Genomic DNA, 922,746 nt, shown 5'->3' on the forward strand with positions numbered 1-922,746 from the left:
AAAAGAGCCGTATCGCAAAACTTTAGAATTACTGGCTCACAACCCTTATCACCCTTTCTTGAGAATTCACCCGCTCAAAGGCAAATTGTCGGCACTGCATTCGGTATCGATCAATCTCAGTTACCGCATCACGCTGGAAATTCTGATCACTGGGAAAGAAATTATTTTGATCAATGTCGGGAGCCATGATGATGTGTATCAAACGGGATAACAGGCTGTAGCCATACTAATAAATTTTTGAATAACACTTATTTTACTTAGTCGTAAAATGCAAGACGACGCGACAATGTCCTTCAGTACCGCTTAATAATTGCCATAAGGATCTTGGTATGGACGCATTGTGTCAGTATTTAGCCCTCTACTTCTATCTCTTAGCAAAGATTTTCCGCCATCCGGGCCAATTGACTGACCACCTCTTGGTCCAATGGATTGACCGCCTTCCGGGCCTATAGATAACCCTCCACCCGGACCAATAGATTGACCACCACCAGGGCCGATGGAGCGTCCTCCGCCAGGACCTATTGAATCACACCCACCGGGTCCGATTGAACCGGGAACACAATCCCGCCACGCTTGAGCATGAACTACTGTAGATCCAGACAGCATCAATGCTGCAATAAAAATAATCTTCTTCATCTTTACTCTCCATGTCATTTGTTTAAGCTTACTAGACATTGTACGTTTTGGCGCCTAGCTATAATTCAGCTCCATTGGCTCGCTCTGCTGCCAAAAGCTCTAAGTGCAAAGGCGATTTTTGCAACAATCCTTTGCTTTGAAAAAGTATGAATTTTATCTTTTCCCGCTGCTTCTGGTTTAGATGTTGATATCGGAACGTCTCTATCGCAAGAAAGTAAATTACATCAATAATATCTATAGATATTCGTGGCAATCCGTGCAACTCAATCGACCAACCACCTGGAATATAGTGCTCAAAACTGTTTCTCAACGTTTCTTTTAATTGCTTGATGGAATCTTTTTGACTGTCGGAGAGATTCAGCGGCAATCCACCGTGAAGTGTCCCCATCCAGCTAGCATCCTTGCACATCTCCAAGGCTTCATCAAGCGTAATTAGCCGCTCATGGCCCTTTCTACTAATTTTCACAACCGATTGATAGTCAGAACCCTTACAAGCGGCGATAGCAAAACCATACAGAGCTCCGTGCAATGACAACATAACCCATTTCCAAGCATTTTCATCGGTCATCACCTGACTGATAAACTCGCCTGCCCTCTCCAAATAATCAATAGCATTAGCCTCTTCAGTGAAGTATAAATATTTGCCTTTAAGGGTTTGCTTAGTCACTTGGTGTTCTTGCCTAACTATGATTGGCTTTCCAGAATGACGCAATATACATTACGTCAAATATAACATTCATCATTGCTAAGTTCATGATCTATCCTGGCTTCTTAAAGTTGATACGTAACTTTCACTTTATCACACCACGTTTTGTTAAATTGAGAAGCTATCTTCAATGACTACCCCGCCTTCCCATCCACCCTCGCGCGCCAGTAAATCGGTGCATACTTAATCGCCCATAATCCAAAGCAAGCCAGCCAAACGAGTCCGGCCACGACATAGAGCAACGGCGCTATCGCAGGTACGAGATCGGCCAGAATCCGCAGCACGGCGGTTGCCTGGAATCCCAGAAACAGTACCCAGGTTAACCGATCCAGCTCCAACGGACGACCCGAATGGCCGATGGTGACACGTGAAGCCATCGCCAGGATCATGCTGGCAAAGAAACCGATGCCCAGTGCATGCAAGGGGGCGAGACCCAGAATCAGGTTGCCGGAGGCGAAATACACCAGGCTTTGCAAACCATACAGCAACATGGCGACACCCAGCCAGGCAAAAGAGAAGTGCAATACTGCCAGCAAGCTCACGCTAAAACTGCGCAAGAATCCCCAGCGGTACGACAGATAAAGCGCGCAACCTGCCAGCGGGAAATCGACAATCCACAGATAAGCGGGCAGTTCCAGCCATTGCAGGCTGCCGTGCGCCGCAATGCAGGCGAGCATCAGCCATAGCATCCAGTAGGGCCGCACCATTTCATAATTGTCCAGCACACGGCTGGAGAAAAACGGGATCATGCGATGCGAAACGGTCAGCACGATCGGCAGCAAAAAGAACCAAACCCCGGCATGACGCGCAAAGTTCAGCATGGTCGGATCTTCCGTCACCAGCCAAAGCAAATACGCCGCCACGCCCAGCCAGCCCATTAGCAGCGCAATGCTGATGACCCTGGCATGGCGTTTGTCCTGATCCGGTGTGCTCAACAGGATGCGGTATAACACATAGACCGCGACACCCCACCCGATCAACATCAGTTCGATGCCGAGAATGATGATCGCTTTGTGCGTCAACAAACCGACATAAAGCAGTACCACACCTGCCGCCATCAATGCGCAGGTGGCGACATATTGGCGGGGTTTCACTTTAGCGCCGTTCATCCAGTTGGGATATGTGGTAAACAAAAAACCTAAAATAAAGAACGGGAAAAAACCATACACCATCAGAAACGCATGCGCCCAGGTGGGGGCAATGCTCCAGTGAGCCATCGATCCGGCAACGCCATAACGCCCGGCCAAGTCAAACACCCACCACAGCACCGTCAGTACGCCCTGTAAGGCGCCCGCCAAAAACAAGCTGCGATGCGGAGCAGCGGAAAGATGGTCACGGATTTCCAGTAGTCTATTCATTAGGGTTCCTTGTAAAACGATTCTTCTTTCAGGATACTAACTATCTCTTTCATTATCCAACGCAATGATTTCTCTTCAATGCGGTTATTTGCTATCATGCATGTCCTGCGTTGCTACGAATTGCCTCATGCCTAACATTGATCTGCATTGTCATTCCAACATTTCTGATGGCGTTTTACCACCGGCTCAACTGGTTGAGCGTGCCGCAATGCGCGGCGTCGAAATACTGGCGCTAACCGATCACGATGATATTACCGGGTTAGCTGAAGCGCGGCAGATGGCCGAAGCCAAAAGTATCACATTTATAAATGGTGTGGAAATCTCCGTGAGCTGGCGCGGCCGTACTTTGCATATTATCGGACTGGATATTGATCCGGCTTATGCACCGCTAGTCGAAGGGTTGGCGGCTATTCGCGCGGGGCGCGCGCAGCGTGCCGAAAATATCGCGCGGGAACTGGAAAAAGTCGGCATTCCCGATAGCCTCTCCGGCGCGTATGCGCATGTCGGCGAACGGCGCTTGATCGGACGCACGCATTTTGCTCGCTTTCTGGTTGAGCAAGGCTATGCCAAAGACGTAAAATCCGTGTTTAAGAAATATCTGGTAAAAGGCAAGCCGGGCTATGCTGCGCACGAATGGGCCTCGCTTAGCGATGCCGTGAGCTGGATTTGCGGCAGTGGCGGTCAGGCGGTGATTGCACATCCTGCACGCTATGATTTGGGTAAGAATGTCTTGAGCGATCTGCTCGATGAATTCTGCGCACTGGGTGGATCGGCGCTTGAAGTGGTCACGTCGAGTCATACGCCTGAGCAAATGCAACATTTTGCGCACCATGCAAAAAGTAGGAATCTGCTGGCTTCGTGCGGCTCGGATTTTCATGGTCCCGGTGAGAGCTATTTTGATCTGGGGCAGTTACCGGAATTTCCGCACGGCTGCACCCCAATCTGGCACCATTGGAAAAATAATATTTCCACCGAGCGTATTAACCCATTGATTACTTAACCTAACCCTGATACCGTTTTACTGTGGCTCAATTCTTCTCAATTCACGCAGACACCCCACATGCACGCCTGATCAAGCAAGCCGTTGCTATCGTCCAAAAAGGCGGAATTATCGTATACCCGACGGACTCCTGTTATGCGTTAGGCTGCCATCTGGGAGACAAAGACGCGATGACGCGCATCCGCACCATTCGACAAGTGGACGAACGCCATCATTTCACTTTGGTCTGCCGCAATCTGACGGAAATTTCCACCTACGCCAAGGTGGATAACAGCCAGTACCGGCTGCTTAAAGCCACGACGCCGGGGAGTTACACGTTTATTTTGCAGGCCACGCGGGAAGTGCCGCGGCGGATGCAGCATCCGAAACGCAATACCATCGGCCTGCGCATTCCCGATCATCCGGTGGTATTAGCGCTATTGGAAGAACTCGGCGAACCCTTGCTAAGCTCAACGCTGATTCTGCCTGAAGACGACTATCCGCTGAACGATGCGGAAGAAATCCGCGAGCGGTTGGAACATCAGGTCGAATTGGTCATGGATGCCGGTTCATGCGGCATAGACATGACCACGGTGATTGATTTGACCACGGATGTGCCCGCGCTGGTGCGTCAGGGAAAAGGCAGTCTAGATCCATTTGGAATCGAACATGGATGAAATTATCCAGGGTATCGCCATTTATGCGCTTCCCGTTATTTTTGCCATTACCCTGCATGAAGCCGCGCATGGCTATATCGCTCGGCATTTCGGTGACTTTACTGCCTACAACGAAGGGCGCATCAGCCTCAACCCAATACGGCATATCGATCCTGTAGGTACCATTCTGGTTCCGCTGTCATTGTTTATTCTGAGTAAATTAACGATCGGCGCAGGTTTCTTATTTGGCTGGGCCAAACCTGTACCGGTTAATTTTTCCAACCTGCGCCAGCCCAAGCGCGATATGCTCTGGGTAGCCGCCGCCGGGCCCGGTGCCAATTTGCTGATGGCATTCTTCTGGGCCTTGATGATCAAACTCGCCATTGCCTCGCCTGACAGCAGTTTCGCCAAACCCCTGGCATTGATGGGAATTGCAGGAATTGAAATCAATGTTATCCTGATGGTACTCAATCTGTTGCCGTTGCCGCCTTTGGATGGCGGCCGTATGGCGGTAAGCCTGCTGCCGCATCGATTGGCTTACCAGTTTTCGCGGATTGAGCCTTATGGCTTTATGATACTGCTGGTATTGTTATTCAGCGGCGTGCTGGGTGCCGTGATCGGACCCATGATCACATGGGCTAAAGTCATGATCGTATCAATTTTTGGACTCTATATTTAATAACGTTTTACATTTGGAAAATCAACATGTTTGCTGATCGCGTTTTATCAGGCATGCGCCCCACCGGCAGCCTGCATTTGGGACATTATCATGGCGTTTTGAAGAATTGGGTGAAATTGCAGCAGCAATACGAATGCCTGTTCTTCGTCGCCGACTGGCATGCCTTGACGACCCATTACGATTCACCTGAAATTATCGAACAGAATGTCTGGAATATGGTGGTGGATTGGCTGGCAGCAGGCGTTGATCCATCGCAGGCGATCTTATTCATTCAATCCAAAGTGCCCGCTCACGCCGAACTGTATTTATTACTGTCGATGATGACACCGCTTGGCTGGCTGGAACGCGTACCCACTTATAAGGATCAACAGGAAAAACTATCCGAGAAAGATCTCAGCACCTATGGTTTTCTAGGCTATCCATTGTTGCAAAGCGCTGATATCCTGATTTATCGCGCCAATCTGGTTCCCGTCGGAGAAGATCAAGCACCGCACCTGGAATTTACGCGCGAAATTTCCCGCCGCTTTAATCACATCTATGGCAAAGAACCCGGCTTTGAAGAAAAAGCGGAACAAGCCATCAAAAAGCTCGGCTCGAAAAAATCCAAACTGTATACCGAATTGCGCACGCTGTATCAAGAACAGGGTGATGAGCATGCGCTGGAAGAAGCCCGATCATTACTGAACGAGCAGCAGAATCTGAGTCTGGGCGATCGTGAACGGCTATTCGGCTATCTCGAAGGCGGCGGCAAAATGATCCTATCGGAACCGGCAACATTACTGACGGAAGCTTCCAGAATGCCGGGACTGGATGGCCAGAAAATGTCGAAATCGTATAACAACACTATCAGCTTGCGCGAAGATCCGGAGAGCATTCGCAAAAAAATTCGCACCATGCCAACCGATCCGGCACGTGTACGGCGCAGCGATCCGGGCGACCCCGCCCGCTGCCCGGTGTGGCAATTCCATCTTGTCTATTCCGATGAGACCACACGAGAATGGGTGCAGCATGGCTGCAAGAATGCGGAAATTGGCTGCCTGGATTGCAAAACGCCCGTGATCGACAAAATTCTGGCTGAACAGGAACCCATGTTGGAGCGCATCAAAAAATACGAAGAAGATCCGACTTTGGTACGCAACATCATTGCGGATGGCTGTGAAAAAGCCAACAAGCTGGCGGAAGACACCATGCGCGACGTGCGCGCAGCAATGGGACTCAGTTATTCATAAGGTTAAGACGCACAAGCAAGACCGATCTTATTGATCAATGAACGACAATTCAGTAATCGAATCCATTGAATTGCAGCCGATTGCCAGAATCTGCGGCGAGCCCCTGCTGGAAATTCCGCAGGATTTGTATATCCCGCCTGATGCATTGGAAATCTTTCTGGATACCTTCCAGGGTCCGCTGGATTTACTTCTGTATCTGATTCGCAAGCATAATCTGAATATTCTGGATATTCCGATGGCGGAGTTGACGCAGCAATATATGACTTATGTTGAAATGATGCGCGTAGATCAACTGGAGCTGGCAGCCGAATATTTACTGATGACCGCCCTGCTGATTGAAATCAAATCGCGCATGCTGTTACCCAATCCCAAAATAGAAACGGAACAAGAACATGATCCGCGCGCTGAGCTCGTACGGCGCTTGCTTGAATACGAGCAAATGAAGCATGCCGCAACTCGAATCAATGAATTGCCGCAAGCTGGACGTGACTTCAACGTGATCCGGATAGGAATTGACCATCCGGTTGCGGTTCAGTTGCCCGGTATCAACACGGATGATCTGCGGAATGCCTGGATGGCCATTCTAACGCGGGCCAAAATCCACCATCCCCATCAAATCAAACGCGAAACGCTTTCCGTCCGGGCCTATATGAGCCAAATACTGCGTGACTTGCGTGGACACGACCAAGTGGAATTTCACGATTTATTCAGCCCTGCGGCCACCCTTGCAGAAGTCATTGTCACTTTTCTGGCCGTTCTGGAATTGGCCAAGGAATTGTTGCTGGAAATTTCTCAATCGCTTGATGGCGGGATCATTTATATCCGCTCCATTGATGCCGCTCAATCAGCTTGATACACCGGATTCGTTGAGCCCGGAAAAAGCCAAGCGAATTCTGGAGGCCGCGTTGCTGACGACTGCGGAACCTCTACCCATCAGTGAATTGCGTAAATTATTCAATCTGGAATTAAGCGCTGCCGTGTTATCGAAATTATTGGAAGAGATTCGCGAAAAATGGCTTGATAGCAGCGTGGAATTAGTCTCGGTCGCCAGCGGCTGGCGTTTCCAGACCCGGGCGGATATACAGCCGTATCTGGAGCGATTGACACCACCTAAAGCGCCACGCTATTCACGTGCAGTTCTGGAAACGCTTGCCATCATTGCTTACCGCCAGCCGGTTACCCGTGGTGACATCGAAGAAATTCGCGGTGTTAGCGTTTCCAGCTCGGTGCTTAAGGCACTTATGACGCGCGGTTGGATAGAGGCTGTCGGACATCGTAACGTACCCGGAAAACCCGCGCTGTTGGCTACCACGCAGCACTTCCTGGACGACCTGAATCTTCGCTCTTTGAAAGAACTTCCACCATTGGAAGAAATGCAATCCTTGATTGACTCCAGTGAAAAAAACCAGGATTTGCCTTTTGAAGCTCCTGAAGCATCCGATTAGTTCACTCAGGTAAAATTTGACACCCCCTCTCACTTAATCAACTCCATAAGATAAATGAATAATTTAATATCGAAACTTGGCTGGTCAATACTTTCCCTTACCGGAGCTTTTGCATTCGGTGTCATTGCACTCAACCGCGGTGAATCGATCGGCGCGATTTGGATTGTCATTGCGGCGGTTTGCGTTTATATCATCGCCTTTCGTTTTTACAGCCTGTTCATTGCCAATCGCGTATTGAAATTGGATGGCAGGCGTATGACACCGGCCTATAAACACAATGATGGTCTGGATCATGTACCAACCAACAAATATGTGTTGTTCGGGCACCATTTTGCAGCCATTGCGGGGGCAGGGCCATTGGTTGGTCCCATTCTGGCAATGCAAATGGGTTATTTACCAGGCATGTTATGGTTGCTGGCCGGTGTCGTGTTTGCCGGCGCAGTCCAGGATTTTATTGTGTTGTTCATATCAACGCGACGCAATGGCCGGTCACTGGGTGATTTAATCAAGGCGGAGCTCGGGCAACTGCCCGGCATGATCGCAATGTTCGGCACCTTCTTTATTATGCTGATCCTGTTGGCCGTATTGTCGCTGATCGTGGTTAAAGCCCTAGCTGAATCCCCGTGGGGAACCTTTACTGTCGCTGCCACCATTCCTATAGCGCTGTTTATGGGAATTTATACCCGTTACCTTCGCCCTTGCGCGATTGGCGAAGTTTCACTCATCGGTTTTGTTCTGCTGATGCTATCCATCGTGGTAGGCCAATATGTCCAGGAAGATCCTGTATTAGCGGATTTTTTTACGTTAACAGGCGAGCAGTTGACCTGGTCATTGATTGCGTATGGCTTTATTGCCGCAGTTTTACCCGTGTGGCTGTTATTGGCGCCACGCGATTATCTATCGACTTTCCTTAAGATCGGTACCATTGTGGGATTAGCCATCGGCGTTATCTTTATTTCACCGGAACTGAAAATGCCGGCATTGACGCAGTTTGTCGATGGCTCCGGACCTGTTTGGTCGGGCAATCTTTTTCCCTTTTTATTTATTACCATCGCATGCGGTGCGATTTCCGGCTTTCATTCGTTGATAGCGTCCGGTACCACGCCCAAGATGATTCAATCGGAAACGGATACGCGTTTTATTGGCTATGGCGCCATGCTGATGGAATCCTTTGTCGCCATTATGGCGTTGGTCGCCGCTGCCACCTTGGAACCCGGGGTGTATTTTGCCATGAACAGTCCCGCAGCGATTATTGGCACCACCGCAGAATCCGCTGCCCAAACCATCGCCCAATGGGGATTTTATGTTACCCCGGAAATGATCACCCAAACCGCACAGAATGTCGGCGAACACGGCATAATCTCGCGCACCGGCGGCGCACCTACGTTGGCGGTCGGCATGGCGCAGATTTTGTCTGAGGTTGTCGGAGGTACTGCCATGATAGCTTTTTGGTATCACTTCGCGATCTTGTTTGAAGCGCTTTTCATTTTGACTGCAGTTGACGCTGGAACCCGTGCGGGGCGCTTTATGCTGCAAGATTTGCTGGGATCGTTTGTTCCCGTCATGAAACGCACCGATTCACTGGTTGCCAGTCTGACTGCAACGGGTCTTTGCGTAGCAGGATGGGGATATTTTCTCTACCAGGGTGTTATCGATCCGTTAGGGGGAATCAATACCTTATGGCCATTATTTGGTATCGCCAATCAAATGCTGGCGGGTATTGCATTAATTTTATGCACCAGTGTCTTGTTCAAAATGAAACAAGATCGCTTTGCGTGGATTACGATTGTTCCACTGACATGGGTCAGTATTTGTACATTAACTGCCGCCTGGCAGAAGATTTTTGACACCAATCCGCGCATCGGCTTCCTGGCGCATGCCAGCAAATATCAAGATGCGATTGTGGAAGGCGTCGTGCTGGCACCTGCCAAATCGTTGGAACAGATGCAACAGGTAATTTTTAACGATTATGTGAATGCAACACTGGCCGGATTGTTTATGACAGTGCTCATCAGCATGCTGATATTCGGGATTAGAACTGTATTGCAGGCGCGCATTACTCACCATCCCACCACCCAAGAAGCACCCTTCGAGCTCTTACCCGCACACGCGGTAGCAGAAAAATAATGATTGGAGAATAAAGTTATGTATAGAAAAATTACTCAAACCATACAACAGATTTCACAAAGCCTGCGGTTGATGGTGGGTGTGCCCGACTACAGCACATATGTTGAGCACATGAAAGGCACGCATCCTGATCGATCCATCATGTCACATGCGGAATTTTTTCGCGAGCGTCAGGAAGCCCGTTATGGAAGTAAGGGAAGAGTCAATCGCTGCTGCTAGATGGCCTTTAATCATGAAATTATAGCGTCTTAGCGATGACTCTGACTCGTCGGTTTTACTGCCTCGCATGAAGCAGTTCTACGGGATTCACTGCTCCGGCATTGGGATCATTAAAAATCTCCATAGATACAGTGTCTTCACTGCGTGCAACAATCATAGCAACGACTGCATCTCCCGTGATATTGACCGCAGTGCGCATCATATCCAGCAAACGATCCACGCCCATGATCAATGCAATGCCTTCAACCGGCAATCCCACCTGATTGAGAACCATGGCCAGCATAATGAGCCCGGCACCAGGCACGCCCGCAGTGCCGATAGACGCCAGTACCGACATGCCGATGACTGTCAGATAATCCATCAGACTCAGCTCAATACCATAAATAGTGGCAATGAACACCGTTGCAACACCCTGCATGATAGCTGTGCCATCCATATTGATGGTTGCACCGAAAGGTATAACAAACGAGGCCGTCGAGTTATCCACGCCCAAACGCTTTTCAACCGTACTGAGCGTGACGGGAATGGTCGCGCCGGAGCTTGATGTACTAAATGCAAAAGCCTGGGCCGTACGCATTTTCTTAAGAAACGGTATGGGATCGACTCTTCCAAGAAATTTCAATAACACCATAAGCGTACCGGTTGCATGACACATCAGCACCAAAATAACGATCCCAAAATAGCCGATCATCGGCAGAATCAAATCAATCCCTTGTAGCGCAAAATTCTTCGCCATTAATGCAAATACTCCATAGGGTGCAATGGACATGACAACATTCACCATCTGCATCATGATGTCATTCATTTTTTCAGCACTATCAATTAAAGTGCGCCCGCGCTCTCCGAGCATCAGCAGGCAAATTGCAAACAAAATAGTAAAAAAAATGATTTGCAGCATGTTGCCTTCTGCAAAGGCTGTCACCGGATTACTGGGAACAAAATCAATAAAGACTTGTGTTATGGCGGGTGGCTCAGGCGCCACAAACTCCATCTGAGTACCCGGAATCAGATTAAAATTTTTCCCGGGGTTTATAGTGACGGAAACAAGAAGAGCTAACAGAATGGCAAGTGCGGTAGTCAACAGAAAAAGGCAAAAAGCTTTGATACCCACCCGGCCCAGTTTTTTGACATCGCCAATACCGCAAACACCACAAATCAATGAAAAGGTTACTAATGGAACAACCAGCATTTTCAATAAATTAATGAAAATTGCACCCGCTATATGAAACAGGCCATGTATCAAATAGTCCTGAACGAACGCAATATCATCGGCAAAGGTATTAAGCAAACTACCCAACAGTAAGCCGGCAATCATCCCAGTAATTATTTTTGCAGTCATATTCATAAGCTATCGCAGAAATAAGCACAGGTCGTTAGTGAACTGCGCCTGATTAGCTGGCAAATATGCATCTAAGCGATCAAGAGCGCCTGACATAAAGAATAATCGAGTATCCGTCAATCAGACGGGAGCCGAATCAGGTCCGTTATAGGCTTTATGCTAAATTGCCTTGGCCGAGCGTTGCGCTTCGATCAACTCGGGGGTGAGATGAGGCGCAATCACCTGAAGCAATTGCGCGAAAACCTTGGGATTTCCGGCAATAATTTGCCCGCTCTCCAAGTGCGTCCCGTTGCCTTCCAGATCACCCACCAATCCACCCGCTTCAGTAATAAGCAAGCAGCCGGCGGCCATATCCCATGGCGCCAGTCCGATTTCCCAAAAACCATCGTAACGCCCTGCCGCTACATAAGCCAGATCCAGCGCGGCGGAACCCGGCCGCCGTATCCCCGTGATACGTGGCACGATATCCCTCAGTATGGCAAAGTAAGCATCGATGTGCGTCAAGTCTCTGAATGGCAAGCCGGTACCGATCAAACACTCTTCAAGTTTGGTGCGTTTACTGACACGAATCCGGCGATCATTTAAAAAAGCCCCACCCCCTCGACTCGCGGTAAACAATTCATTATTGTTCGGATCGTAAACCACCGCATGCGTCAGAACACCTTTATGCCTCAATCCGATGGAAACCGAATATTTTGGAAAACCATGCAGGAAATTGGTCGTGCCGTCCAGCGGATCGATAATCCACTGATAATCTGAATGCTTATGATCGCCCTGGCGTCCGCTCTCTTCCGCCAGAATCGCATGATCGGGATAGGCTGCGAGCAGGATCTTGATAATGGCCTCTTCAGCTGCGCCATCCACTTCACTGACATAATCGCTGTGTGATTTCTTTGATACCGTGAGCAAATCCAGATTCTGGGAAGCCTTATTAATAATATTACCGGCACGACGCGCAGCTTTCACTGCAATGGTCAACATTGGATGCATGGTTTTGATTCAGAATTTAACGAAAGGAAAAACAGCGATTTTAATATGAATCGCGTTTACCCGCTGTCATTATTGAAATGAAGGAACTGCAATAGCCAACATCGTTAACATCTTTGATTGTACTTATCGTTGATCAGTTGCGCTCATCTGGTCTGTGTCCATGAGAAGAGACGCATTGATTCATGGCTAAAAGTCCGTATCTTATAAGCACTTCAAGAATCCCAAAAATCAACCTATTCTATCGGCAGATCGCAAAATCTTACCGTGCCTTTTGGGACAAATGCCATCTATTTACCCATAAGCATATCTGTTACAATTTTATGATAATAAAGATAGCCATTATGTATTGAGTACGCACTATGTAATCGCTGATTCTATGCTCAAAAATAATTCAGGTTGAAAGTACTATCCATTCGACTGAGCCTTTTGCAATTTACAAACAATAAAAAGCATGATTGAGCAGTCTCATTCAAATATACGCATTCTGGTAGCTGAAAGTTTTGAGCTTGTACGTTTGGGATTGCGTTCCTTGTTTGAGAATCACACCAGCATTCGCTTGGTTGCAGAAACCAGTCAACTCGACGATTTATTTAGCTTGGCCGAACAACATAAGCCGGACATAATCCTGATGGATTTACTGCTGAGCGGCAATAATTATGTGGAACACATTATCCAATTGCTGCACACTTGCCCCCAAAGTAAAATATTGGCTTTTTCTCATCACAATAACGAACAAACACACCTACAAACATTCCGTTCCGGTGCAGTAGGTGTGATCAGCAAAAACAACTCAACTGATCTGTTATTAAAAGCAATCGTTGCAATTCATACGGGTCATATCTGGTTTGACCGCAATATCACCAAACTGCTATGGCAGGCACAGTTCGATTCTGATCCAGCTGCAGAAATCAAACCACACACTGATAATTCAACCTCTCAGCAGCCTAGATTAAGCGACAGCGAACGTCACATTGCTCATCTGGCATGTAAAGGTTTGTCTGCTAAAGAAATAGGCGCACAACTCTTTGTGACAGAAAAGACCGTTCGGAACCAATTATCTGTGATCTATAGAAAAATAGGCGTCAAAAAACAAATTGAACTATGCCTGAAAGCTCCTTTATATAATTATTTTAAAGAATCTCACCTGATCGGGACATTTAGCCCAAAAAATAGCTAAATTTAGGCTAATTCCAAGGACAAATGCCTTCTATTTAAATAAAAACGGATTTGATAGAATCCTCCCCCGCTAAGATTGCACTTCTTTATTTGCAATCAGCCTGCTAAATCTTAAATTCCAAGTGAACCATGAACTCCAAATAAGAACCTGTATTTATCTGCCGGAACACATTCTGCATTCACTTCACTTGATATACGATTTTTACCTTAGGAGATCATTAAAATGTTATTTCAATCCGCTCGAGCTAAGTGCGATATGAGGCTCATAGAAAACTCAAATGCCACCCCGGGCATGTCGCAACAATCATTGATAAAACGAGCTGCCGTGGCACTCGTGCTTACTTTGTCATTATCAGCTTTTCCGACCTCTGAGAGTTTTGCCGCCGAGCATATTATTCAATTGACTGCGGAAGAAATCCAGGATGATGGCTTTGGTAACAAGTTGCTGGCTTACAAAATGTTAAGCCATAGAGTCGATGGATTGGATATTACATCGCGTTATAGTTCAGAGGCTACCATCCCCGGCCCCACTATTGAGTTAACCGAAGGAGACAAGGTTAAGATCTCCATTGAGAATGCCATTCCTGGCAACAATATTCCTGTCCCGGGGATCAGCAAGCAAGTCAGCATTCATGTCCATGGCGTTCATTACGATATTCTGAGCGATGGAACCCTTAAGGTAATTAATAAGAACTTTGATGAGGGTGCAGGTGCCGGGCTTGAAGAAACCTATGTCATCTATGAATATCAATGGAATGTTGCACCTGGAACCGCGGGTACCTGGGCCTACCATGACCATAATTTTGAAACCCATAACGGTGCGGAACATAAGGGGCTCTTTGGAGCAATCATCGTCAACCCGGCCGGCGTTCCCAGTTATGACAAAGAATATGTGCTTTATTTAGGCGATGATGCTTTTTGGGGCATGGAAATTAATGGCGTTAGCAAAATTCAATCCAATCATGGTGTCAATCCAACTCTGGTTGCAGCAAGAAATTCCAATGTCAGATTTCACCTAATCGCTTTAGGTACTGATATTCATACCTTTGAGTTAAAAGGTTATCAATGGATCGATCCCGGGACCACTAATCGTATCAATCAAGTTGCGATCGGTCCGCTGGAAAAGCATGTTTTCAGTGTTACTGCAAAAAATAGCACGCGCTATAAAGACAATAATTTCTCCAACAAACTTTTGGGTATGGAAGGAAAATTTCTAGTTCAGTAAGGACATGTTAGGCAACTAAATATAAGGATAGAAAATGAGGATTAAAGATATGCTTAGCCTGAGAGAATCAGTAACTATAATTGTTTTTGCTGTAATCACGCTCTTAATTTCACCGTTTGCTCTAGCTGCAACAACGCATAACATTACATTGACAGCTGAAACATTGCCTAACGGACAAATCGCATACGCAATGGCAGGCAACGAAGCCGTCATACCTGGGCCAACCCTGTTCGTAAAGGAAGGGGATACAGTTCATGTATCTTTGACAAATAACACCAGCAACACGGTCGGATTTAAAGTGCCCGACCTTGCACAGTCAGGTTCGGGACAAATTAACCCTGGAAAAACGAAAAGTTACAAGATAAAAGCTAACAAAACAGGCAGCTTCGTTTACCACGGCAACAGCAATGGCAAAGAATTGTTGGGATTGTTTGGTGCCATCATTGTTGATAAAGCACACGGGCCGATCGATAGTTATGTCAACGGGGACGGTAGCATAATTCCTGTCAAAGCAAATGATATCGATAAACATTTTGTGCTATTTATGGTAGGGTCAACCTTCTGGGGAACCGAAATTATTCCGGATGTTGCGCATCAAAAACCACTCTGGGCAAATCCCAATCCTGGTGCCGTTGAGAATGACATCGTACGTTTCCACATCTTATCGATCGGACCCGGACATACCTTTCACTTACATGCGCATCGGTGGCTAAAAACAGGCACCAGCGAGGTGATTGATACCAAATTGCTCGAAGAAGGAATTGATACTCACTCCTTTACCATCAAAGCAGGAGCGGGTGTCGGCCCAGGCCATTGGCAATATCATTGCCATCTGATTGCGCATATGGAAGCAGGCATGCATGGCAGCTTCATCGTGGATCCTGCTGGAGGAGATGGTGCCAGCCTTGTCGGTGCGTCACCATACGGCAATATCTTACTTGGTACAAAACCGAATGAGCCCGGCGTAGTGACTTTCGAGGTCAGCGATGAGCCAGCCAGCTGGTTCAGAAGCGCACGCGGCGATGCCATTGTCGAACTGAGTAAACCAAGCGCTGCAGGCTCTCCGCTACAGGGCGCAGATATTAAAACCAGATCCTTGGAAGTAATATCCCCAGGCAGCAGTGTCAACTTTATCATGTCCGATACCAATGGTGCGCATACCATCAGCTCGCTGTTATGGCCAACTGGTGCACAGCATATGCCTTTCGATCAAACGAGCGCCTATCGTGGCGGCGGATTCGTTACCTTGCACACTCCAGGACTGTATGTATTTACTTGCAAAGTGCATCCATACATGTTTGGTGCAGTGATAGTGGACGATCCGGATACTGAGGGACTGGACTTGGGTAATCCACAAAGCAATTACACGATTGATTTAGTCACAGGCATTAAAAACCTGCCTACCAGTAGCGATCTGGCGGTACGGTTACTGAAAACATTCTTCATCGCAACCGCACCTGACAATTGGCAGGATTATTCCTCCGGTCAGTGGAATGTAACATTTCCAAACTTACCGCTGATCACTTCAGGCGGTGTTGTGAATTTATCAGCTCTGCTCAACATAAACGGACAAGCGCTTTCAGTAGGGCCGGCACCACAAAAGTTTGGCGTTGGTGAAGTATGGATCAATACGCAATTCGAGAAAACGGCTGGCAAGTATAAGCCTGGCACTTCCACTGTGGTTGATGCAACAACTTGGACAGTCAAACGCAAAGTTGCGCTACCTCAAATCAACAACAATAATCCGCACAACATGTGGTCCAACCGGGATCAGTCGGTAATTTATCAAACCCAGTGGTTTGATAACAAATTTTCGATGATTGAACGCGAAACCGGTAAGCTCATTAAAAATATCACAGTAGGCTATTCACCTTCTCATGTGGTGACAATACCCACTACCGATGATATTACGATTGCAATCAATGGCGAAAACGGTATTTCAGTAATTCCTGCCGGAACAACCCAAGTAACCAAAATGATGCCAACACAGGACCATGGGCACATTTCTGCAAATCCGCACGGTCATTGGATCAGTGCCGATGGCTCTAAAATTGTAACGCCGAATATCAACACTCATGATATCGGCATCTATGGCGCCAGTGGTGGCATACACGCCCGTACACCAACCGGAAATAATGCACCGGGTGCTCATCCGATTGCCATTGGTATGATGCCGGATTCCAGCAAAATTTATGCAGCTAATTTGTTGCATCATACATTGACGGTGTTGAATGGTGAGACAGGTGCTTTGATTAAAACCATCAATTTGATTGCTGACTATAACCCAATCACTGGAGCGTTTACAGATGGTGATGAAAATAACGATCCGGAGGCTTATGGCATACTGCCGATTCAATCGCCGGTATCGCCGGATGGTAAAGCAGTAGTGATAGCTTCAACGGGTGGACAGATTGTCATCGTCGATACAGCCACCGACAAAATTGTCAAATCATTACCTTGCGATCCGGGTTGTCACGGTGCCAATTTTGGCGCAAAACAGGGAGGAGGATATTATGCCTATGTCACGACCAAGTTTGGTAACCGACTCACAGTAGTTGATATCGATCCGAATGGCGATGGTGATATTAGCAAAGCGGAAATTGCTGGCTATGTTTCATTGGTGGATAACGCAGGCACCGCCAAAGATGATATGGTCAGCGGTTTACCAGGATTTGGCGGGCAAGGGGTTTTAGCCGTACCGAATGTTTATAATGGCTGGGTGCAAAACCTTCCTGCGTACTGGAAAGAAGGTTTGACAACTGCGCAGCAGAATCCAATCGGAGACTAATAGCAATTCAGCTATCAGCACCGGGCTGGTAGCTGAATTGCTGAGGATTGGTAGCAACTATAACAAATGTTAAACACCCCAATTTTTCTGAAGATTGGGGATTAACATCAGAATCCCAGATACAATGACATGCAGTAAATATTGCGCAAGTCGTATCAACCTCCAACAAAAAAATAATTCCACTTGTCGTCCGTAGAGACCTTTGCACGGTTACTACGCGGCACGATAATTGCGTTAAAAATTCGCGAAAAATGCTCATTTACCCCGGGTAAACTCCGCTTTTTCGCAAATTTTTGCCTTATTCTCGTACCGCTCATGACACCGTGCAAAGGTCTCCCGTAATATAGGCGGTATATAAAACAACCCATTCCGAATATCCCGGGCTCTACCTACTCACTACTGCAACAAGCATTTTAAGATTGGTTATGCTATTGTAAAATCAGCGGAGAATAAAGGAAGCATTTTTCAGGATTTAGTGATGCATGAACGGAAACTTCGTATGAAGAAGTTTGCTCAGCTGCTTCTTTGCTTCACGGAAGATTCCTATTTTTATCGCTATGACAAGTCAACCCAAAATAAAAGTGTATTACAACTCAGCCTGTCCGGTATGCAAAGCTGGAATTGAAGCTCAGATGGGTAAAGAAAGCCACTGTGAAATTCGGTGGAATGATATTCACACGCATCGCGCTCTTGTTTCCGAAGTCAGTTCGGATATTGAATTTGTTCGTAAACGCCTGCATGTTATTGATGAATCAGGCAATCTTCATATCGGCTTCGATGCTTTCCTGACTATCTGGCGGGCGTCCGCCCATGAACGGTGGAAGGCAAGCGTGCTTGGAATCCCGATTGTCAAGCAGCTATGCAGTTTTGGCTACAATTTATTTGCCGCTGCACTTTATCGCTGGAATAAAGTAAAAAAACATTGGTAGCTTATAGTCCTTTACTGGATCAGAGCCCGATAACCAGGCTTAAATTGATATTTTTATATAGCCGTTTATCCCTCCAGTTTCTTTTTCAGAATAATATTCACCTGCGCTGGGTTGGCTTTTCCATGCGTTGCTTTCATGATCTGACCGACCAGTGAGTTGAAGGCTTTTTCTTTGCCATTCCGATAGTCTGCAACTTGCTGCGCATTAGCAGCCAGTACTTGATCGACCAGTTTCTCAATAGCGCTATCGTCGGAAATTTGTTTTAGTCCTTTTACGGCAATAATGGCATCGACATTCTTTTCCAGCTCACCATTCCACATGCTTTCAAATACCGTTTTGGCTGCCTTACCGGAAATGGTGCCATCACTGATGCGCTCCAGCAGCATAGCGAGTTGGGAAGGGGTGATTTGGCATGCGCTGATTTCAAGTCCTTCTTTGTTCAATTGCCCGCTGATTTCACCCATTATCCAGTTGGCACACAATTTTTCTTGCGCAGGCAATTGCCTGATAGTTGACTCAAAATAATCTGCTGTTTCGCGCGAACTGGTTAAGACGGAGGCATCATAAGCAGATAGCGCAAACTCGGACATATAACGATCTCGCCGCACTTGAGGCAATTCCGGTAAGGCTGATCGCACCTGATCTATCCAGCTTACAGAAATTTCGAGCGGCAATAAGTCCGGATCGGGAAAATATCGGTAATCGTTGGCATCTTCCTTGGTACGCATGGTTCGCGTTTCATCTTTGTTAGCATCGTACAAACGAGTTTCCTGTCGAATGACGCCACCGTCTTCCAAGATTTCAATTTGTCTTCTGGCTTCATAATCAATTGCTTTCTCAAGAAAACGAAATGAATTCAGATTCTTGATTTCGCAGCGTGTACCAAGTTTTTCTGTACCTCGTGGACGTACCGAAACATTGGCATCGCAGCGAAAAGAGCCTTCCTGCATATTGCCATCGCAAATACCGATCCACCGCACCAGGGCATGAAGTGTTTTCGCATAAGTCACGGCTTCCGCACTGCTGCGCATATCCGGCTCAGAAACAATTTCCAGCAAGGGCGTGCCAGCCCGATTCAGATCAATCCCGCTCATACCATGAAAATCCTCGTGCAGCGACTTTCCGGCGTCCTCCTCCAGATGTGCGCGAGTCAGGCGAATGTTTTTGTCTACGCCATCGGTCTGAATCCGAATGCTGCCACCTTGCACCACCGGTAATTCATATTGACTGATTTGATAGCCTTTCGGCAAATCAGGATAAAAATAATTTTTGCGCGCGAAAATAGATGGTGAATTAATTTTGGCACCCACCGACAAGCCAAATTTGATTGCCCGCTCAACCGCGCCCTTGTTGAGTACCGGCAAAACGCCGGGCAATGCCAAGTCAATAACACACGCCTGCGTATTCGGCGGGGCGCCATAGGCGGTGGATGCGCCCGAGAAGATTTTAGATTGCGTTGAAAGTTGAGCATGTACTTCCAGACCGATGACAATTTCCCAATGCATGATGATTTCCGGCTAGATGACTGATTTCATGAATGAACAATAGCTTTAAACTGGCGACTTCAAATGCCAGTCTGTCACCAATTGATATTGATGTGCAATATTCAGCATTTGCGCTTCCTTAAAATAATTACCCATGATGTGTAAACCGATGGGCCGGTTTTTGTCACCAAAACCGATCGGGATCGACATCGCCGGCATTCCAGCCAGGTTTGCCGCACTGGTGTAGATATCCGATAAATACATTTGAATCGGATCGCCGCTTTTTTCCCCCAGATTAAATGCGACGGTAGGAGTGGTAGGCCCCATAATGATATCGCATTGTTTATAGGCTTCAGTAAAATCCTGTGCGATCAGGCGGCGCAGTTTCTGTGCTTTGATATAGTAGGCATCGTAATAACCATGCGACAACACATAGGTACCGATTAGAATTCGTCGTTTCACTTCCGCGCCAAAACCTTGTGCACGCGTTTTGCGATACATGTCCGCCAGATCGCTGTAGGATGAGGCACGGTAACCATAGCGCACTCCATCGAAACGAGATAAATTGCTCGATGCTTCTGCAGGTGCCAATACATAATAAACCGGAATCGACAATGGAGCATTGGGTAGCGAAACTTCAACAGTCTGCGCTCCCAGCTTACGATACTCGATTAATGCCTTTTCGATCGCGTTCGCAACATCCTGGCTCATGCCCTTGGCGAAATGCTCCTTTGGCAGACCAATGCGCAAGCCGGCTAAAGGTTTCTGCAAATCCTGTGTGTAGTCCTCTGCATCTCGCTGCAGACTGGTGGAATCACGCGGATCGAACCCGGTCATGACATTCAGCAATAACGCCAGATCTTCGGCTGACTTAGCCATCGGCCCACCTTGATCCAAACTGGAAGCAAAGGCAATCATGCCATAGCGCGATACCAATCCATAGGTCGGTTTAATTCCCGAAATACCGCATAATGCGGCAGGTTGGCGGATCGAGCCACCCGTATCGGTACCGGTCGCCGCGGGTGCTAATCGGGCTGCAACGGCACAGGCCGCACCGCCTGAGCTGCCGCCAGGCACTGCCGCAATATCCCAGGGATTCTTTACCATGCCGTAATAAGACGTTTCGTTGCTTGATCCCATGGCGAACTCATCCATGTTGGTTTTACCGATATTAATCGCGCCAGCCTGATTGAAACGTTCAATAACACCGGCATCATACGGTGAAACAAAATTTGACAGCATTCTTGAACCGCATGTAGTCAGCCAGCCTTTGGCGCAAAAAATATCTTTCTGCGCAATTGGAATTCCGGTTAAAGGACCGGCCTGCCCCGTGGCAATCATTTTGTCTGCCGCCTTTGCCTGCGCAAGGCTTATTTCTTCGTTCACCGTAATAAAAGCGTTGTATTCAGGATTGAGTTGTTTAATGCGCTGCAAGAATTGGGTGGTTAGTTCAGCGCTGGAAAATTTTTTCTCGGCAAGCTGGGTTGAGAGCTGTTTAAGACTGGCATTAAACATGGATTTACTAATTAAGGAAAAATAAATTGTTGCGTATCAATGAGGTTTCTTATAGTTCTATAAAATTCTCTGAATTCATCCCGCTACGTGCCTATTCAATGACTTGTGGAACCAGATAGAGATCAGCTTCGACTTGTGGTGCGATCGATTGATATAATTCGTGCTGATCAGTTTCAGTGACTTCATCATCACGGAGACGTTGCAAGACACTTTGCGCATGAGACATGGGTTCAACTGTTGAAGTATCCACTGTTTGCATGGTCTCTATCAGACCAAAAATACCCGATAGCTGACCCAACGCCTCTTTAGCCTCGTTATCGTTAATCTCAATATAGGCAAGATCAGCTATCCGTTTTACATCACTAGCAGATAAAGTCATTTTAAATAGGTAACCTTATATTCAAAGAAGTATTAGGGTATCATGCCGCAGTTTGACTGGCGTATTATTTTTTTGATGGTTTTATTTATTATTCGCTCTCATGATAATTACTAATATTGGATATTGCCACTATGTTTAATTTCTTGAACAACAGTATTCTTGGAAGCTATTTCTCAACAGACATGGCGATTGATTTGGGCACAGCCAATACGCTGATATATGTCCATGGCCAAGGTATTGTGCTGGATGAACCCTCAGTAGTGGCTATTCGCGAAGAAAGTGGAGCAAACGGCAAAAAGATGATCCAGCAGGTAGGTCTCGCTGCCAAGCAAATGCTAGGGCGTACACCGGGCAACATCACCGCAATCCGTCCTATGAAAGATGGTGTGATTGCAGATTTTACCGTGACGGAGCAAATGCTCAAAATGTTTATCCGCAAAGTGAATCCGCCGCGCCTATTTTCTGCTAACCCACGCATTGTAATTTGTGTACCCTATGGTTCCACGCAGGTGGAGCGCCGGGCCATTCGTGAAGCAGCTTATGGTGCTGGTGCACGCAAGGTTGAGTTGATCGAGGAACCGATGGCGGCAGCATTGGGGGCTGATCTTCCAGTGGAATCTCCGACGGGTTCGATGGTGGTTGACATCGGCGGCGGCACTACAGAAGTAGGCGTTATTTCTCTGGGCGGTATCGTTTATTCCAATTCTGTACGCGTTGGAGGAGATAAATTTGATGAAGCCATTATCAATTATATTCGCCGCAATTATGGCATGCTGATCGGTGAAGTTACTGCGGAAATCATTAAAAAAGAAATCGGTTCAGCGTTTCCCGGCTCCGAAGTACGGGAAATTGAAGTAAAGGGCCGCAATCTTGCGGAAGGAATACCGCGTAGCTTCACCATTTCCAGTAATGAAATTCTGGAGGCGCTGACTGAGCCAATTAATAGCATTGTCAGTGCAGTTAAATCGGCCTTGGAACATACCCCACCGGAGTTGGGTGCGGATATTGCCGATAAAGGCATGGTTATGACCGGTGGCGGAGCTCTGCTGCGTGATGTTGATCGATTATTAATGGAAGAAACCGGTTTATCGGTCATTGTTGCCGATGATCCGCTGACCTGCGTAGTACGGGGAGCCGGAATCGCGTTGGAAAATATGGATCGATCCATAGGCATTTTTGCTCGCGACTAATTCGTGTCTTCTAGTTATTACTTACTTTTATTTTCTTTCTAGTACAAAATTAAGTCTTTCTCTTGAAGACGGAACGTAATGCAAACAGCGCCACAGTTTTTCAGGCATGGTCCGGGTCCGCTTGCACGATTGTTAATATTTGCGATGCTATCCTGCTTGCTGATCGCAGAAGATACGCATTTCAAATATTTTCCTCAGCTGCGTCAGGCCATTGGCGTGATTATATTTCCGTTACAAAGAATCGCTTATACGCCTGCGGATATCTATGATCAAGTTGAAAAATTTATTACCAGTTTCAATTTACTCGAAGAGAATATCAAATTGAGACAGCTTTATCTGGAACGCCGTGAACAGTTGCTAAGACTGGACGCACTGGAAGCTGAGAATATACACTTACGCCGATTGTTAGGCGCAGTACAGGAAATCGAAACCACTACCAAAACGAAAGTAGTATTAGCAGAAATTCAATATACTCCGCGTGATCCGTTTAATCATAAAATCACCTTGAATAAAGGTAGTTATCATGATATTGAGTTGGGCCAGGCAGTGATTGATGATAAAGGTATCATCGGACAAATTACCCGGTTATATCCGTTGTCGTCCGAAGTAACACTCTTGACAGATAAAGATCACGCTGTTCCAATTCAAGTTGTTCGCAATGGTCTGCGATCAGTCATATCCGGAACGGGCAAAAATAATGAACTGGAATTGCGTTATTTGTCGGTAAATGCAGATATTCAACAGGATGATTTATTAGTTACCTCAGGAATTGGAGGAGTGTATCCTCCAGGAATTCCTGTTGCAACTGTGCTCAAGATTGAACAGGACCCGATGGGTGATTTTGCGCTTGTTACCAGTACTCCGATCGCTGGCGTGGATCGGAACCGGCAAGTTTTAGTTTTGTCTTTAGCGCAGACAGAATCTAATGATTCCCATGAGATGTCAACAATTGGATCCGGAACGAATTAAAGAAAATAATTCAATAAAAGAAAACTACTTGAAGCAGGATATGTATGTGCCTGCCGGTAATTGGTTTATTGCCACAAGCCTGATAATCGGGCTCATACTCAATTTTCTGCCATTGCAAGGTGATCTTTTAATCTCGCGACCTGATTTCGTAGCACTTGCAATAACCTACTGGAATGTCAATCATCCCTATAAATTGGGCATGAGTATGGCATTTGGTATGGGATTAATGGTAGATGTTGGCAATGCCGGGATATTGGGGCAACATGCTTTGGCCTATTGCGTCATTTTTTATCTGACGCTAATTTTCGGCCGGCGTTTACGATTATTCAGCTTGCTAAAGCAAGCACCTCAAATTGGCTTTTTCTTGCTCATAATGCAAATAGTCATCATTCTGATAGCATTATCGAACGGATCAGCACTACCTGGCTGGGGATATTTTCTTGCTACTGTCACAGGTACCTTGCTCTGGGCACCAGCCTCCTTCCTGATGACCCTGCTATTAAAACCAAAACCAGACTCAAATGCGTTATGAAACAACACGTAGAACTAAGAAATCATTCCGTTGAGCTGCACAAATTTCGTATGCGCCTTACTATTAGTGCAGGTTTTGTTCTTGTTCTTTTCCTGTTGCTTTATGCACGCTTCTATTTTTTACAGGTTGTTCAGCAGGAACACTACCATACGCTGGCAGAAGCGAATCGTATCTCCATTGCACCACTGGTGCCCTATCGTGGGTTGATTTCTGATCGAAATGGAAGGATATTGGCACAAAATTATTCAGCATATACGTTGGAAGTTGTACCCAGTAAAATTCAGGATCTTGAAACCACACTGAATGAATTGGCAGCAATCATTGAAATCACATCGACTGATCGTCAGCGGTTCAAAAAATTGTTAAAAGAAAGCAAGCGATTCAAAAGCCTACCTATCAGGCATCGTTTAACAGAGGTTGAGATTGCAACTTTTGCAGCCAATCGCTACCGTTTCCCTGGTATCGAAATCAGGGCCCAAGTATACCGTCAATATCCCGAAAAGGAGATGGTTTCACATGTTGTTGGTTATATCAGTCGTATCAATGACCATGATCTCGAGCAACTGGAAAGTAATGGCGAGCTTCATAATTATCGCGGCTCTCATCACATTGGCAAAATTGGTATTGAGCAGAGTTACGAGAAACAACTGCATGGCATCACAGGATTTGAAGAAGTAGAAACAGACGCAGCGGGTCGCTCTATTCGAGTTTTGTCACGAACACCCCCCACGCCCGGCAATAATTTAATCCTTACGTTAGATCTTGGCCTGCAGGAAGTTGCTGAAATGGCATTTGGTGATCGCCGTGGTGCACTGGTGGCTTTGGATCCTAATAATGGAGAAGTGCTTGCTTTCGTCAGCAAACCGGGTTATGACAATAATCTATTTATCGGCGGCATAGATCAGGAAAACTGGAATTTACTTAACAACTCAATTGATCGCCCTCTCAATAATCGAGCACTGCGAGGTGTATATCCTCCAGGATCAACCTTTAAGCCCTTTATGGCACTTGCCGCACTTGAACTGGGAAAACGCACGGCCGAATATAGTATGAGTGACCCCGGATATTTTTCCTTGCCTGGCGTTAGTCGACGCTACCGGGACTGGAAACCAGGTGGACATGGCAGAGTCGATTTGCACAAATCTTTAGTGGTTTCTTGCGATACCTATTATTACAGTCTAGCCAACGATCTCGGAATAGACAATATTCACAATTTTATCAGTCAATTTGGATTAGGCAGGAAAACAGGTATTGACATTGAAGGAGAAGTGTCTGGGTTATTGCCTTCTTCTGCTTGGAAAATGAGACAACATAAACAAAAATGGTATGCTGGAGATACTATTTCAGTTTCCATTGGGCAAGGATACAATTTGACCACGCCCCTTCAGCTCGCCTTCGCTACGATGATCATCGCAAATAATGGCAAGGCCTATTTACCCCACTTGGTTAAACAAATTCAGAACAGTCAAACTGGCGAAATTGAGGATATCCCTGCAAAACTGCTTTATAGTTTAAATCTTAAGCCTCAAAATCTTGAAGTTGTTAAAAGTGCGCTTGTCGATGTGACCCGCCCTGGAGGAACAGCTGCAAAAGCAGGCGCTAATGCGGACTATACTTTTGCCGGCAAGACCGGCACATCACAAGTTGTCGGTATTAAACAGGGGGAACGCTACAATGAAAAGCTAATCAATGAACGTCACCGTGACCATGCAATGTTTATCGCCTATGCGCCAGCAGAAAACCCCATGATCGCTTTGGCAATTTTAGTCGAAAATACGGGCACCGGCGGCTCAACAGCAGCACCTATTGCAAGACAAGTATTTGATTATTTTTTATTAGGTAAATTACCTGAAACAGATCTTGCACATCTGACTGATCCAATCAAAAATCATGTGCATGATCATCTGTAAGAAGTATCAATTAATATACTATTGATTATCGGCCAGTATACCTAATGCATGATTGAAATCAGAAAAATTTGGTACTACCTGACACGCTATATAGATAACTTTCTGTTGACCGGAATCCTCATACTGATGGTGATAGGTTTGATTGTGTTGTATAGCGCTACCGGGGGAAATATAACCAGAGTCAGCAATCAAGTGATCAATATATTGATAGCGCTGGTAATTATGTGGCTGGTCGCAAATATTCCCTTGCAACAAATAATGCGTCTGGCATTACCGATGTATATGTTGGGGTTGATTTTACTTATCGGCGTTGCATTTTTCGGGGAAATAAACAATGGCGCCAGGCGTTGGCTTAGCCTCGGTGTTACTCGAATCCAACCATCTGAACTGATGAAAATCGCACTACCGTTGATGATGGCCTGGTATTTTGATAAGCATGAAATTACTTTACGTTTGAGAGATTATTTAGGCGCAACAATATTATTATTATTGCCTGTTCTACTAATCTTGCGGCAACCTGATCTGGGAACCGCCTTGTTAATTGCTGCCAGCGGCTTTTATGTTCTGTTTCTAGCCGGATTGTCTTGGCGCATTATTATCGGATTAGGGACAGCTGCGGCCGCAAGCTTGCCGGTACTTTGGTCGGTAATGCACGATTATCAACGACAACGCATCATGACATTGCTTGACCCAACACAAGATCCTTTGGGCGCCGGCTATCATACCATTCAATCTTCCATTGCAATCGGTTCCGGTGGAGTCGTGGGCAAAGGATGGCAAAATGGTACGCAAACTCAATTGGATTTTCTACCAGAACAAAGTACCGACTTTATTTTTGCTGTTTTTTCAGAAGAATTTGGGCTAATAGGAAATACTGTATTATTATTACTGTATCTGCTAGTAATCGGGCGGTGTATAGCAATTACGGCAAATGCGTCAACCCAGTTTACACGTTTGATCTCAGGATCGATTACATTAACTTTTTGCACGTATATATTTGTTAATATGGGAATGGTAAGCGGTATTCTTCCGATTGTAGGGGTGCCACTTCCACTGATGAGTTATGGAGGTACATCCATGGTTACGATGCTGCTTGGCTTTGGTATCTTGATGAGTATTCAGACACATCCTAAACTAGTAAAAACATGACAAACTTTGATTCTCCACTTCTTAAGGTGTATAAATATTTTTCTGTACTATCCCGATCAATTTTTGGATGGGCATTTGTATTAATTTTTGGATTATTGACTGCGTGCAGCAACACACCACAATATAGCAGTAGCAATGCGCACGGACAGAAAAAAACAACAGCAACCACGTTATCTGGTATTAGTGCGGCTGGAATTACCAAACGGGGAGGTGGATACTATTTGGACGATGGTCCGGAAGATAATCCACCTCCCAATCTGCATCTCGTTCCGGATGCTGTACCTAAAGCTGAACCATTACGTGCAGCCAATATGCAACCTTATGTCGCATTAGGGAAACATTTTAAACCCATGACTAATCTGGAACCTTATAGGAAACGCGGAATTGCTTCATGGTATGGACGTCGCTATCATGGTAATAATACAGCCGTGGGGGAAGTTTATGACATGTATGCAATGACGGCAGCTCACCCCACTTTGCCGTTGCCTAGCTATGCTCGCGTTACCAATCTGGAGAATGGCAAGTCAGTGATTGTACGTTTGAATGATCGCGGCCCATTTCTTTCTGACCGTATTATCGATCTTTCTTATACTGCTGCATATAAACTGGGAATATTAGCGGGCGGTAGCGGGCAGGTTGAGGTTGAGAGCATCATACCGAACGATGCACAGAATGTGCTGACAGCTTCCCCATCATCTCTCTCGCTGCCTGTCGCCGACAGTAATGCAGAAATGAACATGGTCTATTTGCAGCTGGCTGCATTCGGTTCATCAGATAATGCACAGAATTTTCTTTCCCAAATACATAAGAGACTTCCGGCACTTAAAGATACAGTGAGTATCACCAAGAATAAGGGGTTATACAAAATACATGTGGGTCCTTATCCAGATTCAACCATTGCCAGGCTAGCAGCCAATACGATTGGTCAACAGCTTGCGATAACGCCTGTCTTGGTAAATGACTAAATCGGGTAAAAAAAATCCCTATTGCAAGCAATAGGGATTAAAGGGCCTCGTCATAAAATCATCCATCGCAATTAACGTTCAAATGTAAAACATCTTCCTCAGTATAGGTATTGATACATTTTTACATTCCGATTTCAACATTGCGATAACTGATTTTAAGTGTAATACCTACTGAGTATTTTGAAGATGAAAACAGAGAGGAAATTTACCCTTATATCCAAACTATGACTGTGATTTTTGCCACACTTCAGTAGTGATATGGTTAAATCCCGCTCACAAATTCAAAATACATTGATTGGTATATTGCCAAGCAAGATTTTGATTTAAGAGAGAACACAATTTTGTATTCTCAGATTGAACAAAAAAACACCACTCAGTAATTGAGTGGTGCCATAGCCAGATTCCTTTAGTAGGACTACTCAGTCGTACTGACTGGATTTATATTAGTCCGATTAGCTTTACACTAAAACTCTTCCCAATCATCCCCACCACCGGACGCCACTTTGCGTGGCTGAGTTGATACGGAATCCTCGCGGGATTTCACCACTGCCTTCTTCGCAGGGCCTCGATTCGGCAGCTTGGCGATTGATGCAGTACGATTACTTCTCTTAATTGGCACACCCTGCACATGGCCAGCCCCGCCAGATACTTTGAAAACACTGACTGCCTGGGTCAGAGCTTGTGCCTGATCATTCATTGATTCCGCCGCTGCTGCAGCTTCTTCAACCAGTGCCGCATTTTGCTGGGTAACTTCATCCATCTGCGTTACTGCCTGATTGACTTGCTCAATCCCTGAACTTTGTTCATTTGAAGCTGCAGAAATCTCACTCATGATATCGGTTACTCTCTTAACCGAAGTTACAATCTCATCCATCGTCGCACCCGCTTCATCCACCAATCGTGTGCCATCTTCCACTTTGGCTACTGAATCACTGATCAATTCCTTGATTTCTTTTGCCGCCGCGGCTGAGCGTTGCGCCAAGGTACGTACTTCCGTCGCGACTACCGCAAAACCCCGCCCCTGTTCACCCGCGCGTGCCGCTTCTACCGCAGCATTCAACGCCAGAATGTTGGTCTGGAATGCAATACCATCAATAACACTGATAATGTCAACAATTTTCTTGGAGCTTTCATTAATAGCGCTCATGGTTTGCACTACCTGGCCAACTACAGCTCCGCCTTTTACCGCAACTTCTGATGCCCCTGCCGCCAGTTGATTCGCTTGGCGCGCATTATCGGCATTTTGCTTCACAGTGGATGTCAATTCTTCCATCGAGGATGCTGTTTCCTCCAGACTGGATGCCTGCTCTTCAGTACGTTGACTCAAGTCAGAGTTGCCCGAGGCAATCTCACCAGAAGCCGTTGCAATCTGATCGGTTCCTGCACGCACTCTACTCACCAGATCAATCAGGTTCTCATTCATAGTTTTAAGCGCTTGAAGCAAGTGGCCGGTTTCATTCGTTGAGTTAACCTCAATGCGGCTTGTCAAATCGCCTGATGCCACTGCATCAGCAACCGCAATGGCTTCATTCAATGGACCTAAAATCGCTCTTATGAGTAAGAAGCCGATAATGACAGCCAATATTACACCCAAGGTAATTACTATAGAAGCAGTCATAAAAATACTGTTATAGCTGCTTTGTGCTTCCGCATACTCCTTAGCTGCTACATTACGCTGTAATTCCAGTAAATTCAACATGGTCCCATGGGTCACATCAAATTTAGCACCTGCATCAGTTGTCAAATTGTTAATTGCAGCGTCATAATCTCCTGCGCTAGCTAGGGCCATTGTATAATTACGTGATTCTGTATATATTTTCCACTGCTGATTAAAATTTTCTGCAAGCATTGCTTCTTCAGGTGTTAGATTGGTAGCCATATATTTTTTCCAAATATCGGCTATCTCAGCATCTCGCTGATTCGTCATAACTTGTCGTTCTTTTACAATTTCGGGACTCCTTCCATAAGCAGACATAGCTGCATTCAGCCTTGTGCGTTGCATGCGATCTAAGACTAAAGCTAAATCTCCGAGCGGAACTGCGCGATCTTCATAAACACCTTTAAAAGAATCATTAGTTTGATTTAAACCATATATCCCCAAGCTGCCAACACCTATCAGCAAAACCGACAGCATACCAATGACAAACACCAATCTTGATTTAATCGTCATGTTATTAAGCATAAAATCTCCTCTATCTCAGTCTTATTTCACAAACTTCCACATTTATTAATTGATGCTTGAATCTAATAATCCCATACCGTCACTATTCATCAATTTCTCAATATCTAGCAATATCAGCATGCGTTCACCGACAGCACCGAGTCCCATAATGTACTCAGTATCAATTACCGAGCCCAGCCCCGGCGTAGGTCGCATCTGCTCGTCATCTAGCGTAATCACATCTGATACACCGTCCACTACGACCCCTACGACACGTCCGGATACGTTTAATATAATTACCACGGTAAATTGATCATACGTTACATCGCTCAATTCGAATTTAATCCGCATATCGATAATCGGTACAACGATTCCGCGCAAATTGACTACACCTTTGATGAACTCAGGCGCATTGGCAATTTTAGTAATCGCATCATAGCCGCGAATCTCTTGCACCTTGAGGATTTCTATTCCATATTCTTCATTTCCTAAACGGAAGGTCAAAAATTCGTTAATAAAGTGGCTAACCGTTGAACCTGTAGGTCGCTCTTGCAACATAAATCTCACTCCATTTTATATATGAAAAACACGAACCTTCTGCTAGTTCGCAGGTTATGATTTACGGAAAAAGAAATTCTTTCTTAAATGAGTTTGCTGATTCTATTTGAATCAGCAGTCAATCAAACGTGAAATAGATGAACAAAATCGCTTTATATCTGCAAGAATAAAGCTATAAGAGGATTACTGATTTATAGATATAACCAAATAAATTTTTGGATCATTTCGATTTATGCCCGAATCAGTTTCAGGTTACTTTGCTCCACTAAAAAAGATCAACAGGATAAGGGAGTCGAGATGAAAAAGAAGGAAACGAATGTGCCAAATTGGCAAAAACGATAAGGAACAGAAGAAGCGTGCGCACCAGCATTGATTCAGCAACGTTGACCGGAAGATTTCCGTGGTCTATGTTATGGGCATGCGATGGTTGTTATTTTGATGCGCTGATTGGAGGGCGCCATATGGGGGAAAGCGTGGCTGGGTTACCTAGCGAAAAACGCCTGCGCTGGTAGAAGTTGAAAACCGGTAAAAGCATGCTGGCTTCATTGACTGCGGTCGGCAATACTATCCCGGCTCCTCAATGCTTGCTTGAGTCATACAAAAATTAAACTGAAAATAGTATAGTGAAATAAATGAATAATAATGAGCTACCAATCAAGGTGCTGTTGATAGAACAAATCAGTATTGCAAATTATGGCTTGGAAATACTCATCAACAAGCAGCAACCGTTGATGAAAGTCATTGGAAGCTTTAATTGTTGCTTAAACGCAATCCCGACCCTTGAAAATTTGTCACCCGATATCATCCTGCTTGATATCGATCTTTACTCAGAAAAAGAATCACAAGCTGCATTGCAACTCATTGCAATGAGGAATGCAAAGATTCTTATTTTAAAATGGATAGAGGATTCTACAATCTATGATAAAGCCATCTTAGCTGGCGCCAATGGGATTCTCGAAAAGGATGTAACGTTAAATACAATCTTGAAAGCAATTAAAAAAGTGCATGAAGGCCAGTTATGGCTAGATCAGGCTTATTTAAAAAAACTTATCAGCAAAATGTCTTATAAAAATTTTGAAAAAAATGACATCAGGAACGAAAATAAGCTCGAAAAGCTTACTCCAAAAGAGAAAACAATATTTTTTACAATGACTATGATTGAAAATGCTACGTTACCTGCTAAAGTTATTGCCAATAAACTCAACATACGCGAGAGCACACTTCGCAACCACCTTACGTCGATCTACGAAAAACTTGAAGTCGCTAATAAACTACAACTTTGGAATTTTGTAAACAGGCACAAGTAAAGCAGGAATAATAATTACTGCATACTAAGTTTATTAACCTCCGGCAGATTTTCACTATCCTCTCAATTGACATAATCCAAGAAAGCCTTCACCCACCCTGTTCCACATGTTCTCGACTAAGCAGCATCTTAATTAATCCCACAGAAACGTAAGATTCAAGGCGCTCAAGTCAGGATAAACCCACAAACCTACTAGGAGAAGTATCCTGCCTTTTTAGGCATAAAAATTATGAGAATGAGAGATTCTTCTTACATTAAGTGATGTATTGAATGATAGATTACAAATAGCAGTATACATTTATTAAGCAAAATATTCAGTTGATTTATTTTATTTAACTCGAATGAAATCCTGGGCATAACGATATTTGATAAATTTTGACTTCAATTTTGCAAGTAATCAACTATTGGTATACACACGAATAGTTTTTGTAACCTTATAAATTTCTTGAGGATAATTAAAAATGGCCAAACAGATCGTAGATTTAACTAATTTAGATGGTGCCGGCCAAATTGGTGGCACCTTTTTTAATAATGTGGAATTTGGAGCGGGAACTGGTGTAATCGATCCATTTGTGCGGATACAAAACAATGGGAATGAACAAGGATACAATTCGAGCGCTGCATGGTTACCCAACGCAAGCAATCCTCAATTTAACGAGACTGGTGATTATAATAGTCAATTTAATAAAGCATTACCTCTTACAGATATTCCAATTGTTTATATTTACAATCCTGCAACGCTATCATTCGATGCCTATCGCGAGCTTCGGCTTGATATTAATGAGGTAAGCCAGCAAGGAAACCAGTACCTATCACTTGATGCCTTGCAGATCTATCAATCAAATAGCAATCAACTTGCTAACTTTACGGGTAGTCCAACTACCACTGGCACCTTTACTGATGTAGGAAATATCACCGGACAAGGCAGTCTTCGCTACAATATGGATGCGGGCGATGCCGGAAACTTAGTGCAAATGAACTATAATCTGCAACCAGGTAGTGGTGTCGGCGATATATCCGTGTTTATTCCGGACTCTGCCTTTAATTCTCAACAATATGTTTATGTATATTCCGCATTTGGCTTTGAGCCAACCGATGTAGCCGGTAACAAAATATGGGGATCAAGCGACGGCTTCGAAGAATGGTCGGTTGGCGTAAGTGGTCCGATCGCTGCAAGCGATTTGACCGGTTCCAAATTCTTTGATGCCAACGGCGACGGCGATTTCGATGCGGGTATTGATCAAGCATGGAGTATATCCAATGGTTTCACAACGCCCGTTCAGATTTATCTTGATCAAAACCAAGATAAGACACTTGATTGGACCGATAGCAATACTAATAACCAGTGGGATCCAGGTGAAGGAGAGCGCTGGGTATTTACCGACGCCAATGGCAATTATGTTTTCACTGATCTGGCGGCAGGCCTTGGAGCAAATTCAACCTTCCATGTACGCGAAGTTGTCCCAACCACTTATGTACAAACCGGTCCGATAGATGGAACATACGCCACAGGCGTAACAGGTGAAAACGCGACAGTTTCCGATTTCACCATTAATGTACAGCTTAACACGGCAGGTGTTACTTACAATCTGCCAGCATTCGGCAATAAGCTGGGAGGCCCTGCCGCTGGAGATCTAAACATTGAGAAATACGTTTTTGACCCGAATTTCACCGGAGACGAAGGTGCTGGCACTGGCTGGCGGGATGCTGATAATCCAACCGGACCACTCCTTCTCAATGACGGCAATGGTGTCGAATTCAAATTCGTAGTATCAAACTCTGGCGCAGCGACAGCAACAAACGTTGAGCTAAGCGATTCCGATTTTGATTTGAATGATGCAACCCTGGCAAAAGATGGTATCACCATACCATCAATCGCAGCAGGCCAAAGTTATACGTTTTCCCTCAATGGCACAACCTGGCAAATGGGGCAGCATACAAATACGGGCAAGATAACCTATCTCGCCAATGGGCAATCTGTCGAAGATACCGATGACGCCAATTACTTCGGCGCTAGCCCTAGCATCGACATCGAAAAATATGTCTGGGATGGCGATAGCTGGGAAGATGCCGATTCTCCAACCGGGCCATTCCTCGTCAGCGGTAGTGAAGTCAAATTCAGATATGAAGTGACTAATACCGGTAATGTCGCACTGACCGATATTAATGTCACCGACGACAAGCTAGGCGACATCAATGCAACTAATGCAACACTTGCTGCCGGTGCAAGTATTGTCTACGACGACATACCAGGCACTTGGGCAGCAGGGCAACAAACCAACACCGGTACCGCGGCAACTACTTACGCCGGCCAGTCCGTTAATGATACCGATGACGCCAATTACTTCGGCGCCAACCCGAGTATTGACATCGAAAAATATGTCTGGGATGGCGATAGCTGGGAAGATGCCGATTCTCCAACCGGGCCATTCCTCGTCAGCGGTAGTGAAGTCAAATTCAGATATGAAGTGACTAATACCGGTAATGTCGCACTGACCGATATTAATGTCACCGACGACAAGCTAGGCGACATCAATGCAACTAATGCAACACTTGCTGCCGGTGCAAGTATTGTCTACGACGACATACCAGGCACTTGGGCAGCAGGGCAACAAACCAACACCGGTACCGCGGCAACTACTTACGCCGGCCAGTCCGTTAATGATACCGATGACGCCAATTACTTCGGCGCCAACCCGAGTATTGACATCGAAAAATATGTCTGGGATGGCGATAGCTGGGAAGATGCCGATTCTCCAACCGGGCCATTCCTCGTCAGCGGTAGTGAAGTCAAATTCAGATATGAAGTGACTAATACCGGTAATGTCGCACTGACCGATATTAATGTCACCGACGACAAGCTAGGCGACATCAATGCAACTAATGCAACACTTGCTGCCGGTGCAAGTATTGTCTACGACAACATACCAGGCACTTGGGCAGCAGGGCAACAAACCAACACCGGTACCGCGGCAACTACTTACGCCGGCCAGTCCGTTAATGATACCGATGACGCCAATTACTTCGGCGCCAACCCGAGTATTGACATCGAAAAATATGTCTGGGATGGCGATAGCTGGGAAGATGCCGATTCTCCAACCGGGCCATTCCTCGTCAGCGGTAGTGAAGTCAAATTCAGATATGAAGTGACTAATACCGGTAATGTCGCACTGACCGATATTAATGTCACCGACGACAAGCTAGGCGACATCAATGCAACTAATGCAACACTTGCTGCCGGTGCAAGTATTGTCTACGACGACATACCAGGCACTTGGGCAGCAGGGCAACAAACCAACACCGGTACCGCGGCAACTACTTACGCCGGCCAGTCCGTTAATGATACCGATGACGCCAATTACTTCGGCGCCAACCCGAGTATTGACATCGAAAAATATGTCTGGGATGGCGATAGCTGGGAAGATGCCGATTCTCCAACCGGGCCATTCCTCGTCAGCGGTAGTGAAGTCAAATTCAGATATGAAGTGACTAATACCGGTAATGTCGCACTGACCGATATTAATGTCACCGACGACAAGCTAGGCGACATCAATGCAACTAATGCAACACTTGCTGCCGGTGCAAGTATTGTCTACGACGACATACCAGGCACTTGGGCAGCAGGGCAACAAACCAACACCGGTACCGCGGCAACTACTTACGCCGGCCAGTCCGTTAATGATACCGATGACGCCAATTACTTCGGCGCCAACCCGAGTATTGACATCGAAAAATATGTCTGGGATGGCGATAGCTGGGAAGATGCCGATTCTCCAACCGGGCCATTCCTCGTCAGCGGTAGTGAAGTCAAATTCAGATATGAAGTGACTAATACCGGTAATGTCGCACTGACCGATATTAATGTCACCGACGACAAGCTAGGCGACATCAATGCAACTAATGCAACACTTGCTGCCGGTGCAAGTATTGTCTACGACAACATACCAGGCACTTGGGCAGCAGGGCAACAAACCAACACCGGTACCGCGGCAACTACTTACGCCGGCCAGTCCGTTAATGATACCGATGACGCCAATTACTTCGGCGCCAACCCGAGTATTGATGTCGAGAAATATGTATCGGTGGATAATGGCGTGACTTGGCATGATGCCGATTCGCCAACAGGTCCGACCTTAGTCAGCACCAGTGGTATTAACCCGCAATTCAAGTTCGTTGTGGTCAATACTGGAAATGTCGCACTGTCTAACGTAACCCTGACGGATGATAAATTCAATATCGATACCACAGATAAGACCATCAATGTTGGTTCACTAGCAGTAGGAGATGGTCTTGAAGGTGGAACAGATACGTATGAATTCATTTATACCGGTGCAAGCTGGGCTCCCGGCCAGCATGTCAATGAGGCAACCGCGAATGGAGAATATAGCGGAACCCCAGTTAGCGATTCTGATTTGGCCCACTACTTCGGTACCATGCCGGCGATGGTAACTAATTCTTCATTGTGCGATTTTGGTGAAAACTTTAATCTCATTTTCACACCGGACTTTAAAAATGGTGCTGGCAACTTCAAGTTATCAGATTCCAATCCAGGTCAGTATTACTACAATATGTTCGACCACGGTACTGCGGGAGAAACAAGATCCTACTCCTTTGAAATACCAGAGCAATTTGTGGCGCAAGGTGCCGTACCGATACACATTTATGATCAAACGGATTTGGTTACGCATGACGGCCAGGTGTGTATTGAACCCATCAGAGAAGTTGATAACTATAAATTAAGTGAAGTAGCTATCACCGACAAAGATGGGGACGGCATTAATGAATACACGTTTGATGCGACATTCACGGATACAGGCTTCCTGTACCTTAACATGCACCTGGATTTCGGTTTGGAAAAACAAACGGGTTGGATTAAAGGTGAAGGCGGTAATATCGCTGATGGAGAGGATGCGCTTGACAATCCAAATCTTGCAGGTACACAGCCAAATATCCTTGAAAAAACGGAATTTAATTTCTCGGCATTAATCAATGGCTCGCAAGTGACAGGCAGTGCAGACTCAATCTTCAATGATAATATCTTCAAGAATATCAAAGGGCTTGGCGGTTTATTTCAGGCGGATGATTCCAGCACTTCTGATCTTGATGAAATAGCGTTGGCGGGACAACATCTTATTATCAAATCAAAAGGAAGTGTGGTAGGGGATGCATATACTGACGCTGATGGCTGGTACTTCTCACAATTTATGGCGACAGGCAAGCAGGCAGCATACGATGTGTATTGGGATCGAAACAACAATAATAAAGTAGATGCGGGAGAAGCCTTCAAATCAACTCAGATGGGGGGCGCTGCCGGAAAATGGGCTGAAGTAGATTTCACCGCTGTAGATGTAGTGGGTTACAATCCTCCTGCTGATGTTTTAATCAACAGCTATACTACTTTGCTGTAAAGCAATTAATTTAGCTGCATAAATCTTGCCGTTATACTTCCCTTCCCAGTCTATACAGGGAAGGGAAGTAATAAGAGAGTAATGCCGTTTACAAAAGTAGTTAGAGAATATTCTCTGCTGTTATTTTTAGCCTTAAGATCGCAGAAAAGGATTATAAGAACTATCTTCTTTAATGCGATTTGAGGCTAAATTCATTTCGCAGTGCGTCGCACAGCAAGTTGCTGGCTTGTACCACCTCAGCACACCAAGGGCGAGGAATTAAACTTGGGAAAAAATTTTAGAAATTTAATTAAATATTCGGAGAAATGAATGACAGATAATAATGAAGCAGATGCAGAAACTAACAAGTCTCAAGCTACGCAAATAAATATCAGAATGCAGCAAGGCGAACATACCGGCCAGCTACTTTATTCCAATTTCACGTCAGTGCAAGGAGGTCAAGGCGTGGTCATAGTGGATTTCGGTTTTCTCGATCCACAAACTATTCATGCGGTAAATCGTCTTGCGCGATCAGGTGAAAAAGTTCCGGAAGCAGTGGGAGCAAGAATGTCATGCCGGATGGCTATCAGTGTTGAAGCAGCGAATAGTCTAGCGCAGCAATTAAACCAACTGTTTCATAAAAAAACCTAGTAATCCTGATTGAATGTTTGCATTAAATAATGAAATTAGAGTAAGCGGTTATCTTGATTGTTCATGAAATTAAATGGCAAAGATAAAAGAGGGAAAAGCATGGTAGAAGGAAACGTTACACCGATTGAAAGTGAAGGCAGCACTTCACAACAGCACGCAATGCAAGTCAAGGTTAGTATGCAACAAGGCGAGCATACAGGACAACCTATCTATTCTAATTTTACATCTGTTCAAATTGGACAAGGCGTTGTTATCGTGGACTTCGGTTTTCTTGATCCACAAACTATTCATGCGGTAAATCGTCTTGCACGATCGGGTGAAAAAATTCCGGAAACAGTGGGGGCAAGAATGTCATGCCGCATGGCTATCAGTGTTGAAGCAGCGAATCAGCTGGCCCAGCAGTTAAACCAGCTATTGAATAAAGCCACTACATCAACACCACCCAGTCAAGAAAAAATAGCCGACCAAGTAAGTCACGCATCTTCAAATACAACACCTGCCAACGAAGAAAATAACGCAGTGGAAAGTAATACGAGTGGTGGCTTCCGTTTTCCTTGGTCCAAAAAAACTCACTAAATTGATAACACAATCCTCCTTTGCAAAAACATAAAAGGATTGTGTTAGCTGCATTATCTGTCGTTCACCCACTTACTTAACCACCTTTACCGTGACAGACGCAATCGATGTGTTGCCAGCGGCGTCTCGTGCTAATGCTTGAATAGTATGTGCCCCAGCCTTGACACCTTTGGTGCGAGTATTCCAGCTTGTACTTAATGTGCCGCCGGTACCGGATGTTTTGAGCACGCCATCAACATAAATCCCTAATGAAATGCCCGATGCACCATTATTATCAGACGCATTGACACTGATAGTAATATTACCGGAAACGTTACCGGCGACTGGGTTAATGATTTGAATTGCAGGCGCTTGGGTATCAACCATTGGAGGCTGAACAGAATTATCCACATTCACTTCGATACTGGAAGATGCTGTATTTCCGCTTGCATCATACGCGCGAACAACAAGAGCAGTTGCACCATTTTGTACACCGCTCGAATCCCAGGTAAATGCAAATGGCAGAGAAGTATCTACCGCAACACTGGTATTGTTAACCCACAATTCGGCTCGCGTTACGCTTACATTATCGGATACATCAATATCTACTGGCACCAATCCGCTGACAGTGGCACCCCCTAAAGGATCAATAATCGCTACAGAGGGAGCTTCGCTATCTTGAACCGGCATGGCCGATTGAGCTGCTTGCACGGCAGCTGCGGCATTAACTCGACCATAGCCATAATAAGAATCACGACCGACTGCGCCTAAGTCAATTGCCGTGGAAAATAATAAATTTTCAATTTCAGTGCTACTCAATCTAGAGTTGGCAGACATCATTTGAGCGATTGCACCCGCAACAATAGGGCTAGAAAAGGAAGTACCACTGACTGACCAATAATTACCTCCCCAGTGAGTAGTATAAATTCCATCTCCGGGCGCTGATAGAGCAACAAAATTTCCATAGCTTGAGAAGTTTGTTTTAACATCATTTTTATCTGTTGCCGACACGGGAATCATGGTGTTTGTTGTAGCGAAATTTTCATAATTGTATGTATTTCCAGCGCTTACTACTACTAATCCACCTTTATTTTTCATATATTGTGCTGCATTCTGTACCGAAGAACTGCTTTGCACATTCAAATAACTGACGTTAGCAACCCGAACACCGCGATCAGCGGCATAGATTAAGCCTTCTGCTATCATACTGTAATAGCCATAGCCATTACTGTCAGCAATACGAAGTGGCATAATTTTGGATTGCCCCGCTACACCTGCTACACCAATATTGTTATTAGTCATGGCCGCTGCTACACCAGCAACGCTCGTACCATGACTGGTTACGTCTGTTGTATCAGCGTTATTATTATAGAAATTCCAGCCGGTTAGTATATTTGCTGACAAATCAGGGTGTGAACTATCAATTCCCGAATCCAGGATTGCTATAGTTATCGAAGCACCTTGGGCAATATCCCATGCGGTCGATGCGCCAATCTTAGATAAATGCCATTCATTGACATATACTGGATCATTTGGAATTAAGGCAGGCACAACAGCATGATCTAGCTCTGCAAACTTGATATGAGGATGGTTTTTCAGATGTACTACCGCTCCTTCCTCTGAGTACTGGGGCAGATTGACAATATATATGTCACTTTGACCAATTTTTCTAGCCTTGCCATTATGGGTTCTTACAATATCAGCGAGGGTTTTGGCTGGCAAGCCCGCACGTGGCATTAGCAGAATTCTTCCTCTCGCCCAGTTTTCCGAATCATAATTCTTTTTAAAACGTGTTATTCCAGGTAGCGCAGGATCTGATAAATTTTCATAAGCATGAACCGGCAATGCTGCGCCAAAAACTATCGTGAGTAACGCTACAGCATATATTAACCCCTGTTTAAAAAGCCTTATGAAACCCGATTGTTTCAAACTTATTTCATTTAATTTCCGGATACTTAATTGAAAAGCAAAAGTTGATAATAAAACTGCAGCCTGCAAGGATTGTTGATCTCTTTCCATGGGTTGATTCCTTTAAACATCAGGGAGAACCCGGGGAAAAGACTGCTTATAAAATCACCGTGAAGCCTTCGTGCGATTGCACTTCAGCCATATGAGCTATTGACGATGTTTTATCTGGCAGTCATGCTATCCTGAGGCGTTTACCCTGTAGATATAGACTTTGCGTCCCCCACTTTCGCGAGGTTTGCCCTTTTCAGATAAAAATTGAATTATCAGAAAGCAAGTGAATCCTTGATAATTTCAATTCATTACTATCGGTTTAAAATAAGAGACCTTGACAATAGAAATATAGCTTTATGATCACATCCACATCTCTAATTATTTCTGAGGCTTACAGTCTGGAGTTGAAATTGGGGTTGTCACATTTTGACAGACAGCTTTTTCATAGGGATCGAGAAAGTCTCGATCTTTAAAGGGGATTGCGGTTTAGCGAGTGGGGTTGTACCAGGATTAGATCCAAGTGAATATGGTCAGCCCATGAACAGGGTTTTTTTATGTAGCTTTTATTATTGATATTCTTGTCCGGCATATGGCTGGTTGGCAGGTCAGCCGGTCATTGCATACCGATCTGGTACTCGATGCATTGGAACAGGCACTGTGGGCGCGGCGGGAAATCAAGGGATTAATTCATCATAGCGATAGAGGACGCCAATATCTGTCGATTCGCTATATGAAGAACCTGATTAAGACCAATATTGAAGCTCTTGTTGTGGCCGAGTCGGAGATTCTTATGACAATCACAGACCAAGGACAGATTGGTTTAACAATCGCCGGTTACTGGAGCCAATCGGAAATATTCCGTCGGCAGAATTTGAAATGACATATTATTGTCAACTGAATGAGCCGGCTAATGTGACTTGACTCAAACTAAAAAGTCTTCGGAAAAACCCGAAGCGATTCATAATTATGCATCAGTTTGCATAAGCGATGTATTTATAAAGGAGGAGATTAAATTGACTATAGCGGACATGAATCATTTCACTGTATTAAGCAGTGATTTAGAAAAAAGTAAGGCTTTTTATATCAATATCCTGGGACTTAAAGAAGGTTACCGTCCACCCTTCGCATTTCCAGGGGCATGGCTGTATGTTGGAGATCGAGCAATACTGCATATCATGGCAGGCAGATCTATGCCAATCAATGCAGCGGGAGTCATAGATCACATGGCTTTTACCGCATCCAATCTGCAAGCCATGGTTGATACCTTAAGACAATACAATATCGATTATGAATTGCAGCGACTCAAGGGATTGGAAATCTGGCAATTATTTTGTCATGATCCAGATGGTGCAAAAGTTGAATTGGATTTTCCGGCACATGAATCAGAGCCTAAGCAATAAGTTCTTATTTCTTGCAATTTGGTTTTTTACCGGCTGCACGTGCTTGCTGCAACATCTTGTTCGCCTTAGGTAAAAGTGCTCGCAAATCTTCAATGCGGGTTTCATGAGACGGATGAGTCGATAGGAATTCAGCCGGCTGTTCGCCTTGACTAGCCTGTGCCATTTTTTGCCATAATGTAATGCTTTCTTCAGGATTAAATCCGGCCTTCGCCATTAATTCAATGCCCATTGCATCGGCTTCACTTTCATGCAGGCGACTAAACGGCATAATTAAACCATATTGTGTCCCAACCCCAAGCAAGCCTAATGCGGTTTGTCCCATGGGAGTAGTCGGTGCAGCGACCGCCGCGATGATTGACATCCCCATTTGCGCACCTAATTTCTGCGACATCCGTTCATTGCTATGTTTCGCCAGCACATGACCAATCTCATGACCGATCACGGCAGCTAACTGATCTTGATTATCAACAAGATCAACCAATCCGGTATGAACACCAATTTTGTTTCCCGGCAAAGCAAAGGCATTCAACGTGCTGTCTTCAAACACCACCACTTCCCAATCTCCTCCAATCTCGCGTGTAATAGTATTTGCAACACAACGAACAAACTGATTTTCCCTCGTATTTTGACTAATTGATTTTTCATTCTTCATCGTCGTGAATGCCTGTAATCCCATAGCATCAAGCTCACTGTCAGGCATAAAAGCAAGTTGGCTTCTCCCCGTCGGCGTGGTCGCACAAGCTGCAAGTGAAAGAATAATGAATAAAATCAGTAATAATCTAAACTTCATGATAAATGTTCTCCTCCATACGTTGGATCAGTGAGATTTTTCATTCGACTTTATGATGATACAACTTTCGATCGTAAAGATATGTAAATTCATTGGATTGATAATGAACAAAACGACTCATGCAGCTGATAGCAAGAATATGGTATAACTCAACTCTCGACAATAGAAAGGGTATCCAAAATGAGCGATCATGTTTATAAAGTCATAGAAATTGTTGGCTCGTCAACCCAAAGCAGTGATCATGCCATCCAACAAGCAGTTACAAAAGCCAGCACAAGCCTGCGTAACCTGGATTGGTTTGAAGTTGTGGAAACACGCGGCCATATCGTTGATGGCAAGGTCGCACACTATCAAGTAAAACTTAAAATCGGCTTTCGACTGGATTAATGTATTAGCAGGATTATCCTGTCGGCTCTAGAAAAAATATTACAAGTAATCTTAGGATATTGATAGTGCATTTAAATCGAAACTCTGATGAGATTTATTCCGCTAAGTAAATCTCTGATAAGAGCAAACAAATATTGCTTCTGTCAACAAGAGCTAATAATAGACACAATTCATGTGGATACATCACGGTATAATTAGCTATCTCAAGTAAAATCTAGACTTCACGTTCATGCAAGAAAAATACCATCCCCAGGAAATCGAAAAAAACGCGCAGCAATATTGGGAACGCATATCCGCATTCAAAGCAATGGAAATTCCCGGAAAACCAAAGTATTACTGTTTATCGATGTTTCCCTATCCTTCAGGCAAATTGCACATGGGACATGTGCGAAATTACACCATCGGTGATGTATTGTCACGATACCACCGTATGCAGGGCTTCAACGTACTGCAACCGATGGGCTGGGACGCATTCGGCCTTCCTGCAGAAAATGCCGCGATGCAGAATACTGTTTCTCCCGCCAAATGGACCTACGACAACATTGCCTACATGCGCAAGCAACTAAAAAGCCTGGGATTAAGCATCGACTGGGAACGTGAGATTACTACTTGTGACCCAAGTTATTATCACTGGAATCAGTGGCTATTCTTGCGCATGCTGGAACAGGGACTGGCGTATCAGACCACCGGTACGGTCAATTGGGACCCGATTGATCAAACCGTACTGGCCAATGAGCAAGTGATTGATGGCTGCGGCTGGCGTACCGGAGCGCCAGTGGAAAAACGTGAAATCCCGATGTATTATCTAAAAATTACGCAGTATGCGGACGAACTGCTTAATGCTCTGGATACGCTGACCGGCTGGCCGGAGCGAGTCAAAACCATGCAAGCTAATTGGATCGGTAAAAGCTACGGCGTCGACATTACTTTCCCCGCCGATACCACATCCGGTACGCCGCAAGACTTGAAGGTGTTCACCACCCGCGCGGATACGCTGATGGGTGCAACCTATGTGGCCGTCGCCGCCGAACACCCGATTGCGCTGCATGCCGCTCAGAACAATCCATCCCTGCACGCTTTTATCCAGGAATGCAAACTCGGTTCCGCCAAGGAAGCGGATCTGGCCACTCAAGAAAAGAAAGGCATGGATACCGGCTTATTCGTGATCCACCCTCTCAATGAACAGAAGTTACCCGTGTGGATTGCCAATTATGTCTTGATGGGATACGGCGAAGGTGCAGTGATGGCGGTTCCAGCGCATGATGAACGCGATTTTGAATTTGCAAAAAAATATGGCCTTGCTATCTCACAAGTGATTACAAAGGGCCGGGAAGGGGGTTTTAGTGATGATAACAACGAAACTGACACATCTTTTTCTACCACTCACTGGCAAGAATGGTATGCAAGCAAAGAAATCGGCGTTTGTATCAATTCAGGCAAATACAATAATCTCGATCATAGCGCTGCAGTAGATGCTATTGCTGCAGACCTTGAAGCTAAAGGTCTCGGCAACAAACGCGTGCAATATCGATTGCGCGATTGGGGCATTTCGCGCCAACGTTACTGGGGTTGTCCGATTCCGCTGATTCATTGTGTCGATTGCGGTGTAGTGCCAGTACCGGACGATCAGCTGCCAGTCGTATTACCACAGGATCTGGTACCCGATGGTTCGGGCAATCCGTTGGCAAAAACACCGTCTTTTTACGAATGCGCTTGCCCCAAATGCGGTAAATCCGCGCGTCGGGAAACCGACACGATGGATACCTTTGTTGATTCGTCCTGGTATTACGCACGCTATGCTTGCCCGGATCAGCACCAGACAATGACCGACGAGCGCGTTAATTACTGGCTTCCGGCCGATCAGTACATCGGGGGTATCGAGCACGCCATTTTGCATTTGCTGTATTCGCGTTTCTGGAGCAAAGTCATGCGCGATCTGGGCTTATTGGCTCTGGATGAGCCGTTTGCCAATCTATTGACACAAGGTATGGTGCTGAATGAAATTTTCTATCGTAAAACGGGCAGCGGAAGAATTGTCTATTACAATCCCTCCGAGGTTCAGATTCAGCATGATGAGCAAGGTAAACGTTGCGGCGCAATTTTATTGGCGGATAATCAGCCGATCGAATCGGGCGGGATCGGTACCATGTCAAAGTCCAAGAATAATGGCGTTGATCCGCAAAACCTAGTGCAAGAGTATGGCGCCGACACAGCTCGCCTGTTCATGATGTTCGCCAGTCCACCGACACAAACATTGGAATGGGCCGATGCGGGTGTCGATGGCGCTTACCGTTTTCTCAAGCGCTTATGGCGACAAGCATATATCCATCATCAGTCTGGCGTAGTCAGGATCGATCCCGCTTTGCATCAGGCATTATCCCCAGAACTCAAGGATCTGCGTTGCCAATTGCACCTAACTATTGCCAAAGTAACGGATGATCTGGAGCGTCGCCACACGTTCAATACCGCCATTGCTGCTGTAATGGAGCTCATGAATGGCTTGGTAAAATGTCAGGATAACAATCCCGTCAGCCGCAATCTGATGCAGGAAGCTTTGGAAAACATTGTATTGCTGCTGTCTCCGATTGTGCCGCATATCTGTCATGAACTTTGGCATGAGCTAAGACCGGGAACTGAGCTTTTTGCGCAACCTTGGCCCCAACCAGACAATACCGCAATGGTGCAAGACGAAATTAAATTGATCGTGCAAGTCAATGGCAAACTGCGCGGGCAAATTTGTGTTGCCCAGGATGCAGGGAAGGAAGCTGTGGAGAAAGCCGCTCTGGCTAATGAACAGGTACAAAAATTTACTGATGGGCAAGCTATTAAAAAAATCATTATCGTACCTAAGAAACTGGTTAATATCGTTGTATAAATAATTCCCACTCTTGGTCCATGGTAAAAATACTTAAACAGCAGTTTCTTCTCCTGATCGTTGTGATTTTATTATTGACAGCTTGTGGTTTTAAGCTGCGTGGGCAAGCTGCCGCACTACCGTTCAAGACAATGTATGTTACGGCGCCGGAGGGACACACGATCGGCATAGAGATGGAGCGCATGATCAAAGCCACACCGACAACCCGTTTATCTCAAAGCGCTGCAGAAGCGGAAGCAACCCTGGACATTATCAGTGCGATAAATGAAAGAGCCATTTTGTCTTTGTCCGGTGGTGGTCGCGTACGGGATTTTAATTTGATTTATCGGGTGAATTATCGCGTATTGGATAACAGAGGTATCGAAATCATGCCCAATACTGAAGTATCCTTAACCCGGGTTCTACCGTTTCTGGATGCGCAAATCCTGGCTAAGGAAGCGGAAGAGAGGTTATTGTTAAAAGATATGCAATCCGACGCAATTCAACAAATCCTGTGGCGTTTATCGACGATTAAGTTTCCCGCGGAAAGCACGCAGTAATCCTGTGATCGTTTCGCATAGTGTATTTTTACCATGCGCATAAAGCTTGAGCAATTAGCGCAATCGCTGCAAAAGCAAACTGCATCTCTATACACTTTATTGGGCAATGAACCGCTGCTGATTCTGGAAGCTGCGGACCTGATCCGCGCTCACGCGCACCAACATGGGTATACCGAACGCAAAGTTTTCACTGTCGATCAGCACTTCGATTGGTCTGATCTGCTGCATGCCGGCAATAATCTGTCCTTGTTTGGTGAGCGTAAAATTATGGATATTCGCATCCCTTCCGGCAAACCCGGCAAGGAAGGCGGTAAAGCCATCGAGGCCTATTGCGATACCCTTCCTCAAGACACGCTGACACTCCTCACGTTACCTCGGATCGATAAACAAGGACAAGCAACACGGTGGTTCAAAGCACTCGAAACCTCCGGCGTTCTAATTCAAGCGTACCCAATAGAACGTAATCAGCTGCCCATCTGGATCGGACAACGTCTTGACAAACAGCAACAAAAAACTGATTCTGCCACGCTGCAATTTCTTGCGGACCAGGTTGAAGGCAATTTACTCGCCGCTCATCAGGAAATTCAGAAACTTGCATTGCTCTACCCCAGCGGCAATTTAACTTTCGAGCAAATCAAGGATGCGGTGCTGAATGTAGCGCGCTATGATGCATTTCAATTATCAGATGCCATGATCCATGGGGATTCCGCACGCTTTATCCGTATCCTGACCGGTTTGCAAGCTGAAGGTGTTGCTCCGTTACTAATTCTCGCCACCTTAACTGAACAAATACGACAACTCATTATAATCCGCAAGGGCCTCGACACGGGTCAGTCACCCGTTCAGTTACTGCAAACCGCCAGAATCTGGGGTGATCGGCAAAAATCAGTACAAGCTGCCGCCAAACGCATCAACCTGCAAGTACTAATGCAGGGCTTATCCGATGCTGCAATGATAGATCGGATGATTAAAGGGGCGGCCCAAGGGGACGCTTGGGATAGATTGGTACAACTAGGACTGCGCCTCACACTTCAAAAAAATAAAAATTTCATCAGTATAATTAAGTAATTGCCATTTCATCAGACGGATTATTCGAAGCAGGCTATTACTGCATTTTGATACCACAATTCATTTCTGTTGACACTTGACTGGAGTAGTTTTTATTTTTAATGACCCGTCGGTCAAAAATAATACTGTCACAATTCGATATCACTACCCATAAATCAAAATCGTGGAAAAATGATCTGATCAACTCAAACTGAGAGTCAGATTCTCTTGGGCAGTACCGGCTTTGATTCTTTGAGGGATTAGCACATTTATTTAAACTGATCTCAGATCAGAGTAAACAAAACAGAGACATCAATCATTAGGATCCAATATTGTTACAAAACTTTATTTGCACCATATTTGATCTAGATCAATACTCTCGCTATTAGTAATTCATTTTTTAAAATATAGGTCGCTGCATTGCTTACAAAATTTCATAAATACAGGAAGGATGACAGCGATGAGAGTAAATCTGCCAGTTTCTAATACAGAATATCCTATTGACGATGATACCCTAATTTTATCCACCACTGACACAAAAGGACGCATTACCTATGTAAATCAGACTTTTATTGAGGTTAGCGGATTCTCGACAGAAGAACTGATAGGTAAAGCGCATAACATTGTGCGGCACCCTGATATGCCACCACAGGCATTTGAAGATTTATGGAGAACACTCCAAGCTGGCAAACCATGGACTGGACTGGTTAAGAATCGCCGTAAAAATGGAGATTTTTATTGGGTTCTTGGTAACGCCACACCCCTGATAGAAAATGGATCTATTGTTGGCTATTTGTCTGTGCGCACAAAGCCCTCTCGTCAAGTAATCGAAACAATCGCGCCAATATATCGTCAATTTATTAATGGAACGGCTAGAAATCTGAAAATTGAAAATGGCGGCATTGTTCGTACCGATTTTGTTGGCAAGGTTAACTCATTTCTTAAAATGACTTTGGGTAAGCGTATCGCACTGTATATGTCTATACCAACACTCTTGTTATTAAGCGCGGTAAGTGCTGGTTGGTGGGGGTTAACGCAAGCAGCAACAACTTCATGGTTAAATGATTTTATTTTAACTACCGCCACCAGCGGTACTTTATTAATGTGTTTAGCTGGATTCTTGATAAGGCAAAATACGCTAGAACCGTTGAATAAAGCTATAGAAATAGCGAATACCCTCGCTGCTGGTGATCTGCAATCCAAAATCACCAATAAGTTTTCGGATGAGTTTGGTGTTTTGATTAAATCCCTTACACAAATGGGTATTAATCTCAGAGCAACCGTTTCAGATGTTCGCAACAGCGCTGAATCAGTGCGCCAAGCATCCAGTGAAATAGCCAGTGGTAATCTGGATTTATCTCAGCGTACAGAAGAGCAAGCTTCATCACTTGAAGAAACTGCATCCAGTATGGAAGAACTTACTTCAACAGTAAAACAAAATGCTGATAATGCCAGACAGGCTGATCATCTCTCGACCGATGCAAGTGATATTGCGCTTCGGGGAGGTCAGTTAATGAATGACGTGGTTAATACAATGTCTTTGATTAGTGAGAGCTCCAATAAGATTGCAAGCATTATAAATGTAATTGACGGAATTGCTTTTCAGACCAATATTCTTGCTTTGAATGCCGCTGTAGAGGCTGCTCGTGCTGGCGAACAAGGCCGGGGGTTTGCTGTTGTTGCTACAGAAGTTCGAAATCTGGCTCAACGAAGCGCAGCGGCTGCTAAGGAAATAAAGAATCTTATCGATAACTCGGTGGAAAAAGTTGAAAATGGCACCAGGCTGGTAAATGAAGCAGGCAAAACTATGGAGGAAATCGTTACTTCGATTAAACATGTTGCTGAAATTATGTCGGAAATTACAGCCGCCTCTCAAGAACAGAGCTCAGGCATCGAGCAGGTCAATCAAGCAGTTGCGCAAATGGATGAAGTTACACAGCAGAATGCTGCGTTGGTGGAAGAAGCTGCAGCATCCGCGGAATCTCTGGAAAATCAAGCCAAGGATTTGACCGGAGCAATTTCAATTTTCAAAGTCGGTCAAGCTATGAGCAATACCGCCACAATTCGACAAATTACTACTAGTAAATCAACCTCACGGAAAAATAGGGTTATTTCAGTAGTAAAAAATTATCAAGAAAAAAAGGTTGTTAACAGTGACAGGGAAAGCTGGAATAAACCTTAAGGTGCTAAAAAATAAAAATGCGCAGCGCAATACTATATCCCTATTCCGTCCAAAACACTGTCAGGAAAACATTCATACATGAATGATTCGATCATTCTTTGCCATAGCGTGTTTTCAAAAAGCTCATAAAAAAGATCCCCGCTACAGGAAGCGGGGTATCAATTATTCTTTTCAATGTACCACTTTCGAATCAGTAATGCGTTCTCAAGATCAGAAAAATAAGATTTGTTAATCCGCTTGTCTTCTTAAAAAAGCTGGAATATCCATAGGATCTACACCCGATTGGCGCATAGCTGCCACTGTAGCATTGCTTCTTCTGCCTGTGCGCATAACAGCTGGCTCCTCGGCTGAAAAAATGGAGTCCCTGTCATCCGTTCCAGTGCGAGTATGCACAACGGTTAAAGGAGAATTTTGATTCTGACTCTGGCCAACAAGACTACCTAGCCCGGTAGCTACCATCGTCACACGCAAATTATCAGTCATATTTTCATCGATAACTGTACCTACAATAATTGTGGCATCTTCAGCAGTCAAGTCTTTGATTGTATTCATTACTTCATGCACTTCACGCATTTTCAGTGTTTGACTGGCTGTAATGTTCACCAAAATACCACGCGCGCCTGACAAGGAAATATCTTCCAGTAATGGACTCGAAACGGCGCGCTCGGCAGCCACTCGTGCGCGATCAACACCCATAGCTATCGCCGAGCCCATCATTGCCATACCCATTTCAGACATGACCGTTCTGACGTCGGCAAAATCAACGTTTACCAGGCCTGGACAATTAATAACCTCCGCGATTCCGGCTACTGCACCGTGAAGCACATCGTTAGCTGCCTTGAACGCATCCAGCATAGAGATGTCATTACCCAACACCATCATTAGCTTATCGTTAGGAATTACAATCAATGAATCAACGTGTTGCGATAGCTCCTCCATCCCCGCCTTAGCTGCAACCAGACGTTTCCCTTCAAATGAAAAAGGCTTACTGACAACCGCTACGGTCAAAATACCCATTTCTTTCGCAACTTGCGCCACAACCGGTGCTGCGCCTGTACCTGTACCCCCCCCCATGCCGGCGGTAATAAACAGCATATCTGCACCCTGTATCAATTCAGCGATACGATCACGATCCTCAAGTGCAGCCTCACGTCCGATTTCGGGGTTAGCGCCTGCACCCAATCCTTTGGTAATTCCTGTGCCCAATTGCAGGATCGTTGGAGCTTTATTAGTTTTCAATGCCTGCGCATCAGTATTCATACTGATAAACTCAACGCCTTGCATTCCATTCTGGATCATATGATCCACAGCATTGCTTCCGCAGCCACCAACACCAACAACTTTGATGACCGCCTCTTGAGTATCGTTATTCATGATTTCGAACATATTGTTTCTCCTTTAGTACATTGAAATTAAAGCTGCCTGACTGTTAATACAACCCTTGAGATTTCTAATTAAAAGTTTCTTTGGAACCATCCCTTCATCCTGGAGAAAATCTGCTTGGCAGAACCCCCTTGTAATCTTGAACCATGTTGATGCTGCATCTGCTGCATACCCGCCAGAATTAAACCAATCCCTGTCGAGTATCGAGGCGTATGGATGACTTCCCTTAAATTGCCATGATAATTGGGCAAGCCCTGCCGCACAGGCATATGGAATATTTCTTCACCCAATTCCACCATCCCGCGTAGCGAAGCAGACCCTCCGGTTATTACGATACCCGATGAGAGCAGCTCTTCAAATCCACTCCGACGTAGCTCAGCCTGAACCAGACAATAAAGCTCTTCTGCACGGGGTTCTATCACTTCCGCCAAGGTTTGTTTGGAAAGCTGGCGCGAACCACGATTACCCACATCCGGAACTTCAACCATTTCTTTAGTATCTGCAAGGCTCCTCAATGCGCAACCATAGCGGCATTTGATATCCTCCGCGCTTTTGGTCGGCGTGCGCAATGCCATCGCAATATCATTGGTTATTTGATCACCAGCAATGGGTATCACCGCAGTATGTCTAATCGCCCCATGTGTAAATACCGCAATATCTGTCGTTCCACCACCAATATCGACCAGGCACACCCCCAGATCTTTTTCATCTTCAGATAATACGGCCATTGCTGATGCCAATGGCTGCAATATCAAATCACGCACTTCCAAACCGCATCGATGCACGCATTTCACAATATTCTGTGCAGCCGAAACTGCGCCTGTCACAATATGTACTTTCACCTCCAAGCGTATGCCGCTCATACCTACCGGTTCACGCACATCCTCCTGGCCATCAATAATGAATTCCTGATTCAGGACATGTAGAATTTGCTGGTCGGCGGGTATATTGACAGCCTTTGCCGCTTCCATAACACGTTCCACGTCTTTCTCAGTGACTTCCTTGTCCTTGATAGGAACCATGCCATTTGAATTAAAACCTTTGATGTGGCTGCCGGCTATCCCGGTATATACTTCATGAATTTTACAGTCCGCCATTAATTCCGCTTCTTCCAGTGCACGCTGAATCGCATTGACGGTAGTTTCAATATTGGCCACAACGCCTTTTTTTAATCCGCGGGAAGGATGGCTGCCCAATCCAATAATCTCGATTCCCCCTTCCGGAAGGACTTCCGCAACAATGGCTACAATCTTTGATGTACCAATATCAAGTCCAACGATCAGATTTCTATTGTCTCTAGTTTTATTCATCTAAATTCTATCTCACGTTTCTCTCTTAACAGCGGATTTATGAGGCTCTCGTTGCATCGTTTCGGGCATGCGGATAGCAAAACCATTGGGGTAACGCAAATCAACATATACCAATGACTCTTGCTGATTTAACCGGGCGATGCTGTGGTCATATACTGAAACATAGCGAATCAATCTCTCCTCAATCTCATTTCGTCCCAGTTCCAATACCGTCCCCGTATTCAAATGAATGCGCCATGCATAACGCTGCGTCAACATGACTTGTTCAATTTGCTGCTGTAGAGGCGCTAATATTTGATTAAAACGTCTATATTGCTGCGTTACCTCAAGAGCGCTGGCTTCATTTGGGCCAATAAAAACTGGCAAATCCATATCAGCGGTAACTCGAAATACCTCACCATGAGTATTCACCAAGGCCTGGCTTCCCCAATATGCCAATGCTTGATGCTCTTCTAACGTAACATTTAATCCGTGAGGCCACTCCCGATTCACACGGGCATCCCGTACCCATGGTAATTTTACAAAAGCTTCGCGCACTGCGGTTAAATTAACTGAAATAAAATTTCCTTCAATCTCTTTGCGCACCAAATTTTCTATTTGAGTATAGTGAACATTCTGTAATTGTGAATTATTCTTCCCCACACCCTGAACAACCTGCAGATTAATTTCTTTTATGGGAAACAGCGGCGGCCTGATTAACTGCATACCGATCCCGTACAGCACCGCCATTACCACCAAAACAAATAACGATTTGGCTAACAAATTCAGCGCATGATGATTATTCCACATGGGATAAATCCAATATTCTCATCACCAGATCTTCAAATGAAATTCCCGCAGTCTTGGCTGCCATAGGAACCAGGCTATGGCCGGTCATGCCTGGAGATGTATTCACCTCAAGAAAATAAAACTGCCCGGTTTGCGTCAGGATCAAATCAACCCTCCCCCAGCCGTGGCAACCCAGTACTTTATAAGCTTGCAAGGCTTGGGCTTGAATCTCTAATTCCAGCTCATCCGATAAACCGCTGGGGCAAAAGTATCTGGTATCATTCGATACGTATTTGGCCTGATAATCATAAAGTTCACCCGTAATTTCTATTCTCACTATGGGCAGAGGTGTTTCTCCCAGAATGGCGACCGTTAGCTCCTTGCCCACGATAAATTCTTCGGCCAGTACCAAAGCATCATACTGGGCCGCCAATTCATAAGCAGGCAACAAATCATTTTTATGAGTCACCTTACTTAAGCCAATTGTGGAACCTTCTCGCGCCGGCTTAACAATCAATGGCAATCCCAGCAATTCGGAAACTTCTTCAAAATTACTGTCGGCGTGTAATAGTACATACCGTGGAGATGGAATGCCGACTGCTTGCCATAATAATTTAGTACGCCATTTGTCCATAGCCAGGGCGCTACTCATCACCCCGCTGCCAGTATAAGGCAGCCTCATCCATTCCAGCACACCTTGAATGGTACCGTCTTCGCCAAAACGTCCGTGCAGTGCGATAAACGCACGATCAAAACCTTGTCGCAGCAGATCTTCAAGTGCCTGCTCTGCCGGATCAAATGAATAAGCATCCACCTCGCTTCGAATTAGCGCATCCAAGACAGCTTGGCCACTTTGCAAAGAAACTTCACGCTCTGCGGATCGACCGCCAAGCAAAACTGCCACTTTGCCAAAATTATGACTTATCACTATGTCAATCTCCTGGCATCACCAATAATTCGAACTTCCTGGATCAACTCGATGCCCGTTGCTTTTCTAACTCTATTGCGCACCATCAAGATCAAGGCTTCGATATCCGCCGCCGTTGCATGGCCCAAGTTAACAATGAAATTAGCATGTTGCGGTGATACCATTGCACCACCCATACAACACCCTTTCAAACCACTGGCTTCGATCAGACGCGCTGCATGATCTCCCGGCGGATTGCGAAACACCGATCCGGCGTTTGGCTGGTTGAGCGGCTGACTTGCAATGCGTTGCGCCAGCAATTGTTGGATACGCTGGCGTGATTCTGCCTGTTGTCCTTGCGCTAATCTGATATACCCACCCGCAAACCATTCCAAGTTATTATCATTTGGCGACTGATGCAGCTTTACACTGCGATAACCAATTGCATACTCAGCCGGGGTGCGCATAAAAATTCGCCCTTCCTGATTGACAACTTGTACCCGCTCGATGAATTCCCAAGTCTCTGAGCCATAACAGCCCGCATTCATAGCCAACGCCCCGCCGATTGTACCGGGTATGCCCGCCAGAAACTCGGCACCGGCTAAATCATGCCTGGCAGCGAATCGCGCCACCTTTGCACACGCCACACCGGCACCTGCGTAGATGAGCCCATCGGATTGATTGTGCTCAATCAATTGCAAATCATTTAATTGGGCATGCAGTACTATAACAGTACCTTGAATTCCACCATCTCTAACCAGCAAGTTGCTGCCCAATCCAATCACATAAATAGGTTCCTGCGAAAATTCCCGCACGCAATCCGCAAAATCACCCAAATCTGCAGGCAGATAGTAACGTTGAGCATTACCGCCGGTGCGCCATGAAATATGCCGGCTCATAGGCTCATCAACACGCATTTCCCCGCGGTATATCAATGGTCTACTCATTTCAACATACGCCCGATCTGTTGCTGGTATATTTATTCTTGCGTTTTCTGACAAGCCGATCATTACTCATTGGTCCTCAATAATCATTACCATTGACTACTATTAACTTGCTTTCCATTTGCGCAATATGTGGAGCCACCTTGGCTACTGAGCCTGCTCCCATCACCAGAACGATATCGTTATCCTGCACAACATCGAGTATGGCGATTGACAAATCATCAATATCCTCAATATAAATGGGTTCCACTTTTCCCAGCACCCGGATTGAACGGGCCAAGGATTTACTATCAGCTGCAACAATGGGATCTTCGCCTGCGGGATACACTTCTGTTAACAGCAGCACATCAGCTTGTGATAAAACTCTAGTAAAATCCTCAAACACATCCCGCGTCCTGGTGTAGCGATGCGGTTGAAACGCAACGACTAAACGCCTCCCCGGAAAGGCACCTCGCGCTGCTTTCATGGTTGCTTCCATTTCCGCCGGGTGATGGCCGTAATCATCAATCAATGTAAAACTCTTCTGCATTGATACTCTGATTTCCCCAAACTGTTGAAAGCGTCTTTCCACACCCTTGAATTCCGCTAATGCCCTGATTATGGCAGCATCAGGTACACAAATTTCATTGGCGACCGCAATCGCTGCTAAAGCGTTCTGTATATTATGCAATCCGGGCAAATTCAGCGTGATATCCAGTCTGCGGGCTGAGCCATTTACCCCGATTACTGCAGTAAATTTCATTTGATGATTGCTATGCTGGATATTGGTAGCGCGAACTTGCGCATCTTCAGACAGGCCGTAGGTCGTAATTGACTTTGTAATTGCAGGCATTACCTCGCGTATATTGGCATCATCGATACAAATCACTGCCATCCCATAAAAAGGTAAGTGCTGCAGAAACTCCACAAACGTTTGCTTCAATTTATTAAAATCATAACCATATGTTTCCATATGATCTGCATCGATATTGGTCACGACTGCAAGTACCGGCTGTAGATACAAAAACGAAGCATCGGATTCATCCGCTTCCACAACAATAAACTCACCGCTACCCAATTTGGCATGACAACCTGCTGCCTCGAGTTTTCCCCCGATAACAAATGTGGGATCCATATCAGCCGCTGCCAGAATACTTGCAATTAAACTGGTCGTGGTGGTTTTCCCGTGCGCACCGGCTATCGCTATACCTGTGCGCAATCTCAGCAATTCTGCCAGCATCAAGGCCCGTGGAACCACGGGGATATTTCTGTTTTTGGCCTCAATCACTTCAGGATTATCGGATTTGACTGCAGTTGAGGTAACTACAACGTTTGCGCCTTTAACTTGCTCACTCGCATGACCCACATAAATCTTTATGCCGAGATTGGCCAAACGCTGGGTCACCGGGTTATCCATCAAATCGGAGCCACTGACTTGATATTTCATATTAACGAATACTTCGGCAATCCCGCTCATGCCTGCACCGCCAATACCGACAAAATGAATGTGTTTGACTTTATGCCTCATTCAGCGCTCCGCTTAATTCAATGCATGCTTCAGCCACAACCCGGGTTGCTTCCGGTTTTGATCGGCTACGAGCTGTTATCGCCATCTCGAGTAATTTCTCCCGCGACAAATCCGCTAACAAGTCCGCCAATTTCTTCGCGGTCAAATCGCTCTGATGAATTAATACAGCAGCTCCGTGGTCGGAAAGGAATCGCGCATTCCGGGTTTGATGATCATCGACCGCGTGTGGATATGGCACTAAAATACTGGCCACCCCGGCTATACTTAATTCTGCGACCGTCAATGCGCCTGCACGGCACAATACTAAATCACACGCCGCATAACAGTTGGCCATGTCATCAATAAACGCAACGACTTCAGCATCCATCTGCAGATCGGCATATGCTTGCTTAACCAAATCAAATTGCGTTATGCCAGCCTGATGCACAACTCGCGGACGGAGATTTTCAGGTATTAATGTCAGTGCTTCAGGCACAATGGTGTTTAATATTTGAGCACCCAGGCTACCGCCTACAATCAACAAATTCAATTTTCCCTGCCTGCCCGGAAATCGTTTCTCAGGTGCTTCTATCAACATAATCTCAGTACGCACGGGGTTGCCTGAATAAATGGATTTCTTTTTGTTATCCAAGATTGCATCCGGAAAGCCCAGAAAAACCCTATCCGCCAGCTTTGCCAGAATTTTATTGGTTAAACCGGGTACCGAATTCTGCTCATGTATGATTAACGGTTTATTCAATAGCGACGCCATCATACCACCCGGAAAAGCGGGGTACCCTCCCATTCCCAGAACCACATCAGGCTTAACGTTCCTAATGATTCTGAAACTTTGCAGAAAGGCCCTGATTAAACGCAGCGGAAGCATCAACCAAGTAGCCAGGCGCTTGCCGCGCAGCCCAGAAAAGCTGATCACCTCAGTGTCATAGCCACGCTGCGGCACCAGCTTTAATTCCATGCCTCCTTCGGTTCCAAGCCATACCACGCGCCAGCCTATTTGTCGCAGATAATCTGCCACCGCCAATCCCGGAAAAACATGACCTCCCGTGCCGCCCGCCATGATCAAAATAGTATGTTTAATCATGTGGGAAGTCCTCGTAAACGCCGGCGGTTTTCCCAATCAATTCGTAACAAGACTGCCAAAGCAAGGCAACTCGCGGTAATACTACTACCGCCATAGCTTAGCAAAGGCAGCGTTAGCCCTTTTGTAGGCAAAACACCCATATTGACGCCCATATTGATCAGTACTTGCACACCAATCCAGATACCGATTCCCTGTGCCACCAATGCTGAGAATGTATTCTCCAGTTTTGCTGCCAACCGACCAATGACAAATGCGCGCGCGATAAGCCACATGAATAAAATGATTACCACGGCAACGCCAACAAACCCAAGTTCCTCTGCCAGCACGGAAAGCAAGAAATCGGTATGCGCCTCAGGCAGATAAAACAGCTTTTCCACACTACCGCCTAAACCTACACCGAGCCACTCACCGCGGCCAAACGCAATCAAAGCGTGGCTTAACTGGTAACCTTTACCATACGGATCAGCCCAAGGATCCATAAATGCAATTACCCGGCTTAATCGATAGTCTGACCTTATAATTAATTCATATAGACCAAGCGCCAGAATACCGATTAGCCCGATAAAAATTTTCAAACTAGCCCCGCCTAGGAAAAGAATTGACATGGCTAAAGCAGACACTACAAAAAAGGCCCCAAAATCCGGCTCCAACAACAATAAAGACCCGACTATGCATAATATGACGGTTATCGGAAGAAATCCTTTGTGCAAGGAATTCAGATCAGCCGCTTTGCGATTTACATAATCAGCGGCATATAACACCATGAATAGCTTCATATATTCGGATGGCTGAATATTTACCACATACAGCGATATCCAACGCTGACTACCATTGACTTCATGCCCAATACCCGGCATCAGAACCAGTATCAGCAATAAAACGCCGATCATGAAGAGATATGCGATGTACTTCTGCCATACCTGCATCGGCACTTGAAAAGCAATCAATCCCATGATCAATCCCAGCGCCAGATAAGCACTGTGCCGCCACAAATAGTAGCCGGCACGATCAGGCCCGAACTGAGCCTCTGCAATGGCAATCGAAGCAGAATAAACCATGACCAAGCCAATACTCAGCAACAGCAGCGCAGACCACACTAAAGCCTGATCGAAATCAGCCATGACCCTCGGTTTTTGATTGATTGCTTGATAAATCATCATTATTTAATGTTTTTTCTGCCCAAAATTAAAAAACTTGTTTTCAATATCTTTAACCGCAGCCACGAACACCTCGGCACGATGGATATAATTTCTAAACATGTCAAAACTGGCGCAGGCCGGTGAAAGCAATACCACGTCACCCGCTTGCGCTAACAAAAAACTTTTCTGCATGGCTTCTTCCATGGTGGTTGCAAAATGTACGGGAATACCACAGTCTTTCAATTCATCTGCAATAATTCCTGCATCGCGCCCGATCAACACCACCGCACGGGTATTTTCGGCCACCGCCTGCCGTAAATGCGAGAAATCCTGCCCCTTACCATCGCCTCCTGCAATCAAAATGACATTCTGTTTCATACCATTTAATGCTGCGATAGTCGCGCCCACATTGGTACTTTTGGAATCATCAAAAAAGGTGACACCGTTAAATGCCGCGACCTTTTCCATCCGATGCGGCAAACCGCGAAATTCCCGTAAAGCCGATACAAGGGGATTCATGGGGATATCCAATGCACGGCACATAGCTAGCGCTGCAAGCGCATTGACAGCATTGTGCAATCCATTCACCACAAGTTCAGACGTTTTCATTAAGCGATGATGTCCTTCCATTAACCACAGATCATCACCATCCCGCAGGATGCCAAAATCGGCATCAGTTGGCGGTATGTCCCCCCCAAATGTAATTTGCTTTCCATCAGCCAAAGCCATTTCGCTGATTCTGGAATCGTTTCGATTCAAAATTTGGGTACATACACTGCCGTTCTCCCGCAAAAAGATTTTTAATTTCGCAGCGATATAATCTTGCATGCAGGTATAGCGATCCAGATGATCTTCACTTACATTAAGCACTGTTGCTACATCGGCATTCAAATTATGGGTCGTTTCCAGCTGAAAGCTGGAAGTTTCCAAAACCCATGCCTGCGGCCAGTTTCCAGCGTCCACTTGCTCCATCAATACATTCAGAATCGCTGGACCGATATTTCCCGCCACCGCCACATCCCAACCGGATTTTCGCAACATAGCCCCGACCATTGATGTCACGGTTGTCTTCCCGTTAGATCCCGTAATTGCCAGAACCTTGGGCTTTTGCAGCTTATTTTGCTCCAGCGCCCAGGAAAAAAGCACCAGATCTCCAATAACAGGTATACCCCGTTGGATAGCCTGCTGCACACAAGGATCCGCAACTGCAACGCCCGGACTTATCGCAATCATCTCTATGCCATCCAGAATTTTGGTTTCAAACTTACCCCTGCAAACTTGTACTTCAGAAAATTTTTCCACGATCTCTTTCCAAGCGGGCGGCTCCTGCCGACTATCAGCAGCACGAACTTTTGCACCTTGCCGGAGCAGCCATTTCACCATTGACAAGCCTGTCTCACCCATTCCCAACACCAGCACTGCTTTACCTTGCAAATTCATCTTAACTTTAATGTTGATAATCCGATTAAAACCAGGATAAAGGTAATAATCCAGAATCTGACCACTACTTGATTTTCTTTCCAGCCCTTTAACTCATAGTGATGATGCAAAGGTGCCATACGAAAAACTCGTTTACCCAGCAATTTGAAGGAGGCTACTTGCAACATGACGGACAAAGCCTCCATCACAAAAACCCCGCCCATAATGATCAGCACAATTTCCTGACGCACAATCACAGTAACAACCCCTAAAGCAGCGCCCAATGCCAGCGCGCCTACATCGCCCATGAATACTTCAGCAGGATATGCGTTAAACCACAGAAAAGCCAAGCCCGCACCCGACATGGCGCCACAAAAAACAGCCAATTCTCCTGCATGAGGGATATAGGGAATTCCAAGATATTTTGCAAAAACAATATGCCCGGCAGCGTAAGCAAAAATTGCGAGCGCGCTACTGATCATCACAGTAGGCATGATGGCCAAACCATCCAGACCGTCGGTTAGGTTCACTGCATTACTGGTGCCGACAATAACAAAATAGGTTAAAACAACAAACCCTGCGAATCCCAACGGGATCGCCACTTCCTTAAAAAATGGCACAATCATGTCCGTTTGTGCTGAAATTTCCGCAGTTGATGCCAAATAGAGTGCGACAACAATTGCAGTGACCGATTGCCAAAAAAATTTAGCTTTTGCTGAAAGCCCTTTAGGATTGCGATGAACTACTTTGCGATAATCATCAATCCAGCCAATTACCCCGAACCCCAGCGTTGTCAACAGCACCACCCAGATATAACGGTTACCCAGATCAGACCACAGTAAAGTAGTCAGCAGGATTGACATCAGAATTAAGGCGCCGCCCATTGTCGGCGTACCCATTTTCACCAGATGAGTTTGCGGACCATCATCACGAATGGATTGCCCTATCTTATAGGCAGTCAACTTTCGTATCATCAGGGGGCCAATAATAAAAGAAATCACTAATGCCGTCAGCGTAGCCAGCACAGTGCGCAAAGTGATGTAGCTGAATACATTGAAAGCCCGTATATCCTGTGCCAGCCATTGGGAGAGCGCTAACAACATGACAGTTCCTCGGTCTGTTCCAACTGTCTCACTACACGCTCCATTTGCATAAAGCGCGACCCTTTCACCAGCAAAGTAACATCATCGGCAAGCAGACTCTTCGCAACTTTCAGTAGTTCGTCGATGGAATTAAAATGGCGCGCGCCTTTGCCAAATTCTGCCGCAGCGTAGGCGCTTAATTTACCCAAAGTCAACAATTGATCCAATCCCGCTTTCCGCGCATCCCTACCGATCGCGCGATGTAAATCAATGGCTAATTGACCTAATTCACCCATATCCCCCAACACCAGTATTTTTTTGCCCTCAGCCGCAGCCAACACAGCCAAAGCAGCCCGTACCGATTCCGGGTTTGCGTTGTAAGTATCATCAATCAGCAACGCATGATGTAGACCACATTTTTTTTGCAATCGTCCGTGCACACTTTGGAAGCGCTCAAGGCCCGCAACAATCCATTCTTTTTTGATACCTAGAGTCCATGCGACAGCCGCCGCCGCCAGAGCATTATAGATATTGTGCACTCCTGGTGCCTGTAACTTCACCTCAACGGTTGCGTCAGGCAATCTCAGCTGCAACGTATTGACTAATCGACCCAGCCGGTACACAGCACTTACCCGTGCATTCTCCGTTAAACCAAAATCAATAATCTCTCTTGCGCCGGCACATTCGCGCCATAACGAGGCATACCGATCATCCGCATTAAAAATCGCCGTTCCGGACTGATCCAAACCGACCCAAATTTCTGCTTTGGCACGCGCGACGGCTTCGACAGAACCTAATCCTTCAATATGCGCAGCGCCTGCATTCGTAATGACTGCAATATTCGGCCGGGCCAATCGCGTCAGATAGGCAATTTCGCCGAGATGATTCATGCCCATTTCAATCACTGCATACTGATGCTGCCGGCGTAAGCGTAATAACATTTGCGGCACACCGATATCATTATTCAGATTGCCCGCGGTAGCCAGCACGCGCTCTACCGGATCATTGATGATTGCATTATCACTTACCGCTACGCGTAATATTGCCGCAATCATTTCTTTTGTTGTTGTTTTACCATTACTACCCGTCACACCAATCACAGGTAGCGAAAAACGATTGCGCCAGTACGCCGCCAGCTCTCCCAAACCCAGGCGCGAATCCTGGACTCGAATCACGGGAAAATCCCCCGACAAACCAGCAGGCTCAGCATCTTTCTGGAGCATGGCTGCTACCGCGCCTTTTTCCTTGGCATTGGAAACAAATTTACCGCCATCAAATCTTTCACCGATTAAAGCCACGAATAGCTCACCCTGCTTTAGCGTTCGGCTATCAGTGCTAACCCCGGTAAAACGCACATTCGACCCACTCCAATCGGCATGTAGTACTTGTGCAGCTTCATCCACCATCATCATTGCTGCACTCTCACTTTCACAGACAATTCCTTCAGCACCTGTTGTACCACTTCGGCATCGCTAAAAGAAATTTTTTGTCCCTTTATTTCTTGAAATTTTTCATGCCCCTTACCCGCGATCAACACAATATCATTGCTACGCGCATTGGCGATGGCCTGATAAATTGCCAGCGCGCGATCCACTTCTACCTGATAATTCCCTTCGACTGCTCCGGTAGCAATATCTTCAATAATGCGCAAAGGATCTTCCGAACGTGGATTATCACTGGTAAAAATAACTTCATCCGCCAAACGTGTCGCAACTTCCCCCACCATGGCGCGCTTTCCCCTGTCCCGGTCGCCGCCGCACCCTACAACGCAGGACAAGCGCGCATTTCGACCCTCGATACGCAAAAGCTCACGTAACGTGCACAAGACTTTTTCCAGTGCATCCGGAGTGTGCGCGTAGTCAACGATAATAGTCGATTGATTAATCCCGTAATATTTTTCCATTCTTCCCGGAATGGATTGCACGCTTTGAAGTGAACCAACCGCATCCGGCAATCGAATGCCGCTTGCCAACAAAGCCGCGACCACAGCCAGCAAATTAGACGCATTGAATTTACCCAGCAAACCTATTCTTAAATGTTCATGGCTATCCTCAAATTCAATATCAAATTCCATGCCATGAATATCAAATTTCAGATTTGAGCCATGTACCATTTTAAATTGCTTGGAATCACGGTTCTCGGGGTAGCGGAATCCGTAACCCATCATTTTAGTGGGTTTATTGACAAGTTGTCGGGACAATTCAACGCCTAACACGTCATCCATATTGACCACGGCGTACTTTAATCCCGGCCAAAAAAACAAGCTTGATTTGGCCGCCGCATACGCATCCATATCCTGGTGATAATCCAAATGATCCCGGGATAAGTTGGTAAGTACAGCAACGGAAAATGCCGTACCCATGGTTCGGCCTTGCGCCAAGCCATGCGAAGACACTTCCATTACAACGTTTTTAGCGCCTTCATCGACGAATTTCTTAAACGAACGTTGCAAGACAGTGGCATCTGGCGTTGTATTTTCTGTGTCTTGTAAATTCTCTATATATCCGCTTCCCAGCGTTCCCAGCACAGCCGTCTTATACCCCAAATTCACCATGGCTTGTGCATACCAATGGCTGCATGATGTCTTGCCATTAGTCCCGGTAATTCCCACCACCCATAACTTTTGTGACGGATGATCATAAACATAACTGGCAATCAGGCCCGCTTTCATCTTGAGATCATCTACCGCTAATGCAGGGATACGCCATTCAGATTTCCATACGAAATTTCGCGGATCATAGAGCACCGCATTGGCGCCCGCTGCAATGGCTTGGGGAATAAATTTATTCCCGTCCGTCGTATCCCCTGGGTAAGCCAGAAAGGTATCTCCCGGTTTTATCTGACGACTATCCGCCACCAGATTCTTAATCTCCACGCCCAACTCTTCAAGTCGATGAAAATCAAATCCTTTCGATCCTTTCTTTTTTACCGTCATTAAACTCACCCTTCATCCTCCATTTCCGGTGTTGCGGTAAAGGTAATGACATTATTGGCAGGCGCATCGGGAGGAACATTCAGAATATGCAAAGCGCCGGACATGACTTTGCTGAAGATAGGGGCAGCCACAGCACCACCGAAATATTTTCCTGCTGATGGCTCATCAATCATCACGGCGATGATCAAACGTGGATTCGATGTGGGTGCATATCCGACAAATGTGGAAATATAGCTTTTGCTGGCATATCGCCCGTCGATCAGTTTATGCGCCGTACCCGTTTTACCGGCAACGCGATACCCGCTTATTTGCGCCAATGGCGCCGTTCCTCCGGGTTGGGTCGCCATCTCCAGCATGCGGCTCATTGCCCATGCGGTATCGCGCGAAATTACGCGCTGCCCCATGACGGGGATATTCTGCTTCAGCAATGAAACGGGTTTTAATTCACCACCGCTGGTAAAGATCGTATAAGCGCGCGCCAACTGTATCAGGCTGGTGGATATGCCGTGCCCATAGGACATCGTAGCCTGCTCAATGGGACGCCACCGATTATAGGGTCGCAATATTCCGCTGGCTTCACCGGGAAAGCCTGAATTGGTCAGCGTGCCGAATCCTGAACGATTGAACATTTCCCACATTGTCTGCGGTTCCATCGATAGCGCGATTTTTGCCGTACCTACATTACTCGATTGCTGAATGATCTCGGCAACGGTTAATTCCCCTTTGTTGCTGACATCCCGTATGGTTTTTCTACCGACTTGCCATGCTCCGGGCGCGGTCTGCAAAATCGTATTGGAATTGACCTTTCCGACTTCCAAAGCAATCGCCACCGTAAACGGTTTTAATGTCGAACCGGGCTCGAAAGTATCAATCAACGCTCGATTGCGGAGCCTTTCATTATTGATGGTTGATCTTCTGTTTGGGTTATAGGCAGGCCAATTGGTAAGCGCCAATATTTCCCCTGTCTGCGCATCCAGAACCACGATGCTGCCGGCTTTTGCCCGGTTAGCCAGAACGGCTTGTTTCAGTTCCGCATGCGCACGATACTGAATTCTTCTATCGATGGACAAAACCAGATCCTTCCCTGGTTTGGGGGAACGAATGCTTTCGACATCTTCATCAATGATTTGCCCTTTGTTATCCTTGATCACCCGGCGGCGACCCAGTTCTCCGGCAAGTGTTTGCTCCCAGCCACGCTCGACGCCTTCCTGACCTTCGTCATTGATATCGGTGAAACCCAGCACATGCGCGGCAAACTCGCCTTCCGGATAATACCGCTTGGACTCACTGGTTAAATAGATACCCTTGATCTTCAGTTGCATGATCTTTTCAGCGGTATCCGGTACTATCTGCCGCTTCAAATAAACAAAACGCCTATTTTCCCTGGTAAGAAGTGCATTAAGGTCAGCGCTGCTCATCTCCAGAAAATGAGCCAATTGCTGCAATTTTTCAGGTTTAATCACCACCACTTTCGGATCAGCGAATATTGAAGCGACCGGTGAGCTGATCGCCATGATATGGCCATTCCGGTCCGTGATCATGCCGCGATCGGCGTTCATTTCCACTACACGGCTATAACGTGACTCCCCTTTCTTTTGCAAGAACTCATTATTCATTCCCTGAAGATAGGCAGCACGCGCCGCCAAACTGATCAAACCCAGCACCAACATACCAAACAACAGCCTGGAACGCCAGGCTGACAATTTGATAAGCGGCAACGCCGGTTTAATCATGGTTTGACCCTTTCCGCATCTATTTCATTTTCTGCCGCATTGATCGATACAATTTGTATACTCGAAGCGGCCGGTACCATCATGTTCAAATGCTCTATCGCGATCTGTTCTATACGCCCATGCATAATCAAAGTGCTTTGTTCCAATTGCAGTCTTCCCCATTCCACTTCCAATTTCTGTTCTATTTCTTTTTCTTTCTCCAGCGTCATGAAAAGATTCCGTACCGAATGCTGCGCGGTCACTACACCTAATGCACATGCAATTAACACCAGAATAAGAAAGATATTCAATTTGAACACTCTTTTCTCCGCTTTAATTGGGACTAGATTCTTTCACCCACACGCATCACTGCACTCCTTGATCGAACATTCTCCGTCACTTCAAGTTCATCTGAGCGAATCGCCCGGCCTACCGGCCGTAAAGTTTGTTTGCTGAACCGCTGCAATTCCTCTTCCCGTACTGGCACCCCGCGCGGTAAATTGTCAGTTCTGGCGGCCGCCCGGATAAACTGCTTCACCATCCGATCCTCCAAAGAATGAAAACTAATCACCACTAATCGTCCGCCCGGTCTTAATAAATCCACGCATTGCGGCAAAACCAGCGCCAATTCTTCAAGCTCCCGATTGAGATATATCCGTATCGCCTGGAAAGTACGTGTTGCCGGATGCCGTTTACTGTCCCGCTGCCGCGCGCGAACCACCGCAGCGACAATCCCGGCAAGTTGCAAGGTAGTGACAATAGGCTGTTGCGTTCTTGCCGCAAGAATCGCCCGTGCAATCTGCCTGGCAAATCGTTCCTCTCCATATTCTTTTATCACCCATTCCAACTCATTTTCCGACACCGTCGACAGCCATTCTGACGCGGTCTGCCCGCCACTGGTGTCCATGCGCATATCCAGTGGACCCGCCGACCGGAAGCTGAATCCGCGCGCAATATCTTCCAATTGGGGTGACGACACACCTAAATCGAGCAGCACACCGTCAATCCGCGTAATCTCCATGGCTTGAAGAATCTCCCGTACTCTGGAAAAACTGCCATGGCGAATACAAAATCGCTTGTCCGTAATCGCCTCGCCCGACAATACCGCCGCCGGATCTCTATCCAGCGCGATTAACCGGCCGCATTCACCCAATCCCGACAAAATCAATCGACTATGCCCACCGCGCCCGAAAGTTGCATCAACATAAATTCCATCCGGTTTCAGCGCCAATGCATCAACGGCTGCGTGCAACAACACCGGGATATGCATGTGTTTTATCCCATCAATTACAGCGAAAATCCTTCCAATTCAGGAGGCATACCGCCATCCTTGAATGACATTGCAATTTCAATTTGTAAATTCCACTGCGTTTCATCCCACAGCTCGAGTTTCGTACCCTGGCCAACCAAAACCACATCCTTGGACAGACCGGCAAACTGACGCAGGGGGGGCGATACCAAAATACGACCCGCAGCATCCATGTCGACATCGCAGGCATTACCCACCAGCAATCGCTGCAGGTTGCGAGTTACCGTATCAAAGCTGGAAAGATTATTGAGTTTTTGTTCTATCGGTTCCCAGGCTGGCTGGGGATAAATCAACAAACACTTTGAAGGATCAACAGTTACAATCAAATGTCCTGAGCAGGTAGACATCAGCTCGTTGCGGTATCTTGCGGGTATTGCAAGCCTACCTTTTGCATCCAGACTGAGCTGCGTGACGCCACGAAACATGTTGTCTCCTCATATAACGGGAAAATTCATCGAGACACACCAAATTTACCCACATTTTCCCACTGCTTCCCACTTTAATCAATAAATTCTCGATAGTCAAGCAAGAAATTGGGTTTTTATAGTTATGCGACAAAGACTTAAATGTGATGCCGGTTACAGCGGATCAGCCCATAAATTATTCAAATAAATAAGATAGATAGAAAAAACCTGCGGTGTATTTTAATTTTTGCTGCGATAATGAACTCCAATGGCATGCAGTACACGCAAAATGACGCATCTATTCCGATTAATTTTCCTATTTCATCACACCCATGACTCCCGAATACTGGACACAAGCCACGCAGGAATTGGCCGGCTGCGATCAAGTCATGCAGCAACTGATACAGCAATTTGAAAATGCCACGCTCACTTCGCGCGGCTGCGCTTTCACCACACTGGCGCGCTCCATCGTCGGCCAACAGATTTCCGTCAAAGCCGCCGAAAGCGTCTGGCAAAAAATCATCGGCGCCATTCCTGACATCACGCCGCACACGATCACCGCGCAAGAACCGGATTCATTACGCGCCTGTGGACTCTCCGCAAGAAAAATAACCTACCTGCAGGATTTGTCGCGGCACTTTATGGAAGGAAAATTGAATGAATCCGGCTGGGCTGGCATGGATGATGAAACCATCATCGCGCAATTGAGCAAAATAAAAGGCATTGGGCGTTGGACTGCCGAAATGTTTTTAATCTTTCACTTGCAACGTCCGGATGTACTGCCGCTCGATGACATCGGCCTGCAACGTGCAATCAGCCTGCACTACTTCGACAAACAAACCGTCGACAAAAAAATCATGCTCGAACTTTCCCGACCCTGGCAACCCTGGCGCTCGGTCGCGACATGGTATTTGTGGCGCAGTTTGGATCCACTGCCGGTGGAATATTAAGCCGCCGGTTTGATCAAACCCTTTACTCCGGGGCATGGAATATTCATTTCAGATAAGGGGCTTAACGCCACGGTATAACGCAATAGTGCCAGCAACGGTACGATAATGAACAATCGTTTCGACCGGGTGAAATCCGGCATCCGTCATAAAAACCGGCAATAAACCCAGCACGTTATCGTGTATCTCTTCAAACCAGCGCATGAACCCGGATATCAACCCCATACTGAAATCGTGTGGCCTACCGAAATCCGCCACATGCAATGCGCCGCCGGGTTTCAGCACGCGGAAAGCCTCCCGCAGCATATGTTGCTTGTCCTGCCGCACCAAATGATGCAACAGCAGACTGGCCACCACATGATCAACGCTTTGATCCGGATAAGGCAAACAGGTGGCTGTGCCCTGCTGCCACAGAATGTTTTGCCCGGCCTGAGCGGCTTTTCGTTGCGCAATGCGCAAGATTTCAGCATCGATATCCAATCCATGAACGGCAACATCCGGATGGGCCTGCTTGATCAGTAACGCAAGCGTTCCTGTACCGCACCCGACATCCAGCACGGTTTGGCCAGACTGAATATGTGCCCGCGCAATCAAGCCCGCATTGATCTCAGATTCTGGAAAAAGCCACCGCATCATGGGATCGTACCAGCGCGTCAGCCAGTGGTAATGCAAAGCTGGGATATAACTGGAGCGTTTCTTCATGGTAATAAATTTTCCATTTTGATTTTTTATCCTAAAAATTGAATAAAGGACAGCAGTTGCCACCTCTCAGCATACCCTGCCCCATACTAACAGAGACCTTTGCACGGTGTCATGAGCGGTACGAGAATAAGGCAAAAATTTGCGAAAAAGCGGAGTTTACACGGGGTAAATGAGCATTTTTCGCAAATTTTTAACGCAATTATCGTACCGCGTAGTAACCGTGCAAAGGTCTCTAACAATATTTGATTGAAAATCCATAGTAACAGTCAATTCGAAACTGATATGCTCCAATCCTCAACTCACCGTTTCAAATTCTTGGGTCTTGCAGCGTATCCATACAAGCATCAATGAACAATATAAAAAAGCCATTCCAAAAGTATGAGCGAGAAAAAAAGCCTTTCAGAGCGTGATATTTGTACCAAATACATTACCCCCGCCATTATCAGAGCCGGATGGGATTTGCACAGCCAGATCCGGGAGGAAGTCAGTTTTACCCAAGGGCGCATCATTGTGCGCGGCAAGTTGCATACGCGCGGAGAACAGAAGCGCGCCGACTATATTCTGTACTACAAATCCAATATCCCACTGGCCGTGATTGAGGCCAAGGAAAACCGTAGCAGCCTGGGGGCCGGTATGCAGCAAGCGCTAAATTATGCCGACACGCTGGGCGTACCTTTCGTGTTCAGCTCCAATGGTGATGGCTTTTTGATGCATGACCGTACCGGAATGACCAAGCGGATCGAGCAAGCGCTGACACTGGATGAATTTCCCTCGCCTGCGCAACTATGGCAGCAGTATTGCCAGTGGAAAGGATTGGAAACAATCCACGCGCGTCATACCGTTGAGATGTCGTACTTTGATGACGGCACCGGCCGTGTTCCGCGATATTATCAGGCCAATGCCATCAACAACACTGTGGAGGCAGTAGCGAAAGGCAGGCAACGCATCTTGTTGGTCATGGCCACCGGTACGGGCAAGACCTATACCGCGTTTCAGATCATCTGGCGGCTATGGAAATCCGGCACGAAGAAACGCATCCTGTTTCTCGCTGACCGCAATATTCTGGTCGATCAAACCAAGAATAACGATTTCAAACCATTCGGCGCGGCGATGACCAAGATCAGCAAACGCCAGATCGATAAAAGCTATGAAATTTACCTGTCGCTTTATCAAGCTGTGACCGGCAACGAAGAAGAACAAAACATCTACAAGCAATTCTCGCCGGATTTTTTCGACCTGATTGTGATTGACGAGTGCCATCGCGGCAGCGCCGCGGAAGATTCCGCCTGGCGCGAGATTTTAGACTACTTTTCCTCCGCCACACATATCGGTTTAACCGCCACACCTAAAGAAACACGCGATGTTTCCAGCATTCATTACTTTGGCGATCCGGTATACAGCTACACCTTAAAGCAAGGTATTGAAGATGGTTTCCTGGCACCCTACAAAGTGGTGCGCATCGATATCGACAAAGATCTGCAAGGCTGGCGGCCAAGCAAAGGTCAGACCGACAAATATGGCGAAATGATTGAAGACCGCATCTACAACTTGAACGACATGGATCGCACACTGGTGCTGGAACAGCGCACCGAACTGGTGGCACGTAAAATTACCGAATTTCTGACGGCCACCGATCCTTACGCCAAGACCATCGTATTCTGTGACGACATCGACCACGCCGAGCGCATGCGGCAAACGTTGGTAAATTTAAATCCTGAGCGAATCAAGGAAAACCGCAAATACGTAATGCGCATTACCGGCGATGATATCGAAGGCAAGGCCGAATTGGACAATTTTATCAACCCAGAAGAGCGTTATCCGGTGATCGCCACGACTTCCAAACTGATGACCACCGGCGTCGATGCGCAAACCTGCAAATTGGTGGTGCTGGATCAGCACATCAGATCGATGACCGAATTCAAGCAAATCATCGGGCGCGGCACCCGCATCAACGAAGATTACGGCAAGTTCTGGTTCACCATCATGGACTTCAAGAAAGCAACGGAGCTATTTGCAGACAAGGATTTCGATGGCGACCCCGTGATGATCTACGAACCAAAAAGCAATGAATCGCCCGTACCACCGGATGAAGAACTCGGAATTAATCTCGATGAAAACGGCAATCCACTTCTCCCCTTAGAAAAAGAGGGAACCGAGGCGGGATCTGAAGAATCCACCCCCAAGCGGATAAAATATGTCATGGGCGACGTCACCGTGCATGTCATCGCCGAACGTGTGCAGTATTACGGCCCGGAAGGCAAACTGATCACCGAATCGCTGAAGGATTACACGCGTCAGACGGTGCGGCGTGATTTTGCTTCGCTGGACGAATTTCTGCAGCGCTGGAGTCAGGCCGAACGCAAGGCGACCATTCTGCAGGAACTGCAACAACACGGTATATTGCTCGAACCGCTGGCCGATGAGGTTGGCAAGGATTTTGACGCATTCGATCTGATCTGCCATGTCGCTTTTGATCAGCCGCCGCTGACCCGGCGCGAACGCGCCGAGAATGTGAAAAAACGAAACTACTTTACCAAGTACAGCGAAAAAGCACGCCTGGTGCTGGAAAATCTACTGGAAAAATACGCCGATACCGGCATTGAAAACATCGAGGACATCAAAGTGCTGACACTCGATCCGTTCAAAGACATGGGCACAGCCAGCGAACTGGTGTCGGTCTTTGGCGGCAAAACCGCCTACTTGAAAGCATTGCACGAGCTGGAAGACAATCTCTACGCCTGATTAACCCGACCTGAAATAAATTAAACCGATGAGCATTTCCTCCACCATAAAATCCATTCAGGACATCATGCGCAAGGATGTCGGCGTGGATGGGGACGCGCAGCGCCTGAGCCAGTTGGTTTGGATGCTGTTCCTGAAAATTTTTGACGACCGCGAAAATGAATGGGAATTACTGCAAGACAACTACCAATCGCCATTGCCGCAACCATACCGCTGGCGTAACTGGGCGACCAATGCCGAAGGTATGACCGGCGATGCGCTCAAGCAATTTCTCGATAACGATTTGTTTCCCGCCTTGCAGCAACTGCAAGCCAAAGGCAGCGACCCGCGCGCCTATGTGATCCGCTCGGTGTTTGAAGATGCCTACAACTACATGAAATCCGGCCAGTTGATCCGGCAGGTGATCAACAAGATTCAGGAAGGCGTCGATTTCAACAAAGCGCAGGAACGTCATTTGTTCGGCGACATGTACGAACAATTGCTGCGCGATTTACAGGCCGCCGGTAATGCCGGTGAGTTTTATACCCCGCGTGCCGTGACAGAATTCATGGTGCGCAGGATCAATCCGCGCCTCGGCGAGAAAATCATGGATCCGGCCTGCGGCACGGGCGGTTTTCTGGCCTGTGCCATCGAGCACATGCGCAAGCACGATGTGAAAACGGTGGATGATGAAACGCAACTCCAGGCCAGCATCTTCGGCATCGAAAAAAAGCCGTTGCCGCATTTGCTGTGCACCACCAATATGATCCTGCACGGCATCGATGACCGATCACCATCCGCCACGATAACTCGCTGAGTCGCCCGCTCATCAGTTGGACACCGAAAGAACGCGTCGATGTGGTCGTCACCAATCCGCCATTTGGCGGCATGGAGGAAGACGGCATCGAAACCAATTTCCCGACAGCATTCCGCACCCGTGAAACCGCCGATCTGTTTTTAGTGCTGATCATGCAACTGCTCAAACCCGGTGGCCGCGCCGCACTGGTTCTGCCCGATGGTTTCCTGTTCGGCGAAGGCATCAAAACGCGCATCAAGGAAAAGCTGCTGCAGGATTGCAACCTGCACACCATCGTGCGCCTGCCCAACGGCGTGTTCAGCCCATACACCGGCATCAAAACCAACCTGCTGTTTTTCACCAAAGGCACACCCACCCGGCATATCTGGTTTTACGAGCACCCGTACCCGCCTGGCGTAAAAAGTTACAACAAAACCAAACCGATGAAAATCGAAGAATTCGATGCCGAAGCGGCCTGGTGGGGCAAGGAAGAAGACGGTTTCAAACATCGCGTGGAAAATGAATACGCCTGGAGAATCGATCTGACGGACATCCAGGCGCGCAACTACAACCTCGACTGCAAAAACCCGCATATCGGCGAACAGGAAATCCTCGATCCCGAAGTGCTGCTGACACAATACAACGACATACAAAAGGACATCGCTGCACTGCGCGGGCAGTTGAAAGATATACTTGAAGAAGCGCTTGGCAGATCCCGTTGATCGTTATTTATAGAAAGATTATCTAAGGTTACTATGGTTTACTATTAGTTACAAATTATCTGATATACTTTTCTATAAATACAGATAGCCTTAAAAAACAAAAGAAATTTGAGCAATGGATGAAATACGCAATCCTTTTTCGCCGGGCGCAGGCACTCCGCCACCCGAACTCGCAGGTCGTAGCGCCTTAATTGACAGAATCAAACTACTGCTGGCGCGCGTCCGCGAGGGTCGTCCGGAAAAAAGCGCCTTGCTGGTGGGCTTGCGCGGCGTAGGTAAAACCGTGCTGCTTAATGAGCTGGAAAACCTGGCGGAGCAGGTCGGCTACAAAACTATTTTGGTGGAAGCGCATGAAAGCAAGTCACTCACAGCCTTACTGGCACCGTCGTTACGCAAGCTGTTATTGTCCCTGGATCGCATGGAAAATGTCAGTAACAAGGTGCGGCGCGGTTTGCGCGTGCTGAAAGGCTTTGTCAACGGCGTAAAAATAACGCTGGGTGATCTCGAAATCGGTCTGGATATAGAAGCGGAAGCAGGAACTGCCGATAGCGGGGATTTGGAAGCCGATCTGCCCGAGTTATTCATCGCTGTGGCAGAGGCTGCGCAGGACAGAAAAATCCCGGTCGCCATCTTGCTCGACGAAATTCAGTATTTGTCCGCCAAGGAACTGAGTGCCCTGATCATGGCCATGCACAAAATGGCGCAAAAACGCTTGCCACTGGTGCTGATCGGTGCCGGCTTGCCGGTATTGGCCGGACTGGCGGGGGACTCCAAATCCTACGCCGAGCGACTATTTGATTTTCCCGAAGTGGGCCCCTTAGCGCCGGAGGATGCACGCCAAGCCTTACGAGAACCAGCGCAGAAAGAGGGGGCCGATTTCACCGACGCAGCGCTGGATGAAATCATCCGTCTGACTCAAGGCTACCCCTATTTTCTGCAAGAATGGGGCTACCAGTCTTGGAATTATGCGCCGCAATCGGCCGGTACAATTAGCTGATGTAGAACGCGCCACACCCCGGATCATCGAGCGTCTCGACGCCAATTTTTTCCGTGTGCGCTTTGATCGGCTGACCCCGCGTGAAAAAGACTATCTGCGCGCTTTGGCTGAGCTGGGCGCAGAACCGCAACGCTCCGGCGATGTCGCCGCCGTCTTGGGCGTCAAGGTACAAACCGTAGCCCCCCTGCGCGACAGCTTGATGAAAAAAGGCATGATTTACAGCCCGGCACACGGCGACACCGCATTTACCGTCCCTTTGTTCGATACCTTCATGAAACGCGCCATGCCGCAATTACCGGCCAAGGGCGGCAAAGCATGAACGCCATACCATCATTGTTGACCGATCACCTCGACATCTGGACCAGCGCCGAAACGGAAAAGAAATCAGGCCGAGGTCGCACAGGTGGCAATGGGGTGAACGTATACGGCATCCAAAAACTACGCGAACTAATTCTGGAACTGGCGGTGCGCGGCAAATTGGTGCCGCAAGATCCGAATGATGAACCGGCTGGCGAATTGTTGAAGCGCATACAGGCGGAAAAAGCCAAGTTGGTGGCTGAGGGGAAAATCAAGAAAGACAAACCGTTGCCGCCGATTTCGGATGAGGAAAAGCTGTTTGAATTGCCACAGGAGTGGGAGTGGACAACATTAGCATCGATATCTTTAATTAATCCGAGAAATAATGCGGAAGATAATTCCTCTACTTCATTTGTATCAATGGCAATGATTGGCGCGAAGTTTAATTCCTCCCACGAACAAGAGACTCGTTTTTGGAAAGAAATAAAGCAAGGATTTACGCATTTTGCAGAAGGCGACATTGGAGTTGCCAAAATAACTCCATGCTTTGAAAATAGTAAGGCATGTATATTTTCTGGTTTGTTGAACGGAATTGGTGCAGGTACAACTGAGTTGCATATTGTCAGGGTAATCAATAAGACTCTTGCCCCACGTTATGTCTTAGCTTATTTAAAGTCTCCAAAGTTTTTACTAATGGGTGAGACAAAAATGACTGGCACTGCTGGACAAAAGAGATTGCCAAAAGAATTTGTGGAATCGAATCCTTTTCCACTTCCTCCTGTCGCCGAGCAACACCGCATCGTCGCCAAAGTCGATGAGCTGATGGCGCTGTGTGATCAATTGGAAACGCAGCACATCAACGCCACCGAAGCTCACGAAAAACTGGTAAACCACCTGCTAGGCATACTGACCCAATCGCAAAGTGCGGGTGATTTCAACGCCAACTGGCAACGTATCGCTGCGCATTTCCACACGTTGTTCACCACCGAAGCCAGCATCGACGCACTCAAACAAACCCTGCTGCAACTGACGGTGATGGGCAAACTCGTGCCGCAAGACCCGAACGATGAACCGGCCAGTGAATTGCTCAAGCGCATACAGGCGGAAAAAGCCAGGTTGGTGGCTGAGGGGAAGATCAAAAAAGATAGACCAATGCCACCGATAACGAATGAGGAAAAACCGTTTGAATTGCCGCAGGGGTGGGAGTGGGTGAGATTGGATGAATTAGGCGTAACCCAGACAGGAACCACTCCACCAAGTAAAGATCGTGAAAACTTCGGGTGCCATATTCCTTTCATTGGCCCTGGTGATATTAAGAATGGAGAAATCGATTACTCAGGAGAAGGTCTATCTGAAATTGGTCTTTCAAAAGGGCGCTTAATCGGGAAGGACTCGGTGTTAATGGTTTGCATAGGTGGAAGCATAGGTAAGCACGCTGTCAACGATAGAGATGTCACATGTAATCAGCAGATAAATACGTTGACACCATATCTCCCTGTTTCAGTAAAATATGTTTATTGGGCAATGAGCACCATATCCTTCCAAGGAGCAGTGATCGGACAATCGGGTGGTTCGGCAACGCCAATAATCAACAAACAAAAGTGGTCATCGATTCCTATCCCTCTCCCCACATTCGCCGAACAACACCGCATCGTAGCCAAAATCGACGAACTCATGACTCTCTGCGACCAACTCAAATCCGCGATCGCCCAAGCCAGCCAATTGCAGAAAAAACTGGCGGATGGGGTGGTTGAGCAGGCGATAGCTTCCTGAAAGAAGGTATGCGCAGCACTCAACTTGCCCTATTCACCCTCGCCAGCGGTCGATCCGGCACGAGTTATCTGGCCGATTTCTTCACCAAGAACATCACACACTGCTACAGCACGCACGAGCCTTATTTCACGTTTGGTAATCCCACGTTGTTCGGCAAGCCCATCGCATGGAACACGCAACATAACGACCAAGCGTTACTGCCGGTGCTGCAGCGCAAATACCGTTTTATCGCCAGCCGTAAGCAGCCTTTTTATTTTGAGTCCAATCATGCTTTCCTGAAGGCGTTTAATCGCCATGCCGGAACACTGCTGAACAATCCGGGGTTTATCCATCTGGTGCGCCATCCGCTGCGGGTGGCGAAAAGCGAATATGTGCGCGAGCGGATGATACGTCAGCTGCATGTTCCGTTTGCCGATTATGCGGACGATAGCGGCAAGCGCTTGTTCCGCTGGGCATTGACCGGGCAGGAGGAGGTGTTCCGACACTCTCCGTCATCGCTCAGCCGCTTTCAGTTTTATCTGCTGCAATGGCTGGAAATTGAGTGCCGCGCCATGCAATTGATTCAAGACCATCACTGGCAAGACCGGGTGTATTTTATCGATGTCGACGTGGATCTGAAGCGGGAAGCGGTGTTAAAAGATATGATCCGATTTTTTGATTTGCCGCATCAGCCCGTCTTTAACTTGGACCTGCGCCGCAACCCAACCCCGTTTATCGGCCCAACCCTTCTCACGCAACAGGATACACAGGAATTCCAGACCATTGCGCGCAATTTGCCCGAACGTTACAAAATGCTGCTACAGAGTCAACCTTATCGCGATTGTAGCTGGTTCACCGAAGTGAACCAGCTCATGAGAGATGGCAACTGAGTATTACGCGAGTGGTTCAGTGTGAAATTTTCTGAACCACTGCTAACAATAATTCTAATTTCCCTTGTTTGTTTTAGATCCTGCAAACGTATCATTTAAAATGGGTGAGGAAGTTAATTCCCAATTCATTGAATTGCCGCGTTGTTCAAGCACGACAGTAAGCACCTGATTGTTATATTGAACGCAAGGTATAGTCAACAGACTACCATTGACGGTAGCCATACATATCGAATTAGCTGCGATACAACTTGAAACATCCCTGAAAATAACACCACCGGGAACGTCTGTGCTGGTCGTAGTAATAATCGCGGTGCCGTTGTTGACGGTTATATCGGTGGCTAAAATACCTTCTCCGAGCCCCAGATCAAGAGAAGACTGACCACTGAAACAGAGATTAGGACTGGTGGTGCTATCAGCATTAAGAATGCTGGCGATTAATTGAGGAGAACCTGACGCTGGATTGTCAAGAATAAAGACCGTATCGCCTACGGTAGCAACATTTTCAGCGAATGCCGACTGTATTCCAGAAACAACCAAGGATAGCGCACAGGCAATTGATAATGCAAATTTATTCATCATCTTCTCCAGATATAAAAGAAGATTTATTTTACACGAAAATATATATACTTCTGTGAATGTTAAAAATCAAATAATAGTTCAGGAAATTTCAAACTGAACCGCAACCCGTATGGCAGCCACATTGCGGGCGCAGAAGGGGTAATTGCCAAAGGGAAAAATCCAGTCGTGAAACTGGTGCCTGTGGCATCGACGCCGCATCAACGGCAATTTGACACCGGGACAAGGCCCGATTACCGAAAAGCTTTCTATCAGTTAAATATACAGCCCGGCAGCACATATTCTTGCTACCGGACTGTCAAAGCCATGGCTTCCTGGACTATTCCTTTAAAAGCCAGATATTCTGGCTAAAGGAGCCAAAAAAGAATGATTGATCAAAACCACCCATAATTACCATCGCTTGGCATGCATTACAGACGGTTCCTGTCGCCGTATACAACATAGGTCCGGAAATAGCTTCTTTCCAGACACTACCGTTAAAGTATTCACCCGTTGTGTTCTGGTCTGAACCAAATAAAACGTGATCTTTACCTTTGAAAAAGGCATGAGCGGAGCCTGCCCGGGAACGGTTCAGACTAGATACGAACTGCCAAGTATCGGATACTGTATCGTAAATCTCGGCAATGTTCTGTTCACAACCAAAAAATGAACAGGCAAAGCCGCCAGCAACCATCACTGTACTACTACCGGGTGCCGAGGTTGCAGCGGCATAAGCAGTGGGCGTTCCTTTTGCAGCGCCAGATGACCATTGATTACTTGCAGGATCATAGATATAAGTTGTATTTGTCGTTCCAAAAAAAACATCAAGACCGCCAAAAACGTAAAGCTTACCATTTATGGCTGCAACTGCAGATTGCATCAGCGGTTGAGGCAGTGAAGCACCCGCTTGCCAAGTTTTACTGACGGTATCGAATATTTGCAGACTATTGGAAATAATCCCCAAAGACGGATTATACCCTCCGACAACATAAACCTTGGAAGCAATGGCTGCAGAACCTGTATTGCTCAGAGGTATTGGCATAGACCATTGAGAATTTATCGCTGAAGTAAACGTGGACAGATTGACCGATTCGACAATACCGGTAATGCCCCAAGGCGCCTCTCCACCCATAATCCAGTACTTACCACCCACGCGGGCACCACTTGTCCAAGCACGCGGTATTATTGTTTGTCCAACCAGGCTCGGTTTGAACGATACACCAAAGCAGGCACCACTATTGCTAATGTTGTTATCCGCCCTGATTACTTTCAACGCCCCAGTACCCAGGCTGTTTAGACCTAACTTAGCGCTGATGGTTGTATTCGACCAATTCAATACAGTCAGAGGTGTGCCATTAAAATTAACGCTGCCTGGAGTCGCGCCGAAATTATGACCTGTTATGGTTATCGTATCACCCGGCGCAGCTGAGGGTGGCGAAGTACCCCAGATTGTGGGCTCATTAATGGCCTCTGGCTTTAGGGCTTTAGACAAGTTGGCTCGACCCTGGCTTACGCTGCGTCTGCTCACGGAAGCTGGATGATCGACGCTATTCATAAGCGCACTTTTAACGGATCTCCAATTTTTAGTGGGATTTTGGGACCAAATCACAGCTGCCATACCGCTAATATGCGGCGTTGCCATTGACGTTCCCGAAAGGTAATTATAATTGTTATCAGGCATCGTGCTCAGAATGTCTTCACCCGGTGCAAACACATCCACACTACTACAACCGTAATTTGAGAAAAAAGCCGGATCATCGTTCGAATTGGAAGCTCCCACCGAAATAACATTATCCACCTTATAACCTGCAGGGTAGACAGTGACATTATCGGTATTCATTCCGTCATTGCCGGCAGCGGCAATAAATAGCACCCCTAAACCTTTAGCCAGTGTAATGGTATCGAAAAGAGCCTGTGAATACTCACCGCCGCCCCAACTATTGCTCAGAATCATGCGGGGATAGTTATTATTTATTTTAGTAACCAATGCATAGTTAATAACTTCAATTGCACCCGATACGAAACCAAAACCATCCGAACATAAAAACTTGAGAGCCATAATATTGGTTTTCCAGGCCACTCCCGTCACGCCGATTCCATTATTGCCCCTAGCACCGATGGTTCCACTGACGTGGGTACCGTGAAAATGATCATCCATAGGATCAGCATCACCATTGCAGGTATCTATCCCGTGGACATCATCGACCCAGCCATTTCCGTCATCGTCAATACCGTTTCCAGGAATTTCCTTTGGGTTTATCCACATATTGGGAATTAAATCCGCATGCGTATAATCTATCCCGGTATCAACTACGCCTATAATGACTTTACTGGCATCTGTCCTGGTATTCCAGGCTTCCACCGCATCAATATCTGCATCGGGTATACCGAATGCCTGACCAGTATTGTTTAATCCCCACAAATCAGAGAAGTTGGGGTCATTGGGCGTCACAATTGCATGGACCTTGTAATCTGGTTCGGCATATTGCACATTATTATTGCGATATAGCATTTCAATTGCTTTACCAACCGCCAACGGTGTTTGAACAACATGTACACCCATATTGGCAAAGCTTTTTATAACTTTGCCTTGAACACTATTGAGCGCCGACAATTCACCTTGACTCAAATTTCCAGCATCATCGGCCGATACTTGGGAATTGTTGGCATTGATAGTCGTCTGGCTCTTGAATTTAACAAGAATTCTGTGCTCAGCAAATTCGATATTGCTTTTTGCAGGAGCACCTGATGACTGATTGATGGTCTGCGCCGTGAAATTAGGCACCTTGTTTTGCGATGGCAGCGATATACTTTGAGCATAAGCCCAAGTAGGGATGCTACCCGCCAATGTGATAAAAGTAAGCATTTTTGCCAGATTCATAAACTCCCCCTCGAAGAATAGCATTAGTGCAAATAAGTCATTCAACTTGAATGACCTACAAAAAATTAACAGAAGATATAAAAGCTTTTTACCACCGACAAGTATTTGATGTCTTGATCGTTTCTCCCTTTTCGTAGTTAATAAAATTAAGCTAGATATATTCCACTGCTGCTAATTTTTGTTTAGTGAAGTAAATAAAGGCATTGACCATAAAATAAGCTTATCCTTAACAATCAGTTTGTTATAAATCAATTAACCCATCACAACTGTAAATTTCATAACTTCATGTATTTATGAACTATCTGCTTTTTGGATTAAAATGTGAAAACCACCTTAGTTAAATAAAATGATTTGATATTGACATCATTAATGCTGCGTCTCTATAGAACGTATCAGCAGTGCTTCGTGAGACTTTGTATAATTATTGATGAGAGCTAAAAGCTGAAAACGCATAGAGAATCCTCGAAAATTATTCCCATTGATTTATAGTAAATATGAAAACACGTTTTCTTATGGCTGAACTGTGACTTTTCTCACATAGTTAATCAAATAGTGTTATTTATCAAGTTATAGCGAATAACATTTAAACAAAAATGTGAGTACTGTTGCAAAAAAGTTGTTTTATTTGATTTGGGATAGGATCTGACTGAGTGGACTGACAAGTCATCAGTTGAAATAGCGATTTGACTGCGAATTATTTGCTTCTACGCACTCTCACGCCGCAATGGTATCTCCTTCACCAGCGCATACGCCGCGGGAAAAATAATCAGCGTCAGAATCGTCGCGGAAACCATGCCACCGACCATCGGCGCGGCAACGCGACGCATGATTTCGGAGCCGGTGCCGGTGCTGAGCATGACCGGCAGCAAGCCGATGACGCTGCCGGCGATGGTCATCATGACCGGACGGATACGGTAAACCGCACCTTGCACCACGGCGTCGTACAAATCGGTTAAGCTGACCTGCTCGGCCATCGCTTTGCGTTGCCGCACGATGGTAGTAAACGATTGATCGATGAAGGTCAACATCACCATGCCGGATTCCGCGGCGATGCCGATCAGGCCGATGAAGCCGACCACTGCGGCGATGCTCAGGTTGTAATCAAGCCAGTACATCAGCCAGATGCCGCCGACCAACGAAAACGGTATCGACAGCATGACAATCAGCGTTTCGATCATGCGGCCGAAATTCAGGTACACCAGCAGGAACACCATCAAAACAGTCAATGGAATCACGATTTTCAGTTTTTCGGTGGCGCGCTGCATGTACTCGAATTGCCCGCTCCAGGTGGCATAGTATCCGGGCGGGAATTGCACTTGCGCTTGCACCGCTTGTTGCGCATCGGCTATGTAACCACCGATGTCGCGGTCGCGGATGTCAATGAAGATATAGGCTGACAGCAGCGCGTTTTCGGTGCGGATACTCGGCGCTCCCTTCATCAGCTTGACCTGCGCCAGTTGACCGAGTGGAATCATGGTGCCGCCCAACGCGGGCACCAGCACTTGCGTGGCGATGGCCTGCGGGTCGCTGCGCAGTTCGCGCGGGTAGCGGATCGCCACATCGAAGCGCTCGCGGCCTTCCACCGTGGTGGTGATCACTTCCCCACCCAACGCCACCGAAATGACTTCGAGCAGATCACCCACCGCCAAGCCATAGCGCGCCAACGCCAGCCGATCCGGTTCAATGTCCAGATAATATCCACCGGTGATGCGCTCGGCATACGCACTGGTCGTGCCGGGAACGGTTTTTACCACCGCCTCGATTTGTTTCGCGATGGTTTCGATTTCAGTCAAATTATTGCCGAACACCTTGATGCCGACCGGCGTGCGGATACCGGTGGCAAGCATGTCGATACGATTTTTGATCGGCATGGTCCAGGCGTTCGCGACACCGGGGATTTGCAACGCCTGATCGAGCTCGGCAATCAAAGTATCGATGGTCATGCCGGGGCGCCATTCATGCTCGGGCTTCAGATTGATGATGGTCTCAGTCATTTCCAGCGGTGCCGGATCGGTCGCGGTATCGGCGCGTCCCGCTTTGCCGAATACCGAGGCCACTTCTGGAAAGCTCATGATAATTTTGTTCTGCGTCTGCATTGTTTCCGCCACTTTGGTCACCGAAATCCCCGGCAACGTGACGGGCATATACAGCAGTGTACCTTCGTTTAAGGTCGGCATGAATTCGGTACCCAGCCGCATGGCGGGATAAAGCGTCACCGCCAGCACGCCCAATGCAACTACTATTATGGATTTCTTCCACTGCATCACCCTAGCGACAATCGGCTGATAGCCACGAATCAACAGACGGCCCAGCAGGTTGTCTTGCTCACGTGGGATACGGCCGCGGATCAACAAAAGAATCAACACCGGAACCAGCGTAATCGACAGGATGGCTGCGCCGGCCATGGCAAAGGTTTTGGTATACGCGAGCGGCTGAAACATGCGCCCTTCCTGCGCTTCCAGCGCGAATACCGGCAGAAACGATACCGTGATGATCAGCAGACTGAAAAACAACGATGGCCCGACTTCCTGGCATGCGGCGATTACCGCATTCGTGCGCGATTCCCCCGGCTTCTGCCGGGCCAGATGCTTATGCGCGTTTTCCACCATCACAATGGCGGCATCAGTCATTTCCGCAATCGCCAACGCAATACCGGCCAGGCTCATGATGTTGGAATTGATGCCGAGCTGCGCCATGGCGATGAAGGCAATCAGCACGCCGATGGGCAGCATGATAATTGCCACCAGCGCGCTACGTACGTGCATCAGAAATACCGCGCAAACCAATGCCACAATGATGATCTGCTCGATGAACACTTCTCTCAGCGTTGCAATGGCGCGGTGAATCAGCTCGGAACGGTTATATACCGACTGGACCGAAACATCCGGTGGCAGCCCGGATTTGATCTGGTCAATTTTTGCTTCGAGATCGTGAATGACATCCAGTGCATTCTCGCCATAACGCGCCACTGCGATGCCGGAAACCGCCTCCCCTTCGCCGTTCAGCTCAGTGATGCCGCGGCGTTCGCCGGGCACTAGTTCCACGCGGGCAATATCCCGCAGCAACACGGGCATGCCGATATGCGCCCGCACCACCAGGTTCTCCAGATCGCTGATGCTCTTCAGATAACCCCGGCCACGCACCATGTACTCGGTTTCTGCCAGTTCAATCACACGCCCGCCGACATCGCGATTACTGGCGGCGATCACTTCGGTGATGCGTTTCAATGGAATGTCATACGCTTGCAAGCGGCGGGGATCAACGGTGATCTGATAGGTTTTGACAAAACCGCCTATACTGGCAATTTCGGATATGCCGTGCGTGGTGGTCAATTGATAGCGCAGAAACCAATCCTGAATGGTGCGCAATTCATCCAGTGTGCGGTCTTTGGCGGTTACGACATACTGATAAATCCAGCCGACGCCGGTAGCATCCGGGCCCAGCGCAGGCCGCACATCCTGCGGCAGTTGATTGGCCGCAAAACTCAAATACTCCAGTACGCGCGATCGCGCCCAGTAAATATCGGTGCCATCTTCAAAAATGACATAAATGAACGAAACCCCGAATGCCGATTGACCGCGCACCACTTTTGCCCGCGGCACCGCCAACATGGCGGTGGTGAGCGGGTAGGTGACCTGATCCTCGACTACTTGCGGCGCCTGGCCGGGATATTCGGTATAAATGATGACTTGCACATCGGACAGATCGGGAATCGCATCAACCGGCATTTTCCATAGCGCGTAAATACCCCAGCCGATGATAAATACGGTACTCAGCAATACCAGGAAAACATTGCGGATCGACCATTCAATCGCATGTTTGAGCATGTCAATCTCTCCTAGTGATCGTGAAACGTATCGGCTGGCTGAATGCGCACGATGACAAATTCACCCGCCGATTCTTCAGCGATTTCAAAAATGACTTTTTGACCCGGTTTGAATGCTTGCAGTAACTGCGGTTCTTGAACGCGAAAATCCATCACCATGGCAGGCCACTTCAGGCTGGCTATCGGGCCATGTGCAAGCGTGACGGTCGCATGGGCGAAATCAATCGCCTCAATGCTACCTTCACCGCGATATTGTACTGGGGAAGCAGATAATACCGCCGAGCTGGGTGCGATTTCCTGCTCGCCTGATACCGGATAATACGTCGTGTGGCCAAAACTGCTGAGCGCGCTTTTAAAGTTGCTTTCCGCATCGATCAGGAAATTGGCCTTGACCACCACGGCCTCGCCAGCCCTGAGTCCGCCCAACACCTCGGCATAGCCATCGGCATGCATGCCCAGCTTGACCGTGCGCGGCTCATAGCGCCCAGTACCCAGAGCCACCAGGACCACGCGGCGAGTTCCGGTATCCAGCACGGCTGAATCCGGTACGGTCAACACTTTATCCTTGCGGTGAAACGATGCAAATTCGGCACGTGCATACATGGCAGGCTTCAATAGGCCATCGGGATTGGCCAGCACGATGCGCACGATGGCGGTGCGCGTCTCCGGCGTCACCACCGGATTAATAAAAGCCACTTCACCGTTGAAAATTTTATCCGGGTACGCATCCACGCGCAGGGTCACCGGTTGACCGGAATGAATCATGCCCAGATCCTGTTCGAATACATCGGCCAGCATCCACACGCTCGACAAATCGGCGATTTGATACAGCGTTTCTCCCGGCATGAAACGTTGCCCTTCAATGACTTTCTTTTCCAGCACCACGCCATCAGCTTTAGAACGCAGCGTCAGGTACTGGCGAACTTCACCGGTTTGCTGCAAATGCCGCACTTCACTTTCCGCGACATCCCAGTTGCGCAGTTTTTGTAATGCGCTGGCAACCAGCCGTTGCATCGCGGCGCGCACATCCGGGTCGCCGTCAGCAACGGATTGCAAGCCGCGCACGGCGATCAGATATTCCTGTTGCGCGGCAATCAGATCAGGGCTATAGACCTCCATCAGCGCATCGCCTTTTCTGACCGCCTGTCCCGTGGTATTTACATACAACCGTTGTATCCACCCTTCAAACTTGGTCACTACAGTATATTGCTTGCGTTCATCCATTTGCACTGTTGCCACGGCACGCACGGTACGTATCAGTTCACGTAATTCCGCCGTTTCGGTACGCACGCCGAGTTTTTGCACTTTTTCGGTGCTGATGGCCACAATGCGCTGATCCGATGGCGCTTCATCACCATCGTAAACCGGTAGATAATCCATTCCCATCGGATCTTTTTTAGGCACCGGAGAAGTGTCTGGCAATCCCATTGGATTGCGGTAATACAGGATCTTGCGTTCTCCGTGGGTTATTGCTGTTGCTGTCGTTGCTACGGCTGTTTGCGATTGCATATAGCCCCACCAGTAGCCTGCAGCCAGCGTGACTATCAACGCGATTCCGGCCAAAGCCGGCTTAATCATGGATGACATGGAAGCTCCCGGATGATTATCAGTGCACATGTTTGCCCACCAGCCAATCAATCTCCGCCAGCGCCTTGTTGTAATTGGCGATCGCGGTGATGCGATTGGTCTCAAGATCAAATACTGTCATTTGATTATCCAGCAGCGTCAGAAAATCAACCCGGCCCACCTGATATGCGGCTAATGCGGATTCCACCGTCAATCGCGCTTGCGGCAGAATGGTGGTTTGATAAAGTTTGATTGATTTCAGGCTTTGTTCGGCCATGGCAATTTGCTGCCGCAGCCTTGCTGTCACCTCGTTACGTTGGGCCTGATACAGACTGGCTGCCTGGTCGCGTAGCGCTTGCGATTCCAAGATACGCGGCTCGATCTTACTGCCGCGCCACACCGGCAGATTGACCGCCACGGTCATACTGACCATGTCATCGCGCCGAGTACCGTCCAGCATATGGTCACGCTGACCATACGATAAACGCACATCGAAATCCGGATAGGATGCGCGGCGTGCCAAATCAATGGATTTCTCGCTACGCGCAATCAAGCTTTGCAATGCCAACAGTTGCGGGCGCTGTAGCATGGCCTCCTGTTGTAGCATCTCCATACTCAAGGGAGTTTCCTGAAGGTGCAGTAACGCCAGAACCAAAGCCTCGGTTTGAGTGCTGCGTCCCAATGCGCGCATCAGTTCCGCCTCAAACACAGGCTGCTCGCGTTCCAGCTCCAGCAATCTATCCAGCATTCTTGAAACCTGTGTCTGCGCTTTCAGCACATCCGCCTGACTGCCTTGCCCTACTTGATAACGTTCTTCAGCAATGCGCAGGAAATTTTCCAGTGTCTGCCGGTTTTTCTCAACCAACTGAAATATCTCACGCGTAAGGCCTAGATCAAAATAAGCTGTCTTCAGATTGTGGATCACCCGGTTAACTGTTTCCTGATAACCATATTCAATCGCTTGCGCATCCTTGCTGGCAACTTCCTTGCGTAAACCGCGTTTGCCAGGAAAAGGCAAGCGCTGAGACAGACCGATCATTTTCATCGTCATATCTTCACGGTTAAAAGGGGATGACGCCAACGGCGCATTAATCACACCCGCTTCGAGCATAGGATCATCCAACGCCTCGGCCGGTGCAATTCTTTGTTGTGCTGCAATGCGCTCCTGTTGTGCCGCCTGAATTTCCGGATTGTTTTCCAGCGCTTCCCTGATCAATCCGGGTAATAATGGGGTATTGCCCAATTGCGATACGGTTGAGAGCTCTGGTGTAGTAGCCGAGTGCGTGAACACGGGGGATCCGACTTTGCTGGCTTCCCCCTGTGCCTGCGCATGAACTGTGATCGTAGTTGCAACCCATGCAATGACAACTATGCCAGCGCGATTCACCGTAGCCTCCCGATGAAGTTTTGTTGTTTCCGATACGTTCTAATAATGAATAAAATGAGCATGTTAACCTCCCGACAGGTGATCTCGTCCGCTCTAATGAGAATGAGCAGATACCAAGGATTCTGCGATCTTGCACTTCCTGCGCTAAACAAGCCGCCGCGCGGAATTTTTTGCGAAGAATCGCTGTTTTGCCTAAGCCACCGGCAAAATTACAGGGAGGCAGAGAGAGGGGGATGTTGCGGCTGCTCCGGAACAAACGACGTGAATCCGGAATTCGATGAAATAACAGCAGAAGTGATTTTGAGAAGCTGTGGCGCTATGTAGCCGGACAAAATCGGCGTACTGCTATAAGCATTGCATGACGTATCATCGCAGGACAAACCGGCCAATACATGGTCAGCCGTGTCATCAGTCGCTTGTTTATGACAGCCGTCATGATGATGCTTGTCGATGGTAATTGTCGGTTGGCCAACAGGACTGTGAAAATTTTTCTCTTGCGCGCACACAGACAAAACAGCCGCTGCGGCGCCTTGCAGGGGCAGCCACAGCATAAAAAAAACCAGTAGCCATGTGCAGTTATATGGTTTCATACTTTTTATTATAAACAATTTCTGGATTTGACAAATAAAATCCGCACGATCTTCGATTCATCAACCCGGCTGACTGGACGCCATCAATTGCTGATACTGCTGCTCATACCGCTCGGCCTTCAACCGATCCCCAGCTAGTCTGGCTGCCTGTGCGGCATGATAAGTGCCATTGCGGCGATTGGGAGTGCGTACCAATGAAGCTTCGAATTCCTGTAACGCTTCATCAGGGCGTTTCAGTTCAAGCAGCAATTCCCCCAGCAACTCCCGGGCTGGAATGATGGCCCCCGGCGTGACATTGTCTTTTTCCGTTGAGTCTTCCAATTCAGCCGCAGCTCGCATAAGCTGAACAGCATCCTCCGTTTGACCTTTCCCGTGCGCTACCCAAGCTGCAACCGCCAAACGCTGGATTTCGATTTGATCCGCGGTATAGTCTTTATTGGCGGTTCTGTCGCTATCACGTAACGTTTCCAGGCGTTGTAGACTGTTTTGGGCAGCCGTCATTTTTCCAACTCTCGCCGCCCCCAAACCACGGGCAAAGTGCGTGATGGCTTCGCACCAGCCAAATTGTTGCCATGGGAAATCTCCTGGATTGACGTCAAGTCCGGCAGCCTCATTCCATTGGGCACGTTCAACCGCATAACGCGCGGGAATTGCCGCATAAGCATATGCGGTCGTAGTATTTTCCGGCCGCACTTTTTTAATCGATTGCAGCTGTTGCAGAATTTTCCGGGCTTTCTCGGTTTCACCCATTTGCAGATAAGCGTACATCGTGTAATCCATGAAATGGAGCTGCTGATCCCAAGTTTCAGTCAATGCGTTTTCGTGTGCATGCGCCTTTGCTGCATTACTGGCCGTGAGATTGGATTGCACCGCATCCTGCCAATACCCCAACCGAATGAAAATATGCGATGGCATGTGAAGCGCATGCGGCACTGCCGGTGCAATACGCGCGTATGTCCGCGCGGCATTCAATCCAAGCTCGGCCAGCTCGGGATAATCGCTACTATGGATGATGTAATGCGTTACCCCCGGATGATCCGGTTGATGTTCCAGCACCTTTTGCAGCAAACGCAATGCTTCCTTCTGATTGACAAAGGTTTTGTCACTGGGAGAAGCTGTGGAAATCAATGCCAGCGCATAAAACACCATCGCTTCGCGATCATCGGGATTTTGCGTCATAATCCGCTCCATTGCGCTTTGGTATGCCAGCTTCCGGGCGCCGTAATTCACTTTTTCATCATCGTGATACAAGGATTCAGCAGCCTCAAGATAGGCTGCCTCTCTTTTTGTTTTGATGGCCTGCTTGTTTACCAGTCGTAATGCTTCGCGTCCTTTCTGCAACTCCGCTGCAACCGGAGGCGTCGCCCATAATTGATGATAAAGACTCATCGCAACACCCCAATAACCCATGACACAATCCGGATCGGTCACCGTCACTTGACGAAATGCCTTTTCCGCCTCGTCATACCAAAACGAATGCAACATTGCCACGGCCTGATTAAATTGCGTTTGCGCCATCGCTGTACAGGAAACCGGGAAGCTTACCTTGCCCAGATTTTTCTGATCGAAAGTGCCCGAATGATGGTGATTCCGATCCGCCTGTAGCGGATCGGCAAACAAAAAGGCTGTGATGGCGATCATCGTTATGAATGTTTTCATGTAACACCTCAAAATTTTGTGATATTTCAATATTGCTAGGTCAATATTATTCTGTCTATGGCAGTTTTGATCGAATGCGCGAGTGCTTTGCATCTTGCAGCTCGAAAAATTCCTCAGCGTCATCCTTCTTTCCAGCCAAAGTATCCAGAATCGGGCAATTCTGGCGTTCATCGCCATGACATTGTGCAACCAGCTGCGATAACGCCTTAGCAATCAATTCCAATTCGAATATACGCGCTTTCTTTCAGTTCGGCTAAATGCCCGGTTGCCAGCTGCTTTACTTCACGGGCGGGTCGCTGCCGGTCTTGCCATAACGAGAGCAGTTTTTTAATCTGCACCAAGCTAAAACCTGCTGCACGGGCTCGATGAATGAAACGCAAGATGTGTATATCGCGTTCAAGAAAATGGCGATAGCCTGAATATGCGCGCGCCGCCTTGGGGATAAGTCCCGTTGCCTCATAATAACGAATCATTTTTGCGGATACGCCAGAAGCGCGCGCCGCCTGTCCAATGTTCATCTCAGCACCTCAATGATGCGCGTGGGCCAGTGCATGACCACGGCCTCGCGCAATAAGCCAGCGGTTGACGGGAAAAGCGGCAATTCCTGCAATCATCAATGCAACTGCAAGACTACTCCAAAATAACAGTGAATCGAGCGCTGCATCCATCGCGCCCGGAATTATCAGCATCACCAGATTATCAACGATTTCCATGATTGTGATGGAAGCCGTATCAGCGGTAAAAGCGATGCTCATGGCCGCTTTATAGTCGTAACCTGCGCGCAGAATGGGCAACATGGTCAGCAGATAACCGGATAAGAATGCGAGTGTTATCGCCAGTGCAATGGTGACTGCATTGCTCCATCCCAGCACCGTTCCAATCGCCATCCCGGCAATCTCGCCAATCGCGCAGCCCGATAAGCAATGTATGGTAGCCATCCATGCAACCCTATTCAATGACTGTTCTTTAATATGATGATGATTGTGATGTAAATGGTCTTTCATGGTCAACTCCTGTGTATTTAAAGGAGTATTCATGCTGAACCTTCCCATCGCTGGAAAGTCAAGCGTTCAATTAAGCATAATCGAACATTGACCCGGATATTGAGTAATGCTACTACCTATTTCTGTATTTTATTGATTTTTAATACAATTTTATATATAAACAGTAAGACAAATCATATCACTTCCCTGCCATTCCCAGAATTTAATCTCAAAATACCGCTTGGTCTACGATAAGATTAAATTGAATTATCTTATATATCGCAGATTCAACTTAGAGCCATAGAGCGAAATCCTCTCGATATTGCATAACCTATTCGTGAATTACATCTCAAACCATTCAGTAGCATGACATTAAGGCTGGCTCGAAAGCCGGAGATGTGTACAATAGCGCAAAAAAACTAACCCCTATCCAATGATGATTCGTATCTATCTTCAATAATCGATTGGCTTTCTGTAGATCAGCATATTTATTGAATTCAGATCACTGATCCACGGAAAATTTTAGAAAAGTGCTTTGTGCGCCGCTTATCGTTAATATGACCGACACAATGATGTGACAAGATATGGAACTGAAGGAAACCATCCATGAACGATCATAACTCTAACAGCAATAACGTTAACGGACGATCCACCTCTGAATTGCTGGAAAATGTCGTCGTTGTATATCGCAGTGATACCCTGACAGTCGGTGAGATCAAGAACACTTTGCACGAACGCGGTTTTGGCGTTTTACTAGCGATTGCTGCATTGCCGCTTTGTCTTCCCGTACCGGTGCCACCGGGATACACAACTTTTTTTTCCATTCCATTGTTCATATTTTCGGTACAAATGATGGTGGGCATGCAGGCACCCTGGCTGCCCGCCTGGATAGAAAATAAAGAAATCAAACGCTCCAGCATGGAAAAACTGATTGCTAAGGCCAATCCCTGGCTCAAAAAAATTGAACAACGCCTGCAACCGCGGCTGACTTATATCAGCGTACATACCTGGGAAAGAATTATTGGCGTTTTTACATTCGTTTTTGCTTTATCCATAGCCCTCCCTATTCCTCTGACTAATTTTCCGCCCGGCTGGGGAATACTCATTATGTCATTGGGATTACTCAGCAAAGATGGCATAACCATACTCATCGGCATGATCGTCGGTACGATAGGCGTGGGTATTACCATGATAATCCTTACACTGCTCTGGATGGGCATGTCTCTGCCAGCATTTTATTAATTAGTATGATGAAGTGAATGAATGCGCTTTTTTCAATGCGCTAATCCCAATAAACAAAAAAGAGACTGATACCACATCATTGCTTTTTTCTGAATTCAAACTTAGAATGACGTCTGGTATGTGCTTTTTTATGCCCATCAAATATTCGCAATTGCTGATATAGCCGCTAAAATGCACACTACCTAAATGAGAAACTAGGGTTCCGGCCAATGTAAGCAAGGTGACTGGTCCAAGAGTTTCCGGTCTCATGATAATGAGGCTCCACGGAGGGATAAAAGCCCGGGAGAATTAGTCGTGTATCGTTGATACACGGATCTTTCGGTATTATTTCTCGATCAAGGAGGCTTGTTATGTTCAAAACTTCAAAATCAACCGATGAATCAACCCAGCCGGTGACGCATTCAATGCGCCCCAGCATGAATATCTGGAATAGCTTTACGCTGGGCTTTGCAGTGGTATCGCCCATCGTTGGTCTGTATGCGATCATAGGTGTGCAGACTACTGTGACGGGTGGGGGCTGGTTTGCTGCACTAGTGATTTGTTTGTTAATGCAATTACTGGTGGCGACCGTGTACGCGGAATTGTCGTCGCAATTTCCGATTGCCGGGGGCGCGTACAAATGGGCGAGACAACTCTATGGCATCACAGCCGGTCATTATGCCGGGGTCATTTACGTCAGTTCCACGATTGCCATGCTAACCACCACAGCCTATGCAGGGGGCATTTGGTTTGCCGGTTTTTTTGGATCGGAAGGTGAAAGCGGTAGCGAGAAAGTTTTATGGGCAATAATTTTTCTGGCTCTGTGCACTCTGTTAAATCTGGTACATGTCAATATTTTCAAGCTTGTTATCAAGCTCGGAGTTTATGCTGAGGTAGTCGGATCACTGGGTATTGCGATGCTGTTATTCTTGTTCTTCCGCCAACACTCTTTTGTGGAATTGTTTCAGCATTTAGGTACCGGCACTGCGCCCAGTAGCATCGCTGCTTTTCTGGCTGCGCTTGCGATTGCCGGTTGGGCATTCATCGGTTTTGATGCCTGTTCGACTACCGCGGAAGAAACGCATCAGCCGGAACATGCAGTGCCACGAGCGATATTTTTTTCGCTCTGTACAGTCGGAACCGTGGTGATTTTCAATTCAGCTTCATTGGTATTGGCGTTTGATCATGATGTTTTAACAAATAGCAGCGTGACCGCCGATCCGATTACACCGTTAATCGCCAGCCATTTTGGGGCCTGGATTGAGAAACCATTTCTGGCAATCGTCATGGTAGCGTTTTTGGCCTGCGGTGCATCAGTAGTCAAATACACTTCACGCATTGTTTTTTCAATGGCGCGTGAGGGTAATTTACCCGGCATGCTCAATCGGGTCACGCCAGCCGGCACACCGCGCAATGCCATTCTCTTCACTATCTTGATGGCAAGTTGCGGGTTAATATTCGGACTTAACGACGATGCCGTAGCTACCATCATCGCATTTGGTACGGGCGGTCTTTATGCCATGTTTGCATTCACCACCGGAATCGCATTGTTTGCCAGATTGACTGGCCGCTGGAATCCGGATTTGGGGCAACTAAAGTTAGGAAAATGGGGATTGGTCATTAACAGCCTGGCATTTACCTGGGCATTATTCGAGCTAATCAATATCGCCTGGCCGCGCCCTTATGCCATTGCAGCCGACGCCCCATGGTGGCAATTATGGGCCACGCCCCTGGTATTGGGTAGCATTTTGAGTGTTACTACAATCTATCTGTTTTTCGGTAAGTTATTGAGGAGCCGGTCATGAATCATCAACCACAAATCATCTGGAAACAAACCGTGCCCGGCGGATGCCACTGGTCGGGAATTATCCGCCGCGGGACGACGCTGCGCTTAAGGGATGTTGAGGGAGGTGCAAATGCAGCGGTATTGTTTTTTAACCAGGAAGAAAAGCTTGAACGCTACAACATGGCAGATACCCTAAAATCACAACATACCTTTCGTTTAACCAAGGGGCATGCCTGCCATTCGGACATGGGGCGGATTTTCTGTTGCATCACGGCGGATACTTCTGGATGGAATGATACGGTATGCGGCTTGAGCGATACTGATATGATTCAGAAGAAATACGGTACCGCGCGTTTCCAGGAGCATCGCAATCAAATGTTTCGTAGCGGCTTGGATGGCCTTCTGATCGAGCTGGGTAAGTGGGGATTGGGCATACGCGATATCGTAGCTAACATCAATTTTTTCAGTAAAGTCACGACAGATGCCCGGGGTGAGTTGGCATATCAGACTGACCATAGCAAGCCCGGTGATTACGTCGATTTAAGCTTTATAATGAATACGCTTGTTGTGCTATCCACGGCACCCCATCCGTTAGATCCAAAAAATACCTATCAGCCTGGCATGGTCGACTTGGAACTGCTTAATACCCCCCCAGAGGCCATCAAGGAATGCCTGCATATCAGTGAAAATATCCGTGCATTACATAATGCGCAAAACTTTTATTGTGAAGGTGTGAAATGAATACTTCTTATTTGCATACCAGCCTGCTCAATCCCGAACATGCCGTAATTAATGAAGTTTGCGCGGCCGGAGAACCGTGGGTCAAACAAGTCAAACAGGGGCAAACTTTTCGCATTGTCGATCTGGAAGGCAACCAGGCAGTCGATACTTTGTTCTACAACGCTCATAACCCTGAAGAACGTTATAGTGCTACTGACACCATTAACCGACAAAACAAGTTGTACCTGTCGACCGGCAGCAAACTTTATTCCAATCTTGGCAATATTATGCTCAGCATCACTGCGGATACTTGCGGACAGCATGATACGCTAGGCGGTGCTTGCTCTGCCGAAAGCAACACCGTGCGCTATGCGCCGGAAAAATTTCCAATGCACAGTTGCCGCGACAACTTTCTGCATGCGTTGGCGCATGATCCGCTTTGCCGGGAATTAGGCATAAGCAAGCGCGATTTGCCCAGCAACATCAATTTTTTCATGAATGTTCCGGTTACGGAGGCCGGCGGTCTGGAGTTTGCCGATGGCGTTTCTGCGCCAGGAAAATATGTCGAGATGCATGCGGAAATGGATGTCATCGTATTGATTTCCAACTGTCCTCAGCTCAACAATCCGTGCAATGCGTTTAATCCGACGCCGATCCGGCTGTTGATTTGGGATTAATGCCATGTTCAGCAAAGTACTTATCGCCAACCGCGGTGCAATCGCTTGCCGGATCATCCGTACACTGCGCCGCATGCAAATACCGAGCGTGGCAGTTTATACTGAAGCCGATGCGTTATCCCGTCATGTTACCGAAGCGGATGAAGTTTACTGCATTGGAGAGGGCGTTGCAGCGGAAAGCTATTTGCGCCCGGATAAGATCCTTCAGGTTGCAGAACAATCCGGCGCTCAAGCCATCCATCCCGGTTATGGATTCTTAAGCGAGAATGCGGAATTTGCTGCGCAGTGCGCTGCGCAGCAAATTTGCTTTATCGGCCCCACGCCGCAACAAATGCGCGCCTTTGGTCTGAAGCATACTGCACGGGCCCTGGCGATGGAGAATCAGATACCGTTGTTACCCGGAACCGGCTTGCTGGAAAACCTGGATGCTGCCTGTCATCAGGCTAAACATATCGGTTATCCCGTTATGCTGAAAAGTACCGCCGGCGGCGGCGGTATCGGCATGCGCCTGTGTTGGAATCAAGACGAATTGATGGGCGCTTACGAATCCGTCAAGACACTGGCACAAAACAATTTTAAGGATGCCGGTTTATTTTTGGAAAAATATGTCGACCAAGCGCGTCATATCGAGGTACAGATTTTCGGTGACGGCAAAGGCCAAGTCGTCGCCTTGGGCGAGCGCGATTGCTCCATGCAACGGCGCAATCAGAAAGTCATCGAGGAAACACCCGCTCCCAACCTTGCGCCACATCTGCGGCAGGCATTGCTGGATACCGCGGTACGCCTTGGCAAGGCCGTCAATTATCAATCCGCTGGCACCGTTGAATATATTTTTGATGCCGCCACGGGTGAATTTTATTTTCTCGAGGTTAACACGCGCCTACAGGTTGAACACGGCATAACCGAAGAAGCAACCGGTTTTGATCTGGTGGAATGGATGGTGCGGCAAGCTGCAGGTGATATGTCGTCGCTTGATTCCATTACCATTCAGCCTCGCGGAGTTTCCATTCAAGCCAGAGTGTATGCTGAGAATCCTGCAAAAGAATTTCAGCCTTCCAGTGGCACCCTGACCGCAGTGGAGTTTTCTACTGCCGCACGTGTCGAGACCTGGATTGAGCGCGGTATTGAAGTTTCCGCGTATTATGATCCGATGCTGGCCAAAATTATCGTCCACGCACCGGAGCGCGGGGAAGCCATCACCAAGCTGCTGGCTGCGCTGGAGAACACATCGCTATATGGGATTGAAACCAATCTCGCGTATCTGGAGCAAATACTGCACAACGCGGTATTCCGTAACGGACAATCAAACACGCAATTTCTCAACGGATTCCATTATCACCCGCATAGCATCAACGTTCTGAATGCCGGTGTGCAGACCATGATCCAGGATTATCCTGGACGTATTGGTTACTGGAATGTCGGCGTCCCGCCTTCCGGACCGATGGACAATCTGGCCTTTCGCCTGGCTAACCAATTAATCAATAATCCGGATGATAGTGCCGGACTGGAAATCACCCTCGCGGGCCCGACACTGGATTTTAATTGTGACAGTATCATAGCCATTTGCGGTGCACCGATGGATGTATTGCTGGATGGCGAGCCGCTGCCGCAATGGCAATCCCATTTCATTAAAGCAGGCTCGCGTTTGCAATTTGGCAAAATCAAGCAAAGTGGCAGCCGGACTTATTTGGCCGTATACGGCGGCTTCCAAGTACCGGATTACCTTGGCAGTAAATCCACTTTTACGCTCGGACAATTTGGCGGGCACGCCGGGCGTGTATTGCGTACCGGTGATGTACTTCATATTCCTCCGCTTCCGTCCCCTCACCCTCCTGTTTCACGGTATTTGCCGCACGTATTGATTCCGCAATATACCAACCGCTGGGAAATTGCAGTCCTGTATGGCCCTCATGGCGCACCCGACTTCTTCACTTCCACGGATATCGAACATTTTTTTGCCGCCGAATGGAAAGTACACCACAATTCCAGCCGCACCGGTGTGCGACTGATTGGCCCCAAACCACAATGGGCGCGTAGTGATGGCGGGGAAGCCGGCCTGCATCCTTCCAATATTCACGACAATGCTTATGCCATAGGCGCCGTGGATTTTACCGGAGACATGCCAATTATCCTGGGCCCGGATGGCCCCAGCCTGGGCGGTTTTGTTTGTCCGGCCACTATTATTCAGGCTGAGCTTTGGAAAATCGGACAACTCAAGCCTGGCGACAGCATCCGCTTCCGTCCGGTATCGATAGGGCAAGCATCTGCGTTGGAACAACAGCAGAATGAATTAATCAAGAATCTTCATAGGCATAACCCTGAACGGGCTCATTCCATTTCCGGAGAATTGGGAGAACCTGTTTTACATCGTATTCCTCAGAGTACCGGGCAGATGCAGGTGACTTATCGTCAGTCCGGTGATAAATACCTGCTGATCGAGTACGGGCCGCCGATACTTGATCTCAATTTGCGCTTCCGTGCTCATGCCTTAATGAATTGGTTGCAGCAACGTATCGATGACGGGCTTTGTGGCATCCTGGATCTGACACCCGGAATCCGCTCCTTGCAAGTCCACTTTGAATCCTTGCAACTGTCGCGCGATGCATTGCTGGAGCTTCTGATCGCGGGCGAAAAACAATTACCTGCGATTGATGATATGGAGGTGCCGTCCCGCATCGTTCATCTTCCTTTATCCTGGAATGATATCGCGACACAACGGGCTATCGAAAAATACATGCAGTCAGTGCGCAATGATGCACCCTGGTGTCCGAGCAACATTGAATTTATCCGTCGTATTAACGGACTGGAACGCATTGAAGATGTTCAGAACATCGTTTTTGCCGCCAGTTATTTGGTTATGGGACTCGGGGATGTCTATTTGGGTGCACCTGTAGCTACTCCACTGGATCCCCGCCATCGTTTAGTGACTACCAAGTATAATCCAGCCCGCACCTGGACACCTGAAAATGCGGTCGGTATTGGCGGCGCTTATTTATGCGTGTACGGTATGGAAGGGCCGGGCGGTTATCAGTTCGTCGGACGTACCATACCAATGTGGAACCGCTATCGCCAGACAGCAGATTTTATCGATGGAAAACCCTGGTTACTGCGTTTCTTTGATCAGATCCGGTTCTATCCGGTGAGTGAAGATGAATTGCTCAAGTTGCGCAAGGATTTTATTAGCGGACATTTTAAACTGCGTATCGAAGAAACTGTTTTAAACCTCAGCCAATACAATATCTTCCTGCAACAGCAAGCTGCCAGTATTAACGCTTTCAAAACCACGCAACAAGCGGCATTTGAAGCCGAGCGAAGGCACTGGGAAGCCAGCAATCTATCCCAATATGTCAATGAAGATATGTTGGATGAAGCTGATGCGCAAAGCGAGCTGGACTTGCCGGAAGGTGCGCAGGCGATCAGCGCTCAAGTGACTGGTACCGTCTGGAAGGTGTTGGCCAAAGAAGGTGAGCGTATTGAAGCGGGTAAGCCCGTTATCGTAATAGAGTCGATGAAAATGGAATTCGCAGTAGATTCACCGGTTACGGGCACAATACGACAGTTATTCTGCAAACAGGGAGGATACGTATCTGCCGGCCAGGCGCTTTTCGTCATTCAGGAAGAAAAATGACACGAAGGAAGCTTTTCCCGCTGGGTGACATCGCATCTTTGCAGCAATGTTATGCGAGTGGCGAATTCTCACCGACTCAATTGGTTGAAGCAATTCACGGCGAAATTCAGAATGATCCCGATCATGTCTGGATCTCTACACTTCCGCTGGAATCATTGAAAGATTATGCCCGTAAAGTGGAAGCCGCAGATATGGCATCGCTCCCATTGTATGGCATACCTTTCGCCATAAAAGACAATATAGATTTAGCGGAATTACCAACCACGGCAGCTTGCCCGGCCTTTGCATATATACCTTCATGTAGCGCAACTGTCGTAAAGAAATTGATTAATGCAGGCGCAATTCCTATCGGCAAAACCAATCTTGACCAATTCGCCACCGGACTAAACGGTACACGATCTCCTTATGGTGCTTGTCGGAACACATTTGATCCTGCTTATATCTCCGGAGGCTCAAGTTCAGGTTCGGCTGTCGCCGTGGCCAAAGGACAGGTATGTTTTAGCCTCGGCACCGATACTGCGGGTTCCGGCAGAGTTCCCGCCGCTTTTAATAACTTGATCGGATATAAACCCACAAAAGGCTGGCTCTCGACACAGGGCATGGTACCCGCCTGCCGTTCTCTTGATACGGTATCCATTTTCGCTTTTACTCCGATCGATGCGGCACATATCCTAGAGACTTGTGTCGACTACGACGCAGCAGATATCTATTCCAGGAAAAGAAAAGAACACGGTTTCAATTTTGGCACCGCTCTCCATTTTCGTTTTGGCATTCCACGCAAGCAACATCTTAAATTTTTTGATAATCATGATAGCGAACGGTTATTTAATGAAACCATAGCACGCCTACAAGCGCTGGGCGGAGAAGCTGTCGAGGTTGACTTTGAACCCTTTCTTGAAGCCGCCCGCCTTCTTTACGAAGGCCCTTGGGTAGCTGAACGTTATGCAGCAATTCAATCATTTTTCGAGCTGCATGGCGATCAAATCATTGCACCGGTGCATGAAATCATTGCCACTGCGAAACATCGCTCAGCGGCCGATGTGTTCAATGGTTTTTATCAATTACGCCGCATCAAACAACAGGCAGATCAGATTTGGACGCACGTTGATTGTTTATTAACACCCACCGCAGGAACGATCTACTCCATTCAGGCCATGCAGCGGGATCCTATCCGCCTCAATACCAATCTGGGTTATTATACCAATTTCATGAATCTGCTTGACTATGCGGCGATAGCCGTTCCTGCTGGCTTTCAGAGTAACGGACTACCGTTTGGCATAACGCTGGCAGCGCCCGCTCACCACGATCATCCATTACTGCATCTTGCCCATCGTTTACAGCAGGCCCAATCACTCTCTCTAGGCGCTACGGGTATTGCATTGCGTCAGGATACTTATTTTCCTGCCGTCCCCGGATCGGGACAGGTACAGATAGCTGTTTGTGGCGCCCATTTATCCGGCTTGCCATTGAATGGACAATTAACCAGCCGTCGAGGCCGATTGGTGACAAGTACCACCACTTCCCCTGACTACAGGCTCTACGCATTACCCGGCAATCCTCCGCAACGTCCTGGGTTAATTCGGGTCAACAAAAATGAGCAGGGGGTTCCGATTGAGGTGGAAGTTTGGGAGTTACCGATGCTCGAATTAGGAAGTTTTGTAGCCGGCATTCCCGCACCCCTCGGAATCGGCACCATTACTTTGGCGAACGGTGAAACGCTGTTGGGTTTCGTCTGCGAACGCTATGCCGTCAAGAATACAGTAGACATCAGTCAATTTGGCGGATGGCGCAACTACCTGAAACAACGGGATATCTCATAATGGAAAATAAATTCGGCTAACCAGATATCGCCGGAAAACAGTCGAAATCCGCCCGGTTCTTCCCATCATAAAAAAGCACCTCACCAAGCCAATAGTGAGGTGCAAAGGCTTCGTTACTCATTGATACTCTTTTAGTAACGAACGAACAAAACACGGTTGTGAATCAGTGAATCATACTGTTATGGTCGTTGATTGCTAATGCGTTGATAAAAGTATATTTCCTGATTTTAAAAACCGATACCCACATAGCCACCCACAGTCAAGCCACCAATTTTCGTGCCATCCAGTGAACCAGCGACTAATTGGTAACGCGCATCAGTGCCAATGAAGAAATCTTTCCATATGTTATATTCAATACCGCCTGCAAACATAATACCGGGTTCCAGTACGGTAATCGATTCAGTGGGAGGGCTGACGACGTGTATCGCTAGACCGGCGGGAATAATCCAGGGTCTGATTTTATATTCCGCAAAATGATTAAATTTAATTTTGGGCGATGCGGTTAAAGTAAATTGATTAACGGTCACTCCTCGAGGATTGTATGCACCCCCCGCCAGCTGCGTAGGCTCGTTCGCCAGCGCATTGCCCAGAATGCCGTGACCATATTGCTTATATTCAAACATCAGTTCTGCATCGACTTCCGTTTTAGGTATGAATCCCCAAGTATCCTTGGTCAATTGAAAATCGAAGCCGGCACCCGTATACCACGCGTGTCGATCTGCCTGCTCTTGCGCACCCACCGGTGCGACACGACTTTCGATCGACACCCCATTACGATGCCCATCGCTTCTCGCATAGCCGCCACGGAAAAACAGCATGATTCTTTTTTGACTCATGCCCCCAAAATCAATCTTTTCATTCGAGGCCCTGGTTTCCTGGATTTGTTCAACTTTCTGCGTAGTTCGAGCCGATTCTGCTTTCACTCGATTTAATTCGTTTTGCATTTCTTGCGTTCGCGCGGACTCAGTTTTCATTCTATTCAATTCATTCTGAATTTCTAACAGGGTGTTTTCCAGCTGTTTGATGCGTTGAGCTGCCGTATCCTGCGCAGATGCCTGTGTCGTAGTAACCGCAAAAATAATGAATAACGAAACACTTGTTACAAAATTAGCAGTTAACCTTCCCTTTTGTAAAAAATACTTCATATAATTCTCCTTTATAAGTTTAGTTCTTGGATGCGGCGAATAATTAATCGGGACAGCATAATAAAAAAAGCTTGCAACAACTTTGATCTGCATCAAGATAGTAGTAATCAGTACTTCGCTTTGAGAATTTAATGAATTCCAGTATGAGAACTTTTGCATCTTTTCCACCGGTGGAAAATGCGTTGAGCGAGCCCAATGGGTTGCTGGCTATTGGCGGGGATCTTACTTCGCATCGCTTGCTTGAGGCTTACAGCAAGGGCATTTTTCCCTGGTTCAATGAAGATCAGCCGATTCTTTGGTGGAGTCCGGATCCTCGCATGGTGCTGTTTCCGCATCACTTGAAAATCTCTCGTTCACTGCGTAAGGCTGTTAAGAAAACCCACTATAAAATCTGCACTGACTGCAACTTCACTCAGGTTATGCTAGCGTGTGCAGCACCGCGCGAAGGTCAGTCAGGTACCTGGATACACCCACAAATGATCGCTGCTTATACTGCGCTCCATGAAATGGGATTAGCGCATTGTGTGGAAACCTGGATTGATGGTGAACTTGCTGGGGGACTGTATGGGGTCGCCTTGGGTAAGGTATTCTTTGGCGAGTCGATGTTTTCGAGGGTTCAGGATGCGTCAAAAATTGCCCTGGTTCATCTGGTAAAACAGTTACAATTCTGGCAGTTTGGTCTGATAGATTGCCAGGTTAAAACCCATCATCTGGCATCCTTGGGTGCGCAAGAAATTTCCAGGGCAGAATTTAGTCAAAAATTGAATTGTCTAATTACAGCGGGATTTGAATCCGGCAGTAAATGGAACTTTGAACGCAGTTTGATTGAATAGAGTTTACCCGTGCCTAAATTTCACACCACCAACCCCTATTCCTGCAGTTATTTGCCTGATAGATTGGCATGCTCAGAAATCGCAACACCAGAACATCTGATTGATACAAAAGCCTATGGAAAGCTAGTTCAGGCAGGCTTTCGTCGCAGCGGACATTACATCTATCGCCCCTGTTGTGAACATTGCCAGGCTTGTCAATCAGTGCGCATTAATGTCAAAACTTTTACTTCCAAGCGTGCTCAACGACGCGCCTGGAAACTGCATCAGCATTTAGTAGCCACGCAGCATCCATTGCATTACAAACCGGAACACTATGCACTTTATCAGCGCTATCAATCCAAGCGCCACTTGGGTGGCGGCATGGATAATGACTGTCGCGAGCAATATCACAATTTCTTACTGCAAAGCTACGTGAATTCCAAATTGGTAGAGTTCCACGAGGCGAATCAGTTACGCATGATCAGTATTATTGACATCATCCCTGATGGTATTTCATCGGTATATACCTTTTTTGATGCTGATATCGCGCCTGCAAGTTTTGGTACTTACAATATCCTGTGGCAGATTGAGCAATGTCGACAATTGGGTTTGGATTATCTTTATCTCGGCTATTGGATCAAAGAAAATCAGAAAATGCGCTATAAAGCCAATTTCCAACCCCTCGAAGTTTTGATTAATGGTCACTGGCAATTGCTGGTCAGCGGCAATATTTCTTGAAATTCATTTAAATCGGTCATTGCTTCGGGATAAAATTCTGCATGTTCTATACTCTGCTTCGTCCGCTGCTTTTTAAATTGGATCCGGAATCCGCTCACAGAATTACATTCAGGGTAATTGGGCGGATCAATCGGCTAGGCTTATTAAAGCGCGTTTCCATTCCCTGTCGACCGATAAACGTAATGGGACTTACGTTTCCTAATCCTGTCGGATTGGCCGCCGGCTTGGATAAGAACGGCGAGCATCTGGATGCCCTTGCTGCGATGGGATTTGGTTTTATTGAAATTGGCACGGTCACGCCAAGACCCCAGCCCGGCAACCCAATACCCCGCATTTTCCGGGTGCCCGAAGCAAACGCGATCATCAATCGCATGGGTTTTAATAATCAGGGTGTCGAGCAGCTGGTTGAAAACATCCAACGCTCGAATTACCATGGCATACTGGGCATCAATCTTGGCAAGAATTTTTCCACACCGCTTGAAAAAGCGATCGATGATTATTTGACCGGCTTACAGAAAGTTTATTGTCACGCCAGTTACGTGACAATCAATATTTCATCACCCAATACAAAAGATTTACGGCAATTGCAAGCTGCCGATGCTCTAGATCAGTTGTTGGGCGGCTTAAAGTCCGAGCAAGCGAAATTAGCGCAAATTCATGGAAAATATGTACCAATGGTGGTAAAAATAGCGCCCGATCTTGATGGAAAACAAATCGAATCGATTGCTGCGCTACTGCTGAAACATCGCATAGATGGGGTGATTGCCACCAATACGACAATTTCACGAAGGGGCATTGAACATCTGAAACTCGCACAAGAAAGTGGAGGGCTCAGTGGTGCTCCGTTGACTCAGAACGCTACAGCAGTAATTCAGCAATTGCATCATTTTTTGCAAGGCGCTATTCCAATCATCGGGGTCGGCGGCATTTTATCGCCAGATGATGCACAAGACAAATTAAATTCCGGAGCCATCCTGATTCAGTTATATACCGGTTTAATATATCATGGCCCCGGCTTGATCAAAGAAATCGCCAAACAGATTTGTGTGGATTCAAAAAATAACCATTCGCAACAATGAGTCAATTGCTGATAGAAAAGATAGACGCAATCTTGCCGCAAACCCAATGCAAAAAATGTGGTTTTGCTGGCTGCAGGCCCTATGCAGAAGCTATCGTAGAAGGCGGTGCAGACATCAATCAATGTCCTCCCGGGGGACAACAAGGCATTCAAAAAATTGCTGAGTTACTGGATATTCCGGCTAAACCGCTCAATACGATGCATGGTTATCCAAGATCCTATCAAGTTGTTGCCTGGATAGATGAAAATTTGTGTATTGGCTGCACATTCTGCATTCAGTCTTGCCCTGTCGATGCAATTGTCGGTGCGGCCAAGCAAATGCATACAGTGATCGCAGACGAGTGCACAGGTTGCGATTTGTGTGTTACACCGTGTCCGATGGATTGCATCAGCATGATTCCGGTTAATCAGAAAGTAACGGATTGGGCATGCTCATCTATAGATGCCGTGAAAAAACAAACTGCAAACAAAGCGCGCTCGCGCTACCAATTTCGCCAGCAACGAATTGCTCATGAGAAGCGGACTGATCTCAAAACACACACCAAAGAATTTATCCAACCGCCACAAACTCAGATGAGTCCTGAGGTGCGCAAACAAGCGATTATTACAGCCGCTCTCAAGCGTGCAGCGGCAATACGGCCCCAAACGGAAAACAAACCAGATTCCATAAAAAATAAATGAATGCCGCCAAACGCCATGAGATTTTTGCTTGCTTAAAAACAACCAACCCTAATCCGACCACTGAACTGGAATATCGCACACCTTTCGAGTTACTTATTGCAGTGATACTTTCTGCTCAAGCTACAGACAAAAGCGTTAATCTCGCAACACAAAAATTATTTCCCAAAGCCCATACACCAGAGGAAATTCTTGCTTTAGGAGAAGCGGGTTTAACAGGATTTATCCAAAGAATTGGGTTATATAAAACCAAAGCAAAAAATATCTTGGCCACCTGCCAATTGTTAATACAACAACATCGGAGTGAAGTGCCACGTACGCGGGAACTGCTCGAGCAATTACCCGGTGTCGGGCGAAAGACCGCCAATGTCATTTTGAATACCGCTTTTGGTGAACCAACAATCGCTGTAGATACTCATATTTTCAGGGTTGCCAATCGCACAGGCCTTGCGACTGGAAAAAATGTTTTAGAAGTGGAATTGAAACTGCTTAAGACAGTGCCAAAAGAATTTCGTCAGGATGCGCACCATTGGTTGATTCTTCATGGCAGATACGTTTGTAAAGCAAGAAAACCAATATGCTCAGCATGCAAAATAAATCATCTGTGTGAGTTCAAGGATAAAAATATTTAAATCTATGTTCAAACCCTCTAGAGAACAAGCGCGTCAATTGTTTTTTGATACTTGGCACAAATACCATCAGCTAGAAGCCCTGTCCGGGATTGAAGCAATTGCATTGGAAGTAATACTGCAACACCAGGAATATCAAGGATTACTTGATAATCCCGATCAGTATTTGGATAAGGATTTTCTGCCCGAAATGGGTGATACGAATCCATTCTTGCACATGAGCATGCATGTGGCGATCAAAGAACAACTTTCAATTAATCAACCTATTGGAATTTGCGAACGATTTGCTCGACTGCTGGAAAAAGGCGGGAGCGAACACGATGCCGCACATCAGGTAATGGAATGTCTCGCAGAAATGATTTGGCAAGCCCAGCGGTATCAATCTGCGCCGGATGCAACCATTTATTTCGATTGTCTGGATAAACGACTGAGTTGAATGTTTCAATTAAAAGCGAGATAAAACTGAACTACAGCATTTATCCCGCTCTTATTTTAAGTACAAATTTAATAATCTGCTTTTATTTTTTTGAATTCAAAGTGCCCGGCAGGCTTGAGTAGTAAAAGGCCAAATTCTCAATATCTGCTGCGCTTAAATTTGCAGTCATCCCAGCCATGATAGGATCATTCCGCGCACCGGATTTATAATCGTTCAACGCTTTTACTAAATAGGTTCTATACTGCCCACCAATTTTGGGAAAATTTGGCGCAGGACTATTACCATCCACACCATGACATGATGCACACACCTCAGCTGCTTTGCTTTTACCTGCTTCTATATCAGCCGCCATTACTTGACTTGATATCATCAAGGCCGCTGCACTTACTGCAGCGATTACATAATTCTTCATAATTCGTTCCTTGCGTAAATGACTTAATTAATTTTTAGAATAATAAGCAGCGAAATCTTTGAAATCCTGTTCCGATAGCGTTTTAGCCAAACCGGTCATAGTCGGGTGGCTGCGTGTACCATTTTTGTATCCTTCCAATGCCTTAACGATATATTCCGCATGTTGTCCGCCCAGTTTTGGAACGCTGTAAGCACTTGGAAAAGCTGTTCTATACCCTGGAATTCCGTGGCAACCCTCACACATTGAAAGCTTGTCCTTTGCCGCCGCTGCATCCCCTTCTGCTTGAGATACGCCTGTAAATGCCAAGAGCATACTCATGGCAAGTAATAAATTCATAATCAATTTGTGTTTCATCTAATCCTCCTTCTCTCAAAAGTTGAACTTTAAACGATACGCTCGGTTTGGTCAATGAAAAGTATAAGTATGTCCATGTTGTTTATAGGGAAATGGTGATCTCAGGTACAAAAATTTGCAGCAGATTTTGATTCCAATTCTTCCCATCTTGCGAAGCAGTCCGCCAGCTCTTTTTCAATCGCAGCAAGGCGTAATTGTAATGCTTTCGCTTCATCCGGATAATCACGATAGGTTGTTGGTTCATTCAAGCGTAAAACTATATTCGCTTGTTCTTGCTCCAAGGCCTCTATTCTAGCAGGTAATGCTTCAAGCTCCCGGGTTTCCTGATAGCTTAATTTTTTAGCTCGAACGGAGTTGGATGACTTTGAAATTTTAATTGGTGAAGTATCTAACCGGTTGGATAATATTTTCGGCTGATTGACATTGTCTTCGAACTGTTTTGTACGCACCCAATCTTCATAACCGCCGACATATTCACATAATTTTCCATTCCCTTCGAATGCAATTACTTGTGTGACCACATTATCAAGAAATTCGCGATCATGACTGACCAGAAACAACGTACCCGTATATTCCTGCAGCAAGGCTTCCAGTAACTCCAGCGTTTCGATATCCAGATCATTGGTGGGTTCATCTAACACCAATACATTGGCCGGGCGTGTAAATAATCGAGCCAATAAAAGTCGGTTACGTTCTCCGCCGGATAGTGATTTGACCGGTGAACGGGCACGCTCCGGAGGAAATAAAAAATCCTCCAAATAACTGATGACGTGCTTACGTTTACCGTTAATCTCGATAAAATCCGCCCCTTGACTGATGGTGTCGGTCAGAACCATTTCTTCATCAAGCTGCTCACGCATTTGATCGAAATAAGCAGCTGACAGCTTGGTTCCTTGTTGAATTTCTCCGGAATCCGGCAGTAATTCACCCAAAATTAATTTTAACAAGGTCGATTTTCCAGCGCCATTGGGGCCCAATAATCCCACTCGGTCACCGCGCATGATTCGGCAAGAAAAATCTTTGATAATTACTTTATCGCCATAACTTTTATTCACCAGCTTCAATTCAGCAATCAGCTTTCCCGAACGCTCGCCAACATCGACATTAATATTGGCTTTACCGACTTTTTCTCTTCTTGCTGCACGCTCTAGCCGTAATGCTTCCAATCTTCGTACTCTCCCTTCATTGCGTGTACGTCGTGCTTCTATGCCTTTTCGTATCCAGATTTCCTCCTGTGCCAGTATCTTATCGAATTTTTGTTGATGTACCGCTTCAACTTCGAGCATTTCCACTTTCTTATGCTGATAATCCTTGAATTTTCCGGAAAAATTTTCCAGGTTTCCACGATCCAATTCGGTAATTCTGGTTGCCACATTATCCAAAAAACGACGATCATGTGTAATAAATAAAACACTGCCAGCAAAATTCTGCAATAATCCTTCCAGCCATTCAATTGAAGAAAAATCCAAATGATTGGTGGGTTCATCCAGCAATAGCACATCCGGTGATATCACCAGTGCACGCGCTAACGCCACACGCTTTTTCAAACCACCGGAAAGATGTTCAATCAAAGTATCTGCAGGCAGATTCAGCTTATCGATTACCGCTTCTATTTTTGCTTGTAGATTCCACCCGTCTTCCACTTCCAAGGCACTTTGCAGATCCTGCAACTGAATCAGCAATGCTTCAGTATCATCTGTCGTTTCACTCAACGCATGCGAAACAGCATGATAATCCAGCAGGATCTGACTAATGTTGCCTAAACCAATTGAAACTTCCGAATACACCGTATTAACAGGATTCAACAACGGTTCTTGTGAAACGTAAGCCAGCTTTAAATTGGGTGCATACCAAAGTTTACCGTCATCCAATTTGATTTCTCCCGCCAATACACGCAGCAAGCTTGATTTACCTCCGCCGTTTCTGCCAATTAATCCTACACGCTCCCCTGGATCCAGTTGCAAATTTGCATGATCGAGCAAAGCATGATGGCCAAAAGCCAAACAGGCGTTTTCCAATGTAATGAGCGGCATCGGTACGGGTTACTTTTTACAGGGATGTTGGATTTTGCTATTCGGTAACTAATTAATAGGGGAAGGATTTTGTCATGCTTTAAGCGGCTTGGCAAAAATGGTTTAAAAAATGGAGCCTACAGGCTCCATTTTTTATTCACAACTCAAAATAAATCAAATTACTCGATTGCCGACACATTAATCTTTTTCGGCAACACTGCTTCACGTTTCGGAATAACCACTTCCAACACGCCGTGTTTTGACGAAGCGGAGATCGCATCGGCATTCGCAGTATCCGGTAAGCTAAAACGCCTGTAGAATGAACCGTAAGTCCGTTCCACACGCTTATAACCTTCTTTCTCTGTTTTACTTTCAGATTTCTTTTCGCCCTTAATCGTAAGCACACCATCTTCCATGCTAATGTCAATTTCTTCCGGCTTTACCCCTGGAATATCCGCATGAATGACAAATTTACCCGCTTCTTCCTTAATATCCACAGCGGGCGCCCATTCCGCAGTTGCAGTGGAGCCTTCAGCAGCACCCCGCTCCAGCTCTCTCTGCAGCTGACTCAACAAACCCCAAGGTTCATAACGTGTAATAGCCATAATAAACTTCTCCTTTCCTTATAAATTAAAAAACATCATATAAGCTCAATATAAACGCCTAACATCAACTCCACATAATTAACCACTTGAAACGTGGCGTTGTTACAATCACTGAAAATATACTTTCAATGCCGATATAAGGTTTATTTAATTTTTTTCAAGAGAGTGCATATAAAACTATACCCATTTTCAGTTACCTTTGATTTAAATAAGAAATTATATTTATTATCGGTAACGTCGTCGCCATCCATATATAATTGCTGCCGTGACAGACAGCAATAAAACAATCCAAATTCCATGTCGTTTAACCCATTCCATTGGGTTTCCCTGAATGGAAAACTTTGCCTCGGCGAGGTCAAGTATTATGGTATTTGTCTGTGCGCTATTTTGCGCTAATAAGTGCAACTGGAACCTTAATACCCGGTCACCTGAAGAATCCGGCATTACCCACCAACGCCATTTTGTCATACCCCCATAATCCGAATTCGGGTCCTGAGGCCCCTGTTGATCAATTCCAAACGTTGCTCCGACAACCTCGGCTTTCATGCGGGGGGACACCACACCGCTAATTCCTTGTATCGAAGTACCATCGGAAGCTGTGGCTGCAATTTCGTTCAAAAATCGCGCAAGATGCTTCGTTTCTAAATTCAAACTCACTTCAAAACCTTCATATTGTTTGACTGCTGACGGAATCGTAATCGCCGCGCTATCGATCGGTAATTTCATAAGCACCGGATTAAATTCTCTCTTAGCCGATAACATGTGCATCAATGCATTGATGGAAAAAGGTACGATGAGTAACACCGCTAATAATGCAATGAGCATGATCAAATTGAAATTTAAACCGGATTCAGGTTCTGAATGACGCATAATTTCTCCAGGTGTTGATTTTATAATCATATTATCATTTTTAGCCCTGCGCTTTTCCTAAAAAGTCGCGCCGTTATTTCGATACGTTTAGTCGACTCGGAAATAAATGAGAAGAAGAAGAAGAAGAAGAAGATGATGATGATGATGATGATGATGATGATAAATATTTTAGGTCCTTGAAGCATCATTCCGATCAGGAATGCTTGGATCCTTTTTATGTTTTAGGTCGTAATATGTGCACGTAAAAGATAATATCCCACGATCAAGATTAATTCTTTATTTGCATTGACAAGAAACGGCCAGAGCAAAATTTAATCTTTCGAATCCTTTCCCGATGAGGATAACAAATGCGGCCATAGTCGCTGCATCGCCAAGAAAGTAAAAGAAGCCGACCAGGTTATCATGGCCAGACCTGCCAAACCTTCAGCAGCACTCAACATACGAATAGCGCCAACGGGCAACAAGTCGCCGAATCCCACGGTTGTGTATACAACTGACGAATAATAAATAAAATCAAATAAACTGGTTTCATCTAAACCGACAATGTGCCCCATATTGGCACCATGCTGCATTAACATATAACCTAATGCAAAAATCACAATTTCTAATACGTGCGCTACCAACAAACCGAGCATGACGATCAGAACTCCGATGCGTTTATGCACATGCACACCCACCGTGCGACTTAAAAAACGCAATGCTTCGTAATGCAATATCACGCATAAAGTAACAACCACCCCGGAGATCATCAATCCCAACAAGTAAGAGGTGTGCTCATTCATAGTCTCAAACTGATTTTTTAATCACAAAACGTATTGTGATACATATAATAGAGAAAAGGTTAAGTGCTGAACATTTATATAGCGAGAATTACGCTTCATAAGAAAAACTCATGGGACAAGCAACTGAAATTATAGGACGTGGACTGGCGCGGTTTTTAACCAAGCAGATACGGCAAAGCATTCAGGTTGCAACAATCAGCCAGGAACAACTAGCAACCACTTTACGGCCTGGGGATGTGCTATTGGTGGAGGGAAATACTCGCGTCAGTGTCGCCATCAAATACCTGACGCAATCAACGTGGTCGCATGCGGCACTTTACATCGGTAATGTACTACCTCATGGCGCTCCCTGGGAACTCCCCCGAGTATTAATTGAGGCTGATCTGAAAGAGGGTGTACGCGCCATTACACTGGCGCATTACGCGCAAATGCACACCCGGATCTGCCGTCCTGTTGGCTTGAGTAATGATGATCGCAAACGGATTGTCGACTATGCGATCGCGCGTATCGGACATCGGTATGACCTTAAACATATCTTCGATCTTTTGCGTTATTTACTCCCAACGATCCCCGTTCCTATACGATTCCGCAGACGCTTACTGGCATTGGGAAGTAACGATCCTACACGGGCAATTTGCTCTACTTTGATCGCACAAGCCTTCGAATCGGTACGCTATCCAATTCTGCCGGAAATTCAGCGTACATGGTCGGATGATCTCACTCGTGCAGATTGTTATGCGGATATTTACCATATCCGCCATCACAGCCTTTTTACTCCAAGGGATTTCGATATATCGCCTTACTTTGACATTATCAAGCCGACAATTGAGAATGGTTTTGACTACCGCTCACTTGCTTGGAGCGATGCAATGCATGATCCCAAGCGTATTCAATGTGAGGTTACTGAAACAGTCAAAACCAAAGAATTATCATAAGCGCAAAGAATTCTTTGTTCACGATCAAATGGGGATAAATTTTTGATAATTGCTGTTCTTATTTATTCTTCAATAATTTTCTCAGATAAATACCACTCCATTTTGAGCCAGCCCCACAAGATCGATATTCAATGCATTTTCTACAGAATTGGCGCCAATTTCCATTAACTGCGCCTGCGTGGATGATCCGCCACTACCTTGCAACAAACTCACATAAAAATCATGCACTGCTTGAGTTGGTGTTACACCCACTACATTTTGATAGACTGCATCGACAAATTCATCATTGGATAAGTCCAGCACATTAACGGCGAGCTCGGATACCTCGAGTACGGTTTGCCCGGAATCGAACAAATTTAACCCTATAGTCACATAATCCGGATGTTCTGTAATCGCAGGCACACCAAAAGCTGCGCCAATGATTCGGGCAGTGTTGTTAGCAGCTTGTCCGTTATTGAGGTCCATTGCAAGTTTCGTATCTGCAAATTGTAGCCGCTCAATACCGGATAGCATATCGTCTCCCTCCGAACCGGAAATATTAAATCCCGAAGAAATCGTTGCAATGGTATAGCCGGCACGATTACCGCTGTAAATTGCTGTATCGATACCCAGGCCGCCCTCCAGAGTATCATTTCCACCCACACCGTTCAGCCTGTCCAAACCATCCCCGGCATTAATAATATCAGCACCTGGCGTACCTGTAAGATTGTCCGCGCCATTGGTCCCTGAGATGACATTACTGAATATCGTACCTGTGTTGCCCACAAAATTGGTCGGAGAATTGACGCCTGTCGAGCCATCACGGTTCAATGATGTTGTCCCGTCAGCCGGAAGTACAGCATAAGAAATCGCGCCCCCAATCATTCCGGGAAAATTTATGGCGCCATTGGCAGTAAATAAAAAACCATTTGGAATGATATAGTCTGGCGCAACTATTCCTAAATCCGCAAATCCCTGAGTGGCAACCAATACTGCCTTGCCAGCGGTTGCAGAACCGGGAAGATCGGTGCCAAAATTATAAGTATTGGAGGTGATGCCATTGGTTGAAATAATTGAGTGCCCTGCCCAGAAATGCTGGATATTGGCGTCTCCGACAAATTCGATGAACTGAACAGTGCCCGTTGCGTTTGAAAACACTTCATTGATATGGAATAGATGAAAGGACATTATTTTCTCCTTGAATCAATCATTAATATCCGCTACTCAAACTGGCAAAGCTGTAAGTCATGATACCCGATAACAAAGAATGAAGCGTCGCAATTAAAAAAACGTGCATTTATCGGCTATAAGCCAATTCAGCCTTTATTCTGGCTATGCGCGCTAAACGTACTTTGGTATTAATAGCGCTAGGCAATGCAGTTGACTCAGATAAATTCTGCTTGAGTTCAGCGGCAATTGCGCCCGCATCCACTTTTTTTGCCGCAAGATATGCTTTTCGAAATCGATCAGCCTGCGCATAAGGCTTGATTGCATAACCTGGACGGCCATGAAAATCGCATGCGCAAGCCTGTAAAAATTCTTCAAATCGTTCCGGTTTACGGTAAGCATCGACTATTTGCAGCATATTCGCCAAGGTAGACGGTTTGAGCTCTTCCGCCCGATGTACATCGCCATGATAGCGGGCCACCAGTAACGCGAGATCCCGCGATTCTTTAGGAATCCTGATACGCTCACACAAATTTTGTGTCAATTCTACGCTACGCGCCTCATGGCCTATATGACGCGGCCACTCTTCGAACGGTGTTGTGCCTTTGCCCACATCATGCATCAATGCGGCAAAGCGCACCGGCAGCGAATAGTTTTGCGCAGCGGCATAATCAATTACCAGCATAATATGCACCCCGGTATCAATTTCAGGATGCGCATGCGCCGGTTGCGGAACACCGAACAACACGTCCACTTCGGGAATAATCCGTGCCAAAGCACCACATTCCCTTAGCATATAAAACATTCTGGATGGAGTTTTTTCCATCAATCCGCGCGCGAGTTCCTGCCAGACACGCTCCGGTACCAGCGCATCAACTTCACCGTTATGCACCATATTATTCATCAGCATCATTGTTTCCGGCGCAATGCGGAAACCAAAACGCGCCGCAAAACGTGCGGCTCTGAGAATACGCACGGGATCTTCTGAAAATGCCGGGCTGACATGGCGTAAAATGCCAGCTTCCAGATCTGCGACACCGTTAAAAGGATCGATAATATTGCCGTTTTCGTCTTTGGCAATCGAATTGATAGTGAGATCTCGACGTGCCAGATCTTCCTGCAAGGTTACCTGAGGAGAAGTAAACACTTCGAATCCTTTGTAGCCGAGTGAAATTTTTCGTTCAGTTCGGGCTAATGCGTATTGCTCATTTGTTTGCGGATGCAAGAAAACCGGAAAATCCTTCCCCACCGGACGGTATCCCAGCAATTCCATTTCCTTCGGTGAAGCACCCACTACCACATAATCATGATCCTTGACCGGTAATCCGAGTAATTCATCGCGCACTGAACCGCCCACAAGATAAGTTTTCAATGATTATTTCGCCTTCACAGCTCCCAGGCGCTCCTTAAGTGTTGGCGAATTGTGCCCATGATCAAGCACTTTGGCGTAATACATCGAATTTTTCAAAACCTTCTTGACGTAATCCCGTGTTTCGTTAAAAGGAATCGTCTCAGCATAAATAGCGCCTTCCAGTAACCGGGTGTCATCGCGCCAGCGTCTGGCCCGGCCCGGCCCGGCATTATAGGCAGCCGAAGCCAGCAACGGTTGATTATCCAATGTATTCAACACATGCTTAAGATAATACGCACCTAATTGCAAATTGGTATTCACATCCGCCACCAGATTTTGACGGAAATTGGGTATACCTAATTGCTTAGCAACCCATTCGGCCGTAGCCGGCATCAATTGCATCAAGCCCGTTGCTCCCGCATGGGATTTAATATCCGCAATGAAGCGGCTTTCCTGTCGAATCAAACCATATACCCAGGCTTCATCCAACTCATGTCGTCGCACTATATTTCTAAGTGCCTCGCGGTGCGGAGATAAAAACCGCAAACTGAAATCATGCTGCGTTATCGTTCTGTTCGCGGTATTGATCGCGCGGTCATACATACCCTGACGGCGTGCTACCTCGGATGCAGCCAATAATTCCGCATCGGAAAATTGTCGAACGGTCCAACTCCATTCACGAAATGCTTCCGTACGTAAATTCATGCGTGCAAAAGCCAGCGCCCGCTGTATGCCGGGTCTACGCTCCATTGCGGACACCTCATCAGGACTTACGCGATAAGTTTTTTCTGCGATACTGAGCATGGTACCCAATTCTTCCCGTGCCAATTGGCCATAAAAACTATGCTCATCGCTAAGCGGAATTAAGATATTATTTGCATCCTGCATTCGGTTCTTGATGATTAATGCACGCGCTTTCCAGTATCGCCAAGTATCTATCTGCTGCTCTGCGGGTGACATTTTTTCGATAGTTCTCAGCACCTCATCCCAGTGAGCGAGCCGCAAAGCTGCACGTACCTGCCAGGCAAGCACGGTATCCGAGGGCGGATAGACTTGCGGTGTATTCTGAGCTTCTCTGAACCAATCCAAAGCACGCGAATCATGCCGCATTGCTGCACGATACCCGAGCCTTCCGAGGAAATAAGAACGATCAAATGGAGTAAGCTGATTTTTGATCTTTAACCACTGCACATAGGCTTGATTGGTATCATTACGCAGCAGACGCAATAGCGCGAACAAAGCAATTTCGCGGTCACTCCGCGATTTGATTTTATTTTTTAAAGTATCGAGGTAACGTAGTGGATTTTTGGCTGCATTATTCAAATCGGTGCTGCTTAACAACTCACTGTTAGGCAAATAACGGCTAATATGCATCGCCACGCCGGTTTGACCTTCTTCCAATGCAAGTCGAATCCGGGTCCAGATATCTTCCAGCGTAATCTGCTCACTGTAGATTAACGTACGAAAAACCGGTGTACAGCTTTCAGGCTGACTGGTCGGCGTAAACCATAATGACCGAACTTCCGACAGTACTGAATTATCTTTAGCATTCAGCCGACTCTGGTAGTAATAGCATAGAAGCTCGGTATCCCTGTTCACTGACAACGGATATTCTATTTCAAAGAGTGTCCATTGTTGATTCTTTCCCAAAATCTTGAGCCAATCTCCGCGCAATCGATCCGCCACCAGATCACCCTGATAGCGTGTGAGAAAATACCGAATATTGGCAATATCAGTAGCTTGCAGTCTCATACGCAATTTAAAATATTCCACATAGGGCATAAGCACATGGCGTTGCAGCTTTATGGAATATTCATCCAAACGTTTCACATTGCCAGCCTGAAAGGCTTCACGCGCAGCGATAAAATCAAGGTCCTGATTTGCAGATAGCGTTCCGGAAAAAACCAAAAGAATTAATCCCAAAAGGTAATTTCTCATAGCGACTTCCCGTACAGGCTCTAATGGAAGATATTTACAATCAAGAAATCGAACAAATTTTTTGCAAAAAATGGGACTTTCACATATTCACTGTAAAAGCCCAATACCATTCTTCAAGTTTCCGCAAAAATTCTGCAGCTAATTAACCGGTAACAATGATTAAACAATACCTTGGCCCAGCATAGCATCCGCCACTTTGACAAAACCGGCGATATTGGCGCCATCCACATAATTAACGCTGCCGTCGGGCTTGGTACCGTATTTCAAACAGGATTTATGAATAGCCTGCATAATTGCTTGCAGGCGAACATCAACCTCCTCATGAGTCCAGGATAAACGCATTGCATTTTGGCTCATTTCCAAGCCTGAAGTGGCGACACCACCGGCATTACTTGCTTTACCCGGTGCATAAAGTACTTTGTTATGGATAAAACACTCGACCGCTTCAGCTGTCGATGGCATATTTGCGCCCTCAGCAACACAAATGACACCATTATTAACGAGTGTTTGCGCATCGGCACCGGTGATTTCATTTTGCGTTGCACACGGTAATGCCACCTGTACCGGCACATGCCAGGGTTTTTCACCCGGTAAAAAGGTAACATTCACACGTTTGGCATATTCGTCCAGACGTGCATACAGATGATTTTTTACTTCCGCCAATACTGCCAGTTTTTCAGGGGTAAAGCCGCTTTCATCCACAATCGTGCCACTGGAGTCGGATACGGTAATCACCTTGGCACCTTGCGCCATGGCTTTCTCGACAGCAAATTGCGCTACATTACCCGAGCCGGAAACCGAAACACGCATCCCTTCCATATAGCGCCCTGCATGCCGTAATACTTCTTGAGCAAAATATACCGTTCCATAACCGGTTGCTTCCGGACGAATTAACGATCCGCCAAAACTCAATCCTTTTCCGGTAAATACACAATCAGCTCGATTGGATAATTTTTTCATCATCCCCGCCATGAATCCAACTTCACGCCCACCAACGCCGATATCTCCAGCGGGCACGTCGGTATCCGAACCAATATGGCGAAACAGCTCACTGATAAAAGCCTGACAAAACCGCATAACTTCCCCTGGGCTTTTACCTTTCGGATCAAAATCGGAACCACCCTTGCCGCCGCCCATCGGCAATGTTGTTAAGGCATTTTTGAAGGTTTGCTCAAACGCCAAGAATTTAAGAATTGACAGGTTCACCGAGGGATGAAACCGAACACCGCCTTTATACGGACCAATGGAAGAACTATGTTGCACCCGGTAACCCCGGTTTACTTTAACTTCGCCATGATCATCAACCCAGGATACGCGAAATATAATCACGCGCTCAGGCTCAACCAAACGATCCAGCAAACCATGCTCAGCATACCGTGGGTGTTCCATTATAAAAGGCCACAAGCTCTCAATGACTTCCGTAACCGCCTGCATGTACTCTGGTTGATTAGGATTACGCTCAGTCACATATTCACTGAACTCCTGAAGGCTCTTATATTTCATTTTTAATTCCCCGATAGATGAAAGGTTATGTGCGAATAACCCAATTCTGCCAAATAAATTTATACGCTGCACTGTATTTTTTTAAAAATGGAGTTTTTTGTGCTGTTACATTGAAATATCAATTATTGGAAAACTTCGTTGCGAGCAAATTGGCTTAATCAGCAAATAGGGTTTTTCTCTCTACTCTCTACTCTCTACTGAATTGGTTTTAGGCACAAAATGAAGGTCTCTAGTTGTCGTATCCCCTATCTTAGGGGATAATGTACACTTTTATTTATTTTATTTTTCTGAAAAATTAGGGAGCTAGTATCGATGGGGACATTCAAGGATTTTGACGCGACGGTATTTAAAGATTTGACCAGTGCGGTGCGCGCATTGGCGATGGATGCCGTGCAAAAAGCCAATTCTGGTCACCCCGGTATGCCAATGGGTATGGCTGAAATTGCTGAGGTACTGTGGATTCACCACCTGCGTCATAATCCTGGCAATCCGGGTTGGGTTGACCGTGATCGGTTTGTGCTATCTAACGGACATGGATCCATGTTGATTTATGCTTTGTTACATTTGACCGGTTACGATTTACCGATGGAAGAAATTAAAAAATTTCGCCAATTCCATTCAAAAACACCCGGCCATCCGGAGTATGGTTACACGCCAGGTGTAGAAACCACTACCGGCCCCTTGGGTCAGGGCATCACAAATGCGGTAGGCATGGCTTTGGCAGAAAAAGTATTGGCAGCCGAATTCAATCGCCCTGGTTACAATATTGTAGATCATCACACGTATGTTTTTCTCGGTGATGGTTGTTTAATGGAAGGCATCTCGCATGAAGCTTGCTCATTAGCCGGCACTTTGGGTTTGGGTAAACTCATCTGTTTTTATGATGATAATGGCATTTCCATAGATGGTCATGTGGAAGGCTGGTTTACCGATGATACGCCAAAACGTTTCGAATCTTATGGCTGGCATGTGGTGCCTAATGTCAATGGCCATGATCCTGTAGCGATTGAAGCTGCGATTGAAGCTGCGAAGCAAGTCAACAACAAGCCATCGATGATTTGCTGCAAAACGGTCATCGGATTGGGTTCTCCGAATATGGCCAATACCCATTCTGTGCATGGCGCCGCATTGGGTGATGCGGAAATCGCCGCTACTCGCCCGCATATTGGTTGGCATCACCCACCATTTGAAATTCCGCAAAATGTTTATAGTGTCTGGGACGCAAGAGCGAAAGGTCAGAAGCTAGAAATGGAATGGAATCAGAAGTTTGCGGAATATGCAGAAAAGCATCCCGCGGAGGCGGCGGAATTTAATCGTCGAATGGCGGGAGAATTGCCTGCGAATTGGAGCAGTCATGTTGAGAATGTTATTAATCAAGTCAATGCGAAAGCGGAATCCATCGCGAGCCGCAAGGCTTCGCAAAATGCAATTGAAGGCTTAGCGCCCATTCTGCCGGAATTGATTGGGGGATCTGCCGATTTGGCCGGTTCCAACCTGACACTATGGTCAGGTTCCAAAGGTGTCGACAATAATGCCGGTGGCAATTACGTCTATTATGGTGTACGTGAATTTGGGATGAGCGCAATGATGAACGGATTATCGTTGCACGGCGGCCTGATTCCTTACGGCGCAACCTTTTTGATGTTTTCAGAATACGCTCGTAATGCACTGCGTATGGCCGCTTTGATGAAAATCCGTAACATCTTTGTCTTTACACATGATTCAATTGGTCTGGGCGAGGATGGTCCAACACATCAACCGGTAGAACAAACAGCTACATTGCGTTATATCCCCAATATGGATGTATGGCGACCTTGTGACACCGTTGAATCAACCGTTTCATGGGTTCGTGCCATCGAGCGTAAAGACGGTCCTTCAACATTAATTTTCAGCCGCCAGAATCTGCCGTTTCAAAAACGAGACGCGGCAATCATCAAACAAATTGAGAAAGGTGGCTATGTATTAGCTGAAGCAAGTAACAACAGCAAACCGCAAGTTATTCTCATCGCTACCGGCTCGGAGGTCGGTTTAGCCGTGAATGCGCAGAAAACGTTGGCGGATGAAGGCATTCATGCACGCGTTGTTTCCATGCCCTGTACCAATGTTTTTGACCGCCAGGAACCATCTTACAAGGAAAGTGTCTTGCCAAAAGGTGTCAAACGCGTGGCCATTGAGGCGGGGGTGACGGATTTCTGGCGTAAATATGTCGGGTTAGATGGCGCAGTAGTGGGGATTGATACTTTTGGTGAATCAGCGCCTGCAGATGTGCTTTTCAAGCATTTCGGCTTTACTGTCGAAAACGTAGTCAAAACAGTAAAAAGCGTTCTCTAATTCAATTAAAGAATCTAGCGTTCGGATAACGCACTTCGTTTATCCGAATGCAATAAGTTTTTCATTCAAGGAGTTTTAGCATGACAATAAAGGTTGGTATTAATGGATTTGGTCGTATCGGGCGTATGGTTTTCCGCTCAGCAGTACAGAATTTTTCTGATATTGAAATTGTAGCAATTAATGATTTATTAGAGCCTGATTATCTGGCTTATATGTTGAAACATGATTCAGTCCATGGCCGTTTCCAAGGTGATGTATCAATTGATGGAAATACATTAGTAGTTAATGGCAAAAGAATTCGTTTGACCGCAATTAAAGATCCTGCTGAATTGAAATGGAGCGAAGTGGGAGCTGAAGTTGTTATTGAATCTACTGGACTGTTCCTGACCAAGGAAACTTGCGAAAAGCACTTGGTAGCTGGTGCCAAAAAAGTCATTATGTCTGCCCCTTCAAAGGATGATACACCCATGTTTGTATATGGTGTAAATGACAAATCCTATAAAGGTGAAAGCATTATTTCCAACGCTTCCTGTACTACCAACTGCTTGGCGCCGATGGCTAAAGTATTGAACGACAAATGGGGCATTAAACGGGGATTGATGACTACAGTGCATGCGGCAACAGCAACTCAGAAAACTGTAGATGGTCCATCGAATAAAGATTGGCGTGGTGGACGTGGCATTCTGGAAAATATTATCCCGTCTTCAACGGGTGCTGCCAAGGCAGTAGGCGTGGTAATTCCTGAACTGAACAAAAAATTGACTGGCATGGCTTTTCGTGTCCCCACTTCAGATGTTTCAGTGGTTGACTTAACGGTCGAACTGGAAAAAGAAGCGAGTTACGATGAGATTTGTAATGCAATGAAGGAAGCTTCCGAAGGCCCAATGAAAGGTGTATTGGGTTATACCGATCAGAAAGTGGTTTCTACCGATTTCCGTGGTGAAAGCTGCACATCTATTTTTGATGCTGAAGCAGGCATGGCCTTGGATAAAAGTTTTGTTAAAGTAGTGGCATGGTACGACAATGAATGGGGTTATTCCACCAAGGTATTGGAGATGGTTCGTACCGTTGCCAAGTAATTTGTATTGATTGATGCATACTTAAGAATATTAAGATTTTGATTACTATCTGAATTACTATTCAATTCGTCAAGACATAAAGGGTAGCGTTTGCTATCCTTTATATTTTTTAAAGACAATTCTGGAGTTTATCGTGCCTGTTATTAAACTTGTTGACCTTGACCTAAAAGGTAAGCGTGTATTCATACGCGCTGATCTAAACGTGCCTGTAAAGGATGGCAAAGTAACCTCGGACGCCCGCATTACCGCCTCTATGGCGACGATTAATCATTGCCTCAAAGAAGGTGCCAAGGTAATGGTAACTTCTCATCTGGGGCGTCCTGATGAAGGAATATGGACCGAAGAAAATTCCTTAAAGCCCGTTGCTGATAATATCGCCAACCGCCTAGGAAAACCGGTTCGACTAATCAAAGACTGGATGGACGGTGGATTTGATGTTGCTGCTGGAGAGTTGGTAGTACTTGAAAATTGCCGTATTAACAAAGGGGAAAAGAAAAATCTCGAGGAAACTGCGCAGAAATACGCAAAATTATGTGATGTGTTTGTAATGGATGCCTTCGGCACCGCGCACCGTGCAGAAGCTTCAACTCATGGCATCGCGAAATATGCCCTGATAGCTTGTGCAGGAATTTTACTGACTGAAGAGCTGGAAGCTTTAACTAAAGCGCTGTTGAATCCGGCTCGTCCCATGGTTGCTATAGTAGGCGGTTCGAAAGTTTCTACCAAACTTACCGTACTTGAGTCGCTGTCCGAAAAAGTGGATCAATTGGTTGTTGGCGGCGGCATCGCTAATACTTTTCTTAAAGCCACCGGCAAGAATGTCGGTAAGTCATTGTGTGAAGACGATTTGGTTTCAACGGCTAAAAATTTGATGGATAAAATGGCCCAACGCAATGCATCAATCCCGATTGCAGTTGATGTTGTGGTTGGTAAGAAATTTGATGCTAATGAACCGGCTGTATTGAAAGATGCCGATAGCGTGGCAGATGATGAAATGATTTTCGACATCGGTCCAAGAAGTGCACAGGAATTAGCGGATATCATTATGAAAGCCGGCACGGTAGTATGGAACGGTCCCGTGGGTGTATTTGAATTTGATCAGTTTGGTGGCGGAACCGAGAAGATTGCACGAGCAATTGCAGAAACCAAGGCATTCACGCTGGCAGGCGGCGGCGATACCATTGCAGCCATTCAAAAATATGATATTTATAACAAAGTCTCTTATATCTCTACGGCAGGGGGTGCCTTTTTAGAATTTTTAGAAGGCAAAAAGCTGCCCGCAGTAGAAATCCTGGAAATGCGCGCTAACTGATCGTCTAGAAAATAATGATTCGAAGAACAAAAATTGTAGCTACACTGGGTCCTTCCAGCGGTAATCCGAAAACTCTGGAACGTATGATCCGGGGCGGTGTCGATGTTGTTCGGATTAATTTCTCACATGGAACGCGCGAACAACATATTGAACTGGTGGAGATGACACGCTCATTAGCACGTGCGGCAGGATTTACTGTAGGGGTTCTGGCTGATCTGCAAGGCCCTAAAATCCGCGTCGGCAAGTTTGAGCACGGCAAAATTAGGCTTGAAGTAGGTGATCAGTTCATTCTTGATGCAGCATGTGAGCTGGGGAATCAGGAACGAGTCGGTCTGGATTATAAAGAACTGCCCGGTGATTTGGAAACCGGAGCCACACTGATGCTGGATGATGGACGCATTGTTCTGGGGGTATCTCAGGTAAAAGGTCATCAGGTATTCTGTGTAGTCGAGCAAGGCGGAATACTGTCAAATAATAAAGGTATTAACCGTAAAGGTGGTGGACTAGGCGCTCCGGCTCTGACTGGCAAGGATTTAGAGGATATCAGAACGGCTGCTGAGTTTGGCGCGGATTATCTGGCGGTATCATTTGTCCGTTCGGGTGACGATATACGACAGGCGCGCTCATTGCTGCAAGAAGCAGGGGGTAAAGGCATGATTATGGCCAAAATCGAACGCTCAGAAGCTATTCTTGCGTTGGATGATATACTCGAAGCTTCGGACGCAATCATGGTGGCACGTGGAGACTTGGCAGTTGAAGTAGGTGATGCTGCTGTTCCAGCGTTACAAAAAAGAATGATACGCTCGGCACGGGCAAATAATAAAATTGTTGTGACTGCAACGCAAATGATGGAATCGATGATTACTAATCCGATTCCAACGCGCGCTGAAGTATCGGATGTAGCCAATGCGGTACTCGATGGTACTGATGCAGTCATGCTATCGGCGGAATCGGCTGCCGGTGAATATCCGGTGGAAGCAGTGGAAGCCATGGCCAGGGTTTGTTTGGAAGCGGAAAAGGAATATCTGGTTAGCATTGATCGGCGAATGCAGAATATTAATCCGGCAACCATCGAAGAAGCGATTGCGCGTGCCACGATGTATACTGCGGGTGGCCTGCAGATTCGTGCGATTGCTGCATTGACGCAAAGCGGCGTGACCGCATTGCTGATGTCGCGCAGGAGTTCCAAGGTGCCTATTTTTGCGTTAAGCCCGAACGAAGAAACGCGCAGAAGAGTTACCTTGTTCAGAGGTGTTTACCCCGTAGAATTTGGTGAAGGATTGAATGACCCGGAAGAGATTCTGAATCTGGCCGAGCAGGAATTACTCGACCGCGGGGTGGTGCGCAGTGGTGATATTATGGTGATGACAATAGGTGAGCCGGTAGGTAAGACGGGGGGTACCAATACCATGAAAATTATTAGGGTTGGTGAATGGAAAACAAGGCAAGGCATTGATACAAATTAAAATATCTGCCACCGGGACAGCATAGATAAATATACGCACAGTTACAGTAAAAAGAATCAAACGTATTCATACAAAATAATCGCTTATACTAATACTTACAGAATTTATTCAGATGATTTAATAATTAAGGAGATCTAAATGGCACTTGTATCATTAAGACAATTACTCGATCATGCGGCAGAAAACAGCTATGGCTTGCCTGCGTTTAATGTCAATAATCTGGAGCAAATCCAGGCAATCATGCAAGCAGCGGATGAATGCAATAGTCCGGTGATCATGCAGGGTTCCGCCGGTGCAAGAAAATATGCCGGCGAAGCATTCTTGCGCCACTTAATTGCTGCTGCAGTAGAAGCTTATCCACATATTCCTATTGTAATGCACCAGGATCACGGCGCGTCTCCATCGGTTTGTGTCAACGCGATCCGCAGTGGGTTCTCGAGTGTAATGATGGATGGCTCTTTACAAGCCGATGCCAAAACACCGTCCACTTATGAATACAATGTCAACGTCACGGCGGATGTTGTTAATATTGCGCATTCAGTCGGTGTTTCCGTGGAAGGCGAGCTGGGTTGCCTAGGCTCACTGGAATCCGGCATGGGTGAAGCGGAAGATGGACACGGTGCAGAGGGTGTTTTATCCCATGATCAATTGCTTACCGACCCTGAAGAAGCCGCCGATTTCGTGCGCAAAACCGGTGTGGATGCATTGGCCATTGCGATTGGAACTTCGCATGGTGCTTATAAGTTTACCCGTAAACCTACAGGCGATATTCTAGCGATTCAACGCATCAAAGAAATCCATGCGCGCATTCCTAATACTCATCTGGTAATGCACGGTTCCAGCTCAGTACCGCAAGACTGGTTGGATATTATTCGTCAGTATGGCGGCGACATCAAAGAAACCTATGGTGTTCCGGTAGAAGAGATCCAAGAAGGCATCAAATATGGTGTGCGTAAGATCAATATCGATACCGATATTCGCCTGGCTATGACTGGCGCAATCCGCCGTAGTTTGGAAAAAGACAAAAGCAATTTTGATCCGCGCAAATTCCTGAAAGAAGCGACTGCTGCCGCTAAGGATATTTGCAAAGCGCGCTTCGAAGCTTTTGGTTGTGCAGGACAAGCAGGAAAAATCAAGCCAGTTTCACTCGAAGATATGGCTAATCGTTATACTAAAGGCGAATTGAACGCCATTATTAAATAATCAACCAAATTAAATTCTATGATCAATCACAAAATTGCATGATTGATCATAGAATTCGGATTAAATAGAGTGCAATATCGCTTCAGTACGAGTTAAATTCTGACTCCGTCAAAGTCCAAAGGATACTGGTTAAATCCTTAGAAGAAATCACTTATTAGTCGCTAAAACATCACCTATATCCCCAGCTTCAACCAATCATCAGATTTCATTTCCTTTTTGAGAGTACTCCACAATTTATTCTCTAAGTAATAGAAGCATTGTCTAAATTAACAGATAACGCTATCCTGATAACGATATTATCATTTTCGTAAAGGGCATCATGACACAAGACGAACAGAAACGTGCAGCAGCGATTGCTGCAATTCAATATATTCCAGTTGATTGTATTGTTGGAGTAGGGACAGGTTCCACCGCTAACTATTTTATTGATGAGCTGGCTAAAATCAAACATAAAATTGAAGGGGCTGTTGCGAGTTCCGATGCAACGGCACAAAGACTTAAGGAACATGGCATCGAAGTATATGATCTCAATAATGTTATTGATATCCCTGTTTATGTTGACGGTGCAGATGAGATCACTGAGAATTTGCATATGATCAAGGGTGGCGGTGGCGCATTGACACGAGAGAAGATCGTTGCCGCGGTAGCACAGAAATTTATTTGCATTACTGATCAGAGCAAGTTAGTAAATATTCTTGGCAACTTCCCTTTGCCTGTAGAGGTCATCCCGATGGCGCGCAGCTATGTTGCGCGTGAAATTGTTCATTTGGGTGGGCATCCGGCTTTACGTCACGACTTCGTCACGGATAATGGCAATATCATACTGGACGTACACGGATTACAAATTATGAACCCTATTGAACTGGAAACTACGCTTAATCAAATTGCCGGTGTTGTAACCAATGGTCTTTTTGCACGACGTGGGGCGGATACGCTATTATTGGGAACAGATAACGGCATACGTGTAATTTCTATTTGACTTTTAATATTCAGTAGCCAAGAACTGTATTCTTCGCTACCAACCAAAGGCGCGCGATATGGCAAATAAAGAGCATATTTCTAAGCAATTTGATGCTGATCTTGAAGAAGTTCGTACACGCGTCTTGCAGATGGGTGGTTTCGTTGAAGAGCAAATCGAGTATGCAATAGAGGCATTGACGAGTGGTAACGAAGAGCTTATCGATCAGGTCATTACACGTGATCATCGTGTCAACGCCATGGAAGTATCGATTGATGAAATCTGTAACCAGATCATTGCGCGTCGCCAACCAACCGCCAGTGATTTACGTATGATCATGATGGTAATTAAAACGATTACTGATCTAGAACGCATCGGTGACGAGGCGGCGAAAATTGCTCGGATGGCGAAGTTGATATACTCATCTGATCGTATGCACATTCCGCGCTTCAATGAAATCAAACATGTCGCCAGTATTGCAATGGACATGTTGCATAAAGCGCTTGATTCCTTTGCTCGATTGGATTTAAATGCAGCCGCACAAATTGTCAGACAAGATGAGTTTGTAGATGAGGAGTTTCGTTCTATCTTGCGTCAATTAATTACGTTTATGATGGAAGATCCAAGAAAAATCTCTACGTGCCTGGAAATAGTATTTATCGCCAAAGCAATAGAACGTATTGGAGATCATGCAAAAAACATGTCAGAGTATGTTGTTTACATGGTAAAAGGCAAAGATGTGCGCCATGTAACGGCTGACCAAATTGAACAGGAAATCAGAGAATAATATGAATTTTTTTCTTGTGTCAGATAGCGGTGCTGTATTTTATGATCCCGATATACGAAGTATTTCATTAACATGTAGTAATTCAGATTTGATCAGACAGTAGGTCTTGCTAAAGGGTGGGCTTACTACCCAGTTTGATAAAGGTGCGAATCTTTATCAACCAAGCGTGAAAGCGCAAAGGAGTAATCCCATAAGTAGTGTCCAACACAATGTCATCACACACGAGATTGGTTTGCTTAACCTGGAAGCCGAGATTGGCAATGTATCCCGCGCCTCAAAGTGATGGGTTTTTCTTGCGATACTTTCTGAAATCTTTGCAAAATCAAGAAAAATTCCTATTTTAAAGTGTGCTGTCAAAAATGAGTCCATTGATTAAGCTGCGAGTAGATAGCCTAATCCTTCTTGCTGAAAGCCGCTCTCGGATACATCAAGTACCCGACACATGAGCGCACAACCGGATAGCTCTAACTCAAGTTCAGCCAGTAGCTGACTGATGCTTGCCTATTGCAGCGAATTCCCCTCGTGTGTCAACATAAACCCAGTTCTTTAGTGTCCCTTGGGATAACGACAGTCGTTTTGCTGCCGCTACCAGAGTCAATCCACTTTCTTTAAAAGCTTAACTGATCAAGCACATTGTTATCGATCTAAGATTCAAGTCTTAAATTAAAAAGACCTGTTAGTTAATAATCAGGCGGATTCAAGTTTGAAGTGCAATTTTGAATAACGCAGGTCAGGGGGGTTGGATGCGGTAGCATCTGAGCCTTTTTGACCATCCAGTCGAAATTGCAAAGATGAACTACACACACCTAACCCGAGAAGAGCGATACCAGATATACGTCTTGAAGAAAGCGGGACACACACAAAGCGAGATCGCCACCGTCATCGACCGAAGCGTATCAACTGTCAGCTGAGAGTTAGCCCGTAACCGCGGGGCGCGTGGCTATCACCCCAACCAGGCGCATAACAAAGCAGTCGAGCGGAAAGCCATCAATGCGCGGGCGATAGACGATGCAACCGGGCAATTTGCACAAGAGAAACTCATGCTGCAATGGAGCCCAGACCCGATCAGCAACTATGCAGACATCAGCATTGAGACAGTGTACCAGAGGGTTTATGCCGACAAACGAAACGGTGGCATTCTTTGGAAGAATCTGCGCTGTCAGAAGCAGCGCCGAAAGCGTTATGGCAAGACAGACCGGCGCGGCATCATCCCCAACCGCCAATCCATTGAGCAACGTCCGGCTATCGTCGATGCTAGAAGTCGTATCGGCGACTGGGAGGCAGATACCATCATCGGCAAGAACCACCGGCAGGCCATCGTCAGTCTGGTCGAGCGAAAGACGGGATACACGCTGATTCGCAAGGTGGAGCGGAAGACCGCCGAGGCAGTGATAAAAGCAACCACTCGCCTGCTCAAGCCACACCAAAAACGGGTGCATACGATTACTTCCGACAACGGGCGGGAATTCGCCGGACACGAGGAGATCAGCAAACAACTGGACGCGGACTTCTATTTCGCCCACCCTTACGCTTCATGGGAACGAGAAACGAACGAGAATACCAATGGACTAATTCGGCAGTACTTCCCCAAAAACAGCGACTTCACCACGATTACACGACAGGAGATAAATACAGCAATGGAAAGATTGAACAATCGACCTAGAAAACGGCTTGGATACAGAACACCTAATCAGCTATTCTTCACATCAGGCGTTGCACTTCATATTTGAATCGGCATCAGACAATAAGCGATTTCCACCGGGTACATCCGATCATCACACATATATAGACTATTTGATTGACTAAGCAGATCAGCAACAATTACTATCTTCAATCAGACTTTATGTTCTTTACAATCACCATATAGAAGCGAGTCTTGTTTTTGATGGCAGCGGTAAAACGACCTGATCATTGTAATCAAGATTATCAATTATGGTCGGTATCAATACCATGAGGAATAAAAGCGTTTTGGTTTGTAGAACTCTTAAATAGAAATTCACTCCATTGATAATGAGTGTAGAATCAATAGCATTTTGGAAAATTCTTATTGAATAATACAACCCTGTCGTCATGCATTTAAAATACAAGCAAAACGACAATTTATTTATTAATTTTCATACCATGCAATTTATTCTTTTATTGTTATTTTTTGTTTTCGCCGATGCAATTTGGGCGAATACAGAAGCGCTTGATCAAGAGGCACAAGTGCGTGCGCTTGAAAAAACCTTAACGCGCATACAACAGGAATCTCAATCAACCTATCAGCAATTTCTGATGATTCAGGAGTTGCGCCGTAACGAAATGGCAGAAGTTCCTCAAGCTGTAAGACTGCCCAATTCACCCTCGCAGAGCATTCCGATTCCAAACTATGAAGACTTAATTCAACTTAAGCAGGAAAAACAAGAACGAATTGACAAATATACAACGGATTTGGATCATCTTTATGCACGCTACCGGGAACTGGAAGATGAAAAACAAGCAATTTTCGAGCAAATCCGATCACTCGCAAAAAAGCCGGGAGAATAATTCTTTTAAAACTTATTTACTGGTTATTTAGTTTCAAAATTTTTGTACCAAATATCATAAATTTCATTCGACCATAAAGACTTTATCCATACGATCACATCATCGACTTGCTGCTCTGTCAGTACCCCCTCCCAGGCAGGCATCGAACCTATGTCTGGAGGAGTTCCTTTGAGAATTGTTTTTTTCAGAACATCAGTGGAGTGATGCCAAGCATGCGCCGAACTGTCCAACGGGGGCGGCGGATATTTACCCTCAGAATTCGGCTTGCGCCAATGTGGCGTCGCTTCCCCATTGGGGCCATGGCAGCCTACGCAATGGGTTGCATAAACAGCTTCTCCACGCACGATTTGCGCATCATCTAAATTTCTTATTATCAATCCTGTCTTGGGGTCAATCTGATGCTGCCCCAGCGCAAGGTCTGTAGAAAAAAAATTCCCGCACCCAATTAATACCATTGCCGCAGCATAAATCAGAAAATGTCGCATTCTCATGAAATTAAAATGCTTATTTTAAGCGCATGACTGAACTGTTTCTATTCTCTACTTCCAAATTTTGCGGTAATGGCTCGGTTTTTTTGGCATATGGATCATAACGGTTATAGATAGTAGCATTCGTACGAGTTTGATCACGTTCTTTGAGCAAGAAAACATTATAGGGATCGCTACGGGATCCTTCCATACCAGGAGATCCATGCGGCATATCTGGAACAGCCAATCCTATCGCTTTCGGTTTTTCTTTGAGCAGCCTGATGATATCGGGCGCTGGCACATGTCCTTCGATCGCATAGCCATTCACCAGTGCCGTATGACATGAGCCAACCGTTTCTGAGATTCCCGATTTCTTTCTGATCTCTTTATTACCTACATCGTGTGTCTTTACGGTAAAGCCGTAGTCGCGCATATGGTCAACCCATTTAGCGCAACATCCACAAGTTGGGCTTTTATAAACTTCTACGGTTGCTGTAGCTAAGGCCTGTGTAGCAACACCCAACAAGCTGAATGTGATGATCGACTCAACTAATAGTGTTCTTATTCGTATTTTCATTTTTTCTCCACAATAATTTTTCCACGCATTTTTTTAAAATGACCAGGCAAAGGACAGGCAAAATCAATGACTCCTGCACTCGTAAATTGCCAGATCAATTCTTTTTGCTCACCAGGCTCCAGTTGTAGCAAATGGGCTTCAGTGTGCTCCTTTTCAGGATACATACTTCGCATCTTAGCAACTTTTTTAAGTTCTGCCATCGAACCTATCAACATTTCATGCGTGTGATTACCGCCATTTTTGATCACAAACTGGATCGTTTCACCTTCATTTACTGCAACTTCAGCGGGCAAAAACATATTATCCACCTGCGTCAGTTTAATAATGCGTGACACTTTATCTAAATCGCCCGGTCTACCAATATCGAATTCCAAATTGGAATGATTTGCAGTCGAGTAACTATCGGTTGAAAACAAGACCAAGATCACCAATGGTATAATTCTACTCATAGAATTCTCCTGAAAATAATTCCTGAACTCGTTTATCCATCTTGCTTAGAATTCGGTTATGCTAAATTGTTCCAATTCATTTGTCTAATATTCTGCTAAACCTACCCTACTATCAATAAATTTTTAGTTCCTCAGCATCTTCGTAAAGTATGATTAAAAAACAACAATATAATGCTAACAAACTACAAAAACGCTTGAGACGACAAGTAGGAACAGCCATTGCTGATTTCAACATGATCGAAGCGGGCGACAGAATCATGGTGTGTTTGTCCGGAGGTAAAGACAGCTATGCATTGCTGGACATCCTTCGCAATCTTCAAATTCATTCCCCAGTGAATTTTGAACTGATCGCAGTGAACCTGGATCAAAAACAGCCAGGTTTTCCTGAGCAGGTATTACCCAATTATTTGACACAAATTGGTATGCCTTTCCAGATAGTGGAACAGGATACCTACAGCGTTGTTAAGCGTGTGATTGCCGAAGGAAAAACCACCTGCAGCTTGTGCTCGCGGTTACGTCGTGGTGTGCTATATCGTGTGGCCAGTGAACTTGGAGCCACTAAAATTGCATTGGGGCATCATCGCGATGATATCCTAGAAACCCTATTTCTGAATATGTTTTACGGAGGTAAGCTCAAAGCGATGCCGCCCAAACTGGTTAGTGATAATGGCAGGCACATTGTTATCCGGCCACTGGCTTATTGCAAGGAAAAGGATCTGACAGCATATGCAGAAATTTCAGATTTCCCGATTATTCCCTGTAATCTGTGCGGATCACAAAAAAACCTGCAACGTCAAGCAATCAAAGAAATGATGCAGCAATGGGATAAAAAATTTCCAGGTCGACTGGAAACTATGTTCCGTTCGATACAAAATATCCAGCTATCGCATCTAGCCGATACCTCACACTACAATTTCGTTAGTCTCCAAGCGCAGGATCAGCCTTTCGAAAACGGCGACACGGCATTTGACGAAGAAACATTTGAATCCAATATTGAAGAAATGCTTGCTCTTGGAGCAGAAGAAGCAACCGATCGTCCCCTGGTTCCGCAAAGCTAATCGGCATTTATACGTCTGAGCGGTACCCATTTGAAAGTCATTGCCACCAGACCAGCAAACAAGCTATAGACAATAACCAGGATTGGCTCTGGCACATTGTAGAATATTATGAAATGAAGCCAATGCTGAATAAAACTCTTGTCCGTTTCAATCTGGCGCAAGCTATTTTCCCATAGGGTTAATGGACAAGCGATACCCAGTAGTGATTCAGCCACAACGAATAAAATAGCGACAAGATGCAGATAGCGAAACCAAGGGTTTCTGACAAACATCAGCTTCAACCACGCGCCTACCCAGATGATCGGCAAGCTCCCCACCACAAAAAGGACATAAAGAAAATGAATAATTAGAACTATGTCAGCTAAGAGCATTTCAACTCAACAAAGCAAGCTTCTACTTTTAATAAAGCACCCCGCCGCAAGCAGCGGGGTATTAACTGCGCTCTACAATCTGCTGGTTTTCAACCAGCTTTCGCCCCAAGGGGGCGGGGAATTAAACCCGCAGAGATTAAGGAATCGCTGAATGACTGTTATTCCAAACTTAGCAGGAAGTTAATTGTACTGATTATCAACATACTCTACGCTTGGATGATATGTGCAGTTTATTCATAGATTCCTTGATGAATTACTTGCAAATGTTTCTCGGGTAACATTTATAATGTGTCAGTGAATAGCTAAACATATCAATGACAACTGTATTTGTCCACTCGGCATCTATTTGCACAAACTAATCAGTAATCATCGTAAATTGACCCGATCAGCATATCATTCTTGATTGATTTTATGCCATCAATAGCACGGGCAATTGCAATTGCTTTGTCCATATCGTCACGGGAGCTTACATAACCACTGAGTTCTACAACGCCTTTAATTGTTCTGACATTGATATCAAAGCGTCTCAACGATGGTTCATCGATGATTGCTTCATAAACTTTTGTGGTAATACGCACATCATTGAATTTTTCTTCCATCAGCAATTGTTCAGGAGTCGATGCACAGCCTGAAAAAATGAATATTTGGATAACTAAGAAAAAAACAATGAAATGACAACCGCTATCTCGTCGCATCATAATGAGGCCTCCTAAATGATTATCGGAAAAATATCCTCCTCACACTTAGATTTGAAACCCTTGCCGTCCAACCTTCAGAATTACATTCAATCAAAAAAGCTCAGCAGGTTATTATTGAACCCTCTGGTAAGTATTAGCAACAATCAAAATGCGAGGTAATGTATGGACAGAGTAGCTCGCATGAACGTCAATGAACAAAGCATTCCATTCCTGTTGATAATATTACATCATTATCTTTGATGGAGATTGTTTTTTTGGCAAAGTAACTTGAGTCGATTATGCATTGATGTATTTATTTTTTGACTGACATTATTTTATCCCAATAACATTTTTAGCTGGTTTGTATGGATGGCTCGATTTTCGGTGGTTCATTCAACAATGGAATGATCATTTTTTCCAGCTTTTTTAGATTAACACGCCCCAAATAGTTTTCGACCAGCTCCCCTGAGCGATTGATTACCACAGTATAGGGTAGCGCAGAATGGCGATTTCCCGCGGCTTCTAACAATGACCAGGTATTAAAACTGCCCACCAATACCGGATAATTGATGCCAAATTCCTGACTGAACATTTTGACTTTATCGGTTTGGTCAATGGCAATACCGATAAAAATCAACCCTTGCTCTCCATATTTTTTTTGCGCTTCAATGAATTCTGGAATTTCCTCGCGACACGGTGTACACCAGGTAGCCCAAAAATTCACTACCATGACTTTTCCCAACCACTGCGAAACCTCTTGATTTTCTCCTTGCAAATCTGGCAAGCTCGCAGAAAGAATAGCTTGAGCGCCTTGCTGGCTTTCTTCACTGGACAATTCAGTTTGATACGCCTCAGACAGCAAGGTGCGCAAGAATGATCCCGCCCCCAGAGCGAAAATTGCGACGCAAGAATACAAAATTATCTGCTTAAACTTCGACATTGTTTCATCCTTAGAAAATGTTTTGATAGAACACTGCGACGGATTGATTGCGGTAGCGTAGCTTTAAATCAGAACAGCGTTCAACACCGTCAAGAAATCATTGTTGTTGAGAAATCCAATGATCTTAATATCAGGAATGTCATAGCCTTGACGATCAATAAATAAAATACCCGGTGGCCCAAACAATTTAAACCGTCTAAGTAACGCGGTATCATCCGGAGTGCCCTCCGTGACATCAACCTCCAGCAAAACCACTTCTTTCAGTCGAGCTTGAACTTTAGCATCGGAGAACGTAAATCGATCCATTTCTTTACATGAAACACACCAATCGGCATGAAACCTGACCATGATGTATTTATCTCTCGATAACTGGATCTGTTCATCCAGTTCAGCAATGGTTTTTACCCGCTGAAACGGCAGGGTTGCATAACCCGCGGGTACAGTTTCTCCAAAGCCAGGGTTTGTCGCATCCGCTAGGTTGAGTTTCGAGAGTGGCTGCAAAACATCCCGGCTACCGGACAAAACACCGATCAACAATGCAACACCCACCAGCAAAGCAATGACACCCACACCTTTGAAAAATTTTTGTAAACCCGAGGCCCTTTGTGGCAATGGATCAATCGCCTGCAGATAAATTGCGGAGATGATCAACAGCACAGCCCATAACAACATATACACAACTTCGTTAATCACCGGAGAAATAATCCAGATTGCAACCGCAAGTAGCAGCACGCCAAAGAATTGCTTGATCGACTCCATCCATGCACCAGCTTTCGGCAGTAAAGCACCGGCCGATGTTCCCAACAGCAACAGCGGCATCCCCATGCCCAGAGCCATGACAAATAATGCCGAACCGCCCAGAACCACGTCCCGGGTCTGGCTAATATATAGCAAAGCACCTGCCAGCGGCGCAGCAACACAGGGGCCGACAATCAACGCAGACAATGCCCCCATACCGAATACACTGGTTAAATGTCCGCCTTTCAGCTGGCCAGCTTCCTCAGATAACCTGGTTTGTAACGTTCCGGGCAGTTGCAGCTCATAAAAACCAAACATGGAAAAGGATAGCAATACAAATATCACTGCAAACGTGCCAAGTACCCAAGCATTTTGCAAGGCCGCAGACAACATCGCACCTGATAATCCGGCTGCCACACCGGCAATCGCATACGTAATCGCCATACCCAGTACATAAGCCAGCGCCAGGAGAAACCCATGACGCTTTGTTACATTCTTCCCGTGATTGGCAATAATCCCTGATAAAATCGGAAACATCGGAAACACGCAAGGTGTGAATGAGAGAAACAAACCAACCACGAAGAATCCTGAAAGAATGAGCCAATAATCGCCCGTTTCAAACATACGCTCAATTTTGTACGATTCGGTTTCAATCGCAGGTGATCGGGATGGCATCTGAAACAATTCAGCAGTGGTATCGATTCCCGCCGCCGTAGCTTGGCTACTCACTGCTCCGGCAATCGCTCCAATCGCTGCTTTTACCGCCGGCAATGTCAAATCGATCACTTTGTGTATCGGCGCATAACATACTCCGACCGGTTCATTACAACCCTGATAAGTTGCCTCCAGTGTCAACGGTTGCTCGCTTGCAGGATGCGTACGCGTTAATGAAATGACCGCCTGAACGGGGCTGTAATATACTTCCGTATTGCCAAAAGTCATGTCCTCTTTCATTTTTCCGGATGGCAGCATAACTTTTTCAATTACCATACCTTCTTGCTTCGGCTCAAAAACAATTTTATCGCGATACAGGTAATAATCCTTTGCCGGCGTCAAATGTGCAATGAGTGTATTTCCATCCCGCACTTCCACTGAAATCTTGAACGCCTCATCCGGTGGCAAAAGCTCTTGTGGATTGCTTTGACCCAGATTAATACCCAATCCTTGCAATTTTTGGAATAAACTAAAAGATCCACCTTCCTGAGCAAAAGCTTGTGGACAAGACAAACATACTATCAGTAACAAAAGTTGGAGTAATCGCATTGGTATTCAATATTATTTAATCAAGGTTGTTTCGTCGGCAATCCACTGCAAATAAGCAGGTAATCCGCTCAATATAGGAACCATAATCACTTCAGGAAGTTCATAAGGATGCATCATCTTGATCAACTGTTCAACCCGTTCATAATGTTGCCGTTGGGTTTTGATCAACACCGGAGTCTCCTCTGCCGAATCCATAGCACCTTGCCAGCGGTAAATTGATGTACACGGACTCAAGGCATTAACGCAAGCAGCCAAATGTTGATCAATCAAAGCTTCTGCCAAAGCAAGCGCACTTTTCTTATCGGGAAAATGAGTAATAATGAGCACTGGTTCCATGTGTATTATCAATTGATGCTAAAAGACTAATTTTACCCTGCTTAACGTCAATTGCCAGATGGGATTTTGAACTTTGGCGTTCTGGGCATACCTTGCCAATTGGCATATACTTTAAAAAAACAATTTATCGGAAGGAATTGAAAAAATGAAAGGATTATTTAATTTAGTGATAGCACTTTCAATTATTGCCCCTGTTACTATATTTTTTGGCTACATTATCATGGATGAAGGTGACCAATTCACTGCCGAGCACTATATGGTGACTGGACTTAGTGCAATTCCGTTTGTTTTCGCGTTACTGATTAAATTTTTAATGACGGGTGCTGAAAAAAATAACGGATAATGATTTCAGGATGTTATCAGGGTACCTTGTGACTGCCCACACGCACGTTGATAAGCTAATCCGGACACAGCCAAATCTCCTAGCGCCAACCCTCTGAATACAAAAGCAGTTCGCTCATCTGCACTTTGACGCCCCGCTGTTTTACCTGTTACTAAGCCTGTCAAATCACCATGCACCAACACTGGATCAACCAACGGTTCAGGCATCCCAGCTTCCTGTTCCAGATCATCGATAATAATTCGTTCCAATACCGACATACTCTCACTTAGCCACGGCGCAGCCAGATCGGTCATGGTGACGAATGTGCCGGGTTTTAGCCAGCGTGCATCCAGAAATGGCACCAGCTGAGGCGACAAAGTCACGGACGTAACGATCAAATCCGCATCTTGAATAGCCTCTTGTGCAGTTTGTGTTGTAATGACTGATAAGCCCATTTCATTTGCACTACGGCAAAATGCATCGCGGCTGGCCGCACCCCGTCCAAACACATTAATTCTCTTTAGTTGAAAAATCTCGGCCAATGCTCGCAAATGGCTCAGGGCTTGCACCCCACACCCGATAAATGCAGCGATAGAAGCGTCCGGTCGTGCAAGTCGCTTGGCAGCGACCGCACTTAATCCGGCAGTACGCACTGCAGTGACCCAATTGCCATCGATGATCGCCAATGGCTGCCCGCTTCGGCTATCGAGCAAGGTTACCAGCGCGTTAATGCTTGCCAATTCGTATTTGGGGTTTTCTGGATTGAGTACTAGTGCTTTGACCGCAAGAAATGGGGGATTGTCAGCCGCAGCCAGCGTTGCCATCATGTATCTTCCATCCGGCGGGGTAATTACGGCTTTGGGGGCATTCCAGGCCTGCTGCTGGGTTTTCGCAAATAATAAATGCTCGATGCTGGCAATGACATCGTGCGTGGTTAGTTGCAAGCTCTGCAAGGAACTTTGTGATAAGTAGCGAATCACTGGCAATATTCGAACTCCTGTTTTTTGAAAAACGTAGCTGAAGGCTAAATTAGCCATATTAACAATCGGCTGCTATAATGTCGCCCCCACCGTAAGGACTAATCGCTTATTTTTGAGGAATTATTTATGTCTCGCCCGATCCGCAATATCGCCATCATCGCTCACGTTGACCATGGTAAAACCACTATGGTCGATAAACTCCTGCACCAAGCCGGCACCTTTGCCGCACATCAGCAAATTTCCGAGCGCGTGATGGATTCCAATGATATTGAGCGCGAGCGTGGTATTACTATTTTAGCCAAGAATTGCGCTATCGACTACGAGGGAATTCATATCAATATCGTCGATACCCCCGGACATGCGGATTTTGGCGGTGAAGTGGAGCGTGTACTGTCGATGGTCGATGGCGTATTACTATTGGTCGATGCCGTCGAAGGTCCAATGCCGCAAACCCGTTTTGTCACCAAAAAAGCGCTTGCGCTGGGCCTGCGCCCGATCGTCGTGATCAACAAGATTGACCGGCCGGGTGCACGCGCCGGCTGGGTGGTTGATCAAACCTTTGATCTGTTCGATAAATTGGGTGCCAGTGAAGAACAACTTGATTTTCCCGTTGTTTATGCCTCGGCATTAAATGGCTTTGCTACTTTGGATATGGATACATCCAGTGCAGACATGCGTCCGTTATTCGACACTATCCTCAAATATGTTCCCGCCCCTGAAGGCAATCCTGATGAACCGCTGCAACTGCAAATCAGCGCACTGGATTATTCCAGTTTTGTTGGCCGTATTGGTATTGGCCGCATTCATCGCGGTAAGTTGAGGCCTGGTCAAGAGGTTATGGTACTTACGGGTGACAAATCACCGAAAAAAGCCAAAGTCAATCAGGTTCTCGGTTTCCGTGGTTTGGAGCGGATACAGATGAAAGAAGCGTTGGCCGGTGATATCGTATTGATCAACGGTGTGGAAGATTTGAGTATCGGTACCACTCTGGCAAGTATCGACCAGCCGGAAGCACTACCTATTCTCGCTGTGGACGAACCAACCCTGACCATGACATTTCAGGTCAACACCTCGCCATTTGCCGGCCAGGAAGGTAAATTCGTCACCAGCCGCCAGTTACGCGAGCGTCTGGAAAGGGAATTGTTGACCAATGTTGCCTTGAGAATGGAAGACACCAATGAAACTGACTCGTTTTTGATTTCAGGACGCGGTGAATTGCACCTCACCATTCTGCTCGAAAATATGCGCCGCGAAGGCTACGAACTCGCCGTCTCACGCCCTCACGTGGTAATTCGTGAAATTGACGGCATTAAATGCGAGCCGTTTGAAATGCTCACTGTCGATGTAGATGAAGCCAATCAGGGTGCCGTGATGGAAGCTTTGGGTGCACGCCGTGGTGATTTACAGGATATGGTATCGGATGCTAAAGGACGTGTGCGCCTGGACTATCGTATCCCTGCGCGCGGTTTGATCGGCTTTCAGTCCGAATTCATGACCATGACACGCGGCACTGGCTTGATGAGTCATGTATTCGATGAATTCGCCCCGATGCGTCCGGAAATCCCGCCGCGCAGAAATGGTGTGCTCATTTCCGCCGAACAAGGTGAAGCCGTTGCGTATGCATTATGGAAACTGCAAGATCGCGGCCGCATGTTCGTCAGCCCCGGCGACCGCTTGTACGAAGGCATGGTGATTGGTATTCATACCCGCGATAACGATTTGGTCGTGAATCCGATCAAAGGCAAACAACTGACTAATATCCGCGCTTCGGGAACCGATGAAGCTGTCACGTTGATTCCGCCGATTCAGCTCACGCTGGAATCCGCGATTGAATTTATCGCTGATGATGAATTGGTAGAAATTACGCCGAAAACGATCCGGATTCGTAAACGCCATCTATTGGAACATGAGCGTAAGCGTGCATCACGGGTAGCTGCGTAAGTACCGTAAATTCCTGTAAAAGACCACCTATTTGAGTAGCCGTTGACATACCTCGCTTGCTGTATCTAGGGTAGCGTGACTGAAACAAAGACACCGGCATGATCCGATACACTGGTCTGATCAGGATCAATAAGGGTGTTAAATACCACCCGGCTTTCACGCAAGCGCTTTTCCGTATTCATAAAAATGTAGTCAATGCGCCTGGCAGATCCCCCTGCATCCAATGATGAAACCCCGACGGTACAATGCGCATCCGCTTGCTCGGGGTTAGCGCATAAATTATCCAGCGATCTATTCTGCGCATAAGCATCGATAAAACCGGCGCTCACAATCCTATCGTAGAAAGGTCGTTCCACAAAGGGGTCTGTACGGAAACGGTCGATATTGAAATCACCGCCAAGAATTGTAAAATTATTACTTGGAAAGGATGCCTCCAGCTCACTAATGAACGGCAGCATAACATCCAATTGGGCATCCAGTTGATCCGCGGTACATGCAGCACAAAGATGAGTATTGTAAATATTCAGTTTACTGGATTGAGGGACATTGATGCGTGTCATCATCACATTTCTTGGCAACTTGATATCATGTCCGCGAAAATTCAATTCCGTCGCATGCGGCAAACGCCGAGTGGTTCTGAAATCAATTTCGCAACGACTCAATATGGCATTAGCCACGCCTATCACGCCCGGCAACCCGATTTCAAAAGCCGTGTACAAATCATAATCACGTTTGCGGGCACGAAGTTCCTTTTGCAAATCTTCCGCGCTATTTTCAGTATGAACCAATGAACCTCCAACCACCTCTTGGAGCAGAATAACATCCACCGGTGTTTTCTCCGCAAACTCGGCAACAGCTTTCAGACGCTGCTCGCGCATTTCAATTTCTTTAAACAGAAGATTGATGGATAAAACATTAAGGTAACCACGACTGACCACATCATCACATTGAACTAATGGTTCTTTATCCTTATTATCATTTTTAGCACAACCGGATAATAGAGAAATACTAAAAATAGCGATGAAAAGTAGGCTTCTCATGATTTAATCTCCTGATAACACTGCTGTAAACAGGATTTTCCCTGGTTACTCATCAATCTAAATATCGATATTTGTCGCCCGTAGCGCATTCTTCTCGATGAACGCCCGCCGTGGTTCGACCATATCACCCATCAATGTGGTAAAAATTTCGTCGGTGAGGATGCTATCCTCGATTTGCGCACGTAGCAGGCGACGGTTTTCCGGATCCATCGTAGTTTCCCACAATTGGCTCGGATTCATTTCCCCCAGGCCTTTGTAGCGTTGCACATTCAGGCCTTTTTTCGCTTCTTCCAGCAACCATTCAAGTGCGTGTTTGAATTCGTTAATAGCTTGCTTACGTTCACCGCGTCGAATATAAGCACCCTGATCCAGCAAACCTTCAAATACCTGCGCGGTTTTCTGGATCTGCACATAGTCGCCACTCTCCACAAAATCATTATCCAGGTAGCTAGTCAGCACGTTACCATGCGACATGCGCATGATTTTCAATCGATAGCGTTCGTGCACATCATCATATTCCGCAGCGATTTCCACATCCTTAATACGTGCAGCCAGACGGGCTGCACTGTCAATCGCCGTTTGTTCATTGTGCAAGTCGATATCCGGCTGGCGCAGCAACGCGTGCATTACGTTACTATCGATCATCTGGCTCATGCGCTCGATAACCGCTTCCGCCAGAATGTATTCATTGGCGATTTTTTCCAGTGTTTCGCCGCTCAAAGAGGGTCTTCCCTCACCGGTATGCAGCTCGGCATCGGTTAACGCGAGGCTGAGCAGGTGTTGTTTTAATTCATGATCATCCTTGACGTAACGTTCTTTTTTACCGTGTTTGATTTTATACAAAGGCGGTTGCGCGATATAAATATGACCGCGCTCGATCAGTTCGGGCATTTGCCGGTAAAAGAAGGTTAACAGCAAGGTGCGGATATGCGAGCCATCCACGTCCGCGTCAGTCATGATGATAATGCGGTGATAACGCAGCTTATCCGGGTTGTATTCATCCTTACCGAAACCGGTTCCCAACGCGGTGATCAAAGAAATGATCTCCTGAGACGAAATCAGCTTGTCAAAACGCGCTTTTTCGACATTCAGGATTTTTCCCTTGAGTGGCATGATCGCCTGGAATTTGCGATCGCGCCCCTGTTTGGCGGAACCACCGGCGGAATCACCTTCGACCAAATAGAGTTCGCACAATGCCGGATTTTTTTCCTGGCAATCAGCCAGTTTTCCAGGTAATCCCATACTATCGAGCACACCTTTGCGGCGTGTCAGTTCACGCGCCTTACGGGCAGCTTCGCGAGCTCGGGCAGAATCAATAATTTTATTGCAAATGGTTTTTGCATCCAGTGGATTTTCAAGTAAATACTCAGACAGCTTTTGCGTCACAACCTCCTCCACTACGGGGCGCACTTCCGAAGACACCAATTTTTCTTTGGTTTGCGACGAAAATTTAGGCTCAAACAGTTTTACCGATAATACGCACGACAAGCCTTCACGCATATCATCACCGGAAGTTTCAACCTTGGCTTTTTTGGCCAGCTCATTTTTTTCAATGTAATTGTTAAGCGTGCGTGTCATTGCTGCGCGCAAGCCCGTCAAGTGAGTACCACCGTCCTTTTGCGGAATATTGTTGGTAAAACACAGCACTTGCTCGGTATAACTGTCATTCCATTGCATCGATACTTCGACGGCAATATTGTCCTTTACCCCCGTCGTATAGAAAATACTTGGGTGCAGCACCGTCTTACTACGATTGATGTATTCAACAAAGTTTCTGATACCGCCGGTAAAAGCGAATTTTTCATCCTTGCCGCTACGTTGATCGATCAGATGAATTTTTACTCCGTTATTGAGAAACGATAGTTCACGTAAACGCTTGGCGAAAATATCATAATGATATTCAATGTTGCCGAAAATTTCCTTGCTGGCAAGAAAATGTACTTCTGTACCGTGCCGTTCACTTTCTCCGATGATTTCCAATGGTTTGACTGGGACCCCCATACGAAATTCTATCTGGTGCGTCTTGCTATCACGCCTGATCGTGAGTTTCAACCATTCTGATAATGCATTGACTACTGATACGCCAACCCCATGTAAACCACCGGAAACTTTATATGAATTGTCATCGAACTTTCCCCCTGCGTGTAATTCGGTCATGACGATTTCCGCCGCTGAACGCTTCATTTCATCGTCCTGTTTAATCCCGGTGGGAATACCCCGCCCATTGTCCAGCACGCTGACCGAATTATCCGGGTGGATAGTGACGGTTATTTCATCGCAATGGCCTGCTAGTGCTTCGTCAATGGCGTTATCGACAACTTCGAATACCATGTGATGCAAGCCTGTACCATCGCTGGTATCGCCAATATACATGCCGGGCCTTTTACGTACGGCATCCAGGCCTTTGAGTATTTTTATGCTTTCAGAATCGTAATTGGCTGGATTTTCTTTGGGTACGTGGGGATTTTGATCACTCATTAGTCTGGGTACTTTATGAAGAAAGTTATGGAAGCGATTTAACGTTCGCGATTAAGATTGATGCTGGGGCGGCTACGATTAAATTCTCATGGGCATTACAATGTATTTGAATATTTCATTTCCAGGTACCGTCATTAGAACACTGCTGTTAGCATTTTCAAACGCGCATTGCACCATTTCACTCGTCACATTGTTTAATAAATCCATTAAATAGGTGATGTTCAGGCTGATGTCCACTGGATCATCCTGATAATTGATTTCCAGTTCTTCTTCGGCTTCTTCTTGCTCATTGTTCTTGCAGATAATGCGCAGATTATCTTTATTGACGATTAAACGCACACCGCGAAATTTATCGCTTTGATTGGATAGAATGGAAACACGCTGCAATGCTTGCAGAAAAACAAGCCGGTTAATTTCAAGCAATTTATTGTTTCTCGTCGGAATAACCCGATTGTAATCGGGAAACTTCCCGTCGATGATTTTCGATATCAGCGTTATATCTGAAAAAGAAAACCGGACTTTATTTTGGAAATATTCTATTTTTATCGGATCTTCATTGTCATGTAGTAATTTAGATAGCTCAAACACGGCCTTACGCGGTAGGATCACTTCCTGTTTTTTCTGTGCCTTATCCAAACCGGTAGAGACATAAGCAAGACGATGGCCATCCGTACCTACGCTGATCAATTGCTTACCATCAATCAACAATAAAAGTCCATTTAAATAATAGCGGATATCCTGCTGAGCTACCGCAAATTGAACAAGATGCAAAAGATCCTTGAATTCTTTTTGCTTAAGTGTAACAGCATTATCGGATTCCGGTTCTTCAGCGACTTCGGGAAAATCTTCCGCCGGAAGAATTTGCAGATTAAATGCGCTTTTATGGGATTTAACCAATAAATGATCGTCTTTCCGCGTTAACGTTACTTCGATATCGGTCGACAGTGAACGTAAAATATCCTGAAGTTTTTTAGCCGATACTGTGAAAGCGAAATCTTTTTGAGATGAAAGGCTTTCAGCAGTTTCCGTTTTGATTTGTATCTCCAGATCAGTGGTTAAAAAAGAGGTCTTTTCTTGATTTTGTCTGATCAGAACATTTGATAGGATAGGTAATGTTTGTCGGCGTTCTACAATTCCGGTTACAGTTTGTAGCGGTTTTAACAGGGTATCTCGGTTAGTTTTGATTAAAAGCATTGATTATGAAAATAGTAGTAATTAGATAATGTCTTTAATACTTCTGTATAGTTTATATCTTTATTTTAATTTCAATAAGATACAATAATTTTTGGGTCGGTATGACCAGGGTATAGATAGTGGATAGGTTGTGGATAAAAATAACAGATTTTTAAAATCAGCAGTTATCCACAAAGTGTTAAACAGTTATTAACCTCTTAAAATGAGTATTAAAGCGTTAAAATCCCGGCTTACCAAAGGATCGGAAATGCGCAATTCGTTAATCTTGCGGTAACCATGTAATACGGTAGTATGATCTCTTCCACCAAAAGCTTCACCAATATCCGGTAGACTTAGGGAAGTCAGCTCTTTAGCAATGGCCATTGCCATTTGCCGGGGCCTTGCAACTATCCGTGAACGTTTTTTTGAATACATTTCAGAAACTTTGATTTTATAATAGTCCGCGACAGTTTTCTGAATGTTTTCAATTGAAATTTGACGACTTTGTACCGCAAGCAAATCTTTTAATGCTTCTTTCGCCAAATCAAGGGTTATGTCCTGGTTGACAAAGCGTGAGAAAGCCAGCACTCGTTTTAACGCGCCTTCCAGCTCGCGTACATTTGAACGGATATGTTTGGCGATAAAAAAAGCGACGTTTTCATCCAGTCGGATTTTTTCCATTTCAGCTTTTTTCAAAAGAATCGCGACACGCATTTCCAGTTCAGGAGGTTCTACCGCTACGGTTAATCCCCAACCAAAGCGTGAAACCAAGCGTTCTTCCAATCCGGTAATTTCTTTGGGATAAGTGTCACAGGTAATAATGACTTGTTTGTGCGTTTCAATGAGTGCGTTAAACGCGTAAAAAAACTCTTCCTGCGTACGGTTTTTTCCACCAAAAAATTGCACGTCGTCAACCAGTAGCAGATCCAATGAGTGATAGTAAAGCTTGAACTTGTCAAATGCTTTGTGTTGATATGCGCTGACAACATCGGAGACGTATTTTTCCGCATGAACATAACGAATTTTTGCACTTTTGTTGTTTTCGTGTACGTAATTTCCAATTGCTTGAATCAAATGCGTTTTTCCAAGACCAACGCCACCATAGATAAATAGCGGGTTATAGGCAACCCCGGGTGATTCAGCTACTTGAATGGCGCCCGCTCGCGCTAATTGATTGGCTTTTCCGGTTATAAAGTTATCAAAAGTAAAGTTAGGGTTTAATCCATTGAGATTTTTTTTGGTAGGCTGATAAACAGTTTTAGGCTCCGGCTTGACTTCACCGGAGTTAGGTGTGGATTCTGATATCTGATTCGATGTATTGTTTTTGGTATCTGTTTGATCAGAAAGCTTTAAATGAAATTGGATATTTTTGTCAAAGTAGGCTTTTGCCATGCTTTCAATATGCATAATAAAGTTGTCCGCTACCCATTGCGATACAAAACGATTGGGTGCGATCAATACAACTTTGTTATCGCCATTGAATGCAAGATCAATCTCCAATGGCTTGATCCAGGTGTTAAATTGTTGTGCATTGAGTTCTTTTTGAAAATGATCCAGACAGGATAACCAAAAAGTGCTCAATGATTGCATCATTTTTTGTTCTTTATTTGTCTCGTTTGGAAAAGCAGTCATCATGCTATGCCCGTTACAAAAAACAGATGTTAGATTTCCAGGTTATCGATTAATCGCGTGTTATCCAGCCAGGCTGCGCCTAAAACGATCAGATCCTGATCGGAAGCCTGAGCAAATGAAAGCGTATTGCGATTATGGATGCTGATGTAATCAACCCTCCAACCGTGTTGCTCCAGGTTGCTGACAGCGTTTTGTTGCAATGTCTGAAAATTTTTATTACCGGAACTAATTTCTTGTTTGATCCGCAAAAGCGTTTGGTAAAGCCTGCAAGCTTCTGTACGTTGCACTTCATTCAAATACTGATTGCGTGAACTAAGTGCCAAGCCATCCGCCGCTCGAACGGTTTCACTCGCAATAATTTGAACAGGTAAATTTAGTTGTTGTACCATTTCACGCACTATATGCAACTGCTGATAATCCTTTTTGCCGAATACAGCGAATTCAGGTTGAATAATATTGAATAATTTCAATATGATCGTTGCAACACCACGAAAAAATCCTGGTCTAAATTTTCCTTCCAGGATATCTGCTACAGGTGGTAATGCTAACAAGAATTCTTGTGGCGTTGGGAAAAGAATTTTTTCATTAGGTGCAAAAACTATCTTGACATTTTGTGTCGACAGCGTCCTGCAATCTTCTTCGAACGTTCGGGGATATCGATTAAAATCTTCATGGGGAAGAAATTGCAACCGATTGACGAAGATACTGACAACAACACAATCTGCCAATTGCTTAGCTTGATCGATCAGAGCAAGATGTCCCGCATGTAAATTTCCCATCGTTGGAACAAAAGCAATACCTTGTTTTCGGCAAATATTTTTATGCAAACCGGGGATGTCGGTAATAATTTTCACGCAGTACTTATGAGTTAGAATTGATGTTCGGCACTGGGAAACTGTCCAGCTTTGACAGCAATGACATAATTCTCCACCGCTGCCGGGATACTTTTGGCTTCAATCATGAAATCTTTGATGAAACGTGGTTTTTTCCCTTGAGATAACCCTAACATATCGTGCAGTACCAGGACTTGTCCGGAACAGTTCTTGCCGGCGCCAATACCGATAGTAGGAATGGAAAGTGTTTGCGTGATTTTTTCAGCCAGTTTGGCGGGTATGAGTTCCATAACCAGCATGCCTGCGCCCGATTTTTCGAGAAGTTTTGCTTCATCCAATAATAGCTTGGCGGATTTCTCCGAATTACCCTGTAATTTATACCCACCCAGTTGATGGATGGATTGTGGAGTTAAGCCGATATGCGCGCAGACAGGTATACCGCGTCGGGTTAGGAATTGAATGGTATCAGTCATGATGTGACCACCCTCAATTTTTATCATTTGAGCTCCTGCAGCAATAATTCTGCTGGCATTCTTAAAAGCGAGCTGCGGTGAAACTTGATAGCTGCCGAAAGGCATGTCGGTGATAATGAGCACTTTGTCGGTGCCTCGTGCGACGCAGCGTGTGTGATAAATCATGTCATCGAGCGTGACGGATAACGTCGTGTTTTCACCTTGTAAAACATTTCCCAATGAATCACCGACTAACAATGCATCTATGCCTGAGTTTTCCAGAATGCGTGCGAAAGTTGCGTCATAGCATGTGAGAACAGCGATTTTTTCGTTGTTCTCAACCATTTTTTGCAGGGTAGCGAGTGAGGTTCTCATGCTTTTGTGTAGTGGTATTTTGTGGAAAAATAAGCTTCAGATCGTGATGTTTTATTATGAGTTGATTTTTAATAGTTCTTGATCTTTACATGCGGCAAGTAAGGGTGCAATGGGGCCATATCCCGGGATCTGGCAATCCGGAGCGATTTCTATCAGGGGTTGCAGTACAAATGCGCGGTGGATCATACGTGGATGCGGTATGATCAATCCGGCATCGTTGCATTGCAGTGCATCATACAGCAGTATGTCGAGATCCAGGGTGCGTGGCGCATTCAACGATTCACGCACGCGCCCCTGTTTGTGTTCGATAGCGAGCAACGCAGACAGTAAATCCAGCGGTGCAAGCCCGGTCTTGATCTGCGCTACAGCGTTGATGAAATCCGGTTGGTCCAGCCGTCCGACCGGCGCACTTCGATACAACGACGAGTGTTTTATGAGTTGTGTGTCAGTAAGCCGCCCCAATTCATTAAAAGCGCGTTGTATCTGAGAAATCGGAGTTTCAAGATTACTTCCCAGGGCGATAAAAACCAGTCCTTTTTCCATTGATATGAGATTTATAGTTTAAGTGTCCGAGTTGTCGACGGTGTTTTCAAGGGGATGAGCAGAGTTGGAGGATGATTTTTTGCGGCTGCGTTTTTTTCTCCCTTTTTTGAGGGTTGTTTGCTTGGGTAACATTTTTTCACGTTCGGCATTGTCTGCGGATAAAAATGCTTTCCACCATTCTCCGAATTCGGTACTGAGCTCACCGCTTTCGCAACGTAGCAACATAAAATCATAGGCGGCGCGAAACCGTGGATGAGCAAGCAGACGGAAAGGCTTACGTCCGATGCGTGCTTCGAAACGTGGTTGCATTGCCCAAATTTCCTGTATTACTGCATCAAAGCGGCGGGGAATCGCCAATTTTTTACGTTGTAGCGAAAGAATGTGATTCATTGCTTCAAACAAAGCAGGCAATGGCTTTTCTCCGGATGCTTGGAGTGAATTCCAGTGTGACAGTACTTCATGCCATAACAATATGGCAAAAAGAAACCCCGGCGAGACCGGCTTATTTTGCCTGACCCGTTCATCAGTATTTTTCAGTGCGATAGTGATAAAACGCTCGCCCAAGGGCTGTTCCAAGATGACATCGAGCATGGGTAATAGGCCGTGATGTAAGCCGCGCATGCGCAATTCAACGACACAGGCTAAAGCGTGTCCAGAGAGTAGCAATTTCAGCATTTCATCAAACAAGCGGGACGGCGGCACATTTTGCAGTAAAGGCGCCAGATCGCCGATCGGTTTTGCAGTTTGCGCATCAATTTGCATATCCAGCTTTGTAGCCAAGCGCACCGCCCGTAACAGGCGTATCGGGTCCTCGCGGAAGCGTTGTACCGGATCCCCGATAATGCGCATTCTTCTGGCCTTGATATCTTCGTAGCCATGCAGGTAATCCAGAATTTCTTCTTTGACAGGATCATAAAACAATGCATTGACCGTAAAATCACGGCGCATTGCGTCTTCTTCCTGACTACCAAAAACATTGTCGTGTAACAAGCGGCCATGCTGATCGATCGACTGCTTAAACGCCGGATCTTCATTCTCATCCGGTGAAGGCCCTCGAAAAGTCGATACTTCCACAGTTTCCGCGCCACACATTACATGTACCAAGCGAAAGCGTCGTCCGATAATGCGCGAGCGGCGAAAAATTTTATGAACTTCTTCAGGCGTTGCATTGGTTGCAACATCGAAATCTTTCGGCACCAATCCCAATAACAAATCGCGTACCGCGCCTCCGACGAGATAAGCGGAAAATCCGGCCTGCTGTAAATTGAGGGCAATTTTTAATGTGCAGGGGGTAATTTGGTTAGATCGGATTCCATGATGCTTGCTAGCAATAATATTCAGCTTTGTCAGCGATTCGGGGGCAGATGCTTTACGATTAAATACCTTGCGGAGAAGTTTACGGATCATTGCGATAATTGAATGTATTCGATGCTTATTATTGAGTTAACGAATAACCGCTTTGTATATATGGGTGACCATAACGAGCTTGTAAAATTGATGAAGCTGGCCGATAAGCCGGGTTCTGTCGTGGACAGTCATTCCTCTAGTTGCGCAGTTACCTGTGCACTCAAGCAACCTACCCGCAGGCTCCGCGAGCCGCATCATTGCCTGCCTATTTGGTCTTGCTCCGGATGGAGGTTACCGCGTTTCACCGTAACTGAATACGCTCGTCTCTGTGGCCCTGTTCCTCACCTTACGGTGGACGGCTGTTAGCCGTCATCCTGCTCTGTGGAGCCCGGACTTTCCTCCCCCTGTGTTCAAGAAGAACACCAGGCGGCGACTGTCTGACCAGCTTCGTCGGTTATTCTATCATTTGCAAAAATGATCGGTTGGGGAAATAATTGGTCTCAAGACTTTTACGCTTGCCTTTGAAATGAATGAATTATAAATTTTTCATTCGAATTAAAAATAAGGTATTTTAAAAGAGAGCCTGTTGCAATCGTTTTTGGTTGATTTGATATTTACCGCAAAGCATGTTTCCATGTTCAGTCGGATTAGCTCCTTTTCCCAAAGATCACGCATCTTTTATCACTATTAATTATATCTATGCTATTGAAATACTTCTCTCGTTTAGCGCTGTTTTTTCTGCTTCTGTGCAGCACATCAGCAGGACTGTTTTTGTTTACTGGCAGCGTTTACGCAAAAACACAGTCATCGGCTATTAAAGCCATCGATACCGCGCGCGTAGCGGTCGATCGCAGCAAGATGGAAGAAACGCAACGGCAAGCCGCCATTAATCATCTGGATGCCGCTAAAGCGGATGAACAGGAAGCTGAGATATTGAAAGAACGCTTGGCTACATTACAGGCTGAGACGGCAGATCAGCCGGCACGGATGGAGCGCCTGAATAAAGCATTGGCAACAAATCATGAGCAGGAGCTGCTCGAATGGTCCAAACGTATTCCGGCTGACGCGGATGGGGAAACGTTGGAACAGATTCTGGAACAGGAACGCACTATCATCACCGATCTGCATGCGCAGATCAATGCAGCGGGTACTGATCTTGCCTTGATATTATCACGTCCGGCTCAAGCGGCGGATGAAATCGCCACATTGCGCCGTCGCATCGAAGAATTATCCGTTTCGATCGTTGCTCAAAAAGATGAACCCGCAGCATTGTTTGAAGCCCGGCGTCTGCATCGTCTGAGTGAACAACGGCGGTTACAAATCACGCTGGAATTGCGTCTTGCCGAGCAGGATACCGCCACGCAACGTCAGCGTTTGCATGAGCTATCACTACGTGAACTGCGGTACCGGCTGGATTTGCATGAAGAGCGGATAAAGCATTTGCAGCAACGTATTACCAGTCGAGGCCGATATGAACTGGAGTCACTGATCGGACAATTGATTAAACGTGAAAAAGAGCTGGCAGGGGGCAACACTGTAGCGGCGGAAGCGGCCACAGTGAATCGTAAAACGGGTGAGGAACTTCTCCAGCAAAACGAACAATTGGCTCGGGATCGCGCTGCTTTGGTCCGGATCGAGCAAGCGCGTGAACGCATTGCAGTAACTTTAAGCGACACGCGTATCCGGCTTGACGTCGGTGGTACCAGCGAACGTGTTGGCCGCTGGTTATGGGGTGAACGGCGGCAGCTGGAATCTTTGACTCGCCTAAAAATACACTTGGAAAAGATTCGTAATGATCTGGCCGATCTGCGGCTGGAGCGAGTAATGCTGAGCGAGCAGCAGCGCAGCTTGCTGGATATCGACAATGCCGCAGACGCGTTGGTAGAGACACCCACAGGAGCGGATGATGATGCGCATGTTGATGAAGTCGCACAGAATTTATTGTTTCCTTTATTGCGCAAACGTACCGAACTGTTGGCATTATTGGAACCTTTGCTGCAGCGGCGTATTTCAGCTTTGGAAAAAAGCGAGCAAGCGCTGCAGGAGCAAATTTATAATGTTCAGGAACTACAGCAGATGCTGGAGCGGTATTTGTTGTGGATTCCCAGTCATGGCGTAATTAATGGCGATTGGCTGCAACGTTTACCCGAGGGATTGTATGATCTGATTAAACCATCGCGTTTCCTCACCACGATGGAGTTAAGCCTGCGCAGCTTTCATCAACAGCCGCTTCCGTGGATCGGTAGCTTACTGCTGGTATTGATCTTGCTGCTGCTCCGGCGCCGCGCACCCGGGCGTATCGAAACTTTGGCAGTGGATACCAGCCGGATTCGCCAGGACAGCTATTCCGCTACGCTTAAAACGTTGGGGTGGACCTTGCTGGCTGTTTTACCCGGCCCGGTGATGCTGATATTGTTAGGACAATTGCTACAAGGCATTGGTAATCCTGGACGTTTTAGCCATTCCATGGGTCAGGCTTGTATGTTGATGGCACTACCGTTGCTGATTGTGCAATTACTTTATTGGATCAGCAGGGAACAAGGTCTTGGTCATGCGCATTTCCGCTGGACCAAGCAACGCCGCGAGGCATTGCGTCAGTCGCTGCCGGGAATGGCTATTGTGGTGCTACCGTTATACTTCATCGGCTCGTTGGCATTTATCCGTAAGCTTGACCTGGCGATCGATGTGCAGGCGCGCCTGGCCATTTTGCTGAGCTGCGTGGTGCTTGCGTGGGTGCTTTGGCGCTTATTGGATGTAGGGCGGCTTTGGGTCATTCGCGGAGTAACCAGCGAACCATCAACTTTGCGCAAGCTATTGCGGGTGCTGCTTCCAATATCATTGCTGACGGTTGCAATTTTAGCGTTGACCGGTTATGTCTATACCGCAGGTATGATATTGCAGTCACTGATAGCCAGCTTTAGTGTGATTGTGATGGTGGCCATTGGAGTAGGGCTACTGGCACGCTGGTTTTTGCTCGGTGAGCGACGTCTGGCCCTGCATCGATTTGATGAGCGCCGCTTGGCAGCTGCTCAAGCTGCCGAAGAGTCCGGAGAGGCCATACCGGAACCGGAAGAAAATATTACTCTGGAACAAGTCAATACTCAGACGCGCCGCTTGTTGCGCGCCATTCGCTTAACGCTGCTTATACTGGGCTTGATCTGGGTATGGGCTGGCATCCTGCCTGCGGTTACCCGTCTGGATGAGATTGCCCTTTGGCATGTCAGTGAGGTGGGTGCTGATGGTGCTACGATCCAGCAATCAATCACATTGATTGCGGTATTGCTAGGTATCTTTGTTCTGGTTATGACGGTTATTGGAGCCAGAAATCTGCCGGGGTTGATCGAAATTAGCCTGTTGTCGCATATCCGCATCGATGCCGCTTCGCGTTATGCTATTACCAGCGTGTTGCGCTACACTATTGTGATAGGCGGCACCATCATAGGACTAGGTTTTCTAGGAATGCGCTGGTCGCAATTGCAATGGATGGCTGCAGCCTTGACGGTTGGGCTCGGCTTTGGTCTGCAGGAAATTTTTGCCAATTTTGTGTCCGGTATCATTTTGTTGTTCGAGAGACCTTTTCGGGTTGGTGATGTAATCACGGTCGATGGTTTTACCGGCAGAGTTACCCGCATTCGCACGCGAGCGACCACAGTTCTTGATCCGGATAACAAGGAAATCGTAATTCCCAATAAGACTTTTATCACCGGTCAACTGATCAACTGGACATTGACTGACTCGATTACTCGTGTGGTCATTAAGGTAGGGGTCGCTTACGGGAGTGATACTAATAAAGTTCGTGAATTGCTATTGCAAGCTGCCAGAGAAGATGAACGAGTACTGGCAGAGCCGGAGCCAACATGTTGTTTTCTTGCTTTTGGCGCAAGTTCTCTTGATTTTGAGCTGCGTATATTCGTTAATACCTTAATTCACCGACTGGAAGTTCAGGATGCCCTCAACACGCGAATTACTACATTATTTGCTGAACATAATATTGATATTGCCTTTCCTCAGCTCGACCTGCATGTGCGGGATCTGCCTTCCGGATTAATCCGGAGTCAAGCTCCGGCAACTATAAAGAATGAAGAAGCGAAGACAGATCAATCTTTGTGAAAATCACTATTTTGAAAGGTAGCCAATTACTGGGTGAGCATTGCGTTAATTCGTATGAGCGTATCCTCATCCAGTTCACCGGCCTCTGCGCTCAGGCGTAGTCTTGACATCAGATAGCCGTGATACGCCTTGGCCAGATCGCGCTTGGCAGAATAGAGTTGTTGCTGTGCATTCAGCACATCGACTTCGGTTCTGACACCGACTTCTTGTCCAAGCATGGTGGAATCCAATTGACTTTGGCTGGAGATCAACGCTTGCTTGAGCGCTTTAACCTGAGCAATGCCATTGGTTACATTGAGAAATTGCTGGCGGGCTTGTAAGATGGTATTGCGCCGGATGGTTTCCAGATCATGTAAGGCCCGATTCTGGTTCGCCAGCGCTTCACGGACACGGGATTGTACAGAAAATCCCTGAAACAGAGGGACATTAAGCTGGACACCGATGGACTTGGAAATCAGATCGATGCCGCGGCCGGTAATCGCGCCACCGACACCCGTTTGATCACTGTATTGTGCGACCAGATCCACGGTGGGGTAATGCTGTGACCAGATTCTCTTTACTTCCTGAGTAGCGATTTCATACGCCGCCTGTTGAATTTTTAATGCAAAGTTTTTTTCTTCAGCGGCATGAACCCATTCATCCATGCCGGTGTAAGTTAATTTGTCCAGGTCTGAAGCAATTTCCTTTGCATTCATCAGATTTTCAGGAAAACGATCAATAATCCCTTGTAGCGTGCGTTTGCGAATTTCCAGTGCATTACGCGCAGCAATTTCCTGTGATGCAGTGAGATCATGCCGTGCCTGTGCCTCGTTGGTGTCTACGATAGTGGATACGCCCACTTCAAAATTGCGTTTGGCTTGTTCGAGTTGCCTCAGAATGGCTGTTTTTTGCGCTTCGGCGACCTCAACATCGATTTGCGCATCCAATACGTCAAAATATGCCTGAGCGACACGCAAAATCAAATCTTGTCCGGCTACGATAAATTGTGCATCAGCTCTGCTGACTTCAGTTTTTGATTGCTGATAGATCACAATATTTTCCATCCGGAACAACGGTTGCGTGGCGGTTATCGTTACGCCACGGGATTGAATGGTGACCGGCGCAGGATCGATGTTGCTGTTCGTTGCGGAGCTGATTAAGCTGCCTGCGTTCACCTCTTGAACGGTGCGTGACCCTGTGAGCGTGATGGTGGGTAAAAACCCGGCTCTGCCTTGTACCAATTTTTCCTGTGTCGCCTGATAAGCTGCTCGGGCTGAGCGATATTGCGAGTCTTGCGCCAACGCTTCTTGATAAACACTCATCAGATCCGCAGCCTGCAGCGTGGAGATAGAAAGTGATAAGGCGCCTATCGAGAGAGCAAAAACCAATGACAAGAATTTCATGGATGGTTCCGATATAAATCCGGAGTTGATGAAGATTCGGCAATGAATGGATCGCTATGTTCGATGACAGACGTAATTGCTTCGATACTCAAAAGGTAAACCTTGATGGTTGCTGCGCATTGATAAACGGAACCGTACTGGTTTCAAACAACACGGTAGTGGTAAATTCACCGGGAGCCACGCAAGTGATCAATAAGGCCTCCATGACCGGATCTTCACCCACTATCGCAAACAGCCGTCCCCCCGGATTCAGACTGTTTTTAAAGGCATCGGGTAAAACCGGCGTGGATGCGGTCAGTACAATGACATCGTAGGGTTCATGCTGAGGCCAGCTGCGGGCTGCATCGCCTTGTTCCAAAGTGACGTTGGTAATCCCGTGCGCTTTGAGGTTTTTTTCCGCCATTGCTTTCAGTTCGGGGATGATTTCAACACTATAGACATGCGCGCCTTTGTCAGCCAGAAGTGCTGTCATGTACCCGCTGCCGCTGCCGACTTCGAGGATTTTGTCAGTTTTCCGGATATGTAGTTCCTGCAATATGCGCGCTTCCATTTTCGGCGTCAGCATGACTTGTCCAAAACCCAATGGAACTTCCATATCGACAAAAGCCATCGCAAGATTTTCCGCAGGCACGAATTCTTCACGTTTTATTTTGTACAACAAATCAAGCACAGTATCATCCAGGACATACCATGTGCGGATTTGCTGTGCCACCATATTAAATCGCGTTTGCTCAAGATCCATTTCTATTCCATATTGTTAAATTAACTTTAGACTTGCAATTATTTCACATTTCCATTAGCTTCACAGCATCAGCTAGGGGTCCGTTTTCAGAATTGTCTGATAATCTGGTGAGAAAGTCCCTTAATACCTGACGCGGATAATGCCGCCGTAGGGAAGCTGGGATTGATTCCCTCGCTCTTTATGGCATTTCTAAGGAGCATTTATATTATGAGCATTACAGTTTTAAATCCAAAAAATTTTTTGAGCGCAACCGCTCAAGTCGATGAGGCTGCCGTAAAGCCGCTGCCGAATTCACGCAAAATCTATGTACAAGGCTCTCGCCCGGATATACAAGTGCCGATGCGAGAAATTCGTCAGAGTAATACGACGACCAGCATGGGCGGAGAAAAAAATCCACCGATCTGGGTTTACGATACCTCCGGTCCGTATACCGATCCTGCGGTAAAAATCGATATCCGTTCTGGGTTGCCTGCATTGCGGGAAAAATGGATTGCTGAGCGGGATGATACCGAAATTCTGGCCAGTCATAATTCTGCCTATAGCCAAGCGCGCTTGCAGGATCCCAAACTGGCGGATATGCGTTTTAACCTGCAGCGCCAGCCGCGCCGGGCCATGGCAGGCTTGAATGTCACGCAAATGCATTACGCGCGCCGCGGCATCATAACACCGGAAATGGAATATATTGCCATCCGTGAGAATCAGCGCGTGGAAGCGCTTAATGTGCAAAATCATGAATTGTTGACGCGACAGCATCCGGGGCAGGATTTTGGCGCATCATTACCGAAAATGATCACAGCGGAGTTTATCCGCGCCGAAGTAGCGCGCGGGCGTGCCATTATTCCGGCCAATATCAATCACCCCGAATCCGAACCGATGATCATCGGGCGCAATTTCCTGGTGAAAATCAATGCCAATATCGGTAATTCCGCTTTGGGATCGAGCATTCAGGAAGAAGTGGAAAAAATGACCTGGGCGATCCGCTGGGGCGGCGATACAGTGATGGATCTTTCCACCGGTAAGAATATTCACGAAACGCGCGAGTGGATCATCCGCAACAGCCCGGTGCCGATCGGTACCGTGCCGATTTATCAGGCATTGGAAAAAGTCGATGGCAAAGCCGAAGAGCTGACCTGGGAGATTTTCCGCGATACGTTGATCGAACAGGCCGAGCAAGGTGTCGATTACTTCACCATCCATGCCGGTGTACGTTTGGCGTATGTGCCGATGACTGCAAAACGCATGACCGGTATCGTATCGCGCGGCGGCTCGATCATGGCGAAATGGTGTTTGGCGCATCATCAGGAAAGCTTTCTGTACACGCATTTTGAAGACATCTGCGAGATCATGAAAGCCTATGATGTCAGTTTCTCACTGGGTGATGGGCTGCGTCCCGGTTCCATTTACGATGCCAACGACGAAGCGCAGTTTGCCGAACTGAAAACACTGGGTGAATTGACCAAAATTGCCTGGAAACATGATGTACAAACCATGATCGAAGGTCCCGGTCATGTGCCGATGCACTTGATCAAGGAAAATATGGATCTGCAACTGAAACACTGCGATGAAGCGCCTTTTTATACGCTCGGTCCGCTGACGACCGATATTGCACCCGGCTATGATCATATTACATCCGCCATCGGCGCGGCCATGATCGGGTGGTACGGCACCGCGATGTTGTGCTATGTGACGCCGAAGGAGCATCTGGGTTTGCCGGACAAGGACGATGTCAAGGATGGTATCATCACCTACAAAATCGCCGCGCATGCGGCCGATCTGGCGAAAGGGCATCCCGGTGCGCAAATCCGCGATAATGCGTTGTCCAAGGCACGTTTTGAATTCCGCTGGGAAGATCAGTTCAATCTTAGCCTCGATCCTGATAAGGCACAGCAATTCCATGATGAAACCTTGCCACAGGATGGCGCCAAAGTGGCGCATTTCTGCTCGATGTGCGGTCCGCATTTTTGTTCCATGAAGATTACCCAGGATGTCCGGGAATATGCCGCCAATCAGGGCGTGGCGGAAGAAGAGGTGTTAAAGCTGGGTATGGAACAAAAATCAGCTGAATTCAAGGAAAAAGGTGCTGAGATTTACAGTAAATTGTAATCACGCTGTCCCCGATCAAATTGATATAACCCAACAAACACGCCGATGGATTTCATATTATTGTTTAAAGCGCTGATCCTCGGCGTGGTTGAAGGATTGACCGAATTTCTGCCGATTTCTTCCACTGGCCATTTGATTTTGTTCGGCGATTTACTTGATTTTAACGATGATAAAAGCAAGGTGTTTACCATTGCGATACAACTGGGCGCCATTCTGGCCGTGTGCTGGGAATATCGTAAGAAAATAGCGGGTATCGTGAGGGGGATCGGTTCAGATGCTTCATCCAATCGATTTGTGCTGAACCTGTTCATTGCGTTCATGCCTGCAGCCGTCATGGGTTTGCTGTTTATTGATGTGATCAAGCAATATTTGTTTAATCCCTTATCAGTGGCTACGGCGCTCGTCATCGGCGGTGTGGTGATTTTATGGGCGGAGCGCAGGGATCATGTAATTGATGTGGAACAGATCGATGACATGGATTGGAAACACGCGCTGAAAGTGGGTATGGCCCAATGTCTGGCGCTGATTCCAGGCACATCGCGCTCGGGAGCGACCATTATTGGCGGTTTGCTTTTCGGTTTGTCGCGCAAAGCTGCCGCCGAGTTTTCTTTTTTCCTGGCCATCCCCATCATGTTCGCCGCTACTTTTTATGATGTCTATAAAAACCGCGCAATCCTGGAATGGGGTGATATAAGTATGTTCGCTGTCGGCTTCCTGGGTGCATTCTTCAGCGCACTCGTGGCGATCCGCGGACTCATACGCTTCATCAGCAATCATGATTTCACCGTTTTTGCGTGGTACCGCATCGTGTTTGGTATTGTCATTCTGGTTACCGCGTATACCGGTGTGATTGGCTGGTCGGAAATGTAAAGTATGACGAGATAATTAATTTGAAGAAATAAAATCTCGGGAGCAACCTCCCGAGTAGGCTTATTTTAGCTCTGTACCCACGGCAGCCCTGCCACTTTCCAACCGGATACCTTGCCGCGCTGACCGCTGTCATCCATATCGCCTTCAAATCCTTCGAGGATGTTATAACAATCGGTAAAACCGCTTTGTGTGGCCATAATAGCGGCCTGATTCGAGCGCGAACCACTGCGACAGATGAACAGTACCGGCTGCGATTTATTGGTAAGGCTTGCGAGCCGGCCGAGAAAATCTGCGTTAGGTTGCATGCCGGGATAAGCGCGCAATTCAATTTCTGTTGCGCCGGGAATGCGTCCGACCCAGTCCAGTTCAGCGCGGGTGCGCACATCGACCAATTGTGCGCGAGTCGATTCTTGTAAAATTCGATAAGCTTCCATCGGGAGTAATGCGCCTTTGTAGGGAAGCTCCATTTCTTCGGCGCGTTGATGCGCTTTTTCCAATATGGCTGCGGTAGTTTCCATAAAATGCTCCTGATAATGTTATTAAAAACGATCGTTTGATTACCTTTATAATAAAGGTAATGCAAATTTCCCATTCATTCTTTTTACTACCAACATTATAACGCTTCATGGAGAAAATTCGCTTATCAAAACTGATGTCCGAACAAGGCCTATGCTCGCGCCGTGAAGCGGATCGCTATATTGAGTTGGGATGGGTGTTTGTCGATGGTGAGCAGATTTCCGAGCTGGGCACTAAGATTTATCCCACACAAAAGATCAAATTGAACAAAGCGGCGCAAGCGCAGCAAATCAGTCTGGTTACAATCTTGCTCAACAAGCCGGTTGGCTATGTGTCCGGGCAGCCGGAACCGGGTTACCGGCCGGCTATTGTGCTGATCAAACCGGAAAATCAGTTTATTCCCAAGCAACCGGCGCAACCAAACAAGCGATTTCAGCCGTCGCATTTAAAAAACCTAGCGCCTGCCGGGCGTCTGGATATCGATTCGCAAGGTTTGCTGGTGTTGACACAGGATGGACGCATTGCCAAGCAACTGATCGGTGAGGATTCCAATATCGAAAAGGAATATCTGGTGCGGGTTGAAGGTGTTTTACCGAGGGAAAAACTGGCGCTGCTGAATCATGGGCTTAACCTGGACGGCCAACCATTGAAACCGGCAAACGTGACATGGCAAAATCAGGATCAACTGCGCTTTATCCTGCAGGAAGGAAAAAAACGCCAAATCCGCCGCATGTGCGAACTGGTTAATCTGAAAGTGACCGGCTTGAAGCGGGTGCGCATCGGCAAAGTCAAACTGGGTAATCTACCCGAAGGCCAGTGGTGTTATCTGGAAGAGGGTGAGAGGTTTTGACAATGATTCCTTGAAATCAGTGAGGGTGCCGATGTATCAGCGGTTACGGGTTGTACTCAAAATTCCTGCGTATCAGCTTTTATACTACTACGAGGGTGAAGTCGATACGGTGGCGGCGGCAACCACGGATGGCCGCATCATTCATTTCCCGGCCAATGTGTTGCGTTCCGTGGTACAGAACCAAGGCGTTTATGGCACGTTTGAACTGGTTTTTGATGAAAACCATAAATTCGTGTCGATCCGTCGCATCGGCGATTAACGATAATCCGGCGCCCCTGCTTTCAATGCTCAAGCGCGTGCGTTACACTCTTTCATTATTGTTTTAAGTATTTATAACCTTTTTTTCATCAAATACGATAATTTAACTCATGGCCCAATATGTAATGTCGATGCTCCGCGTGAGCAAAATGGTTCCACCCAAACGTCAGATCATCAAAGATATCTCGCTTAGTTTTTTCCCCGGCGCCAAGATCGGCTTGCTCGGATTGAACGGCTCCGGTAAATCGACCGTGCTGCGCATCATGGCCGGTGCGGATAAGGAGTTTGACGGCGAGGTGCAGCGCCTGCCCAATATCCGCGTTGGTTATCTGCCGCAGGAGCCGCAACTGAACCCTGAGCACACCGTGCGCGAGGAAGTGGAAGAAGGCATGGGCGAAGTAACGCAGGCACAGAAGAAACTGGACGAAGTGTACGCTGCCTATGCTGAAGAAGGTGCGGATTTCGATGCTCTGGCCGAAGAACAGGCGCGCCTGGAAGCCATCATCGCGACCTCTGGCAGCGATACGGCGAATCAGATGGAGATCGCTGCTGATGCGTTGCGTTTGCCGCCGTGGGATGCGGTAGTCAAGCATTTGTCCGGTGGAGAAAAGCGCCGCGTGGCGCTGTGCAAACTGCTGCTGGAAAAACCGGATATGCTGTTGCTGGACGAACCAACCAACCACCTGGATGCGGAATCGGTCGAGTGGCTGGAGCAATTTTTGGTGCGTTTTCCCGGCACGGTGGTGGCGGTGACCCATGATCGTTACTTCCTCGATAACGCCGCTGAATGGATATTGGAGCTCGACCGCGGCCACGGCATTCCGTGGAAAGGCAATTATTCCAGTTGGTTGGAGCAAAAAGAAGCCCGGCTGGAACAGGAAAACAAGCAGATCGATGCGCACATGAAGGCGATGAAACAGGAGCTGGAATGGGTGCGACAAAATCCGAAAGGCCGTCAGGCCAAATCCAAAGCGCGTATTGCCCGCTTTGAAGAACTCAATTCGCAGGATTATCAAAAACGCAACGAAACCCAGGAAATTTTCATTCCCGTCGGCGAGCGCTTGGGTAATGAGGTCATCGAGTTTGACGGTGTATCCAAATCCTACGGTGACCGCTTACTGATCGACAATCTGAGTTTCAAGGTACCGCCGGGCGCGATCGTTGGCATTATCGGCCCGAACGGCGCGGGTAAATCGACTTTGTTCAAACTGATTACCGGCAAGGAACAGGCGGATTCCGGCACAGTGAAAATCGGTCACACGGTGCAGATTGCACATGTCGATCAAGCGCGTGATTCGCTGGAAAACGACAAGACTGTTTTCGAAGCCATTTCCGGCGGCAACGATTTGCTGGTGGTGGGCAAGTACACGACACCGGCACGCGCTTATCTGGGGCGTTTCAACTTCAAGGGTGGCGATCAGCAAAAGGTCATTGGCCAACTCTCCGGCGGTGAACGCGGCCGCCTGCATCTGGCGCAAACCTTGATCGCGGGCGGTAACGTGCTGCTGCTCGACGAGCCCTCCAACGATCTCGATGTGGAAACGCTGCGCGCGTTGGAGGACGCGCTGCTTGAATTCGCCGGTTGCGTGCTGGTCATCTCGCACGACCGCTGGTTCCTCGACCGCATCGCCACGCACATCCTCGCCGCCGAAGGCGAATCGCAATGGACATTCTTCAACGGTAATTATCAGGAATACGAAGCCGACAAGAGAAACCGTCTGGGTGAAGAAGGCGCGAAACCGAAACGGATACGGTATAAGCCGATTAGTCGATGATATTCGGGTCTGCCTTCTACCCGCAGAGAGAACGATAAAAAACGGAAAGCAATATGCCAACAATCAGCCAATTTTTTGGGATAGTGATCCAAATGTTTTGGCGGGAACATGGCCCACCGCATTTTCATGCACTGTATGCGGAATACGAAGCATTGATTGACATTCGAACACTGGAAATCATTAAAGGTAGTCTACCGAAACGTGCACATGCTCTGGTATTGGAATGGGCAGTACAGCATCGAGCTGAATTAATGGAGGATTGGAACCAATGTCAACAGAAACAATTACCCAAGAAAATTGCGCCGCTGGAATAACAGCGTCGGCACCATGGCGCGTACGCACCGTTACTGTGCTGCCTAATTATTGTCTCTCTGTTACCTGTAACGATGGTACGACCGGTATTGTCGATATGTCGCAACTAATTTCCAGCGAACTGGCGGGTATATTTGCTGCGCTGCAAGATAAAAAATTATTCAATCAGGTTCGCATAGAACTCGGCGCACTCACTTGGCCGAATGGCGCAGACCTTGATCCGGTGTGGGTACATGAAGAGATTGGGAAAAATAAAGTGTGGTGTGTTCCGAGCTAGGTGAGAATAAACTATGACTACCGTAGGATTTCCTATTGAAAACTGGTTGCTTGAACTTCCATTGTATACAGCTGTGACAGTAGATTCAGGGGTTGAAAAAGCAATTCAAGCAATTCTTTTGTATGGAAAAACAATCGATAGCTATTGCCCAGAATGCGAGAAAAATGCAACATTCCATGCTATTGTTTCTGAATCTTCTCAAAAGTTGTTGAAAGAGCAAGCTCTTAATAGAACGGTTGTCTCTCCAACAAGAATTACAAGATTTTCACCGATAAAAGACAGTATTTGGAAACTGCCAGCTTTTTCTAAAGCGATTGAATGTACACGAGCGAAACACATTATCTATTTTCATTTTGTTTCACGGAACAGTTCTATTATCAAAATCGGGCAATATCCTTCTTTAGCTGATTTGGCGATTGGTAATACTAAACAACTTAAGGAGGTGCTTGGTGATGATCGACTAAAGGAGTTTAATAGAGCAATAGGCCTGACTGCGCATGGAGTTGGTATCGGTTCATATGTGTATTTGCGAAGAGTATTCGAATTTTTAATTGAAGAAGCACATCAAGAGGCTAAAAAAGAGACTGATTGGGATGAGAGAGATTATCAGCAAAGAGTAATGAAAGAAAAAGTTTCCAAGTTAAAAAATTTTCTTCCTTTATTTATTATTCAACACCCTGAGCTTTATAGCATCCTAAGTCGTGGAATTCATGAATTAACGGAAAAACAGTGTTTAGATAGTTTTGAAGCTTTAAAAGAAGCAATTCTTGTTATTGCACAGGAGCGTCTACATGACCTTCAAAGAAAGAAACGTTATAGTGAAGCTAGTCGGGCAATTAAATCGGTATCGAATAAGATAGCAGATTAAATATGTTTTTAATATTCTTGTCATCTCTTGCAACTCATTGAGCTTAAATATTCGATACATAAAATCGGTTTAAAAGTTATCGATCTGATGAGTAGGCTCGGATCGATTTCAACATTCGTAACCTAAATTTTGCATGCTAAGCTATCTAATTTTTAAATGATATTCCTATGAGTACTATTAGTTACGCGATTGCGCATGCCAATTTAGCCAAAATAATGGAGCAAGTTTGCAATGACCATGCACCAGTGATTATTACACGCAAAAGAGAAGCGCCCGTAGTAATGATTTCTTTGGAAGATTATCAGGCAATGGAAGAGACAATTTATTTGTTGCGTTCTCTTGCCAATGCATGGAATTTACTGGGGTCCATTGCTGAGCTTGAAGCAGGGAAAGGTATCAAGCAAGAATTGATGGAATGAATCTGATTTTTTCCTCCAAAGCTTGGGAGGATTATCCCTACTGAACAGTCTTGCTCAGTCATTGCGCATCCGTTTTTAGTCAGTATCCAACCAAAGCCCGTTTTTTTATCCATCCTATTGGCACTTTTCAGCGCTATGGAGTAGGACATTTCTCTTATCTAATCAGTGACAATCTTCTTTATCATCCTCAACGCAACCTGTGTACTATATGCGGTATTAACGGTTCACGGGTGGTATGTTGATCGAATCAACAAGTGAAACGAACTGTGCGTTGGTTGAGTAATGATGAATTGGATAGTGGGGATATTGGATGATCACAGTTAGGTTTTTTCCTTTTGCGCAGCGAGAAAGGTATCTGAAAGCGCTGTTTTTTTTCAGCTTGATGTGGCTGCTGCCGGGATTCGGTGGCGTGTCATCGCCCGTTGCGTCAGAGTCAACGGCGCATAGCGAGGGCGAATTTGGTCCCATACATGATTGGCCGATTATTCCCACGGCCATGATGCTTATGCCGGATGGAAGGGTGTTTGCATACGGTTCCAATACGAATGGTACGCAAGGCGGTAAAATGCATTATGTGATTTGGGATCCATCGATGGGAACCGGGATGGATGCATTCGAAGTATTACCCAATACGACTGATACTGATATTTTTTGCGCGGGGCAAGCGCATATTCCTGGGAGCGGTCAGGCGCTCATCCTCGGAGGTGATGCGCGGGTAAATAATATTCGAAACTATGCCAATAACGATGTAAATATTTTTGATCCCGCTACGGATACGCTAGTGCGCCAGACCCAAAGCATGGCGTTCAAGCGTTGGTATGCGACGGCGGTTACGCTTCCCAATGGTGAACATGCTGTGCTGGGTGGGCGCAACGATAGGTTTTATAAAGGAACAAAAAAGATTCCCGCAACGGTGGCTACATTTTCACCGATACCTGAAGTGCGCGCGGTTGATGGGAGTTGGCGCACGCTCAGTTCGGCATCCAGCGATTATGCATATGGTGCATTGGGAGCTGCCTCTTGGTTTTACCCAAGAGCTTGGGTCAATCCTCAGGGAAATCTGTTTATTCTTGCCCCCGACGGAAAGATGTATAGCCTGGATACCTCCGGTGAGGGTGTGTTGATGAAATACAGCACTAAGATTGAGCCGAGCCAAGCCAGTTTATCGAGTGTGATGTATGCGCCTGGAAAGATCCTTACCATCCGTAAGTATCGTAAAGCAGTTATTGTTGATCTCAACGATCCTGTTAAACCTGCGGTTTCTGCCGCAGGTTATTTGGTAAAAGACCGCCAGTTTGGCACGGCAACCGTGCTGGCGAATGGCCAGGTTTGGGTCAATGGCGGTTCATCGACAGGTAACGATTTGGGGGGTGCCGCGCTGGATACGGAACTATGGGATCCGGATACGAATACATGGAAAACCGTTGCAAGCGCGGCCACGGCGCGTTTGTATCACTCCGCGTCCCTTCTGCTTCTGGATGGAACGGTAATTACCGGGGGTGGCGGTGCGCAAGGCCCGTTGACACAGCTCAATGGTGAGATTTATTACCCGCCTTATTTATTCAAGACAGATGGCAGCGGCGAATTTGCGCTGCGCCCGGATATTATTGATGCGCCGACAACACGGGTAAGCTGGGATCAGCAATTTTCAGTCGAAGCGAGCGAAAGCATTGCAAGAGTAACATTGGTACGTGCTGGCGCAGTCACGCATGCATTTAACCAGGAAACCCGGTTTTTTGATCTGCCGGTTTCAGAGGCGGCAAACATCGTGACGGTGCAGTCACCCGCATCACCCAATCTAGCGCCACCGGGTTATTATTTGCTATTTGTCTGGAATGCCTCGGGGGTTCCTTCCATAGCGAGAATTATCCAAATAGGGTGAGGAGTCAATTATTATTCATGCCGCGATTTATTACCGCAGATAGGATCTCGTGTGAGCGACATTAAAGAAATCACCCAGGCGCTCCTTAAATTTCGTGATGAGCGGGATTGGGCGCAGTTTCATAATGCCAAGGATCTTGCATTGGCGTTGAATATTGAGGCTGCAGAATTGCTCGAGGCTTTTCTGTGGAAAGCTTCCGAGCAAGCGGATATCGATAAGGTAAGGGAGGAACTGGCTGACGTTATCGCATTTGCTTTGCTGTTGGCGGAAAAATACGATTTGGATGTGAAGCAAATCGTACTGCAGAAAATTGAGCAGAATACACTGAAGTATCCGGTTGAAAAATCACGAGGTAGTGCGAAAAAATATACCGAATTGTGAACGTGTGGCCAATTATTGGGTGGTAAGCCGCCACAGCGATGTAAGTTCCGCGTTACGGGCAGTATGCAGTGGGTCACGGGTATCCGAAACACGCGGATGATGCGGTTTCACATCCGATTTACCCAGAACTTTCAAATGAGCTGCATCAATTGCGGTCAGCAATTCCTCGCGCGTGCGCAAGCCCAGATGTTCGGCAAAATCAGACAGGATCAGCCAGCCCTCACCTCCGGGCAGCAAATGCGCGTTGAGTCCCTGCAGAAATCCGCGCAGCATACGGCTATCCGGATCGAAGATGGCATGTTCCAACGGTGAGCTGGGACGTGCCGGAATCCAGGGCGGATTACATACGATCAGTGCCGCTTGCCGTTGCGGAAAAAGATCGGCTTGCACTAATTCAACCTGATTTAGCATATTCAAGCGCGTCAGATTGTCACGCGCGCAGTTCAATGCGCGCGTATCCTGATCGGTTGCGGTGATATTCCGAACTCCCCGTAACGCGAGCGCTGCCGCTAATACACCGGTTCCGGTGCCGATATCAAATGCTGTGGATTCTGTTGCCAGCAGTTCGGGAATCGGCGCTTGAGCAATCAATTGAACATACTCGTTGCGAATCGGCGCAAAAACCCCGTAATGCGGATGAATCGCGACACCCAATGCCGGAATCTGAATGCCTTTTTTGCGCCATTCGTGCGCGCCGATTAATCCTAGCAATTCACGCAGTGATGCGACGTAAGGTTCCGTGTTTGAATCATTAACTTCGAGACATGCAGCATGCACATCGGGTGCGCGGCGCAACGGAATACTGTGATCGGCGTTAAAAGGAATCAGCAGTTTTTCCAGTATGCGGGCGCGTTGCGATTGTGTCAGGCGATGGCGGTGAAACGCCTCGGCGGGTGATGTGGCCGATTGTTTCGGTTTTCCCGATTTTATTTTATCGGCACGCCGTGCCATGGCGTGCAACAGTTGACGCGCATTCTGGAAATCCCCGCGCCAAAGCAATGCGGTTCCTTCGCATGCCAGCCGGTAGGCGCTATCTGCGGGCATGCGATCATCAATAACCTGTACCCGTTTCGGTGCGGGTAACCCTTTTTCCGAACGCCAGCGTGCGGACTTCTCCCCGTCCGTCTCCTGCCAATGAATAATGGAATCCTCATTCATCACGATAGTGGCGGGGCGATAAGTCGAGCAACGGAATAACAATATAAAACCATGGAAGAATTAGAAACTTATTGGTGATTGTTAAGATTTTGAAGCCAATTCGTATTATACTCGCTACCGAAATTAGATTGATGGCAGTATCCTTCATCCCTTTGCCTTGATAGTCATACCCGATACGGGATGACAAACCGATAACCCTCCTTGGAGTTTTATGTCTTTTGCTACTTTCGGCTTGTCCGATGAAATTATCCGTGCCGTCACTGAACGCGGCTATACCGTACCTACACCCATTCAAAAACAAGCTATCCCGGCCGTCCTGACGGGTGGTGATCTGTTGGCGGGAGCGCAAACCGGTACCGGCAAAACGGCAGGTTTTACCTTGCCGATCCTGCATCGTCTTTCTGATAAAAGTGTTAAAGGGCCATCCGCTGGACGGCCTCCGATAAGGGCGCTGATTCTGGTACCGACGCGGGAACTTGCGGCGCAAGTGGAAGAGTGCGTGCGTGATTATGGTAAATATTTAAAGTTGAGTTCAATGATGATGATTGGCGGTGTGAATATCAATCCGCAAATTACCCGCCTGAAAAGCCGCGTGGATATTCTGGTCGCAACACCGGGACGCTTGTTGGATCATGTCCAGCAAAAAACATTGAGTCTGTCACAAATTGAAATCCTCGTGCTGGATGAAGCCGATCGCATGCTCGACATGGGGTTTATCCGGGATATCAAGAAAATTCTCGCCTTGTTGCCCAAGCAGCGGCAGAATTTATTATTCTCAGCGACTTTCTCGGATGAAATCCGGGCGCTGGCGGATAGCCTGCTCAACCAGCCAGCCTTGATTGAAGCGGCACGCCGTAATGCAATTGCCGATAAGGTCACACATGTGGTGCATCCGGTGGATCGCGAACGCAAACGCCATCTGCTGGCGCATTTGATCAAGCAGCATGGCTGGTCGCAGGTGCTGGTATTTACCCGTACCAAACACGGCGCCAACAAACTGGCGGAATTTCTGACCGCTGATGGTATTCCTGCTCTGGCAATTCATGGCAATAAAAGCCAAACTGCACGTACCACCGCATTGGCCAAATTCAAGACAGGCAGCCTGCAAGTTCTGGTGGCTACCGATATTGCCGCGCGTGGCATTGATATCAATGAATTGCCGCATGTGGTTAATTTCGAATTGCCCCAGGTGCCCGAGGACTATGTTCACCGCATTGGCCGGACGGGCCGTGCCGGAGCGGAAGGGGATGCCGTATCGCTGGTGTGTGTGGATGAATTCAAGTTGCTCACGGCAATCGAAAAACTGATCAAGCATGAATTGCGCAGCCAGGTGATTGCCGGTTTTGAGCCGGACCCCCGTATCAAGGCCGAACCCATTAAGAATGGCCGTGGCGGCGAGTCGCGTGGTGCAGTGTCTTCACGTCATCCACCAAAAAATTCAGCAAACAAGAAAGTGGCGGCTAAAAAGCCTGCGGGTGCTGGTTTTGCACCACCGCCCCGTCAACGTTTTGCTGAGCCTCGTCGAGCGTCCGGGGGGCGAGGGCGTTAGTTCGGTACTCAAGAGGTTTGAAATCGAGGGATTGCGGACTTTACGGGCCTATTGCCGGAGTGAGCGGAATTCCGCGCAGCTTGAAGCCGGGCTTTAAGCCACGTGCTTTGAACCAGCCCTGGTTCATTTCCAGCGCGTAGCGCACCGGTTGGGTGGAACAGTGCGAGCGCTCGCTCCGGGGTTGCATGTCGCGCAGATTGACGATGGCGCCATCATCCCCGATAAAAGCGATGGTCAGCGGGATGTGCGTGTTACGCATCCAATAGCAGCGTATTTCCGGTGCCTCGTACACGAATAACATCCCTTCGTTGATCCCCATCTTCCGGCGATACATTAAACCGGTGCTTTGCTGCTCGTAAGTGCGTGCAACCTCGGCTTGTATCACATGCATGCCGGCTGTCAGCTCAACCGTTGGCAGGCGCGGTTGCGCGGCGTTTTGCGCGCTAGCAGGGCTGATAATCCAGAATCCCCATGCGAATGCGATGCAATGTCGCAGCAGATTCTTAATCATGGTTTACTTTCATCGATTCTGGCCTGATCATCTTGCGGCGGTGCGAGAGCCGTTGCTTCCTGCGGTTGGATTGTGTTTGTTGATTTCTTGTCGCGCCGCATAAGTTTGCCGATCACGACAAAAAACAGCGGGACAAAAAAGATCGCCAGGAATGTGGCCGCCAACATGCCGCCGAATACGCCGGTACCGATTGAATGGCGGCTGGCTGCGCCTGCGCCGGATGCAATCACCAGTGGCAGTACGCCCAGAATGAATGCCATCGACGTCATGATGATGGGACGGAAACGAAGCCGTGCCGCGTCAAGCGCCGCTTCGGTCAATGACATTCCCGCCGCGTACCGCTGATTGGCGAATTCCACAATCAGAATGGCATTTTTGGCGGCTAATCCTATCAATGTTACCAATCCGATTTGAAAATAAATGTCATTGGTCAAATCCCGTGTCCAGATGGCCAGTAAAGCGCCCAGAATTCCAAAAGGGATCGCTAAAATAACGGCAAAAGGGATAGACCAGCTTTCGTACAAGGCAGCCAGCACCAGAAATACCATCAGCAAGGCAAAGGCGAACACGTAAGTCGATTGCCCGCCTGCTTTACGTTCCTGCAAGGAGATGCCGCTCCAATCGATCGAATATCCTTTCGGGGTCAAAATCTCATCGGCGACTTGCTGTAATGCTTCAAGCGCCTGCCCCGAGCTGTAGCCGGGTGCCGCGCCGCCCAATATGAGCGCCGAATTGAATCCGTTGAAATGCGTCACGGGATCCGGGCCACTATTGAACTCGGTGGTGACCACGGAATCCAGCGGAATCATGGTGTGCGTGGTACCTGTCCGGGCGCGTACATAAATCTTGCTGATATCATCCGGATTGGAGCGGTATTCAGGCAATGCCTCCGTCTGCACCCGGTAGATGCGGCCGAATTTCACAAAATCATTGACATACAGATTACCAAAATAAGCCTGCATGGTATCGAAAACCTCGGAAATCGGCACACCCAGTGCCTTGGCACGTTCGCGATCAACTGTCGCGAACAGTCGGGGCGCGCTGATGCGAAAATTGGTGCTGGCGACTGCAATTGCCGGGTGTTCTGTGGCTTTGGCGACAAACTCCTGCGCCACAGCAGCAAATTCAGCGAAATCACCGCCGCCGGGATCCTGCAATTGCGCTGAGAAACCGCCGGTGGAGCCCAAACCGGGGATCGAGGGCGCATTAAAAGCCAGGATCAAAGCTTCCGGAATTTTGGCGAATTCCTGATAAGCTGCCGCGATCATGCCAGGCACCTGCGCGTCGGCATGCGTGCGCTCATCCCAATGATGCAACGGGATAAACATCGTGGCTTGATTGGTCCCGCGAGTACCGAAAACAAAATTCTGACCGGCCAGCGTATCAGTGGAATGAACCGACGGAATAGTTTGAAAGTACCCTTCAATTTTTTCCAGAACTTCAATGGTACGCGTCATGGAAGCGCCTTCCGGTAACTGCACTACCGTAATAAAATACCCTTGATCCTCTTCCGGCAGAAAGCTTCCTGGAATGGTTTTGAACAGACCCACAATAACCAGTATCAGCATCGTGAAAATGGCAAGTGAAATCACGGATCGTTTAATGACGGCTCCGACCGCTCTGGTGTACCTTGCCTGGGCCCAATCAAAAAACCGGTTGAATGTTTCCCAGAATCGTGCGGGAGTACCATGGCTTGGCTTGAGTACTAAGGCGCACAACGCCGGGCTGAGCGTCAACGCGACAAATCCGGAAATGGCCACAGACAGCGCAATGGTGATGGCAAATTGCTTGTACAATTCCCCGGTGATGCCACCTAAGAACGCCACGGGCACAAATACCGCAGCCAGTACCAGAACAATGGCAATCACCGGCCCGGTTACCTCGGTCATGGCTTTTATTGCGGCATCCCGGGGCGAGAGTCCGCCTTGAGTCATATGCCGCTCGACATTTTCCACGACTACAATCGCATCATCCACCACGATACCAACTGCCAGAACCATGCCGAAAAGCGTTAGGGTATTGATCGAGAATCCCAGCATATCCATGCCGGCCAGCGTTCCGATCAGAGAAATAGGCACGGCAAGTGCCGGAATCAGCGTGGCGCGCCAGCTTTGCAAAAAGAGGAAGACAACCAGAATGACCAATATCAATGCTTCGGCGAGTGTCTTGACCACTTCTCTGATAGAAACGTCAATGAATGTCGTCGTGTCGTAAGGGATGTCATAAGACACCCCGGCCGGAAAGCTGTTGGAAACTTTATCCATTTCGTCGCGAACCCGCCGCACGGTGTCGAGCGCATTTGCACCCGGCGACAGAAAGGTAAGTAAGAACGTATTGGGCTTTCCATTCCACCGTCCCTGCAAATCATAGGACTGAGCACCCAATTCCACGCGCGCGACATCGCGCATCCGTACCATTGCGCCATCTGGGTAAGCGCGGATAATCATGTCTTCAAATTCCCTGACTTCGCTCATACGGCCGCGAGTTATCACCGGGATAGTTAATTCTGTGCCCTTGGGCGTGGGTTCACGGCCTATTCTGCCGGCCGGAAAGTCCCGATTCTGCTCTCTCACCACGGATGCAATTTCGGTGGGGGTGATATTAAGCTGCGCCATGCGGATGGGATCGAGGATCAACCGCATGGAGTAATTCTGCCCGCCGAAAATAACCGCATCCCCGACACCGGGAAGCCGTTTGACGTTATCGAGAACGCGCAGCAAAGTATAGTTTGAGAGAAAAACGGTGTCATGCTTGGGATCGGTGGAACTCAATGCAATCACCGCCAGTAAATCGGGCGATGTTTTTTTGACGGTAATGCCCTGCCGTACCACTTCATCAGGCAGTTGTGGCTCGGCCAGACGTTGCCGGTTCTGCGTTTGCACCTGGGCAATATCCACGTCGGTTCCAATCTCGAACGTGAGTTTCATGGTCATATGCCCATCGTTCGTACTGGTTGATTCATAATACAAAAGATTATCGATACCCGGAAGTTGCACTTCGATGGGTCGCGCCACCGCTTCCGCGACGACTTCCGCACTGGCACCTGGATAATCCGCATCGATTTGCACCATCGGGGGCGTAATTTGCGGAAACTGCGCGACGGGTAGCTTCTGCAGTGCAACTAAGCCGATAACGACAATGATAATGGATAGGACCGAAGCAAAAATGGGCCGGTCAATGAAGAAATGAGAATTCATGGCGTACTTTGCAGAGTGGGTTCATCGGTGCTATGGGTCGATGAGGTTGTTTCCTTCTGACTAGTTACAGGATCGACCTTGGCACCCGGAAGAATACGGAAGAAACCTTCCACCACCACCCGCTCTCCAGGACGCAGGCCCTCTTCGATCAGCCATTCCTTTCCACGCCACATGCTGGCCCGGATTGCTCTGAGCTCCGCTTTATCCTCCTTGTCGACGACATACACAAACGAACCGCTGGGTCCTTGTTGCACGGCACGTTGCGGAATCAGGATGGCCTCGGTGCGCGTATAGCCTTTAATGCGGATCTTGACGAACTGGCCGGGATAAAAATAGGATTGCCCTGGAGCAAAAGCGCCTTCAGGGTTGGGAAATACAAATCGCCCCTGCAAGGTGCCCGTTTCGGGCCGCAAGGCAACATCTGCAAAATCCAGCACGCCTTCCTGCGGATACACGCTGCCATCCGAGAAAGTCATAACGCCGCGTAACTGAAAAATATCCGGCCGCTGCACCTTGTGCTCAGCAATCTCACGGCGGCGGCGCAGAAGATAGCTCTCGGGAACGCTGACATTGACATACATCGGATCCAACTGGTCGATGGTTGTGAGAAGCGTTTCCTGAGCGGAGATCAACCTTCCTTCATAAAAATGGCTGCGGCCAATGCGGCCGTTTACCGGCGCGGAAATCGCTGTATTATCCAGGTCAAATTTGGCTTTGATCAGATCATTTTGCGCGGCTTCCAGGGATGCTTTGGCTCCTCGAACCTCTGCTTGCGCGTCATCAACATTTTTTTTACTGACCGCTTGCTGCTCCAGCAGGGGAAGCACGCGCGCCAAATCCTGCTTGGCCAGATCGAGCCGCGCCTCAGCCTGAGCCACTTTGGCTTTGGCACTGAGATAGATGGCTCGGAACGGAACCGGATCGATCAGATATAACTGATCGCCCTTTTTAATATTGCGGCCTTCGGTAAAAAAAACCTTTTTGATGATTCCGCTGACTTGCGAACGGATCTCGACCGGACGAAAAGCTTCCGTTTGCCCGATGAATTCCGGCTCATCCTGAATCGCTTGCGTGGTTACCGTGATGACTTCGACCTGCGGTGCCGGGGCAGAAGTATCCGCAGGCGGTTTTTCAGCGCAGCCCGCCAGAAGAATCAGGCAAAATCCTATGCACAAGTAAATGTTATTCCTGTTTCGCCACATGGCTAACTCCATGGTTTCATATTCTTTATTAAGCATGATGTGTTCAATCAGTTGAATGATCCTATCAGAATTACAAAATCATGCGCCGGCGACATGTTTTTTGACCCAGGCAATATAGCGATCCATCCAGTTTTGCAGAAATTTCCTGCTGTCAGCGCCGATATCCCCGTTTGCATCGAATAACCGCTCTTTCATTTGGATAAACGCTTCGGGCTGGCCCAGCGTGGGTACATCCAGATACGCCAGAATATTACGCAAGTGCTGCTGCGCCATCGCAGTGCCAATAGCGCCTACCGATACGCCGAGAACGCCGGCGGGCTTGCCCGCCCAGGCGCTTTGGCCGTAGGGACGGGAAGCATGATCAATGGCATTTTTAAGTACGCCGGGGATTGAACGGTTGTATTCTGGCGTGACAAACAGCAACCCATGTGCCGCGCCGATCTCGGCCTTTAACCGTTTTACCGGTTCTGCCGGATTGCTGTCATCATCCTGATTATAAAGCGGCAAATCATCGATTCGAATCTGTTTGTAGGAGAACCCCGGAGGCGATAATTTGGCGATGGCGTGTGCCAGCTTTCGGTTAAATGAATCCTGCCGCAGGCTGCCCACAACGACAGCGATTTGATAGTCATTCATGATGATTTCCTCCGTATGGATGCGAGTGAGTTCAGGATAGCCTTACCGAGTCTCATGATCGCGGCTGTTTTCCGGCGCCCATCCACCGCCCAAAGCATTGTAGAGCTGGACAACGGATACGAGATGAAAGCGCTGGGCCGCACTCAGCGAAAATTCAGCGTCAAATAGGTTGCGTTTGGCGAGCAACACATCGACATAGCTGGTAATACCTCCCTGATAGCGCAGATCCGCAACACGCAAAGCCGAGTGCAGGGCTTCAACCTGCTGCCGCTGTGCCTTGAGTTGTTCGCCGATGGTGCGAATCGCCACTAATGCGTCTTCTACTTCTTTGAATGCGATCAGGATCGTTTGCTCATATTGCGCTAATGCCTGTTTTGCTTGCGCTTCCGCGGCTCGCTGCTCAAAGCCCAGGCTCTGCGCGTTGAGCAATGGACCCGCTAAACCCAACCCCCCGACGCCAAACTCGCTGCCGGAAAGGAGCAGATTGGATAAAGCCGGACTGGCCACACCTAAAAAACCGGTAATCGACAATTTGGGAAACCGCGCTGCTTTAGCCGCGCCGATCCGGGCGGTGGCGGCTGCCAGAGCTTGTTCGGCCTGAAGAATATCGGGGCGCCGTTGCAGCAATTCGGATGGCAGCCCGGCGGGCACTTCGGGCGGAATTACCTGTTCTGTCAGTAGATGCCTGCGCGCTATCACTACCGGGTTTCTGCCCAGCAACACGCTGAGTTCATTCTCTTTTTGTACCACCCGGCGCTCAAGTTCGGCCACCCGGGAAGCTGCATTCGCCCGCTCCGCCTCGAATTGATCCAGATCGAGGCGCGAAATGATGCCGCCTTGCAGTTGCGCGCGCGAAATAGCCACGGATTCTTCCCATGAAGACAATGCGCGGTGCGCAATATCCAGCTGGATGTCAAACTGCAACAGATCGAAATAGGATTGTGCGACTGCGCTGATTAGCGCCAGGATGATGGCGCGGCGGTTTTCCTCCCGTGCCATCAGTTCGGCGCGGGCGGCTTCGTTGGAACGGCGAATCCTGCCCCAGATATCGATTTCCCAGTTTAATGTTGTTCGCCCGAAATAGTTGAAAGGCGTTGGGAAACCGGGAATCCCGAATCCCCCCAATGTGCCAAATACCGGTGCGCTCGCGTCGTAATCGACATTAGGCACAAAATCCATAAACGCAATGCGCGATCGCGCCTGGAATTCTTCAACACTGGCGATAGCCCGTTTGAGATCCTTGTTTTCCTGCAAAGCTTGCCGGATCAGATGCTGCAGCGTTTCATCCTGCAACAATTCCCACCAGCGCATATTGGCAATCGATTCCCCTTCCATTTCCGACAATCGGAATTTCTCGGCGGTCTCCACTTGTGGGCGAATAAAGTCCGGCCCCATTGCGCAAGCGGTAAGCAGCAGGATGGGTAAGACTGATAGTTGGCGAATCCAGCGTTGCATTTTTTTATGTGAACATTGAAGATAGCGGCTTGTTACAGTATATATAAGGATGACCAGAATCACATAAACTTTTGTGTTGATGTCAACACGGATTAAAAGCTTCACTGTGTGAGATTATGCTTCCCGCTTCGGATTCTGTTTTTTGCAACAGTGATGAGTGTGAGCATTTTTCACGCTCCGACCTCATTCTCTGTCAAAATTTTCATGGCTGACGGGAAACAGTCAAAACCTGTAGAATTAACAGGTTGAACTTTCTGAATCAATCCAATGACCACAACCGAAAGCCAAATCGAACACGATCTGATCAAAAAGCTCGATGACCTTAAATACACTTGCCGCCCGGACATCCGTGACCGAGAGGCGCTGGATAAAAACTTCCGGGAAAAATTCGAAGCGCTTAATTGCGTCAAGCTAACGGATTCAGAATTTTCCAGGCTGAGAGATGAGATCGTTAACGCCGATGTGTTCGCCGCTGCCCGCCACCTGCGCGAAAAGAACAGCTTTGAGCGCGATGACGGAACGCCGCTCTATTACACCCTGGTCAACATCAAGGACTGGTGCAAGAACAGTTTCGAAGTGGTCAATCAACTGCGTATCAACACCGACAACAGTCACCATCGTTATGATGTGCTCCTGCTCATCAACGGTGTGCCGGTGGTACAGATCGAGCTGAAAACCCTCGCCATCAGCCCGCGCCGGGCCATGCAGCAGATCGTCGATTACAAGAACGATCCCGGCAACGGCTACAGCAAAACCCTGTTGTGTTTCCTGCAGTTGTTCATCGTCAGCAACCGCTCGGATACCTGGTACTTCGCCAACAACAACAGCCGTCACTTCAGTTTCAACGCCGACGAACGCTTCCTGCCGCTTTACCAATTCGCAGGCGAAGACAACACCAAGATCACTCATCTGAATAGCTTCGCCGATGCCTTCCTCGCCAAATGCACGTTGGGCGAGATGATCAGCCGTTACATGGTGCTGGTGGCTAGCGAGCAGAAATTGCTGATGATGCGACCCTACCAGATCTATGCCGTCAAGGCCATCGTCGAATGCATCCACCGGAGCTGCGGCAACGGCTATATCTGGCACACCACCGGCAGCGGCAAAACGCTCACCTCGTTCAAGGCATCGACCCTGCTCAAGGACAACCCGGACATCGATAAATGCCTGTTCGTGGTGGATCGTAAAGATCTCGATCGGCAGACGCGCGAAGAATTCAACAGGTTTCAGGAAAAGTGCGTCGAAGAAAACACCCATACCGAAACGCTGGTAAAGCGGTTGCTCTCCGACGACTATGCCGACAAGGTGATCGTCACCACCATCCAGAAGCTCGGCCTGGCACTCGACGGCAACAACAAGCGCAACTATCTGGCCCGGCTGGAACCATTACGCAATCAGCGCATGGTGTTCATTTTCGACGAATGCCACCGTTCGCAATTTGGCGAGAACCACAAGGCGATCAAGGAATTCTTCCCCAACGCGCAGTTGTTCGGCTTCACCGGTACGCCGATCTTCGACGACAACGCCAGCTATCAACAGATCGAAGGTCAGCAGGCGTCTTATAAAACCACTCAGGATATCTTTCAGCAGCAACTGCACGCCTACACTATTACCCACGCCATCGAGGATCGCAATGTGCTGCGCTTCCATGTCGATTACTACAAGCCTGAAGGCAAAAGCCAGCCCAAGCCGGGCGAGCCTTTGGCTAAAAAAGCTATCGTCGAAGCCATTCTCGCCAAGCACGGTGCCGCCACCAACCAGCGTAAGTTTAATGCGATTCTGGCTACGGCCTCGATCAATGACGCCATCGAATACCATGCTCTGCTCAAGACCGTTCAGGTGGAAAAACAGGCCGCCGACCCTGACTTCCAGCCGCTGAATGTTGCTTGCGTGTTCTCGCCACCCGCCGAGGGCAACAAGGATGTGCAGCAGATTCAGGAAGACCTGCCGCAGGAAAAAGCCGATAACGAACAAGCGCCGGATGAAAAGAAAGCGGCCCTCAAGGCCATCATCGCCGACTACAACGCCCGGTACGGCAGCAATCACAGCGTGGGCGAGTTCGATCTTTACTATCAGGATGTGCAAAAACGCATCAAGGATCAGCAATATCCCAACAAGGACTTGCCCCACGCGCAGAAGATCGATATCGTCATCGTGGTGGATATGCTGCTCACCGGCTTCGATTCCAAATATCTGAACACCCTCTACGTCGATAAGAATCTCAAGTACCACGGCTTGATTCAGGCATTTTCGCGCACCAACCGCGTGCTCAACGACACTAAGCCCTACGGCAACATCCTCGATTTCCGCCAGCAGCAAGCAGCCGTGGATACCGCCATCGGGCTGTTTTCCGGCCAAACCACCAAACCCGCCAAGGAAATCTGGCTGGTGGACAAGGCCCCGGTGGTTATCGACAAGCTGCAAATGGCCGTGCAGCAGTTGGATGCGTTCATGCGATCGCAAGGGCTGCCCAACAAGCCCGAGGCCGTGCCCAACCTCAAAGGTGATGTCGCCCGCAGCCAGTTCATCAACCTGTTCAAGGAGGTGCAGCGCCTGAACACCCAGCTCGATCAGTACACCGATCTGACGCCTGAAAATAAGGCCACCATCGAGCAGGTACTGCCCAGGGAACAGTTGCAGGGCTTCAAAGGCGTGTACCTCGACACCGCCCAGCGTCTGAAGGAAAAGCAGGATAAAGACGGCGACAGTATTCCGCCCGAGGTGCAGCAGCTTGATTTCGAGTTCGTGCTGTTTGCAAGTAGCGTGATCGATTACGACTACATCATGGCGCTGATTGCCCGCTACGCCAGCCAAACGCCGGGCAAGCAGAAGATGAGCCGCGCCGCGTTGATTGGCTTGATCCAATCCGATGCCAAATTCATCGACGACCGGGATGCCCTTACCGAATACATCGACAGCCTCGATGCCAGCACACCCCATACCGTGCAAGGCGTTCGAGAGGAATACGCTCAATATAAGGTCGCCAAAACCAACCAAGCCGTCGCCGATGTGGCCGAAAAACATGGCCTCACCACTGCCACCCTGCAAACTTTCGTGGACGGCATCCTGCGCCGCATGATCTTCGACGGCGAAGCCTTAAGCGAACTCTTCGCCGCGCAGGAGCTGGGCTGGAAGGTGCGCACGCAAAAGGAGCTGGCGCTGATGGAAGACCTGATCCCGCTGTTGCATAAACTCGCCCAGGGTCGGGAGATTTCAGGGCTTAAGAGTTATGAATGATGAGTTGTGAGTTATGAGTGGGAATGTGATTCGGGAAAAGTCGTTCGCCTTTGCGGTTCGTATCGTGAAGTTATGCAGCTTATTGGCAGATGAGCGACGGGAGTTTGTGCTGAGCAAGCAGTTGTTGCGTAGCGGTACGGCTATTGGAGCCTTGGTGCGGGAAGCGGAACACGCCGAAAGCAAGGCAGATTTTATCCATAAGATGGCGATCGCTCAAAAAGAGGCGAATGAGACGGCGTATTGGTTGGAACTCTTACGTGAGTCTGATTTGTTGAGTCAAAAGGAGTTTGATTCTATTTTTTCCGATCAGGCAGAAATCGCTAAGATTTTGGCTTCTATTATTCTGACTTCGAAGGGAAAGAAAAAAATGGTGAATGATGAATGGTGAATTATGAACGACAAAAATAAGCTTGGCACTTCAACCCATCATTCATCATTCACCACTCACAATTCATTAGTGCCCAAACTGCGCTTTCCTGAGTTTCGAGAGGCGGGTGAGTGGAATGAGAAACCGCTTGGGAAGATTTGCGATGTTCTCAATAATTGCAGAAAGCCAATTACTAGCAGCAATAGAGTAAGCGGTCCATATCCATATTATGGAGCAAGTGGGATTGTCGATTATGTTAATGACTTCATCTTTGATGGGCGGCTTTTATTAATCGGCGAAGATGGTGCAAAGTGGGGGGCTTACGAAAAAACCGCATTTATCGTTGCTGGTAAGTATTGGGTAAATAACCATGCCCATGTTTTGAAGCCATTTGGAGTCAATGACACGCTTCTTGAGAATTATCTCACGATGTTAGATCTCGGTCCCTTCATCACAGGCGCTGCACCACCAAAGTTGACACTTGGGAAGCTTAAAGAAGTACCCGTTCCAGTTCCGTCACTTCTTGGAGAACAACAAAAAATCGCCGACTGCTTCGCTTCCATTGACGAACTGATCACCCTAGAAGCGCAAAAGCTCGACACGCTCAAAACCCATAAAAAGGGGCTGATGCAGCAGCTTTTTCCCGCAGAAGGCGAAACCCTGCCCAGACTGCGCTTCCCCGAGTTTCGGACTGCGAGGGAGTGGATCGAATGTGATTTTTATGACCTATTAGAAGATGTACTTGATTTTAGAGGTAGGACACCTCTAAAGCTTGGGATGGATTGGGGTGGGGGCAGTATCATTAGCCTTTCGGCCAATAACGTCAAAAATGGATATATTGATTTTGATGCTGAATGTAATTTGGGAAGCGAAGCTTTATATGAAAAATGGATGGGAAAGGTAAATCTTGAAAAGGGCGATATCGTATTTACGATGGAAGCGCCGCTTGGTAATGCTCTATTGGTCCCCGATTCAAGAAGGTACATTTTGAGTCAACGGGTCGTAGCATTTAAGACAAAGAAAGATATAAGTAGTGAATTTCTTATTCAGCTAATTTGGAGTCCTGAGTTTCAAAATGAGATGGAAAGATTGTCAACTGGGTCTACCGCAAAAGGAATAAATCAAAAGACTTTGAAGAATGTTAGTGTGAGAGTTCCATCGGAAGAAAATGAACAACAAAAAATCGCCGACGGCCTTTCTTCTATTGACGAACTGATCACTGCCCAAACCCAGAAACTCGACACGCTCAAGGCCCATAAAAGAGGGTTGATGCAGCAACTATTCCCCTCCTTTGGAGGGGTGGACGACGAAACCGAACGGGGTGGTCACCCCGTAGGGGACGAGGCGCAAGGATGAGCACATTGACCGCATTTCACGCGGATATCAAAAACATCCTCGAACAGGCGAGGAGCAAGGCGCGTTCGGCGGTGAATGCCGCGATGGTGGAAGCCTATTGGTTGATTGGCCGACGGATTGTGGAAGAAGAGCAGTTTGGGCAGCACAAAGCCCAATATGGTAAACGGCTTATCGAAGACCTCTCGGTAGCGCTGATGGCGGATTTCGGCAAGGGCTTTTCCTATGCCAACCTGTACAACTGCCGTCAGTTCTACCTGACCTTTCCCGATCAGGAAATTCTCTACACGCTGTGTAGAGAATTGAGCTGGAGCCACCTGCGCTTGATCATGAGGGTCGATTCGCCGCAAGCCATTGACTATTATTGCCGCGAAACCAGAGAGCAGAGCTGGACGGTACGTCAACTGGAACGCAATATCAAAAGCCAGAGTTTTCAGCGCCTGCTGTCAACCCAAACCCCACCTTCGCCGGCACAGGGCGCTTCTGTCCATCTGGAATTTATCAAAGACCCTTATGTGCTGGAATTCTTGCAATTGCCGGAGACTGGCGAGGTAAAAGAGAGCCGGCTGGAGCAGGCGATTATTGATGAGTTGCAAAAGTTTCTGCTGGAACTGGGCAAGGGTTTCTCGTTTGTGGCAAGGCAGATGCGTATCAGCACTGAAACCAGTCATTTTTATCTCGACCTGGTGTTCTACAACTACTTACTTAAGTGTTTTGTCATTATTGACCTGAAGACCGGCAAGCTCAGTCATCAGGACATCGGCCAAATGGATATGTATGTGCGCATGTTCGACGATCTTAAGCGGGGCGAAGACGACAACCCCACCATTGGCATTATTCTTTGCGACAGCAAGGATGAAACCGTCGTTAAATACTCGGTGATCAAGGAGAGCCAGCAACTTTTCGCTTCCAAGTATCAGCGCATACTCCCGACCGAAGCGGAATTGATTGCCGAGATTGAACGGGAGAAGCGGTTGATTGAGGGAAGAGAGTGATGGATAAGCAATTTCAAGCCCTGCAACTAAACCTTGAAGCCGCTGTGCAGCGCGCCGATGCCGAAGGCATTGAATTCTGGTTTGCTCGCGATCTGCAAGCGCCTCTGGGTTACGTCCGTTGGGAGAATTTTCACACCGCCATCCAGCGCGCCATGGAGTCCTGTGAAGCCTCTGGTCATGCGATTTCGGATCATTTTCGTGGCGTCACGAAATTGATCGTTCACGGCAAGGGCGGGGAGCGGGAAATTGATGATTTCATGCTTACCCGTTACGCCTGCTACCTGATTGCCCAGAACGGCGATCCGCGTAAGCCCGAGATTGCCTTTGCGCAAAGCTACTTTGCCTTGCAAACCCGTAAGCAGGAGCTGATTGAAGACCGCATGCGGCTACAGGCGCGCATGGAGGCCCGCGACCGGCTGAGGGAATCGGAAAAAGCCCTATCGCAGAACATCTTCGAGCGCGGCGTGGATGATGCCGGTTTTGGGCGTATCCGCTCGAAAGGTGATCAGGCACTCTTCGGCGGGCATACCACGCAAGCCATGAAAGACAAATATGGCATTGTGAAAAGCCGACCGCTGGCGGACTTTTTGCCTACGCTGACGATTGCCGCCAAAAACCTGGCCACCGAAATGACTAATTACAATGTGGAACAGGCCAATTTGCAGGGCGAAGGCGTTATTACACATGAGCATGTGAAGAACAACGAGAGCGTGCGCGACATGCTGGGGCAGCGCGGCATCAAACCGGAAAAACTGGCAGCCGAGGAAGATCTGCAAAAGCTGGAACGCCGAGTGAAATCGGAAGAAAAGAAACTGGCAAAACACACCAAAACTCTGCCACCGCCTGACGACAATCGATAGAGCCGAATCAACCATGACCGAACAAGACCAAAAACAATTGGGCACCACCCTTTGGGGCATTGCCGACCAACTGCGCGGGGCGATGAACGCGGACGATTTTCGCGATTACATGCTGTCATTCCTGTTCCTGCGCTATCTGTCGGACAACTACGAGACGGCGGCGCAAAAGGAGCTGGGGCCGGATTATCCGCAGCTGGAAGCTGGCGACCGCCGCGCGCCTTTGGCGGTGTGGTATGCGCAGAACCCGGGCGATACTGATGAATTTGAAAAACAGATGCGCCGCAAAACGCATTATGTGATCCAACCCGATTACCTGTGGGGCAGCATCGCGGAGCTGGCCCGCACTCAGAACGGAGAGTTGCTGCATACCTTGCAAAAGGGCTTCGATTACATCGAGAACGAATCCTTCGCCAGCACCTTCGGCGGGTTGTTTTCCGAGATCAACCTGAACTCGGAAAAACTGGGCAAAGGCTACCCTGCGCAAAACGCCAAGCTCTGCACCGTCATCAAGGCCATTGCCGACGGGCTGGAAAAGTTTTCGACTGACAAAGATACGCTGGGCGATGCCTACGAATACCTGATCGGCCAGTTTGCTGCCGGTTCCGGCAAAAAGGCGGGCGAGTTCTACACGCCGCAGCAGATTTCCAGCATCTTGTCTGGCATCGTCACACTGGATAGCCAGGAACCCGCCACTGGCACTCGAAAGCAACTGGAAAGCGTGTTTGATTTTGCCTGCGGTTCAGGCTCGTTGCTGCTTAATGTGCGCCATCGGCTTGGCCCGCACGGCATCGGCAAAATTGTCGGGCAGGAGAAGAACATCACCACTTATAACCTGGCGCGCATGAACATGTTGCTGCACGGGGTGAAGGATTTGGAGTTCGAAATTGTTCACGGCGACACGCTGACCAACGACTGGGATTGGCTGCGCGAGATGAATCCGGCCAAAAGCCCCAAGTTCGATGCCGTGGTTGCCAATCCGCCGTTCAGCTACCGCTGGGAACCGACCGAAAGCTTAAGCGAGGATATGCGCTTCAAGAACTATGGTCTGGCACCCAAATCCGCCGCCGATTTCGCCTTTTTGTTGCACGGCTTTCATTACCTGAAGCCGGAAGGCGTTATGGCCATCATTCTCCCGCATGGCGTGCTGTTCCGTGGCGGCGTGGAAGAACGCATTCGCACCAAATTACTGAAAGACGGTCACATCGACACGGTGATCGGCTTGCCCGCCAACCTGTTTTTCTCGACTGGTATCCCGGTGTGTATTCTGGTTTTGAAGAAGTGCAAGAAACCGGATGACGTGTTGTTCATCAATGCCAGCGAACACTTCGAGAAAGGCAAGCGGCAGAATCATTTGTTACCGGAACATATCGAAAAAATCGTTTCCACTTATCAATATCGCAGCGAGGAAGATCGTTATTCCCACCGGGTGACAATGGATGAAATTGCGGGCAATGATTACAACCTGAACATTTCACGCTACATCAGCACTGCGAAGCAGGAAGAAATTATCGATTTACAGGCTGTGCACACGGAATTGGTAGTGCTGGAAAAACAGATCAATGAGGCTGCCGGGAAACATAACGAATTTCTCAAGGAACTGGGATTGCCGCCTTTACCCTAATGTCGGCGAATGTTGCACAGTAAACGTAGATGAAGAATCCATGCCAGGTCTAGAGTATTTTAATGTAAAGTTTATACGGGCTTAAGGCAAATAATATGATTTAAAGAAGAATTCTCACCGTCAATCTTGCTTTCATCGTTACCCTCCCCCTATAATTGCACGCAAAAACTTCCTCTTTTTAGCTTACAATGCAAAAAGGTTTCACGTGAAACCAATCGACTAAAATCTTCTTGTTTCATCAGGCTATCGATAATTTAACACATGAGTAATCATACCGACTTTGACATCATCGTTGTGGGCGGCGGACATGCCGGAACGGAGGCTGCATTGGCGGCAGCGCGCATGGGTTGTCAAACATTGCTGTTGACGCACAATATTGAAACGATTGGGCAGATGTCGTGTAATCCGTCGATTGGCGGCATTGGCAAGAGTCATTTGGTAAAGGAAATCGATGCCTTGGGCGGTGCGATGGGTATGGCTGCGGATGAGGCGGGTATTCAGTTTCGCATACTGAACTCAAGCAAGGGCCCGGCGGTGAGGGCAACGCGCGCGCAAGCCGATCGGGTGTTGTATAAGCAGGCGATCCGCCGCCGTGTCGAAAATCAACCGAATCTCAGGGTAATGCAGCAGGCGGTGGATGACTTGATTATCGAGCAGGATCGCGTGGTGGGCGTGGTTACGCAGCTTCAGATTAAAATTCATGCGCATGTGGTGATCCTGACCGTGGGTACGTTTCTGGCCGGATTGGCGCATATTGGCAAAACCCATTTCAAAGCAGGCCGTGCGGGTGACCCGCCGTCGATAACGCTGGCGCAGCGGTTGCGTGAAATGGAGTTTCCGGCAGGACGGCTGAAAACCGGCACGCCGCCGCGCATCGATGGCCGCACGATGGATTATGCCAAGCTGCTGGAGCAGCCGGGTGATCAGCCGACACCGTGGTTTTCGTTGATCGCTACCGATATCCGGCATCCGCGCCAGATTTCATGCTGGATTACGCATACCAATGATAGAACCCACGATGTCATCCGCGACGGTCTGGCCGATTCACCCCTATATTCCGGAAAAATTGAAGGCATCGGGCCGCGTTATTGTCCGTCGATCGAAGATAAGGTGGTGCGTTTTTCCGCGCGTGGATCGCATCAGATTTTTCTCGAACCGGAAGGTCTGGGCACGCATGAAATCTATCCTAATGGTATTTCAACCAGCTTGTCGTTTGAAGTGCAGGTCAAACTGATTCATTCGATTGCCGGTTTGGAAAACGCGCATATCACGCGGCCGGGCTATGCGATCGAATACGATTACTTCGATCCGCGCAATTTGAAACGCTCGTTGGAAACCAAAACCATCGAGAATCTGTTTTTTGCCGGACAGATCAACGGCACCACCGGTTATGAGGAGGCTGCAGCGCAGGGATTGCTGGCCGGGGTTAATGCCGCGCTGAAAATTCAGAGGCGTGATGCCTGGCTGCCACAGCGCACTGAGGCCTATCTGGGGGTGCTGGTCGACGATCTGGTGACTTCCGGCGTGACCGAGCCGTACCGGATGTTCACCAGCCGCGCCGAATATCGGTTGCAATTGCGCGAAGACAATGCTGATCTGCGTTTGGCTGAAACCGGAAGAAACCTGGGTTTGATCGATGATCAGCGCTGGGCGGCATTTAGCGCAAAACAGGAAGCCATTGAAAAAGAACAACAACGGCTCAATTCGACACGTGTGTTGCCGGGAACCTTGCCGGAACAGGACGCCATTCGTGTGCTCGGAAAAAGCATCGAGCGCGAATATACCTTAACCGAATTGCTCAAACGACCGGACGTTACCTATCATTCATTGATGACTCTGCCGGGTGCGGGTGAACCCGTGATGAATGCGCAAGTGGCTGAGCAAGTTGAGATTCAGGCTAAATATCATGGTTATATCCAACGTCAGCAGGAAGAAGTTTCCCGCCAGGCGCAGTATGAAAATACTTTACTGCCGAAGGATATTGATTATTGCGCCGTGAAAGGATTGTCGAACGAAGTGCAGCAAAAACTGAATCAGCACAAACCGGAGACCGTAGGCCAGGCATCGCGGATTTCCGGAGTAACGCCGGCGGCGATTTCGCTGCTGCTGGTGCATTTGAAACGCGGATTTGCGGTCAATGAATGAGCCTGCTGCCGCAAATTACGCAAAGCTTGCGCGCGCTGGATAAGGTTGTAACCGCACCGGAAGAACAGCTTGCAAAAAACATCGAGCGTTATTTGGTGCTGATCGAGAAGTGGAACAAGGTACATAATCTGACTGCGATACGTAATGTGCAGGAAATGCTGACTCAACATGTGATGGATAGCCTGGTGGTGCTGCCGCATATTCAGGGCACGCAGGTTATCGATGTGGGTACCGGCGCTGGATTGCCGGGTATACCGATTGCACTGGCAAAGCCGGATTGGCATGTGACACTGGTGGAAAGCAATCAAAAGAAGATCGCCTTTTTACAGCAAGTAAAAATCGAGTTGGGGTTGAAGAACGTGGACGTTGCGGCAAAACGCATAGAAGATCTCCCTGCGGATAAAAAAGCGGATACCATTATCACGCGCGCTTTCTCCGAACTGGGAGAATTTATCGCGTTAACCCGGCAGTGGGCCACGGTACAGAATGGCAGTTGCCGTTGGGTAGCGATGAAGGCGCATTGTTCAGAGCAGGAACGCAAGCAAATTCGTGAGCCGTTTGTAATTGAAGACATCGTAACGCTGAACGTGCCCGGACTGAAAGCAACACGGCAGCTGGTTATTATTAAATACGATCCTGATTCGGCTGCAAACGCCTAAGGAGTTGATAGCATGACCAAAATACTCGCTATTACCAATCAAAAAGGCGGTGTCGGAAAAACCACCACCAGTGTGAATCTGGCCGCAAGTCTGGCGGCATCCGGGAAGCACGTTTTATTGGTCGATCTCGACCCGCAAGCCAACGCGACAATGGGTAGCGGGATCAACAAGCAAAAGGTAAAAAACACGGTATATCATGTACTGATGGGGGATGAGGAAATACAGCATGTGCGGGTGAGCAGCCCGCAGGGGAAATACGATTTGATTCCCGCCAATCGCGATCTGGCCGGAGCGGAAGTGGAAATGGTGGAATTTTCCCAGCGCGAAGCGCGATTGAAAGCCGCGCTGGAAGCCATTGCCGGTGACTACGATTATGTTTTGATTGATTGCCCGCCGGCGTTGAACATGTTGACATTAAACGGTTTATGCGCTGCACATGCGGTAATGATTCCGATGCAATGTGAATATTATGCATTGGAAGGATTAAGCGATCTGGTTAATACGATCAAGCGTGTGCGTAATAGTTTTAACTCGACTTTGCGCATCGAAGGTTTGTTACGCACTATGTTTGATCCGCGCAATATTCTGGCGCAGCAGGTTTCCGACCAATTGCAAAAGCATTTCGGTGAAAAAGTGTATCGTACCGTGATTCCGCGTAATGTCCGCTTGGCCGAGGCCCCCGGCTTTGGCTTGCCGGTTTTGTATCACGATGGCCAATCCAAGGGGGCGCAGGCTTATCTCGAACTCGCCAAAGAAATACTTGCAGGGCATCTTTAACGATGTTGGTTACAATGGCGTAGGTTGTTTCATCTTGATTAGGTTTGAATTTTTTCGAAATGCCCACGCTAATACAGAATTGAGGAACCCATGAAATGATAAAACAGAAAGGCTTGGGGCGCGGGCTGGATGCTTTGTTATCAGGCAGTGCAGATGTCGCGCTGGTGGAAGAGTCGTTGCAGAGTATCGAAACATCCCGGTTGCAGCCAGGCAAATACCAGCCTAGAACCAATATGGACCAGGTGGCGCTGACGGAGCTGGCGGAATCGATCAAGGCGCAAGGTATCATGCAGCCGATTCTGGTGCGCCCCATCGATGAAGGTCGTTATGAAATTATCGCCGGTGAGCGCCGCTGGCGCGCTGCGCAGATAGCGGGGCTGAATGAAGTGCCCGCACTGATTCGCAAGGTGGCCGATGAATCCGCGCTGGCGATGTCATTGATTGAAAACATACAACGCGAAAATTTGAATCCCCTGGAAGAAGCAATGGGTATCCAGCGCCTGATCAACGAATTCGGTATGACGCATCAGACGGCCGGGGAAGCGCTGGGCAATTCGCGCAGTACCATTTCCAATTTGTTGCGTTTGCTGAATCTTTCAGCGCCCGTTCAGGAATTGATGATGCAAGGCAAGATCGATATGGGGCATGGACGCGCATTGTTGTCATTAGCACCTGCGCAGCAAGTCAAGCTTGCCCATATTATCGCGCAGAAACAATTGTCGGTACGCGAAACAGAAAAGCTCGTGAACCAGATTGAACACCCCATACCTAAAAAGATAAAGAAAACCGATCGCGATCTTTTGCGCTTGCAAGAAGATGTATCGGAACGTCTGGGTGCGCAAGTGGCCATCAAGCCGCAGAAGAATGGTCAGGGAAATATCGTGATCCACTATACCAGCCTGGATCAGTTGGATGATATTCTCAGCAAGTTCTAGAAAAACAAACTAAGGAAAATTATGGATTCAAAATTGCTCGATATTCTGGTGTGTCCGCTTTGTAAAGGGCCGTTGATTTATAAGAAGGATGATAAGGAATTGATTTGCAAGCCCGACCGGCTGGCGTTTGCGATTAAAGATGGTATTCCGGTAATGTTGGCGGACGAGGCGCGCAGAATATCCGATGAAGTTGAAATTAAATAAAATCCGATCATGCTATGAATCTGAATATTAAACTTGATCCGCGGGCAGCGGCTATTCTGGGGGCATTGATTGCTGATTCAGCGTCGCTGGGTTTACATTGGTTATATGATCCCGAACGCATTGCGCAGATCGAGAAAACCAAGGGATTGACTTTTTTGCAGCCCGATGCACATGACTATGCGGGTGTCAGCGGTTACTTTGCGCATGATGGTAAAGCGGCGGGAGATTCCTCCGGATACGGTGAACTGTGTTTGCTGATGTTACGGCATGTTGCGCAGCATGGGGAATTTGATCGCGTGGCGTATCAGATGGAATACCGGAATTATTTGGGTCCTGGAGGGGCTTATGTCGGTTATGTCGATTCACCGGCACGCCAAACGTTGCAGACGTTGTTAGCACTTAAACCGGAAGAATTTCCGCAATATTCCGGTGCCGATGACGATCAGTTTGCTGCATTGGCAACGATACCGGTAGTGGTCGCTACACATGCCGGATCGCAACAAGCATTGATGACTCAAATCGAGCGTGTTGTGCGTTTGACCAACCATAATGACACGGCAGTGGCGGCGGCGCAGTACGCAGGCTGTGTTTTGCTGCATGTTTTACAAGGAAAACCGATCGTTGAAGCGCTTGTCGGTGCATTGCCCAGTGCAGGCGAGAAACTGGCTCTTTTGGTGGAGGAAGCGCTGCAAACATGCATACTGGATAGTGCGGCGGTTGCCAAACGTTTTGGCACGGCTTGCCATGTTCTGGAAGGCGTGCCTGTGATTGCGCATATTGTCCGATATGCACCCGACTATCGTACTGCAATTGAAGAAAATATTCGTATCGGTGGAGATAGTTGCGGCCGTGCTATTATGCTGGGTGCCATCATGGCGGCTCATGCGATACAGCAAGATCAACAATCCGCATCAATTCCACTTGAATGGGTGGCACGCTATAGGAATCTGGTTGCTGCGGCCGATGCATGTGGGGACTTGAAGCTGTAAAGAATAGCTGAGCTATGCTAAAGTATTATTTTTGTCACAACAATATAAAAGGCTAAACATGGATTATAGTTATGAATCTGATCACACCAAATTCATGCGCGAATATCTGGAGAAAAATCCGGAAGTTAGAGACAAACGTGCGCAAGCGCGCAATATGTGGTGGGATAAAAAACAAGACTTGCAGGAACGTAAGCGTTTTGAGGAATCCAGCGTTCCGATGAAGCCCTATGTGTATTTTAATGGTTAGTGTTTTGCCCTTCTCAAACTGTTCGTGCGGGCAATCAATCAGGCCCGCTTTTATTTGAACGCATTGGGTATGAAGAAAGCGATCGCTGGTTTAGGTATATTCCTAATGTCGGCATGTGCTCATCTAATTGATTCAACGGTTAAGCCTGAGCAGTTCGAAGCGCCATTAGCCGGAGAGCATGCAGTACTAGCAAGTTGCGTTACCCATAAATTGCAATCCAACGGCCGGTCGTACATGCGTCCGTTACAATTCAGAAACCGGCAATATCCGGATATCGAAGCATCTGAGATTCATGCGTACGACACCCGATATTTACCCAATGCTATTGCCACTTACGCGCCTTCGAATCCCGATGCTATTTTCATTTATGCCCATACGGCCCCGGAAATTCAGTCATCCGCACAACGCAGAGACAATGATAAGGCAGTATATGCCTTTGCCTTGCTGTTGCAACAAATCGATAGCCATACAGTGCAAGCTTCATTGAGAGGGGATCCCTTCATCGGAAATATAGCCTGGAAAATATTGCAATCCTGCGTAATGGCGGGATCTGAGTCTTAGTTTCCGCCATTCGAATCGATTAATTGTTATTCCCTGATTTAGCCAGCAGCAAATCGAGTGCGCGTGTACTCAGTACGCGTTTGAGGATGCCAAATAAGTAAGTTGGAAAAGTCACATAATAGCGTGGTTGCGGTTTGTTGGCCTCCAGAGCATGGATGACGCGCTTCAGTACCGCTTCCGGTGGCAGCGTGAAAGGAACCGCCGGCCCCGGTTTATTCAGGCGCCCTAATACTCCCTGGTATTTTTCACGATGAAAGCTATTTTCGATATCGATATATTTTTCCAGTGCTTTGACAGCGTTGATACGAAACTTGCTGGCAATCGGCCCGGGCTCAATCAGACTGACATGAATATTGCTGCCTTTCAATTCCAGCCGCAAGGTATCGCTGAGTCCTTCGATGGCGTATTTGGAAGCGTTGTATGCCCCACGAAAAGGCAATGCCACGAAGCCCAGTACCGAGCTGTTCTGAATAATCCGGCCGTAACCTTGCCGGCGCATCACCGGTAGCGCCAGATTGGTCAATTCCTGCCAGCCGAACACGTTGGTTTCGAATTGGGCACGCAGAGCATCACGATTCAGGTCCTCGACCGCACCGGGTAATCCGTAGGCGCCATTGTTGAATAGCGCATAAAGCTCGCCACCCGTGCGACGCAGAACTTCCTCAAAAGCAAAATGAATCGAGTTGGAATCGTTCAAATCCAGGCGAAAACTTTCCAGGCCCTCCTCCAGTAATGCCGTAACGCTGTCCCGCTGCCGGGCGGTTGCAAATACGCGATAACCGCGTTGATGCAATGCTTTGGCGACACAGTAACCGATTCCGCTGGAACAACCGGTAATGAGTATGGTTTTTTTCATTGATGCAGATTAACCCCAAAAAATTGTAATTCTCATAGCTTGACAATGGATTCAATGCGAAGATAGCATCAATCTCTGCTGCAAGGCTTTATTCGATGAAAATAGCATAATTGAAGAACCTATATGGCAAAAATTTTATTCAAGCTTAATGGTGTGCCTGATGATGAAGCTTATGAAGTACGCGAATTGCTGACCAACAATGGAATTGATTACTATGAAACTACGCCGGGAAACTGGGGTGTATCGATGCCTGCAATCTGGCTTCGTGATGAAGCTCAGTTTGAGAAAGCACGTGCACTGTTGGATACCTATCAAAACGAGCGCAGCACTAGGATGCGTGAAGAATACGACCGCCTGAAACGGGAAGGCAAGAATCAAACTTTTTTCGATGCTGTCAAGCAGAAGCCGGTCAGTTTTACGATTTACCTGGCGTTGGCCTTGCTCGTCATTTATTTATCAATCAAGCTGGTTCTCGACCTGGCGCCCTAGCGGAACAACTATCAAGTTAACACTATTCAGAACGCTGAATACGGTATCATAATCATCTCAAGCCTGCTTTATTCCGCAATATTTATCAAGGAGAAGAAACATGAGAAATACATTCAGAGCAATAGTCGCCGTTTTTGCAATCACTCCGCTGTTCGTTCAGGCTGGCGGGGATCCCGAACACGTTAAATTTCCTGAAGATTATGCTAAGGCCTTCACACAATATGCCACGATAAACCGCGCGAATCAGACGCAAGTAGCCAAGTTATATGCCAATGAAACAGCAATTTCCAACTACAAGCAGGGAAAACCGGGCGGTTCTGGGGCTGTCGTGGTCATGGAAATCTATACACCAAAGGCAGATGCGGCAGGCAAACCGATTCCCGGTAGTGACGGTATCTTTGAAATCGACTCGCTGGCTGCTATTGGCGTAATGGAAAACAGAAGCGATTGGGATTCAGCTTTCCCAAAAGAAAATCGCTCCGGAGATTGGGGATTCGCACTTTATAATCCAGATGGCAGCGTGAAAAACAACGAACTGAATTGTGCGCAGTGCCACAACCCGCTGCAGGCTCAGGATTTCCTGTTTACTTATCAAAGATTGGTTGATTTCGTGAAAAAATAATCAATTTCAATTCATCGATCGGATGATGGCTCGTGTGATCATCCGATCAGTTGTACAGCTTGCATCCTATGTCGGGGATTTCTTAGTGAGCTGTTCTAAAGGGTCAGTGTCAACTTTTGCAGCGTTGCATCGATCCATTGAACTGTTAGAAAACGCCCCTAATCCCTCCGATAATCGCTCGTCCGGCCATGGGGGCTGCGTCTTTCAGGAAAGAAGTATGCATGCGGATATCGCTATCCAAAAGATTTCTGCCTTGCAAGAACAGCATGTAATTGACGGATTGCGTCAATTTCATGTGATAACCGATTTCGGTATTCATCAGGGTATAACCGGGTGTTTCGGTTTCCAGTACAGCGACTCGATCTTGTTGAACGACGCGGGTCAGATTGAAATTGGCTTGCCACTTATTTTGGGTAAAGTTCAGATCAAAACCGAATCGTTGTGGCGTGATGCGCGGAATATTACCATTGTCTTTTAGTTTGCCATAGACGGTATCCGTAAATAGACGCAAATTGACGGTATCTGGAAGCAGCGCGATGTTGGCTTCAGCTTCCAAGCCATAAAATCTTGCCCGGGTTTGAGAAAAGTCCTGAACTAAAAATGGGCCATTGATTTCTACTATGCCTTCGTCATCAACTCGATCAGCAACCCCATCATTATTGCTATCACGGCTTTGCTGAAAAATATAATCGTTGATATGGTTGTAGAACAAATTCACTCTTCCGGTAATTCTGCCGGTGGTTTTTTGTAAAGCAACATCGAAGTTATTGGATGTTTCTTTGTTTAAGGTGGAATTGCCTTGTTCAAACGTGTTGGTCGCGATATGCACACCATCAGCAAACAGGGCTACGGTATTCGGTGCGCGTTGTCCGCGTGTGGCGATAAGATCGAGTTGATAGCCTTCGATAAATTTCCACGCGGCACCCGCGGATACGCTATATAAATTAAAATTTCGTGTCTGTAGCATCGCTACGCGCGGATTATGGTTCGAGTGCTCAAATCGTCCACCGATTTCAAATTGCCATTGTTGCCAGTTGCGTTTCTCAACCATGAAAATGCCGGCAGATTGCGATAGGCTGGTTGGCACGAAGGCCTCTTCCCCTTTTGCAGTAAAATTGCGGTGTTGCAGTTGCACGCCCATGATGCCCTGCCATTGCGCGACCGGAACATGCGTTAATTCGGCGCGGCCTTCCAGCTCGTCATTCTTGAAACGACTGCCAATTTCGCCGCTTTGTTCGAGTTCTTTATGCTGATAATCATTATAGGTAAAACGCGTTCTTAATTGCAGGAACCCTTTGAGCGGGTTATCCAGATCACCAGCCAGGCCGTAACGCGTTTGGCCCATATCAATTTTTGCACCTTCCGGACCAGGAATACCGTAGAAATTTTCTAATCTTGAAATCGACATACCCACAAACCCTCGTTCGCCAATATAAGCGCTACCTGCTGATAAATTGCTGGAATCAATGGCGCTGTTTCTGACCAACCCAATTTCGCTTTCCGGATCGTTTGGATTGGCTCGGCCGGGAATATGGATATCATTGGTTTTTCTTTTCATGCCTTCAATGTTCCACGAGACCTGACCCTTGCTACCCGATGCTGTAAGCACTCCGCTGCGTTCTTCCAGAGCGGAATTGAAACGTCCTTCAAAATTGGCTTGTGGTGTTTTAAATAAACGGTCCGGAATGCGATCATTAAGCACATTTACGACACCGCCGGATACACCGCTGCCATAGAGTAATGTTGATGGCCCCCGTAATATTTCAATGCGGGTGGCATTTAAGGTTTCCGTCGCAACGGCATGATCCGGACTGATGACAGAAACATCTCCCGTACCCATGCTATTTTCCATTACACGAACACGTTCGCCGTCCTGCCCGCGAATAATCGGGCGGCCGCTGCCCGGACCAAAGCTGCTGGAAGTGACTCCAAGCTCGTGCGCAAGCGTATCTCCCAGATTGGCTTCACGTTTCTGGCGCAAACGATCCCGGTGAATAATCATGTCAGCCTTGAATCCGGTTGATTCCGCCGAGCTTGTAGTCGGCGCAGTTATCTTGACCCCTGGCAATTGGATATTCTTGGGTGCATTTTGTGCGTAAATGCTTGATGTATCCAGCGAGAATACAATGAGTGTGATTGCCGCTTGTTTAAATAACATTGTTTGCATAACTAGCTACCATGATCTGGTTTTCTGTGATCGGCATAGCCCATACCACTTTCCTGATTGAATGAGACATAAGATGCAACTGAGTTGCAACAAGGATGCTGATCAATTCACAGTAATTAATCCCCATCAAAACAGTCCGTAGACTGCTGGATGATTGGATCAGAACAGGATTATTTGTTTAAGAAGCAGAAAAACTGAGAGGGGGTGCGCGCGTACAGTAGGAGAGTATTTTATTATCAGAGTACCGCTTTATTGCCCATAACAACAAGCGGTGATGAGTAACTGAAATGCATAGAAACAACCCTGCGGCAATCAAATAGAGATTGAGTGCGGTAAGCGCGAGGCAATCCGGACAGATTTCATCAAGATCGATATCGGTGTCATTCTCATTGTCAATGACATCGAGTAAATCGGCTTGTGCGTAGTGCGTGAAAGCATGCGTTATCAGAAATACCGGCACGCATAATACTGCAAGTGTAAGAATTAGAAATAAGCTTTTGCGTATCATCATTAACAGCAATTGGCGCAAAGGCCTTTGACCGTCATTTCGATTTCCTGGAAACGGTAGCCGGTTGGCAAAGGCCAGCTTCGTTCAATCGGTAAACTATCCAGGCAAATCACTTGTGCGCAACCGGTACATTTAAAGTGAGCATGTTGATGTGAATGCGGCTCGGGATTCGCATGATAACGCCATATTCGATCGTCGCTGGTTATTTTGTGGATGAGTCCATTTTCAACAAGCCACTCCAGCGTACGGTATAAAGTCACCCGATCCAATTGCAATGATTGCGGAAGACGCTGCTCGATTTCGCGATGCGTAATGGCTTTCTCTTCAGCCAACAATGTGGCGAGTATTCCAATACGACCCGCTGTCGCACGTCCACTGTGACGCAGGATCAGGTTTTCAGCAGTATGGTAAAATTTATTCGGCATATCGATAAAATGCAACAATGTTGCACTATTGTAATGAAATGATTCTTCAAGTGCAACAAGCAGCTTAATAGGGGAAGAATGCACCGAATAGGTTTATGAGAGATGGTCTGTAACTACGCATGCTTCTTCTAACAAAATATTCAGATTTATTTGATTCGGTCAGAAATTCTTTGCAGATAGTCGCATATGCGCTATTGAAACAAATTATTTACACGGTCTATTCATGTTGTGAGATTAGCGTAAAATGCCAAGTTCGCCCTGGTAGCTCAGTGGATAGAGCAACCCCCTCCTAAGGGGTAGGTCGCACGTTCGATTCGTGTTCAGGGTGCCAATATATTCATAGTGTTACTGTAATAAATCCCATAAGGATAAATATGCATTGCTACCATATTGCTACTTCAAAATAATAATTCTTAAGTTTCCTGCATTAATGGCGATTAAATTCTTTGCATTTTGAGAGCCTGCATAATATCTACTATATCAAAAGTGTCAGAGGGTTTCGTTAGAATCCCTCAAGTTACTTCAAGTAAGAATCAGTGTAAAGTAATAATAGATACCACCTGCTTTAACTGCCGCAATTAAGATATTTCCATGAGTTATTTATACTGATAGAAATAGGACTCATAATCCCTTGGTCGCTGGTTCGAGTCCAGCCAGACCCACCAAAAATCAAGAGGTTAGGTTGGTTTCTAACCTCTTTTTTCTTTCTGGTGTGATAAAATTGTGTCACTAAGGACATTAGAAACTAGCTCGGCATGCTGCATAAGTTGCGGTTTTGATAGGTGTGCATACCGCCTTACCATCTCTTCCGATTCCCAACCACCGAGTTCCTGCAGTACATTCATGGGTGTGCCTTGTTGAGCTAACCAGCTTGCCCAAGTGTGCCGCAGATCATGCCATCTAAAGTTTTCTATTTCTGCTCGTTTTAAGGCTAGTTTCCATGCACGAGTATTAGCCCATGCAATAGGGTTTCCGCGGAATGTGAAAACCCTGCTATGATGCTTGCCGACTTGCCGAAGTAACACTGTTATTGCAACAGAATTAAGCGGAACATGAATTGCTTTTCTTGCTTTGGCTTGATCGGGATGAATCCATGCAGCCTTCCGTTCAAGATCAACCTGATTCCATTCCAGATTAATAACGTTTGATTGTCTCAGGCCTGTCGATAAAGCAAATATCATCATGTCCTGTTGATGTTGTGGCAATTCTTCAAGTAATCTTTTTACTTGCTCGGGAGTTAACCATCGAATACGGCGTTTAGGTTCTGGAAAAAGCCTGATTTTTGGAATTTTGTCTATCCATTCCCAATCATGGCATGCTTTCCGAAGAATTGCCCGTATCAGTGCTAAATGACGATTTGCGGTTGATGGGCTTGTATCCTTTGCCTTTACGTGTGCAATATGATCAATTAATTCCCGATCAATTTCTTTCAATGGTTTATTACGTAAGAATTGCTGTAACCATCGAAGTTTTTCTTTATCGCGCTCATGGGTAGCTTTATGCTGTGTTTCGAGTAGAAATTTACATGCTGCTTCATCCCATGTGTACTCCGGCTTTTCTCCCAATCGCTGAATGCGCCACGATTCGGCTTTTAGCTTGTCATGGTATTCTTGCGCTTGGGTTTTGTCGGCTGTGCCAGCAGAGCATCTAACACGCTCCCCTGCTGGTGTGGTGAACGCGATCCACCACGTATTACCGCGCTTGTAGAGTGGCATATGCTTACCTCCTTTTCTGAAACCACTCGCAACGCTTGCCGAGGAATAGAATACTGTGATCTGATGTGTTCAACAAGATCATCAAGAATAAATACCCATCGCTTACCAAGCTTTGCACCTGGCAAATGTCCTGATTTTGCACGCCGCCGCACTTCTTCGGCATGCATTTTGAGAAAATTGGCGGCTTCAGTGAGTGAAAGTGTTTTCATAACGCATGGGTTTGTTGGGATTGTTAGAATCAAAATTTCTTTTAATATAGCCTTCTCTGGATACTTGCCATAAAGGGAAAGCAAGCATAGAAATTAATGTTTGTCGGCACCGAGTTGAAACTTCAATCGGTTGAAAACACAACACTGTCCAAGCTTCATAAAATAAACTGGGATTAATTTGATGCGGAAGAATACCGAGTCGATTGGCATCAGCAAATAAGTTGGCAAGCTCTCCCATTGCCCAATCAAGATCATCCGTTTCAAATCTCATCGGACTTTCCCTTTGTGCGTAAGTAATGATCTGTAGCGGCAAGGCGCCGGGGAATGGCATGCCGTTTTAGTTGTTCTACAATACGTTCAGCGCTCTCTTCGCGTTGCAGCATGATATTGAGAAGTGCACCATAAGCAGTTGATGCAACCTGCTTCAAACGCTCATAGCTAATTCGGTCTTGTTCTTTGATTGTATTGATACGAAAGACACGATCAGATACCCATGATAAGCAAGGGTAAGCACCTGCAACGTATTCACCAGGATGCAATAAAACTTCCCAAGGAATAACGCGATCTTTTGCATGAAGTTCAACTTCCCAGCGTACCCAAGGGCTGGAAGAATCGCCTAGTTGTTTGCCCTTCTCATAAATTCTGATGAGTTTGCCATTTTTACGATTACCGATGTATACACTACGGCCTGAACCATCGGGTTTAATCCAGTTTCCATGTTGTGTTAGTTTCGGTTCTCTGCCGCCATATTTAAAGTGGCCTTGCTTATAAAATTCAATGGCTGTATCAACAGAATGAATGCCGTTGAAATCATCCACCGCTCCATCCCAGCGAGTAATGCGTGCTTGAAGCTGATCCCTCAGGAATGAAGTAAATGATTTCCAATCAGAAATTAATGCACAACCTTCACCGGGTAGGGATAAGAATGCGGTTTTGTTCTGGCCTCCATAAGCAAACAGGGTGCAACCGTGATCAAACTTAAAGGAATGTGTCCATCCATGAAGCCCCCGTTGCTGGTCGGTCATTCCTCCAAAAATGCCCTTAGTTGCTTCACTAAAGGATTTAAAAAATTCTAATGGATTACTATTTTCAGAATGAAAAGAGAAGGAAACATTCAGCCAGTCAGTTAAGGCCGCCTGTGATTTATTTTTTTCTCCGGTGGGACTTTCCCCCCGTATTACCGTACGGGGGGCATTGACGCGCGCTTGCCTGCCCTCCGCTGCGCGTGCGTCTGGCAAGCTGCGCTTTGTTGAACTTGAGTCACATAAGAAATAATATTCCGTTTCAAATGCGGGGTTCTTTTGATGATTAAGATTTTCAGGTATAGTTTTCATACGAAGGAGACATGGAATTTCCTTCGTATAATACTATCAAAAAAGGCAATGTCAAGTTGCCTTAGTTAATCTACCTGTTTCCTATTCTCAATTTTAAATTCACCTCCAACCACTTTCCAAAAATTAGAAAATGCTTCTGCCGCTCTATATCCATTTGAACGATAACTACTAGGGCCGGTTTCTGGGAAAATATCGCGTATCTTGATACCTAATATAGTTTCATAGTTACGGATTGTGCGTTTGCTATGAATGATATAAAGCACCTTCCAGCCTAAATGATGGCCAATGTGCAACATACCTAATGCCGATTCCAATTGAGTGAGATCACCTTTAAAATTGGCAATAGTTTCATCATTTATTATTTTTAGTTGATCAATTTGTTCAACAGAGAGTTTTGCTAGTTTTTCTTCTTTTGATTTCTGTGGTATTTCAAACATGCTGTTTCCTTTTGTAGAGATCACAAGCCAATAAGGGAATATCATAATCCTTTTTTTCACAATTGACAGCGATCCAATATGGCAATATAAAGAAGTGGTAATTTTATGCAGCAACTTTCAAGAGTTGTAGTCCGTTATGTAGTGTTCTTGCATGAGCTACTACCAGTGCAAAAGTTTTAATTGTTTAGCAGTATGGGATAGTCAGTTGAAATACGCTAGCAAAGCGGGTTCGGCCAGCATGCCCATCAAACCGGGCATGGCCTTGCGCCGGGTCGGCCGGCGCACCCGGGAGGCGGTTTCTTTTCAATGAAGCTAGATTATTTAGTGCAGATTTTCTTAGAAAAACACTTCAACAATAAAATTGCAAACATGTAAAATGATTCGTAATCAGTAGGTCGGAGGTTCGACTCCTCTCAACAGCACCAATAAATCAATTAGTTGCAATAAATTCTATAAAAAATACCTTATTCATGTAGACACTATGTAGACAGTAAAACAGGTATAAAAGGCAAATGAAAAATTTGCTTTAGAAAATCCAACCTGATGCAAGTCAAATTTGCAATCAGAAGGTCCCGAGTTCGATTCTTGGTGTCGGCACCATAAAATTAATAAGTTATGTATCAATGATAAAATATTAATTGTTGTAGACAGCAAATTGAATATAAGATGCAGATAAGTAATTTTACTAAAAAAATTGACTGCCAAGCTTCTCAAATTTCTAACGGGTAGACTCACCGTTAGATTCTTAGTGCTGACGCCACAAAATTAAGTAATACTGGCCGATTCTGAGACCAAAATCACATAATGTGTCCGCCATCATTGGCAGAAAAAAAGCGAGAAAGGAGCGCGTTTTATCTGTCCAACTGCATGCATTGATTATGAATCTTTAGCTCTTTTCAAATGCATTTCTCCAGTTGTTTCTCGGGATGTCCAATACTCGCCATCCATTTCATCTACATCAAACCCCTCGAACGACAGCAAAACGGAGCCGTAGTGAATTTCGCTTCTCTCTCTTACACCCGGTTTTGGAGTATTCAGATAAGAGTAAAATAGTTGCTGTTGGCCTCTATCCTTATCAATATTGAATGATGCGATTAGACTAAAACTACTGCTTTCCTTGGTTTTAATTTTTACCTGTATGTTCAAAAAAGTCTGTTCAATGGTTATTTTCATTGGAATTGGATCTTGCGCACCATCTCTCCAGTTCGACTTTATAGTTCCCTCCCATTTTCCAGACAAGTTGGGCACTTGAACCAGCCATGGGTAGAACAATTTAAGCTTCCAAAGCCATTTGATGAACAATAGCCAGAATATGATATTTATTGATATTGTCGTCGATATATGAGAAATAGCCTTAGTAAAATCTATGCTGCTTAGGTCTTGAGTTAGCACAAATATCGCAATGTATGTGCCAAATGCTAAACCAAGTATTACAAATGCGAACACGCGGATATTGTGGTTTATCATTTCAATATCCCAGATAACTCCATGCATCTTCTGAGAATTTATTAATATCACTTTTGGTCCATTTTCTATTTCCACGGAACAAGTACAACAACTCAGACACCTCTCCCCACTCATCGCACTTATTTTCATCTTTGGTATGTTGGTAAAGGTGTATGATCGATTCTTTCAATCGCTCTTGCCAGGTATCGTTATCATTAAGGATGCTATTTGGCATATTCCATACTAAACACTCTAGTAGAAATGAAGTTATCGAATCGCTAACAGGGAACCTATCATCAAGCATTTTGTAGCGAAGCTTTCTATAGATTCTTGTTAATCTTTTGAACCTTCGGTTTGTGTTAGCATTCTTTATTTTCCCATTTTCGATGTGTTGTTGTGGATAATTGACAACATATTCGCCAGAGTCAATTCTCAATTTGGCTCCTAGAACATAAGTACCGCTCTTGTCATATCGTCGGTAGTTCCATGTCGGGACAACATCGGTTTCAACGCGATACGAATTACCTAAAACCGTTATACACTTATTTTTTCTTTTTACTGAATTGCCACCAAATTTCCTAACAAGCGCCGCATAAACATCGTTTTTGAACTCGCAGAGTGAATATTCGCTTGGGCTGTTGAGGCCGAAATCATCTCTGGATATACCTTCCGGCAGGTCAAAATAGAAGCCTCCTGTGTATCTCACGTTTATATCAATATCGCTATTCAATCGGACATTCGTGTCATTTGCATAAGATCCTTGGCCGAATACTTCAGTGGTCTTGCTGGAAAGAATTGGATCTTCATTGATAGCTTCTCTAACCATGCGCTCGGCATTCGATAGCTTGGTTTCTTCCGTGTCACTTGGTGGCTTAGTCCAATTTGACAGGGTATCTTCACTGAATCTTGGCACGTTCGTTGACTCCTCATGTTTTTTTGAGTTTCTAATGCCTAAGCTCAGGGGCGCACAGCGAAGTTGAGCGCCCTTTAGAGCAAATTGTTAGACTTTTTCTCTCTGCAGCTCGAAATGACCACTTGTGGCCCGATCCGTAAAATAATTACCTTTCAGCAAGTTGTGGTCATTAATATCTAACTTAAGAATTGCAGCTCCTTTATGTGGCGGCTGCGGAAATTCAACTCCTTGTGCCGACTCATTTCGGTATATGTAATAAAGAATTGGCCGTGCTGACTCGGGGTCTCTTTGGGGCTTGACCATGAGCGTTTCTGACTCTGACTCATCAGAGACTAACTGCATACTAAAGCGAAAAAAATCTTGCTTGATATGGGCGTTAGCCATCTTGGTTCCATTTTCATTTCCGCGCTTCCAGTGGATGCTAACTTTCCACTTTCCATTGAGATCTGGGTATACCCACCTGTTCAAAGCAGGAAATGATAACCATAACCTTCGCCAACCAAACATGAAGAATACCAAAATGAAGAGCTCAAGAATAAAAGCTCCCTTAATCGCGATAAAAAGCGAGTTAATTCCAGTGAACTGAAGAATAGTAGAAACGACAGAAATTAGAATTGCATAAACTATTGCAAAGGCCGCAATAACTTTCTGTAAAGGAATAAGTGTTATCAAAGAATTTCTTTCCCGTCTTGGAAAACCACTAATCCATCCCGATTGCTGAAGATTCCAATACAACAAACTGACGGAATTAATGAACCAATTTGAGCCGACATATACCTAGCACCACGATTCATTAGACCAAAATCAAAAGCATCTTTTTTGGCAGGTATTTGGGGTGCAAAATATTGATTTTTATGGGTTAGTTCTAATCGATCTGAAATCAAGTGAAATCCATCGTGACAAGGATTGGAATAAAAACTTGCCAGAGCTAACTGCTCAACTAACTCTTTTCCTTTATCGATTGCTTGATTAGGACAAAGTGGCAATATAGGTAAGTCTTTGATGTTTGAATAAATGATAACACCCAAGCCACAAAATTCTTCCTTTGGAATGCGTTTCCTTACATTCTGGAGTATTTCGCGCAACTGTTTTGCTGTATCGTTTGGCATTGCTTTATTGAAATCTAACGATGACGTTCACCGGCAACCAAGTCGAAACAAAGTGAAGAGTTGTGCATCCATAGTAATTATTTGTTCTGGCTATCATTACGGCTCTCTCTTATGTAACTTGCGGCTATTCTATTGAGAATAGCATAACTACATAAGCAAATTTGAATCAGCCAGATTTAAGCTGGAAACAATTCTGCATTTGCTAAATATACAATTATTTAATTAATTATATTCGACGATTACCAGTATCATCCCACAATACTTTATCGGAAATTTTATAATTTTTTTGCGTACAGTTATTAACAGAACTCCAAGGAATAATAAATTTCTATTATGTTAGGGTAATAATCAATGACTTGAACAAATTAGTATGTGACGTTCTTGAACATTTGTGTATTTGTTCATCATGTAATATATTCCATTCTGTTCAATGATAAAGGATTAAATGACATGAGTCGCTTGTCTATCGATTTAACACCTGAGCAGCATCAAAAGATTAAGGCTGTTGCTGCATTACAAGGAAAATCAATTAAGGAATATGTGCTTGCTCAAATTCTGCCTACATCTTCTGATGAAGACATGGCTTTAAATGAACTGGAAACGTTTTTGGATGGACGTATAAAATCAGCAAGAGCTGGAAAAATAAGCAAGAAATCTGTAGAAGAAATTTTTCAAGAAGTATATAGCGAAAATACCAAGTAATGCCCAATTACAAACTTACTGCTCTTGCCGAAGAAGATTTGAGAGCAATCGCTCGTTATACAGTTGATACGTGGGGAATTGAACAGGCGAAACATTACGAAGCCTTGTTGTTAAAGCGTTTCCAAGAAATTGCTCAAGGCAATATCGCACCTAGAGTATTTCTCAAAAACAGATCAGATTTATTGTTTACACATTGTGAACATCATTTTATATTTTATTGGCAACCAAAAGACAGAGAAAGGCCAATTATTTTGGCAGTTTTACATGAGCGGATGGATCTTATACAAAGACTTAAGAATCGACTGGCGACATAAAAATACGATTTTTCTACGATGACAGGATCAAAAAAAGTGTGATATTGGTTGTGTCAAATTTGTGTCATACCAGCCTGTAAATTGCACAATATTGGGTTGTGTGACAATGATTTTATACGTGGCAAGCGCTGTAAGTTGTTGTTTAATATATACAGAGAACTATAAGGCTGTGTCTCATAATCCCTTGGTCGCTGGTTCGAGTCCAGCCAGAACCACCAAAAAATCAAGCGCTTGCGATAACATCAAGAGTGTTTTTTCTTTTTGGTGCTATAGTGGTGCCACGTTTCAAATAACAACAAGCGATAAAAACCGTCACAGGGGATAAATCGCAATAAGCGCAAATAAACTTAACGCAGGGCAAGAAAAAGCCCCTGTGTGCGGGGCTTGATGGTGCGTGTAGATTTAGTCTTATTTTATTCCAATATCATAGGCACTTGCTCTTGCTCTTGTTTTTTTAAGTGCGTCTCGACCATTGAACTTAATCTTCTCCATCCCAGCAACCCCAGCCCAGCCAGCAGCATTAGATATGTCGATGGCTCGGGTATGGGGGATAGCATTTCGTCGGTGGAGAGTACGTACGAATGAAATTCTTTGGTAATGGTGTTGTAAGCTTCCCCAATTACCCATCCGTTATTATTGATATCTGTGGCTGTTACTAAAACCCATCCTGCATCCTTGCTATCATGATCAAGATAATCATTTAGTTTGTATTGGTTATGACCATCCCACATAACTGCCTCACCTTGGAAGTCATTATAATAAGGGGAGTCTGTATCGGGTTTTAAATATTGTAACCCTACAGCAATGCCATGATCATTAATTGCATACGCCGCTGCCTGGTCGCCATCGCTCTTTAACGTACTAACCTTGCCATCCTCCCAAATGAATGACCTTCTTCCGCCCTCGGGTCCTAAGCCGGTTGCAAGTATTTGCCCATTATTATTTATATCGATTGCCATTGATTTATTCGCCCAACTAAAGCCATGCCCTATATCCACAGGCTTCATGTCATCTGTGTAGTAAACTGCTCGAGTTGGGCCGCTTCCACCGAAGCCAATCTGACCAACCATCTGGTTATAGTCATTAAAGCCATTAACAAAATTGGTTAAATCAGAATGACCAAATATCACGCTCGTAATCAATTGAGGATTATCCGGACTATTCCATAACACGCCATTTGAAGCTGATCTGCCTATAACACTTCCATTATTATTTAATTCAAAATCATGTGCATTACCATTAGGTAAATTTTGAAGCGGAATAGCCGTATTGTTATTTAAAAAGATTCCATGAAACAATAACAATTTGCTGGTATCAATCACACTTATTACTATATCCCCGTTGTTATTTATGTCTTGAGCGATAGAATTGCGATTAGTCATCGGCGCAATTAGAAAATTTTTAGTTCCCTGTTCTACATCCACCACTATTGCAGTTTTCCATAATTTAGCGCCCACTTCAGCTAGTTCATAACCTACGGCTTTATTTAAATCGTTAATAGCAAGAACTTTAGTGGAACCTAAATCATAAAATGTATTTTCGGCATTAGCCGACCCCGCCACCAATGCCGCACATGCTCCTAAAATCGATAATTTTAATTTGTTCATTTTGACTCCCTAATTTTTGTGTTATTGTTTTTGCAATGACCCATTCTTTAGAATGGGCTTCAGAAAATATATTACTAATTAATACTTTTATTAACTAAATGTTTCTTCAGCTCTTGCAACCCCTTACTCTCACTCATTAAACGCTCTAATTCAGCTATTAGTCACATTTTCTCCCGTTCAGCATAGGCAACTCTGCCAGCCGCATGTGATTTGCGATTAACTAAGCTTAGTATTTGACGTGGTAATTTTGTTTTATGCCTATGAACCATTTTCAGCTTAATTTGCCCTAAGCTGCAAGATCAACAGGATAAGAGAGTAAGTGATGAAAGGCAAGGAACTGAATTTGTTGGACTGGCAAAAGCATTACGGGACGGAGGAAGCCTGCGCTCAAGCATTATTTCAGCAACGTTGGCCAGAAGGATTTCGTTGTCCACACTGTGGGTATGATCATGGTTATGCGATAACAACCCGTCACAATTGGGAATGCAGTTGCTGCCACAAGCAAACATCGCTAACAGCAGGAACGTTGTTTCATTCAACCAATCTGCCGTTGGTTAAGTGGTTTTGGGCAATTTACCTGTTATCTTCAGATAAAGGTGGTATTTCTGCGTTACGATTATCGAAGCAGATCAATGTATCGTGGATTACGGCCAGCCGGATGTTGCGCAAGATTCGAATCGCCATGGGACACCGGGATAGCATCTATCGGTTAGAAGAACTGATCGAAATTGATGATGCGTTGATAGGAGGACGACAAACTGGGGGAAAGCGTGGACGGGGCGCCGAAAGAAAAACGCCGATACTGGTGGCAGTTGAGAATCGAGGCAAGCGTGCCGGGTTTATTGCCATGCAGCAAGTTTCAGGCATTAACCGGGAAGCGGTATCGCAATTTGTGAAACGGCATCTTTTACCTGATCAAGGGGTGCGCAGTGATGCGTTGCCCTCGCTGGCTGAGATCGGAAAAACCCAGAACCATGACGCCCGAGTGACGCCACCCCATAAAGCTGGAGAATGGTTACCCTGGGTACATGTTGCCATTGGTAACCTTAAAGCATTCTTGCTTGGAACATACCACGGCGTAACGTCAAAATACTTGCAAGAGTATCTGAACGAATTTTGTTACCGTTTTAACCGAAGAGCATGGGAAGCTCAATTATCATCCAGACTTCTCAATGCGTGTCTGACTCATACTCAAGTGAAACTGAAAATGGTATAGAGGCATATTTTGTTTTAATTTTATCTCGCGCGCGCGTATTGGTCACAAAATTCAGCACACAATTGTTCATGTCACTCGAAACTTTTACAAGTTCCTTTCTTAGTGCAAATACGCGCACACAATTTTCATCTTTTTTTCGTGTTCGCGGTAAATAAAAGGGTCAAGTTGGTACTTTGTCTTTAAACCTGTAGACATTGAAGGGTGGCAGTGCAGCAACAGCCAATTTTTTAACTGTGCTAATTGATTATTAATCAAGATATCTTTAATTCACCTAATTAATGAGAATAGGTGTAAACCACTTTTGAAAATTAGTTCGCTAGAATTTTATTGGAATTTGAATTACCTTCTAAACTAATCATCTGTGGAAACACCTAACCTTACCATAATATTAAGGCAGGCTTTATTGACCCCAATATCCAGTTTTTTCTTGCGTATTTTCATTTTTCTAAAATGTCAAAAAAGACAGCTAAAAAAATTAATAAAATAATTCTTTACTCTTAAAACTGATGGTCGTTAACCTAGAGGGGATATAACTTGACAAAACTTGACGCTATTGTACAATATTTCGGCTATGCTTAATACAACACTGATCAAAACCGCGATGAGAACAGGAGGCTTATCTCAAACACAACTTGCTTTAATATGCAATGTTAGCAAAGAAGCTGTTTCTAACTGGCTGTCTGGCGAATCAATTCCCCGTCCCAATAAGCTTAAAGCACTTTCCGAGGCTCTTTCTATAAAGATTGATGAATTACTAGCAAACGAAACTTCTCCATCGGAACCTATCGTAGCTTACCGCACTAAAAAAAATCGTCCAGTAACTGGAGAGGCTCAAGATGCTGCTTTAGATTTGGCTCATCACTTGCAAGAATTAGTCCCTTTTGTACGTCGAGAAGCACTTTTTGCTCCACCGATTTTAGAAGCTCCTTCTCTTGATGATCATTATATCCGTGAGGCAGCACAGCAAGTTCGGACTCAAGTTGGATTATCTCAGAAAGCTCCTTTAAGTAGAGAACAGTTATTAAACTTGCATCACGATTTTGGTTCGCTCCTCGTTCCAGTATTGTGGGGCATAGAGAAGGCTGGACATGAAAACGCATTGAGCGTGTATCTCCCAGAATCCAAAATTTCCTGGGTGATATTCAGTCTCAATGCTCATGATGATGATTTTAATTATTGGCTAGCTCATGAGCTGGGTCATTGCTACACTCTGCATGCTCTTCAAGGAGATGAGGGAGAAGAGTTTGCAGAGCGTTTTGCTCAGGAATTGCTCTTTCCATATGAAGTTGCAGTAGATGCCCTAGGTGCTATTAAATCGGATAAGTCACCAAAAGAGCGAGCAAACTGGTATGCCGGAAATTATGGCGTATCCATTGTTACTGTAATACGACAGGCTGACCGGGTAGCTGAGTGTATTGGAGAAAAGCAGACGGAAATTGAAAGTCCTAGTTTTTGGGCATCTTGGAATTCTGATCGTAAATTTGTGCCTACAGTTGTGGAAGTTCTATTTGATTCGAAAAAGCTATCTGCTGAAGAATACGTGTTGAAGTCAGAAGACGAATTTAAAACGCCGATATTTCGTGCCCTAGCCCAGTGGCAAATCAATGAAGGTGGTCGATCACCTGCTTTTATTGCGTCAGCGCTGAATATCGATATCGGGCAAGCAGTAGAGCTATCACATGCATTGCTTAAGCTTCACACATCATCTAGTGAATCAGCTGACTCCCCAAATAATCGTTTATAATTCTCTCGCCAGTCTCTTAACATTTTCTCTCGATAAAGTACCCAAGACCGAACTGTTTTTCGTCTATCTTCCGGGGATATTTTTCCGTTTTCTTGAATCAAATGAAGCAATTCTAGGCTGTTAAGAAGTCCAATTTTATACTCTTCCGGATCTTCCATTAGATCTGTAGCAACAAGCCGGAGCGGCCATTCATCTGTGGCCATGATTCCTTTAACAATAATTGTTGTAGCCAGCAATTCTAAATCTGGAGTTGATAGTCTGCGGATTATTTCTGTGTTCTGTTTTTTGCAATACAATTCGAGAAAAGATTTGGCGTATGGTGCTAATTCTTTTAGTACATTTTTAATCCTTTTTTTATTGATTCCACTAAGTTTTATTGCAGAGTTCGTCAATTCATCATGCTTAGGGCCGGAGGCAATTGATGGATAATTTGAGACTAAATTCTTATTATTTTTAAACTCCGCAACCAATTTTTCTAAGGTCAATAACCTATAACCTCCAATATCTTGTCCCATCAATGGACGCACTGATGATTGGTATAACTTGAGAAAGCAATTTGTATCGATGATTATGATACGAATAGGGCTTGTTGACATAAACATATCCTTTACTGCGGATAGTAAAAGTGTTGAACGGTTGCAGCAAAGCTAACTTGCCAAATAAGACCGGAAAAATTGAGAGAAGCGCCCTGCAGGAAGATTACAGGGATAGATAGTAATCTTACAGAGGGAAGCATTACAGATTCATGGGGTATGCGGTAATTTGATTGATGTATGCAAATGCCCCCGTGCGGAATGATAACCCCCCTTAGAATCATGCTGCTTTCTGTTGATACAAATACTTCTGAAACTCTATAAACAACGAGCTGATATTGGCAGTATCTCCCAAAATATCTTTGGCATCTTCCAGCGACTGATATTTGTTTATCAGCAGAGTAGGTAATTTTTCCTGATCAAGTTCTTCCACGCCCGTTTCAACATACTTGCTCAATACAAATTCTATAAACTCTTGTTGCTTGCTATTGAGTAACGCAAAAATAGTGGCTTCTGCTGCTGCAACACGTTCTTCCCTTGTCATGGGTTTTATGTCACTGTTAAACACGTATTCCAATACATCAAACAGGTCGCTTTTTTCTGCATCAATGAGTTTTTGCAGTGTTGACAGTTCTTCCTTACCAAATCCGGCATCATTCAATTTTTCCAATAATGCTTTGCGAGTAGTCGGATTGCTCCAAATGGTGCGTAATTCCTCTTCACTTTTGAATAGATTGGGCAATTCTCCAAACAGGTTATTCAAAAATTCTTCGGCTGAAATGGGTTTACCATCGCTACTCCAAAAAGAAGTAGAAATCATGTGTTGTATTTCTCGCTCCTTACCATCCTTCAGTTTAACTTTTACTCTCTTATTGCAAACACAAGAAATTTGTTCGCATTTTGGACAGGGCTTCGATGGTTCTTTTTCACATTCACTTGGTCTCTTACCACAAACTTTACAGGGCTTGGGAGGTTCATATTTGCATTCACATGGATTTTGCCCGCATTTAATGCAAGTTTCTTCTTCTAGTGGTTCTCCATCCCATTCAGGATCGGAAAAGTGGTGATAAGCATCTACAAAATCGTAAATAGTAAAAAACTCTTTGCCATCAAACAGCCGTGTGCCTCTGCCCACGATCTGCTTAAACTCTATCATTGAATTAATTGGCCGCATTAAGACAATGTTGCGTATGTTTCTGGCATCGACTCCCGTGGATAATTTTTGTGAGGTAGTCAGTATGGTCGGGATGGTTTTTTCGTTGTCTTGGAATTCTCTTAAAAACTGTTCGCCTATTTCGCCATCATTGGCAGTCACACGCACACAGTAATTCGGATTATTGCTTTGCTTGTATTGATTGATTAAGTCACGAACTGCCGCAGCATGTTCTTGCGTGGCGCAAAAGATGATGGCTTTCTCGTTCTGATTGGCTTCGCCCATGAATATTTTGACACGTTTGGCTTCCCGCTCTTTTATCTCAATGATTCTGTTGAAATCATCTTCAGTATAAAGTCTGCCTTCCTCTATTTCGCCTTCAATGATTTGGTCATCGCTGGTGTAGATATAATCATCCAGCGTTGTTTTAATGCGCTTTACTTTAAAGGGTGTTAGGAAACCATCGTTGATGCCTTCTTTCAGCGAATAGATATAAACCGGCTCACCAAAATATTTATAGGTGTTGATATTCTGTTCTTTCTTCGGTGTTGCGGTTAAACCCAATTGAACAGCCGGGGAAAAGTATTCCAGAATACCTCGCCAATTGCTTTCGTCATTGGCTCCGCCCCGGTGACACTCATCGATGATGATGAAATCGAAATAATCTTCAGGGTATGCGCCAAAGTACGGGGCTGGTTTGCCGTCCTTATCGGTGCCGCTCATGAAGGTTTGAAAGATGGTAAAGAAAATGCTGCCATTGGTAGGCACATTGCCATTTCTTCTAATTTCATTCGGCCTTATTCTGACCAATGCATCATCGGGAAATGATGAAAAAGCGTTATAGGCTTGGTTAGCCAAAATATTGCGGTCGGCTAAAAACAATATTCTCGGCCTGCGGCTGCCATCACGCTTTAAGTTCCAGCGGGTTTGAAACAGCTTCCAGGCAATTTGAAACGCAATCGCCGTTTTGCCTGTTCCTGTAGCAAGCGTTAATAAAATGCGTTGCTGATGGTTGGCTATCGCTTCCAGTGCATTCTTGATGGCAATCTCTTGATAATAGCGCAGTTGCCAAGTGCCGCTTTTATCTTCAAACGGAATGGCAGCAAATTTATCCCTCCACTCATTTTGCTCAGCAAAGGTTTTGTTCCATAGCTCTTCGGGAGTGAGGTAATCGGCAACTAAACCTTCCGCGCCGGTTTTCATGCAGATGCTGTAAATGGCTCTGCCGTTGGTGGAATAGGTAGTTTCTAAATTCAGTTTTGCGGCATACTGTTTGGCTTGCGCCACGCCTTCGCCCACTTCCAATTCATCGCTTTTGGCTTCTATGACCGCCAGTTTGATGCCTTTATAAACCAGTACATAATCAGCAGTGAGTTTCTTGGCTCTTACACCACCTGTTTGAATCTTGCCTGCTGTAATGGGATATTCACGCAGTATTTTGGAACCCTCGACAACACTCCAGCCACATGCTTTTAGCTTGGGATCGATGAGTTCCGCTCTGGTTTCTGCTTCGTTCATGCGGCTATATCTTTATCTGTTTTTAGTTCACCGCCAAATGCTTTTTGCAGAATGGATTTCTTCAGTTCCTCCAAATCATTTATTTTTTGTTGATAAATGGTTTCTAGTTTTTTGGTTTCGGATGAAAGGATATCGAGTTTTTCTATAATGTTTTGCTGTTCTACTTTTGATGGAAAAGCAAAATCAAAAGTTAAGACCTGATTCATATTAGCTCTTGGCATTCTTGCGCCTGTCCAAGTAGCATCAATATTTTTTACAGTATTCCTTGTAATGAGCCAATAAAATAAAAATTCTCTTAAAATCTTATCGCTGACTTTTATTGGAAATATTTCAGTAGAGCAATGCCCTTCAAAATTTGGAATTAGTACTTTGTTTAAATAAGGTCTCAAACGACCATACAAAACGTGTTTGTTGGAAAAATAAAAAGTAGAGCTTTTGACTGCTTGTGGTTCCAGGTTACCAAGAAACCTGCCCGAGTTCGATTCAATATGTTCTAACCCAACATACGGCAACCCATTATGTACTTTTTGTGATTTATCATATTCAATAACCTCTCTTAATTTCTCCTCTTTCCAACCCACCCCTTTATTTTCAAAGATAGATTGCAAATAACTCTCAAAAAGCTCTTGGGTGTTTTTGAGGTTCTGTTCGGCATTGGCTTTTGCCTTGGCTATGGCGGAAAAGGCTTCATCTAAGATGGCTACGATGCGTTGTTGCTCGGGAAGAGGCGGAAGATTGAGCTGCACGCTTTGAAGTTTTTGGATTGTCAGTGTGTCAACTGTTGCGCCATTTCCTCTATCAAGCTGATCAATAAACAGAGGTGATTTAAGCCAAATATTAATGAATTCACTGCTCACATTAGAAGCTCTTTTCAGCCAAAGAACGCTGGCATCCTTGAAGTAAAACTTGTCATACTCCCTCACCACATGTGAGTTACCAATTGTTCCTATCGCAGTAATTACGATATCTCCAGCATTCGGAACCCCATATTTCTCTGCAAGCTCTGCGTAATGATCTTCAGTAATAAACAATTCGTTATCTACAAAACCGTCAGTAGCTAACCGTGTTATCTCACGGCCTCGATAAAAAGGAATTCCTTCATTTGTCCATTGTGATTTTAGTACCCGCTTACTTGAGCCAACTTTAAATAAGTCACCAAGAAATACCTTCCGCCAAGTCATAGCAACGCCCGAATTTTTTGCAAGACAGTGGCACTTTCTACATCAAGAGCGGCAATCTCATCCACAATATCATGAGGTTGGCGCAAAGCAGTTTCAATCTTTTTGTTGGGATTTTTTGCACTCAGATCAAAGGTGGTCTGATCAATATCTTTTACATTGACTGCCCATGAGTTTTCACTATTGGCAAAGGTTTTTTGCAGTGCTACAAACTCCGCCAAATCTTTTTCGTTCAGTGAATTGGTTTTGCCCAGATTTCTATCCAGGTTCAACTGGTAAAACCAAACTTTCTGGGTAGGTGCTCCTTTTTCAAAAAATAACACTACTGTTTTTACGCCTGCACCGGTAAACGTTCCACCCGGTAAATCCAATACCGTATGCAGGTTGCAGTTTTCCAATAAGAGTTTACGCAAACTGATACTGGCATTATCGGTATTGCTCAGAAAAGTATTTTTAATGATCACACCGGCCTTGCCGCCTGCTTTCAGTATTTTGATGAAATGCTGTAAAAATAATGAAGCGGTCTCGCCTGTCTTGATCGGGAAGTTTTGCTGTACTTCAGCTCGCTCCTTTCCACCAAAAGGCGGATTGGCCAGCACTACATCGTAACGGTCTTTTTCTTGTATATCAGCAAGATTTTCAGCAAGGGTGTTGGTATGCACAATATTGGGAGCTTCCACACCGTGCAGAATCATATTCATGATGCCAATAATATACGCCAGCGATTTCTTTTCTTTGCCGTAAAAGGTTTTCTTCTGAAGTATTTCGGTTTCGCTGGAACTGAGGGTTTTGCTGTTCCTGAGGTAGTCAAATGCTTCACACAAGAAGCCTGCACTGCCTGCCGCGCCATCATAAATTTTATCGCCGATTTTAGGCGCAACCACTTTCACGATGGTTTTAATCAAGGGGCGTGGTGTGTAGTATTCGCCGCCGTTGCGCCCGGCGTTGCCCATGTTCTTGATCTTATCCTCATAGAGGTGGCTCATTTCGTGCTTTTCAGCATGGGTTCTAAATCGCAGTTCATCAATACGGTTAATGACCTCTCGCAAGTTGTAGCCACTTTGTATGCGGTTTTTCAGTTCAGTAAAAATCTCCCCTATTTTGTATTCAATGGTGTTGGCATGTTCCGCATCCGTTCTAAACTTTCTGAGATAGGGGAAAAGTTTATGATCCACAAAATCTTTGAGGTCATCGCCCGTTAATGCTTTGTGATGATCCAGCTTGCCTTCTGTATTTTTAGGCGCAGCCCATGTATTCCATTGGTATTCAGGAGAGATAATGCTGGTGTAGGTCTTGCCAGTGAGTTCTGCTGCTGTGGCTTTGTCTTTTTCTAAATCATCCAGATATTTCAAGAACAATACCCATGAGGTTTGTTCTACATAATCGAGTTCACTGCTACACCCTGCATCTTTGTGGAGTATGTCGTCTATATTTTTAAAAGTCTGTTCAAACACTCATATCCCTTCGTCTTATTGTTATTCTTCGTGATTTTATAGACAATCTATCAGTAAATCACCATTGTGAGCCGTACGCCATGTTTCTAGGCATTCTGGCTTGATCATTTAATGTATATTTTGGAAGTTGAGAATGTTGATTTATTGCATTTGAATTAGTAAAAACCCAGCGCCCTACCCAATGCAATGTGAGCATTGATCGCAATACCATATTTAGATTTTTCAACGGCCTTATCCCTAATTTCTTCAAGAATTTCTAAATGTCGTTCTAAAGTTATTTGTGTCCTCTCTACTATCGGTCTTCGTAGTTCCTCTATTCTTGCTATAACCTTGCTATTCTTGTATAGCCTCGATGCGGCTTCATTAATTGTTTTACTACATCCGCCCCGATATCCAGCTCTTCTATAGGCATCCGATAAATTAAGACCCCACACTATTCCAAGAGCGAACGCTTCTTGTTTTTGGGTTAATTGTAATTTATTGCTAGACTCCCAGTGACCGCGTTTATGTTTGTTCATTGTAAATTTTGGGGAGGGGTATAAATCATGTGATTATTGTAATTAATGTAATTGTTGTGATTATTGAGAGTATTGAAATTTTTAAGGAATGATGCGGGTTTTGCTCCAATGGTATTGTCATTAAAAGTATATTACCCTCACAAAAAATCCAATTTTTCTTTGGCGATCTCAATACTTTCAATAATCACAAAACTTCTAATACTTTCAAAAAACACATATTTCACACCCCCCACATTTCCATATTTTGAGTTGGCTGCTGATTAAGTATATATTCTTTGCGGTTTTTATCACCAGTTCGAATAACATGCCAAAACTGATTTTTAATAAAAGATTCCCCTGTGTGATCCTTTAACGCTTTAATAACTTTTCTTTTTGGAATACCCATCGCAACAGCTTCACTCACAATTTCTGTCCACGTATTTATGCCTAGACCCAGAATTTCTTTGATAGCTTCAATCGCTTCACTATTGGCTGCCAACAAATCTTTTGCGGCTTGTTCTTCTTCAGTTCTCTTACAATCCTCATCTGTTAACCTTCTTACTGAATCTAGTAAATTCGCGTAAGTAGTTCGAGCAGGATTGGCGCAATACTGATAAATTAATTTCAATTCCACATTTCCCCGCGCTTTGAAATTCTCAAATTGAACGGTTTTCATTGATGTAAGCGCATCAAAGGCAACTTCATCTAATGTATACGCGCAATCAGCATCATCAACAAGATCAGCCGTACCCGCGTAAATCACTTTTTTTTCTTCATCTCGTTTCTTATTAACATGTGCCAAAAGAATAACAGTTCCATTTTTGCTTACGAACTGGCGAAGAGTTTCAAAAAATTCACTACTCAGCGTTTTGTTCATCAAGTCTGTAAATTTTTTCGCTGTATCGAGCACGACAACAACTCCATGACAAATATTCTTAATTGTCATGTCTTTCAATATTTCCTGAAGCATGGTCGCCTTAAAACCTTTGTGCCCAGGTGCTAGCATCATAAATCCTGCCTCATTAGCTATTCTGGTTTTCTCAATTAACCCCTTATAATGATCATCTGCATTTATGTAATAAACTTTCTTTCCATCAATTGCTCCAGATTTTGTTGAATTAATTAGTAAATGCAAAATCAGTAGTGTTTTTCCAGCATTAGGCTTTGCATAAATAACTGTCATTTGTCCAAGCAGGGCAATCCCATTCAAAATAAACTGATCTTTCTGCATTTGGGCTTCCATTTTATCGACCTCATCGTTCAGAATAAATTGATCAAAACAAACTTTGCAATCATTTGGGTCAATTCCGTCCTCAAAACTAACCATTATGATTATTCCCTATAAGATAATCATTCCAGTCCATGCCCGTGACTGGTGGTATTGAAGCCTTGGCACCAATAGCGAGTGCAGCTTTTTTTGCTTTGATCTGGCCAATACCAGATAAGTCATTATCACCAGCAATGATGATTTCATTTGATGGAAACATGGCTCTGATAACTTTTGCAACTGACAACAAATTACCAGCGTCAAAAGCTACAATAACGCATTGACCAGTTTCTTCATGAAGGCTGGCACCAGTTGCAAAACCTTCCGCTATTAATATTCTTGGTGTAGGTTGCCCGATGGGGAAAAAGCAGTTTTTCTTTTTTCCACCTGATAAGAAACGTTTATTACCTTCCGGATCGATGAATTGCAGATTAACAATTTTTTTGCTTTCATCTCTCATCGGAAGGATAAGGACATCACCAAAAAGCCGCGCTCCATGTGGTTGAATGCTTTTTGTGACTAAGTAATGGTGATTTGATTGCTGATTAATAAGTTTAGATTTTCGCCATAGATAGACAGCTTTGCTTGCAGTGGCTTCGTGTTTTTTTTTGTTGCTCTTCGGCTCTCTCCCATTTAGCTTTTTCTATCTCAGCCTGAATGTACCGTGATATACGTGAATTGGAACGTCCGTTAAATTTCCAGGTTCTCGAAAATCCAGTCTTATAATCCATAAACCAACCAGCGGGATATCCATTAAGATGGAGAATATAAGCCCCATTCTTGGAGCTACGTTTGTGTCCTTCGATATGGAATCTGTGCAGCTTTCCATCCGCAATGATCTCACCAGAATAATGAAATCCAGCAGCATGCAGTGCTTGGCGAAATTGTTGCTCTATTGAGTACATACTACATTTCCCCGCCATAAGTGCGACTGACAAGAAAGGCATCCAGTGCGCTTTTTCGATACTTAACTAATCGCCCAACTTTTATAAAAGATATGTTGTAACGCCCGACACAACGCCAAACACTAAGTGTGTTTTCAGTTACGCCAATATATGCGGCTGCTTCAGGTGGGGTTAATAGTGGATCGGTAGAGTGATTCTTAAGAATTGTTGAAATTGCTGATTGAGATTGCATAATAAACTTCCTTCATGTTTGATTAATGCTGAAGAAATCTCAGCACACTTAGGAAGTTTAGGTTATGGTTTTAATGCATTGTCCTAATTCGGTTTTTAGTAATCTGAATTCGGATAATTGATGTTGATTTTATTCGGCTTTCTCAATTAGTATATTTTTTGCTTCTTTGAGTTTACCAGCTATGGTGTCGTCGCTTATTCTAATGCCAAGCAAGTCAGCAGCCTTCTTAATTTCCTTTGCAAGTGCATGAGGCTGGATTAGATCATTCCTATATCCATCTTTAGCCATAATACCGATGATGGTTAACAATGAGTTTCGTTCAGTGGTAGAAAGTGGTTTTTCTAAGTCGGATTTTTTTACTCTAAGTTCCAATAAATCTTGTGCTGGTATCAAGGCATTGTCACACTCCGCCGTAAGCATGCTGGGCATATATTCATCAGGGCCTTCCACGTAATTGCTACGAGCAAAAAAACCCGGGGGAGTGGCTTTCATTGGTAGAAGATTATTAAGCAGGGTAATCGCTTCGATAATTACCATTGGATAGAAATCGATTTTTTTACTATTTAGATTAATCAGTTCCAAAGGAATTTGGATATAACCTTTGAAAGCGAAACCGCTAGTACAAATATGGTAATCACCCCGCTCAAGTTTAGGGAATGGTTCTTTATATAATATAAGGCTTTCATTAAACCACGCACACAAACGAATATCACCACGCGCCGCAAGCTCCATCACATCCATTCGAGTTATTTCCTGTCCATGTTCTGAAGTTAGAAATTCTGCCGCTTCTTCAATACTGTAGTATCTTTTTAGCATTACATCCATTTATGGTATTTATTAGATTTTTTTTAACTTCGCAACATCTGCGCTATCTTTTAATCCCGCTGCCGTTAGCATTGCGCTAGTGGCCTTGTTAACCGAGTCCCTAACTGGATCAAGATCAAGTCGGGCATATATTGCAGTGGTGTTTTGATTCTTGTGATTAAGTGATTTTCCAATTATCGCCAATGATGCGCCTGTTTTAGCTTGCCAGCTTCCTAATGTTCGCCTTAAATCATGAATGCGTAGGTTATCGATTCCAGCTCGCTCTAGGATGCGCTTCCAGCCTTTCTTTGGCTCCATTAGATGACCAGCCATACCGCTGCCGGGAAAAACGAATACAGCGCTATCTGAAGGCTTTCTGCTTTGCAATATCTCTAGTGCTTCAGGTGAGAGTGCTACTGTTTGAGGTGTGCCGTTCTTTGTTTCTTCAATACGCCATTCAGCTCGATCAAAATTAATATCTTTCCAGCGCATAGACAAGACATTAGATCGCCTTGCACCTGTCAGCAATGACATCAGCACATAATCCCGGATTGTTTCGTTTTCTTCTTTTGCCACTGCCTGAAAGAATCGTGGCAGCTCATCGGATTGCAAGAAACGGTCACGGGATTGCTCGGGAAATTTTACTATTCCATGAGCTGGGTTCTCGCCTTTCCATATTCGCCATTCATTAATTGCTTTGTTGAATATAACATGAAGTAATTTAAGAACAATATTCGCGGTTACTTGCCCATTGCTACGACCTATCTTTTTATGAAGTCGATCAACTTCTTCATGCCTGATTGTCGATAATTTTCTGTTATTCCAATCCGATAAATAAAGGCGATAGGTTGCCTTCGGTTTATCCGGTCGCCTGTTAAATGCCGCTCTACGCTCCATATATTCTTGAAATAAGTCACCTAAGGTCATTTCGCGTTTTGCAGCCCGTAACCGGTCAGCTGGGCTTTTGCCCTCAGCAATATCAGCATTTAGCTCTGAAGCCTTGCCTCTTGCTTGCTCGATGGCTAAATCTGGATAGCGCCCCAGCGTTATACGCTCGGGTCTACCATTTATTTTTCGATAAAGAATAAACGATTTTTTACCAGTAGCACCAACCCCAAGTCCCAGACCTTGCACCTTTAGGTCATAGTAATAAATCCAACCTTTTTCTGGTATGGGTAAAGCTTCAATTGCTGCTTTTGTGAAATTAAATTTTGACATAACATTTCAGCTCTTTAAGATTCTATTGCTACCGTATTGCTACCTTTTTGGTAAAAATTGGTTAATTTTTGGTAGCAATAACCTAACGAAGAATGCTCTAATGATGAATGTTTGTCAATGGTTGTTAAGTTACATTAAGGGGTGGGTATATCTGGACTTTGAAACTCCTAAGGGGTAGGTCGCACGTTCGATTCGTGTTCAGGGTACCAATAAAACAATAAGCTAGCAGGAAAAGTCGTTGAAAGTAAATGAGCTGGAGTTACATTGGGTTGCGTAGTTCAAAAAACTGCTATTCAGATGGATTATCGATTCGTATCTTATTATTAGTCGGAAATTGAATTACTTCGTTTGATTTATGATTTTTCTTTTTCGGTTTTTTTCAAGATGAAGTCGGTATATTTTTGAACCAGCGCAAATTCTTTTTCAAATAGAGAACCAAGAACTTAAAACTTCATTTCTCCTTTTTTCATTTCGTATTCGTCTCCCCACTTTGTAACTATATGTACAACGTTGGTAATTGTTGGAATTGATTTTGATTTGTGACATGCCGACGCACTTTTAGATTTAGCAGCCTGATGAACTCCTTTGAGAATTTCTGATTTCGCCTCTTTTGCAAGGTGACCGTGTTCAAAATCGTTCAAAGACGACCGGCATATTTCCTGCATAAACAGGTATTTTTTTAGCCTAACGATCGGCCATTATAAAGTACGGATGCAAGAAAACCGCGGCTATGGGGCGCGGACATATAAGTTGTTGGAAGTGTGTTGAGCACTTGAGCAAAAGAATAATCGCTAAATCAATAACGATGTCAATCTTATTGCTGATTCTTGCGTTTGATTCAAAAACTTTTTGATATACTGAAAATTCTAGCAAAATCAATTAACAGTGAAGCTGTTAGGTTGTTACATGGAATATTCAATAGCTAAGTTTCTTTTAATTATTTTAATAATGGCTTTCGCAAATATGTGCGCAGCTTTATATTTTAGCAATGTGGACAGAAAGAAAGCCGGTGCGGCAGCGTTCTGGTCGGCAATGCTTGTTCTAATCAATGCATTTACAATCATTAATTATGTAGAAAACAACATCTATATTGCAGCTGCTGTTATTGGCACGTATTTAGGCACGTTTGGAACAATCAAATGGCAAAAAGCAAGAACACTTTAGATGAATATTCGACATCAGCATGAAACGATAGGTATCTGCTAATCGCTTATATAAATCGGCCAGCATCAAAAATACGCTGGCCGATTTATAACTCCTTGTAAATAAACTAGTCTAGGTTATTTTTAATTTCTGATGATTTATCCTTAATTGCATCTTTGGCTTCTTCCGCCCGGTTACCAATTTTTTGTTTCGCGCACTCAGCATCCGTACCGGTACAAGTTGATTCCTCAACACGATTAACTGCCTTTTTTGCATCTCGTTTAATATCATCTTTAGTTGCCTGAGCTTTTTCTGATATTGTTTCGGCCGAGTGTGCAGTTGAAAAAAACAAGCATACAGCCAATATCAATAATAAATTTAATAGTTTCATTTCAATCTCTCCATAATTTAAATCACGCACAAAAGGTGCTTTTTAATTATGCCTGTTAGCACAAGAGCCATCGGTGCGATAAATAACATTGCTGAGATTTTATGATTGCGAGAGAGCTTATTGAATTATTTGTTTCTGGGAAAAATTTGCCAAACCCGATTCTTTGCCTTTCGTTGAATTTAATTTTGCAAAATTTGACGTGTTTCTTCGGTTTCTCGCGGCTTTCGCCAATTCATTATAGGAAGTTATTGAATTTTGCGAATATCATAAGTCGATTGCCCTATTTAATTTCTTTCTATTAGGAAGTATGATTGCCAAGGCCATATAAAGAATATGGTTAAGAACAATTTAAATTAAATATATTTTAAAATGGCAAGAATATTATCTATAACATGTTTTGCGTCATTGTTCTTACTGTTGTCTTCAGCAATGGCCAGTGATCAGAACCAGAAGGCTGAGGTAGCAAAAGAAAAAGCTGAGATTCTAGAAGAGAAAGCTTCATCTGAAGGAAGCAAAACCTCTCCTGCTCCGAAGGAGCTTATTACAAAACCCCAAGTTCAGGCTGTCGATCCAACCGGCGATGAACCAATGGACGATGCGATTACTTGCCTTGCACGCACTATTTACTGGGAAGCAAGGGGTATGACCACTACGGGAATGGAAGTAGTTGCAAACGTTGTGATGAATCGGGTCGGTCATGAGGGATTTCCGGAAACTGTATGTGGAGTGGTTAAACAAGGACAAGAGCAAGGTGCTTGTCAATTTTCGTGGTGGTGTGACGGTCGTCCGGATGACGCAAAAGAGGATGAGTCTTATGCGACTGCAAAAGATATAACTCGCAAGGCTTTAAATCGTCAGCTTAAGGACAGAACAAATGGAGCCTTATATTTTCACCATAGAAAGGTAGCCCCATCTTGGTCTAATGAATATATGAAGACGGTTGAAGTTGAAGATTTTCTTTTCTATAAACCTGCTGGCGCAAAAGCTAAGTAGGGCTTCAGATTGATATATCACTTTGCAACCTCGGAAATATCTTCATAAAATATTTATGGAATCCTGCAGAAGTGAGTTAAAAAACATTATTGGGAAGACAGGGCATGACTATGATAATGATCTTCTATAATCGACAGAGACAGCAAGAACGATAGGAGTATCTACCACCAGCGCATTTTCGCAGCGATATCATGCCAATCTAGCCGCAGCTTAATCGTATGAACCCCATCCTTGACAGCACACAACAGAGGGTGACCGCACACCCGGTTTGAAGGTATCCCAAATTGATGTAACGCCTCCATTAGATTTGCCCACCCACGCCTTTAAACTTCTCGACAAAAGCAGCGATTTTCTGGAACGCGCTTTGCTTTTTGGTCAGGTACTGCGGATTCAGTGGGCTCATCTTGGGCAGAATGGCATTGAGCTCAGTACCATTGTCACTGGCAAATTCGCGTTTTAGTGAGGTGGCGATATAACGTTTGGCCTCCTCAATATTCAGGCTCTCGCTACTAATCAGTTTTTGTGCCTCTCGTTGTTGTTCCGCTTGTGCAAAAGTGAAGAAAGCATCAATAACACTGGCTTTATCGCCAAGCTTGTCCAAGTCGGTCTGGTTAATAAAATCAACCAGCAAACTCTCTTTGGCGCGGTTACCCAGGCTGGCACGAATCACCCGGCGCACGTCTTCAACCAGTGCTGCTTTATCTTTAATCTTCTTATTATTTTCAAAAATTAGTTCCAGAATATAGTCCAGGTTGATCTCTTGTGACTTCAGCAGATCTACTTCAAAGACCACATCATCCCAATCAATAGTGGATTTTTCTTTTTCAGCGGCAGATTTTTCCCGGCGTAGCCAGTCGCGTATATCGTTATAGGTGGAGCGATAATCTTGAATTTTCCGTTCGGTGGGTATTCTGATGGCTTGCAGTGCGTCCAGGTCCTCATCGTTTAAATAATGCTTGGCCTTAAATGCCTCGACCGCCGCTGGGTCATTTATGTCGACGTTTTGCAAGGCCTTCAGGCTGGCGAATTCATCGTAGTTTTGCAGCACGTTCTCCACGCGCAAATATTCGCCAAATAGTTTCGCAAAGGCCTTTTTGTCCGCCTCTTTTTCAATGGCGCAGGGGTCGGGAAAGCGCTGCTCCAGCTCCCTCACCACTTCCACAAAGCCACGCCGCGCTTCACCGGTCACCACATCGGTGAAGCCTTCCATGTATTCCTTGTAGCTTTTCTCCAGCACCACGTTTTTGGTGTTTTTATCGCCAAACAAGGTAATGGCATCAACGGTAGCTTGTTCCAAATCGCGGAAAGTAACGATGTTGCCAAAGGTTTTGGTAGCATCGAAAATACGGTTGGTGCGCGAATAAGCCTGTAGTAAACCGTGGTAACGCAAGTTTTTATCCACAAACAAGGTATTCAGGGTGGGGGCATCAAATCCGGTTAAGAACATACCCACCACAATCAACAAGTCAATTTCCTGGTTTTTCACCTTGAGCGCAAGATCGCGGTAATAGTTTTGAAATCCGTTACCATCTACACCAAAATTGTTTTTAAACAGCGCGTTATAGTCAGTGATGGCCGCGCTTAAAAACTCTTTGGCGCTGCTGTTCATGGCTAAAACATCAAAGCTTTCATCCTGAATATCGCCGACGGCATCCTGTTCTTCATTGGCTGCAAAGGAGAAGATGGTGGCGACTTTCAGCGGTTTATCGCTGCCTTCTTGTAATTTCTTCAACGACTCGTAATACAGCTTGGCGGCGTCCACATTGCTCACGGCAAACATAGCATTAAAGCCTTTGGCTCCTGCCTGCAAGCGATGGGTTTTTTGCCGGAAGTTATTCAGAATGTACTGTGAAATTTCGCGGATACGGTCGGGGTGCAACAAAGCTTGCTTGTTCTCCGCCGCGCTGAGCTTTTTCTCGTCCTGCTCGGTTTCAATGGCTTTGAACTGCGGGCGCACATCGTTGTAGTCCACCTTGAATTTGAGCACTTTTTCATCGCGAATCGCATCGGTGATCACATACGCATGCAGCTCACGGCCAAACACGCTGGCCGTGGTATCTGCGCCGAGCGCGTTCTGCGGGAAAATCGGTGTGCCGGTAAAACCGAACTGATAGAACTTTTTAAACTTTCTCTTCAGGTTTTTCTGTGCTTCGCCAAACTGACTGCGGTGGCATTCATCAAAAATAAAAACCACTTGCTTATTGTAAATGGGCAAGTCGTTTTCACTTTTCATCAAGTTGTTGAGTTTCTGGATAGTGGTGACGATGATCTTGTTGTCGTCCTTATCCAGGTTGCGCTTGAGTCCGGCGGTGCTGTCCGAGCCATTGACGCTATCCGGCGAAAAGCGCTGATACTCCTTCATGGTCTGGTAATCGAGGTCTTTTCGATCCACCACAAAAAACACTTTGTCGATAAAATCCAGTTCCGTCGCCAAACGTGCCGCTTTAAAACTGGTCAGGGTCTTACCCGAGCCAGTGGTGTGCCAGATATAGCCGCCACTTTCGGGCTTGCTCCAATTTTTGGCTTCATATGAACTGTTGATCTTCCATAAAATGCGCTCAGTGGCAGCAATCTGGTAAGGGCGCATCACCAGCAGCGTGTTGCTGACATCAAACACCGAATAATGCAGCAGCACATTGAGCAACGTGTTTTTCTGAAAGAAGGTGGCAGTAAAGTCTTTTAAATCTTTGATCAGGCTGTTATCCGCCTTTGCCCAATTCATGGTGAAATCGAAGCTGTTTTTGTTGCGCTGGGTGGTGTTAGCAAAATAACGGCTATCGGTGCCGTTGGAAATCACAAACAGCTGTAAATACTTGAACAAGGAATGTTCGCCGTTAAAGCTCTCTTTGCTGTAGCGATGCACTTGATTAAAGGCCTCGCGAATCGCTACGCCGCGCTTTTTCAACTCCACCTGCACCAGTGGCAGGCCGTTGACCAGCACCGTCACGTCGTAGCGGTTAGCGTGCGACCCTGTTTGCTCAAACTGCTTGATCACCTGCACTTTATTGCGAGCAATGTTCTTTTTATCCAGCAAGTAGATGTTCTGGATGCGACCATCGTCAAACACAAAATCATGGATATAGTCGTCGTGAATTTTGCGAGTTTTATCGACGATGCTATCGCTGGGCTTATCCAGCCAGGTCTCCACCAAACGCAGCCACTCACCGCCGGAAAACCGGGTGTTATTCAGCGTTTGCAACTGCTCGCGCACGTTGGCCAGCAGCTTATCGAGCGTGTTTAAACCAGGGACATACTCGTAGCCCTGATTCTGCAAATCCTGAATGAATTCACGTTCCAAATCGTACTCGCTCTGGTAGCTTTCAGCGACTTTCCATTCCTTGGTGTATTTATCCAGAACGATAAAGCTGTTTGATTCGGCAATGGTTTTATATTCTTTCATTTGTTTACCTTCAACAAACTCGCTTATCAACTTGAGCGCGAATCAAAGCGATACATTTCGCTGATTTGTCGAACCAAGTACGCCAAAACTCGTTTGTCATCTTCTGTAAGTTCAGCTACTTCTTCGCCGGCGTGTTTTGAGTGGCTGGAGATATTGATAATTCGAGCCTCATACGGATTTGGCCTCCCATCATCGGTCTTTGGCAACAGATCGCCCCAATTCTGATAGCCGAGAAATGTAGAGGTCTTTTCTAAGATGTTTCTTAGAAAGTTAAAGTGATACTTGCTTACTTGGCCGCTCTCAATGGCCTTTTCGAGCTCTAATTTCAGAAAGAGATGGTATGAAAACGGCGAGTCATCGGACTGGTTAATTAGCTCATAGGTGCCATCATCGAGCTTTTTCATCCGATACTTGCCAGAACTCTTTAGTTCGTTGTGCAAGACGTTGTAAAAAAGCGGGTTGTGGGTGGTGATGATAAATTTGATATCCGATTCATTTGACTTGATAAGTTGGGCCAGATCTACTGCCAACTCAATCAAATGGTTTTCATCCAACGAGCTAACAGGATCATCAATGAAAACGTACTCCAAATTATTAAAAGCATCCGTTGATCGATCGGCAGCTTCAGCAATGTTTAATTCGGAAATCATCTGCTCAATCAGCGAATGAAACACGCTCCAAATGAAATTGCTTTCCTCACCCTTGGAAATCTTAATATTTGCTTCTTGCTCAATATTGCCACGCTCGAATGAAAAGCTGACTGCTGAAAAATCCGAATTAAAACGTGGTGTTAATTTTTCATTGGTGTAATGCTGAAAAATAGCGATAATGTTCTGATCTTGGCCTTGTTCCTCAAGTACCCATCGAGTGAAAACATTTGTATGGATTCTTAATTTTGGTTCGACATCAAGCCGCAAATCGTTATCCCAATAGAACAAATCTTCCGTAAAAGCACTGTAATAAAGGATTTTCTTTTGCGCTAGCTCTGATTGTTGTACATCTTCAGTATCAGTTTTTGGCGCAATTAAATCTTTGAATTCGCGGGATAGTCGAGTTTTACCCGTGCCATTAAAGGCATAGATTAACTGCACTTTTTTTTTGGCGTCTTTCAGCTGCTGCGCTATTTCCGTCAGCGTCTTGCTCATGTTAGGCCGCTACCTCTTCCGGCTTGGGAAAATTCAACAGCAGATCACGGTAATACGCGTATTGCTTTTGGCGCAACTCGATTTCGCGCGGCAAGCCTTCGGTGAGGGAGTTGGTTAAGGTGTCGAATTTGTCGAGGATGGCAACAATGCGAGCTTGTTCGTCTAGCGATGGAATAGGTATGTCATATAACTCAAATTCCTTAACGCGAACATGAGGAACTCCAGCACCTTTCTTCATTGTGTGAATATGTTCCTGTTTGTTTTGAAGAAAGTGGTAAACAAACTTTGACTTTAGAATTTTAGAATCAGGATGAACGCTGAAAGCATCAGTTAGAAATATTGGCTGATTCCAAAAGCTCACATAGCCCGCATAGGCTCCTGATCTGGCGATGACAATAGTTTCGCCTTCCCTATTGCTCTCTCCGTGGAGGTATGTTGGAGTCGGGCCATTTGCAACAACAGGAATATCGCCGACTGTTGTTTGCTTTTGTGTAATTGCCGTGCCTCGACGAAATTCTGCCACCCCGCCCAACATCTTCCACACCACTTTCCCTTCTTCAAAACTCAACAACTGGTCGCGGTAGTAGTTGTATTGTTTTTTGCGGGCGGTCAGTTCGGCGGTCAGTTCGGCGGTCAGCTTGGTAAAGGCGTCCAGTATGCGGACGATTTCGGCCTGGATTTCCAGCGATTTTTTGGGGTTGTCTGGGCAGGGGATGGGGATTTCTAAATTCTCAATTTTGCCAACAGCCAAGCCGGGCTGAGCAGACTGTGAGGCGTACTGATTAAGGTTCATGAGCGTTAGCACATGAAATGCCCAATCAATATCTATGCAATCTTTTGCTGTAACAACAACAGCATGTTCCGTTGCGTAAAACTTCCCTCTTGTTCGCTGTACATTTCCACATAGCGCGCCCTGCCGACCGATGAGTAAATGGGCCCCGTCATGACTGTTTTTTTTAACGAAGCCGCGAATCCCATTCCCCCCAAAACATGGATATACATAATGTTCGTCAGGTTCTTGCATGATATTGCTTGCGGAAATATGCTGACCGGCACGCATATGTAGTACTTCCCCCAGCGCCTTCCACTCCACCACTACCCCATCCAGCAGCTTCGCCATAAAGCTCACGCTGCTCATGCCTCCAACTCCTCGCCTTCAATCTCTGCAACGATGGCGTCAATCTCCGCTCGCAGTTGGTCGATCCGGGCCACGGTGGTTTTCAGCTCGGCATTGAGCTGGGCGATGTCCACCACCTCGCGGGTGTCTTTGGCTTCGACATAGCTGCTCACCGACAGGTTGTAGTCATTGGCGGCGACCTGTTCGAACGGCACGGAGCGCGCAAAGTGCTCCACATTCGCCTTGCTGTCGAACACCGCCATGATCTGTTAGATGTGCGCATCCAGCAGCACGTTGTTATTGGTTCCCTTTTTAAACAGACTGCTGGCGTCAATGAACTGGGTGGTGGTGTCGGTTTTGTGTTTGGACAGCACCAGAATATTCACGCCGATGGTGGTACCAAAAAACAAGTTGGGCGCCAGCGAAATCACGGTTTCGACGTAGTTGCTATCCACCAAATACTGACGGATTTTCTGCTCGACCCCGCCACGGTAAAAAATGCCGGGGAAGCAGACGATGGCGGCGCGGCCTTTGGCCGAGAGGTAGCTGAGCGCATGCAGCACAAAGGCAAAATCGGCTTTAGACTTGGGGGCCAACACGCCCGCCGGGGCAAAGCGCTCGTCGTTGATCAGAGTGGGATCGTCCGCGCCGATCCATTTCACCGAATACGGTGGATTGGAAACGATGGCATCAAAGGGTTTGTCATTGCCAAAATGCGGGTCGATCAGGGTATTGCCCAGTTGGATGTTGAACTTGTCGTAGTTGATGTTGTGCAAGAACATGTTCATCCGCGCCAGGTTGTAGGTGGTGTGATTGATCTCCTGACCAAAAAAACCGTCTTCAATGATGTGCGCGTCGAAGTGCTTTTTGGCTTGCAGCAACAACGAACCGGAACCACAGGCCGGGTCATACATCTTGTTGACGCTGGTTTGCTTGTGCATGGCCAGTTGGGCTATTAGCTTGGACACGTATGGCGGGGTGAAAAACTCGCCACCGGATTTACCGGCATTGGCGGCATAGTTGGAGATCAGAAACTCGTAGGCATCGCCAAACAGGTCGATGTGACTGTTGTTAAAATCACCAAAACCCAGCCCGGCCACGCCTTTGAGCACGGCAGCCAAACGGGTGTTTTTGTCTTTTACCGTATTGCCGAGGCGGTTGCTGGTGGTATCGAAATCGGCAAACAGGCCTTTGATGTCGCCTTCTGAGGGGTAGCCATTGGCGGAGCTTTCGATGGCGGCAAAAATGCTGGCTAAGTCAGTATTCAGGCTGCCGTTGGTATTGGCGGCAGCGGTGATGTTGGCAAACAACTGGCTAGGGTAGATGAAGTAGCCCTTGGTTTTGATGGCATCAGCTTTGATATCCGGGGTGATGACATTGTCCGGCAACTTTGCGTAGTCGATACTGTCGTCACCGCCTTCGATGTAGCTGGCGAAGTTTTCGCTGATAAAACGATAGAACAGTGTGCCCAAGACATATTGCTTGAAATCCCATCCATCGACTGCGCCACGAACATCATTGGCGATTTGCCAGATCTGGCGTTGCAAGGCTGCGCGCTGTTGAGTGCTTGTCATGGTGAAATTCCTTGCTGATACTGGTTTAAAATTGCCCCTCATTACGGTTGAAATTTGACCAGGGGGAAGCAGAGCGCAGGATACTACGCATCTGTGGGTAAGTCGACCGGACTGAGTTGGTATTTTGCCACCTGTTGATGGTATCGGTACAAGCGTGAATCACTACAAGTTGCCCCGATTTTTCTCTGGCACATATTTTTCTTTTTCCCTTGCTGTAATCCGACCTTTGCAGTTAACGCACCTGATAAAATGTGGATCAGTGACATCATCACTTACATCCCTACGGATAAAGATTGATTGTATTTGGCTGGCGTAAAGGATCTGTTTAATGGAGAACTGGTAGGCTAGGCCATGAATGAGTGAATGACTGTTGGCACCAAATGAAACTTGACACTAGAAGCCTAGTTGTACCGATTGAAAACTGATCAGGTAATTGACGTATCTTGCCTAAATTTTAGGCGGGAGAATTTAAGAGGTGATTTCTTTTATGCAGCATAGCCTTAAATTTAACCGATGAAGCCCCCTAAAGAGCAGCATACGCCGATGATGCAACAATACTTGCGCATTAAGGCACAGTATCCGGATATGTTGATGTTTTATCGCATGGGGGATTTTTATGAGTTATTTTTTGATGATGCCGAGAAAGCTGCAAAATTGCTTGGGATTACATTAACCCGACGCGGGGCTTCTGCAGGTGAGCCCATCAAGATGGCGGGGGTGCCCTATCATGCAGCCGAGCAATATCTGGCTAAGCTGGTCAAGGCTGGCGAGTCCATTGCGATTTGTGAGCAGGTAGGTGATCCGGCTACCAGTAAAGGACCGGTAGCTCGCGAGGTTGTCCGCATCCTCACACCCGGAACATTAACGGATGCAGCATTACTGGAGGATAAGCGCAATTGTATTTTGCTGTCATTATGGATACATGAGTCGATTCTGGGGCTGGCATGGTTGAATCTGGCTGCGGGCCAATTACGGATCATGGAGACATCGCCGCAAAATATGCTGAGCGAATTGGAGCGCTTGCAACCGGCAGAAATACTTATACCTGAAGCGCTTACGTTAGATGAGTTGCAAGGAAAGAATTGGGTTATAAAGCGATTACCGGCGTGGCAGTTTGATCGTGATAATGCGGTCAGCAATCTGAAACGACAATTTGCAACGCATGATCTTTGCGGATTTGGCTGCGAGGATTTGTCTACAGCTCTGTGCGCGGTGAGCGCGTTATTGGAATATGTGCGTTTAACGCAAGGGACGGCTGCACTTCATATCACATCATTACAAGCTGAGCGGGAAAGTGTTTATGTCCGCATGGATGCCGCAACACGCCGCAATCTCGAAATTTCTGAAACCATCCGGGGGGAAAGATCGCCCACGCTATTGTCCTTGCTGGATACCTGCTCAACCAATATGGGTAGCCGTTTATTGCAATTCTGGCTACATCATCCCTTACGCGATCGGAGCGAAATTCAAAAACGGCTGGATAGTATTACCGCCTTGATCGGAGAAAATGGATCAAATAGCTATGTGGCGGTGCGCAATCTTTTACGGCAGATTGTGGATATTGAGCGGATTACGGCGCGTATTGCACTTAAATCAGTTCGTCCGAGGGATTTATCGGGTTTACGCGACAGCTTGAAACTATTTCCTGCAATTATCACAGCGATTGCGCAGTGCCACAGTGAGAGAATTGATCGATTGATTCAGGCGCTGCAAGTTGAGCCTGCTCTGGGTGAGCTATTGAATAAAGCCTTGCTGGAAGAGCCCGGCGTAGTGTTGCGCGAGGGTAATGTGATTGCCGATGGTTATGATATTGAATTGGATGAATTGCGGGCATTGCAAAACAATTGCGGAGAATTCTTGTTACAGCTGGAAATTCGTGAAAAGGAACGTACCGGTATTCCCAATCTGAAAGTCGAATATAACCGCGTGCACGGTTTCTATATCGAAGTCACGCATGCGCATAGCGAGAAAATTCCTGCGGATTATCGGCGCAGACAAACTCTAAAAAGTGCTGAACGTTATATTACGCCTGAACTGAAAGCTTTCGAAGACAAGGCATTATCGGCGCAGGATCGGGCGCTGGCGCGAGAAAAATATTTATACGATGAATTAATTGAGACACTGATACAGCATGTTCCTGCATTACAGGAAATGGCGCTCAGCGTTGCCGAGATCGATGTGCTGTGCACATTGGCAGAGCGTGCGCAAGTGCTTGACTACACCGCGCCCTATTTATCCAATGAAGATATTGTCAGCATCGAAACCGGTCGACATCCGGTGGTAGAAAGCCAGGTTGAGAATTTTGTCGCTAACGATGTTCAGCTAGGTACCCAGCAAACGGGAACACAGCAAATGCTTCTGATTACCGGACCCAACATGGGGGGGAAATCTACCTACATGCGACAAATAGCATTGATTAGCTTGCTTGTGCATTGCGGGTGTTATGTTCCGGCTAAAAAGGCGTGCATTGGCATACTTGACCAAATCTTTACCCGTATCGGTGCCGCTGACGATCTTGCCAGCGGTCGTTCCACGTTCATGGTGGAAATGACGGAAACAGCCAATATACTCCATAACGCAACAGCACAGAGCCTGGTGCTGATGGATGAAGTTGGCCGAGGTACATCGACTTTTGATGGTTTGGCGCTAGCATTTGCCATTGCCCGGCATTTACTGACAAAAAACCGCAGTCTTACTTTATTTGCTACGCATTACTTCGAACTGACAAAACTTGCAGAAGAGTTTAAGCAAGTCAAGAACGTTCATCTGGATGCGGTGGAATATAAACAACATATTGTGTTTCTGCATAAAGTTACCGAGGGGCCAGCAAGTCAGAGCTATGGTTTGCAAGTCGCGGCATTGGCAGGGGTTCCCGAATCAGCGATTAGAGTAGCAAGAAAATACCTGATTAATCTCGAGCAGGAAAGTATCCATAGGGAGCCGCAATTGGACTTATTCGCTTTTTCGGTTGCGGAGCCGGAAGAGATTGTTATGCAAGAACACCCCGTAATTCCAATGCTTCGAAATCTTTCGCCTGATGAGCTCAGTCCCAGGCAGGCATTGGAGCAGATTTATTTACTCAAAAAAATGACAGATAGCGAACATGGCAGCTGAATTTTTATCCAACCGGGTGCTTCTTGTTAATGCTCGTGACCATGTGCGCCATGCACATGTTGATGAGAAATTTCTTCTGCTGTGGCTGGGCGGACATCGGTTATCGTGCATGCGAAATTTAGTTTCATACCTGCGAAAGGATGATTACCGTCAACAATTACACTATCATCCGTGACATCAGTGACTTTATAGACGATAAAGTCGTCCGAATCTTCAGCGCCACCTTCAAAATGCATACCAACGGTCACATTAGCAGGAAAAGAATCGCGCGGCTCAACACGAACCAGTTCCGCATCATACTCACCAAAAGTGTCCTCCGGCTCCATGGTGATGGAGCATGAATGGCCCATTTCCATTTCGTGTAATGCTTCTTCTACCAAGGGAAAAATCCCTCCGTAGCCGCCATGCAAATAACTAATGGGGGTATCTGTTTTTTCCAGAATTTCTCCTGAAGTATCCGACAATTCATAGTTAAGAGAAACGACAGTATCTTTTTTCACTCGCATAATAAATTTCCTTGTTTAGTTTAATTAAAAGCTCAAATGCTTATAACAACCAAAGCAATCATGCATTCCCAGCATTGATTGAACAGTCGGCATTATACGCACAAAGTTATTATTTTCCTTGATCCATAATCACCTTAGTAAAACAATTGATGATTCAATCTTCATTTTGCTTGAATTGTAATGTCCTGACAGGCGCAAAACTTTGCCGGTGAATTGCGCAAGCCCCATACCGTTGTAGCGCAGCTAAATGCACTTTGGTTGGATATCCTTTATGTTTATCGAATCCATATCCGGGAAAATGCCTATGCAATCTTTGCATTTCAGCATCACGCGCAGTCTTGGCCAGTATCGAAGCGGCTGAGATCTCGGGGATTAGGCTATCACCGCGAACGATTGTCCGCATTGGACAGCGCAAATGCGGACTTTGATTACCATCGACCAGTACAATATCGGGCGTAAAAGGCAGGCTTTCGACAGCGCGCTTCATGGCCAGCAAACTTGCCTGAAGGATATTCAGCCGATCAATTTCCTGTACCGAGGCATAGGAAATTGACCATGCTTTAGCCAGTTTTTTGATTGTGACTGCCAGTGCGTTTCGCTTTGTTTCGCTCAGTTTCTTGGAATCAGCCAATCCATCTATTGTGAAGGTCTTATTCAAAACAACACAAGCCGCATAGACCGGTCCAGCCAGTGGGCCCCTGCCAGCTTCATCGACCCCGCAAATCAATTCGATAGTTGACGTTTCAATACTTGAACACTCCTGATGTTGGCGGTTATTTCAATGGCAGAGGTTATACATTCCGGGAAGTACACATAAGCTGCGCCTCGGTAACAAGCTGGCCATCCACTTCAGCACGTGCCGAATACTTCCATAACCCTTTGATTTGTCGTTGAATTGAAACTTTTAAAATTAACTGATCGCCAGCCATGACGGGTTTCTTGAAACGAACACCATCGATACCTACAAAGTAATAAACCGTATCTTCCTTATTCGTTGTATTTTCCGTTCTAAGGGTCAGAATAGCGGCTGCCTGAGCGAGTGCCTCAACAATCAAAACCCCCGGCATCACTGGATGATGTGGGAAATGCCCGGAAAAGAAAGGCTCGTTGATAGAAACATTTTTTAACGCGACGATATCTTTACCCGCTTCATATGAAATTACCCGGTCTACTAGCAAAAGCGGATAACGATGCGGAAGATATTTTAAGATTTCGTGAATATTCATGTTACTCATTGTGTGATTTCCCTGTTGGGTTTGGTCCTCGGTTCAATGCTACTGGATTATTGGCGTGTGCTGGAAGCGGTACTTACTCGTTATTGAGTGCTTGAATGACTTTGTCGGTAATGTCGATGCGTTGACTTCTGTAAACAGAGTCTTGTAATTGCAGAATCAGATCATAATTTTCTTCTTCGGCGATTTTACTGATAGCACGGTTGGTGCGCTCTAGAATCATACTGTATTCTTCATTCTGGCGTACGCTCAGATCTTCACGCATTTGCTTTTGGGCGCGTTGGTACTCACGACTTAAATTGGCAAGATTCCTTTCCAAATTGCGCCGCTCAGATTCTTCCATGTTAATACTTTCTTTTTCCAGCTTGTCTTGCAGTGTTTTGGCCTTAATCACCATTTTTTTGATAGCTTCATCACGTGGAACAAATTCCTGTTCGATTTTTTTTTGAGCCTGTATGGCTGGTATGGATTCACGCAGAATTTGTTCGGTGTTGACTACGCCAATTTTAATATCACTGGCGGCAGCTCCTGAATTACAAGTGATGGTTAAGACGAATAAAACCATCATCGTATTGAACCAGCAGCGATAGAGTCGTTTGTGCATTATCACCTGAAGCAAATACCCGGCAGAAATTAAAATTGTTGACCGAACATGAATTGGAATCTTTGCAGGTTGTCAGCCGGTATATCGTTCAATGGTTCTGCTACACTAACTTTCAGTGGCCCCATGGGGGATACCCAGGTTAGCGCAATACCGGCTGAGTAACGCATGAAATTATTCAGCTCACTGAAATGGTTAAATGTTGTACCACCATCAGTAAACAAACTAAAACGTAATGATCGGTCATCGCGCAAGAATGGGACAGGAAACATCAGTTCAATATTTCCAACCACACGCCTGCTAGCACCTACCGCCAGCAATCTGCGATTAGTCGTGGAGACGTTACCGGGGAGTAATGTGTCATCACGGGGGCCCAAAGAATTCAGATCATAACCTCTGACCGAGTTATTACCCCCGGCAAAAAAGTTTTTGAAAAAAGGCAGGCTTTTCCCTGCGTAACCATCACCATAGCCAAATTCGGTATTGATCAGAAGCGTAAAGAAATCGGTGATCGGAAAATACCATTTCTGGTTGTAACTGATCTTGTAATAATCTAAATCCCCACCCGGCACGCTGACTTCACCAAATAACCGATGCGTTGTTCCTGAGGTTGGCCAAATGGCGCTATCACGGCGGTCGCGTGCCCAGCTTAGGGTTGCTGGGAAATTATTGGTGGATGTGCCAAATTCATTGACAAAATCCTTATAACGCTGGGGACTGCTATCAAATATACCGATTGAAGTATTTTCCGCAGCCAAGCCAAGGGAAACGATATCATTTTCCGCAATCGGTATTCCAAATCTAAAACCGGCCCCTAAGGTATCTGTTTTAAAGGCGGCAAACGATGTTAATGCCTTCGTATCCAGAACACGCTTGTAAGCATCCACACCAAAACTTAAGCCATCCACTGTGGCATAAGGATTGGTAAAGGATGCGGAGTAGGTTTCGTTAATGGCGCCGCGGTTGGCATCAAGACTAAAAAAATTGCCCGTGCCAAAAATATTATTCTGAGAAATTGAAGCATTTAGAATGATCCCCTGACGATCAGAGTAGCCCGCGCCAAACATGATAGATCCGGTTGGTCGTTCTTCAACTCTGACTTTGATGTCCACCTGGTCGGTTTTATTGGGTACTGCTGGCGTTTCTACATTGACACTGTTGAAAAATCCTAAACGATCAACCCGGACTTTAGAGAGATTAATTTGACTGGTGGAATGCCAGGCGCCTTCCATTTGGCGGAATTCGCGGCGTATGACTTCGTCGCGGGTGCGATCGTTACCTTCAATATCAATACGGCGTACGTATACCCGCCTTCCCGGATCAATAAAAAAGGTAAACGCCGCTTGGCGGTTTTCATAATCTATTTCAGGTGAAGCATTAACATTAGCAAAAGCATATCCGTCATCGCCTAATCGGTCAGTAATTAATTTGATGGATTCGGTTAGTTTCTCACGTGCAAAAACATCCCCATTTTTTAGCAATATCAGTTTGTGAACTTCTTCCTCGGGTATGATGGTTTCTCCTGCTACCTTGATATCGGAAACTGAATATTGAGCGCCTTCGGTCACGTTAATGGTGATATAGATATCGCGTAAATCAGGCGTTATAGAAACTTGAGTGGATTCAATATTGAATTCCAGATAACCACGATCAAGATAATATGAGCGCAGTGTCTCAAGGTCAGCGGAGAGCTTTTGCTTCGAATATTGATCGTTTTTAGTGAACCAGCTGAGCAGGTCGGGTCTTCTAAGTACCAGTATGCTGCGCAGTTCTTTGTCAGGAAATTTTTCGTTACCGACAAAACTTATTCTTTTTATTCGGGCAGTGCGGCCTTCATTAATATCAAAATTTATTCCGACACGATTACGTTCCAGTGGCGTTGAAGTCGTTGTGATTTTGACGGCATATTTGCCACGGCTGATATATTGTCGTTTTAATTCCAGCTCGGCTCGTTCCAGAAGCGAGCGACTGAAAATTCGGGATTCTGATATGCCCGCCTGTTTTAGGCCTTCAAGTAGTTTATCTTTCTCAAATTCTTTGGCACCATTGATGCTGATCTGTGCAATCGCAGGGCGTTCAATAACTTCTACAATCAGAATGTTATTTTCATTCTTTAATTTTACATCTTTAAAAAATCCGGTTGCATAGAGTGCCTTAATCGCCTCTGTGGCTTTTTCTGCATCCAGTACTTCACCAACTTTAATGGGTAGATAGCTAAATACAGTGCCTGCCTCTGTACGCTGAATGCCTTCAACACGAATATCTTTAACAATAAAAGACTCGTTTGCCCAAGATGAAAATGTGTAAAAAAAGGCGATTAATGCAACGAAACACTGGAATTTCATTATTTAACCAGTAATAAGCCGACTAATGTCATTGTAGATGGCAAACGTCATAAGTGTAAACAGCATAACCAAACCAATTTTCTGGCCCATAATGATTGCCTTATCCGAGAGGGGGCTGCCTTTGACCATCTCAATAAGATAATACATGAGATGCCCGCCATCGAGTATCGGGATTGGCAGTAAATTCAACACGCCGATACTAACACTGATCAATGCGAGAAAAGCGAGATAAGATGTTAATCCCATTTGTGCCGATTGGCCGGCATAATCAGCAATAGAGATCGGCCCGCTGACATTTTTCCATGATACATCGCCGGTAATCATTTTAGACAGCATTTGCAGTGTCAGTATGGTTGTTTCCCAAGTTTTCTCAGCAGCTTTTTGCAATGCCTTGCCAGGTGAATAACTGACAGTAACCAATAATTCTTCAAATTTCGCCTGATCAACGATGGGTGCAACCCCTATTTTGCCTACTTGCTTACCATTCTCTAGAGTTATTTCAGGGGTAACCTTCAACATAATCAGTTGATCGTTGCGCAAAATATCCAGCTCTACCGAATTTCCGGGATTTGTGCGTATTTCTTGCACGAAATCCATCCAGGTATGAATCTCGGTATCATTGATCGCAATAATTTCATCGCCAACTAGTATACCGGCATGATAACCCACGCCGTCAGAGATGACTTGTCCAATAACAGGCTTTACGATCGGTTGATAGCCGCTGAAGCCTATAATTCCGGGGAAATTCTCATTGAGTTTATCAGGATCGATCTGACTTAAATCCAATTTCCGCAAATTGATTTCGCCATTGCTATTGATGGTTTGCACTTTCACATTGGCCGACTGATTCACGGCATATCGCAACAAAGCCCAACGAGCATCCTGCCAACTGGCAACCGGCTCATTTTCGATGCTGACAATGGTTTCACCCATTGTAAATTCTGCCTGAGCAGCTGGCGTAGCGGGCTCGATCGGACCCAGCACGGGCTTCATGCCGGTGACTCCTAGAATAAAGATTAACCAATAAAGAACAATGGCGAGCAAGAAATTCGCAATGGGGCCGGCGGCAACGATAGCAAAGCGACGAGCTACCGGTTGTCGGTTAAAGGCGCGAGGTAAGTCTTCAGAAGCCACTTTGCCTTCATTCTCATCCAGCATCTTGACATAACCACCTAATGGAATCGCAGCAATGACCCATTCGGTCTGGTCTTTCCCCCAACGCCTGCGAAAAATGGGTTGACCAAAGCCGATGCAAAATCGTAATACTTTTACGCGATTCCATCGTGCCACCAAATAATGGCCGAATTCGTGAAAAGTTATCAATGTGCCCAAGGCAATAATGAAAGAAATAATTGTATAAGTTATTGACATATCTATTTATTGCGCTTAGAACAAGTGTGTGTTAATTTTAACTTCACAACATTTTTATTTTATGTTACAAAAAAATGGATGAAGGGATACTAACATTAATTAAGAAAATTGAATCCGGTCATTTGCCAACAATTCTCTTTCTTAGTCAGCGTGCTTTATTGTAAGTTTGCCAGCCATTCGTGTGATTTGGCACGAGCCAGTTTGTCGGTTCTCAAAACATCCTCCAGCGTCATCATTTCTTCTTGTTGTATTGTCTCCATAACATGCTTAATCATGGCGGGGATCGCTGTAAATGCCATACGTTTTTGAAGAAAAGATTCTACTGCTATCTCATTCGCAGCATTCAACACTGCCGGCATATTCCCACCGGCACGCAGTGCTTGATAGGCTAGGTCCAAGCATGGAAATCTTTCGAGATCAGGCGCTTCAAAATCAAGATGAGCCACTTTAAACATGTCCAAAGCCGATACGCCACTTTCTATTCGCTCGGGATAGCCCATTGCATGGGCGATAGGTGTTCGCATATCCGGGTTGCCAAGTTGGGCGATGACCGAGCCGTCAACATACGCAACCATAGAGTGAATCACGCTCTGGGGGTGAATGACTACTTGAATTTTATCCGGAGGCGCCTCAAACAACCAGTGCGCTTCAATGACTTCTAATCCTTTATTCATCATGGTGGCGGAATCTACGGAAATTTTTTGCCCCATATCCCAATTGGGATGAGCACAGGCTTGTTCCGGAGTCACAGTTTTCAGGGAATCTAAAGATGCGCATCGGAATGGTCCTCCCGAGGCTGTGAGTAGTATGCGACTGATACCGGCTGCGACCAAATCGCCATTGAAATGATGGGGTAGTGATTGATAGATTGCGTTATGTTCGCTATCAATGGGCAGTAATGTGGCGTGGTGCTGCTTTACCAAATCTGTGAATATACGGCCGGCCATTACCAGGGTTTCTTTATTGGCTAACAATACCAGTTTGCCTGCTTGTGCTGCCGCAAATGTGGGGCGAATGCCAGCAGCGCCTACAATAGCCGCCATCACTGTATCTACTTCCGGGAGTGAAGCCACCTTTTCCAGGGATTCGATTCCTGATAAAACCTCCGTCTTGATATTTGCTGTTTTAATTGCACGAGCAAGCTGCTCGGAGCTTTGCTGATCCAACATAACTGCAAACCTTGGTTGAAAACGTTGGCATTGCGACAACATTTTTTCGACATTATTGTGCGCTGTTAATGCAAAAGCTTGAAAACGATCAGGGTGGCGTGCGATAACATCCAATGTGCTTACCCCGATACTGCCGGTGGATCCGAGTATAGTAATTTGACGGGTGTTTTTCATGATGCAGGTGCATAAAAAATTAGTAAGGCCAGAATGGCAAATGGCAATGATGAAATTAACGCATCAATTCGATCTAAAATACCACCATGACCTGGCAAAATACTTCCACTATCTTTCATACCGGCATGACGCTTCATAAGTGATTCGTATAAATCCCCGACAATGCCTAATATGGCCATCAGTAAAAGCAGTGGTACTAACAATGTTGCTAAAGGTTCTTCGATAAACCAGAAATCCCAGACTAGCGCGTAAATTAATACTGCAATTAAAGCGCCCGCGACCCCTTCCCAAGTTTTATTCGGACTAATCTGTTCCGCAAGCTTATGTTTGCCGAATGATTTTCCGGTGAAATAAGCTGCTGTGTCGGAAATCCAGATTGTTGCCATAAGTCCTAATAAAAGAATAGGACTGATAGCACGTAGCTGATAAAGCGCAAGGCAGGTTGGTAACAACAATATCCAACCGATTAGCATTAAGATTAAGGGACTTTTTATCGTGTACACTTGCTTCAGATACAGCGGTACACCAATGGTCCAGAAAGTCACTGATAGGCCATACGCCCAGATCAAATCAGCAGAATATACATTAGCTTTTATCGATTCACTCATTTGAAACAACAATTCCCCTCCTGCAAGAGTAGTCAGGAGCATAAATATTATTGTATTTTTCACAGAGAATCCGGCTAATCGGCTCCATTCGCGAGATCCGATAATCGAAAGGGCAAGTAGCACGATAGCCCAAAATATATCCTGCAATAAAAATAATGCTGATAAGAATAAAGGGAGTATAACGGCAGCAGTGAGGACGCGGGTCTTAAGCATGAAAAGTGATTTTATCCTGCTACTTGAATCTGTTCACTGGTGCAACCAAACCGGCGTTCACGTTGTTGATAAGATTGAATCGCTCGTTCAAGTTCATGCTCATCGAAATCAGGCCACAATGTATCGGTAAAATACAATTCAGTATAAGCAAGTTGCCATAATAAAAAATTACTGATGCGATATTCTCCACCCGTCCGGATAAACAGATCCGGCTCAGGTGCATAGCTCAGCGCAAGATATTGCGCTAGATTTTCCTCTTCAAAATTCAAGGGTAGTTCTTCGGTAGATTGCATCATCATTTTACGCATGGCTTGCATGATATCCCAGCGTCCACCGTAGTTGGCAGCTATAGTGAAGGTAAGACGGTTATTTTCTGCGGTTAGCTGTTCGCCAATACGGATGAATTCAGTTATCTTGGGTTCGAATTTTGATAGATCACCAATAACTTTAAAGCAAATACCATTCTCGTGCAGTCGGGTGATCTCCTGTTCCAACGCGCCAAGGAAAAGCTGCATTAAAGAGGTTACTTCATCTGCCGGGCGCCGCCAATTTTCGCTGCTGAAAGCAAACAGAGTGAGATATGGAATATTACGTTCTATGCAAGCTTTGATAACGCCACGAACTGTTTCAACACCTTGCTTATGTCCCGCGATCCGAGGCATATAACGAGTTTTAGCCCAACGGCCATTACCATCCATAATGATAGCAATATGTTTTGGTATTGAGCCAGTTTCAGGTATTTCTCTAGTTGAGCTTGGACCTTGAGGCATATCAAACAGCCATTAGTTCGGTTTCCTTGATGTGCAAAATTTTATCAATTTCCGTGATATAGCGATCCGTTAATTTTTGAATTTCATCTTGACCACGACGCTCATCATCTTCAGAAATTTCCTTGGATTTTAATAAATCTTTCAGGTGAGTATTGGCATCCCGACGAATATTACGCATGGCAATACGAACGTTTTCTGCTTCTTGCTTAACTACTTTAATCAGGTCGCGGCGACGCTCTTCAGTGAGGGCAGGCATGGGTACACGAATAGTCTCACCTACCGGCATAGGATTTAAGCCTAAATCGGACTCACGGATGGCTTTCTCAATTACATTCCCCATTTTTTTCTCCCAAGGAATGACACCAATCGTACGTGCATCGATTAGATTGATATTGGCTACTTGGCTAAGAGGCGTTTGTGTTCCGTAATAATCCACGGTGATATGATCTAAAAAACCAGCATGAGCCCGTCCACTTCTGACTTTACTCAAATCTACTTTTAATGCTTCAAGACTCTTTTGCATTTTTTGTTCAGCAGATTTTTTTACATCGGCAATCATAATGTCGTTCCCTTATGCATCAATTTTCACGAGGCTTCAATTATTTTTGAATCAGACTGTTACCAAAGTTCCTTCATCCTCGCCTGTTATTATACGTTTAAGTGCCCCAGCCTTGAAAATACTAAATACGCTAAGCGGTAATTTCTGGTCACGGCATAGTGTTAATGCCGTCGCATCCATTACCTGCAAATTTTTAGCAATCGCTTCGTCAAATGTTAATTTGTGAAAGCGTGTTGCCTCAAGATCAATTTTAGGATCGCTGGTATAAATTCCATCCACTTTAGTAGCTTTCAACATGATATCGACATTCATTTCCATGCCGCGCAAAGCAGCTGCGGTATCAGTGGTAAAAAACGGATTGCCGGTACCTGCCGCAAATATAACTATTTTGCCATCTTTCAAATAACGTATAGCACGCCCGCGGATATAGGGTTCTACAACTTGTTCGATACGCAAAGCAGATTGTATTCGCGGCACCAGTCCAACTAGTTTCATCGCGTCTTGCAACGCTAAGGCATTCATTACAGTGGCTAACATGCCCATATAATCGGCAGTGACACGTTCCAATCCATCGTTGGCTGACTTCATGCCGCGAAAAATATTTCCACCGCCTACAACAATGGCAATTTCAATCCCCAGTTTGCTAACTTCCTCAATTTCTGCAACAATTCTTCCCATCACCGCATGGTTAATTCCATACTTATCGTCACCCATCAGAGCTTCGCCGGATAGTTTCAGTAAAATACGTTTATAGAGTGGGGCAATCATTGATAGTATATTGAAAAGATTTGGTTTACTTTGCTTGTTCCATCTGAGCCTTAACCTCATCTGCAAAATTCTCAGTTTTCTTTTCTATTCCTTCACCTACCACAAACATAGTGAAAGCATTAACTTTTGCAGATTTTTGGGTCAGCAATTTTTCTATCGTCTGATCCGGATCTTTTACAAAAGGCTGGCCTAAGAGTGTTATTTCAGCAAGATATTTTGCAATGCGACCATCCACCATTTTTTCGATAATGTTTGCCGGTTTGCCACTTTCAGCCGCTTGTGCGGTAAAAATTTCGCGCTCATGCGCTAAAGTGTCAGCAGATACTTGTTCTTTGGATACACACATGGGCTTACTTGCCGCAATGTGCATAGCCAGATCCTTGCCTAGAGACTCATCTCCTCCGGTAAAATCCACCATTACGCCGATCTTGGTTCCATGAAGATAATGAGCCAATTGACCTTGTGTTACGTGGCGGCCACAACGGCGAATACTTATATTTTCACCCAACTTCATAATCAATGCCTTGCGAACTGCTTCAACCGTTTCACCACTTTGCAAATTTGCATCGCTTAAAGTTGTGGTATCGAGAATATTTTTTGTCGCACTCAATTCAGCCAGGTTTTTAGCGAAAGTAACAATATCTTCATTTCTGGCGACAAAATCGGTCTCACAGTTTACTTCAACCAGCGCACCACATTTTCTGTCTGTTGAAACATATGCACCAATTACGCCTTCTGCTGCAACCCGTCCGGCGGCTTTACTTGCCTTGGCACCACTTTTAATCCTTAGCAGATCTTCTGCTGCCCTCATATCGCCGTCGGTCTCTGCTAATGCTTTTTTGCATTCCATCATGCCTAGCCCGGTCATTTCACGCAATTCTTTGACCATGCTTGCGGTAATTTCCGCCATATTTACTCCAGAAACAAAATTAATTAATAAAAGAAAAGGACTCTATTCAGCTTCAGCAGTCATTTCAACGATTTCTTGAATAGCCTGATTGCGCCCTTCCAGGATCGCGTCTGCCGCACCGCGGGCGTACAGGCGTATTGCACGGCTAGAATCGTCATTTCCAGGAATGATATAGTGCAAATTATCCGGATTGTGATTGGTATCGACCACCCCAATTACAGGGATGCCAAGCTTTCTTGCTTCTGTGATAGCTCCTTTTTGATATCCGACATCAATAACAAATAGGGCATCCGGCAAACCTTTCATATCTTTGATCTCACCTAAGCTGCTGTTGAGCTTATCCAGTTCTCTCTGAAGATCAAGCGCTTCTTTTTTTACAAGCTTATCCAGGGTTCCGTCTTGAACCATGTTTTCCATGTCTTGTAAGCGTTTGATAGATTGTTTGATGGTTTTAAAATTGGTCAGCATCCCTCCCAACCAGCGTTGGTCGACATAGGGAGATCCGCAGCGCATTGCTTCTTCGCGCACAATATCCCGCGCCTGTCTTTTTGTGCCGACAAATAAAATCACTCCCTTGTTTGCTGATAATTGACGTATATATTTCATGGCTTCTTCATACATCACCAGGGTTTTTTCAAGATTTATGATGTGGATTTTGTTACGATGGCCGAAAATATAGGGCGCCATTTTGGGGTTCCAGAAGCGCGTTTGATGTCCAAAATGTACACCTGCTTCCAGCATTTGTCGCATGGTTACTGACATAAGTTCTCCTTAAGGATTGAGCCTCCATTTACCTTGATATCCAATTATTTTCAGGCAAATGTGTGAATTTAATCCGGTGTGCATATGGGCGCAAATCACCAAATTATTTGTATATTATAACATTTTCGTGTACTTACTCAAGCTGATAGGTTGCGGGAGTAAGTAAGGGATATTTATTTGCTTGACGAGAAATAAATTTTCTCTGTCATCAAATGATGGGGATGAGCAAATTATTATTCCAGTCCATTGGCATTATCGTTTATTAAGTAATGCAGGATGAATTACCCATTTTGAATTTTAAGCGACTAATATCATTTATCCGAATATGCTTATGATCTACGGTAATGATATTTTCATCCTGAAGTTTGGAAAATGCGCGACTAACTGTCTCCAGCTTAAGACCAAGATAACTGCCAATTTCTTCACGTGTCATGCGTAAATTAAAATCGGTTTCGGAATAACCGCGCAAAAAGAAGCGACGTGATAAATTTAGTAAGAATGAAGCTAAGCGTTCCTCTGCTTTCATGCTACCCAATAATAGCATTACACTATGATCCCGCACTATTTCGCGACTCATGATTTTATGGAAGTGTCGCATAAGCGACGGAATTATAATGCCAATTTCTTCCAGTTTGGTAAAGGGAATTTCACAAACCTCACTGTCTTCGAGCGCTATTGCATCACAAGTATGTATTTCTGTGCTGATGGCATCCAACCCTAACAATTCTCCTGTCATATGGAAACCTGTAACTTGTTGACGCCCATCCTCTTCAAGTACACAAGTTTTTAGAAATCCACTACGAATGGCAAAAAGTGATTGAAATTTTGAGCCTGATTGATGTAGATATCCACCGCGCCGGATCTTGCGTTTATGGCTGACAACATCACCCAGTATCTGGATTTCCTGATCATTAAGACCAACTGGCAAGCACAATTCACGCAAGCTGCAAGTCGCGCAGCTTGATCGTATTTGCTTAATATCAAGATGACTGTGTTGTGAGCTATCGTGTAGCAAATTATTTTCCAACGGTAGAGTTTTAAATCCTATTTTTATTAATACATTGATTGATCTATATCAAAACCAATTCTTTTAACCCTTTTACAATTTTACGTTAATACGGCAAGGGGTGGATAACATTTTTGGATAGTAGAAATATAGTAATTAAATGATTTAACCGGAATAGATAATGCGGTAGTGCTATATCGATATGATTGCTATGGAGCGTACTTTTCGCAAGACAGGAAGCTTGGTGTATTCATTACAATTCCCTGGCTCATTTTCAAGCGCACTGCAGACTAATTCGGATCTTATATGCCGTTTTGGAGGCTGTTATTCCGATCCTTGTTTATATCCCGGGCTTAATTATTTTGCTGAAGCATTTGATGTGCATACGTACTCGGATTGGATAAATAATAGAAAACCTGGATACTTTCGTCGTCCTTTATCGTTGGATTTATATGTCCCTTTTTGCTGGCCTTTATGTCTTTATTATCATTCCAATCAGATCCTTTCCTCTGAAAAGGACAGTATTAAAACATACTTGGATTATTTGCTTCGGGACATAAGGCTGCAAGGGCAATTATTCAAAGATGATACTAAAGTTGAACAGATATATTTCAAGGGAGGCACGACATTCTTAAGTGACGCTCAGCTCAGTAAGCTTACCGAGGAAATTAAGCGGTATTTTAACTTGATTGAAGGAGGTGATTTCTGTATTGAGATTGCAGCACAACCATTAACAAATTGTTCCATGCAAGCTTTAAACAAAATGGGATTTAATTCCGCAGTTGTGGGCGTACATGATCTTGATCACCAAACGAATCATTCGAAACAGCGTATTCGATCCGAAGAAGCTATCGTTCAAACTATCTGCGATATCCGACGGGCAGGATTTAAGTCGCTGAAAGTTGAATTTAGCTATGGATTGCCCGGGCAGAATTTGGATGAATTTGCTAATGCACTACTTAAAATTATTGCAACCAATCCAGATCAGATTAAGCTTTCGGATTATAAACAATTTGCAGGAATAATTAAGCTGCAAAGGAATAATGGTTTTACAGAATTACCTGGAACAGAAGCCAAGTTTGAAATGATTTTGTTGGCAATTTCCTGCTTAACAGAAGCAGGCTACAGCCATATCGGTATGAATCTTTTTGCCCGATATGATGATTTGCTGGCAGTTGCCCAGCGTCAAGGAAGGCTGCATTATGGTTTACGTGGTTTTTCAATTTACCCTGATTGTGACCATCTTGCATTAGGTGTTTCAGGAGCAGGCCGCATCGGGCCGATTTTACATCAGAATCAATGTGATTTATTGCAATACTATGATAAATTGGAACAAAAAACTCCTCCCATTTTGCGTGGCGTAAGGCTCAATGCGGATGACCTGTTACGCCGTTCGATTATGTATGCGCTGATATGTCATTCGGTTATTTCGTATGACTCAGTGGAAGCTTTTTTTTCGATAGATTTCAAGCAGTACTTTGTAACTGAATTGACAGGTTTGCAAGCATACGCGGAAGCCGGTTTGGTTGCTTTGGATAATGAAGAGATTGTTGTAACACCGAAGGGTCAGTTATTTATCAACAGTATCTGTGGAATCTTTGATAAGTATTTACGTAAGCAGCATTAGCACTATAACCTACCAACTACCGATGATATAAAAATATACTTGAGAACCTGAATAGACCCTCAAGTATCAGTAATAATTTATTGAGACCTTTGCACGGTGTCATGAGCGGTACGAGAATAAGGCAAAAATTTGCGAAAAAGCGGAGTTTACACGGGGTAAATGAGCATTTTTTGCAAATTTTTAACGCAATTATCATACCGCGTAGTAACCGTGCAAAGGTCTCTTATTATTTGACTTCACTGTTCGTTAAAATATATTCAGCCAGTCGATCGGCGGCTTCGCCTTGAATATTTTTGAAAGCGGGCATCCGCATACTGCCTGACTGAAACTTCTTGATAATAGCTTCCTTGTTAGCAATTTTTTCACTCAAAATCATTGCCTTGTTTGCACTCAGTGGTTTGTGGCATTCGCTGCAGGCAGTGCTAAAGATTCTCTCTCCGGAAGCATCTGCTGGCGGACTATAATCGCTCGAACTTCCACCGCAACCGGCAAGGATGAACAGTGCGGATACTGCTACTAAAAAATGTGTTTTTTTCATTTCTTGACTCCAGGTTATTTATTTTAAAAAATATCAGGATTGATCCCGATACCACATTGAGTTACTCAATATAAATTTGATATTCAGAATTTATTAATCGGATTTAGAGATTTGACAGGTTTAACATGTCGATATTATGACAGTTCGTCACAAAAGTGTATTAAAAAATGCAGATCCACTTCAGTGCTTCATTTTTATTATCAGGGTTTCTCCTAGGTTGTTTCCAAGCTCCATAAAAGCATCTTCAACATTTATATTCCATATAGATAACATCAGGTTGTAATAAAACGACAATGGATGTAATGCTTTGTTGTAATTCTTTTTCTTGACATTTTCTTAACATATATCATGTTATTGTTTGCCATTTTTAACTGGCTTTTGTGTAATTAAAGCGTGGTAAAAATTCTTTTATACTTATTTAAGTCATTAAAATTAAAATAGAATTATTTTATGCCCTACTACTTAGCGGAGTTGAGTCTCTTAACATTTTCTTGACAATTGCTGTGTTATGGTGGCGAGCGAAGTTATAACAATATGAATGTGATAAGGTTTTTTAATTAGTATCAATAGCAAGTATTTCCGATTAACTATTTTATAGAATCAAATTGTTTTGAAAGAGGATCTTATGTTCAAGAAGATAAACATTTTTGCTGTTTTTGTTGCGCTTGGCTTCGTTTTTAGTAATCCAGTCGCCGCTGATCGCACAGTCGAAGATTTTCAAGTGTGGGGAGGTGTTTTCTCACAAGGTAATTTTGGTTTCGTGAATCCAAACAATGCGGATTTAAAAAAATTCAGATGGTGGATGGAAGGACAAGGTCGTTTTGGTAATGATGCGACGCAATTCACGCAATCCCTGATCCGCCCCGGTGTGGGTTATGCGTTAACCGATAAGGTGGTGGTGTGGGCCGGTTATGCGTGGGCACCTACAGCTGAACCGCTATCTGTAGCGCACCCATTTAATGAACACCGGATCTGGCAACAAGTGACCTGGGCGGATAATTTTTCATTCGGTAGATTATCGGCGCGTAGCCGTTTTGAGCAACGCTTCTTCGACCATCATGCCCCTATTTCTGGGGATGATGATGTAGCGCATCGATTCCGCCAACTGGTTAAACTGGCGGTTCCAATGCCGTCAATAAATGAGAATCTCAGTTTTATCGTTCAAAGTGAATTGTTTATTGCGATGAATACCGTTGGTAACCCTGGTTTTATTTCCCGTGGTTACGATCAGAACCGCGCATTCGTTGGATTAGGCTACAAAGTCAATCAGTATGCGACCGTTGAAGTGGGTTATATGAACCAATTTATCAATCGGCCGCACAGTGCGCGCCCCGATCAAATGATGCATAACTTTATTGCGAGTTTGTTCCTGAATTTCTAATGATCTAATTGTGCAGTATTGATTATTTCGATACACCCCGCACCTTCTGAGCCGGTAATTTCCTTGCGGTCAAAAAATTACCGGCTCAAATTTTCCTGTTATCACTAATCGTCACAGCTGGTTGTATTTTTGGACGGCAGTAAGTGTATGATTTAAAGAGTGGGAATGTTTTTCCACTTTTTATTACGATACACTTTCTATTACTATACTGCTCCGATCAATTACAGAGTAATACATGCAAGATTTCAAGCCGGGTCAACGTTGGATCTGCGATGTTGATTTACAATTGGGATTGGGCACGGTTCAGACCGTTGAACACAGAATTGTTACCCTTATTTTTAAAGCAACGGGTGAAATTCGTTCTTATGCCAGACAATCTGCGCCATTGACGCGTGTGGTTTTTAAGTCCGGAGACACTGTCGTCAGTTATGACAATGCTGTATTAAAAGTCACTGAAGTACATGAACGCAATGGTTTAGTAGTTTATTCCTGTGTAAATGAAAGTGGGAGCAGCATAGAACTTGCCGAAGCGCAACTAGCGCATCACCTGCTATTGAACCGGCCGGCAGAACGCTTGTTCACGGGTCAGTTTGATCAGGACAAATGGTTCAGAATTCGTTATCAAACACTGCTGATCCGCAACCGGCTAGCGCAAGCTCCGCTGTATGGCCTGGTGGGCACGCGTACCAGCCTGATTCCACACCAACTTTATATTGCTCATGAAGTCGGGTGCCGCTATGCGCCGCGCGTTTTGCTGGCGGACGAAGTGGGTTTGGGAAAAACCATCGAGGCCGGTCTGATTTTGCATCAGCAATTGCTCACCGAGCGTGCCAAGCGCGTGCTCATCGTGGTGCCGGAAACCTTGATCCATCAATGGCTGGTGGAAATGCTGCGACGATTTAATTTGCAATTCAGTATTTTTGACGAAGCGCGTTGTTTAGCGCTGGAAGAAAGCGAGGAAGGTGAAAATCCGTTTCATAGCGAACAACTGATCCTGTGCAGTCTGAATTTTCTACGCCAATACCCGAAACATTTTCAAACGGCGCTTCAAGGTAACTGGGATTTACTGGTAGTCGACGAAGCGCATCATTTACATTGGTCGCAGCAAGTCGTCAGTCCGGGATACGCCATGATCGAACAATTGGCAACCTGCACCAAGGGTGTGCTGCTATTGACCGCTACTCCGGAGCAACTGGGCAAAGCCAGCCACTACGCCCGCTTGCGCCTGCTCGATCCGCATCGCTTCAACAGTTTTTCCGCGTTTATCGCCGAAGAACAATCGTATGAGCCGATCGCTAAAGCTGTCGAAGCATTGCTCGAAGGGCAAGCTTTGAATGCAGAAATTCGCCAACTGATCGCCGGCACGCTCAATGCCGCACAAGCGCAAGTACTGCTGGCGTGCCTGCAAGATCCTGCCGCAGATCAATCTCAGATCCTGAAAACCAGAAACAAGCTGGCGGAATTATTGCTGGACCGGCATGGTACCGGCCGCATCTTGTTTCGCAATACGCGCGCGGCGATCAAGGGATTTCCTGAACGCAAGCTAGTAGCTGTTCCTTTGGCGTTACCTGTCGAGTATCAGCAATGCTTGATAACTTTTGAAACGACAGCTCTGTCACAACCAAGATTGTTATTGTGTCCTGAACTGCTCTATCAGGCCAGAGCTGAGCCGGAACAACCGTATTGGACCGAGATCGATCCGCGTATCAGCTGGTTGAGCACGACGCTCAGGCAGTTAAAACCGGAGAAAGTGCTGGTTATTGCAGCCAATACGCAAACCACGCGCGATATCGCGCAGGCACTCAAGATGCAAACGGGGCAGCATATTCCGGTATTTCACGAAAGCATGAGTTTGATTGAACGTGACCGCGCTGCCGCTTTTTTTGCAGATAAAGAAACTGGAAGCCAAATATTGATCTGCTCGGAAATCGGCAGCGAAGGCCGCAATTTCCAGTTTTCCCATCAGCTGGTGCTATTCGATTTGCCGCTCAATCCCGATCTGCTGGAACAGCGCATCGGCCGGTTGGATCGCATCGGCCAGACGGAAACCATTCAAATCCATGTGCCCTATCTGGAAAACAGCGCGCTGGCAGTGATGTTCCATTGGTATCACGAGGGGTTGAATGCATTTGAGAAAACCTGCCCGGCCGGTCAAACGGTGTTTGTCAAAGTCGAAGAACAGCTCATCGCTGCGCTGCATCAACGTCAAACCCAGGACAAAGCACTGGCCGGATTGGTCGGTGTCACGCAATCGGCGCATCAAGAACTGAACGAAGCGCTCGATCGTGGGCGTGACAAGTTATTGGAATACAACTCGTTCCGGCCCGGCGTGGCGGAGCAGCTCATGCAAGACGCGCGTGCGCAAGATAATGATCCCGCGCTGCCGCAATACATGGAAACGGTGTTCGATTGCTGCGGCGTGCATATCGAAGAGCATCGCGCCGGCAGCTATCTGACCGAGCCGAGCGAGCACATGAGCATGCCGTTTCCCGGCTTGCAGGACGAAGGCTCGGTCATTACCTACATGCGCGACGTGGCGCTGGCCAATGAGGATATGCACTTCCTGACATGGGAACATCCGATGGTTACGCATGCCATTGAGCGCATCCTGAGTAACGAAAGCGGTAATGCTGTGGTCGTGGCGCTGAAACACCAACAGGTGCAGCCGGGCACTTTGCTGCTGGAAACCCTGTTCGTGCTCGAAGCCAGTGGGCAAAACGTGCAACAAAGCAACCGCTACCTGCCATCCACCGTGATTCGCATTGTGCTCGACGAACAAGGCAGCGGCGACTATCCGTATCTCGATCACGATGCGATCAATCAGCATTTGCAGCCGGTCGCAACCGGTATTGCCAAACAAGTGATGCAACTGAAAGAAGACGCGATCCGTGAATTACTGCGCGTGAGCGAGCAGCACGCCAGCGCGCAAGCCCCGCAACTCGTCGCCGCCGCCGAAGCGCGCATCCGGCAAACTTTCACCCCGGAAATCGAACGCCTCAAGGCGTTGCAACAAGTCAATCCGAACGTGCGCGATGAAGAAATTCAGTTCTTCGAACAGCAATTACAACAATTAACCAGCGCGCTGAAATCCAGCAACCTGCGGCTCGACGCGGTGCGGGTAATTGTGGCGACGTGAAGCAATCCGGTAGCTCGGAAATAACGAAAAAAGTAGTGAGAGGGTATGATGCATGACAGAGCTTGTTCCTCTCTTTGAAATCAGGAGGCCGCATGAACAAAGAAATCATCATGAAGCGAGTGCAAAACCGCTTACCTGATCTGCTGGCGCTGTATGCTTTTGGCAGCCGCATCCAGGGCCATGCCAGTGCTGAAAGCGATCTGGATCTGGCGATATTGGTGCCTGGTTATGCCGATCCACTGCTGATGTTCGATCTGACGGGAGAATTAGCCGATGACGCGGGCTGTGCGGTGGATTTACTCGATCTGCGGGCGGCATCGACGGTCATGCAATACCAAATTATCACCACGGGCGAGCGCTGGTGGCAAAAAGATGGTCAGGCGGCACTTTATGAAGTGGCCATTCTGAGCGAAAAGACCGCGCTGGATGAGGCCCGCAATGCACTGATCGATGATATTCAGCACCGGGGGAGCGTGTATGGCCGATGATGTTTTGCTCAACAAGGCCGCCACCATTGAGCGATGTGTGCAGCGTGCACGTGAGGAATATGCGGCTGATCCCGCCACATTTGCCGGGAATCCCACGAGGCAGGATGCTGCTATTCTGAACATTCAACGCGCCTGCGAAGCGGCACTGGATATGGGGCAGCACTTGATCCGGCGTGAACGGCTGGGTATTCCGCAAAGTGCGCGCGATGTATTTACGCTGCTAGCGCAGGCAGGCTGGATCGATGCGGTCTTGGCGGACAAACTGAAGCGTATGGTGGGATTTCGCAACATTGCGGTGCATGACTATCAGGCGCTGCAATTATCGATTACTGTAGCGGTGATAGAAAAACATCTGGACGAATTCCTGCAATATAGCAAAGCGGTGCTACTCAAGGATGCGACGCACTCCCAGCGGCAAGAATGAGATGAAATTTGGTAATTTTGCTTCGGCTCAATTCAGCATGACTTTGTTGCTTTCAATTTAGCCCTCCTGCTTCCGCAAGTATTCTCGTAGTCTCGTGTAACGAGAGTCTTGTGCAAGCCATGGCGCAGCATGCACGATCTCGTCCAAACATTGCCTCAATTCCTGTGGTACCCACCACTGCTGGTCAGCAATCACTGCATTCAGCAGCAGTAATGCCTCGGCAGGGAACCGTCTGCACAAACCCGATTCGTGCAGCAGATGTACGACGTAGTGCGGGTGTTCAATGGGTTGCAACCAGTCCTGCACCGCAGCCAAGGCCGCCGAGAATTCGCCTCGGGCGGCAATCACCAGACGAGTCAAAGATTCGGCGATGCGCGGGGTAGCCAAATCGCGGGACTTTGGCCAGATCTGTTGCCAGAACGGCTGAGCACGGTTTTTCCAGTAGTCCTCGCGCTGATCGGCAGCACCTTCAAGTGCTTGGGATAGCGCCTGCGCGGATTCCTCCAACCCTTCTTGTGGAAGCGCGCCAATTGCAGATCGGAATTCCTCTACGGTGTATCCCTCGGTCGGGCCCAATGCCGTGTAGGTGAGGAAGGTCGCGAATTGCTGGCGGTGCTCGCCAAGATCGGCATAGCGGTTTGCACTGTCCAGAAACTGTGACTTGAAGGCTGCCAGCAATGGCTGGTACAAGCGCGGCGACCAGAGGAAGCCTTCCCACGTGGCCTTGGCTTCAACGGGATTGCTCCAGCCGAACAACGGTAGCAGGTACTGTTCGGTCCAAGGGCGATCCACACGGAAAAATGCGATCAGCCGCGAACCCATCAGCACCCGACCGTGGCGGAATCGATCTACCCGCACGTCGCACAGTGTGGTGAAGATGGGCTTCAATTCAGCAGGAAGCAAATCGTTGTCGTTCGGGTTCTGCTTGAACCACAGGTTGATCAGTGCCTGCGTGGCGTGCCCGATGGGATGGTTGATCGCCGAGCCGACAGGGTCATAGGTCTCGATACCGTTTCGAATAATGCGAGAACCTGAGCCTGCTTCTAGCGGCAAGGCCAGAACACGGCGGCACAGGTTCAGCAGGATGTCTTCATGGCGGCTGATAGCCTTGGAGGCTGCCTCCATCCACCAAGTCACGGCGTGATCAATTTCCAGCAGCACAGCATCAGGCATAGTCTGCACCAGCGGTGCAGCATACCGCCAGGAGCGCAAAACCATTCCTGGTTCGGCCCAAGCCTGCAGAGCTTCGCGCCATCGACCAGTGGGCCACACATCATCTTGTGCGAGATCACCTAGCGCGAACAAACTGTGAAAGAAGCGCGTGCGGCAAACCTCACGCCACGTATCTTCGTAGAAATGCCGCCGCTCTGGCGTAGGCTTGGTGAGCCATTGCCGCAGCTCCTTTCGCTTGCGGGGAGCAATGTCGACATCCCGGCTGTCCTCGTAATCCGGATCGCCCGTGCCACTCATCCAGCGCCAGAACTCGTCACGCTCGTTGGTTGCCAACTGCCATTGCGGGTAGGCAGTGGATATTTCCGCCAAGCGTGCCGCCGCAGACGCACCCAAAACGAGGCCCGATGTGTTGAGCTTGGCCAGATGCAGCCAGACGGAACGGGCCACCAAGTCTTGCCAACGTTCTGCCTCCAAGTCGTCACGGTACATCTCGCGCGGAGGTCCCGCCAGTATGGCTGCTTCCAGACGGTCCTGTGCAGCCCCTGCCAAATGTCGACCCTGTAGAACAAACAGCCTGAATACCTCCCGCCCAGTATCTGTGGACCACAGCCACCACGCGCCTTCCTCCAGCAACCAATCCACCCACTGCTCGGGCTGGATGCAATCGTCGTGGCTTGCGGCAAACAGGGCCAGACGTTTGAAGGTGGGGTATGGCAACTCAAACCAAGTCTGGGCGATGCGCGTGGCACGCGCGCTGTCGTTGGCGCAAACCGCCAGCCATGCATCGCGCAGCAATTCGATCAGACTCACCCAGTCGCGAAAACCCCGGTTCTGCCAGTGCGGCGTGATGGAGGGCAGATCCCAATGCGAGCGGTCGCTACGGTCGTCGGCCTCGCCCAACTCACGCAATAGGTCCAGTGCATCGCGCAATAGCTGCTGGAAATCTTCCAGCAGGTGCGGCAAAGCAGATTTCCATGGCTCGTCGGCAAGGTCGCGCAGGGTTGAAAGCACGTGATCGGCGGCCAGCGCGAGTTCCCAGTCCACCAATTGCTTGATTCGTGGGGGCTCGTCTGTGCTGCTCGAATCGTTGTCACCCCAGCGAAACGGCTTCTTCAACACAACCTTGGGGGCAAGCAACTCCCGCAATTCCAGACGCAATGTGGCGGTCAGTCCTTCACGCTTGAGACGTCCTTTCCAGCGATACAAATCAGGGTCGTGCCACGGTGATTTCACCCGGCTACTGAGCAGAAGACGCCACAAGGTGCGCATCAGTGGGCCAGGAATAGCCTTGGGTGCATGCAAGCGGATTTCATCGAGCACGGAGGTTTTCCCATCGCGCTCCAGTGAAGCAAATTGATCCAGTTCGTGCTCGATCAGCCACGGCCAACGGTCGTGCAACTGCCCGCCACGCTCTGCAATCCAAATGATCAGCCTGGGATCATCCAGATAACGAACCAACCAGCGAGCCAGATGAAACATCACGTCATCCCACTGGCTACCACTGACGCCTCCAGAAGCCAATAGCATCGGCGGAGCGCGGTCATAGGGCGCAGGCCGCCGAATAAGGCTAAATCGAAGTTTGGTGTCGACTTCTACGTGAAGAGGCACATGGAAGCGCGGCAGATCGCTGTACTGAAAGCGTTCGTCCGAAAAAGCTTCCAGCAGCCAGTCCAGCGGCGGGGCGGGATTGAGGTCCGCAAAGCGTTTTGCCGGCAAACCTGATTTATCTGACACGGCCCACAGCATTCGGCCAACAAAATCGTCCTGCCGCGTGCTGTCCTGCGGACGGGCCAGAGCATGTTTGACGACGATGGCTTCTTTGCCCTGCACGCCGTCGCGATAAGTATCTGCCCAAGCGTGCAGAGTCTCGTGCAGCGCTGAATGGTCGTAGGTGCCAGCCGGTACGGTGTAGAGGATGGGTGTGACGCCCTTGGCCTCCCACTCGATGGTTTTCCGGTGTTCCTGTCCCGGTTCACAATCACCCAATGCCCAAGCCTGTGGCGTGATCTCGCCCAGCATCCGGTCGGCTGCCAGCGCATCCATCATGTAGCGCAGTACCGTCGTTGATGCTGTAGCCCACGAAGCAGACCACGTAGTTGCGGAACAACTCGCTCACGAAGCGAGCCGCCCAGCGCTCGGTAAGGTAGGCCAAGCCAAAGTCGCCACTGGTTACCACCAGCCGGTTCAGGGCGGTATCGTCCGACTTTTCAGGTAGCAGGCCATGCAGGTAGACCAGCCCGTCCCAGCGGCTGTTCTTGGGGATGGGCAGCATCGGGGCGGCGTAGGCTTGGAAGGCTTGGCCCGTGCGTTTGGCTGCCACATGAAAGATGCGGTCGAAGTTAGTGGTGACCAACCGCAGCGCGCCCTCTCGGCTACGAGTCAGACGCAACAGCGCCGCCTGCGTATCGGTGGCGCCCTTGCGGTGGAGCTTCGGCTTCAGGGCCAGGGCCAGTGCGCGACGAACGGCCAGACGCTGGCCCGGCAGGCGTCGCTCCAGCAAGTCGAGTGTGGCGTCGAACTGCCCACGGTCAAAGGCCTCGCACTCGATGTCGGTGAGTGCCGTGCCGTTCAGCCGGTAGATCTGCTCCACTAACCCCTTGAAGCCAGGCAGGCCGGCGGGATAGGAGATGCCAGCGCCGCAAAAAAACACCACGCGACCCTCCTCGTGCGCCTGCAGGAGTGCATCAGGAATATCGGGGCCGTGTGTGATGAACTGCACTCAATGTTCTCCAGAAAGTAATCGCACTAGCGTAACCTTTAGCATTGCGGCGTTGGTTTCGCGGATGGTGGTGTACTTGAAATTGAAGACAGTGACTTCGATCTGCAGGTGGTGAAATGTATGTTGATTGCCCAAGGCAACCAATAGTACTTTGATGATCATCTGTTTTTCCAGCTCCAGTAAAAGGTAAGCTTTGGCTCGAACCTTCTCTTCCAGATCACTGAGCCGAATCCGCTTATTCTGGATCTTGTCCATAATGTTTTTTTGGCCAGCATTGAAGGCAATTAAATCTTTGGCGATACCTTGTTCGCTAAGCTAGTTCGTGGTTGCATAAGTTTCATAATCAGTAGACGGCGATTGTATTGCCATCCCGTGTTAATAGTTGCATTAGCTTAGGGTTTATAAAAAGCTTTTCGCGCCCGATGGTTCTTTCCTCAAGCACACCGATGTCTACCAGTTGTTTGAGATAGCGCGAAGCGGCTTGACGTCCAGCAATGTTTTTTTCAACTAAGTTCTGAATGCGGCAGTATGGCAGATCGAAGATCAGATCGACTAGCTCGCGGCTGTAGATTTTCGGTGCTTTCTGCTTCACATAATCAATTGTGAACTCTGAGAGAGCACGGATTGCGGCAATCTTGGCGGTGGTCCAGCGTGCCGTGTCCTCAATGCCTTGTAGTAAAAAGACAATCCACGATTCCCAAACTTGGTTACGCGTGATATCGAGCAGCAGGCGGTAATACTCGGTTTTGTTCTTGATGATGTAGCGGCTAAGGTAAAGAATCGGCAGTGTCAATAAATCTTCCTGGATCAGAAACAGGCTATTCAGCACGCGCCCAGTGCGGCCATTGCCATCGGTAAACGGGTGGATTGCTTCGAATTGGTAATGCCCGGCCGCCATGCGGATTAGCGGGTCGATCTCGCGTGCTTCGTGCAGATAGCGTTCCCAGTTGGCCAATTTGGTACGCAGCAGGTTTTCTCCGACGGGAGGTGTATAAATCACTTCACCCGTGGCTTGATTGGCCAGCGCTGTTCCCGATACACGCCGCACTTGCATGTCCATGCCCTTGATACGGGTACATACTTGTTCTGCGGTGCGGGTGTTCAACGGGTGTTGCTTTAATGCTTGAAATCCTTCCAGCAGTGCACTGCTATAGCGCAGGGCTTCGCGTGTCGCTGGGTCGGCATACTCGTTTGCGCTTTGAAACTGAAACAGCCGGTCTGTTGTGGTGACGATGTTCTCGATTTCCGAGCTGGCTTGCGCTTCAAGTAGCGGCAGGGCGTTGATCAAAACGCCCTGATTAGGAATGAGTTCAGCAGCTTGTTTGAGTTCTGCCAGTGCCGCCCGGGCAGCGATACACTGCTTCAGCACCGCGCGTGTTTCCAGCTCGGTTGCGGGAGGCAACAGCGGTAGGTCGTTGTAAGGTTGATCTGGACGCCAGGCAGTCATGGTTTAATTTTTGCATTTTTGCGACACGTCCTCAGTTTATGTCGTTCACAGCGACAGGTCAACTCAATATGTCGCAAATTTCATGTTTTTGCGACATATCAATTAAACATTGAAACGGAAATGCATCACATCGCCATCCTTGACGACATATTCCTTGCCTTCGAGGCGCATTTTTCCGGCTTCCTTGGCGCCTTGTTCGCCGTTGTAGGCAATGAAATCCTCATAACTGGTTACTTCGGCGCGGATGAAGCCTTTTTCAAAGTCAGTATGGATGACTCCGGCTGCTTGCGGGGCGGTGTCGCCTTTGTGGATGGTCCAGGCGCGGACTTCTTTGACGCCGGCGGTAAAATACGTTTGCAATCCGAGCAGTTCATAACCCGCGCGCACCAGCCGATTGAGACCGGGTTCTTCGAGGTTCAGGTCGGCTAAGAAGATTTGCTTGTCTTCATCGGACAGTTCCGCGATTTCCGCTTCGAGCGCGGCGCAGATGGCAACGACCGGCGCGCCTTCCTGGGCGGCATATTCTTGCACGCGGGTGAGCAACGGATTGTTTTCAAAGCCGTGATCGTCGACATTGGCGACGTAAATCGCCGGTTTGGCGGTCAATAAACACAGCGGTTGCACTAAGAGTTTTTGCTCTTTATCCAGATCCAGCGTTCTGGCGGGTTTGCCCTGGTTCAGATGCGCTTGCATCGTTTCGAGTAAAGCGCACAGTTTGATGGCGTCTTTATTGCCGGATTTTGCGACCTTGGATTCGCGCTGAATAGCTTTTTCCACAGTGGCGAGATCAGCCAGAGACAGTTCGGTTTGAATCACCTCGATATCGGAGATCGGATCGACCTTGCCGGCGACGTGCACGACATTGTCATCGCTGAAGCAGCGCACCATGTTGACGATGCCGTCGGTCTCACGGATGTTGGCGAGGAATTTGTTGCCCAGTCCTTCACCTTTGGACGCGCCCGCGACCAATCCGGCGATATCAACAAATTCGACGATGGCCGGTTGCACTTTTTGCGGCTTGACGATGTCGCTGAGTTTTTGCAGGCGCGGGTCGGGCACTTCGACGATGCCGACATTCGGATCGATGGTGCAAAAAGGATAATTTTCCGCGGCGATGCCCGCTTTGGTCAACGCATTGAACAAGGTGGATTTGCCGACATTGGGTAGGCCTACGATTCCGCATTTCAGACTCATGACCGGTTTCTCATTAAAAAGAGTTAAATAACAATGTTATGAATTATTGCTGGAAATTATGCTTTAGTGTGCAGTCTCAGCATTGCCGCTTCGCACGCGCCTTGCGCGATAAGCGGCCAGACTTCCAGGCTTTTTTGAATAGCTTCATCAATCAACGGCGCTTCTTCTTTTCTCGGCGGGTGTAACACGTAACCGACCACCGCGTTGCGATCGCCCGGATGACCGATACCGATGCGCAGCCGCCAGAAATCCTGCGTGCCCAGTCTTGCCGCGATATCCTTGAGGCCGTTGTGTCCGCCTAAACCGCCGCCTTTTTTTAGCTTGGCAATACCGGGCGGTAAATCCAGTTCATCATGCACCACGATGATTTCATCCGGCAGGATTTTATAAAACTGGCACAGTGCGACAACTGCTTGACCGCTTCGATTCATAAAGGTTTGTGGCTCCAATAGCCACAAATCGATGTCATTCTGGCGTATCTGCGTACACAAACCATGAAACCGCACTTCCGCTTTCAGCGGAGCATGCAGCATTTGTGATAATCGATCCACCCACTCAAAACCGGCATTATGGCGTGTCCCCGCATATTCCCTGCCGGGGTTACCCAATCCAACGATAAGTTTCATGAAATGATGTCAAGCTGCAGTGTGTGTTAATCCGATTGCTGAAAGTGGATTCAAAAATAAGAATCTGCCGGTATGTCGCTTAATTCCGGCAGATGAGTCACGTTCCCAGCAGATCAGCCTGGGGCTTGTCTTTGCTGGAGACTATGATTTCTCGGCGCTTGCTGTCTCACCGGCAGCTTCTTCAGACAGTACCGATCTTGGGATCACGATCGTTGCTACAGGTAAATCGTCACCTTTGGCCAATGCAACAGTCTCCACGTCTTTAGGCAAAACCAGATCGCTCAAGTGAAGGGTATGTCCAGCGGTAAGTTCTGCCAAATCGACAGAAATAAATTCAGGTAAATTACCAGGAAGACAGGTGATATCCACTTCGGTCAGGATATGCGTAACAATTCCGCCGGAGGTTTTTACGCCCGGTGAAATTTCTGCATTGATAAAGTGCAGTGGAACCTTCATGTGTATTTTCTTGTTCTTGTCGACTCTCTGAAAATCCACATGCAGTACCTGTTTTTTGAAAGGATGCATTTGCACATCACGCAATAATACGGGTTCTTTTTTCCCCGCAACGCTTAACGTAAGAATGGATGCATGAAATGCTTCCAGCTTGAGCTTATGAAACAGATCATTATGATCCATCTCGATGGATTGCGCTGCCTGATCGCCACCATAAATGACTGCTGGCACCTTGCCAGAACCACGCAGGCGGCGGCTCGCACCCTTTCCCTGCAATGTGCGTTTGTCGGCACTGATTTCTATTTTCATCTTTACTGCTCCATGTTGATGGCTTGTTCGCGACCAAACAAGCCGGTTAAAAAATCGGTTTATTCCATAAATAACGAGCTCAACGAGCTTTCATTGCTGATGCGCAGCATAGTTTCCGCCAGCAGATTGGCAATGCTTAACTGACAAATGCGATCACAGGCCATTGCATCGTTGCGCAGCGGTATCGTATCCGTGACCACCAATTTATCCAAGGCCGAGTTTTGAATGCGCTCCACCGCACTACCTGACAGAACGGCATGGGTCGAATAGGCCAGCACTGTTCGCGCACCGTGTTCTTTTAATGCTTTCGCCGCTTCGCACAACGTATTTGCAGTATCTACCAGATCATCGATGATGACACAGGTGCGATCCTTGACTTCTCCAATGATATTCATTACTTTCGCTTCGTTGGGTTTAGGGCGCCGTTTATCGATAATGGCCAAATCACATTCCAAACGTTTGGCCAAGTGCCTGGCGCGCACTACTCCACCCACATCCGGTGAGACCACGATCAGATTCTGATAATTGTGTTTCCAAATGTCTCCCAGCAAAATGGGCATGCCATATATATTGTCAACAGGGATGTCAAAAAAACCCTGGATTTGATCCGAGTGCAGATCCATAGTCAATAACCGGTCAACGCCAACAGTAGTCAGCATATTGGCTACCACTTTGGCAGTGATCGCCACGCGTACCGAGCGGGGTCTTCTATCTTGCCGTGCGTAACCAAAATACGGGATTGCAGCAGTAATACGACTTGCAGACGCACGTTTTAAGGCATCGACCATCACCAATATTTCCATCAAACTGTCATTGGTTGGTGCGCAGGTCGATTGCAGCACAAAAACATCCTTTCCACGCACATTCTCGAGGATTTCCACCATGATTTCACCATCACTGAAACGCCCCACATTTGCTCGTCCCAGGTGAATGTTAAGATGCTTCACAACATCCTGGGCCAATTTAGGGTGCGCGGTGCCGGTAAAAACCATCAAACTGTCATAAGACATGTTTTTTCTTCGTTCTTTGAGCTAATTAGCTGGAAAAGGGAACACTGATTTATTTTGTCAAACGAGCTACTTTCAACGATCCATTGTCAGATTTGACTATTGTTGTTATATGTTAAAAATCACTGAAATTTATACAAACTGGCAGGGGAGGTAGGGATCGAACCTACGAATGCCGGAATCAAAATCCGGTGCCTTACCACTTGGCGACTCCCCTATATCTTTATTTTATTGTCTGTTGCAACGGATGGTAGTCCAGTCCTCTTGCCATAAAGCCTGTCATACTATCAGGAATGCATTCGAAAACCGCCTGTGCTTCCATTTCAGATGCAAACTCAGCAAAAACGCAAGCACCTGATCCACTCATCGCCGTTATTGTAGTATTTTCTTGCTGCTTTAGCCACCCCAAACAACGCGCAACTTCCGGGTATAGCCGACAAACCACTTGCTCCAGGTCATTATGGCCTTGCCAGACAGAAAAGGGCGGTATTTTGATAGGAATTGTGTTGCGTGTCAATTCCTTACTCGTGAAAATTTCGGCGGTTGATACGTGTACAGGCGGTATCAGAACGACATACCAAGCAGGCGGTAATTTAATCGCGGTCAATTTCTCACCGATTCCCTCGGCGAAAGCATTTTCCCCAAAAATAAATACCGGAACATCGGCACCTAGCTGCAGCCCTAATTCGAGCAATTGTTGTTTGCTTAAATTAATCTTCCACAAATGATTTAATGCTAGCAGTGTAGTGGCCGCATCCGAGCTCCCGCCACCCAGACCACCACCCATGGGGATTTGCTTTTGCAGAAAGATGTCAATGCCTTGCGTGGTTGCGGTTTTTTGTTGCAGCAGCCGGGCAGCGCGTACGCATAGATCTTTTTCTTCCGGTACGCCGGCAATCGGAGTATGGAGTTTGATGATGCCGTCCGAGCGTAATGCGAAACTGATCTGATCAGAAAAATCTATAAACCGGAAAACGGTTTGCAATAAATGATAGCCATCCTGTCTGCGGCCAACGACATGTAAAAAAAGATTCAGCTTGGCAGGGGCAGAAAACGTATGCATGAATAATGATAGGACAGTTATGTTTTAACGAGAAAATTACTCGATGTTCCAATTGTCTACTATCAACCGGATTCTCAGGTTGTCATAGAACAAATTGATTACGCGGGGGAGCATTGGGGAATTCGATCGAGCTGGAGTGAAGCTACTATAATGAATATGCCACCCATCTTGACGGATGGCGATAACTTGATCCGTTCTATCCAGATCTTTTTCGGCCGCAGTGAGTGGCGCATGCGTTCCCTGGATCCAGTACTGCAAACCGTCAAGTGGCATGCGCCAGCCCAAAATTTGCTCAGTCAGACTTTCCACATCGGTGGCATAAAACGCCTCAAGCTTTGAGGTAATTAAGCGTACACCTTCGCTGTCTTTCGTGATTTCCGCGACTGCCTGACCTAACGGTGTGAATAGTAAGATTTCATCGCTGGCAGTCATATGCTGCCAGCGAAAGTTACCCGAAAAGCTTTGGCTCTTGTCTTGAACGGATATTCTGCCCACGATATTGAAATCACTGGCGGAAATATTCGGAATATTGGCAGCAAGCGGCTCGGTGAAAATAGTTGTCGCAATTGCGTCCGATGGAGGTTGAGTCGGTAATGTTCTGCAGCCGGGAAGGAACAGAATGAAACAGCTTATCAAAAATCCCAGAATAACACTCAGTTGATGCGCTCTGATCCGGCTTGCGGGTAATTTAGAATTTCCAGAAATAATGCAAAAATTAATCAATTTCAATTCATTAATTACCAATACGCAAGAAATGCATAGGAGGTTTTAATTATTTATGGTTTTATTGGTTTGGTGATAATCGGGCAGAACAATATTCAGTTCCAGTGTTTCTTGATTCTCGTCTTGTTCGAAATTAACGGAGATTGCGTCCTGATCCACATTAACATATTTGCGGATAACGTCTAGAAGCTCTTTCTGCAATTGCGGTAAATAAGACGGTTGATTGCGATAAGTGCGTTCATGCGCGACAAGAATTTGTAATCTTTCTTTGGCAAGCGATGCGGTCTTGGGTTTGGATGATCTGAAATAGTCCAGTAAGCTCATTTTCTTCCTCCGAAAAGCCTCCTGAGAAACCCTTGCTTACCATCAATAAATCGATGTGGCAGTGTTTCTCCTAAATAACGTGCGACGACATCGGCATAAGCCTGACCTGCCTCGCTTTTTTCGTCCAGAATGACTGGTATGCCCGCATTGGATGCGGATAAGACAGATTTTGACTCAGGAATAATGCCTAACAACTCAAGAGACAAGATTTCCTGCACATCTTCCAGGCTCAGCATTTCACCCAATCTTACCCGGTCGGCATCATATCGGGTTAACAATAAATATTCCTTGATGGGTTCTTCATTTCTTTCAGCGCGGCGTGATTTGCTCGACAGAATACCCAACATGCGATCGGAATCCCGAACGGAAGAAATTTCCGGGTTAGTTACGACAAACGCGTCATCGGCAAAATAAAGCGCTAAATTGGCACCTTTTTCGATACCCGCGGGCGAATCACAAACAATATATTGGAAATCCTTGGATAATTCATCCAGTACTTTGCCCACGCCTTCATGGGTCAGTGCATCTTTATCCCGTGTTTGCGAAGCAGGCAGGATATAGAGAAGATTGCAATTTTTGTCACGGATAAGTGCTTGATTGAGACTGGCTTCTCCATTGATAACGTTAATAAAGTCATAAACAACCCGACGCTCGCAGCCGAGAATTAAATCCAGATTCCGCAAACCCACATCAAAATCAATTACCGCTGTTTTATGGCCTTTTTTCGCCAGTCCCATGGCAATTGCTGCGCTTGTTGTTGTTTTTCCAACGCCACCCTTGCCCGACGTCACGACTATAATTCTTGCCAATTGAGCCTCCTTTGCTATTTGGTTTTAAGCAATCTCTTTAATGATCAACGCATGATTCTGTAAATACACTTGTACCGGACTGTCGTATGTTTGCTTATTTAAATCTTCACTGGTTTTATAATCTCCCGCAATAGAGATAAGCTCTGCCTGCAAATCGAAGCAAAATATTCTAGCGGCTGTATTGCCGTGTACACCTGCCAGGGCGCGGCCTCGCAAGGTATTATAGACGTGTATGTTACCTTCGGCCATAATTTCAGCGCCTGCGCTGACTTGAGATAAGATGATTAAATCCCCGGACGAATAGACGCGCTGCCCGGAGCGGATCGGCTGGGTAACCAATACTGTGGCCGCAGGTACGGGTGGAGTTGCAGCGGGTTGCACGGATTCCTTGACGATAGCTACTTCCGGTTGTGCGGGGGGCTGCTGGATGCTTTCCTGTTTTTGTGCTTCACCGATGATGATCGGGTTACCCAGCTCGCGTACCGTATCGATTGGAAGTGATAGAGCACGTGCTTGCTTATTTTGTTGTTCATTACCGCCACGAATTCCGACAGGAAAAAAACCGATTCTTTTCAATAGCTGCGCGATCTGAGCAAAATCCAAATCCAGATTCAATTTATTTAGCTCACGTAAATCGATAATCAAAGGCGAATCTTTGAAAAAATCCGGTGCCAGATTGATTTTCTCGTGCAGCATGTGCTCTATCGCAACCAAGTCATTCGTATAAAGAATAAGAATGGGTGAGAAAAAAGTACTGCTTTTAAATTCAAGAATTGGAGAAGTATTTAACATTTTTCAGAATGCATTGTAGCAGTATGAGGCCCGCATCGGGATTCATTCATTATGTGATTAATGGCTTTTTTATCATGAGGTTGATTATAAGTCTTACGGATAAGGAAGATCAGTCGATGACTTTCTTTTTGGTAAGGCGTTGTAATGTCTCAAGTAAAACTTCATTGCCCGGTTCTTTTTCTAAAGCGGATCGCCAAATATTTAGGGCATCGTTCTTAGCGCCTTGCATCCACAGCACTTCACCCAAATGTGCTGCGATTTCGGCATCCGGGCGGACGGAAAATGCCAAGTTCAGGTAATTTAACCCTTCTGTCAGGTTGCCCATGCGGTAGTACACCCACCCCAAACTATCCATGATATAAGGATCCTCCGGGGCGAGCTCGACGGCTTTCCTTATCAGTTTAAGCGCTTCCGGTAGTTGAATGCCACGTTCAGCAAGGCTGTAACCTAAGGCATTGTAGGCATGAGCATTGTCAGGCTTGAGCTGTATCAGCTTGCGCAGATCCTGTTCGAGAATCTTAAATTTGCCGATTTTGTCTGCGGCCAGGGCACGATCATAGAGCAGTTCCGGATAATCAGGCAGTTTCTTCAATCCTTCATCAAGCAGATCAAATACTTCCTGGTATGCTTTTGATTTGCGCAGAATCTGCGCTTCCGCCAAAATTAAATGAGCAGCTTGCTGATCATTGGCGGCCGGAAGTTTTTGTAGATGTTCACGCGCTTCTTTCAGATATCCTTTTGTTGCCAATAAATCTGCATAACGTATCTGCGCGGGTAAATAACGCCCCCCGCTTTTGACCATCTGATACGCTTCCATCGCCATTTCAGGGCGATTCGTTTCCTCATAAATTTGGCCCAAATGAAAATGCACCGCATTGGTATCTTTGTATCCCAGACTAAGCGCTTTTTTAAAGCTCGTTTCGGTGACATCGAAATCACCCATTTCCGTCGCTAACAGCCCGGCAGCCAGCATGATTTCAGCATCATCCGAATTTTTGTCCATTAGCCATTGCAATTGTTCTCGCGCCAAATCAGCCTCGTTGCCACTTATTAATACCCGAGTATACGCGATCCGTACTTCATTGCTTTCCGGGTATTTTTTTAGATAGTCGTGATAAAATTCGCTGGCATCGTCAATTGAGATACGCTGCAATATTCGTCCATTATGGATCGCGGCGATTTCCCAATCCGGGCGCAGCGCCAGTGCGCGTTGCATTTCGTCGGATGCCAGTTGATGTTGATTGGCAAACCATGCTGCCTGAGAGATGGCGAAATGAACTTCCGGGAGTTCCTTATAAGGCTGGGATAATTGCTGTATCAACTGTAACGTTGCGGCCTTATCCGGATTCCGTGACAACAACTGATTAAGCTGCATAAATGCATTACCTAACCCTTCTTTTTCCGTGGCGAGCAATTTCTCAAGATGAGGCTGCGCTGCATCCAGCTTGCCAAGATTGACTAATAAGGCTGCGATGGTTTGACGGGCATCCACTGAATCCGGTTCAAGCTGAATCCACATCGTTGCCGCCTGTTCGGCGGCAAAAGTATTGCCCGCATGCAGGGAAATTTCTGTTGCACGCTTGGCAATCCGGGGGTCGCGCGTGGTTTTGGCCAGTTTGACATAGCGGTTTACCGCAACATCCAGGTTGCCACGCTGTAATGCGGTTTCGCCGATCAGGAAATCAAATAAAATCGGGGCGGTTAATTCTTGCTTGGGTAAATTAGCCTGACTGACGTCTTCCTGCTCGTTGGATTCCTCCGTATTTTCTATTTCCTTGTTTGCAGGTATCTGCGCACAGGCAGTCAGTCCGGAGAGCAATAACACACATAGAAGTTTAAATTTCATGAGAAATCCGATTGGTTTTCAAAAATAAGATAAATCTTACAGTCTGTTCATTTTCATGACCCATAATGAGACCCTAAAACCTTAGTCCATTATTATTCTTTTTCTGCAGCGCTTCGGATTCGTTGCGTGATCATTTTTAGCATAATGCGCATATTCTACTTTTATACTTGCAACAAAGTGAATAAATAATTATTTAGCATAAGTGGGATTGAATGTCATCATGAAAAATGAATTGGATTGCAAGAAGGGGAATCATTGATGGATTTATGATTGGGAAATGCTGAGAACAACATTAAATCATGAAAGTTCATAATTGTATCGGCTGCGCTAAAATTCAAGCATACTATCGCATCCGCATGAATTTTATCTATGGATACTTCCAATTTTGATTCTCTTGAATAATTCTTACGTTAAATTAATTATTGTTTATTTGTTGGGTGCGCTGACAGTTCTGGGTTTTGCGCCTTTTTATCTTTTTCCGGTTCCAGTGGTTACTCTCGCCGCGTTGCTGGGTTATTGCCATAATAGTTTATCCCCGATCAAAAGCGCGGCATTGGGATTTTGTTTTGGCATGGGATTGTTCAGTGCCGGCGTCACATGGATTTATGTCAGTTTGCACGATTTTGGTGCGATGCCGATGCCCATCGCGGTTGTCGCATTGATTATACTTTGTGCTTATCTGTCGCTTTTTCCCGCCTTGAGCCTGTGGTTATTGACTCAGCTTCGTCTGACTTCGCCCTTCCTCTGGGCCGCGCTGGCCGCTGCATTGTGGATAGTATTTGAGTGGTTGCGCGGAACCTTGTTTACCGGTTTTCCCTGGTTGCTGATGGGATACTCACAAGCGCCTTTCAGTCCCTTGGCTGGCTTTGCACCGATTGTCGGGGTATATGGTATTTCAATGATTGTGGTATTCAGCGCTGCCTTGCTCTTTTTCTGGGTTGATAAAGGGGTCAGGCAATGGCGGTTCGGGGTGCCCTTAATACTGATTTGGTTCGGCGGATATGGTTTACAGGCAATTCATTGGGTGCAGCCGCAAGGTGAGCCGGTAACGGTGAGCCTGCTGCAGGGCAATATCGCTCAGGACATGAAATGGCGCGAGGATCATCTGGAAAATACGATGCAGACCTATGCCCGGTTGATTCTGGAAAGTGATAGCCGCCTAATCGTAACACCGGAAATTTCCATCCCGCTGTTCAGCAATGTCGTGCCGAAATCCTATCTGTCGCATCTGGCCGAACACGCCAGAAGCAATAATGGCGATGTGTTGATCGGGCTGGCGGAGCGCGCTGCCCATGACGATAACGAATATTACAATACCATGTTCAGTTTTGGTTCGGCACCGGAACAAAGCTACCGCAAACATCACTTGGTACCCTTTGGTGAATTTATTCCGCTAAAACCCGTATTCGGTTGGGTTATCGATGTGTTGCAAATACCGTTATCGGATTTTTCGCGCGGCAGCCTGGATCAACAGCCGATGAATCTTGCGGGGCAGCGCGTTGCAATCAATATTTGCTATGAAGATGTATTCGGTGAAGAGATTATTAATCAATTGCCGCAAGCGACAATGTTGGTCAATGTGAGTAATGATGCCTGGTTCGGACGCTCGATCGGGCCGCAGCAGCATCTACAGATTTCGCAAATGCGCGCGCTGGAAACCGGGCGCTATATGCTGCGTGCTACCAATACAGGCGTAACCGCGATCATCGACGAGCGTGGCCAGGTATTGCAGACTATTGAGATTTTTACCACTGCGGCATTGCACGGGCTGGCGCAAGGTTTTACCGGAGCCACGCCTTATGTGCGGATGGGAAATTACCCGGTACTCGGGCTCGCCGGTCTGTTATTGTGTATCGGATTGTTATCCGCCTTTCACGCAACCAGGAAAAACCGGTAAAATCCGCATTACTTCATTTGAGAGCGGTTTAATCCAGATTCTTCATGTCAACACTTACTTTTCAGGAAATCATCCTGACCTTGCAGCGGTATTGGGATAAGCAAGGATGCGCGATTTTGCAGCCTTACGATATGGAAGTCGGCGCGGGAACCAGCCATACCGCCACCTTTCTGCGCGCGATCGGTCCTGAACCCTGGAAAGCCGCATACGTGCAACCCTCGCGCAGGCCTAAAGATGGACGCTATGGCGAAAACCCTAACCGCTTGCAGCATTATTATCAATTTCAGGTGGTGCTCAAACCTGCGCCGAAGAATATTCTGGATTTATATTTCGACTCATTGCATGAGCTGGGTTTTGATCTGACACAAAATGACGTGCGCCTGGTAGAAGATGATTGGGAGAATCCCACCCTGGGCGCCTGGGGGTTAGGCTGGGAGGTTTGGCTCAATGGCATGGAGGTGACGCAATTTACCTATTTTCAACAGGTTGGCGGGATTGACTGCAAACCCGCGACCGGTGAAATAACTTACGGGTTGGAGCGGCTTGCGATGTACTTGCAAGGCGTGGAAAGTGTGTTTGATCTGGTCTGGACCAAAGGATTGACTTATCACGATGTGTATCATCAAAACGAAGTGGAGCAGTCTACGTATAACTTTGAACAAAGTGATACGGAATTTCTGTTTCTGGCGTTTGGCAGGCACGAAGCGCAAGCGAACCATCTTATCGAAAAGCAGTTGGCGCTACCCGCTTACGAGCAAGTATTGAAAGCGGCGCATACGTTTAATCTGCTTGATGCGCGCGGCGCGATTTCGGTCACGGAGCGGGCTGCGTATATCGGGCGCATTCGCAATCTGTCGCGGCAAGTTGCCAGGGCGTATTACGATAGCCGCGCAAGCCTGAGTCCTCCTTTCCCGATGGCACCGCGTGAATGGGTCGCACAGATGCCGGATAGGGTGAAATCTGCATGATGACTCAGAACCTACTCGTTGAGCTATTGGTGGAAGAATTGCCGCCCAAATCGCTAAAGCAGCTGGGTGACAGTTTTGCACAATTGTTGACTGCCAGCCTCAAGGCGCAAGGATTGATGAGCCAAGAGGCGGCCGTCACTGCCTATGCAACACCGAGGCGATTGGGGGTGCATATCGGCAATGTCGCTGCGCAGGCCGCCGACAAAGCGGTCACGCAAAAATTGATGCCGGTCAAAGTCGGGCTGGACGCGCAGGGACAAGCCACACCGCCGTTATTGAAGAAACTGGCGAGCCTCGGCGCGGATGCTTCAGTAGTGCCGCAACTCCAGCGCGCGTTGGACGGTAAAACAGAAACGCTGTTCTGGGATAGCATTGCTACAGGCATTTCACTGACCGATGGCCTGCAAAAAGCGTTACAGGAAGCCATTACCCAATTACCGATTCCCAAAGTGATGACGTATCAGCTCGCGGATGGTTGGCAAAGCGTCAACTTTGTGCGCCCTGTGCATGCATTGGTTGCATTGCACGGCGCTGATATTGTTTCCGTCAATATTCTGGGGCTGCAAGCCGGGCGCGAAACACAGGGGCACCGTTTTGCAGCGAAAATCAGTCCCATCGTATTGCGCAATGCCGACAGCTACGCGCAGCAACTGGAAACCGAAGGGGCGGTGATTGCCGGTTTTGCCGAACGCTGCTTTGAAATTACGCGCCAGCTTACTTCAGCCGCCTCACAGGAGCAGCTTACCCTGATCGACGATGATACTTTGCTGGACGAAGTGACCGCACTGGTCGAGCATCCCAATGTGCTGGTTGGCACATTTGATGCGGAATTTCTGCAAGTGCCGCAGGAGTGCCTGATTCTGACCATGAAAGCAAATCAGAAATATTTCCCGTTGCTGGATGCGCAGGGAAAACTGGCCAATAAGTTCCTGCTTGTTTCTAATATCCGTCCTACCAATCCTACGCAAGTGATCACCGGCAACGAGCGTGTGGTGCGTTCACGTTTGGCCGACGCTCAATTTTTCTTTGATCAGGATCGCAAAAAAACGCTGGAATTCCGCGTGCCCGAACTGGATAAGGTGGTTTATCACAACAAACTGGGTACGCAGGGTTGGCGCATGCACTATGTTCGTATCATCGCAACCAAGATCGGCGAGCAATTAGGTGGGGATGCTTTGGGTGATCAGGCTTTTGAGGCTGCTACGTTAGCCAAGGTGGATCTACTGACCGATATGGTGAGTGAATTTCCGGAACTGCAAGGCATTATGGGGCGCTATTATGCGCAACATGAAGGGCTGAGCGACGATATCGCCTTTGCCATCGAAGACCATTACAAACCGCGCTTCGCCGGCGATGCATTGCCGCGCAATCCGGTTGGCGTTTGTGTTGCGCTGGCGGATAAACTGGAAACATTAGTGAATATGTTCGGAATTGGTGAAATTCCGACTGGTGATAAAGATCCGTTTGCATTGCGGCGCCATGCACTTGGTGTTATAAGAATTTTAATCGAGAAAAACTTATCGCTTCAGCTAAATGAACTGATCGATCTGGTAAAAAATGAAATTTATAACCCTCTGGAACTCGATGTAAGTACACCGGATTTACGTGATTTACAAGTATTCATTTACGATCGCCTCGCTGGTAATTTACGCGAACAAGGCTACACCGCCCAGGAAGTCGACGCTGTGCTCAGTTTAAATCCGCAGAAGCTAAGCGATATTCCCAAACGTCTCGCTGCCGTGCGTACTTTTACAGCGTTGCCCGAAGCCACCAGTCTGGCGGCTGCCAACAAGCGGGTGAGCAATATCCTTAAAAAATCGGAAGGCCACATTCACGACGCAATTCATACCAAATTATTACAGGAAGAGGCTGAGCAGGTACTTCATCAAACATTGACAACGCTGTTGCCGGAAACAGAAAAAGCTTTTGCAGCAGGTGATTATACCGCTTCGCTGCAAATTCTCGCCAAGCTCAAGTTGCCGATCGATATCTTTTTTGATCATGTGATGGTGAATGTAGAAGATGAGCTGTTGCGTAATAATCGACTGGCCTTATTGAGACAACTTCAGCAAACGATGAATCGTGTAGCTGATCTTTCAAAATTGGCTGTAAATTAACATGAAACTGATCATCCTCGACCAAACCGGCGTGATTAATCAATGCAGCGATACCTTTATCAGAACGCCGGAGGAATGGATTCCCATTCCAGGCAGCCTGGAAGCGATTGCCCGGTTGACGCATTCCGGCTATCGCGTGGTCCTTGCTACGAATCAATCGAGCATTGGCCGTGGCTTGATCGATATGGCGACTTACAATGCCATTAATGACAAGATGTATAAAGCTATTCATCATGTTGGTGGCCGCATCGATGCGATATTTTTTTGTCCGCATACCTATGCGGATAAGTGCGCTTGCCGCAAACCGGCCACGGGTTTATTCGATGAGATCATGCAGCGTTACGGTGTTAATTTAACGAATGTTGCGGTTGTCGGTGATTCATTAAAAGATCTGCAAGCTGCGGCAGCAGTGGGTGCAATACCTGTTTTGGTGCTGACCGGCCACGGGCAGATAACGCAAACTTGCCAGGAAATTCCATTCAATACGCAGATTTTTGCGGATTTGTCGGTTGTCGCTGATACTTTGATCGGGGAGGAATGATATTGGCAGTTTTACGGTCAACCCTGTATATGTTGTTGCAGATCATCATCACGCCCCCGTACGCATTACTGACACTCGCGTGTTTTCCATTATCGCCGCATAACCGTTACCGCGTGACTTCCAGCTGGACGTTCATCATGCTGTTTTTGTTGCGTAATGTGTGCGGCATCCGCTATCAAATCATCGGCGCGGAAAATATTCCGAAAATCCCGAGCATTGTGCTGTCCAAACATCAGTCGGCATGGGAAACGCTGGCGTTCCAGAAAATTTTTCCGCCTCAGGTGTGGGTGCTGAAAAAGGAATTATTACGCATCCCGTTTTTTGGCTGGGGGTTGGCGATGACCAGCCCGATCGCGATCGACCGGAGCGCCAAGAAAAAAGCCCTGGAGCAAATCGTCGAACAAGGCAAAGACCGGCTAAAACAAGGGTTCTGGATCGTAATATTTCCGGAAGGCACGCGCATCCCGCCGGGGCAACGCGGCAAATACCGTATCGGCGGTGCATGGCTGGCAACGCATACAAACACACTGGTAGTGCCGGTCGCGCACAATGCCGGCGAATTATGGGGGAGAAATTCTTTCATCAAATACCCTGGCACCATTACGGTCAGTATTGGCGAACCCATCGATCCGACCGGCATGGAACCGGGCGAATTAAACGCGCAAGTGGAAGCCTGGATTGAGTTTGAAATGCTACGTATCAGCCAGAAAAATCAACAAAAAGCATAAGCGTGCTCGTTCACACTGTTCTGAATGATAGGAAAATCAGCTACACACTGAGATGGTGCAAACGCAAGTCGGTGGGTTTGACCATTAATCACGAGGGCTTGAAAATCAGCGTGCCGCTGCAGGCCACTGTGTCGCATATCGAAAGCATTTTGCAACAAAAAGCCGGTTGGATCACCAAGAAACTGGAGCAATGGCAAAGTAAAAAAAGTTTGGCGATATCATGGACACATGACGCCATCTATCCGTTACTGGGCGAACCGTGGCATATTGCATTAAAACCATCGGGTGAAATTGAAATGGTACGGTATTCCTTCAATGAAACCACGCATGCGGAAATTGCAGAGCCATCCTTGGTGCAACTCAACCCCCGTCAAATTGAGAAATTCGTCATGGCCTGGTACGGTCAGCAAGCGATCACCTGCTTCAAACAGCGCATCGCAATCTACGCTTCGGCACTCAATCTACCGGTACCACCATTCCGCTTATCAAATGCCAAAACCCGCTGGGGCAGCTGCAACAGCCGTGGCATTATCCGCCTCAACTTGCGCCTGATCCAACTGCCGTTGCATTTAATTGACTACGTCGTCGCGCATGAATTAGTGCATTTGGTTGAGATGAATCACTCGAAGGCGTTTTGGGAGGTGGTGGGGAGTGTTTATCCTGAATACCGGACTGCGCGTAGGATGCTTAGAGGGTATATTTAATCTGTTTTTTAGCATTGTTTACATAAACATGGCTTTTATTTGAATGGAGAATATGGAATGAAAAATTTCTTTGAAGCTAATCCTGGATTAACTGATAATTTTAGACGAGTAGCCCAAAAATCTTTAACAAATTTAGCCGAAAAACTTTCTAAACCTAACATCAATTTTTCTCCTTCCAAAAATTCTGAACAAAACCTTTTAGCACTAAAAGAAATAATTAAAAGTAATGGTCTTGAGATTGAACCTTCAGAATTGAATCAATGGTTACATGGTAATGAGCAATTTCTAAAGAATGAAGAAATGATGCGTATTGATGAACAGTTACTGCCTAAATTATATAAAAATTCAGCGCTTGTGCATAAAACGCTCTATGCTAATGCACTTGATCCAGTGGATTCAAGCAGGAGGAGCGGGCAAATTTGCAAACTTACTGTTGCCAATAAAAAGGGGCGAGTATTGTCGAATGGAACAGGCTATTTTCTCTCTGACGATTTATTACTAACGTGTAGACATGTTTTGTCTGATCAGCCTCTAAATGACTTGAACATTTCAGTGCATCTTCCTCATTTCCATGGACCGAGCCCCTATTTTCCCGGAGTTATAGCTCGATCTGAAATTCGTTTTCCTATACTCGAAACCCAAAATAAACCTACAATACACATTGAAAGTCCCAAATTACCGGATAATCAGGAAACAGGCACTTGGGATGGTGTTGTTGCTCCTCAAAATAGGCATCTTGATTACTGCATACTCGAAATTGATAAGAATGCCGAAATGTGGTCAATTGGTATTATTGGACCAAGATCTGAGTTGCCGCATGTCAACGCAAATTTTGTGCTAAGCCATTTACCCAATCAATTGCCCGCCATAAAAAAGCCTGCAACTCTATACCAAGCCGGTGAGCTTGAGGGAGAAACAATTCATGTGCATACTTTAACGGATGAACTTAAGATTGATACTATATCCGGCGGTAGCGTGTTGAAATCCAGTAATGAATTTCGCCGTATTCGTTACGGTGACGGCAAGAACATTGAGCACGGGGATTCTGGTAGCCCTATTACGAACTCTGAGGGTGAGTTAATAGGCATTCATAATGCCTATAGTCAAGATCAGCATGGTCAAGCAATTCCAATTGGAGAAATTTACAAAGACATTCAGGAGCGTTGCGTGGAAATTTATAACATAATCTTCGCAAACTAGCCTAATTAATGAGGTTTAGGATGACAACCAAAATAACTCTAAATCCAATCAGCAGTACCGAAATAGATTGGCTTAAGCAACCGGGATTAAATCATAAAAAATCCGAAGTTCTTTGCAGAATGGGAATTTTTAGTTATTACAAAACCCAATCTGAAATTCGTGAAGCAATTGGCAACGAATGGTCTCATTTAGAAGTTTGGGTTGATGAAGATATTGAGAATCAGGGATTTCTTGCTTGGACTGATAAAGTGGCGATATTGTCTTTTCGCGGCACAGATTCTGGAAGTGATTGGCTAATCAATGCGCAGGCTTTTTTTCCAGAGCAGCATGATCTAGGTGGACGCAGGCATAATGGATTTAATAAGATATGGAGTCAATGTTCAGCCCGAATTTTTGAAATCCTTGATAAGAATATCAATCCCGATAGCGTACTTTGGATTACAGGCCACAGTTTAGGAGGGGCTTTATCAACAGCTGCGGCGGCCGAATTTCTCAGTAATAAACCCAATAGGATTAAAGACTTCTATGTCATGACTTTTGGATCACCAAGATATGGAAATGAAGATTTTCAAAAAGCTTATGATCAAAGAATGCTACAAAAACATTGGTTCTACGCTAATCAAAGTGATCCCGTACCCCATTTAGGACCGAATTGGATGGGGTATCGACATACAGGAATACTCAAATATTTTTCCAAGCAGGGTATGTACTTAGATGTAGATAAGAATGCTGTAGGTTTGCAAGCAAGTATGAATACGGCAGAGGAAGGTGCATTAAATCATATGTATCTTATTGATAAAGATATAGAGAAATTTTCCCAATCGGAGATTGATCTGAAAATTCTAGTTACGGCAATGATGGCACAAGCAAATCAACCTGAGATTTCTATTATTAGTGGCGTTACTAAAATAGATGACGCTTCGGGAACGCTACAAGGAGATTCACTTTGGACAGCTGCAGCTCATAACAGCGCATTATATTGGAAGAATATTAATTTTATAGCCAATCTATGAAGATGGACAGCGAATAGCAGGATTACTTCAAGGATTGGAATGAGAACGGCATCAAGAACCATTATCATTTATTATCAATAACTTGCTATTGTATTCTTGTTATATAATTTCTATAATACAGATCATATGGATTAAATAGCATATTGCTCCTATTTGGCTGTCTGATTTAAGTTTCTTTAGACAAAAAATACAGTGCCTGCCTGCAATCCAATAAATAATCAAAGGAGAATTCCTATGAAAGGCAATACTAAAATTATCGATACTCTGAATAATCTCTTGGCGGGTGAGCTGACAGCGATGGATCAATATTTCACACATTCACGGATGTATGAGGACTGGGGATTCAGCAAACTCTATGAGCGAATCAATCATGAAATGGATGATGAAAAACAACATGCAGACCATTTGATCAAACGGATTCTGTTTCTTGAGGGCGTGCCTGTAGTGGGTAATCGTAGCCCGCTGAGGATAGGCAGTGACGTTCCGGAAATGCTGCAAAACGACCTGGATCTCGAACGCGCCGTGATCGTTTCATTGCGAAATGCTATTGTTATTTGTGAGCAGGAGCAGGATTTTCAGACCCGGGAAATTCTTGTTGGCATGCTGAGTGAAACCGAGGAAGATCATGCATATTGGCTGGAAAAACAGCTGGGGCTGATAGGAAAAATAGGATTGCAAAATTACTTGCAGTCTCAGATGTGACAGTTAGCCCAATCTAAATGTTGCAGGAAGATTTTTCCTGCAACATTTTTCTATGTTTTTTCATTCTTGGACTTAATCGATTTCCGGTATCGGTCTGTGCGCATCCGTTGGCGCGACATTTATGACTAAAATCGCGCCAACTAAACTAAACTGCTGTGCCAGCTACTCTGCAATTGACCGTTGCATTGTGTATTCCTGAATTTGCCAAGTAGAATAACAATCTTAGGCTCAATGGGTGTGGTTTCGCTTAGTTCAAACTGTTCATATCTTCTTGATATTTAGCCTTGCATTGTTCACCCTTGCCGCCTAAATCCAGCACACCGGTAGTTCTCATACATTCATTATATTCAAACAAAATATCATTCTTTTTTTGCGCAAGGTCCAATGAAGCTGAGAGCTGCTTAACTTGTTGAACGACATTCTTTAAACCGGTATCCGATGCGGCGCTCAAGCCTTCTATTTTTTCTTTGGTAGCGTCCAGTCTAAGCAAGGACTCTTGATTGATTTTTTTAGCTTGCGCCGCAAAGGCATGGTTGGCTCTATTGGAGTAATTTCTTAATTCATCCACATTTAGTTGTGTGATATCTGCCAGTTTCGTTTGGTAATTATTGAGTTCATCCTGAACAAAAGTATTGACGGCTTCTTTGAAGCCTTCCAAAGAACCGTCAATTTCTTCCTTGAATGTTTGCATTTTCTTTTCAACCAGTACTTTGACGTCGCCATCCAGTTTTTTCACAATGGTATCCGAAATTTTCTCTACCGGCGGGCGTGAATCGATTATTTCTGTTTTGGCATCGGTCAAGCTGGATTTGAGATCGTCTGCAAGTGATTTTTGCTTACTGTCAATTTGCTCGAGCGCGTTTTTTTCATTTTCCGCAACCAACCAGGAAATCAGTACCAGTTCCTTTTTCTTTTTCTGATCCAGACCATGAATCATTTCATCCAAAATACTCGCGGCTGCTTCTTTATCCGCAACACTTTTCATATGCGTCAGGTTGGCGGAATCCAACAAGTTCTGCAAATTACCCTGAATTTCGCTGATATTGGCATCCGCCCGGGTTAATATCAGTGACTGGCGATAGAATTCATAGGGCAAATAAACCAAAGCCAGAATGGCGCAAATTACGGAAGCCACTGCTTTCCAGCGTTTGTGCTGGATATAAAAACTCAGCCCAAGAAATACCAGCACTAGCGTGAAAACCGGCATTAGAATTTGCGCTATTTCCAGCCAACCTCTTTCTATCAGCGTTTCAATCGAAACAAATTTCAACATCTTGGTAATAAACTCGTTCATCAATGACTCCCCATATGACGAAAAAATGCAATTAAACGTAACGGCTATCGTAGAATACCGATAATTTATCATGGTATAGCCGGTTGATTGTATAAACTTTAACTTTCAGCATCGCCAATCCATCGGGTACATGACCATGGTCGAAATTAAATCTCGATGAATCAGGAAATAAAGTGCAAACAGCCTATATCAGTCACTCCGATTGTCTCAAACATGATCAGGGCGGATATCACCCTGAGAGTCCGTTGCGACTGATCGCAATCGAAAATGAATTAAGCGCAAGCGGCCTGCTGGCGAAGTTGCAACGTTATGATGCGCCATTGGCAACCGCCGAACAATTGCAACGTGTACATAAACCGGATTACATTGAAAGCATCGGGAAGATGGCTCCGGATGCCGGATTGATTGCGTTGGATGCAGATACCGCGATGAATCCCTTTTCGCTGAATGCTGCATTACGCGCAGCGGGAGCGGTTGTGCTGGCGACCGATCTGGTTCTGACAAACCAAGTCAATAATGCTTTTTGTGCCGTGCGCCCACCCGGCCATCATGCGGAGTCGGATCGTGCTATGGGCTTCTGTTTGTTCAATAATGTTGCAGTCGGTGTGGCGCATGCGATTGAACACCACCATTTGCAATGTGTTGCGATTTTGGATTTCGATGTGCACCATGGCAATGGTAGTGAAGAAATTTTCCGCAACAATCCGCATGTCATGCTGTGTTCCACTTTTCAGCATCCCTTTTATCCATACAGTGGTGCCAGTAGCAGCAGTGATCGCGCCATTAATGTGCCCCTTTCGCGTGACGCCGATGGTGCGGTTTTCCGAAAGGTGGTGAAAGAGTATTGGTTGCCGGCACTGAATCGATTCAAACCGGAAATGATTTTTGTCTCTGCAGGATTTGACGCGCATCGGGATGACGATATGTCACAAGTGTATTTGAGTGACGACGATTATGCCTGGATCACGCAGCAGATTAGAGCGATCGCGGATCAGTATTCACAGGGCCGTATTGTATCTGTTCTGGAAGGCGGCTATGAATTGCATTCATTGGCTCGTTGCGTGGCGGCGCATATACGGGTGTTGCATGCGGAAGAAATGTAGGAAAGACAGGGGTAGTTTTATCGTGTGACCGTCCATTCGCCTCGCTCGGGATCACTTCGGTTGGTGCATGATTGTGATAATACAGAAGCTGGAGCCAGTAACTAAGATTAAGTATTATATTTCCTGCGACGTGTCGTGAAACCAAGTAATCCTAATCCAGTAAGCAAAATGGTATAAATTTCCGGCTTTGGTACAGTCCTTATTTCTGTTTTTACATCGAAGCTATTATTGCTACTATGAAAAATTCCGAGGTTTTCCGTAGCAGCGCTAGGTAGCTTAAAATTAACCTCATCCAATAATCTTACATCACTATGATGATGATTTGCTGCAGGAATCAACGTCCCGGCAGTGATGGTTTTAAGATGTGTAATATCATTAGTTATCACCTCCTGATCGCTAATGAGAGGAATGTGCTGATCTGGTAGAGATGAAAAATTCACATTAAAAATGATCGTTTGTAAATTAATGATACTTGGTGCATTGAAACCGGCTGGATTTAGATTCGAATCCAGAAAAGCAGATGCATCGTTGGATAGAAAAATTGCATGTAATCGCGAGCTTGATGTCGAAACTGTATCGGCCATGATGCAATGAGTACTGATTAATACAGCAAACATTGTGCATGAAATTACAGTGTTCTTAATCACAGCATTTTCTCCATCATATTTAATGAATGAAAAACTTCAAAGTTTTGTAAGTATGTTTATTTGATGATCTGTAAATATTTCTTAATAAAGCTACAAATACGCATATATAGTATTAACAATAGCATTTTATTATTGCTTAATGCTGTGATAAAACTCACATCCAAAAGTTGTTGAATGGAATTTTGTGGAAGTGTTAGAAAGATTCTGATGAATCTCCCTGATACTTTTTGATGAAGTGAGTTTTTTTACTATCCACAATTTCTATGGATAACTTTGTGGATAACTCTTTCGCTTGATGAGCTAATCCACAATTCTTAAGGGGTTCTCTTAAATTGATGAATAAATTAACACTTTCATTATGGATAATTTATCAAACGGTTATGAGATATTTCTCAGCTTGACATGAAGTTATTTTCAGTAGTCACTGTATCTTGTCTAAATTGTGGATGATTCAGAGTCAAGAAAAATTGAGTGCACTGACGAGCGGGCATATTTTTCAAGGAAAAGAAAAACCTTTTCCAGCAAAGGCGATAAAGTCACTCTGGGAGATAATAGTCAGATCGCTGAGTTTATGGATAATATCATCAACGACGAGCGCGTCCTGGAATGAGTGAGGGAACGTCAGGTAATGACGTACTAAGACAGCAGTATTATTAAAGATGACTGTACCATTGAGATTGCGTAATGCCGCCTATCCGTTCAAACTGTTCCAGCGTGCTTTGCTCGTGAGCTTGAGAAGTTGCAAGGTAAGGAAGTTTTGAGGACTTGCATTTGTTACTCCTGAATGTTGTGGGGAATCTCTTATGATTAAAAGAGTAGATCTTCTGCATTGTTCCAAATGACATTTATTCAGCGCTTCCTCAAGTTTGTTAGGACGATCGCCTATCTATTGATGAGTAAGTTTAACTTATTGTTAGTTAACACACAGACAAAATCAGATCGGGTGTTTCAAAATGAAAATATTGCGGATAAGATTCTTCTAATTAAAGATAAATACAGATTGCGGCATAGAGATAATGAATATGTGGCTTTAAATAGATGGATTGAAGCTTGTCGCTTGAGATTCTAGAATCTGCTTATAATAGATTGATTTAAATGCTTTTGTGTTCATTCAAGGAAAACCGCTATGCTCGTGACTTTTACAACTGATGCGCATGCCAACATTACTATGTTTGGAGATGTTGCCTTTATCCTGCTGAAAATGATGGGGCACAGTAAGACTGTACCCGGTGCTATTTTGGCCGCAGATGTTCCAATGGCGTTGAGCCGGTTAAAGGCAGCTATAAATACCGAAAAGGCATCGCCATCGGTTGCAGCTAAAGATGAAGACGAAGACGATGATCAACTGGCAGTAAGCATTGCCGACAGAGCACTGCCCTTAATTAATCTACTGGCCGCAGCAGCAGAGGCTGAATGTGACGTGATGTGGAAATAAACTTATCGATAATCAGGCGGTAGCGATATCGCCAATAGCAGAGGAGTTAGAAACTGCTTTATTAGCACATTAGGTTATTGTTGATAATATTGCTATAACTTATTGATCAATCGATCAGAAACAACAAAAAGAGAATGAAAGAAGAAATTAAACAAAGATTACAAAAGAATGAAATCTGGCAGCGCGGACTCTATATGCTATTTTTCATTTTCATCTATGGGGTTTCAAAATTTGTGGTCATAGGCGTCATGTTATTTCAATTTCTTACGATTATCCTGACCGGTAACGTCAATGAACAATTACTACGATTTGGACAGAATCTTAGTACGTATCTTTATCAAGTTACATTATTTTTAACCTATAACAGTGAACAGCGCCCATTTCCGTTCAGCGCTTGGCCAGACGGTGTGCCTAATCATAAAATTCATTATCTGGATGAATAAATAGGGATTCAGGATAAAGCCGCGAAGTACAACCCGTTGACGCGCAGGCAGTTACAGCGCAATCGCCTGATCGCGAAAGTCCGGTATGGGGTAGAGCGCACCTTCGGCAGTCAGGCACGTTGGTAAAATCCTGCGTTACCGTGGTCTGGCCAAAGCGCATGCCTGGCATCTGCTCCTGGCAATGGCGTATAACTTGAAAAGACTGCCCCGACTCTTTGCCGAACGTCTAATGATCACGTAAACATAGAGGTGTTGCGCATTCTCATCCGGGAATGGCTGATTTAAAGGGATTATTCCCTGCTCATTTGTAGAAAAAAGACTAAAATATTTCCGATCGCTTACATGCAAATACCAGAATTACAGCGGAATAAGAGGCTTGTATGTTTTTGCAAAGGTCTCTTCCTGATTCTAAACGGTCGCCAGTATCGGCATTTTTCTTTCAGCACCTCGCTCCCTGCTTTCCCCTGGTATGAGGCCCTCACAATCAGTGCATCATCAATTTCAATCAATTCGGGTAAACGAGAATGGTGTCACGATGACCATAACAATGCGAATCTTGCGTAACATCTGAATGGCGCTAATCCACGACACATTAATCTACCCGGACAAACGCAACACAGAAATATCGCTTTTGTTTCAAGTAACCAGGTAAGTTGCCCGAAACCTTTTACCAAGTGGCGGATTGGTAGAATGAAACACCGTTCCTGCGGTCAGCGAAGTCTGAGTAGGGTTACATTCCCAGCAATGACGAGTGGTAATCGCAAAGCCGGGATCATGTCCGCAGCATGGGCAACAAAAACCTTCCGCTCAGAGCCTGCTGGGCGAGTCCTTGCGCACAGGCTTCTTCCGTTTCATAATGCTGGTGCCATTCCATTAAATTCATCTTCTGTCTTTTCATGTTCCAACTCATTATCCTTCTGATCTTAATCAATAAAGTAAAAATGACGGAAAATAGTTGATAGACATGTTCTCTATTGATCAATATTGCCGCGAAGATGAGATCGAGTTGATATGGCAGCCGCTGTCGAACCTGTTTTAAGATTTTTTATGCTTGTCAGTAATTCGGAAATGAGGGGTATGTTCTATTCAACAAACAAAAACGGGAGCCTAAGCTCCCGTTTTGGATTAAATCTAAATTCAGATTTATGCTGCCAATCCTTTTCTGCGACGCGTCATAAATCCAATCAAGCCTAAACCTGCTAACAGCATGGCATAGGTTTCTGGTTCTGGAACTGGTGAAGTTGCAACATACCAAGCGGAATCGTCATTACTGCCTATGCCTTGTACGTGTAATGCCAATTCTCCATTGAAGCCAGGTAGTGCGGTAGATCCTAAGCCTCCTACATTCCATGTAACTGATTCAAATCCCGTCAGCTTGTCATTTTTTGGATTGATCATATCGTACCTAAAATCAAATATACCCGTTGGTCCACCACCATTCTGCAGGTTAACTGCGGTTACGCCTCCACCTGCAACAGTAGAAATAGAAGTTGGTTTTACTCCGTCCACAGCCATTGATCCAATAAATGAACTGGAACCAAAGATGGTATTTAAATCTAAAGCGGTGAGAGTAAATGTCCAATTTCCACTACCATTATCGGTAATTTCCAAATCTGCAAAATATGGATTGGTTGGCCCATTTCCGGCTAGTAACTGTCCAAATTGATAAGACGCTGCTTGAACGGCTCCTCCACAAAGTAGAAAGCCCGTGATTATCATCGATGTCGTAAATTTGCGTAAAGTCATTTCGATAGGTCCTTAAAAAGTTTGTTTGACTTGCTCGTTCTCTTTTTGTTTCTGAATTTAAAAATTTAATAATTTAAGTTTGAGTAACTTTCGGTTTTACCGAGTGCCAATGCTATCTATCGTCATTTGTCTTCGCAATGGGAAATCAATACTTGTTTGTTAGTGCATTTGTACCATTTATTACTAGTACATCGAACACTATGACTATACATACCAGCAATGAGACCGTGTGAAGAATAAATACCGAGACAGTAGGCAGCAGGAAGGCACTGCATTAAATCAGCTGGCCGAGGCTTGTTTGGAATAATTGAAAGATTTATTCTTCATGATTGTTTCATGAAGCAATATGATCCATATAATGTAGAAAAATGTATCAATCTTTCATTTTTACAAGCTGCAGAAACAATCATCGCCAAGGGGTAGCAAGTCTTTGTAATTCTTAATAAGAAGCATCGTAATCAAGTTTCCACTTCGTAAACACAACCACAAAATATGTGGTAGAAGAATTTTGCCAAAAACAAATAGTTTTTCTTATGTAATAGCTTATACGAATAAATACAAATCTTAGGCTCGCATTTAACCACCCGCCACTGTCATGCGATCGATCAGAACCGAACCGCACTGTTTTGATCCGCGTACAATAACATCATCACCGATTGCAAGAATTCCCTGAAACATGTTTTTCAAATTACCCGCGATGGTGATTTCCTCCACTGGATGACTGATTACACCGCTTTCAACCCAGAATCCGGATGCCCCGCGCGAGTAATCCCCGGTAACCGCATTGATGCCATGCCCGAGCAATTCCGTGACTAGTAGGCCGGTGCCCATTTTCTGCAGCAAAGCATCAAAACTTGACTCAGTGTCGTCTCGCATGATCAGGTTATGCGAGCCGCCAGCATTGCCGGTAGTACGCAGCCCCAGTTTGCGAGCGGAATAGCTACTTAGGAAATATCCTTGCACAACACCATTTTCCACTATATTTCGCTCAACCGTTGCGACGCCATCATCGTCGAATGCACCGCTGGCTAAGCCTTTGTGTAAATGAGGTAATTCAAGAATCTGAATATGGGGCGCAAAAACTTGCTGACCTATGCTATTTAGCAGGAAAGAAGATTGGCGATACAAATTGCCACCGCTTACGGCAGAAGCAAAGTGTCCGATCAGACTGGAAGCGATCGGAGCTTCAAATAATACCGGCACTTCACAGGTATCGATTTTTCTTGCTCCTAAGCGCGCTGCGCTACGCTTACCGGCTTTTTGCCCGATGCTTTCCACCGCCTCCAGATCTATGGCATCGCGTGCGATGCCATACCAGTAATCGCGTTGCTTACTGTCGCCATGCTCGGCGATCATAGCGCAACTAATGCTGTGACGTGAAAGTGGATATCCACCCAGGAAACCCAGGCTATTGGCATAGATGAATTGTGATTCACTGACTGAGATTGATGCGCCTTCGGAATTAGCGATGCGCTTATCTGCGGCATAACCTGCTTGCTCGCAGTTTCGCGCCAGCTCAATAGCTTCCTCAACCGAGATTTGCCACGGAAAATATAAATCTAAATCCAGATAATCTTTGGCTAGCAATTCCACTTCCGCCAGCCCGGCGCAATCATCGTCCGCGGTATAACGAGCGATTGACAGCGCGGCTGCAACCGTATCGCTGATGGCTTGCGGGGAAAAATCGGAAGTACTGGCATGGCCGCGCTTTTGTCCCATATAGACGGTCACGGACAGTCCCTTGTCACGATTGTATTCAATCGTTTCCACAGCACCCTGACGTACGGTGACGGTTTGACCAAAACCATCGGAGACGTTGGTTTCGCAGGCGGTCGCGCCGCCTTTCCTTGCATATGCCAGAATATCCTGGCTAATTTGCTGTAGAGTGCTGATAGGATATGAAAATCGGGTTTCAGAAACGGTTAAATTATTCATGGCGCGCACTATAGACGAAAATATTAGCGAATTTCGAGTGAAATAAAGCGCTATGATAGCAGCTTATTGATACCGCATTACACAGGTTGCCGTGCAAAAAGAGCTGGGAAATGAGATCGAACAAGACATCGCGCCAAGCAAAACGAAGCGCAAGAAAGATATGCATGCATTGCAGGAAATCGGTGAGCAACTGGTAGAGCTGGATCCCAGGAAGCTGACTGAATTTGATTTACCAGAAATTCTGAGCGATGCGATTCGGCAAGCCCGGAGCATGCAGAAACACGGTGCACGTCGACGCCAATTGCAATATATCGGCCGCTTGATGCGTGAAGTCGATGCGCTGCCGATCCAGCAAAAACTCGATTCCTGGCGTCAGGTATCGATACACCAAACTGCCCGGTTGCACCAGCTGGAACGCTGGCGTGAATGCCTATTGAGCGATGAATACGCACTTACTGAATTTGCGCAGCAATATCCGGCCACTGATTTGCAGCGCCTGAGATCGCTGATCCGTAATGCAAACAAGGAAAAAGCCGCTGGCAAACCACCTAAAAGCTTCCGCTTGTTGTTTCAGGAATTGCAGGAGATTATTGCAGAGCCTTGATCAGGTTAACTCTTTATTGTGTGTTCGATCATTGCTGGGCTTGGTTTTCCTAGGAAATATCCGATCTTATTTGACTATAACAGTATTAATTAGTGTATCTATAGCAAAGGATATTTTCTATAATAATATTATGATGTTAGATAGAAAATATTTACTAATTTAAATTAACTTTTCCTGCAAAGCTATAAGCGCTCCGATTAAATCAATGTATCCATTGGCTGTACTATCAATATCTTGCTTATGCCCAGTAAGGTGTGAATTGCAGATTCTTCTTTTGTAATAAATTTCTTAGTGTTATAATCAAAAGCTTTTGTTATGCCTATACCCGTTAATGGGTGAAGAATAAATTTTTACTTGTCACTAACTATTAACCAAGAGGTTACGCCTATATATGACGACTATTAAAGTTAAGGAAAATGAGCCATTTGAAGTTGCAATGCGACGCTTTAAACGTTCTATCGAGAAAACAGGAATACTAACAGAACTACGCGCTCGTGAGTTTTATGAAAAACCAACAGCAGAGCGCAAACGTAAGCTCGCGGCAGCTGTAAAGCGTAACTACAAGCGTTTGCGCAGTCAATTGCTACCACCCAAACTTTATTAAGTGATCATAGTCAAAATAATAGACTTGAAAATAGTTAAAAAACTGTTTTCAGCTATCTTTGAATTGAATATTAGAGTCGAAGAATAATATCAAGCTCGCTCATATGGTTAGCGATTTAAAGCAGAAAATTACCGAAGATATGAGAATTGCGATGCGTGCAGGCAATACTAAGCAACGTGACGCTATTCGCCTATTGCAAGCCGCTATCAAACAGAAAGAAGTTGATGAGCGCATAATACTTGACGATTCGGGAGTCATGGCCATTATCGAGAAAATGCTCAAGCAGCGTAAGGATTCAATTACTCAGTACGAAGCAGCGCAGAGATTTGATCTTGCCAATAATGAAAAGGATGAGGTTTTGGTTCTTAGTGCATATATGCCAAAACCTTTTAATGAGTCTGAAATAAATGCTCTAATCTCTGAAGCAATAGTGGAAATTGGCGCAGTAGGTATGCAGGATATGGGAAAAGTGATCGCGATACTAAAACCAAAGCTTATCGGACGTGCCGATATGGCCAAAGTATCCATATTGATTAAAGAAAAAATGTCGGTCTGATGTTATTCACCTGAAGATTCTGCTTGTTGTAATTTTAGTTGGGATAATTTCTTTTAGTTGCTTGCGGGATGTATTATTTTTTGATAAATGATTCCACAAACTTTTATTCATGACCTGCTTAATCGTGCGGATATTGTCGATACGATTGATCGCCATGTATCGCTTAAGAAGGCAGGTGCCAATTATGTTGCGTGCTGCCCGTTTCATAATGAAAAAACGCCTTCATTTACAGTCAGTCAATCTAAACAGTTTTACCATTGCTTTGGTTGTGGTGCACATGGTAGTGTCATTGATTTTCTAATGGAATATAGTGGACTGAGCTTTGTTGAAGCAGTACGCGATTTAGCAGCTTCTGTTGGAATGCAAGTGCCAATTCAGCAAGCAGGCACACCTTCCAATTCAGCCGTCCGTAATGATTCAGAGTATTTCGCAAGTGACCATTACACTAATGATCCAGCGATATCTTCTCAAGATCTTTTAAATGTAATGCAAATTGCCACGCGTTTTTATCGAGAACAATTAAAAAATTCCGAAAAAGCTATTGCTTATCTTAAAAAACGTGGCTTTTCGGGTGAATCAGCAGCACGATTTGCTATTGGTTATGCGCCAGCTGGTTGGCAGAATCTGCAAACGGTTTTCTCTGATTACAAATCAGAGAAAACCCGTAATTTATTAGTGCAAGCCGGATTAGTCATTGTCGGAGATGAAGATAAGCAATACGACAGATTCAGAAATCGTATTATGTTTCCAATTCTTAATCAGAAAGGCCAGATCATAGGTTTTGGCGGACGGGTATTAGACGATGAAGAGCCCAAATATTTGAATTCTCCAGAGACAATTTTATTTGAGAAAGGGCGCGAATTATATAATCTTTTTTCTGCGCGTCGCGCTATTCGTGAGGTAAATTGTGCCCTTGTTGTAGAAGGATACATGGATGTCATATCGCTTGCGCAATATGGAATTGATTATACAGTAGCTTCCTTGGGCACATCCATAACCAGTTTTCATTTACAAAAGCTATTGCGTCAGACTGATCAAATCATTTTTTGTTTTGATGGGGATAAAGCCGGTAGAAAAGCTGCTTGGCGGGCTCTTGAAAATAGTCTCGCGCTACTTTCAGATGGCAAGCTTTTGAGTTTTCTTTTTTTACCTGAGGGCACAGACCCCGACAGTTACATAAAAAAAAATGGAAGAAAATCTTTTGAACAGCTACTGAAACAGTCAATACCCTTATCAGAATTTCTATTTAAGGAATTATGTTCAAGAATTGACATCCAAACCAGCGAGGGTCGTGCCAAACTGATAAATGATGCCAAGCCGTTACTGCAGCAAGTAACCGCAGCAGCGCTTTCGTTGATGTTATTGAAACGCTTGGCAGAGCTCAGTAACATTGATCAGCCTGAACTAGAAGAAAAATTACAAATAAAGCCATCTTCCAAAAAGTATGTAACTAGGAAAGCACCACCGAAACAACTGGCCACCCCTTATCGTCGGCTAATTATGATGCTATTACACAATCCGAATTATATCAATAGGCTAAATAGAAACTGGTTTTCAGAGGAAAAAGAAAATTCAAAAGAAATAACTGCACTAAAATCGCTGATTGAACTTTTTGACAAAAATCCTCACTTGATTAATAGTGAATTGCCAACTTCAACAATATTTGCTTATTTACAAGACAGTGCACATAGAACATTGCTTGAAAATATCGAAAGCGAAACTTTAAAATGGGATGATGAGATTGATTTGGAAGCAGAATTTTTAGGTACATTAGAGAAGCTACAGCAGGCGCAACGCAAGAAACGTATCACAGAATTATATAGCAAGCCTCTGAGTATGCTTACTAATGATGAAAAACGGGAACTACAACAACTAGCAATGCGATGAAGCGGCTTAGAAAGTGCCAGTAGCAAGGAACTTTGCTATAATTCAACTTTTTCAGTCATAAATTTATCCATATTATTGGGAATCCAATATGCCAAAAACAAGAACAACAGAAATATCCAAGCTTAAAGATGCTGAAAATGAAGTTATCAATAAATTGCCCACAAAAAAAACAAAAAATGTCGATAAAGAAATGGCAGAAAAGAAAGTAAAAATGACTGTAAAAAAAGCAACAGATAAAACGATCCTAGCAGGAATATCTGCTAAAGCCGCCTCGGATACAGTTGAAACTTTGCATGAGGCAATGGATGAAAATTCTGGTGGTCTGAGTGAGATCAAGAAAAGCAGGGGTAGAGTTCCCAGAAAGAACAAAACACACATAAGTAAAGATCAGGTTGATAAAATTAATTCTGCATCAATTATCCAAAGCAGTAATTCACAGCCTCAGGATATTGAAGCGCGCCGCATGCGCTTGAAAATACTTATTGGATTAGGGAAAGAGCGCGGATATCTCACTTACGCGGAAATCAATGATCATTTGCCTGATGATATGCTGGATGCAGAGCAGATTGAAGGTATCATCAGCATGATCAATGATATGGGCATATCAGTGCATGATGAAGCACCGGATGTGGAAACCTTGTTGATGTCGGATGCAGCAACCACGGTAGCTGATGAGGATGTTGCGGAAGAAGCAGAAGCTGCACTTTCAACAGTTGACTCCGAATTTGGGCGCACGACTGACCCAGTGCGGATGTATATGCGTGAAATGGGTTCAGTCGGTTTGCTCACGCGCGAAAGTGAAATTGAAATCGCAAAACGTATCGAAGGCGGATTACGCCACATGATTCAAGCCATTTCAGCTTGTCCTCCAATTATTGCAAAAATAGTTGATTTGGCTGTTGAAGTTGAGAAAGAGACTATGCGTATCGATGAAGTTGTCGATGGATTATTAGACGCGAATGCACAAGATATTATCAATGAAGAATTATCAGAAGAAGCTATCGAGCAAGAGCTTTCGTCCAACGATCTCGCCGGTGATGAAGATGAGGATGAAGACAGCGATGGCGCAGCCATCGCCAGCGCGGATCTGCTAAAACTTAAAGCGGATGCACTTGAGCGTTTCGCAGTAATTCGCCAAATGCACAACGAAATGCAGGCATTGCTTGAAAGCGATGGGCCCTATCATCAGGGTTATATTGAGTTACAAGATAAAATTTCATCTGAGTTGATGGCCATTCGATTTTCTGCAAAAATGATGGAGAAACTTTGTGACACTCAGCGCGAATTGGTTGGCGATGTGCGCAACTATGAGCGTAAAATAATGGATTTATGCGTATCTAAAGCAAAAATGCCAAGGAATCACTTTATCAAAACTTTCCCTGGCAATGAAACAAATCTTGATTGGATTGCGCAAGAAATCAAAGTAGGAAAATCCTATAGCCAAGCACTCGAACATTACAAGCCCGCAATTCTTGAAGAGCAACATAATTTATTGGCACTTAGAAGTAAGATTGGAATTCCAATAAAAGATTTGAAAGAAATCAATCGTAAGATGTCGACCGGTGAAGCAAAAGCCCGTCGTGCCAAGCGCGAAATGACGGAAGCAAATTTGCGCTTGGTAATTTCAATTGCCAAGAAATATACCAATCGTGGATTACAATTTCTTGATTTAATTCAAGAAGGAAATATTGGTTTAATGAAGGCGGTGGATAAATTTGAATATCGGCGTGGTTACAAATTTTCAACTTATGCAACATGGTGGATACGTCAAGCAATTACCCGTTCAATTGCCGATCAGGCGCGTACTATACGTATACCAGTGCATATGATTGAAACAATCAATAAAATGAATCGTATCTCCCGACAGATACTGCAAGAGACAGGGCAAGAGCCGGAACCGGCGGTACTTGCACAGAAAATGGAAATGCCCGAAGAAAAAATTCGTAAAATTCTTAAAATTTCCAAAGAACCAATTTCCATGGAAACACCGATTGGCGATGATGAAGATTCACATCTCGGTGATTTTATCGAAGACGCGGCTACAATGGCACCGGCCGATGCAGCGGTTTATGCCAGTTTGCGTGGTGTGACAAAAGATATATTAGACTCATTAACACCACGCGAAGCCAAGGTGTTACGTATGCGTTTCGGCATAGAAATGAATACCGATCATACTCTGGAAGAAGTTGGAAAACAATTCGATGTTACTCGTGAACGCATTCGTCAGATTGAAGCCAAAGCGTTGCGCAAGTTACGTCACCCTGCCCGCTCTGAGCGCCTTCGTAGTTTCTTAGATACGGGGAATAGTTAAAAAAATAGGGGTCTGTAGCTCAGTTGGTTAGAGCAGGGGACTCATAATCCCTTGGTCGCTGGTTCGAGTCCAGCCAGACCCACCAATAAATCAAGAGGTTAGATTAATTTCTAACCTCTTTTTTCTTTTCTGGGGCACTGATGGGGCACAATTTCACAACAATCTACCAATCACAGCAACAACAAAACTACACTCCATTTCTTTCTGATATGTAAAAAATACGACACTTTTTTAACAAGTTTTATTCTTAATTGCCCCTCAATTGCCCCATAATTATTCTATAAATAATTAACAATCTGTATTTAAATAATTAATATTAATTATTAAAGGGCATATTATTCCCTTGTTGTTATTTGTTGCGCTTTGTTGTAGCATCCTATCCAGTGTTTAACACTTTAGGTTTAACAATTATGGCAAATATAGAAAAACGTATTTCTAATGATGGTAAAACCAGCTATAGGGTAAAGATTCGTTTGAAAGGCTACCCTATCCAATCCGCAACATTTGAGCGCCTTACTGATGCCAAGAAATGGGCGCAACAAACAGAATCGGCAATTCGTGAAGGCCGCCACTTCAAAACGACTGAGGCTAAACGGCATACCCTGGCTGAGTTGATAGATCGCTATATCAAGACCGTTTTACCTTCCAAACCTAAGGCAATACAGAAACAAACAGCACTTCTGCAACGCTGGAAAGATGAAATTGGCAGTCATGCTTTAATCGATGTGACTCCCTCCCTAATTGCCGAATGTCGCGACAAGCTGGTAGGTGAGATAACTTTGCGTGGCAAACTTCGATCACCAGCTACCGTGAACCGTTACATGGCTGCGCTATCAATCGCCTTAACTACAGCCGTGAAAGAATGGGGCTGGTTAGAAGATAGTCCGATGCGTAAAGTAACCAAACCCAAGGAATCACGCGGTCGTGTTCGCTTCCTATCCGATGATGAGCGCATGCACCTATTAAAAGCCTGTAAAGAATCCAACAATCCTTATTTATATACCGTTGTTGTATTGGCATTGTCTACTGGAATGCGTCAGGGCGAAATCATGGGATTGACTTGGGGTGCTGTGGATTTGAACCAAGGCCGCGCGATTCTGCACGAAACAAAAAATGGAGAACGCCGCGCCGTGGCGATTACAGGCCATGCTTTAGAATTACTAAAAGAACTTTCCAAAGTGCGCCGTATTGATAGCAATTTACTTTTTCCAGCTAAGGAAAACGCACCACAAAAGCCACAAAAGCCTATGGACTTACGCACTCCATGGGAAACAGCCGTTAAAAAAGCCGAACTTCAAGATTTTAAATTCCATGATTTACGTCATAGTGCTGCAAGCTACTTGGCTATGAATGGCGCGAGCTTGGCCGAAATTGCCGAAGTGTTAGGACACAAAACCCTGCAAATGGTAAAGCGATACGCTCACTTATCGGAAGGCCATACAGCCCGCGTAGTGGCTTCCATGAATGACAAGATTTTCGGGAATGTGTAATCAACATGTCTAAAAATATCACTAAAAGCAATCTCGAATTATGGGATGTAATTGAAGCAAAAAAACAAATCACACATGATGGACTGCTAGACACTGCCGAAGTTATGAATCAGCCTAAATATTTTATTAACCAATTGACTGGATCAACGTTGGATAAAATCGCTGCTGAAGCTAGAATTAACGGCATATTTGATATAGCGATAAAGCTAGGTCAAATTAAAGATCCTGACACACCATCTAATTGGATCGCATGGGCAAAACGCAAAGGCTTCGATATCGATCATCTTGATCAATTTAATAACTTTCAAGAATCAATACTAACAAGCGATACACTTGAGAAAGTCGGCGGAACAGATATAGAAAGACGTAGAAATAAGCAGATTGCTGCAATTATTGAGCACGCAAATGCGCTTGAGTATCCGCTTATGTCCATTCCATATGGTGGCAAGAAAAAAATAAAAGATACTTGTCTGAAAAATTTCAGCCTATTTACAGATTCTAGTTTCGATCATGCTTGGAAAGAAGCCAAGAGAAAAGGATTAATCGAAGTTGAAAATATAGATTCTTATCGCTAATCCCCATAGAACCTTGTGGGCAGAAAAATGCCCACTATGCCTGCTTTCGACTGCCCACTGACAACTTGTTTATAAATACTTCGTACCACAGCAATACCGTGGAATATGCAATAACAAACGGAGAAAATTAAATGCAAGATTCATTCACGCAACAAATCCCAATTCTGCTGTCAGTTCGTCAATTCGCCGATAAACATTCCGCCTTTTCTCAAGGTTCACTACGCAATCTAATTTTCCTTTCCCAAAACCGCAATACATCGCGAGGAATAATTCCCGGTAATGGGTTGGATGTAGCATTAATAAGAATAGGCCGAAAATTGCTTATTGATGAAGCGAAGTTTTTTCAGTGGATTGATGAGCAGCAAGAAACCGGCAAATGAAAGTCTCCGCTCAGTCACTTCAGAATGTTAAAGCTTATATCACGCCCAGCAACTTTTATCATGCAGAGTTATCAGTCATGCCGCCGCCCCGTGGCAGCGGGTGGCGCGATGGCGGATTATGCCCATTCCATCCTGATAAACAAGCCGGAAGCTTTCGAGTGAATCTTGAAACCGGGGCATTTATTTGCTTCTCATGCGGAACTAAAGGCGGGGATATTATCGCCTATATTCAGCAAAGAGACGGTTTGAGCTTCCCTGAAGCGGTGCAAAAACTATCTACTGAATGGGGGTTATGATGCAGGGCATACCTCAAACATTTAAGGGCAAGCCGCGCCGCCATGTATGGGAATACCGCAGCAATCAAGGTGAACAGATTGGCTGCGTTGCCCGCTTTGATGATGGCAAGAAAAAAGAGATTGTGCCTTATTTTAAACGAATCAACGGGCACAACTGGCAGCATGGCAGCGCAACCGAACCGCGCCCCCTGTTTGGATTGGACATATTAAACCAAGCTACTGATGATCGATCTGTATTCATTGTTGAAGGCGAAAAAGCCGCCGCTGCCCTGCAATCTTTGGGATTGGTGGCGATTACTTCGCAAGGCGGCAGCAATGCAGCCCATAAAGCAGACTGGAAGCCATTAAATGGACGTGAGCGCATTTATTTGCTTCCTGACAATGATAAAGCTGGCGAAAGCTATATTAAGGCCGTGACTGCAATCCTGATGAGCCTTGATAAGCCGCCCGCTTTATCAATTGTACGTTTACCCAATCTGCCACCCGCCGGTGACATTGTCGATTGGATAACTTCGAAAATTGATAAAGTTTTACTGGATTGGGATGGTTATGAGCCAATACCCAAAAGCATTATTGATAATGGTGCTTTGCTGAATGATTTTATGGAAGCGGTAAAACAGCATAGTGAACCCGTGCCCGATGAATGGAAAGTAACATCAGGAAAAGCAAATACAACCACCTGGCAAGCGCCTATCAGCTTGGAATCTGCCCAGCTTCCGCCATGGCCGAATAATGTCTTTCCGGGCAGCATTCAAGATTTTGTAAGCGCTTTGAGTGAATCTACTGAAACCCCGCCGGAACTATCTGCAATGATGGTGCTGGCAGCCATCAGCGCCGCCGCTCAAGGTAAATACCGGGTGCGTGTCAAGCAGGATTACTTTGAGCCTGTGAATGTTTGGACATGTGCTGCTCTACTACCGGGTAGCCGTAAAACAGCCGTACAAAAGGCAGCAATTGCACCGTTGACCCAATGGGAAAAGTTGCAACGTGAAAAATTAGAGCCTGCAATCAAAAAAGCACTGGCCAATAATGCAACCATACGCGAACAAATCAATTGCCTGCGCAAACAAGCCAGCAAGGCCAAGGGTGCTGAGTTTGAACAGTTAAAAAAAGAAATCGCAGATATCGAAGCAAGCTTACCGGAAATTCCAACTGTGCCACAGATTTGGGCGCAAGATGTAACCCCGGAAAATCTGGGTACTATCATGGCAGACAATAACGAACGTATGGCTATCTTGAGTGATGAGGCGGGAATATTCGACATATTGGGCGGACGGTATTCCGGCGGTGTTCCGAATCTGGATTTGTTCCTGCAAGGCCATGCAGGGAGCGCGATAAGGGTGAATCGTGGCAGCCGACCGCCGGTATTTATGCATACACCCACTCTAACCTTTGGATTATCGCCACAGCCGGAAGTATTGCGCGGACTGACAGAAAAGCCCAGCTTTCGAGGCCGTGGATTATTAGGCCGTTTCCTGTATGTGCTACCGCCTTCAAATTTAGGCTATCGCACACTGGATGCAAGCCCGATATTTCCAGATTATGTAACCCGCTATGATGGGATTTTAACCGGCATACTCAATCAGGAAATGGCAAGCGATAACGATGGCAAACCATGCCCGCATATTTTAAAAATCACGGTTGATGCCGTTCAGATTTGGCATACCTTTGCCCTCAGAGTTGAAGCCGGTATGCGTGAAGGCGGAACCTATGCACACTTGACTGATTGGGCTGGAAAATTACCGGGCTCAGTCATACGGATTGCCGCCTTGCTTCACATTGCACGATATTCACTTATAAGGCCATGGGAAAAGGAAATCGGCATTGAAGATATGAATGCAGCAATACGCATGGCTGATGCACTAAGTATTCATGCTCTAGCTGTATTTGACCTGATGGGGGCAGACCCAGCCCTTGACGGTGCCCGCGTGATATTACGATGGATTAAACGTCAAGGTTATCCGGAATTTACATTTCGGGATTGTCATTATGCCCACAAGACACGATACAAAAGAACGGCAGATTTAGAACCAGCTATTGAAGTTCTTATAGAACGCTACTTTATACGGCAAAGAGTCGCAAAGGTACCACATAGGCCAAGTCGAATATTTGAAGTGAATCCGACTATTCTGAGAGACACCTTGTGAATAGTCTTTTGTGGCTTTTGTGGTCAAGTTTCTATAAAGAATAAAAATATCTATATCAACCCAGTTATAAATCAACGGGTCCTCCCTAAGGTTTTGAGCATGAGAGTTATTCAATGCTCAATCAAATTCTAGCTACTCAAAATCTAAAATGGGTTTACAAAAACATTTACAAGAAGGGTTAACAAATTATGAAGATAAGTGAACTTGCACAAAGACTAAGAATATCCCGTCAAATGGCTTATAGATATAAAGCACGCGGTATGCCTTGCAATTCGCTTGAATCAGCTCTCGAATGGAGACGGCAAAATCTTGATGTGACACAAACGAAAAATTGGCGGATTGATGGAAACCCAGGTGTCAGATTTAAACCATTACATATTAACAAACATACTTTTAATAATGATAAGTCAAGATAGAGTTTGCATTATGTAAAATAATAAATTACTTACAAAAAATTGTATTTCGGTATTGTGAAAGCCTTCTCTCGGCGTGCAAATTTAGCGTGTTACTGAGCGCTCTACAAAACAAACATAAATCTTCTTTATCAACGCCTGATTCAATCAGGCGTTTTTTTCCTTAAAGATATTCTATAAAATTTTCTTTTCTTTGATTTGTTGCGCGTAAATTGAATTTGCCAATAAAGATTATTAAATTTATTAAACATGTTTTGAATAAACAACAAATGAAAAAAATTGTTTACCCGCCTATCAACGTGGAGAAATGTGAACATTCTTTTAGATAATGATTAGAATTGATAGCTATTAATTCCGTAATAAAGAGTTCAAATAATTATGAATTTAAAAGAAAGAAATATCCGTCTATACAATGCCTTGTATTTATATACAACGGAAACATTCGGAATACTGAAGCAAAAATCAGAAAATGACAGTTCATCCATGACTTTAGTATCAAAATGGATAAAAGGAAGTAAGAATAATGAATTTATAAAACTAGATGAACAAGTTCCTGATTACATTTATCTATTATTTATTTCATTAATAAAAAATGAGCATCCAATATATCAAAGCGTTGAGGAAGAGTTTCTAAAAGATAATATATGGTCACAAAATCACAACAAATTAATAGGTTCAGTGATTGCGGGCCATCAATCTTTAAGATTGACCGGTACATTATTTGATATTGTCAAATATTGCCTAGTGAATTCTAATAATTTTGTGTTATCAACTAATGATTTTGATGAAATTGTTAATCAATATGAAAAATATTTCCTTGATACTAAAATAGAGTATGTTAGGAAGGTACCGCTTTATGGAATAAACATAGATGAAAATATAAATATAAGTGTAAATGCAAATGGAGGGTTTTCGATCGAAGTTCTATCCGATTCAGAAATTATTGAATTAATTGAATTAGGTTTAGTAACGAATAATCTTCCACTTTTGCAAAATAATGTAGTTAATGATCCTCCCCGAGTAGCACTTGTCTACAAACTCAAAGCTGATAAGACTATCTTGGAAATTGATAATCCCGATAACAATAATCTTCTTTCAGATTATCAAAACATAACGAATGACTGGAGCAACAAGCAAACAATGGCCGCCAGTCTTTTAACCATTCTTCTAGAAAAATCCGTAACGCCAGTTTGTTCAATTGAAAGGACATCAAACTCACCTGTCAGTAGTTTTATTTGTCAAAGCTTCCAAGTCCCCGTCTCGTTAAGAATTGGTAAAGAAATACTTACTAAGGATTCAGCAAACTATTTTGTTGCATTATGGGAGGTTTTGCATAAAACTCAAACTTCAGAATTAAAAGTTATTAAATCTCTAAAAATTGCGATTAGGCGCTTTTCTCTTGCATTATCTAAATCATCACTCGATGATAAGCTTATTGATTTGATGATCTGTGCTGAAGCAATTTTTTTACAAGACGGCAACGCAGAATTAGGGTTCAAACTAGCATACCGAGCGGCTTTATTTCTTAGTAAAGACAGTTCAGAGCAAAAAGAAATGTTCGAGTTTTTTAAGACTGCATACAACGAACGAAGTAAAGTTGTTCATGGTTCGGCATCATATGAACAGGGCGTTAAACCAAAAGTAGATATATCAGTACTGGAAAACAACTTACAAAAAGCTATTTCAATGATGCTGAATCTAGCGGTAAATCCTAAAACAATTAGGCATATAAATAATTGGGAAGATCTCATGTTCCCAAACTATTCAAAAACAAACGCATAAAAGCGTTTAGTAATAAGTTGAAGTTAGATTAAATTAATCCGCGTCAGGGTCTAGGCAGCATGCCCGATTTGGGGTCAAAATGTATTACTAATGTATTCCTTAATGCAAAATAAGCACTGAAAAGCCTATAATTACATTATGAAAGTTTTTTCGCGACAAGCTACCCACAATTAATAGCCGCATTATAAGTATCCGGAACAATATTCAAACGTTGCGCCTGATGGTCATAGCAGACGCAATTCGATTTGTTAGAAACCCACTCGGCAACCTGCGACCAAACGACCGCGTCAGATAGCATTGAGAGCGATTCTTTTGTGCTGGGTAATGGTATGACGGGTCGATAAAAATTAGGGAAATTCAAAATCACAAATTAAGACTTTTGTGGTTTGTGTGGTCAATTTGTATAGGTTTAGAAATAATAATATTTGATTATTCCGTCTACCACATTATTGGATTGCTTGGGGCACTAGTGGGGCACTCACAGATAAAAATCCATCAAAAAACACGACAAGCAGCAACAACAGAACTTAATTAACTGTTTGATAGAATTGCTTTAGTTTGTTGCAGTGTGTTGCAATTTATTGATTAAATAGGACTCATAATCCCTTGGTCGCTGGTTCGAGTCCAGCCAGACCCACCAAAAATCAAGAGGTTAGGTTAGTTCCTAACCTCTTTTTTCTTTCTGGTGTGACAAAATTGTGTCACTAAGGACATTAGAAACTAGCTCGGCATGCTGCATAAGTTGCGGTTTTGATAGGTGTGCATACCGCCTTACCATCTCTTCCGATTCCCAACCACCTAGTTCCTGCAGCACATTCATGGGTGTGCCTTGTTGAGCTAACCAGCTTGCCCAAGTGTGCCGCAGATCATGCCATCTAAAGTTTTCTATTTCTGCTCGTTTTAAGGCTAGTTTCCATGCACGAGTATTAGCCCATGCAATAGGGTTTCCGCGGAATGTGAAAACCCTGCTATGATGCTTGCCGACTTGCCGAAGTAACACCGTTATCGCAACAGAATTAAGCGGAACGTGAATTGCTTTTCTTGCCTTGGCTTGATCGGGATGAATCCATGCAGCCTTACGTTCAAGATCAACCTGATTCCATTCAAGATTAATAACGTTTGATTGTCTCAAGCCTGTTGATAAAGCAAATATCATCATATCCTGCTGATGCTGTGGCAATTCGTTAAGTAATCTTTTCACTTGCTCGGGGGTTAACCATCGAATACGACGTTTAGGTTCTGGGAAAAGCCTGATTTTTGGAATTTTGTCTATCCATTCCCAATCATGGCATGCTTTCCGAAGAATTGCCCGTATCAGCGCTAAATGGCGATTAGCGGTTGATGGGCTTGTATTCTTTGCCTTTGCATGTGCAATATAATCAATTAATTCTCGATCAATTTCTTGCAATCGTCTATTACGTAAGAATTGCTGCAACCATCGAAGTTTTTCTTTATCGCGCTCATGAGTAGCTTTATGCTGTGTTTCGAGTAGAAACTTACATGCCGCTTCATCCCATGTGTACTCCGGTTTTTCCCCAAATCGCTGGATGCGCCAGGATTCGGCTTTTAGCTTGTCATGGTATTCTTGCGCCTGGGTTTTGTCGGCTGTGCTAGCAGAGCATCTAACACGCTCTCCTGCTGGTGTGGTGAACGCGATCCACCACGTATTACTGCGCTTGTAGAGTGGCATATGTTTACCTCCTTTTCTGAAACCACTCGCAACGCTTGCCGAGGGTTAGAATACTGCGATCTGATGTGTTCAACAAGATCGTCAAGAATAAATACCCAGCATTTACCCAATTTTGCACCGGGTAATTTCCCAGACTTTGCGCGACGACGTACCTCTTCTGGGTGCATCTTGAGAAAATTGGCAGCCTCAGTGAGTAAAAGTGTTTTCATAACGCATGGGCTTGTTGGGATTGTTAAAATCAAAATTTCTTTTGATATATCCTTCCTTGGATACCTGCCATAAGCGAGGAGCAAGCATAGAGATTAATGTTTGACGGCACCGGGTTGAAACTTCAATTGGCTGAAAACACAACACTGTCCAAGCTTCATAAAATAAATCGGTATTTAACTCATGCGGCAATTTTCCTGTAAGATTTGCCTTAGCAAATAGATTTGCAAGTTCACCCATTGCCCAATCAAGATCATCCGCTTCAAATTTCATCGGATTTTCCCTTTGTGCGTAAGTAATGATCTGTAGCGGCAAGACGCCGGGGAATGGCATGCCGTTTTAGCTGTTCTACAATACGTTCAGCGCTCTCTTCGCGTTGCAGCATGATATTGAGAAGTGCACCATAAGCAGTTGATGCAACCTGCTTCAAACGCTCATAGCTAATTCGGTCTTGTTCTTTGATTGTATTGATACGAAAGACACGATCAGATACCCATGATAAGCAAGGGTAAGCACCTGCAACGTATTCACCAGGATGCAATAAAACTTCCCAAGGAATAACGCGATCTTTTGCATGAAGTTCAACTTCCCAGCGTACCCAAGGGCTGGAAGAATCGCCTAGTTGTTTGCCCTTCTCATAAATTCTGATGAGTTTGCCATTTTTACGATTACCGATGTATACACTACGGCCTGAACCATCGGGTTTAATCCAGTTTCCATGTTGTGTTAGTTTCGGTTCTCTGCCGCCATATTTAAAGTGGCCTTGCTTATAAAATTCAATGGCCATATCGACAGAATGAACACCAGTGAAATCATCTACAGCGCCATCCCATCGAGTAATGCGTGCTCGAAGTTGATCTCTAAGATATAAAGTAAAAGATTGCCAATCAGAAATTAACGCGCAACCTTCGCCGGGTAGAGACAGGAAAGCAGTGTTGTTTTGGCCGCCGTAAGCAAAAAAAACACAGCCATGATCAAATTGAAAGGAATGCTGCCAACCGTGAAGCCCCCGCTGCTGATCGGTCATTCCTCCAAAAATGCCTTTAGTTGCTTCACTAAAGGATTTAAAAAATTCTAATGGATTGTTATTTTCAGAATGAAAAGAGAAGGAAACATTCAGCCAGTCAGTTAAGGCCGCCTGTGATTTATTTTTTTCTCCGGTGGGACTTTCCCCCCGTATTACCGTACGGGGGGCATTGACGCGCGCTTGCCTGCCCTCCGCTGCGCGTGCGTCTGGCAAGCTGCGCTTTGTTGAACTCGAGTCACATAAGAAATAATATTCCGTTTCAAATGCGGGGTTCTTTTGATGATTAAGATTTTCAGGTATAGTTTTCATACGAAGGAGACATGGAATTTCCTTCGTATAATACTATCAAAAAAGGCAATGTCAAGTTGCCTTAGTTAATCTACCTGTTTCCTATTCTCAATTTTAAATTCACCTCCAACCACTTTCCAAAAATTAGAAAATGCTTCTGCCGCTCTATATCCATTTGAACGATAACTACTAGGGCCGGTTTCTGGGAAAATATCGCGTATCTTGATACCTAATATAGTTTCATAGTTACGGATTGTGCGTTTGCTATGAATGATATAAAGCACCTTCCAGCCTAAATGATGGCCAATGTGCAACATACCTAATGCCGATTCCAATTGAGTGAGATCACCTTTAAAATTGGCAATAGTTTCATCATTTATTATTTTTAGTTGATCAATTTGTTCAACAGAGAGTTTTGCTAGTTTTTCTTCTTTTGATTTCTGTGGTATTTCAAACATGCTGTTTCCTTTTGTAGAGATCACAAGCCAATAAGGGAATATCATAATCCTTTTTTTCACAATTGACAGCGATCCAATATGGCAATATAAAGAAGTGGTAATTTTATGCAGCAACTTTCAAGAGTTGTAGTCCGTTATGTAGTGTTCTTGCATGAGCTACTACCAGTGCAAAAGTTTTAATTGTTTAGCAGTATGGGATAGTCAGTTGAAATACGCTAGCAAAGCGGGTTCGGCCAGCATGCCCATCAAACCGGGCATGGCCTTGCGCCGGGTCGGCCGGCGCACCCGGGAGACAGTTTCTTTTCAATGAAGCTAGTTTATTTAGTGCAGATTTTCTTAGAGAAACACTTCAATTATATAATTACAAACATGTAAAATAATTTGTAATCAGAAGGTCCCGAGTTCGATTCTTGGTTTCTAGATCATTAAATCAATAAGCCATGTATCGTTCTGTAGATTCTTTAAATTCTTGCAGGTAAGAAATATATGCTATTGGATAATTTTTATACTCATAGTCAAAAAACACTAGGCCATTGAGGTTTGTTCTTCTTTCGCCATTGTTCAAGGCGTCTATGGGCAGAATCCTGACCCACATCAATTTCAAGAAAATCGCAAATAGATTTCCAAGATTGAGGATTGATTAATTCTTCTAAACTAGAAGCATCGTGAGTTCGACGAACATTCTCTAGCCATACTTTTGGAGTGATCTCTGCAGGAATTGGCTCAAAGTCACTGTCAGAATCAGATCTTTCAATAGAAAATCCTCTAAAAAACTTCTCAAGAATTTTCCGAGCCCGATCCTTGATTGCTAACTCGTCGAAAGCATCATAATCAAGCAGTATTTGGTTAAGTCTAATCCGTGACTTTTCTGCAAGTAACTTCTTTTTCTCAGAAAATCCTTTATTACTTAGCCCCTGATTATCAAAGGTAAGAGAAAGATTTCCTAAAGTATGCAAGTATTGCTGATGCATAGACTCCGGAATATTTGCCCACTGCCCATTGATCGTCTGGGGCATAATATGTTCAATCTGACATCCTTTGAGTCCAGTATCAAATGAAATAACTTCATTCTGGTCAATATTCTCAATAAGCACAAGAAAACGTAGAAGTTTTTTCTTATTTCCGTATAGATTAATATCCGTTATTCTTCGTTCAATCAGTCCAACACTTGGTTGCCTATAGCCTTCGGTAGTAGATGTAACAAGCTTCTCAAATGCAGCCGCATAGTCATGCCAATAGTTTGAGTTTTGAGCTTCCAACTTCTTGGGAATTGTTGGAATAAATCGAGTAATGGCTTTGTCTGGATCACCGGAAAGGAACCGACAAGCATCATATGCCACAACCTTATTAATCGCTTTGTTGAGAAGTCGTTTGTCATATATAACAATTTTACCTTCTTCAATTTTAGATAATTTTTCTACAATATCCATCAGGAGGGTGGCATATGTGAGAAATGATGCTCGTAAATAGCCAAGCGAATTTTTATCGAAATCTGGATGAGAATTTACCCGAAGAGTCTGATAGATTATCGCCCATTTGATAAGATCTAAGATAAGCTGTTTACAAGTTCCAAAATCAGCGATATCGCCCCCCCATTTCTTAAAAGCATGATGAACAACTTTTGGATCTTTTGTCACCTTTTCAGAAGTCTTCACAGCGAGATATTCACGAAAGAAAGTTTCAATATCGTTTTCTCGTTCGGCCAGATCAGTGAATAATGCTTCGAACTTGTTTGTGTATAAGTCAATTAGGTGTTTTTCTTCAGTATGCGAAACTTGAAATCTTTTAAATGTAAAAATAAAATTTTTGATGAGATCAGCACCTGAGAGTGGTTTACCTGCAGAGTTAATAGATTCAAATACAGAATTTTCATCCTGTTCTTCGTCAAGAAAAATAACAACGACTTTAACTCTTCCAAGAATATCAACAAAATTTTGCAGTTGTTGCTCGTCCCACTCATCGAATCTCTTGAAGATATGACTATAGTTTTTCCAATAGTTTGTAGATCGATCAGCTAGATCAATTGTTTGAAGTTCGCCGGATAATAACGTATTGAGTGTTCTTTGATGCTCCATGTTATTGAGCTTAATTCTGATGTGTTCCCCTTCTTGACTAAATAATGCTCTACAAATTGCTCGAGCAGATTCGAGAGCATTCTCGGTTTTGATTTTTGAAAGATAAATATCGCGAACTGCGCATAAAATCAAGATAGTCGTTGTTATTCGTTGCTGCCCATCAATCACTACACGTTCGGTAACAAATCCTCGAGTTTGATTCTTTACAATTATGTTACCGATGTAGTAGTCAGCTTTGGAGTTCCCTTCGTGTTCTTCTAAAAACTCGACAATATCATTGATTAACTTATCGACTTCTTTTGTTGCTTGCCATGTGTAAGTTCTCTGATAAATGGGAATATGGAAAGACATATTATCGCCCATAATCAAATCCCTGATATTCTTTTGGTGACCTTCTATAGCCATGAGATTCTCTTATTTTTATTGTGTCTATGTGGATGGGATTACTTTTTACTTCGTTTGTTGACTTAAATGCCAAGTTTTAGTGGAAAGGATCAGGCTTCTTACTTAGTACCCGGCAATTCATACGTAAAACTAATAGAATTTCTTACCTCTTGCAATAAAATTATTGGTAATAATTAAACTTTCGTACTGTTATTAACAGAACTCCAAGGAATAATAAATATAAATTATAGTTGTATGACGTTGAATCTGACTGTTAAAATCATTGTAAGTTACTGTTATTTAGACATAGTTAATGCAGAGATCGTGCCTGATGGTCATCAACCTTATGCTCTCTAGATTTCTATTATGTTAGGGTAATAATCAATGACTTGAACAAATTAGTATGTGACGTTCTTGAACATTTGTGTATTTGTTCATCATGTACTATATTCCATTCTGTTCAATGATAAAGGATGAAATGATATGAGTCGCTTGTCTATCGATTTAACACCTGAGCAGCATCAAAAGATTAAGGCTGTTGCTGCTTTACAAGGGAAATCAATTAAGGAATATGTGCTTGCCCAAATTCTGCCTACATCTTCTGATGACGACATGGCTTTAAATGAACTGGAAACGTTTTTGGATGAACGTATTAAATCAGCTAGAGCTGGAAAAATAAGCAAGAAATCTGTAGAAGAAATTTTTCAAGAAGTATATAACGAAAATACCAAGTAATGTCCAGTTACAAACTTACTGCTCTTGCCGAAGAAGATTTGAGAGCAATCGCTCGTTATACAGTTGATACGTGGGGGATTGAACAGGCAAAACATTACGAAGCCTTGTTGTTAAAGCGATTCCAAGAGATTGCTCAAGGCAATATCACACCTAGAGTATTTCTCAAAAACAGATCAGATTTATTGTTTACGCACTGTGAGCATCATTATATTTTCTACTGGCAACCAAAAAATAGAGAAAAGCCAATTATTCTGGCAGTTTTGCATGAGCGGATGGATCTTATACAAAGACTTAAGAATCGACTGGCGACATAAAAATACGATTTTTCTACGATGACAGGATCAGAAAAAGTGTGATATTGATTGTGTCAGATTTGTGTCATACCAGCCTGTAAATTGCACAATATTGGGTTGTGTGACAATGATTTGATACGTGGCAAACGCTGTAAGTTGTTGTTTAATATATGCAGAAAGATATAAGGCTGTGTCTCATAATCCCTTGGTCGCTGGTTCGAGTCCAGCCAGACCCACCAAATAATTAAGCACTTAGTGACTAATAATCCTAAGTGCTTTTTTATTTTTCGTTTTATGTAGGCTGTGTGTAGGAAAATAATGGCTTTCAAAAGGGCAATAAAAAACCCGCTACTGGAGCGGGTAAATTTTAATTGAGATTTAAGCTACTAAGCTGAAGGTAAGATTGAGCTGTGGTTTTATTCGTTATCAGAGACCTTTGCACGGTGTCATGAGCGGTACGAGAATAAGGCAAAAATTTGCGAAAAAGCGGAGTTTACCCGGGGTAAATGAGCATTTTTCGCGAATTTTTAACGCAATTATCGTGCCGCGTAGTAACCGTGCAAAGGTCTCTATCAATAAGACGATTCTGTTGATAAGTCTTGCCAAACATAAAGAGGCTTTAGTGGCGAATTGGTTGGAATCATAAAAGTGGCGGCATCATGTATACCAATTAAACTGCGCCCTACAGTATGCAAAAGACCTTGCGCTATTCCTGAGGTGAATCCATAAAGCGGGCCATCAGTTTGAGAAGTTACGATAACGGTTTTCGGTAGTTCGGTAAATCCCGTAGCTGCATTAGTCACTCCACTAACAAATTTAACACCTGAGTTAATAAAATAATTTTCTGAAGTAAATGCATGGGATGAAAGTAAAAAGAATAGTGAGGCTATAAGAGATAATTTAATCATTGAGACCTTTGCACGTAACACTCCCAGAATAAAGGATTGGATGATAGTATTGTGTTTTAAAACAATAGCATTGAAGTGTTGACTATGAGTTTTTCGGAATACGATGTAACCCGCCGTACCCGTAAGGGAAATTTTCTAAAGCAAATCGATCAGTTGATAGACTGGAACTCGATAGAGAAAGCCATCGCAGTTCATTATGCACCGGTATCGGATGCGGCAGGTCGTCCGGCGTATTCCGGATTGCTGCTGTTCAAGATGCTGCTGGTAGGAATCTGGAACGGTGGTTTAAGCGATGAATCGGTGGAAGACATGGCGAATTCGAACCTGCATGAGATGCGATTTTTGGGTTTGTCGTTGGAAGACGATGTACCGGATCATTCCGTGTTATCACGCTTCAGAACCCGCCTGACGGCAGCGGACGCTTGGGATGAATTGTTAGCGCGGGTGAATGAGCAGATACAAGTGCACGACATCGCGGTCGGACAAGGCTGCCATGTTGATGCGAGCATTACGCAAAGTCCGCGTAGACCTAAAACTAGGCCTGCTTATGAAATGGTCAACGATCGGGAAGAACGAGATGATGAGCCGGGTGCTCAATCAGCGATGCGGGTCATTGAAGTGACCCAACCCGGTGTGGATTCTGAGGCACGTTGGGTTCAGAAGGGCGGCAAATCAGTGTTCGGTTATAAGCAGCATACGGTAGTAGATGGCAATGGTTTGGTGCTGACGGTTGAAACCACCGTGGCCAATTGCCATGACAGCAAACCGCTGCTGGGTTTGTTGGAGAAAGCCAATATCCGACCGGGAACCCGTATCCATACCGACAAGGCGTATAGCAGTCAAAAACATCGGGCTGCTTTGAAATCACGTGGTATCAAAAACGGCATTCAGGATAAGGCTTTGAGGAACAATCCATTGACGCGGCGGCAGTTGCAGCGCAATAGCTTGATCACGAAAGCCCGGTATGTTGTAGAGCGCACTTTCGGCAGCCAGGCAAGGTGGTTCAATGCCAAAATCCTGCGTTATCGTGGTCTGGCCAAAGCGCATGCTTGGCACATGCTCTTGGCTATGGCGTATAACTTAAAAAGGTTACCCAGACTCGTTGACGATCACCGATTGATAACACAAACATAGGGAGATTGCCTCCTCCTCTCGACAGAAACGGTCACTTTAGAATGACTATTTCGGCTTATTTACGGCAAGATAGCTTAAAAATTCCCAGTGACAGGCAAATAAATCGGGAATTACAGCAAAATAGAAAATCTTTGTGATTTTGCAAAGGTCTCTCATTATTTAAATAATTTAGTTTTGAAACTGAAAATTTACTATTTCTCGAAAATGTTTTGAACCAATATAAATTCATATGGCTATCACTTTTTTATATTAAGGGTAAGCTTCAGAAGCTTAACAGCAAGTTTTAAAAGCTCTTAAGTGCTTTTTGTTGGCAAGAAGTGGTAAAATAAGTTTTACATGTCACTGAATTTTTTATAAGGCTTTATAACTAAATATTATAACTTTATCAATTAATATTATTTTTATAAATATAAAAATTCTGATAATTTTATGTTTCGTTTGCTACCTCTACAAATGGAGCAAATAGATCATTAATCGTAGGCTATATCCTGGAATGCGATTTTATGATTCAAGCTAATATTTTCGAGTTATTTATAAAATAATGGAGAGTTAGATATGAAAGTTACAAAATCCCCTACCGTTTTATATTTTTCTTTTTCTTCTTTGATGCTGTTCTACTATTTGTTCTATTACTTATACATTTAGCTAGAGCTCTAATTTCTGGGTAAAGTTGAGTGGCACAGTGTTACCCGTCTTTCTGAGTTAGGTTTACAATAAATTACTTTACCCATAATAAAAAACCAGTACGCATGGCTTTGTGAATGCCAAAAGGTGCGTACTGGATGAGTCAGTTACCAATCAACATGGCTTAAATGACTGACTAACTGATAAAGCTATGAGCGAGTAATTTCAATAACGAGTCAACTACTTTGATGTTGACATGATGCGTTTGGATTAAATAAAAAAACCCGCCATAAAGACGGGCATTGAGTAACGCCTCTATTTCGCAGTGTAGGTGAGGTCTTGGAAAATATCTTTGATTTGAAAATAGGAAAGCGGTGTTTGCATACTATGCGCTTTTTCTACCGCTTCATTAAGCGTTGCGTGCGTAGAAATGAGCTGCCCCTTTCCTCCTAAGCTACAATTTTGTCGTAAAGTTAAAATGAATCGGTAATCCTCCCATTTTTAACAGGAGCTTGCAGTAGAAGGTTTTAGTTTTAAAGCTTCTGCCAACTTCATTGCTGGCGTGATACCTCCAAGTGCCATACTCGGTTGTAAATCCATAACCACTGTGTCGCAGTGAGTTGTGCCTCTTCAATGGTTGCAAAGTCATTCATCTCCAACCATTCATGCCGAACAGTTCTGTTATAGCGTTCTACATAAGCATTTTGCTGTGGCTTTCCTGGCTGAATGTAATCAAGCTGTGTTGATACCGGTTTAAAATTGACCACCCATTACGGTTGAAATTTGACCAGGGGAAAATAGAGCGCAGGATACTACGCATCTGTGGATAAGTCGACCAGACTGGATTGGTAATTTGCCTCCTGTTGATGTTTTAGTTTGTTGTAATTGACTACGAATCGACCAGATTTTCTTCTGGAGAATATTTTTCTTTTTCCCGCTGCTGTATTCTGATCTTTGCATTGGCTGTACTTTGTTTGTAGCGGAAAGACTCGTTGCCGGTTTCGATGATGTGGCAATGGTGTGTGAGTCGATCCAGCAGCGCTGTAGTCATTTTGGCGTCGATGAATACGATGCTCCATTCTGCGAATGCGAGGTTGGTGGTGATAATGATACTGGTACGTTCATACAACCTGGAGAGTAGATGAAACAATAGTGCGCCACCGGCTTGTGAGAATGGCAGATAGCCCAGTTCGTCGAGAATGACCAGGTCGATCTGCAACAGCCGCAAGGCAAGCCTGCCTTGTTTGCCCGCTGATTTTTCTTGTTCCAGACTATTGGCCAGATCGATGGCGCTGAAGAAGCGTACCTTTTTATTGTGATGCTGGATGCCTGAAGTGCCGATGGCAATGGCCAGGTGTGTTTTGCCAGTACCGGTGCCGCCGACCAACACCAGGTTCTGTGCAGCGGCTGTAAATTCCATTGTAGCCAGCTGATGAATCAGTTGCTGATCGACTTTGGACTGACTGAAGTCGAAGCCCTGTAAGTGGCGCTGCACCGGGAATCTGGCAGCTTGTGTCTGATAGCGAATGGAACGGAGGTTGCGCTCGGTTGTTTCAGCCTGGAGTAACTGGTTTAGCAGTGTGTCTGCGAAATTAAAACTGTCAGCGACATCGGGCGTATTCTGTTGCCTCAGTTCAGCATAGGAGCTGGCCATGCCATATAATTTCAGCGCTTTGAATTGCGCAAGTATGTCAGACATGCGGCACCTCTTTGGTGTTCAAACGATCATAGCGCGCCGTATCGGCCTGCGGTTCTTCATTGAGTTTCAGTGTTGTTTCCACTGACGCTGGTACGTCGGTGTATTTCAGCCGTGCCAATACATTGGCAACATGCTCGGCACTGGGCACGCCGGATTCCAGCACCAGTTCAACAGCGACCAGCACAGCTTCCAGCCCATGCGTCGGCACCAGGCTGAGCACTTTTGCCATGATTCGATCGGCCTGCTGACGTTCTCTGCGCCTCAGTGCAATCTGCAGTTGCAGCAAAGGTGCCGGTAGTTCGGCGAATGGCGCACCGTTGCGCAAGGCCCCCGGTTTCTTCTCAATGACCGGGATATAGTGCTGCCAGTTATAGCTGACCTGGTCGCTATCCATCAGACGACTATGACAGGCTGCTACGGCATTGTCATGGACGATCTCGATACGGTCGGCATACTGATGAACGGCCACCACCTGATTGACCAGACGACAGGGAACGGAATACCGGTTGCGCAGTAATGTAACCAGACACGTGCTGGATACCCGCGCCAATACTTCGATATAGCCATCGAACGGTGCTGGCATCGGCATCAGGTACAGTTGTTCTTGTTCCAGTGCATCGGCAAGGGTAATGCCCGCATAATCCGGATGCTCGATTTCAGACCACAGTCCGCGACAGTGCGTTCCAAGCCATCTGTTTAAGTCATCGAATGAGCCAAACTGTTGTTGCTTGGCTTCATTCCATATGCGGCGGCGCATATCCTGAACATTCTTCTCGACAACACCCTTTTCCCAGCCGGAAGCCACATTGCAGAAATCAGGATCGAACAGGTAATGTGCCGTCATCGCAAAGAAGCGCGTATTCACCACACGTCCATTGCCCTTAGACACCTTGTCCACGGCGGTCTTCATGTTGTCGTAAATGCCGCGTTTCGGCACACCACCAAAAGTAGTGAATGCCCGGGTATGCGCATCAAACAGCATTTCGTGACTTTGTGACGGATAAGCCGACAACATGAAAGTACGGCTGGCGCATAGCTTGGTATGGGCTGCCAGTACCTTGCGGTGGATGCCGCCGATCACCAGCCATTCTTCGCTCCAGTCAAACTGGAATGCTTCACCCAGCGCAAACTTCAGCGGCACATACGCCGCTTTACTCTGATTCCCTTGATTGCGCCAGTTGCGAACAAAGTCACATACAATCGTATAACCGCCTGTATAACCCTCGTTCAATATCTCTTTGAACAACATCAACGCCGTGCGCCGGTCCTTCTTCGGACGACGCGCATCCGCTTCCAGCGCTAACATTAACCTGGATTCAAACGGTGTCAACTTGCCAGGCTTCTTCGCCCTTTGATATTTAACCGCGCTGTCGCTTGGCACTTTCAACCACTTCTTGACCGTGTTCCGCGACAAACTCGTTCTTCGTTGAATCTCATTAATTGACAGATGTTCACGGTAAAACATCCGTCGTATCTTTGCATACATAACCATGGTAATCACCTCTTAAATTCTCCTGCCTAAAATTTAAGCAGGATACGGAAATTACCTGGTCAATTTTCAACCGTTACAACTAGCCTTTTCTGGTCAATTTTCGACCGGTGTCAACAGGCGGATCTCTGTTTCTCGCTGCTGCTTGGCTGCTTCTATCTGCTTCCTTAAAGCACAAGAAACTTTAGGATTGTTCCCGCTTCTCCATGTTTGAGAAATGCTGGTTTTGTAATCCATAAACCAACCGGCTGGGCAACCGTCAAGATGCAAAATATAAGCACCGTTTAAATTGCCGCGCTTGTGTCCTTCAATGTGGATTCTGTGCAATCGACCATCAGCAATAATTTCACCAGAATAATCAATCCCAGCTAATTGCATCGCTTGACGAAATTGAGACTCTATATCAAAACTGGTATAATTAAAGCTTGATTTTGTTGAAGAAAAATCATTCTCGCCAGCCTGTCCGCTGGCGTTCCCATTTGTGTACATGATTATTCCTCCACCCGATAATTGATTGGGTCGGCCAGCCATTTATGCAGTTCTGCGTTATCATAGAAAGTGCAGCGTACGCCCATGCGTTCTGGCTGCGGTGCTTTTCCTGCTTTTGATAACTGTCTGAATTTTTCTTTAGAAAATGGTGAAAATTTAGCGATTTTCGACCAACGGGATTTGCCTAACTTTGGAATTGTGTCAGGTGAATTTGAAATTTCTTTCATGTCTACTTTTCTCCAGCGCCATCACGGCGTTAGGTTGATCATGTGTCATGGGAATTTGAAGCTTCTTTCCTATCTACTTCTTATTACAAGTTTATTTGATAGCTATACTTACGTTTCTCCTTTAGTTGTTTAATCTCTCACTAGCATAGAAAAAATGGATATCGCCCACTATGTGTTAATAAGGTTTATCTTTTAAAATCGACTTGTGCGATACTTGGCTAACTATACCATATGTTGAATTATGTTTGCAATAGTTTGCTATATATTGCGTTTTAGCTTATCCACATAATCCGCCCATTGCTGCATCATGCGCGTACGTGGCTCCAGATAGAGCGCATGGTTATAAGCCGCGCTCACTGCATCGCGTTGAGTGTGAGCAAGCTGTAATTCGATATGATCGTGATTGAATCCTTGTTCGTGAAGAATCGTCGACGCTATCCCTCTGAAACCGTGTCCGGTCATGCGGCTGTGATAACCCATCCGGTACAATGCAAACAGTATGGTGTTATTGCTCATTGATTTGCCGTTTCTTTTCTCATTGGGAAACAGCAGGATTTGATCAGCCGCCAGATTCTTTATTTTCTCTAATACTGCAATGGCCTGATCCGATAAAGGTACAATATGCGGGGTTTTCATCTTCATGCGTTCAGCCGGTATACGCCATTGCTTTTTAATAAGGTCTATTTCTTCCCATCTGCCGCCAATTAATTCACTGGTTCGCACAAACGTTAACGCCATTAATTGCAATGCAAAGCGGGTGAGTGGTTGGCCGTCGTATGTATCAATCTTTTGAAGTAATTCGGGTAGCTCTTTTTGATCCAACCTTGCATAGTTGGTTTTCTTTGTAGGTGTAAGTACATCAGAAGGCTTGATATCCGCCGCTGGATTGCGTTCTGCCAGCCCGTGAGCAACAGCATAGCGCATGATCTGACCACATTTGGTTAATGCACGCTTGGCAATATCTAACGCGCCGCGTGATTCAATCTTCTTGATTGCCATTAATAACATGGGTGCGGTTAATTCAGTAACAGGCTTTCTACCGATGATCGGGAAGATGTCCGCTTCCAGTCGACGGATTGTATAACTTGCATGGCGTTGATTACGTGCTGCGCTCCATTGAGTCCACCAAAGACGCGCAACAGATTCAAAACTATTGGTTGCCGCTATGGCTTCCAGTTGCTTTTGTTCTTGCCTATGTAATGAAGGATCAACACCCTGTGCCAATAATTCCTTAAATCGTGCTTGCTGATTGCGTGCTTCTTTTAATGTCACATCCGGATAAACACCCAATGAGAGCATTTTGGCTGTGCCATTCACACGGTAACGATAACGCCACCATTTCGCACAAGAAGGTTGAATCATGAGAACCAGTCCATGACCATCAGGAAGTGAGTAGGGCTTCTCTTTAGGTTTTGCCGCCTTAATCTCTGAATCTGTCAGTTTCATGTGAAAACACCTTCAACCGGTAGTTTGCGTGAATATGTGAGTAACATTTATGCAAGTATTATAGTTACTCACTAACTTACTCACAAATTTATCTTGTTACTCACATTTCACAGGGTTGGCTACGGATAACAAAAAACCCGATAAACTTATCATTTATACGGGTCTTATTGGTGTTGCTGGGTGTTTATTGGTGTATCTGTGGCGGAGAGGATGGGATTCGAACCCATGTGTCAAGATAACCTGACCATCTGATTTCGAGTCAGCGCCGTTATGACCGCTTCGGTACCTCTCCGGTTGTTAGAAACTCGACACCCGCTGGACTCTCTTAAGATATCGAGCGAGTGTGAGTGTTTTAGAGGATAATTTACCTTTATATTATGCAGAAACTTTTATGGCACCGCGCATTTTCTGCAGCGCCTTGACCTCAATCTGACGAACACGCTCTGCCGATACACCCAGTTCATCGGCCAAATCATGCAGTGTTGCGGTATCTTTTTCCCTCAACCAGCGGGCTTCTATAATGTGGCGGCTTCGTTTATCCAGGCAATCAAGAGATTTCTGCAATCCTTTCTCGCGCAAGTGGGTGATTTGTTCTTTTTCCAGGAGCTGCGACGGTTCTGTGCCATCTGTCAGATAATTGATGGGGCTGAATGTGTCATCTTCATCTTCAGAGACGGGTTCAAGGGAAATATCCGAACCGTTGAAGCGTTTCTCCATTTCAATGACTTCTTCAGCTTTAACACCCAATTGAGCTGCCATTGCGTCCACTTCCTGCGGATTCATCGTGTCCAGGCCATGCTTCATGCTGCGCAGGTTAAAAAATAATTTCCGTTGCTGCTTGGTGGTGGCAATTTTGACTAAACGCCAGTTACGCATGATGAATTCGTGAATCTCAGCTTTAATCCAATGAACGGCAAAAGACACCAACCGCACTCCCCGCTCTGGATCGAAACGTTTAACTGCCTTCATCAGGCCGATATTTCCTTCCTGAATCAGATCAGCTTGTGGAAGACCGTAGCCTTTATACCCACGCGCTATCGCCACTACAAAACGCAGATGAGACATAATTAACTGCTGAGCAGCTTCGATATCACCGCGATTCCATAGTCGTCGTGCCAAACTGGTTTCTTCTTCCTGTGTAAGTATAGGGAAAGAATTAACAGACTGAATATAACTTTCAATACTTCCACCCGTGGTAGGTAGTGTTAAAGCATTCGTCATTGTAATAATCTCCTGATAGTAGGTTTGTGCCTATGTGATATAACTATGTTTTATTCTAGCACTCTCATGCTGTGAGTGCCAAATATTTAAAAAGTTTCGTTATAAATTCTTCCGAGTTATTCAGGTTCGATTTGCCAGAGATGGCTTGCGACAGAAATGCGTGCACCTAACCATCCCAGCCAAGCAGAAAACAATAGCAGGCTGATGCTGTCTTGTAGAGAAAGGTGCTGCAGTTGTATATCAAGATCATAAAGCTGAGCGAGAGGCATGAGTTCATCATTTAGTACAGCGATGCCCCATGTAATGATGAGCCACGCTGTAATGCCTCCGGACAATCCTTGAATGGCGCCAAAATAAAGAAAAGGACGTTGGATAAAACTATCGGTTGCGCCAATGAGTTTGGATATTTCGATTTCATCACGTTTAGTCAGAATTTGCAGGCGGATGGTATTGAACATGATCGCAACGATTGCAATACTTAGCAATGTAGCTAACATGAGCACGACCGAGCGCCCCAATTTAAGCAGTGCGTTCAGGCGATCCACCCAGGCGGAGTCAAATTGTACATGCGCAATTTCCGGCCAGCTCTGCAGAGTTAATTTCCATTGTTCCAGCGAGTCTGATGTATTTTCCCGAGTATGGACGACAAAAGCATCCGGAAGGGGGTTATAGGCCAAATTGGCGGTGATATCGGTAAATCCGCTACTTTGTTGTAACTGAGTTAGTGCGCTGTTCTTGGAAACAAATCGATAGTTCACGATTTGTGAGTCTTCTTGCAGGCGTTGCTGGATTTTGTCGATATCTTCTTTCTGCGCATCCTGTTTAAGAAACAAGCTGATTTGCGGGGAACCCGCCGCTTGGCCGGATATGGATTGCAAATTTTCCATCAGTACATAGACGCCGGTCGGCAGGCTAAGCGCGATACCCATCACAGTGATGCTCAGCAGAGCGGTAACAGGTGTGGAGGCCAGTCGCTTGAATGTGTAAAAAAATACAATCCCATGTTGCATCAGCCATGCGCGGATCATGCGGCTAATTTTCCTTGTTTGAGTGACAGAATCCGGTGTTGCGTATCCTCCAGCAGGGAAGCGTCATGCGTTGCGATCAGGACGGTGACGCCTACCTGATTGAACGATTTGAACATGGTCATGATATCTCGGGCATATTCAGCATCCAGATTACCTGTCGGTTCATCGGCGATCAGGATAGCGGGCCGGTGAACGACTGCACGCGCGATACACAACCGTTGTCTTTCACCACCGGATAGAGTGATGGGCATGACTTTCTCTTTTTTTAACAGGCCAACTTTATCCAGAGCGGCGCGTACCCGGGACATCGCCGTGTTGCTATCAAAATCGCTGATTTGCAGCGGCAATAAAACATTCTCAAAAACATTGCGGTCAAACAGAAGCTTGTGATCCTGAAAAATGAAACCGATCTTGCGCCTTAGATAGGGAATCGCGGCGGGTTTGAGTTGGGCTATATTTTGCCCACTGATTGTGATTACGCCGGAAGTCGGACATTCTATTGCCGCAATCAGCTTTAATAATGTGCTTTTACCGGCGCCCGAATGACCGGTCAGAAATACCATTTCGCCGGATTCCACCGCAAGTTCAATGTTGTTCAGAGCAATATAACCGTCGGGATAGCGCTTGGAGACATTTTTTAGAGCAATCATAGGGTTTCTGCTATCCATTGGTAGCGCTTAATCCAGAAGTGCTTCAACGAATTCTCTGGCCTCAAATGGTCTCAGGTCATCCAAACCTTCGCCCACGCCAATAAAACGCAATGCCGGAGGATTCTCAGGATATTGTCCTGCGATAGCTGCGACTACCCCGCCTTTTGCGGTGCCATCCAATTTGGTCAGGATCAGCCCGGTAACATTCAGCGCGTCATTAAAGGCGCTTACTTGCGTAATTGCATTTTGTCCCGTGTTGGCATCCAATACCAGCAGCACTTCATGCGGTGCGTCCGGCATGGCCTTAGCAATCACGCGTTTCACTTTTTTAATCTCTTCCATTAAATGCAGCTGGGTAGTCAAGCGTCCGGCCGTATCCGCCAGTACGATATCTATACCGCGCGCTTTGGCTGAGTTGACGGCATCATAAATTACAGCAGCCGGATCGCTTTTTTTATCGGGATCGCTGTCCGGGGCTATAACGGTAACATTGTTCCGCTCCCCCCAAGCGATCAATTGCTCGCGCGCAGCCGCACGGAAAGTATCGCCGGCAGCCAGTAGTACTGATTGACCTTGGGTTTGAAAGAATTTGGCAAGTTTGCCAATCGAAGTTGTTTTTCCTACACCATTGACACCCGCTATCATGATGACGAAAGGTTTATGCCTGGTGGTATCCAGTGGTTGGGCTAGCGGTTCCAGCATGGCGATCAGTGATTCTTTAAGCGCGTGTTTTAACTGTATGGAATCTGTCAATGCATTGCGCTTGACTTGTTTGCGCAGGTTTTCAAGTAATTGATATGTTGCGTTGACACCTATGTCGGAGGTTAACAAGATAGTTTCCAGTTCTTCGTACAGTTCCTCATCAATCTTACCGCCGCCAAACAAGCCCGATAGCTGTTTCCCCAGATTTTGCCGAGTGCGTGAAAGGCCTTGTTTAAGCTTGCTGGCGAAGCTGATGGATTCTGCCGGTGGAGACTCGGATTCCACTACGGATTCGACTGGAGTTTCGTTCGGATCCGCAAGATCTTTTTTGGATTTAAAAAAACTAAACATTCTGGTAGGCTCTCAATATGCAGAGGAATTCTCAAACTTCAATTTTATTCTGTTTACTCACTTTAGGTTGGTAAAAATGATATCTGATTACCGTATCACTTTTTTTTACTTTTTCTCAATTTGTGGATTTTTGTTGGTGATCAATCCGCTGACTTCATCATCAGCATATGCCAATCCGTATGAATATGTGCTCGATAATGGCCTTAAATTGATTGTAAAACAAGACCATCGTTCACCGGTTGTGGTGACACAAATCTGGTACAAGGCAGGCAGCATTGATGAAGTCAATGGCGTAACCGGTGTCGCGCATGTTCTGGAACATATGATGTTCAAAGGCACAGAGAAAGTTCCCAATGGCGAGTTCTCAAAAAAAATTGCAGCTGCTGGCGGGCGTGAGAATGCTTTCACGAGTTACGATTACACGGCTTATTACCAGCAATTGCATAAAAATCATTTGCCGATGGCCATGGAATTGGAAGCGGATCGAATGCGCAATCTAATTTTAACCAGAGAAGAATTTGAAAAAGAAATCAAAGTTGTAATGGAAGAAAGAAGATTGCGTACGGATGATCAGGCGCGTTCGCTATTGTATGAAAAAATGATGGCTGTTGCTTTTCAGTCTCATCCTTACAAAAATCCGATTATTGGCTGGATGAATGATCTGGAAAATATGAGCGTGGAAGATACGCAGGAATGGTATGACCGCTGGTACGCACCTAATAATGCAACATTGGTTGTCGTCGGGGATGTTGATGCAGACGAGGTATTTCAGCTAGCAAAAAAATACTATGGTGCAATTCAATCACATTCTTTATTCGCGATAGATGCTCGTAAACCACAGGTCGAACCACCACAATTAGGCACTAAACGGATAACCGTCAAAGCACCGGCAGAGTTGCCTTATCTCATCATGGGATTTCATGCGCCTGCAATAAAAAATGTTAATGAAGACTGGGAACCCTATGCGTTGGAGATATTGGAAGGGGTGCTGGATGGCCATGCTTCAGCCAGACTGAGCAAGTCGTTGGTGCGCGAAAGTCAAGTCGCTAATTCTGCCAGTGCGGGGTATGGTGCGATTGCGCGCGGCCCAAGCATTTTTTTTCTGAGTGCAGTGCCTGGCGTTGGCAAAACAGTAGCTGACTTGGAGCAGGCACTGCGCTCCGAGATCGAAAAAATTATTCAAGAAGGTGTTACGGAAGTAGAACTAAATCGAGTGAAAGCTCAGGTAATTGCGAGTCATGTCTATCAGCGAGATTCCACTTTTTCTCAAGCTATGCAATTGGGTAGACTGGAAAGTACTGGATTATCTTATCGTGATACGGATACCATCCTGGAGAAGTTAAAAGCAGTTACTGCTGAACAGATACGCGATGTAACAAAGAAATATTTTACTGATGAAGGTTTGACAGTCGCGGTATTGGATCCGCAGCCATTGGAACAGAAAGCTCCGAAAAAAATTCCCGGCGGTTTAAGACACTAGGAAGCGCTGAACACGCGTCATTCCGAACATAGTAAGGATTGCATTGATTGTTAGAAATTTCTTTGCTGCATTTTTGGATGACAGATGCGAGTTTTTCAGCGTTTATCCGGATTGAACTGAAATTTCGACAGCCGTCTTAAAAGAGTTAATGGACCGCTGTCGAAGAAAAAGTTATATAGCGGGTTATTCCTTTTTATCTCCGTGCGCATGATCGCCGTTTTGCTGTTTTTTGCCATGATCGTGCATGTGTTTATGCATTTTTTCCTTCATGTTGCGCCTTTCTGTTTCATCCAGAAAACCATCTTTGTTGGTATCTTTCTTATCAAACATGGCTTCATGGTGCTTCATGAATTCCTCTTTGCTGATTTTGCCATCATTATTTGTATCTACTGATGACATTTTATGCTCACATTTGTGGCCATGATCGTGTTGACCTTCAGATTTTGTGTTGCCATGGCTATGTTCTGAATGTTGTCCGCTTTGTTGCGGATGGTTGCTGCCTTGAGTGGTATCTGCAGCGATGACCGGAGTTACAAATTGCGTAACTAAAAAAGCAGTTCCGATAGCGATTGAAAGCAAGTTTCTTTTTAGATGCATCTTGTTCTCCATAATATTGATTGAGTGAAAAGGTTTGTGAAACCTCGTGTTTTAGAAACGAACAAATCTTTAAAGTTCGGAAATTAAATTAACTCACAGGAGTCTTGCCATCATTTTCAGGTAACGATGAAGTGCTGCCGGTAATGCTTAAGTTCGTTAATGGAATCATAAATGTCTGCGAGAGCCTCATGCTTACTGTTTTTAGAAAAATTTGCCACAATCTCTGGCTTCCAGCGTTTCGCCAACTCTTTTAAAGTACTGACATCCAGGTTGCGGTAATGAAAATAGGCTTCCAATTGTGGCATCGAACGAACCATAAAGCGCCGATCCTGACAGATGGAATTACCGCACATCGGAGAGATTCCCGAGGGTACGTGCAATTTTAGAAACTCGACCATCTGTGCTTCTACTTCGGCTTCCTTCAGTGTGGATGCTTTAACTTTATCGATCAGGCCCGACTTGGCATGGGTCGATTGATTCCATTTATCCATGCCATCAAGTATTTCATCGGGTTGATGCACGACCAGAACCGGTCCTTCGGCAACTGTATTCAGTTGTGAATCGGTTATAACTAGAGCGACTTCAATGATGCGATCGTTATCTGGATTGAGTCCGGTCATTTCCATGTCGACCCAGATGAGGTTATTATTATCTTGTGCCATAATTATCTAAAATTTGAATGCAATGAGTTTAATTGTGTCATATTGCCCTTAGTCAGTCACTTTTATAAACTTTTGTATTCGATTTATATACTATGCAGATATTTACATTGATTTTTTTGATTGCGTTATTACTTACCACGCTAACTCAGGTTTGGCTATCAGTCCGGCATATCCGTCATGTACGTATTCATCAGGACAGAGTGCCTGAAGAATTCGCCGGTCAGATCAGCTTGGCTGATCATAAAAAGGCGGCCGACTATACCTGCGCAAAAACTCGTGCAGGATATCCAGGCATACTCATTCATGCCGCTCTATTGCTTGTGTTTACGCTCGGCGGCGGATTAAATATCTTGAGCGAATTCTGGGCCAATTGGTTAAATGATCCTTTGGCGCATGGCATGGTACTGATCATCAGCACTTTTTTCATAATGAGTGTCGCTGAAATACCCTTAAGCTACTACCGTACTTTTGTAATCGAAGAGCAATTTGGTTTCAACAAGATGACACCGGCGATGTTTTTTACCGATTTGATCAAACAATCCGCGCTTGGCTTATTGCTGGGCGCGCCTTTATTGTTTTTCGTACTGTGGTTGATGGAAAAAATGGGGGAAAGCTGGTGGGTGTATGCCTGGTTTGCCTGGATTGCTTTCAACTTATTTGTGCTGGCAATTTTTCCTACGTGGATCGCACCGTTATTTAATAAATTTACTCCGTTGGAGGATGCTACGCTTAAAACGCGCATCGAGCAATTGATGAATAAATGTGGTTTTAAAGCCAGCGGACTGTTCGTGATGGATGGCTCACGCCGCAGCAATCATGGCAATGCTTATTTCACCGGATTTGGCAAAACCAAACGTATCGTATTTTTTGATACGCTGCTGGCGCGTTTGAATCCCGCCGAAATTGAAGCCGTCCTGGCGCACGAATTAGGACATTTCAAGCATCGTCATGTAATCAAACGCATTGTGATTTCATTTGCGATGAGTCTGGCATTTTTCTGGATTCTGGGCTATCTGATGGAACAGAGCTGGTTCTATGCAGGATTGGGTGTTGAAGTTGCTTCCGTACCGTCGACTGCGATGGCATTGCTGCTGTTTTTTCTGGTGATGCCTGTTTTTACCTTTTTGCTACATCCAATATCAAGTATTTATTCACGAAAACATGAATTTGAGGCTGATGCCTACGCAGCGCGGAATGCATCGGCGGATGATTTAATTCATGCGCTGGTCAAGCTGTATCAGGATAATGCAGCAACGCTCACGCCAGATCCGCTGCATTCGGCTTTTTATGATTCACATCCGCCGGCATCCATCCGGGTAGCACATTTACAAAGTCAGGAGCAAGCATGAACAATACCGCATGTGATTTATCATCCAAACAATGCAAACCGTGCGAGGGCGGTGTGCCGCCATTGTCAGCTGCTACGGTTGCTGATTATCTGAAGCAGCTCGATGGCTGGCAATTGCAGGACAAGCAGATTGCCAAGACCTATGAGTTCAAGAATTATTATCAAACGATGGCGTTCGTCAATGCGGTGGCATGGATTTCGCACCGCGAAGATCATCATCCCGATATGTTAGTTGGCTACAACCAATGCGTGGTTACGTATACGACACATGCCATTGGTGGTTTATCCGAAAATGATTTCATCTGTGCGGCGAAAATTGACACGTTATTTTCAATTTGAACCTTCGTCCCAATAGAACCAAGCAGCAGACGCAGTATCCAACCGGACAGGTAATTGCCGCATTTGGCAGGCACTATTCGATCAAAACGGCGAGCGGTGAAATCATTTCCTGTGTCATGCGTGGCAAAAAAGGCGGTATTGCATGCGGTGATCGGGTTGAATATCAGCTGACCGCCGCAGAGCAAGGTGTCATCGAAACGGTTTGTCCGCGCACTTCATTACTATATCGCAGCGATGCATTCAAGGAAAAAATCATTGCCGCCAACGTGACGCAAGCCATCCTTGTCGTTGCGGCGATTCCCAGCTTTAGCGAGGAATTGATCAACCGCTGCCTGGTCGCGGCGGAAAGCGAGGATATCGAGGTATTGATTGTGCTGAATAAAGCCGATCTGGTTGAACCGGCGCACATTGCGATGGAAACGTTGTCGCTTTACCGGGATTTAGGCTATCGTGTACTGCCATTGTGCGCTCTGCAGGATGTTTCAGCGTTAAGACCCTATTTATCAAACCATCTCAGTGTGCTGGCTGGTCAATCGGGAATGGGCAAATCCACCGTGCTCAACGCACTGGTTCCGCAAGCTCGGCGCGCCACGGCAGAGATTTCATTAGCACTGGATTCCGGCTGCCACACGACCACGCATTCGCAGCTTTATTCCCTTGATGACAATAGCGCTATCATCGACTCTCCCGGATTCCAGGAATTTGGATTGGATCATATTACAGAAGAAAGCTTGGCCTGGGGGTTCATCGAATTTCACCCTTACCTCGGGCAATGCAAATTCAATAATTGCCGTCATATCACTGAGCCCGGTTGCGCGGTGGTACAAGCTGTGCAGCAAAAAAAAATTAACTCCCGGAGACTTGGCTTTTATCATCGTTTGCAGCGATAATTAAGACAGCGCTGGATTTGAAATGATAATTTCGATGCAGCGATTTTGCTGACAGCAAAGATGAAGGCGTTGCCGTCGATTCAAATCGTTGGCATTGTTGGAAGATATACATTAAAATCCCAGTCCGTATAAATGCTTAGGCTATTCCTTATTGATATGGCTTTCTTTTTTTCTTGATCCGATTGGACTGCATATATGAGCGGAACAGAAGAAAGAATGGATGTTCCACAGAGTCGTAACATTTTCCGATAAGTTTTTTAGCTGTGCCAATGCCATTGCCATTGCCAATGCGATAATCACTACTCATTGTATAGGCTGGGAAATTCAGTTTGAATAATAATCAAAGTTGAGCGCGTGGTTTTAGATACATTGAATCTCCACCCATCTGCGGTGTTTCTGCTTGTTAAGTCTGAATGAACATACTGCCTTTACATCCTTCCTTTTTGGTCACTATTATTATTCGCAGTATGGACCGATCGACACTCGTCGAAGCGTTAGAGTCAGTGGCCAATCAAACCTATCCAGACATCGAAGTGATAGTGGTCAACGCCAAAGGAGGCAGTCATACTCCCCTTGAATCGAGTTGTGGTCGTTTTTCACTCGGCCTGACTAATCAGAATGGCGCTCCTGTCGGACGTAGTGCTTCAGCAAATGCAGGTTTGGAGGCAGCCCGAGGAGATATTCTGGGTTTTCTTGATGATGATGATTTGTTGCTTCCGGATCATGTGGCAAACCTGGTAAATGCGTTGTGTGCCAACCCTACGGCTATTGCCGCTTACTCTAGCGTGCAGGCAACGGATGATAGCGGGCAAGTATTGCGTGAATTTGCCAGTTCATTTGATTCAACTTCGCTGCATCTGGAAAATTTTTTGCCCATTCATGCGGTTCTGTTTCGTCGCCTGGCTTACGACTCCGGGGTGCGTTTTGATGAGAATTTTGATCTTTGTGAGGATTGGGATTTCTGGATTCAAGTGGCTCAACATGGAAATTTTATTTTTGTGAATGAGTTGACAGCAATTTATCGTATTGGCGGAAGTAGCGGTTTCGCTATTCACGGCGACCCCGAGCTTGCGAGGGCGGCTGAGCGCGCAGTGTGCGCCAAATGGCAAGTTCGCATGAATGCAGCTATTTTTTATGAATTGGTTTGTCGTGCTCGTACCTATCCGAAGCTCCATGAAGTGCAAGCGAAAGCTGATTATCTTGATTTTCAAGTTAAGGATTTGAAGCGCATATTGATCGAAGAGAGAAGTATGCTGATTGAAGAAAGAAGCATACTGATAAAAACGAAGCAGATGTTGGATCAGGAGATCCAGGCGCGTATGAAGGTTGTTGAAGTTTACGAAAATTCATATTCCTTTCGTATCACGCGCCCGTTACGTATTGCAGGACGATGGCTTAGGCTGCTTCAGCGCGCATGGCGGGGGTTTCTGCTGCTGGATTGGCGCTTACAACTGCGTGTTCTGAGCTGGATTTTGACGGGTCAGATGGCGCCAGCACGACGGAAGCTGTCCTTGGCTGCACAAGCCTCTGATGTATCGAAAGATTCAACATTGCCAGTTACAGCTGCGCCACGTATGCGTGCCACTTCTATTCCATTCTCACCTCTGACAGTACAAATCGATGTGGTGATTCCAATTTATAATGGTTTTGATTTTTTAGCGCCGCTATTTGATAGTCTTCAGCGCGCAACGAGCACTTCATTTCGTTTGCTGGTCTGTAACGATGCCAGTACCGATGACCGCATCCAACCATGGTTGGAGCGCCGTTTGCAGGATTTTCCAAATGCCTTGTTGCTATTAAATGAAAGTAATTTGGGTTTTGTGGGCGCAGTTAATACGCTCTTTATGCATGTTGAGAATGATTTTGTACTGCTTAATTCGGATGTTCAGGTACCTCCGTTTTGGTTGGAGCGATTGTTTGCGCCGATGCTTTCGGACCCAAAAGTTGCCAGTGTCACTCCATTCACGAATGCAGGGGCAATTTGCAGTTTCCCGAAGTTTTTCGTTGATAATACTGTTCCGCAGGGATTGACTGCGCTGGAAGTGGATGCCGTTCTGGCAGCACTGGAAGATTCAGCGCCCATTGAAATTCCTACCGGAGTTGGTTTCTGCATGGCTATTCGTCTGGAAGTTGCAAGGCGGATTGGCTTATTTGATCCTGTATTCGGGAAGGGTTATCGCGAAGAAAATGATTGGTGTGAAAGAGCTAAAGAATTGGGTTATCGGCATGTGCTGGTGCCTAATTTGTTTGTATATCATGAGCATGGCGGTTCTTTCCCATCATTGGAACGTCAGAAACTGGCAGACAGGAACGAAGCGATATTGCGTAAACGCTATCCGGATTTGTTTGAGCAGTATGAGTGGTTTATTCGGAATGATCCGATACGTCCAATGCGTGATTTTCTGTATCTCATGGTGTTGGCTAAACAGGCCGCTCACCCGGCCTTGGTTATTATTGATAATGTGATCGAGGGTGGAGCTTATGCTTATAGTCGTGAGTTGATCGGCAATACCATTGCTGCCGGTATTCCGGTACTGCACTTGCTCGATGATTTCCGTACCGGGGAATTGCGTGCCGAATGGCTTTCTAACTATGGTCAGCTTACTTTGAATTTCAGCGATTACTCCGATTGGGGTCGAGTGATTGCGGGGATTCAGCCGGAAAGTGTGTTGATCAACAATCTTTACTCGTATCGCGCACCTATGAGCCTTCTTCGCTGGCTGGCCGGCAGATCCGGCTTGAAGGGGATTCCTGTAAGTATTGCTTTGCATGATTTCTTCATGCTGTGCCCAAGTTTGTTTCTTATCAATCATGAAAGGAATTTCTGTAATTTACCCGATGAAGAAACCTGTAATCATTGTTTTAACCGTTTGCATATGGATTTTCCGGTTGGCGCGGAATCCATTACGGAATGGCGGGCGGTTTGGGCAAAAGCATTTGCCGTGATTGATCACATCATTGCTTTTTCTGATAGTACGCGAGATTTATTTATCCGCATTTATCCGCAATATGCGAGCAAAGTTGTGGTGCGTCCGCATTCTCTAGCACACTTTCACCATCGTCAGGTTGCGGTTGATTTAAATAAACCACTGCATATCGGAATTGTCGGATCGATTTCATGGCATAAAGGATGGAATATTGTGAGGCAGCTGTGCGAGGAGATTGATACTCATCATTTACCGGTCCGTGTTACCGTGATTGGCGCCTTAGTGCCCAATTTTTCTGCAGCCTGTCTGAATCAAACCGGCCGTTATGAGCGTGCTTTACTGGCACCGACAATTGAACAATCCGGTGCAAATATTTTTTTGTTTCCATCAATCTGGCCGGAAACATTTTCTTATGTGGCACATGAATTAATGGCCTGTGGTGTCCCACTTTGCTGCTTTAATTTCGGTGCTCCTGCAGATGCCGTTGCGAGTTATTCTTCAGGTTTGGTGCTTGAGCAAACTACCTCTGCACAATTACTTTCGCAAATGGATCATTTTCGCTTACGGCTTTGTACGCAAAAAAACGAGGCGTGTGCACTCACTGAATGAATTAATGCGGCAAGAATGTCGCGAAATGTACGATTCCCATACCGCAATAATAATCGTCGGTTGCTATGCTCATGATTTGAGCACGTTCAAATTCCGATGTGCCTTCCCAGAAATCACGAAAAATATCAACGGCCAGATGCGGATCGATGCGTAATTTACCAAGGCCGGAATCTTTCATCGAACGATAGTCACGGGCAAAAGCCAGCGCTCCTGCACGCAATTCGGAACGTAAGGGTATGGAAGCCTTCTCAGCTTCGCTCAATGGATTGTATACGCCGGCCACAGCATGATTGTCTTGATAGCAGTAATGACTGATTTGCGGATCATCCGATCCCATGAACATTTCCAGAGGAACGTTATAACGTAATAAGGGCGATTGATCGGGTGTGGCTAAGTCCTCGCCAAAGCAACCTGCGATGCGCACACCGTGACGTGTGCGGACTTCTGCGGCGGCTGCGCGAGTTACCATGTAATAGCCCTGAATTTTTCGTTCCAGCAGGTCGCATAATCTACCTTGGATAGTTCCTGCATAGCCCACATCGACCAGTGCCGCCACTCCTTCCGTTAATTTGATTTGCTGTAAATAGGATAGCATGGGTTCGCGCTCCATCGCCGCACGCCGATGGATTGCATCCGACAGGGTTTCCAGCACGGCGAGCAGAGCGTCATCAATCTGACCTGCATGAATTTCTACCAGACGTTTGCGTGACCAAATGCCGCGTTGCTCCAAAGCCGTTAATGTGGTGTGATCCAATGTCAGGCCAAAACGGCGCAGCAGGAATTCTGACAATGAATTGGCCTGATAATCCGTGCGGGCAATGGCCAGAATATCCTCATGAGACCGGATCATTGCCACCGAAATCGCGCGGCGTGATAATACTAAATAATTGGATTGTGGGATATTGTAGCCTGAGGTTAATACCTCATGGATATCCTTCATCAATTGCCCCTCGCGGGCAAGGAAATATAAACGATCAATATTATCGGCATGGGCCTGATCAATTAACCATTCGCTAAAGGCAGCTAACAGCGGACCCACAATCGCATAGCCAATGCCGTATCGTCCGCATTGAGTCAGTGATGCGCGATCCAGTAAGAATTGCCTGGGTTGAACTTGAAAGAAAGTGCGTACAATATTGCCCAGCACCAGCTCATCAGCAGTCGGGCCGGCTGATTTTACTTTTTCTATCCAGGTACTGAGGCGTGGAAAATACGCTGCTAATGCCAGCGGGCTTTCCAGAACCGCAATCTGAAAACCCAGTTGTTGTGGAATCTGTTGATCTGAAACGGGGTGATCGCCAATCATAATGGCCTGTTCCGGCAATATTTGCTCATTTTCTGCAATGTGGCGAAAAAGCTCCCCGGTAGATTTGCGCACACCCACTTCGGAGGAAAGGTATAAGGCGTCGTATTCAAGGATATTGCATTTTTGCAGCATTTTTTTGATGACATCTGATGACAGAAACATATCGCTGGCCAGCACTACTTTTTTGCCAGCCTGTTGTGCCATTTTCAGCACCTCGATCATCCCCGGCAGGGGTTGTGCCAGGGCCAATTCTATTGATTCCTCAATGAACTGCAACTGCTGGGCATCGCCCTCGGCGGTACCAAAAAGACGAACATATTCCGTGCAAATATGGGCTAAACTGACATCGGCGCTTCCTGTTTCCCGCAATGACATTTCAGCTGCCTGTCGTTGTTCTGGGTAACGGTCGCAATTGATGCGCTTTGCGATCCAATGTTTGGTATTTTCCGGATCAAGCAGCGGGCGTGTAATGAGCGTATCAAAAATATCGAAAATTACCAATCGGATGTTCGGATGCTCTATCCGGATCAATAGCGCATCACGATCGAATAGTGTGTGATAAGGGTGCGAGTGACCGATCGAGCGACGCATTCGATTAAAGATTTCATTGATGGAACGTTTTATTGTCGCTTTTGCTCCATAGGTTTTCTGGTATCTCAATACCTTGCGGAGAAATTGATGATTAGTCATGGATAAATGATGAATTAAGAATTATTCTCAACAGGGTATGATATTACACAGCTTTATTGAAATATTTTGCATCCCGATAACAAAATATATGACAGTATGAATTATTTTTGTTACCGCATTAAGACACCAAGATTATTCGTTTGCAAAGAGAAACTTAATAAATACTCAGGGAATTAGTTTCTTAAAAGATTTTCGAGGTAGATTCTCAGTTTTAACATTCTATACTGCAAGCCACTAAGGGGGCCCTTTTTTTCAGCCTCTACAAAGGCCTCTGCATAACTCTCTTCTGCTTTTTTAGGGAGAAAAAGGCCGCGATAGCTGGCTAGTCCGATGATTGCAGAAAGATAATTACAGTGAGAAAGTGGTAACGCATAACAGGATATAGCTTGTTTCTTGAGATTAATCACACTGCTGATGTCCATAACCCGGGTAGCAGGAAGCGGGCTCCAAATTTCATAAATAAACGCACGCGATGATGTTTCACAGCGCTGCCAGCAGTTTAAAACAGCGTGGCCTATGGCGACATGGTCGCGATGATAATCCAATACCGAAGGCAGGAATAACCAATCCGGGTTAAATTGGTGCAGTAGTGTATCAACTTTGGTTTCAAACTGAGAGGAGTTGCGAAAACCACCGTCCGGTTCGTCGAGGAATTCCATGTCATTGATCCCCAATGTCGCTAACGAGTCGATCGCTTCCTTACGTCGAATGAGGGGGGCGTCGGCATCAAGACTGCCGGCACCGGCACCATCGGTGACGAAAATAACTTTGACGGAGCATCCTTCTTGTCGCAGTAAAGCCAGCGTACCGCCGCAGCCCAGGATTTCGTCATCCGGGTGCGGGGCGAAAACGAGAATTTTTCCGTTGTGAATGGGAGTAAGCGGTGTTGGCAATGGACAAAGTCCTAGTCGGGCTATTTTAGCCTGCTGTAGCTTGGCGATAAATTGTTTCATACCTATCCGTAATTTCAATGACATCCGGCCATGCGTTAGCTCTTGCCAACCCCTGCTGTGCAATTGTTTCCCGTAATTTTGAGTCATTCAGCATGCGCTGCATAGCTTCCGCCAAGGCATTAAGAGTGGGTTCTGATAATAATGCGCCGTTTTTTACCACTTCGGGTACGCCGCCTACAGCGGTGCAAACCGCCGCTGTACCTGCCACGAGTGCTTCAAGATTTGCCAATCCGAAGGATTCGGAAGCTGAAGCGCTGACATACAAGTCGGCGGCGCAAAGATATAAACCGATATCTTCAGCGACTGCGAACAGGATCTCCTGCGTAAGTTTTGATTGTCGAGCCAGTTTTTGTAAAGCATTGTGATCACCTTCACCCAGAATAACTAACTGGAGTACTTTTTCTAGCTTAAGTTGGGCACAGGCTTCGATAAGTAATGGATATTGCTTAACCGGGGAGATGCGGCCAATACTCAATATATAAATCGCAGACTCGTTCCAGTTGAGACGATTTCTTGCGTCCTTCCGGCTGTAACGGTTCACCACGGGCCGCGCGTGAACCAGATCATGCCAATGAGCAGGTGGCGGATGAATGGCCAGATCATGCGCAATCTGAGCGATGCCGCGGCGAGTGGGTGCAATTACCCAGGAAGCTGCACGCAGTGTATTGGCTTCCCAGCGGCATAGGATACGCATCACGCGATGACCCAGATGCACGCCATCTTCGTGAATGGCTTGAGTATAACAACCGAAACCATGTTCGGTGATTCCCCACACCGGTTTGTGATCGGGATAGAATCGCAGGAAAAAACGCAAACTCAGGGCGATATAGGGATCATGGCAGTGTACGTGGGTATATTTTTGCGTAACTGCCAGTTTTGCGGCAAGACGTCCCATATTAAAGCGTTCCAGCAGAACCTGAAACAGTGTGGGGAAATGGGTGGGTTTGTTTTTGATTCCGGGTAAGGAGATTAATAGATATAGGAGGCGTTGTTGCCAGAGTATAGCGCGTTGCCCTAAGTCGGCTTGGCAAAGATAGCCCACCTCGACGCCACGACGCTGGAATTCTTTAACAATCGGGGCCAGACTGCGCCCGAGACCGTAACGCTGATCCGAACGGGTTTCACGTGTAACCATTAAAATTTTCATGGCGATCAATGTTTCACTTGCGTGGAGATTGCGCTTATTGTCGTGAGTCTATTTATTAAAATGCCTATTGTATCGTGAACAATAGTTACATTTAATCCAATACAAACTCATTTAGCGGAAATCCGTATCCCCGGACATCAGCCACCAATGGTTACGTAAAGAATCAATCGATGGCGCGTTATCCCAGGTGCTGGCGGGAATACGAATATCCAGCGTTTTTCGGGTACCGCGGGCGACTGCAAAATGAGCGGCAAAGTTTTCCGTGATACGACAAAACAATCGTTGCTGGCCATTAATGCCTGCCAATCGTCGAGCATGCAGAACAAGAAGAGGGATCTCGGCTAATGGCGCGATGAAGTCGACAATTTCGCATCCGTGAGCGTCATAACGCAGTATAAGCACACCTCGTGTTTGGTCGCCACCGCGGTTTTTTATCAGTACGACCTGGTAATGCTGGGTAGGATGATTAAGATAGCGATATTGTATATAAGCCCAGTCGCGAACACCAACTAATGCAGTTTGCAAATCATTAGCCATTTGTTGCCAGCATTCATTAACGATGAGCGTAGTTTGTGCAGTATTATCCAATGGGGTGATGGGAAGTAATCGGGTGCGCCAATGGGGAAATTTCGATAACGGTGACCAGGTGATCTCGACCATTTTTCCAACTTCACCATATAATCCGTGCCGTTCCGCAATCTTCATGTGGCGTTCGTTTGGAAATCCAAAGCCGATTAGATAAGGTTTGCCATAACCAATGTAATGTTCCAGAAAAGCCGCCGTCATCAGAAAAAAAGGTCCTTTCCGGGTGAGTATGCCCCGTTCGCTGGTATCAACCATGACATCCGCGATTTGCACCGCTGTTTGAGGTTGTCCAAAAAATAGAATCTGTCGGGCAACACCGCCGTAGTGAGCAATCAGCTTATCTCTTCGCCATACACCCAGTGCATGGCTTGGGTTTGCACCATATTTCCATTGCCAGGTAGCGGGCGTCATAGTGTGATTAAATGTTTTTTTAAACAAATCAAACAGCTTATGTTTCTGGTTCTCCTTGAGAGGCTGCAAACGCCATTGAGGCGTTGTTTTTTTCCTGAAACGCAACAAAGCGTAGCCATATTCCCCATGAGTATATTTTTCCCGATTAATCCGGTTGGATTGTTCGAGTTGTGTCAGTTGTTCAGGGTTAAGAAAAAGATCCCTGATCAGCTTTTGCCGGTATGTTGAAATGGCCTGTAACAAATAATCGAAGGTAGGTGCCGCTAACGCGGATAAATCCAGGTTCTCAGTCAACTCAAACCCGGATCGCTCGGCGAGCATGATCATATTTTTGAGTAAATGGAGATTTTCTAAATGTGTAGTATTGTGCTTCAGTGCAAATTCGCCCATTACGATCAATTGTCCCGAGGGCGATAACAGATCCAGTGCTTTATTAATAATTACCAGTTGATCAATGTATTGCGCTGATTCCTTAAATAAAATGATATCAAAGCCTTTCGCTTCAGTATTAAGGGTTTCCAGCATATCGACAGTGATGCCACTAACATCGTAACCCGGTGGGTTGAGCAGGGATGAGATTGTTCCTGAGCCTATCCCCACTTCCAGAATGCGGCAGGGAGATGGCGGCAGCTTTGATCGCAGGAGTTCATGCGTAGATTGCTGCGCTGTCCGCATACTGATTTTGTCGTTTTGGAACAAGCCAAAATGTAAATCCGAAGCGATGCCTTCATGCAGGTGCAACGCGTGGGCGTATATATTGAATGGAAACGCCAGAGCCTCACAGGGAGAGGATGAGGCTGCTGTTATTGAAGCAGTCGCATGAGTAGCTTGACGATAATGCTGAGTGCTTTGTATCGGATTGTGATTAATGGATTTAGTCATTCTGAATAATGGTATTGTTTTCCCATTGGTGAGGAATTGAAAAATATCCCTGAAGACGTCCTGCTTGAGTTACTTGTAAGGTGGCAATAGCTTCTGCGGAATCATACAGATGCAGGCCGCGTTCACACAATAAATAGATATTGACCAGATATTCTCCTTTAAGGAGTGGCAATCGTTCCAGCCGGAGGCAAAGTTGCCCTGATCCATCGGTTGATCGTTGAATCGCGAATTGATCTTCCCATGTGGCTGTACTGGTTATGATCCGGCCATCTTTGGCATGTAGCGTCATGGCGATATTCGGGCACGGGAGTGCGGGATCGGAAGCAAAACTTATGGCTATCAGAATATTGGATTGGCCGCTGGCGATATCGGCATGCGATGTGCAGGCGGCATCCGCGATGAGTTGCACTTTTTCCAGATGCGCATTGCCGGAGGGATGCTTTTTGTGCGGCACAGGGGCGCTTTTGCCTGCAAAATGCGTGTCGGCTGCTGGGTTAGCGGTACTTTGATCCAAAAATGACTGATAGGCCGATACCACCTGGGCGGATTCACCGTCTAATACCATTTTGCCTTTATTGAGCCAGATCGCACGGGCGCATAAAGATTCAACCTGAAACAGCGAGTGGGAACAAAACAGGATTGTTTTACCCGCATCGCGCATTTGCATGATGCGGGTAAATGATTTGCGGGCAAACGCGCCATCTCCCACCGATAAAGCTTCATCGATGATCAGGATGTCCGGGTCGACATTGATGGCAACGGAAAATGCCAAGCGTACATACATGCCGCTGGAATATGTTTTTACGGGTTGATCAATAAAATCACGCACACCGGAGAAATCAATAATTTGTTCGATACGCTCAGCAATTTCCGCCTGATTTAAACCCATGATCGCTGCGCTCATCATGACATTCTCGCGCCCGGTAAACTCCGGGTTGAATCCGGCACCGAGTTCCAGTAAAGCAGCGATACGGCCGTTCACTTGCACTTCACCGTAGCTGGGGGTTGAGGTGCCGCAAACCAGTTGCAGCAGTGTCGATTTCCCCGAGCCGTTTTGCCCTACGATGCCTACGACTTCTCCAGGCATTATCGTTAAGTCGATATCGTTTAGCGCCCACAGTTCGCGGTAATATTGACGTGAACCCCACCATCGATGCGGCCACAAAAATTGTTTTAAACGATCTCTGGGGTGCTGATACAACTGATAGCATTTGGATAATTTTACGGCGTTAATGGCTGGCTCATAGCCCGAAGCATTAAAGGACATCGGCGCATCCTTGGTGTCTTTTAAACACGACATTGAAAACAAAAGCATATATCGACAATATCAGGGCAGGGTTGATAAATGGCCATAATGCTCCCGGGAACAAACCCCGGTATCGACAGATCACTTCGTGCTTAATCATTCGCAGGATGAGCGGAGCATGCTGCCATAAGCTGCGGAAGCTGTTCGGAAGGATGGTATTAAACAGATGCAAGAAACTAAACTTAGAATGTTGAATAGCACATTATCGCAGATAAACACGCGGAAATTAATGCAAAGAAAAAGATTGGTTTTGTCACTATTATGAAAAATAAAGATAGCGATTCTTGTTATCTTGTCTGATTGCTTGAACTATTAATTATGCCTATAGTCCATCCACTGCCTGAGCGGTAGCCATTTAGCTTCAAGATCGCGCGAGCATAGGCATGCATATTTTTGCATCAATGAATTGTTGGAATAAATACACGCTTGTCCTGCATATTCAAATTTTAGTGTAAATTAATGGCATTATAATTGTTGCAATTACGCAACATGCCCGATGGAAACTTCGGTTACAAACTTGCAAAGAGGTTTTGTTTTGGGCAGAATGGACTTTAACTTGGCTTTTGTGGTATTTTCTGCTAGGACATTGTGTGAGTTGCGCAGAAGTTACATAGAGACAAAGTGAAAGTGAAAAACTTGCAAGTAATTTACTTTGGTATTTATTTTTAATTTTTATAACGAGGGAGCTCCCATGGCTATAACAGCAGAACAACAAACTAGTATTCTGGAAGTTGCTATAGGTTTGTTTAATGCAGCACCAGGCAAGATCTATATGACCGAGTTGGCGAATATGGTTGACGCGAACGGCGGTAATTTATCAATCGAACAATTAGCTGATTTTTTGGATGATACTGCAGTATTCAAGGACAATATTCTGGTTGGTAATGTAACGATAGAAGACCAAGCAAACATATTACTGAATAACTTCGGTCTTGCAGCTGACGATGATCCTGCCAGTGCCGGTTCTCAAGCAAAAGCATTCTTTGAAGGTGAGCTGGCCGCAGGTAAAGGCCTGGGCGAAATCGTCATCGAAGCCATCAATTATTTGAATGGTTCTCCTGCAGAGGAATTTGCCGCAACTAAAACTTTGCTGGACAATAAGGTTCTGGTTGCTAAAGCCTACTCAGCTGCGGGTTCGTCGCAGGATATAGCGATATTACAAACCGTATTAAGCAAAGTAACCGGGGATGCTCCTTATACAGAAGAAGACGTACAACAAGCCTTGGCAGATAGCGGTGTGCCGACCGGTAATGGATCAGGATTTTCATTGATCGTAGGTGAAGATAGTTTGACTGGTACTAGCGGCGATGATGTATTTACCGCATTGGCCGTTCAGGATAACACAGGCGGTGTAGTCAATTCGCTTGAGTCTATTGACAGGTTGGATGGTGGCACCGGTACCGATACCTTGACCGCAACGCTGATAGCCAATGCGGCGCCATCCTTGACCAGTGTCGAAAATATCATTGCCCGCTTTGGTGGAGCTGTGACGCTTGATCTGGCTAACTCAACAGGTGTGCAAGCTGTCACTGTACAATCAAGCACTGCTGCAGGTACTGTTTCTAATATAGGTGATGCTGCGACTCTGGGTGTTAGAAATCAAGTTCAGGACGTGACATTCAGCGGCAATACTGCTACTACTCAGAACTTGAATTTAGATACGGTGGGAAATTTTACGACACCGACACAAAATACAGTTACTCTTGATACGGGTGCTACAACGTTAAATCTTTCAGTGAATAATGCGAATGCCGTCATTGCGACATTGGCATCTGTTAAAACGCTGAATGTAGCTGCGCGTGGAACGAATGAGATTGCTCAAGGTTCTGGTGCAGCCACCACAACGGCAACCATCACAGGTACTGGTAGCGTTGAATTGCAGGATGCCTTTACTGTCCTGACAACATTGGATGCAACAGGTAACTCCGGTGGTGTAACCGCCACAGTGGATGCTACTGCAGTCACGGTTAACGGCGGTTCTGGCAATGATAACATCGTCTATACTGAAGCAGTAGGCGCGACTGCGGCTGTGGCGTTAGGTGCTGGCGATGACCGGTTTGCGATTACAGCGGCATCGACTGCCGGAGCTACTGTTGATGCGGGTGATGGTAATGATACATTTGCGGTAACTGATGGTGCTTTTCTTGATGCCGATGCACAAGATATTTATTCCAATTTTGAAACACTGGAAATTGGTGATACCGTAACTGCAACCGGCGGAACAGGTACCTATGATATGGACAACCTGCCCGGTCTGGGAGCAGTTACCATTGGCACGGCACTTGCAGGTGCAGTAATTATCGATAATGCAGTGGCAGATACAACGGTGACGATCAATGCTGAGGAAGCAACGGATCTGACTCTGGGTCAAAATTTGGACTATGTCTTGGCAACTGCAACGGGTTCTTCCGACGATGTAGCACTGACACTGAATGGATTGGACGGTGATGATGATGGTGCAGCTGGGGAAGGTCAGATAACAGTGGATCAGTTTACAGCCAACGATATCGAATCCTTTACCATCGCTTCCAATATTGGTGGTATTGATCCTGATTTTGAAAATACGGATTACACCAATACCATTTCTGCACTCATCGGTGACGCGGTTGAAACATTGACTTTCAGTGGGAATGCGAATTTAGTAGTTACTGCCCTGACAGCGGCTGAAGTTAATACAATTGATGCCAGCGCGATGACAGGCGCGTTAACGATTGATGCCAGTGGAGCAAGCGGCGTCGAGTTCCTGGGTGGATCGGCTAACGATGTTTATACCGGAACCGCTGACGGCGATACCATTACCGGTAACGGAGGTGGAGATGATATCGCCTTGGGAGCTGGATCTGTAGACACCTTGATCCTGAATGCTGCGGGCGATTCCTTGTTGAATGCAGATCTGGATGGCCATGATCAAATTACCGGCTTTGGTGTTGCTGGGCAGCTGGACGTCATTGATGTGGGTATCTTTGGATTTACCGGTCAGCAGGCTTCAGCACTGGCAAATAAAGGCGCTCTGGCTGCCTCGATTGTTGATGGTTCGACAACGTCCATAACAGACTTCTTTGCTTCGGGCGGTGTGGATCGCGGTGTGGCAATCGGTACCAACGGTGGAAATACTTATGCGTTTATCGACGCGAACAAGGATGGTAACTTTACATCGGGTGAAGATGCTGTGGTTGAGTTGACAGGTGTCGTCGGTGTTACGCTGGCAAACTTTGGATTCTAAATCGTAAATTAGAAAACGAAGCCAGTAACAAAACTAAAAAGCCACCCTGAAAGAGGGTGGCTTTTTTATTTGTCGTTTTCCAAGAAAAGATATCTTCCAAGAGTGCGCGAATTATTATCAGAGTTGGATTTCAGAAGCAACGTGGAATAGAAAATTGCGAGGTATCGATAAAATGACAAGGCCGTAAATGGAAATTACTGGGTGGATGGTATATAGCCCAGTGTGCTATGCGATAAAAGAATCAGTTTTCCACTCTGATATTAGAAGCAGCTGTGATTTCTGAATTAAGCTGTTGACAGGCTAAAAGCGGATCATTGGCCTGAGCGATTGGCCTACCGATAACCAGATAGTCTGCGCCATTCCGGATGGCCTGCTGTGGCGTCGTAACTCTTCGTTGATCATCCGTAGCATCATTATTGCGCGGACGTATGCCCGGTGTTACCAAACAGAAGCGCTCTCCCAATTGCTGCCGCAGATGGGCGGCTTCCAGTGCGGAGCAAACAACGCCGTCCAGTTCGCATTCGAAGGCGAGCCGTGCCAGGCGGTCGACGATCTGCGCAGGTTGACCGGCTAAACCGATATCAGCAAGATCGTCCTGATCCATGCTGGTGAGCAACGTGACTGCGATCAGTTTGGTTGTGCCCGGAGTTATGGCTTTCCGCGCCGCTTGCAGCATTTTGCGGCCACCAAGCGCATGTACATTGACCATCCACACGTTTAAATGAGCAGCAGCCTGGCAAGCTTTGGCAACCGTATTGGGGATATCGTGGAATTTAAGATCAAGAAATACATCGAATCCTTTTGTCATGAGCTGCTCGATGAGGTGCGGGCCGGTCGCGGTGAACAACTCCTTTCCGACTTTCAAACGGCATAATTGAGGATCAAGCCGATGCGCTAACTGTAAGGCGCTTTTATCATCCGGGAAATCCAGCGCTACAATGATGCGGGGTTCATGCATGAAGCTAGGCGATGTTTAATCGTTCGAGTTACATCGGCATCGAACAACAATCATAGCGATAAGTGCGCCCAGTGCAAAGGAAATCAAAAGTACAACACTAAGGGGTAGTTCGATAGACTGATCCAAGGTGTACTGGAGCATGACAGGATGCGAGTTTTTGGATGCGAATACCGCAAGTATTACAAAGACTACAATACGAAAAAGCCAGGCAACTAGATTCATCATAATGAGTAGAGTCCGTACAGGTTATTAGAGATGTGAATAAATTATAAGCTCAAAACAGGCCGAGTACTTAATATTTCATTACCCAGACGAAAGATTGATGCAACGGTGCAGGATGGTTGATGTATCTGTGCGGCAGGTGATGAAATGGCCACACAGATACGCATTTCCGTTTGATAAAAACTATTTCTTATCCGTATAGTCCACCCGTTCACGCATTTCCTTGCCCGCTTTAAAGTGCGGCACATATTTCTCCGGGACTTTGACTTTTTCGCCCGACTTGGGATTGCGTCCGATACGCGGCGGCCTATAGTTCAAATCGAAACTGCCAAAACCACGTATTTCGATACGTTGACCACTGGCCAGACTTTGAGCCATGGCATCAATAATCGTTTTGACCGACAATTCTGCATCTTTTGCAACCAGTTGGGGGAAGCGTGCTGCAAGCCGGGTAATTAATTCAGATTTCGTCATGAAATATCCTTATTGCTCAGTGTTTTTACTATCCATTTTTGCTTTCAGCAAAGCGCCCAGACTGGTTGTACCTGCATTGGCCGGAGCTTTAATTTTTTGCATGGCGCTTGACTCATCTGATTTATCTTTTGCCTTAATCGAAAGATTAATGGTTCGGTTTTTGCGATCCACATTGATGATCATGGTTTCGACCGTATCACCTTCTTTCAGGAAAGTGCGAATATCTTCAACCCGGTCGCGCGAGACTTCGGATGCGCGCAAATATCCCTCGATATCATTCGTGAGTGCTATGACAGCGCCTTTAGGATCAATTGATTTTACCGTGCCCGTAACGATGCTGTTTTTATCGTTTTCGGCAACGAAGCTGGTGAAAGGATCGCCTTCCATTTGCTTGATGCCCAATGAAATGCGTTCGCGTTCGACATCGATCGATAAAATCATGGCTTCGACTTCATCGCCTTTTTTATAATTGAGCACGGCTTCCTCGCCAGGCTGGTTCCAGGATAAATCAGATAAATGGACAAGACCATCGATGTTTCCAGGTAGTCCGATAAATACACCGAAGTCAGTGATGGATTTGATTTGACCGCGAACCTTGGCATTCTTGTCATGAGTGGCGGCAAACTCTTCCCATGGATTAGTCTGGCATTGTTTCATGCCCAATGAGATACGGCGACGTTCTTCGTCGATTTCCAGGATCATGACTTCAACTTCATCGCCCAGTTGCACAATCTTGGAAGGATAAACATTTTTGTTAGTCCAATCCATTTCTGAAACATGCACCAATCCTTCGATACCTTGTTCGATCTCAATAAAAGCGCCGTAGTCTGTCAGGTTGGTTACTTTGCCGAACAGACGGGTGCGTGCCGGATAGCGGCGCGATAAACCTACCCAGGGGTCTTCGCTCAACTGCTTCATCCCCAGTGATACACGATTCTTTTCCTGGTCGAACTTGAGCACTTTGGCGGTGACTTCATCGCCGATATTGACGACTTCGGAAGGGTGTTTAACCCGGCGCCATGCCAGGTCGGTAATGTGCAATAAGCCGTCGATGCCGCCCAGATCAACAAATGCGCCATAGTCCGTGATATTTTTTACCACACCTTGAACCACCGCGCCTTCCTGCAGGTTGGATAACAAGGTTTCCCGATCCGCACCTTGTGTCGCTTCCAGTACAGCGCGGCGCGAAACCACTACGTTGTTGCGTTTCCGATCCAGCTTGATGACTTTGAATTCCATTTCCTTATTTTCATAAGGCGTGGTGTCTTTAACAGGTCGAATGTCGACCAGGGAACCGGGTAGAAATGCCCGTATGCCATTAATCATCGCAGTCAGACCACCCTTAACCTTGCCGTTAACCATGCCAGTCACAATCTTGCCGCTTTCCATTGCCTGTTCCAAATCATGCCAGGCGGTTAGACGCTTAGCCTTATCACGGGAAAGTCGGGTTTCGCCATAGCCATCTTCAAGGGATTCGATGGCAACACTGATAAAATCGCCGGGCTTAACTTCAATCTCACCGCGGTCATTTTTAAATTCTTCAACGGGGATAAAGCTCTCAGATTTAAGTCCGGCATTAACAATTACAATATTGTAATCAACGCGGACGACCTCAGCAGTGATGACTTCACCAATACGCATTTCCTGCCTTGAGAGGCTTTCTTCAAAGAGTGCGGCGAAACTTTCGGGGGATTGTTGAGTTGCAGTGGAAGCATTAGTCATTATAAAAAAATACCTGATTGATAATCCAATGGTTTGGATGGCCAATGGACTGGTTAGTTAATAAAATGTTTGGATAATAGATTTCTTACTCTTTTACGTGTAGGCGTTAAGAAGTATGTTGATCTCTATTCAAACGCTGGCTTTATGCACAATTTCATTATACCAGGAGAGAACAGTGTCTTGTGCCTGGGATATGGTCAATGCCGAAGTATCCAGTAATCGCGCATCCGCGCTTTGCCCAAGCGGCGCGATGCTACGATTGCTATCCCGTTCATCCCGTTTCTTGATATCATGCAATAGGTCTGCTATGTTAGCATTTATTCCTTTCTCTTTCAACTGGTTATATCGTCGGTGTGTGCGTATTTCGGCGCTGGCCGTTAAAAATATTTTTAGTGTGGCGTCGGGAAAGATAACCGAACCCATATCGCGCCCATCGGTAACCAGCCCCGGAGGTTGGCGAAATGCGCGTTGACGCTCTGTGAGCGCTGCCCGAACTTGGGGATAGGCCGCTAACTGGGAAGCGAGCAAGCCGCACTGTTCCGCGCGAATATCTTCTGTGACGATGGCGTCATCAAGATAGATCTGCTCATTTCTAAATACGATGTTCAGGTGTTTGGCAATTTGGGCAAGCTGATCAGCGTCGTGGATATCAGCGTGCGATTGCAGTGTTTTCAAAGCAACCAGACGATAAAGCGCGCCACTATCCAGGTAATGAAATCCAATCTTTCGAGCCACTAATTGAGCAATGGTGCCTTTTCCCGATGCTGACGGACCATCGATGGTGATAACAGGTATTTTCTCAGTTTTCATTAGGAATCTTAGGGTTCTGCATGAACGGTTCAGTGAAGTTATTTGATTCCTGGATGAACCAGTTGCGACAGTCTTTCAAAATAATCGGGGAATGTTTTGGCCACGCATTGAGGATCGTTGATGCGCACGGGTGCGCCCAGGCAAGCCAGGGAGAAGCACATAGCCATACGATGATCATCGTAGGTATCAATCGCCGCGTGCGGGGTCAAACCATGGATGGGAGGGGTAATGCGCAAGTAATCCGCTCCTTCTTCAACACTCGCGCCCAATTTCCTCAATTCAGCGGACATTGCTGCAAGGCGGTCTGTCTCTTTCAAGCGCCAGCTGGCAATGTTACGCAGCGTTGTAACGCCATCTGCGAATAATGCGATGACAGCAAGGGTCATCGCTGCATCGGGAATATGATTGCAATCCAAATCGATGGCGTGGAGAAATTTTCCGTTATCATCCTTATTCCCACTACTTGCTTCAATCCAGTTTTCTCCCATGGATATTTTAGCCCCCATTTTCTCGAGTGCTGCAGCAAAGCGAACATCGCCTTGCACGCTGTTGCAGCCGACTCCTTCCACCCTCACCGGTCCATTACCGATGGCACCGGTTGCGAGAAAATATGAAGCTGACGAGGCATCACCTTCGACGGATAGGTGTCCTGGGCTGCGGTACTTTTGTTGAGCCGGAATCACAAATTGCCGCCAGCCGGTATGTTCCGCCTGTACGCCAAAATGCCGCATTTGCGCAAGCGTTAATTCGATATAAGGTTGGGAGATTAAAGTGCCCGTTACTTCGATGATGGATTGCTTGCCGCTCAGCGGTAATGCCATCAACAATCCAGTGAGAAATTGGCTGGATACATCGCCCTTTACTGTAACAGCATATGTATCGCCAATGATACGCGGGGTAAATGGTTTTATTTCCAGTGGCGGGAAACCGGGATTACCCAAGTAATTGATATTTGCACCTAATTGTCGCAATGTATCCACTAGGTCCGCGATGGGTCGTTCGTGCATTCGTGGAACGCCCGATAGTCGATAATGTCCCTGCATTAAGGATAATACCGCGACCAATGGTCTAAAAGCGGTGCCGGCATTACCGAGAAATAAGTCAGCATCGGTAACTGGAAATGTTCCATTGATACCGCAAATACGATAATTATTTTTTTCGGTTTGAGTAACCATGACACCCAATTGGGCCAGTGCATCCCGCATATGTCCCGTATCGTCAGAAGCCAACAAATCGTGAATTTGCGTGGTGCCTTGCGCGAGTGCGGCAAGTAAGAGAATCCGGTTGGAGATGCTTTTTGATCCAGGTAATCGTATTGTGCCTTGAGCTTTCTTGGCAAATGGTAGATCAAGCCACTTCATGGTTGGTATATGCAATTAAAATGAAGAATGATATCTCATAAGAACATTCAGAGCGTAATTTTATTGATCGGGCGAGTGACTTGAATTCGCTCATATAACCCGAGTCGATGATTTATCTCCTTTGGAAAAATCTTTATTATGCTATCTTGTTTAAGGTAATCTATCGCAGTAAATTTTGAACGAAAAGCAATCAACTATCGTAAAACCGTTTGGTATTGAAATAATGTTATCGGATATCGTAGTTTATTGTGAGCATCTAAAAGATGAATTTATCGTACTATTATTAATAACATAGAGGTTTTATAAATGGAAGACGCAGAAATTGTTTTGATGTTCTCTTTATTGGCGATTCCTGTGGCCATTTGGTTACAGTTGTGGGTGAAGGATCGCAGGGAGAAGCGGAAAAATGTTTTGGGAGAGGAAGAGTTTGAGAGCACATCGCGGGCATTTGTATCCATCGTCATTGAAGGAACTGCCATTATAGGGGGGCTTATTATGATAATTATGGCTACCAGTGGGGTGGGCAAGTATATCCTCAATTTTTATTTATAACGATGTGCCAACATGGCGAGAATCCGGGCAATCGCTTGATGCCCGGGGATTTTTTGTGATCAACTGTCAAACGGTGGGCTGCGCTAAGGGCGCAAAGTTGATGATTAGATGTGCTATCTTAAAAATGCTAGGAGGTAATATCGCCAGCCGATCGGGTTTTTGACTGTTTTGTTTTGGATTTTGTCTCAGTTGTTTTTTTAGGAGTTTTTTGTTCAAACTCAAAACCTATTTTTCCATCCGAATTTCTAACCAGATAAGCCGAAAAAGGTCTTCCCTTTTTGGAAATGAATTTTGTTAATAAGTCGGTTCTTCCTGTTTCCAGCAATTTGGTGATTTGTGCACGATCAATTGGACGTGCAAGAATAATTTTCCCTGTTTTAAAATCACAAGTTCGAGCAGCCCCGACAGATTTCTCGCAAACATACTGCATGCCGTGTTCATAAACGGCGTGGTTGCATTTGGGGCATTTACCCAGTGGAAGCTGCTCGCTGAAATCGACTTCCTCCTGATTTTCATCATTGTTACCGAAATCAAATTTCATTTCCAAGGTATCCGTGAGTCTGATGATGGCATTAAAGGATTGCCCCATTTTGCTTCGAAAACCTTGTAGCGGCCCGACTTCGCGCTGGGTGATCAATGTTTCCATTTCTTCGACTTCAAATTGGCGGCCGGCCAGAATTTTCCACAGCGCAAAATCACACTTCTGGCATTGAAATTTTTTATAGGTTTCATGCACAATGCCACCACACTTCGGGCAAGGAGACTTCAAAACGGCAAAATCCCCCGCAATGGTTTCGCCGCGATGTGTCTTGGCTTGTTCTACCATGTGCCGTGTCATCTCGGCAATTTTTTCCATGAATGCAGTACGTTTCAGATTCCCTTGTTCAATCTGGCGTAACTGAAACTCCCAATTGCCTGTCAATTCAGGTGAGATAAGCTCGGGGATCTTAAGGCCGCGTAATAACGTAATTAATGAGAAAGCCTTTGCAGTCGGATGCAATTCACGACCAACCCGCTGGATATAATTTTCAAAAACTAAACCTTCAATAATCGCAGCGCGGGTCGCCGGTGTGCCTAAGCCTTTTGCGTTCATCGCAGCACGCAACTCTTCATCTTCTACAAGCTTGCCGGCGCTTTCCATTGCGGAAAGCAAGGTTGCTTCATTAAATCTTGCCGGTGGGCGAGTTTGATTTGCGACAATGTCGATGGCTTCCGTGATGACGGATTCACCCGGAATAATGGCGACGAGCGTATTGTCATCTTCCGCATTGTCCGGCTTGGTCGATTTTCCATAGACTGCTTGCCAGCCAGGATTAACCATGACTTTGCCTTCAGTTTTAAAAGGTTCGTTCTCAATCCGTGTGATACGGGTGGTGACCAGAAATTCCGCGGCTGGAAAAAAGATGGCCAGGAAACGTTTGGTAACCAGATCGTAAAGCTTGGCTTCCGCTTCGTTTAATTTTGTCGGATTTAATGAAGTCGGGATAATGGCAAAGTGATCTGAGATTTTGGCGTTGTTGAAAATGCGCTTATTAGGGACAACCCAGTTTGATGCCAGAATCTGGCGGCAGAATTTACCGTAGTCGGTGTTTTCCAGATTCTGCACAGTATCTTTAACGGTGCCGATATAATCTTCCGGTAGAGCGCGTGAATCCGTTCGCGGATAAGTCAGTACCTTGTGCTTTTCATATAGCGCTTGCGCCAGGCCGAGTGTTGCTTTGGCTGAAAAACCAAAACGGCTATTGGCATCGCGTTGCAGACTGGTCAAATCATAGAGTAACGGGCAGATTTCTTTGCTGGGTTTGCTTTCTTCATTGACGTGACCGGATTTTCCCTGGCATTTATCACGGATAATTGCCGCTTTAGTTTGCTCCCAGAGTCTTTCCGGCTTTGATTCTTGATTGATTTTATCTTTGGTGAATTTCTCATCAAACCACTTGCCGGTATAATCGCCGTTACTGGTTGTAAAGGTAGCGTGAATTTCCCAGTAATCCTGTGGACGGAATTTTTTGATTTTTTCTTCTCGTTCAACAAGAATTGCCAAAGTAGGAGTTTGTACCCGCCCCACTGTGGTTTTATGAAATCCTCCCTCCTGGGAGTTGAATGCAGTCATGGCCCGGGTGCCATTAATTCCGACCAGCCAGTCTGATTCTGAACGACTGACAGCGGCTTCTGCCAGGGATTTTACTTCCGAGCTGTCCATTAATCGGGTAAAGCCTTCACGAATCGCGTCGGGTGTCATGGATTGCAACCAAAGACGTTTTACCGGCTTGCTGGTACCGACATGGCGCAGAATATAATAAAAAATCAACTCACCTTCGCGTCCCGCATCACAGGCGTTTATCAACGAATCGATGTCTTTGCGTTTAATGAGTTTGCTGAGTAGCTTCAGGCGTGAAGAAGTTTTCTCTATTGGATTCAAATCAAAATGCGGAGGAATCACGGGTAAGTTTGTGAAACTCCACTTGCCACGTTTTACTTCGTATTCTTCCGGAATGGCCAGCTCGAGTAAATGACCTACTGCCGAAGAAATGACATATTCATCATTCTCAAAAAAATCAGTGTTTTTGGTGAAGCTGCCCAGCGCTCGCGCGATATCTGCTGCGACTGAAGGTTTCTCAGCAATGATCAGAGATTTACCCATGAGCTTTCCGGGAAAAATAATTTGCTAGCTCTATATTATCGCGCATGTTTATGATCATGAAATATGAATCAGACTATTGGATGAGTGCATTGACTGCATTCATGCAAGCGGTTAATCGGTATGAGAAAAAAGGACGTGATTTTGTCTTAATGACGATAATGAGAGTCACTGACAATCAGCAGTTTTTCCAATACGGTATCGTCAGTAAGCTGATTCTGGATCCATAATTCTGTCAAAACAATCAGTTTGATTTTCTCAAGACTGGATGAGCTTTCATTCATCATCAGGACGCGATCAATTAATAACTCTCGTTGCAACGGATTAATGATGCCGGCTTGTTCCAGAAAAAAAATAAATCCTCGTCCTTCGGTATCGATTTTTTCTATTTCATATTCGGTAAAGCATCGAAAGGAATTGTTTTCAGCAAAGCTGGCAGGATAATTACCAATGTCATGACGCTCGAGTTCAGAGAGCCAATTCAGTGTTTCGCTAATATCTTCGTCGGCAAATCCTGCCATGGTGAGTTTGCGCGTCAGTGTTGCGGAGTCAGGATAGCTTCCTGAATCGAAATAATTTTCAAATAAATAAACGAGTATATCGAACATAGTGGTGTTTATAGATACAGATCTGTTTACAGATAAGTGGTTCTAATTATAGTTATAGTATCAAATGTCAATCAATTCGCTGATACCATCCTCCTGGTAGACTGCTGATTTGACCGTCAAGTTCAAGCGTTAATAGCATGGCTGATACAACCTCAGCAGTCAAGCCGCTACGTGCGCACAGGGTATCGATGTTAACCGTATCGTAACCTAGGTGGCTGAGTAACAAAGAGTTTTCTGTCGATTGGCCAGGGGAGGATTCTTTTTTTCTGTCTGATGGGGTATCGATTAATGCCAGGTGACTTAATTCGTCCAAAATGTCTTGCGTGTTTTCAACCAATTTTGCACCCTGCTTGATTAATGCGTGACAGCCTTTTGAAAGAGGTGAATGAATAGATCCTGGGATCGCCATCACTTCACGACCTTGTTCCAAAGCCTGGCGTGCTGTAATCAGTGAACCACTTTGCAATGCGGCTTCTACTACCAGACAGCCCTGGGTCATGCCACTGATAATGCGGTTTCTGCGTGGAAAATTTCTGCCTATGGCAGGTGTGCCCAAGGGAAACTCAGAAATCAGCGCACCTTCTTTCGCGAGTTTATGAGCCAAAGGATGATTTTTTGCCGGGTAAACGATATCTAATCCTGTTCCTACAATGGCTATGCTGGCAGCAGAGCCACGTAAGCCTCCATGGTGAGCGGCAGTATCTATTCCTAGCGCCATGCCACTGATAATACAAAGCCCGGCATTGCTGGCAGCTTCGGAAAAGGCTTCCGCATTGGATAAACCTTGTGGTGTAGCATTGCGGCTGCCAACAACTGCCAGGGCAGGCTGCTGGAGAAGTTCTCGTCGCCCTTTAAAATAAAGCAATGGCGGTGGGTCGGCAATATTGAGCAAATGTGCCGGGTAATCGGGATCAGCCAAGGTAATGACTGCATTAACGGGATCTTCCAACCATTTCAGCACATTTATAATATTATCGCGATCTGGGCCTTGCTTGATACGATGAGCCGTTGCTTTTTTTACAATACGTTCGAGCGCTGTGATATGCGCTGAAAGGATTGCTGTAGGATGGCCAAAAGCAATCAGGAGCCGGCGGATAGATTCGCCGCCCAAACCATCAATCAGATTAAGACTTAACCACGATTCAATATCAGATGCATATTTCATGAAGGTTACAGCAATTATTTTAAGGGGTTTTGACTGCATCCAGTATTTTAATGGAATGCGTACTTTGGACAATCAGCGCGTAAGATATTTTGTCAAAAACGCGAAATATAAATGCCAGCCCCGTTCTTTCCTCGGGTAGCTGTACCAGTTCCCCTGTCAGGGATTTAGCTTGGCTTTTTCGGAAAATAGCAAGCACATGACCCATTTCCAAGCCATCCATTTGACCTTTATTCAAGGTAACGATAGCACCTTTGCCAATTTCGGTTACACCGCCGTAAACTGAGATAATCCGTCCATTGATTGGAAAATCCGGTGCATGAGGGGCGTAGTTATTGAATAGGGTTTCAGGTGCAGGAACGAGACGATCCCCGTTCAGGATTTCTTCCGTGGCGCGGGTGATGATTACCGTGCTGACATCCGCTAATGCAGTGGCTTTTGCGTTGCCTAGGTAAGTTGCTTCATAGCCGAGAATCCGGTCTTTTTGATCGGGATCTTTTAACGCTTTGCCAGGACGGAAAATTTGCCATGTCGAACCTTTATCTTTCGGTAGTCCGCTGATATAGGCTGTATTGCCTGTGCTTAGAACCACTCGATTGTCGCTGGAACCTAGAATATAGGGTGCATTATCAAGCCCATCCCTTTCAATGACCAAAGGCTGACTAAGAAAAGGTTCGATTGCGGCAGCCGGGATACTGGGTATGGCCGCCGTATCTGATAATTCCGAACGAATTTTTGGAGATAATTTGATGGTTCTAACCTCATCTTCATTGTCCTCAAGGCTCAATCGAAACCCATAAGGTGTTCTTTTCAGTATGACAATGTCCCCAGGGTAGATACGGTGAGGGTTTTTTACCTGTTCGCGATTGAATCCCCAAATCTCAGGCCAGCGCCAGGGATCGTTAAGAAATCTGGAAGCTATTCCCCATAACGTATCGCCGGGCACAACGACGTGGCGATGAGGGGTGTCGCTTCGCAACAGATTATTTTCGGCGTTGACTGGCGGTATAGAAAACAGACTCAGGAATAAAATCATGGCTATAATAGGCTTTCGCATGGACGATCCCCGTACAGGTTATTAGTCATAACAGAATATTGAGCTAATGATACGGTCTAAATGCGGTATTAGGTTTATTTATATACATAATTTTTTATGGCTATTTTAAAAATATTACAATATCCGGATGAAAAGCTACATACTGTAGCGGCTCCTGTAGACCAGATCACTGACAAAATCCGTACGTTGATAAATGATATGGCAGAAACCATGTATGCTGCGCCGGGGATAGGATTAGCGGCAACGCAAGTGGATGTGCATGAGCGCGTTATCGTTATTGACACTTCCGAAGCACGAAATGATTTGTTGGTTTTGATTAATCCGGAAATAACTGCCAGCAACGGTATCTCGGATTATGAAGAAGGCTGCCTGTCAGTGCCGGGTATTTACGGGAAAGTGCAACGGGCTGAATCGGTTACAGTACGGGCTTTGGATGCTCAGGGCGAGTCATTTGTTTTGGATGCCGATGGATTGCTGGCCGTGTGTATTCAGCATGAAATGGATCATTTGGCAGGGAAAGTATTTGTTGAATATTGGTCTCGGCTCAAGCAAGTGCGCACTTTGGCAAAATTAAAGAAGAAACAGCGTAGTACGATGTAAGCGCGGAAGCTTGCATGAAGATAGTAATTTGATATTTTTGCGGATTATTGCTTTCTTTCCATTGGCGGTACGAATTTCCGCTGCCTTAACTGATGAATCATCAATGCATTAGCATGAAAATTATTTTTGCTGGAACTCCTGTTTTTGCTGCTACTGCACTGGAAGGATTGATCCATGCCGGGCATCAGATTGTAATGGTTTTAACCCAACCGGACCGTCCGGCCGGAAGAGGAATGAAAACGGTTGCAAGTGCAGTCAAAGTGTTGGCTCAGCAGCAGCATCTTGCGATACTGCAGCCCATAACACTTAGAACGCCGGAAATACAGGCGCAACTTGAGGCGTTACGTGCTGATGTGATGATCGTTGCGGCATATGGATTGATTTTGCCGCAAGCAGTGCTGGATATTCCTTGCCAGGGTTGTTTGAACATTCATGCCTCGATTCTGCCGCGTTGGCGCGGCGCAGCACCGATACAACGGGCGCTTCTTGCCGGTGATGGCAGAACCGGCATTACCATCATGCAAATGAACGCGGGGTTGGATACCGGTAATATCTTGTTGCAGCACGAAATGAAGATCGCATTGGACGATAGCACGCAATCTCTTCATGACCGGCTGAGTTTGTTGGGTGCTTTGAGTATTGTAGAAGCCTTGGCTCAACTACAACAAGGAAAGCTGGTTCCAGCAGTGCAGAATGAAACGGACGCTTGCTATGCCAACAAAATAACTAAGGCTGAAGCTGAAATTGACTGGCGACTTCCAGCCGAGCAGATAGACCGCGTGGTGCGTGCATTTAATCCAACGCCGGGTGCTTACACATCTTTCCAGGGAATGGTTATAAAGATTTGGCAGGCAAAAATAATTGCAGGCGAATCCGGACAGCCAGGTGAAATTGTTGCGATAAATCGCGAAGGCATAGTCGTTGCATGCGGTTCCGGATTGTTACAAGTGGAAATGTTACAGAAGCCGGGAGGGAGAAAAATGAATGTGGTTGATTTTCTGGCGGGCAATAATTTTCATCCAGGTGAATGTTTTACTTCGGTTAATTTTTCGTAAGAATATGATTAAAACACAGCTTGCTGCGGTTTCTGTAGTAGATAAGGTATTGGCCGGAGCAAGTCTGACCGAGGTGCTACAGAATGTTTGGCGTGCGGAGTCTTCGCTATCAAAGCAGCAGAGAGGTGCCGTTCAGGATTTGAGTTACGGTGTATTGCGTTTTTATGGGCAACTGGGAGCAGTCTTAGATCTCTTGCTGAAAAAGCCGTTGCGCGACAAAAGCTTGTGTCATCTATTGTTGGTAAGTTTATATCAGTTGCAGTATAGCAGGGTGTTGCCGCACACTGTGGTGGATCAGGCAGTCTCGGCTTCACGTTGCTTAGTAAAGGGCAGTGGAATGCAAGGATTGGTCAATGCAGTGTTGCGCAACTTTATCCGACAGCAGGAAAAATTGTTGAAACAAGCTGCTGAAAAAGAGATCGGGCGTTATTCGCATCCGCAATGGTGGGTTAATAAGTTGCGGCGGCAATATCCGGAAAATTTTGCAGCCATACTGAGCGCGAATAACAAGCGTCCACCGATGACTCTGCGGGTTAACCGGCGTAAGATCAGCGTGGAAGCGTACTGTGATTTGTTGGCGGAAAATGGGATGCAGGCTGAGTTGTTATGGTCAGGAGCGCTTCGATTGAGTCAACCTGTCGGCGTGGAATCTCTGCCAGGCTTTGTCATGGGATTGGTAACGGTGCAAGATGCAGGTGCGCAACTTGCTGCACCCCTGTTGGATGTGCATGATGGCATGCGGGTGTTGGATGCGTGTGCCGCTCCTGGAGGTAAAAGCACGCATTTGCTGGAGTTGGCAAATATATCATTGTCGGTGCTGGATAATGACCCGCAGCGGTTAATTCAAGTGCAGCAGAACCTTGAACGTTTGAGAATGGCATCGGAGCGATTGATTTGCGGTGATGCCGCGAATCCAGATGCATGGTGGGATAAGCAACCCTATGATCGAATTTTGGCTGACGTGCCTTGTTCTGCATCGGGGGTGGTATGCCGACATCCTGATATTAAATGGCTACGACGCGAGAGTGATTTGACCAAGTTTGCAATAACTCAGCAAGCAATACTGGACGCATTGTGGAAAATTTTACGTAAGAATGGTAAGTTGCTCTATGTGACTTGTTCAGTTTTTTCAGAAGAAAATACAATGCAGATTGAAAAATTTCTTAAACATCATTCTGATGCATGCCAACTACCGCTTTCTGTGGCAGCGATGATTGATGGACAACTGTTACCTGATACTCAACATGACGGTTTCTTTTATACCCTGCTGCAAAAAACCTGATCGATATATAGATCGGGTGAAACTGCCATATGCCGGTTCAGTTTTCTTATGGTTGATTTTGTTTTTACTGTTTCAGGCCACTACTGCTCAGGCGCAGGACATCCGCATACAGAATGTCAATTTAGTAACAGCTGGCGGGGGTTACGAAATTAGCGTGGATTCTGAAATTGCGCTTAACCCGACTTTGGAGCAGGCGCTTGAAAAAGGTATCGTACTTTACTTTGTATTCAAATTCAGTCTTGTTGATGTGCGCTGGTATTGGTTGGATGACGAAGTTGTGCGCGGCAAATACAGAGTCGGGTTGAGGTATTACGCACTGACGCGCCAGTATCATTTGAATCATGCTTCATTTTCACAGAGTTTTAATACGCTTCAGGAAGCATTGGTGGTTTTGGGCCGTTTGCGAGATTTCCCCTTAACAGTTAAATCAGAATTGAAGCAGGATGCTGATTATATCGCATCGCTGCGTATATGGCTTGATCTGACACGTATGCCCAAGCCATTTCAGGTCGAAGCTCTGGGTTCCAGTCGATGGAATTTGAGTTCGGATAAATTGGAGTGGCGCATGAAATTACCTACGCCGGAGCAGCCATTCCAGATGAAAGGCCAGTAATGAAATATGTGCTCATTATTGGCTCAGGGCTGGGAGCAGTCATGTTGTTTCTCCTGGCTACGGCCGGTGCCAATACGGAGTTTTTTGAGCATAAGTACCGCTTGCTGCTGGTTATAAATGCTGCTTTTGTACTTTTCCTTATGGCAATCGTCGCGATATTGTTGTGGCGGTTTAGGCGCAGACTTAAATCGGGCGTATTTGGATCCAAGCTGGCATTACGATTAATGCTGGTTTTTTCCCTGATGGCAATACTTCCTGGTGCTTTGGTGTATGCCGTGTCAGTTCAATTTCTGGAGAAAAGTATTGAATCCTGGTTCGATGTAAAAGTGGATCGTGCTTTGGAGGGAGGATTGAATCTTGGGCAGACTATGCTGGATAACTTGTTAGAGGAGCTGCAGAAAAAAGCACAGGCCACGGCGTTGATGCTGGCCGGAACCTCTGATCCCCCTTTGCTGATACTTAACGAATTATTATTACAAACCCAAGTGGAAGAGTCGACTTTATTCAACCAGGATGGCAAGGTAATCGCATTCTCAAGTGAGAGTAATCTGGCCTTATTTCCTGAAAAGCCAAACGCGGTAGTAATGCGTCATATCAGAATCCAGAAAGCTTACAGTGCGGTTGAGTCGTTAGACGATAAGGGCTTGTATTTGCGTGTAGTTGTGCCTGTCAACGTATTGAGTTTGAAAGAAGATATCCGCGTTTTGCAGTTATTGCAGCCGGTCCCCGTGCAGCTGGCCAAAGATGCTGAGCGGGTACAGGCAGGGTTTCGGGATTACCAGGAACTTACATTATCTCGTCATGGTTTGACTCGATTGTACAGTGTGACATTGACATTGGCATTGCTATTATCTTTATTTTCAGCGCTGGCAACCGCATCATTGCTTAGTGAGAAATTAAGCGCTCCGCTCGGCATGTTGGCGGAAGGGACGCGTGCCATTGCACAGGGTGATTACAGCCGCCGTCATTTAGTTCAAAGCGGCGACGAATTGGGTATATTGACAGAATCATTTAATTTGATGACTCAGCAATTGCAAGAAGCCCAAGCAGTTGCGCAGCATAATCAGCAGCAGGTGGAAAGTGCCCGCGCCCATCTGGAGAGTATTCTGGCAAATCTTTCATCCGGCGTATTGGTATTTGACGATCAATTGGCTTTGTCCAAAGCAAATCGTAGCGCAGAACAAATACTTCAGATACCTTTAATCAGTTTGGATGGTTCAATTATAGAAGGGTGTGTAACCAATGAACCGCAACTGAATATGCTGATCACTGAAATTCGGACAGGTTTTAATTCGGAGGAGGCAGGTGTTTGGCAGCGCCAACTGACACGCTCAGATGATGGCCGCAATCAGGTTTTGCTGCTACGGGGCACGCGATTACCTAAAATATCGGGTGGCGGCGGTGTGGTGGTTTTTGACGATATTACTAGCTTACTGCAGGTACAGCGTGCTGTAGCTTGGGGCGAGGTGGCGCGGCGTTTGGCGCACGAAATTAAAAATCCATTGACGCCGATTCAGCTCTCTGCGGAACGGGTACAACATAAATTAATCAGCAAGCTCAGTGAAGAGGATGCGAAAATATTAAGACGTTCTACTGAAACCATTGTAAATCAGGTTGAGGCTCTGAAAAAAATGGTCAATGAGTTCAATCAGTATGCGCGCGTTCCTGAACTGGAATTGCGGCAATTGGATTTTAATCAGCTGGTTCGTGAAGTACTAGCGCTTTATGAAACTGGAAGTATGGCGGTAGAAAATGATAGACATATACAGATCACACAGATATTGGCGGAGGAATTGCCGGGAGTTAGGGGGGATTCCGCGCAGCTACGCCAAGTGTTGCACAATTTATTGCAGAACGCACAGGATGCGTTAATTGATACTCCGGAACCCGTGATAGAAGTGAAAACCGAAACGATTCATGGTGGTGTACATTTAAGCGTGCGTGATAATGGTTGCGGCTTTTCGGAAGAAATCAGAGCGCGAGTTTTTGAGCCCTATGTCACGACTAAATTAAAAGGTACAGGATTGGGTTTGCCTATTGTCAAGAAAATTATTGAAGAACATGATGGACTTATTCACATTGAGAATATTAAGCCACATGGTGCGCAAATCTCAATTATTCTGCCGGCGGTGGAAAAAAATAAAACTGCAGGAAATAACAGACTGACACTAAGTTAAATTATCAAGCCTGTAAATGTAGAAAAGGCGAGTAAAATATTCTATGAATTGGCACTCGCCGCTCAATAAACCCCGAACCTATAAATGTACATGAAATTTTACAGTTAACCATAAGCCAGCTGATTAGATTCCAGTAGTGGAGAGAATTTCAGATGATAACAAATAATACAATACTCATTGTTGATGACGAAATTGGTATACGCGAACTTTTGTCAGAAATTCTGCGTGATGAAGGATACCGTGTGGCGCTGGCAGAAAACGCTGAACAAGCGCGTATTTGGCGGAATCAGACACGTCCGGATTTGGTGCTGCTGGATATTTGGATGCCTGACACAGATGGTATTACATTGTTGAAAGAATGGGTTAGTAATGGAATGTTGACGATGCCAGTGATTATGATGTCAGGGCACGGTACCATTGATACAGCAGTTGAAGCGACACGAATTGGTGCATTTAGTTATCTGGAAAAACCGATACCACTGCAAAAATTGTTGAGTACCGTAAGCAAAGCTTTGCGGGGCGGACAAATTAAGCAGCAATCAGCACTTTCTCTGGCTAGTCTGGGCAAAGGCAGTTTGATTGCAGATCTGCGCAAAAGATTGGAACAAGTAGTCAATCTGAAAGCGCCCGTACTATTGATGGGAGAACCTGGTGCAGGGGCCGAAATATGCGCTCGCTTCATGCATCGTCCCAATACGCCATGGATAGAACCCGAGACATTGACTTTATTAGCAGAATCGCCGCTGGATTTGTTAGAGCCGGCGCGTGACGGTTTATTATTTCTCAAAGAGGTTGGTGAAATCAGTAAATTGGCGCAAAAAGGGTTGTTGTTGCTACTAAGCAAATTGGAAAAATATAATGTGCGGTTGGTTTGTGCGACATCACATCCCCTTGCGGAGTTGACTGCGCAAGGCGCCTATCATCCCAGATTATATGAAGTGTTAAGTGGTTTAAGTATCGGCATTCCTGCGCTGAGAGCGCATCGGGAGGATATACCTGAATTAGCGAATCAAATTTTATCGCGTTTTGTTGAATCAGGCGAAGCTTCATCGACATTACAGTTTACTACTGCTGCATTGAATTGCCTGCGTAATTATGACTGGCCGGGTAATCTTACGCAGCTAACGGGTGTGGTGCACTCTTTGGCATTAACATCCACCGGTGACGAAATTTCGGTCGAAGCAGTGCAACAGGCAATGGTATTTCCAGAATCGTCTTCCGCATCAGTTGCTCCGGAAATTCCCCTCGATCTTTCATTGCGGGAAGCACGTGATTTATTTGAGAAAACTTATTTTGAAAGATTAATTGATCAAGAAAATGGAAACATGACGCGTGTGGCGGAACGGGCTGGGTTAGAGCGCACGCATCTTTATCGCAAAATAAAATTATTGGGGATTAAGTTGCGAGGGAATTGATTCTCAATAAGCGAGTATATTACTCGACAGAATTGTTTGGTGTGTGAAACTTGGCCCATCTAGAAAAGAAAATGGGAGTGATATATTGCAAGTTTGAAGAAATAACCTTAGAATCTCCGCCTTTTGTATTTCCCTATTCTTACAAATCCTTCGTTAGCACATTAAGTATGGTAGTAATCACGCTTTGTGCAATATTTTGTGAAATGCCGAGTCATTTTATTAACCCGTAGTCATATCGTTGTTGTTGAAAGGATTTCATGATAAGAAGTTTTTCCCATCGCAAGAAAAAGCAATCGCTTAATCTATTTATATTTCTTCTTTTGACATTTTTATCCCTAGGATTCCAAACCTTCTCAATCAAAGCTGAATTAATTTCATATCCCGCGCAGCTTGAAAACTATCAATCCGAAGAATCCATCTCTTAATAAGGTATTCTGCTCATGTTATTACGTATTTTGCAATAAATAGCAGAACCTCCAAGGGGCGGGATGGCATGTTCGTTGTGCATGGACGGATATGAAAGATATGTTCCGGATTAATCAGCAAAAAATAGTGAATGGATTTGCCAATTCAAGACTTTGATTTTTCTTGGTGGCCTAATCGATCATGAAAAAATATTTAACCTAAGATTTGAGGATAAGTGCTACTAAACCACTGCACTATTTATTGACTTATCCAGGAACTTTATAGGACAAGTTGACTAATTATTGGGTATCCATTGTGACAAATCTACTATTTTTTGCATTTATCAAACCCAAAGCAGTTTGGCCATTCCCTATGGTTCACTCGAGACAAGTATTAACTAAGATTGGATAATACTTTCAATAGCATGGCGTGGTTATTAGCGATATTCCTTTGCGTCATGGATACGCAAACGCGTGTAGACTCGTAAATCAGAAAGAAAAATGATCAGCTGATAAGGAATTAAAAGTGCATTAAACATGTATAGATTAGCTCAATTCGGTTTAGGATTTTTATAGGACATTTTCTCATTTTTTTCAGTATGCTTTCAGGATATTCATCTCTATTCCAGGCGGAGTATTGGGTCTAGTATCTCGCCAGACAGGAAAGTTCTGATTAAGCTTCTCAACAGGTTTGGGGTGAACGGTAACTTGCTACGATTGCTGCAGGATGGTTGAGTTATGAATGCAATCAGCTTATTTAGAGTTTCCATAATGTTCAGTGGTTTTTATTAACAATTAGTTTCTGGAGCATACAATGAGAAATTCTTTACAATTAACAGTGGTGTCTATGGCTCTTTGCTTTGGCTTGTTTTCGATGGCCCACGTAAAAGCGGCTTCGGTTTCCTATGCAGATCAGGGTGCGCCTGTTCAAAATTCTTACACTTTTACTGCAACAACAACAGGTTATATTGGTGCTTACTTTCAATCGAGTTCGGCATCTTATACCAGTACGCTATCCTTACTCGTGAATGGTGTGGTTACACCACAGTCCTCTATAGGAGTGTTAAACAATCAAACTTCAAATGTGGGAGATTATGTCAATTTAGGTTACGTTAATGCGGGAGATATACTTACGTTTCAGATGAAAGTTCTCGATACTGGGGATATTTGGAATTCCAATTCCGCATCTAATGCCGACGGAGTAAATCACATTTACTCAACCAGTTTTTCTGGAGATACGGTTCTTGGTATTCCGGCTGGTACCTATGTGGGATTTGAAGATATTCATGGTGGCGGGGATTTTGATTATAATGATCAAGCATTTATATTCACAAATATCAGTACATTGGCAGAAAAACATATAAGCCCTGTGCCTGAGCCGGAGACTTATGCTATGTTGTTGATTGGGTTGGGATTGGTGGCTTTTACAGTGCGTTCCAGAAAGAGAAGAATATAAAAATTTGACATTACTAATCACTGTTTCCCATTTTTCAATTATTAAAAGTTAGTAACAAAGAAAATGAAGCAAATATTCCCTATTTGCTTCATTTTCTTTCATGTAATCTATAGACAATAAGCAGGACCAGTTTACATTTAATATTTTTTATTCTTAGCACGCTTGTTTGTGGTAAGTTCTGATGCAAATTGAAGCGCATGCACGAAAGGTTTTACGTATCAAATTCACTGGATATCGATTGGATCGATTTTATCATCTGAATTTTTATACCTATCGCTGTTCTAAAAAATTCTAATAGAATTCATAAGACGATCGAGCCATTCAGCATGAAAAAAATTTCCCGTAGAAAAGTGATTGGATTAGGTATGCTGGGCAGCTTTTCCAGTGTTCTTGGCAGCAGTAGTTTGGCTAAGGCGTTAGCGCTAATGCCTACGCCTGAAGAAACAGAAGGTCCGTTTTATCCGGTAAAGAATCAGAAAGACAAGGATGAGGATCTAACGCAAATCAATGGATACCTGGGCGGTGCGAGTGGTCAGCATATTGTGGTCGGTGGGCATGTAACCGATATCTACGGCAATGCGGTTGAAAATACGTTGCTGGATATCTGGCAGGCGGATGCCAACGGTCGCTATCGTCATCCGCGTGATTCCAATAAAGCAAAGCTGGATCAGAACTTCCAAGGATGGGCGGTAATTCAGACTGATGATAAAGGATCTTTTCGCTTTAAGACAGTAATGCCAGGTGCTTACCCTGCCAGCGGAACGTGGATCAGACCTCCGCATATTCATTTAAAGATTTTTAAACCGGGTTATCTTCCGCTGACAACGCAGATGTATTTTCCGGATCAGGAGTTAAACAAGAAGGATTTATTACTGAGTCGGAAATCTATCATCGAACAATCAGCAATGATGGCGAGAAAGATTGGGCAACAAGGCAATTTAATCATTTACGAGTACAATGTCGTCCTCGATCTACTTCGTAAATAAATTTATGACGACCAAACACAATTCACTGCTTATTCTCGGTTCCGGGCCGGCTGGTTATACTGCCGCCGTTTATGCGGCACGCGCCAATCTGAGTCCGGTTTTGATCACTGGCTTGGCTCAGGGTGGACAATTAATGACAACAACGGATGTGGATAATTGGCCGGCCGATGCGATGGGTGTGCAAGGCCCGGAGTTGATGGAACGGTTTCAGAAACATGCGGAGCGTTTTCATACCGAGATTATTTTTGATCATATTCATACCGCAAAACTGACAGAAAAACCGATTACCTTGATTGGCGATCAAGGCACTTATACTTGCGATGCGCTCATAATTGCCACCGGTGCATCTGCGCAATATCTCGGTTTGCCATCCGAAGAGGCATTTATGGGGCGTGGTGTGTCAGGGTGTGCAACGTGTGATGGGTTTTTTTATAAGGCGCAAGATGTCGCTGTCATCGGTGGCGGCAATACTGCGGTGGAAGAAGCACTGTATCTTTCGAATATTGCACGCAGCGTGACAGTAGTGCATCGGCGCGATCAGTTTCGCTCGGAAAAAATTCTGATTGATAAACTGATGGAAAAAACCCATACCGGCAATATTAAATTGAAACTGAATCATGTGCTGGATGAGGTGCTGGGCGATCAATCCGGTGTTACCGGTATGCGCATCAGAAGCACCCAGGATGATTCCACTCAAGAAATAGATCTACAAGGTGTTTTCATTGCTATCGGCCATAAACCAAATACCGATATTTTTGTCGGACAATTGCAAATGGAAAATGGCTATATTGTTACCCGCGGGGGCGGTCAAGGAAATGCTACAGTCACCAGCATAGCTGGTGTGTTTGCTGCAGGCGATGTGCAGGATCACATATATCGTCAAGCGGTAACCAGCGCCGCAAGTGGCTGTATGGCAGCACTGGATGCGGAGAAATACCTGGATGACCTGAAATAATTATTGAACCTAAGATGTAATTAACAGTTTTTCGATAAAACTGGATGGCTAAAAAAGGATTCTGTCATGGATGAAGATGAACGGTCACTGTTTCAAGCGGCCATGCGTGATGTGGCGCCACTACCAGTGTCAGATAAAATAGTTAGTGGTGGCATCAAAGTTCCACCGTTTCCACGCAAAAATAAGAACGAGGAAAATGTAACATCAACAGATGCGCTAACCGACAATGTTTTTGTTAAGATTGAAGCAGGCGATGAATGGTCTTTCGTGCAACCGGGCATGCCGCATCAGACGTTGCGGCGTTTGCGGCGCAGCTATTGGAGGATTCAGGATGATCTTGATTTACATGGATATACGCGTGATGAGGCGCGGCAGGCATTAGGTGTTTTTCTGGATATCTGTGCGCAACAAAAATTTCGATGTGTTCGTATCATACATGGCAAGGGATTGAGTTCTAAAAACCGCGAACCGGTTCTAAAAACGAGAATCGGAAATTGGCTGATGCAACGTACTGATGTATTGGCTTTCTGCCAGGCAAAACCGGAAGATGGCGGCGGCGGGGCTATTCTTATTTTGCTCAAAACCAAAGTATAAGATCGGAATAATCCCCATAGTTATAACGAGGGGCTTGATTCTTTAGGGAAAGCCTTTTCATATTGAGTCTGGCACTGAATGCATCGTTGCGCGGATGGATATACTAATAATCGCTCAAATCCGATCTCGTTACCACAATCGATACAGTCGCCGAACTCCAGTTCGCTTAGATACCTCATCGACATTTCCAACTCGCGCATTTCATTGATTTGCCGATCGACTAGTGCTGTATCAATATCATCCGGTATATTGTTGACATACTCTGCTAATTCAGAATCACTGATATCCTGTGTGTGTGCAAGTTCGTTACGTATTTCTTTTTGTAGATGCAGATAACGTTTATGTAATGCAGTTTTTAACTGGATTAATTGCGCTTCGGTAAAATTTGCCATGCTGCCTCCTTTTCCTGTTTTACTCTATATATTATAGTCTGAGATGGATTTTTCAATCTTTGAGGAGAATCAAAAGAGCGTAATTCCCTCCGACAATGGACTTGTGCGCTATATTGCTTGCAACTGTTTCAAGTCGGCAATCACTGCGGAGGAATTGTGTGCGGCACTAGCCGATAAATACATGCGTGCAATTTTTCCGTGCGGATCGATTAAGAATGTATTGCGTCTAGCAAACTTGATAATACCCAGATTAACAAGTGAATAATATCGAGCGGCTGTTTCCGCCGTGGTATCCGCCAATAGCGGAAATTGCAAATGAAATTTTTGAGCAAATTCCGCATGACTGTTGGCATCATCCACACTCACGCCAATCACTTCGGCGCCCAGCTCAGTCAATTGCTGAAGGCTATCACGAAAAGCGCAAGCCTGCTTGGTGCACCCGGGAGTATCATCTTTCGGGTAAAAATATAATGCTAGCCACTTACTCTGAAAGTCTGCCAAAGTATGTATTTTTCCAAATTGATCCATCAGTTTGAATTCAGGTGCAGGTTGTCCCGGTTTAAGTACCTTTGGGGGGGTGGAAAAGTACCAGAACATGAAGCCCACCGCTATAATCGACAAGATAATGACTAACCATTCCATAATACTTTCATCCTCATTCGTTATATGTATGTCGTACATGACAGGGTCGTGCTCATAGTACTGCTCCCGGTAATAGTACACGTCGCCGGTACTTTACTTTCGCTTATTAAAAAGCCATAGTGAAGAGGTATCATCCCTATCGATATTGATTTTATCCGGCTTAAAACCATACACGAAATAGTAAGCGCTGGTCAGTCGATCAGAATTAAAACTTTATGTTTAAAATGGCTTGTCAATTGCCTTTCCTATGTGAAGGTGATGGTTCTGACAAGATTCCGTAACAATTACAACAAGAGACCTTTGCACGGTTACTACGCGGCACGATAATTGCGTTAAAAATTCGCGAAAAATGCTCATTTACCCCGTGTAAACTCCGCTTTTTCGCAAATTTTTGCCTTATTCTCGTACCGCTCATGACACCGTGCAAAGGTCTCAACAAGTAACAACTCAACAATACTAATGCCTAATTCATGACCAAAAAGTAAAACAAAAGTTTCAAAAGCGTGCATGAATGTGAACACCATTAGAAATCTGATTGAGCAAATTAAGTACAGCTGGTAATACCGCCTTCCTGCTTCGAGGGAATCGCCTCCTGAGAATGTATAAAATGTTTCATTCCAATTTTATTTCAGAATACGCCTATGAACTTTCTTCCGTTTGGTGCTTTTATTGAATGGTTAGGCTTCAAATGTACTTTACCCTATAAATTTCCTAGATTCTTTCGTGTTCTCACCCGATACTGAAAACCGTACAGAGGCATATTTCAGAATGTCTATGCGTGAACCTTGCTTTATAGTTTAATCTGCTAAGAACTGGGAATTATTTATCATTTTTAGGTGTTCAGAGGTGAGCATCTTGAGATGCTGGCAGTCGTGTGTGTATTTCTTTGGTGAGTTGGTCCAATCGCTTAAGAGCGCTAGATGAGCGTGCTGTAATTGTCCTATCAAGATGCTCAAGAATTCGTTCGATCTTGAGTTGCAATTCTTCCGGTTTGTCGCCATAGCGATTGTAGAGTACATCGTCGAAGAGTTCTCTTTCATGCAAAAATATCTTGTAGAGAGCTTCTGTTTTGACCAATCTAAGTTTAATCTCATCGTCATGTATTTTTCGAGCAATCTGAATCGCGTGCAGCGTTTCGCGCGGAGCATCGAAATCCAGGAAGATCACGCGAACACGGCTAGGATAATCACGCTTGAGCGCTCGAATGACTTCTAGGTTGTTGCAAATTATGAAATGGTGAAGGTTTTCTGCAATGGCGGAATCAATCTGAGATCGCTGAATTCCATAATGGAAACCATACGATTGATAAATATAGTCATATTCTGAAGATTCAATGCGATCAACGCAACGGATTTCGATGCCGTCAAGCTGACGAGGGGGGCGATCGGTTCCCTTGAAATGCAACGAATATTGCTTACCGGATTGCATTAACAATTCCATCAAGGTGGATTTTCCTGACCCTGAGGCTCCAAAGATTACAATAACTAAAGACATTATTGACCTAATTTTTTATAAAAGACATGTGACCGATTTTGAGTTACCTTTCTGCTTTGCAGTATTGAATTACAAGAGAAACTCCCAGGTGAGATACTTGGATTGAATAGTGCCACTTATTTGCGATCAAAGAAACTGAATTTCGTTTTGAGGGACGGCATGATAATCTTTACTTAACATGACCCGAATGGGTAAGTTTCTTTTTCCTTTAGTTTCATAATGTCGATTGAAAGATAAAATGAGTTATTACAAACGCTATCACTTTATTCCATGGTGAAACCATTAAAGATCGGATTACTGGTTCTGTTGAGCTTCATTATTTTTGCGGGCGTGGGACTTTATGCATTCCGTAACTCCTTGTTGGAGGAGCTCATCAATGATCAGTTACGCAAACAAGGTTTTCCGTTGCAATCCGTTGCGGTTCTCGATATTTCGCTTAGCTCTTTCCGCTTGCATGAGCTGAAGGCGGGTAACAATGACGAATTGCAGGTGGGTAAAATCCTGGTTAACTGGCAGCTCCGTGATCTGCTCGCTGGAAAGCCAGCATTAGTTGAAATTAGCGGTGTGGAAGTGAGACTTGATCTGAATGCAAAGCGCTCTGCGCTGGATTCGATGCAATTCGCTACGGCGGTATCTGGAAAAGATATCCGCATACCGTGGTTGCCGGTACTTTCACTGGAAGACTCAGTGATACGCCTCCATTCCGTTGCCGGTGATGTGACGATCGCTGTGTCGGGCAGCATTGTGCACGACCATTCAAATACTCAAGTGATCCGATTCGATACCATTATCTCTGGTTCGGTGGGTCAGGCGAAGGGTGGGCTGGTAGCAACACTGGATGCGCAGGGAAATATGCAAGGTAAGATTGCTATTTCGCAAGGTAGGCTGAATATTCCCGGAGTCAAAATTTCCAGTTTTTCAGGTGAAACCGCTTTTGCATTAACGGCATTACATTTGCAGCATGTGCAGACCGACTTTGCATTCGCGGGGATTAGCCTGCTCGAGCAGAAGCTTGGAAAGCCAGTACCCGCGCAGCTGAGGGAGACGTCAACTGCATTGAGATTGGGTGATGCAGCCATTGATCATGCTACCTTAAAAGGAAGCGTTCACAGACTATCGGGTTCCTGGAACGGAGAACTTGATTTAGGTGTTGAGGGAGGAAAACTGATTGCTGGGCCTACAGAAATTCATCAGCTATCGATTACCTTGCCAATGCAGATTAAGTTCACCTCAGACGATTGGCGCATCGGATTACGCAATTCTGGTCAAATTGCCCTGGGGAAGATCAATACCGAATATCCTTTGCGTTTTCGGGATCCCCCAGAGTTCTCAATTCCCCAGGCTGATCTGAGTGTAACTGGAGGTCAGCATGGATTAGCCCTTAAACATAATATCGTTGTGATGCCCGCTAATCTTAGTGTATTGGTTAAGAGCGATAAGTCTGCTGAAATTGAAGCAAACATTCATCCAGGAAAAATAACTGTGACGGGAGAAATGGATGCCAACAGAAACTATCAAGGACAGTTAGCCCTAAGTGAAGCTTCCTTTGATCTGCCGCAATCCGCGATACAGTTTAAGAATATCTCAGCTATTTTATATTTGAATGATAGTGAAATTGGCAATGCTGCTGATTTCTCCATCGGCAAATTGCGGCATCTGGCATCTGAACCTCTGTTTACAGATCTATCCATCACCGGCGATGTCAGAAATAAAGCCAAGCAAGGAAAATCAACAGAGTATGCGCTTAGCGTCACAGGTGGTGTTCCAGGTTTGCAGTTTTTAAAGATTAAGGGTGCGCATGCGCTGGATAGTGGTAATGGAGCGCTCAAAGCGGAGGTTATTCCATTAAACTTTTTACCGGATAGCCTGCAGCCCAGCGTGTTTTCTCCCGTGTTGGCACAGTTGAATAATGTAAGCGGACAGGTCAGCGCGATCGCACAATTGAAATGGTCTACAAAAGGTGTGCACAGCAGTCGCGGCGCATTGGAGATGCGAAATGTTTCGTTTACGCATGAAACTACGAAGATAAAAGATCTGAATATCGCGCTGAATTTGAACAATTTGCTAACTCCAGCCAGCCAGCCTGGACAAAAAATCACGGTTAAACAGATTGATTTTGGAGTTCCATTGGAAAATTTACTGGTTTCCTATCACATTCTGGACACAAATCCTCCTCAAATTGCGCTTGAGAAAGCGCAATTTTTCATGATGGATGGCATGATATCGGTGGCACCCGTCATTATTGATCCCGCGGCCAAATACTCTGACATGTTGATACGCATCAGTAATATCGATCTGGAATCATTTTTTAACCTGATCAAGGTCGATGGTCTTGCGGGAAGCGGACATCTGGATGGTCAGGTTCCACTGACAATAGAAGAAGATCAATTAACGATAAGGAATGGGCGTCTTGCTGCCAAGGCGCCAGGAATTTTGCATTTTCAATCCCAAAAAGCTTCGCAATGGTTTGCTTCCGCCGGAGAGGAAATGAATTTGTTGCTGCAAGCCATGCAGGATTTCCATTACACTGAGCTATCATTGACTCTCGACAAATCGGTTGCACACGATCTGGTAGCCCAGCTTTCTTTGTTGGGGAATAATCCTAAAGTTAAAGAAGGGCAGGACTTTCGTTTGAACATTAGGTTGGAAACAGATATAGACAAGATCTTACAAAAGATTAATTACGGCTACAGTTTATCCCATGAAATTCTGCGCGGTTCGTTCAGATTGTATTAAGTCAGATGGCGCTAAATTGCAGACATAGAGCGTTGTATGCTCATTATCGGAAAAGAGGAGTGCAATCATGTGTAAAATTGAACGAATGACAAACACTATAATTACTTCAGTAATTTTGATTTCTTGCTGCTTGGTGGTCGTATCTTGCGCACCGACGGTTAAAGTGGAATCTCCTAAGGAACCGATTACGATAAATCTCAATATCAAACTGGATGCTGATATTCGAGTGAAGCTTGAAGAGGAAGCCAAAAAAGATATAGCCGCCAACCCTGACATCTTCTAATAGCAAATGAGAAAGGAGAACATTATGCAGCGTATTTCAAATATGATCTTTAAGAAATCTTTGCCAAAAATTTTTGGAATCATTCTTCCAGTGTTAGCACTCTATGCAATTCCGGTATGGGCCGATAGTCTCGATAACCTGCGTGCGTCTGGTGCAATTGGCGAAGCGAGTACGGGGTATGTCATCGCCCGAGAACCTGGTGCTCAGGCAGAGGCCGATGCAATTAATGCCAAGCGTCAAGCAATTTACCAGGAAAAAGCTGCCGCACAAGGCATTGATCCCAATCAGGTAGGAAAAGTATATGCTGAGGAAATTATCCATAAAGTTCCAGCGGGAACCTGGATTCAAATTAACGGACAATGGATAAGGAAATAGGTAATTCTTATTCTATTACCGCATCTTCTTAGTGATTTTGCGGTGCTTGCGATAATGGTTCCGCCACGCCATTCGAAAGTATAAAAACCCGGTCTGCCGCGTTAATAACCGCGGGTTGATGTGAAACAGCAATAATGGTCAGGCTCTTGGCCAGTTTCTGTAATGTTTCGCAAATCGTGCGTTCGCTTTCTGGGTCTAATGCACTGGTAGGCTCGTCGAGAATCAGAAAAGACGGGTTATGCGCCAACGCTCGTGCAATCGCGATACGTTGCCGCTGCCCTCCGGAAAGTAAACCGCCGCGCTCACCGACAACCGTTTGCAACCCTTCCGGCAATGCATTAACAAAATCCCACGCACCAGCCTGGCGCAGCGCTTGTTCCGCATCATTGATTGTCAACGCGGGCTCTCCAACCAGAATGTTATTCATCACCGTATCGTGCAATAGAATCGTATCTTGCGAGACATAGCCGATCATGTGGCGCCATTGCCGCAGATGGATATCATGCAAAGATATATTGTCAATCCGGACTTCACCGGATTGCGGTTCGGTCAACCCGCATAACAAATCCAGCAGAGTACTTTTACCTGCTCCGGACGGTCCCATAACCGCGGTAAATGAGTTGACGGGTATTTCCATATTCAAATCTTCGAATATGATTTTCGGTCCATAATTAAATTTCACATGCTGCAAGACAATGTCTTTCTGCAATGTCGGCTGTACTGTCCCGCTCGATCTTTCCGCCGCTGCGCGTGCATCTTCGGCTGCTTTACGCAATGCCCAATAAGCACTTTCTTGCGCGGCGAGTTGTTGATGCCGGCGTTGTGTCTTATTCAGCAACCCCAGAATACGGGTCAGCAAAAATACCATCAGCATGACTTCAGGAAGCGATAACTCCCACACTACCAGTGCAATATACAAACCACTGGCAGTCAGCGCAGCAAGAATAGGCTCCTGCAGTGCTGTCAGAGCTGCCCGGTTCATGACTTCCTTGCGCGTCGCTTTTTCCAGATGCTGCGTCTGTTCATGTAAAATGGCGTCGGCCACATTATCACGCGCCATGGCTTTTAGCGATTTGACCGAACTGAGTACATCAGACAAATATGTAAGCAGATGGCGTAACAAATGAGTTTGTTTCGTACCGGCGCGACGGGTTGCACTGACCAGCCGATTCAACGCAATCAATAAAAACAAACCAATGACTAATGAAGCGAGCGTCGCTTCCCAGGAGATGAATAGTGCCACAATGGCATATACCATCACTTGAATAGCCAGTGCCAGAACGTTCACACTGTGTTCAAAGCCATTGGCGGCACGATAGGCTTCGGTTGCAATCGAATTTGCAAGAGATCCGACAGGTTGTCGCAAATAGTACGGCCAGCGGCTGGCTAGTAAAGCCTCGATCAAATCCAATCGTAACGCTGTGGCGACATGCGCGACGGTGTAACCTACCTGGCGATTCGCCAGCAATAGTACCAATCCCTTGAAAAACATACCGCCGACGATAATGATCAGAATTGTATCCAAGGTAGGCTCAATACCGATATCCTGCAGCGTCGCTTCCATGAATTTACCGATACCGGAATCACCTGATCCGCCGGAATCGCCAACAGCTATTGATAGCAGTGGCAGCAATGCAGTGAGGCTCAATCCTTCGGCGATGCCCGCAATTAATAGCGCAAACAGAACAAACGCACTGCGCCGGGGAAAAACCATAATATACGTGAATAAAGTACGCATAAGCCGGTTATAAGAAATGATCAAAAGATAATGATTCGTTTACATAAACATCATGCATGAGGCACATCGCATAAAACTCCATCGATCAATTGCTGGATGCGCTGCGCGCGATTGGCCAGACTTGCATCGTGTGTGACGATAATCAAGCTGGCATTGATTTTACGATTCAACTCCAGCATTAAATCAAATACATGCTCAGCTGTTTTGCGGTCAAGATTTCCTGTGGGTTCATCAGCCAGAATGCAGGCAGGGCGCGTAACCAAAGCGCGTGCAACAGCGGCACGCTGGCGCTCACCGCCGGATAATTCACCGGGGGTATGTGTCAGGCGATGACTCAGGCCAACCAGTTGTAACATTTCAGCGGCGCGATCATAGGCTTCCTGGTTTGGCAAGCGGCGAATCAGCAACGGCATGGCTACATTTTCCAAGGCACTGAACTCCATTAGCAAATGATGAAATTGATATATGAAACCAAGCGAGCCATTACGTAGCTGGCAGCGTTCTTCTTCGTTGATCCGGGCGATATCTTGCCCGAGAATTTCAATGTTCCCACTGGTAGGCACATCCAGTCCGCCCAGCACATGCAGCAAAGTGCTTTTGCCGGAACCCGATGCGCCGACAATCGCCAACATTTCCCCTTTAGCCAGATCCAGGTTAACCCCCTTCAATACCGGAACTGCCAAATCGCCTTGCGAAAACTGCTTGACCAGATTGCGGCAAGAAATAACCATTTCATTCATAGCGCAAAGCCTCTGCCGGATTCACTTTGGATGCGCGGTAGCTGGGGTAGATCGTGGCCAGTAAGCTGAGAATAAACGAAGTTACGGCAACGGTTGTGATATCCGCCATCTGTGGATCGGTTGGAATTGTACTGATGTAATAAATTTCCCGTGAGAGGAATTGAACATTAAACAAGCTTTCAATAAACGCAACCACTTCCCCCACATTATAAGCGAGCAGCATGCCACCGGCTACACCAAGGATCGTACCAAAAACCCCAATAAACGTTCCCTGAACGATAAATATCTTCATAATACTGCGCGGGCTTGCACCGAGTGTACGTAAAATCGCGATGTCAGATTCTTTGTCAGTCACCGCCATCACTAATGTGGAAACAATATTGAATGCCGCAACCGCAATGATTAATGCCAGAATTAAAGACAGCATACGCTTCTCAATTTGGATCGCACGAAAATAATTGGCATGCTGTCTTGTCCAATCGCTGATATGACTGTCAATCGTCAACATCGCGGGTAATTCCTGCACGACTTTGGGGGCTTGAAATAGATCCTTTAACTTCAAACGTACGCCGGAGACATCATCGTTTTCCATGCGATATAGTTTTTGCGCATCGAACATGTGAATTAAAATTAATCCGGAATCATATTCAAAATGACCTACTTCAAAGATTCCAACCACAGTGAATTGTTTCAAACGCGGTAGAATGCCTGCAGGTGTGACTTGCCCTTGGGGCGAAATCAGAACAATTTTATCACCGATGAAAGTACCCATCGCACGCGCCAATTCCATGCCGATCACGATGCCGAATTCTCCCGGAATCAAATGATTCAAATCGCCGCTGACCATCGTTTTCGAGAAATCGGCTACTTGATCTTCCATTTCCGGTAGTATGCCACGCACCAAAACACCTTGTACGACTTGATTGTGTGACAGCATGCCCTGCGCACTGACATAAGGTGCCGCGGCTTCCACTGCCGGGTGCTTGATCGCTTCTTCCGCCGTTTGCTGCCAATGGCTCAAATTACCATGAAAACTACCAATCTGAACATGCGAAGCAACACCCAGAATGCGTGTGCGTACTTCTTTCTGGAAGCCGTTCATTACTGACATTACCGTAATCAATGCCGTCATTCCCAGCGTAATGCCCATCAGAGAGATTAAGGAAATAAAAGAAATGAAATGATTGCGTTTTTTGGCGCGCGTATAGCGCAAACCAATGAAAAGTTCATAGGGAGACACGAATGATAGTACCCGTAATAAATTTGACTATGAAGTTTGCCACATTTAATACGCAGCTTAACAAAATAATCAGAAGTTGTGATTAGGATTTACACTACAAGCTTTTTCATCAAAAGCTGCCACGCGCCTCGTTGACCATTTCAGTGAGCTTTGCAATATCCAGCACATGCAAATCATGACCCTGACGCACTATCAGTTTATTTCTGATCAACATATTCAGTTCGCGTGATACGGCTTCACGGTGTGTGCTAACCAGATTGGCAATTTCAGTTTGAGTGGGTGCCGGCGAAATGACAGCAACATTTTCGGATATCATGTGATTTCTTGCCAAACGCAACAATTCTACCTGAATACGGTTACGTACCGCCAGCGTACTATAATCATAAACACGTTCGGTCAGACGGCGTACCTGCCCAGTTAGGCGTTTTAAAATAATTTCAGCGATCTGGCGGTTGCCATAAATTAGTTCCTGAAAATCCGATGCCGGCATTGATGCCAGCAATACGCTGCTCCGTGCGATCGCGGTGGCCGACCGGGGATGGCCATCAATCGCCGTCAATTCGCCAAACATTTCACCCGTTGGTAAATCGCATAAGATGACTTCCTGCCCCGATAAGCTGTGATACATGATACGAATTTCACCCTGCGCGATAAAAAAAGCGCTGTTGGTATGATCGTGATAGCGCACAATCTCATTTCCCGCTTCATAACGATGCCACCGACAAGCGGCGGCAACTATTCCAATATCACGCGGCGACAGACATTGAAATTCCTTGATCACCGACAGCATGGCAGTTGCACGGTCAGCTGAAATGTTTCGTGTGGTCATTTCTTGCCGTCTTCTTTCAGAATAGCTTTATTTTACAGTATCCGATCATTTTCCAAGATTCTGCCTTCCCATGAAATGAACAATGATATATCAAATTCAGATCGATACACTGCTTTGCAAAAAGTGATTAAGATATTCTATCGAAATGATCTTGAGTTACTGTTTAGTTCTGGCTGATTCTATCGTTAAGATGTTCGATTTTTACTTTGTCTACACCGTGCAAGCCGATTTTCTGGGCTGCGCCACGTGATAGATCAATGATTCTACCTTTCGTAAAAGGGCCTCGATCATTAACCAACACATCAACATGACGACCGTTTTTCAGATTGGTAACTCTGACTCTGGAAGGTAAAGGGAGTGTTTTATGAGCAGCAGTCAGGCCGTGAGGAACAAAGCGTGTTCCCATCGCTGTGCGATTGCCCGATTCTGAGCCATACCAGGATGCATGACCGATTTCCCGGTATCCAACTGCTGTTCGCAGCGGATAATAGGTAACTCCGCGGACTTTATAAGGCTTGTTGTATGGCGCAGTAAGGTTGGGTGCGCGCTGCTTGGAAATATCCGAGGAGCGGGGCACATTGCCGGGAAATATCGAAGCGCAACCGCTGATCAGGACAGCAATCAATATCATCATGTTAGCGTGCTTGCGATTCTTTGAATGTTGCATAGCTTTTATAGGGCTTCTAAGACACTTTTAATTGTATATACGCATAGGATTATAAAGGTATCAATCCGCCAAGATCTATTGCTGTGGGTGTCAATTATTCAACAATACTTGAATTTGCAGTAATCAGCAGCATATCATCAGCGCATTTCAATGCTGGTGATTGTAGACAATGGATGATTGCTAAAAAGTGGTATGAGTATATTCGACAAAAAGGATATAGAGATTATGACGAACGACGACCGCACTAAGACCAATGGCGTCATTGTACGCGCGAGTCCTTATGGAATGCAGCGTGAACCCACTTTCTCCGGCATTCTATCTTTTTTACGGCGCAAATATAGTAAGGATATCGAGGGTACTGAACTAGTCGTCAGCGGTATTCCATTCGATTTGGCTGTCACTAATCGCTCCGGGGCTCGTTTCGGGCCGCAAGCAATTCGTCTTGCCTCGGCAGAGGTTGCTTCGACAAAACCTTATCCATGGGGTTTTGATCCATTTGAGAATCTCACAGTGATTGATTTTGGTGATTGTTTTCTCGATGTCCATAATCCACTGACGATCCATCAAGCAATTATTGAACATGCTCGCCATATTCTGACCTCAGGTGCGCGCATGCTGACTTTCGGCGGCGATCACTATATTACTTATCCATTGTTGAAAGCACATGCCGAAAAGTTTGGTGAGCCGCTTGCGTTAATTCATTTTGATGCGCATAGCGATACTTGGCCGGATGATTCACCTGATTCTTTGAATCACGGTTCAATGTTTTATAAGGCGATAAAAGATGGATTGATTGATCCTAAACACTCAGTGCAAATTGGCATCCGCACCTGGAACGATGATTTTATGGGTATGCACATTCTTGATGCTACTTGGGTGCATCGGCATGGCACCGATGTCGTAGTTGCGGAAGTTGAACGCATAGTTGGCAACCGCCCAGCTTATTTTACCTTTGATATTGATTGTCTTGATCCCGCTTTTGCACCTGGCACCGGTACGCCGGTTTGTGGCGGACTTTCCACTGCCCAGGCGCTAAGCATCATTCGTGGTTTTAGCAGGCTTAATCTGATCGGCATGGATATTGTTGAAGTAGCGCCCGCCTATGATCATAGTCAAATCACGGCGCTGGCGGCTGCTCATATTGCATGTGACCTTATTTGTTTGCTGTCGAAACGTAAAGCAGAAAAATGACAGCGCTTCTGGGGAAGTTATCCGAAATAGCTCTACATATTGAAAGTGGAGTTTCTAAAAAATATAGCGTAAATTGATACCTCCTCCCCAATCAGGACTGCGATCTGAAAACCCTCTTATTCCGTAGGCATTCAGTCTGAAATTGTTGGTAACGCGTTGCGAAATATATAGCATAAGATCTCGGCTATCTTCCAAACGTACAGGCGATTGCCCCATTGTGTAACTTGTTCCCATGGTGACAGTGGGGGACAATTGATACCCAACGCCTGCGGCGCCATAAAGCACGTTATGAAAAGTAATCCCGGAGGGATTACCCAGTATTCTGTAACCCAACGTTGCGCTCAATGTGAGCTTGGAAATCGTTTTAAATAAATCGCCTTGAATAGCATAATCGACTTGACCGCTTCCCATATTCTGCTTGGCGCTGGCAGTCGGAATTTTTAAACGGGTGGTAATATCAAAAGCAATCCCTGTACGTGCATGATCAATCAAGTTATAGCTGAATGCGGCAACGATATCGCCCAATCCCGATTGCGTTGTACTGTTAAGCGATGATCCTCCGAGGGGGATACCTCCAACCAGCCCAGAGGCAATTGCTTTACTTAACCTGACATTATTTATCTCATCATCTGAATCGTCATCATCGCTCCCACCACCACTGCCACTGTTGCCATTGTCATCACCTCCGCTTCCGCCACTTCCGCTGTTGTCATCATCGCCCCCACCACCATTGCCACTATTGTCGTCGTCATCTCCGCCATTACTTCCGCTGTTGTCGTCACCATCATTGCCTCCGCCACCACCGCTTCCGCTGTTGTCATCGTCATCATTGCCCCCGTTCCCACCACTTCCGCTGTTGTTACCACCACCGCTCCCGGAACCTGAATCAATTTCCTCTCGACCCGGGTTCTCGCCAGAACAATTCTGTGTATCTTCATCACACACCACAATTACGCCACCACCCCCTGAACTGCTACCCCCCACACTTCCCCCGATAATGGGGCCTCCGCCATCAACAATCCCTCCAATTCCCGGACCGAGTACATTACCCGGTCCGGTGATGCTGAGATAAGGAACAATCAACCTGAAAGATGCCCGATCCTTATCGTAACGGGCCGTAAATGGAACATACCAGATATCGGTTGAAGTAGTCCCGCCGTACTTACCTGTGGTGAAATCGGTCGCGGTACTGAAGCTTAGTCCATTGCCATGAACAACTGGACCATAGATGCCAAACGCTAACAGCAATAATGCCAAGCTTTTTTGTTTGGAAGCTAAAGATCGATACATGCGAGCTTTTTATTGGTTAACGCATTGAGAGGAATCATCCGATGCGATTGCACGAATCAATAAACTACGGCCCATGTTTTTATTAATTAATGTTGATGTTGATGTTGATGTTGGTGATGAGGAGGGTGTATTTTCTTTTATGCCAGGAAAATCTTCATAAATTAATCACGAGTTCTATCGGGGATATCAATATCCCGTATACTTTCTCTATGGTCACCAATCCGGTCTTGTGCGCTAGAATCAAATTCGTTTGGTCTTTCGGGTCTATCAATAATCAAATGCTTCTCATGACGCTCATGACGCTCATGACGCTCATGATCTCGTGTTCTATCTTGAGCATCGATATCCCGTATATTATCTTTGTAGCCGTCTGGCCTATCTCGTGAGTCTGCATCGGATTCTCTTGGATTTTCGGGTTTGTCGATTTTATAATCCGATTTGCTTTGATCACGTATATCAGAGGATTTCTCTACATGATCTCGTCCTGAGGAATTAGAATGATCCAATCGCTTATCACCACCTTTACCTCGTTCTTCGCCACGAAAGTCTCTATCGGATGACGGGCTCTTACCTGGGCTATGATCAAGTTCTTTTCTTAAATTCCCCTGGCTCGAGCCACTATCACCATGCCCACTGCGTTCTAGATTATCCTTGTCACTCCGCGTGGTGCTGATTTCCGATCCATTGCCCAAATTATTTCTTCTATCTTTATCACTGCTATCGTTAAAAAACCTATCGTTCCGATCCTGTATTTGAACAGGTGGTAAATTTCTTATTTCAATACGTTCCGAATTTATTCGCTGATCCGCACCGACCCTGCCGTTAATGAGCACGCGTTGATTCAACTGCAGATCATTTTGAGTGCCTTCTAACTGCGTATCGGAATCAATAATAACTATCCGATTACCTACATTTAATTCTTTACCTCCTAAGGCATGGATATATCCCTCAATCACAAGATGCTCTACATTTCCAATATTTCGTAGCATCGGCTCGATTTGAATATCCTGAGCGTTTAGATGGGCGCCATCCCACTGGCCCGTAACCTGGATTCCCATCCCTTTGGAAATGCCCGTCGGTAATAACTTTTCATCATGTTGAACGCGAGTGCCACTGACAATAAAACCTTGCCCGTCAATTTGTGTAACATGCCCATTTATTTTGGCTTGTGCCTGAGGCGGCATAGTTTCAATTCGCGATGCCACGATTGCACCATTGGATAGCCTGTGGCCACTGACTTGTACCCAATCTCCTGTTTTTATGTTTGAAATATGGCTCAAATCAGCGGATTTTCCAATATGCACAGTTTGATCCAATACGCGCATTTCTCCGGTTTCAGAATTAATAATGCTGATCGGACCAACCGCTGCATGCATTATCGTAATATTTCGAGCCACAAGTTCGTGACCCGTGCCTAGCGCACGCGCCACAACAATTTGTCCAACTGCAAGATCACGCGCGGTAGAAGATCGACCGTCAATGGAGATAGGGGTATCGCTGTTATAATGAATTTCGATGCCATTGACACAAATACTTGCAAATCCAGTGATGACACCAATAATCCCTGTTCCGCCGATGCCGCCATCGTCAGCAACATGCCCTTTTCCTCCAATGCCGCCTTCCTGAGTACCGGTACCTCCCATTCCTCCATCGAGCACACCTGTACCCCCTATGCCGGAATCGGCTAATGGTGCACCAGTTCCGCCAATTCCACCCTCTGAAATGCCCGTGCCGCCCACGCCCGATTCAGCTAATGGCGTACCTGTTCCACCGATTCCGGATTGAGCGTGCAGTAAAGGATTGATTAACGAGGGGTTGGCATCGCAATTAATTTTGGCGAATGCGCTGACAGAATAGCAAAACATCAACGCAATGGCTGCCGACATGTAAGTAACGTAACGGTGCAGGCTTGCCAATGAGTTTGTCATTTCGCTTTACCAATATCTTAAGTGACTAGTTGCGTGTAATAGGGTCATTTATTATTCTTTCGATTCTTTCGATTCAGCCGGTTCACTATAAAAATAAATCCCGAATGTCATTCGATAGCATGGTTCATTTTTCCCTGCATCGCTTTTCTCGAATTCCATCGCATCTTTATTAATAGCGAGTAGGGATTCCATTCCAAGATGCTTGGATTTCTCGGCCAATTCCTGCACTGAAGCAACGGTTAATTCGTCGTAAGAGACACTTCGTTCAAAGAATGGCTGATGTTCTCCTAATAAATTGTTGGTCGCGGCAGCGGCATGATCATGTAAGTTGTGACCAAAGTAATACACTTTCTCATCAAAACCGTTTGCCGGAACAAATGCCGATGTATTAAGGCACACTCGCTTTTGCTCATCAAAATGCGCTATACCGAGTCTCAACCACTCATCAAGAACCACCCGTGAACGTATGTCACAGCTTACATTGGCAACCAGTTTCTCAAATGAAATTTCACCGCCTTCCTTCATAAATCTGGGTAATGGTTTAGGTTGATTGTTTTCATCGAGATAACGTGCATCACTGGTCCACAGACTTACTAGTCTGGCGCCCATTGAAACTGCTTGAGGAATTGCTTCGGTATCGGAATGATTCTCATGACGTAATCGCTTGATATCTTTGCGATGAATACCCGTTAGCAGACTTAAATGACTATCAGTCGAAGATTTCTCTTCAATCTTAAAATCCTTATCTGCGATTTCTACGAATAGTTCCTTCAGCAATTCCAATAAAAAAGGATAAGTAATTCCTTTTGACAGCATTAACTTGATTATCGGACGAAGCATGCGTCGAAGCGCAGCAACGAGCGAGGGTGGTAGCGTTGAGTCAGGTGTTTGAATACTATGCATAAAGCTTATTCACGGATTAAATTGGCCAGGAAGTTGGTGGATATAAAATATTTTATCATATCGTGGGAAATAATCACACAATATGTTGACATGGAAAATTTTCCCACGTATAGTTGATTTTGCGTGAGACAAAATCTCAGGCGCACATCAGGACACTTACTGATGTTGCATCAATCCAAATCAAGGAGAAGTATCATGAAAAAACTCTCAATTATCACAATCCTAATGTTCAGCATGGGGTTTGCATCTACATCGTTCTCTGCAGGAAAAACGGTTGATGACTATCTCGGCTACTCCGATAGAATGAATAATCCGGCCGATCAAATTCGGCATGGGCGCGATACGGATGATTCTAGCAGAACTGTACATTCAAGGGATAATCAAGCTACCACTGTAGTCACTCCACGTGGTGAACAAAATATAGATGACCGTGAATCCAGACGAATTGGAAAGTTATTATGGAAAAATGATCATGTACAAGGAGGTCATGGGAACGTTAAATAACAAAAATTAATATTACCCGGCACACCTTCCAAAGGTGGGGCGCCGGGTAAAATGCAAAAATATAAAATAAAAGAATCAATAACTGTTAACTGCCCCAAGGAGAAAATTTGATGTTTAATAAAATATTTTTAAAGAAGATTATCAGCTTAGGGGTTTGTTCCTCAGCGCTGCTAATGTTATCAACAGGCAGTGTTTTTGCAGGTGATAATGAAGTCAGATTTGAACTGACGGATAATCCGGGACGCTGGTTTGATACCGGAACAGCGGTTGCTGGTAATCGTTCGATTGCCATTGCTGCACCCGGTGTACGTGTGAAGTTTTCCGGCAATTCCAACACCGTGCATACGCGGACCAGTCTGATCTACCCCACGGGTGCCGCTAACATGCCTTTTAATACCGAGCCCAGAAAAGGGGGCGATGATGTAACGCTGACGACACCGGGCTTGTATGTATTCACCTGCAGTATTCATCCCTACATGTTTGGTGCAGTGATTGTCGATGATCCTAAAACTACTGGATTGGATTTAGGTTCTTCAATCAGTCTGGTCAATGGCATTACCGTTCCATCCAGCAGCGACTTGGCGACACGGCTCTTACGAACTTTCTTTATTGCCACTAATCCGGCTAACTGGCAGAACTATGCCAGTAATGAACCCTGGCATGTCACATATCCAGATGTTGACGTACGTGTGGATATTGGTGTTGTTAATTTGCCGGATGTTTTGAATGCGCGTTACGGAAACGATATTACATTGTCGGAACTGACCCCCCCAAGAACTCCGGCAGTCGGTGAAATATGGGTTGCGACGCAATTTGAAAACACCCAAGGAAAAGAGAAACCCGGTACGGTATCAGCGATCGATGGGTCTTCCTGGCAAGTGACACGTAAAGTAGCGTTACCTTCTATCAACATGAACAATCCACACAATATGTGGACCGACAAAGATCAAACTGTAATTTATGCTACTCAATGGTTTGATAGCAAACTGACTGTATTTGATCGTCAAACGGGTGCTTTGATACGCAATGTGTCCGTGGGTGAGTCACCTGCACATGTGATGACACTGACTGACTCTGATCGTCTTCACGTTACGAATAATGGAGACACGCGCACTGATTCGGTAATGGAATTAGCACCCATGGCAGATGGAGTATTGCGCAGAGTGGATATTGGACGCGGCAACCCGCACGCACACTGGATGAGTCATGACGGCAAAACTATGGTAACACCCAATGTCTTTTCGGGGGACTCCACACAGTACAATTTTCATACCAATGCTATTGAGGCCATTGTGCCAGTCGGCAGTCCTTTTGGCCACCCTATAGCAACGGGCATGATGCCGGATGCGAGCAAATATTACGCGGCTAATTTTCTCGATAGTACTCTCGCGGTTGTGAATATGGATACCCACACGGTAACCAAACACATCAACCTGATCCAAAATTATGATCCGGTTGCAGGAACGATTACAGGTCCTGTGGGCGCGCTACCGATCCAAACCCCAGTCTCTCCGGATGGTAAAAATATGGTAACTGCCAACACGCTCACCGGGACGATAACTATCGTCAATACAATCACGGATGAGTTGGTAGCGATGCTGCCGTGTGATCCGGGTTGTCACGGTGTGCAATATGGCGCTAAACAGGGTGGCGGTTACTATGCGTATGTATCCAGCAAATTTTCCAACAGGATGCTGATTGTGGATCCTGATCCAAACAATGATGGTGATCCATCGGATGCAAAAATTGTAGGTGCGGTAGGATTGTTTGCTGCAGGAACTACACAGAAGGATGACGCCATCAAAGGGAATCCTGGCATGGGTGGACAAGGCATATTGCCAATTCCGGTAGTGTATAACGGTTGGGTGCAGAATCTGCCCGCGGCTTGGAGTAATCAGTTGACTGCAGCACAGCGCAATCCGATTGATTAATTATATATTCATATATAATATAATTGAGTCAATGAATAAATGAGAAATATAAATAGCGTTTGATATTGCGTCATCATATTCAGGCGCTATTTACTACATTGACTTACTAATTTTTCAGGAGAACTAAAATGAGTTCAGGACATGAAGATTCATCCGGTAGTAACAAGCATTTTACATTCACGATTGAAAATGGTGCTGTGACAGCCTATTTCGAAGTTGAAAATGGAATAACCCAGCAGGAATCTATCGACAACAGAGATTCGTTTGTGATCGATGGCACTCAAATCACCCACACCAAGCAAACTTCTAATGGGCCCGAAGTCACTATTTTCTCGGATCCCGAAGGCGACGGATCTTACACAGTCATCTCCGATAGTACGGATGATGACGGCGGTAATGATGATCGCCCTGGCAGTGGTGACCACAAAGGTTACCAGTTCACCATTAACGATAATAATGAGGTCATTGAAGTATTTGAAATTAAGGATGGGGTGCCGGAACTTGATCCCATTGATGATGACGGTACGGAGACTTATGCGGTTAATGAAAATGGTGAAGTAGTGAGAACGGATGATGAGCCCGGTATTGGCACAGAAATAACCATATACGCTGATGCAGATGGTGATGGTACTTATTTCCGTGCTTCGGAACAATGGGTTTCCAACTCACCCGGATCGGGCCGGTTTAAGTTTGAAGACAGGCTTGTTTATTCCCCAACTGACGGCGATGATCATGTGGGTGTGCGGGGAGGTGAAGACTGTCATGGCGGGCAAGGCGCGGATGATTTTGTGATTCGTGAGGCTGCGCATTTGCGCATTGGAGACTTCAACTCGAGCGAAGATAATTTCATTATATTTGATACCGGTCTGGGTCTTCTTTCAAGAGAACATCTAGAGAGCTTTGTCACTGGTATTCGCCGCAGTGATGATGATCAAGATTTCATAGTGGATTTTGGTTCAACCGCATCAGTCACGCTGGTCGGCGTCGCATCGGACCAAATCAGTTGGGATGATGTCAGTGTATTGAGTTAGGTAATTTACGATTCAATACGTTAGCAAGCTCATGACGAACAATAAAATTTGATTCCGCTCTGATTGAGCTTGCCGATCTGATAACGTTGTCAACTAATTGAAGAATATTTTCCCAGCGTTAAGCTGAAGAAATGTTCATCTCTGCAGATCTGCCCCTGCTTTCCGGGTAGAGATTCCCTGAGCTTCATTAAATACTGCATTTATTGCGGTAGGGGACCTGCATTTCTTCTTCCAGATCTCCAATACGTTGACTCGATTTCGTTATCAAAGATCAAGTAATTGATATATAAGAATATATAAAGACTTTTAATTTCAGGTCAGGAAGAATTCTTTATTAACGAACAATAGAAATGGGAGTATATATGAACTACCTATCACAAAATAAATGGGGTCTCAAACTTATAATTTGCGCATGTTTAAGTGTTTTGATGCTAATGACTGCTGCACAAGTCTTTGCGCAAGACACCGCAGCCCAACGCATCAAACAGCTGGAAAACACCTTGCTAGAAATTCAGAATGAATTGAATAGAATCAAAGTAGAGTCGTTGCAAACTACAAGGAAAGTTGAGCAGATTCAGGAAACATCGGTACAAACCACCCAAAAAGTTGAGCAGATTCAGCAAGCCAGCATTCCAGCTGAAAAGAAAAGCATCGATTTCAATGGCATGAGTCAAAAAAGAATCATGCTGTTTTTCCGTGGCGGCTATGCGAGAAGCGATGGGCATCGTAATGGGGTGTCGATCGAAAGTCGTGTCGCACCGGTGGGTGCGCAAGAGCAGGCAGATCGACACGCGTGGTATACGGGTGCCGGCTTCGATTTTCAATTGACCAAGGATACTTGGGGATTCATACCTAAAACGGAAGTCGATGCAGAACTGATGTTTGAATATAAGCAATATGGTCACGGCATTCTGGGCAATGCGCTGGCGAACGAGCCTACGCAGCTGGCGGGGGGTGCATACAATCCTCGAGGAGTGACCGTTAATCAATTTACTTTAACCGCATCGCCCAAAATTAAATTTAATCATTTTGCGGAATATAAAATCAGACCCTGGATTATTCCCGCCGGTCTAGCGATACACGTCGTCAGCCCTCCCACTGAATCGATTACCGTACTGGAACCCGGTATTATGTTTGCAGGCGGTATTGAATATAACATATGGAAAGATTTCTTCATTGGCACTGATGCGCGTTACCAATTAGTCGCTGGTTCACTGGATGGCACGAAAATTGGTGGCTTGACTGTGGGTGGCTATGTGGGTATCGGATTCTAATCTCACAGAAAGCAGTTTTGCTTTTCTGACGGAGCACCCCAATGGGTGGGGCTGTATGAACGTTAGTACAGCGATTGTAGTAACAACTCTAAAAGATTTCTGCATAACTTTGGAAATTTCCCTGGAGTAACGAGGGAAATTTCCGGATGGAATTTCTATGTGTTTGTTGGCAGAAAGTAAAGTTTTAATCTCTTCCGGGTTTAATTTCTCACTCCTCGGGGCAAAGGCTGGTTGAAAACCAGCAGTCTGAAAAGCGCTTTTAATACCTCGCTGCTTGCGGCGGGGTGCTTTATTAAAGCTTGTCCTTTTTGATATACCGAAAGCGGTTTATTCTTATTCCTGATGCATAATTGCGCATTTTCAATGCGATAGCCAAATTTCGATTTCCTGTCTTCTTGTGAACCAAGTGGTAACCCGGAATCAACAGGCTGTGCTTCGGTACAGAGGATTCCCGGTTGACTCAATGAATATGATCCAATCCTGAGGACACAAAGTTTCATCTACATTTTCTGTTCCAATTTCTCTTGCCATCACTATTTTAGTTGCTTGTTCCGGTTAACTTGGGAAGTTGTGCAGGAATTTTTTATTAAATACAGTTTTCCCGGATTCTCTTCTCGTCACCGTATTAGGCATCTCAATTATCTGCGTGTTACATCCGGTCTGTAATACCAAGTAAGGTATTGTTCATCCGCAAAGGTTCGTTTGTCGGCATTATGTTCAAAGAATATTCGGATTTGTATATTTATAACTTGCAATAAGCAAGTAACGCAATTACACTTCCTATAACTTGCTTATTGCAAGTTATAGGAAGTAGATCTTTTTATAGGAGAAACATCATGCCATTGTGGAAAATTTATCATCCTGCGGAAGCGTTCAATGTTGCAGACAAAAGAAACCTGTCCGAGCGGATTACAAGTTTATACGCGGGTATTCCCATTCCAAAATTTTATGTGGTCATCCTTTTTGAAGCCCTCGCCGAGGGCTCCTGCTTTGTCAGTGGCGAGCCGCATAATCGATTTATCAGGTTCAAAGTCGATCAGATTGCCAGAACGCTGCCCGGGCCGGTCATTAGGGAATGGTGGATCAGAACAATTGATGAAATCATCGCTCCTTTCGTAAAAGACAGGGGGTATGACTGGGAGATTTCAATTGACGAGACCCCTTTTGATCTCTGGTCTTTGCAGGGCGAAATTCCACCGCCATTTGAATCTGCCGCTGAGAAACGCTGGGTCAAGGAAAATAAAGCGAGTCCTTATACCTTGGCGGAAAAGCTTCCAGTCAATCTCATCCTTACTCCAGGAATCTCGGATCGGTAGATTCCCGCTTGGCCAACCCGACCCGATCGGGTCGGCCAAGGCAAGAGAATTTTAGCCTTCAATATCACGCTAAAGGACAACAATGACTTATCAAACAATCAATCCGGCAACAGGACAACTGGTTAAAACTTACGCAGATATACCCGATCAGGATTTGGAGAGCGCACTTGCAAATGCTCATTGGGTTTTTGAGGCCGACTGGCGCCATCGCCCGATAGCTGAGCGGAGCAAGATCGTATCTGCAGCAGCCACCATTCTTCGCCAAAAGAGTGAAGAATATGCTCATTATTTAACATTCGAGATGGGAAAACTCACCAACGAAGCGCGCGCGGAAGTCGCTCTTTCTGCCGATATACTGGACTACTACGCCCGAAAAGCCGCGCACTATCTGAAACCGAGAAAACTTCCCGAAACCTCTGCAGCGGAACTGCATATCGAACCTCTCGGTGTTTTACTCGGCATCGAACCATGGAATTTTCCCTACTACCAAATCGCAAGAGTGGCGGGGCCGCAATTAATGGTTGGCAACGTATTGCTGCTCAAACATGCGGAGAATGTGCCGCAATCGGCGCTGGCGTTTGCCCGCTTGTTTGAAGAAGCAGGGGCGCCTACAGGTGTGTATACGAATATATTTGCCAGTATTCCACAGATCAGCGCGATAATCGAGGATCCGCGAGTTCGTGGTGTCACCCTAACCGGTAGTGAACATGCAGGTGCGGTGGTTGCGGAGCATGCCGGCCGCAACCTCAAGAGAGCAGTGCTGGAAATGGGTGGCAGTGATCCGTTGATAGTGCTCGAAGATGCGCCGCTGGAATCAACGCTCAATAGCGCTTTATTCGGGAGGATGTTCAATACCGGTCAATGTTGCGTCGGATCGAAGCGCATCATTGTCGTCGGCAAAGAGCGCGGAAAGGAATTTCTCGATGGTTTTATCCAGCGGATGGCGGCATTGAAAGCCGGAGATCCGGAAGATCCAGAAACTACTCTGGGGCCATTATCTTCCGAGAAAACATTGAACACTTTGTTGCATCAGATTGCACGGGCCAAACAAGACGGCGGAAAAATTGTTCTTGGCGGCAGAAGAATCGATCGGCCTGGCTTCTACCTGGAGCCGACAATACTTACCGGCATCAATCAGGATAACGCAATCCATGCACAGGAATTGTTTGGCCCAGTGGCTTCATTCCAGGTTGTGGAAAATGAGGAAGCAGCGATTCGGTTGGCAAACGCGACGCCATTTGGTCTCGGTGCTTCGATCTTTACTGCCGATGTCGGGCGCGGACGCAGAATCGCAATTAAAATCGACTGCGGCATGGTTTTTATCAATCAACCGGTATGGACAGCCGCCGAACTACCGTTTGGCGGCATCAAACGTTCGGGTTTCGGTCGTGAGCTATCCGAGCTGGGTTTTGGCGCATTTGTCAATGAAAAGCTGATTAACATTGCGCCACCCGATTCACCGCCATGGGGGCCTGTTGCTGTTGGCTAATTGGAGTTTCCGGTGCAAGTGTCATTTGCAAAATATACACCCGCATGCACTGAATTGAAGAAGTGTGCTCGCAGATTATGAATAGTGCTGATCAAAAAATAAAGGCCGCATGTAGCGGCCTTCTCATTTGGTGCATCTTTCTGCTTGTTAGCGTTCAGAGCACAAATCCCAATAAACTATTTCGTTGCATATTCTACGCGAGGTAACTAGAATAATCAATAAAATCATATAGAAACCTTACCTTCAACCGGAGAATACACCATGCTGCATAAGATGCGTTATCGCCTGGCACTTGATTTAGGATCAACTTCACTGGGTTGGGCAATGATTAGATTGAATGCCAACCAGCAACCTTGTGCAGTTATCAAAGCAGGGGTGCGTATTTTCTCAAATGGACGTAATCCCAAGGACGGTTCTTCTTTGGCTGTAACACGACGTGAAGCCCGCAGCATGCGCCGCCGCCGTGACCGTTTGCTCAAACGCAAGGCACGCATGATGCGCACACTCATCGAATATGGTTTTTTCCCCGCGAATGAAACACAGCGCAAAGCGTTGGAAAACCTGAATCCCTATGCGCTACGTGCCAAAGGGTTGAATGAAGCGCTAACCCCTTCTGAATTTGCCCGCGCATTGTTTCATATTAATCAGCGGCGCGGCTTCAAAAGCAATCGCAAAACCGATAAAAGAGATAGTGATAGTGGCGCATTGAAAACTGCGATCAAACAATTGCATTCAGTCCTTGATCCGCAAGGAAATGACGGTAAACCTCGAACAGTCGGCGAATTACTTTACAAGCGTTTTACCGACCTCAGTAAACTGCCGAAGGACCGCACAGTACGTGCCCGCTACCGTCAAGACAAAATCGTCAAAGATGACGGTAAGACCAAGATCGATAAATATTATGATCTCTACATCGATCGTGCCATGATCGAGCAGGAATTCGATGCGTTATGGAAGAAACAATCCGAACTGAATCCAATCTTGTTTACAGAAAATGCTCGAGCCGATCTGAAAGATATTTTGCTATACCAGCGTTCGCTCAAACCGGTCAAACCGGGACGCTGCACTTTTATGCCCGAAGAGGAACGCGCACCACTGGCTTTGCCTAGCACGCAACGCTTCCGTATGTATCAGGAAGTGAATAATCTGCGCATCTTGCGTGAAGGGTTGAAAGAAGAATCATTGACATTGCAACAGCGCGACGATCTGATCAATGCGCTGGAAAAAAACAATAGGCGTACTTTTACGCAAATCAAGAAATTGCTTGGCGTGGGTGGTTCAGTCCAGTTTAATTTTGAAGACCCCAAACGTGAAGAACTTAAAGGCAATACCACCAGCGCCATCCTCGGCAAATCGGAACATTTTGGCGAAGCCTGGTTTGCATTCAATGAAGCCAAGCAAGATGCCATCGTACTGCAATTGATCAAGGAAGAAAATGAAGCCAAACTTGTTCGATGGCTGCAAGACGAGACAGGCATCGATGAAAAAAGCGCTGAAGTTATTGCTAATGCCGGATTGCCGGAAGGTTACGGCAGTTTATGTATCGAAGCGTTGGCACGTATTTTGCCGGAGCTGCGTCGTGATGTGATGACATACGATAAAGCGGTGCAAGCTGCCGGCTTCGAGCATCATAGCAAGCTCAATCGGAATGAAGAAATTCCCGATATTACTTTCAAAATTGAAAGTATCGATCGGAACTCCGGTGAAATCAAGCAATTCCACCTTCATAAGGAACTGCCTTATTACGGCGAATATCTGCAACGTCATGTCGGCTTTGGCAGTGGCAAACCGGAAGATTCCATTGAAAAACGTTACGGCAAAATCGCCAACCCTACGGTGCATATCGGACTCAATCAAATTCGCGTTGTAGTGAATGCGTTGATCAAACGCTACGGACACCCCAGTGAAATAATTGTTGAAGTGGCACGCGACCTGAAGCAAAGCAAAGATCGACGGGATGAAGAAAACAAGCGGCAAGCCGAGAATCAGAAACGTAACGAACGGCTGCGTAAAGATATTGCGGACATTCTGGGAATCAGTGAAGAACGTGTACGTCGGGATGACATTGAGAAAATGATTCTGTGGGAGGAACTTAGTTTTGATCCCGCGGATCGCCGCTGCCCTTATTCCGGTGTTCAAGTGAGTACCGTCATGTTGTTAAGTGATGAAGTGGAAGTCGAACACATCCTGCCTTTCTCGCAAACACTGGATGACAGTCTCAATAATAAAACCGTGGCACTTCGCCAAGCCAATCGCATCAAGGGCAATCGTACACCTTGGGAAGCTTTCGGTACATCAAATATCTCGGGGTTTGACTATTCTGGGATTCTAACCAGAGCTGAATTAATGCCCAAAGCAAAGCGTTACCGCTTCGCCGAAGACGGGTATCAACGCTGGCTAAAAGACGATGCGGGCTTTCTGGCGCGCGCACTGAACGATACGCGCCACTTAAGCAAGATTGCACGTGAATATATGAGCTTGATTTGTCCCAATACGCGCGTCATTCCAGGGCAAATGACCGCTATGTTACGCCGCAATTTTGGCCTGAATGATGTACTCGGATTAAATGGCGAGAAAAACCGCAACGATCACCGTCATCATGCAGTGGATGCCTGCGTAATCGCGGTAACGGATCAGGGCTTGTTACAGCGTTTTGCAGCAGCCAGCGCCAGTGCGCGTGAGCGGCAGCTTAATCGCCTTGTGGAAAATATGCCATTACCGTGGGAGAGTTACAGGGAACATGTCCGGCGCGCCATTGATGGGATTTGGGTTAGCCATAGACCGGATCACAGCCATGAAGGGGCCATGCATAACGATACAGCCTATGGTTTACGAGGTAATGGCAGAGTCAGTTTTCATAAAATGGTGGAAGGAAAACGTGAATACATAGAAGACAGCCTTAAAGTCATTGAAATTACTGATACTAAAGCCATAGATCGGCATGGTCTGTTGCCTACTGGCAAACCGAGACCCTATAAGGGCTACAAAGGTGATAGCAATTATTGTATTGAAATTGTCCGTAATGAAAAAGGCCGCTGGGAAGGCGAGATTATTTCCACGTTTGATGCTTATCAATTAGTACGTAAATATGGCATTGTACAACTGCGGCATCCGGTTTTGAGTGTCAGTGGAAAGCCATTGGTAATGCGGTTAATTCGTAATGATTTTGTGCGATTGGAACATGAAGGAATAATAAGAACCCTACGTGTTTGTAAAATGAGAGAAGACGGTCAAGTTGCACTGGCAGATGTAACTGAAGCCAATGTTGATGCTAGAACCCGAACTAAAGAAATCTGCTATGTTTTTAAAACAGGAGGTTCTCTTCAGAAAGCCAAAGCGCGTCGAATAACCATTTCACCCATCGGCGAACCCCGTGATCCGGGTTTCAAGGAATAACCCAAATGATCGGTCGTATCGTTGAAGTAGCGGATGACCGGCGGCATCTGTTTCTCTCTCGCGGTTTCATGGTGGTCAAAGATACCGAGGGGGAACGCAAGGAATTAGGGCAAATACCCCTGGATGACATTGCGGCGGTTATCGCCAATGCGCATGGCCTGAGTTATACCAACAACCTGCTGGTGGCGCTGGCCGAGCGTTGCGCGCCGTTTGTGCTGTGTGCCGCGAATCACAATGCAGTGGGTATGGTGCTGACGATCGACGGTAATTATCAGCAAGCAAAACGGTTTGATGTGCAGCTTGCTGCCAGTCAACCGCTCAAAAAGCGGCTTTGGGCAGACATTGTCAAATCCAAACTTCAGCAGCAGTCTGACGCGCTTGAGGCTGCAGGAGCACCATTTATTCCGCTGCAAGCTTTGGTGCGCAAAGTACGTTCCGGCGATCCGGATAACTTCGAGGCGCAAGGGGCGCGGCGCTACTGGGGACTTTTATTTGGCGATGATTTCCGCCGCGATCAGCAGAGTGATGGCCTTAACGCTATGCTCAACTATGGTTACACCGTTTTGCGCGCTACTACCGCACGTGCCGTGGTAGCAGCAGGATTGCATCCGACGATCGGCTTGCATCACAGTAATGAAAGCAATGCGATGCGGCTAGTGGACGATTTAATGGAGCCTTTTCGTCCTGTTATTGATTTGAAAGTCTGGCAGTTGCATCAACACGGCGAATCCCAGGTGACACCCGACAGTAAACGTGAGTTGGTCAGAACGGTATATGACGATATGCAAACTAGTGTGGGAGCCACGCCGTTGATGGTCTGTACGCAAAAACTTGCCACCTCGCTGGCGCAAGTTTTTATGGGGGAAAGAAATAAAATGGACTTGCCTTTGCCAGGGCTGCCGCTCGACCTTGCTGCATCATTTATGGAGGACTAACGTGCTATGCTTTCAGGATATCGCTTAATGTGGGTTATTGTCATGTTTGATTTACCTGTCGTTGAAAAAGCTGAGCGCAAAGCCGCGACAGATTTTCGCAATACTCTGTTGGATATGGGTTTTGAAATGTCGCAATTTTCTGTCTACATGCGTTTCTGCAGCAGTCAGAGTCAGATCGATACGTATTGCACGCAAGTAGAAAAAAGCTTGCCTACAGGCGGCAAAGTCAATATCCTGCAATTTACCGACAAGCAATACGAACGCATCATTACTTTTCGCGGAAAAAGCAAACAAGCAAGCAAAAAATCACCCGAACAATATGAACTTTTCTGACAAATATTATGGTTTCTTCACTGGCATGTACATTAACTCCTCTAATAATCATGGGGTTAATGTACAGCTAGTTTAGCATATTGGGATTTGTGCTCTGACCAGAACATCGGCCGTTGACGGAACAGCATAAAGAACAGTTTAGCATATTGGGATTTGTGCTCTGACCAGAACTCTACCCTTCCCTTCCATCGTTATGGCTCAAGTTTAGCATATTGGGATTTGTGCTCTGACCAGAACTCATCAGGCGGCATACGATCCGCGCAGTTAAGTTTAGCATATTGGGATTTGTGCTCTGACCGGAACTTAACAGCTTGACGGCTATCGGTGCTGCTCAGTTTAGCATATTGGGATTTGTGCTCTGACCGGAACTGTAAACACAACCTCAAGAAGCCGCCCGGAAGTTTAGCATATTGGGATTTGTGCTCTGACCGGAACTTGGAAATAAATGGGTTCTGTGAATGACAGTACGAGTATTCAAAATATGGCTGAATCGAGCAAGCAAAGCAGGGACAACATTAGTTATACGAATTTATCTGATAATGATAATAAGAATCGTTTGCAATTGTAAAAATTATTGTGTAATATGCGTACTGTCCATCAATTAGTGATTGGCATACCGCAGCAACCAGCGCATTCTCTCGCGTAGTCGGATGGTAGCAAATTACATTTCTTGTTCTTCCTTGCTGCGTGAACATAAGCCCTCACGCATCACTTGCCCGGCACATTTTGCTCTCTTCCTTTAAATGTGCCGGGTTCCTTTTTAGTATCCGTGTGGTGTTGTCAATAATTTGATCATGACCTTTCCCGGTTCTCCGGTTGATTTACAGCTGATAGCCCAGGTGGCTTCAGGTAGTGTCGGGGAGTTGCTTAAAGAGTGGTTGTCGAGGGGTGTAGAGCACAGCTACGCAATCCTACTTGCGCCGATTGGCGTCTTGGATCATCCGCTATCAATGCAAGGATTGGGCGGAGAATCGATAATTATGGTACGGGATCTATTCGAAGCCAATCCGGATTCAGCTGTGTTGCTGATTGGGGGTAAAAGATTCTCAGACATCGGTAAAGAGTATCTTGGTGCATACTAAAAAGTATGCGGTAGTAACCTTGGTCAGGTGGTATCAAGGCAGTTATTAAGAGTCGCTGGAGACCGATAATCGACGGTAGTTGGTTGATTCTACTGTTTAGATTGATCAGGAGCTGCTTCCGGCGCTGGTTGTGTTTCCGTCACAAAAATTTCCACACGGCGATTTTCCGCTCTATTTTCGGGCGTATTATTTTCAACCATGGGTTCACGGGAGCCGCGGCCATCAATTTGAATGCGTTTAATCGATACGCCCCGGCTCACCAGATAATCTCGCGTGCTGGCAGCCCGATTAACCGATAACGGATTATTAATGGCATCGCTGCCGGTGCTGTCAGTGTGCCCGATGATTTTGACGGCTGTGCCTTCATTACTAATCAGGGTGGTTGCGAAATTATCAAGAATGGGTCTGAAGCCTGATTTGATGTCCGCCCGGCCGGTGTCAAAGGAGATGTCGCTGGGGATATTTAGCTTGAGGCGATTGTCTTCGGTTTGCGTGACTTGCACGCCTGTACCTGCGGTGGCTGTCTCCATTTCCCTTTTTTGTTCTTCCATCCGCTGTGACCACATATAACCGGCGCCAGCGCCAAGCAGAGCGCCTGAGCCTGCACCAATGGCAGCGCCTTTTTTGCCTCCAATCAGTGCACCGATCGCAGCTCCTGTACCCGCGCCAATCGCGGTTCCCTGCGCTGTGCCGCGTTGCGTGTCCGTCATGGTTGCGCAGCCGGTCAACGTTAGGATTAGAGCTTGAACAATTAAAATTGAAAGAGTTTTCATGGGTATCTCCTTGCTACGTTATTTCGTTGCGCAATAGCTGAAACAGCTTTTAGATTACTATTACGATAGTATTTAGAGAACATAACCACTCACTTGATATTTCATAGGCAATGATGAGTATCATATCAGTAAATATAATAAGATGTTACATTGAAATGCCAATAAACTTTCAAGTTGTATTATTGCTGATGCATATCCGACTTAATGGTATCTGCATTTTATGCTAAATATACTGTGCCGGAGAAATTCTGATTTCTTCTATGCGGGGATTCGGTTCCGCTGCAGTTGCAGCGAATGTAATATTGATTTTGTCAGGCTCCGATATACGCGCAAGCTGATCGATAAAGGCAAGATATTCCGCATGGGTTTGGAAATTTTTGCTGGCATCGGTAGTTACAAATTGAATACGCCAGCATAGATGATATTGATCCGCTGCAGTTAATGCCCAACCAGAGAAAACCTGGCGTACTCCTGGAATCGCGCATAATGTTTCGCGGCTTCGTTCGATAAAGGTTTCTATGTGTTGCAAATAGCGTTCTTCAACATTGTAAGCAATGATTTGCTCTACAGGTTGCCAAGCACGACACTGAATCAATACTTCTGCGGCGCGGCCGGCCGAACCCCAACGATGCATGCATAGACTGACTTGCTCCTGGAGGTTATTTTTAACATCGCGCATCGTTTCAATATAGCCTTTTTTAGCGCGTGTTTGAACGTTGGAGCGAATGGTGGCAGCAGCAATATCTGAAAGTTCTGTGTAGCAGTTGATTTTAGCAACGCCATTTAAAATCAGCTTATGGTATTGATCCTCAATCAGTCCGCTACCTCCATGCAGTACTAATGGAATCCCAAGTTCGTCATTGATTCGTTTCAGGCGCTTGAAGTCCAGTTTGGCTCTACTGCTCTGACGACCATGGACAGTGCCAATGGAAACCGCTAAAAAATCAACTTTGGTGCGGTTAACATAAACTTTGGCTTCTTCTGCAGAGGTATAAATGATACCGCCTAAGTGATTGAGAGCATTTTCCCCTTCCGTGCCGCCGACAAAACCAAGCATTCCTTCAATGGCGGCACCACTGGCGTGAGCGATCTCTGTTGCGCGGCTGGTGTGAGCGATATTGACGGTAAATGCTTCTGAAGATACATCCAGCATGACACTATTGCAGCCCAGATTAATTGCCTGGACGATGGATTCGTGCTGTTTTGCGTGATCAAAGTGGATTGCTACCGGTACTTTAGCCAATTGTGCTACACGTTCAACTGCCGGTAAGATTAATCTGAAATCATGCTGACCGAAGAGCGGCTGGGAAAGGTTGATAATGACGGGGGAGCGGCAGCATTCGGCTGCCGTGATAATAGCCTCCAGGAAATCCAGACTCACCAATCCGAAACCACCGATTGCGTAGTTATTTTGATAAGCATGCTGCAACATGTCGCGCATATCTACGAGTGGCATTTGTATCCTCTCTGTTTTAAGGGGCTCGTATTATTATCTTAAATCAATCGCAAGCGTTTCGAGTGCAGTGTTCAGATCATCCAGCGCGGATCCCATGATGAGACCGGCGCAACTGTGATACAACCATAATTCACAGCCCACAGGACGGTGTAGATTGCTACGCGCATGTATCTTAAACTCACGCCAAGCCAGAATAGGACGATCCTCATCGTTACTGTCCACACATAACCACTCGGCATTATCCAGGATGACTTCCAATCCACGATGCTGTCGCAATGTGACGCGCAGTGGATGTCCTAAGCGCAGCAGCGCTAGCCGACCGCGGTTATAACACACCGCCTCTATCTTTTTTGGGAAAATGCGCCAGGGTCGAATCAGCGTTTCCATCGCTATCAAGATTTTGTTTCAAATTCTTATTATATCAGTCTGCTTCTTTTGCTTTGGGTTTACTATCAGGTGACGCCTCAAGAAAAACGCGACTGGCAAGAATATCTTCCGCTTCCAGTGTAATCAGATCATTTTTGGACAATGATTTCTTGGTTCCGGAAAATAAACGATTTGCCTGACGCAGTCTAGCCCGATCAAGCGCGTTACGAACCGAGCGGGCGTTTGCAAAATGCTCCGATTTCATCCGCAAGCGGATATATTTTCCAAAAGCCTCTTCTCCGGCTTTGCTAAAACAATAATTCTGAGCTTCCAACATCAATTTGGCGATCGAAACTAGCTCATCCGCACCGTAATCAGGGAAGTCGATGTGGTGCGCGATACGCGACCGCATACCCGGATTGCTATGAAAAAATTTATCCATGCGATCTTTATAACCAGCCAGGATGACGACCAAATCTTCGCGGTTATTTTCCATCGTTTGCAACAGAATTTCTATGGATTCCGCGCCATAATCACGTTCGTTCTCTGGCTTATAAAGGTAATAAGCTTCATCGATGAAAAGAACGCCGCCCATCGCTTTTTTTATAACTTCTTTTGTTTTGGGCGCAGTATGCCCGATATATTGGCCAACCAAGTCGTCCCGGGTTACTGAAACCAGGTGGCCCTCACGCACATAGCCCAAGCGATGCAGGATTTCCGCCATGCGCAGGGCCACTGTCGTTTTTCCGGTGCCAGGGTTGCCGGTAAAGCACATATGCAAACTGGGAGCGCCCGCTGATAATCCCAGTTGCTTGCGAACGCGATCGACCAGCAACAATGCTGCAGTCTCACGAATACGAGTCTTTACAGGAATTAAGCCAATCAACTCACGGTCCAGTTTATCCAGTACTTCTTGGATATTTGTGTTACGAAACTCTGCATCCAAATCAATTGATGGATCCTTGGATGAAATTAAGTTTTTAGATTGCTTAGGCATGTTTGATCACTCATAGAGGTCTCATGGGATAAATGCTTAAATTGCATCATACTAATGAGTCTTTCGACGGCTTCCATTTAATCCAATTATGTTGGATTGGTTAACTCATTTCTCTCTCCATCAGGAGAGAGAAATTTTGCCTCTAATTGCTAATAACGCTCGGCTTCCGGTTTGTCGGTGGCATAGGAATGAATGGTGTAACTAACGCTTCGTCCAGCGCCTTCCTGGCGTACTAAACTAAACCCTGGCTCTTTTTTGGGCCGGTTAACAATATACGACATGGTTGGGCTTTCCACTCCACGTGTCGAGTTAAATGCAGTGACACGAATGTAATGGTTTGGAAAAGTTTTGCGGCAACTATTGATTTCTAACAAAATTCCCGCAGGATCCTTCAAATCAAACATTGGATTGCCGAACATTTCCCAATAGGTATTACGTGGGTGAGGATCATCAGTGTATTCAATCCCTATTGCCCAGCCATTTTTCAGCGCATACTTAAGCTGTGCGGAAATTTGCTTGTCGGTCAACGGAGGCAGAAAAGAGAATTGTCCCTGTGTGAGTACATTCCCGTGATTGGTCATCATAATTGTTTCTCCTGAAAAGATTAAGCGTTTGCAGTTGTGGATGGCACAAAATCAGCGGTATCCGTGGAGTCGTAGTTAAAGGTGATATCTTTCCACGTATCCAATGCTTGTTTGAGCGGTGTGCACCATTTCGCTGCATCCGCAAGAATTTGCGGACCTTCTTTTACGTAATCCCGACCTTCATTGCGTGCCAGAATCATAGCTTCGAGTGCTACACGGTTTGCTACTGCTCCAGCTTGAATGCCCTGGGGATGTCCAATGGTACCGCCGCCAAACTGCAATACTACATCTTCACCGAGGTAATCGATCAACTGATGCATCTGACCCGCATGAATTCCACCGGAAGCAACCGGCATGCATTTATTCAACGACGCCCAGTCCTGATCAAAGAACAATCCATGTTCCAGGCTTTTTTCCGTGCGTGTTTCACGTAAAGTATCGTAGAAACCTTTGATCATGAGTGGATCACCTTCTAGTTTTCCTACAACTGTGCCAGCGTGGATATGATCGACACCCGCCATGCGCATCCACTTACAAATTACGCGGAAATTCATGCCGTGATTTTTTTGACGTGAATAAGTTGAATTACCCGCACGATGCAAATGCAATATCATGTCGTTCCTGCGCGCCCATTTTGCCATCGACTGAATCGCGGTATAACCGACCACCAAATCGATCATGACAATAACTGAACCCAGAGATTTTGCAAACTCAGCTCTCTCATACATGTCTTCCATAGTGCCGGCGGTAACGTTCAAATAATGTCCTTTGACTTCACCGGTAGCGGCTGAGGCCTTGTTCACTGCTTCCATGCAATACAGGAAGCGGTCGCGCCAATGCATAAAAGGTTGCGAATTAATATTTTCATCATCCTTCATGAAATCCAGGCCGCCTTTAAGTCCCTCGTAAACCACGCGGCCATAGTTTCTGCCCGAGAGACCTAATTTAGGTTTGGTGGTAGCGCCGAGCAAGGGGCGACCGAATTTATCCAAGCGTTCACGTTCAACCACAATACCCGTTGCAGGACCTTGAAAAGTTTTCAGGTAAGCTACGGGAATGCGCATATCTTCAAGGCGCAGCGCTTTGACTGCCTTAAAGCCAAACACGTTACCGATAATGGATGCGGTTAAGTTTGCGATCGAGCCTTCTTCGAATAAATCGATGTCATAGGCGATATAGGCAAAGTATTGCGCCTCATTATTGGTACCCGGGCCTGTGTTGGGTACCAGCTCTGACTTATATGCTTTGGCACGATAAAGCTCACAAGCGGTGAGTCGGTCAGTCCATACTACGGTCCAGGTCGCGGTGGAAGATTCACCAGCCACTGCAGCAGCAGCTTCTTCATGATCCACACCGGGTTGCGGTGTAATACGGAACATGGCGATAACATCCGTGTCTTTGGGTACATAAGCAGGTTCCCAATAACCCATTTTTTTATACGGAATAACTCCTGATTTGTAACGTTCTTTACCTTCTTTCATCGTTTGTGAAGCCATCATATTCTCCAGGTAATTGATAAAAAACCACGCTATATACTTCTAGTTAGGAGGTGTCTAACAGCGGGTCAGATATAGTGTAGAATCGCTAAATGATAAATAACAATCAATTGTTTCGATAGTTATAATAGACTTCTCTCTATATATTAAATGGAAATACCGGGAGCTTTATGCGTCATAGCACATTGCGACAGCTTGAGGTTTTTGAGGCGATCGCTCGATTGAAGAGTTTTACCCGAGCAGCTGAGGAATTATTTCTGACACAACCGACTGTATCGATGCAAGTCAAGAAATTGACCGAAGAGATTGGTTTACCCTTATTTGAGCAAGTCGGCAAAAAAATCTATCTGACCGATGCGGGAGAAGAGCTATATCGAACCTGTCTGGGCATTTTTGACCATTTCTCCCGTTTCGAGATGATTGCTTCCGACATGAAAGGATTGAAATCAGGGAAACTCCGGCTCGCGGTAGTGACCACTGCAAAATATTTCGTTCCACGATTATTGGGTATGTTTTGCCAGAAATATCCCGGCATAGACGTTGCGCTGAAAGTGACGAATCGTGAGCATATCCTGGAGCGATTAACCGGTAATCAAGATGATCTTTATATCTTAGGTCAAGTTCCGGATGCAGTGGATGCGGTGGCGGAAATTTTTTTGGATAATCAATTGGTTGTTTTGGCATCTGCCGATCATCCATTGGCGACTAAAAAAAAGATCACCATCAAGCGCATTTGTGATGAACCCTTTATTATGCGAGAACCAGGTTCCGGAACAAGAATAGCGACCGAGCTTTTTTTCTCAAAGCATAATAAAAAACTGAAGGTTCGCATGGAGTTAGGTAGCAATGAAGCGATTAAGCAAACCGTCGCAGGCAGATTGGGTATTGCTGTATTATCGCGACATACCCTGGCGCTGGATGCGCAGATAGGGCAGCTGGCGATACTGGATGTTGAAGGATTTCCGATTGAACGTCATTGGTATTTTGCTTATTCATCCGGCAAGCAGTTGTCGATTGTTGCGCAGACATTCTTAAGCTATTTACGGCAGGCTAATAATTTGCTCGATAATTTGACATGCCGCCATGTGACTTCCGGGCATTGCCCACTATTGGAAAATGAAACAAGCATACGATCCGATGGGGAGGCGTCAGCGTAATTGAAGAGGTACTTTTAATATATTTGCTGATGGGAATTTTACAATGACTCAATATATTGCCTGGTTTGATCAACTGACGATGAAAGATGTAAACCGGGTTGGCGGTAAGAATGCTTCGCTGGGCGAAATGATCAGTCATCTTGCGCAAGCGGGGGTTAGTGTGCCTGCAGGGTTTGCTACTACGACGCAAGCGTACCGTGAGTTTCTGATTGCCAATAGATTGGTCGATCGCATCAATCATTTACTGAATGGATTGGATGTCGATGATATCCATGCGCTGACTGCCGCTGGCCGAACGATTCGCAGCTGGGTATTGGATGCTGTGCTGCCAGTCGCTATTTCACAAGCGATAGCACAAGCCTACGAAGTACTGGTTGCCCATGACGGGAAGTGCGATGAGGTTTCTTTTGCCGTGCGTTCTTCAGCGACTGCTGAGGACTTGGCCGATGCCTCATTTGCCGGTCAGCAGGAAACATTGCTGAATGTTCGCGGGCTGGATCAAATCATGGCAGCGGTCAAAATCGTATTTGCTTCACTGTATAACGACCGGGCGATTGCATACCGCGTGCATCAGAATTTTCCTCACGACAAAGTGTATTTGTCTGCCGGAATTCAGAAAATGGTACGCAGCGACCTGGGCGCGAGCGGGGTGATGTTTACCCTGGATACCGAATCCGGTTTCCGGGACGTGGTTTTCATTACATCGGCGTATGGGCTGGGTGAAACCATTGTGCAGGGCACTGTCAATCCGGATGAATTCTATATCTACAAACACGGACTTACGGCTGGTAAGCCTGCCATTCTATCGCGACGTTTAGGTACCAAAGCCATCGAGATGATTTATGGCGAGAACACAGATGGCACCGATGCGGCGAATTCGTTTACGCTGACACGCGATGTTGAGCATGAGCGGCGCACACGTTTTTCTCTATCGGATACTCAGGTGGAGGCATTGGCACGCCAAGCCATGATCATCGAGCAGCATTATGGCCGCCCTATGGATATTGAATGGGCATTAGACGGACTGGATGAGCAGTTGTATATTGTGCAGGCGCGCCCGGAAACTGTGGAAAGCCGATCCACAGCGGTTCTGGATCGATATAAACTTAATGGCAGGGGTGTGGTGTTGACCGAAGGCCGTTCGATTGGCAGCAAGATTGCTCAGGGAGCAGCGCGTTTGACCATGGGAGTGGATCAGATGCATAAAATTCGCCCAGGTGATGTGCTGGTGACGGATATGACCGATCCCGATTGGGAACCGATTATGAAGCGCGCATCAGCCATTGTGACCAACCGTGGCGGGCGCACCTGCCATGCGGCGATTGTAGCCAGGGAGATGGGTATTCCGGCGGTGGTTGGTTGCGGCGATGCAACCGGGTCGATCAAAGACGGAATGGACGTGACAGTGTCCTGTGCGGAAGGTGATACCGGGTTTGTCTATGAGGGAATACTGCCATTCGAGCATACCACGTCCGATACCGGCCAGTTGCCGGATTTGCCAGTCAAAATGATGCTGAATGTAGGGAATCCTTCACACGCTTTTTCTTTCTCACGTATGCCGAATCAAGGGGTCGGATTGGCCCGGCTGGAATTTATTATCAATAACATGATCGGTATTCACCCCAAGGCATTGTTGGAATTCGACCGGCTGCCAGATGCGCTGAAACAGACTATCGGCACCCGTATCGCAGGTTACCAAAATCCCGTTGATTTTTATGTTGGGAAATTGATCGAGGGCATTGCTACGCTGGCGGCGGCATTTTATCCGCATGCGGTGATTGTGCGCACGTCCGATTTTAAATCAAATGAGTATGCGAATCTGATCGCGGGAAATCGTTATGAGCCTCAAGAAGAAAACCCGATGATCGGTTTTCGCGGTGCTTCGCGCTATGTGTCGGCTGCCTTTCGTGATTGTTTTGAACTCGAATGCCAAGCATTACGCAAAGTACGCGATGAGATGGGATTGACCAATGTTGAAATCATGATTCCGTTTTGCCGCACCTTGGAAGAAGCTGAGCAAATAGTTTCTTTATTTGCTTCGCAAGGATTGGTGCGCGGGGAGAATGGCTTACGATTGATCATGATGTGCGAAATCCCATCAAATGCAATATTGGCGGAAGAATTTTTGCAGTATTTTGATGGTTTTTCCATCGGCTCCAACGACATGACGCAATTGACGCTGGGAATTGATCGCGACTCAAGTCTGGTTGCTCATGTGTTTGACGAACGCAACCCGGCGGTCAAGAAACTGCTGAAAATGGCTATCGATGCTTGTCATAAACAAGGAAAGTATATCGGCATTTGCGGGCAAGGTCCTTCGGATTACCCGGATTTTGCCGCATGGCTGTATGAACAGGGCATCAGCAGCTTATCGCTAAACCCCGATTCGGTTCTGCAAACCTGGCTTGATCTGGCAAAACTGAGCCAACGATGACGCCGCAGAAACGCACTGTTTTTTATTTATCCAACCGTACCGGTATTACCGCGGAAACGCTCGGGCACAGTCTGTTAACGCAATTTGACGGTATCACGTGGAGCACCGTCAACGTGCCGTTTCTGGATGATATCGAGAAAGCCCGGGCTGTGCTGGCGCAGATTAATCAGGCCGCTGTAGACGATGGTTACCGGCCTTTGGTCTTCAGTACTTTGTTGAAGCCTGAGATTCTCGAAGTGATTAAACAGGCCAACTGCCGCATGTATGATTTTTTTGAAACTTTTATTCGTTCCATCGAAGAGGAATTGCATCAGCCGTTTATACGCATAGCCGGGCGTTCCCATGGCCAGCATCATTTATCGTATTTCAAACGTATTGCCGCGGTTAATTATGTGCTGGCGCATGATGACGGTGTCAATCCCAAGCATTACGCTGATGCCGATATCATTCTGATTGGTGTCTCGCGTTCCGGTAAAACACCGACTTGTCTTTACTTAGGATTGCAGTATGGTATCGCTGCCGCAAATTACCCGCTCACCCCGGACGACATGACTGTTCACCAGATCCCCAAGATATTGGAAAATGTGCGCAGTAAACTGTTCGGCTTGACTTTAACGCCGGCGCAGCTGCATTTTATCCGTCAGGAACGCCGTCCAGACAGCGAATACGCATCGCTCGCGCAATGCCAGCGAGAATTGCAATGGCAGGAAGCGCTGTTTCGCGAGTTCGATATTCCTTATTTGGATACCACGCGCATTTCGATCGAAGAAATCAGTGTCATTATATTGAATAGATGTGGACTGAGAAGGCAATTGTATGGGTGACGGTGATTCTTTTTAGAAACCTGTGGGTTACTCTATAAAGCTCGGTGTTATTCATAAACAGCGGGAGGTGATTTGATCCTTCAAGCTTTTGTGCTTGGGTACAAAGAAAATAAAAAAGCACATCAGCTGCCTGATGTGCTTTTGTTGATGAATTAATCAATAATCGTTATAGCAGAGGAATGATCAGCAATGCCACAATGTTGATGATTTTGATCAGTGGATTAATTGCCGGACCGGCTGTGTCCTTGTAAGGATCGCCCACGGTATCGCCTGTTACCGAGGCTTTGTGAGCTTCGCTGCCTTTGCCGCCAAAATGTCCGTCTTCAATGTGCTTTTTAGCATTATCCCAAGCGCCGCCACCGGTTGTCATCGAAATAGCCACGAACAAGCCGGTCACGATAGAGCCCATCAATACGCCACCCAGAGCTTGCGGTCCCAGGATCACGCCGACCAACAGAGGAATCAGCACGGGCAATAACGAAGGAATCATCATCTCCCTGATCGCCGCTTTAGTCAGCATATCCACGGCACGTGAATAGTCCGGTTTGCCTGTGCCTTCCATAATGCCTGGAATTTCCTTGAATTGACGGCGCACTTCAATTACCACCGATCCGGCGGCACGCCCAACAGCTTCCATCGACATGGCGCCAAACAGGTAAGGAATCATACCGCCGATAAACAAACCGATAATCACCATGTGATTGGATAAATCGAAGGATAACTCGAATCCGGCATGTTCCAGCGCATGGGTGTAGTCGGCAAACAATACTAAGGCTGCCAGTCCTGCCGAGCCGATGGCGTAACCTTTGGTAACCGCTTTAGTCGTATTGCCAACCGCGTCCAGAGGATCGGTGATGGCACGGACTGAATCGGGCATTTCTGACATTTCAGCAATACCTCCTGCGTTATCGGTAATCGGACCATATGCATCCAAAGCCACAATAATGCCGGTCATCGACAACATGGATGTTGCAGCAATCGCAATGCCATACAGGCCTGCCAGGGCATACGCCAGCAAGATGCTGATACACACTGCCAGAACCGGTGCTGCGGTTGCACGCATTGAAACACCCAAGCCGGCAATAATATTGGTTGCATGTCCGGTAGTGGAAGCTTCAGCAATATGTTGAACCGGTGGATAATCGGTAGAGGTATAGTATTCGGTAATCACTACCATCAGTCCGGTCAACACCAAGCCGATTGCAGCAGCCAGAAATACGCGCAGAACCAGCATACCGCCCGCAATCTCCGTGCCATCCACGATCAGTGACATATCACTCATAAACCAAACGGTCACTGGCAAGTACGCTAACAGAGCGATACCACCCGCAACAGCCAAGCCGCGATAAAGTGCATTCATGATGGTGCCGCCATCACGCATCTTGACGTAATAACAACCGACAATCGAAGCGATAATCGATACCGCACCGAGCATCAGTGGAAATATAACCGCACTGGTTGCGTTTGCAGTGAACAATAATGCGCCCAGTATCATAGTTGCGATAATGGTAACCGCGTAGGTTTCAAACAAATCCGCTGCCATGCCCGCACAGTCGCCCACGTTATCACCCACGCTATCAGCAATGACGGCTGGATTGCGAGGATCATCTTCAGGGATACCGGCTTCGACTTTACCGACCAGATCCGCGCCCACATCGGCACCTTTGGTGAATATCCCACCACCCAGCCGCGCAAAAATGGAAATCAAAGATCCGCCGAATGCAAAGCCGATCAATGGCTTGATAACATCACTGACAGATTGATTGGGGTCGGCGCCATCAAACAGCATGGCACAGTATCCGGCAACGCCTAACAGACCTAAGCCAACAACCAGCATTCCGGTAACCGCACCGCCTCGGAAAGCAATCGCAAGCGCTTCATTCAATCCAATGCTCGCTGCCTGAGCAGTACGCACATTTGATTGGACTGAGACCGTCATCCCCAGAAAGCCTGCGGCACCTGAAAGAATTGCGCCTAGAGCAAAACCAATAGCCGTGTCCCAACCGAGCGCTATCCAGAGCGCAAAAAACAATACAGCGCCTACCATGCCGATTGTCATGTACTGACGTTTCAGGTATGCGGAGGCACCCTCTTGAATCGCTTTTGCAATTTCTTGCATACGCTGGTTGCCTGTAGATTGATCAAAAATACCCTTAATCCAAATACCACTGAATACAAGGGCTACAATCGCGCTAAGAATTGCGATAACTAAACCACTAGCCATAGAGAACTCCAATTAAAGTCAGACCATAAAAATCAAATGTGAAATCCTGGCCTAATTAATTCCACATTATTAAACACTTGTAAAAAATCAGAAATCAGGCTGTATTTTATCTGTTCTTGCTTGCCGAATGCATCAAATATTTATGAAATTAAGATTGTAAGGTGTTTGAAATCCAATTGTTTGGCTTCCATACAACACCTTATGCAATCTTAATCTTGCTGATAACTAAATTTTGAATTCATCCAGCTTCTTTGGAACCGCAACATTTTTGAGGCGCACATAGTCCGGTAAACCATCCTTATAGGGTGGATAATCTTCACCTTCAATCAATGGCGCCAAGTATTCACGGCATGCTTGGGTAATGCCAAATCCATCTTCGCTGATAAAATTATCCGGCATCATTTTTTCAACATTGGCAACATTGGATAGCTGTGCCATACCTACCGACCATTTATAGGGCGAACTGGATTCGCGCACGATGGTAGGCATTACCGAATTGTGTCCCGCCAGGGCATATTCCACGGCTGCCTTGCCCATAGCATAGGCTTGTTCCACGTCAGTTTTGGAGGCGATGTGACGTGCTGCGCGTTGTAGATAGTCCGCAACGCCCCAGTGATATTTCAGGCCCAAGCCATCTTTGATGATATTGGCCACTACCGGAGCAACCCCGCCCAATTGCGCATGCCCGAAGGCATCACGCAAACCTTGATCAGACAAGAAATTACCGTCTTCCCCTTTAACGCCTTCCGAGACCACCACTGAACAATATCCGTATTCCTTGACATAGCGATCCACCGTGGCAAGAAACTTTTCCTTATTGAAAGTTACTTCCGGAAACAGGATCACGATCGGGATCTCGCAGTCCGGACTGGATGCCAAACCACCGGCAGCAGCGATCCATCCCGCATGACGTCCCATGACTTCAAGTACAAAAACCTTGGTTGAAGTCTTGGACATGCTGGCCACATCAAAGCTGGCTTCGCGTGTGGATACTGCGATGTATTTGGCGACTGAACCAAAGCCGGGGCAGCAATCCGTGATCGGCAAATCATTATCAACGGTTTTGGGAACATGAATCGCCTGAATCGGATATCCCAACGTGTCTGATATCTGTGAAACCTTCAAGCAGGTATCTGCCGAATCGCCTCCGCCGTTGTAGAAAAAGTACCCGATATCGTGCGCTTTGAACACTTCGATCAAACGTTCGTATTCGCGCCGATTTTGTTCCAGACTCTTCAATTTATAGCGACAAGAACCAAACGCGCCGGATGGGGTGTGACGTAACCCGGCAATCGCTGCAGCCGAATCGGCATTGGTATCGATGAGATCTTCGGTTAAGGCACCGATAATACCGTTGCGACCTGCGTAAACGGTGCCAATTTTGTCAGTATGCTGGCGCGCCGTTTCCAGAACACCTGCGGCGGAAGCGTTAATGACCGCTGTCACACCGCCGGATTGGGCATAGAATGCATTTTTAATTGCCATATTTTTCTCCTGATTGATTAAATCGTAAGCAAGTATTGCTAAATCTTTACATACAAAAACTCAGGTGCCATTGCTTGCATCCTGAGTTCTGCGGTTCAAATCTGTTGTGTGAGTGAATAGATGAGTATTAAATCTATTTGAGTGCCGCAATAATCTGATCGCGAATCTCTTCAACTGTACCTATTCCGGCTATTTTGATATAGCGGGGCGCGTCTTTTCCGCCGTGTGCCGACCACTGTGAATAATACGCCACCAACGGTTCTGTTTGTTCGTGATAGACCTCTAAGCGTTTCCGGACTGTTTCTTCCTTATCATCGTCGCGCTGTATAAGGGGTTCATCTGTTACATCGTCCCGGCCAGCTGATTTGGGTGGATTGAAATCTACATGATAAGTGCGACCGGAAGCGGGATGTACTCTTCGACCCGACATGCGTTTAACGATTTCAGCATCGTCAACATCTATCTCGACCACAAAATCAATCGGCACACCTGCTGCCTTCATCGCGTCAGCTTGTGGAATCGTGCGGGGAAAACCATCAAATAGAAAGCCATTTGCACAATCCGATTGCGCGATGCGCTCTTTGACTAAGTTAATGATGATGTCATCAGAAACCAATCCGCCGGAATCCATGATTTTTTTCGCCATGATGCCTAATTCCGTGCCTGCTTTCACGGCATTGCGCAACATATCACCGGTAGAAATTTGTGGAACACCGAAATGTTCCTTAATATAATTGGCTTGTGTGCCTTTTCCAGCACCTGGACCGCCTAACAAAATGACTCGGATGGCTATTCTCCTTTTATTGCCGATTAGTATTATCGAACGCAGAGACAAAGTATTTTTCTGCGATTTCAACGCCCACGTGAGTGATTATATCGCAGGCAAGCTGGATACTCGAGTATTTTACTATGTTATATCTTAAAGTTAAACAATCTGTCTTAACAAGTTACATTGATACCAAATAGGTTATGCGATAATAATCCAATTGACTCTTAACAGGATAAATCATGGACGAAAATAGAAGTAAAGCGCTTGACGTTGCCCTGGCCCAAATCGAGAAACAATTTGGTAAGGGTTCTATCATGCGGTTGGGCGCTAACGATATCGCTTATGATATACAAGTCGTATCCACCGGGTCGCTGGGGCTTGATATTGCATTAGGTGTAGGCGGATTGCCTCGCGGACGGATTGTCGAAATTTATGGGCCTGAGTCTTCGGGAAAAACGACATTGACGCTCCAGGTTATCGCGGAAATGCAAAAGCTGGGTGGTACAGCGGCTTTTATTGATGCGGAGCACGCATTGGATCCTCAGTACGCACAAAAAATTGGCGTCAACGTGAAAGAATTGTTGATTTCCCAGCCGGATAATGGTGAGCAGGCACTGGAAATTGCCGATATGCTGGTACGCTCGGGTTCCGTCGATATTATCGTGATAGATTCCGTTGCTGCGCTCACGCCTCGGGCGGAAATCGAAGGCGACATGGGTGATCCGCAAATGGGTTTGCAGGCACGGCTAATGTCGCAAGCGCTGCGAAAATTAACAGCCAACATCAAGCGCAGCAATACGATGGTTATTTTTATCAACCAGATTCGCATGAAAATCGGAGTTATGTTTGGCAACCCTGAGACCACCACGGGCGGGAATGCGCTAAAATTTTACGCTTCGGTGCGCTTGGATATTCGCCGCACCGGATCGATCAAAAAAGGTGACGAAACCATCGGTAATGAAACTCGTGTGAAAGTGGTCAAGAATAAGGTTGCTCCTCCCTTCAAACAGGCGGACTTTGATATTCTTTATGGAGAGGGTATTTCGCGCGAGAGCGAAATTATTGAACTGGGCGTATTGCATAAACTGATCGACAAAGCGGGGGCCTGGTATGCCTATAAAGGGGAGAAAATAGGTCAGGGTAAAGATAATGTGCGTGATTATCTGAAAGAACATAAAGACATCGCTTTGGAAATTGAACAAAAAATTCGTTCGATTGTAGGCATCGCTGATCAAGCCAGTCCCGTGAAAGAAAAAATTGAGAAAGAGAAGTAAATTTTGTGAGCGCTCGTACTCCATTGGAAATTCGCGCACTGCGCATGCTTGCCCGGCGTGAGCATTCACGTCAGGAGTTGGAGCAAAAGCTTGCTGCGCATAGGGAATCCTGTGAAACGGACGAGCTTGCAGAGGTATTGGATACGTTGGAACAACAGGGCTATTTGTCGGAGCAACGTGCGGTGGAACAGATTGCACGTACTCGTCGAGCGCGCTTCGGAAGTCATCGAATCGTTCATGAACTCAAGGCAAAAGGAATAGATTCTCATTGGATAGACAATATCCTGCCGACCCTCAAGGAAACCGAATTGGAAGCCGCGCTCTACATCTGGAGCAAGAAATTCGATCATCCGCCAGCTTCCAAGGAAGAGCGCAGTAAGCAGGTGCGTTTTATGATGAATAGGGGTTTTTCCATGGAAACCATACGGCAAGTTTTCGCACAAGTGGGCGAGGCCAGCACATGAAGGGAAATTGGGGAAAGATAATCCTTTTCTGGGCGATACTGTTAATGGGTTTGCAAGTTCAGGCATCTGAGATTACCCTAATTCAGGAAATCAATGCCGCACCGGTGGATTTTGATGGCAAGGAAGTCAGATTAAAGGGCGTTCCCAAGGATCCCACGCGCTTGCCTTTTGTCAATTTGAAGATGTATGTGCTGGAAGACAGCAGCGGAGAAATTACGGTGCTAACCGAATTTGATTTACCTAAAATGAACGAGGAAATCACTATCCGGGTTAAAGTCAAAAGCCTGGCGATCGTCAAAGGCGAAGCGGTGGGTTTGACAGTAACTGAATTAGAACGATACGAGCGGCAGCAGGAAATATGAAAAGCAGCGAAATAAGACAGAAGTTTCTCGAGTTTTTTGAATCGCAAGGGCATACCGTTGTTTCATCCAGCCCTTTGGTACCGGGCAATGATCCGACGCTTTTGTTCACCAATGCGGGCATGGTGCAATTCAAGGATGTTTTTCTTGGGCAGGATAAGTGCCCTTATGTGCGCGCTGTCAGTTCACAACGCTGCGTTCGTGCCGGGGGCAAGCATAATGATCTGGAGAATGTCGGATATACGGCAAGGCATCATACTTTCTTCGAAATGCTCGGCAACTTTAGTTTCGGTGATTACTTCAAACGTGACGCCATTCTGTTTGCGTGGGATTTTCTCACCCATATCCTCAATATTCCGCACGAGAAATTATGGGTTACGGTTTACGCTGAGGACGATGAAGCGGCAAGCATCTGGTTGAACGAAGTCGGCGTCGAACCATCCCGTGTGGTGCGGATTGCCACGATGGATAATTTCTGGCAAATGGGTGATACAGGTCCTTGTGGCCCGTGCTCAGAAATTTTTTATGATCACGGGCCGGATGTTCAAGGAGGCCCGCCAGGTTCTGCCGATGCCGACGGTGACCGCTACATTGAAATCTGGAATCTGGTATTCATGCAATACAACCGCGATAGCGCAGGCGTGTTGCATCCGTTGCCGAAACCGTCGGTCGATACGGGCATGGGGCTGGAGCGCATCTCTGCCGTGATGCAGCATGTGCACAGTAATTACGACATCGACCTGTTCCAGAGTTTGATCAAAGCTGCGGCGCGCGTGACCAACACCAGCAATCTTGACAATAACTCGCTCAAAGTCATTGCCGACCATATCCGCGCGTGTTCGTTTCTGATTGCCGACAGCGTTATTCCGGGCAGCGAAGGACGCGGTTATGTCTTGCGCCGCATCATTCGTCGTGCCATCCGGCATGGTTACAAGCTGGGGCAGAAACAACCTTTCTTTCATCAATTGGTGGAAGATTTGAATCAAGTGATGGGGCAAGCTTATCCTGAACTGACCGCTGCCAAGGCACGGGTAGCCGCCGTATTGCTGCAAGAAGAAGAACGTTTCGCTGAGACCCTGGAAAACGGGATGCAAATTCTGGAAACCGCCCTCAGACAGGATATCCAGGTATTGGATGGTGAAACGGCATTCCGGCTCTACGATACCTTCGGTTTTCCGATTGATCTGACAGCCGATATCGCGCGAGAACGCGGTATTACCATTGATTACGCAGGATTCGAGCAAGCCATGGCGCGTCAGCGTGAACAAGCGCGCGCCGCGAGCAAATTCACCCTGCAGGAAGGTATCGAATATTCGGGTAGTCAGACTACGTTCTATGGTTACGAGACCCTGCAGCATGAAGGGCAGATAGTGGCCCTTTACAAGCAAGGTAGCGCAGTGGATTCCATTGAGGCTGGGGATGAGGCCGTGGTGGTGTTGGATCAAACGCCTTTTTACGCCGAATCGGGCGGTCAGGTCGGCGATTGCGGTGAATTGCTTGCCGCCAATGGCATCTTCGAAGTCACCGATACGCAGAAAATCCAGGCCGGTGTGTTTGGCCATAAGGGGAGGTTGCATAGCGGACGCCTGATGATCAAGGATACCGTGCAAGCGCGGGTCAATGCACAAACCCGCATCAGCATCGCCAATAATCACTCCGCCACCCATTTGTTGCACGCCGCGCTACGAACGGTATTGGGTACGCATGTGACGCAAAAAGGCTCGCTGGTCGATGCCAACCGGACGCGCTTTGATTTTTCCCATAATGTGCCGCTCACCGCGGATGAGATCCGTGCCATCGAACGGCTGGTCAACGATCAGATCCGCAATAATTGTATCGTCGAAGCGGCCACGATGAAGTACGACGATGCGATCAAGCGCGGGGCGATGGCATTGTTCGGCGAGAAATATTCGGATGTGGTGCGCGTCATCGGCATGGGCGAATTTTCAACGGAATTATGCGGTGGCACGCATGTACCGCAAGTCGGCCAAATCGGCTTGTTTAAAATTGTCACCGAATCCGGCGTCGCTGCCGGTATCCGCCGTGTCGAAGCGGTCACCGGAAAAGCGGCTATCGATTATGTGCAACAACGCGAAGCGCAACTGCTCGAAATCGCGCAGACTTTAAAAACCAATCCACAGGAAGTCACACAAAAAATTGCGCAGATCATTGATAACGTGCGCCACACCGAAAGAGAACTGGCACGCCTTAAAACCAAATTGGCCAGCTCACAAGGTGCCGACCTGGCATCACAAGCGCAAGACGTTAATGGCGTTAAAGTCTTGGCGGTCAATCTGGAAAATGCCGACGCCAAAACCCTGCGCGAAACACTGGATCAATTGAAAGACAAACTTAAAACCTGCGCCATTGTACTCAGTACCGTCTTGGATGGAAAAGTCACGTTGATCGCGGGTGTCAGCGCGGATCTGACGGATCGAATCAAAGCGGGCGAACTGGTCAATTTCGTGGCGCAGCAAGTCGGTGGCAAAGGCGGCGGGCGGGCGGATATGGCGCAAGCGGGCGGTATGCAGCCGGAACAATTGCCGGGGGCACTTAAGGGAGTAAAAGGGTGGGTTGAGAGAAAATTCACGGAGTGATCACAAGATACTTGATTCATTCGCGATATTTTTGATTCGAGGCTTGGCATCTTGTTGTGGATAATTTACTTTCTTCTTTATTGAATAAGGTATTCAAAGGAGAATTGTAAATAAACAATTTAGAGTTTTTCACATATGACAGTACAGATTGTCGAGGTTATTCGCCGTTCCGAACAGGGCATAACGCTGCCTTATATTTGTCGAGGAGATAATGATAAAGTTTATTTTGTCAAAGGAATTGGTGCTGGTTGACGTAGTCAAATTTGTGAATGGATTGCCGGTAATCTCGGATTAGCTCTTGGTTTGCCGATTGCGCCATTTGATATCGTGGAAATACCGGAAGAGTTGATGGAATTGAACTACGTTCTCAATCTAACTGATCTAGGATCAGGTCTTGCTTTTGGTTCTCAACGACAAGAAGTAATGGAATTCAACGTTTCTGTCGTAGATGAGGTATCTGAACAACTTCAACAGGATGTTTTGGCTTTTGATTGGTGGATACGAAACGGTGACCGTCTTCTAACGGAGAAAGGCGGGAATCCCAATTTATTCTGGAATCCTGAAGATCAGGAGTTGATAGTGATTGATCACAATCAGGCTTTTGATGCTGAATTTAATCCTAATGATTTTAATCAGTCTCATATATTTCGATCTCAGAGGCATCGGGTTTTTGGTGACATGCTTCTTCGTCAAGACTATAATCAGCGGTTCTCTTTGGCTCTGAACAATTGGTCAGATATTTGCAATAGCCTACCCAAAGAATGGTTTTTTGCGGATGTAGAAATGACGGTGCCTGTGAATTTTTCATTAGGTGACACCTATAATTTGTTAAAAGAGTACAAAAAAGACGGCTTCTGGACTATCCCATGAATAAAATTGCCTGCCAATATACCATTGTTCGTTTTTCTCCTTTCATTGAAACGGGTGAATTTGCCAATGTGGGCATTGTAATGATGGCTCCCAAACAGCGTTATTTTGCTTTTAAGCTAGAAACACAGCGTTATGGTCGCATAACCAGATTTTTTGAAGAGCTGGATAGAAAACTCTATACTCAAGCAATCTATGTACTCAAAGTTGAACTTAAACGCCTACGTCAGATAATGAAAGCGCATGGCTTCGATCGGCGGCTCAAGGTTAATGATGTGAATTTTGCGCAGCAACTCTTTACAGAACTCATTCGTCCACGAGAAAATATTGTCCGTTTTAGCGAACCCCGTATCGTCTTAGCGGAAAATCTTAAAGAAAAACTCAATGAACTTTTTTCGTTCTATGTTGAGCGAAATTTTGTGACCAAAGAGTATATTGAAACTCGTCTTGAAAAAGGTATCCGAAAGTGGTTATCTCAAGCCAGCATTGGCGAGCGTTTCCAACGATTAGCTGTAGGTGACGATGAGTATGAGGCGATATTTCCTTTTGTCGAGCAAATTGATAATAGACCAGTAAAGATTATCAAACCGTTAAATCTTGCTCAAGAAAAACCTAGCAAGATAATTGATCATGGAAGTCTATGGCGTTCTCGAATCGATGAGCTCAAACGGCGTAAGCAGTTGCCTGGCAAAGTATTATTTACTGTCAGAGGTCCGGAGGAAGATATCGACAACAATCGATACCGCGCTTATAAAGATAGTATAGATAGACTAAAAGATATTGGTGTGAGAATTGAATCTTACGAAAATAAGGAACAAATTATAGAATTTGCTCGTTCTTAATAGAGATTGTGGATTTTGTTGCAAATAATAATGATTTGATATACCAATTATGTTGTCGGCGCTGGGCCTTAAATTGACCAGGAGGAATAGTCTGTAACCATCTAGGCACCTGTGGATAAACGAATGGACTCATTGGATTTTTATTCTCTTTGTGCTTAGATTATCGCTTTTGTGGTTGTTATTTGTGCATCATGAATTCGCTGCTTCATTCTGCAAACATCAGATTAGTGGTAAGGGGTGCATAGTTTATGAGAGCTATTTCGCTGAGCTGCATTCTTTTTCCGCTTTAATTGCATATCGCGCAATATCGGCTGTCATGTCTCGAAAGAAGAATGCAGACTAACGGAGCAGATTCATAATCACAAATCTCGCGATATGTTCCTACGTGATCGCCAGGTGTGCAATCCCCGAGTTGAGATCATGTGATTTGGCTTCGGCGCCTTCGAGTTTGATTTGCAGGCGCAGTTCATTCATCGAGTCGGCATTGCGCAGCGCATCCTCATAACTGATTTTTCCGGCTTCGTAGAGGTCGAACAGCGCCATATCAAAGGTTTGCATGCCCATTTCGCGTGAACTTTTCATGATGGTTTTGATTTCATGCACATTGCCTTTAAAAATCAAATCCGAAATCAACGGTGAGTTGAGCAGGACTTCGATAGCCGCGACCCTGCCCTTACTGTCTTTAGCCGGAATCAACCGTTGTGCCACTAATGAGCGCAGATTCAGCGATAAATCCATCAATAACTGGGCCCTGCGTTCTTCCGGGAAAAAATTGATGATACGATCGAGCGCCTGGTTGGCGCTGTTGGCGTGTAATGTTCCCATGCAAAGATGGCCGGTTTCGGCAAACGCAATCGCGTGTTCCATGGTTTCACGATCGCGGATTTCGCCAATCAATATGACATCGGGCGCTTGCCGCAGCGTGTTTTTCAGCGCCGCTTCCCATGATTCAGTGTCGACTCCCACTTCGCGCTGGGTGATGACACAGTTAATGTGTTCGTGAACATATTCCACCGGATCTTCAATGGTGATGATATGGCCATAGCTGTTCTTGTTGCGATGCCCGATCAATGCTGCCATGGAGGTCGATTTCCCGGAACCGGTTCCACCAACAAAAATCACCAGGCCGCGCTTGCTCATCACAACCTCCTTGAGCACTTGCGGCAGAGCCAAATCATCAAAGTCGGGGATTTTGGTGGTAATCGTTCGTAATACCATGCCCACGCGTTGTTGCTGAACAAACGCATTGACGCGGAAACGTCCGATTCCCGCTGGGTTAATTGCAAAATTGCATTCCTGCGAGGTTTCAAATTCACCGGCTTGTTTCTCATTCATAATCGCTTTGGCTAACATTTCGGTGTGCTGTGCAGTCAGGGATTGCTGAGAGACCGGCGTCATTTTTCCATCGATCTTGAATGCCGGTGGGAATCCGGCTGTAATAAACAAGTCCGAGGCTTTCTTGCTCAGCATTAAACGCAATAAATCTGACATGAATTTTGCTGCTTGTTCGTTGTTCATGGGATGCTCCTGAAATTTTCAATGTATCCGCTTGATTCGATTAAACCCTGAAATTGTCCTTATTCATTGCTTGAGTCCTGGCTTCGGCGACTGATACGACATTGCGTTTTACCAGCTCGGTCAGGTTTTGATCCAATGTTTGCATGCCTGCGTTCTGACCCGTTTGTATCGCCGAATACATCTGCGCAACCTTGCCCTCACGGATTAAATTTCTGATCGCCGGGGTGCCAATCATAATTTCATGCGCGGCGACGCGTCCCTTGCCATCCTTGGTTTTTAACAGAGCTTGGGAAATTACCGCGCGCAAGGATTCGGATAGCATCGCGCGAATCATTTCTTTTTCTTCCGCCGGAAACACGTCGATGACACGATCGATAGTTTTGGCAGCCGAACTGGTATGCAGTGTTCCAAATACCAAGTGGCCGGTCTCGGCGGCGGTCATCGCCAAACGGATGGTTTCAAGGTCGCGCAACTCACCTACCAGGATAATGTCGGGATCTTCACGCAGTGCGGAACGCAATGCATTGGAGAAGCTCAATGTATCGCGACCCACTTCACGCTGATTGATCAAGCATTTCTTGCTTTCGTGCACAAATTCAATCGGATCTTCAAGTGTCAATATATGGCCATACTCGTTTTCATTGATGTCATTGATCATTGCCGCCAGCGTGGTCGATTTTCCTGAACCGGTGGGACCTGTCACTAATACAACGCCGCGCGGTTGCTTGGCAATTTCAGCGAAAATCTTGGGTGCGCGTAAATCCTCCAGACTCAGCACCTTGGATGGAATCGTCCGCATAACCGCCGCTGCGCCGCGTTGTGTATTGAATGCATTTACGCGGAAACGGGCGAGATTCGGTATCGCGAAGGAAAAATCACACTCCAGATGTTCTTCGTAAAATTTACGCTGACCATCATTCATAATGTCATATATCATCGCGTGTACATCTTTATGGCTCATTTCCGGCAAATTGATGCGGCGGATGTCACCGTGCACCCGAATCATCGGTGACATGCCCGCAGATAAATGCAAATCGGAAGCGCCATTTTTAACCACAAAAGCAAGTAGCTCAACAATATTCATTAGATGTCCTCTGAGTGACGATGCGAAGTGTAACGGAATGCTCTGCAAGAACTGATTGTTTTGTCCTGTACAGATTTTCTTAAGAACGTGCTTCGATTGCCTTCAATGCAATCAGTCATGAGTTCGTTTGTTAACGGACAATGCAAATAAAAAATTGAGAGAAGGAGTTAGGAAATAGTGATTTCAGCATTCTTAGTCGGAATGGTTGGAAAGAAGATATTTGTTGTTGCATATCAACTTGTTGAGTGAGGGCTATGGGTAATCAATATAAATTGTGTGAATGCCTTGAGATGTCTTTGATATCTTATTTTCAAGAGCACTAAAGAATATTTCGGGATCAGCGAGAACGGCTCAGGTGATGTTTCATGAAGGGCGCAGCAAATCATGACCCCAATCTTCTACTGCATCGAGTATTTGCTCAGCTTGTTTTTCGGTTTTTCTTGCTTCGCGTAACAAAGCAATCTGCATCGAAAATTCATCAAAAGTAATGCTTCCACCGCCATCTGCGTGCGTCAGGCGCTGTAGCCGCATCAATTCCCATCGGTCCGCTTCTGCTGGTTTTAATGTTTCCGGCCAGTTACGGGCACGGTAGCGGTACAGTAACTCGGGCAACCGTTTGTCATGAAAATTAAATTGCATTTCTCCCAGTTGCTGGGGTGATGCCGCCCGTATCTGCTCTAGTAGTGCTGCATCCGCGTTGTCTAAAAAACCGTCATATAAGGCTACATCGACGTCACCGGACGACTCGAATGTGCGGCTGGTATAGGCCGTCGCCACGCGCTGGAAAAAATCAGGCATTGCGCATAATGTCTGCCAATGCCGGTGACATAGATCCAGATTGAGCGCGATGCGTTCGGCAGCTTCATTATCCAAGGTATTGCGCGGCGCCAGTGCCGGGGATTTATTGATCTTTATCGATTTGACCGGCAGCCGCTGCATGCCCTCGGGCAAGTCGTCGTTACGGGTAAACAGCAACCGGGCCAGATCGTTCGCATTCAGCGACAGGAACATTTCAGGGTCATGGCGCAAGTCGTACACCAATATGCTGTTGTTGTTTCCCGGTTCAACGATCAAAGGCATGACGAGCGAAGTGCAGCCGGTTTTAGCCGGATACATACGTGTGGTGTGCAATACCGGATTGCGCGTGATTAAATCAAGTTGAGCCGCAGCCTTGTGTTTATTGCGCAGTTGCAACAACCAATCAAAAAGGCGTGGTTGTTGCATGCGCAACAGACGCGCCAGGGCAATCGTGACGCGTACGTCGGATAGAGCATCATGCGCGGATTCATGCCAAATGCCATTGGCGGCAACCAGATCTTCCAGTTTGAAGCTGGGTTGCCCGTCTTCATGTTGCGGCCAGGTGATACCGGCCGGACGTAGCGCATACGTCATGCGTACTAAGTCAATGATATCCCAGCGTGAATTACGGTGCTGCCATTCGCGTGCATAGGGATCGTAGAAATTGCGGTACAGGGTAAAACGCGTGACTTCATCGTCAAATCTCAGTGAGTTGTAGCCAACGCCGCAAGTGCCCGGTTGCGCCAATTCGGCGTGGATACGTGCGATGAATTCCGGTTCCGGCAGTCCTTGCGCATCGGCCAGTTGTGGCGTAATGCCGGTGAGCAGACAGGCTTCCGGGTGCGGCAGGAAATCCCGCGCCGGCTTGCAATAGATCATGAGTGGTTCGCCGATTTCATTTAATGCTTCATCGGTGCGTATCCCGGCAAACTGCACCGGCCGATCCCGCCTGGGATCGGAGCCAAACGTTTCGTAGTCATGCCAATAAAAGGTCATCATCATGGTTAATATTCAGATTTGAAAGCACTGGTTCAAAACTCGTTTTACAATAATGCATTGCGCCATTATAGAGATATCTTGCGCAAAATTTTCTCAATCAGATAAAAAGGACACACTATGGCACGTAAACTTATCAGCTCGGGCTCAACCTTTGAAAAGGAAATCGGTTACTCCCGGGCAGTCGTCGAAGGTGATTGGGTTTTGGTATCCGGTACAACCGGTTTTGATTACAGCAAAATGACTATTTCCGATGATCTCCTGGAGCAAGCGGAACAATGCTTTAAGAATATCGAATCGGCATTGCAACAGGCTGGGGCGAGCATGAAAGATGTAGTGCGCGTTACGTATGTGTTTCCCAAAGCGGAGGATTTTGAGAAATGCTGGCCGGTTATGCGCAAGTATCTCGGTGATGTCAGACCCTCGGCGATGATGCTGGCAGCCGGTTTATCCGATCCGCGCATGAAAATTGAAATTCAGGTAACGGCTTATCGCAAGGCGAGGACTGAATGATACGGGAATATATCTTGCGATATCCCTAAAAAGGGAAAAACTTGAATCAGTAATGTTGATACCGGTTTAAAATTGACCACCCATTACGGTTGAAATTTGACCAGGGGAAAATAGAGCGCAGGATACTACGCATCTGTGGATAAGTCGACCAGACTGGATTGGTAATTTGCCTCCTGTTGATGTTTTAGTTTGTTGTAATTGACTACGAATCGACCAGATTTTCTTCTGGAGAATATTTTTCTTTTTCCCGCTGCTGTATTCTGATCTTTGCATTGGCTGTACTTTGTTTGTAGCGGAAAGACTCGTTGCCGGTTTCGATGATGTGGCAATGGTGTGTGAGTCGATCCAGCAGCGCTGTAGTCATTTTGGCGTCGATGAATACGATGCTCCATTCTGCGAATGCGAGGTTGGTGGTGATAATGATACTGGTACGTTCATACAACCTGGAGAGTAGATGAAACAATAGTGCGCCACCGGCTTGTGAGAATGGCAGATAGCCCAGTTCGTCGAGAATGACCAGGTCGATCTGCAACAGCCGCAAGGCAAGCCTGCCTTGTTTGCCCGCTGATTTTTCTTGTTCCAGACTATTGGCCAGATCGATGGCGCTGAAGAAGCGTACCTTTTTATTGTGATGCTGGATGCCTGAAGTGCCGATGGCAATGGCCAGGTGTGTTTTGCCAGTACCGGTGCCGCCGACCAACACCAGGTTCTGTGCAGCGGCTGTAAATTCCATTGTAGCCAGCTGATGAATCAGTTGCTGATCGACTTTGGACTGACTGAAGTCGAAGCCCTGTAAGTGGCGCTGCACCGGGAATCTGGCAGCTTGTGTCTGATAGCGAATGGAACGGAGGTTGCGCTCGGTTGTTTCAGCCTGGAGTAACTGGTTTAGCAGTGTGTCTGCGAAATTAAAACTGTCAGCGACATCGGGCGTATTCTGTTGCCTCAGTTCAGCATAGGAGCTGGCCATGCCATATAATTTCAGCGCTTTGAATTGCGCAAGTATGTCTGACATGCGGCACCTCTTTGGTGTTCAAACGATCATAGCGCGCCGTATCGGCCTGCGGTTCTTCATTGAGTTTCAGTGTTGTTTCCACTGACGCTGGTACGTCGGTGTATTTCAGCCGTGCCAATACATTGGCAACATGCTCGGCACTGGGCACGCCGGATTCCAGCACCAGTTCAACAGCGACCAGCACAGCTTCCAGCCCATGCGTCGGCACCAGGCTGAGCACTTTTGCCATGATTCGATCGGCCTGCTGACGTTCTCTGCGCCTCAGTGCAATCTGCAGTTGCAGCAAAGGTGCCGGTAGTTCGGCGAATGGCGCACCGTTGCGCAAGGCCCCCGGTTTCTTCTCAATGACCGGGATATAGTGCTGCCAGTTATAGCTGACCTGGTCGCTATCCATCAGACGACTATGACAGGCTGCTACGGCATTGTCATGGACGATCTCGATACGGTCGGCATACTGATGAACGGCCACCACCTGATTGACCAGACGACAGGGAACGGAATACCGGTTGCGCAGTAATGTAACCAGACACGTGCTGGATACCCGCGCCAATACTTCGATATAGCCATCGAACGGTGCTGGCATCGGCATCAGGTACAGTTGTTCTTGTTCCAGTGCATCGGCAAGGGTAATGCCCGCATAATCCGGATGCTCGATTTCAGACCACAGTCCGCGACAGCGCGTTCCAAGCCATCTGTTTAAGTCATCGAATGAGCCAAACTGTTGTTGCTTGGCTTCATTCCATATGCGGCGGCGCATATCCTGAACATTCTTCTCGACAACACCCTTTTCCCAGCCGGAAGCCACATTGCAGAAATCAGGATCGAACAGGTAATGTGCCGTCATCGCAAAGAAGCGCGTATTCACCACACGTCCATTGCCCTTAGACACCTTGTCCACGGCGGTCTTCATGTTGTCGTAAATGCCGCGTTTCGGCACACCACCAAAAGTAGTGAATGCCCGGGTATGCGCATCAAACAGCATTTCGTGACTTTGTGACGGATAAGCCGACAACATGAAAGTACGGCTGGCGCATAGCTTGGTATGGGCTGCCAGTACCTTGCGGTGGATGCCGCCGATCACCAGCCATTCTTCGCTCCAGTCAAACTGGAATGCTTCACCCAGCGCAAACTTCAGCGGCACATACGCCGCTTTACTCTGATTCCCTCGATTGCGCCAGTTGCGAACAAAGTCACATACAATCGTATAACCGCCTGTATAACCCTCGTTCAATATCTCTTTGAACAACATCAACGCCGTGCGCCGGTCCTTCTTCGGACGACGCGCATCCGCTTCCAGCGCTAACATTAACCTGGATTCAAACGGTGTCAACTTGCCAGGCTTCTTCGCCCTTTGATATTTAACCGCGCTGTCGCTTGGCACTTTCAACCACTTCTTGACCGTGTTCCGCGACAAACTCGTTCTTCGTTGAATCTCATTAATTGACAGATGTTCACGGTAAAACATCCGTCGTATCTTTGCATACATAACCATGGTAATCACCTCTTAAATTCTCCTGCCTAAAATTTAAGCAGGATACGGAAATTACCTGGTCAATTTTCAACCGTTACAACTAGCCTTTTCTGGTCAATTTTCGACCGGTGTCAACATCAGTAAGAATTTCTATGAGTGAGCGTTTGTATCATCGTTGATCTACTGCGATCCAAAAGGTGAAGCGCCTTTAGCGGGTGCTGGAGAAGATGGTGAGGCGAAAGGCGAAGCCGATGAACCCTGAGAGGATTGCGGTGAAAGAGGCGAGCCTTTTGCTGGTGCTGCTCCAGAGGCACTGGGTTGATTCTGCGGCGATGCCGCTCCTTTAGCACCGGTGCCTTCTCCAGGTTTGTAGATGAATTTCCAATCCTGATAGGTTTTAGCTTCAGAGAACTTGGCGTAAACCTCGGGAAATTTATCTTTTTTTATGGGTTTCCTTTCCGAAAGACTATATACCCCGATGATTCTTTTTCCAATGTTAGAGCTCATTCCGGAACTAGTTGTTGATGCCGGATTATTGCCGGAAGCTGGGCCGGTAGTACTACCCGTTGCCGGATTGGCATTAGGAGCTAAACCGGAACTCGTTGCTGCGCCTGGATTTGCAGTGGCGGTCGGATTGTTCGAGGTTGTACCTGCACCCGAAGTTGCACCCATTCCTGACGCTGTGCTTGGGTTCGTGGTTGAGCTGGGATTTGTTCCCGATTTCTGGTTCGACGCGGCGTTGCTTTGCGATGCTGCGGCACCTGCCTGGGTATTGGCCGGAGTTTCCTCAATCAGACCCCATTCTTCAGAGTTGGTGATCGGATCCAGGTAGATTTTACGGATATGACGTTGAATATTGATAGCCCGGCTATCTTGCAATAAGTCTTCCAATTTTTCCGGGTATTGCTTTGTCCCGGTATTATGGTATGACATGATGGCTTTGCGGAATTGTTCCCCGATGAACAGCAGCTCAGCTTCCTTATCGCGCTGGGATTTGGCTTGCCATACCTGTGCTGCTCCTGCCATGATAACCCCGGACAGGGCGACCGAAAATAATGCCCAGAGATAGACGAAGCCATTTTCTAACCGTGACATTCCGATTCCGAAGAAATTTGACTGCGCGAGAACCGCTTACCATTCTTCATAGTATGTGCCGTCCTCCGCCTGGCCGGTATAGCCACTATGAACATCATAAACGCCTGATTCCGTTTCATTCTTGGGGGGCATGACAATCCAGGTTTGGTTGCTCTCGGTAAATGGGTCTATCGGAACTCTGCGTAAATAGTGCTTGTCCACCAGTTCTTCCAGATCAATCGGATATTTTCCGGTATCGGAATAAAATTGATCGATTGCACTCCGCATAATGACGAGATCTTGTCGCAATACGGCTTCTTTGGCTTTGTCAAGTGAGCTGAAATAACGGGGGGCTACCAGGCTCAATAACGTGGCAACGATAGCCATGACCACTAACAACTCGATCAAGGTAAATCCCCGCCATCTCAGATTTTTTGGCATACGATCGATCACCATTGCCGATAAGGGATACCATTCATACCGATGGCTTCCGAGCGTGAAAAAACATCAAAAACATCATCACCTTCTTTGGGGCTATCCCAAGGACTCTCATAGCTGCGCTTTCCCCAGGTTTCTTCTGCCGGCGTCAATTGTATACCGTCAATTTCCAATTCTGTGAACATAGGGTCCCGGGGTAAGCGGCGCAAAAAATAGATAATTTTCTTTTTGGGATCCTTGATATCCGGCACGCCCATATACAGCTCTTCAAGCCGGGGAGGATAGCCGGATTCATCCACTTTCTTGGCGATGCGCCCTTCGTCGGTAGCTTGCTTGTACGCATCGATTGCCGTACGTATCTGCCGCAAGGCAACACGTAACTCTTGCTCCTTTTCCCGCTTGATCATGAGTTCCCGTAACGGCATCGCTGCCGTCGCCAGAATTCCCATGATGGCTACCACGATCATCAACTCAATCAGCGTGAAACCTTTGGATTTACGAAAAATCGTCAATGAGCTCCGCATGAAAATTATTTAATATTTACAGTTGCGGTTGCAGGCAGCGCCACATCAACGGATTCTCCGGTTTCCAGATCTTCGGCAGAGACATTCTGAATACTGATTTCCGTGATGCTGGGATTGGCTGCAATCACTTTAAATCGTACTTGCGTAGCCAGGCCGGTCGTTTGATCCCTGCCCAGCTTGATAGTGCGCGTGCCGGACTTATCCCCGCCGTCGAGCGCTTCCAGGACACTGGCCTCGTAATTTAACTGCAGCTCGGTATTAACCATTGGTTTTGCACCGACCAGCCGCACATTGACCGAAAACTCCTTATCCAAACCGACTGTGGTCGGTGCCTGCATGGTCAATGTCGGCGTCGTTGCTGCAACATTGGCAAAAGGATTGGGAATGTCCGACTCTTCCCGTGCCGCGGCAAAGGCATTCAGACCTCTCGCAGCCGCTGCACCGGAACCTGAGCCGGTGGGTGCAATTGCCAGAGACTGCGCCGCAGTTTTTTGGATGGCAACCGGTAATTTACCGGCTTCGCTGGCGGTGCCGAAGTGGTATTCGCTTTCCATATTGGCTGGCTTGGGAATATTGCGGATGATACGCGGTGTAATTAATAACACTACTTCCGTTTTTTTTCTGTCAACTCTTTGACCTGATGTCAATCGGTCAAGGATTGGAATATTTAACAGTCCAGCTAAACCAGACACATCTCGCCTTTCGTCGTTCTGAATCAAACCGGCAATGACTTGGGTTTCTCCGTCTTTCAAGGTCAGCAAAGTTTCAGCGCTACGGTTTCCTACCACTGGAGCTCTTGGTGCGCTTGATGCACCAGCAGCTGATGGTCCCGTTTCAAAGCCTGTGATGTTACTTACTTCAAGTGTCACCTTCATGGTCACGTCATCATTCAAGCCAATACGTGGTTCAACATCCAATTTAATTCCAATATCAATAAACGTCGGGGTTGAAGTCACAATCGAATTAATGCCTGGTTGAACATTGGCTGTGAACACAGGTTGTTTTGTACCAATATGGATTTTTGCTTTCTCACGATTACTAACCCGGATTCTGGGATTTGCCAGTATGTCGGCATTGGTAAGGCTTTGGGCAAAATCAATTACGGCTTGATTTGAAATTGTAAAGCTCTTAAGGCCTAGTGCTCCTGAGCCAATCTGATTGAGATTAGCAGTTCCAGGAATTGCTCCTGCTCCTGCTGCCGTTAAGCCACTAAAAGTCACAGACTGAGGAAGTTTAGGTCCTAAAGTGAACAGATTGTTGCGGGTAATTTCAAGCACTGCAACATCCAACATGACTTCTGGTTCAGCCAGATCGTTTAATGAGACAAGTCGTTCTGTTAAACGAATGGCTTCGAGTGTATCACGCATGATGAACAAATTAAGCTGTTCATTGACATAAATATCTTTGGCTTTGACGATGCCTCTGACCATTGCGACCATTTGTTTCACATCCGTATATGCGACCTGAAAGCTGCGTACGACCAATTCCTGATAATCTTTTAGCTTGGCTGGCGTATTCGGATAAATCAATAATGAATTACTATTGAGTACCTTGTAAGCCAATTGATTGGTCGTCAGGATTAATTTGAGAATATCTTCAATGGTGTTGTCGCGTACAAAAATAGAAATCTTGCCGTCTTGTCGAATATCCTTGTCAAATACAAAGTTGATGCCGGCGGTGCGCGACATGATTTCAAATACCGATCTTAAATCAGCATCCTTAAACTCCATCGATACCGATTTTTTAAAGGCGGACTCCAACGCCAAATCAGTTACCTCAGGGCGGGACAAATTCGCATTGATCTGAGCAATCAACTGTCGAGCATGCGATTGCTGGGGATTTTCCTGCAAAATAGCCCGGACCATTGTTTCCGCGCCTTTAAAATCATTACGTACCAATAATGCTCTTGCAGCATCGACCGCAGCAATATGGCGACGTTCCAGCTTCACCGCATCAATACCTTCTTTTGCGCGTTCATGAAATGGATATAAATTCAGAACACGCTGATACTGCTGCTCGGCCTGATCCAAATCACCGGAAAAACGAAATCCATCAGCTTCTAGGAGTATTTTGCTAATTACATCTTCGCGTAGACGGATCAACATTGTTCGAATTTCTTTATTGTCAGGTTCTTCGCGTTGTGCTTGTTCTAATTTTGCAAGCCCGTTCTCAAACTGGCCTTGAGCAATCAGCTTTTGCCCGTCATCAAACGCAGTATTCCGGGTACCGAATGTTCGGTTATTGATCGCGCATCCTGCAATCGATATGAACAGAAGGATAAGGACAATCGTTTTCCAGCTTCTCATCAGAAAGTTCCTGCCATTTGATTGTTGATTGTAAGTGTTTGTTTGATATTCAGCGGCAAATAAGTCATCGTGATGGCATTGTCATTGATCGAGTCGAGCCGGTAGGTATCGTTGATTTTCCCGCCAATCTTGGTAATGAGATTCTCTCCGGATTGGGAAAGGAACACCCAGGTTTCATTATCCGCAATTGCTTTACCGGCGTATTTGAATTGTAAAGGCGGTGCGGTAGGTGTGAGAGGGGCCGAAACTTTTGTGGCTTGCGCTATTTTAGCCGCTTGTTCTTCGGGATCGTCAATAACGACGCGCTTCGGTACCCAATTTGTCGACATGAAAAGCTCACCGGCAAGCGGACTGAATTTTCGCTGTCCGAGCTTACTCACATCCAGTTGTGCAGCAGCATTCGGGTCAGCTCTTTTGGTTCTGTCCTGAGCCGTTCTGCCCGATTGCAGGGTTTCCGGAACATGGAACTCAGGTTCATCGTCGACCTCGACCAAAGCCGCCGCGATCAATGTCGCTATCAGTGTTCCGCCAATGATTATTTTGCGTTTTTTTTCCGCTGCATCCATTGTGTTATTTATTCATGTAAAGATTAATTTCCAGCCGCACTTCAAGTTTATCCATGGCCGTGCTTTCACGTTTCATGGCGATCGCCGATATGGCCATCGCCGGAACAGTTTCCAGGGCATCGGCAATAAAGGCGCGAATCTGGGAGTATTTACCTCTTACGGGTAGCACCATCTCATAGCGCGCCATACGGGCATCTTTTTCATTAATCAACCGATATTCACTGCTGGTCAGCTCCACACCTTGCTTCTTAGCTATTCGCACCAATTCACGAATCCAGAAGGGCGAAGAATCCACTCGCGGGAAGAAATCATAAAATACTTGTAACGCTTGATCACCGCTCATTTTTTTTCCGGCTTCGGCATCTCCGCCCTCACCAGGGTTATTTTTCGATACCGCTTGCGCTTGCAGCATGACAGCTCGATCTTTGAGCTGTTGCAACTCTGTAGCTTGTGGCATCACGACCAAAAAATAATAAATACCTGCTGCCAACATCAAACCTATACCGATCTTGCCCAGATTGCCCAAGCGTTCCAGTTGCCAGCGCAGCAATGGCATGAGCCGATGCCACGATATGTGTGGTAGTTCTCTTTTTAAGTAGTTTGAATCCATTCGGCATTTAACAGAAAAATAATCGGACGTTGCGGGCTCTCTTGTTTAATTTTGTAATTTAACAAATGCACATTCTCAAACACCAACTCCCGCTCCAGTGCTTCCACAAAATCCAGCAATTCGGCCATGCTTTTGGCTTCACCGCTCAAGCGCAAGCTGCGGTTGGTGAAATTGGGCTGTAACGACAACAAGGCAATATCCTCGGTTGCTGCATGTTCGATCGAGTCAAACAACATTTCCCAGGGTAAATTCAACTGATCCAGAATGGCATTGGCTTGCGCGATTTCTTTCTGGATTTCCTGGCTAAATTCACGGATACGGGAGGTAGTCCGGGTGCGCGGAGAAGCCTTTTGCTGTTGCTGTTTCTCCATGCGTTCAACCCGGTTACTCCAAAAGTTGATGTCTTCAACCTGATGCCGGAATTGAAAATATACCGCCACGACAATCAGCAAACCAACCAGCAGCAGCGCCAAATCAAGCTGAGGCGCGGATTGTTCCTGATAAGGAAATCTTAATCTCAGACGGGACATTGATTAAGCTCGGAATGATCGGTTGGAGCGGAGGGATAATGCGCCAAGACGGGCATTTTTCCTGCAGGAAGCGAAATGATACACCAGCCGCTTTCCTGCGGTAAGGTCATTTCAGGATGCTCAGGTGCAAATAGATAGACAAACTCCATTGTTTCTTTTGTCCCGGACCAAATAACTTCTTGATCCAATGCCGCCAGAAGATCGTCGGCGGCATTGTGCAGAATCCGCTGATTCCTAATGTTTTGCCACTTGCCGTGATGAGTGATCGCGATACAAATACGCCCGCTTTCAATGACCGCCAAGTAGATTTTATCGCCTTTCAATTGTGCCTGCCAGCGATCATAAACCGATGCCAGATACGGTTCTATGATTTTAATCTTGCAATCATGGCGCGAAACCATTTGCTCCAGCTGCGTGATTAAATCGCGAGGCATCGCGGCGCATACTGCGCCATCGATAGGACTCCAATCGCTGATGCTGATTACCCAGGAATCAACCCGCTCGGCATAGACTTCGCGCATTCGGAATTCAGCATAAGATTTTACTTCTTCCGGAGTGGTGATTTCGTTTTGCGGCGGCAGCGCTGCATAGCGCAGAAAATGATTGGATAGAATCATAGATACTTCCGTCCCGGCTGCCTCTATCAAAACTTTTTCCAGTTGCTGCATTGCGGCATTCCAGATAGGAACATCCGCAACAGGCTCGAAAAATACCGTTGATTTGGCAATCTGAACGGGTTTGAAGCCACGCTTCAAAAGCACCCAGTCCAGCCGTCCTGGTGCCAGAAATATCTGAATCCGATCACGCCACAATCGTGACACGATTAGCCTCCTCCAAACTGGTTAATCCCTGCTTGACCATATCCAATGCCGCTTCGCGCAAGAAGCGGGTGCCATTGTCCCGGGCAGCTTCCTTAATACGCCGGATCGGCTCGTGAGCGACAATCAATTCACGGATTTCATCATTCAGCAACAAAATTTCAGCAATGGCATTTCTACCGCGGAAACCGCTGCCACGGCATTGCCCGCAGCCTTTACCATTGCGGAATGTGTAATGGCTTGCCTGATCCTGCGGAATGCCGGATTCCTTAATTATACTGTCTTCGGGGCGTTCATCCACGGCGCAATGCGTACATAGCAAGCGCACCAATCTTTGCGCGACAATTCCGTTCAAGGCGGATACAAAACTATAGGGATCCACACCCATATGTGAAAACCGGCCAATAACATCAAATACATTGTTCGCATGCACCGTGGTAAATACCAGATGACCGGTCAGTGCGGCCTGTATGGCAATTTGCGCAGTTTCGGCATCGCGGATCTCGCCCACCATAATTTTGTCGGGATCATGCCGCAAAATTGAACGCAAACCACGCGCGAATGTGAGTCCTTTTTTCTCATTAACCGGTATCTGCAAAACCCCTGAAAGCTGATATTCAATCGGATCTTCGATCGTGATGATTTTGTCATGACCTTTGTTTACTTCCGATATCGCAGCATATAAAGACGTCGTCTTACCGCTGCCGGTCGGGCCGGTAACCAGCAGCATGCCATAAGGTTCGGAGCTTAGGCGGCGGATACTCGCGATCGCTGCCTGATTAAAACCCAGCTGATTTAGGGTTAGGCCTTCAAGTTGATCGGATAACGCCTGACGATCAAGGATACGCAGCACCGCATCTTCGCCGAAAATGCTCGGCATGATGGAAACCCGGAAATCTATTTCCCGCCCTTGAATAGCAATTTTAAACCGGCCGTCTTGCGGCACCCTGCGCTCGGCAATATCCAGCTCGGACATCACTTTGATGCGGGAAATGACTTGTTCAGCCAGATCGGCACCTTGTATGGTGCCAATAGCCGTCAATACGCCGTCAATGCGGTATTTAATCGATAGCATACCCGGGGCCATTTCCAAGTGTATATCACTGGCTTGCGATTTATGCGCATCATACAAGGTGGAATGCACAAGACGTACTACTTTGCTGGTACCCTCGTTAATGCTTTTCAACGATAAGTCTTCAATACCGCTTTGTATTTTGTCCAACTCCGCCGAAGACAGTACTTGATCCATAGCACGCATGGTTTTTTCTTGCTGGGTGAAGAAAGCACTCAAATCGGCCGGGTGTACCAAATACCATTCAACCGCCCGATCAAATCGCTCTTCCGCCCATGCACGCAATTTCCCGGAGAAAGGATTGCTGATCGCGAATAAATAGCTTTGGCCGTTGTGGAATAATACACATTCATGCCGCATCGCTTCACTGAATGGCAAAATATCAAAAGCGGGTTGTAATGTATGAATCTCCTTCATTTCCAGAACCGGCATGCGCATCAATTGCCCTAGCTGCTGCATTAGTTCATCGGGCGTGTAAGCGCTATCTTCTTCCAGGATCTGGATGACAGAAACACCTTGAGCTGCGGCTTTGCGACGAATTTCAGCCAATTGATTGAGATCAATGGGCTGTTTGCTCGCGATTTGCACGGACCCTTCCATCAATTGATGCTTCCTGCCAATTCAAAAATAGGCATATACATGAGAATAATAATGCCACCGATTACAATGCCAATAAATGCCATCAGCAGCGGCTCAATCAGCTTGGTTGTCCACTCCACCCAACGGGCAATTTCCTCATCATGAAAATTGCCGATTCGTTCCATCATATCTCCCATCAATCCAGTTCTTTCACCGACACGGAGCATACGATTACCCACTGCGGTTGTAAGACCTTCTTGTTCCATTGCGCTGGAGATTGTTTTGCCTTCACGGATATGTTTGGCAGCAGCAGCCACTTTGGGTCGAAAATGAGGTTGCAGCAATCCGCTGACCATCTCTAACGCTTGCGTAATAGGAATTCCGCCACGAAGTAACATACCGAGTGTTTTATAGAAGCGGGCTAATTGATAAACACGCATGTGTTCGCCAATCGCGGGAATACGCCACAAAAACTGCATGACATTCGCCCAGAACGTTGGCCGGCTGACGCTATACCCTATTACCGCTATCAGTGCCATTGCTGCAATGGCCAATTCCCAACCACGCTCATGAACAAATTGTCCCCACTTGATCAGCAATAACGACAACCAAGGCAAATCGCTGCCCATATCGTCGTAAATGGCACTAAATTTGGGAACTACGAATACCATTAGGAAAATCGAGACAAGCAGACCAACTGCCAATAACAATACCGGATAAATGGATGCACCCACCAGTTTTTTGCGGACAAAATCCATTTGTGTCTGATAAGTAATGAATCTTGTTAAAGCCTCAGCAAGATCGCCAGTGCGTTCACTGGCGCGAACAGTTGCAATGTATAGCGGCGGAAACGCCTGCGGATAATCTTCCAATGCTTGTGAGAAGGTTATGCCTTCATACAGCCGATCCAGAATATTCTGGATAATTTTGCGATTACTGGCATCCTGTTCTTTTTCCAGCAAAGTTTCAATACTCTCTACAAGGCTCAGTCCTGCAGTTTGTAGCGAAAGTAACTCCTGGCTAAAATGTACTAATGGAAAATGAGTGCGCGATTTAAACGTAAAGCCGGAAAATCTGCGGCGTACGCTCAGCACCATGCCGCCTTGTTCCATCACTTGCCGGCGTACTTCCGCTTCACTGTTGGCTTCCAGTTCTAAATGTACGGTTCCTTGTCCGGAAATAACCGCTTTCACTTCAAAACGCATAAGGTTAATTACCAGTTGGTGATATCGGCCGCCTCGCCATCGCCACCCGGTTGCCCGTCTCTGCCATAGGAAAGCAAATCAAACTCGGCACGTTCGCCAGGATACTTGTAGACGTATGGACGTCCCCAAGGGTCGGCTGGCGGTAATTTGGAGAGATAAGGGCCTTGCCATCTGGGTTCATTGCTTGGACGATTTACCAAGGATGCCAAACCCAACTCAGTCGCCGGATAGCTGCCTACATCCAGGCGATACTGGTGCAATGCTTTTTCTAATGCATCGATCTGGGCTTGCGCCATTTTGATTTCTGATTTACCGACTTGCGAAAAGTACTTCGGTCCAACATAAGCAGCCAACAAGCCAATAATAACCATTACAACAAGTAACTCGAGTAGCGTAAATCCACGCATATTGTTTGCTTTTTGCCGCTTAACCGAATACATCATGTTTATCCTTTATCTACTTTATGAACTAATAAGATTTTTAACATTAAACTTTTGCATATTATGTTGCTTATATGACAGGGTCAAGACGGGATTCGGCATTTCAATGGTGCAATGTCAGAAATCCTAATATCAATCAGTACTAGCGCCGTAAAATGGCCCACCATCGTCCGATATTGAGTAGTGTCATTAACGAAGCCGAAACATATGTCCAGGCTGCTGCACGTAGAATCCTGCGTGCATGGGGCTCGTCCCCTTGTATCAAATACTTGCCTTGTTCCAACATTGGCATTGCCCGCGCGAAGCTGGCATGCAGTTCCATTGGAAGTGTTACCAAGTGTATAACCGTGGCCGTTCCTAGTGTTAGCAAGCCACCTGCAAAAAACAGTGCGCCTGTAACCGGCGCCCGTGTAATTACCGTGATGAAGGGCGCAATCATCAGAATGGCCGCACCTAATTTTTCAACCGGAGCCGCAATCTGAACCAGTCGTGTACGTAATTTTAATGGCAAATAGCCATCCCGGTCCTGTATCGCATGTCCAACTTCATGTGCTGCCACAGTAATTGCTGTCAACGACTTACCGTTGAATTTCTCAGGGGTTAGGCGAACTGTTTTTTCAACCGGATCATAATGATCGCCTTGCTCAGTCATTTCAACTTTGACCGTTTGCAAGTTTGCCCAATCCAGCAATATGCGCGCCAACTCAGCACCAGTTCCAGGGTAACGGTCTTCGGGGTAACTATACTTCGTCAGCGTGTGCTTAACCCAGTAGGAAGGACCCCAAATGAGTATGACAATGGCAATAATGAATACTAAATAAAGCATAAAGCTCAGATATTCGCATGAAAGATTGGTTCCGCTTGTAAAAGCGCATGGCATCAAAGCCACAAGATTACACACACTTCATAAATCCAAATAATGGATCAGACCAATCAAAAGGCACTATTTATTCAAATCCCATTCATTTTTCTGTTGGATTTGTATAAAACTGAAGAAGGCATTATACAAATAGACGGAGGGCGTAGTTGTGCGATATTTGTCTAGAAATGCGCTGCATCTGATTTGCGCGACGACCAAGCAAATGAGTCTCAAGCAGCTCCTCTACTTCATCTGATATGTCATACCAATGATGTATGTGCCATATGAGATCTTTTTTCCTTTATAAAAATCTCAAATTTTTCGTTTTGCGATGGCACTATTTAGCCCATCTATTTGGAAATATACTGGTAGCATAATCGCTATTTTAATCGCTTCAGGGTTTAGCTTTCTCGTCGATTGCGGTGTGGTGCTTCTTTACATGGATCTGCGTTTTTTTGTATTTATTGGTGCTTTGTGCCTATCATAATTTTGACGCTGAGGCGCGTGTTACATTAATGAAATTTAATAATACCCTGTGAGGGATATGACGGTGAAATAGCCCTGGAGATACCGGCATAGGGATAAAAGCACTCTCCAAGGGCTTGATTTTGGCTATCCAAATTTGCAGACTAGTAATAATTTAGCTTTGGATTTTTATTTTGAGCGACAAGCTCTGGTAGCTTGGGCTACTGTAAATCCTTGCTCATTAATAAGTTGTCCAGTCACTTGTCCCTGAATAAAATTGCGGCCAATTCGGGTAGCTCCAGCCGCAACATTTCCCGGATCACTGTCAAAATCAAATTCTACTTCATCTCCTACAGTGTGCTTAGGGGTAGATTTTTTTGTGTGACTACCTGATATGATTTTAGCAATATAATTTCCTGGAACTAGATTGCTGCCATCTACAGAAACTTTGGATCGGTTAGCTTTTGTTTCGCAAGTTACGCGAATGTCAGCTGCATTTGCATCTACAACAGGTAGAGAGATTACAAATACTGCTAATAAAGTAGCTAAAGTTGTTGATATTTTTCTCATAGATAATTTCATGGTTATTCTCCTAATAATAAGATGTTGTAAATTAATTGCTTGCTTCTTCATGTATTACACCACAAAATTCGTGTAAAAATTTCACACGAACAAATTAATTGTACGTGTGAAATTTTTACACGTCAATAGATTTGTAAGAATTTTTTTATCATATGTAAGATTTTTCCTATAAAAGAACAGTCATGAGATAAGAGGATGATCTTCTTATGAGGATGAAAGGATCGCTATGAAACATGCATGCCGTAGAATATGACATATCAGATAAAGTATGAGTACTGTTTGATTGACAATCTGAATTACGGTTATGGTCGTCGCCAGCCATTTCAAGGTTCATGCTATATGCTGCTCGGTACAGAAGATGGGAATTAAGATATGAGTCGTGCAAGAGTGTGGACCCAATACCAAGATACATCTGGTCATGGATACGTTGTTTACTGGCAAATTGCGGCGTATCCTCGGAAATGCCTTCGCCCACTTCAAGAGATGACATAGCCTCATCAAAAGATAGGCTAAGAATACTGCTTCTTTTCTCACCGTCATGCAAATCAGGTAAATTGTTCTCTGCACAAATATCTTGTGATTACACAGCCTAAAATAAACTGCCAAATGTTGCTGTAAACTTTAGATAATGTAGTCACGAGATTAGAACTATGAGATTCTTGTAAAAACACAGGGATTTCATATGACATATTCACACCGCAGACATGACATATCAGAGGAAGTATGGTCGCAGCTAGAGACACATCTGCCTGGACGCCAAGGCGTTTGGTGAGGGCTGGCCAGAGATAACCGGCAATTCATCAATGCTGTTTTCTGGATTATGCGCACGGGTGCGCCATGGCGGGATTTACCGCCGGATTATGGCGATTGGAGCAATACGCACCGTCGCTTTATTCGCTGGCGCGACAAGGGCATCTGGGAAAAATTACTGGAAGCACTGATTGACGACCCGGATTACGAATGGCTGATGATTGATGCCAGTCATTGTAAGGTACATCCTCATGCTGCCGGAGCCAGAGGGGGGAATCAAGACATGAGCCGCACAAAAGGGGGCTCAATACCATGATACATCTGACCGTGGATGCGCATGGTATGCCGGTCAGAGTTTTTATTACACAAGGTACCACAGCGGATTGCACGCAGGCTGGCCGCCTGATCGAAGGGCTTGATGCAGATTATTTACTGGCGGATCGCGGTTATGACAGCAATTCGCTTACCAGTTTGGTTTCTATCTGTTTATATTGTGGATTGCCGTTACGTGTGGCGGAATGTTCTTGCCAGCTTGGGTTTTGACGTAAGGTGCTGATCAGTTTGTTCCAATCGTTAGGTAGTTTTTCGTCATCGGCTTTATCCACCTGTAAGGTATCCTGTGCTGCATGACCACGATACATGAGCTTTTTCAATAAGTGTTTCTGACGTAAATATAATACTTGTAAGGTGGTTTCGTCAGCGCACTGCCATTTGGTGCCTTTGACAGTCGCTTTGATTTCATCACCATAACGCTTGAAAGTCGACCAACCGGCACCAGCAATGGCGCCCAAAGCGCTCGCTGCTCCCAGGCTCATGCCCCCAACCATCAGATCAATTCCGACACCTGCCGCAGCACCCTTAGCTGCGGCACTTCCAACATCCAATCCATATGCTTTAAGTATACCGGGTGCAAAGATATCCAGTTGCCATTGCCCATTGCTGACGGGAATATTCTGAATTTCAACATCCTTTTCCGAGAAATTGAAAATGGCCAATAAATCATGCAAACAATGTTGTTCAGCTTTGCGGACAAAATCGTGCAAACGGTTTTCAATCAATGAATCTGCAATTAAATTGTTTTTAGTCGTCTTGCTTTCGCGATAGCAGGCGACATTTGCAATCAACTCAGCAATTCGTTTGGCGCCCGACAAACAAAGCTGATTCCATAATGTGGCGCGATAATCAATCAGCTTCTGCAATCGATCATAGTGAGATTCCAGCAAGGTCTGCATTTTCTGATACAAACGTTTCTCAGCGTCAAAGGTAAATGCAACCGTATCGAATTCAAGCGTTGCATGCATATGAAAAGCAGTCAAATGTTGGCGCCATTTCGTTAGTTCCTGATCATGCCCGGCAATAAAGTTAAACACTGGAATAATCGGTTTACCCGATTGCGTGAGGATTTCCAGCTCCAAGCGGTATTTCTCCAGAAAAGGTTCGCGTACGTCAATGATGTATAAAAGAATATCGCTGCGTAGCACTTGGCGGATAACCTTCGCTTCTTGTTCCAGGGGATCACTGACAGAAATATCAGCCACAAACTGCTCCAATACTTGTAGCGGTGACGATAATTTTGATCGGGTCTGTAGCTTTTTGATCTGCGCAAACAAAGCCCTGGAATCTTCCAGACCGGGCGTATCATACAAATTAAGAATTGGTTCGTTGTTAGCGCTAATTGTCGCTTGCTCAACATGTCGCGTGGTGCCTGCGGCATCTTCAATAATGCCGAACTCCGTGCTGCGCAGCATGGTGCGGATCAGTGAAGTTTTACCGGTATTGGTATGCCCTACAACAGCAATATTCAGCAATAACGAGGTATTCAGGCTATTGGGTTTCTTGACCATCATGATTTATCGGGTAATGACATGTTCCGCCGGAATACCGCAGGCTTCTGCCAAGCGAAACCAGGCAAATTCACGCGCACTGGTAACGGGTGCTGAAGGTTTGCTCAACAAAATCAACCAAGGTTTTGTATTGCTGCTATCGACCAATTCTTTAATCATGCGCTGTATGCCGCGATCCGGCAGGCGATGCGCTGCGACGCCCAGTAAAACTGGAGTTTTCATGCTATTGATCAGTGTGATCGCGGCATCGTGAGATTCCTGATCGATGATATTTAACCGACAAATCACCCGTTCAGGCCAAGGGGTTGCGGTATCCAGCTCAATGCCGAAAGCTTGTGCGTTGGCTGGAATGGAGACATTCTCAGGCGGGCGGGCTATGTCGACAGGTTTTACGCCTGCTTGCGGATCGGCATCGATAATTTCCGCTTTAACGTTGCGTCCCATCAGATGCTGACGTAGCTCAATGTAATAGGGTAGATATAAGTCCAACTTAAACCGGTGTTCACTCCATTTCTGCATGATCCAGGAAAGGCCGAGCAATAACAGTCGTGGAAATATGCCGTAAACTATCAGGCTGCCAATCAAAAAAGTAGCCCAAGCCATTCGTGTTTCCGCATCCTGTTTGCTTGTTCCTATCCTGCTTGCAATTGTTTGCGGATCATCCGGTATTTTTAAACCGGCAGCTTCTAAAGGCGAACCCAGAATTTGGGTTAACTTGGGTAAAGTGCCATCCGGCAATAATGTTGTACCCCAGATGAAATTGTATTGCTTGGCGAGCATGAGCAATATCAACAACACTAATCCGGCTGCTAAGTAGCTCAGCCAGAGCTGGTGCATTAGCATACTGATACGCCATTTGCCTACATTTCCCGTCAAGCAACTTTCACACCACGCGTGCGATGCAGACGATGCAATTGTGGGGTCATGCTTGTGCCTGTAAGGCAGCCAACGGGTTAAATGCGCTATGATGCCGCCACTTAAACTCTGTAAATTCAAGGTAATGCCAGATATCCATAGTAATAAGGAAATCAGATTAAACCCCAGTAATACCACAAGTAGCCAGTAAATATTCAACGTGGAAGATTCGCTTACCGCCTGGCTTGCTGCCAAAGCACCCAGGATCATCGCTATGATCAAACCAATTCGGCGTGCGCGAATAAACTGTTGATTCGGTTGCCGTAGCTTATTTCCCAGTGCATTTTCGTAAATCAGATGATTGGCACGAATTTTCAATTGATGGATAAATTCAGGATAACTAAAATCGCTGCTTGTAGAGCCGGGCATATTCTTGATGCTGGCATAAGATAGTTCCTCTCCTCTGATTGATTCGATTTTGCGTAATTGCTCAATTCGCACCAGATCAGAAAACGTATATTTTTTTACTGACATTGCGCGATCAATTCCAGACAAATAAAATAATCAAAAGGTTGTGGTTTATAGCGAATGAAAGATTCACAAGTATTCAAAAAATTAACCTAAATTTTCAGCAAAAAATTGCTGGAAAACAAGCTAAAATTGATCATCGCATCATTCAAAATAATGGCAGGAAAATTCCATGAAGCCGGTTGCAATTTTTAGACATTTACCCATCGAAGGGCCGGGCTATTTTGCCACATTTCTCGACAACAATCATATTCCTTGGCGCTTAATTAAAATTGATGCAGGTGAAAAACTACCCAACGGCATCGATGAATTCAGCGGTTTAGTATTTATGGGTGGACCCATGAGCGTCAACGACGATTTACCCTGGATCAAATCGTCGCTGTCATTGATTCGCCAAGCGGTTACTGAGGAGATGCCGGTATTGGGTCATTGTTTGGGGGGGCAATTGATGGCCAAGGCGCTGGGTGGCATTGTCAAAGCCAGTCCGGTAAAGGAAATGGGGTGGGGTAAAGTCACCGTGCCTGATCATCACATTGCGCGGGAATGGTTCGGTGATCTAACCACTTTCAACTCTTTTCATTGGCATGGTGAAGCTTTCAGTCTACCTCAAGGTGCTACGGGTATCTTATCCAGTCCATATTGTGAAAATCAAGCTTTTGCGCTCGGGATACATTTAGGCATGCAGTGCCATGTCGAAATGACAGAACGTTTAGTGCGAGATTGGTGCAGCGTGGCTGCAGAGGAGCTTGCCAGCTTAAACGAAGCATCAGTGCAGTCAATAGATGAAATTGAAAAAAACTTGCCTGAGCGCGTGGCGGCATTAAATTCGGTAGCTGATGGCCTGTACAAAAAATGGATTGCACATTTGAAATAATTTGTGAAGATTGTTTGTTATCAAGTCTTTCCTGGAATATTTACATTTTTAATCAATCGGTAAAGTGCTACACATTTGATTGAGATCCAACAACGATTCGCCGTTATTCATTTTTCTGTCGCTTTCTGATCCGCTATCTGCGTTTCAATAGGTAGTGTTACTATACGGGCTTTAATAATAATTTTCGAAGGATTAGTACTAACATGTTTTCGCAGAAACACACTATAGAAAATATCGACCCGGATTTGTGGCGAGCAATTAAAGGCGAAGTACAACGCCAAGAAGAGTATATCGAATTAATTGCCTCGGAAAATTATGCGAGTCCCGCTGTGATGCAAGCCCAGGGTTCCGTTCTGACTAATAAGTATGCCGAAGGTTATCCAGGTAAACGCTATTATGGTGGTTGCATGTATGCGGATCAAGTGGAACAACTCGCGATTGATCGATTGAAAATGCTTTTTGGCGCCGAGTATGTAAATGTGCAACCGCATTCCGGTTCTCAAGCCAATGCAGCGGTTTATCTCTCAGTGTTAAAACCAGGCGATACCTTGCTGGGTATGTCGCTAGCGCATGGAGGCCACTTGACGCACGGTTCTAGTGTCAGTATGAGCGGGAAGATTTTTAATTCGGTTTCTTATGGGCTGGTTCCGGAAACCGAATTGCTTAATTATGATGAAGTCGAGAGATTAGCCCATGAACATAAACCAAAAATGATTGTGGCTGGCGCTTCTGCTTATGCAAGAGTGATAGACTGGGGACGTTTCCGTAAAATAGCTGATGCTGTTGGAGCCTATTTATTAGTGGATATGGCACATTATGCCGGATTGGTAGCAGCGGGTTTTTATCCAAATCCTGTTGGAATCGCTGATTTTGTCACCAGCACCACACACAAAACATTGCGTGGTCCGCGTGGAGGCATCATTATGGCCAAGCCTGAGCACGAAAAAGCATTGAATTCTGCAATTTTCCCGCAAACTCAAGGCGGTCCATTGATGCATGTTATTGCAGCCAAAGCTGTTTCATTTAAGGAGGCCGCAAGCAAGGAATTTAAGGATTATCAGGAGCAGGTGATTGATAACGCGAGAGTTATGGCCAAAGTGTTAATCAACCGCGGATTGAGAATTGTGTCAGGTCAGACCGATTGTCATTTATTTCTGGTTGATTTGCGCGCGATGAACTTAACCGGTAAACAAGCAGAAGAATCGCTAGAAAGAGCGCATATCACGGTTAACAAAAATGCCATTCCCAATGACCCTCAAAAGCCATTTGTTACCAGTGGCATCCGTATTGGATCGCCTGCAATAACTACTCGAGGTTTCAGAGAACTGGAAGCGGAGCAATTGGCAAATCTGATTGCAGACGTTCTGGCTGCACCGGAAGATTCGGCAGTCATATCGCGTGTAGCTACCGAGGCAAAACAATTATGTGCAAAATTTCCGGTGTATGGATAATCCCAAACTGAACTTATGCAGCTATGAAAGTGACCATGACTTGATGGCTGCAGATCATGTTTAAATATGAAGTGTCCCTTTTGTAATACCGATGACACCAATGTCATAGACTCGCGTGTCAGTGAAGATGGGCACAAAATTCGCCGTCGGCGGCGATGCCTGGCTTGCGATAAGCGCTTTACAACCTATGAAACGATCGAATTGCGTTTACCCCAGGTAGTGAAGCACGATGGTACGCGTGCGGAATTTGATCGTAACAAATTGTTAACAGGCTTTAAACGAGCGCTTCACAAACGCCCCGTTCCAACCAGTTATGTTGATGCGGCAATTGATCGTATTGTGCAAAAATTCCTGGCTAAGGGCGAACGCGAAGTTTCATCACGCAGTATTGGTGAGAGCGTGATGGAAGAGCTTTATAAGCTTGACAAGGTAGCGTATATTCGATTTGCGTCAGTTTATAAAAGCTTTCAGGATGTAGATGATTTTCGTGATGCGATTAAGGAGGTGCAATAACCGGAGCCGCTAACACAGGAAAAGCATCCTGAATTCATCCGGGTTTTTAGTGAATGTGAATGTTTCTTAAGCTGGATTACCCTATCTTTTATCTTGTGAGAGATAATTTTAGATGTTCTCTTCCGTTGATTATGCCTTTATGTCCTATGCACTGCGTCTGGCAGAAAAAGGACTCTACAGCACAACACCTAATCCTCGTGTAGGATGCGTACTCACTCTAGACGATCGAATCATTGGTAGTGGCTGGCACGAAAAAGCGGGACAGTCGCATGCGGAAATTAATGCGCTAGCCTCAACCTCAGAGGCGGCCTGTGGTGCAACAGCCTATATAACATTGGAGCCTTGCAGTCATTATGGACGCACGCCCCCCTGTGTTAACGCCCTGATTGATGCTGGAATTACCAAGGTCATAATAGCCATGGAAGATCCCAATCCCATGGTAAGCGGACGCGGCTGCGTGCTTCTGGAGCAAGCAGGCATCACTGTACAAACAGGTTTATTGCAAGCACAAGCACAAGCACTCAATATAGGTTTTATGATGCGCATGATGCATAAAAAGCCATGGATCAGATTGAAAACCGCTGCTAGTCTGGATGGTAAAACAGCATTGAACAATGGCATCAGCCAATGGATAACTGGCGAGGCTGCACGACAGGATGGACATCGATGGCGCGCGCGCTCATGCGCTATCATGACAGGCATTGGCACAGTAAAATCCGATAACCCACAATTATCAGTTCGGCATGCCGAAACAGCGCGTCAACCTAAAAAAATCATCGTGGATAGCCACTTGAACATACCGTTGAATGCGAAATTGCTTCAAAGTGGCGGTGAAGTACTAATCTTTACTGCGCATGATGAGAGCGTGGAGAAGAAGGAGGCGCTTAGTAGAATGGGTGCTCAAGTCATTGTTATGCCCAATGAGAAAGGTGCGGTTGACCTGAAAAAAATGATGACCGTATTAGCTGCTATGGAAATCAATGAAGTGCTGGTAGAAGCTGGGCGTGAATTGAATGGCGCATTGATTGAAGCGGGATTGGTCGATGAAATGATTTTTTACCTTGCGCCACATTTGCTTGGTGACGATGCAAGAGGAATGATTAAACTACCTGAATTAACATCCCTTGAGCAAAAAAAAGAATTGAAAATTCAGGATGTGCGCATGATCGGGCAGGACATTCGGGTCATCGCAAAATTTCCACAAAGCTGCTGAGTCAATCGTAGATTTATTCCCGCAAAGGTCTTTTGGCAAGTTTGCGTTGTAGCGTGCGACGATGCATATTCAATATTCTTGCTGTCACCGAGATATTATTGTCATTTTCTGCAAGAATACGTTGAATATATTCCCACTCTAAGCGACCTACTGACAAAGGGTGGGCGCTGATAGGTATATCCGCTTCTCCAACTGTACGTTCAAAAGCTGACAAAATTTGATCGGCATCGACAGGTTTTGCAAGATAATGGGTGGCACCAAGTTTAATTGCTTCAACAGCTGTGGCGATGCTGGCATAGCCGGTTAACATGACAATACGGGTACCCGGATCGAGCATTCTTAATTTTTCAACCAATACCAATCCAGATTCGCTGGATAATTTTAGATCAATAATGGCATACTCAGGTGTGGATTGCTCAGCCAGGCATAAGGCATCTTCAGTAGCATGCGCGCACGTCACGAAAAAGCCGCGTTTTCTCATAGCTTTTGTGAGTACTTCGCAGAAAATGGTGTCGTCATCGACGATCAATAGACTGGGGTCTTCGGCACTACTGTCCGTTAATGTAGATTCGATCATGTGGCTGATCCTATCAATGGTAAAACGACTTGTGTACAGGCTCCGCCACTTTCAAGATTAAATAAACGAACGCTACCACCAAATCGTTCTATATTGGCATTAGCCAGAAATAAGCCGATGCCGAATCCCTGTCCGGGCGCTTTGCTGGAAAAAAAAGCCTCGCCGGCACGCTGCAATGCTTCTGCTGAGAGTCCTTTGCCATCATCAATAATTTCCAGCTGCAGTAATTGATTATCCCAATGGCTGCTGATTTCAATGCATTCCGAAGAGGCATCGGCGGCGTTATTCAACAGATTGAGGATGGATTGATTTAGTAGTTGATTATCCATAATTCGAGGTATGGGTTGTGTGCCTGTACTTTGATATGTAAATTTAACAGCGGGACGTATCAGTTTCCATTTGTCTAAAATCTGACGGAGAAATTCGTCAACAGCAAGCTCGCTGCCATGTTCGGCTCTTGTTTGCCCCGCTTTTGCCAGCAAATGGGTCAAAGTTTGCTTACAATGGGCAATCTGATCCCGTAAAATATGAATGTTGCTCTGGAATTCAGCGTCATGCGTATATTCTTGCTGTAATTCGCCGGTTACTACCGCCATCGTCGAGAGAGGTGTACCTAGTTCATGAGCAGCACCTGCGGCCAATGTGCCCAGAGCGATAATTTGTTCATTGCGCAAAGCATGTTCGCGCGCCTTGGCGAGGTCGCGATCCCGATCTCGAATGGAAGAACTCATTCTAACGACGAACCAGGCAATTATGACTGTACTTAATACAAATGCTAACCACATTCCGGATACATGCAATGCAAACTCTATAAGATGATTGCTATGTTCGTGTGGAAGTGGGATATAAATGAATAATAACAGGGTATAGCAGGCTATTGTAATAATAGCCATGATCCAGGTATAGCGCCATGGTAATGTAGCGGCTGCGATGGTCAGGGGTAGCAAGAATAATGAAATAAAAGGATTGGTTGATCCGCCACTGAAATATAGCAGGGTGCTCAGTGCCAGAACATCAATCAGCAATTGAAAAAAAAATTCCAAGTGAGAGACTGGCCATTTACGGTGTAGTCGTATCCATGTAAGCAGATTTATTACTGCAAGTAGTATCACAACGAAGATCATGGGCAGCCAGGGAATTACAATATCAATGCTCCAATACACAATGGTAAATGTGAGGCACTGAGCAAATATAGCGATATTTCGGAGCAGAAATAATCGATGTAAGTTTTTGCTAAGTGGTGATTGACTGAGATCGCTAAACATGACGCATGTATAGGATGAATTTTTAATCTGTTTAAAAAAAAGAACATTAGCTGAAATTTTCCAAAATAGCTATGCGACAAATTGTCTCAGGGGGATCAGGATGATTCAGGCAGTAATATAGTTGCTTATTGGCAATCCTCAATAGTATTCTGCAATTTGAACATAGCTGAGGTCATGGTAACTGATGGTTTTTTCGGGTAAAATCCTTGACACGTTTATCGTGTGCTTGAAAATTGGCTTTATCTTTTTGAAATTACTTTATGATTCTTATTCTTGTTCCCAATACCCGCCCTGAAAGTCCGGAATATAAGCAGTTGATGGCGCATCTAGCAAATTTCTCAGGGATATCAACACGCATTCATACCGAAGTCGGTGCCGAGCAAACACTAACAGAGATATATTTAATCGGTAACACCAAAGTGCTATCTATTGAAGATATGAATTGCTTGCCCTGTGTCGATCGCGTTGTACGTATATCCGAGGAATATCGTGTACTAGGTAGGCACAAAAATGACGATCGTCCAACTTATTTTGAATATAACGGTGTTCGTTTTGGACAGGAAACGTTGAATGTGTTTGCCGGCTTATGCGCTGTGGATACCATTGAGCACGTTGAAATGATGATGAAGGCATTGCGTGAGCATGATCAAGTTTGTACGCGTATGGGTGCTTATAAGCCGCGTACCAGTCCATATTCATTCCAGGGGCATGGTAAAACTTGCTTGCCCTATGTGTTTGATCTGGCAGGGAAGTACGGTATAAAAGTGATTGCTATGGAGATTACGCATGAGTCTCATTTGGAAGAGATACGTAATGCACTTTATCAGACAGGCAATGCGACCGGTGTTATGCTGCAGATCGGGACCAGGAATACACAAAATTTTGAACTATTGAAAATCGTGGGGCGCCAGCAGGCTTTTCCGGTATTGATTAAGCGGGGTTTTGGTATCACTTTGGATGAATCTTTGAACGCTGCAGAGTATTTGGCTTCGGAAGGGAACCGGAAAGTGATTTTTGGTCTGCGTGGTATGAAGACAAATATGGGTGATCCACATCGTAATTTTGTCGATTTCTCGCATGTGCCGGTCGTCAAGCGCTTGACACGCATGCCGGTCTGTATAGATCCCTCCCATTCAGTCGGTACACGCGCGGGTTCACCGGATGGCATAATGGATATTATGCATGTAACTGCACAAGGTATCGTTGCAGGCGCCAATATGGTTTTGGTGGATTTTCATCCGGTGCCTGCTAACGCATTGGTGGATGGGCCACAAGCTTTACTGATAAAAGAATTGCCACAATTCTTGGAGGATGTTCAAATTGCCCGGGAGGCATATGAGAAACGCATTCTTTTGGCTGAGCGTTATCGGGAAATATAAAATCCCGGTGTAATTTAAAAAAACTGGTAAGTTTTGTTGTGGGCAAAGCTTTTCTATTGCCAAATGAGTGCAAACACAATATCCATTGTTGGAGAATGAAAAATGATCAAAGTACTACTCTCAAATCCAAGAGGTTTCTGTGCCGGTGTGGACCGTGCGATCGAGATTGTGGAAAGAGCGCTTACTATGCATGGCGCTCCGATTTATGTGCGTCATGAGGTGGTGCATAATCGATTTGTAGTAGAAAATCTGGAGAAGAAAGGCGCAGTCTTTGTAGAAAACTTGGATGAGGTGCCACAAGACAGTATTCTAATTTTTAGTGCGCATGGCGTTTCTCATGCGGTACGCCGGGAAGCAGCCGATCGTAAATTGAAAGTGTTTGATGCAACTTGTCCGCTGGTTACCAAGGTTCATGTTGAAGTAGGTAAGATGCGTAAAGAGGGTAAAGAGATCATTATGATCGGGCATCAAGGTCATCCTGAAGTTGAGGGGACCATGGGTCAGATTGAAGGTGAAGACAAAGGGATGTATTTGGTAGAAACGGAGATGGATGTTGAGGCTTTAACGGTAAAAGATGAAACCAATTTGGCTTACGTGACCCAAACCACCTTATCTGTCGATGATGCTGCACGCATTGTCAATGCCCTAAAAAAACGTTTTCCGATGATTACCGGCCCTAAGAAAGACGATATTTGCTATGCCACGCAGAATCGTCAAGATGCTGTTAAAAAAATGGTTAACCAATGTGATTTAGTTATCGTGGTTGGTTCTCCCAATAGCTCGAATTCAAATCGTCTTTGTGAAGTGGCGAGGAATGCCAATGTGGAATCTTATATGGTAGATCGTGCCGAGCAGCTGCAGGAAGCATGGTTTATTGGAAAGAAAATTATTGGTATTACGGCTGGAGCCTCAGCCCCTGAAATTCTTGTGCAACAAGTGATATCCAGACTCAAACAAATAGGCGCTGATCAAATTGGTGAAGATGTGCTGATAGAAGAGTTGAGTGGGGTAGTGGAATCGGTTGTATTTCCATTGCCCAAGGCTTGAATGGGTTGATCAGTTGATTTCCCATCCCGCTTGGTATGGGGAGGTATCGAAGGGTTGTGTAGCGCCTGTCATTTCATTGACCAGGATTTCAGCACTGACAGGTGCCATCGTCACTCCATAGCGATAGTGCCCGCTATTAATCAGTAAATTACGAATAGTCGGATGCCAGCCGATTGTGGGGATATTTTTGGGTGAAGCAGGACGTAATCCCGACCAGTGTTGCTTAATGGGCATTTTTTTTAGTGGTGGCAGAATGTTCCCAGCATACCTTAGTAACTGATTAAACGCTGATGTGGTTGTTTGTTTGTCAAATCCAACGTCTTCCAGTGTGCTGCCGATGAGTACATGGCCATCCCGGCGAGGTATGATGTATAAATCATTTTGTACCAAAATGTTGTGTATCGGCGGTGCATCAAATTTAAATAATAGCATTTGCCCCTTTATGGGCCTGATGTCGAGTTGCAGGGCATGAGCCCCTAATATCTCTACACTCCAGGCACCAGCGCTAACAATATAGTAATCAGCCACAAATTCACCACAAGATGAGGTAATAGTGTGTATTTGCTGATAATTCGTATTAAGGCGATAAACCGTGCAATTTTCTAAGATCCTTCCGCCTAGTTGTATAACCCGGCTGATTAATGCGCGTAATAGTCTAGGGTTGCGAACTTGAGCAGTATTTGGCAAAAATAAAGAACGATCATGTAGTTGTGTTCTATTAAAGTCAGAGTTGTTTTCGATAGGAAAGGTATTGGGAATGGTAGATTGTTCGATTTCAATTCCTCGCATCGAGCACCATTGCTTGGCAATTTCTAGATCGTAGGGTGGCAATATACACATGCCGGATATTTCATATTCCGGATCTATCCCGGAAGCCTTTTGCAAAGATGAAATCCAGGCTGGAAATTGCTTTGCACTATAGCTGGTAAGTTGTGTGACATGATCGGAATATTTCCATGGTAAAAGTGGAGATAAAATGCCGCCTCCCGCCCAGGATGATTCTTGTCCAGCATGACCGCGTTCGAGAATCGTAACATTCGCGCCACGGGTCAAAAGCCTTTCCGCCGTTGCAAGTCCTATGATTCCCCCACCAATGATAATTACATCCTGTTTCATGATGAATTGATTATTTGCTCATAGTGAGGAATTGAGAAGCTTATTAAGGAAAATTTATCTCTTCCAGGTTTTGTATATATATGATTGTTTGGATATTGGATCCAGAATCTTGGGAGATCCGGAATTGTGCTCTAAAAGTTAAAGTTTGTCTAAATTATGGCCGCTAAAATCTAGCCTATAAATATTAACGAATGAACGGGGAAGTTAAAACAGAGATGGCATGCAATCACACATATGAAAGAATGCAACTGCTCAGACTATTAACCCAACAAGGTTTTACTTTGATTGAGCTGCTTGTCGCATTAAGTGTGGCAAGCATTTTGTTATCCGTTGCTGTGCCAAGTTTTAGCACGTTTATCCAAAATAATTTACTGACAACACAAAGTAATAGTTTTTATTCCGCGTTGGCTTTGGCTAAAAGTGAAGCTATTCGACGCAGCAGCCCGGTTACACTGTGCCCCAGCACAAATGGTACTAGCTGTACGGGGGGAACGACCTGGTCCAGTGGTTGGTTAGTGTTTGCCGATACCAATAATGCTGGTGTAGTTGATGCGGGCGAAGAAATTCTGCAGGTGGGAGCAGCTTTTTCGGGTGGAAACATATTTTCGGGAAATATGGGTAGGGTTACATTTACTGCCAATGGTTTTTCCATGGGATCTAACGGTACTATTATCCTGTGCGATAGTCGTGGGGGATCGCATTCCAAAGCTATTATCCTAAATAATCAAGGGCGCTTTCGTTCTGAAACAGGTACAGGATCATGCGGATAAATAGGGTATTTTCAATAAAAGGGCAAATTCAGAGCAATGGTTTTAGCTTAATTGAAGTGCTGATTACAGTTCTAATTGTGTCTTTTGGTTTGCTAGGTATGGCAGCGCTAGTTGTATCCGGTGCGCGTAGTAATAATGTTGCTTACTATCGTTCTGTAGCGAGTAAACAAACAGAGGATATCGCTGACCGTATGCGCGCCAACATCGCGGGTGTGGCAGCTGGAGCATATGATGCGCTTTCAGCAACTATCCCAGGCAGTGTGGATTGTGTTGCAAATACCTGTAGTCCGGCACAAATCGCTACTTATGATCATGCATTGTGGAATACAGCCAATGCTAGATTGCTTCCCGGTGGCGCCGGCACTGTAAATGGAAGCTTGGCCACCGGATATACAATTACTTTGATGTGGACGGAAAAAGAAATGGCGGATGACCCTAATCCTAGCCCTAATTGTCCGGGCGGGAACGCAAATACTCAGTGTTTTGTGACAAGGTTTGCGCCGTAATGACTACTTCAATCAATCAACAAGATAGATTCGAATCCAAATGCATGAATGGAATATGGAATGCTCAACAGGGTTTTACTTTAGTTGAGTTGATGATTGGGATGATAGTGGGTTTGGTATTGCTGCTGGTTATCGGTACCGTTTTTGTCAGTAGCCAGGGAGTTTTTCGTGAGCAGGAAGATAATGCCAGAGTGCAGGAAAATGGACGTTTTGCCTTGGAAGTTATTGGACGAAGTATCAAACAGGCTGGGCATGTGGAAATGCCATTTACTGGGTTTAAAGTTGAATTCACAGGCACCGCCATTAGTGGTACTAATGGCGGTGCAGGTGTGGCGGATACCTTGACTGTGCAATTTGAGGGAGCAATTGGGGACAGTGATTGCGATGGTAAAGGAGTAACTGTCGCGGGCACGATTATCCAGAATCATTTTAACATTGATGCGGCTAATGCGGAATTACGGTGTAGTGGGGAAATTTCTAATACCCCACCAGTACCTGGCGCGCCACCAGTTGGTAATGTATTGCTAAGCAATGCGGAAGATTTACAGATTCTCTATGGAATAGATTCCACAGGTGATCAATCCGTTGATCAATATACCGAGCTACCCGCTGATTGGGAGCAAGTTATTACGGTGCGTGTTTGTGTCTTGATTCGTTCTGAAAAAACAAATGTGGTTTCCGCAGGTAATTATCTGGATTGTAATGGTGCATCGGTTGCTATTCCAGCAGATAGGCGACTAAGGCGTGCTTTTACATCAACTATCAATTTACGTAATCGCATAAATGATACGCCATGAATAGGATTTCTTATCGTTATCAAAGGCAAAATGGTGCTGTTTTTGTGACAGGTCTGATTTTTTTGCTAGCTTTATCCCTTCTGGGGATAACGGCTGCGAAAATGGCAACAATAGAAGAGAGAATGTCGGCCAACATGCGTGATCGCATGCTCGCGATGCAAGCCGCTGAAATGGCTCTGCGTTATGCTGAGCACCATATTCGTGACAATGATCCTTCTACCAATTCGCCTAAATCAATTGAAGGCATGAGTGAGTTTGACACAAACTGCACTGACGGTTTTTGCTATTACGGTGCCGGTGTCGATGCTCCGAATAGATCCTGGGAGACTTACTGTAACCCGGTGTGCCCAATTAACTATGTTGAAGGTAACGTTTTTAGATTTAACGACATTCCTTACACAGCACCGGGTTTACCCGTCGGTGTGCCTGCGCCCACTTATTTGATTGAAGGGATACAGAAAACACCGCCCGGTAATGCTTTAAGGTACTACTATCGTATTACGGTACGGGCTCAAGGAGCCAAGCAAGGTACCGTTGTATGGATACAAGAAATTTTTAGGCCATAGCAATAACAAGATACTGCCAGGGATGCAAAGATCATGAAGATAAAAATTTTATACGGTTTCTTAACATTTAAAAATGTAATGAGTTTTTCATTCATGTTTCTAACTGGCAGTGTGTATGCTCTTCCACCGTTGTCGAATACTCCGCTTTTTCTGGGCGGAAATATTTCTCCGAATGTCATGTTTACGCTTGATGATTCCGGATCAATGCAATTCGAAATTATGCCGGAGAATTTGATAATTCAAAGTGTGCGCTATATGTTTCCTCGTGCGTCAGGTGTTTATGGTGCCTCTGATTACAACAACTATGTTGTCGATTTTGATTCAACTAACAAGTACACTGCCTCACTGCGCTCCAGTTATGTCAATAAAACTTACTACGATCCTACGGTGAGGTATCTGCCTTGGAGTAACGCTGATGGATCATTGATGAATAACGCCGTTCCAACATGCGCTTATCACAATCCATATAATACTGCCGCTGGCTGTCGTAACTTGACAGTTAATAATACACAAACAGCAGTTTGGCTGAAGAATGACGGAACTCTTTCTAGCAGTCAGTCAAAAACTTTCTATCCTGCCGTTTACTACAAATACAACGGTGGCAATATCAATAGTGCTGGTAGTTATTCAAAAGTTGAAATCAAGTCCTCAACTTCGACTTATACGAGCGGTTCCAACCGCTCAGATTGTGCTGCAGCCCCTACTTGCACTTATAGTGAAGAAATTCAGAATTTTGCCAATTGGTATACGTATTATCGTTCGCGTATTTTATTATCTCGTGCGGGAGTCGGTAGAGCATTTGCAGCGCAAGGGAATACCATGCGGGTTGGTTTTGCAGCTATCAATAAGAGCTCGACAACGGTCGATGGCGTGGCGACAACAGTAGTCAAAACAGGTGTACGGCAATTCACGGGTACGGACAGAACAAATTTTTTTACCAATCTATATGACCATGATATTCCAGCAGCAGGCACACCGTTGCGAGAAGCAGTACTCGCTGTTGGTGAGTACTTTAAAAGAACGGACGACAAAGGTCCTTGGGGGCTGACTCCAGGCTCGACGGGCGGCACCCAACATGAATGTCGGCAGAATTATAATATTTTGATGACAGATGGTTACTGGACTGAGGGTGTTGTATCTGGTTTGGATAATTCGGATAATTTGTCAGGTTCTGCAATTACCAACCACTCTTCACCCGCGACCCCGGCAACATATACCTATATTCCATCGCTTCCTTATTCGGATGCTTATGGTGGTACATTAGCAGATGCAGCCATGGAATATTGGAAAAATGATCTACGCACAGATCTGCCGAACAAAGTGCCCACCAATCCACACGATCCAGCATTCTGGCAGCATCTGGTAACTTTTACTGTAGGATTGGGAGTGACCGGCACGTTGACTGAACTACCCTCTGGAGCACAAACATGGCCAGATCCAACAATAAGCAATGCAGTAAAAATAGATGATCTGTGGCATGCTGCTGTTAATAGCCGAGGAGAATTCTTTAGTGCGGCTGATCCTGCAACATTTGCAAATGCATTAACCAGTGCACTAAAGACTATTGTGGCTCGAACAGGATCGGCTTCTGCCGTTGCAGCCAATTCTAGTTCATTGAGGATGAATGGGCGCGTTTATCAAGCTAAGTTTAATAGTGGCGATTGGAGTGGACAGTTATTATCAACCCCAGTCAGCTCTACTGGGATACTGGGCACCCCAGAATGGAATGCCGGCGAAATTTCACTTGCATCAGGAGTGATTAACCCTGCTTCGCGAGTCATTATCACAAAAGGTGTTAGTGATGGAATTTCATTTGAGTATGGTAATTTAACTTCTACACAAAAAGCTTGGCTTAACAAAAACGCTTCTGGTACGACCGATAATTGTGGACCGGAGAGAGTGGCTTTTCTGAGGGGAGATTCGACACGAGAAAGTACAACTGGAACATTTACATGTTCCAGTTCCACTGCAATCAACAATTTTCGCCCTCGTCCTACCAGCAAACTTGGTGATATTGTGAACTCCGGTCCACTTTATGTAGGAAAACCTAGTGCAGGCTATTCAGATGTAGATCATCCTGGTTATAAATCCTTCTATACTGCCTATAAGGATCGAGTTCCGATGATATACATTGGTGCGAATGACGGGATGCTGCATGGATTTAATGCTTGCGTTGCTGGAGTAACGACAGGATGTACAGCAGCGGACGCGGGAAAAGAATTATTGGTTTATATCCCGAGCTTGGCTTATGAGAATATGAGTAAGCTTACGGATAAAGATTATAACGCCAATCATCGCTATTTCGTCGATGGGTCTCCCATGGTGGCAGATGTCTATTCTAGTTCTACATCGAGCTGGAAAAGTATTCTTGTTGGTGGCCTGAATGGAGGTGGTCAGGGCTATTATGCGTTAGATGTTACAAATCCAGCTGATGTAACGAAATCAGCACCGACCTTTACCGCAGCAAATGCAGCAAATATATTATTGTGGGAGTTTACCAGTGCTGATGATGCTGATATGGGTTATAGCCATAATTATCCGCAAGTTAACTCGTTTACCGGCCAAGCAATGCAAATCGTCAAAATGGAGAATAACCAATGGGCTGTCATTGTCGGTAATGGTTATAACAGCACGGGAGGTAAAGCGGTACTTTATATTCTGTTTATTACCGGAGGGGAGGATGGTACTTGGACAACTGGAACGGATTATATTAAATTGATTGCCGATCCTGGTACTGGAAATGGTCTTTCGACTCCGATTCCCTTCGATTCAACTGGGAATGGTAAGGTCGATGTAATATACGCGGGTGATATCAAAGGGAATTTGTGGAAGTTCGATGTAAGTTCTACTACATCCGCAAATTGGAAGGTGGGTATCAATGGAATGCCTTTATTTGTATCTGGAACATCCAAGCCTATCATTTCTCCACCTTCTGTAAGCTTTCATCCCAAAGGCGGTCAGTTGGTTTTATTCGGTACAGGAAAATACTTGGAGACTGCAGATACGACCAGTATAAATCCTCAAACTATCTATGGGATATGGGATGATAGTGCCGTAGCAACAGTAACAGCCGAAGCGCTGGTTCAGCAGGTAATAACTGACGGAGCAATCAGAACTGCAACGCGGAATTTAGTATCCTATTCCACTACAATTAAGGGTTGGTATGTAAATCTTCCTGTCAGCGGTGAAAGGATTACAGGTGTACCAAGTTTGGAAGATGGAATTTTGGTATTTTCCACTATTATGCCTTCTACATCACCATGCGATTTTGGTGGTCGGGGAGTGGTCAACGCGCTCGATTTTTTGACAGGAGGAATGCTTTCATTTCCGGCATTTGATACCAATAGAAATCGAGTTCTTGCGCTGGATGATGGATTATCTTCAGGTGTGGAGATAGGGTTTTCTGTGGGGGGAGTTACACGGATTAGAGGCCATTCCGATTCTGATACGCTTGTGTACTCAACAGCTGACGGTTCACTTTCACAGACAACTACTGCAAAAGGGGCTGCTGGATTACGTGGCAGGATCACGTGGCGTGAACTATTGCACTAAAATAAACTTAGCAAATAAAAGATTTCTAATCATCAGTCATTATGATTCTTTCTAGATTCATATTCAAAATATGCCAATGATTGATATATGAATTTGTAACTGACGATCGTCTAAATTATTTATAGAATGTCGGGTGATATTAATATTCGAGGAGAAGCTTACAGGTTATGAAACAATCTTTTTATGCATTTAAAGCAATGGGGTTTACTTTGATAGAGTTAATGATAACGGTGGCAATCCTGGGTGTTATCGCGGCCGTTGCTCTTCCATCCTATCAGGATTATGTAAGGCAATCTAACAGGACTGTAGCAAAATCAATACTGTATGAGAATGCTCAATTTATGGAACGATTTTATTCACAGAATAATCAATATGATGCAACTGTGGGTGCAGATGGGATGATTGATACCGGTGATGATATCGCTGTGGTACTACCTATTCTTCAATCACCGAGAACTGGAACAAGGCAGTATGCTATCTCATTACAATCAGTATTAAACAATACCTTCGTGCTCCGAGCAGTACCGACCGGTTCAATGGCAGGGGATGTCTGTGGTACGCTTACTTTGAGTAATACAGGTGCTCAAGGCGCTGATGGAAATGTTGCAGATTGCTGGAATCGTTAGCCTGGCTATTTTGCATAGCGAAAATCTCCAATAGGCTATCAACCCCATGTATTGCAGCCTTTTCAGTGATTGGACGAGAGTTTCTCAATTTATAGGGAGGGGTTTAACTTGCGATTCCCCTGGCTTTGCCTCGGGGTTGTTTATTTCAATGAAAACTCTACCCGATTGCCAGCTTTCTGCTTATCTATTTTAGTTTCATGGGTGCTGACGACGAATATTCGTTCACTGGTAATTCCCCCATTTTCAATCAACCAATTACGTGCCGCATTAGCACGGTTTTCTGCCAGTACTTTCAGGTCATTATCATGAATCACTGTATGTTCAAGCATGAGTTGTTCCATTTCGGCATCAGGAAGACCCTTGGTTAGGCCAATGATATTCTTTGGTTTCTCGAAATCTTCTTTTTTATAGGCTATTTCAAGGTATTTGCTATATTCTTCCGGGTCTAATGTTATATTTGTAAGAGTGTCGGTGGTAATGCCTTTCTTGACATCTTCGGCTAATTTCTGTGCTTTCACTTTGTTTTGCAGCATTGCTAGTTTCAATCCTTCATGATCAGTGACAGGATCGACATGGCCGGAAATTTCCAGTTCCAGAGACGGACGGTCATTTAAAATTTCGGATAAGGTTTGCAAGCGTTGCAGGGACTCATCTTCGATGCTTGCAAAACCAGGGGTGAAGGTGATTTCAGATAATTCTTCGCCCCCTTCAAATGCTGAACCCAGTAATGTGAAAGGAGAGGTAATCGCCTTGGTGATGAGATTCACAAATGTTTGGAAAATAATGTCGCCAAGGTTGAATTCAGGATCATTAATCGATCCTTTAAGCGGTAGGTGTATGTCAATTTCACCGCGGCGGTTTTTAAGAAGCGTAATCGCCAGGTCGAGCGGTAGGGAGACGGCATCTTCGCGATCAATTTTTTCTCCGAGGGTAAATTGATCCAGAAAGATTTTGTTATCAGCTGATAAAGCGCCATTCTCAATTTGGTAATTGACATCGGCTGACAGCTTGCCCTTTTCAATTGCATAACCCACAAATTTTCCTGAATAAGGACTGAAGGGAGGTAAATCGATATCTTCAACTTTTGCGTTAAGATCAAGAAAAAGATTGTCACTGAAGGGTTCTATTTTGCCATTTATTTTCAATGGTGCTGTTTTGTCAATAGTACCTTGAATATCGATAATCCCAAATTTTCCTGGATATAATGGGCCGATTTGGCCTGTAAGCCCTGTTAAATTTGCGTGATAACTAGGCTTAATAAATCGATCATAAAAATTGATATTACCTTGGTGCAACAAAACCTGCCCGATACGAATCAAGGTTTCTTCTGGAGTTTTAATTTGATAAGTATCAATAGGTTTTATATCAGGAGTGGTAACTTTCATTTCAACCGCATTTGTATTTTTAGCGGCTTCTACTTCAACGTCCAGCGGCTTATCAATTTGCACGATATGTACAAGATTAAGATCCCCGCTAGGTAAAAGTATCATGCGTGCATAAAAATCGCTGAAACGAACAGTTTTTATATCGATACGCAATGGATGGGTAGTCACATTCAATCCATTGATATCCATTTTTTTCCATTTCAGCAGATCTTCCGTATTTTTGGGATCAAATATATTTAGGTTATAAAGCTTTGCTTCACCTTTCACTAAAATTTTCATTGGATCGCCATGCTGTGCTTTCAGATTACCCAAAAAAGACACATCACCACTTGATATCAGTGCATTTAACTTGTCACCCATCCAACCCTGCAAAGATACTAGATCTACGGTATCAAGGTTTAAAGCCAGATCTGTGGCAAACGGCGACCATGCTAGGGAACCATCAGCTTTAATCTGACCGCGTTGATTAACGCGTGCATTGATTGATAGTTTCAGAGGCGTGATACCTTTTAGATCGACGTTATCGATAGTAATATCGAGAGGATCTATGATCATCGGAGGCGTTTTAGTCAATGTCAGATCTTCATAGCTCAGCCTAGCTGTGCTGAGCTTTATGCGTTTGATTTGCGTTGTCCACGGCGCCTCTGCCCCATTGTTACTGGAAGGTATTTCCTTGCGCGCATGGGTAGAGGGTGTAATGGAAGTGCTTTGAGTTGATTTGTTTTCGACTGCTTTAACCCCAGCATCGGAATAAGCTGGTTTTCTCCCAGGAATGGGAATGTGTTTTTGCACTTCCACTTTAGCTGTTTGGATTTGTGTTTGTGCTTGAGTCTGTCCTTGTGCATCGATAGGCTCAAATAAACGGGCCAAATCGATTTGGCCGCTGGATTCTCGCCGCAAGGTCGTGTTCAAGCGATCAAGAACTGTTTCTTCTAAGGTAATTCGACGCAGTTTTGTGTCGATTTGGATGCGGTCGATAATTAGCTGAGCGAGTGATAAGGCAGGTTCACTTTCACTTTCACGCGTTAATTCGACTTGATTCATTTTTAATTTAATTTGCGATGGTTTTTCACGCATCAAATCTACCTGGGTCAGTGCAATGTTCAGTTCTTTTACACTCGTGCGATAGGGTGCAGCTACCGTAGTATCTTTTATAGCTAATTGGTGCAATATCGTATTGCCGGTAAGCATAATATTGGGGGCTTGGCCTTGCTCCTGTGTAAATGTAAGAAGCAAATCACTATCGAGAAAACCTGAAAGGAGCCTGATTCCCTGGGGTAGAGGGGCATATCGATCAAACTCGGATAGATCGATTTTGTTGAATTTAAGCGTTAACGTTGCTTCCTGCGGAACTGTAAAAGGGCGCAGCTTGCCCTCCAGTGCAAAGGGCGATCCGTTAATTTTTGCGCTAAAGTGGGGCTCTATCCAATGTTCTAATGCACTATCAAAATTAGCAATAACAGGAATGCCCAAATTAATTTCAGTGATCTGATGATCTGCTTGCATATGCCGATCAAGAAACTCAAAATGCCCTTCCTGAATCGTAATGTTACTGATCGAGAATCGAGCGCCATCATCATCTTTTTCATCTGAGGGTTGGCTGAATTTCTCCAGTAAATCAGAAATGTTTAATTGATCCTTTGTTTCTCGAATCAAACGAAATTTAGGATGTGTCAGAGCAATTGCTGTGATCACGGGTGCGCGTTGTTTCAGCGACTTGATACTGAGATCGATATATAGTCTGTTAAAAGAAAAAAGCGATTCACCTGGTTCGTTACTATCCGCTTTCACGCCTACTTGAAAACCGTGCACAAGCAACTCCAGCGTATGTGGTTTGATTTCGATCGAGGCTACTGTGACAGGACGCTGCAGGAACTCGGATAAGCGTATCTCGAGTTGAGACTTTGCATAACCGGGCAACCAGAAATAGCTGATGGCTGCTAAGAGGATAATCACAATTGCTATCACGCCGAGACTGATGCCCAGCCGTTTGTATCCAATGAAACGTTGCGATGTGGTCGTAGTCATAGCAGTTTCCTGTCATTCTCAGTATATTATGAAACATTCAGGCTGATTAAAAGCTTCCACCGTAACCGGTGGGGTTGGTTTTCTTTAGGTCGGTGATTTGAGGTTCGCCGACCTAAAGAGGTGAAGAATTAAATTTGCAGCGATTAAATGAATCTAAGAATTGAAGGGTAAATGAGCTCTATTCCGAGGTAATAAAACAATTCACCTAATAGCTCAATTACAATACTTGCTTAAGTGTCGAATAAAATACAAATCTTAATAGTGAGCATCTTTTTTCAGACCAATCAATTCTACGTCAAAAATCAGAGTAGCATTCGGCGGAATGATATTGCCGGCACCACGGGCTCCATACGCCATGGATGGCGGAATAATTAAAGTACGGTGTCCACCCACTTTCATTCCTTGCACACCGTGATCCCATCCTTTGATGACGCGACCGGCTCCCAACATGAATGAAAAATGCTCCTTGCGATCAAAGGAGCTGTCAAATTTGGGGCCTTTTTTGTCGGGCGCATCCTCATCATAAAGCCATCCGGTATAATGCACATTGACCGTTTTTCCAATTTCCGCTTCTTCTCCTGTACCGATCTTGTTATCAATTTTTTGCAATTCGAAACCATTTACGGCCGCATGTTCTTTGTAAGCAAAAGCAGCGTGGGGTAGTGTTAACAACGCAAACAATATGAAGGTTAAGCTAATTAGTGCTTTGATATTGCGCATAATTTCCTCAAAAATAAAATAAAATCCGGTTAATTGAATAATGTATCTTTGGATATTATAGCTGCTAACGTTATTTCTTGATCTGTAGTCGCTCCAAATGATGGTTGCTTTTTGAATCAAACTTAATTAAGTTATAGACAATAAATATATATTTTTTCTAAGATACATTAATTACACAATTAAAAATGCAGGCATCGGAGCAGCAAAAACCAAACCAGAATGAACGGAAGGTTGCGGATGAGCAAACGGTCGATTTGTTATGTCTGCATGATTCACCGATTGTACGCATCCTGTATTTGAGTGCTGGTTTTTTGGCATTACTGCTTGGCGCGTTAGGAGCGGTCTTGCCGGTGCTGCCCACCACACCCTTTGTCCTTCTGGCCGCTGCCTGTTTTGCGCGGGGTTCAGAGCGTTTTCATCGTAAATTGCTGGAAAATCGGATAGCGGGTCCGATAATTCGCGAATGGAATATTTATCATAGTATTCCTTATCGCGTCAAACGCTGGGCATATTTTCTGATGTCACTATCATTCGGCAGTTCCATTTTAATCGTACCCGAACTGTGGCAAAAGATCATGTTAATCGGGATCGGAAGTGTGCTGGCTTTTTATATCTGGCGTATTCCTGTAAGAGAAGTTTGATTTTTCTACTTCTTGAATTAATCTCTGCGGGTTTAATTCCCCGCCCCCTTGGGGCGAAAGCTGGTTGAAAACCAGCAGATTGTAGAGCGCAGTTAATACCCCGCTGCTTGCGGCAGGGTGCTTTATTTTGGATTCACTTAACCTGTTTGTTTAGGTCTTGCATGTCATGAATATTTTAAATCGCATCTCTAGCCAAGCTTTGTTGACGATCAGTGGTGCACTGTTTCTTTATGATTCGATGGCAAATGCAGGAACCGAAGAGCTAATGACTACTCTCGCGGACCAGAAATCAGTAGCAGTCACTATTTATAACAATGACTTGGCTCTGATAAAGGATTTACGTCGGGTTAATCTTGTCAGCAGTGATTTTAATCTGGCATGGCGCGATGTCAGTGCGCAAATACGACCGGAAACTGCATTGCTGCGGAGCATCAGTTATCCGGGTGGCATTACCGTAGCCGAGCAAAATTTCAATTTTGATTTGTTGACACCACAAAGTCTGCTCAACAAATATATTGGGCAAGCGGTAACCCTCCTTAAGATCAATCCAGCAACCGGCACAGAAAGCAGGGAGCAGGCGGTGGTATTGGCTGCCAGCGAGGGGGTTGTGTTAAAGATGGCCGATCGTATTGAGACAGGTATCCCCGGTCGGATAATCTTTGAGAATGTGCCGAACAACTTGCGTGACCGTCCTACACTGGTGATTAAAGGAAACCGTAGTGATTCCGCGGCACAGGAATTGGAACTTAGTTACTTGACAAGCGGCTTGTCCTGGAAAGCGGATTATGTTGCAGAACTGAATGACACCGATGATCAAATGGATCTATCCGGCTGGGTTACGTTAACCAATACCAGCGGAACCCGTTATTCCCGGGCAAAACTACAATTGGTGGCTGGCGACATTAACCGGGTACAGCAGGAACTTGCCGTTCCTATGGCAATGCGAAGCAAGAGAACATTCGATGCTGCGGAATTGTCAATGAATCAGGAATCTTTGATGGAATACCACTTATACCATCTGAATAGGCCGACGACGCTCGCTGAGAATCAGACCAAGCAAGTTTCATTGCTCAATGTCGTCAGCGTACCCGTGCGCAAAGAGCTTGTTCTGTCCGGTAACGATTACTATTATGCTTCGCGCCATAGCGATCTCGGGCAAAAGCTCAAGGTAAGCGTATTTTTGCAATTTGACAATAGAGAATCGGTACGATTAGGTATACCTTTGCCCAAGGGCACAATGCGTGTGTATAAGCGCGATAAAATGAGCAATGCGCACTTCGTGGGTGAAGACTGGATTGATCACACGCCGATCAATGAGACTGTGCGGTTGAAACTGGGTCAATCGTTTGATGTGACAGCAGTCAGGAAGCAAACCGATTTCAAACAGTTGGGTGCTGGCAATAATACTATTAATCGCTTTGAAAGCGCTTATGAAATTACGCTCAAGAATGCGAAGAAGGAAGCAGTTACGGTGCTTGTTCAAGAACCAATCCCGGGTGACTGGAAGATTATTGAAGAAAGTCAGTCGCATAGTAAGCTTGCTAGCAATCTGGCGGTGTGGAAAGTAGAAGTGCCTGCGGAAGGATCTGCCTTACTCAAATATCGTGTGCAGATAAGATACTGAATGTATTTCTGGTTTATTAAGAACTTCTTGCCCAATTTATCTTCTATTCTATGCGGTCTTAGTATCAGAAGTATAATTATCCTTTTTGATTTTTCTAAGCCAGATTAGAACCATACCGGCAATACCGCCCGCTGCATCAATAAAAAAATCTGCTACGAGAGGAGTGCGGCCTTCGATATAGAGTTGTGCAAGCTCAGTGCCGGCAGCAAGAGAAAAAATGATGAATATCACGCGGCCTAAGGATTCTTGCGTCATCATCAAGGCGATAATTAAACCCAGCAAAAGAAAGGAACAAAAATGCCAGATCTTGGATAAATTCCATAGGATAGTGGCTTTAAGAGGCTCACTCTGCGTGTGAAAGTGTGTTTTTACTTCATCGGATACCTGATTCTTGGTATCTCCCGGAAAAGTTGTTCCAACGATTATGGAAATGAAGGTGCAAACTAATAATAAACGCAGAAAAATACTGTGTTTCCTGTTAAAAAGGCATGAGCCTGTCAGCAGCAGAAAAAACACCCCCCATGCCAATAGCGTGATGTTTCTGGTCATCGTAAACATCCGAGTTTCACGGACTGGGTAAAGTTTGATATCGTTTACCTGGAATGAGCCGGTAGCTTGACTTAATTGTGCGATTATTCGGACGCTCTGGGTTTCAGGTGAAACAGTAAAAATGCCTTGATAGTTTTTCCAACCATGGGTACCTGTCAGCGCTACGACCACGGTGGATAGGTCCCAACGCTCCTTCTTTTCATCAACCTGCAGTAATAGAAGTCTGGCCTGATTCCAAGGTTTCTCGCCAGCTACGACATCGTTGCATTTCACCTTGGCGGATAGCAATAAAATCGTACCCGGAGTAATCTCCGGGATGTTCTGATAAATGCTGGTTATGGCTGTTGCATTATTGGAAAAAAGAGTGAATCCGGTACTGGTAAGATCAACTCGATTATTCCCGAAAACTTTGTACTGCCAATGGTTGGTTAAGAGCTCAGTTCCGCTTTGTTCAAACTGGGTGATCCAAGTATGGGATGCGATGGTGGCACCCGCTAATAAAATAAAAAACCAGCACTGTATTTTAAACAGCGACATGCATCAGACGCTGTTGCGCAACAATACGATGTAATCTGTGCGGCTATCAAATTCAGGGAAAATAAACATGCTCTTTTATGCATTGTGAAGGTTTGTAACAGATTCCCTGTATATGCAAGTTGTACAATACTGTTTTTTGCGCGGGCAAAGCGATTTGAGCGTTATTTGTTTGGTCTAGAAATACTGAACCATTAAGCTGATGTATCCAGCGGCAAAAATAATGAGCACAATAATCACGAGCTTTTTCATCGAATGAATTCCTTTCAGTGAGAGATTAATTAGCTGTTGCTGTATTGTAGCGTATAAGTAAAACGCATCCTGGGCTGTGTCGTCAAGTGTTTTGCATTGCTTTATCGAATGGGTGGGCAGTGTGCTTCTAATGCCAGTTTAATCATTTGATGCCATGTTTTGCATTTCTCATCGGATGATAATCTTGCGTTAGCAGGACTCGTGGAGGGTAGTCTTAACAGGGCTATCGATCCTAGCTTGATGCTTGGAGTCACGTTACGCCTAAAGCAGGTCTCTGCTTTTCCACCATTAAAAAATACGTGTGTGAGGTGCGGATGTAATGCAAAAAAGGCTGGGAAATTGTTGACAATCTGCGTGCCAGTTTCAATCATTGAATCCAGGCTTCCAGCACGATTGCAGGATTTGAGCACATCCCATAGTGCGATGGGCGATGATTCCAGAGCGATTATCTTTTCTTCATAGTGCGAATTTACTTGGATTTGCAACAAAGGGGCGATGATTGGCCAAAAGGCATTGCGTGGATGCGCGTAATATTGATTCGCGGCAAGTGAGGCTTCACCGGGCATGCTGCCGAGAATCAGAATTTTTGCATGCCTGCCTGCAATGGGGGCAAAGCTGTGGATAGTTGGCACGATGAATCGAGGCCTATCAAACCAGCTTATCGACGTAATAATGCCTCGAGGCATTGCATTGTTGATCCAGTTCATACACCATGGGTCGACCGGTAGCCAGTTTCAACTTCATGACTTGTGCGGGTGTAAGATGATCCAGCAGCATCATCAATGCGCGCAGGGTGTTGCGATGAGAGACGATTAGCACATGTTTTCCTTGCCGGATTTCCGGTTGAATCATATCCTGCCAATAAGGTTTGAGGCGCACAAGGGTTTGTTGCAAACTCTCCCCCGTTGGCAGTTCATTGCGGTCAATAGAGGCATAATCGGATTGATTACCGGGATAACGGTAATCTCCTTTACTCAGGCTGGGGGGAGCGGCGTCAAATTTGATTTGACAGCCCAGAATCGGCCAAATGCCGAATTGCTTGATCGCCGACCAACGTCCCATGCCTTCCAGTGCCCCGTAATGACGCTCGTTTAAATGCCAGGTTTGCAGCACCGGAATATCCAGATGCATAGCCGCCAAGACAATGCGTGAAGTTGATGTGGCGCGTTGCAATACGGAAGTAAAACACACATCAAATGTAAAGCCTGCGCGTTTCAGCAAGTAGGCCGCTTGTTCAGCTTCCTGTTCACCTTTTGGGCTCAGTGCTACATCGCTCCAGCCGGTGAATTTTTTGTCACGATTCCAGATACTTTGTCCATGACGCAGCAGCACCAGCTTTGTCATGTTTTGCCGAGAAGTTTTTTGCAATGGGATAGCTTCTGGCATTAGTTGCTTTGCCGCTGTGAGGGATGTGTGGCGGCTTCGGATGATTCGCGCCAGATTTGTTTTAATGCTGGCCATAAGCCGCTGCGCAGTGTTTGGATATACTGGGAATTGTCTGTCAGATTATTGACCAAGCGACGCTGAGCCTTGCCAAGATTATGGTACGGCATGCTCATAAAGAGATGGTGCGTAGCATGGTAACGCAGACCGACGGGCGCCCACAGCGGCGTAATCAGGAAATTGCCGGGAATATTGATCGAATCCAGATACTGCTCAGCTAATGTCATTTTGCGATCTCCGGGATTGCGATAAGCATGAGCAGCCAATGTACGCAATGAATTGAGGATAAAAACAGTTACTGCGATCAAATACCAGAGTATCAATAACGAATAGGGGAAAACCTCCAATATCACCAATGCGATGACAGTTGTGCCAAACAAGCAAGCAGCGATTTCTTGCCGCCGCCAATTGAGGTCGTTGCGAACAGCATTTTCAGCACGCCGGTAAGTTGGATCAATCGTCAATGACGATGCACGTTCCCATACAACTTTGCGTAGCGGAGGAATCAGATAAGCGAGAGGGGTCAATACCACAAACCGTATTGCCAGAAAGATTGGGATCAGCAGCGACAATAGCACATATACCACTATTTCTCGGGGTTTACGCGTCGCAAACGGCAGATATTCCCCATCAGCATGGGTGCCATATACATCCGGTTTGTGATGGTCATTATGTACGCCATCATAAGTAAACGAAGGGATCATGAATGGGATGCCACTCAAGGTATTCCATGCCAGGCGGAAGTTTTGGAACGTGCCTTTTTTCAAATGTGCTAGCTCATGTACAAAAATTGCCGAGCGGTATAACGCCAGCACAGCGACGACAAAACTACCCAGTTGCCACAGTGATAAAAACGGAGAAAACAATGCAGTAAAGAAAGCGGCCCAGCCCAGAGTGACATGAAACAGAAAATCAACCCAATATATCCACGGATTCGGCGTCATCAGGTCGCGCACCAGATGATGTGCTTCCCGCAATGGAAACTCCTTGACGTAAGAGGTTTTCTGCTCAATAGCTTGTTCAGTCACTTGTTGTCTCGCATCCTTACAGTTACGGCCAGCAGGTTCGGAGGTGTTCCATAATCTGTTGATTGATCGCTGTGTCCGTTTTGTTGATTTGACTCAGGTTCGGTACAGCTGGCCAACCTGCATCAATGAATTCCACTCCGGCAAATGACTTAGAGTGGGCATAGCGTGGCAGCACATGAAAATGCACGTCCGGATCAACCATCATCAGCATCAGATAATTGATTTTGTCATATTGAAAAGCCCGGCTGAGCGTTAATTCAATATGATGGGTTACCTCATGGAGTTCTGTAAAACTCGCCACACTCAATCCCGAGAAAGCTTGAGCCGACTCATGTGCGACTAAAACCAGCGCACCCAGTGTAGCTTGTGCGGGGCGTAGTAATACTGACCAGTATTGATATGCCCGGATTACTGTTTCCGGCGCACCGAACTTGCGCATGGTAGCATTGCAATTTGATGAAATCGAATTCTGCATCATACGAATTTACTCGCTAAAAATAATCCCCGCCCGCGCCAAGTCTTCGATAAAATCGATTTCGCACCAACGAAAGCCTCTGATAGAACAGGAATTTACTAAATGTTGCTTGGCTAGGCGATCAATAATCGATAAATACCATGATTTGAGTTCCGCCGGATGACGCAAAGCCTCTTCCACAGCCTTACGAAACATATGTGCACCTTGCTCGCGGAAATAAATCAAGCCGATCGATTCCGCATTGATTTGATGTGGCGGCACGATTTTACTGACTTGCCGTACCCAGCGATCAGTGTCCAATTGCACCTTCATATCGTCAGCGTCATAAACGTCCTTATCATCTATACTCAGTGTAATGGGCGCAGGCTCTGAATTCAAGACTTTGCTCAGCAACGCCGATTCGATTACGGTATCGCCGTTTAGCAACAAAAAATTGCCATCCATTTCAGCGCGTGCAATCCAGCAGCTTGCCAGATTATCCGCTACCTCATAAAAGGGGTTAAACAGAATTTTAATCTTGGGATGGTTGGCGTAACGTTGTTGCAACAACGCCTCAATCAAAGCCACCTGAAAGCCGGTAATAATTGTAATATCATTTACACCCACAGCTAGCAAAGCATCAATTTGCCAAGCCAGCACAGGTTTATCGGAAACTGGCAATAAGCATTTCGGTGTATTCTCGGTTAGCGGCAACAAACGGCGACCCTGCCCGGCGCTCAGAATGATGGCTTTAATCGGTTTCGTGACTGGGTTCGTCATAGATAAGATGATTTTAAGGTACTTTTCATGCAACGCGGTAATAGCAATACAGCATTGTAACCAAGTTTGGATTTAGTGAGTGCGGTATGCTTTAAAAAGAAAGACTGCTGGTCTGCTTTAGTTCTGCAACAATGTGCTGGGTGGCACGCAAGAAATTGTCAACTTGTTCTAGCGTATTACTGCGTCCCAAACTGACACGCACCGCGCAGCGTGCAAGCATCGGGTCGACCTGCATGGCATTCAGCACGTGACTTTGTCCCGGATTTACGCTGGAACAGGCGGCTCCGGCGGCAACGGCAAAACCGGCTTTATCCAGTTTAACCACCAGCGTGTCGCCTTCAATATCCGGTAATGCAAAATAACACGTGTTGGGAATACGCGCAGCAGCAGTGCCAAAAATTGTTGCATCCATACTTGCTAGCCCTTTTTCCAACTGATCCCGCAATATTGAGACATGCTGTGCGGTTTCGGCCATACGTGCTTGTGCCAATTCGCACGCGACGCCAAAACCTACAATTGCAGGTACATTCTCGGTACCGGAGCGCAATCCGTTTTCATGTCCACCGCCATAGATCAGCGGTTTCAATAACAACCGTTTGTCGACGATCAATGCCGCCGCACCTTTGGGGCCATAAACCTTGTGCGCGGAAAGTGTCATGGCATGCACTTTGAGCGCCGAAAAATCAAGCGGAATTTTGCCCAATCCCTGAATCGCATCGGTGTGTACATAAGCGCCATGTGAGCGCGCCGATTCGGCGATAGAGGCAACATCCTGAATCACGCCGGTTTCGTTATTGGCCAACATTACCGCAACCAATCCCGGTTTGTGTTTTTGCATTGCATTACCCGCCGCATCCAGATCCACTTGTCCGGATGTATTAACCGCCAGTTGATGCATCGCCCACGCATCGCAACTGCGGCGAGAAAGCGCTTGAGCCGGTTTCAACACACAAGGATGCTCAATCGCGCTGATGAAAAGATTGCCGGGTTTCAAACTATCCGCTGCACCGCGGATAAACAAGTTATTTGCTTCCGAGCCGCCACTGGTGAAAATCACCTGCGCCGGATGCACCCCTGCCGCATCCGCTACCTGCCTCCGTGCCTTGTCAATGGCACGGCGCGCGTTCAAACCATATCCGTGGCGACTGGAGGCGTTGCCGAATTCTCGTTGAAAGTAAGGCAGCATGGCCTCCAATACAGCGTCATCAATACGGGTGGTGGCGTTATGGTCGAAATAGACTGGTTCCATTCAGTTCATCTGTAAATTGGGAAATACAGTATGATAAACCTAAATGAATGTTTTTATGGTGCCGAGTATTTTATGTACTGCCTCCACCCCTATATGCCTGCCGAATGTTTTTCCCTAGAGTTCGCCAATATTGGATGCTAGAATCATTTAAAGTCAACAATCAAATCAAGGGAGAACTGCATTATGCTGGCAGAGAAGCGTTTATCTGAATTGGGTTTTACACTCAGTCAGGCAATAGATTTTATCAATACAAATGTTAATCAGCCCCAAATCATCTTCGATGTAGCATCAGAACACGGTGTAAACACCAGAATGCTGAGTGAAATATCGGGTTATTCGAAAGACGTGGTTCATGAATACTTTTTAAACGCGGGCTATGACAGCGCGACGATAAATACGCAATTAAATACCAATCTTCTGGTGAATTCTAGTTTAGGTTCGTTGGAAAGTCTTGTCGCCTTTAATGAAAGAGAAGGTGTTTTATCGAATGCCTCGTTGCGTGAAGTGGTTAAGCCGGCAATTGATACGAATTACGACTATGATGGGACTTTTGGCCCGGCAAACTTGAATCAATCTGATGACGGAGTTTATTCTTCAGGAGAGTTAGGTGTAGAAAACCTCAATGATGTTCTTGCAACCCATGACAACCTGGAGTCTTTGTTTTATGGTTCATTAATTAATATTTTTCTGGCACTTGACCAAACTGAACTGGATCAGATCAATATGTTTCCCACAGGTGATGATCCCGACGAGTTTCAGGTGCTTGTCCTTGAAGCATTGAGTGAATCACCTGCACCAGTTGTCTGGAATGATAAACAGCTGGCTGATCTGGTAACCGATGAAGCCATCAATCTTTTGGAAAGATACTGGGTTAGTGATCTCATCGGCGTGCTGGATCATAGTTTATTGGGATTAGCTTCAGCTTAAAAAGTATTATGAGATAGTGCAGTCTCATCATGGCAGTATCCTGCCATTGATGAATGGTTTGAATCGCAAATGACTAACAACTCGCAGCCTTGACACATACGCGATACCATGTTCCACCAGAATAAACATCAGTGCAGCACGGATTTACTTCCTCAGTAATGACGTATAAAGAGATGGGCGTTCGCAGTTCGGGTAACGATTGTGGTAAGCGAGGCAATGCAGGGCTAATCGCAACATAATCCTCACTTCTGAAAATTTTAGCGTTTCCACTTGCCGCATCGGTCGCAATAACATAACCGATTTCGAATTCAGTGGCTTTGGCAACTTTCTTGATAGTTGTTTCTAAACTTTTGATTAATTCATTGCCTATTGGCGGAATTGAGGTGTCTGTGTTGTCGTTTCCACTTTTCTCACAGATCAGCGCAGTCTGTGCATCGACATGGATATAGTTGCAATTTTGTGCGCCTTCTACCACACCCGATATGGGTACGATGTTGATTGCGGTAATTTTTTTGTATTGAGGAATCCGTGGATCATTGGATGTGAGCGTGAGCTCGGCTGCTTCATTAATCATGTGCACTACTGCGCCATTACGGCTATCGATAAAACCTATCTGGGTAAATGAAAAGCCTAGCGCCTTGGCGATCTCTTCCGATTCGGTTTTCGTTAACCTGTTTTCCTCAGTGATTGCGGTATGCGATCCTTGACTGAATTCCCTAAGATGTTCTTTAACTTCATTGAGTTCTTCTTTGATTTCATTCTTAATCTTATCGATTTGTTGTCCTTCGCAACTTATGAGTAACAATGCGGAAAGTGCAACTGCCATGATTAATGATTTATTGTTGAACATGCTATCTTCTCCTTTCAAAAATTTAAAGTAATCCGCGCAAAAATTGTGCGAGTGGGAATAAAGCGCGGACTTACCAGTTCCGGGGTCATAAAATTGGTGGTACGGTATAAGAAAAACTCATCAAATAGATTTCTGGCTTCCAGGCTGACCATTCCTCTGCGTTTGGGAAGCCGGTAACCAATCGATGCATCAACCAGGAAAGTTTTGTCGGTACCTTCATTGTCTTGTTTTCCTGTTCGATCTACTTTTTGGTGAATAAAAGTTCCGGTCAAGTTGGCGAAAAAACCGTTTGGATTGAAATAATCAATTCCTGCCGGGAGAGTCAGCGTATCGATTAGATGAGGGCTACTATTAGTTTCAGCTCGGGAAAATTTTTCAAACTGAATTTCACTTCTTGCTGTCCAGCGTTTATGGAGCAATCCATATAAATAGGCTCGAACTAACGATTCCTCCTGATTGTCAGAAATGATGCTTGTTGGTAAATGAATAGGAACATTTAAATCCCGATCTGAAATCTCAAATCCACTGAACAATTTATCCCGAAAATGTGTATCTATTCCAATACCGATGCGGCGGGATTTAGTTCCATTAAGATCGTCAAATAATTGGTTAAATCCGGCGACCTGAGTGGGCTCAATGGTTTGATGAGCGGTAAGTGGCGCTTTAACTGTTTCTAACCATGCCATACGCAATCTCAAATAGTTTGCAATATTCCATTGCAATCCGAATTTTGGGTTGAATCCATCAACTGTGTGTTCTCTTTCTTCATAGGAATCATAACTAAACCCCACCGTTGCATTTAAAGCGGAATGAAGATTCAAATTCGAATATACATAACCATTTGTTTTGTTTCTGCCAAAATTCTCGCAGCATTGAATTGTATTCACTGATGAATATAATTCAACGGTAGGATCAACATTTAAACGATAAACACCGGAGCCAGCGAGGAAGTTAAACCACGAGCTACGAAACTGATACTGCATTTCAGTTTGATAGCCTTCTATTTTCTCAGAATTAGTTTTTAATAGCCTTTCACCAAGATTTTCATTTTTCCTATCAGAATATTGACTGGAAGTAATAATACTTTGATTGGGCGATAAATCGTATCGTGCACCCACACGTACTGTATCTTCGTCAATATTTCTGCGCCACCGATTTTGCAGCGCATTAGGATCAGCAGAGTCTCTGTCAAAATCCTGCAACAAATAACCATGGTGGGCCGAACGTGTCCGCACTTCAGCCTGAAGATTCAATTTGGACGTTAGTGCATGTTGAACGAAAGCATTGAGAATGTCATGATTCTGATCGTTGTTGGTACGGAACCCGTTGGTTTCATAATGAAACTGCCCCAGGCTGATCGAAGTGCGCTCATTGAACTTGGAGAATACCACTTCATTGCCCAAGCTACTATTATTGCCGACCACACCAGACGTGATCAATTGCGTTTTGCTGCGTTCCATCAGAGGAGTGAATTCATTAAACCCGGGATTGGATGGACCGGTGTTGTTAATAATATTGAGATCGGCTACCGCCATGTGCGGTTGCACGGGGTTTACGTTGATGGGTTGCAACAGTTGTGCTTGAAGTAATTCACTGACACGAGCAGCTTCATGGCGTGGAATATTGGCATAAGTATCCGAAAGAAATCGATGTGCGGAGTGATTGGCTGGATCGAAGCTCAATGATTTTGCCGTTTCCATAATGGCGCGTTTCTCAAATCCCAGATTTTCAAAGATGCGCGCCAGGCTGGACCCTCTGGCCGCTTCATCGCGATCAAGCAGGAATCTGGAGCGATACACCGCACGGTTATTGTTTAGTGCAATCGATTTCTGGATATCCCTGAGTGCCTCTACCGGCCGGTTCTGGGTTTGTTTCTGGATACCGTCATACAGCCACGGTGTTGGGTCTTTCGGATCACGTTCTTTGGCCAGATCAAATTGTGTGCTCGATAGCGGGTAGCGTTTTTCCTCGAAATACGCTTTACCCAAATAACTGCGAATCAATGAATTGGCCGGGTCCAGACTAGCGGCGATTTCGAGTTCTATGCGTCCTGCTTCGAGACTGCCTTCGCGAATCAACGTGATACCGAGTCCTAGCCTGGGCATTGGATCGGCCTGATCAAGTTCAATCGCGTGCTGAAAAATTACCTTTGCGGCTTGTGTTTCCAGTTGCAATAACTGTGCAAAACCTAATATTGTCTGTGTTTTGCTCAAAGCAGGGTTTAAGCCGACAGCTTCCAGTGCAGCCTGCCTGGCTTGCTCCAATTCACCCAGCGACATTTGTAATTCTGCAATGCGTGCCCATACCAGTGCATTCTGGGGATCGAGTGCCATAGCTTGTTGTACGCTTTTGAGCGCAGCTTCAATCTCAAAGTGTGCCTGCCGGGTATAGGAAAGCGCTAAATGGGCAGCGGCCGATTCCGGATTATTGGCAATCGCCATGGTTGCCAGCTCAAGTGCTTGGTCTTTGTCATTTTGCACTACGGCGATGACAGCCAGTAAGGCATAGGCATCACTGTTATCCGGTTCTTGTTGCAGTATGCGCTGAATGATTGTCTGAGCTTTTTCAACCTGCCCGGTATTGAGCAACTGACCCGCTTGATGAATTAATGCATCGATACCTCGTGCGCCACGATCCCGCCAGTAATCCAAGATAGTCGGATAGTACAATGCCCATTGCACCGCATCGATGGGGAAGATCATGATTTCTTTTTGCGGTGCCTGACCTTTGTGAATGGTGGCCGCTTCATGGTCATTAAGTACCAGCTGACCTCGATCATTGCTGACGGATACCTTGCCTTCGTAGACCACAACTTCCGCATCGTCACCCTGTATGCGGACCAGAAATTCGGTCCCGTCCACACTGGCATTAACAAAAGGTGTCCTGATTCTGAACGGCTTCGGTGTTCGTGTGATGATATGGATCGTACCTTCGATAAAATCTAGCAGCGAGATATTTTTATCTTCCTGCATTGCCGGAAAAATGATACTCGATTTCTGATCCAGTCTGAGCATGCTATCGTTGTTGAGCCGTAGTGCTGCGCGACTGCGGGATCTGGAGCGGATCATGTCACCGCCGCACAAGAGTGTATCCATGCTGGCCGATTGCCACGTTTTTCCCTGAATGCGCTTGATCTCGATCACCCCTTGTACGGACACGACCCGAGCGCGGGCGGTTGCTATTCCGCACTCTGATGCGGCATGCAATGAATCGATATGACCCAGCGAAAAAAGCATCGCGATAAGGATAAGCATCTGCTTCGATGTTTTTCCAAATCGCTGGTGTAGCAAGCCTGGGCAGCATATGTTCATTCTCGATTGATCTTATTTTATATTCTCATACATTACAAACAAACGGGATCAATCTGCCAATTCAGAAGAATTGATGCAGCGAGTGTTTCTTTGTAACTTGGAAGAGCAGTGAAGCTTACATTGCGAAGATATTAGCGTCTTTCTTTTCGATCATATGTGGTATTCCTCACACGTAAAAAGGTTAGGGCGCTTAATGAATTCAAATTACGAAGAGAAAGAAATTTTTAGGAATCATGAAACTTGGACTATTTTCATGATCAATATCATACGATGACTATGCGCTATAGCGGGGTTTTATCTTCGCAAAACAGTAGACGATTACTGTCTTTAATATATTTTATTGTTCCACCGATAATTACCTGCTTTGCATAGTAAACACAGCAACGTTTAGGTTTTGCCTGAGTGGGATCATAGGAGAAAAAATACCAGGTATTTTGATACTGGATGGCAGTATTTGCATTCGCATAGACGTGAACATCCGTAGTGGGCTGGCCAGGCTGCGTAGTTTCAATATGTGCACAGCATTTAACAGGATTAACGGAAGTATCAAATGTGGTATGTCCGGTTACCGCCATAAATTTCCTTTCAAATGGGAAAAATGGTTTAAGAATTAAATAAATAAAATAATACACGAGTAATCGATATTCTTGCTAAAAATTCATAGTCAACTTAAAAAAGACCGTGCGCGTTGGAAGAAAAATCGGGTTAATAGGCTCGGATAGATTAAGATAACTGTTTCTATAATAGAACTCCTCATCCAGCAGATTTTTTCCCTCCAAGCTCAGAATTCCCCTGCGATTGGGAAACCGGTAACCAATCATGTAATCCAGAAGAAAAAATGAATCAATTCCTGAAGCAGTCTTCTGAGGATCTCGGATTCGATCATAATCACCATGAAGAAAAAGGTCCTGTTTGACAAAAGTGGTGGTGAATCTGGAAAACAAACCGGTTGGATGAAAGTGCTCAATACTGAATGGTGCGCTGACTGTCTTGATCTGATCCGGATTAGTGATGATATTTGCGCCATTGTGCGTGAGCTTTTCGTATTGAAACTCGCCCCGCATAGCCCAGAAGGTATGGGGTAACCAGTAAAGGTAGGCGCGATAGAGTTGTTCATTTTGTTTCGATAAAACCTCTTCGCTTGCAGGTGCTGAAGGTACTTTTACATCGCGTTCGGATACTTCGAAACCACTGAACAGTTTATCCGCAACACGGGTATCAAAACCAATGCCCATGCGTCGTGCTCTGGTTCCATTCGGCTCATCAAAGAATTGATTGAAACCGGCCACTTGCGTAGGTTCCAATGATTGCTGCGCGATGATATGAGATTTTGTAGTCTCAAACCAGGCAGCTCTTAATCTGAAAAAATCAGTGATATCCCACTGTAAACCGATCTTGGGATTAATTTTGTCTATCCGAGTATTGACGGTGCTGCTAAATGCATCGTAGCTCAATCCCACGGTAGCTGTAATATTTGCGAGTAAGTGCGTGTTGGTATAGGCGTAGACTGTATTGCGGTCATAAATGCTTCCGAAATCGTAAGTCCCTCCACCCATGATTGAATTAAAGAGCCTGGCCCGGAATAAATGCTGTGCTTCGGTTTGCAATCCGGACAAATTGAGCCTGAGAGGATTTTCATTCCTACTGAAAGCGATTTCCTCATGACGGTCAATATACTTGGTAGAAAACAGTAATTCCTGATCGGGAGTGATGGTGTATCTTGCACCGAATCGTGCAACCTGCTCATTCAATTCCCTGCGGTAAAACGATCTGCCGTTCAATCCATCTTCACCAAACTTAGAGAAATTCAGCTGGATATCTCCATGTTCAGATGCGCGCGAACGAGCCTCGGCCTGTAGGTTCAACTTGGGAGTTAAGGCATATTGAAAAAAAGCATTGTAAATATTATGTTTTTGGTCATTGTTAGGGCGGAATCCATCCGTTTCATGATGAAATTGTCCCAGGCCGATTGAAGTTCTGTCACGTTGAAGAGAAGCAACCACTTCATTTCCAAGCGTGCCATTACTGCCCACAATTCCGGAAGCGACAAACTGAGGTTTGTTGCGTTCCATGAGTGGGGCAAATTCATTAAAGCCGATGACCGAGGGCGAAGTTCCTGTAATGATATTGAGATCCGCGACGGCCAAGTGCGGTTGTACCGGATTGACGTTGATCGGTTGCAATAATTGCACTTGCAGTAGCTCGCTGACACGGGCGATTTCATGCCGCGGGATATTGACATAGGCATCGGACAAGAAACGATGCGCCGAATGATTTCCCGGGTCAAAGCTCAGGGATTTTGCGGTTTCCATCAGCGCGCGTTTTTCAAATCCGAGATTCTCGAAAATTCTTGCCAGGCTGGATCCACGCGCGGCTTCATCACGATCCAGCAACAACCTGGATCGATAAACTGCGCGATTGTCGTTTAATTCAATTGATTTCTGGATATCCTTCAATGCTTCTACGGGCCGATTCTGAGTTTGCTTCTGAATTGCATCGTAAAGCCAGGGGGTAGGATCTTGCGGGTCACGCTCCTTGGCCAGATCGAATTGAACGCTGGACTGAGGGTAGCGTTTTTCTTCAAAATAAGCCTTGCCCAGGTAGCTACGTATGAGCGAATTGACTGGATCCAGGCTTGCAGCGATTTCCAGTTCAATGCGGCCCGCTTCGAGCTTGCCTTCGCGTATCAGCGCCAATCCCATGCCCAGTCTTGGCAAAGGATCCGCCTGATCCAATTGAATGGCTTGAGAGAAGACCGTTTGTGCGCGTTGGGTATGAAATTGCAGTAAGTATGCATAACCCAGAATCGTCTGTGTTCTGGCCACATCAGGGTTTAAATTGACAGCTTGTTGCGCCGCCTTGAATGCGCGATCCAAATCACCTGTGGACATGTGTAATTCAGCCAGGCGTGCCCATGCCAACGCATTCTTGGATTCTATCGTTGTTGCTTGCAGAACGCTGGCCAAGGCTTCTTCGATTCTGAAATGTGCTTGCTGCGCATATGAGAGCGCAAGCATTGCTGACGTAGAGTCGTTATTCAGCGCGTGTGCATGCGTGGCTAATTCGAGTGCTTGTTCTTTGCTATTCTGAACCACTGCGATTAAAGCCAGCAAAGCATAGGCTTCGCTGTTATTGGGTTGTTTTGATAGCACTTCTTCAATCATTATTTTGGCTTCATTGGCCTGACCGACTGCCAATAAAAGACTGGCGCGGTAGAGCAGCAGATGGTCAGAGTAATCGGGTGATTCAATGCTATCCAGTAGGGACAAGGCTTCGGAAACTTTTCCTTGGTGGTAGTATTCAATGGATTGCTTTAACACCGGCAATGCAGAGAGTGGGGTTAATTGTTGGAGATGAGTATGGATAATGATGGGGTAGTGCAACGCCCATTGCACCGCATCCACTGGATTAATAATGCTTATTCTGTGCGGTGCGGTATTCCGCCTAGCAATTGCCGCTTCATGATTGGCAAGTGCAAGGGTTCCTTGGGCGTTAGTGGCCGTTATTTTTCCCTCATAAAGGATCATCCGGGTACTATTTTTATCGACACTCACAAGAAATTCAGTGCCTTCAACGCCCCCGTTAAGAAAAGGTGTTCTAACCGTAAATGGTTTGGGTGTGCGGGTAATGATATGAATCACACCGGTAAATAATTCCAGTAATGAGGGTACATTGTCATTTTCTGGTTGGAGAAATGTCATGCTTGTTTTCTGATCCAGTCTTACCACGCTGGCGTTATTTAGCAACAGTGCGGCTCGGCTGTGCGAACGGGCACGAATAGTATCTCCCTGGCAAATAACCGCGTGCATGGCTATTTTTTGCCAGACTGGTTCATTGGCACGGCGTAGTTCTATGATCCCTTGAGCCGAGGTCAGCCGAGCTACCTCTGGTTCGCAGGTTTCAGCCGCATGTGTGCTATTGATCTGGCACAGGAATATAAGGAAGAAAAATGCCAGCTGCAAGATAGCCGACATATTCCGGCAATTAAGCCCGGACTCAACGGACTCAATTATGCGGAATATTTTTATTGCCATGCTCGATGATGGTTTCAGGTTCTGGCGTACCTCTGATGAACGCTCCTGAGTTGTAAGCATTCATATTCCCCCTACAGACTGTAACAGGGGTTTGATCATATGAAAAAAGCATCCGTGCCGCTAATTAGGATTTTGGGATGTAGTCATTCCGATTACTTGGCTTCAATTTGAATGGTTGAATTCCATGAATCGACTGGCGGGACGGATTCGTTTTTCTTGCAGAGGTTTAAAAAAAACTTTGAGGGACCATCTTCTGGAATCATATCCAGGATTTTATACAAGCTATCACAAGCTTCAGTCCATTGTTGATCCTGGTAAGCCTTTAACGCACAGGAAAATGTTTCACACAGCCACAACTGCATCTGACTGGCTGATTGTTTGTGTGCGATAAGCTCGAACAGGTTAACCGGTGTGGATTTTCCGGTTAGCAGAAAATCTCCCAATGGGCGAATCAGAAATTCGTCCAAGCCCGTGATCACCTGGCCCGATACCAATAACCGGGTACCCAGATATTTATTGACCCCCTGAATGCGACTGGTGGTATTGACGATATCTCCGACCGCACGGTATTCAAAATGATGCAGCGCGCCAATGTTGCCCAGTAACATTTCACCAAAGTGCAATCCCATGCGGGTAGGTAAGTGTGGCTGGTTAGGGGTATGATTAAAACGTTCAATGGCGGCAGCGATATCCAGGCAAGCAAGACAAGCATCTCTGCGCAAATCTGAGCTGGCCGAAGTTTTGGCCCATATGGCCAACATGGCATCACCTACCACATCCGATACCGTTCCATTATGCTGCTTCACGGGCTCAAATAAAACAGCATAATAGTTATTCATCAATTGGCCGAGCTGCTGCGGCTCCATCTTTTCTGCCAGTGCAGTATAGGCTTCTGCATCAGTAGCAAGGCAGGCGCCATACACGAGTTGATTATTCAATGCCATGGCCCCTGAGTTTCTAACAATATCATTGACCACGCGATCAGGGAGAAAATAACCAAAAGCTTTTTTTAGTTGCTGGCTTTCAAGTTTTTCTTCGTCATATTTGAGTGTTATTGCCCCAAAGAAGGCCAGGGGCAGTTGCAGAAAAACCGGATTGATAAGAGGTAGCCAGACACTGATTTCTTTAAAGAAATAATAGACGCTGCCTGCATAAAGAAAAATCAGCACAAAACTGGCCACGACAGCGCTTTGATTAGGTAAGAGCATAAAAACGATACCCAATCCAAGGCCTAATACAAATAAAATGCCTAAGCTACCCATGAGCGGGAAAGGTCTGACCGGTTTGTTTTCCAGCAAATTCGCAAATGCCGTAGCCGCTATTTCGACGCCGCTAATATAAAGTCCATCGGGATTTGAGAAAACAGTGTGATAATCATCGCGAACAATGTCCTGTTCCGGTTGAGTAGCCGCAGAAAAGCCGACAAATACTACTTTATTCTGAAAATTCACTGGCCGGGATTGTCCAGAGGTCTCATTTTCGTCAGGATATAAAGCTTGGTGATAGGGTATGGTTCTGATGCTGCGAGGCGGGCCATAAAAATTCAAATAACGAGTGTCGTTTCCGGAATATGTATTCAGAAGTGCGAGCAGCGTATTTCTTTGAGTGGAATTCAGATTTGCATCGCGATTGAGCTCAGTCTTCAGGCGGTGGGCGAGGTCGGTTTCATTTAGAAAGAGATCGCGCAGTGTAAAAATTAAATCTTCAATATCCGCTGCCTCTTTATGAGTGGGCAGCTGTGCTGCATAAGCTGGATTAACAGTGCGTAATAACCGGATGAAATCTTTATACAGCGGCAGCGCAAAAATTTGCAGAACGACAGTAGGGATCGTGGGCATGTCGCCGGCATCGGGTTTGAAAACCCAATAATGATTGACCCTCTCTTTCTTAGGTAAAGGAAAAGGCGCATGAGCCTGGACGGCATCAGCAATAAGCGGCAGCAGCGGCATAGGCCCTTCCTTAACCATCCGAGTATAATTTTTCTCCTTTGCATCCGTGGAAAGCGCGGTATCTTCATAGACTAATCTTTCCACCAGCACGATGTTGCCTGCTGTTTTCATGCTAAGCGCCAGCTTATGATCGTATGCCACTATTGCGCTGGGTGTATCAAAAATAAGATCAAATACAATGGTGCGCGCGCCAGCTTGAGTCAATTGCTCGATGAGCCGTGCATGCAATTCGCGCGGCCATAATTGTGGGGTCATCGGTAAATTAAACCTGGAAGCAGAAGGTTGATCAATGGCAACGACGACGACGTTGTCCGGCGCTACAACAGCTCCACGTAAATGAAACAACCAGTACAAACCAAATTTCTCTTCCATCCATAATCCTGCAGGAGACAGATGAACAATGACTCCTGTCAAGCCGATAACAATGCCGAGAAGAAGGTGCTTAAGCCATCGGGGCATGTTTATTTTTTCAAGCATAAGCTGAGGGCAGTATCAATGTAAGAGTTTAGTCCAATAAATGTTCGCCTAGCAGGAGTGTGATAAATTTTTCCCGCGTGGCACGGGATGAGTCGCGATAAAGCATATATTTTGCGTGCTGGTCCGGTTGTTCTGGATTGATCTCGATACCCCAGAGCGGTGCCAGCGTCATCGGTAAATTCGAATAGCGTACATCAACGAGCACATTGGGTTGCTCCGGACGAATTGCCAGAAGTCCGGCAGAAAAATGACTGAAACGTGCAACATCCTGCGCCAGTACCGAAGCGGGTGGCAGTGTGCTCAAATCACGTTCCAAAACAAATTTTGCAATAGATTCGCCTGGATAAATGCGCGGCTTGGAAAATAGGCCGACACGAATTGCATCGACGTATAATTTGCCTTCAGACTCGTAGATTGAGCGCCATAGCAGTAAATTGGCCAGTGTTGGTTTTACCAGTAATTGTTCTGCTTGTTGTCCTCTTGCCGCAATCATTGATTCGGCGACAGTTTCTGCGCGCTGCAACTGCATCCAGCCGAACGATAAATAGACCGCCGCGAGTAGCAATCCGATGCGGGCTGCTGTATGGCTGTATTTCCGGTACGCCATTACTCCGGCGATCAGCAGAATCAGAGTGAAAGCCGGGTCCACGACCGAAATAATACTTAATGCCATGCGCTCATCGCTCAATGGCCATAACAGATGCGTGCCGTAACTGGTGAACGCATCCAGTACGCCACTTAAACAATATCCGAGAAAAGTGAATAGATACAAACGGCCAAAAGCCAAGCGCTGGCGCAAAAATGGCCATAACAGAAGCGCTACAATCAAGGCACCCAGCGGCACGAAAAACAGGGAATGGGTAAAATGGCGATGAAATTCGATATTTAGCAGGGGATCATTCTCAGACTGAATCAGAATATCAACATCAGCAGCAATACCCGCCAGAAAACCGATACCGGTTGCCATGCGCGTTTCCTGTTGTTGGGCGCCCGATTGCGCCATCGTGGCACCCAGCAATCCTTGAGTTATTAAATCCATAGTGTTAGAAGCTGTGAGGAAACAAACGTTACTTCACAAATAAATGTAAATTGATTGAATAAATAAAATATTTTCCAGGCATAGGGATTCATTTGCCTGGACCCTCTACGGTAAAGCAGAAGCCGATTAATGATCAATCAGAATCCGGAATTACGAGATAGGTTTTTAAGATGACCTTTTCGGATGCAAAGATGATATCAGTTTCTTTCCTTTTCGAATGGTTTTGTAGCTAATCAATCACAACGACAACGGGAGGTTTCTTTTCTGTGAGTGAAATGTCGGTTAACGGCGCAATGTAAGGAGCGCAGCGGAGGCATGTAATTCATTGATGAAAAATTCGTTATGACACGCCAGTGATTTTGATCACCGGAGTGGATCGGTGATACCTACGGCGTGGATTGCGATCAATGTGATGATGCCAACGGTAATCAAATAATACAACGTCGGAATAATGGTCATGCGAATGATGCGTCCTTCGTATCCTAACAAGCCGACTATGGCGGATGCTGCAACTACATTGTGGATGGCAATCATGTTACCGGCAGCGGCGCCAACCGCTTGTACGGAGACCAGTAAGGCACTGGATACACCGATCAATTGCGCAGTATCGAACTGAAATTGCGCCATCATCAGATTGGATACGGTGTTGGAACCGGCGATAAATGCACCCAGCGCACCCACTGATGGAGCAAAGAACGGATAAATGTCTCCCATGCTGCTGGCAACCCACTGTGCCATCACTTGCGGCATGGCGGGCAGATTGGTCAGATTGACGCCGGAATTGATCAGAATACGCACCATCGGTATGGTGAAAATCAATACAAAACCGGCTCCGAGCAAGGTACGCGATGATTCCGCGACCGCAGCTTTGAGCGTGCTGAATTGCATGCGATGCAGAAAGAATGTCACCAAGACCACGAACATCATAATGCTTCCGGACAAATACAAGAATGGGATACTTCCGGAAATATCCTTTTCATTCAGTATATCAGTCCAATTCAATGTCAGATGATAGCTCAAGAACGTTTTTACGTCCGTGTTAATCCGCGATAGCATCAGCAAGGTTGCTAGCAGTGCGTAGGGCAACCAGGCCGACATAATTGTAATTGTCGATTTTGCAGTTAAATTTTCCAACTGGATTTCGACGCTGCCGATCCATTCCTCCGGCCAATCTTTGGCGGCAGGAAAATCCCAGTGTTTTTTGGGTGCCAGGAAGCCGACGCGAGTGGCAGGTACGACAATGACTAATCCGATCAGCGCGCCGACAATCGATGGAAATTCCGGCCCTAGGAATATGCCGGCCAGAGCATACGGTACGATGAATGCGAGCCCGGAAAAAATGGCGAAAGGTGCGATCGCGAACCCTTCCGACCAAGATCGGTTGCGTCCAAAAAAACGCGTCACCATCATGCACATCAGCAGCGGCATCAATACACCGGCTATGGCGTGGATTATGGCAACCTCACATGTAATCAGGAGATAAAAATCTTCCCAAGCTGAACCTGACTCGGTTAATTGCCCGCTGATGTTTGTCTTGTCCAATCCACCCGTTACACCCACAACAATCGGTGTGCCTGCGGCGCCGAATGATACCGGGGTGGATTGCACCATCATACCCGCCATGACTGCCGCCAGCGCCGGGAAGCCCAGAGCAATCAGCAAAGGCGCCACTATGGCTGCCGGCGTGCCGAATCCTGAAGCACCTTCGATAAAACAACCGAATAACCAAGCGACGATAATCACCTGCACTCGGCGATCGGGACTGATATTAGAGAAACCGCGCCGGATCGTAGTAATGGCACCGGAATGCTTCAATGTATTAAGCAAGAGAATGGCGCCAAAAATGATCCACAAAATGGATCCTGTCAAAATCAAGCCTTGCAGGGTGGATGCGATTACTCGATTGAAGGGCATTTCCCAGACAACCAATGCAATCATAACGGTTATGATAAATGTCAGCGGCATGGCGCGCCGTGCGGGCCAGTTGAATCCCACCAGTAGCGTCGCAGCCAATAGGAGCGGCAAGAACGCTAGAAATGAAAGCAAAGATTGGGTCATGGCATTTTTTCAGTTTAAGAATGCAGGATAATTCCAGGGATTCATTCAGCATCCATTGCTATTTATCATGCATTCATTCTGAAATTCCGATTTCTGCGATGCAGTATTTACCGTGGCGGGAGGGGACTTGTTTTCAAGCCGATCCCGATGCTGACTCCATGAGGTTATTGTGCCGAGATGATGAAAGTGCATTAGCCTGAACTATTCAGCAGGTATGGGCAAAGACACATGACGCGGAACAATTGATTGTGATCCGGGTTTAAGCAGGATTCCCTACCGCTTTTTGAGTATGAAGATGAATTCACCGGTGGTTTGTGTCATAGACAATAATTCATTTCCTGTTTGCTCGGAAAAAACCTGAAAATCAATCAAAGACCCCGGGTCGGTGGCAACGATTCTCAGTGTTTGTCCGCTGATCATGCCAGCCAGCGATTGTTTGGTGCGTAAAATAGGCAAAGGGCAAACCAAGCCACGCGCATCCAGCTCCTTGTCAATGTTCTCCATATTTCAATAATATAAATTTGCTGCTACCAACTTTGTTTTAACCAAGTATTTTCGGTGAAAAAGAAATTTCAAAGCTCTTGGGCCCAAGAGCGGTATTTCGATCCGCTGTTTTTTATATTTCAGTCAGTTGGTGGTTAGAACGCGACCTGCATGCGTGAGAATAAGATTTTTTCTGTAGGTCGATCGAATCTGCCGGTTGCGCCGTGAGTAAAATGCGTCTGATTGTAACTTAATTGAAGCTTAATGTTGTGGTTGAGATACCAATTAATGCCTACCCCAAAATCCTGAGCCCTGCTGACTGAACGATCCGGGTTAAACAAGCCATGTGTAAAGGCCTTGGCGTCAAGGTTAAGTTCTGAGTATCGTGTGACTAATTGTATGGCACCTATTGCATTGAGATTTTCAAATGTTACCGGATTGTGGGGTTGCACCCTGCGGAATGAAGCATCACCATTAAAAATAATCCACGAGATTTGTACCTGGAAAGCATCATTGGCGACTTTATCACTTGTTGTTCCAATCTTGATTTTTTGTTGGGAAATTGTATATTCCGCCATGATTCCAAATGGGCCGGAGTGATAATAAAGCTGCGGACCAATCCGCTCCCGGCTGCCACTGGCAAAAGCATCTTGTGTGTACGATGCAATCAACTGTTGGCCCGGCGATATAAAGGTTGGCAAGTTTGCATGGCCTGATTGCGTGCTGCCATATTGTGTTCCATAACTATAGGCAATACCTAATCCCAGCCCCTGGAGAAGTTCGGTTTGCGCATGTTTTAGCGGATGGGAAAACAGGCGTGCAACAAAATCGATGCCGCTGTTGTTCGAATTAATGACGTTATCGCGAATTCCTGAGCCGTTATCAACATTCCCGTTAAATATACCGATCTGATATTCGATGGTATCCCAAAGAATATTGCCAAAAACTTGCACGCCAATTTCTCGATTAGGTGCCAGATTGGTGGGGAAAGCCCGTTCATTTAAGGCTAATGCAGTTGCTGACTGCAAGCGCTCCAGTCCGAAAGGAGACTTGAACTTGCCGACGCGAAGGTTGAATGGCTTGATGTAATTGCTTTCAAAAAAGGCATCCAAAATTCCCGGACTCGACTCCAAATTGGGCATAACGTAAAAACTGTAAATTTTACCAAACCTGATTTCAAACACGGGTCGAATACGGCGCAAGGTAAAAGAATCGTTGCCTGGCTCGCTTACATCATTAAAGAAGGTATGTGAATCAGCCTGGATAAACCCTCCTAAGCGTATTTCATTTCTATCTTCATTCCATCGATAGCTCGCTCCAGAATCAGTAAAGAATAATCCTGCTTTTCTTTTATTATCTTTATGAAATTTTTTTATACTCGATTTTTGTGACCGATCTGGAATATCTTCTTGCGCATAAGCAAGGGAATTTACATAAAAAACATAGGTTGTGGCAATTAATGCACTTTTTAATCCGAAAATTTTCATCGTTAGACGCCCATATAGAGAGGTAATGTGGCACCCTTGGTGATCGGGTATTTGTAGAAATACCCATGCTTATTGGGTTTGGATGGAAGATATAGAAATTTTCTTCGCACTATTGCAACTAACGGGAAAGGAATCGATAGAAAGAAAGGTATTCTTGTGGTAGATCTTTGGAAAATAGGCTGCACCATCTCATCATACAGGGTGAAATGGAATTGAATAGGTCGCTTTATCCAGGCCCTGTTTCGAGATCATCAGTAAAAATACGTAGATTACTGCAAGAACAGATTTTAAATCGCTATTACATGGAAGAAAATAATTTCGCATATGCCTTGCGAGGTCTTTGAAGAATCTGCAGAAATCTCCTTATGAAACGGATTAGGTAAAAGGTGGGAAGCTATTGTTTTTATGAGGATAGAGTGATGCGCAGAGAGCATTTTTTAGATATCTGGTCAATAGAGTATGGAAAATGGTTGCCATTCCATAAATGTTAAATATGGTTGCTTATTTGAGGCATGCTAATTTATCGAGGCATTTTGTTGGAGAAATACTTCAAAGTCTTCTGTAGTCAAAGGTTTGCTAAAAAAATAACCTTGTCCGTAATCACAGCCCATGGCAATTAAAAGTTGTTTCTGCGAATCTGTTTCCACGTCTTCAGCGATGACTTTCATACCCAAACGATGCGCCATGGTAATCACCGCCTCGCATAAGATTCTATCGTTAGATCGGCTGTCCAGATTAGAAATGAATGATTGGTCGATCTTGAGATAGTCAATATCGAATTTTTTTAAATAAGAAAGCGATGAATAACCTGTGCCAAAATCATCAATAGCGACTTGCACACCGGCATCACGGAAATTTAACAGTTGTTTCACTACCAATTCATGGATATCTAACAGCAAGTTTTCAGTAATCTCAACGATGATGCTGTGGCCGTCTAATTTTTGCTCATGCAAGTGATTCACCCAATCACTCATTTTACTGATAAATTGTTTGGGTGATTTATTGATACTAATTTGAAAATTAGTATTGTAATTGGCTTGCCATGCGGCTACTTGGTTGACAGCTTGTTTGAATACCCAATCGCCTATTTCAGAAATCAGATTGGATTCTTCCGCGATGGAAATAAATTCTACCGGAGCGACCGTTCCTCGTTCGGGATGCTGCCAGCGTATTAATGCCTCGGCTTTGTGGATACTACCGGTTGCCAGTTTTACAATGGGTTGATACATTAAGAATAGTTGCTGCTCTCTTAATGCATGGCGCAATTCGTAGGCGATTCTGGAGCGGGTTTCTGTTGCCTTGCGCATATTGGAAGTGAAATAGCTGCAGCAATTGCGACCGTTATTTTTTGCGGCATACATGGCTTGATCAGCATTCTTCATCAGTATTTCCGCGCTACTGGCATCAGCAGGGAAAAATGTCACACCAATACTCGCAGTGACATAAGCTAGCTTTGCATTCAGATGAAATGGCTTCGTCAATTCCAGTAAAATCATCTGAATGATTCTTTCGGCACAGTGCTGATCATTAATTCCGTTCAGGATAATAGTGAATTCATCGCCCCCCAGGCGTGCAACCGTATCGGTTTCACGAACGCAGCCCTTAAGCCGCTTAGCTGCTTCTACCAGCAGAGCATCGCCAACACTGTGCCCGAATGAATCATTGACTTCTTTGAAACGATCGAGATCGATAAACAGTACCGCCAACAACATTCCTGTACGGGCGACATTCTTAATGTCATGACTTAGACGGTCATAAAACATATTGCGGTTGGGCAAACCGGTCAATGAATCATAGTTTGCTTGCCGCCATATAATTTCATCCGATTTTTTCTTATCAGTGATATTAGAAAAATTAATGAGGTAGTAGCAGATCGAGCCTTTCTTACTTAGTACCGAGCTAATGTTTAACCATGCCGGATATTCTCGTCCGTATTTGTGCCTATTCCATACTTCGCCTTGCCAATGGCCGGACTGTTTAACACTTAACCAGATCTTTTGAAAAAATTTAGTGCTGTGCCTAATCGATGTTACGATTGATGTAGGTTTGCCGATTACTTCTTCCCCGGTAAAGCCGGTTATGATATGCAGCGCTTTGTTAATGGAGATGATAATCTTATTCGCATCGGCAATCATAATTGCCTCGGTACTATTTTCAAAGACTTTACTGGAAAGATATAACTGTTCATTAATTTTTTGTTGTTCTAATGCAATTCCAATGATGAACGATCCGATCTTCAACAGCTCGCGGTGAAACGCACTGGGTAAGCGATGCTCAAAACTGGAGAGCGCAAATGAGCCAATGCACTCGCCGCCTTTGCTGCGTACTGGAATGGACCAGCATGAAAGAATATTAAAATCGATAGCTATTTTTCGGATGCTTTGCCAACGTGGGTCATCGATTGTACTTTCTATATACACTGCCTCCTGACGAAAAACGGCATTACCGCAAGACCCCGCTTCCGGACCAGGACGCAATCCGTTGAGCTGTGTTATGCATTCTGCAGGAATACTGGGGGCTGCAAATACATTCATGCATTGCTTGTCTCTGTCCAGTAACATGACGGATGCAACCGCATTTTCCAGAAGTTGCTCTATCAGTAGGCATATTTTTTCGCAAATCTCTTTATAATCATTGCCTAATACAATTAACTCAAGAATCTCTTGCTGGAACTGGAGAATCTTGCTTTGCTCAACATTGGTGAGATCAAAGCAATCCGGTAGAGTAGAAATGGGTTGAGTTATATCCTTATTCACAGCGTTATATTCTCCACTCATTTTCTGCTATGCGGTTGGTTGCATGGATTGTAGGAATTCAAGAGTTGTAATGTGAGATAAGTTTAATTTATGAATATAAGTGAGTGTAAATTATACGTAAATTACTCACATGCTCAAGGTTTATTGGTGCCTCTTTGTTCTCTTGTGATTAAGTGTATGATTATACAAAAAATTATAGCAACGTGCTGTATCTTTTTGTTAATTCCTAATATGTCGCATAGCGTGGTTTCACACTTGAAGTGCAACTTCTAACGGGTGCTGGGGGTAATTTCCGACATTTTCCTATTAGCTGTTCTGGCAGATGTAATCCGATAAGGTGGTCAACACTTGTGAATGAATGGGAATTCATACGGATCAGGTGAAGAAATTTGCCTGCCTTGTGCATGTTTTATTCATAAGAAAATGTTTCATGGCAAGATTGGCGCATTAACGGGAGGGAATAATGTCTTTATCAACAGAAAGCAGTAGCTCCGGATCAATAAATAAGTTTTTCAAGAACAATGCTGATCGATTAATAAAAGCTTATCCTTCAATCCAGGAGATTAATATCCCAAACAAGGATTTTCTTTATCGACAGGGAGATTTGGGTACGTATGTTTTTTGCATAAAGGGCGGTATTGTGAAGCAGTCGTATTTAACCGTGCAGGGGAGTGAAGTAACCATTGCGCTTCTTAAATGCGGGGATGTAATCGGCGACTTAAAGGCTGATAAGCAAGCAAGAGAAGAATCGGCGCAAGCGCTGGGGAACGTTAGCTGTTACCGTATGGCATATAACGATTTCAAGGCATTGTTACTGCACTATCCGGCGCTGGCATGGCAGGTACTTGAGAAGACTTATGTGCGTAAGCAAAAGATCGAACATAAATTGCGGATTATTCTGACGCAACCAATTGAGATGCGCCTTGCGGCTACGTTGTTGGAACTGGCTAAGATGTTCGGTGTTCAGTGTACGCATGGATATGCGTTGGAAATTCATTTGACGCAGCAGGATGTGGCGGATCTGATCGGTGCTAGCCGCCCGGTAGTCAGCACTGTTCTGAATGATTTCAGAAGTCGCGGTATGCTTGAGTACACGCGTGACCAGATTTGCGTCAATGATGCGGCATTGATTGACTACTGCGAAGCAATGTAAGCATGAAAAAATGAAAAGTGTTTTCTGGATAACAGACGTAGCAATAGCGCTGTATTAATGTGCCGATATGGCGATCCGTCAAGGGAAGTCGCCATACCTATTCATTAATTCATTCAGGAGCATTAAACATGAAAGTGATTTCGCCGCGTATGCACGGTTATTTGGATTTTCTAACTGTCATTTTGTTTTTACTGGCTCCAACCATATTCGGTTTAAGCGATCTACCGGCCTTATTGGCATACGGCCTGGCCGTCATTCATCTGATTGTGACATTGGCATCCGATTTTCCTTTTGGCATCGTCAAAATCATTCCGTTTACTGTGCATGGCTGGATTGAACGTATTGTTGGTCCGACCTTGATCGCTATACCCTTCATTCTGGGTTTCTCCAACGATGAGGCGGCGCGGAATTTTTATATGGCAGCGGGGGGAGTAATTATTCTGGTAGGCGTGCTGACGGATTATCAGGGGCAGGTCAAAGACTGAGAGGATTTACAAGTAAACGCTAGGGAAATTCTGGATTTCTCTTGGTGGATCACGCTAAAAGCCGGGGTGTTTTTGCATTCAGTTTTAGCGTGACCTTTGGTTATCGTTGATTAGGGGCAAAGCGCTGTTTATTTACTGCTGTCAGCACTATCAACTTTTTCTTCCAATGTATCGCCAGCTTCTTCAATTTCTTCTGCGGCATTCTCAATCGCTTCGTCAATCTCTCTGCCTGCCTGTTCGGCAGGTCCCTCAAATGAGCTTTCAATTTCATCAATTTTATCAGATACTTTATCAATAATTTCATCAACAGTCTTTTTGCCGCTGTCAATGGATTTATCGATTTCTTTGCCGATTCTCTCATTCGTTCCTTCCTGTCCCGAGCAGCTTACTAAAAGCAGAGATAGAAAAAATACAGAAAGGGATAGAATTAGTTTGTTCATGACATACCTCGTTTACAAATGAATGGGGCGGATTTTTGCAACCCGCTTTTTGACATCGCTGAGCAGTGATATGAGACTCTGCATATTCTTATTATATATTTCATACGATCTGATTATTCAGGGTAATAATAAAAACTAAAGAGTACGGCTCAGGACTTGGATATGGTAACACTCATCGAATGTTTCACCAAATATTACCCGGGTCATAATTTAAAAAATCAACCGGATCGCGTTTGGAGATAGGCGCAAGTGTGTGAGAGTCAATTTCAATTCGTAGCTTTAATGACACCGATAAACATTTCCGATATGTATGATTTCTTTATCAGCGCCAGGAATTTCATATTTTCCGGAGTTATTGGAATGGAGAATATGCACATTATCCCCTCCCAGCTTTCTTGCTTCATGGGTTAAATTGACTCTGGCTTTGATCAGCCGCTCAGTATAAGACGCGGTTTTATCTTCAGTTTCGTTATTTTTTGAAGATCCTTTTACCTTTCCGAGTAATTCGCAGCCTTCAGGAGCGAATTTTCCGACTGTAATGGTAATGGTTTTGCTTTCTTCTGCTTGTGCATAAACTTCTACACAACCCATGATAAACAGTAACATCAATAACTTTTTGATTAATCTACAAGATGATTTTGAAATACACATGAATAACTCCTAACCGGCCGTTGAAAAACTATCTATGTTGTTACTGCGGTGTTAAAAACAAGCTCAAAATGCTCATTTATAACCCATACACTGCACTTCTTCACTTGTTTTTGCCTTGTATCGGATTTTTCGAAAATGTTTTTGTTTTTTTAACGTCTGCCGATGCCTGATACCTCTAAGTTCAAAAGCATAGATAAACACGATATTATCAGTCAATAGCCTACTTAGAGCAGGAGGAGTATTGCAAGGTTTTAGTAATCCATGCAATGAAATAAAGTCACTACTTGCATCTTTTCAACTCGGATTGGGGTTGATCTATAAGGTATATTGGGTTTTATGCAATTTACAGGAGGAGTGACATTGGACATTATTTTCTATATCTTTATCGCAGCAATCGCCATTGCTTTTGTATACGGTGTCATGCTCTATAACAGCTTGGTGGATATTAAGCATTCCGTATCCCAAGCGTGGTCGAATATCGATATTCTTTTGAAGCAGCGTCACGATGAATTGCCCAAGCTGGTTGAAACCTGCAAGCAATACATGGGGTTTGAGCAGGAAACACTCAAGCGGGTAATCGCCGCACGTTCACAGGTGGCTAGCGCGCGGGATGCGGGTAACATCGGTGCATTGGGTGCTGCGGAAAGCAGTTTGCGCATTGGATTGGGTAATCTGTTTGCCGTTGCGGAGGATTATCCGGAATTGAAAGCCAGCGAGAAGTTTCAGCATTTGCAAGTGCGTATCACCGGTCTGGAGAACAGCATCGCAGATCGTCGCGAGTTTTATAATGAGGCGGTCAAGATCAATAATGTGCGGATTGAGCAATTTCCCGATGTCATCATCGCTAATTGGTTTAAATTCAAGCCACGCGATTTACTCGAATTCAGCGATGCCGACAAACAAGATGTCAATATCGGAAGATTATTCGGTTAATACATTGCCTTCAATATGATTACCTTGCCGGTTGAGTTTGCACCCGAAGAATTCCAATTTGCGCTGGGTGCATCGATATTGATTGGGTTGCTAAGTTTCTATATATTTGTGCGCAACTGGAAACGATTGCGGATCATTGAGGATACGCCGACCGCCAAGCTGCGTTCCGCGCATCAGGGTTACATCGAGCTGGAAGGAAAAGGGCAACTGGTTGATGATCAACCCATCTATGCGCCACTTTCAAATCATCCGTGTCTTTGGTATCTCAGTCAAATCGAGCAGCAGGAGTCGTTTATCGAAAATGGCCGTCGGCAAACCCGTTGGAATGTCGTGTATAAAACTATCAGCGATCACCAGTTCAAACTTACGGATGGCGTAGCCAGCTGTTTCGTGGATCCCAGCGGTGCGGAAGTCAGCGGCAATGAAAAATTGATATGGTATGGTAATACCGAATGGCCCACCCGGACGCAAGTACTGGAAAGTCAGTCGATCGTTCATGCCATGACTAACGGCTACCGTTACACGGAGTGGCTGGTATTGCCAGGTCAACCATTGTATATACTGGGGCAATTCAGCACTTGGTCCGCCACGACACAAAAATCAGTAAGGAACGTAATGGTGAATTTGATCAACGATTGGAAACAAGATCAACCGGCGCTGCAAAAGCGATTCGATAGCAATCAGGATGGGAATATTGATCAGGAGGAATGGGAAGTTGCGCGCCAGCAAGCACGGCACGAAGCGCAGCAAATTCACGATCAACTGGCTTTGGAGCCGGATACGAACATTATTGTAAAGCCGGGGAACACGGCGCAGCCATTTATTATATCGACATATCCTCAACTACTATTGGCGCGGAAATATCGTAGTAGTGCCTGGGTCGCTTTGGCCGGGTGCGTGGTATCGCTGTGCGTTGCCGCATGGTTGTTGCATGTGCATGGATGATATGAAGTAAGTGTGTTGAGTGTGTTTCGCCATTTGGATTCAGAATTCCTCAGTGAGAGTGAGTGGTCAATATATGAATTCTGACAGGTTCTAGCGCCAAAATAATTTGGATCGCGCTAGCCGTTGCCAGATGGCAGCGGGTACATGTGCGCGCTGCGCAGCCGAGGATTCCAGAATACCGCTAAGCCGGCCCAGCTCAAAACCAAGTGAGGCTGTTTTTTTCGGAAGTGTGTGGAGCAATTGCTGGCCGATAACCCGGTCGTTGGTATATCCCAATTCATTCTGCAAGGACGCTAAGGCGGCAATGAAATGATTGGCGCGCTTGCCATAGATGGGCGCGAAAGCATCCGCCACGTAGCGTAACTTCTTGGCAGCGATGCGCGCCTTATGGCGTTTGCTGGCATTCAATTTGGCGAAGCCATGGCAGTTTTTGCATAGTTTCTCCCAGCGTTTGTCGAGAATGACTTTGGCCCATGATTTTACTTCTTGCTGCCGGGCTTCAGTCGGGGTGGCGGATAAGAGGTCGCGGCCGATATCGAGCACGAGCCGGGTGAATGTGGGTTTGCGCAATACCGCTAGCGATTGCTGGCGAACAATTGCGGTAGTATCTTGCAATAAAACAAGAACGGCATCGTCAATGCCGCTATTGACCGCGGGTGATTCCAAGATCGTCAGGATTTCAGGCAAAATTTCCTGTTGAAATACATCCCAATCGCGTGCCGGATTCAGTGCTTGCATCAACTGACGCAATGGCTGATCCCAATCGGGCACCGGCCGTCCTAGTGATTTCGCCAATCGTGCGCCAGTATGCAGGCGGCGCAAGGCAACGCGAAGTTGATGCAGGTATTCGGTGTTGCTCGCGTTTTCCAGAAGGCCCGGTATATTGGCCGATAATTGTATCAACGCAGCCTGCAGAATCGCATTCCAAACATCTCCAACCGACTGATTCTTCCCTAACCGCGGTTGGATCGCCTTGACTGGAACCGCAGTTACTGCGCCGACGAGAATATAGCCGCGCTCGGCTTTACTGCGCGGCTCGACTTGAAGCGGCACGTGTTCCAGCAATTGTATTGCTATATCGAACAGAAATTCCGGATTTCCCGATTTGAGTTCGATTTCCACTTCGCAAATGTTGCTGGAGGCAGCATCGGTGTATATTTTTCCACTGTCGAGAGCTACTTCGGCTTGTGCTTGCCCGTCTTCGATTTGCCAGGTGGTGCGCTGAAACTCGGTGGTAAATACCGGCATAATGCGTTTGAGTTTGATCCTGGCGAGCAGATCCAGGGCCACGGGCGGTAATGCGGAGAAATCCGGATGTTTGCCATCAGTGACGGTTACTTCCCATTCGGGGCGGTTTGTCAATGCGCCAACCGATTGCGTTTCGGCTTTTAGCGTCTGGATCCAGCGGTTATTCACATGGCGCAAGCGCAAAGCCATACCGCGCCGCATAAGGTCAAATTTTGCGGTATCGAAATAAATGCTAAGTAGCGGATGTTGTACCGGAGTAATTTTATTTAGCAAAGGATGACGCCGGAATTGTGCTCGATGACGCGGCTGCAGAGCCAGTTTTAGTTCGATTTCCATGGCAGATTCCTTGGTTTGAATACCCTATGCTGTTGCGCTTGAGAAAATGCACGATTATTCGATCTTTAATGTATCAAAGTTGATGTCTGCGGGAGCCGGGGGTGTTTTCAACTTCATGTCTTCCAATGCCTGCACGATACGATCGGCGATGATCAGATTGCGATACCACTTATGGTTGGCCGGTATGATATACCAGGGTGAGGCATCGGTACTGGTAGCTGCCAGCATGGCTTCAAACGCATTCTGATAATTTTTCCATAATTTCCGTTCCTCCAGATCTCCGGCGTTAAACTTCCAGCGCTTCTCCAGGTTGTTGATGCGCTCTTCCAGGCGTTTCTTCTGCTCTTCCTTTGAAATGTGCAGAAAAAATTTCAGAATGACCGTGCCACTCTCGGATAACAATTCCTCGAATTCTCTGATTTGCCCGAAGCGCTGCTTCACCACTTTATCTGAAATCAAGCCATGCACGCGGGTAATCAATACGTCTTCATAATGTGACCGGTTGAAAATACCGATCTGCCCCTTGGCAGGCGCTTTTTGATGCACACGCCACAAAAAATCATGACCGAGTTCTTCGGCGGATGGCGTTTTGAAGGTTACCACTTTGCATCCTTGCGGATTGACACCTGATATCACGCTCCTGATCGTGCCATCTTTTCCGCTGGTATCCATCCCTTGCAGCACAATCAATAATGCTCTGTCGCCGTTGGCATACAAGCGCTCCTGTAACTCACTTAATTTATCAGTCAATTTTTCCGTGATGGCTTTGGCTTCTTCCTTGCCTTCTCCGGTTTTTTCATAACTGCCGGTATCATCAGGATCACAGTGCGATAACTGGAGCTTGTTGCCGGGTTTTATTTGGTAGTTTTTCATTTTAATGGATTCTTTGTCTGTCAATCCGAAGATATTTGATTGTTAATTATTAGAATTCTCTTGTAGTAGCTCATTTCCTGCATAACTTCCAATCCACGTCACCCCATCATTACCGATAGTGCCGCGATACATGCCTTTGGTATTGAATCGCATCGTATAACGGCCATTTGCATCGAGAACGATCAAACCGCCATCGCCACCGATAGCGGCGATTTCTTCCAATACGCTATCGGCTGCCTGGACAATCGGGGTGCGTAATAACTGAACCCGTGATGCCGTGTTGAATGCAGCCGCGGTGCGAATGAACGTTTCTCCGGTACCGGTTGCGGATACCGCGACTGAGCGGTTATCCGCATAGGTTCCGGCGCCGATGATGGGGGAATCTCCGACGCGCCCGAAGCGTTTGTTGGTGAGCCCGCCAGTGGATGTGCCGGCTGCAAGATTACCATAACGATCCAATGCGACAGCGCCAACCGTCCCACGTTTTTCTTCCTTATCAGGTGGTGGGGTGCTGATATTGACATCATGATCGAGCAGCACGCGTTCTTCGGCAATTGCTTTTTGCAATTGCTTCCAGCGAAATTCGGTATGGAAATAGGATGGATCGACGATTTCCAATCCTTGTTCGGCGGCAAAGGTTTCGGCGCCTTGGCCGATCAGCATGACATGGGCGCTGCGGGTCATTACCGCTTGCGCGGCACGAATCGGATTGCGAATGGTGGTGACAGCAGCAACAGCACCTGCCATACGTGTGGCGCCATCCATGAGCGATGCATCCAGCTCATTGCGCCCGGCATGCGTGAATACTGCACCTTTGCCTGCATTCAACAAGGGCGAGTCTTCCATGACCACAATGGCAGCAATTACGGCATCAACACTGCTGCCCCCTGCCTTGAGTATGGCGAAACCGGCAGCCAGCGATTGTGCAAGCACTTGCGTATACGCGTGTTCGCGCTCTGCAGTCAGTTTGCCGCGCTCAATCGCGCCGGCACCGCCGTGAATCACCAGACGGATTGGTGGTGCGTCAGCTTGGGCCGGATTTGATTGTAAATTCATCGATAGCAGAATCAGAATGTAAAAAAGCGGATGGATCGTCTCAATTCTCTCAAGTTGATTGGGAGTGTGTGCTTCACCTGGATTCAAAAAATAATTTCTATGTTTTGGGTATCCAGGAGTTGATAAAAATAGCGTGCACTACTATCGCATCCGAATTTCTTCTTGGTCAGCCATCTCCATTACTGTAGCTGCCGTTAATTGTCCATCCATGTTACCGTCCCAGGTGGCATTGAACGGTAGTGTGTTTTGCACGCGTTTTGCGAGGTCGAGATAGGTTTGCAATGTCAAATCAGTTTGTGTGATCGGTATCGCAATCGCACGCGGATTCTGCAGAGCTTCATTAAGCAAGGCCTGATTGATGCGGGTCTGAGACCGTGAATCAAGCTTTGCTTTGGACGAAGCGCGAGAGGTGTTTAATGAATTCTTAAGTAATAGATTGTGATTACGCTTGTCGTCTTCCAAAATGGAATAGCTTTGCAAATAGAGTGTGTTTTCACGCCAGCCAAGCAAATGAGGTTGATTGACGACGCGAACCGGTGTGCCCACTGGGACATCGTTATAAATGAAGGCAATATCCTCGGGGTACATGCGTACACAACCGTGACTGCCGCGCAAGCCAATGCTCGGCGGTTTGTCGGTGCCATGAATCGCATAGCTTGGCCAGGCGAGTCTGAGGACATGAGCGCCCATGGGATTGTCGGGCCCCGGCGGTACGATAGCGGGGAGTGGATTGCCGTTTTTGGCATGTTCTTTCCGAATGGAAGGCGTGGGTATCCAACTGGGATTCTTGTTTTTGGCCGTAATCCTTGTCATGCCTTCCGGCGTTTTCCATTCCACGCGCCCGATTCCGACTGGGTGTGTAATCACCCTTTGGGGTTCGCCCGGTTTGGTTTGCGGAAAATAGAACAGCCGCATTGCAGCAAGGTTGATCACAATACCTTGACGCGGAGCATCCGGTAAAACGAATTGGGTTGGGATTACGACTTTGGTACCTGCTTTCGGTAACCAGGGGTCGATTTGGGGGTTGGCGCTGACGATTTCTTCATAACCCAGGTTAAAACGCCGGGCGATATCGGAAAGTGTATCGTCCTCGCGGGCAGTAATGATCTGTAATTTACCGACCACATCTTCACGGGCGGAATCGAAACTGTATTCATGACTTGCAATGGGCATCGGCAACGACCGAGCAACTGGATTGACTGATTGCGTCGATTGGGTTAGAAATGATTGACATCCGATCAAGAAGAAAAAGCTGCCGATAAAGCTGTATCTCAGAATATAATGCAGCAATGGTGGAAATGTTGGGATCATCCGAATCATATGGGTCAAAAAACAATAAAATCATCAATGGCTCGTCAATTTACAGGTTTTTTCCGCAAGGCTCAATCATTCTGCTGATCAATAGGAATTTCGTTGGTTAAAAGACAGTGCTGTAAAAATAAAATATTTCCCGAAAAATACTCGAAAACTACCAGAGAATCGCGCTTAACAGGATTGCAAATGCACCATCAACCCGATTTATTTTCCAGTGAGATCAAAGATACTTCGCGGCATACCTCAGGTAATTCTGCGAATGCGCTTAGGATGATGGCACAGCATGATCATCTATCACCAGGGCAGCAGCGCTTTAACCGGCTACTGGATCGCATTGAGAAGTTGAAAGTACAATGGGTCGAAATGCAGATGATGTGCGATGCGCATCGTCCCGTGTACCACCAGATACTGACGCCGCTGCGTGAGCGCCATAGCCTATGTGTGCGGGAAATGGTGTTTCTGCTGGATAGCCGATTGCAGCGTAGAGGCCTAAGTGCACAGCAAGAACGTATTGCTGCAGCCATACTGTGCAATCTTAGTATGCAGTTGATAGTTCAAGGAGATGAAGAAATGAAAGCGCTGCATGACAAGTACAGCAGCGAAAGTTTGTCGCAGAAGGAGCAATCTGCCATGATGGATATGCGCGAAATGATGGAAGACATGCTGGGTGGGCCATTGACCGATGACGAATCCTTGGAAACTGTGAACGATGTATTTGAAGCGGGTATGAAGCGTTTGCGCGAAGCGGAAGAGGTCAAACGGGAAGCGCGACAAGCTCGGATTCGAAAAAGAAAACCCAGTGCCGCTCAGCTCCAGGCTGAAGCCAATCAGAAGGCGGCAGAAACCACATTGCGCAAAGTTTTTCGTCAACTGGCCAGTGCTTTGCATCCTGATCGTGCCAGTGATTCCGATGAACGCGACCGGAAAACAGTGCTCATGAGCGAAGCCAATGCCGCTTACGATCGTCGTGATTTGGTGGCTCTGTTACAAATCCAACTGCGTGTTGAACTAACGGACACTGCATCCATTGCCAAAATGGCGGATGAGCAAATTGCTGCAATGACGTTATTGCTCAAACAACAAGCTCAGGAACTGGAAAGCGGATTGCAACAGCAGCGTCATGAGGTACGCTATGAATTTGGCCTCAAGTCCTATGAGACGGTGAGCGTGGCTAACCTTAATCGCAGTCTCAGGGCCGAGGAATCATTTTTTGAAAGGGAGTTGAGCGCGATGCAGCAGGATTTGCAGCAACTGACCGATGATAAATACTTCAAGCGCTGGTTAAAAGATCAAAAACAGTTATCCAAGGAACCTAGGGCGGACATTTTTGATGATTGGCGGTATTGAATTTTCTCGATACGTCGTTGCAGTCCGGAGTGCTGATAACAGACGAAGAAAAATCCATATCTCCTTTATAAGCGTACTGGAAATTTAAACACTACAGAGTTTCATATTGATGAAATCAGGCTATTATGTTGGGATGGAATGGGATTTTGAACATGTGCATGAGATTGGGATAATTTAAAATTGCATCATAATCGGGAGAATACCAATGACTGAACAAAATAACGTGCCGATCGAGAATAAAACGGAAGCAGCCAGAAATCAGGCAATGCAGATTAATGTCAAGATGCAGCAAGGTGAGCATGCCGGTCAGCCGCTCTATTCTAATTTTGCTTCGATTCAGGGAGGGCAGGGGGTTGTGATTGTGGACTTTGGTTTTCTTGATCCCCAGACCATGAGCACGTTGAATCAACTGGTGCGTGCGGGCAAGAGAGTGCCGGATACCGTTGGCGCAAGGATGTCGTGCCGGATTGCACTGAGTGTTGAAGCCGCACACAATTTGGCGCATCAGCTGAATCAATTGCTGCAAAAAAAATAGTTGGGATTTCTCTGTCACGTTCAGGCAATTGATGCGTGACTGTTTTATGTGATTGATTTTCTTAATTGGAGAAACGCATGTCTGATGAGAAAGATATTGTGACTCAGGATAAAGATGAGATGACTCAACCGGCTACGAAGCAGATTGGTATCAGAATGTTGCCGGGCGAGCACACGAGTCAGCCGTTGTATTCCAATTGCTCGACTGTGAATGGTGGGCAGGGTGTGGTGCTAGTCGATTTCGGTTTCCTTGATCCGCAGAGCCTGAATGCTTTGAATCGAATGGCGAGATCAGGCGAAAAGCTACCGGATGTGGTCAATGTGAAATTGTCCAGCAGGATGGCAATCAGTATCGAGACCGCTCATCATTTGTCACAGCAACTGAATCAATTGCTTGGCACTCAGCTTTCGGCTGCCGTTGCGCAGCAAGGTCAGAAAAATACGAATGAACCATCGATGCAGACTGATTCGAGTGCGCTGGGAGAAGGTGGCTTGGATACTCAGAAAAACGATAAGAGTGGTTTCCGTTTTCCCTGGTCAAAGAAGACTCACTAATCATCATCAAGTCAATCAGATAATTGGGAACCGGGATTATCTGATTGACTCAACAATTAAAACTGGTAATACAATTACTCCTTAGTCGTTCTTTTTACGCAATGGGATTTTCTTAAATAGCGGTATGAGAAATAATCCGATCAGTGCACCAATCAGCATTATTCCGTAATTTCTCAAATCCGGGTCGGAAAAATTGGTCATTTCCAGTGTTAGTAAGTTCTTTTCAGCTTTGCCGGAAGGCTTATTAGAAACTTTCGGCAAATCCTCGGCTTCATAGCCATCGTTGACATTATAGGGTGTTAGACCTGGAATGCTGGGGATGTCTTTTCCGCCTTTCCCCACCACTAATTGCGCCTTCATGCCTTTTTCCATGTGATGAGAAATATCGCAGTGCACCAGATAAGTGTCATCGGAGCCCGGTACGATGATCGTGCCGGATACGGTTCTAGGGCCAGTGACTTCCAGATGGAACATACCATATTTATAAAGATATTTAGGCAAGCCGTGCATCATGAATTGATGGCGAACACTATCCTCGTTAATAAAATGCCAGGTAACTTTCGCGCAGGGTTTCACGTGCCACTGTTGCTGATCAAACGCGAAAGCCGTGCCTGGGAATTTCGCAGAATACTTTCTGCCGGCCCGCACGGTAATTTCAACTTCTTCCGAAATACTTTGGCAACTGCTGGGAAGTTTGTCCAGGTTCTGCCCCATGATCATGGTGCCTTCGTGATCCATGATGTGATCGTCATCCATGTGATGATGGTGATGCATATCGCCATGATCCATAGCATGCGTATCGTGAGCACTGTGATCCATATCGTGATCATGCCCATGATCAGTATCATCCGCACCATGCTCGCCAGCATGATCGACTGCAGCGCCGGTTTTTGTGCTGATGCTGTGGCCACTGTGATCATGCTTATCCTGATCCATACTATGTTCGCTATGATCATGCGCATCATGATCCATGTCGTGACCACTGTGATCTTGTTTTTCTTGTTCGCTGGATTTATCTTGCTGCTGCGCAGTTGCCGGTATGTTGAACGCAAGAATACCGGCAAGTAAGAAAATAATTGTTGTAGTCTTAGCCATTATTGGTTACTCCCTTTAGGGCTTTTTAGGCGTGCGATTGCTGCTGTGGCGCTTTGTTTGATTTGTCCCCATCGGGCGAAAATCAAATAGATCAAAAACCCTGCCAGTAAGCCGTAAAGCGCATTAAGCAGCAAAGTTTGTGTCGCAGTATCCAAACCCGTACGTTCACCCGGAGATCCCAAGCTCGCCCATTCATCCAGATCCTGCCAGATGGGGAGCCTTCTTTCGAAGTATTCCTTAGTGAAATACTTGTTTAAATCAATACCAAAATGACTCACCTTCGGCATACCGTCTTTACCTAAATAGGATGTGTAGACGATCGAACTCATACTGCCGCCCTCGGCCATGCCGTCCGTGGTGATTCCTTTTTCCCGGTGGTCATGGATCAGCCAGTCACCTTCGCCGTAGCTATGTTTGCCGTCATTGACAGTTTCCAGCTTCAGATCAAGTCGCTGTGCCGGTGCGATATCAAAGACATCGCGCATGATCTGCGCCATCGGGTTGTGTTCCACGCCATCATAATGCGTGATCGTGGCATGATGGCCGTGTGTATGAACGGCGATCTGCTCGCCACCGCTATTGAGCAGCCGGAGTTTGATTTTTTGATCCGGTTCGACAATGATGAGCGATTCCCTGAGGGTATAAGGGAATGAAAGACCGTTCAGAGTAAAATAATCTTCGGTTGAGTCGGTAATGTCATAACGCCGGTTCATATCACGCGCAATGAGTCTGGGGTCGTTATGTTTCTGGATGATCTCGCCTAATTGCTTATCCATTGCGTGATAGTGCAGATCGTACTCTTGATCGAACTGCTCACGCACCGCAACCGAAGGATGGCGCACATGACCTGCGCCGATATTCAGCGTTTGCAACCAGTTATTCGGTCTATTTTCTTCAACGATAATCATCCCGGCAAGCCCCATGGCCAAGTGGGTGTGGGTTTGTACGTGACAGTGATAAAACATGGTGCCAGGTTGGCGCGCCTGGAACTGATAAATACGGCGTTCGCCCGGCATCAGTTCCACTTCGCTGGTTTGCGGTACACCGTCTTGGCCACCGTGTTCGCCGTGCGAGAATGGGTGATCAACGCCGTGCAGATGAATACTATGAGGGAAATAATGAGTATTCTCCAGTACGATTTGCACGATGTCACCGACTTCGACACGAATGACTGGTGAAGGTAATCTCAACAGCGGATTCGCACGGATACTCTCGAAATTTTCAGTCGACATACCGCTCATCTTGGGCGCGAAAACCCATGCGCCGGGCTGTATACCGGGGGCAATATCAAAGGTTGGAAGCACCCCGGGAAAATCGGGTGTTTTGCCGTTTAATTCCATGATTTCCAGTTTGATGATAATCCGGTCGGGATCACCATCGCCATCCAGATCGTCGGTTTTGATGATGGCGTCTGGCGAGAGTCCCGTCTTCATCAGGGTATCCATCGAGATATTATTGGTTCCTTTGACCGCCGCTGCGATCCACGCGGGATTATCCGGGCTGCAACCTGGAGATGCTTCAATTTTGACACCATCAATTTCCTGAGCTTCCCGCCATGCGGCAGAAATGATGGGATCGCACATGGGTTCAGCGGTTAATGCCGCAGGGTCAACTTTTATAGTTTCAGGTAACTTTAAGGATGCCTGAGCAGTCACTGCTGCCGACATCATGCAGAAAGTCAATAGGGCAAAAAAAATATGGACAGGCATATATAGCGCACCTTTAAATTTTATTGAGCATTAAAAATAGAGTTGATCGAATTTGCACATTGAGTGATCGGAGCCGGTTTTAATGATCAGGATCAATTTAATAAGCCAGATCGAGAGGTACAAATACTCAACTGCGTATCCGGAGGCAGGTAAAATAATGCGGAATATCTTATCTTCATCTATGCAATACTTCTACATTGTTCGTCAAACTATCATTATAGATATTATACAGAACCCTATTATGCTTTTGTGGTTTTTCCATAATCTGATGGATGTTAAATTTATAACTTACTGAGCAAATTGATCGAGTGGCAATCTCTATTTTTTCAATGTTTTTGAATTATCCTTGTTTTTTAACGATTCTTAAAAAGAAATGCGCTAATTCTTTTTACTATGGATTGGCGTGTTGTCTATTGGCAGGTTGTGGAGGCAGCGAGCCGGATCAGCCAACAGCCGGAACGAATCCAGCCATTGCGGTGACATTTATGGTTGCTGAGCCGGTAAATATGCCCATGAGCCTTGAAACAATCGCGCAAACCGAGGGTGCAAAAGAAATCGAAGTTCGCCCGCGTGTCGGTGGAATTTTACTTAAGCGTTTGTATGACGAGGGTGCGGCGATCGTAGCCGGACAGCCGCTATTTTTAATCGATCCCGAGCCTTTTCAGAATGCTTTGAATGAGGCGGGAGCCTTACTGCGCGAGCAGGAAGTTCGGGTATTACGCGCCAGAACCGATGAGAATCGTCAAAGACAGTTGCTGGCGGAAAATTTTGTCAGTCAGCGCGCTCATGAATTGACCACAGCAGATCTCGCGATAGAAGAAGCTGCCTTGCAAGCTGCAAAAGTCCGCGTTCGGCAAGCGCAGCTCAATCTTTCCTATACTACCGTTAAAGCGCCTGTCAGTGGGATGACCGGGCGTGCACAATTTTCCGAAGGCGCATTGGTGTCCGCTAATAGCAGCCTGCTGACGACATTGGCGCAGCTGTCTCCGATATGGGTGCGGTTCAGTTTCTCTGATAATGAAGTTGCCAGGTTCGGCGGGCATTTGAACGAAAAGAATGTGCATAGTGTGCAAATGATTCTTGCGGATGGTTCCGAGTATCAACAGACGGGCAAGATCAATTTTGCCGCCAGTAGAATTGATCCTATGCTCGGCACACAGCAATTACGCGCCACGTTTGACAATGCCGATCAGCGCATACTGCCCGGGCAATTTGTGCGGGTGCGGGTGACTGCCGGGGAATCGAGAACGGTATACGTCGTTCCCCAGGTTGCCGTGCTAAGCTCGGATTTAGGGCGCTTCGTTTATGTCATTGATGAACATAATGCTGTCGTTCAGCGTGCTGTTATCGCCGGAGATTGGATTGGCAAGGATTGGATCATTTTGGATGGATTACATGCGGGAGATCGGGTGGTGGTGGATAATCTCATCAAATTGTCACCCGGTAAAACGGTCGATCCGCAATTACGGGATGCGCCATCGTCATGATGGATAATCCGATCTATGGCTAGATTTTTTATTGAGCGGCCGATCTTTGCATCGGTTTTGTCGATCATTATTGTGCTTGCAGGATTGGCGGCTGCCATGCAATTGCCGATCGAGCAGTACCCGAGGATTACGCCTCCCACCGTCATTGTGACTGCAAATTTCCCCGGTGCCAGTGCCGAAACGGTCATCAAAACAGTGGCTGCGCCGATTGAAGAGAAGCTCAGTGCCATTGAGGGTTTGTTGTACTTTAATTCCAGCGCTGATTCGAGCGGGCGCCTGACGATTACCGTCACATTTGAAATTGGCACCGATGTCGATCGCGCAACGTTCAATGTCAGCAATGAAGTGAATACCGCATTGGCGCGTTTACCTGATGAAGTCAGGCGTACCGGAATTACCATCCAGAAACGCACCAATGATCTGTTGCTGGTTTTCGCGGTAACTTCCCAGGACCCTCAGCATACAGGGCTTTTTCTAAGCAACTTCATTACCAACAATATTCTGGATGACATCAGGCGTGCGCCGGGTGTTGGGGAAGCCAGAATTTTTGGCGCCCAGGATTATTCCATGCGGATTTGGTTGAGACCGGATCGAATGGCGCAACTGGGCATTACAACCAGCGATATTGTAGCTGCTATCCGGGCGCAAAATGCGCAACCCGCGGTGGGGAAGATAGGACAGGAACCTGCCTTGGCCGATCAGCAATTGGTTTATACCGTCACTGCGAAAGGCCGGTTATTAGAACCCGAACAATTTGAGAATATCATCTTGCGTTCGGATGGGCCGCGCGGTGTGTTGTATTTAAAAGATGTGGCGCGGATCGAACTGGGTGCGCAAGACTATTCAACCCGGACTTTGTTGAATGGACAGCCGGGTTTGGGTATCGGTGTGTTTTTGCGCTCCGGTGCCAACGCGCTGGATACGGCTGCAGCAGTTAAAGCCAAGATGAATGAGCTGCAGCATTATTTCCCTGAAGGGGTGCAGTACGTTGTTTCCTATGATATCAGCGTGTTTGTCAAAGCCTCCATTTGGGAAGTGATCAAAACCCTGGGGGAAGCCATGTTGCTGGTGGTTCTGGTGGTTTATTTGTTTCTGCAGAGCTGGCGCGCCACGCTGATTCCGATTATCGCCATCCCGATCTCTTTGATCGGCACGTTTGCCGGACTCTGGTTGCTGGGGTACTCGATCAATACTTTGACGCTTTTTGCCATGGTGCTCTCAATCGGCATTGTGGTCGATGATGCGATTGTGGTGCTGGAAAATATCGAGCGGTTAATGACGCAAGAAAAATTATCACCGATGAATGCCGCGATCAAGGCGATGCAACAGGTATCCAGCGCCGTGGTAGCGATGACCATGGTTCTGGTGGCGGTTTTTATTCCGGTGGCATTTTTAGGAGGCATAGCTGGTGAGTTGTATCGGCAGTTTGCTGTAACGGTGGCGGTGGCGGGCGTTATTTCCGGCATTGTGGCCTTGACGTTAACGCCCACTTTGTGCGCGGCTTTACTCCGGCCCACGCATCGTCAATCGGTTTTCTTTACCTGGTTCAACACATATTTTGAGCAAGTGCGCAGATTTTATGTGGGCATGGTGGGCCTGAGTCTGCGCAACTCGATCCGATGCGTATTGATTTTCGCGTTGGTGATTGTGGGACTGATGGTTCTGGTGAAGCATATTCCGGAGAGCTTGGTTCCTGCGGAAGATCAAGGTTTCGTGATTGCAGCGGTGATTCTGCCCGATAGTGCCACGCTGGCAAGAACCGTGCAAACCGCTGACGCCGTTGTTGCCGAGCTGATGAGCAAGGAGCCCGCGGTGATTTTTCAGTTTGCGGTGAATGGACTGGATTTTATTGGCGGCGGGAACAAAACGAATGTATCGACCATATTTCTGCGTTTGAAAGATTGGTCGGAACGTACGGTCAGCGCGGAAGAAACGGTCAAGAAGATATTTCAAGTGGGTGCTCAGCAACCGGATGGTCTGGCGATTGCCTTTAATCCACCGGCGATACGGGGACTGGGCAGTACCGGCGGGTTTGAATTATTTGTGCAGAGCCGTACGGGTTCCGATACTGCACAGTTAGCCGTGGTGGTGAATGAATTCATGCAGGCGTTGAGGCAAGAACCCAGGCTGGCGACAGTGAATTCATTTTTGCGTTCGTCGGTACCGCAGTATTTTATCGAAGTGGATGAAGCTAAAGCCGTCGCGCAAGGGGTTGCTATCGCGGATATTTATGACACGCTGCAAAGCACGATGGGAACATTCTATGTTAATGATTTCAATCGCTTTGGACGGACGTATCGCGTACAGCTACAGGCTGAGGCCGCGTTCCGCATGAAAGCGGAGGACTTGGGGAAAGTCTACGTGCGCGCGCAATCGGGTGCGATGGTGCCTTTGTCAGCCTTGAGCACAGTCAAGCACATCGTGGGTGCGGAACAACTGGAGCGATTCAATGGCCTGCTGGCGGCGAAAATCATGGGGAGCGGCGCCAGCGGTGTCAGCTCCGGCGAGGCCATTGCGTTGGTCGAAAGCATTGCAGCCACAATCTTGCCGGAAGGTTATCAAATTGCCTGGACCGGTGCCGCATTTCAGGAAAAAAGATTGGGCTCGGCGGCGATCTTCGCCTTCAGTCTTGCGGTCGTGATGGTTTTCCTGATTTTGGCTGCGCAATTTGAAACCTGGGCGTTGCCCGTGGCCGTCATTATGGCGATTCCATTTGCGATGCTCGGTGCATTAGCCGCAATTCTGCTGCGTGGTATGCCCAATGATATTTATTTTCAGATCGGCATGGTGACGTTGATCGGGTTGACGGCAAAAAATGCGATTCTGCTGGTTGAATTTGCCAGCCAGAGAATGAAGCAGGGCGTGGATGCTGCCCAGGCGGCGATTCAATCCGCGCAACTGCGTTTTCGTCCGATCGTAATGACTTCGATGGCATTTATATTGGGCGTGGTTCCGCTGGTTATCGCCACCGGCGCTGGCTCGGCCGCGCGCCAATCGATGGGAACCGGAGTTTTTGGCGGCATGATCATGGCGACTACCGTCGCCACTATTTTTGTGCCATTATTTTTTTCCTGGTTTGTGCGCAAACACGAACCTAAACAACCTGAGACTCTGCAAGCCATAATGCCCAAATCACAACTATCTGATAAGTCGGATAGAGATGCTCAGGATTGATGGATTCAAATAGTTGAGAAACTATCTGCGTTGTCGTTGCAGTGTTAGAAGCGATGACGACTTGTCAGAAAGTCTTTGAACAATCCCTGTTTGTCATTCCGAATATAGTGAGGAATCTTCAAGAATTAATGTGATAAATTTCTCGTTGCACGCGAAATGACAGCGATGCAAGAGCTTCCCGGAGAATAAGGATTATCACGCAGTAAAATTGTCGATTGTCATTTGCTTTCAAACGATGCTATTGTGCAGCGAAACCCTTCTAGTAAATTTTTATTAAAAAACAGTTTAAACTAAATTTATACAAATTCATTTTGAAAAGGACTAAGATATTTCGGAGAATCTAATGTTGTAGATTTATATAGTCTGCTACAGATTGTAGCTTTGGTTTTGCTCTGATCATTCCAGATAACAGTTGGTGCTGTGGAAGCGATATTTCTGACGAGCTGAAACCTTATTTAATAGTTTGAAGTTTTTCCCCAGCTCAGGAATGCTGATCATGGCAACTACAATTATCAATTTATCCAGCCTCGATGGCACAAACGGCTTTCGTTTGGATGGTGTCGCGGCGAATCAACTATCCGGTGCGTCAGTTAGCAATGCGGGTGATGTGGACGGAGATGGATTTGATGATGTCATTATCGGTGCTCCAGATGCCAGCCCGAACGGAAAGAATTCCGGTGCCAGCTATGTAGTGTTTGGTAAGGCTTCAGGTTTTAGTGCTACGATGAGTTTATCTACTCTCAACGGCGGCAATGGCTTCCGCCTGGAAGGGTCAGCCGCAGGTGATCGGTTAGGTAGTGTCTGCAATGCTGGGGATGTCAATGGTGATGGTTTAGATGATTTGATTATTGGAGCACCTGGAGCTGATTCGAATGGAAGTAACTCAGGATCCAGTTACGTGGTGTTTGGTAAAGATACCGGATTTGAGGCCACAATGAATTTATCCAGTCTTGACGGTAATAACGGCTTTCGCTTGGATGGCCCAGCTTCAGATCTTATGAAATTGGGATCTGGAGCACCGGTCAGTAGTGCTGGAGATATCAATGGGGATGGCTTTGACGACGTGATTATCGGGGCATCATCGCAAGGCAATGACGACTATTCTTCTCCGGTAACTGTTGATTATGTCGTGTTTGGAAAAGCCCCGGGATTCGACTCGATATCCAATCTATCGGACCTAAACGGAAGTAATGGTTTTCGTTTACAACTTGCTACTATAGCAGAAACGACATCAGTCAGTAGTGCAGGCGATATTAACGGTGATGGCTACGACGATCTGATTGTAGGTATTCTATTACCATCTACCTATCGTGATGCCATAAATGGCACTGTAAGTTACGTAGTGTTCGGCAAAGGCTCCGGTTTTGATTCTGCAATAAATTTATTCAATCTTGATGGCAGCGATGGTTTCAAGTTAACGGGTATGGGTTTTAACTTGTATGGGGGAGCGCTTGATGTCAGTAACGCGGGCGATATTAATGGCGACGGATTCGGTGATTTGATCATTGGTGCTGCTGAAGAATTTCGGGCCGGGTATGATTCTGGTACCAGCTACGTAGTGTTTGGCAAGGCATCGGGATTTGATGCCACAATGAGTTTATCCGATCTTGATGGCGACAATGGTTTTCGTATTGATGGCGTGACTGAAAATGATCGATCGGGATCTTCGGTGAGCGGTGCAGGGGATGTGAATGGCGATGGTTTCGATGATTTGATTGTAGGTGCTCCCGGAGCACCAAATTCGAATGGTGACCGATCCGGTTCCAGCTATGTAGTATTTGGTAAGGCCTCGGGTTTTGATGCCACAATGAGTTTATCCGATCTTGATGGCGACAATGGTTTTCGTATTGATGGCGTGACTGAAAATGATCGATCGGGATCTTCGGTGAGCGGTGCAGCGGATGTGAATGGCGATGGTTTCGATGATTTGATTGTCGGTGCCCCCGGCGTTAATTTGAATGGCGAAAATTCTAATGCCAGCTTTGTGATCTTTGGCCGCAGCGATTTTACCGGTGGTAGTGACGTGGATTTTCCCGGTACACCCGGCAATGATATTTTCACCGGCACTTCCGCTGCGGAAAGTTTTGTGGGAGGCGCCGGCAATGACCGCATGATCGGCCGTGGTGGCGCGGATTCGTTCGATGGCGGTGCAGGCAACGATTACATCCGCATCTTGGGCGATAATTTTCAATTTGTCGATGGTGGGTTGGGTACTGATATCCTGGGACTGGCTGGGAGCGGCTTCAATCTAGACTTGTCAGGCGTAATCGATAACATCCACGGTATCGAGATTATCGCCCTATACGGTGTCGGCGACAATACGCTGACCTTGACGGCACAGGATGTCATCGATCTATCGGGTGAGACGAATACGCTGAAAATCAAAGGCAATGTCGGGGATAGCGTGGTTGGGCTGAGCAACGGCTGGGTGGACGGTGGTATTCGGGGTAACTTCCATGAGTATACACAGGGCGATGCGGTGGTGCTGATCGGGGTGAATGTGACCACGGATTTCCCGGTTGGTTAACGAGCCTTTCAGAATTACTCGATTGTTAGAAACAGACCGGAAAGATCGCATCTTTCGGTCTGTTTTTTTACCCCAGCTTGCGCTTTAGGGTGTTTCCCTGATGTTATTTCAGGCAATAAAAAAGCCACTTGATATCAAGTGGCTTTTTTATAACGAGGAGATTTTTTATTAATTAGCTGGAGTGTTATCGATATTGCCGCTTACGAATTGCGGTGCCTGGCTTTCACCAGCTAATTTGTAATGTATCGCTGCCTGAGCTTTATTCTCAGCTACTAATTTTTCATATTCACGAATATTGGCTTTTTCATGAGATTGAAAATCCAGACCTTTGCGACCATAGTAAAAAGATCTTGATTCATAATCTTCCAAAGCAGCTTGGTGTTGTGCAAGCTTAACTTCTGCTTCTTTTAATAACACTTCATGTTGTTTTGCCAATTGCAGATGTTCTTGAGCGGTTAAAATTTCTTCGGCGCTTGCGGAGCTGAAGGGCAGGCCGACAAAAAATAAAGCAGCGATTAATGATATTGCTGTAATAGTTTTTTGAGTTTTCATGATTTTTGCCTCCGAGATAAATTTCAACGATTGAGTACATATTAATGACTCCCGCATCGAAAATAAATCGGGAAACCCTTGATTCTTATACTGGGGAAACCCTTGTTGATCTCTAAGGAAAACCATTAGAATCCATGGAAATGAAGGGTGTATCTATAACAAGAGCGTTAAAGTCAGGTCAGCCCCCCATCCATCAAAATTTATTTAATTGCTTTGCTTTCAGTCTTTACAAATATAAGTGTGCAATATCTGATCTGCCTTGATACGACAACTTCTGTAGAGAATGCGTATTTCAGCAAACTTTCCGCTGTTTTCCAAGCATTCCTCAAGCTTCTTTAAAACCTACATATACAGTCAGAATTATCTGAATTGTCATTAAAGTATTTTTGTGCCACAGTGCCTGATCTCGTCAACATATTCTTATAAAAATAATTTAAATTAACGGTTTGCGGTATGCGATGGAATATTCCGCTGGCGAAGCTACATAATCATCAGATCACTCAGTTTATGATCAAGATGATGGTGAATACCCTAGCAATTAATGGATTGCTTGCAAATCACTTCTTATTTTGGAGGCAAAATAATGGCAATAGCTAATTTTAATTTGGCTGATCTCGATGGCAGCAATGGTTTTCGTCTGAATGCAGAGACAGGATATTCCTTTCGTTCGGTCAGGAATGCAGGCGATGTGAATGGTGATGGTTTGGATGATGTGTCAATCAGCATTTCTGGGGATGCCAGCAGGGGTTACAGTAGTTCCGGTTACGTAGTGTTCGGCAAGGTTGCGGGATTTGATGCGGAGATGGATTTGTCGGAACTTGACGGCAGTAACGGCTTTCTTTTGAATGAAGGATATAGTTTCGACACCGTTGGGGATGTGAACGGGGATGGCTTTGATGATGTGATTATTGGTGCTGGGAATCACATCTATGTGGTATTTGGGCGTGCATCCGGTTTTGATGTTGAGGTGGATCTATCCAGTCTTGATGGCAGCGATGGTTTTCGCTTGGAAAAAAGTAAAGTCAGCGCCGCTGGAGATGTGAATGGGGATGGTTTTGATGATGTGATTATTGGTGCTGGGAATTACAGCTACGTAGTATTTGGGCGTGCCTCCGGTTTTGATGCTGAGGTGGATCTATCCAGTCTTGATGGTAGCAACGGCTTTGGTTTGCATAGAGTAGACAGTGGCCGATTAGTAATCAACACAGTCAGCACTGCTGGAGATTTCAATGGAGATGGTTTTGATGATGTGATTGTTTTTTTTGATACAGTATTAGGTAAATCTGATGGCTATGTGGTTTTTGGCAAGTCAACGGGCATTGATGCGATGACGGAATTATCCAGTCTTGATGGCAGTAACGGCTTTCACTTAAAAAATATCTCATTTAGATTCAGTGACGCAGGCGATGTGAACGGGGATGGTTTTGATGATTTGATTATTGGTGCTGGGAATTACAGTTACGTAGTATTTGGGCGCGCATCTGGATTCGAAGCCGAGATGGATCTGTTCGAACTCAGTGAGAATGGTTTTCGCGTGGATGCACTGGCGCCGCGAGATGGATTTGGCAGCTCGGTCAGCACGGCTGGAGATGTCAACGGTGATGGTTTTGATGATGTGATTATCGGCGCTCCCGGCGGCTCCGGTTCCAGCTACGTGGTATTTGGCCAGGCATCCGGTTTTGATGCTACGGTCAATCTAATGTCCTTGAACGGAGCTCTGGAAAATGGTCATTTAGGTAGTTCGGTCAGTGGTGCGGGAGACGTGAATGGCGACGGGTTTGATGATTTGATGGTCAGTGCTGGTGGAGACATAATATACCGAGGGGTAGGTGATACGACCTATTATACGACCAGTTCCGGCTATGTAATATTTGGCAGCAGCGATTTCACCGGTTTGACAGCATACCTTGGCACCTCGGGCGACGACACGCTCACGGGCACAACGGCGGCTGAGATCTTTTATGCACGCGAAGGCAAAGACACGCTGATCAGCGGCGGGGGCGCGGATACGATTTTTGGAGGAGCAGGCCGCGACACCATCCGGGTGTCCGATCCTGATTTTTTGCTGGTTGACGGTGGCAATGATCATTCCGGGTTTGTGGAAGATGACACCCTGGAGTTGGATGGCGGTGGAATGAACCTGGATCTGACGGCTGCAGATCACACGGTTATCGATATTGAAACCATCGATTTGAGCGGTACCGGGGATAACGTATTAACGCTGACGGCTGCGGATGTGCTGGATCTATCGAGCAGCACCGATACCCTAACAGTCAAGGGCGACGCCGGTGATCGCGTTGCCGGATTAAGCAGTGGCTGGGTCGATCGCGGTTTTAAGGGTGAGTTTCATATGTTTTCGGCCCAGAATGAAGCGGTGCTGATGGTTGCGGATGCTGTAAGTACAGATTTTGTGGATGGCGGTCATATGGTTATATCCGATCTGAATGGGGATAATGGCTTCCGCCTGGATGGTGCAGCAGGTCATTCTTCAGGCGGCTCTGTGAGCAATGCGGGGGACGTCAATGGGGATGGTCTTGATGATGTAATTATTGGTGCTCCTTTTGCTAACCTGAGTGGTAATTATTCCGGTACCAGCTACGTGGTATTTGGCAAGGCATCCGGATTTGATGCAACAATGAACTTATCCGGTCTCGACGGCAGCAATGGTTTCCGTCTGGGTGGGGTGGCGAATAATGACAATTCTGGTGTAGTCAGTAGTGCGGGGGACGTCAATGGCGATGGTTTTGATGATGTAATCATTGGAGCACCTGGTGCTGACAACAATAATCTCTCTTCCGGTTCAAGCTACGTAGTATTCGGCAAGGCATCAGGATTCGATGCGGTAATGAATCTATCCGGCCTCGATGGCAGTAATGGTTTTCGCCTGGATGGTGAAGTACTGCGTGAATATTCGGGGCTCTCTGTGAGCAACGCCGGGGACGTCAATGGTGATGGTTTTGATGATGTAATCATTGGTGCTCCTGGTGCTGATCCGAACAATTCCCATTTCGATGACGAAGGTTCCAGTTATGTGGTATTTGGTAAGGCATCCGGATTTGATGCGGCGATGAATCTCTCCACCCTGGACGGCAGTAATGGTTTTCGTCTGGATGGAGAATTATTTAGAGGCTCGTCAGGTGCTTCGGTCAGCGCTGCGGGGGATGTCAACGGTGATGGTTTTGGTGATGTGATTATTGGTGCTTCTCGTGGATATGGTTCCAGTTATGTGGTATTTGGCAAGGCGGCGGGATTTGATGCGGCGATGAACTTATCCGATCTTGATGGCAGCAACGGTTTTCGCATGAAGGGAGGGACGTCCGATATTTTAGCCGGATCGATCAGCAATGCTGGAGATGTCAACGGGGATGGGTTTGATGATTTGATTATTAGCGCCCGAGGAATTCGGGTGGGTGATTATTATTATGGTTATAGCTATGCTCGCGGGGGCAGTTACGTAGTATTCGGCAAAGCGTCAGGTTTTGATGCAGAGATGAATCTGTCCGAGCTTGATGGCGGTAATGGTTTTCGTCTGAATGAAGAAGGTGATTACCAGGGGGTAGCGGTCAGTGGTGCAGGCGATGTCAATGGGGACGGGTTCGATGATTTGATTATCGCTGACCCTGATGAACAGGACCGCTATGGTAATGGTGGCCCCAGTCCCAGCTACGTGATGTTTGGCAAAGCTTCGGGATTCGATGCGGTAACGGATTTATCCGATCTCGAAGGTAATGAAGGCTTCCGTTTGGACGGGGTGGCGAAGGAAGGTGTTCTGGTTACATCGGTCAGTGGCGCCGGGGATGTGAATGGCGATGGTTTCGATGATTTGATTGCCGGTGCCCCCGGTGCCGATTTGAATGGCAAAAATTCAGGCTCCAGCTTTGTGATCTTTGGCCGCAGCGACTTTACCGCTGGACCTGATTTCCTGGGCACGCCTGGGGATGATGTCTTCACCGGAACTCCCGCTGCGGAAAGTTTTGTAACGTTTGACGGCGATGACCGGATGATCGGCGGAGGCGGCGCCGACTCGTTTGCCGGAGGAGCGGGCGACGATGTCATGCAGATCGCGGATGCGGGCTTTGTGCATGCCGATGGTAGCACCGGTTTCGATACTCTGGAATTGGCTGGGAATGGTTTTAATCTGAATTTATCCCGTGTCGGAGATAGAATAAAAGGTATTGAAGCCATTGACATGACGGGGAGTGGAGATCACAGGCTGATCCTGTCGATGCAGGATGTGCTGAATCTGTCGGATGAGACCAATACCCTGAGAATAAAAGGCGATGCCGGAGATAGCGTGGCCGGACTTGGCAGCGGCTGGGTGGATGGCGGTATCCAGAGTAATGTTCGCACTTACATTCACTTTCAACATGAAGCCGTGTTGCAGATCGATGCGACCGTGAGCACGGATTTTGTGGAAGATAATGTTATTAATTTATTCAGCCTCAACGGCAGCAACGGTTTCCGCCTGGATGGTGATGCAGCGTATGATTATTCAGGTCGCTCTGTGAGCATTGCGAGGGATGTCAACGGGGATGGTTTTGATGATGTGATTATTGGTGCTCCTTTTGCTGACCCGAGTGGTAAGTCTTCTGGCTCCAGCTACGTGGTATTTGGTAAGGTATCCGGTTTTGATGCGACGATGAATTTATCCGATCTGGATGGAACTAACGGTTTCCGCCTGGATGGGAGGGCGAAATATGATTATTCAGGTTATTCCGTCAGTGGCGCGGGGGACATTAACGGGGATGGTTTTGATGATGTGATTATTGGTGCTCGTTCTTTGGACTCGAATGGTAATGGATCCGGTTCTAGCTACGTGGTATTTGGGCGCGCATCGGGCTTTGACGCGGCGATGGATTTATCCGACTTGGATGGCAGTAATGGTTTTCGTTTGGATGGGGTTGCGGGCAATTCATCAAGTGAGTCAGTTAGCAATGCAGGAGACATCAATGGTGATGGTTTTGATGATGTGATTATTGGTGCTCCTTTTGCTGACCCGAGTGGTAAGTCTTCTGGCTCCAGCTACGTGGTATTTGGTAAGGTATCCGGTTTTGATGCGACGATGAATTTATCCGATCTGGATGGAACTAACGGTTTCCGCCTGGATGGGAGGGCGAAATATGATTATTCAGGTTATTCCGTCAGTGGCGCGGGGGACATTAACGGGGATGGTTTTGATGACTTGATTGTCGGCGCTCCTGGTGCTGGGTCCAATTACTATAATCTTGATTCCGGTTCTAGCTACGTGGTATTTGGGCGCGCATCTGGCTTTGACGCGGTGATGGATTTATCCAGTCTTGATGGAACTAACGGTTTCCGTCTGGATGGTGAAGCAGAGCGTGATTATTCGGGCCACTCTGTGAGCAGTGCGGGAGATGTCAACGGGGATGGTTTTGATGACTTGATTATTGATGCTCGGGGCTCCGACTCCAACCACAGCTACGTAGTATTTGGCAAGGCGTCCGGATTTGATGCCACGATGGATTTATCCGGCCTTAACGGCAGTAATGGCTTCCGTCTGAATGATGGAAGTGGTTATACAACAGGTCATTCCGTCAGCAGTGCAGGGGATGTCAATGGAGACGGTTTTGATGATGTGATTATTGGTGCTCTTGGCTCAGGTTCCTATTATGGCTATGTAGTATTTGGACGCGCATCCGGTTTTGATGCGGTGATGAATCTATCGGGTCTTGGTGGTGCTAACGGTTTTCGCCTGAAGGGTACTGATAATTATTCTGGAGTTCCTTCCGTCAGCGGTGCGGGGGACGTCAACGGAGACGGTTTTGATGATGTGATTGTCGGTGTTGATCGAGCCGACCCGAACGGTGATGTTTCCGGTTCCAGCTATATCGTATTTGGCAGAAGCGATTTTACCGGTGACGGGGTGGATTTTTTCGGCACATCCGGCGATGATATTTTAACCGGCACCTCCGCGGGGGAAAGTTTTGTAGGAGGCGGCGGCAACGATCGTATGATCGGCCGTGGTGGTGCGGATTCGTTCGATGGCGGTGCGGGTAACGATTACATTCGCATATTGGGCGATGACTTTCTGTTTGTTGACGGCGGTTCAGGTACCGATACGCTGGGATTGTCTGGTAGTGGGCTCAATCTGGATCTGCCCGGCGTAATCGATAAAATTCATGGCATCGAGACCATTGCTTTATATGGTACGGGTGACAACATGCTGACCTTGACCGCGCAGGATGTCATTGATCTATCGGGTGAGACGAATACGCTGAAAATCAAAGGCAACACCGGAGATAGTGTAGTTGGGCTGAGCAGCGGTTGGACGGATGGGGGTGTTCACGGCAATTTCCACGAATATACGCAAGGTGATGCCGTGCTACTGATCGGAGTGGATGTGACGACAGATTTTCCGGTGATTTGACAGGGTGTTGGAAACAGATACAAAATGTTCATTTATGATGTGTAAATTGTGTTCTTTGTCTTGTATTGACTGCCTTAGAAAGGTTTTTCACAATGCCCGGTTTTATTAAGATTGATGGTGCTCAAACTATAAATTTAAACGTCAGGATATGAATGGATACTAACGAGACTACTCTCGCACCTGCGCCGGTGCTCGAAATGAGTACTTCCCGCCAAATGTTGTCTTGGCTGGCCGAACAGAAGCTATCCATCGCTTTCACTACCTATCAGGTGGGTAAGCTGTATTTTATCGGTCTCAAACCCGACAATGGGCTTTCGGTATTTGAGCGCAGTTTTAATCGCTGCATGGGTTTATGCACGACGCAGAATGGTTTGTACATGAGCAGCTTGTATCAGGTTTGGCGCTTTGAAAATGTATTCGAGGCGGGACAGCAGCAGGATGGTTTTGACCGGTTATATGTGCCGCAGATGGGCTATACTACGGGCGACCTGGATATTCACGACATGGCGGTGGATAGCGATGGCCGTCTGGTGTTTGTCAATACGTTATTTGGCTGTTTGGCGGCATTGAGCGAAACGCACAGTTTCAAACCAATCTGGCAACCTTTCTTTATCAGCAAATTAGCGGCGGAAGATCGCTGCCATCTGAATGGCCTGGCGTTGAGAGACGGGCAGCCGGCTTATGTGACTGCGGTAGGGCAATGCGATGTAGCCGATGGCTGGCGTGAGCATCGGGCTGGTGGTGGTATTGTCATCGACGTGCAGCGCAATGAAGTCGTTTGTGGGGGATTGTCGATGCCGCATTCGCCGCGCTGGCATAATGGCAAATTGTGGTTGCTTAATTCCGGTACAGGGGATTTCGGGTATGTTGATCTCGCATCCGGGCGCTTTGAGCCGTTGTGCTTTTGCCCTGGCTATATGCGTGGTTTGAGTTTTCATGGCGATTTTGCTTTGGTGGGCTTATCCAAGCCGCGCGAAAACAAAACATTTAGCGGCTTGGCGTTGGATGATCATCTTAAATCGCGTAATGCAGAAGCGCGTTGCGGCATTCAGGTGATCGATTTACGCAGCGGGGATATCGTTCATTGGTTGCGTATCGAGGGCGTGGTTGAGGAGTTGTATGATGTGGTTACTTTGCCCCGCGTGCGCCGGCCCATGGCACTGGGTTTCAAGACGGATGAGATTCGCCGGGTATTGAGCATTGAGACCTAGGAGGTCGGACTCAAGGCTATATACCCCTTGGTTACGATTGCTTAAATCCGGTAGACTTCCAGATTGCAGGATTGAGCGTAAACTGTATTCAGCAGGTGAGATTACTAAACCGATGAGATGATTTCTTCTCTGGTTCTGGTGAAGATTCAAATTCATAACGCCTGATGTCAATCCTTGCCCCTAAGCACAAGATACTGAATTCACCCTATTTGTGGACTGTTTGCAAACGGCTTGCCTCGTGCAATGGACGGGTTTTCAGCTACAATTACAGATATGAATTCGAGTAAGACAAAAATGCTGTCACCCATTCAGAAAAAATTGGGAGATACCAATATAATTTTAGTGGGCATGATGGGTGCCGGGAAAACGACGATCGGTAAAGCATTGTCGAATTCTCTCTGTAAAGCTTTTGTTGATTCCGACCATGAGATTCAGAGGCGGACTGGTGTAAAGATTCCCGTGATATTTGAAATCGAGGGAGAGGCCGGTTTTCGTAAGCGTGAATCAGAAGTATTGGCAGGATTGGTAGAAAAGAAAAATATCATTCTGGCGACCGGTGGAGGTGCGGTACTAAATGCAGAAAACCGCCAATTATTGAGACAGGGTGGAATTGTTATCTATCTGCGGGCATCGGTTAATGATTTATATCGACGAACCCGCCATGACAAAAACAGACCATTGCTGCAGGCGACCGAAAACTTATACGCACGATTGAATGAGCTCTATCTGCAACGGGATGCGCTCTATCGTGAAACGGCCCATGTCATCATTGATAGCGGAAAGCAAGGTGTGCGTTTCTTAGTGCAAAAACTGATCAACAAATTAATATCTACAGATTTCAATACAATCATGCAGAAAAATCCTGAAAATGCTATGCAGACCGTCGCTGTCGATTTTACCCCTTCATTGGAGAAACGGAGTTATCCGATACATATTGGTTATGGAATTTTGCAACAAGTCGACTTGATTGTTTCTTGTTTGCCACAGAAGCGGGTAGCGATCGTAACTAATTCAACTATAGCGCCCTTTTATCTGGATAAGTTGCGTGTGGCATTGGAAGAAAAGGGCGTCAGTTCGGTTCCAGTTATTCTTCCGGACGGCGAGTCCCACAAAAACTGGGAAACTTTAAATTTAATTTTTGATGCGTTACTGGAAAATCACTGTGAGCGCAATACTGCGATACTAGCGCTAGGTGGAGGTGTGATTGGCGATCTGTCCGGTTTTGCAGCAGCAACCTATCTGCGTGGTGTGCCCTTTATTCAGATACCGACAACATTGTTGGCGCAGGTGGATTCCTCAGTAGGTGGAAAAACCGGAATCAATCATCCATTAGGCAAGAATATGATTGGAGCATTTTATCAGCCGCGTATGGTGTTAACCGATAGTGCAACCTTGAATACCTTGCCGGATAGAGAGTTGCGTGCCGGATTGGCCGAGATCATTAAATACGGTTTGATCCGTGACCCTGCTTTTTTTGAATGGCTGGAACAAAATATGCATCGCTTGCTTGCGCGCGACCCGGTAATACTGAATGAAGCCATTCAACGCAGTTGCGAAAACAAAGCGGAAATAGTGGCTGCGGATGAGAAGGAAAAAGGGATCAGAGCGTTGCTGAATTTGGGTCATACCTTTGGGCATGCGATTGAAAATGGCATGGGTTATGGTGTTTGGCTGCATGGTGAAGCCGTGGCGGCAGGAACGGTAATGGCAGCTGAGTTGTCGCGTCGCATGAAGCTGATCAGCGAGGCTGATGTTCAGCGTATCCGCAGAATTCTTTTACAGGCTGAATTGCCGGTTGTCGCCCCTAAAATGCAGGTGGAAAAATATTTGCAGTTGATGACTTTGGATAAAAAGGTGGAAGCTGGAAAGTCACGCTTTATTGTTCTTAATCGGATAGGCGAGGCGGTGATGAGGGCCGATATTGCACCTGCAGTTTTAAATGAAACGATTCTGGCATGTATGTCAAATGAATGAACTGGCTGTTTATGCTGTGTCTTCTGAAAATTCCCGAGGACGTGAGGTATCTGAGGAATTGCCGACCGGGCGTAGCGAATTTCAGCGCGATCGGGATCGCATCATCCATTCTGCCGCCTTCCGTCGACTGGAATACAAAACCCAAGTATTTGTTAATCATGAAGGGGATTTGTTTCGCACGCGCCTGACGCATAGTCTTGAAGTTGCGCAGATAGGGCGTTCCATAGCAAGAAATCTGGGTCTGAACGAGGACTTGGTGGAAGCGATTACACTGGCGCATGATCTTGGACATACGCCTTTTGGTCATGCGGGCCAAGATGCGTTGAATGAGTGCATGCGCGATTATGGTGGCTTTGAACATAATCTGCAATCCTTGCGGGTGGTTGATGTGCTTGAAGAACGGTATGCAGCTTTTGATGGGCTGAATCTTTGTTATGAAACCCGTGAAGGCATACTCAAACATGTTTCTCGGAAAAATGCGCAGAAACTGGGTGCTGTGGGCGAGCGTTTTTTGCAGCGGAGAAGGCCTTCATTGGAAGCGCAGCTGGCTAATTTTGCCGATGAAATTGCGTACAATAATCATGATGTGGACGATGGACTGCGTTCGGGATTAATCACACTGGATCAATTGGAAGACGTGGCAATTTTTTCGCATCATTTGGAACAAGTTAAGGAGAAATATCCGGTATTGCCTGAGCGTCGCATGGTTTATGAAACTGTGCGCGGTATGATCAATACCCTGGTGACTGATCTCATCCAGCAAAGCAGGCGTAATATTAAAGCAGCAAAAATTGATAGCTTGACTGCGGTGCATGTGGCGCTGCCACTCATTGGTTTTAGCCAGCAAATAAAAAAACAACAGCAAGAATTAAAGAAGTTTTTACTCGATAATCTTTACCGGCATTTTCGCGTGGTACGCATGAGTGCTAAAGCTCACCATACGATCGAGAGACTATTTTCAGTTTTTAGCTCGGAAATAAAATTATTGCCCACGCAATATCAGAAAAAATTTGATCGGGAGGGCCATCAGGCCATTGCCGATTATATTGCTGGGATGACGGATCGGTACGCCATCAAAGAATATCAGCGTTTATTCGCTATTGTCGAAAACTAGATTTACATCGATTGATTAATACGAAAGTCAATTTTTACGCGAATTGCCGGGTTGAATATACCAGTTTGGCGATGTACGTAAAGGCCGTTCACTGGTAATATTACTGATTGGTAAAGGTGAATCCTTATCAGGCTGTTGAAAAACTATCCGCAACGCTGCCACTGCGTTAATAACAGACTCAAAATGCTCATTCGTCAGGCTTATATTTTTTGTGTCCGCTGCGTTTTTTCGATTCTCATGGAAGCGTTTTCAACCACCTGTTAATGGAAATTGCCTGTTTAGAATAACAATAAGAGTTAGGTTTATTTAATGACAACGCTGAAAAATGATACGTTATTACGTGCACTGTTGAAACAACCTGTCGATTACACCCCGGTCTGGTTGATGCGTCAGGCAGGCAGATATCTTGCAGAATATAATGCAACGCGCGCGCGCGCGGGGGATTTTCTCGCGTTGTGTAAGAATCCAGGATTTGCTACTGAAGTGACCATGCAACCGCTTGCACGTTTTCCGTTGGATGCGGCCATATTATTTTCAGATATTCTGACCATACCTGATGCGATGGGATTAGGATTGTATTTTGCTCATGGCGAAGGCCCGATGTTTGAGCGTCCGCTGCGAGAGGAAAAGGAGATCCGTGCGTTAAAGGTTCCCGACCCAGGCAAGGAATTGCGTTATGTAATGGATGCGGTGTCGGAAATCCGCAAGGCATTGGATAATCGAGTTCCCTTGATTGGTTTTTCCGGCAGCCCGTTTACACTGGCTTGCTATATGGTGGAGGGACGTGGCGGAACCGAGTTTCGGGAAATCAAAACGATGTTGTATCAGCGTCCGGAATTGTTGCATCATATTCTGGATGTGAATGCAAAGGCTGTAACAGCTTATCTGAATGCGCAGATTGAATCGGGTGCGCAGATAGTCATGATTTTTGATACCTGGGGCGGCGCGCTTTCGCATGGAGCTTATCAGGAATTCTCGTTGCGCTATATGCAGCAGATTGTCGCCAGATTAAAACGGGATCACGAAGGCATGCGCATCCCAAAGATTGTTTTTACCAAGGGCGGCGGTTTGTGGCTGGAATTAATTGCTGATATTGGTTGTGATGCCGTCGGTTTGGATTGGACAATCGATATCGGGGAAGCGCGCCGGCGGGTTGGGGATAAAGTTTCTTTGCAGGGAAATCTCGATCCTTCAGTGTTGTTTGCTTCACCAGAGGTGATTGCTGCGGAAGTGGAGAAGATACTGCTGAGCTATGGTGCTGGAAGTGGTCATGTCTTTAACTTGGGGCATGGAATTTCTCAATTTACGCCCCCCGAGAATGCAGCAGCCTTGGTAGAGGCGGTACATACACTGAGTCGTAAATTCCACTTGGAGAGTGCTTAAATTGATCTGAGCCATTGCAGGAAGAAATTATGCATATTTTGATTATTGAGGATGATTTGGCGATTGCAGCCAATCTGTATGATTTTCTGGAATCCAGAGGACATACTGCGGATGCCGCTGCAAATGGTGTCGCGGGACTGCATTTGGCGGTGACGCAGCGGTTTGATGCAATTTTGCTTGATTTGGGCTTGCCGAGCATGAATGGTATGACGCTGTGCCGGAAGCTGCGCCAGGAGTCGCAGATTGATACACCTATTTTGATGCTGACCGCACGTGATACGTTGGAGGATAAACTGGCAGGTTTTGAGCAAGGAGCGGATGATTATTTGATTAAACCTTTTGCGCTCAAAGAGGTGGAAGCCCGCTTGTTGGCGCTCCATAAAAGGCATCTCGGCAAGGTCGCGAATCGGACATTAGAGTTCGACAAGCTTACTTTTGACCCTAAGACATTGTCTATTCGCTTTGAAAACAAGAATGTGAAGCTTCCACCCAAGTGTATACGTTTACTGGCGTTGATGATGAGTGAGCCGGGCAAAGTGTTCAGTCGCGAGGAACTTGAAATGGAGGCATGGGAGGATGTTCAGGAAACCAGCGATACATTGCGCAGTCACATGCATATTTTACGGCGTGCTTTAACCAAGGCGGGCGGTTATGATCCAATTGAAACGGTTCATGGTCTTGGTTATTGCTTGACATCTCGTGCTCAGATTTCCAAATGAACATAGCCTGCGCTATCGCGTTGCAGTAGCGCTATCAACATTTAGTATTTTTATTGTTGGAACACTGTGTATTATTCTTTATTTTGTTTCTGACGATATTGAAGAGGCGCATATTGAGCAAGTCATTGAGATGGAAATGGATCATCTCGTTCAGCGCTACCAGATACACTCGGATTTTATTTCCCAGGTCGGTTCAAATCTTAAAAGCTATGTAATCCACGGTATGGATGACGAATTGCAGATTCCTGCTTATTTGCGTGGATTTGGTTCGGGTTATCATCGGGTTTACTACGGTCTTGAAAATTATCATATTCGTGTGCGTGTAATCGATGAAGTAAAGTTTCTTGTGGCTTATCGAATTGCGTTGCATCAGCAGCGATTAAGTAAGCTTAGATTGATCATCCTGATTTCATGGTTTATCGTGGTTGCCATTGCGTTTGTAGTGGGCTATTTGCTGGCCGGAGTGCTGGTCAAGCAGGTTACGGATTTGGCTGAACGGGTCAGTCAGCTTGCGACGGATAGCGCCCAAACCGGGTTGCTGGCGCAACCGGATATGGATGAGGAAGTCGCGCAGCTTGCTCACGCATTGGATGATTATCAGAGTCGTATTAAACGCATGCTGCAACGTGAGCAGGAATTCACCGCTAATGTCAGTCATGAATTAAGAACGCCGATTACAACTATTCTAACCAGTTGTGAATTGTTGGTCGCAACACCTGATATGCCGACCAGATCGCATTATCGAATAAGAATGATCGAAGCGGCTGCCACGCGCATGGGAGAGCAATTGCAGGCTTTGTTGTTCCTCGCACGAGAACAAGGACTGGGGGTCACGGAACCTGTGGCCGTGGCCGAGTGTGTTTTTGACGCAGTTGAACCGATATGCTCCGAGATTTATCGGAAAAAGCTTAAATTTGAAGTGAACATTGCTCCCTCAATTACAATTATAGTCAATCGTCAAGCATTGCATACTGCACTCATGAATCTGCTGCGCAATGCTGTGCAATACACTGAAAATGGTTTTATCCGGGTTGAGTTCAATAATCGCCGCCTATCGATTTCAGATTCGGGTATTGGAATAGAGCCCGCGTATTTGCCCTTACTCTATGAACGTTTTTTTCGCGGTTCCGAGCAGGGGGAAGGATTAGGTATCGGGCTTGCGATTGTTAAACGAATCTGCAATTACTACAACTGGGGTATTGAGGTGGATAGCACACCTGGAAAAGGTACCACGTTCCATATTATTTTTCCTTAATAATTGGATAGATAGTCTTCTGTCGCCTTCACGAATTCTTCACATTTCTTGTGTTAACGTTTCTTTGTGAAAAGCAATTCAATCACGGGTTTCAAGAATTAAGAAGAGTGTTCCTTATCGTCCCCTACATCGACTAGGTGGTTACGTTTCGTAGAATCTCGGTTAAAAATTGAATTTCCCAAAAACCTTTTGGCTTCTGGGACTTTTTTATTCCGAATTTACGTTGCTTTGAAGAATAGGGTAGTAAAAGAATTTTTATAAACAAGAATTATATCTAATCAATAAATTAGGGAGTATTGCATGGCAACTATACAACCAGTAGTTTTGTTTTTTGTATTCGGGGTCTTGGCAGGTGTAATCAAGTCCGACCTGAAAATTCCCGAAGCGTTATATAAGAGTTTGAGTCTGTTTCTGCTGATCGCCATCGGTTTTAAAGGCGGGGTATCGATGGCCAAGTACGAAATCATGGAAGTACTCCCCATTGCGATTTCGATGGTCGTCTTAGCGGCGCTGATTCCGTTGACAGCTTATCCGATTTTAAGATTCATCGGTAAATTCACTCAAGCCGATGCAGGTGCAATTTCCGCCCATTACGGCTCGGTGAGTGCGGTGACGTTTGCTGTGGGTGTCGCTTTCCTCGCCGGAAAGGATGAGCCTTCCGAAGGCTACATGGTACTGATTATGGCACTGATGGAGATACCTGCCTTGGTTACGGGTACGATCCTGGCACGTGCCGGTGCTGGTGGCGAGAAAACCCAATGGGGCAAGTTGATGCATGAAATTCTGACTGGTACCAGCCTTTATCTATTGGTGGCCGGCGTGGTTATTGGTTATTATGCAGGAATGACGCAGAATGTATCGCCCCTGGATAAAATGTTCATGGATTTGTTCATGGGCGTGTTGGCCTTCTTTCTGTTGGAAATGGGACTATTGGCGGCCTCGAGGCTGAAAGCCGTTATGTCAAAGGGTGTATTTTTAATTGCGTTTGGTATACTGTTTCCGTTGACAGCTGGATTCTTTGGTGCTTATCTGGGCTGGATATTTGGTTTGTCGGAAGGTGGTACCACATTGTTGGCGGTGTTATACGCCAGTTGCTCTTATATTGCTGCACCTGCTGCCATGCGCATCGCAGTTCCAGACGCAGATCCGGCAGTTTCTATAGGTGCTTCGCTGGGGATAACTTTTCCGTTTAATATATTCCTTGGTGTGCCAATATACTGGGAAATGGCGCATTGGTTCCATGGCATTGCAGTTTAAAGGCTATTAAATTTTTGAATGATTATTGACCTTTCGGGAAAGATAAATTATGAATAATACAATCGCAATGAAACGATTCGAGATCGTTATCGGAATTGAGCAGCTCGAGCAATTGACGGAATTGCTGGACAGGTGTGGAGTGCGAGGTTACACCGTTCTTAAAAATGTAGGTGGACTCGGGTCGCGAGGTGTGCGTGATCCTGATGATGTTTTGATGGAAGAAGAGAATGTCATGGTAGTTCTCACTTGTAAAGATGATCAAGCACAAAGGGTCGTTAACGAACTGAGACCGGCGCTAAAAGGTTTTGGTGGAATGTGCTTGATTTCAGATTGTCTCTGGCTTGAAGGACCAGCTGTTTCCTATTAATACCTGCTATAGATAGTAGAGATATCATATCTGGATGCTGTAATATGCGCGTATATTGTCTTTGCGTGTATTACAGCATCTGATTTTGTTGCAAAAGAATTATTCGTTAGTTGTGGCTGCTCTCGTCGTCAGAAATAGTTCTGTCGCTTATCGCTCTTCATGCAAAAAAATACCCCGCTATTGTTGCGTTTTATCCGCCTGATCCGCTTGCTGTTTCATGTCGTCTCAGGTTTATTGCAATCGGCGGTTTATCCTTATTTCCCCCTACCTATTCAACGCAAATTGATGCAGCGATGGGCAAGTGGATTATTGTCGGTGTTGGAAATCAAGTTGCAATGTCATGGAAAATTACCTGCCGCGGAAATTCCATGTGTGTTGTTGGTTGCTAATCACGTATCCTGGTTGGATGTCTGCGTGTTGATGGCAGCTTGTCCTACTCGTTTTGTGGCTAAAGCGGAAATTAGCCGGTGGCCGATTTTAGGGCGGTTGAGCAGAAATGTCGGCACATTGTTTATTGAGCGTGCAAAACGTGCTGATACCTTACGCATCAATCAACAAATCAGTGAAGTGATGGAAAGAGGGGAGCGGGTTACAGTATTTCCAGAGGGAACGACAACCGATGGTACCCATTTAAATCATTTTCATGCGTCGTTACTACAGTCGGCTGTAATAACCGACGCATTGCTTTACCCTGTCGCTATCGGATATCGCAATAGTGCCGGTGAGATTTGTCAAGAGGCAGCCTATATAGAGTCATCGCTGGTTTTGTCATTGCAAAAAATACTGAGTCAAACAAGAATTGATGCAGAGCTGACTTTTAATTTGTCGGTTTCATGCGGTACCAAGAATCGTCGTGAATTGGCGCGATTATCAGAACAAATGATCGCCGATACCTTGTCGTTGCCTATTGCACACAAGAAAGTTGAAAAATTCTCCGATCTTCCAGGCGAATAGCAGTGAGTTGTCCGCCCCAAACGCAACCTGTATCCAATGCGATTAAATTGTCTGTTATGTGTAAACCCAGTGCTGACCAATGACCACAAATAATGGTGGTATTCTGACTGACCCGGTTGGGTACATTAAACCACGGGAAATAGTTGGCAGGAATGGATTGCAAGTTTCCTTTATAAGAGAAATTCATTTTACCTTCTGACGTGCATACGCGCAGTCGTGTCATGGCATTAATAATAACCCGCAAGCGCATGTAATCAGTCCATTCATCTTGCCAGTGATCGGGTTCGTCGCCATACATCCATGAGAACAACTCTTGAGAATTATCCTGTTGTAAAGCGCTTTCGACTTCACGAGCTAATTGTTTTGCCTGCGAAATTGACCAGGATGGCAACAGGCCTGCATGAACCATAGCGTATTGACCTTCGGAATGGAACAATTTTTGGTGCCGCAACCAATGCAGCAATTCTTCCCGGTCAGGCGCATCCAGTATCGACTTAATGGTGTCATTGGAGAGGTTTTCTGCTTTTCCTGCGGCAACTGTCAGCAAGTGTAAATCATGATTTCCCAATACCATCAGTATGGCATTACCAGCTTGTTTAATATAACGCAATAGTGACAATGAATCAGGACCGCGATTTACGATGTCTCCCACCAACCACAATCGGTCCTGCACGGGATCAAACTGAATCAAATCAATCAGTCGCTGGAACTCGGTAAAGCAGCCTTGTAAGTCACCAATTGCATAGGTTGCCATAAAATGTTAACGCAAGCTCAATACATCCTGCATATCGAATAATCCGTTTGGTTTGTCAACCAGAAAACGCGCTGCGCGCAATGCGCCCATGGCGAAAGTCATGCGATTGCTGGCTTTATGCGAAATTTCCACACGTTCCCCGATGCCGGCGAACATCGCAGTATGATCACCTACAATGTCTCCAGCTCGAATGGTTGCAAAACCGATGGTCTCCGGTTTTCTTTCACCCGTCATCCCTTCGCGTCCGTAAACCGCTACTTGACTTAAATCCCTTTGTAAAGTTTGCGCGATTACTTCTCCCATGCGTAAAGCAGTACCGGACGGCGCATCCACTTTATGCCGGTGATGAGCTTCGATTATTTCAATATCGTAGCCTTCGTTCAGTGCCTTGGCGGCAATTTCCAATAATTTGAAAGTCACATTTACGCCCACACTCATATTAGGTGCGAATACAATGGCGATATCTTTTGCTGCTGCTTCAAGTTGGTTTTTTTCTTCAGCTGAGAAACCGGTTGTGCCGATCACCATTTTTACCCCTATTTCCCGGCAAATAGAAAGATGTGCCAGAGTACCCGCGGGTCGGGTGAAGTCAATCAGGTGATCGCAATCCGTTAAGGCGGTTGCAAAGTCATTGACAATTGGGATGCCGCAAGGTGTTCCTATTAATTCCCCTGCATCCTTGTTCAAGTAAGGACTGCCTGTTCTCTCCAATGCGGCTGTTAATCGCATATCCGGTGCCTGTGTCACGGCTTCCAGCAGTGTGCGACCCATGCGTCCGGAGCAGCCGGCGATTGCAATTTTTTGAATGGTCATTTTATTCCTGCAATGGTTCTTAGTTTATAATCATCAATTTCCAATCTTGTTGAGCTATTGTTTTGCCTCGTCACTTGATTGGGCTTCATTTTTATCAGGGGCACGCTCAACGGGTTTGGTTTTTGTAGTTTCTTGCGAAAATTGCATATAGTTTTCGATATTGATTAAAGTATCATTTTCAAAAAAAAGCGTTAGCCGCTTATGCTCAATTAGGTCTCCTTTCTCCCGCATCAAATAAACATAATCCCATCGATTTTCACGGAAAGCATCAACGATTAGTGGAGAGCCCATCACAAAGAGTACTTGGGATTTGGTCATGCCGAGTGTTAATTTTTCCAGCATTTCATCTGAAACAACATTACCTTGCTGCACATCAATTCTGTATAAAATATGGGGGAGGAATGAGCATCCGGTGAATAGGAGGAAAATAAGCAGTGCGGAAAATTTTACAGCCATTTTATGAATAGTATGTTTTCAAAGTGGGCACAGCACTATATGATACAGTAAATAATTTTCCGGATAGAAATAACCATGAGTAGCTCCGACAGTCTGAAAAGTATAGATCTTAAAAATATCGGTTTAAAAACTACGTTACCCAGGCTCAAGATATTGAATCTTTTCGAGCAAAGTAGTGTACGGCATTTGTCTGCTGAAGATGTTTATAAAGAGTTGCTTACTGAAGGTGAGGATATTGGGTTGGCGACTGTATATCGTGTACTCACGCAGTTTGAACAGGCTGGTCTGCTTGAACGGCATCACTTTGAGAGCGGTAAAGCGGTATTTGAATTAAAAGGAACCGGCCATCATGATCACTTAGTCTGTCTGCAATGTGGGCGCGTAGAAGAATTTTACGACTCTGAAATAGAAAAACGCCAACTAAATATTGCAAAAGAACGCGGATTTACTCTACAGGAACATTCGCTATCACTTTATGCCGACTGTATTAAACTCAATTGTCCGCATAAGAAATAAACCATGCTGGCGATTGCCGCACCAGCGGCCTTAATCATTTTATTTTGGCGTAAAGTATGACTCGTAAGAAATTCTGTTTAAGTGTTGTTGTTCTGGTAGCAGAGTTGATTTCCTTGTCATTCGCTTATGCTGATACTGCCAGTTTTGGAGAATGTATTTCCAAAATGAAGATTCTGGCTAGATCAGAGGGCATTTCAGACAGAACGGTGAATCAAGTATTAGATAAGGTCAAACACATTCCGCGTGTTATTGAACTGGACAGGCGGCAACCTGAATTTACACAAACATTTTCCGGTTATTTTAATACGCGCATCAATGATGAGCGTATTAAACGTGGTCGAGCATTATTGACACAATACCGCCCATTATTGGAGAGAATTCAATTAGAAACAGGTATTCCGGCGCAATATCTGGTTTCATTCTGGGGATTGGAAACTAATTATGGTGGATATTTTGGTGATTGGCTGGTAACGGATTCTTTGGCCACACTAGCTTGTGATCCGCGTCGAAGTACCTTTTTTACACAAGAGTTGCTCAATGCAATGCGAATCCTGGATGCGGGAGATATCTCCCATGAGCGGATGATCGGCTCATGGGCGGGTGCTATGGGTCACATGCAATTTATGCCCTCGACTTTCTTAAGCTATGCTAAGGATATCGATGGTGATGGACGCCGGGATTTATGGGGGAGTATTCCGGATGCCATGGGATCGGCCGCGAATTTCTTGCGGCAACTGGGATGGACACCCGGTTTGGATTGGGGACAGGAAGTTCGATTGCCGCCATCATTTGATTATGGGCTAGCGGGTCGCGATCAAATGTTAAGTCTGGCAGCGTGGGCAAAGCTAGGAGTTACTACAACTACTGGAGCACCTGTAGCATCGACAGAGCAAAAGTTTGCCCTGCTTGTACCTTCCGGTCATCAGGGACCGGCTTTTTTGGTTTCAAAAAATTTTCACGTCATTATGCGCTGGAATCGTTCCGAGTTTTACGCATTGTCGGTGGGTCATTTGGCGGATCGTATTGCTGGTGCAGCTGCATTGCATCGCATACCTCCGACTGATACTGATAAAATATCCCGCGAACAAGTACGCCAGCTTCAGTTGGATTTATTGGCTTTAGGCATTGATGCGGGTGAAGTCGATGGCATATTGGGTTCAACAACTCGCAAAGCAATCAGTCGCTTTCAGCAAAGAACGCAACGTATTGCTGACGGGCATTTGGATATCGCTTTATTAACCGCAATTCGTCAAGCAGCCGGTGTGGTGTCTCGCTAGAAATCATTAGTAACGGATCCTTACAGCATATCCGGTTTCTAAGTCATAAGATGCTTGATGGCTTCCTGCTCCGCAATCAATTCTCGATAACTTTGTTGCATTTTTTCTTGATCTGACTGACTTGTTTCCAGGTTCTCAACGATTCTGTATTGACCGTTCTGACAGGTGACGGGGAAGCTGTAGATGACTCCACCCGGAATACCATAGCATCCATTCGAAGATACGCCCATCGAGACCCAATCACCTTCCCGTGTACCGAAAATCCAATCTTGCATATGATTGATAATAGCGTTGGCTGCACTCGCTGCACTGGATTTGCCACGACGTGCTTCGATAATTGCCGCACCGCGTTTTTGCACTACTGGAATAAAATGATTTTCTACCCACGTAGCATCATTGATTAGCGAGGGAACTTTATCGTTTCCTACTATTGCGTGACTTAGATCAGGAAATTGCGTATTTGAGTGATTTCCCCAAACGATAATTCGCTTAACCTCAGATACGGGTACCTGAAGTTTAAGCGCAACTTGCGACAATGCGCGATTGTGATCCAATCTTAGCATCGCAGAAAAGTTTCCTGGATCAAGATCGGGTGCATTTTTTAAAGCAATGTAAGCATTTGTATTGGCCGGATTGCCAACGACTAATACTTTGACATTGCGCTTGGCAGCTGCATTAAGGGCTTTTCCTTGTGAAATGAATATGGGGCTGTTAGCTGCAAGAAGATCCTTGCGCTCCATATTTTCTCCACGTGGCCGGGCGCCCACCAGTAAAGCAATGTCTGCATTTTCGAATGCAACTTCAGGATTGTCAGTGGTGATGATCCCGGTTAGCAGCGGGAAAGCGCAGTCGTATAACTCCATGACGATGCCGTCAAAGAAAGGCTGGGCTTCAGTGATGTCATGTAGTTGCAGAATAACCGGTTGATCTTTACCCAGCATGTCACCTGCTGCAATGCGATATAGCAGGCTATAACAAATCTGTCCGGTTGCACCGGTGACAGCAATACGAATAGGCGATTTCATTTCTTCCAATCCTCGAGAAGCCACCAATAGACTGGAAAATTGGCGGTATATGGGGAATAGTCAGCAAATTATACTTGCAATCAGAGTCTGGCGAAAGAGCAAGTGCGTCTAATAATAAGGCATTCAGTTAGGGTATTGATTGCATATCGGAATGTTAATAAAGAGAACCTATCCTATCAAACCAATAACGTTGATAGGAAGGAGCTTTCAGCTTCTATTTTTTAAACATTGAGTATTCAGCATCCATTCAGCTCATATTCAATACAATCGTACCAAACGAATCTGCACGGTGAAGACGGGAAAAGTTTTTATTAGAATTATCTGATCCTTGTTTTGCTTGTTCTGATTTTCAGAAACCTGAAAGTTGCTATTCATGAAGCTGGATAGAGGTGCTCCGCAATCAACAATGGAATAATGTAGAGAGGTTAAATATGTTAATGCTGAGAAATTTGATTATCATCATGATTGCAGGGTTTCTGGTTGCCTGCGTACATTTGCCAACCGGTCCCAGTGTGATGGCATTACCAGGCTCCGGTAAGAACTTTGATCAGTTCCGGTCTGATGAATATGTATGCAAGCAGTATGCGTATGAACAAGTCGAGGGTTACACACCGCGAACCGCATCTCGGATGAGCGGTATCGAGAATGCAGCGCTGGGGAGTGGACTTGGTGCTGCAGCAGGCGCTATTTTAGGAGGTGGACATGGCGCGGCGATCGGGGCTGGGATCGGTCTTTTATTTGGTAGTGTGTTTGGGGTAAGTAATGCGACAGCTTCAGGTTATGCGAGTCAGCAGAGATATGACAACAGTTATGTTCAGTGCATGTATGCCAAGGGACACAGCGTTCCTGTCAATGGCAGAGTTATCCATGGTTCAGCGAGTCCAAATAGTGCTAGCAGGGCAGCTGTGCCAGCGTCGGAAAATTTTATTCCACCGCCACCGCCGCGCGGTGATCCGCCACCTCCACCTCCACGTTGATTTCAAGACTACGTTATTTAAGGATATTCAGTCACGTTTTTAGTGAATGAATATCCTTTTTAAGGCTATATATAAGGGTTGATAATCTGCCACTTTTGTTATTGCTTAATTTGACGCCGTTTCAGCAGCTTATCTGTAAATAATGCGATCAACAGGAATGCGATGATATAGGGTATAGCAGTAAAGAAAGCCTCTTGATAATTTGTCATCTTTATCCGCAGTGGATATTCATACTGTAAAGGGGGTACGCCTTCTCCTGTTACAAATAAGGTATATTGTCCCTCATCCAGGTTAAACGCGCCTTTGATGATCCCGTCAGAATGATTGGTAGAATATAAAGTTGTTATTGTATCGCTTAGCGCTTGACCGGTACCTCTCACGATCTTGATAGCGATCGGCATATCGCGTAGCGCCTGATCGACAAGATCCAGAACCCACAACGTTTCGCCTTCATTGGGAATTTCTGTGCAATATTCCGCTTCCGGGTCGTGGTGAGGTTGATATGTACTCAGATGTACCATGCTGCCGGAAATATTACGCATGCAAATATCGGATTCCAGGGATACTCTACCGTGAGCGGCGGTTAGGCCAGAATAGAAAACCGCGGTGAGTATGGCGACTGAAATCCATATTTTTATGATTAGCCTCATTCTCTAAACTCCTATACTTTTTGATCAACGATCTGTTTGAGTATTTGATGCGATTTTAATTCCATGATCCGTTCACAACAGATCATGGAATATTATTACGAATGATAAGAAAAATTAAGGAACAATACGATTGTTCAGAATTTCTCTGCTTGCATTGTTCCAGGTTACATCGGTCAGGTTAGAGTAACGGGTGATAATCTGTGCTGCAATACCACCTGAAAATAAACCCGCCCACCCCAGAATCACAAAGCCCCAGTGCAACGGTGCGCTAAACAGTTCTTCCATGAACCAGAAGGCATGTCCCCATTCGTTCAATCCTACGTTCGGCAGAATCATCAATGGGCCCGCAATCGCCATCACCAACGGAAACGATGTGCCGCGGCTATACAATGGCAGACGCGTCATCGCGTACAGGTAGGCCGCTACTCCGCATACAATGTACATCGGGAATGAGCCATAAAATACCACTACGTGACTCGGTGTAAAGCTCGTGTCACGAATAATCACCTGGTGCCAGCTTGCATCCTGTTCGGTAAAGAAGCTGCCGCCCCAGTAAACACCAAACAAATATACACCCAGCCACATCATCCAGTAAAAATAACGTTTGATCTCAAGCTTGGTGTCCAGATTGTCCAGTTGTTCCTTGGTATCGCGGGTCTTCAGTATCCACCCCCAGGTTACCAACGCAAACAGTGGCATCAGTGTCATGTGTACGCGCCACAGTCCCATCCATACCTTGTCAAATTCAGGCTCCATCGAGTCCATGCCATGTGAATATGCAAATGTCCTTTGGTACCAGATCCAAAATATCGCTACCAAAAGCATCGTTAACATGCCCAGCTTGTAATACTTCGAGTCGTACCACAGCGACATGTCATAGTTGGCGCTCGCCGCGCCGCTAGTTGTGCCATAGGTTGTTGCCATCATGTCCTCCATTTGTTTGATCAAAAATATGCGTAAGTAATTATTTATGATCAATCCATTACGTAATTCTGATTGCATAAATAATCGCTTCTTTACGCAATTAAGAATAGCGCATTAACACTCATTTGCAATGAGGGGATCCCCTCATTTTTTGCAAAGCCTCAAAAATTGGAGCGTTTACGATCATTTTGCAAATGCCGACAATCGAGCTGCAGAGAATATGTGTGTTTGAGCGTAAACATCCGTGTCGTATCGCTGTAGTCCCAACGCTGTACTATAGCTGCGCGAGTTCCATTCGATAGACCGGTGCTGCGGACTAAATTGACCGAGTTATTTGCACCTCTGCGAATGCGGGAAGATACTGCTGTGCCCGCCTGGGCTGCCCATAATCGACGTGCCAGATTAGGATAGTGTTTGTGCAGCGGTACTACAAAGGGTAAATGAATATGTCCACCCAGGATGATATCGGCTCCGGCACTAGACCATTCGTGGACTGCGGCTTTGTGACCATGCAATAAATTCGTCACATCTTCCTCGCATGTCACAGCCACTGGCTGATGCGTGACGACGATACGCAATTGTTCTGCAGACGCGCGGTTGAGACGTTGTGCCACGCGTTGGCGTTGATATGCTGAAACCTCACCATCGACATGGCGCCAACGACGCGTAGTATTTACCCCTATAACCAGGAGAGTGGGCGAATCGTACACCGGTTCGAGTTCAGCACCGAAGCTGCGGCAATGGTTGGCGTAAGGGTTGAGTGCGCGGCTAATCAGATTAAACAGCGGAATGTCGTGATTTCCCGGAATAACGAGGGTAGCGGGTGCGCCCAAGCGGTCAACAAATGAACGTGCGGCTTGAAATTGTGAGCGCCGGGCACGTTGCGTAATGTCGCCCGATAGCACCACCAATTCGGGTGGCATTGAGTGGATCAGAGCTTCCAGCGCAGATACCACTTCAGGGCGTTCCGTACCGAAATGTAGATCCGAGATTTGCCACAGCATCGCCATCAGGCTGCCAATTAACTTTCTTCAACTGGTGCTGGTTTCAGCAGAAATAATGGCTGATCAGCAACGTGAAACTTGATCGGTGTGCGTAACCGTGTAATTTCGCCGTCGGTTGCGACTTTGATAAATTTACGACCAAAAAGCAAAGCTGGTTTGACTACGATATTCTGGAACGAGAAGCTCAATACGTGATCAGCCTCACCGAGTTGCCCCAGCGCGCCACGAAAGCCGAGCCCTATCATTGTTAAAGTGTTAACCGGGCGAATCGCGATTGCCGTGAGTTCCCCTTTATCGGCTACGGATGCTTCTTCAATGCCGATCTGTTCCAGTTGTAAACGGTTATTGCCGACAAATAACGTCGGTGTAACCAGTGTGCTGATTTTTCCTTTATGCTCGATCGTCAAGTTTAACTGGCGATGATAATGCAGTACCGTATACAAGCCCGATAGCCATGCTACCCAGCGATTGCGGCCGAGTTTCCGTTTGTAAGTTTCACGATCTTCAAGTACTTGTGGATATAGCCCTAAACTGGCGTTAACCAGAAACACACGATCATTCACCAACCCGACTTGTATTGGGTAGGCTAACGGGCTTAACAATACACGGGTAGCCTCGATTGTATCTTCGGGTAGGTTATGGGTGCGCCCGAAGTAATTGAAAGTGCCTTGAGGGATAATGCCAAAGGGACAACCGCTGCCTAAGGTGGCTTGCGCCATGGCATTAATGGTTCCGTCCCCACCGGCAGCCACTACCACGCCGCTGTGTTCGCGTGCGCGGCGAACGGTAGCATGCGCCACATCCGTGATCGTCTCGGCACGAGTTACCAGGGACAACTCAAATTTACGGCCTGCCTGCCTCAGCTCGGTTTCAATAATCTCGCGTACCGCGACAGCCTCATCACTGCCCGATGCTGCATTCAGCACGATAAAAAGCGGTGCGGCGGGATCGATATTCATCGGGTTGATGACACCATTATGGTGTTGTTCTGGCTGATGCATTGGCACCAGTGGGGATGTTATCGTCATATCATCGTTGCCCTTAGTACGATTTTTATAGATAGCTATTGTTGTCAATGTTGTCAACATAGCGGTTAATAGTAATGTGCTCAAGCCGCATTATCTGTGTTCAAAGGATGATTTCACAAGTTTAATTGGATAATGACCCGAACAATAATTTTCTGTTTTAAGAGTATCTCTTGTGCTGAACTCCGTATGTACGGAAACCAACAGAATAGGGATGAATTTTGATAATTTTTCTATCTCAAGGAGAACATCAAGACTTCTTGAGTTGTAGCGCAAGGAAAATCAGCGGACAAAGGATTTTATGAATATTGCCCGCGTAATCGCAGTGCAAAGTTGATCAGACTATTCGGTCCGCTAAGATTGAGTTTGCGCGAAATGTTGACGCGATGATTTTCAATGGTTTTCTGACTCACAGACAGCTTTTGAGCAATTTGCGGCGTGGTGAATCCTTCGGAAATTTTTGTCAGTACCTTGCGTTCTGTTTTTGTGAGGACGGGTATGTTATCCAGTACGGTTTCTAACGATTTATCGCGTTCATCCCGGGTGTTAAGTGCTTTTGTTAATTTTGCAATTCTTGCTTTGATGCTGTTAATTAATTCTTCTTTCGTGAATGGCTTGGTCAGATAATCATCCGCGCCCATGTTCATACCCGTTCGGGTATCGGAGCGTGTCGATTTTGCGGTAAGGAAAATAAATGCAGTGGATGAAAGCTGGGGTATTTGTTTTAATCGGGTCAGTACATCGAAGCCATCAATTCCGGGAAGCATGATGTCGCAAATGATGATATCGGGAATAAACTCCAGTGCGCTTTTTATTCCCTCTTCACCTGAAGGGGCGCTGATTACCCGATAATCATAGTGCCGGATAATTTCGGAAATATTATCGCGCAACGATTTTTCGTCTTCAATGATCAGAATTAATGTGTTGTTCATTGTTGCAATTCATATCGGCAACTGGATCGTCACTGTGCAGCCGTTATCGAGTTGACTCTCGAAACTGATATCTCCGCCATGAAGTACGATGAGCTTCTTGGCAATCATGAGGCCCAGCCCGCTGCCGGGAAAAATTTTGGCATTGGATGCGCGGAAAAATGATTGAAACAGAAAGGATTGATCTTTTTCCGGAATACCAATGCCTTGATCCCTTATCGTTATATAGAAAGTATCGTCCTGGAAATTTACATTTAGGTTGGGCGATGGTTTTTCTTCTGAATATTTAAATGCATTTGAAACAATATTGCGTAAAACATTCCGCAGCAAAATTTCATCTATGCTGATGATTTGGTCGGGTGCATTGAACCGGTAATCGAGTTTTCTCTGCTGTCCATTCGGTTCCGCATTGGCTGCTACAAAAGTATCCATAAACTGTTTGAACGAAACATCCTTTTTCGATAATTCGATTTTACCTTCGTCAATGCGCCCGATATCTAGAATGTTCTCCATGAGCTCGGTCATGCGCGTCGTCTCCTCGGCCATGATAGCTTTATGTTTGCGGAACAGCGCAATGAAGTCAGTGCCAAGATGGGCTGATTCCATTTTTAGATCCAACAAATCAATGCTGGAACGGATGGTGGCCAGCGGCGTGCGGAATTGATGCGAAGCCAGGCTAACAAATTGCGTTTTGAATCGATTCAGCTCGCGTTCCTTTTCCATCGCTTTTTGCAGCCGTTGCTCGGCTATTTTTATCAGCGTGATGTCATTTTCTACGGCCACATAATTGATCAGTTTTCCTGTGTCATCGTATACCGCGGCGATATTCAGGTAGAGCCAGATTTTATCGCCATTCTTGGTGTAATTGAGAATTTCGCCGGAGAATGTGCCGGTACTTTTCAGTGAGCGGGCGATTTCCTGAATGGTTGCGCGGGAAGTTTCCGGACCTTGGAGAAAAGCCGCAGGGTCAATCCCCATAACTTCCTCAGCCTTATAACCCAGAATCTCTTCAAAACTGTGATTGATCCAGATAATTTTTCTCTCGGGATCGGTAATCATGACAATGCCATTGGTTTTTTCAGCGACATAGGCCATGCGCTGCAACTCCAATTCATTTTTCTTCCGGGTCGAGATATTTTGTAACACGCCATATAATCCGATGATGTCTCCACCCGTATCGCGCATAGGATAGAGCGTCGTAGTGTGCCATTTAACCCGGCCATCCGGCATGTTTACCAAAAATTCCCCACTGTGCTCTTCTCTATTCGTAGTGACTTGTGCAATCAAAGCGCGCATTTTTTCTTTTTCAGATTCGGAATAGTAAGTACTTTCAAGTAAATGGGAACACTCAAAATCTTTGCTGACCTCATAAAACTGATAAAGATATTCCGACCAAACCGTAAAGTTTGTGGAGAATGTGTAGCACCAATCCCCTATTTCCGCAGCTTTGCTGAGCAGGTGCAATCGTTTTTGCTGGGACTCAAACGAATCGAAAGATTTCAAGTTAAAGCCGGATCTGGAATTCATGGTATATCAGATAACTCACGTGGGTTAGTCATCAGGGTAGTGGAACGGATATCTGATACCTTCAGCGACAATAAAGTGCCAGAAATAACGTGCCCATGACTTACGCAGTCAGCAAACCATAGGAGGTATCGGGTAAAAGATTACAATGATCAGCCTGATTTGGCAAAAGAAGTTTGTTAGAATTGCGATGTGGGTGTGCATGCTAATGTATTGTTGCACAATCGGTTGCATTACAAATGAGCATTTTGAGCCTGTTTTTAACGCTGTAGGCAATGCAGGTAGTTTTTCATCAATGGACTGTAAATTATAATGCTTGAAACGAATCCTTTCCCCGTACTTGATCCAACAATTTTTTGGCGGGCGGCGTGTCGTGTTTTTCTGTGACATTCACTATTTTATAAAATATAAAGCCAGTATTAATATGCTGATAATCAGAACCAAAAAAGGTTATGCGACATTATCTGATAGATTATTGGACAAAATGTCTTATATATTACGTTAGACATAGCCAAAACCATTGATGAACCATGAGATACAAAGGACTTGAGACAAGCTATTCCCTACTCGTCGCTTACGATGTTCTAGCCCTTCAGTATAAGCGCAAGAACAAACCCAAAGACGCTCTCTCTGAAGAGCACAAGACGGGGATGCTTGGATCAGTTCCGTCTATGAATTTTAATAACTACAGCTTTACGTTTGCTTTGCTGAATATCAATGCTGCTATTGTGGAGGGACTGATGCGCAGCATTCTGTCGGAGTTGGTTTCAGAAGAAGTAGATCGTCAGATCGACGCCGGCATGCAAGCGGGAAGAACATCACGAAGCTCCCCAGAGAACCTACTCAACAAGTTCTTCATCGAGATCGACGCGCAAGGCGGGTGGGAGCGCCTCAAAGAGCAATATGCCAGCTACCTCGGACTGGCAATCGACAAGACCATCAGCACGGAAACAAAAGAAGCGATGAGCACGCTATTCGTTCTTCGCAATATTCTTGCTCACGGTACGGCCCTAATTCATCCGTCTGAACAACTTCCAGACGACCTAAAAGACGAACCTATATTCAAATGGCAAAGCCGACTCCAAAGCGCTTGCGTTTACTTGGAAAAGCAATTCGGGCATAAGGACATTTTTGAGAACCTTGCGGAATTTAATGTCCCTGAGCATTTTCTAGAAAAAACTAAAGAATTTCTTTCGGAGATTCTTCCGGCTATAAACCATCAACCACAAAGAGCAGAGAAGACCATCAGGGCTATCCAAAAGTTTTCATTCGGGTTCAACAATATTGGTGTGTAGACATGAATGAAACTATGTCTAACCCCACGGTCAACCGGACCTGCCGCAAGCAGCAGTCCGGTTACCTCCAACGTTAGGCATTACACCAGAGGCACGTATGAGGGAGGAAATGGGGTCAGGTCGCGAATCAAGCAAGCATATAATCGATGAAGATATATATTACATCTTGTGAATTTATGATGTGCGCACAGACGTAATGTACTTCTATGGGCGGGCTGCTGCGGCAATGACACTTAAAATTATTCAAGACGATGTCGCTTTTTGGCGTAGCATCCTAATTATAATTCAGGTGGTATATGTTTTCCTGGCAGCTTGAGATTTGATATCGACCAACCGCATTGCTCTAGTTTATTCAGAACAATGCGGTTTTACAGTCAATTACTTAGCGCGCGCAGCTTGGTAGCTGGCTCTGTTGCCATTGTTATTCCGGAAAGTATTTCCGCGATTGTCGGGACCGCTGGTGCGGATGCGCTGTCCATTGCGGTTTCTGCCAGATTCACCCGGTGCGCCGAAGCTTGGGCGGCTGTCAAAGCCCGAGAAAGGCGCGCGTTTGCGTTTTTGCGTAACGTTAGGTGCCGTGCCACGGGGGCCATTGCCGTGGAAACGAGGTTAGATGCGCGGTTCAAGACCGGGGATGGTATGCGATGCAATGCGCTGGCCGGTATAACGTTCAATTTTTGTCAGGTGCATGCTGTCTTTTACCGATGCGAACGAAACGGCGATGCCCGCAGCGCCTGCGCGGCCTGTACGGCCGATGCGATGGACATAATCTTCGGCGAATTTGGGTAAGTCAAAATTGATGACGTGTGTGATATCGGCGACGTCAATGCCGCGGGCGGCGACATCGGTTGCGACCAGTACGCGCAGGCCGCCATTGCGCAGGCGGGTCAAGGTGCGGTTACGTTCGCGCTGATTCATATCACCATGCAGTGCGGCGGCGGCATAGCCTTGCGCATACAGGTTGTCCGCCAAGGAATCGGCATCGCGCTTGGTGGCGGTGAAAACGATAGCCTGCTTCAATGTCTCGTCGCGTAACACATGATCGAGCAGACGGTTTTTGTGCGACATATCGTCGGCGTAATGCAACCGCTGCTCGATATTGTCGAGCTTGGATTTCGGCGAAGATACTTGAATGCGTTGCGGTGTTTTTAATAATTTTGCGGCAACTCTGTCGATTGCGTTGTCCAGTGTGGCGGAGAATAGCAATGTTTGCCGGGTGGCCGGTGTGGCCGCTGCGATGGTTTCGACATCCTCAATGAAACCCATATCCAGCATCCGATCGGCTTCGTCCAGCACAAGCATTTGCAAGCGTTTGAAGTCGATGCGTCCGCGTTGAATATGATCAATCAGGCGGCCGGGTGTGGCTACCAGAATATCCACCGGTTGCGATAATAATTTGTTCTGCAACGGATAGGGCATGCCGCCCAGGATGCTCACCACGTTGATGCGCGGTAAATACTTGCCGTATTTTTTTGCGGCTTCGGATACTTGCAGCGCCAGTTCGCGAGTCGGTGTCAGCACTAGAACGCGCGGGCCGCGGCTGCGGATTTGCGCGGGTGTCGCCAGGGTATGTAATGCCGGCAACATGAATGCGGCGGTTTTTCCGGTACCGGTTTGCGCGGATGCCATGACATCGTGGCCGGCGATTAATTCGGGCACCGCTTGTTGCTGAATCGGTGTTGGAGTGGTATACCCCGCTTCTTGAATTGCTTTAAGTATCGAGGGATGTAGATTTAATTTTTCAAAAGACACGTTATTTTCCTAAAAAATACAGACAATGAAACACACAGGCATCATAATTTGCATGCCACGAATGTGAATTGTGCGAAACCTTGTCAGCGCGTTAAAAAGCATCGCCGCTAACCATAGTTGTTGCACTTTTTCGGAAAAAACTTGAAAAATTGGGAAGGTCAGGAACGATGAAGCCATGCAAAGTCGATCAAAAAATGATTCTATTCAACTTTGAGTTGCGAAGTATACTGGATCCCCTAAGGTGTTGCAATTGTTTGCGAGAATGTTTTTTTAGTGAATGATGGCTTTGGCGAATTTCCGTTTGCCGACCTGTATCACAACCGATACGCCACGCATTATTTGGATCGATTTGTCGGTTATTTTCTCATTGTTTAATTTGACCGCGCCTTGTTCGATCATGCGCAATGCCTCGCTGGTACTGGCGGTTAATCCTGTTTGTTTTAATACTTGCACCAGTGGTATTTCGTTGCCCGGTGCCTGGATTATTTTTTCCGGAATCTCTTCGGGCAGTGCGCCGTGCTTGAACCGTGCTTCAAAGTCAGCTAACGCATCCTCAGCACTAGCTCGGCTGTGGAAGCGGGTAACCATCTCCTGCGCCAATATCACTTTGATATCGCGCGGATTGCGTCCTGCCGCAACTTCTTCACGCCATTTTTGAATGGTTTGCAGGGATTCGAAGGACAGTAGTTCCAGGTAACGCCACATGAGTTGATCTGAGACCGACATCAACTTGCCGAAAATTTCAGCCGGGCTTTCGGTGATACCGACATAATTATTCAGGGATTTTGACATTTTGTTTACGCCATCCAACCCTTCCAACAGCGGCATGGTAAGAATGCATTGTTGCGGTTGTCCAAAATGTTTTTGTAGTTCCCGCCCCATCAATAGATTGAATTTTTGATCGGTGCCGCCCAATTCCAGGTCTGCCTTGAGTGCGACAGAATCGTAACCCTGGATCAAAGGATACAGGAATTCATGTATGGCGATCGCTTGGTTATTGCGATAGCGTTTGTCGAAATCATCCCGTTCCAGCATGCGTGCAACGGTATGAGTTGCGGCCAGTTTGATCAGATCTGCGGCGTCCATTTTGCCCATCCAGGTGGAATTAAACACCACCTCGGTCTGATCCGGATTTAGAATTTTAAAGACCTGCGTGGTGTAGGACTGCGCATTTTCTGCAACTTGTTCCCGGGTAAGGGGCGGGCGGGTGCTGTTTTTTCCGCTGGGATCCCCAATCATGCCGGTGAAATCGCCGATGAGAAACAAAATGCGATGTCCCATAACTTGCAGCTGGCGCAGCTTGTTCAATAATACCGTATGGCCTAGATGCAGATCCGGTGCTGTAGGGTCGAATCCGGCTTTAACACGTAAGGGATGCCCGGAGACAAGCTTGGCTTCAAGCTCGGTTTCGACCAATAATTCTTGGCTGCCGCGTTTTATGATTTCAAGTTGGGATTTTATTGATGTGTTCACGATCGGGTAAGCTTACAATTTTTATTTGATATGAGATTCCGAAATGCTTATTTAGGTCATTTTTAGTCGTTTTTTGGTACATATCGACTATTTTCATGTTAGACTCGCGCCTGTCTTGTTACATGACTGGAGGTACTTCATAGATGCTATATACGCCTATTAGCAGTAAACAAAGGATTCTAGCTCAAAAATCATCTAAATTAACAAAAAAATCAATTCGCTGGCTGGTGGCTCTATCCAGCATTCCCCTATTTGGCATTGTCACAGCATTTGGTATCGCACCTAACTCTCCGTCATTTGGTGAAATTCCCGTAGAAGAAATCGTTCTAGATCTTGATTTATCTATTCCGGATGCGCTAGCCGAAGCACAATCCAATCAATCTTTCTGGCGCCAGGAAAGTATTCGGCGGGGTGATACGATTGCGGCAATCTTGAACCGATTGGATGTCAGCAGCGAAGATTCTACCTATTTCCTTCAAGCGGCACGCGATAGCCGTGCGATGCGGCAGTTGAGACCCGGTAAAACTGTTTATGCACAAACAACCGCTGAAGGTGAGTTGTTGTCATTACGTTATTTCTTTGGGAACGAAGAGCTGTTTTTGATGGAAAAAACAGACGATGCGTTCAAGATGACGGAACAGCCGATTGAGCTGGATGCGCAGATTCACATGAAATCCGGTGTGATTAACAGCTCTTTATTTGGTGCGACGGATAATGCGGGGATACCGAACAATATCGCCATGCAGTTGACGGAAATATTTGCATCAGAAATCGATTTTTACCGGGATTTGCGCCAGGGAGATCGTTTTACCATAGTTTACGAAACTTTCTCAAGCGATGGTAGGCGCGCTAAAACAGGCCGAGTGCTGGCCGTTGAGTTTGTCAACAAAGGAAAATCTCATCAGGCGGTTTATTTCAAATCATACAATGGTGCAGAGGGGTATTACACCCCTGGAGGTGAAAGCTTACGCAAAGCATTCTGGCTTTCGCCGCTTTCATTTACGCGCATAAGTTCCGGTTTTACGAACAGACGTTTTCATCCCATACTTAAAGAGTGGCGCGCGCATCGTGGGATTGATTATGCTGCTCCCACCGGTACGCCTGTAAAAGCCACGGCAAGTGGAATTGTCGCTTTTTCTGGTTCGCAAAGAGGTTATGGCAATCTGATTGTGCTTAAACATAATGGTAAATACGAAACCGCCTATGGCCACCTTTCCCGGTTTGCAGCCGGATTAAGTAAAGGTAAGCGTGTAAACCAGGGTGACGTGATCGGTTATGTGGGCTCGACAGGTATGGCGACAGGGCCGCATTTACATTATGAATTACGTGTGGATGGCGTGCAGCGTGATCCGACTAAAGTGGTTTTGCCAACCGCACCGCCGATAGCGAAGCGTGATTTAAATGCATTTAAAGATGAGACCCATGCTTTGCTGACTCGCTTAAACATCATGCGCAGTATTCATCTGGCTGCGATAGAGTAATTTTGTCAAGTTTATTAATTGACGGTTTGTTTCGGCGAGCAAATCGTCAATTTCTTGATGGAAATTGACCTCTGACTTTTCCCGTTGTAACCGAATAATTGGAACCCGTTTACTACCTAGGCATGATGTCGGGCACCAGCCTGGATGGCGTGGATGCCGTGCTGGCTGATTTTCGGGCCACTACCCCATTATTATTGGGGACTTGCTATTGCCCTTATAACGATGATCTGCGTGAAGCATTGCTGCTGTTGCATCAACCTGGCTACGATGAGCTTCATCGGGCGGCAATGCTCAGCAACTGGTTGTCTCGTTTATACGCGAAAGCGACCGCAGATTTGCTGGAAAGCACGGGTATTTTGGCAGCACAAATTGTTGCCATCGGATGTCATGGACAAACGATCAGGCATTGTCCGGAACCGGAAAAGCGCTATACGATTCAGCTTGTCAATGCTGCTCTGTTAGCTGAATTAACAGGAATCACAGTAGTTGCTGATTTAAGAAGCCGCGATATCGCTGCGGGTGGTCAGGGTGCTCCTCTGGTACCCGCATTTCATGAAGCTGTTTTCAAAAGCTCAAGCCGACATCGTGTAATCGTTAATATTGGCGGCATAGCTAATATTACGAATCTTGATCCTCATCATGCAATTACGGGGTTTGATTGCGGCCCAGGTAATTCATTAATGGATGCGTGGTGTTTGCAGCATACCGGAAGAAATTATGATCAAAACGGGCAATGGGCGGCAACGGGTCAGGTTGTTCCTGCTTTATTGGATGCTTTACTATCAGATCCTTTTTTTGCCGAGATGCCTCCCAAAAGCACAGGGCGGGAGTTGTTTAATCTTCGTTGGCTGGAAGAAAAGCTGCAGTTCAGTGAAGAATCACCGGAAGATGTTCAGGCAACGTTGTTACAATTAACCATCATGTCGATTGCTCAAGCCATCGGTACGTACTGTTCGGGTGCGGAAGAAGTTTATATATGTGGTGGAGGGGGGCATAATTCTTTATTGATTAATCGGCTTGCTGAAATAATGCCCGGAAAAAAAGTAGCGCTGACCGATCAACTCGGGATAACGATCGATTGGGTAGAGGCTTTTGCATTTGCGTGGTTGGCACAGCAAGCGATTTTGCGTAAAACAGGCAATCTGACAGCAGTTACCGGGGCGAAAGGAAGCAGAATTCTGGGAGCGATTTATCCCGTATGAAATTTCGGATGCGGGATGCGTTTTATACTGAGAATGATGATCCGCAGCCGCAAGTGCTAGTGGCACCCGGATTTTTAATGATGAATTGTGCACCTTGTATATTTTCTTGATAATCGATCTCGGCGCCGATCAAATACTGAAAGCTCATAGGATCGACCAATAATTTAACGCCATTCTTTTCCATTACGGTATCATCTTCATTGATTGATTCATCAAAAGTGAAGCCATATTGAAACCCTGAGCAACCACCACCGCTGACAAAAACTCTGAGATTAAGATGGTCGTTGCCTTCTTCCTCGATCAGTTGTTTGACTTTGGAGGCTGCATTTTCAGTAAAAGTGAGGGGGATATTCAGTTCAGTGTTCATGTTAATTTCTGCAGTAGTTGTCAAATTATGGATTGCAAATACTATACAACATATACATCAGGACGCATCTTTCTCTGTAACAGTATGAGGTTGCGGCTGCTCGCTTGCTGGAGCTAATGTTATCATTTTCTCTGATTGTTGCGTGTCTTCTATATCCACAGGGTGTTGATGAATCATTTTCCCTGCAACGGAGGCTCCAAGCCGGATTTCTAAAGAACCATAATGAACATCACCGAATACTTTGGCTTTTTCCTGTAGTTCCAGATATCCTAAAGCGTCAATGGGACCGGTCACTGTGCCATTAATGACGACATTAGTAGCTTTTATTTTTCCCTTGATACTGCCTTCATTGCTGAGCACCAGTGTACTGTGTTCATCATCGGTTGCAAAGATGTTTCCTGTAATATGTCCATCGACTCGAAGACCCCCCGTAAAATGAATATCGCCCGAGATCGTTGTGTTTGCGCCAATTAGTGTATCGATATGATGATGTAGTTGGTTTTTCCTTTTTCTACCGAACATTTCTTTTCTCCTTCACAATGTCGGTTGTATAGTTTCCGATAGTATGGCTTTTTTGTCACCATTTCTAAAAACTTCTACCTGAATATTTTCTACGATGGAATTCGGTGGTACTTTAAAAAATTCTTCCAATCTATGGAAGAATTTAAAGATAACAGGAAAATCTTGTTGCTGATTTTTTTTCGTAAGAGGTAACACCTTGCTTTGACCGTTCTGTGTCAGTTTAACAGTAAACCTTAAGTTTCCCTTAAAATCATTCGGTCTTTCTCCACCTTGAATTAATGTCAATGCATAGCGGTATTCACCCGGCGTTTGCATTTTTTTTAAGCTAAATTGATAAACTGAAATCCCATTTTTTGTATTGCTGGCGATGAGGTGCTGGAAGAATTCAAGCCTTTCTTTTAATTGATCATTCTTATTGGCAAGAGACTTTATTTCTTCCGTAAGATTCTGGTTGGCGGTATTGCTGATTTGTAGCTGCTGAGTTAAATCACCAATCTGGGCACATAATTTTTGTTTCTTGGTTTGTCTGCATGTTCCAGGATCAAATAAGTAAGCGAATTTTTCTTCAAGAGTATCTCCTGGTGTGCTGATGGATTGTCTTCCCATTTCATACATGAACCAAGAAAGCAACAACAGCAAGGTACAGCTAACGGTCATACCGATCAGGTATGACTGCCAGGTCCGGCGAGGACGAACAACGACACGTGGGGATAGGATTTTAGGTCTTCTCTGAAACAACTTATACACCGGGGATTTTACGGTATTCGGCTTAATTGATCGGGATATGATATCGGGAGAATTTTATTCTCAAGGTAACAGCGGTACCTGATTGATTCCCAGTGTTTCAGGCAGGTCAAACATAATATTCATGTTTTGTATGGCTTGCCCTGCTGCGCCTTTGACCAAATTATCGGTTACTGATAGTACCACAACTGTATCGCTATTTTGCGGTTGATGAACGGCGATGCGACAAATATTTGAACCACGTACAGAACGAGTCTCCGGATGTTTCCCAGCAGGTAGCACATCAACAAAAGCTTCATTCTGATAGCGTTCCTCGTACAAGGCTTGCAAGTCAACTGGCTGGATTAGTTTTGCGTAGAGTGTGGCATGGATACCGCGAATCATCGGTACCAAATGCGGAACAAAAGTTAGACTAACTGGCTTCTGAGCGATATTGGAAAGCCCTTGCTTTATCTCGGGCAAATGCCGGTGCCCCGGAACGCCGTAAGCTTTGAAATTATCAGATGCTTCTGCGAGCAAAGTATGAACTTCGGCTTTACGCCCCGCACCGGAAACGCCTGATTTGACATCAGCGATGAGGTGGTTGACATCGATGATGCCGGCTTCTATCAGCGGTAAGAAACCAAGCTGTACTGCAGTAGGATAACAACCGGGGTTGGCGATAAGACGCGCATTTTTTATCAGTTTGCGATTAATTTCCGGTAAGCCATATACTGCTTCAGTGATCAGGGCGGGACAAGCGTGCTGCATGCCGTACCATTTTTCCCATTCTGCAATATTTTTGATGCGGAAGTCTGCCGCCAGATCGATTACTCTAACGCCTGCTTGCAATAAGGATTCTGCCTGTTGCATGGCAATACCGTTAGGTGTGGCAAAAAATACTAAGTCGCATTTATTGAGTTTTGTATCTGCGGGATCGCTGAATTTAAGGTCGATATGTCCCCGTAAGTTGGTAAACAAATCCGAGACATTTATGCCAGCTTCGCTTCGCGAGGTAATTGCTTTGATTTTTACTTTAGGGTGCAAAGCCAATAACCGTAGTAATTCCACGCCGGTGTATCCTGTTCCACCAACAATACCGACATTAATCATTGTGCCTCCTGTTAAGTTTTTAGCAGATACTATTTTTTATTTCTTAATAACACAAACAAAAAAGCCACCTGATTGAGGCGGCTTTTGGTGTGAATCCGATACGAAAGAATCATCGTTTTGAGAATTGTTTACGCCGCCGTGCCTTACGTAAACCAACTTTTTTTCTCTCTACTTCGCGTGCGTCACGAGTTACTAAGCCTGCTTTACTTAAAGCAGGCTTAAGTGTCGCATCATAATCGATCAGTGCGCGAGTAATGCCATGACGAACCGCGCCAGCTTGACCTGATTCCCCGCCTCCATGAATATTGACCATAATATCAAATGAATTGGCATTATCAGTTAACTCTAGGGGTTGTCTTACGATCATTCGACCTGTCTTGCGGGAGAAATAATCATCAATGGGTTTATTGTTAATGACAATTGCACCTTTTCCTGGTTTGATAAAGACGCGTGCAACAGCACTTTTACGTCGTCCGGTACCGTAATTATATTGAGTGGCCATAGGGTTAAGCTCTAACTTCAAGTGGTTTGGGTTGTTGAGCGGCATGCGGGTGAGTATCGCCAGCATAAACTTTGAGTTTCTTTAACATTGCATATCCCAAGGGGCCTTTCGGTAACATTCCTTTGACGGCTTTTTCTAGTGGACGTGCGGGAAAACGCGCGTGCATTTTACCTAAAGGGGTTGCATAAATACCACCTGGGTAGCCGGTGTGACGATAGTAGATTTTATCTTCCAGCTTGTTACCCGTAACTTTCATTTTGTCGATATTGACTACAATGATGTAATCACCGGTGTCAACATGCGGTGTATAGATCGGTTTATGTTTGCCACGCAAGCGATGAGCAATCTGCGAAGCGAGACGCCCTAATACTTTATTGGTTGCATCAATAACGAACCAGTCATGGTTTACTTCGTGTGGTTTGGCGGAAAATGTTTTCACGAAAAACTTGTCCTGCGAATTCAAAAAGAGCCGAGAATTCTATGTCAGACATCAAGAAAAGTCAAATTTGGAAAGCTTTATTTTTACCGCGGCATCATATTCTTGCTGGGAATGAAAAGTGATGCGACGTGTTTGCTGAAGAATGGTGGATTTTGCGCTGATCGCCGCTATAATCATGCTGTATTGAGAAGAAAAATCACATTTGAAGCAGGATTCTGAGTGAGTTTCTGATCAGCCGAATAAATTAGTAGTATTTTCCCACTCCTAAAAATATGCCGAGAGATACGCTTTGAAAGAGAAATCCGAAACCAATTTGCACGTTGAATCAACACCCTCCAATTTTATTCGCAATATCATAGAAGAAGATAACCGTTCCGGCAAATGGAATGGACGTGTAGAAACGCGCTTTCCGCCCGAACCGAATGGTTACTTGCACATTGGTCATGCCAAGAGTATTTGTTTGAATTTTGGTATTGCGCGCGATTATGGCGGTGTTTGTCATTTGCGTTTTGATGACACCAATCCTGAAAAGGAAGCGCAGGAGTACGTTGATTCGATTTGTGACAGTGTTTCCTGGTTGGGTTTTGATTGGGGTCAACATCTTTATTATTCTTCGGATTATTTCAATCAGTTATATGAGTTCGCCGAATATATGATCGATTGTGGAAAAGCATATGTGGAAAGTCTCTCTGCTGATGAAATACGTGAATTGCGTGGCACATTGACTGATCCCGGTAAAAATAGTCCTTTTCGTGATCGTCCGATTGCGGAAAGTCTGGATTTGTTTCGGCGGATGAAAGCCGGAGAATTTCCTGACGGACAGTATGTATTGAGAGCGAAAATTGACATGGCCTCACCCAACATTAATATGCGCGATCCGGTGATCTATCGTATTCGTCACATTCATCATCAACGTACTGGCAATCAATGGTGTATTTATCCGATGTATGACTATACCCATTGTATTTCCGATGCGCTGGAAAGAATTACGCACTCATTGTGTACGCTCGAATTTGAAGACCACCGGCCATTATATGATTGGGTGTTAGATCAACTGGTTGATAAAGTACCCTGTCATCCTCAGCAAATCGAATTTGCTCGCCTCAATTTGACGTATACGGTAATGAGCAAGCGCAAGTTGATCGAGCTGGTGGAAAGCAAGTTGGTTGACGGTTGGGATGATCCCCGGTTAAGCACGCTTGCCGGCGTGCGCCGCCGAGGATTTACGCCACGCGCTATTCGGTTGTTTGCCGAGCGTATTGGTATCAGTAAGGCCGATTCCTGGATAGATATGGGGGTGCTGGAAGACTGTTTGCGCGAAGATCTGAATGAAAATGCGCCGCGACGCATCGCCGTTCTTAAGCCGGTTAAGTTGATTATTGATAATTATCCGGAGAATCAGCAAGAAGAATGCTTTGCGCCCAATCATCCGCAGAAACCGGAATGGGGAAAGCGCATTATTCCATTTTCTAAGATTTTGTATATTGAGCGCGATGATTTCATGGAAGTACCGACAAAGGGCTATTTCCGCCTTGCACCTGGTGTTGAAGTGCGATTGCGCTATGCATTTATTGTCAAGTGCGTACAAGTGGATAAAAATACACAAGGTGATATTGAAGCCATTCATTGTACCTATGATCCGGATACCAAAAGTGGAACTCCTGGTGCAGAAAGCCGCAAGGTAAAGGGCAATATTCACTGGCTTTCAGTAAAACACGCGCAAGCAGCAGAAATACGACTTTATGATCGTTTGTTCACTGATCCATATCCGGATAGTGGTGGAAAGGATTATAAAACTTCATTGAATTCACATTCGAAGCAAATTATTACCGCGTATGTAGAGCCATCGCTATGTGAAGTGAAGCCGGAACAAAGCTTTCAATTTGAGCGTAATGGCTATTTTATTGCTGATCGTATGGATATGCAATCCGATAAGCCGGTGTTTAACCGGGCTGTAACTTTGCGTGATTCGTGGGGGAAATTAATAGATAAGTAACTGTATTTATTGTTGATAATTAATAATCAATATAGTTTTTGGACATTCGTTCCTTTCATTATCGATAGTAACTGCAATTAATTAGAATTTATTTTTCCATTCGCGTAATACCTCGAAAACATTCTCTGGATTTTGCATGAGTCGGGCAGAATAATTTTGTGCGCTGTTAATGATGGGTTGGTGTTCGCAACGCAGGAACGGATTAATTGCTTTTTCAAGTGAGAGTGTTGTCGGGATTGTTGGAATATTTTTGTGACGTAATTCTTGTGCAGTGATTGCGAACTCGCTAAGTTTTCTATTATCTGGATCAACCGCCTTGGCAAATGCTATATTTCCCAAAGTGTATTCATGTGTGCAGTAAATTAAGGTAGCATCCGGTAGCTGGGAGATTTTTTGCAGAGAGTGGTAAAGCTGCGTTGCAGATCCTTCAAATATTCTTCCGCAGCCGCAAGAAAAAAGTGTGTCGCCACAAAAGATCATATGCCATGGATCTGACCCATAATAGGCGATGTGTCCCCGGGTGTGCCCGGGTGTATCTAACACTGTGAGATTGAGTGATATCTCGGGTAAGCTTACGATATCATTTTGTTGCACCGGGTTTGTTATAGCGGCGATTGATTCATTGCCCGGTCCGTATACGGGAATATCAAACCACTGAAGTAATTCCGCTACGCCTCCGATGTGATCGCTATGGTGATGGGTAATAAGAATTGCACTGGGTTGCAGTTCTTTTAATCGAAGATACTCAATTACCGGAACTGCAGTACCCGGATCAATGATGGCCGCATAATTTCGATTGTGAGTTATCCATATGTAATTGTCTTTAAATGCATGTACTGGATATATATTCAGCATGAAAGCTCCATTTAAAGAAGATGCCGTAATGAAAAATGTTAATTGATATTACACAAATAGTGTAAATTCTGATATCGAGTAAGCGATATGGTTCATGATGATTGCGCAAAATGTTCAGCAATGGTTTGAGTCTTCTCTTGGTCAATATTTGATTGAACATGAGCACCGTTATTTTGATCAGGTTGTGGCGAATATCTTTGGTTACAATGCGGTGCAGATAGGCTGGCCACAGTTTGATTTTTTACGTTTGAATCGCATGCCCTTACGTTTTTCCGTGGGTTTTGAATGTGAAACTTCGGTACGAGCTGAAGCGGGTTTTCTTCCTATTCAGACTAGCAGCATGGATCTCGTTATTTTGCCCCATGCGCTTGAGTTTAATGCAAATCCTCATCAAATCTTAAGAGAGGTGCATCGAATTCTGATACCCGAAGGCCATCTCGTTGTGTCAGGATTTAATCCCTTTAGTCTATGGGGCGTCTGCCCTCATTTAAAATCAATGAGGGAGGAGTTTCCATGGAATGGAGATTTTATTGCATTATCGCGGCTTAAAGATTGGTTGAAATTACTGGATTTTGAAATGGCGGGTGGTCGGCTTTGTTGCTACGTGCCCCCGCTCAAACAAGAAAAATGGCGGCGGCGGTTTGCTTTTATGGAGGCTGCAGGGGATCGCTGGTGGCCGATTTCAGGCGGGGTATATTTTTTGCATGCCATAAAACACACGCACGGGATGCGAATTATCAAACCTGATTGGAGAAATTGTTTCGATGCCAAGAGAAAGATGGTGCCGATTGCTCGGAGGATTATCAAAGATTCCAAGGAAAAGCGATCATCAGGCTGCTCAAACCAGATTGATGATTTAAATTAATCATGATTGGTAATATTTCTAAGGTTGTAGAAATATATACAGATGGTGCGTGCAAAGGAAACCCTGGAATTGGGGGGTGGGGGGCATTACTGCGATACGGAGATAATGAACGGGAAATTTTTGGAGGAGAGAAACTTACCACCAATAACCGGATGGAGCTGCTTGCGGCCATTCGTGCTTTAGAATCTTTGAAGCGCCCTTGTAAAATACATTTGCATACCGATTCCCAATATCTGCAGAAAGGAATCAGCGAATGGCTTGATTCATGGAAGGCACGCAACTGGCGTACTGCAGATAAAAAACCGGTTAAAAACGAAGATCTGTGGAAACTGCTTGATCAATTAACCCAACAGCATGAAATTGAGTGGTGTTGGGTACGCGGACATTCCGGGCATATCCATAATGAACGTGCTGATCAGCTGGCTAACCGGGGTGTCGAAATGATAGTTTCTGAATAATTACATCAATGTTAGGGATGGGGATATGCGTCAAATTGTGCTAGATACTGAAACGACAGGTCTGGAATGCAAGTTGGGTCATCGTATTGTTGAAATTGCTGCTGTTGAGTTATGTAATAGACAATTTACCGGTAGCCATTTTCATTACTATCTCAATCCGGAACGGGAAAGTGATGAAGGTGCGCTGCAAGTTCATGGCTTGACAATGGAATTCCTTCAAGATAAAGCAAAATTCTATGAAATTTCCAGGGAGTTCTTGAATTTTATCAGTGATGCTGAGTTAATTATCCATAATGCTCCCTTTGATGTAGGATTTCTCAATCATGAATTAGGATTGTGCAATTTAAAAGCACTTGATAATTATTGCTCACAAATAACCGATACGTTGAAGTTAGCCAAGGAGCTTCATCCTGGTAAACGCAATAATCTTGACGCTTTGTGCGAACGGTACAATATCGACAATTCAAAGCGTAAGTTGCATGGCGCATTATTAGATGCTGAATTATTAGCTGAAGTTTATCTTGCGATGACCCGTGGGCAAGAAAGCTTGCTGATCGAGCTGGATTATGTTGAATCTGTACAGCATTCGCAGATAGACTTGGATAGTTCTGATTTAAGAATTATTGCAGCGACCGCGGAAGAAAAGGCGCGACATTGCGGGATACTGGAAGAAATTGCGCGAGCAAGTGACAATAAATGCCTGTGGAATAATTTTGAGATTGCAGAGATGTCTGATGATAAATCAGGCATGTCGCGCAATTGATAAGTCGCGTGTATGTGATTTTTCCTTGCTGGATTCCATGGGGCAGATGGGATCGTATATTGATGTCTGATAATGAGGTATTTCCTGGTAAATGATTTCATATCGGGAAATACCTTTGCCATTTCAGCAGTTCAGAAAATTTATTACTGGCATGGATTTGGTGCAGCTGTTTAGAATGAACAAATGAGCAGCAGGAAATTTGAGAAATTCTTCACATAAACTTGTTTACAATGCCGAGCTATTAGCTCCGGGTTAGTAATAACAGGGTTTGCATGAAACAGAAACTATTAGCGCATTGTATTTATTGTTTGCTGATGTCCACCACAATGACCGGTTGTGTATCCGCCATTGTTACAGCCGTAAATCTTGGTTTTTCCGGTGCCTTTCTCGAGCACTGGTTTTATTCGTGGAGTATTGCATTTCCCGTTGGCTTTGTTTTGTTGCTTTTCGTGTCGCCGTACCTCAGACGTATGGTAGAAGCATTCATACATTAATGATTAATACTGAATAAACAATGGAATGAGTGCGTTTTTCGGTTAAGTTATCCTTTAAAGTTACTCGATAGAGTTTTTCTGATAGCAATGCAGTCCATCAATCCGGCCACAGGTCAAATCATACAATCGTTCGCAATTTGGCACGCCGAAGAAATCGGTGTAGCCCTGAAGCACGTGGAATCTGCGCAGACTGAATGGGCGGCGCTTAATTTTGCACAACGATCGTGCTTAATGCACAATCTCGCACAAATCTTCCGTCAGCGCAGCGAGGAATATGCCAATCTGATTACCGAAGAAATGGGTAAATTGCTCAAGGAAGCTAGAGCGGAGATAGAAAAATGTGCAATAGGTTGTGAGCATTACGCTAATCAAGCTGAATTCTATCTACGCGATGAAATTATTGCCTCTGATGCCAGCCGCAGTCTGGTGGTTTATCAGCCTCTGGGCACTGTGCTTTGCATCATGCCGTGGAATTTTCCATTCTGGCAATTAATTCGCGCTGCTGCACCGGCAATGATGGCGGGTAACACGATAGTGCTTAAGCATGCCTCAAATGTACCGCGATGTGCGCTGGCATTGGAAGATGCATTCCGTCAAGCGGGATTTCCTGAGCATGCTTTCCGTACACTGATGATTAGCGCCGAACAAGTGCAGGCAGTGATTGCCGATAAATGTATTGCCGCCGTCACCTTGACAGGCAGTAGCACAGCAGGTCGAAAAGTCGCGGCTATTGCCGGGCAGCACTTAAAGAAATGTGTGCTTGAGTTAGGCGGTTCAGATCCCTTTATTGTGCTCGATGATGCTGATATCGAGTCGACGACCCGGCAAGCCCTCGTGGCTCGTTTACAAAATATGGGGCAGAGCTGTATTGCCGCGAAGCGTTTTATTCTCATCGATGCGATTGCTGATGCATTTGTCGAACAATTAAGTATACTCTTTAGCCAGTTGCAAATCGGTGATCCGAAACACGAAGCAACCGATATTGCACCCATGGCCCGGGAAGACTTGCGCACGGAATTGCATGTACAAGTTGAACGGAGTCTGACAGCAGGTGCGAAGCTTGTATCTGGCGGTACTGTTACCGGTACGCAAGGTGCATACTATGCGCCGACAATTTTGGATTACGTGCAGCCGGGTATGGCGGCGTTTGATGAGGAATTATTCGGCCCGGTCGCTGCAATCGTACGCGTGAAAGATACGAATGAGGCGATCCGATTGGCCAATCAAACGCGATTTGGTCTCGGCGGCAGTGTGTGGACACGCAATACGGCACATGGGGAAGAACTTGCGCGGCAGATTCATGTCGGCTCCGTATTTGTCAACGGTATCGTCAGAAGTGATGCACGCCTACCGTTCGGAGGTATTAAGGAATCCGGCTACGGGCGCGAATTGTCGTATCATGGAATTCGAGAATTTGTGAATATTAAAACGATGTGGATCAAATAACAGCTAGTTGCTGAAATGTTACCAATCGGTATGCAATCCCGGTATGCCGATGCGCTGGATGTGGATAGCATTATTGCCTTCTTCGTAAGCAAGCAATTTGCCTTCTTTGTGCCAGAGGCGAAATGCCAGCGAGTAGGACAGCACCCGGATTGGATAATCGCGCGGCAAGGTCTGCAAATAGGGTTGTATCGTGGTGAAATCGACCGCGCCATATTGTTGCATGATAAAACGTAATCCTCCGTTTGCGGGGCCGATATTATAGGCCAGCAATCCCAAAAAAAGATCACCTTTCATTTCAGCCAGATAATGCTTAAATGTAGCTGCGGCGACAAAGGCATTATGGCGGGAGTTATCCAAGGATATTATTTCCGTACCCAGCCGTTTGCGTGCCTGAGCAATAACCGTTTCCGGAACGCGAGTAATTTGAAATAGCCCTTTACCTCCGTCGCTGCTGTCTCGCGGTATGAAAGAGGATTCCGTCGCGGCAATACCGTGTAGCAGATTCACATCGATATTAAAAGAGCGGGCAGCATCTCCGATCGCCTGCCGATATTCCTGCGACCGGTTAACCATTTTTTGTAGTTGTGCGGCATCGTGTCGTCGATAAGCTGCATAGACCTGATGTGCAATCGTTACGCGACCGGCTTCTTCCTTGCCGCCCACTAAAGTGCGGAAATGACCATAAGTCAGTGTGAATTGATCGTGCGTAACTAGCCAGGAAATCAGCAATGCCAGCCCCAGAGATAAGCCTGGAGTCAGAAATTCCGAATGCAATTGCAACCACTTTCTCAGTCTCCACCAGCCAATCAGAAAAAGGCTTGCTACTAATATCAAACCTAATATACCGACAATAAATGGCAGCAAGTTAGCAAAAAAATTAGTACCTGAGAACCGGCTGGCGGAATAACCCAGTAACATGATAATGGTGCAAAATGCTGCAATGCCCAAGCCCAATAATTCAATACCGGTCAGAAATATTTTCCGCCGGAGTCCGCCGGGTTTGGATCTTCCGGTTCGCCTCCTCAACTTGTGGGTATTATTGATACTGCGCACAACTTTAGTGCGTTTGCGTTTTTGCTTCGGTTTGGGGTCGCCGGATTCAAGATTATCAAGCGGCTTTGTTTTGTCCATCGAAATAAGGTCTAGGCGATTGAATATATTATGATTAGTGGATTGTGGGATTTCCTCGTATTAAATTTTTCTAATGGTTTTACTGAGCAAGAAATAAGGGTTTCTCCGGTATGCAGGATTGTCTTGGTTACGTTAAGGTGCGTCCTTACTATTTTACGTTGAGTTATTACGATGAGGAACAGGAAGCGAGGAAAAAATGCATAGCGCATGCAAATATAACAAAACAAGGCTATATACTCCCACTGGAATTCTGTTGTTTGTTTTGTTGAGCATTTGCAATGCTCATGCCAATAGCCTGCCAAATCTGCTTAAACAAAGCGGTCTGGAATTAGGGGGCTGGATCAACGGCGGTGCGACATATAATGCCAACCATCCTGCAGATGGTTTCAATGGAGCGGTTACTTTTGCGGATCGTGCCAACCGGTTTCAGCTCAATCAGCTTAATTTATTTTTACAACGCAATGTCGAATCGGAAGGCACAAAGTGGGATCTCGGCGGTCGCTTTGATTTTTTGTTCGGTACTGATGCCATCTATGCGCAGGCTTTTGGCATTTCCGCGTTCGATGAGAATACCGGTGAACCTTCAAATCGGGGAAACTGGGATCTGAATTTGTGTTGCAATTCGACGCGTACGTATGGGATCGCATTGCCGCAAGCCTATCTAGAGGCTTACGTGCCGATGGGCCGCGGCCTCAACATCAAAGTTGGACATTTCTATACGCCGCTGGGATATGAAACTGTTCCGGCACCGGATAACTTCTTTTATACACGCGGATATATTCTGAACAGCGGGGAACCGTTTACACATACCGGATTTTTAGGCAGTCACACGATCAATCGAAACTGGCAAATTCAGGGGGGGGCGACCACGGGCAGCGCAACGGGAGGTTGGGATGGCGGTTTTGATAAGCAACTCGATAACTGGGGCGGGCTGGCGAATATCCTGTGGAACAGTGACGACAGACGAACTGCGGCACAACTCGGTGGTACTTATGGGCGGACAGCTACCGATGAACCCTGGCTAATGTATAGTGTTGTTCTGCAACACTGGCTTACGCCCAAGACTCATATGGTGTTACATCATACCCACGGTTGGGCTGCTAATATCAATCTGCCCGAAGGAATCAGGAACGCTGCATGGTATAGCATCAATACGCATCTGACCTATGATCTGCTGCGCGATTTGTCTGTCGGCATTCGCATGGAACGTTTTCATGACCGCAACGGCTGGCGTGTTTTTTCACCTTATCGTATATTGTCCGCGTTGAACAACAAGGGGGTGAGTTACGCAGGCAATATCCCTTTCGTAAGTGCACCGGCAGATTATTATGCCGTTACCTTAGGCATGAACTGGAAGCCGATAAAGCGATGGAATAAAGGCTGGAAACCCATACGTAATATTAATATCCGGAAAAATATCCGCTATGATCGTGCAGATGGTATCGAAACCGCTTTCCGTCCGTTTGATGGGAAGAAGGATCAATTTCTATTTTCTTTAGACGCCACAATTCCATTCTAGTCTCTTCGCCACCCGCCCCAGTTGAGATTTGGAGGTGATGGTTCCATGAATGAAACTGGATAATGAGCTAATCCTGGGTACAGGCGACTCCACACGATCACCACCAGGAAAAGGCAACCAATCCCTAGAAAAACAGATTCCCATAGTGCTGGCCACCCGGAATGAGCATGAATCATGATGATAGGATTAGCGCCGGCAGGTGGATGAACCGTGCGTGTCAGGAGCATAAAGCACAATGTAAGGGCGGTGGCCGTGGTATAGACGAGAATTGTGTCACCCCAAATCTGATAACATGCAATGCCAATAAATGCACCACCTAGGTGCCCTCCGAACAATGCGCGAGGTTGAGCGGCTGGAACGCGTGTGAGACCAAATAAAAAAATAGTGGATCCGCCAAGTGATGCCAGAAGAAACGGTGCTTCTGGTAGTTTTATTACCCATAAAGCAAAGAACAGCGCCACGGAGGCGCCAATTGCACACCAAAGAAGACGTGCAAGTGGGCGCTGATTTATTGGAATCTTCACCTGATGACTGATTGTGGTTGTATGGAATGTAGCGGGAATGGTCTTTTATGGATCATCAAAAAGATGCATCAGTAACTCCTTCAAAAAAACTTATATCAAGAGCTGCTAATCTTTCATGGTTTAGGCACTAGAATTTAAAGGTCACCATGGTATACCCATAATTGGTATCTGCCATACCTGGGCTTTGTGGGACTTTATCGAAATAATCGCCTTTGAATATATGGCTATATCCGATATCAAAGCTCATGCGTTTTAGATAGCTCCATTGAGGAGCCCAGCCTACACTGATATCAAGCATGTTACCTAGAAAAGTGCCGGCTTGCCCCGTCGGATCTTGCAGACCGCTGCCTACATACGCGCCATGTTTATTGGCTAACCAGTATGCGCGATGAGACATCATAAGCCTGACATCAGGTCGGGGTATGAATGTCGCACGAAAACCTACCGGTGAAAACAGATTGGAAGGGAACCATGGTCCGAACATACCGGTAGGGCCATATTCGACACGGCGTTTAGCATACAAGATATCAAAATTCTTATTAGGATCTTGGCTTCCTGATGAAAAATCAAATAGATAAACTAATCGTAATGGCATGGAGGTTTTAAAGCTATAGCCTATTTCACCATGATGGCGATGTGCAAAAACCTTGGTATCCTGGGTATCGCCAAACTGATACATGGATTCAATTTCATAATCCATTTGTCCTGCCATCGGCTTGGCGAACAATCTAAAGCCGGTGGTAGATAAGTTACGTTTCCTGAGCTTATTTCCCTCATTTAATTGAAGGAAATAATAATCCACGTTAGCCCAGGGGAGATCACGATTCGTAATCTGTAAGCCAGAAAAATAAGTTTCGGGCGTATTCCAATCCATATGGGTGGGTTCTCTATTGACCGGGCGGGTGCCAAATACCTGTAGGCCCCATTTTTCCTGGTCGTTTCCTACGTTAAGCCGTATCCCATCAAAAGTCGGCGATAGGGTTCCCCACCGGTGGCCCCCTAACAGGCGCGCTTCTCCTGTTTCCAGTAAAAATCGACCTACTTCAAATGTTGCGTTATAGCCGGTTCCTAGAAAATTCTTGAATAAATAATCGAGATGAAGTTGGGTAAAGTCAAAATGATTGGCAAATACATTTGATTGCCCTTGGCCAAAATGCGCTAAAGGAGCACGTATATCTGTTAGTTCGAGTGTAAATTTAAGGGGATCTATAATGTTTTTGATTTCCATCAGGAATCTTGTTCGCTGATGAACCATTTCATTAAATCCTGGAATATTTCTTGTGAAGCCGTTGTCAAAAGCGGCGTAGCGTGTTCGGTGCTCAACCGCTAAATCGAGCCAATCTGGCGTCATGGCGGAAAGTGGAGTCTTATGATTCTCCATAAGCCTAGTCAGATTATCATAGTCAAATCGAGTTTCACCCACAGTTTCCTGCGCACTGAATGGCGGTCTGTCAGCTTCTTTGGGTGGTTTGTGGCTTCTTGCGATAACTGAAGAGTTTTTTGTTTTTTCTGTTTCCAGATTTCTTGTTTCAGCGGCAACAGCGCTGTTATTCCCGATAATGCATCCCAAAATAAAAAATATTATCCAGTGAATTAAGACTAACTGCCTATTCTTTAGGGTCATTTGTTTTCGCTCCTATCATTTTTTCAAGAAAACTTTATACGAAATAATACTGAAGAAGCGCGAGACGGAATATTCGGTCTGACACGTAAGGGTAATCCCTTATATGCATAATTTTTAAATAAGATATTTTGTGAATTGGATTTGTGCCGATTCCAGGCATAACCTAATGGAAGAAGTGCTCGAGTGCCAACTAGTAAACTATATAGCCAGGATGCTCAAAATAGTGATTATTAATCCGGATTGGAATTTGTTGACAGCAGCTACATTAAAGCGCATGTGCTTTAAATACGGGTACAGCTGGAAATAAGAAACTGTGGATAGAGTATCGGTAAAGAATCGTACTGACGAGACCACCCTATAAAGAATCATCTAACGGTTGATGGTCGGGGTTTATTACTCTGAGTCTAAAATTGCCGATGAAAAAGTGAATAAGGAAATTAAAAAAAGGCAGCCATTACCTCTGAATATCAATGGCTACCTGCATGCAGTTTAACAAGGTCTAGTAAGAACTTTTTTGAGGGCTCTCTTCACGGGGTCCTCCTGAATTAATGTCACGTTTTTCATTTTCAGAAGAATTTTGTTTTGCCTTATTATTATCATCTTTTTTGTGAGATGAAGAATGGGGCTGCGCTTGTTTAGGGGAATTCTCTTTATCATCAATTTTATTTTGTGTTTGAGAATAGTCAGCAAAGACATGCATACTTGTTAATAAAAATGCTGCACTGATAACCAGCGCCAATGTTGATTTTCTTATTTGAATCATAATGTTACTCCTTTTTTTGATTAACAGGTTTTTTATGATGCTTTTAATTCATACTCCCGTCTGTGCGCTATCTTACAAAGAGGCAAAACTCATGCAAAAGCGGCATTTGCGAAAGAATATTTTCAAAGGAGCCGTAGGTTGAAAGGCTGAAAGCAATATTTTTGATGTCATTGCTTATTTTTGCCGCAGCTTCCTAAACGAGTAGTCATAAAATCAATTCTCCTTGAGATATGAATCCTTGGTTCTTGCCTTCCAGTAATCTGACTAAGAAATTATTCAATGTTGGTTATCGCACATACAGATTCGATTTCAACCGATAATTTAAAAAACGATGATAGGAGAAATAATTCATTATTCTTGTCATCGCATAAACTTAATTTATGGAATTAGAAACTTACTAAGGAGAATTAATTATGAATTGGGATCAAGTTAAAGGAAATTGGGCGCAAGTTAAAGGTAAAGCCCAGCAGCAATGGGGTAAATTGACTAACGATGATCTGGATATTATTGAAGGAAGACGCGAGGAATTCGTTGGTAAAGTTCAGGAAAGATACGGTATTGCAAAAGAAGAGGCTGAAAAACAAGTCGATGATTTTTGCAAGAAATGTAACTAACTGAATTAATTACATACAGCTCCGATTACAGAATTCATAAACCTTGATTTCTGTAATCGGAAAACACTGAGTTCCAGAATAATAATTATATCTTTTCAGCTATCGAAGATTCCTTTTGACAGCGACAATTGCTGAGATCTCCTTGTCATAAACTTCGGCAATTCTGTCTACTCTGTGCCGATCTTCCAGCACTATCCAAACTTTTTTCAATTTAATCTCTACGGGTTAAATTCCCCGCCCCTTGGGGCGAAAGCTGGTTGAAAACCAGCAGATTGAAGAACGCAGTTAATACCCCGCTGCTTGCGGCGGGGTGCTTTATTACTTATGTAATGGTTTCATTCATGGAGACTGTTTTTTATAGCTCCGGATGACAAAAAAACAGAGCTATTCCCGGAGTGATCAGGATTTTTTAGCTTGGTGCTTTGTGTGTGATCGCACATACCACAGGGAATTCCTGCGGTAGTATGAATCATGTAACGCCTGCAGTATGCGAGACACAATCGGTCAGAAGTATTAATACTTCTGAATATTATTTCCAGATTGAGGTGCTGAGTTCATACGCAGATCTGGAATCTTAAATAAGGAGAAGCTCATGATAAATTTGGCGATTACTTTCTTAGTGATAGCAATAATTGCTGCACTATTAGGCATTACCGGTGTTGCAGGTATTGCTATGGAAATGGCTTGGATTTTGTTTGTTATCGGTGTTGTTTTAGCGATCGTATTCTGGGTAATGGGACGACGTCCACCGCCCGTGTAATTTTTATAAATCGGTAATTTCTTATATAAGCAATTAAAGGTATGGGTTCTGAAATGTGCTTGGCAGGTTAGGAGCCCATATCAAATTGTCATCAACTTTAATCAAGGAGCATTCACTATGAATTGGGATCAAATCAAAGGTAATTGGACACAGATCAAGGGTAAAGCGCAACAACAATGGGGAAAATTGACGAATGATGATCTGGATATTATTGAAGGAAAGCGTGAAGAGTTAGTAGGGAGAATTCAGGAAAGATATGGAATCGCCAAAGAAGAAGCTGAGAAGCAAGTAGATGATTTTACGAGAAATTATGAATAATTATTTTCATCCTAAGAACGGAGATATCAAAATGAATAAATTAATCAAAATGACTGTTTCTTTAAGTGCTTTTCTGTTTATTATCGTTGCATCCAATAGCTATTCCCAAAGTGCCGTTCAAAGAATGGATGATGCAGAAACACGGGCTGACAGGCTGGAAGATAGAGCGGATCAGATAAGAGAAGCAGATGAAGAGGCCAAAGAAGCCGTGGAGAAGATGCGTGAAAAGCAAGCCGACAGAATGGAGGATCGTGCGGATCAGCTTAGAGATTCGGCTGAAGATGAAGCCGACAGAATAGAAGACCGTGCAGACAAAGTCAGGGATGGTTATTAATTACATATTTACATTTCCGCTGCTCAGACTTAGACTCGAATCAAATCTAAATTGTTAGCTGTTTATTTTTTGATAATTAACAATTTAGATTCGAGCTTAATCCTACAACAAATAGTATTAAACAAAACAGGAGGGTAGTTATGAGTATGAAAGAAGCCTATGAAAAGAAGCTGCAGGCGCAGCTGGATGAATGCGCCGCAGAGATCAACAAACTCAAGGCAAAGGCAGATAAAGCTGAAGCTGATGCGCAAATTGAATATTACAAGCAGATTGAAGAATTAAAATCCAAACAGGCAACAGTGGATGGAAAGCTTGCGGAACTCAAAGAAGCCAGCGAAGATGCTTGGGAAGATCTCAAATCCGGTGTTGAGAGCGCTTGGGATTCACTAGGCAGCGCAATAAAATCGGCTGCTTCTAGATTTAAATAATAGTCATCTGCTGATATGAATTGGAGAAATTTATTGAAACGGTTTTCTCCATTAAAGAAACTCCGGAAAGCTCGCATTTGCCATTTTAAACATAAGCAAGAATTCTTAATAATCAATGTAACAGACTTCTTTGCGTGCTCGAAGTGACATTGGCCAGAGCTTTCCCGGTATGTTTCACAAATAACAAATAATTCAACTTTAGATATAGGGTGGGCTGCATGAATAAAATAAGCTTATCAATTCTTCTGATATCGTCATTGCTGATACTGGCAGGCTGCGCAGAACAACAAGGCCCTGCCGAGCGCGCGGGTGAGAAAATAGACAAAGGCATACAAAACAGCAAAGATGCGGTCAGTGATGCTATTGAGAATGCTGGCGATAAGATTGAAGATGTTACTGATCGTTATTGAAAATAATCGGTTCCGATTAGTGCAAACTGTCACATAAAATTTTATCTTTCACTATCTTATATATCCAAGGTTACGATTACATGAATAAAGTTCAGATCGAGCAATCAAAAGATAAGCTGAATCGATTGGCATGGTTATTAGACAATACTTTTCGCATTCCGGGGACACAAATACGGTTTGGTCTGGATGGATTGATTGGATTGATTCCCGGGATCGGGGATGCTGCAGGCGCAGTAATCTCAAGTCACATTCTGACACAAGCGGCTCAAATGGGTGTACCCAAATCAATTCTTCTAAAGATGGCTTTCAATATTGGATTAGATGCAATCTTGGGAATAATCCCTGTGTTAGGAGATGTTTCGGATTTCATGTGGAAAGCCAATCAGCGTAATGTTCAATTGCTCAATGATTATCTTGAACAACCGGAAAAAACGGTAACGCACAGTCGTCTTTTTGTGGGATTATTGGGTTTCGTGGCATTTTGCGGTGTAGCTTTTATCAGTATGTTAGGCTTTCTGCTGATCCGTTGGCTTTGGTTGTCAGTCGAAGGGGATTGATATAAGAAAACCCCATGTTCATTGCTCATTGACCTTGTTTTAACGCTGTCTTATTGCCGTTTTATAAAAGCCGGAATTAAAGAATACAACCAACCGCAGTTTGCTTTTATTTTGCTTTATAACAAAACCATTTCTAACGGATGTTAAATTTCAGATCTTTTCCAAGATATTTTTATCAGGCAAATGCATGAATATTTATGCAAAAATATAATCCCGCTAAGTGATTGGCCATCGATTCTATATGCTTATGATCAACCAAAGAAAAAAGTGGGGATTCTGTGTTTGAATGGCTAACAAGTCCTGAGGCATGGATTGCATTAGGTACCTTAACCGCGTTAGAGATTGTCCTGGGTATCGACAATATTATCTTCATCTCCATTCTTGTCGGACGGCTTCCTGAGAATCAACGGGCTTACGCCAGAAGAATGGGGCTCGGGCTCGCAATGATAGCGCGTTTAGCATTGTTATTTTCAATTTCCTGGGTCATGGGTTTAACCGAGCCATGGGTTACAGTGTTTACCTATGAGATTTCTGGGCGTGATGTGATTCTGATTGGGGGAGGTTTGTTCCTAATTGCCAAAGCGACACATGAAATCCACAATAGTTTGGAAGGAGTCGAGGAGCGGGGGACTAATGTGGTGGCTTCCGGTCTGGGGATGGTTTTGCTTCAGATTGCGCTTCTGGATATTGTATTTTCTTTGGACTCGGTCATTACGGCGGTTGGATTGGTTGATGAAGTTTCCCTCATGGCGATCGCCATCATATTGGCAGTAATGGTGATGCTGGTGGCGGCAAAAACGATTGGGGACTTTGTGGACGGACATCCTACGATCAAAATTCTTGCGCTATCTTTTCTGATCTTGGTGGGTGTTACTCTGATGGTGGAAGGGTTTGGGATTCATGTGCCTAAGGGTTACATTTATTTTGCAATGGCTTTTTCCGTTACTGTAGAGATTCTCAATCTTCGTATGCGAAAAAGACAAGCGGAACCGGTCAAACTTTACAAAAAAATTTCAAAAGAGCATGAAGGCTAAGGAAACGCTGATTAATTCGGAGAGTCAGTACCGCGCAACGAAGTGATTCGCTCGTGCAGCTAATTATCCGTGTTTGCCTAACTGGTTTTCATACTTGCGCAATTCATTAAGCAGCTGTTCGTGCGATATCGCACATACTTGATTACCGCTTTCTGCAAAACTTTCAATCAGTCAAAAATTTTTCTTTATCTCCTGAATTATGTCAAGTACTAATTATGTCAAGTACTTACGGGCCAATAAATCTGGAAAGCTATAAAAATATAAAGGATTAAACTGAGGTCTTGGAATTTAGTATATCTTCCACGAAATCGAATTCTCTACTTTACTGTGAGATCACCATGCATTCATTCCCTATTCGTTCAATCTTTCCAGTTGCAGCGGTTTTTTTATCATTATTGATGTTGCTGACCGCTTGCGGAGCTCCATCGGAAAGCTCGTTGGTAAGCACAGCGCAATCCAACATTCAACTGGCACAACACGACAGTAGCATTGAGTATGATGCAGAAATTGGCGAATCACCTTGGCCAGATGAGGAAGCAGCAACATTGGCCATTAAGGAGATTATTGAACAGACGGTCAGGTCACGTTATATGAATAATCTTCCTGCACTGCGCCATGTTCACCCTAAAGCACATGGCTGTGTGTTGGCGGATTTCCGGGTCAATGAAACGCTTCAAGATGAGCATCAGCATGGCGTCTTCCAGGCTAATGCTCATTATAAAGCCTGGATTCGTTTCTCAAACAGCGATAGTGATCCATTCCGTGAAGACAAAGAAGGGGACGGACGAGGAATGTCCATCAAATTGATGGGGATTCCCGGAGAAAAACTCCTGTCCGATGAGAGTAGTACCCAGGATTTCTTAATGATTAGTCATCCTGTATTCTTCATTAACGATCCACAGAAATATTTAGGCTTGGTCCAGTCGCTCAGCAGCTCGAATCTGCTGAGTCAATTATCGGCACCTCTCTCACTGGGCATTGAGGGATCAATCATTGCAGCGAAGATCAACAGTAAAAAAATTGCGAATCCACTTTACACACAGTATTGGTCGGCAGTGCCTTATCAACTCGGTTCAGGATCAGACCGCCGTGCAATGAAATATTCCGTAAGACCCTGCAATCAATTGGATAACACTCCCCAGGAGATCCAGTTTAAGGATCCTAATTACCTGCGTGCAGCGATGAAGCAACATCTGAGTACGAACGATGCTTGTTTTGAATTTTTGATTCAGACGCGCGATACCGGTACAGCAGCAGGAGCTGCACTCAGTATCGAAAGGGTTACGAACGAGTGGAAAGAAAGTGATACACCTTTCTTTCAGGTTGCAACTATCATCATTCCCAAACAGGAATTTGATAATCCGAAGCGGCATGAATTTTGCGAAAATCTTTCATATACGCCTTGGCATGCTGTACTCGAACATCGGCCACTCGGTGGAGTCAATCGGATTCGGAAAGTCGTTTATTCTTCCCTTGCGAATCTCAGGCACAGTATGAACGCTGTCAAGTCTATTGAACCAATAGGTAATGAAAATTTCTGAAATCAAGGTTGATTACAGTTTGGAAAAGTGCAATTTACTTATAAATTCTATGGCTTCACTGCTTAGGAAACTGTCCTCTGCAGAACGTGAATACTTTCCATTGTCGACTTCAACTTAAACCTCTGAACCGCGGGGGGGTATTCAAATTGAATTATGCATAATCTGGAAGCGTCCACGATGAACACAAAGGAATATATTCTGCAATTTGCTCGGCTGGTTGTAATCGCCATTTTGCTTATTGGTTGTTACCAAATTCTTCATCCATTTATTCCTGCGATCGTGTTCGCGATGGTGGTATGCATTTCGACCTGGCCGATTTATCTGCAGTTGCGCAGGGCATTAGGCGGAAACACTACGCTGGCGTCATTGTTGATGATAGGGGGAATGATATTGCTTGTGATCATTCCATCAGCGTTGCTTGCTTTCAGTCTGGCAGACAATGTCACCGCCATAATCGATGCCGTCAAAGTGTTTATGCAACAAGGTTCGATTGAACCCCCCGCATGGCTTAAAGATACTCCATTCTTTGGTGAGCAATTTATCCACTACTGGCAGGGATTGATGTCTGGAGGGAAAGAAGTAGGCATGCTGCTTACCGGGTCACTTGAACCGATCAAGAATTTTCTTCTTAATCTGGGTAATGTGATTGGCAAGAGTTTGCTGCAAATGGTTTTTGCCGCATTTATTGGCTTCTTTTTCTATCGCGACGGTGAAACGCTGATACAAATGCTGCATAATGGGGTCGCGAAACTTCTGGATGGCAGTCTTGGTACAGATCCTTTAGTGCAAATCCACAATACGGTTACAGGAGTGGTGTATGGCATTTTTGGTTCAGCGTTGGCACAAGCCATAGCGGCTATGATCGGTTTTCTTATCGCAGGAGTATCGGGATCAGGTGCGTTTTTACTTGGCTCAGCGACTTTCTTTCTTTCGGTAATACCCATGGGACCTTCTTTAGTTTGGGGAGGTGTCAGTGTCTGGTTTCTCTATGAAGGATCTTACGGGTGGGCAGTTTTTACGATATTGTGGGGTATTTTCGTGATCAGTAGCATTGACAATTTTGTCAGACCTTATCTCATCAGTCGCGGAAGTAATCTATCTTTCCTGTTGGTTGTTCTTGGTGCATCGGGAGGTATCATAGCTTATGGTTTTATCGGTATTTTCATCGGTCCTCCCATTCTGGCTATAGGAATTACTTTGGTGCGGTTATGGACGTCGCAGCCAGTACCTTCAATTAAAATTGCTCAAGCAAATCACCAGGATTAATGCTCTATGCTGTTGAGATACTGCTGATATTACCGATTGTGGCTGCTTTGTTTGTCATCGTCATATCCGTTTGTAAAATGCAATAACTGATCATGCCCGGGATGTTTCTTTGTGTGCTGCCGCACATATCCCTAGAAATTAATACTGTAGTATCTTTTTATGGTTGTACGGTATATAGAAGTACGATTGCTGAGTGTAACCCTTGTGGAATTCGTATACACTCACTATAAGTAAGCTTTCGTAATGAATATACATATTGCCACCACATGATCTAATTGATTATCGATTAGATGAAAAATTAATTATCAAAATCAAAAGGAGGCTCAAATGGGTAAATATTTTCTAGCATGGCTGCTCGGAGTGCCGGTAAGCGTATTGGCAATTATTTATTTGTTCAATATGTAAACTCTTGGAGATCTCTATAATCAGTAGCGAATTGAAAGATAAAATGAGATCATTTCTGTTAGATTGAAACATTCTTGTCCCAAGAATAAATTAAATTTCTTGTGATTTGATTATCAATTATCGAATTTAAGTTTAAACGGAGGTTAAAGCATGGCAACAGCAGATGAATTTAGTAAAGAAATGGATCAATTAAAAAAAGATTTCGCCAGTCTGCGCAATGACATTGGATCGGTATTAGCTTCAGTAAAGGATCTGGCGGAGAAACAGGGACAGAATGTTGCTGATTTGGCCCAGGATGCTGAGAAGACTGTCAAAAATCAAGCTAAAGAAGCCGGAGAGAATATGGAAAAGTATATCGAAGAAAGACCATTAACCAGCGCGCTGGTTGCCTTTGGCAGCGGTTTTATAATCGGTATGCTGCTGAGTAATAGACGCTAACTATCAACGTGGCATAGATGTTACCAAAATTGTTAGCAGAAATACTTGCTGCTGAAACGGCTAAGTTATGGAAAGGATCTGTCAGATTGGCCATAATCATGGCCTTTCTGGGTTTATCCGTGATGGCAATGGTCGTGGGTATGATTTTCGTGCTTATCGGTTTGTATTTGTCGTTAGCAGAGGCAATGCCTTACTGGCAAGCTGGCGCGATTGTTGGGGGCGGGGTGTTCCTATTTGCTGCCCTATTGCTAATAATTATTTCACAGCAGGGTCAGAGCACACCACTGAAAAGTGATAATTTAGCTGCGCAAATTTCTGAGGATTCCACGGCTCAATTGGGATCCGTGATCGGAAATATCGTTGCTAAATCCAATGTTAAAACAAGTGACATTGTACTAACGGTTTTAATCTCAGGAATAGTACTGGGTGCCAGCCCTAGTCTGCGTCAGCAGATACTGACCGTTCTCTCCGAGTTAGCCAAATCCAAATCTAAAGATAAATAACTTTAATCGTTAAGTTATGATATTGATGATGTTTGAAAAATTATATATAATTCATGGTGTTATATTTTTATTTGGCCATCTTTAGTCATAAGTGATCGCAGGATCGCAGGATCGCAGGATTCAGGCATCAGGAAAAAATTTAAGATGCCACTTGTGGGAAGGAACGATTGATTCTTCATGCTGTTTGGCTTCACCATCCGCTTATATTCCCATTTTGGACGGTACTCTACTAATCTTAATAGATTTTTATGAATTTTCAGCTCTTCATTTTATGTTATATTCGACTGCTATGAAGTGATGCTCTATAAAGCTTCTATAAGGGATTGATTGTAGATTTTATCTTTCCCATAGCACGATGATTTAAAGAAAATTGTCTGTAGAATTATTCTGAACTAAAAAATAATATTTCTCCCTGTTGAGGCTATCATCATGTTAACTAATACTTCCTATACTTTTCAAGAAAATAGTATCTTAGGCGCATTATCAGCAGCGGAGCTTGACAGTTTAGCTCCTCATTTAGAGCTTGTAACCCTGCTTCATTCCGAAGTACTGTTTGAAGATAATGATATGTTGCAATATGCTTATTTTCCAGTCACTGCCACGGTGTCTCTATTATGTTGCTTGGAAGATGGGTCTTGTGTGGAAGTAGCCATGGTTGGCAATGAAGGTATAATCGGAATTTCCGTGGTGCTGGGTAATAATGCGAAAACTCTGACACAAGCGATCACCAAAATAGAAGGCCAAGCTTATCGAATTTCAGTAAGAGAATTAAAAAACATTTTAGCTCGCAGCGGAGGCCGTCGTGCTGGTACATTGAAGAAATTGCTATTACGCTATGCTCAAACGCTTTTTGTACAAGTATCACAGGCTACGGCATGTAATCGACGGCATGCATTAGAACAGCAATTGTGCACGTGGCTTCTTTCATGTTTTGACCGTGGCAATTCAAGTAATTTATCTATAACTCAGGAGTTAATTGCCTATATTCTAGGTGTTCGCCGCGAAAGCATTACGGTTATTGCAAAAAAATTACAGGAGGAAGGGATGATAAATTATTCTCGCGGCCAGATACAACTCAAGTGTAGAGAAAAACTCGAAATCCATGCGTGTGAGTGTTACGGCATAGTGAAGAATGAATCTGATCGCTGGGTAATCGATGCAAAAGCTGCTTAAAACCGATGGTTTGCAGCTGGCGATTATTAAATTATGAGCATCTTATAATGGGTTATGTCGTAGAAACGAAAGAGAATCCCTGTGAGTGCAAACAACAACTCCATATATAACCTTCCTGCTTCATCTCGGAAGGTTAATCTCTGCGGGTTTAATTCCCCGCCCCCTTGTGGGGCGAAAGCTGGTTGAAAACCAGCAGATTGTAGAGCGAAGTTAATACCCCGCTGCTTGCGGCGGGGTGCTTTATTGGAATTAGTGCTTGTTGTTTACGCAGGGGGAATAGGCGGGGGAACGGAAGTCAATGAATTAAACTTCTCAATAATACGCTTCCACGCCAGCTCAAAACTATCTAATAATTCATTCGCCTCAGACGATATGGAGAGGTTAGAAACTTCTAACGGAATGTGATGTGTATGACACCTACAGATACGCTCCAAAGCTTCATCATAGGTGCTAGGATCGAGATGACTAAAAGAATAGGTGCAAAGTAGTGAAAATTCAATTTTTTTGAATAAATCATTCCATCGATCCTCAAGCTGCATAGCTTCGTCAAACGCTCCTTTTTGCCAAAGCACATCAACCATTTCACCAAAGATACGAATCTTGTCATATTTTAGTTTCATGACTCTAAGGGGATCTGAAACGAATTTTTCGAAAGCCTCTGCATCAATTCCGTCATCCATCCATAAGCTTGATAGCAGGAATTCCGCATCTAGGAATTTAATTTGGCCTTGATCCTTAAAAGACTGTACATCGAAACCCTGAGTCACTAAGAAGTCCACTAAAGATTTTCTCAAAGAAGGCCTGGCAATAATAGCTACAGCTTCACCACTATTTAGGCCCTTGGCGACGTATTGGGCAACTGAATTAATTTTTACAGCTTGATCGCGGCAAACTTTAACAATGTGATTACCAGAAATAGGATCTGTTAACACTCCGGGTCCAGAATCAATCATTTTGTGACCTCAATTTGAATGATTATACAATTCTAAATATCATAAGAAAGCTATCAATTAGAATTCTTTCCTTTTTTGGAAGGCATTTTCATGTAATTATAATATATCTTTTTGTAAGAAAAATAAGAATTTATATGGTTATTAGTATATTTGTATAAAATTCAGTGAAGGTTTTAATTAGTGGCATAAATTTTTAGCTCTAATTTTGTTTACTTCCAACATGGAGGCGTAATAAATTACTTACTCAATGAAAAGTTGATTAGATCTTTAAGCAATATTCTATATTACAAGTACTTTTGATGTATTTTCCTGGAATTTCAGTATCACAGTGAAAATTCCTTGCTTGAGATTGGAATCATTGTTAAAAAGATAGCTTCTTATGTCATAGGCTTTTCACTTCGTATGTGATTATTTTAGAAAAGAAATTCCTTCACTTGCATTGATGCTTCGTTAGTATGGTGGAACTCTAAGAAATAATTGTGTCTTGCCGGAGAAACAGAGCACGACGACAAGAAAACAAAAATTAACCCGAATACCGGCGGAAAAATGAAAGATTAGAGTAAACACAAATACTATGCAAATCCCCTTGCTCTGAGGTTTTATGAGCCTTGATTCGATTGCATAAGGTAATTTAGCAGTGTTCTATGATGAAGAATACAAATAATCTACGATAGAACACTGCGGTTCTCTAGCTGATATCAAGTGTAGACCTAGACTGTAGTAGTACTTTTATCCTTATCTAAGCAGGTTTATTTAGTTTGATACGTAGAATTACAAAAAAGAAAACTTTACTGCGTATTCCAAGACAGCATATATGATTCCGGGAATGGGCCGGATTTATAATCAATATTGCCTTTTGGTTCAACATTCTTCTGAAGAAATACTTGCCGTACCATTTCAGGAATCATAACCATGCCGACATAACGTCCCAAGCATTCATGATCGCCGAATCCAAAATGAAAATAATTATACCAGTTACGTTGCGGTATAAATTCTTCCGGTGACTCGAAGGCTCGTTCATCGAATGTGGCGGATAATGTTACCGGTAACACATAAGTACCTGCCCGCAATATTGTTTCATGATCGGTGCCTTTTGCCGCAGTATAGTCGCTTACGGTCGTCCGGAATAAATAGGGTGTAATTGGAACAAAACGTAAGGCTTCCCAGACAATGCCATCGAATTCAGTAGGATCATCTTTCTGTGCAACAGCTTTTGCCTTCTCCATCCACTCCGAATGTTGAAACAGGTATTGCAGAACCTGAGCCACGGCTTGAGCGGTCGTCTCAATGGCGCCAATCAGCAATCCACCTGCATTGATACCTAAGCGCTTAATGTCGAAATCCAGTTCTTTCGCAAAACTGGTGCGCAACATTCGAGTAACAATATCATCTTGCAATCTAACGATAGTGGAAAATGTTAATTTTTCAATTTTTACCGCGAGAAGGCGCTTTGCAATCAACATAGTGATATAGTCGCTCAGCTTTTTGGAAGTCTCGTTATGGCGATCAATAATGCGCTGCGACAATTCCGGAGGAACCAGATCGAAAGGCTGGTTATGAAAAGTATCATATTGATTCCAGTAGGACCATTCAATCAGATCTTCTCTTTTGGCCCCGGTCAGTCCAAAATATTTTTGCACCAATGTGGCCGGGACCATGCGGCAGAAACTATTGACCACTTCAATCTGGCCATTAGCATTACTTAGAATCCCTTTGGCAATATCCGCAATCATATTACGTACACGCGGCAAATCGTCACGGTTCAGCATAAATTGCATCAATGATTTTTCCCGCGTATGCAGTGCGTCATCATCATGCGCCATCAGATAATTATCCATTTTCGGAACATACGGCTTGACAGTAAAAACCTTGTACATTGTCAGTATTTCTCTAACATCATCAAACCGGGTTACCAGCGTACAGTCGGGTGTTACCAGAATGGGACGCTTAGCGCGCAATTCCTTAAAAAAAGGTAAAGGCTCAGTATCCATCCAGCGTCGAACCAAAGGGAATTTCTCTACATCGGCGGTGGCATCGTAGCGTTCTAGATAATTTGTACTCATTTCATCACTCCCTGTCCATTAATAAATGATAGCTGAAGATTCTAATTACAGAGTTTTGAGATATTCAAGCAGATCCAACCGTTCCTCTTTATTGAGTTTCGGCAGAATCTTACCGTCAGACTGAGCCGTTCCGCCGGATGAATACTCGTGACCAGCATTACTATTACCCTTTAAACTGGTATTAAAGGTAAAACCTTCGTATCCTTCACTTTTAAGGCCAACTTTTTCAGGATCGAATTCACGCGATCCTACTTGGAACTGGTCAGGACGATATTCATCGTCTTCTGGATCGCCCTCGCGTTTTTTGGGCAGTAATAAATCGTAGAGGGTTGGTACTGACCCATTGTGCAAATAAGGTGCTGTTGCCCAAATGCCATTTAATGATCTCGCCTTATAGGCGTTTAATGAAGCAAACGGATCAACGGTGGTATCCGGATCATAATTGCCGTGCTTAAGCGAAGGGTTAATTTTATTGCGAACAAATGCTGTGGCGATATCTACAAGCCAATCGGTCCAACGTCGAAGGAACCATTTGTCGGGATCGGGAGTAGCTACTACATTTAAGGTCGCTTTTGTCAACAATGCGGCAACGGGTGCTTTCTGGTCGAGTAAAATATCCCCAATGCCCACGCTCACATACTGGTTGCGCAAAATACCGGAATAGCCCTGATATTCCCTGCCGTTTTTGGCCATAACAGGATCCGTGCCTACGTCGCTGACTCGGGACATATGTGCAATGATGCGACGTTGCGGATCGGAGCGATCAATTCTGGCATGGCAGCTTTCACAATATTGATTGAACAATAGCTTGCCCCGAAAAACACGCTCCTTGTCTATTTCTCCCAAAATATCTTCCGGCCATACAGGGGACTGCAGTTTATCCAGATGGGACTCAATTCTGCTTAGATTATGCACATTTACAGAAGAATCAAAGCTAATTTTTTTAGTTCCAGCGGCTTGTCCGCCGATAAGGGTTGAGATACTAAATCCTTTTTCCTCTTTCCAATCCAACGTACCAAAAACTCCGATAACTTCCCCGGTATTGCGTCCAAGAGGACCTAACCCGGCATTGTCAGCCAGCCCGTTCCACTGCACATAATCATGTTGTGGAATGTCCCATAAAAAAGGATAGCTGACAGGTGCGTTAGGCGGGTTAAACAATTTCTGACGTAATTTCCCTAATTGTTCCCACTCGAGTGTTTTGGTAAGACGCTCAACTAAATGATCACGCTGATCGCCGGTCATAATCTGGTCTACATTTTGCATGATTTTATTGAGCTCTGCTTCAGTCATGCCAGTATTGCCCAGTGCTCCGCCATCACTCAACAATTCTTTTAACACCTTATCATTGACGAGGTGTTCCAGAACACGGTTATAAATGCGCCCAAATGCATCCAATCGCGCGTAACCGTAGGGAATGTTGTTACCATCATCGTCAATACTGCGATTTATAGTAATATAGCTGGAGAGACGTTGCTTATATTTTTCCAGATCGCTTAATACTTCAGCTTCGGATTTGTAATTACCACGTGCCAGGACATTTTTGATAAATCGCTCTTTCTTTTCCTCATCCCTTTGAGTGTAATGCATGGCTTTTGCAATATCCTTCATAATGCTATCCATGTCTGCACTGGCTGGACCACCATCAATACGAATGCCCACACCGTTATAGTTTATTTGTCCCGTATGACAGGCCGCGCAAGTCAAACCTATGTATTCTTTATCCTTGTAACTATCTTTAACCCATCCGACGGGCAATGCATCTGGATTGCTGGAGGTTGCTTTCTGAGGCAGGTAACGATAGAAGTTCATGTTCTCATCAGCACGAAAAAGTCCGGGCTTTTTCGGTTGTTCCAATGCCATAAAAAAATCATAGGGCATCAGATTCGATCCTTGCGTGGTAGTATAAAACCATAGGCTATCAGCAATATCCCAGCCTTGATCAAGGTATTTCACCGTTGTGTAATTATCTCCAAACAGATCTTGGGTGATAGTGGTTGCACCACGTTCAGGATCGGTTTCCGGGATCAGTGTACAGGCGGAAACTCCGGCGAAAATAAATAAGGTTGAAATAAAAGATAGCAGCTGATTTTTTGATGATTCTAATGATTGTTTCACGATGGTTCCCCTTTCTGCTTGATTTGTTTAACCATTACTTTCAACAACGAGAATGACTTGCACAACAATGATAGTTCTTACATTTCATAGTTATCTTGCAATGCTGTCATAATTTCTGTTTCCTTGCATTACATGACTCTTGACTATCCCTATTCGAGGTTCGTGCTCAGCGCTCAATTCTGGCGCATTGTTGTATTCCTATGAGTTGCTCCTGCTCTGAATTATATTCAGAATTTACTATAGATAACAGCAATACTAACATGTCTCATAAAGCATATCAGATATAGAGCTCTAATCGATAAACAGAAAATACGAGCCCTAGCCCTGAAAAAATTATTCTCGATTCATGATCTTGTTACTGATAGGATTTGGCGCCGATAATCTATACTACGAAATTGCATCGGTTAGCGGACAATAAATAAAGGGAGTATTTGTGGGATGATTGGCTGTACTGCATAAATACTACCCGCGCGTAGTTGTGATTCATCACCGGAAGATTTGCTATTTCATTATTTCGGAGAATAAAAAACCGCCACTGAGGCGGTTATTATTTCACAAGAAATTGAAACTATTTTCTTATTGATTTGCAAAATATTAATGTCCTGGTTTGCTGGTTCCACCATACGGACGAGCATCAGCCCCTTCTTTTAAACAATTGCCATTACCGTCAAGACCATGCGGGCATTCAATTTCTTCCCCACGCATAAGTTTTTCATAGTTTTCTTTTTCTGTTTCCGGCAATGCTTGACTAGGTTTACCGCCACATGCAGATAATGCTAAAACTAATAAAGTTGCAGCTAAAAGAAGAGTATATTTCATCGTTTGATTTCCCTTATAAAAATTTCTTGAAGTAAGTTTTGCAGTATATAACGAATTTAGTAAATCACTCAAGCAGGTTTTAAGTCAGCGATCTAATAGGACTATATTGGTTTCTAAGATTTTTTATAAAAAAACAACTGTCAAGGTAAGCAATCTTACACAAAATACTTTGATTGTTTGTTCAAGAATATGCGATGAAATTGCATCAGTAAAATAGAACAGGTCGTTAAGCTCTGCCATTGAATAATGGAAGGAGATTAATGAGATAGATAAGAAACGCAAGCAATATTTTGAGGAACTCAAGGTTAAGATGACCCTGGCGGGGATACGTGAAGAGAAAACAGTGCTACGAATGGGAGTGTCAATTACTTGAACGGCGCCCGAAGTATTTTTCAAGGATCAACATGCCGGTGGAAGTCTGTTGTATGAATGATTTAACACCAAATAATCGGATAATTAACGGTAGAAAACGCTTGTGGAGTCAGAAAGCTCAATTACTGAAGCTTGAAAGATGCAAGAAGATGATTACTCCTCCCGATAAGTTGGTTTTCCCCACCTGTGTCAATTACTGAATCCGGCTCATTGAACCTATTATTATCAACGCAATCTGCGCAATGATGCGTGAGCTGGCTTTATTGCGAAAAATGTATGAGTAATGCCTGAAAAACTTCTAATAAAGTACATGCAGTTATACCGCACGGTTCCTACATGAAGGTATCATTGCAGAGTGTAAGAGAACAACAACCTTGGATGAAGGTTCCGGGCATGATCAGCCCAGTACTTAAACCAAGAATCAGTTATTCAAATATGCAAAATAAAACTTATTTTTACTTGCTAAGGACGGGCCATCGATTAGCCTATCAACGGTTGGACAGTGGAGGGTATGATCAATTGAAAAAGGTTTGAATTACCTCGCGTTGTCAGAGTAAGGGCTGGTATTCTCGCAAGGTACTGAATTGACGCTTATTTAACAGGCTTGATAACGATCCTTGCATTTAAGTGTTGCGACTGCTGTGCAAGATTACGATCAGGACGCACATTTCACTGCCAAAGTATGAATTATTGTTCTAAAAAGAAAGTTACCTGAGTTTGATCTGATCAGCTTTGGTGGGAATCAACTTTTCTTCCACATTATGTAGTCCTAAAGAACACTTTATACACCACTACCTCCAATGCCGTGATGTCATCAAAGTAGTGGTGCATCTATGATATTACTCTTGATCTTTACTTGATTTTTCCTTATTCGCTTCTTGAGTATCAGTTGTATCAAAAGTAGGCTCTGAATCTCTGGGAGCATAGGCTGATGGAGGTGGTTTATCCATCGGGTAGCCATCAAGACTTTTTTTACCTTCGCAGGCTGTTAATGTTAATAACGCAAGCACAACTGCCAATAGTGAAAATCTAATCATTTAATCTCCTATGCATTTCGAGTTTATCATTTTTTCAGATAGCATAATCGAAGTCACATCATTATTCAAATTTGAATTTTGTTCGTGTATGTACTTGATGATGAATTTCTGGATGGATAAGGTTAATGCCTTAATGCATAGTAATATTCTGATCTTCAGTTTGCGAGCGGATTTAAAACTTCGATAAAAATTAGTGTGTATCGTCACGATGTATTTACCCAGAGGTATTGATAGACATTAAGAGTCTGATCTCGCATCGGATGCGGAGAAAATGGGGTCTGGAAAGCACAAACAGAAAAATCCATCTCAATACTTATGAATCGGCATTTGAGATCAAGGAATCATTGAAAAATACTTTCTACTTTCGCTCTTATAATAAAAATTGCAAATATCAAACCTTGAAGATAATACCGAATCGAGTCTATTATTATTTCATCAGGCCGCCGAGGGTGAGCGGAGGAGCGGGCTAACTCCTAACACTTCTCTAAAAATTGGAGACCACTTCTGTGTTTATATATATCTGTGGTACAAAAATCCCAATTTAATATGCAGCGGTTGCGGTAAATTGATAAAGCTTGATAAACTGATGTGTTTGCAATATGTTGATCACATCCTATTTTTACTTGAGAAGGAAAGATAATGAAAATACTCAGAAATATGAAAAGAATCGCATTGGTTTTTGGTTTCGCAATGCTATTAAGTGGGGTGAGTCATGCAGGTGCGCCCGGGTCGATTTTTGTAAAGAATCTTGGCCCGCTCAATTCTTTTACGATAGATGTTGCAAATATTAACCGTACCGGTGGTTTGATCAAAAACCTTGTGTTTGATTTGTCCAATACGCAGTGCGGTGGTACGGGGTGTATACCGGGAGAATCTCTGGTATTTGGCGGTTTGCAAGATTCGGATTTCGTCCATGATTCAGCTGGTGACGGGGTTGCATCATTATTTGGTGTAAATAACGCGCTGCAATTTGGTTTCAACTTTACTGGCTATGATCCGCTTGATAAATTCCAGTTTTTGTGGGATCCCGATGTTGTAAGTAATGATGATTATGCTGCGACAGTATCCAATCTGATCGGAATGGTGATTACAGCATCCGTTGTTTTTCCCGATAATTCAACTTTGATTTACTCTGGAACCATGGCGGCAGTGGGTTCCGATGTTGCGGTTAATCTCCTTCCCGTTCCGGAGCCGAAAGTTTATCTCATGTTGTTTGTTGGACTGTGTTTGTTTGGTTTTATCAGATACCGCAGTAAGCAAGTTGTAATGGCCTGAGTATTTAGGTTAAGCAAAAAGTTGGCATTCCATTGTAGAAGTTGATTTTAGATGTTTGAATTAACGCATATATGCTATCGGGAAATGCAAAAATTGGAGTGGTTAGAATGCAGCACTGGATTTTTCTTTCAATCGCGATTATCAGTGAAGTGATTGCTACCTCGTGTCTGAAGGCATCTGAGGGATTTACCCGCTTGTGGCCATCTCTCGTAGTGATTGTGGGTTATGTGTTGGCTTTTTATTTGCTTTCTCTGACGCTCAAAACCATTCCGGTGGGGGTAGCTTATGCCATTTGGTCCGGTGCCGGATTAGTATTAATTGCGCTGAGCGGCTGGTTTTTTTTCGGGCAGTCGTTGGATATCCCCGCTATGGTGGGCTTGACTCTAATTGTTGCGGGGATTGTGGTGATCAATATGTTTTCCCAGACTGTTTCGCTTTGAGTTTGATTAATGAATTAGCTGTTAATCAACGGGCAATTCCTGCCAAGAAAAAATAACGCCCGCTAACGGTGGCAGCGTAATTGCCATTGAATCGGTAAACCCCATCCAGGGCTCTGACACGCTGGTAATATTGCCTAAATTACCGACATTGCTGCCACCGTAATAAGTGGAGTCGCTATTAAAAATCTCCCGATAAATACCGGCAGCGGGCACGCCGATGCGATAGCCAGTGCGTGGAACCGGGGTGAAATTGAGAACGACCAGAACAAATGATCCGTTCATGGCGCGCCGCATGTAGCTGATTATTGACTGATCGGCATCCTGGCAATCGATCCAGTGAAAGCCTTCAGCGGTAAAGTCAAGTTGATGCAAAGCCGGAATATTTTGATAACAGTGATTCAAATCGCGCGCAGCAGCTTGCACGCCGACATGCGGTTGTTGTTCCAGCAAATGCCAATCTAATTCGTGACTCACGCGCCATTCGCGTTGTTGCGCGAATTCGTTGCCCATGAAATTGAGTTTTTTGCCTGGGCACGTCATTTGATATACCAATAGCAGGCGCACGCTGGCAAATTTTTGCCAGGCATCCCCGGGCATTTTGTTCCAAAGCGAGCCTTTGCCATGCACGACCTCGTCATGCGAGAACGGTAGCACAAAATTTTCGGTATACGCATAAAGCTGGTTGAAAGTCAGCTGCTCGTGATGATAGCGCCGGTAGATAGGATTTTGGTGCATGTAAGATAGTGTATCGTGCATCCAACCCATATTCCATTTCATCGAAAAGCCCAACCCCCCCACATAAGTTGGGCGTGATACTCCAGGCCAGGCAGTGGATTCTTCCGCCAGTGTCAGTGCGCCAGGAAATTCCCCATGCACCATGATATTTAGTTCACGAAGAAAATCAATTGCTTCTAGATTTTCCCGTCCGCCATATTTATTGGGCAACCATTCGCCATGCTTGCGGGAATAGTCAAGATAGAGCATTGAGGCCACTGCATCAACACGCAATCCATCCAAGTGAAATTCGGACAACCAATAATGAGCGCTGGACAAGAGAAAGGATTTTACTTCATTGCGACCATAATTGAAGATATAAGTACCCCAATCCTGATGAAACCCTAGGCGCGGATCTTCGTGTTCGTATAGGGCGGTACCGTCAAAGCGCGCCAATGCAAAAGTATCCTGAGGAAAATGCGCGGGCACCCAATCCAGAATTACGCCGATTCCCGTCTGGTGACAAGCATCTACGAAAAACCGAAAATCATCCGGTGAGCCGAAGCGGCTGGTGACGGCAAAATATCCCGTTGTTTGGTAACCCCAGGATTCATCCAGAGGATGTTCCGAGACGGGCATCAATTCGATATGGGTATAACCCATTTCCTGTACGTAAGGCAATAGATGCTCTGCTAGTTCTCGATAGGTATAGAAACGTCCGTCCAGGTGCCGTTTCCATGACCCGGCATGAATTTCAAGAATGTTCAGCGGTGCATGCAGCCAATCCCCATCGGCTCTGCGCGCCATCCAAGTAGTATCCTGCCAGTGATGCGTGCTATGGGCAGGGATCAGTGCCGCAGTGTTGGGACGCAATTCGTATTGCTTGGCGTAGGGATCCGTCTTAATGAGGATTTCACCACTACTGCGATTTCGAATTTCAAATTTGTAATGAATATTGGCGGGTAATTCCGGAATAAACAATTCCCATACACCGCTGGCGTGATGCACTTTCATCGGGTGCATTTTGCCGTTCCAATGATTGAAATCGCCGACTATGCTGACGCGTTCGGCATTCGGAGCCCATACTGCGAAGCGCATTCCATCAACGCCTGTATTCCTGGCCGGTTGAGCTCCAAGCATGCGATAAGCCTGCCATAGCTTACCTTGATTGAATAAATATAAATCATGATCAGAAAGTTGCAACGCAAAAGCATAGGGATCATATACTTCATGGACGGTATGCTTTGGGTCTTTTGCTTCAACGCGCAAGCGGTATGGCATGAGCGGCATTGATTTGCTGCGCCATTCAAAAATTCCTTCAGGATGAATGCATTGCATCGGCTCAAAGCCAGTTGATGTTTGGATCCATACCTGAGTATCAAAAGCACGGAATACTCTAACCAGTACTTGATTATGCTCTCTATGTAGACCTAGATACGCATAGGGGTCATGGAGCTGTGCATTGATCAGTGCATGCAGCAGAAGATTGGTTTTGCTCGTGGTCATCACCTTTAATATAATAGTATTGGCTGTATGGTTTGGATTATAACCTGTCTATTCTTTGATAAAAGGTAATTAAACCCAAAGCTCTCTGTGAGAAAGTGCCATAATACGATAATATATTCGCATAGGTGCAAATGGGTTCAAATTGCTATGGATAAAACTAAACTTACACATGCACAATCTCGGGCGGAGTGCAAATCCAGCAGCCGCTTTCATAGCAACATTTCACATGAAACACTCGCCTTAATATTGGCGGGCGGGCGCGGTAGCCGTTTGCACCAGTTGACTGACTGGCGTGCTAAGCCTGCTGTTCCTTTTGGTGGGAAGTTTCGTATTATTGATTTTCCTCTATCAAATTGTGTCAACTCGGGTTTTCGACGTATTGGTGTCGTGACACAATATAAAGCACAGAGCCTGATTCGTCATATTCAGCATGGCTGGAGTTTTCTCGATGGACGTTTTAAAGAGTTTGTCGAATTGCTCCCCGCGCAACAACGAACTGTCGAGGAAACATGGTACCAAGGAACTGCTGACGCGATATTTCAGAATATCGATATTTTATTGCGCCACGATGCTAAATATGTATTGATTCTAGGTGGGGATCATATCTATAAAATGGATTACAGTAAGCTGTTGGCGGAGCATATTGAAAAATCAGCAGATATGACGGTAGCGTGTCTTGAGATTCCACTGCAGGAAGCGAGCGCCTTTGGTGTTATGGGGGTCAGTGATCAATGGCAGGTAATCAGTTTTGCTGAGAAACCGGCTCATCCTGTGCCCATACCCGGTCAACCTGAGAAAGCTTTGGTGAGCATGGGTATTTATGTATTTAATGCCGATTTTCTCTACGAGCAATTAATTCGTGATCATCAGGATCATGATTCGTCGCATGACTTTGGTAAGGATATAATTCCGTATCTGGTGTCCCGTTATCGTGTCTTTGCCCATCGATTCATGAACAGCTGCGTTAATATGGCATCCGGGATACCGTACTGGCGTGATGTTGGAACAGTCGATGCATACTGGGAAGCTAATGTTGATCTGATTTCCGTTACACCACAGCTTAATCTGTACGATGAAGATTGGCCTATCTGGACACACCAGGAACAACTTCCTCCGGCAAAATTTGTATTCGATGATGATGATCGGCGTGGTCATGCGTTGGATTCATCCGTATCAGGCGGCTGTATTATCAGCGGGGCTACGGTTCGTCGTTCCTTATTGTTTTCCAACGTAAAAGTTAATAGTTTCAGCTATGTAGAAGATTCGGTCATACTTCCCAATGTGGAGGTTGGTCGGCATGCGCATCTGCGGCGTGTGGTTGTGGAGAAAAAATGCGTGATTCCTGAAGGGTTAGTTATTGGATTTGATCCTGAACAAGACCGCAAGCGATTTTATGTGACCGAGAAAGGTATTACATTAATTACACCGGAAATGTTAGGGCAGGAAATACATAAAATATGTTAACAAAGATTGAGTAAACATTTCAAATTAATAGTCAGTGATGCAAAATGGGCGTGTATTCGTGACTATTTTTTCATGCCAGAAGCATGATTGATGCAGTGAGCTTCTATATTTTATTTTAATTTAATAAATACTGTCTTTTATAATGAAGCAATTAAATCTCGTTTTGCTGTGGCATATGCATCAACCGGACTATCGGGATTACGTCACCAATCAATTTGTGTTGCCTTGGGTGTATCTGCATGCCATCAAGGACTATACCGATATGGCTTATCATTTGGAGTCGCATCCAAAGACCAGGGTGGTCGTCAATTTTGTTCCGGTGCTTCTGGATCAACTGGATGATTTTTCGCAGCAATTTTCAACCAAGCAAATACGTTGTCCTTTGTTGCGTTTGCTAGCGACACCCGAGCTCGAAAATATCACGATGCAAGATCGTTTGTATATTTTTGACAGCTGCTTTCTCAGTAATCATGAGAACATGCTGCAGCCGTATCCGGCTTATAAGCGTCTACATGAACTCTATCAAGTCTTCAACAAAGTGAGTGAGCGTGAGTTAAAATATTTTTCCGGACAATATCTGGCTGACTTGCTGGTCTGGTATCACTTGGCATGGATGGGAGAGAGTGTACGGAGAAACAACGAATTTGTGATGAAATTAATGGCTAAGAACCAGGAATTTAACTATGAGGATAGGCTGCAGCTTTTTACTTTGATCGGCGAATTAATTCAGGATCTGATTCCGCGCTATCGAAAGCTTGCTGAATCAGGGCAGATTGAATTATCCACCACGCCCCACTTTCATCCGCTTGCACCGCTACTGATTGATTTTTCTTCTGCCCGGGATAGTCAACCCGATGTTACTTTGCCTGCGCATAACTTTTATCCGGGTGGACGTAGCCGCGTGGCATTCCATTTGTCGTCTGCAATTACCAGCCACACCCAGCGTTTTGATGAAAAGCCTGCTGGAATCTGGCCCGCTGAGGGGGCTTTATCTACCGCATTAATAAAAATCATGGCAGAACAAGATTGTCAATGGAGTGCTAGTGGGGAAGGTGTATTGGTCAACAGTTTGCGTTCATCATATTCTGATGGGACATTTCCGGATCGCAACTATTATTTATATCGTCCTTACCGGATAGATGGAGAATCAAAAGATATCATCTGCTTTTTTCGTGATGATCAATTATCTGATTTGATCGGTTTTGAATATTCCAAATGGTTTGGTCGTGATGCTGCGGAAAATTTTGTGCAATCTTTGGATCACATTTATCACAGCACACCTGCTGAGGGGAATCCGGTCGTCAGCGTTATCCTGGATGGAGAGAACGCCTGGGAATCATACCCATATAATGGATTTTATTTTCTTGATGATCTTTATCATTTACTCGATGATCATCCGTATATCCGTACCACAACTTACCGGGATTATCTCGCATCTGTTGAAATCAGTGCAATTGAAGCATTACCAACGCTAGCAGCTGGTAGCTGGGTATATGGAACATTCTCGACTTGGATTGGGGACAAGGAAAAGAACTGTGCATGGGACATGCTCTGCGCGGCTAAACATAGTTTTGATTTGGTGATGCAAAGCGAGCGTTTGACGGAAGAGGAAAAAAATCAGGCCAGTCGGCAGTTGGCGTCCTGTGAAAGCTCAGATTGGTTTTGGTGGTTCGGTGATTACAATCCGGCGCATTCCGTAGCAAGTTTCGATCAGTTGTTCAGGAAAAATCTGATGAATCTTTATCATTTGCTTAAATTACCGATACCATCCGCAATTCTTGAGCCTGTTAGTAAAGGTAATGAATGGAGTGAAGACAGTGGAGCAATGCGGCGATCCTCATCAAACGCGGATTAATTTAAATTGTATTCTCCGTGCTTGAGGACGGATTTTGGATTGCCATAGGTTCTTAACGATTACCGGAGTCATTGAATGTCACAACGTGTTTCGTTACTTTTGGGTGTACATGCCCATCAACCCGTCGGCAATTTTCCCGATGTGTTGAAGGATGCGCATCAGCGTTGCTACAGGCCTTTCTTGCAGATACTTTACCGTTATCCGGATTTTCGTTTTTCCGTTCATTTTTCAGGTTGGTTACTGGATTATCTGTTGCAACACTTTCCTGATGATATGGCGTTATTGCATCAAATGGTTGCGCGGCGGCAAGTGGAATTATTCGGTGCGGGTGATACCGAGCCGGTTCTGGCGGTCATTCCGAACCGGGACCGCATGGGACAGGTTGATACTTTTTCCCGGAAGCTGGCGGTAAAGTTTGGTCAACGTCCGCAGGGTGCATGGTTGACTGAGCGTGTTTGGGAATCCACGGTTGTACCGGCATTGGCGAATTGTGGAATCCGCTATGTTACTGTAGACGATTATCATTTTTTATGTGCAGGTAAAACACCAGGGGAACTTAATGGTTATTTCACCACTGAGGAAGATGCATATAAACTCGATTTATTTCCGATTTCTGAATCCTTACGTTATAAAATTCCTTTTTCTCCGGTTGAAGAAACTATCGCTTATCTGGAATCATTGACGGATCATCATTCGTCCGATACCTCTCCTGCGGCGGTTTATTTCGATGATATCGAAAAATTCGGCATCTGGCCGGAAACTTACCATTGGGTATATGAACAAGGTTGGCTTGAACATTTTATCCAAAGCGTATTGGCTTCAGACAAAATCTGTACCCGGCATTACAGCGAATATCATGCTAGTGAGAAAACCCGCGGTATTGTTTATTTGCCTACGGTATCGTACATCGAAATGAATGAATGGACATTGCCTGCGCATTCCGCCAACATTTATGCAGAACTGTTGCAGCAGGCAAAGACAAGTGGTTGGTATGAACACAAGAAAGCTTTTATCCGTGGTGGCATTTGGAAAAACTTTTTTTCCCGCTATCTGGAATCCAATTGGATGCATAAGCGTATGTTGGGGCTCTCTGCACGGCTAATTGAGTTACCGGCGCAACATCGTACCGTCGAAATGCAGCAGAAACTCTACGAGTCCCAAGCAAATGATGCCTATTGGCATGGCATGTTTGGCGGTTTGTATCTCCCGCATTTAAGGCGTGCTGTATACAATGCCATGGTTGAACTGGAGGCGTTGCTCGATATCCATGCACCGCGTCCTTCGTATTTTACCGAAGATACCGACTTGGATGGTATGGAAGAGGCATATCTGCAGAATGGCGTGCTGCAAGCAGTGTTAAAATTAGATGGTTTTGCCAGTATTTGCGAACTGGATGCCTACCGGTTGAAACATAATTTTGGCGATACCTTGCGCGTTCAAGGTGAACATTATTATCAGAAAATTCAGGCGGGACAGCCTGATTCATCCAATGATGCCGTTAATGGTATCGCTTCGGCGCACGATCGAATCAGCTACAAGCATGAAATTAATGCGGAAGATATCGTTGCCGATGATCATCCTCGGAGCTTATTCGTTGATCGTCTGAATGGTACGTTTATTGTTTACCGCTCAGTGGCTGCCGCACTTGAAAATAACCATTTTCAATCTGAGAATACCAATTATCCGATTCATAAACACATTCTGCTGGATCAGAACCGGTTACAGATTGCATATCATTTTACCGCTAAACTGGCGCATAAATTCAGTACCGAAATCAATCTTGCCATGCCCAGTTGTGATGGGATGGGCGGACGCTTTATCTATCAGGGAAAAATTTCTGGTGGTTTTGGTGAATTGCTTGAATTAACGGACATGACGGAAATAACACTGGACGACGATACGCTGGGCGGCAGCGTGGTGCTAAAAACATCTCATCCAGTGACGTTGCGTGCACATCCGCATTTTTCGGTGTCGCAGTCCGAAAGCGGATTTGAAAAAATTATGCAAGCAACGACATTGTTATTGGAGTGGCCGGTTACCACTCAGGAATTAATTATTACACTGGAGATCCATGCCCGATAGTTGTATTTCATTCATAATTCATATAATTCAGCAACTCAAACACACGCTATGTCTATTCTTACGCACTCACCTGCTTGGTTAGCTTTACAGTCGCATCAATCGGTTATAACACAACAGCATTTGCGCGAGTTGTTTCAACAAGATCCGCAACGTTTTGAAAAATTTTCTCTTATTTTCAATAATATTCTGATGGATTATGCCAAACATCCGATCAATTATGAAACTGTTGATTTATTGCTGAAGTTGGCGCATCAACAGAAGCTAAAAGATTGGATTGCACGGATGTTTTGTGGGGAGAAAATCAATTCGACGGAGCAACGCGCGGTGCTGCATATTGCATTACGCGGTGATCAATCCATCATGGTTGATGGTGTCGATGTGATGCCGGATGTTAAACGCGTGTTAAAGCAGATGGAGCGTTTCTCAATTGCGATTCAGAGTGGCGAACGCAGAGGGTATACCGGGAAAATGTTTACCGATATTGTCAATATCGGTATCGGTGGATCGGATCTGGGGCCAGTGATGGTGACTGAAGCACTGAAACCTTATTGGCTGAAGGGCATTTCCCCACACTTTGTTTCAAATGTTGATGGTACACAGCTAGCCGGTATTTTACGTCAACTCGATCCAGCTACGACGCTTTTTGTTATTGCCTCAAAAACATTTACGACTCAGGAAACTTTGACCAATGCGCATTCTGCACGAGAATGGTTTTTGTCTCAGGGTGGCAATGAAAAAGATATCGCGCATCATTTTGTAGCGGTTTCGACCAATCGTGCGGCAGTAGAAAGATTTGGCATTGATCCGGATAACATGTTTGAGTTTTGGGATTGGGTCGGAGGGCGCTATTCATTATGGTCGGCTATCGGGTTGCCGATTGCCTTGACTGTCGGTATGGATCATTTTTATTCTTTACTGGCGGGTGCAAAAGCAATGGATCAGCATTTCGCCACGGCCCCATTCGAGAAAAATTTGCCAGTTATGCTGGGTTTAATAGGTATTTGGCAAATTAATTTTTTCGGCACAGCTTCTCATGTGGTACTGCCCTACGATCAATCGCTGCATCGTTTCCCCGCTTATTTGCAGCAACTGGAAATGGAAAGCAATGGCAAACGCACCACCCGCAACGGTGAAGTGGCCGATTATGCTACCGGCGCGGTCGTTTGGGGAAAGCCTGGAACCAATGGCCAGCATGCTTTCTACCAATTGTTACATCAAGGCACGCAAACCGTTTCAGCTGATTTCCTGGCGCCTTGTCAAAGCCATTACCCTATGGGTGAGCATCATCGCATGTTATTGGCGAATTTTTTTGCGCAAACAGAAGCGTTGATGACTGGTAAAAATGAACAAGAAGTGCGTGATGAACTTGTGGCGCAAGGTATATCCGCAGAATCCGTAGCGCAATTGCTGCCACATAAGATTTTTCCCGGAAATCGTCCCACTACCTCCATTTTATTCAAGAAACTGGATCCTCAGACATTGGGCTCATTGATCGCACTGTATGAGCATAAAGTATTTGTGCAAAGCGTAATATGGGATATTAACCCGTTCGATCAATGGGGCGTGGAACTGGGCAAGCAGCTTGCCGGAAAAATTCTGGCCGAGTTGGGACACAGGGACCCTGTGGTATCGCACGATTCATCCACCAATGGATTGATTAATTATTTCAAGGCCAATCAGTAGAAATATTACTTATGCCGCGATCCCAGAAACTTCGCGTTTTGTTTGTTACTTCTGAAGTGTACCCGTTGTGCAAAACTGGCGGCCTGGGTGACGTCAGCGCAGCATTGCCTGTTGCATTACGTGCGTTGAACAGCGACGTGCGACTTTTAGTGCCCGGCTATCCGCAAGTGATGGCTGGCGTTAAATACAAATATAAAATAGCTGAGTTCAATGCACTGTCACAGTTTCCACCCGCTTCATTGCTGTCGGCCCGATTGTCATTGAATAAAACCGAGAGCATTCCGGTGTTCGTGATCGACTGTCCCGGGCTATATAACCGTGAAGGAGGGCCCTACATGGATGCATTTGGTCATGATTGGCCTGATAACGCGTTACGTTTCGGTTTGCTATCAAAAATTGGTGCCATTCTGGGCAGTGATGACAGTCCGATTGCCTGGTATCCGCATATCGTTCATTGCAATGACTGGCAGAGCGGCCTCACCCCGGCTTATTTGCATTTTTATTCGGGAAAAAAAGCTGCCACGATGATGACCATTCATAATCTGGCGTTTCAAGGTATTTTCCCATCTGGAAGTGTGGTACAACTGGGGTTGCCATCAGGCAGTTTCGATATCAATGGAGTAGAGTATTATGGCAATTTATCTTTTCTCAAAGCCGGACTGTATTATGCCGACCAGATTACTACAGTCAGCCCCAATTATGCCAAAGAAATACAGACAGAGCCGCTGGGGTTCGGGTTGCAAGGATTACTGGCTACCCGCCAGTCTGATCTCACCGGTATTATCAATGGCATTGCTACCACAGAATGGGATCCTGAAACGGATCGTTATCTAGTTAAAAACTACAATAGTAAAAGCCTGTCGAATAAGACAGTTAATAAAACTGCATTGCAACAACAAATGGGGTTGGCAGTCGATGCGCATGTCCCACTATTGGGTGTGGTCAGCCGTTTGAGCCACCAAAAAGGGATTGATCTGCTGATCCAGATTGCTCCGCAATTAATAAAGATACCCGCCCAATTGGTGGTTTTGGGCAGCGATCACCCTGAATTGGAGCACTTGCTTTCCACGCTGGCGCAAACCTACCCCAAGTCAATCGCGATACACGTTGGTTTTAACGAGGCTTTGTCCCATTTGATAGAAGCCGGTATTGATTGCTTTCTGATGCCATCACGGTTCGAGCCCTGTGGATTGAATCAGATGTATAGTCAACGCTATGGTACCCCGCCAATAGTTCACGCCACAGGTGGTCTGCTTGATACGGTGGTGGATTGTACCCCGGCAACACTGGCAAATCATACTGCCAGCGGCTTTGTGTTCAATTCCATGACGGCGGCCAGTTTACTGGATACCATAAAGCGTGCAGTATTTGCTTATCACAATAAAAAAATCTGGCTAAGCCTGCAGAAGAATGGAATGGCCAGAAATTTCAGCTGGAATGCGAGCGCAATGGCGTATCAAGAACTTTACCGGAGGCTGCTACACTGAAATACGATCTTCACTCAACAGGACTAGATATCATGAAAATCACGCTCAGTATTCTTTTTGCCGTTTTGTTGTCCGGTTGTATTGCGCATCCGTTAGAGGCGCCTTTACCGCCTGCGGTAGTGAGTGAAGTGCCGGAAAACTGGGAACAGGCGCAAGCCAGAAAATATCAAGAAAAATCAAATTATATTCAGTCCCGTCAAGTCGCTTACGATTGGTTTGGCAATTTTGCTTTTAGCGAAATCGATGGTATTCCCTATATTGCGTTGAAACTTTTACCCAAGCTGGCACCCCAGTTGTGGGGAAGTGACGAAAATTTTCTCGATGCGGTTGGTTTGTTTATTGATGAGCGGCAGCAATCCTATCCGATTGCACGCGGCATTGGCTTCAGTGGCTTATCGCGGGCTGAGGCGCAGGGGAATATTGATTACGCATCATTCACTTGCGGTGCCTGTCACATTGGGCGTGTGCGACTTGAGAGCGGCCAGATCGATTATCTCGATGGCGGCGTGAATACGACCTTCAATATCGCGTTATTTCGTGTCAAATTGTATCAGACCTTACAAACAGCCTATGCAGGTGAAGCCGACGACACCAAATACCAATTATTAACGCAGAAGTTGCTGGATGCACTGGATACTGTTCATCAGCAAAATCCGAATTATTTTTATAATAATTTCCAAGCAGGTGATAGAAACTTTGATGCCGGTTATGAAGCTGCGCAGATCGCCTTGTTCAAACAACATGCTGAACAGACGATCAAGCAGTTTGCGCAGCGCGCTGAAGCCGAGTATGAAGGTTTTGGCGCGCTCATCGCCAAGAACTATGCAGGTCTTGAATCAGAAATGCTGGCTGGTTTTCCCGGCATGGCGGATGCGACGGGGTTGAGCGCCATCAATGGTTATATCAGTTTGCGCAAGATTCCCATTATTAAAGGATTTGCCAGTGTCACGCTTCCACCCGAGCCGGGCATCACTGATTTTATGTCGGTATGGGAGCAAGGCAAGCGCCGGGCAAGCTGGGATAAGAGTCATACCAGACTTATCAATGGTGGCGGCCAATGGAATGGTAATGTACCGATGCCGATTTACCGTAACCTGATTGCCATGCTGACTTTGGGTCTGGAAAAAACCGATGTCCGGGTGGCTGCTTTTGCCGAAGAACTGCTCGATGGACTACCGGCCAGTCCTTATCCTTTTAATGTGGATATCGGATTGGCTAAGAAGGGGCAAGCGTTATTTGCAGAGCACTGCGCCGATTGCCATCAACCTAAAAACGGCAAAGTTTACGATAATCTTGGTACCAGCATGAAAAGGGCTTATGTGGTGGGTGCACTGTTAAATTATGCCGCTCACAAACAATTGTATGCAAACTGTGCGCCGGATACGACCGTTCAACTGGAGGGTAAAGATATCAAACCCTGTGCCGAGTTTGACGGGGTTTCTCTGGATGATAAAAAAGACTTGCTGATGTCGCCCAACAATGAACATCGCGGCTACAATGCTCGCCCGCTCAGCGGCATCTGGGCGCAAGCGCCTTATCTGCATAATGGCACGGTACCGACGGTTTATCACCTGCTAGTGCCGGATGAACGTCCAGCCAGTTTTATCAAGAGTAAGCTTGATTATGATCCCCGGTATCTTGGCTTTGCCTGGAATGCTGGGCAAACAGCCAATCCAAACGAGGGCTATCTGTTTCAGGCCAATGCGATTTCCGCTCTGAGCAACAAGGGGCACGATAAGGATATTGTGGAAGGTAAAAAAACCTATCGTCTCAATTGGTCTGGCGATAAACCAGGTGCTTTTGCTATTATTGAATATCTGAAGACCTTGTAATTTTATACGGGTCATGTAAAAGCTGCTATGTAAAGGCGCCAACGGAATTAGGGCAGAAAGTGAGGACGACCTCACCGCTTCAATATCTTTAAGGGGACGGCCCCATAATTCAGAAAGGAGCGTATATGGCTTGGGCTATTCTTATTGCTGCAGGGCTGTTTGAGGTTGGTTGGGCGATCGGATTGAAGTATACGGAAGGTTTCACGCAATTATGGCCCACGATCGGAACGATTCTTGCGATTATCATCAGTCTTTGGTTGCTGGGCATTGCCATGCAATCACTTCCAGTTGGCACGGCCTATAGCATTTGGGTAGGCGTGGGAGTGGTCGGTACCGTAACTCTCGGGATCGTTCTGTTTGGCGAGCCCGTAAATGTGGCGCGCTTAATCAGTGTTGCGCTCATCATCACAGGTATCATCGGTCTTAAGCTCACCACACCGGATTAACCATATTACACGCCGCAGTGGAAAATGGCGCGATAATTGGGAGAGCGTCATCAAATGACAATACCGGGAAAAAACGATTCATCCTAACATCAGGGAGATAACATGCCAAACGTACTGATTCAACCCTATATCATGTTCGGCGGGCGCTGCGAAGAGGCGCTCGAATTCTACCGCACCGCTCTGGACGCGCAGATCGATATGCTGATGCGCTTCCAGGAGAGCCCGGATCCCACCCCACCTGGCATGCTGCCGCCGGGTTTTGAGAACAAGGTCATGCATGCCAGCTTTCGCATCGCCGGCAATGTGTTAATGGCTTCGGACGGTTGCGAAGAAGGCCAGGAATTCAAAGGGTTTTCACTGTCGATCTCGGTTACCACTGAAGCTGAAGCCAATCGTTATTTTTCTGCGCTTTCCGATGGCGGCCAGGTGCAAATGCCATTAGCCAAAACATTCTGGTCACCGTGCTTCGGTATGCTCACTGACCGTTTCGGTATCAGTTGGATGATCAATGTCGTGATTACCGATTGCACCGAATGAAATTAAACATCCCGATTATCGGTTTGCAACGGCGGCACTGATACGCGATCGTTGTTTGTCGAATACCAGTGCTTCATATGCAGCGTACAAAAAGCAATCCAGCAGAGGAAACGAGCCGAAATGACAGCATCATGAGCTTTGAGAAAATGAGCGATCAGCAACTATGGGATATCGCCAATCCCATTATGGATAACTTGATGGATGCTTCGACTCAACTCGATCACGCGAAGCATGTGCGGGATTTTACTGAGCGGATGAAAGCCATCGTGACTCCAGAATATTTTCAGCGCATTTGCCAGCAATACCAAGCCGAGAAAGGATATTTCTCCAGTCGCATGCCGGTCGCCGTTTTCCGGCGCCCTGACTCAGTAGCCATTGTGTGGAAACAATCGTTTACGAAAGCACCGGGTGAGTTTGTCGCGGAGATGGTGTTGGTACATAAAAATGGAAAGTATCGAGTTGATCATGTGATAGTTTTTTGAGTCGTTCGCTAAAAGCGATGTTGAAAGCTGAATTGATATCTCCACGAAACGTAAGGACATAATAGGGCGTCTACGATGATAGATCTTATTCTTGATGTAATAATTTCGTTATTTCTGGTGACTGATTTTTATTAATTATTAAGTATACAAATGGCAGATAATTACGATGCTAGGGTACAACAGGTGACTGATCGCTATATACACGCTAGCTACGGTTTATGGAATGCACTACTTACCGTGAATGGGCTTATTCTTGCTGCTGCCACAATGGTTTCTGGTGATCAAGGTTCCTACTTTAAACTGGCAGTTGTTGTTCTTGCTATGTTTTCTATAGGACTATTAACTTATAACTATGTTGTAATAAAACTGACTTATTTTCGTATAGGTGAAGTGATTTCAAGTAATCCAGACCAGCTTACACCTGAAGTAAAAGAAAAAGATATCAATAATGCTCTTACAAGAAATAAGAGAGCTAAATGGTTTGAAAATATTTGTTTGATTATTCTATTAATTCAGTCAGCTCTGTTGGTGGTAAATTTTGTGTATTCAATTGCCTAACAATCACGTCAGATCCACTTTCTTCAGTCGCTGGAAGCTCGTGTTGTTTGTGTGGGTGGTTAGGTGGCCATTATTCAAACTCTCGACAGATTGTCAACAAATGGGTCAGCTCGCGAACAAAGAAAATGGATAGGTAATATGAGACAGATGATCGCTATCTAGCGATGCCTGGGAAATCCACTACCCTGGCCGACACCACTACGGCCTTTGCCGAAAATTATTACAACCGCGATAATGGCGACCGTAACGACACCGGCTATGACTTTATTCCAATCAATAACTGTTTTATAGATCCGGAAATCGTCCCGCCAGCGAATGCGTTGCCAAATTTCATCGGAGGTTATTACTCGAAGGGGGCTGACGGTATCAAGCGTTACGGTAACTTCATGATCTGCGTTGATATCAATCGAATCGGTTGGATTTCCCCGTGATGTCACCGAGATCGTGCCGCTGATGACGGTGACTTCTGTTTCATGTTGCGATACATTGAGATGCAGGATCGCGTTTTTGGCGTGGATGATTGCGTGCAAGGTTTCGATTCTTTGTTCGCAGTCTGATGTTTCCGTGAATACATTGCCGATTTTGAAATCATCCACACGAATGAGACAGGATGAACCCGATGCCTTGAGCCGAATACGGGCACCACTCCGAGGGCCGCTGCTGACGAACGAATGATTTTTTACTTGCTCCATTTCATTTACTGAAGAGCCATTAAGCAACACGTTTTTGCCTGATGATTGGATCAATCCGATGGTTGCATCATCAGGCACAGTGCTAAGATGAAAACGAGCGCCGGTATGTTCATCTTGTTCCCACAAACCACCGGCTTCAACAAGACTTTTATCCATGATAGGAATTGTTTTGCAACCGGCAAGCAGCAAAGCTGCCAGCAAGAGCAGCAACAAACCATGATTGCCGGAAAAATTCAATGGAGAAAATATTAATCCTGGATAGCGTCCCGGATAGATACTTATTATCTTGAAGAGGAATGGCTTGATTTCTGTGGTATCCATTTCGTTGCTCCTTTCAATCCTTTGTTTCAGGTAGTTTCCTAATCAGGGTACTGTATAGGAGATTGTATGAATCAGGACTGAATAAAGTGTTCGGAGGTGCAAAAGGAAGTACCGCAAAATAGCCTGATCGTGGATATCAGGTTTAACATTTAGAAATATACGCGTTGCTGTTTCAATTCAAGAAATGAAAAAGGTCATTGGGGTGAGGCGTCAATGACATTGGAATAGTTTTCACACCGATCCAGTATTTTGCTATATTCCCGGCTTTGTCTTTTCTTTGCGGTTATCACATTGGAACATACATCTCCATCAGAAAAATCAAATGAGAAGAAAGATGAGATCTTGCAAGCTTTGGCAGAGATGCTGGAACATCCGCAGAGGCTCAAGATAACCACTGCAGCATTAGCTATGAAGCTGGGAATCTCTCAATCATCCATATACCGTTGTTTCCCCAATAAAGCGCAAATGTTTGAAGCACTGATAGAATTTATTGAAAAGACTTTGTTTGTGTTGATCAATAAGATTCTGCAAGAAGGGCATTCCGCTACCCAAAAGATCGAAAATTTGTTGCTGCTATTGTTAGGATTCTCGCGCAAGAATCCGGGCATGACGCGCATTCTGGTGAACGATGTCTTGATCAATGAGAATGAGCATTTACAATTTCGTGTTAATCAGTTACATGACAGATTAGAAGCCACCCTGAAACAAGCGTTACGCTTTGCTGCTTCCGAGGGGCAAATCAATAGAAATGTGAATGTTACGGCACATGCTAATTTATTGTTGTGCTTCGTGATTGGCCGCTGGTATCAGTTTGTCAAAAGTGAATTTGCGCGAGATCCTCTAGCAGACTGGGAAGTTCAGCGATTGATTTTGTTGCCATCCGAGCTACTTTGAACTGAGAAGATTTCACACATTGCTTGGTGGTGGTTTTATACTGATATTGATGATTGACATATCGGGCAGGCCGGATCTTTATGCAGATGGATGGAGCGCCAATTCATCGTGAGGCCATCGAGTAATTGCAGGCGGCCGTTCAGGCTTGTGCCAATATTCAACAGAATTTTTAGTGCTTCTGCGGCTTGCATTGAGCCGATTATGCCCACGATTGGTGAAAAAACGCCCATGATGGCGCAGGGCATATCTTCTTGATTTCCTGTGTCAGGGTATAGGCAGTGATAGCAAGAGCTATCGTCATGGCGTAGATCAAACACGCTGATCTGACCACTAAAACGCACTGCAGCTCCGGAGATTAGGGGTTTCTTGTTAATGACACACGCTTGGTTGATCTGGTAGCGCGTATTGAAATTGTCACTGGCATCAATGACTACATCAACGTCTGCTGTGAGTTGTAGTAATTTTTCAGCGCCTACGTACTCATGGATTGTAGTGATATTGATTTCTGGGTTGATTCTAACTAATAATTGTTTGGCTGAAACAACTTTTGCAACACCGATTGATTGACTGTCATGCATAATTTGCCGTTGCAAATTAGTTAGATCAATCTGATCGCCATCACAAATTATCAGGCTGCCCACTCCGCTGGCAGCAAGATAAAGCGCTATGGGGGAACCTAAGCCACCCGCTCCGACAATTAATGCGCGAGAGTGATTAAGTTTTTCCTGCCCCGCAATATCAATTTGCGGGAGCAGGATATGGCGACTGTACCGCAGGAGTTGATGGTCATTCACAATCCTTATAAACTTTTAATCAACTATCGCTTTCATCATTGGGTTCTGGCGGGGATGAGGGAATGCCTTTAAAGTAATTCATGGCTTGTTTTAACAGTTCATCTTCTTCCGACCCGAATTCGAGAGGAGCATTATTTTTTGTATCTTTTTTCTTTTTATCTTTCTTGTCTTTTTTGTCACCTGCTGGTTTTGATCCTGTTTTCTCTGCCTCGGAAGTCACTATCTTCTCGGTTTTTTTGCCATTGGACAAGTGGCGATTCAAATCTGATTCACGCAAGCGTTGATCATCACCGTTGTCAGCTTCATCCAGAATATCCGGCGTAATACCTTGTGCCTGAATAGATTGTCCGTTGGGTGTATAGTAACGCGCAGTTGTTAGTTTAATCGCAGTATTATTTCCTAATGGTAATATTGTTTGTACCGATCCTTTGCCGAATGTCTGCGATCCCATGACGATGGAGCGTTTATGATCTTGCAAAGCACCTGCAACAATTTCGGAGGCTGAAGCAGAGCCCCCATTGACCAATGTAATCATGGGCACGGTTTTTACTTCAGTAGGTAAACCTTTTAAGTAATCTTTATCAGGTCCACGCAAATAAAACTCCGGATTGGCGTGCAATTTCATTTTTGCATCCGGGCTACGGCCTTCAGTGTAAACGACCAACGCATTTTCCGGCAGAAAAGCAGCTGATACTGCAACCGCCCCATTAAGTAATCCTCCCGGATCGTTTCGCAAATCCAATATTAGGCCTTTCATTTCTCCCTTGTTTTCACCGAATAGGGTTCTGATCGCTTGCGCCAAATTCTCACCAGTTTGTTCTTGAAATTGTGTGATGCGAATATAGGCGTAGCCGGGTTCGAGCATTTTTGATTTGACACTCTGAATTTTTATGATGTCACGTACTAAATTAAAAATCAGTGGTTCAGTCTCGCCTTCCCGTACTATCGTAATTTTTATCGAAGTTTTGGGTTTGCCGCGCATGAGCTTGATCGCATCATTAAGTGTCATGCCTTTGACAACGGTGTCATCCAATTTAACGATCAGATCGCCAGTTTTAATACCCGCACGAAATGCCGGGGTGTCTTCAATGGGGGAAATCACTTTTACTACACCGTCTTCCATAGTTACTTGGATACCTAGCCCGCCAAATTCACCTTGTGTACCAATTTGTAGTTCCTTATATTCGTCTTTATCAAGATACGAAGAATGAGGATCCAATCCAACCAGCATGCCATTGATAGCTTCAGTAATCAGTTTTTTGTCTTCTACCGATTCGACATAGTCACTTTTGATGCGACCAAAAACCTGAGCGAAGGTGCGTAATTCTTCGATTGGTAATGGATGGATGGCTTCAATATTTTCTTTTTTGGCAATGGCGGAGAAGTTCAAACTGAGCATAATTCCAGCGATTACTCCAATTAGAATTAAACCTGTTTTTCTGATTACATTACTCATGATGCTATCTCCGCACTGATCAAATTTGTGTAAATGGTTTATCGCGATTATTCTATTTTTATCCATGTCAAAGGATCGAAGGGTTTGCCCCTATGACGAAGTTCAAAATATAGACCTGAATTTGCATTACCATCGCTATTTCCTACTGTGGCTATTGTATCGCCGCCGAGAATCATGTCACCTACTTGTTTATGGAGTGTTGTATTATTGCCATAAAGGCTCATATAGTTATTTCCATGATCCAGAATTATCAAATTACCAAAACCTCTCAACCAGTCAGCAAATACAATCCTTCCTCCAGAAATGGCTTTAACATCACTACCCTTAGGCGCTTGTATAAACAGACCTTTCCACGTTATATGTTTACCTGAACGTTGACCTCCAAAAGTATTCACAAGTTTCCCGCGCACAGGTAAATTTAATTTACCCTTGAGTGACGGAAAAGGAGTATTTGCTGTAGAAGCATCTGGGAGCTTAGTATTAATCTGAGAATTGATGCTGGATTTCTCCTGAGCGAGGAATTTATTAATCTCATTAACTAAGCGAGTAATGCGTTTTTCGTTATCTTTAAGCTTATTAAGCTCTTGTTGTTTCTGTGTAATTTTATCAGATACTTGTGATAGGATCTTTTGCTGTTTGTTTTTTTCGTGCTCGAGTTTTTTGCGCTCATCATGATATTGGGTTTGAATGGCAGCTATTTCTTTTTTCTTGTGGCGGCTCATTTCAGTGAGCGTCAAGATTTCATGTTGATTCTTTCTTAGGGCCGTAATGCTATTCGAACGAGCAAGCGCGAATTGTTGGTAATAATAGGCGTTTCGGGCAATTTGATTGGGATCATATTGGCTTAACAGTAAGTGTAAATAATTGTGTTGCCCTCTGACATATTGCTCGTAAAGCAATTTTTCTAGTCGACTTCGTTCGATTTTGATTTCTTCGCTGATTACACGGTGCCGAGCCTGTAGCTGTTTGTATTCTTCAATGACTTTCCGGTCATTTGCAATAAGTTCGGTCAATTTGTGAGAGATATCATTGATTGTTTGCTCGGTTTTACGTAATGTGTTTGTTGTATCTTGTTTTAGCGATTCTTTATTAGCTAAATCTTTTTGGAGTAATTGTATGCGTTCACGTAACAATCTGAGGTTTTCCTGGTTACTTGAGAATGCTGAAAGGGGACAAATAAAAGCCAATACGCATGCCAACAGCACTGAATAAATACACTGTATATGAATCAAATTAAACGTATCAGTTTCCCCAAAAGGTGTAATTTATTCGAATTAGTACAAAGCATATACTTGAATAAACGGACAGCTGTTTTAACCAACTAATTTTCCTTGGTTAGCTACAATCTTCATTGCTTCCTGAATGTCTGTTGGATTCCCAAGATAATAATTCCGTATGGGTTTTAAATTATCATCCAGCTCATATACTAACGGAATGCCAGTAGGAATGTTGCAATTGAGAATATCATTGTCGGAAACATTATCTAAATATTTGACCAGTGCTCTTAACGAATTTCCATGCGCGGCAATAATCACGCTTTTATCCGCCTGGATCTGAGGTGCAATAGTTGTGTTCCAATAGGGTAAAAATCTTGTAACCGTATCTTTAAGACACTCAGTTAAAGGAATATCATTGCGTGCTAAATTTTTATAGCGCAGATCGGCGCCTGCATAACGTTGATCATCAATGTTCAACGCAGGCGGCCTAACATCATAGCTTCGCCGCCAAATTAGGACTTGTTCATCACCGTATTGGGCGGCTATTTCCATTTTATTAAGACCTTGCAGGGCACCATAATGCCGTTCATTCAATCGCCATGTATGCTCTATTGGAATCCACATCTGATCCATTTTATCCAGCACTATCCATAAAGTCCGAATGGCGCGCTTGAGAACGGATGTGTAGCCGATATCAAATGTAAATCCATGTTCGCGTAAAAGCTGTCCTGCATTTTGAGCTTCTTGAATGCCATTTGGGGTTAAATCAACATCTGTCCAACCCGTAAATCGATTTTCTTGATTCCAAGTACTTTCTCCGTGGCGTAGGAGAACAATTTTTTTCATATTGACCTTTAATGAAAAACAGAATGAATATTTTGAGAAGGCTTAAAGACTTTTAGCATTTTATTATAATTTAAGCTTGAAACACAGTATAGGGCCGATACTTTTAAGCGAATACGAAAGATTCGCGTAAGTCACATTCGTTTCTGAAAATATTGCTTCATTCGGTTCATTAGTCAGAGAATGGTGGAATAAAGGAGAGTTCGTTGAAAAATACTCGTCGCCAAACGATAAGTATTTACGCTACAAATATTTTAATTTCGATTAATATTCTAAATTTTTTGTTATACAATCCCGAGCTTAATTTGTTCGTTGTTCGACTGAAATAACTGAGCTTACATCAATAAACCGGGTTTGCAGATAAATGCAAATATAATTTGGAGAGAATATGAAGGCAGTTTCTAGGAATATTTGGGTAACAAAATTTGGTGGTGTGATTTTAGCTTCTTTGCTGACATTGCCCGTGCATGCGCAGTTGATGCTGGCACATGAAGGGCATCATGATGCAGGTGGTTGTACGATTAAAACGGGTGAATTTCCTGTAACATTCAGTGCGTATGAAGTGCCTGAAGGGGGTATACCACCAATGCACTCATTCTGCGAAAATTTGCCAAATACTGGTAAGGTGAATTTGACTGTTGAGCTGCCTCAACAGGCACGCCAAATGCTTTTAGCTGTTCGTTTGGTGAAAGAGGGTCATGAAGGACATAGTGGAGAACAGCATAATAGTGCTGCCATCAATCATAAACCGGCAGATGTAGATGATCATTCGGGACATGAGGGTATGGAACATGGTGATGAACATATAGAACACGGAATCGCTGAGCATGGAATCGTATATATGCCTCCAGAGATGCATAGATCAGGAATTATTGTGGTCGCAGCTAATATCGAAGAAAAAGGTCAATATGCAATTCATTTGGAAAGAAAGGATGATGCAGGGGATGTTAAGACAGTAGTAAAGATTCCATTAAGTGTTGGAAAAGGTGGTGGACACGGTAGTCATGGCGGCGGAATTGGATTGATGGAGATTGCGCTATTGGTTGCAGTGGGTGGTGGAGCTGCTTTTTATTTTATGCGACGCAAAAAAGCATCTGAAGCATCCGCATAATTTAATCAGTGATTATTCGGTATTGTTGGTTTATGCAATTAATGTATTGAATTGATTGAAAGATGGTTGTCACGAGTTTTTTTGTGTTTCAATTCTGTCTGTCAAAAACCCTTGACAGTACAAGGATGACTAAGTAGTCTAGGGGAGGATGCTATCTGTTGAAGGTGGACGGATGGTGGGGTTTTATGCTGAAGGGAAGGGGGTCTTATGAGAGGCCGGGAAGATAAGGAAAGGGAAAGAAATTATGGAAAACCAAAGGAGAGAGAGATGAAAGCCAAGCGATGGGCTGGGGTAATAGCGGGGCTGTTAGGAGCTATGCTGATAGGAACGGCGCATGCGAACATACTGAGTGTTCCGGACGAATTGTATGAAGCATTGAAGCTGGATCGTGAGAAAGCGACACCGAAAGAAGTATACGAAGCGGTGGTGAAGCGCTACAAGGATCCTGAGCAAGGAGCGGGTCGGGGAACATTGGCGCAATACTGGGAACCGATACCATATGGAATATATTTGGATCCTGCGACATTTTACAAATCGCCGACCTCGAATAAAGAGATAGCGAGCCGGAAGGAATGTGTGGAATGTCATACGGACGAATCGCCGGTATGGGTGCAAGCATGGAAGCGCAGCACGCATGCGAATTTAGACAAAGTACGTAATTTGAAACCGGAAGATCCGACTTACTACAAGAAAGCCAAGCTGGAAGACGTAGAGAAGAATTTGCGCTCTTTGGGTAAGCTGGCGGAAGGCGAGAACCTGAAGGAAGTGGGGTGTATTGACTGTCACGTGGATGTTAATGCGAAAAAGAAAGCGGATCACACCAAAGACATTATTATGCCGACAGCGGATGTATGTGGTAAATGCCACTTGGCGGAATTTGTGGAGCGGGAATCGGAAAGAGACACGATGATTTGGCCGCACGGCCAATGGCCTGATGGACGCCCATCGCACGCATTGGATTATAAAGCCAACGTAGAAACCACTGTTTGGGCAGCGATGCCGCAACGCGAAGTAGCTGAAGGTTGTTCGATGTGTCATACGAATCAGAACAAATGTGACTCATGCCATACGCGCCATGAATTTTCAGCTGCGGAATCGCGTAAGCCGGAAGCGTGTGCCACTTGCCATAGTGGTGTGGATCACAACAACTGGGAAGCTTACTCCATGTCCAAGCACGGCAAGATGGTATCGATGCTGGGAGACAAATGGAACTGGGAAGTACAGTTGAAAGATGCCTATGAACTAGGTGGTCAAAATGCACCGACCTGTGCGGGATGTCACATGGAATACGAAGGCGAGTATAGCCATAACATGGTAAGGAAGATTCGCTGGGCGAACTATCCGTTTGTTCCGGGAATAGCGGAAAATATTAATAGCGAATGGTCGGAAGCGCGTTTAGACTCGTGGGTGGTTACCTGTACCAAATGTCACTCGGAGCGTTTTGCACGTTCATATTTAGAATTGATGGACAAAGGCACGCTGGAAGGATTGGCTAAGTATCAGGAAGCTAATGAAATTGTGCATACACTGTATAAGGAAGGCTTATTGACAGGTCAAAAAACTAATCGTCCTGCCCCACCGGCACCGGAGAAAGAAGGCTATGCATACTTTGCACAGTTGTTCTGGTCGAAAGGTAACAGTCCTGCGGCGATTGAGCTGAAAGTACTGGAAATGCACGAAAATGACCTGGCTAAGATGCATGTAGGTTTGGCGCACGTAAATCCGGGTGGATGGACCTATACGGAAGGTTGGGGTCCGATTAACCGCGCGTATGTTGAAATTCAAGACGAAAATACTCGTATTCGCGAGATGATTGCGCTGCAGGAACGGGTGAAGAATCTTGAATCGAAACGTACCAGTTTACTTGATCTGGATGGCACAGCTGAGAAGATCTCGCTGGGTGGTTTAGGTGGCGGCATGCTGCTGGCCGGGACACTGGCCTTGGCGGGTTGGCGTAAACGTAAGCAAAGTGAAGCTTGATAGGCGCTGATACGACAGACCGCACCACCCAGGTGGTGCGGTCAGGAGACAGGCTCCTCCCGTCATTAGGAATTTTTCTGGTGGCTGGAGGATTACTTTTATTGGGCTGGTTTGTGTATCTTTGGTTTAAGCCGATACCGGCTCCCTATCAATATCAATTGGTAGAAGAAGGCGACAGCAGCAAGTTTGGTAAAATAGATCTGACAGGTTGGCCGGATTTAAAGCTTGGTCAATACAAAGTACAAGCTGACGGGGTAGGCAAGCCGATCGCTGAATTCATTGTTGCGAGGCAGAATGATGGGGCGCCGGTACTGATCTATTGGAAGAATAGCACCAATGAAGTGCTTTACAATTTTGACAGAAAGCCATCGGAGCTTACTATTCTGGCTGAAGCGATCAGGAAGTACGCCCCGAAAGATGCGCTGATACTATCCTGGTGGGATACCTCGCGGCAAATCAAACTGCTTACAGGGCACGACACATTTTTTACCCATCACCTGAACGAACCCCTCATGATACCGGCTCCTTGGCTGGAGCACAGCAAAGAGATTCAGGCCTATGAAAAACAATTCTGGCAAAGCAATGCGAACTCGGCGGAATTGGATCGATTTAAACACTTTAGTCAGGCATTGGCGGCACCGGCGGAAGACGGCATTAAGCAACTGCGGCAACTGATTGGTTCCGATCGTGAGACCTATCTGATTGTACACGTGACTGATCTCTATAAACTGGGGCTCATGTACCCTGAAAGTATAGGTGTTGCCTATCAGAATTTTCCGATGACGGGAAACATGCATGGCATGATCAATCAAATGAAAGTACAAGTTAAGGAAAATAATTTTGACACCTATACGTTGCAATCGGTTTCAGACAATGAGATCAGAGTATTTTTTCTGAGCGATGAAGAAAGCAGTCAAACATTGTTGGCAAGAATGCTGCCATTTGTTGATAAGACCGCGCCGACGGAACTGGATTTGGCGCAACTGATCTACCAACAAGGGGGTTATTGGGTATATAAGCTACCTTAAGAACAGAAAAATGACCTTGAGCGATATAAAACCCTCAAAGTGGGCACATAATCATTTACACAAAACGATGATAGCGTACAATACGAACCCATCAAATTTGAATTAAAAAAGTATAAAGGAGGAGAGATGAAATACCCGATAACCTATATATTGGCCATATTGGCGATGGCTGCATTTTTCTCGGGCACGGTGTTGGCGGCGGATTTTGAAGGTCGCACGAAATGTAGTTCGTGCCACAAATCGCAAGCCAAATCATGGAATGACACGGCACATGCCAAAGCGATGGAATCGTTAAAGCCGGGCACACGCAAGGAAGCCAAGATAAAAGCGAAGCTGGATCCGGATAAAGACTACACGCAAGACAAGGACTGTGTAGGTTGTCATGTTGATGGATGGGGCAAGAAAGGTGGCTATACGGTAGAAGCACCGAAGAAGCCGCTAGCGGCAGTTGGTTGTGAATCCTGTCATGGTCCTGGGAAGAGCTATCGAGGAGATCACCGTAAGGGAGGGCAGGCCTTTGAAAGCAAAGGGACTACCATGCAACGCAAGGTATTGGCAGACAAAGGTCAAGATTTTCATTTTGAAGAAGCTTGCAGTGCTTGCCATTTAAACTACGAAGGTTCACCGTGGAAAGGTGCGAAAGCTCCGTATACACCATTCACTCCGGAAGTTGATGCGAAATATACATTTGATTTTGACAAGATGGTGAAGGATGTCAAAGCGATGCATGAGCATTACAAGCTTGATGGTACATTCGTAGGGGAACCCAAATTCAAGTTTCATGATGAATTCCAAGCGAATGCCAAAGAGAAAGTGGCAGATAAAAAAGATAAAAAAGGAAAAGACTGATGAGCGGCTTACAGAAAGGTGCGATAGGGACACTACTGACAGGCGGGTTATTGGGGATATTGCTGGTAGCGGTGGTATTTGGAGGAGAAGCGGCGCTATCTACCGAAGAGTTCTGTACCAGTTGCCATTCGATGACTTATACGCAGACGGAACTCAAAGAATCGACTCATTATGGGGCATTAGGAGTCAATCCCGGTTGTAAGGACTGTCATATACCGCAAGGATTCAAGAATTTTCATTTAGCGTTATATACGCATGCGGTGGATGGTGCGAGAGAGCTTTATTTGGAATTGGTTAATGATTATTCGACGTTGGAGAAGTTTAATGAGCGTCGGCTGATTATGGCGCATGATGCACGGATGAACTTGAAGAAATGGGACAGTGTTACCTGCCGTGACTGTCATAGGGATCCGAATCCGCCTGGGGCGGATGCACAGGAAGCGCACAAGAAGATGAAGACGGAAGGAGCGACGTGTATAGACTGTCATCAGAATTTGGTGCATGAGGAAGTACCGATGACGGATCTGAATGCAAGTTTGGCTGCGGGCAAGATGGTATTGAAGCCGGACGAAGACGAAGAAGATGAGGATGACGAAGAAGAAGATGAGGACGATGAAGAAGAGGACAGTGCTAGTGATGTAACCGCAAACGAAGAGGATGATGACGAAGAAGATGAGGATGATGACGAATAATTCCCTTTTTGATTAAGAGACATAGGCTTAAGAACTTTGACGATGACATATCATATCTTCCAGAGGGGAGCTAGGTTTTAAACTGTCTCAAAAAGAAATATTCATTATGGTAGCTATTAATATTGCTACTACAAAAAGTAATTCTCGTCTTATGTGAAATAATTCGGTATTAATAAGATTGTCCTGAAGTAGATCAGCATTAATTATAGACTAATGCTGATTAATAGTTGAATTTTGTTTATCAGTTAACAACTCTCTTACTATAATGCTTCAATTTATAGAAGGGCTTTTACTGTGGCAGAAGAGTCACAAAATAAATTGGTTTATGCGGGAAAACTTGGATATAGCTTTCGTCGGCATTTGCATGAAAGATTTATAGAATCATTTTTATTCTTATCAGCGATTCTTTCGGTTGCAATTATGCTTGCAATCATTGTGATGCTTCTGAAAGAGTCGGTAATATTTTTTCGGCAGGTATCCATTTGGGATTTCTTGACGGATACGCAGTGGACGCCGTTATTTGATGATGCGCATTATGGAATACTACCGTTAATCTCTGGAACGATAGTAAGTTCTCTAATAGCGTTGCTGGTTGCGCTTCCTATGGGTACCATAATTGCCATATATCTTTCTGAATTTGCGCCATTTTCTGTGCGTGAAATTGCAAAACCTTTCCTCGAATTATTGGGTGGTGTGCCGACAGTTGTTTACGGATATTTTGCACTATTATTTGTAACCCCATTATTGCAAATTATTTTCCCGGAATTGCCAGGTTTTAATTTACTGTCTGCTGGATTAGTAATGGGAATAATGATTATTCCATATGTAAGTTCAATGACTGAGGATGCTATGCGCGCCGTTCCAATGAATCTGCGTGAAGGTTCTTACGCCATGGGTGCTACACGTTTTCAGACATCCATTCGCGTAGTTATGCCAGCAGCATTTTCTGGTATAGCGGCTGCATATATTTTAGGTATATCGCGTGCTGTTGGTGAAACAATGGTAGTGGCGATTGCCGCCGGAATGCAGCCGAATTTGACATGGAATCCAATGGAACCAGCGGCAACTATTACGGCTTATATCGTTCAAGTAAGTTTAGGAGATCTGCCACATGGAAGTATCGGTTACCAAACTATATTTGCTGCTGGCTTGACTCTACTGTTAATAACGCTCGTATTCAATATTATTGGACATTTGCTGCGGAAACGATATCGCGAAATTTATTGATGAATTGGAGACGATTTTGATTATTAGCGCTTTGTTGCAATAAATAATTTCTTAAGATGTTTGCTAGTGGAAGCATACAATGAAAAGTGGGAAAGGTCTTGAAGAAATTAGAAAAATCATTAGCCTACATAAAAGATGGGATTTGATTTTCATGATCACTGGCATTATTGCGTTAATGATAGCGATAATGACTTTTATTGCCTTATTTGCGCATATGCTGATCGATGGTTTGCCGCGTTTATCTTGGGAGTTTTTTACATCATTTCCATCACGACGCCCAGAGTCTGCCGGGATCCTATCTGCTTGGGTTGGTACCACTTTGGTTATGCTCGTAACGGCAGTAGCTGCGGTGCCATTGGGTATAGGGTCGGGCATATACTTGGAAGAATACGCCCCACGGAATTTGTTGACCGAGATCATTGAGATTAATGTCACCAATTTGGCGGGTGTACCTTCAATCATATATGGTTTGCTTGCATTGGGATTGTTTGTGTATCAATTAGGTTTCGGGCAGAGTATTTTGGCAGCTGGGTTAGCTTTAGCGCTATTGATTCTACCGGTTGTTATTGTAGCTACACGCGAGGCGATACGATCAATTCCCATTACTATACGAGAGGGGGCTTATGCATTAGGCGCAACCAAGTGGCAAACAGTTTCGGATCATTTATTGCCATACTCAGCCGCAGGAATTCTAACAGGAATTATTATTGGCTTGGCCCGAGCAATTGGTGAAACTGCTCCTATTATTACGATTGGAGCATTGACGTTTATAGCTTTTTTGCCTCCGTCTCCAGTAAAGAATGAATTTCCATTTGTATCATTTGAGTGGCTCACGGCTCCTTTTACTGTGATGCCAATACAAATGTTTAACTGGGTGTCACGACCGGAGGAAGCTTTTCAGTTGAATGCGGCTGCAGCGGGTTTGGTGTTGGTTGTTATGACTCTTGCCATGAATGGGTTGGCGATTTATTTACGCTACAGAATGCGGAAAAACATTAAGTGGTAAAATGATGCATATACAGAAAGAAATTGCAGAGTCTGCTCAATATAAATCTGAAGTAAAGAACCTCAGCTTTTACTATGGAGAATTTAATGCGCTTAAGAATATTGATATGGTGTTGCACGATAAAAAGATTACAGCACTGATTGGGCCATCTGGATGCGGTAAGTCGACATTCTTGAGGTGTTTTAATCGTATGCATGATCTGTATCCAGGAAATCGCTATGACGGTGAGATAATTTTGTACCCTGATGATGTAAATATTTTAGCCTCGATTGTTGATCCGATTGAAGTAAGGATGAGGATAAGTATGGTGTTTCAAAAGCCAAATCCATTTCCTAAATCAATTTATGAGAATGTGGCTTATGGATTGCGTGTGAGAGGGATTAAACAGCGGGCAATTCTAGATGAAAAAGTAGAGATAGCTTTACGCAATTCGGCGTTATGGGATGAAGTCAAAGATCGTTTACACGATCTTGCTTTTAATCTTTCAGGGGGACAGCAGCAGAGACTTTGTATTGCTCGTGCGTTAGCAACAGATCCAGAGATTTTGCTATTTGACGAACCAACCTCTGCACTTGATCCAATAGCGACGGCTAGTATTGAAGAATTGATTACCGACTTAAAGACTAAAGTCACTATACTCATCGTTACTCACAATATGCAGCAAGCAGCGAGAGTATCGGATTATACTGCTTATATGTATTTAGGTGAGTTAATTGAGTTTAATGTAACAGATACAATATTTATTAAGCCTAAAAACAAGCAAACTGAAGATTATATTACTGGTCGTTTTGGTTAATGAATAGCAATTGTCTATAAATAATCAATCGATTTTTTTAATTTCTTGCAGGTTTAATTCCTCGCTTCAGAGATATTTTTCTATCTAAGTTGCGCATGCAGCACTTAATTTTGTTACGAGTCAGATAAAAATCTGCATAATGCAGGGAATGATTATATGAACGGCGCTGATGTTGCGTAATTGACTTGATAAAGAATCAAGGGTAGCATCGCCCATTTTGGAAAGTCGGAGTTAGAAGCAAGATGCGTAAAAAGATGGTTGTTGGTAATTGGAAGATGCATGGTAATTTGTTAGAGAATAAACAGCTACTTGATACGATAACCTCTAGTTTAGATGGATTGCACGAAGATCTTATTGCAGTTTGTGTGCCTTACCTCTATCTACCGTCTGTACAAAACCAATTACAGCACTCGGGAATTGCATGGGGCGCTCAGAACGTGAGTCAATTTGAAAAGGGTGCGTACACAGGAGAAGTTTCAGCGCTAATGTTGAGTGATTTTCGGTGCCAATATGTTATTGTAGGTCATTCGGAAAGAAGAATGCTCTTTGGTGAAGGCAATGATGTGGTCGCAGAAAAATTTGTGGCAGCTCAACACGCAGGAATAATTCCAATTTTATGCGTCGGAGAAACACTGGAGCAACGTGAAGCTAACAATACTGAGCAAGTCATTGAGCAACAATTAATGTCAGTCATTAATTTGGCAGGAATCGAGTCGTTTAACAAAGCTGTAATTGCTTATGAACCGGTCTGGGCTATTGGAACTGGTATGACTGCATTGCCAGAACAAGCGCAAGATGTGCATGCATTCATTAGGGAAGGCTTAGCTAAGCAGAATTCAAATGTGGCAGAGCAGGTGGTTATTCTCTACGGGGGGAGCGTCAAAAGTAATAATGCCTCTGAGCTATTTGCTATGTCAGATATCGATGGTGGCTTAATAGGTGGCGCTTCGCTCATTGCAAATGATTTCATAGCAATTTGTCGCGCATTACGTCATTAAAATTTTTGGAGTATAACGTTGGAAATCTTGGTTTGGGTCGCGCATGTTTCGCTAGCGATCGTATTAATAGTTTTGGTATTATTGCAGCATGGTAAAGGCGCAGATATGGGAGCTGCATTTGGTAGTGGTTCAGCCGGCAGCTTGTTTGGAGCGAGTGGTTCAGCTACTTTTTTAAGTCGTGCTACAAGCTTTGTTGCGGCAATGTTTTTTGTCACAAGCTTGAGCTTAACTTATTTTTCAATGAATCAAACCTCGGGCGGTGTAATGAGTAGTATCATGGATGGTTTGGACGAGACTGGGAGTGCTGCAGTGACAGAAATAAATGGATCATCGACTTCTGTGCTTGATCACACTATGTTTGAAGATGATGACAGTTCAATAGTTAACAAAATACCTGAGTAACACTTCGACGCTAAAGTTAGTGTAGAAGCTTGATGATAAGATAGAGCATGGTTTTGCCGCCGATGTGGTGGAATTGGTAGACACGCCGTCTTGAGGGGGCGGTGGCGAAAGCTGTGCGAGTTCGAGTCTCGCCGTCGGCACCATGTGTGTATGTAGTCGATTTATTTAAATTCTAACTAATAAATTAAGATGCTTGAGAACTATTTTCCGATACTATTGTTTCTTATTGTTGGTTTTATGGTAGGAGTTGTACCAATGCTTTGCGGATGGCTACTTGCGCCCAACAATCCAGATAGTGAAAAGCTTTCGCCTTATGAATGCGGATTTGAGGCTTTTGAAGATGCGCGGATGAAATTTGATGTGCGTTATTATTTGGTGGCAATATTGTTTATTTTATTTGATCTGGAAATTGCGTTTCTTTTCCCATGGGCGATTGTGCTAGATGAAATTGGATTGTTTGGATTTGTTGCAATGATGGTTTTTCTAAGCATCTTGGTGGTAGGATTTGTTTACGAATGGATGAAAGGTGCGTTAGAGTGGGATTAATGTTATGGGTATAGAAGGAACGCTTGAAAAGGGTTTTATTACTACTAGTCTGGATTCGATTATTAATTGGGGGCGAACCGGTTCTATGTGGCCAATGACCTTCGGGTTGGCATGTTGTGCGGTTGAAATGATGGAAACAGGAGCTTCTCGTTATGATCTTGATCGTTTTGGAATAGTATTTCGTCCAAGCCCTCGTCAATCGGATGTTATGATTGTTGCCGGAACGTTATGTAACAAAATGGCGCCTGCTTTACGCAAGGTCTACGATCAAATGGCTGAGCCCCGGTGGGTGATATCTATGGGGTCATGCGCGAATGGGGGCGGGTATTATCATTATTCTTACTCGGTAGTTCGTGGGTGTGATCGTATAGTACCGGTTGATATTTATGTGCCTGGTTGCCCACCAACAGCGGAAGCTTTGTTGTATGGCATCATTCAGCTACAGAATAAGATTAATCGTACTAACACAATCGCGCGCTAGATCCTAATTAGTATGACTACTATTCAACAAGAAACTCTTGCTGCATCATTGCGGGGATTACTGCAAGATAAACTAATTAACCTGCAAATGCAGCGAGATGAATTAACCATCGTAGTAAATGCCGAGGATATTCTGGAGGTTAGTAAAGTATTGCGTGATGACTCGGCACTTATGTTTGATACATTGATTGATCTGTGCGGGATAGATTATCTGATTTATGGCGATGATTTGTCAGCTAAATATGAATTAAAAGATAGACGTTTTGCAGTAATTTATCATTTGCTATCGGTTGTGCGAAATCAAAGGCTACGCGTCCGAGTTCTGGCAGAGAATAATGAGTTTCCTGCCGTGCATTCAGTGACCGAAGTATGGCCTGCTGCTAATTGGTTTGAGCGTGAGGCATTTGATCTCTATGGTATTGTTTTTCCCGATCATCCGGATTTGCGTCGTATATTGACTGATTATGGGTTTATCGGAAATCCTTTTCGTAAGGATTTTCCGATAACTGGGTATGTTGAGATGCGATACGATGAACAACAGAGACGCGTTATTTATCAACCTGTTAGTATTGAGCCCCGAGAGATAACACCGCTCGTAATACGTGAGGAATACTATGGAGATAGTGAATCCTCATGATCTCACCTTGATTGTGTTTTTTGAAGAATTTTCAAGCAAGAAGTAACTTATGGCTGAAATACGTAATTACACTATGAATTTTGGACCACAACACCCGGCAGCTCACGGTGTGCTTCGGTTGGTTCTGGAATTAGATGGAGAAGTTGTTCGACGTGCAGATCCGCATATTGGGTTGTTGCATCGTGCGACTGAGAAATTAGCTGAAAATAAAACATATATTCAATCAGTTCCTTACATGGATAGATTGGATTATGTCTCCATGATGGTCAATGAGCATGCTTATGTGATGGCAATAGAGAAGCTGCTGCAAATTGAAGTGCCCATTAGAGCGCAATATATACGCGTAATGTTTGATGAAATTACTCGTATTCTAAATCACTTGCTTTGGATTGGTGCACATGCTCTTGATGTTGGTGCTATGACCATGTTTCTTTATGCTTTCCGTGAAAGAGAAGACTTGATGGATTGCTATGAGGCAGTATCAGGTGCTCGGATGCATGCTGCTTATTATCGTCCTGGAGGAGTATATCGAGACTTGCCGGATTCCATGCCTAAGTATCAGCATTCGAAAGTCCATAGCGAAAAACAGACTCGAGTACGGAATAAAAATAGAGAAGGTTCTTTATTAGACTTTATTGAGGATTTTACCAATCGTTTTCCAACCTATGTTGATGAATATGAAACTTTATTAACAGATAATAGGATTTGGAAGCAGCGTTTGGTTGATATTGGTGTTGTTTCTCCTGAACGTGCTAAAGCGCTAGGGTTTACTGGCCCAATGTTGCGGGGATCGGGTGTGGAATGGGACTTGAGGAAAAAACAGCCCTATGAGGTTTATGATCGTCTTGAATTTGACATACCGGTTGGAGTAAACGGTGATTGTTATGATCGATACTTAATACGTATGGAAGAGTTTCGTCAGTCAAATCGTATTATTAAACAGTGTGTCGACTGGTTACGTAAAAATCCAGGAATAGTGATTACTGATAATCATAAGGTTGCGCCACCTTCTCGTGTTGATATGAAACAGAATATGGAAGAAATGATTCATCATTTCAAGTTGTTTACAGAGGGTTTTCATGTGCCACCAGGCGAGGCTTATGTTGCTGTTGAGCATCCTAAAGGTGAGTTTGGTATATATTTGGTATCTAATGGGGCCAATAAGCCATATCGACTGAAAATACGTGCACCTGGTTTTGCACATTTGGCTGCTTTGGATGAAATGTCTAGAGGGCATATGATTTCTGATGTGGTCGCAATTATTGGTACGCAAGATATAGTATTTGGTGAGATAGATAGATAACGATGTTAAGTGCTGAATCTCTTAAAAGAATAGATCGTGAGATCGCTAAATATCCAGTTGACCGAAAACAATCAGCTGTAATGTCGGCGCTCGCAATTGCGCAAGAGGAAAAAGGCTGGTTAGCCAATGAAACAATGAATTTTGTCGCTGAATATTTGGGTATGCCGCCAATCGCGGTTTACGAGGTAGCTACTTTTTATAATATGTACAATCTGGAACCGACAGGTAAGTACAAAATAACAATATGTACTAACTTACCTTGTGCTTTGTCGGGTAGTAATGACAGTGCAAAATATATAAAACAAAAATTAGGCATTGAATTCAATCAAACAACACCAGATGGAAAATTTACATTAAAAGAGGGTGAGTGTTTTGGAGCCTGTGGAGATGCGCCGGTCTTATTAGTGAATAATAAACGTATGTGTAGTTTTATGTCTGAAGAAATGATCGATAAATTGCTGCGGGAGCTGGGCGAATGAATCAGTATCCACAGACTTTAATGAATGGAGTCGATCCATCTGATTCTGAGAATTGGCGACTTAGGAGTTATGAAAAACGCGAAGGATATGCGGCTCTAAAGAAAATATTAATAAAAAAAATAGCTCCTGAAGAAGTTGTTGAGGAAGTTAAGAAGTCAGCACTGCGTGGTCGTGGTGGAGCAGGGTTCCCTACAGGGTTGAAATGGAGCTTCATGCCTAAAGGCTATGAGGGTGATAAGTATATAGTATGCAATTCAGATGAAGGAGAACCGGGAACTTTTAAGGATCGTGATATTTTACGATATAACCCTCATATTCTGATCGAGGGTATGATAATAGCAGCGTACGCGATGGGCGTAAAAGCGGGTTATAACTATATCCATGGAGAGATATGGGAAACATACGAACGGATGGAAGAAGCCGTGGAAGAGGCACGATCAGCAGGTTATCTTGGAAATAATATTCTAGGTTCAGCGTTTAGCTTTCAGCTATATAATCATCATGGATATGGCGCTTATATCTGCGGAGAAGAGACGGCACTGTTAGAATCAATAGAAGGTAAGAAAGGTCAGCCGCGCTTTAAGCCACCTTTTCCTGCTAATTACGGTCTTTATGGAAAGCCGACTACTATTAATAATACTGAGACATTTGCTTCAGTTCCTTGGATAATTCGTAACAGTGGGGAAAAGTATCTTCAGCTGGGCAAACCTAATAATGGTGGTACAAAAATATTTTCAGTATCAGGTCACGTCAATAAACCAGGAAATTATGAAATACCACTCGGTACATCTTTTGCAAAATTATTGGAATTGGCCGGCGGCATGCGCGGGGGAAGAAAATTGAAAGGATGTATACCAGGGGGATCATCTATGCCGGTATTGCCTGGTGATATCATGATGCAAACAGATATGGATTACGATTCCATTGCTAAAGCAGGATCGATGCTTGGTTCGGGTGCTGTTATCATCATGGATGAGACGACTTGTATGGTAAGAGCATTGGAACGCCTGTCCTACTTCTACTATGAGGAATCTTGCGGACAATGCACGCCTTGTCGAGAGGGCACAGGTTGGCTTTATCGTATTGTCAATCGTATTGAGCATGGCAAGGGTCGATCTGAAGATCTTGATCTTTTAGATAATATTGCGGACAACATACAGGGACGGACCATTTGCGCCTTAGGTGATGCCGCAGCCATGCCTGTTCGGGCGATGCTTCAACATTTTCGTGACGAGTTTACTTACCATATAGAACATAAAAAATGTATGGTCTAGCTATTAGTAACTTAATAATTCAGAACGCGTCAATTTAATTATTCGTGATTAACACAAGAATTTTAACCGATGGTCAATATAGAAATCGACGGTAAGGAAGTATCTGTACCTAAGGGGAGCACCATTATGGATGGTGCAAAGCAAGTTGGTATATACATTCCACATTTCTGCTATCACAAAAAATTATCTATTGCTGCTAATTGTCGTATGTGTTTGGTGCAAGTAGAAAAGGCACCCAAGCCGTTGCCTGCTTGTGCAACACCAGTGATGGATGGAATGAAGGTATATACACATTCTCAGCAAGCCGTGACCGCGCAAAAAGGTGTAATGGAGTTCTTGCTAATTAATCATCCACTGGATTGCCCTATTTGTGACCAAGGTGGTGAGTGTCAGCTACAAGATCTGGCCGTGGGATATGGTTCAAGCGGATCAAGGTACTCCGAAGCGAAACGAGTTGTTCTTAATAAGAATTTGGGGCCATTGATATCAACAGATATGACACGATGTATACATTGTACGCGCTGTGTTCGGTTTGGTCAGGAAATTGCCGGGATTATGGAGCTTGGTATGGTTGGACGTGGTGAGCATTCGGAAATACTTGCGTTTGTTGGTAAAACAGTCGATTCTGAATTGTCGGGCAACGTGATTGATCTTTGTCCTGTCGGTGCATTGGTCAGTAAGCCATTTCGTTATTCGGCTCGTACATGGGAGTTATCTCGGAGAAAATCAATTAGTCCGCATTGTGGCTTAGGGTCAAATCTTGTGGTTCAGGTTAAACAAAATCGTGTAATGCGGGTGCTCCCTCGAGATAATGAAGAAATTAATGAATGCTGGTTATCTGATAAAGATCGATTTTCTTATGAAGGATTGAATTCTGAGGACAGACTGATACACCCCATGATCAAACGTGATGGTGAATGGTTTGAGTGTGATTGGCAAGAAGCATTGGAATTTACAGCCAATACTCTTCAGGCAATAAAACATCAATATGGTGCAAATAAAATTGCTGCATTAGGGTCTGCGTATAGTACCGTGGAAGAGCTTTATTTGTTGCAAAAATTATTACGAAGCTTGGGGAGTAGCAATATTGATCATCGCCTACGTCAATCCGACTTTAGCGCGGACAAGAAAATGCGGGGTATTCCATGGTTAGGCACTAGCATTGCAGATATTTCGCAACTAAAGTCGGTTTTGATTATTGGCAGTACGCTTCGTAAAGATCATCCACTCATAGCACAACGCTTGCGGCAGGCAGTTAAGAGTGGTATGAAAATGAATATTGTAAATCCAGTAGATGATGATTTGTTAGTTAATGTTGCAAACAAAACAATCGTTGCTCCGAGTTTAATGGTCAGAACTCTGACTGAAATTTTAAAAGTTGTTGTTGAAATAAAAGGAATAGAGCAAACGGATGAGTTAAAACGAACCCTTAATTCGTTAAGTGTTCCGAGTGCAACTAGTGCTGCGATTGCATCTAGCTTGATTGATAGCACACCAGCTGCAATTTATTTGGGTAATATTGCGCAACATCACCCTGATTATGCGAAGTTAAATTGGCTTGCAGGATTAATTGCTAAAATAAGTGGTGCAAGTTATGGCGTATTGGGTGAGGCTGCGAATAGTGTAGGCGCTTATCTTGCTGGCGCGATACCGGAAATTACCCCCACAACTACAGCATTTTCAATTTTTGAAAGACCGGATAATAGAGAATGTGGATTGAATGCTGCCCAAATGCTTGGATTCGACAGCGAGCTAGCAACCGAAAGATGCGGTGCTTTTATATTAATGAATACAGAACCGGAATACGATTCTTATAATTCGCAACAAGCATTAAAAACCATTAAAACGAGTAAGTTCGTGGTGTCATTGAATGCTTACCAAGGAAATGCAAAAGATTATGCAGATGTATTACTACCAGTTACGCCATTTACTGAAACATCAGGAACCTATGTTAATACAGAAGGCAGGGTGCAGAGTTTTAATGGAGTAGTTTCGCCATTAGGTGAAGCTAGACCTGCATGGAAGGTATTGCGTGTACTAGCTAATTTACTAGAGCTGGAAAAATTCGAATATGAAACAACAGAGCAAATACGTGCGGAGATTTTTCCTAATGGATTCGAGATTGACCGGTATTTGAATAATAGTTTAGAAAACTTTGAGGTTGCCATTTCGATAGATGAGAAAGAGGGTATCGAACGTATTGGGGAAGTTCCGATTTATCAAGCAGACCCGATTGTTCGTAGGGCTGAATCTCTACAGGCTACACACGATGCTGACTCGCCCAAGGTCTGGATGACGGATCAAATGTTGGAAAAATTAGGTATTGTCGTAGGTGATAAATTAAAAGTTAAGCAAGGAGAAGGAGTTGTGCAGCTTGAAGCTGGATTAGATGAAAAATTGCCGTCTAATTGTGTCCGTATCGCATGTGCACATCCTAAAACAGTCGCACTCGGCGCTCTGTTTGGTGAAGTAAAAATAGAGAAACTGTGATGCCAATGGTTGGAGTTTATTAATGGAGAATATTCAACAACAGTTTGTAGATGTGTTGGGTGCAGAATGGGGGAGCATGATGTTCTCTTTAGCTTCAAACATGACATTTATTTTTGCCATTGTTATTCCATTGTTATTGGGTGTGGCGTACCTTACTTTTGCAGAACGTAAGATAATTGCTTATATGCAAATTCGTGTAGGTCCGAATAGAGTAACTTTTTTTGGTATACCTTGGTTACGCGGTTGGGGGCAGCCGATTGCTGATGCAGTAAAGGCAATCATGAAGGAAATCATAATTCCGACAAGTGCAAATAAATTTCTTTTTATTCTGGCGCCTGTGCTAACCATCATGCCGGCGTTGGCTGCTTGGGCGGTGATCCCTTTTTCACCTGAACTCGTACTTGCGGATATCAACGCCGGATTGCTTTATATTCTGGCAATGACATCTATGGGTATATATGGGATCATTATCGCGGGGTGGGCATCAAATTCTAAATATGCTTTTATAGGTGCCATGCGCTCAGCTGCTCAAGTAGTTTCGTATGAGCTGGCAATGGGATTTGCCTTAGTATGTGTTTTAATGATGTCCCAAAGTTTGAATTTGGGTGATATTGTGAATGGCCAGCAAGGTAGCAGTCTGTTAAATTGGTATTTGATCCCATTGTTCCCGATGTTTCTGGTTTATTTAATTTCAGGTGTGGCTGAAACAAATCGCGCACCATTTGACGTCGCTGAAGGCGAATCAGAAATTGTTGCAGGTTTTCATGTTGATTATTCAGGTATGGCTTTTACCGTATTTTTTCTTGCCGAATATTCCAATATGATATTGGTAGCAGCATTAACATCTATTATGTTTCTGGGTGGGTGGTTGCCGCCGATTGATATTGCACCATTTACATTGGTACCTGGTTTTATTTGGCTACTATTAAAGATTGCATTTATTTTGTTCTTTTTTCTTTGGTTTCGTGCGACCTTTCCGCGGTATCGGTATGATCAGATTATGAGATTAGGCTGGAAAATATTTATTCCTATAACACTAGTGTGGATCGTTTTATTAGGTGCCATAATGCAATTGCCTGAATCAATACGAAATTCGTTTCCGTTAAATATCTGGTTTTAAAATTGAGAGAATATAATGGATCGTATCAAAAAATTTTTTAATACCTTTTTATTATTTGAGCTGTTAAAAGGTATGGCGGTAACTGGAAAATATCTCTTTAAACCAAAAATAACTGTACATTATCCAGAAGAAAAAACTCCTCAATCACCGCGCTTTCGTGGCTTGCATGCATTACGTCGTTATCCAAATGGAGAAGAACGCTGTATTGCTTGTAAATTATGTGAAGCGGTTTGTCCCGCGATGGCGATAACCATAGAATCAGAACAACGTGCGGATGGTACGCGGCGGACTACACGGTATGATATCGATTTAAGCAAATGTATTTTTTGTGGTTTCTGTGAGGAATCCTGTCCAGTTGATTCAATTGTTGAAACACGCATATTGGAATATCACTGTGAAAAAAGAGAGGATTTTATATATACCAAAGAAATGCTATTGGCGGTAGGAGATCGATATGAAGAACAAATTGCCAGAGACAGAGAAGTCGATGCACCCTATCGTTGAATCTTGCCGGTAAATACTAATGATTTTTCAAGATATTTTATTTTATTCTTTTTCAGCAATACTAATTGTATCGGCACTCGGTGTGATTACAGTGCGTAATCCAGTAAATTCAGCTTTATTGCTGGTATTGTCATTTGTTACGTGTGCTGGTTTATGGCTGCTGTTAGAAGCAGAATTTCTTGCGATTACTCTAGTATTGGTTTATGTAGGTGCTGTCATGGTTTTATTCTTATTTGTAGTAATGATGCTGGATATTAATCTGGACCGGTTACGCGAAGGATTCTGGAAATGGTTTCCGTTTGGTGCGATGATTGCATTGGTTATAGTCGTAGAAATATCAATGGTGCTGATGGGTAAGTATTTTGGGTACGAAGAAATGCCTATACCTGAACCAAAAGGTGCTGACTACAGTAATACCAAGGAATTGGGGCGATTGATTTATACCGAATATGTGTATGCGTTTGAATTGGCGGCTGTACTTTTGCTGGTTGCGATGATTGCGGCGATAGCGCTAACACTGCGTCATCGTGAAGATAAGAAATCTACGAATCCGTTTAAACAAGTCAAAGTAAAAAAAGAAGATAGAATTCGTATAGTGAGCATGTCGGCAGAAAAAAAAGAATGAGCGAGTGTGTACATACTTGTTTCCGCTTGATGACTATATAAAATATAAAAGAGGTGGCCTTTGATTTCACTGTCTCATTACCTTGTACTCGGTGCGATATTGTTTGCGATTGGATTAGTCGGTATTTTTCTGAATCGAAAAAATATCATTATTATACTAATGTCAATCGAATTGATGCTGCTGGCGGTGAATATGAACTTTGTTGCTTTTTCGCACTACTTGCAGGATATATCAGGACAAATTTTTGTATTTTTTATTCTGACAGTGGCAGCTGCTGAATCGGCTATTGGTTTGGCAATACTCGTAGTACTATTTCGCAATATGCATACAATTAATGTTGATGATTTAGATAAGCTTAAAGGTTAGTTAAGGAATATTTTAAGTATTTATAATTATAAGAATTATTAATCAAGATGCAGAAACTTTATTTATTGGTTCCGTTGGCACCGCTCTTGGGATCGCTTATCGCGGGATTATTGGGACGTTTTATTGGGCCTGTTTGGAGTCATCGTGTCACGATTGCATTAGTATTCGCTTCCTTGATGGCGTCTATTGTTATTTTTTGGGATGTACTAGAAGGTAATAGCTATAACGGCAGTGTCTATACCTGGTTAATAACAGGCGATACGCGATTCGAAATTGGTTTTCTAATTGATCAGTTATCGGCAACGATGATGGTTGTTGTTAGCTTAGTGTCACTAATGGTGCATATTTATACTATTGGTTATATGCATGGTGATCCAGGCTATCAACGTTTCTTCAGCTATATCTCGCTGTTCACCTTCTCGATGATGATGTTGGTGATGTCAAATAACTTCTTGCAATTATTTTTTGGTTGGGAAGCTGTTGGGCTGGTCTCGTATTTATTAATCGGTTTTTGGTATACGCGCCCTACTGCTGTTTATGCCAATATGAAGGCATTTTTAGTAAATCGTGTCGGAGATTTTGGCTTTCTCCTTGGTATTGGCATGATACTAGCTTATTTTGGTACGCTTGATTATGCATCTGTTTTTGCACAAGCTCCGAGCATCGTCGATGAAAATATCGAATTGATATCTGGTATGCCATGGCTTGTGATCACGGTTATTTGTATATTGTTGTTTATAGGCGCAATGGGGAAATCAGCACAATTTCCTTTACATGTATGGTTGCCTGATTCCATGGAAGGACCAACACCTATCTCAGCATTGATTCATGCCGCAACAATGGTGACTGCGGGTATATTCATGGTGGCTCGTATGTCGCCGCTTTTTGAGTTATCCGATACAGCTTTGTCAGTTATTTTAGTAATTGGTGGAGTTACTACATTATTTATGGCACTTGTTGCCGTGGTTCAAAATGATATTAAGCGAGTTGTTGCCTATTCTACACTATCTCAATTAGGTTATATGACTGTGGCACTGGGTGCATCTGCTTATTCCGCAGCAATTTTCCATCTGATGACACATGCATTCTTTAAAGCCGTTTTATTTTTGGGTGCTGGTTCTGTCATTATCGCCATGCATCATGAGCAAAATATGCAGAAAATGGGCGGACTTAAAAGCTACATGCCAATTACCTATTGGACGATGTTTATTGCTGCATTAGCCAGTGCGGGTGTTCCGGGATTTTCTGGTTTTTTCTCTAAAGATGCAATTATAGAGGCGGTTTACTTTGCTAATATTCCGGGTGGCAGTTTTGCTTATTTCTGTGTTTTGACAACGGTGTTTGTGACTGCTCTTTATACTTTCCGGTTAATCTTCATGACGTTTCATGGGGAACCTCGGATGGATCAGCATACTAAAGAGCATTTGCATGAGTCGCCGTGGGTGGTGACTGCGCCATTGTTGATATTAGCTATACCGACTATAGCGGCCGGATGGTTTATTGGCCCAATGGTTTTTGGTGATTATTTCAGCAATGCGATACATGTATTACCACACCATGATGCGATCGAGAAATTGGGTGCAGAATTTTCTGGGATAGGTGGGATGATAATGCATGCGCTGTATACCGCACCATTTTGGCTGTCTATGGCAGGTATTTTTACTGCTTGGTATTTGTATTGTGTAAGAATCGATATTCCAGAAAAAATGAAGGCGAGCTTTGGCTCAGTGTATAACTTGCTTGATCGCAAATACTATATTGACGAACTATATTCATGGCTTTTCTCTGGAGGAACACGTGCCTTAGGTACGGTGTTGTGGAGGTATGGCGATATCAAAATTATAGATGGATTCTTTGTCAATGGTGCGGCACGAGTGGTTGCACTGACTTCATCAATCGTTCGTCGCTATCAAACAGGCTATATTTATCATTATGCATTTACAATGATTGTGGGCATATTTTTTCTATTGACGTTATGGCTATATTAGATTGCGTAAATAAGTAATGAAATATGCTGTTGTTTGTAGATATCAATAAATAAAATACCTAAAAGTATATAAGTACTACTAACAAATAAAACGGAATAAGTATGTCGTTTGAATTCCCACTATTAAGTTTAATTATTTGGCTACCCATTGTGTTTGGTGTAGCCGTTTTTGCAACTGGAGGTGATCACAATGCTCGACTTGCTCGTTGGATCGCTTTAATTGGTTCAATTTTTGGATTTTTAATAGCGATTCCACTGTATACCAATTTTGATTCTACAACCGGCGCTATGCAGTTTCTGGAAGATCATGTCTGGTTTGAACGTTTTAACGTTAACTATCATATCGGCGTAGATGGTATTTCTATGCCATTAATCTTATTGAATTGTTTTATTACTCCTTTGGTGGTGGTGGCTGGATGGGAAGTTATTAAAGAACGTGTATCCCAATATCTGGGGGCATTCTTGGTGATGTCCGGAATTGTCAATGGTGTTTTTTCTTCACTGGACGCGGTTCTATTTTATGTATTCTGGGAGGCATCGTTAATACCGATGTTCTTAATAATTGGTATTTGGGGCGGCCCTAATCGTGTTTATGCAGCAATCAAATTTTTTCTTTATACGTTGCTTGGTTCCTTGTTGATGCTAATTGCATTTATTTATTTGTATCATGCATCAGAAGGAAGTTTCTCCATAGAGGATTATCACAAGCTAGCAATACCCATGACACCACAGATTTTAATATTTATTGCATTTCTTCTGGCATTTGCAGTTAAAGTCCCTATGTGGCCAGTACACACGTGGTTGCCAGATGCGCACGTTGAAGCACCCACGGGGGGCTCAGTAGTTCTGGCAGCAATCCTGCTCAAACTGGGGGGGTATGGTTTCTTGCGTTTTTCATTGCCAATCGCACCGGATGCAAGTCATTACTTAGCAGAAATGATGATTGTACTATCGCTGGTTGCTGTAGTTTACATCGGGTTGATTGCACTCATGCAAGTCGATATGAAGAAGTTAATAGCCTATTCATCTGTTGCCCATATGGGGTTTGTAACATTAGGCTTTTTCTTGCTGAACGCTTATGGTATTGAAGGTGCAATGGTACAAATGATTTCGCATGGCTTCATTTCCGGTGCGATGTTTCTTTGTGTCGGCGTGCTTTACGATCGATTACACTCCCGTCAGATTGCTGATTATGGCGGGGTCGTAAATAAAATGCCTGTTTTTGCGGCCTTTTTCATGCTATTTGCGATGGCGAATGCTGGTTTACCAGGGACGAGCGGTTTTGTAGGCGAATTCATGGTGATCATGAGTGCCGTTAAAGTAAATTTTTGGTACGCATTTCTTGCTGCAACCACATTGATATTTGGCGCTGCTTATACTTTATGGATGTATAAGCGCGTTATTTTTGGTGTTGTAACAAGTCCTGCGGTTGAAAGCTTGCAGGATATATCCACGCGAGAGTTCGGTTTGTTGGCAATTCTGGCAATTTCAGTTTTGTGGATTGGTATTTACCCATTTCCATTAACTGAAGTGATGCATGCAACTGTTGATCAACTTCTAACTCATGTTAGTAATAGTAAATTGTAATATAGAAATTTCAGAACGGTGATCGTTCCTGTTATAAGGATAATGAGTTAATGAATTTTATACCACCTGATTTTGCGCCAGCCTCGTCCGAGATATTTATGCTTATCATGGTGTGCGTGGTAATGCTTGCAGATCTTGCCGCTGGCGATAGGCGCTATATTGCATATTTGTTGACACAAACTACGCTGCTGGGTTGTACGATACTTACCTTCATATCATTTTCCACTGAATCAACGCTAACTTTTCACGGTATGTTCATCGATGATTCCATGGCCGACATTCTAAAATTGATGGTTTATGGTACGGTATCAGCTGCACTTGTATATTCACATTCCTATATAAGTGATCGTGGAATGTTGAAAGGAGAATTTTTTAGTTTAATACTATTTGCAACTCTGGGCATGATGGTTATGATATCAGCCAGTCATTTCCTGACTCTATATATCGGTCTGGAATTGCTTTCCTTATCACTTTATGCATTAGTGGCATTAAGGCGTGATTCCTTGGTGGCGACAGAGGCAGCTATGAAGTTCTTTGTGTTGGGCGCATTGGCATCAGGTTTTTTACTGTATGGCATGTCTATGGTCTATGGAGCGACAGGAACGCTTCATGTATCTCAGCTTGCACAAGTTATTCAAAGCGGCGCAAGTAGTAAAGAAGTGCTCGTTGTCGGATTGGTTTTTATTGTGGCAGGTATTGCTTTTAAGCTTAGTGCAGCCCCTTTTCATATGTGGGCACCGGATGTTTATCAGGGCTCGCCGACTGCGATAACACTATTTATAGGCTCTGCACCAAAATTAGCGGCATTTGGTTTTGTAATGCGGCTATTAATAGAAGGAATGAGTGAAATGGTTACTGACTGGCAAGGCATGCTGGTCATTTTGTCCGTTTTGTCTATGGCGGTGGGTAATATTGCGGCGATAGCGCAAACAAATATCAAGCGCATGCTAGCTTATTCGACTATTTCGCATATGGGCTTTTTGTTGCTTGGATTTATTAGCGCTGATGCAAATGGTTATAGCTCGGCTTTGTTTTATATCATTGCTTATGTCTTGATGACTCTTGGTACTTTTGCCCTGATTATGTTGTTGTGCCGATGCGGATTTGAAGCCGAAAACATTGATGACTTTAAGGGGCTTAGCAAGAGGAATTCCTGGTATGCATTCATTGCACTGTTATTGATGTTATCACTGGCAGGTATTCCACCTATGATTGGGTTTTATGCAAAATTTGCTGTGTTGCAGGCAGTTGTCAATGCTGGCTATATTTGGCTGGCTGTGATGGCAGTGGTATTTTCGTTGATCGGCGCTTTTTATTATTTGCGTATTATCAAATTAATGTATTTTGATGATCCGGAAACTATAGAACCTCTCGTTTCTAATAGTGATGTTAGAATTTTATTGAGCGCTAATGGTTTTGCAGTTTTAGCATTAGGCATATTCCCACAGGGACTCATGGGGTTAAGTCTTTATGCAATCCAAAATTCTATGTAGTTAACAATAGACAGAGCGTTTTTTCGAGAAATCCTCTGTTGTGACGTAACTACATCTCACAGAAAATCAAAGTAAATTTCTTATCTTGCCGAACTGGAGTATTTTAACGATATTCCTTGAGTTATCGATTATGAAAAGAGTTTGTTTAGATAACATCATGATAAGCTCTATAATCGATCTATGATCAATTAGCTTGAATTCTTCAGTTTAAATCCCATATCTAGGCAAAACATTTAAGGAGGCAAACATGCAGGATGCAACAACTAAAGAACAATTAAGTTTTCAAGCGGAAGCAAAGCAATTACTAAAATTAATGATTCATTCCTTATATAGTAATAAGGAAATATTTTTGCGCGAACTGATTTCAAATGCTTCTGATGCGGCAGACAAATTACGTTTTGAAGCTCTTACGGATGCTGCACTTTATGAGTCGGACTCCGATCTTAGAATTCTCGTTAGTTATGATATTAATGAGCGAACTATCTCCATATCTGATAATGGTATCGGCATGTCCCGCCAGGAGGTTATTGATCATATAGGAACTATTGCAAAATCAGGTACCCGCGAATTTTTTAATTCATTAACGGGCGATCAAGTCAAAGATGCGCATTTGATTGGTCAATTTGGTGTAGGATTTTATTCAGCTTTCATTATTGCTGACAAAGTGACCTTGACTACCAGACGTGCCGGATTGACTGCGGAACATGGTGTGAAGTGGGAGTCTAGCGGCGAAGGTGATTACACGTTGGAAACTGTTGATAAATCAACGCGTGGAACCGAAATAATTCTGCATTTACGCAAGGAAGAGGATGAGTTTCTGAATGGAATGAGAATTCGTAATATTATTCGGAAATATTCAGATCATATTACCTTGCCAATTGTGATGAGAAAGGAGGAATGGTCGCAAGAAGAAAGTAAAAATAAAATTCTTGATGAAGATGAAACCATCAATCAGGCGAATGCATTATGGGCGCGCCCAAAGAATGAAATTACTGCAGAACAGTATAATGAGTTCTATAAACATGTGGCGCATGATTTTGAGCCTCCGCTTGCTTATGTACACGCACGAGTAGAAGGTAAGCAAGATTATACACAGTTGCTATATATTCCCGCTCGAGCACCTTTTGATTTATTTGATCGTGAGCGCCGCCACGGGATTAAATTATACGTGCAACGGGTTTTCATCATGGATGATGCGGAAAAGCTATTGCCTAATTATTTGCGTTTTGTACGAGGCGTGATTGATTCGAATAATTTACCTTTGAATGTGTCACGAGAAATTTTGCAGGAATCCAGAGATATTGATTCAATCAGGGCGGGTGTGGTCAAGAAAGTTCTGGGATTAATTGAAGATTTATCAAAACACGAAGACGATGACGATAAAGAAAAATACAAGACATTCTATCGGGAATTTGGCCAGGTTCTAAAAGAAGGTGTAGGGGAAGATTTTTCTAATCGTGAACGCATTGCCAAGCTATTACGTTTTGTTACAACAAGCAGTGATTCCGATGAACCGACAGTTTCTTTGGAAACCTATCTGCAACGAATGAAAGAAGGTCAAGAAAAAATTTATTATGTGACTGCGGATAGTCTCAAGGCGGCTAAAAACAGCCCACATCTTGAGGTTTTTCGCAAAAAGGGCATTGAAGTATTCTTATTATCGGATCGTGTTGATGAATGGCTGGTGAGCAATCTAACGGAGTTCGAAGGAAAGCCCCTACAATCAGTAGCTAAGGGGGGGTTGGATTTGGGAAACTTGGAAGATGCGACTGAGAAAGAAGAACGCGAGAAAGAAACCAATGCTTTCCAAGGATTGACTGAGAAAATGAAAGAGACACTCAGTGAACAAGTAAAAGATGTGCGTGTCACGTTCCGCTTGACTGAATCTCCCGCCTGCCTGGTAGCGGACACTTACGATATGGGTGGTAATTTGGAAAGATTATTGAAATCGGCTGGGCAAAAAATACAACATACCAAACCAATACTGGAAATTAACCCACATCATCCAATGGTGCAAAGATTAAATACTGAAGCGGAAAATTTTGAGGATTGGAGTCAGATATTGTTTGATCAAGCTTTACTGGCTGAAGGCGGTCAGCTCGAAGATCCAGCTGCGTTTGTCAAAAGACTCAACGACTTGTTACTGTTAAAGTCTTAAAGTATTGCAGATATTGTATGAGAATATTCCCTGAACAAGTCATAGAGATGCTGGAGAATTGAAGCTGAAATGTGAAACTTCTGGTTATCTCGAATGTCCATTTTTCGGACAGGTAAAGTGTGGTGTTATAAATTCTGTGAGTAAAATCAAACAAGCCGATGGTGAGACCGAAGAATAATCAGGCAATCGATTCAGTAAAAACCTACCAGGCGAAGTTACTGGCACCCTTCGCAGTTTTAGGTATTAAAACAGAAGAGGATTGGCTTACTAACATTGATTATTTGCCGGTTGATACACCACTTCTGGCACCACAAACTGGGTTGGCAAAAGAAGTATGTAGGCAATTGCTCGCTTACTTGAATGAGTCAAATTTTACATTTGACTTGTGTTTGCATATCCATGGCACGGTGCATCAGCAGCGTGTTTGGCATGCTATTCAAGCTATTCCATGCGGAAAGACCAGTAGCTATGCAGAAATAGCAACGCAACTGCATTCAGCACCTAGAGCGGTAGGTGGAGCGTGCGGTGCCAATCGTATCCCGATTGTCATACCGTGTCACCGGGTTATTTCCAAGAGTGGTGGAATAGGAGGTTTTATGAATGCGAGTGAAGGAAATCCTTTAGAGATTAAACGTTGGTTGTTACAACATGAGAGTTCCTGAGTTAAATGCTGGACTTCTGGATGAGTTTTCTGATGCTTTATGGCTCGAAGATGGCTTGTCGCGTAATACACTGGACAGCTATCGCAATGATCTGCAACTTTTTAGTGAATGGTTGAAGAGACGTAATCCGAGTAATAGTAAGTTAACCGAGGCGACAAATTCTGATCTGCTGGAATTTCTTGCATCTAGAGTTGCAGCTAAGATGAAAGCCAGTACTACGAGCCGAGAGTTATCCAGTTTAAAGCGTTTTTATCGATTTCTACTGCGCCAGGGGAAAATTGCAATTGACCCAAGTCTTAATATTGAAACGCCTAAACTGCAACGCCACTTGCCGGAAAGTCTCTCAGAAAAAGAAGTTGATCTGCTGCTAAGTGCACCGGATCTTGCGCAGCCGCTTGGCTTGCGCGATCGTGCCATGCTTGAAGCTTTGTATGCTAGTGGATTACGGGTATCGGAATTGATCAACCTTAAGTATTCGCAAGTCAGCATGGATATGGGGGTATTGCGGGTCATGGGTAAGGGCAGAAAAGAGCGCCTTGCGCCAGTGGGAGAAGAATCACTCCAATGGTTGAACCGTTATACTAAAGAGGCGAGGCCTCTGCTGCTAAATGGTATCGTTACGGATACCATATTTGTGACAACTCGTGGTGCCGCTATGACACGCCAAGCTTTTTGGTACCTTATCAAAAGGTACGCGCAATTGGTGGGCATCGCCAAACAGTTATCGCCACACACGTTACGCCACGCATTTGCCACTCATTTGTTAAATCATGGTGCTGATTTGCGCGTTGTGCAATTACTATTGGGGCATGCGGATATATCAACCACACAAATTTACACACATATTGCACGAGAACGTCTTAAACAGCTTCACGCCAAGCATCATCCACGCGGATAATCCGAAATTTGACTATCTTCTGGTCAATAAAGGATAAAGCGCCACAATTCCAATGCCAATAAACGCAGACAACGACCAATCAGGGATTGTCAACGATAAAAATATCCAATCAACATTAGCGCAATCTCCATTAGCCTCAAACATTCCAGGCCACCAATTGGCGATGGGCAATGAGTTCAGCAAGACTTCTTCAGGGCTGATACCACATTCAAACGATTCCGGATATCGAATCAACCAGGCATGTCGTGCTGCAATGATTGTTCCCATGAACGCAAGTATAACTATCAATAAACTATAGAGGTGACGCCCAAAGGATTTAGGGTTATGAAGAAGAGCAATAAATGCTGTCAATGCCAATGACCAATATGCCAGACGCTGTGCAACACAAAGCGGGCAAGGTAATAAGCCTTTTACATGTTGTAGATATTGGGCGTAGCTCAGAAGTCCGATACAAACTAGTAAGATGAATAGAAAGAATAATCTCATTGGTTTTTTATTAACGGAATCTAATTGATGGGATAGTTTATCCATAAATCGTTTGTGGAAATCGTACAATTTGCTATGATGAACAAACAAGAAAAATACCAATTTGAAACAAGGTTTCGGAACAATACTCGATATAAATATAAAGTATAGATTTATTTATCTGGTAGCATGTCTGTAGTAGTTGTGGAATTTTTTTCAATCATCAATTCAAGGAGATTCACCATGCAAGCAAGGTTATATTTCTTGGTTCTAATTATTCTTACTTTTCTGGTTTCAAGTGTATCCTTGGCTGGAAAATCAGAAAATGCCGGTGAAGCTAAATCGAGTGTAGGAACCAATCTCTATCATATCAAATTAGCCGAGCATTACGAAAAGGAATCCAAGGAAATGAATGCAAAAGCAGAAGAACAAAGAGAGATGCTAAGAGAGTATGAAGAACACAGTGAATACTACGGTCGGGCAGGGCAAGAATTCCATGCACATCATGAAGCTCTATTAAGAGAATATACTAAAGCTGCAAAACAAAATGAGGATATGGCTGCCGCCCATAGGAAAATGGCAGAATAGATCAGGGGATTATATTTGTTTATAACAAGTTAACGAATAGTTTGGGTTATCACATTCTGAAATACCAATACCTTCATAATTCGTACAGGATTATGAAGGTTTTTTTGAGAAAAATAGCTTATTTTTATAGCATACAAATACCGAGGTGATCCCATCCGTTATTTTTCCCTCCAGATTGCATATGCAAGTAAAGCCCAAGCGGTGAGGAATGAAATGCCGCCAAAGGGTGTGATCATGCCGAGGGTACGCATATCAGTTATGCTAAGCGCATAAAGACTGAAGCTGAACAAAACAATGCCAATCATCATTAACCAACCGGATATTGGCATTAAACGAGACTTGGGGAAATGCAGCAGAAGCAGGCCGATCACGATGATTCCAAAAGCGTGATAAAAATGATATTGCACGCCAGTGTGATATACCGAAAGCATATCGGCTGATAACATTCTTTTCAATCCATGCGCACCGAAGGCGCCTAATGCGATGCATAAAAATGCATTCAATATGCCTATAATTAGAAAAGTTCTTGACATCGAGATCTCTTTGTTATTGTTAAATATGGAGAGGAAGCTATCGACTATTGGTCGGAATCGTTGGTCATGATGACATCTGCTTTACATATTCCTCGTGCGAATTTTACCTTAATTCTATCCCCGGAATGAATTTGTTTGCTGCTACGAATGATAGTGCCGTCCTTGGAATGAGCGATACTATAACCTCGTTCCAGTATTGATTGCGGGTTTAGATGGAATAACTGTATCTGTAAATGTCTTAACCCGGAAAACAATATTTCGGAATAACGGGAATAGGCATAGCATAAACGTGAAACCAATTCATCGTGTTGTTCTTGTAATCGGGTAACCCGTGGACGTGCTGCCATTAACCGTTGATTGAAATCGAGCAATTTCCATTGTCTTTTTTCCAACTGATGTACCCATGTTTTAATGAGCCGGTCTTGCAAATGTTGTTGATGAATGACTTGTTGTTTGATTTTGTCCCCAGGATAAATTAATCGGTGTGACAGAAGGTCCACTTGCTGCATGGCGTGTTCGATACGATGCAAAGTGGTACGGTACATGCGCTGATGCAATATATTCAATCGATGGCTCAATTCTATCCAGTCCTTGCTAACCAACTCTGCTGCTGCAGTAGGTGTAGGGGCGCGCATGTCTGCAACAAAATCAGCAATGGTAAAATCTGTTTCGTGCCCAATGCCGCTGATAAGGGGAATTGAGCAAGAATCAATAGCACGCGCTACAGTTTCTTCATTAAATGCCCATAAATCTTCAATGCTGCCACCGCCGCGGCAAAGTATCAGTACATCACATTCTGTTCGTTGACACGCTGTTTTAATGATTTCTGCAATGCTATTAGCGGCTGTTTTTCCCTGTACCAGGGTGGGGTAAATAATGATCGACAAGGAGGGCATGCGGCGTTGTAAGGTCGATAAGACATCTTGTAGTGCTGCAGTATCCAGGGAAGTAATGATGCCGACTTGTTGGGGAAAGGTAGGCAATGGTTTTTTCTTCTCGGGATTGAATAACCCGGCTTGTTGCAACTTGGATTTAAGTGTTTCAAACGCTGCAAATAACTCTCCTAGCCCCGCGCGCCGCATAGTTTCCACATTAAGCTGAAAATCACCGCGCGGCTCATATAGAGTGACCAATGCAAGCACTTCCACTTGCATGCCATCTATGGGGCGCCAATCAATAAATTGATTCTTGTGACTGAATAACACGCAACGTACTTGCGCTTGATTATCCTTAAGAGAAAAATACCAATGACCTGATTGATAGCGCTTTAGATTGGATATTTCGCCTTTAATCCATAATAATGGAATATTATGTTCCAGTAACTGTTTGGTATTATTGTTTAACTCGCTGACTGTCAATATCTTGTGCACCGGGTTGTTTGGGAAGAACAGATTCATTTTGACGGGTAGGATTTGTATGGATGAGTATCTTCTAATACTCTGAAATAAGTATCAAAGCTATTTGAGGAATTAGAGTATTCAAGCTCGATTCTGTCTGGCTTGGTTAAAAATTTTAATATGTATTCTATCACTGCATTGCCCCTAACCCATCGCTGGAATGTTTCAGCGATAACTTGAATCAAACATGTTGCCATATAAGTTTTCATAGTTTGAGAGGCAAGACTGCATGCGATGATCATTGTAGTTACACGTAAATTGTCGTCGTATTCGCGTAAATTGCACCTTGATAGGCATTAGATACTTGTTATGGCAGCTCAGCCAAATTAAAACTATTAACCTATTTCCTTATCTGTTAATCTTGCTCCTCAAAAGAACAATATTGATTTTCTTTGAAAAGAATATTGACATTTAACCCCATAACAAGTTGTAATACGCGGTTCTATTGATAAAATAATATTCACAGGAGCGTCAAATGAAACGTACTTATCAGCCTTCAGTAACTAAAAGAAAACGTACTCATGGATTTCTAGTGCGTATGAGAACGCGGAGTGGTGCCGCGATAATCCGTGCTCGTCGTGCAAAAGGCCGGGCTCGATTGAGTGTTTAAATAATTTTGGGTTATATTTTTTATTTTTAGATTTGCTGAAATTCAATCTTTACCAAAGAATTGTAGATTACACAAAGCCTCGGAATTTTCTGCAATAATTAATTCTAAGTGTCAGATCAGTGGGGATTTACTTCAAATTTATACAAAACCGAATGGACTGGGTTACGCGCGTCTAGGGTTGATTGTTTCAAAAAAATTTGAACACCATGCAACTCGGCGTAACCGGATTAAACGTATTTTGCGAGAAACATTTCGGAGAAAACGGGGCCGCGAAAAAATAAAAGAAATGGATTGGTTAATACGATTAAGACGCCCTATGATCAAAAGTGAATCCAAAGGATTGGTCACCGAAATGCAATTAATAATGCTCGAATTAAGCGATGTTACGATTAATAATTAGCATAAAAAATTTTATCGACATTGCAAGACTCCTATCCTGGTGACTATATACCGATTCAGCTCAATTTATTCGCAATATGCATGCGAAGCATACGAAAATATCTGGCTGATATTTGGGCCACGATTGATTATATGTCATGTGCTAAGTGCATTTCCTGGAGCAAGTAGTACGTGGATAGCCTTATCGAGAAAACCAACTTGATTGAAAAATAATGGAAACAAAAAAACTTCTACTCATCATCATTTTTTCCACCTCATTACTGTTTTTGTGGGATGCCTGGCAAAAAGAATTATACCCTCCCAGCTCACAAGTAATGCCTGGAGCAACCTCAACAGAGTCTTCCAATCAACGTCATGATCCTCTGCCGGTTCCCGGAGATGAATTGGCTGCTTCAGCAGCTGAATCCAGCGCTGCTTTAGGAATAGAAGGTGTCAGTCCCTCTGTAACACCTAATCTGTTCCCTATGGGTGAAAAGATTCAGGTCAAAACGGACATGGTTATTGCTGAGATTGATACCGCGGGTGGTGATATCCGGCAACTGGGTTTGATCGAGCATCCATCCCGGGAAGATATCAATAAGCCCTACGAGCTTTTATTGGATAAAACTGCGCGGTTTCAAGTCGCCCAATCCGGACTGATTGGTGACGGATTGCCCAATCACAAAACAAAATATACCGTAGAGGACAATAAGTATTCCTATCAGCTGGAACCCGATCAGGAAAAGGTTGTGGTACGGCTCGTGGCACCCGAAACGGATGGTATACAGGTTACAAAAATATATACCTTTCATCGCGGCAGCTATGTCATTGATGTTGAATTTGAGATCGCCAATCATAGCGAAGCGGCGATCATTCCGTTTTCTTACTTCCAGATGTTGCGGGATCCTAATGAGCCCGTGGGAGCTGGTGCCTTGGTTCATTCTTATACCGGTGCCGCAATGTATACGGATGATGAAAAATTTCTGAAAATTAAATTCTCGGATTTGGATAAGAACAAAGCGGAATATCCAACCAATGCGGATAATGGATGGATAGCCATGCTGGAGCATTATTTCCTCACTGCTTGGCTGCCTGAACCCGGTTCGCCTCGGGAATATTTTGCCAAACGATTGGCTCCCAACCAATATACTGCCGGTGTTATTGCTCCTGTTGGCGCTGTGGAGCCGGATCAGGTTAAAAACATTTCGATGCCTTTTTATGCAGGTCCGCAAGAACAGAATAAATTAGCTGAATTGGCTCCAGGACTCGAGTTGACAGTAGATTACGGATGGCTGACCGTGCTAGCCAAACCGCTATTCTGGCTCCTTTCTTTTTATCATTCCTGGACGGATAACTGGGGTATCGCAATTATTCTTCTTACCCTGACGGTCAAGCTGATTTTCTTTCCGTTATCCGCCGCGGGCTATCGCTCGATGGCCAAATTGCGGGTCGTGACCCCTAAACTGCAACGTATTCGCGAACAATACGCGAGTGATCGTCAGCGTATGCATCAGGCCATGATGGAGTTTTACAAGGAAGAGAAAATCAATCCCATGGGTGGATGTTTGCCCATATTGGTTCAGATTCCCGTATTTATTGCATTATTCTGGACATTATTGGCTGCTGTCGAATTACGTTACGCGCCACTAGCGCTGTGGATAACTGATATGTCGGTACCCGATCCCTATTATGTGCTTCCAGTAATCATGGGCGTATCGATGTGGATTCAATCAAAACTTAGCCCCACCCCCGCTGATCCAATACAAGCAAAAGTAATGCAGATTATGCCGATTGCGTTCAGTATTTTCTTCTTCTTTTTCCCGGCAGGACTTGTGCTTTATTCGCTTTGCAACAATATTCTTTCCATCGCGCAACAATGGCAGATCACGCGCATGTATGAGAATAAAGCTGAGGAGGAAGCCAATAAAGATAAAAATAAGAAGAAAATTAAAAATGGTCCGGAACCCGTTAAAGAAAATCTTCAGTTGACGGCTTCTGTTGAAAATGCGGAAGCGAATATTGCTCCGGTCGAAGCGGTATCTGCAGGAAGTGCAGATAAGAATGAAAAACCGCAGATAAAGCAAACAGCTGTTTCGGGTAGAAGTAAGGCACCTGTAAAACCAAAGAGCAATTCGATTGCTAAGAAAACAAAGAAAAAATAATCATGATTGCCGGTTATCTGCTGGATAACCGGAGCGTAACCACTCATACCGTCATTACAAGATCGTTAAAAAACGTTATCGAGGCAGTTGATGCAAGGCAAAAACAGGCTCGAAATGCTCACTTATTAAGCATAAGCTGCGTTTCCTCGCCTGTTTTTATACCGCAGCAGTAACGCAGATGGTTTTTCAGCGGTCTGTTAGGGAGTTGATACATAGTTAGCCCTGATATCATTGCAGCCATTGCGACACCACCCGGGTACGGTGGAATCGGCGTAATTCGCATTTCCGGCAATAACCTGGCAAAACTCGCCCAAGTAATTCTTGGCAAGCTCCCTAAACCACGCCATGCCAGCCTTGGTAAGTTTCTGAATGCCGAGGGACAAATCGTCGATCAAGGTATTGTGCTTTATTTTCCGGGGCCTCATTCGTATACGGGTGAAGATGTGCTCGAGCTGCATGGGCATGGTGGTCCGGCGGTCATAAATTTATTACTCAAAAGCTGTCTCAGTGCTGGCGCTCGTTTAGCGCAACCCGGTGAATTTACACTGCGTGCTTATCTCAATAATAAAATCGATTTGGTTCAGGCCGAGAGCGTCGCTGCCCTCATCGAAGCCAGTACGCAGGAAGCAGCGCGCTGTGCGGTCAATTCTTTGCAGGGTCATTTCTCCGCCAGGATCGAAACACTGGTTGGTTTGTTGATCACGCTGCGGATGCTGATTGAAGCAACTCTGGACTTCCCGGAAGATGAGATCGACAACTTGAAGGCTTTGCAAATTCGCGAAAAACTGGATCATATTGTTGCGCAGTTGGAACAAACACTTTCCGGTGCACGGCAGGGCAATTTGCTGCAAGAAGGCATCCGGATCGTTTTGGCGGGAGCGCCGAATGTCGGCAAGTCCAGTTTGTTGAATCAATTGGTCGAAGAAGACGCCGCCATTGTTACGGAAATACCCGGAACCACTCGGGATACCATTCAACGCACCATTACCCTGGGCGGGATGCCAATTCATATTATAGATACTGCCGGACTGAGAGAAACCGGTGACATTGTCGAACAGAAAGGCATTGAGCGAACGCTGGCTGCGATTAAGCGCGCCAACCTGGTGCTTCGGTTGCTAGATAGCAGTCAACACCAGCCAGCCGCTCCTGATCCGATAAAACAATACATTCCTGATGACAAACCCCAAATCACCGTGTTCAACAAAATTGACTTGCGCAATGAGAATCCCAAGATGGAAGGGGATGAACATAACAGCAGCATTCATCTTTCGGCCAAAACCGGTGCAGGTATTGAATTGCTGCGACAAAAGATTTTGCACCTGGCAGGCTGGCAATTTAATCATGCCGGTGAAGGGATATTCATGGCCAGGCAGCGTCATTTGGAGGCGTTGACACAAGCAAGCGCACATTTGCAAAATGCGCTGGAATATACTGAAAACGAATACCAACTGGAGCTTATTGCCGAAGAACTTAGGTTGGCGCAAACCGCACTATCAACTATTACAGGTCAATTTACGGCGGATGACCTGCTGGGGGAAATTTTTTCGCATTTTTGCATTGGCAAATAGCTTCAATTCCGCTGCGATCCGCGAAGTTTAGCCGAGTTTAAGATATATTCAAGCGGCGTGTTATGATCAAATACTGTTTTGTCACTCAGTTGTTGTTATATGACGCTCAACCAGAATCCGGAACAAAAAGCCCGCGACCATATCGACATGCAACTCAACCAAGCGGGCTGGGTAGTTCAATCCGCCCGGAAAATCGATCTGAATGCCGGGTTAGGGCAAGCGGTACGTGAATACCAGACCGACGTCGGCCCGGCGGATTACGTGCTGTTTGTAGACAAAAAAGCGGTGGGCGTGATCGAAGCCAAAAAGGCGGATCTGGGACATAAAATCACCGAAGTGGAGCAGCAGACCGAAGGCTACGCCAGCGCCCGGTTAAAGTGGATCAGCAACACCAAAACGTTGCCGTTCCTGTACGAAAGCACCGGCATCATTACGCGCTTCACCGATGGCCGAGATCCCAAGCCGCGCTCGCGCGAAGTGTTCAATTTTCACCGCCCCGAAATGCTCAAAGCATGGATTGCGCAAGATGCCAGCCTGCGCCAGCGTTTGCAACACATTCCGTTGCTTAACCCGGATCATTTAACCGCCCATGCGCTGCATCTGCGCAACTGCCAGGAAACCGCCATTGCCAATCTGGAAATCTCATTCCGTGAAGGTCGCCCGCGCGCGTTGATTCAAATGGCGACCGGTGCGGGAAAAACTTACACCGCGATTACCGCAATGTACCGGTTGCTCAAATACGCCGATGCTCGGCGCATTTTGTTTCTGGTCGATACCCGCAATCTTGGCGAACAGGCCGAACAGGAAATGATGTCGTACGTGCCGCTCGACGACAACCGCAAATTTACCGAAATCTACGCCACGCAACGTTTGAAATCGTCTTACATTCCTACCAACAGCGTGGTTTACATTAGTACCATCCAACGGCTGTACTCGATCCTTAAAGGCAGTGAACTGGATGAAGCTACAGAGCAAATCAATCCGGCGGAATTGATGCAATCCAAAGCGCCGCTACCGGTGGTTTACAACGAAAAAGTCCCGCCGGAATTCTTCGATTTCATTTTCATCGATGAGTGCCACCGCTCGATCTATAACCTGTGGCAGCAAGTGCTGGATTATTTCGACGCCAGCCTGATCGGCCTCACTGCTACGCCGAATAACCGCACCTACGGTTTTTTCAACAAAAATGTGGTCAGCGAGTACAGCCACGAAAAAGCCGTCGCCGATGGTGTCAACGTCGGCAACGAGGTGTACCTGATCGAAACGCAGATCACGCAACAAGGTGCGCAGCTTGCCGCCAGGCAGCAAGTGGAAAAACGCGAGAAACTGACGCGCAAGAAACGCTGGGAAATGCAGGACGAAGACGAAACCTACTCCGCTACCCAACTGGATCGCAGCATCGTCAATCCAGATCAGATCCGCACCGTGATCCGCGCGTTCCGCGACAAATGGCCGGAGATCTTTCCGGACCGGCGCGAAGTGCCGAAAACATTGATCTTCGCCAAAACCGCCAGCCACGCCGACGACATCATCCAAATGGTGCGTGAGGAATTCGCCGAAAGCAACGCTTTCTGTAAGAAACTGACGTACAAAATCGACGAAGACCCCAAGTCGGTGTTGGCGCAATTCCGTAACGACTACCTGCCGCGCATCGCCGTTACCGTCGACATGATCGCCACCGGTACCGACGTGAAGCCGCTGGAATGCCTGCTGTTCATGCGCGGCGTGAAAAGCCGCAACTATTTCGAGCAAATGAAAGGCCGCGGCACGCGCACACTGGATCTGGACGATCTGAAAAAAGTCATGCCGTCCGCAGTCAGCGCCAAAACGCATTACGTCATCGTTGACGCCATCGGCGTCACCCGCTCGCTCAAAACCGCCAACCAGCCGCTCATCGCCCAGCCCAGAGTAACACTGAAAGATCTGGCAATGCGAGTGATGATGGGTGCTGCCGACGAAGATACCATCAGCTCCTTAGCCGGACGTCTGGCGCGGCTCAACAAGCAACTGGATGCTGACGACCAGCGCCGCATCCGCGATCTGGCGGGCATGGAACTTACGCAATTGGTCGGCAAATTGTTCGCCGCCATCGATGTCGACAATATCGAAGCCAAAGCACTGCAACTCTCCGCACAACCCATCGGCACTGATCCCGGCGATGCAAAAAGAGAACTTGCGCAACGGCAATTGGTCGGCGAAGCGGCTCGCGTACTGAACGGCGAACTGGTCGAACTGATCGACAGCATTCGCCGCGACAAGGAACAAACCATCGACCACGGCAACCTTGACAAATTGGTGCACGCCGGATGGGACAAAGACGCCGCCAGCCACGCACAAGCATTGACCGACGAATTCGCCGAATACTTAAGAACGCACCAAGACCAGATCACCGCGCTGACGATCTTTTTCACCCAGCCGTACCGGCGGCGCGAACTGAGTTACGCGCTGATCCGCCAAGTGCTGGATAAACTTAAAACCGATCAACCGAAGCTTGCGCCACTGCGTGTGTGGCGAGCGTACCAACAACTAGAATTCCGTCATTCCCGCGCAGGCGGGAATCCAGTCAATGAACTTACGGCACTAGTCGCGCTGATTCGCCAGGTATGTGGCTGGGACAAAACCCTAACCCCCTTCGACGACACCGTGCGCCGCAATTTCCAAAGTTGGATCATGCAACACCACGCCGGCAGCGGCGAAAAATTCAACGAAGAGCAAGTGCGCTGGCTGCACATGATCCGCGACCACGTTGCCAACTCGTTCCACATCGATCGCGACGACCTGGAAATGGCGCCGTTTGATGCTCAAGGCGGATTGGGCAGGATGCATCAGTTGTTTGGGGCGAAGATGGAGCCGCTGCTGGATGAATTGAATGAGGTGTTGGTGGGGTAAAAATGTTACAACTACAGAATGTGAAGAAATTGCCAGAAAACTGGACTACCTGTGAGCTTGATAATGTACTTTTTAAAATTAGCAATGGCGCAAACGTTATTCAGTATGAAGAAAAAGTAGGGTATCCAATTTGTAGAATTGAGACTATTTGGAACGAAAATATTGACCTCGACAGAGTCAAATACATCAAGGAAAACGGCAAAGAATTTATTGAGAAACATGCACTTCAATATGGAGACATTCTTCTCAGTCATATAAATAGCGATGCTCATCTTGGCAAAACAGGTCTATTTAAAAATCAAGTTGAAATACTAATTCACGGAATAAACATCCTTCTGATTCGTCCTGTCGAACATTTTTCCTCCGGTTTTCTGAATTATCAATTTAAGTACCTGAGAGTAAAAGGTATATTTATTGATGCCGCACAAAGAGCAGTAAACCAATCTTCAATAAATCAGAAAAAATTGAAATCATTTCAGATCGTTGTTGCTCCTCTTCACGAACAACACCGCATCGTCGCCAAAATCGAAGAACTGTTTTCCGAGCTGGACAAGGGTATCGAAAACCTGAAAACCGCCCAAGCACAGCTCAAGGTGTACCGTCAAGCATTGCTGAAACACGCATTCGAAGGCAAACTCACCGCGCAATGGCGTGCGCAGCGTCGTGTTAAACAATCCGTCGCCCCCGCGCAGGCGGGGGCCCAGTTTTTGAATGACACAAACTCCCGCCCCACGCCTTCGCGTGGGCCGGCACTGCGTGGAAATAACGAAGCAGGGAGCGGAAATGACAAACCCCTCGGAACCGCGGATGCTTTACTCAAGCATATCCAGCAAGAACGCGCACAACGTTACCAGCAACAACTCGCCGACTGGGAAGCCTCCGGCAAGCAAGGCAGCAAACCCAAACCCCCGAAATCCCTACCCTCGCTCACCGCTGAAGAATTGGCCGAATTACCTGAATTGCCGGAGGGGTGGGCTTACATACGAGTTGGCGCTGTAATTGATGATCCGACCTATGGCACTTCAAAGAAATGTGATTACGAAGTTGACGGGATAGGTGTCCTGAGAATTCCCAATGTAATTTCGGGAAAAGTTGATGCTTCCGACTTGAAATTTGCGCAATTCACTGCAGATGAAATAGCGTCATACAAATTAAACGTTGGTGACATTTTGATAATCCGTTCAAATGGCAGCGTTTCGATTGTTGGGCGATGTGCACTTGTTTCTAGCGCAGATATTGATTATTTGTATGCTGGCTACTTGATCAGATTGCGTTCGAATCTACACATTGTAGAACCGAGATTCTTGCTCAATACATTTGCACTTCACTCAGTTAGAAAGCAGATTGAACAGAAGGCAAAATCAACTAGTGGCGTGAATAACATCAATACGGGTGAGATTCAATCGTTGGTTGTTGCTCTGTGCAGTGTTGAAGAACAAAGACAAGTTCATTTGGAACTTGAATCTCGCTTATCCGAAACCGACCAACTCGACCAAACCATCACGACATCCTTACAACAAGCCGAAGCCCTGCGCCAAGCTATTCTGAAAAAAGCCTTCTCCGGCCAGTTGGTGCCGCAAGACCAGAACGACGAGTCTGCCTCGGAATTGCTGGCGCGTATTAGGGCGGGACGTGAACAATCTGACAAACCAACGCGCGGGAGAAAGGCGACATGAGCGCGGCGAGAGGCGGAAAGGCATCATCCAGGGTTGAGGATGCTATTACTGTTCGTTCAGACAAGCTGAAAGAGCTAAGAGTGGTTGTCAGTTATTGGAAGGAATTTAGTGCTGTCATCAGCAGTGCTGCCTAGTTTCGCTTGATTGTGGACACTAATGTTGTGCTGGGTGACCTTCTCTGGGCTGGTAGCTGAACGAAAGAATTCAACAGCCAAGACCGATTTGATGGAAGTTATTGAGACAGAAACGATTGACCTGTATGCACCTCCGGCGCTCTTTGATGAAGTGGAGGAACATCTACCCAAGATCGCTGCAAGAAAGGGGCTGGATATTACTCGGCTAACTGCCGAGTGGGCAAGCTACAGGATGCGGATTAAGATTGCTGAACCGGATAGCGAGAAGGTACTCGAATTAAGGGAAGGCATTGATCCGGATGATGCCGAATTCGTGGCGCTCGCGCAAACCATAGGTGCAATAGGAGTAATCAGCAAGGATAGACATATTGGGCAGATGAGGGGAAACCACATTTCTGTTGAGTGCATCACCCATCTGCGCAACTATTCGCGTGCCACGGCAATCGAGCTGAACATTAAAATTGGAGGGGTGGTATTTGCAAAGGTTGGTTATGCCGCCATTGCCGGAATATATTCAGGAAGCAAAGCGTTGATTGCGAGGGTTAGCAAAGCCCCGGATTGGGTAAAGCTGGCATTGCTTGTTGGTGGATTGTTTGTTGTGTTGCATCCCGATGCAAGAGCACGTGTTGCTAATGGTTTGAGGGTGGTATTCGAGGGCATTGCTGAGGCAACACCATTTGTCATTGAGGAAATCGCAGCAGCGATAGCACTCGCGCAACAACATAACTCAGAAGCGCAGCAGCATCATGATAATGCTATGAAGGAGCTGGGCAGAAATTAGTTGTATCGAGAGCATAATAGGACACAGGATTAATAAATGAGCGCAACCACATCGATCGTTTCCAAAGTCTGGAGTTTCTGCACCACGTTGCGCGATGACGGGGTGGGTTATGGCGACTACCTGGAACAGCTTACTTATCTGATTTTTCTGAAAATGGCGGATGAGTATGGCCAGCCACCGTATAACCGCCAAGTCGGCATTCCCGCCGAACACAACTGGCAAAGTTTGAAAGCGAAGCGTGGTGCGGAGCTGGAGGTGCATTACGTGGCGCTGCTGATGGAACTAGGCAAACTACCGGGGATGCTGGGGCAGATTTTTACCAAGGCGCAGAACAAGATTCAGGATCCGGCCAAATTGTACCGCCTGATCGACATGGTCAATGAAACCCAGTGGGTAACGATGGGTGCGGATGTCAAAGGCGATATTTACGAGGGCTTGCTGGAGCGCAACGCGGAAGATACCAAATCCGGTGCGGGGCAATACTTTACGCCGCGGGCGTTAATTAAAGCCATGGTGGCGTGCGTGCGGCCGGAGCCGGGCAAGACCATTGCCGATCCGGCGTGCGGTACCGGCGGGTTTTTTCTAGCGGTGTATGATTTTCTGGTCGCCGGGCATGCGCTGGATAAAACGCAGAAAGCGTTTCTGAAGCACGAGACGTTTTACGGCAACGAAATTGTAGCTAATACGCGGCGCCTGGCGTTGATGAATATGTTTTTGCACAACATCGGCGAGATCGATGGCGACAGCATGATTTCCCCGAATGATGGGCTAGTGGCGGATTCCGGTAAGCGCTTCGATTACGTGCTGGCGAATCCGCCGTTCGGCAAGAAAAGCGCGATGAGTTTCACCAACGAGGTAGGCGAGCAGGAGAAAGACGAGCTGACTTACAACCGGCAAGATTTCTGGGCGACGACATCGAACAAGCAGCTCAATTTCGTGCAGCATATCCGCACCCTGCTGAAAACCACTGGGAAAGCTGCCGTGGTGGTGCCGGATAATGTGCTGTTCGAGGGTGGCGCAGGCGAGACGGTACGGCGAAAATTGCTTGAGACTACCGATCTGCATACGATTCTGAGGTTGCCGACCGGTATTTTCTACGCCAATGGCGTGAAGGCGAATGTGTTGTTTTTCGATAACCGCGAGGCCAGCAAGGAGCCATGGACCAAGACGGTGTGGTATTACGATTACCGCACCAACATTCATCATACGCTGAAGAAGAAACCGTTGCGCTTCGAGGATTTACAGGATTTCATCACCTGCTATAACCCGCAAAACCGTCATCAGCGGCAGGAAACCTGGAACGAGCAGAACGCGGAAGGCCGCTGGCGCAAATACGGCTTCGATCAGATCATGGCGCGCGATAAAACCAGCCTGGATATTTTCTGGATCAAGGATAAAAGCTTGTCCGATCTGGATAATTTGCCGGAACCGGACGAATTGGTGGGCGATATTATCGAGAACCTGGAGGCCGGGCTGAATAGTTTCCGGGATATTGCGGCGACACTATCCAAGTAATGGCAAATAATTTTATAGCTTTGCATTTGAAAACATTTGTATTGATCAAGTATTAAAGGTATCGCGTGGAATATCAAGTATTGCAAGTTGAGAAGGGCAAACCGGTCAAGCTGTGGACCAGCGGCGTACCTGTCGAGGACGATGCCCGCGCACAGTTGATGAACACGGCCCGTATGCCCTTTATCTACCGGCATCTGGCGGTAATGCCGGATGTGCACCTGGGTAAGGGTTCGACCATCGGGAGCGTGATTCCCACCCAGGGCGCCATCATTCCGGCGGCGGTGGGCGTCGATATCGGCTGCGGCATGATGGCTGTGCGCACGACACTGTCAGCACAGGATTTGCCGGATCAGTTGTTTGAATTGCGCAGCGCCATCGAACGCGCCGTACCGCATGGCCGCACTTCAAAACGTAACCAGCGCGATCAAGGCGCCTGGGATACGCCGCCGGCATCAGTGGATAGCATGTGGGCGAGCCTGATTCCTGGATTTGATCGCCTTACCGGGAAATATCCGCGGCTGAAGAAAACCAATAACTACAAGCACCTGGGCACGTTAGGCACCGGTAACCACTTCATTGAGGTTTGCCTGGATCAGGTTGATCGCGTGTGGTTCATGCTGCATTCGGGTTCGCGTGGTGTCGGCAATGCCATAGGTACTTACTTCATCGAGCTGGCGCAAGCGGATATGCGTCATCACATTGCCAATCTGCCGGATCGCGATCTGGCTTATTTCGAAGAAGGCAGCAAGCATTTCGAGGATTACGTCGAGGCCGTGGGTTGGGCGCAGGATTTTGCGCGGCGTAATCGCGCGGTGATGATGCAGAATGTCATTGCTGCTGCGCGCAAGGTTATTGCCAAGCCGTTCAGAGCGGATGTGGAGGCGGTCAATTGTCACCATAATTACGTACAAAAGGAAATCCACTTCGGTGCGGAAATTCTGGTAACACGCAAAGGTGCGGTATCTGCGCAGAAAGGTGAGCTGGGCATTATTCCCGGTTCCATGGGCGCCAAAAGCTACATCGTTCGTGGCCTGGGGAATCCGGAAGCCTTCTGTTCATGTAGTCACGGCGCCGGGCGTATCATGAGCCGTAACGAAGCCAAGCGCCGTTTTACGCTTGCCGACCAGATCGCGGCAACCGCTCATGTCGAGTGCCGCAAGGATGTCAGCGTGATCGATGAGATTCCGCTGGCCTACAAGAATATCGATGCGGTCATGCAGGCGCAAAGTTCTCTGGTGGAGGTCGTCCATACCCTGAGACAAGTGGTGTGCATCAAGGGATAATCATTTGCAAACGGGAATGGAATACAAATTTCCTCGCGTCTTTTCAACACGTGTTTTCAAAGAAAATGATCCAGCAATTTACGGCTCTGGCGATCCAGCGCCAAGCGATCCTGAATCAGGAAATGAACGCCATGATTGTCGGTGATGATTAACGATGTTGCTGATAAGTGACGGATATCTTCTTCGCCCTTAAGAATAAAAGCAGTTTCGCCGCGATCCGTTTCAACCTCCCAGGTATTGGGCGTGATAAAGCCGGATATTTTCAAAACGCGTTTGATTTCCGGCATAAATTCACGATGTGCCAGCTCCGATTCAATCAGTTCCCGGTAATGCGGTGGCAAATCATCAAGCTGATTAATCCACACCAATTCATGTCCCTGTGAATCAATCAGTGCAATGCCATGATCCGGATCGGTGATTGGAAATGCCCGGATCGGCACTACGCCTTCGTGCATCACGCCGGATTGATTCATCAGAACAAGCTTTCCATACAAATTCCGGGTTAATTGGTAATTAATGATCATATTCATTTATACGCTCCCGCGGCTACTGTGCGCTTCAATCGGAGCCAGGGTCTTGTCTTCCGTATCCACATTGCGTGCCTGTGCCAGCCATAAGCGGTAGTAATAGCCTTGCTGTGTCATCAATTCAGTGTGGTTGCCGATCTCAACGATCATGCCCCGATCAAGCACGATGAGCCGGTCGGCTTCGCGCAACGTAGACAGACGATGGGCGATGGCAATCGTGGTGCGGCCACGCACCAGATTATCCAGTGCTTGTTGAATGTCTTTTTCGGTCGTTGTGTCCACAGAGGAGGTTGCTTCATCCAAAATTAGGATGCGTGGATTAATTAGAAGGGCGCGAGCAATTGAAATGCGCTGACGTTCGCCGCCTGAGAGGGCTTGCCCGCGTTCCCCCACCAGCGAATCGTAACCATGCGGCAGGCGCAGGATAAATTCATGGGCATGCGCAGCACGCGCAGCGGATACAATTTCTTCCCGAGTTGCATCGGGTTTGCCATATGCGATATTTTCAGCAATCGTGCCAAAAAACAAAAAAGGTTCTTGAAGCACCAGGCCAATATGTTTGCGATATTCAGCAATCGATAAGGTGCGGATATCATGTCCGTCGATCAGCATAACCCCTTCCGTGACATCATAGAAACGACAGATCAGATTAACCAGCGTGCTTTTCCCCGAGCCGCTGTGTCCGACCAGGCCGATCATTTCTCCCGGCTGGATAGTTAAATTGATGTCACGCACGATGCTGCGCGTTCCGTACCGGAAGGCGACATTGCGTAATTCGATCCGGCCTTGAATCGCCGGCAGATGAATGGGATCGGGTGATTCCGGGACGCTGGACACCTGATCCAGAATGTCAAAAATGCGCTTGGTGCCCGCCGCGGCTTTCTGCGTAATGGAGACGATACGGCTCATTGAGTCCAGGCGAATGTAGAAGCGGCCGATATAAGCCAAAAAGGCTGTCAGCACGCCGACGGTGATCTCGTCTTGGGAGATCTGCCAGATACCGAATACCCAAACAACCAGCAGGCCTACTTCAGTCAGCAATGTAACGGTGGGTGTGAATAATGACCAAACCCGGTTCACGCGATCGTTGACGTGTAAGTTACGCTGGTTAGCCGCATGGAAACGCGCCGCTTCTCTCTTTTCCTGAGCAAATGCCTTAACCACCCGGATGCCTGGAATGGTATCCGCAAGGACGTTATTGACTTCGGCCCAAATCCGATCGACTTTTTCAAAACCTATGCGCAGCCGGTGACGCACGCTATGAATCAACCAGAGAATAATGGGTAACGGTATCAGCGTTACCAGCGCCAGCCAGGGATTGATTGAAAGTAAAATTGCGGCAGTCATCGCAATAATGATGACATCGGTGGCGAAATCCAGTAGGTGTAACGAGAGAAACAGATTGATCCGGTCGGTTTCGGCACCGATACGCGCCATCAGATCACCGGTTCGCTTGCCTCCAAAATATTCCTGCGAAAGATTCAGCATGTGTTCGTAGGTTGCGGTACGTAAATCAGCGCCAATTCGCTCGGAAACACGGGCCAGCATATAGGTTCTGCCCCATCCTAATATCCAGGCAAGAATCGATGCGCCCAGCAAACCGGATAGGTATAGTGTCACCAGATCCGTATTGATGGGTTGACCATTTTGATAGGGTATCAGTACGTTATCCATCAGTGGCATGGTTAAATAGGGTGGCACCAAGGTTGCAGCCGTGCTGCATAAAGTCAGCAGAAGCCCAATGAGCAAACGCCCTTTATAGGGCTTCGCAAAACGCCACAAGCGAAATAAAGTCCAGGTTGAAGGGGGAGTATGATTTTGTTTCTCGCAGACTGTACATTCTTCTTCGGAAAATAAATATATAGAACAACTTGGACACTGTGCTAGCGTATCGGAGGATGACGGGAGCTTACCGGTAAGATGATAGCCTCGTTGTTCAGTGAAGCAATGAATCAAACGGCTTACTGCAGCATCGTTACCCAGGCGATAACGCCAAAATGAAAGTCGTGCATGCGGATCATATAACTCTAAGCAGCCAATGCCTGCATAATCGCGTTGCGTTAATGACAATCCGTTGCGATAGTGCCATGCTTGCCATGCTTCATCGCCAAGCATTTTGGCCAGTAAGCGTTTATTGGTTACCACGATCAACCCTGGTGAGAAATGCAGCTGGGTATCGAGCTCGATTGGGAGCCAGGCCAGTATAGTTTCTTGATCGATTAATTGTGCTGTAATTTCATCGGCCCAACTGATGGAAGGATGACTGAGAGATGAATAATCAGTTCGCTGCATGAACTAAACGGCGAAGAAGACAAGATAAAAATTATCTTGTAGGAAACAAGTGACGGGTGCGGATTTCAAATGGAATGATCGCTGTTGCTGCTGATAGAAACGGTTTTGTTGATGAATTAGAGGCTGCTTTTTTCATGCTTGATAAACAGGATGAACGAGCTTTGCGCGATGAAACAGGCTGGTGACACCAAAAAACGGGAGATCTTTCAGGCCTCCTAGCAACGGTTAGTTATCCTGCCAGCGTTGCTTGATTTCTTGCCTTTTCTGGGCGGGCAGCTGTTCCATTTTTTTGTAAATTTCACGCACTTGCTTTCTTTGTTCGGAAGTCAAAGCATGCCAGCTTTGCATTTGTGATTGTATACGGTGCTGTTCCTTCAGACTCATTTTGGGATAGCGTTTTGCAATGCCGAGCCATTTTTTCTTTCTCTCCAGTTTCATGACATTCCAATCTTCCGCCAGGGGTCCCAGAATTTCTTGCTGTTGATTTGTCAGATCTTTCCAGTCGAGCTGATGCGAATCGGCCAGGACTTCAGTAGTGAAGAAAAAAAATATCCCGCATAAAGTGATTAATCGATATCCAGCCATTTCTCAAGCTCATTATCAATGTAAGCATCCACTGGCAAATCATCGGCCAGTATCAAGGTATCAATCGCTGCATTATTTTCATGCTCAGCAAATTGGGTCAGCATGATATTCATCAAAATATATATTGCGGTTAACAATAATAATAGCTTTCCACCGGTTGAGTATCCGCCGTGTCTGCCATAAACTGAGATATTGCGGCCTGAATTCATGAGTTTTGATTCCGGCTCGCATTGCTCCAGGGCAGCTTGACGTGCCGATTGCAGCTGGTACAGTGTGCTTTGTTTGATAGTTTCATCGCTACTTTGGTCTAACAATCGGGCAATGCTTTTTCCAAATTCCTGCTCGTTCACAATTTCACTCCTTTTGCTTTGAGTATTGTAGCTAATGTATGTGTTGCTCGTGAACAATGTGTTTTTACACTTCCTTCCGAACAGTTCATAATTATAGCAGTCTCCGCCAAACTCATTTCTTCCCAATAACGCAGTATAAAAGCTTCGCGTTGACGTAACGGAAGCGTTTTTATCGCTTCTTCAATTAACTGGATCAACTGAGCTTTCTCAAGTTGGGTACCGGGATCGTTGGATTCCTGTTTTATCGGTAAAGTTTCGAGAATATCGAAGTCTTCATGATTTTTATCCCGGTCATCAGGCGTAAATGATGAAAACAAAGAAGTCCATAGTGAGCGGATTTTTTGCCTTCGGTAGTAATCCCGGATGGTATTTTGCAGTATACGTTGAAACAAAAGCGGTAGTTCTTCGATTGGTTTCGCTGCGTACTTTGCCGCGAGCTTCATCATGGAGTCCTGGACGATGTCGAGTGCTACATGCGTATCTTGCACTGCAAATAAAGCTTGCTTATAAGCACGTCTCTCGATTTCAATCAAAAAATCCGAGAGTTCTTGTCGAGTAGCCAGGATTGTCAACCTTTAGATAAGTATTCAAGAGTAAGTCAGAAAAGTTTAATCTAACGTATGTAAAATTTTTGTAAAATGCATAGCCGAATATTACGTTGACAACTTTTTCTTGCCATCTGCTACATTAGTAAAAATAGTCTGAATAACAATAATCTAACTTTTCATTGCCAAAATAGGGTGATTGCCTTATTGTCTGTTATCAATGTAAGGATTTTCTTTCATGCAACAGCGTAAAGTTAACTGTCCACAATGTGGGGAAAAAGTAATTTGGGAAGCTGCTAGTCGTTTCAGGCCCTTTTGTTCAGAGCGATGCAAAACAGCGGATTTGTCACAATGGGCTCAAGAATCTTACCGAATTCCGGAGCCTGCGAATACTCGGGAAGAAAAAAATAACTGAGCCTGTAGAGAATGGATGAATCGGTTTATGATAAGAATCGTGAGTTACAGCGTAAGCTGGATCATTTCATCAAACAGGCCAGAGTCAATGAAAAAAAACAGGAGTTATACGAAACTTTTGGTTTTGAGATCATTGGCGCCAGCACCCCTAAACAGTTACGCGATTTACTGCTATCTCAAAGTATTGTGCGATTCCAACTCCTGGATATGGTGCTGTGTCTCGTGGACCATCACAAAGATGCTGATCGCTTATTTTTTGAACATGACGAAGAAGCGCGTTTAGATTGTGCCAATAAGTTATTGATTCTTGACGTTATCAACGATGCGGAGATCATTCAGTCATTCATCGTCAATCCGATGCTGGGAACCGAGGCGCTAAAAAAATATCGATGGATGATCAATGGGTTAAAATCATCGGATCAAATTAAAAGTGCGGCTTTTTTACCATTGTGGCGCAGTAATCAGGTTATTGGTGCAATGATGCTGCTGAGCCAGGATCCTCATCGTTACCAAAAGGATATTGGGACTTTTTTTTTGCAAAAACTATCCGCCATGACAGCGGTTGCAATAGAAAACTGCTTCAATCAGCAGAGAATCAAGGAAATCAGTTATCAGGATGCGCTAACGCAAGCTTACAACCGGCGTTATTTCGATCTGCGCCTTAAAGATGAAATTGCCCGATGTATCCGCTGGAATGATGATTTAATCTGCATGTTTCTCGATGTCGATCACTTCAAGAAAATCAATGATAGCCATGGTCACCAAACAGGTGATTCGGTATTAAGACACATGGTGAGTCTGATCAAGGAGCAAGTAAGATCCTGCGATATTGTAGCCCGTTATGGCGGAGAAGAATTCGTCGTGGCACTGCCTTCAACGGCCTTGCATGCTGCACATGAAATTGCTGAGCGATTACGCAAAGCAATTTGTTCCTCGGCGATTATTCTTTATGACAAGCAACTCAATATCTCGGTATCCATAGGCATGGCCAGTCTGCGAGACTTACCGGTTGCACTGCAGCAAGATGCTGGTTTTATCTGCACGACTCTTCTGGAAAGAGCGGATAAAGCCCTATATGAAGCTAAAGAAGGTGGAAGAAACCAGGTGGTTGTGTATACCAATCCGATTTTATAGAGAATTATGATTATGTGATTCCGCGCATCATGGCAATACCCTGTGCACCCCTTTCCTGCGCAATGATCAAGTCTTCCGAACTGAGTCCGCCCAGTGCATAAACCGGCAACGAGTAGTCGCGAATGATCGAGGCGAACTTGCGCCAACCCAACGGCGGTAATCCCGGATGACTTAAGGTCGATTGAACCGGCCCCAACACAACAAAATCAAGCCCTAACAGCTCGGCTGCATAGAGTTCTTCGGCATTGTGACAGGATGCGCCGCATAACCCATATTCCGGACCGGGGCGGCATGATAGTGCCATCAATTGCGCTGATGTCAAATGTACGCCATCGGCGCCGGTCTCGCGCGCCAGCCCGGCATCGCTATTGATCAGAACTTTCGCTTGATGAGCGCGTGCCAGTGCCAGCACTTTTTCCGCAAATTCACGCAACTTATCTTTCTCCATTTGCTTTTCGCGAATTTGCAGTAAGCGCAAACCGTTTTGCAATGCGCGATCAATCTGCTGCAAGGCTGATTCCAGCCCGATCTCGCTTGCGCGGGTGATGGCATAAAATGGTGGCAGCAACAATGCCTGCAAAATCGGCCCATTCGCCGGCAAAATGGGAGCAACTGCAATTTCTTGAGGCATCTGCCAGGATACAGTCTGCATTTCTCTGGGTATCAATTTGCCTTCCCATTCCACCACGCGAAAAAAATGCAGCCGTACAGTCGCGTGCGCATAGGCGAAAATGCGTGATATCCAGGGCTGGGCATAATGGACATGGATACCCAATTCTTCCCATAGCTCACGCTCCAGTGCGTGCAATAAGGATTCACCCGGTTCAACCTTGCCACCGGGGAACTCCCAGTAGCCCGAATATACTTTGCCCTCCGGTCTCTGTGCCAGCAGAAACCGGCCATCCGGTTGCAGAATGATTGCAGCGACAACTTCGACGATAGGAATGAATTCAGGGCTGGGAAGGGTGATATGACTCATGGGATTTTGCCGCTGACCGACTGTGTTCTTCCCGCCCAATCCCGTGCAAACTGCCAGGCCACGCGTCCGCTACGCGATCCGCGCTGCAACGCCCATTGTAATGCTTCGGCGCGAGTCTGCGGAGTCAGCTTGCTGATACCGAAATAAACCAGCCAGCCATGCACAATCTCCAAATACTGATCCTGATCGAACGGATAAAAAGACACCCATAAACCAAAGCGCTCCGACAATGAGATTTTTTCCTCGACAGTTTCGCTCGGATGTACCTCCTCGCCGATATGCCGCGTATCCAGATTGTCGTGCATGAACTCCGGAACCATATGGCGCCGGTTCGACGTCGCATAGATCAACACATTATCGGAAACCGTGGCAATCGAACCATCCAGCACCACTTTAAGGGCTTTATAACCCGGCTCGTCGGTTTCAAACGATAAGTCATCGCAAAACAAAATAAAACGTTCCGGGCGTTGATAAATTCTTTCGACGATGTCATGCACATCGATCAGATGATGCTTTTCCACTTCGATCAGGCGCAGTCCGTCCTCAGCGTATTGGTTCAGCAATGCCTTGATCAATGACGATTTGCCGGTGCCGCGTGCACCCGTCAACAGTACATTGTTGGCCGGAAATCCTTGCACGAACTGGCGTGTATTCTGATCGATGCGCTGTTTTTGATCATCAATGCCGCATAATGCATCCAGCGTAATCCGGTGTGGATGTGTCACCGGCTGAATAAATCCGGAGTTTCCTTGCCTGCGCCATCGAAAAGCTACCGCTGCTTGCCAATCCGGTTGCGGATGATTTACCGGCAGGAAATGCTCCAAGCGATCCAACAGCTTGTTCGCACGCTTATACAGTTTATTCCGATCACTCATGATGTTAACCCCATGGTCTGTCAGCTGCGGTAACTTGCATTAATCTTGACATAGTCATACGAAAAATCGCACGTCCATACCGTGGTTGAAGCCGCGCCACGGTTGAGCATGACACGGATGGTGATTTCAGCCTGATGCATCACGCGCTGACCGTCTTCTTCGCGGTAATCCGCCGCGCGGCCGCCTTTCTCCGCTACCAGCACGTCATCCAGATAAAGCTGAATGCCATCGACATCCAGATTATCGATGCCGGTATAACCGATGGCTGCCAGAATACGCCCCAGATTGGGATCGGACGCGAAGAATGCGGTTTTGACCAGCGGCGAATGTGCAATTGCATACGCCACTTTGGCGCATTCCTCCTTGCTTTGGCCGTCTTCGACTTGCACGGTAATGAATTTGGTTGCGCCTTCGCCATCGCGCACGATCATTTTCGCCAACTCGGTGGCAACGGCGGTGATGGCCTCCTGTAATTGGCAGAATTCCTCGGTGTGGGGATTAACAATTTCTGGGTTACCAGCTTTTCCGGTTGCCATCACGATGAATGCATCGTTGGTCGAGGTGTCGCCATCCACGGTAATGCGGTTGAACGAGCGATCCGCCGCATGCTGTACCAGCTTTTGCAGCATCGGCTGACTGATGGTTGCATCAGTTGCGATATAGCCTAGCATGGTTGCCATATTGGGACGGATCATGCCGGAACCCTTGGAGATGCCGGTGATCGTCACGGTTTTGCCTTTGATCTGAACTTGCTTCGAGGCCGCTTTGGGGACGATATCCGTGGTCATGATCGCATACGCTGCATCGAACCAGTTATTGGCTTTACGGTTTTCCAGTGCCGCCGGCAATCCCTGGACGATCCGATCCACCGGCAGCGGTTCCATAATTACACCGGTTGAGAACGGCAACACCTGTTGCGGTGCAAGGCCCAATAGCCCGGCCAACGCCGTGCATGTCGTTTGCGCATTGAGAATGCCGGATTCACCGGTTCCGGCATTGGCATTACCGGTGTTGATTATCAGCGCGCGTACCGATTGCACCAGATGCCGCTTGGCCACGATGACCGGCGCGGCGCAAAAACGGTTCTGCGTAAACACCCCGGCGACTCTCGCGCCCTCGTCCAGCACTATCACCAGCAAATCCTTGCGATTCGCCTTCTTAATGCCGGCTTCGGCAATGCCGAGGGACACACCCGCAACGGGCAGCAGTTGTTCAGTAGTTAAGGGAGGAATATTGACAGGCATAGCACAACTCACCATAGGGATTGAAATGCCGCTATGCTACCGCAATCCGGATCGGTTTTCAGGAATTCCGCGTAAATTCCGATGATCGCCCGCAGTACCCCGGCGCATCCATTCCAATCTTCCTCCTTTTTTATTCAATTGGTTGCTGTAAGCATGAGACTTACCCACCAAGAGAAGCTCGATATCATCAAACTGCGGGAAGCCGATAAGGTGCTGCTTAACCCATATGGACTCCATAATGACGGAACACATCAATTTTGTTTATATCAATGAGGAAAGTTTCAAACATTATCAGCCTAAAACTTTTATCGAACTGATAAACAATTTTACTGCTTATAAGAATTAGAGAGATGCCATAATTAAAAAAGCCCGACCGTAAACGGTCGGGCTTTTTTAATTAATCTACATTTATTGCGGTACGATATTGGATGCTTGTTTACCTTTGGGGCCAGTTGTGATATCGAAGGTAACACGCTGAGCTTCTCGGAGTGATTTGTAACCACCGCTGCTGATTGCAGAGAAATGAGCAAATATGTCTTCTCCGCCGTCATCCGGGGTGATAAAACCAAAACCTTTAGAATCATTGAACCATTTTACTGTACCTGTTGCCATATCTATTTCCTTAATAATTAATAATTTATGTTGCAACCATGAGAATCCATGGTAGTCATCGAATATCAAGGAAAAAGCTCAAGCAATCGCATCACATTTCACAACTTGAATCCAAAAGACCCGTATACGATACACGTTTATTGACAAAGTTCAAGCCTTTATTATTTTGATTCCCATCATGAAGATTCAATCTTCATGATGGGAATTCATAATGCTATGATTATAATTAGTTAACTACGAGGCTGACTGGGTGCTTAACGATTGAATACCGGCAGAGTGAAACAATATGACCGAAGAGGTTTGCCTGAATCGATTGTCTATGTGGTTTGAATAACTGAAAATTATTGATCCATATTAAAAGGAGACTGTTATGAGTGATTCAAAAAAATTGACCACGGCCGCTGGTGTGCCTGTACCCGATAATCAGAATACCATGACGGTCGGGCCACGAGGCCCCGCTTTGCTGCAGGATGTATGGCTGCTCGAGAAGCTGGCGCATTTCGATCGCGAAGTGATTCCTGAACGGCGCATGCATGCAAAAGGTTCCGGTGCTTACGGCACGTTCACTGTGATACACGATATCACCCGGTACACGCGGGCTAAAATTTTTTCGCACATTGGCAAAAAAACCGATTTGTTCGCGCGTTTCACTACAGTTGCCGGTGAGCGTGGTGCGGCAGATGCCGAGCGCGACATCCGTGGTTTCGCGGTTAAATTTTATACTGAGGAAGGCAACTGGGATATGGTCGGGAATAATACGCCGGTGTTCTTCATGCGTGATCCCCTGAAGTTCCCCGACTTGAATCATGCTGTGAAGCGTGATCCGCGTACCAACATGCGCAGCGCAAAGAACAACTGGGATTTCTGGACTTCGTTACCGGAAGCGTTGCACCAGATCACCATTGTCATGTCTGACCGCGGCATTCCAGCCAGTTATCGCACCATGCATGGTTTTGGTTCGCACACCTTTAGTTTTATCAACGCTGGTAACGAACGTTTTTGGGTTAAGTTCCATTTTAAGAGCCAGCAAGGCATCAGGAATCTGACCGATGCAGAAGCCGAGGCGATTATTGGCAAAGATCGCGAAAGTCATCAACGTGATCTGTATGAAGCTATCGAGCGGGGTGACTTTCCGAGGTGGGTATTGCAAATACAGATTATGCCGGAAGCTGCTGCATCCCAACTGCCATACAATCCGTTTGACCTGACCAAGGTATGGCCGCACAAGGATTTTCCGCTGATTGAAGTGGGCGTGATGGAACTCAATCGCAATCCGGAGAATTTTTTCGCCGAAGTTGAGCAATCAGCTTTCAATCCGGCTAACGTTGCGCCAGGTATCAGCTTTTCACCCGATAAAATGCTGCAGGCCCGTCTTTTCTCCTATGGCGATGCGCAGCGCTACCGGCTTGGTGTCAATCATCACTTGATCCCGGTGAATGCTCCGCGCTGTCCGTTTCACAGTTATCATCGTGATGGTCAGATGCGCGTCGACGGTAATCATGGTGCTACGCCCGGCTATGAACCCAATAGCTATGGCGAATGGCAGGAGCAACCGGATTTTCGTGAGCCGCCTTTGTCTGTTGAAGGCGCCGCCGATCATTGGAATCATCGTGAAGATACCGACTACTATTCGCAACCCGGCGCTTTATTTCGTTTGATGACGCCGATGCAGCAACAAGCTTTGTTTACCAACACGGCTAAGTCGATCAGTGGTGCTCCACGCGAGATTCAGATTCGCCATATCCGCCATTGCCTTAAGGCTGATCCCGCTTATGGAAAAGGTATTGCTGATGCGTTGGGTATTCCGTTATTGGATGTTACTGATTAGAGTCAGGCGAGAGCGGCTCACGGGGGAAGTCATCGAGGTAAGCTCTCGCACGCAGGCAGCAAATAAAACGATATACGTGTTAACGGACTACCTGACGGAATTTAATTCGTAAAATCGGGAAAGATTGCCCGCTACCGGAAATTTACTTTCTGTTCAATCGTAGGGATTACAATTGATGACTTCTCAGCAATAGATCAATTGTTACAGGCTACTTTCCATTCTGCTTCATCGACGCTATCCGGCGGGACCGGTACCCACTTTTGCGGTTGATTGTAGGAGCGGATCAGATCGCCGCCTTCCATATTCCAGCTGAAAAACTTGTAAGCCAGTTTGCGCATTTGCTTTTGTTTACAATCGTACTCGCGGCGGATTCTTTCTGATAAATATTCAACACCGGAGGTTTTCTGCACGGTTTGGTAATCAAATAAAGCCCACATTTTGGCGCGGTCTCCAGCCTTTTGGATCGAAGCTACGTCGGCGTAGGCGGTATAGCCTCCATTGAGGCTGCTCTCACCTACTTTGGTCCATTCCGCCATCGCGCTAGTGCTGATCAGAGTCATTGTCAAAGCTAATAGTTTTATCATGTATTTTCGATTTTGTTTATTATCAGTCGGATTGTGTGAAGCGTAGTAAGCTCAATAGTACCGCTAATTTAATAACAATCATAGCGCATACCTCAGTATTATTTTTGCGCTGGTTTTCTCTCAAGACCTTTACTTTTAACACGCTGTCATGACCTTGGTAACGCGCATTGTCGGGGCCAGGAACGCGTGTCCAGAAAGAATTTATTGGCAATAAATCAGCATCTCATCAGCCGGATCGTTTCTGTGAACTTGAGTTGCCTTCTACTTAGCGATTGATAAATCAAGAAGATCCAATTTTTCGAGCTCTATGATAGTCTCTTGAAGCGTGTTGGTAACTCGATTGGCTCCCACCGCTTGTAGTTTATTAGAGTTATTCTTGATAGATTGAGGGTCGTTTATACCGAATCTGCTGGCAACGATGACTATCTCCGGAAATCGTGCACGTATGCGTTTGCAAAGATAGATTGTATGCGCTAGATCGCCTGGATAAACTGACGCGATAACGGCAATACTGGCTTTTAATTGTTCAATGATTGTTAGCGTTTCAGTTGCAAGCCCTAATGAATTAAGTTGATGGCACTCAAAATCTTCATGGGGTATTGATTTAATTAGTATTTGTGCTGCCAGATCATCAATCGAATCTCGTGCTGGAATGACTAAAATAATATTGCGCTGAGTCTGTTCTTGCTTTTCATTTTCTTTGGTTTCTTCTTCATAATCTTTAATAACTGCTGTTAAATTATCGACTAATTCATTTTGTTCATCGGTATCAATTTTACCGTGGCGTAAATCGATTCTGGTCTGCATTAATGCGGGAATGGCTAAACTGTCGAATGCTTGTACTAAGGTATGATCAGTATCAGAAAGGTGTTTTTCAACTATGTCAGAGGCTTCATCGATGTCATCGGCTAATAATCGTTGATAAAAGCGCTGTCCGGCTGACAGGGTGGGACGGTCGCCGAGCAGTGTATCCAGAAAACCTAAATAAGGAACATATCGGCCCAGCACTACGATACAAACAGTCAGCGGTGAAGCGAGGATAAGGCCGATAGGCCCCCACAGCCATGTCCAAAACGCGACGCAAACCAGTAAAGCTGCCTGGGATACACCGATGCCACGACCATAAAGCATAGGTTCGATGATCATATTGGTTATCAGCTCAAGTACGCAGAACATTGCGAGCACCATTATCGCCAATGACCAATCCGGTGAGAGCAGTAAACTCAGCGTAATGGGCAGGATTGCAGTCAGCCATGCACCGAGATAGGGAATATAACGTAACAGCGCCCCGAAGAATCCCCATAACGCTGCATAAGGAACGCCGAGTAACCATAAACCTAGAGCCACTGCGATGCCGTATCCTAAATTTATCAGCAATTGCATCAGTAAATACCTGCTGACGCGTTCACCCGCATCTTCGAATGCTCGGGTTGTGTGGGCCAATTGTTCTACACCGATTAACGAAATGACACGATCGCGTAAATCTTCACGATTGAGCAGCATAAAGCAAACCAGCACAATGATTAATCCCGCGTTAGCCAGTGGTTCCAGCATCGGGCCAAAAACAGACCACAATTGTGAAAGCTGAAAGGGGCCATCATCTACAATACGTACGGGTTGAGCTTCAATTTTTTCTTTTTTGTCGGCAGGGATGGGTAAGTTGTCTTCAATTGCCGGATTATTTGTCAATTTCTCGGTGATACGTTCTGTTACAACCTGCAACTTGTCTAATATCCCATCACGGTCGCGCTCGGTGATTTGATTGAGCTTGGATAAAATATTGTTTTCATATTGGGGATAGGTATCCAATAAGCTTCCAATTTGGCTGGTTACCCCCCAAATTGCCCCCACAATGCTGCTTAATGCCAGTGAAGCGGCTAGGGCGACCGCTACGACTCTGGCGACACCATGCTGCTGTAGCCATGCTACGATCGGTGTAAGTAAAAAAGTTAAGAGAATCGATAATGCAACAGGAATAACGATTATCCTGGCCCAATAAAGGAAGCCCAGCACTAATGCCAGAGCGATTAGCATTGATACGTTATTGGTAACCAAAAGATTTTTTTTCATATTACTTCTTTTTCATGTACCGAGAGGCTGGGGATTTGAATTTATGCGGGCAAAGCGTTACTTACATAATAATACAGTCTGCTAGTCTAGAGCCTAAAAATCCTACTGAGATATGATAAGAGACCTTTGCACGGTTACTACGCGGCACGATAATTGCGTTAAAAATTCGCGAAAAATGCTCATTTACCCCGTGTAAACTCCGCTTTTTCGCAAATTTTTGCCTTATTCTCGTACCGCTCATGACACCGTGCAAAGGTCTCGATAAGTAGATTGCATTAAAAGGCGTTTCCTATCCGAGCAAAGCTAGTAACGTGCTCCTCAGTTCAATTGCTATCTTTTTGTTAAAATAAATTTGTTTCTCCTCAGTTTCTAAGGTCGAATTTAGTCAATTATTGTCAGATTAAATTTTGGAATTCAAATCAAATTAAGTTATTAAAATTAAAAATTTAAAATTTGAACCTATCGCTGACTAGAATAATTCCAGCTTAGTCCGCATGGATCTGGTGAGATTGCGTTTTCTCTTTAAAACACGGGAGAGATTAGCAGGATCAATTTCTGTAGTATGAGCTATTCATCTGAGACCTGCTGATTACACCTTTCTTTGTAATTGACAGGCGGTTAGTTCAAATAGGCATGGTTGATTGATGCCAATGAAGCACCTACCGCAAAATTCCATGCTTCTATTGCCATAGAAAGCTCGTCACTTTTTTCCCCATAATCTCATCATTAAATACAACCTTTGCTATAGGGGAACCGGCGCAAGCGGTACCAAAGCAAACATGTAAAGGCAACAAATGTTCTTCTCTCGGGTGACAAAGCCGGGCAAACGGAGCCTGCTCCCATTCGATCAAGCGTTGTTCGCGCTGTTCCGATGAAATGTCCGAACGAGTGCATGTTTCAATCAACCAGTGATTAAATCCCTCATTTTCTTTACTGCTATCGATTTCCTTCGAGAAAAATGTTTTCAAATTATGAAATGACATGCCTGAACCGATAATCAGAATATTTTTCTCACGTATGGATGCGATAGCTTTTCCAAGCGCGATATGCTTTGCCGGATCCAAATTCTTGAGCAACGATAATTGAATACAGGGAATCTGCCCTTCCGGATACATCAGCTTGAGCGGCACAAATAATCCGTGGTCAAAACCGCGCTGCTCATCGAGTCTCGCCGGTATGTCGCTCGCCATTAACAAGGTGTAAATTTCTTTTGCCAACTCGGGATTACCCGGTGCCGCATATTGAATGGTGTAGGCCTCGACAGGAAATCCATAGTAGTCATAAATTATTTCAGGCTGATTACCACTGGTTATCGTTGCCTGTTCCTCTTCCCAGTGGGCGCTGATGACTAAAATCGCGGATGGCTCGTTCAGCTCACTTGCGATTTTCCGCAGAAAAGAAACCATCTTTTCATGCCTCTTGTCGCCCAGAATCGGTAATGGGCCGCCACCGTGAGGTAAAAACAAAACGGGCGAAAGCACTGGTGATATTTGGCTTGCCATCGTTAAAATCACCTGCTAGTAGAGAGGCAGTACATTTTATTAAATTTGAGTAATATCACTTTATTAAGTTGGCTTATTCACGACATAGTCGGCCTGTTACTTCCGCAACATGGGTACCTTGAAAGCGTGCAATTTTTATTTCATTGTCTGATGGTTGACGTTTCCCATCGCCACCGGCCAGCGTGCTTGCTCCATAGGGCGATCCGCCGGTGATTTCATTCATATTCATGATTTCCTGACAGGAATAGGGAACACCCACGATGATCATGCCGTGATGAAGCAGGGTGGTATGAAACGAGGTGATCGTGGTTTCCTGTCCGCCATGCTGCGTACCGGTAGACGTAAACACGCTACCTACTTTGCCGATCAGCCCACCATTGAGCCATAACCGGCCTGTCTGATCCAGAAAATTGCGCATTTGCGCGCACATATTGCCGAAACGCGTAGGTGTACCAAAAATGATGGCATCATAATCGGGCAATTCATCCACCGTCGCAATTGGCGCTGACTGATCAAGCTTGGCACCGACCCTTCGTGCCACTTCTTCCGACATGAGTTCGGGGACACGTTTAACGACAACCTCCGTATTCTCGACATTGAGCGCACCTTCAGCTACCGCGGTGGCCATGATTTCGATATGACCATACATGCTGTAATACAGAACAAGAATTTTTGCCATGTTGCACCTCCTGATTTATAGGGCTGTGAACTAAAGCTTTGCCAGATTTTGATAGTACTCTTTTTACATTACTTATGAAATTAAAAATTCAGAAGCGTTGTTTTAAACTTTCCATATTTACCTCAGCTTAATTGCGCGTAGCCGCAATGCATTGACGATCACGCTGACCGAAGATAGCGACATCGCTGCCGCAGCAAAAATCGGCGAGAGCAAGATGCCGAAGAATGGATACAGTACCCCGGCTGCGATCGGTACGCCCGCTGCATTGTAGATAAAGGCGAAGAACAGATTCTGGCGGATGTTGCGCATGGTTGCTTCGGAAAGGTGCCGCGCCCGGACGATATCCAGCAGATCGCCGCGAAGCAAGGTTACTCCCGCGCTTTCAATCGCAACGTCGGTACCCGTACCCATGGCAATGCCAACATCGGCGGTAGCCAAAGCCGGAGCATCGTTGACTCCATCTCCCGCCATTGCGACCACTCGCCCTTGTTCGCGCAATCGCGTTACGATTGCCGCTTTCTGATCGGGTAACACTTCCGCTTCCACTTCGTCGATACCCAGCTGCCGGGCAACCGCTTCAGCCGTAATGCGATTGTCACCGGTCAGCATGACGATGCGGATGCCGTCGGCGTGCAGAGCATCAATAGCTGCAGGTGTCGATTCCTTCACTGGATCGGCGATAGCGACAATACCGGCCGTTGTTCCATTGACCGCCACGAAGATTACTGTTGCTCCATGCTGGCGCAGATCATCTGCTTGTACTTGCAACACCTGGGTGTCGATATTCAATTCGGCAAGAAACTTGGTATTGCCCAGGACGATGTGGTGTCCATCGACAGTACCGACTACGCCTTTGCCAGTAGGTGAATCAAAGTCGGTCGCCTTGGTCAGTGCAATCGAGCGCTCCTTGGCTGCAGCGACGATGGCGGCAGCCAGGGGATGCTCACTTCCTTGCTCCAGGCTGGCTGCAAGACGTAGCAGCTCGTTTTCGTCAATATTGCCAGCAGCGCGGATTGCCGTGACCCTGGGCCTGCCTTCGGTCAGCGTACCGGTCTTGTCAATCACAATGGTGTCGACCTTTTCCATGCGTTCCAATGCTTCGGCGTTTTTGATCAGAACACCTTCGGTCGCACCCCGTCCGACACCCACCATGATCGACATCGGTGTCGCCAGACCCAGTGCGCATGGACAGGCGATGATCAGTACGCTGACGGCGGCGATCAGGGCATACCCCATGGCGGGCTGCGGACCCCAGATCGACCAGGCGGCAAAAGCAAGTATGGCGACCAGCATGACTGCCGGAACGAACCAGCCAGCCACGATGTCCGCCAGGCGCTGAATCGGTGCGCGTGAACGCTGTGCTTCCGATATCATGCGGACGATTTGCGCCAGCATGGTGTCACGTCCAACTTTTTCCGCATGCATCACAAAACTGCCCTGACCGTTGATGGTGCCGCCGATCACCTTGTCGCCGGGCTGTTTGCGTACCGGCATGGATTCACCGGTTACCATCGATTCATCGACATTCGAGCCACCTTCCGTCACTTTGCCATCGACCGGTATCCGGTCGCCGGGACGTACCCGTAGGCGATCATCCACCATTACCTGATCCAGATTGATCTCCTGTTCTGCATCGTCGTCGCCAAGACGACGGGCCGTCGTTGGTGATAAATTGAGTAAAGCTTTAATCGCACCGGAGGTACGTTCGCGCGCTCGCAATTCCAGCACCTGGCCCAATAACACCAGGACGGTGATGACTGCCGCAGCTTCGAAATAAACTGCGACCGATCCATCGCTGCTGCGAAAAGCATCGGGAAAGAAATCGGGTGCAACGGTGGCAACAATGCTATAGATCCATGCCACACCCGTGCCCATCGCAATCAATGTGAACATATTAAGCGCGCGGTTCTCAATCGATTGCCAGCCGCGTACGAAAAACGGCCACCCTGCCCACAAGACGACTGGTGTTGCCAATGATAATTGTATCCAATTGGAAATCTGTGCAGATATAAGATGCGCCAAGCCGATCAGGTGGTTGCCCATTTCCAAGATGAAGACCGGGATTGTCAACATGAGGCTGATCCAGAAACGGCGGGTCATGTCGGCAAGCTCCGAATTGGGTGCGTCGTCAAGCGAGATTTCTGCCGGTTCCAATGCCATACCGCAGAGCGGACAACTTCCCGGTCCGGTCTGCCGGATTTGTGGGTGCATCGGGCAGGTATAGATAGTGTCGGATGCGGATTCTTTGATTGGAATCTTGCCCGTTAGATAAATATCGGGTGTGGCTACGAATTTATCGTAACAGTGGACAGAGCAGAAATAGTAAGCTTGTTCACCATGCTCAGCGCGATGCTTCGCTGTATATGAATCGACCCGCATGCCGCAGACGGGATCGGTCGCTATGGCATGGTGATGCGTATCATGATCGTGGCTATGCTGTACATGTTTGTGATGTTCGTGAGTCATAACTTGTAATCCTTATAGACCAGGTATTTTCGTGTTTCGGTGCTTTTTCAGCGGATTATATCTTAGCGCGGATAGTCAGCCGCAAGTCCACACTATTAGCTGAAAAACATGTATTCATCCAGTTACGTTTAACCTTAAATTTAATTCTAATTAATAGAATTTTGAGATTCATATTCAATGATGCGTGGAAAAAATCAATTTTGTGCGCGTAGCACGTGTTCAGGCTGTTACACTATTTTTCGCTTTCGCAGCGAAAAATAGTGCGCTTCAGTGTTACATTATGACTCCGCTATTTACAAGTTTCCAGTATAGGAAAATAGAGGAAATTTAAAATGATATCCGCAGCGTTATATGATACGAAACCTTATGATCGTGAATATTTCCGGAATGCTTTATTCCACGAAAAAATTGATTGGCAATTTCATAAATTCCGACTTTCCGCCTCAACGGCAGCTACTGCCGCAGGGGTGGATGCTGTATGCATTTTTGTAAATGATTGCTTAGATCGTACTTGCATCGCCCAACTTTCCAAGACCGGTGTAAAATTGATTGCTTTGCGCTGTGCCGGGTATAATAATGTAGATCTCAAAGCCGCCAAGGAGTTTGGTTTTACTATTGTGCGTGTGCCTGCTTACTCTCCTCACGCTGTGGCGGAACATTCCATAGGTCTTCTATTAGCGCTTAATCGGCATATTCACCGTGCTCATAATCGTGTACGCGAGCACAATTTCTCTCTCACCGGACTCATTGGTTTTGACCTTGCGGGAAAGACTGTTGGCATTGTGGGAACAGGTAAAATTGGTCGTATTGCTGCCAAAATCTATCGAGGTTTCGAGTGCCAGGTTATCGCCCATGACATCAATCCATGTCATGATTGGGCCGCTCAACAGGGAATCGAATATACGTCCTTTCCCGCCTTATTAAAAGAAAGTGACATAATCTCCCTGCACCTTCCGCTTAATTCGGAAACTTACCACTTGTTATGTCGTGAGACATTTAAGCAAATGAAACGAGGCGTGTATCTTGTCAATACCAGCCGGGGAGGATTGATTGATACTACCGACCTTCTGGAAGCCCTTAAAGCAGACTGCATCGGCGGTGTCGCGCTTGATGTCTACGAGAGAGAAGGAGGGATCTTTTTTGAAGATCATTCCGGACATATTTTGCAAGATGATGAACTTAATCTTTTACTTACTTATCCCAATGTTTTGATGACATCGCATCAAGCTTTTCTCACCCACGAGGCGCTCAGTGAAATAGCGCGTATTACGACCGAAAATATTATTCGTCTCCAGGCTAATCAACCCTATATTGATGAAACGGTTCTGTAAAATTGCAAATTTATTGAATTTGATAAGGTTAGTAAGCGAAACATAGAATCACTTGGGTCGTTCGTGATCGGATGACGGCTACTTCCCCGCATTGTATGATTAGATATGTAATGTTCTTATTTACGTTGCCCTAAGCACTCGCGGGTTGGGTTGGTGAGAATTTATTCACTTTCCGCGCATAAATAATTTGTCCAGATCAGCCAGACTGGTTTCAAACCAAGTGGGTCTGCCGTGGTTACATTGATCGGCGCGTTCGGTCATTTCCATTTCACGCAACAAGGCATTCATTTCCTCAAGGGTCAGGTTGCGGTTGGCGCGAATCGCACCGTGGCAAGCCATCGTTGCAAGCATTTCATTGCGTTTGGCGGTTAGAATCTGGCTTGCCCCATACTCACGGATTTCGCGCAAGATGTCGCGCGCCAGTTGTGCGATATCGGCATGTTGCAGTGTGGCCGGTACTGCGCGCACCGCTACTGTCGTGGGTGAAAGCACTGCAATCTCAAATCCCAATTGGTCCAGGATTGTCTGGTTTTCTTCGATTGTAGCGATTTCCAGATGCTCGGCATAAAAAGTGACCGGAATTAACAGCGGTTGCATCGGTATTTCATGTTGATCAAGCGCTTGCTTGAGTTTTTCGTACAAAATGCGTTCATGCGCGGCATGCATGTCGACAACAATCAAGCCGCGTGCATTCTGCGCCAGAATATAAATGCCATGCAGCTGTCCGAGCGCAAAGCCGAGAGAATGATCATTCTGATTATTTCCGATCGCGATCGATTTATCAGGTTTTATAGCGGGTGCGGTAGGGGCTATGTTAACCGGGGTTGTTGGGATAGCGCGTACATCCGTGCCAAACAAGGTGCCGTAAGAGCTGGCCGGCTGCGATACTGTACCGCCCTGAGCTGGGCCTGTTTTTGGATAAATCGAGTAAGGCCGGGCGATTGATGCCGGTTCTCCAGATGATGATTCTTTGTGTGCTGAAGACAGCGCTTTGTTGATCGCATGAAAAATGAATTGATGCAGTGCGCGTGGTTCGCGGAAACGTACTTCTATTTTGGTCGGGTGTACATTGACATCCACGCTTCCCGGATGAATGTCAAGAAACAAAACGAAAGCCGGGTGCCGCTCCAGATGCAGCACATCCCGATAGGCTTCGCGCAGCGCATGCGAAATTAATTTGTCGTTGATGAAACGATGGTTGACAAAGAAATACTGCGTATCGCGCGATGATCGTGCATAAGCTGGTAACGCAACCATGCCGTGCAAATGCATCTCAGCCGACTGTTCGTCAATCCATGCGGCGGTTTGTTTGAATTCCTCCCCTAGCACCGAGGCAATTCTTTGTGCCGGGTCGCCTGTGCGTAAATGTCGCCGCACTTTACCATTATGTTGTAGAACGAATTCAATACCTGATTGCGATAAGGCAATGCGTTTAAACATTTCGTCGCAATGCGCGAATTCGGTGGCTTCCGACTTTAGAAATTTGCGTCTGGCAGGAATATTGAAGTACAAGTCATTGACATCCAACGTGGTGCCCTGTGCTAATGACGCAGGCATAGGCTGCGACACCGATTTGCCTTCTACCTGGATTTGCCAGGCATGGTTTTGCGCTGCTTGATGGCTGGTCAAGGTCAAGCGTGAAATCGCAGCAATGCTGGCTAATGCTTCACCACGAAAGCCCAGACTGGTGATCTGGTGCAAATCCTCCAGTGTGCTGATTTTGCTGGTGCTGTGGCGGGTCAAGGCTAGCTGCAGTTCATCTTTGGCAATGCCGACGCCATCATCGGCGACGCGAATCTGCTTTACGCCACCTTGCTGAAGTTGTACGTTAATTTTCTTGGCACCCGCATCAACACTATTTTCCAGAATTTCCTTAAGTGCTGCGGCTGGACGCTCAACCACTTCGCCAGCAGCAATTTGATTGATTAATAGCTCAGGAAGCGGTTTAATCGTAGCCATGTTCAGCAGATGTTTCAAATGTAGTGATTATAATGTGCAATTGAACATCCATTGTACTTTGGCAGGATCATTAACTGCAGAAAATTTGGGAGGGGATGATGTTAGCGATAGACCGATTGAAAACCCATGTTCCGGATGTTGTTCTTGATCAGATTCCTGATTGCGTTGAAAAGTTTAATATTAATACGTCCTTGCGCCTGGCACACTTTCTTGCTCAGTGTGCGCATGAAAGTACAGAGTTTAAGGCGCGGGAAGAAAATTTGAATTATTCTGCTGCAGGTCTGAAAAAAGTATTTGCCAAATATTTTCCGGGTAATCTGGCGGAAAGTTATGCGCGCCAACCTGAGAAAATAGCCTCACGGGTATATGGTGGCAGGATGGGCAATGGGGACGAAGCCAGCAAGGAAGGGTATAAGTACCGGGGCCGGGGATATATTCAGTTGACCGGAAAAGACAACTACAGCGCTTTTTCTAACAGTATCGGCGATGACATTTTAAATAATCCTGACTTGGTGGCTTCAAAATATCCTTTACTGTCGGCCGCATGGTTCTGGGGTACCCGATCACTCAATTCACTGGCCGATAAAGGTTCCGGAGATGAAGTAGTGACCCAAATCACTAAGAAAGTGAATGGCGGTCTTAATGGCTTGGAGGATCGTATCGCGCATTTCAAAAATTATTACGCTTTACTGATTTGAGAACAGCATCTATTTATATTAGCGGCTTGATAGGCCTGCTCTTTTTTTCTGCTTGGGTTGATGCAGCGGAATCGCACTGCCAGATGCAGGAACAAGTGATATTTTCCTGTTCCTTAGGGAAGAAAACAGTTTCAGTTTGTGCTTCGAAGGATTTTTCCGTTCACAGCGGCTACCTGCAGTATCGATTTGGATCGCTCGGCATGCCTGAGCTGATATTCCCAGCAGTGAGCGCATCCGATCCGGTGGCTCAATTCATCCGGGCGAGAACCTGGATGTTTGCGGGCGGTGGCGGCGGTTACTTGCGTTTTATCAACGGACAGTATCATTACCTCGTGTATACCGCCATCGGTAAGGGCTGGGGGACGAAAGACGGTGTTGCGGTGGAGAAAAACCATCAAGTGATTGCTAATCTGGAATGTCAGAATGTTCCAATCTCGAAAATCAGCGATGATTTTTTTAAGCGTGCTGGGTTACAGGTTGATCAAAATGAATTCGAAATCCCAGGACTTGATTAAGCAAGGGTCAGAGTTTCTAAAGTACTTGGAACAGGTGAGTTTGGTAAAAGCACCGGAAGATCTGATCACAAAAGATTTTCTTATGCAATTATTTGCGATGCTGTTAAAAAGCAGTGCGCAGGGAATTGATCGTTGACAGTTTTGATGAGCTCCGGCAGCGGCATGGCCTTGCCAATGAGATAGCCTTGAATGACGTCACATCCTAATGCCCGTAGGCGTTCGTAAGTTGCGACATCTTCCACCCCTTCGGCAACTACGGATAGATTCAGTCGATGGGCAAGATTGATCATCGAATCGACGATCCGGTCGTGTTTATGATGTGTTGTCATATGCTTGACAAATACCATATCGATCTTGACCTCGTCGAGAGGCAAGTCCAGCATGCGTGCCATTGATGAATAGCCGGTTCCAAAGTCATCCATGGCCAGCTTCAGACCCATATCCTTGAGCTGGCATAAGGTATCCAGGGTTCCTGCTTGATTGTCCATAACAGCTGTTTCGGTCAGCTCGATGGTAATATCTTCTGGCGGTACGTTCCATAGAGATAGACCTTGTAGAACCAGTTCAGTAAGTTCAGGGTCGCGCAGGTCGTCAGCAGAAAAATTGATCGAAACACCGGCATTTAATCCTGCTTTACGATATTCAGAACATTCCCTTAATGCGGTATGGAAGACCCACAGTGTAAGTTTGGACATGAGCGGGGTACCTTCAGCAACCTGAATAAGTTTATCGGTGCGGATCGGCCCGTGATGTGGATGATGCCATCGTAACAAGGCTTCAGTGGATTTGATCTTGCCACTGGCAATATCGATCTGGGGTTGGTAGCCTAAATATAATCCCCCGTTCTCGATAGCGTTACCTAAATCTGACCAGAGATCAATTTGAAACAGGAGAGGATCTTGCATTTCGGCGTGAAAGAGCTTGCTCGGGAGTTGTTCCAGTTTTGCTTGGCGCACGGCCGCACTTGCGTTACACATCAACTGATCCAACTTATCCCCGCTTGCATTGTTTACTGCCACGCCAAGACGCGGGGCCAGAATGATATTTTTCCTGTCAAGTACGAATGGGGGTGTTAGTATTCGTAGGATTTTATGTGCAGCCAGCATGGCATGTGCATCGGTAAGCAAATCGACCAGTAAGCAGCATATTTGATAACGTCCGGTAATACCGACCAGATCATCCGGGTTCAGAGCATTTCTTAATTGTTGGGCAATTTGCTGCAGCGTATTATCGACAATTGTAAATCCAAGGATGCCATCCAATTCTATTAAGCGCTCAAAGTTGATGATCAGCACGGCATTGCGACGACCCAATTGGTACTCGTCGCGTAATCTTTGTGAGGCTTGTTGTAAAAAGTGTTGATAAGCTAGGATAGTCATAGATTTTGGTATTTATAAATAATATTTCTTTGGATCGATTCCGTAAGCACCTTGAGGGAGATCATTGACAATAACGTACTCAACCCCCCCTGGATTTTTACCGGCGATTCTTAGATCCAAGGTTACAGGATGATCATAAGGCTTCTTCTGGGCATCGCAGATGATCATGACCTGAGGAAGAAATCGCTGTGTTCGATTGTGAGTAAGAATAATGGCAATTTCGCCGCTGTTTAGTTCAACTAGACTGCCTACGGGAAACATGCCGATACACTGCGAAAATTGCTCCACCAAAGTATAATTGAGTCCGTTTTGCGCGTTATCCTTGAGTTCTTTTAGTGCTTGAAAAGGCTTTAAACCTGGCATGTGCGGTTCCCCCCAGATAAGTTCTTCATAGCAATCGATAATGGCGGCCATACGCGCATAGGGATGTAATTGATTAGCGTACAGTCCGGAAGGATAGCCGTTGCCGTTCTCGCGTTCATGATGCTGTAGAACAATCTGTACCACTTCTTCTGGTGCATCACTTAGTTGAGTGATGATTTCTTCTCCATAAGCGATGTGCTGTTTCATTAATTTGCGTTGATCCGCTGTGAGTGACATATTTCTTTTGCCTTGGATTTCTTTAGGCAGACGCTGCTTTCCGATATCCATCAGTAATCCGCCCAATCCAAGAATGCTCAATTCCCTGTGGGGTAAGCCGAGATGACGGCCGAAGGCAAGCAAATGTATTGAAGTCTTAACGGCATTGTCATAGAGTTCTTTCCCTGTGGTTTTAAGTTGTGCCAGCAGCAATGCTGCATCGGGATTACGAATAACGCTTTCGCGTAATGTGTCGACCACTTCATGCGCTATACGCATGTTGATTCGGGTATTGCATTCAAGGCTGGTGCTAATATCGGTAAATAATGTGGAGGCAATATTATACGCTTTAGTGGCCGCTGGAATTTCTTGTGCCGCAGTGCAGATGTCACTGTAGGTATTAGCGCGTTGTAACAGTGAGTCGAGCGACTTGGTTTCATGCATTGTCGGTAGTTTACCCCGATCTGAGACTATGGAATTAGCAGGGAAGGAAGCGCCCGATTCATGAGATACTACTGATGGTTTAGCTTGATCTGAAATACCCCGAGAGTCATGAGAGGTGCCTGACAAATCCTGCTGAACAGCGAATGGCTCACTTCTGTCAATGTCCACGTAAACGTGCTTGCAATAACGCCGAAGTTCGTCAATATCAAGTTGTGATTGAATCAGGATGCCTTGGATAGGGTAGGGTGTTTCAAGCCAAGGACGATCAAGGTCACTGATATACATGCCGGGCTGCAAATCATTGACAAAAATCTCAATAGTGCTATTGCTTATCATCGCGGGGGAGTCGATACAATAATAAAATGTAATTAGTTGATATTCTTAGTTAGAATGGAGAGAACAAAATTAATCTCTGTGTCTCATAATTACGACTTTTTTAGAGTTTTTCTTAAGGCGCTTTTGAACAATTGGGGAAAGATTTAACGTGATGGGTTAATGAAAAATTCGCGCATCAAGAAATCCTCCAATCCTGCAGTATCTCTTTCTCGTGCGGATAGAACGACGACACGATGCAGACGGTGCGATTCCCAATTAAAATCTTCTTTGTAATATTCCCGAATCAGTTGGATCATACGGCGAATGATGGCGCGCTCAATATCGCCATCGGTTCCGGCTTCGACCCGAATCATCTGTAATCGCGGATTGGTTTGGCCGGTAGTCCAGGCGCGGAAAGAAAATTCCGCTGTGCGCGGGCCAATGCGAAGAATCTGGAATATCCCACTGGTGCCCGGGTTTTGCAGATTGCGCCGGACATTCGCCATACGGATTTCGTCCGCTGTAGGTTGTTTGGCGGTACTGCTGGACGCAGCGCTTTCCTGGGAATCGAAGATTCCTTCTGCGGCGTGGCGACGTGCTTTTGCTTGATTGATATACTCGGACAGATCCGTGGGAGTATCCGCAGGCGGCTCCGGAGGGGTTTTCATTCTTGCAACTTCCTGCGCCGGAATTGGCGCTTGGGGTTTGTTCGGCTTCTCGGCTGCCTTAGGCTTGATCGGTGGTCTTGACGGCGGTGGCTGAGCAGGTGTCGGCGGTGCTTTGGGCGGAGGTTGCGTTTCAGCCATTTTGGGTTTCTCGGGTTGCGGAGCGGGGGCGCTGGGTTGTGATGCAGGTAGCGAATTATTAGCATCCTTGGATTCTTCCAAATCGATGAAGCTGGCAGCGATGGGAGGTGGCGTCTCAATCTCCACCTCCGGTAGCGATAAAAAGAATCCTAGACCCCAGATGACCAGCAGCCAGATCAGCGCAGCCAATGGCAGCGGCCACCACAGGCGAACTTCTTTCGATCGGGAACTTGCCATTCTCAAGGTGTTATTTATGTTTGACTGCAATCAGAAAATGTTGGGCTCCGGCTGATCGGGCGCGCAGCATGGCCTGCACGACGACACCTTGCGGCGCTTCATTATCCGCGGATACAATTAATTTTTGCTTGGAATCCGCGAGTAGCGGTTTGAGTGTGGTTGCCAGCGTGTCCAGCGTGACTATAGTCTGATTGATATAGATTTTGCTGTCTTTGGTCAATGTCAGTGTGACCGGCTTTTCCGCGCTGAGCTTTTCGGCTTGCCCTTCGGGCAAATCGACCTGCAAAGAATCCAGATTTTGCATCGATAAAGAAGCCAGCATGAATGTTGCCAGCAAGAAAAACATTACATCGATCATCGGAATGATCTCAATTTTTCCTTTTGGAATGATGCGGGATTTACGCAGTTTCATTGTGATAATCCTGTTGATCCCGACGGATATTGTCGATCAGTCGCGTACCCAGGCGTTCCATTTCATCCATCGTTAGCGATTGCAGGCGGGAAAAATAATTGAATCCAAACAAAGCTACCAGAGCAATTGCCAGACCAACTACGGTAGCAATGAGCGCTTCGGCAACCCCGCCGGTGACCGCCGTAGGGTTGACCAGACCTTCGCTGCCGATTACCTGAAAGGCGCGCATCATACCGATCACCGTCCCTACCAGTCCAAGCAATGGTGCCGCGGTAACAATGGTTTCCAACGCCCATAATCGACGTGCAAGCGATTCCTCAATAATTTGCGCCTCATCGGCGGCGCGGGATTCCGTCCACCAGGTCGGCTGATGCCGGTTGGAAATCACCACTTCAAAGAAACGCTTGTAATAATGACGACTATCCAGTCCGGAAAGTATTTTTTCCAGATCGTTCCATTTGAAACCATAAGTTTCCACCAGATTGAGTAAATCGTTGGAAAGACGCGCATAGCGCCAATAGATAAATGCCTTCTCAAGCATGATTGCCACCGCAATAACCCCCAATAAGACCAGCGGTATGATAATAATTCCACCAAGCTTTAACATGATCCAGGCTTGATTCAATTCTTCCATCATATTTAACTCCAGATTAAGGCTATTCATAAAACTATCGTTGCTCGTCGTGTTCATTGGTTGATCGTTTTAGTACAAAAACTTCCCGCAGCGTCCACCCGATACGGAATCATTACGCGATACAGATCGCCCCAACGATCAGCAAAGCTGCAACCAACGTATTGTCGTGCAATTTTTCAAAAGTCTGCGGATAAAGAGCCCAATATCACAGGCCGTATGGATGCTAAGAATAGTTGAAAACACCAGCAGTTGGAACTATTTAATGGCAAAATGACTTACATTTATGGTTTTGTCGCGCAAAAATGAAACCTGTTCGAATTACCTGCTGTTTAGGCATTGAGTAGAATGAGAAAACAGCTCAAACCCGCAAATTATAACAATTAATGATGAAGAAATATTTACCCGTACTACTCCTGTTATTCGTTGTCATCCCCGTACACGCCAAGTGGATTAAGCTGGATATGGTCACCAAGCAAGGTGAAATCCATTATTTTGATCCTGAGACGATGCAGAAGAACGATCAGTTCAGGAAAGTTTGGGTGCTTTCCAGCTATGATGAGAAGCAAAAAGGCGGGCATTATGCAGTTAAAACCTTGTATGAATTTGATTGTACCTATCATAAGGCCCGCTCGATCACGATGCTGCTATATCCTGACAAAAACGCCACAGGCATGGTGATCGGCGCGCACCATGAAGAATCCAGAGAGTGGTTTGGTTTCTCGGCTAATTCGATGTTTCGACATATAGCGGAAACGGTTTGTATTGATTGAGAGGGTCTAGTTAAAACCAATGCTGGCTTATTCGATTCAGTCATTTCTGGGTTATCGGTTTTGCCGGGTAAACGAGCTCTGATGACCATACTGCTTAAACGAGCGTATGAACCGTATATGCCAAGTGACGGATTCCGAATTCTTGTCGATCGGTTATGGCCGCGAGGAATTTCCAAGGATTCAGCACATATTGATTTATGGCTCAAGGATGTGGCGCCTAGTACTTCTTTGCGCAAATGGTTTGGTCATGACCGATTAAAATGGATTGAATTTCGAGATCGATATTTTCTGGAACTTTGTCATAATTCGGAAGCTGTCGAGCAACTCGCCAAGCACGTGAATCATGGTCCGGTTACGCTCGTTTATGGCGCGAAGGATGAAGGACATAATCACGCTGTTGTTCTCAGAGAGTATCTTGAGCGGCATTTCTGAAGGGCGATTTGACTCCGATACTGAAGATTATGAAAAAATTTAATGGCAAAAGTTGCTTAGCATTGAACATTCAGACTCCCTTTGATTCTCATATGTTATGAGAATCAATTAACGTATAGCGGTACCCAACTTACTTCACACTCCCCTAATTCCGTCGCCACATAAGCAGATTCTTCGGAGATCGTGATGGATATATCCATGGTTCGTTGTGCTAACTTTGCCAGTGCCTGGATATTGTGCCATTGAAACTGGAAAATAGAGGCCGTCAATGCATTAAATTTCGCTTGTTCCTGTATCCACCAGATATTCGATTTGGAGTTAAAACTATACACTTTGACCGTATCAGCAAGCCGCGTCGCCTTTTTGATTCGTTCCGGAGCGGGTTCACCGATATCGATCCACAATGCAATCCGGCCATCCGGGCTATGTGCCCAGAGGTCGGGTTCCTCTACAGTACTCAACCCCTTGGTGAGCAACAGCGATTCCCGAGCATTAATGCAAAATGCGAGCATGCGCGTCATCATGCGTTCAAGCGTTTCTGAGGGGTGCTGGGCGATGGTCAGATGGAGTGAGTCGTAGTAATTGCGATTGAGATCCGTCAGTGCAATCTTGAATTTATAGATGGTTGGTTTTAAAGCCACTGGCTTTTCCTGATTGTTGGAAGCTTCGGAATAGTATCTGATGAGCTATTCCGAAGTATCCTGAGATGATTTATTTTTCCATCGTGCTGATAAACGCGTTGGCCTCATTGATCGATTGTTCCATCGAAGCAATGAGTGCGGATACATCGGATTTAATCGTTCCCAATTCATTCTTGAGCGAAGCAATGGCACGTGCATTCAGGTTATGCTTGAGGAACATAACTTGATCCTGGAAAACCCGGAGAATAGGTTCAATTTTGGTTTCGGCCTGTTTCATTGAGGCAATCAATTGGCGGTAGTGTGCTTGGGTTGACTCCAGTTTTTTTTGGCTGCTTTGTTTCATCGATGCATTGCTGTATTGCGTAATTTCTTGTTTCCATTCTGAAAATAATGCTTCAGAAACGCTTTCGATATCCGCAATGCGGCTATTTACTTCCTCAGCTTTGCTGACGCTGGCTTCATACGCGTCATTCAGTTTGTTATAGGTGGCTTCGAGATTACCACCTTGGAAGTTAGTGGCGGCAGTGAACTGTTCCAGAGCGGATTTGAATTGCTCTTTGGTTTCTTCTTGTGTGTCGCGCGCTTTCTCAACGCGATAAACCATGACATCCCGTTTGGGAATGCCGACTTTTTCCAATCCTTCAAGATACATCGTAGTGCAAGCAGTGAGTAATACGAGGATTGGAAGTAAGAATAAACGATATAAATGATTCATGATGATCTCCCTAAGAAAATTCGGTTGGTAATTTTATTATCAGGTAACCGGTTATTAATCTTGATCTTTATAACGTGATTGATCTGTTTAACGTATCACGCCGTGGCGTAATAACCGCCAAGCTACTTTCAAGCCCCATAGAATGGGATGACGGCGTAATACCGGTGTAACTTCCACATGCACGCCGGTATGTCGCTCGATTTTCCATGCGGCGTAAGCTACGCTATTATTAAATGTCAGTGTAGCTTTGGATAAGCGCAGGATAGACAGGATTCTTCCCTGCCAGCGGCGCAAACGCCAATGCCAGTGTGCTTGCCGTTGCATCTCGGGTGTGGTCAGGCAGCGATATTTTCCATTAGCTTGTTTTTCCAGTATTTCTTTCAGCAAGGGGCTTGCAACATCTGTCAGGCGGGTAAATGCGCTGAGGTTGGTTTGGGCCAGATGATGCGCACGTGTTTCACGCTCAGCGCGTAATTCAGCCGCATAGGTCAGTGTCAGGCAGCGAGTCCAGATTTCTTCTACATCCCATATGCCGGCATCGATTGTAGGGACACCGGATTTCAGGAAATTAACCACAGAGTGAGCTTGTGCGACATACAGGCGTTCCCGTACGATATCATCGCGAAAATAGAGCAGTCGTGATGGTTGTGCAAAACGTGCCCAGATATAAGGATGAAACCAGAATTGCGCGCCACGTTCAAAATCCTTGGTCGAAATAACCGCGTATTTGGCGCGTAATGTACGTTCCTGGTGCGGTACTTCGAGATAAAAAACATTGGGTGGCAGCCAGGCGTTCAAATTGGCTAAATATTTTTGTGGATAAGCATTGTAGTAGCTATTAACAATGACATACAGGTCGACTATGCCTTCGTCCAGGCTGACGGAAGAGTGCAGACAGGAACCGTAAAGCATTACGGCATCCAGTGATTCGCCAAAGCGCATAATCAGAGCGTCTATCAGTGGTATGAGATCGGGCGATGTTTCCTTGTTGTTTTCCCAAGCAACTTCGCTAATCAATCGAATGGGTAGTTGTTGGGCGGGTAGTGTTACGGAAGAGGTCATGGTGATAGCGGTGTCCTTGAGTACTAAAAACGTTACGGGGTTGGTTGCAGTAATTCGCAGGGCATTTTGTATATTATTAGATTGATACAATTCACCGTCTACAATGTATTCATCATTCATGTGCACAGTCAAGGCGGCGGTGTTATGGCTATAATAGCCATCTTTTTCCTGTAGCGTCCTACCGCCACCTGAAAGTAGCGGCCATAATGAACGCCACAAGCGTTTGTATTGTTGATCAACCCATGTTACATGGAGCGGTTCGGGTTCTGTGCCCCAATAAGGGCGGATATTGAGTAGGAGATTATCCAGAGCGCTGACCAACACAAATAAATAAGTGCCCTGATGATTCCGGCCACTAGCTTCTGTCATCGCCATTTGAACGGGCGTCCACTCCTTTTGATGGCGGCCAAGTATCATGCCGGTCATTAAGCCAATAAGAGACCGCAGCATAATTAACGAGGTGAAAATACTCCCGGTGACCCCGATTTGCTTCACCGAGCTGCGCGAAAATTTGACGCCGCGCGCGATCAGTCCTGCGGCAAAAAACATGCCGTAAATCGAGTCTGCTCCCGCTTGCTCGATGCGCAGAACCGGACGTTGCACCAATCTGGGTGCGGATGAATTAAGCAGAAGGTCATGCAACCGCTGGATAATTTCTTCCGCTTTGCCGCGAATTCCTAAACCCAATGGTGTCATATTGGTGGTTCCACCCGGGACAATCATGATGAGTGGCCATTGCTCAGGGTGCAGTGATGTGAACAGATGACCCAGAATTGCATGCGTGGTACCGTCTCCTGCAACGATGAGCAGCAAGTCGATATTCTTCCGGATGAACTGATTAATAACGGTTTTAAAACCGGGGTCATCATTGGCTTCGCAGATGAGAATGCCCGGTATGGCCTCCAATGTCTGGCGAATGGCTGGCTTTCTTTTGCGCACCTGACCGCTCATGGGGTTAAGCAGGCAGCCGATCTTGGCGGTTCCGGCTGTTATGCGATCTATTCGCGATTGTAAAGTCATTGGATGTTGTGTTGTGAGCCGTGAAATTTCAGGATAGCGGAAACGGCTTCCTAAGATCGATCGGGGGGCGTGTAAAAATTCTAACCGCCAATATCTCCCGGTCACGTGCCGGGTCGATGTCCTGCAGCCAGGATTTCAGTGTTCCTTCCCTATTTTTGGTTTGCCACGCCATGAGCACGCGCCATGCGAGAAAAGCGGTTGAGATCAAATGCCAGAATACCACCAGATACAATCCGATATCCGGGCGGTCAATCAACCAACCCCAGCTTAGAAAAAGCAGGTTGGGATTACGCCGGGCTGTAATCAGGCGGTTAAATGAATCCAGTTTTTGCCAGATAAATAGATCAAACGGCGCTAACCACAGTTGAAATGTGCCTTCGCACAATCGTCCGCCGACATAACCCAAAAACATCAATCCCATGAAAATTTCCAGACCGGGAATAGCGGTTTGCGTGCCTGCCAATCCCGCTCCCCAAGCCAGGTACCATAATGGTGGATGGATGATGTCCAACCCGTGATCCAGAACGTCTCCTATGCGGCTCGAAGTTACTGTGACCCGTGCCAATTTTCCATCGACCGTATCCAGGAAAGTCATGAACCATCCCATCAACAATCCTATGCCGAAGAATCCGGCCCAGAAGGCCAGTCCGGTCAGAATGGCAAGCACGATACTGAGGTATGTCACATGATTGGGCTGCCAGCCTCGGCGCACGCAGAAATGTGTAGCCCAATATGCCGGTAATGGCCATACCCATTTGGTAACGAGGTCGGTGACACCTTTGTATGATCCGGAGAATAGTTCTTTTTCCAATAGTGCGCGATTTTCCTCGCTGACAGGCAAAATATATGGCGGGTCTTTTTTCTTCAGATTCTGTTGAAAATCAATTTTCAAATCTTTCAAGCCAATTCGTGGAATGGTCAGCAGTGCGAATTTGTAATTCTGGTTTTTGTTATTGTTCAGATTTCTCAGCAGTCGCGGTGCCTGATTGCCATCGGTGCGTATCGCAGCAGGACATCCATCCTCATTGTATAAAGCGATATTCTTATCCAGTTTGAGCAATACCGAAAGTACACGGGTATCGAACAGAAAATTGGCGTTCAGGAACAACGTACTGGCATTCGTGGGAATTTTCTCGACATCCTCGGCAAGCGTGACATATTCGTATGCTTTCAGCATACGTTCCAGACGCTCGTATCCGGTTAACCCCCAAATGGTTATTTCATTGTCACCGAAAATATGAATATAGGTTGAAGCTGGCATATGCTGTGGTGTAATAGTTATTGGATTGTATGTCTGTAAGGATTTTTCAGTTAAATATTTTTTAACTTTAAACGGATCATAAATTATTTTTAATCAATAGAATTAGCCTACCTGTATGTCTGCATTGGCATATTTAATATGCTTTTTCTTTGGAGTGGCTAAAAAGTACGCGAAAGTTAGTGGGCCTACACGGCCAACGATCATCATAAATATAATCAATATTTCTCCTTCCATACTCAACTGAGCGGTTAATCCTCTGGATAAACCTACAGTGCTGAGTGCAGATACTACCTCGAAAACGATATCAATAAATGGTGCTTTTTCAATTGCAGTCAATATAAATATTCCAATGAATATTATGGTAATGGATACAATTGCCAGCGCCAACGCTTTCATGACTTGATGTTGCGGTATAGTACGCTGCAATATAACTACGTCATCCCTGCGACGCAGAAAGGTGTAAGTGGCCATGATCAAGACCACGAATGTGCCTATTTTGAGTCCGCTGGCGGTGCTTAACGAACCTCCTCCGATAAACATCAATAGGATCATCAGCGTTGTTGTGGCATTAGTCAACTCTTCTATAGCTAAGGTATTAAAGCCCGCCGTTCGAGGCGTTACCGCCTGGAACCAAGAAGCTATTGCTTGATCGGCAATAGATAATTGGCCTAATGTTGCAGGGTTTTGGGCTTCGAGAATCCAGACAAGCACGAATCCGAGGAGATTGATAATGAATGTGCTGATTAATACAATTTTGCTGTTTACGCTTAGTTTGTGCCACTTTTTTTGTGTTTTTATATCTATCAATACCAAAAAACCAATACCGCCAATAATAAAAAGAGCCGTGATTACAAGATTGACTGATAAATTGTCGGAATAATGCATCAGGCTATTACTGTTTAACGCAAACCCAGCATTATTAAAAGATGAAATGGTATAAAAGAATGCATGGTAGGCAGCCTTGTCGAACCCCAGATCATTGAGCCAAATTACTGTTAGCGCTATAAATCCGATTAGTTCGATGAACAAAGAGTAAATCAGTACATATTTTGCGGTGTGAGCAACTTTTTCCAGACTGGTTTGATTAAATGCTTCTTGCGCAATCATTTGTTGCCCGATTCCCAGTTTTGTGCCTAAGCTTAATGCCGCAACAATTGCAAAAGTCATGAAGCTCAGGCCTCCTATTTGAATCAGCAATGCAATAATGATCTGACCAAATAACGTAAAATGGGTGCCTGTATCGAGAATCACCAGCCCTGTAACTGTCACCGCTGAAGTTGCAGTAAATACAGACTGTAACCAGCTGGTTTCAACATGCGTAGCAAAGGGCAGTTTTAGGAGTAGAGAGCCGATTGCAATAAGCAAAATGAATCCGAGAAATAGAACTGCCGGCGGGCTAACGTTAAATGCATACTTTTTTGCTGCAGATAATTTATAAGGTGAAACATGGGGATCCCATGGTTTCATGATTACGCTAGCCTTGGTGCAATTGTTTTAAGCGCATTTAATGATCCTGCCAATACGAGAGAGTCATCCATTTCCAAGGTAAAGCTGGGTTCAATCCGTTTGAAGATGGTTTTTTTTCGCCGCACCAGTAAAGGATCTATAGAGTCTTTAACTTGTTTTAACAATTCTGCTATTGAGATGCCTTGGCATTTCTCGGTTATTTTAATTTCAACGACATATAAACTATGACCGATCGGCATGTACTGATTGACCATAGGATAGCTGAGCGATTGAGCCACTTTTATACCCATTTCTTCTTCAGGATGAATGATTCGGGAAACTCCAATCCTAGAGAGAATAGTATGGTGTGGTTTTGAAGTGGCTTTGACCCAAATTTCTGTGATGTTCATGCTTTTGAGCAGTAGTACACACAATATACTAGCTTCCAGACTTTCTCCAATTGCTACCAACGCGGCATCACAAGCTGTTATGTTCAGATCTTTAAGCGCGTGTTCGTCCGTTCCGTCCGCTACTGCTGCAAGGGTCAATTGATCGGCTATTTGGTTCACAATTTTTGCGTTAATATCCACACCGATTACTGAATGTCCAAGGCGTATTAATTCCAACGATGCTGCTGAGCCAAACCGCCCTAAGCCTATTACCGCAAATTGTCCCATTTTTTCGTATTTATATGGTTTTTAAGGTTATATCTGGGTGTGTTTTTTTCTATTTAATATTTGGAATTAATTAGTTCTGCGTAACCATACATTGGCTACCATAATTATAGTAAAGCCGGGTATCAGTGCTATCAGCGCTGGATTTAATTGTAATATCAAACCCGCATTTGCAATAATTTGATCGAGCAAGTAAACCGCGATACCAATCAGCGAAGCGAATACCAATTTGTTGCTCAAACCGCTGCGGATGGATCCAAAAACAAAAGGAATGGATAATAACAGCATTGCGATGGTCATTAACGCACTGCCGATTTTCCGCCATAATGCCAGTGCATAAGAATCCGCCTCCTGTCCGGTGCTGCGTAGAAATTCAACATGCCGGAACAACTCAAGCGGTGACAGGCTCTCCGGCGGTTTAGTCAATGTGGCGATGTCTTCCGGGCTGACAAAGGAAGACCAGTGTAAAGTAGTATGGTGAGCTACCGTGATTTGATTGTTTGCAAAAGTTCTGACGATAACATTGCTGAGTTTCCAGGTCTCATTATCGACAATTTCTGCAGTTTGAGCCAGGACATGGGCAGCTAAAAAGCCTTCTTCATTCAGTTGTAGGATTTCAATAGCGGCTGCTTTATTATTGCTGATGATTTGACCGATACGCAGAATATTCTTTTCATTGCGTGTCCAGATTCCCAGATTTCTTCCGAGTTCAGCACTTTGCTCTAATGCAATAGCCCGGTAAGTAATTGCTTTCTGTTGCAATTGCGGCGCAATGAATTGCTCTAAGATGGCAACGCCCAGCAAAAGTAAAATGCCGATACTTAGAGGTGCGAGGCTGATGCGCCAGGGGGAAAGTCCGGCAACCCGCATGGCAATCAATTCCGAATGTACCGCCAATTTACCCAGTGCCGTGACTGTACCTAATAAAGCCACAAAAGGGGCAATTTGAATAAATCTGCGTGGTAACAGCAGGGTGGTATAAAGAAACGCATCGGTAATATGATAAGTGCCTCTCCCTACATCGTCCAATTGATCAAGTAAGTCAAAGAAACTGAAAAGCGGTAATATCACAGCGATGGCAATCAAGAAGCCAATCAGTACCTGACCAGAGATATATCGATAAATCATTATCTTGAGCGTGATTGTTTTTGTCTAACAATCAGGGCATAAGTGATGAGTGCCAGTAGCATGAGCAGTTCCAACCACCATACGCCAGGTACGCTGCCAATCGTTTCCTGTTCAACCCATGTTTTTGCTAATCCGCTCAGATTATAGTATGCGGCGAAAACCAAGGCAGCAATGAGATAGGTTTTTTCCGTTTTGTCTTGGCGTGGAGCGGTATGAATGAACGTTAAAGCAATGAGCGCCAGTAGTACGGTAGCAAGCGGACGTGAGATGCGCCATTGCAACTCGGCTATGTCACGCGGCAGATCGGATTCCCACAGTGTTCTTGTCGCGGCCGCTTTGCGCCGGTAATTGGTAACAAAATCATTATCAATGAAATAGATCATCTTTTTGAACTGAATAACATCATCGGTGCTGGCGATGCTTGTCAACTGATAGATAGTACCTTCCGATAACTGAATGTGCGGTCTATCGTCTTCTGCTGTGGGTTTAATTTGTTGAGCTTGTTTGGCAATGACGATTTCACTGCTGTCAGGTTTCTTGATGTAGTGAAAAATATTTTGCATTTGTTTGTCCGCTTCATTCTTATTGCGTACATAGATTACCCTGCCACTTTTTTCGCTACCATAGAACCGTCCGGCTTGAAATCGATTGGTGTTGAGTTCCGCCTCTGCCTGCGCGTCGAGAATGTAGCTTTCCCCATAAGCCCAGGGACGAACATAGGATGACAACATGCCACTGATGATACCTACCGGTATCGCGACGCTCAGTACCGCAATAACAATGCGGTGGCCGCTGATGCCTACTGAACGGATAACATTCAATTCCTGATCTTTGTTGAGTCTTCCCAGACCCATAATGACTGAAATATAGAGGGCGATGGGAATTAACACCTCCAATGCGATCAGGGTTTTGAGAAAAACCAGTTTGATCAAACCGGCGATTCCCAAGGTTTCCGTGACGGCACCGGCTAAAAGTCTGGCACTGCTGAAACTGGCGAATAGTCCGATCAGGATGAGAATAACTACCGTGAAAGGCAGCATTATTTCCCGTGCGATATAGCGTTCGATTAATTTCATGATTCTGATCTGAGTATCGACTCAGCCAGTACCAAGTCTTCGACTTTATCCACGTCTACTCCGGCGCGTGGATCGTCCAGCATAATGGCTTGTATGGTTACCCCGGATTTTTCCGATACTGCCGTTAACGCCTGGTGCAATGTCAAGGATCCCAACAAATAAGAAAATACCGTTTTGAATCCGAGGGCTTGTGCAATTAAACGCCATGGGCGTTTGCGTAAATCTTCCGCTTTGCACCAGAATTTTACCACTGAGCGCCCTTGCGGCTTGAATGTAAACAAATTGCAACCACAAAATCCGCCATCACTCAAACGGATGACTGTGCGCTTGGCACTTGGGAATGCGCTCGCGATCACGTTCTGATTAATTGCACCGACTGTGGCATCGCTATTTACTGCGAGTGATTTTTGCAAAAAATTCTGCACAATGCCGGGCGTGAGTAAGGCATGATCGGCAGTGGTTAATAATACCGGTGTATTGCTGGATACGTGATTAAGACCACTCTCGGCGCTGCGGCTAGGAGAGTCTAAGTTGGGGAGCCACTTTACTTGCCCTGAAGCGATGCGCTGTTTTAATTCCGGGCAATGGGCGTGCAAGGATTCTGGAGGGCCGCATAAAATGACGCTGGAGATTTGATTACAAGCCATCAACGTATCCAGAACGCGGATAATCATCGGAATGCCGTCAACCGGCGCGAAGGCTTTGCAAGCCGCACCGGTATGTTGCGTGATAGGATCTTTGCCGGTGCGGTCGGCGGCTAGAACCAGGGCAACAAATTGCTGCGATGCCGGATTGAATGCATCGCTCATAATATTTTTTGGTAGATGCGATAGCGCTTGTACTGCTCACAACCCAGATGATCGAGAATATTGCGCATTGCCATGTTATCTTCCAGTATCCACGACATTTCAACTTCCTGAATACCGCGGGCGATGCCAGCTTGCCGGGGCGCATCAATGACCAGGCATGCCAGTGCCAGACCCATCGGTGTATTATGAAACTGTTTGCGTACTCCCATCAGCGGTATACGGCCTGAGCGAATTTCATGATTCCTTATGCTTCTGATGAGCTTGAGCCAACCGAATGGAAACAGGTTTCCGTTCAGCTTAGCTAAAACTTCGTTAAGATTAGGTAAACCCACCATAAATGCCGCAGGTTTGCCATTGACTTCGGCAATTTGGATGAATTCATCCGGTAGCAGCAGGCGCAGACTACTCCCCAGTTCGGCGAATTCTTCCTGTGTAAAGGGAATGAATCCCCAGTTTTCAGACCAAGCATCGTTGAAGATATCGCGTAGCATTTCCATTTCTTCATCAAATCTATCGCGACGGAGTGTGCGTATTGTAATTTGTGAGGAAAAGCGACTGATCAGTATCTGCATGATGCGTGGTATTTCAAAATCCACTCTAACCCGGTATGCCAATAAATCTTTGGCCGGATAATATTCCTGCTCTGTCAATAAGCGGTCATACCAGCGCGCTGAGTGCGGCATCATGATAACGGGCGGCGTATCAAATCCGTCCACCAGTATGCCGCATTCCTGATTTATTGAAAGATTGAACGGGCCGCTGATACGGCGAATTTGCCGGGAAGCTAACCATGCTTCCGCGTGAAGCATCAAAGCGGCAAACACTTCCGAATTGTCGATGCACTCCATTAAACCGAAGTGGCCGCTGTCTGTCCCGTAGCGTTCCTGGTGCAGCGAGTCGATTTGTGCGCTGATACGGCCAACGGGTCGACCATCCTGAAATGCCACCCAGGCTTGCCACTCACCGTGTTTAAAAAAAGGATTATAACGGGAGAAATGAAAACGTCGTTCCAGACGCAATGGCGGTACCCACATCGGGTCATTTGTGTAGATATGCCAGGGCACATCAATAAACTTACTCATATCACGATATGTCATTACTGGTCGCACCGTCACTAAGGGATTGCCCGGTTTATCGTGTTTGGTCATACGGTGTGAATATTTCTGTATAAATTCGAGGAATGTTAATTACGAATCAATTTGCTGTTAACTTGTATTTGATAGATCCACTCAGAATGTTTAAATATGCGTATGTTTGAGTAAGTTCGATAGTAGTTGATGAAATTCTATCTTGGGATCGAGTCCGGTGCTGGCAGGTTGATTCGTGGCAGTGGAGTTTTGTTCGGCTGCGGCAATCTTTTCATCGGTAAGGCTACGACAGAAATCACGGAAATTGTTCCAATCTGTGTTGTATTCACGTAAGCGATCTTGTGGAATGAATACGCGTAGTACTTCAAAATTATGATACATTTCCGGCAAGCGGGCGGTAAGATAATGGTTAATATTTTTGGGCCAGCGTTTATGCTCCGGATACATATCGGCAAACTCCTTTTCAATCGTGTAGCGAAAGTTATCGATGGCCAAGGCACGGCGCTTACGGTTAATAATATCCACCATAATAGCTACTATTCCTAATAAGCCAAATAATACAAATGGCCATAGTGGCACGGTTTCGAAATATCCAACAATTTGATTAATATTTTCGTCGTTCAATGTCGTCTCAATTTAAATGCATTTGAAATACAGAATGGGTTTTAGTATTGAAAATCCAACCCCTGGTATTTTACTGAAATAGGCGGTCATGATTTTGAATCATGATGTATATACATGGTTTAAATTTATTCTGAAGAGCAAATATTCACAATTCCAGCGATCTTGACCGAAGCCTGTATCTTGCCATAGTAAGGCCTATGTATCAATATTGCCGGCTAGTACAGTAAAATTGAGGGTAGCAGAGAGAATTGGAAGCGATTTCCCAAGTTATGAAAGTTAGCTTTGTTTGTGGGAGATGGTGGATAATTGAAACCGCTTTTGCTAAATTTGCATTGACCTCATATTGCTTCTTGCGTTATTTTTATCTGTTTTTTGTAATAAAATCACCTATGATTTTTATCAGTATCTTATTTGCTGGCTAAAGTTTTTTATGAACAAATCATCTAAACAAGCTGTTTCGTCTCAACCCGAGAGTTTTGAAGCAGCATCCGCCGAACTTGAAAAAATAGTGGCGGCTATGGAAGCAGGACAAATGACATTGGAGGCTTCGCTCTCCGCCTATCAGCGTGGTGCGGAATTGCTGCAATATTGTCAGGATAAATTACAAAGTGCGCAGCAGCAAGTGCGTGTACTTGAAGCCGGAATGTTAAAGAACTTTACCCGATCTGATAGCGATGAATCCTGATTTTCAGAGTTGGGCGGCTGCTTGTCAGGCACGTATTGAAACTTTCTTGGAGGCGAGATTGCCAGCCGCCGATTGCGTCCCTGAACGATTGCATAAAGCCATGCGCTATTCGGTGCTGGGCGGTGGGAAACGCGTGCGCCCATTATTATCATTTGCGGCGGGTGAGCTTGTCGCTGCCGATTTGGAACGCGTAACCGTGGTGGCTGCCGCCGTGGAGCTGATTCATGCTTACTCTTTGGTGCATGATGATTTGCCTTGCATGGATGACGATATTTTGCGGCGGGGAAAACCGACCTGTCATGTCGAGTATGACGAAGCTACCGCATTGCTGACGGGCGATAGCCTGCAGACGCTTGCGTTTGAATTGCTGGCGGAAAAGCCGCTGGCGGATATGCCTGAAACGCAGCTGCAGATGATTGCGCAGTTGGCATTGGCGTCAGGCTCTCGGGGCATGGCGGGAGGACAGGCATTTGATCTGGATAGTGTCGGTAAGATGCTCAGTTTGCCAGAATTGGAGTTCATGCATATCCATAAAACCGGTGCGTTGATTCGTGCTGCGGTGATGCTGGGAGCGCGGTGCAGTAGCTGTTTGAATGATGAACAATTGGCTCAGCTGGATCATTTTGCCAAGTGTGTCGGTTTGGCATTCCAAGTGGTTGATGATTTGCTGGATACCGAGGCAACAACAGCGACATTAGGTAAAACCGCAGGGAAAGATGCAGAGCATAATAAACCGACTTATGTCAGTATTCTGGGCATCAGTCAGGCACGCGAGCTGGCTGAGAAACTTCAGCATGATGCTTATCAAGCATTGGATGGTTTTAATGAAGCTGCGCTAAGGTTGCGTCAGGTAACTGATTTTATAATTAAACGTAAATTCTGATTCCAAGAATTTTTTCTACATCTTTTATTTTCAGGCATTGAATGTATCCATTGTTAGATACCATAAATTTACCCTTCCAGTTACGAGAATTGGATCAGAAGAAGTTACCGCAGTTTGCTAAAGAATTACGCAGTTTCCTGATAGATTCTGTCGCAAAAACCGGTGGGCACCTTTCTTCCAATTTGGGCACAGTTGAATTAACCATTGCTTTACATTACGTGTTTAATACACCTCACGATCAATTGGTTTGGGATGTGGGACATCAGACGTATGCGCATAAAATTCTGACAGGCCGTCGCAATGGAATGAATAAATTACGCATGCAGGACGGTCTGGCCGGTTTTCCACGACGGGATGAAAGTGAATATGACGCGTTTGGTACTGCGCACTCAAGTACTTCGATCAGTGCCGCGTTGGGTATGGCGGTTGCTGCGCAATTAAACCGGACTGATCGGCGAGCTATCGCGATTATTGGCGATGGCGCCATGAGTGCGGGCATGGCATTTGAGGCATTGAATAATGCTGGCGTGATGGATGCGAATTTACTGGTTATTCTGAATGACAATGACATGTCAATATCCCGTCCCGTGGGAGCACTTAACAATTATCTGGCCAAGCTGATGTCAGGACGATTTTATGCGACGGCGCGGCGTGCGGGTGAGAAGGTATTAGGGGTTGTTCCGACGGTGCTGGAATTGGCCAAGCGTGCTGAAGAGCATGTTAAAGGGATGGTGACACCGGGTACTTTATTTGAAGAATTCGGGTTTAATTATATTGGCCCGATCGATGGTCATGATTTGGATGTATTGGTTACTACCCTGGGAAATATCAAGCAGCTGGAGGGGCCACAATTCCTGCATGTCGTGACCCGTAAAGGCGCGGGCTACAAGGTGGCGGAAGAAGACCCCATTTTGTACCACGGGGTGGGAAAGTTTGATCCGAAAAAAGGGATTGTGGCCAAATCAAATGGCAAACCCACCTATACACAAATTTTTGGTGATTGGCTATGTGACATGGCAGCGCAGGATTCCCGTCTGATCGGTGTGACACCAGCGATGCGCGAAGGCTCGGGATTGGTTCGTTTTTCCGAAGAATATCCGGAGCGCTATTTTGACGTGGGCATAGCCGAGCAGCATGCGGTCACATTCGCGGCGGGTGCGGCATGCGATGGCTTAAAACCGGTTGTGGCGATTTATTCAACTTTCTTGCAGCGTGCCTATGATCAATTGATTCACGATGTGGCGATTCAGAATTTACCTGTAGTGTTTGCCATTGATCGGGCCGGCTTGGTCGGGGCGGATGGGCCCACGCATGCGGGCAGTTTTGATCTGACCTATTTGCGCTGCATTCCGAATATGACCGTGATGGCACCTGCAGATGAAAATGAATGCAGACAAATGTTGTATACCGCGTTTAAACTCGACACACCAACAGCAGTTCGTTATCCCCGGGGAACTGGACCGGGTATACAGGTTCAAAAAGAAATGCAGGCATTACCTATCGGACGCGGAGAAATCCGGCGTCAAGGGAAAAAAATTGCTCTGCTGGCTTTTGGCAGTATGTTGGCGCCTTGTCTGGCGGCGGGAGATGAACTGAATGCCACAGTGGTTAATATGCGTTTTATCAAACCGCTGGATGATGATCTTTTGGCATCGCTGACCGCGGATCATAATTTGCTGGTAACCGTGGAAGAAAATACGGTAATGGGCGGTGCCGGCAGTGCTGTCATAGAATCGCTTAACAGTCAGCGAATTCAAGTTGGCGTACTACAGCTTGGATTGCCGGATATTTTTATTGAGCAGGGCGAGCATGCGCAGATGCTTGCAAATTGCGGATTGGACAGCAGTGGTATCATCAAATCAGTACGAGCAGTATTGCCTGAATAATCATTAACAATCGATCAATTGCTTGATTTACGGTTAGCAGGGTCACTTGGTCGTACAGGAGAAAATATGAACAAACAGATAGATATGCCAATTGCCGATGTACAAAGCTCATTGGACACCCGGCGTATTGCGATAGACCGGGTTGGAATTAAAGCGATCCGTCATCCGGTGGTTGTGGCCGATAAGAATGACGGTGTACAGCACACTGTGGCGGTTTTTAACATGTACGTTAATTTGCCGCATAATTTCAAAGGTACCCACATGTCCCGCTTTGTTGAGATCCTGAATAGCCACGAACGGGAAATCTCAGTAGAGTCGTTTCAAATCATTTTGCAGGAAATGATTGCAAAATTGGAGACGGATTCGGGTCATATTGAAATGACCTTCCCCTATTTTATCAATAAGTCAGCACCCGTTTCGCAGGTAACAAGCTTGCTGGATTATGAGGTGACATTCATTGGCGAGATTAAAAATGGTGAATATCTATTCACTATGAAAGTCGTCGTTCCTGTCACCAGCCTATGCCCTTGTTCCAAGAAGATATCCAATTATGGCGCGCATAATCAACGTTCACACGTCACCATCTCGGTACGTACAAACAGTTTTGTGTGGATTGAAGATATTATCCAGATTGCTGAGAGTAATGCATCGTGCGAGCTTTACGGTTTGCTGAAAAGGCCCGATGAAAAATATGTAACCGAGAAAGCATACGATAATCCGAAGTTTGTTGAAGACATCGTAAGGGATATTGCGGAAGTTCTGAATCATGATGAACGGATTGATGCGTATGTCGTGGAATCGGAGAATTTTGAATCTATTCATAACCATTCCGCGTATGCATTGATTGAAAGCGACAAGAAACGGCGCAAGCAGTGAAATCGTGGTGGTTTACTAGGTCTGCTAGGATAAGAATAACTCTTCGATTTTAGCGGCACTGATGGGTTGGCTAAATAGATATCCTTGCACCTTTTCACAACCCAGGTTCCTAAGAATATTAAGCTGTTCTGAATTTTCAACACCTTCGGCGATTATGCCATATCCTAATTTGTGTCCCATTTCTATCATGGAACTGATTAAGGTTAGGGCTTGTTTATCGGCAAGCATATCATTAACAAAAAGCTTGTCTATTTTCAGGTAATCAACCTTAAGGTGTTTAAGGGAAGCGAAGGAAGAGTAACCTATTCCGAAGTCGTCGATGGCTAATGAAACACCCAGATTTTTTAAGTTTTCAAAGATTGAAAGATTCCGAGGATCGGTCTGAACAATACTTTCCGTAACTTCCAATCCCAGTTCAGCTGGAACAATGTCTACTTCTTCAATAGTACGTTTAATCAGTGAAGCAAATTCATTGTGTAGAAAAAGACTGGGTGAAATATTTACCGCCACGCGAATCGTGCGCATCCCTTTTCCTCTCCAATAAACTATTTGGCTGCAGGCTGTTTTTAATACCCACTCGGTCAATGGTTTAATCATTCCGATTTTTTCTGCTATAGCGACAAAGTCCAAAGGAGGAACTTGGCCTAATTCCGGATGATGCCAGCGTGATAATGCTTCAAAACCGAAGATTCTTCCGGTATTTACTTCGATCTGGGGCTGGTAAACTAATGATAACTGTTGCTTCTCAATCGCTTCTCTTAGGTTCTGCTCGATTTGAAATCGATATTCAGCCTTTTGGGTAAGTTCCATTTTATAAAAAGCGTACTGATTTTTTCCATTTTCCTTTGCCGTATAAAGCGAAGTATCCCCTGCTTTCAGCAGAGTTGATAAATCTTTCCCATCATCGGGGTAATATGCGATTCCAATACTGCAAGCGGGTGTGAGTTTTCTGGAATAAATCTCGATCGGTTGAGATATTGCATTAAGACAACGTTTGGCAACGTTGGCAGCGTAATCTTCTTCGACTTCTTCAATGAGAATGCAGAATTCATCGCCACCCAGGCGTGCAATAAAATCAATATCACGGCACGTATTTCTCAGGCGCTCCGCGATGATTTTAAGCAGCAAATCACCCGCATCGTGTCCCAGGCTGTCGTTAATATGCTTGAAATTGTCCAGATCAATGTACAGTAATCCAAAACGACGACCATGTCGGAAGGATATTTTAGTGACTTCTTCCATATGCTGAATAAAAGAGGCGCGATTGGCAAGTCCTGTCAGTTCGTCGGTATAGGCGAGTGTTCGGATACGTTTTTGCGCTTGATCCCGCTCCATGACGATACCTGTAAGTCTGGCAGCAGATATCAAGTCTTTCAGTTCTTTTTCATTGGGAAGTGCGGGATAATCGTAGTACATGCCAAAAGCGCCCAAAACTTTTCCACTTGAACTCTTGATCGGTTCAGACCAACAGCAACGCATGCCATGCGGTAGCGCAAAATGTTTGATTTTTTCCCACTTGGGATCCGTTTCGATGCTCTTTACAAGAACGCGTTGTCCCGTGAAAGTGGATGTGCCGCATGAACCGACACTGGGACCGTTTTCCAGACCGTGCACGGCTTTACAATATGCTTCCGGCAAGCTGGGAGCGCCACCGTGTAAAAGCTTATTCCCACTCAATTCGAGCATTGAGCATCGCATTCCGGGGTGGCGCGATTCGTACATGAGTGCAATCGCATCATAAATGTCTGATGCAGAATGACCTATCGCAATCATCTCGAGTATTTTGGCATATTGATTGTCAAATGCCTCTGCAATTTTACGTTCGGTGATATCCACATGTGTACCGACAAGGCGAATGGGTTTGTTGTCCGATTTGCGCGTTACCAGAAATCCGCGCGATAACACAAAAACCTCGTGTCCATCTTTATGATGCATGCGCATTTCAACTTCAAATGAATTCTTTCTGCCGTCGATATATTCCCGGGCTTTTTCGAGCACTCTATCCTTGTCATCGGGATTAACCAGATTTCCCCAGGTATTGATCGTATTCCCCAGATCCTTTTCTGCATAACCCAGCATATTTTTCCAACGGGGGGAATAATAGACTTCGTCAGTCTCAAGATTCCAATCCCAAAGTCCATCATTAGCTCCGCGCATCGCCAGAGAAAACCGTTCTTCACTTAAATAAAGTTCGGCGGTAAGTTTTTCTGTCATCAGTTTAATATCAGCAAGTCCGGTCTGTAGTCGCTGTACTTCTTCAAGTAGCTGAGATATGGATTGATTGTTATTATTCATGGCGATATTTGTAATACGAAGTAGAATTTACATCACTCAATAAGCGAATCGAAGATCGTGCTGTTGGTTTTCATAGGCTTATCGGAGAGGGAGGGATAACACGATCCGGAGTGAATGAATTCATGTCAGAATTCCTGAAGTTATCGAAGACTAAAAGTATACAGAACATCGGATCGACATAATAGTTTGAATACCCTAAAAGTTAATTTCTTACTGAACTGTAAAGGAGGTGGGTGCGAACCCGGAAAGATAAATGTATACATCAGGTTATGACAAGATCGTCTTGGTTAAATCCGATTTATTCGGACATCAAAGCTTATTTTCTTAAATGCAATATAAAATCAATAAGATATAAACGATCTGGATGTGCAGCGGTAGCAAAAAAATAGTCAAATATGGAGTTCTTTTCTGAGATTAGTGCACACAGAAACGGAAAACGACAATCTTCGTAGGTTGCAAAATTGATATATACAGCCGATAAAAAGCCGGAAAATTCTGTCAAGTCAGACGCTATGCGGCCCATTCAAGAGGGAACACTATTCAGAGCGTTGTCGGTTACTTGTCAACGGACATAGTGGGTTGGGAGAAGGCGGCAGAAATCTCATCATTACTCAATCCCTTGCGATCTCAAGTAATCCTCATAATTTCCTCTGAAATCATGAATGCCCTCCGGCTTCATTTCAAGAATCCGTGTAGCCAGCGAGGAAACGAATTCGCGGTCGTGGGAAATAAAAATCAAGGTGCCGGTAAACTTCTCCAGCGCACTGTTCAGCGATTCGATGGATTCCATATCCAGATGATTGGTCGGTTCATCCATCAGCAGAATATTCGGTTTTCGGAGGATCAGTTTGCCAAAGAGCATGCGGCCCTTTTCTCCGCCGGAAATCACGCGGGTGGATTTCTTGATATCATCGCCGGAAAACAATAATCGGCCCAAAGTGCCGCGTATTGTTTGATCGTCATCATTGCCTTGCCGCCACTGATCCATCCATTCGGTCAATGACAGTTCTTCTTCAAAATCAGCTGCATGATCTTGTGCATAGTAACCACGATGCGCCTTATCGGGCCATTTGATCTCACCGGAATCCGGCAGCAGATCACCCGCCAGACAGCGCAGCAGTGTGGTTTTTCCGATGCCGTTGGGGCCGATGATGGCGACTTTCTCGCCGGCTTCGATGTCAAGGCTAAAATGATCGAATAAAGGTTTATCCAATCCGGAAAACCCCTTGCCGATTGCCTTGATGGAAACAGCCAGACGGTGCAGCTTGTCCCGATCATCTACTTCAAAGCGGATAAAAGGATATTGTCGACTCGACGGTTTGACGTCTTCCAGTTTGATTTTTTCGATCTGCCGCGCGCGGCTGGTAGCCTGCCGGGCTTTCGATGCGTTGGCGGAGAAACGGCTGACAAACGACTGCAAATCGGCAATCTGCGCTTTCTTTTTGGCGTTATTGGCCAGCATGCGCTCGCGCACCTGGGTCGAAGCGGTCATATAGTCATCATAGTTGCCGGGATAGATGCGCAGCTCACCGTAATCCAGATCGGCCATATGCGTACACACGCTGTTCAGAAAATGCCGGTCGTGCGAGATGATGATGATGGTGTTTTTGCTGGTATTGATCACATCTTCCAACCAACGGATAGTATTGATATCAAGGTTATTGGTCGGCTCATCCAGCAGCAAAATATCCGGATTGGAAAATAACGCCTGTGCCAATAACACGCGCAACTTGAATCCCGGCGCAATCGCGCTCATCAATCCTTGATGTTGATCAGAAGGGATACCCACCCCAAGCAATAGCTCCCCGGCGCGCGCATCGGCAGAGTACCCGTCCAGCTCGGCAAACTCGGATTCCAGTTCGGCGGCATGCATATAATCGTCTTCCGTAGCCTCCGGATTGGCATAAATGGTGTCGCGCTCCTGCTTGATGCGCCACAATTCCGCGTGCCCCATCATCACCGTATCGATCACCAAACATTCTTCAAACGCGAATTGATCCTGCCGCAACATGCCCACCCGCTCGCCGTTGTCGACCGAGACATTACCGGATGTCGGCTCCAGATCCCGGCCCAGAATTTTCATGAACGTCGATTTGCCGCAACCGTTCGCGCCAATCAATCCATAACGGTTACCTCCGCCGAATTTAACGGAAACATTTTCAAACAGCGGCTTGGCGCCGAATTGCATGGTGATATTGGCGGTTGTAATCAAAACGGATACCTGCGGATTAGTGTTACAAGAAAGGGGCGCATATTCTAAACGTTTTTCAATGAGTCTGCTGGGTTATGGTGGGGGGTTGATACATAAATTCAACGGTCAATTGCATGAAATGGTGATTGGGGGTTATGCTCTATAAATGGAATTTCTGGTATATGAATCCAATACCTTCTGCCGATATTTAGCGAGGAAACTTAAAGCGGTGATAGTCCTATAAAAATAAGGAGATAGAACGAATTTTGCAGAGTTGGCTATTACGCCTGACGTAATAATCACGCCATTTTGGACGTATAATTCAAGTTATGTATTACTTGGGAGATAAGTCGTGCCTAGAGAGCTAAACGTGCGACTACTTAGCAATAGCGGTGGCACATCCATTCTTGAAATTATCAAGGTTGTAGTCACAGTTCTTGCAAGCGTTGCCATCCCAGCGGTCCTCTTCTTTGCGGGAAAATCCATCGAGGAATCAGCAAAATCTCGAGAGCTTGCACTGAAGTACATTGAGATTTCGGTGGGCATACTAACCGATCCTCCCACGAACGAAACCAAGAATCTACGAGATTGGGCAATAAAAAACATAAACGAATACGCCCAGATCAAACTCGAGGCAGAGGCGATAAAGGAACTTGAAACAGAAACACTTCCAACATCGACGTCAATTGCTGCGCCTCGAAGTCAGAATTTTTCAGTTCCGAGTGAACCGAGAAAGGTGAAATACGCCATCGTGACAGATACCGAAGTTTCTTCACTTGAAGCCGCGAAGAAGCTAATGGCCACTTCTGGAATCAACGCGTCCTACCACTATATTGTTGGAGTGGATGGAAAGATCGAGAAAATTGTCCCAGAGGAATACATTGCATGGCACGCAGGACGTAGTGAATGGAGAGGCGAAAAGAACCTAAACGCGGTTTCAATAGGTATCGGGCTAGTACACCTGGGTAGTAAAGATGGAAAAAACTGGGCGAATCTTCCCTCCAATCATCCGGCGGTCGGACCCAACTATCCAGTAGAACAGATAGACGCTTTGATAAGTTTGCTCGCCGATATTTCCCAACGCCATCAGCTTACTCCCGACGCGATTCTAACGAAGCAGGATATCGCTCCAGCTCGACGACGGACTGACCTAGCAGGCGCGGGAATCGAAACGGTGCGAAAGAAAGTCAAGGAATCTGAGCGCCGGAGTGAGTGATATATAAACAACAGATTCAAGCCGACGGACTTGCCTTTGCTTCGCTCAGGCAGGTCCGCAGCTGAATATATAACTTTAGGGTCAGACTCTATTGAAACTCACGTAATTTGCGTAAGGCGGAAGCTGAAAGTGTTCCGCCGAATGAGGTGATGATGGCACTGGATGACAGATCAGATTGCTGCCGATTTTCATTTGACGGATCATCCTTCGAGGCTCTGTCCTACGAAACTATGCGCTCCAGTGCCGCGCAACGACACGCCAAACCGCAATGCGAACACATTGAGGCCGTGCGTAACCGTGTAACCTCTAAACTCAAAGGAGATATAACATGACCAAGATTGCAAAGAACACGATCTGCCTCTGGTACGACAACGATGCCGAGGGTGCGGCGCGATTTTACGCCGAGACTTTTCCTGATTCGTCAGTCGATGCGGTGCATCGTGCCCCCGGGGATTATCCGTCGGGCAAAGAAGGGGACGTATTGACTGTCGAGTTCACCGTGATGGGCATCCCGTGCCTCGGACTCAACGGCGGGCCTGCGTTCACGCACAATGAAGCCTTTTCGTTTCAGGTGGCGACCGAAGACCAAAGCGAAACGGATCGCTACTGGAACGCGATCATCAGCAACGGCGGTCAGGAGAGCGATTGCGGCTGGTGTAAGGACAAGTGGGGTATCTCTTGGCAGATTACGCCGATTGCTCTGACGAAAGCATTCACCAGTTCTGACCGCGTAGCCGCCAAACGAGCCTTTGATGAAATGATGACAATGAAGAAAATTGATATTGCCGCAATCGAAGCGGCATTTCGCGGTTGAGATGCGAGCACGCTACGAGCTGGATTGCATGGTTTTTAGAATTATTGCTCTCAAGTCGCCAATTCTTCGTTCGGTAACGGTTCAAAAAAAACCGCAGTGACCGTGGCTTTGTCGCGCATGGCGCCGAATTGCCGCTTGTGCGGCACTAAAGCCACAGGGACCAATTTAACGGCGAGATTCTTTCCTTTGGCGATCACGACTTCTTCATCCGCGCAAGCTTGTTCGATGAGCTGAGAAAGACGGGTTTTGGCGTTGGTAGATGGTGTATGTTTTCATCGATTAACTCCAAGCTGACCAGGAATGATTAGTCAGGAATCATACTTTTTGCTGTGCGCCTCAACAAGAACAAAAAGGGTCGTACATCCTTCACCCGTCGACCAACTTTAACGTGTTTCAATATCCCGACTTGCGATTCCCCGTGGTCTTGCCACGGGGTCGTTTATTGATTAGGGTTTCGCTGAATCTGTTCTTCTTCATATTCGTCTTTCTGACAATAGTCTGCAACGAAGGACTCTATTTAAGCATGGTCCAATTGTAGGGGGATACAACTGATCCGCAGTTCAATGAAAACATCAAAAGCCTCAAAAGCCTCAAAAGCCTCATGAATATTTGATCTTGGCCATCTGGAATTTCTTTTAATTGCGTTTTCTAGGTTTATAATAAGAGAAATCGTTTGGTATAGGTGGAGTTGCCCCCTTTGAACGGACACATTATGTTCTGTTTAAAGGAGAAGAAATATGACACAAAACTACAAACCTGCCTACCCGGCGGAGTTTCGCCAACAGATGGTGGAATTGGTAGCATTAGGCAAATGCCCCAAGCAATTATCCAAGGAATTTGGTTGCCACTACACTTCGATAAAAACTTGGTGTCGAGCAGCAGGTGTACCAATTAGATCAAGCCAGACAATTGCTTCGGCTGCAATATCGAGTGGTCTCCCCTTGAATGTCAACGAGCGACAGGAGCTGATGGAATTGCGCAAGAAGCTCAAGCGTGTGGAGATGGAGCGTGACATATTGGCAAAGGCTACGGCCTGGTTTGCAAACAACAAGGATTGATTGGGAAGGTGTACCAACTAATCAAGGCAAATCAGGCGCAATTTCCGACTCGTATTCTATGTGAAACATTGGGTGTATCGCACAGTGGTTACTATGACTGGACTAAACGCACGCCTAGTCAGCGGGTCATTGCCAACTGTCGATTGATTGAGCAGATCATGGCTATATACCGTACAAGCGATTGTACGTATGGCCGCCCCCGCATTACTGTTGAATTAGTCGATCTTGGAATCAGGGTCAATCACAAGCGCGTAGACAGGTTGATGCGTGAAGCAGGAATTAAGGGAGTGAGCCGCAGGCGCGGCTTTATAATCACGACTCATCGGAATAAGCGTGATCGTCCTGCAGAGGATTTAGTGCAACGTCATTTCAAGGCAACTAGCATCAACCAGCTATGGGTTGCGGACATGACTTACATTCCTACCTGGGCGGGGTTCTTGTATCTGACCGTGGTCATCGATGTATTCAGCCGTAAGGTAGTGGGCTGGGCTTTCGGTGAAACCATGACAGCCAACCTGGTGATCAATGCTTTGAACATGGCGTTAATCACCCGTAAACCAGGCAAAGTGATTCACCACAGCGATAGAGGCAGTCAATACACCAGCGTTGATTTCGGCAAACGATGCAAGGAAATGGGCGTGCGTCCATCCATGGGCAGTGTAGGTGATGCCTATGATAACGCAATGGCTGAGAGTTTTTTTGCTTCCCTGGAATGTGAACTGATCGACAGGCGTTCCTGGAAAAACAAAACTGAAGCAAGACTGGCCATATTCACCTGGATCGAATCTTGGTACAACCCCACTCGCAGGCATTCCGGGCTGGGATACTTATCACCAAACAATTTTGAGAGAAAACTGAATGAGAAAAATCAAATCGCGATAAACTGCAATCCGCTTTCACAAGTTGAGACTCTCTCGACTCCATGAAAAAAATGTCCGTCAAATTGGGACAACTCCAGATCGTCCTTCGGATATCGGTCTATGAAGCTGAAAACAAACCGTCAAAACGATAAACGTACCTTCACCTTCACCGATTCGGCATCCGGCTCAATTTGTAACTGATCTGATACTCCGCGCCTTCCGCTTCGATGATGAGCGACGATTCCCGGCTGTTCTCATCTTTCTTCAATGCGGGAATCGTGGCAGTGAAGGGACCGTCGTCGTCTTCGCCGATATCTACTTCAAACACGGTGATGTTGAGCCGGTCGTTGAACGCAGTGTTTTTGGGGTAATAAGTATTGAGCGAGACCTTTGCACGGTTACTACGCGGCACGATAATTGCGTTAAAAATTCGCGAAAAATGCTCATTTACCCCGTGTAAACTCCGCTTTTTCGCAAATTTTTGCCTTATTCTCGTACCGCTCATGACACCGTGCAAAGGTCTCTGAGTATGCGCCGTTCGTCATCGTCGAAATCTTCGTCGGTGAAGTCGAGGAAGTTGGTGGCCATATCGTCGGCGGTTAGGGTGAGGTGGATTTCGTCCGCGCCAAGGCCGCTTTGGTCGTCGATGCTGTAGATTTCCAGGTGATTAAGATAGGAAATGCTGTAGCGATAGCCCGCCAGGAATTTAAAGTCCGTTATCTGGCTGCGTTTCAGTAGCATGTAAATATCCTTGATGTCGGCTGCGCGGTCATAGCCGATCAATGTGAGTTTGTCTTCGTTCGATACTTGCTCGAACGGCGCCGGGGCGGCGATGCCTTCGAACAGGCTGAGCCGGATTTTCCGGTTGAAGTCGTTTTGGATGTAAAACTCTACCCGGTAATGATTGCCGCTCAGTAATCGCTCGGCTAGCGGCGCGCGGAACCAGCATTCGTCGTTGGCGCCGTTTTTTTGACCCACCGACAAGCGCGGATCTTTGGGATCGTCGTTCGGCAATAAGCCGATGGCGAGGAAACGGTTCTAGCCGGTGTGCTTGATGAAAGAAAGAGCGATGTTGCCGGTGAATTGTTCTTCTCTTTACAAATAATGAAAAATACCAATTAATGATACGCCTCCCGTTGCATAGATGAGCGGACTGTCCCAGGTGTGCGGAGAAAAAGCCTCGGCTAAGGTAATCAGGGTCGGCATGAGCAGCAGTGCGGCGATAAGCTGGGTAGCGCTGAAATAGGGGTGAAATGCCAGTATGGCAATAACTGTCGTTAGCCATACGCATGCGCTGCCGACATAGCTCCGCACGTACTTCTGCTGGGTAAAAAGTGCATAAGTCGTATATTTTCTTGTGCCGAATTTTATCCCGACGGGTTCCGCCAGACCGTCACCGACGCCATTGGCAATGATGATGATCATCACGAGCGGCAGTATCTCACGGCTTTCGAAATAAACCAGCAACGGGATGAGTACCAAGTAACTGGCGATAAACTGCGTGTACAGCCAAATCAAGGTGAATGGCCTGTCTTCCGGCCTGTCAAACGAACAGAACATCACGGACAGTACCCTGAATTTATTGCGTAAGGGCGCTATAAAAAATGTCAGAAAAATAAATGCGCAGATAATATCGATGAAAAATGTTGTTGCGTTGTATGGATATTGAATGACGGATGACAGCAAAGTCGGCAGAAAGAAAAATGCAAAGTGATTGATTTTGCGCGTGTAGTTAACTCTGAAATGTTGATGAATGACGAGCAGTCCGCAGGCATAATGAATAAGAAAAAGTAATGCGTAGAAAATGGCGTGATGCAACCAGTATTCGAAGGGGATGGACATATGCGGATCGGCTATAGCTGTATTTGTATCTGATTAATACGATTGCATTTTCCACATTGCATGTTACCTGGTTTATTGGCGTTTGACGGGGTTCAGTCCGATCGCGGCGATGATCATCCCAAGCAGTGCCAACCCCGTCACGATGGGAAATGCGCCTAAATAGCTACCGGTAATATCTTTGATATTGCCGGATATCAGCGTCCCAAGAATCGCACCGGCGCCATAAGCCGTATACACGATCCCGTAATTCTGCGCATAGTACTGCTTTCCGAAGAAGATTCCGGTTGAAGTGGGCGCCAGAGCAAGCCATCCACCCAGGCACATCCATAATAGGCAGAACGCAACTACATATAGCATCGCGTTTTCTTGTCCGAAAAAGAACATCAACAGAGATGCTGCAACAATCAGGGTAAATGAGAGTATCGCGGTATGTTTCGGGCCCAGCTTATCGGTAATGGCGCCAAATATGGGTCGCCCCAGGCCATTAAATACCGCAAACAGTGAAACAGCCAGCGCTGCCGTGGTTGCATCCAGTCGAGCTATTTCCGTGCCCACCGGGGATGCGATACCGATCGCCATTAATCCCGCCAGGCAACCGATGGTGTAGGTAGCCCATAGCGCATAGAAACTGGAAGTATTAAGCATTTCTTGCCGGGTGAGGCTTAATGCGGGCCGTACAGCAGTAGCGGTTGTTTCCGATCCTGCAGGCATCCATTCAGCGGGTGGAAAACTCAATAACTGTGCCAGAAGCGTAATAATTACGCCAAATGCTATCCCTGAATAAAGGAATGTGTTCATAATGCCTATATCCGGATTGCCGATCAGCGCTTTCATCAGTGGTGCTGTAATCAACGCCGAAATCCCAAACCCCATCACCGTTAAGCCGATCGCTAATCCGCTTTTCTGTGGAAACCATTTTGCGACCACCGCAATCGGGCAGCCGTAAACGATACCGACACCGGCACCACCGATGACTCCATATAAAAGAGTCAGGATAAAGATATCCGGTGAGAAGCTTGCAGTGATCCATCCCATCCCCACCAGCATGCCGCCCAGCATGGTGGTCTTTCTTGGTCCCCATTGTGCGATTAAATTGCCTGCCAGGGGCATCACGATTGCAAATACTGCCAGAAAGATCATAAACGGATAGCCACTTTGATTGGACGTAATATCCCATAAGCCTTCTAACGGTTTTCTGAAAACGCTGAATGCATAAATGGAACCTAAGCAAACATTGATCAATAATCCGACCAGAACGAACAGCCATCTGCCTTTTTCTGCGGCCATGCCCAGTATTATCAATGATTGTTCCGTGGTTTTGTCGTTGTTCATCAGGCTGGTTCTGGAGTTATTCGATTTATTTAATGCGCAGACCCACGGGATCAACGCAGATACGTGATTAACCAATGAAGGGGATGAAGACAAAACTGCGCTTGGCGGTTTATGAGCTATATTTTAAATGTGCGATTCTCCGTGGTTTTACCACGGGGAGTGTTTATTTGATGACATAGTCGCAAACTTGCCACGATTCATCCGCTGCCTTGACCAGCGTGACTGTCTCCAGAATCAGACCCTTTCCGGTGAAAGTGGTGTAGAACTGCAAAACCACGTAATCTCCGTCAGGAAATCCGGATAATGATTTTGTTGCACCCGCTGTGGCGATAAATCGGGTGTTTATGGCGCCACGCGAGGATCTGAGCGTAGTCAATGATTTCATCCAGACGGCTTCCGGTATTTTGGCTTTTAAGAGTGGGGATGAATTTTCCCAGCTTTCTTGATATTGTCCACCATCAACAAATTCCAGCCATGAGCGCGCACTGCTTTCAACCTTTTGAAGAATATCGCTATCATCGGCATGCACAGCATGAGTAAATAGAAGCAGCAGTAATATCGCGAATAATCGTTTTGTCATGAAGAAATCCCTAAAATTTTTGTACGTAGTCATTATTCCATTGGGTTAAGCTCGGTTATGCATGGGGAAAAATATTTCCAACCAGCCAGATGGAAGAGATTCCCAGCAAAATAAGAATCACTTGTTGAACGGTCGCATGAATCTCGGGACGTTTGTGCAGGCTGGGGATCAAATCCGACATCGCTACATAAATCATGCTCGCGGAAGCAATGCCTAGCAAGGGCAGGATTAAAAAGTCCATCTCATTCAGCATGAAATACGCAAGCACGCCTCCTACCAGCGTAGCAAAACTGGACACTACATTCAGCAGAAAGGCCATGCGGCGCGTATAACCGGAATTCAATAGAATGATAAAATCTCCGGCTTCCTGCGGTATCTCGTGCGCAATGATCGCAATCGAAGTCACAATACCGAGTTGCACATCCACCATGAATGAAGCTGCGATCAGGATGCCATCGACAAAATTATGGAAGGTATCTCCTACGATTACCATGATTCCACTGCGTCCATGATCATGCTCATGATGGTTGTCCGGGGTGGGTGCAAGGCCATGCAGCGGATCATGGGCTTCACAATCTTCCAAATGGCAATGGCGCCATAACACCAGCTTCTCCAGAATAAAAAAAACTAAGATACCGGATAATACGAAGAGGGTGACTTGTGTTGGATTATCTGCATGTTCAAGCGCTTCCGGGAGGGTATTTAAAAAAGCGACGCCCAATAATGCGCCAATAGCATAGGATATTAGTACTGAAAGCCATGAGATCCGGGCGTTGAGCGCCAATATAGCAGCAATTATCAAACTTAATACACCGCCCAGCAAGCTAACAGCAATAATCCAGGTAAGCGTTGACATAACACGAATTAAAAAAGAAAGGCGGGATTATACGCTGTTGCAATGCAATAAATCACAACATAAAGGACGAGAGTTTACTCAAGCCAGATTAGAGCAGCCATGCGCCCGGTTTCGCTGTCCCGTCGATAAGAAAAAAACCGCCCGGGATCACTGAAAGTACAGATTCCTCCGCCATAAATCCGAGTAATGCCGCTGTTTGCCAGGCGTTGCCGCGCCAATAGAAAAATATCCGCCAGCCATTTTCTTTCATGCCGATCATTCTTGACTACAAATGCCTGTTTCGCCCGTTCGTCATGGTGGACAAAGGTTTCGTACACATCGGAGCCGACTTCAAAGTGATCCGGGCCAATTGCCGGTCCTAGCCATGCTATCAGCTGATCATGATCCATTTGCATGGCTTTAATGGATTTCTCAATAATTCCTCCGGCCAGCCCGCGCCAACCCGCATGTATGATGCCGACGGTAGTGCCCGCGGTATTGCATATCAATACCGGCAAACAGTCGGCTACCATCACCGCGCAAACTGTTTTTCGTTTACGGCTGAAAGCCGCGTCTCCCTCCGGAATTTCCGTTGTCGCATGATCTATCGCGATCGGACTGGTACCGTGCACCTGTTTCAACCACCTGGGCTCGGCGGGTAAGTAATGGCGTAATAAAGCCCGATTTTGTGTTACATCGGCCAAATTATCATTGACGTGCGTTCCCAGGTTCAGCGAAGTATAAACGCCCTTTGCGCTACGGCTCACGCCGCCTGTGCGTGTTGTAAACAGCGCTTTTACATTGCCGGGCGCAGGCCAATCAGGAATGATCCAGTCATGCATAGTTATCGAACGTTAGATGTTATCCGGAAAAGTATCGAAAAATATAATTTATAAATCTTACAGCGATTTAATTGTAATCATTAGAATGCTTGTCTGCGCAACGAATTAAACCTAAAAATAGATATTTCTGAGTTAAAATATTGCCAATGAGACACAATCTATTCCAATGCATGTTGCATTGATCATTCAATCCCATTAATAACCCCGATAGTTGATAATAACAAGTCCGATATAGGTGTAACAATGAATGCTATAAAAGAATCAATCAGTACCATGTGCAAATTTTTCACAGGCGCAATCATCCTTATTTTTTTAGTGACATCCCTTGCACAAGCTGCGACCGAGGATGAAAACGAATTTCTTAAAGCCGCATTTTCCGGAAATATGGAAGCTATTAAGCAGCTATTGGAAAAAGGCGTCAATGTCAATTACCAAAACGAAATGGGATTTACCGCGTTGATTGTCGCTTCCCAGTTTGGGCATACCGATATTGTCGATGCGTTGCTGGAAAAGAATGCTGATGTCACTATTAAAAATGCGGGCGGTGTCACTGCATTAACCGTTGCTGCAAAAAATGGCTATGCCGACATCGTTAATACGTTGCTAGCCAAAGGTGCGGATATCAATGCTCAAACCACCGACGGTATTACGCCGTTGATGCTGGCAATACAAAAAGGTCATGAAGCGATTGTCGATACACTGATTGAGAAAGGTGCGGATGTGCAGCTGCAAACCCAGGAAAAACTTAACGCCTTGATCATTGCTGCCATGGAAGGCAAAAGCGCAATTGTCGATAAGCTTCTGGCCAAAGGTGCGAAAATTGATACGCAGGCATCTGACAATACCACCGCGCTATACATGGCCGCTAGAAATGGACATACGGCGATCGTCGAAACCTTGTTAGCGAAAAACGCTCCGGTTGATCTGGTAGCCATCAACAATACCACACCGTTGTATGTTTCTGCACAGAATGGTCATCTTGATATTGTCAATGCTCTGTTGGAAAAGGGCGCCAAAGTTGACGTAAAGGATGAAAATGATGCAACGCCTTTGATCTTGGCGTCATTAATGGGTCATGCTGAGGTAGTAAAGACACTCATCAAACATGGCGCTGTGGTGCGTCATCAAGCCAATAATGGATTTACCCCGTTGATTCTAGCTGCACAAAACGGACACGTGCCGGTTGTGGAAATTTTGTTGGATAGCGGCGCTGATATTAATCAGCAAAATGACGATGGCATAACGGCATTGATGTGGGCGGGCTTGCATGATCATGCAGAGGCGGTAAAAGTGTTGCTGAGCAGGGGGGGTGACGCAAAAATCAAAAGCAAAACCGGAAAAACTGCGGCTGAAATTGCTAAAGACCCTGCCATTATCGAGTTGTTGCAGGCCGCTCAATAATCACGTGATGCTATTCATAACCACGCTGCGCGAACATGAACTCGCTACCTGAAAAATGCAAGGTATTTGCGCATCGCGGTGCAAATCGGGAGGCGATGGAAAATACCCGTAGTGCTTTCGACAAAGCACTACAATATGCTATTGACGGCATTGAAACCGATGTGCAGCTGAGCCGCGATGAAGTCGCGGTGCTGTGGCACGATCGTTTTCTTAATAAAATCGGACTGAACGATAAGAACATCGATGATTTCGATTATCAGCAACTACAAACGCTGATTAATCCAGGTTCTGAGAATGAAGGCATTATGACTCTGCGGGATTTTCTGGGGACTTACCGCCAATGTTGCCATTTATTGATTGAAGTTAAAAATCGTGACTGGGAGCCATCCACCCGTCATCAAACAAAAATGCGCCAAACACTGGATTTGATCGGCAATGATCCTGATCAAAATATACTGGTTTCTTCCTTTAATCTTGCGAGTCTGGAGTATGCCCATTACCACCGGGCGGAGGTTCCATTGATTTATAACTTTGAAACCGATCAAACCATTACCGATGTACGCCGGTTACTCACTACCCATACTTTTCTGTATGGTTTTTGTCTGCCGATTTCAAACACCGATCAAGCCATCGTCAATTTATTGCATGATCATCGCAAGTGTGTCGGCGTGTATACCTGCAATAGCGATGTCGAGATTACTAAAGCCTTGCAGCTGGGCGTTGATATCCTGATCAGCGATTTACCTAATAAAGCGCTGACACTGCGCGATCAATGAAACGGGATTTTGCAGCCTTATCCGCTCAATCTTTCGATCTTTTGATTTGTGGTGGCGGCATCTATGGCGCCTGGACAGCCTATGATGCGGCGCTTCGTGGCCTGATAGTGGCTATCGTCGAACAAAACGATTGGGCTAGCGCAACGTCTTCCGCATCGACCAAATTAATTCACGGTGGTTTGCGTTACCTGGAAACATACGATTTCAAACTGGTCAGTAAATCTCTCAAAGAACGTACCATGCTGCTGCACGCAGCACCGCATCGTGTATGGCCGTTGCACTTCGGTGTTCCGGTTTACGCACAGCAGCGTCTCAACCGATTGCAACTAAAACTGGGCTTGTCGTTGTATGATTATCTGGCGGGTGACGCCAATACATCCATGCATCATCGCTATTATGATGCGCAGCAATTCAGTGCACATTTTCCCATGATTAGAGAAGATAGTCTGAAAGGGGGATTCACTTACGCTGACGCACAAACGGATGACGCACGATTGACCCTGGAATTGATTGCGGGCGCACAGACGGCCGGTGCTTGTTGCGTAAATTATTGTCGGCTGGTTCAGGTGTTGGACGTGGATGGGAAAGCCAATGGCGCATTCGTTCAAGATCAACTTACCCAAAACAAACAAAGAATTGATGCTAAACAAATTGTTTTTACGACGGGTCAGTGGCTGACTAAAGAGACGCCAAGCAATGCATGGTGCCGTCTTGCCAAGGGCGTTCATCTGGTCATGCCCGCTTTGTTGAATGCTGAAGCTTTGTTACTGACCTCCGCATCAGATGGTCGTGTATTTTTTATGATTCCTTGGTACGGCTTAACACTCCTTGGAACCACCGATACCGATTTCAAGGGCAATGTGGAGCAGGTTATAGTTGAAGACAGCGATATCGATTATCTGCTTGCTGCTGCCAATAGTTATTTGAAAACGCCATGGACACGCAGTGATATCATTGGCAGCTTTGCCGGCTTGCGGGTTTTTAAGCAAAATGCATCGACAACCGCCTCCAGTTCACCTTCAGTAATCAGCCGTGATTGGGAATTAAAAACAGCACCCGATGGAGTACATTATGCGATTGGTGGAAAAATTACTTCGTCACGTCAGGATGCTGCACGTATCGTCGATGCTGTTTGCGCACAACTGGGTATTTCACCACCTTGCGCTACTCAGGATCGTCCGTTCCCCTGGACACCGCAGGAAGATTTCATGGCTTGGTGCGCCCGTATATCTGAACAAGCGACGCAACTGGGTATTGATGCGGAAAGTGCTCGATGGCTATTGCGTCGCCACGGGGTACGTGTCGTAGAAATTTTCCAGCGGATCGAAATGATGCCTGAGTTGGCACAACGCATTATTCCAGCGTTACCCTTTATTCGTGCCGACTTGATGTATTGTGCCGAAACCGAGATGGTTATGCACCTGGATGATCTGCTGCGCCGCCGTTTACCATTGCTCATTATGACAAAGCTAACCGAAGAGCAATTGCTGCAGATTGCGCAGTGGGTAGCAGGTGGCTTGAATTGGAACGGTACGCGGATGACGCTGGAAATTACACGTTGCAAAAATTATCGGAGCATGCAGTGATAGTGGCGCTCGCGCTCGATTTGGGTACGACATCCATCAAAGCAGCTTTGATGGATCATCACGGAATACTCCGGCACATTGTCACCCACCCGGCACCTGCTATCGACAGCTGCGATGGGCGATACGAAAGCAATGCATCGCAGTATGCTGCCGTTGCTGAACAGGTTCTCACTGAATGTCTTGTACAAACCCAGATTAAGAACAATCCACCGCTGGGATTGTGCAGTCAACGTTCGTCTTTTTTACTCTGGGATAGAATCACCGGTAAACCGGTAACACCATTAATTTCCTGGCAAGATGACCGTGGCGCAAGTTGTTGCGACCGTCTGCAGATGTCCTCAAATACCATTCACAAACTTACCGGCTTACGGCTAACGCCTTATTATCTGGGGCCTAAGTTGAGTGTACTGTTGCAGGAAAATCCGGCATGGCGGGAGAAACTTATTCAAGGTGAATGGCTGGTGGGTACATTGGATACGTTTTTGATTTGGCGCTGGACCGGTAAGCAGCACTTTATCACCGATGCATCAATGGCCGCGCGTACGCTGCTGATGGATATACATCAGCAGCAGTGGGCAGATGTTTTATGTGGCTTTTTCGATGTTCCACGCTCGATTTTGCCGCAAATCAGACCTTCAACCGGATTGGATCTTACTTTAGACAATGGATTAATCTTACAAGCTAGCGTCGGCGATCAATCGGCGGCGTTGATTGCCAGTTTGGCAAATAATCAGAGCGAAGCTTTGGTTAATCTGGGGACGGGTGGTTTTGTGATTCGTTCGACTGCCAAGAGAGAAGTAGCGTTTAATGGATACTTACAAACATTGGTTTATCAAAACAGAAGCCGGCAAGTACAATTTGCTATCGAAGGGACGCTTAATTCCATTGCCTCAGCGTTTGCGCCTTACCCGGTCAATGAATGTTGCATCGAAGATCTGGCGTGCAACGATATTTTCTGCTTGGCAGAACCTAGTGGCTTGGGTGCGCCTTATTTTCGCAACGATTGGGGCATTCATTTTTCTCAGCCGGTCACCGGGTTCACCCCACGACAAGTTGCTTTACTGTTGCTCGAAGCGATTATTTTCCGGGTTGCGCGTATCCTGGAAGAGTTTCACCAGCATGCGCCGTTAACTCAGGTTTATTTATCCGGCGGTTTATCCGAGTTACCCTGCTTGCAATACGGCATTGCACAATGTGTTATTTTTCCGGTTTATCACTTGCAGCAGAAGGAAGCCAGTCTGCAAGGTACCGCTGCATTGGTCTGTGGAGTTAAAGCAATTTATCATCGGGAGGTGCAAAAAATAGAAAATAAGCAAACAGGCATCGCGCTCATGAAAAAGTATCGGCGTTGGAAAGAATGGCTGGATGCTTTATTAAGCACCCCGCACGGTTAATTTTAAAAAGTCTACCCGAATGAATCATCAATCCTGTAAAATCCGCCTCGCGAGCGGCACTTTTGTGCATGATCAGATTATTTATAACTTGTTGTTTCCATTTATAGAAACATGATATCAATCACATGGCATTCATGTGATTGATATCATGTTATTGTTTAACCTTTCAAAAGGAAGCCTTATGACAACCAATATACCTGGGTATACCTATGGCAGCGCTTCGCTGCAAAAATCTCCCGTATCCATGGATGATTTTGCCAAACTTAAACAAGCCAGCCTGTTTGGCGACGATGATGTACGTTACCTGAAAATGTCGCACGATGTACTGAAAGATCAAGTTGAACAAATCCTGGATGTATGGTACGGCTTTGTCGGTTCAACCCCTTTTCTATTGCACTATTTCACTAATGCAGCTGATGGTCAACCTAACATGGATTACCTGGGGGGCGTGCGTAAACGTTTTGGACAATGGATTCTTGATACTGCCAACGCCGAGTACAATCAGGACTGGCTCAATTATCAATATGAGATCGGATTGCGTCATCACAGCTCAAAGAAAAATACTACCGATAATGTAAAATCCGTACCTATCATTCATATCCATTATATCTTTGCGTTGTTGATCCCGATCACCACTACACTGCGTCCGTTTTTGGAAAAAGACGGCCATTCCCGTGACGACGTGGATCGCATGCAAGACGCATGGCGCAAATCGGTGCTGATGCAAGTGATTCTGTGGTCACAACCTTATATTAAGTCAGGCGAGTTCTAAGTTTGTAAGGGAGAGCGCAAGTGCTGTTCTCGCTCTCCCTCTCCCTATCAGTATTACTCTCATTTATTGCTTAAAAATAATTTTTTTGGTACATGCGCTTATCCGTCATCGTTCCCGCCTTTAACGAAGAACAACTGATTTTGGATTGTTTGAATTCCATCCAGGAATCTGTCAGCGCAAACTCAAAACCCGGTTTCACTTATGAGATTATCGTTGTCGACAACAATTCAACCGATAAAACTGCGCAACTTGCTACACAAGCTGGAGCGACAGTAGTATTTGAGCCGATCAATCAAATCGGGCGTGCGCGTAATGTCGGCGCGGCTGTCGCCACAGGGGAGTGGTTGCTGTTTGTCGATGCTGACAGCTTATTGAACTCTGGTATGGTTGCCGATATCCTGCAAATGATCGAAAGCGGAAAATATGTCGGTTGTGGTAGTGTAATGCACATGCCTAATTTACCGTGGTGGGGGAATGTTGCGATGTGGCTTTGGACGGTGCTATCAATCACCTTCCGTTGGGCATCCGGCGCACTGGTCGTATGTCGCGCTGATGCGTTCCGCGATGTCGGCGGATTTAACCAGGAATTATTCGCCGCTGATGAAATCGATTTAAGTCAATTGTTGAAAAAATGGGGACTCAAACACAGTCTGAAATTCACCATTCTGACTCATCATCCGCTGGTCACGTCACCCCGTAAAGTGCAACTGTACACCGGGTGGGAAATTGCCATGCAATTCTTTAGCGTATTATTCAGTCCTCGCAAGGCCCTGCAAAACAAGAAGAAACTTCCGATTTGGTATGATGGGAGGCGTTGATCTCAGACTAAAAAAGCAGTGTAGACACTGCATAATTAATGTTCAACTACTGCCCACATCCACTCTCAGTTCGTAAAATAAGGAAAAGCTATTTCATACTATTTTGTCAGGATGTGACAAAAAATGTCATATTTTTTGATCAAAAATAGGAGAAATAGCATTCCATGCAAATGATATTCGGGTACTGCATAAAGCTTTTACTCTTTTAATTTTCCTTTTATAGCAATATTTGTACGGCATTCATAGCTCTTAAGAGTGTAATGCGCATCGTAAAAATTAAATTGTGGCACAGTTTGTGCTTAGTTAGTTCTGTAACTTGAAAAGGCAAACTTTGCGAAAGCAGAGGGCGCAAAGTCACTGATCTAAAGGGAAAGCTCCCAATGATAGCAGGACTGCCAGGTAACGCCACTTGTTTCACTCACGTACTTACTTAGATAAGTCACGGGTAATAAAACTTCAGAGCGTATCCATGCAGTTCCTTTCTTGAAACTCTAAGGAGGAATTACTTATGAAAACCAATAATCAATTACTGATTATTAATTCGAAAACACTAACTATCAGCACGAGCATTAAACAAGCACCTATTTTAGTAATCGTACTATTATTTTTTGTCAGTATGATTTTAGTACCCTTGAACGTGGTAGCGGCAACAACGGATCCAACAGCTGTCAAATGGCATCCAGGACACTACTACATAATAAAGGGCTCCAGCAAAAATAATGCAACCTACTTGTCGCAAGTATATAGTGAGCTTGACGCAACACCAGCATTGAATGGAATGATGATTCGTTACTTCTGGAATGATCTGGAAAAAGCAAAAGGTGTATATGATTTTTCATCCATCGATAAACGCCTTGCTGAGTTGACTGCTAAAGGAAAGCGCCTTGTTATTCAGGTGCAAACAAAATCCTTCAATAAGAGACAAGTTGTGCCAACTTACATGAAGACAGCTGAGTATGAAGGCGGGGAATTTTACACTACTGATTATGGCAGTACAGAAATAAGAGGACGTAATATCAAATTGTGGAATCTCCAAGTACGCAGCCGCTTAATTGCTTTATTCAATGCAATGGGAAAGCGTTACAACTTACATCCCAACTTTGAGGGTATCGGCATGATCGAAACTGCCTTTGGAGAGCCTATTGAACCGATTACAAATGCGCAAGTTAATGGTTTTTATAATAATATGCTCGTTGTGCAGCAGAAAATGCGCCAATTTTTCCCTAATACGATGACAATTCAGGAAGTGAATTACCCGCGCCCAATTCTCGCATCATTCGTGGGTAGCCTCAAAGATATCGGAACTGCATTGAGTAGTCCGGACCTTTTTATCGAAGAAAAGGGCTTGAATTTTGAAGGAACAAAATATGATCCGCATAAGGGTGTTTATAATTACTATGAGGAATTTTCTGGTTTGATACCTATGGTTCCAACGGTTATGCCAAAGAATTATAAAAATACCAAAGGTGATGGAAGCGGATATGTGCCAACTGTTTCTCAGCTTCTGGCTTTTGCGCGAGATGAGTTAAAGGCTAACTACATCTTTTGGACACGGGAAGCACACTACCTTCAGGTATTGGAAGTATTGAATCAAGGTGCGCAGAAGACGACTGATGGTGCGGGCGGATTGAATCCTGTTTGCCCAGCTTCTTATTCATCTTGTGTGAAATAGCGATGATATTCCCGATAAACTGACGGGATGGAGTCTTGTGTTTTGATTGTGTTATAGCGTTACAGAGTAGATAGAAAGTAATAGCCTAAATTACTAAATTTCTTATATATGACTAATGTATTTTGTATTGTAACCAAGTGCTTATCAAATAGGGAGATCTATCTACAGCTGTAACAATAGAGAATTGAAAGATGAAAAAGGCAAACCCTGCGAAAGCAGGGGACGCAAAGTCACTGATCTAAAGGGTAAATACCCCAGGATGGCAGGGCCGCCAGATACCGCATCTCGTTTTAATCACGTATGTGAATAAACGAATCGAGCCATACAACTTCGAAGCGTATCCACGCAGTTCCTGCCTTTTAATTAAACTAAAAGGAGGAATCAAATGAACATAATCCCACGGTAGCGATAACCACACCCAAAGTCGCACTATGAAAAAGGCAAACTCTGCGAAAGCGGGGGACGCAAAGTCACTGATCTAAAGGGCAAATGCCCCAGGATGGCAGGACTGCCAGGTAACGCCACTCGTTTTACTCATGCATGAGGATGGACGAGTCACGAGTAATAAAACTTCAGAGCGTATCCATGCAGTTCCTACCTTAACTTTAAGGAGGAATTAATTATGAAAACCAATGATCAATTATTGGTTATCAATTCGATAACACCAAACACTAGCACAAGAGTTAAACCGGCGCATATTCTAGCCGCTTCATTACTGCTTATTATCAGTATGGTTTTAGCTCCGTTAAATGTATTAGCTGCAACAACTGATCCTACCGCCGTCAAATGGCATCCAGGTCATTATTATACAATCATGAGCTGGGGCAATAACAATTCTACCTATCTATCCCAGGTATATAGTGAGATCAAAGCAACCCCAGCGTTACGCGGAATACAAATGCGTTATCTATGGGCGGAACTTGAGAAATCAAAAGGAGTGTATGATTTTTCATCCATTGATAAGCGCCTCGCTGAACTGACTGCCAGAGATAAACGTCTGGTTATTCAAGTACAAACGAAATCATTTGATCCGAATTGGAAACTCGTGCCTGATTATCTGAAAGGAGCTGCATATGAAGGTGGGCAATTTCCTTTTTCGGATTATGGCTCCACCACTATTAGAGGATATAACATTAAGTTGTGGCATCCTCAAGTGCGTGATCGTTTGATCGCCTTATTTAAGGCATTGGGAGAGCGTTATAATTCACATCCTTACTTTGAAGGTATCGGTATGATAGAAAGCGCTATGGGTCAGCCTCTTGAGCCTGTATCAAGCGTACAAGCCGATGAGTTTTATGTGAATATGATTCAGGTGAATCAAAAAATGCGCTTGTTCTTTCCCAATACGATGACGATTCAGGAAGTCAATTATCCGCGCCCAGTTCTCAATTCATTAGTAACCCAACTCAGGGATATGGGAGCAACGCTAAGTAGTCCGGATACTTTTCAGGATGAAAATGGGTTGAGTTTTAAAGCTACACAATACGACCCCAATCAAGGAGTTTATAATTACTATTCGGATTTTTCTGGCATGATGGCTATGGCACCAACGGTTATGCGGAAAAATTATGAGAATACGAGAAATGATGGAACAGGCTATGTGCCTACTGTTTCTGAAATTCTGGTTTTTGCCCGAGATACCTTGCATGCAAACTACATTTTTTGGTCACGGGTTCCGGAATATAAAGATCAGGTGCTGGAGGTATTAAATTGGAGTGAGCAAAGAAATGATCCCGCCGGTGGATTAAGCTTCACTTGCCCCACAGTTTATACATCGTGCGCTAATTAATAGTTTTTTTTGATGAGTTTATGAGTTCGCCTATACTTTAAAAGTATAGGCGAACTTTCTTCCGGTACTTCCACGATTTTCTTGAAGATTTATCAGTTTGAACCAAACTAGCTGCGTAATTCCCTTTTGGTATAGTCCAATATTATTACCTATACTTTGTTAATTTTAAGATTGATGAGATAAAAATATATGAATGGAGGAATTCGATTACTTACTATCATTTACCCGACCGTGTCGGTAATCGTCGATGTTCGTTCCTAGGATGCTGTTGCAATTGACAAGCACGACGGAAGTTCAGCAGTGTTTTTTGTGCATAGCCTAAAACTGTATCGGAAGAATAATCATTTGTCAGGTTATCTGTGCTAATCCCTGTTGGAAGCCCGGTTAACAACGCCAGCCCCTCGATAACGTGCTGCATCGTATAAATTGTAAATGAACCCTGCTTTACCGCCTCAATAACTGAGTGATCCAACATTAAATGCGACCTGTTCTGATAAGGAATCAATACGCCTTGTTCACCGGTTAAACCTATTTTCTCGCAGAGTCTGAAATAACCCTCAATCTTGTCATTAATGCCTCCTACCGGCAAGATTTCACCGTATTGATTCAAAGCACCTGTTACTGCAATACTTTGTTTTAACGGCACCCCTGACAGCGACGACAACAGTGCGTAGAATTCCGCACAAGACGCAGAATCTCCTTCGATGTGGGTATACTCCTGCTCAAATACAATCGATGCACTAAGTGAGATTGGCGCAATATGGGCAAACAATCCAGTCAGATAGTTCTGCAATATCAACATGCCCTTATCATGAATCGGACCAGACATATCCACTTCCCGGGCAATATTGACTACCCCATCTTCTCCCGCGAATGCGCGCGCAGTAATACGCACAGGAGTGCCAAAACTGTGATCGCCCAAATCAATCTGCGTCAGTGCATTAAGTTGACCTACCTCCATTCCATGCGTTGCAATAGCGATTTCACCCTCAAGAATAGTTTCTTGCAAACGCAGGTCGGGATAGTTATGGCGTATTAAACGTGCTTGTAACGCTGCTAAAATATCTGCCACTTCCACCCTGTGACCGTCACGTGAATTGCAAAATGCGGCACTTTCCAGCAACAGCATTTCAGTACTGGCGAAGATAGCGCTCTGCCGCTTTTGATCCTCAACCTCCCGGTGCGATTCTTCCAGCAAGCGCGCCACCGCAGCCGCTGTGAAATGCGGCAGTTGTGCCGCAGTGCAGATATTGGCCACGAGTACCGCTGATGCTTGATAAGTTTCAGCGCTGGCGATAAAGCTTGCAGCGAAATCAACTTTAATCCGGAAATGCCGCATGAATTCTGGATCGATTTCCTGCAAATCGTAGTATGCGCTTTGCGATCCGATTAAAATAATTTTGACGTTTACTTCGACGGCTTCAGGTTCCAGAGACAGAAGTGCACTGGAAGTCAATAATGAGCCGCTCTCTTCGATTTGCAGCCGCTTGCTGCGCAAAAATCGCCGCAGTTTTATCCATAAAGAATCATCGGTTAATAGATCATCCAGGTGCAGCATAAGAAACCCGCCATGCGCTTTTAGCAAGCTACCGGCGCGAATACGCATAAGATCGGTCCTCAGTTTGCTATTTTCGAATTGATAATCAATGCTACCGAACAAGGAGGATATGGAGGGATTGTCCTCGATAAAAACAGGTGCTCCTTGTACATCCGCGTTGTCTACCACCAGATTGATCAGATAACGAGAGAAAATTCGATTTAATTCCGTCTGCTGCTTTTCTTCCTCGATATCATTTGCCTGAAACACTATCAAATTATCGAGAATATCCAATTCTATCTGCGAGAAAAAAGTCTTCAGCCGGTCGTTGAACTTTAATTCTTGCTGTAATCCGTTATAGATGTTCTCCAATGCAAGATTCAGTATAGGTTGAACAAGGCGCCGTTGCAGTACAGCCAATGCTTGGCTCCTTTCTTTCTCTATGCGTTTGAATTCGCCAAAATACTGTTCGATCGCTTCACGCAATTCCTGCTCGGCTTGCTCTATTTCAACCCTGCGTATCTTGGGCAACTTCAATAAATTTTCTGCTGTAAGAATTTCATTTTTTTCATTCAACATGGTAAAAACGATTTGCTCGTTCTCACGATGTATAGTGAAATGCAGAGATTCGGCAAACTTATCCAGCTCGATGTAAGCCTGATCCGTTGCGATCTTAAAGTTTTTTTCGATGTCATTACTGTGAAGCTTGAAATCTTGCCCATTCAAACATTGGCTTATTTCAATCGGAAGCGATTTCGCAAATTGCATCAGCGATTGACGCAACATTCGGCCTTGCCCGGCTGGTAAGTGCAAAGCCAAAGGTCTTTCAGGTGAAATAAAATCGTACAAATAGCACAAATCCGGTGACGGCTGCCTCGTTGCTGCTGTAGTCGTCATAGCTTGATGCAATAGAGTAGTGCGCCCTGATCCTGCTTCTCCTAGAACAAACAAATGATAATCCGGCTGCATCATATCTAAACCAAAGCGTGTGGCTACTTCCGCCCTTTCCTGACCAATCCAGGATAACGTGCATTGCAATAGTTCCGATGTATCGGAAAATCCCAGTGAATCCGGGTTGATGGTAAGACGTAATTGAGATGAATCTAGAGCGTTAGTCGACATATTGGGATAATGATTATAAAGCGAGAGTATTTCGCGAATTACCCGTATTGTATCTATTTAATAGATACTGAAAAAAATCTTTGTCAATTGCTATCGGGACAGTGACTTCTAATGGAGAAGTTAATACAAGTGTTACAGCGATTAAATTTTAATATGTTTGATTCCCAGTTTCTTGGGGCGAAGATGGGTTGGAAGGTGGTGGATTTAGAGTGTTTATAGTTTTCCTATCTTTTGCTGCAGGACGCTCATTTTACTCATCATTTTGGCTGGAAGATACACGGATATTGGACATTCTGGCGGAAATGATGATGGTAAAATGATGTATGGATGAACTAGCCGGTGTGCAACTGGAAATGACTAGATATCCCTGCACACGGTCTGTAATCGTTATATTACAAACGTGCACATCCTGGGTCTTCGCGAATTACGTGAATCTTGCCTGCAACGAGATCTGTAAGGTTTGTATGAATCCCTGAAGGCCACTCAACAATCACTGATTCGACCATAGAATTATTTGCCAGGCCAAAATGAAGTCGGCGATCGTCTTGAACGCCATTGCGTATCCCTCCTGCCTGCAGGCGAGCCTGTTGTTTGCCGCCAGCCGTGACTACGACTCGTGCACCGATACCATCGCGATTGGATTGGCAACCAATAAGATCAATCTTCAACCATTGGTTGCTTCCTCCTTTATTGCGCAAGAGAAATTGGCGTCCGTAATTAAATGGATATTCAAGCTCTCCTCCGTCGGTAACTAGCAGATCGAGATAGCCATCATTGTCATAGTCGGCTACGCTGACCTTTCCACCCTTGCCAATATTTCTGGTGCTTGCTCCACCTGCATCGGGTACAGGCACAAATGCTCCGTCAACATTTTCAAGCAAAACATTGTATCGATTGCGCAGACCATTAGCGCACGTAAGGTAAACATCGAGATCCATGTCATTGTCGAAATCGCCAACAGCCACCGAGCGACACGAATCTGTCAGTTCATAGCCAAAATTTTCATCAACAATAAACTCACCTTCGTGCCGGGATAGCATTACCAGCTTGCTGCTAAGATCTTTAGTCCAAAATTCACGCCCATCTGAAACTACTTTCTCAAATTCAGCATCGATTGCTCCAAATTTTGCTCGAAAAGCATCCGCCCCGCGAATCTCAACCCGCCACTGTCCGATATGCGGCACCCAACCGACATACATACCGGGGAGCGTTTGCAGCCCCAAGTTTACAATACCGCTCATCTCAGGGTTGGTGGCATCCAACTTCAATTTGATGAAATATCGAAGTTGACCCCGGACAACCTCGGAAACAAGTTCCGCTAAGTTACTGCCGGACTCACCGACGTGTATCATGCTAGGAGTCCAAGGATCAAACGCGCCATAAACGCGAATAGCCAGTTTGGTTGGTCCTTGAAGCCAGAAATTCAAACTTCCTTTTTCTATTGACGATATTCCATGTGCATCGACAGTAACCTGACGGCGGGTTTTGGGATCCAGTATCCATGAGCTTACCGTTGGAGTATGTAAAACCAACAGATTATCTTCCAGGTTTCCATCAAAGTCTGCCACCGCAGTATCCTGCAAGTATCTGAATTTATGTCGGGGTTCCTCAAGTATAGGTAAAGGTGTGGTGTCACCTAGCCGATACAGGTCCTGGGGATAAAATACCCAACCGGATGTCAGCAGGTGCACGGCAGAATCGAAGTAAGCCAATTGAGCGAATTCCCCGATAGTTTGTTTCGTCATTTCAGGCGTAGCATTAAAAGTCCCATCTTTTTCCTGCAACATCAACCGGCTGGGCCCGAGGTCGTCAAGTGGACGTTTTTTATTGACCATATAGAGATCCAGCAGACCATCATTATTCCAATCCAGCCACAGGGGTGTCCTGCCACGTCCAAAACTATCATTTAATCCACGCACTATGGCTTCATCAATTAGCTTGTTCGCATTGTTAACATAAAATGCCTTATCGTCGGCGGCTTTGCCTCCCCGGTTTCCGTAAAGTTCAATCAAATCCTGATCACCATCATTGTCAAAATCAGCCCAGGCACCCCCATGAGCATCGCGGAAAGAATTTCCTTCCCAAAATTCCTTCAGCCTCTCAGTGAAAGTACCATTGCCGTTATTGATATACAGCTGCGGTCGATTGGTATGGTTGCCCACCCAGATATCAAGCCAACCGTCTCCATTGAAGTCGCCCCACGCTGAACCGTAACCGGCTCGAAGTGTAGTTGTGAGACCCGCCGATTTAGTTTGATCTTCAAATGCGATTTCGGCGTTTAATGTTTGAATGCTTCCGAGGGAAAATACAGTAAAACAATAAGTTATTATTTTTATTAACTTAATCATTTATTGGTTTTTTGGATTATGGTTGTATCATGATTGTAATATGAATAACTGAAATTTGAATGCTCCGTCAGAATTCATGATTAATTTTTTGAAGGAATATAGCCGGCTGGTTGTTCCGCACCCGAACCAAAGAAGTGTGCTTCCAGTTGTTCTGCTAAATATTTGCGTGCTTTTGCGTCTGAAAGATTTAAACGGTTTTCGTTAACTAGCATGGTTTGGTGTTCGATCCATTGACGCCATGCTTCTTTGGAAACATTCTCAAAGATACGCTTACCTAATTCTCCGGGGTAGGTTTGAAAATCCAGACCTTCGGCTTCTCGGCCTAGTTTGATGCATTTAACCATTCTTGTCATTTCATGCTCCACATTAATCAAAAAAGATATTCAAAAGGAAAAAGCTGTCGTTGTGAGCGATTCCGTTGAGTAAGCCGTCTGTGCATATTTTGCACGATAAGCTACAGGTGTTTGATTAGAACCTTCGAGCGGCGCTGATAGTTATATAAATTCTGTTTGACTGGTGGTAATTCAGCAGTTGTGGCTTCGCTAAAGCCGTGTTCAATAAACCAGTGCGCTGCATGTGTGGTGAGTACAAATAAGGTATAAATATCTTGAGACATGGTTTCTTTTTCGATATGTTTAAGTAGATGACTTCCATATCCCCGGTCGCGATAATTCGGATGAATTGCCAGACAGGCAAGTTCGCCAGCGTGTTCTTCGGAGAAGGGATACAGAGCTGCGCAACCTAGCATACTGCCGTCATGCTCTAGCACTGTAAAGCGGTCGATTTCAATTTCCAATAATTCACGGCTACGCCTGACCAGAATACCTTCGGCTTCCAGTGGCTCAATCAGCTGCAGAATACCGCCGACATCTTCAATTTTCGCTTTTCTGAGCGTTTGCAGCGTTTCTTGCGAGATCATCGTACCGATGCCATGATGGGTGAAAAGTTCTTGCAAGATGGCACCGTCGTTATGACGGCTGATCAAATGCGTGCGTGTCACACCCATTTCACAGGCTTTGGTAGCCGATTGCAGCCAGGGACGGATCGTATCCGCTAATAACGGTGTTGTTTCCGAAGTCTTATTTCTCAATAATAAATTGCTTTCCGCAATCGTGAGTTCGCGGGGCAGTAATTCCGGTTTGTTAGTATCGGATGAATTGTAATCCGTGGTATCTAGTAAAAAAATCAGCTTCTCGGCTTGCAACGCGATTGCCACTTCGGTGGCTACATTTTCCATTGTCAAATTGAATATCTCGCCCGTTGGTGAGTAACCCAAAGGTGAAATCAGCACTACATCACCTTGCTCTAGACGCGAATGAATTGCCTGTGCATTGATTTTACGTACCTTCCCCGTGTGCATCAAATCAACGCCTTGTATGATTCCATGCGGACATGCAGTAACAAAATTCCCGCTGGTGACACGAATAGCTGCATTGGCCATCGGTGAATTGGGTAATCCCATTGACAGTAACGCAGCAATTTCATGATGCACGCGTCCTACGGCTTCTTTGACACATTGCAATGAAGCAGGATCAGTGACGCGCATACCCATAACGGTTTGGGTTTCCAATTGTGATTCATTCAGGCGCAATTGAATTTGCGGGCGTGCACCATGCACTAAAACCAGTCGGACACCAAGACTGGCAAGCAAGTTAATATCGTGAATGAAGTGCACAAATTTTGCATCGGTGATTATTTCACCACCAAAGCCTAGGATAAAAACTTTGTCACGAAATGCATGAATATAGGGTGCAACTGAGCGAAACCAGGAAACAAACTCAGCCATGGTATTCATTTTATTGTTGATAGCCATTGTCAATAATCTCCCCAGAGTGCCTGCATGGCTGCAATCGTCGCTAAAGCCGCACTTTCGGTACGCAGTATGCGTTTCCCGAGGCGCAAGGGAATGAAGCCGGAATATGAAATGGCTGTTTCTTCTTCTGCTGTAAACCCGCCTTCAGGGCCGATCACAAGCGTTATATTGGCATCAGCAGCTGGTTTAGATATGTTTTTTAATCCGTTTGTGGTTTGGGTGGACAGCATGAGATGCATATCATTCGCGCAATGAGAAGTTTTCTTCTGGCTCAACCATTCCGCTAGTGGAATTAATGGGAGAACTTGCGGTAAACAGTTTCTGCCACATTGTTCGCAGGCAGAGATGATAATTTTTTTCCAGTGTTGGAGGCGTTTATAAGAGCGCTCATCGGATAAATGCACGATACTGCGAGCAGTGAAAACCGGTTGAATACGAGTTATGCCCAGTTCTACTGATTTTTGTATGATCCAGTCCATTTTCTCGTTGATGCAGATGGCTTGAGCGAGCTCTATGGACAACGGTGATTCCCGATCGGTATTGTGATAAGCATCGATCAACACCGTGGCACTGGATTTGCTGATTGCTTCAATATGTGCAGAAAATTCTCCACCAAGTCCGTTAAATATCGTGATTGGATTACCATTCTTCAGCCGTAGCACCCTTGTCGCATGATGCTTGTTTTCAGCGGATAATTCGATGATTTTTCCTGGGGTGATTTCTTCAGGATGATAAAAGCGCGCATGCATGATGAACTGGTGTTAGGAAAGCGACAGAGCAAGTGACAAATTCAATAAATGGACTCATGTTAATATAACACGTTATGAGTCTGGCATTGTTTGCCCAGTGAGTAGATTTTAAAGGCAGCAAGCTGAAAAATAAATTTTTGCAGCATTTTCAAGTGTAGGAGGTGTATATGGCAAGTTTGGAAACACCGGTGTGCGATTTTGGCTGGAAAGCCATTGATTTTGATTTGCCGGGTGTCGATGGCAAGCGTTATAACCTGGCGTCTGTAAAAGGTGAAAACGGACTGCTGGTGATGTTTATTTGCAATCATTGTCCGTATGTCAAGGCGGTGCAAGATCGGATTATTCGCGATGTCGATGAATTGAAACGCCATGGTGTAAATGCTATTGCGATCATGTCGAATGATCCCGCGGACTATCCGGAGGATTCTTTTGAGAATATGGCTCTAATTGCGAAACAGCTGAATTATCCTTTTCCGTATGTCTGGGATGAAACCCAGGAAATAGCTAAGCAATATGGGGCAGTATGCACTCCCGATTTTTTCGGTTTCAATAATCAGCTGGAGTTGCAATATCGCGGACGTCTGGATGCCTCGCGCAAAGAAGCGGCACCCACAGATGTTCGTCGCGATTTGTTTCAAGCCATGGTGCAGGTTGCAAAAACTGGTCATGGTCCGGAAGAGCAGATTCCCAGCATTGGTTGCTCAATCAAGTGGCGTTCGGAGTCATAGTGCTAGAGGATGTTATTACGGCTGTAAAGGAGGTTGCCCAGCAAGTCATCATGCCGCGTTATCTGCGGGTAGACAGGCGGCTTAAAGCGGATGGCAGTTTTTTTACCGAGGCGGATGTTGCGGCACAAAATGCTTTGCTGGAAAGATTGCAAAAAATTCGCCCCGCTGCTGCCATGGGTGAAGAAATGACCCAGCAGGAACAAGAGGTGCAGTGGATTAAGGGAAATACAGGATTGTGGAGCGTAGATCCGATTGATGGTACTTCCAATTTCTTCAATGGGCTGCCTTATTTTGCGATTTCTGTGGCTTTCATGGAACAGGGGAAAGGTGTTTTGGGCGTAATTTATAATCCGGCAACCGATGAGATGTTTTATGCAACTCAAGGTGGTGGCGCTTTTTTGAATGGGGTCGCGCTACCTCTCAAGCGATATGTTCCGACATTATCAAGCGCTATGGCAAATATTGATTTGAAACGACTCGACCGAAGATTCGCAGCCAAAGTGGCTGCCTTCCCGCCGTTTGCATCACAAAGAAATTATGGTGCTTGTGCGCTGGAGTGGTGTTATACCGCTGCGGGTTATTTTGATTTGTATTTGCACGGTGGGCAGAAACCTTGGGATTATGCGGCTGGATCGCTGATTCTTAAAGAAGCGGGTGGCAGCATGTGCGGTTTTGACAATGATGATTATTGGGCTGGATCGCTGTGGCATCGATCTGTAATTGCGGCATTGGATCCTGGGTTATTCATACAGTGGCGTGATTGGGTGCGCGCAAATCGCAAGGAATAGGGAAAGCTATTGAAAATTATCATTTTGGGTGCCGGCCAGGTTGGATCAACAGTTGCTGAAAGTTTGGTAAGTGAAGCCAATGACATTACCGTGGTAGACATTGATCCGCTGCGTTTGGCACTATTACAGGACCGTTTGGATTTACGCACTGTGGTTGGCAATGCCTCGCATCCTTCCGTTTTAGTTAATGCTGGTGCGGACGATGCAGATATGGTGTTGGCGGTAACCGAGCACGATGAGACCAATCTGGTTGCGTGTAAGCTGGCAGCTACCTTATTTAATACACCCACTAAAATTGCGCGGATTCGATCGACTGAATATTCGGCTTATCCGGAAATCTTCTCAGCCGAGAATTTCTGCGTTGATTTTGCCATTAGTCCAGAGCAGATTCTGACCAAGTATATTGAGAAGCTGATCGAATTCCCTGAGGCTCTTCAAGTACTTGATTTTGCATCAGGAAAGGTGAGTCTGGTTGCCGTGCGTGCCTTAAAGGGTGGATCTCTGGTCGGACAACAATTACAGGAATTACGTAAGCATGTCCCTAATCTGGATTCACGCGTTGCAGCTATTTTTCGTAGAGATCGGCCAATTATTCCCGAGGGGGATACCGTGATTGAAGCCGAAGACGAGGTATTTTTTATTGCCGCCACTAAAGATATTCGGATTGTAATGCGGGAATTGCGGAAAATGGATAATCCGGTCAAGCATGTGATGATTGCGGGTGGTGGAAGAATTGGCCGACGGCTCGGTGCAACACTGGAAAAAGATTATCGGGTCAAGATAATTGAGCGTAATCATCAGGCTTGCGAGCGTTTGGCGAGTGAACTAAGTGATGCGTTGATATTGCACGGTGATGTGACGGATGAAACCTTGCTTGAAGATGAAAATATAGCTGAGATGGATATGTTTTGTGCGCTGACGAATGATGATGAAAATAATATCATGTCAGCATTATTGGCAAAACGCATGGGAGCACATAAAGTTATTGCGCTGATTAATCGGGGCGCTTATGTAGATTTGATACAAAGTAGCGGAATTGATATCGCCATTTCGCCTGCGCAAGTTACGATTGGTTCATTATTGGCTTATGTTCGGCATGGTGATGTTGCTGCAGTCCATAGTTTGCGTCGTGGCGCAGCGGAAGCATTGGAATTGGTGGCACATGGTGATGCTAAATCGTCCAACGTGGTTGGACGCCGGATAGATGAGATTAAGCTGCCCAAAGGCGCGACAATAGGTGCTATCGTCCGTGGATTACCCAAATCGGAAGGGATATTCGATGAAAATCCGAGTTTGGAGCAAGGTAAGGTAGTGCATGAAAGTAGTGCGATCAAAGTTATTATTGCGCATCATGACACGATTATAGAATCAGAGGATCATGTAATTATATTTGTGATCAATAGAAAAATGATTCGAGAAGTAGAAAGGCTGTTTCAGGTTAATGTTGGTTTTTTATAAGCCCAAAATCACATGAATCGACTGTTTACTGTTGTAAATGTGCTGGGTAAGATGATATTGGTGTTTGGGCTGACTATGTTTGTTCCACTTGGAGTAGCATTCTGGGGTGACGACGGTGCGCAGTCAGTTTTTGAAGAATCCATTGTGGTTACTTTCAGTAGTGGTTTAGTGATGTGGTTGGCGACGCGCCGCTATCATCGTGAACTGCAAATAAAAGATGGTTTCTTGCTGGTTGTGTTGGTTTGGTCGGTATTGCCGGCTTTTGCTATGCTGCCATTGTTATTTTATTTGCCTGAGCTTAATCTCAGTATGGCCTATTTTGAGGCAGTTTCCGGATTAACAGCTACTGGGGGCACAGTGTTATCTGGATTGGATAAGTTGCCGCCCTCAATTAATATATGGCGCGGTGAAATTGTTTGGCTCGGAGGTATGGGCTTAATCGTTTTAGCAGTTGCAATTTTACCACTATTGGGGGTGGGTGGTCGGCAGTTACTGAATGCCGAAATACCTGGACCCATGAAGGAGAATAAACTAACTCCGCGTATTGCGGAGACGGCTAAAGGGTTGTGGTCAATTTACGCGGGTTTGACTTTGATGTGTGCTATTACCTACAAATGGGCTGGTATGAATTGGTTCGATGCCGTGATGCATGCTTTTACGACTTTAGGTTTAGGCGGTTTTTCCTCTCATGATGCTAGCTATGGTTATTGGGATTCACCGCTTATTGAGTCAGTTGCAATTATCTTTATGTTGATTGCCGGGGTAAATTTTGCAACACATTTTTTGGCGTGGCGGGAAAAAAATTTAATTCCTTATCGCTATGATTCCGAGGTGGGCTGGTATGTGATGATTATTTTGTTCAGCTGTCTGGGGTTAGCATTTTATCTATGGTTTAATAATGTTTACACCGAGCCGCTGATTGCCTTACGTTATGCCGCTTTTAATATAGTTTCCGTTGCAACGACTACTGGTTATAGTAATACCGATTACAGTCTCTGGCCGATGTTTGCCCCATTATGGATGTTATTTTTATCTGGTTTTTGCAGTTCCTCAGGTTCTACTGGCGGTGGTATGAAAATGATCCGGGTACGCATTCTGTATCAACAGGTATATCGCGAAATTATTACGATCATGCATCCTAATGCAGTAATTCCAGCTAAGATAGGACGAAGTATATTGGCTAACCGAATCATCTTTTCGGTACTGGTGTTTTTATTCGTGTACTCTGCAAGCATTTTATTAATGGCGCTGGCGCTAACATTCAGTGGATTGGATGTTGTTACATCTTTTTCAGCAGCAATAGCCTGTATTAATAATCTCGGGCCAGGTCTGGGGGGTATTGGTCCAGCCACGACTTATGCGCTGCTGACAGATATTCAAATATGGATATGCAGTTTTGCTATGGTGCTGGGTAGATTAGAGTTTTTCACAGTACTAGCTATTTTTGCGCCGGCTTTCTGGAGAAAATAAAATTTTTTTGACTGAGAAAGCTGTGAGTAGTGATAATTTACTTCTGAGTAGTTTAAGCCTAATAGAAAAAATGATCAATAATGTATAACCGGATTGATGAGATTTGCTTAATAGGCATAAGGAGTTTTCATGAATAGTACCGGCGCTCTGAAAGGTATTAAGGTTATGATTATTGATGATAGCCGCACGATTCGGAGGAGCGCTGAAATTTTCTTAAAGTCATTTGGATGCGAAGTTATTCTAGCGGAGGATGGTTTTGAAGCAATGTCAAAAATCGTAGATAATCACCCGAATATTATTTTTATTGATATCACGATGCCGCGGTTGAATGGCTATCAAGCATGTATGCTGATTAAAAAGAATGCAATCTATCAGTCAATTCCTGTGATTATGTTATCCAGTAAAGATGGTTTATTTGATAAGGCCAGAGGAAGAATAGTAGGATCTGATAATTACTTGACAAAACCATTTACCGCTGATGGTTTATTCAGCATAATACGGAAGGCTTTAGACTAGCAGAGGTTAAAATATCTAACGAGTTGCCATAGTTCAGCAGGTTGTTTTTTCACATCGCCATTGAGATGCTTTTAAATGCAGTTCAAGGCTAGCTGATACGCCATTAAGCTTCGCCAATCGTCACCTGGCAAAACTCCAAAATGATTCGATACCGTTAATGTGACAGGTGACCATTCCAGACAATTCATTGTTACCATGTGATACTCGAAAATGCCTGGAATAACCTACATCTACTAAACCATTATAACCAACGCCAGCCATCACTATAAATGACACTTTCAATGGATACTTTACTCAGTATTACCGCTTGCAAAGTCTCAATCGCTTACAATCCGGTACTATTTCGGTCAATACCCTAACTCGTCCTTCTTAAACACACCCAATACGGGTTGTTTTAATGTGCCACGACCGCGTTTGAGTTTGCCATGATAACCGTGATGATGTTTCGCACCAAAATAGCTTTCATCAACTTCCACTTTACCCAAGGAAACGCTGATTTCAGCCCCTCCTTCGACTAAGAACAAGGAACGGGCGCGCGATAGCGAAATGCATCAAACCAAGAAAGGCCAGCAATGGCACTTCGGCATGAAGGTACACATCGGTGTCGATGCGCAATCAGGGCTTGTTCACACCCTGATCGGAACGGGCAGCCAATGTCCACGATGTTACTCAGGCACAGGCGCTGCTGCATGGTGATGGAACCGATGTGTTTGGTGATGCGGGCTACCCAGGCATTGAAAAACGACAAGAGAATCCTGAATTGCCCGTAACCTGGCATATTGCAATGCGTCCTTCCAAGCGCAAGGCATTGCCCAAAACAACAGCAGGCGAACTGATGGGAAGCTTGAACATGCAAAAGCCAGCATTCGCGCCAAGGTTGAGCATCCCTTTCATGTTGTAAAGAATCTGCTCATGCACCGCAAAACCCACTACAAAGGAATGGCCAAAAATAACGCTCAGATGTTTTCACTGTTTGGGCTTGCCAACTTGCTGCTGGCTCGCCGGTGGTTATATAGCTCAGCCAGCCGGATTGCGTCTTAAAGACAAGAATTGAGGGGAATAATGCAAGAAATAGCGCAATTCAAGCCAGAATATGGCAAATTCTAACCTAATATCCCAAAACCGTTCGCTTAGCCCCTGGGGTACGGTGTATTAATCAGTGTTTCCCTAACAAATTGCTTCTGGTTGTCTAAAGACTACGAAATTATATGGCATGATTCACCGCCGTTTATAGTATATAAATTAAGAAATATTATTGTACGCATTGAGTTATAGTCGTTATCGTTAGTATTTGTATTAAAATGAAATTAATGAGAGTATTGGTAAAAATCCTTTTAGAAGGGGAGGTAATTTTATGACAAATGACTTGACTTTGAACCCCAAGGTCGACTAGCCTGAGAGGTGTAGCTAAAAGCGGGGTAGAATAATATAAGTTATATGAAGGTTTTGGCTACCGAGTTTAGAAGTACTAATTAATTAGTATTAAGTAAGAAGTATAAGGGTAGTATTAGAGAAGAACGAGAAGTAGTTTTGATTAACAGTTAGGAGGTAGAAACATGGCAACAACCTATGGCACAACTAGCGGCGCGGCGAGCGCCAACTATGACATGTCGCTGTGGTACGACTCGAAGTATTACAAGCTGGGCATGTTAACGATGCTTTTGGTAGCGATATTTTGGATCTGGTACCAAAGGACATTTGCATATTCACATGGCATGGACTCGATGGAGCCTGAATTTGACAAGGTATGGATGGGACTGTGGCGCGTACACATGACACTGATGCCACTGTTTGCGTTGGTAACCTGGGGGTGGATACTGAAGACCCGCGATACCAAGGAACAACTGGACAATCTGGATACCAAGCTTGAGATCAAACGTTATTTTTACTGGATGATGTGGCTGGGTGTGTATTTGTTTGGTGTTTACTGGGGCGGCAGCTTCTTTACCGAACAGGATGCAAGCTGGCACCAGGTGATTATTCGTGACACGAGCTTTACACCGAGTCACGTAGTGGTGTTTTATGGCTCATTCCCGATGTACATTGTATGCGGAGTAGCGGCCTACCTGTACGCGATGACGCGTCTGCCATTGTATAGCCGCGGCACATCGTTCCCGTTGGTGATGGCGATTGCAGGCCCATTGATGATTCTGCCGAACGTAGGGTTGAACGAATGGGGACATGCTTTCTGGTTCATGGAAGAACTGTTTAGCGCACCGTTGCACTGGGGCTTTGTGATTCTGGGCTGGGCGGGTTTATTTTCAGGTGGTATTGCAGCACAGATTATCACCCGTTACTCTAACCTGACCGATGTAACCTGGAACAACGCAAGCAGAGAAATTCTGAACAATCGTATCGTTCCTTAATTTGGATGGAACTTACCTTCTTCTGTCAGGAAAAGGGGAGGAAGGTAAGGAATATCTCGACTAAGTTTTTGTACTAATGGGAACAAGCCTATAGGCTGACGATAAAGAGAGAAGTAAGGGAAGCGTATCGTCATGTTTTCATATTTAATATCACATGAAATGAAGGGAGGGTCTAGTGAGTAGAACAGACGAAATTATAGCGGCAGCGAAGATGCCGCCGGAAGCGGTCAAGATGTCCAGATATATAGATGCGGTTTATTTTCCAATTCTCTGTATTCTTCTGGTAGGAACGTATCACATGCACTTCATGCTGCTGGCAGGAGACTGGGATTTCTGGCTTGATTGGAAAGACCGTCAATGGTGGCCTGTAGTAACACCGATTGTAGGTGTCATGTACTGTGCGGCACTGATGTATTACCTGTGGGTAAACTATCGTCTGCCATTTGGCGCGACACTATGTATCGTATGCCTGTTAGTAGGTGAATGGCTGACCCGTTACTGGGGTTTTTACTGGTGGTCGCACTATCCGATCAATTTTGTACTGCCATCGACCATGATTCCTGGTGCGTTGATGCTGGATACGATTTTATTATTGACGGGTAACTGGTTGGTAACCGCACTGTTAGGCGGTGGATTCTGGGGTTTATTTTTCTATCCGGGCAACTGGCCTATTTTTGGCCCCACCCACTTACCGCTGGTTGTAGAAGGCGTATTGCTGTCAGTAGCTGACTACACAGGTTTTCTGTATGTACGTACAGGTACACCGGAATATGTTCGCCTGATTGAGCAAGGATCGCTGCGTACTTTTGGTGGTCACACCACGGTTATTGCTGCGTTTTTCTCAGCCTTTGTATCAATGCTGATGTTCTGCGTATGGTGGTACTTTGGCAAACTATACTGTACTGCTTTCTACTATGTTAAAGGAGAAAGAGGACGTATATCGATGAAGAATGACGTAACGGCATTTGGTGAAAAAGGCTTTGCACAGGGGATTAAATAATGAATATAAAAAGCATTTTTAAACTGGGCGTATTAGGCCTGTATGGAGCGGCGATAGGGGCGGCCTCACTGGCGCTGACGCTGACGGTAGATGTTAATACAGCGGCGGCACACGGTGAACGTTCACAAGAACCGTTTCTGCGTATGCGTAGTATTCAATGGTATGACCTGAAATGGCAACCTAAAGTCACCAAAGTAAATGACATTGCAACCATGACAGGGAAATTTCACCTGGCGGAAGATTGGCCACGTGCGGTAGGTAAGCCTGATCGTGCATTCTTTAACGTAGGTAGCCCAAGTCCGGTGTTTGTACGTTTGAGTACCAAGCTGAATGGCGAACCGACATTCATATCAGGACCGTTGATCATTGGTCGTGATTATGAGTTTGAAGTTAAACTGAAAGCGCGTATTCCAGGCCGTCATCACATGCATGCAATGGTGAACGTAAAAGATGCGGGCCCTATTGCAGGACCAGCAGCGTGGATGAACATTTCAGGCAGCTGGGATGACTTTACCAATCCTGTAACCACATTGACAGGAAAAACGATTGATCTGGAGACGTTTAACTTCAGCAATGGTATATTCTGGCACGTTTTATGGACAGGCTTAGGGGTATTCTGGATTGGTTATTTTGTAGCGAAACCGATGTTTCTGCCGCGTAGTCGTGTATTGCTGGCATATGGTGACGAACTACTGACATCACCGACAGACAGGAAATTTGGTATGGCGATAGCGATACTGACCTGCGCGCTGGTATGGGGAGGCTATCGTTATACTGAAAGCGTACACCCCTATACCATACCGATCCAAGCGGGTGAATCCAAGGTAGAGCCATTACCGATTGCACCGAATCCGGTAGCGATCAAGGTAACCCATGCTAACTATGACGTTCCTGGACGTGCGTTACGCGTGACGATGGAAATCACCAACAACGGAGACTCAGCGGTTAACATCGGAGAGTTTACGACAGCGGGTGTTCGTTTTGTAAATCCATTGGGTCAAAAGCATCTGGATCCTGATTATCCAAAAGAGCTGGTAGCTACTGGTTTGACAATGGATGACGACAGAGGGATTGAACCTGGAGAAACCCGTGAAGTTAAGATGGAAGCCAAAGATGCGTTGTGGGAAGTCCAACGTTTGATGGCTTTGTTGGGCGATCCGGAAAGTCGCTTTGGTGGTTTGCTGATGACATGGGATGATGACGGCAATCGTTATATTAACAGTATTGCTGGTGCTGTAATTCCAGTCTTTACCAAGTTATAATCTGGTATAGCATCAATACACCGGTACACCACTGTCGGAAGACAGCCGGTGTACCGGTTTTTTTATAAGTAAAAACAGAGTGAAATTTAAGGTATCACAAGAGAATGCGGATAATGGAACTGGAAAAATTAGAGATGCTTACCCAAGAGGAGGATTTGTCGTGGTCAGACAAATAACACAAGCAGGGATTGCAGTCTTTATACTTGTTATGGCACTTTACACAAGTACAGTTGGTGCACATGGCAAGGTAGCCATGGAAGAAGATAATTGTATGCGTCGGATCGGGGAGAACATGATTCACCTCAGTACTTATCAACCTCAAATTGATAAGGAAGGTCATTATTGTACAGATATACCCAAAGCCGGCAATGCCATACTTGTTATAGATCTGGTTGATCCTGAGTTGCGAGATATACCGGTTGGAGTAAAGATAATAAAAGGCAGCAATGCAGCCGAAGGAGAAGCAATTACCAGCTTGCGACCTGCATTATATGAAGACGGTGTAATTAGCACGCAAAATGTATTGGATCAGGGGAAATATTTGGTACTGATTACAGCCGAAGGCCTGCCGCCGTTGAACTATGAGTATCATCTGCGGGTGGAAATGGTTAATTATGCCAATGTATTCAGAGCCACCGTAGGGCCTGCAGTGGGTTTGTTGTTGGCCACAATACTGGTATATAAGCTGTTTAGATCAAGGCGTTTCAAGAGTTGGTTGGCATCGCGCCGCGCAAAGCCGAACTAAATAACATTGACAATTCAAAATCAAGAGAACTTAGCAACAACCATTTATCGATACAGGAAAATTTTAAATGTTAGCAAGATTAATAAAAATCAAACAAGTATTATTGGCAGCATTGCTTGCGATGAGCATGCTACTCGCAGCACAAGTACAAGCCCATGGTGGGCTGGCTTTAGCGGATGATATGTGTATATTAACAGTTGGACCATATCGGATGCATTTTACGGGCTATCAGCCATTATCACAGGAAGAGGAATTTTGTGAAGATATACCAGAAGTAGGCAAGACCGTGATAGCGTTGGATTATATTCAGGAGGAACTGCGTCCGTTGACGACAGAGGTAAGGATAATTCGGGATACGGGCTCAGAAGAAAAACTGGACGAGATTACGGTATATCACTTGCCACCTAAAATATATCCCTCGGCATCGATTACGGTAGAGCATGTTTTTCCGGAAAAGGGTAAGTTTGTAGGACTGGTGACGGTTACGGGAGGTGCGCAGGACTATGTATCGAGGTTTCCATTTTCAGTAGGGGAGGGTCGTCCGGTATCGAAGGTTGCAATCATTGCACCAATAGTAATGCTCATTGCGGGGGCTGCAGCTTTTATCATGATGCGTAAACGTAAAACTGAGGGATAGGCACTATTTAAGAAAGATTCAGTTCGCTGTAATGGCAATATAAAAGGCACAAAATTAATTTGTGCCTTTTATTAATTAGTCACCCCTGGAAAAGATGTCTTACAATTATCATTGAGATTGAGAAATTGAATTTGATATTTCTTTTTCTTTTGAAAATTGCTTTCATTGGCTAGATTTTCATCGAAAAATTAGGAAATTTTGCATCCTTCCCCCATAGAAGGAACAACCAAAAATGGCTAGCAGCCATTTTTCCAGATTCCAGGCGCAAGCGGCCGTCAATAAATTGATACAATCGCCAATAACTCCTTTCAAGAAGTTTCTCGCCAATCTGTAATCCGATTTCAAGTGACCGATAATCGGTTCAATCGCTGCACGTCTTCTGCATTGTTTGCACTTTTTATCTTTCTGGTAGCGTGAATCTCGTTTAAGCGCTTTCCCTGATAAAATGATTCGGGTGCCATTGACTTCACTTCACGTTTGCCACGGTAACCACGATCACACACCGCTTGCTTGACGGCTTTGCCGCGCGATGCTTCAACTGACGCAATATTTCCGGTAACGTATGAATATCATGCTGGTTTTGTTCGTGACTGATCGCGCCCAATGATTAAATTACCTTATGCGATACTAGCAATCGATGCTTTGCTGCCATACTCGTATTGCTTGTGGTCTTCTCCCTTAGCCCTACAATACACTTGCGGCTCATGCAACGAGTAGATCTTGTTTGTGTATCCTTCGGTTGCGGGGCTAGAACCCGCTCATACAGTAGAAAATCCTCTTGGTAGCGCTCAAAAAAACAGTGTTGCAGCAATCCCCGGCGTAATTCCCGTATCAAAATACCGGATAGACAAGCGCAATGATTTCACTTCTTTGACGAATGTACGCCGCTGACAGATCTCCATAGATTTTACCGATCCTGTTCAGGCGATTAATGATTTTGATCGCTAGTTTGCTGTCAGTAGGATAGGTAATGTTCTTCTCTTATATCGTCGTCTTAATAAGAACCACATCTTCCAACGCTGCACGCCCATGCAATCCACCACTCATACAGAAAATTCCCTCAACTCCTGCAACGCCAATCATTTACAATGATGCACCAGTTTCGTACTGCGGCAAGGCAATTTCGTTGGAATTCCATCATGCCGGAAAACGCCTGGTAATAAGGATTGCGTTTCCTCTGTAACACTACCGCTTCATCGCTCAAATCCTCTAATTGCTTGAAATCCATAACCCAACCATCAAGCGTATTGGTTTACCGGGCGCACCGATGCCGCCAGGGTATTTCCAGTGCGAGCTAGCGGGGGCAAGCTGCAATAATAGGCCTGTTACAAACTGGATGATGGGAAGTTTTGTTGAGTGCAAGCCCGTTCATCACCATTTCGACCAGAAATAAGCGCTAATTTTAACATTACTGGTCGGTTTGTTATGCCTACATACAGCCTCATTTACGCTATGAGAATTTTGCAAAAGTCTCGCTATATATCATCTGGTTGGATGTATTTGGGGGCGACTAATTAAGTTATCTAGAACTTATCTGGGGATTCAAAGCTAGGATATTTACAAGTTGGTTTGAAAATGAATCAAGCATGTGCTAGTAACCTACGGTATCTTATATTCTCAGGATTTACTTACATTGGGCTGGTGAGATAAACGCAACGTATAAATTCTTTCTTTATTCAACGTCATCAATAAGTTGATCGGATCGATAAAATTCCAGTATTGCTGTAGTAAACTTGTTTTAATCTCTGCGGGTTTAATTCTCCTCCCCCTTGGGGCGGAAGCTGGTTGAAAACCAGCAGATTGTAGAGCGCAGTTAATACCCCGCTGCTTGCGGCGGGGTGCTTTATTTGAGATTTGCTGCTGATGCTTCTCTTGTGCACGTAAATTTAAACTGTCAAAAACAATAATATTCAAATTAATTGGATTAATGCTTAATTTTATCAGTTTTCTCTGCCATCATTAGGGCCAGCATACGGACACCCACTATGAAACTATTAATCGCTGAGCGATCTAGTAAGACGCATAGTTTGCCAGACGATGTGCAATAATATTTGACAGTTTGGAATACTGTATGGTTGACACAATCGACTGGACAAATAATCATGTCGGCTGTTTTTTCCATAAGTAGAAATAAATTATCCAGAGTGTCATTTGAATCACCATGAAATGATATGAATGTACCGCCAGAGTTTTTTACAATCTGATTATATTTTGGATAAAGTTTGATTTTACCGCCCACGCATAGAATGGTTTTTCCATTTAATGGATTGTTATAATATTTGTTAGTTTGGTTATTGTGGTTTATGCAACCAATAATTCCAATTGAAGAAGATGCTTTAATCAGGGGTGCCCAATTAATGATACGAGAATCTTGGGTTGCAGAAGGATGCTCTTTGATAATTTTTTGTTTGAGAAGCACCAGGCTTTGCTTCAGCAAATGAGCAAATTTTATAAATTTATGTAAAGCATCTCCACCCCTTGAAGAAATTTCCGTACAGGAAGGAATGGAGTAGTGATAATGAAAACTTGTACTTGATGTAGTCATAGCAGCCTGCTTCTTTAGAAATTTCATAAGAGAATCTCCTTTAAATCATCAGCAAGTAAAAAATGGCTGGCTGACCTAAAAAGTAGGTTGGCTGGCTAAATGTACTGCTGGAGAAGGAAGAGCAACTCCAGCAGTATTGAAAACGCTAAATCTGGCTTTGTAGCCAGTTATGGATTCCGACCTTTTGCATGACGCCGAGCTGGCTTTCTAACCAATCGATATGCGCTTCGGTATCTTCAAGAATATGCTCAAAAATTTCTCTTGATGCAAAGTCTTGGCTTGATTCGCAAGCTGCTATTGCAGATAGCAGAGTTTTCCGTGATGTAAATTCAAGCTTTAGATCACAAGCGATGCATTCCTCAACAGTTTCACCAATCATCAACTTTCCTAGATCTTGTAGATTGGGTAAGCCTTCCAGGAAGAGGATTCTTTCAATCAGAAGATCAGCGTGCTTCATCTCTTCACACGATTCTTCAAATTCGTGTTTTCCTAAGCTGTTAAATCCCCAATTCTTGTACATCCGGGCATGCAGAAAATATTGGTTAATGGCTGTTAATTCGTGTTGTAACTGCTGATTTAGCCAGCGAATGATATCTACATTACCTTTCATTTTTAGCTCCTAAGACAAATAGTTTTACTTGGGCTGAATTCATTTGAAAAGATATCGCTCAGTTACTGTCAAATTATTTATTGCTTGCCATTGTTATTATGCTGCAGGCAATTGTCATTGCTGAGTAATTCTTGTTATGAATCCATATCATATATCCGCTTACTTTTACCACGGTTCAGAATGATTTTCGTATATGAACCGCTAATAACTACAAGTATTAATATACATGATATAGGCTCATAATCCACTATTTGTTCAGGATTAACTTGCCGTTTCGCGTACGCCGTAGTGTGTATTGTTCACCTTTGTGCAATATAAATACAACGTCGCCATTTTTAAATAAGGAATTACTATCTATCAGTGCATTTAAATTTGTAAGTTCGGATTGATACAAATTCTGTGCCATTAACTGTGTTAGTGCTTGGGTATTCATATTAATATATAAATGATAATGAGAATTGTTCTCATAGTATATGACGTGCTAATAAAATGCAAGTGTAATCTATAAGATATCTGGCTATTGGCTGGGGAGGATTAACTAATTGCAGTAGTTATTTAAACCCGTGTCCGGAAATGTTAATCTGGCATGAGAACAATAGAAATGATGGTTATTGGTATGAATGATCTGTTGAAAATCCATTAGAATTGACATCACAGATAAATCAAATAATGAGGTGCTAGAATTCGCAGTAATTATGATTGAGCGGCGTAATTTCTATCGCATTCTTTACATTCAGCCTGATGCACCAATGGAGGTGATCAAAGAAAGTTATTGGGCATTGATGCAGAAACTTGTAATGCATCCTGAGCTGGCCAGTCCGGACTGGAATGTGAGCTTACTTAATCTTGCTTATAGTACGTTAAGGGATCCCCTCAAGCGGGATGTATATGACCAAGAATTATTGGATCGATACCATATTAAAATTCTAGGTCAGGGTGCATTGGGCTCCAATGATAGGCTTGGAGCGGAAAGAAAGCCTAGTGAGCATGCGGACAATTTGAATCAACGTAATTATTATCGGATTCTTCAAGTTCAATCTGATGCACCAATTTCAACAATTAAAGCGAGTTATCGAGTATTAAAAGAAAGTTCTCTTCAAGATAATGTATTGCTTGAGGAAGCCTATCGAATTTTATCTGATCCGGCGGCGCGCACGCGGTATGACGCATTTTTGGCAAGTAAATTACTTCATGCTACGCAAGAAACAGCGAATAAGAAGATTAATTTGCCCAGCTTGGTTTCCGCACCTGGTGCGTCGGAACGCTCTGTTAAGCCTTATCGAGGATTAATTACGCATTATTGTTTTTTCTGCAAAACGCCCTACGTGCCGCAGACAGGTTTATACCAAAGTGAGAATTGTTTGGAATGTGCAAGCCCGCTATTCGTATTGCATCATGAAAATCCGGAATCAACACAGCGTACTATCATGCGAATTCCAGTGAAAGGGGAGTTGGTTTTTTATTTGTTCTGGCCGGGTCGGCCGGTGCAGGGTGTTTTCCAAGATTTATCACCCGCAGGGATACGCTTCTTGACAGAAGTAATGCTGGATTTCAAAGATATTATAAAAATTGATGCGCCAAATTTCCAAGCGGTAGCGGAAGTGACCAATAAATATCATGAGAATCATGCAATTTCGGTGGGTGCCCGCTTTATTGCGGTAAAATTTGCTCAGCAACAGGGTAATTTTATCACCATGCAGGTTTAAAGACTGGTGAAAGCTATCTGTACTTATCAATCAACTAGTATGAAGCAGCGGTATTTCGTCAGATATGGTGAAATCTAAATGTCACACTTCAAATTAAGTTAATCGGTATTTTGAAGTATGCAATACCATTAGGTTCAGCTGGCGGTAGTTTACCGCCTCTGATATTTATTTGTATTGCGGGTAGCAGCAGATTTGGCATTTCTAACGTTGCGTCGCGTTCAGTACGCATCTTTACAAATTCGTCTTCAGTGATTCCGGCATGAATGTGAATATTGCGTGCGCGTTGTTCAGCGACCGTACATTCCCATTCTGGCGGGCGATTGGTGGGAGGGTAATCGTGACACATCAATAGACGGGTTTCAGGTGGGAATGCCAGTATTTTTTGAATGGATTTAAACAACTGGCGGGCATCGCCGCCTGGAAAATCTGCGCGCGCGGTGCCAACATCAGGCATAAAGAGCGTATCGCCCACAAAGATTACATCGTTGATTTGATATGCGATGTCGGCGGGTGTATGGCCTGATACTGCAACGGCTTTTGCTGTAATTTTTCCGATCTGAAACAACTCGCCATCGGAAAACAAATGGTCAAAATGATGGCCATCGGGTATAAATTCATCCCCAAAGTTAAAAATTTTTTTGAATGTTTTCTGAACTGCAGGAATATTTTGACCAATGCCGATTTTTCCACCTAGCTGATTTTTAAGGTAATCGGCTGATGACAAATGATCCGCATGTGCATGTGTTTCTAGAATCCACTGAACCGAAAGACGTTGATCATGAATAAATGCGATTAACTTGTCGGCGTTATGGGTGAGGATTTTACCCGCCTTGGGGTCGTAATCCAGTACGGGATCGATAATGGCGCAGCTCCCTCCCGCTTCATCAAAAACAACATAGCTAATAGTCTGTGTTACGGTATCAAAAAATGCTTGTATGTTGGGGTTCATATTATTCTCCGCGTGGTTTTTCAGATAAAGTTATTGTTGAAAATAGTATCAATAGAAATTAATATATTTTAATATATACTATATAATAATTTAATGATTGACATTATTTTTTCAGTGTAGGGGGTGCATATTAATTATCCAGACTTATTATCATGGCAAGCTGTAGCAGGAGGGCTTGCAATAGGTTTTGCAGTGACAATACTGTTACTGTTTAATGGCCGTATTGCTGGGATATCTGGAATTATAGGCGGTTTATTCCGTATGCAAAGAGAAGATATTGGTTGGCGTATCGCCTTTATTTTAGGGTTGGTTTTATCGGTAACCATTTGGAAGATTTTTTTCGTTCTACCCGAGATACGGATTGAAACCAGCCATTTGATGTTGTTATTAGCCGGTTTATTAGTTGGATACGGAACAAGATTGGGCTCCGGGTGTACAAGTGGTCATGGCGTTTGTGGATTATCGCGAGGATCAATTCGCTCTTTTGCTGCAACAGCAATATTTATGCTGACGGCTATGCTGACAGTTTATGTGGTAAGGCATGTGATTGCCAATTAGTTTAAATAGCTGCGAATAATGGGAGGATACCAAATGGTTAGTTTGATAGCGTGGGTGTCTGGAATCGTATTCGGATTGGGCATTATTTTATCCGGCATGGTTAATCCGGCAATTGTATTGGCTTTTGTTGATATAACCGGTCGTTGGGATGCTTCGCTGATAGGGGTGATGGCTGGCGCAATAGCGGTAAGCTCAATAGCTTTTGCGATTGCAAAGAAACAGGAAAAAAGCTATCTGGGCGGATACATACAGATACCGAGCGTTACCAAAATAGATTCGCGCTTAATATTGGGCGGGATTGTATTCGGGATCGGTTGGGGAATAGCGGGAATTTGCCCCGGACCAGCGTTAGTGCTGTTAGGATCGGGCAGCCTGGAGGCTATTATCTTTCTAGGGGCAATGTTACTGGGAATGGGTATATTTGAAGCTGTGCAGCAGAAACGTCAATAAGTTTACTGACAATTTCCATAAAATAAATTAGGATTAATATCCCTGTCATCATTGTTGAATTTCGGGGCCTCAAATAATTAATTACACTAAAGTATGATAAAACATGAAAACACAACCAGTTTTAAACGGTATGGCAGCGTTACACACATCGGCTGCGGCGGCCTGTGCATTGCTGAAGATTCTCGCTAATGAAGATCGATTGCTCATTTTATGCGAACTGAGTCAGGGAACACGGAATGTGGGGGAACTGGAAGAATTATTGGATATTCATCAACCAACCTTATCGCAGCAACTCACCGTGTTGCGTGAAGAAAATCTGGTTTCGACAGAACGAAGAGGTAAGTACATATACTATAGTCTAGCAAGCTCGGAGGCCATTCAAATCATGGAGACTTTATTCAATCTCTACTGCAAGAAACATTCAACGTGAAAAACTGAAGATTGGTTGTAGTGCCTATGGTTTTTTTGCGACGGATTCTTAAACCGAAAAAGTCTTGGTTACGATACTCAATCGCGGGTTAATAAAGGAGGATAGGCAAGTCCATGGATATTGTTAAACTGGATCACCAGCTTTCAGTGAGTGGTCAGATTAGTGTTGACGACATCAGCGCGATTGTTGCAGCCGGTTACAAATCCATCATTTGTAACCGGCCGGACTACGAAGGGGGCGAGAATCAACCGCATAGCGAAGAGCTGGAAGCAATGGCTAAAGCTCTGGGCATTACTTTTATTTATCTGCCTGTCAAAATGGGTGCCGTACCTACCGAACGTGTGGAAGCTTTTCAGAAACTCATGGTTGAATTGCCTAAACCGGTTCTGGCTTTTTGTAACTCCGGCAGGCGTGCAGCTGCCTTACACGAAATGGCCCGGCAAAGTATTGGCGATAAAGTGAAGGTGCAAGACGCGGTCATCGATGCTTGCAATTGGGGAAATGCTTTCGATGTGGTTGTTATTGGCGGTGGCTCGGCAGGTATCGGGGTAACTGCCAGTTTGCTCAAACGGTGGCCAACCTTACGCATTGCAATTATCGAACCCAGTGACCGTCATTATTATCAGCCTGCCTGGACGCTGGTGGGTGCAGGTGCATACGATATTGCTGAGACGGTAAAGCCGATGGAGGATGTGATCCCAAGAAACGCGGAGTGGATACAGGCATCCGCAGTTGTATTTGATCCGGAGCAAAACAAAGTGCGTCTGAATGATGGGCGGGTAATCGGCTACCGGCAGTTGATTGTATGTCCCGGCATCCGGACTGCATGGGAAAAGATTGAAGGACTGGAAGAAACGCTGGGCAAAAATGGTGTTACCTCGAATTATCGTTATGATCTGGCGCCTTATACCTGGGAATTGGTACAGGGGCTTAAATCCGGGAAGGCGATTTTCACCCAGCCCCCCATGCCCATTAAATGTGCCGGTGCGCCACAGAAAGCCATGTACCTTTCCTGTGATCACTGGTTGCAAGCGGGTTGTCTGGAAAACATAGAGGTTGAATTTGATACGGCCGGCGCTGTGCTATTTGGTGTGGCTGATTTTGTTCCACCTTTGATGGAGTACATCAGGCGTTATCATGCAAAACTGGTATTTAATTCCAATCTGGTCAAAGTGAACGGAGCACAGAAAATTGCTTATTTTGAAATTAAAGATGCGAATGGTACGGTGATTCGCGAAGCAAAGCCCTTTGATTTGCTGCATGTAACACCGCCACAAATGACGCCGGACTTTCTGCGCGACAGCCCTTTGGCGGATGCCAGCGGTTTTTGCAAGGTGAATGAGAGAACATTGCAACATACTGATTATGCCAATATATTTTCCTTGGGAGACGCGTGTTCTTCGCCGAATGCAAAAACCGCTGCGGCTGCCAGAAAGCAAATTGTTGTGGTGGCCGAGAATCTGCTGGCGGAAAAAGAGGACCGGGAATTTACAGCCTTTTACGATGGCTATGGCGCGTGTCCGTTGACCGTGGAAAATGGCAAAGTAGTTCTGGCGGAATTTGGTTTTGGCGGAAAGTTATTGCCCACATTCCCGCTTAATCCTACCGTGCCGAGTAAGCTCTACTGGTTTTTCAAGAAGACTGCTTTTCCATGGATTTACTGGAATGGCATGTTAAAAGGCAAGGAGTGGCTTGCTCATCCTCGCAAATCACACTGAGCTAGCGTGGAAATATTGCTCATCAGCTTATTGCTTGGCGTCTGTACTGGTGCTGTACTGGCGCTGACCGGTGCGGGCGGAACCATTATCGCAGTGCCCCTACTTATCTTCGGATTGCATTTCACTGTGGCTGAATCCGCTCCGATCGCCTTGCTCGCAGTGTGTGTGTCATCAGCAATTGGCGCACTCATCGCGTTACGACAGGGAAGGGTGCGTTACCGCGCGGCAGGATTTATTGCGATTACCGGAATAGTGGTAGCGCCCGCCGGGATATGGCTGGCGCAGAAGCTGCCGAATGCACCTTTGACGGTGTTATTTGCCCTGGTTTTATTTTATGTGGCGGTGAATATGTTGCGGCAAAGCGCGCAGCCGATGGCTGAAACAAGGGATGCGGCCGATCTGCAAGCCGGTCTTGCCGTCATTCCCTGCCGTTTGGAATACGAACACGGCCGCTTGATATGGGGCTGGCCGTGTGTGCGTGCGTTGGGTTATTCAGGCATTGCCACCGGCTTTATATCAGGCTTGCTCGGGGTCGGCGGTGGTTTTGTGATTGTTCCGGCGCTGAAAAGAGCCACCAACCTTCCGATGCAATCCATATTGGCCACATCGCTGGCCGTCATCGCGCTTATTTCTGCGATTGGTATTGCTTCGGCAACTGTTCTGGGCACGATGAATTGGCCTGTTGCACTACCTTTTGCCGCCGGAGCATTAGCTGGCATGTTGATAGGACGGGTCATTGCCGGTTATCTTGCGCCTTCAAGGTTACAGCAAGGATTTTCCGTCGTTTCGATGGGTATAGCGGTGTGGATGATTTTCCGGTTGTTTTGATGAGTTAATTGGTAGTAGCTCAAGCCCGATCTTGACCTGAAAGCTTCAAGAATTAATTTTTATTTAATCCAATTTTGATTGGCTGAGCTCGATCTAAAACAGATAGTGAGATAATGCATGTAATGAGATGGCTTAGAGCGCTAGCGGAAAATTTGTTTCGATCGATGTTTTTGTTAAGTTAGATTTGCTCTGAATCAAAAAAGTCATTATCTATTATTTTTACTTCGTAATAGTTCTTTGTTTGCACACCCACATTAAACTTGTAAATTAAATCAACAAGCTTTAGGCCGTCTAGCAAGATTATAGTATGGTGTGCATTTCTAGCTTTTGCTTCTGCTTTCTCGTCAAAAGATGAAGTAGTTACAAAAATACCTTTACGTGTATCGCCACTCATGGCGCCAATAAAGTTTCGTATGTCAGTTTCACGAACTTTATTTTCGCTATAGCGTTTGGCTTGAATATAGATTTTTTCTAGCCCAAGCTGGTCTTCATTAATAATACCGTCTATGCCACCATCTCCAGCCTTAGCGGTCTCAACAAAATCCCCATAGCCCATTTTCTTTAATAAGATTAGGATTATTTTTTCGAATGCATATGGATCAACTTCCTTAAGTCTTGAAAGTAGCTCATCTTTTACTTCGCGCTCAATTTTTTCAAAACCAGAATCAATCAGATCTTGTGGGCTTGCATCACCCTCAATCTTTGTTTTAGATACTGATTTGTTTTCAGGTTCGTAAAAGGTGATTACGTTAGATTGAATATTATCTAGAGAGACATTTTCTGGTTTAGCAGTTTTTCCTTTCTCGGTAATCTGCACATAACCTCGTTGTGGATAGTGAACTAGCTCACCTTTTTTTAGATAGGATTTTCCCCATGTAATACGATTTGCAATTAGACGATCTCCGCTTTTAGTTTTTTGATCAAGAAGTTCTTTCGGCAAGTCTGAATAAAACCTTTCTTCTACGATTCTAACTAAATCCCGTCCTTTTATGGTTTTTCCGTCTTTAAGTACTTCCAATATTGGAAGAAAAGTTTCATTAAACTTTAGTAATTCCATTAGCTTTCAGTTGTTGTTATTGTTGTCCGAATTGAGGTCTACAATTGAAATTCAGTTTTCTTGCAGCAATTGCTTGCGATAATGACCTAGTTCAGCATGATTTCACGAAGCTTTTCCTCAAGCGGGGGGCGCAAGCCCATTTTGCGTGCTTCTTCGATGGCTGCTTCCGGCTCAACGCCTTGGGTAATGCGATAACTGGCCCACATGGCGCTGGCGCGGTTACCCGATCCGCAGTGAATCAAGACCGGCTTTGGGGCGGATTCGATGATTTTGGTAAATTCGGCCACCTGTTCCCGCGTAATTCCGGCAACCGTGGTCGGAATGTTGAAGTACATCATGCCGGCTCTGTCGACGAGCGCTTTTTCCTCGGCCGTTCCTTCATTTTTAGTGCGCAAATCAATGACGGTTTTAAATCCGGTGGCGGCCAAAGCTTGCGTGCCGCCATCGCTGATCATTCCAGAAATGGCGATTTGTTCTGTGGCGCGGCTGTAGTTTTGCACTTCAATTACCTGATGTCCGAACGGCACGCGTCCGGATGCTTGTGTCAAAGGGGTAAACAGGATGGTCATCAATGCCACCAGAATGATAGAGTATTTCATGGAAAGCTCCATTTGCTATGTTAAGGTAAAAGAATGTTTTCCATTGTAGCGGTACTGGATATTCAAATACAAATTATTCCTGATAACCGGGCGTGTTCATTTTTTACGTTAAAGGAAACTTTTCATGTCGTATGATCCCGATTCGTTCGTTGATAAAACACCCGCATGGCACAGTTATGCGGCAGAAAACGTTCTGCAGGCGTTTGCGACCGGGCAGAGCGGTTTGTCACAGTCAGAAGCCAAGCTACGCCGGGAAAAATATGGCGCCAATCGCTTAAAACCGCTCAAACCCGAAAGTGCAGTTATCCGTTTTTTGTTGCAATTTCATAATGTACTGATTTATATCTTGTTGGGTGCATCGGTGGTGACGGCATTTCTGGGACACTGGGTGGATAGCGGCGTTATTCTGGGCGTTGTGATGATTAACGCCATTATCGGCTTTATCCAGGAAGGCAAGGCGGAGAAAGCGCTCAATGCGATCCGACGCATGCTGTCGCTTAACGCAATGGTATTGCGCGAAGGACATCGGATGCAGGTTCCGGCGGAGCAATTGGTGCCGGGGGATGTGGTGCTGCTGCAGTCCGGTGACAAGGTACCTGCTGATATGAGGTTGCTCAGTTGTAAAAATCTGCGCATCGAAGAAGCTGCGTTGACCGGCGAATCCGTGGCGGTCGAGAAATCCATTCCAGCGGTCGACGCCGTGACAGCGATCGGAGACCGTTTCTGCATGGCGTATTCGGGTACGCTGGTGGTTTACGGCCAAGGGATGGGTGTTGTGGTTGCTACCGGTCAGCATACCGAGATTGGGCGTATCAGCCAGATGATCGCGCAAGTCGATAAGCTGGTTTCACCGCTACTGCGGCAAATGGCAGTTTTTGGCCGCTGGCTGACGGTTGTAATTCTATTCCTGGCGGTGAGTCTGTTTGTTTACGGCTTTTTACTGCATGATTATCCTCTGGGTGAGATCTTCATGGCCGCGGTGAGCATGGCCATCGCCGCAATTCCGGAGGGATTGCCTGCCATCATGACAATTACGCTGGCGCTGGGGGTGCAGAATATGGCGCGGCGCAGCGCCATTGTACGTAGGCTGCCCGCAGTGGAAACACTGGGTGCGGTAACCGTTATTTGCACGGATAAGACCGGCACGCTGACGCGTAATGAAATGACCGTGCAAAGTGTCATGACTGCGTCTGATCAATTGCAGGTCGGTGGCGTAGGTTATGCACCAGTCGGCGGTTTTAGCCGGGACGGAAGGGAAATCAGGATTGCGGGCGATGCCGATATGCTGGAACTGTTCCGGGCCGGATTGTTGTGTAACGATGCCTTACTGCACCAGCATGACGACCGATGGGATATCCAGGGCGATCCGACCGAAGGTGCGCTGGTTACGTTGGCAATGAAGGCAGGATTGGATTCGATTTCCGAGCAGCAAGCATTACCGCGCGTGGATGTGATTCCTTTTGAATCGGCACATCGTTTCATGGCGACGTTGCATCATGACCCTTCAGGACAAGGAGTGATTTATGCCAAAGGTGCCCCGGAAGAAGTATTGGCCATGTGCAGCCATCAGCGCAGCCAGGGAAAAGACGAATCGATTCAATTGGATTTCTGGCATGCCAGAATAAGTGCAGCCAGTGGAACCGGACAGCGCATACTGGCCATCGCCAGCCGCAAGATGCAGGCGAAACAACAAATGCTGGCATTCTCCGATGCTGAAACGGGATTTACCTTGCTCGGGTTGGTTGGCATTATCGATCCGCCGCGCGAGGCAGCCATTGCCGCCGTGCAACAATGTCACGCCGCCGGCATTCAAGTCAAAATGATCACGGGTGATCATCGCATTACCGCCTGTGCAATCGGCACCAAATTAGGGATCGGGGATGGTCAGCGCGCTATTACGGGTATTGAGCTGGACGATATGGATGACGAGCAATTGCGCCGGGTGGCAGCCGATGTGGAGATTTTCGCGCGCGCTAATCCCGAACATAAACTGCGGCTGGTGACAGCGTTACAGGAAAACGGCGAGATTGTCGCAATGACGGGAGACGGTGTGAATGATGCTCCGGCGCTAAAACGTGCCGATATTGGCGTTGCAATGGGACAGAAAGGCACTGAAGTTGCTAAGGAAGCAGCAGAAATGGTGTTGACGGACGATAACTTTGCGTCGATCACCCACGCCGTGGAGGAAGGCCGCACCGTCTACGATAATATCCGCAAAACGGTTGTTTACATTTTGCCGACCAGCACTGGTGAGGCAGGTATCCTGATGCTTGCCATTATCCTGGGGATGGCCTTGCCCATCACGCCGGTGCAGATTTTGTGGATCAATATGGTGACGACGGTGACGCTGGCGATTTCGCTTTCTTTTGAACGGCCGGAAAGCGGAGTGATGTCGCATCCGCCGCATGATCCCAATGCATCAATTTTGTCAGGATTTCTGGTATGGCGCATTGTCTTCGTTTCCTTATTAATGATCAGTGGCGGCTTCGCGCTCTACACCTGGGAAACCCTACTAGGTTCCAGTGTTGAATTGAGCCGCACGGTGGTGGTGAATGCGTTGGTGATGTGTGAAATCGTTTATTTGTTCAATTGCCGCTATCTGGTGGCGCCGGCTTATTCGCGCCAGGGATTTCTGGGCAATCGTTATGTTTTATGGGCGATCGGTTTATTGCTGGTGCTGCAGATGCTGTTTACCTATTGTCCCGTCATGCAGCGATTGTTTGGCACAACGGCACTGGATGCAGCAACCTGGGGGCGGATCATTGCGGTTAGCATAGTTATATTTATGCTGATTGAATTGGAGAAATTTTTGTTGAGAAGACGGGGAATTACGAATTTGTAGTGCAGAATTATTCATCCACCATGCAGATAAAACACATAAGTATTGAGCAGATAGAGGGTAAACAGACTCAGACTGATCCAGCCAATGCTGATGAACAAACGCGTGTTGGGGCGATAAACCAGACCCACGATGACAATGCCGCTCATAATGACTGCCGACAAGGCGGAGAAAGCATGCAAGGGTGAAGTAAAAGTCAGGAGCGGCCCTGCAATAAAAATGATGTCTTCCAATGCCAGTATCAGAATATTGAACAAATTGCTGCCTAATAGATTGGCAATGGCCATATCTAGTGCACCCATGCGCAATGCAGCGATGCTGACGGCAAGTTCCGGAAGCGAGGTGATCCCGGCAATGAATAGCGTGCCTACAAACGTATTGTGCCAACCCACCACTTCGGCCAATTGTGCGCCCGCGAACGGTAGATATATCCCGGCCGCGATAACCGCCAGGGCGGATAAAGCATAGCGCATATAAGCCTGATGTAAGGTTATATCCGGATAACGCTCCGCTACCTGCTCAGCGAACTCTTTTACCTGCGTGTGCTCATGGGTATAGAGTGCCCGCATGGCAACAATATAGAACAATACGATAGCGGGTGTATAAATTCCCATGTGCGCAATAGTAAGAGTGGTTTTGTCGATTAATAAAACATTCAATCCAACAAATCCGATGAGTATCACGCCAAATCCTGCGGATAGAATGTGGCTCGAGCTGGCGCGGCGGTACAATGATTCACCGCGCGCCAGATAGTCCAGTACCACCAGAATAGCCAAATTGAACACGCAACTGCCCAACAGGCTACCCACTGCAATATTGGGTATGTTTGCCAGTGTCAATGCGCTGATGCCTGTTACCAGTTCAGGCAATGAAGTCACCGTGGCAAGCAGGATAAGACCAATCCAACTACCGGACAAGCCGGTTTTGTCTGCGATGACGTCGGCGTACCGGCATAATCGGGTTCCCGCGAAGCCAATCAATAGGCCGCAGAGGGCAAATTCAAACCAACTAATTAGCACTGCAGACATATCAATTGCATGCTATGCCTTTGGAATAGGCTGCTGGATACGGACATTTTTAATTATTCTATGGGTCGAAAAAGTGGCAATCTTAACATTTCCGTTGAATGGCGCAGGAGATTGATAGAATATTGTCATTATCACCAGATGACGGTATGTTTCTTATAAACTGTTGTGTAAATCTGGCTGTTACTTAACCCAATTGATTCCATCGTGAAAGCGCATGTCAGGCCAAATGTTTCCGGGTTTTCAGTTGAGAGCCTGTGTTAAATTGCAGCTTAGGAGCTGCAAAAGTTTTCAAGATGCCGAGAAACTAAACATGGAGAACGTGCGTATGCGCACTCTTGACCTGGATTTATAAATTGCGGAAAAATTCTAAATGATACGGTTGATTATATTGATAGGGTTCTGTATTACGAGCATGGCGAACGCGACGGGTGGAGAAGTGCCCGATACCATGGCTGAGCGCGTTAAGGCGTGTACCATCTGTCATAGCGCTGAAGACAAAGCAGGGCGTGATGCATACTATCCTCGTATCGCGGGTAAACCGCAGGGGTATATTTTTAACCAGCTACGCAATTTCAGGGATGGCCGGCGTTATTATCAACCTATGGTCGTTTTGCTGGAAAATATGTCGGATGAATATCTGTTGGAAATAGCACAGTATTTTTCTTCTTTGCAGTTACCCTATCCGGATCCTGAGCGGATTCATATGCAACCCGAGGAAATCAAACTGGCGCAGCATTTGATTTATTCAGGATATCCGCAGCGCAATATTCCGCCATGCAGTGCCTGCCATGGAGATATTTTGATGGGCGTGGAACCTGCTATCCCGGGGTTGATTGGGTTGTCACGCGCTTATATTACAGCGCAGCTGGGTGGGTGGCGTAGTGGGAGTATTATGCGGGGTCAGACCTCGGATTGCATGTCTGAAATCGCTAAACAATTGACCGAGAGAGAAGTTAATGCCGTTGCAAAATGGCTGGCGAATCAATCCGTTTCTGGAAAACCCGGTTCATTCAATGTGCTTTCACCTGAGTTAGCGAATCGATGTGGCCTTACCACTCTGGAAAACGGGGAGGCAGAATGAAGTATTGGATCAGAATGTTTCGTGTAATACGTGATTGGAGAAATATTACCTGGCTGTGGACGGGCAGGCTATCGTTAGCTTTTATTTCGCTAACGATAACCGTTGAAATTATGGCTGGCGAAGCGGAGCGTTCTGCTGCAGTGGAGTATGGCGCCTACCTGACTCGCATTGGTAATTGCATGGGATGTCATACCACTAAGGGGGGGCAGCCATTTGCGGGTGGACGACGATTATCCACGTCATTCGGTGTATTCATTACACCTAATATCACGCCTGACAAAGAAACGGGAATTGGTCTATGGAGTCAGCAGGATTTCTGGCAGGCCCTGCATCAGGGCAAATCGCGTGATGGACGGCTTCTATATCCTGCTTTTCCCTATACTGAATATACCAAAGCGACGCGGCAGGACGCCGATGCAATTTTTGCTTATCTGCAGTCGCTACCTCCTGTTTCGCAGACTAATCCAGCGCACGATATTTTCTTTCCTTATAATTCCGAATCATTGCTTGCGGTCTGGCGCACTTTGTATTTTAAAGAGGGCGTTTATGAGCCGGATCAATCCAAGAGCGCAGCATGGAATCGGGGTGCCTATCTGGTACAAGGATTGGGTCATTGCAATGCCTGCCATACTACTCGCAATATGTTGGGGGCGAGTCAGGATGAGACATTAACAGGCGGGCAGATAATGGGCATGAATTGGTATGCTCCTTCTCTGTCGTCGCATCTGGAAGCAGGCAGTGGTGATTGGGAAATCGAGGAAATTGTTGCGTTGCTGACAACGGGCATAACCAAGCGTGCAGTGGCGTCAGGGCCTATGGCAACTGTCGTCAGGCAAAGCCTGCAATATTTATCGCCAGAAGATGTACTTGCTATGGCAGCCTATCTGAAATCACTGACGGAAAACGACACGGGCAATGTGCCTGGTGTTCATTTTTCGGTGACATCAGGCAGTTTTCGCAAACATCTGGAACTGGGCGGGAAAATTTATCAAGAATATTGTCAAGCGTGTCACGGTGTTGATGGAAAAGGTGCTCCGGGTATTTATCCCGCGCTGGCGGGTAATCGGGGCGTGGTGATGGATTCGCCTTTGAATGCTATTCGCAGCGTGTTGAATGGCGGTTATCCGGCCACAACGGCAGAAAATCCCCGGCCTTATGGAATGCCGCCGTTCCAGCAGATTTTACGTAATGAGGAAGTGGCGCTCGTGGTGTCGTATATCCGTAATGCTTGGGGCAATCGTGCCAGTTTGGTGAAGGCATTGGATGTTGACCGGAGTAAAGGCGGGGATGATTAGCAGGAATCTGACAAAGCATGTTATATCTATTTCATGTTTTATTGCTTGTTAGAAGACGACCATAATAAAAAAGATAAGCGCGTTATTAATTAATTGAGCAGCAACTGCTTTAACTTGATTGACAAATGACGAATTAAGTCATCAGGTTAATGATGATGAATAATATTATTAAATGAAATAAAAAATGAGCGCAAAACACTACGTGCAGCATTTGCTGAATTTTATCGATGAAAGCCCGAGTCCTTGGCATGCCGTTGCTTCAGTGGAATCGGCCATTCAGGCATTTCAGTTTGTCCGACTGGATGAGACGGTCAAATGGCAGTTGCAGGCGGGTGGACGGTATTACGTCATACGCGATGATTCTTCGATTGTGCTGTTCGTGCTGGGGCAGAAGGCGCCTGTTGAATCGGGTTTCAAAATAGTGGGGGCGCATACGGATTCACCAGGGTTCCGCATCAGACCGAACGCCGCGACCGTGAGCAATGGCATAGCCAGGATTGGTGTTGAAATTTATGGTGGGCCGATCCTTGCCACCTTTACCGACCGTGACCTGAGTTTGGCCGGACGGATTAGCTATACTGATGATCAAGGAAGGCTCTCACACAAATTAGTGCGTATTGATCAATCATTGTTACGCTTGCCGAATCTTGCGATTCATTTGAACAGGGGCGTCAATGAAGATGGGTTGAAGCTGCATAAGCAAAATGAGCTATTTCTATTGCTTGTGCAATTGACTACAGACCAATTGCCGCCCCAACCTTATTTTGTCGCACTATTGGCGCAGTTGGCAGAGATAGAGGCTGAGCAGATTCTATCCTGGGATCTGGCAGTTTACGATACGCAAAAAGGCGCGTTCTGGGGTGCAAATCAGGAATTTTATGCCAACAGCCAGATCGATAATCTGGCCTCTTGTCATGCCGGATTGCAAGCCCTGCTTGACGAAGATATATTAAATTCTGTTGAGAGTACGCTGGTTTGCGCATTTTTCGATCATGAGGAGATTGGCAGTAGGAGTCATATCGGAGCGGCAGGCAGTTTTCTAACTGATGTATTGCAGCGTGTCAGTATCGCCACTTCATCGGATCGGGATGCCATGTCATGTGCGTCGGCGAACAGTTTTCTGATCAGCGCGGATATGGCGCATGCCTTTCATCCCAACTTTGCTTCCGCTTATGAAGCGGATCATAGTGTTATTGTCAACCACGGCCCGGCGATTAAATTCAATGCAAATCGCCGTTATAGTTCCGAAAGCATTTCCACCGCCCATTTTATCCGTTGGTGCAAGGAAGCGGATGTCCCTTATCAACGCTACTCGCATCGTAGCGATTTGCCTTGCGGCAGTACGATCGGTCCGATTGCTTCGGCGAAACTCGGCATACGCAGCGTTGATGTCGGCTGTCCGATGTGGGCGATGCACAGTATTCGCGAAAGCGCAGGGGTGCAGGACCACGAATATTTGATCAAGGTGCTGAAGCGATTTTTTAGTGATTGACACATATTAAGAGACCTTTGCACGGTTACTACGCGGCACGATAATTGTGTTAAAAATTTGCGAAAAATGCTCATTTACCTCGTGTAAACTCCGCTTTTTCGCAAATTTTTGCCTTATTCTGGTACCGCTCATGACACCGTGCAAAGGTCTCATTAAGTACTTCCCGGCTATTTCTGCCACTTGGGAATTTTAGCTTATTGCAGGTGGTTATCGCACGATCAACGCGCTGGGGTGTTGAATTAACATAGTGTAGTGATCCTTGTTGCGCGATACCCAACCCCGGATCTCCAGCGATTTTCCTACATAAGTATTCAGTGCGGGGAACAGATCGAGATTGGTATTCTGGATGCGTATATCTATCTTGTCATCAAACATCAGCCGCGTGTATTTCCTGCTTTTCTTAATGGATACGGGAATTCCGGTGAACCGCTGCCAGCCTTTGTTGTGGTTGGCAATTTGCGTGATCGGCTTGGGTTGATAATCCGGCATTGACCAGATACCGAGCTTCTGCTTTTCAGCCTGCTGCTGCGCTTGAATCAATTTATCGCTGTAACGCACATTGGGCGGGATGATACTGACGAAAGCCAGACCGTTCTCCAATAATGCCTGGTTGATATGTTTGCCATCAGGGGTAAAAACGTGTGCGAGCAGGCGCTTGTACTTATCCCGCTTGGTTTGATCATATTCCAGGTAGACTTTGTTTTCCTGTAGCTGAGCCTGCAGCCATTTTTTAGCCGCTACCCCGCCTGGCTCTTCTGCGCGCAGCCGACTTTCAATTTCAGGGGTGTTGATACCTAATAAACGAATCTGTTTTTTATCCGCCAATATGATGGTGTCGCCATCGTATACCCTGGCAACGTCATGTAAATGACGTCCAGGCTGACTGATAATATCGAGTATCTGAGCACCGGTTGAGGGGACATCCGAATAGGTTACCCGGCCCCGGTCATCGACGCTGCGATAAATTTCGGTTGCTAGCAGTGCGGGCGTGACAAGAGTGAGTGCCAGATAAGCGAGCAGAGGAAATTTCTTGTTAGGAAACATAGGATTAATTTGCATCACCTAACAGGGAGAGCGTCAGATGTATCAGTATGAGATAAGCATTATGAATACTGTATTGAATTTTGGGTTGCCTGCCGGTTTGATGCGTAAATGAGATTGCTGGGTTATGTGCAAGATCATGCATTTTTGCGGGTTTATTAAGAAATTTTTGGTGAGAGAAATACAGGTGGGATGAATATAGCGCAATATTCCGAAGAAAAGTAGATTAAAATTAGCACTTATTTAATTTAATCGATATTCGGTTTTTTTACCTTTGTGCCTCATCATCTACAATTAAAACCTCTCAGCCATAACCATTTATGGAATCGTCCATATCAATCTGATTGCACAGTAGCATGACATCTGACCATTTAATTGAAGTCAGCGATCTGAATTTCTCCTATGATACGCGCGCGATTCTGAAGGGCATCGATATGACCATGCGGCGTGGGCAGGTTATTGCGGTGATGGGCGGCAGCGGGTCGGGCAAAACAACCTTGCTGCGATTAATCAGCGGCGCGATTCAACCCACCTCGGGATACGTGAAATTTGCGGGAGAAGTGGTGCATGAACTGGATCGTGATGCGTTGTTTAAGCTGCGGCGCAAAATGGGCATGTTATTTCAGTTTGGCGCATTGTTTACGGACTTGTCCGTATTTGACAATGTGGCATTTCAGATGCGTGAACATACCAATTTGCCGGAATCGATGATTCGCGATCTGGTATTGATGAAATTGCATGCGGTCGGTTTGCGCGGCGCGCATCGTTTGATGCCCAATGAATTATCCGGCGGAATGGCGCGGCGCGTGGCTTTGGCCCGATCGATCGCGTTGGATCCGATGTTGATCATGTATGACGAGCCATTTACCGGGCTTGATCCGATTTCGCTCAGTGTGATTGGTAATCTGATTCGCCGGCTAACTGATTCACTCGGCATGACTTCGATTGTGGTCACGCATGATGTGCAGGAATCCTTGAAAATTGTTGATTATGTCTATTTTATTGCGGATGGCGTGATAGCAGCCGAAGGCACGCCCAAGGAAGTGCGCGAATCTGTCGCGCCCTTTGTGCATCAATTTATTCATGGCGAAGAGGATGGGCCGGTACCCTTTCATTATCCTGCCCAGGCCTATCGGAAGGATTTGAATCTGGAGGATTGCGTTGCCTAGGCGGATCGTATCCGGTATTCGGAATATCGGGCATCGTGTGATTGAAAGTATCTGGCGGCTGGGTATTGCCAGCCGTTTTTTTATTCTGGTGTTATTAAAATCAGGTACCAGCTTGCGCCGGTTTAATCTGGTCATACGGGAGTTGTATTTTACCGGTGTCTTGTCGCTGATCATTATCGTGGTATCAGGCTTGTTCGTGGGAATGGTGCTGGGTTTGCAGGGCTATGAAACATTGCAGAAATACGGTTCGGAGTCAGCCGTGGGCACGCTGGTTGCGCTGTCTTTGGTGCGGGAACTGGGCCCGGTCGTGGCAGCGTTATTGTTTGCCAGCCGCGCGGGTTCTGCAATTACTGCAGAAATAGGCTTGATGAAAGCAACCGAGCAATTGGCGGCGATGGGAATGATGGCCGTTGACCCGATTGCTCGCGTCGTCGCTCCGCGGTTCTGGGCTGGCGTGATTTCCATGCCGTTTCTGGCGGCAATGTTTTCCGTGATGGGTGTTTTTGGCGGTTATCTGGTTACTGTGATATTCATCGGCGTGGATGAAGGTTCCTATTGGTCGCAGATGCAAAGTGCGGTTGATTTCCGCTTTGATATTTTGAATGGTTTTATTAAAAGTTGTTTTTTTGGTGTGGCGGTTACCGCGATTGCGGTTTTTGAAGGGTATGATGCGCCGCCCACGGCAGAAGGCGTATCCGGCGCGACTACGCGCACGGTTGTGACTTCTTCGTTAGTCATTTTAGGACTTGATTTTATTTTGACCGCTTTCATGTTTAGAGGGGTGAGTTAATGCAGCGGACAACGATGGATTTATGGGTGGGATTGTTTGTGGTTATGGGGATTATTGCGCTCATGATCCTGAGTCTCAAGGTCGGTAATCTGAATGTGTACAATCCTTCACAAAGCTATGTAATTACGGGTAATTTTGAGAATATCGGTGGTCTGAAGATTCGTGCGCCCGTTAAAAGCGCGGGCGTCGTCGTTGGGCGTGTAACGAACATTCAATTTAGTACGGAAACTTACGACGCAGTCGTGACGATGAGCATGGATGCCCGGTTTCAATTTCCTAAAGATACGTTCGCCAGCATCTTGACGTCGGGGTTATTGGGGGAACAGTACATTGGGTTGGCTGCGGGTGGCGATGAGGCGATGCTCAAAGCGGGCGATAAAATCATGAAAACCAATTCGGCCATGGTGCTTGAGGAATTAATCGGACGTTTTTTATTTAATAAAGCGGCGGAGGATGATTCTTTCTAAGGAACGCTCAATAATTGTCTGCGCCAGCGATCTGCTGCGTTAGGCGGTGCTCAAAAATTTGCCTGTCGCTATGGATATGTCACATTTCCTGCGCTCCGTCCGCCTTGCATCTCATCTTGCTCGCCCAATTATTCAACGTCTTCCTAATTCATTGGATTGTTAATTTTATTCTGGTTGGTTAGTATTGCAACTATACGATTTTAAACTTGGTGAGGTGATAATGAAAAGGTTTCTAGGGTTAATAATACTCATGCTTTCTAACTTTCTGGCATTGCCTGCATGGTCAATGGATCTGGCGCCGGACAGATTGGTCGATAAAACAGTCAAGGAAGTGATCGAGATTATCCAGCAGGATGAAGCGCTGAGAAATGGTGATAGAGAGAAAATGTTCGATTTGATCGAAACTAAAATTCTGCCGCATTTCAATTTTACGCGCATGACGCAGCTTGCCATGGGGCAGCATTGGTCCAAAGCGCAGCCGGAGCAGCAAAACAGGATCGTGGATGAGTTCCGTACCCTGTTGGTACGCACGTATTCCAATGCATTGACAAGTTATCACGATGAAACGATTAAAGTAAATCCATTACCGGAGCTGGGCGACCGCACTGAAACCACGGTACGTACCACGGTGATTCAAGGAAAAGGAAAAGAGCCGGTTCCGATCGATTACAGTATGGAAAAAAAACCGGATGGCTGGAAAGTCTATGATGTTACGGTGGCCGGCGTGAGTCTGGTGACGAATTATCGCGGAACATTCAACAGCCAGGTGCGTAAAGGTGGTGTGGATGGGCTTTTGAAGGCCTTGTCGGATAAAAACAAATCGCTTGAAGGCAAAAGATAGTTGTGACGGTGAATCAATCGGGTTCTTGTGTCACCATGATTTTTCGCGATAACGACAAAATTATCGTGCAAGGCCCGGTTACCATAGATAATGTTGTGTTGCTGACGCAAAATGGAATTGCGCTGTTTGAGGATCAGCCCCTAACGATTGATCTGGAAAAAGTGTCCGAAGTTGATTCAACCATAATCAGCATGTTGCTCGAATGGTTGCGTGCAACCCGCAAGCATGCGCATAAGCTGCAGTTTGTGAATATGCCTTCAAGTCTCATCAGCCTGATTCAGTTATATGGGATGGCGGAGTTGATTCCGCTTCCGGTATCGCCCGTCATAGACCAAGGCTCTTCCTGATCTGATGCGATTTTGCTTTCGCTGAAGTTCTTACAGTTAAATTCTTTTTACAATGTTACCAGCGATTGAAATCACACGCGTGTGTAAAAGCTTTGGGGGGATTCGCGCATTAGTCGATGTCGATCTGGAGATCCACCCAGGGGAATTTTTTGCGTTGCTGGGTCCCAATGGTGCCGGCAAAACAACGTTAATCAATATCATTGCTGGTTTGTCCCTGGCCAACAGTGGTTCGGTCAATGTAATGGGATACAACGTCACTACGCAATATCAGCAGGCGCGGTTAAACTTGGGGGTTGTTCCTCAGGAATTGGTGTTTGATCCTTTTTTCAGTGTGCGCGAGGTTTTACTCATTCAATCCGGTTACTACGGAATAAAGCACAATAATCGTTGGGTGGATGAAATTATTGAACGTCTCGATCTTGCTGACAAGGCCAATGCGAATATGCGCGCTTTATCCGGAGGTATGAAACGGCGTGTTCTGGTTGCGCAAGCATTGGTGCACAAGCCGCCTGTGATTATTCTGGATGAACCGACAGCGGGGGTGGATGTCGAATTGCGCCAGACATTATGGGAGTTCATCCAGCAACTTAACCACGATGGGCATACGATTGTTCTGACTACGCATTATTTGGAAGAGGCGGAAACACTGTGTAGCCGCGTGGCGATGCTGAAAGAAGGAAAAATTATCGCGTTGGATAGCACGCAGAATCTGATTGGAAAATTGGCTTCAGGTAACTCAGTAAAAATAAGATTGCTACCCGATCATTTACCACTGGCACTCCAGCCGTTACAAAAAAGCTGTAGTAACGGTTTGTATGAATTGAGAATAGATAATTATGCGCAAATAGAATTTATTTTATCGACTTTGAGAACTGAAAATACGCACGTACAAGAAATGTATTTGCAGCAACCTGATCTGGAGGATGCTTTCGTCAGTCTCATCAGAAATAGCGGGAATAAACTGCAATGACCGGTTTTTTTACCTTGCTGCATAAAGAATTGCTGCGTTTCTGGAAGGTGGGTTTTCAAACCATCATTGCGCCGATGGTTTCTACGCTGTTGTATCTTCTGGTTTTCTTTCATGTGTTGGAAACGCGGACGGAAGTTTATCCGGAAGTGGCGTATGCCGTTTTTTTAATTCCTGGATTGATCATGATGGCAGTGATCCAGAATGCCTTTGCCAACTCATCTTCCAGCATCATTCAATCCAAGATTAGTGGCAACATCGTGTTTGTTTTGCTTTCACCTCTGACGTATCGCGCCATATTCTTTGCTTACATTCTGGCATCCATTGTGCGGGGGCTTTTGGTTGGTTTGGGTGTTTATGTAGTGACATTGATATTTTTTGATATTCCGCTACTATTACCCCTGTGGGCAATATTGTTTGTCATTCTGGGAAGCGCAATACTGGGCGCATTGGGGTTAATTGCAGGAATTCTGGCTGATAAGTTTGATCAATTAGCGGCTTTCCAGAATTTTATAATTTTACCGCTCACGTTTTTATCAGGTGTTTTTTATACCATACATTCATTGCCGGTCAGTTGGCAGTACTTATCTCATTTGAATCCATTTTTCTATATGATTGATGGATTTCGCTACGGATTTTTTGGGGTATCAGATATCTCGCCTCATATCAGCTTAGTGATAGTTTCGGTGAGTTTGATTGTGATATCCGTGGTGACCATCAAATTGCTTAGAAGTGGATATAAACTGAGGCAGTAATAATTTAGCTTTATACAAAATACGCATCATGCTTTAAGGAGAATTACAATGCTTACCGCAGAGAATATTAAAACTTATATTGAATCATCGCTGCCTTGTGAGCATGTGCAGGTAGAGGGAGACGATGGGGTTCATTTTCATGCACTGATCGTCAGTCCTGAATTTAACGGAAAGAATGTCGTGCAACAGCACCAATTGGTTTACAAATCTTTGGGCGATAAAATGAAGCAGGAAATTCATGCACTATCGATGAAAACATTGACGCCTGCACAATGGGCAGCAATATCCCAATGATTCTATCGTGGACAATATCGGCTGATATAGCTTAATCGAAGGATAATTTATTATCACTCCTTACTTACTGATCTGGAATTTCATTGTTTAGACTACTGGGTGCCTTTGTCGGGTTTTTCATCTTTGGCTTTTTGGGTATTTTCCTGGGCTATTTTATCGGAAGTTTTATAGACCGATTCAACGCGTATGGTTCTGTTGGAATGAATCCATTTAATGCTGCGCGCCGTCAATCAGTCTTCCTGGAAACTACTTTTATATTGATGGGTAAGCTGGCGAAAGCGGATGGGCGTGTCTCTGAAACCGAGGTGTCGCATGTGGAGCAGTTCATGCAGAAACTGGGCATGACGCGCGAACACCGGTTAAAGGCTATCGCCTTATTCAAGCAAGGTTCATCGGTTAACTATGATATTCATCCGCAAATTGGCGAGTTCCTTTCTGTATGCGGTGCATCCGGTAACTTGAAACAGATGTTGCTGGTGTATTTGATCATCATGGGATTATCGGATGGGCAACTGAACTCTGCCGAAGAAAACCTTTTGCGAGAAATTGCCGGGCGTCTGGGGTATCATTACGCGGCATTCGATCACTTGCTTGATATGGTGAAGAATCAAATGCATTTTGCCGGCGGGCAAACAAGCTCGCCCAGTGCATTGGAGGATGCCTACCGGGCGCTGGGTATCAGTAAGGATAGTACGGACCAGGAAGTCAAACGTGCTTATCGTAAACTGATGAGCCAATATCATCCGGATAAATTGATGGGTCAGGGCGTACCGGAGGAAATGGTTGCGATGGCAACCGAGCAAGCCAAAGAAGTGCAGACTGCCTATGATTTAATCAAGAAGAGCCGAGAGCAGAATCGCTAAACGCCTGATAAAATCAATCATTCGTTGAATCATGAAGCCGCTCCTGTACACATTCCGCCGTTGTCCGTTTGCGATTCGTGCCCGGCTGGCGATTAAGGTTAGCGGAGTGGCAGTGCAAATGCAGGAAGTCAGCTTGCGTGCTAAACCAATAGCAATGCTGGAATGTTCACCCAAAGGCACCGTGCCGGTGTTGAAGTTAGCCGATGGTAGCGTGCTTGAGCAAAGCCTGGACATCATGCAGTGGGCGCTTTCCATCAATGATCCCGAGCATTGGCTGGAGAGTGATCTGGAGAAGTCCAATGCAGTCATGTCCTTGATTCGGAAAAATGACGAATCATTTAAACCGGCGCTGGATCTGTATAAGTATGCCGTGCGCTTTCCGGAGCATTCCGAAACGTATTACCGTGAACAAGCAGAACCCTTTTTAGCCGATCTGAACTCACGATTGAGTAAAGATGGTTACTTGATGAGTGGCCGCTATACATTGGCGGATATGGCGATCTTTCCTTTCATCCGGCAGTTTTGTAATGTCAACCCGGATTGGTTCTATTCATCTTCCTATCTTCATCTGGTTGCGTGGTTAGATCGTTTGATCAGTTCGCAGCTATTTCAAGATGTAATGCAGAAAGAAACCGATTGATTAAAAGAGACCTTTGCACGGTGTCATGAGCGGTACCAGAATAAGGCAAAAATTTGCGAAAAAGCGGAGTTTACACGAGGTAAATGAGCATTTTTCGCAAATTTTTAACGCAATTATCGTGCCGCGCAGTAACCGTGCAAAGGTCGCTAAAAATTCGACGTTCCTGGAGCATCCATAAAATACCCTTCTCATCCCTAGACTCAAAGATTGTATCTGCTAGCCTAGAGCCATTCTGAAAGAACAAAAGAGTGAGGGAATGTAGTGGGTGTTTGCCCTGTAGTAAGCGAACTTGTGAATTTTGCGATCTGAACCTGAGCGCTGGATGTACTATTTTGTTTTAGGCCATTCCCATGGCGGTATGGGTGCAGGATTTTGCCACAATGTTGATACCGGTTTAAAATTGACCACCCATTACGGTTGAAATTTGACCAGGGGAAAATAGAGCGCAGGATACTACGCATCTGTGGATAAGTCGACCAGACTGGATTGGTAATTTGCCTCCTGTTGATGTTTTAGTTTGTTGTAATTGACTACGAATCGACCAGATTTTCTTCTGGAGAATATTTTTCTTTTTCCCGCTGCTGTATTCTGATCTTTGCATTGGCTGTACTTTGTTTGTAGCGGAAAGACTCGTTGCCGGTTTCGATGATGTGGCAATGGTGTGTGAGTCGATCCAGCAGCGCTGTAGTCATTTTGGCGTCGATGAATACGATGCTCCATTCTGCGAATGCGAGGTTGGTGGTGATAATGATACTGGTACGTTCATACAACCTGGAGAGTAGATGAAACAATAGTGCGCCACCGGCTTGTGAGAATGGCAGATAGCCCAGTTCGTCGAGAATGACCAGGTCGATCTGCAACAGCCGCAAGGCAAGCCTGCCTTGTTTGCCCGCTGATTTTTCTTGTTCCAGACTATTGGCCAGATCGATGGCGCTGAAGAAGCGTACCTTTTTATTGTGATGCTGGATGCCTGAAGTGCCGATGGCAATGGCCAGGTGTGTTTTGCCAGTACCGGTGCCGCCGACCAACACCAGGTTCTGTGCAGCGGCTGTAAATTCCATTGTAGCCAGCTGATGAATCAGTTGCTGATCGACTTTGGACTGACTGAAGTCGAAGCCCTGTAAGTGGCGCTGCACCGGGAATCTGGCAGCTTGTGTCTGATAGCGAATGGAACGGAGGTTGCGCTCGGTTGTTTCAGCCTGGAGTAACTGGTTTAGCAGTGTGTCTGCGAAATTAAAACTGTCAGCGACATCGGGCGTATTCTGTTGCCTCAGTTCAGCATAGGAGCTGGCCATGCCATATAATTTCAGCGCTTTGAATTGCGCAAGTATGTCAGACATGCGGCACCTCTTTGGTGTTCAAACGATCATAGCGCGCCGTATCGGCCTGCGGTTCTTCATTGAGTTTCAGTGTTGTTTCCACTGACGCTGGTACGTCGGTGTATTTCAGCCGTGCCAATACATTGGCAACATGCTCGGCACTGGGCACGCCGGATTCCAGCACCAGTTCAACAGCGACCAGCACAGCTTCCAGCCCATGCGTCGGCACCAGGCTGAGCACTTTTGCCATGATTCGATCGGCCTGCTGACGTTCTCTGCGCCTCAGTGCAATCTGCAGTTGCAGCAAAGGTGCCGGTAGTTCGGCGAATGGCGCACCGTTGCGCAAGGCCCCCGGTTTCTTCTCAATGACCGGGATATAGTGCTGCCAGTTATAGCTGACCTGGTCGCTATCCATCAGACGACTATGACAGGCTGCTACGGCATTGTCATGGACGATCTCGATACGGTCGGCATACTGATGAACGGCCACCACCTGATTGACCAGACGACAGGGAACGGAATACCGGTTGCGCAGTAATGTAACCAGACACGTGCTGGATACCCGCGCCAATACTTCGATATAGCCATCGAACGGTGCTGGCATCGGCATCAGGTACAGTTGTTCTTGTTCCAGTGCATCGGCAAGGGTAATGCCCGCATAATCCGGATGCTCGATTTCAGACCACAGTCCGCGACAGCGCGTTTCAAGCCATCTGTTTAAGTCATCGAATGAGCCAAACTGTTGTTGCTTGGCTTCATTCCATATGCGGCGGCGCATATCCTGAACATTCTTCTCGACAACACCCTTTTCCCAGCCGGAAGCCACATTGCAGAAATCAGGATCGAACAGGTAATGTGCCGTCATCGCAAAGAAGCGCGTATTCACCACACGTCCATTGCCCTTAGACACCTTGTCCACGGCGGTCTTCATGTTGTCGTAAATGCCGCGTTTCGGCACACCACCAAAAGTAGTGAATGCCCGGGTATGCGCATCAAACAGCATTTCGTGACTTTGTGACGGATAAGCCGACAACATGAAAGTACGGCTGGCGCATAGCTTGGTATGGGCTGCCAGTACCTTGCGGTGGATGCCGCCGATCACCAGCCATTCTTCGCTCCAGTCAAACTGGAATGCTTCACCCAGCGCAAACTTCAGCGGCACATACGCCGCTTTACTCTGATTCCCTCGATTGCGCCAGTTGCGAACAAAGTCACATACAATCGTATAACCGCCTGTATAACCCTCGTTCAATATCTCTTTGAACAACATCAACGCCGTGCGCCGGTCCTTCTTCGGACGACGCGCATCCGCTTCCAGCGCTAACATTAACCTGGATTCAAACGGTGTCAACTTGCCAGGCTTCTTCGCCCTTTGATATTTAACCGCGCTGTCGCTTGGCACTTTCAACCACTTCTTGACCGTGTTCCGCGACAAACTCGTTCTTCGTTGAATCTCATTAATTGACAGATGTTCACGGTAAAACATCCGTCGTATCTTTGCATACATAACCATGGTAATCACCTCTTAAATTCTCCTGCCTAAAATTTAAGCAGGATACGGAAATTACCTGGTCAATTTTCAACCGTTACAACTAGCCTTTTCTGGTCAATTTTCGACCGGTGTCAACAGGCTGGCCATATTCACCTGGATCGAATCTTGGTACAACCCCACTCGCAGGCATTCCGGGCGGGATACTTATCACCAAACAATTTTGAGAGAAAACTGAATGAGAAAAATCAAATCGCAGATAAACTGCAATCCGCTTTCACAAGTTGAGACTCTCTCGACTCCATGAAAAAAATGTCCGTCAAATTGGGGCAACTCCAACTCCACACCTAACGTTTGGTTAAGGGGCCGGCTTTAGCCGGTCCCGAGTGAGCGAAGCGAACGACTTGAACCACTTGTTAGGTTTTACGCATTGGTGTTTTCAGCCTCGCTTGCGCTAGCAGTATTGCTTTTTCTTATATTTGGAAGTACCGCTCTTTTGAAGCGCGAGGATAGTCTGCGAAGGCGCTTGTATGCGAAAAGAGAAACAAATAGAGATGCTAGGCATGTAATGGTTATTGCTGATTTTAGTTCGCATGGGGCATATGTGTAAGCTGTAACTGCTCCGATGAATGAGTTAAAAGCCATGCCGCGAGCAATTCTATCTCGGCTAACATAGGCCTCCATGGTTCTTACTGCGTCAGGTATGGAGTATGAAAGTATTTCAGCGCTTCTTTCATATGAGTCTGCCTTTGGTTTGCCGGCAATAAAATTAAAGCATTTGACTATACCGCACCTAATCCAAGCGTATGGCTTAATGTGTTTATTTACTGCTGCGTCTATTTCTTTTGTGCGCCGGATCAAAAATGATGATGCTGCATCTACATATATCCCCAGAATATATGCGATAGGGAAGTAGACCACCAAAATAAATTCCATGTAGTCACTAATTAGCTTGAGGGGTAGGGGAATGTAATTGCTTAATACGGCCACTAGCCAGGCAGATGCGACTATGCCAGAAATTAAGTACTCGATTAATGCTACTGCAAATTGCATGATTTCTCCGGCTTGTGCAGGTAAACCTAACGCTTAGCTTAAGCCGAGGGCAAGCCGGAGGCGTGACCGTCGGCTTGAAGCGCTGGTTAGAGCCAACATGTAGCGATCAGTTGGCATACGAATTCCGCTAGAAGCAGCGATAGCGCGATATAGGCTAAAGCCGTGTAGATGTTCTTGCGCCGCTTTGCCTTGGCGTTTATCTCGGCAACGGACGTTCCATCAGCGAAAACGGTGCCGTCTTCATGACCAAGAGAGACGCCTTTCTCGTGTGAAGGTTGCGGGAGGCCGAAAAAGAAGACGAGCACTACGCCAGCAATGTTGAGGATGAGGCCAATTGCGTTGAGGGTTTGCGCGGTCATTTACTGTTGGCTCTAACTAAAATTAGAAAGACAGTATTTTCATTGATTGGATTTACCAAGTCAAAAAAGGAAAATTATTACTCAATATAATTAGATTGATATAATCCTGCTCTTTTTTATCAGAACCTAAAAAACTACGGATGAGTAGCCCACCCAAATTACTGGATCAGGTACGTGAGCGTATACGTGCCAGACATTATTCCATTCGTACCGAGGATTCATACGTCGATTGGGTGAGGCGATTTATTTTGTTTCATGGCAAGCGTCATCCGAAAGAGATGGGGGTGTCAGAAGTCGAAGCGTTTTTAACGCATCTTGCAGTTGAGCGCAATGTTGCTGCTTCCACGCAAGGGCAGGCGAAAGCAGCCTTACTGTTTTTATATCGGGAAGTGCTGAATATTGATTTGCCCTGGCTGAAAGAAGTGGTGGAAGCAAAGGCCGCTAAACGTTTGCCGGTGGTATTGACGCCACGTGAGGTTGCGGCGCTGTTGGCAGAGTTAAACGGCACCATGTGGCTGGTTGCCAGTATGCTGTATGGAACCGGAATGCGCTTGCTGGAGGGATTGCGTTTGCGTGTGAAAGATATTGAATTTGAGCGGCGTGAAATCATTATACGCGAGGGTAAAGGCAATAAAGACCGGGTAACTGTGCTACCGGAGAATTTGTTTTTGCATTTGCAGAACCAGTTGGCTAGAGTCAAGCAATTGCATGACAAGGATTTAAGTGAGGGATTTGGCGCGGTTTACTTACCCGATGCTCTGGAACGCAAATATCCTCATGCCGGTAAATCTTGGGGATGGCAATATGTTTTTCCTTCATCGGTGCGCTCGATTGATCCGCGCAGCGGTGTGACGCGCCGCCATCATTTGTACGAGCAGTCTGTACAAAAAGCCGTGCGTATTGCGGCTCAACGTGCACAAATTATCAAGCCGGTTTCGCCACATATTTTACGCCATTCATTTGCTACCCATTTGTTGCAGAATGGCTACGATATTCGTACAGTGCAGGAGTTACTGGGACATAGTGATGTTTCAACGACGATGATTTATACACATGTTCTGAATAAGGATGGGAAAGGCATTATCAGTCCTTTGGATAATTTGTGAAGATCATTTGAGATGATTTTAGTAACAAACCGATCTGATTCAGTAATATTACTATGAAAAAATTCTCTCCCGAAGTCATCGCAAAGCGGTTGGAGCAGCTTCCTACCCCGACTTATGTCGACGATCTGCCGGTTAATGCGCGCCGCGAGGAAATCAAGCAGGCGATTGAGCATCATCAGGTGGTGATCATTTGCGGCGAAACCGGTTCGGGCAAAACCACGCAAATTCCCAAAATTTGCCTGGAGTTGCAGCGTGGCGTGCATGGGTTGATCGGGCATACGCAACCGCGCCGTATCGCGGCCCGGACGGTGGCGGCACGTATTGCTGCTGAGCTGAACAGCTCATTGGGGCAGGCTGTCGGTTATAAAGTACGTTTTTCGGACAAGATCCGTCCGGAGAGTTATATCAAATTGATGACCGATGGAATTCTGCTGGCGGAAACGCAGGGTGATCCGCTGTTGCAGGCTTACGATACGCTGATTATCGACGAAGCGCATGAGCGCAGCCTGAATATCGATTTTCTGCTTGGGTTTATCAAGCAATTATTGCCTCAAAGGCCCGATCTCAAGGTTGTCGTCACTTCCGCTACGATCGATGCGCAACGCTTCTCGCAGCATTTCAATGATGCGCCTGTGATTGAAGTGACCGGGCGTCTGTATCCGGTGGAGATGTTATATCGCCCGTTGCACACCGATGAGGAGGAAGAGAGCGATATGCAGCAGGGCATCATTCATGTGGTTGATGAATTGATGGCATTGGGACCGGGCGATATTCTGATTTTTCTCCCGGGTGAGCGTGAAATCCGCGAGACGGCGGAAACATTGCGTAAACATCACTTTGAACGCTTGCGCAATGGGGTAGAAATCTTGCCTTTGTTTGCAAGATTATCGTTCGCCGAGCAGGAGCGGGTTTTTCAATTGAATAGTAATCGCCGCCGCATCGTATTGGCGACCAATGTGGCTGAAACTTCATTAACGGTGCCAGGCATTCATTACGTGATCGATAGCGGATGGGCGCGGGTCAATCGTTATAGTTATCGCAATAAAGTCGAGCAACTGCTGGTCGAGAAAATTTCCCGTGCATCGGCTGATCAAAGGGCAGGGCGCTGCGGCCGGGTGGCCAATGGTGTTTGTATTCGTTTATATTCCGAGCAGGATTATCAAGCGCGTAAGCCCTATACCGATCCGGAAATTCTGCGTTCTTCGCTGGCAGCCGTAATTCTGCGCATGAAGTCGCTGAAAATTGGCGATGTGGAAAATTTTCCTTTTCTCGAGGCACCTGCGCCACGCATGATTGCCGATGGGTATCAATTGCTGGCGGAACTGGGTGCAGTCGATGAAAAAAGACAGCTGACCGCGATTGGCTGGCGTTTGGCTAAATTCCCGATCGATCCTAAAATTGCGCGTATGATTTTAGCCGCCAAGCATGAAAATTGCTTACGTGAAATACTGATCATTACTTCGGCATTAAGCCTGCAAGATCCACGGGACAGGCCGTTTGAACAACAAGCGGCGGCAGATGAGGCGCATCGGCGCTTTCAAGACGAGCGCTCGGATTTTCTTGCCTATCTCAAGCTTTGGGACTTTTTTGATGAGTTATTAAAGCATAAAAAATCCACCCGAAAACTGATCACCTATTGCCGGGAAAATTTTTTATCGTATCGGCGTTTGCGTGAGTGGCGTGAGATTCATGGTCAATTGCATGTTCTGTTGACGGAATTTGGTTTCAAACCTAACGAAATACCCGCGAACTATGATGAAATTCATCGTGCGCTGCTTGCGGGGTTGCTCGGTAATATCGGTTTTAAATCCGAGAAAGAGGGGGAGTATCTCGGAGCGCGCGGCATCAAGTTTGCAATTTTTCCAGGTTCCGTATTGAGAAAAGGCAAAACCAAATGGGTCGTTGCTGCGGAATTGGTCGAGACCAGTAAGTTATATGCACGCTGTGCGGCAAAAATTGATCCGGCCTGGTTGGAGAGAATTGCCGGTAGTTTGTGTAAACGACACTATTTTGATCCGCACTGGGAAAAGAAACGTGCACAGGTCGTGGCCTTTGAACAGGTCACGTTATATGGCTTGATTATTGTTCCCAAACGACCGGTCCATTATGGTGCCATTCATCCACGGGAAGCGCGTGAGATTTTCATCCGTTCGGCGTTAGTGGCTGGTGGATATATTACGCAGGCATCCTTTTTTCACCATAATCAGGCTTTGATTCAAGAAATTGAAGAACTTGAGCACAAAACCCGCAGGCAAGACGTACTGGTTGATGAGCAGGAGATTTATGCCTTTTTCGATGCCATTATTCCGGAAGAAGTAACCAACGGCGCCGGATTTGAAAGATGGCGCAAGCAAGCTGAGCAGCAGGATGCGCAGCTGCTTTATTTGAAACGGGAATTACTGATGCGCCATCAAGCCGATCATGTGACCGAGGTGCAATTTCCTGAGTGCATGAATGTGTCGGAGGGTAGCGTGCTGCCACTGGCGTATCGTTTTGAACCGGGTCACATAATGGATGGTGTTACCGTCTCCGTGCCACTGCTCTTGTTAAACCGGCTGGACGGCAAACAGTTGGATTATCTGGTGCCTGGCTTGATTCGTGAAAAGGTGACTTGGTATTTGAAAGCGTTGCCGAAAAATATCCGCCGTATTCTTGTGCCGCTCCCGCAATCGGTGACGAAATTTCTGCAAAATCAGTCAGTCGCTTTGCATGCGCTCACATTGCAGGAGGCTTTAGCGAAATTCGTGTTAACGGAAACCACATTGACCGTTCCTCTCGAGGTTTGGCGGATCAGTGATATTCCAACACACCTTTTGATGAATATTCGCGTGCTCGATGATGCCGGGCAAGAATTGGCCATGAGCCGTGATCTCAATGAATTGCAAAAGCGACTGGGTGAAGCGGCGCAAATGACCTTTGTAAAGCGTAACGACGAGAGCGAGAAAATTTCTATTGAGCGTGAACAGATAACGCAATGGGATTTTGGCGATCTGCCCGATGAAATATTATTTATGCGTAATGGCCAACAATTGACGGGTTATCCGGCGTTGATTGATCGTGCCGACAGTGTTGCCATTCGATTGTTTGATACGCGCGAAGCGGCAGAAACCGCGATGCGTTTGGGTATTAGACGGTTGTTATGCTTAACGCTGAAAGATCAACTTAAGCAATTGGAAAAGAGTCTGCCGGGATTAAGGGAAATCAGTATGCAATTGACAACACGGATTAATCCGGGTGACCTGAAACAGGATATGCTGACGGCCATCATAGATCGCGCATTACTGGGGGATGATCCATTGCCGCGGACAGAATCAGAATTTGTTGCGCAACTGCAGCGTGCCAAGAATCGCCTTCCGGAAATTTCCGTTACTCTGGCCGGGCTGCTACAGCAGATAGGTCGCGAGTATCATACTCTGTTACAAAAAATTACCCATATCCGGGTCGATAAAGTAAAAACCGAATTGAACATGCAGCTTGAAAATTTGATTTATCCCGGATTTGTCAGCAACACCCCTTGGAACAGCATTCTGCACATTCCGCGTTATCTGAAAGGCATGGGATTGCGTATTGATAAATTGTCCGCAAATCCGGCGCGTGATGAGCACAATAGTCGCGAAGTCAATGCACTTTGGCAACAATATGTACAACGACTGGAGAAATACCGGAAAATTGAGCGCACCGATAAAAATCTAAGTGAATTTCGCTGGCAGCTCGAAGAGCTGCGTATTTCCTTGTTTGCGCAAGAACTGAAAACACCCTATCCGGTATCCGTTAAGCGGCTACAAAAGCTTTTGGAATGTGTGCATCATTGATCGACGTAGCTTACGGGAGGTTTGTGTTACTTGGAAAAAAAGCCTACGAATTGAAAAACAAATCTCTTCCAACAGACTGCTGGAGGAAATTTGTTTTTCATTGTAAAAATAATCGGAGTTACGAATCAGTTCTATATGGACGGAATTAATCTGCGCTCTGATCCTGCAGGGATATTTGAATTCTTAGGTGTGGGATCACTTGGAACTACCTCTGAAGGAAGTTGCATCTCTTCCTCTGCTGTTTTGGTTTTTTCGGCTTTCTCTTTGTCTAAAATATAACCGGGCTCAAAATTGGGTCCGATTCTGTTCTGATCGACAAATTGATGGTTTGGATGAAAAGATTTATCGAAAGCCAATGCATTCCCTACGTAACAAACCGTACCCATCGTGATGGCTATTGTTAAGGCTTTTAATTTATTCATGATGATTCTCCTTGTATTTTGTTTAATGAGAGCCACGGATAATGGCTTGTTTTCTCATAAAGGTTTTGTACAGTAAAAATAAAGAACGTTTAGTGATAATACATAAAACTTATTATGTAGCGTCATAGTAGTAACTACAAAAATAAACTGCTACACAATATGTGCCAACTGGCAAATATACACCAAAAACAGTTTAATTTTTTAAAACGATCAATCAGGCATTGGATTCAATCTTTTTCTTTGTTCAAAAATAAAGAAATTTTGCACGAAACGAGGTAGCACGCACAACAAAACGTTTAAGCACAATATCGCATAAAGCGTGATTGAAGAATGATGCCGCCCCGAACTATGTGGTGTTACAGGGTTGGAAGCGGGTGACGGCAGTGTTTAAAAAACTACCGCAATCCTAACGAATCCAGCGTAATGTCATCCTCATTGTCATCTCTATCAGCAAAATCTTTTCTGACAGTTGTGAATTCGTTATCTTCAAAATCATCTTTGTCGGTTTCAAATTCATCAATAATTTGTGCTAAATGACTGGATGGAATTTTGCTATTGGCTATTGCATCCTCTTCGCCATCCAAATCGTTGGCAGGATAAAATTCATCATCGTCATCATCAAAAGAGAGTTCTTTGATCATCGCTATCAACCTCCGTATAACATTTATTTGAACAAATGCTATTGATACCATACTGCGTTGATACAAAACTGATAATAACATAGGATTTTTTCCGGTATTTTCAAGTTTTAAAGTATTTTTTTAATGTTGGGTATCGTACAGAGTGTTTTGACTTCTGCTTATATGATCAGCATCAGAATTAAGTGTGGGAGGCAGATGTGTTGTCTTTGTCAACACTTAGCTCTAAATATTCTTTATCTCAGGAGTTAAAAGGCTATGAAAACTATTACATTACTTACAACCTTAATCATGATGACTTTTTTTTCATTGAGCGTGTTAGCGGGTGAAAGCCATTTGGATCATGCCATTCAGCATGCTGAAACTGCGGCCAAATCAGCCGATGGGAAAGCGGTTGCCAAACATGCAATGGAGGCAAAGAAACATGCGAATGCCGCAAAAAACGATAAAGACCGCCAAATTGATACTAAACACCTGGATGAAGGTATTAAGTCGCTAGATGAAGCGGTTAAGGAAGGTAAGGATGGAGAAGCGGATGCCGCTAAAAAAGCTGCGTCGGATGCTATAGAACATTTTAAGCAAGCTTCAAAATAATCCCATTCTTTTCTGGAGCATAAAAAAGGCAGTGTTTTTTCTATTCACTGCCTTTTTTATGTTGATGCATTTTCATCCATGCTGATGGATTGTTCATCACATTTATTGACATAACCTCGATTGTATAAGCCTGGTACGAACAGAGCTTCATAAGGTTTTCTATGAATTATCTACATCAACTGCAGTGGCCTGCGATGATTGTTACGATATTGGGTGTTTGGCTCATTGCATCTCAAGACAAACGTAGGCGTATGATTGGCTTTTGGTGTTCCCTTTTTAGTAACTTTCTCTGGGTAATCTGGGGCTGGTATGCCCATGCTTATGCCCTGATAATCCTGCAGATTGCTTTAGCCCTTCTGAATATCCGCGGCGCAAACAAAAATGAGCCATAATATTGGATAGAAAGTTAGAGAAGTAATAACTTCTATATAACTTTTAACCATTTTAAGCGCTATTCAAAAAATTCAAAAATACGCTACTTTCATTCCAGTTTGACTTCATGTGTTTTGTTCTAGGGGTGATTGTGAGTGATAGATATCAAGAAAGTGTAATTCACTGAAGTATATGAATATCATTGACTATCGATGTGAAATGTCAACAGTCCTGGTTTGATCAGTGGGTGCAACAAATGATTGTGGTACGTTATACATAATGAGAATGCCGAGGGCTCTTTATTATCGTAACAAAACCTGATGCTCCAGTGCGATAATACGCAGTAACAGATTAGCGATAGTGATGCGGTGATTTGCTGAATGGCGTTTTATTTTTATTACTTAAGAAATCATGATTTGGAAACCTAATGTAACAGTTGCAGTGGTTGTTGAACAAAATGGCAAATATTTACTGGTAGAGGAAGAACCGGAAGCGGGTAGTGGATTATTTCTAAATCAACCTGCGGGGCATTTGGATCCGGGAGAATCCATCATTCAGGGAGCAATCCGCGAGACGCTGGAGGAAACGGCCTATACCTTCGAACCTGAATATCTATTGGGCATATATCAGTGGTATTCAGAGCGCGCAGATACTGTTTATATTCGATTTGCTTTTGGGGGGCGCGTTACGCATCACGACCCCGAACAGAAACTCGATACTGGAATTCTGCGAGCCACTTGGTTTGATTCTGATGAGGTGGGTCAAATGATTCATCGTCATCGCAGCCCTCTGGTGATGCAATGTATCCATGATCATCTTGCCGGTAAGCGCTATCCGCTTGAATTATTGATGCACTATGAAGCCTAGGACGATGACAAAATATCGTGTAATCGTCGGTATGTCCGGTGGTGTTGATTCATCCGTGGCTGCATATGTGTTGAAACAGCAAGGCTATGATGTTGTAGGACTATTTATGAAGAATTGGGAAGATGACGATACGGATGAGTATTGTTCTTCGCGTCAGGATTTTATCGATGCAGTATCAGTGGCTGATGTTATTGATATTCCGATTGAAATAGTCAATTTCTCAACCGAATATAAAGAACGAGTATTTTCACAGTTTCTTGCGGAATATCAAGCCGGGCGTACTCCGAACCCTGATGTATTGTGCAATGCCGAGATCAAATTCAAAGCATTTCTGGATCATGCCAATAAACTGGGGGCCGATTATATCGCAACAGGTCATTATGCCCGGGTGCGTAAAGCTGGCGGCGTTTTTCAATTATTAAAAGGGGAAGATGGAAACAAAGATCAAAGTTATTTTTTATATCGATTGAATCAAGCGCAGCTTGCTAAATCGCTCTTTCCAATCGGCCATCTCTATAAGCGCGAGGTACGAAAAATAGCCAGGGAGTTGAAGCTGCCCAATTCCTCTAAAAAAGACAGCACGGGCATATGCTTTATTGGCGAGCGCCCGTTTCGCGAATTTCTTAACCGTTATCTTCCCCATGAACCTGGAGAAATCCAAACAACTGATGGGAGAGTTATTGGTGAGCATATCGGATTAATGTATTACACCATAGGACAACGACAGGGATTAGGAATTGGGGGCATTCGGAATGGTGGTGATGAACCGTGGTTTGTGGTTACAAAAGATATGACCAGAAATGTTTTGATTGTTGTTCAGGGTCATAATCATCCGGATTTATTTCGCCCTTCTCTGAAAGCAATCGATTTATCATGGATCGATGATAAACAGCCCCATTGTAATTGGGTTTATGCCGCAAAAACGCGCTATCGTCAAACTGATGCGCCTTGCACCATTACAAGTTTGTCGCATGAATCCTGTGAGGTGGAATTTGCACAAAATCAGTGGGCAATCACACCGGGACAATCCGTTGTTATTTATGAGAGTCAGGTATGTTTGGGAGGTGGAGTGATTTTGCAATAATTTTGGCTTAATTGGCATGCCGGATGAATCCTGGTTCTATCAGTTTTAGCGATGACTTATATATCGTATCTCACTGACTTCCTGGTTGTATTAGGTGCGCGATAATTCCGTCTACATATACTCTGACAAGTAATTGATCCAACCAATGAGGAAGCAATTTACAACCAGCCGATCCGCTTGAAACGAAAATAAAGAAAAAGACAAGCCGAGCAAATGGTTAATAGTGCCAATGGATAGCCGTATTTCCACTCCAGTTCGGGCATGCGCTCAAAGTTCATTCCCCAAATCCCGGCCAATGCTGTGGCGACGGCGAAAATTCCCGCCCACGCAGCCAGGCGTTTGCTCACCTCATTGTTTTCAATGGCTCCCATTGATAGATTGACCTGAATAGCGGTGCCGATAGTGTCTCGGACAGTGTCGATAGAGGCGTCAATTCGGAGCAGGTGGTCGTAGACATCGCGGAAATAGTCTCGAATATTGGAACATACGGCGGGTCCCCGGCTGCCGGATAATTTACCTGCTACTTCCATCAATGGAGCAACAGCGTGTTTCAGAACCATGATTTTCCGTTTGAGGCCGTAGAGCTGTTCAATATTGGAGCGAGCAGCCCCTTTGGTGAAAATTTGTTCTTCGATTTCTTCCAGTTCGGACTCCAATCGGTCGATTATTGGAAAATAACGGTCAACCACGGCATCCATCAAGGCATATAGAACAAAACCAGAACCCTCCTTCAGTAGGTATTGCTCCCGTTCACAGCGTTCACGTACCTCAAGAAAATGCCGTTGGCTTCGATTCCTCACAGACAGTACGTAGTTAGGTCCGACAAAAACATTCAATTCGCCTGGACTGTTTTCTCCCGGATTAGATTCAAGCAAATGCATAACAACGAAAAGCGATTCACCATATTCCTCAAGTTTGGGTCGCTGATGCCCATGACGCGCATCTTCGACTGCTAGTTCATGGAGATTGAACTCTTCTTTCATCTTGTCGAGTTCTTCGGGTGTTGCATCCTGTAGAGCTACCCAGACAAAACATCCTAATCGTTCCAGATAATCGCTAATTTCCTCTACCGTAATATCGGCCAAGCGCATACCGTTCTCGTAAGCAACGCAGTTGATGAGCACTATTGTGAACCCCCTATTTTTAAATGAGATATGAGTCTACACGCTTCGTATCTGGTGAACTAGCATGCCTTAGCTCGTATCGCTACACGATAGAAAATAGCAGGATTAAAGAAATATTCATTTCTAACGAGAAGATTTGCCATGATTTCAACGGTGCAGCATATTACAGGCATGACACTTCAAATGAAGTTTAGTTGTTATTAGAGCATTTACCTGAACGAGAAAGTGTATAGAGAGGTAAAGCACGAAATAACCGCCAATTTATCAATGTGCACCATTCCGGATTTTAATAACAGGAAGGGCTAAAAATACCCGGCCATTCACAAATAATCCGAAATTGCGATAAGGTGAAAAATTTGCGATCTTTTGCAAAGGTTTCCTACCATGTTTCAAAATATGTTTTTTCTACGGCTCCATTGAATCCTTAAAATATGCCAAACAATACTCCTAAAAATTAACCAATTTAAAGATTCATATATAATTCATAACGTTGCATTCTTGGAATCAGAAAACTTAATATAGTAATCATAAGGAACGAATAGGATTGCCCTCAACAATTCTTTGTTTAGCTGATAAATTAGCCATTTGGCGGCTAGCCAAGAAGAGCTCTAAAAGGTATGATTCGGCCTGCAGGTTTTATAGAGGAGGCGTGGCCGAGCGGTTTAAGGCAGCAGTCTTGAAAACTGCCGTAGGGGTGACTCTACCGTGAGTTCGAATCTCACCGCCTCCGCCATTTACACTTCCGTACCAGTCCAAAGCAATCTACGAAACAAAATAAACAAGCTGTTTTACAAGAACTTCAATTCCATAGCAATCCAGAATAATCCGCTAGAAGCCAGTAAAAAAATGTGGTAAGTTGCGTGGTAACTATTTTTACCACATCAAAAGTTACCACACTATGGCTATTAAAGAATTACTGACAGACTTGGCATGCAAGAATGCTGTAGTTAATGGTAAGAAAATACTTAAACTCCATGATGGTCAAGGGCTTTACCTATGGATATATGAAGATGGCCGCAAGTATTGGCGGTTGCGCTATAAAATTCATGGCAAGGAAAAATCCTTATCGCTGGGTGTTTATCCTGTAGTAGGACTAAAGCAAGCCCGGCAGCTAGCACAAGCTGAACGAATAAAACTATCCAGTAATATTGATCCTTCAATTGATCGTCAAATCAATAAGCAAAAAGCAAAGGAAGCCACAACCAATAGCTTTGAAGCTGTTGCCCGTGAGTGGTATACAAAACAAACCCATACATGGGTACCAAGTCATAGTAAAGATGTTTTACGCAGACTCGAAGGGAATGTGTTCCCCTATATTGGTTTGTACCCAATCAGTCAGATCGATGCCCCGCAATTACTCAACATGATCCGTATCATTGAACATCGTGGCTCTTATGACCTGGCGCATAGAGTGCTTGGGATGTGTGGTCAGGTATTTCGCTATGGCGTGGCAACGGGTCGTTGTAGTCGTGATCCTACTGCTGATTTGAGGGGCGCACTTACGCCACACAAGAAAAAGAATCAGGCGGCTGTCAAACCTGAAGAGTTACCAAATTTATTACGAGCAATAGCTACCTATGAAAAGATAGGGGATAAGCAAACACAGCTTGCATTGCAATTGCTGGCTTTAACCTTTGTGCGCACCAACGAACTGATTAGGGCATTGTGGGCAGAGTTTGATTTAAATAATGCGCTATGGATTGTTCCCAGTGAACGAATGAAGATGAGGAACGAACATGTAGTACCCCTCACCCGCCAGGCATTGAGCATACTGACTGAATTAAAAACCATCGCCGGTGATAGTCGTTACCTGTTACCCGGACGCAATCCTAACAAACCCATCAGCAATAACACATTACTTTTTGCACTTTACCGTTTAGGATATAAAGGCAAAATGACCGGGCATGGTTTCCGGGCTGTCGCATCCACTGCATTGAATGAATCCGGGTTATTTAGTCCCGATGCCATTGAGCGTCAATTGGCACACGGTGAAAAGAATGAAGTACGGGGTGCATATAACCGGGCTGAATATTTACCGGAACGGAAAAGAATCATGACATGGTGGAGTGACCATTTAGAAGCAATAGAAAAAGGTGCAGATGTCATTCCGTTATTTGGAAAATCCATTTGATTTTTGCATCATGATTTTCTTGCTCTAGTCCTACCCCTGTTTTTTGAGTGGGGCAAGTGGGGCGAGTGGGGCGGAATCGCTGAAATCGTTATGACTATTGGTTTGTAGCTGCCCTACTTTTCCAGAATCGACACCCAAAGCAGTAGGGCGTGCCCTACTTTTAGGGGGAATTGCCGTATTTTTAGTGCCAATATGCGCCCTAAATTTTGTAAATGTGTAACATGATTGAGGCGAAAATACGGCGCGGAAATACCCTGTTGCTCTCCCTATCGGAGCGGACATTATTTCAAGTTTGATATTGCAACACTGCTCTTGTCGACACACTGCAGATTATTAAATGATATAGATTCTAACTATAACCAAAGTTCAATCAATAAGTTGGCATCATTGAGGGAATCGATTATTTTCAATCATTTCTATAACCCGTCGATGAATACTAGCAGTCCAGCCACCTGCTTCATACCCTTTAAATTTAGTATCTAAAAGTTGCTGTTGTTCGTCAATACTACGGCCAAAAACCCAAGGTGGTATAAAGTGATAGTTGATCCAGATATTAGTTGGCGTGAATTCATAAGTGTGAAGAATTCGATCAATTTTAATCTGACCAATTTCTTCTAGTGTTCCCTCGTCATTAAAATCCGGAGTTACAATGCGGTAGTTCACATAACTATCAGTGATTCCAATATTTATAAATGAAAGATGTACTCTGCTCAATTTGTTAGTTCTACTTAAAGAAAGATTTATTAAATAAATCAGGATAATTTTTAATAACATCAGGATGATATAAATCTCTAGATGTTGTTTGTTGATCCCTAAGTACTTTTAAATGCGCCTCTTCTTGAACTCGTCGTGCAATTTCTGAATCAATGTTGTAATAGGGCTTGCAGTAATTTGCTTCAGCACGCTCGTGGCGGAAAAAAGCAATATCATGTGGATCATCTTTTCCTAGCATCAATCTTGTAAGCATGTCTCGCTCTGGACCAGCATTTCTTGAGGTAATAAAATTTTCACCTGGATAATTTAGTGCAAATACCCATTTTAGATGACTTGTAATGTTTAACAAGTCTATTTTGCTATACTCAGCAAGTCCTAATAAATCAATTCGCGATAATGCATTTCCACTCACATAACCATATGTATTGATTCCTCCCGCCAACCCAATCGGATCAGGACTGATGTATCTCCCCGTCTCAGGCTCATAATATCGGAAATAGTTGTAATGCAGATTGGTTTCCTTATCAAAATACTGTCCTGGGAATCTGGGATGGTATTCAAATAATTGGCTGTTGCCGTCCGGATCTTCATCCGGCAGGTTGGCACCGAAGGCGTGGGTGTTTTCCCAACGCCGCCAAGAATCTAGCGCTGGGTACTATTTTTAAGGATTCATATATAAATTACTATCAATAATCCCATTAAAAAAGTTTTGATTCATTCAACTAATTTAAGCGTTTAGCATTGATCGAAAAGAACCCGCTTCTTTTAATACTTTTTCGTTTTGCCAATCATTTCGTAACACAAATTAGCTCATTCCAGTTCGTTGTATAGCTGGGGCTTTTGTTTCCTTGCTTCATTTTCCACGGTTGGTTGAAACCTTCAGATGCGATTTTGAGGGTACCCCGCCCCATACGAGAATTAATTTGATCCATGACACTCATCAATTTGCTGGATTTTGTATCTGTTACCGATAGAGTGCCTAAAAGATCCAGCTGACGGTATTGACTCGGTACGCTTAAATCAAACAATCTTACGCCCGCTTTCTGATATTTGTGGCCCCGGCGGTAAATTTTGCGTAATCCCCAGAGCGCAGCCTTGGTTAGTAATATCGTATTATCTGTTTGCCTTGGCAGCGCAATCGTCATACTGTTGGCATAATACGGTACATTTTCATTGAACCGACTGGTGCGGATACTAACATGCACCGATCCGGCATACGATTGCTGCCTTCGCAGTTTCTCTGCTGCGCGGCTGATGTAGAGAGTAACGGATTCTTCCAGGCTGGCCAGATCGGATATAGGAATTCCAAACGAGCGGGAACTGACGATCTGTTTTCGCGACGGATTGATTTCTTCCAGTTCAATACAAGCAGTACCATTAATCTCCCGAATGGTTTTTTCCATTACCACCGAGAAGCAGGCGCGCATTTGCGAGGGCGATGCTGTTTTGAGATCCAGCACGGTTTTAATACCGAGTTCCTGCAGTTTGGGTGCTAGCCGTTTGCCAATACTCCAGATTTCACCTGCTCCAGTGCGTTGAAACCAATCCGCTTGCTGTTGAAAAGATAAGCTATTGAAATCACAAACACCATTCCACTCAGGGTTCTTTTTAGCCATATGGTTGGCAAGCTTGGCCAGTGTTTTGGTGGAACCTATGCCGACACATACCGGCAATCCAGTCCATTGTTTGATCCTTTGACGGATCTGCTGACTATAACGAACCAGATTTTTTGTTTTAAACCCCGTGAGATCGAGAAAACATTCATCAATGGAATAAATTTCTTGATCGGGACTGAACATTCTCAGAATACTCATGACGCGATTGCTCATGTCGGCATACAGGGCATAGTTGGATGAATAGGCGATGATTCCATGTCTTCTGGCCAAGTCTTTCAGTTGAAACCACGGCTGCCCCATTCTGACGCCTAGTGCCTTAGCTTCATTGCTCCTTGCGACTGCGCAACCGTCATTGTTGGATAATACGACAACAGGTTTGTCTTCCAGTTTGGGATTGAATACCCGCTCACAGCTCACATAGAAGTTGTTTACATCGATCAAGGCGATGGAGCGGGTATTCTTATCCATGCAGTGCAATGATCTCCACGTTTTTCCGATGTAGAAATTTCAGCAGATAACGATACGTATCACGATCAAAACGGGGCCATGCCGATAATTCATCTAATTCCTGGTAGTCCTTGACAGTACCCAGATGGCACCATTGGTCAAAGACGTGTATTTCCGTAATGCCATATTCCGGGTTGTGCTCCTTGATTCCAATGCGTCCTGCATATGGCCATGTCAGCAGCCGATATTGGCTTAAAGCCGTGAGAAGACGTAACCAGTGTGACTCAGTGGATTCCAGGCCCGCGCACAAGCCTTTGCAGTGTTTTAATTGATGCGCAAAACACACACCGGCACCTTTCTCCAGCCCCAACGCCTTATCGCACAGCCCGTACTCGTCGGCCAGCTTGCTTAAAACCTCCACAGCCTGCCGTTTGGTTTTAAAAGTACCATAGATATTGTTTGCTGTACGCCAATCGATGTCGCTGTCATTGATCAAAGTCACCAGGGGTTTGCTATTGGGGTCACTTGATACTTGCCAGGCACAGAGTTGTCGCTCGCGCCTGAGTTGCCGATTATGAATAGGCTGATGATCCTTGATCAATCGCGATTCCAATAATAATGCACCCAGTTCTCCGCCGGTAATACGGTGTTCGACTTGCTTGATTTCCTGTGCGATACGCATTTCCTTGGTCGAGCGATGATCACCTTGAAAGTGGTTGAATACGCGGGATCGCAAGGAAACACTTTTGCCGACATACAGCACTGCGCTATCGCCATGAAATAAATAAACACCGCAGGTTGTCGGAAGGGTATCGATATCCAGGTGATCGAGGTCTACCGGAATCGCTTGTTGTTTCAGGAGGATCAGCGCCATTTCCTGAATCGTTGCTTCTCCCAGTTCGAGCATGGCGGCATCAATGAGTGCAGCTATCATTTCGGTATCGCCCATAGCGCGGTGACGCTGATCACAGATCAACCGGAATCTTTCGATAATGGCATTGAGACTATGCGAATGATGTTGCGGATAAAGTTTCCTGGAGAGCTTGACCGTGCACAGTAGTTTTTTTTGGAAGGTAACACCGATGCGCTTGAATTCATTTTTGAGAAAACCATAATCGAATCGCACATTGTGCGCGCACAATACCGCTTGATCGAGCCATTGCAGCAGTGTTTCATACACCTGAGAAAAAGTAGGGGCATGATCGACCATGTCCTGAGTGATCCCCGTCAGCCGCTGGATGAAAGGTGGAATATTGATGCCCGGGTTGATGAGTGTATTCCAGCGGCCGGTTTCAACGCCATTCTCATAGCGGATCAAGCCAATTTCAGTGATACGATCCTGGGTTGGAGTGACGCCGGTTGTTTCCAGATCCAGCAACACATAGCACGGCAACAACGTACTCATTTAAAGCGGCGGAATGATCCTGTCACGACGCCAAATATCTCAAACTGCGTATCGGGGCGAATGTAAATGGGCCGGTAAGCACCCGTCGAATTGGCTGGCATCAGCCGTGGCATTTTATTTGCACCATAATCTAGGATTTTAATCGTAAATTCCCGATCAACCACCGCTAATACGATATCTCCGTGGCTGGGTGTTTTGCAGCGATCCACGACCACTTTATCGTCCGGCAACAACCCCACATCAATCATCGATTCTCCGCGGATTGTGACAAAGAACGTCGATGCTGCGTGATCGATCAGGAATTCACTGACATCAAGTCGTTTCTCGACATGATCATCGGCCGGACTAGGAAAACCTGCCGCGACCTTGGTAGCAAATAACGGCAGCAACGTTGGTTGTTCACTAATGACGGGAGTGAAAAACTCATCCACTTCTTCCTCTGGAAGTGTATTTTCACTCGGAGCATCATTCGATTTCTTGTGTTGCAAAGCTTCCAGCAAGCTTTTGATTGTTGCCGTTTGACTTTGCGGTATGCGCATTGTAACTGTTGATTCGCCAAACTTACCCTGACCGCGCGGCCTGCCCGCATTTTCTCGTTTTCCGCCTCGATTTGACATGTTTGAATTGCTCCATATTGAAATATGTAACGGTATTCAAACATACCATCATTAGCGATGTCAAATGCACAAAAGCAATGCAAAAACTTAACCTAGAAGTTGAACAGAGTTTTCCAGACGTTTTTCCTTTCCAATCAGCGTGGTATAGAAGCACTGTTCGATACCGTAAAGCAAAGACTTCAATTTTGTATCAGATGTAATCTCAAATTTTTTATTATCGGCATCGAATTTAAGTTGCTCTTCACAATAGCTATGGATATATAACAGCATCTGATTCCGATCTGCATCTGGCATTTCAGCAAGTGTACTCATAGCTAACGCCACTCGTTTGCGATTCGGTTTGGATACTTTTTCAACGCCATAGCCGTTTGATAATTCAACAAATGAATTATCAAGGAATGCTTCTACTTCCTCTTTTGTTGCTTCCTTGTATAGTCCGTCGATTCCAGCAAATATACTGGATATCGCCGCCAGATTCCGGAATAAAAGCGTATCGGCGTCCTTTTGGTAAATCGCGTCAGGCATTGCATTGACTGCTATTCGCCCACCATCGTTTTCCAGCTCTGCTATCTCACCAAATGCGATCATTCTTTTGGTTACAAACAGTGATGGAGTGATTTTCTGGAAATAGTAATGACTTCCCTGAACGGCACACAAATAGGCAATGCCTGGAAATTGTTTTTTAGTGAGATCATCGTATTCCGAAGACACAAAGTCTCTTTTTAGCAAATCAATGCAATAGGGCTGCAAGCTGAACTGTTCAATCTTGAACCAGGAATCTTCATCTAGGTTATGATCTGGGTTGTATCCAACAAAATCCAAGCCTTGTAAGGAAACGTCGAAAAGTGCCTGATCTGAGAGTAATTTGAAAAATTTCTTTTTGCCATTCCCTTTTACCTTAGGATCTGTTGACATTTGATAAAAATGCTTGCTGTATCAGTGGGTTATGATTTATTCTTACGATTGCAAGTGGTTGTTTCTAAATACCTATTCTTGAAACGATGACAGACCCTAAAAATTCTTACAGCTTAACAATTAATTTCGCATTTGTTTCGTTTTTGTTCCAGATTTATTTCATTTTTTTATTCATAGTGTTATATAAAATTAAATAATTTTATTATTGTGTGCTCTTGAAATTCTGAGCTACAAACCCTACTATTAGCACTCGTTGTTACGGAGTGCTAATAATCCTAATATTAGAACCTTGACTTTTTCGTAGTGTTAAAAAATGATGTGTATATATCAGCTTATTAATTTTCAAAGGAGACAACAGCATGAAAATTCGTCCTTTACATGATCGTGTTATCGTAAAGCGATTGGAAGATGAACGTAAAACAGCTTCAGGTATTGTTATTCCTGATAGCGCGGCAGAAAAACCAGATCAAGGCGAGATTCTGGCTATAGGCAAAGGGAAAGTAGGGGATGATGGAAAAATCCGTCCGTTGGAAGTGAAAGTAGGCGATAAAGTATTATTTGGTAAATATGCTGGACAATCCGTCAAGGTTCAAGGCGAAGAACTTTTAGTCATGCGCGAAGAAGATATTATGGGTGTAATTGAAGGTTAACTCGTAGTTCGATGCCACGCAAAAATAATGTATTGAGAGATTAGGAGAAGAATATGTCAGCAAAAGAAGTGAAGTTTGGTGATTCAGCGCGCCATAGAATGGTAGCCGGTGTAAATATTTTAGCCGATGCGGTAAAAGTGACATTAGGACCTAAGGGACGGAATGTAGTTCTGGATCGTTCCTATGGTGCGCCCACTATCACTAAGGATGGTGTATCTGTCGCTAAAGAAATTGAATTGAAAGATAAATTTGAAAATATGGGCGCGCAGATGTTAAAAGAAGTGGCTAGCAAAACATCTGATGTGGCCGGCGATGGGACAACCACTGCAACCGTGTTGGCGCAAGCGATCGTAAAAGAAGGTATGAAATATGTAGCGGCTGGTATGAATCCGATGGATCTCAAGCGCGGAATTGATAAAGCAGTAACCACAGCGGTCGGCGAATTAAAGAAATTGTCAAAACCATGTGCGACTGCAAAGGAAATAGCGCAAGTTGGAAGTATTTCTGCAAATTCTGATAATGAAATTGGCAAGATCATTGCGGATGCAATGGATAAAGTGGGTAAGGAAGGTGTAATTACAGTTGAAGATGGATCAGGATTGCAGAATGAATTAGAAGTTGTTGAAGGTATGCAGTTTGATCGTGGTTATCTGTCGCCTTATTTTGTAAGTAGCGCGGAAAAACAAATTGCGCTGCTAGATAGTCCATATATTTTGCTGCATGATAAGAAAATTTCTAATATTCGTGATTTATTACCGATATTGGAACAGGTTGCGAAAGCGGGTAAGCCGTTACTGATTATCGCTGAAGATGTTGATGGTGAAGCGCTTGCTACATTGGTTGTGAACAATATACGGGGTATTCTCAAAACTTGTGCGGTTAAAGCGCCTGGTTTTGGTGATCGCCGTAAAGCGATGCTTGAAGACATTGCAATTTTAACTGGCGGCACAGTTATTGCTGAAGAAGTTGGTTTGACGCTGGAGAAAGCTACATTAAATGATCTCGGTCAAGCCAAGCGTATTGAAGTAGGGAAAGAGAATACTACAATTATCGATGGCGCAGGCAATGCCGACAATATTGAAGGCCGTGTCAAACAGATCCGTGCACAAATTGAAGAAGCTACAAGTGATTACGACAAAGAAAAACTGCAGGAACGTGTTGCTAAGCTGGCCGGTGGTGTGGCGCTAATTAAAGTGGGTGCTGCTACAGAAGTTGAAATGAAAGAGAAAAAAGCTCGGGTTGAAGATGCATTACATGCAACACGTGCTGCCGTGGAAGAAGGTGTTATTCCAGGTGGCGGTGTGGCTTTATTGCGTGCCATTTCAGCCGTCAAAAGCACCAAAGGTGATAATCATGATCAAGACGCCGGCATTAAGATTGTTTTGCGTGCACTGGAAGAGCCTCTACGTCAAATTGTAACGAATTGTGGTGATGAGCCGTCCGTTGTGGTTAATAAGGTGGCTGAAGGCCAAGGAAATTTTGGCTACAATGCTGCAACGAGCGAATATGGTGACTTGGTAGCAATGGGGGTTCTCGATCCAACCAAAGTGACTCGCTCTGCTTTACAGAATGCAGCTTCGGTTGCAAGTTTGATGCTGACTACTGACGCAATGGTTGCCGAATTGCCTAAGGAAGATGCACCAGCCGGGGGTGGCATGGGTGGCATGGGTGGCATGGGCGGTATGGGTGGCATGGATATGTAAGGAAAATCCTTATTTATACCGCTTTCTGAATTAAACAGACTTCAATTTTATATTGAAGTCTGTTTTTTTATGCCTATCAAGTTAACTAAATAGAGACATTTATCAGGCGTTATATTTTTCTTAAAAAATATTTATTCGTGATAAATTTTTGGATATGGATAAATTAGAAAACTATTCTGCACCTCAAGATCTTCTGAAAGACCGTGTGATTCTTGTCACAGGTGCAGGGCAAGGGTTAGGGCGTGCTGCGGCACTATCTTATGCGAATCATGGGGCTACGGTTATTTTGCATGGCCGTAAGGTAAAGAAATTGGAGAGTGTTTACGATGAAATAGAAACTATCGGTAAAGCGCAAGCTCTAATTTATCCGCTTGATTTGGAACGTGCTGAAGAAAAGGATTTTTTTGCTCTGGCGCATGCGATTGCGCAGCAACTCGGTCGTCTGGATGGAATTTTGCATAACGCAGCCTATCTGCCCGGTTTAAGTCCATTAGAACATCAAACAACTGAGCACTGGCAAGCCCTGTTACAGGTCAATTTGATAGCTCCTTTTGCATTAACAAAGGCATGTTTGCCGTTACTGAAAGTCTCTCCTGATGCGAGCATCATTATGACATCAAGCACGCAGGGGCATAACCCATCGGCCTACTGGGGTGGTTTTGCCGTTGCAAAAGCTGGTCTGGAAGCATTAGTTAAGATACAGGCTGATGAATGGAGTCAGATGTCAAATTTGCGCATTAATACCGTTATACCTGGCTTAGTGAATACACCGCAGCGCGTGATTACACATCCAGGTGAAATAAAACAAAAGATGCGTCAACCTGATGAGTTGATGGCGGTATATTTATACTTGATGGGACTGGACAGCAACAAAATAAGTGGTCAGACAATCTTGTGTTAATTTATAACGAATCGAGTGATCAGGCTGCGGTTAGCAGGATTAGAAGGTATAATCGATAATAAATAAAATGATATGCGAAAGTGGCGGAATTGGCAGACGCACCAGATTTAGGTTCTGGCGCCGAGAGGTGTGGGGGTTCGAGTCCCCCCTTTCGCACCAAATTTAAGTTAATACATGAGTTACTGTTTACAAGTGTTGCTCAATCAATAACATATTTGTATGTTGGGAAAATTTAATCAATCAGGGATTTTTAATGGAATCAAAGGTAGAAAATCTCGGCGCACTAGAACGTCGTTTCGATATTTCAATTTCTCTTGAAAAATTGCAAGATGAAATTAATCTTCGCTTAAAGAAGCTAGCAAAGACAACCAAGTTTCATGGTTTTCGTCCTGGAAAGGTTCCGCTTACACTAGTTAAGCAAATGTATGGTGTACAAGTACAGCAGGATGTAATCAATGATGCAATTCACAAAGAATTCACAGATACCGTTAAGGAAAATAATCTAAAAATTGCTGGGTATCCCCGCTTTGAAAATAAATCAACCAATGAACAGGATGTACTTTACACCGTTAGCGCGACATTTGAAGTTTACCCCGAGATCATATTGGGTGATTTGAGTAATCAGAGTGTCGATCAACTTGATGTGCGAGTTGATGAAGTCGACATTGATAAAACTATCGACATGATAAGTAAACAGCGCGTGACCTATAAGCCGGTTAGTCGCGCGGCAATAAAAGGTGATCGGGTTAAGATTGATTATCATGGTGTTATCAATGGAGATGATTTTGCAGGCGGAAAAGCCGATGATGTTCAGCTAATACTTGGGGATGGAAAATTTCTTAAGGATTTTGAGAGCTCCTTAATAGGTATGAAAGTAGGGAATCACAAATCCTTTGATGTTGTTTTTCCTCAAGAATACCATGGTAAAGATGTTGCTGGAAAGAGTGTTACATTTGAAGTAAAAATGAATGAACTGGAAATGCCAATATTACCAAGTGTGGATGAAGAGTTTGCTAAATCGCTTGGTGTTCCCGATGGAGATTTAAAGAAGTTGCGCGAAGGGATAAAAAAAGATCTCGAGCGTGAAATCTCTAAGCGCTCAAGATCAAAACTTAAAGAACAGGTTATGAGAGCGATTTTGGAAACTACTCAAATTGAAGCTCCCATCGTTCTGATTAATCAAGAAATGGAGAGATTGTTGCAAGATGCTAAGAGTGACCTGGAAGCACGAGGGATAAAAGCAAATGAAATATCTCTTAAAACCGAGTTATTTAAAGATAAAGCTGAGTATCGCGTCAAATTGGGATTAATTTTAGCAGAGCTTGTCAAAGTGCATTCTATTAAAAATAATCCAGCGCATGTTCGGAGCATAATAGAAAATGCAGCTCAAAGTTATGAGAACCCTGAACAGGTTGTTAAATGGCATTATGCTTCCCCAGAGCGTTTACAGGAAGCTGAATCGTTGGCCCTAGAAGAAAATATTGTCGATTGGGCGCTTGGTCAGGTTAAATTAATCAATAAAACTATTACATTTGATGAGTTGATGGGGATATCTTAAGATGGCACAAATATTTGATAATATCCGTGATATAGAGCCTAAAAACCTCGGGTTAATTCCTATGGTTATAGAAACCAGTGGTAGGGGTGAGCGTGCTTATGATATATATTCTCGCTTATTGAAGGAAAGAGTTGTGTTTCTTGTTGGCCCCGTCACTGAGGCAAGTGCAAACCTGGTCGTTGCTCAATTTTTGTTTTTAGAATCTGAGAATTCAGAAAAGGATATATTTTTTTATATTAATTCACCAGGGGGCATGGTTTCTGCGGGTTTGGCGGTTTATGATACGATGCAATACATTAAACCCGATGTTAGCACACTGTGCATTGGTCAAGCTGCAAGCATGGGAGCGCTATTATTGACTGCGGGTGCAAAAGGTAAACGTTATTGCTTGCCAAATTCGAGAGTGATGATTCATCAGCCGTTAGGAGGCTTTCAAGGTCAAGCTTCGGATATTGAAATACATGCGCGTGAAATACTTTATCTAAAATCACGTTTAAATGAAATTATGGCTAAACATACAGAGCGACCAGTATCCGATCTTGAGAAAGATACGGATCGTGATAATTTTATGAGCGCAACGGAATCTGTAAATTATGGTTTGGTAGATGCAGTTCTATCTAGTAGGAATGATGGTGCAAATTAAGTAAATATTTATACGCAAGTTTTTTATTACGGGTATTCAAACTCAATTAGTGTAGGATAAAGATATGCCAGACAAAGCTAGTAGCGAGAAACTTCTTTACTGTTCTTTTTGCGGCAAGAGTCAGCATGAGGTAAGAAAACTCATTGCTGGACCCTCGGTATTTATCTGTGATGAATGCATTGATCTTTGCAATGATATAATCCGTGAAGAAATGCAAGGCGATGAAGCAACAAAACTTGTTAAATCAAACTTGCCTGTGCCGCGTGAAATTTGCCAAATATTAGATCAGTATGTCATCGGACAAGAATCTGCAAAGAAGATCCTTTCTGTGGCAGTTTATAATCACTATAAGCGTCTAAGAAATATACCAAGATCAGATGAAACTGATGATATTGAGCTATCAAAAAGTAATATTTTGTTGGTAGGTCCCACAGGTTCTGGCAAAACATTACTTGCACAAACTCTGGCTCGGCTCTTGGATGTACCTTTTATTATGGCCGATGCTACTGCTTTAACGGAAGCAGGTTATGTTGGTGAAGATGTTGAGAACATCATTCAAAAATTACTCCAAAAATGTAATTACGACGCAGAAAAAGCTCAAAGAGGCATTGTTTATATTGATGAAATTGATAAAATTTCACGTAAATCGGATAACCCATCCATTACCCGCGATGTTTCAGGGGAAGGAGTGCAGCAGGCACTCTTAAAGCTAATTGAAGGCACTATTGCCATGGTTCCTCCGCAAGGGGGAAGAAAACATCCTAACCAAGAATTTATTCAAGTGGATACCACTAATATTCTGTTTATTTGTGGTGGTGCATTTGATGGGCTTGATAGAGTAATTAGAGCACGTACTGAGAAAGGTGGGATTGGTTTCGGTGTTGAAGTGAAGAGTCATTCAGGGAAGGATGTAAATAAGGTATTACAGCAAGTGGAGCCAGAAGATCTGGTCAAGTTCGGTTTAATACCGGAGTTTGTGGGACGTTTGCCAGTTGTCGCAACTTTAGAAGAGTTAAATGAAGCTGCATTAATTCAAATATTGACTGAACCAAAGAATGCGCTTGTCAAGCAATATTGGAAAATGTTTAATATGGAAGGGGGGGTTGATCTTGAATTTCGGGAGCCAGCACTTAAAGCAATTGCGAAGAAGGCCCTAACGCGTAAGACGGGCGCCCGCGGCTTGCGTTCTATTCTAGAAGAAATATTACTGGATATTATGTATGATCTTCCCTCATTAGAGAATGTTACAAAAGTGGTTATTGATTACAATTCCACTAGTGATGATATTAAACCAATTCTAATTTATTCGGATCAGCCTAAAGTTGCGAAACGTTCTAAGTAGATGTTATATAAAAATTATAAATTTGAATGGAAAATGCTCTTCATGGTGAGGAGGAATAAATATAGTGTTATTCAGACTTGAATTTTGGTTTGCGGCACATATATATACTCTTAATTATGAACTTTTTTTGTGAGTTGATATGATTTCATTAGTTGAAGACTCTGAGCAATTGATATTGCCACTCTTGCCATTGCGCGATGTGGTGGTTTTCCCGCATATGGTTATTCCATTATTTGTAGGGAGGCAAAAATCGATCAAGGCACTTGAGCTTGCAATGGAGACAAATAAAAATATTCTGCTTGTCGCTCAAAAAATGGCCTCGAAGGATGATCCTGTTCCTGAAGATTTATATGAGGTTTGTAGTGTCGCTAGTTTATTGCAGATGCTGAAACTACCGGACGGAACTGTCAAGGTTCTAGTGGAAGGCAATCACCGCGCACGTATTTTAGAATTCATCGATTCTGGAACTCATTTTACTGGCAGGGCATCGCAAATCTTATTACCTGATGCTACAGATAATTCTGAAGCTGAAGCAATGCGGCGTGCTATTTTGGCTCAGTTTGATCAATATGTGAAACTTAATAAAAAAATCCCGCCGGAGATAATTACTTCTCTTAGTAGTATCGATGAAGCAGGACGTTTAGCCGATACAATTGCAGCTTACCTGCCATTAAAACTTGAACAAAAACAAGAGATATTGGAAATTTTTGATGTAACTAAGCGCTTAGAGCATTTACTGGGATTGCTGGAAACGGAACTCGATATTTTACAAGTTGAGAAACGTATTCGTGGTAGGGTAAAGCGGCAAATGGAGAAAAGCCAGCGTGATTATTATCTTAATGAGCAGGTAAAAGCCATTCAAAAAGAATTGGGTGAAGGTGAAGATGGCGCAGATATTGAAGAAATTGAGAAAAAAATCAAATCTGCTCAAATGCCTAAAGATGCTCTGGTAAAAGCTGAATCAGAATTAAAGAAACTTCGCTTGATGTCTCCTATGTCGGCAGAAGCTACTGTTGTTCGAAATTATATTGATGCGCTGGTTGCCTTACCATGGAAAAAAAAGAGCAAAATTAATAGCGACCTAAAATCAGCGGAATCTGTTCTTGAGAAAGATCATTATGGTCTTGAGAAAGTAAAAGAGCGAATCGTCGAGTATCTGGCTGTGCAACAGCGTGTGAGTAAAATGAAAGCGCCGATTCTTTGTTTGGTGGGACCACCAGGTGTTGGTAAAACCTCCCTTGGTCAATCAATTGCTCATGCAACGAATAGAAAGTTCGTGCGGATGTCTCTGGGCGGCGTGCGTGATGAGGCTGAAATTCGTGGCCATCGGAGAACTTATATTGGATCCATGCCGGGTAAGATTTTACATAATATGAGTAAAGTGGGTGTTAAGAATCCATTATTTTTACTTGACGAGATTGATAAGATGGGTATGGATTTTCGTGGGGATCCATCTTCGGCTTTACTGGAAGTTCTTGATCCAGAGCAAAATAATACATTTGTGGATCATTATATTGAAGTTGAATATGATTTATCAGATGTCATGTTTGTGGCGACAGCAAATACCTTAAATATTCCTCCAGCATTGCTGGATCGTATGGAAGTAATTCAATTATCTGGATATACGGAGGATGAGAAATTAAATATTGCTATGCAATATTTATTGACTAAACAAATGCAGAATCATGGTGTTAAAGAAAGTGAGTTGGTGGTTTCCGATTCTGCGTTGCGGGATATTGCGCGCTATTACACGAGAGAAGCTGGTGTGCGTGCAATGGAGCGGGAAATTTCAAAAATTTGCCGGAAAGCTGTAAAGGCGCTATTACTTAAAAAAACAAAAAGTAAAATTTCTGTGACATCACGAAATCTGGATAAATTCCTTGGAGTTAGACGCTATACCTATGGCGTTGCAGAAGAAAAAAATCAAATTGGACAAGTAACCGGATTGGCTTGGACAGAAGTAGGGGGCGAATTATTAACCATAGAAGCTGCGGTATTGCCTGGAAAAGGGAAAACCATTACAACGGGTAAGCTGGGAGAGGTGATGCAGGAGTCTATTCAAGCGGCTCTTTCTGTAGTTAGAGCACGAGCTCATCTGTTGGGCATTTCCGAGGATTTTTATCAAAAGAATGATATTCACATCCATCTACCAGAAGGTGCAACACCAAAAGATGGCCCTAGCGCAGGAATTGGTATTTGTGTTGCAATGATATCGGTTTTGACAAATATTGCAGTGCGTGCTGATATAGCTATGACAGGTGAAATTACTTTAAGAGGTGAGGTACTGCCGATCGGCGGGCTAAAAGAAAAATTGCTGGCAGCGCATCGAGGGGGTATAAAAGCGGTAATTATTCCTGACAAGAATGTGAAGGATCTAACTGAGATTCCTTCAAATATAAAAAATAATTTAACCATTTACCCTGTTAAGTGGATAGATCAAGTGATTGATTTAGCATTGGAACATAAGCCAGAGCTGCACTCTGCTCCGATTGTGCAACCAGCTTTGTCATCCAATAACGAAGAAAATCTAATAGAATCTGTCATTAAGCATTAAAATCAGAGCCTAAACTCGGCAAGAAGTGGGATATGATCTGACAATCGGTGCCATGGCTGACCATGCAGACGATTGCAGTCGATAATATCGAGTCCTCGATAATAGATGCGATCCATTGACAATACCGGCATCCAGGCTGGGAAAGTGCGTGCGTATGCCCCACGGGTAATTTTAAATACTTCTTTAACACCCAGGTCGCGATGCAAATAGTGTTCGGCCTGTTCCCGCCAATCGTTAAAGTCGCCTGCAATAATTAACGGTTCATTGGTTGAGACATGGGTGCTGATTCGCTTGACTAATGCTGAAAGTTGACGTTTTCTTTCGTGTCCAAATAACCCGAAATGAATACAAATGATATGAATTTTCTGATTGGTTTCGGGAATGCTGATAACTCCATGCAACAGGCTTCTACTGGCCGATCGTAACATTGAAACATTAATGTTATCCCATTCAATAATAGGATATTTACTTAGTATTGCATTGCCATGATGCCCGGAATTATAAATGGCATTTTTACCATAAGCATAGTGATGCCAAACTTGATCGGCAAGAAATTCAAACTGCTGAGTATTGGGCCAATTATCAAATCGCTGATTAGAAATTCTACGTTCACCATGTACCTCCTGCAGAAAAACGATATCAGCGTCAATATGACGTAGGAAATTCTTTATTTCATGTAGGATGAAACGCAAATTCGTTGCACTGAATCCTTTGTGAATATTATAGGTTAAAACTTTTAGTGATATATCACCCATACGATTCCTGAATTTTTAGGCTTTTCATGAGTCGAAAATAGCTCGGCATAATCGATTACATGAGCTATCAATGACTATCGAGTCACTTCAACTACTATTGCTGATTATAATAGCAAATGGGGCGCCAATATTGGCGCGAATACTACTTAATGATCAGTGGAATGTCGCAGTTGATTTTGATGCCAAAATGGCAGATGGTAATCCGGTATTGGGTGCCTCAAAAACTTGGCGAGGTATTCTTGCTACGCTGCTGATATTGCCTATTGTCGCCTTGATATTTGGCTACACTGCGGAGGTAGGCATTCTAATCGCTATGGGTACAATTTCAGGGGATTTATTCTCCAGTTTCATCAAGCGCCGATTGGGAATGGAGCCAAGCAGCAAAGCGCCATTACTTGATCAAATCCCGGAATCGCTTATTCCTGCACTGATGATGATGCAGATTTTTGATCTCTCGTTATTAGGTATTCTATTTTTAGTTTTTGCGTTTACTGTCATTGACATGATTATGACGTACTTTCTTAATCACTGGAGAGTAGTCAAAAGTCCTGCTGATTAATAGTAAGCTATTGTTATGGAACGAACTAAAGAACAGATAGTCAATCTGCCTAACTTGATCAGCGTAATCCGGATACTATTAGCGCCGGTAATGTTTTATTTTGCATTAAAACAGCAAACCTACTGGTTTTTTGGCGTATTGTTACTTGCAATATTTACTGATGTGCTTGATGGATTACTGGCCAGAATATTAAATCAAGCAACCACATTAGGATCACATCTTGATAGCGGGGGTGATTTTATTATTTATTCAACCATGGCGATATGCGCCTGGATATTATGGCCGGATATCATGCTGCGAGAGCGGCTTTACTTTATTACCATTATTCTTAGTTTTACTTTACCTGTCCTGATCGGACTGATCAAGTTTCATGCAATAATCAGCTACCATACATGGAGTGTGAAGCTTGCTGTAGCTATAACCACTATTAGCTATATCTTACTTTTCGCTGAAATATTAGATTGGCCCTTTAGAATAGCTACCTTGTTTTGTATATATGCAGCCATAGAAGAAATCGCCATCACACTCCTGATTCCCCATCAACGCGTGAATATTAAAACAGTTTGGCAGATATTAAGAAATAACGACACCCCCCCCTAATGGTATGTAATTAGTATTCATACCCTATGGTTATGACCCTTAATAACCTGTTTTTGAGTGATGCTCCTGATTGTCATTAGCTCTGACGGAAATGTTTCTTGCTCGTGAAATGATTGTCCGGGAGCGGATGTGCGGGGTTGAATGACTTGGAAAATATTCTGTTTTCCAGGTCGTTATCGGATTTAAGTGCTTTCCCTATAGCGATTATCGATGTCAGCACAATAAAAAGAAACGCTACCTTCAGTAGCCATTGAATCATGTGTCTATTGTTCATTAAATTACAATTAAGAAAATAATACCGCTCGATTCATCTTACAAAATTTTGTTTCCATTTTGCAAAATTCTTTGTTCTTAATCTGACTGAGTGATATCTTGGGGTGGCTGATGGGACTCGAACCCACGACAACCGGAATCACAATCCGGGACTCTACCAGCTGAGCTACAGCCACCATAGAAAGACATGCTGTGGTTATTCTGCGCTAACTTAAAGGCAAATTCAAACCACATGGTAAAGAAATATTTATGGCGTGCCCGACAGGAATCGAACCTGTAACCCCCAGCTTAGAAGGCTGGTGCTCTATCCGATTGAGCTACGGGCACCAAGTCGGGTTGCTCTAAATATCAGGGTTTAATTGGTCGGGGTGGAGAGATTTGAACTCCCGACATCCTGGTCCCAAACCAGGCGCGCTACCAGGCTACGCTACACCCCGGAAAAGGCGACACTATACCTTCTTAGGCTGGAAACGTCAATTTCTCGTCAATGATAAAATTGAACCGAATCAGCAAAAATTTAATCCTCGATTAATCCGGTGCGCATACAATATCATTTTTGCTTTTAGTATTTTCTCATCATGACGGATGTCTCATCGCACGCCTTTGATCAGGCTATTCTCAGTTGTCGGCAATGTCCACGTTTGTCCGGTTTCTTGCAAGCAGTGAAGGATCAGCATCCGGATTATCATGCGCGTCCGGTGATTGCGTTTGGCGAAGCCATGCCGAAGCTTCTAATTGTAGGGCTGGCGCCTGGTATGCATGGCGCGAACCGCACCGGACGGCCGTTCACCGGAGATTACGCGGGGATCTTGTTGTATCAGACTTTGCATCGATTCGGTTTGGCTTCCCGGAATGACTCGATTTCAGCGGACGATGGATTACGATTAATGGGTTGTCGTATTACCAATGCGGTGAAGTGCCTGCCACCGGAAAATAAGCCGATCCCGCAGGAAATCAAGCAGTGTAATCAATATCTGTTGATTGAAATCAATCAGTTTATCAAAAGTGGCGGTATTGCTGTGCTGGCGCTCGGTACGGTGGCGCATCAAGCCGTTTTGATGAGCTTGCAGCTAAAAGCGAAAGATTATCCGTTTGCCCACGGTGCGGTACATGCAGTGTCGTCATTATCGGGCAACGGCTTGCGACTTTATGACAGCTATCATTGCAGTCGCTACAATACACAGACCAAACGCCTGACTGCAGAGATGTTTGCCCAGGTGTTTGCACAAATTATTACCGATATCAAATTATGATCCGATCACTTACCAGGAGAATTTTATGCCTTATGTCAATATCCGTGTCGCCGGTACATTAACCCGCGAGCAAAAGCAGCAGATTGCCACTGAATTAACCGATACGCTGGAGCGCGTCGCGAATAAACCGAAATCCTACACTTACATTAGTTTTGATGAACTTCCTGACGAAAATTGGGCCGTGGCAGGAAAATTATTAGGCGGCGAGGATTAAACAGTTTGTCGAACAGCAGTTTTGACGCCAAGGAATTTTGTAGCAGCCTACCCTTGCAACCGGGGGTTTATCGTATGATCAACGCTAAAGGTGAAGTGATCTACGTCGGCAAAGCGGTCAGTCTTAAAAAGCGCGTCGCTTCATATTTTCAGAAAAGTAATCTGGCACCCCGAACCCAGTTGATGGTTTCGCAGATAACCGGAATCGAAACCACCGTGACGCGTTCCGAGGCCGAGGCCTTGCTGCTGGAAAACAATCTGATCAAAAGCCTGAAGCCGCGCTATAACATCCTGTTCCGCGATGATAAATCCTATCCCTATGTGATCTTGAGCGGGCATGAGTTCCCGCGCTTGGGGTTTTATCGCGGTGCACTGGATAAAACACATCAGTATTTTGGTCCCTATCCCAATGCAGGCATGGTGCGCGAGAGCATTCAATTGCTGCAAAAAATCTTCCGGCTGCGTACCTGCGAAGATAGCGTTTTCAGTAATCGCACGCGCCCGTGCTTGTTGTATCAGATCAAGCGTTGCAGCGCTCCATGCATCAGCAGGATCAGCCGGCAGGAATATCAAACGGATGTCAAAAATGCCGAGATGTTTTTGCAGGGCAAGCAAACCGAAGTGATGGAAATGATCAATGTCAAGATGCAACAGGCTTCCGAACGATTGGAATATGAACAAGCGGCGGCCCTGCGCGATCAAGTTCAGGCATTGCGCCGCATTCGCGAGAAACAGTTTGTCGATAGCGGAAAAGCGCTGGATGCCGATGTGGTGGTTTGCGTGGTGTCGCCCGATGGTTCCGGAAAGGTATGTGTCAATCTGGCGATGATTCGGGGCGGGCGTCATTTGGGGGATAAGAGTTTTTTCCCGCAAAATGCGGATGACTACAGTGCAGCAAGCGTGGTTGAGGCATTCCTGGCACAGCACTATCTGCATCGTAGCGTACCTCCATTGATTATTGTGGGGGAAAAAATAGAACGTGAAGCGTTGCAGACATTATTGACAGAGCAGTGCGGCCATAAAATTACCCTGCAACTCAATCCGGTCGGTGAGAAGCGCGTTTGGCTTGATATGGCCACTGAGAATGCCCATCTGGCTCTAAAACAAATGATGAGTCGGCACGCCAATCAGGAAAAGCGCTTGCTGGCGCTGCAGCAGGAATTGCAGATGCCCGGCTTGCAACGCATTGAGTGCTTTGACATCAGCCATACCTTGGGTGAAGCGACCGTGGCATCGTGTGTGGTATACGACAATTTCGCCATGCGCAATAACGAATACCGCCGCTATAACATCGAAGGCATAACTCCTGGCGATGATTATGCCGCAATGCGGGAAGCGTTATCCCGCCGTTATCAGAAAGTAATCAGCGGCGAAGGTCAATTACCGGATCTGATCCTGATCGATGGAGGTAAAGGGCAGGTGAGCGCCGCGCAGGAGGCGTTGCAGGAATTGGGCATCAACGATGCCAGTTTGTTGGGCGTAGCTAAAGGCGAGCAACGCAAGCCCGGGTTGGAACAATTGATTTCTCCGTTATTCGAAAAGCCGTTACAATTACCCAGTGAGCATGCAGCATTGCACTTAATCCAACAGATCCGTGATGAAGCGCACCGTTTTGCGATTCAGGGGCATCGCGGCAGGCGCGGCAAAGCCAGAACCAGTTCCAGTTTGGAGACTATCGAGGGTGTCGGCGCCAAACGCCGGCAGCGTCTGCTGGGGCGATTTGGCGGATTGAAAGGCGTATTGACTGCAAGCATTGAGGAGTTACAGCAAACCGAGGGAATCAGCCGCAAATTGGCGGAAAAGATCTATCGGGAGTTGCATTGACGCCATTACCATTTTTTTAACTAGCATTCCATGCCTTTTAACCTGCCAAATTTATTAACCTGGTTACGCATCCTGGCGATCCCATTATTTGTGGGTATTTTTTATTTACCCCACGCCTGGTTATCGCCATCCAATCAGAATCTTGTGGCTACCCTGATTTTTGCTGGTGCAGCCATTACCGACTGGCTGGATGGTTATCTGGCGCGCGTGCTCAACCAGGCTTCCGCATTCGGTGCGTTTCTGGATCCCGTGGCTGATAAATTAATGGTGTGCGCCGCACTGATTGTGCTGGTTTATCTGGATCGGTTGGATGCGCCCCTCGCGTTAATCATTATCGGACGGGAAATTACCGTTTCAGCCCTGCGTGAATGGATGGCGCAGATCGGTCAATCCAAAAGTGTCGCGGTGTCGTTCCTGGGGAAAATCAAGACGACATCACAAATGATCGCCATTCCGTTGCTGCTGTACCACGAAAATGTCGGCGAACATTTCAATGCGCAGCAAATCGGTACCTGGTTGATCTATATTGCCGCAGTATTAACGCTGTGGTCGATGTTTTATTATTTAAAAGCCGCATTACCGCAAGCGTTGAAGAGTGACAAAGGAAATTCCGATGGACATTGATTCAACCCGGGCGATGATGCATGAAAATATGGATTGATGCCGATGCCTGTCCGGCTGCCATCAAGGAAATTTTGTTTAGAGCGGCCGAGAGGACGCGGCGGCAGTTAATATTGATCGCCAATCATCCCGTGTATATCCCTCCCTCGCCGTTCATCCGCATGCAACAGGTCGAATCCGGGTTTGATGTGGTGGATAATGAGATCGTCAAACGGCTGGAAAGCGGGGATCTGGTGATTACCAGCGATATTCCGCTGGCCGCGGCAGTGATCAAAAAAGATGGCCTGGTGCTGACCCCGCGGGGTGAACGGTATACCCGGGAAAATATCGGCGCGCGGTTAAGCATGCGCGATTTCATGGAAGCTTTGCGCAATAGCGGCGTTGATACGGGCGGCCAGTCCGCCTTGAGTCAGAATGACCGCAAATCTTTCGCCAATCAATTGGATAAACTGTTGGTGCAGTGCTAGCCCCCGGTCTTGCTGAGCACGGATAATAACGCACACTGAAATTACCATCTTTTCCACAATTGCAAGTTGTTCTTGTGTCAAATCGTTAGCTTCTCCGCGTGTCGTGCTTGTTGTATATAAGTCAACTTTCTTCAACTTCCTGATCGGATTCATTCTTAATCTGGAAATGACTGCGGATTATTTTTCTTTTGTTAAATAGATTAAAAAATTTGCAGCAGGAAAATAATTTGTGGTGTACTATCGGTGCTGTAGTGCTTGTCATTAAACACTAGATATTGTGGTTTTGTGAGAATAATACTATTTCATTGAATCCATGGAAATTTGTATTTTCTTTGATGAATATTCAGCCAGGAGGAATCGTCAATGCAGCTTGCGACAGAACATACCACCCTCAAATCTGTATCCGGAACTTCAAGTTTTACCGATATGCCGACCCAAAATTCCCGTTTTCCACAGCATAGAGTCATTCGCCGCAATGGTGCGGTGGTCACGTTTGAGCCCGGCAAGATCTCGGTCGCTTTGACGAAAGCCTTTATCGCTGTTGATGGTGGCCAGGGTGCTGCGTCGGTCAGGGTGCGTGAGGTCGTGGTCAATTTAACTCAGGATGTGGTGAACGCTTTGCTGCGCCGGCAACCCGATAGCGGTACTTTTCATATCGAAGATATCCAGGATCAGGTTGAATTGGCATTGATGCGTTCCGGCGAACACGATGTGGCACGCGCGTATGTGCTGTATCGTGAAGAACGCACGCGGGAAAGAGCCAGGCTGAAGCAGAAATCAACCGCAGACGCAGCGGCAGAAGTGCTGTATGTGATGGATAACGGGCAAAGAGTGCCGCTGGACGTGGCTAAATTGTCCGCATTGATTGAAACCTCCTGCGCAGGGTTGGGAAATGCCGTCGATCCTGCTTTGATTCTGAAAGCCACCTTGAAGGATTTGTACGACGGCGTACCCATCGATGAAGTCAGAAAATCCGTGATCTTGTCGGCGCGCGTGCTGATTGAAAAGGATCCCGCTTACAGCTACGTCACGGCACGTCTGCTGTTGAACAATGTGCGTCATGAAGTGCTGGGCGCGGAGGTCTCGCAGCAGATGATGCAGTCGCACTATCAGGAGTATTTTCCGGCTTTCATCAAGCGCGGCATAGAGGCCGATCTGCTGGATCAACGCCTGGCGCAGTTTGATTTGGCGCGCATGAGCGAAGCGCTGGATGCGGATCGCGATCTGCAATTCGATTACTTGGGATTGCAAACCTTGTACGACCGCTATTTTTTGCATATCAAGGAACAACGCATCGAACTGCCGCAAGCGTTTTTTATGCGCGTGGCGATGGGGCTGGCGTTGAATGAGATCGACCGGGAAGCGCGCGCGATCGAATTTTATCAAGTATTGTCGAGTTTTGATTTCATGAGCTCGACGCCGACATTGTTCAATTCCGGCACGTGCCGTTCGCAATTGTCATCGTGCTACCTGACCACGGTTCCGGACGATCTGGATGGCATTTATGAATCCATCAAGGAAAATGCACTGCTGGCCAAGTATGCGGGTGGGTTGGGCAATGACTGGACAGCGGTGCGCGCCATGGGCGCGCGTATCAAAGGCACCAACGGTAAATCGCAGGGCGTGGTGCCGTTTCTGAAAGTGGTGTCCGATACCGCGGTGGCGGTCAATCAAGGCGGCAAACGCAAAGGCGCCGTTTGTGCCTATCTGGAATGCTGGCATCTGGATATCGAGGAGTTTCTCGAGCTGCGTAAAAATACCGGTGACGATCGCCGCCGCACGCATGACATGAATACCGCCACCTGGATTCCCGATCTATTTATGAAGCGTGTCATGGAGGGGGGGGATTGGACATTATTCTCACCTTCGGATGTTCCGGATTTGCATGAAAAATTCGGCCAGCAATTTGAACAAGCCTATTTAGGCTACGAAGCCCGGATTGAACGCGGTGAACTGGAATTGTACAAAAAAATTCCGGCGGTGCAATTGTGGCGCAAGATGCTGAGCATGTTGTTCGAGACCGGCCACCCGTGGATCACGTTCAAGGATCCGTGCAACGTGCGTTCGCCGCAGAATCATATCGGCGTGGTGCACAGCTCCAATCTGTGTACGGAAATCACGCTGAACACCAACGATAAAGAGATTGCCGTGTGCAATCTGGGCTCGGTCAATCTGGTCGCGCATCTGAAGGATGGCGCGTTGGATCTGGACAAGCTCAAACGTACCATTCATGTGGCCATGCGTATGCTGGATAATGTCATCGACATCAATTTTTACGCCGTGGCGAAAGCGCGCAACGCCAACTTGAAGCATCGTCCGGTGGGATTGGGCATCATGGGGTTCCAGGATTGCCTGCATCAACTAGGTATTCCCTACGGTTCGCCAGAAGCGGTGGAATTTGCCGATCGTTCGATGGAGGCTGTGGCTTATCAGGCCTACTGGGCCTCGACTGAATTGGCGCAAGAGCGCGGCTGCTACAGCACATACAAAGGCAGTTTGTGGGATCGCGGCATTCTGCCGCACGATACGCTGACGGTTCTACAACAGGAACGCGGCGGGTATGTCGAAGCGGATCTTTCGGCAACGTTAGATTGGGATGCGTTGCGGCAACGCATCAAATTGCATGGCATGCGCAATTCCAACTGCCTGGCCATCGCGCCGACTGCGACGATTTCCAATATTGTGGGGGTATCCGCGAGCATCGAGCCGACTTATCAGAATCTGTACGTCAAATCGAATCTATCCGGCGAATTCACGATTACCAATCGCTCACTGGTCAACGATCTGAAAAAGCTCAATCTGTGGGATGAAGTCATGATCTCCGACTTGAAATATTTTGACGGCGCGATCAGCAAAATCGACCGCATCCCGGATAATATCCGCACCCTGTACGCGACCGCATTCGAGATGGACCCGCTGTGGCTGATCGAAGCCGGCGCTCGGCGACAAAAATGGATCGACCAGTCGCAATCGCTGAATATTTACATGGGCGGCGTGTCCGGCAAGAAACTGGATGAAACCTATAAACTGGCGTGGCTGCGCGGTCTGAAAACCACGTACTATTTGCGCTCGATGGGTGCCACCGCGGCGGAGAAATCGACCGTGCGCGCAGGATCGTTGAATGCGGTGCCTGCCGACGGCGGAATCGTTAAGGCGGCGGTGGAAGTATCCACGGTTGAAATCAAATATTGCGCGATCGATGACGAAAGCTGCGAATCATGTCAATAATCTAGAAAGATCAGGAAAAAGGAGCCAGTTATGCTGACATTTGAAGACGAAACACCGAGGGAAATGCCATCAATCCCGGGTTTGGATGCGCCACTGCAGGGACTGTTCAAGGAATCCCACACTGCCGCGGATGAGCCAGCCATTGCGGGCAGCGCCAACCGCCGCATTGCGGTGGAAGATAAGCAGATCATCAATTGCAATGCGGACGTGAATCAGTTGGTGCCGTTCAAATATAAATGGGCCTGGGATAAATACCTCGGTGCCTGCGCCAATCATTGGATGCCGCAGGAAATCAGCATGAGCCGCGATATTGCATTGTGGAGGGATCCACACGGTCTCACCGAAGATGAACGCCGCCTGGTCAAGCGTAACCTCGGTTTCTTTGTCACGGCGGATTCATTGGCGGCGAACAACATCGTGCTGGGTACGTACCGTCACATCACCAATCCCGAGTGTCGCCAGTATCTGCTGCGCCAGGCGTTCGAAGAAGCCATTCATACCCATGCGTATCAATATATCGTCGAATCACTGGGCCTGGACGAAGGGGAAATCTTCAACGCCTATCACGAAGTATCGTCGATTCGCGACAAAGACGAATTTCTGATTCCGTTCATCGACACGCTGACGAATCCGCACTTCAAAACTGGCACGTTGGAGACCGATCAGCAGTTGCTCAGAAGCCTGATTGTGTTTGCCTGCATCATGGAAGGCCTGTTCTTTTATGTCGGTTTCACGCAGATTCTGGCATTGGGGCGGCAAAATAAAATGACCGGCTCGGCGGAGCAATATCAATACATTCTGCGCGATGAATCGATGCACTGTAATTTCGGCATCGACGTGATCAACCAGATCAAAATGGAAAATCCGCAGTTGTGGACCAAGGCATTCCGCGAAGAAATCGCCGCGCTGATGCAAAAAGCCGTGGCATTGGAATACCGCTACGCCGAAGACACCATGCCGCGCGGCGTGCTCGGCATGAACGCGCCGATGTTCAAGGAATACCTGCGCTACATCGCCAACCGCCGCTGCCAGCAGATCGGCCTGGACGCGCTGTACCCGAATGCCAATAACCCGTTCCCGTGGATGTCGGAAATGATCGACCTGAAGAAAGAAAAGAATTTCTTTGAAACGCGGGTGACCGAGTATCAAACGGGGGGTGCATTGAGTTGGGATTGAGCATTGTTGAATAATTGCTGCTAATGCCGATTCGGCTTATGCGATATTTTTTGCCGTGTATATATTATGTTAGGGCAATTGGAAGATATAACCAGCAGAGGTGACATTGTGTTGATGACACTCAACGTGCTAGTTTTTCTTGGAATCATAGTCATAGGTTGGCTCGTAAAGTCATGGATACCGAAGTATCTGGAAAAGAAAGCCGTAAACTTCGCTACGAAAGAGGACTTCAAAGAAATATTAGAGCTCGAGAAAATCACCACTAGGGAAATTGAATCCATAAAAGGCCAGATATCAACGGGTGCGTGGATTGACCAACGACGATGGGATCTGAAGAGAGAGCTTTACTCGAAACTACTTGAAGTGTTTCACGAGCTGAGCAAGACGACCGCCAACGTAGCGACAACATATTCACCTGAGCAGGACAAAGACTTCATAACGAGAAACAAAGAGTTCTACGATGGACAGAAGAGAAAGCAGTTTGAGCTTTTAGATGAAGCAGGCCGACTGACGGCGGTGGCTGCACTCGTTGTTGATGAAAAGGCTATAAATGTGGTTGATGCATTTAGACAAGATGCAATTGTGCTGGACGCAGAGAACAATCCATATAGATACATGATGGGCCTCCGCGACAGGGCAGATTGTGTTTACAGATTGCTTCTCAAAGAAGCACGCCAAGATTTATTGGGTGTCAACAGTGCAAAATCGGCCTAACAACTCGCTCAACACAGACATATACAAAAGCGCCGCTTTGTTCTGCTTTTACACGCCGGTTAGCTCAATCGTTATATCAATGAATAAAATATCAAACCGGAATCTTTTGAAAACACTGAATTATTCGTCACACCGGCGAAAGCCGGTGTTCAGTTCGTTGATTTTTCTGGATTTTGGCCTTCGCCGGAATGACAAATGCCCAAATTTATCAAATTTAATAAGGTAAATACCCATGCAAACCCGTGAAGAACGCGACACCATGGGCGTGGTCGAGGTACCCGCCGCAGCGTTGTGGGGCGCGCAAACGCAGCGCTCATTGCAGAATTTCAAGATTTCCGGTGAGCGCATGCCGGTGGCGCTCATTCATGCGCTGGCCCGAGTCAAGCGCGCCGCCGCCAAGGTCAATCATGACCTGGGGTTGCTCAACGCTGCCAGTACTGCGGCGATTATCGAGGCTGCCGACGAGGTGGCTGCCGGGGATTTCGACGATCAATTTCCGCTGGTGGTGTGGCAGACCGGTTCCGGCACGCAGACCAACATGAACGTCAATGAGGTACTGGCGAACCGCGCTTCGGAAATCCTCGGCGGCGGGCGCGGCGTCAGCCGCATCGTGCATCCGAACGACGAGGTCAATAAAGGTCAATCGTCCAACGATGTGTTCCCGACTGCGATGCACGTCGCTGCGGTGCAAGAAATGCAGCAGCGCCTGATCCCCGCGATCCAGTTATTGCGCGATACATTGGCGGCCAAGTCCGAGGCATTCGGCGGCATTGTCAAAATCGGCCGCACGCATTTGCAGGATGCGACGCCATTGACATTGGGGCAGGAGTTTTCCGGCTACGTGGCGCAATTGGATCACGGCTTGCGCCATATCGAAGCGGCCATGGCGCATGTGTGCGAGCTGGCGTTGGGCGGCACGGCGGTGGGCACCGGCTTGAATGCGCATCCGGAATTTGCCGTGCGCGTGGCGGCGGAATTATCGCGGCTGACCGGCTTGCCGTTTGTCACCGCGCCGAATAAATTCGAGGCTTTGGCGAGCAACGATGCATTGGTGCACGCGCATGGCGCATTGAAAACGCTCGCCGCTTCACTGATGAAAATCGCTAACGATATCCGCTGGCTGGCATCCGGGCCGCGTTGCGGCATTGGTGAGTTGCGCATTCCCGAGAACGAGCCGGGTAGTTCGATCATGCCGGGAAAAGTCAATCCGACGCAATCAGAAGCCATGACCATGGTGTGCTGCCAGGTGATGGGGAATGATGTCGCGGTCAACATGGGCGGCGCGTTGGGGAATTTCGAGCTGAATGTGATGAAACCGCTGATCATTCACAATTTCCTGCAAAGCGTGCGGCTGCTGGCGGACGCGATGGTGAGTTTCAATGATCATTGCGCGGTGGGTATCGAAGTCGACCGGGAGCGCATCGATACCCTGATGCACAACTCGTTGATGCTGGTGACTGCGCTCAATCCACACATTGGTTACGACAAGGCGGCTGAAATTGCCAAGAAAGCGCATCATGAAGGTACAACCTTGAAGGCTGCCGCGATAGCCACCGGTTATGTGACGGCGGAACAGTTCGATGCCTGGGTGGTACCGGAAAACATGACAGGAAAATAAACATGCTGCATTCTCCGTTTATGGGTTGCGACGATGGCATTGCCTTCTGATCACCTCAATCCGGCCACGCAGCGTGAACGCTTTGCGTGGTGCATGTATGATTTCGCCAATTCCGGCTATACCACGGTCATTCTGACGGCCATTTTCAATGCCTACTTTGTCGGCGTCATCGCTGCCGAGCACGGCAGTGGAAACGCCACATTGCTGTGGTCGATAACCATGGCCGCCGCCAATGTGCTGGTGCTGCTGAGTGCGCCGGTCGTAGGGGCGATTGCGGATTGTTCCGGCGCAAAAAAACGCTTCCTGACGGTAACGACGGTTGGTTGTGTGTCATTTACTGCGCTGTTGTATTTTGCCGGTCCGGGTGATATCGCTTTGGCGGTGATACTGGTGATTCTGGCGACGTTCATGTTTGCCAGCGGTGAAAATCTGATTGCGGCTTTTTTACCGGAAATCAGTACGCCGGAAACCATGGGACGGCTTTCCGGTTATGGCTGGGCGCTGGGTTATTTCGGCGGCTTGCTGACGCTGGCACTGTGCTTGATTTATGTGACGCATGCGGAACAACAAGGGATGGAGGCTGCGCACTATGTTCCGGTCACCAACTTAATCGTTGCCGTATTATTTGCCGTTGCGGCATTGCCAACGTTGCTTTGGCTGCGCGAGCGCGTGGATGTAGCTGCGTCTTTTGACAGCCAGCATCTGATCCGCGCAGGATTCGGCCGTCTAGGCGATACGCTGCGCCAGGCCCGCTTGCATATCGATTTGTTCCGTTTTCTGCTGTCATTGACGGTCTACTATGCCGGCATCTACATCGTGATCGTGTTGGCAGCGGTGTACGCGCAGGAAGTGATGGGATTCAAAACCCAGGATACCATTGTGTTGATCATGGTAGTGAATGTCACGGCTGCCATCGGCGCTTTCCTGTTCGGCCACCTGCAAGATCGTATCGGCTCAAGCCGTTGCATTGCCATTACATTATTGATCTGGATAGCAGCGATTGTCTGCGCCTATTGGGCCACCGATGAAGGGTTATTCTGGGTTGCAGCCAACTTGATTGGTACCGCGCTCGGCGGCGCCCAATCCGCAGGACGGGCGTTGGTGGGTCAATTCACGCCAGCCGGGCGTCAAGGGGAATTCTTCGGGTTGTGGGGATTGGCCACGAAATTATCCGCTATCATTGGTCCGCTGACGTATGGCGGCATGGTCTATCTATTTGAAGGCGATCACCGCATTGCATTGCTCAGTACTTTGGCATTTTTTATTATCGGGTTGATGCTGTTGGCTACGGTCAATGAGCAAAGAGGGCGGGAAATGGCGAAAATTGTTTATTGATTTCTACGGAAGGTAGTCATCGATATAGTCTGAGAAGCTGTTCGCTCTGCGCGTCGACACTCAGAAAGCTTGCCGAGAATTTGCGTCCTTGTCTGGTACGGGCCGCGCCAACCATCTTTTTAAAGTCCGCTCCAGAACCAATATAAACTTTTGGCTTTCATGTCGTGTGATATTAATCACATTGATTTTTGGAAAATTTCACTAGAATAGTGCGCTAAATAATTTCAAAGCGATGATCAAGGGTTGGGTGGTAGGAGTGAAGTGTATGAATTTTCTATGTTTTTGACGGCAAGGATATGGATCAGGAATATAATAGGCTTTGTTGTTTGTTTTTTCTTATAATGCCTCATTTTGCTTCTCGACGGCTTGCCGGATAAATGACTCGCTCTCGTTCACGTTTTTGTAGATAATGTCGCACCTGTTATCATTGTCATAATTTTGTAATTTAGCAACATGAATGGGTGCATTTTTTCTTCCGGTTTGTTGCGGAAGATCTTTCGGGAATGATTTGCGCATTTTGCAGGATTAAAAATTTGTTTGTAAGCTTGGAATTTTAAAATTGAATCCGCACGCTGCTCGATCGATCTCTCCATTTACCTTAATCAACACCCTTAAGACCCATCGAAGTCTGATCTATTCTCTAACCAAACGGGAGGTTATCGGCCGCTACCGGGGTTCCATTATGGGGATATTATGGTCATTCTTTAATCCCGTCTTGATGTTGATTGTTTATACATTTGTATTTAGCGTGGTATTTAAAGCGCGCTGGGATGGCGGCACGGATTCCAGAACCGAATTTGCACTGGTTTTGTTTGCCGGTTTAATGATTTATAACTTGTTTGCAGAGTGCATCACTCGATCTCCGGGGCTGGTGCTGGGAAATGTAAACTACGTTAAGAAAGTGGTGTTTCCCTTGGAAATATTATCCATTGTGACCATGGGTTCTGCAGTTTTTCACTTCCTGATTAGTTTTTTGGTTTGGCTGATCTTTTATTTGGTGTTTTTTGGTGTGCCGCAAGTCACACTTCTATTATTTCCTTTATTGTTGATTCCATTCTTATTGCTGATTTTAGGGCTTAGCTGGTTTCTGGCGGCGTTGGGAGTATTTTTACGCGATGTCAGCCAGATTGTTGGCGTCATGATGACTGCGCTATTGTTTTTATCGCCAATTTTTTATCCGATTACTGCGTTGCCCACGGAGTACCATCAATTTTTGCAGATCAATCCTCTGACATTTGTCATTGAACAGGCTCGTGGCGTGATGATTTGGGGCAATGGGATAAGCTGGCAGGGGTGGATTATCTACTTGCTGCTCGCCACCGTAACGGCATGGCTGGGTTTCGCCTGGTTTCAGAAAACGCGTAAGGGATTTGCCAATGTCCTTTGACATTGCCGTTAAGGTCGAGAACCTTAGCAAGTGCTATCAGATTTACGATCATCCGCGCGATTTCCTTAAGCAAATCATCATTCCCCGTTTGCAACGCTTGACTGGACGGAAGCCTAAACAATATTTTCGTGAGTTTTGGGTGTTGAGGGATATTTCATTCGAGATCCAGAAGGGCGAAACCGTCGGCATTATTGGCCGCAATGGTTGCGGCAAGTCTACCTTGCTGCAGATGATTTGCGGCACGTTGAATCCGACCAGTGGTAACGTTCAGACCCACGGACGTATTGCCGCATTGCTGGAATTGGGATCAGGCTTCAATCCGGAGTTTACCGGACGGGAAAATGTTTACATGAACGCTACCGTGCTGGGTCTGAGTCAGGAAGAAATTAATGCCCGATTTGATGATATTGTGGCCTTTGCCGATATCGGCAAGTTCATCAATCAGCCAGTCAAGACCTATTCTAGTGGGATGATGGTGCGTCTGGCGTTTGCTGTTCAGGCTCAGGTTTCTCCGGATATTTTAATCGTTGACGAAGCGCTGGCTGTGGGCGATGCGAAGTTTCAGGCCAAGTGTTTTGAGTGTTTGAAACAACTCAAAAGCAATGGAACAAGCATTTTATTAGTAACCCACTCCAGTGAGCAGATTGTGACGCATTGCTCCCGCGCGATGTTGCTCAATGAGGGTTCCGTCGCTGTGGCCGGCGAGCCGCGGCATGTCGTCAATCGCTATATGGATTTGTTGTTTGGCAAGGAACGTAAAGAATCTTGCTCATCACCCTCTTCCATTATTTCCAGTTCTTCGCCGTCAATAAAAAACGATCCGCTCATGCTGAATCACGTCGACGACGTGTTTGCGACCCGAGCTGGTTATAATCCGCATGAGTATCGCTGGGGAGATGGAGCGGCAACGATTCTCGATTTCCGTATGTCAGTTGAGAATGAGCTTTATCCATTAGTCATTACGACCGGGCAGAGCGTCTCGTTAAGTGTGGTGATAAGGTTTCATATTGATCTGGTGCATCCGATTCTGGGTATTACTATCAAAACCAAGGCGGGTGTCACGGTCTATGGCGCTAATTCCAGGCTGCTGGAAGTGACTGCCTTTGAGTCATTGGGTAAGAAAGATACTGTAATGATTGCCCATGCTATTTTTATTTGTCGTCTTGCACCGGGGGATTATTTTATTTCTCTGGGAATTGCGACTCAACAAAATGACGAGGTGATTCCGCATGATAGGCGTTATGATGCAATTCATCTGCAGGTAAGTCCAGTGACTGCATTCTTTGGTTTGTGTGATTTGCAATTGGAATTGACTGTACAGGAAATAGCATAATGCAATCGGTTTTGCTGCAAGCAGGTTATATTTTCAATACCGAAACCAACATTTGGTTACGATCCGGATATGGCGGTATTGCTTACAGTGATGGTGACCAAGTTGAGCGGCGTATTGAGCAAATCGTTACAACAGCTAAGGATCTTAGTGTGTTCTCGAGTGAATTGCGCAGCCAGTGTACGGATTGGCCTTCGTCGTATCACTTGTCCGGGGTCCGGGCGAATATTCTGCGGCCATTTGAATCCGAGCTTGATGGGGATATTCTTGAAATCGGTGCGGGCTGTGGTGCGATTACACGTTATCTGGGTGAATGCGGTGCAAATGTGTTGGCGCTTGAAGGCAGCTTGCGGCGTGCTGCCATTGCTAGATCCAGAACGCATGATCAATCTAATGTCGCGGTAGTTGCGGAACGATTCGATCAGTTCCGGATTGAGCGAAAATTTGATGTAATCACACTCATTGGTGTGTTGGAGTATGCCGGGCTTTTTGCCGCGCATAAGCATCCTGCGTTGGCCATGCTGGAGCGGGTGCGATCGCTGCTGAAGCCTGACGGTAAGCTGATTGTAGCGATCGAGAATCAACTTGGACTGAAGTATTTTGCGGGGGCACCTGAAGATCATATCGGGCAATCCATGTACGGAATAGAAGGGCGTTATCAAACCGATCAACCGCAGACGTTCGGACATAAATTCCTGGCTGAAATGATCCATGAGGCGGGGTTCGTGAAATCAGAATTCCTGGTTCCCTTTCCGGACTATAAACTTCCGGTTTGCATCCTTACAAGCGAAGGTTTGAGCGCTCCGGATTTCGATGCGATTGAACTTGCTTGCCAATCCATTACGAAAGACGCGCAATTGCCCGAGAGAACATTGTTTTCATTGGAACGGGCATTGCCGGTTATTTTTCGTAATGGTTTGGCTGTTGATCTGGCCAACTCATTTCTGATCGTTGCTGCCAATAGCTCCGAATATAATCCCGAGTCGGATGTGCTGGCTTATTATTTCAGTACGGACCGGCGATCTATTTTCTGTAAGAAAACCTTCTTTGTGCGACGCCAGGGTGATATTCAAGTAGAGCGTCGTATGCTTTCAGCAAATGGCTCGCCTGAAAAATTAGGCAACCCGGATTTGTTTTTTCAACTGCCATGTGATTTGACTTATTTTCATGGGAAAACACTTTATCGGGAGTTTGTTGAGATTGTGACCAGACCGGGCTGGACGACTAAAGAAATTCAGCGTTATTTTTCCAAGTACCTGGAAATTATTTTAGAGATTGCTCATTCGGAAGGCCATGCCTGTAGTTCGCAACCGCAGGATATATTATTTCCTGGGGATTATCTTGATGCCATTCCATCGAATATTGTTATGACGGATGCTGGAAAAGCAGTTTACGTCGATCGAGAATGGTGCGCATCAGAGGGTATTCCGTTTAGCTACCTGCTTTTTCGCGCAATCACATCATTGATGAAAGGCATTTCCACATTTTCCCAGCCGCAAGATCCAGCCGTGGCAACGAGAGCAGGACTGCTTCTGACTGTTATGAATAGCCTGGGTCTTTCACCTGGAGAAGAAGATTTTGCTAAATTCTTACGGATGGAATCAGAATTAAGTGCTTTTTCTTCGGGTGTTGAGAGCAGGATATTTTCAACCTGGTCCCCTGATGCAAGCTTGCCGGGTTGTTCCGGCTCTTTTCCAGGAGAAGCTCTGGATTCGCGTCTTAAGCGTACAGAGACGGCGAAGTCTGTGGCGGAAAAATTCGCTTATGAACGTCTGACCGAAATTCAGCGTTTACAAACGCAACTTGCCGCTACCGAGAAAGCCAAAGCCTATGCGGAGTCGCTTGCCATTAATCGGTTGCAGGAACTACAGCAATTGCAGAACCAATTGACGCAGGCAAACACTCAGCTGGAATCTATTCGATCTTCTACGGGATACAAGCTATTAAAATTAATAAAGCTTGCTTCAAACCGCGGGAGGCCGGATGTCTGATTTATATTGGACGATTGATTCTCTGGTGGTTAAGGATAACGTGATGTTTGGCTTTGGCTGGATTTTCCATGCACGATACGAAGTTGTCTCGTTACGCTTCCGAGTGATGTCTGCTGAAAGGAATGTGCCAGAACATATTTACGCTGACTTTGGAAAATCCCGGGAAGATGTTGGGCGTTCTTATCTAAATCATGCCAGAGCAATGAACTCCGGTTATGTGGTGTTCGGAGCGCTTTCTGATGAAAGGCACCCGGACTCCATTGTGTTGGAATGTACTTTGGCAGATGGCTCTACAATAGAATTGTCAGTTCCGTCCTCGAAGATAATCTGCTTTTCTAAAGACTATGCTAAGGGTAAAAACCGTATTGTATTAAGACAGGCAGGCACCTTATTGAAGCGGGGGCTGTACCTTATCCGATCAGGAAAAATTTCTTCTTTCTTTGATAAAGTCAAGCGCTACCTTAACGGAAGACCGCAAACCGCGTTGCAGAAGCCTGATGAATTTGCTTCTCTGTTCGAGTCTCAGGAAGGTCAGAATCTAAGCGTGATTTTAGATCACAATCTTGGCGGAGGTGCAAACCAATATCGGGATCGCTTGGTTGATGCCATCATTCGCGAGGGGCGAAGTGCGATCATTTTGACTTATCATGTGGCGACCTTATCCCATATGGTGATTGTAAGGAATAAACGTTTGAATGTACGATATTCAATACCTGATATCACTTTCTTGTGGCAATCACTCCAACAGCTTTCAGTCAAAGACATTATTTATAATACGGCAGTATCTTTTGTGAAGCCGGATGAGATTCCGCAATTTTTAATACGGCTGAAAGTGCAGACCTCCGCCCGGCTTATGGTGCTGGCGCATGATTTTTATCTGGTTTGTCCATCTCATTTTCTCCTTGATCATGACGGAAAGTATTGTCAGATTCCGGAGATTAGCGTTTGTGATAACTGTTTGCCCAAGAATCGCTACGGCTTCGCCGCGCTTTTTACCGAGCGTGATATTTCCAAGTGGCGCGCCATATGGGGATCGCTTCTGGCTGCTGCTGATGAAATCATAACTTTTTCCAATAGCACAGCACAGCTTTTAATGAAAGCTTATCCGCAAATTGAAAATTCACAAATATCCATCAGGCCACACGAAGTTGCCTATCTGGAGGATAAAGTTGTCCGGATTAAACAGACCGCATCCCTGCGTATTGGCGTTGTGGGGCAGATCGGGTTTCATAAAGGTGCAGCGTTCATCCAGCAGCTTTCTCGTGAGATTAAAAGGCGTGAAGTCGATGTTAATATTGTCGTTATCGGCTCCATAGAAGTGAGTTGTGAGCCATCTGTTGTCAGCCAGACCGGCCCCTATCGGTATGATCAATTAGCCAGTCTTATTGATGCTTCAGGTGCGAATGTTATGTTATTTCCTTCAATCTGGCCTGAGACGTTCTCCTATGTCGTACAGGAATTGATGTACATGGATCTGCCGGTTGCATCGTTTAACCTTGGCGCACCAGCTGAACGCATCGCTTCTTATTCGAAAGGACTCGTCCTGGCTTCTATGGACGCTGCAAGCGTTCTTGATGAATTGATTTTGTTTCACAGCAAGATATATCTTGCGCACTGAGGTTGACATGTCCAATATTAACGTATTTACCAGCGCTGCTTTTAATTACATTCCAAAAGTACGCATGCTATTTCACTCCTTGCGGCAGCATCATCCGGAGTGGCGGCTTCATTTGGCCCTCGCAGATGAACCGAGACCGGATGTCGATTTGAGTCGTGAGCCTTTTGACCAGATTTGGCCTGCCTCCGAACTGGGTATTCCTGATTGGCGCGGGTGGGCGTTTTGTCACACGATCGTCGAATTGGCAACCGCCATTAAGCCGTTTATGCTGCTTCGTTTGCTAAAGCTGCCTGAGTGCCAAAAGGTAATTTACCTTGATCCGGATACCGTTGCATTTTCTCGTCTTGATGACATTATCGCAGCTCTGGACAAGGCTAATATTGTTCTGACGCCGCACCAAACCCGGCCGGAGAAAACGCTCTCGGCGGTGATGGATAATGAGATCTGCAGCTTGAAGCACGGTATCTATAATCTCGGATTTATCGCCGTTGCAGCTTCTGATGTCGGTCATGAGTTTGCAGAATGGTGGAGTCAGCGGATTTATCATTTTTGTCGTGCTGATATTCCAAACGGGCTTTTCACAGATCAGCGATGGATTGATCTTGTGCCTGCATTTTTTGAGGATGTGGCTATTATGAAATCCAGTCGTCACAACGTTGCAACCTGGAACCTGACCACCCGCAAATTGGGATTGAGCGCATCGGGCAATTATATGGTTGATGGTGAGCCATTGGGTTTCTATCATTTTACTGGTTTTGATAGTGGTGCCCATCGCATTATGGCTGCAAAAAATGCCGGAAATAATCAGGCTGTACATCAGCTTGTCAATTGGTATGCAAAGCAGACCGAGGCACTGGTTGATGAGCCGCTGGCAAAAGAACCCTGGGCTTATGGTTTCTACACGGACGGCACGCCAATCTCCAAGGCGCAGCGTCTCGTTTATCGCGAAAGAGTGGATCTTCAAAGCGTGTTTCCAGATCCTTTTGATGCGTCTACTTATCTGGCTTGGTGGAATAATCAGGGTAAAGTGGAATTTCCCGATTTTTTCGACCCGGAAAGATGTGAAAAGGCAATGAAAGAATTCTCATCGGTGTTAACGCCTGGGTTTCGTGGAAACACAAGCAGTATCGATTGGGAGAAGTTGAGCGGAATTCTCCGGCAATCTTTTTTTCAACCCAGAACGGGGTTTGCGATTGGGAAACGTGGTTGGGAAGTTTTTAAAAGTGAAGGATTTGCCGGTTTAAAACGCCGATTGCTTGGATAATCAAGCCGGCTCATTCTTGATCGGTATCGTAAAAATTATTTTTCTGGTTCTGGCTGCATTAACAATCAGTTTGTCAGATCAAGATTTCACGCGTACCTTACAGCAGGAAAAAGGTTGCCAAGGCCAAAAAAATGAAGAATCCGCCGCTGTCTGTCACAGCGGTAATCATCACGCTGGAACCTAAAGCCGGGTCGCGACCAAGCTTGCGTAAAGTCAATGGAATCATGACGCCTAATAACGCGGCTAGCAGCAAGTTGAGTGTCATGGCCAAAGTCATTACCAAGCCCAGTTCGGCATTTTGATAAATGGCAAAGGTGAATAAGCCGACGACAGTTCCCCATAGCAAACCGTTGACGATACTCACACCGACTTCCTTGGTGATTAATTTCCAGGCGCTTCGGGTGTTGATCTGATTCAATGCCAGTGCACGCACAATCATGGTGATGGTTTGATTGCCCGAGTTGCCGCCAATGCCTGCGATGATCGGCATGAGCGCGGCGAGAGCGACCAGTTTCTCGATAGAATCTTCAAATAAACCGATAACCCGTGAGGCGATAAAAGCAGTAACCAGGTTAATTGCTAGCCAGCCCCAGCGATTCTTGACGCTTTTTAAAATCGGGGCAAAAAGATCTTCTTCTTCACTCAAGCCCGCTAGGTTCAGCGCTTCATTTTCTGCTGTTTCGCGGATGAAGTCGATGACGACGTTGACAGTGACACGGCCGAGTAATTTGTTGCTTTCGTCTACTACTGAAGCTGAAACCAGGTCATAGCGTTCAAAAGCGTTAGCAGCTTGTTGTGCGACATCGTTCGGCCGTAATTTAATCATTTCCTTGGTCATCACTTCGGCAACTAGGATGTCAGGGTCACTGACGATTAATCGATTGATCAGCAATACTCCTTTCAATTGTTCATTCCGATCCACGACGAATAATTGATCGGTATGATCCGGCATTTCATCTAGGCGGCGTAAATAACGCAGAACTACCTCCAGTCGCACATCTTCACGAATGGTGATGACATCAAAATCCATCAGTGCGCCCACGGAATCTTCCGGATACGACATTGCTGCGCGCAGTTGCTCGCGTTCTTCTATAGGTAATGAACGGAAAACATCATCCATCACTTCCTGCGGTAAATCAGGCGCGAGATCAGCGATCTCATCGGCATCCAGATATTCCGTAGCAGCAACCAACTCTTGAGTGCCCATATCAGTGATCAGCGAGGCGCGAACGGCGTCTGATGTTTCCAGCAATACTTCACCGTCACGGTCCGTTTTGATCATACCCCAGATCAGAAGACGATCTTCGAGCGGTAATGCTTCCAAAATGTTAGCGATATCAGCAGGATGAAGTTGATCCAGAAAAACCTGCAGTTCGGTCAGATTTTGCTTTTGGACTTCGGATTCGTTGAGTGACGGGTTTGTGTCATCTTGCAAAGTAACCAGACCCTCAATTAATTTATATTTATGTAACAGAAAAGTGACTTGTTCTAATGGAGTCGATGGGCTTTCCTGATTATTGTTGTTCGTTTCGGTCATAACGGGTTTATGTTTGCAAGAATAGTCTTTTTATTTAGAATAAATTCAGACTGTTTATACGCCGGACAGTTTGCAATTTGATGACCGGTGAGTATAAACCGCGTTGCGGCTTCAACACTATAAAATTATGGATCGGTGTTATGCTCGGCCCAATCGGTTTGATGAAATTACAACGGCTATAATGGAAAGAAGCACGTAAGACTGGTCTTACAGGCGTGATTTTAACATCATAATGACTGGCTTTGTCTGAGGATAGATGCCACGCCAGATAAAGAAAGATTCAGCCGCTTGTTCGACCAGCATACCGATACCATCAGCCAGTTGTTGCGCGCCATGTAAGTGAGCAAATTTAAGGAAGTGAGTGAGTTCATGGTGGTACATCATATCGTAAGCAAGCGCGGCATGAGAGAAAATGCTGGCAGGTATTTGGGGTAATGCATTGTGTAGACCGGCGGAAGTGGCATTGATGATGATGTCGAATTTTTCATCCGAGAAGGCCATAAAATCACCAGCTACGATATGACCATACGAGACAAACTGTTGTTGTAATGCTTCAGCTTTGTGCGGTGTGCGGTTTGCTATAACCAGTAAAGCGGGGTTTTGCTGCAATAGTGGAAGAATCACGCCTCTTGCGGCTCCGCCGGCGCCGAGCAGCAGTATGCGTTTGGCTGCAATAGAGAGGCCTAGATTCGATTCGATGTCGCGAATGAGCCCAGCCCCATCCGTGTTATCACCTGATATCCCATTGTTTTCAAATTTGAGCGTGTTAACTGCCTGTGCGATTCTCGCTCGTTCCGTCAAGTGAGTTGATAGATGATGAGCTTCCAGTTTGAAGGGTACCGTGACGTTCAATCCTTTACCGCCATGTTGGCGGAAATTTTCCACAGCCAGCATGAAACCATCAAGCGGAGCCAAACGGGCGTCATAGTGCATGGATTGGTTTGTTTGTCGAGCAAAAGCGGTATGAATCAGTGGTGATTTACTATGTGATATGGGGTTACCGATCACGGCATATAAATCGGGCATAAGTGAGAAACTTTTTAATTAAATTTAAAGATAAGTAAATTGCCAGCTTCAATAAAAGATTATTGACTGAGTAATGTGTCAGAGGATGCAAATACCCACGTTCGGGTAATATGTAGAATATCCGTATCTTGACTAATATCGGGGGGGAAAGGTGCAAATCCATTTTGTCCGGCCAGTTTTACGATGTTGATGGCGGCGTCATCGAGAATCTTTTTTCCGGATGAGCGGTTAACTTCAATAGATTCCAAGCTGCCGTCAGCACGAATGCCAACGGTGAGTTGTAGGTTGCCGTATAATTTTTCTTTTCTGGCGGCTTCCGGGTAATTCAAATTGCCGATACGCTCAACTTTCAAACGCCAATCTTCAACATAACGTGCAAAGCGATATTCTCTGGTACGTGCGCCAACAAATTTTCTTTTGGGACGTTTCTGATAGCTATCGTGATCTTGATCCACCTGTGCTCTGAGTCGGGCGATATCAAGGCTGCGCAGTAACAATTCATTCGCATCGACATCCGTGGGCTTGTTTTCATCTTCATTTTCGTTATCTTGTGTCTCGAGTGCTTGGATTTGCGGAATATCGCTGACAGCAGCCATTAATTTCTTAGCTTCCTGCTCCAGTTGTTTTACTTTTTGTTGTGCTACCTTTTCATTGAGGATAGGTTTACTTTTCGGCAGAACAGGGAGAGGGGTCTTTGCCTTGCGGTCATCATCCGTGTTGCCGCCACCGTCCAGATTATCTTGCGCAAGTAATTTGCTTTCTTTAGGTTGGCTCAATGTCTTATTGTTAACCAACACAACCTCCAGAGAGGATGCAATTTTGTCAGTTTGGGGTTGTGGAAATTGAAAAGTCACTCCAAACAATATAATGATGTGTAATAGGAACGAAACCACCATCGCAACTAAGATGCGATTGGTTTGTAAAAATTGATAACCACTCGATGCCATGGATGAGATTGCGTGTGTTTGAAAGATCACAGCCACAGAATCAAACCTTGAAAGTTAAATCTAAAGTCTCTAGAGATTGTGGTATTTTAGAGGAGAGCTTTTTTTTGCTCGTCGCATGGCTCATTAAGTTTCCGTATAAATAAATCTCATACATCCTGTTTGTGCAAGAATTCTGCATGCAAAGTTCGCTCCAGTAAATCTATTTCGGATAATTGAAGTTTGACGTAAGTGCTTGGGGCCATTTCCGGTAGTGAAGGAATTCGCATGATAAAAGGAATATGATCAAATTTTACTAAATTTTCTTTAATAACCTGAGCATTGATGGTTTGAATTCTTTCTTGCAGTAACCAGCGCAAGCACCAGTAACGTTCCATTGCCCGTTGAAATTCTCCATAAATACTATAGATCATTTCAAAATCGCGCATCGCAATTAAAAGTTTGTCGCTGTTTTTGGTATAAAACGGAGGTTCATTACGTAACAGCGCAATGATTTGCCGTTGGTTGATTAAATCCACATAGCGTCTCATAGGAGAACTGCTCCAGGCATATTGCGAAACTCCGAGTCCTTGATGTGGGGCGGGGGAAGTGCTCATTCTGACTTTTCCATTTGCCTGACTGCGAAAAATACCCGTAATGCCCGCATCAGCGAGCTGTTTACCCCATTCCATATTGACATAAATCATCAATTCGGAGACTACCTTATCAATGGGGGATCCGCGTCTGCGTTCGCTGATTGTGACACGATTATTTTTGATTTCAAAACTGTAATCAATTTTGTCGTTATTGATATCGTTGGCTTTGCCCCGTTGATTTTCCATTTTGCAGGCAAATTTCCATAGGAGGCTTAATTCCTGGCTAAAGGTATGTTTGAAATCTCCTTTGTTTAATGCGATTTCATTGAAGTATTGCTCTAATTCGTTGTGACGCAGATTTGCAACAATTTTTATTTTCTCAATCCGGCTTTCGGTTTTTATGACGGTAAAATCATCAGAAACGTCTAAATATAATGAAAGTGCCGGGCATACTGTGTTTTCCGCAAGTGTGAAGTGATGAATGATCGCTTCCGGCAGCATGGTGATTTTGTTTCCGGGTAGGTATACCGTCGATAATCGTGTGGCAGCGGTTTTATCGAGTGGGGAATCTGGATCAATTCCCAGAGCAGGTGCGGCGATATGAATACCAATGCGGAAACTCCCCAATGACAGAGGTGTAACAGAGAATGCATCGTCAATTTCGGTCGTTGAAGCATCATCAATACTGAACGCCGCTACATCTGCGCAGGGCAAATCGTTCATTTTATTAGCCACCGGTTGTGAATCTAATTCATTAAAACCGATGCCAGAGGGAAAATGTTCCAAGATAAATTGATTGAAATGATAATCGTGTGAACAGGGTATGGCACCACATTTTTCCATTAGCTTTACAGGAGTATGCTTGGTTTCGGCACAAACAGCTTCGAGCGCTTTCCATTCAATGGAATTTTTTTCTGGCTTATAGAGTAATTGTGGAAGCCGCGGTTTAAATTCCTCAGGCAGAATGAATTGGTTAAGTTGCTCAACATAGCGCGCTTGTTGCTCTGCTTGCAGGCGTTTTTTCTCCAGACTGGCGAGCGCTGCTTTGAGCGCATCGGGTGGTGCTGCCTTGTAACGTCCTTGTCCTTTCTTGTAAAAATGCATCGGAGCATTCTGAAGCAGCATCAATGTGGCAGCAGCTTCAACCGGACTGGGTGAGTGTCCAAAATAATCGGTAGCGAGCGTATTGCTGGCAAATTCGACTTCTTGAGCGCAGCATTCCCAAAGAAAATTCGCATCCAATTCTGCAATGATTTTCTGGACATGATTCATAAATTCGGATACTGGGGGCGTATCGAATTTGAATAACACCGATGTGGTTTTAATCTTTGAGCGCTTGCCGTGAATAGCCTCTATTTGTAGCGAGGTATTATTGTCAGCGAGTATGGTACCTATCTTGAAGGTTCCAGCTTCTTCATAAAAAACATTCATAGGGTTTTTATACGGTCAGTCGGATAATCGGAACTAGGCTGACACTTTGAGATTAAATCATCATCGGAAAAATAAAGGTTTTAACATACAGTCAAGAGTAATTGCTTTGGCATGTGTAAACCTGATCAATATTTCCGCATTATATACGAGACGGTTACAGAAAATAAAAATCAAGTAGACAATTGCAGGCAAGAATTGTGGTGATTTCCCTAGGGTATTGATTGGCTGGGATAATTGATGCGCCGGGTGTATCAAAATAATGAGTTTCGTTACCAGGGAATCGCTGAACGAATCCAAAGATTGGGATAATCGTCTTTTCTGATAATTTTTTAATACACCATGTGACACCATCGAGCTTTTCGGGATTCTGCGGAGTTACCGATGCTCTGCCGGACGAGACTACGATACTGAATTTCCGGCATCTTTTGGAGCAGCACGAATTAACAGCGATATTGCTGGAGGCGATCAATGTTTACCTTGCCCCGGCGGCGGACAATGAGCAGAAACAGGAGGAATTAGGCGACAAAATGCCGCTGAAGAAGGAAGTATCGTGAATTTGTGTTCAAAAAACTGGCAGTAGGCCTGAAAAATCTGAGAACCGCTCATTGTTCAGCGGCTCCCTAGGATTAACCCATCATTTGCATTACGTTTCTGAATCATTGTAATCAATTGAGGTGTCTTGATGTTTTCTTACGAAGAATTGGATGGTTTTTTTGAGTTCTGAATCTGACATCGTAGCAGCAAGCTGAGTTAAACATTCTCTACCTGTCTGACTCAGTTTCAATTTTCTTTTGCTATGTCCTTGCTTTTCAAATGGTCTTGAGTTTTTAAGCGAGTTATGCGCTTGCACCAATATTTGAAATGCAGTAACTTTCCAGCCACGCTGCTGTAGTTTAATTAGTAGTGATGGTGAAATTTGCTTGAGTTTTGAGGCAACTGCGCCATTTTCTACCAGGATGGTTAACTTGCCGTCCAGAATTAGACCTAGGCGACAATATTGAATTAACTGCGCTGGAATCAGTTTAAAAAATGCTAATTGAGCTTCATGCAATTGACGAGCCGATGAAAGCAAGCTGGCATATTCGGGCGTTTTGCCCAGAAGATCAAGATATGAATCAACTTTAAGAGGAAGCATGGTTATTTAAAAAATACCCTGCGAGAATAAAGTATGAATATTATTTTTATTTCAAGTAATACGGAACGAGCGCGCAAACTTACGCTGACAAGGTCGCGTATCATATTATTATTAGGTGTTTTTTCTGCCATAGTTGTAATAGCGGCATTAGGGTTGAATTTTATTTCACTACGTTATGCCGACAAAATCGATGCTCCATTATTAAGAGCGATTTTAGTTAATCCGCAAGAAGAAAAACACCAGAAAATCCAAGCCCACTTACAAGATAACCTGAATATTATGGCCAGCAAGCTAGGGCATATGCAAGCGCAATTAATTCGTCTGGATGCCTTGGGTGAGCGCTTGGCAGAATCTTCAGGAATCAAATCACCTGACTTTCTGTTTAAAGAAGTGCCGGGACAAGGCGGACCAAGAAGTAGTCTAGGTATTTTGGGGGACGAGCTAACTGTTGGGGAGTTTGATGATATGCTCCAGGAATTGTCTACGATGCTTGACGAAAGAGCAGATAAACTGGGGGCTCTCGATTCGTTATTGCGTTTTGGCAGGATAACCAAGTTTGTTTTACCTTCCGAAATGCCGGTTGAAACAGATTGGTATTCTTCCGGTTTTGGCTATCGGATTGATCCTTTTACCGGAAAGAGAGCATTTCATGAAGGTGTCGATTTCGCCGCAAAAACAGGTACACCGATAAAAGCTGCTGCAAGTGGAGTAGTGATCTATTCGGATCGCCATTCTGAGTATGGTAATATGGTTGAAATTGATCATGGCGGTGATTTGGTGAGTCGGTATGCACATGCCTCGAAGCGAATAGTAAAGCTTGGGGAAGTTGTATTACAGGGGCAGAAGATAGCTGAGGTTGGCAGTACCGGACGTTCTACCGGACCCCATTTGCATTTTGAGATTCGACACAAAGACAAACCGCAAAATCCAGCTAAATTTCTGAAAAAGCCGGGTTGAATTGAGTCTTAATAGATCGTTGAAAAAACTTTCGAGGAAATGGATGTATGGCAGAACGGGTTAAGGCGTTTTTAATAATTCGAACGAATATTTCGCGTCCATTTTCAATACTATTCCAGATGGTTTCTAGCAACCGGTGATATTTTTCAGGTATTTTGCAGGGCGAGAGAAAATTTCACACTTCGCTTCTTAACAGATTGTTCAAACACGGAATCATTAGAGACTTATTTTTATGTTAGGTAATCTACTCAAGAAAATTTTCGGTAGTCGCAACGACCGAATGATTAAACAGTATTCTCAAGTCGTGCGTGCTATTAATGAAATGGAACCGGTCATTTCAGAGTTATCCGACGCTGATTTGCGTGCCCAAACGGACAAGTTTAAGCAGCGTATTCAAGATGGGGAGGAGTTGAATGATCTACTTCCAGAAGCATTCGCTGTTGTACGTGAAACGGGTAAAAGAGTGCTGCAAATGCGTCATTTCGACGTGCAGCTTATCGGTGGCATGGTATTGCACGAAGGTAATATTGCAGAGATGCGCACCGGTGAGGGTAAAACGCTTATGGCAACTTTGCCAGCTTACCTGAATGCATTATCGGGTAATGGCGTGCATGTTGTTACCGTGAACGATTATCTGGCAAAACGTGACGCTGATTGGATGGGAAAAATTTACCAGTTTCTTGGGTTGAGTGTCGGTGTTATTTATGCACAGATGTCGTATGGTGATAAACAGGCTGCATATGCCGCGGATATAACCTACGGTACGAATAATGAATATGGATTTGATTATTTGCGTGACAATATGGTGACGCACACAAATGAGCGGGTGCAACGCATACTTAATTTTGCGATCGTGGATGAGGTGGATTCGATCTTAATTGACGAAGCGCGTACGCCATTAATCATTTCAGGGCAAGCGGAGGGTGATACAGAGATCTACGTGCGTATTAATGCACTGATTCCTAAATTGATTCGCCAAGAAACGGAAGACAGTCCGGGTGATTATAGCGTCGATGAAAAATCTCATCAGGTTACATTAAGCGAATCTGGTTTTGAGCACGCTGAGAAATTATTAGCATCTGCTGGATTACTGAAACCGGGAACCAGTCTCTATGATCCAGCCAATATCAATTTGATTCATCACGTAAACGCGGGTTTACGCGCACATAGTTTATATTTTCTGGATCAACATTATGTTGTGCAAGATGGTGAAGTGGTTATTGTTGATGAGTTTACCGGACGTTTGATGGCTGGCCGTCGCTGGTCCGATGGATTACATCAAGCTGTAGAAGCAAAAGAAGGGGTGGTTATTCAGAAAGAAAATCAGACACTGGCTTCGATTACTTTTCAGAATTATTTTCGTATGTACCAGAAGCTCTCTGGTATGACGGGAACAGCCGATACGGAAGCAGCCGAATTTCAACAAATTTATGGATTGGAGACGGTTATTATTCCGACGCATAAGCCAATGATTCGTGATGATCGGATGGATTTGGTATTTCGGACTACGAAAGAGAAGAATGAGGCCATTATTCAAGAAATCAAAGAGTGCTATAAACAAGGGCAACCGGTACTGGTGGGTACGACATCCATTGAAAGTAATGAATTATTATCCAAGCTGCTGGAGCGAGAAAAGTTGCCGCATCAAGTGTTGAATGCCAAACAACATGCTAGTGAAGCGAGTATCGTGGCACAAGCTGGGCGTCCTAAAATGGTTACTATTGCTACCAATATGGCGGGTCGTGGGACTGATATTGTGCTGGGAGGGAATCCGGAACCGGAGATTGAACGTATCCGGCACGATGAGAAAATAAGCGAAGAAGCTAAGCTCAGGCAAATTAGTGAAGTTTCGGAGAAATGGAATGTAGTTCATGAAGAAGTTTTAAGAAATGGGGGGTTACATATTATTGGTACTGAGCGGCATGAGTCGCGCCGGGTGGATAATCAATTGCGCGGTCGGTCGGGTAGGCAGGGTGATCCGGGTTCCAGTCGTTTTTTTCTATCATTGGAGGATCCGCTGCTGCGCATATTTGCCTCTGATCGAGTAGCAAATATTATGACGCGCCTTAATATGCCGGAAGGAGAAGCTATTGAGCATCCCTGGGTTACAAAAGCTATTGAGAATGCACAACGCAAAGTCGAAGCAAGAAATTTTGATATGCGTAAGCAATTGCTGGAATACGATGATGTTGCCAATGATCAGCGGCAAGTAATTTATCAGCAACGTAATGAATTATTGGAAGCGGAGCAGAATATTTCGGAGACTATTACAGCGATTCGTGAAAGTGTGCTAAGTGATTTGTTCAATTTGTATATACCGCCACAGAGTGTTGAAGAACAATGGGATGTGACCGGACTGGAGAAAGCGCTTGCAACAGATTTTCAATTGCATTTTCCATTGAAAAAATGGCTTGAACAACAGCCAGATTTACATGAGGAAAGTTTGAGTCAGCGGATCATTGACCTGGCCAATGAAAAGTATCAGGAAAAAGTAGAGGCGGTGGGTGCCGAAATAATTCATCACTATGAGCGGGTTGTAATGTTACAAATCCTAGATTCGCATTGGCGCGAGCATTTGGCGGCATTGGATCATTTGCGCCAGGGCATACATCTGCGTGGTTATGCACAAAAGAACCCAAAACAAGAATATAAGCGAGAAGCTTTTGGACTCTTCACCAATATGCTCGAAGAGGTTAAAAGCGTGGTAACAAAGATACTACTGACAGTTCAAATAAAAAATGAACAGCAAGTGGAAGCAGTGACTGAAACGCTGCGATCGCCAGAGAATGTGCAATATCACCATGATAATTATGCCGAGGTTTCAGAAGAAGAATCGAATCGCAGCAATATTCAAGCAGAAAAGAATCAACCATTTGTACGTGATAACGAAAAAATAGGACGTAATCAACCATGTCCTTGCGGTTCTGGTAAAAAGTATAAACAATGTCACGGAAAGGTTAAGTAATTAGTTTGTAAATAATACACTTACAGCTTTGTTTACTTGACTTTCAGCCAATTCAATCTGTATAGAGTTTTCTATAATCCTTAAAATGATTGTGGTATACTGCGCGCTTTTGTAGCAAGCATTAGCGGATAAATTAGCAGAAGTGATAGGGGTTGGATAAGAATTTCATTTCTATTGATATGGTTACGTGAAAAAATTACTGATGGAATGATTGATTATGATGGCAGATAGTTTCAGCATAAATGAGAAGATGAGCGGCAGAAGAAAGTTTTTGGTCGCAGCAACTTCTGTAGCCGGTGGTGTAGCGGGCGCTGCGATAGCAACGCCTTTTTTATTGAGTATGATGCCGAGTGAAAGAGCCAAAGCAGCAGGTGCACCGGTAGAGGTGGATATATCAAAACTTGAGCCTGGTATGCTTCTGATGGTCGAGTGGCGAGGAAGAGTCGTGTGGGTGTTGAATCGTACGCCAGAGATGTTGAAAACCTTGGAAAAAGTAGAAGATGAGCTGGCTGATCCAAATTCGGAAAAGAATCAGCAACCGGAATATGCAAAAAATCGCACACGATCAATCAAGCCTGAAATTTTGGTTACCGAAGGTGTTTGCACTCATTTAGGTTGCTCTCCTGTATTTAGGAAAGACATTGCTCCAGCAGATCTTGGACCTGATTGGTTGGGTGGTTTTTTCTGTCCGTGTCACGGTTCAAAATTTGATTTGGCGGGTCGCGTCTATAAGCATGTACCGGCTCCTACGAATATGGTTGTACCTCCTCATGTTTATTTGAGTGAGAGTCGTCTTTTAATTGGATCTGAAAGCGAGGGATCTGTGTAAATGAGTAATATATTTAACTCCATGATTGAATGGATTGATAAGCGTTTTCCATTGACGTCTAATTGGAAGGCCCATCTTTCCGAGTATTATGCTCCGAAGAATTTTAATTTCTGGTATTTCTTTGGTTCTTTGGCTTTACTGGTATTGGTTAATCAATTAATTACCGGTATCTTTCTAACCATGAATTATAAACCGGATGCCAGCCAGGCTTTTGCGTCGGTTGAATATATCATGCGTGATGTGGATTACGGTTGGCTAATCCGGTATATGCATTCTACGGGTGCATCGATGTTCTTTGTTGTGGTTTATCTGCATATGTTCCGTGGAATGCTATATGGTTCGTATCGTAAACCGCGGGAGCTTCTGTGGTTGGTGGGTATGTGTATATTTTTTGTACTGATGAGCTTAGCCTTTACCGGATACATTCTGCCATGGGGTCAGATGTCTTATTGGGGCGCGCAAGTAATTGTCAGTATGTTTGGAGCGATTCCGGCAATTGGCGAGACGCTTCAACAATGGCTACTGGGTGATTTCACCCTTTCTGACGCAGCGCTTAATCGTTTTTTTGCTTATCACGTCGTAACGTTGCCATTAGTACTGTTGGTTTTAGTATTTGTGCATATTCTTGCATTACACGAAACCGGATCAAATAATCCTGATGGGATTGAAATAAAAGAAAATAAAAATCCTTCAACCGGAATTCCTGTTGACGGCATACCATTCCATCCTTATTACACGGTTAAGGATATCGTAGGTGTAGTGGTGTTTTTGATTGTTTTTTGCGGGATTATTTTCTTTGCTCCTGAAATGGGTGGGTATTTCCTGGAATATAATAATTTTATACCTGCCAATACATTACAAACACCTGATCACATTGCGCCCGTTTGGTATTTCACTTCTTATTATTCAATGTTGCGTGCTGTAACTGTGAACTTTCTGGGAATAGACGCTAAATTATGGGGTGTAATATTGATGGCGGGGTCAGTGGTAATTTTCTGTTTCTTGCCATGGTTGGATAGAAGTCCTGTTAAATCGGTGCGCTATAAAGGCCCTTATTTTAAAATTGCTTTAACATTGTTTGTTATCAGCTTTTTCGTATTAGGCTGGTTGGGTACGAAATCACCAACCCCCTTGTATACCTTGTTAGCGCAAATCTTTACCGTGATATATTTTGCATTTTTTGTTTTGATGCCATGGTACAGCAAGATTGATAAAACCAAACCTGAGCCAAAAAGACTACAAGAGTAAAAAAATGAAGAAAATAACCATTGTTGCTATATTAATCTTATGCATAGCTCCGTTCAGTGTGTACGCTGCTGAATCTGGCATGCCATTAGAGCGAGCTCCAGTAGACATCGCTGATAATGCTTCTTTGCAGCGCGGTGCTGAAAGCTTTGTTAATTTTTGTTTGACATGCCATGGCGCAAGCTACATGCGCTATAACCGTCACCGTGATATTGGATATACGAATGAAGAAATACTTGAGAAAATGGTTTATACAGGGCAAAAAGTCGGCGACTTGATGTTATCTGCAATGCGCAAGAAAGAAGGCGAGGAATGGTTCGGTGTAGCCCCGCCTGATTTGTCGGTTATAGCTCGCTCAAGAGGGGCAGATTGGCTATATACCTATTTAAAAGCTTTTTATCGTGATGACGCGACTGGAACTGGATGGAATAATTTGGTATTTGATCGCGCCGCAATGCCTCACGTACTTTATCAGTTGCAAGGTGAGCAGAAACTGGAAGTAAATGGCGATCAGAAGAGCTTGATTCTGGAAAAGCCAGGCAAAATGACTGCAGCAGAATTTGATAAGTTTGTAGGTGATTTAGTAAATTACATGGTCTATTTGGGTGAGCCACATGCTAACGCGCGGAAAGGATTAGGTGTTAAAGTGATACTTTTCTTGTTGGGTATGCTGGCATTGTCTTACTTCTTGAAGAAAGAATATTGGAGAGATATTCACTGACGTCTTTTGTCACATATATAAAATAGTTCAGAGTCAGAGAATCATAATTATGATGACGTTATATTCAACAATTACTTGTCCGTACAGTCATCGTTGCAGAATTGTATTGCACGAGAAAGATATGGATTTCCAAGTGATTGATGTCGATCCTAATAATAAATCAGAGGACTTGGCGGTAATGAGTCCATACGGGAAAGCACCGGTGCTGGTGGAACGCGATTTAGTATTGTATGAATCAAACATTATTAATGAATACATCGATGATCGTTTTCCGCATCCCCAGTTGATGCCAGCTGATCCGGTTATGCGTGCTCGTGCACGGCTATTGCTCTATCGTTTTGAGGAAGAGTTGTTTTGTCACATTGACGCGTTTGAAGGAGCAGATCAAAAAACAGTGGATAAAGCCCGAACAGTCATTTCCGATAATCTCACGATCATCTCACCAATTTTTGAAAAGCAAAAGTTCATGTTAGGTGATGAATTTTCTATGCTTGATGTGGCGATAGCACCATTGCTTTGGCGTTTAGAGCATTTTGGAATTCGTCTTCCAAAACAAGCAGCGCCGTTACTAAAATATTCTGAAAGATTGTTTAGTCGACCGCTATTTATTGATGCATTGTCAGCTTCTGAGAAAGTGATGCGAAAATGACAATTAGCTCAACAAAGCCTTACTTAGTTCGTTCAATTTATGATTGGTGTATAGATAGTGGATTTACGCCTTATATATCCGTTCAAGCATTTCCCGAATTGAATGTTCCCAAGGAATATATTAAAGAAAATGAAATCGTCTTTAATATAAGTATAAACGCTGTTAACGAACTAATTATTGATAATAATATTGTAGGTTTTGCTGCAAGATTTAATGGTGTGGAAAGAAAACTGAAGATACCAATGAATACGATTAATAGCATCTTTGCTAAGGAGGTGAATCAGGGTATCACATTCTCTGATGAAAAAAGAGAAAACCAGAAAGCTATGAATGTGCTTAAAAATAATAATTCAAATCAAGATCCTGAAATACTACAGGAAAGGAAAGTACGAAAACCAAAACTTAGGGTAATTAAATAAATCTATTGATTTGAAATTACCCATTTTTACCGTATTAATTGCCGGCATAGCTCAGATGGTAGAGCAGCTGATTTGTAATCAGAAGGTCCCGAGTTCGATTCTTGGTGTCGGCACCATAAAATCAATGGGTTAGTAATATAATATCCTTGTGGTATCAAATATTGGGGCAGTAGCGGGGCACTTATAAATAACAAAGTGCAATACTGGTGCCCCATTTTTATTTTTATCTTTCTTGCAAAACCCACCACAAAAACCACACAAGTACCCTATTTTATTTTCAACTGCCCCATAGATGCCCCGTTAATAAAATAATTAAAATTAACTTGATGTATATCAAGAATATATATTTAATATTCTTATGAATGTATATCAGATGTTGTTATTTATTGCCCTTTATTGTAAGCTATTTACAATGATTAGTTACTTGCATAGGCAATCATGGCAAACATCGAAAAACGTATTTCTAATGAAGGGAAAATAAGTTACCGGGTAAAAATACGCTTAAAAGGATTTCCTTCCCAATCTGCAACATTTGAGCGTTTAACTGATGCCAAAAAATGGGCACAACAAACCCAATCAGCGATTCGAGAAGGCCGCCATTTTAAAACCACAGAAGCCAAACGTCACACTTTAGCGAAAATGATAGATCGCTATTGCCGGGATGTGTTGCCAGCCAAAAAGAGTGCAAAAGACCAAGCGCAACAATTAACATGGTGGAAATCTGAAATAGGAAGCTATTCACTTGCAGATGTAACGCCTTCCCTTATTGGCGAATGTAGAGATAAGTTAGGACGTGAAATAACAGTTCGAAATAAGCTGCGTTCGCCTGCCAGTGTTGTGCGGTATATGGCTGCGCTTTCGCATGCTCTGACTATTGCAGTAAAAGAATGGGGCTGGTTAGAAGATAGTCCTATGCGTAAAGTTACCAAACCGAAGGAATCACGTGGAAGGGTTCGCTTCCTATCCGACGATGAGCGAATGCGCCTACTTAAAACCTGCAAGGAATCCAGCAATCCATATCTTTATACTGTTGTTGTACTGGCATTGTCTACCGGCATGCGGCAAGGTGAAATCATGGGATTGTCATGGAATGTAGTCGATTTAGATCAAGGTCGGGCAATATTAGACGAAACTAAAAACGGTGAACGCCGCGCCGTTGCGATTACAGGCCATGCTTTGGAATTATTGAAAAAGCTATATAAAAATCGGAATATAGACTCAGATTTATTATTTCCCCCTAAACAAATCACACCACAAAAACCACAAAAAGCAATGGATTTACGCACACCTTGGGAAACCGCGGTAAAAAAGGCCGAACTCAAAGATTTTCATTTTCATGATTTGCGGCATAGTGCAGCAAGCTACTTGGCAATGAATGGCGCAAGCCTAGCTGAAATAGCCGAAGTATTAGGTCATAAAACCTTGCAGATGGTAAAGCGATATGCACACTTGTCCGAAGGCCACACAGCCCGTGTAGTAGCTTCTATGAATGACAAGATTTTTGGGCAAATAGTATGAGCGCAGATTTATATTTAACAATTGAAGAAGCAGCATTTGAGCTTGCTAAATTAACTTTTGATAAAGAGTGCTTGCTTGCTGATATATCAGCTTTGGGTATTCCTGAAACTTCGTTCGAAAATATGAAAGAAGGCATGATTGAAGCTAGCCAAAAGGTTTTCAACAACCAAATCATGTCTGCCGCCAAAGAAGGCGAACTTGTAGTAAGAAACCCAGCTAACAAACTTCCCTATATACCAACAACAAGGCGAGATTTTTTTGAAGTAATAAGTGTAACGGATATCAATGCATGGTTAGAAAAGAACGGAGTACTCTATAGATTACCAACAGCTATCTCAGCAGAAATAAAAGACTATAAGAAAGAACTTACGCAAAGCAAAACAAATATTATCGCTGGCAATGAATCAGAAAAGGAAATATATATTTTATTTGACACAATGAATAAAAGCGCAATTGCACTTTTGTTTGATAAAGTGGATAAATTAAAATGGAAGATACATTTTAATCGGGCAGCTAGGAATGGACTAAAGGAAATTCGTGAAGCCCATAATAAATACAATCCTGCAAAAATTGCAGAATGGCTTGTCAATAAAGGATATTACTCTCGTGAACATATTAATCGTAAATTGGCAAAAAATTTGCCCGAACGAAGTAAAGATAAGCAATATCTCATAACAGGAGATTTTGATTAATCCCGCCATTTTTACGCCATGATTCATGGCTCAATTTTAATACTTTCGCCATTTTCTCACCAAATCCCCACCATTTTTACGCCAAATTAATTTGTTATAAATCATTGTGTTAATGTAATAGTACTAGCAATAAGCAGTAACTAGCTAGGATATATTGCATGGAGACCCCAATGACTCAACAAAACATTGTCGCAAAATCCCTCAACGATTCTTGGTTGACTGTCAAATTACTCGCGCAAGCAGAACCAGCTTTTACTGAATCATCTATTCGTAATCACGTATTCAATGCAAATGTTAGAAAATCGAGTAAAGGCATTATCAATGGAAACGGTCTTGCACCATATATTCGCCGTGTAGGTTCCAAAGTACTAATCAATCACGGCGGCTTTTTAGCATGGATTGAAGGGCAGCAACATGATGAATGAGCCTATACCTGAGAAAGAAAATATCTTGGATAGGATTAATGAATTGTTCAATGAAAAGCCGTCAATTGATTCGGTACTAGATAGTAATATTCGATATACGCAGGTCGATTTGCTTCAATATATTGATGATGATCACATTCTTAAGAAGCTAAGTATTCAAGTTGCAAAAGAAACTTCATTGCCATCAAGTTCCGTATTTCTTGCTGGCTTAGGGACTTTTAGCTCAGTAGCGGCTCGCAAATACACTGTGTTATATGAAGACGGCACTCCTCTCCCTATTGGTCTATATGTTGTTATAGAACAGCCATCCGGTTCAGGTAAATCTAGGTGTTTAAAGATATTCCAGAAGCCATTCTATGATATGTCAAAAGAAATATATGATGAAATTACAATGGGAATGGCAACACTTAATAGCAAAAAAGATAAAGGTGTTTTGTCAAAGGATGAAGATAATGAACTGAGTCAGTTAATGGCAAGGCTTAATGCATTCCAGCCAATATTTACTACTAATACCACTGCTGAGGGATTAGAAAAACAATTGACAGTGTCCAATGGATTCTTTAGCTGTATATCCAGCGAACAGGGATTATTCAATGTCTTATTTGGCAATTCTTATAGAACAGATTCTAAAGTTAATAATAATGATGTAGTTCTTAATGGGTTTGATGCTGGATGGATTAATAGCGCCAGAGTAACCAGGAAGGGATATTGCGGTCGTGTTGTTGGTAGTATCGTCTGTTTTGCTCAATCAAACAGCATTGAGACGCTGTTAAATTCATCCAATGGCACTGGACTATCAGAACGTTTTCTTATGCTTGTAGAACCCCATAGTTTGGGCAAGCGTGATCATCTGAAAAGGATCGAGCGTAACCACATTATTACAGATGAATATGCTTGGAAATGCAGAGAAATGAAGGATGTTATTGAGCACGCTGTGGAGTTCGATGAACTGAGATTAATCACTATTCCAGATAGCGGCTTTCTTAAAATAAATGAATTTCTTAATACGATAGAAAAAGACTTAGACGATGGTGGTAAATATTCTCATGCTTCATTACGAGGTGCAGCGTCTAAGGTGAATATGCAGATAATGAAAATTGCCGCAAATCTTTGCCTAATCGACAAAAATAAGGAAGAGTTTTGGGAAAGCTATGAAATTGATGACAAGTATATAGATTCAGCCATAAATATTTGCAATACATTATTAGAAGCTCTTCTTAAGCTGTGTCAGACAAAAGGAATTATAGGTACTCGAGCAGAGTTTGCATCGATAATATTGCTATTTGAAGATAATAATAAACCCAAAACTGAGAGAGCTATTATTCAATCAAGATCAAGAGTATCGCCCTTTAAACAGTATTCAGGTAATAAATCAGAATTAATTAGACAAACGCTTAATGAGATGTTAAGTCAAAACATACTGACTAAAAGATATTGTCATCAAACTAGTTATTACTCATTGCTTTAAATCATAAACCTGTTTCCGATGTTGTAAGCTTTACAACAAACTTACAACACACAATAAGTTAATAAAAATATATAGTTACTTGATAATAATTATATTTGTTGTAATGTTGTAATAATTTTTCTATTTTCTATTTTCTATTTTCTATTTTCTATTTTCTATTTTCTATTTTCTATTTTCTATTTTCTCTTTTTTGACTTTTGATCTGCTTCTACATATATATTTAGGAATTCTTACAACATTACAACATTACAACAAATCAGCGGAAAGCTTTACCTATATTACTTTTGAATTGTTGTAAAAGCTTACAACAATTTTACAACCCACTACTAATTGAAATTCCAGAGGTCTATTAATTATTTTATGAAAAATAGGGAAATAAATATGCCTGTAACCATTGATATGAAAGGTATTGAGTTAATACCTACCCCCAAGATTAAGCTTGCTAACATTGAAGATTGCAGGCGGGAAATGGCACGGGTTTATCGGGATGCACGGACAGCCCGCATTGATTCGCAAGATGCTTCACGATTCGTATATATATTGTCGCAGATTGGCAAAATGATTGAGCTTTCAGACATTGAAAAACGACTGGAATTATTGGAAAGGCAAAACAATGACCAGTATTAAAAAACGGCTCGAGAAACTGGAAAGACTGCAACCTAGAGGATTACAGTATTCAAGCGATGATGAATTAGATGCCAGAATTGCAGAACTATGTAACAAACCGGAAATTCATGACTGGTTAGTAGATGATACTAATAACGATCCTATGCGTTTGCGTGTCATTGATTTAATGACGCAACAAAGGGTAGGTGCTTATTGAAATGAATATTAAAAAGCGATTAGAGAAACTGGAAACCGTATCGAAAGTTAAGACAGTTAAGGTTGATGTCATTCGCATAATCTTTGAGCCTGATGGCACAATTTCTGGTGCTATCCATAGAAATGCTAATGGTGAGCGAGTTATTGTTTTAGATGAAGAATTAAAAATCTTAAAGAAGAAAGGAAACTTGCATGACGCAAAAATTAAAACCGCTGGATAGATGCTCAGCTATTCAACAAAATAACCTGTGATCTAATTTAAAAAAGATAAATTAAATTGTTGATACCGGTTTAAAATTGACCACCCATTACGGTTGAAATTTGACCAGGGGAAAATAGAGCGCAGGATACTACGCATCTGTGGATAAGTCGACCAGACTGGATTGGTAATTTGCCTCCTGTTGATGTTTTAGTTTGTTGTAATTGACTACGAATCGACCAGATTTTCTTCTGGAGAATATTTTTCTTTTTCCCGCTGCTGTATTCTGATCTTTGCATTGGCTGTACTTTGTTTGTAGCGGAAAGACTCGTTGCCGGTTTCGATGATGTGGCAATGGTGTGTGAGTCGATCCAGCAGCGCTGTAGTCATTTTGGCGTCGATGAATACGATGCTCCATTCTGCGAATGCGAGGTTGGTGGTGATAATGATACTGGTACGTTCATACAACCTGGAGAGTAGATGAAACAATAGTGCGCCACCGGCTTGTGAGAATGGCAGATAGCCCAGTTCGTCGAGAATGACCAGGTCGATCTGCAACAGCCGCAAGGCAAGCCTGCCTTGTTTGCCCGCTGATTTTTCTTGTTCCAGACTATTGGCCAGATCGATGGCGCTGAAGAAGCGTACCTTTTTATTGTGATGCTGGATGCCTGAAGTGCCGATGGCAATGGCCAGGTGTGTTTTGCCAGTACCGGTGCCGCCGACCAACACCAGGTTCTGTGCAGCGGCTGTAAATTCCATTGTAGCCAGCTGATGAATCAGTTGCTGATCGACTTTGGACTGACTGAAGTCGAAGCCCTGTAAGTGGCGCTGCACCGGGAATCTGGCAGCTTGTGTCTGATAGCGAATGGAACGGAGGTTGCGCTCGGTTGTTTCAGCCTGGAGTAACTGGTTTAGCAGTGTGTCTGCGAAATTAAAACTGTCAGCGACATCGGGCGTATTCTGTTGCCTCAGTTCAGCATAGGAGCTGGCCATGCCATATAATTTCAGCGCTTTGAATTGCGCAAGTATGTCTGACATGCGGCACCTCTTTGGTGTTCAAACGATCATAGCGCGCCGTATCGGCCTGCGGTTCTTCATTGAGTTTCAGTGTTGTTTCCACTGACGCTGGTACGTCGGTGTATTTCAGCCGTGCCAATACATTGGCAACATGCTCGGCACTGGGCACGCCGGATTCCAGCACCAGTTCAACAGCGACCAGCACAGCTTCCAGCCCATGCGTCGGCACCAGGCTGAGCACTTTTGCCATGATTCGATCGGCCTGCTGACGTTCTCTGCGCCTCAGTGCAATCTGCAGTTGCAGCAAAGGTGCCGGTAGTTCGGCGAATGGCGCACCGTTGCGCAAGGCCCCCGGTTTCTTCTCAATGACCGGGATATAGTGCTGCCAGTTATAGCTGACCTGGTCGCTATCCATCAGACGACTATGACAGGCTGCTACGGCATTGTCATGGACGATCTCGATACGGTCGGCATACTGATGAACGGCCACCACCTGATTGACCAGACGACAGGGAACGGAATACCGGTTGCGCAGTAATGTAACCAGACACGTGCTGGATACCCGCGCCAATACTTCGATATAGCCATCGAACGGTGCTGGCATCGGCATCAGGTACAGTTGTTCTTGTTCCAGTGCATCGGTAAGGGTAATGCCCGCATAATCCGGATGCTCGATTTCAGACCACAGTCCGCGACAGCGCGTTCCAAGCCATCTGTTTAAGTCATCGAATGAGCCAAACTGTTGTTGCTTGGCTTCATTCCATATGCGGCGGCGCATATCCTGAACATTCTTCTCGACAACACCCTTTTCCCAGCCGGAAGCCACATTGCAGAAATCAGGATCGAACAGGTAATGTGCCGTCATCGCAAAGAAGCGCGTATTCACCACACGTCCATTGCCCTTAGACACCTTGTCCACGGCGGTCTTCATGTTGTCGTAAATGCCGCGTTTCGGCACACCACCAAAAGTAGTGAATGCCCGGGTATGCGCATCAAACAGCATTTCGTGACTTTGTGACGGATAAGCCGACAACATGAAAGTACGGCTGGCGCATAGCTTGGTATGGGCTGCCAGTACCTTGCGGTGGATGCCGCCGATCACCAGCCATTCTTCGCTCCAGTCAAACTGGAATGCTTCACCCAGCGCAAACTTCAGCGGCACATACGCCGCTTTACTCTGATTCCCTCGATTGCGCCAGTTGCGAACAAAGTCACATACAATCGTATAACCGCCTGTATAACCCTCGTTCAATATCTCTTTGAACAACATCAACGCCGTGCGCCGGTCCTTCTTCGGACGACGCGCATCCGCTTCCAGCGCTAACATTAACCTGGATTCAAACGGTGTCAACTTGCCAGGCTTCTTCGCCCTTTGATATTTAACCGCGCTGTCGCTTGGCACTTTCAACCACTTCTTGACCGTGTTCCGCGACAAACTCGTTCTTCGTTGAATCTCATTAATTGACAGATGTTCACGGTAAAACATCCGTCGTATCTTTGCATACATAACCATGGTAATCACCTCTTAAATTCTCCTGCCTAAAATTTAAGCAGGATACGGAAATTACCTGGTCAATTTTCAACCGTTACAACTAGCCTTTTCTGGTCAATTTTCGACCGGTGTCAACACACAAAACATATCAATGAGCTGCGACAAACACGGAATGCGGCGATAAACCGCTACAAAAAAGAGCTGCAAAAACTGGCCGCTGATAAGGAAAAGATTATCGAAGCCATCAAAAACGGGATACCTGCATCGGAAGTGAAAGATGCGCTCAATAAGATCATTGAACGCCGGGAAGAGCTGGAAAGCTATCTCGAAGGCAAAGAGGAAGCGCCAGTGCTTCTGCATCCGAACATGTCTCAGCGTTACCAGAAAGAAGTGGAAGCGCTACGAGTTTCTCTCAATAGGGAAGAAACCAGAACGGAAGCAGCAGACCTGCTCAGAGGACTAATTGATAAGATTGTGCTGATGCCTAAAGCGTCTGGAACAGAATACGCCATCGACCTGCATGGCGACCTTGCCGGAATTTTGACAGTTGCGGCAGGAAAGCACCAAAAGATTAGCGATAACGATCCTTTGTTGCAGCAAGTCAAAATGATGACCGAATCAGGTGATCAAAAACATGGTTGGCAGGAAGATTCTAATGCTGACAAAATTTCCTCGAAAGAGGATTTGTCAGATAAGAACGAGATGGTTAACCTAAATGCACATTCATCCCGTAAAGCTGAGCTTGCTGAAAAACCGCATGAAACGGCGATTCTCAGCAAGGATAAGCGGGTTGCGGGGGCTCGCTCTGACCTTGCCCTTGGACATAATGTTGCCCTTCGCAAGGACAAAATGGTTGCGGGAGTGCACAACCATCTTAACCTGCTATTTTCCGCAATCGGCCTCTCAGAACGAAATATTACCATATAACCTACAGAAAGTAGGAGGTTTTTGCTTTAATTGTGTTCTGACGGCCATTTTTAGATGGTGTGTAAAATGGCAAGCATTAAGGATAAATTTAACGGGAGAAAACCCCTCCACCCGTTCTCAATTCGCTTAACCAAAGAAGAGCGGCAAAAATTAGATCAGCTGGCCCAGGGCACTTCTCTGGCCGAATATATACGCTCACGCATATTTGACGGAAACGCTCCGGTTCACAGAACCAAAGGGCGTTTCCCCGTCAAAGACGAACAGGCTCTTTCACAAATTTTGGGAATGTTGGGGCAGTCCAGAATTCCCAATAATATTAATCAGCTGGCGAAAGCCGCCAACACCGGCTCGCTACCTGTTACGCCCGACACAGAGAAGCAACTCCATGAGGCCTGTTATTCCGTCATCTGGATTCGACGCCAATTGATTCAGGCCCTCGGTTTGAAAGCTGACTAAGATGATCTTAAAGGGATCGCAACGAGGTGGTTCGCGGCAGCTAGCCGCCCACCTCAACAAAACAGAAGAAAATGAGCATGTGGAGCTGCACGAAATTCGCGGCTTCATGGCCGATGATGTTAATGGCGCTCTCCATGAAGCTTATGCTATGAGCCGAGGGACGCGCTGCACCAAATTCCTGTTCTCAGTGAGCCTCAATCCGCCTGAAGCTGAGAATGTTCCCATCGATAAATTCGAGGATGCGCTAGGTCGTATTGAAAACAAGTTGGGCCTTGAGAACCAACCTCGTGTCGTCGTTTTTCATGAGAAAGAAGGCAGACGCCATGCCCATTGCGTTTGGTCGCGCATTAAGACCGACGAAATGAAGGCCGTCCATTTATCTCACTATAAAAACAAGCTGATGGATGTTTCCAAGCAGCTTTACCTTGAAAACCACTGGGATATGCCCAAGGGGTTCATCGATAAGAATCAGAAAAATCCCCTCAATTACACACGGCAGGAATGGCAGCAGGCCCTGCGCACCAATCAGAATCCAAAAATTATCAAAGCTGCCTTACAAGAAAGCTGGGGCATCTCCGATAGCCGTAAAGCTTTTGAGCACGCCTTGCAAGATAGAGGCTATTACCTGGCAAGGGGAGATAAACGCGGATATGTCGCGGTAGACCTTTATGGCGAAGTTTACTCATTATCTCGCCAGATCGGCGTCAAAAAAGCTGATTTGACGAAAAAGCTGGGCGATGCCCAGCAATTACCTTCGGTTGAAGAAGCTAAAAACACGATCTCCGGTCGGTTGACCCAACAATTCAAGGGCTACAGCGATGAATTGAGTCTCAAGCATAAGCAAGAGCTACAGCCTTTTTTTCAAGCCAAGCAGGCAATAACGAAGCAGCATCGCAAGGCTCGCCAAGATCAAAAACTTACGCACGAAAACCGCTGGCAGGCTGAAGAACAAGAACGCGCTGCCAGATTGCGGAAAGGATTCCAGGGTCTCTGGGATAGATTAACCGGCGCATATCAGAGAACCTGCGCCAAAAATGAGAAAGAAACCCAAAAAGCTGTTCTGCGAGATAAAACCGAAAAAGAGACCCTGATTGCAAAGCAACTCACCGAGCGCAGAAAGCTTCAGACACAATTCAAGGATTTACGCCAGAAGCAAGTTAAAGAGCGAGCCGATCTTTTTGCAGGTATGAACAAACATTACAAAAATATTGATCGCCAAGATGAAATCAGGAAGCTCTACGAGCAAGAAAAACTCAGAATACAGCGCACGATTAAAAATAAGGAAACAACCGATTACGACCCTGAAATTTAGACCAGCATTCAGATTTTAAAAAAATTTCTACTGAGTAAGGAGAAAACATTGTGAAAAAGCCAAAATCAAAAAGAAAAAAGTTTATTCCTTTGTTTCTTGTTCCCAAAGTGCGCAAACGTCATGTTATACCAATTTTTCAAGCATTTGAAATACCCTGGAAGCTGTTCGCTGAAGGTGCGCTCAGGAACCGTTTTTTTCATGAAGAGATAATGAATCGAGGGCCAAAATGCCTGGCCTGTGATCGTCACTTCAATGGCGAAAACGCTGCCGTATCTTCCAAAATTGAAAAGCACCATCATTGTTATCTACGACTCTGCATCGGAAAACTTCTACCCCCAGATTCTGATGACATTTACAGGCAAGCCAAAGATGGCGAGTTTCCGCTGGTTCCAGACTGCCGACGCTGCAAAGCAGAATATCCAGAATACTATCAGGGGTGCATAAAGAAAATTTTCCCAGTCCATGGCAAATGTCATGAAGACATTCACGAGCTGGAAAAGCTGCTCTTCACAAACCTCAAAAAGAAATTACGGGCTGATTTTCTGTCAGCTGCAAATCTGTGACTGCAAAAGAATTAATACGATAAGCCTACAAATCCTAGCTACACCAACGCTACAAGTGACACATGGTTAGATATGTTTCTCCATCTATTGACTTCACTGTCTAATCATATTAAAAAACTCTAGGAAGTAGATGTTTAATCCCTTGATTAAGTAAGAGATATACATGTCAAATATGGTAGAAATCGAGGTTCAAGATCAATTTGGCGCTTGGCATTATTACACATCAGTGACTAACAACCCGTCATCTATCAAACTTGCCTTGCAGACTGCCATAAAGACGCAGCTGGCCTCCAAGTCAAGAAGAGCACGTGCTATTGATGAAAAAACTGGTGTGCTGATTGATATGCTGCAGGGATAGAAGCAACAAAGCAAACACTCAAAATACCCTCGATAATACACACAATATTTCACAAGATATTACCCTAGAGAGTGATATATCTGATACGGACGGCAGCGATGATCGATTTTGCTTTTCTGGCGCAAAATGTTTAGAAAATTATTCTGTTGAGAAAGGATTCAAAAACTGTCTACCCCATAGCAGTTTCTTGTCAACTTCGCTGAGTTCAGCTTCTTCACACACGCCATCCCAATGCCGTTTGATTGCAGAAATCAACTTTTCAAAGATGGCGCGTGCTTGCACTTCGGAAAGCAGAAAGTTATGAGCGGTCTCAAGGCAGGATTTTAACTGGCTAAGATTATTATTGCCGGATATAAGCATAGCCTGTGAGGCTTCATTACCAGTGCGACCTTGCGGGCAGATATCATAAGCTGGTGTAAGGGTCAGTTCTTTGCCATTCCAGAAAGCGGCATGATTTCGTGCATGATCATCAGTGTTACCACAAAGAATGTTAAAGACGAGCCGTGAAAACACTTCCTCAAGTGTCGCTTTCGGATCAGTAAAACGATGGCGGATAATTTCCGCAAAGGTTTCATAGCTTGCGTAACGCGCCATCATGTCATCAAGACCAAGCAGTGTCAGCGCAGAGACCATGGCTTTACGCGCCCAGCCTTGATCTTTCTGTCTGCGGTCAAAGCGCTCTATCAAAAGCACATCTTTATTGGCAGCCTTGATGAGTTTTACAGGCGCAACATTCAACCCAGATAGCGCAGCGAGCCGCATAGCAACAAATTCAGCTTTGACAACGCTATACAAGTCAGTGCTGGAAGAAAACTTGGCGACGTATTTCTTGCCTTGATCCTGGATCAACGCCTTTGGACGTGCTCCGCCAATGGAACTGCCATGGAAGAGCGCCTGATCCAATTCAGGTGTAAGCGGAACACCCTTTTCAACCCGTTCAACAGATTCAATGAGCTCTTCCATGCTCACATTGTTTGCTGAGCGTGGTATATACTCGGTTGGCGAGCGCTGAAAATCGAGCGCACCGATACGATCAGAGCCAGATTCTAATAAATAGGTCAATTCATCCAGTTCACCTGTATCCGTGCTTGCGCCTTTGCGTCCCAATTTTTTGTTGATAATGACACGCCGTCCCCACGCATCTGGCGCGGCATCCCGAATACAGCCAGGCATGGTCAAGCCTTCATGTAGAGGTAATACACCTGCTTTTAAAGGTAATTCCGGCTCGTAAATTGCAATGGCTGTTTTTTTGTCGCGGGCACGCTCAAGGTAGCTCTTACCGTAGTTAAATAAGATATTGCCGTTATCAGCTTCGAGCCTTCCTGCAACGACAGGCTCAGTTTCATCCAGCAACCATATCCAGACATAAGCTTCTTTGTCATGACTAGAAATCATCATGCACCGCCTTGGATTTTTTGCGCACGGATTTTGGCAATAACGATAGCTTATCTTCAGTTTGGCGGATATGCTTGGTCAGCGTGGTTTCATCGGCATCAAACAGCTTTACACCGACGATGATCGCCACTTCAAATACGGCTCCGATCTCGCATTTAAGATCGCCTTTCTCGATACGTTGTAACAATCCTCTCGAAATACCAGCGCGATCTGCAACCTCTTGAGCGGTAAGCTTTCGTTCTTTTCGCGCAACGCGAATCAACTCTCCAAGGAGGAGAGACGCTTCACGACTATAACGCGAGTAAGTTCGTGTAATTGATTTTGGCATCGCTTTATTTTGGTTCATATATAGATCATAAAACGCCTTTATGATCATTCTGTGAACCACCATAATAGCTATTGAGTTCTATGTCAAGAAAACTTTGATCTTTATATAGATCATAAGATAGTTTAATGACCTATATAAAGATCATTCTAGTGCGAAAGATGCTAACTAATGGGGGATATTGTTCTTCTCATAACAGTCTACTAATAGCATGAGCCCTCAAACTCATCCCTTCCAGACAGAAAGGCCAGCGCTTTCCCCACAAATATTCAGAATCATCGAACTTCATGGTTTGTAATTATTTTTCAGGAAATTGTAGAAAAATAATCATATTTCAGAGTTTGTAAGCGCTTTTCAGGAAACATACCGCACTCTGTGCGGCAAAATTCAGAAAAACTAAGTGCGCAACACACTCCTTCAAGCTGAACCGACAAATTGTCGGTCTCGTTTGTACCTACCGGCAAAAGCTGGTAGGTGATCGCCGCCGAAATCTGCAAGGTTTCGGCGGCGCGATTTTTCTCGCTCCATAAAAACAAAAAAGCGCTGCCGGTTTCAGCCAGCAGCGCATAATTTGCTTTAGTGGTTCCAGAAAATATGAACTTCTTCATATCCTGTTTCTATGGTGAACACATCGCCGTTCAATTCCATATCGCGTCCCATTCTTTCATAATCGATATAGTAAGAAAGGTTTTCAGGAATTTGCGTCGTTTCCTCTGTCAATTCCTCGGCATAATCGGCCAGCGATTTATAACAGCCACAATAATTTTCCTCTGCGGCTTTTCTGGCTTCGTCCAAATCTCCGCCGAAGTTGTTTAATAGTTCACCGCCAAAATCCGGATACTCATCTATAAAGCAGGCGATTTCGTGCGCGGCTTCTATGCTTTCATATTCGCCCAGCGCATAACCGCCGAACCCTTCATGGTCATGAATTGCATATTCTTCCGCGAACTCTTCGGGACTGCTTGCCAGCATTTGGTTAATTTGTTCTTGAATATCTTCCAATTCATTGCAGGCATTGATCCAAACGCCGTGAAGCTTGCCGTTGTTGTAAGCGGCCAAATCTGCAACATAAATTCTGATTTCGGTGTTCATCGTCTTATCTCCTATAATTCGGTGTTGAGGTTCTAAGCGAAGCGCTTTGCCTCGCTCAGAACCTCTGCCGACTAGGGCGACTAAGGCGGGAGTGAAAAAGTCCAGAAAAATTGCGGAGGGTCTGCCCCACGCAGTGGATCAGGCGGAAACCGTCATTTTTCTTGACTTTTGAGGGGACAAGACCCCTTCTGTCTTTATCGTTAAAAGCGCACCACATATGGTGCTAACATCCTCTTTTCTCAACAAAGATGAACTGCACCTATGGCCAATCATTAAATAATCAACATTTTTTCCTTCTTTATGAGAAACGGTCTCAAACCAATCTTTTGTAAAATTGATTAAATGAACTTACCAGCAAGCAGGACAAGAAAATAGCAAGGCTATATTTAGTATAGATCGTCTCTAATCGATTCTAAAACGCTTGCTCATGGTAAGCTAACCAAGTAGTCTACGAGGTAATTTTAGGAGCTATATCCAGATTTCGAGTTTTCCAGAGTTTTTCGGTCTTTGATCGAAGGCATGATGAATAAGGATAAAAGTTATGGACGAAAGGTGGCTGACAGTCGATGACATTTGTAAATATCTGAATGTAAGTAACGAGACGGTGTACAAGTGGATCGAGCAACGGGCTATGCCCGGTCATCGTGTCGGTCGTCGCTGGATGTTCAAACAAGACGAAGTGGACGAATGGGTCCGCTCCGGCGGTGCTGCCGATAAATCCGATAAGCCGGGCACCGAGCAATAAGGAGCGAACATGGCTGAACCGATACACGACAAGATAAAACGATCCCTCCAGGCAGCCGAAGGTCTATATCACCGCTTGGTACTGCTGGTGGGTCAGACCGGCTCCGGCAAGACCGGCATTCTTCGGGATTTGGCTGATGAGTTCGGCACATCCGTCATCAACGTCAATCTAGCGCTTTCAAGCGAACTTCTGGAACTGACCGCGAAACAGCGGTCACTGCGGCTGCCGGAAATTCTTGACCAGATCGCAGGCAAAGCTCAAGCACCGGTGGTACTGGATAATATCGAGATCCTTTTCGATAAGGACCTCAAGCAGGACCCCTTGCGGTTACTGCAGGGTATTTCGAGAAATCGGGCCGTAGTGGCTTCGTGGAACGGAACCATCACCTCCGAGAGGCTTTTGTACGCCGAAACCGGCCATCCCGAGTACCGCAGCTATGAATCGGTCGATGCATTGATCGTAGGCATGGATGGGACGGCCACGATCAATTCGGCAAAAAAATAATAGAGAGGCAGGACAAGCATGAAATACGGAGATCTTATCCAATTTGATCCAATTGAGTCGGTCGTTCAGTTGCGTGACGCGGACAAATCGAGCGCTGCGCATCACCTGGTGAACACCTATGTCATTTCCGATGAAATGGCGGAACGGCTCACGCAGCTTGTCATTCCTCAAATGCAGTTCGATCAGCCGGTCGATAACAAAGGGCTGCTGGTGGTCGGTAACTACGGCACCGGTAAATCGCACTTGATGTCGGTGGTCTCCAGCCTTGCCGCAGACTCCTCCCTGCTAGAAGGGCTGAACCACGCCGATGTCCGCAATGCCGCCTCTCAGATCGTCGGGCGTTTCAAGGTCATCCGTACCGAAATCGGAGCCACCACCATGTCCCTGCGCGACATCCTGGTGGCAGAACTAGAAGAGAATCTCGAAAAACTTGGCGTGGAGTACGTGTTCCCGGATGCCGGAACCATCACCAGCCACAAGCGGGCCTTCGAAGACATGATGGCCAAGTTCGGGCAGGTTTACCCCGAGCATGGCCTGCTGCTGGTGGTCGATGAGTTGCTCGACTACCTGCGCACCCGCAAAGACCAGGAACTGATCCTCGACCTCAACTTCCTCCGAGAGGTCGGCGAGGTCTGCAAGGATCTGCGCTTCCGCTTCATGGCCGGTGTCCAGGAAGCCATTTTCGACAGCCCACGCTTCGCCTTCGTCGCCGACAGCATCCGTCGGGTGAAGGATCGTTTCGAACAGATCCTTATCGCTCGCAGCGACGTTAAATTCGTGGTGGCCGAGCGCCTGCTCAAGAAGACCGCCGAGCAGCAAGCCAAGATCCGCGACTATCTGATGCCATTCGCCAAATACTACGGCGGACTCAATGAGCGCATGGACGAGTTCGTCCGCCTCTTCCCGGTGCATCCAGACTACATCGACACCTTCGAGCGGGTCACCGTGGTAGAAAAACGCGAGGTGCTCAAAACCCTGTCCATGGGCATGAAAGGCATCCTGGACAAGGACGTGCCGCAGGACGAACCCGGATTGATCGCTTTCGATAGTTACTGGAACACACTCAAGCAGAATGCTTCATTCCGCGCCATTCCCGAGATCCGGGCAGTCATCGATTGCAGCCAGGTGCTGGAATCGCGCATCGAGAACGCCATCACCCGCAAGCAATACAAGCCGATGGCGCTGCGCCTGATCCATGCGTTGTCTGTCCACCGTCTCACTACCGGCGACATCTATGCCCCCATGGGCGCATCCGCCGAAGAGCTGCGCGACCGCCTCTGCCTGTTCGATCCGCTGATCGCCGAGCTGGGTAGCGATGAGCCAGATAAAGATCTACAGACGCATGTTGAAACGGTTTTGAAAGAAATATTTAAAACAGTTAGTGGCCAGTTTATTGAGGAAAACAAAGAAAATCGACAATGGTTCCTGAATCTCACGAAGACTGACGACTTCGATGCCCTGATCGACAAGCGGGCCGAAAGCCTGGGGCAAGCTCAACTCGACCGCTTCTACTACGAGGCGCTCAAGCGGGTCATGGAATGTCAGGACGCCACCTATGTGACCGGCTACAAGATCTGGCAGCACGAGCTGGTCTGGCAGGAGCATAAGGCCGCCCGCACAGGCTACCTCTTTTTCGGCGCTCCCAACGAACGCTCCACCGCCGTGCCGCAGCGGGACTTTTACCTCTACTTCATCCAGCCCAACGATCCGCCGCGCTTCAAGGACGACAAGGTCAACGACGAGGTCTTCTTCCGCCTGAAAGGTACCGACGAAGAATTCCAGGCCGCGCTGAAAAGCTACGCGGCGGCGCTGGATCTTGCGGCCACCTCATCGGGCCACGCCAAGGCCACCTATGAATCGAAAGCTAACGGCTTCCTGAAGAAGTTGGTTCAATGGCTGCAGAAGCACATGAGCGACGCCTTCGAGGTCACCTACCAGGGCCGCGCTAAATCCATGACCGAATGGGTCAAGGGGAAATCCATCCGCGATCTGTCGGGAGTCTCACCCCATGAAACCATCAACTTCCGCGACCTGGTCAACACCATTGCCGGCGTTTGCTTGGTTCCAAACTTCGAGAACCAGGCTCCAGATTATCCATTCTTCTCGGTCCTAATCACCGGCAACAACCGCGCCCAGGCCGCGCAGGATGCCCTGCGGGCCATCGCGGGGCAGAATCGCACCAAGCAAGCCACCGCCGTGCTGGACGCCCTGGAGCTGCTCGACGGCGAGAAGATCGATCCCTACAAGTCGAAGTACACCAAGTTCATCCTCGATGCCGTCAAGGCCAAGGGCCACGGCCAGGTGGTCAACCGCAGCGAGATCATCCAGGACGACCACGGGCTGGAATACATGAACCCGGGCGGTTCTCGTCTGGAGCCGGAATGGGTGAGCGTTCTAGTGGCGGCACTGGTCTACTCCGGCGACATCGTGCTCTCCATCCCGGGCAAAAAATTCGACGCCACCGGGCTGCAGCAGCTTGCCGCGACCGGCATGGACGAGCTGGTCCGCTTTAAGCACCTGGAGCAGCCCAAGGAATGGAACCTTCCCGCGCTTAAAAGCCTGTTCGAACTGCTCGGCATGACGCCGGGCATGGCCCAGCTCGTTACCCAGGGCAAGGACGAACCGGTGCAGAACCTACAGCAGGCGGTGAGCAAGATCGTCAAGCGCATCGTCATGACCCAGCAGACACTGCGCGAAGGGCTGTCCTTCTGGGGCCTGGATCTGCTCGCGGGCACCGACCTGGCCAGCCAGGCCAGCGGACTGGACGAAGCCAAAGACTTCTTTGAATCGCTCCAGGCCTACTCCTCGCCCGGCAAGCTGAAAAACTTCCGCTACGGCGCTCCCGAAGTACTGGCCCACGAAAAGGCCGTGAAGGCACTGGATGAGTTGGACGCCCTGCGCGAGTTCATCATGGACCACAGCCCGACGGCGTCCTGGCTCTCCACCGCCGAGGCGGTGCTGCCCGCCGAGCATGACTGGGTGGATCGCATGAAGACCACCCGGCAGGATGTGCTGGATGCCCTCAAGCAGGCCGACCTGACCGAGCTGACCAGCCAGTCCCAGAGCATCGGGGCCAAGCTGCAAAAGCTAAAGAAGGATTACACCGTCGCCTACATGGGCCTGCACACCAAGGCCCGGCTGGGGGTGAACGACGACAAACGCAAGGCGGGCCTGCTCAACGATCAGCGCTTGCAAACCCTGCTCAAGCTGGCCGGTATCGACCTGATGCCCCGGCAGCAGCTCACCGCTTACCAAAACCGCCTGGCCGGGCTAAAGAGCTGCTTCGCCCTGACCGAGCAAAACCTCGACGCCTCGCCCATCTGCCCGCATTGTAGGTTCCGGCCCTCGGTGGAAACCAGCGCGACCGCAGGTTCGCAGATGATCGACCAGATGGAAGCCCAGCTCGACGCCATGGTAACGGCCTGGACCTCCACTATCCTCAGCAACCTGGAGGACCCGATTACCCAGGCCAATATCGATCTGCTGAAAATCGACGACCGCGAGCCCCTGGAAGCCTTCATTAAGTCCAAGGAACTGCCGGTGCCGCTAGACAGCAACTTTGTTCACGCCCTGAAGGAAGTGCTCTCCGGGCTGGTTAAGGTAACCGTCAAGGCACAGGAGCTGCATACCGCCCTGCAGGTCACCGACGGCCCGGCTACCCCGGCGGAGATGAAGAAACGCTTTGAGGAATACATCGATCAACTCACCAAGGGCAAGGACCCAGCCAAGGTGCGGATCGTCATGGAGTGAGGTGATCAATGATACTTAAGTCGCAAAACAACAACGATGCATCTGACTCGATTTTGGTTTCATTTGATGCGAAGTGGGCGGAACCACTTGCTGAAGGTTCTGTTTCACAGGTCTTTAGAAAACGAGGGCCGAAAAGTACGTCTCCGAGTTGGGTGTATGTTTATGCAGGCACACCTATTAAGGCTGTCATAGGTCGGCTACCAGTGATTCATTTGCGGCAATTGACAATCAAAGAGTCTCTTGCTTTGGCAAATGAAGGGGCGCTTGAGAGAAGTGAACTGGCTGAGTACGCAGGAGAATATGGCTCACTTTTTGTGTTTACTGTCGGGAAGTTTCAGTCAGCTTCCACCGAGGTTACTTTTTCCGAGCTGAAAGAAAAATATGGCTTTGCCCCGCCTCAAAGCTTTCTGATTTTGTCGACGCAAGGGAAAAATGCACTAGATACACTGTGTGGTTTTGCTGAAGGAGAAAATAATGCCTAACTTTGAAGAGCCAAGGCAAGATCTGCTTTTTACGGATAGCATCAATGCGTCTGAAGGATACAAAAAAGAAGAAATTTGCTTTGGAATTCGCTTTCCAAGTGAAAAAGCTCGCCGAGCCCACTTCACCGAAGAGCTGCGCAAGAAGCTGAGGGACCCGGAGTTCCGCAAGATTGAAGGCTTTCCCATCGGCAGCGACGATGACATCCTGAACCTGAGCGATCCGCCCTATTATACGGCTTGCCCAAACCCATGGGTTCAAGAGTTTATTGCTGAGTGGGAATCGCAAAAAGACAATATAGAAGACCATCATCGTGAGCCTTTCGCTACAGATGTAAGTGAAGGCAAGAACGACCCAATCTACAATGCACACTCATATCACACCAAAGTGCCGCACAAGGCCATAATGCGTTTCATCCTCCATTACACACAGCCGGGGGACATCGTATTTGATGCTTTCGCAGGAACGGGCATGACAGGAGTGGCCGCGCAGATGTGCGGTGACCGTGACGTGGTGCTGTCCCTTGGATACCAAGTAAAGCCTGACGGGACTATTTTGCAGGAAGAGGTAGAAGAAGAGAACGGCAAAAAAGCGTGGCGACCATTTTCAAAACTTGGTGCTCGCAAGGCTGTGCTAAACGACTTGTCACCTGCAGCCACATTTATCGCTTATAACTACAATACACCGGTTGACATATTATCATTTAAAAGAACGGCAAAAAAAATCATCAGTGATTTTGAGAAAAAAACAAAGTGGATGTGGGAAACATTACACACCGATAGAAAAACGCTTGGAAAAGTTAATTACATTGTTTGGAGTGACGTATATAGCTGCCCCGAATGCTCGGGAGAGATAATTTACTATAAAGAAGCATTTATTAAAAATGGTGGCGCTGTTGAGTTCAATCCGGAGTTCAATTGCCCCCATTGCAATTGTTCGATTTCAAAAAACCCACCGAAAAACTCGCAAGCACAGAAGCCCGCTCGCATCTTTGAATCCGCCTATGACCCTATCACGAGAGCCGTAACGGAAAAGCAGAAACAGGTGCCAGTCCTTATTAATTACAGCATAGGAACCAGAAGGCACGAAAAACTGATCGACAGTGATGACCTGTTGAAGGCCACATCAATAGATGTCAGTGATGATCTAATCAAAAATATCCCTTTCTCTGAAATTATAGAAGGTGATAAATCTGCCGATCCATTCGGATGCGGTGTTCGTCATGTTCATCAATTCTATACAAAGCGTATTTTGGCGTCGCTATCAATATTGGCCGACCTTACCAAAGGGCATCCACAATTGGAGTTTTTAGTCGGCAGTATGTTACCAAAACTTACGATCATGAATCGATATATGCCTCAGCATGGAGGAAGAGCACTGGTTGGTCCAATGGCCAACACGCTTTATGTGCCTCCTGTCAGTGTCGAAAATAATGTAATAGACCAACTTGTTTTCCAGTTTAAGAAAATCATACAGGCACTAACCTCGCTTTCCGGCTCAGTAATAACAACACAAGCTGCCCAATCAGTTGACATTCAAGATTCGAGTATAGATTACATATTTCTTGATCCACCATTTGGATCGAACATTATGTATTCTGAACTGAGCTACATAAGAGAATCATGGTTACGTGTTATAACTAATAACAAGCCTGAAGCCATTGAAAACAAGACTCAAAAAAAAGGAATTGATGAATATCGCGACCTCATGACCAATTGCTTTGAAAAGGCATTCAAATATTTAAAGCCAGGGCGCTGGATGACTGTAGAGTTTTCAAACACTAAAGCAAGTGTTTGGAACAGCATCCAGAATGCACTTTCAGATGCAGGGTTTATTGTTGCATCAGTTGCAGCCTTAGATAAGACTCGTGGCGGATTGCACGCAATGCTTGGACCGACTGCTGTTAAGCAAGATTTGGTCATTTCTGCATACAAACCTAATGGCGGTTTTGAAGAGCGCTTCCAGAAAGAGGCGCAAACCGAAGAAGGCGTGTGGGATTTTGTCCGCACCCATTTGAAGTATCTGCCGGTAACCAAGCGTCAGGGGCCATTGATACTTTTCGTTCCCGAGCGCGATCCGCGCATCCTGTTCGACCAAATGGTGGCCTACTACGTCCGCAAGGGCTACCCGGTGCCGATCTCCAGCCAGGAATTCCAGATCGGGTTGGCACAACGCTTCATAGAGCGTGACGGCATGTATTTCCTGCCGGATCAGGTGGCCGAATACGACCGCAAGAAGATGACTTCCGGTGCCCCACAGCAGCTTTCGATGTTCGTTTCCGACGAGGCCTCGTCGATCCAGTGGCTCCGCCAGCTCATCAAGGAAAAGCCGCAGACCTTCTCCGACATCAATCCGCAGTTCATGCAGCAGCTTGGCGGCTGGAGCAAGAACGAGGCCCAGCTCGACCTGCGCGAACTGCTAAACCAGAACTTCCTCTGCTACGACGGCAAAGGCCCGGTGCCCGAGCAGATCCACGCCTACCTCTCCACCAACTGGAAGGAGCTGCGCAACCTGCCCAAGGACGACCCGACTCTGGTCGCCAAGGCCCGTGACCGCTGGTATGTGCCCGATCCCAACAAGGCAGGCGACCTGGAGAAACTGCGCGAGAAGGCGCTGCTCAAGGAGTTCGAGGAATACAAAGAGGTCAAGAAGAAGCTCAAGGTCTTCCGCCTGGAGGCTGTCCGCGCCGGATTCAAGAAGGCCTGGCAGGAACGCGACTACGCCGTCATCGTCGCCGTGGCCGACAAGATCCCCAACAAGGTCCTGGAAGAAGATCCCAAACTGCTCATGTGGTACGACCAGGCAGTAACAAGAATGGGAGGCGACTAAGTATGTCTGCTCCGGTGGATCTCAGCCATTATGCGGACAACATCCTTGCCGCAGAAGACCGCCCACTATTCGATGATGCGGTCGAGTCGGGAAAAGCCGGTGCGCTCCGAGCTGCCTACGTGATGATATGGCTGGCCTGTGCGGAATCGTTGAAACGGCGATTCCGTGAAGCACAAAAACGGGATGGTGCTGCGGGTAAGATCGTTGGTGAGATCGAAACCAAGGAAAAAGAGCATAAAGCCGTAGATAAATTCGTGTTGATGAAAGCTCACGAGTACGGCTTCGTTTCTGATTCTGGCCATACCGTTCTCAATCACATCTATGAAATGCGGTGTCTATATGGCCACCCTTACGAGGAAGCACCATCACAGGAGCAAGTCTCACACGCTGCGGCCGTGGTTGTTGAGCATGTCCTGTCTAAGCCAGTCAAGCTGCGACATGGCTTTGGCAAGCAACTACTCAAAAGCCTCCTGGAAGAACCAAATTTTCTCGATGATCAACAAACCGCTGTGGTGGCGTTCACCAAGGATATTCTTCCACGGCTTGACGAAACCATACATGGTTGGCTGCTCGATAACTACTGGGCGGAGCTGGAAAAATTTTCCGACGATTCATCCATGGCAATTTTTTTTCGCCGAGGGACTTGGTTCTCTCGCACCATGTTAATCGAAGTAGGCATCGATGTTTTCTCCCACGATGATTGGCATGACAGGTCCAGTAGATTTCCGAAGATACTGATGCGGGTATGCAGCATCGCTGACATATTCAAAGAGATAGGAAAGCGAGCTCAGGACTCGTTGGTTGGTTTGATTATCGCCGAAGCCGCCACGCGTGCCAGTGTTCTTACACACCTCGAACGACTCAGCATCAATGGCGCGTTGACCACGCGACAGCAGGAACGGTTTGTTGAACACATCTCGGAAATGCCATCGAGCGCGATTAGGTCCGCAGGACTTAGCACAAAGACTTGCTACGGAAAACTGATCGATGCGATGAAATCCCACAACTGGTATGTGCAGAATCCGGCTATCGACCTGATCGTTTCTAATGGACCAGACCAAGCTGCTGAACTCGATGAGAATCAGCAGGTGAATTTAGGTCGAAATTTGCTTCAGGCAGGTGAAGGTACGGCTGGGTCGGCCAATGAATTTCTCGAGAAGCTTTCCCAAGACGGCACATCCTGGCCGTTTCATGTTGTTCGCGGGATTGCTATGGAATCGTTCACCAACGAGGATAACCAAATCCGATTTAAAGATCGGCATTTGGGTCGAGTCCTGGCTGCTATCGATCATCTGCAACAGGAACTACAGGATCAACTCATGGCGGAGCTTTCTGCGTCCGTCGACGCAGGTACCCCAAAAGATTGGGTGGACCGGGATGATTTTGAAAGCGCCGTCGAGTCTTTGAATGCTTACGCATGGGCCGCACCATTGGTGGCGAGTCTCGAAGCGAAATCCGCATCACTTTCGGCCGAGGAGGAAGACGCATGACTTCTCCAACCCAGAAGTTTGGCCGGAAATGGCTAAGGTCGGCGGTGTTGCATTCAAAAATTCAGCAGGCAACAGATCAAGGTAGAGGGTAATTAGCGGATGGAGTCGCTTTGGCAATACAGCACCGTTCATAACAGCGCCTGCAAGGTCATCGAAGAACAGACCTTGTGGGGGCAGACGGTGTGCCGTGTCTGGTTGCCGAACCAGGACGCGGTGGTGCGCGTGCCCCGCTCCGCTTTGCGGCCGCTGAGTGCCGACCTGCGGCCGGAGATTGAGGCCGGCCGCATTGCCTATGTGGCCGCCGCAGCCAAGGTGGCCGAGGTGCTCGAAGGCTCCACCAGCGCCACCGATGGCCATGTATTGCTGGCTCCCATGGAGTCCAACGTCATTCCGCTGCCGCACCAGATCCGCGCCTTGTCCCGGGCCATTTCCGGCGACCGCGTGCGCTACCTGCTGGCCGACGAGGTGGGTCTCGGCAAGACCATCGAGGCCGGTCTGGTCATGCGCGAGCTCAAGCTGCGCGGGCTGGTTCGGCGAATCCTGGTCGTCTCTCCCAAAGGCATCGCTACTCAGTGGGTGGCGGAAATGCAGACCCACTTCAACGAGCAGTTCCAGCTCGTGCTGGGCGACGACATCAGCACCTTGCAGCGCCTGGCTCCCCAATTTGAAAAGAGCGCGGACCACCGGAACTCAGCCTGGTCGATGTTCGATCAGGTCATCGTCTCCCTGGATTCGGTCAAGCCCATGGACAAGCGGCGCGGTTGGACCGCCGAGCGCGTTGCCGAATACAACCGCAGCCGGTTCGAGGATCTGATAACCGCCGGTTGGGATCTGGTGGTGGTGGACGAAGCGCACCGGCTGGGAGGCAGCACCGATCAGGTCGCCCGCTACAAACTCGGCAAGGGCCTGGCGGAGGCCGCGCCCTATGTGCTGCTTCTTTCGGCGACTCCCCACCAGGGGAAGACCGATGCTTTCCATCGCCTGATGAACCTGCTGGATGACGACGCCTTCCCGGACATGGACAGCGTCTCCCGTGAGCGGGTGGCCCCGTATGTGATTCGCACTGAGAAGCGCAAGGCCATTGATGCCGACGGCAAGCCGCTCTTCAAACCCCGGCGCACGCAGATGGCCCCGGTGGCCTGGGAGAGCCGTCATCACCTGCAGCAGCTTCTTTACGAAGCGGTGACCGACTACGTGCGCGAGGGCTACAACCAGGCCCTGCGCGAGAAGAAACGCCACATCGGCTTCCTGATGATCCTGATGCAGCGCCTGGTGGTCTCCAGCACCCGGGCGATTCGCACCACGCTGGAACGGCGACTTGCCGCACTCAAAGAAGGCGAACAGCAGGCCAGCCTGCGCCTGGCAGAACTGGAAAACGGTACGGAGGGATCGGAAAGCCCAGACGATGAAATGGCCGAGCTCTACGACATGGACGGCCAGGAGCTGCTCGATGAGCTGCTGAAGTCTCATGTGTCGGCTCTGCAGTGCGAAGGCAGCCATGTAGAGACCCTGCTCGATGCGGCGGTTCGCTGCGAACAGGCTGGCCCCGATGCCAAGGCCGAGGCGCTGATCGAGTGGATCTACGAGCTGCAAGCCGAGGAAAACGAACCGGATCTGAAGGTGCTGATCTTCACCGAGTTCGTGCCCACCCAGCAGATGCTGAAGGAGTTTCTGGAAGCCCGGGGCATATCGGTCGTCACCCTGAACGGCTCCATGGATATGGAGGAACGCAAACAGGCCCAGGATGCCTTCCGCAAATCGCACCGTGTGCTGGTTTCCACCGACGCGGGTGGTGAGGGCCTGAACCTGCAGTTCGCCCATGTCATCATCAACTACGACATCCCCTGGAACCCGATGCGGCTGGAACAGCGAATCGGCCGCGTGGACCGTATCGGCCAGCCCAAAACCGTACAGGCGATCAATTTCGTATTTGAGGATTCAGTCGAGTTCCGGGTCCGCGAAGTTCTGGAGCAGAAGCTCTCGGTGATCTTCGACGAGTTCGGCATCGACAAGACCGGCGACGTGCTCGACTCGGCCCAGGCCGGTGAGTTGTTCGAGGATGTGTTCGCCTCGGCCATCCTTAATCCTGACGGCATCGAAACCTCCGTCGATCACACGGTGGCTCGGCTTCGCGATGAGATTCAGCAGGTGCGCGAGGCCTCCGCCATCTATGGCATTTCAGAAGAACCGGATGTGCAGGCGGCTGAACGTCTGCGTTCCCATCCGCTGCCCCATTGGGTGGAACGGATGACCGTGGGCTATCTCAATTCTCACGGCGGCGCGGCCAGCCGCAAGCGCTCCTGGTGGGATCTGAATTGGCCGGACGGCCAGGAGCATCGCAAGGCCGTTTTCAATGCCCGGGAAGCGGACCGTCTGACAGACGCGACCTTGCTCAATCTTGAAAACAGCCGTGTCCGTGGGCTCGCCTTGAACCTGCCGCAGATCGCGGCGGGCCAGCCATTGCCTTGCGTAAGCGTGAGCGGTCTGCCAGCCAGCATCTCCGGGCTCTGGGGGCTCTTTGAGATCCGCCTTCAGGCCGGGATGCACCAGAAGACACAACTCCTGCGCATCCCTATGGTGCGGCGTGGCTATGTCAGCGTGTTTTTGAGCGAGGAAGGCAAACTGTTTCTGCCCACGGCCCGGCATATCTGGGATGCGCTGCAGACAGCGGAAGCCCGGGTGCAGGCAACCCTCGATCAAGATGAATCTATTGCCGCCCATGAGCGGTTACAGGAAGCCGCCGAGCAGGCCGGACAGGAGCTGTTCGACACCCTGCGACAGGCACACCTCACCTCTGTGGCTCGCGAGGAGGAACGCGGAATCGTCTCCTTTGCCTCGCGCCGCAAAGCCATCGAGCGGGTTGGATTGCCGGAGGTACGGAAATTCAGGTTGTCCCGTTGCGATGCGGACGAATCCGAATGGTGGCATGAACTGCAGTCAGCACGGCAGATCGTGCCGGAGATCCGGCCGCTGCTGATGCTGCGGATCATCAAGGGAGGCGCTCAATGAGTAGTTGGCGAGACGCCATCCTGAACGACTTTGTACCCAACGTCAGCAAGCTGACCCTGGTCGCGGACCCGGATTGCCTGCTGACCGAGGAGAAGCTGGCATTGGAGCTTCGCGGGCGCGGGTTCGACCTGATCGAGTTCAGTGACCCGGTCGAATTCAGATACGCCTATGAGTCCAAGTACCGTTCGATCTGGGACGGGGGTGAGCACACCGATCTGGTGGTGGTCCTCCGCTTGCAGGATGCGGAGCTGGAATCACTGCCTTACGACCTGCTCCAGGCGGGCCGCAAGCTTTCATTCAATCTGGGGGATCTGTTCCCAACGCTCAGCTATCCGGTCATCGAGAAACTCGACCGAAGCCTGCTGGACGCACTTTTTGATGCCCAGCGCAAGTCGCCGCCGGATCGCATGGGCGATAACGCCACCAAGGATTTCATCCTCCGCCATGTATTCGGCATCGCCGCTGAGTTGATTGCCAGCGAGGTGGAACTGCTTCGCGCCTTGCTTCGTATGCACTATGGGAAGCTTCAGATCCCGCTGATGCTGGCAGAGCGGCTTATCCAGGTTCTCAATGGGCATGATGGATTTAAGGCCTGGCCACTCTCTCAAATCGTTCCGGACGATGAGGCCTTCTTCGCCTTTTTGCAGGAACGCTGGCCGCTCTTTCTTTCCAGAGTCGGCAGCGCCAATCAGGTGCGGGAAAATTCGCCGGAATACGGCCTCAAGTATCCCGGCCCTGACCGCCTGCCGTTCGAACATCAGGACATCAAGGTCTACATCGACAACCTGTTCCTGGAGGGGAAACTCACCCCTGTCGAGGCCAAAGGCATTGAAGTGGATGCCGGGTCCTGGGTTCGCAGCGGTATCGCCACCTCCGGCGTGGATGATGACGAGCTGCGGGTGTCTCGTTTGTTTGGCCTTGTCGAGAAGGAGCTGCCCACTGAGGAAGCGCGTTACTCGGACTGGATCGCCTTTGCATTGAAATGGGCCGAACTCTCTTCATTGGTTCATTGTGGCAACAGCTCCGAACATCAGACCCGTCTCAGAGAAATCGGCGATGCACTGAACACGACCTTTGCCGGTTGGCTGGCTGACCACTACTCCAGTCTGATCAACCTGCCGCCGACCAATCCGGCCATGCTCCACCATGTGCCGCGCCGTTTGGCTCGGGATATCGAGGACTCCGGTAGCAGCCGTGCGGCGTTGATTGTGGTTGATGGCCTGGCCCTGGACCAGTGGGTGACCATTCGTCAGCTTCTGCAAAAGCAGGACGCCAATCTGGTTATGCGCGAATCCGCGACTTTCGCCTGGATTCCGACGCTGACCTCGGTATCGCGGCAATCAATTTTTTCGGGCAAACCGCCACTCTATTTCCCGTCATCCATCAACTCGACCAACAGTGAAGAGAAACTCTGGAAGCAGTTCTGGGAAAGCCATGGCCTGTCCCGACTGGATGTCGCCTACCAGCGCGGCCTTGGCGACGGTGATGCTGCGGTCGTCCTCGACTCCGCAATCCACCCCGGGAAAACTAAGGTGGTGGGGCTGGTCGTGGACAAGGTCGACAAGATCATGCACGGCATGCAACTCGGCTCGGCCGGGATGCACAACCAGATCAAGCAGTGGTGCCACGCAGGGTTTCTTTCCGCGCTGGCCGGCCAACTGCTGGATTACGGCTATGAGGTTTGGCTGACAGCCGATCACGGCAACATCCAATGCGACGGCAAAGGCCGCCCAACTGAGGGTGTGATTGCCGAAACTCGCGGCGAGCGTGTTCGCATCTATCCCACGCCGGAACTCCGCGCTCAGGTGGCTGGGGCCTTCCCGTTTGCCCACGAGTGGCAGCCGGTTGGATTGCCCGCAGATTATTTCCCCTTAGTGGCCGGTGGCCGCGACGCATTCGTGAACCCGGGAGATGCCATCGTAGGTCACGGCGGTGTAGCCATCGAAGAAGTCATCGTGCCCCTTGTGAAGTTCGAAAGGAAGGCACGGTGATGGGCAAAAGACATGAAGCCATTGGCATCAAGCAGGCAATCCGTTTTGAGTGGATGCAGAAAGCAGCCAATCTGCTGCTGGCGGGACTTGACGCCAAAACCATCCGCCAGGAGCTGCATGAGTTCCTTGCGGACAGAAAAGGCAACGGCTCCGATGGCGAACGAAGCGACCAAACCCGGACCTTTGTCGTCAACAACCTGATGAAGATCTGGGTCTCTCCTGACCCCGAGTTGATTCCATTCCGGGATGCCTCACTGGCGTTTCTGCGGGAAAACCCGTCCATGGCCCTGGCGGTCCACTGGGGAATGATCTCGGCAGTCTATCCGTTCTGGTTCAATGTGGCCCGGCAGACCGGCCGTTTGCTGGCCTTGCAGGATCAGGTGACCCAGACCCAGATCATCAACCGCCTCAAGGAACAGTACGGCGACCGGCAAACCGTCAGCCGCTATGCCCGGTTCGTCATCCGTTCCTTTGTCGCCTGGGGAGCCCTGAAGGATTCCGAGACCAAAGGCTGCTATGAGAAAGTCGCTCCGGTGAGCATTGCCGAGCCAAACCTGGCCATCCTGATGTTCGAGTCCGCACTCCTGGCCACCCCGGAGGCCAAGGGTGCATTGGGGTTACTACTGAACAACCCGGCATTCTTCCCATTCCAGCTCCCCGTGATGACCGGTGATTTTGTCTCCCAGCGCAGCGAGCGTATCGATGTGGTTCGCTATGGACTGGACGACGAGCTGTTGAAATTGAAAGGCAACTAAATCAGGGATGGGGACGTGAATGCCTTGGACTTTGGAACACACTAAATGGCTTGTCGACACCGGCGAACGACTGAATACCATCGACGGCAAGGAGGTCGAGGTTTGGGAGTTCCGTCATGAGAAAGACGAGGCAGTGCTCTCCGCATGGGCCAAGCACTTTCGGAATCACTACTGCTTTGACAGCGAAATCGATTATTGGCGCAGAGGGTACAAGTGTTCTCGCGGAGAGTATCTCAACACCATAAAGTTCCCGGACCCAAAAGATGCACCAGGACCGAGTATCCGCGCTGGCGACTTTGGAGAAATGCTGGTTGCCGATTTTCTTGAATACCTACTTGGCTACTGGGTTCCACGCACACGCTACGGTGACAAAACCATTCGAAATGAGTCTACCAAAGGCAGTGACATAATCGGCTTTCATATCGTCAAGGATGGCAAAGCCTCTTTGAAGGATAGGCTGGCAATTTTTGAAGCGAAGGCGCAGTTCTCAGGAAAGAAGGCCAAGGCGAGACTTCAAGATGCGGTAGATGGCTCGGCAAAAGACATCGCACGGAAGGCGGAGTCTTTAAATGCCATCAAGCAAAAGCTGCATGACCGGAATGAGTTTAATGATGCCGAAAAAATTGAGCGCTTCCAGAACGAAGTAGATCACCCATATAAGGAAGTTTATGGGGCTGTCGCGCTTTTTGAGAATCCGCTTTTTGACGGCCACCTGACATCCTCGACCGATGCCTCCTCTCATCCGCATTCAGGCGACCTTGCGTTAGTGGTTATCAAAGGGGATCAGATGATGGCACTCGTCCACGAGCTCTACAGGAGGGCTGCGGATGAGGCCTGAACAGAAATCCCAACTCCTGCTTGGCGTTACCCGGTCAAAGGCCAAGATGCTCGAGTATGGCGTTCCGGAAGAGCATCACATCAAAATCACTCAAGATCCGGCCAAGCTCTTCACCATCTCGATTGGTTTGCTGGGCGACCTTGCCGCCGCTATCAACCGGGAGGAGCCAGATCCCGACTCCCTCTCGGAACTGAAAACCAATCTGCTTTTCTCTGCCCGTTTTTTCGACTCCTATCTCCAATCAAAGCTGAACGAGGCACTTGATCCATACCTCGTGCTTCTTGGCTCTGCCTCCTATTACCTGTGCGATCTTCCCGGAAGCGCGTCGGTATTGGCGAAGCGCATCGATGGCGACTGCCCGGATCTGGATGGCGATGGTTTGGAAGACCTGTTGCTCTGGTTGTTGCAGGCCGATCTGGGAACCTATTTTGATGGAGCTGAGGAACCATTCGGCGGATTCATCGACGGGATTTCAAAATGGATTCTCCAGTTTTTTGAGGATGGGAATGGCGAAGAAAATCTTCTCGATTTGGCCACTAAGCTGAGGGAAACCGTATATGAATTCGGTACACCCAGGCAGCTTCTTTTTGGTGATGTCATCGCGGCCGTTCTGAGGAAAAAGCTCGAAAATTCCGCCTGGAAGGCTTTGCCGTCATATTCCGGGCTGCCCCGCGACAAATGGCTCCATGCACTGCGAAAGGATTCGTTCATCAAGGAACTCTGGCCTGCGCAACACCTTTTGGGCAAGGCTGATGTTCTCAAAGGCGAGTCTGCCATCGTTCAAATGCCCACCAGCGCTGGCAAAACGAAGGCCACGGAACTGATATTTCGAAGCGCGTTTCTGGCTGACCGCGTAGCACTGGCCATCATCATCGCCCCGTTCAGGGCGCTGTGCCATGAGATCAAGTACAGCCTCGTCGAGGCATTCCACAACGAACCCACCAAGGTGGATGAATTATCCGATGCCCTACAGACCGACTTTGAAATTGCTGAACTCCTGGGGCACCAACAGATCCTGGTCGTAACCCCCGAGAAGCTGCTCTACGTGCTTCGGCACGCTCCAGAGCTGGCTGCCCACGTTGGGCTGCTGGTCTTTGATGAAGGCCACCAGTTCGACAGCGGCACCCGAGGCATCACATACGAGCTGCTTCTAACATCGTTGCGCTCCATGATTCCTGAAGGGACCCAGAAGGTGCTTATCTCAGCGGTCATCAGCAACGCCGAGGCTGTCGGAGAATGGCTGAACGGCGAGCCTAATGTCGTCGAAGGCACAACCCTGATTCCGACTTTCAGGTCGGTCGGGTTCGCGAGCTGGCTCGATCAGTTAGGAAGAATCGAGTACGTCGACAGCCGTGATGCCGAACAAGGCGAGTTTTTTGTTCCGAGGGTGATTGAGAGATTCAATCTCGGGAGGAAGAAGCGAGAAAGGACGGACCGTTTTTTTCCTGAAAAGACTGACGGGCAGGCTATCGCACTATATCTTGGTCTGAAATTGGTCCCGAATGGCAGTATCGCTGTTTTCTGCGGAAGGAAGTCGACAGCGGCCAGCGTCTGCGAGAAGGCCGTCGATATTATCGAACGAGGCGCACCCCTGGCCTTGCCGTCAGATTTTTCAGACGCCCAGGAAGTTGAGCGGCTGACACATTTGCACATCGAAAATATCGGCGCTGACGCCCCGGCGACCCAGAGCGCGGCACACGGCATTTTTTCCCATCATGGAAATACACCACATGGTATCCGGCTGGCGGTGGAGCATGCCATGCGCGACGACCTCGTGCGATTCGTTGTTTGCACATCTACCTTGGCACAGGGCATAAACCTTCCGATTCGATACCTCATTGTGACCAGTGTCTACCAGGGCATGGAGCGTATAAAGGTTCGCGATTTCCACAACCTCATTGGCCGAGCGGGTCGCGCCGGGATGCATACCGAAGGCAGTATCCTGTTTGCAGATCCGGTGATCTATGACAAGCGAAAGGCTCGCAACGATAAATGGCGCTGGGATCAGGTGAAAGAACTTCTGGAGCCGCGCAATTCTGAGCCATGCATCAGCAATCTTCTATCGATCTTCGACCCCATCAAGAGTGATGACGAGAAATACAGCATCACCATGGAGGCTCTGGATTTTGCCAAAGCCTATATCAACGATCCTGATGAAGTTGCCAAACTGGCTGCCGGGATAGCCGCACGACACGGAGACAAAGGATTCTCACGAGATGGTGTCGAGCGGCAAGTCGCCTGGAGAATCAGCCTCATCTGTGCCGTCGAGAGCTTTCTATTATCCCATTGGGATGAATCTGAGGATGGTCTTTCTGAAGCCGATGTGACTCGTTTGGCTGAAGGGACGCTTGCTTTCTTCCTGGCCGATGAGCAGAAAAAAGAGCATATCCGCGAGCTGTTTCAGCTTCTCGCTGGGAACATCACCGTAAACATTACCGATCCAGCTCGCCGTAGAATTTACGGCAGGACGCTTTACGGTATCCAGGATGCCCAAGCCATTGAAGGATGGGTTCAATCCAACGCTGTCAACCTGCTTTCTATTGTTGATGAAACGGAGGCGCTCGACCTTGCCTGGCCATTGCTTACCCGGCATATCAACGGTGGCATATTCACCAAGTTTGATAAACCGGAGGTGCTTAAAGAAATCGCACATGGATGGATCAGTGGAAAGCCCTTCAGCGATCTCCTGAAAATCATCCACAAGCGAAAAGCCAAGATGATATGGGGCTCCCGCCGGAGGGAGTTCAAGATCGATCATGTCGTCGACGTCTGCGAAGGGACGCTCGCTTATGACGGCGCGCTTGTTGTAGGCGCTTTGTGTGAATTCATTGAAACACTCGACCAAGATGGCACCGGAGAGCTGATCAATCGTCTGCAGCTTTTTCAAAAACGCCTGAAATATGGTCTACCCACGGAAACCACCATTGCCCTTTATGAGCTTGGCTTTTCGGACCGTGTCATCTCTCAGGATCTTGTCGCATCCTTGAACCTGGCAGCGACTCAAAAGAAAGATCTCATGAAGACGCTGAAACAAGATCGGGACGGAGCTAATGCAGTGATGGAAAAATACCCAAGGTATTTCCAGGAGCGAATGAATGAACTCCTGCAGTAAAAATACAGATCATCGATCCGAGCTATCCCGAGCCCAAGGCTGCTTCCTTGGTCAACTCCTAGGAGATGGCCTCGGCAGCCTGGTCGAGTTCCAGTCGCCGGAAGAGCCCCGTTGCAGCTACCCGAATGGCGTGCGGGAACTGGCTGATGGCGGCACATGGAACACCATTGCCGGTCAGCTGACGGATGACTCGGAAATGCTGCTGCTGGTTCGGATACTGACAGAGCGCAGCATCTATGACGTCGAGGCAATAATCTTTCAAGGTTTTCAAAGGGCAATGAAAGCTCCTTGGTCGATGGGGGTTCAGGGGGAGAGCGAAGTCTCCCTTTGACCATGGGGGCTTTGGGGGCAGCTTGGGAGGCTCCCCCAAATGGTGATGGAACGTCCACACGTTCCCTGGTGCATGAAGGCTCGATGCCGATATGCACCACAATGGTGCTTGCCTGAAAATTTTGCATCGCAATATTTGAAGCCTAGCGCACCCGAGAGGGATGCAACGGGAGAGCGGCAGCGTCTCCCTTGCCAAGATGGCGTTGGACGGAAAAATGGCACATTTTGTAGTTACAAGCACATCTTGCAGTCATCCTAAAGTGCCGCCGGAGTGACATACCATGCATCACTTTCCGCTTCCCCATAGCTCGAATTCAGATATGCAATATCGGATGACGGTGATTTTTTGTGACGCCACACGTCCGCTTTCAGATCATGCACAAACGCAAAGTTTGAATTTATATTTGATTGCAGCAGCCATCGCCGTAGGCCTTTAACCGCAGCGATTCGAAGCCCAAACGGCTAATTAATTTTAATGCCATATCTTTAATTAGTTGTTTTTCCCAGCGAAAGATGTTTAACTAAGGAATGATGATAATTAAATTTGTTATACATTCTTTAATTAACTTCGTTTGCTAATTAAAGGCGGAAACGATCCCATGAAAAAGGTCAGAGAAACAGGTGAACTTGTATCCTGCTCGGTAGCAGATGAAAAATATCAGGCCTTTGTTCCGGCCACTCTGCCTCCCAAACCGCCGCTGGATATGGGGCAGCTTGGCAGTTTGCTGGCCTCCGCCAGCGCCGCTCTTGGCCGCCTAGATGGTCTGGCCGGTTTTTTGCCGGATATTGGATTGTTCATTTACATGTATGTCCGGAAAGAAGCGCTGCTATCTTCCCAGATTGAAGGGACACAATCGAGTTTTTCCGATCTTCTGATCCATGAAAGCGAAGCAGCTCCCGGCGCACCTTCTGAAGAGGATGTTCAGGATGTTTCCAATTACATAGCGGCGCTGAATCACGGTCTGGAGCGTATGCGTGGCGGATTCCCGTTATCCCTGCGCCTGATCCGAGAAATTCATGAAATCCTGCTTTCAAAAGGGCGTGGTTCCACCAAAATGCCTGGGGAATTTCGCCGGTCGCAAAATTGGATCGGCGGCCCACGGCCCTCAAAAGCCCGGTTTGTTCCACCACCACCGGAACGGCTGGAAGAATGCCTCGGCGCTTTTGAAAAATTCCTTCATGCAGATGATGACGGCCTGCCGGTTCTCATTCGTGCCGCGCTGATCCATGTGCAGTTTGAAACCATCCATCCGTTTCTGGATGGCAATGGCCGCGTCGGGCGGTTGCTCATTACGTTGCTTCTCTGCGCCGATGGCGTTCTGAAAGAGCCAATTCTTTACCTCTCGCTCTGGTTCAAGACTCGGCGGGATGAGTATTACGATCAGCTGCAATATATCCGCGATACCGGGGATTGGGAAGAATGGGTCAGTTTTTTCCTGCGCGGCGTCATTGAAACCGCCGATCAGGGCGTAGCTACGGCCAAGCGCATTCTTGACTTATTCGATGCCGACCAGCATCGAGTTGAAACATCTCTCGGCAAGGCTGCGCCATCGGCTCTGAAAATTCTTGCCCACATGCGAAAAAAACCGGTCATCGCCCCGAAAGATTTGGTTGCTCCACTGGAACTTACCATGCCTACAATCAATACGGCCCTCCAGCATCTGGAGAAAGCCGGAATCGTACAGGAAATAACTGGTCGTCAGCGTGACCGGATGTTTGCGTACAAGGCTTATCTTTCCATCCTGGAAGAAGGCACTGAACCGTTGGCGTGATCACGTTTTAAAAACAATAGAAGTTGACAAGACGCTTACTACACAGTGCTCATTGTTGCTTTTATCTTTTTCCTGAAATGTGATTCAATACAATTTTAGTTCCCAGAAAACTTTGAAATTGAATGCTGCTACAAAACAGGCATTGCGCCCCAACTCTGTTTAACGACTTGATACATTGTTTCATTTTCTTACAAAAATCTCTCAATAATGAAATTTCTCACTATTAGACGATCAAGAGTCTTACTCTTCATCGTGGCGGTTCTCTTAACGTCTTGTTCTACGAGTTGGAAAGGTAGCTCTGTAACCCTTGAGATAAATAAGAATTACATTGAAGAACGTCTTTGTCTTGGAATGTATGAAGTTGATTATCAATTAACGAACGGTTCCGGGTATGTCACTCAGGAATATTATCAGCTTGCTGATGGTAGGCGGTTCAGTTCATTAGAAGCATTTAATCAAGCTGAACGCAATAGATATAAGGAATATCTCGACCTTGTTTACAAAAATTTTAGAAGATCAATAGAACAGAATGAAGACCCTGCCCAAAGTATTGCACGTTTATCTTCTATATATTTTTTAAATACTTCAAAAAAAGACAGCAAAGAGCATCATGAATTTTTATCCAAACTGGGCATGAAACCTTTTGTGCGTTCAGAACTTAAATCTATTAGAGAAAATCATCTCGCGCCAATTGATAAAAGAACTCTCAAAAATATTTCAAGCTACTTCGTCTCTCAATCTGATCCTCATTTTTGCTGGGCAGCGGCACTGGAAACTGCATTTAGATACTCAGGGAGTCAGTACAAGCAAGAGGAATTTGTTTCAGCGTTAAAGAAAAGGTGTTCGGCTAAATTATCAAAAACTGCCTCTGTCAATCAAATGTTCTTTGCTGCAACAGACAGACATTTAAGTGATGGCGGTAGATGGATAGGTAAATTTCCTGCGAGGCACTATGCTACTGTTAATTTTGGAGATCTATTGAAGGCCTTTTCACCTTTTTATATCTCAGACAATCAGAGGGTGCCCGGACATAATTTGGCTGGATCATTCCCTTCGAGAAATCACTCAAGTTTTTATTTGACAGCAATGGGGATACAGGCTGGTCAGTATGTAGAGCCCGATTTTCCAACCGAAGAAATTCCGTGGAAAACTACACGAAAAAGTGATGGTAAATTAATTTCTGAAGGAAAGATCAAGCTGATTAAAAGCGTTGCTGAGCTAATCCTGGCAATAAATGATAACTACCCGGTCATAGCAGGTTTCAAACAATCCCAAGGAGGTCATGCAGTAGTCATTTCTGCAATTGAGTTCCGTCCCGGTGGCAACCTTAATGCAAACAATGTTTATGAGTTAGACAACCGGGCCTACCTGAACTATGTATATTTCCTTGATCCGACATCGGGACCTGAGCCCATTGGAATGTCAGGCGATTATTTTTTGGAAAATACTGCTTTTGCATTTTATATAGCTCCATAAATCGTGAAAAATATTTCTTTTGGTTGCATAATTTTTATTCTGTTTGTCGTTGTGTCAGGCTGCGCTACACAATTTGGCAAAAGATATGATAAATCAGTAAATATAAGGCTTACATCCGAACCAAGCCATTTAGGGTATTACGTTATTTCAATTTTAGAAAATGAGAAGCTTGGCGGTGATACCAGTCCTTTAATGAAAAATGAAGAATTATTAAAAACAGTTTCGTCAAAAAACCGAATTACGGCAAGTGAATACTGGGCTACTGTGAAACCGGGAGAGTATGTGCTCGTGATTGATTGCGGAGCGTATGTGACACGCAAACAGATGACTTTTGAAGCTGGCCTTAATCAAATTCTTCGCTGTCAAGCTAGATAAAATATAATTTCATACCATGTTTATAGGTTATTTCCCTCAAGAATGGATAATATTTCTTAGTATCGGGGCTATATGTGCTGCATTTCTTGGGGTAATTTTTGGAATACGCTGTGACATAAAATCGTTCAAAGCCCTTGTGATTTTGTTAACAGTGATTTTCTCGCTTGTAATTTCATCTATAGCTTTTGATTTTCACTATTTGCATAAATTTTCGGATAATGGGGAAACGTATGAAAAACCTATATATGGCTGTTCTAATTTGCAAAGATACTTGGAAACAATCCCTGATTTTCGCAATCCATCGCCCTCGGAATGGAAGAACCACATTGAACAGCCGGAATGTCGCTTTGGAGCTATCACTACAATTATAGTGAGTAGCGCATTTGCATGGAGTAGCATATTTGTTTTATTTGCATTTTTTTATACAGTTTCAAGATTCGGCTTAAACGAATTTTTGACTGTATTTCATCTCCATAATAAGCAAAGTCAAAATACCCAAAATACCGATATACAGTTATCCATCACTGGCGTGACCCAAGATATTATTTTGTCTGAATATGCCGCTGCCTCCTTGGATGATGATGCTAATAAATTGGTTAACTGTATTTGTCACCATATCTCTGCTTCCAATACTGGGCAATTAGATGGCTGGGATGGACATGTTTTTCGTGATTTTATATTTGATGATCTAACTTCTGAACAGGAAAAGAGTTTCAAAATGGGATTTAAAGATGGTGAAAACAGTGAAAAAGTCGGCATCAAATGGAATGCTTTTCAAGGCTTGAAAGGCAGGGGAATATCAAAAAAAACAGCGATAAAAATTTTTGAATGGAAAGCAATGTGCACCAACACATCACTAAGAAAATTACTGGGTAAATTTGTTGTGTACTATGAGAAGAAAGGGAAAAATCCTGAATTCTTTAAAGATGTTGCCCCCATTGCTGAAAAAATTAAATCTGAACTGTAAAAAGTATCAACAATCATTGCAGTAAAGTTACGTCACGCCTTCCCCTGGAGGAAGAATCTCTGCTTGAGCTGAATGAACAGTTTGTGCCGCTTCTTTTTTTTCATCTTTTTCTGCCCAAACCTGTTGTAGCGATTCCGCAAGAAAAAAACTAGAAAGCTGTGGGGATTGAACGAGATCATCCATATACGCCTCTAGTGCATGCTCAACCCAACCACTATACATTCGCTCTTCCGGGTACGGTCTTCCATCATTCTGCGAATATTCACAAGCCCGTTTAAAGGCCCGCCAAACATGATCATTTATAGGTATTGAAATAGTGATGGATTGCTGTCCATTACTCAATAACTCGTCATATTCTTTATCATCCATACCTATCACTCCTTTCTCAAGAGTTTTTCTAATCACAAAATTATCGTTATGTCAACGATAAATCCGGAGGATTTCCAGAATTATCCGGATTTATGATGTACAGCCCTTATTCCTTGATGAGAACATCGAAACTTCAAGAAAACTGGCTTCATTTTCAGCACTGCTTGCATCGAGCCAGATATTTTAAAGTTCCTAAATTTCAGAGTCTTTTGATCAATAGGGAGGGGATTGGAACCTATGACAACGTTTGAAACATTCCTTATTCCTGGCCATTATGCGCTAAGGATAATTCTAAGCTTTTTGCAGATTTTTGAAGAAAGTATTGAGCCTGCTCTTCTTTCAGTATTTGCCGGATTTATAAGTTGGGTTTTCTGGATGGCTGTTATACGAGCTGTCTGGGCAATCACATTAAGAATCTTCGGCTTTGGAGGCAGAGGTCATTACCGATGAGCTTAAGCGAGCTTTATGCTTTATATAAATTGTATGCAATTGGTTTTCTAACGAATGAAGAAGCCGTTTATATTTTAATTTCTTATGTAGGATTTTGTTTAGTAGCGCTATTTGCTACTCGCACAGTTTTAATACTTTTTTCCAGAAAGATTGGCATATACCATCCGGATAATTATCGCCTTTGGCCCAGACTTCCATGGCGATCCCTCATGATCATCTGGAATAACATTCGAATCTGGTTCGAACGTACCTTTCAGATGGGCAATCGCGCTACGGGCGGTTTTTCCAACGCACTCAATACGCTTACGCTTCTCTATAAGCCCGGTCTTGTTTTGCTTGGCAGAGCTTTTGCCTGGGGATTTGGGTTACTTCAGCCTGTTGGGATTAAAGTTCAACGGCACCTTTTCATGTATGCCATGACCGGTGCTGGAAAGACAACGGTACTTATAACTATACTTTCCACGTGGTTCAACAGCGTTTTTGTCATAGACCCTAAAGCGCAAATAACCAATGCTCTTTTTGAGCATGACTGGCGAGAATGGTTTGTAATCGATCCATACGGTATTTCAAATGCGATTAGCGCTTTCTTTAATGCCATTGACTGCATCAAGACAGCAATGGAACGTGATGGCAAGCAAGCTGCTGTTCTCTGGGCCATGCGCATTGCGCAGGCATTGGTCATCACGCCAAGCGGTTCCAGAACACCGTATTTTTCTGATACCGCACGCGGTTTTCTTGTCGGTGTCATTCTTCATGTAATCAGCCACCATCCTGAAGACGAGCACAACCTGCCCTACATACGAAGCTTGCTGGTCAATGGTTATCGTGTTTTCGATCCACAAAATGGAAAAGAAGAAACCACACCTGAAGAAGCTCAGCAGCTCCTGCTTCGCGCCATGCTTAATAATCCTGCTTTTGATGGCGCCATTGCTGGAGCCGCAGCCGCGCTGGCAAACGCAAGTGGCGAAACAGGGGGGAACATTCGATCAACTCTGTTGGAACAAACCAAATGGCTGGACATACCAGCCGTTCGTAATGTGCTTCGCAGCACAAGTCTCCCACTCAGCGACCTGAAAACCCGGAAGGATGTCGTATTTTCGCTGACAGCTCCTGTTCTATCCATCCGCGAAGAACTCGCTCCGCTGTGCCGCCTGCTCACGAACATGACAGCTTATACCTTCGAATATTTCCGCGATAAAAATGGTGAGTGCCTGATCATTGTAGACGAAATGCCGTCGCAAAATTACAACGCAATTTTTGAGATCATCCTGGCTGTTTTGAGAAGTTATGGAGGAATCTTTCTTGGAATCTCACAAAATATCGAGTTAATGAAAAAAATTTACCCCACGTCATGGGCAACGTTCAGTGGCGAAGCTGATGCTGTTTTCTGGATGGCGACCAATCATGACGACACTGCAGCTCACCTGTCGCAGATTTTGGGCAAAAAATCTCACGTCGAGAAAGACAATTACTCGGGCCGCAAAACTTACCGGGAAGTGGCTGTCATGGACGCCGACCAAGTCAAACGTTTCTTGAGCCCGGATAGCGGCAACCTCATTGTCACCAGAGCAGGAATGCGAGCTCTCAAGCTCAAGAATGAGCCTTATTTCAAAGCATTGCCAGTTTGGAAATATGCTCCCGATCCCGATCACAAAGAAACCTTCTGGCGCAGGATTACCCGCAGGGCTTTTGATCGCAAACAAAAATCAATCGATTAAAGCGCATGAAATCAAAGATGAAAACATCATTTTACTTATTAAATAATCACTTAAAAAACAAGGAGGTAATTATGCAAAAAATGTCACCAACCCCAAAAAGGCCGCAGGGAATTGAACGTATCTCTGAGGCTGTTTCAAACCTGCTCCCTCCGCCACTTGCGCCGCTGCATCAGACTTTTATCGAACAAAAAGCGGGAATTAATGAAAAACGGGCCGAGTTGCTCAGAAAGCGTGAAAACGTTCGGAATGAAGGTTATGCGGCAGCAACCCGGCTGATGACACCGAGCGCGGAGCAGTTACAGACCATAGGCGTTTCTTATCTTGAACTTTTCAATAAACAAAGGAGCAGCAAAGATGAAACCAGATGAATTATTTTCCTCAGAAGAGATGATGCGGTTTGAAGCCGTGCTGAAAAGGCATGTTGAAGCTGCTGCAAAAGTGCCTCTTCTCATATTAATGACCTTGTTGGCAGGACTAGCTTTAGCAGTCGTAGGCTACAGCGAATTTGAAATTGTTTACCGCGTATTCGACTATCTGGCTGGTGAAAACAACGAATACTGGTCGCCCACACTAATGGGATTTACGGCAGCGACCATGATTATCGGCTTCCACATTCTCGCCAAGGTCAAACCCCATAACCTGGCAGTCAGAATCGTCGACAGGAGCGTTGAAATCCTGATTCCGACCTACCTGATTGGAATGGGATTCTTGATTGCCTGCATTCTCTTTGCCGATGGCTTGGGAAACATGATCCAGATTGAAATGCCTGCCATGATCGGGAGTCTGCCTGAAGCCATTGAACAAGGATGGGTTGACGCTTTCTTTGCTCATGTCACGAATCCGTTGGCTGTTTTAGCTTTTTCACTTGGTATTGGTGGGTTGGCTATAGTCAATATCTTCATTGCACATAAATTGCTGACGACGATTGCCATTAATATCAATGATATTTTCGGCAGGTTATCTCGTGCCCGCGCCGCCATCAAAGACCATCAAGCTATTTTAAACGCGCAGAAAGATTATTCTTCGCTAAATTCCGAGATTAACGATCTTCTCATCTGGGATGACAATTACATCCGCACAATCATTGCCAATGAAGTAATCAGCGTTATTTCCGATGCGCTTCTGCCGCATAAAAAATGGCTTCAAGAATCCCAATATTCCTCTGAATTTCGCTTCGAAGATTCACACCGGAAAATCGACCCCAAGCAAGTGGCTAAAGATATAGCAAAAATCGAAGCCATTCGCCCTCAAGACATCATGAATGCAATGAACCCAAAATTTCTGGAGAAAGGAAAATGAAAAAACTTCTTACATGCATCCTATTTATCTGTGCTGTGTCCACGGCAGACGCAAAAACATTGACTATCGGCATTGATTTGTCTGCTTCGAATCCGCTGCTGTCGCATAAGAATTTTGCGCATGTAGCGAGCCAGCATGTGTCTTCTGAAATCAACAAATTAAAAGACGGCGATGTCGTACATGTCAAAACATTCGGTTCTCGTAAAGACGCATTGAATCTGCTCAATCCCACCTTTGAAATTTCTAGGAGATTGAAGCCAAGCAAGGTGGCAGGCATTGTGGCGCAATACATTCAATCTCTACCTGAACAAAAAGAGGCTTCTCAATCCAGCACCAACCTTATTGCCTGGCTGGAATTTACCTCTGAATTCAATTGCGCTGGAAACAGCCAGATTCTTGTCATTACGGACGGCCTTGAATCCTCATCTTACGTTGATGGAAACCAATTGCTTCAAGGCAAAAAGAGTTTGCCAAAAGCGGAAGTTAATTTGAAGGGATGCGCACTGACGTTCTACGGACTCGGGGCCGGATGGATGCCTCAACAAGTCAAGATCGTTCGTAAAGAGTGGGAGCGTTGGTCAGAACAGGCCGGAGCAGCATTTACGGCCATTATCCCCTGAAGCGGGGGTAATGAATGTGATTACCAAGGCTATGCTCGACCAGCTTCGTGCTGAGCGCATGCGGAAAAATGCCCAGTTGGATTACACCATTGGCGGGCCTATTCAGGCCTCCGTGGTGTCCACTATCGAAATCGAGCGAGAAAAAAAGATCAAGCAGGGTGAGCACATCCTGCAAAACGCGCTGCATGACATGGAGCGCGAACAGGCCTTGTCCAGCCATAAAGGGCTGGCGAAGGTGCATTTCAACCATTCTAAACAGGAGATCGAACCATGAGTGATAGTTCTGACGAAAATAAATCCAGGCTGCCCAGCCATATTGCCTACAGCGTTGAAGAAGGCAGCAATGATAAAAATCACTGGCACAAGATCGGTGCAGCGTGGCCGACCAAGGAAGGAGGATTATCGCTTCAGCTCAATGCGTTACCCATTAACGGAAGAATCGCGCTGCGTTCCAGGGAAGAATTGGAGCGCATGAGAGCTGAGCGCCAGCAAGCTCCGAAACAAAATCAAGCACAGGACATAAACTACACGCAGTGACATAAGTAACTGACAGCAGAACAACTTAAGATTTTGTTAATAATAGAGTTTTATTATGAAAATATAACCCTGTTGTTTTGTTTATCAACCGTGTTTGATAGCAGCAATTTACTTAAAAGTTGATATTTATTTATGAAAACAGCAAGCGCGTGCGTTCAATCACTATCTCATAGAGGATTTTTAAATTGACTAACAAGCAACAATCCAAGCAAGGTAAAGGGTGGAGTTCCACCCGAAAACCGAGTCATAATATCGACTCGCGGATTGTTGACGTTGTTCGCTTTCTTGCTCGGCGTTCAGCCGAGCAAGACTACGAGCGCCATCTCAGATGCACAACGTCTTTGACACAAAAGCCTGATTTGGAGTCTTGATATGAAAAAAGTTGCCATTTATGCCAGATATAGCAGTGATCTTCAAAGCGATGCCTCGATTGAAGATCAAATCCGGATTTGCAGTGAACGGGCCAAGCATGAAAACTGGAAGGTAGTTAATACCTATACCGATCACGGTATCAGCGGTGCGAGCCTGATGCGCCCTGGAATCCAAATGCTTATGCAAGATGCCATGGCTAACAAGTTTGATATTGTTCTGGCTGAAGGGCTGGATCGCTTAAGCAGAGACCAGCAGGACATTGCAGGCATATATAAACGTTTTCAGTTTGTCGGCATTGCTATTCATACCTTATCCGATGGCGGCGAAGTGAGCGACATCCATATCGGACTGAAGGGAACGATGAATGCCTTGTTTTTAAAAGACTTGGCAGCCAAAACCCATCGCGGGCTAAGTGGCCGGATAGAAAAAGGCAAATCTGGCGGAGGCTTGTGCTATGGCTACAATGTAGTGAAACAATTTGATTCCTATGGTGAAGCGATCAGGGGAGATCGTGAGATCAATAAGGAAGAAGCAGAAATTGTTAAGCAAATCTTCCGCGATTACGCCGCTGGCGTTTCACCCAAGAAAATTGCGCTAAATCTCAATAAAAAAGGCATTCCATGCCCCTCTGGCAAAGCTTGGGGCGCAACGACAATTTACGGGAACAGACGGCGCGGCACCGGCATTATCAATAATGAGCTCTACATAGGACGGTTGATCTGGAATCGTCAGAAATTTTTAAAAGACCCGGATACAGGTAAACGTGTCGCCCGGCCAAACCCAGAAGAAGACTGGATCACTACCGAAGTCCCTCACTTACGCATTATCGATGAAGAACTCTGGGAGCAGGTCAAGATACGCCAGAAAGCGCTGGATGAGAAACCTCAATTCTGGGCCAAGCAACGCCCAAAAAACTTGTTTTCTTATCTTCTCACCTGCGGTTGCTGCGGCAGCGGCATGAGCAAAGTGTCGGCTGATCGCTACGGTTGCTCCGCTGCCAGAAACAAAGGCACTTGCAGCAACCGGCTCACCATTAAGCAAGAAAGCCTGGAGCACACCATTCTGGAAGCGCTACAGCACCACTTGATGAACCCGGAGCTGGTAAAGGTATTTTGCGAGGAATACACAAAACATATCAATGAGCTGCGACAAACCCGGAATGCGGCGATAAACCGTTACAAAAAAGAGCTGCAAAAGCTGGCTGCTGATAAGGAAAAGATTATCGAAGCCATCAAAAACGGGATACCTGCATCGGAAGTGAAAGACGCGCTCAATAAGATCATTGAACGCCGGGAAGAGCTGGAAAGCTATCTCGACGGCAAAGAGGAAGCGCCAGTGCTTCTGCATCCGAATATGTCTCAGCGTTACCAGAAAGAAGTGGAAGCGCTACGTGTTTCTCTCAACAGGGAAGAAACCAGAACGGAAGCAGCAGACCTGCTCAGAGGCCTCATTGATAAGATTGTACTAACGCCCAAAGCGTCAGGAACAGAATACGCCATCGACCTGCATGGCGACCTTGCCGGAATTTTGACAGTTGCGGCAGGCAAGCAGCAAAAGATTAGCGATTACGATCCTTTGTTGCAGCAAGTCAAAATGATGACCGAATCAGGTGATCAAAAACATGGTTGGCAGGAAGATTCTAATGCTGACGAAATTTCCTCGAAAGAGGATTTGTCAGACAAGAACGAGATGGTTAACCTAAATGCACGTTCATCCCGTAAATCTGAATCAGCTGAAAAGCCGCATGAAACGGCGATTCTCAGCAAGGATAAGATGGTTGCGGGGGCAGGATTTGAACCTACGACCTTCGGGTTATGAGCCCGACGAGCTGCCAGACTGCTCCACCCCGCGTCAGGAACGGGATTATAACATGAGCAATCATATACCGGTCAATCAACATCTTTAATCTATACTTTTATCGGCGCACAATACTCAACATTGTGAAAAATGGTTATTCCATTTCGTTTGTTTATGATGCTGCCAAGCAATTTCTTTTCTGAGCGCTGAATCAATGATCTGTAGAACATTATCAACATTTACCGGTTTTTTCTGTTGTTTAACATTTCCGGTTAAACGTGTTTGCGGCAACTGACCACGCTGATAATAAGACCATATCTCGGCTGCATAATCTGAGTGTGCCAATTCCGGTGCAAATCGACTGAAATAAGTAGTTAAGTTATCGATATCGCGTTTTATCATGATACGTGCTTGGTGATTTCCGGTAGCACTCACAGCATGTGGCAGATCTATAATCACTGGTCCTTGATTGTCAATCAATACATTGTAAGGTGAAAGATCTCCATGCACAATTCCGACACATAGCATGTGTACAATCTGATCAAGCAGGATTCTGTGATAGGTACGCGCCTGTTTGGGTGTCAGCATTAATTCATTCAATCGTGGCGCCGCATTTCCTTCAGAATCCGTAATCAACTCCATCAGCAAAACGCCGGCGAAGAAGTTGTAGAATTTGGGCACGCGAATTCCGATCCTTTCAAGTCGACATAACATTTCAACCTCGGTACTTTGCCATGCTTCTTCACGCATGTTTCGACCATAATAACTACCTCTTTCCATTGCGCGGGCACGCCGACTGTTTTTAACTTTACGTCCCTCTGTATAATTGGAGCGCTGATGAAAGTTACGCTTATTACTATCTTTGTAAACTTTTGCGCAACGGATATCTCCTCTACTGACTACCATATAAATCATGGCTTCTTTTCCGCTCATAAGATGACAGATTACGCTGTCAACCAGACCTTCTTCAACTAATGGTTCGAGTCTTACAGGTATCTTCATAGGGCATTATGCAAGCGTATAAAATATTCTTAAACGCTTTTCATCCTCCTGTGATTGTAATGTAAAAAAATGCTTGCAAATCTTTTGAGCTATTCGTTAGCTATGCCATCTGGAATAACCACGTCCCGAGAATTGTAGAAAGATTGATTGCTTTTTGGAATGTGACAAATTGTCGCGCGACAATTTGTCACATTATGGTTTTACAATCGAAACAGAAGTTTTTTCATAGATTATGCAATCCAGATGCCTGATCCAGGCCGCATAGATATGAAAAATCATCTAAAATGCAAACTTATTGGCTTGTCTCACTATCATTATCAAGTCTGGCGTAATAACCAGGTTTTACTACGCACCATCTGATGGAAGGAATGTTATGCAATCGGAAGAAGATCTGTTTACACATCAGGATACCCTAGCCAACTTACATGAAAATTTGCCGCTGACAGAAAAGTTACGCTTCTTGCATCAGACCATGCGCCAGGATTTTCCCTTTATTGATCGATTGGCAATTGCTTTATTTGACGAAAAAACCGAGATGCTCAAGACCTATACGCATAGCACAGAAGGCAATCAGAATCCAGTATCTACCTATGAGGCACCGTTGAGTGCAGCACCGTCACTATTGAGTATTATTGAGCATCGCCGCCCGCGGCTAGTACAAGATCTCAATATTTTTTCTCACGGCACCCATGAGCATACCAAGCGAGTAGCTGCTACGGGATACAAATCCAGCTATACAATGCCGCTTTATCAGAATGGTGTTTTCATAGGATTTCTTTTTTTTAATTCGCTGCAGGAACATCCATTCTCCCCTCAAACGCTGCGCCAGATTGATATTTACGGTCATTTAATCGCATTGATGGTTATCAGTGAATTGACTGCGATCCGCACTTTATTGGCTGCAGTACGCGCGGCTCGAAGTATGACGCATTATCGTGATCTTGAAACCGGCTCGCATATCGATCGAACGGCCCACTATGCACGCTTGATTGCGCGTGAACTAGCATCCCGTTATGGCATTACTGATGAACAGATCGAACACATATTCCTGTTTTCACCCATGCACGATGTGGGTAAGATTGGAATTCCCGATAATATTCTGCGTAAGCCAAGCAAATTAGATGCAGCAGAATTTGATATCATGAAAACGCATCCGGTAAAGGGGCGTGAAATTATCGATGCCGTGCTGGATGACTTTGGATTGAGCGCATTTGGTCACACCGACATCCTGCGAAACATCGCTGAATATCACCATGAGGCGGTGGATGGCAGTGGTTATCCCAATGGTTTAAAAGGTGAAGAAATTCCGATAGAAGCGCGCATCAGCGCTGTTGCGGATGTATTTGATGCATTGACTTCGCGCCGCTCGTACAAAGCAGCATGGAGTAATGAAGAAGCTTTTGCGGTACTGCGGCAAATGTCCAATTCCAAACTGGATTGGGATTGCGTTGAAGCATTAATCACTAATGCTGACAAGGTTCTGGAAATACAACAGCGCTTCCGCGATAACAATCTGATCTAGAAATCCAGAAAGCTAAAGCTTATTCGCCAAGCTTATCCTTATTAATCCAATGCTGTACCACCAAGCTTCCCACCATATCCCCCTCCACGTTGACCGCAGTACGCAGTGTATCGAGTATACGGTCAACAGGCAGCAATATCGCGATCGCTTCAACCGGCAATCCAACAGATTGCAGCACCACCACCATCGTTACCATACCCGCACTTGGAATACCCGGTGCACCGATTGCCGCCAGCATGGCAGTTACAAATACAATCAACTGTTGCGAAAAGCTGAGCTCAATGCCTACCAGATTAGCGATAAATAACGCTGCAACTGCTTCATACAGTGCGGTACCATCCATATTCATCGTCGCACCCAGCGGAATCACGAATCCGGCCACATCGCGTTTGACATGCAAATGCTGTTCAGCGCAGCGTAACGTAACTGGCAGCGTTGCAGCACTGGAGCTGGTTGCAAAAGCAGTGATCAACGCTTCGCGCGCACCCAGCCAGAATTTAAGTGGTGTCATACCCGTAGTCAGATAAAGAATCATTGGTAGTACCACCAATCCATGCAGCAAAGTCGTTCCTGATACTATTGCCACAAACTTAATCATCGTTAACAACAAACCGGCGTCTTGCGCAACCACTAACTGCAATACGAGAGCCATAATACCAAGTGGTGCCAGACGCATAATCCAACCCACTAACATCATGATTAACTCCAGGAACTCCTGCATTAATGTCAGGATGTTGCGATAACGTTCCCCACCCACTACCAAGGCAATGCCCAATAATAAAGCAAATATCACCACCGCTAGCACATTGCCTTGCGCTAAGGCAGCAATCGGGTTCTGAAACAGCGAGCGCAGGAATTGTGCAAAAAAATCAGGTAGCGACATTTGTGTCGCCTGAAAACCCTGCATTGCATCCTGAAACATCGTAATCTGTAGTTCGCCGCCAGGCTGCAACAAGTTAGCGGAAATCAATCCCAATATCACCGCCAGCATCATCGTGGCAATGAAGAAAATCAACGCTATTTGCCAGACGCGGTTCATTTTTCGATGGGAACGTAAATTGGCCACGCCAACAACAATCGATGTAAACACCAGTGGAATCAATACCATCCGCAATAAATCGGTAAATAATGTACCCGCCAATTTTGCGATGTATAACCCACTTTGTACAATTACCGATTGTTGTTCCAGCGCTGCAAGCCAGAAACCCAGCAATGCACCGGTAACAACACCGAGCAAAATTTGGTTATTCAGTGATATTGCGTGCATGGACTGGTTACACCCAATTCTTACCGATCAGAAAATCCGTATATAATTTCTCCTCAGCGCTGCTTGCCATCGGCCTCCAGTCATAGCGCCATTTCACAATCGGGGGCAAAGACATCAGAATGGATTCAGTACGGCCGCCCGTTTGCAAACCAAATAAAGTTCCACGATCCCACACCAGATTAAATTCCACATAACGCCCGCGGCGATAAGCCTGAAAATCCCGCTCATTTTCGCCGTAGGGTGTATCTTTGCGTTTCTCCAGTATGGGACGATAGGCGTTGAGGAAGTTTTCACTCACATTGCGCATAAGTTTAAAGCAGGAATCAAAGTCAGGTTGATTCAAATCATCGAAGAATACACCGCCGATACCACGCGGCTCTTTACGATGCTTCAAATAAAAATACTCATCGCACCATTTTTTAAAGCGTGGATAATAATCATCACCAAAAGGTTGCAATGCCTGCTTGCAAGTCTGATGAAAATGAATCGCATCTTCTTCATACCCATAATAAGGTGTCAAATCCATACCACCGCCAAACCACCAAACGGGCTCAGCGCCATCCTTACGTGCTTCGAAGTAGCGTACATTCATATGCACGGTTGGCGCATAAGGATTGCGCGGGTGCAACACCAGTGACACACCCATCGCTTCAAACGAACGACCTGCTAATTCGGGACGAGCAGCGGTAGCTGAGGCAGGTAATCCGGCTCCATAGACATGGGAAAAATTGACGCCACCACGTTCTAATACATTTCCTTCTTCAATGACACTACTCATGCCACCACCGCCTTCCGGGCGATCCCACTGATCCTGTTTGAACATTTTACCGTCCACCTGTTCCAGCCCGTTAACGATGCTGTGTTGCAAATTAATAAGAAATTCTTTGATTCGTGGTGTGTTCATGCAAGCTCCTGATTTTATTTTGTTGGTCTGATCAAAATTCGTATGTACCGGACATTGTTTTATTTTGAAAGGCTTTAGACTGACAGATACAATCTGCTGGTTTAGAAAAATTTTAAGAAGCGGTAAATTAAGTGATTATTACATCGTAAAAATAATTCATTGTTTCTGCAGTGATGTTCCTGCCAGCAAAACAATCCTGTTATTAAGTAAAAATCGTAACACGATTAACTATCGATATGGCATTTTCAGGCAGTAATTTATCGTTACCAGGCAGTCCTTAAAAACAAGTTCTTAGGTAGAGTGGAAGTGGATAAAAGTTTTTTTGGTAGCAAACGGCAATGCAGTTGTTACGGCAAACGCAAACGTATTCGTGGCATATTAGCATCGAATCGGTATTGGGTGTGATTTGAGGGAGATGGCAGAGTGTATGCCGAGAACAAGACTGTAAGTGATTGACTTGATAAATGATGATATTAGGTAAGATATTAATTAAAAGTGTTATTTTTACCATGTGGATTGCCTTGTCCCATTAGCAATTGAGAAATTGATAAACATAACTATTTACCGAGTCAGCAGTACTACGATAGGTATATCAACAACTGTAACCGCCACTGCCCAAGGCGACATCGAACCAACTTGCAATTAATCTTAGGGCGTCTGAAAGTTGTAATCGATTGACCAGTATAACGTCAGAGCTATAAAAAAACCCAGCACACCTATAAGGAAGAGAAGATGATGTGCTGGGTTAGGGGTGCGTGAGGGCTTATTTTCACGCAAGTAGGAGTCAAAAATGAAACAAGCATTGGTATAGTACCTGATAATTTATTCAATTACAAACAATTCTCATTATCATTTATAAATGAAACTTCACCCTTCAATCGGACGATATGGATTTTCTAGATGAATTAAAACCCCATTAGAGGGATTGAAGGACTTTCACATTGTTAGGGCAACACTGATCTATTCGATCACATCGAATAGAGTTGCAGAGGTTTGATAAAAATACATGGCTATAGATAAAAATGGAATAGAGCGATGCAATCAAGCTTTTCTGACCTGGAATATGCGGCAAGAAGAAACAAACCCGACGAGATCGTTTTTCGGATGAAATTGAAGCTGCAACACTTTGGGCTGTTAATCAACATGCAAAAATTACCAGAGAAAGGGTGAAATCAACATTGAAAAGTTTCCACTCTATGGATGAGAAAATCCGACATTTAGTCGGAGTACCCTGGAGTGATAACAATGGAACACATAGCCGAAATCAGGCGCCGACATTTCATAAGCAAAGAAAGCATCAGTGCGATTGCAAATAGTCTGAGCCGATCACGTCAAACGGTTCGAAAGGCATTAAGAAGTGATGCGGAACCTATATATCAACGTAAAATTCAACCGACACCGAATGACCTGGTCAAGTAAGGGGGGTAGATATACCCAGGGGTAGTAGTGCCAGGAAAAAATGTCACAATTTGTAATTGCCAAGTTTTAAAAATCATATTAATTGAAAAAAAAATTAGTATGACGAAATTAGGTAAGAAAACTTAAACAGATTCTTATTGATTGATAATAGAAAGTTGATTTTGGGTGAGGAATTATGCTTATTGGATTTTCCCTTCTAGATTATTGTCTGCTCATCAACTAGTTTAATTTAGTTTGTATCGCATCTACTAAAGAATCTAATAAAGGGAAATTGGCTGCAAAAGATGATTTGGCTGGCTCAAAGTCATCTGACACTTTTGTTTTTAACTCCACCAAGAATCGATTGATTACTATATTAGTTTTTTTATTCTGATATAGATATTTACGTACTTGAATCATAAAAGGAGAGGCGGTATTCAAAGAGATGCCACATTCTTCATTCGTAAAAGTTTTGTTATAAATTTCACGAACCTTATTTTCCATAAAATTTACACCTAGCACGTCTTCAATTGTAGCGCCATGGATTAAACCTCCAACAAGGTCTCGTAAGGTAACAACATTATCTGTAGAGTAAGAACCACCAATTTTTATAATATTTTCTTTAAATTTCTTTCCATTTTCGTCATCATCAAGAATAACTAATAGAGAAATGTCCGTATCATTTAATTTTGAAGCAAGAGTGTCAATATTGCTGCCGTGTCCGTTTGTAACACTATAATTGTCCACGCCTTTAATTGTAAATGCTTTTTTCAAGATTTCTTTATCAGAAGCTCCTTCTACAAGAATGCTGTGAGGATTCAGTAAATCTTTATAAACTTCTATACCAAACGCCTCTCTGAGAACTTCGTCATCAACAATGCTAGTGTATTGGTCAAGCTCTTTTTTTTCAGTTAAGGCTGATTTGTTTTTTCGAATAATGACATTTCTTGCTTTATCTTTTCTATCCACTAAAAAAGGAGAATGTGTTGAAACAAATAGATAGTTGTTTTCTCCAATAGCAAGTAATTCATTTCTAAGATCACGTATTCCTGATGGGTGTAGGTGAGCTTCCGGCTCATCAATTAGAATCAAATTATTTTTACTTTCTGACGTCCTTGTTTCAATTGAAAGAGAAAGAATCAATGACATAAATTGCTTGAACCCCTCGCTTCTAACGGACATCTCGTGATAATTATGCTCATTTGCTTTACCACCATCACGAATAGAAACAATACACGATCCATTTTCAGTAATTTCTATATCTATCAGAATATCGTGTTTCCATATTTTCTTTATGTATATTGTTGCCCTTTCACTTAAAGTCCCTGCCAACTTTCTTCTTAATGACGTATTGGATATTTTGTTAATTTCTGACTTAATACTATCTGTGCAGTTAAATCCGGCAATATAAAATATATGCTTCAACGGAATATTAGAGTTTATATTTGCTTTAAAGGAATTTAAATCAACTTCGGATACCAAGTACTTCTCAGATGGTCGCCATAAAGAGACATAAGGTTCGTGTTTGCTAATAACCTCTGCTATTTTCGAAGAAAAGTATTTTTTAAAAATTTCCGGGGTTAGCTCTACATAAGATTTTTCTGCATCATTCGTTTTAGAGAGAATAAACACATCGGTCGTTACAATTTGACCTTTTGTGTTTGCTAAGCTTTTCTGAGTTTTCTTAATAAATATTTTTTTAGCTAGCTTCTTTATATCAAATGAAAAATATTCAGAGAAAGTACTTTCTCCTTTCTGTAAATAAACATTTTTGATAATATTTTCTAACTCAAAATCCAAAAGATCCCCGTTCTCAGTAACTTCTACTACCGCATCAACATATGTTTGCTTTTGTTCAAATTCTAGCGAGAACCAAATATCAATAGAATCGCTGGTTTCATCTTTTTGGTTATGAATTGCATTAAAGTCAAACTCTCCATTTGGAGTAGATAAATAAGACATTGCTTCAAGAATGTTACTTTTACCGGACTCATTAACACCAACAAGCATTACAGTGTGACTATTTCCGTACTTTTTTAAAATAAACTCAATTTCCTTGATTGATTTAAAGTTTTCTATTTTTATCTTAGTGATTTTCATAAAACTGGTGTCACTTATCAAATGGTATGAGAAGTATCTTTATTCCGTACGGGGTTTTGTTTTTGTTATAATTTCAGTGAAGTGGCCCTGGAAAGTTTGTGATAGTTGATGATAGCCATGACGTTTTGAAAATGATTCTGTGTTCATGTCTTCTCTTAAAGAATACAAGTGATTATATAGTCTTCGCATATCTTCCATATTTTTGTTGTTAAATTCAATAGATTTAACTGTCAAGCTTGCTAGCTTTTAACTTTCTAATAAAACGCTGAAGATCATAACAGTATTTGCTCATGGAAATTATTTTGACAAATGGAAAAGTATCTTTTACCAAAATATTGTCAAAAAGCAAGAAACAACGATATATCTATCGTTTCGGTTTGCACTCATTCCACCAACAATGCTTTAATTTTCCATCGAATTTTCACATTACAGTTACTACCACGTAACCACCGATAAATCTGCCTAGCACTTTTTCCAAGTTCGTGAGCCAACTTGGGAACCGTCCGCCCCTGTTCGATCAGCATCTTTAAATCATCGGCAGCAGAACTAACTTGCTGAGTTAATCGGATAAAATCATCGGGAGTAGATACATTTCGATCTCGTAAAATACGTTGAAACAATTTGATGTAATGCTCCGCCTTAGCAAAACCCACTGGTTGACCTGCTATATAGTTACTCAATGTTTTATCACTGATATCAAACTCCTTACAAATTTCTTGCCGGGTTAATCCCAGTTGTAACAACGTTTTCAAAGGCCGATCCAACCAAGTTGTCAAACCTTCAGGAGGCTCAATATTAAAAATTTGAGGCCCCCTCTCACCTATTAACGTGATACCGCTTGATTCTCCATCCTCAATAGAACTATAAAGCGTTTGGGTTTCTTTTCCACAATAGGCAAGTTTTTCAACTATTACAGGCTGCTTGTGAAGCTGGCCAATGCCATTAGGGGGATAAGCTTTATTTTCTGCGTGAGCAAAGTAATGCAACGCCTTTTCGGCTAAAGTTGCGGTTAATGCCTGAGGTGTTTGCTCATGGTTATCCTTGCGCGTGAGATTTGCCATGATTCCATTGATATTAGTGGAAAACGGTGCGTAATAGCCGACTTCCAATAGTTCAGGATTCACATGTAGTGATTTACCACTTTGGCGTATTCTCTCATCAACCATCCATTGCTCGATGCCGGGCAATGTAACAAAGAAAGAGAACGGACGAATATCCGGAATGTCTTTAATTTGTTCAAATACTTCCCATGTAGAAACCGTTTCTTTGGAAATAGCTGGCGTATCACCCAGTAAGATGTATATTTCCTCCTCAATAATCATTTCAGTATCAGCTTGTAATGGGCTTGCTTCCGCTCGGCGTATCGCCACTGTCCATAAATCATCGATCCAGCGAGCGGTGTAGATCGGCTCATTATCTTTTGCATAAGGCACCGGAAGCTTGGAATGATATTCTGGTGGATTGATATAACTGCCAAGCCCGTGATTGGTGCATTTGCGAAGTCGAATGCCTTAGTGCCATTGCCCAGTATCATCTTTCCAGCGCTTGTTATACAAGGCATAACGCTTGCTGGATACTGCCAAAATATACAAAGCTTCCAGTTCATCATCGATATAATTAACGTCTTCAATTTTTAGCAGTGGAATGCCTTCTCGATAAGGAGATAAACAATTAACAACCTCAGTTATTTCTTGAATATGTTGATTAAACACATCTCTATCCATGCCTTCCGGTTTCACAAATACCATTGAATCCGTATCGCCTAATGCATGAGCTATACCCCGATCTTTTCCTAAGCGTTCGATCAAGGCAAACAATAGTCTTCCGCCCCCCGTAATGAAACTTGCAACTTCACCTGCATAATGTTTTCCAGGCGTTTCAAATTGCTTAGTTTTACACGGACGTGATAACCCTTGACCGATATGAAGATTTATTGAACGCGGCGTTATATAAGGATCTTCCTCAATAAATTCAGCCAGTACGCCATAGCTGGTTGAATTTGCAAGAAATTTTAATCCCTGTTCCATTGATTCCAGTTTTTCAATTTCTTGTTTACTGGGATTTAATTCTGTAACTTGTTTCTTTAGAGATTTTATTTTGGCTTTAATATCCTGCCGCATTTCTATGATTGTTTTAAATAAATCATCTTTCTGCAAATCAATAGAATAATTTTCATTACCAAATATACTTTTAGGTTGAGTTTGTACAGTTCCATGCGGTATAAGCTCATAAGCCTCTTCTATTTCAGGAATATTGTTGGGATTCATAATTACCGCAGTACATACATCAGCCAGCGTGTACCAAACGGCATCATTACCAAAGACCGGTGTAACAGATATATTGCTCGATTCAGCCCGTGCTGCAAAGCATGCCCTTACCGGTAAAATATCACCTCGCGGAATCAATTTCACCATTGAGCGAAGCTTCGGCCAAGTGGTAGGAGATAGTAAAGTTTCTGGTGAAAGGTTATTTAAAAACTCCTTAACCCAGGCAGTATTATTGCGTCGTTCTATTTTTTCCGCTAACAATAAAGATTGATTCTCCATCAGTGCATTGACTGATGGATATTGAGAAGTAAAATCCACCATCAGGCATTCCATTGGTTGTAAGCGAATCATTACTTCCGAACGTCCACCGTAATAAGCTTGGCTGGCTATGCCATAGAAGCAAGGATCCGTATCCGGATGTTGTTTTTGGAAATAAGGTACTCCCATGGCTTTAAAATAAGCTTTGCCCAAAGATGCTTCAGAATAAATGCGTGACATCGGGGTAGTTAAATCATGTTGCCGGTATAAATCACGTAATCGCCGATATAAACTAAATGTGGCACGGACATCCTGAAAGGCATAGTTTATGTATTGATCACAAAGCGCTTTTCCATGCAGATTCTCTGCATCGAATTTGCATTCTGAATCAGGCACGCCAGCACGGCGGCAAAGGCCCTGCAATGTTAGATCGCCTGGACCTAACAAAGCACGGCCTAATGTGGCTGTGTCCAGAAATTCTCCTGCGTAAGGTTTGGCAGCATTTGTAATGTTCTGGCGAACAATGCGGAAAGCAAACTTTGCTTTTTTCGATCCTAACTTTCGGACGCGAAGATAAGGATGAAACTGACAATCATCGGGCTGTAAATTTTTTCGTTTCTTCGGGTTGTTTACTTTCCATTGTGCGATACAGTCGCACAAAACCAGTTTAAAGCCATTGGCATAATCTTTTCCACCAGGTCCCCAAGCCGTCGCAAGTCTTGAAAGGTCGAATGGCAAATTATGACCGACACATAAAGCGCGTTTTTCATGAACCCAAAAGTAAAACTCCTGCTTGATGAACGATTGCACCGGCAACAGCATCATTGTGGGTTGATCATCGGTTTTGTCTTGATTAAATTTCCTTACCCATGAATCCAGAAATGTGAGTTCTTCTGGCAGTAAGCATTCAGGATTATAAAAGCAATAGTAGCGATGCGGTTTATCCAAAGCTTCACGGGTCAACTGGCCAGATTCCCACAGATTTACCTGATGCGATTTTTCAAGTCCAAACACGGATGCGAAACCGAAACGCAATTCATTCTTGACGTCTGCGGTGGTTTCGCAATCAAATACGAATACAAAATCTGAATACGGTTTAAATTTCTCAGCGATTGCAGAGTGCGTTTCTCGCAAATATTGTGCACGTGGCGACAAAGATTTGGATGGCTTTTTCTCTTCAGGGTATGCCTTTGATTTTTTAAGTTTATCTATCTGCTCGGGATAAGCTCTCAGAATTTGAGTCAATACTTTCGGTTCTAAAGTTAAATTTGTTTTTTTCATGCCATTTTCTCCTTCGTTCACCAATTTCACGCATATCCCTCAACCCAAGATCGCGGGTTGAGTACCGATTTATATCCCAATTCAATTGCCGTTCTGTCAATTCAGCATGGCAATTCAAACAAACATCGACAATCCAATTTTCATTATTACGACGCATCTCGACATGGTGGCCTTCCAACGGTAAGTTTTCGCCTTTGCAGGTACTACACTCACCACGCGGATGTTGAACGTTGTCACAGTTGTGACATCGAAATTGATCTTTGGAAAGCCTTCTCAGCACTATCCAGAAATATTCTCCGCAGGTTTCACAGCAAGCTGTATCCGGCCACCCGCGCTTGACTTTATTGCGGCTCATGCGGAGAAAGCCAGATTGCCACCCAATTCCACTCTTTCTGAAATTCGGTGTTGCCGTCCGGGTTCCTTTTGGCTTTCAGTGATTCGGCGTTTGCGTTCTCGCTCAAGAACAATCAGCGTATCTAAATCAGTAACTAAACGATAAGAAACACCATTTACGTCATGTATTAACATGCGTGAATATTTATCTAGCAGTTTCCCATCATTGTTTTTAAGAGCTTTCATCACTGCATTTAAATATTGAGCAAGCAAAGATGCTGAAGCTTTATCCACAATTATTCGTTTTAACTCACTTGGCTTAACATAGACTTCCAATGTAGAAAGCGTATCAGCTGCAAGATAGCGCTTAGTATTAGCGTCATATTGGATAAATCCTAATTTGGACATCCAGCGCTTGAGTGTTGAAGTGCTCACTCCCTCAATCTTTGCGGCATGCGTCATGGAATCTCCGCTCTTCATACGTTCTGCGACCTTATAACTTTTGGTTAATGTAGTTAATTGCGGTAAAAATGGTTTTGATTCACGAACTGCCAGTGCTGAAGCCTCTTTTTGCAGAGGATGACCATAAGCTTGCGATCGAGACAATCCTTTTGCTTTTCCTGATTTAAGACGCTTGCGATATGCAGGTGAGAGCTGTATTAGTAATTTACGAGGACGTCCTGGTTTTTTACTCCTAATGGCTTTCTTACGTAATCGTTTATTTATTGAGTTATGCATGATTGTAATTCCTCTTAAATATTGAAAAAATCAATTAATTGAAAAAGATCAGAAACCAAAAGAAAATCTTTTACAATGCAATAATAATAGCATGTCAATTAATAAACAAGTCAATTTAATCAACAACTTACATTCATGCAAAGAAAGATGCGTTGAACTTACTTATGCACGATTGTAAAATACAAAAATGAATGAATTAACTACCCCTGAACTTTTAAAAGCCATTCATAAATTTAGATTGAACGTATCTCATGACCAATTGAAATATTGGAGGCGAAATAACCTACTTCCAAAACCTCATATTCGGGGAAAAGGACGAGGCCTGGGAATTGAGCAACTATGGGATGAAGTTTGTATCGAAAATGTGCGACTCATACTTGAAAGCAGCAAAGGTAAACGTATTAATCTGGCGAATGCCGGACGCTACCTTTTTGCTCATAATAAACCTGTAGGTGAAATATTATTGTGTAGATATTTATCTGAAATTCCGCGAGAGATGGTTGATAACGAAAAGCAGCGCACAAAAAGAGCTTCTGATAATCCTGAGCTTGCTGAGTTAACTCAGTTTTTAACCCCAGTCAAAGTAAGTGAAGCTATTAGACAAACACAAACAGATTCTTTGATGGATCTTTATAACAACATCAATTCAATTAATAGCGCAATAGGTGAAAAATTGGTGTGGATATACAACTGCCACCAAGTTTTTGATGTGTTAGTTGATACTGATTTTCTAGATTTAACTGGGACTTCTTTGTCAGAGGATGCCCGCTATCGCCGACAACGATCTATTCTTGCGTGGGCTGTATTGATTCATCATTATGGAAAAACGTTAAACAATATGACGACGCAAGCAATTCAGCAGTTAGTCATTAAGTGTATGTCTAATTCCGCTATGCAACCTATTATTTGGCCGAAAAATTAAACGGACAATTTATGGCATATACACAGTTACCAATAGAAAAAGTTCGAGAATTACTTCGACTCAAATTCGAAGAAAAATTGCCACATCGAATCATCGGACGTACCTTGGGAATCGGGCACGTATCGGTATGTTATCTCTCTAAGAAATTTGTAGCTTCAGGTCAAACATGGCCAACCCAATTAACCGATGACGAACTTCAGCTACTACTCTATCGAGAAAAGACAATTTCTCGACCAGTTCGAGTATTGCCCAACTTTGAAGAAGTCAAGCTCCAATTAGAAAATGGCGGATCATTGCGCAAAGCATGGCGAGATTATTTTTTACAGTATCCGGATGGATATAGTCGTAGTCGATTCCACGAACTTTATCATTTGTGGCTTGATAACAGGCTTGATATAAGTTATCCATTACAGGTTACCTCACAATCAAGTGCACCTACCAAATTCAAACCGGCATTAAAGAAACGAAAAATAATTCCAGAAGAATCTGACATCCCTGAAAGCATAGGCGAAGCATTAAGAAATGCTGAAGGTTATTGGCATAGTCAAATCGACGAAAAAACAGTGCTAACTCTGGCGGGACATGGTGCTCGCCTTACAGTGGAACGAGATGAGCTCGCGATAAACCCGGGCACAACGGCATCGACTGTAGAAGATACGGCCCGTAGACTTGCTCGAGGAGTGCATGGTATCAAAGCTATTATAATCGTGGGTTATGCAGGATATATCACGTTAGACGCCATTGAGTGGCTAGCACAACAGAATGTAGCACTTTATACGTTGGATTTGGTCGGAGATCTGTGCTTGAATTTGATTCCTGCTACTCCTCCCCATCGTCCTTTTCAGAGACGAGCACAATATTCGGTTAATTCATTTTTGATTGCTCGTAGCATCGTCGTCGAAAAACTAAATGAGGCTGTGCGGGTAAAACCTGAATTAACGCTGCTTTATCGTAGGATATTAAATGACATATCGCAGATGAATAGCTTGGAAATGCTTCGTCTGGCTGAAGGGCGAGCGGCTCAATTGTATTGGAATCAATGGAATTTTGAATTAGCTCACTATAAGGATTTTCCGGAGCATTGGCGAGCATTCTCCAATCGAACTTCACCGCTTACGGGATCAGGGCGAAAAGCGGTTCATCCGGTCAATGCAATGCTTAATTACGGATACACAATTTTAGCTGGACGTATTGAGCGGGCATTGGTATTTGATGGTTATGATCCGGCAGCAGGTGCCTTGCATGTGCATTTGGATGGGCGAGCAAGTTTGGCTTGGGATTTAATCGAATTGTTACGTCCAACTTTGGATGAACAGTTGATTGGATGGATACAAACTCAGAAGTGGCGTAAACGGGATTTTGAGGTGAATGAAGAGGGTACGGTTTATCTCAGGCAACAGCTTGCGAGAGTTGTGGTTCAGAAGAGTTGGATTGCTGATGCTAAGATTAAGCAAGTTATTCGATGGTATGCAAAGCTGTTGATGGACGAGAGGAAAATTAGGTAACGATAATTGATAACCACTTATAATCTTTAAAAGGCGGTTCTTTAAATATTCAAACTACTTAATGCATATTAAAGAGTTAATCGAACGCTCTTAATACACTAATTCTAGGAAGCAGCTTAATACCTAAGAGGACTAAATGGAATCTTTAAATAAACAATATATTAAAGCGCTGTGTGAATTGCAGGAAGATAAATTTACGAAAGATATATTGAAACCATTGTTTGAATCTATGGGTTATGAAAGGGTTGACTTCAATGGAGGCCCATTTGAACGAGGTAGAGACTTAATCGCTCAAAGAAGAATTCCACCAAATAAAGAAATGTTTGTAGTATATGTGCAATCTAAACGTGTTTCATCAATCCAAAACACAAAAACAGCAGCTAAGTTATCACAGCTAATTCATCAACTAAGACAATGTTGTACAGGCGAACTAATTGATTTGACTGGACATAAATTAACTCCAAATCAAGTATATCTAGCTTGTCCAGAACAAATATCCAATAGATTATTAGATGAAATAAATTCACAGCTCCAAACTATGCCTTTAAAAATTTTATTTTATGACGGCCCCCAAATCATTTCGGACATAAAAATCTATAAGCCCGACCTACTTGATTTGCTGACAAATTTTGAAGATAAACTGACTTTAAATGGTGATTTAAATTTAAATAAAGAGCTTCTTTCTGCTCTAAAAAGTAAAAATGCTTCTCAATTTAATGAATATTATTGTGATTTAAGTTTCTTTGTGGGTTCTCTCGACAGCAACTTATTGTTACATATTGATATTGAATCAAAGGACGATAATCTGGACGTTAAGGAAGAAAGTTGGGATTTATTTAAGCGAGAGTGCAATGAAGTATATGAAAAACACAATATTAATTTAATTAAGGAAAATACTAGTGAGATTGAAGAAAAATTTAAAATAAAAAAAATAAATTATGATTCTAAAAAAAATCAACAAACTCGGAAATTATGTGAAAGCTTGGATGAAAAAATAACACTTCATTCAAAGCTTATAAACGAGGGGATTCAGGCTTTAACCACGAGTTTGAATGATCAAACAACACTGGCAAGGCAAAATCTTTCAAGTAAAGAGCTTTCGGAAAGAGAAGATATTGTTGCCTATCTTAAAAAGATATCATTTGACGATAAGCAGGAGATAATAAAAAAACTAAATTTTCAGGAGATTGCAATAAAAAATCCTTTCTATTCAGAAACTAATAAACTATTATCGTGGATAACGGAAAGGAAAAAATTGAAGTCACAGTTAGCAAATAAAAAATTACGTTTCATTGAACATCCATGTTATACGGTAAAGATAAATTCACAAGAGATAATTGAAAAAATAAAATTTTTAAAAAAACAGTATATTCAAGATATAGAGCTGATCAATGAAAACAAACTGAAACTTCCCGAGCTTAAGAATTTTTTGCACGAAACACAGCAAACCTTATCACTCTTAGCAAGATTAGATAAAGATGATTCGTTCTTAAAAAATAACTTTTTATTAAAAATGATTCAAACTGATCAAGATAGAGTTTCAATTTCGCCTCATGAAATATTTCTTACCGGTCATGATTTTGCTGTTTATGGTGGGGCAGGCGTAGGGAAATCAACAACATTAAAAGCTTATGCGACTTTAATAGCATCAGAAAAAAATAATAAAAATATAATTTACATTGCGCTCAATAAATTGGTTGATGAGTTTAAGCTATTAATGAATAAATCTTGCGAACAAGAATTATTAAAAAACAATCTCTTAATCAGACTAATTCTTTTGAGTAAAGGTTTATCATCTACTCCAGAGAATATAGAGAGAGCGAAAAAAGTCGTTTCTGATAATTCCACTCTCATTCTTGATGGGCTTGACGAAGTTTACAATACTATTCCGAACATAATCATAGCAATATCTCAATTTAAAATTAACCACCCAAAAACGCAACTTATTGTTTCGAGTAGAGATTGTGTCAGTTACTTAAATGAGATAGATTTTCTGGGTATTACACTTCTTCCATTTACCAAAGACCAATTAAATAGATTTATTCGAGGTTGGCTCAAAGATAGTAATAAAGCAGAGCATTTGATTCAGTCGATAAAAAATCGTGAATTATTCGAACATATCAAAACTCCTTTGCTTGCAACAATAACTTGCTCTCTCGTGGAAAAAGGGGTTAATGCACCATCAACTGAAAATGAAATATATTCTGAGCGACTTCGTTTGTTAACAGGGGAATATGATTTACATAAGAATATAGAAAGACAAAAAAATACAGGTGAATTACTTAGAAAGTGCGCCATGAAAATTGCGTATTTTATGCATACTAAAGGACTTAGGTCTTTAACTAAAGATCAAATGTTTATAGGTCTTCAATTAAGTCTCTCTGATATTTATACAAACGAATTGTTAGCAGAATGTTTGGAAGAATTAATAAATCCTTGCAATGTTATTATTCTTGACCATATTACATCCAAATATTCTTTTGGGCATTTCCGATTTCAAGAGCATTTAGCTTCGGTAGAACTTAAAACAAATAGAAATATTGATTTATCAGATTTAGTAAATACTGATTGGTGGAGAGGAGCGTTGGGATTATATTCTCAAGAGAATGATATTTCCTATCTTATAGAAGATACTTATCGTAAACATGGAAGTGTAAGAAAAGCAGAATTTACATTAAAACACATGATTAATAATAGTCCTAAACAACGAAGAAATGGATTGCTAAAACTTTTACAAGACTATATAAAATCTGATGATATGGATTTAACATTTCTGAATGAGATTCAGGATTATGTATACCCTCATCTCATAGATCGATATTGATACATCAAATCATGAAGCCTGATATATATTATTATGCCCTAACAAAATCTCCATAAAATTCTGAGTTAATAAAAAATATATCTGGGGCGTTTATACATTCACAATTACAGCATTTTTTTGCATACTGAAACAATCCTGAAATTCTTACGTTTTGTGACATTTTTTCCTGGCACCTCATACCCCGGGTATATCTACCCCCACCTGGTCAAGTAAAACCGGACACTCCAGTTAAGCGACTTTTTTGATTTTTTGTGTTTCTACCTCATATTGATTCGGACTTTTGTATCCCAAGTATGAATGCAGTCGATAGCTGTTATAAAACATGGAAATATACTAAAGTACATTTTGCTGTGCTGCATAGCGGGTTTGATAGTGGCGCCAGTGGACTCGCTCCTGCTTGAGGCTGCCGAAAAAGCTTTCTGCTACAGCATTGTCGTAACAATCACCAATACGGCTCATACTACCTATAAAGCCATGTATTTCCAGAAGCCGCCGGTATTCTTTACTGGCATATTGCGATCCGCGATCCGAATGTACTATCAGTCCTGCTTGTGGCTGGCGTTGCCAGATAGCCATTCTCAATGCATCATAAACCAGTCTCGCTTTCATTCTTGAATTCATGCTCCAACCAACTATACCTTCCTGGAAAACAAATCGATGACGACAGCCAGATACAGCCAGCCTTCCTGGGTCCAAATGTAGGTTATGTCGCCAACATAGACTTGATTCGGGGCTGCAACATCAAATTGTCGATTCAGCTTGTTCTCAAATACCGGTTGTTTATGATTGCTGTCAGTTGTAGATTCAATGGGTGAAAGCAACATCTAAATTATATAGTTTACTTTTTGGATTAAGCCCATGAATTATCAACCATCAAAACGAAATTCTACCTATACTCAACAGGAAACGATGTGGCATCTTTGGTCACAAGGAAAATCGTTAAGTGAAATGGGTCGTCAACTGAATAAGCATGCTGGTTCGGTTTTTTGTTATTTACAAAAATCAGGCGGGATAAAGCCATCAACGCCCAAACGTTCTACCAGGAATTTGTCTTTAAAGGAGCGTGAAGAAATATCACGCGGCATCGCTGCCAACTTATCGCTTAGAGCCATCGCCAGAGATCTCAATTACGTGAAATCAATCGTAATAGCGGCCTGTCGAAATACCGTGCGGTTTCAGCGGATAGACAAGCCTGGAATAGAGCTAAACGACCGAAATCTTGTAAGCTTGCTGACAAGATACATTTACGAAATATCGTTTCAGATAAGCTTGCGAGCAAGTGGTCGCCTGAACAAATTTCGGGTTGGCTGAAACAGAGGTACCCTAAATCAGCTGCTATGCATATTTCGCATGAAACCATCTATAAAACGCTGTTTATACAAGCTCGCGGCGCTTTAAAAAGAGCTGCTTCGACAGCTCAGAACTCAACGGGTGATGCGCCAATCTAAATATTTAAATACCAAAGGTAATTCACGAGGCGGTATTATTGATGCCGTATCCATTCATGATCGCCCGCCAGAGATGAACGATCGAATGATCCCAGGGCACTGGGAAGGTGACCTAATATGTGGGACACAAAAATCATTAACCTGGGATCGAGAGATGGAATTAGCGCAACACACTCAGGCAATATCTGCCGAAAAAAACCAATCTATCGGTTTATACTCAGAAGCAACTCGAACTGATCGCAAAAGAGCTAAATGAACGTCCCAGAAAAACATTGAATTTCTTATTCCCATTACAGAAAATTTCAGCAGTGTTGCAATGACCGGTTGAATCTACAGCACACTTTTTTATAAAATCACGCTCTATCTTCACTTCTGCTAATTCCCGCTTAACTCTGGATAGCTTCTAACTCAAGTTCAGTCAGCGGCTTCTGATACTTGCCTACTGCAGCGAGTTCTCCTCGTTTGTGAGCATAAACCCAGTTTTTTAGTGTCCCCCGGGGTAACGACAGACGTTTTGCTGCTTCAACCAGAGTCAATCCGCTTTCTTTGAAAAACTTAACTGATTCCTTCCGAAATTCCTGACTATATTGTGTGCGGGGTAATTCCATCTTCATCCTCCATTTCGTGTCTCCATTTTATGAAACTTTGGACTCCTTGAAAATCAGCAGACCTCACACGACCAAGGAAAGACCTTTAGAACCATCATCACCACGCTTGATGAGTTGGGGTATGACTGCCAGTGGCAAGTGCTTAACAGCAAAAATCACAGAGTACCCCAAAACCGTGAATGGGTGTTCATTATCGGACATCTTAGAGGAACACCCCGACCCCAAGTATTTCCTTTCGGATACGATAGCGAATCGCCTGATGAGCTATCAAGACAATGTACAAACACCCTTACCGCCCGTTATTACGGGGGGCAAGCCAACGGAACGTACATCACTGAAAGTAAATTCAATGCACAAGAAATCAATCAGCTTAACCAACCCAACCACTCAAACGACCGAGTGTATGGTGCAGACGGCATAAGTCCAACACTAAACACCATGCAGGGTGGAAACAGACAGCCGTTTATTCAGCAAAAAGCACATAGCTACAATAACGGTGGGAAGAAGTTTATTGCACCAACACTCACAAAAAATTCTTACGAACACAATAATCGAGACCTTTGCACGGTGTCATGAGCGGTACGAGAATAAGGCAAAAATTTGCGAAAAAGCGGAGTTTACACGAGGTAAATGAGCATTTTTCGCAAATTTTTAACGCAATTATCGTGCCGCATAGTAACCGTGCAAAGGTCTCTAATCACGTAAATGCGATTCGACGCTTAACCCCAATCGAATGCGAAAGGTTGCAAGGATTTCCCGACGGTTGGACTTACGGTATTAGTGATTCACAACGCTACCAGTGCTGTGGCAATGCTGTAACGGTGAATGTGATCAGAGATATTGCTGAAAGGTTGCTAAAATGAGATACGAAAAAGGCAACTTCATCACCGTACCCAACAAGAACGAGCTGAAAAAGCTAGATGCTCAATCACAAGTATTATTCATGTGGTTATGCTCATTCACTGACGAGAAAGGTCAATGCTATCCGAGCGTGAACCGCCTCGCTGAATGTTGCGGACTATCACGCAAAACCATTATCGAAAGAGTCAAAGTTTTAATTGATAAAGGTTTTCTCACCAAATTTCACCGTTTCATCGAAAACTCTCAGCAAAGCAACCTTTACCAAATTCACTTATAGCCTAATGTGCCAGATACCCCCCGAGTGCAGGGACAGGGAAAAAGGTAGTGCAACTGGTACACCCCCCCTAGTTCACCTGCTACAGACAGAACTAAAACCAATGAATTAAATTTAAATCTCTCCGGGATTTATTCCCCGCCCCTTGGGGCGTAATATATTTGCGTGAGCGAATATATACATAAGAGCCATAATGAAACAGTGCTGCTTTATCATCTGGTGTTTCCGGCGAAATATCGCCGCGCCGTATTTGATGAAGCTGTGGACGGGGTGTTGCGGGATGTCTGTTTAGATCTCGAACGGCGTTACCAGTTGAAATTCATGGAGATTGGTACAGATAAGGATCATGTGCATTTTCTGGTGCAGTCGGTTCCCGCATACAGTGGGACAAAACTGGTGACACTGATCAAGAGTATCACGGCGCGGGAGGTATTTCGCTTATGTCCTCATGTGAAGAAACAGTTGTGGGGCGGGGAATTCTGGACTGATGGTTATTTCGTCAGTACAGTTGGCCGTCATGGCGATGAGGACACAATAAGAGATTACGTTAAAAAGCACGGAGATGTCTATCAGCAGTTATACGAAGACAGACAACTCGCTCTCTTCTGATACCCCGCTGCTTGCGGCGGGGTTGTTCATTGAAATTCAAAGAAACGATTAAGGGAATATTCAAATGAAAATAAAAGAGCAAATTCCGAGACAATTTAATTTACTCTTTTTTGTAACTACTTGTTTTTTATGGTGCCGACACCAAGAATCGAACTCGGGATCTTCTGATTACAAAACTTATTTACAAATTTCAGTTACATATAAATCAATCACTTACAATGCTTGCCAAGCATAAAAACTGTCTCACACAACCACAAACGGTGACACTTACAGAGTAGTTTGGCACAAATTTGGCACAGTCAATTCCGCATCTTATTTCATTCTCGCATAACGATGTTCCTTTAATAACTACCATTAACACAAAATACCTAAGATCATTCTTCCCAAGGATTGATGACGGGCACTCCGGAAGCGACAAAAGGCGCAGTATCTCGCGTCGCTATGGTGAATCCATGTACGATCGCGATTGCGGCAATCTGACCGTCTGCCACAGAGATGAGGCGACCATTAGTCCTAGCTCGACCTACTATGGGCGCATATGCTATCGCAGCCTGTTGATCGAATGATAGTATGCGCCCCCCAAACAGCCTCTCCATCAGTTTCCTTAATGCGGCATCAAGTCCTTCTTTACGCTTTCCATCTGGAAGGATTTCAATGCCGACAAGCAATTCGGAAAGGCTTGTTGCTGTCAGATACAGTGTCTCGGCTGTTTGCCGATCAAGCCAAGCTTGAACGGCGGGATTGCCGTTGGGTTTCATTGGCTCGGATATGACATTCGTATCCAGAACGATCATTCGAAAACTGCTGGATCAGTCGGCGTCTGATCACGAGTGTCATTAAAATCAAGCCCCTCAAAGGATTGCCCAAAAGCAGCGAGTTCAGATCCGATTCTGACACGCGTCCTAGGACGCACTGCATCTTCCAGAATTTCCCGGATTTCAGCTTCGGTGCTACGTCCATGCTGAGCAGCACGCAGCTTAAGCGCGCGATGCGTTTCTTCGGGCAAATTGCGAACAGTAACAACAGACATTTGACTTCACTCCTTATTATGTGAAATCAATGATAGCATATATCAAGGAGTGACATCAATTCTAATTCATACTCATCCAAAGTGCTGTAACGGCGTTATTCGAAACACTGCGTCTGGACATCCGACACTACCGGAATGTGAAGAAAAGGGCCAAGGCCAGGCGTGCTTTGAAGCGCTTGAGAACGATTGCAGGCATCTTGATCCGGGAGCTGAAAAGAGAGCTGCCGCAACACAGCCTGTTTGAATGCATCACCCAAGTCTTCATCTTGCAAATTATAAACGTCATTGCCGAGTAGAGTATTCGCACCCATCAATTGGGGCCCTGGTCCACCAGAATTTGTATTTTTATACATACCAAATTCATCTTTATCTATATAGCTCATATTCATCTCCGTTTAGTTATTGAATGAAACAGAGTTATGAAGGTAAAGAAGAAAGCTATCTGTATGGCATCACACAATAAGTATAGGGAAGTGATAAAATCCGTTAGGTAGGGTGAATCTTGGATTCATTTTTTCTTATTAAGATATTGATTAATATTAATATAAGATTTCATGAAGTAAATGCTACTCCCATCTTGAAATGTGTGTGCCTCTCTAAAAATGATTTCTAAAGTAGTTAATAAGAATATTTCACTTTATGAAGGCGTGCGTAAATATCTATACTTTATCAAAGCAACCAGGGGGACTCATTGGAGTTCTCCAGTTACCTTACTGATAATTTTCTGCGTTACAGATAACCCATAATAAAAAACCAGTACGCATGACTTTTGAATGCCAAAAGGTGCGCACTGGTATGAGTCAGGCACCAGCTAACATGGCTTAGATAACTGGCAAACTGATGAGACTAAGAACGAAACATGTTTTATAACGATTCAATTATATTTGCGTTGACAATCCTCCAATAAGTAATAGAGCATTTTTAATCTCTGCGGGTTTAATTCCCCGCCCCCTTGGGGCGAAAGCTGGTTGAAAACCAGCAGATTGTAGAGCGCAGTTAATACCCCGCTGCTTGCGGCGGGGTGCTTTATTTCAGCAAGTCAGTTTTTTACATTGAGCAATTCAGTGCAAGATTTCAGAAGCTTTTACCAAGTAGAATGAAAAAGCCTGCATTAGAGCTGGCCAGTTTTCAATTGTTGTTACAAATCAATTAGGCTTGTTATTAGTATCCGGTTTCTTGTTATTTGGTTGTTTGTTATCGGGAGCTTTATTATCAAGCTGTTTGGTTTTATTATCAGCTTGTTTCATCTTACGTTCTTGTGCATTAATTTTATTTTCTAAAGCATCTAGCTTCTGATCTGCTGCTTGATTGCAAGTTTTCAAAGATTCAAAGTCATTTGTTTTTTGCATGCAATTTAGACGTCCTTCCAAAATCTGTATCCTTTCTTTTACATTTCCTATTTCTCGATTTTTTTCAGGTTGAAAATCTGCGTCCTGTTCAACAGCAGACATTATAGGTGAAGAAAAAATTAATCCCACAGTAATCATCAATAATAAATTGAATGTTTTCATATCAATATCTCCAAAATTTACATTATATTTAAAGTCACACATAAAAGTGCAGTTTAATAATGCCTAGTAATTTAAAGACCATCTGTGCGATAGAAAACATAAGTAAGATTCTTCGATTCCGAACGGGTTTTTATTCAATTACTTACTACTGGAAGATTTGCCAAACAATCAAGTTTTTTTATCCTTGATTCATGCCTTTCTTCAGTTTTCGCCGCAGTTAATATCTTGTCACTCACATTTCACAGGGTTGGCTATAGATAACAAAAAACCAATAAACTTATTATTTATTTATGTTTTTCGGTATTTATGAGTGTTGGTGGTAGTATTTTTGGGAAGGCGTCATTCACACTCGATCAATAATATATTGTAATTAAAATAGTTTATTTTTCACGATTAAAAAGTTACTACATTTCTTACCACATTTTTTTAATCGCTGCCCGGTTTTTAGGCAGTTTCTCTGCATAGTTTTTAATCACTCTGTAGGTATACCCCCCCTTCAAAACTCCCGCACATAAAAATCTGATTAAGCGAACGGTCTATAAGTCATTAGCCTTAGACTTTTGCATCCCCCCCTATAAATTACGCGGTTATGCACAGATAAATAGGCGAACGGTCTGGAAGCTAAAAGCTATAGAGATTCAACTCCCCCCTACCTTTAATTCTATTTTTTGCGAGTGATGTCTAGGCGCGGTACTGGAAACAAGAAGCTGTAGAGAATTAACCCGCCCCAGTACCAGCAGTGGGCAGGTAGTCAGTGCATGATTCCGGTGCAATCAGTACACGTTCTCCAACATAGAAAGCCTCAAGCATAGGATGATGCTGGCCACAAACAAACCGGAATACCGGACGTTTATCGGTAAGGATTTTTTCCATGCTGATGTGTTTACATCCTTGGCAGCTTATTCCCTTATTGGATGATTGAGTGAAGGGATAAATAATTCTGTATGGATCAATGCCGTATTTCTGACAGGTCATCGCCCATGTTCTGACTTGTTCGGATTGAGGCATGGTTTGAAGCTTTATGATTTGTTCCATAATCTCATCCTTGCTGGCTGTAACTTTATTACAACAGGTAAGCAATAAGCATATCGCAATCGGATGCACCGGATGTGTTTCCGTGGCGCAATAATTATCTGAAGCCCCGCCTTCAACGGGCGGATTATTTCCCTGTTCTAGTCCTACCCCCTTATTTTTTAGTGGGGCAGGTGGGGCGAGTGGGGCGGAATCGCTGGAACCATTATGACTATTGGTTTGTAGCTGCCCTACTTTTTCAGAATCGACACCCAAAGCAGTAGGGCGCGCCCTACTTTTAGGGGGAATTGCTGCATTTTCAATGTTATTTTCCGCCCCAATCAGCACACCCCAATCAATCATTTTCATCACCCCAGATTGTGGGGAGTATGTGAAAAATACGCTTTCTACCTTCACCCGGTAAATTAACTTTCGGCTGCATGTGTTTACCATCGCCCTTCATATAACCCAACCCAATCAGCAATCGCGCAACCGCCCGATAATCAACACCCTTGCATATCTCCGCTTTGAACACCTCCGGATAGCAGTAATACTCAAGATTACCCTCAGCATCCTTATCCCGGAAACCCGCTTTATTCAAAGTACGAGGGGCATGATTATCATCTACAGGCGCCCGTCCTATATCAGTAAACCTGGCTTCCCCATGCAGTTCCAGGAAATGCCGCACCTGTTCGATCATCGTTCGTTCTTCCTTGTTGCCTTCACCACCGAATGCATGCAGCCATGCCTTAAAGCAGGTGATGGCGGCCTGCATTGCTTCCCCTGGCTGCCATCCGGTAATGCCCCAATCGGTAGCTAATTCACCCGCAGCACCGGCAATGGCAAACCGTGCCGCTACTCGCTGCGCTTGCCCGCTGGCTGCATTGGTCAATGTCGCTTTTTCAAACTTCAATCGCGCATCAGCTAAAGAATCACGTAAGGATTCACGATTCTTGAGCACCTGTTCAATGAAAGCAGGGAAAGCGGTACCATAATATTTATTAACTGCCAGCCCCAAGGCTTTGGCGAATTCATGGCCGTTATCGAAACCGTGCAGATTCTCAAAGCAACCCAAACCTTGCCCGGCATCGGCTGGAATATCGGCCATGCGTAACTCAGCCCCGGCGGGTGTTTTTTTGTTTGCTTCCGCCACATGCTGGCTTAAACTCAATTCACCTGCGGATAAAAACAACAACCGCCACTTGGCCGTATTGCGTGAGCCCCCATTCTGGTTTGCCCTAACCTTGGCCTGACCATTGGCCAGCATGTAGGCGGACTCACCGGCAATTCTGGCATCGATCATTTTCAATTCATCTAATGTCAGAATTGCATCACAGTGGGATAGGGCAGTGCTTTCCAGTCCGTTATCCGTTGACCGCCACCGCTGTAAATACTCCGGTGAACCGCACACGCTACCGGCCACATATAACGCACTGGTTTTGCCGCTCGATGTGGTACCCCGGTAATGAAAGCCACCTGATTCCATCTCTATCAAATGCAGCAACGGCGCAGCGAATGCAATCGATACTGCGAAGGTTAAACGGCTATTCCCTACGCACAAGGCGGCTACATGTTCGCGCCATTGCTTCAGTGTGCCACGCTGCCGGAACAGATTGGAATCAGGGCGGTTATCGCTGAATAACCACTCATCATCGGATTGACCGATAGAACCATCCGGCAATACAAAAACCAGATCATCATTGACACCATGCCAGCCGGTACGGTTAGTAGTCCGGGCGCGTTTCTCAGTGTCTTGTGTTTGCAAGTATTCAATGACTAATTGCCGGGCTTTGGGCGCAATGGTCAATCCTTCGGATAACAGGCGGCTTGAAGCATCCAAACCATCGCCATTAAACGAACGGGCAGGGATAACCAATCGCTTGACTTTATTATCCGGATCGGAAAAACGTACCAGCGTACCCCATTCCCTGGAATCGACATCACGCGCCAATGCCAGCACTTCCAACCGTGCACATACCTTGCGGCGGCGATACGTTCCATCTTTGTTTTGTTCAACGTATAGAACGGCATCATCAACTAGCATGAAACTTTTTTGAGGAATTTTCTCTTGCTGTTCATCAGGCTGGCCGATGGGGTTTTTATTAACGGAATCAGACGATATAAAAATATCTTCCCGATTCAGCAACAGATTGAAATGCGAAGCTTCCAAGCCACGTTCAACCAGATCAGCCGCATCATCACCGATGGCCAACGGTTCACCTTTTGCCAATACCGGCTTACGGTTTGAGCCTTCCCCTATCCATTCCGGATTAAATGACAAATCTTCAGTATTCAAAACCCGAACCGAATGCGCACCCGCAGCCGTTAATTGCTTCATTAAATCATTGGCAGCTTTCTTACCGGCCAGATCGTTATCCGGGAAGATCACGCAATCACGTCCGGCAAGCGGGGCATAATCGGATTTGCTTACAGCCTGGCTTCCACCTTGCCAGCACAGTAGCGGATGATCGGGCAGCAGCTTTTGCAGGGCTTCCGCTGCCTTCTCACCTTCGACAAACCAGCAATCAGCATCAGGATATTGCAGCAATCCCGGCAACCCATAGAGCGGGCGTAAGCCTGGTGGTGCCGTGAACCGCCATTTATGCTTGCCGTCTTTCTCCCAAAGTGTCAACGGTGAGAATTGTTTTTTCTCACCTTCCGGTTTGTCATACCGGTCATGATAAAAATTAATGCAACCATCTTTATCATGATAGGGATAGCGTTTTGTTGGTTTACCGTGTCTTGGGTGTGCAGCCGGTGGCTTAGGTGCATCGTTTGGCACCGGCATTACACATTGCCAGCCGTCACCATTACCATCCGGCGGAACCGTGGTAGCGTTCGACTCTTTCTTACTGAGTGATGGTTTACTATTGCCGGATAATTTGGAATTGCTTCCGGCGCGTTTTGGCGGGTTGATTTGTTCCGGTTCAATCCCCAGAAATGCGGCCAGCCGCCCGGCTGCTTTAGATTGTGATTCACTTTCCAAATAAGCAACCAGGCTGACCAGATCAAGCCCTTTATCACCGGTGGCGAAGTCTGACCATTTGCCGGTATGAAGATTGATCGAGAACGAGCCCGGCTGACTGTCCGATCTTTTGGGGTTCAGCGGCAGGTATTCGTCACCTTCACGCCTGCCACCGGGTAGCCAATGACTTAATATGGCATCGATGCTACCCAGCGCAGCGGATGCAACCTGTTTAATGTAGGTTATTTGCACCATTATTCTCTTAAATTATTCATGGTTAAACTTCCTCCATTACAGGTTGTTTTTTCTAGCAGAAAATTTGATCACTTCGCTTTTCTCGGGCTTTTTCCTTTCAGGTTTCTTGAGGATGAGGAGTACGGTTTTCTGAACCAATGCAAATTCATTGTCCTGCAATGGTCTTAGGAAGTCTGAGAACTCTTCATACCAGTCCCTGAGCGCATAGCCTTTCCTGCGTTCTGGATCGATGTGTGAGACGTTGGCGGGTGTTGCGATGGGTGAAACTGATTTGGATTTACGGCGTGCGGACGTACTTTTTGATTGAGCAGCCATGATTGGCCTCCTTCTAGATTTGTTGAATTTAACCCTTGTTGAGAGGGCGACCGGGTACTTCAACACCGCTAGAAGACGGCTTGCAACTTTCCCGATTCGCATCGGTATTTTATCGTTGCCCACTACCCGGCCATTAAAAACTATGGGCGTAAAAAAACCACGACTATCGGGCGCGGAGCTTTCCGCTTCTAGAGGTGTGTTGAGCACCTGAGCAAAAGAATAATCCCTGTAAGGGGGTGAAGTCAACGGGAACATTTTGAACGCCTCCCGTTTAACCGGCGATCAAACCAATTACAGAACTCTTTAGCAGCAAGATGTTCTTTTCTGATATGGTTAGGATGATCCTTAAGCCACGCCTTCAACATTTGCTCAGCAGTAGAACCACGGGCAGGCGGTGAAATTCTGCACGCGCATCCTTCGCTGTGCAGCCTATGGGTTTCAATTATTCTATTTACAGGCGCAAAATTATTCATATCTTTATGCCTTTGGATGTTTGCTGGATGCCGTGTTGATTTGATCATGAATCCATTGCTGCACCTCAAATTCGCGCCAGCGGCTGGCTGTGCCGATCTTTACTGGTTTGGGGAATTTACCTTCTTTCATTAACTGATATAGAAAGCTAGTTTTAAAACCGGTCTGGAATTCGACTTCAGCAAGACATAAGAGCCGTTCAAGCTGTGATGTCGATTGATGTTTTTTTGGCTGCAACTGCTGTTGCGGAGTGGATATAGTTTGATTCATTAGTGCTCCTTAACGTTATATACATGGCCGTATTCCTTGGCACGGAATACTTGTTAAGGAATGTAATGATTTGGAATAGGTATTTCGAGAAGCTTGCCTATCTATTTATACTGACTTAGCTCTTTTCTTTTCGTGGGACTTAAACTCTTTGGTCAATAAGTGCTTCCTGATCGATTCATGAGCTTTATCAGGGAAAGCAAGGTTTTCTCTAACTAACCGAGCTAATAGCGAAGCGGATGTATTTACAGGGTTATTCTGCCTAATGCGCTCGGCCTCTTTTTCCCAGTCTTTCTTGTTTTTTTCAGAATACTTGGTGCAAGATTGTTGCAAGCTTTTGATTCTCTTATTATCTTTTGCTATAACTATCTTTGCCAGCTCGACCAGCGGCTTATCATTCTGGTAATTTCTCTCAATAATCGCTAATTCTCTTTCTAGAACAATTATTTGTTTTTTGTATCGAAGAGCACCATTTGATTTACATGTGCTTCGAATTGGTTCGAATAAATTACTAAAACAATTTTCTGTGTTATTTGAAATTGGAGATAGTATTTTAAAAATATTCACTAAAGCATCAGGAATGCTCGCAGCTTCAATTCTTCTGGCAAATCTCCCAGGCTCAAGCAATTCTTTAATTTGATCCGGCAATTCAGGAGTAGTTATTTTTCTAATGTGGTCAGAAAGATCGATAGGATCATTAAGCATATACCACCCCTTCAAAGTGCCCCCTTCAAGGTAAGTCACCCCAAGGCGGTGAAGGTCTCCGCTTTTCGCCTGGCCTAGCTATGGGATGATGAAATTATTCTAACCTAAAACCCGATTTCTAAATTTGTAATTTTCCTAGTTATTAGGTAATCCTCCCCAGGATTTGACTGAATTGATCAATTTAAAACGTAAAGTAACGGATAAAAATGCCGCTATTTATCATTTTGATTGCAAGGAACATCCATAAAATGCCTCCATTTTCCAAAGCACGCGAAGTTCATCAAGCGCGCATTAAGCAATAACAATTACGCATTCCCGAATATTTTTGGGATACATCATAGTCAGCAATCAATTGTAGCAATCACCAATCAATAGCTGGAATAGGGATAGTTATGTCATTAAGTTTTATAAAAAACAATCATTCACTAAGCTCAATTTTGTTTTTTCTTTTGACATTTTTAACTCTAGGATTCAAATCAGCTTTGGTCAAAGCTGAAATATTTTCTTATCCTGCGCAGCTTGAAGGATGTTGGGTTCCAATTTTTGGAAATAACTCCACTCCTATCAAATCAACTTGTGAGGCTTCAATATCTCCAGGTTGGCCTAATTTCCAGTGTAATCCAAGTAAAGTAACTGTACTGCAAACAATTTCATGTAGCGGTTTTGATACCACTACACAATCAAATTTTACATGGAGCAATCTTAATGCATACCCATTATATACATGTTTGTATGGAGGAAAAAAAGCTTCATGGCTTTATGAAGGGGGCATTGAATTTACTCCATTTTCTTGCGACATTAATAGCACTTCTGAAAAAATAATTTCTACCAAAAACCTGGGTAATCATTCAACCTGTGATTCGATAGGAAACCCGGTACACCCCAGAACCGGCAATAAAAGCACCACTGAGTCAGACTATAATTCTACGTCATTTGACTTTACCCGCTATTACAACAGCCAACAAAATAAGCTCGATCGCAATATCGGCATTCAATGGCGCAATAACTATGGTGGCCGGTTAGTTTTAAACCCGACAGCAACACCTCCCATTACGTTTGCAGAACGCCCCGATGGCAGAACGATATTCTTCAGACTTAATGGTGGTCTATGGGTAGGTGATGGTGACATATCCGACAAGATCATTGAAGTTCCCAGTAGTGGCTGGCAGCTAACCACAGCCGACGACACGATCGAAACCTACAATACTTCAGGTAAATTACTCTCCATCACCGATCGTAATGACCGCACGCAAACACTGAGCTATGACACCTATGACCGTTTAGCGACTGTCACCGACGATACCGGTCGCACACTGAGCTTTACTTACGATGGTTCCAGTCGCATTGCGACCATGACTGATCCGGGCAATGGCGTGTATCAATATGCTTATGACACCAACGGTAATCTGACTTCAGTTATCTATCCCGATGCTAAAACCCGCACCTATCATTACAACGAACAAGCCTATACTGGCAATACCAATCTACCCAATGCACTGACCGGCATCACCGATGAGAACGGGGTGCGCTATGCAACCTATACCTACGATACGCAAGGCCGGGCGGTGGTAACCGAACACGCAGGAGGTGTTGAGCGCTATGTGTTGGGTTACAGCACCGATGGCAGCAATACCATCGTCACCGATCCCTTAAACAGCCAATACACACATAATTTCCAAACCATCCTGGGTGTAGCCAAAAGCACCGGCCAATCGCAACCGGCGGGCTCCGGTTGCAATGCCGCATCTTCCGCGATCACTTATGATGTGAATGGTAATGTCGCCAGCCGTGCCGATTTCAATGGCAATAAAACCTGTTATGTGTTCGATCTGAACCGGAATCTGGAAATTGCCCGGGTTGAAGGTTTGGACAGCAGCAGCAACTGCCCGGGGGACGTAATCGGCTATAACCCTGCTGCCAACAGCAGCGAGCGTAAAATACTCACCGAATGGCATGTGAATTACCGCCTGCCGGTCAAAATCACCGAAGCCGGACGGGAAACCAGCTATGTCTTTGACACCCACGGCAACGTCACGCAGTATCAGATCAAGGATACCGCGACCAATGCCAAGCGCATATGGAATACCAGCTATGTCTATCACACCGGCATCCCCGGCGTGATCGTGCAAAAAACCGAGAACGGCCCGCGCACCGATGTGACGGATGTCACCACCACCGACTATTACGCACCGGATGCCGCCTGTACTGGCGGTCATCTGGGTTGCCGTGCGCAAGTGGCCAGTATCGCCAACGCATTGGGCCATGTCACCCAGATCACACGCTATAACGCCCACGGCCAGCCAGAGGAAATCATCGATCCCAACGGATTGACTACAACACTTACCTACGATGTCCGTCAACGGTTATTGAGCCGCACGGTTGGAGCCGAGATCACCAGCTACCAATATGACAACGCCGGACAACTTAAAAAAATCATCGCTCCGGACAGCAGTTTCCTAAGTTACACCTACGATGCCGCACACCGCTTGACCGGTATTGCCGATAATCTCGGCAACCGCGTGCAGTATACCTTGGACAATAGGGGCAACCGTACCCAGGAGCAATGGTTCGATCCGCTCAATAACGTCACAAAAACCCAGCAACGCGAATACGATGCGCTAAGCCGTCTATGGAAAGATATCGGCGCACAAAGCCAGACCACGCAGTATCAATACGACGCGCAAGGCAATCTGAAGCAGATCATCGATCCGTTATTGCATACCGCCAGCTATCAGTTTGATGCACGCAACCGCCTGACACAAATCACCGATGCGGCCAGCGGTATCACCGGCCAAATGCAAGATGCGCTGGATCAGATCACGCAGGTATCCGATCCGCGCGATATCGACACCGTATACACCTACAATGGTTTAGGCGACGTCATGCAGGAAGTATCCGCCGATCGCGGCACCATTGATTACACCTACGATACCGCCGGTAATCTCAAGACGGTGACCGATGCGCGCGGCGTCAAACATACCTATACCTGGGATGCGATTAACCGTCCCACCAAGCGCGCCCACGTCACTGTGAGCGGCGTTCCCGGCGTGGCCGCATTGATCTGGAGCTACGATACCGGAACCAACGGTATTGGCCGTCTGACCGGCATGTCGGATGAATCCGGTTCAACCAGTTTCAGCTATGACCTGCATGGCCGATTGCTCAACAAAACCCAGATCGCCAAAAGCGGCACCAGCGACTACACGCAAACGCTGGAATATCAGTACGACAGCTTTGGTCGCACGATACAGATGACTTATCCTTCCGGCACGCAGGTAACCACCGCTTATGGTGCCGACGGCCGCCCGAATGAAATCCGGGTCAATGGCAATGTGTTATTGAGCAATATCGTCTATCAACCGTTTGGCGAGCCCAAAAGCTGGGTGTGGGGTAATAACCAGGCGTATGCGCGTAGTTTCGATTCCGACGGTAGAATCAAAACCCATCGTGTGGACGGCGATACCCGCACGCTGATCTATGATGCCGCCAGCCGCATCATCAACACCGTCGACACCAACCCGGTATATAACCGCACCTATGATTATGACGCATTGAATCGGCTGACCAGCCAATCCGACAACACCAGTTTCTTACTGTGGGGTTATGACGCCAACAGCAACCGCACCAATGCGCAATTCGGCAGTGCCAATCATCTCTATACTGTGGCGACTGACAGCAACCGTTTGCAGAGTGTCGCAGGGCCGGTGATGAAAACGTACACCTATGATGCCGCCGGAAATCCGTTGAGTGATGGCGTCACCACCTTTACCTGGAATGTTGCCGGCAAGCTTTCAACCACGGTCAATAACGGCAAGACGCACACGTACCGATACAATGCTTTGGATCAACGCGTCAGCAAGAATGGCCCGCTGAGTTCTAAGTTTACTTTCTTCTATGACGAAGCCGGGCAATTGATCGGTGAATACCGCGACAATTCGACCACCGCCACACCGACGGATGACTGGCTGGTCAGACAGGAAACCATCTGGCTCGAAGACATTCCGGTGGCCGTGATCCGCAAACCCACCGCAACCGGCCCGATTCAGACTTACTTCATCCATGCCGATCATCTCAACACCCCGAGAGTGATCGTCAATCAGAGCAACAATGCGGTGTGGCGTTGGGAAAACACCCACGCCTTCGGTGCCAACCTGCCGGATGAAGACCCGGACAATAATAGCCAATTATTCGAATATCATCCCAGATTCCCGGGGCAGTATTTTGATAAGGAAACCAATCTGCATTACAACTATTTCCGATATTATGAGCCTGAAACTGGGCGGTATGTCTCGCCTGATCCCATTGGGCTTGCGGGTGGGTTGAATGCTTACCTTTATACAACTGCAAATCCACTCAGCTATATCGATCCATACGGTTTGTTTGAGTTACCTGTTTTATCTCAGGGCTTTGTAGATGCCACCGCAGGCTTTGGTGATGCCATTAGCTCTGGATTTGGATTATTTAACACAAGCTTGTCTGAATTGGCTCGAAAAGCAATAGACGTAAATGATTCTGTTAATCAGTGTTCAACTGCATATTCGAATGGTCGATATGCTGGTTATGGATTAAGTTTTGGTTTAGGTGGATATGGTCTGGCAAAAGGAGTAATGGCATTGGGTCCCGGAGGCAGAGTAATTGGTCACCCTGCTTATGGAGGAAAGACTATAGATGGGCTTCGTAGTGGTGAAATTAGATTTGGTTGGAGTCGTAATAATGGGCCTACTTTGAGATTAGGTGTCAGAAATAGGCATTTTGATATTGTTAAATTGAGATCATCTAAGCAATAAGGAGTAACTATGAAATTCATGTTTCACATGCACGATGTAATAAAAATCCCGGGGAAAATATTTGAGGATCTTTCCTTAGAGGAGGTGGCATTGATGATAGAGGCGGATTCGTCCATATCACCGAATGGAAATAATTATTTTGCTAGTTGTGCATTAGATGAGTTTCTACATAACACCAAATTGGAACGAGAGGATTTGAGGAAATTACAGGAAGAAATTCTGAAGCATATTTATATTGAACTTCCGGGATTAAATGAAAAGAAGATAAATACTGATTATCTGATGGCAATGGTGTCCAGATTAAGGGCAGCTCATAAAATTTAGAAAGAGGACTTACGAGGGATTAAGAAGTGCAGGTAAAAATGACGCAGAAATTAGGGCTTCTGCTGGAAGAACAAATTTCCCTCTAAATGTGATTGGAGCGCAAGCTAGTGTTGGAGGCGCAATATTGTTAGGACTATCAAATTGTGGATGTTCGCAATGAAAACGTTTATAGATATAAAAAGTTTCCTAATTTTTATTATCATAGCGACAGTCGGAGGAGGCATACTAAGTAAGTTTACAGAATTAAATTTCTTAGTAGCTTGCTTAATAGTCGGAGGGGCTATTTTTATTAATGGTATATTAATAAAAATACTTAAAGATTAGAAATTTATTCAGTTTCTGCGATTAGCCTTATATTTTAGTACGAAGATTGAGGACAAGTCTCGAATTGAGAGTATTGCTATAATTTTTGGTGACTACTTTACCAAAATGCCGTTGTTACTGATAAAGCGCATATGTGCAAATACAATGCCTTTGGATCAGCGGCATACGATTGAATATGAACATTTCAACCAATTGTTTGGCAACGGTATTACACTTGCAACTCTCTTAATTCCCTTGTGTTGACAGGCGGCACCAGGAACTTTCCGCGCTGCATTTTCACTTCAATTACGCTACAAAATTACAAAATTTGGAGCGCATATCGGCCCTAAAAATACCGCAATCCCCCCTAAAAGTAGGGCGCGCCCCACTGCTTTGGGTGTCGATTCTGGAAAAGTAGGGCAGCTACAAACCAATAGTCATAACGATTTCAGCGATTCCGCCCCACTCGCCCCACTTGCCCCACTCAAAAAACAGGGGTAGGACTAGAGCAAGAAAATCATGATGCAAAAATCAAATGGATTTTCCAAATAACGGAATGACATCTGCACCTTTTTCTATTGCTTCTAAATGGTCACTCCACCATGTCATGATTCTTTTCCGTTCCGGTAAATATTCAGCCCGGTTATATGCACCCCGTACTTCATTCTTTTCACCGTGTGCCAATTGACGCTCAATGGCATCGGGACTAAATAACCCGGATTCATTCAATGCAGTGGATGCGACAGCCCGGAAACCATGCCCGGTCATTTTGCCTTTATATCCTAAACGGTAAAGTGCAAAAAGTAATGTGTTATTGCTGATGGGTTTGTTAGGATTGCGTCCGGGTAACAGGTAACGACTATCACCGGCGATGGTTTTTAATTCAGTCAGTATGCTCAATGCCTGGCGGGTGAGGGGTACTACATGTTCGTTCCTCATCTTCATTCGTTCACTGGGAACAATCCATAGCGCATTATTTAAATCAAACTCTGCCCACAATGCCCTAATCAGTTCGTTGGTGCGCACAAAGGTTAAAGCCAGCAATTGCAATGCAAGCTGTGTTTGCTTATCCCCTATCTTTTCATAGGTAGCTATTGCTCGTAATAAATTTGGTAACTCTTCAGGTTTGACAGCCGCCTGATTCTTTTTCTTGTGTGGCGTAAGTGCGCCCCTCAAATCAGCAGTAGGATCACGACTACAACGACCCGTTGCCACGCCATAGCGAAATACCTGACCACACATCCCAAGCACTCTATGCGCCAGGTCATAAGAGCCACGATGTTCAATGATACGGATCATGTTGAGTAATTGCGGGGCATCGATCTGACTGATTGGGTACAAACCAATATAGGGGAACACATTCCCTTCGAGTCTGCGTAAAACATCTTTACTATGACTTGGTACCCATGTATGGGTTTGTTTTGTATACCACTCACGGGCAACAGCTTCAAAGCTATTGGTTGTGGCTTCCTTTGCTTTTTGCTTATTGATTTGACGATCAATTGAAGGATCAATATTACTGGATAGTTTTATTCGTTCAGCTTGTGCTAGCTGCCGGGCTTGCTTTAGTCCTACTACAGGATAAACACCCAGCGATAAGGATTTTTCCTTGCCATGAATTTTATAGCGCAACCGCCAATACTTGCGGCCATCTTCATATATCCATAGGTAAAGCCCTTGACCATCATGGAGTTTAAGTATTTTCTTACCATTAACTACAGCATTCTTGCATGCCAAGTCTGTCAGTAATTCTTTAATAGCCATAGTGTGGTAACTTTAGGTGTGGTAAAAATAATTACTACACTTTTTACCACATTTTTTGACTGGCTTCTAGCGGATTATTCTGGATTGCTGCGGAGGCAAACTTCTTTTAAATCTGCTTGCTTATTGTGTTTCGTGGATTGCTTTGGATTTATGCGGAAGGGGATGTGGCGGAGAAGGCGGGATTCGAACCCGCGGTACGGTTTAAACCGTACACACGCTTTCCAGGCGTGCACCTTCAGCCACTCGGTCACTTCTCCGGGGTGTTAGCAAACAGGGGGCAAAGAATAAACCAGTTCTTGGTTTCGGGCAAATTTGTTTTGTGCTGAGTAGATTTGAAGAAATTCATTTAGTCCAAATATTTCCAATTGGAGAAAGTGGCGCCTTGTCCAATTGCCGTGCCGTCAGGTTTGTGTATATTCCAAATGATGGCTTGATCAACCAGAAAACGTTCTCCTTCGCTGGAAATTCTTATACCGCTATAATTGGAAATATAACCTTGTATTTTAGCTTGTTGCAGCATGCGCGCACGTTCTTCACGGCTGGGTGACTCGGCTGTGAAGCGTGAGGGTGTTCGTATGAATTGCTGCCAATCCATGGCCCATAAATTAAGGGCTGCCTGATTACCGTAATTTAATATGGGATCAGCTTCCGTGCCATGGGATGCTACAATAAACGCGCTGTTGAACAGTCGCTCGGCTTGTGTCAGCGGTGTACCGCTACGATCCATTAGCTCCAGCTTGATCCAGTCAGCATAGCTGTCGAGGAGATATTGGCACCATTCTATAACGCTCGGATTAGTCCAGTAGGTTTGCATTGCTCGTGAAAGGGTAGATAAAAAAGGTTATATGAGTGTAACGCACACGATTGTGAAACGACAACTGCGCAGATCGAATGATTTCAGGCTTCATTGGGGTTACCTAATTTCTCTTTTTAGCACTGTATTTTCTGCAAGTGGTAATGTATCAGGATAATCCTTGCTGTAGTGCAATCCCCGGCTTTCGTGACGTTGCAATGCGCACCGCACAATCAGATCAGCGCTATCGACTAGATTGCGTAATTCCAGTAAATCGCTGGTGACACGGAAGTTGGTATAGTATTCATTGATTTCTTCACGCAGTAGCTCGATTCTGTGTTGTGCGCGCTGCAATCTTTTTGTGGTACGCACGATGCCAACATAATTCCACATAAAACGGCGTAATTCATCCCAGTTATGTGCAATCACGATTTCTTCATCGGCGTCTGTGACACGGCTTTCATCCCAATCCGGAAGTTTTGGTAATTCATTTGTGGGTTGATTGATAATGTCGCTTCCTGCAGTCTGAGCCAGCACTAAACATTCCAGGAGGGAATTGCTGGCTAAACGGTTGGCACCATGTAATCCAGTGTGCGCGGTTTCTCCGATAGCGTATAGGTTGCTCAAATCGGTCTTGCCATGATTGTCGGTGATTACGCCCCCGCAAGTGTAGTGAGCGGCAGGAACCACGGGGATTGGTTCTTTGGTAATATCGATACCCAGTTTCAGACAGCGGGCATAAATTGTTGGAAAATGCGCTTTTAAAAAATTTTCGGGTTTGTGTGATATATCTAAGTAAACACAATCCAGTCCTCTTTTTTTCATTTCAAAGTCAATAGCACGAGCCACAATATCACGCGGAGCAAGTTCGCCGCGCTGATCGTGCCATAACATGAAACGTTCGCCATTGGGAAGTTTTAATAACCCACCTTCACCACGAACAGCTTCACTGATTAAAAAAGATTTTGCGTGAGGATGATAAAGGCAGGTTGGATGAAATTGAATGAATTCCATGTTGGCAATTCGGCAGCCCGCCCGCCAACCCATTGCAATACCATCACCGGTGGCTGTATCGGGATTGGTAGTGTAGAGATAAACTTTACTGGCCCCCCCAGTTGCCAGCACGGTATTTTGTGCAGCAAAGCTTAGTACTTTATCTTTTTTCTTATCAAGAATGTATGCACCAATACATCGTTTATTTCGGTCTTTTGTGGAATCAGTTAATCTATCATCGGTTATCAGATCGATAGCGATATGATGCTCTAGGACAGTAATATTCGGATGCAATCGTATTTTTTGAATTAGCGCTTGTTGGACGGCTTTACCAGTAGCGTCGCCACTGTGAATGATGCGCCGTGTGCTATGGCCTCCTTCTTGAGTTAAGTGATAGCCGGTTTCGCTTGTTTGGTCGTAGGTAAAGATTACTCCTTGATCGATCAACCAATGAATCGCATCAGCTGCATTTTCGGTTACGAAGCGTGTGATGCCTTCATCACATAAACCACTTCCGGCAATTAAAGTATCTTGAACGTGTTGTGACGGGGAGTCTTCATTTGAGAGCGCCGCTGCTATACCGCCTTGTGCCCATGAACTGGCCCCAGATTCGGCAGCTTGTTTGGTTACAATGCAAACCTTCTGGTACTGCGCTAAATGCAGCGCTAGTGAAAATCCGGCTAATCCGCTACCGATAATGAGCGTATCGTAATTATTGTCAGTCATTAAGCTGGTCTTTATTTTTATGATTAGTAAATTGAATAATAACAGACTCAGAATGCCTCAACCTAGATACATTCGGCTTAGTTTCATAGATTATGCTCAATCACAAATAGTGAACTATAGTGAACTAATCAGTAGGGTTAAGTGTCTTTTAATGCGATAGATATGGAATTACATAGTTCCCGAGATTCATTTGGATAGGTATACTTATTCATTTGTGTCATTATGGCGCCTATAATGGAACAAGAATAAGTCTAAATTCATTTAAAATGCTCAGGGATATCAAGTTGTATGGGTGATCGGGAAATCGATCAGCAGTTAGTAGAACGAGTTCAAAGCGGGGATAAGCAGGCATTTGATCTGCTGGTGATTAAGTATCAGCGCAAGTTGGCTCGTTTGTTGTCGCAATTTATACGCGATTCCGCTGAGGTTGAGGATGTTACGCAGGAAGCGTTTATTAAAGCATATCGAGCATTATCTTCATTTCGCGGAGATAGTGCTTTCTATACGTGGTTATATCGTATCGGTATTAATACTGCAAAAAATTTCTTGGTATCTCAAGGGCGGAAATTACCAACTTTGCAAGGTTTCGATAATGAAGATGCAGAAGACTTTGAAGATGGTGGTTTGCTAAAGGAAATGAATACACCGGAGAGTGAACTGATGAGTCAGGAAATTGCTCAAACGGTTAATCAGACATTGGATTCATTGCCGGAAGAATTGCGTACGGCGATTGTTTTAAGGGAGATTGATGGGTTAAGTTATGAAGAAATTGCCAATATCATGAATTGCCCTATTGGAACTGTACGGTCGCGAATATTTCGTGCACGTGAAGCGATTTCAGAACAATTACGCCCTTTGTTAGGGACAAGTAAAGATAAGAGGTGGTAATGTGAAAAGTAAAGTATCTGCATTGATGGATGATGAGCTTGATCAACAGGATGTTACCCATATTATTGAAGCTATCAGAAAAGATAATGATTTACAGAATGAATGGAGATCTTATCATTTGATTGGCGATACACTCCGAAAGTCATCCCGATTATCCATGAATATATCTTCCAGAGTCAGTCAAAAATTAATAACCGAACCTACAGTACTTTCTTCCAATGTAACAACTGCAATCCAAAAACAGAAATATAAAGTATTTACGCTCGCAGCTGCTGCTTCTGTTGTTGCAATGATTTCTGCGGGTCTAATTATGAATAATTTGTATAAACCGCAGCAAATAATGATTGCTGAGCAATCGAACCAGGAGAATAGTCTAACTGCCGCTCCCATTATGGTTTCATCCCCACCTTTAATCCATAATTATTCACATCCGCCGGTTGAAATTAATGATTATTTGTTCGTGCATAGAGAATTTTCTCCAGGAATTACGATGCGAGGGCAAGCGAGCAATATTCATAACGTTGAATATCACGAAAGATATGGTAGATGATTAGTCGCAGTATTATCTCGTTGTTATGTTTTTTAGCATTTGGTATTCAAGTTGTACTAGCACAGGAGTTGCCTCCTTCGTCTGAAGATGCCCTTGAGTGGTTGAAAAAAATGGCCGAAGCTCCTCGTCGGCATAACTATTCCGGAGTATTCATTTATTATGCGGATAGTCATATAGAGACATCACGCATTGTTCATAAAAATGATCAAGCTGGCGAACATGAAAGAATTGAAGTTTTAGATGGATCGCCACGAATAGTTTTGCGTACTAACGATGAAATGAAATGTTATTTGCCAGAAAGCAAAAAAATATATACCGAGAAACGTTGGTTTCGAAAATTTTTCCCGGATATTCTTCCGCAGCCATTTGGTAACATTGATGAGAATTATTATATCAAAGAGGTCAAACGTGAACGTATAATCAATCATGAAAGTCAGATCATTTCCTTGATACCAAGGGATTCTTTACGTCATGGTCATCAATTCTGGATAGATACCAAAACGGGTTTGCTATTAAAAAGTGCTATCATGGACGGCAGTCAGATTATTGAACAATTTGCATTTGCACAGCTAGAAATTGACGGAGAAATTCAATCCGATTTATTGAAATCTAATTCATTCATGACGCAAGATGATTGGAAGGTAACCAATCTATTGACTTCTGTCATCGGTGAAGGTGAACTAGAATGGAAGATCAATAACTTACCTTCAGGTTTTAGAAAATTAGTTGGAATGAAGCGTAATTTGACTGAGAAACCAGTGTTTGTGGATCATATTGCCTTATCCGATGGACTTGCAACAGTATCTGTATTTATTGAGTCTATGGGAGAAGATACACCAACGCCTACATCTGGTTTCTTTACAGATCGGGGGGCAATCAATATCTATGTGCGCGTGCTGGAGGGCAATAAAATAACTACAATAGGTGAGGCACCAATGGAAACCATAAAACTAATCGGCGATTCTGTTATCAAGGTTAATTAAGTTATTTATATATTTTACTATTCCTTATCAGAAGCATAACCTCAAAAATATTTATTTAACTTCATGATTCAAAAATTAATATTTATACAAAACTATGATCGTTAATCATGTATATCAGTAGTTATTTTTTACATAAGCGTACAGTAAGGATAAGAAGTATGTTTCAATTAATAATAATTCCATTTATTTTGCTTTCATCGGTAACATTTGTTCAAGCCACCGAACTGCCTGATTTTACCGGGCTAGTAGAGAAACATGGTGTTGCGGTAGTGAATATCAGTGCTGTACAGAGCTTAAATGTAATGAATAATCAGATAATTCCTGAAATACCAGGAATCCCAGAGAACTCACCATTTTATGATTTTTTTAGAAGACATATACAGCCTTTCCCCGGCCCAAGAAAGTCTGAACCTAAGTCGCTGGGATCAGGTTTTATTATTAGTTCGGATGGTTATATTCTGACGAATGCGCATGTGGTTGAAACTGCTGATGAGATAACCGTAAAGCTTAATGATAAAAGAGAGTTTGTCGCTGAAATTATTGGTACCGATCGTAAGACCGATATTGCACTGATTAAAATTAGTGCTACTGATTTGCCTGTAGTTACACAAGGAAACCCGGAGAATCTTAAGGTGGGTGAGTGGGTGATTGCAATCGGTTCTCCATTTGGTTTTGAGCATAGCGTCACTGCGGGTATTGTGAGTGCTAAAGGACGTTCTTTGGCGCAGGAAAATTATGTTCCATTTATACAAACTGATGTTGCAATTAACCCAGGAAATTCAGGTGGGCCATTGTTTAACATGAAAGGTGAAGTGGTTGGAATTAATTCTCAAATTTATAGCCGCACGGGCGGATTCATGGGATTGTCTTTTGCTATACCGATCAATGTTGCCACTGAGATTGCTGATCAGCTAAAGACTAGTGGTAAAGTAAGCCGAGGAAGAATTGGTGTAATGATTCAAGAAGTAACTAAAGAGTTGGCGGAATCTTTTGGATTAACGGATAGTAGAGGAGCCTTAGTCGTTTCTATTGAAAAGGATGGCCCGGCGGGGAAAGCCGGGGTTCAAGCTCGTGATATTATTTTGAAGTTCGATGAAAAGGAGGTTTTAACATCTTCAGATTTACCCCGCATCGTGGGCAATACTAAACCAGGTTCAAAAGCAACTATTCAAATTTGGCGAGATGGTGCTTTAAGAACAATTAAGGTCGAAGTTGGAGAAACACCTTCTGATGAGGGAGCAGAAAGCCGCAAACTTAAGCAAAGCAAAAAACCGGATACTTCTAATCGTCTTGGGTTGGCATTAAGTGAAGTTACCGATGAGCAAAAGAAACAGCTGGAGATTGCCAATGGTTTGCTGGTTGAAGACATGCAATCTGGTATTGCCAGTCGTTCAGGAATCCGTATAGGGGACATTATCCTGGGATTTAACAGTAAAGACGTAAAAAGTGTCGCGCAGTTTAATGAACTGCTCAATCAAGTTAAAAGTGGAAAAAACATTGCTTTACTTGTAAAAAGAGGGGATATCACAACTTTTATTACGATGAAACTCTCCGATGATGAAAAAGAGAATTGAGTCTAACTCTTTTCACCCTGATCAAATACGGGAACTGCTCATCTATGGCCGCGAAAATTGTCATCTTTGCCAAGATATGATACTTGCGTTGCAGAATTTGCAGCAGCAGCTATCATTCGATTTCAAGGTTGTTGATATTGATTCCGATCCAGAACTGGTTGCACGCTATGGAGAAAAAATTCCGGTATTGATTTCACCACTTACCAATCAAGTGATTTGTCATTATTTTCTTGATTTAGCAGCTTTAGATGATTATCTTGGTAAATTTCGTTAGAATGCTGCCTCTTTAATTGCCATATAATTTAAGTTTTCAGCTTGGCTGGTGAGTTTTTAGCGCTCTGTTGGAAATATACACCTCTATCTTTGACATCCTGATGCAGCATATCCGTAATTTTTCCATCATTGCCCATATTGATCACGGCAAATCAACGCTGGCGGATCGTATTATTCATCTGTGTGGCGGTTTATCCGATCGTGAAATGGAGGCGCAAGTATTAGACTCTATGGATCTGGAACGTGAAAGAGGCATTACCATCAAAGCCCAAACGGCGGCATTACACTACAAAGCAAAAAATGGTGAAATTTATTTATTGAATTTGATTGACACACCGGGTCATGTTGATTTTTCTTATGAAGTTTCGCGCTCGTTAGCGGCCTGCGAGGGTGCACTTTTGGTAGTTGATGCGTCACAGGGTGTTGAGGCGCAAACCGTTGCCAATTGTTATACGGCGATTGAACAGGATGTTGAAGTTGTTCCCGTTCTAAATAAGATTGATCTTCCTGCTGCTGATCCGGAACGTGTCATTAGTAACATTGAAGAAGTGATTGGAATCGATGCGCAGGATGCAGTCAAAATCAGTGCAAAAACAGGAGAAGGTGTAGAAGATGTTTTAGAAGCTTTGATCGCTAAAATTCCCGCACCGAAAGGTGATCCGAATGCGCCCTTAAAAGCCTTAATTATTGATTCCTGGTTTGACAATTATGTCGGTGTCGTGATTTTGGTCAGAGTGATGGACGGTACGGTAAAGCCTGGCGATAAGATATTGCTGATGGCAAGCAAATCCGTGCAGTTATGTGAGCAGGTAGGGGTGTTTGTGCCAAAATCAGCCTATCGTGATTCGCTCAGTGCTGGTGAGGTGGGTTTTATCATCTCGGGTATTAAAGAATTGAATATAGCGAAGGTAGGGGATACCGTAACTTCTGCAATTCATCCAGCGGCAAATCCCCTTCAGGGTTTCAAAGAAATAAAACCACAAGTATTTGCCGGTTTATATCCCGTAGAATCCAATCAATATGATGCGTTGCGTTCTGCGTTGGAAAAACTGAAACTGAATGATTCCTCACTACATTTTGAACCGGAAGTATCTCAGGCATTGGGTTTCGGCTTTCGTTGCGGTTTTCTCGGATTGTTGCATATGGATATTGTGCAGGAACGCTTAGAGCGCGAATATGATATGGACTTGATTACGACAGCCCCTACTGTTGTTTATCAAGTATTGATGCGGGATAGTACGGTGATTGAAATTGAGAACCCGTCAAAAATACCAGATCTGTCAAAAATTGCCGAGATTCGCGAACCTATAATTACTTCAACTATTATTGTGCCGGAAGAGTATGTTGGCGCAGTGATTACCTTGTGCGTTAGTAAACGTGGAAATCAAGTGAATATGCAGTATATGGGTAAGCAAGTTATGCTGACCTACGAAATGCCGCTTAATGAAGTTGTTATGGATTTTTTTGATCGATTGAAATCGACTAGTCGCGGTTATGCTTCTTTGGATTATGAATTCAAAGAGTTTCGTGCTTCCGATTTAGTAAAGCTGGATATATTGATTAACGGCGACAAGGTTGATGCGTTGTCTTTGATCATTCATCGAAGTAGCAGTCAGTATCGGGGGCGTGAATTAGTGCAAAAAATGCGACAGTTAATTCCCCGTCAGATGTTTGATATCGCCGTACAAGCTGCAGTAGGTGCTCATATTATTGCACGCGAAACAGTCAAGGCATTGCGGAAGAATGTGTTGGCAAAATGCTACGGTGGCGATATCTCGCGTAAACGAAAGTTGCTGGAGAAACAAAAAGCAGGTAAAAAGAGAATGAAACGGGTTGGCAATGTGGAAATTCCACAAGAGGCGTTTCTGGCAATTTTGCAAGTCGATAATAAATAATAATGATGAGTAGAAAAAAAATTTTTACGCAGGATTTTAGGTTGAATTTGAACGCATACATAATAATTCAAAACAGCACTCCTTATGCGCAATCAAAGGAAATTGCATGAATTTTCCACTGATACTTTTAATTCTGCTTGTAATTACCGGAAGTATTTGGTTATTAGATATTATTTTCTGGAAGAAAAAGCGCGAACCGAATGAGAATGAGCCATGGTGGATCGAATATCCCAAAAGCTTCTTTCCTATCATTTTGATTGTTTTTAGTTTGCGTTCTTTTGTCATTGAGCCATTTAAAATCCCATCAGGCTCAATGCTACCTACATTATTGATAGGGGATTTTATTCTTGTAAATAAGTATATCTATGGTATAAGGCTTCCAGTCATTAATAAGAAAATTTTGGAGATGGATGAACCCAAACGAGGGGATGTATTGGTTTTCCGTTATCCAGAAGATCCATCAATCGATTACATCAAACGAGTTGTCGGTGTCCCGGGTGACGTTATTACTTACCATAATAAGCAGTTAATTATTAATGGGGAAGTGATAAAAATGGAATATGAGGGTGACTATAAATATGTCGAATCCGGACTGGGGTATATTTATTCTGATCGTTATTCGGAATATTTAGCTGGCGAAAGTCATTCCATTATTATTAGCCAGGATATCAAAGGTATCCAGTTTTCGAACGTGCGGCAATTTGAATTCCGTGATAACTGCAAGTACCGTCGTACCGGGTTTACATGCGAAGTGCCAGCTGGAAATTATTTTACTTTGGGCGACAATCGTGATAGCAGTAGTGATAGTCGTTATTGGGGGTTCGTGCCGGAGGAAAATATTGTTGGTAAGGCATTCATGATTTGGTGGAATTTTGGAGATCTTGGTCGTATCGGATTGTCGATTAGATAATAAGCTTTTTTCTATGAGGTGAGAATGTGAATTATCACAAAATGTCACTGAAACAAAGAGGTATTGGTTTGGTCAGCTTATTAATGTGGTCCGTGGTTCTGGTGTTAATTGTTATCACTAGTCTGAGAATTGCGCCGGCATATATAGAATATTCAGCAATTAAAAAGAATCTATCGGCCATTGCTAAAGATACAAGCTTGCAAAATACGAACCTAAACCAAATAAGACTAGCATTTAGTAGGCGTGCCCAGATTGATGATATTAAGTCTATCAGCGGTCAAGATATTAAGATAAATAGAGAAAATGGGCGAGTGATTTTGAGTGCCAGCTATACAGCAAAAATCCCTCTATTTTCCAATGTGTCCTTAAGCATTGATTTTGAAGCAGTGAACGATTAGTACTGAAAGATTATGCGAGATGAGACCATATCAAATAATACTCGACAGTTACTAGATATATTCTGTGAACGTCTAGGATATTGTTTTACTCAATCCCATTTATTGCAAACAGCGTTAACTCATCGAAGCCATAGTCTTCCACATAATGAACGCCTTGAATTTCTGGGTGACGCGATATTGAACTGCGTAATCTCAGGAATAATTTATAAGCATTTTCCAGAATTGCCAGAAGGTCACTTGTCCCGGCTTCGTGCCAATTTTGTGAATCAAAAGGCATTGTCGAGCATTGCGCTTAATTTACAAATGGATAAGCTGCTCAGATTAGGTGAAGGCGAGCTAAAAAGCGGTGGCTGTCATCGCCCATCGATTCTTGCAGATACTTTTGAAGCCTTATTGGGTGCCATTTACCTGGATAGTGATTATGCGCAGGTGGAAACAGTAGTTATGGCGATCTATTTACCTCTGATACAAAATATTGATCTTAAATCACCCGCTAAGGACCCTAAAACGTTATTGCAGGAATTTTTACAAAACCAGAAACTATCATTGCCAGAATATCTAGTGGTTACAACCAGTGGGAAAGCGCATAAACAAAAATTCAAAGTGGAATGTGTAATATCCTCATTAAATATTCGAACTGCAGGTGAAGGCACCAATCGCCGGAGTGCCGAACAAGTGGCTGCAAAATTAGCCTATGAAAAAATCTGCCTGCAGCATACGCACTAAATTAATAGTGTTTAATAAGCTAGTTATTACTTACAATACTTCAGAATGACTCTTCATGCCAATTTTCGTACTGGATACGTAGCAATTATTGGTCGTCCCAATGTGGGGAAATCGACTTTGTTAAATAAGTTGGTGAAACAGAAAATCAGCATTACATCCAAGAAAGCGCAAACTACTCGTTTTAGAATTAATGGTATTTTGACGGATGAACAGACACAATTTGTTTTTGTTGATACACCTGGTTTTCAAACACACTATGCCAGTGTTTTAAATACCGCAATGAATCGGGTGGTAACCCAAAGTATGCGCGAGGTGAATGTCATATTGTTTGTCATTGAAGCGATGTGCCTTGATCAACGCGATATCGCTGTGCTCAAAATTCTACCCGCGAATGTTCCGATTATTTTAGTGGTCAATAAAATTGATAAATTGGCAGATAAGAATCGACTATTGCCATTTCTGGGTGAAGTAGCTCAGGTAGTTAAATTTTCTGACATTATACCGGTAAGCGCGATGTATAAAATTCAGCTAGCAGAGCTTCTTAATAACATCCGCAACTACTTACCTGTTAGTGAACCTTTGTACGATAAGGATGAAATTACAGATCGCAGTGAGCGTTTTCTTGCCGGAGAATTTATTCGTGAAAAATTATTTCGCCTGGTTGGTGATGAGATTCCTTATTCGACCAGCGTTGTGATTGATCAGTTTAAGTTGGAAAATCATCTGCACAAAGTTTATGCCACCATTCTGGTTGATAAACCCAATCAGAAAGCAATTATTATTGGAAAGAAAGGTGAGAAGCTTAAGCTAATAGCAAGCCAGGCAAGAAAAGACATGGAGTTGTTGTTTGGGGAGAAGGTGTATCTGGAAGTTTGGGTTAAAGTTAAAAGCGGTTGGGCTGATAGTGAAAGTGTGCTAAGAAATCTGGGGTATGAATAAACCTTTAAGGATTGTTGGCGTCTTGGGAGTCTCAGAGAATGATTGAATTAGGTGTCAATATTGATCATGTGGCGACATTACGGCAAGCGCGCGGAACAACATACCCGGACCCGATTGAAGCGGCATTGATCGCCGAATCTTCCGGGGCTGATGCGATTACTTTGCATTTGCGCGAAGATCGACGGCATATTCAGGATCGTGATGTGGAGATTTTACGTAACCGGCTGACGACCAGAATGAATCTGGAAAGTGCAGTGACTGATGAAATGATTGCTATCGCACTTAGAATAAAGCCCCACGATATTTGTTTAGTGCCTGAGAGACGTGAAGAGCTAACAACGGAAGGGGGTCTCGATGTCGTGAAGCATTTCGATCAGATCAGGCGTGCATGTGAAAAATTGGGAGACGCGGGGATACGTGTTTCATTGTTCATTAATGCTGATGCCCTACAGATTAATGCTGCAGCCCGAGCGGGTGCATCTGTTATCGAAATCCACACGGGCAGCTATGCGGATGCACATTCATTTGAGGCGCAGGAAAAACATTTTCTTGAGGTGCAGGAAGCCGTTGGCTTGGGTCGAGATCTTGATCTGAAAGTGAATGCCGGACATGGTTTGCATTATGAAAATGTTCAAGCCATTGCAGCCATTTCTGAGATTTCGGAATTGAATATTGGGCATGCAATTGTTGCCAGAGCTATTTTTGTTGGTTTTAAACGTGCTGTACAAGAAATGAAACAGCTCATGCTCGAGTCGCGTAAATGATCTATGGTATTGGAACTGATATTGTCGAATCAGCTAGGATTGCACACTCATTGAGTCGTTTCGGCGAGCGCTTTGCGCGGCGTATATTAACCGATAGCGAGTTGCAAGAGTATCAAACGAGTAGTAAACCAATACTTTTTCTTGCTAGTCGCTTTGCTGCTAAAGAAGCGTTATCCAAAGCGATGGGTACAGGTTTACGGCACCCGGTTAATTTGACATATATTACGATTACTCACAATGGTTTGGGAAAACCATTTTTCCAATTTCACCCTGAACTCAATCAATTACTTTTCGACCAGGGAATCACACAACATCATCTTTCTATTAGCGACGAAGTGAATATGGTTTGTGCTTTTGTTGTATTGGAGAAATAATCGTGCCGCTGGGACCAGTGATGCTCGATATTTCAGGAACGCAATTATCTGAGGATGAAATCAAGAGGCTCTTGCATCCCTTAACAGGGGGTGTCATTCTTTTCACCCGCAATTATGTAAACCATCGTCAATTGACCGAGTTGACCCAGCAGATCCATGCGTTACGAAGTCCACATTTGCTGATTGCGGTTGATCATGAAGGTGGGCGTGTTCAACGTTTTCGGGAAAACTTCACAAAACTGCCTGCAATGCGTGAGTTGGGAAAAATTTGGGATAAGCAATCGAGTCGGGCCCGGCACTTAGCTAAACAGGTTGGTTTCGTGTTGGCGGCTGAGTTAAATGTTTGCGGTATCGATTTCAGCTTTACACCGGTGTTGGATCTGGATTGTGGGAAAAATTTTGTGATCGGTGATCGTGCCTTCCATCATGAGGCCGAGGTTGTTTCGGACTTGGCGTATAATTTGATGCTCGGGCTTAAGAAAGGTGGTATGCCGGCAATAGTAAAGCATTTTCCGGGACACGGTTATATCCAGACTGACTCACATTTGGAAAAATCAATCGACACACGTCAATACGCTGAGATTGCAGGGGACGATTTAGTCCCATTCCAGCATATGATTGATTCGGGAGTGGCTGGGGTAATGGTAGCACATATCATCTACCCAGAAATAGATTCCAAACCTGCCGGATTTTCGAGAATCTGGTTACAAAAAATTTTACGTAGGGAATTGCAATTCGAGGGTTGTATTTTTAGTGATGATTTAAGTATGCGTGGTGCCGG

817 protein-coding genes, 13 tRNA genes, 1 other RNA gene, 18 pseudogenes, 1 CRISPR repeat array and 6 riboswitches (2 of these 856 only partly in view) are annotated in these 922,746 nt (G+C 45.4%); of the genes and pseudogenes, 451 read left to right on the top strand and 398 right to left on the bottom strand.

The annotated features are described in order from the left end of the window. Positions 1-211: the 3' portion of a type II toxin-antitoxin system YafQ family toxin gene (locus CPG39_RS09150; RefSeq protein ID WP_096293006.1), read on the top strand. The gene continues 74 nt to the left of window position 1, outside the view; only the last 211 of its 285 coding nucleotides appear in the window; its start codon lies beyond the left edge, outside the window; its stop codon occupies positions 209-211. A 92-nt stretch (positions 212-303) separates the two neighbouring features. Here the strand turns inward: CPG39_RS09150 and CPG39_RS09155 are convergent, their stop codons facing one another. The 3 genes from CPG39_RS09155 to CPG39_RS09165 form a co-directional block, all read right to left on the bottom strand. Next, a complete protein-coding gene (locus CPG39_RS09155; protein WP_096293007.1) occupies positions 304-636 on the bottom strand; it encodes a hypothetical protein in 333 nt (110 codons plus the stop codon). Positions 637-694: 58 nt separating this feature from the next. Next, on the bottom strand, positions 695-1,303 hold the full coding sequence (locus CPG39_RS09160) for a hypothetical protein (protein WP_096293008.1): 609 nt from the start codon (positions 1,301-1,303) through the stop codon (positions 695-697). Between the two features lie 173 nt (positions 1,304-1,476). Further along, a complete protein-coding gene (locus tag CPG39_RS09165; RefSeq protein WP_096293009.1) occupies positions 1,477-2,700 on the bottom strand; it encodes an NnrS family protein in 1,224 nt (407 codons plus the stop codon). Positions 2,701-2,827: 127 nt separating this feature from the next. Between CPG39_RS09165 and CPG39_RS09170 the strand changes: the two genes are divergently transcribed. The 8 genes from CPG39_RS09170 to CPG39_RS09205 are packed head-to-tail and all read left to right on the top strand — an operon-like array spanning position 2,828 to position 10,034. Further along, positions 2,828-3,700, top strand: a complete 873-nt coding sequence (locus tag CPG39_RS09170) for a 3',5'-nucleoside bisphosphate phosphatase (RefSeq protein WP_096293010.1) — start codon at positions 2,828-2,830, stop codon at positions 3,698-3,700. 23 nt (positions 3,701-3,723) lie between these two features. Next, on the top strand, positions 3,724-4,356 hold the full coding sequence (locus CPG39_RS09175) for an L-threonylcarbamoyladenylate synthase (protein ID WP_096293011.1): 633 nt from the start codon (positions 3,724-3,726) through the stop codon (positions 4,354-4,356). Next, on the top strand, positions 4,349-5,014 hold the full coding sequence (locus CPG39_RS09180; RefSeq protein WP_013646320.1) for a site-2 protease family protein: 666 nt from the start codon (positions 4,349-4,351) through the stop codon (positions 5,012-5,014). The genes CPG39_RS09175 and CPG39_RS09180 overlap by 8 nt, the downstream gene beginning before the upstream one ends. 26 nt (positions 5,015-5,040) lie before the next feature. Continuing rightward, positions 5,041-6,243, top strand: coding sequence for a tryptophan--tRNA ligase (locus CPG39_RS09185; RefSeq protein WP_096293012.1), 1,203 nt, complete (start codon positions 5,041-5,043; stop codon positions 6,241-6,243). A 37-nt stretch (positions 6,244-6,280) separates the two neighbouring features. Continuing rightward, the gene (locus CPG39_RS09190) at positions 6,281-7,096 is read left to right on the top strand and encodes a segregation and condensation protein A (RefSeq protein WP_096293013.1); all 816 of its coding nucleotides are present in this window, start codon (positions 6,281-6,283) and stop codon (positions 7,094-7,096) included. Further along, complete coding sequence (gene scpB, locus CPG39_RS09195; RefSeq protein WP_197702871.1) at positions 7,077-7,688, top strand: SMC-Scp complex subunit ScpB; 612 nt, start codon at positions 7,077-7,079, stop codon at positions 7,686-7,688. Before CPG39_RS09190 ends, scpB begins: the two co-directional genes overlap by 20 nt. A 54-nt stretch (positions 7,689-7,742) precedes the next feature. Continuing rightward, on the top strand, positions 7,743-9,815 hold the full coding sequence (locus CPG39_RS09200) for a carbon starvation CstA family protein (protein WP_096293014.1): 2,073 nt from the start codon (positions 7,743-7,745) through the stop codon (positions 9,813-9,815). Positions 9,816-9,833: 18 nt separating this feature from the next. After that, complete coding sequence (locus CPG39_RS09205; protein WP_096293015.1) at positions 9,834-10,034, top strand: YbdD/YjiX family protein; 201 nt, start codon at positions 9,834-9,836, stop codon at positions 10,032-10,034. 55 nt (positions 10,035-10,089) lie between these two features. On the opposite strand, the gene CPG39_RS09210 is transcribed toward CPG39_RS09205, so the two are convergent. Further along, a complete protein-coding gene (locus CPG39_RS09210; RefSeq protein ID WP_231990266.1) occupies positions 10,090-11,373 on the bottom strand; it encodes a dicarboxylate/amino acid:cation symporter in 1,284 nt (427 codons plus the stop codon). A gap of 159 nt (positions 11,374-11,532) precedes the next feature. Next, positions 11,533-12,363, bottom strand: a complete 831-nt coding sequence (locus CPG39_RS09215) for an inositol monophosphatase family protein (RefSeq protein WP_096293017.1) — start codon at positions 12,361-12,363, stop codon at positions 11,533-11,535. 451 nt (positions 12,364-12,814) lie between these two features. On the opposite strand from CPG39_RS09215, the gene CPG39_RS09220 reads away from it, so the two are divergent. From CPG39_RS09220 to CPG39_RS09235, 4 genes are all read left to right on the top strand, one after another. After that, complete coding sequence (locus tag CPG39_RS09220) at positions 12,815-13,540, top strand: response regulator (protein WP_096293018.1); 726 nt, start codon at positions 12,815-12,817, stop codon at positions 13,538-13,540. Positions 13,541-13,762: 222 nt separating this feature from the next. After that, a complete protein-coding gene (locus tag CPG39_RS09225) occupies positions 13,763-14,764 on the top strand; it encodes a multicopper oxidase domain-containing protein (RefSeq protein WP_096293019.1) in 1,002 nt (333 codons plus the stop codon). A gap of 49 nt (positions 14,765-14,813) precedes the next feature. Then, positions 14,814-17,552, top strand: coding sequence for a multicopper oxidase domain-containing protein (locus tag CPG39_RS09230; RefSeq protein ID WP_096293020.1), 2,739 nt, complete (start codon positions 14,814-14,816; stop codon positions 17,550-17,552). Between the two features lie 632 nt (positions 17,553-18,184). Further along, the gene (locus tag CPG39_RS09235; RefSeq protein ID WP_231990267.1) at positions 18,185-18,481 is read left to right on the top strand and encodes a thiol-disulfide oxidoreductase DCC family protein; all 297 of its coding nucleotides are present in this window, start codon (positions 18,185-18,187) and stop codon (positions 18,479-18,481) included. A gap of 65 nt (positions 18,482-18,546) precedes the next feature. Here the strand turns inward: CPG39_RS09235 and gatB are convergent, their stop codons facing one another. The 3 genes from gatB to gatC form a co-directional block, all read right to left on the bottom strand. Continuing rightward, complete coding sequence (gene gatB, locus CPG39_RS09240; protein WP_096293022.1) at positions 18,547-19,986, bottom strand: Asp-tRNA(Asn)/Glu-tRNA(Gln) amidotransferase subunit GatB; 1,440 nt, start codon at positions 19,984-19,986, stop codon at positions 18,547-18,549. 45 nt (positions 19,987-20,031) lie between these two features. Then, positions 20,032-21,480, bottom strand: coding sequence for an Asp-tRNA(Asn)/Glu-tRNA(Gln) amidotransferase subunit GatA (gene gatA, locus CPG39_RS09245; RefSeq protein ID WP_096293023.1), 1,449 nt, complete (start codon positions 21,478-21,480; stop codon positions 20,032-20,034). 91 nt (positions 21,481-21,571) lie between these two features. Next, positions 21,572-21,859, bottom strand: a complete 288-nt coding sequence (gene gatC / locus CPG39_RS09250; RefSeq protein ID WP_013646304.1) for an Asp-tRNA(Asn)/Glu-tRNA(Gln) amidotransferase subunit GatC — start codon at positions 21,857-21,859, stop codon at positions 21,572-21,574. A gap of 131 nt (positions 21,860-21,990) precedes the next feature. Between gatC and CPG39_RS09255 the strand changes: the two genes are divergently transcribed. From CPG39_RS09255 to CPG39_RS09280, 6 genes are all read left to right on the top strand, one after another. Further along, a complete protein-coding gene (locus CPG39_RS09255; RefSeq protein ID WP_013646303.1) occupies positions 21,991-23,049 on the top strand; it encodes a rod shape-determining protein in 1,059 nt (352 codons plus the stop codon). A gap of 78 nt (positions 23,050-23,127) precedes the next feature. Further along, on the top strand, positions 23,128-24,018 hold the full coding sequence (gene mreC / locus CPG39_RS09260) for a rod shape-determining protein MreC (protein WP_096293024.1): 891 nt from the start codon (positions 23,128-23,130) through the stop codon (positions 24,016-24,018). After that, positions 23,984-24,550 (top strand): rod shape-determining protein MreD, encoded by a 567-nt coding sequence (mreD, locus tag CPG39_RS09265; RefSeq protein ID WP_231990268.1) that lies wholly within the window; start codon positions 23,984-23,986, stop codon positions 24,548-24,550. Before mreC ends, mreD begins: the two co-directional genes overlap by 35 nt. Continuing rightward, the gene (gene mrdA / locus CPG39_RS09270; RefSeq protein WP_096293026.1) at positions 24,547-26,460 is read left to right on the top strand and encodes a penicillin-binding protein 2; all 1,914 of its coding nucleotides are present in this window, start codon (positions 24,547-24,549) and stop codon (positions 26,458-26,460) included. Before mreD ends, mrdA begins: the two co-directional genes overlap by 4 nt. Positions 26,461-26,508: 48 nt before the next feature. After that, positions 26,509-27,609 carry a rod shape-determining protein RodA gene (rodA, locus tag CPG39_RS09275; RefSeq protein ID WP_096293027.1) on the top strand — a complete coding sequence of 367 codons (1,101 nt, stop codon included), beginning with the start codon at positions 26,509-26,511 and terminating at the stop codon, positions 27,607-27,609. Further along, positions 27,606-28,574 (top strand): septal ring lytic transglycosylase RlpA family protein, encoded by a 969-nt coding sequence (locus tag CPG39_RS09280; protein ID WP_096293028.1) that lies wholly within the window; start codon positions 27,606-27,608, stop codon positions 28,572-28,574. The genes rodA and CPG39_RS09280 overlap by 4 nt, the downstream gene beginning before the upstream one ends. 463 nt (positions 28,575-29,037) lie before the next feature. Here CPG39_RS09280 and CPG39_RS09285 read toward each other — a convergent pair whose 3' ends face one another. Together CPG39_RS09285 and CPG39_RS09290 are read right to left on the bottom strand one after the other, a co-directional pair. Next, complete coding sequence (locus CPG39_RS09285; protein WP_096293029.1) at positions 29,038-30,756, bottom strand: methyl-accepting chemotaxis protein; 1,719 nt, start codon at positions 30,754-30,756, stop codon at positions 29,038-29,040. A 45-nt stretch (positions 30,757-30,801) separates the two neighbouring features. Continuing rightward, positions 30,802-31,293 (bottom strand): chemotaxis protein CheW, encoded by a 492-nt coding sequence (locus tag CPG39_RS09290; protein ID WP_096293030.1) that lies wholly within the window; start codon positions 31,291-31,293, stop codon positions 30,802-30,804. 356 nt (positions 31,294-31,649) lie between these two features. On the opposite strand from CPG39_RS09290, the gene CPG39_RS14515 reads away from it, so the two are divergent. From CPG39_RS14515 to CPG39_RS09310, 5 genes are all read left to right on the top strand, one after another. Further along, entirely contained in the window at positions 31,650-31,805 is a 156-nt protein-coding gene (locus tag CPG39_RS14515) for a hypothetical protein (RefSeq protein WP_172424103.1), read from the top strand. 120 nt (positions 31,806-31,925) lie between these two features. After that, positions 31,926-32,600, top strand: coding sequence for a LuxR C-terminal-related transcriptional regulator (locus CPG39_RS09295; protein ID WP_096293031.1), 675 nt, complete (start codon positions 31,926-31,928; stop codon positions 32,598-32,600). Positions 32,601-33,060: 460 nt separating this feature from the next. After that, complete coding sequence (locus CPG39_RS09300) at positions 33,061-38,007, top strand: DUF7507 domain-containing protein (RefSeq protein WP_096293032.1); 4,947 nt, start codon at positions 33,061-33,063, stop codon at positions 38,005-38,007. Between the two features lie 309 nt (positions 38,008-38,316). Then, positions 38,317-38,637, top strand: a complete 321-nt coding sequence (locus tag CPG39_RS09305; protein ID WP_096293033.1) for a hypothetical protein — start codon at positions 38,317-38,319, stop codon at positions 38,635-38,637. A gap of 99 nt (positions 38,638-38,736) precedes the next feature. Then, complete coding sequence (locus CPG39_RS09310; RefSeq protein WP_145956230.1) at positions 38,737-39,213, top strand: hypothetical protein; 477 nt, start codon at positions 38,737-38,739, stop codon at positions 39,211-39,213. A 72-nt stretch (positions 39,214-39,285) separates the two neighbouring features. Here CPG39_RS09310 and CPG39_RS09315 read toward each other — a convergent pair whose 3' ends face one another. Next, positions 39,286-41,211, bottom strand: a complete 1,926-nt coding sequence (locus CPG39_RS09315; protein WP_096293035.1) for a S8 family serine peptidase — start codon at positions 41,209-41,211, stop codon at positions 39,286-39,288. Between the two features lie 113 nt (positions 41,212-41,324). Next, a riboswitch (cyclic di-GMP riboswitch) is annotated at positions 41,325-41,410 on the bottom strand. A gap of 285 nt (positions 41,411-41,695) precedes the next feature. On the opposite strand from CPG39_RS09315, the pseudogene CPG39_RS09320 reads away from it, so the two are divergent. Further along, a pseudogene (locus CPG39_RS09320) lies at positions 41,696-42,072 on the top strand (DDE-type integrase/transposase/recombinase); the annotation flags it as partial. Positions 42,073-42,164: 92 nt separating this feature from the next. Next, positions 42,165-42,551 carry a VOC family protein gene (locus CPG39_RS09325; protein ID WP_096294297.1) on the top strand — a complete coding sequence of 129 codons (387 nt, stop codon included), beginning with the start codon at positions 42,165-42,167 and terminating at the stop codon, positions 42,549-42,551. 4 nt (positions 42,552-42,555) lie between these two features. Here CPG39_RS09325 and CPG39_RS09330 read toward each other — a convergent pair whose 3' ends face one another. Then, entirely contained in the window at positions 42,556-43,341 is a 786-nt protein-coding gene (locus CPG39_RS09330; protein ID WP_096293037.1) for a M48 family metallopeptidase, read from the bottom strand. Between the two features lie 180 nt (positions 43,342-43,521). Here CPG39_RS09330 and CPG39_RS09335 point away from each other — a divergent pair, with 180 nt between their 5' ends. The 5 genes from CPG39_RS09335 to CPG39_RS09355 all read left to right on the top strand — a co-directional run bounded on the left by CPG39_RS09335 (position 43,522) and on the right by CPG39_RS09355 (position 50,371). Beyond that, entirely contained in the window at positions 43,522-43,728 is a 207-nt protein-coding gene (locus CPG39_RS09335) for a dodecin (RefSeq protein ID WP_096293038.1), read from the top strand. Between the two features lie 229 nt (positions 43,729-43,957). After that, a complete protein-coding gene (gene leuS, locus CPG39_RS09340; RefSeq protein ID WP_096293039.1) occupies positions 43,958-46,603 on the top strand; it encodes a leucine--tRNA ligase in 2,646 nt (881 codons plus the stop codon). Between the two features lie 20 nt (positions 46,604-46,623). After that, positions 46,624-47,142 carry an LPS assembly lipoprotein LptE gene (gene lptE, locus CPG39_RS09345; RefSeq protein WP_096293040.1) on the top strand — a complete coding sequence of 173 codons (519 nt, stop codon included), beginning with the start codon at positions 46,624-46,626 and terminating at the stop codon, positions 47,140-47,142. 33 nt (positions 47,143-47,175) lie between these two features. After that, a complete protein-coding gene (gene holA, locus CPG39_RS09350; protein ID WP_096293041.1) occupies positions 47,176-48,210 on the top strand; it encodes a DNA polymerase III subunit delta in 1,035 nt (344 codons plus the stop codon). A gap of 439 nt (positions 48,211-48,649) precedes the next feature. Next, positions 48,650-50,371 carry a PAS domain-containing methyl-accepting chemotaxis protein gene (locus tag CPG39_RS09355; protein WP_096293042.1) on the top strand — a complete coding sequence of 574 codons (1,722 nt, stop codon included), beginning with the start codon at positions 48,650-48,652 and terminating at the stop codon, positions 50,369-50,371. Positions 50,372-50,599: 228 nt separating this feature from the next. Here the strand turns inward: CPG39_RS09355 and ftsZ are convergent, their stop codons facing one another. The 16 genes from ftsZ to mraZ all read right to left on the bottom strand — a co-directional run bounded on the left by ftsZ (position 50,600) and on the right by mraZ (position 68,292). Next, positions 50,600-51,757, bottom strand: a complete 1,158-nt coding sequence (gene ftsZ, locus CPG39_RS09360) for a cell division protein FtsZ (RefSeq protein ID WP_013646276.1) — start codon at positions 51,755-51,757, stop codon at positions 50,600-50,602. 68 nt (positions 51,758-51,825) lie between these two features. Next, positions 51,826-53,064: a cell division protein FtsA gene (gene ftsA / locus CPG39_RS09365; RefSeq protein WP_096293043.1), complete on the bottom strand. Its 1,239-nt coding sequence runs from the start codon at positions 53,062-53,064 to the stop codon at positions 51,826-51,828. Positions 53,065-53,076: 12 nt separating this feature from the next. Continuing rightward, positions 53,077-53,853, bottom strand: coding sequence for a cell division protein FtsQ/DivIB (locus CPG39_RS09370; RefSeq protein ID WP_096293044.1), 777 nt, complete (start codon positions 53,851-53,853; stop codon positions 53,077-53,079). Continuing rightward, positions 53,843-54,760, bottom strand: coding sequence for a D-alanine--D-alanine ligase (locus CPG39_RS09375; protein ID WP_096293045.1), 918 nt, complete (start codon positions 54,758-54,760; stop codon positions 53,843-53,845). The genes CPG39_RS09370 and CPG39_RS09375 overlap by 11 nt, the downstream gene beginning before the upstream one ends. Then, on the bottom strand, positions 54,760-55,749 hold the full coding sequence (gene murB / locus CPG39_RS09380; protein WP_172424104.1) for a UDP-N-acetylmuramate dehydrogenase: 990 nt from the start codon (positions 55,747-55,749) through the stop codon (positions 54,760-54,762). The genes CPG39_RS09375 and murB overlap by 1 nt, the downstream gene beginning before the upstream one ends. 13 nt (positions 55,750-55,762) lie before the next feature. Continuing rightward, positions 55,763-57,190 carry a UDP-N-acetylmuramate--L-alanine ligase gene (gene murC / locus CPG39_RS09385; RefSeq protein WP_096293046.1) on the bottom strand — a complete coding sequence of 476 codons (1,428 nt, stop codon included), beginning with the start codon at positions 57,188-57,190 and terminating at the stop codon, positions 55,763-55,765. After that, positions 57,180-58,271: an undecaprenyldiphospho-muramoylpentapeptide beta-N-acetylglucosaminyltransferase gene (gene murG / locus CPG39_RS09390; protein ID WP_096293047.1), complete on the bottom strand. Its 1,092-nt coding sequence runs from the start codon at positions 58,269-58,271 to the stop codon at positions 57,180-57,182. The genes murC and murG overlap by 11 nt, the downstream gene beginning before the upstream one ends. Further along, the gene (gene ftsW, locus CPG39_RS09395; protein ID WP_096294299.1) at positions 58,268-59,428 is read right to left on the bottom strand and encodes a putative lipid II flippase FtsW; all 1,161 of its coding nucleotides are present in this window, start codon (positions 59,426-59,428) and stop codon (positions 58,268-58,270) included. Before ftsW ends, murG begins: the two co-directional genes overlap by 4 nt. 6 nt (positions 59,429-59,434) lie before the next feature. After that, the gene (gene murD, locus CPG39_RS09400; protein WP_096293049.1) at positions 59,435-60,850 is read right to left on the bottom strand and encodes a UDP-N-acetylmuramoyl-L-alanine--D-glutamate ligase; all 1,416 of its coding nucleotides are present in this window, start codon (positions 60,848-60,850) and stop codon (positions 59,435-59,437) included. Continuing rightward, complete coding sequence (gene mraY / locus CPG39_RS09405) at positions 60,847-61,932, bottom strand: phospho-N-acetylmuramoyl-pentapeptide-transferase (RefSeq protein ID WP_096293051.1); 1,086 nt, start codon at positions 61,930-61,932, stop codon at positions 60,847-60,849. Before mraY ends, murD begins: the two co-directional genes overlap by 4 nt. Next, positions 61,923-63,323 (bottom strand): UDP-N-acetylmuramoyl-tripeptide--D-alanyl-D-alanine ligase, encoded by a 1,401-nt coding sequence (locus tag CPG39_RS09410; protein ID WP_096293053.1) that lies wholly within the window; start codon positions 63,321-63,323, stop codon positions 61,923-61,925. The genes mraY and CPG39_RS09410 overlap by 10 nt, the downstream gene beginning before the upstream one ends. Next, positions 63,320-64,846, bottom strand: a complete 1,527-nt coding sequence (locus CPG39_RS09415; protein ID WP_096293054.1) for a UDP-N-acetylmuramoyl-L-alanyl-D-glutamate--2,6-diaminopimelate ligase — start codon at positions 64,844-64,846, stop codon at positions 63,320-63,322. Before CPG39_RS09415 ends, CPG39_RS09410 begins: the two co-directional genes overlap by 4 nt. A gap of 5 nt (positions 64,847-64,851) precedes the next feature. Next, positions 64,852-66,579, bottom strand: coding sequence for a peptidoglycan D,D-transpeptidase FtsI family protein (locus CPG39_RS09420; protein ID WP_096293056.1), 1,728 nt, complete (start codon positions 66,577-66,579; stop codon positions 64,852-64,854). Further along, positions 66,576-66,878 (bottom strand): cell division protein FtsL, encoded by a 303-nt coding sequence (ftsL, locus tag CPG39_RS09425; RefSeq protein ID WP_096293058.1) that lies wholly within the window; start codon positions 66,876-66,878, stop codon positions 66,576-66,578. The genes CPG39_RS09420 and ftsL overlap by 4 nt, the downstream gene beginning before the upstream one ends. A 23-nt stretch (positions 66,879-66,901) precedes the next feature. Then, on the bottom strand, positions 66,902-67,828 hold the full coding sequence (gene rsmH / locus CPG39_RS09430; protein WP_096293059.1) for a 16S rRNA (cytosine(1402)-N(4))-methyltransferase RsmH: 927 nt from the start codon (positions 67,826-67,828) through the stop codon (positions 66,902-66,904). 17 nt (positions 67,829-67,845) lie between these two features. After that, positions 67,846-68,292: a division/cell wall cluster transcriptional repressor MraZ gene (mraZ, locus tag CPG39_RS09435; protein ID WP_096293060.1), complete on the bottom strand. Its 447-nt coding sequence runs from the start codon at positions 68,290-68,292 to the stop codon at positions 67,846-67,848. A 311-nt stretch (positions 68,293-68,603) separates the two neighbouring features. Between mraZ and CPG39_RS09440 the strand changes: the two genes are divergently transcribed. Further along, on the top strand, positions 68,604-69,221 hold the full coding sequence (locus tag CPG39_RS09440) for a DNA-3-methyladenine glycosylase family protein (protein WP_096293061.1): 618 nt from the start codon (positions 68,604-68,606) through the stop codon (positions 69,219-69,221). 48 nt (positions 69,222-69,269) lie between these two features. Here CPG39_RS09440 and CPG39_RS09445 read toward each other — a convergent pair whose 3' ends face one another. Beyond that, on the bottom strand, positions 69,270-69,920 hold the full coding sequence (locus tag CPG39_RS09445; protein WP_096293063.1) for a class I SAM-dependent methyltransferase: 651 nt from the start codon (positions 69,918-69,920) through the stop codon (positions 69,270-69,272). A gap of 378 nt (positions 69,921-70,298) precedes the next feature. Here CPG39_RS09445 and hsdR (CPG39_RS09450) point away from each other — a divergent pair, with 378 nt between their 5' ends. The 6 genes and pseudogenes from hsdR (CPG39_RS09450) to CPG39_RS09470 all read left to right on the top strand — a co-directional run bounded on the left by hsdR (CPG39_RS09450) (position 70,299) and on the right by CPG39_RS09470 (position 78,095). Further along, on the top strand, positions 70,299-72,662 hold the full coding sequence (gene hsdR, locus CPG39_RS09450) for an EcoAI/FtnUII family type I restriction enzme subunit R (RefSeq protein WP_096293065.1): 2,364 nt from the start codon (positions 70,299-70,301) through the stop codon (positions 72,660-72,662). Between the two features lie 67 nt (positions 72,663-72,729). Further along, a pseudogene (locus CPG39_RS14940) lies at positions 72,730-74,159 on the top strand (N-6 DNA methylase). A 115-nt stretch (positions 74,160-74,274) separates the two neighbouring features. Next, entirely contained in the window at positions 74,275-75,156 is an 882-nt protein-coding gene (locus tag CPG39_RS09460) for an ATP-binding protein (protein ID WP_231990269.1), read from the top strand. Then, entirely contained in the window at positions 75,125-75,475 is a 351-nt protein-coding gene (locus CPG39_RS14760; RefSeq protein WP_231990270.1) for a hypothetical protein, read from the top strand. Before CPG39_RS09460 ends, CPG39_RS14760 begins: the two co-directional genes overlap by 32 nt. Continuing rightward, positions 75,472-77,226, top strand: a complete 1,755-nt coding sequence (locus tag CPG39_RS09465) for a restriction endonuclease subunit S (protein ID WP_096293067.1) — start codon at positions 75,472-75,474, stop codon at positions 77,224-77,226. Before CPG39_RS14760 ends, CPG39_RS09465 begins: the two co-directional genes overlap by 4 nt. Positions 77,227-77,234: 8 nt before the next feature. Then, complete coding sequence (locus CPG39_RS09470; protein ID WP_096293069.1) at positions 77,235-78,095, top strand: hypothetical protein; 861 nt, start codon at positions 77,235-77,237, stop codon at positions 78,093-78,095. A gap of 54 nt (positions 78,096-78,149) precedes the next feature. Here the strand turns inward: CPG39_RS09470 and CPG39_RS09475 are convergent, their stop codons facing one another. From CPG39_RS09475 to CPG39_RS09515, 10 genes are all read right to left on the bottom strand, one after another. After that, positions 78,150-78,674, bottom strand: coding sequence for a hypothetical protein (locus tag CPG39_RS09475; RefSeq protein ID WP_145956231.1), 525 nt, complete (start codon positions 78,672-78,674; stop codon positions 78,150-78,152). A gap of 316 nt (positions 78,675-78,990) precedes the next feature. Next, entirely contained in the window at positions 78,991-81,531 is a 2,541-nt protein-coding gene (locus CPG39_RS09480; RefSeq protein ID WP_172424105.1) for a S8 family serine peptidase, read from the bottom strand. Positions 81,532-82,235: 704 nt separating this feature from the next. Continuing rightward, a complete protein-coding gene (locus tag CPG39_RS09485; protein WP_096293074.1) occupies positions 82,236-85,358 on the bottom strand; it encodes an efflux RND transporter permease subunit in 3,123 nt (1,040 codons plus the stop codon). A gap of 11 nt (positions 85,359-85,369) precedes the next feature. Continuing rightward, positions 85,370-86,944: an efflux RND transporter periplasmic adaptor subunit gene (locus CPG39_RS09490; RefSeq protein ID WP_096294300.1), complete on the bottom strand. Its 1,575-nt coding sequence runs from the start codon at positions 86,942-86,944 to the stop codon at positions 85,370-85,372. A 19-nt stretch (positions 86,945-86,963) separates the two neighbouring features. Further along, positions 86,964-88,310: a TolC family protein gene (locus CPG39_RS09495; RefSeq protein WP_231990271.1), complete on the bottom strand. Its 1,347-nt coding sequence runs from the start codon at positions 88,308-88,310 to the stop codon at positions 86,964-86,966. Between the two features lie 209 nt (positions 88,311-88,519). Then, complete coding sequence (locus CPG39_RS09500) at positions 88,520-88,861, bottom strand: hypothetical protein (RefSeq protein WP_096293076.1); 342 nt, start codon at positions 88,859-88,861, stop codon at positions 88,520-88,522. Positions 88,862-88,960: 99 nt separating this feature from the next. Next, positions 88,961-90,559 (bottom strand): hypothetical protein, encoded by a 1,599-nt coding sequence (locus CPG39_RS09505; protein ID WP_096293077.1) that lies wholly within the window; start codon positions 90,557-90,559, stop codon positions 88,961-88,963. Positions 90,560-90,614: 55 nt separating this feature from the next. Beyond that, positions 90,615-90,782: a hypothetical protein gene (locus CPG39_RS14945; RefSeq protein WP_331716175.1), complete on the bottom strand. Its 168-nt coding sequence runs from the start codon at positions 90,780-90,782 to the stop codon at positions 90,615-90,617. After that, a complete protein-coding gene (locus tag CPG39_RS09510; RefSeq protein ID WP_331716176.1) occupies positions 90,766-91,077 on the bottom strand; it encodes a MerR family transcriptional regulator in 312 nt (103 codons plus the stop codon). Before CPG39_RS09510 ends, CPG39_RS14945 begins: the two co-directional genes overlap by 17 nt. A 9-nt stretch (positions 91,078-91,086) precedes the next feature. After that, positions 91,087-91,596, bottom strand: coding sequence for a DUF4396 domain-containing protein (locus CPG39_RS09515; protein ID WP_231990272.1), 510 nt, complete (start codon positions 91,594-91,596; stop codon positions 91,087-91,089). Positions 91,597-92,148: 552 nt separating this feature from the next. On the opposite strand from CPG39_RS09515, the gene CPG39_RS09520 reads away from it, so the two are divergent. The 6 genes from CPG39_RS09520 (at position 92,149) to atzF (ending at position 101,394) form a co-directional block, all read left to right on the top strand. Further along, entirely contained in the window at positions 92,149-92,784 is a 636-nt protein-coding gene (locus CPG39_RS09520) for an exopolysaccharide biosynthesis protein (protein ID WP_096293081.1), read from the top strand. A gap of 183 nt (positions 92,785-92,967) precedes the next feature. Then, positions 92,968-93,072: riboswitch (guanidine-I (ykkC/yxkD leader) on the top strand. Between the two features lie 62 nt (positions 93,073-93,134). Next, a complete protein-coding gene (locus CPG39_RS09530; protein ID WP_096293083.1) occupies positions 93,135-94,568 on the top strand; it encodes an APC family permease in 1,434 nt (477 codons plus the stop codon). Next, positions 94,565-95,290, top strand: coding sequence for an urea amidolyase associated protein UAAP1 (locus CPG39_RS09535; RefSeq protein ID WP_096293085.1), 726 nt, complete (start codon positions 94,565-94,567; stop codon positions 95,288-95,290). The genes CPG39_RS09530 and CPG39_RS09535 overlap by 4 nt, the downstream gene beginning before the upstream one ends. Next, the gene (locus CPG39_RS09540; RefSeq protein WP_096293086.1) at positions 95,287-95,946 is read left to right on the top strand and encodes an urea amidolyase associated protein UAAP2; all 660 of its coding nucleotides are present in this window, start codon (positions 95,287-95,289) and stop codon (positions 95,944-95,946) included. The genes CPG39_RS09535 and CPG39_RS09540 overlap by 4 nt, the downstream gene beginning before the upstream one ends. A gap of 4 nt (positions 95,947-95,950) precedes the next feature. Beyond that, entirely contained in the window at positions 95,951-99,574 is a 3,624-nt protein-coding gene (uca, locus tag CPG39_RS09545) for an urea carboxylase (protein ID WP_096293088.1), read from the top strand. Next, a complete protein-coding gene (atzF, locus tag CPG39_RS09550; RefSeq protein ID WP_096293089.1) occupies positions 99,571-101,394 on the top strand; it encodes an allophanate hydrolase in 1,824 nt (607 codons plus the stop codon). Before uca ends, atzF begins: the two co-directional genes overlap by 4 nt. A 227-nt stretch (positions 101,395-101,621) precedes the next feature. On the opposite strand, the gene CPG39_RS09555 is transcribed toward atzF, so the two are convergent. Beyond that, positions 101,622-102,539 (bottom strand): hypothetical protein, encoded by a 918-nt coding sequence (locus tag CPG39_RS09555; protein ID WP_096294302.1) that lies wholly within the window; start codon positions 102,537-102,539, stop codon positions 101,622-101,624. A gap of 131 nt (positions 102,540-102,670) precedes the next feature. Between CPG39_RS09555 and aat the strand changes: the two genes are divergently transcribed. Genes aat through CPG39_RS09585 form a run of 6 tightly spaced genes read left to right on the top strand, consistent with a single transcriptional unit; the run spans position 102,671 to position 106,910 of the window. Then, positions 102,671-103,372: a leucyl/phenylalanyl-tRNA--protein transferase gene (gene aat, locus CPG39_RS09560; protein WP_096293090.1), complete on the top strand. Its 702-nt coding sequence runs from the start codon at positions 102,671-102,673 to the stop codon at positions 103,370-103,372. Between the two features lie 9 nt (positions 103,373-103,381). Beyond that, positions 103,382-104,089, top strand: coding sequence for an arginyltransferase (locus CPG39_RS09565; protein ID WP_096293092.1), 708 nt, complete (start codon positions 103,382-103,384; stop codon positions 104,087-104,089). A 41-nt stretch (positions 104,090-104,130) separates the two neighbouring features. After that, entirely contained in the window at positions 104,131-105,168 is a 1,038-nt protein-coding gene (locus CPG39_RS09570; RefSeq protein ID WP_096293094.1) for a quinone-dependent dihydroorotate dehydrogenase, read from the top strand. Beyond that, positions 105,165-105,848 carry an electron transport complex subunit RsxB gene (rsxB, locus tag CPG39_RS09575; protein ID WP_096293096.1) on the top strand — a complete coding sequence of 228 codons (684 nt, stop codon included), beginning with the start codon at positions 105,165-105,167 and terminating at the stop codon, positions 105,846-105,848. Before CPG39_RS09570 ends, rsxB begins: the two co-directional genes overlap by 4 nt. After that, on the top strand, positions 105,845-106,477 hold the full coding sequence (gene nth, locus CPG39_RS09580; RefSeq protein ID WP_096293098.1) for an endonuclease III: 633 nt from the start codon (positions 105,845-105,847) through the stop codon (positions 106,475-106,477). Before rsxB ends, nth begins: the two co-directional genes overlap by 4 nt. Positions 106,478-106,481: 4 nt before the next feature. Next, a complete protein-coding gene (locus tag CPG39_RS09585) occupies positions 106,482-106,910 on the top strand; it encodes a DUF1841 family protein (protein ID WP_096293100.1) in 429 nt (142 codons plus the stop codon). A gap of 82 nt (positions 106,911-106,992) precedes the next feature. Here the strand turns inward: CPG39_RS09585 and CPG39_RS09590 are convergent, their stop codons facing one another. The 6 genes from CPG39_RS09590 to CPG39_RS09615 form a co-directional block, all read right to left on the bottom strand. Continuing rightward, complete coding sequence (locus tag CPG39_RS09590) at positions 106,993-107,322, bottom strand: c-type cytochrome (protein WP_013646231.1); 330 nt, start codon at positions 107,320-107,322, stop codon at positions 106,993-106,995. A 27-nt stretch (positions 107,323-107,349) separates the two neighbouring features. Then, the gene (locus tag CPG39_RS09595; RefSeq protein WP_013646230.1) at positions 107,350-107,676 is read right to left on the bottom strand and encodes a c-type cytochrome; all 327 of its coding nucleotides are present in this window, start codon (positions 107,674-107,676) and stop codon (positions 107,350-107,352) included. A 101-nt stretch (positions 107,677-107,777) separates the two neighbouring features. After that, positions 107,778-109,709: an ATP-binding cassette domain-containing protein gene (locus tag CPG39_RS09600; RefSeq protein WP_096293101.1), complete on the bottom strand. Its 1,932-nt coding sequence runs from the start codon at positions 109,707-109,709 to the stop codon at positions 107,778-107,780. A gap of 158 nt (positions 109,710-109,867) precedes the next feature. Then, positions 109,868-110,293, bottom strand: coding sequence for an Hsp20/alpha crystallin family protein (locus tag CPG39_RS09605; protein ID WP_013646228.1), 426 nt, complete (start codon positions 110,291-110,293; stop codon positions 109,868-109,870). Between the two features lie 225 nt (positions 110,294-110,518). After that, entirely contained in the window at positions 110,519-111,163 is a 645-nt protein-coding gene (locus CPG39_RS09610; RefSeq protein WP_096294304.1) for a hypothetical protein, read from the bottom strand. Positions 111,164-111,474: 311 nt separating this feature from the next. Then, positions 111,475-111,945 (bottom strand): potassium channel family protein, encoded by a 471-nt coding sequence (locus tag CPG39_RS09615; RefSeq protein WP_096293102.1) that lies wholly within the window; start codon positions 111,943-111,945, stop codon positions 111,475-111,477. Between the two features lie 110 nt (positions 111,946-112,055). Here CPG39_RS09615 and CPG39_RS09620 point away from each other — a divergent pair, with 110 nt between their 5' ends. After that, positions 112,056-112,880 carry a YiiX/YebB-like N1pC/P60 family cysteine hydrolase gene (locus CPG39_RS09620; RefSeq protein WP_096293104.1) on the top strand — a complete coding sequence of 275 codons (825 nt, stop codon included), beginning with the start codon at positions 112,056-112,058 and terminating at the stop codon, positions 112,878-112,880. An 81-nt stretch (positions 112,881-112,961) separates the two neighbouring features. Here CPG39_RS09620 and CPG39_RS09625 read toward each other — a convergent pair whose 3' ends face one another. The 4 genes from CPG39_RS09625 to gdhA form a co-directional block, all read right to left on the bottom strand. Continuing rightward, positions 112,962-114,047, bottom strand: a complete 1,086-nt coding sequence (locus CPG39_RS09625) for a calcium-binding protein (RefSeq protein ID WP_096293106.1) — start codon at positions 114,045-114,047, stop codon at positions 112,962-112,964. A gap of 109 nt (positions 114,048-114,156) precedes the next feature. After that, positions 114,157-115,398: a multifunctional CCA addition/repair protein gene (locus CPG39_RS09630; RefSeq protein ID WP_096293107.1), complete on the bottom strand. Its 1,242-nt coding sequence runs from the start codon at positions 115,396-115,398 to the stop codon at positions 114,157-114,159. 3 nt (positions 115,399-115,401) lie between these two features. After that, positions 115,402-117,315, bottom strand: coding sequence for a lytic transglycosylase domain-containing protein (locus tag CPG39_RS09635; protein WP_096293108.1), 1,914 nt, complete (start codon positions 117,313-117,315; stop codon positions 115,402-115,404). A 159-nt stretch (positions 117,316-117,474) separates the two neighbouring features. After that, entirely contained in the window at positions 117,475-118,818 is a 1,344-nt protein-coding gene (gene gdhA, locus CPG39_RS09640; RefSeq protein ID WP_013646221.1) for an NADP-specific glutamate dehydrogenase, read from the bottom strand. Positions 118,819-119,130: 312 nt separating this feature from the next. On the opposite strand from gdhA, the gene tkt reads away from it, so the two are divergent. The 9 genes and pseudogenes from tkt (at position 119,131) to CPG39_RS09685 (ending at position 130,480) form a co-directional block, all read left to right on the top strand. Further along, positions 119,131-121,149, top strand: coding sequence for a transketolase (tkt, locus tag CPG39_RS09645; RefSeq protein ID WP_096293110.1), 2,019 nt, complete (start codon positions 119,131-119,133; stop codon positions 121,147-121,149). 80 nt (positions 121,150-121,229) lie between these two features. After that, entirely contained in the window at positions 121,230-122,228 is a 999-nt protein-coding gene (gene gap / locus CPG39_RS09650; protein WP_013646219.1) for a type I glyceraldehyde-3-phosphate dehydrogenase, read from the top strand. 133 nt (positions 122,229-122,361) lie between these two features. Beyond that, complete coding sequence (locus CPG39_RS09655; RefSeq protein ID WP_096293112.1) at positions 122,362-123,540, top strand: phosphoglycerate kinase; 1,179 nt, start codon at positions 122,362-122,364, stop codon at positions 123,538-123,540. A gap of 14 nt (positions 123,541-123,554) precedes the next feature. Continuing rightward, positions 123,555-125,006: a pyruvate kinase gene (pyk, locus tag CPG39_RS09660; RefSeq protein ID WP_096293114.1), complete on the top strand. Its 1,452-nt coding sequence runs from the start codon at positions 123,555-123,557 to the stop codon at positions 125,004-125,006. Positions 125,007-125,144: 138 nt separating this feature from the next. Further along, on the top strand, positions 125,145-126,209 hold the full coding sequence (fba, locus tag CPG39_RS09665) for a class II fructose-bisphosphate aldolase (protein WP_096293116.1): 1,065 nt from the start codon (positions 125,145-125,147) through the stop codon (positions 126,207-126,209). A gap of 319 nt (positions 126,210-126,528) precedes the next feature. Further along, positions 126,529-127,188, top strand: a complete 660-nt coding sequence (rpiA, locus tag CPG39_RS09670) for a ribose-5-phosphate isomerase RpiA (protein WP_172424106.1) — start codon at positions 126,529-126,531, stop codon at positions 127,186-127,188. Between the two features lie 58 nt (positions 127,189-127,246). Then, positions 127,247-127,954: a phosphate signaling complex protein PhoU gene (phoU, locus tag CPG39_RS09675; RefSeq protein ID WP_013646214.1), complete on the top strand. Its 708-nt coding sequence runs from the start codon at positions 127,247-127,249 to the stop codon at positions 127,952-127,954. A 791-nt stretch (positions 127,955-128,745) separates the two neighbouring features. Beyond that, positions 128,746-129,684: pseudogene (locus CPG39_RS09680) on the top strand (IS30 family transposase). Positions 129,685-130,024: 340 nt separating this feature from the next. Beyond that, positions 130,025-130,480 carry a hypothetical protein gene (locus CPG39_RS09685; protein WP_231990273.1) on the top strand — a complete coding sequence of 152 codons (456 nt, stop codon included), beginning with the start codon at positions 130,025-130,027 and terminating at the stop codon, positions 130,478-130,480. A 23-nt stretch (positions 130,481-130,503) separates the two neighbouring features. On the opposite strand, the gene CPG39_RS09690 is transcribed toward CPG39_RS09685, so the two are convergent. The 3 genes from CPG39_RS09690 to CPG39_RS09700 are packed head-to-tail and all read right to left on the bottom strand — an operon-like array spanning position 130,504 to position 131,973. Beyond that, on the bottom strand, positions 130,504-130,971 hold the full coding sequence (locus CPG39_RS09690; RefSeq protein ID WP_096293119.1) for a c-type cytochrome: 468 nt from the start codon (positions 130,969-130,971) through the stop codon (positions 130,504-130,506). Between the two features lie 13 nt (positions 130,972-130,984). Next, the gene (locus CPG39_RS09695) at positions 130,985-131,524 is read right to left on the bottom strand and encodes a DUF411 domain-containing protein (RefSeq protein WP_096293121.1); all 540 of its coding nucleotides are present in this window, start codon (positions 131,522-131,524) and stop codon (positions 130,985-130,987) included. Next, complete coding sequence (locus CPG39_RS09700; RefSeq protein WP_096293123.1) at positions 131,521-131,973, bottom strand: cupredoxin domain-containing protein; 453 nt, start codon at positions 131,971-131,973, stop codon at positions 131,521-131,523. The genes CPG39_RS09695 and CPG39_RS09700 overlap by 4 nt, the downstream gene beginning before the upstream one ends. Before the next feature lie 149 nt (positions 131,974-132,122). Here CPG39_RS09700 and ttcA point away from each other — a divergent pair, with 149 nt between their 5' ends. Then, positions 132,123-133,031, top strand: a complete 909-nt coding sequence (gene ttcA / locus CPG39_RS09705) for a tRNA 2-thiocytidine(32) synthetase TtcA (protein WP_096293125.1) — start codon at positions 132,123-132,125, stop codon at positions 133,029-133,031. Here ttcA and CPG39_RS09710 read toward each other — a convergent pair. The 5 genes from CPG39_RS09710 to cutA form a co-directional block, all read right to left on the bottom strand. Continuing rightward, on the bottom strand, positions 133,028-133,348 hold the full coding sequence (locus tag CPG39_RS09710; RefSeq protein ID WP_231990440.1) for a DUF2784 domain-containing protein: 321 nt from the start codon (positions 133,346-133,348) through the stop codon (positions 133,028-133,030). The genes ttcA and CPG39_RS09710 overlap by 4 nt on opposite strands. Before the next feature lie 413 nt (positions 133,349-133,761). After that, complete coding sequence (locus CPG39_RS09715; protein ID WP_013646207.1) at positions 133,762-134,100, bottom strand: BON domain-containing protein; 339 nt, start codon at positions 134,098-134,100, stop codon at positions 133,762-133,764. 331 nt (positions 134,101-134,431) lie between these two features. Further along, a complete protein-coding gene (locus CPG39_RS09720; RefSeq protein ID WP_096293128.1) occupies positions 134,432-135,019 on the bottom strand; it encodes a TlpA family protein disulfide reductase in 588 nt (195 codons plus the stop codon). A 63-nt stretch (positions 135,020-135,082) separates the two neighbouring features. Beyond that, complete coding sequence (dsbD, locus tag CPG39_RS09725) at positions 135,083-137,020, bottom strand: protein-disulfide reductase DsbD (RefSeq protein ID WP_096293129.1); 1,938 nt, start codon at positions 137,018-137,020, stop codon at positions 135,083-135,085. Positions 137,021-137,032: 12 nt separating this feature from the next. Further along, positions 137,033-137,356, bottom strand: a complete 324-nt coding sequence (cutA, locus tag CPG39_RS09730) for a divalent-cation tolerance protein CutA (RefSeq protein ID WP_096293131.1) — start codon at positions 137,354-137,356, stop codon at positions 137,033-137,035. Between the two features lie 145 nt (positions 137,357-137,501). Between cutA and CPG39_RS09735 the strand changes: the two genes are divergently transcribed. Further along, on the top strand, positions 137,502-137,699 hold the full coding sequence (locus tag CPG39_RS09735) for a hypothetical protein (protein WP_013646203.1): 198 nt from the start codon (positions 137,502-137,504) through the stop codon (positions 137,697-137,699). A gap of 5 nt (positions 137,700-137,704) precedes the next feature. Here CPG39_RS09735 and CPG39_RS09740 read toward each other — a convergent pair whose 3' ends face one another. After that, positions 137,705-138,715 carry an ornithine cyclodeaminase family protein gene (locus tag CPG39_RS09740; RefSeq protein ID WP_231990274.1) on the bottom strand — a complete coding sequence of 337 codons (1,011 nt, stop codon included), beginning with the start codon at positions 138,713-138,715 and terminating at the stop codon, positions 137,705-137,707. Positions 138,716-138,784: 69 nt separating this feature from the next. Here CPG39_RS09740 and typA point away from each other — a divergent pair, with 69 nt between their 5' ends. After that, positions 138,785-140,599 (top strand): translational GTPase TypA, encoded by a 1,815-nt coding sequence (typA, locus tag CPG39_RS09745; RefSeq protein WP_096293133.1) that lies wholly within the window; start codon positions 138,785-138,787, stop codon positions 140,597-140,599. A gap of 65 nt (positions 140,600-140,664) precedes the next feature. Here typA and CPG39_RS09750 read toward each other — a convergent pair whose 3' ends face one another. The 9 genes from CPG39_RS09750 to rnpB all read right to left on the bottom strand — a co-directional run bounded on the left by CPG39_RS09750 (position 140,665) and on the right by rnpB (position 150,921). After that, positions 140,665-141,639, bottom strand: coding sequence for an endonuclease/exonuclease/phosphatase family protein (locus CPG39_RS09750; RefSeq protein ID WP_096293134.1), 975 nt, complete (start codon positions 141,637-141,639; stop codon positions 140,665-140,667). 57 nt (positions 141,640-141,696) lie between these two features. Further along, positions 141,697-144,117, bottom strand: coding sequence for a DNA topoisomerase (ATP-hydrolyzing) subunit B (gene gyrB / locus CPG39_RS09755; protein ID WP_096293136.1), 2,421 nt, complete (start codon positions 144,115-144,117; stop codon positions 141,697-141,699). A 78-nt stretch (positions 144,118-144,195) separates the two neighbouring features. Continuing rightward, positions 144,196-145,311 carry a DNA polymerase III subunit beta gene (gene dnaN / locus CPG39_RS09760; RefSeq protein ID WP_096293138.1) on the bottom strand — a complete coding sequence of 372 codons (1,116 nt, stop codon included), beginning with the start codon at positions 145,309-145,311 and terminating at the stop codon, positions 144,196-144,198. A 189-nt stretch (positions 145,312-145,500) separates the two neighbouring features. Continuing rightward, entirely contained in the window at positions 145,501-146,880 is a 1,380-nt protein-coding gene (gene dnaA, locus CPG39_RS09765) for a chromosomal replication initiator protein DnaA (protein WP_231990441.1), read from the bottom strand. A gap of 71 nt (positions 146,881-146,951) precedes the next feature. Further along, positions 146,952-147,776, bottom strand: a complete 825-nt coding sequence (gene panC / locus CPG39_RS09770; RefSeq protein ID WP_096293141.1) for a pantoate--beta-alanine ligase — start codon at positions 147,774-147,776, stop codon at positions 146,952-146,954. Positions 147,777-147,790: 14 nt separating this feature from the next. After that, positions 147,791-148,582, bottom strand: coding sequence for a 3-methyl-2-oxobutanoate hydroxymethyltransferase (panB, locus tag CPG39_RS09775; RefSeq protein ID WP_096293142.1), 792 nt, complete (start codon positions 148,580-148,582; stop codon positions 147,791-147,793). 54 nt (positions 148,583-148,636) lie between these two features. After that, positions 148,637-149,125: a 2-amino-4-hydroxy-6-hydroxymethyldihydropteridine diphosphokinase gene (folK, locus tag CPG39_RS09780; protein ID WP_096293144.1), complete on the bottom strand. Its 489-nt coding sequence runs from the start codon at positions 149,123-149,125 to the stop codon at positions 148,637-148,639. 18 nt (positions 149,126-149,143) lie between these two features. After that, positions 149,144-150,532 carry a polynucleotide adenylyltransferase PcnB gene (gene pcnB / locus CPG39_RS09785; RefSeq protein WP_096293145.1) on the bottom strand — a complete coding sequence of 463 codons (1,389 nt, stop codon included), beginning with the start codon at positions 150,530-150,532 and terminating at the stop codon, positions 149,144-149,146. A gap of 88 nt (positions 150,533-150,620) precedes the next feature. After that, positions 150,621-150,921: RNase P RNA component class A (gene rnpB / locus CPG39_RS09790), an RNA gene on the bottom strand. 322 nt (positions 150,922-151,243) lie between these two features. Between rnpB and CPG39_RS09795 the strand changes: the two genes are divergently transcribed. Next, on the top strand, positions 151,244-154,582 hold the full coding sequence (locus tag CPG39_RS09795; RefSeq protein WP_231990275.1) for a mechanosensitive ion channel domain-containing protein: 3,339 nt from the start codon (positions 151,244-151,246) through the stop codon (positions 154,580-154,582). Between the two features lie 26 nt (positions 154,583-154,608). Here CPG39_RS09795 and CPG39_RS09800 read toward each other — a convergent pair whose 3' ends face one another. Then, the gene (locus tag CPG39_RS09800; protein ID WP_096293149.1) at positions 154,609-155,964 is read right to left on the bottom strand and encodes a TolC family outer membrane protein; all 1,356 of its coding nucleotides are present in this window, start codon (positions 155,962-155,964) and stop codon (positions 154,609-154,611) included. Positions 155,965-156,052: 88 nt separating this feature from the next. Beyond that, positions 156,053-156,706, bottom strand: a complete 654-nt coding sequence (locus CPG39_RS09805; protein WP_096293151.1) for a protein-L-isoaspartate O-methyltransferase family protein — start codon at positions 156,704-156,706, stop codon at positions 156,053-156,055. Positions 156,707-156,770: 64 nt separating this feature from the next. Then, a riboswitch (TPP riboswitch) is annotated at positions 156,771-156,877 on the top strand. 36 nt (positions 156,878-156,913) lie between these two features. Between CPG39_RS09805 and thiC the strand changes: the two genes are divergently transcribed. After that, a complete protein-coding gene (thiC, locus tag CPG39_RS09810; protein WP_096293153.1) occupies positions 156,914-158,809 on the top strand; it encodes a phosphomethylpyrimidine synthase ThiC in 1,896 nt (631 codons plus the stop codon). 45 nt (positions 158,810-158,854) lie between these two features. Next, positions 158,855-159,679, top strand: coding sequence for an undecaprenyl-diphosphate phosphatase (locus CPG39_RS09815; RefSeq protein ID WP_096293155.1), 825 nt, complete (start codon positions 158,855-158,857; stop codon positions 159,677-159,679). 65 nt (positions 159,680-159,744) lie between these two features. On the opposite strand, the gene CPG39_RS09820 is transcribed toward CPG39_RS09815, so the two are convergent. Next, on the bottom strand, positions 159,745-160,197 hold the full coding sequence (locus tag CPG39_RS09820; protein WP_096293157.1) for a rhodanese-like domain-containing protein: 453 nt from the start codon (positions 160,195-160,197) through the stop codon (positions 159,745-159,747). Positions 160,198-160,304: 107 nt separating this feature from the next. Here CPG39_RS09820 and CPG39_RS09825 point away from each other — a divergent pair, with 107 nt between their 5' ends. The 9 genes from CPG39_RS09825 (at position 160,305) to CPG39_RS09865 (ending at position 167,217) form a co-directional block, all read left to right on the top strand. After that, positions 160,305-161,045 carry a pseudouridine synthase gene (locus CPG39_RS09825; protein ID WP_096293159.1) on the top strand — a complete coding sequence of 247 codons (741 nt, stop codon included), beginning with the start codon at positions 160,305-160,307 and terminating at the stop codon, positions 161,043-161,045. Between the two features lie 19 nt (positions 161,046-161,064). After that, positions 161,065-161,304: a DUF2835 domain-containing protein gene (locus tag CPG39_RS09830; RefSeq protein WP_231990442.1), complete on the top strand. Its 240-nt coding sequence runs from the start codon at positions 161,065-161,067 to the stop codon at positions 161,302-161,304. A gap of 109 nt (positions 161,305-161,413) precedes the next feature. Continuing rightward, a complete protein-coding gene (gene ettA / locus CPG39_RS09835; protein WP_096293162.1) occupies positions 161,414-163,078 on the top strand; it encodes an energy-dependent translational throttle protein EttA in 1,665 nt (554 codons plus the stop codon). Positions 163,079-163,131: 53 nt separating this feature from the next. Beyond that, positions 163,132-163,392 carry a DUF4160 domain-containing protein gene (locus CPG39_RS09840; RefSeq protein WP_096293164.1) on the top strand — a complete coding sequence of 87 codons (261 nt, stop codon included), beginning with the start codon at positions 163,132-163,134 and terminating at the stop codon, positions 163,390-163,392. Continuing rightward, positions 163,347-163,667, top strand: coding sequence for a DUF2442 domain-containing protein (locus CPG39_RS09845; protein ID WP_172424107.1), 321 nt, complete (start codon positions 163,347-163,349; stop codon positions 163,665-163,667). Before CPG39_RS09840 ends, CPG39_RS09845 begins: the two co-directional genes overlap by 46 nt. A 13-nt stretch (positions 163,668-163,680) precedes the next feature. Further along, a complete protein-coding gene (locus CPG39_RS09850) occupies positions 163,681-164,535 on the top strand; it encodes a hypothetical protein (protein WP_096293166.1) in 855 nt (284 codons plus the stop codon). Between the two features lie 167 nt (positions 164,536-164,702). Further along, positions 164,703-164,954, top strand: coding sequence for a type II toxin-antitoxin system Phd/YefM family antitoxin (locus CPG39_RS09855; protein ID WP_096293167.1), 252 nt, complete (start codon positions 164,703-164,705; stop codon positions 164,952-164,954). Between the two features lie 310 nt (positions 164,955-165,264). Continuing rightward, positions 165,265-166,836, top strand: coding sequence for a galactose oxidase-like domain-containing protein (locus CPG39_RS09860; RefSeq protein ID WP_096293168.1), 1,572 nt, complete (start codon positions 165,265-165,267; stop codon positions 166,834-166,836). 51 nt (positions 166,837-166,887) lie between these two features. Then, positions 166,888-167,217 (top strand): nucleotide pyrophosphohydrolase, encoded by a 330-nt coding sequence (locus CPG39_RS09865; RefSeq protein ID WP_096293169.1) that lies wholly within the window; start codon positions 166,888-166,890, stop codon positions 167,215-167,217. Between the two features lie 12 nt (positions 167,218-167,229). Here the strand turns inward: CPG39_RS09865 and CPG39_RS09870 are convergent, their stop codons facing one another. After that, positions 167,230-168,375, bottom strand: coding sequence for a methyltransferase (locus tag CPG39_RS09870; RefSeq protein WP_096293171.1), 1,146 nt, complete (start codon positions 168,373-168,375; stop codon positions 167,230-167,232). Positions 168,376-168,586: 211 nt separating this feature from the next. On the opposite strand from CPG39_RS09870, the gene CPG39_RS09875 reads away from it, so the two are divergent. After that, positions 168,587-169,924 (top strand): DEAD/DEAH box helicase, encoded by a 1,338-nt coding sequence (locus CPG39_RS09875; RefSeq protein ID WP_096293173.1) that lies wholly within the window; start codon positions 168,587-168,589, stop codon positions 169,922-169,924. Positions 169,925-169,964: 40 nt separating this feature from the next. Here the strand turns inward: CPG39_RS09875 and CPG39_RS09880 are convergent, their stop codons facing one another. The 5 genes from CPG39_RS09880 to CPG39_RS09900 form a co-directional block, all read right to left on the bottom strand. After that, positions 169,965-170,435, bottom strand: coding sequence for a DUF192 domain-containing protein (locus CPG39_RS09880; RefSeq protein ID WP_096293175.1), 471 nt, complete (start codon positions 170,433-170,435; stop codon positions 169,965-169,967). Further along, positions 170,432-173,632, bottom strand: coding sequence for an efflux RND transporter permease subunit (locus CPG39_RS09885; RefSeq protein WP_096293177.1), 3,201 nt, complete (start codon positions 173,630-173,632; stop codon positions 170,432-170,434). Before CPG39_RS09885 ends, CPG39_RS09880 begins: the two co-directional genes overlap by 4 nt. Continuing rightward, positions 173,629-174,846, bottom strand: coding sequence for an efflux RND transporter periplasmic adaptor subunit (locus CPG39_RS09890; protein WP_231990443.1), 1,218 nt, complete (start codon positions 174,844-174,846; stop codon positions 173,629-173,631). Before CPG39_RS09890 ends, CPG39_RS09885 begins: the two co-directional genes overlap by 4 nt. Positions 174,847-174,912: 66 nt before the next feature. Then, complete coding sequence (locus CPG39_RS09895; protein WP_096293180.1) at positions 174,913-175,470, bottom strand: NADPH-dependent FMN reductase; 558 nt, start codon at positions 175,468-175,470, stop codon at positions 174,913-174,915. A gap of 42 nt (positions 175,471-175,512) precedes the next feature. Next, on the bottom strand, positions 175,513-177,030 hold the full coding sequence (locus CPG39_RS09900) for an efflux transporter outer membrane subunit (protein ID WP_231990276.1): 1,518 nt from the start codon (positions 177,028-177,030) through the stop codon (positions 175,513-175,515). 162 nt (positions 177,031-177,192) lie between these two features. Here CPG39_RS09900 and CPG39_RS09905 point away from each other — a divergent pair, with 162 nt between their 5' ends. From CPG39_RS09905 to CPG39_RS09970, 14 genes are all read left to right on the top strand, one after another. Next, complete coding sequence (locus CPG39_RS09905) at positions 177,193-180,162, top strand: type I restriction endonuclease subunit R (RefSeq protein WP_096293182.1); 2,970 nt, start codon at positions 177,193-177,195, stop codon at positions 180,160-180,162. Positions 180,163-180,175: 13 nt separating this feature from the next. Next, positions 180,176-180,550, top strand: coding sequence for a four helix bundle protein (locus tag CPG39_RS09910; protein ID WP_096293184.1), 375 nt, complete (start codon positions 180,176-180,178; stop codon positions 180,548-180,550). Between the two features lie 3 nt (positions 180,551-180,553). After that, the gene (locus tag CPG39_RS09915; RefSeq protein ID WP_096293186.1) at positions 180,554-181,885 is read left to right on the top strand and encodes a restriction endonuclease subunit S; all 1,332 of its coding nucleotides are present in this window, start codon (positions 180,554-180,556) and stop codon (positions 181,883-181,885) included. Continuing rightward, positions 181,882-182,877, top strand: a complete 996-nt coding sequence (locus CPG39_RS09920; protein ID WP_096293188.1) for a PDDEXK nuclease domain-containing protein — start codon at positions 181,882-181,884, stop codon at positions 182,875-182,877. The genes CPG39_RS09915 and CPG39_RS09920 overlap by 4 nt, the downstream gene beginning before the upstream one ends. Beyond that, on the top strand, positions 182,877-183,737 hold the full coding sequence (gene dinD, locus CPG39_RS09925) for a DNA damage-inducible protein D (protein WP_096293189.1): 861 nt from the start codon (positions 182,877-182,879) through the stop codon (positions 183,735-183,737). The genes CPG39_RS09920 and dinD overlap by 1 nt, the downstream gene beginning before the upstream one ends. Before the next feature lie 13 nt (positions 183,738-183,750). Then, positions 183,751-185,358 (top strand): type I restriction-modification system subunit M, encoded by a 1,608-nt coding sequence (locus tag CPG39_RS09930; RefSeq protein ID WP_096293190.1) that lies wholly within the window; start codon positions 183,751-183,753, stop codon positions 185,356-185,358. A 261-nt stretch (positions 185,359-185,619) separates the two neighbouring features. Further along, a complete protein-coding gene (mnmG, locus tag CPG39_RS09935; protein ID WP_096293192.1) occupies positions 185,620-187,503 on the top strand; it encodes a tRNA uridine-5-carboxymethylaminomethyl(34) synthesis enzyme MnmG in 1,884 nt (627 codons plus the stop codon). Next, entirely contained in the window at positions 187,500-188,162 is a 663-nt protein-coding gene (gene rsmG / locus CPG39_RS09940) for a 16S rRNA (guanine(527)-N(7))-methyltransferase RsmG (RefSeq protein WP_096293194.1), read from the top strand. The genes mnmG and rsmG overlap by 4 nt, the downstream gene beginning before the upstream one ends. Positions 188,163-188,174: 12 nt before the next feature. Further along, complete coding sequence (locus CPG39_RS09945) at positions 188,175-188,939, top strand: ParA family protein (protein ID WP_096293196.1); 765 nt, start codon at positions 188,175-188,177, stop codon at positions 188,937-188,939. Positions 188,940-189,034: 95 nt separating this feature from the next. After that, the gene (locus CPG39_RS09950) at positions 189,035-189,874 is read left to right on the top strand and encodes a ParB/RepB/Spo0J family partition protein (RefSeq protein WP_096293198.1); all 840 of its coding nucleotides are present in this window, start codon (positions 189,035-189,037) and stop codon (positions 189,872-189,874) included. A 21-nt stretch (positions 189,875-189,895) separates the two neighbouring features. Beyond that, positions 189,896-190,078 carry a Trm112 family protein gene (locus CPG39_RS09955; RefSeq protein WP_013648856.1) on the top strand — a complete coding sequence of 61 codons (183 nt, stop codon included), beginning with the start codon at positions 189,896-189,898 and terminating at the stop codon, positions 190,076-190,078. 14 nt (positions 190,079-190,092) lie between these two features. Next, complete coding sequence (locus tag CPG39_RS09960) at positions 190,093-191,067, top strand: ADP-ribosylglycohydrolase family protein (RefSeq protein WP_096293200.1); 975 nt, start codon at positions 190,093-190,095, stop codon at positions 191,065-191,067. Between the two features lie 58 nt (positions 191,068-191,125). Further along, positions 191,126-191,314: a DUF3460 family protein gene (locus tag CPG39_RS09965; protein ID WP_096293201.1), complete on the top strand. Its 189-nt coding sequence runs from the start codon at positions 191,126-191,128 to the stop codon at positions 191,312-191,314. Between the two features lie 69 nt (positions 191,315-191,383). Next, positions 191,384-191,875, top strand: coding sequence for a hypothetical protein (locus CPG39_RS09970; protein ID WP_096294309.1), 492 nt, complete (start codon positions 191,384-191,386; stop codon positions 191,873-191,875). A gap of 19 nt (positions 191,876-191,894) precedes the next feature. Here CPG39_RS09970 and CPG39_RS09975 read toward each other — a convergent pair whose 3' ends face one another. After that, positions 191,895-192,731 (bottom strand): SDR family oxidoreductase, encoded by an 837-nt coding sequence (locus CPG39_RS09975; RefSeq protein WP_096293203.1) that lies wholly within the window; start codon positions 192,729-192,731, stop codon positions 191,895-191,897. 123 nt (positions 192,732-192,854) lie between these two features. On the opposite strand from CPG39_RS09975, the gene CPG39_RS09980 reads away from it, so the two are divergent. Beyond that, on the top strand, positions 192,855-193,220 hold the full coding sequence (locus CPG39_RS09980; protein ID WP_096293204.1) for a DUF6164 family protein: 366 nt from the start codon (positions 192,855-192,857) through the stop codon (positions 193,218-193,220). Positions 193,221-193,320: 100 nt separating this feature from the next. Next, positions 193,321-193,842 (top strand): cytochrome P460 family protein, encoded by a 522-nt coding sequence (locus tag CPG39_RS09985; RefSeq protein WP_096293205.1) that lies wholly within the window; start codon positions 193,321-193,323, stop codon positions 193,840-193,842. 145 nt (positions 193,843-193,987) lie between these two features. Here the strand turns inward: CPG39_RS09985 and CPG39_RS09990 are convergent, their stop codons facing one another. The 3 genes from CPG39_RS09990 to CPG39_RS10000 form a co-directional block, all read right to left on the bottom strand. Then, a complete protein-coding gene (locus tag CPG39_RS09990) occupies positions 193,988-196,009 on the bottom strand; it encodes a TonB-dependent receptor (RefSeq protein ID WP_231990277.1) in 2,022 nt (673 codons plus the stop codon). A gap of 178 nt (positions 196,010-196,187) precedes the next feature. Continuing rightward, positions 196,188-196,469, bottom strand: coding sequence for a hypothetical protein (locus tag CPG39_RS09995; RefSeq protein ID WP_231990278.1), 282 nt, complete (start codon positions 196,467-196,469; stop codon positions 196,188-196,190). Positions 196,470-196,519: 50 nt separating this feature from the next. Beyond that, positions 196,520-196,942 (bottom strand): Fur family transcriptional regulator, encoded by a 423-nt coding sequence (locus CPG39_RS10000; RefSeq protein WP_096294310.1) that lies wholly within the window; start codon positions 196,940-196,942, stop codon positions 196,520-196,522. 255 nt (positions 196,943-197,197) lie between these two features. Between CPG39_RS10000 and CPG39_RS10005 the strand changes: the two genes are divergently transcribed. Beyond that, a tRNA-Arg gene (locus CPG39_RS10005) sits at positions 197,198-197,273 on the top strand. Between the two features lie 358 nt (positions 197,274-197,631). Here the strand turns inward: CPG39_RS10005 and CPG39_RS10010 are convergent. The 9 genes from CPG39_RS10010 to CPG39_RS10050 form a co-directional block, all read right to left on the bottom strand. Beyond that, on the bottom strand, positions 197,632-198,624 hold the full coding sequence (locus CPG39_RS10010) for a tyrosine-type recombinase/integrase (RefSeq protein ID WP_269457655.1): 993 nt from the start codon (positions 198,622-198,624) through the stop codon (positions 197,632-197,634). Further along, entirely contained in the window at positions 198,534-198,866 is a 333-nt protein-coding gene (locus CPG39_RS14765) for a helix-turn-helix domain-containing protein (protein ID WP_096293212.1), read from the bottom strand. Before CPG39_RS14765 ends, CPG39_RS10010 begins: the two co-directional genes overlap by 91 nt. Beyond that, complete coding sequence (locus tag CPG39_RS10020) at positions 198,844-199,137, bottom strand: hypothetical protein (protein WP_096293214.1); 294 nt, start codon at positions 199,135-199,137, stop codon at positions 198,844-198,846. Before CPG39_RS10020 ends, CPG39_RS14765 begins: the two co-directional genes overlap by 23 nt. After that, a complete protein-coding gene (locus CPG39_RS10025) occupies positions 199,127-200,200 on the bottom strand; it encodes a replication initiation factor domain-containing protein (protein ID WP_096293216.1) in 1,074 nt (357 codons plus the stop codon). Before CPG39_RS10025 ends, CPG39_RS10020 begins: the two co-directional genes overlap by 11 nt. A 65-nt stretch (positions 200,201-200,265) precedes the next feature. Next, entirely contained in the window at positions 200,266-200,637 is a 372-nt protein-coding gene (locus tag CPG39_RS10030; RefSeq protein WP_197702872.1) for a hypothetical protein, read from the bottom strand. Between the two features lie 876 nt (positions 200,638-201,513). Further along, a complete protein-coding gene (locus tag CPG39_RS10035; protein ID WP_096293217.1) occupies positions 201,514-202,104 on the bottom strand; it encodes a hypothetical protein in 591 nt (196 codons plus the stop codon). A 1-nt stretch (position 202,105) separates the two neighbouring features. Then, entirely contained in the window at positions 202,106-202,996 is an 891-nt protein-coding gene (locus tag CPG39_RS10040) for a nucleotidyltransferase (protein WP_096293218.1), read from the bottom strand. Positions 202,997-203,083: 87 nt separating this feature from the next. After that, positions 203,084-203,668 carry a hypothetical protein gene (locus tag CPG39_RS10045; protein ID WP_096293220.1) on the bottom strand — a complete coding sequence of 195 codons (585 nt, stop codon included), beginning with the start codon at positions 203,666-203,668 and terminating at the stop codon, positions 203,084-203,086. Next, positions 203,665-204,105, bottom strand: coding sequence for a hypothetical protein (locus tag CPG39_RS10050; protein WP_096293222.1), 441 nt, complete (start codon positions 204,103-204,105; stop codon positions 203,665-203,667). Before CPG39_RS10050 ends, CPG39_RS10045 begins: the two co-directional genes overlap by 4 nt. 450 nt (positions 204,106-204,555) lie before the next feature. On the opposite strand from CPG39_RS10050, the gene CPG39_RS10055 reads away from it, so the two are divergent. Next, entirely contained in the window at positions 204,556-204,807 is a 252-nt protein-coding gene (locus CPG39_RS10055; RefSeq protein ID WP_096293223.1) for a DUF1778 domain-containing protein, read from the top strand. After that, entirely contained in the window at positions 204,807-205,121 is a 315-nt protein-coding gene (locus CPG39_RS10060; protein WP_096293225.1) for a type II toxin-antitoxin system RelE/ParE family toxin, read from the top strand. The genes CPG39_RS10055 and CPG39_RS10060 overlap by 1 nt, the downstream gene beginning before the upstream one ends. Before the next feature lie 413 nt (positions 205,122-205,534). Here the strand turns inward: CPG39_RS10060 and CPG39_RS10065 are convergent, their stop codons facing one another. Then, on the bottom strand, positions 205,535-206,728 hold the full coding sequence (locus CPG39_RS10065) for a PEP-CTERM sorting domain-containing protein (RefSeq protein WP_096293227.1): 1,194 nt from the start codon (positions 206,726-206,728) through the stop codon (positions 205,535-205,537). Between the two features lie 322 nt (positions 206,729-207,050). Between CPG39_RS10065 and CPG39_RS10070 the strand changes: the two genes are divergently transcribed. Both CPG39_RS10070 and CPG39_RS10075 read left to right on the top strand, forming a co-directional pair. Beyond that, on the top strand, positions 207,051-207,944 hold the full coding sequence (locus CPG39_RS10070; protein WP_096293229.1) for an IS1595-like element ISNtsp5 family transposase: 894 nt from the start codon (positions 207,051-207,053) through the stop codon (positions 207,942-207,944). Positions 207,945-208,545: 601 nt separating this feature from the next. After that, positions 208,546-209,688, top strand: coding sequence for a helix-turn-helix domain-containing protein (locus tag CPG39_RS10075; protein ID WP_231990279.1), 1,143 nt, complete (start codon positions 208,546-208,548; stop codon positions 209,686-209,688). On the opposite strand, the gene CPG39_RS10080 is transcribed toward CPG39_RS10075, so the two are convergent. The 12 genes from CPG39_RS10080 to CPG39_RS10135 all read right to left on the bottom strand — a co-directional run bounded on the left by CPG39_RS10080 (position 209,640) and on the right by CPG39_RS10135 (position 221,088). Continuing rightward, positions 209,640-210,284, bottom strand: a complete 645-nt coding sequence (locus CPG39_RS10080; RefSeq protein WP_145956233.1) for a hypothetical protein — start codon at positions 210,282-210,284, stop codon at positions 209,640-209,642. The two genes, CPG39_RS10075 and CPG39_RS10080, sit on opposite strands and share 49 nt — an antisense overlap. A 217-nt stretch (positions 210,285-210,501) precedes the next feature. Continuing rightward, on the bottom strand, positions 210,502-212,892 hold the full coding sequence (gene hsdR / locus CPG39_RS10085) for an EcoAI/FtnUII family type I restriction enzme subunit R (protein WP_096293233.1): 2,391 nt from the start codon (positions 212,890-212,892) through the stop codon (positions 210,502-210,504). Next, complete coding sequence (locus CPG39_RS10090; RefSeq protein ID WP_096293234.1) at positions 212,889-214,073, bottom strand: restriction endonuclease subunit S; 1,185 nt, start codon at positions 214,071-214,073, stop codon at positions 212,889-212,891. Before CPG39_RS10090 ends, hsdR (CPG39_RS10085) begins: the two co-directional genes overlap by 4 nt. Then, positions 214,070-215,524, bottom strand: a complete 1,455-nt coding sequence (locus CPG39_RS10095; protein ID WP_096293235.1) for an N-6 DNA methylase — start codon at positions 215,522-215,524, stop codon at positions 214,070-214,072. Before CPG39_RS10095 ends, CPG39_RS10090 begins: the two co-directional genes overlap by 4 nt. Positions 215,525-215,679: 155 nt before the next feature. Beyond that, on the bottom strand, positions 215,680-216,042 hold the full coding sequence (locus tag CPG39_RS10100) for a terminase small subunit (RefSeq protein WP_096293237.1): 363 nt from the start codon (positions 216,040-216,042) through the stop codon (positions 215,680-215,682). A gap of 220 nt (positions 216,043-216,262) precedes the next feature. Continuing rightward, a complete protein-coding gene (locus tag CPG39_RS10105) occupies positions 216,263-217,348 on the bottom strand; it encodes an AAA family ATPase (protein WP_096293238.1) in 1,086 nt (361 codons plus the stop codon). Beyond that, complete coding sequence (locus CPG39_RS10110) at positions 217,341-217,748, bottom strand: toprim domain-containing protein (RefSeq protein ID WP_096293240.1); 408 nt, start codon at positions 217,746-217,748, stop codon at positions 217,341-217,343. The genes CPG39_RS10105 and CPG39_RS10110 overlap by 8 nt, the downstream gene beginning before the upstream one ends. Positions 217,749-217,842: 94 nt before the next feature. Beyond that, a complete protein-coding gene (locus CPG39_RS10115) occupies positions 217,843-218,193 on the bottom strand; it encodes a hypothetical protein (protein WP_096293242.1) in 351 nt (116 codons plus the stop codon). 1 nt (position 218,194) lies between these two features. After that, positions 218,195-218,425, bottom strand: a complete 231-nt coding sequence (locus CPG39_RS10120; RefSeq protein WP_096293243.1) for a helix-turn-helix domain-containing protein — start codon at positions 218,423-218,425, stop codon at positions 218,195-218,197. Positions 218,426-218,554: 129 nt separating this feature from the next. After that, on the bottom strand, positions 218,555-219,250 hold the full coding sequence (locus CPG39_RS10125; protein WP_096293245.1) for a hypothetical protein: 696 nt from the start codon (positions 219,248-219,250) through the stop codon (positions 218,555-218,557). Between the two features lie 12 nt (positions 219,251-219,262). Further along, positions 219,263-220,447, bottom strand: a complete 1,185-nt coding sequence (locus CPG39_RS10130) for a tyrosine-type recombinase/integrase (protein ID WP_096293246.1) — start codon at positions 220,445-220,447, stop codon at positions 219,263-219,265. A gap of 443 nt (positions 220,448-220,890) precedes the next feature. Continuing rightward, positions 220,891-221,088, bottom strand: coding sequence for a hypothetical protein (locus CPG39_RS10135; RefSeq protein WP_145956234.1), 198 nt, complete (start codon positions 221,086-221,088; stop codon positions 220,891-220,893). Between the two features lie 265 nt (positions 221,089-221,353). Here CPG39_RS10135 and CPG39_RS10140 point away from each other — a divergent pair, with 265 nt between their 5' ends. Then, entirely contained in the window at positions 221,354-221,611 is a 258-nt protein-coding gene (locus CPG39_RS10140) for a hypothetical protein (protein WP_096293250.1), read from the top strand. Positions 221,612-221,717: 106 nt separating this feature from the next. Here CPG39_RS10140 and CPG39_RS10145 read toward each other — a convergent pair whose 3' ends face one another. Further along, the gene (locus tag CPG39_RS10145; protein WP_096293252.1) at positions 221,718-221,981 is read right to left on the bottom strand and encodes a hypothetical protein; all 264 of its coding nucleotides are present in this window, start codon (positions 221,979-221,981) and stop codon (positions 221,718-221,720) included. A gap of 369 nt (positions 221,982-222,350) precedes the next feature. Here CPG39_RS10145 and CPG39_RS10150 point away from each other — a divergent pair, with 369 nt between their 5' ends. Further along, a complete protein-coding gene (locus CPG39_RS10150) occupies positions 222,351-222,974 on the top strand; it encodes a cell wall hydrolase (RefSeq protein ID WP_172424108.1) in 624 nt (207 codons plus the stop codon). A gap of 301 nt (positions 222,975-223,275) precedes the next feature. Here CPG39_RS10150 and CPG39_RS10155 read toward each other — a convergent pair whose 3' ends face one another. The 4 genes and pseudogenes from CPG39_RS10155 to CPG39_RS10170 all read right to left on the bottom strand — a co-directional run bounded on the left by CPG39_RS10155 (position 223,276) and on the right by CPG39_RS10170 (position 230,252). Continuing rightward, positions 223,276-226,374 carry an HsdR family type I site-specific deoxyribonuclease gene (locus CPG39_RS10155; RefSeq protein ID WP_096293254.1) on the bottom strand — a complete coding sequence of 1,033 codons (3,099 nt, stop codon included), beginning with the start codon at positions 226,372-226,374 and terminating at the stop codon, positions 223,276-223,278. Between the two features lie 26 nt (positions 226,375-226,400). Beyond that, entirely contained in the window at positions 226,401-227,519 is a 1,119-nt protein-coding gene (locus CPG39_RS10160; RefSeq protein ID WP_096293256.1) for an AAA family ATPase, read from the bottom strand. A gap of 1 nt (position 227,520) precedes the next feature. Continuing rightward, complete coding sequence (locus CPG39_RS10165) at positions 227,521-228,657, bottom strand: restriction endonuclease subunit S (protein ID WP_096293258.1); 1,137 nt, start codon at positions 228,655-228,657, stop codon at positions 227,521-227,523. Next, a pseudogene (locus CPG39_RS10170) lies at positions 228,654-230,252 on the bottom strand (type I restriction-modification system subunit M). Before CPG39_RS10170 ends, CPG39_RS10165 begins: the two are co-directional and overlap by 4 nt. A gap of 471 nt (positions 230,253-230,723) precedes the next feature. Between CPG39_RS10170 and mutS the strand changes: the two are divergent. Next, a complete protein-coding gene (gene mutS / locus CPG39_RS10175) occupies positions 230,724-233,324 on the top strand; it encodes a DNA mismatch repair protein MutS (RefSeq protein WP_096293259.1) in 2,601 nt (866 codons plus the stop codon). A gap of 26 nt (positions 233,325-233,350) precedes the next feature. On the opposite strand, the gene CPG39_RS10180 is transcribed toward mutS, so the two are convergent. The 14 genes from CPG39_RS10180 to fnr form a co-directional block, all read right to left on the bottom strand. Then, positions 233,351-233,830 (bottom strand): FKBP-type peptidyl-prolyl cis-trans isomerase, encoded by a 480-nt coding sequence (locus tag CPG39_RS10180; RefSeq protein ID WP_096293261.1) that lies wholly within the window; start codon positions 233,828-233,830, stop codon positions 233,351-233,353. 154 nt (positions 233,831-233,984) lie between these two features. Then, positions 233,985-234,557 carry a ribonuclease HII gene (gene rnhB, locus CPG39_RS10185; protein ID WP_231990280.1) on the bottom strand — a complete coding sequence of 191 codons (573 nt, stop codon included), beginning with the start codon at positions 234,555-234,557 and terminating at the stop codon, positions 233,985-233,987. A 64-nt stretch (positions 234,558-234,621) separates the two neighbouring features. Continuing rightward, positions 234,622-235,065: a 3-hydroxyacyl-ACP dehydratase FabZ gene (gene fabZ / locus CPG39_RS10190; RefSeq protein ID WP_096293264.1), complete on the bottom strand. Its 444-nt coding sequence runs from the start codon at positions 235,063-235,065 to the stop codon at positions 234,622-234,624. A gap of 73 nt (positions 235,066-235,138) precedes the next feature. Further along, entirely contained in the window at positions 235,139-235,666 is a 528-nt protein-coding gene (locus CPG39_RS10195; protein ID WP_096293266.1) for an OmpH family outer membrane protein, read from the bottom strand. A 29-nt stretch (positions 235,667-235,695) separates the two neighbouring features. After that, entirely contained in the window at positions 235,696-238,008 is a 2,313-nt protein-coding gene (bamA, locus tag CPG39_RS10200; protein WP_096293268.1) for an outer membrane protein assembly factor BamA, read from the bottom strand. 3 nt (positions 238,009-238,011) lie between these two features. Beyond that, entirely contained in the window at positions 238,012-239,379 is a 1,368-nt protein-coding gene (rseP, locus tag CPG39_RS10205; RefSeq protein ID WP_096293269.1) for an RIP metalloprotease RseP, read from the bottom strand. Between the two features lie 155 nt (positions 239,380-239,534). Continuing rightward, on the bottom strand, positions 239,535-240,722 hold the full coding sequence (gene ispC, locus CPG39_RS10210; RefSeq protein ID WP_096293270.1) for a 1-deoxy-D-xylulose-5-phosphate reductoisomerase: 1,188 nt from the start codon (positions 240,720-240,722) through the stop codon (positions 239,535-239,537). After that, positions 240,719-241,543 carry a phosphatidate cytidylyltransferase gene (locus CPG39_RS10215; protein ID WP_096293272.1) on the bottom strand — a complete coding sequence of 275 codons (825 nt, stop codon included), beginning with the start codon at positions 241,541-241,543 and terminating at the stop codon, positions 240,719-240,721. The genes ispC and CPG39_RS10215 overlap by 4 nt, the downstream gene beginning before the upstream one ends. Before the next feature lie 11 nt (positions 241,544-241,554). Continuing rightward, positions 241,555-242,313, bottom strand: a complete 759-nt coding sequence (gene uppS / locus CPG39_RS10220) for a polyprenyl diphosphate synthase (protein ID WP_013648829.1) — start codon at positions 242,311-242,313, stop codon at positions 241,555-241,557. Position 242,314: 1 nt separating this feature from the next. Next, positions 242,315-242,872: a ribosome recycling factor gene (frr, locus tag CPG39_RS10225; protein WP_013648828.1), complete on the bottom strand. Its 558-nt coding sequence runs from the start codon at positions 242,870-242,872 to the stop codon at positions 242,315-242,317. A gap of 51 nt (positions 242,873-242,923) precedes the next feature. Then, positions 242,924-243,640 carry a UMP kinase gene (gene pyrH, locus CPG39_RS10230; protein WP_013648827.1) on the bottom strand — a complete coding sequence of 239 codons (717 nt, stop codon included), beginning with the start codon at positions 243,638-243,640 and terminating at the stop codon, positions 242,924-242,926. A gap of 25 nt (positions 243,641-243,665) precedes the next feature. Continuing rightward, positions 243,666-244,550, bottom strand: coding sequence for a translation elongation factor Ts (gene tsf, locus CPG39_RS10235; protein ID WP_096293273.1), 885 nt, complete (start codon positions 244,548-244,550; stop codon positions 243,666-243,668). Between the two features lie 42 nt (positions 244,551-244,592). Further along, positions 244,593-245,312 carry a 30S ribosomal protein S2 gene (gene rpsB / locus CPG39_RS10240; RefSeq protein WP_096293275.1) on the bottom strand — a complete coding sequence of 240 codons (720 nt, stop codon included), beginning with the start codon at positions 245,310-245,312 and terminating at the stop codon, positions 244,593-244,595. Between the two features lie 262 nt (positions 245,313-245,574). Further along, the gene (gene fnr, locus CPG39_RS10245; protein ID WP_096293277.1) at positions 245,575-246,327 is read right to left on the bottom strand and encodes a fumarate/nitrate reduction transcriptional regulator Fnr; all 753 of its coding nucleotides are present in this window, start codon (positions 246,325-246,327) and stop codon (positions 245,575-245,577) included. Between the two features lie 202 nt (positions 246,328-246,529). Here fnr and hemN point away from each other — a divergent pair, with 202 nt between their 5' ends. After that, positions 246,530-247,945, top strand: a complete 1,416-nt coding sequence (gene hemN / locus CPG39_RS10250; RefSeq protein ID WP_231990281.1) for an oxygen-independent coproporphyrinogen III oxidase — start codon at positions 246,530-246,532, stop codon at positions 247,943-247,945. A gap of 226 nt (positions 247,946-248,171) precedes the next feature. On the opposite strand, the gene CPG39_RS10255 is transcribed toward hemN, so the two are convergent. Continuing rightward, complete coding sequence (locus CPG39_RS10255) at positions 248,172-248,483, bottom strand: c-type cytochrome (protein WP_096293278.1); 312 nt, start codon at positions 248,481-248,483, stop codon at positions 248,172-248,174. 625 nt (positions 248,484-249,108) lie between these two features. On the opposite strand from CPG39_RS10255, the gene CPG39_RS10260 reads away from it, so the two are divergent. From CPG39_RS10260 to hepT, 4 genes are all read left to right on the top strand, one after another. Then, positions 249,109-249,864, top strand: a complete 756-nt coding sequence (locus CPG39_RS10260; protein ID WP_096293279.1) for a DUF2490 domain-containing protein — start codon at positions 249,109-249,111, stop codon at positions 249,862-249,864. A gap of 235 nt (positions 249,865-250,099) precedes the next feature. Beyond that, positions 250,100-253,000: an RNA polymerase-associated protein RapA gene (gene rapA, locus CPG39_RS10265; protein WP_096293281.1), complete on the top strand. Its 2,901-nt coding sequence runs from the start codon at positions 250,100-250,102 to the stop codon at positions 252,998-253,000. Between the two features lie 92 nt (positions 253,001-253,092). Beyond that, the gene (gene mntA / locus CPG39_RS10270; protein WP_096293283.1) at positions 253,093-253,488 is read left to right on the top strand and encodes a type VII toxin-antitoxin system MntA family adenylyltransferase antitoxin; all 396 of its coding nucleotides are present in this window, start codon (positions 253,093-253,095) and stop codon (positions 253,486-253,488) included. Then, a complete protein-coding gene (gene hepT / locus CPG39_RS10275; RefSeq protein WP_096293285.1) occupies positions 253,478-253,912 on the top strand; it encodes a type VII toxin-antitoxin system HepT family RNase toxin in 435 nt (144 codons plus the stop codon). Before mntA ends, hepT begins: the two co-directional genes overlap by 11 nt. A gap of 57 nt (positions 253,913-253,969) precedes the next feature. Here the strand turns inward: hepT and dsr1 are convergent, their stop codons facing one another. The 15 genes from dsr1 to CPG39_RS10345 all read right to left on the bottom strand — a co-directional run bounded on the left by dsr1 (position 253,970) and on the right by CPG39_RS10345 (position 268,397). Next, complete coding sequence (gene dsr1 / locus CPG39_RS10280) at positions 253,970-257,131, bottom strand: anti-phage defense-associated sirtuin Dsr1 (RefSeq protein WP_197702873.1); 3,162 nt, start codon at positions 257,129-257,131, stop codon at positions 253,970-253,972. Next, positions 257,064-257,804 carry an SIR2 family protein gene (locus CPG39_RS14580; protein ID WP_197702874.1) on the bottom strand — a complete coding sequence of 247 codons (741 nt, stop codon included), beginning with the start codon at positions 257,802-257,804 and terminating at the stop codon, positions 257,064-257,066. The genes dsr1 and CPG39_RS14580 overlap by 68 nt, the downstream gene beginning before the upstream one ends. Beyond that, on the bottom strand, positions 257,805-258,059 hold the full coding sequence (locus CPG39_RS10285; protein WP_096293287.1) for a hypothetical protein: 255 nt from the start codon (positions 258,057-258,059) through the stop codon (positions 257,805-257,807). It lies immediately after the preceding gene. A gap of 88 nt (positions 258,060-258,147) precedes the next feature. Next, entirely contained in the window at positions 258,148-259,206 is a 1,059-nt protein-coding gene (gene fic / locus CPG39_RS10290; RefSeq protein WP_269457625.1) for a protein adenylyltransferase Fic, read from the bottom strand. Between the two features lie 147 nt (positions 259,207-259,353). After that, a complete protein-coding gene (gene ychF, locus CPG39_RS10295; RefSeq protein ID WP_096293290.1) occupies positions 259,354-260,445 on the bottom strand; it encodes a redox-regulated ATPase YchF in 1,092 nt (363 codons plus the stop codon). A gap of 56 nt (positions 260,446-260,501) precedes the next feature. Then, positions 260,502-261,071 carry an aminoacyl-tRNA hydrolase gene (gene pth / locus CPG39_RS10300; protein ID WP_096293292.1) on the bottom strand — a complete coding sequence of 190 codons (570 nt, stop codon included), beginning with the start codon at positions 261,069-261,071 and terminating at the stop codon, positions 260,502-260,504. Positions 261,072-261,212: 141 nt separating this feature from the next. Beyond that, positions 261,213-261,833: a 50S ribosomal protein L25/general stress protein Ctc gene (locus CPG39_RS10305; RefSeq protein WP_096293294.1), complete on the bottom strand. Its 621-nt coding sequence runs from the start codon at positions 261,831-261,833 to the stop codon at positions 261,213-261,215. Between the two features lie 59 nt (positions 261,834-261,892). Further along, complete coding sequence (locus CPG39_RS10310) at positions 261,893-262,843, bottom strand: ribose-phosphate pyrophosphokinase (RefSeq protein WP_096293296.1); 951 nt, start codon at positions 262,841-262,843, stop codon at positions 261,893-261,895. A 139-nt stretch (positions 262,844-262,982) separates the two neighbouring features. Then, positions 262,983-263,057, bottom strand: a tRNA-Gln gene (locus tag CPG39_RS10315). A gap of 6 nt (positions 263,058-263,063) precedes the next feature. After that, positions 263,064-263,903 (bottom strand): 4-(cytidine 5'-diphospho)-2-C-methyl-D-erythritol kinase, encoded by an 840-nt coding sequence (ispE, locus tag CPG39_RS10320; RefSeq protein ID WP_096293297.1) that lies wholly within the window; start codon positions 263,901-263,903, stop codon positions 263,064-263,066. A 36-nt stretch (positions 263,904-263,939) separates the two neighbouring features. Then, positions 263,940-264,626 (bottom strand): lipoprotein insertase outer membrane protein LolB, encoded by a 687-nt coding sequence (gene lolB, locus CPG39_RS10325; RefSeq protein ID WP_231990282.1) that lies wholly within the window; start codon positions 264,624-264,626, stop codon positions 263,940-263,942. 45 nt (positions 264,627-264,671) lie between these two features. Then, positions 264,672-264,950: a cell division topological specificity factor MinE gene (minE, locus tag CPG39_RS10330; RefSeq protein ID WP_013648810.1), complete on the bottom strand. Its 279-nt coding sequence runs from the start codon at positions 264,948-264,950 to the stop codon at positions 264,672-264,674. Further along, complete coding sequence (minD, locus tag CPG39_RS10335) at positions 264,947-265,759, bottom strand: septum site-determining protein MinD (protein WP_013648809.1); 813 nt, start codon at positions 265,757-265,759, stop codon at positions 264,947-264,949. Before minD ends, minE begins: the two co-directional genes overlap by 4 nt. A 24-nt stretch (positions 265,760-265,783) precedes the next feature. Beyond that, positions 265,784-266,551 (bottom strand): septum site-determining protein MinC, encoded by a 768-nt coding sequence (minC, locus tag CPG39_RS10340; RefSeq protein ID WP_096293300.1) that lies wholly within the window; start codon positions 266,549-266,551, stop codon positions 265,784-265,786. A 109-nt stretch (positions 266,552-266,660) separates the two neighbouring features. Beyond that, on the bottom strand, positions 266,661-268,397 hold the full coding sequence (locus tag CPG39_RS10345; RefSeq protein WP_096293302.1) for a tetratricopeptide repeat protein: 1,737 nt from the start codon (positions 268,395-268,397) through the stop codon (positions 266,661-266,663). 394 nt (positions 268,398-268,791) lie between these two features. Here CPG39_RS10345 and lnt point away from each other — a divergent pair, with 394 nt between their 5' ends. From lnt to bfr (CPG39_RS10390), 9 genes are all read left to right on the top strand, one after another. Further along, entirely contained in the window at positions 268,792-270,294 is a 1,503-nt protein-coding gene (lnt, locus tag CPG39_RS10350; RefSeq protein ID WP_419866130.1) for an apolipoprotein N-acyltransferase, read from the top strand. 44 nt (positions 270,295-270,338) lie between these two features. After that, a complete protein-coding gene (gene glyQ, locus CPG39_RS10355; protein ID WP_096293306.1) occupies positions 270,339-271,262 on the top strand; it encodes a glycine--tRNA ligase subunit alpha in 924 nt (307 codons plus the stop codon). Further along, positions 271,259-273,379 (top strand): glycine--tRNA ligase subunit beta, encoded by a 2,121-nt coding sequence (gene glyS, locus CPG39_RS10360; RefSeq protein ID WP_172424109.1) that lies wholly within the window; start codon positions 271,259-271,261, stop codon positions 273,377-273,379. Before glyQ ends, glyS begins: the two co-directional genes overlap by 4 nt. A gap of 1 nt (position 273,380) precedes the next feature. Beyond that, positions 273,381-273,920 carry a D-glycero-beta-D-manno-heptose 1,7-bisphosphate 7-phosphatase gene (gmhB, locus tag CPG39_RS10365; protein WP_013648803.1) on the top strand — a complete coding sequence of 180 codons (540 nt, stop codon included), beginning with the start codon at positions 273,381-273,383 and terminating at the stop codon, positions 273,918-273,920. Then, positions 273,917-274,648, top strand: a complete 732-nt coding sequence (locus CPG39_RS10370) for a lysophospholipid acyltransferase family protein (RefSeq protein WP_172424110.1) — start codon at positions 273,917-273,919, stop codon at positions 274,646-274,648. The genes gmhB and CPG39_RS10370 overlap by 4 nt, the downstream gene beginning before the upstream one ends. A 2-nt stretch (positions 274,649-274,650) precedes the next feature. After that, positions 274,651-275,352, top strand: a complete 702-nt coding sequence (locus CPG39_RS10375; protein ID WP_096293307.1) for a M48 family metallopeptidase — start codon at positions 274,651-274,653, stop codon at positions 275,350-275,352. Positions 275,353-275,409: 57 nt separating this feature from the next. After that, positions 275,410-276,552, top strand: a complete 1,143-nt coding sequence (locus tag CPG39_RS10380; protein ID WP_096293308.1) for a trypsin-like peptidase domain-containing protein — start codon at positions 275,410-275,412, stop codon at positions 276,550-276,552. A 20-nt stretch (positions 276,553-276,572) separates the two neighbouring features. Beyond that, a complete protein-coding gene (locus tag CPG39_RS10385; RefSeq protein ID WP_172424111.1) occupies positions 276,573-277,565 on the top strand; it encodes a lipase family protein in 993 nt (330 codons plus the stop codon). 234 nt (positions 277,566-277,799) lie between these two features. Beyond that, a complete protein-coding gene (gene bfr / locus CPG39_RS10390; RefSeq protein ID WP_096293312.1) occupies positions 277,800-278,267 on the top strand; it encodes a bacterioferritin in 468 nt (155 codons plus the stop codon). 247 nt (positions 278,268-278,514) lie between these two features. Here the strand turns inward: bfr (CPG39_RS10390) and CPG39_RS10395 are convergent, their stop codons facing one another. Then, positions 278,515-279,561, bottom strand: a complete 1,047-nt coding sequence (locus CPG39_RS10395; protein ID WP_096293314.1) for a hypothetical protein — start codon at positions 279,559-279,561, stop codon at positions 278,515-278,517. A gap of 173 nt (positions 279,562-279,734) precedes the next feature. Between CPG39_RS10395 and CPG39_RS10400 the strand changes: the two genes are divergently transcribed. Next, the gene (locus CPG39_RS10400; protein ID WP_096293316.1) at positions 279,735-280,664 is read left to right on the top strand and encodes a histone deacetylase family protein; all 930 of its coding nucleotides are present in this window, start codon (positions 279,735-279,737) and stop codon (positions 280,662-280,664) included. 107 nt (positions 280,665-280,771) lie between these two features. Here CPG39_RS10400 and CPG39_RS10405 read toward each other — a convergent pair whose 3' ends face one another. Continuing rightward, positions 280,772-281,311 (bottom strand): hypothetical protein, encoded by a 540-nt coding sequence (locus CPG39_RS10405; protein ID WP_096293318.1) that lies wholly within the window; start codon positions 281,309-281,311, stop codon positions 280,772-280,774. Between the two features lie 1,126 nt (positions 281,312-282,437). On the opposite strand from CPG39_RS10405, the gene CPG39_RS10415 reads away from it, so the two are divergent. Continuing rightward, a complete protein-coding gene (locus CPG39_RS10415; protein WP_096293322.1) occupies positions 282,438-282,746 on the top strand; it encodes a DUF1840 domain-containing protein in 309 nt (102 codons plus the stop codon). Between the two features lie 134 nt (positions 282,747-282,880). Then, positions 282,881-283,189 (top strand): DUF4389 domain-containing protein, encoded by a 309-nt coding sequence (locus CPG39_RS10420; protein ID WP_096293324.1) that lies wholly within the window; start codon positions 282,881-282,883, stop codon positions 283,187-283,189. Positions 283,190-283,600: 411 nt separating this feature from the next. On the opposite strand, the pseudogene CPG39_RS14770 reads toward CPG39_RS10420, so the two are convergent. The 3 genes and pseudogenes from CPG39_RS14770 to pmbA form a co-directional block, all read right to left on the bottom strand. Next, positions 283,601-284,087: pseudogene (locus tag CPG39_RS14770) on the bottom strand (IS1595 family transposase); the annotation flags it as partial. A gap of 245 nt (positions 284,088-284,332) precedes the next feature. Further along, entirely contained in the window at positions 284,333-284,935 is a 603-nt protein-coding gene (locus CPG39_RS10425) for an FxDxF family PEP-CTERM protein (RefSeq protein WP_096293326.1), read from the bottom strand. 576 nt (positions 284,936-285,511) lie between these two features. Next, positions 285,512-286,870: a metalloprotease PmbA gene (pmbA, locus tag CPG39_RS10430; RefSeq protein WP_096293328.1), complete on the bottom strand. Its 1,359-nt coding sequence runs from the start codon at positions 286,868-286,870 to the stop codon at positions 285,512-285,514. 91 nt (positions 286,871-286,961) lie between these two features. On the opposite strand from pmbA, the gene yjgA reads away from it, so the two are divergent. The 12 genes from yjgA to CPG39_RS10490 all read left to right on the top strand — a co-directional run bounded on the left by yjgA (position 286,962) and on the right by CPG39_RS10490 (position 299,915). Then, positions 286,962-287,474, top strand: coding sequence for a ribosome biogenesis factor YjgA (gene yjgA, locus CPG39_RS10435; RefSeq protein WP_096293330.1), 513 nt, complete (start codon positions 286,962-286,964; stop codon positions 287,472-287,474). 391 nt (positions 287,475-287,865) lie between these two features. Further along, on the top strand, positions 287,866-288,078 hold the full coding sequence (gene rpsU / locus CPG39_RS10440; protein ID WP_013648785.1) for a 30S ribosomal protein S21: 213 nt from the start codon (positions 287,866-287,868) through the stop codon (positions 288,076-288,078). A 103-nt stretch (positions 288,079-288,181) separates the two neighbouring features. Further along, positions 288,182-288,634 carry a GatB/YqeY domain-containing protein gene (locus CPG39_RS10445; RefSeq protein WP_096293332.1) on the top strand — a complete coding sequence of 151 codons (453 nt, stop codon included), beginning with the start codon at positions 288,182-288,184 and terminating at the stop codon, positions 288,632-288,634. 87 nt (positions 288,635-288,721) lie between these two features. Next, the gene (dnaG, locus tag CPG39_RS10450; protein ID WP_096293334.1) at positions 288,722-290,521 is read left to right on the top strand and encodes a DNA primase; all 1,800 of its coding nucleotides are present in this window, start codon (positions 288,722-288,724) and stop codon (positions 290,519-290,521) included. A gap of 88 nt (positions 290,522-290,609) precedes the next feature. Then, a complete protein-coding gene (gene rpoD, locus CPG39_RS10455; RefSeq protein ID WP_096293336.1) occupies positions 290,610-292,832 on the top strand; it encodes an RNA polymerase sigma factor RpoD in 2,223 nt (740 codons plus the stop codon). 8 nt (positions 292,833-292,840) lie between these two features. Then, positions 292,841-292,917 (top strand) — tRNA-Ile (locus CPG39_RS10460). A gap of 325 nt (positions 292,918-293,242) precedes the next feature. Beyond that, on the top strand, positions 293,243-294,322 hold the full coding sequence (locus CPG39_RS10465) for a tyrosine-type recombinase/integrase (RefSeq protein WP_096294316.1): 1,080 nt from the start codon (positions 293,243-293,245) through the stop codon (positions 294,320-294,322). Positions 294,323-294,327: 5 nt separating this feature from the next. Next, positions 294,328-294,897: a hypothetical protein gene (locus CPG39_RS10470; protein WP_096293338.1), complete on the top strand. Its 570-nt coding sequence runs from the start codon at positions 294,328-294,330 to the stop codon at positions 294,895-294,897. A gap of 131 nt (positions 294,898-295,028) precedes the next feature. Then, a complete protein-coding gene (locus tag CPG39_RS10475; RefSeq protein ID WP_096293340.1) occupies positions 295,029-295,277 on the top strand; it encodes a hypothetical protein in 249 nt (82 codons plus the stop codon). Continuing rightward, positions 295,274-295,573 carry a CHC2 zinc finger domain-containing protein gene (locus CPG39_RS10480; RefSeq protein WP_096293342.1) on the top strand — a complete coding sequence of 100 codons (300 nt, stop codon included), beginning with the start codon at positions 295,274-295,276 and terminating at the stop codon, positions 295,571-295,573. Before CPG39_RS10475 ends, CPG39_RS10480 begins: the two co-directional genes overlap by 4 nt. After that, the gene (locus CPG39_RS10485; protein WP_172424112.1) at positions 295,570-297,720 is read left to right on the top strand and encodes a YfjI family protein; all 2,151 of its coding nucleotides are present in this window, start codon (positions 295,570-295,572) and stop codon (positions 297,718-297,720) included. Before CPG39_RS10480 ends, CPG39_RS10485 begins: the two co-directional genes overlap by 4 nt. A gap of 791 nt (positions 297,721-298,511) precedes the next feature. Beyond that, positions 298,512-299,915 carry a HEPN domain-containing protein gene (locus CPG39_RS10490; protein ID WP_096293346.1) on the top strand — a complete coding sequence of 468 codons (1,404 nt, stop codon included), beginning with the start codon at positions 298,512-298,514 and terminating at the stop codon, positions 299,913-299,915. Between the two features lie 664 nt (positions 299,916-300,579). On the opposite strand, the gene CPG39_RS10500 is transcribed toward CPG39_RS10490, so the two are convergent. The 6 genes from CPG39_RS10500 to CPG39_RS10525 all read right to left on the bottom strand — a co-directional run bounded on the left by CPG39_RS10500 (position 300,580) and on the right by CPG39_RS10525 (position 306,065). Then, on the bottom strand, positions 300,580-301,572 hold the full coding sequence (locus CPG39_RS10500; protein ID WP_231990445.1) for a tyrosine-type recombinase/integrase: 993 nt from the start codon (positions 301,570-301,572) through the stop codon (positions 300,580-300,582). Then, positions 301,482-301,814: a helix-turn-helix domain-containing protein gene (locus CPG39_RS14775; protein ID WP_096293350.1), complete on the bottom strand. Its 333-nt coding sequence runs from the start codon at positions 301,812-301,814 to the stop codon at positions 301,482-301,484. The genes CPG39_RS10500 and CPG39_RS14775 overlap by 91 nt, the downstream gene beginning before the upstream one ends. Then, on the bottom strand, positions 301,792-302,085 hold the full coding sequence (locus CPG39_RS10510; RefSeq protein WP_096293351.1) for a hypothetical protein: 294 nt from the start codon (positions 302,083-302,085) through the stop codon (positions 301,792-301,794). The genes CPG39_RS14775 and CPG39_RS10510 overlap by 23 nt, the downstream gene beginning before the upstream one ends. Next, on the bottom strand, positions 302,075-303,148 hold the full coding sequence (locus tag CPG39_RS10515; protein ID WP_096293352.1) for a replication initiation factor domain-containing protein: 1,074 nt from the start codon (positions 303,146-303,148) through the stop codon (positions 302,075-302,077). The genes CPG39_RS10510 and CPG39_RS10515 overlap by 11 nt, the downstream gene beginning before the upstream one ends. Positions 303,149-303,213: 65 nt before the next feature. Beyond that, entirely contained in the window at positions 303,214-303,585 is a 372-nt protein-coding gene (locus CPG39_RS10520) for a hypothetical protein (RefSeq protein WP_197702872.1), read from the bottom strand. 515 nt (positions 303,586-304,100) lie between these two features. Beyond that, positions 304,101-306,065, bottom strand: coding sequence for a DUF262 domain-containing protein (locus tag CPG39_RS10525; RefSeq protein ID WP_096293354.1), 1,965 nt, complete (start codon positions 306,063-306,065; stop codon positions 304,101-304,103). A 462-nt stretch (positions 306,066-306,527) separates the two neighbouring features. On the opposite strand from CPG39_RS10525, the gene CPG39_RS10530 reads away from it, so the two are divergent. Next, the gene (locus tag CPG39_RS10530; protein WP_096293356.1) at positions 306,528-306,779 is read left to right on the top strand and encodes a DUF1778 domain-containing protein; all 252 of its coding nucleotides are present in this window, start codon (positions 306,528-306,530) and stop codon (positions 306,777-306,779) included. Further along, positions 306,779-307,093, top strand: coding sequence for a type II toxin-antitoxin system RelE/ParE family toxin (locus CPG39_RS10535; protein WP_096293358.1), 315 nt, complete (start codon positions 306,779-306,781; stop codon positions 307,091-307,093). The genes CPG39_RS10530 and CPG39_RS10535 overlap by 1 nt, the downstream gene beginning before the upstream one ends. A gap of 551 nt (positions 307,094-307,644) precedes the next feature. Here the strand turns inward: CPG39_RS10535 and CPG39_RS10540 are convergent. Beyond that, complete coding sequence (locus CPG39_RS10540; RefSeq protein ID WP_096293360.1) at positions 307,645-307,980, bottom strand: exosortase system-associated protein, TIGR04073 family; 336 nt, start codon at positions 307,978-307,980, stop codon at positions 307,645-307,647. Between the two features lie 84 nt (positions 307,981-308,064). Here CPG39_RS10540 and CPG39_RS10545 point away from each other — a divergent pair, with 84 nt between their 5' ends. Then, positions 308,065-309,114 (top strand): IS5 family transposase, encoded by a 1,050-nt coding sequence (locus CPG39_RS10545; RefSeq protein WP_096293362.1) that lies wholly within the window; start codon positions 308,065-308,067, stop codon positions 309,112-309,114. 1,125 nt (positions 309,115-310,239) lie between these two features. On the opposite strand, the pseudogene CPG39_RS10550 reads toward CPG39_RS10545, so the two are convergent. The 11 genes and pseudogenes from CPG39_RS10550 to ftsY form a co-directional block, all read right to left on the bottom strand. Next, a pseudogene (locus CPG39_RS10550) lies at positions 310,240-310,478 on the bottom strand (integrase core domain-containing protein); the annotation flags it as partial. Positions 310,479-310,627: 149 nt separating this feature from the next. Then, on the bottom strand, positions 310,628-311,437 hold the full coding sequence (gene istB, locus CPG39_RS10555) for an IS21-like element helper ATPase IstB (RefSeq protein ID WP_096291694.1): 810 nt from the start codon (positions 311,435-311,437) through the stop codon (positions 310,628-310,630). Continuing rightward, positions 311,430-312,929, bottom strand: coding sequence for an IS21 family transposase (gene istA / locus CPG39_RS10560; protein ID WP_197702909.1), 1,500 nt, complete (start codon positions 312,927-312,929; stop codon positions 311,430-311,432). Before istA (CPG39_RS10560) ends, istB (CPG39_RS10555) begins: the two co-directional genes overlap by 8 nt. Before the next feature lie 93 nt (positions 312,930-313,022). Next, a complete protein-coding gene (locus CPG39_RS10565; protein ID WP_096293364.1) occupies positions 313,023-313,415 on the bottom strand; it encodes a hypothetical protein in 393 nt (130 codons plus the stop codon). 2 nt (positions 313,416-313,417) lie between these two features. Next, positions 313,418-313,642, bottom strand: coding sequence for a helix-turn-helix transcriptional regulator (locus CPG39_RS10570; protein WP_096293366.1), 225 nt, complete (start codon positions 313,640-313,642; stop codon positions 313,418-313,420). Positions 313,643-313,900: 258 nt separating this feature from the next. Further along, on the bottom strand, positions 313,901-315,088 hold the full coding sequence (locus CPG39_RS10575) for a tyrosine-type recombinase/integrase (RefSeq protein ID WP_096293368.1): 1,188 nt from the start codon (positions 315,086-315,088) through the stop codon (positions 313,901-313,903). Between the two features lie 199 nt (positions 315,089-315,287). Further along, positions 315,288-315,380 (bottom strand) — tRNA-Ser (locus CPG39_RS10580). A gap of 83 nt (positions 315,381-315,463) precedes the next feature. Beyond that, entirely contained in the window at positions 315,464-316,309 is an 846-nt protein-coding gene (gene rpoH / locus CPG39_RS10585; RefSeq protein ID WP_013648747.1) for an RNA polymerase sigma factor RpoH, read from the bottom strand. A gap of 116 nt (positions 316,310-316,425) precedes the next feature. Further along, a complete protein-coding gene (gene ftsX / locus CPG39_RS10590; RefSeq protein WP_096293369.1) occupies positions 316,426-317,337 on the bottom strand; it encodes a permease-like cell division protein FtsX in 912 nt (303 codons plus the stop codon). Next, entirely contained in the window at positions 317,334-317,987 is a 654-nt protein-coding gene (gene ftsE / locus CPG39_RS10595) for a cell division ATP-binding protein FtsE (protein WP_096293371.1), read from the bottom strand. The genes ftsX and ftsE overlap by 4 nt, the downstream gene beginning before the upstream one ends. A gap of 27 nt (positions 317,988-318,014) precedes the next feature. Continuing rightward, a complete protein-coding gene (gene ftsY / locus CPG39_RS10600; protein ID WP_096293372.1) occupies positions 318,015-319,040 on the bottom strand; it encodes a signal recognition particle-docking protein FtsY in 1,026 nt (341 codons plus the stop codon). 76 nt (positions 319,041-319,116) lie between these two features. On the opposite strand from ftsY, the gene CPG39_RS10605 reads away from it, so the two are divergent. Continuing rightward, a complete protein-coding gene (locus tag CPG39_RS10605) occupies positions 319,117-320,520 on the top strand; it encodes a M16 family metallopeptidase (RefSeq protein WP_096293373.1) in 1,404 nt (467 codons plus the stop codon). A 183-nt stretch (positions 320,521-320,703) separates the two neighbouring features. Here the strand turns inward: CPG39_RS10605 and CPG39_RS10610 are convergent, their stop codons facing one another. Both CPG39_RS10610 and orn read right to left on the bottom strand, forming a co-directional pair. Further along, complete coding sequence (locus tag CPG39_RS10610) at positions 320,704-321,117, bottom strand: EF-hand domain-containing protein (RefSeq protein ID WP_096293375.1); 414 nt, start codon at positions 321,115-321,117, stop codon at positions 320,704-320,706. A 116-nt stretch (positions 321,118-321,233) separates the two neighbouring features. Continuing rightward, entirely contained in the window at positions 321,234-321,779 is a 546-nt protein-coding gene (gene orn / locus CPG39_RS10615) for an oligoribonuclease (protein WP_096293377.1), read from the bottom strand. A gap of 92 nt (positions 321,780-321,871) precedes the next feature. Here orn and CPG39_RS10620 point away from each other — a divergent pair, with 92 nt between their 5' ends. The 4 genes from CPG39_RS10620 to CPG39_RS10635 all read left to right on the top strand — a co-directional run bounded on the left by CPG39_RS10620 (position 321,872) and on the right by CPG39_RS10635 (position 327,892). Then, entirely contained in the window at positions 321,872-323,128 is a 1,257-nt protein-coding gene (locus CPG39_RS10620; protein ID WP_096293378.1) for a M48 family metallopeptidase, read from the top strand. Next, a complete protein-coding gene (locus CPG39_RS10625) occupies positions 323,125-323,466 on the top strand; it encodes a 4a-hydroxytetrahydrobiopterin dehydratase (RefSeq protein ID WP_096293380.1) in 342 nt (113 codons plus the stop codon). Before CPG39_RS10620 ends, CPG39_RS10625 begins: the two co-directional genes overlap by 4 nt. Beyond that, positions 323,463-324,356, top strand: a complete 894-nt coding sequence (gene rsgA / locus CPG39_RS10630; RefSeq protein WP_096293382.1) for a ribosome small subunit-dependent GTPase A — start codon at positions 323,463-323,465, stop codon at positions 324,354-324,356. The genes CPG39_RS10625 and rsgA overlap by 4 nt, the downstream gene beginning before the upstream one ends. 413 nt (positions 324,357-324,769) lie before the next feature. Beyond that, positions 324,770-327,892: a glycosyltransferase gene (locus CPG39_RS10635; protein WP_096293384.1), complete on the top strand. Its 3,123-nt coding sequence runs from the start codon at positions 324,770-324,772 to the stop codon at positions 327,890-327,892. Between the two features lies 1 nt (position 327,893). On the opposite strand, the gene CPG39_RS10640 is transcribed toward CPG39_RS10635, so the two are convergent. The 5 genes from CPG39_RS10640 to CPG39_RS10660 form a co-directional block, all read right to left on the bottom strand. Further along, positions 327,894-329,888 carry an HAD family hydrolase gene (locus CPG39_RS10640; protein WP_096293385.1) on the bottom strand — a complete coding sequence of 665 codons (1,995 nt, stop codon included), beginning with the start codon at positions 329,886-329,888 and terminating at the stop codon, positions 327,894-327,896. A 173-nt stretch (positions 329,889-330,061) separates the two neighbouring features. Then, complete coding sequence (locus CPG39_RS10645; RefSeq protein ID WP_172424113.1) at positions 330,062-330,841, bottom strand: PIG-L deacetylase family protein; 780 nt, start codon at positions 330,839-330,841, stop codon at positions 330,062-330,064. After that, positions 330,807-331,976: a glycosyltransferase gene (locus tag CPG39_RS10650; protein ID WP_172424114.1), complete on the bottom strand. Its 1,170-nt coding sequence runs from the start codon at positions 331,974-331,976 to the stop codon at positions 330,807-330,809. Before CPG39_RS10650 ends, CPG39_RS10645 begins: the two co-directional genes overlap by 35 nt. A 123-nt stretch (positions 331,977-332,099) precedes the next feature. Further along, complete coding sequence (locus tag CPG39_RS10655; protein ID WP_096293390.1) at positions 332,100-333,866, bottom strand: GNAT family N-acetyltransferase; 1,767 nt, start codon at positions 333,864-333,866, stop codon at positions 332,100-332,102. Then, the gene (locus CPG39_RS10660) at positions 333,859-335,133 is read right to left on the bottom strand and encodes an ABC transporter ATP-binding protein (protein ID WP_096293391.1); all 1,275 of its coding nucleotides are present in this window, start codon (positions 335,131-335,133) and stop codon (positions 333,859-333,861) included. The genes CPG39_RS10655 and CPG39_RS10660 overlap by 8 nt, the downstream gene beginning before the upstream one ends. A 730-nt stretch (positions 335,134-335,863) precedes the next feature. Between CPG39_RS10660 and CPG39_RS10665 the strand changes: the two genes are divergently transcribed. Next, complete coding sequence (locus CPG39_RS10665) at positions 335,864-338,395, top strand: beta strand repeat-containing protein (protein ID WP_096293393.1); 2,532 nt, start codon at positions 335,864-335,866, stop codon at positions 338,393-338,395. Between the two features lie 241 nt (positions 338,396-338,636). On the opposite strand, the gene pyrF is transcribed toward CPG39_RS10665, so the two are convergent. The 6 genes from pyrF to aroA form a co-directional block, all read right to left on the bottom strand. Further along, positions 338,637-339,353: an orotidine-5'-phosphate decarboxylase gene (pyrF, locus tag CPG39_RS10670; protein WP_096293395.1), complete on the bottom strand. Its 717-nt coding sequence runs from the start codon at positions 339,351-339,353 to the stop codon at positions 338,637-338,639. A 15-nt stretch (positions 339,354-339,368) separates the two neighbouring features. Beyond that, positions 339,369-339,578, bottom strand: coding sequence for a LapA family protein (locus tag CPG39_RS14910; protein ID WP_096293397.1), 210 nt, complete (start codon positions 339,576-339,578; stop codon positions 339,369-339,371). 180 nt (positions 339,579-339,758) lie between these two features. Beyond that, the gene (locus CPG39_RS10680; RefSeq protein WP_013648728.1) at positions 339,759-340,049 is read right to left on the bottom strand and encodes an integration host factor subunit beta; all 291 of its coding nucleotides are present in this window, start codon (positions 340,047-340,049) and stop codon (positions 339,759-339,761) included. A gap of 9 nt (positions 340,050-340,058) precedes the next feature. Beyond that, positions 340,059-341,771 (bottom strand): 30S ribosomal protein S1, encoded by a 1,713-nt coding sequence (rpsA, locus tag CPG39_RS10685; RefSeq protein ID WP_096293398.1) that lies wholly within the window; start codon positions 341,769-341,771, stop codon positions 340,059-340,061. 129 nt (positions 341,772-341,900) lie between these two features. Further along, on the bottom strand, positions 341,901-342,581 hold the full coding sequence (gene cmk, locus CPG39_RS14585) for a (d)CMP kinase (RefSeq protein ID WP_096293400.1): 681 nt from the start codon (positions 342,579-342,581) through the stop codon (positions 341,901-341,903). Positions 342,582-342,619: 38 nt separating this feature from the next. Next, positions 342,620-343,942, bottom strand: coding sequence for a 3-phosphoshikimate 1-carboxyvinyltransferase (gene aroA / locus CPG39_RS14590; protein WP_096293401.1), 1,323 nt, complete (start codon positions 343,940-343,942; stop codon positions 342,620-342,622). 306 nt (positions 343,943-344,248) lie between these two features. Here aroA and CPG39_RS10700 point away from each other — a divergent pair, with 306 nt between their 5' ends. Continuing rightward, positions 344,249-344,494, top strand: a complete 246-nt coding sequence (locus tag CPG39_RS10700; protein ID WP_096293403.1) for a hypothetical protein — start codon at positions 344,249-344,251, stop codon at positions 344,492-344,494. A 127-nt stretch (positions 344,495-344,621) separates the two neighbouring features. Here the strand turns inward: CPG39_RS10700 and CPG39_RS10705 are convergent, their stop codons facing one another. The 4 genes from CPG39_RS10705 to CPG39_RS10720 all read right to left on the bottom strand — a co-directional run bounded on the left by CPG39_RS10705 (position 344,622) and on the right by CPG39_RS10720 (position 349,962). Beyond that, on the bottom strand, positions 344,622-347,138 hold the full coding sequence (locus CPG39_RS10705; RefSeq protein ID WP_096293405.1) for a DNA topoisomerase III: 2,517 nt from the start codon (positions 347,136-347,138) through the stop codon (positions 344,622-344,624). A 146-nt stretch (positions 347,139-347,284) separates the two neighbouring features. Then, a complete protein-coding gene (locus tag CPG39_RS10710; RefSeq protein ID WP_013648722.1) occupies positions 347,285-347,743 on the bottom strand; it encodes a DUF494 domain-containing protein in 459 nt (152 codons plus the stop codon). Positions 347,744-347,810: 67 nt separating this feature from the next. Next, a complete protein-coding gene (gene dprA, locus CPG39_RS10715; RefSeq protein WP_096293407.1) occupies positions 347,811-348,908 on the bottom strand; it encodes a DNA-processing protein DprA in 1,098 nt (365 codons plus the stop codon). A 19-nt stretch (positions 348,909-348,927) separates the two neighbouring features. Then, complete coding sequence (locus CPG39_RS10720) at positions 348,928-349,962, bottom strand: LysM peptidoglycan-binding domain-containing protein (RefSeq protein WP_096293409.1); 1,035 nt, start codon at positions 349,960-349,962, stop codon at positions 348,928-348,930. A 96-nt stretch (positions 349,963-350,058) separates the two neighbouring features. On the opposite strand from CPG39_RS10720, the gene def reads away from it, so the two are divergent. The 10 genes from def (at position 350,059) to CPG39_RS10770 (ending at position 361,499) form a co-directional block, all read left to right on the top strand. Then, positions 350,059-350,562, top strand: coding sequence for a peptide deformylase (def, locus tag CPG39_RS10725; RefSeq protein ID WP_096293410.1), 504 nt, complete (start codon positions 350,059-350,061; stop codon positions 350,560-350,562). Positions 350,563-350,675: 113 nt separating this feature from the next. Continuing rightward, positions 350,676-351,617 (top strand): methionyl-tRNA formyltransferase, encoded by a 942-nt coding sequence (gene fmt / locus CPG39_RS10730; RefSeq protein ID WP_096294317.1) that lies wholly within the window; start codon positions 350,676-350,678, stop codon positions 351,615-351,617. Between the two features lie 4 nt (positions 351,618-351,621). Further along, entirely contained in the window at positions 351,622-352,899 is a 1,278-nt protein-coding gene (gene rsmB / locus CPG39_RS10735; protein ID WP_096294318.1) for a 16S rRNA (cytosine(967)-C(5))-methyltransferase RsmB, read from the top strand. A 16-nt stretch (positions 352,900-352,915) separates the two neighbouring features. Continuing rightward, positions 352,916-353,512 carry a DUF4390 domain-containing protein gene (locus CPG39_RS10740; RefSeq protein WP_231990283.1) on the top strand — a complete coding sequence of 199 codons (597 nt, stop codon included), beginning with the start codon at positions 352,916-352,918 and terminating at the stop codon, positions 353,510-353,512. Further along, a complete protein-coding gene (locus tag CPG39_RS10745; protein ID WP_096293414.1) occupies positions 353,512-355,689 on the top strand; it encodes an ATP-binding protein in 2,178 nt (725 codons plus the stop codon). Before CPG39_RS10740 ends, CPG39_RS10745 begins: the two co-directional genes overlap by 1 nt. 152 nt (positions 355,690-355,841) lie before the next feature. Beyond that, positions 355,842-357,104: a sigma-54-dependent transcriptional regulator gene (locus CPG39_RS10750; RefSeq protein WP_096293416.1), complete on the top strand. Its 1,263-nt coding sequence runs from the start codon at positions 355,842-355,844 to the stop codon at positions 357,102-357,104. A 1,218-nt stretch (positions 357,105-358,322) separates the two neighbouring features. Next, positions 358,323-358,964, top strand: coding sequence for a DUF4114 domain-containing protein (locus tag CPG39_RS10755; RefSeq protein WP_096293417.1), 642 nt, complete (start codon positions 358,323-358,325; stop codon positions 358,962-358,964). 326 nt (positions 358,965-359,290) lie between these two features. Beyond that, positions 359,291-359,950: a protocatechuate 3,4-dioxygenase gene (locus CPG39_RS10760; protein WP_096293419.1), complete on the top strand. Its 660-nt coding sequence runs from the start codon at positions 359,291-359,293 to the stop codon at positions 359,948-359,950. Between the two features lie 4 nt (positions 359,951-359,954). Further along, complete coding sequence (trxB, locus tag CPG39_RS10765; RefSeq protein ID WP_096293420.1) at positions 359,955-360,905, top strand: thioredoxin-disulfide reductase; 951 nt, start codon at positions 359,955-359,957, stop codon at positions 360,903-360,905. A 66-nt stretch (positions 360,906-360,971) separates the two neighbouring features. Next, on the top strand, positions 360,972-361,499 hold the full coding sequence (locus CPG39_RS10770; protein WP_096293422.1) for a Smr/MutS family protein: 528 nt from the start codon (positions 360,972-360,974) through the stop codon (positions 361,497-361,499). Positions 361,500-361,519: 20 nt separating this feature from the next. On the opposite strand, the gene CPG39_RS10775 is transcribed toward CPG39_RS10770, so the two are convergent. The 3 genes from CPG39_RS10775 to CPG39_RS10785 all read right to left on the bottom strand — a co-directional run bounded on the left by CPG39_RS10775 (position 361,520) and on the right by CPG39_RS10785 (position 364,027). Further along, complete coding sequence (locus CPG39_RS10775) at positions 361,520-361,891, bottom strand: TraR/DksA family transcriptional regulator (RefSeq protein ID WP_096293424.1); 372 nt, start codon at positions 361,889-361,891, stop codon at positions 361,520-361,522. 108 nt (positions 361,892-361,999) lie between these two features. Continuing rightward, on the bottom strand, positions 362,000-362,533 hold the full coding sequence (locus CPG39_RS10780) for a peroxiredoxin (RefSeq protein ID WP_096294319.1): 534 nt from the start codon (positions 362,531-362,533) through the stop codon (positions 362,000-362,002). Between the two features lie 840 nt (positions 362,534-363,373). Further along, entirely contained in the window at positions 363,374-364,027 is a 654-nt protein-coding gene (locus tag CPG39_RS10785; RefSeq protein ID WP_145956236.1) for a hypothetical protein, read from the bottom strand. 270 nt (positions 364,028-364,297) lie between these two features. Between CPG39_RS10785 and CPG39_RS10790 the strand changes: the two genes are divergently transcribed. The 3 genes from CPG39_RS10790 (at position 364,298) to CPG39_RS10800 (ending at position 367,421) form a co-directional block, all read left to right on the top strand. Next, positions 364,298-366,763 carry a YdbH domain-containing protein gene (locus CPG39_RS10790; protein ID WP_096293427.1) on the top strand — a complete coding sequence of 822 codons (2,466 nt, stop codon included), beginning with the start codon at positions 364,298-364,300 and terminating at the stop codon, positions 366,761-366,763. A gap of 67 nt (positions 366,764-366,830) precedes the next feature. Then, on the top strand, positions 366,831-367,046 hold the full coding sequence (locus tag CPG39_RS10795) for a YnbE family lipoprotein (RefSeq protein ID WP_096293429.1): 216 nt from the start codon (positions 366,831-366,833) through the stop codon (positions 367,044-367,046). Between the two features lie 24 nt (positions 367,047-367,070). Continuing rightward, complete coding sequence (locus tag CPG39_RS10800) at positions 367,071-367,421, top strand: YdbL family protein (RefSeq protein WP_096293431.1); 351 nt, start codon at positions 367,071-367,073, stop codon at positions 367,419-367,421. Between the two features lie 28 nt (positions 367,422-367,449). On the opposite strand, the gene CPG39_RS10805 is transcribed toward CPG39_RS10800, so the two are convergent. From CPG39_RS10805 to CPG39_RS10825, 5 genes are all read right to left on the bottom strand, one after another. After that, positions 367,450-369,159, bottom strand: a complete 1,710-nt coding sequence (locus CPG39_RS10805) for an ABC transporter ATP-binding protein (RefSeq protein ID WP_096293432.1) — start codon at positions 369,157-369,159, stop codon at positions 367,450-367,452. Positions 369,160-369,209: 50 nt separating this feature from the next. Next, positions 369,210-369,899: a lipoprotein-releasing ABC transporter ATP-binding protein LolD gene (lolD, locus tag CPG39_RS10810; RefSeq protein WP_013648699.1), complete on the bottom strand. Its 690-nt coding sequence runs from the start codon at positions 369,897-369,899 to the stop codon at positions 369,210-369,212. Continuing rightward, complete coding sequence (locus tag CPG39_RS10815; RefSeq protein ID WP_096293434.1) at positions 369,892-371,139, bottom strand: lipoprotein-releasing ABC transporter permease subunit; 1,248 nt, start codon at positions 371,137-371,139, stop codon at positions 369,892-369,894. The genes lolD and CPG39_RS10815 overlap by 8 nt, the downstream gene beginning before the upstream one ends. Positions 371,140-371,248: 109 nt before the next feature. Next, complete coding sequence (locus CPG39_RS10820) at positions 371,249-371,968, bottom strand: Crp/Fnr family transcriptional regulator (protein ID WP_096293436.1); 720 nt, start codon at positions 371,966-371,968, stop codon at positions 371,249-371,251. Positions 371,969-372,131: 163 nt separating this feature from the next. Next, a complete protein-coding gene (locus CPG39_RS10825; protein WP_231990284.1) occupies positions 372,132-372,602 on the bottom strand; it encodes a septal ring lytic transglycosylase RlpA family protein in 471 nt (156 codons plus the stop codon). 258 nt (positions 372,603-372,860) lie between these two features. Here CPG39_RS10825 and speB point away from each other — a divergent pair, with 258 nt between their 5' ends. Next, complete coding sequence (gene speB / locus CPG39_RS10830; RefSeq protein WP_096293439.1) at positions 372,861-373,826, top strand: agmatinase; 966 nt, start codon at positions 372,861-372,863, stop codon at positions 373,824-373,826. 54 nt (positions 373,827-373,880) lie between these two features. Here speB and CPG39_RS14520 read toward each other — a convergent pair whose 3' ends face one another. The 3 genes from CPG39_RS14520 to CPG39_RS10850 all read right to left on the bottom strand — a co-directional run bounded on the left by CPG39_RS14520 (position 373,881) and on the right by CPG39_RS10850 (position 377,947). Then, positions 373,881-375,116 (bottom strand): hypothetical protein, encoded by a 1,236-nt coding sequence (locus tag CPG39_RS14520; RefSeq protein ID WP_172424115.1) that lies wholly within the window; start codon positions 375,114-375,116, stop codon positions 373,881-373,883. Between the two features lie 161 nt (positions 375,117-375,277). Further along, positions 375,278-377,044: a DUF5666 domain-containing protein gene (locus CPG39_RS10845; protein WP_145956237.1), complete on the bottom strand. Its 1,767-nt coding sequence runs from the start codon at positions 377,042-377,044 to the stop codon at positions 375,278-375,280. Between the two features lie 51 nt (positions 377,045-377,095). Continuing rightward, a complete protein-coding gene (locus CPG39_RS10850) occupies positions 377,096-377,947 on the bottom strand; it encodes a DUF6502 family protein (protein ID WP_096293447.1) in 852 nt (283 codons plus the stop codon). A gap of 195 nt (positions 377,948-378,142) precedes the next feature. Here CPG39_RS10850 and CPG39_RS10855 point away from each other — a divergent pair, with 195 nt between their 5' ends. From CPG39_RS10855 to CPG39_RS10905, 10 genes are all read left to right on the top strand, one after another. Then, entirely contained in the window at positions 378,143-378,451 is a 309-nt protein-coding gene (locus CPG39_RS10855; protein ID WP_096293448.1) for a hypothetical protein, read from the top strand. A gap of 110 nt (positions 378,452-378,561) precedes the next feature. Further along, on the top strand, positions 378,562-380,382 hold the full coding sequence (locus tag CPG39_RS10860) for a copper oxidase (RefSeq protein ID WP_096293450.1): 1,821 nt from the start codon (positions 378,562-378,564) through the stop codon (positions 380,380-380,382). Between the two features lie 128 nt (positions 380,383-380,510). Beyond that, positions 380,511-381,413: a hypothetical protein gene (locus CPG39_RS10865; protein ID WP_096293452.1), complete on the top strand. Its 903-nt coding sequence runs from the start codon at positions 380,511-380,513 to the stop codon at positions 381,411-381,413. 434 nt (positions 381,414-381,847) lie between these two features. Beyond that, positions 381,848-382,687 (top strand): porin family protein, encoded by an 840-nt coding sequence (locus CPG39_RS10870; protein WP_231990285.1) that lies wholly within the window; start codon positions 381,848-381,850, stop codon positions 382,685-382,687. An 836-nt stretch (positions 382,688-383,523) separates the two neighbouring features. Continuing rightward, complete coding sequence (locus CPG39_RS10880; protein ID WP_096293456.1) at positions 383,524-384,003, top strand: tautomerase family protein; 480 nt, start codon at positions 383,524-383,526, stop codon at positions 384,001-384,003. An 82-nt stretch (positions 384,004-384,085) separates the two neighbouring features. Then, positions 384,086-385,492, top strand: coding sequence for an NAD-dependent succinate-semialdehyde dehydrogenase (locus CPG39_RS10885; protein WP_096293458.1), 1,407 nt, complete (start codon positions 384,086-384,088; stop codon positions 385,490-385,492). Between the two features lie 261 nt (positions 385,493-385,753). Then, positions 385,754-388,888: a type II CRISPR RNA-guided endonuclease Cas9 gene (gene cas9 / locus CPG39_RS10890; protein ID WP_172424116.1), complete on the top strand. Its 3,135-nt coding sequence runs from the start codon at positions 385,754-385,756 to the stop codon at positions 388,886-388,888. Positions 388,889-388,893: 5 nt separating this feature from the next. Continuing rightward, positions 388,894-389,823 (top strand): type II CRISPR-associated endonuclease Cas1, encoded by a 930-nt coding sequence (gene cas1, locus CPG39_RS10895; protein WP_096293460.1) that lies wholly within the window; start codon positions 388,894-388,896, stop codon positions 389,821-389,823. 42 nt (positions 389,824-389,865) lie between these two features. Beyond that, positions 389,866-390,156 (top strand): CRISPR-associated endonuclease Cas2, encoded by a 291-nt coding sequence (cas2, locus tag CPG39_RS10900; RefSeq protein WP_197702875.1) that lies wholly within the window; start codon positions 389,866-389,868, stop codon positions 390,154-390,156. 69 nt (positions 390,157-390,225) lie between these two features. Beyond that, positions 390,226-390,592: a CRISPR direct-repeat array (repeat unit 37 nt; unit sequence AGTTTAGCATATTGGGATTTGTGCTCTGACCGGAACT). 358 nt (positions 390,593-390,950) lie between these two features. Beyond that, on the top strand, positions 390,951-391,238 hold the full coding sequence (locus CPG39_RS10905; RefSeq protein ID WP_096293462.1) for a hypothetical protein: 288 nt from the start codon (positions 390,951-390,953) through the stop codon (positions 391,236-391,238). A gap of 89 nt (positions 391,239-391,327) precedes the next feature. Here the strand turns inward: CPG39_RS10905 and CPG39_RS10910 are convergent, their stop codons facing one another. The 6 genes from CPG39_RS10910 to CPG39_RS10935 form a co-directional block, all read right to left on the bottom strand. Continuing rightward, on the bottom strand, positions 391,328-392,011 hold the full coding sequence (locus CPG39_RS10910; protein ID WP_096293463.1) for an OmpA family protein: 684 nt from the start codon (positions 392,009-392,011) through the stop codon (positions 391,328-391,330). Between the two features lie 223 nt (positions 392,012-392,234). Further along, positions 392,235-393,467, bottom strand: coding sequence for a class II fructose-bisphosphate aldolase (locus CPG39_RS10915; protein ID WP_096293465.1), 1,233 nt, complete (start codon positions 393,465-393,467; stop codon positions 392,235-392,237). A gap of 33 nt (positions 393,468-393,500) precedes the next feature. Continuing rightward, positions 393,501-393,854, bottom strand: a complete 354-nt coding sequence (locus CPG39_RS10920; RefSeq protein ID WP_096293467.1) for a hypothetical protein — start codon at positions 393,852-393,854, stop codon at positions 393,501-393,503. A gap of 34 nt (positions 393,855-393,888) precedes the next feature. Beyond that, the gene (cbbX, locus tag CPG39_RS10925) at positions 393,889-394,830 is read right to left on the bottom strand and encodes a CbbX protein (RefSeq protein ID WP_013648679.1); all 942 of its coding nucleotides are present in this window, start codon (positions 394,828-394,830) and stop codon (positions 393,889-393,891) included. A 149-nt stretch (positions 394,831-394,979) separates the two neighbouring features. Continuing rightward, positions 394,980-395,414 (bottom strand): ribulose bisphosphate carboxylase small subunit, encoded by a 435-nt coding sequence (locus CPG39_RS10930; RefSeq protein WP_096293469.1) that lies wholly within the window; start codon positions 395,412-395,414, stop codon positions 394,980-394,982. A 20-nt stretch (positions 395,415-395,434) separates the two neighbouring features. Continuing rightward, positions 395,435-396,910, bottom strand: coding sequence for a ribulose-bisphosphate carboxylase large subunit (locus CPG39_RS10935; protein WP_231990448.1), 1,476 nt, complete (start codon positions 396,908-396,910; stop codon positions 395,435-395,437). A 170-nt stretch (positions 396,911-397,080) separates the two neighbouring features. Here CPG39_RS10935 and CPG39_RS10940 point away from each other — a divergent pair, with 170 nt between their 5' ends. From CPG39_RS10940 to CPG39_RS10950, 3 genes are read left to right on the top strand one after another with little or no spacing between them, the layout of a single operon-like run. Further along, positions 397,081-398,067, top strand: a complete 987-nt coding sequence (locus tag CPG39_RS10940) for a LysR family transcriptional regulator (RefSeq protein ID WP_096293473.1) — start codon at positions 397,081-397,083, stop codon at positions 398,065-398,067. 43 nt (positions 398,068-398,110) lie between these two features. Then, positions 398,111-400,501 carry a phosphoenolpyruvate synthase gene (gene ppsA / locus CPG39_RS10945; RefSeq protein WP_096293474.1) on the top strand — a complete coding sequence of 797 codons (2,391 nt, stop codon included), beginning with the start codon at positions 398,111-398,113 and terminating at the stop codon, positions 400,499-400,501. After that, on the top strand, positions 400,498-401,325 hold the full coding sequence (locus CPG39_RS10950) for a pyruvate, water dikinase regulatory protein (RefSeq protein WP_096293476.1): 828 nt from the start codon (positions 400,498-400,500) through the stop codon (positions 401,323-401,325). Before ppsA ends, CPG39_RS10950 begins: the two co-directional genes overlap by 4 nt. A 166-nt stretch (positions 401,326-401,491) precedes the next feature. Here CPG39_RS10950 and CPG39_RS10955 read toward each other — a convergent pair whose 3' ends face one another. The 3 genes from CPG39_RS10955 to adk all read right to left on the bottom strand — a co-directional run bounded on the left by CPG39_RS10955 (position 401,492) and on the right by adk (position 405,821). Continuing rightward, positions 401,492-403,549, bottom strand: a complete 2,058-nt coding sequence (locus CPG39_RS10955) for a sodium-translocating pyrophosphatase (protein WP_096293478.1) — start codon at positions 403,547-403,549, stop codon at positions 401,492-401,494. A 225-nt stretch (positions 403,550-403,774) separates the two neighbouring features. Beyond that, positions 403,775-405,034, bottom strand: coding sequence for a 6-phosphofructokinase (locus tag CPG39_RS10960; RefSeq protein ID WP_096293480.1), 1,260 nt, complete (start codon positions 405,032-405,034; stop codon positions 403,775-403,777). Positions 405,035-405,167: 133 nt separating this feature from the next. After that, entirely contained in the window at positions 405,168-405,821 is a 654-nt protein-coding gene (adk, locus tag CPG39_RS10965; protein ID WP_096294321.1) for an adenylate kinase, read from the bottom strand. 221 nt (positions 405,822-406,042) lie between these two features. Here adk and recA point away from each other — a divergent pair, with 221 nt between their 5' ends. The 6 genes and pseudogenes from recA to CPG39_RS10995 all read left to right on the top strand — a co-directional run bounded on the left by recA (position 406,043) and on the right by CPG39_RS10995 (position 412,206). Then, positions 406,043-407,077 carry a recombinase RecA gene (recA, locus tag CPG39_RS10970; RefSeq protein ID WP_096293482.1) on the top strand — a complete coding sequence of 345 codons (1,035 nt, stop codon included), beginning with the start codon at positions 406,043-406,045 and terminating at the stop codon, positions 407,075-407,077. 5 nt (positions 407,078-407,082) lie between these two features. After that, complete coding sequence (gene recX, locus CPG39_RS10975) at positions 407,083-407,541, top strand: recombination regulator RecX (protein ID WP_096293483.1); 459 nt, start codon at positions 407,083-407,085, stop codon at positions 407,539-407,541. Continuing rightward, positions 407,538-407,903, top strand: a complete 366-nt coding sequence (locus tag CPG39_RS10980) for a hypothetical protein (RefSeq protein WP_096293484.1) — start codon at positions 407,538-407,540, stop codon at positions 407,901-407,903. Before recX ends, CPG39_RS10980 begins: the two co-directional genes overlap by 4 nt. Beyond that, positions 407,900-410,497: an alanine--tRNA ligase gene (alaS, locus tag CPG39_RS10985; RefSeq protein WP_096293486.1), complete on the top strand. Its 2,598-nt coding sequence runs from the start codon at positions 407,900-407,902 to the stop codon at positions 410,495-410,497. Before CPG39_RS10980 ends, alaS begins: the two co-directional genes overlap by 4 nt. 135 nt (positions 410,498-410,632) lie before the next feature. Next, positions 410,633-411,367: pseudogene (locus CPG39_RS10990) on the top strand (HipA family kinase). Continuing rightward, entirely contained in the window at positions 411,364-412,206 is an 843-nt protein-coding gene (locus CPG39_RS10995; protein WP_096293488.1) for a DUF3037 domain-containing protein, read from the top strand. The pseudogene CPG39_RS10990 and the gene CPG39_RS10995 overlap by 4 nt, the downstream one beginning before the upstream one ends. A gap of 381 nt (positions 412,207-412,587) precedes the next feature. Here CPG39_RS10995 and CPG39_RS11000 read toward each other — a convergent pair whose 3' ends face one another. From CPG39_RS11000 to sbcB, 3 genes are all read right to left on the bottom strand, one after another. Next, positions 412,588-413,724, bottom strand: coding sequence for a PilT/PilU family type 4a pilus ATPase (locus CPG39_RS11000; RefSeq protein WP_096293490.1), 1,137 nt, complete (start codon positions 413,722-413,724; stop codon positions 412,588-412,590). A gap of 40 nt (positions 413,725-413,764) precedes the next feature. Further along, entirely contained in the window at positions 413,765-414,808 is a 1,044-nt protein-coding gene (locus CPG39_RS11005; protein ID WP_096293492.1) for a type IV pilus twitching motility protein PilT, read from the bottom strand. 363 nt (positions 414,809-415,171) lie between these two features. After that, complete coding sequence (gene sbcB / locus CPG39_RS11010) at positions 415,172-416,608, bottom strand: exodeoxyribonuclease I (RefSeq protein ID WP_096293493.1); 1,437 nt, start codon at positions 416,606-416,608, stop codon at positions 415,172-415,174. 114 nt (positions 416,609-416,722) lie between these two features. Here sbcB and CPG39_RS11015 point away from each other — a divergent pair, with 114 nt between their 5' ends. Further along, a complete protein-coding gene (locus CPG39_RS11015) occupies positions 416,723-417,115 on the top strand; it encodes a RidA family protein (protein WP_096293495.1) in 393 nt (130 codons plus the stop codon). A gap of 202 nt (positions 417,116-417,317) precedes the next feature. Here the strand turns inward: CPG39_RS11015 and istB (CPG39_RS11020) are convergent, their stop codons facing one another. The 15 genes from istB (CPG39_RS11020) to CPG39_RS11090 all read right to left on the bottom strand — a co-directional run bounded on the left by istB (CPG39_RS11020) (position 417,318) and on the right by CPG39_RS11090 (position 431,717). Further along, entirely contained in the window at positions 417,318-418,127 is an 810-nt protein-coding gene (gene istB, locus CPG39_RS11020) for an IS21-like element helper ATPase IstB (protein ID WP_096291694.1), read from the bottom strand. After that, positions 418,063-419,619 carry an IS21 family transposase gene (gene istA, locus CPG39_RS11025; RefSeq protein ID WP_096293496.1) on the bottom strand — a complete coding sequence of 519 codons (1,557 nt, stop codon included), beginning with the start codon at positions 419,617-419,619 and terminating at the stop codon, positions 418,063-418,065. The genes istB (CPG39_RS11020) and istA (CPG39_RS11025) overlap by 65 nt, the downstream gene beginning before the upstream one ends. Positions 419,620-419,778: 159 nt before the next feature. Continuing rightward, positions 419,779-420,693 carry a hypothetical protein gene (locus CPG39_RS11030; protein ID WP_096293498.1) on the bottom strand — a complete coding sequence of 305 codons (915 nt, stop codon included), beginning with the start codon at positions 420,691-420,693 and terminating at the stop codon, positions 419,779-419,781. Between the two features lie 36 nt (positions 420,694-420,729). After that, positions 420,730-421,113, bottom strand: a complete 384-nt coding sequence (locus tag CPG39_RS11035) for a type II secretion system protein (protein WP_041363214.1) — start codon at positions 421,111-421,113, stop codon at positions 420,730-420,732. 8 nt (positions 421,114-421,121) lie between these two features. Next, entirely contained in the window at positions 421,122-421,634 is a 513-nt protein-coding gene (locus CPG39_RS11040) for a type IV pilin protein (RefSeq protein ID WP_013648658.1), read from the bottom strand. A 5-nt stretch (positions 421,635-421,639) separates the two neighbouring features. Further along, on the bottom strand, positions 421,640-423,940 hold the full coding sequence (locus CPG39_RS11045) for a secretin and TonB N-terminal domain-containing protein (RefSeq protein WP_096293500.1): 2,301 nt from the start codon (positions 423,938-423,940) through the stop codon (positions 421,640-421,642). After that, complete coding sequence (locus tag CPG39_RS11050) at positions 423,940-424,506, bottom strand: hypothetical protein (protein WP_096293502.1); 567 nt, start codon at positions 424,504-424,506, stop codon at positions 423,940-423,942. The genes CPG39_RS11045 and CPG39_RS11050 overlap by 1 nt, the downstream gene beginning before the upstream one ends. 4 nt (positions 424,507-424,510) lie before the next feature. Further along, positions 424,511-425,062 carry a hypothetical protein gene (locus tag CPG39_RS11055; protein ID WP_096293504.1) on the bottom strand — a complete coding sequence of 184 codons (552 nt, stop codon included), beginning with the start codon at positions 425,060-425,062 and terminating at the stop codon, positions 424,511-424,513. Positions 425,063-425,097: 35 nt separating this feature from the next. Next, the gene (locus CPG39_RS11060) at positions 425,098-425,646 is read right to left on the bottom strand and encodes a PilN domain-containing protein (protein WP_096293505.1); all 549 of its coding nucleotides are present in this window, start codon (positions 425,644-425,646) and stop codon (positions 425,098-425,100) included. Then, positions 425,634-426,467, bottom strand: coding sequence for a hypothetical protein (locus tag CPG39_RS11065; RefSeq protein ID WP_096293507.1), 834 nt, complete (start codon positions 426,465-426,467; stop codon positions 425,634-425,636). Before CPG39_RS11065 ends, CPG39_RS11060 begins: the two co-directional genes overlap by 13 nt. Continuing rightward, positions 426,448-428,136, bottom strand: a complete 1,689-nt coding sequence (locus tag CPG39_RS11070) for a GspE/PulE family protein (protein WP_096293508.1) — start codon at positions 428,134-428,136, stop codon at positions 426,448-426,450. The genes CPG39_RS11065 and CPG39_RS11070 overlap by 20 nt, the downstream gene beginning before the upstream one ends. Continuing rightward, the gene (locus CPG39_RS11075) at positions 428,136-429,320 is read right to left on the bottom strand and encodes a type II secretion system F family protein (RefSeq protein ID WP_096293510.1); all 1,185 of its coding nucleotides are present in this window, start codon (positions 429,318-429,320) and stop codon (positions 428,136-428,138) included. The genes CPG39_RS11070 and CPG39_RS11075 overlap by 1 nt, the downstream gene beginning before the upstream one ends. 8 nt (positions 429,321-429,328) lie before the next feature. Then, positions 429,329-429,763, bottom strand: a complete 435-nt coding sequence (gene gspG / locus CPG39_RS11080; RefSeq protein WP_013648650.1) for a type II secretion system major pseudopilin GspG — start codon at positions 429,761-429,763, stop codon at positions 429,329-429,331. Between the two features lie 139 nt (positions 429,764-429,902). Beyond that, entirely contained in the window at positions 429,903-430,586 is a 684-nt protein-coding gene (locus tag CPG39_RS11085) for a zinc metallopeptidase (RefSeq protein ID WP_096293512.1), read from the bottom strand. A gap of 687 nt (positions 430,587-431,273) precedes the next feature. Then, positions 431,274-431,717 carry a hypothetical protein gene (locus CPG39_RS11090; RefSeq protein WP_145956238.1) on the bottom strand — a complete coding sequence of 148 codons (444 nt, stop codon included), beginning with the start codon at positions 431,715-431,717 and terminating at the stop codon, positions 431,274-431,276. 631 nt (positions 431,718-432,348) lie between these two features. Between CPG39_RS11090 and CPG39_RS11095 the strand changes: the two are divergent. Next, a pseudogene (locus CPG39_RS11095) lies at positions 432,349-432,881 on the top strand (IS5 family transposase); the annotation flags it as partial. Here CPG39_RS11095 and CPG39_RS11100 read toward each other — a convergent pair. Both CPG39_RS11100 and CPG39_RS11105 read right to left on the bottom strand, forming a co-directional pair. After that, on the bottom strand, positions 432,863-434,263 hold the full coding sequence (locus CPG39_RS11100) for a GTPase/DUF3482 domain-containing protein (protein WP_096293515.1): 1,401 nt from the start codon (positions 434,261-434,263) through the stop codon (positions 432,863-432,865). The pseudogene CPG39_RS11095 and the gene CPG39_RS11100 sit on opposite strands and share 19 nt — an antisense overlap. 3 nt (positions 434,264-434,266) lie before the next feature. Continuing rightward, entirely contained in the window at positions 434,267-435,649 is a 1,383-nt protein-coding gene (locus CPG39_RS11105) for a DUF2868 domain-containing protein (protein WP_096293517.1), read from the bottom strand. A gap of 166 nt (positions 435,650-435,815) precedes the next feature. On the opposite strand from CPG39_RS11105, the gene CPG39_RS11110 reads away from it, so the two are divergent. From CPG39_RS11110 to ribD, 4 genes are all read left to right on the top strand, one after another. After that, positions 435,816-436,517, top strand: coding sequence for a type 1 glutamine amidotransferase (locus tag CPG39_RS11110; RefSeq protein ID WP_096293519.1), 702 nt, complete (start codon positions 435,816-435,818; stop codon positions 436,515-436,517). Between the two features lie 203 nt (positions 436,518-436,720). Then, the gene (glyA, locus tag CPG39_RS11115; RefSeq protein WP_013648643.1) at positions 436,721-437,968 is read left to right on the top strand and encodes a serine hydroxymethyltransferase; all 1,248 of its coding nucleotides are present in this window, start codon (positions 436,721-436,723) and stop codon (positions 437,966-437,968) included. 66 nt (positions 437,969-438,034) lie between these two features. Next, positions 438,035-438,481 (top strand): transcriptional regulator NrdR, encoded by a 447-nt coding sequence (nrdR, locus tag CPG39_RS11120; protein ID WP_062558500.1) that lies wholly within the window; start codon positions 438,035-438,037, stop codon positions 438,479-438,481. 112 nt (positions 438,482-438,593) lie between these two features. Next, positions 438,594-439,694: a bifunctional diaminohydroxyphosphoribosylaminopyrimidine deaminase/5-amino-6-(5-phosphoribosylamino)uracil reductase RibD gene (ribD, locus tag CPG39_RS11125; RefSeq protein ID WP_096293521.1), complete on the top strand. Its 1,101-nt coding sequence runs from the start codon at positions 438,594-438,596 to the stop codon at positions 439,692-439,694. A gap of 13 nt (positions 439,695-439,707) precedes the next feature. Here the strand turns inward: ribD and CPG39_RS11130 are convergent, their stop codons facing one another. Both CPG39_RS11130 and CPG39_RS11135 read right to left on the bottom strand, forming a co-directional pair. Continuing rightward, positions 439,708-440,271: a response regulator transcription factor gene (locus tag CPG39_RS11130; protein ID WP_096293522.1), complete on the bottom strand. Its 564-nt coding sequence runs from the start codon at positions 440,269-440,271 to the stop codon at positions 439,708-439,710. Continuing rightward, positions 440,268-441,314 (bottom strand): GerAB/ArcD/ProY family transporter, encoded by a 1,047-nt coding sequence (locus CPG39_RS11135; protein ID WP_419866131.1) that lies wholly within the window; start codon positions 441,312-441,314, stop codon positions 440,268-440,270. The genes CPG39_RS11130 and CPG39_RS11135 overlap by 4 nt, the downstream gene beginning before the upstream one ends. A gap of 482 nt (positions 441,315-441,796) precedes the next feature. On the opposite strand from CPG39_RS11135, the gene CPG39_RS11140 reads away from it, so the two are divergent. Beyond that, a complete protein-coding gene (locus CPG39_RS11140; RefSeq protein WP_096293526.1) occupies positions 441,797-442,915 on the top strand; it encodes a 3-deoxy-7-phosphoheptulonate synthase in 1,119 nt (372 codons plus the stop codon). A 102-nt stretch (positions 442,916-443,017) separates the two neighbouring features. Further along, positions 443,018-443,962 (top strand): 4-hydroxy-3-methylbut-2-enyl diphosphate reductase, encoded by a 945-nt coding sequence (gene ispH, locus CPG39_RS11145; RefSeq protein ID WP_013648637.1) that lies wholly within the window; start codon positions 443,018-443,020, stop codon positions 443,960-443,962. A gap of 9 nt (positions 443,963-443,971) precedes the next feature. On the opposite strand, the gene thiO is transcribed toward ispH, so the two are convergent. Next, on the bottom strand, positions 443,972-445,078 hold the full coding sequence (gene thiO, locus CPG39_RS11150) for a glycine oxidase ThiO (protein WP_096293528.1): 1,107 nt from the start codon (positions 445,076-445,078) through the stop codon (positions 443,972-443,974). Between the two features lie 242 nt (positions 445,079-445,320). On the opposite strand from thiO, the gene CPG39_RS11155 reads away from it, so the two are divergent. The 6 genes from CPG39_RS11155 to CPG39_RS11180 all read left to right on the top strand — a co-directional run bounded on the left by CPG39_RS11155 (position 445,321) and on the right by CPG39_RS11180 (position 451,895). After that, positions 445,321-445,848: a GspH/FimT family pseudopilin gene (locus CPG39_RS11155; RefSeq protein WP_231990286.1), complete on the top strand. Its 528-nt coding sequence runs from the start codon at positions 445,321-445,323 to the stop codon at positions 445,846-445,848. Then, positions 445,839-446,354, top strand: coding sequence for a type IV pilus modification protein PilV (pilV, locus tag CPG39_RS11160; protein WP_096293532.1), 516 nt, complete (start codon positions 445,839-445,841; stop codon positions 446,352-446,354). The genes CPG39_RS11155 and pilV overlap by 10 nt, the downstream gene beginning before the upstream one ends. Next, positions 446,354-447,151: a PilW family protein gene (locus tag CPG39_RS11165; RefSeq protein ID WP_096293534.1), complete on the top strand. Its 798-nt coding sequence runs from the start codon at positions 446,354-446,356 to the stop codon at positions 447,149-447,151. The genes pilV and CPG39_RS11165 overlap by 1 nt, the downstream gene beginning before the upstream one ends. Further along, complete coding sequence (locus CPG39_RS11170) at positions 447,148-447,717, top strand: pilus assembly PilX family protein (RefSeq protein ID WP_096293536.1); 570 nt, start codon at positions 447,148-447,150, stop codon at positions 447,715-447,717. The genes CPG39_RS11165 and CPG39_RS11170 overlap by 4 nt, the downstream gene beginning before the upstream one ends. Positions 447,718-447,750: 33 nt before the next feature. After that, positions 447,751-451,269 carry a pilus assembly protein gene (locus CPG39_RS11175; RefSeq protein WP_096293538.1) on the top strand — a complete coding sequence of 1,173 codons (3,519 nt, stop codon included), beginning with the start codon at positions 447,751-447,753 and terminating at the stop codon, positions 451,267-451,269. Positions 451,270-451,436: 167 nt separating this feature from the next. Continuing rightward, positions 451,437-451,895: a type IV pilin protein gene (locus tag CPG39_RS11180; protein WP_096293539.1), complete on the top strand. Its 459-nt coding sequence runs from the start codon at positions 451,437-451,439 to the stop codon at positions 451,893-451,895. Positions 451,896-452,035: 140 nt separating this feature from the next. On the opposite strand, the gene CPG39_RS11185 is transcribed toward CPG39_RS11180, so the two are convergent. Then, positions 452,036-455,308, bottom strand: a complete 3,273-nt coding sequence (locus CPG39_RS11185) for a DUF748 domain-containing protein (protein ID WP_096293541.1) — start codon at positions 455,306-455,308, stop codon at positions 452,036-452,038. Between the two features lie 255 nt (positions 455,309-455,563). Further along, positions 455,564-456,028, bottom strand: a complete 465-nt coding sequence (locus CPG39_RS11190; RefSeq protein ID WP_096293543.1) for an FKBP-type peptidyl-prolyl cis-trans isomerase — start codon at positions 456,026-456,028, stop codon at positions 455,564-455,566. Positions 456,029-456,213: 185 nt separating this feature from the next. Between CPG39_RS11190 and CPG39_RS11195 the strand changes: the two genes are divergently transcribed. Then, on the top strand, positions 456,214-456,669 hold the full coding sequence (locus CPG39_RS11195; RefSeq protein WP_096293545.1) for a YbaN family protein: 456 nt from the start codon (positions 456,214-456,216) through the stop codon (positions 456,667-456,669). 166 nt (positions 456,670-456,835) lie between these two features. After that, positions 456,836-458,293 carry a DUF4139 domain-containing protein gene (locus tag CPG39_RS11200; RefSeq protein WP_172424119.1) on the top strand — a complete coding sequence of 486 codons (1,458 nt, stop codon included), beginning with the start codon at positions 456,836-456,838 and terminating at the stop codon, positions 458,291-458,293. Positions 458,294-458,341: 48 nt separating this feature from the next. Here CPG39_RS11200 and CPG39_RS11205 read toward each other — a convergent pair whose 3' ends face one another. The 7 genes from CPG39_RS11205 to CPG39_RS11235 all read right to left on the bottom strand — a co-directional run bounded on the left by CPG39_RS11205 (position 458,342) and on the right by CPG39_RS11235 (position 464,582). Beyond that, positions 458,342-459,379, bottom strand: a complete 1,038-nt coding sequence (locus tag CPG39_RS11205; RefSeq protein WP_096293546.1) for a VanZ family protein — start codon at positions 459,377-459,379, stop codon at positions 458,342-458,344. A gap of 350 nt (positions 459,380-459,729) precedes the next feature. Beyond that, positions 459,730-460,260: a DNA-deoxyinosine glycosylase gene (locus CPG39_RS11210; protein ID WP_096293548.1), complete on the bottom strand. Its 531-nt coding sequence runs from the start codon at positions 460,258-460,260 to the stop codon at positions 459,730-459,732. A gap of 16 nt (positions 460,261-460,276) precedes the next feature. Next, complete coding sequence (locus tag CPG39_RS11215; protein WP_096293550.1) at positions 460,277-461,014, bottom strand: 2,3-bisphosphoglycerate-dependent phosphoglycerate mutase; 738 nt, start codon at positions 461,012-461,014, stop codon at positions 460,277-460,279. Further along, positions 461,014-462,099: a fatty acid desaturase family protein gene (locus CPG39_RS11220; protein ID WP_096293551.1), complete on the bottom strand. Its 1,086-nt coding sequence runs from the start codon at positions 462,097-462,099 to the stop codon at positions 461,014-461,016. Before CPG39_RS11220 ends, CPG39_RS11215 begins: the two co-directional genes overlap by 1 nt. A gap of 22 nt (positions 462,100-462,121) precedes the next feature. Next, positions 462,122-462,538: an HIT family protein gene (locus CPG39_RS11225; protein ID WP_231990287.1), complete on the bottom strand. Its 417-nt coding sequence runs from the start codon at positions 462,536-462,538 to the stop codon at positions 462,122-462,124. A gap of 45 nt (positions 462,539-462,583) precedes the next feature. Continuing rightward, a complete protein-coding gene (locus CPG39_RS11230; RefSeq protein WP_096293554.1) occupies positions 462,584-463,333 on the bottom strand; it encodes a sugar phosphate nucleotidyltransferase in 750 nt (249 codons plus the stop codon). 91 nt (positions 463,334-463,424) lie between these two features. Further along, positions 463,425-464,582: a cysteine desulfurase family protein gene (locus tag CPG39_RS11235; protein WP_096293556.1), complete on the bottom strand. Its 1,158-nt coding sequence runs from the start codon at positions 464,580-464,582 to the stop codon at positions 463,425-463,427. 183 nt (positions 464,583-464,765) lie between these two features. Between CPG39_RS11235 and CPG39_RS11240 the strand changes: the two genes are divergently transcribed. Further along, on the top strand, positions 464,766-465,509 hold the full coding sequence (locus CPG39_RS11240; RefSeq protein WP_096293557.1) for a hypothetical protein: 744 nt from the start codon (positions 464,766-464,768) through the stop codon (positions 465,507-465,509). Positions 465,510-465,582: 73 nt separating this feature from the next. Here the strand turns inward: CPG39_RS11240 and CPG39_RS11245 are convergent, their stop codons facing one another. From CPG39_RS11245 to CPG39_RS11290, 10 genes are all read right to left on the bottom strand, one after another. Further along, positions 465,583-466,359, bottom strand: a complete 777-nt coding sequence (locus tag CPG39_RS11245) for a hypothetical protein (RefSeq protein ID WP_096293559.1) — start codon at positions 466,357-466,359, stop codon at positions 465,583-465,585. Positions 466,360-466,373: 14 nt separating this feature from the next. Continuing rightward, positions 466,374-469,613 (bottom strand): TonB-dependent receptor domain-containing protein, encoded by a 3,240-nt coding sequence (locus tag CPG39_RS11250; RefSeq protein WP_231990288.1) that lies wholly within the window; start codon positions 469,611-469,613, stop codon positions 466,374-466,376. A gap of 338 nt (positions 469,614-469,951) precedes the next feature. Further along, a complete protein-coding gene (locus CPG39_RS11255) occupies positions 469,952-470,245 on the bottom strand; it encodes a hypothetical protein (protein ID WP_074720219.1) in 294 nt (97 codons plus the stop codon). 75 nt (positions 470,246-470,320) lie between these two features. After that, entirely contained in the window at positions 470,321-473,764 is a 3,444-nt protein-coding gene (locus CPG39_RS11260; RefSeq protein ID WP_096293562.1) for a TonB-dependent receptor domain-containing protein, read from the bottom strand. Between the two features lie 92 nt (positions 473,765-473,856). Next, on the bottom strand, positions 473,857-476,112 hold the full coding sequence (locus tag CPG39_RS11265) for an adenylate/guanylate cyclase domain-containing protein (RefSeq protein ID WP_231990289.1): 2,256 nt from the start codon (positions 476,110-476,112) through the stop codon (positions 473,857-473,859). Positions 476,113-476,158: 46 nt separating this feature from the next. Next, positions 476,159-477,169, bottom strand: coding sequence for a metal-dependent hydrolase (locus CPG39_RS11270; protein WP_096293565.1), 1,011 nt, complete (start codon positions 477,167-477,169; stop codon positions 476,159-476,161). Between the two features lie 363 nt (positions 477,170-477,532). Beyond that, entirely contained in the window at positions 477,533-479,227 is a 1,695-nt protein-coding gene (locus CPG39_RS11275; protein ID WP_096293567.1) for an L-lactate permease, read from the bottom strand. Between the two features lie 273 nt (positions 479,228-479,500). Beyond that, entirely contained in the window at positions 479,501-479,731 is a 231-nt protein-coding gene (locus tag CPG39_RS11280) for a sulfurtransferase TusA family protein (RefSeq protein WP_096293569.1), read from the bottom strand. Positions 479,732-479,865: 134 nt separating this feature from the next. After that, positions 479,866-481,197, bottom strand: coding sequence for an OprO/OprP family phosphate-selective porin (locus CPG39_RS11285; protein WP_096293571.1), 1,332 nt, complete (start codon positions 481,195-481,197; stop codon positions 479,866-479,868). Positions 481,198-481,712: 515 nt separating this feature from the next. Continuing rightward, the gene (locus tag CPG39_RS11290; protein WP_231990290.1) at positions 481,713-483,953 is read right to left on the bottom strand and encodes an EAL domain-containing protein; all 2,241 of its coding nucleotides are present in this window, start codon (positions 483,951-483,953) and stop codon (positions 481,713-481,715) included. A 463-nt stretch (positions 483,954-484,416) separates the two neighbouring features. On the opposite strand from CPG39_RS11290, the gene CPG39_RS11295 reads away from it, so the two are divergent. Both CPG39_RS11295 and CPG39_RS11300 read left to right on the top strand, forming a co-directional pair. Further along, positions 484,417-485,106 (top strand): Crp/Fnr family transcriptional regulator, encoded by a 690-nt coding sequence (locus CPG39_RS11295; RefSeq protein WP_096293574.1) that lies wholly within the window; start codon positions 484,417-484,419, stop codon positions 485,104-485,106. Positions 485,107-485,234: 128 nt separating this feature from the next. Next, on the top strand, positions 485,235-485,591 hold the full coding sequence (locus tag CPG39_RS11300; RefSeq protein ID WP_096293575.1) for a hypothetical protein: 357 nt from the start codon (positions 485,235-485,237) through the stop codon (positions 485,589-485,591). Positions 485,592-485,719: 128 nt separating this feature from the next. Here the strand turns inward: CPG39_RS11300 and CPG39_RS11305 are convergent, their stop codons facing one another. Both CPG39_RS11305 and CPG39_RS11310 read right to left on the bottom strand, forming a co-directional pair. After that, entirely contained in the window at positions 485,720-486,031 is a 312-nt protein-coding gene (locus CPG39_RS11305) for a hypothetical protein (protein WP_096293577.1), read from the bottom strand. 279 nt (positions 486,032-486,310) lie between these two features. Beyond that, the gene (locus tag CPG39_RS11310; RefSeq protein WP_096293579.1) at positions 486,311-486,682 is read right to left on the bottom strand and encodes a DUF4156 domain-containing protein; all 372 of its coding nucleotides are present in this window, start codon (positions 486,680-486,682) and stop codon (positions 486,311-486,313) included. 336 nt (positions 486,683-487,018) lie between these two features. On the opposite strand from CPG39_RS11310, the gene CPG39_RS11315 reads away from it, so the two are divergent. Both CPG39_RS11315 and CPG39_RS11320 read left to right on the top strand, forming a co-directional pair. Continuing rightward, entirely contained in the window at positions 487,019-487,615 is a 597-nt protein-coding gene (locus CPG39_RS11315; protein ID WP_096293580.1) for a LemA family protein, read from the top strand. 15 nt (positions 487,616-487,630) lie between these two features. Continuing rightward, complete coding sequence (locus tag CPG39_RS11320) at positions 487,631-488,560, top strand: GIDE domain-containing protein (RefSeq protein WP_096293582.1); 930 nt, start codon at positions 487,631-487,633, stop codon at positions 488,558-488,560. A 90-nt stretch (positions 488,561-488,650) separates the two neighbouring features. On the opposite strand, the gene CPG39_RS11325 is transcribed toward CPG39_RS11320, so the two are convergent. From CPG39_RS11325 to CPG39_RS11340, 4 genes are read right to left on the bottom strand one after another with little or no spacing between them, the layout of a single operon-like run. Further along, a complete protein-coding gene (locus CPG39_RS11325; RefSeq protein WP_096293584.1) occupies positions 488,651-490,144 on the bottom strand; it encodes a CYTH and CHAD domain-containing protein in 1,494 nt (497 codons plus the stop codon). Positions 490,145-490,198: 54 nt separating this feature from the next. Then, positions 490,199-491,017 (bottom strand): polyphosphate kinase 2 family protein, encoded by an 819-nt coding sequence (locus CPG39_RS11330; protein ID WP_096293586.1) that lies wholly within the window; start codon positions 491,015-491,017, stop codon positions 490,199-490,201. Positions 491,018-491,059: 42 nt separating this feature from the next. After that, on the bottom strand, positions 491,060-492,160 hold the full coding sequence (locus CPG39_RS11335) for an isoaspartyl peptidase/L-asparaginase family protein (protein ID WP_096293588.1): 1,101 nt from the start codon (positions 492,158-492,160) through the stop codon (positions 491,060-491,062). A 54-nt stretch (positions 492,161-492,214) separates the two neighbouring features. Then, the gene (locus CPG39_RS11340) at positions 492,215-493,384 is read right to left on the bottom strand and encodes a L,D-transpeptidase family protein (protein ID WP_231990291.1); all 1,170 of its coding nucleotides are present in this window, start codon (positions 493,382-493,384) and stop codon (positions 492,215-492,217) included. A gap of 189 nt (positions 493,385-493,573) precedes the next feature. Here CPG39_RS11340 and CPG39_RS11345 point away from each other — a divergent pair, with 189 nt between their 5' ends. From CPG39_RS11345 to CPG39_RS11355, 3 genes are all read left to right on the top strand, one after another. Further along, the gene (locus CPG39_RS11345; protein WP_096293591.1) at positions 493,574-494,734 is read left to right on the top strand and encodes a hypothetical protein; all 1,161 of its coding nucleotides are present in this window, start codon (positions 493,574-493,576) and stop codon (positions 494,732-494,734) included. Between the two features lie 205 nt (positions 494,735-494,939). After that, complete coding sequence (locus CPG39_RS11350; RefSeq protein WP_096293593.1) at positions 494,940-495,269, top strand: DUF3467 domain-containing protein; 330 nt, start codon at positions 494,940-494,942, stop codon at positions 495,267-495,269. 77 nt (positions 495,270-495,346) lie between these two features. Continuing rightward, the gene (locus tag CPG39_RS11355) at positions 495,347-495,823 is read left to right on the top strand and encodes a hypothetical protein (RefSeq protein ID WP_096293595.1); all 477 of its coding nucleotides are present in this window, start codon (positions 495,347-495,349) and stop codon (positions 495,821-495,823) included. 81 nt (positions 495,824-495,904) lie between these two features. Here CPG39_RS11355 and CPG39_RS11360 read toward each other — a convergent pair whose 3' ends face one another. Further along, positions 495,905-496,918, bottom strand: a complete 1,014-nt coding sequence (locus CPG39_RS11360; RefSeq protein WP_096293597.1) for a cupredoxin domain-containing protein — start codon at positions 496,916-496,918, stop codon at positions 495,905-495,907. Then, a complete protein-coding gene (locus CPG39_RS11365; protein WP_096293598.1) occupies positions 496,918-498,627 on the bottom strand; it encodes a multicopper oxidase domain-containing protein in 1,710 nt (569 codons plus the stop codon). The genes CPG39_RS11360 and CPG39_RS11365 overlap by 1 nt, the downstream gene beginning before the upstream one ends. 413 nt (positions 498,628-499,040) lie before the next feature. Here CPG39_RS11365 and CPG39_RS11375 point away from each other — a divergent pair, with 413 nt between their 5' ends. The 3 genes from CPG39_RS11375 (at position 499,041) to CPG39_RS11385 (ending at position 505,815) form a co-directional block, all read left to right on the top strand. Further along, the gene (locus tag CPG39_RS11375) at positions 499,041-500,114 is read left to right on the top strand and encodes an efflux RND transporter periplasmic adaptor subunit (protein ID WP_231990292.1); all 1,074 of its coding nucleotides are present in this window, start codon (positions 499,041-499,043) and stop codon (positions 500,112-500,114) included. Between the two features lie 15 nt (positions 500,115-500,129). Beyond that, entirely contained in the window at positions 500,130-503,288 is a 3,159-nt protein-coding gene (locus tag CPG39_RS11380; RefSeq protein ID WP_096293604.1) for an efflux RND transporter permease subunit, read from the top strand. A 496-nt stretch (positions 503,289-503,784) separates the two neighbouring features. Continuing rightward, the gene (locus CPG39_RS11385; protein WP_096293605.1) at positions 503,785-505,815 is read left to right on the top strand and encodes an integrin alpha; all 2,031 of its coding nucleotides are present in this window, start codon (positions 503,785-503,787) and stop codon (positions 505,813-505,815) included. 168 nt (positions 505,816-505,983) lie between these two features. Here CPG39_RS11385 and CPG39_RS11390 read toward each other — a convergent pair whose 3' ends face one another. After that, positions 505,984-506,367: a hypothetical protein gene (locus CPG39_RS11390; RefSeq protein ID WP_096293607.1), complete on the bottom strand. Its 384-nt coding sequence runs from the start codon at positions 506,365-506,367 to the stop codon at positions 505,984-505,986. Between the two features lie 583 nt (positions 506,368-506,950). Here CPG39_RS11390 and CPG39_RS11395 point away from each other — a divergent pair. From CPG39_RS11395 to CPG39_RS11445, 11 genes and pseudogenes are all read left to right on the top strand, one after another. Further along, the gene (locus tag CPG39_RS11395) at positions 506,951-512,755 is read left to right on the top strand and encodes a hypothetical protein (protein WP_231990293.1); all 5,805 of its coding nucleotides are present in this window, start codon (positions 506,951-506,953) and stop codon (positions 512,753-512,755) included. A 152-nt stretch (positions 512,756-512,907) separates the two neighbouring features. Continuing rightward, positions 512,908-513,966 carry a TIGR03032 family protein gene (locus CPG39_RS11405; protein WP_096293609.1) on the top strand — a complete coding sequence of 353 codons (1,059 nt, stop codon included), beginning with the start codon at positions 512,908-512,910 and terminating at the stop codon, positions 513,964-513,966. 351 nt (positions 513,967-514,317) lie between these two features. Then, positions 514,318-514,731: pseudogene (locus CPG39_RS14785) on the top strand (shikimate kinase); the annotation flags it as partial. A 108-nt stretch (positions 514,732-514,839) separates the two neighbouring features. Beyond that, on the top strand, positions 514,840-515,940 hold the full coding sequence (gene aroB, locus CPG39_RS11410) for a 3-dehydroquinate synthase (protein ID WP_231990449.1): 1,101 nt from the start codon (positions 514,840-514,842) through the stop codon (positions 515,938-515,940). Beyond that, positions 515,933-517,054, top strand: coding sequence for a deoxyguanosinetriphosphate triphosphohydrolase (locus CPG39_RS11415; RefSeq protein WP_096293612.1), 1,122 nt, complete (start codon positions 515,933-515,935; stop codon positions 517,052-517,054). The genes aroB and CPG39_RS11415 overlap by 8 nt, the downstream gene beginning before the upstream one ends. Positions 517,055-517,363: 309 nt before the next feature. After that, positions 517,364-518,437 (top strand): uroporphyrinogen decarboxylase, encoded by a 1,074-nt coding sequence (gene hemE / locus CPG39_RS11420; RefSeq protein WP_096293614.1) that lies wholly within the window; start codon positions 517,364-517,366, stop codon positions 518,435-518,437. Between the two features lie 29 nt (positions 518,438-518,466). After that, positions 518,467-519,156, top strand: a complete 690-nt coding sequence (locus CPG39_RS11425; protein ID WP_062558554.1) for a response regulator transcription factor — start codon at positions 518,467-518,469, stop codon at positions 519,154-519,156. Beyond that, the gene (locus tag CPG39_RS11430; RefSeq protein ID WP_096293615.1) at positions 519,137-520,411 is read left to right on the top strand and encodes a sensor histidine kinase; all 1,275 of its coding nucleotides are present in this window, start codon (positions 519,137-519,139) and stop codon (positions 520,409-520,411) included. The genes CPG39_RS11425 and CPG39_RS11430 overlap by 20 nt, the downstream gene beginning before the upstream one ends. A 300-nt stretch (positions 520,412-520,711) precedes the next feature. Further along, positions 520,712-521,668, top strand: coding sequence for a sodium-dependent bicarbonate transport family permease (locus tag CPG39_RS11435; protein WP_096293617.1), 957 nt, complete (start codon positions 520,712-520,714; stop codon positions 521,666-521,668). Positions 521,669-521,717: 49 nt separating this feature from the next. Continuing rightward, positions 521,718-522,035, top strand: coding sequence for a P-II family nitrogen regulator (locus CPG39_RS11440; protein WP_096293619.1), 318 nt, complete (start codon positions 521,718-521,720; stop codon positions 522,033-522,035). Between the two features lie 159 nt (positions 522,036-522,194). Continuing rightward, complete coding sequence (locus tag CPG39_RS11445; RefSeq protein ID WP_096293621.1) at positions 522,195-522,989, top strand: lysophospholipid acyltransferase family protein; 795 nt, start codon at positions 522,195-522,197, stop codon at positions 522,987-522,989. Here CPG39_RS11445 and CPG39_RS11450 read toward each other — a convergent pair. Genes CPG39_RS11450 through CPG39_RS11460 form a run of 3 tightly spaced genes read right to left on the bottom strand, consistent with a single transcriptional unit; the run spans position 522,940 to position 525,012 of the window. Beyond that, positions 522,940-523,743, bottom strand: a complete 804-nt coding sequence (locus CPG39_RS11450; protein ID WP_096293622.1) for a symmetrical bis(5'-nucleosyl)-tetraphosphatase — start codon at positions 523,741-523,743, stop codon at positions 522,940-522,942. The two genes, CPG39_RS11445 and CPG39_RS11450, sit on opposite strands and share 50 nt — an antisense overlap. A 6-nt stretch (positions 523,744-523,749) precedes the next feature. Further along, on the bottom strand, positions 523,750-524,556 hold the full coding sequence (dapB, locus tag CPG39_RS11455; protein ID WP_096293624.1) for a 4-hydroxy-tetrahydrodipicolinate reductase: 807 nt from the start codon (positions 524,554-524,556) through the stop codon (positions 523,750-523,752). Positions 524,557-524,610: 54 nt separating this feature from the next. Then, on the bottom strand, positions 524,611-525,012 hold the full coding sequence (locus tag CPG39_RS11460; RefSeq protein WP_096293626.1) for an outer membrane protein assembly factor BamE: 402 nt from the start codon (positions 525,010-525,012) through the stop codon (positions 524,611-524,613). Positions 525,013-525,087: 75 nt separating this feature from the next. Here CPG39_RS11460 and fur point away from each other — a divergent pair, with 75 nt between their 5' ends. Together fur and CPG39_RS11470 are read left to right on the top strand one after the other, a co-directional pair. Further along, positions 525,088-525,528, top strand: a complete 441-nt coding sequence (fur, locus tag CPG39_RS11465; protein WP_013648563.1) for a ferric iron uptake transcriptional regulator — start codon at positions 525,088-525,090, stop codon at positions 525,526-525,528. 56 nt (positions 525,529-525,584) lie between these two features. Beyond that, on the top strand, positions 525,585-526,805 hold the full coding sequence (locus CPG39_RS11470; protein WP_096293627.1) for a lytic murein transglycosylase: 1,221 nt from the start codon (positions 525,585-525,587) through the stop codon (positions 526,803-526,805). A 38-nt stretch (positions 526,806-526,843) separates the two neighbouring features. Here CPG39_RS11470 and CPG39_RS11475 read toward each other — a convergent pair whose 3' ends face one another. Next, complete coding sequence (locus CPG39_RS11475) at positions 526,844-527,830, bottom strand: malate dehydrogenase (RefSeq protein WP_096293629.1); 987 nt, start codon at positions 527,828-527,830, stop codon at positions 526,844-526,846. A 431-nt stretch (positions 527,831-528,261) separates the two neighbouring features. Between CPG39_RS11475 and CPG39_RS11480 the strand changes: the two genes are divergently transcribed. Beyond that, positions 528,262-528,807, top strand: a complete 546-nt coding sequence (locus CPG39_RS11480) for a glycine zipper family protein (protein WP_096293631.1) — start codon at positions 528,262-528,264, stop codon at positions 528,805-528,807. Between the two features lie 98 nt (positions 528,808-528,905). Here the strand turns inward: CPG39_RS11480 and CPG39_RS11485 are convergent, their stop codons facing one another. The 6 genes from CPG39_RS11485 to CPG39_RS11510 all read right to left on the bottom strand — a co-directional run bounded on the left by CPG39_RS11485 (position 528,906) and on the right by CPG39_RS11510 (position 534,866). Further along, entirely contained in the window at positions 528,906-529,457 is a 552-nt protein-coding gene (locus CPG39_RS11485) for a hypothetical protein (protein ID WP_013648559.1), read from the bottom strand. A gap of 114 nt (positions 529,458-529,571) precedes the next feature. Next, positions 529,572-530,381: a methane monooxygenase/ammonia monooxygenase subunit C gene (locus CPG39_RS11490; RefSeq protein WP_096291608.1), complete on the bottom strand. Its 810-nt coding sequence runs from the start codon at positions 530,379-530,381 to the stop codon at positions 529,572-529,574. A 161-nt stretch (positions 530,382-530,542) separates the two neighbouring features. Continuing rightward, on the bottom strand, positions 530,543-531,385 hold the full coding sequence (locus CPG39_RS11495) for a metallophosphoesterase family protein (RefSeq protein ID WP_096294324.1): 843 nt from the start codon (positions 531,383-531,385) through the stop codon (positions 530,543-530,545). A gap of 17 nt (positions 531,386-531,402) precedes the next feature. Further along, positions 531,403-532,413 carry a diacylglycerol/lipid kinase family protein gene (locus tag CPG39_RS11500; protein WP_096294325.1) on the bottom strand — a complete coding sequence of 337 codons (1,011 nt, stop codon included), beginning with the start codon at positions 532,411-532,413 and terminating at the stop codon, positions 531,403-531,405. A gap of 296 nt (positions 532,414-532,709) precedes the next feature. Further along, the gene (locus CPG39_RS11505) at positions 532,710-533,342 is read right to left on the bottom strand and encodes a response regulator transcription factor (RefSeq protein WP_096293633.1); all 633 of its coding nucleotides are present in this window, start codon (positions 533,340-533,342) and stop codon (positions 532,710-532,712) included. Between the two features lie 9 nt (positions 533,343-533,351). Next, positions 533,352-534,866, bottom strand: a complete 1,515-nt coding sequence (locus tag CPG39_RS11510) for a sensor histidine kinase (protein WP_096293634.1) — start codon at positions 534,864-534,866, stop codon at positions 533,352-533,354. Positions 534,867-535,393: 527 nt separating this feature from the next. On the opposite strand from CPG39_RS11510, the gene CPG39_RS11515 reads away from it, so the two are divergent. After that, positions 535,394-536,158, top strand: coding sequence for a hypothetical protein (locus tag CPG39_RS11515; protein WP_096293636.1), 765 nt, complete (start codon positions 535,394-535,396; stop codon positions 536,156-536,158). Between the two features lie 378 nt (positions 536,159-536,536). Here CPG39_RS11515 and CPG39_RS11520 read toward each other — a convergent pair. Together CPG39_RS11520 and tyrS are read right to left on the bottom strand one after the other, a co-directional pair. Continuing rightward, positions 536,537-537,910 (bottom strand): annotated as a pseudogene (locus tag CPG39_RS11520) (DEAD/DEAH box helicase). Between the two features lie 270 nt (positions 537,911-538,180). Then, positions 538,181-539,383 (bottom strand): tyrosine--tRNA ligase, encoded by a 1,203-nt coding sequence (gene tyrS / locus CPG39_RS11525; RefSeq protein WP_096293638.1) that lies wholly within the window; start codon positions 539,381-539,383, stop codon positions 538,181-538,183. 143 nt (positions 539,384-539,526) lie between these two features. Between tyrS and CPG39_RS11530 the strand changes: the two genes are divergently transcribed. Beyond that, on the top strand, positions 539,527-540,864 hold the full coding sequence (locus CPG39_RS11530) for a M23 family metallopeptidase (RefSeq protein ID WP_096293639.1): 1,338 nt from the start codon (positions 539,527-539,529) through the stop codon (positions 540,862-540,864). A 122-nt stretch (positions 540,865-540,986) separates the two neighbouring features. Then, positions 540,987-542,066: an anhydro-N-acetylmuramic acid kinase gene (locus CPG39_RS11535; RefSeq protein ID WP_096293641.1), complete on the top strand. Its 1,080-nt coding sequence runs from the start codon at positions 540,987-540,989 to the stop codon at positions 542,064-542,066. Between the two features lie 22 nt (positions 542,067-542,088). On the opposite strand, the gene erpA is transcribed toward CPG39_RS11535, so the two are convergent. From erpA to rplM, 6 genes are all read right to left on the bottom strand, one after another. Further along, a complete protein-coding gene (erpA, locus tag CPG39_RS11540) occupies positions 542,089-542,433 on the bottom strand; it encodes an iron-sulfur cluster insertion protein ErpA (protein ID WP_419866132.1) in 345 nt (114 codons plus the stop codon). Positions 542,434-542,490: 57 nt separating this feature from the next. Further along, positions 542,491-542,955, bottom strand: coding sequence for a bactofilin family protein (locus tag CPG39_RS11545; RefSeq protein ID WP_096293643.1), 465 nt, complete (start codon positions 542,953-542,955; stop codon positions 542,491-542,493). A 12-nt stretch (positions 542,956-542,967) separates the two neighbouring features. After that, positions 542,968-543,612: a DUF6776 family protein gene (locus CPG39_RS11550; protein WP_231990295.1), complete on the bottom strand. Its 645-nt coding sequence runs from the start codon at positions 543,610-543,612 to the stop codon at positions 542,968-542,970. Between the two features lie 150 nt (positions 543,613-543,762). Continuing rightward, on the bottom strand, positions 543,763-544,791 hold the full coding sequence (gene argC, locus CPG39_RS11555) for an N-acetyl-gamma-glutamyl-phosphate reductase (RefSeq protein ID WP_096293645.1): 1,029 nt from the start codon (positions 544,789-544,791) through the stop codon (positions 543,763-543,765). Positions 544,792-544,900: 109 nt separating this feature from the next. Beyond that, positions 544,901-545,293 (bottom strand): 30S ribosomal protein S9, encoded by a 393-nt coding sequence (rpsI, locus tag CPG39_RS11560; RefSeq protein ID WP_096293647.1) that lies wholly within the window; start codon positions 545,291-545,293, stop codon positions 544,901-544,903. A 4-nt stretch (positions 545,294-545,297) separates the two neighbouring features. Then, positions 545,298-545,732 (bottom strand): 50S ribosomal protein L13, encoded by a 435-nt coding sequence (rplM, locus tag CPG39_RS11565; RefSeq protein WP_013648543.1) that lies wholly within the window; start codon positions 545,730-545,732, stop codon positions 545,298-545,300. Positions 545,733-546,021: 289 nt separating this feature from the next. Here rplM and CPG39_RS11570 point away from each other — a divergent pair, with 289 nt between their 5' ends. Next, positions 546,022-547,728, top strand: a complete 1,707-nt coding sequence (locus CPG39_RS11570; RefSeq protein WP_231990296.1) for a glutamine--tRNA ligase/YqeY domain fusion protein — start codon at positions 546,022-546,024, stop codon at positions 547,726-547,728. 81 nt (positions 547,729-547,809) lie between these two features. Here CPG39_RS11570 and gloB read toward each other — a convergent pair whose 3' ends face one another. After that, positions 547,810-548,583 (bottom strand): hydroxyacylglutathione hydrolase, encoded by a 774-nt coding sequence (gloB, locus tag CPG39_RS11575; protein WP_096293649.1) that lies wholly within the window; start codon positions 548,581-548,583, stop codon positions 547,810-547,812. Positions 548,584-548,677: 94 nt separating this feature from the next. On the opposite strand from gloB, the gene CPG39_RS11580 reads away from it, so the two are divergent. The 5 genes from CPG39_RS11580 (at position 548,678) to CPG39_RS11600 (ending at position 552,609) form a co-directional block, all read left to right on the top strand. Further along, positions 548,678-549,448 carry a class I SAM-dependent methyltransferase gene (locus CPG39_RS11580; protein WP_096293650.1) on the top strand — a complete coding sequence of 257 codons (771 nt, stop codon included), beginning with the start codon at positions 548,678-548,680 and terminating at the stop codon, positions 549,446-549,448. Between the two features lie 2 nt (positions 549,449-549,450). After that, positions 549,451-549,906, top strand: a complete 456-nt coding sequence (rnhA, locus tag CPG39_RS11585) for a ribonuclease HI (protein ID WP_096293652.1) — start codon at positions 549,451-549,453, stop codon at positions 549,904-549,906. A 25-nt stretch (positions 549,907-549,931) separates the two neighbouring features. Further along, positions 549,932-550,669: a DNA polymerase III subunit epsilon gene (dnaQ, locus tag CPG39_RS11590; RefSeq protein WP_096293654.1), complete on the top strand. Its 738-nt coding sequence runs from the start codon at positions 549,932-549,934 to the stop codon at positions 550,667-550,669. A gap of 272 nt (positions 550,670-550,941) precedes the next feature. Beyond that, positions 550,942-551,163: a DUF2798 domain-containing protein gene (locus CPG39_RS11595; RefSeq protein ID WP_096293656.1), complete on the top strand. Its 222-nt coding sequence runs from the start codon at positions 550,942-550,944 to the stop codon at positions 551,161-551,163. Between the two features lie 87 nt (positions 551,164-551,250). Continuing rightward, the gene (locus tag CPG39_RS11600; protein WP_096293658.1) at positions 551,251-552,609 is read left to right on the top strand and encodes an NAD-dependent succinate-semialdehyde dehydrogenase; all 1,359 of its coding nucleotides are present in this window, start codon (positions 551,251-551,253) and stop codon (positions 552,607-552,609) included. A gap of 18 nt (positions 552,610-552,627) precedes the next feature. On the opposite strand, the gene CPG39_RS11605 is transcribed toward CPG39_RS11600, so the two are convergent. Continuing rightward, positions 552,628-553,740 (bottom strand): lytic transglycosylase domain-containing protein, encoded by a 1,113-nt coding sequence (locus CPG39_RS11605; protein ID WP_096293659.1) that lies wholly within the window; start codon positions 553,738-553,740, stop codon positions 552,628-552,630. A gap of 196 nt (positions 553,741-553,936) precedes the next feature. Here CPG39_RS11605 and CPG39_RS11610 point away from each other — a divergent pair, with 196 nt between their 5' ends. Next, complete coding sequence (locus CPG39_RS11610) at positions 553,937-555,259, top strand: porin (protein WP_096293660.1); 1,323 nt, start codon at positions 553,937-553,939, stop codon at positions 555,257-555,259. Here CPG39_RS11610 and CPG39_RS11615 read toward each other — a convergent pair. From CPG39_RS11615 to CPG39_RS11625, 3 genes are all read right to left on the bottom strand, one after another. Beyond that, positions 555,256-555,783, bottom strand: coding sequence for an HPP family protein (locus CPG39_RS11615; RefSeq protein WP_231990297.1), 528 nt, complete (start codon positions 555,781-555,783; stop codon positions 555,256-555,258). The genes CPG39_RS11610 and CPG39_RS11615 overlap by 4 nt on opposite strands. Positions 555,784-555,910: 127 nt before the next feature. Next, positions 555,911-557,407 (bottom strand): alginate export family protein, encoded by a 1,497-nt coding sequence (locus tag CPG39_RS11620; protein WP_096293662.1) that lies wholly within the window; start codon positions 557,405-557,407, stop codon positions 555,911-555,913. 499 nt (positions 557,408-557,906) lie between these two features. Then, positions 557,907-558,170 (bottom strand): hypothetical protein, encoded by a 264-nt coding sequence (locus tag CPG39_RS11625; RefSeq protein WP_096293664.1) that lies wholly within the window; start codon positions 558,168-558,170, stop codon positions 557,907-557,909. 413 nt (positions 558,171-558,583) lie between these two features. Here CPG39_RS11625 and CPG39_RS11630 point away from each other — a divergent pair, with 413 nt between their 5' ends. The 13 genes from CPG39_RS11630 (at position 558,584) to CPG39_RS11690 (ending at position 567,951) form a co-directional block, all read left to right on the top strand. Beyond that, positions 558,584-558,784, top strand: coding sequence for a CsbD family protein (locus CPG39_RS11630; RefSeq protein WP_096293666.1), 201 nt, complete (start codon positions 558,584-558,586; stop codon positions 558,782-558,784). A 592-nt stretch (positions 558,785-559,376) separates the two neighbouring features. Further along, on the top strand, positions 559,377-559,544 hold the full coding sequence (locus CPG39_RS11635) for a DUF1328 domain-containing protein (protein ID WP_074701755.1): 168 nt from the start codon (positions 559,377-559,379) through the stop codon (positions 559,542-559,544). 117 nt (positions 559,545-559,661) lie between these two features. Further along, a complete protein-coding gene (locus CPG39_RS11640) occupies positions 559,662-559,862 on the top strand; it encodes a CsbD family protein (RefSeq protein ID WP_096293667.1) in 201 nt (66 codons plus the stop codon). Further along, the gene (locus CPG39_RS11645) at positions 559,855-560,196 is read left to right on the top strand and encodes a hypothetical protein (protein WP_231990298.1); all 342 of its coding nucleotides are present in this window, start codon (positions 559,855-559,857) and stop codon (positions 560,194-560,196) included. The genes CPG39_RS11640 and CPG39_RS11645 overlap by 8 nt, the downstream gene beginning before the upstream one ends. A gap of 140 nt (positions 560,197-560,336) precedes the next feature. Further along, on the top strand, positions 560,337-560,624 hold the full coding sequence (locus CPG39_RS11650) for a hypothetical protein (RefSeq protein WP_013648527.1): 288 nt from the start codon (positions 560,337-560,339) through the stop codon (positions 560,622-560,624). Positions 560,625-560,842: 218 nt separating this feature from the next. Further along, positions 560,843-561,034 (top strand): hypothetical protein, encoded by a 192-nt coding sequence (locus CPG39_RS11655; RefSeq protein WP_096293669.1) that lies wholly within the window; start codon positions 560,843-560,845, stop codon positions 561,032-561,034. A gap of 80 nt (positions 561,035-561,114) precedes the next feature. Then, entirely contained in the window at positions 561,115-561,591 is a 477-nt protein-coding gene (locus tag CPG39_RS11660; RefSeq protein ID WP_096293671.1) for a DUF4112 domain-containing protein, read from the top strand. Positions 561,592-561,869: 278 nt separating this feature from the next. Then, on the top strand, positions 561,870-562,625 hold the full coding sequence (locus tag CPG39_RS11665; protein WP_096293673.1) for a TerC family protein: 756 nt from the start codon (positions 561,870-561,872) through the stop codon (positions 562,623-562,625). A 338-nt stretch (positions 562,626-562,963) separates the two neighbouring features. Next, a complete protein-coding gene (locus tag CPG39_RS11670; protein ID WP_096293675.1) occupies positions 562,964-564,166 on the top strand; it encodes a catalase family protein in 1,203 nt (400 codons plus the stop codon). A gap of 177 nt (positions 564,167-564,343) precedes the next feature. Then, positions 564,344-565,432, top strand: coding sequence for an AI-2E family transporter (locus CPG39_RS11675; protein WP_096294331.1), 1,089 nt, complete (start codon positions 564,344-564,346; stop codon positions 565,430-565,432). Between the two features lie 555 nt (positions 565,433-565,987). After that, entirely contained in the window at positions 565,988-566,275 is a 288-nt protein-coding gene (locus tag CPG39_RS11680; protein WP_013648522.1) for a DUF883 family protein, read from the top strand. 17 nt (positions 566,276-566,292) lie between these two features. Further along, positions 566,293-566,778 (top strand): phage holin family protein, encoded by a 486-nt coding sequence (locus CPG39_RS11685; protein WP_096293677.1) that lies wholly within the window; start codon positions 566,293-566,295, stop codon positions 566,776-566,778. A gap of 429 nt (positions 566,779-567,207) precedes the next feature. Beyond that, a complete protein-coding gene (locus tag CPG39_RS11690) occupies positions 567,208-567,951 on the top strand; it encodes a Crp/Fnr family transcriptional regulator (RefSeq protein WP_096293678.1) in 744 nt (247 codons plus the stop codon). A 263-nt stretch (positions 567,952-568,214) separates the two neighbouring features. Here CPG39_RS11690 and CPG39_RS11695 read toward each other — a convergent pair whose 3' ends face one another. The 5 genes from CPG39_RS11695 to CPG39_RS11715 form a co-directional block, all read right to left on the bottom strand. Beyond that, entirely contained in the window at positions 568,215-568,904 is a 690-nt protein-coding gene (locus tag CPG39_RS11695; protein WP_096293680.1) for an MEDS domain-containing protein, read from the bottom strand. A gap of 788 nt (positions 568,905-569,692) precedes the next feature. Beyond that, positions 569,693-570,967, bottom strand: coding sequence for a cytochrome P450 (locus tag CPG39_RS11700; RefSeq protein WP_096293682.1), 1,275 nt, complete (start codon positions 570,965-570,967; stop codon positions 569,693-569,695). Between the two features lie 45 nt (positions 570,968-571,012). Continuing rightward, on the bottom strand, positions 571,013-573,085 hold the full coding sequence (locus CPG39_RS11705; RefSeq protein WP_096293684.1) for a di-heme-cytochrome C peroxidase: 2,073 nt from the start codon (positions 573,083-573,085) through the stop codon (positions 571,013-571,015). Positions 573,086-573,679: 594 nt separating this feature from the next. Further along, positions 573,680-573,904 carry a hypothetical protein gene (locus CPG39_RS11710; protein ID WP_096293686.1) on the bottom strand — a complete coding sequence of 75 codons (225 nt, stop codon included), beginning with the start codon at positions 573,902-573,904 and terminating at the stop codon, positions 573,680-573,682. Positions 573,905-575,115: 1,211 nt separating this feature from the next. Then, positions 575,116-575,313: a hypothetical protein gene (locus CPG39_RS11715; RefSeq protein WP_096293687.1), complete on the bottom strand. Its 198-nt coding sequence runs from the start codon at positions 575,311-575,313 to the stop codon at positions 575,116-575,118. Positions 575,314-575,952: 639 nt separating this feature from the next. Between CPG39_RS11715 and CPG39_RS11720 the strand changes: the two genes are divergently transcribed. Further along, on the top strand, positions 575,953-576,588 hold the full coding sequence (locus tag CPG39_RS11720) for a hypothetical protein (RefSeq protein ID WP_096293689.1): 636 nt from the start codon (positions 575,953-575,955) through the stop codon (positions 576,586-576,588). Between the two features lie 107 nt (positions 576,589-576,695). Beyond that, positions 576,696-577,028, top strand: a complete 333-nt coding sequence (locus CPG39_RS11725; RefSeq protein ID WP_013648513.1) for a DMT family transporter — start codon at positions 576,696-576,698, stop codon at positions 577,026-577,028. 21 nt (positions 577,029-577,049) lie between these two features. Here the strand turns inward: CPG39_RS11725 and glgB are convergent, their stop codons facing one another. Then, a complete protein-coding gene (gene glgB / locus CPG39_RS11730; RefSeq protein WP_096293691.1) occupies positions 577,050-579,248 on the bottom strand; it encodes a 1,4-alpha-glucan branching protein GlgB in 2,199 nt (732 codons plus the stop codon). A gap of 147 nt (positions 579,249-579,395) precedes the next feature. On the opposite strand from glgB, the gene glgC reads away from it, so the two are divergent. From glgC to CPG39_RS11780, 10 genes are all read left to right on the top strand, one after another. Continuing rightward, complete coding sequence (glgC, locus tag CPG39_RS11735) at positions 579,396-580,712, top strand: glucose-1-phosphate adenylyltransferase (protein WP_096293693.1); 1,317 nt, start codon at positions 579,396-579,398, stop codon at positions 580,710-580,712. A gap of 142 nt (positions 580,713-580,854) precedes the next feature. Beyond that, complete coding sequence (locus tag CPG39_RS11740) at positions 580,855-582,567, top strand: glycoside hydrolase family 57 protein (protein WP_096293695.1); 1,713 nt, start codon at positions 580,855-580,857, stop codon at positions 582,565-582,567. Positions 582,568-582,642: 75 nt separating this feature from the next. Beyond that, positions 582,643-584,649 (top strand): alpha-amylase/4-alpha-glucanotransferase domain-containing protein, encoded by a 2,007-nt coding sequence (locus tag CPG39_RS11745; protein WP_096293697.1) that lies wholly within the window; start codon positions 582,643-582,645, stop codon positions 584,647-584,649. A 48-nt stretch (positions 584,650-584,697) separates the two neighbouring features. Beyond that, the gene (pgi, locus tag CPG39_RS11750) at positions 584,698-586,332 is read left to right on the top strand and encodes a glucose-6-phosphate isomerase (RefSeq protein WP_096294332.1); all 1,635 of its coding nucleotides are present in this window, start codon (positions 584,698-584,700) and stop codon (positions 586,330-586,332) included. Between the two features lie 11 nt (positions 586,333-586,343). After that, positions 586,344-587,819 carry a glycogen synthase GlgA gene (glgA, locus tag CPG39_RS11755; protein ID WP_096293699.1) on the top strand — a complete coding sequence of 492 codons (1,476 nt, stop codon included), beginning with the start codon at positions 586,344-586,346 and terminating at the stop codon, positions 587,817-587,819. A 32-nt stretch (positions 587,820-587,851) separates the two neighbouring features. Beyond that, positions 587,852-589,651 (top strand): cytochrome C, encoded by a 1,800-nt coding sequence (locus CPG39_RS11760; protein ID WP_096293701.1) that lies wholly within the window; start codon positions 587,852-587,854, stop codon positions 589,649-589,651. Positions 589,652-589,776: 125 nt separating this feature from the next. Further along, positions 589,777-590,097 (top strand): quaternary ammonium compound efflux SMR transporter SugE, encoded by a 321-nt coding sequence (sugE, locus tag CPG39_RS11765; RefSeq protein ID WP_096293703.1) that lies wholly within the window; start codon positions 589,777-589,779, stop codon positions 590,095-590,097. Positions 590,098-590,199: 102 nt separating this feature from the next. Then, entirely contained in the window at positions 590,200-590,634 is a 435-nt protein-coding gene (locus CPG39_RS11770) for a VOC family protein (RefSeq protein ID WP_096293705.1), read from the top strand. 77 nt (positions 590,635-590,711) lie between these two features. Continuing rightward, the gene (locus CPG39_RS11775) at positions 590,712-591,116 is read left to right on the top strand and encodes a hypothetical protein (protein ID WP_231990299.1); all 405 of its coding nucleotides are present in this window, start codon (positions 590,712-590,714) and stop codon (positions 591,114-591,116) included. 150 nt (positions 591,117-591,266) lie between these two features. Then, positions 591,267-591,674 carry a hypothetical protein gene (locus CPG39_RS11780; RefSeq protein WP_096293706.1) on the top strand — a complete coding sequence of 136 codons (408 nt, stop codon included), beginning with the start codon at positions 591,267-591,269 and terminating at the stop codon, positions 591,672-591,674. Positions 591,675-591,832: 158 nt separating this feature from the next. Here the strand turns inward: CPG39_RS11780 and CPG39_RS11785 are convergent, their stop codons facing one another. After that, positions 591,833-592,687 carry a hypothetical protein gene (locus tag CPG39_RS11785; protein WP_096293708.1) on the bottom strand — a complete coding sequence of 285 codons (855 nt, stop codon included), beginning with the start codon at positions 592,685-592,687 and terminating at the stop codon, positions 591,833-591,835. Between the two features lie 249 nt (positions 592,688-592,936). Here CPG39_RS11785 and slmA point away from each other — a divergent pair, with 249 nt between their 5' ends. Next, complete coding sequence (gene slmA / locus CPG39_RS11790) at positions 592,937-593,581, top strand: nucleoid occlusion factor SlmA (protein ID WP_231990300.1); 645 nt, start codon at positions 592,937-592,939, stop codon at positions 593,579-593,581. A 35-nt stretch (positions 593,582-593,616) separates the two neighbouring features. Here slmA and CPG39_RS11795 read toward each other — a convergent pair whose 3' ends face one another. From CPG39_RS11795 to gpmA, 4 genes are all read right to left on the bottom strand, one after another. Next, positions 593,617-594,375 (bottom strand): HesA/MoeB/ThiF family protein, encoded by a 759-nt coding sequence (locus tag CPG39_RS11795; protein ID WP_096293710.1) that lies wholly within the window; start codon positions 594,373-594,375, stop codon positions 593,617-593,619. Positions 594,376-594,394: 19 nt separating this feature from the next. Next, positions 594,395-595,831 (bottom strand): S41 family peptidase, encoded by a 1,437-nt coding sequence (locus CPG39_RS11800; RefSeq protein ID WP_096293712.1) that lies wholly within the window; start codon positions 595,829-595,831, stop codon positions 594,395-594,397. Positions 595,832-595,878: 47 nt separating this feature from the next. Next, positions 595,879-596,964 (bottom strand): murein hydrolase activator EnvC family protein, encoded by a 1,086-nt coding sequence (locus CPG39_RS11805; RefSeq protein WP_231990301.1) that lies wholly within the window; start codon positions 596,962-596,964, stop codon positions 595,879-595,881. A 180-nt stretch (positions 596,965-597,144) separates the two neighbouring features. Beyond that, positions 597,145-597,894 (bottom strand): 2,3-diphosphoglycerate-dependent phosphoglycerate mutase, encoded by a 750-nt coding sequence (gpmA, locus tag CPG39_RS11810; protein WP_096293715.1) that lies wholly within the window; start codon positions 597,892-597,894, stop codon positions 597,145-597,147. 385 nt (positions 597,895-598,279) lie between these two features. On the opposite strand from gpmA, the gene CPG39_RS11815 reads away from it, so the two are divergent. The 28 genes from CPG39_RS11815 to xerD all read left to right on the top strand — a co-directional run bounded on the left by CPG39_RS11815 (position 598,280) and on the right by xerD (position 626,589). Further along, entirely contained in the window at positions 598,280-599,002 is a 723-nt protein-coding gene (locus CPG39_RS11815; RefSeq protein WP_096293717.1) for a hypothetical protein, read from the top strand. Positions 599,003-599,269: 267 nt separating this feature from the next. Further along, a complete protein-coding gene (locus tag CPG39_RS11820) occupies positions 599,270-600,982 on the top strand; it encodes a multiheme c-type cytochrome (protein WP_096291822.1) in 1,713 nt (570 codons plus the stop codon). Continuing rightward, on the top strand, positions 600,979-602,010 hold the full coding sequence (haoB, locus tag CPG39_RS11825; RefSeq protein ID WP_231990303.1) for a hydroxylamine oxidation protein HaoB: 1,032 nt from the start codon (positions 600,979-600,981) through the stop codon (positions 602,008-602,010). Before CPG39_RS11820 ends, haoB begins: the two co-directional genes overlap by 4 nt. Positions 602,011-602,136: 126 nt before the next feature. Then, positions 602,137-602,859 (top strand): cytochrome c-550 CycA, encoded by a 723-nt coding sequence (gene cycA / locus CPG39_RS11830; protein WP_096291823.1) that lies wholly within the window; start codon positions 602,137-602,139, stop codon positions 602,857-602,859. Next, positions 602,859-603,551, top strand: coding sequence for a NapC/NirT family cytochrome c (locus CPG39_RS11835; RefSeq protein WP_096293719.1), 693 nt, complete (start codon positions 602,859-602,861; stop codon positions 603,549-603,551). The genes cycA and CPG39_RS11835 overlap by 1 nt, the downstream gene beginning before the upstream one ends. Positions 603,552-603,845: 294 nt before the next feature. Next, complete coding sequence (pstC, locus tag CPG39_RS11840; RefSeq protein ID WP_013648492.1) at positions 603,846-604,778, top strand: phosphate ABC transporter permease subunit PstC; 933 nt, start codon at positions 603,846-603,848, stop codon at positions 604,776-604,778. Positions 604,779-604,857: 79 nt separating this feature from the next. Next, the gene (pstA, locus tag CPG39_RS11845; protein WP_096293721.1) at positions 604,858-605,784 is read left to right on the top strand and encodes a phosphate ABC transporter permease PstA; all 927 of its coding nucleotides are present in this window, start codon (positions 604,858-604,860) and stop codon (positions 605,782-605,784) included. Between the two features lies 1 nt (position 605,785). After that, positions 605,786-606,580 carry a phosphate ABC transporter ATP-binding protein PstB gene (gene pstB / locus CPG39_RS11850; protein WP_096293723.1) on the top strand — a complete coding sequence of 265 codons (795 nt, stop codon included), beginning with the start codon at positions 605,786-605,788 and terminating at the stop codon, positions 606,578-606,580. 242 nt (positions 606,581-606,822) lie between these two features. Then, complete coding sequence (tpiA, locus tag CPG39_RS11855) at positions 606,823-607,578, top strand: triose-phosphate isomerase (RefSeq protein ID WP_096293725.1); 756 nt, start codon at positions 606,823-606,825, stop codon at positions 607,576-607,578. Between the two features lie 18 nt (positions 607,579-607,596). Then, complete coding sequence (gene secG, locus CPG39_RS11860; protein WP_096293727.1) at positions 607,597-607,980, top strand: preprotein translocase subunit SecG; 384 nt, start codon at positions 607,597-607,599, stop codon at positions 607,978-607,980. 58 nt (positions 607,981-608,038) lie between these two features. After that, positions 608,039-608,123: transfer RNA gene (locus CPG39_RS11865), tRNA-Leu, on the top strand. A gap of 46 nt (positions 608,124-608,169) precedes the next feature. Then, positions 608,170-608,526, top strand: a complete 357-nt coding sequence (locus tag CPG39_RS11870; RefSeq protein WP_013648487.1) for an NADH-quinone oxidoreductase subunit A — start codon at positions 608,170-608,172, stop codon at positions 608,524-608,526. Positions 608,527-608,530: 4 nt separating this feature from the next. After that, positions 608,531-609,007, top strand: a complete 477-nt coding sequence (locus CPG39_RS11875; RefSeq protein WP_013648486.1) for a NuoB/complex I 20 kDa subunit family protein — start codon at positions 608,531-608,533, stop codon at positions 609,005-609,007. A gap of 12 nt (positions 609,008-609,019) precedes the next feature. Continuing rightward, positions 609,020-609,643: an NADH-quinone oxidoreductase subunit C gene (locus CPG39_RS11880; RefSeq protein ID WP_096293728.1), complete on the top strand. Its 624-nt coding sequence runs from the start codon at positions 609,020-609,022 to the stop codon at positions 609,641-609,643. A gap of 49 nt (positions 609,644-609,692) precedes the next feature. Then, the gene (locus tag CPG39_RS11885; protein WP_096293730.1) at positions 609,693-610,946 is read left to right on the top strand and encodes an NADH-quinone oxidoreductase subunit D; all 1,254 of its coding nucleotides are present in this window, start codon (positions 609,693-609,695) and stop codon (positions 610,944-610,946) included. 2 nt (positions 610,947-610,948) lie between these two features. Further along, positions 610,949-611,425 carry an NADH-quinone oxidoreductase subunit NuoE gene (gene nuoE / locus CPG39_RS11890; RefSeq protein ID WP_013648483.1) on the top strand — a complete coding sequence of 159 codons (477 nt, stop codon included), beginning with the start codon at positions 610,949-610,951 and terminating at the stop codon, positions 611,423-611,425. Continuing rightward, the gene (gene nuoF, locus CPG39_RS11895; protein ID WP_096293732.1) at positions 611,422-612,699 is read left to right on the top strand and encodes an NADH-quinone oxidoreductase subunit NuoF; all 1,278 of its coding nucleotides are present in this window, start codon (positions 611,422-611,424) and stop codon (positions 612,697-612,699) included. The genes nuoE and nuoF overlap by 4 nt, the downstream gene beginning before the upstream one ends. Positions 612,700-612,768: 69 nt before the next feature. Beyond that, positions 612,769-615,189: an NADH-quinone oxidoreductase subunit NuoG gene (gene nuoG, locus CPG39_RS11900; protein ID WP_096293734.1), complete on the top strand. Its 2,421-nt coding sequence runs from the start codon at positions 612,769-612,771 to the stop codon at positions 615,187-615,189. A 22-nt stretch (positions 615,190-615,211) separates the two neighbouring features. Then, the gene (gene nuoH, locus CPG39_RS11905; protein ID WP_096293735.1) at positions 615,212-616,309 is read left to right on the top strand and encodes an NADH-quinone oxidoreductase subunit NuoH; all 1,098 of its coding nucleotides are present in this window, start codon (positions 615,212-615,214) and stop codon (positions 616,307-616,309) included. A gap of 15 nt (positions 616,310-616,324) precedes the next feature. Continuing rightward, complete coding sequence (gene nuoI / locus CPG39_RS11910) at positions 616,325-616,813, top strand: NADH-quinone oxidoreductase subunit NuoI (RefSeq protein ID WP_013648479.1); 489 nt, start codon at positions 616,325-616,327, stop codon at positions 616,811-616,813. Positions 616,814-616,832: 19 nt separating this feature from the next. Then, on the top strand, positions 616,833-617,438 hold the full coding sequence (locus CPG39_RS11915; protein ID WP_096293737.1) for an NADH-quinone oxidoreductase subunit J: 606 nt from the start codon (positions 616,833-616,835) through the stop codon (positions 617,436-617,438). Positions 617,439-617,498: 60 nt separating this feature from the next. After that, positions 617,499-617,804: an NADH-quinone oxidoreductase subunit NuoK gene (nuoK, locus tag CPG39_RS11920; protein WP_013648477.1), complete on the top strand. Its 306-nt coding sequence runs from the start codon at positions 617,499-617,501 to the stop codon at positions 617,802-617,804. A 47-nt stretch (positions 617,805-617,851) separates the two neighbouring features. Further along, positions 617,852-619,792 (top strand): NADH-quinone oxidoreductase subunit L, encoded by a 1,941-nt coding sequence (gene nuoL, locus CPG39_RS11925; RefSeq protein ID WP_096293739.1) that lies wholly within the window; start codon positions 617,852-617,854, stop codon positions 619,790-619,792. Positions 619,793-619,893: 101 nt separating this feature from the next. Then, entirely contained in the window at positions 619,894-621,378 is a 1,485-nt protein-coding gene (locus tag CPG39_RS11930; RefSeq protein WP_096293741.1) for an NADH-quinone oxidoreductase subunit M, read from the top strand. Between the two features lie 50 nt (positions 621,379-621,428). Beyond that, a complete protein-coding gene (nuoN, locus tag CPG39_RS11935) occupies positions 621,429-622,871 on the top strand; it encodes an NADH-quinone oxidoreductase subunit NuoN (protein WP_096293742.1) in 1,443 nt (480 codons plus the stop codon). Between the two features lie 247 nt (positions 622,872-623,118). Continuing rightward, a complete protein-coding gene (gene htpG / locus CPG39_RS11940; protein ID WP_096293744.1) occupies positions 623,119-625,029 on the top strand; it encodes a molecular chaperone HtpG in 1,911 nt (636 codons plus the stop codon). Between the two features lie 158 nt (positions 625,030-625,187). Further along, positions 625,188-625,691, top strand: a complete 504-nt coding sequence (locus CPG39_RS11945) for a methylated-DNA--[protein]-cysteine S-methyltransferase (RefSeq protein ID WP_096293746.1) — start codon at positions 625,188-625,190, stop codon at positions 625,689-625,691. Next, complete coding sequence (xerD, locus tag CPG39_RS11950) at positions 625,678-626,589, top strand: site-specific tyrosine recombinase XerD (RefSeq protein WP_096293747.1); 912 nt, start codon at positions 625,678-625,680, stop codon at positions 626,587-626,589. The genes CPG39_RS11945 and xerD overlap by 14 nt, the downstream gene beginning before the upstream one ends. Positions 626,590-626,601: 12 nt before the next feature. Here the strand turns inward: xerD and CPG39_RS11955 are convergent, their stop codons facing one another. Beyond that, positions 626,602-627,120 carry a disulfide bond formation protein B gene (locus CPG39_RS11955; RefSeq protein WP_096293749.1) on the bottom strand — a complete coding sequence of 173 codons (519 nt, stop codon included), beginning with the start codon at positions 627,118-627,120 and terminating at the stop codon, positions 626,602-626,604. 177 nt (positions 627,121-627,297) lie between these two features. On the opposite strand from CPG39_RS11955, the gene CPG39_RS11960 reads away from it, so the two are divergent. After that, positions 627,298-627,642, top strand: coding sequence for a hypothetical protein (locus tag CPG39_RS11960; RefSeq protein WP_096293751.1), 345 nt, complete (start codon positions 627,298-627,300; stop codon positions 627,640-627,642). 158 nt (positions 627,643-627,800) lie between these two features. Here the strand turns inward: CPG39_RS11960 and CPG39_RS11965 are convergent, their stop codons facing one another. Both CPG39_RS11965 and xseA read right to left on the bottom strand, forming a co-directional pair. Further along, positions 627,801-628,175 (bottom strand): DUF423 domain-containing protein, encoded by a 375-nt coding sequence (locus CPG39_RS11965; protein ID WP_096293753.1) that lies wholly within the window; start codon positions 628,173-628,175, stop codon positions 627,801-627,803. Between the two features lie 44 nt (positions 628,176-628,219). Next, positions 628,220-629,572 carry an exodeoxyribonuclease VII large subunit gene (gene xseA / locus CPG39_RS11970; protein WP_096293755.1) on the bottom strand — a complete coding sequence of 451 codons (1,353 nt, stop codon included), beginning with the start codon at positions 629,570-629,572 and terminating at the stop codon, positions 628,220-628,222. Positions 629,573-630,047: 475 nt separating this feature from the next. Between xseA and rpmH the strand changes: the two genes are divergently transcribed. From rpmH to CPG39_RS12015, 10 genes are all read left to right on the top strand, one after another. Beyond that, positions 630,048-630,182 carry a 50S ribosomal protein L34 gene (gene rpmH, locus CPG39_RS11975; RefSeq protein ID WP_013648467.1) on the top strand — a complete coding sequence of 45 codons (135 nt, stop codon included), beginning with the start codon at positions 630,048-630,050 and terminating at the stop codon, positions 630,180-630,182. A gap of 97 nt (positions 630,183-630,279) precedes the next feature. After that, positions 630,280-630,582, top strand: coding sequence for a ribonuclease P protein component (gene rnpA / locus CPG39_RS11980; RefSeq protein ID WP_231990450.1), 303 nt, complete (start codon positions 630,280-630,282; stop codon positions 630,580-630,582). Positions 630,583-630,793: 211 nt separating this feature from the next. Beyond that, positions 630,794-632,722 (top strand): membrane protein insertase YidC, encoded by a 1,929-nt coding sequence (gene yidC, locus CPG39_RS11985; RefSeq protein ID WP_096293759.1) that lies wholly within the window; start codon positions 630,794-630,796, stop codon positions 632,720-632,722. Between the two features lie 212 nt (positions 632,723-632,934). Further along, complete coding sequence (gene mnmE, locus CPG39_RS11990; protein WP_096293760.1) at positions 632,935-634,290, top strand: tRNA uridine-5-carboxymethylaminomethyl(34) synthesis GTPase MnmE; 1,356 nt, start codon at positions 632,935-632,937, stop codon at positions 634,288-634,290. A gap of 99 nt (positions 634,291-634,389) precedes the next feature. Further along, a complete protein-coding gene (locus CPG39_RS11995; RefSeq protein WP_096293762.1) occupies positions 634,390-637,179 on the top strand; it encodes a type I restriction-modification enzyme R subunit C-terminal domain-containing protein in 2,790 nt (929 codons plus the stop codon). Positions 637,180-637,181: 2 nt separating this feature from the next. Next, positions 637,182-638,855, top strand: coding sequence for a restriction endonuclease subunit S (locus CPG39_RS14595; RefSeq protein WP_145956239.1), 1,674 nt, complete (start codon positions 637,182-637,184; stop codon positions 638,853-638,855). Then, on the top strand, positions 638,852-638,989 hold the full coding sequence (locus CPG39_RS14530) for a hypothetical protein (RefSeq protein WP_172424120.1): 138 nt from the start codon (positions 638,852-638,854) through the stop codon (positions 638,987-638,989). The genes CPG39_RS14595 and CPG39_RS14530 overlap by 4 nt, the downstream gene beginning before the upstream one ends. Positions 638,990-639,011: 22 nt before the next feature. Then, positions 639,012-639,770 carry a PIN domain-containing protein gene (locus CPG39_RS12005; RefSeq protein WP_096293764.1) on the top strand — a complete coding sequence of 253 codons (759 nt, stop codon included), beginning with the start codon at positions 639,012-639,014 and terminating at the stop codon, positions 639,768-639,770. Positions 639,771-639,806: 36 nt separating this feature from the next. After that, positions 639,807-641,285, top strand: a complete 1,479-nt coding sequence (locus CPG39_RS12010) for an HsdM family class I SAM-dependent methyltransferase (protein WP_096293765.1) — start codon at positions 639,807-639,809, stop codon at positions 641,283-641,285. 65 nt (positions 641,286-641,350) lie between these two features. Beyond that, on the top strand, positions 641,351-642,568 hold the full coding sequence (locus tag CPG39_RS12015) for an RtcB family protein (protein WP_096293767.1): 1,218 nt from the start codon (positions 641,351-641,353) through the stop codon (positions 642,566-642,568). 56 nt (positions 642,569-642,624) lie between these two features. Here the strand turns inward: CPG39_RS12015 and CPG39_RS12020 are convergent, their stop codons facing one another. Both CPG39_RS12020 and CPG39_RS12025 read right to left on the bottom strand, forming a co-directional pair. Further along, positions 642,625-643,098 (bottom strand): DUF1854 domain-containing protein, encoded by a 474-nt coding sequence (locus tag CPG39_RS12020; protein ID WP_096293769.1) that lies wholly within the window; start codon positions 643,096-643,098, stop codon positions 642,625-642,627. Further along, positions 643,099-645,387: an ABC transporter ATP-binding protein gene (locus CPG39_RS12025; RefSeq protein ID WP_096293771.1), complete on the bottom strand. Its 2,289-nt coding sequence runs from the start codon at positions 645,385-645,387 to the stop codon at positions 643,099-643,101. A gap of 56 nt (positions 645,388-645,443) precedes the next feature. Between CPG39_RS12025 and CPG39_RS14915 the strand changes: the two genes are divergently transcribed. Beyond that, a complete protein-coding gene (locus tag CPG39_RS14915; protein WP_269457629.1) occupies positions 645,444-645,572 on the top strand; it encodes a hypothetical protein in 129 nt (42 codons plus the stop codon). 40 nt (positions 645,573-645,612) lie between these two features. On the opposite strand, the gene CPG39_RS12030 is transcribed toward CPG39_RS14915, so the two are convergent. The 3 genes from CPG39_RS12030 to CPG39_RS12040 are packed head-to-tail and all read right to left on the bottom strand — an operon-like array spanning position 645,613 to position 646,894. Continuing rightward, complete coding sequence (locus CPG39_RS12030; RefSeq protein ID WP_096293773.1) at positions 645,613-645,972, bottom strand: DUF3106 domain-containing protein; 360 nt, start codon at positions 645,970-645,972, stop codon at positions 645,613-645,615. Then, positions 645,954-646,322: a DUF3619 family protein gene (locus CPG39_RS12035; RefSeq protein WP_172424121.1), complete on the bottom strand. Its 369-nt coding sequence runs from the start codon at positions 646,320-646,322 to the stop codon at positions 645,954-645,956. The genes CPG39_RS12030 and CPG39_RS12035 overlap by 19 nt, the downstream gene beginning before the upstream one ends. Then, entirely contained in the window at positions 646,319-646,894 is a 576-nt protein-coding gene (locus tag CPG39_RS12040; protein ID WP_197702877.1) for an RNA polymerase sigma factor, read from the bottom strand. Before CPG39_RS12040 ends, CPG39_RS12035 begins: the two co-directional genes overlap by 4 nt. A 211-nt stretch (positions 646,895-647,105) precedes the next feature. Between CPG39_RS12040 and CPG39_RS12045 the strand changes: the two genes are divergently transcribed. Together CPG39_RS12045 and CPG39_RS12050 are read left to right on the top strand one after the other, a co-directional pair. Next, the gene (locus CPG39_RS12045; RefSeq protein ID WP_013648457.1) at positions 647,106-647,282 is read left to right on the top strand and encodes a DNA gyrase inhibitor YacG; all 177 of its coding nucleotides are present in this window, start codon (positions 647,106-647,108) and stop codon (positions 647,280-647,282) included. Positions 647,283-647,293: 11 nt separating this feature from the next. Next, positions 647,294-648,415 carry a diguanylate cyclase gene (locus tag CPG39_RS12050; protein ID WP_096293777.1) on the top strand — a complete coding sequence of 374 codons (1,122 nt, stop codon included), beginning with the start codon at positions 647,294-647,296 and terminating at the stop codon, positions 648,413-648,415. Between the two features lie 10 nt (positions 648,416-648,425). Here CPG39_RS12050 and CPG39_RS12055 read toward each other — a convergent pair whose 3' ends face one another. The 5 genes from CPG39_RS12055 to CPG39_RS12075 form a co-directional block, all read right to left on the bottom strand. Beyond that, on the bottom strand, positions 648,426-649,394 hold the full coding sequence (locus tag CPG39_RS12055) for a Nudix family hydrolase (RefSeq protein ID WP_096293779.1): 969 nt from the start codon (positions 649,392-649,394) through the stop codon (positions 648,426-648,428). Beyond that, positions 649,391-650,269, bottom strand: coding sequence for an ATP-binding protein (locus CPG39_RS12060; protein ID WP_096293781.1), 879 nt, complete (start codon positions 650,267-650,269; stop codon positions 649,391-649,393). The genes CPG39_RS12055 and CPG39_RS12060 overlap by 4 nt, the downstream gene beginning before the upstream one ends. A gap of 20 nt (positions 650,270-650,289) precedes the next feature. Beyond that, positions 650,290-651,513 (bottom strand): bifunctional glutamate N-acetyltransferase/amino-acid acetyltransferase ArgJ, encoded by a 1,224-nt coding sequence (argJ, locus tag CPG39_RS12065; RefSeq protein ID WP_096293783.1) that lies wholly within the window; start codon positions 651,511-651,513, stop codon positions 650,290-650,292. A gap of 36 nt (positions 651,514-651,549) precedes the next feature. After that, positions 651,550-651,750 (bottom strand): hypothetical protein, encoded by a 201-nt coding sequence (locus CPG39_RS12070; protein WP_096293785.1) that lies wholly within the window; start codon positions 651,748-651,750, stop codon positions 651,550-651,552. Positions 651,751-651,921: 171 nt separating this feature from the next. Then, a complete protein-coding gene (locus CPG39_RS12075) occupies positions 651,922-652,125 on the bottom strand; it encodes a cold-shock protein (protein ID WP_013648451.1) in 204 nt (67 codons plus the stop codon). Positions 652,126-652,495: 370 nt separating this feature from the next. Between CPG39_RS12075 and CPG39_RS12080 the strand changes: the two genes are divergently transcribed. After that, entirely contained in the window at positions 652,496-653,953 is a 1,458-nt protein-coding gene (locus tag CPG39_RS12080; RefSeq protein WP_096293787.1) for a catalase, read from the top strand. A 194-nt stretch (positions 653,954-654,147) separates the two neighbouring features. Here the strand turns inward: CPG39_RS12080 and CPG39_RS12085 are convergent, their stop codons facing one another. The 5 genes from CPG39_RS12085 to CPG39_RS12105 all read right to left on the bottom strand — a co-directional run bounded on the left by CPG39_RS12085 (position 654,148) and on the right by CPG39_RS12105 (position 661,254). After that, entirely contained in the window at positions 654,148-654,537 is a 390-nt protein-coding gene (locus tag CPG39_RS12085) for a surface-adhesin E family protein (RefSeq protein WP_096293789.1), read from the bottom strand. Positions 654,538-654,798: 261 nt separating this feature from the next. Then, positions 654,799-656,607, bottom strand: coding sequence for an AI-2E family transporter (locus CPG39_RS12090; protein ID WP_096293791.1), 1,809 nt, complete (start codon positions 656,605-656,607; stop codon positions 654,799-654,801). A 680-nt stretch (positions 656,608-657,287) separates the two neighbouring features. Beyond that, on the bottom strand, positions 657,288-658,109 hold the full coding sequence (locus CPG39_RS12095) for a DODA-type extradiol aromatic ring-opening family dioxygenase (protein ID WP_096293793.1): 822 nt from the start codon (positions 658,107-658,109) through the stop codon (positions 657,288-657,290). A 73-nt stretch (positions 658,110-658,182) separates the two neighbouring features. Further along, on the bottom strand, positions 658,183-658,788 hold the full coding sequence (gene wrbA, locus CPG39_RS12100) for an NAD(P)H:quinone oxidoreductase (protein ID WP_096293795.1): 606 nt from the start codon (positions 658,786-658,788) through the stop codon (positions 658,183-658,185). A gap of 117 nt (positions 658,789-658,905) precedes the next feature. Then, complete coding sequence (locus tag CPG39_RS12105) at positions 658,906-661,254, bottom strand: heavy metal translocating P-type ATPase (protein ID WP_096293797.1); 2,349 nt, start codon at positions 661,252-661,254, stop codon at positions 658,906-658,908. Between the two features lie 332 nt (positions 661,255-661,586). Between CPG39_RS12105 and CPG39_RS12110 the strand changes: the two genes are divergently transcribed. Then, positions 661,587-662,585, top strand: coding sequence for a 2-hydroxyacid dehydrogenase (locus tag CPG39_RS12110; protein ID WP_096293798.1), 999 nt, complete (start codon positions 661,587-661,589; stop codon positions 662,583-662,585). 165 nt (positions 662,586-662,750) lie between these two features. On the opposite strand, the gene mutL is transcribed toward CPG39_RS12110, so the two are convergent. Continuing rightward, on the bottom strand, positions 662,751-664,544 hold the full coding sequence (gene mutL / locus CPG39_RS12115; RefSeq protein ID WP_096293800.1) for a DNA mismatch repair endonuclease MutL: 1,794 nt from the start codon (positions 664,542-664,544) through the stop codon (positions 662,751-662,753). A gap of 95 nt (positions 664,545-664,639) precedes the next feature. Between mutL and CPG39_RS12120 the strand changes: the two genes are divergently transcribed. Together CPG39_RS12120 and CPG39_RS12125 are read left to right on the top strand one after the other, a co-directional pair. Next, positions 664,640-665,242, top strand: a complete 603-nt coding sequence (locus CPG39_RS12120) for a glycoside hydrolase family 19 protein (RefSeq protein WP_231990304.1) — start codon at positions 664,640-664,642, stop codon at positions 665,240-665,242. Next, on the top strand, positions 665,239-665,757 hold the full coding sequence (locus CPG39_RS12125) for a hypothetical protein (protein ID WP_096293803.1): 519 nt from the start codon (positions 665,239-665,241) through the stop codon (positions 665,755-665,757). Before CPG39_RS12120 ends, CPG39_RS12125 begins: the two co-directional genes overlap by 4 nt. An 80-nt stretch (positions 665,758-665,837) precedes the next feature. On the opposite strand, the gene CPG39_RS12130 is transcribed toward CPG39_RS12125, so the two are convergent. From CPG39_RS12130 to CPG39_RS12150, 5 genes are all read right to left on the bottom strand, one after another. Next, positions 665,838-667,136 carry a putative bifunctional diguanylate cyclase/phosphodiesterase gene (locus CPG39_RS12130; RefSeq protein WP_096293805.1) on the bottom strand — a complete coding sequence of 433 codons (1,299 nt, stop codon included), beginning with the start codon at positions 667,134-667,136 and terminating at the stop codon, positions 665,838-665,840. A gap of 12 nt (positions 667,137-667,148) precedes the next feature. Further along, a complete protein-coding gene (locus CPG39_RS12135) occupies positions 667,149-668,444 on the bottom strand; it encodes an HD-GYP domain-containing protein (RefSeq protein ID WP_197702878.1) in 1,296 nt (431 codons plus the stop codon). 194 nt (positions 668,445-668,638) lie between these two features. Next, positions 668,639-669,517, bottom strand: coding sequence for a hypothetical protein (locus CPG39_RS12140; protein ID WP_096293809.1), 879 nt, complete (start codon positions 669,515-669,517; stop codon positions 668,639-668,641). A 10-nt stretch (positions 669,518-669,527) separates the two neighbouring features. Then, positions 669,528-669,929: an ExbD/TolR family protein gene (locus tag CPG39_RS12145; protein ID WP_013648430.1), complete on the bottom strand. Its 402-nt coding sequence runs from the start codon at positions 669,927-669,929 to the stop codon at positions 669,528-669,530. Continuing rightward, positions 669,916-670,620 (bottom strand): MotA/TolQ/ExbB proton channel family protein, encoded by a 705-nt coding sequence (locus CPG39_RS12150; protein WP_231990305.1) that lies wholly within the window; start codon positions 670,618-670,620, stop codon positions 669,916-669,918. The genes CPG39_RS12145 and CPG39_RS12150 overlap by 14 nt, the downstream gene beginning before the upstream one ends. A gap of 326 nt (positions 670,621-670,946) precedes the next feature. On the opposite strand from CPG39_RS12150, the gene CPG39_RS12155 reads away from it, so the two are divergent. Together CPG39_RS12155 and CPG39_RS12160 are read left to right on the top strand one after the other, a co-directional pair. Next, on the top strand, positions 670,947-671,333 hold the full coding sequence (locus tag CPG39_RS12155; RefSeq protein WP_231990306.1) for a surface-adhesin E family protein: 387 nt from the start codon (positions 670,947-670,949) through the stop codon (positions 671,331-671,333). 81 nt (positions 671,334-671,414) lie between these two features. Then, positions 671,415-671,765, top strand: a complete 351-nt coding sequence (locus CPG39_RS12160; RefSeq protein WP_096293811.1) for a DUF488 domain-containing protein — start codon at positions 671,415-671,417, stop codon at positions 671,763-671,765. A gap of 104 nt (positions 671,766-671,869) precedes the next feature. Here CPG39_RS12160 and CPG39_RS12165 read toward each other — a convergent pair whose 3' ends face one another. From CPG39_RS12165 to CPG39_RS12215, 11 genes are all read right to left on the bottom strand, one after another. Then, a complete protein-coding gene (locus CPG39_RS12165; protein ID WP_096293813.1) occupies positions 671,870-672,406 on the bottom strand; it encodes a YaeQ family protein in 537 nt (178 codons plus the stop codon). Between the two features lie 70 nt (positions 672,407-672,476). Then, positions 672,477-673,121: a DUF2959 domain-containing protein gene (locus tag CPG39_RS12170; RefSeq protein WP_096293815.1), complete on the bottom strand. Its 645-nt coding sequence runs from the start codon at positions 673,119-673,121 to the stop codon at positions 672,477-672,479. 87 nt (positions 673,122-673,208) lie between these two features. Further along, positions 673,209-675,203, bottom strand: coding sequence for a diacylglycerol kinase family protein (locus tag CPG39_RS12175; protein WP_096293816.1), 1,995 nt, complete (start codon positions 675,201-675,203; stop codon positions 673,209-673,211). 28 nt (positions 675,204-675,231) lie between these two features. Further along, positions 675,232-676,464: a CDP-alcohol phosphatidyltransferase family protein gene (locus CPG39_RS12180; RefSeq protein ID WP_096293818.1), complete on the bottom strand. Its 1,233-nt coding sequence runs from the start codon at positions 676,462-676,464 to the stop codon at positions 675,232-675,234. 102 nt (positions 676,465-676,566) lie between these two features. Further along, on the bottom strand, positions 676,567-677,829 hold the full coding sequence (locus CPG39_RS12185; protein ID WP_197702879.1) for a TrkH family potassium uptake protein: 1,263 nt from the start codon (positions 677,827-677,829) through the stop codon (positions 676,567-676,569). Between the two features lie 104 nt (positions 677,830-677,933). After that, on the bottom strand, positions 677,934-678,587 hold the full coding sequence (locus tag CPG39_RS12190; protein WP_096293823.1) for a potassium channel family protein: 654 nt from the start codon (positions 678,585-678,587) through the stop codon (positions 677,934-677,936). A 66-nt stretch (positions 678,588-678,653) separates the two neighbouring features. Next, complete coding sequence (gene lptG / locus CPG39_RS12195; RefSeq protein WP_096293825.1) at positions 678,654-679,712, bottom strand: LPS export ABC transporter permease LptG; 1,059 nt, start codon at positions 679,710-679,712, stop codon at positions 678,654-678,656. Next, positions 679,712-680,788 (bottom strand): LPS export ABC transporter permease LptF, encoded by a 1,077-nt coding sequence (gene lptF / locus CPG39_RS12200; RefSeq protein ID WP_096293827.1) that lies wholly within the window; start codon positions 680,786-680,788, stop codon positions 679,712-679,714. The genes lptG and lptF overlap by 1 nt, the downstream gene beginning before the upstream one ends. Further along, a complete protein-coding gene (locus CPG39_RS12205) occupies positions 680,785-681,597 on the bottom strand; it encodes a nucleotidyltransferase family protein (RefSeq protein WP_096293828.1) in 813 nt (270 codons plus the stop codon). Before CPG39_RS12205 ends, lptF begins: the two co-directional genes overlap by 4 nt. Next, positions 681,594-682,745, bottom strand: coding sequence for an N-acetyltransferase (locus CPG39_RS12210; protein ID WP_096293830.1), 1,152 nt, complete (start codon positions 682,743-682,745; stop codon positions 681,594-681,596). Before CPG39_RS12210 ends, CPG39_RS12205 begins: the two co-directional genes overlap by 4 nt. Positions 682,746-682,835: 90 nt before the next feature. Then, positions 682,836-683,309, bottom strand: a complete 474-nt coding sequence (locus CPG39_RS12215) for a hypothetical protein (RefSeq protein ID WP_096293832.1) — start codon at positions 683,307-683,309, stop codon at positions 682,836-682,838. A 430-nt stretch (positions 683,310-683,739) separates the two neighbouring features. Here CPG39_RS12215 and CPG39_RS12220 point away from each other — a divergent pair, with 430 nt between their 5' ends. The 4 genes from CPG39_RS12220 to folE2 all read left to right on the top strand — a co-directional run bounded on the left by CPG39_RS12220 (position 683,740) and on the right by folE2 (position 687,639). Next, entirely contained in the window at positions 683,740-683,994 is a 255-nt protein-coding gene (locus CPG39_RS12220; RefSeq protein ID WP_013648417.1) for an exodeoxyribonuclease VII small subunit, read from the top strand. Beyond that, positions 683,984-684,877 (top strand): polyprenyl synthetase family protein, encoded by an 894-nt coding sequence (locus CPG39_RS12225; RefSeq protein ID WP_096293834.1) that lies wholly within the window; start codon positions 683,984-683,986, stop codon positions 684,875-684,877. The genes CPG39_RS12220 and CPG39_RS12225 overlap by 11 nt, the downstream gene beginning before the upstream one ends. A gap of 41 nt (positions 684,878-684,918) precedes the next feature. Next, positions 684,919-686,763: a 1-deoxy-D-xylulose-5-phosphate synthase gene (dxs, locus tag CPG39_RS12230; protein ID WP_096293836.1), complete on the top strand. Its 1,845-nt coding sequence runs from the start codon at positions 684,919-684,921 to the stop codon at positions 686,761-686,763. A gap of 66 nt (positions 686,764-686,829) precedes the next feature. Next, the gene (gene folE2 / locus CPG39_RS12235; RefSeq protein WP_013648414.1) at positions 686,830-687,639 is read left to right on the top strand and encodes a GTP cyclohydrolase FolE2; all 810 of its coding nucleotides are present in this window, start codon (positions 686,830-686,832) and stop codon (positions 687,637-687,639) included. 24 nt (positions 687,640-687,663) lie between these two features. Here folE2 and CPG39_RS12240 read toward each other — a convergent pair whose 3' ends face one another. Next, entirely contained in the window at positions 687,664-689,934 is a 2,271-nt protein-coding gene (locus CPG39_RS12240; RefSeq protein ID WP_096293837.1) for an EAL domain-containing protein, read from the bottom strand. Between the two features lie 607 nt (positions 689,935-690,541). Beyond that, positions 690,542-692,146 (bottom strand): ABC-F family ATPase, encoded by a 1,605-nt coding sequence (locus CPG39_RS12250; protein ID WP_096293841.1) that lies wholly within the window; start codon positions 692,144-692,146, stop codon positions 690,542-690,544. A 331-nt stretch (positions 692,147-692,477) separates the two neighbouring features. Here CPG39_RS12250 and CPG39_RS12255 point away from each other — a divergent pair, with 331 nt between their 5' ends. The 3 genes from CPG39_RS12255 (at position 692,478) to CPG39_RS12265 (ending at position 694,155) form a co-directional block, all read left to right on the top strand. After that, a complete protein-coding gene (locus tag CPG39_RS12255) occupies positions 692,478-693,341 on the top strand; it encodes an N-acetylmuramoyl-L-alanine amidase (RefSeq protein ID WP_096293842.1) in 864 nt (287 codons plus the stop codon). A gap of 107 nt (positions 693,342-693,448) precedes the next feature. Then, the gene (locus CPG39_RS12260; RefSeq protein ID WP_096293844.1) at positions 693,449-693,673 is read left to right on the top strand and encodes a hypothetical protein; all 225 of its coding nucleotides are present in this window, start codon (positions 693,449-693,451) and stop codon (positions 693,671-693,673) included. After that, positions 693,670-694,155 carry a VOC family protein gene (locus CPG39_RS12265; protein WP_096293846.1) on the top strand — a complete coding sequence of 162 codons (486 nt, stop codon included), beginning with the start codon at positions 693,670-693,672 and terminating at the stop codon, positions 694,153-694,155. The genes CPG39_RS12260 and CPG39_RS12265 overlap by 4 nt, the downstream gene beginning before the upstream one ends. Positions 694,156-694,205: 50 nt before the next feature. Here the strand turns inward: CPG39_RS12265 and CPG39_RS12270 are convergent, their stop codons facing one another. Next, positions 694,206-694,352, bottom strand: a complete 147-nt coding sequence (locus CPG39_RS12270) for a hypothetical protein (protein ID WP_197702880.1) — start codon at positions 694,350-694,352, stop codon at positions 694,206-694,208. Positions 694,353-694,892: 540 nt separating this feature from the next. On the opposite strand from CPG39_RS12270, the gene CPG39_RS12275 reads away from it, so the two are divergent. Further along, positions 694,893-696,139, top strand: a protein-coding gene (locus CPG39_RS12275) for an IS3 family transposase (RefSeq protein WP_231990307.1) whose coding sequence is annotated in 2 segments (ribosomal slippage) — positions 694,893-695,175 and positions 695,175-696,139 — 1,248 coding nt in all. Because the reading frame shifts where the segments join, the coding sequence is not laid out codon by codon here. Positions 696,140-696,239: 100 nt separating this feature from the next. Here CPG39_RS12275 and CPG39_RS12280 read toward each other — a convergent pair. From CPG39_RS12280 to pgeF, 7 genes are all read right to left on the bottom strand, one after another. After that, positions 696,240-696,578: a hypothetical protein gene (locus tag CPG39_RS12280; RefSeq protein ID WP_096293850.1), complete on the bottom strand. Its 339-nt coding sequence runs from the start codon at positions 696,576-696,578 to the stop codon at positions 696,240-696,242. Then, positions 696,575-697,087 carry a hypothetical protein gene (locus tag CPG39_RS12285; protein ID WP_145956240.1) on the bottom strand — a complete coding sequence of 171 codons (513 nt, stop codon included), beginning with the start codon at positions 697,085-697,087 and terminating at the stop codon, positions 696,575-696,577. The genes CPG39_RS12280 and CPG39_RS12285 overlap by 4 nt, the downstream gene beginning before the upstream one ends. Before the next feature lie 81 nt (positions 697,088-697,168). After that, positions 697,169-697,915, bottom strand: coding sequence for a hypothetical protein (locus CPG39_RS12290; RefSeq protein WP_096293854.1), 747 nt, complete (start codon positions 697,913-697,915; stop codon positions 697,169-697,171). A 72-nt stretch (positions 697,916-697,987) separates the two neighbouring features. After that, complete coding sequence (locus CPG39_RS12295) at positions 697,988-699,247, bottom strand: OFA family MFS transporter (RefSeq protein ID WP_096293855.1); 1,260 nt, start codon at positions 699,245-699,247, stop codon at positions 697,988-697,990. A gap of 163 nt (positions 699,248-699,410) precedes the next feature. Further along, the gene (locus CPG39_RS12300) at positions 699,411-699,827 is read right to left on the bottom strand and encodes a DUF4019 domain-containing protein (RefSeq protein ID WP_096293857.1); all 417 of its coding nucleotides are present in this window, start codon (positions 699,825-699,827) and stop codon (positions 699,411-699,413) included. A 55-nt stretch (positions 699,828-699,882) separates the two neighbouring features. Continuing rightward, complete coding sequence (locus CPG39_RS12305) at positions 699,883-700,683, bottom strand: ZIP family metal transporter (RefSeq protein ID WP_096293859.1); 801 nt, start codon at positions 700,681-700,683, stop codon at positions 699,883-699,885. A 74-nt stretch (positions 700,684-700,757) separates the two neighbouring features. Then, positions 700,758-701,504 (bottom strand): peptidoglycan editing factor PgeF, encoded by a 747-nt coding sequence (pgeF, locus tag CPG39_RS12310; RefSeq protein ID WP_096293861.1) that lies wholly within the window; start codon positions 701,502-701,504, stop codon positions 700,758-700,760. Positions 701,505-701,747: 243 nt separating this feature from the next. Between pgeF and CPG39_RS12315 the strand changes: the two genes are divergently transcribed. From CPG39_RS12315 to CPG39_RS12350, 8 genes are all read left to right on the top strand, one after another. Further along, complete coding sequence (locus CPG39_RS12315; RefSeq protein WP_096293863.1) at positions 701,748-702,905, top strand: ankyrin repeat domain-containing protein; 1,158 nt, start codon at positions 701,748-701,750, stop codon at positions 702,903-702,905. Between the two features lie 35 nt (positions 702,906-702,940). Next, complete coding sequence (locus CPG39_RS12320) at positions 702,941-703,681, top strand: glycerophosphodiester phosphodiesterase (RefSeq protein WP_096293865.1); 741 nt, start codon at positions 702,941-702,943, stop codon at positions 703,679-703,681. Next, complete coding sequence (locus tag CPG39_RS12325) at positions 703,678-705,267, top strand: glycerol-3-phosphate dehydrogenase/oxidase (protein WP_096293867.1); 1,590 nt, start codon at positions 703,678-703,680, stop codon at positions 705,265-705,267. Before CPG39_RS12320 ends, CPG39_RS12325 begins: the two co-directional genes overlap by 4 nt. Continuing rightward, positions 705,183-706,661, top strand: a complete 1,479-nt coding sequence (locus CPG39_RS12330; protein WP_231990308.1) for an FGGY family carbohydrate kinase — start codon at positions 705,183-705,185, stop codon at positions 706,659-706,661. Before CPG39_RS12325 ends, CPG39_RS12330 begins: the two co-directional genes overlap by 85 nt. A 181-nt stretch (positions 706,662-706,842) precedes the next feature. Then, positions 706,843-707,433 carry a protoglobin domain-containing protein gene (locus CPG39_RS12335; RefSeq protein ID WP_013648389.1) on the top strand — a complete coding sequence of 197 codons (591 nt, stop codon included), beginning with the start codon at positions 706,843-706,845 and terminating at the stop codon, positions 707,431-707,433. Positions 707,434-707,525: 92 nt separating this feature from the next. Continuing rightward, positions 707,526-708,251, top strand: coding sequence for a glycosyltransferase (locus CPG39_RS12340; protein ID WP_096293869.1), 726 nt, complete (start codon positions 707,526-707,528; stop codon positions 708,249-708,251). A gap of 313 nt (positions 708,252-708,564) precedes the next feature. Further along, positions 708,565-708,651: riboswitch (cyclic di-GMP riboswitch) on the top strand. A gap of 108 nt (positions 708,652-708,759) precedes the next feature. Further along, positions 708,760-709,923: a glycoside hydrolase gene (locus CPG39_RS12345; RefSeq protein WP_096293870.1), complete on the top strand. Its 1,164-nt coding sequence runs from the start codon at positions 708,760-708,762 to the stop codon at positions 709,921-709,923. A 189-nt stretch (positions 709,924-710,112) separates the two neighbouring features. Beyond that, positions 710,113-710,199, top strand: a riboswitch (cyclic di-GMP riboswitch). Between the two features lie 153 nt (positions 710,200-710,352). Then, positions 710,353-710,439: riboswitch (cyclic di-GMP riboswitch) on the top strand. Between the two features lie 106 nt (positions 710,440-710,545). Then, positions 710,546-711,712: a glycoside hydrolase gene (locus CPG39_RS12350; RefSeq protein ID WP_096293872.1), complete on the top strand. Its 1,167-nt coding sequence runs from the start codon at positions 710,546-710,548 to the stop codon at positions 711,710-711,712. Positions 711,713-711,929: 217 nt separating this feature from the next. Here CPG39_RS12350 and CPG39_RS12355 read toward each other — a convergent pair whose 3' ends face one another. From CPG39_RS12355 to CPG39_RS12375, 5 genes are all read right to left on the bottom strand, one after another. Continuing rightward, a complete protein-coding gene (locus tag CPG39_RS12355; RefSeq protein WP_096293874.1) occupies positions 711,930-714,371 on the bottom strand; it encodes a Lon protease family protein in 2,442 nt (813 codons plus the stop codon). Between the two features lie 392 nt (positions 714,372-714,763). Next, positions 714,764-716,719, bottom strand: coding sequence for a CRTAC1 family protein (locus CPG39_RS12360; protein ID WP_096293876.1), 1,956 nt, complete (start codon positions 716,717-716,719; stop codon positions 714,764-714,766). Positions 716,720-716,799: 80 nt separating this feature from the next. After that, positions 716,800-717,072: an oxidative damage protection protein gene (locus CPG39_RS12365; RefSeq protein WP_013648382.1), complete on the bottom strand. Its 273-nt coding sequence runs from the start codon at positions 717,070-717,072 to the stop codon at positions 716,800-716,802. Positions 717,073-717,173: 101 nt separating this feature from the next. After that, positions 717,174-718,532 (bottom strand): amino-acid N-acetyltransferase, encoded by a 1,359-nt coding sequence (gene argA, locus CPG39_RS12370; protein ID WP_096293878.1) that lies wholly within the window; start codon positions 718,530-718,532, stop codon positions 717,174-717,176. Between the two features lie 2 nt (positions 718,533-718,534). Then, positions 718,535-719,281: a 16S rRNA (uracil(1498)-N(3))-methyltransferase gene (locus tag CPG39_RS12375; RefSeq protein WP_096293880.1), complete on the bottom strand. Its 747-nt coding sequence runs from the start codon at positions 719,279-719,281 to the stop codon at positions 718,535-718,537. 167 nt (positions 719,282-719,448) lie between these two features. Here CPG39_RS12375 and CPG39_RS12380 point away from each other — a divergent pair, with 167 nt between their 5' ends. From CPG39_RS12380 to CPG39_RS12400, 5 genes are all read left to right on the top strand, one after another. Then, positions 719,449-720,009 (top strand): thioredoxin family protein, encoded by a 561-nt coding sequence (locus CPG39_RS12380; protein WP_096293882.1) that lies wholly within the window; start codon positions 719,449-719,451, stop codon positions 720,007-720,009. Next, positions 720,009-720,797 (top strand): inositol monophosphatase family protein, encoded by a 789-nt coding sequence (locus CPG39_RS12385; protein ID WP_096293883.1) that lies wholly within the window; start codon positions 720,009-720,011, stop codon positions 720,795-720,797. Before CPG39_RS12380 ends, CPG39_RS12385 begins: the two co-directional genes overlap by 1 nt. Before the next feature lie 9 nt (positions 720,798-720,806). Further along, positions 720,807-722,255, top strand: a complete 1,449-nt coding sequence (trkA, locus tag CPG39_RS12390; protein WP_096293885.1) for a Trk system potassium transporter TrkA — start codon at positions 720,807-720,809, stop codon at positions 722,253-722,255. Positions 722,256-722,267: 12 nt separating this feature from the next. After that, the gene (locus CPG39_RS12395) at positions 722,268-723,725 is read left to right on the top strand and encodes a TrkH family potassium uptake protein (protein ID WP_096293887.1); all 1,458 of its coding nucleotides are present in this window, start codon (positions 722,268-722,270) and stop codon (positions 723,723-723,725) included. A 129-nt stretch (positions 723,726-723,854) separates the two neighbouring features. Then, positions 723,855-724,241 carry a response regulator gene (locus CPG39_RS12400; protein WP_013648375.1) on the top strand — a complete coding sequence of 129 codons (387 nt, stop codon included), beginning with the start codon at positions 723,855-723,857 and terminating at the stop codon, positions 724,239-724,241. Here the strand turns inward: CPG39_RS12400 and CPG39_RS12405 are convergent. Beyond that, positions 724,238-724,726, bottom strand: a pseudogene (locus CPG39_RS12405) (IS1595 family transposase); the annotation flags it as partial. The gene CPG39_RS12400 and the pseudogene CPG39_RS12405 overlap by 4 nt on opposite strands. On the opposite strand from CPG39_RS12405, the pseudogene CPG39_RS14795 reads away from it, so the two are divergent. The 6 genes and pseudogenes from CPG39_RS14795 to CPG39_RS12435 all read left to right on the top strand — a co-directional run. Continuing rightward, positions 724,716-725,282, top strand: a pseudogene (locus tag CPG39_RS14795) (IS5 family transposase); the annotation flags it as partial. The pseudogenes CPG39_RS12405 and CPG39_RS14795 overlap by 11 nt on opposite strands. Positions 725,283-725,797: 515 nt before the next feature. Further along, positions 725,798-726,607, top strand: a complete 810-nt coding sequence (locus tag CPG39_RS12415) for a methane monooxygenase/ammonia monooxygenase subunit C (RefSeq protein ID WP_096291608.1) — start codon at positions 725,798-725,800, stop codon at positions 726,605-726,607. Positions 726,608-726,782: 175 nt separating this feature from the next. Continuing rightward, on the top strand, positions 726,783-727,607 hold the full coding sequence (locus CPG39_RS12420) for a methane monooxygenase/ammonia monooxygenase subunit A (protein ID WP_096291609.1): 825 nt from the start codon (positions 726,783-726,785) through the stop codon (positions 727,605-727,607). Continuing rightward, a complete protein-coding gene (locus tag CPG39_RS12425; protein WP_096291610.1) occupies positions 727,607-728,869 on the top strand; it encodes a methane monooxygenase/ammonia monooxygenase subunit B in 1,263 nt (420 codons plus the stop codon). The genes CPG39_RS12420 and CPG39_RS12425 overlap by 1 nt, the downstream gene beginning before the upstream one ends. Positions 728,870-729,029: 160 nt before the next feature. After that, positions 729,030-729,614 carry a hypothetical protein gene (locus CPG39_RS12430; RefSeq protein WP_096292638.1) on the top strand — a complete coding sequence of 195 codons (585 nt, stop codon included), beginning with the start codon at positions 729,030-729,032 and terminating at the stop codon, positions 729,612-729,614. A gap of 67 nt (positions 729,615-729,681) precedes the next feature. After that, positions 729,682-730,251: a hypothetical protein gene (locus CPG39_RS12435; protein ID WP_096293891.1), complete on the top strand. Its 570-nt coding sequence runs from the start codon at positions 729,682-729,684 to the stop codon at positions 730,249-730,251. A gap of 1,060 nt (positions 730,252-731,311) precedes the next feature. On the opposite strand, the gene CPG39_RS14800 is transcribed toward CPG39_RS12435, so the two are convergent. From CPG39_RS14800 to hemP, 5 genes are all read right to left on the bottom strand, one after another. Continuing rightward, complete coding sequence (locus tag CPG39_RS14800) at positions 731,312-731,479, bottom strand: hypothetical protein (RefSeq protein WP_231990309.1); 168 nt, start codon at positions 731,477-731,479, stop codon at positions 731,312-731,314. 389 nt (positions 731,480-731,868) lie between these two features. Beyond that, on the bottom strand, positions 731,869-732,165 hold the full coding sequence (locus CPG39_RS12445; protein ID WP_096293893.1) for a hypothetical protein: 297 nt from the start codon (positions 732,163-732,165) through the stop codon (positions 731,869-731,871). A 10-nt stretch (positions 732,166-732,175) separates the two neighbouring features. Continuing rightward, positions 732,176-732,823 carry a DUF2325 domain-containing protein gene (locus tag CPG39_RS12450; RefSeq protein WP_096293895.1) on the bottom strand — a complete coding sequence of 216 codons (648 nt, stop codon included), beginning with the start codon at positions 732,821-732,823 and terminating at the stop codon, positions 732,176-732,178. A 118-nt stretch (positions 732,824-732,941) separates the two neighbouring features. Then, on the bottom strand, positions 732,942-733,406 hold the full coding sequence (gene bfr / locus CPG39_RS12455) for a bacterioferritin (RefSeq protein WP_013648372.1): 465 nt from the start codon (positions 733,404-733,406) through the stop codon (positions 732,942-732,944). A gap of 247 nt (positions 733,407-733,653) precedes the next feature. Then, positions 733,654-733,839: a hemin uptake protein HemP gene (gene hemP, locus CPG39_RS12460; RefSeq protein WP_062557698.1), complete on the bottom strand. Its 186-nt coding sequence runs from the start codon at positions 733,837-733,839 to the stop codon at positions 733,654-733,656. Between the two features lie 262 nt (positions 733,840-734,101). Here hemP and CPG39_RS12465 point away from each other — a divergent pair, with 262 nt between their 5' ends. Continuing rightward, entirely contained in the window at positions 734,102-735,112 is a 1,011-nt protein-coding gene (locus CPG39_RS12465) for a J domain-containing protein (RefSeq protein ID WP_096293897.1), read from the top strand. 88 nt (positions 735,113-735,200) lie between these two features. On the opposite strand, the gene CPG39_RS12470 is transcribed toward CPG39_RS12465, so the two are convergent. Beyond that, positions 735,201-736,061 (bottom strand): MBL fold metallo-hydrolase, encoded by an 861-nt coding sequence (locus CPG39_RS12470; protein ID WP_096293899.1) that lies wholly within the window; start codon positions 736,059-736,061, stop codon positions 735,201-735,203. A gap of 123 nt (positions 736,062-736,184) precedes the next feature. Here CPG39_RS12470 and CPG39_RS12475 point away from each other — a divergent pair, with 123 nt between their 5' ends. From CPG39_RS12475 to CPG39_RS12495, 5 genes are all read left to right on the top strand, one after another. Then, on the top strand, positions 736,185-736,619 hold the full coding sequence (locus CPG39_RS12475; protein WP_419866133.1) for a YeeE/YedE family protein: 435 nt from the start codon (positions 736,185-736,187) through the stop codon (positions 736,617-736,619). Between the two features lie 33 nt (positions 736,620-736,652). Further along, positions 736,653-737,069, top strand: coding sequence for a DUF6691 family protein (locus tag CPG39_RS12480; RefSeq protein WP_096293901.1), 417 nt, complete (start codon positions 736,653-736,655; stop codon positions 737,067-737,069). Positions 737,070-737,172: 103 nt separating this feature from the next. After that, a complete protein-coding gene (locus CPG39_RS12485) occupies positions 737,173-737,499 on the top strand; it encodes an ArsR/SmtB family transcription factor (protein ID WP_013648366.1) in 327 nt (108 codons plus the stop codon). Positions 737,500-737,612: 113 nt separating this feature from the next. Further along, positions 737,613-739,217 carry a bifunctional protein tyrosine phosphatase family protein/NAD(P)/FAD-dependent oxidoreductase gene (locus tag CPG39_RS12490; RefSeq protein WP_096293903.1) on the top strand — a complete coding sequence of 535 codons (1,605 nt, stop codon included), beginning with the start codon at positions 737,613-737,615 and terminating at the stop codon, positions 739,215-739,217. A gap of 6 nt (positions 739,218-739,223) precedes the next feature. Beyond that, positions 739,224-740,045, top strand: coding sequence for a sulfite exporter TauE/SafE family protein (locus CPG39_RS12495; protein WP_096293905.1), 822 nt, complete (start codon positions 739,224-739,226; stop codon positions 740,043-740,045). 178 nt (positions 740,046-740,223) lie between these two features. Here CPG39_RS12495 and CPG39_RS12500 read toward each other — a convergent pair whose 3' ends face one another. Both CPG39_RS12500 and CPG39_RS12505 read right to left on the bottom strand, forming a co-directional pair. Then, positions 740,224-741,102, bottom strand: a complete 879-nt coding sequence (locus CPG39_RS12500) for a restriction endonuclease (RefSeq protein WP_096293906.1) — start codon at positions 741,100-741,102, stop codon at positions 740,224-740,226. Positions 741,103-741,188: 86 nt separating this feature from the next. Continuing rightward, the gene (locus CPG39_RS12505; RefSeq protein ID WP_096293908.1) at positions 741,189-741,701 is read right to left on the bottom strand and encodes a fused DSP-PTPase phosphatase/NAD kinase-like protein; all 513 of its coding nucleotides are present in this window, start codon (positions 741,699-741,701) and stop codon (positions 741,189-741,191) included. Between the two features lie 124 nt (positions 741,702-741,825). Between CPG39_RS12505 and CPG39_RS12510 the strand changes: the two genes are divergently transcribed. Then, on the top strand, positions 741,826-744,543 hold the full coding sequence (locus CPG39_RS12510) for a cation-transporting P-type ATPase (protein ID WP_096293910.1): 2,718 nt from the start codon (positions 741,826-741,828) through the stop codon (positions 744,541-744,543). Between the two features lie 11 nt (positions 744,544-744,554). On the opposite strand, the gene CPG39_RS12515 is transcribed toward CPG39_RS12510, so the two are convergent. After that, the gene (locus CPG39_RS12515) at positions 744,555-745,568 is read right to left on the bottom strand and encodes a sodium:calcium antiporter (protein ID WP_096293911.1); all 1,014 of its coding nucleotides are present in this window, start codon (positions 745,566-745,568) and stop codon (positions 744,555-744,557) included. A gap of 370 nt (positions 745,569-745,938) precedes the next feature. On the opposite strand from CPG39_RS12515, the gene CPG39_RS12520 reads away from it, so the two are divergent. The 3 genes from CPG39_RS12520 to CPG39_RS12530 all read left to right on the top strand — a co-directional run bounded on the left by CPG39_RS12520 (position 745,939) and on the right by CPG39_RS12530 (position 749,436). Beyond that, entirely contained in the window at positions 745,939-746,649 is a 711-nt protein-coding gene (locus CPG39_RS12520) for a c-type cytochrome (RefSeq protein WP_096293913.1), read from the top strand. Then, a complete protein-coding gene (locus tag CPG39_RS12525; RefSeq protein ID WP_096293915.1) occupies positions 746,646-747,944 on the top strand; it encodes a c-type cytochrome in 1,299 nt (432 codons plus the stop codon). Before CPG39_RS12520 ends, CPG39_RS12525 begins: the two co-directional genes overlap by 4 nt. Before the next feature lie 184 nt (positions 747,945-748,128). Further along, entirely contained in the window at positions 748,129-749,436 is a 1,308-nt protein-coding gene (locus CPG39_RS12530; RefSeq protein ID WP_096293916.1) for a M18 family aminopeptidase, read from the top strand. A 207-nt stretch (positions 749,437-749,643) separates the two neighbouring features. Here the strand turns inward: CPG39_RS12530 and CPG39_RS12535 are convergent, their stop codons facing one another. Continuing rightward, positions 749,644-750,480, bottom strand: coding sequence for a thermonuclease family protein (locus CPG39_RS12535; RefSeq protein ID WP_231990310.1), 837 nt, complete (start codon positions 750,478-750,480; stop codon positions 749,644-749,646). Between the two features lie 353 nt (positions 750,481-750,833). On the opposite strand from CPG39_RS12535, the gene CPG39_RS12540 reads away from it, so the two are divergent. The 10 genes from CPG39_RS12540 to CPG39_RS12585 all read left to right on the top strand — a co-directional run bounded on the left by CPG39_RS12540 (position 750,834) and on the right by CPG39_RS12585 (position 757,610). Then, positions 750,834-751,646 carry an ABC transporter ATP-binding protein gene (locus tag CPG39_RS12540; protein ID WP_096293919.1) on the top strand — a complete coding sequence of 271 codons (813 nt, stop codon included), beginning with the start codon at positions 750,834-750,836 and terminating at the stop codon, positions 751,644-751,646. Continuing rightward, positions 751,639-752,436 (top strand): lipid asymmetry maintenance ABC transporter permease subunit MlaE, encoded by a 798-nt coding sequence (mlaE, locus tag CPG39_RS12545; protein WP_096293920.1) that lies wholly within the window; start codon positions 751,639-751,641, stop codon positions 752,434-752,436. Before CPG39_RS12540 ends, mlaE begins: the two co-directional genes overlap by 8 nt. After that, on the top strand, positions 752,436-752,903 hold the full coding sequence (gene mlaD / locus CPG39_RS12550) for an outer membrane lipid asymmetry maintenance protein MlaD (RefSeq protein WP_062557680.1): 468 nt from the start codon (positions 752,436-752,438) through the stop codon (positions 752,901-752,903). Before mlaE ends, mlaD begins: the two co-directional genes overlap by 1 nt. 220 nt (positions 752,904-753,123) lie before the next feature. Next, positions 753,124-753,744 carry an MlaC/ttg2D family ABC transporter substrate-binding protein gene (locus tag CPG39_RS12555; RefSeq protein WP_096293921.1) on the top strand — a complete coding sequence of 207 codons (621 nt, stop codon included), beginning with the start codon at positions 753,124-753,126 and terminating at the stop codon, positions 753,742-753,744. Positions 753,745-753,746: 2 nt separating this feature from the next. Beyond that, positions 753,747-754,091: an STAS domain-containing protein gene (locus CPG39_RS12560; protein ID WP_096293922.1), complete on the top strand. Its 345-nt coding sequence runs from the start codon at positions 753,747-753,749 to the stop codon at positions 754,089-754,091. Positions 754,092-754,143: 52 nt separating this feature from the next. Continuing rightward, positions 754,144-755,061, top strand: a complete 918-nt coding sequence (locus CPG39_RS12565) for an ABC transporter ATP-binding protein (protein ID WP_096293923.1) — start codon at positions 754,144-754,146, stop codon at positions 755,059-755,061. Next, positions 755,058-755,813, top strand: coding sequence for an ABC transporter permease (locus CPG39_RS12570; RefSeq protein WP_096293924.1), 756 nt, complete (start codon positions 755,058-755,060; stop codon positions 755,811-755,813). Before CPG39_RS12565 ends, CPG39_RS12570 begins: the two co-directional genes overlap by 4 nt. Before the next feature lie 48 nt (positions 755,814-755,861). Then, positions 755,862-756,107, top strand: a complete 246-nt coding sequence (locus tag CPG39_RS12575) for a BolA family protein (protein ID WP_013648347.1) — start codon at positions 755,862-755,864, stop codon at positions 756,105-756,107. Positions 756,108-756,190: 83 nt separating this feature from the next. Further along, a complete protein-coding gene (gene djlA, locus CPG39_RS12580) occupies positions 756,191-756,970 on the top strand; it encodes a co-chaperone DjlA (protein WP_096293925.1) in 780 nt (259 codons plus the stop codon). 31 nt (positions 756,971-757,001) lie between these two features. Then, on the top strand, positions 757,002-757,610 hold the full coding sequence (locus tag CPG39_RS12585; RefSeq protein ID WP_096293926.1) for a glutathione S-transferase: 609 nt from the start codon (positions 757,002-757,004) through the stop codon (positions 757,608-757,610). Positions 757,611-758,140: 530 nt separating this feature from the next. On the opposite strand, the gene istB (CPG39_RS12590) is transcribed toward CPG39_RS12585, so the two are convergent. From istB (CPG39_RS12590) to CPG39_RS12605, 4 genes are all read right to left on the bottom strand, one after another. Further along, positions 758,141-758,950, bottom strand: coding sequence for an IS21-like element helper ATPase IstB (gene istB / locus CPG39_RS12590; RefSeq protein WP_096291694.1), 810 nt, complete (start codon positions 758,948-758,950; stop codon positions 758,141-758,143). Next, complete coding sequence (gene istA / locus CPG39_RS12595) at positions 758,943-760,442, bottom strand: IS21 family transposase (RefSeq protein ID WP_197702912.1); 1,500 nt, start codon at positions 760,440-760,442, stop codon at positions 758,943-758,945. Before istA (CPG39_RS12595) ends, istB (CPG39_RS12590) begins: the two co-directional genes overlap by 8 nt. Before the next feature lie 399 nt (positions 760,443-760,841). Then, positions 760,842-761,471 carry a hypothetical protein gene (locus CPG39_RS12600; RefSeq protein ID WP_096293928.1) on the bottom strand — a complete coding sequence of 210 codons (630 nt, stop codon included), beginning with the start codon at positions 761,469-761,471 and terminating at the stop codon, positions 760,842-760,844. An 86-nt stretch (positions 761,472-761,557) separates the two neighbouring features. Then, entirely contained in the window at positions 761,558-761,830 is a 273-nt protein-coding gene (locus tag CPG39_RS12605; protein WP_096293929.1) for a hypothetical protein, read from the bottom strand. A 140-nt stretch (positions 761,831-761,970) separates the two neighbouring features. On the opposite strand from CPG39_RS12605, the gene CPG39_RS12610 reads away from it, so the two are divergent. Together CPG39_RS12610 and hrpA are read left to right on the top strand one after the other, a co-directional pair. After that, entirely contained in the window at positions 761,971-762,936 is a 966-nt protein-coding gene (locus tag CPG39_RS12610) for an integron integrase (protein ID WP_096293930.1), read from the top strand. A gap of 53 nt (positions 762,937-762,989) precedes the next feature. Beyond that, positions 762,990-766,748 (top strand): ATP-dependent RNA helicase HrpA, encoded by a 3,759-nt coding sequence (gene hrpA, locus CPG39_RS12615; RefSeq protein WP_096293931.1) that lies wholly within the window; start codon positions 762,990-762,992, stop codon positions 766,746-766,748. A 131-nt stretch (positions 766,749-766,879) separates the two neighbouring features. Here hrpA and CPG39_RS12620 read toward each other — a convergent pair whose 3' ends face one another. Together CPG39_RS12620 and CPG39_RS12625 are read right to left on the bottom strand one after the other, a co-directional pair. Beyond that, complete coding sequence (locus CPG39_RS12620) at positions 766,880-767,170, bottom strand: hypothetical protein (RefSeq protein ID WP_096293932.1); 291 nt, start codon at positions 767,168-767,170, stop codon at positions 766,880-766,882. A 395-nt stretch (positions 767,171-767,565) separates the two neighbouring features. Then, on the bottom strand, positions 767,566-767,811 hold the full coding sequence (locus CPG39_RS12625; RefSeq protein ID WP_096294339.1) for a hypothetical protein: 246 nt from the start codon (positions 767,809-767,811) through the stop codon (positions 767,566-767,568). Positions 767,812-768,066: 255 nt separating this feature from the next. Between CPG39_RS12625 and smbP the strand changes: the two genes are divergently transcribed. From smbP to mnmA, 3 genes are all read left to right on the top strand, one after another. Beyond that, positions 768,067-768,402, top strand: a complete 336-nt coding sequence (gene smbP, locus CPG39_RS12630; protein ID WP_096293933.1) for a small metal-binding protein SmbP — start codon at positions 768,067-768,069, stop codon at positions 768,400-768,402. 783 nt (positions 768,403-769,185) lie between these two features. Further along, complete coding sequence (locus CPG39_RS12640) at positions 769,186-769,641, top strand: NUDIX hydrolase (protein WP_096293935.1); 456 nt, start codon at positions 769,186-769,188, stop codon at positions 769,639-769,641. A gap of 4 nt (positions 769,642-769,645) precedes the next feature. Beyond that, positions 769,646-770,725, top strand: coding sequence for a tRNA 2-thiouridine(34) synthase MnmA (gene mnmA, locus CPG39_RS12645; RefSeq protein ID WP_096293936.1), 1,080 nt, complete (start codon positions 769,646-769,648; stop codon positions 770,723-770,725). Between the two features lie 158 nt (positions 770,726-770,883). Here the strand turns inward: mnmA and corA are convergent, their stop codons facing one another. Further along, positions 770,884-771,849, bottom strand: a complete 966-nt coding sequence (corA, locus tag CPG39_RS12650; protein ID WP_096293937.1) for a magnesium/cobalt transporter CorA — start codon at positions 771,847-771,849, stop codon at positions 770,884-770,886. 643 nt (positions 771,850-772,492) lie between these two features. On the opposite strand from corA, the gene CPG39_RS12655 reads away from it, so the two are divergent. Both CPG39_RS12655 and CPG39_RS12660 read left to right on the top strand, forming a co-directional pair. Beyond that, positions 772,493-772,582: transfer RNA gene (locus tag CPG39_RS12655), tRNA-Ser, on the top strand. A 165-nt stretch (positions 772,583-772,747) separates the two neighbouring features. Then, entirely contained in the window at positions 772,748-773,980 is a 1,233-nt protein-coding gene (locus CPG39_RS12660; RefSeq protein ID WP_096293938.1) for a tyrosine-type recombinase/integrase, read from the top strand. Positions 773,981-774,364: 384 nt separating this feature from the next. On the opposite strand, the gene CPG39_RS12665 is transcribed toward CPG39_RS12660, so the two are convergent. The 6 genes from CPG39_RS12665 to CPG39_RS12690 all read right to left on the bottom strand — a co-directional run bounded on the left by CPG39_RS12665 (position 774,365) and on the right by CPG39_RS12690 (position 779,694). Next, positions 774,365-774,643, bottom strand: a complete 279-nt coding sequence (locus CPG39_RS12665) for a hypothetical protein (protein ID WP_145956242.1) — start codon at positions 774,641-774,643, stop codon at positions 774,365-774,367. Between the two features lie 61 nt (positions 774,644-774,704). Then, on the bottom strand, positions 774,705-775,292 hold the full coding sequence (locus CPG39_RS12670; protein WP_096293940.1) for an RHS repeat-associated core domain-containing protein: 588 nt from the start codon (positions 775,290-775,292) through the stop codon (positions 774,705-774,707). Between the two features lie 190 nt (positions 775,293-775,482). After that, the gene (locus CPG39_RS12675) at positions 775,483-776,778 is read right to left on the bottom strand and encodes a Y-family DNA polymerase (protein WP_096293941.1); all 1,296 of its coding nucleotides are present in this window, start codon (positions 776,776-776,778) and stop codon (positions 775,483-775,485) included. Further along, positions 776,771-778,162, bottom strand: a complete 1,392-nt coding sequence (locus CPG39_RS12680; RefSeq protein WP_096293942.1) for an exonuclease domain-containing protein — start codon at positions 778,160-778,162, stop codon at positions 776,771-776,773. Before CPG39_RS12680 ends, CPG39_RS12675 begins: the two co-directional genes overlap by 8 nt. Continuing rightward, on the bottom strand, positions 778,159-778,779 hold the full coding sequence (locus CPG39_RS12685; RefSeq protein ID WP_096293943.1) for a LexA family protein: 621 nt from the start codon (positions 778,777-778,779) through the stop codon (positions 778,159-778,161). Before CPG39_RS12685 ends, CPG39_RS12680 begins: the two co-directional genes overlap by 4 nt. A gap of 87 nt (positions 778,780-778,866) precedes the next feature. Next, entirely contained in the window at positions 778,867-779,694 is an 828-nt protein-coding gene (locus tag CPG39_RS12690) for an ATP F0F1 synthase synthase (RefSeq protein WP_096293944.1), read from the bottom strand. A 359-nt stretch (positions 779,695-780,053) separates the two neighbouring features. On the opposite strand from CPG39_RS12690, the gene CPG39_RS12695 reads away from it, so the two are divergent. The 8 genes from CPG39_RS12695 (at position 780,054) to lon (ending at position 789,045) form a co-directional block, all read left to right on the top strand. Next, a complete protein-coding gene (locus CPG39_RS12695) occupies positions 780,054-780,344 on the top strand; it encodes a co-chaperone GroES (RefSeq protein WP_013648311.1) in 291 nt (96 codons plus the stop codon). A 53-nt stretch (positions 780,345-780,397) separates the two neighbouring features. Beyond that, on the top strand, positions 780,398-782,047 hold the full coding sequence (gene groL, locus CPG39_RS12700; RefSeq protein ID WP_096293945.1) for a chaperonin GroEL: 1,650 nt from the start codon (positions 780,398-780,400) through the stop codon (positions 782,045-782,047). Positions 782,048-782,201: 154 nt separating this feature from the next. After that, positions 782,202-782,948: a YciK family oxidoreductase gene (locus CPG39_RS12705; protein ID WP_096293946.1), complete on the top strand. Its 747-nt coding sequence runs from the start codon at positions 782,202-782,204 to the stop codon at positions 782,946-782,948. Between the two features lie 74 nt (positions 782,949-783,022). After that, positions 783,023-783,107 (top strand) — tRNA-Leu (locus CPG39_RS12710). A gap of 94 nt (positions 783,108-783,201) precedes the next feature. Next, a complete protein-coding gene (tig, locus tag CPG39_RS12715; RefSeq protein ID WP_096293947.1) occupies positions 783,202-784,506 on the top strand; it encodes a trigger factor in 1,305 nt (434 codons plus the stop codon). 1 nt (position 784,507) lies between these two features. Then, entirely contained in the window at positions 784,508-785,149 is a 642-nt protein-coding gene (gene clpP / locus CPG39_RS12720; RefSeq protein ID WP_096293948.1) for an ATP-dependent Clp endopeptidase proteolytic subunit ClpP, read from the top strand. A gap of 64 nt (positions 785,150-785,213) precedes the next feature. Next, positions 785,214-786,491, top strand: a complete 1,278-nt coding sequence (gene clpX, locus CPG39_RS12725; protein WP_013648306.1) for an ATP-dependent protease ATP-binding subunit ClpX — start codon at positions 785,214-785,216, stop codon at positions 786,489-786,491. A gap of 139 nt (positions 786,492-786,630) precedes the next feature. Beyond that, entirely contained in the window at positions 786,631-789,045 is a 2,415-nt protein-coding gene (gene lon, locus CPG39_RS12730) for an endopeptidase La (RefSeq protein ID WP_096293949.1), read from the top strand. Between the two features lie 2 nt (positions 789,046-789,047). Here the strand turns inward: lon and CPG39_RS12735 are convergent, their stop codons facing one another. Beyond that, a complete protein-coding gene (locus CPG39_RS12735) occupies positions 789,048-789,800 on the bottom strand; it encodes an endonuclease/exonuclease/phosphatase family protein (protein ID WP_096293950.1) in 753 nt (250 codons plus the stop codon). 70 nt (positions 789,801-789,870) lie between these two features. On the opposite strand from CPG39_RS12735, the gene CPG39_RS12740 reads away from it, so the two are divergent. Together CPG39_RS12740 and CPG39_RS12745 are read left to right on the top strand one after the other, a co-directional pair. After that, positions 789,871-790,359: a CDP-archaeol synthase gene (locus tag CPG39_RS12740; RefSeq protein WP_096293951.1), complete on the top strand. Its 489-nt coding sequence runs from the start codon at positions 789,871-789,873 to the stop codon at positions 790,357-790,359. A gap of 15 nt (positions 790,360-790,374) precedes the next feature. Then, a complete protein-coding gene (locus CPG39_RS12745; protein ID WP_096293952.1) occupies positions 790,375-790,959 on the top strand; it encodes a CDP-alcohol phosphatidyltransferase family protein in 585 nt (194 codons plus the stop codon). Positions 790,960-791,332: 373 nt separating this feature from the next. Here CPG39_RS12745 and CPG39_RS12755 read toward each other — a convergent pair. The 3 genes from CPG39_RS12755 to CPG39_RS12765 form a co-directional block, all read right to left on the bottom strand. After that, positions 791,333-791,408: transfer RNA gene (locus CPG39_RS12755), tRNA-His, on the bottom strand. A gap of 74 nt (positions 791,409-791,482) precedes the next feature. Beyond that, positions 791,483-791,559: transfer RNA gene (locus CPG39_RS12760), tRNA-Arg, on the bottom strand. 33 nt (positions 791,560-791,592) lie between these two features. Then, positions 791,593-791,669, bottom strand: a tRNA-Pro gene (locus tag CPG39_RS12765). 141 nt (positions 791,670-791,810) lie between these two features. Between CPG39_RS12765 and CPG39_RS12770 the strand changes: the two genes are divergently transcribed. From CPG39_RS12770 to CPG39_RS12845, 15 genes are all read left to right on the top strand, one after another. Continuing rightward, a complete protein-coding gene (locus CPG39_RS12770) occupies positions 791,811-792,485 on the top strand; it encodes a uracil-DNA glycosylase (protein WP_096293954.1) in 675 nt (224 codons plus the stop codon). A 25-nt stretch (positions 792,486-792,510) separates the two neighbouring features. Next, positions 792,511-792,699, top strand: a complete 189-nt coding sequence (locus tag CPG39_RS12775) for a tautomerase family protein (protein ID WP_013648300.1) — start codon at positions 792,511-792,513, stop codon at positions 792,697-792,699. 5 nt (positions 792,700-792,704) lie between these two features. Continuing rightward, positions 792,705-794,522, top strand: a complete 1,818-nt coding sequence (gene uvrC, locus CPG39_RS12780; RefSeq protein WP_096293955.1) for an excinuclease ABC subunit UvrC — start codon at positions 792,705-792,707, stop codon at positions 794,520-794,522. A gap of 30 nt (positions 794,523-794,552) precedes the next feature. After that, positions 794,553-795,146: a CDP-diacylglycerol--glycerol-3-phosphate 3-phosphatidyltransferase gene (gene pgsA, locus CPG39_RS12785; RefSeq protein WP_096293956.1), complete on the top strand. Its 594-nt coding sequence runs from the start codon at positions 794,553-794,555 to the stop codon at positions 795,144-795,146. Between the two features lie 20 nt (positions 795,147-795,166). Next, entirely contained in the window at positions 795,167-795,610 is a 444-nt protein-coding gene (locus tag CPG39_RS12790; RefSeq protein ID WP_096293957.1) for a YaiI/YqxD family protein, read from the top strand. Positions 795,611-795,973: 363 nt separating this feature from the next. After that, on the top strand, positions 795,974-798,838 hold the full coding sequence (locus tag CPG39_RS12795; RefSeq protein ID WP_096293958.1) for a ribonucleoside-diphosphate reductase subunit alpha: 2,865 nt from the start codon (positions 795,974-795,976) through the stop codon (positions 798,836-798,838). A 30-nt stretch (positions 798,839-798,868) separates the two neighbouring features. Next, a complete protein-coding gene (locus CPG39_RS12800) occupies positions 798,869-800,014 on the top strand; it encodes a ribonucleotide-diphosphate reductase subunit beta (RefSeq protein WP_096293959.1) in 1,146 nt (381 codons plus the stop codon). A gap of 114 nt (positions 800,015-800,128) precedes the next feature. Continuing rightward, entirely contained in the window at positions 800,129-800,728 is a 600-nt protein-coding gene (locus CPG39_RS12805; protein WP_145956243.1) for a hypothetical protein, read from the top strand. Positions 800,729-800,960: 232 nt separating this feature from the next. Continuing rightward, positions 800,961-802,346, top strand: a complete 1,386-nt coding sequence (gene fumC / locus CPG39_RS12810; protein ID WP_096293961.1) for a class II fumarate hydratase — start codon at positions 800,961-800,963, stop codon at positions 802,344-802,346. A gap of 33 nt (positions 802,347-802,379) precedes the next feature. Beyond that, positions 802,380-803,681, top strand: coding sequence for an MFS transporter (locus CPG39_RS12815; protein ID WP_096293962.1), 1,302 nt, complete (start codon positions 802,380-802,382; stop codon positions 803,679-803,681). A gap of 559 nt (positions 803,682-804,240) precedes the next feature. After that, positions 804,241-805,068: an ABC transporter permease gene (locus tag CPG39_RS12825; protein ID WP_096293964.1), complete on the top strand. Its 828-nt coding sequence runs from the start codon at positions 804,241-804,243 to the stop codon at positions 805,066-805,068. Further along, the gene (locus tag CPG39_RS12830) at positions 805,058-806,401 is read left to right on the top strand and encodes an ABC transporter ATP-binding protein (RefSeq protein WP_096293965.1); all 1,344 of its coding nucleotides are present in this window, start codon (positions 805,058-805,060) and stop codon (positions 806,399-806,401) included. The genes CPG39_RS12825 and CPG39_RS12830 overlap by 11 nt, the downstream gene beginning before the upstream one ends. Next, entirely contained in the window at positions 806,401-808,389 is a 1,989-nt protein-coding gene (locus tag CPG39_RS12835) for a methyltransferase (protein ID WP_096293966.1), read from the top strand. The genes CPG39_RS12830 and CPG39_RS12835 overlap by 1 nt, the downstream gene beginning before the upstream one ends. Continuing rightward, positions 808,382-810,007, top strand: coding sequence for a glycosyltransferase (locus tag CPG39_RS12840; RefSeq protein ID WP_096293967.1), 1,626 nt, complete (start codon positions 808,382-808,384; stop codon positions 810,005-810,007). The genes CPG39_RS12835 and CPG39_RS12840 overlap by 8 nt, the downstream gene beginning before the upstream one ends. 7 nt (positions 810,008-810,014) lie before the next feature. After that, positions 810,015-811,271, top strand: a complete 1,257-nt coding sequence (locus tag CPG39_RS12845) for a glycosyl transferase (RefSeq protein WP_096293968.1) — start codon at positions 810,015-810,017, stop codon at positions 811,269-811,271. A 97-nt stretch (positions 811,272-811,368) separates the two neighbouring features. Here CPG39_RS12845 and mgtE read toward each other — a convergent pair whose 3' ends face one another. The 4 genes from mgtE to CPG39_RS12865 all read right to left on the bottom strand — a co-directional run bounded on the left by mgtE (position 811,369) and on the right by CPG39_RS12865 (position 816,784). Further along, positions 811,369-812,808 carry a magnesium transporter gene (gene mgtE / locus CPG39_RS12850; RefSeq protein WP_096293969.1) on the bottom strand — a complete coding sequence of 480 codons (1,440 nt, stop codon included), beginning with the start codon at positions 812,806-812,808 and terminating at the stop codon, positions 811,369-811,371. A gap of 207 nt (positions 812,809-813,015) precedes the next feature. Continuing rightward, positions 813,016-813,834 (bottom strand): shikimate dehydrogenase, encoded by an 819-nt coding sequence (aroE, locus tag CPG39_RS12855; protein WP_096293970.1) that lies wholly within the window; start codon positions 813,832-813,834, stop codon positions 813,016-813,018. Positions 813,835-813,893: 59 nt separating this feature from the next. Next, on the bottom strand, positions 813,894-814,781 hold the full coding sequence (locus CPG39_RS12860; RefSeq protein ID WP_096293971.1) for an energy transducer TonB: 888 nt from the start codon (positions 814,779-814,781) through the stop codon (positions 813,894-813,896). Between the two features lie 146 nt (positions 814,782-814,927). Continuing rightward, the gene (locus tag CPG39_RS12865; protein WP_096293972.1) at positions 814,928-816,784 is read right to left on the bottom strand and encodes a ribonuclease catalytic domain-containing protein; all 1,857 of its coding nucleotides are present in this window, start codon (positions 816,782-816,784) and stop codon (positions 814,928-814,930) included. Between the two features lie 341 nt (positions 816,785-817,125). On the opposite strand from CPG39_RS12865, the gene CPG39_RS15040 reads away from it, so the two are divergent. Continuing rightward, the gene (locus CPG39_RS15040) at positions 817,126-817,338 is read left to right on the top strand and encodes a hypothetical protein (RefSeq protein WP_419866155.1); all 213 of its coding nucleotides are present in this window, start codon (positions 817,126-817,128) and stop codon (positions 817,336-817,338) included. 89 nt (positions 817,339-817,427) lie between these two features. On the opposite strand, the gene CPG39_RS12880 is transcribed toward CPG39_RS15040, so the two are convergent. Continuing rightward, entirely contained in the window at positions 817,428-817,919 is a 492-nt protein-coding gene (locus tag CPG39_RS12880; protein ID WP_096293974.1) for a DciA family protein, read from the bottom strand. 33 nt (positions 817,920-817,952) lie between these two features. Here CPG39_RS12880 and CPG39_RS12885 point away from each other — a divergent pair, with 33 nt between their 5' ends. The 15 genes from CPG39_RS12885 (at position 817,953) to CPG39_RS12955 (ending at position 830,850) form a co-directional block, all read left to right on the top strand. After that, entirely contained in the window at positions 817,953-818,876 is a 924-nt protein-coding gene (locus CPG39_RS12885; protein WP_096293975.1) for a M23 family metallopeptidase, read from the top strand. A gap of 232 nt (positions 818,877-819,108) precedes the next feature. Continuing rightward, on the top strand, positions 819,109-821,841 hold the full coding sequence (secA, locus tag CPG39_RS12890; protein WP_096293976.1) for a preprotein translocase subunit SecA: 2,733 nt from the start codon (positions 819,109-819,111) through the stop codon (positions 821,839-821,841). A 220-nt stretch (positions 821,842-822,061) separates the two neighbouring features. Continuing rightward, positions 822,062-822,670 (top strand): ubiquinol-cytochrome c reductase iron-sulfur subunit, encoded by a 609-nt coding sequence (gene petA / locus CPG39_RS12895; protein ID WP_096294340.1) that lies wholly within the window; start codon positions 822,062-822,064, stop codon positions 822,668-822,670. Further along, positions 822,671-823,918, top strand: coding sequence for a cytochrome b (locus CPG39_RS12900; RefSeq protein ID WP_096293977.1), 1,248 nt, complete (start codon positions 822,671-822,673; stop codon positions 823,916-823,918). It abuts the gene before it with no gap. Between the two features lie 4 nt (positions 823,919-823,922). After that, positions 823,923-824,636: a cytochrome c1 gene (locus CPG39_RS12905; protein WP_096293978.1), complete on the top strand. Its 714-nt coding sequence runs from the start codon at positions 823,923-823,925 to the stop codon at positions 824,634-824,636. Between the two features lie 49 nt (positions 824,637-824,685). Then, complete coding sequence (locus tag CPG39_RS12910; RefSeq protein WP_013648270.1) at positions 824,686-825,285, top strand: glutathione S-transferase N-terminal domain-containing protein; 600 nt, start codon at positions 824,686-824,688, stop codon at positions 825,283-825,285. Then, positions 825,282-825,704, top strand: a complete 423-nt coding sequence (locus CPG39_RS12915; protein WP_096293979.1) for a ClpXP protease specificity-enhancing factor — start codon at positions 825,282-825,284, stop codon at positions 825,702-825,704. The genes CPG39_RS12910 and CPG39_RS12915 overlap by 4 nt, the downstream gene beginning before the upstream one ends. Before the next feature lie 40 nt (positions 825,705-825,744). Continuing rightward, positions 825,745-825,820 (top strand) — tRNA-Thr (locus CPG39_RS12920). 322 nt (positions 825,821-826,142) lie between these two features. Then, positions 826,143-827,222: a tyrosine-type recombinase/integrase gene (locus CPG39_RS12925; RefSeq protein ID WP_096293980.1), complete on the top strand. Its 1,080-nt coding sequence runs from the start codon at positions 826,143-826,145 to the stop codon at positions 827,220-827,222. Further along, positions 827,219-827,914 (top strand): hypothetical protein, encoded by a 696-nt coding sequence (locus tag CPG39_RS12930; RefSeq protein WP_096293981.1) that lies wholly within the window; start codon positions 827,219-827,221, stop codon positions 827,912-827,914. The genes CPG39_RS12925 and CPG39_RS12930 overlap by 4 nt, the downstream gene beginning before the upstream one ends. 170 nt (positions 827,915-828,084) lie before the next feature. After that, complete coding sequence (locus CPG39_RS12935; RefSeq protein WP_096293982.1) at positions 828,085-828,339, top strand: hypothetical protein; 255 nt, start codon at positions 828,085-828,087, stop codon at positions 828,337-828,339. Further along, a complete protein-coding gene (locus CPG39_RS12940) occupies positions 828,329-829,807 on the top strand; it encodes a DUF3987 domain-containing protein (RefSeq protein WP_096293983.1) in 1,479 nt (492 codons plus the stop codon). The genes CPG39_RS12935 and CPG39_RS12940 overlap by 11 nt, the downstream gene beginning before the upstream one ends. A 381-nt stretch (positions 829,808-830,188) precedes the next feature. After that, positions 830,189-830,434: a hypothetical protein gene (locus CPG39_RS12945; RefSeq protein ID WP_231990311.1), complete on the top strand. Its 246-nt coding sequence runs from the start codon at positions 830,189-830,191 to the stop codon at positions 830,432-830,434. Next, complete coding sequence (locus CPG39_RS12950; RefSeq protein ID WP_096293985.1) at positions 830,421-830,630, top strand: hypothetical protein; 210 nt, start codon at positions 830,421-830,423, stop codon at positions 830,628-830,630. The genes CPG39_RS12945 and CPG39_RS12950 overlap by 14 nt, the downstream gene beginning before the upstream one ends. Position 830,631: 1 nt before the next feature. After that, positions 830,632-830,850 (top strand): hypothetical protein, encoded by a 219-nt coding sequence (locus tag CPG39_RS12955; protein ID WP_096293986.1) that lies wholly within the window; start codon positions 830,632-830,634, stop codon positions 830,848-830,850. A 206-nt stretch (positions 830,851-831,056) separates the two neighbouring features. On the opposite strand, the gene istB (CPG39_RS12960) is transcribed toward CPG39_RS12955, so the two are convergent. Both istB (CPG39_RS12960) and istA (CPG39_RS12965) read right to left on the bottom strand, forming a co-directional pair. Beyond that, complete coding sequence (gene istB / locus CPG39_RS12960) at positions 831,057-831,866, bottom strand: IS21-like element helper ATPase IstB (RefSeq protein ID WP_096291694.1); 810 nt, start codon at positions 831,864-831,866, stop codon at positions 831,057-831,059. Then, positions 831,802-833,358 (bottom strand): IS21 family transposase, encoded by a 1,557-nt coding sequence (istA, locus tag CPG39_RS12965; protein ID WP_096293987.1) that lies wholly within the window; start codon positions 833,356-833,358, stop codon positions 831,802-831,804. The genes istB (CPG39_RS12960) and istA (CPG39_RS12965) overlap by 65 nt, the downstream gene beginning before the upstream one ends. Before the next feature lie 249 nt (positions 833,359-833,607). On the opposite strand from istA (CPG39_RS12965), the gene CPG39_RS12970 reads away from it, so the two are divergent. The 5 genes from CPG39_RS12970 to CPG39_RS12990 all read left to right on the top strand — a co-directional run bounded on the left by CPG39_RS12970 (position 833,608) and on the right by CPG39_RS12990 (position 836,953). After that, positions 833,608-834,264 (top strand): hypothetical protein, encoded by a 657-nt coding sequence (locus CPG39_RS12970; RefSeq protein WP_197702882.1) that lies wholly within the window; start codon positions 833,608-833,610, stop codon positions 834,262-834,264. A gap of 66 nt (positions 834,265-834,330) precedes the next feature. Beyond that, positions 834,331-834,720 (top strand): plasmid mobilization protein, encoded by a 390-nt coding sequence (locus tag CPG39_RS12975; protein WP_096294341.1) that lies wholly within the window; start codon positions 834,331-834,333, stop codon positions 834,718-834,720. 1 nt (position 834,721) lies between these two features. After that, on the top strand, positions 834,722-836,032 hold the full coding sequence (locus CPG39_RS12980) for a relaxase/mobilization nuclease domain-containing protein (protein ID WP_096293988.1): 1,311 nt from the start codon (positions 834,722-834,724) through the stop codon (positions 836,030-836,032). 50 nt (positions 836,033-836,082) lie between these two features. Further along, positions 836,083-836,595 carry a hypothetical protein gene (locus CPG39_RS12985; RefSeq protein WP_096293989.1) on the top strand — a complete coding sequence of 171 codons (513 nt, stop codon included), beginning with the start codon at positions 836,083-836,085 and terminating at the stop codon, positions 836,593-836,595. 163 nt (positions 836,596-836,758) lie between these two features. Next, on the top strand, positions 836,759-836,953 hold the full coding sequence (locus tag CPG39_RS12990) for a hypothetical protein (RefSeq protein ID WP_096293990.1): 195 nt from the start codon (positions 836,759-836,761) through the stop codon (positions 836,951-836,953). 138 nt (positions 836,954-837,091) lie between these two features. On the opposite strand, the gene CPG39_RS12995 is transcribed toward CPG39_RS12990, so the two are convergent. The 4 genes from CPG39_RS12995 to CPG39_RS13010 form a co-directional block, all read right to left on the bottom strand. Next, entirely contained in the window at positions 837,092-838,351 is a 1,260-nt protein-coding gene (locus CPG39_RS12995) for a type II toxin-antitoxin system HipA family toxin (protein WP_096293991.1), read from the bottom strand. Beyond that, a complete protein-coding gene (locus tag CPG39_RS13000) occupies positions 838,338-838,694 on the bottom strand; it encodes a helix-turn-helix domain-containing protein (protein WP_231990312.1) in 357 nt (118 codons plus the stop codon). Before CPG39_RS13000 ends, CPG39_RS12995 begins: the two co-directional genes overlap by 14 nt. A gap of 284 nt (positions 838,695-838,978) precedes the next feature. Further along, the gene (locus CPG39_RS13005) at positions 838,979-839,281 is read right to left on the bottom strand and encodes a hypothetical protein (protein WP_096293992.1); all 303 of its coding nucleotides are present in this window, start codon (positions 839,279-839,281) and stop codon (positions 838,979-838,981) included. Then, the gene (locus CPG39_RS13010) at positions 839,250-839,765 is read right to left on the bottom strand and encodes an antirestriction protein ArdA (RefSeq protein ID WP_096293993.1); all 516 of its coding nucleotides are present in this window, start codon (positions 839,763-839,765) and stop codon (positions 839,250-839,252) included. The genes CPG39_RS13005 and CPG39_RS13010 overlap by 32 nt, the downstream gene beginning before the upstream one ends. Before the next feature lie 541 nt (positions 839,766-840,306). Here CPG39_RS13010 and CPG39_RS13015 point away from each other — a divergent pair. The 5 genes from CPG39_RS13015 to CPG39_RS13035 are packed head-to-tail and all read left to right on the top strand — an operon-like array spanning position 840,307 to position 848,073. Next, on the top strand, positions 840,307-840,510 hold the full coding sequence (locus CPG39_RS13015) for a helix-turn-helix domain-containing protein (protein ID WP_096293994.1): 204 nt from the start codon (positions 840,307-840,309) through the stop codon (positions 840,508-840,510). Positions 840,511-840,519: 9 nt separating this feature from the next. Then, positions 840,520-841,014: a BREX-3 system P-loop-containing protein BrxF gene (brxF, locus tag CPG39_RS13020; RefSeq protein ID WP_096293995.1), complete on the top strand. Its 495-nt coding sequence runs from the start codon at positions 840,520-840,522 to the stop codon at positions 841,012-841,014. A gap of 18 nt (positions 841,015-841,032) precedes the next feature. Then, positions 841,033-844,764: a DUF6079 family protein gene (locus tag CPG39_RS13025; protein ID WP_096293996.1), complete on the top strand. Its 3,732-nt coding sequence runs from the start codon at positions 841,033-841,035 to the stop codon at positions 844,762-844,764. Positions 844,765-844,772: 8 nt separating this feature from the next. Continuing rightward, a complete protein-coding gene (locus CPG39_RS13030; RefSeq protein ID WP_096293997.1) occupies positions 844,773-845,246 on the top strand; it encodes a hypothetical protein in 474 nt (157 codons plus the stop codon). Beyond that, complete coding sequence (locus CPG39_RS13035; RefSeq protein ID WP_096293998.1) at positions 845,239-848,073, top strand: DNA methyltransferase; 2,835 nt, start codon at positions 845,239-845,241, stop codon at positions 848,071-848,073. Before CPG39_RS13030 ends, CPG39_RS13035 begins: the two co-directional genes overlap by 8 nt. A gap of 65 nt (positions 848,074-848,138) precedes the next feature. Here the strand turns inward: CPG39_RS13035 and CPG39_RS14540 are convergent, their stop codons facing one another. Continuing rightward, positions 848,139-848,375 (bottom strand): hypothetical protein, encoded by a 237-nt coding sequence (locus CPG39_RS14540; protein WP_172424123.1) that lies wholly within the window; start codon positions 848,373-848,375, stop codon positions 848,139-848,141. Positions 848,376-848,399: 24 nt separating this feature from the next. Here CPG39_RS14540 and CPG39_RS13040 point away from each other — a divergent pair, with 24 nt between their 5' ends. The 12 genes from CPG39_RS13040 to CPG39_RS13090 all read left to right on the top strand — a co-directional run bounded on the left by CPG39_RS13040 (position 848,400) and on the right by CPG39_RS13090 (position 864,188). Further along, on the top strand, positions 848,400-849,563 hold the full coding sequence (locus CPG39_RS13040) for a hypothetical protein (RefSeq protein ID WP_172424124.1): 1,164 nt from the start codon (positions 848,400-848,402) through the stop codon (positions 849,561-849,563). 99 nt (positions 849,564-849,662) lie between these two features. Further along, entirely contained in the window at positions 849,663-852,572 is a 2,910-nt protein-coding gene (locus CPG39_RS13045; protein WP_096294000.1) for a DEAD/DEAH box helicase, read from the top strand. Then, entirely contained in the window at positions 852,569-854,563 is a 1,995-nt protein-coding gene (pglZ, locus tag CPG39_RS13050) for a BREX-3 system phosphatase PglZ (protein ID WP_096294001.1), read from the top strand. Before CPG39_RS13045 ends, pglZ begins: the two co-directional genes overlap by 4 nt. After that, positions 854,563-855,318: a hypothetical protein gene (locus CPG39_RS13055; protein WP_096294002.1), complete on the top strand. Its 756-nt coding sequence runs from the start codon at positions 854,563-854,565 to the stop codon at positions 855,316-855,318. Before pglZ ends, CPG39_RS13055 begins: the two co-directional genes overlap by 1 nt. Positions 855,319-855,337: 19 nt before the next feature. After that, positions 855,338-856,156, top strand: coding sequence for a Hachiman antiphage defense system protein HamA (locus CPG39_RS13060; RefSeq protein WP_096294003.1), 819 nt, complete (start codon positions 855,338-855,340; stop codon positions 856,154-856,156). After that, positions 856,146-859,268 (top strand): DEAD/DEAH box helicase, encoded by a 3,123-nt coding sequence (locus tag CPG39_RS13065; RefSeq protein WP_096294004.1) that lies wholly within the window; start codon positions 856,146-856,148, stop codon positions 859,266-859,268. Before CPG39_RS13060 ends, CPG39_RS13065 begins: the two co-directional genes overlap by 11 nt. Continuing rightward, positions 859,252-859,599, top strand: a complete 348-nt coding sequence (locus CPG39_RS13070) for an ADP-ribosylglycohydrolase family protein (protein ID WP_197702883.1) — start codon at positions 859,252-859,254, stop codon at positions 859,597-859,599. The genes CPG39_RS13065 and CPG39_RS13070 overlap by 17 nt, the downstream gene beginning before the upstream one ends. Before the next feature lie 280 nt (positions 859,600-859,879). After that, a complete protein-coding gene (locus tag CPG39_RS14545) occupies positions 859,880-860,035 on the top strand; it encodes a hypothetical protein (RefSeq protein ID WP_172424125.1) in 156 nt (51 codons plus the stop codon). Between the two features lie 162 nt (positions 860,036-860,197). After that, a complete protein-coding gene (locus tag CPG39_RS13075) occupies positions 860,198-861,370 on the top strand; it encodes a Fic family protein (protein WP_096294005.1) in 1,173 nt (390 codons plus the stop codon). A gap of 252 nt (positions 861,371-861,622) precedes the next feature. Continuing rightward, the gene (locus CPG39_RS13080) at positions 861,623-862,846 is read left to right on the top strand and encodes a hypothetical protein (protein WP_145956245.1); all 1,224 of its coding nucleotides are present in this window, start codon (positions 861,623-861,625) and stop codon (positions 862,844-862,846) included. Positions 862,847-862,849: 3 nt separating this feature from the next. Continuing rightward, positions 862,850-863,221 (top strand): hypothetical protein, encoded by a 372-nt coding sequence (locus tag CPG39_RS13085; RefSeq protein WP_096294007.1) that lies wholly within the window; start codon positions 862,850-862,852, stop codon positions 863,219-863,221. Between the two features lie 16 nt (positions 863,222-863,237). Beyond that, on the top strand, positions 863,238-864,188 hold the full coding sequence (locus CPG39_RS13090; protein WP_145956246.1) for a hypothetical protein: 951 nt from the start codon (positions 863,238-863,240) through the stop codon (positions 864,186-864,188). Positions 864,189-864,215: 27 nt separating this feature from the next. On the opposite strand, the gene CPG39_RS13095 is transcribed toward CPG39_RS13090, so the two are convergent. Then, positions 864,216-864,557 (bottom strand): hypothetical protein, encoded by a 342-nt coding sequence (locus CPG39_RS13095; protein WP_145956247.1) that lies wholly within the window; start codon positions 864,555-864,557, stop codon positions 864,216-864,218. 237 nt (positions 864,558-864,794) lie between these two features. Between CPG39_RS13095 and CPG39_RS13100 the strand changes: the two genes are divergently transcribed. The 9 genes and pseudogenes from CPG39_RS13100 to CPG39_RS14805 form a co-directional block, all read left to right on the top strand. Further along, entirely contained in the window at positions 864,795-865,007 is a 213-nt protein-coding gene (locus CPG39_RS13100) for a hypothetical protein (protein WP_096294010.1), read from the top strand. A gap of 209 nt (positions 865,008-865,216) precedes the next feature. Then, positions 865,217-866,725: a type IV secretory system conjugative DNA transfer family protein gene (locus CPG39_RS13105; RefSeq protein ID WP_172424126.1), complete on the top strand. Its 1,509-nt coding sequence runs from the start codon at positions 865,217-865,219 to the stop codon at positions 866,723-866,725. A 17-nt stretch (positions 866,726-866,742) separates the two neighbouring features. Beyond that, the gene (locus CPG39_RS13110; RefSeq protein ID WP_096294012.1) at positions 866,743-867,093 is read left to right on the top strand and encodes a hypothetical protein; all 351 of its coding nucleotides are present in this window, start codon (positions 866,743-866,745) and stop codon (positions 867,091-867,093) included. Beyond that, the gene (locus CPG39_RS13115; protein WP_096294013.1) at positions 867,080-868,024 is read left to right on the top strand and encodes a hypothetical protein; all 945 of its coding nucleotides are present in this window, start codon (positions 867,080-867,082) and stop codon (positions 868,022-868,024) included. Before CPG39_RS13110 ends, CPG39_RS13115 begins: the two co-directional genes overlap by 14 nt. Further along, positions 868,021-868,644 (top strand): VWA domain-containing protein, encoded by a 624-nt coding sequence (locus CPG39_RS13120; protein WP_096294014.1) that lies wholly within the window; start codon positions 868,021-868,023, stop codon positions 868,642-868,644. Before CPG39_RS13115 ends, CPG39_RS13120 begins: the two co-directional genes overlap by 4 nt. Before the next feature lie 10 nt (positions 868,645-868,654). Beyond that, the gene (locus CPG39_RS13125) at positions 868,655-868,918 is read left to right on the top strand and encodes a hypothetical protein (protein WP_096294015.1); all 264 of its coding nucleotides are present in this window, start codon (positions 868,655-868,657) and stop codon (positions 868,916-868,918) included. Further along, entirely contained in the window at positions 868,915-869,181 is a 267-nt protein-coding gene (locus tag CPG39_RS13130) for a hypothetical protein (protein WP_197702884.1), read from the top strand. The genes CPG39_RS13125 and CPG39_RS13130 overlap by 4 nt, the downstream gene beginning before the upstream one ends. A 185-nt stretch (positions 869,182-869,366) precedes the next feature. Then, positions 869,367-869,552 (top strand): hypothetical protein, encoded by a 186-nt coding sequence (locus CPG39_RS14410; RefSeq protein WP_145956248.1) that lies wholly within the window; start codon positions 869,367-869,369, stop codon positions 869,550-869,552. Position 869,553: 1 nt separating this feature from the next. Continuing rightward, positions 869,554-870,348, top strand: a pseudogene (locus CPG39_RS14805) (recombinase family protein); the annotation flags it as partial. 21 nt (positions 870,349-870,369) lie between these two features. Here CPG39_RS14805 and CPG39_RS14810 read toward each other — a convergent pair. Continuing rightward, the gene (locus tag CPG39_RS14810) at positions 870,370-870,594 is read right to left on the bottom strand and encodes a hypothetical protein (RefSeq protein ID WP_231990313.1); all 225 of its coding nucleotides are present in this window, start codon (positions 870,592-870,594) and stop codon (positions 870,370-870,372) included. On the opposite strand from CPG39_RS14810, the gene CPG39_RS14815 reads away from it, so the two are divergent. Beyond that, complete coding sequence (locus CPG39_RS14815; protein WP_231990452.1) at positions 870,511-871,371, top strand: zinc ribbon domain-containing protein; 861 nt, start codon at positions 870,511-870,513, stop codon at positions 871,369-871,371. The genes CPG39_RS14810 and CPG39_RS14815 overlap by 84 nt on opposite strands. On the opposite strand, the gene CPG39_RS13140 is transcribed toward CPG39_RS14815, so the two are convergent. Next, positions 871,328-871,404, bottom strand: a tRNA-Met gene (locus tag CPG39_RS13140). The two genes, CPG39_RS14815 and CPG39_RS13140, sit on opposite strands and share 44 nt — an antisense overlap. A gap of 81 nt (positions 871,405-871,485) precedes the next feature. Then, a complete protein-coding gene (locus tag CPG39_RS13145) occupies positions 871,486-872,352 on the bottom strand; it encodes a PA4780 family RIO1-like protein kinase (RefSeq protein WP_096294016.1) in 867 nt (288 codons plus the stop codon). Positions 872,353-872,725: 373 nt separating this feature from the next. On the opposite strand from CPG39_RS13145, the gene CPG39_RS13150 reads away from it, so the two are divergent. Then, entirely contained in the window at positions 872,726-873,874 is a 1,149-nt protein-coding gene (locus CPG39_RS13150; protein ID WP_096294017.1) for an HD domain-containing phosphohydrolase, read from the top strand. A gap of 19 nt (positions 873,875-873,893) precedes the next feature. Here the strand turns inward: CPG39_RS13150 and CPG39_RS13155 are convergent, their stop codons facing one another. Beyond that, complete coding sequence (locus CPG39_RS13155) at positions 873,894-875,141, bottom strand: dicarboxylate/amino acid:cation symporter (RefSeq protein ID WP_096294018.1); 1,248 nt, start codon at positions 875,139-875,141, stop codon at positions 873,894-873,896. A gap of 7 nt (positions 875,142-875,148) precedes the next feature. Then, positions 875,149-876,045 (bottom strand): oxygen-dependent coproporphyrinogen oxidase, encoded by an 897-nt coding sequence (hemF, locus tag CPG39_RS13160; protein WP_096294019.1) that lies wholly within the window; start codon positions 876,043-876,045, stop codon positions 875,149-875,151. A 109-nt stretch (positions 876,046-876,154) separates the two neighbouring features. Here hemF and CPG39_RS14820 point away from each other — a divergent pair. After that, positions 876,155-876,480: pseudogene (locus CPG39_RS14820) on the top strand (IS1595 family transposase); the annotation flags it as partial. A gap of 1,203 nt (positions 876,481-877,683) precedes the next feature. Here the strand turns inward: CPG39_RS14820 and CPG39_RS13165 are convergent. The 5 genes from CPG39_RS13165 to CPG39_RS13180 all read right to left on the bottom strand — a co-directional run bounded on the left by CPG39_RS13165 (position 877,684) and on the right by CPG39_RS13180 (position 884,420). After that, positions 877,684-879,543 (bottom strand): ATP-dependent nuclease, encoded by a 1,860-nt coding sequence (locus CPG39_RS13165; RefSeq protein WP_096294020.1) that lies wholly within the window; start codon positions 879,541-879,543, stop codon positions 877,684-877,686. Positions 879,544-879,926: 383 nt separating this feature from the next. After that, positions 879,927-880,976: a hypothetical protein gene (locus CPG39_RS13170; RefSeq protein WP_096294021.1), complete on the bottom strand. Its 1,050-nt coding sequence runs from the start codon at positions 880,974-880,976 to the stop codon at positions 879,927-879,929. Positions 880,977-881,054: 78 nt separating this feature from the next. Next, complete coding sequence (locus CPG39_RS13175; protein ID WP_096294022.1) at positions 881,055-883,349, bottom strand: hypothetical protein; 2,295 nt, start codon at positions 883,347-883,349, stop codon at positions 881,055-881,057. Then, positions 883,273-883,704, bottom strand: a complete 432-nt coding sequence (locus tag CPG39_RS14550; protein ID WP_172424127.1) for a hypothetical protein — start codon at positions 883,702-883,704, stop codon at positions 883,273-883,275. The genes CPG39_RS13175 and CPG39_RS14550 overlap by 77 nt, the downstream gene beginning before the upstream one ends. Then, positions 883,701-884,420, bottom strand: a complete 720-nt coding sequence (locus CPG39_RS13180) for a hypothetical protein (RefSeq protein ID WP_096294023.1) — start codon at positions 884,418-884,420, stop codon at positions 883,701-883,703. The genes CPG39_RS14550 and CPG39_RS13180 overlap by 4 nt, the downstream gene beginning before the upstream one ends. Positions 884,421-884,607: 187 nt before the next feature. Between CPG39_RS13180 and CPG39_RS13185 the strand changes: the two genes are divergently transcribed. From CPG39_RS13185 to CPG39_RS13195, 3 genes are all read left to right on the top strand, one after another. Continuing rightward, positions 884,608-885,342 (top strand): hypothetical protein, encoded by a 735-nt coding sequence (locus tag CPG39_RS13185; RefSeq protein WP_096294024.1) that lies wholly within the window; start codon positions 884,608-884,610, stop codon positions 885,340-885,342. 11 nt (positions 885,343-885,353) lie between these two features. Continuing rightward, positions 885,354-886,847: a CRISPR-associated endonuclease Cas1 gene (gene cas1, locus CPG39_RS13190; protein ID WP_145956249.1), complete on the top strand. Its 1,494-nt coding sequence runs from the start codon at positions 885,354-885,356 to the stop codon at positions 886,845-886,847. A 136-nt stretch (positions 886,848-886,983) separates the two neighbouring features. Beyond that, the gene (locus tag CPG39_RS13195) at positions 886,984-889,671 is read left to right on the top strand and encodes an NACHT domain-containing protein (protein WP_096294026.1); all 2,688 of its coding nucleotides are present in this window, start codon (positions 886,984-886,986) and stop codon (positions 889,669-889,671) included. 228 nt (positions 889,672-889,899) lie between these two features. Here CPG39_RS13195 and CPG39_RS13200 read toward each other — a convergent pair. Next, positions 889,900-890,471 (bottom strand): annotated as a pseudogene (locus CPG39_RS13200) (IS3 family transposase); the annotation flags it as partial. Between the two features lie 58 nt (positions 890,472-890,529). Here CPG39_RS13200 and CPG39_RS13205 point away from each other — a divergent pair. Further along, positions 890,530-891,447, top strand: a pseudogene (locus tag CPG39_RS13205) (IS30 family transposase). Between the two features lie 58 nt (positions 891,448-891,505). Here CPG39_RS13205 and CPG39_RS13210 read toward each other — a convergent pair. Continuing rightward, the gene (locus CPG39_RS13210) at positions 891,506-891,727 is read right to left on the bottom strand and encodes a transposase (RefSeq protein WP_172424128.1); all 222 of its coding nucleotides are present in this window, start codon (positions 891,725-891,727) and stop codon (positions 891,506-891,508) included. A 36-nt stretch (positions 891,728-891,763) separates the two neighbouring features. On the opposite strand from CPG39_RS13210, the pseudogene CPG39_RS15045 reads away from it, so the two are divergent. The 4 genes and pseudogenes from CPG39_RS15045 to tnpA form a co-directional block, all read left to right on the top strand. Then, positions 891,764-892,303 (top strand): annotated as a pseudogene (locus tag CPG39_RS15045) (DNA cytosine methyltransferase); the annotation flags it as partial. Further along, entirely contained in the window at positions 892,300-892,590 is a 291-nt protein-coding gene (locus tag CPG39_RS15050) for a DNA cytosine methyltransferase (protein WP_096294029.1), read from the top strand. The pseudogene CPG39_RS15045 and the gene CPG39_RS15050, both read left to right, overlap by 4 nt. A gap of 80 nt (positions 892,591-892,670) precedes the next feature. Next, on the top strand, positions 892,671-892,865 hold the full coding sequence (locus tag CPG39_RS15055) for a helix-turn-helix domain-containing protein (RefSeq protein ID WP_419866151.1): 195 nt from the start codon (positions 892,671-892,673) through the stop codon (positions 892,863-892,865). Positions 892,866-893,027: 162 nt separating this feature from the next. Then, positions 893,028-893,471 carry an IS200/IS605 family transposase gene (tnpA, locus tag CPG39_RS13230; RefSeq protein ID WP_096294031.1) on the top strand — a complete coding sequence of 148 codons (444 nt, stop codon included), beginning with the start codon at positions 893,028-893,030 and terminating at the stop codon, positions 893,469-893,471. A gap of 374 nt (positions 893,472-893,845) precedes the next feature. Here the strand turns inward: tnpA and CPG39_RS13235 are convergent, their stop codons facing one another. Next, positions 893,846-894,265 (bottom strand): type II toxin-antitoxin system VapC family toxin, encoded by a 420-nt coding sequence (locus CPG39_RS13235; protein WP_096294032.1) that lies wholly within the window; start codon positions 894,263-894,265, stop codon positions 893,846-893,848. Then, complete coding sequence (locus CPG39_RS13240; protein ID WP_096294033.1) at positions 894,262-894,501, bottom strand: FitA-like ribbon-helix-helix domain-containing protein; 240 nt, start codon at positions 894,499-894,501, stop codon at positions 894,262-894,264. Before CPG39_RS13240 ends, CPG39_RS13235 begins: the two co-directional genes overlap by 4 nt. 101 nt (positions 894,502-894,602) lie before the next feature. On the opposite strand from CPG39_RS13240, the pseudogene CPG39_RS15060 reads away from it, so the two are divergent. After that, positions 894,603-894,770: pseudogene (locus CPG39_RS15060) on the top strand (IS5/IS1182 family transposase); the annotation flags it as partial. 876 nt (positions 894,771-895,646) lie between these two features. Here the strand turns inward: CPG39_RS15060 and CPG39_RS13255 are convergent. The 6 genes from CPG39_RS13255 to CPG39_RS13280 form a co-directional block, all read right to left on the bottom strand. Next, positions 895,647-896,012, bottom strand: a complete 366-nt coding sequence (locus CPG39_RS13255; RefSeq protein ID WP_096294034.1) for a hypothetical protein — start codon at positions 896,010-896,012, stop codon at positions 895,647-895,649. 717 nt (positions 896,013-896,729) lie between these two features. Beyond that, complete coding sequence (locus tag CPG39_RS13260; protein WP_096294035.1) at positions 896,730-897,386, bottom strand: hypothetical protein; 657 nt, start codon at positions 897,384-897,386, stop codon at positions 896,730-896,732. Then, positions 897,379-900,243 (bottom strand): DUF927 domain-containing protein, encoded by a 2,865-nt coding sequence (locus tag CPG39_RS13265; protein WP_096294036.1) that lies wholly within the window; start codon positions 900,241-900,243, stop codon positions 897,379-897,381. Before CPG39_RS13265 ends, CPG39_RS13260 begins: the two co-directional genes overlap by 8 nt. Before the next feature lie 36 nt (positions 900,244-900,279). Continuing rightward, on the bottom strand, positions 900,280-900,813 hold the full coding sequence (locus CPG39_RS13270) for a hypothetical protein (protein WP_096294037.1): 534 nt from the start codon (positions 900,811-900,813) through the stop codon (positions 900,280-900,282). Between the two features lie 222 nt (positions 900,814-901,035). Beyond that, entirely contained in the window at positions 901,036-901,299 is a 264-nt protein-coding gene (locus CPG39_RS13275) for a helix-turn-helix transcriptional regulator (protein ID WP_096294038.1), read from the bottom strand. Between the two features lie 105 nt (positions 901,300-901,404). After that, positions 901,405-902,001: a hypothetical protein gene (locus CPG39_RS13280; RefSeq protein ID WP_145956250.1), complete on the bottom strand. Its 597-nt coding sequence runs from the start codon at positions 901,999-902,001 to the stop codon at positions 901,405-901,407. A gap of 482 nt (positions 902,002-902,483) precedes the next feature. Here CPG39_RS13280 and CPG39_RS13285 point away from each other — a divergent pair, with 482 nt between their 5' ends. From CPG39_RS13285 to CPG39_RS14555, 3 genes are all read left to right on the top strand, one after another. Beyond that, positions 902,484-906,788, top strand: a complete 4,305-nt coding sequence (locus CPG39_RS13285; RefSeq protein ID WP_172424129.1) for an RHS repeat-associated core domain-containing protein — start codon at positions 902,484-902,486, stop codon at positions 906,786-906,788. 9 nt (positions 906,789-906,797) lie between these two features. Then, on the top strand, positions 906,798-907,112 hold the full coding sequence (locus CPG39_RS13290; RefSeq protein WP_096294041.1) for a hypothetical protein: 315 nt from the start codon (positions 906,798-906,800) through the stop codon (positions 907,110-907,112). A gap of 156 nt (positions 907,113-907,268) precedes the next feature. Next, entirely contained in the window at positions 907,269-907,436 is a 168-nt protein-coding gene (locus tag CPG39_RS14555; RefSeq protein ID WP_172424130.1) for a hypothetical protein, read from the top strand. Positions 907,437-907,946: 510 nt separating this feature from the next. Here the strand turns inward: CPG39_RS14555 and CPG39_RS13295 are convergent. The 4 genes from CPG39_RS13295 to nadB form a co-directional block, all read right to left on the bottom strand. Then, a complete protein-coding gene (locus CPG39_RS13295; protein WP_096293938.1) occupies positions 907,947-909,179 on the bottom strand; it encodes a tyrosine-type recombinase/integrase in 1,233 nt (410 codons plus the stop codon). Positions 909,180-909,344: 165 nt separating this feature from the next. Then, positions 909,345-909,436, bottom strand: a tRNA-Ser gene (locus CPG39_RS13300). An 89-nt stretch (positions 909,437-909,525) separates the two neighbouring features. Further along, a complete protein-coding gene (locus CPG39_RS13305; RefSeq protein WP_096294042.1) occupies positions 909,526-909,993 on the bottom strand; it encodes an MEKHLA domain-containing protein in 468 nt (155 codons plus the stop codon). Positions 909,994-910,092: 99 nt separating this feature from the next. After that, positions 910,093-911,691: an L-aspartate oxidase gene (gene nadB, locus CPG39_RS13310; RefSeq protein WP_096294043.1), complete on the bottom strand. Its 1,599-nt coding sequence runs from the start codon at positions 911,689-911,691 to the stop codon at positions 910,093-910,095. A gap of 288 nt (positions 911,692-911,979) precedes the next feature. Here nadB and rpoE point away from each other — a divergent pair, with 288 nt between their 5' ends. The 13 genes from rpoE to nagZ form a co-directional block, all read left to right on the top strand. Continuing rightward, positions 911,980-912,579 carry an RNA polymerase sigma factor RpoE gene (gene rpoE / locus CPG39_RS13315; protein WP_013646992.1) on the top strand — a complete coding sequence of 200 codons (600 nt, stop codon included), beginning with the start codon at positions 911,980-911,982 and terminating at the stop codon, positions 912,577-912,579. A 1-nt stretch (position 912,580) separates the two neighbouring features. Then, a complete protein-coding gene (locus CPG39_RS13320) occupies positions 912,581-913,129 on the top strand; it encodes a sigma-E factor negative regulatory protein (RefSeq protein ID WP_096294044.1) in 549 nt (182 codons plus the stop codon). Next, complete coding sequence (locus CPG39_RS13325; RefSeq protein ID WP_096294045.1) at positions 913,126-914,112, top strand: MucB/RseB C-terminal domain-containing protein; 987 nt, start codon at positions 913,126-913,128, stop codon at positions 914,110-914,112. The genes CPG39_RS13320 and CPG39_RS13325 overlap by 4 nt, the downstream gene beginning before the upstream one ends. A gap of 158 nt (positions 914,113-914,270) precedes the next feature. After that, on the top strand, positions 914,271-915,686 hold the full coding sequence (locus CPG39_RS13330) for a DegQ family serine endoprotease (protein WP_096294046.1): 1,416 nt from the start codon (positions 914,271-914,273) through the stop codon (positions 915,684-915,686). Continuing rightward, the gene (locus CPG39_RS13335) at positions 915,667-915,960 is read left to right on the top strand and encodes a glutaredoxin family protein (protein WP_231990314.1); all 294 of its coding nucleotides are present in this window, start codon (positions 915,667-915,669) and stop codon (positions 915,958-915,960) included. Before CPG39_RS13330 ends, CPG39_RS13335 begins: the two co-directional genes overlap by 20 nt. 97 nt (positions 915,961-916,057) lie before the next feature. After that, complete coding sequence (gene lepA / locus CPG39_RS13340) at positions 916,058-917,854, top strand: translation elongation factor 4 (protein WP_172424152.1); 1,797 nt, start codon at positions 916,058-916,060, stop codon at positions 917,852-917,854. A gap of 106 nt (positions 917,855-917,960) precedes the next feature. Then, positions 917,961-918,764, top strand: coding sequence for a signal peptidase I (gene lepB / locus CPG39_RS13345; RefSeq protein WP_096294047.1), 804 nt, complete (start codon positions 917,961-917,963; stop codon positions 918,762-918,764). 41 nt (positions 918,765-918,805) lie between these two features. Further along, entirely contained in the window at positions 918,806-919,162 is a 357-nt protein-coding gene (locus CPG39_RS13350) for a DUF4845 domain-containing protein (RefSeq protein ID WP_231990315.1), read from the top strand. A gap of 12 nt (positions 919,163-919,174) precedes the next feature. Beyond that, positions 919,175-919,888, top strand: a complete 714-nt coding sequence (gene rnc / locus CPG39_RS13355; protein ID WP_096294049.1) for a ribonuclease III — start codon at positions 919,175-919,177, stop codon at positions 919,886-919,888. 45 nt (positions 919,889-919,933) lie between these two features. Next, positions 919,934-920,827 carry a GTPase Era gene (era, locus tag CPG39_RS13360; RefSeq protein WP_096294050.1) on the top strand — a complete coding sequence of 298 codons (894 nt, stop codon included), beginning with the start codon at positions 919,934-919,936 and terminating at the stop codon, positions 920,825-920,827. 38 nt (positions 920,828-920,865) lie between these two features. Further along, positions 920,866-921,591 carry a pyridoxine 5'-phosphate synthase gene (gene pdxJ, locus CPG39_RS13365; RefSeq protein WP_096294051.1) on the top strand — a complete coding sequence of 242 codons (726 nt, stop codon included), beginning with the start codon at positions 920,866-920,868 and terminating at the stop codon, positions 921,589-921,591. Continuing rightward, positions 921,588-921,965 (top strand): holo-ACP synthase, encoded by a 378-nt coding sequence (acpS, locus tag CPG39_RS13370; RefSeq protein WP_096294052.1) that lies wholly within the window; start codon positions 921,588-921,590, stop codon positions 921,963-921,965. Before pdxJ ends, acpS begins: the two co-directional genes overlap by 4 nt. A gap of 2 nt (positions 921,966-921,967) precedes the next feature. Beyond that, positions 921,968-922,746, top strand: partial view of a beta-N-acetylhexosaminidase gene (gene nagZ / locus CPG39_RS13375; protein ID WP_096294053.1) — the 5' portion only. Its footprint extends 274 nt past the window's final position; the window shows 779 of its 1,053 coding nt (coding positions 1-779); it begins with the start codon at positions 921,968-921,970; the stop codon falls past the right edge of the window.

It is taken from the genome of Nitrosomonas ureae (assembly GCF_900206265.1).
GTDB lineage: Bacteria > Pseudomonadota > Gammaproteobacteria > Burkholderiales > Nitrosomonadaceae > Nitrosomonas > Nitrosomonas ureae_C.

Excerpts from the sequence above, each read along its gene's own strand:
- CPG39_RS09155 (WP_096293007.1), bottom strand. The coding sequence starts at position 636 with ATGAAGAAGATTATTTTTATTGCAGCATTGATGCTGTCTGGATCTACA.
- CPG39_RS09165 (WP_096293009.1), bottom strand. The coding sequence starts at position 2,700 with ATGAATAGACTACTGGAAATCCGTGACCATCTTTCCGCTGCTCCGCAT.
- CPG39_RS09170 (WP_096293010.1), top strand. The coding sequence starts at position 2,828 with ATGCCTAACATTGATCTGCATTGTCATTCCAACATTTCTGATGGCGTT.
- CPG39_RS09180 (WP_013646320.1), top strand. The coding sequence starts at position 4,349 with ATGGATGAAATTATCCAGGGTATCGCCATTTATGCGCTTCCCGTTATT.
- CPG39_RS09185 (WP_096293012.1), top strand. The coding sequence starts at position 5,041 with ATGTTTGCTGATCGCGTTTTATCAGGCATGCGCCCCACCGGCAGCCTG.
- CPG39_RS09190 (WP_096293013.1), top strand. The coding sequence starts at position 6,281 with ATGAACGACAATTCAGTAATCGAATCCATTGAATTGCAGCCGATTGCC.
- scpB (WP_197702871.1), top strand. The coding sequence starts at position 7,077 with ATGCCGCTCAATCAGCTTGATACACCGGATTCGTTGAGCCCGGAAAAA.
- CPG39_RS09200 (WP_096293014.1), top strand. The coding sequence starts at position 7,743 with ATGAATAATTTAATATCGAAACTTGGCTGGTCAATACTTTCCCTTACC.
- CPG39_RS09205 (WP_096293015.1), top strand. The coding sequence starts at position 9,834 with ATGTATAGAAAAATTACTCAAACCATACAACAGATTTCACAAAGCCTG.
- CPG39_RS09210 (WP_231990266.1), bottom strand. The coding sequence starts at position 11,373 with ATGACTGCAAAAATAATTACTGGGATGATTGCCGGCTTACTGTTGGGT.
- CPG39_RS09215 (WP_096293017.1), bottom strand. The coding sequence starts at position 12,363 with ATGCATCCAATGTTGACCATTGCAGTGAAAGCTGCGCGTCGTGCCGGT.
- CPG39_RS09220 (WP_096293018.1), top strand. The coding sequence starts at position 12,815 with ATGATTGAGCAGTCTCATTCAAATATACGCATTCTGGTAGCTGAAAGT.
- CPG39_RS09225 (WP_096293019.1), top strand. The coding sequence starts at position 13,763 with ATGTTATTTCAATCCGCTCGAGCTAAGTGCGATATGAGGCTCATAGAA.
- CPG39_RS09230 (WP_096293020.1), top strand. The coding sequence starts at position 14,814 with ATGCTTAGCCTGAGAGAATCAGTAACTATAATTGTTTTTGCTGTAATC.
- CPG39_RS09235 (WP_231990267.1), top strand. The coding sequence starts at position 18,185 with ATGGGTAAAGAAAGCCACTGTGAAATTCGGTGGAATGATATTCACACG.
- gatB (WP_096293022.1), bottom strand. The coding sequence starts at position 19,986 with ATGCATTGGGAAATTGTCATCGGTCTGGAAGTACATGCTCAACTTTCA.
- gatA (WP_096293023.1), bottom strand. The coding sequence starts at position 21,480 with ATGTTTAATGCCAGTCTTAAACAGCTCTCAACCCAGCTTGCCGAGAAA.
- gatC (WP_013646304.1), bottom strand. The coding sequence starts at position 21,859 with ATGACTTTATCTGCTAGTGATGTAAAACGGATAGCTGATCTTGCCTAT.
- CPG39_RS09255 (WP_013646303.1), top strand. The coding sequence starts at position 21,991 with ATGTTTAATTTCTTGAACAACAGTATTCTTGGAAGCTATTTCTCAACA.
- mreC (WP_096293024.1), top strand. The coding sequence starts at position 23,128 with ATGCAAACAGCGCCACAGTTTTTCAGGCATGGTCCGGGTCCGCTTGCA.
- mreD (WP_231990268.1), top strand. The coding sequence starts at position 23,984 with ATGAGATGTCAACAATTGGATCCGGAACGAATTAAAGAAAATAATTCA.
- mrdA (WP_096293026.1), top strand. The coding sequence starts at position 24,547 with ATGAAACAACACGTAGAACTAAGAAATCATTCCGTTGAGCTGCACAAA.
- rodA (WP_096293027.1), top strand. The coding sequence starts at position 26,509 with ATGATTGAAATCAGAAAAATTTGGTACTACCTGACACGCTATATAGAT.
- CPG39_RS09280 (WP_096293028.1), top strand. The coding sequence starts at position 27,606 with ATGACAAACTTTGATTCTCCACTTCTTAAGGTGTATAAATATTTTTCT.
- CPG39_RS09285 (WP_096293029.1), bottom strand. The coding sequence starts at position 30,756 with ATGCTTAATAACATGACGATTAAATCAAGATTGGTGTTTGTCATTGGT.
- CPG39_RS09290 (WP_096293030.1), bottom strand. The coding sequence starts at position 31,293 with ATGTTGCAAGAGCGACCTACAGGTTCAACGGTTAGCCACTTTATTAAC.
- CPG39_RS09295 (WP_096293031.1), top strand. The coding sequence starts at position 31,926 with ATGAATAATAATGAGCTACCAATCAAGGTGCTGTTGATAGAACAAATC.
- CPG39_RS09300 (WP_096293032.1), top strand. The coding sequence starts at position 33,061 with ATGGCCAAACAGATCGTAGATTTAACTAATTTAGATGGTGCCGGCCAA.
- CPG39_RS09305 (WP_096293033.1), top strand. The coding sequence starts at position 38,317 with ATGACAGATAATAATGAAGCAGATGCAGAAACTAACAAGTCTCAAGCT.
- CPG39_RS09310 (WP_145956230.1), top strand. The coding sequence starts at position 38,737 with ATGGTAGAAGGAAACGTTACACCGATTGAAAGTGAAGGCAGCACTTCA.
- CPG39_RS09315 (WP_096293035.1), bottom strand. The coding sequence starts at position 41,211 with ATGGAAAGAGATCAACAATCCTTGCAGGCTGCAGTTTTATTATCAACT.
- CPG39_RS09330 (WP_096293037.1), bottom strand. The coding sequence starts at position 43,341 with ATGAAGTTTAGATTATTACTGATTTTATTCATTATTCTTTCACTTGCA.
- CPG39_RS09335 (WP_096293038.1), top strand. The coding sequence starts at position 43,522 with ATGAGCGATCATGTTTATAAAGTCATAGAAATTGTTGGCTCGTCAACC.
- leuS (WP_096293039.1), top strand. The coding sequence starts at position 43,958 with ATGCAAGAAAAATACCATCCCCAGGAAATCGAAAAAAACGCGCAGCAA.
- lptE (WP_096293040.1), top strand. The coding sequence starts at position 46,624 with ATGGTAAAAATACTTAAACAGCAGTTTCTTCTCCTGATCGTTGTGATT.
- holA (WP_096293041.1), top strand. The coding sequence starts at position 47,176 with ATGCGCATAAAGCTTGAGCAATTAGCGCAATCGCTGCAAAAGCAAACT.
- CPG39_RS09355 (WP_096293042.1), top strand. The coding sequence starts at position 48,650 with ATGAGAGTAAATCTGCCAGTTTCTAATACAGAATATCCTATTGACGAT.
- ftsZ (WP_013646276.1), bottom strand. The coding sequence starts at position 51,757 with ATGTTCGAAATCATGAATAACGATACTCAAGAGGCGGTCATCAAAGTT.
- ftsA (WP_096293043.1), bottom strand. The coding sequence starts at position 53,064 with ATGAATAAAACTAGAGACAATAGAAATCTGATCGTTGGACTTGATATT.
- CPG39_RS09370 (WP_096293044.1), bottom strand. The coding sequence starts at position 53,853 with ATGTGGAATAATCATCATGCGCTGAATTTGTTAGCCAAATCGTTATTT.
- murB (WP_172424104.1), bottom strand. The coding sequence starts at position 55,749 with ATGATCGGCTTGTCAGAAAACGCAAGAATAAATATACCAGCAACAGAT.
- murC (WP_096293046.1), bottom strand. The coding sequence starts at position 57,190 with ATGAGGCATAAAGTCAAACACATTCATTTTGTCGGTATTGGCGGTGCA.
- murG (WP_096293047.1), bottom strand. The coding sequence starts at position 58,271 with ATGATTAAACATACTATTTTGATCATGGCGGGCGGCACGGGAGGTCAT.
- ftsW (WP_096294299.1), bottom strand. The coding sequence starts at position 59,428 with ATGATTTATCAAGCAATCAATCAAAAACCGAGGGTCATGGCTGATTTC.
- murD (WP_096293049.1), bottom strand. The coding sequence starts at position 60,850 with ATGAATTTGCAAGGTAAAGCAGTGCTGGTGTTGGGAATGGGTGAGACA.
- mraY (WP_096293051.1), bottom strand. The coding sequence starts at position 61,932 with ATGTTGTTAGCGCTCTCCCAATGGCTGGCACAGGATATACGGGCTTTC.
- CPG39_RS09410 (WP_096293053.1), bottom strand. The coding sequence starts at position 63,323 with ATGATGATGGTGGATGAAGCTGCACAAGTACTACATGCCGATTGGAGT.
- CPG39_RS09415 (WP_096293054.1), bottom strand. The coding sequence starts at position 64,846 with ATGACGGTAAAAAAGAAAGGATCGAAAGGATTTGATTTTCATCGACTT.
- CPG39_RS09420 (WP_096293056.1), bottom strand. The coding sequence starts at position 66,579 with ATGATTAAACCGGCGTTGCCGCTTATCAAATTGTCAGCCTGGCGTTCC.
- rsmH (WP_096293059.1), bottom strand. The coding sequence starts at position 67,828 with ATGCATATCCCGGTGTTGTTGCACGCAGCCGTTGATGCATTGGCGCTG.
- mraZ (WP_096293060.1), bottom strand. The coding sequence starts at position 68,292 with ATGTTTCGTGGCGTCACGCAGCTCAGTCTGGATGCAAAAGGTAGGCTT.
- CPG39_RS09440 (WP_096293061.1), top strand. The coding sequence starts at position 68,604 with ATGACTCCCGAATACTGGACACAAGCCACGCAGGAATTGGCCGGCTGC.
- CPG39_RS09445 (WP_096293063.1), bottom strand. The coding sequence starts at position 69,920 with ATGAAGAAACGCTCCAGTTATATCCCAGCTTTGCATTACCACTGGCTG.
- hsdR (WP_096293065.1), top strand. The coding sequence starts at position 70,299 with ATGAGCGAGAAAAAAAGCCTTTCAGAGCGTGATATTTGTACCAAATAC.
- CPG39_RS09460 (WP_231990269.1), top strand. The coding sequence starts at position 74,275 with ATGGATGAAATACGCAATCCTTTTTCGCCGGGCGCAGGCACTCCGCCA.
- CPG39_RS14760 (WP_231990270.1), top strand. The coding sequence starts at position 75,125 with ATGCGCCGCAATCGGCCGGTACAATTAGCTGATGTAGAACGCGCCACA.
- CPG39_RS09465 (WP_096293067.1), top strand. The coding sequence starts at position 75,472 with ATGAACGCCATACCATCATTGTTGACCGATCACCTCGACATCTGGACC.
- CPG39_RS09470 (WP_096293069.1), top strand. The coding sequence starts at position 77,235 with ATGCGCAGCACTCAACTTGCCCTATTCACCCTCGCCAGCGGTCGATCC.
- CPG39_RS09475 (WP_145956231.1), bottom strand. The coding sequence starts at position 78,674 with ATGATGAATAAATTTGCATTATCAATTGCCTGTGCGCTATCCTTGGTT.
- CPG39_RS09480 (WP_172424105.1), bottom strand. The coding sequence starts at position 81,531 with ATGAATCTGGCAAAAATGCTTACTTTTATCACATTGGCGGGTAGCATC.
- CPG39_RS09485 (WP_096293074.1), bottom strand. The coding sequence starts at position 85,358 with ATGCTCAAACATGCGATTGAATGGTCGATCCGCAATGTTTTCCTGGTA.
- CPG39_RS09490 (WP_096294300.1), bottom strand. The coding sequence starts at position 86,944 with ATGTCATCCATGATTAAGCCGGCTTTGGCCGGAATCGCGTTGATAGTC.
- CPG39_RS09500 (WP_096293076.1), bottom strand. The coding sequence starts at position 88,861 with ATGCTGTGGCTGCCCCTGCAAGGCGCCGCAGCGGCTGTTTTGTCTGTG.
- CPG39_RS09505 (WP_096293077.1), bottom strand. The coding sequence starts at position 90,559 with ATGAAAACATTCATAACGATGATCGCCATCACAGCCTTTTTGTTTGCC.
- CPG39_RS09510 (WP_331716176.1), bottom strand. The coding sequence starts at position 91,077 with ATGAACATTGGACAGGCGGCGCGCGCTTCTGGCGTATCCGCAAAAATG.
- CPG39_RS09515 (WP_231990272.1), bottom strand. The coding sequence starts at position 91,596 with ATGAATACTCCTTTAAATACACAGGAGTTGACCATGAAAGACCATTTA.
- CPG39_RS09520 (WP_096293081.1), top strand. The coding sequence starts at position 92,149 with ATGAACGATCATAACTCTAACAGCAATAACGTTAACGGACGATCCACC.
- CPG39_RS09530 (WP_096293083.1), top strand. The coding sequence starts at position 93,135 with ATGTTCAAAACTTCAAAATCAACCGATGAATCAACCCAGCCGGTGACG.
- CPG39_RS09535 (WP_096293085.1), top strand. The coding sequence starts at position 94,565 with ATGAATCATCAACCACAAATCATCTGGAAACAAACCGTGCCCGGCGGA.
- CPG39_RS09540 (WP_096293086.1), top strand. The coding sequence starts at position 95,287 with ATGAATACTTCTTATTTGCATACCAGCCTGCTCAATCCCGAACATGCC.
- uca (WP_096293088.1), top strand. The coding sequence starts at position 95,951 with ATGTTCAGCAAAGTACTTATCGCCAACCGCGGTGCAATCGCTTGCCGG.
- atzF (WP_096293089.1), top strand. The coding sequence starts at position 99,571 with ATGACACGAAGGAAGCTTTTCCCGCTGGGTGACATCGCATCTTTGCAG.
- CPG39_RS09555 (WP_096294302.1), bottom strand. The coding sequence starts at position 102,539 with ATGAAGTATTTTTTACAAAAGGGAAGGTTAACTGCTAATTTTGTAACA.
- aat (WP_096293090.1), top strand. The coding sequence starts at position 102,671 with ATGAATTCCAGTATGAGAACTTTTGCATCTTTTCCACCGGTGGAAAAT.
- CPG39_RS09570 (WP_096293094.1), top strand. The coding sequence starts at position 104,131 with ATGTTCTATACTCTGCTTCGTCCGCTGCTTTTTAAATTGGATCCGGAA.
- rsxB (WP_096293096.1), top strand. The coding sequence starts at position 105,165 with ATGAGTCAATTGCTGATAGAAAAGATAGACGCAATCTTGCCGCAAACC.
- nth (WP_096293098.1), top strand. The coding sequence starts at position 105,845 with ATGAATGCCGCCAAACGCCATGAGATTTTTGCTTGCTTAAAAACAACC.
- CPG39_RS09585 (WP_096293100.1), top strand. The coding sequence starts at position 106,482 with ATGTTCAAACCCTCTAGAGAACAAGCGCGTCAATTGTTTTTTGATACT.
- CPG39_RS09590 (WP_013646231.1), bottom strand. The coding sequence starts at position 107,322 with ATGAAGAATTATGTAATCGCTGCAGTAAGTGCAGCGGCCTTGATGATA.
- CPG39_RS09595 (WP_013646230.1), bottom strand. The coding sequence starts at position 107,676 with ATGAAACACAAATTGATTATGAATTTATTACTTGCCATGAGTATGCTC.
- CPG39_RS09600 (WP_096293101.1), bottom strand. The coding sequence starts at position 109,709 with ATGCCGCTCATTACATTGGAAAACGCCTGTTTGGCTTTTGGCCATCAT.
- CPG39_RS09605 (WP_013646228.1), bottom strand. The coding sequence starts at position 110,293 with ATGGCTATTACACGTTATGAACCTTGGGGTTTGTTGAGTCAGCTGCAG.
- CPG39_RS09610 (WP_096294304.1), bottom strand. The coding sequence starts at position 111,163 with ATGCGTCATTCAGAACCTGAATCCGGTTTAAATTTCAATTTGATCATG.
- CPG39_RS09615 (WP_096293102.1), bottom strand. The coding sequence starts at position 111,945 with ATGAATGAGCACACCTCTTACTTGTTGGGATTGATGATCTCCGGGGTG.
- CPG39_RS09620 (WP_096293104.1), top strand. The coding sequence starts at position 112,056 with ATGGGACAAGCAACTGAAATTATAGGACGTGGACTGGCGCGGTTTTTA.
- CPG39_RS09625 (WP_096293106.1), bottom strand. The coding sequence starts at position 114,047 with ATGTCCTTTCATCTATTCCATATCAATGAAGTGTTTTCAAACGCAACG.
- CPG39_RS09635 (WP_096293108.1), bottom strand. The coding sequence starts at position 117,315 with ATGAGAAATTACCTTTTGGGATTAATTCTTTTGGTTTTTTCCGGAACG.
- gdhA (WP_013646221.1), bottom strand. The coding sequence starts at position 118,818 with ATGAAATATAAGAGCCTTCAGGAGTTCAGTGAATATGTGACTGAGCGT.
- tkt (WP_096293110.1), top strand. The coding sequence starts at position 119,131 with ATGGGGACATTCAAGGATTTTGACGCGACGGTATTTAAAGATTTGACC.
- gap (WP_013646219.1), top strand. The coding sequence starts at position 121,230 with ATGACAATAAAGGTTGGTATTAATGGATTTGGTCGTATCGGGCGTATG.
- pyk (WP_096293114.1), top strand. The coding sequence starts at position 123,555 with ATGATTCGAAGAACAAAAATTGTAGCTACACTGGGTCCTTCCAGCGGT.
- fba (WP_096293116.1), top strand. The coding sequence starts at position 125,145 with ATGGCACTTGTATCATTAAGACAATTACTCGATCATGCGGCAGAAAAC.
- rpiA (WP_172424106.1), top strand. The coding sequence starts at position 126,529 with ATGACACAAGACGAACAGAAACGTGCAGCAGCGATTGCTGCAATTCAA.
- phoU (WP_013646214.1), top strand. The coding sequence starts at position 127,247 with ATGGCAAATAAAGAGCATATTTCTAAGCAATTTGATGCTGATCTTGAA.
- CPG39_RS09685 (WP_231990273.1), top strand. The coding sequence starts at position 130,025 with ATGCATTTAAAATACAAGCAAAACGACAATTTATTTATTAATTTTCAT.
- CPG39_RS09690 (WP_096293119.1), bottom strand. The coding sequence starts at position 130,971 with ATGAGAATGCGACATTTTCTGATTTATGCTGCGGCAATGGTATTAATT.
- CPG39_RS09695 (WP_096293121.1), bottom strand. The coding sequence starts at position 131,524 with ATGAAAATACGAATAAGAACACTATTAGTTGAGTCGATCATCACATTC.
- CPG39_RS09700 (WP_096293123.1), bottom strand. The coding sequence starts at position 131,973 with ATGAGTAGAATTATACCATTGGTGATCTTGGTCTTGTTTTCAACCGAT.
- ttcA (WP_096293125.1), top strand. The coding sequence starts at position 132,123 with ATGATTAAAAAACAACAATATAATGCTAACAAACTACAAAAACGCTTG.
- CPG39_RS09715 (WP_013646207.1), bottom strand. The coding sequence starts at position 134,100 with ATGATGCGACGAGATAGCGGTTGTCATTTCATTGTTTTTTTCTTAGTT.
- CPG39_RS09720 (WP_096293128.1), bottom strand. The coding sequence starts at position 135,019 with ATGTCGAAGTTTAAGCAGATAATTTTGTATTCTTGCGTCGCAATTTTC.
- dsbD (WP_096293129.1), bottom strand. The coding sequence starts at position 137,020 with ATGCGATTACTCCAACTTTTGTTACTGATAGTATGTTTGTCTTGTCCA.
- cutA (WP_096293131.1), bottom strand. The coding sequence starts at position 137,356 with ATGGAACCAGTGCTCATTATTACTCATTTTCCCGATAAGAAAAGTGCG.
- CPG39_RS09735 (WP_013646203.1), top strand. The coding sequence starts at position 137,502 with ATGAAAGGATTATTTAATTTAGTGATAGCACTTTCAATTATTGCCCCT.
- CPG39_RS09740 (WP_231990274.1), bottom strand. The coding sequence starts at position 138,715 with ATGGCTAATTTAGCCTTCAGCTACGTTTTTCAAAAAACAGGAGTTCGA.
- typA (WP_096293133.1), top strand. The coding sequence starts at position 138,785 with ATGTCTCGCCCGATCCGCAATATCGCCATCATCGCTCACGTTGACCAT.
- CPG39_RS09750 (WP_096293134.1), bottom strand. The coding sequence starts at position 141,639 with ATGAGAAGCCTACTTTTCATCGCTATTTTTAGTATTTCTCTATTATCC.
- gyrB (WP_096293136.1), bottom strand. The coding sequence starts at position 144,117 with ATGAGTGATCAAAATCCCCACGTACCCAAAGAAAATCCAGCCAATTAC.
- dnaN (WP_096293138.1), bottom strand. The coding sequence starts at position 145,311 with ATGCTTTTAATCAAAACTAACCGAGATACCCTGTTAAAACCGCTACAA.
- dnaA (WP_231990441.1), bottom strand. The coding sequence starts at position 146,880 with ATGCAATCATTGAGCACTTTTTGGTTATCCTGTCTGGATCATTTTCAA.
- panB (WP_096293142.1), bottom strand. The coding sequence starts at position 148,582 with ATGAGAACCTCACTCGCTACCCTGCAAAAAATGGTTGAGAACAACGAA.
- folK (WP_096293144.1), bottom strand. The coding sequence starts at position 149,125 with ATGGAAAAAGGACTGGTTTTTATCGCCCTGGGAAGTAATCTTGAAACT.
- pcnB (WP_096293145.1), bottom strand. The coding sequence starts at position 150,532 with ATGATCCGTAAACTTCTCCGCAAGGTATTTAATCGTAAAGCATCTGCC.
- CPG39_RS09800 (WP_096293149.1), bottom strand. The coding sequence starts at position 155,964 with ATGAAATTCTTGTCATTGGTTTTTGCTCTCTCGATAGGCGCCTTATCA.
- CPG39_RS09805 (WP_096293151.1), bottom strand. The coding sequence starts at position 156,706 with ATGGATCTTGAGCAAACGCGATTTAATATGGTGGCACAGCAAATCCGC.
- thiC (WP_096293153.1), top strand. The coding sequence starts at position 156,914 with ATGAGCATTACAGTTTTAAATCCAAAAAATTTTTTGAGCGCAACCGCT.
- CPG39_RS09815 (WP_096293155.1), top strand. The coding sequence starts at position 158,855 with ATGGATTTCATATTATTGTTTAAAGCGCTGATCCTCGGCGTGGTTGAA.
- CPG39_RS09820 (WP_096293157.1), bottom strand. The coding sequence starts at position 160,197 with ATGGAAACTACCGCAGCCATATTGGAAAAAGCGCATCAACGCGCCGAA.
- CPG39_RS09825 (WP_096293159.1), top strand. The coding sequence starts at position 160,305 with ATGGAGAAAATTCGCTTATCAAAACTGATGTCCGAACAAGGCCTATGC.
- ettA (WP_096293162.1), top strand. The coding sequence starts at position 161,414 with ATGGCCCAATATGTAATGTCGATGCTCCGCGTGAGCAAAATGGTTCCA.
- CPG39_RS09840 (WP_096293164.1), top strand. The coding sequence starts at position 163,132 with ATGCCAACAATCAGCCAATTTTTTGGGATAGTGATCCAAATGTTTTGG.
- CPG39_RS09845 (WP_172424107.1), top strand. The coding sequence starts at position 163,347 with ATGTCAACAGAAACAATTACCCAAGAAAATTGCGCCGCTGGAATAACA.
- CPG39_RS09850 (WP_096293166.1), top strand. The coding sequence starts at position 163,681 with ATGACTACCGTAGGATTTCCTATTGAAAACTGGTTGCTTGAACTTCCA.
- CPG39_RS09855 (WP_096293167.1), top strand. The coding sequence starts at position 164,703 with ATGAGTACTATTAGTTACGCGATTGCGCATGCCAATTTAGCCAAAATA.
- CPG39_RS09860 (WP_096293168.1), top strand. The coding sequence starts at position 165,265 with ATGATCACAGTTAGGTTTTTTCCTTTTGCGCAGCGAGAAAGGTATCTG.
- CPG39_RS09870 (WP_096293171.1), bottom strand. The coding sequence starts at position 168,375 with ATGAATGAGGATTCCATTATTCATTGGCAGGAGACGGACGGGGAGAAG.
- CPG39_RS09875 (WP_096293173.1), top strand. The coding sequence starts at position 168,587 with ATGTCTTTTGCTACTTTCGGCTTGTCCGATGAAATTATCCGTGCCGTC.
- CPG39_RS09880 (WP_096293175.1), bottom strand. The coding sequence starts at position 170,435 with ATGATTAAGAATCTGCTGCGACATTGCATCGCATTCGCATGGGGATTC.
- CPG39_RS09885 (WP_096293177.1), bottom strand. The coding sequence starts at position 173,632 with ATGAATTCTCATTTCTTCATTGACCGGCCCATTTTTGCTTCGGTCCTA.
- CPG39_RS09890 (WP_231990443.1), bottom strand. The coding sequence starts at position 174,846 with ATGGAGTTAGCCATGTGGCGAAACAGGAATAACATTTACTTGTGCATA.
- CPG39_RS09895 (WP_096293180.1), bottom strand. The coding sequence starts at position 175,470 with ATGAATGACTATCAAATCGCTGTCGTTGTGGGCAGCCTGCGGCAGGAT.
- CPG39_RS09905 (WP_096293182.1), top strand. The coding sequence starts at position 177,193 with ATGACCACAACCGAAAGCCAAATCGAACACGATCTGATCAAAAAGCTC.
- CPG39_RS09910 (WP_096293184.1), top strand. The coding sequence starts at position 180,176 with ATGAGTGGGAATGTGATTCGGGAAAAGTCGTTCGCCTTTGCGGTTCGT.
- CPG39_RS09915 (WP_096293186.1), top strand. The coding sequence starts at position 180,554 with ATGAACGACAAAAATAAGCTTGGCACTTCAACCCATCATTCATCATTC.
- CPG39_RS09920 (WP_096293188.1), top strand. The coding sequence starts at position 181,882 with ATGAGCACATTGACCGCATTTCACGCGGATATCAAAAACATCCTCGAA.
- dinD (WP_096293189.1), top strand. The coding sequence starts at position 182,877 with ATGGATAAGCAATTTCAAGCCCTGCAACTAAACCTTGAAGCCGCTGTG.
- CPG39_RS09930 (WP_096293190.1), top strand. The coding sequence starts at position 183,751 with ATGACCGAACAAGACCAAAAACAATTGGGCACCACCCTTTGGGGCATT.
- mnmG (WP_096293192.1), top strand. The coding sequence starts at position 185,620 with ATGAGTAATCATACCGACTTTGACATCATCGTTGTGGGCGGCGGACAT.
- rsmG (WP_096293194.1), top strand. The coding sequence starts at position 187,500 with ATGAGCCTGCTGCCGCAAATTACGCAAAGCTTGCGCGCGCTGGATAAG.
- CPG39_RS09945 (WP_096293196.1), top strand. The coding sequence starts at position 188,175 with ATGACCAAAATACTCGCTATTACCAATCAAAAAGGCGGTGTCGGAAAA.
- CPG39_RS09950 (WP_096293198.1), top strand. The coding sequence starts at position 189,035 with ATGATAAAACAGAAAGGCTTGGGGCGCGGGCTGGATGCTTTGTTATCA.
- CPG39_RS09955 (WP_013648856.1), top strand. The coding sequence starts at position 189,896 with ATGGATTCAAAATTGCTCGATATTCTGGTGTGTCCGCTTTGTAAAGGG.
- CPG39_RS09960 (WP_096293200.1), top strand. The coding sequence starts at position 190,093 with ATGAATCTGAATATTAAACTTGATCCGCGGGCAGCGGCTATTCTGGGG.
- CPG39_RS09965 (WP_096293201.1), top strand. The coding sequence starts at position 191,126 with ATGGATTATAGTTATGAATCTGATCACACCAAATTCATGCGCGAATAT.
- CPG39_RS09970 (WP_096294309.1), top strand. The coding sequence starts at position 191,384 with ATGAAGAAAGCGATCGCTGGTTTAGGTATATTCCTAATGTCGGCATGT.
- CPG39_RS09975 (WP_096293203.1), bottom strand. The coding sequence starts at position 192,731 with ATGAAAAAAACCATACTCATTACCGGTTGTTCCAGCGGAATCGGTTAC.
- CPG39_RS09980 (WP_096293204.1), top strand. The coding sequence starts at position 192,855 with ATGGCAAAAATTTTATTCAAGCTTAATGGTGTGCCTGATGATGAAGCT.
- CPG39_RS09985 (WP_096293205.1), top strand. The coding sequence starts at position 193,321 with ATGAGAAATACATTCAGAGCAATAGTCGCCGTTTTTGCAATCACTCCG.
- CPG39_RS09990 (WP_231990277.1), bottom strand. The coding sequence starts at position 196,009 with ATGCAAACAATGTTATTTAAACAAGCGGCAATCACACTCATTGTATTC.
- CPG39_RS10000 (WP_096294310.1), bottom strand. The coding sequence starts at position 196,942 with ATGCCGAATAAATTTTACCATACTGCTGAAAACCTGATCCTGCGTCAC.
- CPG39_RS14765 (WP_096293212.1), bottom strand. The coding sequence starts at position 198,866 with ATGAAAACACTTTCACTCACTGAAGCCGCCAATTTTCTCAAAATGCAT.
- CPG39_RS10020 (WP_096293214.1), bottom strand. The coding sequence starts at position 199,137 with ATGAGATTTGAAACGGATGATCTTGATTGGGCAATGGGAGAGCTTGCC.
- CPG39_RS10025 (WP_096293216.1), bottom strand. The coding sequence starts at position 200,200 with ATGAAAACTATACCTGAAAATCTTAATCATCAAAAGAACCCCGCATTT.
- CPG39_RS10030 (WP_197702872.1), bottom strand. The coding sequence starts at position 200,637 with ATGTTTGAAATACCACAGAAATCAAAAGAAGAAAAACTAGCAAAACTC.
- CPG39_RS10035 (WP_096293217.1), bottom strand. The coding sequence starts at position 202,104 with ATGATAAACCACAATATCCGCGTGTTCGCATTTGTAATACTTGGTTTA.
- CPG39_RS10050 (WP_096293222.1), bottom strand. The coding sequence starts at position 204,105 with ATGCCAAACGATACAGCAAAACAGTTGCGCGAAATACTCCAGAATGTA.
- CPG39_RS10055 (WP_096293223.1), top strand. The coding sequence starts at position 204,556 with ATGAGTCGCTTGTCTATCGATTTAACACCTGAGCAGCATCAAAAGATT.
- CPG39_RS10060 (WP_096293225.1), top strand. The coding sequence starts at position 204,807 with ATGCCCAATTACAAACTTACTGCTCTTGCCGAAGAAGATTTGAGAGCA.
- CPG39_RS10065 (WP_096293227.1), bottom strand. The coding sequence starts at position 206,728 with ATGAACAAATTAAAATTATCGATTTTAGGAGCATGTGCGGCATTGGTG.
- CPG39_RS10070 (WP_096293229.1), top strand. The coding sequence starts at position 207,051 with ATGAAAGGCAAGGAACTGAATTTGTTGGACTGGCAAAAGCATTACGGG.
- CPG39_RS10075 (WP_231990279.1), top strand. The coding sequence starts at position 208,546 with ATGAGAACAGGAGGCTTATCTCAAACACAACTTGCTTTAATATGCAAT.
- CPG39_RS10080 (WP_145956233.1), bottom strand. The coding sequence starts at position 210,284 with ATGTCAACAAGCCCTATTCGTATCATAATCATCGATACAAATTGCTTT.
- hsdR (WP_096293233.1), bottom strand. The coding sequence starts at position 212,892 with ATGAACGAAGCAGAAACCAGAGCGGAACTCATCGATCCCAAGCTAAAA.
- CPG39_RS10090 (WP_096293234.1), bottom strand. The coding sequence starts at position 214,073 with ATGACTTGGCGGAAGGTATTTCTTGGTGACTTATTTAAAGTTGGCTCA.
- CPG39_RS10100 (WP_096293237.1), bottom strand. The coding sequence starts at position 216,042 with ATGAACAAACATAAACGCGGTCACTGGGAGTCTAGCAATAAATTACAA.
- CPG39_RS10105 (WP_096293238.1), bottom strand. The coding sequence starts at position 217,348 with ATGGTTAGTTTTGAGGACGGAATTGACCCAAATGATTGCAAAGTTTGT.
- CPG39_RS10110 (WP_096293240.1), bottom strand. The coding sequence starts at position 217,748 with ATGAGAGATGAAAGCAAAAAAATTGTTAATCTGCAATTCATCGATCCG.
- CPG39_RS10115 (WP_096293242.1), bottom strand. The coding sequence starts at position 218,193 with ATGTACTCAATAGAGCAACAATTTCGCCAAGCACTGCATGCTGCTGGA.
- CPG39_RS10120 (WP_096293243.1), bottom strand. The coding sequence starts at position 218,425 with ATGCAATCTCAATCAGCAATTTCAACAATTCTTAAGAATCACTCTACC.
- CPG39_RS10125 (WP_096293245.1), bottom strand. The coding sequence starts at position 219,250 with ATGGATGTAATGCTAAAAAGATACTACAGTATTGAAGAAGCGGCAGAA.
- CPG39_RS10130 (WP_096293246.1), bottom strand. The coding sequence starts at position 220,447 with ATGTCAAAATTTAATTTCACAAAAGCAGCAATTGAAGCTTTACCCATA.
- CPG39_RS10140 (WP_096293250.1), top strand. The coding sequence starts at position 221,354 with ATGGAATATTCAATAGCTAAGTTTCTTTTAATTATTTTAATAATGGCT.
- CPG39_RS10145 (WP_096293252.1), bottom strand. The coding sequence starts at position 221,981 with ATGAAACTATTAAATTTATTATTGATATTGGCTGTATGCTTGTTTTTT.
- CPG39_RS10150 (WP_172424108.1), top strand. The coding sequence starts at position 222,351 with ATGGCAAGAATATTATCTATAACATGTTTTGCGTCATTGTTCTTACTG.
- CPG39_RS10155 (WP_096293254.1), bottom strand. The coding sequence starts at position 226,374 with ATGAAAGAATATAAAACCATTGCCGAATCAAACAGCTTTATCGTTCTG.
- CPG39_RS10160 (WP_096293256.1), bottom strand. The coding sequence starts at position 227,519 with ATGAGCAAGACGCTGACGGAAATAGCGCAGCAGCTGAAAGACGCCAAA.
- CPG39_RS10165 (WP_096293258.1), bottom strand. The coding sequence starts at position 228,657 with ATGAGCAGCGTGAGCTTTATGGCGAAGCTGCTGGATGGGGTAGTGGTG.
- mutS (WP_096293259.1), top strand. The coding sequence starts at position 230,724 with ATGAAGCCCCCTAAAGAGCAGCATACGCCGATGATGCAACAATACTTG.
- CPG39_RS10180 (WP_096293261.1), bottom strand. The coding sequence starts at position 233,830 with ATGCGAGTGAAAAAAGATACTGTCGTTTCTCTTAACTATGAATTGTCG.
- fabZ (WP_096293264.1), bottom strand. The coding sequence starts at position 235,065 with ATGAGTAACATGAATATTCACGAAATCTTAAAATATCTTCCGCATCGT.
- CPG39_RS10195 (WP_096293266.1), bottom strand. The coding sequence starts at position 235,666 with ATGCACAAACGACTCTATCGCTGCTGGTTCAATACGATGATGGTTTTA.
- bamA (WP_096293268.1), bottom strand. The coding sequence starts at position 238,008 with ATGAAATTCCAGTGTTTCGTTGCATTAATCGCCTTTTTTTACACATTT.
- rseP (WP_096293269.1), bottom strand. The coding sequence starts at position 239,379 with ATGTCAATAACTTATACAATTATTTCTTTCATTATTGCCTTGGGCACA.
- ispC (WP_096293270.1), bottom strand. The coding sequence starts at position 240,722 with ATGAAAAACACCCGTCAAATTACTATACTCGGATCCACCGGCAGTATC.
- CPG39_RS10215 (WP_096293272.1), bottom strand. The coding sequence starts at position 241,543 with ATGCTTAAGACCCGCGTCCTCACTGCTGCCGTTATACTCCCTTTATTC.
- uppS (WP_013648829.1), bottom strand. The coding sequence starts at position 242,313 with ATGCCTCAAGGTCCAAGCTCAACTAGAGAAATACCTGAAACTGGCTCA.
- frr (WP_013648828.1), bottom strand. The coding sequence starts at position 242,872 with ATGATTGCCGATGTAAAAAAATCTGCTGAACAAAAAATGCAAAAGAGT.
- pyrH (WP_013648827.1), bottom strand. The coding sequence starts at position 243,640 with ATGATTGCCCCACTCTATAAACGTATTTTACTGAAACTATCCGGCGAA.
- tsf (WP_096293273.1), bottom strand. The coding sequence starts at position 244,550 with ATGGCGGAAATTACCGCAAGCATGGTCAAAGAATTGCGTGAAATGACC.
- rpsB (WP_096293275.1), bottom strand. The coding sequence starts at position 245,312 with ATGTCAGTAACCATGCGACAAATGCTGGAAGCAGGTGTACATTTTGGA.
- hemN (WP_231990281.1), top strand. The coding sequence starts at position 246,530 with ATGGAGCGTACTTTTCGCAAGACAGGAAGCTTGGTGTATTCATTACAA.
- CPG39_RS10255 (WP_096293278.1), bottom strand. The coding sequence starts at position 248,483 with ATGAAAAAAACACATTTTTTAGTAGCAGTATCCGCACTGTTCATCCTT.
- CPG39_RS10260 (WP_096293279.1), top strand. The coding sequence starts at position 249,109 with ATGTTCAAGAAGATAAACATTTTTGCTGTTTTTGTTGCGCTTGGCTTC.
- rapA (WP_096293281.1), top strand. The coding sequence starts at position 250,100 with ATGCAAGATTTCAAGCCGGGTCAACGTTGGATCTGCGATGTTGATTTA.
- mntA (WP_096293283.1), top strand. The coding sequence starts at position 253,093 with ATGAACAAAGAAATCATCATGAAGCGAGTGCAAAACCGCTTACCTGAT.
- hepT (WP_096293285.1), top strand. The coding sequence starts at position 253,478 with ATGGCCGATGATGTTTTGCTCAACAAGGCCGCCACCATTGAGCGATGT.
- dsr1 (WP_197702873.1), bottom strand. The coding sequence starts at position 257,131 with ATGATGGATGCGCTGGCAGCCGACCGGATGCTGGGCGAGATCACGCCA.
- CPG39_RS10285 (WP_096293287.1), bottom strand. The coding sequence starts at position 258,059 with ATGGACAAGATCCAGAATAAGCGGATTCGGCTCAGTGATCTGGAAGAG.
- ychF (WP_096293290.1), bottom strand. The coding sequence starts at position 260,445 with ATGAGTCTGAAATGCGGAATCGTAGGCCTACCCAATGTCGGCAAATCC.
- pth (WP_096293292.1), bottom strand. The coding sequence starts at position 261,071 with ATGAAACTTATCGTTGGATTGGGTAACCCCGGCAGGGAATATGCGGGG.
- CPG39_RS10305 (WP_096293294.1), bottom strand. The coding sequence starts at position 261,833 with ATGAAAATAGAAATCAGTGCCGACAAACGCACATTGCAGGGAAAGGGT.
- CPG39_RS10310 (WP_096293296.1), bottom strand. The coding sequence starts at position 262,843 with ATGTCTTATGACAGTTTGATGGTTTTTACCGGCACCGCGCACCCTAAA.
- ispE (WP_096293297.1), bottom strand. The coding sequence starts at position 263,903 with ATGCATACGTTTTCTGCCCCTGCCAAGCTGAATCTTTTTTTACATGTC.
- minE (WP_013648810.1), bottom strand. The coding sequence starts at position 264,950 with ATGAGCTTACTGGACTATTTCAGATCATCCAAACCCAAGACCGCATCG.
- minC (WP_096293300.1), bottom strand. The coding sequence starts at position 266,551 with ATGTTAAATACTTCTCCAATTCTTGAATTTAAAAGCAGTACTTTTTTC.
- CPG39_RS10345 (WP_096293302.1), bottom strand. The coding sequence starts at position 268,397 with ATGAAATTTAAACTTCTATGTGTGTTATTGCTCTCCGGACTGACTGCC.
- glyQ (WP_096293306.1), top strand. The coding sequence starts at position 270,339 with ATGTCAACACTTACTTTTCAGGAAATCATCCTGACCTTGCAGCGGTAT.
- glyS (WP_172424109.1), top strand. The coding sequence starts at position 271,259 with ATGATGACTCAGAACCTACTCGTTGAGCTATTGGTGGAAGAATTGCCG.
- gmhB (WP_013648803.1), top strand. The coding sequence starts at position 273,381 with ATGAAACTGATCATCCTCGACCAAACCGGCGTGATTAATCAATGCAGC.
- CPG39_RS10370 (WP_172424110.1), top strand. The coding sequence starts at position 273,917 with ATGATATTGGCAGTTTTACGGTCAACCCTGTATATGTTGTTGCAGATC.
- CPG39_RS10380 (WP_096293308.1), top strand. The coding sequence starts at position 275,410 with ATGAAAAATTTCTTTGAAGCTAATCCTGGATTAACTGATAATTTTAGA.
- CPG39_RS10385 (WP_172424111.1), top strand. The coding sequence starts at position 276,573 with ATGACAACCAAAATAACTCTAAATCCAATCAGCAGTACCGAAATAGAT.
- bfr (WP_096293312.1), top strand. The coding sequence starts at position 277,800 with ATGAAAGGCAATACTAAAATTATCGATACTCTGAATAATCTCTTGGCG.
- CPG39_RS10395 (WP_096293314.1), bottom strand. The coding sequence starts at position 279,561 with ATGAACGAGTTTATTACCAAGATGTTGAAATTTGTTTCGATTGAAACG.
- CPG39_RS10415 (WP_096293322.1), top strand. The coding sequence starts at position 282,438 with ATGCTCGTGACTTTTACAACTGATGCGCATGCCAACATTACTATGTTT.
- CPG39_RS10420 (WP_096293324.1), top strand. The coding sequence starts at position 282,881 with ATGAAAGAAGAAATTAAACAAAGATTACAAAAGAATGAAATCTGGCAG.
- CPG39_RS10425 (WP_096293326.1), bottom strand. The coding sequence starts at position 284,935 with ATGACTTTACGCAAATTTACGACATCGATGATAATCACGGGCTTTCTA.
- pmbA (WP_096293328.1), bottom strand. The coding sequence starts at position 286,870 with ATGAATAATTTAACCGTTTCTGAAACCCGATTTTCATATCCTATCAGC.
- rpsU (WP_013648785.1), top strand. The coding sequence starts at position 287,866 with ATGACGACTATTAAAGTTAAGGAAAATGAGCCATTTGAAGTTGCAATG.
- CPG39_RS10445 (WP_096293332.1), top strand. The coding sequence starts at position 288,182 with ATGGTTAGCGATTTAAAGCAGAAAATTACCGAAGATATGAGAATTGCG.
- dnaG (WP_096293334.1), top strand. The coding sequence starts at position 288,722 with ATGATTCCACAAACTTTTATTCATGACCTGCTTAATCGTGCGGATATT.
- rpoD (WP_096293336.1), top strand. The coding sequence starts at position 290,610 with ATGCCAAAAACAAGAACAACAGAAATATCCAAGCTTAAAGATGCTGAA.
- CPG39_RS10465 (WP_096294316.1), top strand. The coding sequence starts at position 293,243 with ATGGCAAATATAGAAAAACGTATTTCTAATGATGGTAAAACCAGCTAT.
- CPG39_RS10470 (WP_096293338.1), top strand. The coding sequence starts at position 294,328 with ATGTCTAAAAATATCACTAAAAGCAATCTCGAATTATGGGATGTAATT.
- CPG39_RS10475 (WP_096293340.1), top strand. The coding sequence starts at position 295,029 with ATGCAAGATTCATTCACGCAACAAATCCCAATTCTGCTGTCAGTTCGT.
- CPG39_RS10480 (WP_096293342.1), top strand. The coding sequence starts at position 295,274 with ATGAAAGTCTCCGCTCAGTCACTTCAGAATGTTAAAGCTTATATCACG.
- CPG39_RS10485 (WP_172424112.1), top strand. The coding sequence starts at position 295,570 with ATGATGCAGGGCATACCTCAAACATTTAAGGGCAAGCCGCGCCGCCAT.
- CPG39_RS10490 (WP_096293346.1), top strand. The coding sequence starts at position 298,512 with ATGAATTTAAAAGAAAGAAATATCCGTCTATACAATGCCTTGTATTTA.
- CPG39_RS14775 (WP_096293350.1), bottom strand. The coding sequence starts at position 301,814 with ATGAAAACACTTTTACTCACTGAGGCTGCCAATTTTCTCAAGATGCAC.
- CPG39_RS10510 (WP_096293351.1), bottom strand. The coding sequence starts at position 302,085 with ATGAAATTTGAAGCGGATGATCTTGATTGGGCAATGGGTGAACTTGCA.
- CPG39_RS10515 (WP_096293352.1), bottom strand. The coding sequence starts at position 303,148 with ATGAAAACTATACCTGAAAATCTTAATCATCAAAAGAACCCCGCATTT.
- CPG39_RS10520 (WP_197702872.1), bottom strand. The coding sequence starts at position 303,585 with ATGTTTGAAATACCACAGAAATCAAAAGAAGAAAAACTAGCAAAACTC.
- CPG39_RS10525 (WP_096293354.1), bottom strand. The coding sequence starts at position 306,065 with ATGGCTATAGAAGGTCACCAAAAGAATATCAGGGATTTGATTATGGGC.
- CPG39_RS10530 (WP_096293356.1), top strand. The coding sequence starts at position 306,528 with ATGAGTCGCTTGTCTATCGATTTAACACCTGAGCAGCATCAAAAGATT.
- CPG39_RS10535 (WP_096293358.1), top strand. The coding sequence starts at position 306,779 with ATGTCCAGTTACAAACTTACTGCTCTTGCCGAAGAAGATTTGAGAGCA.
- CPG39_RS10540 (WP_096293360.1), bottom strand. The coding sequence starts at position 307,980 with ATGATTAAATTATCTCTTATAGCCTCACTATTCTTTTTACTTTCATCC.
- CPG39_RS10545 (WP_096293362.1), top strand. The coding sequence starts at position 308,065 with ATGAGTTTTTCGGAATACGATGTAACCCGCCGTACCCGTAAGGGAAAT.
- istB (WP_096291694.1), bottom strand. The coding sequence starts at position 311,437 with ATGTCTGACATACTTGCGCAATTCAAAGCGCTGAAATTATATGGCATG.
- istA (WP_197702909.1), bottom strand. The coding sequence starts at position 312,929 with ATGGTTATGTATGCAAAGATACGACGGATGTTTTACCGTGAACATCTG.
- CPG39_RS10565 (WP_096293364.1), bottom strand. The coding sequence starts at position 313,415 with ATGTACACAAATGGGAACGCCAGCGGACAGGCTGGCGAGAATGATTTT.
- CPG39_RS10570 (WP_096293366.1), bottom strand. The coding sequence starts at position 313,642 with ATGAAAGAAATTTCAAATTCACCTGACACAATTCCAAAGTTAGGCAAA.
- CPG39_RS10575 (WP_096293368.1), bottom strand. The coding sequence starts at position 315,088 with ATGAAACTGACAGATTCAGAGATTAAGGCGGCAAAACCTAAAGAGAAG.
- rpoH (WP_013648747.1), bottom strand. The coding sequence starts at position 316,309 with ATGACGAATGCTTTAACACTACCTACCACGGGTGGAAGTATTGAAAGT.
- ftsX (WP_096293369.1), bottom strand. The coding sequence starts at position 317,337 with ATGATCCGCGCATGGCTGATGCAACATGGGATTGTATTTTTTTACACA.
- ftsE (WP_096293371.1), bottom strand. The coding sequence starts at position 317,987 with ATGATTGCTCTAAAAAATGTCTCCAAGCGCTATCCCGACGGTTATATT.
- ftsY (WP_096293372.1), bottom strand. The coding sequence starts at position 319,040 with ATGTTTAGTTTTTTTAAATCCAAAAAAGATCTTGCGGATCCGAACGAA.
- CPG39_RS10605 (WP_096293373.1), top strand. The coding sequence starts at position 319,117 with ATGATATCTGATTACCGTATCACTTTTTTTTACTTTTTCTCAATTTGT.
- CPG39_RS10610 (WP_096293375.1), bottom strand. The coding sequence starts at position 321,117 with ATGCATCTAAAAAGAAACTTGCTTTCAATCGCTATCGGAACTGCTTTT.
- orn (WP_096293377.1), bottom strand. The coding sequence starts at position 321,779 with ATGGCACAAGATAATAATAACCTCATCTGGGTCGACATGGAAATGACC.
- CPG39_RS10620 (WP_096293378.1), top strand. The coding sequence starts at position 321,872 with ATGCAGATATTTACATTGATTTTTTTGATTGCGTTATTACTTACCACG.
- CPG39_RS10625 (WP_096293380.1), top strand. The coding sequence starts at position 323,125 with ATGAACAATACCGCATGTGATTTATCATCCAAACAATGCAAACCGTGC.
- CPG39_RS10635 (WP_096293384.1), top strand. The coding sequence starts at position 324,770 with ATGAACATACTGCCTTTACATCCTTCCTTTTTGGTCACTATTATTATT.
- CPG39_RS10640 (WP_096293385.1), bottom strand. The coding sequence starts at position 329,888 with ATGACTAATCATCAATTTCTCCGCAAGGTATTGAGATACCAGAAAACC.
- CPG39_RS10645 (WP_172424113.1), bottom strand. The coding sequence starts at position 330,841 with ATGAAACAATTTATCGCCAAGCTACAGCAGGCTAAAATAGCCCGACTA.
- CPG39_RS10650 (WP_172424114.1), bottom strand. The coding sequence starts at position 331,976 with ATGGTTACACGTGAAACCCGTTCGGATCAGCGTTACGGTCTCGGGCGC.
- CPG39_RS10655 (WP_096293390.1), bottom strand. The coding sequence starts at position 333,866 with ATGACTAAATCCATTAATCACAATCCGATACAAAGCACTCAGCATTAT.
- CPG39_RS10660 (WP_096293391.1), bottom strand. The coding sequence starts at position 335,133 with ATGTCCTTTAATGCTTCGGGCTATGAGCCAGCCATTAACGCCGTAAAA.
- CPG39_RS10665 (WP_096293393.1), top strand. The coding sequence starts at position 335,864 with ATGGCTATAACAGCAGAACAACAAACTAGTATTCTGGAAGTTGCTATA.
- pyrF (WP_096293395.1), bottom strand. The coding sequence starts at position 339,353 with ATGCATGAACCCCGCATCATTGTAGCGCTGGATTTCCCGGATGATAAA.
- CPG39_RS14910 (WP_096293397.1), bottom strand. The coding sequence starts at position 339,578 with ATGATGAATCTAGTTGCCTGGCTTTTTCGTATTGTAGTCTTTGTAATA.
- CPG39_RS10680 (WP_013648728.1), bottom strand. The coding sequence starts at position 340,049 with ATGACGAAATCTGAATTAATTACCCGGCTTGCAGCACGCTTCCCCCAA.
- rpsA (WP_096293398.1), bottom strand. The coding sequence starts at position 341,771 with ATGACTAATGCTTCCACTGCAACTCAACAATCCCCCGAAAGTTTCGCC.
- cmk (WP_096293400.1), bottom strand. The coding sequence starts at position 342,581 with ATGAAAACTGAGAAAATACCTGTTATCACCATCGATGGTCCGTCAGCA.
- aroA (WP_096293401.1), bottom strand. The coding sequence starts at position 343,942 with ATGAAGTGGCTTGATCTACCATTTGCCAAGAAAGCTCAAGGCACAATA.
- CPG39_RS10700 (WP_096293403.1), top strand. The coding sequence starts at position 344,249 with ATGGAAGACGCAGAAATTGTTTTGATGTTCTCTTTATTGGCGATTCCT.
- CPG39_RS10705 (WP_096293405.1), bottom strand. The coding sequence starts at position 347,138 with ATGGGTAAATCTCTGATCATTGCTGAGAAACCTTCAGTCGCAGCAGAT.
- CPG39_RS10710 (WP_013648722.1), bottom strand. The coding sequence starts at position 347,743 with ATGTTCGATATACTCGTTTATTTATTTGAAAATTATTTCGATTCAGGA.
- dprA (WP_096293407.1), bottom strand. The coding sequence starts at position 348,908 with ATGAAATATGCATCTGATATTGAATCGTGGTTAAGTCTTAATCTGATT.
- CPG39_RS10720 (WP_096293409.1), bottom strand. The coding sequence starts at position 349,962 with ATGCGAAAGCCTATTATAGCCATGATTTTATTCCTGAGTCTGTTTTCT.
- def (WP_096293410.1), top strand. The coding sequence starts at position 350,059 with ATGGCTATTTTAAAAATATTACAATATCCGGATGAAAAGCTACATACT.
- fmt (WP_096294317.1), top strand. The coding sequence starts at position 350,676 with ATGAAAATTATTTTTGCTGGAACTCCTGTTTTTGCTGCTACTGCACTG.
- rsmB (WP_096294318.1), top strand. The coding sequence starts at position 351,622 with ATGATTAAAACACAGCTTGCTGCGGTTTCTGTAGTAGATAAGGTATTG.
- CPG39_RS10745 (WP_096293414.1), top strand. The coding sequence starts at position 353,512 with ATGAAATATGTGCTCATTATTGGCTCAGGGCTGGGAGCAGTCATGTTG.
- CPG39_RS10750 (WP_096293416.1), top strand. The coding sequence starts at position 355,842 with ATGATAACAAATAATACAATACTCATTGTTGATGACGAAATTGGTATA.
- CPG39_RS10755 (WP_096293417.1), top strand. The coding sequence starts at position 358,323 with ATGAGAAATTCTTTACAATTAACAGTGGTGTCTATGGCTCTTTGCTTT.
- CPG39_RS10760 (WP_096293419.1), top strand. The coding sequence starts at position 359,291 with ATGAAAAAAATTTCCCGTAGAAAAGTGATTGGATTAGGTATGCTGGGC.
- trxB (WP_096293420.1), top strand. The coding sequence starts at position 359,955 with ATGACGACCAAACACAATTCACTGCTTATTCTCGGTTCCGGGCCGGCT.
- CPG39_RS10770 (WP_096293422.1), top strand. The coding sequence starts at position 360,972 with ATGGATGAAGATGAACGGTCACTGTTTCAAGCGGCCATGCGTGATGTG.
- CPG39_RS10775 (WP_096293424.1), bottom strand. The coding sequence starts at position 361,891 with ATGGCAAATTTTACCGAAGCGCAATTAATCCAGTTAAAAACTGCATTA.
- CPG39_RS10780 (WP_096294319.1), bottom strand. The coding sequence starts at position 362,533 with ATGGAATGGTTAGTCATTATCTTGTCGATTATAGCGGTGGGCTTCATG.
- CPG39_RS10785 (WP_145956236.1), bottom strand. The coding sequence starts at position 364,027 with ATGTCTTTAGTTATTGTAATCTTTGGAGCCTCAGGGTCAGGAAAATCC.
- CPG39_RS10790 (WP_096293427.1), top strand. The coding sequence starts at position 364,298 with ATGGTGAAACCATTAAAGATCGGATTACTGGTTCTGTTGAGCTTCATT.
- CPG39_RS10795 (WP_096293429.1), top strand. The coding sequence starts at position 366,831 with ATGTGTAAAATTGAACGAATGACAAACACTATAATTACTTCAGTAATT.
- CPG39_RS10800 (WP_096293431.1), top strand. The coding sequence starts at position 367,071 with ATGCAGCGTATTTCAAATATGATCTTTAAGAAATCTTTGCCAAAAATT.
- CPG39_RS10805 (WP_096293432.1), bottom strand. The coding sequence starts at position 369,159 with ATGCGTACTTTATTCACGTATATTATGGTTTTTCCCCGGCGCAGTGCG.
- lolD (WP_013648699.1), bottom strand. The coding sequence starts at position 369,899 with ATGAATGAAATGGTTATTTCTTGCCGCAATCTGGTCAAGCAGTTTTCG.
- CPG39_RS10820 (WP_096293436.1), bottom strand. The coding sequence starts at position 371,968 with ATGACCACACGAAACATTTCAGCTGACCGTGCAACTGCCATGCTGTCG.
- CPG39_RS10825 (WP_231990284.1), bottom strand. The coding sequence starts at position 372,602 with ATGATGATATTGATTGCTGTCCTGATCAGCGGTTGCGCTTCGATATTT.
- speB (WP_096293439.1), top strand. The coding sequence starts at position 372,861 with ATGACGAACGACGACCGCACTAAGACCAATGGCGTCATTGTACGCGCG.
- CPG39_RS14520 (WP_172424115.1), bottom strand. The coding sequence starts at position 375,116 with ATGTATCGATCTTTAGCTTCCAAACAAAAAAGCTTGGCATTATTGCTG.
- CPG39_RS10845 (WP_145956237.1), bottom strand. The coding sequence starts at position 377,044 with ATGACAAACTCATTGGCAAGCCTGCACCGTTACGTTACTTACATGTCG.
- CPG39_RS10850 (WP_096293447.1), bottom strand. The coding sequence starts at position 377,947 with ATGCATAGTATTCAAACACCTGACTCAACGCTACCACCCTCGCTCGTT.
- CPG39_RS10855 (WP_096293448.1), top strand. The coding sequence starts at position 378,143 with ATGAAAAAACTCTCAATTATCACAATCCTAATGTTCAGCATGGGGTTT.
- CPG39_RS10860 (WP_096293450.1), top strand. The coding sequence starts at position 378,562 with ATGTTTAATAAAATATTTTTAAAGAAGATTATCAGCTTAGGGGTTTGT.
- CPG39_RS10865 (WP_096293452.1), top strand. The coding sequence starts at position 380,511 with ATGAGTTCAGGACATGAAGATTCATCCGGTAGTAACAAGCATTTTACA.
- CPG39_RS10870 (WP_231990285.1), top strand. The coding sequence starts at position 381,848 with ATGACTGCTGCACAAGTCTTTGCGCAAGACACCGCAGCCCAACGCATC.
- CPG39_RS10880 (WP_096293456.1), top strand. The coding sequence starts at position 383,524 with ATGCCATTGTGGAAAATTTATCATCCTGCGGAAGCGTTCAATGTTGCA.
- CPG39_RS10885 (WP_096293458.1), top strand. The coding sequence starts at position 384,086 with ATGACTTATCAAACAATCAATCCGGCAACAGGACAACTGGTTAAAACT.
- cas9 (WP_172424116.1), top strand. The coding sequence starts at position 385,754 with ATGCTGCATAAGATGCGTTATCGCCTGGCACTTGATTTAGGATCAACT.
- cas1 (WP_096293460.1), top strand. The coding sequence starts at position 388,894 with ATGATCGGTCGTATCGTTGAAGTAGCGGATGACCGGCGGCATCTGTTT.
- cas2 (WP_197702875.1), top strand. The coding sequence starts at position 389,866 with ATGTTTGATTTACCTGTCGTTGAAAAAGCTGAGCGCAAAGCCGCGACA.
- CPG39_RS10905 (WP_096293462.1), top strand. The coding sequence starts at position 390,951 with ATGACCTTTCCCGGTTCTCCGGTTGATTTACAGCTGATAGCCCAGGTG.
- CPG39_RS10910 (WP_096293463.1), bottom strand. The coding sequence starts at position 392,011 with ATGAAAACTCTTTCAATTTTAATTGTTCAAGCTCTAATCCTAACGTTG.
- CPG39_RS10915 (WP_096293465.1), bottom strand. The coding sequence starts at position 393,467 with ATGCCACTCGTAGATATGCGCGACATGTTGCAGCATGCTTATCAAAAT.
- CPG39_RS10920 (WP_096293467.1), bottom strand. The coding sequence starts at position 393,854 with ATGGAAACGCTGATTCGACCCTGGCGCATTTTCCCAAAAAAGATAGAG.
- cbbX (WP_013648679.1), bottom strand. The coding sequence starts at position 394,830 with ATGCCTAAGCAATCTAAAAACTTAATTTCATCCAAGGATCCATCAATT.
- CPG39_RS10930 (WP_096293469.1), bottom strand. The coding sequence starts at position 395,414 with ATGATGACCAATCACGGGAATGTACTCACACAGGGACAATTCTCTTTT.
- CPG39_RS10935 (WP_231990448.1), bottom strand. The coding sequence starts at position 396,910 with ATGGCTTCACAAACGATGAAAGAAGGTAAAGAACGTTACAAATCAGGA.
- CPG39_RS10940 (WP_096293473.1), top strand. The coding sequence starts at position 397,081 with ATGCGTCATAGCACATTGCGACAGCTTGAGGTTTTTGAGGCGATCGCT.
- ppsA (WP_096293474.1), top strand. The coding sequence starts at position 398,111 with ATGACTCAATATATTGCCTGGTTTGATCAACTGACGATGAAAGATGTA.
- CPG39_RS10950 (WP_096293476.1), top strand. The coding sequence starts at position 400,498 with ATGACGCCGCAGAAACGCACTGTTTTTTATTTATCCAACCGTACCGGT.
- CPG39_RS10955 (WP_096293478.1), bottom strand. The coding sequence starts at position 403,549 with ATGGCTAGTGGTTTAGTTATCGCAATTCTTAGCGCGATTGTAGCCCTT.
- CPG39_RS10960 (WP_096293480.1), bottom strand. The coding sequence starts at position 405,034 with ATGGCAATTAAAAATGCATTCTATGCCCAATCCGGCGGTGTGACAGCG.
- recA (WP_096293482.1), top strand. The coding sequence starts at position 406,043 with ATGGACGAAAATAGAAGTAAAGCGCTTGACGTTGCCCTGGCCCAAATC.
- CPG39_RS10980 (WP_096293484.1), top strand. The coding sequence starts at position 407,538 with ATGAAGGGAAATTGGGGAAAGATAATCCTTTTCTGGGCGATACTGTTA.
- alaS (WP_096293486.1), top strand. The coding sequence starts at position 407,900 with ATGAAAAGCAGCGAAATAAGACAGAAGTTTCTCGAGTTTTTTGAATCG.
- CPG39_RS10995 (WP_096293488.1), top strand. The coding sequence starts at position 411,364 with ATGAATAAAATTGCCTGCCAATATACCATTGTTCGTTTTTCTCCTTTC.
- CPG39_RS11000 (WP_096293490.1), bottom strand. The coding sequence starts at position 413,724 with ATGAACAACGAACAAGCAGCAAAATTCATGTCAGATTTATTGCGTTTA.
- CPG39_RS11005 (WP_096293492.1), bottom strand. The coding sequence starts at position 414,808 with ATGAATATTGTTGAGCTACTTGCTTTTGTGGTTAAAAATGGCGCTTCC.
- sbcB (WP_096293493.1), bottom strand. The coding sequence starts at position 416,608 with ATGATGATGACCTTTTATTGGCATGACTACGAAACGTTTGGCTCCGAT.
- CPG39_RS11015 (WP_096293495.1), top strand. The coding sequence starts at position 416,723 with ATGGCACGTAAACTTATCAGCTCGGGCTCAACCTTTGAAAAGGAAATC.
- istB (WP_096291694.1), bottom strand. The coding sequence starts at position 418,127 with ATGTCAGACATACTTGCGCAATTCAAAGCGCTGAAATTATATGGCATG.
- istA (WP_096293496.1), bottom strand. The coding sequence starts at position 419,619 with ATGGTTATGTATGCAAAGATACGACGGATGTTTTACCGTGAACATCTG.
- CPG39_RS11030 (WP_096293498.1), bottom strand. The coding sequence starts at position 420,693 with ATGTCACGGTTAGAAAATGGCTTCGTCTATCTCTGGGCATTATTTTCG.
- CPG39_RS11035 (WP_041363214.1), bottom strand. The coding sequence starts at position 421,113 with ATGCCAAAAAATCTGAGATGGCGGGGATTTACCTTGATCGAGTTGTTA.
- CPG39_RS11040 (WP_013648658.1), bottom strand. The coding sequence starts at position 421,634 with ATGCGGAGCTCATTGACGATTTTTCGTAAATCCAAAGGTTTCACGCTG.
- CPG39_RS11045 (WP_096293500.1), bottom strand. The coding sequence starts at position 423,940 with ATGAGAAGCTGGAAAACGATTGTCCTTATCCTTCTGTTCATATCGATT.
- CPG39_RS11050 (WP_096293502.1), bottom strand. The coding sequence starts at position 424,506 with ATGGATGCAGCGGAAAAAAAACGCAAAATAATCATTGGCGGAACACTG.
- CPG39_RS11055 (WP_096293504.1), bottom strand. The coding sequence starts at position 425,062 with ATGCCATTGCTGCGCTGGCAACTGGAACGCTTGGGCAATCTGGGCAAG.
- CPG39_RS11060 (WP_096293505.1), bottom strand. The coding sequence starts at position 425,646 with ATGTCCCGTCTGAGATTAAGATTTCCTTATCAGGAACAATCCGCGCCT.
- CPG39_RS11070 (WP_096293508.1), bottom strand. The coding sequence starts at position 428,136 with ATGGAAGGGTCCGTGCAAATCGCGAGCAAACAGCCCATTGATCTCAAT.
- CPG39_RS11075 (WP_096293510.1), bottom strand. The coding sequence starts at position 429,320 with ATGCGTTTTGAAGTGAAAGCGGTTATTTCCGGACAAGGAACCGTACAT.
- gspG (WP_013648650.1), bottom strand. The coding sequence starts at position 429,763 with ATGATGTATTCGGTTAAGCGGCAAAAAGCAAACAATATGCGTGGATTT.
- CPG39_RS11085 (WP_096293512.1), bottom strand. The coding sequence starts at position 430,586 with ATGCTTTATTTAGTATTCATTATTGCCATTGTCATACTCATTTGGGGT.
- CPG39_RS11090 (WP_145956238.1), bottom strand. The coding sequence starts at position 431,717 with ATGAAGAAGCAAGCAATTAATTTACAACATCTTATTATTAGGAGAATA.
- CPG39_RS11100 (WP_096293515.1), bottom strand. The coding sequence starts at position 434,263 with ATGATGGTCAAGAAACCCAATAGCCTGAATACCTCGTTATTGCTGAAT.
- CPG39_RS11105 (WP_096293517.1), bottom strand. The coding sequence starts at position 435,649 with ATGTCAGTAAAAAAATATACGTTTTCTGATCTGGTGCGAATTGAGCAA.
- CPG39_RS11110 (WP_096293519.1), top strand. The coding sequence starts at position 435,816 with ATGAAGCCGGTTGCAATTTTTAGACATTTACCCATCGAAGGGCCGGGC.
- glyA (WP_013648643.1), top strand. The coding sequence starts at position 436,721 with ATGTTTTCGCAGAAACACACTATAGAAAATATCGACCCGGATTTGTGG.
- nrdR (WP_062558500.1), top strand. The coding sequence starts at position 438,035 with ATGAAGTGTCCCTTTTGTAATACCGATGACACCAATGTCATAGACTCG.
- ribD (WP_096293521.1), top strand. The coding sequence starts at position 438,594 with ATGTTCTCTTCCGTTGATTATGCCTTTATGTCCTATGCACTGCGTCTG.
- CPG39_RS11130 (WP_096293522.1), bottom strand. The coding sequence starts at position 440,271 with ATGATCGAATCTACATTAACGGACAGTAGTGCCGAAGACCCCAGTCTA.
- CPG39_RS11140 (WP_096293526.1), top strand. The coding sequence starts at position 441,797 with ATGATTCTTATTCTTGTTCCCAATACCCGCCCTGAAAGTCCGGAATAT.
- ispH (WP_013648637.1), top strand. The coding sequence starts at position 443,018 with ATGATCAAAGTACTACTCTCAAATCCAAGAGGTTTCTGTGCCGGTGTG.
- thiO (WP_096293528.1), bottom strand. The coding sequence starts at position 445,078 with ATGAAACAGGATGTAATTATCATTGGTGGGGGAATCATAGGACTTGCA.
- CPG39_RS11155 (WP_231990286.1), top strand. The coding sequence starts at position 445,321 with ATGCAACTGCTCAGACTATTAACCCAACAAGGTTTTACTTTGATTGAG.
- pilV (WP_096293532.1), top strand. The coding sequence starts at position 445,839 with ATGCGGATAAATAGGGTATTTTCAATAAAAGGGCAAATTCAGAGCAAT.
- CPG39_RS11165 (WP_096293534.1), top strand. The coding sequence starts at position 446,354 with ATGACTACTTCAATCAATCAACAAGATAGATTCGAATCCAAATGCATG.
- CPG39_RS11170 (WP_096293536.1), top strand. The coding sequence starts at position 447,148 with ATGAATAGGATTTCTTATCGTTATCAAAGGCAAAATGGTGCTGTTTTT.
- CPG39_RS11175 (WP_096293538.1), top strand. The coding sequence starts at position 447,751 with ATGAAGATAAAAATTTTATACGGTTTCTTAACATTTAAAAATGTAATG.
- CPG39_RS11180 (WP_096293539.1), top strand. The coding sequence starts at position 451,437 with ATGAAACAATCTTTTTATGCATTTAAAGCAATGGGGTTTACTTTGATA.
- CPG39_RS11185 (WP_096293541.1), bottom strand. The coding sequence starts at position 455,308 with ATGACTACGACCACATCGCAACGTTTCATTGGATACAAACGGCTGGGC.
- CPG39_RS11190 (WP_096293543.1), bottom strand. The coding sequence starts at position 456,028 with ATGCGCAATATCAAAGCACTAATTAGCTTAACCTTCATATTGTTTGCG.
- CPG39_RS11195 (WP_096293545.1), top strand. The coding sequence starts at position 456,214 with ATGCAGGCATCGGAGCAGCAAAAACCAAACCAGAATGAACGGAAGGTT.
- CPG39_RS11200 (WP_172424119.1), top strand. The coding sequence starts at position 456,836 with ATGAATATTTTAAATCGCATCTCTAGCCAAGCTTTGTTGACGATCAGT.
- CPG39_RS11205 (WP_096293546.1), bottom strand. The coding sequence starts at position 459,379 with ATGTCGCTGTTTAAAATACAGTGCTGGTTTTTTATTTTATTAGCGGGT.
- CPG39_RS11215 (WP_096293550.1), bottom strand. The coding sequence starts at position 461,014 with ATGCCAGAAGCTATCCCATTGCAAAAAACTTCTCGGCAAAACATGACA.
- CPG39_RS11225 (WP_231990287.1), bottom strand. The coding sequence starts at position 462,538 with ATGCGCAAGTTCGGTGCGCCGGAAACAGTAATCCGGGCATATCAATAC.
- CPG39_RS11230 (WP_096293554.1), bottom strand. The coding sequence starts at position 463,333 with ATGACGAACCCAGTCACGAAACCGATTAAAGCCATCATTCTGAGCGCC.
- CPG39_RS11235 (WP_096293556.1), bottom strand. The coding sequence starts at position 464,582 with ATGGAACCAGTCTATTTCGACCATAACGCCACCACCCGTATTGATGAC.
- CPG39_RS11240 (WP_096293557.1), top strand. The coding sequence starts at position 464,766 with ATGCTGGCAGAGAAGCGTTTATCTGAATTGGGTTTTACACTCAGTCAG.
- CPG39_RS11245 (WP_096293559.1), bottom strand. The coding sequence starts at position 466,359 with ATGTTCAACAATAAATCATTAATCATGGCAGTTGCACTTTCCGCATTG.
- CPG39_RS11250 (WP_231990288.1), bottom strand. The coding sequence starts at position 469,613 with ATGCTTATCCTTATCGCGATGCTTTTTTCGCTGGGTCATATCGATTCA.
- CPG39_RS11255 (WP_074720219.1), bottom strand. The coding sequence starts at position 470,245 with ATGGCGGTAACCGGACATACCACATTTGATACTTCCGTTAATCCTGTT.
- CPG39_RS11260 (WP_096293562.1), bottom strand. The coding sequence starts at position 473,764 with ATGCTTACAACTCAGGAGCGTTCATCAGAGGTACGCCAGAACCTGAAA.
- CPG39_RS11265 (WP_231990289.1), bottom strand. The coding sequence starts at position 476,112 with ATGCCCCGATGGCTTAAGCACCTTCTTCTCGGCATTGTTATCGGCTTG.
- CPG39_RS11270 (WP_096293565.1), bottom strand. The coding sequence starts at position 477,169 with ATGGATTTAATAACTCAAGGATTGCTGGGTGCCACGATGGCGCAATCG.
- CPG39_RS11275 (WP_096293567.1), bottom strand. The coding sequence starts at position 479,227 with ATGACCCAATCTTTGCTTTCATTTCTAGCGTTCTTGCCGCTCCTATTG.
- CPG39_RS11280 (WP_096293569.1), bottom strand. The coding sequence starts at position 479,731 with ATGGAGAACATTGACAAGGAGCTGGATGCGCGTGGCTTGGTTTGCCCT.
- CPG39_RS11285 (WP_096293571.1), bottom strand. The coding sequence starts at position 481,197 with ATGAAAATTTTCGGATTAAAAAGTGCATTAATTGCCACAACCTATGTT.
- CPG39_RS11295 (WP_096293574.1), top strand. The coding sequence starts at position 484,417 with ATGTCTTTATCAACAGAAAGCAGTAGCTCCGGATCAATAAATAAGTTT.
- CPG39_RS11300 (WP_096293575.1), top strand. The coding sequence starts at position 485,235 with ATGAAAGTGATTTCGCCGCGTATGCACGGTTATTTGGATTTTCTAACT.
- CPG39_RS11305 (WP_096293577.1), bottom strand. The coding sequence starts at position 486,031 with ATGAACAAACTAATTCTATCCCTTTCTGTATTTTTTCTATCTCTGCTT.
- CPG39_RS11310 (WP_096293579.1), bottom strand. The coding sequence starts at position 486,682 with ATGTGTATTTCAAAATCATCTTGTAGATTAATCAAAAAGTTATTGATG.
- CPG39_RS11315 (WP_096293580.1), top strand. The coding sequence starts at position 487,019 with ATGCAATTTACAGGAGGAGTGACATTGGACATTATTTTCTATATCTTT.
- CPG39_RS11320 (WP_096293582.1), top strand. The coding sequence starts at position 487,631 with ATGATTACCTTGCCGGTTGAGTTTGCACCCGAAGAATTCCAATTTGCG.
- CPG39_RS11325 (WP_096293584.1), bottom strand. The coding sequence starts at position 490,144 with ATGGAAATCGAACTAAAACTGGCTCTGCAGCCGCGTCATCGAGCACAA.
- CPG39_RS11330 (WP_096293586.1), bottom strand. The coding sequence starts at position 491,017 with ATGAAAAACTACCAAATAAAACCCGGCAACAAGCTCCAGTTATCGCAC.
- CPG39_RS11340 (WP_231990291.1), bottom strand. The coding sequence starts at position 493,384 with ATGATCCCAACATTTCCACCATTGCTGCATTATATTCTGAGATACAGC.
- CPG39_RS11345 (WP_096293591.1), top strand. The coding sequence starts at position 493,574 with ATGCACCATCAACCCGATTTATTTTCCAGTGAGATCAAAGATACTTCG.
- CPG39_RS11350 (WP_096293593.1), top strand. The coding sequence starts at position 494,940 with ATGACTGAACAAAATAACGTGCCGATCGAGAATAAAACGGAAGCAGCC.
- CPG39_RS11355 (WP_096293595.1), top strand. The coding sequence starts at position 495,347 with ATGTCTGATGAGAAAGATATTGTGACTCAGGATAAAGATGAGATGACT.
- CPG39_RS11360 (WP_096293597.1), bottom strand. The coding sequence starts at position 496,918 with ATGGCTAAGACTACAACAATTATTTTCTTACTTGCCGGTATTCTTGCG.
- CPG39_RS11365 (WP_096293598.1), bottom strand. The coding sequence starts at position 498,627 with ATGCCTGTCCATATTTTTTTTGCCCTATTGACTTTCTGCATGATGTCG.
- CPG39_RS11380 (WP_096293604.1), top strand. The coding sequence starts at position 500,130 with ATGGCTAGATTTTTTATTGAGCGGCCGATCTTTGCATCGGTTTTGTCG.
- CPG39_RS11385 (WP_096293605.1), top strand. The coding sequence starts at position 503,785 with ATGGCAACTACAATTATCAATTTATCCAGCCTCGATGGCACAAACGGC.
- CPG39_RS11390 (WP_096293607.1), bottom strand. The coding sequence starts at position 506,367 with ATGAAAACTCAAAAAACTATTACAGCAATATCATTAATCGCTGCTTTA.
- CPG39_RS11395 (WP_231990293.1), top strand. The coding sequence starts at position 506,951 with ATGGCAATAGCTAATTTTAATTTGGCTGATCTCGATGGCAGCAATGGT.
- CPG39_RS11405 (WP_096293609.1), top strand. The coding sequence starts at position 512,908 with ATGGATACTAACGAGACTACTCTCGCACCTGCGCCGGTGCTCGAAATG.
- aroB (WP_231990449.1), top strand. The coding sequence starts at position 514,840 with ATGCAGACCGTCGCTGTCGATTTTACCCCTTCATTGGAGAAACGGAGT.
- CPG39_RS11415 (WP_096293612.1), top strand. The coding sequence starts at position 515,933 with ATGAATGAACTGGCTGTTTATGCTGTGTCTTCTGAAAATTCCCGAGGA.
- hemE (WP_096293614.1), top strand. The coding sequence starts at position 517,364 with ATGACAACGCTGAAAAATGATACGTTATTACGTGCACTGTTGAAACAA.
- CPG39_RS11425 (WP_062558554.1), top strand. The coding sequence starts at position 518,467 with ATGCATATTTTGATTATTGAGGATGATTTGGCGATTGCAGCCAATCTG.
- CPG39_RS11435 (WP_096293617.1), top strand. The coding sequence starts at position 520,712 with ATGGCAACTATACAACCAGTAGTTTTGTTTTTTGTATTCGGGGTCTTG.
- CPG39_RS11440 (WP_096293619.1), top strand. The coding sequence starts at position 521,718 with ATGAATAATACAATCGCAATGAAACGATTCGAGATCGTTATCGGAATT.
- CPG39_RS11445 (WP_096293621.1), top strand. The coding sequence starts at position 522,195 with ATGCAAAAAAATACCCCGCTATTGTTGCGTTTTATCCGCCTGATCCGC.
- CPG39_RS11450 (WP_096293622.1), bottom strand. The coding sequence starts at position 523,743 with ATGGCAACCTATGCAATTGGTGACTTACAAGGCTGCTTTACCGAGTTC.
- dapB (WP_096293624.1), bottom strand. The coding sequence starts at position 524,556 with ATGACCATTCAAAAAATTGCAATCGCCGGCTGCTCCGGACGCATGGGT.
- CPG39_RS11460 (WP_096293626.1), bottom strand. The coding sequence starts at position 525,012 with ATGGCTGTAAAATTTTCCGCACTGCTTATTTTCCTCCTATTCACCGGA.
- fur (WP_013648563.1), top strand. The coding sequence starts at position 525,088 with ATGAGTAGCTCCGACAGTCTGAAAAGTATAGATCTTAAAAATATCGGT.
- CPG39_RS11470 (WP_096293627.1), top strand. The coding sequence starts at position 525,585 with ATGACTCGTAAGAAATTCTGTTTAAGTGTTGTTGTTCTGGTAGCAGAG.
- CPG39_RS11475 (WP_096293629.1), bottom strand. The coding sequence starts at position 527,830 with ATGAAATCGCCTATTCGTATTGCTGTCACCGGTGCAACCGGACAGATT.
- CPG39_RS11480 (WP_096293631.1), top strand. The coding sequence starts at position 528,262 with ATGTTAATGCTGAGAAATTTGATTATCATCATGATTGCAGGGTTTCTG.
- CPG39_RS11485 (WP_013648559.1), bottom strand. The coding sequence starts at position 529,457 with ATGAGGCTAATCATAAAAATATGGATTTCAGTCGCCATACTCACCGCG.
- CPG39_RS11490 (WP_096291608.1), bottom strand. The coding sequence starts at position 530,381 with ATGGCAACAACCTATGGCACAACTAGCGGCGCGGCGAGCGCCAACTAT.
- CPG39_RS11495 (WP_096294324.1), bottom strand. The coding sequence starts at position 531,385 with ATGCTGTGGCAAATCTCGGATCTACATTTCGGTACGGAACGCCCTGAA.
- CPG39_RS11500 (WP_096294325.1), bottom strand. The coding sequence starts at position 532,413 with ATGACGATAACATCCCCACTGGTGCCAATGCATCAGCCAGAACAACAC.
- CPG39_RS11505 (WP_096293633.1), bottom strand. The coding sequence starts at position 533,342 with ATGAACAACACATTAATTCTGATCATTGAAGACGAAAAATCGTTGCGC.
- CPG39_RS11510 (WP_096293634.1), bottom strand. The coding sequence starts at position 534,866 with ATGAATTCCAGATCCGGCTTTAACTTGAAATCTTTCGATTCGTTTGAG.
- CPG39_RS11515 (WP_096293636.1), top strand. The coding sequence starts at position 535,394 with ATGAGATACAAAGGACTTGAGACAAGCTATTCCCTACTCGTCGCTTAC.
- CPG39_RS11530 (WP_096293639.1), top strand. The coding sequence starts at position 539,527 with ATGCTATATACGCCTATTAGCAGTAAACAAAGGATTCTAGCTCAAAAA.
- CPG39_RS11535 (WP_096293641.1), top strand. The coding sequence starts at position 540,987 with ATGATGTCGGGCACCAGCCTGGATGGCGTGGATGCCGTGCTGGCTGAT.
- erpA (WP_419866132.1), bottom strand. The coding sequence starts at position 542,433 with ATGAACACTGAACTGAATATCCCCCTCACTTTTACTGAAAATGCAGCC.
- CPG39_RS11545 (WP_096293643.1), bottom strand. The coding sequence starts at position 542,955 with ATGTTCGGTAGAAAAAGGAAAAACCAACTACATCATCATATCGATACA.
- CPG39_RS11550 (WP_231990295.1), bottom strand. The coding sequence starts at position 543,612 with ATGACCGTTAGCTGTACCTTGCTGTTGTTGCTTTCTTGGTTCATGTAT.
- argC (WP_096293645.1), bottom strand. The coding sequence starts at position 544,791 with ATGATTAATGTCGGTATTGTTGGTGGAACAGGATACACCGGCGTGGAA.
- rpsI (WP_096293647.1), bottom strand. The coding sequence starts at position 545,293 with ATGGCCACTCAATATAATTACGGTACCGGACGACGTAAAAGTGCTGTT.
- gloB (WP_096293649.1), bottom strand. The coding sequence starts at position 548,583 with ATGCTGAATATATATCCAGTACATGCATTTAAAGACAATTACATATGG.
- CPG39_RS11580 (WP_096293650.1), top strand. The coding sequence starts at position 548,678 with ATGATGATTGCGCAAAATGTTCAGCAATGGTTTGAGTCTTCTCTTGGT.
- rnhA (WP_096293652.1), top strand. The coding sequence starts at position 549,451 with ATGATTGGTAATATTTCTAAGGTTGTAGAAATATATACAGATGGTGCG.
- dnaQ (WP_096293654.1), top strand. The coding sequence starts at position 549,932 with ATGCGTCAAATTGTGCTAGATACTGAAACGACAGGTCTGGAATGCAAG.
- CPG39_RS11595 (WP_096293656.1), top strand. The coding sequence starts at position 550,942 with ATGAAACAGAAACTATTAGCGCATTGTATTTATTGTTTGCTGATGTCC.
- CPG39_RS11600 (WP_096293658.1), top strand. The coding sequence starts at position 551,251 with ATGCAGTCCATCAATCCGGCCACAGGTCAAATCATACAATCGTTCGCA.
- CPG39_RS11605 (WP_096293659.1), bottom strand. The coding sequence starts at position 553,740 with ATGGACAAAACAAAGCCGCTTGATAATCTTGAATCCGGCGACCCCAAA.
- CPG39_RS11610 (WP_096293660.1), top strand. The coding sequence starts at position 553,937 with ATGCATAGCGCATGCAAATATAACAAAACAAGGCTATATACTCCCACT.
- CPG39_RS11620 (WP_096293662.1), bottom strand. The coding sequence starts at position 557,407 with ATGACCCTAAAGAATAGGCAGTTAGTCTTAATTCACTGGATAATATTT.
- CPG39_RS11625 (WP_096293664.1), bottom strand. The coding sequence starts at position 558,170 with ATGATTCAAATAAGAAAATCAACATTGGCGCTGGTTATCAGTGCAGCA.
- CPG39_RS11630 (WP_096293666.1), top strand. The coding sequence starts at position 558,584 with ATGAATTGGGATCAAGTTAAAGGAAATTGGGCGCAAGTTAAAGGTAAA.
- CPG39_RS11635 (WP_074701755.1), top strand. The coding sequence starts at position 559,377 with ATGATAAATTTGGCGATTACTTTCTTAGTGATAGCAATAATTGCTGCA.
- CPG39_RS11640 (WP_096293667.1), top strand. The coding sequence starts at position 559,662 with ATGAATTGGGATCAAATCAAAGGTAATTGGACACAGATCAAGGGTAAA.
- CPG39_RS11645 (WP_231990298.1), top strand. The coding sequence starts at position 559,855 with ATGAATAATTATTTTCATCCTAAGAACGGAGATATCAAAATGAATAAA.
- CPG39_RS11650 (WP_013648527.1), top strand. The coding sequence starts at position 560,337 with ATGAGTATGAAAGAAGCCTATGAAAAGAAGCTGCAGGCGCAGCTGGAT.
- CPG39_RS11655 (WP_096293669.1), top strand. The coding sequence starts at position 560,843 with ATGAATAAAATAAGCTTATCAATTCTTCTGATATCGTCATTGCTGATA.
- CPG39_RS11660 (WP_096293671.1), top strand. The coding sequence starts at position 561,115 with ATGAATAAAGTTCAGATCGAGCAATCAAAAGATAAGCTGAATCGATTG.
- CPG39_RS11670 (WP_096293675.1), top strand. The coding sequence starts at position 562,964 with ATGCATTCATTCCCTATTCGTTCAATCTTTCCAGTTGCAGCGGTTTTT.
- CPG39_RS11675 (WP_096294331.1), top strand. The coding sequence starts at position 564,344 with ATGAACACAAAGGAATATATTCTGCAATTTGCTCGGCTGGTTGTAATC.
- CPG39_RS11680 (WP_013648522.1), top strand. The coding sequence starts at position 565,988 with ATGGCAACAGCAGATGAATTTAGTAAAGAAATGGATCAATTAAAAAAA.
- CPG39_RS11685 (WP_096293677.1), top strand. The coding sequence starts at position 566,293 with ATGTTACCAAAATTGTTAGCAGAAATACTTGCTGCTGAAACGGCTAAG.
- CPG39_RS11690 (WP_096293678.1), top strand. The coding sequence starts at position 567,208 with ATGTTAACTAATACTTCCTATACTTTTCAAGAAAATAGTATCTTAGGC.
- CPG39_RS11695 (WP_096293680.1), bottom strand. The coding sequence starts at position 568,904 with ATGATTGATTCTGGACCCGGAGTGTTAACAGATCCTATTTCTGGTAAT.
- CPG39_RS11700 (WP_096293682.1), bottom strand. The coding sequence starts at position 570,967 with ATGAGTACAAATTATCTAGAACGCTACGATGCCACCGCCGATGTAGAG.
- CPG39_RS11710 (WP_096293686.1), bottom strand. The coding sequence starts at position 573,904 with ATGAAATATACTCTTCTTTTAGCTGCAACTTTATTAGTTTTAGCATTA.
- CPG39_RS11715 (WP_096293687.1), bottom strand. The coding sequence starts at position 575,313 with ATGATTAGATTTTCACTATTGGCAGTTGTGCTTGCGTTATTAACATTA.
- CPG39_RS11720 (WP_096293689.1), top strand. The coding sequence starts at position 575,953 with ATGAAAATACTCAGAAATATGAAAAGAATCGCATTGGTTTTTGGTTTC.
- CPG39_RS11725 (WP_013648513.1), top strand. The coding sequence starts at position 576,696 with ATGCAGCACTGGATTTTTCTTTCAATCGCGATTATCAGTGAAGTGATT.
- glgB (WP_096293691.1), bottom strand. The coding sequence starts at position 579,248 with ATGACCACGAGCAAAACCAATCTTCTGCTGCATGCACTGATCAATGCA.
- glgC (WP_096293693.1), top strand. The coding sequence starts at position 579,396 with ATGGATAAAACTAAACTTACACATGCACAATCTCGGGCGGAGTGCAAA.
- CPG39_RS11740 (WP_096293695.1), top strand. The coding sequence starts at position 580,855 with ATGAAGCAATTAAATCTCGTTTTGCTGTGGCATATGCATCAACCGGAC.
- CPG39_RS11745 (WP_096293697.1), top strand. The coding sequence starts at position 582,643 with ATGTCACAACGTGTTTCGTTACTTTTGGGTGTACATGCCCATCAACCC.
- pgi (WP_096294332.1), top strand. The coding sequence starts at position 584,698 with ATGTCTATTCTTACGCACTCACCTGCTTGGTTAGCTTTACAGTCGCAT.
- glgA (WP_096293699.1), top strand. The coding sequence starts at position 586,344 with ATGCCGCGATCCCAGAAACTTCGCGTTTTGTTTGTTACTTCTGAAGTG.
- CPG39_RS11760 (WP_096293701.1), top strand. The coding sequence starts at position 587,852 with ATGAAAATCACGCTCAGTATTCTTTTTGCCGTTTTGTTGTCCGGTTGT.
- sugE (WP_096293703.1), top strand. The coding sequence starts at position 589,777 with ATGGCTTGGGCTATTCTTATTGCTGCAGGGCTGTTTGAGGTTGGTTGG.
- CPG39_RS11770 (WP_096293705.1), top strand. The coding sequence starts at position 590,200 with ATGCCAAACGTACTGATTCAACCCTATATCATGTTCGGCGGGCGCTGC.
- CPG39_RS11775 (WP_231990299.1), top strand. The coding sequence starts at position 590,712 with ATGCAGCGTACAAAAAGCAATCCAGCAGAGGAAACGAGCCGAAATGAC.
- CPG39_RS11780 (WP_096293706.1), top strand. The coding sequence starts at position 591,267 with ATGGCAGATAATTACGATGCTAGGGTACAACAGGTGACTGATCGCTAT.
- CPG39_RS11785 (WP_096293708.1), bottom strand. The coding sequence starts at position 592,687 with ATGGATACCACAGAAATCAAGCCATTCCTCTTCAAGATAATAAGTATC.
- CPG39_RS11800 (WP_096293712.1), bottom strand. The coding sequence starts at position 595,831 with ATGAGTAATGTAATCAGAAAAACAGGTTTAATTCTAATTGGAGTAATC.
- gpmA (WP_096293715.1), bottom strand. The coding sequence starts at position 597,894 with ATGAAAAAAATTGTTCTCCTACGCCACGGAGAAAGTACTTGGAATCAA.
- CPG39_RS11815 (WP_096293717.1), top strand. The coding sequence starts at position 598,280 with ATGAAGGCAGTTTCTAGGAATATTTGGGTAACAAAATTTGGTGGTGTG.
- CPG39_RS11820 (WP_096291822.1), top strand. The coding sequence starts at position 599,270 with ATGAAAGCCAAGCGATGGGCTGGGGTAATAGCGGGGCTGTTAGGAGCT.
- cycA (WP_096291823.1), top strand. The coding sequence starts at position 602,137 with ATGAAATACCCGATAACCTATATATTGGCCATATTGGCGATGGCTGCA.
- CPG39_RS11835 (WP_096293719.1), top strand. The coding sequence starts at position 602,859 with ATGAGCGGCTTACAGAAAGGTGCGATAGGGACACTACTGACAGGCGGG.
- pstA (WP_096293721.1), top strand. The coding sequence starts at position 604,858 with ATGAAAAGTGGGAAAGGTCTTGAAGAAATTAGAAAAATCATTAGCCTA.
- pstB (WP_096293723.1), top strand. The coding sequence starts at position 605,786 with ATGATGCATATACAGAAAGAAATTGCAGAGTCTGCTCAATATAAATCT.
- tpiA (WP_096293725.1), top strand. The coding sequence starts at position 606,823 with ATGCGTAAAAAGATGGTTGTTGGTAATTGGAAGATGCATGGTAATTTG.
- CPG39_RS11870 (WP_013648487.1), top strand. The coding sequence starts at position 608,170 with ATGCTTGAGAACTATTTTCCGATACTATTGTTTCTTATTGTTGGTTTT.
- CPG39_RS11875 (WP_013648486.1), top strand. The coding sequence starts at position 608,531 with ATGGGTATAGAAGGAACGCTTGAAAAGGGTTTTATTACTACTAGTCTG.
- CPG39_RS11880 (WP_096293728.1), top strand. The coding sequence starts at position 609,020 with ATGACTACTATTCAACAAGAAACTCTTGCTGCATCATTGCGGGGATTA.
- CPG39_RS11885 (WP_096293730.1), top strand. The coding sequence starts at position 609,693 with ATGGCTGAAATACGTAATTACACTATGAATTTTGGACCACAACACCCG.
- nuoE (WP_013648483.1), top strand. The coding sequence starts at position 610,949 with ATGTTAAGTGCTGAATCTCTTAAAAGAATAGATCGTGAGATCGCTAAA.
- nuoF (WP_096293732.1), top strand. The coding sequence starts at position 611,422 with ATGAATCAGTATCCACAGACTTTAATGAATGGAGTCGATCCATCTGAT.
- nuoG (WP_096293734.1), top strand. The coding sequence starts at position 612,769 with ATGGTCAATATAGAAATCGACGGTAAGGAAGTATCTGTACCTAAGGGG.
- nuoH (WP_096293735.1), top strand. The coding sequence starts at position 615,212 with ATGGAGAATATTCAACAACAGTTTGTAGATGTGTTGGGTGCAGAATGG.
- nuoI (WP_013648479.1), top strand. The coding sequence starts at position 616,325 with ATGGATCGTATCAAAAAATTTTTTAATACCTTTTTATTATTTGAGCTG.
- CPG39_RS11915 (WP_096293737.1), top strand. The coding sequence starts at position 616,833 with ATGATTTTTCAAGATATTTTATTTTATTCTTTTTCAGCAATACTAATT.
- nuoL (WP_096293739.1), top strand. The coding sequence starts at position 617,852 with ATGCAGAAACTTTATTTATTGGTTCCGTTGGCACCGCTCTTGGGATCG.
- CPG39_RS11930 (WP_096293741.1), top strand. The coding sequence starts at position 619,894 with ATGTCGTTTGAATTCCCACTATTAAGTTTAATTATTTGGCTACCCATT.
- nuoN (WP_096293742.1), top strand. The coding sequence starts at position 621,429 with ATGAATTTTATACCACCTGATTTTGCGCCAGCCTCGTCCGAGATATTT.
- htpG (WP_096293744.1), top strand. The coding sequence starts at position 623,119 with ATGCAGGATGCAACAACTAAAGAACAATTAAGTTTTCAAGCGGAAGCA.
- CPG39_RS11945 (WP_096293746.1), top strand. The coding sequence starts at position 625,188 with ATGGTGAGACCGAAGAATAATCAGGCAATCGATTCAGTAAAAACCTAC.
- xerD (WP_096293747.1), top strand. The coding sequence starts at position 625,678 with ATGAGAGTTCCTGAGTTAAATGCTGGACTTCTGGATGAGTTTTCTGAT.
- CPG39_RS11955 (WP_096293749.1), bottom strand. The coding sequence starts at position 627,120 with ATGGATAAACTATCCCATCAATTAGATTCCGTTAATAAAAAACCAATG.
- CPG39_RS11960 (WP_096293751.1), top strand. The coding sequence starts at position 627,298 with ATGCAAGCAAGGTTATATTTCTTGGTTCTAATTATTCTTACTTTTCTG.
- CPG39_RS11965 (WP_096293753.1), bottom strand. The coding sequence starts at position 628,175 with ATGTCAAGAACTTTTCTAATTATAGGCATATTGAATGCATTTTTATGC.
- xseA (WP_096293755.1), bottom strand. The coding sequence starts at position 629,572 with ATGAATCTGTTCTTCCCAAACAACCCGGTGCACAAGATATTGACAGTC.
- rpmH (WP_013648467.1), top strand. The coding sequence starts at position 630,048 with ATGAAACGTACTTATCAGCCTTCAGTAACTAAAAGAAAACGTACTCAT.
- yidC (WP_096293759.1), top strand. The coding sequence starts at position 630,794 with ATGGAAACAAAAAAACTTCTACTCATCATCATTTTTTCCACCTCATTA.
- CPG39_RS11995 (WP_096293762.1), top strand. The coding sequence starts at position 634,390 with ATGACGCTCAACCAGAATCCGGAACAAAAAGCCCGCGACCATATCGAC.
- CPG39_RS14595 (WP_145956239.1), top strand. The coding sequence starts at position 637,182 with ATGTTACAACTACAGAATGTGAAGAAATTGCCAGAAAACTGGACTACC.
- CPG39_RS14530 (WP_172424120.1), top strand. The coding sequence starts at position 638,852 with ATGAGCGCGGCGAGAGGCGGAAAGGCATCATCCAGGGTTGAGGATGCT.
- CPG39_RS12005 (WP_096293764.1), top strand. The coding sequence starts at position 639,012 with ATGTTGTGCTGGGTGACCTTCTCTGGGCTGGTAGCTGAACGAAAGAAT.
- CPG39_RS12010 (WP_096293765.1), top strand. The coding sequence starts at position 639,807 with ATGAGCGCAACCACATCGATCGTTTCCAAAGTCTGGAGTTTCTGCACC.
- CPG39_RS12020 (WP_096293769.1), bottom strand. The coding sequence starts at position 643,098 with ATGAATATGATCATTAATTACCAATTAACCCGGAATTTGTATGGAAAG.
- CPG39_RS12025 (WP_096293771.1), bottom strand. The coding sequence starts at position 645,387 with ATGCAGCGAACTGATTATTCATCTCTCAGTCATCCTTCCATCAGTTGG.
- CPG39_RS12030 (WP_096293773.1), bottom strand. The coding sequence starts at position 645,972 with ATGGCTGGATATCGATTAATCACTTTATGCGGGATATTTTTTTTCTTC.
- CPG39_RS12045 (WP_013648457.1), top strand. The coding sequence starts at position 647,106 with ATGCAACAGCGTAAAGTTAACTGTCCACAATGTGGGGAAAAAGTAATT.
- CPG39_RS12050 (WP_096293777.1), top strand. The coding sequence starts at position 647,294 with ATGGATGAATCGGTTTATGATAAGAATCGTGAGTTACAGCGTAAGCTG.
- CPG39_RS12055 (WP_096293779.1), bottom strand. The coding sequence starts at position 649,394 with ATGAGTCATATCACCCTTCCCAGCCCTGAATTCATTCCTATCGTCGAA.
- CPG39_RS12060 (WP_096293781.1), bottom strand. The coding sequence starts at position 650,269 with ATGAGTGATCGGAATAAACTGTATAAGCGTGCGAACAAGCTGTTGGAT.
- argJ (WP_096293783.1), bottom strand. The coding sequence starts at position 651,513 with ATGCCTGTCAATATTCCTCCCTTAACTACTGAACAACTGCTGCCCGTT.
- CPG39_RS12070 (WP_096293785.1), bottom strand. The coding sequence starts at position 651,750 with ATGGAGTCCATATGGGTTAAGCAGCACCTTATCGGCTTCCCGCAGTTT.
- CPG39_RS12075 (WP_013648451.1), bottom strand. The coding sequence starts at position 652,125 with ATGGCAACAGGTACAGTAAAATGGTTCAATGATTCTAAAGGTTTTGGT.
- CPG39_RS12080 (WP_096293787.1), top strand. The coding sequence starts at position 652,496 with ATGAGTGATTCAAAAAAATTGACCACGGCCGCTGGTGTGCCTGTACCC.
- CPG39_RS12085 (WP_096293789.1), bottom strand. The coding sequence starts at position 654,537 with ATGATAAAACTATTAGCTTTGACAATGACTCTGATCAGCACTAGCGCG.
- CPG39_RS12090 (WP_096293791.1), bottom strand. The coding sequence starts at position 656,607 with ATGAAAAAAAATCTTTTGGTTACCAATAACGTATCAATGCTAATCGCT.
- CPG39_RS12095 (WP_096293793.1), bottom strand. The coding sequence starts at position 658,109 with ATGGCAAGCCAAATATCACCAGTGCTTTCGCCCGTTTTGTTTTTACCT.
- wrbA (WP_096293795.1), bottom strand. The coding sequence starts at position 658,788 with ATGGCAAAAATTCTTGTTCTGTATTACAGCATGTATGGTCATATCGAA.
- CPG39_RS12105 (WP_096293797.1), bottom strand. The coding sequence starts at position 661,254 with ATGACTCACGAACATCACAAACATGTACAGCATAGCCACGATCATGAT.
- CPG39_RS12110 (WP_096293798.1), top strand. The coding sequence starts at position 661,587 with ATGATATCCGCAGCGTTATATGATACGAAACCTTATGATCGTGAATAT.
- mutL (WP_096293800.1), bottom strand. The coding sequence starts at position 664,544 with ATGGCTACGATTAAACCGCTTCCTGAGCTATTAATCAATCAAATTGCT.
- CPG39_RS12120 (WP_231990304.1), top strand. The coding sequence starts at position 664,640 with ATGATGTTAGCGATAGACCGATTGAAAACCCATGTTCCGGATGTTGTT.
- CPG39_RS12130 (WP_096293805.1), bottom strand. The coding sequence starts at position 667,136 with ATGACTATCCTAGCTTATCAACACTTTTTACAACAAGCCTCACAAAGA.
- CPG39_RS12135 (WP_197702878.1), bottom strand. The coding sequence starts at position 668,444 with ATGTATATCAGTGACCTTGATCGTCCTTGGCTTGAAACACCCTACCCT.
- CPG39_RS12140 (WP_096293809.1), bottom strand. The coding sequence starts at position 669,517 with ATGGCAAGTTCCCGATCGAAAGAAGTTCGCCTGTGGTGGCCGCTGCCA.
- CPG39_RS12145 (WP_013648430.1), bottom strand. The coding sequence starts at position 669,929 with ATGAAACTGCGTAAATCCCGCATCATTCCAAAAGGAAAAATTGAGATC.
- CPG39_RS12150 (WP_231990305.1), bottom strand. The coding sequence starts at position 670,620 with ATGAACACGACGAGCAACGATAGTTTTATGAATAGCCTTAATCTGGAG.
- CPG39_RS12155 (WP_231990306.1), top strand. The coding sequence starts at position 670,947 with ATGATGAAGAAATATTTACCCGTACTACTCCTGTTATTCGTTGTCATC.
- CPG39_RS12160 (WP_096293811.1), top strand. The coding sequence starts at position 671,415 with ATGACCATACTGCTTAAACGAGCGTATGAACCGTATATGCCAAGTGAC.
- CPG39_RS12170 (WP_096293815.1), bottom strand. The coding sequence starts at position 673,121 with ATGAATCATTTATATCGTTTATTCTTACTTCCAATCCTCGTATTACTC.
- CPG39_RS12175 (WP_096293816.1), bottom strand. The coding sequence starts at position 675,203 with ATGACTTTACAATCGCGAATAGATCGCATAACAGCCGGAACCGCCAAG.
- CPG39_RS12180 (WP_096293818.1), bottom strand. The coding sequence starts at position 676,464 with ATGCCAGCTTCAACCTATATTCATATTTTCGGTGACAATGAAATAACC.
- CPG39_RS12190 (WP_096293823.1), bottom strand. The coding sequence starts at position 678,587 with ATGGGACAATTTGCGGTAATAGGCTTAGGGCGGTTTGGCTCAGCAGCA.
- lptG (WP_096293825.1), bottom strand. The coding sequence starts at position 679,712 with ATGATTTATCGATATATCTCTGGTCAGGTACTGATTGGCTTCTTGATT.
- lptF (WP_096293827.1), bottom strand. The coding sequence starts at position 680,788 with ATGAAATTAATCGAACGCTATATCGCACGGGAAATAATGCTGCCTTTC.
- CPG39_RS12205 (WP_096293828.1), bottom strand. The coding sequence starts at position 681,597 with ATGAGCGATGCATTCAATCCGGCATCGCAGCAATTTGTTGCCCTGGTT.
- CPG39_RS12210 (WP_096293830.1), bottom strand. The coding sequence starts at position 682,745 with ATGACCAAACACGATAAACCGGGCAATCCCTTAGTGACGGTGCGACCA.
- CPG39_RS12220 (WP_013648417.1), top strand. The coding sequence starts at position 683,740 with ATGAACAAATCATCTAAACAAGCTGTTTCGTCTCAACCCGAGAGTTTT.
- CPG39_RS12225 (WP_096293834.1), top strand. The coding sequence starts at position 683,984 with ATGAATCCTGATTTTCAGAGTTGGGCGGCTGCTTGTCAGGCACGTATT.
- dxs (WP_096293836.1), top strand. The coding sequence starts at position 684,919 with ATGTATCCATTGTTAGATACCATAAATTTACCCTTCCAGTTACGAGAA.
- folE2 (WP_013648414.1), top strand. The coding sequence starts at position 686,830 with ATGAACAAACAGATAGATATGCCAATTGCCGATGTACAAAGCTCATTG.
- CPG39_RS12240 (WP_096293837.1), bottom strand. The coding sequence starts at position 689,934 with ATGAATAATAACAATCAATCCATATCTCAGCTACTTGAAGAAGTACAG.
- CPG39_RS12265 (WP_096293846.1), top strand. The coding sequence starts at position 693,670 with ATGACCAAGATTGCAAAGAACACGATCTGCCTCTGGTACGACAACGAT.
- CPG39_RS12280 (WP_096293850.1), bottom strand. The coding sequence starts at position 696,578 with ATGAGCGGTACGAGAATAAGGCAAAAATTTGCGAAAAAGCGGAGTTTA.
- CPG39_RS12290 (WP_096293854.1), bottom strand. The coding sequence starts at position 697,915 with ATGTCCATCCCCTTCGAATACTGGTTGCATCACGCCATTTTCTACGCA.
- CPG39_RS12295 (WP_096293855.1), bottom strand. The coding sequence starts at position 699,247 with ATGAACAACGACAAAACCACGGAACAATCATTGATAATACTGGGCATG.
- CPG39_RS12300 (WP_096293857.1), bottom strand. The coding sequence starts at position 699,827 with ATGACAAAACGATTATTCGCGATATTACTGCTGCTTCTATTTACTCAT.
- CPG39_RS12305 (WP_096293859.1), bottom strand. The coding sequence starts at position 700,683 with ATGTCAACGCTTACCTGGATTATTGCTGTTAGCTTGCTGGGCGGTGTA.
- pgeF (WP_096293861.1), bottom strand. The coding sequence starts at position 701,504 with ATGCATGACTGGATCATTCCTGATTGGCCTGCGCCCGGCAATGTAAAA.
- CPG39_RS12315 (WP_096293863.1), top strand. The coding sequence starts at position 701,748 with ATGAATGCTATAAAAGAATCAATCAGTACCATGTGCAAATTTTTCACA.
- CPG39_RS12320 (WP_096293865.1), top strand. The coding sequence starts at position 702,941 with ATGAACTCGCTACCTGAAAAATGCAAGGTATTTGCGCATCGCGGTGCA.
- CPG39_RS12325 (WP_096293867.1), top strand. The coding sequence starts at position 703,678 with ATGAAACGGGATTTTGCAGCCTTATCCGCTCAATCTTTCGATCTTTTG.
- CPG39_RS12335 (WP_013648389.1), top strand. The coding sequence starts at position 706,843 with ATGACAACCAATATACCTGGGTATACCTATGGCAGCGCTTCGCTGCAA.
- CPG39_RS12340 (WP_096293869.1), top strand. The coding sequence starts at position 707,526 with ATGCGCTTATCCGTCATCGTTCCCGCCTTTAACGAAGAACAACTGATT.
- CPG39_RS12345 (WP_096293870.1), top strand. The coding sequence starts at position 708,760 with ATGAAAACCAATAATCAATTACTGATTATTAATTCGAAAACACTAACT.
- CPG39_RS12350 (WP_096293872.1), top strand. The coding sequence starts at position 710,546 with ATGAAAACCAATGATCAATTATTGGTTATCAATTCGATAACACCAAAC.
- CPG39_RS12355 (WP_096293874.1), bottom strand. The coding sequence starts at position 714,371 with ATGTCGACTAACGCTCTAGATTCATCTCAATTACGTCTTACCATCAAC.
- CPG39_RS12360 (WP_096293876.1), bottom strand. The coding sequence starts at position 716,719 with ATGATTAAGTTAATAAAAATAATAACTTATTGTTTTACTGTATTTTCC.
- CPG39_RS12365 (WP_013648382.1), bottom strand. The coding sequence starts at position 717,072 with ATGACAAGAATGGTTAAATGCATCAAACTAGGCCGAGAAGCCGAAGGT.
- argA (WP_096293878.1), bottom strand. The coding sequence starts at position 718,532 with ATGGCTATCAACAATAAAATGAATACCATGGCTGAGTTTGTTTCCTGG.
- CPG39_RS12375 (WP_096293880.1), bottom strand. The coding sequence starts at position 719,281 with ATGCATGCGCGCTTTTATCATCCTGAAGAAATCACCCCAGGAAAAATC.
- CPG39_RS12380 (WP_096293882.1), top strand. The coding sequence starts at position 719,449 with ATGGCAAGTTTGGAAACACCGGTGTGCGATTTTGGCTGGAAAGCCATT.
- CPG39_RS12395 (WP_096293887.1), top strand. The coding sequence starts at position 722,268 with ATGAATCGACTGTTTACTGTTGTAAATGTGCTGGGTAAGATGATATTG.
- CPG39_RS12400 (WP_013648375.1), top strand. The coding sequence starts at position 723,855 with ATGAATAGTACCGGCGCTCTGAAAGGTATTAAGGTTATGATTATTGAT.
- CPG39_RS12415 (WP_096291608.1), top strand. The coding sequence starts at position 725,798 with ATGGCAACAACCTATGGCACAACTAGCGGCGCGGCGAGCGCCAACTAT.
- CPG39_RS12425 (WP_096291610.1), top strand. The coding sequence starts at position 727,607 with ATGAATATAAAAAGCATTTTTAAACTGGGCGTATTAGGCCTGTATGGA.
- CPG39_RS12435 (WP_096293891.1), top strand. The coding sequence starts at position 729,682 with ATGTTAGCAAGATTAATAAAAATCAAACAAGTATTATTGGCAGCATTG.
- CPG39_RS14800 (WP_231990309.1), bottom strand. The coding sequence starts at position 731,479 with ATGGATTTCAAGCAATTAGAGGATTTGAGCGATGAAGCGGTAGTGTTA.
- CPG39_RS12450 (WP_096293895.1), bottom strand. The coding sequence starts at position 732,823 with ATGAAATTTCTAAAGAAGCAGGCTGCTATGACTACATCAAGTACAAGT.
- bfr (WP_013648372.1), bottom strand. The coding sequence starts at position 733,406 with ATGAAAGGTAATGTAGATATCATTCGCTGGCTAAATCAGCAGTTACAA.
- hemP (WP_062557698.1), bottom strand. The coding sequence starts at position 733,839 with ATGAATACCCAAGCACTAACACAGTTAATGGCACAGAATTTGTATCAA.
- CPG39_RS12465 (WP_096293897.1), top strand. The coding sequence starts at position 734,102 with ATGATTGAGCGGCGTAATTTCTATCGCATTCTTTACATTCAGCCTGAT.
- CPG39_RS12470 (WP_096293899.1), bottom strand. The coding sequence starts at position 736,061 with ATGAACCCCAACATACAAGCATTTTTTGATACCGTAACACAGACTATT.
- CPG39_RS12480 (WP_096293901.1), top strand. The coding sequence starts at position 736,653 with ATGGTTAGTTTGATAGCGTGGGTGTCTGGAATCGTATTCGGATTGGGC.
- CPG39_RS12485 (WP_013648366.1), top strand. The coding sequence starts at position 737,173 with ATGAAAACACAACCAGTTTTAAACGGTATGGCAGCGTTACACACATCG.
- CPG39_RS12490 (WP_096293903.1), top strand. The coding sequence starts at position 737,613 with ATGGATATTGTTAAACTGGATCACCAGCTTTCAGTGAGTGGTCAGATT.
- CPG39_RS12500 (WP_096293906.1), bottom strand. The coding sequence starts at position 741,102 with ATGGAATTACTAAAGTTTAATGAAACTTTTCTTCCAATATTGGAAGTA.
- CPG39_RS12505 (WP_096293908.1), bottom strand. The coding sequence starts at position 741,701 with ATGAAATACTCTATCATTCTGGTGGCATTGATGACCATCCTGTTTACC.
- CPG39_RS12510 (WP_096293910.1), top strand. The coding sequence starts at position 741,826 with ATGTCGTATGATCCCGATTCGTTCGTTGATAAAACACCCGCATGGCAC.
- CPG39_RS12515 (WP_096293911.1), bottom strand. The coding sequence starts at position 745,568 with ATGTCTGCAGTGCTAATTAGTTGGTTTGAATTTGCCCTCTGCGGCCTA.
- CPG39_RS12520 (WP_096293913.1), top strand. The coding sequence starts at position 745,939 with ATGATACGGTTGATTATATTGATAGGGTTCTGTATTACGAGCATGGCG.
- CPG39_RS12525 (WP_096293915.1), top strand. The coding sequence starts at position 746,646 with ATGAAGTATTGGATCAGAATGTTTCGTGTAATACGTGATTGGAGAAAT.
- CPG39_RS12530 (WP_096293916.1), top strand. The coding sequence starts at position 748,129 with ATGAGCGCAAAACACTACGTGCAGCATTTGCTGAATTTTATCGATGAA.
- CPG39_RS12535 (WP_231990310.1), bottom strand. The coding sequence starts at position 750,480 with ATGTTTCCTAACAAGAAATTTCCTCTGCTCGCTTATCTGGCACTCACT.
- CPG39_RS12540 (WP_096293919.1), top strand. The coding sequence starts at position 750,834 with ATGACATCTGACCATTTAATTGAAGTCAGCGATCTGAATTTCTCCTAT.
- mlaD (WP_062557680.1), top strand. The coding sequence starts at position 752,436 with ATGCAGCGGACAACGATGGATTTATGGGTGGGATTGTTTGTGGTTATG.
- CPG39_RS12555 (WP_096293921.1), top strand. The coding sequence starts at position 753,124 with ATGAAAAGGTTTCTAGGGTTAATAATACTCATGCTTTCTAACTTTCTG.
- CPG39_RS12565 (WP_096293923.1), top strand. The coding sequence starts at position 754,144 with ATGTTACCAGCGATTGAAATCACACGCGTGTGTAAAAGCTTTGGGGGG.
- CPG39_RS12570 (WP_096293924.1), top strand. The coding sequence starts at position 755,058 with ATGACCGGTTTTTTTACCTTGCTGCATAAAGAATTGCTGCGTTTCTGG.
- CPG39_RS12575 (WP_013648347.1), top strand. The coding sequence starts at position 755,862 with ATGCTTACCGCAGAGAATATTAAAACTTATATTGAATCATCGCTGCCT.
- CPG39_RS12585 (WP_096293926.1), top strand. The coding sequence starts at position 757,002 with ATGAAGCCGCTCCTGTACACATTCCGCCGTTGTCCGTTTGCGATTCGT.
- istB (WP_096291694.1), bottom strand. The coding sequence starts at position 758,950 with ATGTCTGACATACTTGCGCAATTCAAAGCGCTGAAATTATATGGCATG.
- istA (WP_197702912.1), bottom strand. The coding sequence starts at position 760,442 with ATGGTTATGTATGCAAAGATACGACGGATGTTTTACCGTGAACATCTG.
- CPG39_RS12600 (WP_096293928.1), bottom strand. The coding sequence starts at position 761,471 with ATGCAATTTGCAGTAGCATTAATCGAGTACTTAATTTCTGGCATAGTC.
- CPG39_RS12605 (WP_096293929.1), bottom strand. The coding sequence starts at position 761,830 with ATGACCGCGCAAACCCTCAACGCAATTGGCCTCATCCTCAACATTGCT.
- CPG39_RS12610 (WP_096293930.1), top strand. The coding sequence starts at position 761,971 with ATGAGTAGCCCACCCAAATTACTGGATCAGGTACGTGAGCGTATACGT.
- hrpA (WP_096293931.1), top strand. The coding sequence starts at position 762,990 with ATGAAAAAATTCTCTCCCGAAGTCATCGCAAAGCGGTTGGAGCAGCTT.
- CPG39_RS12620 (WP_096293932.1), bottom strand. The coding sequence starts at position 767,170 with ATGAATAAATTAAAAGCCTTAACAATAGCCATCACGATGGGTACGGTT.
- CPG39_RS12625 (WP_096294339.1), bottom strand. The coding sequence starts at position 767,811 with ATGATCAAAGAACTCTCTTTTGATGATGACGATGATGAATTTTATCCT.
- smbP (WP_096293933.1), top strand. The coding sequence starts at position 768,067 with ATGAAAACTATTACATTACTTACAACCTTAATCATGATGACTTTTTTT.
- CPG39_RS12640 (WP_096293935.1), top strand. The coding sequence starts at position 769,186 with ATGATTTGGAAACCTAATGTAACAGTTGCAGTGGTTGTTGAACAAAAT.
- mnmA (WP_096293936.1), top strand. The coding sequence starts at position 769,646 with ATGACAAAATATCGTGTAATCGTCGGTATGTCCGGTGGTGTTGATTCA.
- CPG39_RS12660 (WP_096293938.1), top strand. The coding sequence starts at position 772,748 with ATGGCTATTAAAGAATTACTGACAGACTTGGCATGCAAGAATGCTGTA.
- CPG39_RS12675 (WP_096293941.1), bottom strand. The coding sequence starts at position 776,778 with ATGGATAAGAATACCCGCTCCATCGCCTTGATCGATGTAAACAACTTC.
- CPG39_RS12680 (WP_096293942.1), bottom strand. The coding sequence starts at position 778,162 with ATGAGTACGTTGTTGCCGTGCTATGTGTTGCTGGATCTGGAAACAACC.
- CPG39_RS12685 (WP_096293943.1), bottom strand. The coding sequence starts at position 778,779 with ATGTCAAATCGAGGCGGAAAACGAGAAAATGCGGGCAGGCCGCGCGGT.
- CPG39_RS12690 (WP_096293944.1), bottom strand. The coding sequence starts at position 779,694 with ATGTCAACAGATCCTAAGGTAAAAGGGAATGGCAAAAAGAAATTTTTC.
- CPG39_RS12695 (WP_013648311.1), top strand. The coding sequence starts at position 780,054 with ATGAAAATTCGTCCTTTACATGATCGTGTTATCGTAAAGCGATTGGAA.
- groL (WP_096293945.1), top strand. The coding sequence starts at position 780,398 with ATGTCAGCAAAAGAAGTGAAGTTTGGTGATTCAGCGCGCCATAGAATG.
- CPG39_RS12705 (WP_096293946.1), top strand. The coding sequence starts at position 782,202 with ATGGATAAATTAGAAAACTATTCTGCACCTCAAGATCTTCTGAAAGAC.
- tig (WP_096293947.1), top strand. The coding sequence starts at position 783,202 with ATGGAATCAAAGGTAGAAAATCTCGGCGCACTAGAACGTCGTTTCGAT.
- clpP (WP_096293948.1), top strand. The coding sequence starts at position 784,508 with ATGGCACAAATATTTGATAATATCCGTGATATAGAGCCTAAAAACCTC.
- clpX (WP_013648306.1), top strand. The coding sequence starts at position 785,214 with ATGCCAGACAAAGCTAGTAGCGAGAAACTTCTTTACTGTTCTTTTTGC.
- lon (WP_096293949.1), top strand. The coding sequence starts at position 786,631 with ATGATTTCATTAGTTGAAGACTCTGAGCAATTGATATTGCCACTCTTG.
- CPG39_RS12735 (WP_096293950.1), bottom strand. The coding sequence starts at position 789,800 with ATGGGTGATATATCACTAAAAGTTTTAACCTATAATATTCACAAAGGA.
- CPG39_RS12740 (WP_096293951.1), top strand. The coding sequence starts at position 789,871 with ATGACTATCGAGTCACTTCAACTACTATTGCTGATTATAATAGCAAAT.
- CPG39_RS12745 (WP_096293952.1), top strand. The coding sequence starts at position 790,375 with ATGGAACGAACTAAAGAACAGATAGTCAATCTGCCTAACTTGATCAGC.
- CPG39_RS12770 (WP_096293954.1), top strand. The coding sequence starts at position 791,811 with ATGACGGATGTCTCATCGCACGCCTTTGATCAGGCTATTCTCAGTTGT.
- CPG39_RS12775 (WP_013648300.1), top strand. The coding sequence starts at position 792,511 with ATGCCTTATGTCAATATCCGTGTCGCCGGTACATTAACCCGCGAGCAA.
- pgsA (WP_096293956.1), top strand. The coding sequence starts at position 794,553 with ATGCCTTTTAACCTGCCAAATTTATTAACCTGGTTACGCATCCTGGCG.
- CPG39_RS12790 (WP_096293957.1), top strand. The coding sequence starts at position 795,167 with ATGAAAATATGGATTGATGCCGATGCCTGTCCGGCTGCCATCAAGGAA.
- CPG39_RS12795 (WP_096293958.1), top strand. The coding sequence starts at position 795,974 with ATGCAGCTTGCGACAGAACATACCACCCTCAAATCTGTATCCGGAACT.
- CPG39_RS12800 (WP_096293959.1), top strand. The coding sequence starts at position 798,869 with ATGCTGACATTTGAAGACGAAACACCGAGGGAAATGCCATCAATCCCG.
- CPG39_RS12805 (WP_145956243.1), top strand. The coding sequence starts at position 800,129 with ATGACACTCAACGTGCTAGTTTTTCTTGGAATCATAGTCATAGGTTGG.
- fumC (WP_096293961.1), top strand. The coding sequence starts at position 800,961 with ATGCAAACCCGTGAAGAACGCGACACCATGGGCGTGGTCGAGGTACCC.
- CPG39_RS12815 (WP_096293962.1), top strand. The coding sequence starts at position 802,380 with ATGGCATTGCCTTCTGATCACCTCAATCCGGCCACGCAGCGTGAACGC.
- CPG39_RS12830 (WP_096293965.1), top strand. The coding sequence starts at position 805,058 with ATGTCCTTTGACATTGCCGTTAAGGTCGAGAACCTTAGCAAGTGCTAT.
- CPG39_RS12835 (WP_096293966.1), top strand. The coding sequence starts at position 806,401 with ATGCAATCGGTTTTGCTGCAAGCAGGTTATATTTTCAATACCGAAACC.
- CPG39_RS12840 (WP_096293967.1), top strand. The coding sequence starts at position 808,382 with ATGTCTGATTTATATTGGACGATTGATTCTCTGGTGGTTAAGGATAAC.
- CPG39_RS12845 (WP_096293968.1), top strand. The coding sequence starts at position 810,015 with ATGTCCAATATTAACGTATTTACCAGCGCTGCTTTTAATTACATTCCA.
- mgtE (WP_096293969.1), bottom strand. The coding sequence starts at position 812,808 with ATGACCGAAACGAACAACAATAATCAGGAAAGCCCATCGACTCCATTA.
- aroE (WP_096293970.1), bottom strand. The coding sequence starts at position 813,834 with ATGCCCGATTTATATGCCGTGATCGGTAACCCCATATCACATAGTAAA.
- CPG39_RS12860 (WP_096293971.1), bottom strand. The coding sequence starts at position 814,781 with ATGGCATCGAGTGGTTATCAATTTTTACAAACCAATCGCATCTTAGTT.
- CPG39_RS12865 (WP_096293972.1), bottom strand. The coding sequence starts at position 816,784 with ATGAATGTTTTTTATGAAGAAGCTGGAACCTTCAAGATAGGTACCATA.
- CPG39_RS12880 (WP_096293974.1), bottom strand. The coding sequence starts at position 817,919 with ATGCTTCCTCTTAAAGTTGATTCATATCTTGATCTTCTGGGCAAAACG.
- CPG39_RS12885 (WP_096293975.1), top strand. The coding sequence starts at position 817,953 with ATGAATATTATTTTTATTTCAAGTAATACGGAACGAGCGCGCAAACTT.
- secA (WP_096293976.1), top strand. The coding sequence starts at position 819,109 with ATGTTAGGTAATCTACTCAAGAAAATTTTCGGTAGTCGCAACGACCGA.
- petA (WP_096294340.1), top strand. The coding sequence starts at position 822,062 with ATGGCAGATAGTTTCAGCATAAATGAGAAGATGAGCGGCAGAAGAAAG.
- CPG39_RS12900 (WP_096293977.1), top strand. The coding sequence starts at position 822,671 with ATGAGTAATATATTTAACTCCATGATTGAATGGATTGATAAGCGTTTT.
- CPG39_RS12905 (WP_096293978.1), top strand. The coding sequence starts at position 823,923 with ATGAAGAAAATAACCATTGTTGCTATATTAATCTTATGCATAGCTCCG.
- CPG39_RS12910 (WP_013648270.1), top strand. The coding sequence starts at position 824,686 with ATGATGACGTTATATTCAACAATTACTTGTCCGTACAGTCATCGTTGC.
- CPG39_RS12915 (WP_096293979.1), top strand. The coding sequence starts at position 825,282 with ATGACAATTAGCTCAACAAAGCCTTACTTAGTTCGTTCAATTTATGAT.
- CPG39_RS12925 (WP_096293980.1), top strand. The coding sequence starts at position 826,143 with ATGGCAAACATCGAAAAACGTATTTCTAATGAAGGGAAAATAAGTTAC.
- CPG39_RS12930 (WP_096293981.1), top strand. The coding sequence starts at position 827,219 with ATGAGCGCAGATTTATATTTAACAATTGAAGAAGCAGCATTTGAGCTT.
- CPG39_RS12935 (WP_096293982.1), top strand. The coding sequence starts at position 828,085 with ATGACTCAACAAAACATTGTCGCAAAATCCCTCAACGATTCTTGGTTG.
- CPG39_RS12940 (WP_096293983.1), top strand. The coding sequence starts at position 828,329 with ATGATGAATGAGCCTATACCTGAGAAAGAAAATATCTTGGATAGGATT.
- CPG39_RS12945 (WP_231990311.1), top strand. The coding sequence starts at position 830,189 with ATGCCTGTAACCATTGATATGAAAGGTATTGAGTTAATACCTACCCCC.
- CPG39_RS12950 (WP_096293985.1), top strand. The coding sequence starts at position 830,421 with ATGACCAGTATTAAAAAACGGCTCGAGAAACTGGAAAGACTGCAACCT.
- CPG39_RS12955 (WP_096293986.1), top strand. The coding sequence starts at position 830,632 with ATGAATATTAAAAAGCGATTAGAGAAACTGGAAACCGTATCGAAAGTT.
- istB (WP_096291694.1), bottom strand. The coding sequence starts at position 831,866 with ATGTCAGACATACTTGCGCAATTCAAAGCGCTGAAATTATATGGCATG.
- istA (WP_096293987.1), bottom strand. The coding sequence starts at position 833,358 with ATGGTTATGTATGCAAAGATACGACGGATGTTTTACCGTGAACATCTG.
- CPG39_RS12975 (WP_096294341.1), top strand. The coding sequence starts at position 834,331 with ATGGCAAGCATTAAGGATAAATTTAACGGGAGAAAACCCCTCCACCCG.
- CPG39_RS12980 (WP_096293988.1), top strand. The coding sequence starts at position 834,722 with ATGATCTTAAAGGGATCGCAACGAGGTGGTTCGCGGCAGCTAGCCGCC.
- CPG39_RS12990 (WP_096293990.1), top strand. The coding sequence starts at position 836,759 with ATGTCAAATATGGTAGAAATCGAGGTTCAAGATCAATTTGGCGCTTGG.
- CPG39_RS12995 (WP_096293991.1), bottom strand. The coding sequence starts at position 838,351 with ATGATGATTTCTAGTCATGACAAAGAAGCTTATGTCTGGATATGGTTG.
- CPG39_RS13000 (WP_231990312.1), bottom strand. The coding sequence starts at position 838,694 with ATGAACCAAAATAAAGCGATGCCAAAATCAATTACACGAACTTACTCG.
- CPG39_RS13005 (WP_096293992.1), bottom strand. The coding sequence starts at position 839,281 with ATGAAGAAGTTCATATTTTCTGGAACCACTAAAGCAAATTATGCGCTG.
- CPG39_RS13010 (WP_096293993.1), bottom strand. The coding sequence starts at position 839,765 with ATGAACACCGAAATCAGAATTTATGTTGCAGATTTGGCCGCTTACAAC.
- CPG39_RS13015 (WP_096293994.1), top strand. The coding sequence starts at position 840,307 with ATGGACGAAAGGTGGCTGACAGTCGATGACATTTGTAAATATCTGAAT.
- brxF (WP_096293995.1), top strand. The coding sequence starts at position 840,520 with ATGGCTGAACCGATACACGACAAGATAAAACGATCCCTCCAGGCAGCC.
- CPG39_RS13025 (WP_096293996.1), top strand. The coding sequence starts at position 841,033 with ATGAAATACGGAGATCTTATCCAATTTGATCCAATTGAGTCGGTCGTT.
- CPG39_RS13030 (WP_096293997.1), top strand. The coding sequence starts at position 844,773 with ATGATACTTAAGTCGCAAAACAACAACGATGCATCTGACTCGATTTTG.
- CPG39_RS13035 (WP_096293998.1), top strand. The coding sequence starts at position 845,239 with ATGCCTAACTTTGAAGAGCCAAGGCAAGATCTGCTTTTTACGGATAGC.
- CPG39_RS14540 (WP_172424123.1), bottom strand. The coding sequence starts at position 848,375 with ATGGCCAGAATCAGAAACGAAGCCGTACTCGTGAGCTTTCATCAACAC.
- CPG39_RS13040 (WP_172424124.1), top strand. The coding sequence starts at position 848,400 with ATGCGGTGTCTATATGGCCACCCTTACGAGGAAGCACCATCACAGGAG.
- CPG39_RS13045 (WP_096294000.1), top strand. The coding sequence starts at position 849,663 with ATGGAGTCGCTTTGGCAATACAGCACCGTTCATAACAGCGCCTGCAAG.
- pglZ (WP_096294001.1), top strand. The coding sequence starts at position 852,569 with ATGAGTAGTTGGCGAGACGCCATCCTGAACGACTTTGTACCCAACGTC.
- CPG39_RS13055 (WP_096294002.1), top strand. The coding sequence starts at position 854,563 with ATGGGCAAAAGACATGAAGCCATTGGCATCAAGCAGGCAATCCGTTTT.
- CPG39_RS13060 (WP_096294003.1), top strand. The coding sequence starts at position 855,338 with ATGCCTTGGACTTTGGAACACACTAAATGGCTTGTCGACACCGGCGAA.
- CPG39_RS13065 (WP_096294004.1), top strand. The coding sequence starts at position 856,146 with ATGAGGCCTGAACAGAAATCCCAACTCCTGCTTGGCGTTACCCGGTCA.
- CPG39_RS13070 (WP_197702883.1), top strand. The coding sequence starts at position 859,252 with ATGAACTCCTGCAGTAAAAATACAGATCATCGATCCGAGCTATCCCGA.
- CPG39_RS14545 (WP_172424125.1), top strand. The coding sequence starts at position 859,880 with ATGCATCACTTTCCGCTTCCCCATAGCTCGAATTCAGATATGCAATAT.
- CPG39_RS13075 (WP_096294005.1), top strand. The coding sequence starts at position 860,198 with ATGAAAAAGGTCAGAGAAACAGGTGAACTTGTATCCTGCTCGGTAGCA.
- CPG39_RS13090 (WP_145956246.1), top strand. The coding sequence starts at position 863,238 with ATGTTTATAGGTTATTTCCCTCAAGAATGGATAATATTTCTTAGTATC.
- CPG39_RS13095 (WP_145956247.1), bottom strand. The coding sequence starts at position 864,557 with ATGGATGATAAAGAATATGACGAGTTATTGAGTAATGGACAGCAATCC.
- CPG39_RS13100 (WP_096294010.1), top strand. The coding sequence starts at position 864,795 with ATGACAACGTTTGAAACATTCCTTATTCCTGGCCATTATGCGCTAAGG.
- CPG39_RS13105 (WP_172424126.1), top strand. The coding sequence starts at position 865,217 with ATGATCATCTGGAATAACATTCGAATCTGGTTCGAACGTACCTTTCAG.
- CPG39_RS13110 (WP_096294012.1), top strand. The coding sequence starts at position 866,743 with ATGAAAACATCATTTTACTTATTAAATAATCACTTAAAAAACAAGGAG.
- CPG39_RS13115 (WP_096294013.1), top strand. The coding sequence starts at position 867,080 with ATGAAACCAGATGAATTATTTTCCTCAGAAGAGATGATGCGGTTTGAA.
- CPG39_RS13120 (WP_096294014.1), top strand. The coding sequence starts at position 868,021 with ATGAAAAAACTTCTTACATGCATCCTATTTATCTGTGCTGTGTCCACG.
- CPG39_RS13125 (WP_096294015.1), top strand. The coding sequence starts at position 868,655 with ATGAATGTGATTACCAAGGCTATGCTCGACCAGCTTCGTGCTGAGCGC.
- CPG39_RS13130 (WP_197702884.1), top strand. The coding sequence starts at position 868,915 with ATGAGTGATAGTTCTGACGAAAATAAATCCAGGCTGCCCAGCCATATT.
- CPG39_RS14815 (WP_231990452.1), top strand. The coding sequence starts at position 870,511 with ATGAGCAAAGTGTCGGCTGATCGCTACGGTTGCTCCGCTGCCAGAAAC.
- CPG39_RS13145 (WP_096294016.1), bottom strand. The coding sequence starts at position 872,352 with ATGAAGATACCTGTAAGACTCGAACCATTAGTTGAAGAAGGTCTGGTT.
- CPG39_RS13150 (WP_096294017.1), top strand. The coding sequence starts at position 872,726 with ATGCAATCGGAAGAAGATCTGTTTACACATCAGGATACCCTAGCCAAC.
- CPG39_RS13155 (WP_096294018.1), bottom strand. The coding sequence starts at position 875,141 with ATGCACGCAATATCACTGAATAACCAAATTTTGCTCGGTGTTGTTACC.
- hemF (WP_096294019.1), bottom strand. The coding sequence starts at position 876,045 with ATGAACACACCACGAATCAAAGAATTTCTTATTAATTTGCAACACAGC.
- CPG39_RS13165 (WP_096294020.1), bottom strand. The coding sequence starts at position 879,543 with ATGAAAATCACTAAGATAAAAATAGAAAACTTTAAATCAATCAAGGAA.
- CPG39_RS13175 (WP_096294022.1), bottom strand. The coding sequence starts at position 883,349 with ATGAAAAAAACAAATTTAACTTTAGAACCGAAAGTATTGACTCAAATT.
- CPG39_RS14550 (WP_172424127.1), bottom strand. The coding sequence starts at position 883,704 with ATGAGCCGCAATAAAGTCAAGCGCGGGTGGCCGGATACAGCTTGCTGT.
- CPG39_RS13180 (WP_096294023.1), bottom strand. The coding sequence starts at position 884,420 with ATGCATAACTCAATAAATAAACGATTACGTAAGAAAGCCATTAGGAGT.
- CPG39_RS13185 (WP_096294024.1), top strand. The coding sequence starts at position 884,608 with ATGAATGAATTAACTACCCCTGAACTTTTAAAAGCCATTCATAAATTT.
- cas1 (WP_145956249.1), top strand. The coding sequence starts at position 885,354 with ATGGCATATACACAGTTACCAATAGAAAAAGTTCGAGAATTACTTCGA.
- CPG39_RS13195 (WP_096294026.1), top strand. The coding sequence starts at position 886,984 with ATGGAATCTTTAAATAAACAATATATTAAAGCGCTGTGTGAATTGCAG.
- CPG39_RS13210 (WP_172424128.1), bottom strand. The coding sequence starts at position 891,727 with ATGGAATTACCCCGCACACAATATAGTCAGGAATTTCGGAAGGAATCA.
- CPG39_RS15050 (WP_096294029.1), top strand. The coding sequence starts at position 892,300 with ATGAGCGGTACGAGAATAAGGCAAAAATTTGCGAAAAAGCGGAGTTTA.
- CPG39_RS15055 (WP_419866151.1), top strand. The coding sequence starts at position 892,671 with ATGTGGTTATGCTCATTCACTGACGAGAAAGGTCAATGCTATCCGAGC.
- CPG39_RS13235 (WP_096294032.1), bottom strand. The coding sequence starts at position 894,265 with ATGATCGTTCTGGATACGAATGTCATATCCGAGCCAATGAAACCCAAC.
- CPG39_RS13240 (WP_096294033.1), bottom strand. The coding sequence starts at position 894,501 with ATGTCTGTTGTTACTGTTCGCAATTTGCCCGAAGAAACGCATCGCGCG.
- CPG39_RS13255 (WP_096294034.1), bottom strand. The coding sequence starts at position 896,012 with ATGAAAACATTCAATTTATTATTGATGATTACTGTGGGATTAATTTTT.
- CPG39_RS13260 (WP_096294035.1), bottom strand. The coding sequence starts at position 897,386 with ATGATTGATTGGGGTGTGCTGATTGGGGCGGAAAATAACATTGAAAAT.
- CPG39_RS13265 (WP_096294036.1), bottom strand. The coding sequence starts at position 900,243 with ATGGTGCAAATAACCTACATTAAACAGGTTGCATCCGCTGCGCTGGGT.
- CPG39_RS13270 (WP_096294037.1), bottom strand. The coding sequence starts at position 900,813 with ATGTTCCCGTTGACTTCACCCCCTTACAGGGATTATTCTTTTGCTCAG.
- CPG39_RS13275 (WP_096294038.1), bottom strand. The coding sequence starts at position 901,299 with ATGAATCAAACTATATCCACTCCGCAACAGCAGTTGCAGCCAAAAAAA.
- CPG39_RS13280 (WP_145956250.1), bottom strand. The coding sequence starts at position 902,001 with ATGCTTAATGATCCTATCGATCTTTCTGACCACATTAGAAAAATAACT.
- CPG39_RS13290 (WP_096294041.1), top strand. The coding sequence starts at position 906,798 with ATGAAATTCATGTTTCACATGCACGATGTAATAAAAATCCCGGGGAAA.
- CPG39_RS14555 (WP_172424130.1), top strand. The coding sequence starts at position 907,269 with ATGAAAACGTTTATAGATATAAAAAGTTTCCTAATTTTTATTATCATA.
- CPG39_RS13295 (WP_096293938.1), bottom strand. The coding sequence starts at position 909,179 with ATGGCTATTAAAGAATTACTGACAGACTTGGCATGCAAGAATGCTGTA.
- CPG39_RS13305 (WP_096294042.1), bottom strand. The coding sequence starts at position 909,993 with ATGCAAACCTACTGGACTAATCCGAGCGTTATAGAATGGTGCCAATAT.
- nadB (WP_096294043.1), bottom strand. The coding sequence starts at position 911,691 with ATGACTGACAATAATTACGATACGCTCATTATCGGTAGCGGATTAGCC.
- rpoE (WP_013646992.1), top strand. The coding sequence starts at position 911,980 with ATGGGTGATCGGGAAATCGATCAGCAGTTAGTAGAACGAGTTCAAAGC.
- CPG39_RS13325 (WP_096294045.1), top strand. The coding sequence starts at position 913,126 with ATGATTAGTCGCAGTATTATCTCGTTGTTATGTTTTTTAGCATTTGGT.
- CPG39_RS13330 (WP_096294046.1), top strand. The coding sequence starts at position 914,271 with ATGTTTCAATTAATAATAATTCCATTTATTTTGCTTTCATCGGTAACA.
- CPG39_RS13335 (WP_231990314.1), top strand. The coding sequence starts at position 915,667 with ATGATGAAAAAGAGAATTGAGTCTAACTCTTTTCACCCTGATCAAATA.
- lepB (WP_096294047.1), top strand. The coding sequence starts at position 917,961 with ATGAATTTTCCACTGATACTTTTAATTCTGCTTGTAATTACCGGAAGT.
- CPG39_RS13350 (WP_231990315.1), top strand. The coding sequence starts at position 918,806 with ATGTCACTGAAACAAAGAGGTATTGGTTTGGTCAGCTTATTAATGTGG.
- rnc (WP_096294049.1), top strand. The coding sequence starts at position 919,175 with ATGCGAGATGAGACCATATCAAATAATACTCGACAGTTACTAGATATA.
- era (WP_096294050.1), top strand. The coding sequence starts at position 919,934 with ATGACTCTTCATGCCAATTTTCGTACTGGATACGTAGCAATTATTGGT.
- pdxJ (WP_096294051.1), top strand. The coding sequence starts at position 920,866 with ATGATTGAATTAGGTGTCAATATTGATCATGTGGCGACATTACGGCAA.
- acpS (WP_096294052.1), top strand. The coding sequence starts at position 921,588 with ATGATCTATGGTATTGGAACTGATATTGTCGAATCAGCTAGGATTGCA.